This window comes from Yersinia aleksiciae (assembly GCF_001047675.1).
In the GTDB taxonomy this organism is placed as follows: domain Bacteria; phylum Pseudomonadota; class Gammaproteobacteria; order Enterobacterales; family Enterobacteriaceae; genus Yersinia; species Yersinia aleksiciae.
The window spans coordinates 342,064-1,264,809 of the sequence record NZ_CP011975.1 but is presented as its reverse complement, the minus strand read 5'-3'; the positions used below and the strand labels follow the sequence as shown (position 1 = coordinate 1,264,809).

The following is a 922,746-nucleotide window of genomic DNA, read 5'->3' as shown; positions in this document are numbered from 1 at the left end:
GTCAACAAGTTAATTATTGGCATGGCTATTGCATTGGTTATGGTATTGACCGCAATGACAAACAGTAGGCCATTAAAAATGAGCTCGCTGAGGAGACGAAAATGGGTATTGATGTCGATTTGATAAGCAAACAAGTGACCAATGGACTCTTCGCTAAGCGCAAAGAGCGCCATCATAATTTAGAAAAACAATTAAAAACGCAGCAAGCGGCATTAGATAAGCAAAAATCGGGCTTAAATAGCTTTCGCACGACATTAAAGGATTTGGGAAAAACGGAAGAGGGCTTACTGAAAAATAAGGCCAGCAGCAGTATTAAGGAAGTTGCAACCATTAGTGCCAATGAGAAAGCAGTAAAAGGCAGCTATTCGTTTTTTGTTGAGCAATTGGCCAGTCAACATCAATTGGCCTACACCGGTATTACGGATGAACTGGTGAAACGTGAGCAAGGGACACTAGAACTGAGTGTTGCTGGAAAACCGCTAAATGTTGAGCTTAAAGACGTTGATACTGTGTCAGATCTAGCCTTGGCGATTAACAGTAGTAAAGATAATCCCGGTGTTACTGCTGCGGTGGTACGTAGTAATGGGCAAGAGATTCTTTTGCTGACCAGTGATAAAAGTGGTCAAGCGAATCAAATTACATTTGGTAGCAACCGGCCTGCAATTTTTGCCCCTATTAATGAAAAAATACTGACCACGGCTCAAGATTCCGTGATTTTTATTGGTGATAAAAGCCAAGGTTTGAAAGTCGAAAACAGCAGCAATACGCTAGATAAAGTGATCAATGGTGTAACAATTGAGTTGATTAAAGTTCAACAGACGGGGGACCCACTACTTGAAGTGAAGGTTGACGTTGAACCAACAGAAACTGAAGCACAAATTAAAAAATTTGTTGATGCCTTTAATAGCGCGAAATCGGCGGTGAGTTCAACTGATCGTAGTGACTCATTATCTACCACGATAAAGCAAAGTTTGAATAGCCTGGCAGGGCAAAGCTATGGTGGAAAAAGCCTTGGCATGATTGGTGTGTCCTTTGACCGCAACGGTGAATTGAAACTCGACAGTAAAAAATTAGCGGAAGTGTTGAAAAACTCGCCTACGAGCATAACAGAGTTATTGAGTGGCCCCGATGGGCTGATTAATAAGATAGATAAAGCCTTAGATCCTTATTTGAGCACCAGCGACGGTTTGTTAAAAAACCGTTCAGAGATGCTGGCAATGCGTAAAACATCACTGGAAAGCATGAAGGATGGATTGGAGAAAAGTTATGAACGTACTTTAAAGGCGAATTTACTCAAGTTTAATCGACTGAATGAGATGTTAGATAAAATGGAAAGTACCATGCAGATGTTAAATCAACAGGCGAGTTTTTGATGTTACTTGATCAGAATTTCCACGATTATCAGTCGGCTGATATTGGTATTCAAACTGCAGGTGCGACTTCGCAGCAATTAGTATTAATTATGTTTAATGGATTGATGGATGAATTAGTCAGGGCCAGAGGACATATTGAAGCTAAACGTTATGAACATAAGGCCAATAGCATTAATAAATGCATTGATGTTTTAAACGCACTAACAGGCTCATTAGACTTTATTCATGGTGGCGAATTGGCAACTAATACTGCCAACTTATATAGCCACTGTGTTTATCGGTTATATGACGCCAGTATTAAAATGTCTTCTAAGCATATTGATGAAGTGGAAAAAATAATCGCCACTCTGCGGACGGGATGGGAAGGCAATAAGGAGTGCTAATGGAAAGCATCGTGTTGATTAATGATCTGAGTGTCACTTTGCAGCAAGCGGTTGTGCAGCAAGATTTGGCGCAAATAGAGAGTCTAGATGAACGGATTACTCAGTTGTTAGCCTCACCGGCCGGGCAGGAAAATTCTCAGACAAGGGCGTTGGCAGTGATGCGTTTGAAAGAGATATATCAACAGGCTTACTACTATTGCCAGCAGGAATCGCAGCGGTTGAAGGCGGAGATTCTGAGACTGAGAGAGGAGCAAGAAGGCGTTACCGCTTATGCCGCGGTGGCTATCTCTGCCTATCAGAATATGGCGCAAGAAGAGAGGGCGAGGTGATTACATTATCTGGCTTTACTCAGGCAGGCAGTCAATTGGCATCAGAGGCCAAAATGGGGGAGACCCCGATTATGGGCAGTGCAGATGAGGGCGAGTTAAACCCTCTGACCACATTTGACGATGCGTTATCGCAGGTATGGCAGCCACATCAGCCGGTTTCATTACGGCCATCTGTGGTGATGGACTTGATTGTTCGATTTGATGGCAAGGGTGACGACGTGACTATGTTGCCGCCGACAGATGAACAGAACCAGCAACTGCTCAATGTGCTGTTGCAAGGCTATGGACAGAATCCGCCGCCCTTGACGATCGCCGCTTTTCCGCGCCCGGAGTCAGTTGCGGAGAGTCATCTAATGGAAAAACCGGCCCCAGTGGTGATGCCAGAGAAATCATCGCCATTGATGGACTTGCTGAAATCCATTGGCCCGCGTCTGAATGTCACTGTACCGCTAGCGGCGACTCGTGAAAGTCAGCTTCTTAACCCTATGTTGACCGAAGGGGGGATTGCCATGATGTCATCGGCGGCGAGCCATATCGCTAATAGCCCCCATGAAGCAGCGGCCGCCCCACGGATGGAGAGTCAGCTAACCCTGGCAAATAGCCAGAAAGAGTGGCCACAGCAGTTGCGTACTGTGCTTGGCGATCGCCTACAAATGCAGGTCGAGAATAAGGTGCAACATGCCACCATTCGCCTCGATCCACCGGATATGGGCAAAATTGATATCTCACTGCATATGGAAGGAGGGAAATTACAGGTTCATATCAATGCGGGCCAAGGGGACGTTTTTCGGGCATTACAGCAGACCAGCGCGGAGTTACGTCAAATGTTGCTTGGGCAAAATACGCAGGTTGTGGAAGTACAAATATCAGCCAATAGCCAACAACAGCAGCAGCAACGACAGCAGCAACATCAACAGCAGCAAGAGGATATTTTGGCTGCTCAACATATTGAGACCCAAGGAAATAAGAGTGCCGACGACGGTACGCTCCTCATAACTGTATAAAGGACTATAAATGAACAGCAAGAAAATATGGGTAATTATCTTATTGATTGCCCTGGTCGCAGCATTGGCGGTATTTTTCCGTAATACTATTTTAGGCGAGGCCAACAGCCAGCCGGTGACTATTAGCAAATCATTCATCCGTGGTAACAAAGCAGTTCAGTTTGTTGAAATTAAAAACATGGTCATTACGCTGAAAGATAATAAGAGTGAGCGCTACCTACAGTTGGAATTAGGTGTCGCCACTGGTGATGATAATGACATTAAGAAAGTTGTTGCGATGGTGCCAGTTATTCGGGCCGCAACAGTGAGTTTACTTTCCAGTATGGATTATCAGGCCGTGCGTCATACGTCTATTGTTGATTTACGCCGCCAGCTAATGAATGAATATAAAAGTGATTTTGAAAAACTGAATGCACCCATGCCATTTGATGATGTGGTGATTAGTCGAATGGTCTTCCAGTAATCAATATGGCAATAATAGAAACTAACGATAATTCAGCACTGACCTCTGCGGACGAAGGGAGATATCTGGACGCGTATTTACCATTGGTGAAACGTATTGTCAGGCAACTTTCATTTCAGGCGGACAGTGTTATCGGCAGGGAGGATATGCAGCAAATTGCGCTGATGGGGCTATTAGAGGCTTTGCGCCGCTATGGTCATCCTGATGGGCAATTTGCCGCCTATGCTGTTCATCGTATTCGTGGCGCAGTACTGGATCAACTGCGTGAACATGACTGGCGGCCACGTCGATTAAGGCAGAAAACCCATAAAATCAATGAAGCTATCCGGCAAATAGCACGGCGATTGGGCCATGAGCCGAGCTTTGAGGAGATAGCGTCAGAGCTGCAACTGACAGCGGAGGAGTATCAAGAGTACCTGTTATTAGAGAGCGCCAGCGCCATGGAGAGTCTGGATGACATTCTCTCATTAGAAACGCCTACCGATGCTTTACAGAGTCGTCAGTTAGACGAAAGTATCATTGTTGAAGATAATCTTAATCATGCCATTGCCTCACTCGACGAACGTGAGCAAATGATTCTACATCTTTATTATCAGCAAGAAATGAGTATGAAAGAGATTGCTCAGATATTAGACCTGACGGAAGCACGTATCTGTCAGCTAAATAAGAAATTAGTTCAGAAGATCAAATCATTTTTTTAAATTATCGAGGGTGTTATGCAAAAGTTATTTGGCCTGCTGGTTATTATGGGGTGTGTGATTGGCGGCTATATCATGTCAGGCGGAATGTTATCTTCCTTCTGGCAGCCAGGTGAAATTATTATTATTTTTGGTTCCGGTATTGGTGCCATGATATTAGCGAACCCTGGTTACGTGCTAAAGGAGATGTGGCATCAGATTGTTGCAGTAACACGTAAGAGTGAATATACCGCTGAATTTCAGCAGCAGCTATTGATGCTGCTTTATGAATTGCTGGAAATGGTCGACGAAGGTGGTTTAAAACGTCTGGATGAGCATATTGAAACCCCAGCAAATAGCCCACTGTTTCAACGCTACCCCCTTATTTTACAAGACCACCATTTAGTGACTTTTATTTCTGATAACTTTCGCCTCATGGCGATGGGGAAAATTAACCAGCACGAACTGGAAGGGATATTAGAACAAGAATTATCCGCTGTGGAGGAGGAGTTGTTGGTACCTTCACGCTCCTTTCATCGCACCGCAGAAGCCATGCCCGGTTTTGGTATTTGCGCCGCGGTGTTGGGCATTATTATAACGATGCAATCCATTGACGGTTCGATCGCGATGATTGGCATCAAAGTTGCCGCAGCATTGATCGGCACCTTCCTCGGGGTATTTATCTGTTATTGCTTGATGGATCCTATGGCCAATGCCATGGAGCAAGAGATGAAAAAGAAACTGGCATTTTTTGAATGTGTACGCATGGTATTGGTCAATCATGTGGCGGGAAAACCTTCGTTACTGGCCGTCGATGCGGGCCGCAAAATGTTGCCGCTGGACAGCAAACCGACCTTCGCCAAGTTGGACTCCTGGATTAACACGCTGATGACGGCAGGGCTCTAATGAGAAGTCAGGCCAGAGGTGGGCAAACCACAATTATTAAACGTGCCGCCAGAAAAAAACACGATGGCGGTCATTCCGGCGCATGGAAGGTGGCTTTTGCTGACTTTACCTTAGCGATGATGGCGCTGTTTATGGTGCTGTGGATTGTTGGGGTAGTCTCAGAGGAGGAGCGGCAAGAAATTGTGGCGCAACTAAATGGTGAAACCATTTTTGATAAGCACTCCTATATTTCGATTCCCTCCCAAAGTAAGAGTGGTGGTGGCAAGTACTCCGACAGTATTGATGGTCGCGAACAGGCCAAAGAGACCAAAAGTAACCTTGCGGTGGAGGTGCCGGAGCCGGAGCAGTCACTGGAAGAGGTGGTGGATAAGTCAGCTAAAGAGATGGAGGAGTTATCGCGCATTATTATGCAAATCACCTCAGCCTATGACGCACAATCCAATCTGCAAATGGAAGTGGTGCCGCAGGGGCTGCGTATCTTGATTCAGGATGATAAGCAGCGGGATATGTTTCAGCGCAGCAGTGCGGTATTGACCCCATTCTTCAGCCGCTTACTGGCCGAGTTAGCACCGGCGTTTAATGAAATGGACAATAAAATCATTATTACCGGTCATACCGATGCGTCCCGTTATCGTGATCAAATGCGGTATAACAACTGGAATCTGTCGGGTGAAAGGGCATTAATGGCGCACAAAGCCTTGGTAAACGGTGGGTTGAGTGAGGCGCGAGTGCTGCAAATCAATGCGATGGCGGACCAGATGCTCTTGGCACCCATGGAGCCTTTAGCGGCCAGAAACCGACGTATCGAAATTATGGTGTTAACCAAAACCGCGTCAGACACCTTATATCAGTTCTTTGGTAACCACGGCGAGAACGTAGTGAAATCAGCGGCGCAAAAAGCTGAATAGTGACGTTCGTATTTTTCACCGTCCAGCCTACCCTCGAACGTTCAGGGCTGGACGGTGCTTTTTATGGGCGATATTGGAACTCAATTGTCAGCATTAACCTTCATTGAATACAGGCTTAGGTAACGACAAAATTATCGTGGCGTTATAGTGACAGTATTACCATTGGTAGCAATGGTCACCCGTTGGCCCGCATGGAACTGTGTCACCCCTTGCGCCTGAACAACCAGGAAGGTGGTGCCATTATCACGACGGACTTCTAATTCCACCCCACTACTGCGGTTCATCATGCTCTGAACTTGCTGGCCGACAACGCCACCGGCAACTGCACCTGCGGCTGTACCGAGACGACGCCCAGTGCCACCACCAATGGTATTACCCAGAAAACCACCTACAACAGCCCCACCTACCGCACCGGCAATGTTATTTCCATCCCCACCCTGAATAGTAACCGGACGAACAGAAACCAAGGTGCCGTATGTCACCGATTGGGCTTGACCCGCTTGAGAGCTGCTGAAAGTATCACCCGAAAGCGTATTATTATTGGCGCAGCCACTGAGTGTGGCGACGGTTATAGCAGCAACAATGAATGGTTTTATCATGGACCCTTCCTACTTGAAGTTGCAGCGGTGTTAGCTGCTCTCGTTCACCCGAATCACTTACTGGAGTAAGCTCATCGGGATTCGCTCGTTTGCTGCCTACCTGCAACTCCAATTAGTTTGGGTCATCCCCTTCCTACTTGAAGTTGCAGCGGTGTTAGCTGCTCTGGTTACTCGGCCCGTCCATGGGCCTCGCCTCTGCGAGGCCGCTGCATGCAGCGTTCAAATCTGCTCCCGGCAGATTTGTCACCCGAATCACTTACTGGAGTAAGCGCATCGGGATTAGCTCATTTGCTGCCTAACCGGTTGAATAGTGACCGGTAAACGAATCATAGCACGACTCATTTACCGATAAATTGATTAATATGCAAAATATACAATTAACTACGATATGAGTGCGTTTGATTAATGACTGCTCGCCTTCGCTACCTGCGCAGACTGGCTGAACTCAGCTAATTGAGTGGGGTGCTCTAACAGTGAAAGGTAGTGGTTAACATTATTACGATCTTTTGCTGCCCGTAATTGAAGCGCGAGATTAATATCTGCCAGAATTTGGGCGCAGTGCGCCATTTGTGCATCTAACTTCCCATGTTGACTCAACCATTCGGCTACACTGGCCCAGTTCCAAAGTGGTGATGAGCCATTAAGGCGCTGAATTGGCGCGGGAAAATCACCTGGGCCGCGCGTACCATCTTTCAACATCGCCACCGCCTGACGCGACATATGACTTAGGCTCGCAATATCACTCAGCCCAACATAATGGGCGTCTACCGCGATAACAGTGGCCCCCAAATTGGCGGATTCAATATTATTGATAGCACTCAAAACAGCGTGGCTAATTGATCCACTTTGACGATCAAATTCCAAATAAACCGATTTGCCATAAAAACAAATTAACGCATCATCACAACCGTGGCTAAACAGAGAGTCTTCCAATCCTGCGGTCTCCGCGGTGACTCCTGCCAGCATCAGTGAAAAGTGATAGAACTGCATCTGTTGCGTCTCCCAAAAAAGGCGGTTGCCCGCCCTGTCATCGTGATTATTCGTTAGCCGGGCTGCAAATATTGACCTTACGGTAGATCTGTTTTTCATGATTTTCGGCGTTTTTAGGTGTAGACCAAATACTCATCTGATGTTGGTTATGTTCAGATATTCCACAATAGAGACGACCAAATGCATGCCCGTTACTTGAACGAAATTTCCAGCCCTTAGAGAGTGCATAGTCAATGGCTGCTTGAATATGCTTATTGGGATGATCCTTCATCGCTCTCCTGATTACTTATCGAAGTCTAAGTATATCGTTGACGGATGTCAACGCGCGTTTTGTGTTCAAGTACACAACGGAGGGTAGCAATGCGTATGTGCGGGTCATATTCCAGAATCTCTGAAAATAGCCTCAAACGGCGTGAATAAGAGCAGGATTGCGGGGGATCGCCCAAATCAAAAAAAAAGCCGTGTTTTTCCATTGATGGGGGTTTATCGAAGATGAGCAGCATGATATTGCCACTCTGGTGAGTCATCTGTTCACTAAAGTGAAATTAGGGCAACTGCAACGTATTCCCGCAAGTTAACCCCCCCACTTAATATACCTATAACGAGTGACTATTTGGGTTGACATTATCCGATTTTGTATTTTAGTTTTATGAAACTTATATCCTCAATTAAATAACTAAAATAAGTAACGCTAATTAAAGTCATTAAATTAATTTATGATTTCTAGTAAATGATATTGAATTCCATCTAGATTCTTCACTATATCGCCTGACAGATTTTTTATTTTCTGGCAAATGAAATATTTTGCTGAAACGGTTTTAGTTCACAGATATTCCCCGAACGCTAATTCAATCAATTTCCATTGATAAAGATCAACTTAATTAAAATCGCAGAGTTACAAACTATTAACACTAAACCATGCATTACATAAGGGTATACCCGTCATCTTTCAAGTTGCAGGTGCGTTGGCAGCACACAATCACCCGGATAACTTACTTCGGTAAGCTGATCGGGATTCCTTTGTTTGCTGCATTCCTGAATCTTGAAATCTATTGGGTATATAGACAATAGAATAATAATGACAGGGGAAAAAAACATGCTTTCCCAGCATGGCGTCAACCGTCGTGATTTTATGAAGCTTTGTGCAGCACTGGCTGCCACCATGGGTCTCAGCAGCAAGGCTGCCGCTGAAATAGCGAGCACGGTCAGTTCACCGCAACGGCCACCGGTCATCTGGATCGGCGCGCAGGAGTGCACCGGTTGTACTGAATCGCTGCTACGTTCAACCCATCCCACCATTGAGAACCTACTGCTCAGTGTTATCTCGATGGAGTATCACGAAGTGCTGTCGGCTGCATTTGGTGAACAAGCGGAGGAGAATAAGCACCGCGCTATCGAGCAGTACAAAGGGAAATATGTGCTGGTTGTGGATGGCTCTATCCCACTGAAAGATGGCGGGATTTACTGCATGGTGGCGGGCAAACCTATTGTCGAGCATATCCGCGAAGCAGCGGAACATGCGGCGGCGATTATTGCCATTGGCTCCTGCTCAGCCTGGGGCGGTGTGCCTGCCACTGGCGGTAACCCGACGGGCGCGGTGAGTTTGCAAGATGCGCTACCCGGCAAGACGGTGATTAATATCCCCGGCTGCCCACCCAACCCGCATAACTTCCTGGCGACCGTCGCCCATATCATCACTTTCCAGCGACCACCGGCACTGGACGCCAAGAACCGTCCAACCTTTGCTTATGGCCGCTTGATCCATGAAAACTGCGAGCGCCGTCCGCACTTTGATGCCGGTCGCTTTGCTCGCCAGTTTGGTGATGAGGGTCATCGGCAGGGCTATTGCCTTTACCACTTAGGTTGTAAAGGGCCAGAGACTTACGGCAACTGCCCGACACTGGAGTTCTGCGACGTTGGCGGTGGTATCTGGCCGGTAGGGATCGGGCACCCTTGCTACGGCTGCAACGAAGAGGGCATTGGCTTCACCAAAGGCATCGCCCAATTGGCGAATGTGGAAAACCCCACCCCGCGCGCTGAAAAACCGCTGATTAATAACCCGGAAGGCGGCGAGGTTTCCACCACCGCGACGGCACTGCTGGGCGGCGTGGTGGGGTTGGTGGCGGGTGTTAGCCTGATGACCGTCCGTGAGTTGGGGCGGCAACAGAAACAGCGCCGTAAAGATGACGATCACGCATCGCGGGAGGAGTAGTCGTGAACCGACGTCACTTTTTCAAATTAGCGTCCGGCGGTGTGCTGCTGGCGGGGCTCTCGCCCAGCACGCGAGCTGAGGTGCAAAATCGGCCACCGATCCCCGGTGCGCTGAGCATGTTATATGACTCCACGTTATGTGTCGGCTGTCAGGCCTGTGTGAGCAAGTGCCAGCAGATCAACCATAGTGAATTTGCTGAGCATGGCGAAACCTATGCAGGCGGTGAAGCCATCTGGTCGAACAATGACAAACTTAGCCCCTACACCAACAATATTATTCAGGTGTGGACCAGTGGCGCGGGGATGCATAAAGATCAGTTGGAAGATGGCTACGCCTACATCAAAAAGCAGTGCATGCACTGCGTTGACCCTAACTGTGTTTCGGTCTGTCCGGTGAGCGCGCTGCGCAAAGATGCTAAAACCGGCATCGTCCACTATGACCCCAATGTCTGCACCGGCTGCCGCTATTGCATGGTCGGTTGCCCCTTCAATGTGCCGAAATATGATTACGACAACCCCTTTGGCAAGATCCACAAATGTGAGTTGTGCAATCAGAAAGGCGTGGAGCGGCTGGACAAAGGCGGGCTACCCGGCTGTGTCGAAGTCTGCCCAACGGGGGCGGTGATATTTGGTACCCGTGAGGAGTTGCTGTCTGAGGCGCAACGGCGACTGACCCTGAAACCGGGCGAAAACTACCGCTTCCCGCGTCAGACGCTCAGTGCCAACGACACCTATGAGCATCCGGTCGCTCACTATGAGCAGCACGTTTATGGCGAAAAAGAGGGCGGCGGCACGCAGGTTTTGGTGCTGGCGGGGATCCCGACCGAGAAACTCGATTTGCCCCCACTGGCAGACTTGGCGACGGGCGCGCGCTCTGAGCATATCCAGCACACGCTGTACAAAGGCATGATCCTGCCGCTGGCGGTACTGGCGGGCGTCACCGCACTGGTGCATCGCAATACCCGCGATGAGCGCAAGGATGACGATCATCAGGATCCGTCGGACACGCAGGATAAGCCAGAGACGCAGCATAAAAAGGAAGGTCGCGATGACGATGCATAAATCCAGTCCACTGGGTGGGCGGCTGGTCAGTTGGCCAATCATGCTGCTAGCGCCCTTTGTGGTGCTCTGTGCGCTGCTGATAGTCAAACGTTTGGTGCTCGGTCTGGGGTCTGTCAGTGATTTGAATGGCGGCTTCCCGTGGGGTATCTGGATCGCCTTCGACTTACTGGTCGGCACGGGTTTGGCCTGTGGTGGCTGGGCATTGGCGTGGGCGGTTTACGTGTTTAACCGGGGTGAATATCACCCGCTGGTGCGTCCGGCGCTGCTCGCTAGCCTGTTTGGCTACGCCCTCGGCGGCTTGTCGATCACCATTGACGTGGGCCGCTACTGGAACCTACCGTACTTCTTCATTCCCGGCTATTTCAACGTCAACTCGGTGCTGTTCGAAACCGCGGTCTGTATGACGATTTACATCGGTGTGATGGCGCTGGAGTTTGCGCCCGCCCTGTTCGAGCGCCTCGGCTGGAAAGTCTCGCTGAAGCGCCTGAACAAAGTGATGTTCTTTGTCATCGCCCTCGGTGCGCTGCTGCCCACTATGCATCAATCCTCCATGGGGTCATTGATGATTGCTGCGGGGGCCAAGATCCATCCCCTGTGGCAAAGCTATGAAATGCTGCCGCTGTTCTCCCTGTTGACCGCCGCTATTTTGGGCTTCTCGATCGTCATTTTCGAAGGCTCCTTAGTGCAGGCGGGATTGCGAGGACGAGGGGCAAATGAAGCGCCGCTATTCACCCGCTTAACCACCATCATCGATGTGTTCCTGCTGCTGTTTGTGCTGCTGCGCCTCGGTGAGGTCATCGTGCGCCATAAGACCGATTATCTGTGGCATTTTGACCGCTACGCCATCGCTTTTTGGACTGAAATCGTGCTGATGACCCTGCCACTGCTGATCTTCCGCATTCGGCGGGCCAGAGAGGACAGCCGCTTACTCTTTATCGGCGCGCTCTGCATGATTGGCGGCGCGGCACTGTGGCGGCTCAACTACTCGCTGCTGGCCTTCAACCCCGGCGGTGGCTACAACTACTTCCCTACCACCAGTGAAATCCTGATCTCAATCGGCTTCGTCGCCATTGAAGTCTGCGCCTACATTTTATTGATTCGGCTGTTGCCGGTGCTTCCCGCTCACGGACAGTTACATAAGAATAATCAGACAGAGGTAAAGCATGAGCCAACGCATCACCATTGATCCCGTTACCCGTATTGAGGGACACCTGCGGATCGACTGCGAAATTGAAGATGGCAAGGTGATCAAGGCCTGGTCCTCCGGCACCATGTGGCGTGGCATGGAAGAGATTTTGCAAGGTAACGATCCGCGCGACGCCTGGATGATTGTGCAGCGCATTTGTGGTGTCTGTACCACCATTCATGCCATCGCCTCGGTGCGTGCGGTGGAAAACGCGCTGGGGATGGAAGTGCCGGTTAACGCGCAGCATATCCGCAACCTGATTCTGGCGGCGCACAGCATCCACGACCATATTGTGCATTTCTATCAACTGTCGGCGCTGGACTGGGTGGATATCACCTCCGCGCTGCAAGCCTCGCCACAAAAGGCCGCCGCCATGTTGAGTGGCCTGTCCAGCTGGCCGTTGAACAGCGCCGAAGAGTTCACCCGCGTGCAGCAGAAAATCAAAGATCTGGTCGCCAGCGGCCAGTTGGGTATTTTTGCTAACGGCTATTGGGGCCATCCGGCGATGGCGTTGCCGCCAGAAGTGAATTTGATTGCGGTGGCGCACTACCTGCAAGCACTGGAGTGCCAGCGCGATGCTAACCGCATTGTCGCTGTCTTAGGCGGGAAAACCCCGCATATTCAGAATCTTGCGGTAGGTGGCGTAGCTAACCCGATCAATCTGGACATGCCGAGCGTGCTCAATCTGGAGCGCCTGATGCTGGTGAAATCCTTCATCGATCGGCTGGGCAGCTTTATCGAGCAAGTCTACAAAGTGGATACGGCGGTGATCGCCGCTCACTACCCAGGCTGGCTCCATCTGGGCAAAGGGGCGGATTATTACCTCAGCGTGCCGGAGCTACCGACAGATCGCAAAGGCGAAACCTTCCTGCTGCCGGGGGGGTATCTGGACAATGGCACCTTCCGCCCGATCGCCAATCACAACGATCCTTACTTGATCAAGGGCATCGCCGAAAGCGGCAAACACGCCTGGTATCAGGACGACGAGCCACTCGCGCCATGGGAAGGCAAAACCAACCCGAACTACACCGGCTGGCAGGAAGATGGCAAATATTCGTGGGTAAAAGCGCCGACCTTCTACGGCAAAACGGTGGAAGTGGGGCCACTGGCGTGGCTGATGTGTGGCATGGCGGCAGGCCATGAGCCAACCAAACAGCACTTCAGCGATATCGGCGCAGCCTACCAAAAACTCAGCGGGCAGGGGATAACGGCCGAACAATTACCTTCGACACTGGGCCGCATTATTGGTCGTGCAGTGCACTGCTGCGTGCTGCATGAAACACTGGCGCAGCAATGGACGGCGCTGGTCACCAATATTGGCACCGGTGATGTGGAAACCTTTATCAAGCCGAATATCCCATTAACTGGCGAAATACGCGGCGTGGGCTTCGAAGAAGCGCCGCGCGGCATGTTGTCGCACTGGGTGGTGATCAAGGACGGCAAAATCGCCAACTATCAGGCGGTAGTGCCCTCCACCTGGAACGCCGGACCACGTAACTATAACGACGAACCGGGGCCATACGAGCAAGCGCTGGTCGGCACGCCAGTTGCTGATCCGGCTAAGCCACTGGAAGTGGTGCGAACCATTCACTCATTCGACCCGTGCATGTCTTGTGCTGTACATATTGTTGATACAACGGGCAACGAAGTGACCAAAGTCAAGGTGCTGTGATGGGGATTTTGGTATTAGGTATAGGTAATTTGCTACTGAGCGATGAAGCGGTGGGGGTGCGTCTGGTTGAAGCACTGGAGCAGCGCTTTGACATTCCTGCGGGCGTCGAGGTGCTGGACGGCGGCACCGCGGGTCTGGAGTTGATGGAAGCCATGGCGAACCGTGAGCATCTGATTGTGGCCGATGCGGTGCTAACCGGCCAGTCACCGGGCAGTGTCGCAGTGCTGCGCGATAAAGAGATCCCCGCCATGTTCAGCCGCAAAGTGTCGCCCCATCAATTGGGGCTATGTGATGTGCTGATGGCACTGCAACTGACTGACGAGTTCCCGCGCCAACTGACACTGGTGGGTGTAGTGCCAGAGTCACTGGCCCCGGGGATTGGCCTGACAGCGACCGTGACCCAAGCCATGGAACCGGCGCTGGAGCAGATTCTGGCGGCGCTACGTGCCAGCGGCATCACCCTCAAGCCACGGGAGGAGAGTCATGTCTGATGTCATTACCGGTCATGAGCAAAATCCAGCGGCGTTACTGGAGCACGTCTTCGGTCAGATCGCCGCCGATGAGATGCGTGGCTTGCCGTTTTACCGTGACCACATCCCACTGCGCGCCTGTGGATTTCAGCGCTTCGAGCAGCAGTGGATTGGCGCACTATTGACCCCGTGGATGCTGAGTTTAGTGGTGTTCCCGGGGCCGGAACAAAGCTGGCAGCGCCGCACCCTGGGCGAGCGACTGATGCTAGCGCTGCCTTGCGGCACCATCGGTTTTACTGTTAGCGAAGTGGCGGGTTGCGGCCAATATCTGAGTCGCTCGTTGATGTCGCCGCTGGATACCGCGCTCAGCGCTGAACGGGCGCTGCAACTGGCAGAGCAAAGTGCGCGCATGGCGCTCTCACTGCCCGTGGTGGATGCCGACGGCCCCGCCAATCCACGGCGGCGGGCTTTGTTCAGTAAAGTTAGCCAAATAAAGAATCAGCATGCATGAAATTAGCTTATGCCTCAGCACGCTGGAGCTGATTGAACAGCAAGCGCAGCGCCACGGTGCCAAACGGATCACGGCGGTATGGCTGGAGATTGGCGCGCTCTCATGTATCGAAGAGAGCGCCCTGCGATTCAGTTTTGAGGCCGCCAGCCGCCAGACACTGGCCGCCGATTGCCAACTGCATCTCAGCTACTTGCCGGCGATGGCTTGGTGCTGGGAGTGCAGCGCCAGCGTAGAGATTGAACGGCACGATGCCGGGTGCCCGCATTGCGGCAGCCATGCTCTGCAAGTGGAGAGTGGCAGCCATTTGCAGGTAAAACAGATAGAAGTGGAATAATTCGGAAGGAGTGAATTCCTATGTGTACGACTTGTGGTTGCGCCAGCGGTGAGAGAAAAATCGAGGGCGACGACAGTCACCACGACCACCATGATCATCACCACCACCATGACAACGGTCATCACGACCATCATGGCGATCATCACGACCACCACCATCATCACGATGACGGCCACCATCACGATCATCATGACCAGCACGGCAGTGATGCCCAAACGGCAAATATTCAGCATAAACATAAATATGTCGCCAAAGGCACGCAGCCGGTCATTGTTCATCACCACTATTACTATTATCAGGGTGATTACTGCCATCAAGGCGATGTCCATCATCACTATCATGGCAAGGCCCCTGAGCATGAAAAAGCCCCTGCGCCGCTGACGGTCAGCGAACCCGATGACACGGATGCGCCCGCCGCTGACGCTTTTACACCACAGGTGCATGCCGATCAGCAAGGACTGCATTACGGGCAGGGCGAGGCTGGTAGCCATGCGCCGGGAATGGGCCAGCGCCGTTTACTGCAAATCGAGCAAGATGTGCTGAGCAAAAATAACCAGTTAGCCAGCCATAACCGTGAGCATTTTGTCGAGCAACACATTCTGGCGCTGAATCTGGTTTCCAGCCCCGGTTCCGGCAAAACCACCTTATTAACCACCACCCTGCAACGGCTGGCAGGGCAGGTGCCTTGTGCGGTGATCGAAGGCGATCAGCAAACCACCCACGATGCTGAGCGCATTCGCGCCACTGGGGTGCCCGCGATTCAGGTCAATACCGGCAAAGGCTGCCATTTGGATGCACAAATGGTGCATGATGCCGCACACCGCTTGGGCCTGAACAATGACAGCCTGCTATTTATTGAAAACGTCGGCAATTTGGTCTGCCCCGCCAGTTTTGATCTGGGTGAGCGCCATAAAGTGGCGGTGCTCTCAGTGACGGAAGGCGAAGATAAGCCGCTGAAATACCCCCATATGTTTGCCGCCTCCACCCTGATGATCATCAATAAAATCGATCTGCTGCCCTATCTGGATTTCAATATTGAGCAGTGTATCGCCTATGCCCGCCAAGTGAATCCGGACATTCAGGTGATTGCCCTGTCCGCCAGTAGCGGCGAGGGGATGGATCTGTGGCTGGAGTGGCTGGAGGCGCAGCGATGTGTTTAGGCGTACCCGGTAAAATTGTCGCTGTCGGTGAGGATATTCACCAGCTGGCGTGGGTCGACGTGAGCGGCGTAAAACGTGAGATCAATATCGCGCTGGTGTGCGACGAATCCCCTGCGGCCTTGCTCGGCCAGTGGGTATTGGTGCATGTGGGCTTCGCCATGAGCTTGCTCGATGAAGAAGAAGCCCAGCAAACCCTGGCCGCGCTGGCCCATATGCAAGCGGTCGGGCTGGATCTGGACGAGATGGCAAGTGGGGCGGGTGATGCGCTACGTTGATGAGTTCCGCGATCCCGCTTTGGTGAACGCCCTACTGAGCCGGATCGAACACTTGCTGCCGCAACTGCCAGATCAGCAGCGCTTGCCGTTGCAGATCATGGAGGTGTGCGGTGGCCATACCCATGCGATCTTCAAGTTTGGCCTCGATCAACTGCTGCCAGACGGGCTGGAGTTTGTCCACGGGCCGGGCTGTCCGGTCTGTGTGCTGCCGATGGGGCGTATCGATAGCTGCCTCGAAATTGCCGCCCATCCGGAGGTGATTTTCTGCACTTACGGCGACGCCATGCGCGTACCAGGGCGCAACGGCTCGATGCTGGATGCTAAGCGGCGTGGCGCGGATATTCGCGTGGTTTACTCGCCGCTGGATGCCTTGACACTGGCACAGCGCAACCCCGCACGGGAAGTGGTGTTTTTCGGCCTTGGCTTTGAAACCACCATGCCCGCCAGTGCCCTAACCCTGCAACAGGCTAAGCGGCTTGGGCTGACTAACTTCAGCCTGTTCTGTCAGCACATAACCATCATTCCCACGCTACGCAGCCTGCTGCAACAGCCGGATGTGCGCATCGACGGCTTTCTGGCCCCCGGCCATGTCAGCATGGTGATCGGCACCACGCCCTACGGCTTTATTTGCGACCAATTCCATAAACCGCTGGTGGTCACGGGCTTTGAACCGCTGGATATCTTGCAAGGGCTGGTGATGCTGCTGGAGCAGATGGTCAGTGGGCGCTGCGCGGTGGAAAACCAGTACCGGCGCATTGTGCCGGACAGTGGCAACTTACTGGCACAACAAGCGCTGACAGCGGTGTTTACCGCCAAAGCCAGCAGCGAATGGCGCGGCTTGGGTGAGATAGCCGATTCCGGCGTCCAGCTCAGCCCGGCTTATCAGGCTTTTGATGCCGAGTTGCGCTTTAACCCGCAGCAGCAGCGGGTGGCCGATGATCCGCGATCCCGTTGCGGCGACGTGTTGACCGGACGCTGTAAGCCCGATCACTGCCCGCTGTTCGGCGGCGAATGTACGCCAGAAAATGCCTTTGGGGCGCTAATGGTTTCCTCCGAGGGGGCATGCTCCGCTTACTACCAATATCGATAGTTTTCAATATCAGAGTTATGGCAACGCTGACCTGCGGGGAAATGTACCGAATGGGTCGTAGCGACGTCAGTCACCGGAGCGCCCATCGGTGCAGTCGCCCGCGAGTCTCCAAACTATAAATATTGGTTATCAAAATCGATAAATCAGGCCACAACGATAATGAATAACAAAGAAATTACCTTGGCTCACGGCAGTGGTGGGCGGGCGATGCAGAGCTTGATCGAGTCGCTGTTTCTGACGGCATTTGCTAATCCGGCGCTGAATGAGCGGGAAGATCAGGCGCGTATCGCGCTGGCGGATCTGGTGGCGCAAGGGGATCGGCTGGCGGTCTCGACCGACAGCTACGTCATTGATCCCATCTTCTTCCCCGGTGGCGACATTGGCAAACTGGCGGTGTGCGGCACCGCCAATGATGTGGCGGTCAGTGGCGCGACCCCGCGCTATCTCTCCTGCGGCTTTATTCTGGAGGAGGGGCTACCGATGGCTGACCTTGAGCGCATTGTGCAATCGATGGCCGCCACCGCGCAGCAGGCGGGCATTCAGATCGTCACTGGCGATACTAAAGTGGTCCAGCGCGGTGCGGCAGACAAGATCTTTATCAACACCACCGGCATCGGTGTGATCCCCGCCGAGATTCAGTGGGGAACCGCGATGATCCGCGCCGGTGACCGGATCATCGTGAGCGGCACGCTGGGCGATCATGGTGCGACCATCCTCAACCTGCGCGAAGGCTTGGGATTGGAAGCGGAACTTATCAGTGACTGCGCGCTACTGGCCCCGTTGATTGCGCCGCTACGGGCTATTTCGGGGGTGAGAGCGCTACGTGACGCGACACGCGGCGGGGTCACCGCCATTTTGCACGAATTCGCCGCCGCCAGTGGTTGCGGCATGGAAATCAACGAACCCGATCTCCCGTTAAAACCTGCGGTGCGTGGGATTTGCGAACTGCTGGGGTTAGATGCACTTAACTTTGCCAATGAAGGCAAGTTGGTACTGGTGGTTTCCCCCGAGGCGCAAGAGGCGGTATTAGCGGCATTACGTAGTCATCCTTTGGGCCACGATGCGGCGGTGATTGGGCAGGTCACCGAGCGCCAGCAAGTGCGATTATGTGGTGCATTCGGCGTGTCGCGCCGGTTGGATTTGCCGTTAGATGAGCCGTTGCCACGTATCTGCTGATCCCTTGTGTGCCTAATGTTGCACAGGCGATGGGAGAGTATCGAGGAAAGAGGGGGTTTTGTGGATGAGAACGGTCTTTGCCTACGAATAAAAGGTAAGGTGCAGGGGGTGGGGTTTCGGCCCTATATCTGGCAGCTTGCCCACCGCTGCGGGCTGCGGGGTGATGTCAGCAACGACAGCGCTGGCGTCACGATTCACTTGTGGCAATCCGCGGCGGTGGCTGAATTTTTGCGTGCGCTGCCGCAAGAGTGCCCGCCACTGGCACAGATCGACAGCATCAGCACCACTCCCTACCACTGGGCGCAACCGCCGCTGGATTTTGTCATTCACCACAGCGGGGCGGGGCAGATGGACACCCAAATTGTGCCGGATGCGGCGACCTGCGCGGCTTGCCTGCATGAAATGAACGATCCCGCCGATCGTCGCTACCGCTACCCCTTTATCAACTGCACTCATTGCGGCCCACGCTTCACCATTATCCACCGCATGCCCTACGATCGGCCCTACACCGCCATGGGCGAGTTCCCGCTGTGCGCCGCCTGTCAGGCCGAATATGACCACCCCGCCGATCGCCGTTTTCATGCCCAACCCAATGCTTGCGCCGTCTGTGGTCCGCAACTCTGGCTGTGCGGGGCCGATGGGCAAGCCGTGGCGCATGACTTCAGCGCGATAGAGCAGGCCGCACAAGCCCTGTTAGCGGGCGAGATCGTCGCCATCAAAGGCTTGGGCGGCTTTCATCTGGCGGTGGATGCCACCAATGCCGCCGCGGTGGCCCGTCTCAGGCAGCGCAAGCAGCGCCCCTCTAAGCCATTGGCGGTGATGCTGCCGAGTGAGGAGTGGCTGACGCGCTGCGTGCAAAGCGCTGATGATGGTGCATTGCTCCGATTACTGCGCAGCCCAGCGGCACCGATTGTGTTGGTCGAGAAACAGCCCGACAGCCCGCTCAGTGCGGCCGTCGCGCCGCAATTATCGGAGATCGGCGTTATGCTCCCCGCCAATCCGTTGCAACATTTGTTGCTGCAACAGGTGGCACGTCCGTTGGTGATGACCTCCGGTAATGGCAGTGGCAAACCTCCTGCGCTCAGTAATCAGCATGCCCTGAGCGCCCTGAGTGATATCGCCGATCACTGGCTGCTACACAATCGGCAAATTGTGCAGCGGGCCGATGATTCACTGGTGCGTTTCACGGTGCAAGGGGCTGAAATGCTACGCCGCGCACGGGGATACGTGCCCGATGCCTTCGAATTACCGCCGGGATTTAGCCAGCAGCCCGCGATTTTGGCGCTAGGCGCTGACATGAAAAACACCTTTTGTTTGCTGCGCAATCAGACAGCGGTCTTGAGCCAGCACTTGGGGGATCTGGCGGATAGCGATATCGCACAACAACAGCAGCAGCTCTTGACGCTGTTTTGCCAGATTTACCACTTCACACCGCAGACGGTAGTGGTGGATGCTCATCCCAATTATGTCAGTCATCAACTGGGTAAACAGTGGGCGGCACAGCGGGATACTCCCTGCGTGGCGGTGCTGCATCACCATGCGCATCTGGCGGCTTGTCTGGCAGAACACGGTTGGCCACGAGACGGCGGAGCGGTGATTGGTCTGGCGCTGGATGGGCTGGGTTATGGCGCAGAGGGGCAGTTGTGGGGCGGCGAATGCTTGCTGGTGGATTATTCCAACTGTGAATATCTGGGCGGCTTGCCTGCGGTGGCACTGCCCGGTGGCGATCTGGCCTCCCGCCAGCCGTGGCGCAACCTGTTGGCACAGTGGCAGCGCTTTGTGCCGCACTGGCAACAGTTACCGGAAGCGGCGGTGATTGCGCAGCCGCAAGGGGGGATATTGGCGCGAGCTATTGAGCGCGGGATCAATGCGCCGCTGGCCTCCTCGACGGGGCGCTTATTTGATGCGGTGGCCGCTGCGCTGAATCTGGTGCCGTCGTCGATCAGCTGGGAGGGGGAGGCGGCATGCTTGCTGGAAGCACTAGCAGGGCAAAGTGCCGAAACCGCCCCGCCAGTGACTCTGCCACTGTGTGATAACCAACTGGATTTAGCCACCTTCTGGCAGCAATGGCTGGCCTATGATGCCCCAGCAGCTGATCGGGCCTATGCTTTCCACTTTGCGCTGGCGCAGGGCTTTGCCACCTTGGCACGTCAGGCCGCTCAGCGCTTTGGTATCGATACCATCGCCTTTTCTGGCGGCGTACTACACAACCGACTGCTGCGAGAGTTACTTTGCGCACAACTGAGTGATTTTCAGCTCTTGCTGCCACAGCGTTTGCCCGCCGGTGATGGCGGATTGGCATTGGGGCAAGCACTGATTGCCGCTGCCCGTGGTGTTACTGAGCGATAGTCATTACCCCGAGGTTGAGTGGCACTCGGTTGTGCAGCACTTAGTCGTAATTGGCATTGCGGATAAGTACCGACAAATCATGCAGTTTCATTGGCTTACCCAATAAGTAGCCCTGCACCTCATCGCACATCAGGGTTTGTAAATACCCAAGCTGCTCCTCAGTTTCGACCCCTTCCGCCGTGACTGTCATTGAGAGCGCATGGCCAAGATTAATGATGCCCTCGACAATCGATTGCCCCTCATGTGATTCAGCCAGCTCATCGATAAAGCTTTTATCGATCTTCAGCCCATCAAAGGGGAAGCGGCGGAGATAATTCAGTGATGAGTAGCCAGTACCAAAATCATCCATTGATAAGCGCACGCCAAGGGATTTTAGCGCTATCATGGTTTTAAATGCCCCATCGGCATCTTCAATCATGATCCGTTCGGTGATCTCCAGCTCCAGCCGATGGCTGGGCAATCCGGTGAGTAGCAGCACTTGCCGCACCCGTTCGATCAGGCGCTGGTTTCTGAATTCAATGGCGGAAATATTGACCGAAACAATCAGTGACGGATGCCATGTGGCGGCATCCTGACACGCCTGCAACATGGTCCAGTCGCTGATTGAGGTGATAAGTCCGGTCTCTTCTGCCAGCGCAATAAATTGATCCGGCATCAGCAACCCCAGCACGGGGTGATTCCAGCGCACTAAGGCTTCGGCACCGGTCAGTTGCGTGCCTTCGATGCGGTAACGCGGCTGGTAATAGAGGCTAAATTCGTTGTGTTTGACGGCATGACGCAGAAAACGCTCCAGTTCGCTGCGTTGCATCAGCCGATCATTCATCTCACTGGAGTAGAAACTCCAGTGGTGACGGCCACTGTTTTTGGCTTCATACATGGCGATATCGGCGAAGCGCAAAAGCTCCTCGGCCTGCATGGAGTCCTGCGGTGCCAGCGCAATGCCAATACTGGCACCAATATAAATGTCTTGATCATTGATGAGGTAAGGGCTTTCGATACGAGCAATCACACGGGCGCAGAGCTGCTCAATCTCCTTGATTGATGAGAGACCGGTGATAATCAGAATGAATTCATCACCCCCCTGACGCGCCACCAAATCCTGATCACGCAAACAACTTCTCAGCCGTTCAGAGACCTGATGTAGCACCAAATCCCCTGCGACATGGCCGAATGTGTCGTTAACGGGTTTAAACTTATCCAAATCCACATTGAGGATCACCAGCGGATGCGGTGCAGCGGCCAGATTGCGCAGCTTGCTCTCCAGGAACTCTTTCATCCGCAGCCGGTTGGGTAAACCTGTCAGTGCATCATGCAGTGACAGGTGCTGAATACGTTCCTGTGCTTCTATTTCTCGGGTGATATCCGATGCGGTGCCACGGAAACCCCGCGTTTCGCCATTCTTGATAATGGGTTTGGCATAAATACGGCAGACCCGTTTCTCACCTTGGGCAGAGAAATAGGTGCATTGCAGCTCATTGCGCGACTCGGTGAGATGGGTATGTTGCAGCCAAGAGCGGAGCGGAATAACGTCGCAATTGAGCAGCGAATCCAGATTCCGCCCCAGCCAATGCTCCACACTTAATCCGGTAATGGTTAAGAATCGCTGAGATAAATAGGTGATGCGCAGATTGGCATCGGTTTCCCATAACCAGTCAGTGGCGGCTTCGGCGACATGACGAAAACGCTCCTCGCTGGCAATCAAGGCGGCTTTATTCTCATCGGCAATCTGTGCCTCGGACATGGCACGCCGTAACACCAACCAGCCAGATAGCCCAAGAATCAACGCCACCAGTGCCAACAGCGGCAGCAAGATATTGAGCAACTGTGCACCCGGCATACTTTGGTTCCAGTGCAATGTCAGCGTACTGTCATCATTCGAGGATAAGGAGATTGACGGGCTAGCGGCGGCATCTGCTTTGTTCCGCGGAATGCGCAGTTGATGGACGCCATAATCTTCGCCTAAGGCGCTTAGCTCAGCTTGCGTCAGAAAATCGATAAAAACCAAAACGGAAGGGGCACCATTTATTGATTTTACGCGCGGATCGCTGCCGGTGGTTAATGCGGCGGCGGCTACAATGGCGGGCTGCCCTGCCACTTCAATGGTTTCTGTGGCAATAAATTGTTGCTCAGCCCGCTGGCGTGCGGCGTTGATTAACGGCGTAATGTCTTCGCCAAGCCAATCCGGCAAGCTGGTGGTCGCCAACTGCCCCTTGATCACCGAGTAGCGAGTTTTTCCCTGTCCATCAACCACAAACACGCCTTCATAACGAAAATCGTTATACAGCGATGGCCCCAGATTTTGGCTGACAAAGGCCCATTCAGGGTCCACTTTGACATGCAGATGCTCGTAAGCATCCCCCCAAAATGCATTATCTTTGATGCGAATTTTTATCGCGTCCTGACGCATTTGCCAGGCTTTCTCTACCAGAAAGCGGCTTTGGGATTGTGCTTGCTCATTTAATTGTGAGGCGATATAGATGATGCCCACCGCCGCAATAATAATGGTCGCGCCGACTAACAAGGCCACGGCCTGCAAAGTCTGTTTCGCGAAGAAAACATTGTCCCCTTTTGCCCGTGTTTCCGGCCACTTGGAGTCTGTCATGGTGAATTCCCTTAACACTGACGAAGTTCGGGCTGATCTTGAGTATTATAGAAACGTTTTTTTAATCAGCAGGAAGCGATGACTCTGAGGCAATACAAGCTAGCATATTTCCGCGTAGATATAATTTGAGCTTAGAATAATTTAATGTCCATATGCTGTTTTTTTCAGCAAAAATAACTGAAATCAGAAAAAGCTTATATTATTACGCCGCCATTATTACGGATGGGCGATATTTTTATTGGGCCGTGAGCGACAAATAGGGGAGGATCCGCTTGAGGCGGTGATAGGAATTTTTGTCGTAAGGCGTTAAAGTCACATCAGAATATGACGAGTCCCACTAAACTTTATTGAAACCACACCTAAACTCATTATCCTGCCGAGAGTAAGGAATAAACCACCATGCCCACACTGAAATTGATTCGTCACAGGATAATGGCTGACGTGCAGCAAATCCTATTTGCGCGGCAGCACTCTGTGACCACCACTATCATGGCTCTCTTCCTGAGTGTTGGTGTCTCTAGCGCGATGGCCGCCGACGCGCCGCTGCCCGCAGTAACCGTGGCCGTGGTGACCTCTGCCACGCCAGATGCTGCGCTGCAATATCTTGGGCGAGTGGAAGCAATTCAGGCAGTGGATGTGACGACGCGAACCGAAGGCTTTATTGCTCGCCGACTATTTACTGAGGGGCAGATGGTTAAACAGGGGGATCTGCTGTATGAGATTGATCCCGCGCTGCATCAGGCGTCAGTCACTCAGGCGCAGGCGCAGCTCGATAGCGCCACTGCCAGTGCTAACCATGCGCAGGTGAATCTCACCCGTTTGCAGCGGTTAGGCAATAATCGCTCTGTCAGTCAGGCTGAAGTTGATGAAGCGCAGGCGCAGCGAGATATCAGCCGTGCGGCAGTGGCACAGGCACAGGCCAACTTACAAATTCAGCAGTTACAGCTCGGTTTCACCCAAATCACCGCCCCGATCACCGGCCAGATTGGTCACAGCCGCTTTAATGTTGGCAGCCTGATTAACCCGGCCAGCGGCACCTTGGTCAGCATTGTCCAGCTTGATCCGATTCGCGTGGCTATCGCCGTCAATGAGCGAGATTACATTACTGCGACCTATCAGTTATCCGCTGCGGGAACCCCTACCGATAACAGCGCACTGGCGTTTGGCAACTTCACGCCACGCATTCAACTGGCGAATGGTAAGCAGTACCCAGACAGCGGCGTTTTTGAGTCCGTCGATAACCAAATCGATAAGCAGACCGGCACGGTGACCATCCGCACTCGGTTTGCCAATCCACGGCATCTGCTGCTGCCCGGCGGGGTAGTGAATGTGTCGCTGGCGGCAGAAACAGCAAAATCAGTGATGGCGATACCCATTGCCGCGTTACAGCAGAATAAGCAGGGCCATTTTGTGTTGGTGGTGACCGATAAGGATCAGGTTGAGGTGCGGCCAGTGACCCTCGGCGAGCAGTTTGAGCAACAATATGCAGTGAAGGATGGCCTAAAAGTGGGCGAGCGGGTCATTGTGGCGGGGCTACAACATGTACGCCCTGGCATGACCGTCAACGCCACGGTGGCTACGCCGCTGACAGCGAACTAAGGGGAAGGCCAGATGTTGCATTTCTTTATTCGTCGCCCCAAATTTGCCATTGTTATCGCGTTGGTGATCACCATTGTCGGTTGGGTGTCACTGCATGTGATTCCGGTTGAGCAATACCCCGATATCACGCCGCCGGTGGTTTCCGTCAGTGCCGTCTATCCGGGGGCCAGCGCCCGTGATGTGGCGCAGGCCGTTGCCTCTCCCCTTGAGGCTCAGGTCAATGGCGTCAGCAATATGCTGTATATGGAGTCGACCAGCGCCAATAACGGCAGTTATCAACTCAGTATTACCTTTGCCAGTGGCACCGACCCCGATATGGCGGCAGTTGAGGTGCAAAACCGCATTTCTCAGGTGAGCGCCCAACTGCCAGCGGAAGTGAATGAAAACGGCATTTCAGTGCGCAAGCGGGCCTCAAACCTGCTGCTGGGGGTCAGTGTCTTTTCGCCGAAACAGACCCATGACGCCCTGTTTGTCAGCAACTACACCAGCATTCAGTTGCGTGATGCGATTGCGCGTATTAATGGTGTCGGTGATGTGCAGGTGTTTGGTGCGCGTGATTACAGCATGCGTGTCTGGCTGAATCCGCAACGTATGGAGTCGCTGAATGTCAGCGTACAAGATATTGTCGCGGCACTACAGCAACAGAACGTGCAAGCGGCGGCGGGGCAGATTGGTTCATCCCCATCGATGCCCGGTCAACAACAGACCCTAACCATCAGCGGGCAAGGGCGACTGACTGACCCGCAGCAGTTTGCCAATGTGATTATTCGCAGCAATCCTCAGGGCGGGATGATCCGTCTGGGTGATGTGGCGCGGGTGGCGTTGGGGGCACAGAACTATCAGGTGAGTGCGGCGCAAAACCAGACGGAATCGGCCTTTTTAGTGGTCTATCCGGTGCCCGGTGCCAACGCTTTAAATGTGGCGAATGGGGTGCGGGATGAGATGGCGCGCCTGTCGGCCTCATTCCCGGCGGATCTGACCTATGAAATCAACTATGACTCCACCCTCCCAGTCACGGCGACACTGCATGAGATTGCGCTGTCACTGACCCTGACTCTGATTGTGGTGCTGGCGGTGGTGTACCTGTTCTTGCAGAGTATGCGGGCGACATTTATTGTCGCGCTGACGATCCCGGTCTCCTTGCTGGGTACCTTTGCTGTGCTGTATGTCTTTGGTTATTCAGCCAATACCCTCAGTTTATTCGCTATCATTTTGGCGCTGACCATCGTGGTAGATGATGCCATTGTGGTGGTGGAAAACGTCGAGCGCCTATTATCGAATGATCCGAATCTGACGCCAGCGGCAGCCACCAAACAGGCGATGAGCCAGATAGCGGGGCCGATTATCGCCACCACACTGGTGTTGATGGCGGTATTCGTGCCGATAGCCATTTTGCCGGGAATCATTGGTGAGCTGTATCGCCAGTTTGCCGTTACCCTCTCGGCGGCGGTTATTTTATCCAGTATCAATGCGTTAACTCTCAGTCCGGCGCTGTGTGCGCTATTGCTGAAGCGGCGAACCTTGTCGACCACCGGCGTCTTTGGTGGCATCAACCGTGGCTTGGATCGCGCCCGTGATGGCTATGTCTCATTGACGGGCCGTATCAGCAGCCGCGCAGTATTCAGTATTGCTGCGCTGTTGCTGGTGGGATTGGCCACCTGGTGGGGCTATACCCGCTTACCAACCTCATTTCTGCCGGAAGAGGATCAGGGCTACTTCTTTGTCAGCTTACAGTTGCCAGACGGGGCTTCGCTGAATCGGACTCAGGCGGTGATGGATCAGATGTACCAACAGGTGACCGCCAACGACGCCGTTGAGGATGTGATCAAAATTACCGGTTTCAGTCTGCTCAGCGGCAACAATGCCCCCAATGCCGGTTTTGCTATTGTGATGCTCAAACCTTGGGGGCAGCGGCCACACATTGATCGGGTGCTCGCCAGCATTCAAGCCAATTTAGCAGCGATCCCGTCGGCGATGATTATGGCGGTCAACCCGCCAGCGATTGCCGGTCTGGGCAGTGCATCTGGCTTTGATTTGCGCATTCAGGCGCTACTCGGCCAATCACCGCAAGAGTTGGCGCAGGTCAGTCAGGGGATCATTTTTGCCGCCAATCAGGACCCGAAACTGAGCCGGGTATTTACCACCTTCAGCGCCTCGGTGCCTGAAACCAATTTGAGCATTGATCGTGACCGCGCCGCACTATTACAGGTGCCGGTCAGCCGTATTTTCCAAACCTTGCAGACCTCCCTCGGCGGGATGAATGCCGGTGATTTCACCCTGAATAACCGCATGTTCCGCGTGCAATTGCAGAATGATATGGATTTCCGTCAGCGCACGGCGCAGATCAATAGCTTGAATGTGCGCAGTGATAATGGGGCGTTGGTCAGTTTGGCGAATCTGGTCACCCTCACGCCATCAGTCGGTGCGCCATTTATCAGTAATTTCAATCAGTTCCCATCAGTCGCGGTGAGTGGCTCGGCGGCAGACGGTGCCAGTTCGGGCCAGGCCATGGCGGCGATGGAAGCCCTGTTGGCGCAGAATTTACCGCAAGGTTACAGCTATAGCTGGAGTGGCATGTCATGGCAGGAGCAGCAAACCGGCGGGCAGGTGATGTTGATCTATCTGGCAGCGCTGGTGTTCGCATATCTGTTTTTAGTCGCCCAGTATGAGAGCTGGAGCATTCCGCTGGTGGTCATTCTGTCGGTGGTGTTTGCTGTGGGCGGTGCGGTAGCAGGGCTATCAGCCATGGGCTTTGCCAACGATGTTTATGCGCAGATCGGGCTGGTGCTCCTGATCGGACTGGCGGCCAAGAATGCCATCTTAATTGTCGAGTTCTCCAAAGCCCGACGAGAAGAGGGGGCCACTATTGCCGAGGCCGCGCAGGACGGGGCCAAACAGCGCTTCCGTGCGGTGATGATGACGGCTATCTCCTTTATTCTTGGCGTGATGCCGCTGGTTTTCGCCAGCGGGGCTGGGGCGATGAGCCGCCAAATTATCGGTATTACTGTGTTTGGTGGCATGTTGATGGCGACCGCCGTGGGGATCCTATTTATTCCGGCGTTGTATCTGCATATTCAGCGACTGCGGGAGTGGACAAAATCCCGTAAGCAGCCTTCGGATGAAGGCCCGCAACACTAAAATCAGCATCTGGATGTATAGCGCTGGAAAAGGCGCTATACATCTCCAGGATGGGTTGAATAAAGATCACTCTTTTATGGCTATTTTAGGATGCGGAATACTGACTGATCCTGATCTAAATTCGATCATTCTCTGTGAATTATCTATTTCATAATTGTTAAACTTAGAACCCATCAAAGACAAAAATAGATTATTTTCATTCTGTTGCACTCTCCACTTCTGCTCGCTATCGCTAATCGCAGGTAGAAAAAATATGTCCATTAATACGCATAATCCTCTTTTTTAATCTTTTCCCAGCACAAATTAAATGACATAAAATTAACCCCAAGAAATAAAATCTATATTTTATTAATATGAAATGTATGTGCTAAGGCGAGAATGAAAATCAGGGTTTATAGTCAAGATGCTTATTTAACGGCGGGTGTTAACGAGCTGATAAAATCAATCCCCTTAAACGGTATTTATTGTGGCGGGAGCATAACAATTATTGATTTATCGACAGAGGGCTTTTTACTGCACAGTGATTTTTTTTCCAAAGAGTGCTGTCATGCAATATTGATAGTCAATAATATTAATATTGCATATTGGCTGCGAAGAGTGCCGCTCTGTTTTGATACCCATATTGTTTTGAATACTATTTCACCCAGTGATTTCACCGAAAAAATAAAAAAACTGATAATCAATATCATGTGCCTTACGTGCTACTGGGAAGGTGTCAAAGGCGTTGAAGCTAAAAAATCAACCATGGAAAACAGCCTGACCCGCCGTGAGTGTGAGGTCCTGAAGCTCTACTGCATGGGGATGGCGGTTAAGGATATTGCCCGCGAGTTGGTGATTGACCCTAAAACGGTCAGCGTACATAAACGCTCAGTCATGAAACGGATGACACTAAAGAGTCATGCCAGTTTGTTTGATATACATCAGCAAATAAATAATATTGAAGCCATTATCAGCGCACAGGAAAAACGATTCACCTATAGGCTAACATCCTCACAGCAATGTCGGCTTATTTCGGCAGTGGATTAACTCAGACTATTATTCGAGAATAGAAAAATATTTTATTAAAATGTATGATAATTACTATACTCCATTATGAGTGTAATTAAATTGGGCAGTAGCTTAAATGAATAAGCAATTATCAGAGACGGCCAGACTGATTGGCCATGAGATAGAAAAACATAAATCATCGCATTACGTAAAATTCAAGAAAAATCAGCGTGTTGACTTTAAAAATAACGATAGCATCTATTTTCTGTCAGCAGGCTGCGTCTCCTTCTATCGCTACAACGATGATGTCCTCACTATTACCAAAGATGCCCCCTTTATGCTGGGATTGGCGCAAATGAAAAGTGAGGTCAAAAGCCATTATGTCCGCTGTAATACCGAGTGCGAGATGTGGGGTATCTCAATCAGTGAGGCGTGCCAGTTATTCAATAGCAATGAATTATGGATGCATGCTTTTGATATTCTGACCGATCAGGTGCAGGAATATTTCAAGCGCGAGCACATGATCTTGCAAAAAAATACCTATGGCATCATCAATGAGCATTTGAAACATATCTGGGAGATGGACGAAGCAACCCGAAGAAAAACATCAATATATAGCTATATTCTGACCAGAAATCATATATCCCGCAGTGCGATCCATAAGATTGTGAAAGAGATGATGACGGAGGGCGATATTGTCGTCAGAAGAGGCAAGCTGATCGATTTCAAGCGCGCTGAAAAGCCAGAATGAACCCTGCTGCATCTTTGTGCATTTGCCGCTAAAAAGTGCGGGAAATGCGCACAATCAGTGCTTCGCTCCTGCTGTTTTGCCCATTTTCATTATAAAAAGTACGGGTATACCCGCCAATGTGCGGGTGTCCCGTATTTGGTACAAACCTTGCTTTAGTCCTAGACCGCACTATTACCGTTCAATTGCTTTGATAGGGATAAGGTATGTCACAGGCGAAACAAGCACCGGAATTAAAACGCACGTTGGGCAGTTTTCAATTATGGGGTATTGCCGTCGGATTGGTTATCTCCGGCGAGTATTTTGGTTGGAGCTACGGCTGGGCGCAGGCGGGAACCTTGGGCTTCCTGTTTACCGCGTTAGGTGTAGCGGCGATGTACACCGCGTTTATTTTTAGCTTCACTGAATTAACCACCTCGATTCCCCATGCTGGCGGCCCCTTTGCTTATGCTCACCGCGCTTTTGGTCCCACTGGCGGCTTTATTGCTGGTTTGGCGACCTTAATTGAATTTGTTTTTGCCCCCCCCGCCATTGCCATGGCTATTGGCGCTTATATTAATGTGCAATTCCCCGCTATTGACCCTAAATGGGTGGCGGTGGGCGCTTACCTAATATTTATGTCGCTGAATATTCTGGGGGTCAGCATTGCTGCCACCTTTGAGCTATTAGTCACGATATTGGCGATTTTCGAGTTGCTGGTGTTTATGGGCGTGGTGGCGCCGGGCTTTGAAGTCAGCAACTTTGTCAGGGGGGGCTGGGCGGGTTCAGATACCTTCAGTGCTGGCTCATTGTCGGGGATTTTTGCCGCGATACCCTTTGCGATCTGGTTCTTCCTGGCGATTGAAGGTGCTTCAATGGCGGCGGAAGAGGCCAAAGATCCACAACGCACCATCCCGCGCGCGTTTATCGGCGGCATACTCACATTAGTGGTGCTGGCGCTCGGTGTGATGGTCTTTGCCGGTGGGGTGGGTGACTGGACGAAGCTGTCCAATATCAATGACCCATTGCCACAAGCGATGAAAATCATTGTTGGCAGCGACAGTGGCTGGCTGCATATGCTGGTGTGGCTCGGGCTGTTTGGCCTGATTGCTTCCTTCCACGGCATCATCATGGGCTATTCGCGCCAGATCTTTGCATTGGCCCGCGCTGGGTATTTACCTAAGCCGCTGGCGAAAGTGAATCAGCGTTTCCGCACTCCGCATCGGGCTATTCTGGCCGGTGGTGTGGTGGGGATTGCGGCGATTTTCTCTGACTCGCTGATCGTGATTGGTGGTATGCCACTGACGGCAAATATTGTCACCATGTCGGTGTTTGGAGCCATCGTGATGTATATCATCTCGATGCTGTCACTCTTTAAGCTGAGACAAACCGAGCCACGTTTGACTCGTCCTTTCTCCGCACCGCTCTATCCGTTTGCACCCGCATTGGCGCTGGTTTTAGCCGTGGTCTGTCTGGTGGCGATGGTCTATTACAACCCACTGTTGGCGCTGATTTTCGCTGGCATGATGTTCGCTGGCTATATCTACTTCCGCCTGACCCACCGTTCGCGCGCTGCGGCTGCATTCGATCCGCAGCTGAGTGGTGCCGAGTAATCTTGTATTGGTGGTGTAGACGTCACCACTATTCAGGCTGCTGCGGCAGCCTGCAGAACTAAGGGACGCGTTATGTATCAGACCACCTTGAGCCATCGTAGCTATCATTTTGGCGATCTACGGGAGTTGATGGCGAAAGCCTCACCCGCGCGTTCGGGGGATTATCTGGCGGGTGTCGCGGCAGAGACGGCGGAAGAGCGCATGGCAGCCCGCATGGCACTGGCTGAGTTGCCGCTAAAAACATTCTTACAGCAAGTGCTGATTCCCTATGAGCAGGATGAAGTGACGCGGCTGATTATTGATAGCCATGACCAACCCGCTTTTGCCCCGATAGCGCATCTTACCGTGGGGGATTTTCGTGACTGGCTGCTCAGTGAGCGCACCGACAGTGCAACACTGGCACGGGTCAGTGCGGGCATCACCCCAGAAATGGCGGCGGCAGTAAGCAAAATCATGCGCAATCAGGATTTGATTCTGGTGGCGAAGAAATGCCGCGTTATCACCCAATTTCGTAACACCATTGGCCTGCCCGGCCATTTGAGTGTACGGCTACAGCCCAATCACCCGACGGACAGTTTACCGGGCATCGCCGCCAGTATGCTTGATGGCCTGCTGTATGGCAGTGGTGACGCGGTGATTGGCATCAATCCGGCCAGTGACAGCTTGCCACTGCTGGAAAAACTGAATTATATGCTGGACGATGTTATCAGCCGTTTTGAGATCCCCACGCAATCCTGTGTGCTCACCCATGTCACCAATACCCTTAAATTGATTGAGCGTGGCGCGCCAGTGGATTTGGTGTTTCAGTCAATTGCGGGCAGTGAAGCGGCGAACGCCGGATTTGGTATCAACCTCGCTTTGCTGGAAGAAGCGCAGCTCGCCGCATTGAGCCTCAAACGCGGCACAGTGGGTGATAATGTGATGTATTTTGAGACTGGGCAGGGCAGCTGCCTGTCTGGCAACGCCCATTTTGGTGTCGACCAGCAAACCTGCGAAGCGCGCGCTTATGCCATTGCGCGCCGCTTCTCGCCATTGCTCACTAACACGGTGGTGGGGTTTATCGGGCCGGAGTATCTCTACGACGGTAAGCAGATTATTCGCGCCGGTTTGGAGGACCATTTTTGCGGTAAATTGCTGGGTGTGCCGCTCGGCTGTGATGTTTGCTACACCAATCATGCGGAAGCGGATCAGGATGATATGGACACCTTACTGACCTTATTGGGGACGGCGGGGCTGACCTTTATGATGGGTATTCCAGGGGCCGATGACATCATGCTGAATTATCAAAGCACCTCTTTCCATGATGCGCTCTATATCCGTCAATTACTCGGCTTGAAACATGCGCCCGAGTTTGGCCTGTGGCTGGAAAAGATGAACATTATGGATGGGCAGGGACAGCTACGCGATACTGCGCTTAACCATCCGTTACTGAAACAGCTCCCCTACATGGAGGCATTCTGATGCGTCGTCATGAGTTAGATCTGCTCCATCACAACCCGTGGCAAGCCTTGCGGCAGTTTACCGCGGCACGTATTGCCCTTGGCCGCACCGGTGCCAGTGTGCCTACCGCAGAATTGCTAAACTTTGGGCTGGCCCATGCCCAAGCCCGTGATGCGGTGCATCAGCCTTTTATTAGCGAAGATCTAGCCAGCCAGTTAGCAGGCTTAGGATTACGTACCATAACCGCCAACAGTGCCGCGCCGGATCGCTCGACCTATCTGCGCCGCCCGGATCTGGGGCGAAAACTCTCGCCGCAAAGTCATGATCAGCTGTGCGCATGGCCGGATAAGCCAGCGGATTTGTTGTTGGTCATTGGCGATGGATTGTCATCGAAAGCGGTACATCGGCAAGCGGTCCCGCTGATAGTGGCGCTGTTGCCCTATTTACGCAGGCTCGGTTTGTCGCTGGCCCCCATTGTCCTGGCGCATCAATCTCGGGTGGCATTGGGGGATGATGCGGGTGAATGTCTGCAAGCAAAAGCAGTGGTGATGCTGATTGGTGAACGGCCGGGGCTTTCATCGCCAGACAGCCTTGGCATCTACATGACTTGGGGGCCAAATACCCGGCGGCTGGAGTCCGAACGCAACTGTATTTCCAATATCCGGCCCGAGGGATTGGATTATCCGCAGGCGGCATTTAAATTGGCCTGGCTGTTGGAGCAATCTTTCCAGCGACGTTTATCTGGGGTACAGCTCAAAGATGAGAGTGATAACCCCGCACTGCATGGTCTGGTAAGCCCTGCTTATATGATTGATGGTACGAATGGTGAGCTTAGCTAAATTTAACTGCTATAGCAGGTGATAAACGACTTGGCCCCTCTATTCTCAGCACGTTAAGTGGTTCATTGGATGTTATTCAATTAGCCACTCTAATGACTAATGACCAGTTTACCCTACACATCTCTTCCGTTTACAACTATTCTTATAAACCTACAATAAAGTTTTTAACCCATAACAGGTATGACCTTTATCAATGGGTTTGGCTTTATATCGTGGAGCAACAGAGTAAATAAGGAAGAAAAATGGGACTCAGAAGAAAGAGCGTTAAACCGATGCAAATCAATGATATTACCATTATTGATGACACCAAATTGAAGAAGGCGATTACCGCTGCGGCGCTGGGCAACGCCATGGAGTGGTTCGACTTTGGGGTGTATGGTTTCGTCGCATTCGCACTTGGTCAGGTATTTTTCCCCGGCGCTGATCCGGGTATCCAGATGATCGCCGCATTGGCCACTTTCTCGGTGCCTTTCCTGATTCGCCCCCTCGGCGGCCTATTTTTCGGGGCATTGGGTGACAAATATGGGCGGCAAAAAGTCCTCTCCGTCACCATCATTATTATGTCGGTCAGTACCTTCTGTATCGGCTTGATTCCCTCTTATGCCTCAATAGGCATTTGGGCACCCATACTGCTGTTATTGGCTAAACTGGCGCAGGGTTTCTCGGTCGGTGGTGAATATACCGGCGCCGCTATTTTTGTTGCCGAGTACTCACCAGACAGAAAACGCGGTTTCCTCGGCAGCTGGCTGGATTTTGGCTCTATCGCCGGTTTCGTTTTAGGGGCTGGCGTGGTGTTGCTGATTTCCAGTATCGTCGGAGAGGCCAAGTTCCTTGAGTGGGGATGGCGGATCCCATTCTTCATTGCTGCACCATTAGGACTCATTGGTATCTACTTGCGCCATGCACTTGAAGAGACGCCAACCTTCCAACAGCATGTGGATAAAATTGATCGTGACTCGCGCAACAGTATTGCCGAACCCCCTAAAGTCTCTTTCCGCGAGATTCTCACCAAGCAATGGAAGAACCTGACCATTTGTGTCGGCATCGTGATTGCGACCAATGTCACTTATTACATGCTACTGACCTATATGCCGAGCTACCTCTCCCATAGCTTGCACTACTCTGAAGATCATGGCGTCTTGATTATTATCGCCATCATGCTCGGGATGCTATTCGTCCAGCCCGTTATGGGGTTAATGAGTGATAGATATGGCCGAAAACCTTTTATTATTTTCGGCAGCGTCGGACTGTTTATTCTCGCGATCCCCTGCTTTATTCTGATTAATAGTGGCGTGATCGGTTTGATATTTTGTGGTTTGCTGATTTTGGCGATTTTACTCAACTGCTTTACCGGGGTGATGGCTTCCACATTACCCGCCATGTTCCCCACTCATATTCGTTATAGCGCCTTGGCCATTGCGTTTAATGTCTCGGTGCTGATTGCTGGTTTGACACCAACGGTAGCCGCCTGGTTGGTTGAAACCACGCAAGATCTCTTTATGCCCGCCTATTATCTGATGGTGGTCGCGCTTATTGGTCTGGTGACCGGGATATTTATGAAAGAGACGGCGAATAAGCCGCTGAAAGGGGCGACGCCAGCCGCGTCTGATCGGGCGGAAGCTAAAGAGATATTGCAGGAGCACCATGACCATATCGAGCAGAATATTGAAGATATTGATCAGCAAATAGCTGAGCTGGAGAAGAAGCGTAAAAATCTGATTGCTCAACATCCTGATATTGATTAGTCCGTATTGTGAGGAGTATCACAGGTTAAATTTGATTTAAATCAATAAAAACCATTTCTATACAATCACTTACCTTTCTATTCAAATCTGTCTTTGACCCTCCCCCAAGGGGAGGGCTTAGATTATTGCGACTATATTGACGTTATTACTCTTATCGAAAGGACCCTCACAATGAATAAGACCTTCGCTTCCGCTGCCCGACTGGCAATCGTCGCTTTAGCCGCCGTGACCTTCAGCCATTTTGCGTCCGCGCAATCAACTACCGGCGCTGAAAATGAATTTCTGGCGCAACAAGGTTTAGCCGGAAAAACCACTGAGCAGATGATTGAGGCAATTGATCAGTCAAAACAAGCGCGGCCTCTGCCTTATTCGGCATCGGTTACTGGCACCGAACTGAAATTATCGGATGGACAACAGCAATTCTCTTTCCCGCTGGGCGATAAATTTTATCTCTCATTTGCACCTTTCGTGAATCAAACTCACCCTTGCTTTAATCACAGTTTATCTGGTTGCCGTGGTGAAATGGCGGAGACGACCTTCGATGTCAAAATTACCGATAACGCAGGAAAAGTGATTTTGCAGGATAAGCTAACCAGTTATCAAAATGGCTTTATTGGGGTGTGGCTACCACGTAATACCGAAGGGACGATTGAAGTGAGTTACCAGGGGCTTAAGGCGGTATCACCTTTCGCCACCCATGCTGAGAGTCAAACCTGTATGACCACGCTACAACTGAAAAAATAGATCTCATCGGGATCGACTAACATGCAGTTTGGCTATGCCCCGCATACCATCGAGTTTGGTATTCGGGGTACTCTACCCAGTAAAAAACATTGACTTATTTAGTAAGTTTAACTGATGTTATTTCCCCTCGTGACCACCTGTCTCTTATTTGTATTATTTGCAATGCATAGAAATATAACTAATTCCTCTTTTATATCGGCTGAATGTGTGCTTTTACCTCTAAATTAAAATATTTGATTGAGTTGTTTTCTTAATGTTTTGTAGGAATGTTATCTTTATTTAAGTGAGAATATTCCTACTGATTTTGGGAATGTTCTCTTTTTATGAAAACAGAAATAAATACTTATGGCTACATAATTGCACTGTTTCAGTTTTAAAATTTAAAGTAACTCATTTCATAGGTTTTAATTCTGAAGAAGTGCATTGAATGTGGTGTTTAATTTTTATTAATTGACTTATTGCAAAATATTTCTTCGTTGGCGAGATCTTGTCCTAATATTTAAATGTCAGTATAAATAAAAAAGTGCTAACAAAATGCGCGACAGATAACTTTTATCTTCCCATTTTATAAAATTCGATAATAAAACAGATTTTATTATCGATGTGGCTTGCCACTTGTTTATCACTTCCCTATTTAGAAACGGAAATCGCTTATTTATGAAATCCTGATATAACAGATTATTTCTGTTGTATGGCTAAACATATGCGGTTTTTTTAATGTTTTTTTTAGCAAATATTATTTTGTTAAGGATCTATATGAATGAAATATTTAAAGTTATTTGGAATGTGTCGCTGAATATATGGATTGCAGTCGGTGAGTTTGCCAAAGGGAAAATAAAATCAAAAACGACCCGCCTGGTTTCCAACTCCCAATCTTCTTCTGATCTATCCGGTAAATCGCTCTCTGTCAAAATAAGCCTTTTAGCGGCCGCAGTGATGGGGGTATTTGGTATTCAACCTGCTTTTGCCATCAGTGCCGACGATTGTGCTGCTCTGGGGAGTAGCTGTGTTGCCGTGAGCACTGTAACCCAATTTAACGCGGCGCTCACCAGTGGGACTGCGACCACTATTTTGCTGCTGAACGATATTACAATGAGCGGTAATGTCACTGTTAACCAAGCCACGAGTAATCGCAAAGATCTCGTTATCGATGGCGGCGGCTTTACGCTGACAACCGGGACATCCTCGTTTGTATTTAATGCTCAGACTAACGCCAGTTGGGGTGGGCCTGGTTCCTTTACCCTATCCAATATGGCGGCGCTCACCTCCTCAACGGCATTAGGAAATACCGTTATCCAAATGGATGGGAGCACCAGTGCGGTTAATATTATTCTTAATGGTATTGGTAGCGTAAACGACAGTATGTTGGCGGTGCTGGGGGTTATGGGTTCTGGTGGCGCAGCGAACTTAAATAGTCAGTTGATTTTGGGTGATTTTATCAACCCTATTACCTTAACATTTGGTACTAACCATCAGTTAGCCCAAGCCAGTAAAATTAAATTTACGGGTCACTTTGATTTAACGGCAACAACAGGTTCTTTCCCGGCAGTATTTTGGAGCAACTCGGCTAATACCAACAGCCTAATCAATTTTAGTAGCACTGCTGATGTTTCCATTACCACACCGCTATTTACCAATGGTGCGGTGGGTAATGGTTTCTACCAATATACCTTGGAAGATGGCGCTAAATTTGCGTTAAATTCCGATCAGAATGTCTTTGGTGCGAGTAATAATGGTGCTCAGATTGGTAGCTATAGTGCGGTTACTGGCTTTGGCAGTGGCGCGGTATTACAGCTTGCCAACACTGCGGGTAATGCTTATACCTCGGGTAATGGTCTAACCAACGTGGGGGGGGGCAATACCGGTGGGATGGGGAATGGGGTGACTCAAAATGGTGATGTCATCTATAACCTGGCCGCTGATTCGAAAATTAATCTGTCTGCCGCCAGCAGCGTCGGTATTCTAGCGACCAAAACCGGAGCGGCCAATAGCGCAGGGGTATACATCAGCTCAGGTGCCACCATTAATGCGGTCACTGCGGGTATTACGGCGGCTCATGCGGGTGCCGGTAAGATTCTGTTGGAAAACAAAGCCGCAGGGACCATTACTGCGGCAACAGGGATATCTGCCACCAATACTGGCACAGCAACAATTGATGTCGTGAATAAAGGCATCATTAACAGCACATCGGCTGGTATCTCTGTCTCCTCGACTTCATCGCAAACCGTTAATGTTGATAATACTGGCGGTACTATCAATGCCAGCGCTGGAACGGGAATTAATGTTCTGTCTAATGCACTGTTGAACCTTGTAGGAGGGACAATCACCACTACGGGTGCCGCCAGCGGGCTGACATTTGCTGGCGTGGGTGGAAATCATGCATTGAATGACTTAATTTTGAATCTCAATGGGTCTGGAATTGCCTTCACCAAAGCTGCGGGCGTCAATCTGTTATTAAGCAACGTCATACTCAACACCGCGAATGCCACGGTGTTAACGAGTCTGGCCGGTTTGACTTTCGCCAGTAGTGCTAATGGCCGTAATGAGATTAATGTCACCGGTACCGGTACCGCGATTAGTACGGCTAACACCGACTTAACTGGCTGGAGTCCGGCAGCATTAGATATCACGGTTTCAGGTGCTGGAACCGGGATCAACGTCACTGGCGGTGGGGTTGATCTCTCCGGTGCTAATCTGAGTATTGATGTGACCAACGCTGGCGGTACCGGTTTGCAGATAACCGATGGTGCAGTGACCGCGACCACCATTGGCGCCAATACCCAGATCAACGCCACAGGTGCGACGGCGATTAATTTCACCGGAACAACCGCCAAGACATTCAATAACAATGGCACCATTAATGGTGCGGTGACCTTTGCTGGGACTGCTGCAAATATCATCAATAATAATTCGATACTAAACGGTACATTAACCACGGGTGCCGGTAACGATACCTTGTTACTGGGTAGCTCTTCGCAAAGTAATGGCGCGATTAATCTGGGGGCTGGAAATAATAACGTCACTATTCAAAACGGCGCTCGAGTCGCATCCATTACCACCGGTGCGGGCGATGATACCTTTACGATCAATAATATGACGTTGGGCAGTACCTATTTAGGTTCCCTGAATGCAGGTACTGGGACCAATACACTGAATATCAATGCGTCAACGGATACTTTGGCAACAGACACCTCCCTGCAAGGGTTTGCCAATATCAATCTGGCTAACAGCCAGATTACGCTGGCGTCTGACACTAACGTCGGTAGCGGTGCCATTAATATTGACGGCACCAGTGATCTGCTATTTGGCAGCACCTTCAATGGCACTCTGAATGCGTCATTAGGTCATGTCGCGACGGGGGATGGCTCGGCCATCGTCAATAGCGGGGCCAATGTTACGTTAAGCCAGGCGAGTACTTTTGCTGGGGATTGGCTGATCAATCAGAACGGTACTTTAAGTGCCAGCAACAGTAATCAGTTGGGTTCTACCGCGATTGCGCTGAATGGCATATTAAACCTGAATGAGGTGGCTGTTTTTAATAACGCGCTGACCGGTACAGGTATCCTCAATATTGTGCAAACTGGCAGTAACAACTTCAATTTTGACGCTAATACTGGCACCGCCTTTGGCGGTACGGTAGATATGCAAAACAGTGTCTTGATCCTGAGTGATAGCAACAGCAACACCAGTACACTGACCAATGCTACATTGGTGGCTTCTGCGGGTACCATAGTGTCGGTGGATAATAGTAATCAGGCGATCGGTAATTTCTACCTCAACGGTGGGACTGCTCTTTTTGGCCCTGGGAGCTTAATTACCACTGGCTCACTGGGTGTCATCAGTGACAGCACCATTCGTGTTGACTCCACGCTGAGTACTGGCGGGAATTTACTTGATCAGGATACTGACAGCTCAGCTCAGTTAATTAGCAGCGGCAATGTGCTGACGGCGGAGGAGTTGGCGCGACTGACCCTGCTAGATCTTGCCGGTAATAGCTTGGGTGATGGGACCAATAAAGACATTATTCAGGGCGGCAATACGGTGGCACAGGCCCTGTATAACTTTGCACTTTCGGGTGAGGGTGGCGGTTTAAGTGTGACCTCACTCTTGACCCAGTTGGAATTGCTGCTTGGGCAAAGTTTGACCCTCAGCTCTGCGGGCGCGGTGAATGGCGATGATACCTTAGTGGCGCAATTGACGGGTGCGGGCAATCTGATTATCGGCAGTGATAACAGCGAAATGACGCTGACTAATACCACTAACGATTACACTGGCAGTACCTCAGTGAATGGCGGCATTTTGAATTTGGGCAGCAATAATGCGCTGGGGGCAACTTCAGCCTTAAATACGGCGCTGAATACCCAAACCAATCTCAACGGCCACACTCAAACCGTGGGCGCACTGACCAACGCCGGAACCCTGACCTTGGGTAGTGGCGGGGTGCTCACCAGCAGCGGAGCACTGACCAACAGCAATACCCTGAATATCGCGGGTGGTACGCTAAACCTGAGTGCAGGCGGGACCTCCACCGCGACTGGCGGTTTAACCGGCAGTGGCGCGCTGAACATCAACGGCGGCGATTTGGCGATCAGTGGTGCGAACAGCGGCTTAAGCGGTCAGACTCTGATTGCTTCGGGAGCCTCTGCCACACTGAACGGCGCGGGAACCTTGGGCAGCAGTGCCATCAATGTGCTGGGTGATCTGAATCTGAACGGGGCCAATGCCGCATTTGGCAATGTGCTCAGTGGCAGCGGTGATATCAATACCAACGCGGCAGTCACCCTGACCGGCATTAACAGCTTCAGCGGCGCTCACCATATTGGCGCTGCCGGTGCGCTGACGGTAACGCAGGCCAGTAACCTCGGGGCCTCAACCGCCACGGTAGATCTGGAGACCGCCACCTCCCATCTGGTGCTGAACGGCCTCAGTGGTGCTGTGGCCAATGCCCTGAGCGGCGTGGCTGGCTCCACGGTGGATATCAACAATGGCGCAGCTGTCTCGCTCACGGGCAATAACAGTGGCTTCTCCGGTCAGTATGCCCTGGCGGACAGCAGCACACTGACGGTCGGCTCGACCAATAATCTCGGGGCGGCGGCCACTATTGCCCTGGCGGGTGCACAGGATATTCTGGCGCTGAGCGGCTTTAGCGGCAGCTTTACCAATGCCGTCACTGGCAACGGTATCTTGCAGGTCACCGACAGCAGCAATGTCACCCTGACCAGCAGTAACGACGTTGACAATGCCGTCACGGTGGATATCACCAATGCCACCCTGAATCTGGCTGATATCGCGCTGTTTGACCATGCGCTGACGGGCAGCGGCACCCTGAATATCGATACAGCTAATAACACCTTTAACTTTGGCAGTAATACCGGTACGGCATTCAGCGGTACCGTGGATATGCGGAACAGTGTTTTTTCCCTCAGCGGCGATAACACCAATACACTGAGCGGCGCCTCATTTGTTGCCTCTACAGGTGCCTCGATAGAGGTGGGCAGTGGCAACCAGACGCTCACTAATTTAGTCCTCAACGGCGGCACAGCTTCATTTGCCACTGGCAGTTTAATCACCACGGGTACATTGCTGGTGAGTGACAACAGCACGATCAAAGCGGATTCATCCCTGAGTACTGGCGGGAATTTACTTGATCAGGATACTGGCAGCTCAGCTCAGTTAATTAGCAGCGGCAATGTGCTGACGGCGGAGGAGTTGGCGCGACTGACCCTGCTAGATCTTGCCGGTAATAGCTTGGGTGATGGGACCAATAAAGACATTATTCAGGGCGGCAATACGGTGGCACAGGCCCTGTATAACTATGCACTTTCGGGTGAGGGTGGCGGTTTAAGCATCACCACCATGCTGACCCAGTTGGAATTGCTGCTTGGGCAAAGTTTAACCCTCAGCTCTGCGGGCGCGGTGAATGGCGATGATACCTTAGTGGCGCAATTGACGGGTGCGGGCAATCTGATTATCGGCAGTGATAACAGCGAAATGACGCTGACTAATACCACTAACGATTACACTGGCAGTACCTCAGTGAATGGCGGCATTTTGAATTTGGGCAGCAATAATGCGCTGGGGGCAACTTCAGCCTTAAATACGGCGCTGAATACCCAAACCAATCTCAACGGCCACACTCAAACCGTGGGCGCACTGACCAACGCCGGAACCCTGACTTTGGGTACTGGCGGGGTGCTCACCAGCAGCGGAGCACTGACTAACAGCAATACCCTGAATATCGCGGGTGGTACGCTAAACCTGAGTGCAGGCGGGACCTCCACCGCGACTGACGGCTTAACCGGCAGTGGCGCGCTGAACATCAACGGCGGCGATTTGGCGATCAGTGGCGCGAACAGCGGCTTAAGCGGCCAGACTCTGATTGCTTCGGGAGCCTCTGCCACACTGAACGGCGCGGGAACCTTGGGCAGCAGTGCCATCAATGTGCTGGGTGATCTGAATCTGAACGGGGCCAATGCCGCATTCGGCAATGTGCTCAGTGGCAGCGGTGATATCAATACCAACGCGGCAGTCACCCTGACCGGCATTAACAGCTTCAGCGGCGCTCACCATATTGGCGCTGCCGGTGCACTGACGGTAACGCAGGCCAGTAACCTCGGGGCCTCAACCGCCACGGTAGATCTGGAGACCGCCACCTCCCATCTGGTGCTGAACGGCCTCAGTGGTGCTGTGGCCAATGCCCTGAGCGGCGTGGCTGGCTCCACGGTGGATATCAATAATGGCGCAGCTGTCTCGCTCACGGGCAATAACAGTGGCTTCTCCGGTCAGTATGCCCTGGCGGACAGCAGCACACTGACAGTCGGCTCGACCAATAATCTCGGGGCGGCGGCCAGCATTGCTCTGGCAGGCGCACAGGATATTCTGGCGCTGAGCGGCTTTAGCGGCACCTTTACCAATACTGTCACTGGCAACGGTATCTTGCAGGTCACCGACAGCAGCAATGTCACCCTGACCAGCAGTAACGACGTTGACAATGCCGTCACGGTGGATATCACCAATGCCACCCTGAATCTGGCTGATATCGCGCTGTTTGACCACGCACTGACGGGCAGCGGCACCCTGAATGTGGCGAAAAACGATGCCAGCACGGCATTCGATTTTGGCTCTTCAGTGGGCGGCGCGTTTAGCGGCATGGTGAATCTGACGAACTCGACCTTTGCGCTGAGTGCGGGTAACACCGCCGCGCTGGCGAATGCCACACTGCAACTCTCAGCCAATAACGTCACCACGGTCGGCACGGACGATCGCACACTGCACGGCTTAGATCTAAGCGGTGGCACCCTGATCTTTGACGGGGCCGCACCACAGTCGCAGGCCAGCGGCGTAGTGACGGTGACGGATCTGGCGCTGAACAGCGGCACCATCAGTGTCACCGGCACCGACAGTTGGACGAACCAGAACCCAGCCATTGCGCCGAATGTGTCGATCCTCGATCAAGATCGCGGCGATATTATGCTGGAGCTGATTAATGCCAACAGTGTGACCGGCAGTGCTAATGATCTGGATCTGATGATCAACGGCACCTCCGTCACCTCCGGTACGCAAGGCGTGATCTCCTCCATCTTGCAGGGCGGGACGGCGGTGGCTAATGCCACCCATAATTACGGCCTGACCAGCAGCAACGGCAGCGGCGGCACGGGTTTGTATGTCAATTACAGCCTGAGCGCACTGGCGCTGTTAACTGACGATGCCGATGCCTTGTTACTGGCAACGGACAGCAGCGCGAGCTCGAATAAAGTGCTGAATGCACTGGTATCGGGTGTTGGCGGCTTGCAGATTGATGCCACCAATGGGGCATTAACGCTGGCGAACGGCAATAACAGCTATCAGGGCAAGACCAGGGTTAATGGCGGTGAGCTGATTCTGGGGGCGAACGGTGCTTTCGGCGCGACGTCACTGCTGGATATCGCCAGCGGTGCCAGCGCCAATATTAACGGCCACACTCAAACCGTGGGCGCACTGACCAACGCCGGAACCCTGACTTTGGGTACTGGCGGGGTGCTCACCAGCAGCGGAGCACTGACCAACAGCAATACCCTGAATATCGCGGACGGTACGCTGAACCTGAGTGCAGGCGGGACCTCCACCGCGACTGACGGCTTAACCGGCAGTGGCGCGCTGAACATCAACGGCGGCGATTTGGCGATCAGTGGCGCGAACAGCGGCTTAAGCGGTCAGACTCTGATTGCTTCGGGAGCCTCTGCCACACTGAACGGCGTGGGAACCTTGGGCAGCAGTGCCATCAATGTGCTGGGTGATCTGAATCTGAACGGGGCCAATGCCGCATTTGGCAATGTGCTCAGTGGCAGCGGTGATATCAATACCAACGCGGCAGTCACCCTGACCGGCATCAACAGCTTCAGCGGCGCTCACCATATTGGCGCTGCCGGTGCACTGACGGTAACGCAGGCCAGTAACCTTGGGGCCTCAACCGCCACGGTAGATCTGGAGACCGCCACCTCCCATCTGGTGCTGAACGGCCTCAGTGGTGCTGTGGCTAATGCCCTGAGCGGCGTGGCTGGCTCCACGGTGGATATCAACAATGGCGCAGCTGTCTCGCTCACGGGCAATAACAGTGGCTTCTCCGGCCAGTATGCCCTGGCGGACAGCAGCACACTGACGGTCGGCTCGACCAATAATCTCGGGGTGGCGGCCACTATTGCCCTGGCAGGTGCACAGGATATTCTGGCGCTGAGCGGCTTTAGCGGCAGCTTTACCAATGCCGTCACTGGCAACGGTATCTTGCAGGTCACCGACAGCAGCAATGTCACCCTGACCAGCAGTAACGACGTTGACAATGCCGTCACGGTGGATATCACCAATGCCACCCTGAATCTGGCTGATATCGCGCTGTTTGACCACGCGCTGACGGGCAGCGGCACCCTGAATGTGGCGAAAAACGATGCCAGCACGGCATTCGATTTTGGCTCTTCAGTGGGCGGCGCGTTTAGCGGCATGGTGAATCTGACGAACTCGACCTTTGCGCTGAGTGCGGGTAACACCGCCGCGCTGGCGAATGCCACACTGCAACTCTCAGCCAATAACGTCACCACGGTCGGCACGGACGATCGCACACTGCACGGCTTAGATCTAAGCGGTGGCACCCTGATCTTTGACGGGGCCGCACCACAGTCGCAGGCCAGCGGCGTAGTGACGGTGACGGATCTGGCGCTGAACAGCGGCACCATCAGTGTCACCGGCACCGACAGTTGGACGAACCAGAACCCAGCCATTGCGCCGAATGTGTCGATCCTCGATCAAGATCGCGGCGATATTATGCTGGAGCTGATTAATGCCAACAGTGTGACCGGCAGTGCTAATGATCTGGATCTGATGATCAACGGCACTTCCGTCACCTCCGGTACGCAAGGCGTGATCTCCTCCATCTTGCAGGGCGGGACGGCGGTGGCTAATGCCACCCATAACTACGGCCTGACCAGCAGCAACGGCAGCGGCGGCACGGGTTTGTATGTCAATTACAGCCTGAGCGCACTGGCGCTGTTAACTGACGATGCCGATGCCTTGTTACTGGCAACGGACAGCAGCGCGAGCTCGAATAAAGTGCTGAATGCACTGGTATCGGGTGTTGGCGGCTTGCAGATTGATGCCACCAATGGGGCATTAACGCTGGCGAACGGCAATAACAGCTATCAGGGCAAGACCAGGGTTAATGGCGGTGAGCTGATTCTGGGGGCGAACGGTGCTTTCGGCGCGACGTCACTGCTGGATATCGCCAGCGGTGCCAGCGCCAATATTAACGGCCACACTCAAACCGTGGGCGCACTGACCAACGCCGGAACCCTGACTTTGGGTAGTGGCGGGGTGCTCACCAGCAGCGGAGCACTGACCAACAGCAATGCCCTGAATATCGCGGGTGGTACGCTAAACCTGAGTGCAGGCGGGACCTCCACCGCGACTGGCGGTTTAACCGGCAGTGGCGCGCTGAACATCAACGGCGGCGATTTGGCGATCAGTGGTGCGAACAGCGGCTTAAGCGGTCAGACTCTGATTGCTTCGGGAGCCTCTGCCACACTGAACGGCGCGGGAACCTTGGGCAGCAGTGCCATCAATGTGCTGGGTGATCTGAATCTGAACGGGGCCAATGCCGCATTTGGCAATGTGCTCAGTGGCAGCGGTGATATCAATACCAACGCGGCAGTCACCCTGACCGGCATTAACAGCTTCAGCGGCGCTCACCATATTGGCGCTGCCGGTGCGCTGACGGTAACGCAGGCCAGTAACCTCGGGGCCTCAACCGCCACGGTAGATCTGGAGACCGCCACCTCCCATCTGGTGCTGAACGGCCTCAGTGGTGCTGTGGCCAATGCCCTGAGCGGCGTGGCTGGCTCCACGGTGGATATCAACAATGGCGCAGCTGTCTCGCTCACGGGCAATAACAGTGGCTTCTCCGGTCAGTATGCCCTGGCGGACAGCAGCACACTGACGGTCGGCTCGACCAATAATCTCGGGGCGGCGGCCAGCATTGCTCTGGCAGGCGCACAGGATATTCTGGCGCTGAGCGGCTTTAGCGGCACCTTTACCAATACTGTCACTGGCAACGGTATCTTGCAGGTCACCGACAGCAGCAATGTCACCCTGACCAGCAGTAACGACGTTGACAATGCCGTCACGGTGGATATCACCAATGCCACCCTGAATCTGGCTGATATCGCGCTGTTTGACCACGTGCTGACGGGCAGCGGCACCCTGAATGTGGCGAAAAACGATGCCAGCACGGCATTCGATTTTGGCTCTTCAGTGGGCGGCGCGTTTAGCGGCATGGTGAATCTGCAAAATAGCACCTTCAATATCGATGGACTGAATACATCGGCCTTGACGAATGCCACGCTGAAATTATCCAGCGGTAGCCTGGCCGCAGTGGCTGATGGCGTACAGAATATCGGTGGGCTGGCGCTTAATGGCGGTACGCTGCTGTTCAATAATCTGGTGGATAACTCAGGTGTCATCAGTTCATTAGGGACTATCGCGGCGAATAGCATCAATACTACCGGTGGCGGTATTGTTCGGGTTAATTTACCGACGAATGTCACGCCGGATATTACGGGTTTATCAGTGATGCAGTTGGATGAAGGGGAGATCATCGTGACTCTGGCGTCCGGCGCTGCAACAGGGACAGGGCATGAACTGACCTTAACTGATGAGTTTGGTGACCCGCTAAGCGCCACTGTTTACCAATCTATCTCTAACCCAGGTGCACTTTCACCTGCGGCAATGGGCTCGTTCAATTACGGCCTGACCACTGGGACAGGTTTTGATGGGTTGTACGTCAATTATGGCTTGAGTGCATTGGAACTGTTAGCTGTGGGTGATGACGCACTGATATTGACCGCAACCTTAGGGAACAATGGCACGCAGGCCAATGATCTCTCCGCTCAGGTGACGGGCAGTGGCGATCTGGCCTTTGTCTCCGCAAATGACGGCAGCGTTGCGTCATTATCGAATTCGACCAACAGCTATACCGGTGCAACATGGGTCCGTTCAGGCAATGTCCGTCTGGCAGCAGATTCAGCACTGGGGCAAACCTCTCTGCTGGCGATGAGCACGGCGACCAACGTGGATCTCAACGGCACTCAGCAGACCGTGGGCCAGTTAGCTACCGAAACGGGCAGCACACTAGACTTCAATAGCGGCAAGTTAACCGTCACTAATGGGGGTCAGGTTGATGGTGCACTGACAGGCCGTGGTGAGCTGGATCTGATCGGCGGTTTACTGAGTATCACCCAAGGTAATAGCGGCTTTACTGGCAGCACTGACATTGCCAGTGGCGCGACGGCCCATCTGTATCAGGTCCAAGGGCTAGGCTCGGGGGCCATTAACAACAACGGCCTGCTGAATCTGGATAATACCCGTGGGCTGCTGCTGAATTCACTGGCGGGTAGCGGCAATGTCCAGCTTACCAACAGCGCCAATGTGCAGTTGGCCGCTGACAATAACGGCTACTCGGGCTTATTCACCACCGATGCCGGGACGGTGTTGACCGCCAATAATGCTGGAAATCTGGGGAGCAGCAGTGTCGCCAACAGCGGCGAGTTGATCTTGGATACGGCATCCGTCTGGAACTTAACCAACAGCATCAGCGGTACGGGGACTTTGGTTAAACGTGGCAGCGGCACGGTTAACATTGACAGTGGTACGGTCAGTGCCAGCTTGACGACGATTGAAAACGGCTTGCTGCAACTGGGCAGTACAGCGCCTACGTTGGCCCTGATAGTGAATGAGTCACCTTTGGCCCGTTCATTGGTAGGCACATTGGCGTCGAATGCCGTCAATCTGGTCAGTGATGTGCTGATTACCACCACCGGCTCCTTAGGTGGATATGGTCAAGTGACCGGGAATGTGGAGAACCGTGGCAATCTGATTATGCCAAATGCTTTAACCGGCGGCGCTTTCGGCACCTTCACTATTGATGGCAATTATACTGGCGACAACGGCACTGTGGTCTTTAACACCATTTTAGCGGGCGACTCATCCATCACCGATCGACTGGTGATCACTGGCAACACCGCTGGGCAGAGTTTTGTCACGGTGAACAATATTGGTGGTAATGGTGCGCGAACCTCTGAGGGCATCAAAATCATCGATGTCGGTGGCGATTCTGCTGGCCAGTTTACCCTGAATGGCCGTGCTGTGGCGGGTGCCTATGAGTACTTCCTGTATCAAGGCGGTGTCAGTTCACCAACTGATGGTGACTGGTATCTGCGCACGCAAGCAGATGAGCGTCGCCCAGAACCGGCAAGCTATACCGCGAACCTGGCGGCAGCGAACACGATGTTTGTCAGCAGCTTGGCTGATCGCTCCGGTGAAACACTCTATACCGATGTCATTACCGGTGAACAGAAAAGCACCAGTCTGTGGTTACGCAATGAGGGCAGCCATAACCGCTCCCGTGATGACAGTGGTGAGCTGAAAACGCAGGATAACCGCTATGTGATGCAGTTGGGCGGTGATGTGGCGCAATGGAGCCGCAACACACAAGATCTGTGGCGCGTCGGGGTGATGGCAGGTTATGCCAACAGCAGCAGTTCATCTGTGGCACAAGGTACGGGTTATCGCTCAACGGGCTCGGTCGATGGCTACAGTGTCGGCATGTACGGCACGTGGTTTGCCGAAGGGCAAGAGCAGACCGGTGCTTATGTCGACTCTTGGTTGCAGTACAGCTGGTTTAATAACCAGGTGAGTGGCGAGGGCTTAACGACCGAGAAGTATGACTCGAAAGGGTTCACCGCATCGGTTGAGAGTGGCTATGCCTTCAAAGTGGGTCAGAGCGCTAAGCAAAATTACTTTATTCAGCCAAAAGCTCAAGTGGTGTGGATGGGGGTAAAAGCCGATTCTCATACCGAGACGAATGGTACGGTTGTGACCGGAGAAGGGAATAACAATATCCAAACACGTCTGGGTGTGAAGGCCTTTATCAGCCCAATCCCGAGCGCCGATAAAGCCAATACGCCAGCGTTTAAGCCTTATGTTGAAACTAACTGGATCCATAACACCAAAGATTTCGGCACCACACTTGATGGGATGACCGTGAAACAAGCGGGGGCCGCCAATGTCGCTGAACTGAAGCTGGGGGTTGAAGGCCAGATCAATAAGCAGCTGAATCTGTGGGGTAATGTGGGCCAGCAAGTGGGTAACAATGGCTACAGCGACAGCAGTATCGCGTTAGGGGTTAAATATAATTTCTAACTGAAATCAGTGGGATGCATTATCAACGGCACATATCATCCGGTATGTGCCGTTTTTTATGATCAGAATTTGCTCAATCCAGAGACTCTTCCTGCACTTCCAGCACATGGTAGGCCGTTGAGCAGAACAGCGAGTTTAGGCGCTTCATATCCCCTAACAGCCCCATATGTAGGCTGCTGGTTTCAATGCTCAGGACGTTCTGCTGATGCAGGCGTTCGACGTGGGCATGGGAGTAGCGGCGGTTTAGCAAGCGGAAGCGATGCTTGGCACGGCGCAGGCGTTTGGCATTATTGATATCACGGGATAAGAATACCGACATGCCTAAGTCCAGATTTGCTACCAGCCGGGTATGCAGGGTGCTTAGCTCATCAAATCCCTCGGCAGAAAATGGCTTGTGAGCATTGAGGGATTTAGCAGCCACATCGGCGCTCATGCGGCCAATAATCTCACCTGCCTGCTGGAGATTGACGGCAGTATCGATGATTTCCGCCCAGCGGCGTGAATCAATCTCACCCAACTCATCTTGCTGAATTTGCGCCAAATATAACTTAATCGCGCTATACAGCATGTCCACTTCATCTTCCAGCAAACTCACTTCATGTTTTTGCTGCTTATTGCCTTCGAGCACCTCTTTGAAGCGGAAGAGCATTTGCTCCAACACATCGCCCATACGTAGGGTCTCCCGCACGGCGTTAGCGAGGGCCAGTGAGGGGGTATCGATGGCGGTAATATCCAGATAGCGTGGCGCGAAAGGTTGCGCGGTGCTTGGGGCATCACTGACCAGACGGTTACAGATTCGTGCCATCACTTCCACCAATGGCAGCATCAGTAAACAGCGCAGCAGGTTATAGAATACGTGGAAGTAAATGACCACTTCGGCGGCAGGGAGGTTCTGACCGAGCAACCATGGCGTTAAGGTATTGACCCATGGCAGCACCAAAATGCAGCCGACCACTTTAAATAATAAGCTCCCCAACACCACTTGTCGGGAGATGGCATTCTGCCCACGGCTGCTGATCAGGGCCAGTAAACCGCTACCGAGATTCGAGCCGATCACAATGCACAGGGCGATATTCAGCGGCACTAAGCCGGTGGTGGCCAGTGTGGCGGTTAGCAGGACAGCGGCCAGACTGGAATAACTGATCATGGCGAACAGCGCGCCAATCAATAATGCCAAAATGGTATCGCCGGTCAGGGAGGAGAAAATAGCCTGTACGGCGGTGGCCTGCGTAATCGGCCCGGCGGAGGTGACAATCAGTTGCAGCGCCAGAATAATCAGCCCAAGGCCAATCCCCACGCGTCCCATCTGCCCGATACGGGCTTTACGCTGCCCGAGGAAGGTAATCACCCCGATTAAAATTAGCAAGGGCGATAGCCAAGAGAGATCGAAGGTCAGCACTCGCGCCATCAGCGCAGTGCCGACATCGGCACCTAACATAATCACTAGGGCGGGCGACAGTGAAATCAACCCCTGCGAGACAAAAGAGATCACCAGCAGCGCGGTGGCATTGCTGCTTTGTACCAGTGCCGTTACACCAATACCAGCAATAAACGCGGTGGGTTTTTTCTGGATACTGGCACTCAGAATTCGGCGCAAATCAGCGCCATAAACCCGCATGATGCCGGTACGGACGATGTGTGTACCCCAAACTAGCAGGGCGACGGAAGAGAGCAGGTGAAGCAGTGTCAGCATAGTTAATCTCAGTTGTGGTAAGACTACAGTCTTACACTGATTTAAGTCAGATCCTATTTAAGCTGGGGCCGCCCGACAGCAGAAAAGCCCCAAGATGGATAGATATGATAGTTGATATCGGTCTAACAGCGGTGTAACCAGACTAACGATAACAGCTTAGAGCCTGATACAGGGTATCCAAGAGCTTTTTATTATCAACCGTTTGCAGTATTTTAGCGGGTTTGCCCTGTGGGGCCGGAACGCCCACATTCAACCGCAGGCTCTCTGGACTGAAACGCAAGGTCATGCCACGGGTCAGCGCCCCTTCCAGTGCGACATCAAGGTAGTCACGGGTGGTGGTCACGATGCTTTTATCCAGCAACCAGGCGACCACCAGGGCATCATGTACCCAACACCCCGGCAGTTGGCGAGTTTGCATTGAATAGCTGATCCACGGGCGGAGAGTCTCCACCAGATAACGGCTAAGCGGTGAGTCAATTTGCGCGATGTTATCCAAATCCTGATGCAGTAGTTGGGTCTGGGTGGTGACATCCAAAGGCGCGAGCGTGATATTGGCACCGCTGGTCAGTACCACATGGGCCGCTTCAGGATCGAGACCAAAATTGGTGTCTTTCAGGTAGCCATCGACATTAAAGACCCCGCCCATGATCGCAATTTCGGCTACTGATGAGGCCAATTGCGGATAAAGCTGCATCGCGTGGGCGATATTGGTTAGCGGGCCGATAGCCACCAAGGTTATCTCGCCGGGGTTATTGCAGATGAGTTCACCGATGGCATGGGCCGCCAGCGGTGCTGTTGGTGCTACCACTGGAGGGCGCGGTGTGTGCTGCCACAGTGCGGTTAATCCACTTTGGGTTGCGCCATTATCCAGTTTGTTACGCCAAGGGGCGGCCGGTTCAACCAGCGCCTGCGAGGCTCCACGAATAATGGGGATACTCAATCCCAGACGCTTGACTAAATCATGGGCAACAGAGAATCCCACCTCGCTTGGGGTGTTACCCGCCACGATGGTGATCAACTCTAAGCTTATTTCCGGGGCCGCGATGGCGAGTGCCAGTGCTAAACCATCATCGACATTAGCGCCGGGTACGCCATTTCCTGGGTCACAATCAATAATTAAACGCATATTTTTTATCTTTTTTATGTTGGAAACTAATCTTTTTTACTGCGGGAGCAGCCGCAGGATTCACCGAGTTGCAGTGAAAAATTGAATTCGTGAATCGCCGGTGCGCCCGTCCAGTTTTTCAGCATGTCGATCGCGGTTTTCGCCATCGCGTCTACCGGCTGGCGTACGGTGGTCAATGACGGCACGTTATATTCAGATTCGATGGTGCCGTTAAAGCAGATAAGCGCCAGATCTTTGGGTGCCGTCAGATTGTGTTCGGCCATGGCCCGCAGGCAGCCAAACGCCTGTAATTCATTGGTGGTAAATAGGGCTTGTGGCAGCGGCCCTTTTAGCATCTGCTGTGCCGCCTGATAACCACCGGGGCGGGTGTAGCTGGTGGCGAAAATCCACTCATTGCGCACCGGCAATCCAGCCTGTAGCAAGGCATCGCGCCATCCATTCACCCTATCTTGAGTATTAAGCATATCCAGCGGACCGCAAATAATGGCGATTTCACGATAGCCATGCTCAATCAGATGTTGGGTCGCCTGAAACGCCGCCGCGCGCTCATCTACTCGAATGGCACAGACTTGCTGCGTAGGGTCGACTCTATCGAGCATCACAAAGGGCGTGCCAGTAGACTGAATTAATTCGATATAGGGATGACGGTCGACACTGGTATACAGCAAGCCATCAACCTGACGAAGCAGCAGATTATTAATCAGTTCGAGTTCACGCTGACGAGAGTCGCCGGCGTCGCCCAGCAACAACACTTGCCCGTTAGTAAAGGCTTCACGTTGCAGGGCATGGGCCATCGAAGAGATAAAAGGGTTGGAGATATTGGGGACCACCAGCCCATAGGTTTTAGTGGTGCCAGACGCCAATGCTCTGGCAATGCCATTGGGACGGTAACCGGTTTTTTCGATGGCATCCAGCACGCGCTGTTTAGTGAGTTCAGCGACCGGACGCGGCCCGTTATTAATGACATAACTTACCACGGCGACAGAGGTACCTGCTTCGCGGGCCACATCAGAACGTGTAGTACGGTTGACCAAAGTTACCTACTTAATCTGAAGATAGATGCCAAACATCCCTGAAGGGTAGATCCAAGGGGAAATCCCCGGTAAAGCGGGTGGTAAACTCACTTTACCGTGAAAGGCAGGCAATTTCTGTATTAAATCTCATACTTCAAGCTGCGCGTGCGTTGGCTACATTTGTGACTCAGCCCATCCATGGGCCTCGGTATTAAATCGCATCTTCTGGCAGATTGAGGTCACGTCCGCGTGTCTCAGGGGCAAAGAAGGTGGTGACAAAACCGATTCCCGCCATGACAGCAAAGTACAGGGCGATTGGCCACCAGTGACCGGTGAAGGTCAACATGGCAGCGGCCATCAATGGGGCCGTGCCGCCGGACAAAATGGAGCCTAGCTCTTTCGCTACGGCCATCTTGGTGTAGCGGTTAGTCACGCCAAACAGCTCAACGCCCCACGCCGCTTGCACGCCGAAGATCCCCAGTGATGCCAAACCCATACCGACAATAATGGTACCCATCACGATAATGGGCTCGCGGGTTTCCAGCAGCATAAATGCCGGGAACGCATAGATAATCAGTAACAGGCAGAACCAGCGATAGGTGATCCGGCGACCAAAACGATCCGACAGATAACCCGCCAGTGGGATGATCAGGAAGCCCAGGCAGGAGGCGATAAACACCGCCATGGTCGGCACTGATTTATCGACCATCAGCACTTTGGCGACATAACCAATCATAAAGCCCTGCGCCAGATAGGAGGGGCCGTTCTCGCCGATACGCAAGCCCACCATGATCCAGAAGGATTTACTACGCTGCCAGAAGCTGCGGTTATCCACTTCTGCCACGTGCTCACGACCCAGCGCCAGTGCTTGTTGACGCTGCTGTTCCAGCACCCGCTTTTGGCGCTCAAAGACCGGGCTTTCACGCATATGACGGCGAATAAACAGTGCGGCACCGGCGATTAAGATGCTGGAGAGGAACGGAATACGCCAGCCCCAATCAAGCAAGCTCTGTTTGTCCATCTGCAACACTAACAACCAAACCAGCGCTGCCAGCAAGGTGCCGCTGTTAGAGCCTAAAGCAATAATTGAAGAGACCAGACCGCGCCTTTTAGCAGGGGCATACTCCCCTAACATTACCGCACCGCCAGAGAGTTCAGCCCCAGCGCCCAACCCTTGCATAAAGCGTAAAAAGGCCAAGGTGGCAGGTGCCCATAGGCCAATAGACGCATAACTTGGGATTAAACCAATGAGGGTAGTGGATGCCCCCATCAAGGTGATGGTGGTAATCATCACCACTTTCCGGCCCTTGCGGTCACCTAATCTGCCAAACAACAGTGCGCCAATGGGGCGAGCAATGAAGCCGACGGAGTAGGTCGCAAAGCTGGATAACAAGGCGATCGCGGGTGTTGCTTCAGGGAAGAAGACATCACCAAATATTATGCCAGCAGCTAAACCATAGAGTGCGAAGTCTGCATACTCCATGGCGGTGCCGAGCCAGCATGAAAAGGTTGCGCGCCAAAAATCTTTGCGACCTTCGGGCGTAGCCAGACGCTCTTCCGCAGCCATGCTCTCTGATGGAGCATTGTCTGCCGTCGAGCTATTGAGTGAAGTCATTAAAAAGGTTCCCCTGGTGTTGAAGCATCATGTTCACGCATTAATGTTTGTTTATTCGCCTGGCACTCAGCCACTGAGATAAGCGGGCTAAAAGGTGCCGGATGAAAAACATTAGCAAACATTAATCTTTACCTTCCTTTTTAGTGTATCTACCCGCGTAGATAGATCAATCTAATTATTTTATCTTTAGAGATTGTTCACAAAACTGTCATGTAACTGCGCAAGATTTGCATGGGGTAGGTGTAGCGGCCAGATTAAAGTGGTTTTTTAACCTGTTCATCACTGGCAGAGATAGGTATTATTCCGACATTAGTAATGCAAATCATTAGCGTTAGCACTCAAGGATCTTTACATTCCCACTTTTCAGGAGAGAAAATGCGATTACGTCTGGCTCTATTTTCGTCATTATTGGCAGCCACTGTTGCGATGACCGGTTGTGATGACTCATCTGCGGCTCCAGAAGCAACAGCAAAAATCAGCATTGAACATGCGCAAGGGACCACTCAGGTTCCGCTAAACCCGCAAAAAGTGATTATATTGAACCCATCGGTGTTGGATACTGCCGATGCCCTGAACATTAAAGTGGCTGGTGTCCCACAAACCAGCACGCATCTGCCCGCCTTTTTATCCAAATACAGTGGCCCCGAATATTTGAATGCAGGCACACTCTTTGAACCTGATTACGAGGCACTGAGCCAGGCAAAACCTGATCTGATCATTGCGGGTGGCCGCGCTCAAGATGCGTATGACAAACTGAGTGCCATCGCGCCCACCATCGCACTTGATATTGATACTCAGCACTTTACCCGGAGCCTGACTCAGCGCACTGAGCAACTGGCCTCCATTTTTGGTAAAGAGGACGATGCGAAAGCGCTGTTGAGCAAATTCACCGCCCAGATAAACGACATCAAGCAAAAATCAGCTGACGCAGGTTCAGCTATGGTGGTGATGGTCAGCGGCGGAAAAATGTCTGCTTACACCCCGGGTTCCCGTTTTGGCTTTGTCTTTGATGAGCTGGGATTCAAGCCTGCGGCCACTTTCACAGAATCGGGCCGCCATGGCAATGTGGTGACCTCAGAATTCATTCTTAATGCTAACCCTGAATGGCTGTTTGTGCTGGATCGCGACAATGCGATTGGTCGGGCCGAAGGGCAATCCGCACAGCAAGTTCTTGATAATCCGCTGATTCATAAAACTAAAGCCTGGCAAAATAACCATATTGTCTATCTTGATTCTGCCTCACTCTATATTGCCGGTGGTGTGCAGAGCTATACGCAGCTGATGGATAAAATTGCCTCAGTGCTGGATAAACAAGCACCCGCACAATAATCATTACTGATGAAAAATCTTAGTGTTATCGCCGGCCTGGTTATCTTACTGGGCCTGATGATGTGCAGTCTGTTTATCGGTGCCGGACATGTCACCGTCGCGGATGTGTGGTCAGATCCCGATATGCGCGACATCTTCCTCCTCAGCCGAGTGCCGCGAACATTGGCACTGGTTCTGGCGGGGAGTGCGATGAGTGTCGCCGGTCTGATTATGCAGATGCTGACACAAAACCGTTTTGTCGAGCCTTCTATTGCGGGAACCACCCAATCGGCCAGCCTTGGCTTGTTATTGGTTATGGTATTTAGCCCATCAGCGCCAGTGGTCGTCAAAATGCTGGTCGCCACACTCTTTGCGATGGGCGGCACCGCGATGTTTATGATGCTACTTGCGCGCATGAGGATGAAATCGGCGCTGATGGTGCCGCTAACGGGCATTATGCTGGGTGCGGTATTTAGTGCAGTGACCACCTTTTTGGCGATGGAGTTCGATCTGCTGCAATCGCTCGGTAGCTGGGAATCCGGTGATTTCTCTGGTGTGTTGCAGGGCCGCTATGAGCTGCTGTGGATAGTCGGCGCGTTGACACTGATTGCCTGCCTGATCGCCGATCGCTTTACCGTTGCTGGCATGGGGCGGGACTTCTCGGTCAATGTTGGCTTGAATTATCAGCGCGTGATGATGGTCGGGATGTCCATCATTGCCATCATCAGCGGTGTGGTGGTGGTGGTGATTGGTGTGCTGCCTTTCCTCGGTTTAATTGTCCCCAATATTGTCAGTATGGCGATGGGGGACAATTTACGACGAACCATACCCTGGGTGGCGCTGTGTGGCGGTGGGCTGGTCGTTTTATGTGACATTATCGGTCGGTTAATTAGCTACCCATTTGAAATACCTGCCAGCGTTATTTTAGGGGCCATTGGCGCACTGGTTTTCCTGTTATTAATTGTTAGGACGAAACGCCATGCAGGCTAGTGAGTATTCTTCAAAAGAGAGCCCGCTTCAGGCAAATAACAGGGCGCTAAGCATACCGGCAAAAAGGCTAGTGTTACTGAGCCTGATTGCCCTTGTCGCTATCATCATCTTTATGACGATTAATCTACAGGGCAATATTCAGTATATTTTGGTCCACCGTGGCCTTATTTTAGCCACTATGCTGCTGGTCGCCTTTGCCGCCGGTATCGCCACCGTTTTATTCCAAACGGTCACCAATAACCGAATATTAACGCCGTCGGTGATGGGGCTTGAGGCGCTATTTATCCTCATTCAGACTATGTTGATATTCTTTATTGATGCCAATGGGTTCAAAGTGTTGGGCGTCACCGGCAAGTTTCTCTGCGAATCGGCACTGCTGCTACTGTTCTCGGTATTTCTTTATCGCTGGTTACTGAGCGGTGTGGGGATCAATCTGCACAAAGTGCTGCTGGTGGGATTGGTGTGCGGCACCTTATTTCGCAGTTTATCCAGCTTGATGCAGCGCCTGCTTTCGCCGGGAGAATTTGCCATCTTGCAGGGGAGGGTGTTCGCGACTTTTACGCGAGCTGCTCCGGAAATTATCGCCCTGTCCACTGGGATAATTGTGATGGTGGGTATTATCGTTTGGCGCATGCGCTATTGCCTCGATATTATCGCCCTAGGCAGAAATACCGCGATTAATCTGGGGGTTGCCTACCAGAAAAAAATAACCGCTATCCTGCTGCTGGTCTCGTTATTGGTGGCTATTTCGACAGCGCTTGTCGGGCCGCTGACATTTTTAGGCTTATTGATCGCTAATCTGGCTTACCCGATTGTGGGATCATTCCGGCATCAATATTTGCTACCGGGCGTCTTTCTGCTGGGGACTATTACCTTGGTTGGCGGCCAATTGATCCTCGAACGCCTGCTGAATATGTCGGGAACGCTGTCGGTGGTGATTGAGTTTATTGGTGGCGCGCTATTTATTTATCTTTTAATAAAAAAGGCTCCAGTGTGATTGAAATTAATGACATTAATAAAAAATACCAGGACACAGCGGTGCTCAATAATATCAATGAGAGCATTCCTTCTGGTGGGATTACCTCCATCATTGGACCAAATGGTGCCGGTAAGTCTACGTTATTGTCGATCATGAGCCGCTTGCTGACGCCAGATCTGGGGCGCGTACTGTTTAATGGGCTGGATGTGGCGAAAACGTCTGGCGATAAGCTCGCGACTATCCTTTCCGTCTTGCGCCAAGAGAATCACTTCACCAGCCGCCTAACCGTATCGGATTTAGTCGGGTTTGGTCGCTATCCCTATTCGAAGGGGCGGCTTAATGAGAGTGACCACCAGCATATTGATGCTGCGATGGCGTTCCTCAATCTGATGCCGCTAAAAGATCGCTACCTTGACGAGCTTTCGGGTGGGCAGCGGCAACGGGCTTATGTCGCCATGGTGCTTTGTCAGGATACGAAATATATCCTGCTGGATGAGCCATTGAATAATTTAGATATGAAACACTGCGTGGCGATGATGAAACAATTGCGCCGTGCTGCTGATGAGCTGCACAAAACCATCATACTGGTTATCCATGATATTAATTTCGCCTCAGCTTACTCCGACCATATGATCGCCATGAAAAACGGTGAGGTAATATATCGGGGCGCGCCGGAAGAGATAATGAAATCTGATATTCTGGAGGAGATTTTCGATATAAAGGTCAGTATAGAAAAAGTGGAAGATCAGCATATCGCGGTGTATTACCGTTGAGTCATTAATAACCTCATTTATAGCTCGGTGACTGCACCGATGGGCGCTCCGACGGCTTGAGTATTCTCTACTCAAGCCTTTTTGCGGTATTGGTGACAAATAGATTCGTGACAAATACGCATCGCGTTATATTGCGGGGTACTCTCCGGTGCCTTCAGGCCACGGCGTCAGCAAGTCATATCCGGACTCGGTCACGGCAATGGTGTGCTCCCACTGTGCCGACAGGGAGCGGTCTTTGGTGACCACGGTCCAGCCATCAGAAAGTACGCTGGTTGCGGCTTTACCAGCATTAATCATCGGTTCAATGGTAAAAATCATTCCCGGTTTGAGGATCATGCCGGTCCCAGCAATCCCATAGTGCAGCACCTGCGGTGCAGTATGATATTCCTGACCCACGCCGTGACCACAATACTCTCTGACGACCGAGAAGCCCGCGCCCTCAGCGACATGCTGAATGGCCGCCCCAATATCGCCGAGTGTCGCCCCGGGGCGCACAACTTTGATCCCCTCGACCATGGATAAATAGGTGATATCAACCAGACGTTTGGCTCTGACCGATGGCTCACCGACAAAATACATTCTGCTGGTATCGCCATACCAACCCTCTTTAATAATCGCCACGTCAATATTGACGATATCACCATTTTTGAGTTTTTTATCGGATGGAATTCCGTGGCAGACCACATGATTGACTGAAGTACAAACAGTATGGGCATAACCGTGATAACCAATATTCGCGGGGATCACTTTTAGCTCATTAATAATGTAATCGTGGCACAGTCGATCAATTTCATCTGTTGTCACACCTGCGAGAACATAGGGGGTGATTATTTCTAATACTTTAGCGGCTGCGTGACCTGCGGCGCGGGCCATTTCGATCTCAGCGGCTGAATGTATTTTTACGGCTGTCATTGTGCTTCCTCTTCTTTATTCAAAAGAGCTGTATTTTGAATCATTCTGCTAATGTCAGCTCCTCCTTGTAATTCTGCCTGAACCAGTGCTCGGGCAAGTTCATGATGCGTTAATTGGGGATAAAGTTCGGCCAGCATACCCATTTTGAGCCAGTGCTCAGCCTGAGAGTTAATTGAGCGACTCATGGCATTGCTGGCGATACGCAGGTTTTCATGCATTAAATCGGAGATTTTTACGATACCCATAAAACACCTATACGAAACATATATGGAACGTATATTGCCATAAGGGCGGGGAAAATACACCTCCCCAAGCATTTAATCTGGCGGAGAATGAGTCCCTGACGATTGTTGGTGACCCCGATTCTGCTATGAGATCAATATCGCCGGAGCGGAGTTCTGTCACTAGGGTGGCAAAACCACTCTCATGAGTGACGACTTTGATATCCGAATGGCGGTCAATCACTGAATCACGGCGACTGTTCAAGGCTCGGCTGATACAGGGGGCCATCTCATGACCCGCAGAGGGGCATTATGTCTTTCGGTGTGCGGTGGAACAACTTAATGCCCGCGCCTTTTTCCAGAATCTTTAGTGCAGCACTGACTGCAGGCTGGGTGATAGCTACCACCCGTTCGCCGCTGCTTTCTACTCATAACGATAACCCCTTAGCCTGAGCGGTAAGGGGTTTATTGAGCTAATGAGTCATTATTAAAACGAGGTTCGCTTATAAGAACGGTATTGCGGATGCCAGAAATTCTTGGCGATATCTCTTCTCAGTATCTCATCTGGGATGTCGGCGGCGACACCGACTAACTGTGCCTCTTTTGCGACGTTATAGGCGATAGCCTGTGTCACTTGCTGGATATCTTTAATATCTGGCAGTAGCGGGCCATCGCCATCACGCACTAACGGTGAGAAGTCAGCCAGCGTTCGGCTTGCAACCATCAGCATGCTCTCCGTTATGCGACTGGCCTGGCTGGCGATGACGGCAAGTCCTATGCCGGGGAAGATGTAGACGTTATTGCACTGGACAATCGGGTAGATCTTCTCTTTATAGGTGACTGGTTCGAACGGGCTACCGGTGGCGATAATGGCATTGCCATCGGTCCAGCGGAGAATATCTTCCGGACGCGCTTCCACCCGTGAGGTGGGGTTAGAAAGCGGCATAACGATCGGCTTTTGGCAGTAGCGATACATTGCCCGGATGACTTCTTCGCTGAACAGCCCCGGCTGACCTGTTACCCCAATCAGCACCGTAGGTTTGACGTTTTGGATCACATCCATAAATGAGAAGGCTGCGCTCTGGTTGCTCCAGTCTGTTAGGCTTGAGCGCGGTTGTGCCAGATGCTGCTGGAAAGGCGCAAGATGGGTTTGGTCATCGGTTAACAAACCAAAACGATCAACCATATAGATATTGGCACGAGCTTCAGCATCGGTTAAGCCCTCAGACACCATTTGCGTCACGATATGCTCGGCAATACCGCATCCGGCGGAACCTGCCCCCAGAAAGACCACCCGTTGATCTCGTAGCTGATTATTCGCGGCACGGCAGGCGGCCATGATGGTGCCCAACGTCACCGCCGCCGTTCCCTGAATGTCATCATTAAAGCAGCAGATCTCATCCTGATAGCGGTTGAGCAACGGCATGGCGGTATGCTGGGCAAAATCTTCAAACTGCACTAATACGTTGGGCCAGCGGCGTTTGATTGCGCTGATAAACATATCGACAAATTCAAAGTACTCATCACCGGTAATTCGTGGATGGCGCCAGCCCATGTATAGCGGGTCATTAAGTAACTGAGAATTGTTAGTTCCCACATCAAGTAAAATAGGCAATGTTTGAGCAGGACTGATACCGCCACACAGGGTATACAAAGAGAGTTTGCCAATGGGTATCCCCATACCGCCAATGCCCTGATCCCCCAGACCGAGTATGCGTTCACCGTCAGTGACTACAATCACTTTGATGTTCTGTTTGGTCGCATTATGCAAAATATCATCGATCATGTGCCGGTCAGGCCAAGAGATAAAAAGCCCTCTGGCCCGGCGGTAAATATCAGAAAAGTACTCGCAGGCATGGCCGACAACCGGGGTGTAAATAATCGGCATCATTTCAGAAAGATGCTTACCGACCATATGATAAAACAACGTCTCATTGGTATCCTGAATATTGCGCAGATAGATATGGCGGGCAATATCGGATTTGATGTCGAGAAATTGCTGATAGGCCCGTAGCGATTGCTCTTCAATTGTTTCTACCGCTGCAGGTAGCAGCCCATGCAAATTAAACATTTCCCGTTCTGTACGGGTAAACCCACTGCCCTTATTGAGAAGCGGTGACTCCATCAGTAAGGATCCGGTATAGGGGATATACAGTGGATCTTCGTTTGTTTTATGAAACATATTAAATATCCAAATACTCGACAATGAGGATGTTAATGCTTTGCTTTTAGAACAGCAGGAAATTCGCCAGCATCATCGCCACAATGCCGCCGATAGCCGGAATCAGTGTTCGTCTCACAATCATAAACGGAGAGCATTCACCGGCTTTACTGACGGCGATGATGATCCCAGCCACCGGAGAGATAGAACGGCCCATACCGGCCATTAACTGCATAGGCAAAATCATGTAAACCGCTTCTTGACCAAACTTGCTCGCGATTGAGGGAGCCATACCGGAGAAGGAGAAAAAGGCCGCAACGCCCGATCCCGTCAGTACCGCAGTGACACCGACCAACAGCGTCATCAGAATCGTCATACTGGCGAAGCCAAAACCGGCGTTTTGTACTGATACCAATAAATAGTCTATGGCCCCAATCTTCTGCATCCCCTGAGCATAGATATCGGCACAAACCAGTAAAGAAACGATACTGGTAAACATACTGCCCATGCCCTTGAAGAAGACCTGAACCCCTTTACAACAGGCGCGGAAATCACGTTTCACCAGCAGTTCGCAGGCAAATGCCATCAACGTACCCATGATCATGGCAGTGACCACATCTATTTTTATGGTATCGATGATTAGCGGGCTGAATATCAGTACCAGGGCAACAGGGAAGATAGGTAATAATGCGTAGAATGTCGGTACGCGCTCCTCTTCAGCGTTTTCGACGCTGGCAATGTCCTGAGTGACAACGATGTGACCATCTTTTTTGTCGTAATACTTGGCAGTAAAGAAGACGAGAATGGACACCACCAGCATCACCGCAACCGCAACCGGCATTTGGTAATGGGCGAAGTAGATTGCGGTTTCCATACCGGCATGTTTTGCCGCCAAATTGGCCGTTCCTACCGCGGGACCAAGGTCCATAAAGGCACACAGGCCAATCATCGAGGCTGCTGCAGCTTTACTGACACCTAAACGAACCAGCACCGGGAAGAAGGTGACCAATAACAGCATGGCCAAGCCAGCTGCACTCGAAATCGCCACATGGAGCATCTGGGCACAGATATAGCCCAGAGCCAGAATCAGATAGGGTGCCTTGATGATTTGCAGAGGGCGAATACAGGCATTAACCATGGCATTTGACGCTTTGATATGGTCCATGTAGCTTGCGAAACCGCCCGCAGCCATGATAATCAAACCGATGCCTGCCACCTGAGTTGAGAGTGAATCTTTTGCAAAGGCAAAAATATCAATCCAGACTGAACCTGTCGATTTTGCTTTGTCGTATACGATGCTGTTTTCAGGATAAAAGACGGCGGTGATAGTCAGTAAGGAAATACCGGCCAGTAACAACACTGTCTGAGGTTGATAATTCTTGATGATTAACCATGCAGCAATGATCGTAATCACTATTGCAATTATAAATGCAGTCATGAGATGTACCCTTTTATTTGTTTTCCCAGGTAGAAAAAAAACACTGTTAAATAATCTCTTCTTGATATAAGTCAGGTGGCGACGATTAATCAGCATGCCTGTTAGTAATACAGCCATAGTAGAATTTAGAAATCATGGGTAGAATGAGAAAACAGTTTTCTCACAGTAATTTGTGCGCAGGATCTCATAACGTAAAAACATCGATTACCCGCTCAATAATTTCCTTTCACCTTAGTCTGAACATGAGCAAGATATTTTTTTGGGAATATATTTAATGTTAGCCAACAAGAATGCCAAGAGGCAATGATGGATGGAAAATAATAATTTATTGACACTCGAAAAGTATATTTCACAAACCACACAGTTAACTTCATTAACAGAATCAGAGTGTCGACTGGATGCTTATATTCAAGTGCATTTTAACGAACTCCCCTATCATGGCATTGTTGATCTCGCCCGTAATGCGATGGTGAGTAAAGCAACGGTTGGGCGATTTTTAAATAAGTTGGGATTTACCGGCTATTCGGCCTTCAAACGCGAGCTGGAAGAGACGCTCTCTCAGCAGAAGCTGGTACCGCCGTTCGAACTGGTATCACGCGCTCAGGGGAAGGCCAAGGTTACGACGGCAGAGATCGTTTCTGAATTTAATCAAAATGTGACCCTGCTGTTTGATAATTTCAAAGAAAATATTGATATTGAAAGTCTGGATGAGTTTATCAGCCTTATTTTAGACACTGACAGACATCTCTACGTTATTGGTCCTTCCTCATCTCACGCGATGGCTAAGCACTTTACCACCCTGATTAAATACTTTAGGGATAAAGTGACGCTGCTCTCAGTTGATGTCGGGGATCTACCAAAAGACTTACTGAACTTATCCAGCAAAGATGTGCTGATCGCTTTCTCCTACTATCGATTTAACCGCGTCGTAATTCGAGTGACAGAGTGGTTTCGTAAGAAAGACGCGGTAGTGGTACTGGTGACCAATTCAGAATCTAATCCTTATGGGAAGTTCTGTAATCTACAGTTTGTGTTGCCCAGTGATGCACAATCGATATTTAAAAGCAGAATTATCAGTTTCTTTTTTGTCGAATTAGTACTGCATCTGGCTTATGAAAAAGGTGAAGGAGAAGGTAACTTTGAGCAGTTGGAAGAGCTGTTTGTCTTTTTTGAGCTCTTTTCACCGCTACCTAAATAAGTGAATATATCAGCGGGTGAAGACTCCCTCGAGTCGCTATTTTTACGGGGAATCTTCACTCTCACATTTGACGCTTTTTAGGCTCTCATACTTTTGTCAGTGGCATCAAAGAATGCCAGAGTTTCATCGATCAGCGCATCATTGCAGCCGAGATAGGACAGGGGATCACAAGCGGTCATGATCTCCTCTTCCGTTAAAGTCTTACGAATCTGAGCATTATTGAGCACCAACTGCTGTAAGTCTTGAGTACCATCAGCGTCTTTCAATAGCGCTTTCATGATGTGGTAGCCCTGATCCCGGCCGATTTTGTCAGCCAATCTCATTGAGACGGATTCCGACATGATGAAATATTTCGAGGCGTTGAAATTGTCTCTCATCTTCTGTTTGTCGACCACCAAATGGGTGATAAGGCGACAGGCCCGATCCAGGCTGGTGGAGAGGCTTAGCGCTGACTCAGGCAGAAGCGTCCAGTTCAACACGCGCATCGAGGCTGCCCGCACATCCTGCTGATCGAGCAGATTTGTTGCACCCGAGGCATACATCCAGCCCATGCGAGATAACGTCTGGATCATATTGCTGGCGCGAGGGTTGGTTTTATGAGGCATAGTGCTAGATCCGCCACCGCCTTCACCTTCTCTGACTTCTGCCAGGGATGGGCGTCCCATGGTTTCGACATCATTGGCTATCCGGCACAGAGTGCCATGTACCAGCGCAAAAAGCTGTACCACCTGCACTACATTATCCTGGCTGGCATTCATCATGCCCACGGGAGAGGACAAACCTAATGATTTCATCAGATTATCTCGTGTGGATATCCCGTCATGACCCACCGACGCCAGGTTTCCTACCGCACCGCCAAATAACCCAGTAATAGCCATAGGGTAGAGATTATCGAGGCGATGAATGTGGCGGGTTAATTCGCTCAGATAGCTACTCACATGTAATCCCCAAGTGGTTGCCGAGGCATCTACGGAGTTAGTTCTGGCCACCATAACTGTTGTTTTATGTTCCAGTGCCATGGTTTTCAGGCTCTCGCCCAGTTCAATAAGCTGACGGCGCAGCAAGATCAGTGTCTGCTTAATTCTCATTGCCAGCGCGGTATCCAAGAGATCCTGAGTGGTACAACCCCAGTGTAGGTATCTCTTGACCAGCGGTGTACCCGCATCTGTTATCTGATCGACCAGCGGCTTGATCGCCATGCCAACAGATTGTGTTTCTTTTGCCAGCCGCGGCCAGTCAACGTCGAAAGATTGGCAAATAGCGGCAATTTCTTCAGCGGCTTGAACGGGAATTATATTCAATTCTGCTTGCACACGAGCCACTGTCACTTCAAATTCCAGCCAGCAGCGAATTAAATTTTCATCAGACCAAATCAGTTTCATTTCCGGCTGAGTGAACAAGGATGAATACAGTTCTGAATCAAAGACTGAACTATGACTACCTCGCATTATTGACTCCAAATATAAAGTAGATAAACGATATCAGTACATTGTTTATGTTTATTACTGTTTGATCGCTGAAAGTCTGGTCTAATTATCAGGTGATAAAAATGAGAATATTGGTTTCCCTTATATCAACCTCATTTTATTACCAAAAACGTGATGAACTTAACATAAATAACCTGTTTGTACTTTATCGAGTAATGTGAAAAGAAAATCACGCCTTCATTTTTATTTCTCACTAATTAAATTAAGCGACAAAATTGTGCGTTGAATCTTACTTAGATCATTTTTTGAGCTGACTATCACGTTTTAAAATGAGAAAGAAATATTCCCATGTCCAGCATTGTTTTCATTATCAATAATACCTGCGATAAATTTTTATATTTTATCGTTTTATTTTGCTGCAACCTTAATACCAGGGTTTTTTACACTATTTCAATTATAGGTAAATTATGAAAAATAAAATAATACCAATTCTTTTACTCACCGGGATGAGCTCATCGGCATTAGCGATGAATGTATACAAAGACGATGAAACTACGCTGGATATTTACGGACGTCTGGAATATCAATTTGCTCATGGTGATGCTTCATTTGCCGGAAATGACTCGCGAAATCAATTAGGTGGGCGTTTAGGTTTTTATTTGACTCGTGATCTTTCACTATTTGAAGACACTAAAGTCATCGGTCGTCTTGAATGGCAAGTCCGCACCGAGAAAAATGATAATAAGACTAAAGATAAAGACCTTGATGTTCGTTATGCTTGGCTGGGTTTATCTCACGCTCGCTATGGTGAATTGATTGGTGGACGTACGCAGAACCCGCTATATCAGGTTATGAGGATGACCGATAAATATAAAAACTTTACGCCAAATGTTTATAACTACGGTATTAGTTCGATTGATACCTCCTACCAATATAACCGTCAGGACGGCACCCTTCAGTGGAATGGCCAATTTAACGGCCATCAGATTCAAGCCGCCTATGTTGCGGGTAATGGTCATGGTGACAACGAAGCCCTCGATAATGGCATGATGATTAGTTATCGAAAAATGCTTAAATTTGGTGATCTAAAAATAACGCCTGCGATTGCCGCCAGTGAGTTTAACCGTAAGGATAATCCGCAGAAAAATACCACTGATGGTCGTAAGAAGCACCAGCAGGTGATGGGGGGATTACAATTTGATTATGATGCAGTCTCTCTGGCGATAACGGCAGGGAAACTCTCTATCGAACGTGACAAAAAAGCTGATAATGATTATGTCAGCTTCGATTCGGTCGCTTCGTATCAATTTGAAAAAGTTAAAATTCTGGGTGGATATAGCTTCTTGGATGAAGACGGCCAGGATATATATGAGCAGGAGGGTTGGCGAGCTGAGGCTCAGTTAACACTGGCGAAAAATACCTATTTATCGCTGAGCTACAATAAAGAGCTGGCGAGTAAAAACGTTAAAACGAATGATGATGCAGTGATTGCCGGATTACGTTACGACTTCTGAGGATAAATAGAATGAAAAAAGTCATATTGTTGTTGGCATGTGGATTGATCTCTATGGTCAGTGCTCAGGCAAATACGATTATTGCTCCACAGCCTCAGGCGAAAATGGACGGAGAGAGAAAGACCATCGCGCTCTATGGGAATTCATATATGCACTATAACAACCATGTGAATACCCGACTCCGTGATTTAAGCCGTTCATTGCTTCCCGATCAGGCTAAAGATTATATGTTCCGTGGAATCACCATATCCAGCGGGCAATTGGGCTGGCATATCCCTAACCTGAATTTCCAGAATGGGCTGCAGAAATGGGATGTTGTGGTTCTACAAGGCAACTCCATGGAGCCGATTTCGGCTAAAGAGAAAACTCGTCAATATTTTACTGACTCAGCCAAAGAAATGGCGGATATCGCCCATAAAGCTGGATCTAAAGTGGTGTATTTTATGACGTGGGCTAATAAGGATAAAAAAGAGCAAACAGATAAATTGGCGAAAGCCTATATTGATATTGCCAGTAAAACGGGCGGGTATGTTGCGCCGATAGGTTTGGCATTTAGTCGTGCGATCGAGACCCATCCAGAGATAAATTTATATCACAGCGATGGCAATCATCCCTCATTAGCCGGTACTTATTTGGCCGCCTGTGTACTCTTTGCCACAATTTACGACCAATCTCCCGTGGGGGGCGCGTTACCGGTCGATAGCGACATGACAGAACAGACAGCCCGCGCTCTGCAACAGGTCGCTTGGGATACGGTGTCGAAATTCCGTCAGTAAAGAAAATACGTGTAATAGGTTAATGACCGTCTGATGTATCCCCTTTATCTGTTTGGGATAAAGGGGATATCAGCATTATTGCCACCCTCACAGCGCGTTATTCTTTCTGCTATTTGAGTTCTTGAACCTGCTTATTTAATTGCCATGACAATAACGGGGTAAATGCCAGCCAGCGGGTAAAGGTTTTTTCCTGTTCATGGTCCATCGGCTGAGCGGCCCCCACTAACAGACCCGCTTTATCAATCCAGGGATAGAACTCCCCTTTGCCTGCTAAAGTGAATGCACCTTGCTGAGTGATCATCAGTTCAGGGTTGTAGCCCTGACACCATAGCGCATCCGGTTTTTCAGACAATAAGTCGCAACCGGTTCGGTAGTATGGTGCTTCTGACAGGCTGAGCTGATACAACGTAGGCCAAATATCTTTATGGCTACCCACACGGGATGCATCAAAATGGCTGTTTTGACGATAGCCCTGAGGGACATAAAGATAGAATGGCACTGCACGGCTAAGCGCCTGTTCGTTGACGTCAGGATAGCTGATACCACGGATATTATGGTCACCAGTGGCGGCGATAATCGTATGTTCACCCAGCGAATGCTGTTTTACCCAACTGATAAATTGCCCCAATTGATCGTTGGTGTAACGTAGGGTATGAAATACCTCATCCAGCTGTTTACCGCTAGCCAGATTGCTTAACCTCTGTTTTTCCGCATCAGACAATTTGATCTCGGTCTTTACGTAGCTATTCGGCGCTTTAAACGGCGGATGATGCGTGGTGGACATTGACATAATCAGGACATGCTCACCGACTTTATCGGCCTGGGCTAAACGTTCTTCGATATAACGGAACATAAATTCATCAGGTACACCCCAGGTACTGGCTTCAGCTTCGGGGTAGCGTTTTTTCAACCCGTTTTGCTCAACAAATTCACTGATGCCTAAGTGAGGCAGGAACTGATTGAGATTGCGCCAGGAGCCATTACCCGAAGTGACGAAAATGATCTTATAGCCGTTAGCCAGAAAGGGCTTAAACATATTGCTAGAAAAATCAATATCTTGATCGGAAGATTGGCTGATGTTACTGTTTGGGCTGCGGACGAAGAAGCGGCTAAGGCTATCAATAGTGCCATTCCCTTCGGAGATAAAACGGCCAAAGCGCCAGTCAGTTTGCCAGTGCTGTTTCAGTGCGCCGAATACGTCACGGTTAGGGCGATCATAACCTTCAAGGAAATATCCCATACTCTCCATCACGACAAAAACAACGTTAGGAGGGGATTGTTTCGCCATGGGGTTAGGGTTTGTTTTAGCCATAAACGGTTTAAGGCTAGCCTCTGTCGGCTGAGCCAAAAACTGACTGAGCAGTTCTTCTCCCTGTTGGTCGCTGGCGGGAGGGAAGTGGCTATATTCCCGATGGGCTTTCACCGCCCAGGTCAGGGCCATTGGGCCGCTCGGCGTCAGCATATTCAATAAATTGACATCTGAAACCTGCGCATCTGACTGCCGGAGAGGGAAGGTGCCCAAGGAACCGCGTGTGCCGACAAAACCGAGAGCCAGAATAACCAGCGTTGACACTGCCGCCACGGCGATACTGCTACGCTCTTCAGGCCATGAGTTAATTTTTTGCTGCCAGCGGCGAAAAATCCACAAAATGGCGACAACAAATAGCATCAGGCAAATTGCGCTACGAATAACCGGATAGTCGCTCCACAAGGTTTGCAGTACCGCGACAGTATCATCTTCCGCCAGACCGAAAATAAAGATATCAATAGGCCGCTGATAGGTCGCGTAATAGAAAATATTCCCCACAGTGAGTACGGTGATGAGTGTACCAACAATTGTCGCGAACCAAGGCCAAACGCGTTGCCAGAGGTGAAAACTGGATTCATTGAGCGCAAGCAGGCCCGCAATTAATAAGCAGGGAACAAACATCAAGCTGGCGATGCGGACATCAAACAGACCGCCAATCAAGAACATACGTTGCACGTCAGTTGATAAGCCCGCCAGTGACTCAGGGTTACCATAGTCTGTTAGTAGGTAGACTCTTCCGGCTAATTGAGTTGTAACGGCCAGCATCCATGGGAGCAACAGCGCAATAAAAGCGTGCTTAAATCTGTAAAACCACATAATCCCTTTCCTGTGAGTTTCCAATCGTAACCAATTAAAAATAATCAGAAATATCTTCGGTTCTGCCGAATTAAACGCATGTCGGCTGACCGAACTCACAGTATCGGCAGCGGAGGATTAAACATTAGTGACAATGTGGGTATAGACTTGATCTTTGTTAAGGACTTTTACGTAAAAACAGATTGATGTGAATGGTTGTGGTGTGAACCTTTCTGTAGGTATTGCCACTATAATAATGCTTTGCCCTATATTTGAGATTGTGACCCTCTGACTATTGCTTCGGGGGACTGTTCATACAGGAGAACTTTATGTCTCACATGCCATTAATTCAGCTCCCCCACACTCATGGTGAAGCTTGCCTCTGCCATAGTCCTGCGTTTGTGCGTATCAATACGCTGTTTTCCCAGAAAGCCGCTCAATCAGCCCCCATTACGGCGGCGACTGTGGCGGCGGCGGTGCCGGGAGCAAAACCACAAAAAAGAGATGTTGCAGCCAATGCTGTGCGTGTGATGGCTTTTATTAATGTCCGCGTTTTTGATGGTGTGTCAGACCAGTTGCGAGATGGGTTACGAGTCGTCGTGGAGGGTAACAAGATCACGTCGGTCGAGCCTGCGGATACACCGTTGCCACCGGATGTGGAGCTGATTGATGGCGGTGGTGGTGTATTGATGCCGGGACTGATTGATGCGCACTGGCACGCCATTATGGCCCGTCCGTCGATGATGACCGCCATGACGGCCGATTTTAACTATATCCAGGCACTGGCGATTGCTGAAGCTGATGCCACCTTGATGCGGGGTTTCACCACCGTGCGTGATATGGGTGGGCCGGTTTTTGGCTTGAAGCGCGCGATTGACGAACGGGTGGCGACGGGGCCGCGCATCTTCCCTTCGGGGGCATTTATCACGCAAACCGGCGGTCACGGCGATTTTCGCTTGATTGGCGAGTTACCCCATTCGCCATCAGATCCCCTGAGTTACGCCGAGCGCGTGGGCATGACCGCCATTGCTGATGGCGCTGATCAGGTGCTATTGCGTGCCAGAGAACAGCTGATGCGCGGTGCATCGCAACTTAAATATATGGCGGGCGGTGGTGTGGCTTCGATGTATGACTCGATCAGCGTGACGGAAGGTTCGGTGCCAGAAATTCAGGCGGCGGTCACGGCGGCCGAAAATTGGGGGACTTATGTCACCGTCCACGCCTACACGGCCCGAGCGGTGACTATGGCGATCAAAGGCGGGGTTAAGTGCATTGAACACGGCCAGTTGGTGGATGAGGAGACCGTCCAGCTCATGGCAGAAAAAGGTATCTGGTGGAGCCTGCAACCCTTCCTCGATGATGAGGATGCAGTGCCAATGGCAAGCCCGGCTTCCCGTGCCAAGCAGCTCGAAATGGTGGCCGGCACGGATACGGCCTATAAGTTGGCGAAAAAATATAACATCAAGACGGCATGGGGTACCGATACGCTGTTTGATGCTCGACTGGCAACCCGGCAGGGCGCACAATTAGCCAAGCTGATTCGCTGGTACTCACCGCTTGAAATTCTCAAAATGGCGACCCGTGTTAATGCCGAACTGTGCGCCTTCTCAGGCCCAAGAAATCCCTATCCCGGTAAGTTGGGTGTGGTGGAGAATGGCGCGCTGGCTGACTTGATTCTGGTTGCGGGTAATCCACTGGATGATATCCAACTCCTTGCTCAGCCAGAAAAAGCCTTCCGGTTAATCATGAAAGATGGGCAAATTTTCAAAAATACCTTGGGAAGCGAACACTAGTGGCGGCTTATGCTCATCACCTCGGTTTTCTGCTGGGGTGTCGCGTATTAATTAAGGTTATTCAATGAATAATATGACTTCCCTCAGGAAGCCGCAGTGTTTTTTCGGCAAGTTTTTAAGTACCGCAAAACAGGATCTATGGCGTGGATCATGGGTGCTGCTCTCCGCTATCGCGCTGAGTGGCTGCACGGGGGGAGACGCGCCCTCATTTTCGTTAGTTGGCTCCTATTTCCCTTCTTGGATGGCTTGCGCTTTTATCGGAATCATCACGGCGGTGATTGCTCGCGTTCTGTTTATTCGTATTGGTATTGATGAGGTGCTGCCATGGCGGCTGTTGGTGTATGTCTGCCTGGCGCTGGCTGTGGCATTTATCTGTTCTCTATTACTGTTTACGCGATGAATAATGATGATGAATAAACTACAAGGGAGTGGGCGCAAGCGCCAACTGGCACTGATTATTGCTGGCGTGATTATTGTCGCGGCTGTGATATCTGGGTGGCTCTCTGTGCGGCAGACCACACTCAACCCGCTATCTGAAGATGCTGAACTGGGGGCCAGCGTGGTACATGTTGCCAGCTCGGTTCCCGGCCGTATTATTTCGATTAATGTCGTGGAAAACAGCAAAGTTCGGCGGGGCGACCTGCTGTTTACCATTGAGCCGGACCTCTATCGTCTGCAAGTCGAGCAGGCGCAGGCTGAGTTGAACATGGCGGAAGCGGCCCGTGATTCTCAGCAACGCACCGTGGTCGCTGAACAATCCAATGCAGCGATTACCAATGAACAAATTGTTCGGGCGCAAGCCAATCTCAAATTAGCCACTCAGACATTGGCACGGCTACAACCGTTGCTACCCAAGGGCTATGTCACCGCTCAGCAAGTCGATGATGCGGCGACAGCAAAACACGATGCCGAGGTCAGCCTAAAACAGGCGTTGAAACAGTCATTTGCGGCGGAGGCTTTGGTCAGCACAACTGCCGCCTCTGAGGCGCTGGTGGTCGCGCGCCGCGCCGCACTGGCGATTGCCGAACGAGAGCTAGCCAATACCCAAGTCCGTGCGCCCCATGATGGTAGAGTCGTCGGGTTGACGGTCTCCGCCGGGGAGTTTGTAGTGCCGGATCAGGCTATTTTTACTCTCATCAATACCGAACATTGGCATGCCTCGGCATTTTTCCGCGAAACAGAGTTGAAGCATATCAAAGTGGGGGATTGCGCCACCGTGTATGTCATGGCAGACAGCCAGCGCGCGATTGAGGGACGGGTCGAGGGGATTGGCTGGGGGGTTAGCTCTGAAGACATGCTGAATATCCCACGTGGCTTGCCTTATGTGCCGAAGTCACTCAATTGGGTGCGTGTTGTCCAGCGCTTCCCGGTAAGAATCAGTCTGGAAAAACCGCCGGAGGACCTGATGCGTATTGGGGCGACTGCTGTGGTTATCGTGCGCAATGACGACGGTTGCTGATGGTACGCTCGGCGGCATAATCCGTCAGGCAAAAGCGGATTTGGCCTATTTCCCTGGGCGAGTGGCGATGGCCTGGCGGGTGGCTGCGCTCTGTGCATTGATGGCGATGGTTGCCATGGTGTATGGCATTCCAGAATCCGCCATCAGCTGCTATCTCATCATTTTCGTGATGAAGCCGGATGGCGTAGAGAGCATGGTGATGGCTATCGCCATCACCCTATTGGTGTCGATGGTCGTCGGACTGGTGTTTCTGCTGATCCATTTCACTTTGGAAGCCGCGCCGTTGCGTATGGCGGCCTTGATCGTCAGCTCGTTTTTGTTTCTCTATCTCGGCTCGGCCAGCAAGCTTGGACCGGTGGGGAGTATTATTGCGCTGGTTATCGCATTTGTAATGACCTTGCTTAGCAATATTCCGATGGGCGAAGTGGCAACACGGGGGCTGTTATATGCCTGGTTAATGGCGGTCTCCCCGATGTTGCTGATTATTGGGTTTAACCTTTTCTTGGGTCGGGCACCCCAGACGTTATTGCGCGCCACACTATCCGAGCGACTCTCCACGGTCGCCGAGGCATTACGGCAGCCGGACCCCGCTAATATGGCCGGAGTTAGGGCGCTGCTACAGGAGGGGCAAAAGGAGCATCAGCAGCGAGCGCTTTTTGTGCGTATTTTTCATCTGCGGCCTTCTGCCGAGGCCCTCTGGCTTGAAAGTGCGGTAAAAAACAGTTACCGGTTGCTGCTGGCAACTTCGGCTCTGCTCCCGACCTCACCAGAGAGTGAGCGCCTCGCGCTGGCAGCCTACTGTAGTGAGGCGGCGCAGGCGATTGCCGAAGGGCAACTTGTTGTTCCCCCCCACTTTACAATTAAAAATACGGGCGGTGAAATCGAGGAGATCAGAAACGCACTGATAGCACTGGCGAATGCTGAAAATGGGCCAGATCCAGAAGCCCCAAAATCCTCATTCTTTGCCGCCGATGCACTGACTAACCCCGTTCATCAGCGTTTTGCACTGAAAACCACCGCAGCGGCGCTGATTTGCTATCTGATCTATACCGCATTGGACTGGCAGGACATTCATACCGCCATGATCACCTGCTATGTAGCGGCGCTGGGGACCACCGGTGAGACCGTGCATAAGCTGGTATTGCGGATTATTGGTTGCCTGATCGGGGCGTTGATGGGGGTGCTGGCGATCATTTTCATCATTCCCCATCTAAATGATATTGGGCAATTGATGGCACTGGTATTTGGCTGCATTCTCATAGCCGCTTGGGTGTCGTGCGGCAACGAACGTATTGCCTATGCTGGCGTGCAGATAGGGCTGGCTTTCTTGCTGACTGTGCTGCAAGGCTTCGGGCCGAGCACCGATATGGGAGTAGCCCTCGACAGGGTGCTCGGTATCTTGCTAGGCAATCTGGTGGTTTACCTAATCTTTAGTCGGCTATGGCCAGTCGCGATTACAGATGCGGTGCGTATACATATCAGCCAGGCACTGAAGGGGCTGACAAATTTGGCCGCACTGTCACCAGATGCACGGCCTGCGGCGCTAAGAGAAGCCACCACTGTTGAGGCGGAAATTACCCGTGCGCAAGAAGAGCTGGCACTGATTCCTTTTGAGCCAGCACAATTGCGCCCCTCGCGAGAAGAGTGCGTGCGCTTGCAGGCAATATTGTCGGAAATGAGTCAATTATGTCCGGTGCTGTTTCTACCCACTGAAAAATCGCCATCCGATGTGGCGCTATTGCGCCAGCTCTCGGCGGGTGGTGATGCCATGACATTATCTACTGGACAAGAACAGAGTAGTGAATCATTACCGTCAGAGTTATTGACGATTGATTCGACTATTCAACAACATATAAAGCGGCTCGAGAAACTTCTGGGAAATTGATGACATGATGACGCACGCTGTACTGACGGCCCGGATAGCCAAAATAAGCCTGACTTATTCGGTATTGAGTTTGAGCATGTTGATCGCAGGTTGTGCCACCGATCGCCTGGATCTCGCCCCTACATCTTATTCCGAACCCTGGACACCGGATGGGAATGCGGGAGCCTCAGTGGGGGCCGGTAATTTTTCGGTACCGCCGAATCCGCGGGTGGCGGAACTGGCGCAGCCACCCACCATCAACAGTGACCACAGTTATTCGTTGCCGGAGCTGATTGATATCGCTCAGAGTCAGAACCCCGATACTCGCATTGCTTGGCAACAGGCGCGACAGGCCGCATTGGCGGTCGGAATGGGGGAGGCGATATTTTTGCCGATCATCTCGGCGAGTGTGATTGGTGGCTATCAGAGTACGACCACACCACTGCCTTACGCGATCGGCAACGAAAAGGATCTGAAAACCAGCGGCAGTGCCGTGGTGCCGGCCTTGGCACTACAGTGGCTTATCTTTGATTTTGGGCAGCGCAGCGCACTGCTTGATGCGGCAAAACAGACCTCCTATGCCGCCAATGTGACCTTTAATGGTATGCACCAGAAGCTCATTTATGATGTGACCCGCACTTACTTCCAATATGGTGCGGCGCAAACCCAGCGCGAGATAGCAGAACAGACGCTGAAAAATAGCCTAAAAATTCAGGATGCTGCCGAGCAACGTCGGAAAAATGGGATTGCGACGACCGTAGAAGTTGCGCTGGCGCAACAGCAGGTCGCGCAGTCTGAGCTGCGCCGCGTGATGAGCAAAGGCACCGAACGCGATGCTTATCAAGCACTACTGGGCGCGATGGGGGTTTCTCCTTCATTGCTCATTAAAGTCGGTTATGCCGAAGATCGTGCTCTGCCAGAGGTTGCCAGCCAGCCGACAGAAAAGATGATTCAGTTAGCCCTTTCTCAACGGCCAGATGTCTTGGCCAGCTATGCGGCGGCGGAAGCGGCCAAGGCGGGCATCAAAGCGACTGAGGCTGATTTCTTGCCGAAAGTCTATCTTGCCGGGGCTGTCGCGAGTGGAGATGGGCGTTTCGATATTCAGGGCCTGCCGGGTATCAGCCCGCAGACCTCATCCTCCAGTATTCTGATTGGTGTCAGTGTGCCGCTTTACGATGGCGGGATTCGCGCCGCTCGGGTTAAAGAGGCGGAGTCGCGCGCAGCAGTTGCGACTGAAGGATTTAAGAAAACGCAGGAGTTAGCTGTCCGTGAAATTGTGGTGGCGGCAGATACATTGCAATCTGCGCTTGAATCCAATCAGGCGGCATTAAATCTGGTGAAGACATCATTTATTACCTATGACGCCGCGCTGGAATCCTACCGCAATGGGGTCGGCACTATCACGGTCGCCAATGAGGCGGCAAATGGTTTACTGAATGCACAACAAATGAGTACCGATGCACATGCCGCGTCTTTGGTCGCCGCAGCCAATCTGGCTTTTGTGATGGGTAAAATGACTAATAGCTCAGAATAGGGTCTTTACCCATTTTGGTGAAAAATCGCTTTTACACTTTATAATTACGTGGTTTTAGTGGAAAACTGCGTCTTTTAATTAACAATAGTTAAAAAGATATCGAAGTATTAATTAAAACCAGCATTTAAGCTAAAAAATAAATTTACAGCCATCGGTGAAAATCCTAATTAGGACTTTTTACGCATGAAGATTTTTAATTATATTTTTCATGATATTAACGTTGCTACCCTATTTAACTACCAGAATAATCTTGCCTTTTCGCAGGCTCCGCAGGATAAATAACAAGAATAGTCCTAACCTTAGATATGACCACAAAAATAATACAAATGTGATTTTGATCGCTATATTCATAGGTAAAGGAATAAGTATATTAGCGCTGTTAATATTTTCATAAAAAACTGACCGCCACTCTGGCTGGTTTCTGCGAAACTATCCGCACTCCCTTGCAACTACCATATTTGAGGAATTAAATATGTCACAGTCCCCAGACAATCATTCAGATGTCAAACATTCCAAACAACGCCGATCGTTATTAAAAACCGCAGTAGGAATGTCTGTTCTTGGTATCGCCAGCGGATTAAGTTTAGCCACACCAGGGATATCTTACGCCGCAGCATTAACGCGTGAAGAGCGAGATAAACTCACGCCGGACCAAATTATTGCTGGAATGAAAGAGGGTAATATCCGCTTTAGAACAGGAAAAATGCAGCAGCATGATTATTTGGCTCAAAAACGTGCCAGTGCTGAGGGGCAATTTCCTGCTGCGGTTATTTTAAGTTGTATTGACTCACGGGCACCGGCAGAAATTCTTTTTGATACTGGGATTGGGGAAACTTTTAATGCCCGTATCGCCGGTAATATTGCAAATAACGATTTACTGGGCAGCATGGAGTTTGCCTGCGCAGCTGCAGGCGCAAAAGTGGTTCTGGTGCTGGGGCACACTGCTTGTGGTGCAGTACGTGGCGCTATCGACGGCGTAGAACTCGGTAATCTGACTGGGCTGTTAAATCAAATTAAGCCAGCCATTGCGGCAACTGAATTTAGTGGAGAAAGAACCGGTAAAAATGATCAATTCGTTGATGCTGTTGCTAAAAGTAATGTGCAGCATACGATCAATGAAGTACGCAGCCGGAGTAGCATCCTTAACGGACTGGAGAAGGATGGGAAAATTAAAATAGTTGGCGCAATGTATAATCTTAATGACGGAGTCGTTGAATTCTTTAGCTAATAGATGACAAGCTCCGAGTGTTATCGCTCGGAGCAATTTTAATGTGACACAAAACGCTGAACACTCCCCATCATGACCCATGTTATAAGAGGTCAATGCTTCTCATATAGCCGAGATATCGAGATAACAGCGCGGCGTCGGTGGGGGCATATTCAGGGAGACTACAGCTAAACGAACCCCTCTCGGATTGGGTTTTAGTCGCGAATGAATCAAGGCCAGACTTTTTTACTCTGCATCGGCATCAATTCTTAAACTCTCGAGTTAGTCAATAAACTGACTTACCGGTCAATCATATTTACATTATTAGATGTTAACTGATTCACTGAAATAATAGGTGAATCTCTTGTTATCTTACCCTACTGGAAAATATCCCAGACTGATGTCACATTTTTGAAAGAAATTAACTGTAGGACCTCTCCTACAATTAAATTCACAATGACTCAATTTAGTTTCCATAATGCTTTTTAACGCACTAAGCCGAAACGATTTTTTATCTAATTGTAAGAAAGTTCTTATTCATCAATGCGATGAAAATATTTTTTTTGAATAAATTTATTTACAATTTGTAACATTTAAGCCATTGGTGTTACACGGCTAATGTTTTTAAACTGCGGTCACTGGGTATTTAATCGATATGCTTATGTGTGTGAAAAATACCTGCCAGATACCGTGTTATGCCATCCTGCGAATGGGTAATGTTATCTACGAATAATTGTTTCCTTATTTCATACACCCGAGTTATCGGCGTGCGATAAATATTGTTCTGGATAATGTAGATTATTTTTACGCATCTTCTCAGGCATGGATTTCCTAAATTCTCTTCCCCTAACAAGGAAAGTCGATGTCCTCTTCAAGCTTTCAAAATGAGATACCCAAAGCACGCATTAATATTAAATTAGATCTGCACACCGGCGGCGCTCAAAAGAAAATGGAGCTGCCTTTGAAGTTGTTGGTGATGGGGGATTACAGCAACGGTCAGGAACAGCGCCCGCTGTCCGAGCGTGAAAAACTCAATATCAATAAAAACAATTTCAACAGTGTTCTGGCCGAGTTCCAGCCAAGTTTGAAACTCTCAGTACCCGACACCCTGGCAGGGGATAACACCGATACTGCTGTCGCGCTGACCTTCCGTGAGATGAAAGATTTCGAACCGGAAAGTGTTGCCCGTCAAATCCCGCAACTACGTGCTTTGCTGGCGATGCGTAACCTGCTACGTGACCTCAAATCCAATCTGCTGGACAACGCCACTTTCCGCCGTGAGCTAGAAAATATCCTCAAAGACGAAGCCCTGAGCGATGAGTTGCGTGCTGAACTGGCGGCATTAGCCCCAAAAGACTGTTAATTGCCCCGAATTGGATAGAAAAGGAACATGCTGATGTCTGTACAGGAAAACAGTGCGCAGGGTACTGCGACGACCGTATTAGAAAGCTATACCGAAAAAAATGGCCCCGTAGCCCAAGGGGTTTATGCCTCTTTATTTGAAAAAATCAACCTGAGCCCGGTCTCCTCATTGACCGGTCTGGATGCTTTCCAGAACAACGATACCATGGCGGATGCCACGACTGATGAGCGTGTTACTGCCGCCGTCAGTGTCTTTTTAGACTTGCTGAAGCAGTCGTCGAAAAAAGTGGAAAAACTGGATAAAACCCTGCTGGATGGCCACATTGCGGCGCTGGATGATCAAATCAGTCGCCAGTTGGATGCGGTGATGCATCACCCTGATTTCCAACGGGTGGAGTCCACCTGGCGTGGCGTGAAATCCCTTATTGATCAAACCGATTTCCGTCAAAACGTGCGTATCGAACTGCTGGATATCAGTAAAGATCATCTGGTGCAGGATTTTGAAGACGCCCCTGAAATCGTGCAAAGCGGTCTCTACACCCAGACTTACATTCAGGAATACGACACCCCCGGTGGCGAACCGATTGCCGCCGCGATTTCCAACTACGAGTTCGATCGTAGCCCGCAAGATATCGCCTTATTGCGCAATATATCCAAGGTAGCAGCAGCGGCCCATATGCCGTTTATCGGTTCAGTTGGCCCAGAGTTCTTCGGTAAAGAGAACATGGAAGAAGTGGCGGCGATCAAAGATATCGCTAACTACTTCGACCGCGCCGAATACATCAAGTGGAAAGCCTTCCGCGACTCAGATGATTCCCGCTATATCGGCCTGACCATGCCGCGTGTGCTGGGGCGCTTGCCGTACGGCCCCGACACCGTACCGGTACGTAGCTTTAACTACGTTGAGCAGGTGAAAGGCCCGGACCATGACCGTTACCTCTGGACTAATGCCTCATTTGCCTTTGCCGCCAATATGGTGAAAAGCTTCATCAAAAATGGCTGGTGCGTACAGATCCGTGGCCCGCAGGCCGGTGGTGCAGTGACTAATCTACCGATCCACTTGTACGATTTGGGCACTGGCAATCAGGTGAAAATCCCGTCAGAAGTGATGATCCCGGAAACCCGCGAGTTCGAGTTCGCTAATCTGGGCTTTATCCCGCTGTCGTACTACAAAAACCGTGATTACTCCTGCTTCTTCTCGGCCAACTCCGCCCAGAAGCCTGCGCTGTATGACACCGCTGATGCCACTGCCAACAGCCGTATCAACGCCCGCTTGCCATACATCTTCTTGCTGTCACGCATTGCCCATTATCTGAAGTTGATCCAGCGCGAGAACATCGGTACCACCAAAGATCGCCGTCTGCTGGAGCTGGAGCTGAATAACTGGATCCGCACGCTGGTGACGGAAATGACTGATCCGGGTGATGACTTGCAGGCTTCCCATCCACTGCGTGATGCAAAAGTCACGGTGGAAGATATCGAAGACAACCCAGGGTTCTTCCGCGTCAAGCTGTATGCCGTGCCGCACTTCCAGGTTGAAGGCATGGATGTGAATTTGTCATTGGTTTCCCAGATGCCGAAGGCGAAAGCCTGATTGCCCTTTGTCCTTAAAGTTGCAGCGTTGTTGGCTGCCTTCGTTCACCCCAGTCATTGACTGGGGGGGCGTTCAGTTGCCATCTAGCTGCAACACCAATGACTTTGGGCATGATTGTACGCAAGGAAGTACCCATGAAAATTTATCGTCCGTTATGGAACGATGGGGCCTTTTTGGCCCCGCAACAATTCCAGCAACAGGCCCGCTGGGATGCCTATGTGGCAGACAGTGTGGCCCACATGGCTCTGGCATCCCCATGGGGGGTTATTGATGCGGCATTTGACAGTGGGTCGCTGGCGCTTTCCCGCCTGAATGCACTGCGACTGGTGGTTCGTTTTCCCGATGGCACGCTGATTGACTCTGAACGGGCGGATAACTTGCCGCCTGCTTGCGATTTGTCGGTGGTGTCAGACCGTGATGTGGTCGATGTGGTGCTGGCATTGCCGTTGCTGTCGGCTAACGGTGGCAATCTGGATGATGGTCAGGACAGCGCGCGCCCGCGCCGCTGGCAGCAGGAATGGGTCACAGTACAAGAGCTTGCCGGTCATGAGCGTACCGAACTGGCGATCATGCGCCACGCCGTCACGCTGCGTTTTGCTCATCAGGAAAACAGTGCTTATCTGACCTGTCCGGTGGTGCGGTTGATACGCAGTGCCCAAGGGCAGTGGATGCAGGATGAGAGTTTTATCCCACCGATGCTATCGCTGGCGGCAAGTCAGGTGGTGCTGACAGATCTGGGGGATTTAATCCACCGTCTACAAGCGCGTCGGCGTCGCCTGATGGCCATGCGGCGTGAAAGTAACGAACGGATGGCGGATTTTGCGGTGGCTGATGTATCGCTGTTCTGGTTACTGAATGCGTTAAACAGTGCCGAACCGGTACTGATGGAACTGTATCAGACACCTTCCCGCCACCCCGAACTGTTCTATCGCGAACTGGTTCGTCTCGCGGGTAGCCTGCTGACATTTTCCCTTGAACATAAAGCTGAAGACATTCCGCTGTACCAGCATGACGCGCCGGAGCAGGTTTTCCCGCCGCTGTTTACCTTACTTGATGCCTTGCTCGAAGCCAGCCTGCCATCCCGTATGGTAGCGATTGAACTGACTCACGAGGGCCAATTCTGGACCGGTTCATTACATGATGCTCGACTGCGTGAAGGGGCTGATTTCTATCTCTCAGTTCGCTCTTCGATCCCCAACCATCTGTTGCAAACCCAGTTCCCGCTGCTGTGTAAGGCTGGCAGCGTCGAGGATGTGTCAGATGTGGTTAACGTGGCACTGAATGGCGTGGCGATGAAACCGCTGTCTCACGTGCCAGCCGCTATCCCACTGCGTCTGGAGAACCAGTACTTTGCCCTTGACCTGAAGGGGCCCGCCGCGCAGGCCATGCTGAATGCGGGTAACTGTGCTTTCTACACCCCGGGTTCGCTGGGTGATATCAAACTCGAACTGTTTGCGGTGCTGCGCTCATGAGCAAAATAAATACGTCTATCGTTGATACGGTCTTTTATCCCTGCTGGTTAATGGTCAGTCAACTGCGTAATGGCCAGGAAATTGAAGACGGAGAAGCCTTGTACCGTCGTGCCTGCGAGTGGATTGACGGTGCTCGCGAGGCGCTGTCGCATGCCGGTTTCAGCGAAATCAGCTGTGACCATATGCTGTACACCCAGTGTGCGTTGCTGGACGAAAGCGTCCTGAACCGTCAGAAACAGGACAGCGGCTATAGCAAATGGCTGAAAGACCCGCTTCAGGCCCGCTACTTCAATACCCTGAACGCAGGTGAAGAGTTGTGGGAGCGGATCCGTACGGTGTTGCAGGAGCCGGCACCGGATACGGCGGTATTGACCTGCTTTTACCGCGCATTGACCTTGGGGTTTGCTGGTCGCTACCGTGAACAGGGCGACGAGCGCAGAGAAGATGTGGTGCGTAAGCTGAGTTTGCTGGTGCCCCCGTTGACTTCTTCGCAGGAAACACCCGTGGTCTCGCGCTCATTACGTCTAGGTTCTGGACGCAAAACCTATTGGTTCTCGTGGGTCGCGGGCGTCGTCATACTGGTTGCTTTGTGGTTTACGTTATCCACCCGGCTTACGCATATGGTGTCCCAACTGACAGGGATGCATTAGCGGATGCGCGGATTAACACAGTTACTCCTGTTGCTGTTGGGTGTGTGTCTGGCACTGTGGCTTATCCTGGGGTTCTGGCCGTTGGGAACCGGCAGCCGTGTGGCACTGAGCATACTGGTTATCATCCTCAGCGGTGGTGTCGGTTATTTTCAGTGGCGCAAACACAACCGCTATAACGTGGTTCACAGGTCGATTGCCGATTCAACGCTGCCCCCTGAGGATTTTCAGGGCGCGGTGGTACTGGTGTGCGGTGACAGCGATGCCCTGTTTTCTGCCTCTGCATCCTTTCGCGAAACCCGTCAGGGCTGGTATCTGGCCGTGAAGATGCCAGAACAACTGCCGATCCTCGCGCAACATCTGGCGGCGGAACGTCCGGCGCTGATTGCCCAGATCTCAGTGCTATTGGCCATCGTGCCGGAGCAGCATCAGGACCGGGATGATTTTTCACAATCTGTGCGGGCGTGGCAACGGACCATCGTGCAGTGCAAAGGATGGCTTGCGGGGATCCCACCCCTCTGGGTAAGTATCTGGCTTTCACCGCCAATGGCCTCAGCAGCGCAAACGGAACCTTGGTTTACGGTCACGCCGGGACAGAAAGGCATTCAGGTTCAGGAAGCGGGGGCAGGAGTCATGCCGCTGGTTGAATGGAGCCAGTATCAAGACCGCAACGTTCAGGAAAAGTTGAGCGCGGTATTCTGGATGGAAAGTCTTCTGTCTTGGCTTGATGAACATGTTCTGAGCATCCTGACACAGCGGCAAGGGGATGTCCCTGCGCTGACCCCATGCGCATGGGGCTACTGCTTTACCCCGGTTACGGCGAATCATGACAATCTGTGGCAGGCGCATATTAGCGGGATAACCACGCTGACGCCGGTGGCTACCCCTAAGCAAGATCCCCTGCCGTTACCGGAAGTGCTACTGCCTTATCTGCCTCGTCGTCGCGGCGTCTCCCGCCTGATGCAGAGCTGGCAGATGGCCGGCATACTGTGCGGTGTATTTTTACTGTTTGCCCTACTGGCCTCGTATATCAATAACCAGCGTCTGGTCCAGAGCGTTGGCGATCATCTGTCGTTGTATAACCAACTCACTGGCACGCCTTCGGCTCCTAAGACTCTGGCTCAGCAGCAACTGCGTACGGATGCACACTTGCTGGATGATTGGTTACGCAGCGGTGCACCCATGCGTTTGTCGCTGGGGTTGTATCAGGGGCTTCGGCTTAAGGCTCCGCTTGATATTGCTATCAATAGCTGGACGTCTCCTCCTCCACCGCCTCCGGTAATTAATAGGATTGTTCAAGGCCCCAAAACCCTCCGTCTGGATAGCCTGTCACTGTTTGACGTGGGGCAATCAGAACTTAAATCCGGCTCCACCAAAGTGCTTATCAATGCGCTGGTTGGGATTAAGGCCAAACCGGGCTGGTTGATCGTAGTGGCGGGTCACACCGATATCACGGGTGATAGTCAGTCCAACCAGATCCTGTCGCTTAAGCGGGCAGAATCGGTACGCAGTTGGATGCGCGATACCGGGGATATTCCGGAGAGCTGCTTTGCCGTACAGGGTTATGGCCAGAGTCGTCCGCTGAAATCTAACGATACGGAAGCTGGCCGAGCGCTCAACCGCCGTGTCGAAATCAGTCTGGTACCGCAGGCTGATGCCTGCCAGGTGCCAGGCGTAAAAACAGCGTCACAGGATGAAAGTGACGTATCAACTCAAGAAATGGAGAAGTAAACCATGGCAATTCCAGTATATCTGTGGCTGAAAGACGATGGCGGTGCTGACATCAAGGGTTCTGTTGATGTGCAAAGCCGTGAAGGCAGCATTGAGATTGTGGCACAGGACCATAACCTGTACATCCCAACCGATAACAATACCGGCAAACTGACTGGCACCCGTATTCACACCCCGTTCGTTTTCACCAAAGAGATCGATGCGTCCACCCCGTACCTGTACAAAGCGGTGACCACCGGTCAAACATTGAAAACCGCCGAGTTCAAATGGTACCGCATTGATGACGCTGGCCAGGAAGTTGAATATTTCAACACCAAACTGGAAAACGTCAAAGTAGTCAAAGTTGCGCCGAAAATGCACGACGTCAAAGATCCGGCGAAAGAGAAGCACAACCACCTGGAACTGGTGGAATTGCGCTACGAAAAAGTCACCTGGACCTTCAAAGACGGCAACATCATTCATTCCGATTCTTGGAACGAACGCGCCACGGCATAGTTACCCGTCATTCTTCGCGCTGCAGGTGCGTTGGCGACGTTCGCTCGCCCTGGTCACAGAGTTATCTCTGCTCCCAGGGCCTCGTTCACTTGCCGCCTGCCTGCAACACGAATTATTTAGGGTAGCCGCGTACTACGACGGCTGGCAACGTTAAATGCTGGTTGAAGGGGAAACGTGCCGTTGGGGTCGTAGTGGCGTAAGCCACCGGAGCGCCCCGAGGTGCGGTCAACCCTTCACTCACTGAACTTTGTCGTCAACCTCAGGCGGTTCGCCGCCTGCTTTTTTTGCTGAGCCACTGCCTGTTGCGGTGATTAAGCAAAAATTAACAACACTTTGATGACCTTATGGGCCTCGGTTTCCTTAGTAAAGGAATGGCTATGGGCGGTAGCGTACCCAAAACTGGCTAACGTATTAGGTTTCGCACACAAGGAATAGAACTTATGACAACGCATTCAGCACACTTATTACGTCGGTTAAATCCTTATTGTGCGCAGGCACTGGCCGGTGCCGCCACCCTGTGTCAGACCCGCGCCCATGCCGAGATAACCGTTGAGCACTGGCTGTTAAAACTGCTGGAGCAGGGCGAGGGTGATATCACGGTGATTGCCCGGCGTTATGAGTGGGACATGGACAGCCTGTGGCAGGGGTTATTGGCCCATCTGGACACCTTGCCGCGCACCGTGCAGGGCAAACCCCAGCTTTCCGCCGCGTTACAGCAACTGATCAAAAGTGCCTGGCTGGATGCCTCGTTGCAGGAGAACGCCGATGCGGTGCGCTCGGTTCATCTGCTGGCCGCGCTGATTGCCACGCCGTCATTATTAGCCGCCGATGCCGCCTGGCCGTTGCTCAGCCTGAGTACCCCCCAGCTACAGCGCCTGTTGCCGCTGCTGGACAACCAATCCGATGAACGTCCTGAGGTGCAGCAGGCTGCGGCACTGGCAGACAGCCCGGTCAATCTGACCAATGAGGCAGCGACTACTACCTCTACCAGCGGCCAGCCCCAACTCAATGACGCCCTGCAAGCGGCACTGGATAAATTTACGTTGGACGTTACCGCCAAAGCGAAAACCGGGCAGATTGACCCAATTTTTGGTCGCGATACCGAAATTCGCCAGATGATTGATATCCTGTCGCGCCGCCGTAAAAACAACCCGATTCTGGTCGGTGAACCGGGGGTCGGTAAAACCGCGCTGGTTGAAGGGCTGGCGCTGCGCATTGCGGAGGGCAACGTACCGGATAGCCTGAAAACCGTCAGCCTGCGCACCCTGGACTTGGGCCTGTTGCAAGCCGGGGCTGGGGTCAAAGGTGAGTTCGAGCAGCGGCTGAAAAATGTTATCGAGGCGGTACAACAATCGCCAACACCAGTGCTGCTGTTTATCGACGAAGCCCACACCATCATCGGTGCCGGTAATCAGGCCGGTGGCGCAGATGCGGCCAACCTGCTGAAACCGGCATTGGCCCGTGGCGAGTTGCGCACCATCGCTGCCACCACCTGGTCAGAATACAAACAGTATTTTGAGCGCGATGCCGCATTGGAGCGCCGCTTCCAGATGGTCAAAGTTGACGAGCCGGATGACGCTAAAGCCAGCCTGATGCTGCGCGGCTTAAAGGGCCGCTACGCCCAGCACCACGGGGTGCACATTCTGGATTCTGCCATCACTGCTGCCGTCACCTTATCCCGCCGCTTCCTGACCGGCCGTCAACTGCCTGACAAAGCCGTTGACCTGCTCGATACGGCAGGTGCCCGTGTCCGCATGAGCATCGACACCCTGCCAGAAGCGCTGATGGAGATTAACGCCGAGCTGGCTGCGCTGGCGATGGAGCAACAGGCCATCGAACAGGACTTACTCCTGCTGCCGAGTATCGGTTCAACCCGCTTATCTGAGATTGGCCAACGCCGCACAGAACTGCTGGTTGGGCAACAAAGGCTCGAACAGCAATATAATGAAGAGAAACGTCTCACTACCCTGATTATCGACGCGCGTCAGGACATCGCCAACGTGGCACATCTGGCGGAGTTGCAGGCAGAACTCAGTCAGATCCAGGGCAATGCGCCGCTGCTGTCGCTGGATGTTGATGTGCGCACTGTTGCGACTGTTATCGCTGACTGGACTGGCGTGCCGCTGAGCAGCCTGCTGAAAGACGAACAGACCGATTTATTGCAACTGGAAAACCACCTCGCGACCCGGGTGGTCGGTCAGGATGCGGCGCTGGTTGAGATGGCACAACGCCTGCGCGCCGCCAAAACCGGCCTGACCTCTGAAAATGGCCCGCTGGGGGTGTTCCTGTTGGTTGGCCCGAGTGGTGTCGGCAAAACCGAAACTGCGCTGGCACTGGCCGACACCCTGTTCGGTGGCGAGAAATCGCTGATCACCATCAACATGTCCGAATATCAGGAGGCGCACACCGTCTCCCAACTCAAAGGCTCGCCGCCGGGTTATGTCGGTTACGGTCAGGGCGGTATTCTGACCGAGGCGGTGCGTAAGCGGCCGTACAGCGTGGTGCTGCTGGATGAAGTGGAGAAAGCGCACACCGATGTTATCAATCTGTTCTACCAAGTGTTTGACCGTGGCTTTATGCGCGACGGCGAAGGGCGCGAAATTGATTTTCGTAACACCGTGATCCTAATGACTGCCAATTTAGGCAGTGACCCTCTGATGCAGTTACTGGATGAACAACCGGAAGCGACCCATAGCGATCTGCATGAACTGCTGCGCCCGATCCTACGTGACCACTTCCAGCCCGCATTACTGGCCCGCTTCCAGACCCTGATCTACCGGCCATTGGACGCCACCGCGTTGCGTACCATCGTCGAGATGAAACTGGCACAAGTCGCCAAGCGTCTGAACAAACATTACGGCTTGCACTGCACCCTTGACGAAAGCCTGTACGACACGCTGGTCGCCGCCTGCCTATTGCCGGACACCGGTGCGCGTAACATCGACAGCCTACTGAATCAGCAGATTTTACCGGTGCTGAGCCAGCAACTGTTAAGCCGCATGAGCGAGCAACAACGCACTACGTCGTTGAGGTTGGGCTGGGATGAAGCGGATGGGATCACGCTGGAGTTTGACGGAGGCGAAGGATAACGATTATGGACAGTGCTAAAGAAATTGCCCGAGATATGCTGGATGCTATTGATGTTGATGGTTCCGGTTTTTTCGGTGCCGTGGCGAAGGGGTTTATTTCATTTCCTGTTAGTTTTTACTATCTCGGCTATGATTTTATCGATACCGATCATCGAAGCGATAATTTTGATGACAAGATGAGAATTGCCAGATTAGTTAAGTCAGGGACGATTAACAGAGAAACAATTGAGAAAATTATTGGTATCTTTATGAATGACTTCTCCTCTCGTATCAATATAACTAACCTCGTAAAAAATATCGCTGGGAGCTCAATTGGAAAGATATTATTTTCCCAATTGACGGGAGTTAATCTTGGTAACGTAATTGCAACTCGTGCCGTGACTACATTTTTATCCGGAACTGCGATCGGTGCATTTATCACTATCGGTGCAGAATCATCCAGAGCAATCTACACATCCAGATATCTAAGGGAAAGGAGTCCTATGATGTACTATAAATTGAAAGGGTTGGGTGATTTAGACCTTCTTTATTTTCTTGTTGAAGATACGGTAAAGCCATTCGAAAAAGCATGCGAAGTCGATGACCACTCTCCGGAAGAGTTTAATAAAATTTGTGAATACTTTTTTGGTGGTCTAATGATTTGAAAAAAAGAGCACTTACTGCATTATCTATGGCTGTGCGTTGGCTAGGATTAGGTTTAGGTTCAACAGGTATAGGTTGGGCGTGTGGTTTTTTATTTTTTCTGATGATAATTATCGAATACTTTGGGGCTTATATTGCTTACTTCAAGCTTATATTGGGTTCTTAGTATTTAGATTTGGATTAAATAAAATCCAAAATGAGTTTGATAATCACTAACCACTTGAAAGTATAAACTACTCATGAATATAAAAAGAATAGTAATAATTTTGATGTCAAATATTGTTTGTGCAGTTGGTTCTACCATAACAATGGTTGGCGTACTTTCCGCTATCTGGTTTTTTTTTCTATCTAATAGTGATGATAGATTTTACTGGGGGGGAGGGGCGAGCTTATTGGCCATCTTAGGATATTTAATTTTCCGCATTACTTACCCTAACATTCAAAGGAAATGGGATGATTACTACTAATAACGCTCAATCACCTAATCTTTATTAGTTCTACAGCATAGTGAAAATATAGGGGCAGGAAACCGAAAATGAATCTTTTATCCGAACTGACTGGCGCAACGCTTAACCGCTACAGCCTGAATATTCCGTCCTGCTCTTATCCGCTGGATGTTGAGGACTTTAATGGGCTTGAGCAAATAAGTGTTTTGTACCATTACACAATCAAATTTACTACTCTTCACTCCGATCTCACTGCTGAATTATTTTTGAATAAACCAGCCACATTGAACATGGGCATTGGTGATTTGTTCAACCCGGTGATGGGAAAAGTGGTACACGGTGTCATTACGCATTTTAGGCGTATATCAGGCTCACGTGATCAAGTTAAGTACGAGATTATTGTAGAACCTTTCCTTGCTCGACTGGATAAACAATTCCGCACGCACCGTTTCTTTGTCAACAAATCGGTACCGGAAGTTGTCGAGCAGATACTTCAGGAACATGGTCTGAAGGACTGGGAATATGAGTTCACGCTGAAACAGGTCTACCCAAAACGTGAGCAGATAAACCAGTATCAGGAAACTGACCTGAAATTTATTGAACGGTTGCTCTCAGAGATGGGGATATTTTATTTCTTCACTCTGCAGCCGGATACCCAGACTGAAGTGGTGCATTTTGCTGATAAGCAGAGTGCCTATGAGTTTGGTAAATCCCTGCCGCTGAATAGCCCGTCGGGGATGAGTGACAGAGGAGCAGCGTCAGTCTGGGGGTTAAGTGTGCATCACAATGTCGTTGAGGCCAGCGTTACAGCCAAAGATTACAACTACCGTGAAGCGCAGAAAGTGTTGCAGTCCACCCGAGCAGACATGACGCGCGGCGACGGTGAAAGCACGACCTATGGTGAAGTGTATCACTACAAACCGCGCCATCTGGATACCGGCGATAAAATCGACCCCACGGCTGAAAGCGCTAACTTCCTCGCCCGCCTTGACCATGAACGTTTTTTATCAGCACAAACGCTGATCACCGGTCTTAGCACTGATCCCACATTACACCCTGCTCAGGTACTGACGGTAACCGACACATCGATCCTGTCCACGTTACCAGAGCTGTTGGCACAACCGATGGTCGTGGTTCGCACTGGGTTTAGCGCCAGCCGTAAAGATGCACTGAAAGTGACTATCGCTGCGGTTCCGTACAGTGAAACTCTGTGCTGGCGCCCGGCATTGCTGCCCCGTCCAAAAGTCAGCGGCACCATGATGGCGCGGGTGACCAGCGCCAAATCGAACGACATCTATGCCTGGCAGGACACCTCCGGTCTGTATCGGGTGAAATTTGATGCAGATCAGGATGATAAAGCCCAAGGTCAGGAGAGTATGCCGCTGCGACTCGCCAAACCTTACGGTGGTGATGTGTATGGCATTCACTTCCCGCTGATACAGGGCACCGAAGTGGCCATCGCGTTTCACGACGGTGACCCTGATCGTCCGTATATCGCCCATGCCCTGCATGACTCTCGTCATACCGACCATGTGACCGAGAAAAATAATACCCGCAACGTGATCCGTACCCCTGCTTTCAACAAGCTACGCATGGAAGACAAACGCGGCGAAGAGCACATCAAGCTTAGCACCGAGTACGGCGGCAAGACGCAACTGAACTTGGGGCACAATGTGGATGCCCAACGAGTTCTCCGCGGTGAAGGTGCAGAGTTGCGAACGGATGACTGGGTTAGCATCCGCGGTGGGAAAGGGGTGTTTATCAGTGCGGATAAACAGCCGTCTGCTGGGGGGGAGATGCTGGATATGAGTGAGGCGATAAGCCAATTGGAGACTGCGTTGTCGCTGGCGAGAAGCCTGTCGCAAGCAGTACAAACCGCGCAAGCGCATGAAGGAGATATTGCCAGTCAACAGCAATTGAATAAATCGCTGAACGAACTGAGCGCAGCAGGGATGTTGCTGCATGCCCCGGAAGGTATAGGGATGGTGAGCCCAAAAGCGGTACGGATAGCATCGGGCGGTGAAAGTATCAGTGTGGTGTCAGGGCACAACACTGATATCAGCGCGGGTAAGTCGTTTACTGTGGCAGCGAGTGATGTGGTAAGTCTATTTGCGCAAGGGCAGGGCATGAAACTGTTTGCGGCGAAAGGGAAAGTGGAGATTCAGGCACAGGACGACGATATTGAAGCGTTGGCGAAAAAGGACATAACAATAACCAGCGTGGAAGGAACCGTGACAGTGACCGCGGCAAAAGAGTTAGTACTGACCTGTGGTGGCGCCTATATCAAACTCAGTGGCGGAAATATCGAACTGGGTTGCCCACAGAATATTCTGTTGAAGGCAACGAATGTGCAGAAGATGGGTTCAGCCACACTGAATACTCCCCCGGTTACCTTCCCTAAAGGTTATGGTGGGGTTTACACCCTGAAAGGAGATACCGGTGAAATACTGCCATTAACGGAATATAAAATCACAACAGCAGACGGTGAAATATTTAGTGGGTTTACCAATGAAAGTGGGAAAACACAGCCTGTCTATACGTCATTACCTGGTGGGCTTAATGTTGAAATACTGGGCACGGGAGAAAGTAATACGCGAAACGGAGGTGAAAAAGCATGACGAATTATCATACCTGGGAAGTCACTGACGGCAAGCACACTACGGATGTCAACGTTTCAGAGAAAGTCGTGATTTGTAAGCGTAAAGATGTACCTGGCATTACGTTAACCATCGGGATGTTTTTTGATGGGACTGGAAATAATGTTTTTAATACCGATAAGCGGCTTCTTGAAACCTGCACCAGTATGGATGTGGGGATGAGCACCGATGATGCTAAATCATGTGTTAAAAAGCTGAATAAAAGTAGCGATGGAGCCGGAAGTTATCTTGGATATTATTCCAATATTCACTGGCTAAATACGCTTTATTCCATTGATGATGACATCGTTGAAGAACAATCACTTTATCAGCGTGCAGTGTATGTTCAGGGGATTGGCACCCAAAAAGGAAAAGAAGACAGCCTTATCGGTATGGGGATAGGTGCCTGGTTTGATGGCGTAGTTGATAAGACGGATGAAGGGATTGGACAAATAGCAAAGGAGATCAGTTTATTACTTAAGAAAAAAAACAATATCTCATGTGCTATAGAAAAAATCCAGTTTGATATCTTTGGCTTTAGCCGTGGTGCCGCCGCCGCCCGTCATTTTGCTAACCGTGTTAGAAACGGCGATAAGGCAATACAGGCGGCAATAACAGAAGGGCTTGATGGCAGAAATCAGCATGGTAAACCCGCTGGGGAAGTTCGTTTTATCGGGTTGTTTGATACCGTATGTGCGGTGGGTGGGGTTAAAAACTTATTTGATGTCCACGGCGGCGTAAACCCTGGTATTGCGCTGGCCCTTCCCCAGGATATCGCGCAGAAAGTGTTCCAGATAACCGCAATGCACGAATGCCGCTATAACTTCAGTCTGAACAGTATTAAAGAAGCCTGGCCGGAACTGGCGCTGCCCGGTGTCCATTCCGATATTGGTGGCGGTTATAATCCATACGAAAAAGAATATTTGTTTCTAACCAAACCGGCATTTGAAACAGTCCGCGAAAGCGTCCCCACTGAGGTGACTAATATTTACCGGAGCACAGCGGCTGAAATTCCGGATTTACAGGTTCTGCCAAATCTTAGTGCAATCATTCCATCCGGAGATGTAATCACTGGCACATGGTACGACTATCTGGTTAATTCGAATAAGGAACGGGCAGGAATTACCGAAAAGCGGGTGGGTGCAGCGGTAACAATGGAACGGGTTGTTCTTAGCGACTGGTCAAAAGTGAGTTTGCGGGTGATGCTGGATGCGGCGCAGGAAGCTGGACTTAGTTTCCAAGAAATTCTTCCGAAAGATAAGAATTTATCATTATTACCAGAACTGGAGGCGTTGAATCAGATGGCTATTAGTCAGGGCAAAACCGTCAGAACTGGTGGGACACCGGTTCCATTCAGTGTGGAAGAACTGCAATTAATTGGCAAATATATACACTGTTCTGCAAACTGGAATACGGTGACCTTTAAGGATGTCTGGCTTGACGGAAAGGAAATAAAGGCCATTTATGGCGCGGTTAATTTTACGGAATTGATCGGATTTATTAATCGTCCCAATCCGGGGTGGGTGCGTGCAATATGGAATATGCGGGGAGAAAAAGCATGAAAACAACAATGACTACTATTTTTCCACTACTACTACTGCTGGCAGGCTGTACCAGCAGTCAAGCGCAGGAACAACAGAGCAGCATCAAAGCCCCTTGGGATAAATGGTATTTCACTTTTTCAACCCCTAAAGCTTTACCAGCTCAGGTCACACTGGTGAAATTGCTGGATACTGATGGTTATGGCTACGTTTTTCGTACGATTGATCAGCCTCAGGGTAAAAGTGTGGGTACATGGAGTAAATATATAGGTAAGGGTTTTTCCCCATTCAACCAAGCTAAAGCACCACCGAAAATGATTACATTCTGCTGGGATTCCATCATTGATAAGAAGGTATATGAAACTACGTTATTCTTTGCTCCAGATACGCAAAAGAAAATGTTGAGCTCAGCACCCGATTGGGATAATCCCAAAGAGCCTTATTATTTTCGCTATATGGTTATTGGTCTGGCACCTGAAGGTAAGGTGCGTGTATGGTTGCAGAATAACGGTGAACCTAATTTATTGCTAACCAGCACAAAAATCACCACCGTGTCGGGGAAAGATCTTGATATGTGTAAAGGTGAAACAAATTTCCCAGATGGATATGAGTATAGCGAAGGTATGAAATCTTTTATAAAAGACAAAAAATACCCGTATGGAAGTTGGTAAATAAACGTGTGGGACGTTTTTTATGGCGCAGTTTGATATATAATTATCTGGGAGTGATATGTTCAGAAATTTACCTCTACTGCTAAGTGCGATTCCTTTTTTTGTTTTAGCAAATGATCCCTCTGCGTGCGTCAATATGCAGGGGCAGTATCAACGTATAAAATCCACTCAAGGCATACAAGATAATAAAGAACTCTCTGTTTATCTGAAGCATATTGATAATACGAATAATGGATATTATGGCATTATTGATTTCAAAAATTACCAGCAGACATTATAACCTTTGGTAAAGGAAAACCCTCAGTGCAGAATTATTTTTGAGAGTGTTACGCTGAATTATATTACGGACAGTAAAAAATATGGCTGCAATTATGTTTTAAGTGATAATACTGACAATTCGAAATTTTACTGTATGAAAAAAAGCGCCGATGTACTCTTGGATAAAGTGAGCCGTGCTTTTGGTGAAGTAAAAAACGACCCCTGGTATAACGATATGTCTGAGGTGGGCAGTACATTAAAATGGAATAATAGCTTGCAGAATAAATAACCGATTGATTAATTTTTTCTATTGCTACTTCTCTATTTCACTCATTATTTCAATATCTTATACCATAACGTATATGCCCTTTTTATCCTTTATTGATGAGGACGTTTCATGCCCAAAGGTTTCGTATTACTTGGCGATAAAACCACCCACGGTGGTTCCGTTATTTCTGCCTCCTCGACCGTGGTTGTTAATGGCAAAAAAGTCGCACTGATTGGCGATGAAGTCAGTTGCCCGGTCACCGGGCATGGCACTAACCCCATCGTGGAAGGTTCATCTGAATGGTCTTCAGACGGTAAAGCAGTCGTGGTGGATGGCTGCCATTGTCAGTGCGGTTGTCAGGTCATCTCCAGCGCATCGGATTGTGCAATAGGATAAATCATGGGCTGGGAACGTCAAAAACCCTTTACGACTGAGCAGCCTACGCCGCCTTCGTCTGCGAGCTGGTTGCTCGGCGCGGTACTGGCAGTTATCGCGAGTGTGTTGCTGTTTATTTTACATGCATCCGACTCACTGAGAGTGTTGAATTCAATCAATATCTGGCTGCTTGCTTTGGCACCACTGGTGTTCTGGATACTGGTTTTCAGCCTGCGCGGCTACCTCTATGGACGTGAGCTGGAACACTTTCAGTTCTTACAACATGAGGCCAGGCATGCGCAGCAGCAGTGGACAGACTGGGCGGAGCGTTATCTGGCTGTGTCAGCAAGCTGTTTGCTGCTGCCTGACCATATCTCAGCGGCTTTGTTACAACAAAATGCCCAGGGGCTGACGCAACAACAGGGTCTGGTACGCCGTATTGATTATTTGGCAGAAGATACCGAGCTATCTCTGACGGCAATCAACGGGTTACTGAATGGAATCGAAAATGCACTTCTGGCTCTTCCTCGGGAATTATCTCTCCAGGTCACGCTATTAACCGATGAATCGGAAGCAATCCGGCAGGATTTATACGCTCTGTTTGCTGACTGCTGGCAGGAAAGATTCCCTGAACTTTCAGCTCCTTTATCGTTGAATATCACGGACCATTTATCCTTCCATACCCTTGATGAGCGACTTAAACAGCCTGAATCCACCCTCCAGTTGGTTCTGGTTATGCAATTACAGGGAGGAGAACGCTATTCCGACGGGTTGGCAGCATTGCTGTTCACCAGTGACGATGTGGCACAAAAATATGCATTACCCCATTCCGTTCGGTTGCTGCGCCCTATGACACTGGATGTGAGCAATCTTGCAGAAGAGCTGACATTGTTTCTGACCACTCAGACGCAGGCGCGCCTGACCGCCAGTATTGTTGGTGACCATCAAAGTGGACGGCGTCATCCGCTACGCTCATCCAAATCGGCAACGCGCTGGGTACGGTCTGGCAGGCCGAAGATATTCAGACTATCGAAACATATTGCGGTATCCAGGGGCCTTTTTCCCCGTGGTTTACCCTTGCTCTGGGGGCTGACTTGGTCGGTATCGGGAAGCAATCATGGTTAGGGTTATCCACAACAGGAGCAGAAAATTTTGTCTATACCATCACATCAGGGAGTGGGGATGAGCGTGTTAAGTAGGATCTGGCGTGTTGGAGGACTGACGGTATTGAGCCAACAACTGCTGGGCCGCATGTCTGAGCTACAACGCACCACCATGCTGACGTTGGGCTGGGATGAAGCCGAAGGGATCACTTTGGGGTTTGGTAATGAGTGAGGAAAATAAGGACACATTAAAAGAAGGGGGTATCCGGTTGCTGACCTCGGGAGAGACGGAGCTGGCGAAGTCAGTTTTCGGATCAACTATCCAGTACCAGACTGTCTGGATCCATCATGGTAGTTATCTGCCTTTTAATCTGCAAGATGAACATACAGCAATGACGCCGAATGGTGAGATTTATTTCCGTAATGAGTACCGGGATGATTTCTCGCAGACAACAGATAATTTACAACATTTGTTCATTCATGAAATGAGCCATGTATGGCAGCGTGCCAAAGGAATGAATGTCATTGCGAGAGGGCTGGTTAGTTGGCTGGTCAGTTACAGATATAAACTCGATGGGCGGCTGTTAAGCGAATATCCCATGGAGCAACAAGCGCAAATTATTGCGGATAACTTTACATTGCAGGCGCGTGATTATAGTGCCTGGAGGCGATTGAGAAGAAATAATATTATTACTCTTGATGGCGATATTTCTGAAGTCGTAATAAGAAAATCATACCGAAATGTACTGCGAGGGTTTCCTTGGTGATAAGAAACAAACTGCGTTTTCTATTTTTCACGATGTTGTCTTTATTTTGCTTATTGATGTTAACAGGATGTCCATGGGGACAAATGAAGTATTATCCCTCAGAGACGGCCAGCACCTACATGAATGGTGATTCGGTATGCTTCTTTATTCCTAATGCACAAGATTATCAGCCTGTTTTTATATCTATTAATCTCAGGAATTCCCCCCCTAAAGAAGGGATATTCACAGATGAACCTAATCTAACAATTATAGATGGGAAACTTTGTATCCCACCTTCGTTTTATCATCTTCGTGATACATCCACTGGACCTTTTATTGTTCAACTCGTTATTGAGTCCAAAGATAAGGGTAACCATCCAAGACATTTTGTATTGGGATTTGAAATGCTTAATAGAAGGGCTTATGACGTGCCGCTAACTAAACGCGAATATGATGAGCCATCCATTGCTAGCAAAATTTAACGATAAAGATAGGTTTTGCCTGTTTTGTACTTGAAATAAGCAGGTTATTACCACGGAGTAAAACCCATGAATCTTACTAATACGCTACAGAACACATTATCAAAACTCACCGGAACTACTCTGAATCGCTACCGCCTTGATATTCCTTCCTGCCTGTCACCATTGGACGTCGAAGATTTCAGCGGCAATGAGGGACTCAGCAATACATATCAATACAATATACTGTTCACCAGCACAGACAAAAATATTGATGCGGATCAATTACTGCGCAAACCAGCAACGCTGACGATGGGGACTGGCTTGTTGCAGAGTTTGACGGAACAGAAGGTAGTACACGGTGTTATCACAGATTTTCGCCGGATATCGGGTTCAGCCGACCAGGTTAATTATCATATCACGCTAGAACCTTTCATCGCATTGTTGGATAACCAGTACCGCACGCACCGTTTCTTTGTTAATAAATCGGTACCTGAAGTTGTCGGGCAGATACTTCAGGAACATGGTTTCAAGGACTGGGAATATGAGTTTGTCCTGAAACAGACCTACCCAAAACGTGAGCAGATAAACCAGTATCAGGAAACTGACCTGAAATTTATTGAACGGTTGCTCTCAGAGATGGGGATATTTTATTTCTTCACTCTGCAGCCAGACACCCAGACTGAAGTGGTGCATTTTGCTGATAAGCAGAGTGCCTATGAGTTTGGTAAATCCCTGCCGCTGAATAGCCCGTCAGGCATGAGTGACAGCGGAGCAGCGTCAGTCTGGGGGCTAAGTGTACATCACAATGTCGTTGAGGCCAGCGTTACAGCCAAAGATTACAACTATCGTGAAGCGCAGAAAGTGTTGCAGTCCACCCGAGCAGACATGACGCGCGGCGACGGTGAAGGGGTCACTTATGGTGAAGTGTATCACTACAAACCACGCCACCTGGATACCGGCGATAAAATCGACCCCACGGCTGAAAGCGCTAACTTCCTCGCCCGCCTTGACCATGAACGTTTTTTATCAGCACAAACGCTGATCACCGGTCTCAGCACTGATCCCACATTACATCCCGCTCAGGTACTGACGGTAATCGACACATCGATCCTGTCCACGTTACCAGAGCTGTTGGCACAACCGATGGTCGTGGTTCGCACTGGGTTTAGCGCCAGCCGTAAAGATGCACTGAAAGTGACTATCGCTGCGGTTCCGTACAGTGAAACTCTGTGCTGGCGCCCGGCATTGCTGCCCCGTCCAAAAGTCAGCGGCACCATGATGGCGCGGGTAACCAGCGCCAAATCGAACGACATCTATGCCTGGCAGGACACCTCCGGTCTGTATCGGGTGAAATTTGATGCAGATCAGGATGATAAAGCACAGGGGCAGGAGAGTATGCCGCTGCGACTCGCCAAACCTTATGGTGGCGATGTGTACGGCATTCACTTCCCGCTGATACAGGGCACCGAAGTGGCCATCGCGTTTCACGACGGTGACCCTGATCGTCCGTATATCGCCCATGCCCTGCATGACTCTCGTCATACCGACCATGTGACCGAGAAAAATAATACCCGCAACGTGATCCGCACGCCTGCTTTCAACAAGCTACGCATGGAAGACAAACGCGGCGAAGAGCACATTAAACTCAGCACCGAGTACGGCGGCAAAACCCAGTTGAACCTTGGGCACAATGTAGATGCGCAACGAGTTCTTCGCGGTGAAGGTGCAGAGTTGCGAACGGATGACTGGGTTAGCATCCGCGGTGGGAAAGGGGTGTTTATCAGTGCGGATAAACAGCCGTCTGCTGGGGGGGAGATGCTGGATATGAGTGAGGCGATAAGCCAATTGGAGACTGCGTTGTCGCTGGCGAGAAGCCTGTCGCAAGCAGTACAAACCGCGCAAGCGCATGAAGGAGATATTGCCAGTCAACAGCAATTGAATAAATCGCTGAACGAACTGAGCGCAGCAGGGATGTTGCTGCATGCCCCGGAAGGTATAGGGATGGTGAGCCCAAAAGCGGTACGGATAGCATCGGGCGGTGAAAGTATCGGTGTGGTGTCAGGGCACAACACTGATATCAGCGCGGGTAAGTCGTTTACTGTGGCAGCGAGTGATGCGGTAAGTCTATTTGCGCAAGGACAGGGCATGAAACTGTTTGCGGGCAAAGGCAAGATAGAAGTACAGGCGCAGAGTGATTCAATTTTAGCGACGGCGCAGAAAGATATCGAAATCCGTAGCGCAGAAGGAAAAGTGGAGATATCGGCGAACAGTGAGTTAGTGCTGACTTGCGGTGGAGCCTATATCAAACTCAGCGGTGGGAATATTGAACTGGGTTGTCCGGGTAATATCTTGTTGAAGTCGGCCAATGTACAGAAAATGGGCTCGGCAAGTCTGAATGTAGCACCTAAAGTATTCCCTCGTGGTTTTGGGGGCAGTTATGCCCTTACTGATGAAAAAACTGGGGAAGCTTTACCCTTTACCCGCTATCAGATAACGACTAGCGCAGGGGATGTTTACTTAGGAACGACAGATATTGAAGGGAAAACAGCCAAAATATTTACCACCACGCCAATGCCATTGACCATTGGTTCTCCAGATGAATCACTGGATGAGCAATTGAGAGCGGTTGATGAGTCAACGGGAGAGCCAATGGTGGAATATGCATACTATGCAAAATCGCAAGATGGGCAGATTTACTCGGGATTTACCGATGCTCAAGGACTGACTGAACGGATGGTGACTCAGGGCAAATCGGAGATAACCGTACTTTGGGGCGATGAAGCCCTTGCTCAGATAGAGAAGGATACATAAATGAATCAGAAAACAGTAGTGAAACCCAATGATAAAACGGGTTCTGTTCAGGATATCAAAATTAAATCTGTATACTTTGATGAGTTATGGTCCGCTTACCCTTCAAGTACGATCAAACATATTGATCCCAAGTCGAAAGACGATGTGTTTTCAGATCACTGTGCAATAAATGTCAGTGAAGCTTTGTATCAGTGCGGCATATTGATGAAAAGTTTTAAAGGAACACGATGTTGGAATTGCCCTAAACCGGACAGTACAGGAAAAGGAATTCATGCTATCCGTGCCCAGGAACTGAGTGATTATCTTAAAAGCCAGAAAACACTTCCTTTTGCAGGAGGCAAAAAACCACTGGAATTGACGGGAAAAACTTATGAAGATTCTGTGTCTGATAAAACAGGGCTCATCTTTTTCCAAGATTATTGGTTACGCTCTGGTGAGAAATCCCCTACCGGTGACCATATAGATTTATGGAAAAACAATAAATTAGCCAGCCTGGGATGGTTATCTACTTGGGCAAGAAGAACCTTTCCTCAGGCATCTGAAAGTTACCTGTCAATGTCCGACCTAAGGAAATCAACCAAAGTCTTGTTCTGGGAGATTCTATGAAAAGAAAGTTTTTTCTTCTATCTATTTATATTTTACTTTCTTTAACCTTGTTTTTTATCTTCATTATTACTGGCTTTTCATCATATCTTTATCATATCTATGAAGGTTTTATCCTACAAGGACATTATGAGGGGGAGACCAAAGCCGCATTTTATATGGGGTTTTTAATCAAAGTATTACTGCCGGGTTGTTTTTTATTAGTTGGTGTTTTTTGTAGCACTTATTTATGGAAGAAGAAAAGGAACCCGTAAGGGAATTTCTTTGTTAATAAGAGATACTTCAGGACTAATAAAAGAGGTGAACAGGTGAGTAATAAAGAACATAATACTTCAATAAAAGAAGAAAGTAAGACCGTATCACTCAGCGCAAAAAATCAAACAGGTTGGGTTGAGTTCCAATTACTGGATGAGATGAGTAATCCTGTCGCTAATATGCCGTATCGGGCTATTAATGATGCGACCAGAAGTGGTCATGTGAGCGAGTATACTGGCAATAGTGATGCCAGTGGCATTATACGTATTAAGGGTTTACACCATCTTGACCTGACACTGTTTATTGAGGCCCAACCTCTCGCAGATGAAATGGAGACTCGATCGCTGCGTGTCGGTAGGGAAGATAAATACTCAACAGTTAGAAAACTGGCAGAACAAGAAGAATACGAATACCAATACATTACTATTGGGAAATTGTGCGATAAATTACCGACTATTACCCCTAATTGGGAAGATAAAAAGAAACCGCCAGCATATCATTTCACGGATACTCGGTTTACCGGTTTGACGGTAAAAAAATTGAATTGCCGCCATGTTTTGGAAATTTGTCCTTTCCGAGCATGGTCTTTAGTTTTGCATCATATACCCGACTACTCGGTGGTGAATGCCTACAATTTGGTATTGATGTCAATATTATCTTATGCAGATTACGATACTAATGGTGATGGGCAAGCAACGGGGTCTATATCACATTTTTTTTATCAGCAAATGCTAGAGCTATCCCGCGTACCATATCAAGTAAATGATAAGAAATTTCAGCCGATTGTTAAAGATGTGCCTTTTCGCCAGCGTTATACTGATGTTGAATTTATAGACTCAAGTAAAGGTACTGTTGCGAATAAATATACACAATTTTTCTTCGCGGCGAATAATGATGAGTTGATAGTTGCTTGGCGTGGAACAGCAAGTCTCAAGGACGTTGTTTCGGATATTACTTATAAACCTATTGATCTTACTTGCGATATAAAAGCGCCTTGTAGTGGTATCGTTAATAATGGGTTAGTGCATCAGGGCTTTCTCGATGCATTTCAAGCTGTATATATTAATGAAGATATAAATATAAATAGCAAGCTAGATAAGCTTTATGATCTTTTAGCTACTAAAGAGTTATATATTTGTGGGCATAGTTTAGGTGGGGCTCTAGCCTTAGTTCATGCGGCGAAGTTCATTGACTCTAATCCAATATTATATACTTATGGAATGCCACGTACTTTTACTCTAAGTGCTATGGGTGAATTAGAAAGGATACCTCATTATAGGCATATTAATGAGAATGATGCAGTACCCTCTGTACCTCCAGAACGAGAATTAGATAATCATTTCTATAAACTATGGGGACCATTAGGGTACGTTTTTGGTTATAGTTGGTCTGTTGTCAAGACTCTAGTCCCGATTGGGAGTGAGGTTTTTTGTCATCATGGTGAAGTTGTGCACTTTTTCAAAGCAGAGTCAGTTTTGGAGTGGTTGGAAGAGCGAAATCCACGTGCTAAAATTAAAATTAGAAAGCGCCTTCCAGAGAAGGCAAAATTATTTTTGGTTCCTTGCTTAAGCTCACATAGTGATGAAAATGCGAAAAATAATCAGCAAGAATTCATTCAAGAAATAGATAAAGAAAGTAAAGATAAATTATTTCCAAAACATGGCAATCCAGAGCTTAAAAATGCACTAAACGGAGGTGACCATCCATCCGGAAAGTATGCTGAATATATTGGTGATAGATTGCTGGAGTTATATGATACAACTAATGATGGTGTTTATAAAAAAGAACAGGATGTTTTTATTTTACAAATGGAGAAGTATAAAAATGATATACCTCAATCTGAGTATAACAGAAATAAGTCTTTCTTGGCCGTTGATAAATTATTCGTTACGACTTTGGATATCACCAAGTCTTTACCAGAAGGTGATATTTCCATGCAACGTTATTGTTTGAAAAAGGATGGTCTATGAGATTCAATAACATATATATCTTGTTTTTATCTTTATTATGCACTTCTGGCTGCATGGCAAAAGATAGAGCAATCTCACCGCCGAGTGATGATCAATGGGTAGATGTTGAAATTAAGGCACCAATCAATACGCAGGCAGCACCATTAGCTGCATTTTACATTTCTGATAAGTGTAAAAAAGAAAGATACAATACGGATATGAAGATATATTTAGTGCCTGGGACGAAAACAAATTATGTAAATATGGATTTTGATGAAATATCTGGTAATTTTAAAAGTAAAATCCCTATAGATGGTGGTGGGCAATGTGAATGGCAATTGAGTCGTATAACTTTAGGTATCAAGTACTCTAGAAGTGAACATATTATTAAAAATAGCGGAGTTAAGATAGGGACTGCGGTTGGTATTGAAGTGGTTTTTGATGAACAAGGCGAGCGGAGTGGTGATTATATTTCTGCTAATAATCCCCTATCAGTATCTCCAACTTACTATCCTATAGTCAAAGAACGCTATATTGTTGCTGAAGGTATTTTTTTATCTTTGTTCGGAAAAAAAGACTTTGAGTTGTATAAAATAAATAACTATGATGGACGTAATTTAACAATCAATTTCTCACCGATTATAGATGAATCTAAAGTTGTGAAAATGGTTGGCCCAAAGATCAAAAAGAAAGGTAATCATTGGCGTATAGAATACCCCGACGGAAGTGTCACATCAAATGGTGAAGTAACTCCTGATTTTGAGAAGTTGAGTTCAATGTAATTTACTGCTCATTTATTATTTTTAGTGCCCATAAACTTTCTTATCTTAAGTCGCTGTTTAGTTTGTGGCGCGACTATTTACCATTCACACCGGTTATTCTATATGTGCCCAGTTTGTTGTTATCTCGATATGAGCGAAAGTTAAGGGAAACCGAATGTCCAAAGGATTTATATTATTAGGCGATAAAACAACGCACGGTGGTGAAGTTATTTCTGCATCATCAACGATGGTCGTCAACGGTAAAAAAGTGGCATTAATCGGCGATAAAATCAGTTGCCCGAAAGAGAGGCATGGCGTTAATGCCATTATAGAAGGTTCATCTGAATGGGCTTCTGATGGCAAAGCTGTTGTGGTTGATGGTTGCCATTGTGAGTGTGGATGTCAGGTTATCTCCAGTGCGCCAGATTGTTCAATAGGATAAAAAATGGGTTGGGATCGCCAAAAACCGTTTATAGCAGAAAAGCCTTCGTCGCCCTCGCTGGGACGTTGGTTATTAGCTGTAGTATTGTCCATTATTGTGGGGATTTTATTGTTCTCACTGCATGCTGCTGACAGGCTTATTTGGTTACAAACCGTCAATATCTGGGCAGTTTCAACCGCACCTATTATAGGTTGGGGGCTGGCATTCTGTGTCCGGAGCTATATGTATGGTCGGGGTCTCAGTCACTACACTTTTTTACAAGATGAAGCGCAACAGGCACAACAAGAGTGGCAGACGTGGGCTGAGCGTTATATGGCCGTACTGGCGAGTTGTGTTTTGTTACCGGACGTTATCACCGTCTCGTATCTGGCGAATGAACCTACAGATGTGGAATTTCAGCGCGGACTAGTTCGCCGTATTGATTATCTTTCCCAAGATAAAGGTGTTGAGTATCAGGCCATCATGGCTTTGCTCGTTAGCATCCAACAAGCCCTTAATTCATTGCCCCCTGATATTGAATTGCGCGCGACTCTCCTGACAGACAGCGATCCGGCAGAATACGAACAACTGCGCGCCGTCTGGGCTCAATGCTGGGATAAGGTTATCACCACCCGCTTTGCGCCTACAACTCTGACCCTGTCTGCTGAAATGCCATACAGCAAGATAGAAGATGGGATAAAGAATGCTATCACGGATGCAGAACTGACCCTAGTGTTACAACTACACGGCGATGAGAACTACTCCGACGGGCTGGCTGTATTCTTGCTCACGACCGATGACATGGCACAAAAACACCAACTACCGATACAAGGGCGTCTGCTTCGCCCGATGCAATTGAATATTGAACAGGCTGAAAGCGAGCTTACCTTGTTTATGGAAACCCAGTCTCTGGCCTGCCGAGCGGGAGGGATCTTGGGGGATAGCACTGAATTGATGTCACTGACCCCGAAAATAATTCCTGTTGGTCACCGATTAGGGGCTAATTTTAGCGCTGAAAGTGTATTGATACAAGAATCATGGACGGGTATCCCGGGGCCATTCTCTGCCTGGTTAGTGGCGGCGTTTGGGCTGGATTTTGCTTATTACTACGACATGCCCTATGTCGTGTTTTCATTTGGCCCCGAGAGTGGGGTAGTCAGTACGGTTTCTCCAGGAGTTTGCAATGAAGATGTTGAGTAATCCGTGGCGGCAGGGCAGCGGTGCGGTATTAGCCGTCGTGGTGTTGGCCACAGTTGGTTGGCTAATTTGGCAATATGGCGACACCGTCGGGTTGGATAGCCAATATAAAAAACTGTTCGCTTTCCTGCTATTGATGTTGATTACACTACTTGTCCGCCTGTCCCCGGCAATTTCTGGTTACATTAAGCGGCGGCAACATCGGGATAATGGGCGTGATAACGGTATTTATCCCGATGACGAATCACGTCTGGCCCCGACACCTCCCGGCAGTACTTGGGTAAGTGAACTGCAACAGAATCTCCGGACTCTCTATGGTTTTTTCTGGCCCCGCAAAGTGCGCATTCTGTTACTCACCGGCAGTGCGGCGGATGTTGAACAGCTCACTCCCGGACTGACGTCGCAATACTGGCAGGAAGACAGTGGCACCGTGCTGTTGTGGGGGGGCGATCTGGGGGCGCAGGCCGATAGCGCGTGGCTGAGTGCCTTGCGTAAATTACGCCGCCGGCCGCTGGATGGCGTGGTCTGGGTGACCTCAGCCCTGGCTCAGCGCACGACGCTGGGTCTGAAAGAATCTAAAACAACCCTCACCGCCGATATGATGGACAGCGTGGCGCAGGCGTTCGCGGCGCGTTTTGAGCTGCTTGGCTGGCGGTTGCCGCTGTATGTCTGGTCACTGCATGCCGATGACGGGGCCGATCGCATCACCCAATCCGTCGGCTGTTTGCTGCCAGCGGGCTGCAAGCCTGACGAACTGAGTACGCAACTTGCCGGGCTGCTGCCGTCGCTGATTGAGCAGGGTACGCAACAGATTAGCAGCAACACCCAGCACCCATTTTTGTTGCAACTGGCCGATCAGTTAGCGCGTCAACCGGACTCTGTCGCCGGCCCTCTTGCGACGCTGCTGAATCCCTATCGTCCTTCACCGCTGGCGGGGGTGATATTCAGTCCTGCATCCGTCGATGCAAAGCGCAGCGTGAAGCACCACTGGGGCAAGGATAACCGCTGGGATGTGGTGATTGATTCACTGCCATTATTGCCCGCAGGCTTAGCGGCGAAAAAGCTCGGGTTCGCCTGGCGTAAAACGCTGGCGATGGCGGTGGCGGGCGTCATGGTGTTGTGGGGCGCGGGCATGGTGATGTCATTCCTGGTTAACCGCGACACCATTAATGTCAGTGAATCTCAGGTGAAACTGGCGGCTAACGTGCAGCAGCCCCTGCCTGCGCGTCTGCAAGCGCTGCTGGATCTGCAACACAGGATAGACAGATTGCAGTATCGTCAGCAACAGGGTGCACCCTGGTACAACCGGTTCGGTCTGAGTCAGAATGATGCGTTGCTGGCCGCACTCTGGCCACACTATCGGGCCAGCGCCACCCCTCTGCTGCGCGATGCCGCCGCCGGTCACCTTGACGAGCAACTCAGCACTATGGCGCAGCTTCCACCGGATTCTCCGCTGCGTGACACACTGGTAAAACCCGCCTATGACCAGTTAAAACTCTATCTGATGCTGGCGCGGCCGGAGAAAATGGATGCAGCATGGTTTAGCACCACGCTGCTGCGCGACTGGCCGCAGCGCAGCGGTGTGCCGGACAATCTCTGGCAGGGCAGTGGCCCAGCGCTGCTGGATTTTTATGCCCGTAATCTTCCCCTGCACCCGGCCTGGCGTCTGACACCGGATGAGAATCTGGTTAGTCAGGTGCGGACCCGGCTGATCAGTCAGATGGGGGCCCGTAACAGTGAGTCTTCGCTCTACCAAAAGATGCTAGTTCAGGTGGCGCATCAGTATGCTGATCTGCGCCTGTCTGATATGACCGGCGATACCGATGCTGAGCGGATTTTTACCACCGACGCTGTCGTACCGGGCATGTTTACCCGTAAAGCTTGGGATGACGCGGTAAAACCGGCGATTGAAAAAGTGGTCAGTGAGCGCCGGGAAGAGATGGACTGGGTGCTGAGCGACAGCCAACATGCCGTGCTGCAACAGGATTCCCCTGAAGCCCTGCAGGCACGTCTGAAAGAGCGCTATTTCGCCGACTTCTCCACCAGTTGGCTCGATTTTCTCAACAGCCTGCACTGGCAGCAGGCGCAGACGCTGTCGGACTCCATCGACCAGCTCACCCTGATGGCAGACGTGCGTCAGTCTCCTTTGGTGGCGCTGATGAACACCCTGAGCGTACAGGGGAAAACCGGGCAAACTGGGGAAGCGCTATCTGACTCGCTGGTGAAATCGGCCAAAAATCTGTTAAACCGCGATGAGCAGCCCGCCATTGATCAGCAAGCGGGTGCCCAGGGGCCGCTGGATGCCACTTTCGGGCCGGTACTGGCGCTGATGGACGGCAAGGCAGGCGGGCAGGGCAATACCAATCTCAGTCTGCAAACCTTCCTGACCCGTGTCACTCAAGTACGGCTTAAACTCCAGCAGGTGGTGAATGCCGCCGATCCTCAGGCCATGACCCAGACTCTGGCGCAGACGGTATTTCAGGGCAAGGCGGTCGATCTGACCGAAACCCGCGATTACGGCAGTCTGGTTGCCGCCAGCCTTGGTCAGGAGTGGAGTGGATTTGGTCAGACGGTGTTTGTCCAGCCGATGGAACAGGCGTGGCAGCAGGTATTAACCCCTGCTGCCCAAAGCCTGAATGCCCAATGGCAGGCGTCGATTGTCGATGACTGGAACAGCACCTTTGGCGGGCGTTATCCCTTAAAAGATACTAGCAGTGAAGTGTCACTCCCACTGCTAGCGCGTTACCTCAACAGCGACAGTGGCCGTATCGCTCGCTTCCTGCAAACCCGGCTGAATGGCGTACTGCACAAAGAGGGCAGCCATTGGGTGCCGGATAGCATTAATGCTCAAGGGCTGACGTTTAACCCGGCGTTCCTGAAAGCTGTGGATCAGCTGAGTTACCTGTCTGACGTGGTATTTGCCAACGGTGAAGCGGGCATTCGTTTTGAACTGCGCCCCGGTACCGCCAAAGACGTGATGCAGACCGATCTGGTGATCGACAGCCAGAAACTCAGCTATTACAACCAGTTGCCGGTCTGGAAACGTTTCACTTGGCCCCATGACACCGAAGCACCGGGGGCCAGCCTGAGCTGGATAAGCACCCAGGCCGGTACCCGGCAGTTTGCCGATCTCCCCGGGGCTTGGGGATGGATCCGTTTACTGGATAAGGCTCAGGTCACGCCTTATCAGGGGGTAAACAGCAGTTTTAATCTTAGCTGGAAAGCCCCTGACGGCAGGCCGCTGAACTACACCCTACGGACTGAGGCTGGAGAAGGGCCGTTGGCGTTACTGAAACTACGGAATTTTGTCTTACCGACGCAAATATTCAGCGTGGATGCCATTAGCGGCGTTCAGAAATCGGATACCGCAACAGGAGGGGAATACTGATGGCTACGTTGCACTCGTTACTCAACGCCTGTCATGCCGAACAGCAGGCGCTTTCACAGCAGGTCCAGCAGCAGATCTCACTCTGGGAAAAATGGCTGGTCCCCATAGCCGCAGACTCAGCGGTGGGTGAGGATCCCGGTTATGACGATGACTTCCAGCAGATGCGTGAAGAGGTCAACAAACTGTCTGGCGCAGACACCGGTTTGGTCTGCGCACTGGCGGAGAAACTGCTGATGGGGGCGTGCAAGGATGTACGCGTCGCGACCTACTATATCTGGGCGCGACTGCACATCGATGGCGAAAGCGGACTGGCGGACGGCTTGGCTCTGCTGGCCGGATTGGTCCAACGTTTTGGTGATGCACTGCATCCACAACGAGGGAATAGCCGCAAATTAGCACTGGAATGGCTGGCGGGTAGCCGGGTGCTGGACAGCCTGTCACTCTATCCGGAAGTCGCAAAAGCTGACTTTGAGCGCATCGTGGGCGCGCTGGTATTAATAGAAGAAAGTGTTGTCGATTGGGATGAGTCGAGCCGCCCTCAGTTCGGCGGCCTGTATGCGGCATTGGAAAACCGGCTGATGCAGTCCGGCGGCCCTGACGCCGTCATTCCACAAAACAGCAGTCTCCCCCGTCACGCTGCGCCTGATGCTCCTGCATTGAAAGCGGTCAGCTCCGGGCGTGATTTGCTCGATCAGGCAAAGCTGCTGGCGAGTTTCTTGCGCGACCAGCCGAACGGCTGGCTGTCGGGCCACCGTCTGATGAAAAGCATCCGTCTGGACACGTTGCATGAATTGCCGCCGTTGGCCGCCGACCGATGTACCCGTCTGGCCCCACCCAAGCCGGAGAATCGCGCCCTGCTGAAACGCCTTTATCTGCAACAAAGCTGGCTGGAATTGTTGGAGCAAACCGACATCCTGTTTGCACAGGGCGTTAATCACCTGTGGCTTGATCTCCAGTGGTATACCCATCAGGCATTGACCAAAACGGGTGGGCTGCATGAGCGCTGGGCTGACATCATTCAGCAGGATTTAAATGGCCTGCTGACCCGCCTGCCGGGGCTCGAAGGTCTGGCATTCAGTGATGGCACCCCGTTCGCCGACGAAGTGACGCTGCACTGGATAAACCAGCACATCATGACATCGGAAAGTTGGGGCAGTGAACCGGCGGCATCTGCCAGCACGGCGGGCGATGACGATATCTTGCAACTGGAGCCGGAAGCACTAGCGCAAGCCGATAGCGAAGGCGTGGAAGCGGCACTGAACTGGCTGCAACACCGCCCAGGCACCCGCACACTCCGCCATCAGTGGTTGATCCGTCTGCTGATGGCACGGGTCGCCGAGCAGTACGGAAAAAATGACATGGCGCTGCATTTACTGGGTGAACTGGAGGGGAACGCAACCCTGATGACGCTGACCCAATGGGAGCCGGAACTGTTGTTTGAAGTAAAAGCCCGCCGCCTGAAATTGCTGCGCATGAAAGCCAGCCGAACCGAGTCGGACAAATCGCGGCTACACAGCGAGATGGAAAATCTGCTTGCCGGATTAGTGGCCCTCGACCCGGCACGGGCTGCGGTGCTGTGTGGTTAATCGATAACCCTATCCTGATAAAAAGAAAACGATGAAAGACCTTACCCTGCGTTATTACGATGCTGAAATGCGCTATCTGCGCGATGCGGCGAAAGAGTTTGCCCAAACTCACCCAGACCGGGCGGCGATGTTAGATCTGGATAAACCCGGTACGCCTGACCCTTACGTAGAGCGCCTGTTTGAAGGTTTTGCCTTCTCCATGGGGCGGCTGCGCGAAAAAATTGATGACGACTTGCCGGAGTTTACCGAAGGGCTGGTGAGCATGCTGTGGCCGCACTATCTGCGCACCATTCCTTCGCTCTCCATTGTTTCGCTGACCCCCGATGTCCCGGCGATGAAAATGGCTGAAACCGTGCCCGTAGGAATGGAAGTCTATTCCCGGCCAATAGGGCCGAAAAACACCGTCTGCCAGTACCGAACCACCCGCGAGATGGTACTCAACCCACTCGCTGTCTCAACCGTGGTGATGGCAACGGAACCGGATGGCCGCTCGGTGCTGCGTCTGCGATTAGCATGCAGCCCTCAGGCTGACTGGTCACAGGTGGATTTACGTCGCCTGTGCTTTTATCTGGCGGGAGACGCCCCGGTCAGCAGTGCGTTACATCTGGCACTGACTCGGCGTCAGGCCGCGCTCTATTTGCGTCTGCCCAATCAGGCTGACCGAATAAAACTGGATGGCTGGTTTTCACCCGGCGGTTTTGCAGACGAAGACCTACTGTGGCCCAAAGGCGAAAGCGCATTTAGCGGTTATCAACTGTTGCTGGAATACTTCACCTTCCGCGAGAAGTTTATGTTTGTGCATCTGAACGGGCTGGAAACCGTAACGCTGCCGGCGGGAATGACTTGGTTTGATATCGAAGTGGTGTTTGACTGCCAGTGGCAAAGTGACCTGCCGGTCAGGGATGACGCGCTGCATCTGCATTGTGTGCCGGTGGTTAACCTGTTCTCGCTGGAAGCGGATCCACTGACCATCAATGGACTGGAAAGTGAGTATATGCTGCGCCCGCGCCGTTTGCAGGATGGGCACACCGAAATTTATTCCGTGGACACGGTGACCGGCTCGCAGCGGACATCCGATGCCACCTATGTCCCTTTTACCAGTTTTCGCCATCGCGGCGGGATGCAAAGACGCCATGCGCCAGAGCGCTATTTCCATACTCGGGTGAAACGGGGGGTGACCGGGCTGCACGATACCTGGCTGATCCTCGGCGGCCAGCAGTGGGAAGCGGATCGACGGTTCACCCGTGAGGCGGTATCACTGAAAATTACCGGCACCAATGGTCAGCTACCGCGCAAAGCGTTACAGAGCACGCTGTTGGACCGCTGCGAAGCGGTGTTACAGACGCCGCTGAAAGTGCGCAATCTCTGCAAGCCGACGCTGCCGTCTTATCCACCAGCAGAAGACCACTTCCAGTGGCGAGTGCTGAGCCATCTGGGCTCAAGTTACCTCAACCTGATGAGCAGTGCACAAGTGCTGCGTGGGACGCTGGAACTGTACAACTGGCAGGGGGATGAACTGAATAATCGCCGTCTTGATGCCATTCAACAGGTGCAGCACCACCAGACTCAGCGGTTTGAAAAGGGCTTCCTGCTGCGGGGCATCGACATTGAAGTGACACTGGATGGCAACGGCTTTACCGGTGAAGGCGACATTCACCTGTTCGGCGAGATGCTCAACCGCTTCTTTGCGCTTTATGCTGACATTCATCTGTTCAATCAGCTCACCCTTATCGTTCAGCCTGCCGGGAAATGTATCCGATGGAAAGAGAATCACAATCAGCGTCTGCCCGGCTAATCGAACAACTGTGGGATAAACTGCCGTATACCCAGTTTTATCGTTTCTGCCAGTTACTGGAGCAAAGCCAGCCGGATGCGCCCCCACTGGGCAGCCACTGGCAGGTCAGGCACGATCCGGTGCGATTTCGCCCCCATCCGGGCATGGGTTTTCCGGCCAGTGAATTTAAACGGGTGGAAATACCCGAACATCCACACCTGCCGCCGACCATCCGCACCACCTTTATGGGGCTGTATGGCGTGGAATCGCCGCTGCCTACCGCGTATATCGACGATATTACTCAGCGTAGGGAAGGGTATGAGGCGGTCAGCGACTTTCTGGATATCTTCAATCACCGGCTGACGACGCAGTACTACCGCATTTGGCGCAAGTACTCTTATCCGGCCAGCTTTTCGCCCGGCGGTACGGATAAAACTTCTCAATACCTGTTGAGCCTTTGTGGTTTGGGTATTGAGGGATGTGCACAGAATATCGCCACGCCAGTATCCCGCTTTCTGGCGCTAACCAGCATGATGCGGCTGCCCACGCGGACCAGCGAAGGCATTATGGCGCTGGTTCAGTTGCTGGCACCGGAAACAGAAGCCCACGTGATAGCCCATGACCGCTGCCGTATCCCCTTGCGTAATCCATTGGCCATGAGTGCGCGCTACCCCATCAGCATGAACAACAGCCCAGTGATGGGCAGTCACGCGGTGGATGTTAACAGCCAGGTATTACTGCAACTGAAGACCGATAACCCCGATGAAGCCCGCGAGTGGCTGCCCGGCGGGCAGTTGCACACCGATTTGCTGGCGTTATTGCAGGTGTATCTGGGGTCACGGCTGCATGTGCGTTTACAACTGTCGGTGTTACGCGCGCTGCTGCCCGATGCCCAACTCTCCTGCCAGCCGAAAAGCACCGGTATTCTGTTAGGCAGAACCGCCGTGATGCGAACGCAGCGTAGCGCTTTAACGATACCGACCCACACTGAAATGATCACAATTAATCTGGGCCGCTATCAGCGTGTTCAGGAAAATCTTCACCGAAGGGAAACCGATGAACATGGCGATTACCGCTGGTAAAACACCTTTTGCATTACTGATGTTGGTCATAATATCCACCCTGAGTGGTTGTGGGCTGACCCAGAAAGTGAGTGACGGCACCGTCGCCGTGACAAAATCCATTTTTTATAAGCAGGTGAAAACACTGCATCTGGATATACAGGCACGGGAAGCAGTAAACAACAATGCGACAGGGGCCCCACTGGCCACGGTAGTGCGCATCTATCAGCTTCAGGACCGCAAAACGTTTGATGGCACCGATTATCCCTCTTTATTTGCCGAGGACAGCCAGGCGATAAAAGCGGATCTGGTTGCCGAAAAAGATATCCGTATTCGTCCGGGGGCTGCCGTGTCCATTGATGTACCGCTGGATGAAAAAGCGCAGTATGTGGCTGTTGCAGGTATGTTTCTGGCACCTGATATCGCGAACAACACCTGGCGGGTGGTGCTGAGCCGTGACGACCTCGACCCTGACAAGGCCCGGAAGATTGAACTGAATAATCATGGCATGACGTTATTACCCCTGAAGGATAAGTAAGATGCCCCAGCCTTCGCTCTATGAAATGCTGTTTGGCAACGTAGCCGGTGGCCTCGATCTCCATCAGGTGAGCGAGGAAAATCAGGTGGTTATGTCGGTGCTGGATAATATGCAGCGTATTCTCAATTGTCGGGCGGGGACACTCAGCCATCTGCCGGATTACGGCCTGCCGGACATGAGCAAAATCCTGCAAGGGATGCCCGGCACCGCACACTCACTGCTGACCACACTCTCTGACACTTTGCTGAAGTATGAGCCACGACTGAAAAGCCTCAGCGTGGTGCTACTACCACAATCCACGCCAGGACATTTGGAATATGGGATTGATGCCGAGCTGAAAGAGTTCGGACTGGTGCACTTTGGCACCGCGTTTATGCCAGAAGGCCGGGTGCTGATGCGCCATCTTAAGCAACAACACTACCTCAATCCGGGCGACTCATTTTAAGGCCTGTTCAGGGAAGACAAACCATGAAACTTAATACTGAAAGTACGCTAAAAACCGGGGATGACCCACGCCACTTTGCCGAATTTAGTGCACTACGTAACGAAATCGGCAAGTTACATCATCCCGCCCGTCCGGATGTTGACTGGGCGCGGGTTGAGCAGCTTTGTTTGGCGCTGTTTCGCCAAAATGGAGTTGAGTTACAGACTACGGTAGATTTTACCCTGGCGCGTACTCACATTGCTGGGATAGCGGGATTATGTGAGGGGCTGGAGTTGCTGGCGGGTTTGCTGTCTCATCAATGGAGTGTGTTGTGGCCACCCCAAACACATGCCCGAGTGGCGTTATTGGCCTGGTTGAGTGACCGGTTGCAACAGGTCTGGCGTACCATGACACTGTGTTACGGCGACTTAGCACAGGTTTATCGTGCAGAACGTGCACTGGAGCAACTGTGTACGCAGCTGCAAACACTGGAACTCAAGCATCTGAGTAAATTGGATGGGGTTCGCCTGATGTTGCATAACGCCGCACTGCGGCTGGAAAGTGCTGAGGCAGATTCTGATACGCCAGACCGGTTGACTGTTCAGGCACGACACGCAGGTATCACTGAACCACAACGACAGCCACAGCCGACATTTTCGTCGGCTGCAACCAGCGCTCCACTCGTCTATATTGTCAACGAACCGGCCCCGCCGAGTGTTCAGGTCGCGTTATCCCCGCCGTCCCCGCCGCGCTGGAAGGCTGGGCACGGTTTTGTTGCCGGTTTACTGTTGATGGCTGTGCTGATGACGGCGTGCATCTATATCTGGCAGTCGATGTCATCTAATCCTGTGCGGGAAGCATTGCTCGCTAATGCCCGTCCTTTGCCGACAACGCTGAGCACTAAATCGATCGATGAACTGAAAAAACAGGCTTCAGATGCCGAGTGGGCGCACTTGGCCGAACCCGTGCTGCAAGCCAGTGGTTCACAATTGGATCAACTGGCGATGTTACCGCCGTTATGGGCACAAATGCGGGGGGATGAGCTGTTAGCTCAGGTACAACAACTGTGGCCCGCCAGTCAAGAGGTCAAACGGCTGAGCACTTTGTGGCAACAACAGCGAGAAGCCGGTGCTGCGCCATTGCTCGAGTTGAAACACTATGCATTGGCGCAAGAACGTTTACGGCAACTGGCGGAGCGACTGAATGGATTGGATGAAAAGAAGGGACGCTATATGACGGTATCGGAGCTGAAAACGGTAGTGTTTGCGATACAGCAGCCGCTGGCAAAAACCTTACCGCTGGAAGAACTGCTGCGGCAGTATCAGGAGCAGTCCGCGTCAGGGCAAACTCCATCCTCAGTACTGCGCCAGCAGATAGACAGCCGGTTTAGCCAACTGCTGAACCGGTATGCGTTGCTGGCCCCATCTCCTAACGTCCAGTAGGAATATTATTTGGTGAAAGGAGAGCATACCGCACAGGTTTGATAGGGTGAGTCCTGCTTGCAGGGCGAATAATCGAACGGAGTTCGATGTAGAGTCCAAACGCCAGAAAGCAAAAAACCAGCTATTAGGCTGGTTTCTTTAAATAGTGGTGCCCGGACTCGGACAACCCGCGAAGCGGTGTTGAACGTCGCTTGCGACGGCCCCGAAGGGGTGAGTCCTGCTTGCAGGGCGAATAATCGAACGCAGTTCGATGTAGAGTCCAAACGCCAGAAAGCAAAAACCAGCTGTTAGGCTGGTTTCTTTAAATAGTGGTGCCCGGACTCGGACAACCCGCGAAGCGGTGTTGAACGTCGCTTGCGACGGCCCCGAAGGGGTGAGTCCTGCTTGCAGGGCGAATAATCGAACGCAGTTCGATGTAGAGTCCAAACGCCAGAAAGCAAAAACCAGCTGTTAGGCTGGTTTCTTTAAATAGTGGTGCCCGGACTCGGAATCGAACCAAGGACACGGGGATTTTCAATCCCCTGCTCTACCGACTGAGCTATCCGGGCAACGGGGCGCATTAAACCGTATTGGTACCAAATCGTCAATGAGTTTCTGATGTAAAGGCGATCAGTTGCTCTATTTTCATGCAAAAATAGTTAAAAAGATATAAATTCACCCGTTTTTAGTATCGTAATGAAATGTTTTATCTGATTGATTTATCAATTTATTATTTCTTAGTTTGTTAAATAACAATAGCTTAGATATTCACTAAATGTGCATTTTTATTGGTTTCCAAGGGTTGCCTCAATAGATAAAACATGCAACTATTGCGCAAATTTTAGCATTAGTATTCATGCTTATAGTCGATCTCATTTCGAAAATTCAAATAGGAGGCGGTCATGGCACTATTACACTTCCCAATGCATATTGAGCGCCTTATGCGCACTCTTTTCTGCTGTACCTCTGCTAAGTCCCTCATTCTTTCCATGCGGTAAGGCTATCTGTTGCCCACTGTTAGGCATTATTAAAAATAGAGAAAATCCTCTGATTTTACTGATGTTTATTGGTCGGTGCTGAAACCAGTTCACCTATCATTCAGGCTCACACTTCCGCCGGGGAAAAGTGCGTGTGTAAAGGCATCAATTTACCGGCATTACATTGTGTTGTGCACCAATGTAATGTCATCTAGATGCCCAAGTGGCAGCCTCATACCTGACCGTTTGAGAGTAAGTGATATGACACTATTAAAAATAGCAACAAGCGCCCGTTTGGCCTCTTATATAGAAACTCAGCGCGGTGTGGTATACCTCAATCAAACTGATTTTACTGATGTTGCCGCCGTGGTGATGTCGGTTGAAGACGCGAATGCCGGTATATTATCGAGGCTGCATGAGCTCGGTTTTGCTATTCCCACTTTTATTGCTGTGATGTCAGAACAGACGGTGTCTGCAGATTATTTGCCTTTTATTAAAGGTGTCATCACGTTGGGTGAGGCAAATAAAGGGTTCTACAATGCGCAGGTAGAAGCTGCCGCCAGTGAATATCAAAAAAATCTGTTACCGCCTTTTTTCTCAACGCTAAAAAAATATGTTGAGATGAAAAACTCAACCTTTGCTTGCCCAGGACATCAGGGGGGCGAGTTTTTCCGTAAGCATCCAGCGGGTCGCCAATTTTTTGAGTTCTATGGCGAGACAATTTTCCGTTCAGATATGTGTAATGCCGATGTTAAATTGGGTGACTTGCTTATCCACGAAGGTGCGGCCAAAGATGCGCAAAAATATGCGGCCAAGGTGTTTAATGCAGATAAAACCTACTTTGTGCTAAATGGCACATCGGCTGCTAATAAGGTGGTCACTAACGCCTTATTGACCCGTGGGGATTTGGTATTGTTCGATCGCAATAACCATAAATCTAATCATCATGGCGCACTGATTCAGGCTGGGGCGACACCGATCTATTTAGAAACGGCTCGTAACCCATTCGGATTTATTGGTGGCATTGATGCCCACTGTTTCGATGAGCGCTATTTACGCCAGCAATTGCGTGAAGTTGCGCCTGAACGAGCAGAAGAGGCTAGGCCATTTAGATTGGCGATCATTCAGTTGGGCACTTATGATGGTACTGTCTATAATGCACGTCAGGTGATTGATAGTATTGGTCATTTATGTGATTACATTCTGTTTGATTCCGCATGGGTTGGTTACGAGCAATTTATTCCGATGATGAAGGATTTCTCGCCGTTATTGCTGGAATTAAATGAAAAAGACCCTGGGATTATTGTGACCCAATCAGTGCACAAGCAGCAGGCCGGTTTTTCCCAGACTTCACAGGTGCATAAAAAAGACAACCACATTAAGGGGCAAAAACGGCACTGTAATCATAAGCGTTTCAATAATGCGTTTATGTTGCATGCTTCGACCAGTCCATTCTATCCATTATTCGCCGCACTGGATGTTAATGCCAAAATACATTCTGGTGATAGTGGCCGCCGTATGTGGATGGATTGCGTAAAGCTGGGTATTGAAACTCGCAAGTCATTATTAGCGCGCTGCTCAATGCTGCGGCCTTTTATTCCTCCGCTCGTCGGTGGTCAAAAATGGCAAGATTACGATACTGAGATTATTGCCAATGATGCGTGTTTCTTTAATTTTGTGCCTAATGAAAGTTGGCATGGATTTGAAGGATATAACCAAGATCAGTATTTGGTTGATCCTTGCAAGTTATTGCTGACGACACCCGGCATTGATGCCAACACGGGCCAATATACTGAGTTTGGTGTTCCCGCTGCGATATTAGCGACCTTCTTGCGTGAAAACGGCATTGTGCCGGAAAAGTGCGACCTCAATTCGATCCTGTTCTTGCTAACGCCAGCAGAAAATCCAACAAAAATGGCACATCTGGTTGATATGTTGGCACAATTTGAACGCTACGTTGAGCAAGATGCACTGCTTTGTGATGTATTACCGACGATATACCGTAAGAATGAAGCGCGCTATCGCGGTTATTCTTTGCGCCAGTTATGCCAAGAAATGCATGATTTGTATGTCAGTTTTGACGTTAAACAACTGCAAAAAGAGATGTTCCGTAAAGCGTGCTTCCCGCAGGTTGTCATGAACCCGCAAGACGCCAACATCCAGTTTATCCGCGATAATATCGAGCTGATTCCGATTGCTGAAGCAGAAGGACGCATTGCTGCTGAAGGTGCGTTGCCGTATCCGCCGGGCGTATTGTGTGTGGTGCCTGGCGAAGTATGGGGAGGGGCAGTACAGCGTTATTTCCTGGCGTTGGAAGAGGGCATTAATCTATTGCCGGGCTTTTCTCCAGAATTGCAGGGCGTTTATATCGAAAAAGGTGATGTGGAGTGGCGACGTATCTTTGGTTACGTTATTACTCAGTAATAGCAGCAAACTGACAGCCGATCAGTGTATCGGCTGTCTAGCTCATGTTTTATCGCTATCCGGCCTGATAAAAAGACGGCATAAATAAACCCTCCACGACCCAATAGCGCACTATTATTCTCTGATCACAATTTTTCCATAAAAAATGGCACAGCGAACTGTGCCATTTGAGTTTTATTTATCAAGCCCCACTAAAACTAATAGCGGCGGTAGCTCTTCTGCGCGCTGTTCACTTTCACCAGATAACGGCGGGATTCACCGGATGGGTGCTTAGTGGTTAGCGTTTGGAATACATCACCCGGTGCCATATTGTTGATAATATTCACCGCTTGATTTTTATCGCTGTGGAACACACGTAATACGCTACCTGCACCGCCATTATAAGAGGTAATAACGGCATAACGCCGTGAGGTCGTATTTTGAATACCACCTAAATAGGTATTTTGCAGAATTGACAGATATGCAGTACCTGCATCGATATTATTTGCTGGATCAAATAGATAGCTGCGGCTTGGCTGACCGCCTTTGCCTTTCAATTTGAATACATCTCGCCCTGCAGTATGCTGAACGACTTGCATCAGGCCGAGCGCATCAGAACCGCTAACGGCATAGGGGTTGAAGCTCGATTCTGTCTGCATTATTGCCAGAATCAATGACTCTTCGACACCATATCGTTCAGCTGATTGCCGCACCAGTGGCAGATATTTATGAGCTCGTTTATCCAGATGGTTAGGTACTAATTGCAACGTTACCGACCAGATAACATGCAGGCCAGAGGTGCGTTTTTGCATTCTGGTTTGCAGTAAATAATCAGCAAAATGGGCTGCACGCCATTCCCAGCGAATCGGCTCGCCATTATTATCTAGCACCTGCCCATAGAGGAAAGGCTCTTTGCTGATCTGAATATCGTTAGCATCAGAGTAGAGATCGATCGAGCCAGGATCATCGCCCATCAATAATGTGGTGATGATCGCTTGACGCAAATGAGCCGCCGGATCGGTCGTGGCAATAGTTTCAACCGTAATCGTACCGGCATCGAAATTGATATGGCTGCGGGTTTTATACTGATCCGTATACTTAACGTAATCTTTCGGACCCGCGATTAAGACTTCTTTTAATCCCCAAATATTTTCAATATCGTGGGCAAATTGGCCCATTAAAATCTCAAAACCGTTCGTGTCTTTGATAAAGACTTCGCTATCTGCCTGATTTTTATTGCCTGAGCAAGACACTAACAATGGTGCAATTACCAGCAAAGCTAAAATTTTCTTCATCTTAAAAGCCATATCTTGATGAGGAATATCCTCGTCATACTTAAAGTTGCCCGAGTGTTAGCTACTTTCGTTCATCCCAGTCACTTATTTTTAAAGCATCCTGGCAATGCGATCTGTTGCCGCCTACCCGCAACTCGAATTATTTAGAGGATAACAGCGGGACCCGCGGAGGCCCCACGTGGTTATTTACTCGGTGGAGTATAACCTTCAATATGAACGTCCTGCCCTTCGAACAAGAAGTTGACCATCTCCTGCTCCAATAGCTTGCGGTCCGCCACATTCATCATGCTGAGTTTTTTCTCATTAATTAGCATGGTTTGTTTAGCTATCCATTGTGACCAGGCTTCTTTTGAGATTTCGTTATAAATACGTTTGCCTATTTCACCCGGATACAGCTGAAAATCCTGTCCCTCAGCATCCTTCTTTAAAAACGTGCAAAAAATCGTTCTGCTCATGCTAAATCCTCATCTATGACTATCGTCAAATAAAGCAGTTTGGGTAAATGGCGCTGTTGCCCGTTATTGTTTCGCTAATTCTGTTTTAGCCAACATCTGCAATAAACGCTCAACTGGGGCGGCCAGTCCAACTGAAGGTGGCTGTGCTAAGTTATACCAGAGACCTGCACCATCATCCATGCATCCACGGACTGATCCCACATTCAACCACATCGGAACAATATCCAGATGGAAGTGGCTGAAGGTATGACGAAAGGCCGTCAGTTGCTGCAAACCACTTGCTGAAATACCTTGTTGCTGTAACCAGCGCTCAAGTTCTTCTCGCTCAGCAAATTGCGGGAAACAAAATAACCCACCCCATAGACCCACTGGTGGGCGCTGTTCAAGCCATGCTTGAGTGTCGTTTTGCATCAACAGAAAATAGGCGGTTTTTTCCGGTATTGTCTGTTTGGGTTTTTTACCTGGGTAGCGTGCCCAACTGTGGTTAGCATAAGCCATGCAACCGATATTCAGTGGGCAAAGTTCGCACTTAGGTTTAGAGCGAGTGCAAACTATTGCACCTAAATCCATCATCGCCTGATTAAAGTGGCCTACGCCTTTGGCGGGAGTCACATCTTCACTGATTTGCCACAGTCGACTTTCGACTTCCTTTTTACCGGGCCATCCCTCAACAGCATAACAACGAGCCAGCACTCGTTTGACGTTGCCATCTAAAATAGGAAAATGTTGCCCTAAAGCGAGGGACAATATGGCACCAGCTGTTGAGCGACCAATACCCGGCAGTGCGAGTATTTCGTCAAAAGTGGTAGGAAACTCGCCCTGATGACGTTCAACCACGGTTTGGGCTGTTTTATGTAAATTTCTGGCACGAGCGTAGTAACCTAGCCCGGTCCATAAATGCAAAACCTCATCCAACGGCGCGGCGGCCAGAGCACGGATATCAGGGAAACGCAGCATAAAGCGTTGGAAATAGGGAATGACAGTCGCAACCTGAGTTTGTTGCAACATCACTTCTGACAACCACACTTGATAAGGTGTTTTATCCAATTGCCATGGCAATGTCTTGCGGCCAAAGCGTTGGTACCAATCAAGTACCGCGTGCGCGAATTGTTGCGCTTGCATCATAAGCAGGTATCGATATCCGGCAGATAAATAAGTAGGGCAGGATTGCAGCATAGAGTTCCAGCGCTGTAAACCCCCTTCGTACTTGAAGCTACAGCGGTGTTAGCTGTACTCACTCACCCGAATCACTGACTTGAGTCAGCTCATCGGGATTCATTCGCTGGCTGCCTTGCTGTAACTCCAATTACTTTGGGGAGCCCTTCGTACTTGAAGCTACAGCGGTGTTAGCTGTACTCACTCACCCGAATCACTGACTTGATTGGGCATATATAGGTTATTTACTGCTTAATTTTGTACTTATGACGTCCATAGTTGATAAACTGGCGTATCTTTGCATAATGCGCATTCATATACGCAACCAACAGACAGAAAGCACCATGATAAATGACGTCATATCCCCGGAATTTGATGAAAACGGCCGTGCCATGCGCCGTATTCGTAGTTTTGTTCGCCGTCAGGGGCGCCTAACCAAGGGCCAACAACTGGCGTTGGATAGCTACTGGCCGGTGATGGGCGTGGAATATCAGGCAACGCCGGTTGATTTAAACGCTCTATTTGGCCGCGAAGCGCCAGTGGTATTGGAAATCGGTTTCGGTATGGGTACTTCGCTGGTGGCTATGGCGGTTAGCAACCCACAGCAGAATTTTCTGGGGATAGAAGTTCACTCTCCGGGTGTCGGGGCATGTCTTGGTTCAGCACACGAAGCTGGCCTCAGCAACCTGCGGATCATGTGTCATGACGCCGTTGAAGTGCTGGAAAACATGATTCCGGATGCTTCACTGGATATGGTTCAGCTGTTTTTCCCCGACCCATGGCACAAAGCGCGCCATAATAAGCGCCGTATCGTCCAGGCACCTTTTGTTGAATTGGTGAGAAGTAAATTGAAAGTTGGGGGCGTGTTCCATATGGCCACCGACTGGCAACATTATGCGGAACATATGTTAGAAGTGATGTCAGGTGTGAATGCATTCCGCAACCTTTCAGAACAAAATGATTATGTACCTCGTCCGGACTCGCGTCCGCTGACAAAATTTGAATTACGTGGCCAGCGTCTGGGACATGGCGTTTGGGATCTGATGTTTGAGAGGAAAGAATAATGGCTAACAATCGTAGTCGTCGCTTACGTAAGAAAATGCATATCGCCGAGTTCCAGGAATTAGGTTTCTCGGTAAAGTGGACCTTCCCTGAAGGAACCGGTGTTGATGTCATTGATGAAACTGTCGATGCTTTTATCGATGAAGTCATTGAAGCCAATGGTCTGGCATTTGATGGCAGTGGCTATTTGCAGTGGGAAGGTCTGATTTGCTTGCAAGAGATCGGTCACTGCACTGACGAGCATCGTGCATTGGTCACTAAATGGCTAGAAGCTCGCAAGCTGAAAAATGTAGAAACCAGTGAGCTATTTGATATCTGGTGGGATTGATCTTCCGTTTAAACGGCAGATAATTAATAAGGGCGCCTAAGCAGGCGCCTTTGTTTTATCGGCGGTAATTAGCCGAAACTGTTATTAGGCTTTATTGGGAGCATTGTGTTGGCAAAGGTTTTTGAGACGGCGATAGTGTTAGATAATGCTTTGCTAGCGGATATATTGCAGCAAGTTCGCCCACTGATTGGTCAGGGAAAAGTTGCTGACTATATTCCCGCGTTAGCTGAAGTCTCCGCTGACAAACTCGGTATTGCTGTCTGTACACTGGATGGCAGGATATTTCAGGCCGGGGATGCCAATGAGCGATTCTCCATTCAATCGATTTCGAAAGTATTAAGTCTAACGCTGGCATTATCCCGTTACGGCGAACAAGAGGTTTGGCAGCGAGTTGGCAAAGAGCCCTCCGGTCAGCCATTTAACTCGCTGGTCCAGTTAGAATTAGAAAAGGGTAAACCGCGCAATCCTTTTATTAATCCAGGGGCGTTGGTGGTGTGCGATATGTTGCAAAGCCGCCTGAGTGCACCGAAACAACGGATGTTGGAAGTGGTGCGCCAACTGGTGAGCGACGATAGCATCAGCTATGATTCTCGAGTCGCTCGCTCAGAGTTTGAGCATTCAGATCGTAACGCGGCCATCGCTTATCTGATGAAATCTTTTGGCAATTTCGAAAACGATGTGCTGACGGTACTTCAGACCTATTTCCACTACTGTGCCATGCGCTTGAGCTGTACCGAGTTGGCCCGCTGCTTTGTCTATCTGGCGAATCAGGGGCGTAGCATTGGCGGGCATGACCCATTGATTACGCCGATGCAGGCGCGGCAAATCAATGCCCTGATGATTACCAGTGGCATGTATGATGGAGCTGGTGAATTTGCCTTCCGCGTGGGTATGCCGGGAAAATCTGGCGTGGGTGGCGGGATTATCGCCATTGTGCCGGATGAGTTGTGCATTGCTGTTTGGTCACCTGAATTAGATAGCGCAGGGAACTCTCTCGCCGGAACCGCTGCCTTAGAGTTACTGGCACAGCGGATTGGTCGCTCTATTTTTTAAACAGTTTTTCAGGAGTCTTATGTTACATAAAATGAAAGCATTACGAACGGTAGGCTTGGCAATATTAATGCTGACCGCTTGGCAGGCGCAGGCTGAATACCAGTGCAGCGTAAAGCCACAGGATGATGTGATTATCAGTCCACAATCTGTACAGATCGTGGGGGCTAGCGGCAATTTGCAGATTTCACCCGACGGCGATGTTATTCGTAATGGCAAAACATTGACGCTGACCGATGAGCAGCGTCAGCAGGCATTCCGCTATCAGACTGCATTGCGTAAAGATTTGCCTTGGATAGATCAGGGGGCGCAGCAACGTCTGGAGAAAGCACGAGTCTCTTTAGATAAAGTGATCGTTAAAGAGCTAGGCAGTAACAGCAATGTACGTAACCGTCTGACCACGCTTAATGATCAACTAAAGCAGCAGATGAGCCGTATTATTGAAAAGCGCAGCGATGGTTTAACCTTCCATCATCAGGCTATTGATCAAGTTGAGAAAGATGGCCGGCAATTGGTGCAACAAAGTATGGGCGGCGTGTTGCAAGACAGCTTAAATGAGATGGGCGTCAAACAGGCGACCAGCGGCGCGGGCAATAACCCGTTGCAGGCTATTATGGGCAATTTGGGTGGGTTGCAGCAGGCCATTCAGAATGAATGGAATAATCAAGAGCAAGACTTCCAGCAGTTTGGCCATGAAGTTTGCAGTCGCGTCACCACGCTGGAACAGCAGCGTAAAGAGCTACTTAAATCTTTAGGGTAATAGCAGGGGGGGATATTTCCCCTCCAAATCTAAAGTGGCTATGTCTTTATTTCCTCCTCCCTACAATAAATTAGCTTATTATTATGTCTATTTTTTAAAATAAGTTTATTCGGTTACTGATCTTGAACTTGTTTTTTAAATTCATATCTGCCTATTATAAAATCTCATTAAAAGTGAAAGTACATAATTATATTTAATTCTTAATGTGTAAATAAATAAATAAATTAATTTATTTATTTATTTATTTCATAAGGAGGGGATATGCCTAATGGAGATATGAAGGTGACTTCTGACATAAAAAATTTATCACTACTACAGAGCTTATCTATCGTTTTTGATACTTATCAGCGTATTAATGATGGTAATGAAAAAAATAAGATTAATTTATCCATAGAGCATATTGAACTAATTAAGAGAAGATTTGCAAAAAATATAGACTCCGAAATTAGGTATTTAGATCGAGAAGGTCTGGAAGTGCCTGAGATTGTCACTGAGGAAGAAAAAAGAAAGATTGCAGATTTAGCTATTGATGGCGCTATTTATAATGATTATGAACGTTTTAATGAGTTAGTTATATATGTTAATTCTCTAGGGTTATCTGTTTCACCATCTAAAAGTCAGAATAAGTTATATCTTTTCTTTAGTGGTGAATTTAAGACCTATGCGAAATTATGGGAAGATAATATTTATATCGGGAACGAGTTGGAACTTTCTGGTATGCAAGACATTGTAGGCCTAAGGTTTATAATCAATACAGCCGAATCACTGAAGTATAACATGGGTAACCTATTTGATAGGAATCTCCCAAAAATAATCAATATTCTTAAAAACAAAATTATTTCATATATCTGTTCCGTCTACGCTACGTATAGCGCAGAACGTGGTTGGACCGTTTATTTGGCTTCACCAGAAGGCTTAAGAATTAATAATTTTTTTTGGAACAGTGAACTTCCGGTGCTACGTGCATTGCAAAAAAAAGGTTTGATAGGTGATATCCGTATTCTTCATAAACCAATAGAGTATTATAAAGATACGCCACTGGCAGAGCTGGGTGATCTTCTGACTGCCGATGATATCTCAATGAGAGCAGAATATAGTTTGCTCCCTGCTTGGCTGCAGAATGAGCTGATAGTGGAAGTTTACCAGTTATGGCTTTATGATGAATATTATCCTAGTTTAGCTATTACCAGAAAAGAGATTATTAACACAATAGAGATCGATAGAAATGCACCCGAAGTAGAAATATTACGCTATTTCCTTATTAAAATACATGAGCAATTAGATGAAGTAATTGAATTTAAATTGTTAACAGAAATTGAGCAGGTAAAGTTAATTAAGCGTAAAATAGTAGCTGGTAGTGAGATAGATCGCTGGTTTACTCATGTAACAACAAAAAACATCAATGAAAAAATAATAATTCTAGATGAATTATGGCAACAAGAAAAAATTTTATTTGATTATTTTAATTTAATTAAAGAATCTTCTGTTCCTCTAGGGTTTAAAAGTAACGTGGTTAATGTTAATACAAAAGAGATGATCAGGAAATTATTGCCTTTTAGCTTGTTACGGGATGAATGGAACCTAACAATCAGTAAGCGAAATTTAGTGACTGGAACATTGGTAATAAATCTATCTTCTGGTAGGAAGGTTATCATTAAGGTGGATCCCAATAATAATCAGTTAAGACAGATAGCGACTTTAGAACGTTTTTTGTTAGCGAATTTTACTTCAGATAATATACCCGATGAATTAGAGATAATTGAAAACACTATTTTTAGCGGAGATGTACTATTAGCGAAGAGAGAGGATAATGGATATTGGCACAATGATCAACAGATGATAGAAAATGTTAAATTAAGTACACTTGATTATTTTAGAAAAAAAGATGAATCCGGATTAAATAGAAAAAATGAAAGCAAGGTTCCTGATGAAGCCGTTACATTAGGATCAACGGAAGTAGATAATTTACGATTAGATTTAGATGAATATCAGATTGTTTATGACGAGAAGAATGGAATACCTTTTGCTAATGGCAATCCTGTAGTTGAACAACTACTCAATGATGTTAGAAAAAATATAAAGTCGGTTAAACAACTCACTAGCTATTATTCGGAGTATTTATCCCCTTTTTTCTCAGGCGATAATGGCATTATAGATAATACTCTATTAGAACTAACGATCTACAATGTTGATAGTCGTGCGAAGTTTGAAACATTCTTAGATATAATAAGACAACATCCGACTCTGCACAAAGGTAACAATTGGCAATCAATTGTTAATAATAACCCAAAAATTTTCGACTCGTCACCATTGAGTGAGTTATTTTTGAAATATCCCGATATCTATCGAGTAAATTCTTGGGATTCACCCGCTGCGATTGAGATCGATAAAGCAGGCAGCACAACCCAATATGATATGCAGATCATTTTTCAATGTGAAAATAACCCAACTGTAAATCGTGCAGCAGCGAGACTGGTAGGAAAACACGCTGAAAACTCTATTTTTATCCAGTTAGATATTTATAGCAATTATCGGGCTTTTATTATTACCTCTAATACTCATGGTGAATGGCGTAAGCTAAAAAGTCACGAACTCTTGGCTAAATTAAAAGAACAGCCTGAAATAAGTAAATTACGTTGGCAAGTAGTAGGGCATGGTCGCTCTGATAATAGCAATTATCAAACATTGGCAGGACAGTCACCAGAGCAATTAACGACACGGTTAAGTCAATTCTCCCATAAATTACAAATCGAACATAAAATAAATATTTTGCCTCAGCAAGTCAGCTTGGTGGGATGCGCTATGATCAGTAGCAATACGCACGCTAGCTTTGCACACAAATTTATGTCTAGTTTGGATAAAAAGGGCATCAGATCTAATGTTTCAGCATCAGTAAATAGAATTGGGGTTGATCAAAAAGGGAATAAGTATGATGTAAGTATGCCTTCTATTAACACTCAAAATAACAAATATATATTGCCAATAAGAGAGACTGAAAAATTGTATTGGGATCGATTTGGCGAGATAACAACTCAACGAAAAAATGGCATAGATTATAGATCAACTAATATTAAAAATATACTTGTGGAATTATCGACTGGAAATTTGTCTACTAACGATCTAAATATAAGACAGAAAAACGAATTATCTGAATTATTTCCAAACTTAGCAACCGGAAAGTTTAACCGAGGTGAGCTATTATTCACTCTACATGATCCACTGCGCTTGAAAACGTTGATGCATAATCTACAAGTCCTACAAGAAATACCTGTAATCCAAGATTTACATCATGAAATAGGTTCGATTTTTCGTTCTAAGTCAAAAGCTGGAAGTTATAAGCCAAGATATGCGATATTTGGCCGGTTAGGCTATGGTATGCAAGGGTATGGTTTGGTTTCTGCCTTAAGATTAACGATGGAATATCAAAGGATTATAAATAGTGGTGAATTAACAGAAAAACAAAAGAGAGAAATACAATTTCAATTAGCCATAACTTGGGGCGGAGTTGGCGCTAATACTACGACAGAAGGTCTGCAATATGTATTAAGTAAATGGGGAATAAGTTACCTACAAAAATTAGCGAATAAAGGAGGGGGGCTGACATCTGCTCTCCTCAATAAAATAACTTTGTTAAAACACAACCCTGTACTTCTATTTAACCCCCGTTTTCTTAAAGATCTGCGGAAGTTAGCTCTGCGCCAATTTGCTCATGGAGCTGCTCGTTTTAGCATACCCCTGCTTTCAGCCCTGACCTCAGGTATAGACATCTATCAGGCATATCATGCATTTTCAAAACTGGCGGCGGAAACAGATCCTCACGTTAGACGAGATCTTATCGCCAGTGGTATTTTTTCTACTATTAATGCGGCTATTGGTTTTGGGGTCGCATTCGCGATCGTACTGGGTGGTACTGCCGCCAGTGTTGCTGGGCTTGTGGGAATTGGCTTGGCTATTGCTATGATCACTATTGCAGATATTTACTCAGCGGTGAGCCAGATTGAGAGACTCCGCGATATTGTGCCAGATATGACAGGCAGTCAACAATTTGAAAATGGCCTACGCTTATTTCTTAAGTTTGGTTTGACGCCGGGTTTAGATAATCAGATCAGATATAATCAAACAATGGCAGGTATTTATCAGCAACAGCAGAGTTATTATGAGATTCTATTAGAGAATAAGCAGGGTGTGGATACGTTATTTTATAGTCGTGGTGACGTTGTTCTTAAAGCAATTCTGTTTATAAAGAGAGATGAACGGAGTCAGGCGAGTAAAAACCTCGATGAGATAAGATCTTTTTTGGGCGATCCTTTTGAGAATGCCAAAGTTTATACTCAATATGCTGAAATGGGTCAACATAGATATTATGAGTTAGACTATATAAATGATATTAATGATCATGTTATTGCTGATTTTTTTGATAGTGGTTCTAATGATAGCGTTATAAAAATAAAAAACTTAAATTCACATCAGGTATTTTCTGTATTGGATGGTGAGGCGACATATAGCTCATTTATCCTTTCTAGCGATATAGATCGTAATGGTCTGGATGATTTTATTGCTATCCATCGGAAGTCTAATACAACATTAGTGTCTAGGGAAAACTCAGTAGGACTTATGGTTCTTGATGATTATGTGAGACATTGGCATTATGAGTTATCTACGTATTTAGCTCAACCTAATGGTAAGTACATCAAAGAAGATGCAACCCTAGATTGGGAAAAATTACCTTATGCAATAAGCCGAGACGAGTTTGATAGAGTAGTATTTCCAGTGCTTGGGGATTTTAATGGTGATGGATTAGTTGATTTTATCGTTTTTCATATGAACCAAATAATAGTTTATTCCTATGATAGCCTGTATTCAAAACAAAGTGGAAAGAATAATAAAAAATTAATTACTTATGGTGATTTTATTAGACAAGATAAACAATATCTTGTGGGTGATGATAGTAAAAACTATCCTTACTCATTATCCGGTGATATTAATAATGATGGGGTTGATGATGTATTGCTGCTAAATAATCATGGCGAAATGTTGCATTTGCTAGGCAATGTGAATGGTGTTTTTAGACAATATATTGCCAAATTACCCCCTGAACTGGCTGGTTTACTCTCTTTCATAAATCCGCATCGAACACAATTACAACTAGCCGATCTTAATCAAGATGGGATACTTGATTTAGTTATTATACTTAACGATGGAGGCTATTATCAATCGCTAGGATATAAGGTAGATGAAGAATACAAAATTGATGTGCCTCTTATGGTCAACAAAAGTACGGTTTATGACGATATGGCTAGTAGTGTTCATTATCGGGAAAATAAATTAGCTCAGTTTGGGAAGCATAGGATTATATCGATTTCTCATGATGAAAAAGGAGAAAACAGGCTGGTTTCACTCTCTAACCATGGGCAATTACTTTCCCATCCTCTTCGTGGGATAAAAGATAATGATATTTCCGCTTTATTTGATCTTGGTGGGGGCGATGATATCGCAGCTGGTTATAATAAGAAGAAGAATATATTTACTGTTGGTGAGGGATACAAGCAATATCAAGGCGGCGAAAATCAAGATACGTTTATATTGACCTCCAGTATTGCTACAAAAAATCATATTCTTACAGGGGGAGCTGGTAGTGATACCGTTGCGCTAGGAGAGGTGTTAGGGGATGAAGTTAGTAGCGTTATTGATATCAATGATGGGCATTATAGCCAGATAGAACATGGCATTGTGAAACGAGTTGCTTATCTTTATGATTTTGAGAATATTCTGGGTAATGAAAGTGTTAATGATGAAATTATTGGTAACGATTTGGATAATTATCTTAATGGGATAGGGGGAGACGACTCATTATCCGGTAATGGAGGAGATGATCTATTAGCATTACAGGAGGGACTGGCCAGAGGGGGCGCAGGGAAAGATAGTTATCATATTCTAAAAAACACTCAGAACAGATCCTTACAGATTAAAATTGAAGAAATAGCGGAAGATGATAATGTCGATATATCTGTTAGTAATATTTTCCTGGAACACAACCTCAATCAAATAGTTTCTATTGAGTTGGATGATTTTGATGTGTTGATTAATCTGAGTAATGATAATGGATTTGAAACACAGATTAGGCTAGTCGATATATATATAATAAGTAGCAATGAAAAAAAGCAAGTGCTTAATTTCAACATTCAAACCTTTGATGGCTTCACAATAGTACCATTATGGCCAATTTCTTTTAGTGAGTCTGTTGCTTTTTCTCCCAATATGGCAGCTTACTACTCCCCAATAATTGATCGCAGTTATAATGAGTTAATGAAGATAGCTAATCATGAAGATATCGTTGTACTGACCTCATTAGACAATAACCATCAACAAAAAATTACGCATATTAAGAGAGTTGAGGGCGAGGAAGACATTATTCTGCGGCAATGTATATTCCCTGAATTCATTATGTTATCACCTAAAGAGTACTCTCTGTTAATAGGTTTTTTACCTCGTTATGAACTACAGGGTGATCATAAAGATAATATCTTACAAGTATTAAAAGGGCGTGGATTATTAGAGGGACGTGGTGGTCGCGATATCTATCTTATCCAAGAAGATATGGATAATCCGACAGAGATTAGTATAAATAACTTTGATGATGCATTAGCACCAGACACGTTAGTGCTATCATCGTGGTTATTAAGTGAGGTTATTGTTGAGAGGTCGGGTGATGATCTGTTACTACGTCATCGCGATCAACCAGAAAAACACCAAAGCATTCGCCTTCTCAACTATCTGAAGGATGAGCACTATCGGCACCTTAAAATTAAAGATAAAAGTGGGCAGTCGCAATATCGTGACTCAACTACTGGGAATTTATTTGATTATCAGGTGAGTATTGACCTTCATGGTAATCCCTTTATTTCTGCACAACAGGCGCCAACTGTCACCACTGGTAATGATGAGGTTGTCATTAATTCGGCAACTTTTTTGTCGGAAGATGAGATTGATACCGGCGATGGTCATGATGCCATTATCTATCTTCGTGGACGTGAAAACACGACCCTGAAAGGAGGCAGCGGTGACGATAATTATTACTACAGTGTAGGGAGTGGCTCGATAAATATTGCCGATACCAGTGGGCAGGATAATCTTTACCTGGATAAGAATATCATGTTATCCGCTTTGTCAGCGGAACGGCGAAAAAACCATCTGATTGTTAATATTGATGGTGAGACTCTCTGTAGAATCACTTTTATTGACTGGTATCTTGACGATCTAAATAAGATTGAATTTATTTGGGTTGAAGACTCTCAGATTACGTTTGATGAATTATTCAGTCTGTGTCCATATTCCAGCGAATACGATCAAGTGTGTCAGCAACTTAAAGCGATGGGGCTGATTTTTACAGTGAAGCAGTTGGCTGATATTGACTCTCAAGATGGCTATAATACTCTACATCAGCTAAAAACCATTAGTGCATGGGCGATAAAGTATCAGATTTCCGATCCTGCTGATCTGGATTATCTGGTCTCAATGTCATTAATTGCTTGGCGTAGCAATGCCCGCAATACCGACCCATTACCATTAATAGAGCAGAGTATTGATAAATTCTTCCAGCCATTAATAGCGGAACGTATTAACCTTACGGAAGAACATATTCACTGGATCAGCCGTGAAGAGTTGAATACTGTCGATATCGCCAGATGGGTAAGAAATTATCATCTACGCAGCGAGAGTGAGATCGATTATTTATTGGAACAGTTGAGCTTACTTAAAGTATCCCCCTTAAGTCATAAAGCACTAGATTTTACATTCCAAAATAGAATCGACCTTAGCCGAGCAGATATTCAGTTATTCCAACAGAAGTATGGTCTCAGCCGCCAGAGTCTAATCAATCTGGCGATGAAATATCATGTCGTCGGTGGTGAACATTTTAATTTATTACTCTCAAATATTCAGATGCTCAAAGATCATGGTGTGGTGATCAGTGAATCTGAAACACCTTTGATTCTGAGAAAACCGATTGATTTAAGATCCTACTTTAATCAGAAGGGTATATCAAAAAAGCATATTAGCCGTTTAGCGGGCCGTAATATGAGTTTTGATGAGTTAACTCTGTTATTGGATAAAAATATTCCCATTGAGCAGGCTTTGACCCAAGAGCTACAAACTCAATACGCGTCTAGGCCACTATTGGATGGGGATATGATATTTGGTGACGCGACACTAGAAGATCCTAATGAAGATATTCATCAGTTAGTGAGCGCGATGGATGGGTTAGAATTAATTGGTGGTACTTCTCTATTGGTAGTAAGGCAAGCAGCAATGGCAAGTATGGCACATCAGTTTGTCAGCGAATCTTCTATTATGCATTAATGCATGACGGGATTGGCCTATCTGAGGGCGGATAAGTGCCCTCAGATAACGTTTTAAAAAAGGGGGCTGTAGATTCAATTGGTCAACGCAACAGTCATGTGAAAACATGGGGTTGCGGAGGGTTTTTGAATGAGACGGACATTTACAGCAAAGGAAAAAGCATCTGTTTTTGAACTGTGGAAGAACGGAACAGGCTTCAGTGAAATAGCTAATATCCTGGGTTCGAAACCAGGAACAATCTTCACTATGTTAAGAGATACTGGCGGCATAAAACCCAATGAGCGCAAGCGGGCTGTAGCTCACCTGACGCTGTCTGAGCGCGAGGAAATACGAGCCGGTTTGTCAGCCAAAATGAGCATTCGTGCGATAGCTACTGCGCTGAATCGTAGTCCTTCGACGATCTCACGTGAAGTTCAGCGTAATCGAGGCAGGCGCTATTACAAAGCTGTTGATGCTAATAACCGGGCCAGCAGGATGGCGAAAAGACCAAAACCGTGCTTACTGGATCAGAATTTACCGTTGCGAGAGCTTGTTCTGGAAAAGCTGGAGATGAAGTGGTCTCCTGAGCAAATATCAGGATGGTTAAGGCGAACGAAGCCGCGTCAAAAAACACTGCGAATATCACCGGAGACAATTTATAAAACGCTGTACTTTCGTAGCCGTGAAGCGCTACACCACCTGAATGTAAAGCATCTGCGCCGGTCGCATAGCCTTCGTCATGGCAGACGCCATACCCGCAAAGGTGAAAGAGGTACGATCAACATAGTGAACGGAACGCCAATTCACGAACGCTCCCGGCATATCGATAACAGACGCTCTCTGGGGCACTGGGAAGGCGATTTAGTATCAGGCACAAAAAACTCGCATATAGCCACACTTGTAGACCGAAAATCACGTTATACGATCATCCTTAGACTCAGGGGCAAAGATTCTTTCTCAGTGAATCAGGCTCTTACCGACAAATTCCTGAGCTTGCCGCCTGAACTCCGGCAATCACTGACATGGGACAGAGGAATGGAGCTGGCCAGGCATCTGGAATTTACTGGCAGCACCGGAGTTAAAGTTTACTTCTGCGATCCTCAGAGTCCCTGGCAGCGGGGAACAAACGAGAACACTAATGGGCTAATTAGACAGTACTTTCCCAAAAAGACATGCCTTGCCCAATATACTCAACATGAGTTGGATCAGGTTGCAGCTCAGCTAAACAACAGACCAAGAAAGACACTGAAGTTCAAAACACCGAAAGAGATAATTGAAAGGGGTGTTGCGTTGACAGATTGAATCTACAGCTACCAGTTATAAAAATAGCTCCAGCAGTGAGTTAAGGAATAGCTTCCCTTTCTCGGTAATCTGCCAATATTCCTCTGTTTCAATTAAGTACTCTTTTGCTAACGCCTCATTCAATTGCGGGCGAATAGTACTTTCAGCCAAGCCGGTAAAGTGATAAAAATCCGCACGCGGCGCAGCTTCCAACAAGCGGAAACGGTTCATAAAGAACTCAAAAGGCCGCTCGGCAGCTTCCACTTCATATTTCTTATCCAGGTATTTACCCTGCATGAACCCACGGGGATGTTTGGTCTTTATTGTGCGTAAGATTCGCCCGTCGCTAAAAGTGATTTTGCCGTGTGCGCCACAACCAATACCCAGATAATCGCCAAAGCGCCAGTAGTTAAGGTTGTGCTGGCACTGATAGCCTGGTTTGGCATAGGCCGAAGTTTCGTATTGCTGATACCCAGCGGCACTGAGTAACTGATGGCCTTGCTGGAAAATATCCCACAGCGCATCGTCATCTGGCAGAATCGGCGGCCGCGAACTGAAACCGGTATTCGGCTCGATAGTCAGCTGATACCAAGAGAGGTGAGGTGGGTTCAGCGTAATAGCCTGACGCAAATCGTCCAGTGCTTCCTCCAAAGTCTGATCGGGTAAGCCATGCATCAGATCCAGATTAAAACTGCGCAACTTCAACGAGGTTGCCAGCTCTGCTGCGCGTTTGGCCTCATCTGGCCCATGGATTCGCCCAAGGCGTGTTAACTTCTCTGCGCTAAAGCTTTGCACACCAATAGAGATACGATTGATACCGGCGCGTTGATAGCCACTGAAACGCTCGGCTTCTACTGCGCCGGGGTTGGCTTCCATGGTGATTTCAGCATCAGAAGCCACGGACAATCTGGCGCGTACGCCATCAAGTAACTGTTGCATTGCTTCGGCACTGAGCAAACTTGGAGTGCCACCGCCAATAAATATGGTGCTGATTTTACGCCCACTGACTAGCGGCGCGTCTACATCAAGGTCCGCCAATAAGTGTTCTACATATTCTTGATGGGGCACGTCGCCCTTCAGCGCATGAGAGTTAAAGTCACAGTAAGGGCACTTCTGCACACACCAGGGAATATGGATGTAGAGACTGAGCGGAGGTAATTTAAGCATTGCGCAGCGCATCCAACATCAGTTTTAGGGCTTGTCCACGATGGGATACCGCATGCTTCTCTTCACGGGTCAATTCTGCTGCGGTTTTGCCCAGTTCAGGCACATAGAATATAGGGTCATAGCCAAATCCAGCGGTACCGGCTGCCTGACGAGCAATCACTCCTGGCCATTGACCGTGGAATACCAGTGGTGTTGGATCATCACCATGGCGCATATAAACCAACACGCAATGGAATTGAGCGCTGCGCTGTTCATCGGGAACATCTTTCAGTGTCACCAGTAGCTTATCGAGGTTCTCCTGATCACTGGCGTCAGCACCCGCGAAACGTGCGGAGTAAATTCCAGGCGCACCGCCCAAAGCATCAACAGCCAAACCGGAGTCATCGGCGATAGCCGGCAAACCGGTGGTCTGTGCTGCATGGCGTGCTTTTAATATGGCGTTTTCGATAAAAGTTAAGCCAGTCTCTTCGGCAGACTCAACGCCCAGATCGGTTTGTGCGACAACATCTAAGCCGAAATCAGCGAGCAAGCTCGCCAGCTCACGCACTTTTCCGGGGTTACCGGTGGCTAATACTATTTTTTGCATGAATGAATCCTGAATTTTTAGCTGATACTTCTTGGTTGAGACTGAATGGTCTGACGGGGAAATATCACTCAAGCAGTACCGCAACTTCTGGCGGTATCTGTTGCGGATTGACAATTTTAACCTGCTTATGCCGCCCTAATTCGCCCTTTTCGATAATCACCTGGCTTTTAGCGACCCGGAACTGCTTAGCAATAAATTTGATCAGGTGGGTATTAGCTTGCCCATCAACGGGCGGGGCGGTAATGGCGACTTTCAATTCGTCGCCATGTAAACCGACAATCTGATCACGGCTGGCTTTCGGCTGAATATATAGCCTGAGTACCAGCCCGTCCAGCAAGGATGTTGCTGCACTCACAACATAACCCAAAGCTCGCCCAACATATCCATACCTAAGAAGTTGATCAGATACAGAATAAGAATAACCACCATCGCTGAAAAATCGATACCGCCCATGGCCGGTAAGATGCGACGAATCGGTGCCATTAAAGGTTCTGTTAGCTGATAAAGCAGGTAGTCCATTGGGCTGCGGCCCTGACTGACCCAGCTCATTAGCGCACGAATAATCATGATCCAGAAAATCAGATAACCAGCAGCTTTAAACAGCGCAATAACCCCAAACAGCAAATTATAAGGGCTGAGGGATATCGAACCGCTACCAATCAGTAATAACAGTGGGAACTTAATGGTCATCAATAAATACGCTAACAGCAGTGATGCACTGTCGATCGGCCCCATAGACGGAATAATCCGGCGCAGTGGACCCACTATTGGCTGCGTTATTTTCACCACAAATTGCGAAAACGGATTGTAAAAATCGCTGTGAACCCACTGCATCCAGATGCGCAACAGCAGTACCATCACATACAGGTCAATGACCGTTTTGGCCAGAAAAGTCAGCGTTAGCATGAGTTGCCTTCGTCCTTAATATTAGATATTCGCGTACATTACAGGCCCCTATCTTAACGAGAAAATATCAGGGCCAGTGTCGGTTTTTGTAAATTTGTCGCTGTTAGAACAGCTTTTCCATCTCAGTCGCTCGAACAATAGCAGCTTGCATGGCAGCGGCAACGGTTTCAGCTAAGTGTTGCTCATTAAATACCCGAATGGCCTCAGCCGTAGTCCCGCCTTTAGATGTCACTTGCTGGCGCAGTGTTGAGATCGGCAATTGTGGGTTGGCTTCCACCAGTGCAGTGGCACCAGACGCGGCTTGTTGTACCAGCAGACGGGCGGTTTCACTGTCAAAACCTAATCGCTCAGTTTCTTGTTGCATCGCTTCCATAAACAGGAAGAAATAGGCGGGCGCACTACCTGCTGCGGCAATCACACTGTTGATGCCATTTTCGTCATTCACCCAACAAACTTTACCCACCGAACTCATCAGTGCCGTAGTGAAGTCACGATCATCCTGTGACACCTGTTCTGGGGCATACAAGCCGCTCATCCCTTTCCCTATCAGTGACGGGGTGTTGGGCATAATACGCACCAGATTAAGTTTATCGCCTAATAGCGCATAGAAGCGCGCAACCTGAACACCCGCCGCAATGGAAAGCACCAGTTTGCCAGTGAAATCGACATTTGCCTGCAACGGCTGGCATACATCGGCCATTAATTGAGGCTTAACCGCCAAAATTACCACTTCGGCCTTCTGCGCCTCGGCGATATTATCATCACTACTGATAACACCAAACTCAGCGGCCAGAGCGTCACGATTTTTACCTGAAGGCGCACAAACGCTAATTTTTTTCGCGGGATAACCACCGGCAACTAAACCTGCAATAATAGCGCGAGCCATATTGCCCGCGCCGATGAATGTGATGTGGCGATGCTGCATTGAATATTTTCTCCTTACCCTTAGTACTTGAAGCCGCAGCGGTGTTAGCGGCACTCTTTCACCCGAATCACTTACTTGTGTAAGCTCATCGGGATTCATTCGTTTGCTGCCTTGCTGCGACTCCAATTACTTTGGGTAATTTATTTAGTACTTGAAGCCGCAGCGGTGTTAGCGACCTGTACTCTGGGTGATTACGCGCGGGCGCCAAAAATGGCGGTGCCAATACGCACTAATGTACTGCCGGCAGCAATGGCTGCCGGCATATCATCCGTCATACCCATAGAAAGCGTATCCATCTGAGGGTACAGGGCTTTTAAAGTCAAGAACGCCTGATTCATTTGCTCAAATACCGCCAGTTGCCGCTGATAATCAGTTTCGGGGGCTGGAATAGCCATCAGCCCACGTAAATGTATATTAGGCAGTTCGCTAATATTAGCCGCCAATGCGGGTAATTCCGCTAAGGCAATCCCTGATTTACTTTGCTCATCACTGATATTGACCTGGATCAGAACGTTCAGCGCGGGCATCTCTGCTGGGCGCTGGGCGCTCAATCGTTGTGCTATTTTTAGCCGATCAACGGTATGGCACCAGGCGAAATTTTCTGCCACTAAGCGGCTTTTATTGGATTGCAACGGGCCAATAAAGTGCCATTCAAGAGGAGGGTTCTGAGGCTTATTCGCAAAATAGTGGATTTTATCCACCCCCTCCTGCACATAGTTTTCACCAAAGGCATACTGCCCTGCCGCGATAGCTTCTTCGATAGCGGTCACAGGTTTGGTTTTACTCACTGCAAGCAAGGTAATTTCTTCTGGAGAACGTGCGCAACTACGTGAAACTGTTGCGATCCGTGCTCTGACATCCTGTAGATTCTGCTCAATTGTGCTCATATGGACCCAGGAGTTTGATATGGATTTCACCCGTCTGGATGATAAAAATTCAGCGCCGGATAACCCCGCATATGACGGTATAACGGCCAGATGCATTGATTTAGAAAATCCCGAAAGCACCAATGATGGCTTTAACGAACAGGATTTCGCAAATAAAGTGGCGGCTAGTGTAAATCATAATGCGTCAGATCTGCACCTTTGTACCGGTTATCACCCGGTATTGCGCATTGATGGTGAATTGAAAACCTTTACCCATTGGCCACGAATTCATGCTGGCTGGCTCAATGGGCTAAGTCAGCACTTATTGAGTGAGGCGCAGCAGAGGCGATTACAACACACAGGACAGGTGGATTGCGCCTACACCACTGGGGCGGGGCAAAGATTACGAGCAAATATTTTTCAGCAGCGGCAGGGGCAGTCAATCGCTTTCCGGCTTATTTCTGCGGTCTGTCCGTCACTGGCTGAATTAGACGCTCCAAACATCATTAGCCAGCTTATTGAGCAAGAGAATGGATTGATTCTGGTGACTGGTGCAACAGGTAGCGGTAAATCCACCACATTGAGTGCGATGATCAGTGCTATTAATCAGCAGCAGGCCCGCCATATCATCACACTTGAAGATCCGATCGAGTTTATTCATCGCAGCCAAACATCTTTGATCCAGCAACGGGAGCTGGGCAGTCATACTCACTCTTTCAGTAGTGCCTTGAGCGCAGCCCTGCGACAAGATCCCGATATCATCCTGCTGGGGGAATTACGGGATCAGGAGACGATCAGGTTAGCACTGACCGCCGCTGAGACCGGGCATCTGGTGTTAGCGACACTGCATACCCGCACCGCAACTCAGTCAATAGATCGGTTGGTGGATGTTTTCCCAGCGGCAGAGAAAACGATTATCCAGGCGCAGCTAGCGGCTAGCTTGCGGGCCGTCATCGCGCAAAAGTTGTGTCAAAAGAGTGGGGGCGGGCGTATTGCGGTGTTTGAAATACTGACACAAACCACCGCTGGTAGCCATTTGATTCGTGAAGGTAAAACCTATCAGCTACCGACAGTGATTCAGTCCGGCGGGCAATGGGGAATGCAGACCTTCGAGCAGAGTATCGCGCAGAGACAAAAAGAGGGAGCCTTGGCGATTGCGAGTTGAATGTCAGATCAACTGGATGGGCCGAGCAATGAGAGCCGCTAACACAGCAGCGGCTCCAAGCACGAAGGGTAAACTAGGCCGCAGGGATCTGCTGGGTAATACAGTGAATATTGCCACCCCCTAGCAGGATCTCGCGGGCAGGAACACCGACAATCGCGTAGCCAGGGAACATCTGCTGCAATAGATCCTGTGCCACACCGTCAGTGCGGCTATCCAGCAGAGGATAAATAATCTGCTGGTTACTGATCAGAAAATTGACATAAGAGCCTGCAAGCCGCTCGCCAGCGGTACGTGGCACGGCATCGCTGGACAGCACATCGAAAGTCTCTTCTTCGGTGTTATACAGCGGGCCGGGAGCGGGTAACTTCCAGATTTTCAGCTTACGGCCTTTGGCATCGACCGCATTGGATAGCACATCAAAAGCGGCAACCGAACGTGCGTACTGCGGGTCCTGCTGATCGTCGGTCCAATGCAGGGCGACTTCACCGGGGCGGACAAAGCAGCACATATTGTCGATGTGACCATCAGTCTCATCGTTATAAACGCCGTCTTGCAACCAGATGAAATGCGTGACGCCGAGATATTCACGCAGCAACTGCTCAATCTGCGCCTGATTCAGATGCGGATTGCGGTTTGGGTTTAGCAAACATTCAGCGGTGGTCAGCAAAGTACCTTCACCATCGGTATGAATGGAGCCGCCTTCTAGCACCAAAGGAGCGCTGTAATGAGCATTATTCAGGAAGTCACTCACCTGAGCGGCAACTTTTTCATCTTGCTGCCAGTCGCTATACAAGCCGCCGTTAAGGCCGCCCCAAGCGTTGAACTGCCAGTCAACAGCGCGGCGCTCACCAGCACCGTTGATGACCATGGTCGGGCCGGTATCACGCATCCAGGCATCATCGCTGGCCATTTCAACTAAGGTAGCACTGGCAGGCATGGTGGCTTTAGCCTGCGCCATAAACTCAGCAGGTACGCCCATAAACACTGGCGTAGTACGGCCGATGGCTTCGGCTACTTTGGCAAATGTCTGCTGAGCAGGGATACCTTTACCGCGCCAGTTATCCTGACGATAGGGCCATAGCATCCAGACGGCATCTTGCTTTGCCCATTCAGCAGGCATAAAGAAGCCGTCCTGTTGTGGCGTACCGGATAGTGCTTGTGACGCTGTACTTTGTAAAATCGTGTCTTGTGCAGACATAAATTATCTCCGGGTCTTGCCGTCAGAAGTGGCTAATGCCTGATACATTTCCGGGCGGCGATCGCGGAACAAGCCCCATGACGCGCGCTGCGCAGCGATTTCCTGCAAATCAAACTCATGTACCAAAATGGCTTCATCAGTTTTGTTCGCCTGAGCCAGCAGGGCACCGGTTTGGTCTGCAATGAAGGACGATCCGTAGAAGGTCATTTCCAGACCATCGATAAACTTGCTCTTCTCAGTGCCTATGCGGTTAGAGGCGATCACTGGGACCAAGTTCGCGGCAGCATGACCTTGCTGGACACGGGTCCAGTGTGGCTGACTATCAATTTCAGGGTAAGCTGGTTCTGAGCCGATAGCCGTTGGGTAGAAGATAATTTCTGCGCCGAGCAGCGCCAGACTACGAGCAGTTTCTGGGAACCACTGATCCCAGCAGATACCCACGCCAACTTTGGCATAACGGGTCTGCCAAACTTTAAAACCGGTATCCCCTGGGATAAAGAACTGTTTTTCCTGATAGGCCGGGCCATTTGGAATGTGAGTTTTGCGGTACACATCCATAACCGTGCCATCAGCATCAATCATGACTAGCGAGTTGTAATAGGCGTTATTGGCTTTCTCAAAGAAACTCAGTGGCAATACCACTTGCAGCTCAGCTGCAAGCTTGGAGAAGTGCTGGATCAACGGGCTATTATCCAGCTCTTGGGCCAGTGCATAGTGTTCCGGGCTTTGATCAATACAGAAATAAGGCGCGGCAAACAGCTCTTGAATCAGGATGATCTGCGCGCCTTTGGCGTGCGCCTGACGTACCAGTTTCTCGGCATTTTCAATGTTCTTAGGCAGGTCCCAAGAGCAGGCCATTTGAGTCGCAGCAACAGTCACTTTTGTCATGAGAAAACCTCAATAAATGTAAAAAACACCCGCATGGGGTGTGCAATATTTTGAGCCGCTGATTGGCATAAAGAGAGTATACAATTCCGTGGGCACCGGTGCCATGATATGCGCGGATGACCCAATCAGATCGTGGAAACACAAGGTAGATAACAGCTTCCAGCAAATAAAAAAATAGCCTATTTAGCCCGCTTGTTCATCAAACCAACTTTCCAGAATAATGACCGCAGAGGCGGCATCGACACTGCCTTTGTCCAGTGCGCGGTAGCCACCACTGTCAAACAAATTGGCGCGAGCCTCGACAGTGCTGAGGCGTTCATCCTGTAAGGCTATCTGTACACCAAAGCGGCCATGCAGGCGGTTGGCGAACCGACGAGCACGGGCGGTCAGCGGTTGCTCGGTGCCATCCATATTCAGCGGTAATCCGACCACCACTAAGTCAGGCTGCCACTCTTTCAGCAGTTTTTCGACTTTTTGCCAGTCCGGGGTACCGTCTTGAGCTTTAAATGAGGTCAGCGCTCTGGCAGTGCCGGTGACTTCCTGACCAATAGCCACGCCGATACTTTTGGTGCCAAAATCAAAGGCGACAATGGTGCGATTAGCCATTAAGCGTGTCCTGCTTGCGGTGCAATATTAAAAATATTGATACCCAGCTTGTTGGCAGCCGCTTGCCAGCGCTCAGTAATCGGAGTGTGGAATAGAATATCGGTATCCGCCTCAATAGTCAGCCATGCATTATCCAGCAACTCCTGCTCTAGCTGCCCCTGCTGCCAGCCCGCATAACCCAGTGCCACCAGCAGATTTTTAGGCTGATCTGGTGTGCCGAAGGTCTCCAACACATCTTTGGAGGTGGTTATCATGGTATCGGGTGAAATGGGGATACTGGAGCCGAAACCTTCCCGTGGCGAATGCAGGATAAACCCGCGATCTTCTGCCAACGGCCCGCCAGCCAATACTGGTTTATCCAGACGTATTGCGGGATCCCGTGGTGAAGGGCTGATTTTTAGTTTTTGCAACACAGTTTCGACCGTGAACTGCTCCATCGGCCGATTAATCACCAAACCCATGGCCCCCTCTTCGTTATGCTCACAGATATAGATAACCGAGCGCATAAATTGAGGGTCCTGAAGTGACGGCATAGCGATAAGAAAATGATGCTGTAAATTCATTATGTTATATAGAGGATTCGCTGAGTTAAGGGATGAACTGGTGTAAGTATGCGGATAAATGAGGATAAAGTCACGGCCCCCTTCGCCCTTGAAGCCGCAGGGTTGTTGGCTGCGCTCACTCACCCGAATCACTTACTTGAGTAAGCTCATCGGGATTTACTCTCTTGCCGCCTACCTGCAACTCCAATGGCTTTGGGGGCGCTTCGCCCTTGAAGCCGCAGGGTTGTTGGCTGCGCTCACTCACCCGAATCACTTACTTGAGTAAGCTCATCGGGATTTACTCTCTTGCCGCCTACCTGCAACTCCAATGGCTTTGGGGGCGCTTCGCCCTTGAAGCCGCAGGGTTGTTGGCTGCGCTCACTCACCCGAATCACTTACTTGAGTAAGCTCATCGGGATTTACTCTCTTGCCGCCTACCTGCAACTCCAATGGCTTTGGGGGAGCTTTGCCCTTGAAGCCGCAGGGTTGTTGGCTGCGCTCACTCACCCGAATCACTTACTTGAGTAAGCTCATCGGGATTTACTCTCTTGCCGCCTACCTGCAACTCCAATGGCTTTGGGGGCGCTTCGCCCTTGAAGCCGCAGGGTTGTTGGCTGCGCTCACTCACCCGAATCACTTACTTGAGTAAGCTCATCGGGATTTACTCTCTTGCCGCCTACCTGCAACTCCAATGGCTTTGGGGGCGCTTCGCCCTTGAAGCCGCAGGGTTGATGGCTGCGACTCCAAGTTTCTGGGGAGGGTATCGGGCTTATTTATTCGCTAATCGGACTTCAATGGCATCCATCAACATGCCGGTAATCGACACATCCGGGAAGGCGGCTTCAATTTCACGTATGCAGGTTGGGCTGGTGACGTTAATTTCAGTCAGGCGATCGCCGATAATATCCAAGCCGACAAAAATTAAGCCTTTTTGCTTCAATATCGGGGCAACTGCGCGGGCAATCTTCCAGTCACTCTCACTGAGTGGACGAGCTTCACCACGGCCACCAGCGGCCAGATTACCACGGGTTTCACCCTGCGCAGGGATACGCGCCAGGCAATAAGGCACTGGTTCGCCATCAACCACCAAGACACGTTTGTCACCTTCTTTGATGGCCGGCAGGAAGTTCTGCGCCATACAGAATCGGCTACCCAACTCGGTCAGTGTCTCAATGATCACTGACAGGTTAGGGTCATCTTGTTTCACGCGGAATATTGAGGCGCCACCCATGCCATCCAGTGGTTTCAGGATGATATCGCCGTGTTCCTGATGGAATTGACGGATATGATCTTTACTGCGGCTAACCAGCGTGTCCGGTGTCAAGTCAGCGAACCAAGCGGTAAACAGCTTCTCGTTGCAGTCACGTAGGCTCTGCGGCTTATTCACCACCAATGTTCCTTTATCTTCCGCGCGTTCCAGAATATAGGTGGCATAGATGAATTCAGTATCAAAAGGTGGATCTTTGCGCATCAGGATGACATCAAGGTCATGCAAGGGCAGGTCTTGCTCTGCACCAAAACTGAACCAGTCGTCTTTATCTTGCTTCACACTTAGCAGGCGGGTGCGGGCGCGGCCATCGCCGCCACGCATATAGAGGTCACCCATCTCCATGTAATGCAGTTCCCAACCACGGCGCTGTGCTTCCAATAGCATGGCGAAGCTGGAGTCTTTCTTGATATTAATGGACGTGATGGGGTCCATTACGATGCCGAGCTTGATCATTATTCTCTCCTAGTGGGAACGAATTTTATCCCAGATCGCCAAATCGCACCTGCAAAGCGGTGATTGCGGTAAGGGCAGTAGTTTCGGTACGCAGCACTCGCGGCCCTAGCAGGATATCAGTAAATCCAAGGCGCGAGGTCATGGCAATTTCATCGGCAGAGAGGCCGCCTTCCGGACCAATCAACAAACGCACTTTGTTGAGCGACGGGGGAAGGGTGTTAATGCTGTTGCTGGCGCGGGGATGCAGATTCAGCTTCAGGCTGTCATCCTGCTCTGCGCACCAGTCAGATAACTGCATCGCAGCACGGATTTCAGGGAGGATATTACGGCCGCACTGTTCGCAGGCAGCGATAGCAATTTTCTGCCACTGCTGGATTTTTTTCGCCAGACGCTCACCATCCAACTTTACACCGCAGCGCTCAGAAAACAGCGGAGTAATCACATTGACACCCAGTTCAATGGATTTTTGTACGGTAAACTCCATTTTTTCGCCACGGGAGATTACCTGGCCCAGATGCAGGTTAAGTGGTGATTCGCGATCTTCCAACAACCCTTCGGCAAGGCGGACAACCAGACTTTTTTTATCTACTCGGATGATTTCCGCGTCGAAAACCTGATTGCTGCCATCAAATAATTGCAGGCTTTGTCCTTCACCCATCCGGAGCACGCGGCCTACATGATTGGCGGCTTCATCACTCAGCGCAAGTTCGGTATTCGCCTGCAAGGGTTGCGGATGATAAATGCGGGGTATACGCATGGGTTGCCCTAAGTCCTGAAACGAAAACATACCGCGCAACTGATTGAGCCGCGCGAAATAAGTAAGTGCCTAAGGATACCAGAGGCAGGGAAGCATCAGCCAATCGAAAATATCGCCCATAGGGCAATCCTATTTATGAGGCGCATAGGGGATTCGGATTGATTGACCAATATACTAGATTAGCCCTTTCTCTGCTGGCAAGCCCGTTGTACATAAGGGTTATGATTCCCTTGGACTTTCGCGACTCGCTCGTCACGTAAACATTCCCAATTCGTCACTGGATATTGGCGGTCCCAAGCCTCAAACAACTTGCGTTGCTGGCTGGAGAGGCGCAGTTGATACTGCTCGTTCATATAAAAATAGGTCCGCGCGATAGCCCCGCGAGCACGGGTAGGTGGCTCTGCGGCCTTATTCTTAAAATCAACTTTCATCTCACACTGACCATATTGGCCGTTGCCGCCATTCCATTGGGAATACATGAAATTATTGCGGTCACCATTCACTTCGCCAATAGCAGGTTGCAGATTGTGTAGATCGGTTTCTATCTGTCGATAGACCGGGTCTTTGGCGCAGTTTTTGCGGCCACCTTGTTGCCAGCATTGGCGCTGATGACCAAATTGCCAGGCCGGAACCACATGTTCCCACTCAATTCGGGCGGCTCGTTGGGCATTTTTTCTGGCTTGATAACCGCAGCTCTTCAGGTCTGGAACCCCTTTTTTACCTTGCCAGTCAATTTTGCAGCCACAGTAAAAACTGCCAGGCGCATCTTGGTTAATTTTCGCGGCAACCGCTTTGGCCTGTGAGAAGTTATTGATGCTTTGACTGTAGACCGTCAGTGGAAGCAGAGGGGAGGAAAAAATTATCAGGAACAGAAGGTTGCGTAACATATCTCAAAAACGGCCCGATGATGAAAAGCAGGCAGGTTATAGATATTATTTATGGATAGCAAGTTAACACGCTGTTTTATAACAAGTAACGAGAAATTCTAACAGCTTTTCACCGCGATAAATTGTAACTTTTCACCACACTGACGGCAGCGGTATTCGCTCTCACCGCGTTGCACTTTATTGTGGCGGCGAATGGTTAAGGCATGTTGCTGGCATTTGCACTGATAATTGAAGGTCTTGCTGCGCACCGAGGCTACTTCAAACTGATGGGTGCGGCTGGCCGGGACTTGCAATACTTGCTCCATCATCCAGCGCCACTCTTTGCCATGGGGGGGCACTCGACCAAATTGGCGATAAACCAGCAGGTGGGCCAGTTCATGAGGCACCACTTCATCGATAAATGATTGCTGATTTTCCAGTAGTAATACTGGATTTAGGCGAATTTCAAAGGTTTGTAGATAGGCACTGCCCGCGCTAGTCCCACGTTGATAATAGTTGATTTTTGGCTCCGGATAAGCGGTGCCAAGGTGCTGATTCGCCAGCTGCAATTTGTTGCGTAGACAGCGCATAACGGCTTGTTGTAACGCGATGGGGATTCTTAGTGCACTCATATGGCGGAAGAATAAAACGGCAGATACCCAGATGCAAGTCAGTCGACAGGGCTATTTTTCAGTAGATCATTATGTAAAAAAATATAATATAAAAGTATATAATAAAGAAAAACATTCGGAGGTCACATGAGTGACGATAAAACGATCAACGTGGATCTGATGAGACAGGCGGCAGCCCAAGCTTGTGACCTATTACGAGTGCTGGCCAATGAGGATCGATTGCTACTCTTATGCCAACTGAGCCAGGGAGAGAAAGCGGTCGGCGAGTTGGAGGCCGCGTTAGGTATTCGACAACCGACGTTATCTCAACAGTTGGGCGTGTTGCGCAGTGATGGGTTAGTCAGTACTCGCCGTGACGGCAAGCGGATATTTTACTCGATCGCCGATAGCAAGATATTGGCACTGCTTGAGGTGCTTTATCAGCTTTATTGCCCACAACAGCAGGAGGGCGTATGACTATCGATTGGGCTAATTTCACCCCTTACAGTGCATTGGTGGGTGGCGCGTTATTGGGTATCGCCGCGACTGTTTTATGGTTATGGAATGGCCGAATTGCCGGTATCAGCGGCATTCTTGGCGGCTTGCTGCAGCCCAAAACTGGGGATGTTGCCTGGCGTGCGGCTTTCATTATCGGCCTGATTATTTCTCCTTTGGCTTATTCGCGATTCACCGAATTGCCCAGGATTGAGATTGATGCGGGATTACCGCTATTGATTGTGGCTGGTCTGCTGGTGGGTATCGGCACGCGCTATGGTGCAGGGTGTACCAGTGGGCACGGTGTTTGTGGGCTCGCGCGTTTTTCCCTGCGTTCATTAGCGGCGACACTGAGTTTTATGTTTACCGGTTTCATTACTGTATGGCTTGTTCGGCATCTATTCGTCTAGTAAATAAGCTGACTTAGGAAGGGAATATGAATTTACTTTTCTCATTGCTGGCGGGGCTGCTTTTCGGGCTGGGTCTGATTGTTGCGGGCATGGCGAATCCAGCAAAAGTATTGGGTTTTCTCGATATTAGCAGACAGTGGGACCCCTCGCTGGGATTGGTGATGGCGGCCGCGGTGTTGGTTGCCACTATTGGTTTTGGTTGGGCGAAAAAGCGCGGCGTTAGTTTGCTTGGGCAACCATTACAATGGCCAACATCCACCCATATCGATCGGCGTTTAATCGGCGGTAGCCTGTTATTCGGCATAGGTTGGGGATTAGCGGGGATCTGTCCGGGGCCTGCTCTGGTGTTGTTGGGGGCAGGGATGATCAAGGGAATCATATTTGTGGCCGCGATGCTGCTAGGAATGGCACTCTTCAGTTTGATCGAAAGATATCGGCAGCGATAAAAGCAGTGCGCATAAAAAACCCCGGCCAGCGGGGTTTTTACAGTTCGAATCTTCTGGACTAAAACTTATTTCAGGCCCGCAGCATCACGCAGTATTGCGGCTTTGTCGGTTTTTTCCCAAGGGAACTCTTCGCGACCAAAGTGACCATAGGCGGCGGTTGCTTGATAGATCGGGTGCAGCAGATCCAGCATTTGGATCAGGCCATAAGGGCGCAGTTCGAAGAACTCACGCACTAGGGTAATCAGTTGATCCTCAGAGACTTTCCCCGTACCGAATGTTTCCACCATGATAGAGGTCGGCTCTGCCACGCCAATGGCGTAGGACACCTGAATCTCACAGCGGTCAGCCAGACCTGCGGCAACGATATTCTTCGCGACATAACGGGCAGCATAAGCGGCTGAGCGGTCAACTTTAGAGGGATCTTTACCTGAGAATGCACCGCCACCATGACGTGCCATGCCGCCGTAGGTATCAACGATGATTTTACGTCCGGTCAAACCACAGTCGCCCATTGGGCCACCGATAACGAAACGACCCGTTGGGTTGATATGATATTTGGTATTTGCAGTGAGCCATTCGGCTGGCAGAACCGGCTTGATGATCTCTTCCATCACCGCTTCTTGTAAATCTTTCAGGCTGATATCTTCTGAGTGCTGAGTCGACAGCACTACCGCATCAATACCGACAATTTTGCCATCGTCATACTGGAAGGTAACCTGGCTCTTTGCATCTGGGCGCAGCCATGGCAAGGTGCCATTTTTACGCACCGCTGCCTGACGCTCAACCAAACGGTGAGCATAGGTAATGGGGGCTGGCATTAATACGCTAGTTTCGTTAGTGGCATAGCCAAACATCAGGCCCTGATCACCCGCGCCTTGTTCCAGCGGATCTGCACGGTCAACACCTTGATTAATATCAGGAGATTGCTTACCGATGGCGCTTAAAACGGCACAAGAGTTAGCATCAAAACCCATCTCAGAATTGACATAACCGATTTCGCGCACAGTACGACGGGTGATCTCTTCGATATCTACCCATGCGTTAGTGGTGACTTCACCGCCAACCAATACCATACCCGTTTTGACATAGGTCTCGCAGGCAACACGTGCTTTTGGGTCTTGCTCAAGAATTGCGTCAAGTACGGCGTCTGAAATCTGATCAGCAATTTTGTCCGGATGCCCTTCAGAGACAGATTCCGACGTAAATAAGTGTTTAGCCATTATTTTCTTTACCTTGAATACAAGTGAAATGTCACTGCATAGCGTGTGAGTTCAACAGCAGAAAGTGGCGTTTACACCGACTTTTTGCGATTTTGCTCCGAACAACGCCCCTTTAGGCAAAGCCTTTAGCAGTCTATCAATTGAGAAACCGTTAGCGTTGATAACGTAACGGGTATTATAGCAATTAAAATCTATGGATGTATTAACATCTAGACGTCTATTTTAGGCCAAATTTTGCCCTTAATGCCAGCGCTTTTTGCATCAAGATATTTCTTGTTTCGGTTGTCCCTCAGTTTATTTACCGCTTGATACAGTTACGGGCTATTTTCATTTTGCATTTTGCCCTCGTTATAGGTATAAACTGCGCGCGCAGCTTATTTGATACGCAATGATGAAGATGGCAGAAGATGACATTCGCTCATTGCTCAATTTTTAGTGTTTTGCACTCAGTGAGGGGCTCTCAATATTGTTGGGCGCATCACTGTAGATGAGCACTTAAATGGCGGCGTCATCAAACTGTGACCTAAATTGTCTATTAATAAAGTCTTGTCCGTTCATTGTGAGCGGCATGCGTGGAGGTGGTTGGATTAATGATCCGTTGTCTACTGGTTGCTGCACATCAACAGCTGCGTCGTTCTGACGTTCAATCCCCCCTTGCAACCTTCCTTTCTTGTACACCATCAACCCGATGTTACACCCATATGGGTGCGACTCAGGATTCGCGGGCAGGTTAATCACCGCCTGAAGCACTGAATCCGAGTAGCCTGACGACTTTGCGGCTAATCCGATTCACAAAATCTCAATACGTATTTACAGTCAAACGTATTTTACATTTAAACGTGTTTTACCCTTTGGGTAATGAATAGCTGAGTGATAAACCGCTCGTGGATAGCGCTTTCCAGCGTATTATCCTGCCAATTTGGCATTCACGCGGGTTGTCCTTGCAGGTTGTAGCTGCGATAGTGGCTGACTTTATCGTCAGTATCGCAATAGAGGCGAATTATGTCTGATGATAACTTGATTGGCCGTCCGTCAGCTGCGGGCGCACATGTTTCTTTACGCTCCATGCAGGAGGTTGCCATGAATGATCGTAATGCCAGCAAGATGCTGAGCACGTATAACGTCGCCTATTGGGGTGGCAACTATTATGACGTCAATGAGTTGGGTCATATCAGTGTTTGCCCTGATCCCGATGTTCGTGAAGCTCGTGTCGATTTGGCACAACTGGTCAAAGGAATGCAGCTTGAACAGGGGCAGCGCCTGCCTGCGTTATTCTGTTTCCCACAAATTTTGCAACACCGCCTGCGCTCAATTAACGGTGCGTTTAAACGTGCGCGTGAATCCTTTGGTTATGAGGGCGATTACTTCCTGGTTTACCCGATTAAGGTCAACCAGCATCGCCGGGTCATTGAGTCCTTAGTGAGTTCTGGCGAGCCGTTAGGGCTGGAAGCCGGTTCTAAAGCAGAAATGATGGCGGTTCTGGCCCATGCCGGTATGACCCGTTCGGTCATCGTCTGTAATGGCTATAAAGACCGTGAATATATCCGTCTGGCATTAATCGGTGAAAAGCTGGGCCATAAGGTTTATCTGGTTATCGAAAAGATGTCAGAAATCAAAATGGTACTGGAAGAAGCCGAGCGCCTAAATGTGGTGCCGCGCTTGGGTGTCCGTGCGCGTTTGGCGTCACAAGGCTCCGGTAAGTGGCAGGCCAGTGGTGGTGAAAAATCCAAATTTGGTTTATCGGCCACTCAGGTGCTGCAACTGGTTGATATGCTGCGTGAGGCCAACAGTCTGGAAAGCCTGCAATTATTGCATTTCCATTTGGGTTCTCAGCTGTCCAACATCCGTGATATCTCTACTGGCGTGCGTGAATCAGCGCGTTTCTATGTAGAGCTACACAAATTGGGTGTCAATATCCAGTGCTTCGATGTGGGTGGTGGTCTGGGTGTGGATTACGAAGGGACGCGCTCTCAATCCGATTGCTCGGTTAACTATGGCTTGAATGAATATGCCAATAACGTTATCTGGGGTATCGGTGATGCCTGTAATGAGCATGGTCTGCCGCATCCTACCGTCATCACTGAGTCTGGTCGCGCCGTTACTGCGCATCACACGGTGCTGGTCTCCAATGTTATCGGCGTAGAACGTAATGAGTTCAACGAGCCACTGGCACCCGCTGCCGATGCACCACGCGCGCTGGAAAGCCTGTGGGATACTTGGCTGGAAATGCAGGAGCCAGAAAATCGTCGCTCGCTGCGCGAATGGTTGCACGATAGCCAGATGGATTTGCACGATGTTCATACTCAATACGCTCACGGTATGTTGGATCTGAAGCAACGGGCATGGGCTGAAGAGCTGTATTTGAGCATTTGCAATGATATCCAAAAGCAGCTGGACCCGAGCAACCGTGCGCACCGGCCCATTATTGATGAGCTGCAAGAGCGTATGGCTGACAAGCTGTATGTTAACTTCTCGCTGTTCCAATCAATGCCGGATGCATGGGGCATTGATCAGCTGTTCCCAGTTTTGCCATTGGAAGGTTTAGATAAGCCACCAGAACGTCGTGCGGTGTTGCTGGACATCACTTGTGATTCCGATGGTACCATCGACCACTATATCGATGGTGATGGGGTAGCAACCACTATGCCTATGCCGCCATATGATGCAGAAAACCCGCCACTGTTGGGCTTCTTTATGGTCGGCGCTTATCAGGAAATTCTGGGCAATATGCACAACCTGTTCGGTGATACGGCAGCCGTTGATGTGTATGTCTTCCCTGATGGCACGGTTGAAGTTGAGCAAACCGATGAGGGCGATACCGTCGCAGATATGCTGGAGTACGTTCAACTGAATCCAGAGAAGCTGCTGGCTCATTTCCGCGATCAAGTGAAAGAAACTGATCTGGACACCGAGCTGCAAGCACAGTTTATGGAAGAGTTTGAAGCAGGTCTGTACGGCTATACCTACCTCGAAGACGAGTAACATCTTGTTTTATGATGATTTAAGGGTGAACTTCGGTTCGCCCTTTTTTGTTTGTGCGCTCGCTGGTAATTAACCCAATCTCAACCACACTCATATTAATGGTTTTAATCGTGACTAGGCGAACAACATGGGGGCTTCAATGGGCTGGTTCAGCGTCTGTAAGGTCAATTACGTCAAGCAGGACTCTCCTTTTTCCGCTCAGGCAGCGGATAAAAGGATTGGTGTTTATCTGGTTGATGGTGAGTATTTCGCCATGGAAGATATCTGTCCCCATGCTAATGCATTACTCAGTCAGGGATTTGTGGATGGTGCGACCATCGAATGCCCTTTGCATGGCGCGTTGTTTGATATCCGAACTGGGCAGTGCTTGCGTGAGCCAGGTGATCGGGATTTAGTGATCTATCCGGTGCGGATCAATGGCGATCAGCTGGAGGTGAATTTGGGCGAGGGCGGCTAGTTTCAATCTGACCTTACCTTACCAGCAATGACGCCCGTATCATCACGGGCGTTTTGCATTAATAAGTTAGCTTGATTTACTTTTCGGTCGCAATGCGTTGACGAATATGGTCGGCACGCGCTTGCGAGGAGGGGTGATCATCAAACATGCTACTGGTGCGGCCTGCTTCCATGGTCGCCAGTTTTTCAAAGCTGGTCACCAAACCGTTAGGATCGATACCCCGTTTTTTCAGCAAATCGAATGAGTAATCATCAGCTTCACTCTCTTGCTTTTGTGAGAACTGGGCATTCACCAGCTTCTCGCCTATATCCGCTAGCTGAGACTGAGAAAGTTGCCCAGCAACGCCACCGGCGGATGCTGCGGCGGTGCGCAGGGCAGTGGTGCCGTAGGCCACTTGCATGGCCTTGCGAGTATGACCCAGTGCCACATGGCCCATTTCATGGCCGAGTACGCCTTCCACTTCATTGTCGGTCATCATGTCCATCAGGCCGCTATAGACGCGAATACAGCCGTTAGCCATCGCCCAAGCATTCACATCTTTAGTCACGTAAACCTTATAGTTGGCTGGCGTACCATTGATATTATCACCCAATGCGGCCGAGATCTTAGCCAGGCGCTTGCCGTAAGTGCTATCCGCTGGCGCAATTTGGGCCTTCTGATCCATTTCTGCGCAAGATTTCTCACTGAGATTTTTGACATCAGCATCGCTTAGGGTTGCGGCTTGAAATGCCTGTGCGCCAGACTGCATTAAGCCATCGGCATTCATATTTTGGCAGCCGCTAAGCAGTGCTGTTAGGCTCAGTGCAATCATAGAGGTACGAATTTTCATAACACTTTTTCCTGTGGTTACGCCATTTTTATCATTGGATAGGGCAGTTCTATTGGTGTCGGCAACGCATTATCTGTGGTTATCTATTCATCGTGCTTCGCCCACAGTAGCGGTCGTATTCTTGTCAACTATCGCATTAATAGCTGTTGAATCGACGGCGGTTGTTCTACTCTGTCGGCAATAGGTCTTGCCCTAAATTGTGGTTGCAACCTAAGGTTTGTACTGGTCTGTTTGCAAAAACAAGCAATTCCGGCCCCTCGAGTGTTTACCCGCTCATTGTGTGGCTAAAAACGCAGCGAGGTTACCCTGCCTTGGGCGTTACAGCTATAGCTTAATTCTGAAAATCAGCAGATTCCATTAGCCATTAATATGGAAGTTATAGCTCAATGTGGTTTTAGTGATTGCCGTTTCAATGCTGAGTCTGAGAAAATGGTAAACTTGAACGCTTTTTTTAATCCGACCTGGAGTAAAACATGTCCTCTCGTAAAGAGCTTGCCAACGCGATCCGCGCACTAAGCATGGACGCAGTGCAAAAAGCGAATTCCGGCCACCCGGGCGCCCCTATGGGCATGGCAGATATTGCCGAAGTTCTGTGGCGTGATTACCTGAACCATAATCCAACGAATCCACACTGGGCAGATCGCGACCGTTTCGTGTTGTCGAATGGTCACGGCTCCATGTTGATCTACAGCCTGCTGCACCTCACTGGCTATGATCTGCCGATGGAAGAGCTGAAAAACTTCCGCCAATTGCACTCTAAAACGCCAGGTCACCCAGAATATGGCTATACCGCTGGCGTAGAAACCACCACTGGTCCGCTGGGTCAGGGCATCGCTAATGCCGTTGGTTTTGCCATTGCAGAACGCACGCTGGGCGCGCAGTTTAACCGCCCTGGTCATGATGTTGTCGATCACCACACCTATGCCTTTATGGGCGACGGTTGCATGATGGAAGGCATCTCTCACGAAGTTTGCTCTCTGGCTGGCACCATGAAGCTGGGTAAACTGACCGCGTTCTACGATGACAACGGTATCTCTATCGATGGTCACGTTGAAGGTTGGTTTACCGATGATACTGCTGCCCGTTTCGAAGCTTACGGCTGGCACGTTGTTCGTGGTGTTGATGGTCATAACGCTGACGCCATCAAAGCCGCCATCGAACAAGCCCACAAAGTGACCGACAAGCCATCCTTGCTGATGTGCAAAACCATTATTGGTTTTGGCTCACCGAAGAAAGCCGGTACTCATGATTCACATGGTGCACCATTAGGTGCCGATGAAGTTGCGGCAACCCGTGTCGCACTGGGCTGGAAATACCCTCCATTCGAAATCCCGCAGGATATCTATGCTGCGTGGGATGCTAAAGAAGCGGGCCAAGCGAAAGAAGCGGCCTGGAACGAGAAGTTCGCCGCTTATGCTAAAGCCTATCCAGAACTGGCTGCTGAATTCAAACGTCGCGTAAGCGGTGAGCTGCCAGCTAACTGGGCGACTGAATCGAAGAAATTCATCGAACAGCTGCAAGCTAACCCGGCTAACATTGCTAGTCGCAAAGCCTCACAAAATGCGCTGGAAGCTTTCGGTAAAGTGTTACCTGAATTCCTCGGCGGCTCTGCTGACTTGGCACCAAGTAACCTGACTATCTGGTCTGGCTCTAAATCTCTGAGCGACGATCTGGCCGGTAACTACATTCACTACGGTGTCCGTGAATTTGGTATGTCTGCCATCATGAACGGCATCGCACTGCACGGTGGTTTCATCCCTTACGGCGCGACCTTCTTGATGTTTGTGGAATATGCCCGTAACGCAGTGCGTATGGCTGCACTGATGAAAATCCGCACCGTATTCGTTTACACCCATGACTCCATCGGTCTGGGTGAAGATGGCCCAACCCATCAGCCTGTTGAGCAGATGGCGAGCCTACGTGTTACGCCGAACATGAGCACTTGGCGTCCGTGTGACCAGGTTGAATCTGCGGTGGCATGGCAGTATGCCCTGGAACGTAAAGACGGCCCAAGCGCACTGATCTTCTCCCGTCAGAATCTGGCACAACAGCCACGTACTGCCGAGCAGTTAGCCAACATCTCTAAAGGTGCTTATGTGCTGAAAGATTGTGCGGGCCAACCTGAACTGATCTTTATCGCGACCGGTTCTGAAGTTGAACTGGCGGTTGCGGCTGCGGATCAACTGACCGCCGCTGGCCGTAAAGTGCGTGTTGTTTCTATGCCATCAACTGATGCATTCGACAAACAAGACGCGGCTTACCGTGAATCTGTATTGCCATCGTCTGTCAGCGCTCGCGTTGCAGTAGAAGCGGGTATTGCTGATTACTGGTACAAATACGTCGGCCTGAATGGCGCAGTGGTGGGTATGCACTCCTTCGGTGAATCTGCTCCAGCTGACTTGCTGTTCAAAGAGTTTGGCTTCACCGTAGAAAATGTGGTGGCGAAAGCTCAGGCGCTGTTGAAGTAATTTATCGCTCGAAAATGAGCAGCGTGTAAACGGTGATGATAATCCCGGTAATACGCCTGTTAAAAGACCGCTCCGGCGGTCTTTTTTTTCGCCAATTGATGGATGAATTGTGCCCTTTATCAGGCAGATATTCCTTTTATGATTGGTTTGGTTTATTCTGGCTGAAGCGTTTCAGTCATGATTCGTTTTCCGTTTCAGCCAAATTCGCTGAGGAAAAAGTCGGCTGTATTCTGGCTGAATTGTGATAAGACGATTAACATCTTAGGGTGCGGTGCAGTAGGCTATAGGGTTGCATGATAATAATCAGAATCAGGGAGTAACATGACAATCCGCATAGCGATAAATGGCTTTGGCCGCATTGGCCGCAGCGTTTTACGCGCATTGTATGAATCGGGTCGCCGGGCAGAGATTTCAGTGGTAGCGATTAATGAGTTGGCGAATGCGGAAGGGATGGCCCATCTGTTGAAGTACGACTCCAGCCATGGCCGGTTCGCTTGGGATGTTCGTCAGGAGTGTGACAGTTTATACGTCGGGGACGATATTATCCGGTTGATACATCAGCCAGAGATCGGGCAGTTACCCTGGGGTGAGTTAGGAATTGACGTGGTTCTGGATTGCAGCGGTGTGTATGGCAGCCGCGCAGATGGCGAGGCGCATTTAACCTCCGGTGCCAAAAAGGTACTGTTTGCCCATCCCGGCGGTCATGATTTGGATGCGACCGTGGTTTATGGGGTTAACCATCAGGATTTACAGGCTGAGCATCGAATTGTTTCCAATGCCTCCTGTACCACGAACTGTATTATTCCTATTATTCAGTTGTTGGATGATGCTTATGGTATCGAATCCGGCACTGTGACCACCATCCATTCATCAATGAATGACCAGCCCGTGATTGATGCTTATCATCAAGATTTACGCCGTACCCGAGCAGCAAGCCAGTCGATTATCCCCGTTGATACTAAACTGGCCGCAGGGATTACCCGTATTTTTCCGAAGTTTTGCGACAGGTTTGAAGCTATCTCGGTACGGGTACCAACCATCAATGTGACGGCTATCGATTTAAGCGTTAGCGTGACAAGCCCGGTTGGTGTGACTGAGGTTAACCAGCTTTTGCAAAAGGCAGCAAGAGGTTCATTTCGTGGTATAGTTGACTATACGGAATTACCCTTGGTGTCGACCGATTTTAACCATGATCCGCACAGTGCGATTGTCGATTGCACGCAGACGCGGGTCAGTGGGCAGCACCTGATTAAGACGTTGGTATGGTGCGATAACGAATGGGGTTTCGCCAATAGAATGTTGGATACGACATTGGCGATGGCCCGCAGTGGTTTCTAGTATGGTATACCAACGTCTTGTTTTTCCGTGATTTACTGCGGTTATATCAGCGTTGATGTGCAGCTTATGCAACTTTAAAGAGAATCAACAAGAGGATTCACCATGTCTGTAATTAAGATGACCGATCTGGATCTGGCTGGCAAACGCGTGCTGATCCGTGCGGACCTCAATGTTCCGGTAAAAGATGGCAAAGTGACTTCTGATGCGCGTATCCGTGCATCTTTGCCGACCATTGAAGCGGCACTGAAGCAAGGCGCGAAAGTAATGGTTACCTCTCACCTGGGTCGCCCGACCGAAGGCGAGTACAACGAAGAGTTCTCCTTGCTGCCCGTCGTTAACTACCTGAAAGACAAATTGTCTGCTCCGGTACGTCTGGCGAAAGATTATCTGGACGGCGTTGAAATTGCAGCTGGCGAGTTGGTTGTTCTGGAAAACGTTCGCTTTAACAAAGGCGAGAAGAAAGACGACGAAACGCTATCCAAAAAATATGCCGCACTTTGTGATGTGTATGTAATGGATGCATTTGGTACTGCTCACCGTGCTCAGGCATCGACTCACGGCGTGGGTAAATTTGCCCCTATCGCGTGTGCCGGCCCGCTGTTGTCAGCAGAGCTGGAAGCCTTGGGTAAAGCATTGGGTAACCCAGCGCGCCCAATGGTTGCTATCGTGGGTGGTTCTAAAGTTTCAACCAAACTGACTGTGCTGGGTGCGCTGTCTAAAATCGCTGACCAGCTGATTGTGGGTGGTGGTATTGCAAACACCTTCGTTGCCGCTCAAGGCCACAATGTCGGTAAATCGCTGTACGAAGCAGACCTGATTCCAGAAGCAAAACGCCTGCTGGAAACTTGCGATATCCCAGTTCCAACAGATGTTCGTGTTGCGACCGAGTTCTCTGAAACTGCCGCTGCAACACTGAAACCTGCTGATCAAATCAAAGATGATGAGCAAATTCTTGACTTGGGCGACGTGTCTGCACAACGTCTGGCTGAGATCCTGAAAAACGCCAAAACTATTCTGTGGAATGGCCCGGTTGGCGTGTTTGAGTTCCCTAACTTCCGTAAAGGGACCGAAATCGTTGCTCGTGCAATCGCAGACAGCGAAGCATTCTCTATCGCAGGTGGTGGTGACACGCTGGCAGCAATCGATCTGTTCGGCATTGCTGACAAAATCTCCTACATCTCTACTGGTGGCGGTGCATTCCTTGAGTTCGTAGAAGGGAAAAAACTGCCAGCGGTTGTGATGCTGGAAGAGCGCGCTAAGCAGTAATTTAGATAACGGGGGGCGAAAGCCACCCGTTTCGCTTTTAGCTCATGCAGCTAGGTAAGCGAAACCGATTTACATTTAGGGCCTATCCCATCGGATAGCTGCTATCTTCAGTCGACGAAACAGGACAACGTACATGTCTAAAATTTTTGATTTCGTAAAACCAGGTGTCATCACAGGTGATGACGTTCAGAAAGTGTTCGCAGTAGCAAAAGAAAACAACTTTGCTTTGCCAGCAGTTAACTGTGTCGGCACCGACTCTATCAACGCAGTGCTGGAAACAGCAGCCAAAGTGCGTGCACCGGTAATCGTTCAGTTCTCTAACGGTGGTGCAGCATTCATCGCAGGTAAAGGCGTGAAAGCAGAAGGCCAAGGCGCTGCGATTCTGGGTGCTATCTCTGGTGCCCATCACGTGCATCAAATGGCTGAGCACTATGGTGTTCCTGTTATCCTGCACACTGACCATTGCGCCAAGAAATTGCTGCCATGGTTAGACGGCTTGTTGGACGCAGGCGAGAAACACTTCGCAGCGACCGGCAAACCACTGTTCTCTTCTCACATGATTGACCTGTCCGAAGAGTCCCTGGAAGAGAACATCGAAATTTGCAGCAAATACCTGACTCGCATGGCGAAACTGGGTATGACACTGGAAATCGAACTGGGTTGTACTGGTGGTGAAGAAGATGGCGTGGACAACAGCCACATGGACGCATCTTCTCTGTACACTCAGCCACAAGACGTTGATTACGCGTACGAAAAATTGAACGCAATCAGCCCACGTTTCACCATCGCTGCCTCTTTCGGTAACGTACACGGTGTTTACAAACCAGGTAACGTGAAACTGACCCCGACTATTCTGCGTGATTCTCAGGATTATGTTTCTAAGAAACACAACCTGCCGCACAACAGCCTGAACTTCGTGTTCCATGGTGGTTCAGGTTCGACTGCTGCTGAAATCAAAGAAGCAGTAAGCTACGGCGTAGTGAAAATGAATATCGACACTGACACCCAATGGGCGACGTGGGAAGGTATTCTGAACTACTACAAAAAGAACGAAGGCTATCTGCAAGGCCAACTGGGTAACCCAGAAGGCGCGGACAAACCTAACAAGAAATTCTACGATCCACGTGCGTGGCTGCGTGCTGCACAGGTGACGATGATCGCTCGTTTGGAAAAAGCATTTGAAGAACTGAACGCGAAAGACGTTCTGTAATTTGATACTGATTCACGCGATATAAAAGGCCCTTCGGGGCCTTTTTTCGTTGGATGGATGCCCTAAATAAAGCGTGCTGTATACTGCGCCGAAGTTGATGCTTGCGGTACCCCTTGGGGCTGTTCGTCTTTAGCCCAAAGTGGTTTACCGTGCTTTTGTGCTAAAGTAATTAACTTATTCATTTGGTCCTCAGCCTGCACCATATATGGGCCACCTTGTTCACGCATGTCTTTAATAATGGATTCCAGACTCCGAGTCGAATCTGGATCGATTAACTCCATGGCGGCAATTAACTGCCCAGTACGCCCAGCACCGGCACTGCAATGAATGAATGGCAGCGCTTTTTGATCGGTGCCAGCAGCCCGGCTCCCCCCCTGTTCATAAAGAGAATATTTTTTACTATGGATTGTATTGACATATCTCGCTAATTCTTCCAATTTTTCAACAGATAGGCTTTCATGATCTGGCCACTGATTGACATGAATAACAGGAATGCCGATAGGTTTGCCAGTATGATTAATATCCTGCTGATTTGGCAGTTTGAGTTTGAAACACTCAATAGAGACATCAGTCGGTAAGGGAACATCCTTAAATTCAGCTAAAGATTCTGCATCGTTATAACTATATTGGGGGTCTTTAAAATAAATAGGATAAGGTTTTCTTTCAAAAGGAGAGTTAAGAATACGGTCTTCACCGATAATGACTAATACGGTTATGCGCTTTTCAGCCAGCGTATCACGATATAAATGAACAGCATCCTCTGTCGGAAACTGACTGCGGATGACCCCTTTAGGCGTCCCTAATTTGATATGGTTGGCTGGCAAATACGTACCATCTGGCGCAGTAATAGCAGTGCCCAGAGGAGTGTGTATATCGCCATGTCTTTTATATTTTTCATCAATATTTGCTAGCTTATAATCTGGATATTGCTGTTTTATTTTATTCTTGAGCTCTGCCTGATGCTCCTTGAGCATTTCTTTCAATTTATCGCTCTCAGTTAAAGGAACAGTTGTTTCAACTTGAGTAACGGGAGTGAAATCGAGTGGTGCCAGTCTTATTTTATTTCTATGCATGAAATATTCCTTTCCGCTATCTAGTTGGAATTTTCGGATACCTCAATATAGGGTTTGCCAACAAAGACGTATTTTATAAATAATCAGTTCTTTCTATTATTGAATAATTAAAAATACCTGTTTAGCAGCGAAATCGATGCTTTTCAGCTTTATCCAGTGCTATCTCAATTGGCAACACTCTCCATTGTTGGTTACCCTAGATAAGCTGTCTGCCTTATCAGCCAGCATTTTGCGGTGATTTTTTTGCGTAATCTCTCCCGTCGGGAGCTTTTTGTAGGATGGTTCAAATGGAAGAATTAAACGTAGTTGATGGTATCAATAACGCGAGTACCTGGTTGGTGGATAACCAAGATTTACTGATTCAGTATGCGGTTAATCTTGTCGCGGCACTATTGATTCTGACTGTCGGTTCGATCATCGCCAAGGTTGTTTCGCGCATGCTCGGCCGGGTCATGAAGTTACGGGGCATTGATGTCACGGTAGCGGATTTCCTGGCGGCAATGGCGCGTTACAGTATTCTGGCCTTCACCATCGTCGCGGTATTGGGCCGCCTTGGTGTGCAGACGGCATCAGTGATTGCCGTTATCGGGGCCGCCGGTTTGGCCGTGGGTTTGGCGCTGCAAGGCTCACTCTCCAACTTTGCTGCCGGTGTACTGTTGGTGGCCTTCCGTCCGTTTAAAGCGGGTGAGTATGTCGATCTGGGCGGCGTGGCAGGTACTGTGGTACAGGTGCAGATTTTCTCTACGACTCTGCGCACCGTTGATGACAAAATCATTGTGGTGCCAAATGGCAAAATCATCGCCAATAACATCATCAATACTAGCCGTGAACCAAACCGTCGTACCGATATGGTTATCGGCGTAGCCTATGATGCGGATATTGATGCGGTGAAGAAAGTGCTGGGTGACATCATTGCTGCTGATAAGCGTATTATGCACGATCTCGGCGTCACGATTCGCCTCAATGAAATGGCTCCCTCTTCCCTGAACTTCACGGTACGTGTCTGGACCACTAACGGCGATGCGATGGAGGTGTATTGGGATCTGATGGAGAACTTCAAACGCGCGTTGGATGCCCATAACATTGGCATTCCATACCCACAGATGGATGTACATTTACATCAGGTAGCCAAAGCGGAATCTACCCCATCGGCATAAATGTCGGGCCGCAGTAAACTCTGCCAAAACGGGCTATGATCGGCCCGTTTATCTTCTCCTCTTCTCACCAACGTGCTTCAATTTATCGATTATTAGTTTTACTTATAGTTGATAAGAAATATCAATTTCCTCTGATGATTAACTCCTCGTACTATGCTGCTAATCGTTCTCCTGGGTGCTCAGTCATTTCTGGGTCTTATTTAAAGGTAACAGTATGTTAGCTGTATTTTTGCAAGGCTTCGCCCTCAGTGCCGCCATGATTCTGCCCCTTGGGCCACAAAATGCCTTTGTGATGAATCAGGGTATCAAGCGCCAGCATCATTTGATGAGTGCATCACTCTGCGCCCTGAGTGACATCATCCTCATTTGTGCGGGTATTTTTGGTGGCAGCGCTCTACTGAGCCGCTCACCATTACTGCTGGCACTAGTGACTTGGGGTGGGGTGGCTTTCTTGCTGTGGTATGGCTGGGGGGCGTTAGTCGCCGCGTGGCGAGGTGATAGCGCCTCCGCGTCTGCCAATTCAGGTGCACAGGGCCGCTGGCCGATCCTGGTCACACTACTGGCGGTGACCTGGCTCAACCCCCATGTCTATCTCGATACTTTTGTGGTGCTGGGCAGCCTTGGTGGTCAACTGCTACCGGATGTCCGCCCTTGGTTTGCATTCGGTGCAGTAAGCGCTTCTGTTACTTGGTTTTTTGCTCTGGCGTTGCTGGCGGCATGGCTATCACCCTGGCTTAACCGCCCAACCTCGCAGCGGGTGATTAATTTACTGGTGGGGGGCGTGATGTGGTTTATTGCATTTCAGTTGGCGCTACAGGGATTAAATCTGTGAATTTTTATCATTAATCCGAATCCCATGCTTCATAAGATATGCTACGGTTGATGTGTTAACGGGATTATCGACGGCAAATTAATCACGCTGCCAATAAGATTCCAGCAAGTGTAATTAACTGCAAATATATTTGTGGCTGATTGAATTCACTGGTTATCTGGTAAACGTAGACTTATTTGTCATGCATATATTAGGAGGCACCGTGAAGTTGAAGACATTGGCTTTGGCCGCAATGATGGGATTAGGGACGTTACCTTTGGCGCTACAAGTTCAGGCTGCCGAAGTGCCAGAAGGGCCGCATGTTGTCACCTCCGGCACGGCCAGTGTTGATGCAACACCGGATATCGCCACCATCGCCATTGAGGTCAGTGTGTCGGCCAAAGATGCTGCCGATGCTAAGAAACAGGCAGATACCCGCGTCGCGCAATATTTTGATTTCTTACGTAAAAGCGGTATTGATAAGAAAGATATCAATGCGGCTAATATTCGCACCCAGCCTGAATACGATTACCAGAAAACCGGTGAAGCGGTATTGAAGGGTTACCGAGCGGTGCGTCAGGTTCAGGTCACCCTACGCCAGCTTGATAAGTTGAATGAGTTGCTGGATGGGGCGCTGAAATCGGGTCTGAATGAGATTCGCGCCGTTGAGCTTGGGGTCGCAAACCCAGACACCTACCGCGAACAGGTGCGTAAAAAAGCCATTGATAACGCCATTAGCCAAGCCGGTTCTTTAGCCGAAGGGTTTAAGGTCAAACTGGGGCCGGTTTACAGCATCCGTTACCATGTGGCGAACTACCAGCCAATGCCAGTAGCCCGCATGTTTAAGAGTGCTGAAGCGGCACCAGCCACGGATGCTGCCCAAACCTACGAACAGCAGACCATCAAGTTTGATGATCAGGTTGATGTGGTGTTTGAGCTGCAAACGGCGACCACTGCTGCCAAATAATTCAGTCCTGCCGCAATACCTGACGCCCGTAAGATAACAGGGCGTCAGTCACTTTCCTCATCGTCCGGCTTTCTGGTGCAAAGCGATGCCAGAACAGCATCCGCCGTTGCCGTAGCCCCGGTGTCAAATCAATCAATTCGCCTGACGCCAGCTCTTTTTCGATTTGCAGATGTGGGATCATGCAGCAAGTCGTGCCTTGCCTTGCTAACTGCACAAAGGCTTCCGACGAGTTAACGATATGGCAGGGTACGCTGCCGGGTGATAAATCAAAATTCTGCTGTAAAAACGCCTGATGCATATCATCCAAATGGTCAAAGGCCACCGCGGGTGCTTTCAGCAAGGCTGAGCGGGTCACGCCATTGGGGAAGTAGCGCTCAGCAAAGGGTTTGGACGCCACAAACAGATAGTCCAGCGCGCCCAGTTGATCGACCAAACAGCTCGGCAGCGGTTGTGGCTGGATACTGACCGCTCCCACCACCTCACCACGGCGTAGCCGCTCCTGGGTTCGAGTTTCATCTTCAACCTGCAAATTCAGCCGGATAGGGGAGTCTGCCAGCACCGGTTTCAATGCTGGTAGCAACCAGGTCGCCAGACTGTCGGCGTTGACCGCCAGTGAGAGCAGCAGCGGCGTGTCCACTCCGTTATCATTGCCGAGCCACTCCTCTTCCAGTAACTCAACTTGATGCAGCAACGCGAGCAGTTTCTGCCCCTGTTCTGTGGGGCGCGGGGGCACAGTGCGCACTAACAGCGGCTGACCGAACAGGTTCTCCAACTGCTTAATGCGTTGAGATACCGCCGATTGTGTGATGCAAAGTTTTTGTGCAGCGCGTTCAAAACCGCGTTCACGGATCACCGCGTCCAGCGCTTGTAGCGTACGGTAGTCTGGGCGTTTCATCGGAGTCATCTCTCCAAATATTAAGTCGATACGGCACTATGCCACATTTTGCCGCCACATTTTGGTCATTTTGCTTTGGCTGACCACTAAAGTGCCCGCCATAAATAAACCGGTATAACTGTGATCCAGCTAGAATTAACCGCGTCGTAAGCCCGCTTTATTGAGACGTTTTATCCTGTGCATGTTCTATAATGGATACAGTTTTTTCATACCATAGGCAGTGAACTCACCATGACTCAGGATGAACTTAAAAAAGCAGTGGGCTGGGCAGCATTAGATTACGTCAAACCCGGCACTATTGTCGGTGTGGGTACCGGCTCAACCGCAGCTCACTTTATTGATGCCCTCGGCTCCATCAAAAATCAAATTGAAGGGGCGGTTTCCAGCTCTGACGCTTCTACCGCGAAACTGAAAAGTTACGGCATTCATGTCTTTGATTGCAACGAAGTGGATGTGCTGGATATCTATGTTGATGGCGCGGATGAAATTAACGGCCATATGCAGATGATCAAAGGCGGTGGTGCGGCTCTGACCCGTGAAAAAATCATTGCAGCGATCGCCCGCAAGTTTATCTGCATCGCCGATGCGACCAAACAGGTTGATGTGCTGGGTAAGTTCCCGCTACCCGTCGAAGTGATCCCGATGGCCCGCTCTTATGTGGCGCGCGAATTGGTTAAGCTAGGTGGGCTACCTGAATATCGCCAAAATGTGCTGACCGATAACGGCAACGTTATTTTGGATGTGCACAATCTGACAATTTTGGATGCCGTTGCGTTAGAGAATAAAATCAACGGAATTGCCGGTGTTGTGACGGTGGGGTTATTTGCCAACCGTGGCGCTGATGTGGCACTGATTGGCACCGCTGAGGGTGTTAAGACGATAGTAAAATAATCGGCTAAATCATTTTCAGGATGAGGTGACGTTGCTTCATCCTGATCATTTTTTGTCTTTAAATATCTTTTCTTAAAAACGTTAAATTTGGTGATATATATCACATTTCGTCATTTCAATTTATTAACCTGCCATCAACCCGCTCACCGCCAGTTTTTTATTCCATAAATTAACATTCGTGCTGATTGTTATGCTGATAGGTAGGCAATCGTTTGTATTGCTGCCTGCGTAATATTTGTTATGTTGACAGGGTGCTGACCGGATTCATTCGATAGCGGCAGCCACATCTGAAGTCTGAAAATAGGGTCGGGGACATGGCAAAAGTATCACTGGAGAAAGACAGAATTAAGTTTCTGTTAGTGGAAGGGGTGCACCAGAGCACAGTTGATAATCTGCGTGCAGCCGGATATAGCAATATTGAATACCATAAAGGTGCCTTAGACACCGAATCACTGAAAGAATCTATTCGTGATGCCCACTTCGTCGGAATTCGATCGCGCACGCATCTGTCCGAAGAAGTTTTTGCCGCAGCAGAAAAATTGGTTGCGGTAGGTTGTTTCTGTATCGGTACCAATCAGGTTGATTTAAAGGCGGCCACCAAGCGCGGTGTGCCGGTATTCAATGCGCCTTTCTCCAATACCCGTTCGGTGGCCGAAATGGTGCTGGGCGAGTTACTGCTGATGTTCCGGGGCATTCCGTCGGCGAACGCCAAAGCCCATCGTGGTGAGTGGAATAAGCTGGCCGTCGGCTCCTATGAAGCCCGTGGTAAGAAACTGGGTATCATCGGTTATGGTCATATCGGTACCCAGTTGGGGATTCTGGCTGAAAGTGTCGGGATGAAAGTGTTCTTCTACGATATCGAAAATAAGTTGTCGTTGGGGAATGCACAACAGGTCCGCCACCTGTCTGACTTGCTGAATATGAGTGATGTGATCAGCCTGCATGTGCCGGAAAACCACTCCACCAAAAACATGATTGGCCCTGAGCAGTTGGCCCTGATGAAGCCGGGCGCGATGCTGATTAACGCCTCTCGCGGTACGGTGGTTGATATCCCGGCCCTGTGTGAGGTTCTGGCGAGTAACCATCTGGCGGGGGCAGCAATCGACGTCTTCCCTGAAGAGCCCGCTACCAATAAAGACCCGTTCAATTCACCATTGTGCGAGTTCGACAATGTGCTATTGACTCCGCATATCGGTGGTTCAACTCAGGAAGCGCAGGAGAATATCGGTGACGAAGTGGCCGGTAAACTGGCGAAGTATTCCGACAACGGCTCTACGCTGTCAGCGGTAAACTTCCCGGAAGTTTCTCTGCCCGCTCATGGCGATAACACCCGTCGTCTGCTGCATATCCATGAGAATCGCCCAGGCATTCTGACCAGCATTAACAAAATTTTTGCTGAGCAGAACGTCAACATTGCCGCGCAGTATTTGCAAACCAGCGCTGAAATCGGTTACGTCGTGATCGATGTTGAAACGGATGATGCGGAAAATGCAGAAAAAGCGTTGCAGGCCATGAAGTCGATTCCAGGGACTATCCGCGCACGTTTACTGTATTAGTATTTACTGTATAGATAGCGAATAGCACCTGATAACCCGGTATCTGCTGATATCGGGTTTTTTATCGCCTAAAAACTCAGTCTCACCAGCGCCACACTTTCTCGGGTGTCACAATCTCCGGCAAAGGCACATCCCAATATTCACTAGGTAAATACTCGACGCGTTGGCAATCATGAGCCAGTCCAATGGGATAGGGGCCACCTTGCTGCCAGTGTTGTAGCGTGCGGTCATAAAAACCGCCACCCATCCCTAAGCGCTGTCCATGGCTATCAAAGGCCACCAGCGGCGTTATCATCACATCCAGTCGATTGAGGGGCAGAACCTCACGCACATTAAGCTGTGGTTCCAGGATTTTCAGGCGATTACGGATGAGCTGGCTGTTGGGGCGATAGCGGAGAAATAATAAATTACCGGGGCTGAAAGGGTGGAGAACCGGCAGGTAAACCTGTTTTTGCTGCTGCCACAACATCTCAATGATAGGGCCGGTATTCAGCTCGCCATCAAAGGAAAGAAATAGCGCCACAGTGCTGGCCTGATGAATTTTATCATGGGCAGCGAGATGACAGGTGGCCAAATCGGCAGCGTGCCGCTGTTGTTCAGGCGTTAAAAGACGCCGACGCTCACGAATTTCTTGACGAATGTTTTGCCGCTCAAGGGCGTGTTGTGGATTCAAAGCATGTTGCGGGCTTAAAAGCATGTGATTGACTTAAAGGCGTGGAGAATGGCTTATGTCACATCGAACGTGATAACTCAAAATATCAGTTACCCGATAAGAAAGGGATCTCCGAGATGCCGCCGCAGGCTGTAACCCTTGAACCCATGGTTCAAGGTGAACGCAGCGTCGCAACCTTAAGGCTTCTCGGCGGACCGAGCATGCGCACCGGTTACGGAGGCACTACATTCTGTTGGTATTAATTATCGGCTCAGGGGACGGGCCCGCTGGCAAACACCTCAGAGAAATTCTTTACTCGCTATTGAATCTATCATTCAACAGAGATTTATTCAAACTGTGCATCCTGACGTTCAGAGATGCGACCTTGTTCAAGCAACGCCTGTTCAATGGTCTGTTGTAACATCCGAATACGTTGCTCCATATTGGATGCGTAGTCACGGGTTTTCAACCTTTCCTGAGCTAATTCGTGACAGACGTTCAATGCCGCGATAAAAACTAACTGCTCGGTATTTGTGACTCTAGTGCGAACTTTAAGATCTTGCAACCGTTGGTTAAGATCTTCTGCAGCCATATTCAACGCTTCTTGTTGTTCTGGCGGACAGTTAACTCTTAACGAGCGACCAAAAATTTGAATATCTACCGGTTGTGCAGACATGCCACCTTCCTGACTAATTTTCGCGCCAGCCTTGAAAACCAGAGACAAATTGCTCGTAGCTGCAAAGCGGGCGTCACTATATATACCTGTTTACCAAGATACAACCACTTTGTGGCTATGCGTTTTCTGGTATAGGGACTGAGCTTGATGGTAGCATAACATGAACTTATCCAGCCAACGATGACCAATACGCATGTCTATAGAGAATACATTACCAACTTATCAATCCGTTGCCCTGGCGTTGAACCAGCAAGCAGTGGCATTAACCCCTGCTGAAATGCATGGACTCATCAGCGGCATGCTCTGCGGCGGCAGTAAAGACGAGGGCTGGCGCGTGATGGTGCATGATCTGACCAACGACGGCGTTGCCTTCCCACAAACGCTGGGTTTGCAGTTACAGCAGTTACATCAAGCAACACAAGATGCGTTGGAAAATGAAGGCTTTATGTTTCAGTTGCTGATCCCTGAAGGCGACGATATTACGGTATTTGAGCGCGCTGATGCACTATCTGGTTGGGTGAACCATTTCCTACTAGGACTGGGGATGCTGCAACCGAAATTGGCGCAGGTGAAAGGGGAAGTGGGTGAAGCCATTGATGATCTGCGTAATATCGCTCAGTTAGGCTATGACGAAGATGAAGATCAAGAAGAGTTGGCCCAGTCTTTAGAAGAGGTCATCGAGTATGTGCGTGTGGCGTCTATTTTGTGCCATATCGAATTTACTCAAGAAAAACCTACAGCGCCAGAGATGCGCAAGCCGACGCTACATTAAGCGAACCCGTGTTGTACGTTGGATGATGAAAACCGGATGTTTCAGGAGGGTATAATGACTCAGCAAGAGTACCAGAACCGCCGTCAGGCGATATTGGCGAAGATGGCTCCGGGCAGTGCGGCAATTTTTTTTGCGGCACCAGAAGCCACACGTAGCGCGGATTCTGAATATCCTTATCGGCAGAACAGCGATTTTAGCTACCTGACTGGCTTTAATGAGCCGGAGGCGGTGCTGATTCTGGTGAAAAGCGATGAGACTCATAACCACAGCGTGCTGTTTAACCGGGTGCGGGATTTAACCGCTGAAATCTGGTTTGGTCGCCGTTTAGGGCAAGAAGCGGCCCCCGCTAAGTTAGGGGTCGATCGTGCATTACCTTTCGATGAAATCGACGAACAACTCTATCTGCTGCTTAATCGTCTTGATGTGGTTTACCACGCGCAGGGCCAATACGCTTACGCGGATAACATTGTCTTTGCCGCCTTAGAACAATTACGTAACGGTTTTCGTAAAAATCTGCGTGCACCCGCGACCTTAACGGACTGGCGACCTTGGCTACATGAGATGCGCCTATTCAAGTCCGAAGAGGAGATTGCCGTGCTGCGCCGTGCCGGTGAAATCAGTGCGTTGGCCCATACCCGTGCGATGGAAAAATGTCGCCCCGGTATGTTTGAGTACCATCTGGAAGGGGAGATTCTGCATGAATTTACCCGCCACGGTGCGCGCTATCCGGCTTATAACACCATCGTCGGCGGCGGTGAAAACGGCTGCATCCTGCATTACACCGAAAATGAGTGTGAACTACGGGATGGCGAGCTGGTGCTCATCGATGCGGGCTGCGAATATCAGGGCTACGCGGGCGATATCACCCGCACCTTCCCGGTTAACGGCAAATTCACTCCAGCGCAGCGGGCGATTTATGACATCGTGCTCGCCTCCATTAACAAATCACTGGAGCTGTTCCGCCCCGGCACCAGCATCCGCGAAGTGACGGAGCAGGTGGTGCGGATCATGGTCACTGGCTTGGTCGATTTGGGTATTCTGAAAGGCGATATCGAGCATCTCATCGTGGAGCAGGCCCATAAGCTATTCTTTATGCATGGGTTGAGCCACTGGCTGGGGCTGGATGTCCACGATGTCGGCGACTATATCAACAGCGATCGTGGCCGCACGCTTGAGCCAGGCATGGTACTGACCATTGAACCGGGCCTCTACATCGCGCCAGATGCGGATGTTCCCGCGCAATATCGCGGCATTGGTATCCGTATCGAGGATGACATCGTGATCACCGCTGATGGCAATGAAAACCTCACCGCCAGTGTGGTAAAAGATCCCGATGCCATTGAAGCCTTAATGGCGGCGGCGAGATAACTCATGAGCGTGATCATTGTGGGTGGCGGTATGGCTGGTGCGACACTGGCGCTGGCGATTTCATCCCTGACGCAAGGAAAAGTGCCGGTCGCGTTGGTGGAGGCGCAGCAGCCCGACAGTCGGGCGCATCCGGGTTTTGATGCCAGAGCCATTGCGCTGGCGCAGGGCACATGCCAGCAACTGGACCGCATTGGTCTCTGGTCGGTACTGGCCGATTGTGCCACCGCCATTGATCATGTCCATGTCAGTGACAGCGGCCACTCCGGCTGCGTAAATTTACGGGCCCGCGACTATCGTGTGCCCGCGCTGGGTCATGTCATTGAGTTGCACGACGCCGGTCAACGGCTGTTTGCCTTGTTGCAGAAGGCTCCGGGTGTGACCTTATATTGCCCGGCGAAAGTGGTGGATGTGGCGCGCACGGCTGAATCCGCCAGTGTGACGCTGGATAACGGCCAGCAACTGAGCGCCAAATTACTGGTGGCGGCCGATGGTTCTCATTCGACACTGGCCCGCGCCTGTCATATTCAATGGCAGCAGCAGGATTACCAGCAGATTGCGGTGATTGCCAACGTCACCACTTCAGAACTGCCCGAAGGCCGTGCCTTTGAGCGCTTTACCCGCCATGGGCCATTGGCGTTGCTGCCAATGTCACAGGGGCGTAGCTCACTGGTCTGGTGCCACGCGAAACAAGATCAACAGCAAGTTGATAGCTGGGATGACACCCGTTTTCTGGCTGAGTTACAGCGCGCTTTCGGTTGGCGGTTGGGGAAAATGCGCCATGTCGGGCAGCGCCACAGCTACCCATTACAACTGCTTACCGCCTCGCGCCATGTCAGCCACCGTCTGGCATTGGTGGGTAACGCGGCACAAACACTGCACCCGATTGCCGGACAGGGCTTTAATCTCGGGCTGCGCGATGTGATGTCGCTGGCCGAAACCCTTGCACAGGCCACCTCGATGGGGCGCGATCTCGGCGACTACGGGGTGCTGGCGCAATACCAACAACGGCGGCGACAGGATCAACAAGCCACTATTGGTGTCACCGATGGCTTGATCCGCCTGTTTGCCAACCGCTATGGGCCGCTGGTGGTGGGGCGCAATCTGGCATTGATGTCGATGGAGTATCTGCCTGTGGTTCGTGATGCATTTGCCCGACGTACTCTGGGGTGGGTTGAGCGCTAAAATTTTTTACCCGTCATCTTTCACGTTGCAGGTGTGTTGGCTGTACTCGATAACCCGAATCACTTACTGATGTAAGCTCACCAGGATTATCTTGCTTACCGCCTTCCTGCATCGAGAAATTTATAAGGTAAATAAAGTCTATATTTTCATGGGGAAATGTTTCGGCATGCAATCATATGACGTAGTAATCGCCGGTGGCGGAATGGTCGGTCTGGCATTGGCCTGCGGCTTACAGGGCAGTGGCCTGCGCATTGCCATTCTTGAGCACCAACCCGCGCCGGAACCCCTACCCGAGCCCTTGACCGGTGAATTGGCGTTACGCGTCTCGGCGATCAATGCAGCTAGTGAGCGCTTACTGCAAAAAATTGGCGTGTGGGACGGCATTCAAGCACTGCGCGCTAGCCCTTACAGCGGCATGGAAGTCTGGGATCAAGACAGTTTCGGCAAAATCACTTTCCATGCGGATGAATACGGTTTTAGTCATCTTGGGCACATTATCGAAAACCGCGTGATTCAACAGGCGTTGTGGCAGCGTGCCAGCCAATTGGCGGACGTCACACTGCTGGCTCCGGCCAGCCTCAAACAGGTGGCATGGGGAGAAAGCGAAGCTTTTATCACGCTGACAGATGATCGTATGCTCAGCACCAAACTGGTTGTTGGCGCAGAGGGTGCTAACTCTTGGTTGCGCCAACATGCGGATATTCCGCTGACTTTCTGGGATTACGCTCATCATGCACTAGTGGCAACTATCCGCACTGAAGAGCCTCATCAGGCTACCGCACGTCAGGTCTTTCATGGCGACGGCATTCTGGCCTTCCTGCCATTCAGCGACCCGCATCTCAGCTCCATTGTTTGGTCACTGCCCCCTGAACGCGCTGCCGAATTAGCCGCAGTGCCTGCCGAGGAGTTTAACCGAACGCTGGGCATAGCGTTTGATATGCGCTTAGGGCAGTGCCAATTGGAGAGCGAGCGCCAGACCTTCCCACTGATGGCGCGCTACGCCCGTAGCTTTGCAGCCCATCGGCTGGCGTTAGTCGGGGATGCTGCCCATACCGTGCATCCATTGGCTGGACAGGGGGTTAATCTGGGCTTTATGGATGCCGCCGAGCTGGTTTCAGAACTCCGGCGCTTACAGCGTCAGGGCAAAGATATCGGTCAACATCTCTACCTACGCCGTTATGAACGCCGCCGTAAGCACAGCGCCGCGGTGATGCTTGCCAGTATGCAGGGCTTTCGTGATCTGTTTGCGGGCAGTCATCCTGCGAAAAAACTGCTGCGCGATATTGGATTAACACTGGCGGATAACTTGCCGGGAGTTAAACCGCAGTTAGTGCGGCAGGCGATGGGGCTAAATGATTTGCCTACGTGGTTAGATGCGTCATCCCCAGACTCGTAAATCTCCTCTCAGTTGAAAAAATCTAATTTCAGTCTGTTTTTCGCATTAGTTTTTCTCACATCCAGCCAAAACCTGAAAAGTTGAATCTGACAGGGTTTTGGTTGTTTGGTTATATAACATCGCTACTTTCACTGTTTAATTGTTAATTGTGTGCCTATGTACGCAGTTTTACAGTGGAAAACTCTGCATAATACCCCTGCACTTTATACCTTCAACCTCTGTTATCGCTTATTTTAGCTTATGGTTACCGAATAGATTCGGTGATAACGTTGGGTAAAAGGTATCGTTTGCGTAGCGGTGCTCATACCTGTTTTTAGTGGGTTTTGGAGCCGATACAAAACACTCATTAATGTTATTCCCAAAGTCATTGGCGTTGCGGATAGGCAGCAAGCTAGTCCCCTGCGACGTCAAGTGCGACGGGTATATTGAGGGAAAAGATGGCTAAGCAGACCCCGCTGTATGACCAACACGTCGCGTGCGGTGCGCGCATGGTAGATTTTCATGGCTGGATGATGCCATTGCATTACGGCTCGCAAATCGACGAGCACCATATCGTGCGCCAAGACGCCGGTATGTTTGATGTTTCTCACATGACGATTGTCGACCTGCACGGCGCGCGTACCCGTGAATTCCTCCGCTACCTGTTAGCCAATGATGTCGCCAAACTGACCCAACCGGGCAAAGCCCTTTACACCGGGATGCTGAATGCGTCCGGCGGTGTCATTGATGATTTGATTGTCTACTTCCTCCGCGAAGACTATTTCCGCTTAGTGGTTAACTCTGCCACTCGTGACAAAGATCTGGCCTGGATCACTCAGCATGCTGAGCCTTATCAGGTGGAAGTGACTGTGCGCGACGATCTGGCGCTGGTGGCAGTACAAGGCCCTACGGCACAGCAAAAAGTCGCAACGTTACTGACCACTGAGCAGCAGCAAGCCGTTGCAGGAATGAAGCCATTTTTTGGCATTCAGGCGGGTGATTTGTTTATCGCCACCACTGGCTATACTGGTGAAGCGGGCTATGAAATCGCGCTGCCAAAAGAGCGGGTGGTTGAGTTTTGGCAGCAACTGCTTGCTGCTGGCGTGAAACCTGCGGGTCTGGGTGCTCGTGACACTCTGCGGCTGGAAGCGGGGATGAACCTCTACGGTCAAGAGATGGATGAGACTGTTTCGCCATTAGCCGCCAATATGGGCTGGACGGTAGCCTGGTCGCCGGAAGATCGCCAGTTTATTGGTCGTGAAGCTCTGGAGCAGCAGCGAGCTAACGGCACTGAGCAACTGGTCGGCTTGATCATGACCGAAAAAGGCGTATTACGTAATGAGTTGCCGGTGCATTTTACCGATGCCTCGGGTCAGGCGCAGGTGGGGGTTATCACCAGCGGCTCCTTCTCGCCAACACTGGGTTTCAGCATCGCGCTGGCCCGTGTGCCTGCCGGTATCGGTGAGAGTGCCATAGTGCAGATTCGTCATCGTGAAATGCCAGTGCGCGTCACAAAACCGGGTTTCGTGCGGGCCGGTAAGCCGGTCGTTCAGTAAGTTTATTTGTCATCATTCCAGATTATACGAGCCTGAATTTTGGCTCTATACCCAAATTAATTGGAGTTGCAGCAATGAGCAATGTACCAGCAGATTTAAAATACGCCTCTTCCCATGAGTGGGTTCGTGCCGATGGCGATGGCGTCTATAGCGTCGGGATCACTGAACATGCGCAGGAACTACTGGGCGATATGGTGTTTGTTGATTTACCCGAAGTCGGCAGCGACGTTTCCGCAGGCAGCGACTGTGCTGTTGCTGAGTCAGTTAAAGCGGCATCCGATATCTACGCGCCTATCAGCGGTGAGATAGTCGCGGTCAATACCGAGCTGGAAAGCTCACCAGAGCTGGTGAACAGCGCGCCTTATACTGATGGCTGGTTGTTCAGCATTAAAGCGTCTGATGAAAGCGAGTTGGCGAGTTTGTTAGATGCTGAAGCATATTTAGCCACTATCGACGAGTAAGGGCTATTTTATTTGCCATTTTGAACCCGGGCAGTGCTCGAAATCCTCACGTACTAGTTATTATCAGATACTCTGTGTACGTACCGGTTTCTGTGCGCTGTCCGAGTCCAAACTGCCTGCAACAATAACGCCCTTTGAAATCAGCCCAACTTCCCGTCTCATGCCCTATTCAGGAATTCGTAGCAATGACTCAGAATCTCAGCCAGCTTGAACATAATGATGCTTTTATTCAGCGCCATATCGGCTCCTCAACTGAACAGCAGCAACAGATGTTGGCCGCCGTGGGTGCCAGCTCGTTAAGTACATTGATCCAGCAGATTGTTCCGGCCGATATCCAATTGCCCAGCCCGCCTCCGGTGGGTGATGCTGCCACTGAACATCAGGCGCTGGCGGAGCTGAAAGGGATTGCCAGCCAGAATCAATGCTATAAATCCTATATCGGCATGGGCTACAGCCCAGTTCTGACACCACCGGTGATCCTGCGCAATATGCTGGAAAATCCGGGTTGGTACACCGCTTATACTCCCTATCAGCCAGAAGTTTCTCAGGGCCGTTTGGAAGCGCTGCTGAATTTCCAGCAGTTGACCCAAGACCTGACCGGTCTGGATCTGGCGTCCGCCTCTTTGCTGGATGAAGCCACGGCAGCGGCAGAGTCCATGGCGCTGGCTAAACGCGCCAGTAAGTTGAAAGACGCTAACCGCTTCTTCGTCGCCGATGATGTTCATCCCCAAACGCTGGATGTGGTACTGACCCGCGCTGAAACCTTTGGTTTTGAAGTGATCATTGATCGCGCAGAAAAAGTGCTGGAGTTGGACGGTATTTTCGGCGTACTGCTGCAACAAGTGGGTACTACCGGCGAGTTGCATGACTACAGTGCACTGCTGGCTGAGCTGAAAAAACGCAAAATTATTACCAGTGTTGCCGCTGATATCATGGCGTTGGTGCTGCTGACTGCACCGGGCAAACAGGGGGCTGACGTGGTCTTCGGTTCCGCTCAACGCTTTGGTGTGCCAATGGGCTACGGTGGTCCACACGCCGCCTTCTTTGCCTGCCGTGACGAATTTAAGCGCTCGATGCCGGGCCGGATTATCGGGGTATCGCGCGATGCTGCCGGTAACACTGCGCTGCGCATGGCGATGCAAACCCGTGAGCAACATATCCGCCGCGAGAAAGCCAACTCCAATATCTGTACGTCTCAGGTGCTACTGGCCAATATCGCCAGCCTGTATGCGGTCTACCATGGCCCACAGGGCTTGCAGCGCATCGCTGGCCGCATTCATCGCCTGACCGATATTCTGGCGGCGGGCTTGCAGCAAGCGGGTCTGACGCTGCGCTTCCAGCACTGGTTTGATACCCTGACGGTTGAGGTCAAAGACAAAGCCGCAGTCATGGCCCGTGCATTGAGTTTTGGTATTAATCTGCGAACTGATATTCATGGTGCAGTAGGTATCACGCTGGATGAAACCACCTCTCGTGAAGACATTCAGGTGCTGTTCGCCCTGTTAGCTGGTGATGATCACGGCTTGGATATTGACCAGCTTGATGCCAAAGTCAGCCAGCACAGCCAGTCGATTGAGCCTTCAATGCTGCGCCAAGATCCGATCCTGACTCATCCAGTCTTTAACCGTTACCACAGCGAAACCGAAATGATGCGCTATATGCATCGTTTAGAGCGCAAAGATTTGGCGCTGAATCAGGCGATGATCCCGCTGGGCTCCTGCACCATGAAGCTGAACGCTGCCGCTGAGATGATCCCCATTACTTGGCCGGAATTCGCTGAGCTGCACCCATTCTGCCCACCGGAGCAAGCGGCTGGCTATCAGCAGATGATTGGTCAACTGTCACAATGGCTGGTGCAACTGACCGGTTATGACGCCGTCTGTATGCAGCCTAACTCGGGCGCACAAGGGGAGTATGCGGGTCTGCTGGCGATCCGTCGCTACCATGAGAGCCGTAATCAGGCGAGCCGCCATATCTGCCTGATCCCAAGCTCTGCCCACGGTACTAACCCAGCTTCCGCGCAAATGGCAGGGATGTCAGTGGTGGTGGTGGCCTGTGATAAGCAAGGCAATATTGACCTGCACGACCTGCGCCAAAAAGCGGGCGAAGCCGGTGATGAGCTGTCATGCATTATGGTGACTTACCCGTCCACCCACGGCGTGTACGAAGAGACGATTCGTGAAGTTTGCCAGATCGTGCATCAGTTTGGCGGTCAGGTTTACCTTGATGGCGCGAACATGAATGCGCAGGTGGGGATTACCACGCCGGGTTATATCGGTGCGGATGTCTCACACCTTAACCTGCACAAAACCTTCTGCATCCCACACGGCGGTGGCGGCCCAGGCATGGGGCCAATTGGCGTCAAAGCCCATTTAGCGCCCTTTGTTCCCGGTCATAGTGTGGTGCAAATTGATGGCATGACCACTCAGCAAGGGGCGGTTTCTGCGGCACCATTTGGCAGCGCGTCTATCTTACCCATCAGTTGGATGTACATCCGCATGATGGGGGCCGATGGCCTGAAGCAAGCGAGTCAGGTGGCGATTTTGAATGCCAACTACATTGCGACCCAACTTAAAGGGGCCTATCCGGTGCTGTATACCGGTCACGATGGTCGCGTTGCACACGAATGTATTCTGGATATTCGCCCGCTAAAAGAGGCGACAGGCATCAGCGAGATGGATATCGCCAAGCGATTAATTGATTTCGGTTTCCATGCGCCTACCATGTCCTTCCCGGTGGCCGGTACGTTGATGGTGGAACCGACTGAATCTGAAAGCAAAGTTGAGCTAGATCGCTTTATTGATGCCATGCTGGCGATTCGGGCGGAGATCGAAAAAGTGGCCCGTGGTGAATGGCCGCTGGAAGATAACCCGCTAGTGAATGCGCCTCATACCCAAGCTGAGTTGGTCAGTGACTGGCAGCATCCCTACAGCCGTGAGCTGGCCGTCTTCCCCATCGCCGGTGTGATGGAGAACAAATATTGGCCGACGGTGAAACGTCTGGATGATGTTTACGGCGACCGCAATCTGTTTTGCTCATGTGTGCCTATTGCTGATTACGAATAAACGTGGTGCAGCTATCAATGAAATGAAGGGTTACGTAAGTGGGCTTTCAGACTACTGACAAACCTCGATGACTCGATCTGAAACGGAGAGGACAGGTAGAAGAGTAAAGCGTCCGCGCCAGGGAGGGCGCGGCTCGAGCCATCAGGGATGATTTTACGGCGTCTTTACGATCTGCCTGTTCTCTCCGCCGCTGGCACTTTGTCAATAACCTCAAGGGTCGCGTAAGCGGCCCTTTTGTTTTTGTTGGTGTTTCCTTGATGAATGGCTACGCTTACTCCTCAAATTGAGGAAATATTCACGGTGGAATAGGGAGGTTATAAATGCATAAAAAAGTTGCATTGGTGACGGGTGGTAGTCGGGGGATTGGTCGTGCTACCGCATTGCTACTGGCAAAACAGGGCTATCGGGTGGCGGTCAATTATATCAATGACCAACAAGCTGCTCAGCAGGTGGTGGCCGAGATTGTTGCTGCGGGTGGATTGGCAGTGGCATTACAGGCTGATATTGCTGATGAGCTACAGGTTGTCGCGCTGTTTGAGCAACTTGAAGCGCAACTCGGGCCGCTCACCGCATTGGTCAATAATGCCGGTATTCTGTTTACGCAATCCAGCATTGAAGGGCTAACCGCCGAGCGCATCAATCGGGTGTTGACCACCAATGTGACCGGCTATTTCTTATGCAGCCGCGAAGCCGTTAAGCGCATGGCCTATCGCCACGGTGGTGATGGTGGTGCGATTGTTAATGTCTCTTCTGCCGCCGCTCGTCTCGGCGCGCCGGGAGAATACTTGGATTATGCCGCCTCCAAAGGGGCGATTGATACGCTGACCATCGGTTTGTCGCTGGAAGTAGCCGCTGAGGGCATCAGAGTCAACGGGGTGCGGCCGGGCTTGATTTATACCGATATCCACGCCAGCGGCGGCGAACCGGGGCGAGTGGATCGGGTTAAACATTTGCTCCCCATGAAACGTGGCGGCTACCCGCAAGAAGTGGCGGAAGCCATTGTCTGGTTGCTATCAGACAACGCTTCTTATGTCACGGGCAGTGTGTTGGATCTGGCGGGTGGGAAATAACAGACGGGGTTTGCGGCTATTCTCCTGAATGATGCGCCGCCGACATGGCAGCTTACATGTGCTGACAGAATATTTAAGCGTACACGTGTACACTGGAATCATTCTCAGTTAATCTGAGTGCGGCATTTTTGTGCAATTAGATACTCTGCTACAGCGCTCACCGGATGAGATAACAATTAAGTACGATAAAACAAATAATATTCAGGAAAACTAGTATTGAAGAATAAATCATCTACTTCGGCAATCTCTGAGGTGCCAGCGGCACCGACGACCCCGCTTTACCCTTGGGCGGAAGAGATAGCCAACAGCATCAGCCATGGCATTGGGGTGGTGCTCGGCATTATCGGATTGGTATTGCTCTTGGTGCAAGCCGTGGATAGTGGGGCTGACACTAAAGCGCTCACCAGCTACAGCCTGTATGGCGGCAGCATTATTTTGCTGTTTCTGGCCTCCACCTTGTATCACGCTATCCCACACCGCAAAGCGAAACTCTGGCTACAGAAGTTTGACCACTGCGCCATTTACATTTTAATCGCCGGAACCTATACGCCGTTTCTGCTGGTGGGGCTGGATTCTCCCTTAGCTCGAGGCTTAATGGCGGTTATCTGGGGGCTGGCGCTGGTTGGCGTGATATTCAAATTGGCCTTTGCTCACCGCTTTGAAGTGCTGTCACTGGTCACTTACCTGACGATGGGCTGGTTATCATTGATCGTGATTTATCAGTTGGCGGTGAAACTTGAGATTGGCGGGCTGGCGCTGCTGGCGATAGGTGGCTTGCTGTACACTCTGGGGGTGATTTTCTACGCCTCGAAACGCATCCGCTTCGGCCACGCCATCTGGCACGGCTTTGTATTAGGCGGCAGTGTCTGCCACTTTATGGCGATCTATCTGTACGTTTGATATTTTCAAATAACACATTGAGGCCGGATAACCGACCTCAATATATGGCGACTTGATGGTTACTCTTCGGCCAGCGAATATGGCAATGGCTGAATAGAAAGCACACTATCTGCATCATCACGCACCCGCAACACACTGTCTGCCGCCAGATCGTTATTCAATACCGCTTGAACCCACACTTTACCATCACTGAGCTGAATCGCTGCCAACACACTACCGGTACGACGCCAGTTCTCACCCAACTGCCACTCTAAATCTTCACCGACTGCTGGTACACGGCTGGCTTGACCCGCGAGCCAGAACAATGCACGTTTGTTAGCGCCACGGTATTTTGCTCTGGCGACCATCTCCTGCCCGGTATAACACCCTTTGCTGAAGCTGATGCCATTCAACGCCTGAATGTTTGTGGCTTGCGGAATAAATTGCGCGCTGGTATCCGCATCAATGATGGGGAAGCCAGCTTCAATATCCAGCGCCAACCACTGTTTGCTGTTATTTAATTGCGCGCGATCAGCCAGTTTATCCACCAGTTGCTGCGCCTGTTCGGCATCCGTCACCAACAGGAAACGTTCGGCTGGCAGCGAGAAGTGCAACAACGTGCTACTCCCTTGCTGTACCACCGGATGCTCGGCATCGGGTAATTCGGCAAACAGCTCTGCCAGCGTGGCTCTTGCCTGTGTGCCCGCGACACCCAATAAAACCGCCTCGGGTTGTGCGGCGATCACCACTTTGGAGAACACGGCGTATTTTTTCAGCTCACTTAGCTGGTTATCAAGCAGACTGCGACGTTCGATAAACGCCAGCCCCTCGCCACGGTAAAACAGCCGCAGGTTGCTCCACATCTTTCCTTTGGCATCACAATGGGCGCAAAGAATATGTTGATCAGCGGGCAGGGCATCAATATCTGCGGTTACTTGGCCTTGCAGATATTTGACGCGATCAGCACCAGTTAAGGTCACCAGTGCCCAATCCTCAAGTGAAATCAGCGTTAACGGCAGCTCGGAGGACGCGACCGGCGGTTGTGCAGCGAACGGAGTATTATGTGCCATTGTTTACCTGCAATTGAAAAGTACTTGCCAATAAATAGCACCTGCCAATGAGGTGCTCTGAGCTTATGCTACCAATGGTAAAATAGGCGGGTAGCTTTGCAAGCAGTTATTCCACGGATTTGCCATTATTATCCAATCTCCGCATTCCCTCTATCTGAGGTACAATAGCCGCAGATTTTGTGGCGGAGTGCTGACTATGATTGAAATAAATAGCACTATAGCGCCTTTAGCCTATCAGCATCCTTCATTGAGGAGTCAATCAGGACATGGAAATCGATAATAAAGCCCGTATTCACTGGGCGTGCCGTCGTGGCATGCGTGAACTGGATATCTCTATCATGCCATTTTTCGAATATGAATATGATGGCTTGAGTGACAATGAGAAGCAGGTTTTTATTCGTTTACTCGAATGCGATGACCCTGATTTATTTAATTGGCTGATGAATCATGGGGAGCCGCAGGATAGCGAGCTGCGTCAGATGGTTAAATTGATTCAAGCACGAAATAAAGCCCGTGGCCCAGTGGCGATGTGACCTGCGGGTATCCTGGCACACTCAACTTTTCTCTTTATTGACGCACGGTGTTTTGGTGATACTCACGCTGGTCGCGCCCTGGCCTCAGGGCTATACCGCGCTATGGTTAGTATTGCTGACGCTCGTGGTGTTTGAGTGTATCCGCAGCCAGAAAAACATTACCTCCTGTCAGGGTGAGATCAGGCTGAAACCCGGCAATGTGGTGCTATGGAAAAGGCTCGAATGGATTGTGGTTAAACAGCCCTGGATCACCCGTTATGGGGTGTTATTGAGCTTAAAACAGGCTAGTCACCATTCGACCCGTAAGCGTTTATGGTTGGCGGCTGATAGCATGTCAGAAGATGAGTGGCGGCAACTCTGCCTGCTACTGCGCCACTCCTTTGATGCTGATGAGGGTTTGAATCGATGAAGCCTTTGATTTGGCTGGTGGAAGATGAGCCGAGCATCGCCGACACGCTGATTTATACGTTGGAAAGCGAAGGTTTTACCCTCCGGTGGTTTGATCGGGGGGAGCCCGCGCTAGCGGCACTGGCTAACGGCCCGCCGGCACTGGCGATCGTCGATGTCGGCTTGCCTGATATCAACGGTTTTGACCTTTGCCGCCGCCTATTGGCGCAGATGCCGGAACTGCCGGTGGTCTTTTTGACCGCCCGTAGCGAAGAGCTGGACCGGATTGTCGGTCTGGAAATAGGTGCCGACGACTATATTGCGAAACCCTTTTCGCCCCGTGAAGTGAGCGCCAGAGTTCGCACCGTCTTGCGGCGCTTACAGAAGTCACAAACGTTCTCGACACCTGCCGCACTACACCAGTTTGGTCATTTCACGCTGGATGAAGCGGGGACGCGTGTGACCTATCATCAACAAGTTCTATGGCTAACACGCTATGAATACCTGCTGCTGAAAACCTTATTGCTGGCCCCTGAGCGCATATTCTCACGCCAACAACTGATGGATATTGTCTGGGCGCAGGCGGAAGAGAGCCAGGATCGCACTGTCGACACTCATATCAAAACTCTGCGCTCAAAACTGCGCATGACTTACGATGAAGAGTCGCCCATCCGCACCCATCGCGGGTTGGGCTATAGCCTGACGTATCAACCTTAACGTGCCGATGATGAGTCCTCGCCCATGAGCTATTTTCTATGAAAAGCGGTTTGCTATGAACATAGGTTTTGCTATGAACATAGGTTTCCTATGAAAATCGGCATCCGTCTGTTGCTGGGTTATTTTTTGATCGTCGCCATTGCCGGTTACTTTGTGATTCGTATTTTTGTGCAGGAAGTAAAGCCCGGAGTACGGCGCGCCACCGAAGGCACGTTAGTGGATACCGCGACCTTACTGGCACAGTTCGCCCGGCAGGACATGCTGCAAAATAAGGTTGCCGAGGGCCAACTGGCGCAAGCTTTTGCGTCGCTGAATCTGCGGCCCATCGGGGCTAATATCGAGGGCATCCGCAAGGATCGCAACGAATATCGGGTCTATTTGACCGATGCCGACGGGCGGGTGATTTTTGATTCGTCAGGTAAATCAGTGGGTCAGGATTATTCACGCTGGAATGACGTCTGGCTGACGTTACGCGGTGAGTATGGCGCACGCAGTAGCCGCACCGACCCCCATGATGAGCAAAGCTCGGTGATGTATGTGGCAGCCCCGGTCATCGTTGAAAATAAAATTATTGGGGTGCTCAGTGTGGGTAAACCCAATATCTCCATGGCCCCAGTTATCAAACGCAGTGAACGTAAGATCTTGTTAGCCGGTGGGATTCTGCTGGGCATTGCGCTGCTGATTGGCTTGGGATTTGCTTGGTGGATCAATCGGGCCATTGGCAAGTTAGTTAATTACGCCGAACGGGTTGCTGAGGGGCAATCGGTGGCGCTGCCCGCCATGGGGAGCAGCGAACTGAATGATTTGGCGCGGGCATTGGAAAGTATGCGGCTAAAATTGGATGGTAAAGCCTATATCGAACAATATGTTCATACGCTGACCCATGAACTGAAAAGCCCGCTGGCGGCCATCACGGGTGCCGCTGAGCTATTGCGCGAATCCCCGCCACCAGCCACGGCTCAGCGCTTCCTGCTTAATATCGAACAGCAAAGTGCACGTATCCAGCAACTGGTGGATAAAATGCTGATTCAGGCACGGCTGGAGAGCCGGGTAGACCTGCAACTCTCCCCATTGGAGATAAGCCACATAGTGAAGCAGACCTTCAGTGGCAAAGAAGCACAGGCGGTCAGTCGCGGCATTCATTTGCGGCTAATCGGTGCCGATAGCGCGATATTAACCGGTGATGCTCTGTTGCTGAGTCAGGCGTTGACCAATCTGATTGATAACGCACTGGATTTCACGCCAGTAGGGGGCGAGGTGACATTACGGGGGCAGCGGCAAACCACCGACTATCTGATCACCGTTGAGGACAGTGGCAGCGGCATTCCCGATTATGCTCAAGAGAAGATTTTCGACCGTTTTTATTCGCTGCCCAGAGCCAATAGCCCGAAAAGTACCGGGCTGGGGCTGAATTTTGTGCGCGAAGTCGCGGCGATTCATCAAGGGACTATTTCCCTGGAAAACCGCCAACCGCAAGGGGTATGCGCCCGCTTGACGTTACCGCTCTATAGCGCTTGATTCGCTGACTTCACTTTCGCTTCACATAGCCTCATTCTCCTTTCACTTTACTCTCTTAAGCTGCTCTCCTGACCTTAAAAGGAGCGCAAGCCATGTTCAAATCTGTACTGTTTTGGAAAATAGCCACACTGCTGGGCTTAATTTTGCTGATGATGATCCCGAAAGAGATGTTGCTGAACGTTATCTATGAGCGCAGCGGCTATCGACAGAGTGTGATTGATAAAGTGAGTGACAGCACCAGCCGATCGCAGAAGATCCTTGGCCCGCTGATTGTGGTGCCATACAGCGAATGGGTGGAAACGGAAGTGGACGGCAAGAAACAGGGCCAGCGGGTTAGCCGCCATCGCTACTTACTTCCCGAGGTCATGACCGTCAAGGGCGCACCTAATGTTGAAGTGCGCCAACTGGGTATTTATAAAGCGCAGGTATACCAGGGTGAACTCTATTTCCACAGTCAATTTGAACCCTCCTCGCTGGATGACTTGGATCGTGAGGGCGTCATCATCGGCGCACCGTCATTGGTCTTGGCACTGAGTGATTCACGGGGTATCCAGCAGATCTCGCCGTTGACGTTAGGCAGTGAAAAAATCAACTTCGAGCCAGGGGCTTTTCTGGGACGTGCTGCGCAAGGGGTGCATGCACCACTGACACGGGCACAGATTCAGCAGGGCAAATTTGATATCGACTTTAAACTGACCCTGATGGGCACCAATAGTCTGTCAGTGGTACCGGTTGGGCGTAGCAGTGAGCTGACCTTACAGAGCAACTGGCCACACCCTAATTTTGTCGGCGAATTCCTACCGATGCAGCGCAAAGTGGATGAAAATGGTTTCCGGGCGCACTGGAGCAGTAACTGGCTGGCCAATAGCATGAATATCAACTTTGCCAGCGACGGGGCGCTTTTTGATTTCAACGAGTTACCGGCTTTCACCACCAGTCTGATTGAGCCAGTTGACCACTATCAACTGACTGAGCGTGCGATCAAATATGCCATTCTGTTTATCGGCCTGACATTTTTTAGCTTCTTCCTGTTTGAAAGCCTGACCTCATTGCGCGTACACCCGATTCAATATCTGTTGGTGGGCGCGGCACTGGTGCTGTTCTATCTGATGCTGCTGGCGTTCTCTGAGCACCTTGGTTTCACGTGGGCTTATATTATTGCCAGTCTGAGTTGCAGTGCACTGATTGCTATCTATCTGAGTGCTGTTTTGCGCGGCTGGTTACGTGGTCTGTTGTTTGCTGGTGGCCTATTACTGTTGTACGGGGTGTTGTTTGGCTTGCTGCAATCCGAAGACAATGCACTGCTACTCGGGGCCGGATTGCTGTTTATGGTGCTAGCGGCAGTAATGGTACTGACACGGCGTCTGGACTGGTATCAAGTGGCTTTACCACCGCATTTTACCGGGGCGAAAAATGCCGAATCAGCGACGGATGAAGGCGCAGCTCAAGATAAATTCCGGTTGTGGAAGTAAGATTGGGACTTAAACCAGACCGTTGACAAAGTTGATTCGCGGGGAAATGTGCCGAATGGGTCGTAACGGGTAAGCCGTCGGAGCGCCCATCGGTACGTCGCCCCGCCAATCACCGAGCTATAAATGAGGTTTGCCAGCAAGCTAAAACGAGCACCTATGTGCCCGTTTTTTGATTTTCAGTGTTGGATTAATTAAAGCAGCGCGTCCATCTCTAACAGAATCTGCTCACACCACAGCTCGATCCGCGCTTCACTCAAATCGTACTGATTGACCTCATCCAACGCCAGGCCGACAAAGTGTTCACCATCGGCGCTGAGCGGTTTGGGGCTGGTAAATTCAAACCCTGCCGTTGGCCAAAAACCGATAAATTTCACGCCCAGCGGTGCAATATGGTCGTGCAGCATGCCAAGGGCATCAAGGAACCATTCGCTATAACCGAATTGATCGCCCATACCATACATGGCGACAATCTTTCCCTTGAGATTAAGTGCTGTTAACTGTGGCCAGATGGCTTCCCAGTCTTCCTGTAACTCACCGAAATCCCAGGTAGGAATACCCAAAATCAGGATGGAGTACTCCTCCATCAGGCGGGGGCTGACATCCTTCAGATTATGCAAATCAACCAAATCTTCGCCGAGAATATCGCGGATTTTTTCTGCCACCATCTCGGTATAACAGGTGCTGGAGCCGTAAAAGAGACCAATCTTCATGATGTATAGCCATAGCATTACTAATAAGGAATAGCATCGAGTGTACCAGATTTGTCCTGTCATCAGGCATAATGGCGGCTGAGTTCAATCAAAGAGAGCAACAGCAATGCAACAGCAAAATAACCCGCTGATTGAACAGTTTCTTGATGCTTTATGGCTGGAGCGGAATCTGGCGGAGAATACACTGGCGTCATACCGTTTGGACTTACATGCATTAACCGGATGGTTAGAACATCACGGCAGTGATTTATTGCGCGCCGGTTCGCAGGACCTGCAATCTTTCCTTGCTGAGCGCATTGAGGGTGGATATAAAGCCACCAGTTCCGCCCGCTTGCTCAGTGCGATGCGGCGGTTATTCCAATATTTATATCGCGAAAAATTACGTGACGATGACCCGACAGCCATACTTTCATCACCTAAGCTGCCGCAGCGTTTACCGAAAGATCTCAGTGAGGCGCAGGTTGATGCATTGCTCAACTCACCCAATGTTGATATTCCGTTGGAGTTGCGTGATAAAGCGATGCTGGAAGTGCTCTATGCCACGGGCTTGCGGGTATCTGAACTGGTTGGGCTGACCATCAGTGACGTCAGTTTGCGCCAGGGCGTGGTGCGAGTAATCGGTAAAGGCAATAAAGAGCGGTTAGTGCCCTTGGGCGAAGAGGCTGTGTACTGGATTGAGAACTACATGGAGCACGGGCGTCCGTGGCTTATCAATGGTCAGTCGCTGGATGTGCTCTTCCCCAGCAACCGCAGCCAGCAAATGACCCGCCAGACTTTCTGGCATCGAATCAAACACTATGCGATCCTTGCAGGTATTGATAGTGAACGGCTTTCGCCCCACGTATTACGGCATGCTTTTGCCACGCATCTGTTGAACCATGGTGCGGATCTACGTGTGGTACAAATGTTACTGGGCCACAGTGATCTGTCGACGACCCAGATTTATACCCATGTAGCGACTGAACGTTTGAAGCAGCTACATCAACAGCATCATCCGCGCGCATAATTGTTGCGTGGAAAAGGATAGGATTTTTATATGAAAAAAAGTTTATTGCTGCTGCCGATGCTAATCGCGGCACTCACTGGTTTGGCTCATGCTGATGATACGGCTATCCAACAGACACTAAAAAAACTCGATATTCAGCAAGCAGATATCCAGCCGTCGCCGATCCCCGGTTTGAGTACGGTAATGACTGAAAGTGGTGTGCTCTATATTTCGGCGGACGGCAAACATCTGTTGCAAGGACCGCTATATGACGTCAGTGGTACCCAGCCAGTGAATGTGACCAATCAGTCGCTGGTGAAACGACTTGAAGCATTGAGCGGCGAAATGATCGTGTACAAAGCGCCACAGGAAAAGCACGTTGTTACCGTGTTTACCGATATCACCTGCGGTTACTGCCATAAATTGCACGAGCAGATGAAAGACTATAACGCACTGGGAATTACCGTGCGTTATCTGGCCTTCCCGCGTCAGGGCTTAAGCTCTCAGGCGGAAAAAGATATGCGCTCCATCTGGTGCATGGCCGATCGCAACAAAGCATTCGATGATGCGATGAAAGGCACTGAGATCTCACCGGCAACCTGTAAAACCGATATCAGCAAGCATTACCAGCTAGGTGTGCAGTTTGGTATTCAGGGAACGCCAGCCATTGTGCTGCAAAATGGCACTGTCGTTCCGGGTTATATGGAGCCAAAAGAGATGTTACAGATGCTGAACAAGCATCAGGCTTCCGTCAAAGCAGCGGGTTAATCACCCGTGACATTGAAAACTCAACTTCGTCGTCGTGAAGCGGCAGATGACAGCCATTTACCTGCACAATTACACCCGTTGCTGCGCCGTCTCTACGCCAGTCGCGGCGTAAAAAGTGCCGAAGAGCTAGAGCGCGGCGTCAAAGGCCTGTTGGCATGGCAGCAACTTGACGGCATTGACACGGGTGTCACCCTGCTGCAACAAGCGCTAGCAGAGCGGCGGCGCATTGTGATCGTCGGTGATTTTGATGCCGATGGCGCAACCAGTACTGCGTTGGCAGTGCTTGCATTACGTAGCATGGGCGGCAGTCATATTGATTATCTGGTGCCAAATCGCTTTGAAGATGGCTATGGGCTTAGCCCTGAAGTGGTGGAGCAAGTTGCCGCCCGTGGCGCGGAACTGATCGTTACGGTAGATAACGGCATCTCCTCCCACGCTGGGGTGGACTTGGCCCATGCCAAGGGCATTCAGGTGCTGATTACCGATCATCATTTGCCCGGTGAAACCTTGCCTGCGGCAGAAGCCATCATTAACCCGAATCTAGCCGGATGTGATTTTCTGTCCAAATCGCTGGCAGGGGTTGGGGTCACCTTTTATCTGATGCTAGCGCTACGTGCTCGCCTTAGAGACTGCGGTTGGTTTGAGCAACGTGCACTGGCTATCCCCAATCTGGCTGAATTGCTGGATTTAGTGGCACTCGGCACAGTCGCCGATGTGGTGCCGCTGGATGCCAACAACCGAATTTTGGTACACCAAGGCCTAAGCCGCATCCGTGCGGGAAAATGCCGTCCGGGGATTCGCGCGTTACTGGAGGTGGCAAACCGTGATGCTCGTCAACTGGCGGCGAACGATTTGGGCTTCTCCCTCGGCCCACGGCTCAATGCCGCCGGGCGTCTGGATGATATGTCTATTGGGGTGGCACTGCTCCTCAGTGACGATATCGCTCAGGCTCGTACACTGGCAATCGATCTCGATACGCTAAATCAGACGCGCCGCGAGATAGAACAAGGTATGCAGGTTGAAGCTCTGCAACTGTGTGACCAATTGGAGCGCACCAGCACTGAATTGCCTTACGGTATCGCGATGTATCATCCGGAGTGGCATCAGGGTGTGGTGGGGATTCTGGCCTCACGGATTAAAGAGCGTTTTCATCGGCCAGTTATCGCTTTCGCCCCTGCGGGTGATGGTTTATTGAAAGGATCAGGCCGCAGTGTTGCCGGTTTACATATGCGTGATGCTCTTGAGCGCCTTGACACACTAAACCCAGGATTGATTCTGAAGTTTGGTGGGCATGCCATGGCGGCCGGGTTGTCGCTAGAGCAGGATAAGTTCGATGAGTTCCGCCAGTGCTTTGCAGATCTAGTCGGTGAATGGATGGACGCCTCTCAATTAGAAGGCGTTATCTGGTCGGATGGCGAGCTGAAAGGCAATGACTTATCCATCGAAACAGCTGAGTTACTGCGTGACGGTGGCCCGTGGGGGCAATCTTTCCCAGAACCCACATTTGACGGTAAATTCCGTATTCTGCAACAACGTCTAGTGGGGGAGCGCCACCTGAAGCTGATGATTGAGCCATTGAGTGGTGGGCCGTTGCTGGATGGCATTGCCTTTAATATCGATACTACCCTATGGCCGGATAGCAGCGTACGTGAAGTTAAACTCGCTTATAAACTCGATATTAATGAGTATCGCGGTAACCGCAGTGTTCAGTTGTTGATTCAGCACTTGTGGCCTTATTAGTTCGCCACTAAAGGCTCCCCGAATGACTGACATCTGCCAGGGATTCGGGGCAATGCGGGGAGTTAACGCTGCGGTAATTCTCAGTAAGCAGGAAATATAGTCAACTTGCTATAAACCGTCGTTGAGATCCGTTAGAATTACCGGTTCTAATGACACTCCGTCATCGACGACTCAACGTAAAAGACATTAAATCATGTTTGAAATAAACCCGGTAAAAAACCGAATTCAGGACCTGTCTGATCGGACAGCCGTTCTCAGGGGGTATCTTTGACTATGATGCCAAGAAAGAGCGACTGGAAGAAGTAAACGCCGAGCTGGAACAGCCCGACGTCTGGAATGAACCTGAGCGCGCCCAAGCGCTGGGTAAAGAGCGTTCGGCGCTGGAAGAGATTGTCACCACCATTGATCAATTGGATCAAGGCATGGAAGACGTCACGGGTTTGCTAGAATTGGCGATTGAAGCTGACGACGAAGAGACGTTTAACGAAGCGGTTGCTGAGTTAGATATCCTCGATGGCAAACTAGGCCAGCTTGAATTCCGCCGTATGTTCTCTGGTGAATATGATAGCGCCAACTGCTACCTAGACCTGCAAGCAGGCTCCGGTGGCACAGAAGCTCAGGACTGGGCCAGCATGTTACTGCGTATGTATCTGCGCTGGGCTGAGTCAAAAGGTTTCAAAACTGAAATCATTGAAGAGTCGGATGGCGATGTTGCGGGCCTGAAGTCTGCCACCATCAAAATCATCGGTGAGTATGCATTTGGCTGGTTACGTACTGAAACTGGCGTGCATCGTCTGGTACGTAAAAGCCCATTTGACTCCGGTGGCCGCCGTCATACCTCTTTCAGTTCTGCCTTTGTCTATCCTGAAGTTGACGACGATATTGATATCGAAATCAACCCGGCTGACTTACGTATTGACGTTTACCGCGCATCCGGTGCGGGTGGTCAGCACGTTAACAAAACGGAATCTGCGGTACGTATTACCCATATTCCAACCAATATTGTGACTCAGTGCCAGAATGACCGCTCTCAGCATAAAAACAAAGATCAAGCGATGAAACAGCTGAAAGCGAAGCTGTATGAGTTTGAAATGCAAAAGAAAAATGCTGACAAACAGGTTCTGGAAGATAACAAGTCCGATATCGGTTGGGGCAGCCAGATCCGTTCTTATGTACTGGATGACTCCCGTATCAAAGATTTGCGTACCGGTGTGGAAACACGCAACACGCAAGCGGTACTGGATGGTGATCTGGACAAATTCATCGAAGCAAGTTTGAAAGCCGGGCTATAAGGAACTGAGATGTCAGAGCAAAAAACACAAGTCGCTGAGCAAGCGCAAGAACTCAATAGTGAGTTACAAGCTCGTCGAGAAAAACTGGCAGTGCTAAGAGAGAAGGGGATTGCTTTCCCAAATGATTTCCGCCGCGAGCACCTCTCTGACCAGTTGCATGCTGAGTATGGCAGCAAAGAGAACGAAGAATTAGAAGCACTGAATATCGAAGTCACCGTTGCCGGTCGTATGATGACTCGCCGGATCATGGGCAAAGCATCATTCGTGACACTGCAAGATGTCGGTGGCCGTATCCAGTTGTACGTTTCCCGTGATGATCTGCCGGAAGGCGTTTATAACGAAGAGTTCAAAAAGTGGGATCTGGGCGATATCCTCGGCGCACGGGGTAAGCTGTTTAAAACCAAAACTGGTGAGCTGTCTATCCACTGTAGCGAGCTGCGTTTGCTGACCAAAGCACTGCGTCCGCTGCCAGATAAATTCCACGGTCTGGCTGATCAGGAAACTCGTTACCGTCAGCGTTATTTGGATCTGATCGCTAACGACGAATCGCGCAACACGTTCAAAGTTCGTTCGCAAGTCATGTCTGGCATTCGTAGCTTCATGGTGGAAAAAGGCTTCATGGAAGTCGAAACCCCAATGATGCAAGTGATCCCCGGCGGCGCGGCGGCGCGTCCGTTTGTGACACACCATAATGCGCTGGATATCGATATGTACTTGCGTATCGCGCCAGAATTGTACTTAAAACGCTTGGTTGTGGGTGGTTTTGAACGTGTGTTTGAAATCAACCGTAACTTCCGTAATGAGGGTGTTTCACCGCGCCATAACCCAGAGTTCACCATGATGGAACTCTATATGGCGTATGCAGATTACAAAGATCTGATCGTATTGACCGAAGAGTTGTTCCGCACCCTGACTGAAAATATTCTGGGTAGTAGTGTGGTGCAGTATGGTGAGCAGACGTTTGATTTCGGTAAACCTTTTGCCAAATTGACCATGAAAGAAGCCATTTGCAAATACCGTCCTGAAACCAATGTGGCGGATTTGGATGATATGGACAAAGCTTTGGCCATTGCCGAGTCACTAGGCATCAAAGTTGAGAAGAGCTGGGGCTTGGGCCGTGTTCAATGCGAAATCTTCGAAGAGACCGCAGAGAGCCATCTGATTCAGCCAACCTTCATCACTGAATACCCAGCAGAAGTTTCTCCGCTGGCACGTCGTAACGATGATAATCCATTTATCACTGACCGCTTCGAGTTCTTCATTGGTGGCCGTGAAATTGGTAATGGCTTCTCTGAGCTGAATGATGCTGAAGACCAAGCTCAGCGTTTTGCTGATCAAGTTAGTGCTAAAGAAGCAGGCGATGACGAAGCGATGTTCTACGATGAAGATTATGTCACCGCACTAGAACATGGCTTGCCACCAACGGCTGGCTTAGGCATTGGTATTGACCGTATGGTGATGCTGTTTACCAACAGCCATACCATCCGTGATGTTATCTTGTTCCCGGCGATGCGCCCGGTAAAATAAGTCACTCCGGTTAACGGCAAATCGATTAGGGCGCTACGGCGCCCTTTTTACTGAACAAAGCATTGCCAGAAAATAGTAGAGGTTATGGCTTATTTAATCTAATCGCTTAAAATACCGGCGCTTAGACTATATCTTCGCTTGCCCACGTCAAAGAACCGGTTATAATGCAAACCGCACACCGAAGCGGGTGTAGTTCAATGGTAGAACGAGAGCTTCCCAAGCTCTATACGAGGGTTCGATTCCCTTCACCCGCTCCAAAACTTCCTTAACGTATTCATTTCACTAGTTTTTTCTAAATCATACGTAATGGTGCTCGTGATCCTCCTACAACGGAGTGATACAGCCGATGGCTCAGCGTGATAATCTTTATCGACGTCCAAGCGGGATCTATGTTCTACGGATAACCGTTCCGGTTCGTTATCGTGCCCTGATAGGGCAGCGCGAAATTCATGCATCTACCCGCACAAGACAACTTGCAAATGCCAGAGCGATCGCCGCGCGTTTGCTGGATAAATGGTATGCGTCTCTGGAAGAGTTCAGGCAAGTGGATAAAGAGAAGATCAGGGGCAATGCCCCATTGTTGGCTGGCGCAGGCAAAATCAGCCTGACGCTGTTTTGCGAGTCATTTGGGGTTGGGCTTGAAACGGTTGTTCAACATCTTTTGGCAGACAATGTGTCGCTTTATGCCTTTGTGTCGAGTCAGCGTGGTTTTCTGATTGATGATTCCAGCACGCTTGAACGTGATCCTGATACGCACGGGTTCGTGCTAAACAACGTTGCGCATTATGGTGCTTAGGCTGCGGTAAATGGTCATATGCAGTTAATAGCTATAAGCATTCCTAAAACATCAAAATACAGCTGCGTTACGTAGGCGTTACGGTGGCCGTTTCACTTCACACAAGGAGAGATGTTTTGAAAAATATCCATTTAATATCAAAGAGTCTACTCACATCACTGTGTGATCTTGAGTTACTATCACTTCATTCGGAAATTTTAATAGAATTGCGTTCTAGAGGTGTTATCCGCACCAAAAATAATCCTGTAGGCGATTATGCCGAATGGCTGGTTTCTAAGGCACTAGGTATGACTCTTCTCAGTAATTCGTCGGCGGGTGCTGATGCCATCGATACTGACGGCATGAAAGTGCAGATCAAAGCGAGGAGAGTTACGCCGGATAATCCTTCCCGGCAACTGAGTGCATTGCGTAATTATGAGGCAGCCGATTTTGATTATCTGATAGCCGTTATTTTCGATGAAAATTACAACGTTCTTGATGCTTACAAAATCCCGCATGAAGTAATACGAGATTATGCTCGGCATAGTGATCACGTTAACGCACATATCGTTTACCTAAAAGGAGCAATTCTTTCTGATCCCCGAGTTATTTCCATCAAAGAAGATTTAATTGTCAGTAATTCAGCTTCAGTAAATGAAGTATCTATTGAAACTCCTCCGCTCGAAGTGGTGGAGGAAGTTTTGAAGCAGCAGGAGAAGATAGCTAGCAGCGCTACGCTGGCCGAACTCCTCAAGGCTATCGGGATGGAGTGTTTCGTCAACTACTACCTTCGTTTTGCTGATTCAAATTTATCAAGCGCTGACATCATTGAGCACATGCACTCATACGAAGGGTATACAGAGAAAAGCTGCCGGGGGCGTCTCAGTAAAGCGCGAAAAGTGATCAGGGATGGTCTAAGTATTGAAGCATTGAAGTTGATCGCTGACTCTGGACGAATACAAGATTCTGTCAGAAATGATGCGCTTAAACTAATCGGCGTTCTTGATAACACGGCTTTGTAAAACGTTGTAGTTCCTCCTACAAAACTCTCCTACAATGTGTTCTGTTTTTGTTAATAAATCCATGAGATTACGAGATCTTTGGGGCGGGGGGGATTTCGCTTCACCCACTCCAATTTCTTATCTGTTAGTACGCTAATCTATTTGTATATTAAATCTTCCGGCATTAGTGCTTATTTCCCTACTACATCTTCAGTTCCATTGAATAACCCACAACTCACGCGGCTCGTTTGATTGAGAAAAATCATATGCAACCGGTTGAGGTGGGATCGAGAATTTATACCGCCGGTTTTTCGAAATCAGACCTGATGCGTGGTGTCATTCATGCTTTGCGAAAAGAGGAGTTTATTCCAGATTTTTGATAGTCAGTGCATCAGAGGATTAATATCCTGCTTTGTTATCCCTACATACGGAGCTATTTTCAATGAGTTCACACCCAATACGTCAGGTTATCGAAGCATGTGATAAAGCTATTTCTGAGCGGAGTTTTGACGCGCTAATGGCGTATTATGCGGAGGATGCTGCACAGGTTATCAAGCCAGGGATGATTGCCAGAGGAAAGGAGAGTATTCGAAAAGCCTTCATTGCTATATCTGACCACTTTAAAAACCAGTTAGTCGTTGAACAGGGAGAGATGCAAGTCATTGAAGGTTCTGGAGATGCTTTGGTGATTATGGAAACAGTTTTGTCTTTTCCTGATGGACTGGGTGGCGTTGTGACCACTACCCGACGTGCAACTTATGTATTTCGCCATGAGCCGGATGGACGTTGGGTTTGCACGATTGACAACTCCTATGGCACCGCACTTCTCGATGAGTGTGATCATTAGGTTTTTACTTAAATACGTTTAGCGTGATTTTAAGCATCGCCCAAAAGTAGCAACGTTGGTCCTCAATACGTTTTGCCGCTCGCTGCTCCACTACATTGGGTATAAATCAAAATGTAGTGAATCTGTGGTAATTAACTGTATTCTGTTCTTATGCCAAATTTCTCTCGGTATTCCTATGTTGATAGCTTACTTAGATGCATTAAATATTTTGAGTACGCCAATTTGGGTTGTTGTACCCAAAAATCAAGAATTGCTGTTTGCTAACAAGGAAGCCCGAAAGATTGCAGGTGACTGCCATCTACCACTAATGCGTAATGGCCGATTTTCGGCACATGCGCAGCAACAGTTGGAGGCCTACCTTCCTGCTTTGGCTGGCGATGATCAGATTGTTGAGATTTGGACGATCCAGACCGCAGGAAATATCTTCCCCCTGAGTTGTCGGCTCTCCCTCACTCAGATAGAACCTTATGGTGATGTTATTGTTTTTGAAGGGCTCTATATCTCCGAAAAGGTCCTCGCTCAACCCAATATGGGGCAGTTATGCTCAAAACCCTATCGCCGAGATGAACAGGGTTTTTATGAGCAATTGTTCAATACTAATACGGCCCCGATGCTACTTATTGATCCATCGAAAGAAGGGCAAATTGTTGATGCTAATCAGGCAGCAACCCGTTTCTATGGTTATTCGCGGGATGAGATGTGCATGAAGCACACCTGGGAAATTAATACTATGGGGAAGGATGTGTTGCCGGTAATGAATGAGGTTGCCAAATTACCGGGGGGTCATAAGCCGCTAAACTTTATTCATAAATTAGCGGATGGCAATACCCGTCATGTGCAAACCTATGCCGGTCCGGTTGAGTTGGATGGCGTGCGATTGATGCTATGTATTATCCATGACATCACCGAACAAAAGCGGCTGGAGCAGGCGTTGGAACATGCTGCCCTACGCGACCCACTGACAGATTTAGGCAATCGACGTCAGTTTTTCCCCTTGGTCGAACATTCTCATGCCCAGAGCCAACGTTACGGTCACGACTTCAGTTTGATTTTATTGGATGTAGACCATTTTAAGTCCATTAATGATCAACTTGGGCATAACAAGGGGGATGAAGTTCTGATTTTGTTGGCAAGAACCCTAGAATCCATCATTCGTGAAAGCGATATCGTTTTCCGTTGGGGAGGTGAGGAGTTTGCGATTCTACTGCCTTTAACCAATCTGGAAGGGGCATTGCAACTGGCTGAATCTATTAGGGAAACCATCCAAATGATATGCCAACCTAATCTGCCACAACTCACGGTAAGTATCGGCGTCGCGCAACATCAGATAGGTGAAGATACCGATAGCTTGTTCAAACGCATGGATGAGGCACTCTACCGCGCAAAAGCATCGGGGCGAAACCGAGTGCTAGCGGCGTAGATTGATGAGCAAAGCACCCGCGGGAGTTTACGCCAGTGGCAAGTGATCCAGCGGTTTGACTTCGCGCAACACGAAGGTTGTTTGCATCTCTTTAATCCCCGATAGCTGGCGAATAACTGACATCGCAAAGGTGGAGAAACTGTCGAGATCTTCCGCCACCACTTGCAGCAAGAAATCCGCATCCCCCGCGACAGCGTAGCAAGCAATCACCGGCTTTAACGCTTTTACCTGCATTTCAAACAGTTTGGCTTCCTCTTCGCTGTGGCTATCAATTTTCACTCGAATAAAGGCTAAAATTCCCAGGCCAATTTTTCGTCGATCAATATTGGCCTGATAGCCCGTAATGACGCCACTCTCTTCAAGTTGCTTCACCCGTCGCCAGCAAGGGGAGGTCGCCATACCCACTTTATCGGCCAGCTCTTGGTTGGTCATGCGGCCAGCACGCTGCAATTGCCTTAATATTTTTATATCTGCCGGTGTTATCAGTGATGAAGGCATTTTCTACCTGATTATTATTAAGTATGGGTATAAGTTACCAATATTAGCCGAATGAGGCTGATAAAAGAAAGCACTTACCGGTGGCGGAGAGATATGATCTTTTGCACAAACTTATCGGTAAAAAGGCACTGATGTGACAGAACAAATGCGGATCGCAATTATCGTTAATCCCGAACTTCCTGTGGGTTTAATCGCCAATACCACCAGCGCAGTGGGGATTGGTTTAGCCGCAAAATTTCCACAGCTGGCGGGGACGGCGCTATCCGATTCGGAGGGCAAAGAGATTGATGTGAGTTCAAAATTGCCAGTACCTATTTTACAGGCGAATGCTTCGCAGATAAGAGATGTGTTGCTGAAAGCATTGGCGGCGACTCACGATCGGGCGATTGTACCTTTTCCCGCATTTGCCCGTTCGATGCACAGTTTTCAGGATTATGAGGCAGCGTTTTCGCTACGTTCACTTGCCGATGAGCCGTTAGATGGTTTGGGATTGGTCGGGCCGGAAAAATGGGTGCGCTCATTGACTGGCGCACTCAAATTGTTGCGTTAGCCAGGTATGCCTATTAGGTGAAAAAAAAACGGGTTCTGGCAAAGAACCCGCTTTGGGGCCTGATTTCAACGCATTAGGTCAACTGATTTAACTGCAATGTATGACCAGTCACGCCGTTGATCACTAACTCGCGATACTCATCCATTGGCAGGTTAACCGTCAATTCATGCCATGCGGGTTGATAGCTCCCAGTGCGGCTAAAGATGATATCAATTCGGTGATTATCGGTCGTCACCTGCCAGCTCAGCCATAGTGCATGGCCTTGCTGCCAGCGGTGGCTTTCGCCGTCATCTTCAAACAACATCCCGCTAGATTGCCCCGCTCCTTTGGTCGGATAGAGTGCTAGCTCGCGTTGAGAGTCCAGTTTGGCATTCACAAAAGCAATGCGCCGTGACAGCGGCAGCGCGGCACCTGCTCGCACCAGTAGCGGCAAACGCTCGAGTGGCGCATCTAAAGTGATTGTCTGCCCGCCGCTGTACCATTGCCCTGAGTGGAAACAGTACCAGCCGACATTATTATCAGGCAGATAGACCAGACGTTGGCGTTGCCCCGCCTCTACGACACTGGCAACCAGCAAATCGCGGCCCAACATAAAGTCGTCATTTTCCTTGAACGTGCCGCCATCGTGCTCATGATCGAGGAAAGTGGGGCGCAACATCGGTTCGTCATCATGGGTCGCCTGCCATTGCAGCGTATAGAAATAGGGCAACAGTCGATAACGTAATACCATGGCATCGCGAATCATCGGGGTAGCCGCAGGGTACATCCAAGGCTCGTTTACCGTGTTATCGTCATTCCATGAGTGAATGGTAAAGCGTGGATGCATCACGCCGTTTTGTACCCAGCGAATAAATAACTCTGCTTCCGGTTTATCGCCAGAGAAACCGCCCACATCGTGGCCCAGGTTGTACAACCCTGACAGGCTCATTCCCAGGCCCATACGGATGTTATAGCGCAGTGTCTGCCAGTTGGTGCGATTGTCGCCACTCCAGGTCTGGGCGTAGCGCTGCATGCCCGCACAGCCAGATCGTGATATCAGATAGGGGCGCATATCTGGTGCGAATGCTTGTTGAGCCTCCATTGAGGCGCGCATCATCAGTAAAGGCATTACTGGCCTGATATGTTTGATGGCAATTGATTCACCAAACCCATGGCATTGTGCTTCGCCATCCCACACTTCGTATTCGTTATTATCATTCCAGGTCGAACCTATCCCCATCTCCAGCAGCTGTTTGGTCACATTCTCCTGCCACCAATCCACAGTTGCGGGGTTGGTAAAATCAAGGTGAGAGCCCTCGTCATCCCAAAATGAAGAGCGCTCAGGCAGCCCGGTTTCGCCGTCACGGATAAACAACCCACGTTCAGCAACTTGCTGATATTTTGGATGATCCTGCAACAAACAAGGTTTGATATTGGCCGCCAGCTTGATACCTGCTTGCAGGAAAGCCTGACTCATTACCTTTGGCTGCGGCACTTTGTCGTAATTCCAGTTAAAGACATAGCGCTTGTTTTTGATTGAGGTATAGCCAGATGAGAGCTGGAAAGAATCACAGGGAATATCATGCTGCTGACACAGTGCAATAAACTTTTGCAATTGCACCTGCGCGTCAGGAGCATCGGTGTAATGCATGGTGGAGCCACTGTAGCCGAGGCTCCATTTCGGGCCAAATTGGGTCTTACCGGTCAGGCGGACAAAGGCTTTGGTGACATCCAGCACTTTTGGGCCGAGGAACAGGTAGTAATCAAGATCACCCGCTTCGGCCTGATAACGGCGATAAGCCAGATGATAGTTATCGATTTCGTTACCTAAATCCAGCCAACAGCTGCTGAGGTTGTCATAAAACAGGCCAAAACTGACATCATCACGGCGGGTGATGGTAAAAGGAATGTGCTTGTAGAGCGGGTCAGTGCTGGCGGCGTTATAACCCATGGCATCTAAATTGCGCATTTCAAAGCGACGGCCTGCACGGTTAAGATCACCGGCTTTCTCACCCAGTCCATAATATTGTTCATTGGGGTAGCGGCGCTGATAGTGAGCAATCGCTTCGCCTTGCGGGCTGAGCAGATAGGCGCTGGTGGGCCGATCGGCGGCCAGTGGCTGCCATTCACCCTGCGAATTTTTGTATTCCCACGCCAGATGCAAAGGCTGGTGAATCGTGACCCTTAAGCATTCAGTGGTCACTATCAGCTGCTGCTCATGGTGCTCCAACTGATAGCCTGGCACTGAGAAACCCGCCAGACTCAATCGGTCACGTCCCGACCACGGCACATCCCCTTGCGGTGCAATGCTCCATGTGCGATTCAGTGCCAGTTCGCCATTACGTTTAATCAGTACGCGACAGAGGTTTTGCTCTAACACATACAGACAAAATATATGACGGTCATCGACCCGTAATTCTAAATGGTCGGGGAATTCATTTATTAACTGCCAGTTTTTTAATGTTTTCATCACAGCTCATCTTTTTTGAGCAACAGCGCAGCGGCACTGTTGCGAACAGAATTAGGGGATAGGATTAGGTTGCCGGTTGCGCCTTATTACGGCGCTCAGCAAACAGCGCAATCAGGAATACGGCACCAATCAAATCGAAAAAGCCCATGGCGATAAACAGCGGGTTAAAACCGATGGTGTCGGAAACTGCGCCAATGAGTAAGGTAAACAGGAAGCTGGCGATCCACGCGGACGATCCCCGTAGGCCATTGACGGTCGCAACTTGATTTTTATCAAAAGAATCAACCACTAATGCGCTAAGCATGCAAGAGATAACCTGATGCCCGAAGCCGCCAATGGAGATTAGCGCAATCGCCAGATAAGGGTCTTTGGTGATAGCCACAAACGCCAGTGAAACCATCATAAAAGCACCAGTGACCGAGCTGGCAACCACGGAGTTGATGCGGCTGAAGCCAAACCACTTCTGATATAATCGAGTTAAATAACCACTGGCAACACTGCCGATATCTGCGGCCAAGAAGGGGAGCCAAGCGAACATGGCGATCTGTTTTAGATCCATCCCGCGCTCGGTGGCTAAGTAAAGTGGCACCCAGAAGCTAAATACGGCCCAGGCGGGTTCCGCCAGAAAGGCCGGGATCGCAATGCCGTAAAATTTCTTATTTTTGCTCAGAATAGCTAATGATTTCAGGAATGGCAGCCGTGGCAGCACGGGTTCATTGTCCTGATGAATTAGTTCAAACTCTTCTTTGCTCAGATTTGGATGGGTATCTGGCGAATGGTAGAAGCGCCACCACAGCAGCACCCAAATCATGGCTAAAGCACCGGAGAATAAAAACGCCCCTTGCCAGCCGAGTGCCACATGCGCCAATACAATAATGGGTGGGGCTAACATTGCGCCAATAGAGAAGCCGACGCCTGCCCAACCGGCCGCAATTGGCCGCTCTTTCTTCGGGAACCAGTCAGAAATTGCTTTGGCGTTTGCCGGTGTTGCCGCCGCTTCGGCACTGCCCATAAAGAAGCGCAACACCGCTAGCTGGAACCACGTCCCAGCGCCAGCATGCATCATGCACACCACAGCCCAAACACTGGCACAAATCAGGAACCCCATCTTTAAGCCGATGACGTCAATGAGCCAGCCACACAGCGGTTGGAAAACAGTATAAGCCAGCTGAAAAGAGGCCACGATCCATGAATATTGCTCCGTGGTCATATTCAGGCTGGTTTTCAGTTCGGGGGCGAGTATGCCCAGAGAGTTACGGGTAATATAGTTAACCGTGACCCCAAGTAGAAATAGTGCCAGCATCCACCAGCGTAGTGACTTTATTTTCCGCCGCCCGATAACTTTAGCGGATTGATTAATCTCAACACTCATCCCAGCCTCCTGCTGTTAGCCGGTAGCATATTAACCGGGCCAACGAATTGTTTTGGTATGATCCATTTTCGGTTATTAAGATTTCGCTGAGTTTTAATGTGACATTGTTCACATTAAATCGGCCAATAAAATATACTTAATTGTTTTTTAACGTATTTTTATATTTCATCAAAACAAACCGGACTGATAAGTTTTTAAAATTGGTTTACCAAAACAAGGTAGCTAGCTTAAATTGGCATTAATATGCGTTTTTTTGAAAGAATTTTCATAAGCTGGATAATATTTCAGCATTTATATTCTGTGATGGCCTGAATAAAGCATTTACCGGCTATGAAAGTTTTTTCATTTGCTAATTTGAGAGAGATCACAAAATGAATGGAAAGCTAAAAATACAAGAAATAGCCAATCAAACGGGCCTTTCAATTAGCACGGTATCCAGAGTATTAGCTGGTAAAGCCAACACCAGTGCGAAAGCAAAAAAGCAGGTGATGGCGTATGCGCAATCTCAGGGGATTTTGCAGAATTTATCCAGCGGGCGATTAATGCTCAATAACATTATGGTCTTTGCGCCGCACCGGGCTTTCGATGTGCGTACCGACATTTTCTACTACAAAGTCATCCAAGGTATTACCGAAGCCGTCAGCCAACATGAAGTCATGATTCGCTACTGCGGATTATCGGAAACGCAAAGTGATATCTCGCTGTTTCTGGAGAAAATGACCAATCCGCAGACCGAGGCTGCAATCATCATTGGTATTGATGATCCACGTATCCATACCTTAGCGGCGGGGGTACATAAACCTTCGGTGCTGGTGAATTGCCGTGACAAAGAGATGTCATTGGATAGTGTGTCGCCAGACCATCAATTGATTGGTGAGTTCTCTGCCAACTATTTGATTCAACAAGGGCATCGCCAAATCCTCACATTGCAATGCTTACGCCGCAATACCATGGAACTGCGGTTAGTGGGGATTAAAGAGGCGTTCGCCAGCCATAATATGAGTTTTGATGATAGCCAACATCTGATCACCACCCATGGTTTTGGTGCGGAAGAGGCTGAACAGGCGGTCACTGACTTTATGACGGGGTGTGAGGATAAACGCCTGTGGCCTACTGCCATTCTAGCCGGTGGCGACTATATGGCGGTAGGGGCCGTTAATGCACTGAATAAATTGAAAATAAGTGTACCTGATAGCCTATCGGTGATGAGCATGGATGGCTTTAATCTGGCTGAGATTCATGAGGTTCCGCTCACTGCGGTGCATGTTCCTCGCGACGAGTTGGGGGCCGAGGCCATCCAACTACTGCAACGACGCTTATTACGCCCAGATGCCCCCTTCAGTAATACCTTATTGCAGGGGCGATTAGTGGTTCGCTCCTCGGTGAAGCAGGTCAATCATAAAAGGACGATGTCCGCCGCAAATAAGCCATCAGATCAGTTATATGATTTGTAATGCTTATGCGGCCAATGGTCAGAATGACAATATAAAACCCACGAACAAGCCATTGCCGCTATAGTTTAGATTTGTTTCATTTAGGGTTTTCAACAGTTGAAATAGGCACAAACAGGTTTTATATAAGTCAAATGGGGATAACTTATAGCACATTGAATTTAAGGATATTGCCGCATGGAATTTAAAGACTATTATGCCGTGATGGGCTTAGAGCCCACAGCTTCGCTGAAAGAGATTAAAACAGCCTATCGTAAGCTGGCGCGCAAATACCACCCTGATGTCAGCGATGAACCCGATGCTGAAAGTAAGTTTAAGGAAGTTGCAGAGGCTTACGAAGTACTGAAAGATGCTGAACGGCGCGCTGAATATGACGAATTAAGGCTGCATCGTGACGATCCTCGCTTTAATCAGCAGCAAGCCGCCTATCATTCCGGTGGTCAACAGTGGCACAGCAGTGCCGGTGGGGGGGACTTTTCGGATTTCTTCGAGTCCTTCTTTGCCAACCGTGGCGCTTCAGCTCACCACTCGTCTCACCGAGCATCTCATGGCGTTCGGGGCCAAGATCTTGAGATGGAATTGCCACTCTTTTTAGAGGAAACACTGGCGGAGCAGACGCGCTCAATCTCTTACAAGATCCCGACTGTCGATGCTTCAGGCTTTCCGGGCCCGGACACCACTAAGACCCTGAAAGTGAAAATTCCTGCTGGTGTGGGTGATGGTGAACGCATTCGTCTTAAAGGGCAGGGCGCACCAGGTTTTGCGGGGGGAGCCAATGGCGACTTATTCCTAATTATTCGCCTTGCGCCGCATCCGCAATTTGATGTTGATGGTCAGAATTTACAAATTGTCGTGCCGTTAGCCCCATGGGAAGCGGCATTGGGGGCTAGCGTCGAGGTGCCGACTCTGACCGGTAAAATCAGCTTAACGATCCCGGCGGGTAGCCAAAGTGGTCAACGATTACGCATCAAAGGCAAAGGTTTGGTGAGCAAAAAACAGACTGGCGATTTGTATGCGATCCTCAAGGTGGTGATGCCACCGAAGCCAGACGAGAAAACGCGGGCGCTTTGGCAACAATTGTCAGAGCAGGCAGCGTTTAATCCTCGTACTGGGTGGGAGTAACAGATTATGGCTGAAATAGAAATCACCTACACTGTGACTGAGCTGTGCCAGTCAACGGGCATTATGCAGGAAGAGCTGGTCGAGGTGGTCGGATTGGGCGTGATTGTGCCGCTAGAACCCGCAGATCCTGTCTGGGTTTTTGATGCTGAGGCATTGAGCAGCCTGAAACGCGCCCAACGTCTGCAAAATGAGCTGGATCTGGACTGGTCCGGTGTGGCGGTGACCCTAACGCTACTTGAGAGAGTTGAGCAGTTAAAGAAAGAAAACGATCAACTGCGCAGGCAGCTTGATCGCTTTTTGCAAACATCTTGAGGTGACCTAAAACGGGTTGGTGCGCAGAGTTTAGCTAACCCGATATTAGCATTAGCCAATGGTGCAATGCTTTAAAGGCTGCTGACGCCGCCATCAACCCGTAATTCGGTCCCAACGACAAAGCTGGACTCATCTGAGGCAAGAAAAACCGCCGCATGGGCAAGCTCGATTGAGGTTCCCATGCGCTTGATCGGCACCAGTTGGCGTATCTGCTCGGCCAGTTTTTCTTGCTCGTCGCCTGATAGCCCCAATTTTTGCAGCGCCGGTGTCTGTGTCGGGCCGGGGCTTAGGCCATTAACCCGAATCCCTCTTTCGGCCCATTCGCCAGACAAAGTCCGCGCCAGAGAGAGTAATCCTGCCTTACTGGCGGCATAAACACTACTTTGCGGTAAACCGATATGGACGCTGGCTGAGCCACAAAGAATCACTGACGCAGGATTAGCCAGCAGTGGTAATAGTGATTGCAGCAGGAAAAAAGGGCCTTTCAGATTGGTTGAGAGTACCCGGTCAAAACTTGACTCATCCCATTTCTCAATTGGATTGTGAGTAACATCACCAGCATTGATATAGACGATATCCAGACGTGGCCAAGCTTCTGCTAGCGTTGCCGCTAACTGATATTGGTCGGTAATATTACTGGCGTCACTATTTAGCAGCAGAACGCGATCCCCCAGTTCCACACGGGCTGCCTGCAACGCTGCGACATTTCTTCCTGTGATCGCGACTGTTGCCCCCTCGGCGAGGAATTGGCGAGCGGTTTCCAGCCCGATACCGCTGGTTCCCCCAGTAATCAACGCATATTTATTACTTAAACGATTCATGGCTGGCCTTCTAATTAAGAGCAGTAGAAGACCATTTTTAATATAAAAGTATCTAAAGTATAGTAGGTACCAATTAGATACTAAGGATGAAACAGGAACGCAATGACGACCCATAAGCCATTAACAGCTAAAAATAAATTGATGACTGAAAGTGAGATAGTCGAGGAAAGGTGCCCGATGGTGCAATTTGTCGAACTTATCGCCGGAAAATGGGCAATTCCCATTCTCTATCGCTTGATTGTGACAGCAGCGCCGATTCGTTTTGGAGAGCTACAACGGGCGATTACGCCTATTACCCAAAAAGAGCTAACCCGGCAACTACGTGCTTTCGAGCAACGTGGCTTGGTCAATCGCAAAGTCTATGCTGAAGTCCCGCCACGGGTTGAGTATGAAATTACTCCGCTGGGTAAAACATTGCAGCCCACACTGGATTCATTGGCCCAATGGATGAGAGCTCACCATAAAGATCTCAATAGCGGTTTATAATACTTAGCCGTATTGCGTTAATAAATGGCTAATTCTTTTTAGCTGTTATTCGTGGTTGTTATATAACATGAAAAATATGTTGATACAGTTGTGAAAAATAATATGAAGCACACTACTGATGAGATATGTAAAAATAGTAAAATTATTAGAGTATTGGAAAAAAGTCAAAATTTAAATAGTCAGCAGTATGTACAATTTAAACGGCGGTGCTGTTAAGTTTCTAATGCAGTATATTCTGTTATACCCTGTATTCCTTGATATTGACTCAAAGGGATGAGTGATAATTACGTGATTAGATAACACTACTTTATCTATCCCCCTATCTTATTTATTGCTTGTTTATGCTTGGTGGAAATTTAAATCTGTGTTTATATGACTAAAACAAAACTAACAATAGCCTGTCAGGTAAATCAGACTCTATGGCAAGAGTGAGACCTGAATTCATTAGTGATTACATGAGCTATATAAAACTAAAGTAGCTTAGAAGTCAGTATGCGATGAGCACATATAAATGTTATTAATGTATTTTTTAGCGAACGACGTTTCTGAGATTATTAAAAGATATTCCCCTTGAAATTTTCCATCATTATTGTATTTTAACTTCGGTGATTACCTGTGCTTTTATGGATGAATAAAATGAATCTTAAATGTTAAGAACAAGGATGAAGCTTGCATTTACATGCCTTATGTTATCAGTGCAAGCTATTCACATTAATAATGAATTGCTCTTTGGTTGTCGGTTTCTAATTAGCCACCAATAGATCTCTTTGCTTATATATAAATATTTATATGTGAAACTATTATATAATAAATTTATTTATATTAGATATAATTAAAATATATAATTTAATTTGTTTTATTCATTAAGTGAAAGTAATAATAATCACTTATTCCTTTATCACATCTGAGGTGTGATTGGTTTTTATTAACTGAGTGAATATGTTTGAAGGGGTTATCTATGTATGTTGATACAGTCTCTGTTGTTTCGGGTAGTAAATTCATTGATATCAATGGGAAAGGAGTGATTGATTATGAAAAAGAGATATCACTGGATTGTTGTATGAACAAGATCCACTTCCATACTAAAAAATTAACTGTGGATATTAATGAAAAGCAAAAGAGATTGGTCATGTGCTTGTTTAATGATGTCAATCGCAAGCAAGATATTATAAAAGTCGTATGGTATGAAAACCATAAAAGCATATCTGATAATAATTATCACCAATTAATACACAAATTCAGGGCTCACTTGAAAAGTGCAGGTATACCTGATGGAATCGTTAAAACTATAAATAGGTATGGTCTCAGGCTCGATTCTGGGATATTAAAAGCCATGGCCTCCAATAAGATGAGTGATAGGTTTGTGGGCTATTAGCAGAAGATACACGTAAGTGCTACTTTCTATGTTTACTTCATTATGAATAAGAGGTTCGGGTGTTATCATTTTTCAAAAGGATAGAAATAGCACCCAGCCAAATCTTGAGAAATAAAAAAATACATATTATTATCGTAGCTATAATAATAATTATATTATATCAACTCATCGCTGTATATTATACAGTGATAAATTATAGCGAAAATCCTATTCCAGTCTTATATGAAGGCTACGATGGTATCGATGAAAGAACAAATGATAGCATTAAGATGATAGAGGAATTAAAAAAACTTAAGCTATTTAGTAAAGTTCATATAGATAATGAATTGAATAATACTGCTTATGTTGCTGAGGATATTTCCAACTATCCAATTTATAGTGGAAGAATCAGGCTTGTCGGTGTTCTTGAACATACAGATGAAGCTAAATCCATTGCTGTATTAGAGTTTGAAGGAAGGCAAGCAAGCCATTTCATTCATGATGAAATAGGTGACGGCATTACTATAGTAAAAATACTTAAGGATAAAATTATAATTAATGAAAAAAAACTTAATTACTCATTAATCCTACGATAATAAGTACACCCTAAGCTAATACGTAAGGGGAAGTTTATGTCCTTTTTTTATGACATGTACACTATTTCTAATGATAAAGATACAGAAAACTTAAAATGTCTTCCAACCAACTTATTGAAAGTGAAGCTAATAATATTATTTTTAGTTATATTCCTATTTTTCTCAATTGAGAATTGCAGTGCTAAATTTTCTGTTTCATTCGTCGATACAGATATAAAAGAAGTTATTAATACAGTCAGTAAAAATATGAATAAGACGATAATTATTGATCCAAAAGTCCAAGGGTCAGTCAGCGTCCGCAGCTATATGTCATTAGATGAAGAAGAGTACTATCAATTCTTCCTGAATGTACTTGATGTATACGGGTACACAGTAGTGGAGATGCCCAATAATATCTTGAAAGTAATACCCTCAAAACGCGCTAAAGGTTCGGTTGTTCCCATGTTAAAGGAAAATGAAGAAACTCATGGTGATGAACTTATTAATCGAGTCTTTCCACTTAAACATATCTCTGCAAAGAACCTGGTTCCACTGTTACGCCAGCTAAATGATAACGCTGAATTCGGTAGCATTATTCATTACGATCCTTCAAATGCAATATTAATTACTGGTCGTGCCGCTGTAGTAAACCATCTACACTCAATTATTAGTACATTCGACCAAGCAGGAGATGCTAAGGTCGAACTCTATAAACTAAGCCATGCAGTTGCTGCTGAGGTTGCTAAACTGGTCAATGAATTAATAATTCCACTCAATATCAGTAAGAAAGAGACATTAAATATAGGAAAAGCCGTTGCTGATGATAGAACCAATTCAGTATTAGTGAGTGGCGATAGTAATATCAGGAAAAAAATAATTAAAATGATAAAGGATCTTGATCGTCAAGAAAATAGTTATGGGAATACAAAAGTTATTTATATGAAATATGCCCAAGCATCCAAGCTATTGGATGTGTTAAATGGGGTTAGCCAAGGCTTTCTGAGTGATAAAAAAACAAATATTGTAGGTAAGGGTTTGAGTGGAAATGTTGCTATTAAGGCATATGATCAGACTAATGCTTTAGTTATTACAGCAGAGCCAAGAATGCTGAAAGAGCTTACTTCTGTTATCGAAAAACTAGATGTTAGACGTGCGCAGGTGTTAGTTGAAGCCATTATCGTTGAGACGCAAAATGCTGAGGGTCTAAATCTTGGTATTCAATGGGCTAATAAGTTTGCTGGAGGAGCCAATCTTCTTTCTAGCTCCGGAAATACTAGAATCAATAGTGAACACCCTGTGCCAATGGTTGTAGCAGGGTTAACCGCTGGTTTTTACAAAGGGAATTGGGACGGGTTATTTACTGCACTCGCAACTAATTCAAATAACAATATTCTTGCTACACCAAGTATTGTCACATTAGATAATATGGAGGCTGAGTTTAACGTAGGGCAGGAGGTCCCAGTACTGACATCGACACAAACAACAGCGACAGATAAGGTATATAATTCAATCTCAAGACAATCTGTTGGTATTATGCTGAAAGTCAAACCACAGATCAATAAAGGTGATTCAGTTCTACTTGAAATCAGGCAAGAAGTATCGAGTGTGGCTGACAGCTCTAATACTAACACCAACAACTTAGGTTTCATTTTTAACAAAAGAGCCATTAATAATGCAGTTTTAGTAAAAAGTGGTGAAACCGTTGTGGTCGGTGGACTATTAGATGAGAAATTAAGCAAATCAGTTAATAAAATACCACTACTGGGAGATATTCCACTTATTGGTGGATTATTCAGGCAGAGTAAAGAGAAGGTCGATAAAAGCAATCTTATTTTATTTATTAGACCAACAATATTAAGAGAAACAAGTGACTATAGCGTAGTGACAACAGAAAAAAGAGATGAATATAAGGATAGAAGTTATCATGGACATGTTATTAACGACAACAACTTCTCTCATAATGTTTTAGTAAATGAAGTTAAGAATGATAATTATAGTGAGCTTAAAAAAGATATTATGAGTTTTTATGATGTTGTTGAGACGATACTATGACACAGAAAAAAACAGAATCACCATTATTAAATTTTATCTGGTCAAGAGATAATGGTGTTATCTTATTACCATTAGATCAAGGTTATAAAATAATTTGCCGCCATTCATCCTCGCTTGAGGCAATACTTGAAGGAAACAGAGTCGCCAATCAAGCGGTAAAGCTTGATTTTGTTACTGATGATGATTTTGATGCTAACCTGGTGGATATATATCAGAATAGCTCAATGCAATCACATAAAATAATCAATGCAATTAGTGAGGAGATAGATAGTTATTCTTTTTCAGGTGATCTACCAGATAGTGAAGACTTATTGGATACTAGCAATGAGGCCCCTGTTATTAGGTTAATCAATACGATATTAGCAGAAGCAATTAAAGAGTTGGCTTCAGATATTCATATCGAATCTTTCGAAAAAAAACTGATCATAAGGTTTCGTATTGACGGAGTATTAAGGAATATATTAGAGCTACAGAAAGGTGTTGCGCTATTATTAGTTTCGCGAATTAAAGTTATGGCAAAACTAGATATTGCAGAAAAACGAGCTCCACAAGATGGGCGCATTGCACTTAATTTAGCAGGACGGGCTCTAGATGTGCGAGTCTCCGTATTACCGTCAAATCATGGTGAACGAGTCGTCATGAGATTACTGGATAAAAGCAGCATTAAGCTGGATTTACAGTCTCTGGGAATGTCGCAAATAAACTGTGATGCTATGAGCAAACTTGTGCTTAAACCCCATGGAATCGTGTTAATTGTCGGTCCAACGGGGGCAGGGAAAAGCACCACTCTCTACGCGGCCTTAATGGGAATAAATTCACATGAAAGAAATATCATGACGGTAGAGGACCCTATTGAATTTGATATCGATAGAATCTCACAGACACAAGTCAACTCAAAGATTGGCATGACCTTCTCCCGCAGCCTAAGGGCAATACTGAGACAAGATCCTGATGTTATTCTTATTGGGGAAATACGAGACGTAGAGACGGCTCAAATAGCAGTACAAGCTTCGTTAACTGGCCACTTGGTTTTATCAACATTACATGCTAACAGTGCAGTAGGTGCGGTAACCAGGCTTAAGGACATGGGGATTGAACCATTTATGCTGGCAAGTTCATTATTAGCTGTCTTATCTCAGCGTTTGATCCGTAAACTATGTTTTGAGTGCCGGCAAGAGTATTTATTTACACAAGAGATGCTGAAGGAGTTGGGGATAAATTATCCGCTGACGATGAGACAATCTGCATATCGTGCTATGGGGTGCAGTAAATGTAACGCCACAGGTTACCGCGGACGAATAGCTTTACATGAACTCCTTTTAGTAGATAAAAACCTACGCGAAGGAATTTATAAAAGTTCGAGCGAATTCGATTTGGCAAGTATGGCTCAGAGAACAATGCGTAGTATTGAGCAAGATGGAGTAGATAAAATTATTGCTGGCTTAACAACAATCGAGGAGGTGATAAAGATTGGTTTAGAGGATAAACATGACTCTCTTTAGATATGTTGCGATAGGCAATAATGGGGTGAAAATCAAAGGTAATATTGAAGCTGAAAATATTCAGGCAGCTAGGCATCTTCTCTACCAAAGAAAAATCAATCTACTCAGTCTTAAAACTAGGCACGTAAGCCATAAATCAAGGGTAATAAGATATCTTAAAACAGTTAATAACTCTGATTTGGTATTAGTTACCAGGCAAATGTCCATATTAGTCAATTCTGGCATACCACTAGATGAGACGCTAAATATAATTGAGAGACAAAGTAAGAAGAAGCATGTAAATGCTGTGATTCACAATGTAAGAAAAAAGGTTGTTGAGGGGTACTCATTATCTGATTCACTCTCATATTTTCCGCGGGTTTTTAATTCATTATATAGATCTATGATTGCTGCGGGTGAGTTATCAGGTCATCTAGGTATTGTGCTATCACAACTCGCAGAACACATTGAACAGACACAGCGGTTACAAAAAAAGATAGTTCAGGCACTTATCTACCCTGCAATTTTAATCTTTATATCTGTAGGTGTCATAATCATACTTTTGTCTGTTGTAATACCGAACATAATAGAGAGTTTTTCATTTGATAATCAAGTGTTGCCACTATCGACTAGAGTTATTATGACTGTCAGTTTTTTTTTGAAAAATAATATATTACTAATAAGCATAATAACTTTAATCCTCTTGGTTGGATTGCTTCGAATATTGAAGATAAAGTTGGTAAGGGCTTTTTTTGAGCGAAATTATTTGAAAGTTCCAGTGTTAGGAAAGGCTATCCTTAGAGTAAATATATCTCGCTATTTAAAAACATTAACTATTTTAACGTCTAACGGCATTGGGTTAATCCCTGCAATGAAAATTAGCAATGAAGTTTTAACTAACTATCATATTAAAAAACAGTTAGTCAATTCGACTAGGCTGGTCAGTGAAGGGGATACACTATCCTCATCACTTGCCTCAAGCAAAGTATTTTCACCTATGACTTTACATATTATCTCGTCAGGTGAACGTAGCGGGAAATTGGATTTTATGTTGGAAAAAGTGACTATTATTCAAGAGGAAGAACTTGTTAATCAGGTAAATATTTTTATAACATTATTGGAGCCAATGATAATGATGTTCATGGCTGCTCTCATATTTATTATTGTTTTGGCGGTTTTTGAGCCAATACTACAAATCAGTAGTTTAACAATCTGACTTTTATCAACAGGATTTTATGAATAATATAAAAATAGGTGGTTTTACATTATTAGAGATTATGATTGTTATCATAATATTAGGCTTACTTGCTAGCCTAACAATTCCTAGTCTGATGTCCAATAAAAATAGAGCTGATCGGCAAAAAACCCTCAGTGATATTGCCGCGCTAGAAAATGCGTTAGACATGTACAAATTGGATAATGGTCATTATCCCACAGAACAGCAAGGTATCGACTCATTGGCTCTCAAACCAACAGAATTACCTACCCCGAGAAATTATCCTCTGAATGGGTACATTCGTAGATTACCGCAAGACCCATGGGGAAACTCATATCAGTTGAGTAATCCCGGGAAGCATGGAGAGATAGATATATTCTCCTTTGGGCCAGATCGAGTTGCAGGAACTGAAGACGATATTAATAATTGGTTAGAATCGTCAATAGTTGAATAAATAGATAATGACTCTTGGCCATTTTTAATATTGAATCAATAATCAGGTGATACTTGCTGAAGTATAAAGGTTTTACTTTATTAGAGGTTATGGTCTCATTAGCAATATTTGCTCTTGTTGGTATTGGTATAATGAATATTATTAGTGCTCAAGTGAGAATGGTTGATAATTTGGAAAATAGAGTAATATCCTCTTGGGTGGCAGAGAATATTATGTCTGAAATTAAAATCATGAACATTGAGGTGATGGAAAATTGGTCAAGTGGCGAAGAGTTTATGATGGGTAAATCATGGCATTGGCAATCTAAAGAAGTTAAATTACAAGACGATGACATTGTAACTATTATCGTTGAAATTCGTAGCCTAGAGGATAATATCACCCCTGATTTTGTGCTGAAAGGATATCACTTTATTAATGAGTAAAATCTCATGCGGGGGGTTTACCTTGCTAGAAATATTAATATCTACAATCATTTTTACGATGATGAGTTTAACTGTTTATCAAGCTCTTATGATTGTGACTAAGAGTAGTCTTTCTATAAATAAAAAGACAAAACAGATTAGTGAGTTAGAAAACTTAATTGATAGACTAGATCAAGATATATCACATATTAATATCCATCGTGAACTCTCTGATAATAAGCACAAGGATTATCTTGATATAAGAGATAAGTTGTTGGAAAGTGATGGTTTTGGGCTCTACTTATTCTGCGCTACTAATATTAGTGATGAAATACTTTTCCACTATCAATCAAAAACTCTAGGCTATAGATTAAAGGATAAGAAATTAGAGAGGATATCTAAATATATATCAGAAGATATGAGTATATCAAATCAAGAAGTTGCTACTATGATCAGTGGCGTTGTAGGATTTCATTTACGCATCTATCATGAAGGAAAATGGTTGAGTGAATGGAATAGTCAATTTTTTCTACCTAGGGCAGTAGAAATAACACTTGAGTTTGAAGGTGCAGGTACAATAAGGCGGGTGATTATTTTATTAAACAGTCCTAATATCTATAAGTAGGAGACGTTATTGAAGCAGTGTGGTATTGCTCTGCTGTTAGTTCTATGTGTTCTGTTATTAATGAGTGGGATATTAATGACATCATATTATCGTCAATCAGAAATATTTCTCCTGTCAAAAATAAACAAACAAAAAAAATTAGAGAAATGGTTATTACTGGGTGCGGAAGAAAAAATAGTAATAGGTAGGGTTAAAGATAACCTAATAAATATCCTCTCAAGTCATATCTCGTCAGAGGGGTATAATTCGCCTGAAAATATAAAGATAGATGATCTTAATGTGAGTTATAACTTAATTGATAACACAAACTGTTTTAATATAAAATTTATTCAGCCATCTTTATCCGATGCTAAACAGAGTGAAACCTATTCCTGGACTGTTTTTAAGAATATAGTGAATAGTCTTGATGTGAGTGATTCTGATAAAAATAATATCACAAAGGCTGTCAGGTATTATTTGAAGGAAAATTTAGACAAGGAATTTGTCATTGGTAAAGTGGGTGCCTCAAGGTTGTCAATGATAAATACGAGCCCAATTGCAAGTGAAATAGACTTTTTGGTAAATATCAACAGTGATATTTATTCAGAACTGGCCTCCATATTATGTGTCAGATATGATAATTCATTGGTAATAAATATTAATACACTTGAGATTAAGCATGGAAAACTTATACAGGCAATTCTTATGAATTTAGTCGATGAAAACGCTATTGTTAAAACTATATTATCTAAACCCAATAACGGTTGGATTAATCTCCATATTTTCTTAGATACACTGATAAAAAACTCCGATCTAAAAAAAGAGGACATATATAAAGTAAGGGAGATTATCATGTCAACTTTTTCCCATGATAGATACTTTATCTCATTACTGTTATGGCCAAATAATGAACATGCAAATTATCAATTAACAAGTTTTCTTCAAGTAAGATTGAGAGGGGTTGAGGTGTTACACCGAAGATTTGGTATTAGTGAGAAATATAATAAATAAATTAACCTCTCAAAACAAACTCATCATCCGGTTGGGTAGTGATGCTGTAGACCCTATTTACTGGTATATGGAGATGCAGGATAGTGGGGAGGCAACGCATGGTAAGCTAGCGAGCTATTGTGAATTAGTTAAAATTCCCGGATATACTCATTGTCGTGTTCAAGTATTAGTGTCATCAAGCCGAGTTATTTTCCGTAAAGTAGACATTAAAAATAAAAAAATAAGAAAAAGCATTAAAGCTATAGGATTTATTATTGAACAATCAATTGTAGGTAATATAGATGATTATCACATCATCCTGTTGGAATGTGATAATGATTTTTGCTATGTAGCGGCTGTCGAACATGAGTTGATGAAAATTTGGCTAGGTTGGTTGCAAAGTGCAAAGATATCTACAGAAATTCTCATGCCTGATGTACTAGCATTGCCATATAGGGCAGGGGAGTGGCATACGGCTAATTTAGGAAATGAGTGGTTAATGAGATCTCATGAAATGTCTGGTTTTTCAGTCCAGGAGACGATACTTGAAAAATTATATATATCAAGGTTTATACCTGTATCTGAAGAGATATTGAGTCCTGTTAACGATAAACCTACAACCCGTCATTTTATACCTTATTGCGATGTGCTTCGCATTATGTCCGAAAATATCGGAAATTGTAATGCTAATTTTCTTCTAGGAAAGTATTCTTACTATAAGAGCCTTACAAAGGAAGGTCATTATAGTTTTAAAGTTCTCTGGTCACTGTTACTATTATCTATCCTGATATGTTTTGGATATTTAATTGATAATTATAAGGTAGAGGAAGGTATTGCTGCATTAACTTCGGTTTCAGAGAGTTTTCATAGAGATTTTTCTTGGGATAATAAAAAAGTCATTAATGATACTATTGATTTTAGTGATTATATTTATCGTTATAATAGACGCATGCTAAATTTAGATTTTATTAGTCAGTTACATAATTCTAGTCATATTATTAACGACCTAGACGTCGGTGTAAATAGAATTTATATTGATAATGATAGACAAAGGATTTCCTTCAATGTATCCACTATAAGAGATAGTGCAATAAATGAGAAGTTAATAAAGGTGGATGAGAAATTATTACACTTAAATTCAGTTGTTGTTAATAATAGCGATGGAACGCATAATGTTATATTTAAGTGCTGCCAATGAGTTTGTTCGTACGTTCCACTTCCTATTTCATAAAGAGATTAAATATTATTTCCCCTCTGCTTATATTATTTATTTCTGTGCTTTATTTAATTGTATTGGTTTTGGATAGCATCCGGTTGACACAAAAACATGACTCGTTAGCTAGTAATGTTGCATATTATTCTTTCATGGCTGAAAAGCTAAAAATGAGAAAGGACTTGATGGTATGGGGAGGTTATCACTCTAATGAACGAGTTGATAATGAATTAACACGCCTTCTTATTGGTGGTGATGTTGTATTTAATATTTCCACATTAAAGGGTGGAGTGGTTTTAATTGAAATTAAAAATGTGAGCTTCTCTAAACTATTGGATGCTATTCTCATCCTATCTTACTATCATGACGTGGACATTAATAATATAACTATCTATCGAGTTAGCCGTGAAGATAATGGTGATATTATAAACGGTACTATTTATATAAGCGTTTTATCTAAAGGAGTATGATGAAGTTATGGTGGATGTTTCTAAATTAGGATATGCGTTTTTTTTCATTTTTATTGGATTGTGTGTCGGGAGTTTTCTGAACGTTATAATCTATCGTCTACCAATTATGTTGACTGGTTTTGTCTCAAAAAAATCAGTGAAATATAAAGAATCTGAAGTGTTTAAAAATAAAATCAATCTATGTTTCCCACGATCGTTCTGTCCAAGCTGCTATTGTCCCCTAGGGATCAGGCATAATATACCCATTTTCAGCTGGTTGTTTTTAAGAGGGATAACACATTGTTGTAAGCAAAGCATCAGTCCTCGCTATTTAGTTGTAGAACTATTGACAGCAATATTAACACTGGCAATTATATACTGTATGAGAGATAACTATATTATGATTGCCAGTCTATTTTTAGTTTGGTCGCTTGTTGTACTGTCCTTTATCGATCTTGATTGTTATCTTTTGCCCGACTGTATTACGCTTCCATTATTATGGGGAGGACTTCTATTGAATATAAATAATAGCTTCTCTCCTTTGCCTTTTGCTGTAATTGGTGCTGTGGGTGGTTATCTTTTTTTATGGGTACCCTATTGGCTACTTAAGATTTTTAGAGGTGTAGAGGGAATGGGGTATGGCGACTTCAAGTTAATGTCTGCACTAGGAGCTTGGTTTGGCTTATCTGCAATCCCAGCTTTGGTCTTGCTATCTTCCTGTTTTGGTATTATAGCCTATATTGCTATTTACAATGTATCAAAAAGCAAGGTGAAGTATATTGCATTTGGTCCCTACATTGCTTTGTCTGGAGTAGTTTATCTGTTTCTAGTTGAATGAAACACAACGTGAATGTGGACGTTAACTCATTTGATAGACTGTTTTCTCGTTGTGCTTATAGGCTAGTCCTATGGATTAATCACTTGTTGTGGTCATTTTTATGTTAGCAATCTATCTTTCTTGATAGACTTTTACTTTGGTATATTTATGTCGTTTTTAGTTTTAGAGTTTTTATAAAAACTATTGTTTTTCATTTTGTCAGTGTTTGTGACTGATGATCGTTTAGTACTATCTCTGTTATTTTTATCAGTGATAACTAAAGGGTGACGGAATGGACGAAATAATCATTGGTAACATCATATTTGATCCGATAAAAAGAACGATTAATAAAGGAGGGGTTGTTGTAAAAATAAGGAATAAAGAATCTGAGCTGTTGTCTTTGTTGTGTCACCACTATCCTTCGTCACTTTCTCGGGAGGATATTGAGAGAGAAATATGGGGTGAGAGTTATGTCACTGATAATACATTAACACAAACCATTAGTAATTTACGTAATGCGCTTGATGATAAAGATCATGAGTTAGTGACGACAATTCCTAAAAAAGGATATTGTATAGGTATTAAGCCTGGCTTCATTCCATCCAACTCCTCACAGGACTTGGCATTCGTCCACCGTGATTCTACTGTCAGTATTAAACCTGAATCTATCACTTTAATGCCTAATTATTTAAGTTCCCAATATAAAATTTTTATGCTGTTAGTCTCTGTTGTTTGTTTTTTTATTTCATTTGAATTAACCTCAAGCCAACATCAGATTAAAATTAATGAGGTGAAAACCTTACCTATATTAATAGGCTTAGATAAAACCCAAGATAAAGCGTTCTTATCCTTATATCAAAAAGAGCCCTATGTGTTCTTGAAAAAAATGAGTGATGGAGAATATATTGCATGTAAATATAATGAGGGAGAGTTGATGTGCGAAAAAAAATAATAACCCTTACGTTTTTTTTTGTAATTTTTGGCTTAAGTATCGGATATCTCTCAGGGCGAGTGTATTCTTATATTCATCCAATGAGAGATATCGAAGGTTATTGGGAGATGAATAGTAGTCTTAGCCATGCGATTGGTGCTTATCATGTTTACTCACGAATCAGCATTATAAACAGAGAAGTCAATTCATCTGTTGATGTTTATGATGATAATCACTATGTGAAAGCAAGGCGTAATATTGTTTTTGATGTTATGGATATTGATAATAATATTTTAACTGGGAAGATATTATCTGTGTCAATTATGGATAATGACGATCATGACTTAAGTGATTTCCTTAACACCCCCTACACGATAAGTCATCCGTCTATCTATAGGCTAAATAAAAATACTATTTTTATAGAGCAATCCCAAGGACATCCTGTCAATAGTTTGCGCTTGTTAACGCGAGTCAATGCATAAGGTTATAGTTTGATGAAGGTTATGGGGATCAATTCAGTGGCCTGTTTTTGTTTGCCCACAATGAAGCGACCTGCGCAATATCTTGATGAGTAGGTCGCCATCAATTTTTAGTGTGCGATGCTGTTTTGCAGCATCTCGGCCCAAGCCGATGGATTGCCATAATAGTCACTTGCGGGCAGAACAGTCATCTTTCCCTGTTCGTCTTGCAGTACAAATGTTGGGAAACCATGTCCGCGCACTTTTGCCAGTAAAGCACGACTTTCAGCAATATGTTGAGTGGATGCGGTCTGAGCGGTGTTGAACGCGTCGATAAACGCATCACTGCTCAGGCCAATATCCGTGGCGAGTTCAGCTAACACTTTGGGGTCAGCAATATGGCGGCCCTCAACATAATGCGCTGGCTGAATACGATGCAGCATATCGGCTCCGCGCCCAGCCAGAGCCTCTGCTGCCAAAATGGCGGCAATAGGTGGCGTGGAGTCCATGACGGCTGAAGTATCATTCAGTAAATGATTATAGTAAGCATCACCAAAGGTTTGCCCAGTTAACTTGGCAATACGTTGGTCGTGAGGCATAACATAGCCGCGCCACTGGCTATCAATCTGTCGGCGATTTGGCCCAGACATCATACCGCCACCGTGTAACACCAGCGTCAGATTAGGAATATCTTGCGCGGCTTGAGCCAATGGCGCAGCACCATAGCACCAGCCACATAATGGATCGAAAATGTAATGCAACTTTGTAGCGGCCATTATGGCTTCCTCTCTGTTATTTACTGGTATGGCAGTTCAGCGTTGAATAATTCTAGTTGCCTCTACTGAGGCCATTTCATCTCGTTTTTCAATACTTTGGCACTGAGTTCCAAACTGGACTCATCTTTCAGCTCAGGATAATGTTTTTTCATCGCTGCAATCAGTTCTGCCGAATCTTTTGCTTTAGGAATCTCTGTATTTAAGGTGGTTAAATAGTTCTGAGTAAAGGTCACTGATGCCAATGTTTGTGGCGCGTTATCCAGATAGTGGCCCGGAACCACCGTCACAGGTTTCAACGCTTTAATCTTTTCTAATGTGGTCAGCCAGTGCTGGCGTGATTCTGGTGTTTGAGTATCGGCAACCCATAAATGGATATTACCGGAGACCGCAACCCCGCCGACAACAGCTTTTAATGATGGGATCCAGACAAAGGTTTTTTCTGGTGATGGGCCGTCTAAGCCTTCTACCTCAATCTTGTGTCCATCAATCGTAAAACTCTTACCTTGCAGCGGTTGTGGCACAATCACTTGGGTCGGTGCGTTCTCTTTCAGAATTGGCCCCCAATAGGCTATTTTACCCGCTTGAGTTGCCTCGATCTCTTCGATAGTTTGCGGCGACGCGAGCACCTTGGCTTGCGGGAACGCTTTAGTTATCACATCCAGGCCAAAATAGAAATCGGGATCGGCCTGGCTGATGTAGATGGTGGTCAGTTTTTTACCACTTTGCTGGATTTTCTTCACCAACGCTTCGGCGTCATTGCGCTGAAATTGGGCATCAATTAAGGCTACTTCAGTTTTGCCGCTGATAATTTCCGACGATACTGGGAAGATACTTTTTTCTCCGGGATTGTAGACTTCCATTTTCAAGGTATCAGCAGCATTAGCTGTTGATACCGCAGCAAAAATAGCCATGCTGGCGAAGATTATTTGTAATCGTGTTTTATTAAACATGTTCGTTGTCCTGAGAGTGATTGGGTATGGGCTAGATAATAGATTGCATATATCGATAGAAAAACCCGATAATGAGCAACTATTTGTTGCGTAAATCGAGCTAATCATGGATAGAATCACTGCCGCAGAGGTCTTTGTCGCGATTGTTGAGCGGGGCAGTATGATCGCCGCCGCCGAGTCGTTGGAGATGTCACGCGCCATGGTGACACGCTATCTGGCGCAGATGGAGCAGTGGGCAGGAGTGAGATTATTGCACCGGACAACCCGAAAATTGAGTTTGACCCATGCGGGAGAGGCGACACTTGAGCGCTGCCGACGGATGCTGGAGTTTGCTCAGGATATGGATACCGTCGTGGGCAAGGAGAGTGATGGCCTGCGTGGATTACTGCGCATCAGCTGCTCTCAGTCACTGGGGCAGAGTGCGTTGGTGATAGCGGTCACTGACTACCTACGCCGCTACCCGCAAGTCGCGGTTGATTTGCAAATGAATAATCGCGCCGTCAATTTAGTCGAAGAACGTATTGATCTGGCGTTACGTATCACCAATGAACTAGACCCTAACCTGATAGCTCGACCACTCGCTATTTGTCATTCAGTGGTCTGCGCCTCACCAGCTTATCTATCTGCCAAGGGAATCCCAAAAGACCCACCTGATTTGGCGGTACACAACTGCATGACCTACTCCTATTTTGGCAAAAGCTTATGGCATTTTGACCAGCAGGGCGTGAAGTCATCTGTTGCTGTCGGGGGGAATTTGAGCGCCAATGAGTCGGTCGTTTTACTCAGCGGGGCGCTAGAGGGGGCGGGCATCACCTTGCAGCCCAGCTACTCTGCCGCGCCCTATATTGCCCGTGGGGAGTTGATAAAGTTATTACCTGATTACCAACCGCAGTCTATGGGTATTTATGGCATCTATACTTCTCGGCGGCAAATGCCCACAACATTAAGAACAATGTTAGATTTTCTGGTGGAGTGGTTTGCCACCCATCCTCTGTCGCACTGAAACGGCCGCGGTAATAACCATTACTGGTAATCATTTGGTTCGCCTGCTACTTATATGACGGGTGGATATTGTCTGACTGGGAGTTTGTATTATGCCTGTTGCGCTGTTGGCATTAGCACTTTGTGCTTTTGCTATTGGGACCACCGAATTTGTCATTATGGGGCTGTTGCCTCAGGTGGCGGGTGATTTACACATTTCGATTCCAACCGCGGGTTGGTTAATCAGTGGTTATGCACTGGGGGTGGCGATTGGCGCACCTATCATGGCGCTTGTGACGGCTAAGTTACCGCGTAAAAAGACATTATTGCTGCTCATGGTGATCTTTATCATCGGTAATCTGATGTGCGCCATGGCATACAGTTATGATTTCCTGATGCTGGCGAGGGTGATTACCGCGCTGTGCCATGGGGCTTTTTTTGGCATTGGTGCCGTGGTGGCCTCCAATCTGGTCGCGCCAAATCGGCGGGCCTCTGCGGTGGCTTTGATGTTTACTGGCTTGACGCTCGCCAATGTGCTCGGTGTGCCATTAGGCACTGCGCTGGGGCAGACTTTTGGCTGGCGCTCGACATTCTGGGTGGTTTCGGTCATCGGCTTGTTCTCTCTGGTCGCGCTCTACCGCAAATTACCCTCTTCTCAGCAGGAGGCTCCGACCGAATTACGTAAGGAAATCGCTGCCTTACGTGGTGGCGGTATCTGGCTATCACTGCTGATGACGGTCTTTTTTGCCGCCGCGATGTTTGCCCTATTTACCTATATCGCCCCTATTTTGACCGAGGTGACACAGGTTTCTGAGCACGGTGTTAGCTGGACATTATTGCTGATGGGGGTGGGTCTAACACTGGGCAATATTGTCGGTGGGCGGCTAGCCGATTGGCGTTTATCCGTCAGTTTGACCATGACATTCTTGCTGATCGCGGTATTTTCTGCCCTGTTCAGTTGGACCAGCTACTCCTTATTGGCGGCGGAAGTGACACTGTTTCTCTGGTCAGCGGCGGCATTCTCGGCAGTGCCAGCCTTGCAAATCAATGTGGTCGCCTATGGCAAAAAAGCGCCTAATTTGGTGTCGACACTGAATATTGCGGCGTTCAATGTCGGCAATGCGTTGGGCGCTTGGGTGGGCGGTATGGTCATTGCGCGCGGACTCGGTTTGACGGTCGTCCCGCTGGCGGCGGCAGGACTGGCGGTTATCGGGCTGCTGCTGTGTCTGTTTACCTTCTCCCGTGCGCGGGCGGGTAAGGTGAAGGCAGCTTAGTTAAGTCATAATAAGTTAATTATTATTGGGCGATCACCCTAGCCAGCCGCTGCTGGAAGGTGATTGCCTGCCGTTTTAAATGCTCGATAAAGGTATCCACCAAGGCGGATGATGGCCGATGTATCGGCTGTATCAGGCTGATAGTAAAGGGAATCTCAACACTGAACGGCCGTACACAAACCCCTTCCCCCGCACCTCTGCTGATATAATCCAATGCCGTCAATGGGTTAACGATTGATACACCCACTCCTTCCCGCACCATGGCACAAACCGAGGCCGCGCTGTGAGTCTCCAGCACCAGCCTGCGGCTAATACCTTGTTCAGTAAACAGATTATCCAGCAGTTGGCGATAGCTGTCGGTGACAGACAAACTGATAAAGTTTTCGCCCTGGAAATCCTGTGGCGTCAGCACGGATTTTTCCCGTAATGGATGGTCGCTGGGCAAGACACAGACTTCATTTACGGTCATCAGGGCATGGCGCAATGTGCCTGCTGGCGTCTGGGTATTCTCGGTCAGCCCCAAGTCATGGCGCTGGGCTGAAAGCCACTCCTCCAATAAGGGAGACTCCTGCGGGATCACACTCAGGCTCACTTCCGGGTAGCTTGCAATAAAGGGTTTGCACACCGCGGGGAGCAGTGATTGCGAAAATACCGGCAGACAGGCAATCGACAGCTGTGCCTGCTGAAATTGGCGAATCCCTTCGGCGGCTTGCCGGATGCGGTCAAGGCCGTAATAGGAGCGCTGTACCTCTTCAAATAGTCGCAAGCCCTGCACTGTTGGGTAAAGGCGGCCACGCACACGATCAAAGAGCTTTAATTGGACTAATTTCTCAAAGCGGGCCAGTTCACGGCTGACCGTGGGTTGTGACGTTTGCAGTAGCGACGCCGCTTCCGTCAGGTTGCCCGTGGTCATCACAGCATGAAAAATTTCGATTTGTCGTAGGGAAATGGCGGGCATCACGGCGCTCCTGCACTGGCGTAGAAATAGTCTAATCCATATCATAAATGAATAGACTCAGGCTAAATAGATATTTTCATAACATGAACGCGATTGTTAATAATAAGGTATCAGCGAAACCGTTCCTTTCGCCCAATATATTGATTGACCCATTATTAGGAAAACCCTATGCCGCGTGCACTTAACGACACTTCTTCGGCCCTAACCGCCCAAAACCTGATTGCTCTTCCTGAGCGTTTTGGCTGCCCGGTGTGGGCCTATGATGGCGACATTATTACTCAGCGTATCAATCAATTACGCCACTTTGATGTGATCCGTTTTGCGCAAAAAGCCTGCTCGAATATCCATATTCTGCGCTTGATGCGTGAGCAAGGGGTCAAAGTGGATTCAGTCTCGTTGGGTGAGATTGAGCGCGCGTTAGTTGCCGGTTTTCAGCCTGGGCAGGAGCCCGCTGAAATCGTGTTTACTGCGGACCTACTGGATCAGGCCACCCTATTGCGGGTGACGGAGTTAGCTATTCCGGTCAATGCTGGCTCCATCGATATGCTGGATCAACTGGGGCAATACGCCCCCGGTCACCCAGTTTGGCTGCGCGTTAATCCCGGTTTTGGTCATGGTCACAGCCAGAAAACCAATACCGGCGGCGAAAACAGCAAGCACGGCATTTGGTATCAAGATTTGCCGCAAGCGATCGAGAAAATCACGCAATACGGCTTAACCTTGGTGGGCATTCACATGCATATTGGTTCTGGTGTTGACTACCAGCATCTGGAGCAGGTGTGTGATGCCATGGTCGAGCAGGTGATCTCACTGGGGCAAGATATCAGCGCCATTTCGGCGGGCGGCGGTTTGTCGATCCCGTATCAGTTTGGCGATGATGAGATTGATACCGAGCATTACTATGGCTTATGGAATAGCGCCCGTGAGCGTATCGCCGCTCATTTGGGCCATCCGGTCAGCCTTGAAATTGAGCCGGGCCGTTTTCTGGTGGCAGAGTCGGGTGTGCTAATCGCGCAGGTTCGGGCGGTTAAAGATATGGGCAGCCGTCACTATGTGCTGGTGGATGCAGGCTTTAACGATTTGATGCGGCCGGCGATGTACGGCAGCTACCACCATATTTCGCTGCTGCCTGCGGATGGGCGCTCACTCACCGCTGAACCACTCATTGAGACCGTAGTCGGTGGCCCGCTTTGTGAGTCAGGTGATGTCTTCACCCAAGAAGCGGGGGGCGGGTTAGAGACGCGCCCACTGCCTGCGGCTCAGATTGGTGATTATCTGGTGTTCCATGACACTGGCGCTTATGGTGCGTCGATGTCGTCCAACTACAACAGCCGCCCACTGTTGCCAGAAGTACTGTTCGAGCAAGGGCAGCCGCGTTTAATCCGCCGTCGGCAAACCATCGAAGAGCTGATTGCGCTAGAGTTGGTTTAACGGCGGTAACCCCAGTTTTACTCCTCTGTCGCGGCTTGCGGGCTGGCGACAGAGTGACGGCGCACCAGTGTCGGGCTAAACATATTGGTGATCTCAGGCAACGGGGTGTGGTTGGCCAGCGCCAGTGCGAGCTCCGCCGCTTGTGTTGCCATCGCCACCACTGGATAACGGATGGTGGTCAGCCGTGGCCGCAAATAGCGTGAGATCAAAACATCGTCAAAACCGATCAGTGAGATCTCTTGCGGCACTTCAATGCTGTTATCACTGAGAACCGACAACGCGCCAGCGGCCATGGAGTCGTTATAACAGGTGACGGCGGTGAAATGTTTGCCACGGCCCAGCAGGTCGGTCATGGCTTGCTCGCCGCCAATTTCATCCGGTGTCCCGTAAGAGATCAAACGGTCATCAACGGCGATATCAAACTCTTTTAGTGCATCCAGATAGCCTTGCAGGCGGTCAATGGCATCAGAAATCTGATGGTTGGAGCAAATAATCGCTATCCGCTTATGCCCTTGCTGAATCAGATGGCGAGTTGCCAACCAGGCACCGTAACGATCATCTAATGCGACACAGCGGGTTTCAAAACCGGGCAGAGTGCGATTGATCAGCACCATACCGGGGATCTGCTCCATCAGTGACGTCAATTCTTCATCGGATAATTTTTTGGCGTGAACCACCAGTGCGGCGCAGCGATGGCGGATCAGTTGCTCGATAGCTTGACGCTCTTTCTCCGCATCATGGTAACCGTTACCAATCAGCAGGAAATTACCGGTGGCATACGCCACTTGTTCTACCGCTTTTACCATTGAGCCAAAGAAGGGATCGGACACATCAGAGACAATCATACCGACAGTTTCGGTGGATTGCTGAGCCAGCGCGCGGGCATTGGCATTGGGGTGATACTGCAACTGCTCCATGGCGCTAGATACCGCCACACGTGATGCTTCACTGGCCTTAGGCGAATTATTGATAACACGAGATACCGTCGCGACGGAAACACCCGCCAGCTTGGCAACATCCTTAATAGTGGCCATTTTTCTTCCAGAGATTTCAGGGTAATCGCTTACATCACTCAGTTTTGCGGAAAACCGTCTTGCCCGCAAGGGGGGATGATCGCAACTTGGTGAGAAAAAACCAAAGAAAAGGAAATTAGGCGCATTAACGGTTGCTTTCGACGGTGGCAAGCCTTCACTGCCCGTCCTATTGCCTGCATTTTCCTTAGTACCAAAGGATCATATTTAGTCGAAATTGTGCTTTGGTTTTATGGCCTGATGAATGTTACGTTTATGGTCTAATTAATCGTCTGAGATACCCATGTCCATCATCCGTTACCCCCAGCTTGCCCACTGGGGCGCTTATACTGCTGTCGTTGAAGATGGCAAATTGATCCGCTGTGAACCCTTTGCCGATGATTCCAACCCTTCGCCGCTGCTGGAATCCATCACGCCGATGGTTTATTCCGACAAACGTATTCGTAAACCAGCAATACGGCGCTCATGGCTACAGCAACGGGAGAAAAGTGATCGCACCCTGCGTGGACGGGAAGATTTTGTCGAGGTGGATTGGGATGTCGCGCTGGATTTAGTGGCCGCAGAGAATCGGCGGGTCCGGGATCGTTATGGCCCGTCAGGGCTATTTACCGGCTCATACGGTTGGTCTTCTGCGGGACGTTTACATCACGCGCGCTCATTAGTTCGGCGCTTCTATTTCGGTGGCGGTGGGGGTGTCGACCAATTGGGCAATTACAGCTGGGGATCGGCCCAGTTCTTTCTGCCCTATGTGATCGGGACTTTTAGTCCGTTGACTGGCCGAGTCACCTCATGGCCGAGTGTGGTTGAGCATTGCGAACTGTTTATCGCCTTTGGTGGGCTGGCATTGAAAAATGCTCAAGTCTCTTCCGGTGGTTCGGCGGAACACTCGCTGAAACCCTGGTTAGAGAAGCTGGCGCAAAAAGGCACGCCGGTGATCAACATCTCCCCAATGCGTGACGACTGCCCCGCTTTTGTGAATGCGGAGTGGATACCGATCCGCCCGAATACCGATGTGGCGCTGATGTTGGCGTTGGCTTATGAAATCCAACGCTTTGATGGGCAGGATGAATCTTTCCTCGCCAGCCACTGTGTGGGCTATGAGCAATTAGCCGATTACATCCGTGGTGTGAGTGACGGCGTGGCGAAAACGCCCAATTGGGCCAGTGAGATTACCGGCATTCCGGCGGTAAGAATTAGCCAATTAGCCCAGCAACTTATTGGCGTGCGCAGCTTTATGACCTGCTCCTATTCAGTACAACGCGCCCATCGCGGCGAACAACCTTACTGGATGGTGATTGCTCTCTCGGCCATGTTGGGGCAAGTGGGGCTGCCGGGTGGTGGTTTCTCATTTGGTCACGGTTCGATGAATGGGGTGGGTAACCCGCGTATAGACACCCCAGGGCCGACGATGCCTGTGGGCAAAAATCCTGCTGGGCTGGCGATTCCGGTGGCGCGGATTTGTGACATGCTGCTGCAACCGGGGCAGCCATATCAATTTCAGGGCGAAACTCACACGTATCCCGATATTCACTTGGTGCATTGGGCGGGTGGCAATCCGTTCCACCATCATCAACAGTTGAATCGGCTGGTGGAGGGGTGGCAAAAGCCGGACACGGTGATTGTGCAGGATATCTGGTGGACACCAGCGGCTAAAATGGCGGATATCGTGCTGCCAGTGACCAGTTCATTGGAGCGCAATGATATTGGCGGATCGTCGCGGGATCGCTATGTGCTGGCGATGCATCAAGCGATTGCGCCACAACATCAGGCCCGCAACGACTTTGATATCTTTGCCGATCTGGCTGAGCGACTGGGTTATCGCGATAGCTTTACCGAGGGGCGCGATGAGATGGCATGGATCCGGCATATCTACCAAGAGTGTGGTGTTGCCCAACAGCCGCATGGGGTGGAGTGGCCTGATTTTGAGACATTCTGGCAACGGGGCCATGTTGATCTTCCGGCACCGCAGCAAGAGTTTGTGTTCTTTGATCACTTCCGCAACGATCCGCAGGCGCATCCGCTACAGACGCCCAGTGGCAAGATTGAGCTGTTCAGTGAAAAAATCGCCAGCTATCAATATGCCGATTTTGCGCCACACGCCGAGTGGAAACCGCCGGTGGAGTGGCTGGGGGCGCCCGAAGCTGAGCAGTGGCCGCTGCATTTGATCTCCATCCAACCCGCCGATCGCCTGCACAGTCAGCTCGATCCCGCGCCATTGGCACAAGGGAATAAAACCGCAGGACGTGAAACGCTCTATATGCATCCGCAAGATGCGGCCAGCCGCGAGATTACCGAGGGCAGCCAGGTGCAAGTCAGCAATTTACGTGGCAACTGTCTGGCGGGGGTGCGTATTACTGACGGCGTGACCCGTGGCGTGGTGCTGATGGCAACCGGTGCCTGGTTTGATCCCGGTTTTGGTGGCAAGCAGCACAAAGTTGAGCAATCCGGCAATCCCAATGTCCTGACGTTGGATATCGGCACTTCTCGATTGACCCAAGGGCCGAATGCGATGAGCTGTTTAGTTGAGGTCGCACTCTATTAATGGCCATCTACTGCAATGAATTACAAACCTTTTCGCCTTTTTGACAATGTTCACCACTGGTTACACTTTGCACGCAAATGTTTCGATTGCTAGCTGGCTGTGGCACCACATAAACGGATATCCTGATTGTCCCAGAGGTATTAATTGGTGAGTAATCAACATACGCTGTGTGTTAAAAGCCAGTTTTTGATTTGCACCGACCTACGCAGATGCGTAGGTTTTTTTTTATTTGTTCCCTCCCGCCACTTTCAGTTTCTCCTTACAGATAAATTCCCCACTATTATAGTATTCTCTCCTCATCATATTTATTGGCTTATAGAGAGACAGAGATGGGTTATCGCTTACTGCGCGCGCTTTTTCGTGGGTTATTTCGTGTCACCATTGAGGGGGTAACTGACCAGTTTACGCATCAGAAACTGATCATTACACCCAATCATGTCTCTTTCCTTGATGGCATCTTGTTAGCGCTATTTCTGCCGATCAAACCGGTTTTTGCGGTCTATTCCAGCGTCACCGAAAGTTGGTTTATGCGCTGGCTAAAACCTTACGTAGATTTTGTCGCCCTCGATCCTACTAAACCGATGGCCATCAAACACTTGGTCAGAATGGTCGAGCAGGGCAGGCCGGTGGTGATATTCCCTGAAGGGCGTATTACCGTGACTGGCTCATTAATGAAAATCTACGATGGTGCCGCCTTTGTTGCCGCTAAATCTGGTGCGGCGGTGGTGCCTATTAGGTTGGAAGGCCCCGAATTTAGCCGCTTTGGCCGATTGGCGGAGGTACTCAAAGTCCGCTGGTTCCCGAAAATCAGCATCTATGTGTTACCGGCAACCCATCTACCGATGCCGCAAGCGCCACGCGCCCGTGAACGCCGGGTGCTGGCAGGCGAGTGCTTACATGCCATTATGATGGCGGCCCGCATGGCTATCGTGCCGCGAGAAACTTTATTTGAAGCGCTACTGGCGGCTCAAACTCGCTATGGGCGCTTTAAGCCCTGCATCGAAGATATCTCCTTTAAAGAGGATAGCTACCAGACGCTACTGAAGAAAATCCTTGGCGTCAGCCGCATCCTGCAACGTTTTACCGCGCCGGGCGAGCACGTGGGTATGCTGCTGCCAAATGCGACTATCACGGCGGCGGCGATTTTTGGGGCCTCAGTGCGCGGGCGCATTCCGGCGCTGCTGAATTACACCTCGGGTGCCAAGGGGCTGAAGAGTGCGATTACTGCGGCCTCATTGAAAACTATCGTCACCTCGCGCCAGTTTTTGGAGAAAGGCAAGCTGACACATCTGCCGGAACAGGTGACTGAGGCCAACTGGGTCTATCTGGAAGATCTAAAAGACACCGTGACGCTCGCGGATAAGTTATGGATTTTATTCCACTTATGCTGCCCACGTCGGGCGATGCTGCCCCAGCAGGCGGACGACAATGCCCTGATTTTGTTTACCTCCGGTTCTGAAGGCAATCCGAAAGGGGTGGTGCATTCACACGCCAGCTTATTGGCGAATGTCGAGCAAATTCGCACCATTGCTGATTTTACGCCTCGTGATCGCTTCATGTCGTCACTGCCGCTGTTCCATGCGTTTGGCCTGACCGTGGGGTTATTCACCCCACTGATGACCGGTAGCCGCGTATTTCTTTACCCTAGCCCGCTACACTATCGTGTGGTCCCTGAGTTGGTGTATGACCGCAACTGCACCGTGCTGTTTGGCACCTCAACCTTCCTGGGTAATTACGCCCGCTTTGCCCATCCCTATGATTTTGCTCGTTTGCGCTACGTGGTGGCGGGGGCTGAAAAGTTAGCCGATAGCACTAAACAGATTTGGCAGGACAAATTCGGCATTCGCATTCTGGAAGGCTACGGCGTCACTGAATGCGCGCCCGTGGTGGCGATCAATGTGCCTATGGCGGCGAAAGTGAACACAGTAGGCCGCATTCTACCGGGGATGGAATCGCGATTGATTAAAGTACCGGGCATCGAGCAGGGCGGTCGTTTGCAACTACGCGGCCCCAATATCATGCGCGGCTACCTGCGGGTCGAAAATCCTGGCGTACTGGAGCAGCCATCCGCTGAAAATGCGCAGGGCGAACAGGAGGCCGGTTGGTATGACACCGGTGACATTGTTGCTATCGATGAGCAGGGGTTCTGCGCGATTCGTGGCCGAATGAAGCGTTTTGCCAAATTGGCGGGCGAAATGGTGTCACTGGAGAGCGTCGAGCAACTGGCGCTGCGAATCTCACCTGAAGGGCAACATGCGGCAGCGGCTAAAACCGACAGTGCCAAAGGTGAAGCCTTGGTGCTGTTCACTACCGACAGTGAGATTACCCGTGAACAGTTAATCAAAGCCGCGCGCGAAAGTGGCGTGCCAGAACTGGCCGTCCCACGTGATATTCGGGTGGTGAAAGCCTTGCCGTTACTCGGCAGTGGTAAACCTGACTTTGTGACGTTAAGCAAAATGGCGGAAGACCCGGAGATGAGCCTATGAGTCAGCAAGCGATAGTAGATAAGCCTTTGTTATCCCGAGGGATGATCGCGGTGCTCAGCGCGCAATTTTTCTCGGCGTTTGGCGACAATGCGCTGCTTTTTGCCACTCTGGCACTGATTAAGCAGCAGCTATATCCCGACTGGAGCCAACCCATTCTGCAAATGGCCTTCGTCGCGACCTATATCATTTTGGCACCTTTTGTCGGGCAATTTGCTGACAGCTTCGCGAAAGGGCGGGTGATGATGGTAGCGAATGGTTTGAAGTTGGCTGGTGCACTGGTGATCTGTTTTGGTTTCAATCCGTTCTTGGGCTATAGCCTGGTGGGTGTGGGCGCTGCGGCTTATTCACCGGCTAAATATGGCATCTTGGGTGAGATCACCTCCGGCGAGCAGTTGGTGAAAGCCAATGGCATGATGGAAGCCTCAACTATCGCCGCGATTTTATTGGGATCAGTGGCTGGGGGTGTGCTGGCAGACTGGAATTTGGTCGCGGCCTTAGGGGTCTGTGCGCTGGTGTACGCCATCGCGGTAGTCGCCAATTTATTTATTCCACGCTTAGCGGCCGCTCGAGCAGGCAGTTCATGGCGGCCTCGGGCCATGACGAGCAGCTTTTTTACCGCGTGTCGGCTGCTATGGCGTGACGGTGAAACTCGCTTCTCACTGGCGGGAACCAGCCTGTTTTGGGGGGCTGGGGTCACGTTACGCTTCCTGTTGGTGCTCTGGGTGCCTATCGCGTTAGGGATTACCGATAACACCACGCCGACCTTGCTCAATGCCATGGTGGCGATAGGAATTGTGGTCGGGGCTGGGGCTGCAGCGCGCTTTGTCACCCTTAAAACTGTGAAGCGCTGCCTACCCGCAGGGGTGTTGATTGGCGTTGTTGTTGCCATTTTTGCCCTACAACACAGTATGCCTATGGCCTATTTACTGTTGATTATCATCGGGATTTTGGGCGGATTCTTTGTGGTGCCACTCAATGCGCTGCTACAGGAACGCGGTAAACAGAGTGTCGGTGCGGGTAATGCCATCGCCGTGCAGAATCTGGGTGAAAACACCGCCATGCTGCTGATGCTGGGCTTGTTCTCCGTGGTGGTCAAACTGGGTGTGCCAGTGGTGGCGGTCGGCGTGGGGTTCGGCGTGATCTTTGCACTGGCTATCGCGCTACTCTGGGGCTGGCAGTGGCGGCAACTGCGCAGGAAAGCGGTGGAGTGACTCGATAACCTAACGAAAGGCCGCATTTGCGCACCAGAAATACCCGGAGACAGAGATTATCTGCCTCCGGGATAAGCACGGGTTAATGGCCTTTGGCCGCCTCTTCAATCAACGCGATGATTTCATTGGGATGGGAAGCCAGAGACGCGTGGCTGGAGTCCAGACGAATGGTTTTCTTCGGTTTCATGCGTTCGGTAAACCACTGCTGAGTTTCTGGCGGTATCATATTGTCCTGATTGGAAATCTGGTACCAACTGGGTTTGGTTTTCCACGCTGGCTCTGCCGAGGCATCTTCAAAACAATGGCCCGAGGTTGGTTTCTGCGCGACGGCCATAACGATGGCTTCGGTTTTGTCTAAGTCTTGACAGAAACTTTCGTGGAATTTGTCCCGCTTAATCCAAAGGAAACCGTCCTGATCCGGAACCAGATTGGCAGCACCAGAAGGGAGGTTGCGCAGTTGGAAAATAGAGCCAAGACTTTCGCCTTTCTCTGGCGCAAAGGCGGCAACATAGACCAGCCCAACAACATGAGCCAGGTCGCCAAGTTGCGAAATCACCATACCACCATAAGAATGGCCTACCAGAATGGTGGGGCCTTCCAAAGATGCTGCCAGCTTTCTCGTTCGCTCCACGTCATCTGCCAATGAGGTCAATGGGTTTTGTACCGCGTATACGGCATAACCCTTGTTATGTAGCGTAGGAATAACATGACGCCAGTGAGAACCGTCGCCCCATGCGCCGTGTACCAATAGGATATTCGGTTTTTTTGTCATTTTATGCCCTGTATTATCAGTAAAGAACATGAAATAGGGTTGTGGATAGGTTGATATCAGTTCTATCACCGACCCCAAAAAGTATAGTTCAGGTATCACTTTCTTGGAAACGTCGGCCTATATCACTGGCTGATAATGTCATTGACCAGAGAAGTTGATGTGTAGGGTATTTTGCCGGTATTTGTGAAAGGGGGCTAAGGCGCTTTGGAAGAGGTTAGGCATACATGACGGGCAGGCATAGAGTTGATCTCCCTGAGTTGGCGGCACAATCAGTCGATCGTATTTTCTCTATGTCAGCCCTTTTTCTGCTGATTCCTCAGCGTCTTAGCGACCTTTTTGCTATTCTCTCGCGGAGAGACTTAAGGTGCAGGGAAGGTGAAGCGAGTGTGGATCTCTTCCAATGCGTCTAACACTTCCTGACTCAACACTACATTCTGGCTATCAATATTACTTTTCAGCTGTTCCAGCGTGGTCGCGCCTAATAATGTACTGGCTACGAAGGGTTGCTGCCGCACGAAGGCTAGCGCCATCTGCGCTGGATCAAGGCCGTGACGTTTTGCTAGTGCGACATATTCCGCTACCGCCAACTGAGGTTGGGTACCGGTATAACGTGTGAAACGACTGAACAAGGTATTACGTGCGCCTGCGGGTTTTGCGCCATTAAGGTATTTGCCGCTCAGGGTGCCGAACGCGAGGCTGGAATAAGCCAGTAGTTCAACCCCTTCGTGCTGGCTAATCTCCGCCAAACCCACTTCAAAGCTGCGGTTAAGCAGGCTGTAGGGGTTCTGAATCGACACAATGCGAGGGAGGTCATGCTTCTCCGCCAACTGCAAATAACGCATTACGCCCCACGGCGTTTCATTCGAGACACCGATATAACGGATTTTGCCAGCCCGCACTTGTTCATTTAGCGCTTCCAGTGTCTCGAGCAAGGTCACAACGGCGGTTTGTTCGCTGTAGCGATAATTAAGCTTGCCGAAACAGTTAGTATCCCGCTGTGGCCAATGCAATTGATAAATATCGAGATAATCGGTATTAAGCCGCCTGAGGCTATCTTCCAGCGCAATGCGAATATTTTTCCGGTCCAGTGCCATATTCGGACGGATCGGCTGATCACTCCCGCGAGATGGCCCGGAGACTTTGCTGGCTAAGATGATTTTATCTCGGCTACCGCGTGCTTTTATCCAATTACCGATGTATTGCTCAGTCAACCCTTGGGTTTCTGGCCTTGGGGGCACCGGATACATTTCCGCAGTATCGATTAAGTTAATACCAGCTGCAACGGCATAATCCAGTTGAGCATGGGCATCGGCTTCACTGTTTTGCTCACCAAAAGTCATGGTGCCCAAACCCAGCAGGCTGACCTCTAATGAACTGTGGGGGATACGATGATATTGCATTGCCGACCTTCCTTAATGTCTGAAATTGTCAGGCCATACCCTGTGTACTTGGCGTTGCTGTCTCGCCAATGATTTTGGGTATAAGTCAAACCCGCCTTATTCGACTATAACCAAGCGCGGCAGTAGGGGGAAGCGTGTAAGACGAAAGTGCAGAAAAAAGTGGGAAACGGGTGCGTTGAACCGCACCCGGAGGTGATTATGCTTTTTTGTCAGTAGACTTATTTTTCTTCCCGCGCATCAGATTGAGGGTTTCAACCCCCATCGAGAAGAACATTGCGAAGTAAATGTAGCCTTTTGGAATGTGGATCTGGAAACTTTCCAGCATCAGCGTGAAGCCGACCAGAATCAGGAAAGAGAGCGCCAACATTTTGACTGATGGATGGCGGTTAACAAATTCACCAATCGGTCTAGCCGCAAACATCATCACGCCCACAGAAATAACCACTGCAGCCATCATAATGAACAGATGGTCCGACAGCCCAACCGCCGTGATGACCGAATCCAGGCTAAAGATGATATCCAGCAGCATGATTTGCACGATAGCGCCGAAGAAGGAACTAACGTTGCTACTGTGCTCAGTATCGCTGCCTTCGATCGTTTCATGAATTTCTTTACTGGCTTTCCAGATCAGGAATAACCCACCTAACAGCAGGATCAAATCCCGCATGGAGACGCCATGGCCTGCGATGGTAAACAGCGGCTCAGTCAGGCGAATCACCCAAGCTATAGACGCCAGTAATGCCAAGCGCATTAACATTGCCCCAGCCAAGCCTATACGGCGGGCTTTGTTCTGCTGCGCTTTAGGTAATTTTGCGACCACCAAAGAGAGGAAAATAATATTGTCTATCCCGAGAACGATCTCGAGGATAGTTAACGTGCCCAGCGCCAACCAGGCATTTGGATCGGCAATCCATTCAAACATTGCGCCATTACACCTTACGGAAACACAAAAATACAATTATACGCTTTTATTTATGAATCGGAATATATCTGACGTGATTGGCGTGGCGACTTAGTGGTAAGCCGCATCAATCTCGGTGATGCTTACAACAGAAAGTGGCGGGCCAGCATAGGGCCGGTAAAGGTTTTTTTCAGATAAAATCCACGGGGTAAGGTCATGATAGGCTGCCCCTGCTCGCCGATAGCTTCGGTCAAGGCGCGGCTATTGGCGGCCTTCGGACGCAACTGCAATACCTCGCCATGACGGGCGGTGATGGTTTCGACTTTACCTAAAACGATAAGATCCATTAACTCTTCCCAATCGCGGCGCAGCAGCTCCTCTTCTTGCGTATTCGGACTCCACAACAAAGGCGCGCCAACCCTGCGTTCTGCTAACGGAATTTGCCGCTCTCCTTCAACGGGTACCCACAAGACTCTGGCCAGCTTATGTCGCACATGGCTATTTTCCCAAGTGATGCCGCTATTACCGGTCAGTGGTGCGACGCAGACGAAAGTGGTCTCCAGCGGTTTGCCTTGGCCGCTGATCGGAATGGTTTTCAGCTCAATGCCAATATCCGCAAAATCCTGTTCAGGTTTACTGCCCGCGCTGGCCCCCAGATAGAACTCCAGCAACATACCAACCCAACCTTTGACACGTTTTAGGTCTGCCGGGATGACCCATTGCGCACGCGCTGCTAATTCACCCAAGGTAAAACCTGACAAAGCTTGAGCGCGTTGAAAAAGTTGATGTTCATCAGTCGGGGGGGCGGGTGGCAGTGAATAAACAGACATTGATGGAAACCTGCTAAAGTCGGTTAAAAAACAAACTGAATTAAAAATGACGGTATCTGCGTTGTTATTCAGCTTGGCAGAAATGAATAATAGCATGATTTAACGGAAGTTTTCTTTCCCCCCACCAAGGAAATGCTTTTATTCTGGCTATCTTGTGCACCTGCTGACAGTAATAATGAACAGGATCTTACACCTATTTATCCACAGATTTCTTGGATAACCTCAGTAAATCACGATCACTGGTTCAATTTACAGCCTTGACGATCGCTTTTTTTGCGAGTTTTGCTATTTTTTGCATAACTTCGCCTCATTATCTGTGGATAAAAACTGCATTGATGGATCTTTAGCCAGCACTAGATCCAAAACGGATATAGATCACATTTTGGTGTAGTGAATGCCTGTGGGAAACCTGTTATTTCATTGAAATTAATCAATTATTTTTTTAGATATTTTTATCGTATTATTAGCTTAAAATGAGTTGTACCCGCTTTACCCTAGAGTTCTGCACACCTATATCCACAGAAAAAGTGAATAAAATAGTATGCTGGTCCCTCAGGGTGTTCATAACTTTGCTAATATCTGTGAGTTATCCCAGAGTTATCAGGTTTTACTGTCTGATAAGCAGTGGTTTACCGCCTGTTGCTAGTGTGAAACAATCAGGGCATCTTTGCGTTTTTAAGCTTATCGAGGTAGTCCGGTGATCGACGATGATGGCTACCGCCCGAACGTGGGTATCGTAATTTGTAATCGGCAAGGCGAAGTGTTGTGGGCCAGGCGGTACGGCCAGCACTCTTGGCAGTTTCCTCAAGGGGGGATAAACCCCGGTGAAACACCAGAGCAGGCGATGTATCGCGAACTTTTTGAAGAGGTAGGACTGAACAAAAAGGATGTCCGAATTCTGGCTTCAACCCGTAACTGGTTACGTTATAAATTACCGAAACGTTTGGTGCGTTGGGATACAAAGCCGGTGTGTATCGGCCAAAAGCAACGATGGTTTCTGCTACAGTTAATGTGCAATGAAGCCGATATCAACATGCAACGCAGCAGTACCCCGGAGTTTGATGGCTGGCGATGGGTCAGTTATTGGTATCCGGTGCGTCAGGTGGTCTCTTTTAAACGTGATGTTTATCGTCGCGTAATGAAAGAATTTGCTCCAACCGTCATGCCTGTACAGGAGGTTGCTCCGCCACGGGTACCGCCTGCTTATCGCCGTAAAAGAGGTTAAGTTAAGCCGATCATGCTCATGCGTTTGCGAGAAATAGTTGAGAAAGTGGCAATGGCAACCAGCCTAACGGATGCGTTAGAGCTGCTGGTCAATGAAACCTGTCTGGCGATGGACACGGAAGTCTGCTCGATTTATCTGGCAGATAATGACCGCCGTTGTTACTACCTGATGGCAACACGAGGTTTGAAAAAGCCTCGTGGTCGCATCATTACACTGGCTTTTGACGAAGGTATCGTCGGGCTGGTGGGGCGTTTGGCTGAGCCAATTAACCTGGCTGATGCTCAGAGTCACCCCAGTTTTAAATATGTTCCGCAAGTCAAAGAGGATCGCTTCCGCGCGTTTCTCGGGGTGCCGATTATCTATCGCCGCCAGCTACTCGGCGTGCTGGTGGTTCAGCAACGTGAGCATCGTCAGTTTGATGAGAGTGAAGAGTCGTTCATGGTCACGCTGGCTACACAGCTGGCAGGCATTCTTTCTCAATCTCAGCTTAATGCCATTTTTGGTCAATATCGTCAAACGCGAATTCGCGCTCTGGCTGCGGCACCCGGCGTGGCTGTTGCGGAAGGGTGGCAGGATACCTCCCAGCCCTCCCTCGATTTGGTTTATGAAGCCTCAACGCTCGATACTGTTCAGGAGCGCGAACGCCTGACTCAAGCGCTGGAAGAGGCTGCGGCTGAATTCCGCCGCTTCAGTAAGCGCTTCGCCGCCAGCTCACAAAAAGAGAGCGCGGCAATTTTCGATCTCTACTCCCATTTACTCAATGATGCCCGCTTAAAGCGTGAGCTTTTCGCACAAATTGACGCCGGTTCTGTGGCCGAATGGGCAGTTAAGCAAGTGGTTGAACAATTTGCTGCGCAATTTGCCAACTTGCAAGATACCTACATGCGCGAGCGTGCCAGTGATCTGCGGGCATTAGGTCTGCGCTTGTTGTTTCACCTCGACGATAGCACTTCCGGTGCCAGCCAATGGCCTGAACGGTTTATTCTGGTGGCCGATGAGCTAACCGCAACGTTATTGGCTGAGGTGCCACAGGATCGTCTGGTCGGTGTCGTGGTCCGTGACGGTGCCGCTAACTCCCACGCCGCTATTTTGGTGCGCGCCATGGGTATCCCGACCGTGATGGGGGCGGATATCCAGCCAGCGCTGCTGAATCAGCGGCTATTGATTGTTGATGGCTACCGTGGCGAGGTGCTGGTCGATCCTGAGCCGGTACTGGTCAAAGAGTATCAGCGGTTGGTTACCGAAGAGATTGAACTCAGCAAGCTGGCTGAGGATGACGTCGAGCAACCTGCGGCCTTGAAAAGTGGTGAGCGAATTCAGGTTATGCTGAACGCCGGTCTTAGCCCAGAACATGAAAAACTGCTGGGTGGACGGGTCGATGGCGTGGGCCTCTACCGTACTGAAATTCCTTTCATGCTGCAGAGCGGTTTCCCCTCAGAAGAGGAGCAAGTCGCGCAATATCAAGGCATGTTGCAGCTTTATCCCAACAAATCTGTCACTTTGCGCACTCTGGACATTGGCGCAGATAAACAGCTGCCCTACATGCCCATCAGCGAAGAGAACCCTTGTCTGGGCTGGCGCGGTATCCGTGTCACCCTCGATCAGCCGGAGATCTTCTTGATCCAGGTCAGAGCGATGCTTCGCGCCAATGCAGGCACCGGGAATCTGGGTATTTTATTACCGATGATCACCAGTCTGGAGGAGGTCGATGAAGCCAAACGCCTGATTGACCGCGCTGGGCGCGAAGTTCAGGAAGTGCTGGGCTATGAGCTACCACAGCCAAAACTGGGTGTGATGATTGAAGTGCCCGCCATGATCTTTATGCTGCCTTATCTGAAGTCACGGGTTGATTTTATCTCGGTTGGCACCAACGATCTGACACAATATTTACTGGCGGTGGATCGCAACAATACTCGTGTTGCCTCGCTGTACGACAGTCTACATCCGGCGGTGCTGCAAGTGCTCAGCCACATTTTGACGCAAGCGACACAATCGGGTTTGCAGGTGAGCTTGTGTGGTGAAATGGCCGGCGATCCTATGGGCGCGCTGTTGCTGGTTGGATTGGGCTATCGCAATCTCAGCATGAATGGCCGTAGTGTGGCGCGAATAAAATATCTGCTGCGCAATATCGATTTGGCGGATGCACAAGCGTTAGCCGAGCGGGTATTAACTGCCCAAATGACCACGGATGTGCGTCATTTAACGGCAGCATTTATGGAACGCAGAGGATTGGGCGGATTGATTCGCGGCGGTAAGTAACGGCTACCCCTTGAAACTCATCGGGATTCTCACCTTTACCGCATAGCCGCAACGCCAATGAGTTTGGGGATACCCATAAAGGCTTTTGGCGAGCAATCTTCACTTGCAGGATAATGGTTGTTTACAGAACTTTTCCTTCTGCTGCGCCCCTGAGTAGCCTCGGCCTATGCTATTATGCGCAACCTGTGGCCCTAACCGGGCGAGAACACCTGTTTTCCCAAAAACAATAGACATTCCGTGGTGATAGATGAGCAATAGCTATCTGGCGTTTCCTAAATTCGATCCGGTCATTTTCTCGATTGGCCCGGTTTCCCTTCATTGGTATGGTCTGATGTATTTGGTCGGCTTTGTCTTCGCCATGTGGCTGGCCGTGCGTCGGGCCAACAAGCCAGGCAGCGGCTGGACCAAAGAAGAGGTCGAAAATCTCCTTTACGCCGGTTTCCTCGGTGTGTTTGTTGGTGGTCGTGTCGGTTATGTTCTGTTCTACAACCTACCGATGTTCCTCGATAATCCGCTCTACCTGTTTAAAGTCTGGGATGGTGGCATGTCATTCCACGGCGGTTTGATTGGTGTTATCTGCGTAATGCTGTGGTTCGCCCGCCGTACCAAGCGCCATTTCTTCCAAGTTGCCGACTTTATGGCACCACTGATTCCCTTTGGTTTAGGGGCGGGTCGTCTCGGTAACTTTATCAACGGCGAGCTGTGGGGCCGTGTCACTACCGATACCCCGTGGGCCATGCTATTCCCGACTTCCCGAGGTGAAGACATTGCGATTGTTGCCGCTGATCCGGCGAAATGGCAGGCGATATTCAACCAATATGGCGTCCTGCCGCGTCACCCGTCGCAACTGTACGAAATGCTCCTTGAAGGGGTGGTGCTGTTTATCATCCTGAACCTGTTTATCCGCAAGCCGCGCCCGATGGGCAGCGTTTCTGGCTTGTTCCTGATTGGTTATGGTGCATTCCGCATCATCGTGGAGTGCTTCCGCCAGCCAGATGCTCAGCTCGGCTTGTTCGACGGCGTGATCAGCATGGGGCAGATCCTATCTGTACCTATGATTCTGGCCGGTATCATTATGATGATTTGGGCGTATCGCCGTCCTGCGCAACAACTTTCGTGAGGTAATATGAAACAGTATCTGGATTTGATGAAAAAAGTGCTGGAAGAAGGCACCCCTAAAGATGACCGTACAGGTACAGGTACAGTATCGATTTTTGGGCATCAGATGCGTTTCAATTTACAAGACGGCTTCCCGCTGGTAACCACCAAACGTTGCCATTTGCGTTCGATCATCCATGAGCTGTTATGGTTCCTAAACGGCGATACCAATATTGGTTATCTGAAGGAAAATAATGTCTCAATCTGGGATGAGTGGGCAGATGAAAACGGTGACCTTGGCCCAGTATATGGCAAGCAATGGCGTGCCTGGGGCGCTGCCGATGGGCGTCAGATTGACCAACTGAGCAACGTGGTAAAACAGCTTAAGCAAGACCCTAATTCACGTCGCATTATTGTCTCTGCTTGGAATGTGGGTGAGCTGGATCAAATGGCACTGGCACCTTGCCATGCTTTCTTCCAGTTCTACGTGGCTGATGGCAAGCTTTCTTGCCAGCTATATCAACGTTCTTGCGATGTATTCCTTGGCTTGCCATTTAATATAGCCAGCTATGCATTACTGATACATATGATGGCGCAACAATGTGATTTGGAAGTCGGTGATTTTGTCTGGACGGGTGGCGATACTCACCTATACAGCAACCACATAGAGCAAACACACCTGCAATTAAGCCGCGAACCTCGGGCATTACCGAAATTGATAATCAAACGTAAACCTGACTCTTTGTTTGATTATCACTTCGATGATTTTGAAATTGAAGGGTACGATCCGCATCCAGGGATTAAAGCTCCGATCGCTATCTAACCTTCTGACCTGAGTCGCAATGGCTCAGGTCAGATTGATGACAAACCTCGACGACTCGATCTCAAGAGGTGAGGACAGGTAGAAGAGTAAAGCGTCCGCGCCAAGGATGGCACGGCTCAAGCCATCAGGGATGTTTATTTTTACAAAGGGAATACGGCGTCTTTACGATCTGCCTGTTCTCCCAGCCGCTGACACTTTGTCAATCACCTCAGTTTTATATCTGTCATCTCCATAACTCCCCTCATAACAGCGGTCTTCCCTGCCATAAAAATGCGAGCCGTGCCGCACTCTTTTTTGCATTTATGTCGTCGAAAATAAAATTTTGCGCACCCTTTCCAGACCTGATAATTAGCCACTAGACCCCAAGTTCTGGCGACGTAAACTTGCGACATGAAAACCGATATCACACTCAATAAAACACAACCCATAAAAGATAATCACCTGATAAAACAAAAAGGTATCAGTCTGATTGAGATATTGCTGGTTATTGCATTGGTCGGCGTTATGGCGACATGGGGGGCGCAAAGTTGGCACCAGTACCGGCAACGGGAAAGGCTGGCTGATAGCGCACGCCAGCTACTTGCCTTCTTAACACATTTGCAGGTACAGACGAATCGCAACAACGACACGGCACTATTATGGGTAGAGCAATATGGGCAGGGGTGTTTGGGCTATGGTGATAAACCCGTAGCACCTTGTTCTACATTAACTGGTAGCGTGTTTATTCCGCCTTATCCTGACGTCGTGATCACGATGTCATTGCAAAAGAGTATTGGCTTCTATGGGGTAAGAAACACGGCGCAAGCAGGAAGCATCCTACTCAATAACCCCGCAGGGCATATCCGGCTGATTATTTCCAGCCGAGGGCGAATGAGATTGTGCAGTGAAGGCCAGCCAATATCAGGTATCCATTTATGCCAAAAGTGAACATAAAGCCGATAGGGTCAATGCCGGAGCATACTTGGCATAGATCTATTTCAGGTTTTACGCTGCCGGAAATGATGCTGGCCTTAAGTATTGGCAGCATCATTGTGCTTGGTTCGACACAGCTTTTCCCCAAATTACGCCAGCAGATATCAATATTGCAACAACACTACCAGTTGGAGCTAGTACTCCGTCAGGGGATGGCTATGTTGGAAAAAGATTTACAGCGAGCGGGTTTTTGCCACGGAGAGTGCAAAGGGAAGGCTATCACCACACATCATTATCCAGGTGAAACCACAGATTCCTGCCTGATAACTGCGTATGACCTTAACCGTAATGGCCGATGGGAGGGGGAAAAGCATCAGGAGTCTGAATACTTTGGCTATCGTCTGCGTAATAAGGCATTGGAAGCCCAACGTGGGGAGCTAAGTTGCGCTGGTGGTGGTTGGGAAAGAGTGTTTGACCCAAAAGAGGTCACCATAACGCATTTTTCTGTTCGTCGATTACCCGAGGTAACACCTGCCCAGATTTACAGAGTGCAATTAGCTGGGCAAAGCACAGATAATGTAGCCGTCCAGAATCAGCTTATTTATATGATTCGTGGGAATAACCTATGAAGCAGAATCGCCAACAGGGGGCCAGCACCTTAGCTGCTGTCGCCACACTTTTTGCGCTTGGCTTATTTCTACTATCAGCCTTACACCGCCAATTGGATAATATTCAGCAAATCACAGCTGAGGATCAGCACCATTTACGGGTTTTTAATCAGGCGACATCATCATTGGCGTGGGGAATCAATCAGCATTGGTCATTCACTCTACCGTGGCGTGCTGGAGCAGTATGGCACTGTAGTGATCATCCACAGTATGGCTTAAAGGCCTGTATTAAACCGTCATCACTGACCGGACTTTTTATCCTGAGAGGAGAGAGCCAACCTCTTGGGGTACACCCCCCCTTGATGCTTTATCAGCGGGTCAAACTGAATACTAATAAAAACAATAGGGAAGGCTATCAATTGGTTAAAGCCGCTCATGGCTGGTTGGATTTTTGCCCGGATAAGGATACACAATTTTGTCTTTATTAAGAGATTGCTACAGACCGCAACTGACCAAGGAGTTAGCCTATTCGCGGGAACCGTCAGGATTTAGCCTGCCCGAAGCCTTAATAGCCGCGCTATTTTTCTCGGTTTCGCTATTGGGATTGTTGCAATACCAGCGGGCACTTTTGCAGGGTTTTTCTACTTTGTGGCAACAGCGTCAGGCTTGGTCTCTACTCCATCAGCATATTGAAAGCCTTGGAGGTAATACGCCGGATAAGCCGTTTATCTCTGGAATGAAGCCTAATTGGTTATATCGCCAATCAGTCGGCAGAGTTGCAGGGGAGTGCACCGAGTATAACTTCACTCTTACCGTGCGGCACAATCAGCAAGCAGAACTAAGCCGTTGGTTTTGCTCGGAGAGTGGGGGCTAGCCCCTGCAACAGCAAGTACCAAGGGTGATAATGACGATAACCTATTGCACTCACTCATTATCAAGTTAGAGTATTAAACCTCAGGATTTATTCACAAGTGATAATCAGTTGGTTTAATCATTCATGAATATTATCCATAGTGCCTTAAGGGAGTCATCATGTTCACGGTTTATCATTCTAATCAACTGGATTTACTCAAAGCGCTAACGACAGCGCTGATAGAACGAGAGCCGTTGGATAACCCTTTCCAGCAAGAAGTGGTGCTAGTTCAAAGCCCCGGAATGGCCCAATGGTTGCAGATGCAATTGGCACAACAGTTCAGCATTGCAGCCAATATTGAGTTTCCACTGCCCGCGACTTTTATCTGGGATATGTTTACCCGTGTCTTGCCGGGAATTCCCAAGGAGAGCGCATTCAGCAAAGATGCCATGACATGGAAACTCATGTGGTTATTGCCAGATTTACTGGATGACCCCGTATTTTCGCCCATGAAACGCTACCTAAGTGACGACGGTGATAAGCGTAAGATTCACCAACTTGCGACACGGGTAGCTGACCTTTTCGACCAGTATTTGGTGTATCGTCCTGAATGGCTTGAGGCTTGGGAACGTGGTCAACTCATTGAAAAACTGGACGATAACCAGCAGTGGCAAGCCAAGTTATGGGTTGAACTAACGCGCTACACCCGCGAACTGGAACAACCTGAATGGCACCGCGCCAATCTCTATCAGCGTTTTATCCGCACTTTACTCGACTCGGATGTTCGCCCCGCAGGGCTGCCTAAACGGGTATTTATTTGCGGTATATCGGCACTACCACCCATCTATTTACAGGCGCTGCAAGCGCTGGGTAAACACATCGATATTCATCTCATGTTTACCAACCCCTGTCGCTATTTCTGGGGTGATATTCAGGATTATGCCTTTTTGGCTAAATTACAAAGTCGCAAACGTAGACATTATCGCGAGTCGACTGAAGGAAAATCGATCGAAGTAAACCTGTTTCGGCATCCAGAACAGGCAGAACAACTATTCAATGTTGATGGAGAGCAGGATCTCAGTAACCCACTATTAGCCTCATGGGGACGTTTGGGGCGAGATCACATGTATCTATTGTCGCAAGTTGATGATATCCAAGAGGTACATGCTTTTGTTGATATTGAGCCGGACAATTTATTGCATGGTATTCAGCACGATATGCTGGAGTTGGAAGATCATGCCATCATTGGTACTACGCCGGAAACCTTAGCCCATAGTGACCAGAAACGGGTATTAGATCCGACTGATCGCTCTTTGAGTCTGCATGTTTGCCACAGCCCTCAAAGGGAAGTTGAGGTTCTGCAAGATAACCTGTTGAGGTTATTAGCCGCCGATCCTGAACTCACGCCACGCGACATCATTGTGATGGTCGCAGATATCGACAGCTATACCCCCTATATTCAGGCCACATTTGGTAATGCAACTGGGGGGCGTTATCTGCCCTTTGCGATCTCTGACCGTAAAGCCAGTCAGGCCCATCCGGCGTTACAAGCTTTTATTACCTTACTTGATCTCCCCCAGAGCCGCTTTACCTCCGAGCAAATATTAGCGCTGCTGGAAGTCCCAGCCTTAGCCAATAAGTTCGGTATTACCGAAGATGGGTTGCGCCGCTTGCGGCAATGGGTGGGGGAATCGGGTATCCGTTGGGGGTTGGATGATGACAATGTTCGAGAGCTATCTTTGCCCGCGACGGGGCAGCATACCTGGCATTTTGGTATAACCCGCATGTTGCTCGGTTATGCCATGGACAGTGCCGCCGGGGATTGGCAAGGTGTCTTACCCTATGATGAATCAAGTGGTTTGGCTGCGGAACTTGCCGGGCAATTGGCCGATATGCTGATGCAACTAGGGCAATGGCGGCTGCTGTTAAGTGAATCGCGCTCACTCAGCGACTGGTTACCACTGTGTCGCAGCTTATTGGATACCTTCTTCGAGTCCGATAATGAGACTGAAGCCGTTTTGGTACTGATTGAACAGCAGTGGCAGAAGGTTATCAGCTATGGTATCGCCGCCCAATATCCGGATGTTGTGCCACTTAATTTATTGCGGGATGAGTTGGCCTCACGCTTAGACAATGAGCGCATCAGCCAGCGCTTTCTCGCAGGGCCAATCAACTTCTGTACCCTGATGCCAATGCGCTCTATCCCGTTTAAAGTCGTGTGTTTATTGGGGATGAACGACGGTATTTACCCACGAACACTGCCGCCGTTGGGATTTGATTTGATGGCAAAACAGGTTCGTCGCGGTGATCGTAGTCGGCGTGATGATGATCGCTATCTGTTCCTTGAAGCACTACTTTCTGCTCAGCAACAGCTTTATATCAGTTATATCGGGCGTTCAATTCAAGACAACAGCAAGCGCTACCCCTCAGTGCTGGTGAGTGAATTGATTGAATATATTTCGCAAAGTTATCACTTGCCAGGAGATGAAGAGCTCAGTGCTGATGACAGCGCCAAACGGGTCATTCAACACTTGCTCTGTTTGCATGCTCGCATGCCGTTTGCAGCGGAAAACTTTGTCGAAAACAGTGAACTACAGAGTTACGCTGCGGAGTGGCTGCCCTCTGCTGAATCGAAAGGGCTGGCACATCCAGAGTTTAATCAACCTTTGTCGCCTGAACCCTTACCTGAAATTACCTTAGATGAGTTAATTCGTTTCTATCGTCATCCTGTAAGGGCATTCTTCCAGCTACGGCTAGGGGTGAATTTTGTTATTGAAGAAACAGAATTGCCAGATGAAGAGCCATTTACCTTAGATAACCTCAACCGATATCAATTTAATACCCAGTTGCTCAATGCACTTATAGATGATGGTGATATTAACACTGTGTTTACTCGTGCCCGAGCCGCTGGCAGCTTACCTTATGGATCCTTTGGCGAGCTTTATTGGGAAAGTCAGCAAGAAGAGATGGTGCCATTGGCTGAACAGATCCGCACTGAACGTAAAGAGAGCCACAGTATTGAGCTTAATATTGAATTTGGTAACACCACCCTGACGGGCTGGATTCATCAGGTTCAGGAGGATGGCTTAATTCGTTGGCGGCCTGCGGCATTGACCGCCGTCGATGGGCTTTTATTGTGGGTTGAACATCTGGTGTATTGCGCCGCAGGTGGTGAAGGTGAAAGCCGAATGTATGGCCGCAAAGGAACCGCATGGCGCTATGACTCTTTGAGTGGCGATGAAGCTCGTCAATATTTACAGCAGCTAATTACTGGATATCAGCAAGGGATGTGTGAACCTCTGCTACTGTTGAGTAAAAGTGGCTGGGCATGGCTGAGTCAGTGCTTTGATAGCGATTCTGATCAGATTCTGTGGGATGAAGAAACTCAGGCTAAAGCAAGAATGAAGCTTTTACAGGTTTGGCAAGGAGATCAGCGAGTTGCAGGAGAGGGGGAGGATCACTACGTACAAAGAGTACTTCGCCTGATGGATAACCAACATCTCGACATGATATTGCACGAAACGGAGCGTTATTTATTACCGATTGCCCGCCATAATAAGGCGTGAAAACTGCGCGTCACTCAACCAGATGATCGTACATATTCAATACAAGAAAGCCGGATATGTGTTTTAGCGGTAATTTTAAAGGGGTTAGGGGAGAAACGGAATGCATAAACAGTTTGCCCGCATTATTGGCATATTTTTCTTATTAGGTTTGCTAGCGCCACTGAGTTGGGCTGCGGCTCCTGCATGGCAACCACTGGCAGAAGCTATTCATAAAAGTGAACATGACCTGCGTAAATATCAGGCAATAAAGTTGCCGAATGGTATGACAGTATTGTTAGTTTCTGATGCACAAGCACCTAAATCCTTGGCCGCACTGGCGTTGCCTGTCGGATCATTGGAGGATCCAAATAACCAATTAGGTTTGGCTCATTATCTGGAACACATGTTATTGATGGGCTCTAAACGTTTCCCTGAACCAGGTAGTTTCTCTGAGTTCCTGAAGAAACACGGTGGTAGTCATAATGCGAGTACCGCTTCTTATCGAACCGCTTTTTATCTTGAAATTGAAAATGATGCGTTGGCTCCTGCGGTTGACCGATTGGCAGATGCTATTGCAGAACCCTTGTTAGACCCGATTAATGCTGACCGTGAACGTAATGCGGTCAATGCAGAACTGACGATGGCCCGTTCCCGCGATGGGATGCGTATGGCACAGGTTAATGCTGAAACCCTCAATCCAGCGCATCCGAGTGCACGTTTCTCGGGCGGTAATCTTGATACGCTGAAAGATAAGCCTGATGGCAAATTACACGATGAATTATTGAGCTTCTATCATCGTTACTATTCCGCCAATTTGATGGCAGGCGTGTTGTACAGCAATCAATCACTGGAGCAGTTAGCACAATTAGCGGCTGATACATTTGGTCGCATTCCTAATCGGGATGCAAAAGTACCACCGATTACGGTACCAGTAGTCACCCCGGATCAAACTGGCATTATTATCCATTATGTTCCGGCCCAACCGCGTAAACAGCTAAAAGTCGAGTTCCGCATTGAGAACAACAGTGCAGAGTTTCGCAGTAAAACAGATACCTATATTAGTTATTTGATTGGCAACCGCAGTAAAGACACATTATCTGACTGGCTGCAAAAGCAGGGATTGGCGGATGCAATCAATGCCGGCGCTGACCCGATGGTAGACCGCAATGGGGGGGTATTCTCCATTTCTGTGTCACTCACCGATAAAGGTTTAGCCAAACGTGATGTGGTGGTCGCGGCCATCTTCGATTACATCAATATGTTGCACAAAGATGGCATTAAAAAGAGCTACTTTGATGAGATTGCTCATGTATTAAATCTTGATTTCCGCTATCCCTCAATCACGCGAGATATGGATTACATCGAGTGGCTGGTGGATATGATGCTGCGAGTGCCTGTCGCACATGTACTTGATGCCCCTTATCTGGCTGATCATTATGATCCAAAAGCCATTGCCGCACGCTTGGCTGAAATGACACCAGAAAATGCACGAATCTGGTTTGTTAGCCCTGAAGAGCCTCACAACAAAGTGGCGTATTTTGTCGATGCACCTTATCAGGTCGATAAAATCAGCCCGAAAGTGATGAAAGAGTGGCAACAATTAGGGGGGGATATCACGCTGAGCCTACCAGCACTTAACCCTTACATTCCGGATAATTTCACGCTGATTAAAGCTGATAAAAATATCACCCACCCACAGAAAGTCGCTGAACAGCCGGGTTTACGGGTGTTTTACATGCCAAGCCAGTACTTTGCTAACGAACCCAAAGCGGATATCTCGGTTGCTTTTCGTAATCAGCACGCCTTGGATACTGCCCGCAATCAGGTTCTATTTGCCCTAACCGATTATCTGGCTGGCCTTTCACTCGATGAACTGAGCTACCAAGCCTCTATCGGTGGAATTAGCTTCTCCACGGCACCAAACAATGGTTTGTATGTTAGTGCTAATGGCTTTACCCAGCGGATGCCGCAGTTGTTAACCTCACTGGTTGAAGGCTACTCCAGTTTCACGCCAACGGAAGACCAACTGGTGCAGGCTAAATCTTGGTATCGTGAGCAGTTGGAAGTTGCCGAGAAGGGTAAAGCTTATGAACTGGCGATCCAGCCGGCCAAGTTGCTATCTCATGTGCCTTATTTTGAGCGCAGCGAGCGACGTAAACTACTTGATACGATTAGCGTGCAAGATGTCGTGACCTACCGCAATAACATGCTCAAACAATCTGCCATTGAGGTATTAGCGGTGGGTAATATGACAGCCCCGCAGGTCACTTCGCTGGCGGAGTCATTGAAGAAACAGCTCGGTTTGACGGGAACCACTTGGTGGACTGGCGAAGATGTTGTGGTCGATAAGGCCCAGTTAGCCAATATGGAACGGGTTGGCAGCAGCTCTGATGCTGCACTGGCAGCTGTTTATGTACCTATCGGTTATTCAGAAATTGATGGTATGGCGCACAGTGCCTTACTGGGTCAAATTGTTCAGCCGTGGTTCTATGATCAACTGCGCACGGAGGAGCAACTTGGTTATGCGGTATTTGCCTTCCCAATGTCGGTTGGACGTCAGTGGGGCCTAGGCTTCTTACTGCAAAGTAACAGCAAACAACCTGATTACCTTTATCAGCGCTATCAGGCTTTCTATCCACAGGCTGAAAAACGACTGCGTGAAATGAAACCGGCTGATTTTGAACAATATAAGCAGGGGCTAATCAACCAATTGCTGCAACGTCCGCAAACACTGGATGAAGAAGCTAGCCGTTATGGTAATGATTTTAATCGTAATAATTTTGCCTTTGATAGCCGTGAGAAAATGATTGCTCAAGTGAAGTTACTGAATAGCACCATGCTGGCTGACTTCTTCCAACAAGCAGTCATTAAGCCGCAAGGTCTGGCACTGCTCTCTCAGGTTAAAGGCCAAGGGCAAACGACGGGTGGATATGCGGTACTTCAAGGATGGACCACCTATCCAACCGCCTCCGCCTTGCAGGCGACCTTGCCGCAGAAGGTATTGGCTCCATGACATCAATGACTCCCCAGCGGCTGGAGCCGCTAACGCTCCCCTTATATGGCGAGAGGCTAATTGAAGCTTCTGCCGGAACGGGTAAGACTTTTACCATTGGGGTACTTTATCTAAGGTTGCTGCTTGGCTTGGGGGGAGGGGCTGCGTTTAGTCGCCCTCTTATGGTTGAGGATATCCTGGTGGTGACCTTTACCGAAGCCGCAACTGAAGAGTTAAGAGGGCGAATCCGCGACAATATTCATGAGTTGCGTATCGCCTGCGTGCGGGGAGTCAGCGATAACCCAATGCATAAGGCTTTATTAGCCGAAATCATTGACTTAAGTGAGGCCGCAGCACAATTGCTGGCGGCTGAGCGCCAGATGGATGAAGCGGCGATTTATACCATTCACGGCTTTTGTCAGAGAATGCTGGCGAATAACGCTTTTGAATCTGGCATTTTGTTCGAGCAAACATTGGTGCAGGATGAACTGCCACTGCGCAGACAAGCTTGCGCCGATTTCTGGCGGCGTCACTGCTATCCGCTCCCCTTGGCTGTGGCTCGAGCTGTCAGTCAGGAGTGGAGCGGGCCAGAAGCATTACTCAAAGATCTCTCTGCCTATCTACAGGGTGAAACGCCAAAGTTTCGGCAAGCGCCCGGTGATGATGAAACGATACTCAGTCGGCATCAGCAAATCGTGGTGCAAATTGACGCGGTCAAAGCACAATGGTGTGCCGCCGCGCCTGAGTTAGAGGCATTGATCAGCATCTCAGGTGTTGATAAGCGCAGCTACAGCGCCCGATATTTACCCAACTGGCTGGAAAAAGTCGGTGCATGGGCAGATCAGGAAACGGGTGATTATCAGTTACCTAAAGAGCTGGAAAAATTCCGCCAGTCAGTTTTATTTGAGAAAACTAAAAAGGGTACAGCGCCACAACATGCCCTATTTAGTGCCATAGACAGCCTATTCGAGCAACCGCTGACACTAAGAGATTTGATTTTAGCCCGAGCGATCAGTGAGATACGAACATCCGTCCAGCAGGAAAAACGGCAACGGGCGGAGCTGGGATTTGATGACCTGCTCAGCAAACTGGATGTGGCATTACAGCAGTCGGGTGGTGAGTTGTTGGCCCAATCTATTCGTAACCGTTATCCCGTCGCAATGATTGATGAGTTTCAAGATACCGATCCCCAACAATACCGCATCTTCCACACGCTTTATGGTGGACAAAAAGAGTGCGGTCTATTACTGATTGGTGACCCCAAACAGGCTATTTATGCTTTCCGTGGTGCAGATATATTTACCTATATCCGCGCCCGTTCTGAAGTAAGCGCCCACTACACACTAGAGACAAACTGGCGCTCCTCCTTCCCGATGGTGCAATCAGTGAACCGGCTATTTAGTTTGGTCGAGGTGCCTTTCCTGTTTGAACAAATTCCTTTTATAAAGGTATCTGCTGCGGAAAAAAACAGCCATTTATCTTTTGAAATTAAAGGAAAAAAACAGCCAGCCATCTCTTTTTGGTTGCAGCCAGGAGAGGGTGTCGGAGTGAGCGAGTACCAACAATTGATGGCGCGACAGTGTGCAGCCCAAATCCGTGACTGGTTAACCGCTGGCCAAAATGGGCAGGCCCAATTAGTGACAGCCGATGGATCAAGGCCAGTTCAGGCATCTGATATCACTATTTTGGTACGCAGCCGGGCAGAAGCTGCATTAGTGCGTGATGCAATGAGTGCATTAGCCATCCCATCGGTTTATTTATCCAACCGTGACAGTGTGTTTGATACCGCAGAGGCCAAAGATCTGTTGTGGTTGTTGCAGGCTGTTTTGGCTCCAGAGCAGGAGCGGGCATTGCGCAGTGCAATGGCGACAGGAATGCTCGGACTGGATGCAAAAATATTGGATGCATTGAATCACGATGAGCGTGCATGGGATGCTTTGGTTGAGGAGTTCGATAGCTATCGCCAACATTGGCAGCGCCGTGGTGTACTGCCCATGTTGCGGGAGATTATGGCTCACCGCCATTTAGCTGAAAACCTGCTTGCGACACCGGGTGGAGAGCGTCGACTGACGGATGTGCTGCATTTGGGGGAACTATTGCAAGAAGCCGCATCACAGCTTGATAGTGAGCACGCACTTATCCGCTGGTTGGCACAGCAAATAGCGCAACCCAATCATCAGTCAGATAATCAACAACTGCGCTTGGAAAGTGACCGCCATTTGGTGCAGGTTATTACAATCCATAAATCGAAAGGGTTGGAATATCCGTTGGTTTGGCTGCCTTTCGTTGGCAATTTCCGCCAGCAGCAGGATGTGCTGTACCACGATCGCCACAGCTTTGAGGCTCTGCTTGATCTGAATGCAGATGAAGAGAGCCAGGCTCTGGCTGAAGAGGAACGGCTGGCAGAGGATTTACGGTTACTCTACGTGGCACTGACCCGTGCGGTTTATCATTGCAGTGTGGGTATTGCGCCGCTGATTAAAGGCGGGCGGAAAAAGCAGGGCGAAAGTGACATGCACCGCAGCGCATTAGGTTATCTGGTGCAACAGGGGCAGGCAGGTGATGCACAATATTTGGCCGATAAATTAGCAGAACTAACAGCGGCAGCAAAAGGCGATATTTCTGTATCACTGGCAGAGCGCCCGGACGATACGCCTTGGCAGCCACAACCGGAAATTTTACCAGCACTTGCTGCGCGCCAATTTAACCGGCAAATACAGGATTATTGGCGTGTCACCAGCTATTCTGGCTTACAGCAGCATGGCTCAAGTAAAGGTGGTGCTTCACAGACCCTAAATGTGCCGCTACAAGAATTACTTCCACGGCTGGATACCGATGCTGTTGGTGAGCAGGTATTGATAGCCACAGCGCATTTAACCCCACATACTTTCCCACGCGGCGCAGCACCGGGAACTTTCCTACATGACTTACTCGAGCCAATGGATTTTAGTCAGCCTATTGAGCAAGAGTGGTTGGCAGAGCAGTTGCAGCGACAGGGTTTTGGTGAGCAATGGCTGCCAATGTTGTCTCAGTGGCTAAATGACATTGTACAAGTTCCGCTCAATACCACGGGTGTGACATTGGCTGGGTTGACGCCGGAGAGCAAGCAGGCCGAATTACAATTTTATCTGCCAATCGATACGCTGCTGCGCGCCAGTGAATTAGATTCCTTAATCAAACACTATGACCCGCTCTCTCGGCAGTGCCCAGTGCTGGATTTTCAGCAAGTTAGAGGGATGCTTAAGGGGTTTATTGACTTAGTTTTCTGCTGGCAGGGTAAGTATTACTTATTGGATTACAAATCAAATTGGTTGGGTGAGGACAGTAGCGCCTATACCCGAGAGGCGATGACTCAAGCCATGGCTGAGCATCGTTATGACCTTCAATATCAGCTCTATACACTGGCATTGCACCGCTATTTGCGCCACCGATTGGCAGATTATGACTATCAGCGCGATTTTGGTGGCGTCATTTACCTCTTCCTACGTGGTGTTAATAAGCAACATCCGGGCAACGGTATCTTTAGTTGCCGCCCTGAGCTGGAATTGATTGAAGGAATGGATTGTTTGTTTAGTGGTCGTGAAATAAATGATAATGCTATCCAAGTAGATGAGAGGGCCTCACTATGATGGCGTTACTGAATCAGGCGCTCGGTGACCACTTACTGCGCCCGCTGGATCTTCAGTTTTCACGAATGATCGCGGGCGACAATAACCCGATGCTGCAATTGGCCGCCGCTATTCTCAGTGCCGAAGCGGGGGCTGGGCATGTGTGCTTACCATTAAGCTACTTGCAGCCTGACCTGCTATTTGGTGGGCGGCAGTCGGCGTTATCACAAGCACTGTGGCAGGCTGCGGGTGCGCCAGATGAGTCGCGTTGGATACAGGCACTGAATAACTCCCCTGCAGTGAGTGACGGCTCACAACCGACGCCGTTGGTTTTGCAAAATAACCGTTTGTATTTGCAACGAATGTGGCAGTACGAAGGGGATGTGGTTCGGTTTATTGCCAGCGACAGCATGGCTGCATGGGTCAATGAACCTCGAGACGTAAACGAAATACTATTAAGAACCACGCTAGACCGATTGTTCGGCTTGGCGGGTACTGAGGTTGACTGGCAGAAAGTGGCCGCCGCCGTTGCTGCGACCCGCCGTATTTCCGTGATTTCTGGTGGACCGGGAACAGGGAAAACCACTACAGTCGCTAAGTTATTGACCGCACTGATACAGCTGAGTCAGGGGCAACGTTTACGTATCCAGCTTGCCGCACCAACCGGTAAAGCGGCCGCGCGATTGACCGAGTCATTGGGTAATGCTATTCGGCAACTCGTATTAACTGATGATGAGCGGAAGCTATTTCCAGATCAGGCATCCACGCTACACCGCTTGTTAGGGGCGCAACCTAACAGCCAGCGCTTGCGTTACCACCGTGGCAATCCGTTAAACCTTGATGTGCTGGTGGTCGATGAGGCATCAATGGTGGATTTACCGATGATGGCGCGGTTAATTGCAGCTCTGCCCGCGAAAGCTCAGGTTATTTTTCTTGGTGATCGTGACCAATTGGCCTCGGTTGAGGCCGGTGCGGTATTAGGTGATATTTGTCGTTTTGCTGAATGGGGTTACAGCGAATTACGGGCTGAACAATTAGCGCGGTTAACTGGATGTTCATTGCTCGGAGTCATTCCCATTGGCGATGTACCAACAGATGCCGTCAATGTCCGTGATAGCTTGTGCTTACTGCGCAAAAGCTACCGTTTTGATGAAAAATCAGGTATTGGACAGCTCGCTTTGGCCGTTAATGCCGGGAAGTCTAACAAGGCATTATCAGTTTTAAGCAGCACCTATTCTGACATCGAATGCTTCTCTCTGGCCGATTCTGATGACTATCAGGTATTGCTGGAGGATTGTGCCGCTGGCTATCAGCATTACCTTCAGTTGGCGACATCCGGTGCACATGCCGTTGATGTGTTAGCGGCATTTGATCGCTATCAGTTGCTGTGTGCATTACGTACCGGGCCATTTGGGGTCAGCGGCTTAAATGAGCGGATTGAGCAGTTGTTGCATCGCAAAAGGTTTATTGAGCGAGCATCTGGCCCATCAGGGCGTTGGTATGTTGGCAGACCAGTGATGATTGGACTTAATGACAGTGCTCTGGGTCTATTTAATGGGGATATTGGTATCGCGTTATATGACTCAGAAGGCGAGCTTCGGGTCCATTTCCAACTGCCTGATGGCAATATCAAGTCGGTGCAACCCAGCCGTCTTCCCAGCCATGAGACCGCTTATGCCATGACAGTGCATAAATCTCAAGGATCGGAGTTTGAGCACACGGCATTAATATTACCCAACACCTTTATGCCGGTACTCACCCGTGAATTGGTTTATACCGCGATCACCCGTGCTCGCCAGCGATTAACACTCTATTGCAGTCATGCTGTATTGAGTCATGCGATACGGACACCCACGCAGCGTCGTAGCGGATTAGTTGATCGGTTGAATGAGTTGAAGAAGAAAAGCTAAGGGGGCGCAGCCCCCTCAGACCGTTGACAAAGTGGATTAGCGGGGAAATGTGCCGAATGGGTCGTAACGGCTAAGCCGCCGGAGCGCCCATAGGTGCAGTCGCTCCGCCAGTCCCCGAGCTACAAATGAGGTTGTTGACAAAGTGTCAGTGGCGGAGATAACAGGCAGATCGTAAAGACGCCGTATTCCCTTTGTAAAAATAAGCATCGCTGATGGCGCGGATGCTTTACTCTTCCGCCTGTCCTCACCGTTCCAGATCGAGTTCTCGACGCACTGCTACAAATCAGCCAGCAGAATCTTTGAGCGCCGCTGATAGTTATATAACTCCTGCTTCTGAATCGGTAAAACCTCAACCTCAGCTGGAGTAAAACCACGCTCTTGGAACCAGTGAATACTGCGGGTGGTTAACACAAACAGCTTTTTAAGGCCCATTTGACGTGCCTGGTTTGCGACTCGTTTGAGAAGCATCTCCCCACGGGAGGAGCTACGATAGTCCGGATGCACGGCCACACATGCCATTTCACCGATTTGCTCCTCGGGGAATGGATAAAGTGCAGCGCAGGCAATCGTCAGATTATCTCGCTCAATAATGGTGAACTTATCGATCTCCATCTCAAGCTGTTCTCGTGAGCGGCGGACTAAAATCCCTTGTTGTTCCAGTGGGCGAATCAGCTCCAGTATGCCGCCAATATCATTAATGGTGGCGCGGCGCACTTGCTCCGCACTCTCCATCACAATTTGGGTGCCGATACCATCACGGGAGAACAGCTCTTGCACTAGCGCGCCATCCTCCTGATAACTCAGCAAATGGCTACGACGCACGCCGCTGCGACAAGCTTTTACTGCCCCACGTAGAAAACGGACTGTACCCGAGTTGTAATCACCCTCTTGCTCAAGATCCTCGATCCGTTTTTGAGCATCATTGGGGAACAGTTCTGAAATAATGTTGCCTTCGCTGTCCGTCACCCCTTGGGATGAGCAGAAACCGATCATTTTTTCCGCTTTGAGTTTGATAGCTAATTGCGTGGCCACCTCTTCTGACGTGAGGTTAAAACTCTCGCCAGTCACTGAGACCGCAACCGGCCCTAGCAATACGATAGCGCCATTATCTAATTGACGATGGATAGCATCCTCATCAATCCTCCGAATGCGTCCGCTATGACAATAATCCACACCGTCATCAACACCTAATGGTTGGGCAATAATAAAGTTGCCGCTAACCACATTAATATGCGCGCCTTGCAGTGGAGTATTATTCAAACTCATTGATAATCTAGCGGTGATATCCAGCTGCAATAAACCCGCAGCTTGCTTAACCATTTCCAGCGTTCGGGCATCTGTGACTCGGGTATGTTTGTGATAAATAGGTTCGTAGTGATGCTGTGCCAGATTGCTATCGATTTGTGGGCGTGCGCCGTAGACCACGACCAGCCGGATGCCAAGACTATGCAACAAACCGATATCGTTGACGATACTAGAGAAGTTCTCATGTTCAATCGCCTCACCACCCAACATGACGACAAATGTCTTGCCACGGTGTGCATTGATATAGGGAACTGAGTGACGAAATCCCTGGACCAGTTCAGTACTACGTTCCTTCACGGCAGACCCTCATTGAATTTTTATTCGCTATTTTTGTATTTTTATTCTTTTTTGACCAAGATGGCAAGCAACAAATTACGATCAATTGCATATGTATGACGCATAACTATTAATAAATCGAATAACATAAATAATGTTTTTCTAATGACAGCATTGAATTGATTCGTTAAAGTTTTTCCTCATAAAACTTTTTGTTTGTTTTTTATTCATATTTTGGTTGTTACTTTGGAGTTACATGGCAGATTCAAATCATAATTCTGGGCGTCGCCGTCTACTACAAGGTGCTGCCGCAGCCTGGATGCTAAGTGTCAGCCGGGTTGGATTTGCTGCTTCTTCACATATTATCGCCGTCAGGGTTTGGCCCTCTTCCACTTATACCCGGGTGACGCTGGAATCCAATACCCCGCTAAAATATCGTCAATTTGCGCTGAAAAATCCGGACCGTATAGTGGTTGATATTGAAGGTGTACATCTCAATAGCGTACTGAAAGAGATCAGTAGCCAAGTGCAGTCCGGTGATCCTTACCTTAAGCAGGCACGAGTTGGGCAGTTTGATAAAAATACCGTCCGCCTGGTGTTGGAGTTGAAACAAAGCATCAGTCCACAACTATTTACGCTGAAACCCTTCGCTAAGTTTCGTAACCGCTTGGTCGTGGATTTATATCCCGAACAGGGCAGTACCTCGATTGAAGACGATCCCTTACTGGCATTGTTGGAAGATTATAATAAAGGCAATGTGGAACGTAATTTACCCGCAGAGACACCCAAAGTGGGTAAAGCGGGGCGGGATAGGCCGATTGTTATCATGCTGGATCCCGGTCACGGCGGTGAAGACCCTGGCGCAATTGGGCGAAATAAGACGCGCGAAAAAGATATTGTGTTGCAAATTGCCCGCCGGCTACGGACGCTGATCCAGAAAGAAGCGAATATGCGAGTGTTTATGACCCGCAATGAAGATGTCTTTATCCCGCTGAAAGTGCGAGTGGCAAAAGCTCGTAAACAGCGTGCGGATTTATTTATCTCAATTCATGCCGATGCATTCACCAGTCAGGCCGCCAGAGGCTCCTCCGTATTTGCGTTATCGACCAAGGGGGCAACCAGTACCGCAGCACGCTTCTTGGCCCAGACGCAGAATGAGGCAGACCAAATTGGTGGGGTCAGCAAAAGTGGGGATCGCTATCTGGACCATACCATGATTGATTTGCTGCAAACGGCGACCATCAATGACAGTCTGAAGTTTGGTAAAGAAGTGCTTAACCGAATGGGTAAAATTAATAAGCTGCATAAGAACCGTGTCGATCAGGCGGGCTTTGCAGTTTTGAAAGCGCCAGATATTCCATCAATCTTGGTTGAAACGGCATTTATCAGCAATCTGGAAGAAGAGCGGAAATTACGTACCAGCCATTTTCAGCAGCAAGTTGCTGAATCTATTTTTGCTGGCATCAAAGCCTATTTTGCTAATGGTGGGGCGATGGCACGGGTGTAATCAGTTAGGGAGATGCTATTGATGTACCGCAGGGGTGGGTTAGCCCTTGCTGGGGGGAACTCTCGATATTTATTGAAAACCAGAAACAAAAAAACACCCTTTAGGGTGTCTGATGTTGATATGAAAATGATTAAGAATTGGTTGCGGGGGCCGGATTTGAACCGACGACCTTCGGGTTATGAGCCCGACGAGCTACCAGGCTGCTCCACCCCGCGTCCGTCTTAATACTCTTTTCTATCTTACTCTTTATCTCTTATTACTTAACCGTGTAATTGGTTGCGGGGGCCGGATTTGAACCGACGACCTTCGGGTTATGAGCCCGACGAGCTACCAGGCTGCTCCACCCCGCGTCCGTCATTACACTTTTACTTCTGTTGCTGTTTTCACAGCTGAACTGCCATTCTACCTAATTAGTCTTAAGTTTCAAGGCTATCGGACGACATTTGATACTGCTGGTAGCCAGTATCGGTTGGTTGCGGGGGCCGGATTTGAACCGACGACCTTCGGGTTATGAGCCCGACGAGCTACCAGGCTGCTCCACCCCGCGTCCGATTGAGCGCACTATACTCTGGATGAGATCTGTTGCAAGTAGTTTTGCCACTTAATTTAGGTAAATAGGTTTTTTCGATTAATTTATCAACTATCTGTTTCCTTTTTCCCCACAATGGCATCAGGGGATTTTTTTCCACCTGCTGATTCCTTTATCTATAGGCGTTTGTTATCGTTCGTCGGTAGATAATATGAGTAATAGAAGGCGTGAAATGACAAGTCGTTGGGGCAAATACCTATTGAGTGGAATAATGATTGCTGTTCTGGCTGGCTGCCAATCACGGCCAACCGATCGTGGGCAGCAATATAAGGATGGGCATCTGGAGCAGCCACTGGAGTTGGTGAATGAGCCAAATGCGACAGGTAAGCCAGTCAACGCAAAAGATTATTCTGATCAGGTGAAAGTGATTAACCAATCTTCACCGGGTCTGTATGGCCGTAATAGTAGTACATTTAATGCGGTAGAAAACTGGATGTTGGCGGGCGCTGATACCAGCAAGTTAAATCTATTTGGCTTGAATGCCTACCAAATGGAAGGCGTGGATAACTTCGGTAATGTGCAATTTACTGGCTATTACACCCCAGTACTTCAGGCGCGCTATACCCAACAAGGCGAATTCCGCTATCCACTTTATCGTATGCCCACTAAAGGAAAGGGGCGTTTACCTGATCGTGCCTCAATATATTCAGGCGCATTGGATAACCGTAACTTAATTATCGCGTACACCAATTCATTGGTGGATAACTTTATGATGGAAGTGCAGGGCAGCGGTTATGTCGATTATGGTGATGGGCGGCCACTAACCTTCTTCGGGTATGCAGGTAAAAACGGTCATGCTTATCGTAGTATTGGTAAGGTACTGATTGATCGCGGAGAAGTTGCTAAAGCTGATATGTCGATGCAGGCTATCCGTCATTGGGCTGAAACTCATAGCGAAGCTGAAGTCAGAGAGTTATTAGAGCAAAATCCCTCCTTTGTCTTCTTTAAACCGGAAATGTATGCGCCAGTAAAAGGGGCTAGTGCGGTTCCTCTGATAGCCAAAGCCTCGGTGGCTTCTGACCGTTCGTTGATCCCGGCGGGTACTACGTTGTTGGCTGAAGTTCCCTTACTGGATAATCAGGGCAAATTCACTGGTCAATATCAGATGCGCCTAATGGTCGCACTGGATGTGGGGGGGGCAATTAAAGGTCAACACTTTGATATTTATCAGGGGATTGGTCATGAAGCAGGGCAAGCGGCCGGTTTCTACAACCATTATGGTCGTGTTTGGGTGCTGAAAAATGCCCAAAGTAATGGGCCACTGTTTACTGCCTATCAAGGTGGTGCTAAAACTGCACCCGCTGGCAATGGTTTATCGCTATTGGTGAGCAATCAAGGTCAGTAAGCAGATTATTTGATGTAATAGATTCACTCTTTATCTGGCGGCCAACTGGCCGCTTTTGCATTTGCTCCATCAATTTTATTAAAGCCATTTATTATTTCTAAGTCATTAAGGTAACAAGTCTATGAGCACTGCCTTTTCCGAAGCTTACCAACAGCGGTTTGGTGGTATTGCGCGCCTTTATGGGCAACAGGCGCTGACACTTTTTTCGCAGGCGCATGTTTGTGTTATCGGCATTGGCGGCGTGGGGTCTTGGGCTGCGGAAGCACTGGCACGTACGGGCATTGGCGCGATCACGCTGATTGATATGGATGATGTTTGCGTCACCAATACTAATCGCCAGATCCATGCATTGCGGCACAATGTCGGGCAGGCTAAAACGGAAGTGATGGCGGAGCGCATTCTGGCTATCAATCCTGAATGTCGGGTGACTTGTATCGATGATTTCATTACCGCAGATAATGTTGCCGAGCTTTTAAATAATAATTTCAGCTATGTCATTGATGCAATAGACAGTGTTCGCCCAAAAGCAGCACTGCTGTCCTACTGTCGCCGTTATAAAATCCCAGTAGTCACCACTGGTGGCGCGGGCGGGCAAATCGATCCAACGCGCATTGAAGTGGTGGATCTGGCGAAAACCATTCAGGATCCACTGGCGGCGAAGCTACGTGAAAGACTGAAAAATGATTTTAATGTGGTGAAAAACAGCAAAGGAAAACTGGGGATCGACTGCGTTTTCTCCAGCGAGCCTTTAGTTTACCCGCAGGCCGATGGTTCGGTCTGTGCCTCCCGTAGTACCGCTGAAGGTCCAAAGAAAATGGATTGTACTTCAGGTTTCGGTTCGGCAACCATGGTCACCGCGACCTTTGGTTTTGTTGCGGTGTCCCATGCATTGAAAAAAATGATGGCGAAGGCGGCACGTCAGGCGTAATCGTTTACCGCTAGCGATATTGGGCAGCGATCGCCCGTACACCCTGTGCCAGTGCTTGCAAACCACTGGCGCGCGAAGTACTTAATTGCTGGCGTAAACCGAGTTGATCAAACAGCGCCAATGGATCTTCTGCCAAGACCTGTTGCGGAGTTTTGCCTTCTACAGCGGTCAAAATCACCGCCAGTAACCCACGAACAATACGCCCTTCACTGTCGCCGTAGAAATGTAAACTGCCATCTGGTAGATGCTGATGCCCCAGCCACACTCGGTTTTCACAACCGGTTAATTCCAGTTCATTTTGTTTCAATGAGTCCGGCAGTGGCGGGAGTTGTTTAGCCAGCAAAATTAACTGGCGATAACGATCTTCCCACTGTTTGTGGGTACTGAATGTCTCGATAAGCTGAGTTTCAGTAATATCGTGACCAAAAGGGTGCGGCGCAATCATCGTTTTCTCGTTTTATTGCATGTTGATATTTATCGGAATTATCATCCGGTGACACTTAATCTTGCAAGAGCTCCAACGCCTTAGCGATCGCGGCGCACAGCATTTCAGCATCGTCAGCGGTATTATAAGGCGCGAATGATGCTCGCAGGCTGCCATTGATCCCCAGCGCCGCCATGAGTGGTTGCGCACAGTGCTGCCCAGCGCGTAGCGCAATACCTTGTTCCGCCAGCAATGTCACTAAATCGCTGTGATGAATGCCGTCAAAAGTGAAGGCGAGCAAACTCGATTGCTGGCAACGGAAGCTGCGAAAGCCCGGCAATTCAGCCAGCTTATTTTCCGCCATCGTCGCTAAACTTTGGCTATATACCTCGGCCTCTTCCAGATCAATATGTTCGAGCCAACTGAGCACCGCCGATAAGCCAATCACGCCAGCAATATTTGGCGTACCTGCCTCAAAGCGGTAGGGCACCTCATGAGGCGTGAAACCACCGAATGAAGCATGAGTAAGCATTTTCCCGCCACCTTGCCAGGCGGGCATCTCATCCAGTAATTCTGATTTACCGTACAGCACCCCAATACCGGTCGGGCCGTACAGTTTATGGGCGGAAAAAGCATAAAAATCAATATCTAGTGCTTGAACGTCTGCTGGGCTGTGGACAATACCCTGCGCCCCATCCACCATAACAACACAATTATATTGGTGTGCAAGTGCTATTGCGCTCGCCAATTCTGGACTGCCGCCGGTGACATTAGACATCTGCCCCAGTGCCAAGACGCGTGTTTTATCATTCAGCAATAGCGGCAGTTGTGATAAATCAGGTAGGTGGTCAAGACTGATAGGCAACTTAATGATTCTAGCCCCTGTCTGCTCAGCAACCATAAGCCAGGGGATTAGGTTCGCATGATGTTCTGCTTCGCTAACAATAATTTCATCGCCAGCTTGTAGGCGAGGGCGAGCGTAACTTTGCGCCACGAGGTTAATCGCTTCGGTCGTGCCACGGGTCCAAACGATATTTTCTGCTGCGGGGGCATTAATAAAGTCAGCCACCTGTTGGCGAGTCTCTTCAAAACGGACCGTCAATGATAATGCCGATTGATGCTGGCTGCGATGTACTGTCGCGGCATCCTGCTGATAGAACAGCTGTGTTGCCTCAATCATGGCTCGGGGCTTTAGGGCAGTTGCCGCGCTGTCCAGATAGATTATCTCATCGCTAATTGCCGGAAATTCCTGACGAAAATCCGTTGGATTAAAAGCCTTCATACCGTTTTTTGCATCCTTTGGTTCACTTCGGAACAGTCTCATTCTGACGCGTTTTGTTCATAAATCACCCACTAACAACCCTGATGGCTGGAAATATGTCATAAGCGGGTTATGCTGAATAGTAACGGACACAACCATTTGTCTGGTAATGGAACTGAGTTTTTCAGCATTTTAATCTGCAAGGAGTCACCCATGAAAAAGACAGCTGCCGTAATTTCTGCACTCATGCTCACTTTTACTTTAGCAGGCTGTTCAAGCAACTATGTCATGCATACTAATGATGGTCGCACTATCGTTGCTGATGGTAAACCTAAAGTAGATGATGAGACAGGGATGATAAGTTACACCGATGCCAATGGCACCGAGCTGCAAATTAATCGCTCAGAAGTCAAAGAGATGGTTGAGGGCAATTAGCTTTAGGTTAAGTCGTCGTTGTAATGATGTCTGACGCGGCTTAAAAAACCTTGGTAACAACTTAAATGTAAGCTCTGACTGATGTGCAAGCCAAAGTGGCGCTTACATTTAAGCTCTAAGAAATAAGCAAACGCTAAAAATTGGATAAAAAAAAGCACCGCGAAAATGGCGGTGCTGCATAAAATCACTATGGACAGACAGGGTAAATGTACAGGAAGTGAAAAAAAAACAGTAGCTTAGCTACTATGTCTGGGACACCAGACCATTTGCAAACACAACATCACAACCACAAAGCCAAAAGCATTTCAGTACCTGGATACTAAACCTACTTTTCGTTCCGGCTTGGGAAGTGCCGCCACTATAGGTATTTGCTGGCACATCATCAACGGACAATTTATAATGCCTCGGATTACAAAAACTAATAAGTAAACAAAGGGTTTCATCTGAGGATGAGCCGTTATAAAAAAGTATCCAATTCATGTCAAAACGATTACCACCCTTGAACGCCTTGCGGGTTTTCGATGCGGCCGCACGCCACCTGAGTTTTACTAAAGCGGCTGACGAGTTATTTGTCACCCAAGCCGCAGTTAGCCACCAGATAAAGTCCCTGGAGGATTTTCTCGGGCTAAAACTGTTCCGTCGTCGTAACCGTTCTTTGTTGCTGACCGAAGAGGGTCAGAGCTATTACCTCGACATCAAAGAGATTTTCACCTCGATCAATGAAGCCACTCGCAAATTACAGGCCCGCAGTGCGAAAGGTGCACTGACGGTAAGTCTGCCCCCAAGTTTTGCTATTCAATGGTTGGTCCCGCGTCTTTCTGGATTTAATGCCGCTTATCCTGGCATTGATGTCAGGATCCAGGCGGTGGATCGGGAAGAAGATAAACTCGCTGATGATGTCGACGTTGCGATATTTTATGGCCGGGGTAATTGGACTGGCTTGCGCACTGAACGTCTTTATGCCGAATTTTTACTCCCCGTCTGTGCTCCCAGCTTATTAATGGGTGAGCATGGATTAAAAGTACCGGCAGATCTGGCTTATCATACGCTGTTGCATGATACTTCCCGCCGGGACTGGATGGCGTATACCCGTCAACTGGGTGTACCGCAGATTAATGTGCAACAAGGGCCAATATTCAGCCATAGCGCCATGGTGGTTCAGGCTGCCGTTCATGGGCAAGGTATTGCGCTGGTGAATAACGTGATGGCGCAGTCAGAGATTGAAGCTGGGCGATTGGTGTGCCCATTTAATGATGTATTGGTGAGTAAAAATGCTTTTTATCTGGTTTGTCATGACAGTCAGGCAGAACTGGGTAAAATAGCCGCCTTTCGTCAGTGGATACTGGCAAGAGCTGCCAGTGAGCAGGAGAAGTTGCGTTTTCGCTATGACAAATGATCAATCAAGGTGTTTAGCGAACAGAGTATCTGCGCAGTAATGACAACCCATTCACGATGGTCGCTGGCTACGATAAAATAGGTTATTGCCTGATATAACGACATACCTAAAGTCTTGGGCGTTGCAGCTTGCAGCGTTGAGTACCAAGGGTATCACTCTATCTAATTCAAGGTTAATGGCGATGAACAGTCGTTTAATGCTGATATTTGCCGCGCTGAGCGGTTTTGTCTATGTGGCTTTAGGTGCTTTTGGTGCCCATGTATTGAGCGCCACATTGGGGCCAAATGAGATGGCCTGGATCCGTACCGGGCTGGAGTACCAAGGGTTCCATACGTTGGCGATTCTGGCATTGGCTGTTGCTATGCAGCGGCAGATAAGTATTTGGTTTTACTGGAGTGGAGCCTTGTTAGCGCTCGGAACGCTACTCTTTAGCGGCAGTTTATACTGCCTGGCTCTATCGCACCTGAAACTGTGGGTCTATATCACGCCAATTGGCGGAGTATGTTTCTTGGCGGGATGGATTTTGATGTTGATTGGCGCGCTGCGTCTAAGAAAAAGGGCAGAACGCCATGAATAATAAAATTGCTTTATATTGCCGCTCCGGCTTTGAGAAAGAGTGTGCGGCAGAAATTACCGCGAAAGCGGCTGAGCTCGAAATTTTTGGTTTTGCGCGAGTCAAAGATAACAGCGGCTATGTGCTGTTTGAGTGTTATCAGTTGGAAGATGCTGATCGCTTGATCCGTGAAGTACCCTTCCGTGAGCTGATTTTTGCCCGTCAAATGATGGTGGTGGGGGAGTTGTTGAAAGACTTACCACCGGAAGATCGTGTGTCACCGATTGTGGGCATGTTGACCGGTGTTATCGAAAAAGCGGGTGAGCTGCGGGTTGAAGTCCCTGACACTAATGAAAGCAAAGAGTTACTGAAGTTTTGTCGCAAGCTGACAGTCCCTTTGCGTAGCGCCATGCGCGCACAGAAAATTCTGTCCGCCCGTGAAAATGCTCATCGTCCAGTGGTGCATGTGTTCTTTATCGCGTCAGGCTGTTGTTATGTCGGCTACTCATATAGCAATAACAACTCTCCATTCTATATGGGGATCCCACGTCTTAAATTCCCGTCTGATGCCCCAAGCCGCTCAACCTTAAAACTGGAAGAAGCTTTCCATATGTTTATCCCTGCGGATGAATGGGAAGAGCGCTTAGCCAGTGGTATGCATGCTGTTGATTTAGGCGCATGCCCCGGTGGTTGGACCTATCAGTTGGTACAACGCAGCATGATGATTCAGGCCGTTGATAACGGTTCTATGGCACAAAGCCTGATGGATACTGGGCAGGTGACACATCACCGTGTTGATGGTTTTAAATATGAGCCAACGCGCAGCAATATCTACTGGTTAGTGTGCGATATGGTAGAGAAACCGGCCAAGGTAACTGAACTTATCATCAAATGGCTGGTAAATGGTTGGTGCCGTGAGGCGATTTTCAACCTGAAATTACCGATGAAAAAACGGTTTGAAATCGTTTTGGAAAACTTGGAAATGATGGATGAGCAACTGAAAGAAAATGGGATCAATGCCCATATTCAGTGCAAGCAGCTCTACCATGACCGTGAGGAAGTGACGGTGCATGTGCGTCGGATTTGGTCTGGGGCGCCGGGTCGCCGTGATGAGCGCGAATAAAAATCAGTGATATCGCGTTAGATTAAGGGGCTTTTTGGCCCCTGAGGTTATTGACAAAGTGCCAGCGGCGGAGAGAACAGGCGGATAGTAAAGACGCCGTAAATCCCTTCCTGGAGGTTCGAGCCGCGCCGTCCTGGTGCGGACGCTTTACTCTTCCGCCTGTCCTCACCGTTCCCGATCGAGTCATCGGGGGTTGTCAGTAGTCTGAGGAGCCTTTTGGCCCCTCAATCTTTCTGTAAACGAAGCTGTTGTAAGTTGCCACTCAATGGCAAATCAGTTTTCAATGTGGCGATTTTTTTGCAAATAAACGCCATTTCTTGGTGTTGTTGCAACTTTTTACGCCATTTCTCCGGTACTGACTCCAGTCCTTGATAGAGTGCCTCTAGCGTGTTGACTTGTTGCAGCAATAACGCGGCGGTTTTTGCCCCAATACCCGCGACGCCGGGAATTTTACTGCTGCTAATTCCGGCAAGACCCCAGTAGTCAGGCAGTTGGTGTGGTAATACGCCGAACTCCTGTTTCACAAACGGCATATCCAGCCAGCGCTTCTGAAAGTAATCACGAATCTGCACATTCGGTGCTAATAGCTGACAGTAACCTTTGTCGGTCGAAACAATCGTCACTTGATGTCCTGCACCGCCAATTTTAGTTGCCAGCGTTGCGGCCAAGTCATCAGCTTCATTGCCCGGTGAATGCCAGCAAGCGATGCCTAGCGAATTGAATGCCTCGCGGATTAGGGGCATTTCCTGCTGTAGATTATCGGGCATGGGCGAACGGCCCGCTTTGTAATCCGGCAGACACTGATGACGCCAGCTGTCTGAGCGGTCATCTTCATCAAAAACCGCCACGGCATGTGTGGGTTGGCTGTGCTGAATCAACTGTTGCAACGCATGTTGGCAAGCCTTAATGCAAGGCGAGCCCTGTACTGCGTGAATGCGGCGAATTAAATTAAGGGCATCAACAATAAGGAGGTGGATTTGCATAGCCTGTTTTATATGAGCGTTTAGCCAGAGTAGAATTGGGCAGCGCTAAAACTCAACGCTGCCCAGTGATTGCGCCTTTCTCTTTTAGCTACAGATTTCATAGCAAGGAGTATAATCACTGCCCGGTAATTTCATTCGTTGTTGAGCGATAAAGCCTTGTAATAGGCTATCCATCTGCTTCATCAATTGCGGGTCACCGTGTAATTTGAATGGCCCGTTAGCCTCAATCGCATGAATTCCTACTTCTTTCACATTACCCGCCACAATTCCAGAGAAGGCACGTCGTAACGCTGCGGCCAGTTTCTCAGGGGGCTGATTATGGGACAAGTTCAGGTTCGCCATATTTTCATGGGTTGGCTCAAATGGGTGCTGCAAATCAGACTCGATGCGGATTGACCAGTTAAAGCTATAAGCATCACCCGTATTACGGCGATTCTCTTTCACTAATGGCATCGCTTTTTTCATCTGGCGAGCCACTTCATCCGGATCACCAATAATGATTTGGTAATACTTACGCGCTTCATCACCCAGTGTATTCATGATGAATTCATCCACAACGCGGAAGTAATCGGCACTCTCTTTCGGCCCGGTTAAAATCAGTGGTAATACCTGCTCACTGTTTTCCGGATTCATCAGAATGCCTAACAGATAGAGTAGCTCTTCGGCTGTCCCCACACCGCCAGGGAAAATAATTATCCCGTGCGCGATACGGACGAAGGCTTCTAGCCGTTTTTCAATGTCAGGCATGATAACCAGTTCATTGACCAGCGGGTTTGGCGGTTCTGCTGCAATGATTGAAGGCTCGGTCATGCCGATAAAACGACTATTTCTGTAGCGCTGTTGGGCATGACCGACAGCTGCACCTTTCATCGGGGCTTCCATCGCACCCGGCCCACAGCCAGTACAGATGTTCAACTCACGTAAACCGAGCTGGCTACCGACCTTACGGGCGTATAAATACTCATTTTCATTGATTGAATGACCGCCCCAACAAACAACCATATTCGGTTCTTCATCAATATGCAGGGCGCGGGCATTACGTAAAATGGAGAAGACCAAGTTGGTCAAATGACTGGAGCTTCCCATATTCAAATGCTGGTAATGTTCTGCGCTAACAATTTGCCCATTCACAAATAAGATGTCGCGCAGCACGGCAAAGAGGTTTGCCTGTAAAGAGCGGATAATTTTACCATCCACAAAGGCATGTTCTGGCGGATTCACCAATTCGAGCTTCACACCACGCTCGCGGCGCAGTACGTTGATATCAAAGGTTTCATAGCGCGATAAAAGCTCTTTGCTGTTGTCAGTCAGGCTACCTGAGTTGAGAACGGCCAATGAGCAATTACGGAATAAACGGTACAGATCACTGCTAGCTGTACGCTTGAGCATATCCACTTCTAGCTGTGATAACAGATCCATTGAGCCGAGTGGGCTGACATGTGTAATCAAAGTTGCTCCTTTACACCCTTTAGGGTGGTAGTGCCCGTGTATCAGAATGCTACTTTCTATTTTGCCTAGGAATATCAGAGAGATCTTTCAGTATTCAGTTTGTGTTTTTCTGCTGAAAATAGCCTGAAGATACTGTAATTAACCTTAACGTCCTCCCCTTAATTTTGCCAACATTAACGTGCGCTGAGCTAAAATGTTGCGCACATGCACGCATTTATTGCCGGGCCAGACGACCTGTTGACGGTACAAAATCGGTATTGGAGCGCCAAGGGTTGATATCCAGCCCACCACGGCGAGTATAGCGGGCATAGACAGACAAGGTTTTTGGCTGACAAAAACGCATGATGTCATTGAAGATGCGCTCTACACACTGTTCGTGAAATTCGTTGTGATGGCGGAAAGAGACCAGATAGCGCAGCAGTGCTTCTCGGTTAATTTGCGGGCCGCTGTAGCTGATCTGCACGGAGCCCCAATCAGGTTGGTGGGTGATCAGGCAGTTGGATTTGAGCAGGTGGCTGACGAGGCTCTCTTCTACGTGATTGGCCCCCGCTGCGCCTTGCAGATAATCGGCACTAAATTCATAGCTATCAATGCGAATATCCTGCTGATCCAGGCACTCTCCCACAAAATTGGCAATCGGCTGATCCGTTATTTCATCGAGCCGGTACAGTGTGACACTGACATCACCCACAGCACAGGCGGCCAAATCACGTTGCAAAGTCGCTTGAACACTTTCCCAGTCAGCAAAAACGGTTTGGTTGAAACTGTTGAGATAAAGTTTGAAGCTTTTTGATTCAATCAAATTGACGCTATTCGCATTCAGACTTATTTCGCCCACCGCGACCTGCGGTAGCCCGTTGCTGTTTAGCCAAGATAACTCATAAAGTGTCCAGATATCAGCACCATGAAAGGGCAAGCTATCTGGATACAAGCCGAGAGGCTCGCGATTCATGCTGCGTGGTACGGCTTGTAGCAAGGTCACGTCATAGTGATCACGATATGCGGTTGGTTTGCCCAGCGTCAGTTCCGCCAGCGCTTTGTGGTCTTGATATGAAGACATGCTGTTTCCATGGTGAGAGTTCGGTACAATACTCCGAGTTTATCAATTTATGCCGCGTTTAACCGTATTTCTAAGCGGGTGAGATGCCCATCATGTTGCAGTGCAAGCTGCCGCGATACTGAGAATTAAGAATGGACCAGAACGTTTCAACGGCACTGAACAGTTTTACTCAACGCTATATCGATTTATGGCAGCAGCAAACAGGGCATCATCCTGCCAGTGACGAACTCTATGGCGTACCCTCGCCTTGTATCGTAGAAACGCAGGATAATCAGGTGATTTGGTTACCTCAACCTTGTGTTGCAGATGCTAATTTGAGCAATGTTGAGCGGGCACTGGAGATTCAACTTCACCCTGATATTCATGAATTTTATACCTACCAATACGCTGGCGATATGATGGCTGATCTCGGTGATCACCGTTTTAGTTTGCTGCAAGTATGGAGCGAAGATGACTTTATTCGCTTACAAGAGAATCTGATCGGTCACTTGGTCACACAAAAAAGGCTGAAACTCTCTCCGACGCTGTTTTTGGCAACCACGGAGTCAGAAATGACTATGGCTTCACTGTGTAATGTCAGCGGCAATGTGGTGTTAGAGCAATTTGGCAGCGGTAAACGTACGTTACTGGCTTCGACGCTCGTACATTTTCTAGATGCACTACGTCCCGTATTACCTGAATAAATAAGTGGTTATCCTGTATTCAGATACAGGTGCGTGTGAGAGATCTCGCACACGGCCTGTGAGACATCACTTCTATTGCTCATATGTAAAATTCTTGTGCCAGATTTATCTTCAATAAAATCACTTTGTTATAAACATTCATTTTTTTATATGAAAAAGTGTCAGCACCAATCTCCTTACAGTACCTTGTCACCCTTTGTCGTTTAAGCGATCCTTCTACTCGCCGGATAGGATCTGGTGGAGAAGGATGGTATCGGATGCTACCACTTCAGGATGAAGAACACAGGGACTGCTTAGGACGAGTGAAGGGACGTTTCAGGATGAAACAGAGGACACCTCCAGGATGGAGATTGAGAGCCGGTTCAGGATGGATGGTGGGTTAGGATAACCTCAGGATTAGCGCCGGGATGGTGTAGGACAACGCTACGGATTGCTGGTTAGGATAACCGAACGGAAAAGTTTTCAAGGACTGAGCAGGGAGCATCACTTTTAGCTGGATAGCTATAAAACGAATCGAGGGGTACTGGTAAAACAGTACCCCTTTTTTTATCTGCATTTTGCATAAGTTGCAGCGGTTATCTATGGTGTGAACTTGGGCATAGCCTGCTTCAGTGGTATGCTTTGCCGCCGTTGAATCAGCCCGGTAAATGGCTTTTTTTTGGTTGAGAGCATAATCATGAATACAGAAAATCAAGTGCGTCAGAGCTTGCAGGATATTGAACTTGCTATGCGGGCCATTGATCTTTGGCAAACAGTTCCGCCACAAGCCGAAGCTTTCGAAAGCAATGAACCTTTCAGCATCGATACCATGGATGCGGAGCAGTGGTTGCAATGGGTACTTATTCCCCGGATGTATGCATTGCTGGAAGCGAATGGCCCACTGCCAACCCGTTTTGCTATCACGCCCTATTTTGAAGAGGCGTTGAGTGGCGATGACCGACCCGATTGCACGGCACTGCTGATACACTTACGGCGCCTCGATGACCTGCTGAATAAAGAAAGTAACTAATGCTGGAAATAATCTATCAAGATGAATATATAGTTGCGGTGAATAAGCCGGCGGGTTGGCTGGTTCATCGTAGCTGGCTGGACAGTCACGAAACCCTATTTGTGATGCAAACAGTGCGCGACCAGATTGGTCAGCATGTTTATACCGTGCACCGCCTGGATCGTCCAACATCAGGGGTGCTGTTGATGGCGCTATCCAGCGATGTCGCTCGTGCGCTCTCTTTGCAATTTGAACAGCACCAAATCCAGAAAACATATCATGCGGTAGTTCGTGGATATGTGCTGGAGGGGGGAACGGTTGATTATGAAATGACTGAGGAACTGGATAAAATTGCTGATAAATTTTCCCGCCCAGATAAGGCTCCGCAGCCTTCAGTCACTCATTATCAGCCGCTAGCACAAGTGGAAGTTCCTGTTGCTATTGGTCGCTACGACACTGCGCGTTTCAGCTTAATGGAGCTGAAACCGGAAACCGGACGTAAGCATCAGTTACGGCGGCATATGGCGCATATCCGCCATCCAATCATTGGCGATAGCACCCACGGCGACTTACGCCAGAATCGTGGTATTGCACAACATTTTGATTGTTCAAGACTTATGCTACACGCTAGCCATTTAAAGCTGAATCATCCGGTGACAGGTGAAGCACTTTCGCTTACGGCGCGTTGGGATGAATCCTGGCAAGGATTGATGTCACATTTTGGTTGGTCTGGCATTGCCCCTCATCTTGAAAGGGTTGAGTTTTCCGCCACCGACGGTCAGGATAGTGAATAATTTTTTCTAGCTAAAAGGGTATCTATTGTATGGCTCAGATCGGAGTTTTTGTTGGCACAGTCTACGGTAACGCGTTGTTAGTGGCAGAAGAGGCCGAAAACATACTGAAAGAGCAGGGCCACGAAGTTAAAGTGTTCGACGAGGGTACCTTAGAAGCCTGGCAATATTATCGCCAACATTATGCGCTGGTGGTCACTTCGACGACCGGGCAGGGCGATTTTCCCGATAGTATTGCTCCGCTCTTTGTCGCAGTGCGCGATCAGCTAGGATTTCAACCTGAACTGCGCTATGGCGTTATTGCTCTGGGCGACAGCAGTTATGATAATTTCTGCGGCGCAGGGCGTACATTCGATGCATTGTTACAAGAGCAGGGTGCGACGCGGATTGGCGAAAGATTGGAAATTGATGCCATTGAGCACCCAGAGCCGGAAGTTGTTTCAGCGCCATGGGTAGAGCAGTGGGGTCGTTTAGTTCAATAATAAGCATCGTTATTTGGCCTCAGATTTAGTCATTAATACACATAATAAAACTGAGGCTACATCTTTGTTATCTTCAATACTTCTTCTTTTCTCATAATTAGTTCTCGTAGAAATAGCTCATAAATTGCCTCTGTGTAAAGTTGCTGCCGCTGCCAATGCAGTGACTTAATTTATTTGTTTAAGAGACGCAAAACCTATGAGTAACTCCTTCTTTTTTACCACGCCTAATCAACTTGGCGGTGGTGTACTGCCTTCCCGTTATAATGAGATTGTATTTGAACTGTCAGATGGTAATTGGGTTAACGATATTGTATTACCCGAGCAACCTGCGGATAAAAGTAGAGTCGTTATTCGCTCCTCAGCAACTTGGGATGCGAAGCTACAAGGCTCATTCGGCTTATTGGATATTAAGGCAGGTAATCAATATGAACTTGAGTATGATGCAGACATTCAGGATTGGAGTATCAAGATAATAAGTATTAATTATCTGACACCAAACAGTGTCGGTAATATTATTCCTGATAACCCCCAGCGCTTGACCTACTATTCGATGAATAATTGCAACTATGTGGCTGAGGTTACGTTGCCAGCTACGGCAGAGGACGGAGCCGTTATTATTATTAGTTCCACCGCATGCGAGGAATCACAATTATCAGGCAGCAATATATTATATGGCGGTTCTAAGACGATTAAACCCGGTGAGCAGTCTGTTTACCGATATCAGTCTATAAACAATGCTAGTGGTTGGATAATTGATTCTGTATCAATCGAACCGCAAGATAATATGGGTAATGAAATGCCGAGTTCAATGGGAAATATTAGCGTTACAGACAATAGTGATGAAACATCGGACTCAACCGCTAATGTAAGCGATAAAGATGATAGTAATGAAATACCCGATTCCCAAGTACATATTAGCTCTTTAGACGATAGCAGCAAGGAGGAGGAAGTTGTCAGTCACGAGCAGAGTCAAAGCAGAAAAACGGAGCTGATACCTAAAACTTTGTTTATGAGACCTGATCCACTTGATCGTGTTGTGTTGCCTTCAGGCTACAATAAGATTGTAATAGATTTTTCAAATGATAATTGGGCTAATGAGCTTGAATTGCCAAAAGATCCTGCGGATAAAAGTATCGTTGCTATCCGATATTCTGGAAGGAGGACCTTCCATCTAAGACTTCTGTCAATGTTCTTGCAATTTCAGCCGAATAATGAGTATTTTTTCGAATATCATGCAGATATTCGGAAATGGAAGGTCAGTGGGGAGAGCGTTGCTTATCTGACACCCAGTATTACCGGCAGTACTATTCCTGATAATCCTAAAAATCTCACCTATTTTATGATAGATAATGATAATTGGGTGTATGAAGTTACGCTTCCAGCTAAGTCAGTAACTGGCGCGATCATTATTATTACTTCTACAGCTGATTCGGACTCAAAAATTTCGGATAGCAATATAGGATATAGTGATATAAAAACGATTAAGCCTGGAGTGCAGTATATTTGCAGGTATGAGACGACATGCAAAGTTAGTGGTTGGTGGATTACTTCTATCCCCGTTGAACCGCAAGATAATATGGGTAATGAAATACCGAGTTCAATGGGATATATTAGCGTTACAGACAATAGTGATGAAACATCGGACTCAACCGCTAATGTAAGCGATAAAGATGATAGTAATGAAATATCAGATTTCCAAGTACATATTAGTTCTTTAGACGATAACAGCAAGGAGGAGGAAGTTGTCAGTCACGGGCAGAGTCAAAGCAGAAAAACGCAGATAATACCTAAAACTTTGTCTACCACACCGATTAAGCTGGGAAATGGTGTATTGCCGTCAGGCTATGATGAGATTGTATTCGAGCTTTCAGACGGTAACTGGACCAAAGATATTATATTGCCACTGCAACCGGCAGATAAAAGTATCGTTGTTATCAAATCATCAGCAACTTTTGTTGCTGACCTACATCTCCCATTCACGTCATTGAAAATCACAGCAGACAGTGAGTATACTTTCCAATATCATGCAGATTTGCAGCAATGGGATATCGAGGGGACAGGGGTTAATATTCTGACACCAAACAGTGTCGGCAATACTCTCTCTGAGAGTACCCAAAGAATTACCTATTATTTGATGAAGAATGATGACTGGGTGCCTGAGATTACGCTTCCATCCACCGGCAAGGATGGGACGCTTATTATTATTCGCTCTATGGCAGCTAGTGATTCAAAAATATCTGCAGAGCATCTGTTATATGATAGTACCACGACGATAAAATCGGGTGACCAGTATGTTTTCAAATATTTGGAGAAATTTAATCGTTGGGTGTTGGAATCTGCACCAATAAGACAGATAGAAGCAGGTGATATTCAGGATGAAATACCTTATCCGACCTCACAAACTACGTTAGTGACTATTACTGATAACTCTTGGCGAGAGACAATAAAGCTACCTGAGAAAGCCGCTGATCGTGACAAAATCACACTAAAATCGTCAACTGATACAGTGACGTATATTAATGCTGACAATGTTAATGAGCCGGGGGTAATGAAACTACAAAAGGGTGAGCAATATGACTTTTTCTATATTGCTGAAAATGGAAAGTGGCAATTAGTACAGTCACCGGACACCCTTTATCAAGCACAAGATATTACTGATGGCAAAGTGCCCGAATTACGCACGCCACGAACGATCATTAATGCAGCTAATGGCAATTATCAACCGGAATTACGACTACCTACAGCACAACAGCCTGGTAGCCGAGTCATTATTACCAGTAGCGCCGAATGGGATATATCTGTCGTAGCCGATGAGACAAACGAAAAAGTCTTTAATGGTGAGACGGTCGTATTTAAAGTGGACGGAAAAGGGCTCTGGTTCAGAGAAACAGTCACCATTGATCTGTTATTACTTTACAGCGATAAAGCCGCCGATCGTTTAGGTAAAGAGGTGATGGAAGCTCGTCTAACTGAGGGCTTGGCGTTGACAAATAAAGCGCTGGAAAATTCGGGTGCTAATTTTCGCTATCGTGCGGTTGACATACGGCAAGTAGCGGCAAAAGCTCACTGGCGTGAACTGGGTCATCCTCTTAATGAGTTACGAGAAGATCTTGAAGTGCAGGGGTGGCGGAATACCTTAAAAGCCGACGGTATTTATTATGAAGGTACTGAAGATGGCTGTGGCCTGGCATGGCTAGGTCCTTCAGAGAAGAATATGGTTGGCACAGGTTCGACAAACTGCGGAACGACTGTTATGCGCCATGAACTGGGTCATAATATGGGTATATATCATGGTGGTGAGAGCGAATCATACAATCAGGGGTATGGGTTGCTTTCAACCATCATGGCAGGAAATGACTCACATTATTATTCCACGCCTAATCGTTATAGCGCTGATTACGGCATAGCTATAGGAACAGCTAAAAATAATGGTGTGCGGATGATGAATGAGATATCGGCAGGAGTAGCCGCTTACCGCTAAATGGCACATCAGGACTAATGTATTTCAGTCAGTGCTAAAATATAACCGTATTGTGGCGTCAAGTTACGCCACAATACGGACCAAACTGAATACCCACTGCCCGATTTAACGACCGCTGGTTAATTTTTCCAGATCGGATTCAATCTCAGAAATCTTATTGGCGACAACGCTTTCTAAATGATGCAAGTCATCCAGAATTTTACGTTTCAAATCAACTTCAATCTGATCTCGTTTGCACAGTTGATCTAACTCATCAATGACATAACGTAGATTCGGATTAATTTCATTGATCTCTTTGTAGCCATGACCGGCATTATCAGCCACAACGGTTTTACGTTGGCGTGGGTATTTAAATTTCACACTCTTGGCAAAAAACTCGCCTTTATCTTTGCGGAAGTAAATTTTCAGAATGTCGTTATTGGCCTCCTGACGCAGGCTATAGCGATCGACATCTTCTGGTTGTGTGATTCCTAAGCTTTTCAGATTGTCATACATAGCGCCACCTTTTAATATTTTATATTCCACAGTTTATGATTATGACGGTAAATACCATCTTAATATGTGATTGCAGGCGATATTCTTTGTCCTTGAATTAAGTCAGCAACAAGGCAAAAAAATAGCGGGTGGTTAGCCCGCTGGTTCAATGTTAGTCGATGGTACGTAATAACTCATTAATACCGACTTTTCCGCGCGTTTTCGCATCAACTTTCTTCACGATAACCGCACAGTACAGGCTGTAGCTACCGTCTTTCGATGGCAGGTTGCCTGAAACGACAACAGAACCCGCTGGAACACGGCCATAGTGGATCTCACCGGTTTCGCGATCATAAATACGGGTGCTTTGACCAATAAATACACCCATGGAGATAACGGAGCCCTCTTCAACGATAACCCCTTCAACCACTTCTGAACGTGCACCAACAAAGCAGTTATCTTCGATAATGGTTGGGTTAGCTTGCAGCGGTTCCAGTACGCCGCCAATGCCCACACCACCGGACAAGTGAACGTTCTTACCAATTTGCGCGCAAGAACCCACAGTCGCCCATGTGTCGACCATGGTGCCTTCATCAACGAAAGCGCCAATATTCACATAAGAGGGCATCAGCACAGTATTACGGGCAATAAACGCGCCTTTGCGCACAGTGGCTGGCGGCACGACACGGAAGCCTTCGCGCTGGAAACGAGCTTCGTCATAACCGGCGAATTTCATTGGCACTTTATCGTAGTAGCGGGTTTCTGCGCCTTCCATGACTTGGTTGTCATTGATGCGGAAAGAGAGCAGAACCGCTTTCTTCAGCCATTGGTGAGTGACCCACTGACCGTCAATTTTTTCTGCAACACGCAGTGCGCCAGTATCAAGCAGATCAATCACGTGGTTAATCGCTTCGCGAGTTACGGTGTCTACGTTAGCCGGAGTAATATCTGCACGGCGCTCGAAGGCAGTTTCAATCACGTTTTGTAGTTGTTGCATCCTGTTCTCTTCCCTAACATTTATACCCTTTTTATTTGAAGCTGCTGCCTTGCTACAACTTCAATAAATTTGGGTAGCGGTTGTAAGTAAATTAATGGCTAAAAAGTTATTTGTATCACAGTTTATCGTTCGGATTGAGGGTATCTGTCAACCGTTGTGCTAATTCACGGCGCGTTTCAACACTCAATGCGCGGCGATCTTTGTCGGCTAACACAAATAGATCCTCCACCCGTTCGCCGATCGTCGTAATACGTGCGCTATGTAGCGATAATCCTAAATCGGCAAAGATCTCGCCAACACGAGCCAGCAAGCCCGGCTGGTCCAGCGCAGTCAGCTCTAGATAAGTCCGGCGCTCATTATGCGTCGGCAAAAAGTTAGTTTCAGTCGGTACGCTGAAATGCCGCAGCTTAGGTGATAGACGCCTGACGCGCGGATGCTGATAGTTCGGCTGCGTCATGGCCTGCTCCAAGGCATGACTGATGATGGGATGTCTGTCTTGCGCCAGTGGGCTGCCATCTGGCTCCAGCACGACAAAAGTATCCATCGCCATCCCATCACGGTTGGTGAAAATCTGTGCGTCATGGACACTCAGGTTGCGGCGATCCAATTCGCCGACAACCGCGGCAAATAGCGATGGGCGGTCAGGGCTCCAGATGAATATTTCGGTACCACCACGGGTTGCCTGATGGCTAACTAATACCAGCGGCTTGGTGGAGTCATGGGCCAGTAAATGGCGGGCATGCCAAGCTAATTGATTAGGTGAATGGCGCAGGAAGTAATCAGCTCGGCAGCGGCTCCAGATACGATGTAACGCTTCTTCATCAATATTATCCATCCTCAGCAGCGCTAGGGCCTGTAGCCGATGGTGGCGGACACGCTCACGCAAATCTGGACTATTTTGCATGCCACGACGTAGCTGTTTCTCTGTCGCAAAATAGAGTTCGCGTAACAGGCTCTGTTTCCAGCTATTCCACAGGGTTTCATTGGTGGCGCAAATATCGGCCACGGTTAGGCTGACTAAATAGCGCAAGCGAGTTTCGCTTTGCACCTCGGCGGAGAATTGCTGGATAACATCCGGGTCCTGAATGTCTCGGCGCTGGGCTGTTACTGACATCAATAAATGGCAGCGCACTAACCAAGCGACCAACTGAGCCTCGCGTGAGTTAAGCCCATGTTGCTCAGCAAACTCCAGTACATCGTGAGCGCCCAGTATTGAATGGTCACCACCACGGCCTTTGGCAATATCGTGGAATAGCGCCGCGAGTAGCAGTAATTCAGGTTGAGGCAGGCGTGGATAAAGCTCGACACATAAAGGATGCTGTGGCCGCGTTTTTTCATCGGCGAAACTTTCGAGCTTAAGGAGCACCCGAATCGTGTGCTCATCAACGGTATAAGCATGAAACAGGTCAAACTGCATCTGGCCGACAATGCTGCCCCATTGCGGCATATAGGCCCACAGCACGCTGTGGCGGTGCATCGGCAGTAATGCGCGAGAAACCGCACCGGGGTGGCGCAAAATGGCCATAAACAGCTTACGGGCTTCAGGAATGTGACATAGCGGTTGTTTCAGATGCCGACGCGCATGACGCAAGCGGCGCACTGTGGTGGAGTAGATGCCTTTGATTTCCTGATTGCGCACCATCAGGTAAAACATGCGCATAATCGCTTCGGGCTGCTGTACAAAGAGGTTCTCATCACGCAAATCAATGAGATCACCACGTAACTGAAATTCATCATCCAGTGGACGCGGCTTTTCATTGGTATCCAGTGCCAGTATGGCTTCGTCAAACAGCTGCAACAGCATATTGTTCAGTTCGCTGACCCGGCGTGTCATACGATAAAAGTCTTTCATCATATGTTCGACCGGTTGATTGCCTTCGCCCTGATATTGCAATAGTTGGGCAACGCTCAGTTGGCGATCAAATAGCAGGCGGTTATCGTAACGGGTCAATACCAGATGCAGCGCAAAACGGATGCGCCATAAAAAACTCTGGCTTTCAATCAGTTCATTGCGCTCAGCTTTGGTCAGAAAACCAAAATCAACCATCTCACTTAGCGAAGTGGCACCAAAATGGCGGCGCGCCACCCAGAGCAGGGTATGGATATCCCTTAACCCGCCGGGGCTGCTTTTGATGTCTGGCTCGAGATTGTAGCTAGTACCGTGGTAGCGCTTATGCCGCTCTTGCTGCTCGACAATCTTGGCATGGAAGAATTGGGGGGAGGGCCAGAATCCATCGCTAAAAACGTGTTTTTGCATCTGTAAGAACAGGGCCACATCGCCGCAAATCAAGCGAGATTCAATCATATTGGTGGCGACGGTGAGGTCGGCTAGCCCCTCCAGCAAGCACTCTTCTAGCGTTCGTACGCTATGGCCCACTTCCAGCTTCAGATCCCATAGCAATGTTATCAATTGACCAATTTGCTGAGCATGCTCATCATTCAGGCGCTGTCTACTCAGCACCAGCACATCAATGTCTGACAGTGGATGCAGTTCGCCACGGCCATAGCCACCGACGGCGACCAGCGCGGTTTCTGGCACCTCATCAAAGCCGTAGAATGTCCATAACCGTCGCAACAGACGATCGATGTAATCACTGCGCGCAGCAATTAATGTTTCGGCACTGATTCCGCCGTTGAATGCTTCAGCCAGCCAAAATTGAAATGCCTCAAGCCGTTGCTTGAGTGTCGGGCAATTAAGCTCACCATCAAGATAGGTGCTGGGTGATGCGGGCTGCTCAGGAATAGTCAGCGTGAGCGCGCGTGATTCAGAGTGCTCGGTATGATTTTCAGACATATGTTTACCCGATGAATGTATACCTGATAAAAAATGCAGCCCATAAAAAAGCCGGCGGGGGCCGGCTTGTCGTTATTACTCGTGCGTTATGATGTTGGGGATGGTGTCATCCTTTCGCAACGTCATTATTTCGCAGCCGTTATCCGTCACCACAATAGTATGCTCATACTGTGCCGACAAGCTGCGATCTTTAGTTTTTACTGTCCAGCCGTCTTTCATGGTGCGAATGCGGTAATCCCCAGCATTGACCATGGGTTCAATGGTGAACGCCATACCCGGTTGCAGGACGACACCGCCGTCATCTGCATCGTAGTGCAGCACTTGTGGCTCTTCATGGAAACCTTCGCCAATGCCGTGACCACAATATTCACGCACCACAGAGAAGTTCTCCGCTTCCACAAACTTCTGGATCTCTTTACCCAGCGTGCGCAGACGGATACCCGGTTTGACCATTTTGATGGCCAGATACAAGCTCTCTTGTGTCACGCGGCACAAGCGCTCACCCAAAATAGTCGGTTTGCCGACGATGAACATTTTTGAGGTATCGCCATGGAAGCCATCTTTAATCACGGTAACGTCAATATTCACGATATCGCCATCTTTCAGGACTTTTTCATCACTTGGGATACCGTGGCAAATGACCTCATTAACCGAGATACACACGGATTTCGGAAAGCCGTGATATCCCAGACATGCAGAAATGGCCTGCTGGTGGTTGGTGATATGGTCGTGACAAATGCGGTCGAGCTCACCGGTGGATACCCCAGGTTTGACGTGAGGTTCAATGATCTCCAGCACTTCAGCAGCCAAGCGGCCAGCAACGCGCATTTTTTGAATATCTTCAGGTGTTTTGATTGAGATTGCCATGCAAAAGTGTCCGTAGGGGCTGTGAATATCAGCCGCCATTATTAATATGACCTTCGTACTTGAGGGGCAGGGGCGAATTTGCTACCGACCTGTCACTCCAAATTCTCGGGGCATAGATGCAGAAAAAAACAGGTGAATGTCGATTAATAAAAAATCTGTCGCCAATGTTACCAGCCCTGCAATTTGCTGCCAAACTTTCGTTTGCCGTGGCGACACTATATGCAACAAAAGTTGGTGTGTCGTGACTGTTTATGGTATAAAGCGCGCCGGCGAACCGTACTCTGTTCCTGGACATGTTCTAGTGGCAAATGCGTTGTTTAGCTGAGTAATACCAATCGCACTCATATGTGTAAATAACACACACGTGTCGACACATACGCCGGGGTGCCCTAAAGTTTTTGATTAATATCAATCGCTTATGGGGTCGGCGTTATGGGACACGTGGAGGCATAACCCCAACTGATACTATAGAGGTTTTAATCATGGCAACTGTTTCCATGCGCGACATGCTCCAGGCCGGTGTTCACTTTGGTCACCAAACCCGTTACTGGAACCCGAAAATGAAGCCTTTCATCTTCGGCGCACGTAACAAAGTTCACATCATCAACCTGGAAAAGACCGTACCACTGTTCAACGAAGCTCTGGCTGAATTGAAAAAGATCTCTTCCCGTAAAGGTAAGATCTTGTTCGTTGGTACTAAACGCGCAGCAAGCGAAGCGGTAAAAGACGCTGCCAACAACTGCGACCAGTTCTTCGTGAACCATCGCTGGTTGGGCGGGATGCTGACTAACTGGAAAACTGTTCGTCAGTCCATCAAACGTTTGAAAGATTTGGAAATCCAGTCTCAAGACGGCACCTTTGACAAGCTGACCAAAAAAGAAGCGCTGATGCGTACTCGTGAGCTGAACAAGCTGGAAAACAGCCTGGGCGGTATCAAAGACATGGGCGGTTTACCAGACGCTCTGTTTGTTGTTGATGCTGATCACGAACACATCGCTATCAAAGAAGCTAACAACCTGGGTATCCCGGTATTCTCTATCGTTGATACTAACTCCGATCCAGATGGCGTTGACTTCATCATCCCAGGTAACGACGATGCAATCCGTGCAGTTAAACTGTACCTGAGCGCTGTTGCTACTGCCGTCAATGAAGGTCGTTCTCAAGATCTGGCCGTTCAAGCGGAAGAAAGCTTCGTAGAAGCTGAATAATAAGTCAGGCTCGCTGGAGCCCTTATTAACCAGGTATTGAAATATGTTGGTTAGGGGGGCCTTTTATAGGCCCCCTTTGCGTATCTAATGTGAGATCTTGTCTTCACAAGAGAACCGAGGAAATTTAAATGGTTGCTATTACCGCTGCTTTGGTAAAAGAACTGCGTGAGCGTACTGCCGCAGGCATGATGGAATGTAAAAAGGCGTTGGTTGAAGCTAACGGCGACATCGAGCTTGCCATCGACAATATGCGTAAATCTGGTCAGGCTAAAGCTGCCAAGAAAGCAGGTCGTATCGCTGCTGAAGGTATCATCCTGGCTAAAGTTTCAGCCGACGGTAAATTTGGTGTGATTCTGGAACTGAACTGCGAAACTGACTTCGTTGCTAAAGATGCTGGTTTCAAAGCATTCGGCGAAGAAGTTATCAATGCAGCTCTGGCTGACAAAATCGCTGATATCGACGTTCTGAAAGCTAAGTTCGAAGAACAACGTGCAAACCTGGTTGCTAAAATCGGTGAGAATATCAATATTCGCCGTATTGCTGCGCTGGAAGGCGACGTTCTGGGGACTTATCTGCACGGCGCACGTATCGGCGTGATGGTTGCTGCAACTGGCGCTGATGAAGAGCTGGTTAAGCACATTGCTATGCACATTGCTGCAAGCAAGCCTGAATATGTTAAGCCAGACGATGTTCCTGCTGAAGTTGTTGCTCGTGAGCACCAAATTCAGTTGGACATTGCTATCGAATCCGGCAAGCCACGTGAAATTGCTGAGAAGATGGTTGAAGGCCGTATGCGTAAGTTCACCGGCGAAGTTTCTCTGACTGGTCAGAACTTCGTTATGGACCCAAGCAAAACTGTTGGCGATCTGTTGAAAGAGAACAAAGCTGACGTTGTAAACTTCATCCGCTTCGAAGTGGGCGAAGGCATCGAGAAAGCTGAGACTGACTTTGCTGCTGAAGTTGCAGCAATGAGCAAACAGTCTTAATGCTAAAAATGGGGCCGCCAATAGGCGGTTCCATTTTATTCACCCTGAATTTCGTCCGCTCAGTTTTCAGCGCGAAGCACTGCCTTGAACACCTGAGGGTCAAGTCCCCAATATTATTACTGCTGCTTAGGACAGAACACCATGGCAACCAATGCAAAACCCGTATATCAGCGTATCCTGCTTAAGCTTAGTGGCGAAGCCCTGCAAGGCGCCGAAGGTTTTGGTATCGACGCAAGCGTTTTGGATCGCATGGCTCAAGAAGTTAAAGAGCTAGTCGAATTGGGCATTCAGGTCGGTGTGGTCATTGGCGGTGGTAACCTATTCCGCGGTGCCGGTTTGGCACAGGCAGGGATGAACCGCGTCGTGGGCGACCACATGGGAATGCTGGCTACCGTTATGAACGGCCTGGCAATGCGAGATGCACTGCACCGTGCCTATGTGAACGCCCGCCTGATGTCAGCTATTCCATTGAATGGCGTGTGTGATAATTACAGCTGGGCTGAAGCTATCAGCTTGCTGCGCCACAACCGCGTGGTGATTTTTGCCGCCGGTACTGGTAACCCCTTCTTCACCACTGATTCTGCTGCCTGTCTGCGTGGTATTGAAATCGAAGCTGATGTTGTGTTGAAAGCCACCAAAGTCGATGGGGTTTACTCCGCAGATCCGGTGAAAAATCCTGACGCGACGCTGTATGAACAGCTAACCTATCAGGACGTTTTAGAGCGTGAACTGAAAGTTATGGATCTGGCCGCCTTTACTCTGGCTCGTGACCATAATCTGCCAATTCGCGTCTTCAACATGAATAAGCCTGGCGCTCTGCGTCGCGTGGTGATGGGTGAGAATGAAGGGACGTTGATCACTAAAGAAGTGACCTCGATCGCTAAATAAGCAGTTGCCCATCCTGTCGGGGGGATCTCGATTGAAGATTTGCCCCTCTAGCCAGCAACTGTTGGTTTGTATATTCACCGGCTATACTGAAGTTATGGCCTGCCAAGTAACCAGTTTTCAAGGGTTAACAACGTGATTAACGAAATTAGAAAAGATACTGAAGTGCGCATGGAAAAATGCTTAGAAGCTTTCCAGAACCATATCAGTAAGATCCGTACCGGCCGTGCTTCTCCAAGTATTCTTGATGGCATTCAGGTTGAGTACTATGGCACTGCTACGCCATTGCGCCAGTTGGCTAACATCGTTGTTGAAGACTCCCGAACTTTGGCTTTGACTGTTTTTGACCGTAGCCTGAGCGCTGCAGTTGAGAAAGCGATCATGACTTCTGATTTGGGTCTGAACCCTTCTTCTGCTGGCACCGTTATTCGTGTTCCACTGCCAGCATTGACTGAAGAGCGCCGTAAAGATCTGATCAAAGTTGTTCGTGCAGAAGCAGAGCAGGGCCGTGTTTCTATTCGTAACGTGCGCCGTGATGCTAACGAAAAAGTGAAAGCTTTGTTGAAAGATAAAGAGATCAGCGAAGACGAAGATCGCCGTTCTCAGGATGAAGTACAAAAGCTGACTGATGCATTTATCAAGAAAGTTGATGCTGCATTGGCTGCGAAAGAAGCCGAGCTAATGGATTTCTAATCCTCATTCATAATTGCAAAGCGCTGCTTAGGTGGCGCTCTGCTTTTAGCTGAATCAATATTTTTAGCTGATCTAATATTTTATTATATCAATGTATTATCGGCGAAATATGCTGTCGGCCAATTTGTTATGAATCACAAAGCGCCATAAAATTGGGCTCGAGGATATTAATAATACCGCCTGTCATGAAGGATGGTTAACACCTCGCCTATCATAAAAACAGTTATTCAGAGCACTCTCATGAAGCAACTGACTATTCTTGGTTCTACTGGTTCCATCGGCAACAGCACTTTGGGTGTTGTGCGCGCTAATCCTGAATTATTCAAAGTCACCGCCTTGGTTGCTGGACGTAATGTCGAACAGATGGCTCAGCAATGTCTTGAATTCGCTCCCCGTTACGCTGCAATGTCCGATGAAACATCGGCTAAAGCACTGCGCCTGCTATTGGCTGAGCAGGGTTCAAGAACCGAAGTGTACTTTGGCGAAAAAGCTGCCTGTGAACTGGCTGCGTTAGATGATGTTGATCAAGTCATGGCGGCGATTGTCGGTGTTGCAGGATTATCTTCTACACTGGCGGCGATCCGTGCGGGTAAACAGGTATTACTGGCTAATAAAGAGTCACTGATTACCTGCGGCAAACTGTTCATGGATGAAGTTAAGAACAGTAAAGCGCAGCTGCTGCCAATTGACAGCGAGCATAATGCGATTTTTCAGAGTTTACCTGAAAGAGTTCAGCGCCAATTAGGCTACTCTTCATTGAGTGATAATGGCGTTTCTAGCATCATTTTGACTGGCTCTGGCGGTCCATTGCGTGAAACCCCTTTATCGCAATTCGCGGATGTCACGCCGGATCAAGCTTGCGCTCATCCAAACTGGTCTATGGGCCGTAAAATTTCGGTCGACTCCGCGACAATGATGAATAAAGGACTGGAGTATATCGAGGCTCGTTGGTTATTTAATGCCAGCGCAGAACAAATCGAGGTGATTTTACATCCTCAATCCGTCATTCACTCGATGGTGCGCTATCATGATGGTAGTGTACTGGCACAGATGGGAACACCTGACATGCGTACGCCTATAGCGCATGCAATGGCCTACCCAATGCGAGTTAATTCCGGCGTAGCACCACTGGATTTCTGCAAAATACGTGAACTGACCTTTGCCACACCGGATTACCAACGTTATCCGTGTCTGAAACTGGCAATCGATGCTTGTCACGCAGGGCAGGCTGCAACAACAGCGCTGAATGCTGCAAACGAAGTTTCTGTCATGGCATTTTTAGATTCTCAGATTCGTTTCACTGATATTGCGGTAATCAATAGAGCGGTAGTGGAGCATTTATCGTTGCCAGAACCCAGTAGTGTGGATGAGGTGTTGGTGATTGATCGTAAAGCCCGTAATACAGCTGCGAAAGCCATCGCAAAACTGAATAATTCAGAGTTACTGTCTGATTTGGGAATTTGTTAGGGCAAGGCTGAGATGATATAGTCTGCACCGTCGATGGAGAGATAGACTGTTGATTAGTGGCCCAATAGGTATTTAAACCGTCTATTTTGGCTGTCACTTAAGAAGCCGTGACTTGGTACACGGCTTTTTTTGTGCGCTTACTGCCTAATGTTCGGGACGAACAATTGATTTATTGAGGAAATGATTTCGCATTATGTCGTCTGTAAATGAAGATAGGGCTAACTTGTCGCCCCTGATGCCACGCCATGTTGCTATCATTATGGATGGTAATGGGCGCTGGGCTAAAAATCAGGGTAAATTAAGGGTTTTCGGTCATAAAGCGGGAGTGAAATCAGTTCGTCGCGCGGTAAGTTTTGCGGCCACTCATCATTTGGATGCGCTCACGCTTTATGCTTTCAGTAGTGAAAACTGGAACCGCCCTGCTCAGGAAGTCACCGCCCTGATGGAGCTTTTTGTTCGTGCGCTGGACAGCGAAGTAAAAAGCCTGCATAAACATAATGTTCGTTTATCGGTTATTGGTGATATCAGTCGATTTAGTGAACGTTTGCAACAACGGATCCGTCGCTCAGAAACGCTAACAGCAAATAATGACGGTCTGAAACTCAACATTGCTGCTAATTATGGTGGGCGTTGGGATATTATTCAGGGTGTGCGCCATTTAGCTGAACAAGTACAGCGAGGGGAACTGCAATCCACAGATATCAATGAAGAATCGCTAAACTCGCATATCTGCCTACATGAGCAATCTGAGGTGGATTTAGTGATCAGAACCGGTGGTGAACATCGCATCAGTAATTTCTTGTTGTGGCAAATTGCCTATGCAGAACTTTACTTTACTGATGTACTCTGGCCTGATTTTGATGAACATGTCTTTGAAGGTGCGCTGAATGCATTTGCACAACGCGAGCGTCGCTTCGGGGGAACTACACCTATCGATGCCACTGCATCCTAGGGGGAACTTTTGCTGAAGTATCGTCTCATAACTGCTTTGATTTTGATTCCGGTTGTCATTGGTGCACTGTTCCTGCTTCCGCCGGTTGGTTTTGCTATTGTTACTCTCTTTGTCTGTATGCTTGCAGCTTGGGAGTGGGGTCAATTAGCGGGTTTTGCCACTCGTTCACAGCGTATTTGGTTAGCCATACTTTGTGGTTTTCTACTTGTTCTGATGCTGCTTAGCCTCCCGGCCTACCAGCATTCAGCTCATCTTCCACAAGTGAGCGTCCCACTCTGGCTCTCTATGGGCTGGTGGCTTGCTGCATTGTTGTTGGTGCTTACTTACCCTCGCTCTGCTGCGTTCTGGCGCGATTCACGTCTCTTACGTATAATTTTCGGCATTCTGACGATTGTTCCATTTTTCTGGGGCATGGTGGCATTGCGCCAGTACGGCTATGACCAGCACCACAATATTGGTGCTTGGTGGCTGTTATATGTGATGCTTCTGGTGTGGGGTGCAGATTCTGGGGCTTACATGTTCGGTAAGCTATTCGGTAAACATAAGTTAGCGCCTAAAGTCTCACCAGGTAAAACGTGGGAAGGATTAATTGGCGGTTTACTGACATCAGCTCTGATATCATGGTTGTTTGGTCGATACGCTCCGTTGGATATCATCCCGGAAAAGCTGTTAATCTGTTCCGTGGTTGCTGCATTGGCCTCGGTACTCGGCGATTTGACCGAAAGTATGTTTAAACGTGAAGCGGGAATCAAAGACAGTGGTCATTTGATTCCTGGTCATGGTGGGATACTGGATCGTATCGATAGCCTGACCGCAGCTGTGCCGGTATTTGCCTGCTTAATGCTGTTAGTGTTTTAATCCGTCGCTGACGGGGAGTTTAGGGAATATGATGAGCATACTCTGGAGCCTTGCCGCGTTTATTATCGCACTGGGGATCTTAATTACAGTGCATGAGTTCGGCCACTTTTGGGTGGCGCGGCGCTGTGGTGTCCGTGTCGAACGCTTTTCTATTGGTTTTGGCAAAGCCCTATGGCGCCGGACCGATCGTCAGGGTACTGAGTATGTTATCGCCCTAATCCCGTTGGGTGGCTATGTTAAAATGTTGGATGAGCGCGTGGAAGCTGTTGCACCGGAGCTTCGCCATCAATCTTTTAATAATAAAACTGTTTTACAACGTGCGGCAATCGTCAGCGCGGGTCCTATAGCTAACTTCCTTTTTGCTGTCATTGCTTACTGGCTGGTGTTTATCATTGGTGTTCCAAGTGTGCGTCCGGTCGTGGGTGATATTTCACCACAATCCATTGCTGAACAAGCCAATATTTCTCCGGGAATGGAACTTAAGTCTGTAGATGGTATCGAAACGCCTGACTGGGATTCTGTTCGTTTGGCGTTAGTCAGTAAAATTGGCGACAAACAAACACAAGTTGGTGTGGCCCCATTCAGTTCTGGCAATGATACATCTGGTGCTGCCAACATAGTGCAAAAGACGTTAGATTTGCGGCAGTGGCAATTTGAGCCTGATAAGCAAGATCCTGTCGTTGCTCTGGGTATTATTCCTCGTGGCCCGCAGATTGAATCGGTCCTGGCGGAAGTTCAACCCGGGTCAGCTGCGCAAAAAGCGGGTTTACAAGCAGGGGATAGGATCGTTAAAGTTGGCGGTCAATCACTGGATCGTTGGCAAACATTTGTTTTACAGGTTCGTGATAACCCCGGTAAGCCACTGGTGTTAGATATTGAAAGGGGAAGTACCCCCTTGTCTTTAACCTTGATACCAGATACAAAATCGGTGGGAGAAAACCGCAGTGAAGGTTTTGCGGGTGTAGTGCCGAAAGTTATACCGCTTCCGGATGAATATAGAACGATTCGCCAATATGGTCCGTTCACGGCACTCTACCAAGCTGGGGATAAAACCTGGCAGTTGATGCGGTTGACGGTAAACATGTTGGGTAAGCTGATTACTGGTGATGTTAAGCTGAATAACTTGAGTGGCCCGATATCTATTGCACAAGGCGCTGGGGTTTCAGCCGAGTACGGGTTGGTGTATTACCTGATGTTTTTGGCACTAATCAGTGTCAACTTGGGCATTATCAATCTGTTCCCGTTACCGGTATTAGATGGTGGACATCTGCTCTTCCTGGCGATAGAAAAGCTCAAGGGTGGGCCGGTTTCTGAGCGAGTACAGGACTTCAGTTATCGCATTGGCTCTATTCTGCTGGTGCTATTGATGGGGCTTGCACTTTTCAATGATTTCTCCCGTCTTTAACGGCAGGGGATAGGTTAGGAAGAACGCATAACAACGATGGCGATGAAAAAGTTGCTCATAGCGTCGCTGCTGTTTGGCAGCGCCACCGTATACGGTGCAGACGGGTTCGTAGTGAAAGATATTCATTTCGAAGGCCTGCAACGGGTCGCCGTCGGTGCGGCGTTACTTAATATGCCGGTTCGCGTAGGCGATACCGTCAGCGATGATGACATCGGTAAAACTATCCGTGCGTTGTTTGCTACAGGCAACTTCGAGGACGTTCGCGTCCTGCGCGATGGTGATACGCTGATTGTTCAAGTCAAAGAACGCCCGACGATTGCCAGCATCACTTTCTCCGGCAACAAAGCGGTGAAAGATGACATGCTTAAGCAGAATCTGGAAGCCTCTGGCGTCCGGGTTGGCGAAGCCCTGGACCGTACCACTATATCCAGCATTGAAAAAGGACTCGAAGATTTCTACTACAGTGTGGGTAAATACAGCGCTTCAGTGAAGGCTGTTGTTACACCACTGCCACGTAATCGTGTCGATCTTAAATTAGTCTTTACCGAAGGTGTTTCTGCAAAAATTCAGCAGATCAACATCGTCGGCAACCACAGTTTCACAACTGATGAGCTAATCTCGCGCTTCCAATTGCGTGATGAAGTGCCATGGTGGAACGTGGTTGGAGATCGTAAATACCAGAAGCAGAAACTGGCAGGTGATCTTGAAATCCTGCGCAGCTTCTATCTGGATCGCGGCTATGCACGTTTTAACATCGACTCAACGCAGGTGAGTTTGACGCCAGATAAAAAAGGCATCTATATCACCATCAATATTACTGAAGGCGACCAATACAAGCTTAACAGCGTGGTTGTGAGCGGTAATCTTGCAGGCCACCAATCTGAGGCTGACAAGCTGGTCCAGATTGAGTCGGGTGAATTGTATAACGGCAGTAAAGTCACACGAATGGAAGAAGACATCAAAAAGATGTTGGGCCGTTATGGCTATGCCTATCCGCGTGTCGTGTCTCAACCTGAAATTAACGATGCTGATAAAACAGTCAAACTGCATATCAACGTAGATGCGGGTAACCGTTTCTATGTCCGCAATGTTCGTTTCGAGGGTAATGACACCAGTAAAGACTCCGTACTGCGCCGTGAAATGCGTCAGATGGAAGGTGCATGGTTAGGTAATGATCAGGTCGAAGCGGGCAAAGAACGTTTGAACCGTTTAGGCTATTTCGAAACCGTTGATGTTGAAACTCAGCGTGTTCCAGGAACGGCTGATCAAGTTGACGTCACCTATAAAGTTAAAGAGCGCAACACAGGCAGCCTAAACTTTGGTATCGGTTACGGTACTGAAAGTGGCGTGAGCTTCCAGGTTGGTGTTCAGCAGGATAACTGGCTAGGTACAGGTAATACTGTCGGTATTAACGGTACGAAAAACGACTACCAGACCTATGCTGAATTTACCTTAACCGACCCTTACTTCACCGTTGACGGTGTCAGTCTGGGCGGGCGTATCTTCTATAATGATTTTAAAGCAGATAACGCAGACCTGTCTGGCTACACCAACAGCAGTTATGGTATTGACGGCACTTTAGGTTTCCCAATCAATGAGAATAACTCATTGCGTGTCGGCTTAGGTTACGTCCATAACGATCTGTCGGATATGGAACCGCAAGTTGCCATGTGGCGATATCTTGACTCTGTTGGTCAAGATCCTAATCTGACTGATCGTGCAAGTTTCACTGCCGACGATTTCACACTGAATCTGGGTTGGACCTATAACAACCTTGACCGGGGTTTCTTCCCAACCAAGGGTGTTAAATCATCAGTAAATACCAAAGTGACTGTACCGGGCTCTGATAACGAGTTCTATAAAGTGACTTTCGATACCTCTGCGTATCAGCCGTTAGATGAAGATCATTCGTGGGTGCTCTTGGGTCGTGGTCGCTTGGGTTATGGCGACGGTATTGGCTCTAAAGAGATGCCATTCTACGAAAACTTCTATGCCGGTGGTTCTAGTACAGTTCGTGGTTTCCGATCAAATAACATCGGGCCTAAAGCTGCATACTATAATACTGATGGTACTGTCAGAAACTCTACCGATGCTGTCGGTGGTAACGCGATGGCGGTGGCCAGTTTAGAACTGATCACACCGACACCGTTTATCAGTGAGAAATACGCTAACTCTATACGTACCTCATTCTTCATTGATTCCGGTACTGTATGGGATACCAATTGGGAAAATACTGCGGCGACACGAGCTGCTGGCATACCTGATTACAATAAAGCGAGTAATATTCGTGTTTCTGCCGGTGTGTCATTGCAATGGATGTCTCCATTGGGGCCATTAGTGTTCTCATATGCTAAACCGGTTAAAGATTACGAAGGCGACAAGTCAGAGCAATTCCAGTTTAACATTGGTAAAACTTGGTAATTGATTGGCAAAGCAGTACTGAATTTTAAAGACAGCACTGGTAGTTGAAATAACCTAAAGTAGCGTTGGCTCAGGTCGGCGCTATCTTAGGCATTATTCAGTATTAAGTGCACTTCAAGGTGTCTCTGACACAAACGGGTAATGGTAAGGAGTTTATAGTGAAAAAGTGGTTGTGTGCCGCAAGTCTTGGTTTAGCATTGGCTGCTTCAGCCAGCGTTCAAGCCGCTGACAAGATTGCTATTGTTAATGTTTCCAGCATTTTCCAACAATTACCTGCGCGTGAAACCGTAGCTAAGCAGCTGGAGAATGAATTCAAAGGCCGTGCAACCGAATTGCAAGGGATGGAGAAAGATCTGCAGACTAAAATGCAGAAGCTGCAACGTGACGGTTCTACCATGAAGGCAAGTGATCGCACTAAGCTGGAAAGTGACGTGATGAAACAGCGTGAAACTTTCTCTACTAAAGCCCAAGCTTTTGAGCAAGACAATCGCCGTCGTCAGATGGAAGAGCGTAACAAAATTCTGAGCCGTATTCAGGATGCTGTTAAATCTGTTGCTAGCAAAGGCGGTTATGATGTGGTGATTGATGCGAATGCTGTTGCATACGCAGACTCTTCTAAAGACATTACTGCTGACGTGCTGAAACAGGTTAAATAAAACATGCCTTCAATTCGACTGGCTGATTTAGCCCAGCAGTTGGATGCACAGGTGCACGGTGATGGCGATCTCGTCATCACCGGCATCGCTTCTATGCATTCTGCCCAACCTGAGCAAATCACGTTTTTGTCAAACAGCCGTTATCAGGAACAACTCGCCACTTGTAATGCCGGTGCCGTGGTGTTGACTGAGGCTGACTTACCTTTCTGTAAATCTGCAGCTTTGGTGGTTAAAAATCCTTATTTAACCTATGCACGTATGGCGCAGATAATGGATACCACACCTCAACCAGCGCAAGATATTGCATCGAGTGCGGTGATCTCTTCGCAGGCAAGACTGGGAGAGAATGTCTCTGTCGGTGCTAATGCGGTTATAGAGTCCGGTGTTGTGCTGGGCGATAACGTGGTTATCGGTGCTGGCTGCTTTATTGGTAAGAATACTCACATTGGTGCTGGTAGCCGTTTGTGGGCCAATGTTTCCGTTTATCATGAAGTTGTGATTGGACAAAACTGTCTGATTCAATCCGGTACGGTCATTGGTGCAGATGGTTTTGGCTATGCCAATGATCGTGGTAACTGGATAAAAATCCCACAGCTCGGTTCTGTACATATTGGCGACCGCGTTGAGATTGGTGCTTGTACAACGATTGACCGTGGTGCATTGGATAATACGATTATTGGTAATGGCGTCATCATTGATAACCAATGTCAGATTGCACATAACGTTGTGATTGGCGACAATACCGCAGTTGCGGGTGGTGTTATCATGGCAGGCAGTCTGAAAGTTGGCCGCTACTGTATGATAGGTGGGGCCAGTGTGATCAATGGTCATATGGAGATTTGTGACAAAGTCACAATAACTGGAATGGGAATGGTGATGCGTCCAATCACTGAACCTGGGTTATACTCCTCCGGTATTCCGCTACAACCAAATAAAGTTTGGCGCAAGACAGCTGCTTTAGTGATGAATATTGATGGGATTAATAAGCGATTAAAAGCTATTGAGCGTAAAATCGATAAAGAATAATCACTTAAGCCCGACACTCTGAGCGAATAATTAAGCTTATTGGCAATCGATGCCAAAAGTAGATACCCAAAGAAATTGGTGTTGTAGCTAGCATCACCGCAGCTTCAAGGACTAAGGGTATACAGAGTTCCTAATTTGCGGCCTGCCTAATGCCTCCCTTTTGGGGCAGTGCAGGCCGTGTTGTTGATAGCATCAGTTTTTAGACAGGAAGAGTATTTTGACTACTGACACTCATACTCTGCATATCGAAGAGATTTTGGATCTACTCCCGCACCGTTTTCCGTTCTTGCTGGTAGATCGTGTCCTTGATTTTGAGGAAGGAAAATTTCTGCGTGCAGTGAAGAACGTCTCTTTCAACGAGCCATTTTTCCAAGGCCATTTTCCGGGCAAGCCAATCTTCCCTGGCGTGCTGATTTTAGAAGCGATGGCTCAGGCTACCGGGATTTTGGCGTTTAAGAGCCGTGGTAAACTTGAACCGGGTGAGCTTTATTATTTTGCTGGTATCGATGAAGCTCGCTTCAAACGTCCAGTAGTCCCTGGCGATCAAATGATCATGGAAGTTGAGTTTGTCAAAGAACGCCGTGGTCTGACTCGTTTTACTGGTGTTGCGAAAGTAGATGGTGAAATCGTTTGTACGGCAACAATGATGTGTGCTCGTAGCAAACCAGCGACACCACCAGCAGAACCTGTAGTTGCAAAGGAGTCCTGATACGTGATTGACAAAACGGCCGTTATCCATCCAAGTTCTATTGTCGAAGAAGGCGCAGTTATTGGCGCTGGCGTTCATATTGGCCCCTTCTGCTTTGTCGGATCCCAGGTGGAAATCGGCGCTGGCACGGAACTGAAGTCCCATGTCGTCGTTAATGGAATAACAAAAATCGGCTGCAATAATCAGATTTACCAATTTGCTTCTATTGGTGAAGCAAATCAGGATCTGAAATATGCAGGCGAGCCAACTCGAGTCGAGATCGGTGATCGTAACCGTATCCGTGAAAGCGTTTCTATCCACCGTGGCACAGTACAAGGTGGTGAATTGACAAAAGTAGGCAGCGATAATTTACTGATGATTAATGCCCATATTGCCCATGACTGTATCATTGGCGATCGTTGTATTCTTGCGAATAATGCGACCTTGGGTGGTCATGTGGAAATTGACGATTATGCCATTATCGGTGGTATGACTGCTGTTCATCAATTCTGCGTGATCGGTGCGCATGTTATGGTGGGTGGTTGCTCTGGCGTTGCTCAGGACGTGCCTCCGTTTGTCATTGCTCAGGGGAACCATGCGACACCGTTCGGTATCAATATCGAAGGGTTGAAACGCCGTGGTTTCGACAAAGAATCACTTCACGCTATCCGCAATGCGTATAAGTTGTTGTATCGCAGTGGCAGGACGTTAGATGAAGTGAAACCTGAAATTGCCGAATTGGCGGCGCAATATCCGGCGGTTAAGGCATTCAGTGATTTCTTTGCTCGCTCTACTCGCGGCATTATTCGCTGATCTATGCAAAATAGCCCATTATCTGTTGATCGTCCGTTAAGTGGCGGGCGTCCTTTAACGATAGGTTTAGTCGCCGGAGAAACGTCTGGCGACATCTTAGGTGCAGGATTGATTCGTGCACTGAAAGCTCAGGTGCCTGATGCGCGCTTTGTCGGTGTCGCAGGGCCTCTGATGCAAGCTGAAGGATGTGAAGCCTGGTTTGAGATGGAAGAGTTGGCAGTGATGGGCGTTGTCGAGGTATTAGAGCGCCTGCCACGTCTACTGAAAATCCGAAAAGAGCTGACTCAACGTTTTAGTGAGCTATCCCCGGATGTTTTTGTCGGTATTGATGCCCCTGATTTCAATATCACTCTTGAAGGTCGCTTGAAACAGCGAGGCATCCGCACCATCCATTATGTCAGCCCGTCAGTATGGGCCTGGCGACAAAAACGTGTTTTCAAAATAGGTAAAGCGACTGATATGGTGCTTGCTTTTCTCCCTTTTGAAAAAGCGTTTTATGACCGTTTTAATGTTCCTTGCCGCTTTATCGGTCATACCATGGCCGATGCCATGCCGTTAACCCCTGATAAGCAAGCCGCAAGAGCAGAGCTGGGTATTGCGCCGAATGTACCCTGCTTAGCCTTATTACCAGGGAGTCGCCACTCTGAAGTCGAAATGCTCAGTGGCGACTTTCTGCGTACAGCAGCGCTGCTAAGGAAGCAGCTGCCTGAATTGGAAGTGTTGGTTCCCCTTGTTAACAGCAAGCGACGCGAACAGTTTGAGCGAATTAAGGCCGAAGTTGCCCCTGATTTATCCGTGCATTTACTCGATGGTAATGCCCGTGCGGCAATGATCGCCAGTGACGCAACACTGTTGGCATCCGGTACTGCGGCGTTGGAGTGCATGCTAGCTAAATGCCCAATGGTGGTCGGTTACCGTATGAAACCTTTCACTTTCTGGTTGGCAGAACGCCTGGTTAAAACGCCATATGTATCGTTACCGAATCTATTAGCGGGCGAAGAGTTGGTAACAGAGCTGTTACAACAAGAGTGTCAGCCGCAAAAATTAGCCGATGCGCTGTTGCCGTTATTGCAAGGTGGTGAAGCGGTTGAGGCATTAAAGGCGCGTTTTCTGATCTTACACCAGAGCATTCGCTGTGGTGCGGATGAGCAAGCTGCGCAGGCGGTATTGGAGTTAGCAGGATGATGACTGATATTTTTATATACCCGCAGGCAAATCTGATTGCCGGCGTGGACGAAGTTGGCCGTGGCCCGTTAGTCGGTGCAGTTGTCACTGCGGCCGTGATCCTCGATCCAAAACGGCCAATCGTAGGACTTGCTGATTCAAAAAAGTTGAGTGAAAAGCGCCGCTTATCACTTTATGACGAAATTACTGATAAGGCACTATCATGGAGCCTTGGTCGTGCTGAGCCAGAAGAGATAGATCGCCTGAATATATTGCACGCGACGATGCTGGCGATGCAAAGGGCGATTGCAGGGCTGCATATCGCCCCTGATTATGTCTTGATTGATGGTAACCGTTGCCCGAAACTGGCTATGCCGTCATTGGCTGTCGTGAAAGGTGATAGCCGAGTGGCAGAAATAAGTGCAGCCTCGATCCTTGCTAAAGTGACGCGAGATCGTGAAATGACTGAGTTGGATCGCCATTTCCCTGAATATGGGTTCGCGCGACATAAAGGTTATCCAACCGCAGTCCATTTGGAAAAATTGTCCGCCTTCGGTGCGACAGAGCATCACCGGCGCAGCTTCGGCCCGGTAAAACGTGTGCTGGGTTTGGTGTAAGCCACTAGTGGTATTCACAAAATAAAGCAACATCCATAATATATGGATATGATTCCTCAGTAGTGAATTGCTGAGGACATGATTCAATCCACTAATTTCTGGTATCTGGATATGGCCGAACCTCGTTTTGTCCACCTGCGTGTTCACAGCGACTACTCCATGATCGATGGATTAGCCAAGATTGGACCCTTGGTGAAAAGAGCTGCTGCGCTAGGTATGCCCGCTCTGGCCATTACTGACTTCACTAACCTTTGCGGCTTAGTGAAATTCTACGGTAGCGCTCATGGTGCTGGGGTTAAACCCATCATTGGTACCGACTTCTACGTGCAAAGCGAAATTCTGGGTGATGAATTGGCCCACCTCACTGTGCTGGCACGCAATAACGAAGGTTATCAAAACCTGACTTTACTGATCTCCGAAGCCTATCAACGTGGTTATGGAGCTGCTGGGCCTATCATTGATCGTGATTGGTTGATCCGACATAAAGAGGGGCTGATCCTGCTATCCGGTGGCCGGATGGGGGATGTAGGCAAATTTATTTTGCGCGGTAATCAGATTCAGGTTGATCAGTGTCTTGAGTTTTATCAAGAGCATTTTCCTGACAGCTACTATCTGGAATTAATTCGCACCGGTCGCCCGGATGAAGAAAATTATCTGCATGCCGCCGTGGCGTTAGCTACTGAACGTGGCTTGCCGGTAGTGGCGACCAATGATGTGCGCTTTATCGATGAATCAGATTTTGATGCTCACGAGATTCGTGTCGCCATCCATGACGGCTTTACGCTGGTTGATCCCAAACGGCCCAAAAACTACAGCCCTCAGCAGTTTATGCGTGATGAAGAGCAGATGTGTGAACTGTTCGCGGATATCCCTGAGGCACTGCTCAATAGCGTTGAAATCGCCAAACGTTGCAATGTGACCATTCGTCTTGGGGAGTATTTCTTACCACAATTTCCAACTGGTGAGATGAGCACAGAAGATTTTCTGGTTGAGAAGTCGAAACAAGGTTTAGAAGAGCGACTTGAGTTGCTCTTCCCAGACCCTGACGTGCGCGCGCAGAAAAGACCTGCGTACGATGAGCGTCTGGAAATTGAGCTAAAAGTGATTAACCAGATGGGCTTCCCTGGTTACTTCTTGATCGTAATGGAATTTATCCAGTGGTCGAAAGATAATGGTGTGCCGGTAGGGCCGGGGCGTGGCTCGGGTGCGGGCTCTTTGGTTGCGTATGCGCTAAAAATTACCGACCTCGATCCATTGGCATTTGACCTGCTGTTCGAACGTTTTCTGAATCCAGAACGTGTATCAATGCCCGACTTCGACGTTGACTTCTGTATGGAGAAACGCGATCTGGTGATTGAGCACGTCGCGGACATGTATGGGCGTGATGCGGTTTCCCAGATTATTACGTTTGGTACCATGGCGGCCAAAGCGGTCATCCGTGATGTTGGCCGCGTACTGGGCCACCCCTATGGCTTTGTCGATCGAATCTCTAAGTTAGTCCCGCCAGACCCAGGTATGACCCTGGAAAAAGCCTTCGCAGCTGAACCACAACTGCCTGAAATTTATGAGGCAGATGAGGAGGTCAGAGCGCTGATTGATATGGCGCGCAAATTGGAAGGGGTAACACGTAACGCTGGTAAACATGCCGGTGGTGTGGTTATCGCACCCACTAAAATTACTGATTTTGCGCCGCTATATTGCGATGCAGAAGGCAACAACCCCGTCACCCAGTTCGATAAAAATGATGTGGAATATGCTGGCCTGGTGAAGTTCGACTTCCTCGGTTTGCGAACGCTCACTATCATTAACTGGGCGCTAGAGATGATTAATGCCCGGCGCGCCAAAACCGGGTTAGAGCCAATAGATATCGCTTCTATTCCGCTGGAAGATAAAAAAAGCTTCGATATGCTGCAACGTTCGGAAACGACAGCAGTATTCCAGCTTGAATCCAGGGGTATGAAGGACTTGATCAAGCGTCTGAAGCCCGACTGCTTCGAAGACATGATCGCACTGGTGGCATTATTCCGCCCCGGCCCGCTGCAATCAGGGATGGTAGATAACTTTATCGACCGTAAGCATGGCCGTGAGGCGATCTCTTATCCGGATATTGAATGGCAACATGAGTCTTTGAAACCGGTGCTTGAGCCGACTTATGGCATCATTTTGTATCAAGAACAGGTCATGCAGATTGCTCAGGTTCTGTCCGGCTATTCACTCGGCGGGGCAGATATGTTGCGTCGTGCGATGGGTAAGAAGAACCCGGCAGAGATGGCTAAACAACGCTCTGTATTTGAAGATGGTGCAAAAAATCAGGGCGTTGACGGTGAGCTAGCGATTAAGATTTTTGACCTGGTAGAGAAATTTGCCGGTTATGGTTTTAACAAGTCTCACTCTGCAGCATACGCACTGGTTTCCTACCAGACGCTTTGGTTGAAAGCACATTACCCGGCTGAATTTATGGCGGCGGTAATGACTGCTGATATGGATAACACCGATAAAGTGGTTGGTTTGGTTGACGAATGCTGGCGCATGGGGCTGAAAATCCTGCCTCCTGATATCAATAGCGGCCTGTATCATTTCCACGTGAATGATGAAGGCGAAATCGTTTATGGCATAGGTGCCATCAAAGGTGTGGGTGAAGGGCCGATTGAGGCCATGCTGGAAGCCCGTAAAGAGGGTGGACACTTCAAAGAGCTGTTTGATTTGTGTGCCAGAGTCGACACCAAAAAGCTCAATCGACGAATCTTAGAAAAACTGATCATGTCCGGCGCTTTCGACCGTCTGGGGCCGCACCGTGCTGCATTGATGAGTTCGTTGGGCGAAGCATTAAAAGCTGCTGACCAGCATGCCAAGGCTGAAGCTATTGGCCAGGCAGATATGTTTGGTGTATTGGCTGATGCACCTGAGCAGGTTGAGCAATCTTATGCTAATGTGCCGCCGTGGCAGGAACAAATTGTCTTAGACGGTGAGCGGGAGACGCTGGGGCTCTACCTGACCGGTCACCCGATCACCCAATATCTCAAGGAAATAGAACGTTATGCCGGCGGGCAGCGTTTGAAAGATATGCATCCGACGGATCGGGGCAAAATGACCACAGCAGTGGGGCTGGTTATCGCTGCAAGGGTTATGGTAACAAAACGCGGGAATCGCATTGGTATTTGTACTTTGGATGACCGTTCCGGGCGTCTGGAGGTGATGCTATTCACCGATGCGTTGGAAAAATATCAGCATTTATTGGAAAAAGACCGTATCCTGATAGCCACCGGACAGGTCAGCTTTGATGACTTTAGTGGTGGACTTAAAATGACCGCCCGTGAGTTAATGGACATCAGTGAAGCTCGTGAAAAATATGCCCGTGGGCTTGCTATATCGCTGACCGACAGGCAAATTGATGACCAGCTTTTGAACCGTCTCCGTCAATCGTTGGAACCCCATCGAGCGGGGACGATCCCAGTGCATCTTTATTACCAACGGGAAGATGCTCGCGCCCGGTTACGGTTTGGAGCCACATGGCGCGTGACGCCCACCGATCGCTTATTGATAGATTTGCGAACGTTGGTAGGTAATGAGCAGGTGGAACTGGAATTTGACTAAAATAGGAATGCTATGAGTCTGAATTTTCTTGATTTTGAACAGCCGATTGCAGAGCTGGAAGCGAAAATTGACTCGCTGACTGCAGTCAGCCGTCAAGACGAAAAATTAGATATTAATCTGGATGAAGAGGTCCAGCGTCTACGTGAGAAAAGTCTCGAGCTGACGCGGAAGATTTTCTCGGACCTCGGCGCATGGCAGATTGCCCAACTGGCACGCCATCCTCGTCGTCCTTATACCCTGGATTATATCGCTAATATCTTTACCGATTTCGAAGAACTGGCCGGCGATCGCGCTTATGCTGACGATAAAGCTATCGTTGGTGGTATTGCTCGTTTAGATGGTCGCCCAGTGATGATCATTGGTCATCAAAAAGGTCGCGAAACCAAAGAGAAGATTCGCCGCAACTTTGGTATGCCTGCGCCGGAAGGTTATCGTAAGGCATTGCGTCTGATGGAAATGGCTGAGCGCTTTAAGCTGCCAATCATTACTTTCATCGACACACCTGGGGCCTATCCGGGTGTTGGCGCAGAAGAGCGAGGCCAATCTGAAGCCATCGCACGTAACCTACGTGAGATGTCACGGCTGAATGTACCTATCGTTTGTACTGTTATTGGTGAAGGTGGTTCTGGCGGTGCATTAGCCATCGGTGTTGGCGATAAAGTGAATATGCTGCAATACAGCACCTATTCCGTTATCTCTCCAGAGGGCTGTGCTTCTATCCTGTGGAAAAGTGCCGATAAAGCGCCATTAGCCGCAGAAGCCATGGGTATCACCGCGCATCGTCTAAAAGAATTGAAGATGATTGACTCAGTGATCCCTGAGCCGTTAGGCGGTGCACACCGTGATTACTTAGCGATTGCCGCTTCACTGAAAGCACAATTGCTGGCAGATCTCAGTGATTTGGATGTCCTGAATGAAGAAGAGTTATTGAATCGCCGTTATCAGCGTTTGATGAATTACGGTTATTGCTGATTTTATACCTTCGATGACATCATCGTATTTGAAAAATCCGGAGCCGCATGGCCTCCGGATTTTTTTTATAAAATTTAGTCTGTCTGATGATAAGGCGGCCAATGAATACCTTTAACGCCTATTATGATACTTTTTACTGTATTAGCGTATGAAATATTATTGGTATTTACTTCATTGGTAGCGCTTACTGGGCTGCCAAGAATATAGGCCATTTGTGCTATTTTACAGACGGCATCGCCATCAGAAAAATGCCATGCATTACTATATTTTGTTGGGTTATTAGACTCAAAGGAGATATAGCACTTATCTTTAGAAATACGAATGCCATTAACCTTCCCTGTTACTTCATAATTTTCGCCAGCAAAGGAGGTTAAAGAGGTAATTGCTATTGCGCTTGATAAGATAAATTTAATCATCACATATCCTTTTTTGCTCGAATCATTTGTTTATAATTTAATTATTGGGGAGGTAATTGAGGTTGTTCGACGAGTAAATTAAATAGTTGCCAGATGAGTTGGTTATTATAAAAATACTTTGAGGTGTAAATTCTTTCACGGCGACAATTATTTTTGATCACCCCTCGTTTCATTCGTGAAGTGTTGAAGCTAGCTTCTCCATAGCAGGTAACGGATATAGGTAGCTGCCGCCCAGTCTCATTCTGCGCCATAGTGACATAACCACGAGGCACGCCAAGCGCCAAATAGGGTGCTGAAGTACTGTGCTCAGAGTCCAATGCAGAACTATATTGAGGATTGTTTTGCCAGCGACCAGCCCAAAAAAGCTCAGAAAAAATCTGACCAGAGTAATAATGCTGTTGCAGCATAGGTCCGCTTAGCCGTGCATAAGAGATAATCCTGGTATTCGTAAACCCCCCGAGGGCAACCCACTCTTCCATACCGCCATAGTCACGAAGTAAATTTCTTAGTTTTGCATATAAGAGGCTATTTTCGGTTAATTCTTCTCTGGCATGATTGAATGAGGTATCAATGCTGTAGAAGTTTTCTGAAGGGCGGATAATGTAGAGATAAGTTTCAAACTCAGGATCGAATGGTTCTGCATCACTCATTCTCGCGGTAAAGGCTGCATGGTTGATAGCTTGGCGTAATGACGCAGTAGTGGAAACAAATGCACTGGTATATCCCTCTAAAGACTCACCTTCAAAATGATGCAACAAATCGGGGTCTTGGGGTAAATCAGAAAAGGGGAACATACCTCCCGCCAATGTGATCTCTTCTGGGGCGCGGGAATCAGCTCGATAAACAAGATTAACTTGGTTAATAGCAAAAGCAGGGTAATTAATAGATAGTATAAAAATAAAGTGTAAACTTTTTATATTGAGCATGGATGACTCCTTAAAATAATTAACTCCCTATTGTTGATTTCTATTTTTAAAATATCATACGGCGTTGGTTTGCTTTAATATAAAAACCGTTTTTCCTATATCAATAAATAAATTGTTTTTCAGATGAGCTTATTTTTCACTCTAGTGCTAGAGCATAGATGATAAAAGTGCATCTATCACGATGAAGATAAATTTTATCATATAGCACATGCTTAGCAGCGTTCTGCGGTAATATAGGGTCAGTATGCGCTAACCGATGGTATTGATGGCGGATGCTCATTGTAACTCATAATTAGACGGGAGTGATGCATGCTGGCAATACGTCAGGTTCACCATATTGCGATCATTGGCTCAGATTATCAGGTCAGCAAAAAATTCTATTGTGAGGTGCTGGGCTTCAGTCTGCTCAGTGAGGTTTACCGCGCAGAACGCGATTCGTGGAAAGCTGATCTGGCGTTAAATGGCCAATACACCATCGAATTATTCTCCTTTCCTTCACCGTCACCGCGCCCAAGTCGTCCGGAAGCTTGTGGCTTGCGGCATCTGGCTTTTCAGGTTGATGACATTGAACAGGCCATCAGTGAACTCGCCACCGCTGGGGTGATTTGCGAAGCGGTGCGCATTGATCCTTATACTCAATCACGTTTTACTTTCTTTAATGACCCAGATGGTTTACCACTGGAGCTCTATGAATTGATGCCGGAATAACATGAACTCAGTCCCTGCTACGCCAAATGTTTTACTTAACCCTGTGTTCGCACAATTAGGGGGGCATCGCAATTTTCTGGTGGGATTCAGTGGCGGCTTGGATTCGAGTGTATTGCTGCATTTATTGGTCTGTATACGTGACCAACTCATTCCTGAACTGAAAGTACGCGCCATTCATATTCACCACGGCTTAAATCCGCTGGCGGATGGTTGGGTAAAGCATTGCCAGCAACAATGTGGGCGATGGAAAATTCCGCTGGAAGTGGTTCGAGTGAGTATTGATCCCCGCCACAATGGTATTGAGGCGGCAGCCAGAACTGCCCGCTATCAGGCATTTTCTTCACATTTAGCGGCCGATGACGTGTTACTGACAGCCCAGCATTTGGATGACCAATGTGAAACCTTCCTGCTCGCACTCAAGCGGGGCAGTGGCCCGGCGGGTTTATCCGCAATGGCAGCCCGAATGCCCTTTGCTCACAGCCAATTATTGCGGCCTCTACTGGCATTTTCGCGCGAAACGCTAGAGAGCTATGCCAGAACCCAGCAATTACAATGGATTGAAGATGACAGTAATCAGGACGAACGTTTCGATCGTAATTTCCTGCGCTTGAGAATCCTGCCTTTACTTCATCATCGTTGGCCGCATTTCGCGCAGGCCACGGCACGCAGTGCGGGTTTGTGTGCTGAGCAAGAACAGCTATTGGATGAGTTGTTGGCTGATAGCGTGCAACAACTCAAAAATCAATTTGGCGCGCTTTCCATTGAGGGGCTATTGCTGGCTTCAGACGCTAAGCGATCGGCAATATTGCGCCGTTGGTTAGCAGAGAGAGGAGCCTCAATGCCGTCGCAGAGCCAACTGCAAAGATTGTGGTTAGAAGTTGCGATGGCTAGGCAGGATGCGGAGCCCCAATTAACCCTCGGTGCTTATCAGGTACGCCGTTTCCGGCAACATCTCTATTTAATGCCAACGCTAAAAGAGATATGTGTGGAGCATCTCTCTTGGGCGATCGCAGAGGATAAAGAGGTGCCACCTGACCCCTTGGTTCTGCCAGCTAATCTGGGGGTGCTGAGCTTTACTACGAGTGATGGGCAAGCGATAAGAGCTGCTGCTATCGGCGACGAAATCAGTGTCGGTTTTGGATTGCATGGCGACGTCAAGATTGTCGGGCGGCACCATTCGCGTCAAGGCAAGAAGCTATGGCAGGAGCTAGATATTCCACCATGGCAGCGTGAACGTATTCCATTACTCTATTTTGGTGAACAATTGATTGCTGCGGCTGGGGTCTTCGTGACTCAAGCAGGTCAGGCAAAAGAAGGCGAACCCTGTTGGTACCTGAATTGGGCCAAAGCGGAATAATAATAACGAGATCCGGGGCGGGAAGGCGACAAACAAAAGTCGCCAACAGGCCCAAAATTGAAAAGATACTTTGTGAGGAGCAATGATGAAATTAGTCGTCAGTACATTGGTCGTTCTCGGTCTGTGCAGTTTTTCGGCGCTGGCAAAAAATGATATTGAGGCGGGGCGAGTAAAGTCAGCCAGTTGCGTGGCTTGCCATGGTATGAATGGCAAAGTCTCAGTGCCGATGTATCCCAATCTAGCTGGGCAGAATGCACTGTATTTAGAGCAATCATTGGCAGCGTATAAGAAAGGTGGGCGAACAGGGGGGCAGGCTGAAGTGATGCGGGCTTATGTCTCTAATTTATCTGACGAGGATTTTTCTGATCTGGCGGCTTACTATGCCAGTCTTAAACCTTAATGTGCCGATTTAAAGCCTTAAGCTTTGGGGCCGCTTTTCAGCGGCCCGTCAGTCTAAAGCATGAATACTATGACGCACTCACCACGACAGTCCCGATTTCGGGGTGACTGAAACTGGCAATATGGTCCAGACGTAACTCGCGCATAGCTCCGTCTTGTTCGATAATCAGGTACTCGACCTTCTTTCTCAGCAGCAGATCGCTAGCTTTACCTTCTACGATCTCACCGCCTCTCAACTTCAACGTCAGTATCAGGTGATGTTGGCAGGCGAGTTCCAGATTATCGTAGTCATCACAATTGATGGGTTGATACTCTTCACTCATCGACATAATCGCTCACCAATAAGTTAGCGGCGGCATAGGCCGCCTGTTCCCTAACGGAGGACGGGAGTGCGTCGTTAGCCGCAACTTCGTCCAATGCTTTCAATACACAACGCAGGGCGTCTGGCACGTAGCCAAGATCACCACTTCCTATTTCGGCATAAAAACGGCGTACTAATTCACAGTATTGCTGCACAGTAATCCTCCTGGAAAAGTTTAACTCGGTAGATTCTCAGTGGAGACGGCACACTGTCAACCTACGAAGATAAACTCTGAACTTATAAGGACTATAGCACAGGAGTGATGGAGATATTAGAGTGGGAGATAAGGTTTCTTTTTAGTATTGATGCCACTAATAACTCTCTTTACGCAGGGTTGTCTGGCTGCTGGCAGACCTAATCAAGTACACTGTCCACCAGATATTTAAGAGGTCACCCATGGCACTAAAAGCAACCATCCATAAAGCCGCTATTAACATTGCTGATATGGATCGTAATTTTTTTCAGGATGTTAACCTGACGATAGCACAGCACCCCTCCGAAACTGATCAACGTATGATGCTGCGTTTATTGGCGTGGATTTGTCATGCCAATGAACGTTTGCAGTTTACCAAAGGGCTGAGCGCCGATGATGAGCCGGAAATATGGCGCCATAACGATCACAATGGCATTGAACTCTGGGTAGAATTAGGGCTGCCAGAGGAGAAACGGTTACGAAAAGCCTGTAATCAGTCACAGCAAGTTGTGCTGTATGCATACAGTGAACGGGCGGCTAAAGTGTGGTGGCCGCAGGTTCAGGATAAGCTCTCTGGGCACCGTAATCTTCAAGTGCGCTTCCTTGATGATGAACAGATGGCAAAGTTGGCTGCACTGTCTAACCGGAATATGTCATTACAGGCTACGCTGCAAGAGGGAACGATCTGGTTATCAGATGATAAGAATAATCTGGAAATTAGTTTTGCCGAATGGCAAAGCAATGGGCAATAAGTGTGCTGATTATATCTAACAACGTCAGTCTACCGGACAGTGAGATTGAGCTGACCGCGATCCGAGCGCAGGGGGCGGGGGGCCAGCATGTCAATAAAACCTCAACTGCTATCCATTTGCGCTTTGACATCAAGGCGTCAAGCCTGCCAGAGTATTATAAAGAAAGGTTATTATTGCTAAATAGCCATTTGATGACGACTGAAGGCGTCGTCATCATTAAAGCGCAGGAGTACCGCAGCCAAGATATGAATCGAGAGGCGGCATTAGCGCGACTGGTGGCATTGATTCGTCAAGCCATGGTCGTGGAAAAACCTCGTCGGGCGACGAAACCCACCAAAGGCTCAAAAATTAGGCGAGTTGAAAGCAAAGTCCGCAAAGGGGCCACAAAAGCGCTGCGCGGTAAAATACATCAGGGATGATGCCTGGACGGCCTCATGCCTTATATATCGGACACAGTATGGGAGAATGACTGTGAGTAAATTAGCAATAACGCTGTTTGTGGCAGTAGGTGCGCTGTCACTCTTTGGCTGTAATAATCGGCATCAGCCGGTTGAACAGGTTTTACAACCGATGCAGCAAAGTTATCAGGGGGTATTACCCTGTGCAGATTGCAGCGGGCTGGATACCTCACTGTTTCTTGATAATGATGGCACATTTGTCCTGAAAGAGATTTATCGCGGCAGCAAAGATGGCGATCAGACCTTTGCTGAATATGGTAAATGGGCGCGTACTGCGGATAAATTGGTGTTAACCAACGGGCAGGGGGAAAAACGTTATTTCCGGCCAGTGGGTAAGAATCTGGTGATGCTGGATCAACAGGGTTTACCGATCCAGTCCAAACTGAATTATCAGTTAGCGCCGAGCGAACAAGCTTTGCCTAAAACGCCGATGCCATTAAGTGGCATGTATAAATACTTTGCGGATGCCGCAGTATTTACTGATTGTGCAACGGGCAAAACTTTCCCAGTAGAGAATAATATCGCGTTGGAGAAAGGGTATTTGAAAACGCGTAGAAATGCCGGTGAACCTGTATTTCTGACCCTCAATGGCCACTTTGATATTCGACCTTCGATGGAAGAGGGGCAATCGGATAAAACGCTGATTCCGGCGGGTGATGATATTCAGTTCAATGCAAATAAAAGCTGCGACAGCCAATAAAATTGGTTTGTCGCTGAAACAAAAAAGCCGCTGGTTGTGATTACCCAGCGGCCTTTGGCGCAAAATACTTAACTTAGCGTTTGATCTGACTCAACAGGAACTCAATGATTTCGCTGGTTTTAATCATTTGCTTTTCACCAGCACGGCGATGTTTGTATTCCACTTCTTCGCTATCAAGATTGCGGTCGCCAATCACGATATTGTGCGGCACACCAATCAACTCCATATCGGCAAACATCACCCCTGGGCGCTCTTTACGATCGTCAAGAATCACGTCAATACCATGTGAACGCAGAGTGGCGTACAACTCTTCCGCCAACTCTTTCACTCGGAAGGATTTGTGCATATTCATTGGCAAAATCGCGACCTGGAATGGCGCAATCGCATCTGGCCAAATAATGCCACGGTCGTCATAATTCTGCTCAATCGCCGCAGCAACCACGCGAGACACCCCGATACCGTAACAACCCATGCTCATGACCTGGTTACGGCCATCTTCACCTTGAACAGTGGCCTTCATCGCTTCGGAGTATTTGGTCCCGAGCTGGAAGATATGACCCACTTCGATCCCACGCTTAATTTGCAGCGTGCCTTTACCATCAGGGCTGATGTCACCCTCAACCACATTACGCAAATCAGCAATTTGTGGCAGCGGCAAATCACGCTCCCAGTTAATGCCAAAGTAATGTTTATCGTCGATATTCGCGCCTGCACCGAAGTCACTCATCACCGCCACGGAGCGGTCAGCCACAACCGGCAGTTGCAGGTTAACCGGCCCAAGTGAGCCTGGACCTGCACCGATTACCGCACGAATCTCTTCTTCGCTAGCAAAAGTCAGTGGTTTGGCAACTTGTGGCAACTTCTCTGCTTTGATTTCGTTTAATTCGTGGTCACCGCGCACTAGCAGTGCTACCAACTTATGTCCACTCTCTTCATGAGCATGGACCAATAAGGTTTTCACTGTTTTCTCAATTGGCAATTTGAACTGCTCAACCAATTCAGCGATGGTTTTTGCATTCGGGGTATCAACGATACGCAGCTCTTCTGTTGCTGCGGCTCGAGGTTCAGTTGGCGCCAGAGCTTCAGCAAACTCAATGTTAGCGGCATAATCAGAACCGGTTGAGAAGACGATATCGTCTTCGCCACTTTCCGCTAATACTTGGAATTCGTGGGAGGCGCTGCCACCGATTGAACCGGTATCTGCCAGCACTGCACGGAAATTCAGATCCATACGTTCGAAAATCTTACTGTAAGCGGTATACATCGCGTCGTAAGTTTCCTGCAACGACTCCTGAGTGGTATGGAAAGAGTAGGCATCTTTCATCAGGAATTCGCGCGCGCGCATCACACCAAAACGTGGGCGAACTTCATCACGGAACTTGGTCTGGATCTGAAAGAAATTCAGCGGCAGTTGTTTGTAAGAGTTGATCTCACCGCGAATCAGGTCAGTAATCACTTCTTCATGAGTCGGGCCGAGGACAAAAGGGCGCTCGCCGCGATCAACAAAACGTAACAGCTCAGGGCCATACTGTTCCCAGCGACCACTCTCCTGCCACAAATCGGCCGGTTGCACGACTGGCATTGAAACTTCGATAGCACCCGCGTTATTCATCTCTTCACGCACGATGTTTTCGACTTTCCTCAATACCCGGACCCCGGTTGGTAGCCAGGTATAAAGGCCTGATGCCAGTTTACGGATCATCCCGGCGCGGAGCATCAGTTGATGGCTGATGACTTCAGCATCAGCAGGTGTCTCCTTTAGAGTGGAGAGCAAATATTGGCTAGTACGCATGATGTTTTGGTTCCATTAGCACTGCAAGTATACCGGTCATCTCTCACGTTGCAGGTGTGTTGGCGACACTCAATCACCCAAATCACTTTCTCATGTAAGTTCATTGGGATGCTCCCGTTTGCCGCCTTCCTGTATCTTGAAATCTATTGGGTATAGAGACAGCCAAAAAGTAAAAAGTGGTTTAGTTTACCAGTGAGTCAGGGTTGTCAAAAGAGAGTAGGGTGAAATTTAACGTGGGTCGATGGATAACACTTCCGTTTGCTGGTCAATAACCCGCCAGCACACATTAAATTCCAGCAGTAGAACAGCATACTCTCGGCTTTCGTTATCTGCTTTACGGTAGGCCGGACGGGGGTCCTGTGCTAAAACCTGAGTGATAAAACGCCGCAAATTCGGATACCGTTGTTGCTGCTGTGCTAACTGTTGTTCGGCGGTGGTGGAAAAGCAAACCTGCATGTTGGCATCAGGCGCCAATTGAGCAAAACCTGCGCGCGCTTGTGGTTGGCTCTCCGCAAAAGGTAGATAGGGCTTGATATCAATGACTGGCGTGCCATCAACCAAGTCCAGACTCCCTAATTCTAAAATCACCTCACCGCTTTGGCAGCGCACCCCTTTCAGCTCAATCAGAGACATCCCAATGGGGTTAGGGCGAAAAGTGGAACGGGTGGCAAAGACCCCCATTCGGGCATTGCCCCCTAAACGTGGCGGACGAACCGTCGGACGCCAGCCGCCATCCATGGTTTGATGAAAAACAAATATCACCCATAGGTGACTGAAATCAGATAGGCCACGCACGGCTTCCGGCTGATTATAGGGTGCTAATAATTGTAACTCGCCGCCGCCATCTTCAATCAGACCGGGCTGCCGTGGCACGGCAAACTTCTCTTTATAGGGTGAACGGATCACGCCGATCTGATTAAAGGAAAAAACACTCATTTTGATGAAACACTTAGCGCTGAGCCTTGGCATACCGCTTGTTGATAGCAGCCAGGAACACCACTTTGTATTTCACACTCATGGAGCAACACCGCGTTAGCTTTCATATAAGATGCGCGGGTCTGCATTCTTTTGCGGGCGGTTGCAATGCTAGGTGGAGAGTCCTGAACCGTCGATTGGCAAGATTCACCGGACACTTCCCCTAAGTCACGGAAAGGCTTGCCGACAAGCTCTTCAGCGCTTTTATAAAGTTTTACTGGTGCCGGACGAGGGGCTACCGTTGGGCTGGTTTTGGTCACCGGCGGCGGTTGCTTAACCGGGGTTTCTGTGGTGGATGGCTTTGATTGAAGCATGGAGCATCCCGTTAGCGAAAGGGCTAACAGACACAGAGGTAACGCACGCATAGAAATTCCTCAGCCTTTTTATTTAAGAGGCGCTATTGAAGCAATCTATAATGCAAATAACAAGACGGGCCATCGCCCGTCTTGCAATATATTTAGCAAACACTGAATTTAATTAGCGTCGTATTCAGCAAAATAGTCAATTGACCATTACCAGCCTTTTACTGCGCCACCATTGAAGGCTTTATTTGCTGCATCGTAAACTTCGTCAGACTGGTAAGCCTGAACAAATTTCTTCACATTTTCCGCATCTTTATTATCTTCGCGGGCCACGATCAGATTGACGTAAGGTGACTCTTTATCTTCCACAAACAGGCCATCTTTCGCTGGCGTCAGGCCAATCTGGCTTGCATAGGTGGTGTTGATAATTGCCAATGCGATCTGCTGATCATCCAAAGAGCGTGGTAACTGAGGTGCTTCCAGCTCAACCAGTTTCAGATTTTTAGGATTCTCAACGACATCCAACACGGTTGGCAACAAGCCAACGCCGTCTTTCAGCTTAATCAGACCCACTTTTTGCAGCAGCAACAGGGAACGGCCCAGATTAGTCGGGTCGTTTGGCAGTGCTACCTGAGAGCCCGGTTGCAACTCTTCCAATGATTTGATTTTCTTAGAGTAACCAGCAATCGGGTAAACGAATGAGTTACCTACAGAAACCAATTTGTAGCCACGATCTTTGATCTGCTGATCCAGATAAGGTTTATGCTGGAAGGCGTTCAGGTCAATATCACCTTTGCTCAGTGCTTCGTTTGGCAATACATAGTCGTTGAACGTCACCAGTTCAACATCCAGACCATATTTGTCTTTTGCTACTTTCTGCGCAACTTCTGCAACTTGTTGCTCAGCACCGACAATAACACCTACTTTAATGTGGTTTGGATCTTTCTCTGCCGGGCCGCAACCCACGAGAGCCAGAGTACCAATAAGCGCGCTGACAGCCGCGATAGATTTGAATTTTAAAGACATATCCCTTCCTCTATAGACATTCGTTAAGGTGCGCCGCTGTGTGAGGCAGTCGCTATGTAATTTATATAGTAATAACTATTTGTGGGTAACGGCTTTTACGATCCGATCGCCACTGAGCTGAATGAGATAAACCAGAATAACTAATAGTACCAATACCGTATTCATTACAGTGGCGTTATAACCAATGTAACCATACTGGTAACCGATTTGGCCTAGACCACCGGCACCGACTGCTCCCCCCATAGCAGAATAGCCTACCAGGGTAATCAGGGTAATTGTGGCGGCATTGACCAAGCCTGGGAGGGCCTCGGGCAACAGCACCTTTTTAATAATTTGCATTGGGGTTGCACCCATTGCACGCGCCGCTTCAACCAAACCGGATGGGATCTCCAGCAGGGCGTTCTCTACCATACGGGCAATAAAGGGGGCAGCACCGACGGTTAACGGTACAATCGCGGCCTGCAAACCAATAGAGGTACCGACTATCATTCGTGTAAATGGAATCATCCATACCAATAAGATAATGAAAGGTATCGAACGGAAGATATTCACCACCCCAGACAGCGTTCGGTAAATCTTATTATTGGCGATAATTTGCCCTGGACGAGTGACATACAACAGAACCCCGACCGGTAGCCCCAAAACAAAGCCAAAGAAACCAGACACAAAAGTCATCATCAGAGTTTCCCAGACGCCTCGGCCCATTAACCACATCATTGCCTCAGACATAACCCAGAACCTCTACTTTTACATGATGGTCTTGCAAAAACTTGATAGCAGCGAGGCCATCTTGAGTGTCGCCATGTAGCTCAGCCAGCATGACACCAAACTTAACGCCTCCGGCATAATCCATTTGCGAGCTAAGAATACCGATATCAATGTTGAAACGGCGCACGGCTTGTGAAATTAACGGCGCATCAACAGACTTACCTGTGAACTCCAGCTTCAGCAGTGGGACGCGATCCGTCGTTGGCTCTTGCGTCATACGCTTGGCGTAATCATCTGGAATATCCAAATGCAAGGTTGATTGAATAAACTGTTGAGCCAACGGGGTTTTCGGATGAGAGAACACTTCGCTGACGCTATCTTTCTCAATCAATTTACCGTCACTAATAACGGCGACTTGATCACAGATGCGTTTCACCACGTCCATTTCATGGGTGATCAACAAAATTGTGAGGCCCAAGCGGCGGTTGATATCTTTTAGCAACTCAAGAATTGAACGGGTTGTCGCGGGATCCAGTGCGCTGGTGGCTTCATCACACAGTAGAACTTTAGGATTGCTGGCCAGTGCGCGAGCAATAGCAACACGTTGCTTCTGCCCACCGGATAAGTTCGCGGGATAAGCATCTTGCTTATCTGCCAGACCGACTAAATCCAGCAGCTCGCTGACTCTCTTCTTTATATCTGCGCGTGATGTATTGTCCAACTCAAGTGGAAGCGCGATATTGCCATACACGGTACGGGAGGAGAGTAAATTAAAATGCTGAAAAATCATGCCGATTTGACGGCGTGCACGCGTCAACTGACCTTCAGATAAGGTGGTAAGATCTTGGCCATCTACCAGAACTTGTCCGCTGGTAGGGCGCTCTAGCATATTGGCGCACCGAATCAGTGTACTTTTACCGGCACCCGAAGCACCGATAACGCCATAAATTTGCCCTGCCGGGACGTGTAGACTCACGTCTGAAAGCGCAGTAATTGTGCGTGAACCCTGCTGGAACACTTTGCTGATGTGAGAAAGTTTAATCATATTATTCTTATTTTATCGTTATTTCCGTGGCTAGATAAAAAGTAAACTTCAGCAGAACCAAAGTATGGATTGGATGTTAAGGCGTCTAGACGGCTAAGTCAACTGGCAACACTGATTCTCTTCCATTCTCAATCGGTAATAAAACATGCGATACTAACGGGGTTTACAGCCTTCAGGAGCAAATAAGTGACTCAGCCCGTTCCCGCAATATTTTTAGATCGTGATGGTACAATTAATGTCGACCACGGTTATGTTCACGAAATTGATAATTTTCAATTTATAGATGGTGTAATTGATGCATGCCGCGAATTGAAAGAAATGGGCTTTGCATTGGTACTCGTCACTAATCAATCGGGCATTGCGCGCGGTATGTTTACCGAAGAGCAATTCTTAAGCCTAACCGAATGGATGGATTGGTCTCTTGCTGATCGTGGTGTTGATTTGGATGGTATCTATTTCTGCCCGCATCATCCCGAGGGTAGTGTCGCAGAGTTCAGTGAAACATGTGAATGCCGCAAGCCACTGCCTGGCATGTTACTGCAAGCGCAAAGTGAAATGAATATCGATATGGCGGCTTCTTATATGGTTGGCGACAAAATAGAAGATATGCAGGCAGCATTGGCGGCAAATATCGCTACTAAGGTGCTGGTGCGTACCGGCAAGCCAGTCACTGCAGAAGGTGAGGCAGTGGCGGATTGGGTGCTAAATAGCCTGGCAGACCTGCCAAAAGCGATAAAAGCGCGTCATAAGTAACCTTTGTGTTTAAATAATCAGCAAACGAAAAAAACTTTAATATAAACCCTTGCCATTCTGAAGCGGCTCCCTATAATGCGCATCCATCGACACGGCGCTGTGAGCAACTTCACAAAGTAGCCGAGTAGAGCAGAGGAAATTAAGTGATTGACTCTGTAGCGGGAAAGCGTATTATCTGCCTCCCGCGTTACCGTAAGATTCGCTGAAAGGCAAACGGGTAACGAACGCTCTTTAACAATTTATCAGACAATCTGTGTGGGCACTCGCAAGACGATATCGAAGCCTGTTTCGACAGGCAGAAATAATATCAAAGTCTTGAAGAGTGACCAAAGCAGTACACATTTGAACTTCGGTTCGAATGCATATTTGCAGAAAGTAATCTTTGAGCATCGCTATGTTAACTCATAGCAAATCAAACAAATCTTAAATTGAAGAGTTTGATCATGGCTCAGATTGAACGCTGGCGGCAGGCCTAACACATGCAAGTCGAGCGGCAGCGGGGAGTAGTTTACTACTCTGCCGGCGAGCGGCGGACGGGTGAGTAATGTCTGGGGATCTGCCTGATGGAGGGGGATAACTACTGGAAACGGTAGCTAATACCGCATGACCTCGCAAGAGCAAAGTGGGGGACCTTCGGGCCTCACGCCATCGGATGAACCCAGATGGGATTAGCTAGTAGGTGAGGTAATGGCTCACCTAGGCGACGATCCCTAGCTGGTCTGAGAGGATGACCAGCCACACTGGAACTGAGACACGGTCCAGACTCCTACGGGAGGCAGCAGTGGGGAATATTGCACAATGGGCGCAAGCCTGATGCAGCCATGCCGCGTGTGTGAAGAAGGCCTTCGGGTTGTAAAGCACTTTCAGCGAGGAGGAAGGCAGTCGTGTTAATAGCACGATTGATTGACGTTACTCGCAGAAGAAGCACCGGCTAACTCCGTGCCAGCAGCCGCGGTAATACGGAGGGTGCAAGCGTTAATCGGAATTACTGGGCGTAAAGCGCACGCAGGCGGTTTGTTAAGTCAGATGTGAAATCCCCGCGCTTAACGTGGGAACTGCATTTGAAACTGGCAAGCTAGAGTCTTGTAGAGGGGGGTAGAATTCCAGGTGTAGCGGTGAAATGCGTAGAGATCTGGAGGAATACCGGTGGCGAAGGCGGCCCCCTGGACAAAGACTGACGCTCAGGTGCGAAAGCGTGGGGAGCAAACAGGATTAGATACCCTGGTAGTCCACGCTGTAAACGATGTCGACTTGGAGGTTGTGCCCTTGAGGCGTGGCTTCCGGAGCTAACGCGTTAAGTCGACCGCCTGGGGAGTACGGCCGCAAGGTTAAAACTCAAATGAATTGACGGGGGCCCGCACAAGCGGTGGAGCATGTGGTTTAATTCGATGCAACGCGAAGAACCTTACCTACTCTTGACATCCACGGAATTTAGCAGAGATGCTTAAGTGCCTTCGGGAACCGTGAGACAGGTGCTGCATGGCTGTCGTCAGCTCGTGTTGTGAAATGTTGGGTTAAGTCCCGCAACGAGCGCAACCCTTATCCTTTGTTGCCAGCACGTAATGGTGGGAACTCAAGGGAGACTGCCGGTGACAAACCGGAGGAAGGTGGGGATGACGTCAAGTCATCATGGCCCTTACGAGTAGGGCTACACACGTGCTACAATGGCAGATACAAAGTGAAGCGAACTCGCGAGAGCAAGCGGACCACATAAAGTCTGTCGTAGTCCGGATTGGAGTCTGCAACTCGACTCCATGAAGTCGGAATCGCTAGTAATCGTAGATCAGAATGCTACGGTGAATACGTTCCCGGGCCTTGTACACACCGCCCGTCACACCATGGGAGTGGGTTGCAAAAGAAGTAGGTAGCTTAACCTTCGGGAGGGCGCTTACCACTTTGTGATTCATGACTGGGGTGAAGTCGTAACAAGGTAACCGTAGGGGAACCTGCGGTTGGATCACCTCCTTACCTAACGATACGCATTGCGTAGTGTCCACACAGATTGTCTGATAGAAAGTAACGAGCAAATAAGGCCGGACTGAGAAATTAGTCGGGCTTTAGTACCTTGTTGGGTCTGTAGCTCAGGTGGTTAGAGCGCACCCCTGATAAGGGTGAGGTCGGTGGTTCAAGTCCACTCAGACCCACCAACTCACCATTCCCTGTTGAGTTGCAGCAATAAGGTGATTTGCTTTTTATATGGGGCTATAGCTCAGCTGGGAGAGCGCCTGCCTTGCACGCAGGAGGTCAGCGGTTCGATCCCGCTTAGCTCCACCATATAAAAAACTATTTCAAAACGTACTGCGGTCGCAAGACTCAGTGGGTTGTGAAATATTGCTCTTTAACAATCTGGAACAAGCTGAAAATTGAAACAATACAGCTGAAACTTATCTCTCCGTAGATGTACTGAGATGAGGAGTAACCTGTATTAGAGTCTCTCAAATAATCACAGCGCAAGATGTCTGTAAAGACACCTTCGGGTTGTGAGGTTAAGCGACTAAGCGTACACGGTGGATGCCTAGGCAGTCAGAGGCGATGAAGGGCGTGCTAATCTGCGAAAAGCGTCGGTAAGCTGATATGAAGCGTGACAACCGACGATACCCGAATGGGGAAACCCAGTGCAATTCGTTGCACTATTGCATGGTGAATACATAGCCATGCAAGGCGAACCGGGGGAACTGAAACATCTAAGTACCCCGAGGAAAAGAAATCAACCGAGATTCCCCCAGTAGCGGCGAGCGAACGGGGAAGAGCCCAGAGTCTGAATCAGTTTATGTGTTAGTGGAAGCGTCTGGAAAGTCGCACGGTACAGGGTGATAGTCCCGTACACAAAAATACATATTCTGTGAACTCGATGAGTAGGGCGGGACACGTGACATCCTGTCTGAATATGGGGGGACCATCCTCCAAGGCTAAATACTCCTGACTGACCGATAGTGAACCAGTACCGTGAGGGAAAGGCGAAAAGAACCCCGGCGAGGGGAGTGAAATAGAACCTGAAACCGTGTACGTACAAGCAGTGGGAGCACCTTCGTGGTGTGACTGCGTACCTTTTGTATAATGGGTCAGCGACTTATATTTTGTAGCAAGGTTAACCGAATAGGGGAGCCGTAGGGAAACCGAGTCTTAACTGGGCGTCTAGTTGCAAGGTATAGACCCGAAACCCGGTGATCTAGCCATGGGCAGGTTGAAGGTTGGGTAACACTAACTGGAGGACCGAACCGACTAATGTTGAAAAATTAGCGGATGACTTGTGGCTGGGGGTGAAAGGCCAATCAAACCGGGAGATAGCTGGTTCTCCCCGAAAGCTATTTAGGTAGCGCCTCGTGAACTCATCTTCGGGGGTAGAGCACTGTTTCGGCTAGGGGGTCATCCCGACTTACCAAACCGATGCAAACTCCGAATACCGAAGAATGTTATCACGGGAGACACACGGCGGGTGCTAACGTCCGTCGTGAAGAGGGAAACAACCCAGACCGCCAGCTAAGGTCCCAAAGTCATGGTTAAGTGGGAAACGATGTGGGAAGGCACAGACAGCCAGGATGTTGGCTTAGAAGCAGCCATCATTTAAAGAAAGCGTAATAGCTCACTGGTCGAGTCGGCCTGCGCGGAAGATGTAACGGGGCTAAACCATGCACCGAAGCTGCGGCAGCGACACTTAGGTGTTGTTGGGTAGGGGAGCGTTCTGTAAGCCGTTGAAGGTGACCTGTGAGGGTTGCTGGAGGTATCAGAAGTGCGAATGCTGACATAAGTAACGATAATGCGGGTGAAAAACCCGCACGCCGGAAGACCAAGGGTTCCTGTCCAACGTTAATCGGGGCAGGGTGAGTCGACCCCTAAGGCGAGGCTGAAAAGCGTAGTCGATGGGAAACAGGTTAATATTCCTGTACTTGGTGTTACTGCGAAGGGGGGACGGAGAAGGCTAGGCTAGCCGGGCGACGGTTGTCCCGGTTTAAGCATGTAGGCGGAGTGACTTGGTAAATCCGGTTGCTTATCAACGCTGAGGTGTGATGACGATGCACTACGGTGCAGAAGTAGTTGATGCCAAGCTTCCAGGAAAAGCCTCTAAGCATCAGGTAACATTAAATCGTACCCCAAACCGACACAGGTGGTCAGGTAGAGAATACTCAGGCGCTTGAGAGAACTCGGGTGAAGGAACTAGGCAAAATGGTGCCGTAACTTCGGGAGAAGGCACGCTGGCATTAGGTAAAGAGACTTGCTCTCGGCGCCGAAGCCAGTCGCAGATACCAGCTGGCTGCAACTGTTTAATAAAAACACAGCACTGTGCAAACACGAAAGTGGACGTATACGGTGTGACGCCTGCCCGGTGCTGGAAGGTTAATTGATGGGGTCAGCCTTACGGCGAAGCTCTTGATCGAAGCCCCAGTAAACGGCGGCCGTAACTATAACGGTCCTAAGGTAGCGAAATTCCTTGTCGGGTAAGTTCCGACCTGCACGAATGGCGTAATGATGGCCAGGCTGTCTCCACCCGAGACTCAGTGAAATTGAACTCGCTGTGAAGATGCAGTGTACCCGCGGCAAGACGGAAAGACCCCGTGAACCTTTACTATAGCTTGACACTGAACATTGAGCCTTGATGTGTAGGATAGGTGGGAGGCATTGAAGTGTGGACGCCAGTCTGCATGGAGCCAACCTTGAAATACCACCCTTTAATGTTTGATGTTCTAACTCGGCCCCGTAATCCGGGGTGAGGACAGTGTCTGGTGGGTAGTTTGACTGGGGCGGTCTCCTCCCAAAGAGTAACGGAGGAGCACGAAGGTTAGCTAATCACGGTCGGACATCGTGAGGTTAGTGCAAAGGCATAAGCTAGCTTGACTGCGAGAGTGACGGCTCGAGCAGGTACGAAAGTAGGTCTTAGTGATCCGGTGGTTCTGAATGGAAGGGCCATCGCTCAACGGATAAAAGGTACTCCGGGGATAACAGGCTGATACCGCCCAAGAGTTCATATCGACGGCGGTGTTTGGCACCTCGATGTCGGCTCATCACATCCTGGGGCTGAAGTAGGTCCCAAGGGTATGGCTGTTCGCCATTTAAAGTGGTACGCGAGCTGGGTTTAGAACGTCGTGAGACAGTTCGGTCCCTATCTGCCGTGGGCGTTGGAAGATTGAGAGGGGCTGCTCCTAGTACGAGAGGACCGGAGTGGACGAATCACTGGTGTTCGGGTTGTCATGCCAATGGCATTGCCCGGTAGCTAAATTCGGAAGAGATAACCGCTGAAAGCATCTAAGCGGGAAACTTGCCTCGAGATGAGTCTTCCCTGGGGCTTTAAGCCCCCTGAAGGAACGTTAAAGACTATGACGTTGATAGGCTGGGTGTGTAAGTGCAGCGATGCATTGAGCTAACCAGTACTAATGATCCGTGAGGCTTAACCTTACAACACCAAAGGTGTTTTGGCTATTTGAGACAAAATCGAGTGAAACGATTTTGAGCGCCATGAGTGGCGAACCCGAAGGGGTGAGTATCGGTATGATACATATACTCTTGATTTTCAGCGAAGTTCCGAGATTGAGCTAATTGGTTTGGTATTTGATACTGAACGGGTTGGTTAAAACAGAATTTGCCTGGCGGCCATAGCGCGGTGGTCCCACCTGATCCCATGCCGAACTCAGAAGTGAAACGCCGTAGCGCCGATGGTAGTGTGGGGTCTCCCCATGCGAGAGTAGGACACTGCCAGGCATCAAATAAACAAAACAGGCTACCCTAACGGGTGGCCTTTTTTGTTTATGGGTTTAAACAGAGAGCGACTGGAGCATGACATGCGACAAACTGTGAACGCAGTTTGGACAGCGTCTGCGCTGGCCCCGTTAGGGGGGAGACTCATCTTAAAGATGAGACGAATACTGTGGACACTGGCAGGCATCAAATAAAGTCGAGACCCCATGCCAAAAGCGTGGGGTTTTTGCTAGCCAGCCCTAATTACCTTGAGCGACAGTTCATTGTCCCGACCCCAAATACGCATTGGGTGAGTGACATGACCTATATAAGGACGCATGAAGGCTGGTTATATCTGGTCGTTGTTCTCGATCTCTTCTCACGTCGGGTTATAGGCTGGAGCATGGGAGGACGAATGACCGCTGAGTTAGTGATGGATGCATTATTGATGGCGGTATGGCGACGTAAACCAACAGCAGAAGTATTAATCCATTCAGATCAGGGTTCTCAATATACCAGCGAAAGGTGCCAGCATTTTATGGCATCTCACAATTTGAAAAGCAGCATGAGTCGTCGGGGTAATTGCCATGACAACGCAGTGGCAGAAAGCTTTTTCCAGTTGCTAAAACGGGAACGAATAAAGAAACGGATCTATAAAAACAGAGAAGACGCGAAGGCGGATATCTTCGATTATGTCGAGATGTTTTATAATGCTAAACGCCGCCACAGTGCCTGTGAGGATCAACCCCCTGCAGTTTATGAAAGTGCCTGGTTCATGAGGCACGGAACCGTCTAGGAAATCCGGGTCTATTCACTGGTAGAGCTGGCTTTACCTGTGGCAATGCCAATTAATGCTGTTTATGACAGTGAACAAGATGACAGTAATCGACTGTGCTGTTTTATTGATTTTATTAAGAAATGCCTGACACAAACGATGACGACAAAATAAAAAAAACCACCTCATATGGAGGCGGTTGAACTTTTACTTAGCGAACTATACATCCCATTTTGGTGCCAGGCCATCGGGGTTGACCAGACGCTCTCCTTGATCCAACGTTGCGATCAGTGCCATGTCCTCTGCGCTCAAACGTAACTCCTGCGCCAGTAAATTACTGGCCAAATTAATCTCTTTGGTTGATGACGGAATAACGTTGTAACCCAATTGCATCGCCCAGCTTAAAATGACTTGTGCGGGTGTTGCGTTGTGTTGTTCAGCAATCGCTTTGATGATCGTCTCTTCCAATGCTTTGCCATAGGCCAGCGTCATGTAAGAGGTGATTGCAATACCATTTTCTTTTGCGAACTCAACTACTTTCCTGTTTTGCAAAAGCGGAGATAATTCGATCTGATTGGTCGCAATAGCCTCTGCACCCACCGCTGCAATTGCCTGTTTCATTAAATCAATGGTGAAATTAGAAATACCAATCTGACGTGTTAGCCCCATCTCTTTGGCTTTTATTAACTCAGCCATAAATTCTGCAACAGAGACTTCATCATTCGGTGATGGCCAATGAATTAATGTTAAATCCACATAGTCTGTTTGCAGCTTCTGCAAGCTCTCTTGCAGGCTAGGGATCAATTTCTCTTGCGCTAAATTAGCAATCCAGATTTTGGTGGTGATAAATAGCTCATCACGTTTGATACCACTTTGTGCGATAGCTTGGCCGACGGCAGCTTCATTTTCATAGATTTGTGCTGTATCAATAGCACGATAGCCCAATTTCAAAGCTTGGCTAACGGAATCAATAACCACTTGATCTTGAAGGCGGAAAGTTCCCAGGCCGAATGCAGGTACGCTCATCGTAATTCCTTGTTTTGCTGATAATGGTTTTATCTTTAGATGTCATTGAGAATTCTCTATCGACCATAATGCTCTGCATTATCGGTTCGATGAAAAACTGGACGAATTATGGCAATAGAGTTATCAACAAAAAATGCGGTATTAGGCATAAGACTTTTGATTATAAATCAAGTATTACTGTCGCCGAGTAGGATCTTTTACTGTTCAGGTTATGGGTTTTTTATCAATTGAAGGCTTATTAGTGCATTATGAATTACATAAATTGAATATCTCCTTGCGCATCCCAATATCAAAGGGAAGCCGTTGGTAAAAGAAATTACTGAGTGGAATATCTGGGCGTATAATCAGTAAAGTATCAACGGTGGTTACCTCAAAAGCCAAAGTGATTTCGAATAAGGAATAGGCCATCAAAGTGCCGAAACGAACATATGCAATGCGGTATGTTGCAGGTCAACCGGTTGAACAGATTTTCCCTGGCTCGGCAATGCAGTTGGGACAGGGGCTACCGGCAGGCGCACCATTGCCAACATCTGAATTTCTTCGTGTGATGGTGTGGAATATCTTTAAGCAACAGCGGGCAGAATGGCTGTCTGTTCTTAAAGAGTTCGGGCGTGATGCTCAACTGATGCTATTGCAAGAAGCACAAACAACACCTGAGCTGGTGAGGTTTGCTACATCCCATTATCAGGCTGCAGATCAGGTTCCGGCCTTTGCATTGCCTCAGCACCCTTCTGGTGTCATGACGTTAGCGGCTACTCACCCAGTCTACTGCTGCCCATTGCGTGAGCGTGAGCCGCTACTGCGTTTGTCTAAATCGGCATTAGTCACGGTTTACCCGATCCATGATGGTCGTCTGTTGATGGTAGTGAACATTCATGCGGTGAATTTCAGTCTCGGCGTTGATGTTTACAGTAAACAACTTGAGCCCATCGGTGAGCAAATTGCGATGCACCGTGGTCCGGTTATTCTGGCGGGAGATTTCAACGCCTGGAGCCGTCAGCGGGTTAACGCTTTACAGCGCTTTGCCCAAGGAGTGGGACTGAAGGAGGTGGAGTTCCGCACTGATCTCCGCAGTCGTGCTTTTGGTCGGCCACTTGATTTTGTGTTTTACCGTGGACTTACGTTGGCTGATGCCTCGGTATTAGTGACTCGAGCTTCCGATCATAACCCACTTCTGGTTGAATTTAAGCCATAAAAAAAGCACCCCGAAGGGTGCTTTTAACAGCTTTAATCGCGATTCTAGCTCTACGTATCCGGGGTCGATTTGCCGTCAACGAACAACGTCAATTTTAAGCCTGGCTGTAAATTATTAGCTTTGCTGACTACCGAATTCCATCGCATCACATCGTTGGTGTCTACACCGTGACGCTTGGCAATACTGGCAAAAGAATCACCTTTACGAACTTGATAGGTGATGCTGTTGCTGGTTGTATTGCTTGCCAGTTGCAGGGTTTGCCCAACTTTTAAGGTGCTCTTGGCACGTAAGTTGTTCCAACTCTGCAAATCGCTGGTCTTGATATTCAATCGCTTGGCAATCGTAGATAAGGTATCGCCGGGGCGAACTTTATACTGCGAACTTGATGCTGATTTTGTGCTGTTCTGCGCCAGTTTAGTGGGTTGAACTGCGGCAATATCAGTATCTGCCAATGAATCTTTAAGCTGCTCAGCATGGGCTTTCGGCAACATAATATAACGAGGACCATGTCCATCAGGTGCTGTTACATTGCGCTTATACCCAGAGTTAAAGGATTTCAACTTTGTCAGTGACATCCCCGCCATCTCAGCCGCCTGAGTTAGCTGTATCTGCTGACCAACATCAACACGCGCCAATGCACGGTCTTTGTCGGGTTCAGGTAAGGTTATACCGTACTTTTTGCTGTTCTTGATTAGATCGCCCAAGGCCAGCATTTTTGGCACATAAATTGACGTTTCACGAGGAAGCGACAATGCCCAAAAGTTCGTCGGTTTACCCTTTGCCTTATTGGCTTTCACCGCTTGCATGACTCTGCCTTCACCGCTGTTATAAGCAGCAACTGTTAATAGCCAGTCACCGTCAAACATCTTGTTCAGGCGCTCCATCATATCAAGCGCTGCTTTGGTTGAAGCAACCACATCTCTGCGGCCGTCATACCATTGGTTCTGTTTTAAGCCATAATTTCGACCTGTACTCGGTACTATCTGCCATAGCCCTGCGGCGTTGGCGGATGATGTCGCGTGAGGGTCAAAAGCGCTCTCCACTATGGGTAGCAGTACCAGCTCCATCGGCATCTTACGTTTCTTAATCTGCTCGACTATCAGGTACATGTACGGCTCTGCCCGTAATGTTACATCGTGGAGATAGCTCTTATTTTTTAAGTATTTTTGCTTCTGTTCACGGATCCGGGAATTTTCCGGAACCTTCATCTTCAGCTCGTCGCTAATGAAGTTCCACAAATCCTGCTGCGCGAGGCCACTTTCACTATCCAGCCATCGCGCGCTGCCCACTCGGGCGCTATTTGTGTACTCTCCTGCTTCACTCTCTTGACCTGCCGAAGACAAACTCTGTGCATGCTGTACGGGGGCCTTCACATCCGTCTTGGACGTCTGGCACCCAACAAGCAAGACTGAGGCGAGTAATATCGCTTTGGTCTTCATGTGTGTGTCAATGTAGTTGCTTAAAAGACGACCAATCATACTTTGCTTCGACAAAAAACACAACTAAAAGCTCAGAAGCGGTCTTTACGGGCGCGTAATTCGGAAAAAACTGAGACAAGTGAGCTTGGTGGAGAGATTACGCCTATTTCTCTTTGTAAATCAACGTCATTGCAACGTAAAAAAACATTAATTTTCCGCTCAAATTGCAATTTTGTAGGTAGGCTGGGTAGGTTTTTTGCCCGTAATTGCATGATTTGTTGTTGATATGTAGCTATATCTTGATCTGATGGCAGAAGGGAACGGGCAAACTTAAGATTTGAGAGAGTATATTCATGCGCGCTGCAAATTAAGGTTTCGTCAGGGAGCTGCGCGAGCTGTTGAATTGACGTGTACATTTGCTCTGGCGTGCCTTCGAATAACCTGCCGCAGCCAGCAGAGAAGAGGGTATCACCACAGAAAAGATAAGGTTCGCTGTAGTATGCAATGTGCCCGAGGGTATGGCCGGGCACAGCAATAACATGGTAGTTTTGCTCGCCAATTGTCAGGTTATCACCCCCATTAACAATAATTGTCGCGCCTTTGTTCGCTGTTTCCTGTGGTCCATAGACGGGAATGTTGGGGAAATGACGACATAAATCAGCAACACCGCCGACGTGATCGTGGTGGTGATGAGTGAGTAAGATGGCCTGAGGGCTATATTGGCCTTGACTCAACGCTGCCAGCATTGGAGCGGATTCGCCCGGATCAACAATAACGCACTGTTTTTGTTGATCTGCCAATAGCCAAATGTAATTGTCTTGAAATGCCGGAATGCTGATAAGATTCATGGGGTACCCTTTTGTTGGCAATAGCTTGAAAGAAGATAATATACCCGTCATCTTTCAAATTGCAGGTGTGTTGGCTACTCTCGCGACCCGGCCCATCTATGGGCCTCGCTTACTTGTGTAAGTTCATCGGGATCCACTTGCTTGCCGCCTTCCCGCACCTTGAAATCTATTGGGTAGAAACATGAAACCAGCGCAAACACGCCGAAAGATTGATGCGCCCGCATCCTGGGCTGAGTTACCTTGGGGAGAGTATTATCGCACGGCAATTGAGCAACAGTTGCAGCCTTGGTGGCCTAAATTCTTTGGTTTCCATTTGCTGAAAATAGGCCATTTGAGTGCCGAAATTGCCAGCGATAAATGTGCTATCTCCCATCAGGTGAATGTGGGGGAAAGAGGCAAAAACATGCAAGTGTTCGCCAGCCCGTACCAGTTACCTTTTGCCGAAAAATCCGTGGATGCCTGTTTACTGTCTCACACTTTAGCTTATGCCGCTGATCCACACCGTATTTTACGTGAGGTGGATCGGGTGCTTATCGACGACGGTTGGCTGGTTATTAGTAATTTTAATCCAATGAGTATGCTGGGAGCAGGGAAATTGATCCCAGTATTACGCCTGCGGCAGCCCTATGTTAGCCGTATGTTTACCCAAATGCGTTTACTGGATTGGCTGAGTCTGCTGAATTATGAAGTTTTGCATCTGTCGCGTTTCCACGTTTTACCCTGGCATAAAGAGGGTGGGCGCTTTATTAGCACCCACTTGCCAGCGTTAGGTTGCGTCAGCCTGATTGTCGCCCGTAAACGCACCATTCCACTGACCTTCAATCCGATGAAATTCGGGGCGCGTAAACCTTGGTTCAGCCGCGCCGTTGGTGCGACCAAAAGCTATCGTGATCAGCCCTGATTTAGCGGCAACGTATTAATTAGGGATATAGCCAGTATCCTCTAACGTCGGTGAGTTCGCACCCTGGCGGGCCAGTTCATCGCAACGTTCGTTTTCCGGGTGGCCCGCATGGCCTTTTACCCATTCCCATTGCACGGTATGGGTTTGGATCGCCAGATCCAGACGCTGCCACAAATCCACATTGCGTACCGGTTTGCGGTCGGTTGTTTTCCAACCACGTTTTTTCCAGTTGTGAATCCACTGAGTGATACCTTGGCGTACATACTGGCTATCCGTGCTGAGCGTCACTTCACAAGGCGAGGTCAGAGCCTCAAGCGCGACGATGGCAGCCATCAGCTCCATGCGGTTGTTAGTGGTCAAATAGTAACCTGCACTAAAGGTTCTTTCATGCTGCTTGTAACGCAAGATTGCGCCGTAACCACCGGGTCCCGGATTGCCAAGGCAAGATCCGTCGGTGAAAATCTCTACCTGTTTAGTCATCTCTGGTAGACTCTTCCTATCTGTTTAAACGTTAAGTCTGACATAAACGAGCGCTATGAGCACTGGCAATATGATCGTTACACCGACCAGACAGATTGTTCTGGATACTGAAACCACCGGTATGAATAAGCTGGGCGTTCATTATGAAGGCCATCGGATTATTGAGATCGGCGCAGTTGAAGTGATCAACCGCCGTCTGACCGGCAGAAACTTCCATGTGTATGTGAAACCCGACCGTCTGGTTGATCCCGAGGCCTATGGTGTTCACGGTATTAGCGATGAGTTTTTGGCGGATAAGCCGACATTTGCTGATATTGCACCTGAGTTTCTCGAGTTTATCCGTGGTGCAGAATTAATCATCCATAACGCGGCGTTTGATATCGGCTTTATGGATCATGAGTTCCGCATGTTGCAGCAGGATATTCCGAAAACGGAGACCTTCTGTACCATCACCGATAGCCTGTTAATGGCGCGTCGTCTGTTCCCCGGCAAGCGCAATAACCTCGATGCTCTGTGTGATCGCTACCTGATCGATAATACCAAGCGAACATTGCACGGCGCGTTACTCGATGCCGAAATTCTGTCAGAAGTCTATCTGGCGATGACCGGCGGCCAGACGTCGCTCACTTTCTCAATGGAGGGTGATCAGTCACAGAATGACGCTTCCGACGACATTCAGCGCATTACCCGCCCAGCATCTGGGCTGAAAATTATTTATGCCGCTGAGGATGAATTGGCGGCCCATGAATCGCGCCTCGATTTAGTGATGAAAAAGGGCGGTAGCTGTTTGTGGCGAATGCCGCTTGAATCGGAAGAGAGCACAAACGCAGAATAAAACGACACCCAGACGAAAAACTGTGCAAACAGCTTATTTTGCAGGAAAAAATGTTGACGCCATTACCTTCGATACGTAATATCCGTCTCGTTCTTAACCGGAACAGCAGCGTGGTGCGGTAGTTCAGTCGGTTAGAATACCGGCCTGTCACGCCGGGGGTCGCGGGTTCGAGTCCCGTCCGCACCGCCAACATTCAGCAGCCCTGAGTTAGAAATAACTCAGGGCTTCGTTGTATTCAATCTCCGTTCATACCCCTTCTATCATCTGAACCGAACAAGACTTTCGACGGATAAAAAAACAGATACCCGAAAGTATCTGTTTCACATTAATTATTGTGCAGCATTACCCGCTTGTGCGGCGGTGTTCACCCAGCCATCAAAGGTGGCCTGATGCGCCTGAATCCAGCCGTTCACATGGCGTTCGATATCGGCATCTGATGATTCACCGGCATGCATCCGCATGTTCTGAGCATTCACATCATTAATCGATATTTTCATGACAGAGAACAGTTTAGCGGCAGCCGGATTGGCTTCAGCCCATTTTTTGTTGGCGACGATATGCATCACACTCGGTGGATAGCCGTAGTTCGCGCCATTGGAAAGCTGGGTGTTGATAGTTTTATCTGGCAGGGAAGAGAACGGCACCTGCAACCACACCACATCACGCCCCGGCACTAAGACATCACTGACCCAATAGGGGGTCCAAGTGTAATAAAGAATCGGTTTACCTTCTTTGTAGCGGGTGATGGTATCGGCAATCATGGCGGCATAGTTACCCTGATTATGGGTCACGGTGTCGCTCAGGCCGTAAGCTTTGATTTGATGATTAATCGGCGCTTCACAGCCCCAACCGGGGTTACAGCCGGTTAAGTCGGCTTTGCCATCATTATTGGCATCAAACAATTTGGCGATTTTCGGATCTTTTAACTGCTCAATATTGGTGATGTGGTATTTATCGGCGGTTTTTTTGTCGATCAAATAGCCCTGCGCCAGCCCTTCGATATAGTTACCCTGACGATAAAACTTGGCATCACCACCTGCGGCGGCGTACTGGTCGTTATGCAGTGGTTCCCAGTTGACTGCCAGATAGGTGGCATCACCTGCGGCAATGGAAGCGTAGGCGACATTGTAGTCAACCTCTTTGGTTGGCTGGACATCGTAACCGAGCTTCTCCAGCGCCTTATTAACGAGTGAGGTCTGGAAAGTCTCTTCCGAAATGGTGCTTTGCAGCGGTTGGACGCTAACGCCTTTACCCGGTAATTCTGCGGCGGATAACTGAGTGCTGATCAGTGTGGTGAGAGTTAAGGCCCAGATTCCTGTCATACGCATAATTTTCCCCTTATTCCCTTCGTCCTTGACGCTGCTGCTGTGTTCGCGGCACTCGCGCACCCGAATCACTTACTTATGTAAGCTCATTGGGATTTACTCGCTTGCTGCCTTGCCGCAGCGCCAATGACTTTGGGTATGATATTGAGTGTAATTATTTAAAATTACTTGCTGTTACGAAATGGTTTGGTGAATAGCCCGATAGGGCCGGTGGCATACCAGCGGCCAACGCCTTTACTGCGGCGATCGCGGCCTAATGATTGGGTCAGGCGGTCAAGAATAATCGCCAGAATCACGATACCCACTCCCCCGACGGCGGCCAGCCCCATATCCAGGCGACCAATACCGCGCAGCACCATCTGGCCTAAACCGCCGACGGCAATCATCGAAGCGATAACCACCATCGACAGCGCCAGCATCAGGGTCTGGTTCACACCTGCCATGATGGTTGGCATCGCCAGCGGCAGTTGTACTTTGAACAACAATTGACGTGGATTGGCACCAAAGGACTCTGCGGCTTCGATAAGATCTTCCGGCACCTGTTTGATACCCAGAATGGTCAAGCGAACAATCGGTGGCAGCGCAAAGATAATGGTGACCACCACGCCCGGCACGTTACCGATACCAAATAGCATGACGATCGGCACCAGATAGACGAAGGCTGGTGTGGTCTGCATGGCATCCAGCAAGGGCCGAATGATACGTGCGGCATTATTACTGCGCGCCAGCCATATCCCGAGCGGTAGCCCGATAAGGATACAGAAGAATAGCGAGGTCAGAACCAGTGCCAGTGTCACCATGGCTTGCGACCACGCGCCGATAGCGCCAATGGCGATCAGTGAGACCAGGGTAGCTACCCCCATCCCTAAGGTGGAGAACTGCCAGGCGATCAGGGCAAAGACCAGAATCGCCACCGGTGCTGGCATACCCAACAGCAAGTGCTGGAAGCCACTGAGAATAAAGTCGACCGGCACACGAATGCCTTGGAACAGTGGGCGGAAGTGCAGCACGACCCAGTCAATGCCGTGAGTGACCCATGAATCCAGTGGCAACCACGTGGTGTGGAACGGGTCCATTAAGCTGAAATGTTCAGGTGCCGCCGCTGGCGCGCTGTTCAGCCAGTCAGCATTTGCCACTTGGCTCTGTGCCGCCTGAGCGGCAGCCTCGTGGCCGGCACTCCCTGCGGCATGGCTACCCTCGGCCATGCTGGCTCCCCAAGGGTCAGCTGCGGCTGACAGGCTCTGAGGGGCGGTGTTAGTCACAGCAGGTGCAGTCGACGCCGCTGCATCCGTAGCCCAAGGGTTACTGACTGCTTGATCGTTGATCTGGATTTGATCACTCATTTGGCGTCTCCTTATCTAGGGCCTGCAACAGCATGGCCTTGGAAATAATACCGATATAGCTGTTGTCTTCACCGACCACAGGCACCGCGCAAGGGGCTTGTGCAACCAGTGAAATCAGCTCACTGAGGGGCATGTCTGCGGGAACCGGTGCGGGATCAGCCAGTAAGGCACTGTCCAACGACTGGTTTTCAGCCAACGCTTTTTTCAGTGAATCTATCGATACCACGCCAATAAACTTCTGCCCGCGTTCCAACACATAACCGTAATCGCGGTCTTCATCCTGAAGCAGTTTTAATGCTGAACGCGGGCCGAAACCCGGTGTTTTACGGATCAAAGAGACTGGGCGGCGGCGCGCAATATCCTTGGCGCTGAAGACGTGGCTGATATCAACGCCACGGAAGAAGGTGCGCACATAGTCATTGGCCGGATTGTTTAGGATCTCATCCGGGGTGCCAACTTGTACCACTACGCCGCCTTGCATAATGGCAATGCGATCACCAATGCGCATGGCTTCATCCAGATCATGGGAGATAAAGACGATGGTTCTTTGCTGTTTCGCTTGTAACTTGACCAGCTCATCTTGCATCTCGGTGCGGATGAGTGGGTCGAGGGCGGAAAAAGCCTCATCCATTAATAAGATGTCGGGGTTATTGGCCATGGCGCGGGCTAAGCCGACACGTTGACGCATCCCACCGGAAAGCTCGTCGGGATAAGAGTAGGCGTAGCTGTCCAGACTCACCTGACGCAAGGCTTCCATGGCTTTTTCATGGCGTTCCTGTTGAGGGACGCCCGCCAACTCCATGCCGAATGCGGTATTGTCGAGGACATTCAAATGGGGCATTAATGCAAAGGATTGGAAGACCATACTGATCTTATTGCGCCTCACCGTGCGCAGGGCGCTATCCGATATTTTGGCAATATCTTCGCCGTCGATCAGTACTTCGCCACGCGTAGGTTCTATCAGACGATTGAGAAGGCGTACCAGGGTGGATTTACCGGAACCGGATAATCCCATGATGACGAATATCTCGCCTTCTTCAATGGCCAGATTGGCATCTTTAACGCCAACGGACAAACCTGTTTTAGCAAATATCTGCTCTTTATTCTTACCTGATTCAAGCAGTTTAAAAGCCCGTTCGGGATGCTCACCAAATATTTTATATAGATTCTTTACTTCGAGTTTAATTGCCATGCAGCTGGTATATCCCTCTGTCAATTTTGAATTATGTTTATTCGATCGATGTTATCCTGATGAAAAAATAGAGCGCCATATACCCTAACACAGTGAGAATCTGAGACAACCCTCAATGTCCTTATAATCAAATTGGCAATGGTCATTATCTCAATATATATCTTTTAGAATGATTGATTTACATGCGTTAATATTGTGGTTTTCTGGTAGTGATGAAATGTCTAATATTATCGGTGAGGCCGATGACTAATTAGTCCCTCAGCGGTGTGAATGTGGTTCATATATAGCTAATATTATTTGGTCGTATTAGTGATTATATCCTTCCTGATCGCGGACTCTAATTCACCTCAGAATGGGACATGATTTTCAACTTTGATAGGGCATTTCTGTCGCTCAACGAGATGCGCTGAGTCCCCTTATGCTCTGGTCTGTCACCAAAAGTATCGCGAGAGAATAATTTCAAATTTCGCTGTTTACTCTGGCCGTTGAACAGGAAAAAACAGGGCGGAGTTGATAGGGGGATTTTAGGGCGAAATAGGGCGTCAATGGTGGGGAAAAAACAGGCAACCTCAATATGGCTGCCTGTTACTCTTGATTTCTCTTTTTTTATGCTCTGGTAAAGGGGGAGATATGAAGACTGAGAAAGCTTAAAAATCCCAATCTTCATCTTCGGTATTGACCGCTTTGCCAATCACATAAGAGGAGCCGGATCCAGAGAAGAAATCGTGATTTTCATCCGCATTTGGCGATAATGCCGCCAAAATAGCCGGGCTGACCGCTGCCTGGCTGGCGGGGAATAGTGCTTCATAACCTAAATTCATTAATGCTTTATTGGCATTATAGTGCAGGAATTTTTTGACATCTTCTGTCCAGCCGACCTTATCATAAAGGTCTTCGGTGTAGCGCACTTCATTATCATATAAGTCTTGCAATAGATCGAAGGCGAAATTCTTTATTTCCTGACGGCGGCTATTATCTACTTTCTCCAAGCCTTTCTGGAATTTATAGCCGATATAATATCCATGTACTGCCTCGTCGCGAATAATAAGCCGAATAAGGTCAGCGGTATTGGTCAATTTTGCCCTGCTAGACCAATACATCGGCAAATAGAATCCGGAATAGAATAGGAAAGATTCCAAGAATACACTGGCAATCTTCTTCTTCAGCGGATCATCATTATGATAATGCTGAAGGATAATATCGGCTTTCTTTTGTAGCGGGCCATTCTCCTCGCTCCAGCGATAGGCATCGTCCACATCAGATGTCATGCAAAGTGTCGAAAAAATGGAGCTATAAGAGCGGGCATGTACCGCTTCCATAAAACTGATATTCGAAAATACCGCCTCCTCATGAGGGGTAATGGCATCTTTAATCAGCGCCGGTGCACCCAGCGTATTTTGAATGGTATCCAGCAGGGTTAGCCCAGTAAAAACACGGATCGTCAACTGCTGCTCATTGGGGGTAAGTGTTGCCCAAGAGGGAATATCATTGGATAACGGGACTTTTTCTGGCAGCCAGAAATTAGCCGTCAAACGGTTCCAGACTTCCAGATCTTTATCGTCCTCAATTTTATTCCAATTGATGGCGCTGATGCGTGTTATCGGTTTTACTGTGTTCATATAATGACTTCCTTATTAACCCGATTTTATTCATTTACAGCGAGCAGGAAACACAACCTTCAACTTCCGTGCCTTCGAGTGCCATCTGACGCAGCCGGATGTAATAAATAGTTTTAATTCCTTTCTTCCAGGCATATATCTGCGCCTTGTTAATATCGCGGGTGGTGGCGGTATCGCGGAAGAAGAGTGTCAGTGATAACCCCTGATCGACATGCTGAGTTGCCTCGGCGTAGGTATCGATGATTTTCTCCGGCCCTATCTGATAGGCATCTTGATAATATTCAAGGTTGTCGTTGGTCATATAAGGTGCGGGATAATAGACGCGGCCAATCTTGCCTTCTTTGCGGATCTCAATCGGAGAGACAATCGGGTGAATGCTTGATGTCGAATGATTGATATATGAAATTGAGCCGGTAGGGGGCACGGCCTGCAAGTTCTGGTTATAGATGCCGTGCTCCATCACAGATTGGCGCAGTGCGACCCAATCTTGTTGGTCGGGAATCCTAATACCGGCGTTGGCAAACAGCGCTTGTACTTTGGCCGTTTTCGGCTGCCAGCGTTGTTCCACATATTTAGTGAAATAGCTGCCTGAGGCGTAAGCCGATTCGTCGAAGCCCTTAAAGTGGCAACCGCGTTCTATTGCCAGCAGATTAGATGCGCGGATCGCATGGTACACCACGGTGTAAAAGTAGATATTGGTGAAGTCCAGCGCCTCTTCTGAGCCATAGAAAATACGTTCGCGCGCCAGATAACCGTGCAGGTTCATCTGCCCAAGACCAATGGCATGGGACTCCTGATTGCCTTTTTCAATTGAAGGCACTGAGCGAATATGACTCATGTCAGAGACTGCCGTTAATCCACGAATAGCAGTTTCAATGGATTTACCAAAGTCTGGTGAATCCATGGTGTGGGCGATATTTAGCGAGCCCAGATTACAGGAGATATCTTTGCCGATATGACGGTAACTGAGGTCGTCGTTATATTCGGTAGGTGAATTAACCTGCAAGATCTCTGAGCAGAGATTGCTCATATTGATCCGGCCTTTGATCGGGTTGGCGCGATTCACCGTATCTTCAAACATCATATAGGGGTAGCCGGACTCAAACTGGATCTCTGCCAGGATCTGGAAGAACTCGCGCGCCTTGATCTTACTTTTACGGATGCGCTTGTTATCGACCATTTCACGATATTTTTCGCTGATGCTGATTTCAGACATCGGCACACCGTAAACCTGCTCTATGTCATAAGGCGAAAACAGGTACATCTCCTCATTATTCTTCGCCAGTTCAAAGGTAATATCAGGGATCACCACCCCCAGCGACAGGGTCTTAATACGCACTTTTTCATCGGCATTTTCCCGTTTGGTATCGAGAAAACGCAAAATATCGGGATGATGGGCATGGAGATAGACGGCCCCCGCGCCTTGTCGCGCTCCTAGCTGATTGGCGTAAGAGAAAGCATCTTCCAGCATTTTCATGATGGGAATGACACCAGAAGACTGATTTTCAATCCGCTTGATGGGCGCACCGACTTCACGAATATTGCTCAGGAGGAAAGCCACACCGCCGCCACGTTTAGACAATTGCAGCGCCGAGTTTATCGAGCGACCAATGGACTCCATATTGTCTTCAATGCGCAGCAAGAAGCAGGAGACCAGTTCACCGCGCTGCTTTTTACCGCAATTGAGGAAGGTCGGGGTTGCGGGTTGGAAGCGGCCAGAGATGATCTCTTCGACCAACTCCCGCGCCAATTGTGGATTACCCGCCGCCAGTGTCAGCGCAACCATGCAAACGCGATCCTCATAGCGCTCCAGATAGCGTTTGCCATCAAAGGTTTTCAGGGTATAGCTGGTGTAATACTTAAACGCACCAAGGAAGGTGGGGAAACGGAATTTTTTGCTATAAGCCTGCTGGAATAGGCTCTTGATAAAACTGAAATCATACTGATCCAGCACCTCTTTCTCGTAATATTCCTCCTCAATCAGGTAGTTGAGTTTCTCCTGCAAATTATGGAAGAACACGGTGTTTTGATTGACGTGTTGCAAGAAATATTGCCGTGCTGCCAGTCGATCTTTATCAAACTGGATACGCCCGTCAGCATCATAGAGGTTCAGCATCGCATTCAGTGAGTGATAATCAAGCTCGCTGCTGGATGGATCGGTGATTTTCAGTTTTGTCGTTGCCAAAATTCAGTTACTCCCTTGCGCACGTTTGCCACATCTTCAACTGTACCCAGTAGTTCAAAACGATACAGATAAGGCACCTGACATTTTTGGGAGATGATTTTCCCCGCCAGGCAGTAGGCGTCGCCAAAATTAGTGTTACCCGCAGCAATGACACCGCGAATCAATGAACGGTTATGAGGATCATTGAGAAACCGAATGACCTGAATCGGCACTGTGCCGACTGGGCTGCCGCCGCCATAACTGGGTACTAACAAAATATAGGGTTGCTCGATCCGTAGTTTCTCCCGCCCCCCTGCAATAGGGATGCGGATTGCAGGGAGTTCGAGCTTCCCGATAAAACGATGGGTGTTCTCCGAAGAACTGGAAAAATAGACCAACGGGTTCATGCCATGGCCCTCATTAGGCACCGACAGCTTGAGCCAGTGCGCTTATTTTATCGGGGCGGAAGCCGGACCAATGGTCATCACCAGCAATAACCACCGGGACCTGCTGATAGCCAAGGGATTTTACGTGATTTAATGCCTGTATATCTTCTGTTAAATCAACCACCTGATAAGCGATCCCCTGTTTATCCAAGGCACGATAGGTCGCATTGCACTGGACACAATCGGGTTTACTGTAAATAATAATGCTCATGATTCGCATTTACCTTTTGTCTTGAGGAAAGGCGGAATTAGCCAGGTTGTTAGTGTATCGTGACGACCGGCCCTTGATTATCAGCCACAGTTCTATTCCCGCAGATGATGAATAAATACTATATCTAGTGTTTATTTAATTCAACCACACCATATGTAGTTATTTGCGTGTAATCTATGATGCACATAGAGACAAGGCCGCCAGCACAGGGCTGGCAGCAGAGTTTGGTAATAATGAGCAGGGTAAAAATATTTTTAACGCAGAAGGGAACGGGATAGATCTGTTACTGACGCAGACTGACAGCTAACCGGTTAAATGCATTCATGATGCTGATAGCAAAAGTTAAGTCAGAAATTTCGGCATCGGTAAAATGCGCCTTCAAGGCGTCGAAAATATGATCAGGCGTGCCGCTGGTGGTGATGTTAGTGACCGCTTCAGCCCAATCCAGTGCCGCTCGCTCAGCTTCACTGAAGGCATGGCTCAGCCGCCATCCGGCGATCATATCCATTTTGGCGTTATCGAAGCCATTGGCACGCAAGAATTTACCGTGCATATCCAGACAGAACGCACAGCCGTTAATCTGCGACACCCGCATAAAAACCATTTCGATCATGGCCTTGGGTAACGAACTTTTATCTAGCGTGAGGGAGGTGTTCACCAGTGCTTTGTAGGTGGCTGGAGAGAGTTCTGAGAAATAGAGGCGCTGCTTAACCATGAGAGTGACCTGTGAGGTTGATTGTAAGATATGGCGCTACTTTAGCAACACCATGGCCTATACTATAGGGCCATAAATTACTTATTTTAGTGGGTCATGATGAGGATGTTTTCGCGCCTGCTGAACTTGGATCGTCAGCAAAACGAGCCGGTTTATCGCCAGATTTATCAACGTATTAAAGATGCGATTGTTCAGGGCGCACTGCTACCTGATACTCGCGTACCCTCGGTTCGGGCGCTGGCCAGCGAAGTTGGGGTTGCTCGGGGTACGGTAGAAAACGCCTATGCCCAATTGATTGCCGAGGGCTTCTTGCAAAGCCGTGGGCAGGGTGGAACCTACGTTTCAGCTCAGCTACTTGATGCCCCTTTGCTGCCCTTGAACAGGGTAGCCGAAGGCACTCAACCCATTGCGGTCAATAATGCGCTATCGGCTAACCGTATGATGGCGCTGCCGTTTCAGTTGGGTCTGCCCGCACTGGATGCCTTCCCACGCGCCCAATGGGGGCGGATTATGGCGAAACAGCTACACAATTTGACCGCCGCATCACTCGGGCATCCTCCCGTCACCGGACTACCCGCCTTACGTGAATCCATTGCCCACTATTTGCAGCTCTCACGAGGGTTCAGTTGCCAACCGGAGCAAGTTTTTATCTGTGCGGGTTATCAATCGCTACTGGATTTGGTGGTCAGCACCTTGCTGAAACCCGGTGATCGTGGTTGGCTGGAAGATCCCGGCTATCCCGCCACTCAACAGTTGATCCGCGAAGCGGGATTAATCCCGCATCCAGTGACGGTGGATGACGAAGGCATGGATGTGAACGCCGCCATTCACTCTTGTCCGCTGGCGCGTTTTGCCATCATTACGCCAGCGCATCAAAGCCCATTAGGTGTAGCGCTCAGCTTAGTGCGTCGCATGGCGCTATTGGATTGGGCAGAACAGCAGCAATCTTGGATCATTGAGGATGATTATGACAGTGAGTTCCGCTATCAAGGGCGCCCACTGCCTCCGCTAAAAAGTATGGATAGGCAAGGGCGGGTGCTTTATGCCGGAACATTTAGCAAAGTGATGTTTCCGGCACTGCGGCTGGCTTATCTGGTGGTTCCTCCTGCGTTGGTGGCGGTATTTAGTCATCGCAGCCAGTTGCGGACCTGTGCCTGCCCGCCATTGATACAGGCCAGTGTGGCGGAATTTATGAATCAGGGGCATTTTTACCGCCACCTCAAACGAATGCGCCACCTCTATGCGGAGCGTCGCGAAATGTTATCTGCCAGCCTGATGCGGCAGCTTGCGGGGGTCGTCGAGGTTGAACGGCAGTCGGGCGGCATTCAATTACTGGCGCGGCTGGATGGCCGTCTTGTTGATCGGGCTGTTGCCGCAGAAGCTCAACGTCAAGGGCTGGCGGTTCAGGCGCTATCAGATTGGGCGTTGGCAGAGAGAGTGGTGGGTGACCAAGGTGAGAATGGTCTGCTGATGGGCTTTACTAATCTGACGTCGGTGACAGAAACCGATCAGTTGGTGGCACGGTTGGCAAAAATAATGCGTTTTTTATCTGAGGAGTAAAGGTGTTGGCCCGAGGTGAGGATCACCTGGGCCACCGATAAGCAAACAGTATTCAGCTGCCGTAGACACAGCAATAAGGGGCATAGGTTGTTAGTTTATCGGCAATCAACTTGATTTCAGCGGCGTGCCAGCAATACACCCAGTACGATACCGACAGCGGCACCAATACCGACACCTTGCCATGGCTTATCGCGGATATAGTGATCCGCATTACCGGCAACGTCGCGGGCATGTTGCTTCAGGCTGGTCGAGCCACTGAACCGCGCTCGAGCATCACGTAATACCCCTTCGGCATTTTGGCGCACCTTGGTCAGTTCCTCTTTGGTTTTCTCACCTGATGAGCGTAAGACATCGTCGAGAGTATCTGCCAGAAGGGTCACGTCTTGATCGAGATTTCTTTCAACTTTTTCTGATTTCTTGAACATTTGACTCTCCATTTGCCTGATGAACATTAAGCATAGACTATCAATCAGCAGGCCTAATGGGCTTAAGGAGTAATCCTAGGCGGGGTAGCATTAATGGCACAAGTATTCACCATGGTGATTTTGTACATTTGGTTACTTAGCGAAACCAATGACTCACGGAAAGAGAAAATTCAATCCTCTATGATTCTTCCCAACGGCCCCATCGGGGGCTTAGCGAAAAAAACTCTGAGGATTTGAAAATGAAAAAAGTATTAGCGCTGATCGTTGCTGCAACTATGGGTCTGTCTTCTGTTGCTTTCGCTGCTGAAACGACTGCAGCCGCTGCGGCTCCAGCTGCAACCAGCACTACTGCGGCACCTGCTGTAGAGAAAGCGGCACCAGCTAAAGCAACTCAACATAAAAAACATAAAGCCACCAAACAAACAACTGAGCAGAAAGCACAAGCTACTAAAGCTAAAAAACACGAGAAAAAAGCCGCAGTGCAAAAAGCACAGGCCGCTAAAAAACACGCGAAAAAAGCACCTGCTCAAAAAGCACAGGCCGCTAAAAAACACGTGAAAAAAGCGCCAGCTCAAAAAGCACAAGCCGCTAAAAAACACCACAAAACTGCTAAAAAATCAGTCACAGCGCCAGCTGCATAATTACGCCGGAATGCGGGCTTTGTACCGCACCGTCTAGCCCATTCCAGACACCCGGTTAATGCCGGGTGTCTTTTTTTATAGGCTAATCATCATGATCAATCGCTATCTGTTTGAACTGATTTTCAGTGTCGTGACGTTGTGTGGTGTATTACTTGCCTGCGTATTATTTCTGACTGATTCTGTGATTTAGCTAGAGTCGGGGTTCCAAACTAAATCCAATTTCAATCGTGAATTTATGCGGTTTAAGGGCATGACTCCCTCGTAGTGGCGTGTAGACTATTCCTAAATAGCCGTTTTGAGCCATTAAATACGTGGTTTCCCTTATTTATTGCGGTAAGGTCGCTCAATAGTAGTTAAAAAGAGGGAAAATAAATGTATTTACGGCCAGATGAAGTGGCTAGAGTCCTGGAGAATGCCGGTTTTGAGCGGGATTATACGGTTGATCAGGCTTACGGTTATCGGAAAGCGGGACACTACGTTTATGTGAATCGTGAAGCCCGTATGGGCAGGACTGCTTTAGTTATCCACCCCGCGCAAAAAGATAAAAGTCTGCTGTTTGCCACGCCGACAGCCACTATTCGTATCAGTGATAAGTATGTTGAGTTTCCACTCTATCTGGCGGGTGAAGCCGAAGATCGCTACGGTATTGCTCACGGTTTTAGTTCAAGGGAAATATTATTGCGCTACCTGAACAGCATGTTTCAGCCAATTTAGCGCTAGCCTACCGCAATAAATATCATCGCGCCGTAGTGCCATTATCAATGCAATACGGCGTCAGCTTCCTGATTAAAATGCAGATTATAGTGGCGGCGAAATTGCGCCAATTCAAAAGCGTCTAAATCCAGCTCAGCAAAATAGAACAGTGCTGCCTCGGTGTGTTCGGCCGTCAGCATTGGAGAGATATGTGCACGAACCAGCGTATTTCGCCATTGCATCACATTTTCGTCGGAGGGATCTTTAATAAAGGTCTGATAGATGAAAACCAGATATGCCGCCTTTCTAACATCTTCGGCATAACCATTGCTGGTGGAGCGAATAAACATTTGAGTTTGACGTTGCCCCATCTCTTGCAACATCGACTCAATATATATGGGTTTTATCTTCAGTAAATTAGCCAGTGTATCCACAGCCTTGCGGGTATCTGATGTCAATACACGATAGCCCACAATAAAAACCACGATCAAAACAGCAATAATTATCCACGTCATTGAGTGTTTCTTTGCGCCATATAAGGTGAAATTGACAACGTAAAATTATCTGGCTGTTAAATCGCCTGAGCCGATAAATTCAACGCAGTGTTTAAGGGGTATTGCCACTGAAATTATCGCTATTTTTCTGCTGATTATTCAGATGATGATTGAAAGCTGCGGCATCTTTCGCCAGCGCATCAAGATGGGCACCCAGCATTTTTATCTGTCTGACCAGCGAATGTTGCTCCGGCAAAGTATTCGCGGTATTGAGCTTTCTCAGCAACATATCATTTTTAGCACGCAATGCCGTTTCCCGTGCTTTTGACTGCTCCAGCTCATGTTGCAGTGCGGTATAACTTGCCTGCCATGTCTGATGCTGTTTCTCAAAAGTTGACTGCAACTCACTCATTGCATTAAGAAACTGTACTTCAAGCTCACGCATTGTCATTGCTTTTCCTTTATGACGGTTTCCGATTTTCAGTGGCAGTATAACGAAATTTGAACATAACCTCATCCGCTAGAATCTGACTTTTACTCGCGATGTAGAACTGAATTGGGCGAGGCATTAACCTTAGCTTTTACCATAACTTATGAGAGGCGTGTGTTTATTATCCATTAAGGAGATAAATAAATAAGCCTTGCTATTAATATCTTAGCATGCGTTAATAGCCTCATCGGTTTGTAGCACAGACCTATTTATGTAAGCCATTTAAGTAAAGCAGTTCCTAGTTAAAGCGATATTTTTAGACATCACTTCTCCGACGAATTTCCTTCTTTAGTGCCCCCATAAGTAACTCTTGATAAACAGACCTCAATAGCCAAATATTGGCACTAATAATGAAGGAAATATCTTATGTCTAATAAAATGACTGGTTTAGTAAAATGGTTTGATGCTGGTAAAGGTTTTGGTTTTATTTCTCCTGCTGACGGTAGCAAAGATGTATTCGTACATTTCTCTGCAATCCAAGGTACAGATTACAAAACTCTTGATGAAGGCCAGAACGTAGAGTTCAGCATCGAACAAGGCCAGAAAGGCCCTTCAGCTGTAAACGTCGTAGCGCTGTAATTTACACTGCTGCAATAAACGTTTAGCTGTAATAAAACCTCGCCACGGCGAGGTTTTTTGTTTTCTGCGATAGTCGCAATAGATGCCATACCCTAAATTATCCACGGCTAACCCTATTTAAACTTTCGCCGATATACCGCAGACGCGATGCCACCCGCTGCGGTTGCCATGGTTGAATGCACTTCCCCCGCTGGTGGCATAAATTGAATGTGTCTTGTTGACTCGTGATGAGTGGTGGGCACTATTATTCTTGGCACTCATTATGAGTTAGCTGGTAGAGTGATAGTGCTTATTCATGACAGGAATTCTGTATGCGTTCAGTTTATCTGTGGGTTGTTGTGGCAGCTATTGGTATCACTGCATTCGTATCACAACTGAGCTTTTTTTCCATTGAACCCCAGATGGGGATTGATGAGGGGAAAGTCTTAGTGCTTAAACGTACCCCAAAGATGGACTTTATCGATAGCCCACGGGGTTACTGCCAGCGGCAATATCCGACGGAAGAGTCTTCACGCTGCGGATCCAGAATCCTGCCAGCACTGTTGGAAAGCACTCATGTATTTTATGAGTTGCCGTTCAGCACTTATTTTTACGATATGACCTATCAAACCAATGATGAGTATTTGCCGTAACTAGGGTATACCCTAGGGTTTGTTGTGAAGCATCCTTTGTATCGCTAGCTATATTCCTATACCAAGGAATGCCGACTTAATCACTCTCTTGCTGTTATTAATATGATAAATTTCAATCAGTGGATAATAACCTCTGGTTGGAATCTGTCATATTATTCCGGCACTATTTTGATTATTCGTAACGCAAAATAACAGCTGAAGTGATGAGTCAATAATTAACTACCTTGATAAAGCAATGGGGAATAATAAGTGAGCTAATTCATAGGCTAAGCCTCTCAGTGAGCAAGTTATAATAGGTAAGTCTGTGGTTAGGTTGAGGGGCAGATTATCTCTGTACTATTCAGGGTTTATATTTTTTGCCACTTTATAGATGCAGATCAATTTTATTTATAATCAATTTTATTTCCAGCTTGGTTTTTTTTGATTTACCTCATCTAAATCCGATATTTGTCACATAAATACTTTAAAGTTCTAATGGATGAATAGAAAATCAGTCATTACTGCTAAATAAGGCATACATTACCCATATTAATGTTTAGTGCTACGCTTAATTGCTTGTTGAATCTCTTTCTGACAGGCGATGACCTATATTCGCTAGCTAATTTATCAAAGGATGATACATGTCTAAACGTCTATGGCTCCGTACTACCTTACTGACCGCCACTTTATTGAGTGTTTTATCTATTTCGGTCAATGCTGCAACACCTCACACACTGCAACTGGCTATCGGTGATGAGCCAACTGAAGGTTTTGACCCCATGTTAGGGTGGAGTCATGGCAGCTATTTGCTACTGCATAGTCCATTGCTGAAACAAAATGAAGATCTTAGCTGGAATAGCTTTTTGCTGAGCCAGTATAAAACCAGTGACGAGGGTAAAACCTGGTTACTGACGCTCAAGCCTGATCTTAAATTTTCTGACGGTTCGCCGCTGACCGCCAAAGATGTGGTGTTTACCTACAACAATGCGGCTGCCAGTGGCGGTAAAGTTGATATGGGCAACTTCCTGAGTGCGCAAGAGATCGACCCGCTCAATGTGCGTATCCAACTGAAGGCCCCGCAAAGTACCTTTGTCAACGTATTGGGTTCACTGGGGATTGTTTCAGCCGATAAATATGATGCTAAAACTTATGCGCAAAAACCTATAGGTGCTGGCCCCTACCGCTTAATCAGTTTCCAGCCCGGTCAGCAAATGATTGTCGAAGCGAACCCCTACTATGCGGGGAGTAAAAACGACTTCGATAAGCTGATTTTTGTCTTCCTTGATGAAGACAGCGCCTTTGCAGCCGCGCAAAGTGGGCAATTAGGCGTGGTACGTATTCCCCCATCTATGGCGGCTGGCCCGGTCAATAACATGAAATTATGGGTCAGACCGAGTGTCGAAAACCGTGGCATTGTGTTCCCGACCACACCTTCGGGCAAAAAAGATGCTCATGGTGACCCGATTGGTAATGACGTCACGGCGGATGTCGCGATTCGGCGTGCGATTAACTATGCCATCAACCGCCAGTTACTGGCTGAGCAGATCATGGAGGGCCATGCGATTCCGGCCTACACTGGCGTACAGGGGTTACCATGGAATAATCCTGATTCGGCCATCAAAGACGGTGATCTCGAACAAGCCAAACAGATATTGGAACAGGCTGGCTGGACGCTGAACCAAGAGGGTATTCGGGAAAAGAGTGGCGTGCCAGCTAAGATAACACTTTGGTATACCAGCGGTGATACCACGCGCCGTGATTTAGCGCAGGCGATTCGCTCAATGCTAAAGCCTATCGGCATTGATGTGGATTTAAAATCAGGCAGTTGGGAAACCGTGGAACGTAATATGCATGCCAATCCAACGCTGTTTGGCTGGGGCAGCCTGGACCCAATGGAGCTGTACCATCACTACAGCAGCAAAGCGGCTGGCGTGGAGTATTACAATCCGGGTTATTACCAGAATCCGGTGGTTGATAAACATCTGCAACAGGCATTGGATGCCCCAACGTGGGAGCAAGCCGTGCCCTTCTGGCAACAGGTGGATTGGGATGGAACCACCGGTGCCGGTATTCGTGGCGACGCGGCATGGGCCTGGTTGCTGAATATTCAGCATACTTATCTGGCTAATGATTGCGTTGACTTAGGCAAGGGGGCACCAGAGATCCACGGCTCTTGGTCGCTGCTCAATAGCCTTGATAGCTGGAAATGGACCTGTCAGTAATGAAGGGGGTCTCACTTTTCATTGTGCGTTTAATCTGCCTGCTGCTGGTCACCGCAGTAGGCACTTTTACGCTATTGAGCTTCTCCCCCGTCGATCCCATCCGCGCCTATATTGGGAGTGAACTGCTGCATGTTCCACCGGAGCAATATCCGTTGATTGCAGCGCGATGGGGACTGGACTTGCCGTTATGGCAGCGATTCCTGCACTGGTTTAGCCAAGTCCTACAAGGGGATTTGGGGTACTCGATGCTGTATAACGCTCCGGTTTCGCAGGTTATCGGCGAGCGTTTTGCGACCTCGTTCGCGTTACTGGTTTCGGCGTGGTTATTCTCAGGTATTGTCGGGCTTCTGCTGGGCCTAACGGCGGGGCGTTATCTCAATCGCTGGCCGGATCGTGTAATCTCATCGCTATCCTATTTGCTGGCCTCACTGCCCACCTTCTGGATTGGTTTATTGCTGCTGTCGCTCTTCGCGGTAAAACTGAATTGGGCACCGATTTGCTGTGCATGGACACCGGGCAGTAACGCTGAGACCGCCAGTTGGGGCGATAAGCTGCACCATCTTATTTTGCCGATGCTAGCACTGGGGCTATTGGGGGTCGGCAACATCGCCCTGCATACCCGCGCTAGAGTGGCCGAGGTGATGAACAGTGAATTTATTCGCTATGCGCAAGCGCAGGGGGATAAAGGCTGGTCGCTGGTGAATTTCCATATTTTGCGCCATGCGATCACCCCCGCACTCTGCCTGCAATTTGCCTCGGTGGGTGAGCTGCTGGGGGGATCGCTATTAGCTGAAAAAGTCTTTGCCTATCCCGGCTTGGGGCAGGCGACCATTGATGCCGGGTTACACGGTGATATTCCGCTATTAATGGGGATCGTGATGTTTTGCGCCATCTTGGTTTTCTGCGGTAACAGCATTGCCAATGCACTGTTACACCGCCTGAATAGGGGGGCGGCACGACAATTATGACTTATAACCCAAACCGGGCGTTGTTCCGGCTGTTTGTTTCAATCGCGCTATTATCCATTCTGATCATTTATGGTTGGGCCATCTATCCTGTCGACGTTCCAATGGATTTGATGGCTCGTCGTCAGCCGCCCTCGATGGTCTATTGGTTCGGCACTGACAGTCTGGGGCGTGATCTGTGGCTGCGCTGTTTTCAGGGCATGACCACCAGTTTGCAGATTGGCCTGATTGCCGCCTTTGCCAGTGGCTTGTTGGCGATGCTCACCGCCAGTCTGTGTGCGGTGAATAAAACGCTGGATTACCTTATTCGTGGGCTGATTGACAGCATGTTGGCACTGCCGCATTTGCTGCTGTTAGTGCTGATTTGCTTCACCTTGGGCGGCGGAAAACATGGCGTTATTCTGGCGGTGGCATTAACCCATTGGCCCAAGCTGGCCTTGATTCTGCGGGCGGAAATTTTACGCATTCGTGAAACTGATTATGTGATGCTTTCCCATCGACTGGGTAACAGTAATTTTTACCGCTGGCGTCATCATCTGCTACCGTTATTACTACCGCAATGGATTGTTGGCACACTGTTGATGTTCCCCCATGCGGTGTTACACAGCGCAGCCCTCAGTTTTCTGGGCTTCGGGTTGTCACCTCATGAACCGTCACTGGGGATATTATTGGCCGACGCGTTGCGCTATCTGAGTAGTGGGGCATGGTGGTTAGCATTTTTCCCTGGACTGATTTTGGTGGGATTAGTACTGATATTTGACCAGTTTGCCCGATCACTGCAACAGCTCTGGGTGAGGATAACCTGATGTTGAAATTTGAAAGGTTTGCCATCGATGTTGCTCATTACCGCTGGTTGGGGCGAAAAACCTGGCACCCTCTGCTGAGTAATATTTCACTGGAGGTGAATCCGGGGGAGCTAGTGGCGTTAGTCGGCGGCAGTGGTGAAGGTAAAAGCCTGTTACTGCAAAGTGCGCTGGGTCTACTGCCGGATAATATGCGCTGCCATGGCGAGATTATCCTTGATGGCGAGGTTTTGTGTGCCCGCGACAAAATTGAGCAGCGTGGCAAAACCCTGTGCTATGTCCCCCAAGGGGTCAGCGCCCTTAATCCCTTGATCAAAGTGGGGTCGCAAATGACCCGCGCCGCACAGCTCAGTGGCGTAAAACTGCGGCTGGAAGATGTCGCTATGCAGCTGCAAACTTACAATTTGGCCCCGGGACTGGTGCATGATTTCCCTCGCCAACTCTCTGGCGGGATGGCCAAACGTGTCCTGACCAGCTGCGCAACCCTGACTCGTGCCCGCTATATTCTGGCCGATGAAGTCACCTCCTGGCTGGATGATGAACATGCCTGTCAGTTACTCACCCACTTACGGGCTTTTTGTCAGCAAGGGCGCGGCATCTTGTGGGTCACTCATGATTTGGCACTGGCAGCGCGTTTTGCCGATAAAATTGCGGTATTACATCAAGGCGAATTGCACGAAACACTGAGCGCGGAGGCGTTAAAAAATAACGGCGGTAGCCCTTGGTTGCAATCGCTATGGGCGGCATTACCGGAGCAGCAATTTGTCAGTCAGAAGTTATCGTCGACGGAGGTGGCAGAGTATGTTTAGTGTCGACAATCTAACCATTGATCAAGGGGGAAAACGGCTGTGGGATTCAATCTCCTTTTCTCTCAAAGCGGGAGAGCGATTGGGTATCTCCGCCCCCAGTGGCTTTGGTAAAACCACCCTTGGCCGAGTCTTGGCGCAATGGCAATCAGCCACGTCGGGGCAAATTTTGCTCGGCGGAGCACCGCTGGCGAAAAAAGGGTATTGCCCGGTCCAATTGGTACCTCAGCATCCGGAACAAAGCTTCAATCCTTACCGAACCACGGGGGAGAGTCTGCACGATGCCTGGCGGCCAGATGCCTATTGGCTTGAGCGGATGGCGGTGAATCCAGATTGGTTGAAGCGTCGGCCCGATGAGCTATCTGGCGGGGAGTTGGCCCGTATTGCGCTGTTGCGAGCACTGGACCCTCGCACTCGTTATTTGATTGCTGATGAAGTTACTGCGCAACTGGATGCACATGTTCAGGCGCAAGTCTGGCAACTCTTATTGGCAGAAGCGGCTCATCGTCCACTGGGGTTAATTATTTTTAGCCACAATAAAGCCTTATTAGAAAAAGTGTGTTCGCGTATATGGATACCCGAAAGAGGAAATAACAGCCCCCATTATTCAACGCCACAGATTAAACCTCATCTCGGCCTGGCAATGATAAAGTCAGGATAGACGTTGCCATAAAGAAGAGTTAATAACTAAGTCATAAAATAATAATGCAACGTGACTATTAATCTCCGTGAAGAGTATTTTTCGCCTAACTTTTGATTATTCATATATTGATTGAGATCATATCTCACCTATAAAATTCAATGGATGCTATTTTATATCGAGTTAATAGTGATTAATATTATGTCCAAGTAAGTTTACATTAATAAATTGAATTTATAATGGCAGCTAATTGTGATGGGCTGGAGTTTTGTATGGCTTGGATTTTATCTTATTGATATTTTATGCCATGAGTGGCTAATGTGGCAGAAGTGGGTACTTTATTTTTGACGAATAATAACATTGGTTTTTTGGCTTAATTATTTGATTTAAATGAATAATATTAAGTCACAACATTGTAACATATAACTGTTTTTATTAAATTTGCAACTAATGATGAATTTTCAAATTTTTAGTCTATATTGGTTAAAGGTGGTTTTTTTATAGCAAAGCATAGGTTTTTTCTTATCTCTGCTACAAAAAATTCATACTGAAATCGAGCTTTAAATAAAGGGATTCATTAGCTATGACATTAGCTATAGAAAGCAAACGATTAATTGGTTTTTGCACTTGTGGGTTACTGTGGATAAATGCAGTAATACATTTCTATTTTAGTAAAAAAATATTACTGAACACTAATTTCTTATTGATTGAAATAACTAAAAGCGGTAAAAAAAACCCATCCAAGCAAATCATCACACAAATAAATCTGACGGGATAACCTCGGTTAATCGCGACTGTTGTTACTACCAACAGCGCAATCGGTGGCTATTCGTCTTTTTTAGTAAATTGTTTTTCTCACTTTCACTTTCTTAACACGATACAGGAGGGCTTATGCAGCTCACCCCAAGAGAAGTTGAAAAGCTCATGATCTACACGCTGTCTGATGTGGCGTTCAAGCGCAAAGCACGTGGATTGAAACTCAATTATCCGGAAGCCGTTTCGATTATTACAGTGACAGCAATGGAAGGGGCCAGAGATGGCAAATCTGTAGAAGATGTGATGAAAGAAGCCAGCAAAGTTCTCACCAAAGATGACGTGATGGACGGGGTAGCTGATCTGATTCCAAATGTTCAGGTTGAAGCGATTTTTACTGACGGTAGCCGCCTGGTCACGGTGCACGATCCCATTAAATAAGTGTAACGGCAACATGCGAGTAAGACCTGAACTGATTATTGCAGAGGATTAAAGCATGAGCGCAAAGAAAGGTACTAAAGAGTCGACAGAGCAAAATACCCCACTGGGTGGCTGTATTTTAGCTGATACCCCCATCACCTTTAATGAGAATAAGCCTGTTACCAAAGTAAAAGTGCGAAATACCGGTGACCGGCCTATTCAGGTGGGTTCACATTTCCACTTCTTCGAAGCTAACCGCGCACTTGAATTTGACCGTGCGGCGGCTTATGGCAAGCGGCTGAATATCTCCTCAACCACCGCTATCCGTTTTGAACCCGGTGATGAAACCGAAGTTCCGCTAATTCCTTTCGGTGGCAAGCAAACACTGTATGGCTTTAACAACCTGGTGGACGGCTGGACCGGAGAGGGCGTGGTGCCGAACAGTGAGCGCCCGGACAAGCTCGAAGCTATCCGCCGTGCGGCTGCGCGTGGTTTCAAATCACCTAAATAACCCGTTATTTATTGAGTAAATCATCGAAATTCGCATACGTGTGATGAAGAAATCCGTTACACGCACCGGAAAAAGAAAGGAGCGACAGATGCCTCAAATTTCTCGGCAAGAATACGCGGGTCTATTTGGCCCTACGACGGGCGATAAAATCCGGTTGGGTGATACCAATCTGTTTATCGAAATCGAAAAAGACCTGCGTGGATATGGTGAAGAGTCGGTTTACGGTGGCGGTAAGTCATTGCGTGATGGGATGGGGGCCAATAACCACCTGACCCGCGATAATGGCGTGCTGGATTTAGTGATTACTAACGTCACTATTGTGGATGCCCGCCTTGGGGTGATTAAAGCCGACGTTGGTATTCGCGATGGTAAAATTGCCGGTATCGGCAAAAGTGGTAACCCCGGCGTGATGGATGGGGTGACACCCGGAATGGTAGTGGGTGTCAGTACCGATGCTATTTCAGGTGAGCACTTAATTCTCACCGCCGCCGGTATCGATTCCCACATCCATTTAATCTCACCGCAACAGGCATACCATGCACTATCCAATGGTGTGGCAACCTTCTTTGGTGGCGGGATTGGCCCAACCGACGGCACTAACGGCACCACCGTTACACCGGGCCCATGGAATATCCGTCAGATGCTGCGCTCAGCAGAAGGGCTGCCAGTTAACGTGGGTCTCCTGGGCAAAGGTAACTCTTATGGCCGTGGCCCTTTGTTGGAACAAGCGATTGCCGGTGTGGTGGGCTATAAAGTCCACGAAGACTGGGGCGCGACCGCCAATGCCCTGCGCCATGCCTTGCGGATGGCGGATGAGATGGATATTCAGGTTTCCGTGCATACCGACAGCTTGAACGAATGTGGCTATGTGGAAGACACCATTGATGCCTTCGAAGGCCGCACTATCCATACCTTCCACACTGAAGGTGCGGGTGGGGGTCATGCGCCGGATATTATCCGCGTTGCCAGCCAGATGAACGTGCTGCCAAGCTCCACTAACCCAACGCTGCCCTATGGTGTCAACAGTCAGGCTGAACTGTTCGATATGATCATGGTGTGCCATAACCTCAATCCGAATGTGCCTGCTGACGTCTCCTTCGCTGAAAGCCGTGTGCGGCCGGAAACCATTGCAGCAGAAAACGTGCTGCACGATATGGGGGTGATCTCCATGTTCTCCAGTGACTCACAGGCGATGGGCCGTGTCGGGGAAAACTGGTTGCGCATCATACAAACCGCCAATGCGATGAAAGCGTCGCGTGGCAAACTGCCAGAAGATGCACCGGGTAACGATAACTTCCGCGTGCTGCGTTATGTGGCGAAAATCACCATTAACCCGGCGATTACGCAAGGTGTCAGTCATGTCATCGGTTCGGTTGAAGTGGGAAAAATGGCCGATCTGGTGCTATGGGATCCCCGCTTCTTTGGGGCCAAACCTAAGCTGGTTATCAAAGGCGGCATGATCAACTGGGCTGCAATGGGTGATCCTAATGCGTCACTGCCGACGCCTCAACCGGTGTTCTACCGCCCAATGTTTGGGGCCTACGGTAAAACCCTGCAAGACACCTGTGTCACCTTTGTTTCTCAAGCTGCGCTCGATGATGGGGTGAAAGAGAAAGCGGGGCTGGATCGTCAGGTTATTGCGGTTAGAAACTGCCGGACCATCTCCAAACGTGATCTGGTGCGTAATGATCAAACCCCACACATTGAGGTGGATCCAGAAACCTTTGCGGTAAAAGTGGACGGTGTTCATGCTACTTGTGAGCCTATCGAAACAGCATCAATGAACCAGCGCTTCTTCTTTGGTTGATGGGTCGATCAGGGTTAATTGATAACTCAAGGCTAATTGGTGAGTCTGGACGCTAATCCCACTTTCAGGGTCCAGTCTATTACAGAGTTCAGCTTGCCCATGGTAAGTGTCATCTGGCCTTTGGATGGGGCGACCAACAATGGCTGGGATGTATGGCACAGAAACGGATTTCATTACTGTGGGCAACTGACGACTCGCAATGGATAGACGCAAGGAGTCACAACATGATTTTGATAGAGCACATTCTAGGAAATGTGAAAAAAGATCCAATTTGGCGGGAGAAACTCAAAGGGGCCACTTTTGACTTCTTGGTCTTGGATCAGCGGGAAGCACAAAAAAGTCGCTGTCGTAAATCCAGTACTCAAGGTCTGGATTTGGGGATCTCGCTCGATCGAAACGTGGTACTGGCAGATGGTGATGTGCTGGCATGGGATGAAGAAACCCATGTCGCTGTGGTGGTGCAGATCAATTTACGTGATGTCATGGTGATTGATCTGAGGGAGCTAAAAAACCGTTCACCGGATGAACTGATTAAAACCTGCTTTGAGCTGGGGCACGCGCTGGGTAACCAGCACTGGAAAGCCGTCACCAAAAATAACGAGGTGTATGTGCCGCTGACCGTTGCCACCACCATGATGGACTCTGTGATGAGAACTCATGGTTTCCAGCATCTCCCGTTCCGCTTTGTTAAGGGTGCTGAGATCTTACCCCTGCTAAGTAACTCTGAAGCGCGGTTGCTGTTTGGCGGCGCGGAAGATAGCGATACTCACGTTCATGTCGCCAGCCCCTTAGATGAACCCCATGGCTCCGGCTTACATGTTCACGCCATTCATTCACATGGCGAGGGTCATAGCCACAGCCACGATCACGACCATGATCACAGCCATGGCGATCACGACCATAAACATTGATTCGGGCAGAGGAGGGGCAGCGCAATGAATGCATCAGATCTCATTCGTATTATGCAATTTGGTGATTCCGTACTGCCGGTCGGGGCCTTTACGTTTTCCAATGGTGTGGAGTCCGCCATTCAAACTGGCGTGGTTCATGATGTGGCGACCTTAAAAGGCTTCGTCTTGACTGCGCTAAAGCAGGCCGCCAGTTGTGATGGCATGGGGGTTGTCGCAGCCCATCGCGCCGTCATGGCTGATGATCGGGACGGCATTATCCGCGCCGATTGGGCGGTGAATAACCGTAAGTTAAATGAAGAGAGCCGCCTGATGGCGACCCGCATGGGGAAAAAATTGGCCGAAATGTCTATCCATGTGGTGGAACATCCGCTGATTAGCTGGTGGCTGGAGCAGATAAAAAATGGCAATACCGCCGGGACTTATCCGGTGACGCAGGCCGTGGTCATGGCCGCACAAGGGATCGGACAGCGGGAAGTGGTGGTGATGCATCAATATGGCGTGGCAATGACGATTTTAAGTGCGGCCATGCGTTTGATGCGCGTTACCCATTTTGACACTCAGCACATCTTGTTTGAGTTGAACCATGACATTGAGAAGTTCTGCGATATTGCTGAAATTGGCGATATCGACCAGATGTCTTCTTATGTGCCGATTGTGGATGTTTTGGCGGCGGTGCATGTGAAAGCCCATGTTCGTCTATTCAGTAATTAATCGGTTAGCGATCCACTGATTAATAAAAGTGCATTCTGAGTACTGGGTTTGCTGTGAACCGAGTACCGACCCAAATCAGATTAAAAGAAGAGGATTATCCCGTGAACAGCCATTCAACCGATAAACGCAAAAAGATTACCCGCATTGGTATTGGTGGCCCGGTAGGTTCAGGTAAAACCGCCATCATCGAAGTGATCACCCCCATTCTGATTAAGCGGGGCGTTAAGCCACTGATTATTACCAATGATATTGTCACCACCGAAGATGCCAAACAGGTGAAACGTACCCTGAAAGGCATTCTGGATGAGGAGAAAATCCTCNGGGGTGGAAACCGGCGCTTGCCCACATACTGCGGTGCGTGAAGACCCGAGTATGAACATTGCTGCCGTGGAAGAGATGGAAGAGCGCTTCCCCGATAGTGACCTGATTATGATTGAAAGTGGTGGTGATAACCTGACGCTCACCTTCAGTCCGGCACTGGCTGACTTCTATATCTATGTCATTGATGTGGCCGAAGGGGANAAAATCCCGCGCAAAAATGGCCCTGGCTTAGTGCAGGCGGACATTCTGGTCATCAATAAAATTGACCTTGCCCCTTATGTNGGGTGCCAGTCTGGATGTGATGGAGAGTGATACCAAAGTGGTTCGCGGTGAGCGCCCTTATATTCTNGANCCNAACTGTAAAACCGGACAGGGTATTGAAGAGCTGGTGGACATGATTATGCGCGACTTCCTGTTTACCCACGTCCAGCCTGAAGGAGCAAACGCATGACATCCCAGAGCCAGAATATCGTGGAAACTCCTTCACGGGTTCGCGCTCACGCATTAGGTGTTAACGCGCCGGAATTAGCGAGATATCAGGACGAACCGGCGCAAATGCATAGCGGGGCCGTAGGGAAAAGTGGCTATCTCAAACTGAGATTTGCCAAACNGTGGGCAGCGCAGTATTTTGGCAGAAATGGAAANGACGGGTGCCATCCTTGGTGCAAAAGGCGTTGTACTGGGATGAGGAGATGCCCGAGCTACCTTGCGTCACCATGATCTCGACGTCAGGGTGCATTCTACAAGGGGATCGGCTGGCAACCGATGTCCATGTGGAAGCCGGAGCCTGCGCTCACGTCACCACCCAGTCGGCGACCAAAGTTCACATGATGAATGCGAACTACGCATCGCAAATACAGAATTTCACCGTGGAAGAGGGCGGCTATCTGGAATTTATGCCAGACCCGCTTATTCCGCACCGCAATTCGCGCTTTATTACCGATACCACCATTAATATTCATCCGACGGCGACCGCGATTTATTCAGAAGTGTTGATGTCAGGGCGTAAATATCACCATGCGGAAGAGCGCTTTGGTTTTGATGTCTACTCATCCAAAGTGGTCGCCCATAATTTGGCAGGGAAAGAGCTATTTGTTGAGAAATATATTTTAGAGCCAAAGGTCGAGAGCCTTGATGCCATTGGGGTTATGCAAACATTTGATGCATTCGGCAACGTCATTTTATTAACGCCGAAAGAGCATCATGACCGTATTTTGGCGCGGGTTCCTGCGCGTTTTGATATCAAAGGTGGCATTGCCAGTGGGGCAACGCGCTTACCCAATGATTGTGGCTTGGTATTTAAAGCGCTGGGCATCGACAGCGCTGGGGTTAAAGCCGAAATTCGGCAATTCTGGAAAATAGCCCGCGAGGAAATTCTCGGTATTACATTGCCGGAAAAATTCTTGTGGCGCTAGGTGTCACCCAAAGGTACTGCTGTTGCCGCAAATAGGCTGCAACTTTAAGTCAGAAGGATAAACATAATGAATGCAAAAACCGGCAATTTATCTGGCTGGGCGCAACTGAGTAGTTCGAATGTTTTCATTGAATTTATCGATACCACACTGCGCGGTTGTGCTCAGGTTATGTTCCAAAATAACCCACTCACCGGGCTATTCTTTTTTATCGCAATATTTGTCGGCGCTTATGGTGAGGGGAATCCGGCGGTCGCTTATGGCTGTGTATTGGGTACGGTGATTGCCACCTTAACGGGGCTAACCATGCGCGATCGTAAATCATGGCGGGCCGGATTATATGGCTATAACGGCTGTTTGGTTGGTGCGGCATTACCGACATTCTTGGTCGTCACACCGGTCCTTTGGGCCTGTATTATCTTGGGCAGTATCGTGTCGGTTATTGTCACTGTCTGTATCGCCGATATTTTAAAAACCTGGAAAGTTGCGGCATTGACAGCGCCTTTTGTCTTAACCACCTGGATGATACTGCTGGCGAGTTATGCGTTTGCCGGTCTGTATAGTAGCGGATTACCCACGCCAGCCTTACCGCATCCGATCGATTTGGATGGTGGTAATTTCTTTGCGCAAAACAATGTTTTTGTCAGCATGTTTAACGGCATTTCACAGGTGTTTTTATTCAGTAGCTTAATTGGCGGTATTTTATTTGTTATCGGCTTAGCCGTTGAATCGCTATGGGCGGCTGTTTTTGGCGTCTGTGGCGCGTTATTGGCGATCCTTACTGCTGTTTTCCTTGATGCAGATCACCACAGTATTAATGCCGGACTCTATGCTTTCAGTGCTGTATTAACCGCTATCGCACTGGGCTCTACATTTAATAAACCCAGTTGGCGCGTTCTGGCTTACACCATTGTCGGGGTTATTTTCACGGTCATCGTCCAAGGGGCGCTAAATACCTTACTGTTGCCTATTGGCATTCCGACGCTAACCATGCCGTTTGTTTTAGCTTCGTGGTTATTCTTGGTACCGAATAAAGATGTGATGCCTGCGCATCGACAATAACGATTTTATTCTGGAGTACAAACATGACGACAGGAATAGAGAGAAGCAGCGCCTTTGGCAATCGAGAAACTAAGCTTCGTGCTATCTACTTGCTAATTGGTTTACTGATTGTTAACGGGCTGGCGTGGGTTTGGGCTTTTACGGAATTTAATGACAATGCGGTATTGATGGGGATGGCGTTTCTGGCTTATAGCTTTGGTCTTCGTCACGCCGTTGATGCGGATCATATTGCTGCCATTGATAACGTCACTCGCAAATTGATGCAGCAAGGTAAAACACCGATTGCCGTCGGAACATTCTTCTCTCTCGGCCATTCAACCATCGTGATATTAGCGTCACTGGCCATTGCGGCGACAGCCATGGCTTTTAAGAATAATATGACGTGGTTTCATGAAACCGGCGGTTTGATCGGCACGCTGGTTTCATCTGTATTCTTGTTATTGTTTGCTTTCCTTAATTTAACCATCCTGATCTCAGTGTACAAAAAATTCAAGCAGGTCAAAGCGGGTCATGTGTACAAAGATGAAGAGCTTGATCTGCTGGTGACGAATAATGGTGGCCTACTCGCCAGAATTTTTAAGCGAGTATTTAATATGGTCAATAAGAGCTGGCACATGTACCCAGTGGGTTTTTTATTTGGTCTGGGTTTTGATACTGCTACTGAAATCGGGGTGTTAGGTATTTCCGCTGCCAGCGCAACCCATGGTATGAACCTGTGGTCGATTATGGTTTTCCCGATCTTATTTGCCGCCGGGATGGCATTGATCGATTCACTTGATAATTTTGTGATGATTGGCGCTTACGGTTGGGCTTTCTCCAAACCGGTACGAAAACTGTATTACAACATCACCATTACGGCCGCTTCCGTTATTATTGCTTTCTTTATCGGTGGTATTGAGGCATTGGGCTTAATCTCAGAAAAACTGAATCTAACCGGCGGTATTTGGACGCCAATTAATAATATCAGCGAAAATTTGGGCGAGATAGGCTACTGGATTATTGGTATGTTTATACTGTGCTGGTTAATTTCAGCTGTTAATTATTATGTCCGTGGCTACGATAAGTTAAGTATTACTCGATAGGCTTATATCACCTCAAAATATAAGCCCCCCATTAAAGTCGTTATGATTAATGGGGGGCTTACTTACTGCGCTACACTCTGTAATTACATATTGTGTTTCTTAGCGAAATTTAAAATATCCTGTTTAATTTCAGAGAGTTTGCTTTCAGGTGATTTTTTGCATACTTCAACCACTTTCGGTGTCACGATGGTATCTGTTTCGTGCAAATCAACATAATCGCCATGCTTATATTGAGTATCATCGTTCAATACCCAATAAACGACAGGAGTAAATGACTTAGGATTCAGATCCAGGAATTCTTTGCAAGTCATATCACTCGGAGTCGTTCCTGTTGCGCTAGTGGTTGTTGCTGCAAAGCTTGTCGCGGCAGCGGAAAAGAGTAAACCAGTCAATGCAATATTACGAAGTGATTTGTAGGACATGCTTATTTCCTTATTTATCTGTTAAATACGGTTAGATACTTGTAACATTAAATTAAGGGTGATGAGTATCACTCGAGGATGAGAACGCCGACGGTATTATATGCCGGAGAACAGATATATTATTATTTATAAGTGGTATTAATGCCAATAATTTAATTTATTATTTTACTGGTTGTAAAGTATGGATAACTTTACAGAGCGTAAATCTAGCTTTCAATAAAAATAACTGTTAAATATTAACGCCTGTTGATTATCTTGGGTTTTAAATTTAATCACGTTGCGTGAATATTAGAAGGCGATAAGTGCGTATCACTCTCACTGTACTCAATGAATTTACCTTTTGATTTTAGTCAAAAATAGTCTAATTCTGCCATGAAATATCTTATTTTTTATCTATACTTAATCTACCTATAACAATTTTAGTCACTCTATTGATGAAAATATTACAGGAAATTAAGACTAAGGTATCAATACCACTTTTGTTGGCTATTTTGGTGGCCATTAATGGGTGTCTGGTGTTAAGCCCTGTGCTTTTACGGGCGATCTCTCATTCAACAGATGCGATAAACAATTTCAGTACTTGGAAGGAGGCGTTAAGTTTTCTTGATTTATTTGAAATTCCGCAATTTATGATTGGTCTGCTATTGATACTGATGGCATTTGCAGTTTCGATGAAAATCCGTACAGCATGGTTCCTTACGGTACTATTGCTGTTTACCCTCGTTGCTATCAATATCTTTATTCTGAAAGATCAGAATAAGCTGACGACTTATTCTCTTATCGTCATTGTCGCTCTGCTATTTTATTGGCGTGAGTTTGATCATTACAGTCTCGGTAGTGCGACATTCTTCGCGATCGCCAGTATTTGTTCATTAATCGTCTATAGCATGTTGGGCACACTTTACATGGGCGATGAATTTGCACCGGTAGTGACTGACTTACCGACTGCGTTCTATTTCGCGATTGTTTGTATGTCGACGGTGGGTTTCGGGGATATTATCCCTCATACCACTGTGGCGAGAATGTTTACTCTTACGGTGATTATTGCTGGTATTACTGTTTTTGCGACTTCGATTGCTTCTATTGCCGGCCCGATAATCAGTAATAATATTAAACGCATAGTTAAAGGTAGGATTTCTCACGTGGAACGTAAAAATCATTTTATTATTGTCGGTTCCAGTTCTTTGGCGTTGAATGTCTATAACGGTCTGCGTGATCGGGGTGATGATGTCACTGTCGTCTGCGCAGCTGGCAGCCAACACAATTTCCCTCCTCATGCCGATGTTATTGAGGGAGATCCCTCTTCGGTGGAAACACTGAAACTGGCCGGTGCCGCTAAGGCAAAATATATTATTGCATTGTGCAACAATGATGCTGATAACACCTTCACCATTCTGGCGGCCAAGGAAATTGTCGGTGAAAGCACGAAGACATTAGCATTAGTCAATGAAACGCAGAATATGGAGAAAGTTAAACGGGTTAATCCTGATATGGTGTTCTCACTTCCTTTATTAGGCAGTGAACTGCTGGTCAGAACTTTGAACGGCGATACCATCAATAACTCCCTTATTACGGAAATGTTCTTTGGTAAATGCAAAAAATTAGATTAATTGTGGCGAGTTTTTATCCGTAATAGCACATAAAACACCCTCGGCAGTGAGGGTGTTTGTTTTTCTACTTTGAACGATCTTATTCAGCTACTGCTTGTGGATCTTTGGGTTTCTCTTTCGGGCCGATCATTAAACCCAATTCAACCGCGATAAAACCAACGATTAGGCTAGCGACCAAGTAGCAGATTGAGACTAACACTCCTGTTGGATTTTTCATCATCTCAACTGCGCCAAATACAAAGCTGGAGAATGTCGACAGCCCGCCCATGATCCCAGTCCCCACCATGAGATGCACATATTGATTAATTTTATCTTTCTTAAAGAAAGAGGTGGTCAGCCCCAATAAAAATGCGGCAATGATATTGGCAACAAAAATATCCATGGGGAATCCATCGGCCAGGCGGGGTACTGACAGCATAATGAACTCACGGCACATGGCACCAAAAGCACCACCGACAAAGACGAGAATAATAAGATTCGGCATAGTCGTTCTCTCCGATTAATAAGCCAACCAGGCACCAAATGCCGCTGCGATTAGACCGACTAAGACAGAAATAATCAGATACCCGGCGGCGATAGCTCTGCCTCGAGCCGTTGCTAATTTTGCTGCATCCAATTGCATGCTACTGAAGGTGGTATAGCCACCCAAAATACCGGTTAAAACGGCGGCGTTCATTAAATCGCCATAGCGATCACGCCAGTCAACGTTAAAAAGAACACTCAGATAACCAATAATAAATGCACCGGATATATTGATCAGAAAAGTCGCGAGAGGAAGATTGCCTTTATAGGCTTTTCCGACCCCCAGTCCTATCCACCAGCGTAAAAGTGAACCTATACCTCCACCCAGTCCTACCCACATGACGTCTATTGCAGTCATAACAAAGCCCTCAATGGCAATTCGTTAGAGTCTGAATAATTGTAGTACAAATAAGCTGAGGCTATCAGTCCGAAGTCATACCTACTTTCAACAATTTACCATTACTTTCATCAGTTAACAGATAGAGATAACCATCAGACCCAATGCGGACATCACGAATCCGTTCGCCGCGATCACTCAGCAGGCGCTCCTCCGCAATCACTTTATCGCCATCTAATTGCAAGCGAATCAACTCCTTCTGCGCCAGAGCGCCAATAAACAGCGAATGCTGCCATGCTGGAAAACGAGTCGCGTTATAGAAAGCCATGCCACTGATGCCCGGCGATTTCTCCCAGTAATAAATGGGCTGCTCGGTACCATCGACATGGGTGCCTTTCGCTTCAGGAATGGCTAAACCAGAATAATTAACGCCATGAGTCGCCAGCGGCCAACCATAGTTTTTCCCCGCCGCAGGAATATTGATTTCATCGCCGCCTTTAGGACCATGCTCGTTAGCCCACATCACTCCACTCCATGGGTTTAACGCTAATCCTTGCGGATTACGATGGCCAAAGGACCAGATCTCGGGTCTGGCGGGAGGCTTATTGGCAAAAGGATTATCTGTCAGCACTTTACCATCGAGTGTGAGGCGAACAATTTTACCTTGATGCAAGCTCAAATCCTGAGCCGTAGGGCGCTGATTATTCTCGCCTAGCGTGATAAAAAGGTGGCCTTGATCATCAAAGGCCAACTTACCGCCAAAGTGGTTACCCGTTGATAACTTCGGTTGTTGGCGGAAGAAGACGGTGAAATTTTCAATGGCCGTTCCCTGTGGATTAAGGCGTCCATAGCCCACGGCAGTGCCCGCCTTACCCTCTTTTCCGGCTTCAGCGAAACTGAGATATACGCGGCGATCTTGCGTAAATTTCGGGGATAATGCCACCCCCAACAAGCCACCTTGCCCCTTGGCATCGACTTCTGGCACACCTTTTAATGGCGCTGACACTGTTTTCCCTGGTTGCCATAGACGTAACTGGCCAGAGCGTTCTGTAATCAAAATCCCCCCATCATCAGGCAAAAAGGCCAGTGACCATGGGTGATCCAAACCACTTTGCAATTCTGTCACTGTTACAGTGGGCGCGGCGATGGCCGACATTGAGGTAAATAGGCCGAGTAATACTAATCTTAGTAACTGCACTCTTAATAACGGCAATCTTGCTAACTGTAATCTCAGGCGATTGGCTGGTGTCATCTTTCCGAATAACGTCATCAGTCACTCCGTAAATGTGTAAACACCTGTTAACTTAAGAGTATTAAAAGAGAATCGGCCATGACTGACACTAACGTGTTGATATCTGAGGTCACTGAGTTATGCCGTGAACACTTAAATCGCAGAAATACACTTCGCACCACGAATCAAGACACCGCACTGAATCACCGTCTAAGTGGGAAAAGTTTGAATGAGACGATTCTCGAACCGATAAGAATCCCTAATTTATTCCACCATCAGCTTCAATCTGTTTTTTATCGCAACATCTTGTTGTGCTGTCATCCGCGAATAAAACTAACCACATGAAATACAAATGAATTAAACTTAATTCGCCGAGCAAAAAAATAACCATTTTGCGATAACCATCACATTGTAATCACTTAGAAATGTGAAGGGCATCAATATCAAAAGTCAATTAGAGACGATTATGGTGGTAAGTGAATTACTGGCTTGGCTATCAACGCCGTATACTGCCGACAACCAGAAACAATGGGCTGGGCAAGGGGCACGATAAAGTACAGATAAAAGGAATTCACCATTGCACTGGCATATAAATAACTTGTTTCTTTTGAACATCAAAAGGTGTTGGGTATGGAAAAGAAGAAAATTTATCTATTTTGCTCTGCCGGTATGTCCACCTCGCTGCTGGTTTCCAAAATGAAAGTACAAGCAGAGAAGTATGAGGTGCCAGTCATTATCAATGCTTACCCGGAAGCGCTGGCGGCAGAGCATGGCGCTCAAGCGGATGTGATCCTACTGGGGCCGCAAATAGCCTACATGTTGCCCGAAGTGGCCAAAATGTTCCCCAATAAGCCAGTTGAAGTGATCGACGCACTGCTTTACGGCAAAGTCGATGGCTTAGGGGTATTAAAAGCAGCTGTAGCCGCAATAAAAAAAGCAAAACAATAAGGGGAGCACTGTGAGCGCATTTATTAATTCTCTGGAAAAGGCTATTTTGCCTTTTGCGATTAAGATTGGCAGACAGCAACATATCAATGCCATCAAGAACGGATTTATCCGGCTGATGCCATTAACCCTGACAGGGGCAATGTTTGTTCTTATCAATAACGTGTTCTTAAGTTTTGGTGAAGGGTCATTCTTCTTCTCAATGGGTGTGCGGTTAGATGCTGATACTATTGCCACGCTCAATGGTTTGAAAGCTATCGGCGGCAACGTCTATAACGGTACGCTCGGTATCATGTCGTTAATGACGCCATTCTTTATCAGTATGGCCTTGGCTGAAGAGAAGCGAGTCGATCCGCTCGCCTCAGCGCTACTGGCTATTGCAGCTTTTATGACGGTAACCCCGTACAGCGTGGGTGATGCCTATGCGGTGGGGGCCAATTGGTTGGGCGGCGCGAATATTATCTCCGGTATTATTATCGGGTTAGTGGTCGCCGAGGTCTTTACCTTTATCACTCGGCGCAACTGGATCATCCGCCTGCCGGACAGTGTCCCGACGTCAGTTTCCCGCTCCTTCTCGGCCTTGATTCCGGGCTTTGTCATTCTTTCCATTATGGGCGTACTGGCCTATACCCTTGGGCTATACGGCACTAACTTCCACCAGATCATTATGGATAGCATTTCAGCACCGCTGTCGAAAATGGGCAGTGTGGTGGGTTGGGTGTATGTCATGTGTTCCTCACTGTTGTGGTTCTTCGGGATACACGGCGCGATGGCACTATCTGCACTGGAAAGTGGCATCATGATGCCGTTCGCCTTAGAAAACGTGGCCACTTATACCCAATATGGTTCAGTCGCAGCGGCATTGGCTGCGGGCAAAGAGTTCCATATGTGGGCCAAGCCATTTGTTGATTCCTATATCTTCCTGGGCGGAACCGGGGCAACTCTTGGGCTGGTTATTGCTATCTTTATCGGCTCTCGTCGCGAAGATTATCGTCAGGTGGCAAAACTGGGTGCGCCAGCGAGTATCTTCCAAATTAACGAACCTATTCTGTTTGGCTTACCGGTCATTATGAACCCGCTGTTCTTCATTCCATTTATTCTGGTTCAGCCGGTCTTGGCAATCATCACTTCAATTGCGTATTACACTGGCTTTATTCCGCCAATCACCAATATTGCGCCGTGGACCATGCCAGTCGGTTTGGGGGCATTCTTTAATACCAACGGTAGCATTGCTGCGATGTTATTAAGCTTGTTCAACTTAGGTGTCGCCACATTGATGTATCTGCCGTTCGTGATTATTGCCAATAAGGCGCAGAACGAAATTGATCGTCAGATTGAAAGTGAAGAAGACATTGCGGATAGCTTGAAGTTTTAATCAATGCCCTGTTTTAACGTACTGGTCTGGAGGCTGGAATGAAATATCAATATCCCGATGATTTTTGGTGGGGCAGTGCCACCTCTGCAACCCAATCTGAAGGGGCGTCATTGCAGGATGGTAAGAGCAAGAATATCTTCGATTATTGGTATGAAGTTGCACCAGAACGTTTTCATGGTCAAATTGGCCCAGAAAACACCTCCACTTTTTACGATAATTATCAGCAGGATATCTTGCTGTTAAAACAACTAGGGCATAACACGTTCAGGACGTCGATTTCATGGTCGAGACTGATCCCAAGTGGTGACGGTGAGCTTAACCCCAACGCCGTCACCTTTTATAACGCCGTCATCGACAGCTTATTGGCGAATGGCATTACGCCATTTATCAATCTCTATCATTTTGATATGCCACTGTGCATGCAGGAGAAAGAGGGCTGGGAAAGCCGCGCCGTTGTTGATGCCTATGCCCGCTATGCCAAAATCTGTTTTACCTTGTTTGGTGACCGGGTCAAACACTGGTTTACCTTCAATGAGCCGATTGTACCGGTCGAAGCTGGTTATCTGGGCGACCAGCATTACCCTTGTGTGGTCGACTTCAACCGTGCGGTGACAGTGGCTTATCACAGTGTATTGGCACATGCCAAAGCGGTAGAAAACTACCGAGAACTCAAGCAGGGCGGTGAGATTGGGATCATTTTGAACCTCACACCGACCTACCCTCGTTCCGACACGCCATCAGACCAAGTTGCCGCCAACCATGCAGATCTGTTGCTTAACCGCAGCTTCCTCGATCCGGTCACGAAAGGAGTTTACCCTGACGAGCTGATCCGGTTATTACGCGATCACGATCTATTACCATCGATCGAATCGGGTGATTGCGAGCTAATTGCGAGTGGGGTCATCGATTTGTTGGGGGTTAACTATTACCAGCCAAGAAGGGTTCAGGCGAAAGAGATCCCAACCCCTAAAGGGCAGGTGAAAACGCCAGAAGACTTATTTAGTTTCTATTCGATGCCGGGGCGGAAAATTAACCCGCATCGTGGCTGGGAAATCTACGAAAAAGGGTTGTATGACATCCTGACAAATCTGAGAGTAAATTATGGCAATATTCCGTGCTATATCTCCGAGAATGGCATGGGGGTTGAGGGCGAAGAACAGTTTATTAATTCATCCGGTCAGGTTGACGATGAATATCGGATTGAGTTTATTCGTGACCATTTGAAATGGCTGCATCAAGCATTACAAGAAGGCAGCAACTGTAAAGGCTATCATTTATGGACCTTTATTGATTGCTGGTCTTGGCTCAATGCTTACAAAAATCGTTATGGATTTGTTCGCTTGAATCTCGCCGACCAAACGCGGGTCATAAAGAAAAGTGGCTATTGGTTTGCGGATGTCGCAAGGCAGAATGGCTTTAATTAACGGAGCAACAGTATGTTTGATTTAGATAAAATCGTTGATGATGTGCAACCCACTGATGAAATGGAAGATGTGGTCATGGGGTTGATTATCAACGCAGGACAAGCCCGAAGCCTGGCTTATAAGGCGTTGAAACGAGCCAAAAGTGGTGATTTTGCCCAAGCAGATGAGTTAATGGCGCAATCACGCCTAGCTCTAAATGAGGCGCATCTGGTTCAAACTAAGCTCATTGAGTCCGATCAAGGTGAAGGGAAAACCCGAGTAACATTAGTCTTAGTGCATGCTCAGGATCATTTAATGAACGCGATGTTGGCCAGAGAGTTAATTGCTGAGCTGATTGAATTGCATCAAAAGTTACGATGAACTTGGTATAACTTGTTGGTTATTTCAGTCGATAGAGTGAAGGTAAATAAGATGGAAGTCAGATTTGTACGCCAAAAAGACTTTTTTAACGGAAAAGAGTTCCATCTGTTTATATATAACAAAACGGAAAGTGCGACAGGCCTACACCAGCATGATTATTATGAATATACTCTGATATTAACGGGAATGTGTTATCAGGAAATTAATGGTAAACGGGTCTTTTTAGAACGTGGAGATGTCGTTTTTATTCCCATTGGTTCTCATCATAAAAGCGCTTATGAATTTGGTGCGACGCGAATTTTGAACGTTGGGATCAGCAAAACCTTTTTCGAAGAGCACTATTTTCATCTGTTATCGCGGCCTATTGTGGCCTCGCAAGCCTATCGCCTAAAAGGTGATTTCCTTTCTTATATTGAATCAGCCATTTCTGCGCCGCACTTTAGGGAAGACGAACTTACTGAATTGGTCGAGCTGCTGACGTTTTATGTCACCAACCGCATCAGCCACTATAAAGAGAGTGAGGTCAACGACGATATTCCGCTGTGGCTGAAAACCAGTATCGACAAAATGCATGATAAATCGATGTTCGGTGAGAAAGCCTTAGTGAACATGATTGAGCTTTCCGGCAAAACTCAAGAGTACCTAACCCGTGCGACCCGACGTTATTACCAAAAAACGCCGATGCAGATTATCAATGAAATCAGAATCAATTTTGCCAAAACTCAGCTTGAAGTAACGAACTACTTAGTCTCAGACATTGCCTTTGAAGCAGGTTACAGCGACACCACATTATTTATCAAAAATTTCAAGAAACTGACCTCTTTTACGCCAGGAAACTACCGCAAGAAATTCAACTGCGTCAGAGAGGGGTTATCCGATTAGTTACCGGTCAGATATTATCTGCCGAAATAGCTTACAAGGCACCCTTGATGGAAAAGTTACTTATTGTTAATGCTGATGATTTTGGTCTAAGTAAAGGACAAAATTATGGAATCATTGAAGCATTTCGGCATGGCGTTGTCTCATCGACCAGTGCAGTGATGAACTGCGAGGATATCCACCATGCAGCAGAGCTGAGTCAGCAGAATCCAGCGTTACCAGTCGGAATGCATTTTGTATTGACCTATGGGCGACCGTTAACCGCGATGCCATCTTTGGTTGATGCCAATGGGCTACTGAGTAAAGGCTTGTGGCAACGTGCTGAGTCAGGTGTGCTAAATTTGGCTGAGATTACCCAGGAGCTGGCTGCTCAGTTTGATAAATTTGTCGCTATTTTTNGGTCGCTCACCAACACATATCGACAGCCATCACCATGTACATATGTTGCCGCAGATCTATCCGCTGGTTGAAGCTTTCGCTCGCGAAAAATCACTCGCGTTACGTATTGACCGCCATGAAGCCCAGCAGAAGGGGATCCCACTCAATGAGCCACGTACCACCCAGTGGTTTGATGCTGGTTTTTATAGTGAAACACTATCGGAACAGACATTTTTACAGCTGTTGGATCACGCCGAGCAAAAAGGGGTGAGTTCGCTAGAAGTGATGTGCCATCCGGCTTTTGTCGATAAAATACTAATGACTAGCGGCTATTGTTATCCACGGCTAACAGAGCTGGAAATACTGACTTCGCCGACATTAAAGCAGGCGATTGAACAGCGCGGTTATCGATTGGGCTCCTATTTGGACTGTTGAACGATAAGCTTNCATGACCGGATATTGGTCTAAAGATAAAAACGTGCTCTGATTAATGGCCAACAAATCAAACANGGGGAAACCGGGGAATGAGTGAATTAATCAGGAAGAATTATTCAGAACTTGGTCAAGTCAAAGGGCCTTATGTCCATGCGGTAAGACATAATGAGACTCTTTATATTTCGGGGCTGACCGCTTTCGGAACGACATCTCAGGGCAAGTGTATATCAGAACAGGCGGANGAGANTTTTAGGCAGTTTCATTGCATTGCCTCAGCAGNAAAAACAGCACTCAGCGCCTTAATTAAGGTGACAATTTTCGTGACTTCACTTGAAGATATCGATCAATTACGAGTGGTACTCTTCCGTCATTTTGGGGAGAATCTTCCGGCAAGTTCGTTGGTGCAGGTCACACAACTANTTTCTACTGAAATAAATATNNAAATTGAGGCAATGTTAGCACTAAACCTTGAATGAATGATTTGCGATCTGTTTAATTTNCCTACTCTATTTTCATACCTAGGCCACTGGTCGAATAAGCCGGTGGCGCTTCTATTGGAGGCAACCGGCCATCTAAATGATCGCGGATAAACTTTAAATATGGGGGGCTACAATATCGCTGTTGTTATATCAGCTATTAATTGAGCACTATCAATCTAATGCTAGCTCAGTAGAGGAAATAACCTGAGCAAAGTCAGCATCAAGAAGCGCAANGGTCACATTATGGATTTCTTCTGCACCAAGATGATATTTATCCAGTTCAAAACTGATTACAGCATCTTTTATAACAGTCATCTTTAGCCCACTGTCGGCACCCATTCTGACCGTTGAGTTAACGCAAAACCCAGCTACTGCACCTATTACAGAAATCTCATCGATATCAGCATCTTGAAGGTAAGAAAGTAGTTTAGTTGAGCTGAAAGCAGAAGACGTATTTTTGATAAATACAGGTTCATCAGACAACTCTTTAAAAGATTTAACTGGCAAACTCATGGGGGAGTTTTTATGTAAAGTGGAACCATTTTCAGACGTTTGATGGCGGACATGTATGACTGGTTTTCCTGCTTTTCTAAATTTCTCAACTATACACTTCATATTTTCAATACTGTTTTCTGGATAGTATTTGACGCCAAGTTGAATTCTGTCTACAACAAAATTCTGCATATCTATGATAAGTAATGCTTTTGACATTTTGTTCCCCTTAATAAATAGTTTACGGCTATTTTGTCTGCCAACAGTCGGGCTGTCTATGGTAATAAACTGGGCTAGTTTGNNCGTATTGACCCAGANGGCACCCTTTTTATCCTCCCTGCGACAGGCATCAGGATTTGTCGGCCACTTAATAAGTTCATCGATGGCTAGATGCGATTAAATCACGGTATAGCTATGAGGAAATGTATGCAGGGGGGATGAGTCAAACACCGACGCGCGCCGTGATTATCTCTCTGTTCAGCTGGCGGCGCGCTGATNCGGATGATTATTCAGCGCAGCCCATGGGGCGCTGCGGGTGGTGATTATATTATCTGGGCCAAAGAGGTTCCCGGTTTACCCGCGCATGGACTTATCGTCACTNGAGGGGACAGGTACAGTCGGCGTCATGGTAGCCAATAGCAATCTTGAAAATCCGGTACCGGATAATGTGGTCGTCNCTGCTGTGCGTGATCACATCTTGTCGCTGGCTCACTCGCGTATTAATGAAGCGATGAGTATCGCCACGGGTGAATATAAGCATGTTCTGGTGAGTTTGACCGATGATATCGATTCGGCTGCAACAGAATTGCTTGTAGTGGGAGAGTTAACGTGGACTTAACCGACGGCTAGCTATTAAAGAACTTCCTGCCGCGTNGCCCCGGATGGGAGGGCGATGATCTCCTACTGCTAGGGCTTGCANCGTCCTACTCCCGTATCCATCAGCGCGGGGATAGCCTGATGCTATAGATTGACCTGCGCACCACCACCGAACTATTACGGGCGCTCTAGCCACAATCATTGAGTTGGGTGGGTACAGGGTACCCCTGCTCAGTGATCTGTTTTACGGCTTCAATTTTGAATTCTTCAGTGAACGTTTTGACTGACATAAACACTCCTTCATTAGGCCTCCATTATGAGGCAAAAAAGTGTCTACGAAACCCNGGTCTATTCATTGCCNANATTGACGCTAGGAACCGCATCAATTAGGCCAGTATTTTGAGCATAAACCATGACCTCATTGATTCGTTGGCACAGGCGACGGACGGTTTCCAGCGCTCCTCTGGCCTGAAMCGGNNGNNCNNCCTGAATCAGTGTATGAGCTTTAATATCTGTAATACTGATATTGCCAATCGCTGGTAAAACATCTCTCTCCAGCGAGCGCCAGATATCCTCTGCGTAGTCCTCGGTCACACTGGCTTTCTTCACATTCCACCAACGTTCAGCTACGAGTTGGAAAGTGTTGGTTTTGGCTTCAAGTGAACTGCGGAGTTGTTCTTGCTGATGCTCCTGAGGATCGATTTGTTTTGCGAGGAGAACGCGAGCTTCTGCCCGGTAGCTTCGCGCACCCGCAAGGGTTACTGATGGGTAAGNCCCAATACTCTTTTTCGCACGTTTTTTGGTGACAGGGCGAATGTAGCGAAACTGCCAGATTTTGCTGCCACTGGATTTGATGAGTAGCTCAANGCCATCACCATCATAGAGAACGTAGTCTGCTTCCTTGGGCTTAGCAGATTCGANNTCTTTAACGGATAGAGGTTTGGTTTGTCTTGCCATAGCCGGGTTTCCATAGTTTTAGGCACCTCAAAAACAATAAAGCTTTATGAGGTGCCTAACAAGGTGCCTAAAAGGTTCGGATTTAATTAGTTAGCTTCAGACTTCCCAGGACAAATTGAAGGCACAAAAAAACCCGCAAGGCTTGCACCATGCGGGTTCTTAGGACTTCGTTGGATGGGCTGGGGTCCCTGTAATTAAACTTGTAATAAATTGATTTTTATAACTATTTTGTTTTTATATTTAATTGAGGGTTCAATGAAGGGACCAAAGAAACAACATGAGCAAAGTTGTGTCGTTTTTCAGTGTTAAAATCATCTATAGCGCTGATGCGAGGAGTTGAACTCACGACAAGCATCACAATCTATTAGGGTCAGAGATAGCATGTTTAACGTTCAGTGGTAAATCTTACACCTACCCAAACATTTTTTTAGCCTGAAGCAAGATGAATAACAGATGTTAGTTCAGAATTTAAACTCAAAGAAATTAACCGCATGATAAATAAMAAAATATTAAATAACTTCAAATAGAGTAAAAAAATAGCACTTTTTGCAAAAATGCTTCAAAGCCCACAGCAACTGGCTTTCGCTATTCCCATCTCTAATCTATCTAAAAATCCCCCATATCTTGATCAATTCGTGCTTTTTGAGAGTTGATCGTCATAAGCGATCTGAAGANACTACCTCCATCAAAACAACAATGGAGAAATGTATGACAGAAAGAAAAAGATTTATCCGTTTACCTGAAGTACTGAAAAGAACGGGTCTTTGCAAAGCTTGGATCTATAAACTTATTAGTCAAGATCGTTTCCCTGAACCTATAAAGCTTGGTGAGCGTGCAATAGCATTTGTCGAGAGTGAAATAGATGAATGGATTGATCAGATGATTGATTTATCCCGAAATAAATCGGCCTGATATTTAAATATCGTAAAATAAAAATATCGTTATAAAAATACAGATGAAAACTGTATGGAATTCTTTTAACTAAAATAAGGTGATAAATATGAAGATTAAAACTTTTGAAAATACAGAAACAGAGTTTTTTTATGTGTTATCAATGAAGATTTATGTAGAGGCGGTCAGTGATACAGAAGAAAGTTATAGTGTATTCTGTGATCGAGCAATGAATATTCCATTTATGGATTCATTCTTTTCAGAAATAATAAGTCTCATAGAGAAAAACTTTAATCACTATGTCAAACGTTATGGCGCAGATGAAAAACTAGCAGATGTTGATTTCAAAGTAGTGAAAAGAGCATTGTTTGAATCTCACACAGAGGCATTAGAAATAAACGAGCACTGATTTTCAATAGGAATATTCATTCTATATTAACGCATATCGTAAGTTAATAAAAATACCAGCAATGCTTATTTAGCCCCGAAAGGGGTTGATAGAACTACGCCATCAATTTGAACTAAATATAATGAGGTGTTAAATGAAAAATAGATTAACTGTCAAAGATTTTAAAAATAAAGATTCATTTTTCTTCTATGCAGTATCCTTAATAGCATGTCAGGAAAGTATTGATGAAATCAGCAGCTATTATAATGGTAATAGAACTGATTCATTAAGCAACGATGTTTTATTGAAGCTTCTGATAAACAATATCGTTATGTATATATTCAATAACTTTGAAAATATGGTTGAGACCTATGGATATAATGAAAACCTTGATGAGGTAGATTTAGACCAAGTCATAGAGAAGCTCGGTGTTATCCTGAAAGAAAAAATAAGTGAAGGGTTAGTCTAACCATTATGATTGATATCTGGCCTCTAACGAGGCCGGGATAGATAATCTACGGTTTATCTTAGTGTTGTATTATATGTTACTTTAGCTTTTTTTCTTCCTTGACTCTAATCTCTTCAATAAACTTGGCTCTATCACCATTAAAAAGAACCGCAGGATTAATGTAATAGATATATTTTGATTTACTTTGTGCGATGATCTTTTTATCAATAAGTTCTTTGATGCCCCTATAGTAAACAGGGTTAGATAAATTAAAGTCACATTGAGCTGCAATGTCTTTTGCTTTTTCAAAGTTCATATAGACTTCATCTTTACCAATGACGTCAGACATCACGAACATAAAAATATAAAAAAGCTTGTTGCCGGTAAGGGTTAGATCAAATAAAACCCGGACTCGTGATATGAATATTTTTACGAACTTGGCTTTATCCACTTCTTGTATCGAGTGGATGACTTTTTCATATTTATCACCTTCGGGTGTTTGAAACTTCTCTCCACGTGCCACGGTTCTTTTTCGGCCTCTGGTTTCTATTTCAATATCATCTTCGAAAATAAATGGGTTTTGGTTAAATGTTTTTCCAGCCATAAATACTCCTTTTTATTATTATGTTTTAATCTATATAATATTTTTAACAGAAATGTCAAATATAGTTTGAAGTTTTATCTTCATTTTTTATAGGAGTAATGAAGTAAATACCATCAATAATGAAGTAATCACCATCAATCACGAATAAAAATCTACAATCGTGAAGAAAGATCTACAATAACGAAGAAAGTAGACTTCTAACTTATTGTTACTAAATGAGTTATTCCCCCTTAAGAAGTATAAGAAATATAAGAGATAAGAGGATTTGGCGTTCGCCCTAGATTTTTATAACAGATGACGGGCTTTTCTTTTTATTTATCGAGTGCCGAGTAAAATAGCACCCGATAACGTTCTGTTAATTTGTTTTTCCGTGTTATTGCACTAGCGGCTACGCCGCGATTTTTTATGGATAAATCCATCATTATCGGAGGCAAGCTCCTCACAGCAGAGTGATTGTTAATGACAATCACAAAGCGCTGCTATCAATTGATATTTTTCCGATATATGGGATTAAGAGTAATCTTTTATTGATAATAATACTATTTCTTCACTGTTGTTTCATTTACCTTCATATTTAGCATTGAAATAGATGCAAACTACTTCACCGAGTGAAGAAAAAATTTTGATATCATCGTTGGGGCGTAGCCGTGCGACAGCACCATAAGCTTTAGCTCATAAGATAAAGATGTTTTCAAAAAAGATCTCAATAATTTTTTGCTAAAACGAAGAGAGCAATGATATCAGGAAATTTTTTTCTAAAACTGGGTGTTAAATTTTAAGATAAAAATACAAATAAATATAAATCACTCAATGCATTTGGTTTGCAGTGCTTTGGTAATATTTTATTTTGATGAAACATATTAAATGCTTAGATAAAACTCAGGTTTGAGGAGGAAATAATTGAAACATCTCTTGTCTTAATAAGGCCAGTCTAATGCTGGCCTTTCTTGTTATTAAGTCATTATATAAATCATGATCTTTAAGTTGTTAAAACTTTCCCTGATATTGTATGAATAACTACATATTATCAGATGACTTTTTCATCTGTTTTACTCAAATAGCCATTAAATCGCTCTCTGAGTTTCAGCTCACTCTACTCATCCACTTTCAATATAGCAAGAAAATGATCGGTTAAAACGATCTATAAATCAATATTGATAGTTTTTAACGATTGATAAACTCTAATCGATCGGGTTTTTAATTGATAATAACGATCGATAATTTATATATGATAGGTAAAAACTATCATAAGTTTGATTTTGATCGTTACAAACGATATGACGAAAAACAAAAATAATTTAATCCTATCAATTGGTTGAAAAGTTGGTTTGTTCCTTCGTATCAATCGATGCCTCGTATAGAGCCATCTTATTGGTGCCGGAACGGCCTTTATCCTCTCAAACTGACTTCTTTCGAGGGTGTGTATGAGTAAAAGCATTGCGCTATCGCTGGCACTGACGGTTATAGCTTTATCAGGGTGCCAGCAACTTAATGAAGGCGTGAATAAGGTCAATGGGGCGATTAATACCTCGTTATCCTCATTGAACGGAACAGTAGATAACGCATTAGGTCTTTCCACAGCAAAACAAGATACCGGCCCGGCATCCTCAGTTGCTGGCCTTGGTCCTGTCTGTAAGGACTATGAAGAAAATGGCATGGCAGCAGAAAAGAACTGGACGGGTAAACGGATCTCAATTGCTAATGCCACTGTTCTTGAAGTTACTAAAGGCAGGAGTGCCAGCGATATGCTCAATGGTATGCCAAAAGCCGCTCATGCCAACTATTACCTGCTCTTCAAAACATCAGATACCAGCTATTGCGGCGGTATGGTGTGGATCAATTACTACTCTGGCCTTGATGATGCTGTTCTTACTTACAGGAAAGGCCAGAAGGTCAGCATTACCGGGACTATCAACAATTTCGAAGTTCGTGGTTTCACTACGGTAAACAATGCTGATATGCCGGTTCGTCTGGTTGTATTGAGCAACGGCACTATCAGTCATTAATTAAGGGTTAAATCTATGCGTAATTTTTTATTAGTTGTTGGTCTTGCGGCTCTGTTATCCGGTTGCGGTGATAATGGTATCTATGGCAGTTATGAAAGTCCTCAATATGGCGTGAGGCTTGATATTCAGAAAGACGTGATCAAGTTCAAAGACGGAGTATTCACCGTGAAAAGCTGGGATGAAAGTCAGCAGCCTGTCTATGTTGCCAAAACACAAAATAAAGATCTCGGTGCTTGGACTTTTAAAATCGAGAAAGTTAAAGACGGCATCATATATCAGGGCGTGAAGTTTAAGAGGAATTGATAATAAGAAATGAGGAGCGACTATTCGTTCCTCATCTTCATAGCATCATTTTAATATGAAAAATGGTTTTTTAAGATAATACAAAATTTAGTTTTAAATAACTACTGCAGTTTAGTATTTCAATCTATCTATTTGTTGGATTTTTTCACTAATATTTCTTGGGCTTTTCTTATTTTTTCAAGTTCTTCAACAATGGGGTTTCTCTCACCTTCGCTTCGTGAAAAAGGTCTTAGATCTATATGGTTTCTTTCAACCACCTCTTTGTCCATATAGCTATAAGTTGCAGTTATCATAAATTGCTGCGGTAATTTATTATGTGATTCACCAAAAATTATCCAGCCTTGACCAAGAGCAAAGAATAACTCTTGATTAGGTGCGAAACTATCAAATGTTGATGTAAATACACTTGAGTTTTTTAAGTTTTCACTAGGTTCATCGAACTGATGAAAATCCCTGTCTAATTCCATCTTTACATTTAAGGCTGGGGTTTTACCACTATTAAAAATTTTTAAATATAGAAATTGAGTATGAGGTCTTACAACTGGTTGAATGATTAAATAAGGGCGAAATATTGCCTCTGTTTGTTCATTCATTATCTGAACTGAGCGTTCGTTCATTTTAGACATTTTGTATGTTAAATATGCATAAATCCCTGTAATTCCTACAAGGATTGCTGTAAGTATTTCCATTGTCATTGTATACTCCTATCTGTAAATTACTATGAACAATATATACACCAAGGTAAAGTGACATTTTTGAACCCATTAACTTTATTTTTTATTCAATAATTGACCATACCCACGTTCCATTTCTTCTATAAAGCACTCTCTAATTGAAGGAAATCCGCACACTAAACACTCTTTTTCTCTAATTTTAAATAATTTATAGAGATAGCTTTCTTTGATATGTGATACATGTACGGCAGGGAATGGTCTGCTTTGTATAATCTTTTTGTTTAGCTCTATGTCATCAATAAGGTTATATTGATCCCCTGTTATATCAATTACAATGTTATTAATCTCTAGCCAATAGTGGCTTATTTGGCTATTTTTCCCAGTCGTAGCACTTACTCCTCTTAACTCAAGTTCAGGCCATAATGTCAGAAAATGATAGGAAAGAAGCATTGAGGATAATTTGCAACTCATAACTGGAAAAGAATCGATAACAAGACAGGTGTTATCTTTATCACATTTTTCGATCAACTCCCGAAACCTAATTGCTTCTTTTTTTATTTCGTTAATGGTTAACAAAATATGATCCTTAGTTGTAAGGTATAATTCATTATTAATGATACATTATTGCCAATGAATTAAAAAGAATATTGTATTGTCTACGATCGTTATATATTCCTATAACCCGGAGGTCGTAGTCTTGAAACATTGCTCTTTCCGGTTTGCTTTGATTGCATGGATGGTGTGAGTTTCATGCGGTTATCAATATCTTGTTTTTCCTGCTTGTAGCGACTTGGAAAACGATTGATTTCCTCCTTCGTCGGTAGATAGTCATCACTGTTAAACCTTGCTCGTTTCTCAAACTCAGCACGGGGAACATAGATACCCAGCACCTCATCAAAGACATAGTTTTCAGCAATGCGCTTATCGTGCTCAACATCAGGAGCAACAGGCTTCTTCTTGGCCCAGATAAATTTCTCTTTGAAGAAATCCACCACCAAGAGAGTAAAACGCTTGAAGATACCATCCTGACGAGGTTCATTTTTTTTCTTCTTGGACTTAACAGGAACGCGTTTACCAGCTCTGGTTTTTGCTGAGGATGGGTTTCTCAATTTAGTGCGGGCATGAGGTACTGGGGCAACCAGAACTGGCTGTTGGTCTTCTGATGATGACTGCGAACCCGTTTCAGGCAATACGATTTCAACAGGCTCAGGCAACTCGGACACGGTGAAGCTTCTGAGGTCAACAATGATCTGTTGGTCCAGATCTTTAAAGGTTCGGTAGGTAACCTGAGCTTCCTGTTTCATCTCATCACGAACAGCCTGTTCAGCAGCACGGTTTTCCTGAACACTCTTGCTGTTCCACTTAGCACGGTGAATACGCTGCATCGGGGGACGACTGGTTAACGTTGCTTTGGCAAGCCATAACGCCTTGTCTTCAACATTCAATGTAATAGCGGCATTTTCCAAGGCTTCATTGTGTTGAGCATCAATAGAACGTTGATCAATACGTTCTTCAGTACCAGCGGCTTCAAGATAACCATTGGTGAGGGTAGACCACGCTTCACGCCATAGGATCACGTTTTTCTTCTCATTCCAGCTTCTATCCTTTTTGCCAAAGCCTTTAGCCGTAATTGGCTTTAACGTCAACATCACATGTGCATGGGGATTATTACTGTCCAGATCGTGGAAAGCGATATCGGCAATCATTCCCTTATCGACAAAATTATTTTGGCAGTATTTCAACACCAGTTTTATTTTATCTTCATTGTTTAGCTCACAGGGAATAGCAACATCAAAATAACGGGCTGTTTGACCGTCCTTCTGACGCTCAACCCTTTCAACTTCATTCCATAAGGCTGTTGAGCTTTCAATAATATGAGAAGGAACAGAGTCAGGGGCTAATATCTGATGATGAAATAAATCAGAACGATGGCTGAAATCATAGGTATTGCCAGTGCGATCATCTGTTATTCTGCAACGCGCATGGTAAGCAGCCTTCCTGCAGGAAGACATACCTTCTGAGCGTTTCACAATTTTAAACTCCAGATGAAAAATAGCCATAAAATACACACCTCAAATATAACCATGCTGCTGTTAGTTTTTCGTAAGAAAAACTTTTGTGTTGACCTTGGTTTTTCTTTTAGCCTGCGGCAGGCAACCGTCGGTAGACCCCACACGCTCACGAAGTGAGTGTATAAGTGGGCATTGTTTTGATAACAATGTAAAAGCTCTCCTTATTAATTAATACAACTAATATGAAAGGCTGTAAATAAATAGAAAACAAAACGCCGAATTAAGCGGCGCAATATAGATTAAAGGGCGAAGTATTCCGCGATATTACATAGATGGGGTTTAGATAGCGTCCGAAGGACAAGGGAGGTGTTAATTTATCCCGCCGTAATGCGGGAAAACTCTAAAACAAAAAATAGGCGAGTTTATAGGTGATTTTCCTTGTTGCACAGTTCACAGGTTAACTATGGAAATTCGGATTAAAATTCAACATGTGAAATGAAAAACACTAATAGACAAAAATAAGTAACGCAGAGAGTATTAGATAAAATAGTTAGTGATTACTATCATGTTGTGTTGTTGGTTTTTATTTTACCTTACCATTTTTTTGTGTTTTTTTTGACAATGAATAATAAGTTGAGTAAGTAATATATAACAATTATTAATTAACAAGAGAGGGTTCAGAATGGGAGGGTTGATAACAACAGCAGCACGCCTTAAAGATGGCACAGTTGTAAGTTTTAGGCACTATACCAATAATGACTTTAACCTTGTCTTGAGACAAGATGATTTTATTAAGGAAATGAAAAATATTTCTCCAAGCATAAAAATATCACCTCAAAGGAAATACATGAAACTCAGCAGGAATGATGTTATCGATAAATTTGAAAGAAGGTTCTCAAAGACAACGTTTGATTATGTGTGTGGGAATAGCTTTCTAGCCCCTGTCTGGTATGGAATAAACTTCTTTGATTATAGAAAAAATGTGGCATTTTCGGTGAGCGGCTTTTCAAGCAATTTGCATTTTTTGACTTACAACCTAATGTCTAATCCGATAGTCATAAAAATGCTCAAAGAGGGTATTATGTTTACAGAGGGTGATCTTGTTCGCTTATCTCATAATGTACCTTTCGTTTATTTGAGAGAGCTATTCAAACTTAAAGAGCTTAAAGATATCAATGCATTATATGATGAAAATGGAGACGTTCTTGATCTTAAAGACCGTGACACATTTGATATCATTCGTTTGTTTTTCGATGGAAATTTAGTCAAGCCTGAATATTTCAAGTTAAGAGTTAAATATCCGAGGTGGGATTTTTATTTCCGTTCTGATGGTGAGGATGGATTCGATATATTGAAGGCTTATTTAGAAAAGGAAAACCTTCTGACTAAGAATGATAGGATTTCGTGGGGGCTATTCGAGTCAAATGCACGATAATTGAACATGGCAACGGTTGATGTTGCCATGCATATTCTATGCTTTAAGGCCTATTTTTAGGTTTATTCTGACGCTTAGGTTTTAGCGTTATTTTTGGCTTAGGTAAGTTTGTTTCTATCTCGATAATAAACCTATTGAACTCATCAAGACCACTTTTCAACATCGTATTGATGTCACCTGTATTAATTTCTCCATGTAAACAAGCCATAACATGATCTATAAGATAATCATCGAAAATTATACTGTTTTCATGGAAATATTTATTTTCACGATCACCTATGTGTACTACAGGAATATGATGGCTGTCATCTCTTAAAATTACGATATAATTTCCAGTAACTATCGCCATTTTAGCACATTGTACTGAGAGATCTTTACTATCAGCGTTTTTTAATCTGTTATTTTTTGCTTGACCGATGATACCTTTTTGAAGGTTATCACCGGATGTAGAAACCCATTCTATCTTAATTCCAAAATCGCATCCAAATCTGTGCTCAGGAGAATTTTTTCCCTTATGCGCTGTTTTTGATGTCTCAAAACGTAAATAGTATCCATCACCAAATGATATTGTTGTTAACGATAATGCGGCACAAAATGCAGCGAAAAAATCATCCTCTTGTCTGTAATTTTCCCTTGTAAAAATACCAGCAATTTGTATAAATTTAGTACGTAGTTTTGTCTTTAATTCATTGTATTCATCAATAGAGATATTTAGTCTTTCGTAACTCATTTTTAGCCCTTAATAGTCATTAGTATAAAATCATCATTTAAAATATCAATTTTATTATTTATAATATAGTGTTCTTTGAGTAAAAAAGTAATCATGCATATAGAAATGTTGCTCAATAAGCTAACTACTAGAGGGAGGTAAGTGTTGTTTATGTTTACTAAAAGCATATTACTTCACCTCATATTAATATCTTGTGTGCTTGCAACTAAGCCATTTTTGTGACTTCAATGTTATTGAAGCCATTTTGATTCAAAAATACATTAATATCTTCTGGCAATATTGTATTCTCTTTGCCTAATATAATCCGCATAATATATGCAAAAGGATAGTGTCCAGACATGATAACTTCATCTTGCTTCGTAAAGGTAAGTGGTGCAGTTTCGTTTATCAATGGGTTTAGATGGAGAGGAATATATCTCCTACCATTTACAGCTAAATTATCTATGTTATAGAGATATTTATTGAAATAAGATACTAAGTCGTAAGGTGCACCTGTATGAGACAAGCTAAACAAGAATCGTGTCTCTTCTTCTTTTGAGTAATCCGCCTCAGACGTAAGTTTATAACTTGATGAAAGATTAAATGTTATAAGTTGCATCCAAACAGAACAATTTTTATCTTTAAAATTTTCATCCCTGAACCGTTGAAGTTCTGACCTTAATCTGTCTCTATAATCTTCGGATTTATAATGAATTTGGCGTAATGGTTCATTGTTAATGAACCCCGGAAGATGTCGTATAAATTGTTCTCGGTTTCCAAAATTAACAGCACCTTTGGTATCCTCATACGGTGAGATATTTCCTTCTATTTCACTGCGGCTAAACTCTATCGCGACACCAGTATTTCCAGATGCATAGTTCTCCCATAGGTAGTTGTTATGAATGTTGTTGCAGAGAGATAATATATAAAAATAGAAAATGTCCTGCAGAGATGTATCTTCTGCTTTCATCTTATCTAAATGTTTATTGATAGTATGTCTAGCACAGTTAAATGAATCGATCAATATGTCATTATTTTTTATTGAGTTAATGATCTCGTCAATAACAGATATAGATATCTCAAGACCTGCGATCACCTCCTGTTTATCCTGCATACTAAATGCATTAAACATAAAAATCTTTCTTGATTTTATTATTTTTACGAAGTTTTCATATGTTGTGAAATGATAAATTTTGTCGTTTTCCATATTTCATCTCATTAGTTAAAACAGTTAAAAAGATGCCTGTTATTATCTGTCATCACGATAAAAATGAGTGCTTATCTCGGGCATAAGTGATTTCCTTCTTCCAGTATTAAATATTCGGAAGTTTAAATTTTCGAACTGATTGCTGGATAACAACATTATATTGTATGCTGGCTGATGTGCATAGATTAACAGAGATTCAATCGCTTTTAGTTCGGTATTATCCTTACTGACAGGATCATAGTTTCCATCACGCATTTCCTTCCAACTAGTAAATTCTCCAAATGAAGCAAGGAAAACCTTGACCTCATCGCACTGATTAGAAAAACGACTGTAGTGTTCTGACAGTCTTCTCACTATGTCTCTTTCCGTTTTTCCAATATATAACAAAACACCACGGCCATAAGTGGGATGATCACCATAAATTTGATAGAGGCAATGCCATTCCTTTACAATATATCTGCCTCTATCCTGAGTTATCGTATCTAACGAGTATGGGCCTTCCCAATATACATCATAAATTGTAGTTTCCAGATTTGAGTTTCGCATGAATATTTTTATAGAAAATTAATTAGATAAATAATATCGGCATATGTTCTAAAAACTTTATTAATTTATATGATCCATTTGATTTAAATATTTCAGTGTGATAAATTTAAAATAATTTGAAAATGTGGAATGAAAATAATTCGTATAAATGTTATTGTGTTTTTTTTGATTTTATTATTAAGTGATATTTTTAAATTTAATTATAGTTATTATTTTGGAGGTTTTGGTTGTTAATGAAAGTGAAAATCCATCACTCTATTGATTTATTTTATAGTTATGTTATTACATATGGAGGAAATTAAATAAGGAGGTTTAATGTATAAAAATAATGATGAAGCTATCGCTTGGGAAGCGAAAAAACTTCTTGATGAAGGTATCTATACCGATACAGAACAAGCCTATTTAGAAGCAGAAAAGATAGTTATCCATATAAGGGAACAAGAAAAACAGCGTCAGGTTAAACAGCAGTTTAAATTGAAAATAAGATCAATCAAACACAAAATTAACAGTGGTAAAGATTATGCTCCTATTCCCTATACTAAAAATAAAAATCATTGGGAGAATTAAATATGACAACAAAAACGATAAAACAACAAATAGCAGCCGCTCAGGAAAAATTATTTTTCTTGGAAGCCAAGAAAAAACAGCAGACTAAAAAAGAAAACACACGTCAGAAAATTATTTTTGGTGCAGAGGTTGCCAAAGTCTTGGGATGTGATATTGGTTATGTAGATAAGGAATTAGTGTATGGACTTTTACTTAACATATCTAATCTTCATGAATGTGATATCGAGAAACTCAGACACCAAGGGAAAACCTACATTAATACCTACATCAATAAATAATTCTTTCACGTCCAAACGGTGAACCGACTTAAAATTTACTTTTAGGTCGGTGAACTGTTTACCAAGCCCCAGAGGGCGCGGTAGTTAAATTAATTCACTATTTACCTCATTATGTTTCCCATCACTATTGACCTCTTTTTTATTTTTGTTAATTAATGATTACGTGAAAATAAAAAAGGACGCGAAAATGATTAAACAATATAAAAAAGGATTTTCCTTATTAGAGTTGGTATTGGTTTTAGGGGTTGGCACTGCAATGGCTTTTATTAAATTTCAAGATATGAAAAGTGAACAAGAAGTTGTTATAGCTAATGCGGTGGGAGCGCAGATAAAGCAAGTCGGTGAAGCGGTTAATCGCTATATCAGTATCCGCTATGACAAGCTTTCAACCCTGACAAGCAGCACCAGTCAATCCAATGATCCGGGGCCAAGAGTTTGTTCATCCAATGGTTGTGAAATCACTTATCAGACATTAATTAATGAAGGACTATTGCCTGTCAGTTATACCGGGATGAATTCCAATAAATCTTCATATAAGATTTTATTGAAACGTTCAGGTATTGCTCCTAACTATGTGATCAATGGCCTTGTTATGACAACGGCAATATGGAATGAAGGAGGAAAAGTTCGCTATGACCTCCTTGGTAAAGCGATGCAATCGGCAGGAATAGACAGCGGAATGACCCGATCACCCACTGTAGCTTCTGGTTATGGTGGTCAATGGAATGAAAAATCATCTGACTACAGCAATATCACTACAGAAGGTTTATTGGCCTATCGTGTGGGCTATGATTCATCAATGTATTCGGTTTATCTGCGCCGTGATGGCACATTGGCAATGACGGGAGACCTGAATATGGGTGGCAAAAATATTAAAAACGCCAAAGATATTACCGCTGCAGACACTGTGATGGCTGAGATATTAAAATCGACAGGAGCAACCAATGTTGGCGGTGCCTTAACCGTTGTAGGGAATTCGACTTTGACTGGCCCTGTAGAAGTAAGATCTACCTTATCGGTCAGTGGTGCTTCAACCTATGGCGGTGTTGTTCAGGTTAATAATGTGATTAACGCCACCGGCAATATCAATACGACTGCAGATATTAACAGTAAGCGTGTTTATTCCGGTTATATCCAGTCGACAGGGCGTATCACATCAGACGAGTATGTTCAGATAAATGGGATTGCTGTATCTGGCGCAGCCTGTTCACCTAATGGACTTATTGGGCGATCAAATGCAGGGGATATGCTGTCTTGTCAATCCGGTGTTTGGGGTTCAGGTGGAAAGGTAGAAGTTATTTACGGGAGTAATCCTGTATGTTCAGCTAATAAAATCCCTGTAGCACGCTACTGGACGCAACCGGGAGGTTCTAACTATGGCAATTATTGCACCTTACAAACTGGCTGGGCTGGAGTCACGATACCTTCCTGCGAATCGTGCGTAAACTGGGAAAAATGTCATATGGTTTATTCTGCATCATGGTCAGCAACGGCGTGTAGTTAGTAAATAGAAAGGGTCTCTCAACCCTTTCTATTCATTATTTCCAAAATGTAATTATGGTTTTTCTCTTTCGGCAAGTATTTCATTGTATTTGATTTCTATTAACTCTTTTACTGAAATGTCAATTTTTTTATTTATATCTTTTTTTGATTCTGAGTTTGCTATATTTTTCATGGTTATTTTGTTACATGAAAAAATAAACTCGCTATTTTCATTTTTATCACTTCTCTTATTTTGAGAGCTAAAGAAAAATGACACTTTGCATATTCCAGAGTTTTGTCCGAATGAGAACGGGAATTCAATGTCCATTTTTTGAATATGATAATGTTTATAATATTTCTCATCAGATATAAGGAATATATCATTCAATCTTTCTCCATCTATTTTGATCCTTTTTACTGATTGTCCCATCCATGAAATTTGAGGATCATTTGGTATAACGGGACCATTTTTGTCGAAGCTAATTTCGATATTATCAACAGTGCCAATGGATAATTTTTTTGGTTTACCTGCAGTCAAGCGCTTAAAAAATCTGACTCGCTCTTCATTATTAAATGAGTCAAAAGTTATAACCTCTGGTTCATCTGATGTGACAATATTTAGGCTGTTTAGTGCCTTAGATATTTTCGATGTGATTCTTTTATTAATTATTTCTGTTTCTTTAGATGAGTGAGTAGATAAAAAATCTAATTTAAGATAATTTCCATTTTTTTCAATGGTTATTTCTCCAGAGAAATTCAACTCTCTTTCAAGCCAGTCTTTACTATAATCTTTTCTATTTACTTTGTAATTTATTTTTACTTTATTATCTTCTACTACCACCTCTGGATAATCAATGAATACTATATTATCCATCCCATTAATAAAATCTATATGATCATTTTCAAACTCATCTTTAAGCGGAGATATCCAATCAGAGCTATTGTTTGTTAATTCAAGCGATAGCGATTTGTTTTTAGGTATAGATTCCCTGTTGACACTGGCTTCAATCAGTCGTGAAAACTCATCAGGGGTTAGAAGGGTTGATGACAAAAGAGGAATTGTAGCGGACTTATCTGGATCTCCGATAAAAATACCTTTTTCTTTTAATGTATTGTGTACTTCGCCATAAGAGATGTGTTCACTGTTAAGAAGAACCCTTAGGTCATTCCCTGATAATATATTCGATTTTGAATCAAACTGTGGGTTCATTTATGCATCCTTCTCTAAAAAACTTAGAATAGACCGATTAAATGAAAATGGTGTTATTTTTTCATTTCTATTAGTGAAGCTCATTCTTGCTATTATTGCATCCTGTTCATGTTTGGCTGGATTATAATCAGGCATTCCTATTTTTATTTCAGGAACCAAACCACTCGAAAATTGAAGTGCATAAGATATTAATTTTTTGTATGAATCTTGATTGAAACTCTGATTTGCATAAAATATTAAGCTTAATCCCTTATCTTCTTTTACTGTAAAAGGAATTATATCCGATGCTATAAGTTCTAAAGGTAAATAATTTCCAGTACGATCTTCATCTACTAAAATTGAGGTTCCTATTTTGGGATAAAAAAATTTGATTGTATCATTTTCAAATCGACGATTAATATCATCGATTGCTTTTAATAAGAATGATGCTCTAGCATTATCAATTATATATACAGGGTGTTTTATACTCTGATCTACTCGTGTTGTTGCAAGCAGAGATTTTATATTACATTCAATATTTGATTCATCATTGTGTAACCAAATTAGTAGGCCTGAATGATTTTTATTTTTCTTGGCTTTATTGGCTGTATTTAATTCCTTTAATTCTGGACTATGTTTGGCACACTCAATAATTTCTTGAAGTTCTTTAATATATTCTTTGAATTTTATTTTTAATGTTCCTTCAGCAGGGTATTTTTCTAAGTTATTTTTTACTGAAATATGCACTATATTAGTAGTATCATCATGAAATGGATTGTGATAGGTATATATTTGGTCCTCTCCGTGAGTTGTTCTTTTTTTCCCTAATTTAGATAAATGACTTGGTGTATTACATTTAATAGATACATTATGCAATGATAGATCCCATCCTATAGATGATAAAATTTGTGTTGTTAATTTTTCACCAATTTCACCTGATTTTTTGGAGTTCTCGCCCATTTTATTCTCCTTTTATACTGATATCGATAAGAGCTTGTAATCCAGACTCAGATTTTTTAACTGATATTTTATCAACTTGATGTGTTGGATTAGTGATTATTAAACTCACACCATCATCTATTTTTGTTTTTCTTGTTATTTTTTTTGTGTATTTTTCTAAATCATGTGATTCTATTTCAATATCATCGGACAAGTCGAAACCAAATTTCTCTCTCACACTGGAAAATACTGTATCCATCTTTTCTATATTTAAAAATTTCGCGGCTATATCTTTTATTTCCTTTATTGATATTTTCGGTGAAGATTTTATTTTTTTCTCAACTTCCTTATTTAGGTTTAAAGACATTGAAGTATCATCAATTTTAGATGATATTGATTTTAATATTTCGCCTCCAGCTTTAGTGCAAGACTTTTGTGTTTTTAAAGGAACTACTTTTAAAAATGAATCTAACCAATATTTTGTTTTTTGCCCTAAATTATCAATGGCATATATTGTTTTTGTATCGGATATGATTAACGCACCCTTTTGTATTTTATTTAAAGATATTCCTGTTCTCTCGTGTGGTTGAAATATTCCCGCATTGTCTTTTATATCTAAATAGTCATCTTTACTCTCTATTTTTAATATGGCTATTCCATATGATGATATATCATTTAGTTTTATTTCGGAAAATAAAATTATTATAAAATCCCCACCTGCTATATTAGGATGAGTTGAGGCACTGTATAAATGTTTTGCTATGTTAACGGATTGTTCTTGAAAAGAGCTAGGATTGAAAAAAATTCTTGACGTAAATTGGTGAATTTCATTTAGTGTAATATCTGACTCGTGATAGAATTGGAAGCAAGAATCGATTTTTGATAAAGGAAGCAAGTAATGTTTCAAAAATAGATCATTTAAGTGATCATTTATTTTTGCTTCATTTGAAGAAAGCTTATACCCCTCTTCTCTAATTTTATTGCCTACTCGATGAACAATTAATTTTTCTATTTTTGCTGAGCTAATGTCAATCATTATCAATCCTTAGCTGATTATAATATTTACTAGTATCATTTTTTACACATTTACTATTGTTGATGTGTTATCGATGTTCGTGAATAAATTCACGTAGGCCCTTTTACACACTATCCGAACAAACATAGGATGATTTATATACAACTATTTACAAAAATGGAAGCGTTTGAAAAATATTATACATTATCCTACTGAATAATTTGACTAAAACGCCCACAAGTAGAAACGAATTTGCAACTCTTTTTTTTAAAAAGACATTGAAAATCAGTAAAATATAACCAGCCAGCACATCCTTGTGCTTTTGCCTCGATTATTTAGCAAAATAGAGCGGTCTAATAATTTGTTCTCGGTTAGCATCTAAATAATAAATATATTGAACTATTAGCATGCGTTCATTATTATGTTCAGCCTTATGGATATAAGCCGAACGAATTGCATTGCACTCTTGATGGTTCATCTGATGTCCAACGCTGTCCTTTGACCACAAACCAGACTTAATCAATGCGCTACAAGCTTTAGAACGGAAACCAAGACCATAAACTTCTGTTTGGGTCATTTAACACAGATCTCGTGGGAGCCGTAAGATCGCATCACTATCACGCTGCAATAGCCTTATGTTTCTGCACTTGAATATAATCCCCCCACCATTGCATAAGATCTGCTCTTTCGACGAGATACTCTGCACGATTGTAAGCGGCTATAATCTCAGTGCTTTTGGTATGAGCCAAAGCCGATTCAAGAACTTCCGTCCTAAATTTACCGCATTCCTCTGCCGCTGTCCTTGCGATAGATCGCATACCGTGAGCAACCAATTCACCACCTAAACCCATACGTATTAACGCTGCATTGGCTGTTTGCTCATGCATATGGGTCAGCGGAGTTTTTATGCTGGGGAACACCCATTCACGATGGCTACTGATAGGCTGCATATTTTCTAGTATACGAAGAGCTTCTTTGCTGAGCGGCACTTTATGAGGACGTTTCATCTTCATAAATTCAGGGGGGATGTTCCAGATTTTGTTTTCTGTATCGATGTCAGCCCAACGCGCACGAACAGCCTCTCCGGGGCGAACCCAAGTAAGCAACTGCCATTCAATCAGCATACGTGTTTCCAGCCGTATGGAAGCATTCGCCAGAGCAGCCATAAATCTTGGTAGTTCGCTGGGGGGAAGGGCGGGCATATTTTGCTTTTTAGGTTTACTAAAACGCTGACCGAGGTTATCAGCAGGATTAAACTCAATAAGTTCTTCTGTCGCTGCCCAGCGGAAGATTTCATTCAGGCGGGAAATGATTCGGCGCAGGGTTTCCAATACACCACGTTGTTCAATTGGGTCAAGATGCTGCTTCAATAACTTAGGCCGGATCTCTTTTATAGGAACATTGCCTAATCCGGGGAAGATATTTCGTTCAAGACTGCGCCAGATGTCTTCTGCATGGTCTTTGGATATACCAGATGTCTTTACCTTCTCATCTAACCACTTTCGAGCAACGGCTTGTAGCGTGTGCTCAGTAGCATCCTTTAATGCATTAGCTTTATCGTTGTTATGGACTTGTGGATCGATGCCATTGGCAAGTAAAGATAGGTATTCATCCCGCAAAGCTCTTGCTCTTGCTAACGTGAGGTGGGGGTAGGTTCCGAGGCTTACCTTTGTTCGCTTTTTAGTTACTGGCACTGCATACCTGAAATACCAATTTTTCTTACCACCCCTTGAGAGGGGCGCGATTCTTAGCATTAAGCCATCACCGTCAAACAAGTTGATTTCTTTGTCTGCAGGTTTAGTACTTTTGATTTCAGTATCCGTGAGTTTTTTTGCGAGTTTTGCCATTTTGGGACCCTCAAGTTTTGGACCCTTTGTATTGGGTCCCAAGGAGGGTGCCATAAGTAGTGGTTTCTAGCAATTCTCGGTAGACTACTATAGACGTAAAAAAGCCCGCAAGGCTGGTTCCATGCGGGCTTAGTAGACTTTACTATACTTCGGTAAAACTAAAAGTGGTGGAGCTGGGGGGATTTGAACCCCCGTCCGAAATTACTACGCCGTCGGTACTACATGCTTAGTCCAGTCATTACATTCGCCGGTTAGCTGCGGACGGACACGCCACTAACAAACTATCCTGATTGGATTTAACGCTTTCACCCCAGGCAAGGTGTCCACGCGATCTCTTTTAGGTTTGACCTCTCTTGATCCCCGTCCTAAGAGCGGAGGCTAGGGAGAGAGGGAATCTTCAGTTTCTTAGGCTGATTAAGCTGCTAAAGCAGCAGATTCGTATTGCGAGTCGTTTGCAATTATTTTTTTTGCGGTTTTTTACGAGGCCTCCGCACCTCGGCATGCACCTTGGGTTTCGCAAATCCCGTCGAATCCAGAATCAGCCCCAAAGAACTTATGTAGTATACCAGAACTATAGCCTGTTAAGCCAGTGACTTAACGATTTGCATGTTTCATTATTCTGGCTTTATCAACCTGCCACTCACGATCTTTGATGTCATCGCGCTTATCGTGATCTTTTTTACCTTTTGCGACACCGATTTTAACTTTAACCCACGCATTTTTCCAATACACGGAAAGGGCAACTACGGTAAAACCGTCGCGGTTAACTTTGCCGATCAGCGAATCCAGTTCGCGTTTATTCAGCAATAATTTGCGTGTACGCATTGGTTCACAGACAACATGAGTTGAAGCGACGTTAAGCGGTGTAATAGTAGCCCCGAATAGGAAGGCTTCACCGTTTCTAAAAGTGACGTAGCTATCACTGATGTTGGCTTTACCAGCACGCAGGGATTTTACTTCCCAACCTTGCAAAGACAGACCCGCTTCGAACTCTTGCTCGATGAAGTATTCGTGGCGGGCGCGCTTATTTTGCGCAATGGTTGCGGAACCGGGTTTGTATGCTTTTTTCTTTGTCATAATGTTGATCATTATACTGTATGTAGAGGCGAATGAAATCCTTTCCCGCAGGATGCCGGTGCATTTTGTCTCATTTGTTGCACAGAATGCCTAGCAGATTTTTTGTCTGGCGGTAGATAAATGGTATTATCAGTGCGTTTTATGTCTCACAGGAAATGTTATGCCGCAAATTAGCCGCTCTGCGTTGGTTCCGTTCAGCGTAGAACAGATGTATCAACTGGTTAATGATGTTTGTTCTTACCCAGAATTTTTACCAGGTTGTACCGGAAGCCGAGTACTTGATGCTACTGAAAATGAAATGATCGCAGCCGTTGATGTTGCCAAAGCCGGAATAAGCAAAACCTTTACCACACGTAATACATTGACTGATAACCAGAGCATTAATATGCAACTGGTGGATGGGCCGTTTCGTACATTAATGGGCGGATGGCATTTTACCCCACTGAGTGCGGATGCCTGTAAAGTTGAGCTGCACCTTGATTTTGAATTTACTAATAAGCTGATTGAATTGGCTTTTGGCAAGATCTTCAAAGAGTTAGTTGGAAGTATGGTGCAGGCGTTCACCCAACGAGCTAAAGAGGTTTATAGTGTCTGATATTCGCGTTGAGGTGGTTTATGCTTTGCCTGAACGCCAATACCTGCGCCCTGTTACCCTTGATGAAGGCAGTACTGTCGAGGATGCTATTAAGGCATCGGGTCTGCTTGAGTTACGATCAGATATCGATCTGACAAAAAATAAAGTGGGTGTTTATAGCCGCCCGGTAAAACTTGGCGATAAGCTTAATGACGGCGATCGGGTTGAGATATATCGCCCACTAATCGCAGATCCGAAAGAACTACGCCGCCAGCGCGCTGAGCACGCAAAAAAATAAGGCACGGGCGCGCCTTATTTTTGTTGTTGCCCTAGACTGCTCTTGAGAAAAAACGTGCGCTATCGTGTGGCGACATAAGCATTAATCGGCCCAGCACTAAAAATCCTAATCAGCATCCGCTCCCTCAATCTACTCGGCAATCTTCGGATAAATTAATTTCCTGCTAATGTTGGATCGTTTTTGATATCAGTCAGCACACCACTGCTATCGAAGGTCAACGTCAGTGTTTGTTGCGTGATTTTTTCGTGGCCAGGTTGCTGACGGAATACGTAGAACCAGGTTTTAGTACCAAATGGATCCTGCAACATTGGGGTGCCTAAGGTATATGCCACTTGTTGCTGGGTCATACCCTTATGAATTTTGGACGCATCATTAGGTGATAAATAGTTACCCTGATTAATATCAGGCCGGTAGACCACCTTCTCCAGCGTTGAACAACCCGCAGTAAGCATTGCAAGCATTACAGCGGCGGCAGTCAGCATTTTACAGCGCATAGTAATCACATTCCTTTAGGGCGTAGGATGACGATGATAATAGACCTTGCATCAGTTGGAAACCTTTACAGGGCACCTGTATGACCTCTAGAAAGGAAAAAAGTTAATCTTTTCTACGCTGCGAGCAATTCTTTTGCGTTTGCCAAGGTGTTTTTCGTCACTTCACTGCCACCCAGAAGGCGCGCCAACTCTTGCAAGCGGGCTTTTTTATCGAGTCGATGCATCTGTGTTTCGGTTTCAGTGCCATCGGTTTGTTTACTCACAAAGAAATGTTGGTGACCGCAACCTGCAACTTGTGGAAGGTGAGTCACACACATGACTTGGGTCGACTCGCCAAGCTGACGCAGCAGGCGACCCACTATGGCTGCTGTTGGTCCACTGATGCCAACATCGACTTCATCAAAGATAAGCGCAGGGGTGTCCATTTTACGCGCTGTAATGACCTGAATAGCCAAGGCGATGCGAGACAGCTCGCCACCAGAAGCAACTTTAGCCAGTGGTTGTAGTGGTTGACCTGGATTGGTTGTGACACAGAACTCAATTCGGGTTGCCCCTTCGGCACTGAGGTGTTCTGGCTCAAACTGGGCATCAATAGTGAGTCTGCCATGTGGCATCGACAGCTCATGCATGCTCTCGGTAATCAGTGCAGCCAATTCATCAGCATAATGCTGGCGTTCCTCGTGCAACCGTTTGGCGATAGCAAGTGCATGCTGATAGTGAGTATTAACTTCATTACTGAGTTGCTCATGATCATTTTCTTGTTGCGAGAGTTGTTCTTGCTCATCCAGCAACTGTTGATGGAACTGTGGTAGTTCTTCCGGCGCAACGTGGTGCTTACGTGCCAGATTTAATTGGCGGGATAGCCGTTTTTCCAGCTCATATAAGCGATTGGGATCCATATCCAATTGTTCAGCATAGTGACGTAACTCATCACTGGCTTCACTGATTTGGATTGAGGCTTCTTCCAGCATATTGAGCAGATTATTAAATTGCTCATCCATACTCGCCAGTTCGGTTAACTGATGTTTGGCAGAGTAGAGCTGGCTGAGGATGTTACTTTGTTCGTCATCTGACAGTAACTGCAAGGTTTGCTGACTGAGTGACAACAGCTGCCCACTGTTTGCCAGACGCTTATATTCACTATCAATTTGCTCATATTCACCCGCCTGTGGGGCGAATGAATTCAGCTCTTTCAACTGATATTGCAGCAGTTCATGGCGAGCACTACGTTCCAGTGATTGCTGCTGATGAAGTGCCAGAGCGCGACAACTTTGGTGCCAGATTTGATAGGCCGCTTTCATTTCAGCAAGTAGGGCTGATTGGTCTGCGTAAGCATCTAATAATTGTTTTTGATGGTCGGGTCTTAACAGCAACTGGTGGGCATGCTGACCGTGAATTTGGATCAGGTGTTGGCCCAGCTCCCGTAATTGAGACAAAGGCACTGCTGTACCATTAATAAAGCCTCTTGAGCGGCCATCTGTTCCAATCGCTCGTCGCAGCAAGCATTCATTGCTGTCATCAAGATGGTTGTTTTCCAACCACTGACGGGCTGATGGGGTATCTGCCAATGAGAAGCGCGCGCAGATATCAGCACGTGTTGCCCCTAAACGTACCATACTGCCCTCTGAACGGCTGCCAAGACATAGTCCTAATGCATCTATGGCGATGGATTTACCTGCCCCAGTTTCGCCAGTAATTGCCGTCATTCCGGGTTGAAAATCAATTTCTAACTCACGCACAATTGCAAAGTTACTGATGGTTAATTGGGCCAGCATGGTAAATCTCCTGTACATAAACACATGGCTGTATTTGAATACAGTATAAACTGGTTTTATATACAGTAAAGTCCCTAAGGCGTTTTTTAGAATAATTTTTTTGACCAACCTAGTTTTGTACTTAACGTGTTGAAATAACTGTAGTCTTTTGGATGAATGAGATTGAGGTGGAAATCACTGCGCCGGATGAGTACTTCTTCTCCCTCCTGAATCGGCAAGGCTATCTGGCTGTCACAACTTATTTCCAGGTCGCTGGTAATTTGTGAAAACTTCAAACGAATGGTGCTGCTACTATTAATTACCAGTGGGCGAGCAGTCAGGGTGTGCGGGAACATGGGAACTAAGACGATGGCATCCAGTGTGGGCGTCAGGATTGGACCGCCTGCTGAGAGCGAATAAGCTGTCGAGCCAGTTGGGGTGGCGATGATTAAACCATCAGAACGCTGAGAAAATGCGAAGCGGTCATCGATATACACTTCGAATTCAATCATATGTGCTACTTTGCCAGGATGCAAAACCACTTCATTTATCGCGGTGCTGATGCGGCTTTGTTGATCAGTACGAGTGACTTGGGCTTCTAGCAAGAAACGTTGTTCGTTTAGGTATTCGCCTTCCAACACATCGGAAAGCTGTTGCTGGGCATTATCCGGATCTAAATCGGTCAAAAAGCCCAGATTGCCTCGGTTGACGCCAATCACTTTGATATCATAGCGGGCGAGGACGCGTGCGGCACCCAGCATGTTGCCATCACCGCCGACCACTACCGCTAAATCAGCTTTTTGGCCGATTTCAGCCAAACTACCGGTGACTGCGCCAGTTAAATTGAGATCTTTAGCAATCTGTTGTTCAACCATAACGTCATAACCTCTGGCGTTTAGCCAGTGGTAGAGCATTTCATGGGTGGCAAGTGCAGCCGGGTGTCGTGGGTGACCGACAATACCAATACAATTGAATCTTTTATTATTCATTGCCGTGATTTTCCTTACTGGGGGACTCTTTTACCCCACATTATGACCGGTTCCCTTGAATCCCCGGTTTTGATCCCCATAATAAGCCAAGTAGCGAGATTAATGCTAAAACGCGGAGATATCCATGAGTAGTAAAGAACAGAAAACACCAAACGAGCAAGTCTCGGAAGAAATGGAAAATGCAGCAGAGCAGCAAGTGGAAGCGACACAAGAGACGGGTGAAGGTGTAGATCCGCGTGTTGCCGAGCTTGAAGCGCAGTTGGCTGCAGCCATACAGCGTGAGCGCGAGAGCTTGCTACGCGCTAAGGCTGAAGTTGAGAATATCCGTCGTCGTACTGAATTGGATGTTGAGAAAGCGCATAAGTTTGCTTTGGAAAGATTCTCTGCTGAATTATTGCCAGTGATCGATAATCTGGAGCGCGCACTGGATACTGCTGACAAAGCCAATACTGAACTGACTTCGATGATTGAAGGTGTTGAATTGACACTGAAATCACTGCTTGATGCCGTCGGTAAATTCGGTATTGAAGTTGTCAGCGATACCAATGTGCCATTTAATCCTGAAGTTCATCAGGCAATGACGATGCTTGAATCTGCCGATCACGAGCCCAATAACGTGATGATGGTGATGCAAAAAGGCTATACGCTGAATGGCCGTCTGTTACGCCCGGCAATGGTTGCGGTATCTAAAGCGAAAGCTTAAGGTGTCCTAACGTGAGAAAGGCACCTTTTTAGGTGCCTTTTTTTATCCGTTTTTTGAGCAAATAACGTTTTATTCTTCAGTGGGCAGTTTGGGTTGCCAGTCAATTGGTGGTAAACCTTGCTGCTGTAACAGCTGATTTGCTTGTGAAAAGTGCTTACAGCCAAGAAAACCGCGATGTGCTGAGAGTGGTGATGGATGTGGGGCTTTCAAAATATAATGGCGCTGAGTGTCAATAATTCGACCCTTTTTCTGCGCATGAGCCCCCCACAACATAAAAATGACACCATCGCGATGTTCATTCAGTGCTGCAATCACTTTATCGGTAAAGGTTTCCCAGCCAAGATTGGCGTGAGAGTGTGCATTACCCGCTTCGACAGTTAGCACGGTATTAAGCAGCAGCACACCTTGCTCGGCCCAGCTTTGTAAAAAACCATGGTTTGGACGTTGGAAGCCGGGAATGTCAGTGGTCAGTTCTTTGTACATATTCACCAGAGAAGGGGGAGCAGGGACACCCGGCAACACGGAAAATGATAATCCATGAGCCTGATTAGGGCCGTGGTAGGGATCTTGGCCCAAAATAACCACTTTAACCTGGTCCAATTCGGTGAGGCGGAATGCGTTAAATACGTCTTTCTGCGATGGATAGATAATTTTACCAGCACTGCGTTCTGCGGCCACATAGGTCAGTGTATCTTTAAAGTAAGGTAGTTCTTTTTCCTGGCCGATCACATCGTGCCAGCTAAGGGAGACGGACATAAACACTCTCCTTGGTTTCTGTAAGATATTGATGTGCGATAGCTTACCGATTCAAACTCGTGAGTGAAACTGTTAAACCCGGGTCTGTGACGTAATGATGTTTTTTTGACCTTTCGATGCAAAAAAATGTTGAAAATTTACAAAAATAATTGCTGTTAACTCTATCGATAAAATTGATATAAAACATAAATTTGGCAGTGACGTACCTGTCGGTGTGGCGAAAATATTGATTTAGGTCAAAGAATTGCAGCAGTCTGACTGGTATACAGAACAATAAGACAACAATGGTTTTACCAAATAACCAAGAAAGTTTTTCTCCCTTGGAATTTATAGCCGTATTACGGAGGCCCCAAATGATTATTGGTATTCAAATTACTAAAGCTAGCAATGAAGCTCTATTGAACTCTTTCTGGCTGTTGGATGATGAAAAAGATGAACTGCGTTGTGTTTGCGCTAAATCAGGCTACGCAGAGGACCAGATCGTTCCAGCAAGTGAGTTGGGCCAGATCGAATATCGTGAAGTTCCACTGGAACTGCAACCTACTGTGCGTGTTGAAGGTGGTCAGCATTTGAACGTAAACGTTCTGCGCCGCGAAACACTGGAAGATGCAGTGAAAAACCCAGAAAAATATCCGCAGCTGACCATTCGTGTGTCCGGCTATGCAGTGCGTTTCAACTCACTGACACCAGAACAGCAACGTGATGTGATTACTCGTACTTTCACTGAAAGTCTGTAATTCTTATCACAACGATTTAGTGACAAAAGTCACAAGGGAGCTTCGGCTCCCTTTTTTGCTTATAAAAAAAGCCGCTATTGATAAGCGGCTTCTTAGTCAGGTTGCTGAATTAACCGGTACTCTTGGTATCTGGTTTTTCTTTCGGCTGACGGCGTTTACCCACGTTTTTAGCATCGCGGTGACGAACCTTCACTTTGGCTTTTTCTTTGCTAGCTTCTTTTAGTTCTTTACGTTTAGCCAAAACCTTTTTCGACGGCTTGCCGGTAGATTTTGAACTTGGCTCTTTACTGGTTGGGCGCAACTCATCAACAACACGTGGTTTCAGCGGTTCTTTGAGATAGCGTCCAATTCTGCCCAGTAATAAGTGGTCATGCGCTTCAACCAGTGAGATCGCTATACCTTTACGCCCCGCGCGGCCAGTACGGCCAATGCGGTGAAGGTAGACGTCAGCAGTCAGCGGCAAGTCAAAGTTGAATACGTGGCTGATGTCGTCGATATCCAAGCCGCGTGAAGCAACGTCAGTCGCTACTAACACATTCACTCGGCCATCACTTAAACGAATAACGGCTTCGGTACGTTTGGCCTGAACCATTTCGCCTTCAAGGAACCAGGCGTTGATCCCAGCTTCACGCAACCAACTGACCAGTTGATGTACCTTTTCACGGGTACGCACGAAAATGATAGATTTCTGCACTTCCGGTTGCTTGAGCAGATGCACCAGCAAAGCGGTTTTATGTTCGATATCGTCAGCGCGGTAGTACCATTGCTGAATTTTTTTGCGTTCACGGCGCGATGGGTCAGCTTCCAGCTCAACCGGTTCTTCGAGGATGCGTTCGGCAAACTCGCGAATGGCCTCGCCTTCCAGTGTCGCGGAGAACAGCAAAGTCTGTTTGCGCCAGCGGGTTTCTGCCGCGATGGTTTCGATATCCTGCGCAAAGCCCATATCAAGCATACGGTCAGCTTCGTCCAGAATCAGGGTCTCTACTGCGCGACAGTCAAAGTTCTCTTCTTTGATGTATTGCAGCAAGCGGCCAGTGGTAGCAACCACAATATCTTGATTCTCGCTAAAGACTTCCGCGTGGTTCATATAAGCCACACCACCGGTGATCGTCGCGATATCCAGTTGTGTATGCTTAGCCAGTTCACGGGCTTGATCCGCAACTTGCATTGCCAGTTCACGGGTCGGCGTTAGGATCAAAATCCGAGGCGGGCCAGATTTTTTGCGTGGGAAATCCAGCAAATGCTGCAAGGCTGGCAGCAAAAAGGCGGCAGTTTTGCCAGTACCTGTTGGAGCCGAACCCAATACATCACGTCCATCCATAGCTGGCGGAATAGCCGCAGCTTGAATGGCAGTTGGGCGCTCATAGCCTTTGTCGCGCAGTGCGTCAATCAGGCGTTCATCGAGATCGAGTTCGGAAAAATTGGTTACAGTCATGGTCTTCCTCTACTTGGGGCGCCGATTATAGACGGGTTAGCCGAATTCTTCACCTGTTTAAGCGGTAATGATGTCTTTTCCCTTCAATCATATTGTCCTATGCTACGCCGGTTATAGATTCTGGTGACTAATGTGGGCGAACAATTGAAAAAAAAACCGGTATTGCGTGGTGGTGGTTTCACTTTTAAACAATTTTTTGTGGCACATGATCGTTGTGCGATGAAAGTGGGCACCGACGGTGTGCTACTAGGTGCTTGGGTTCCGGTAGAAAAAGCCCGCAAAGTACTGGATATTGGCTGCGGCAGCGGGCTAATTGCCTTGATGATTGCTCAGCGTTCGTCATCAGAGGTATTGATTGATGGTGTTGAGCTAGAACCGGAGGCGGCGCAACAAGCAAGCAGCAACGCGGCGTTATCGCCCTGGTCTGAGCGAATTCGAATTTATGCGCAAAATGTGCATCAGTTTGCCGAAAACCATCCTCATCAGTATGACCTGATTGTCAGTAATCCACCTTATTTTGCCCCCGCAGTTGCCTGCCGGGATGAAGCCCGTGATACCGCACGTTACACCGGCTCCTTAACTCATGACGCTTTACTGAATTGCGCTGAGAAGCTTATCACAGAGGACGGCCTGTTTTGTGTGGTTTTACCTCAGGATTTAGGCACTGAACTCGCTCGTCTGGCGGTGCAAAAAAAGTGGTTTGTCCGCTGTCAGGTTGATATTCGGGATCGTCCCGGTAAACCCTTGCATCGAATGTTGCTGACGTTATCGCGCAAATCCAGTGAAACTGAGTACCAGAAATTGGATCTGCGCCAATCGGAAGGTGTGTACTCGCCTGAGTTCTGTGCGTTAATCAGTGATTTTTATCTTAACTATTAGTCTGGATATTAAGGCCACGGAGAAGAGATTGAAGCAGGGCGCATAGCCGGAACTGCGCCCTGAAATGCATTATGGATGGAGAATCGTCGGTTTCGGATTATCTATTTGATCAGGATAATCAAGTGTGTAATGCAAACCACGACTCTCTTTTCGGTCCATAGCACAACGCACAATTAACTCGGCAACCTGCACCAAATTACGTAATTCCAACAGATTGTTAGAGATACGGAAATTGGCATAATATTCATCAATCTCCTGCTGCAAGGTATTAATTCGGCGTAAGGCGCGCTCTAAGCGTTTAGTGGTCCGCACGATACCGACGTAGTCCCACATAAATAGGCGTAATTCATGCCAGTTATGCTGAATGACAACTCGTTCATCTGAGTTATCAACCCGGCTCTCATCCCAGTCCGGTAAATGCTTAGCCAGCTTGGCATGGGGTAAGCGTGTAAGAATATCCTCAGCGGCAGACCAGCCGTAAACCAGACACTCGAGCAGTGAGTTAGATGCCATACGGTTAGCGCCATGTAAGCCGGTATAGCTGACTTCACCAATGGCATATAACCCATCCAGATCGGTACGCCCGTGCTGGTCTACCATCACACCACCACAGGTATAATGTGCGGCCGGGACGATAGGAATGGCTTCTTTGGTCAGATCAATACCCAATGACAGTAGTTTTTCGTAAATCATCGGGAAGTGTTGTATCACGAAATCAGCGGGTTTATGGCTGATATCCAAATACATGCAATCTGCACCGAGGCGCTTCATTTCATGGTCTATCGCACGCGCGACGATATCACGTGGCGCAAGTTCACCCCGTGAGTCAAAATCAGGCATGAAACGGCTACCATCAGGGCGCTTAAGATAGGCACCCTCACCACGCAATGCTTCAGTCAATAAAAAGTTACGAGCTTGCGGATGGAACAGGCAGGTTGGGTGAAATTGATTGAATTCCAGGTTAGCAACTCGACATCCAGCACGCCAGGCCATGGCAATGCCATCTCCAGAGGAGATATCTGGGTTAGTCGTATATTGATAAACTTTCGCCGCGCCACCAGTTGCTAACACGACAGCTTTAGCCCGAAAAGTTTCAACTTTTTCTAACTCGCGGTTCCAGATGTAAGCGCCAACTACGCGTTTAGTCCCCGTCAGGCCAATTTTGTTGGATGTGATAAGGTCGACTGCATTGCAGCGCTCTTTAACTAAAATATTAGGGTGGGTACTTGCTTTACCTACGAGTGTAGTTTCTACTTCTTTACCTGTAGCATCAGCGGTATGCAGAATACGGCGATGGCTATGACCGCCTTCGCGTGTAAGGTGATAGCGTTCTTCGCCGCTGGCACTGGTTTCAGTATCAAATAGGACGCCTTGATCAATCAGCCATTGCACGCAAGAGCGGGCGTTGCTAGCAATAAATTCTACGGCGTCCTTGTCACAAAGCCCGGCCCCGGCAATCAGGGTGTCATCGACATGTGAACTGATGCTGTCGGTTTCATCAAAAACGGCAGCAATTCCTCCCTGAGCATAAAAAGTGGCACCTTCATTAAGTGGCCCTTTACTCAGAACGGTAACTTTACAATGTGGCGCGAGGCGTAATGCTAATGACAAACCGGCAGCGCCACTCCCGATGATCAATACATCGCTAACGTGTTCAGATGATGATTGCATATCGTATGATGTGTGCAGAAGAAGAGGGAATTTCATGTTAGCCTATCTGCCAGAGCAAAAGCTATGGCTATAAGATGTCTAAATAATATTCAGACAAAAAATCTGGCAACATGGAACTTTGCAATTTTTATAAACTCCAAGCGTGTGCTTGCTCAGGAAAATAAAGATATGGCTGGCAGTACTATTTTTAGCGTGGGGATAGATTTCGGGAGAGTTCACCTCGGATGAGCGAGCAGTTAACGGATCAGATGCTGGTTGAACGGGTCCAGAAAGGTGATCAGCAATCGTTCAATTTACTGGTAATTCGATACCAGCATAAGGTTGCGAGCCTCGTATCCCGATACGTGCCTCAGGGCGATGTCCCTGATGTAGTGCAGGAATCTTTTATTAAGGCGTATCGCGCATTGGCATCATTCCGTGGCGATAGTGCTTTCTATACGTGGCTTTACCGTATTGCTGTCAATACAGCAAAAAATTACTTAGTCGCTCAGGGGCGGCGCCCGCCATCCAGTGATGTGGATGCAAATGATGCTGAAAATTACGAAAATGCGGGTGCATTGAAAGAAATATCGAACCCTGAGAACTTAATGTTGTCTGAAGAGTTAAGGCAGATAGTTTTTAAAACCATAGAGTCACTTCCTGAAGATCTCCGTATGGCGATTACACTCAGGGAGTTAGATGGTCTAAGCTATGAAGAGATAGCTGAAATTATGGACTGTCCGGTGGGTACTGTTCGTTCCCGTATCTTCCGCGCCAGAGAAGCTATCGATAACAAAGTTCAGCCGCTGATTCAGCGTTAAGCGGACACATAAAGGGTATTTGGCATGCAGAAAGAAAAGCTTTCCGCTCTGATGGACGGAGAAACTCTTGATAGTGAGCTGCTTGGTTCTTTATCGAAAGATAAAGCATTGCAGCAGAGCTGGCAGAGCTATCATTTAATCCGTGATACCCTGCGGGGGGATGTTGGTGAGGTCTTGCATCTGGATATCGCCAGCCGTGTCGCAGAGGCGCTCAAAAACGAGCCAACTCGTTTTGCTCCTATTGCTGTGCCTGAATCTCAGCCACAACCACATACCTGGCAGAAAATGCCTTTCTGGCACAAAGTTCGCCCGTGGGCCAGCCAGATTACGCAAGTGGGTGTGGCAGCCTGTGTTTCGCTAGCCGTGATTGTTGGGGTTCAGCAATATAACCAACCTGCGTCTGGTAATTTGCAGCCAGAATCACCTGCATTTAATACGTTACCGATGATGGGTAAAGCTTCACCAGTCAGTTTTGGTGTACCTGCTGATGGCTCTTTCGGAACTTCTCAACAACATCAAGTTCAAGAGCAGCGTCGGCGCGTCAATATGATGACCCAGTTGCAAGATTTTGAATTGCAACGTCGTTTACCACAAACTGATGTGTTGCAGCAGCCTTCGACATCAACGCAAGCAGCAATTCAGGTCCCTGGCACTCAGTCCTTAGGAATGCAGCAGCAGTAATGAAGCAATTTTGGTTTTCCGTTTGTTTATTGGCGGGCAGCCTATTCATGCCAACACTAGCTTCGGCGGATACTGCGCCGATAGCTATGTTGCAGGAAATGAGTACTGCCAGCCAATCGCTCAATTATGAGCTATCGTATATCAATGTTAACAAGCAAGGGATTGATTCTCTTCGCTATCGACATGCTATTTTAGATAAAAAAACCTTGGCGCAATTACTGCGTATGGATGGTCCACGTACTGAGATCTTACAGCGTGGAAATGAAATAAGTTATTTCGAACCAGGTTTTGACTCTTTCACCCTTGCCGGTGAGCATATAGTTGATGCATTGCCTTCTGTTGTTTTCCCCGATTTTGAAAAACTATCAAAATATTATAACTATATTGCGCTTGGTCGTGCCCGTGTAGCGGATAGGCCATGTCAGGTTATTCGGGTGGTATCCCGTGACAGTACACGCTATAGCTATATTATTTGGATGGATGAGACAACTAAACTTCCGATGCGAATAGACCTGCTAGACAAGGACGGTGAAACACTTGAGCAGTTTCGTGTGATCTCTTTTGCTATCGGGGAGCCTATCCAGGAGATTCTGAAGGGCTTGGTCAAACTCTCATTGCCACCTTTGCTGGCATTACCCGCTAAAACCAAAGTAGATTTCACTTGGGCTCCGCGCTGGTTACCAGAAGGTGTTACTGAGATTTCGCGTAGCCGCCGTACTTTGCCGAATATGGATACGCCGACGGAATCACGGCTCTATACTGATGGCCTATTTAGTTTTTCGGTGAATGTGAACCCGTTGAGTAAAGATGTTCCTTCAGAACAATCATTACGTCAGGGGCGTCGTACTGTTCATACTGAAGCTCGCAACAATGTAGAAATCACTGTAGTTGGTGAACTACCACCGGCAACAGCGAAACGTATTGCCGATAGTGTGGTTCTGGAGTCTGCGAAATGATGAAAGAGTGGGCCACAGTTATCTCGTGGAAGAATGGAATTGCGCTTCTACGTTGTGAGCCACAATCTGGTTGTGGAAGTTGTAATGCGCGTAGCGGCTGTGGTAGTCATCTGTTAAATGAATTGGGGCCAGAATCTGATCATCAATTACAAATATCGATTTCACAACCGCTTGAGCCTGGGCAGAGAGTTGAAGTTGGAATTAGCGAAGGCAGCTTATTACGTTCTGCCTCTTTGGTATATTTAACCCCATTAGCAGGGTTAATTGCTGGTGGGGCTTTGTTCCAAGCGTTATTTGTTACCGATGCTTTTACTGCGCTTGGTGCTATTTCAGGGGCTAGCTTAGGCTTTTTGTTAGCCAAGAAATTGGCAGCCAGAATCGAAGGGCAGAGTGATTACCAGCCTACAGTCTTACAAATTGGTTTACCTCCAACGGCTATACGAATTCAGCAAGAGCAATAATTCATTATCTTAATCTTAGCCATAATAGGCGGGGATGCGGTTTTGTATCATGTGTTCAATTAAAGCAATAAATAGATCAGCACTGATAAGTGCTGAATAGTCTAATGAAAATAGTAGGTTACCTTCTGCACCAAATAATCGGACTTTGTCATAACGCTTTTCTCTAGAGATCTCGATACGTAAAATATCTTCGATATAAATAGTACCTCCTGTAGTCATCAGTGCGTGTGCACTTAGAGTCAGCGGAATCGTATCCATCTGAATACTTTTCACCTTAATGATATTTAAAACACCATTAATTATCGGTATATTTAACCAGTTATCATTCTTCTTGATCAGATCAAATACAACACTTTTACCTAGAGACAAAGTATTTAAACTGACTACACCAACATGCATAACTTGCTGATGAATTATTGTATTTATAAGTGGGTAAGCATTACTTATATTGTTAACTATAATATTCCATGGCTGAAGTTTTGATGTGCGAAAGGCCATGGTATTAATTCTTCCATTAGAATTTATGCCAGTGTGATATTTATGAATGTATTTGATTTTATTAAATGGGATGAAATAGACATTGCCATTGCAATGATTAAATACACGTACACCTTTCTCATAAAGAAAATAGGTAAATACAGAACTACTATTTGAACGAAAATAAAATGTTAAAATCAATAATATAGCTAAGAGAGCGAGACATAAAATAGCGATAAGAAATGGCGTTGAGAATATAGAAGTTTTTATAGATACAGTAATGAGTAAAACAATAAGTGCTGATGTAATTATTGTTGCAAAGATAGTTAACTTTGATTTTTCATTTTTAAACTCATGGCGGCTAAGTATTTTTCCTTCGTCAATCATAATATTCTCCATATGGCCGCCAAGAGGATATTTCACTTGGTTGATATTTGTAACTCTAGGTTATTTCTCAATGAGGTAAATGAGCATTTTCCTAAAGTGAGTTAATAAAGATTTATACTCAAAAATAGAAATTATTGACTGCCATTAATCATGACAATGATGTTGCCTACCACGCTGATTATTTTCAGTAAAATATGTATCAAAGCTATAAATTAGAGCTTGTAGGCACAAAATAGCTATGGATATTGTCTGTTGTTATCAGATATCGGATAGAAATGGTTGTATGGCTAGGCCGTATCAATTGCCGCTAACGGTAAGGTGTGGATACATTTTAACAGAGTGAATCCGCGAACAAGCTAAGTGTGATGCCTTTCACGAGGCTAACTTACAGTGTAAGATGCGTGCATATTTATGTGGGTAGTTTTGGGTTTGAGTCCATCGCTGTGTCCACCAATAATTAATTAAAGACAACGACTAGAGAAAAATTCATATAAATGAAGCACATAAGAAACTTTTCTATTATTGCCCATATTGACCACGGTAAATCGACACTGTCGGACCGTATTATTCAGATTTGTGGCGGATTATCAGAGCGTGAAATGGCCGCTCAAGTGCTCGATTCTATGGATCTGGAGCGTGAGCGTGGTATTACCATCAAGGCACAGAGTGTGACCCTTGATTATCATGCTAAGGATGGTCAAACCTATCAACTCAACTTTATTGATACCCCCGGTCACGTTGACTTCTCTTATGAAGTTTCCCGCTCTTTGGCGGCCTGTGAAGGGGCTCTGTTGGTGGTGGATGCAGGGCAGGGCGTTGAAGCACAGACGCTGGCAAACTGCTACACCGCGATGGAAATGAATCTGGAAGTTGTTCCGGTTCTGAACAAAATTGACTTGCCTGCTGCTGATCCTGAACGTGTCGCTGAAGAGATCGAAGATATTGTCGGTATCGATGCGACTGATGCTGTTCGTTGTTCAGCCAAAACGGGGGTTGGTGTACCTGATATTCTTGAGCGTTTGGTCCGTGATATCCCACCACCGGAAGGCGATCCAGACGGCCCATTGCAGGCGCTGATTATCGACTCTTGGTTTGATAACTATTTAGGCGTTGTGTCATTAATCCGTATCAAAAACGGTTCATTGCGCAAAGGCGACAAAGTTAAGGTGATGAGCACCGGCCAGAGCTATAACGCTGAGCGTTTGGGTATCTTCACGCCAAAACGGATTGACCGTGATGTCCTTAACTGTGGTGAAGTAGGCTGGTTGGTCTGTGCGATTAAAGACATTCTCGGCGCGCCAGTCGGCGATACCTTGACCTTAACCCGTAACCCGGCTGAGAAATCATTGCCTGGTTTTAAGAAAGTTAAGCCGCAGGTTTACGCGGGTCTGTTCCCGATTAGCTCAGATGATTATGAAGCCTTCCGTGATGCACTTGGTAAGTTAAGTCTTAACGACGCTTCTCTGTTCTACGAGCCAGAAAGCTCGACAGCATTGGGCTTTGGTTTCCGTTGTGGTTTCCTTGGCTTACTGCATATGGAAATCATCCAGGAACGTCTGGAGCGCGAATACGATCTGGAACTTATCACCACGGCACCAACAGTGGTGTACGAAGTGGTCACCACCAGTCAAGAAACGGTTTATGTTGATAGCCCTTCCAAGCTACCCGCTTTGAATAATATTGAAGAGCTGCGCGAACCTATTGCTGAATGCCATATGTTGTTGCCACAGGAGTATCTGGGTAACGTCATTACGTTATGTATCGAAAAGCGTGGTATGCAGACCAATATGGTTTACCACGGTAACCAAGTTGCGTTGACGTATGAAATTCCAATGGCTGAAGTGGTGCTTGATTTCTTCGACCGCCTGAAATCAACCTCTCGCGGTTATGCTTCACTGGATTACAATTTCAAACGCTTCCAGACCTCTGACATGGTCCGTGTTGATGTATTAATCAACAACGAACGTGTAGATGCATTGGCATTGATTACCCATCGCGACAATGCGCAGTACCGCGGTCGTGATCTGGTTGAGAAAATGAAAGAGCTGATCCCACGCCAGCAATTCGATATTGCTATTCAGGCAGCTATCGGTAACCACATCATTGCCCGCTCAACAGTGAAACAGTTACGTAAAAACGTACTGGCGAAGTGTTATGGCGGTGACGTTAGCCGTAAGAAAAAACTTCTGCAGAAACAGAAAGATGGTAAGAAACGTATGAAGCAGGTCGGTAACGTTGAATTACCGCAAGAGGCTTTCCTGGCTATTCTGCACGTCGGAAAAGACAGTAAATAAGGAGTTTTGATGGCTAATATGTTCGCTTTGATTTTAGCGATAGCAACGCTATTGACAGGAATTATCTGGTGCTTCGAGCGCTTTAAATGGGGGCCAGCCCGTCAGGCGAAAATTGCGGCAGTGCATGCGCAAACAGCGGAGATCAAGGCACAAACGGGCTGCGCGGTAGATAATAAAACGTTATCGCAGGCGGCGAGACAGCCAGGCTGGATTGAGACTTGTGCCTCAGTTTTCCCAGTATTAGCGCTGGTATTTATCGTACGTTCGTTTATTTACGAACCTTTCCAGATTCCGTCTGGTTCGATGATGCCAACGTTATTGATCGGCGATTTCATTTTGGTTGAGAAGTTTGCTTACGGCATTAAAGATCCGATAACGCAAACGACACTGATCCCTACCGGGCATCCGAAACGCGGCGATATTGCTGTGTTTAAATATCCGCTCGATCCGCGAGTGGACTACATCAAACGTGTAGTGGGTTTGCCGGGTGATCGGGTTAGTTATAATCCAATCAGCAAAGAAGTGACAATTCAGCCTGCGTGCAACACCGGCACTTCTTGCGATAGTGCGTTGCCGATTACTTACAGTACGTCAGAGCCAAGTGATTTTGTGCAGACATTCCGCTATAGCGGGAATGGTGAGGCTTCTGCTGGGTTCTTCCAGATCCCAACCAATCAGGCAGTGCCTGATGGTGGTGTGCGTCTGCGTGAGCGTAGCGAGACGTTAGGGACAGTTGCACACCATATTTTGACAGTTCCAGGGCGTCAGGATCAGATTGGTGGTTATTATCAGCAGCCTAATCAGCCTCTCGGGGTTTGGGTAGTGCCGGAAGGCCATTACTTTATGATGGGCGACAACCGCGATAATAGCGCAGATAGCCGCTATTGGGGCTTTGTGCCAGAACGTAATCTGGTGGGTAAGGCTACGGCTATTTGGATGAGTTTTGAAAAGCAAGAAGGTGAATGGCCAACGGGCGTGCGTTTAAGTCGGATTGGTGGTGTTCATTAATATCGGCTACCTAAAGTCATTGGCGTGGTAGCAGGTCGTTGCTAACACATCCCGATGATCTGACAAATGTCAGTGATTCGGGTGTGGAAGTCGCTACCACCGCGGTGAGTTCAGGTGAGCAGGGTATTTAAACGCAGCATTATATTCCAACTCGTTGTAGAATAACCTTTCGAGCGATAAAAGTTGGCTCTTTTATGGGGGCCACTGCAAACGAAACAGTTTTGTCCTGATATTTTTTGGTGGATCAGACCTGTTCCGTGTGCTGTAGTTTTTGACGCATTCTTGATCTATTGGTAACTCATGAACCCCATCGTAATAAACAGGCTACAGCGGAAGCTGGGCTACACTTTTCAACAGCAGGAGCTCTTGCTGCAAGCACTGACTCATCGTAGCGCCAGTAGCAAACACAATGAGCGTTTGGAGTTCCTGGGTGACTCTATATTAAGTTTTGTTATCGCCAATGAGCTGTATCGCCGTTTTCCCCGAGTGGATGAAGGGGATATGAGCCGGATGCGTGCAACATTGGTCAGAGGCAATACGCTCGCCGAAATGGCCCGTGAGTTTGACCTTGGTGAATGTTTACGCCTTGGGCCGGGCGAATTGAAGAGTGGTGGTTTTCGCCGCGAATCAATTCTAGCGGATACGGTAGAAGCCTTGATTGGCGGTATATTCTTAGATAGCGATATACATATGATTGAACGGCTGATTCTCGACTGGTATCGCAGTCGGTTAGAGGAAATCAGCCCCGGTGATAAGCAGAAAGACCCAAAAACGCGCCTGCAAGAGTATTTGCAGGGCCGTCATCTGCCATTGCCTTCTTATCTGGTCGTGCAGGTTCGCGGTGAAGCACATGACCAGGAATTTACTATCCACTGCCAGGTGAGTGGCTTGAATGAACCAGTAATAGGTACTGGCTCAAGTCGACGTAAAGCTGAGCAGGCGGCAGCGGAACAAGCGCTGAAACAGTTGGAGCTTGAATGAGCGAAGTAGAAAAAACGTATTGTGGCTTTATTGCAATTGTAGGTCGCCCGAATGTGGGTAAATCTACTTTGCTGAATGAATTGTTGGGGCAAAAGATCTCCATCACTTCACGTAAACCGCAAACCACACGCCACCGTATTATGGGGATCCATACTGAAGGGCCTTATCAGGCTATTTATGTTGATACCCCCGGGCTGCATATTGAAGAAAAACGCGCCATTAACCGCTTAATGAATCGCGCGGCAAGCAGCTCACTCGGTGATGTGGAATTAGTGATTTTTGTGGTTGAAGGCACCAATTGGACTGCCGACGACGAAATGGTGGTTAATAAGCTGCGCAGTTTACAATGCCCGGTATTATTGGCGATCAACAAAGTTGATAACGTAACAGACAAAAGCAAACTTTTGCCGCATATCCAGTTCTTAAGCCAGCAGATGAACTTCCTTGATGTTGTGCCGATCTCCGCTGAGAAAGGGATGAACGTGGATACTATCGCTGGCATCGTGCGCAAGCTTATGCCGGAAGCTGAACATCACTTCCCGGAAGATTACATCACTGACCGCTCCCAGCGTTTTATGGCGTCAGAAATCATTCGTGAAAAGCTGATGCGCTTTTTGGGTGAGGAGTTACCTTACTCAGTGACGGTTGAGATTGAACAATTTGTACCAAACGAACGTGGGGGCTATAACATCCACGGGTTGATTTTGGTTGAGCGCGAAGGCCAGAAAAAAATGGTCATCGGCAACAAAGGTTCAAAAATCAAGACCATCGGTATTGAAGCCCGTCAGGACATGGAAAAAATGTTCGAGGCTAAAGTGCATCTTGAGCTGTGGGTGAAAGTGAAATCAGGCTGGGCAGATGACGAACGTGCATTGCGCAGCTTAGGCTATACCGACGACCTGAAGTAAGGCCGCCAATGGACGGTTGGCAGCGCGCATTTGTCCTGCATGGGCGACCTTACAGTGAAACCAGTTTGATGCTGGATCTCTTCACTGAAGGGGAAGGCCGTATGCGGGTGTTGGCAAAAGGTGCGCGGGGTCGCCGCTCCAATCTAAAAGGCTGCTTGCAGCCTTTTACGCCTTTACTGGTTCGCTGGACCGGTCGCGGTGAAGTCAAAACATTGCGCAGTGCCGAACCTGTATCACTCGCTCTCCCATTGAGTGGATCTATGTTGTACAGCGGCTTATATGTCAACGAGCTGCTTTCTCGCGTGTTAGAACACCAAACCAATTACTCCGCTTTATTTTTCGACTATCTACACTGCTTGCAATCATTGGCTGGCAGCGATGGCACGCCTGAATATGCATTGCGCCAGTTTGAATTAGCGATATTAGCTCATCTTGGCTATGGTGTTGATTTTCTTCATTGTGCGGGTAGCGGACAACCGGTATCGGACACCATGACCTACCGTTATCGGGAAGAAAAGGGCTTTATTGCCAGTCTGGTTATCGACCATTACAGCTTTACCGGCCGCCAATTACTGGCGTTGGCTAATCGTGAATTCCCTGATGCCGATACTTTGCGTGCCGCCAAGCGATTCACCCGCATTGCCCTGAAGCCCTATCTGGGCGGTAAGCCACTAAAAAGTCGCGAACTGTTTCGCCAATTTGTGATTAAACCGCCAGCTGAACCCTTAGCCTAGCGCAAGCCTTCATTATTTAAGCTCCCCATTGCCAATTTTCACTTATTGCAGCCAGTCGACTCGGTGTAAACTGCGAGGCACTTATGTGTTTCATAGCAGGCTTTTTGCGTGCTTATTGACCTAATCAAGATGCATCCATAACTGGAGGGCTGTCATGGCTGATTTGTTGCTGGGCGTTAATATTGATCACATCGCGACATTACGAAATGCACGTGGGACCATTTACCCCGATCCTGTTCAGGCTGCGTTTATCGCCGAACAAGCCGGTGCTGACGGTATTACTGTGCATTTACGTGAAGATCGTCGCCATATCACGGATCGCGATGTACGCATCTTGCGTCAGACCATCCAGACCCGTATGAATCTGGAAATGGCAGTCACTGATGAAATGGTGGGTATTGCCTGTGAGTTACAACCACACTTTTGCTGTTTGGTGCCGGAAAAACGCCAAGAAGTGACAACCGAAGGCGGTCTGGATGTCGCTGGGCAAATCGACAAAATGACGGTAGCGGTCAGCCGATTAACTGAGGCGGGCATTTTGGTATCACTGTTTATCGATGCCGATATGCGCCAGATCGATGCGGCGGTTACCGTCGGTGCCCCTTATATTGAAATCCATACGGGCGCTTATGCGGATGCCACCACCGATTTAGCGCGTCAGGCCGAATTAGTGCGGATCACGAAAGCTGCGACTTATGCGGCTGGCAAAGGGCTAAAGGTCAATGCGGGTCATGGCCTGACTTACCACAATGTGCAACCGATCGCCGCCTTACCCGAAATGCACGAGCTGAATATTGGTCATGCCATTATAGGTCAGGCAGTGATGACCGGCCTTGCCGCTGCGGTTAGCGATATGAAAGTATTGATGCGGGAAGCGCGTCGTTAATGGCTATCCTTGGCTTAGGCACTGATATTGTTGAGATTTCAAGGATAGAGGCTGTAGTTGAACGTAGTGGCGACAGGCTGGCACGGCGTATCCTTAGCCCATCTGAATGGCAACATTATCAGCAGCACCAGCAACCCATCCGTTTTCTGGCTAAACGGTTTGCGGTGAAAGAGGCGGCGGCCAAAGCATTTGGCACCGGTATCCGTAACGGCCTGGCGTTTAATCAGTTTGAAGTGGTTAACGATGTATTGGGTAAGCCGACTCTACATTTGCATCAGCGGGCAGCTGAATTGGCTGCCGAGTTAGGGGTCAAATCCCTGCATGTCACTTTAGCCGATGAGCGGCGTTATGCCTGCGCGACAGTGATTATCGAAAGTTAGCGCGACTTTACCGTAAACGGCGAGCAAAGAGAAACGAAAGGCGAGCATGAAAATGCCGCCTTTTTTTATTGCTATCTGAACCCCTTCTGAAATCCCCTGCGTGACTCTCAATATCTCTCTGTATGTCTTCACTTATCTGGCTTGATGCTGGGTGGTCATTAACCTCAATAAATCTTTATTTTGCGATCTGTCCGACAAGTTGGTTAACCAAAACTTCATTTGGTTGCCCAATTAATGATACTTGTAATACCAAATCATTATCCATCATAGACAACAATGTCTCGATAATAATCGTTTTAAAACAACAATTATCGTATGGGTATGATTTTCAATAAACAAAAAATGGTCTCGCTTTGGCCTGACCAATATAAAACGGTGTTACCAGCGAAAGTTTTGATATCTCACTACTGGGGAAAATAAAAGATGGAATGGATTAATATCCTATGGGTCGTTCTGGGTATAGGTTTAATGCTCGTGCTCAATATCCGCTATCAAATCAATTCAATGATCGCATTGCTGCTCGCGGCTCTCTTGGTGGGAACGCTAGCGGGTATGGATCTACTCAAACTCCTGCACACCATTAAAGCAGGGTTTGGCGGTACGCTAGGTGAACTGGCGATAATCGTGGTGTTTGGCGCGGTGATCGGCAAGCTGATGGTCGACTCTGGCGCGGCACATCAAATAGCTCAGACGCTATTGCGCCGCTTCGGGATTAAATATGTCGAAGTCGCGGTCATTATTATCGGCCTGATCTTTGGCTTAGCGATGTTTTATGAGGTTGCCTTTATTATTCTGGCACCACTGATCATTGCTATTGCGGTCGAGGCGAAGATCCCATTCCTCAAGCTGGCGATCCCGGCGGTTGCTGCGGCGACCACTGCTCACTCCTTGTTCCCACCTCAGCCAGGGCCGGTTGCACTGGTCAGCGCTTACGGCGCAGACATGGGCATGGTCTACATCTACGGGGTTTTGGTGGCGATCCCTTCCGTTATTTGCGCAGGGTTAATTTTACCGAAATTTCTGGGTAATCTGGAACGGCCAGTCCCAACTTTCCTGAAGGCGGAAAATCCGCTTGATGAAAATAATCTGCCGTCATTCAGTACGTCGATTCTGGTGCCGTTAATCCCCGCATTTATTATGATTTTTACCACCATTGCTAACATCTGGCTGGTTAAAGGGACGACGTCGTACACTATCCTCAATTTCCTTGGCTCGTCGCCAATTGCCATGTTTATCGCCATGCTGGTTGCTTTTGTTCTTTTCGGAACGGGGCGTGGTCATAAAATGGAATGGGTAATGCACTCGTTTGAAGGCGCGGTAAAAGGGATAGCCATGGTCATCCTGATTATCGGTGCTGGGGGGGCACTGAAGCAGGTGATCATCGATACCGGGATTGGCGACACTATTGGTATGCTGATGTCTGCTGGGGGTGTTTCACCTTACATTATGGCTTGGCTGATCACAGTACTGATCCGCCTATCAACGGGTCAGGGGGTGGTTTCAGCGATGACGGCAGCGGGGATTATTAGTGCAGCAGTGATGGACCCTGTGACAGGAACAATTACTTCGGTCGATCCCGCGCTATTGGTGCTGGCGACGGCGGCAGGTTCAAATACCTTTACCCACATCAATGATGCTTCGTTCTGGCTATTTAAAGGCTATTTTGATCTGTCGATTAAAGATACGTTGAAAACTTGGGGTCTGCTTGAATTGACCAACTCGGTCGTCGGCTTAGCGATGGTACTGCTGATCAGTATGTTCGTTTAGGGCGCTATTTTGTATCTTATTGATTTTACTATCAGTGCTTCAGTGGAGGCACTGATAATCAACTTTCTGGAAGCGTTGCCGTGACTACAAACGGTCAGCGTGATGCAGTTGGACAAACTTATCCCACAGCTGCTCGTTAGATTCAACCCAAGCAGGATCGGTAGAAATCGTATTATCGATAGGGCAGACCAACTGGCAAGTTGGTGTTTCGTAGTGACCAACACACTCCGTACAGCGCATCGGGTCAATCTGATAAATTTCTGCACCCATGGTAATTGCCTCGTTAGGGCATTCCGGCTCGCACATGTCGCAATTAATACATTTACGAGTGATCAACAGGGCCATGACTCTCTTACCTTAGGTCGGGTATTCTCAACAGCGGTGGATTATACGCCTCTCAAGTCCTTAGACCAGTTTTTTCATCAGTGCGGCACTGTGCTTAATGTGATCCTGAGCACTTTCAAGATCTTGCTGAATCATCGCCATAAACAGCAGGTCCGTCAGTGCATATTGCGCAGTGCTTGACGAGATCGCGGCACTGCGAATAACCGGCTCTTCCGAGATGGTATACAAGCAGTGGTCAGCACGCTGTTGCAAACTGTTGGGGGAGAAACTGGTCAGTGCCAGCACCTTGGCACCACACCGCTGTGCCTCCTCAGCCGCCAGATTAATCTCTCGACGTTCACCGCTAAAAGAGATCGCCAACAGCAAATCCCGCGAATCCAATGCCTGTACGGCGGCTATCTGCGCATGCATATCCGTTTCCGATACTGCCATTACTCCAATTTTCAACAGCTTATAGGCCAGATCCTTCGCCACCAGCCCTGAAGCACCAATACCGGTCAAGATAATGCGTCGCGCTGCCCGCAGCATCTCCAAGGCTTGGGTGAGGCGCTGCTCACTATTGATATCCAGTGTGGCTCGCAGTGCGGCGGCTTTCTCACTCAATAACTTTTCGCCGACGGTTTTTAAGCTGTCGGTACTGAGAATTTGGTTATGTAGTGTGACGGCTTGCGCGGGGGCGGCAACAACTTCGCTCAGGGCCAGTTTGAGGGCTGGGAAACCTTTATAGCCTAATTTCTGAGCAAACTTGACCACCGCGGATTGGCTGACGCCGGTCTGCTGCGCCAATAGCTGCGAACTCAGATGGCGCGCCTGCTCAGGATTGGTCAGCAGAAAGTCGGCCAACTTACGGTCATTTTGTGCCAGCGTCGGGTAGAGCTGACGGATGCGTAGAAGAGTGCTCATAAATCTGTTCCTGAATAAGGGACGCTGGGTAAAGAGTACCCATTAATGTTGAGGGTAAAGGCTAAGTTAGGGAGCATAACACCCTTTTTTTGTGATCATCCGATGAATGCGACAAGAAAACAGTCGCTTTAATGAATATTATATTCAATTATAAATAAATAACTGTGAATTAAAAATTCAAAGGAGAGAAAATCATGAATCTGGGCGCGTTGATTTCGGAAAGCCGCAATCCGGCAACCATGGAGTTGGACAAACTCTCCACGCTGGCGATGTTGACTTGCATTAATGATGAGGATCGCAAAGTGCCGGAGGCCATTCGCTTGGTCTTACCGGCCATTGCGCGGGCGGTCGATCTGGCTGCCGAGGCATTAAAGCAGGGCGGGCGGCTGATCTATCTGGGGGCCGGGACCAGCGGGCGACTCGGGGTTCTGGATGCGTCTGAATGCCCGCCCACTTTCGGTGTCCCTCATGGCATGGTGATTGGCTTAATTGCGGGTGGCCCTGGTGCATTGCTCAAAGCAGTAGAAGGTGCCGAAGATGATATGGCGCTTGGCGCGCAGGATCTGCAAGATTTGAATCTTACCGCAACCGATATGGTGGTTGGCTTGGCGGCTTCAGGCCGAACGCCTTATGTTATTGGTGCCCTGCGCTATGCCCGCCAGCTTGGCTGCCCGACGGCGGCCATCTCTTGTAATCCGGATTCCCCTATCGCGCAGGAAGCACTTGTTGCCATCTCACCGGTAGTTGGGCCGGAAGCCCTGACAGGGTCCACCCGCATGAAATCAGGTACCGCGCAGAAATTGGTGCTGAATATGTTATCCACGGGCGCGATGGTCAAGCTGGGTAAGGTTTACCAAAATCTGATGGTGGATGTGAAAGCGACCAATGTGAAGCTAGTCGATCGCGCTTGTCGCATTGTGGTGGAAGCCACCGGAGCCAGCCGTGCAGAGGCTGAAAATGCTCTGTCACAAACAGAATTTGAAGTCAAACCGGCCATTTTGATGATTCTGAAAGGCGTGGGTGCCGAGCAGGCCCGTCAGGATCTACAGCAGCATAATGGCTACTTGCGCGCGGCATTGTAAGACGCACTTTCAGGGGATCGGCAATGGATAAGTCAACCATATTGGCAACACAAATACTTGCGGGTATTGGCGGTGAAGGCAATATTCTCAAACTTGAGAACTGCATGACCCGAGTACGTATTGTCGTAAACGATGAGCAACAGCTGGATTTAGCGCTGCTTAAGCAGTTACCGGGCGTTAAGGGCTATATCAAGCAGGGGGATCAGCATCAGCTAATTGTGGGCCCCGGCGCGGCGTCAAAAGTGGTTGATAGCATGCGTAGGCTATTGAAAAAAAACACGGATGATGCGGCGGTGCCTCAGGATGATATCAACCGCAACAAGGCGCAAGCCAAGGCCAAATATGGCGCCCCGATGAGTGGAGCCCTGCGGCAACTGGCTAACATATTCATCCCGATCATCCCTGCATTTATTGCATCAGGCTTGATTATGGGGATCGTCAACCTGCTGAAACGGCCAGATATTTCCGGCGATCTGGCGCTGCAATACCCGAACCTGCTTGGTCTATTGGCTATTTTCGGCAGTGCGGTTTTTGCCATTATGAATATCTTGGTGGGGGTGAATGCCGCCAAAGTCTTTGGTGGTTCAGCGGCGATGGGGGGCGTCATGGCGGGCATTCTGACTAGCCCCGCATTGGCGCAAATTACCTTATTTGGCGAGGCATTGCAGCCGGGACGGGGCGGTGTCATTGCCGTGCTACTGGTAGTGGCATTAATGTGCTGGCTGGAGAAGTGGCTACGTCAACGCTTGCCGGAGTCCATTGAGCTTATCGTCAACCCATTACTGACCACCTTGATTACCGCTTCGTTGGCCATTGTGATTTTGCAGCCCTTGGGCGGCTATATTTCTGAAGGCATCACCCATGGCGTCAATCTGGCGATCGATCATGGCGGCTTGCTGGTGGGTGCGCTGTTATCGGGCTTCTTCCTGCCACTGGTCTTGACCGGGCTGCATCAAGGGCTAGTCCCAATTCATGTGGAGCTGGTTCAGGCCCACGGTGCCAATCCACTGCTGCCGATTTTGGCGATGGCAGGGGTCGGACAGGTGGGGGCGGCGTTGGCGGTATTAATGAAAACCCGGAATAGTCGCTTGAAAAAAGTGATTAAAGGGGCGCTACCCGTGGGCATACTGGGCATCGGTGAACCGCTGATTTTCGGTGTCACTTTACCACTGGGCAAACCTTTTATTGCTGCCTGTTTAGGGGGCGCGGTGGGGGGCGCACTGATCAGTTATTGGAAAGTGGCGACGGTGATTACTTTTGGTATTTCCGGCTTGCCATTGGCGTTGACCATTGTCACCGGCAAAGTGATGTTGTATTTAGTGGCTATGGTTGTCACCATACTGGCAGGTTTTATATTTACCTGGCTTATGGGATTCAATGACCCTGAGGAGTAACTTTTGAGCGCAGAGCAGGCCACATCTACCTTTGAGCAAGCTGACATTAACCCTAAAGCAACACGTGAGTCGCCAGCCGCGAGTGCCAAGCGCGTTGTCTTTTTTGATTTAGATGGCACTTTGCATCAGCAGGATATGTTTGGCAGTTTTTTGCGTTTCCTGTTGCGCCACCTGCCACTGAATCTCTTGTTGGTGATCCCGCTACTGCCAGTGATTGGACTAGGATTACTGGCAGGGGGGCGCTGCGCTCGCTGGCCGGTGAGCCTGTTACTGTGGGCGACAACCTTCGGGCGACGCGAAGCGCATCTGAAAGATTTAGAATTGCGCTTTGTGAAGGCGTTTCGGCAGAAAGTTACCGCGTTTCCGGTGGTGGTCATGCGGTTGCGCGAATATTTGGAGAGCAGTGACGCCGAAGTCTGGCTGATCACCGGTTCGCCGCAACGGCTGGTCGAGCAGGTTTACCATGACTCAACATTTATTCACCGCTTACGGTTGGTGGGGAGCCGTATGGCACGGCGTAATGGTGGGTGGGTATTACCCCTACGCTGTTTGGGGCCAGAAAAAGTGGTGCAACTGGAACAACGGCTGGGGTCACCGCTGAAACTCTACAGCGGATACAGCGACAGTAAGCAGGATAACCCGCTGTTGTACTTCTGTGAGCATCGTTGGCGGGTCAGTAAAACTGGCGAATTGCAGCAACTAGAATAAAAGTCGTTGCCGCTATTCGCCACATTAATGGGTTAGCCCTTAGTGAGTGACATCATTTTCATGGTGGCCGAGTTGCCAGATCCGCTCAGCATGTCGGCCCAGCAACCATAGGCTGATACCCAGCAGCAGGAAGATCACTGTTTTTGGCATCGCATCCCAGAAAAACTCAAAGAAGCGGGTATACAGGTTTATGGCGAGGAATGTCAGGCCAAAGCCGCGTAACATCGCATCATCCCGTTTTAACCCCAGCCAGATAGCCACTCCAGCCGCGATGGCAAACAATAAACTCCAATGCAGCAGCTCTATTTGGCGCACATTATACCAACGATCAATATCGCCGTAATTGCCAAAAATGGACAATAGCCATAAGGCGATAAACAGGTAAAGTAGCCCCATTGCCTGTGAAACTCGGTCTAATCGGCGCATCGCCAGTTGCGGTTGAAATGCCAGCGCGGCGGCACAAAGCACCAGGCCAAAAGCGATAAAGCGCATCGGGTAACTCATCCCCAACCAATAAGCCCCCCAACCTGATGCATAGCCGGTTTCCGCGCCAAAGGCATTCCCCAGCGAGAGTAAGGCAAATAGCCACACCAGTGGTGAGCGACCAAACCAACCGACCACGCCATAGATAAGGGTACCGAGCAGTAATAGCCCAGAGAATCGTCCACTGCCATTATCCAGCCACAGGCCGAGTTGGCTGATGGCCGCAGCGGTCATCAGGACGCCGAGGAACAATATCGCCTCGTTGCTGTAGATTTTGCTGGGTTTTTGTCGACGGCGGCGAAAGCCCCAAGTGTAAAGCAGGGCAGCCAAAACCCCGGTGACGGCGACCCGAACCGGTGCATCGAAGCGGAAAAACTGGCTAATCCAATTTAGCAGGAAAGTGTCAGCCATTAAGCTGCCAATGGAGATAACCAGTGACGCCAGGGCTGCGAGAAAGGCATAACCAGCCAGTCTACGCCAATCAAAAGGTTGAATATCGATGTGGTTTAATAAGCGCTGCTGCTCTTCCTCAGGGATCACCCCTTCGTTGGCCCATCCATTGAGGGTTTTGCGCACAATCGCGGCGTTTTTCTTACTGAGCTTCATTTATCTGGCTTCCATTATCAGAGAACACTCATATCGGCAGGTATCGCTTATGTTTGATACGTTTTCTATCCAGCCGAAACTTTAAACGATCATTATATACTGAGCTACTTTATATTGATTAGGTATTGAGCTGCTCTATATAACTGGCGACGTTATCGCGGGTATAAAACGGATGTAGAGGCCGTCGTTAGCTGTGTATAATGCACGCCGCAAAAGTACCAGAGAGGTTAATGTGTCTGCTGATAATAATTTGTCTTCTGAATGTGTGCCGACGGCTGAGTACAGTGATGAGTACTGGATGCAGCGTGCGTTGACGCTGGCCCTGCGTGCGCAGGAAGAGGGTGAAGTTCCGGTAGGTGCGGTGTTGGTACTGGATAATCAGGTGATTGGCGAAGGCTGGAATCGGTCTATTCGCGATAACGATCCCACCGCTCACGCCGAGATCATGGCGCTACGCCAGGGCGGGCAAGCGGTGCAGAATTATCGCCTACTGGAAGCCACGTTATATGTGACGTTGGAGCCTTGCGTGATGTGCGCCGGTGCTATGGTACACAGCCGGATTCGTCGTTTGGTGTATGGCGCGAATGATCTGAAAACCGGTGCCGCCGGATCGCTGGTGGATATTTTACGTCATCCAGGGATGAATCATCAGGTTGAGATCAGCGCTGGGGTGTTGGCAGACGCCTGTTCTCACCAATTGAGCGCCTTTTTTCGCCTGCGGCGGGAGCAGCAGAAGGCGTTGAAAATCGCGCAGCGAGCCTCTTCGGACAAAAACTAACCCGCGCGCGATAATGTGATTTGAAAAATAGATGCTAGTTATTGATTGACCAGCCGGGGGCGACGACCGGATAGGCTTTCCCCAACTCAGCCTCGATAGCGGCGTGTTGGGCGGCTTTTTTCTCTTTTTCCTGCAAATATCCCACCAAACTGACCTGATAACGGCGGATGTTCTCGACGTAGTTATAAGCTTCGTGACCACGGGCATAGCCATAGGTGGTGCTCGGGTAGTAGCGCTTTTGGCTCAACATGGGCAGGCGCATTTTGACGTCAACCCAGCTGTCTGGGTTGCCATTCTGGTTTTTGGTCAGACGACGTGCATCCAGCATATGCCCATAACCCATATTATATGCTGCCAATGCGAACCAGATTCGCTCATCTTCAGGAATGGTTTCCGGCACTTTCTGCATCAGCCGCTGCAAATAAATGGAGCCGCCCTTGATGCTCTCCTCAGGATCCACGCGGTCTTTGACCCCTAAACCATCTGCGGTGGCACGGGTTAGCATCATCAAGCCACGCACACCTGTCGGTGACGTGGCTTGCGGGTTCCAATGGGACTCCTGATAAGCAATCGCCGCCAGCAGTTTCCAATCGATATCGCCCGCATGTTTCTCAAATAGTGGCTTGAAAGTGGGCAGCACATTGTCGATGGCGGACAGGAAGGTTTTGGTATCGACATAATCAAAGCTACCGACATGGCCGAGATATTTCTCCTCCAGCCGCGCCAAACTGCCGTCTTCCACCATCTGACTGTAGAAATCGAGCATCGCCGCATACAGGCTGTCATCGTTACCTTTGCGGAAATACCAGGTCACGGGCTCTTCATCGGTGACATCAAAGGCGACGGCTAATTGCGGGTGAATGCGTTGCAGCAGAGCAATGGTGATGGAATCACCAAGGGTATAGTCGAGTTTGCCATCAGCAACTTGCTCCAGTAACTCCTTTCCTGAGCGATCAATGGATGATCCCCAGTTTAGATCGGGATATTTGCTCTGCTTGAGCTGTTTTAGCGTGGTCATATGGGCCGAACCCGAAGCGACGATCAATTGTCCTTTCAGATCACTGAAGGATTTTGGCCGCGGCGTGCCAAGTCGATATACCAACTGTTGCGAGACCGAATAGTAGGCAGGACCAGTACGCGCCCTATTGAGACGCTCACGGTTAAAAATCAGCCCGGCAGCCAGCATATCTGCATCATCGCTATCTAAAGCATCAAACAGATCATCAATATTGTGACGCGGGGTCATGACCAGCTTGACCCCCAGATAATCAGCAAAACGTTTTGCCAGCTCATAGTCGAGGCCGGAGGGGCCATCTTTTCCGGGTGTGTAGATCAGGGGTGAGCTAATGGTGCTAACTCGCAGCTCACCACTGGCTTTTATGCGATCAAGTTGCCCCTCCTGACCATTGCGCCAAGGAATATTGGGCCACAACGCGAGAGCCAAAAGTATGGCAACTACACCGATAACAAAGTAATTTAATTTTATGCGCGTCAAATAGTTATCTCTCGGCAGCGCTCTTTATATGTGTGTCGTGAAGCTAGAATCGACATGGTTAAATCCCCAGTGGAGTGGCATTTTGCGCAACAAATCGTCAGTGTGCAACTTTATTGCGAGCTTATTTATCCGGTATTCAGCCGATAAGCCTAATCGCAGTTTCTGACGCAATTATGAATAATAGCTACGCAAACGGTTTCGTCGGCGGCTTAGATTCACTATAATGGCGCGCGTTTTCCCCTGTTGCGCCCAATGAAGTGCTGTTCCAGTCGCTTCGAAGACGAGAGAAACTTAGATTATGGAAATACTGCGTGGTTCGCCCGCTTTGTCGGCTTTTCGTATTACCAAACTGCTGTCCCGTTGCCAGGATGCTCACCTGCCGGTGAGTGATATCTACGCCGAATATGTTCACTTTGCCGATGTTAGCGCACCACTGAGTGCTGACGAACACGCCAGACTCCAGCGGCTGCTTAAGTATGGGCCATCTCTCCCTGAACACGCGCCAGAAGGGCGTTTGCTACTGGTTACCCCACGACCGGGGACAATCTCTCCGTGGTCTTCCAAAGCCACTGATATCGCGCACAACTGCGCGTTGCCACAAGTTCTGCGTCTGGAACGGGGTTTAGCCTTCTATATCCAAGGCCCGAATCTGACTGAAAGCCAGTGGCAACAATTGGCCGCGCTGCTACATGACCGCATGATGGAAACGGTATTCACCGATTTGCAGCAAGCCGAACAGCTGTTCTCTCATCATCAGCCAGCCCCGGTACAACGGGTGGATATTCTGGCGCAGGGCCGCAGTGCACTGGAGCAGGCCAATACTAAATTGGGTCTGGCACTGGCATCGGACGAAATTGATTATCTGCTGGCAGCCTTTACTGGGCTTGGGCGCAACCCGACGGATATCGAGCTATACATGTTTGCGCAGGCCAACTCTGAGCACTGCCGCCATAAGATTTTTAACGCCGATTGGATTATCGATGGTGTTGCTCAGCCTAAAACGCTGTTCAAAATGATCAAAAACACCTTTGAACACACGCCGGATTACGTGCTGTCTGCCTATAAAGACAATGCGGCGGTGATGGAAGGTTCTCAGGTTGGGCGCTTCTTTGCTGCGCCAGATAATGGTGTTTATGGCTACCATCAGGAAGAAGCGCATATCCTGATGAAAGTTGAAACCCATAACCACCCGACAGCCATTTCACCATGGCCGGGTGCGGCAACAGGCTCTGGCGGTGAAATCCGTGATGAAGGTGCCACCGGGCGTGGCGCGAAACCAAAAGCCGGTTTGGTCGGTTTCTCTGTTTCTAACTTGCGTATCCCGGGTTTTGAACAACCGTGGGAAGAGAATTTCGGCAAGCCGGACCGGATCGTCACCGCGCTGGATATCATGACCGAAGGTCCATTAGGCGGTGCTGCATTTAACAATGAATTTGGTCGTCCAGCGCTGTTGGGCTACTTCCGCACCTATGAAGAGCGTGTTAACAGCCATAACGGCACCGAGTTACGGGGTTACCATAAGCCGATCATGTTGGCGGGTGGTATCGGTAATATCCGTGCCGATCACGTGCAAAAAGGCGAGATCACGGTCGGCGCTAAGCTGGTGGTGCTCGGTGGTCCGGCAATGAATATCGGTCTGGGTGGCGGTGCGGCATCATCCATGGCCTCCGGCCAGTCAGATGCGGATCTGGATTTTGCCTCGGTACAACGTGATAACCCAGAGATGGAACGCCGCTGCCAGGAAGTGATCGACCGCTGTTGGCAGTTAGGTGATCACAACCCGATTCTGTTTATCCATGATGTCGGCGCGGGCGGCTTGTCCAACGCCATGCCAGAGTTGGTCAGCGATGGCGGTCGTGGTGGGCGTTTTGAACTGCGCGACATCCTGAATGACGAACCGGGTATGAGCCCGTTGGAAGTGTGGTGTAACGAATCTCAGGAACGTTATGTCATGGCTATCGCCCCCGCGCAGGTGGCCCAGTTTGATGAGATTTGTCGCCGTGAACGCGCCCCTTATGCGGTAATTGGGGAAGCCACGGAAGAGTTACATCTCACCCTCAATGATCGCCATTTCGATAACCAACCTATTGATATGCCGCTGGATGTACTGTTGGGTAAAACGCCGAAAATGCTGCGTGACGTGAAGAGCTTGCAGGCCGCAGGTGAGGTACTGGATCGGGCTGATATCACGATTGCCGATGCGGTAAAACGGGTGATGCATCTGCCCGCTGTGGCAGAAAAAACCTTCCTGATTACCATCGGCGACCGCACCGTGACCGGTATGGTGACCCGTGATCAGATGGTGGGGCCATGGCAGATCCCAGTGGCCGACTGTGCGGTGACCAGTGCCAGCCTGGATAGCTACTATGGTGAGGCGATGTCACTGGGCGAACGTGCGCCAGTGGCCTTGCTCGATTTCGCCGCCTCCGCCCGTTTGGCGGTCGGTGAAGCGCTGACCAATATCGCTGCCACTCAAATTGGTGAGTTGAAGCGCATTAAATTGTCAGCCAACTGGATGTCAGCTGCCGGTCACCCCGGTGAAGATGCCGGTTTGTATGATGCGGTGCGCGCTGTCGGTGAAGAGCTCTGCCCGGCGCTGGAAATCACTATTCCAGTGGGCAAAGACTCCATGTCGATGAAAACGCGCTGGCAGGAAGGTAACGAGCAGCGCGAGATGACTTCGCCGCTGTCGCTGGTGATTACGGCTTTCGCCCGTATCGAAGATGTGCGCCATACCGTCACACCACAACTGCGCACGGATAAAGGCGACAATGCCCTGCTGCTGATCGATTTAGGCGCGGGCCACAATGCGCTGGGTGCTACCGCCTTGACTCAGGTTTACCGTCAGTTGGGGGATAAACCGGCGGATGTGCGTGATGTGCCACAGTTGGCGGGCTTCTTCAACGCCATGCAGCGCTTAGTGGCGGATCAGCTGTTACTGGCCTATCACGATCGTTCTGATGGCGGTTTGCTGGTGACGCTGGCTGAAATGGCCTTTGCTGGTCACTGTGGTATAGATGTCGATATTCACTCGCAGGGCAACGATTCACTGGCTGCATTGTTCAATGAAGAGCTGGGCGCGGTGATTCAAGTGCGCGCAGATCAGCGTAATGCAGTGGAAAAAATATTGGCAGACCACGGCTTGGCAAATTGTGTCCACTATCTGGGTCGGGCGGTAGAGGGAGATACTTTCGATATTCGCCGTGGCACTGAGGTGGTTTACAGTGAAAAACGCAGCACCCTGCGCTTGTGGTGGGCAGAAACCACCTGGCAAATGCAGCGTTTGCGGGATAACCCCGATTGCGCGGACCAAGAGCATCAGGCAAAACAAGATGAACGTGATCCTGGCTTGAATGTGAAACTGACCTTTGATCCGGCTGAAGATATCGCCGCGCCGTATATCATCAAGCAAGTACGGCCAAAAGTGGCGGTACTCCGTGAGCAAGGAGTTAACTCCCATGTTGAAATGGCCGCCGCCTTCCACCGCGCCGGTTTTGATGCTGTTGATGTGCATATGAGTGACCTGCTGGCAGGGCGCACTGATTTGCGTACCTTTCAGACCTTAGTGGCCTGTGGCGGCTTCTCCTACGGCGACGTTTTGGGCGCGGGTGAAGGTTGGGCGAAATCCATCCTGTTCAATGACCGGGTGCGTGACGAGTTCGAAGCCTTCTTCCATCGCCCTGAAACTTTGGCGCTGGGGGTGTGTAATGGTTGCCAGATGATGTCCAACCTGCGCGAATTGATCCCCGGTGCAGAGCACTGGCCACGGTTTGTTCGCAACCTGTCAGATCGCTTTGAAGCGCGTTTCAGTCTGGTTGAAGTGGCAAGCAGCCCGTCGCTGTTTATGCAGGGTATGGCCGGTTCACGTATGCCAATTGCTGTGTCACACGGTGAAGGGCAGGTTGAAGTGCGTGATGCTGCGCATTTGGTGACATTGGAGCAAAACAACTTGGTGGCATTGCGCTTTGTAGACAATTACGGCGCGGTTACCGAGCAATATCCTGCTAACCCAAATGGTTCAGCGAACGGCATTACGGCGGTAACCAGCGCCAGTGGCCGCGCCACGGTCATGATGCCGCATCCTGAACGCGTCTTCCGTACTGTCAGTAACTCATGGCATCCGGAAGAGTGGGGCGAAGATAGCCCGTGGATGCGTATGTTCCGTAATGCGCGTAAGCAATTAGGCTGATAGAGCAGACTCAGGGGAGTTATCCCCTGAGTTTTTTCAGTCCAGCGTAATATTATAATTTCTGAGTACGGTCATTTTATTATTATCGACTAACTCAATAACGACTTCATAATCTCCCGGCCAGGTGCTGGTCATTTTCAATGAAACAGACTGCTGATCGTTATTAACGAAGCCTAAAGTATTCATGATTTCGTTGTTATCTTTATCATTGAGATAAACGTGGTAATACAATAATTCGCTACTTTTTAAGGTGAACTTAATTTCGGCCTCTCTGGCTGCGGTATGTTGCTGAACGTTAAAATTCTCAATGGAAAACTCTGGGAAGTTATCATTGCGATGATAGTCGGTGGCTGACATCACTACAGGGCTTGGCCTGGTGGGCTGCGAGCTTGAACTGTAGTCTGCTGCGGTGGTGCAGTAAGGGCTAATAAAGGGAGTGCAGAAGAGTATCATGGCGCTTATTTTCATGGATGTTACCTGCTAATTAAGGTTAAGCGACATCCCTGTTCAACGGAATATTTTGCTCTTTGTCTCTGTCTCTGTCTTTGTCACGGTTCTGGGTCAGAACAGGATAATGAGTTATTTGCTGTGGCAATGAAATAGCATAATTTATAACGCGGTCGTGGTTTTCGAGTGGGCAGGGCGCGAGTTTTTCTACGTGATGGTTTGGTCAACAACCTTGATGACCAGATTGTAAGCTGACACCCTATTTGTCTGAATAATAACGATTTTAATCTTTTGTCGGCAAATTGCGACAATCAGCCAAACGGCTGTCTCAAATAGGAGACACTTAATCATTTGATTTATATGTGTTTTATTTAATTGGCGATTAGCTGTCGTGGAATAGCGACAAAGAATTTATTGTCGATTGATTATTGAGCTGGGTTTGTTTTCAATAGTTGAGCCTATTTTTAATTTTTATTTAAAAATCAATGTGTTAGTTTTTTATTTAAAAAGTTGGCACGCAAGCTGCATTATATTAGTCAGTTGCTCATTCACCTCTTTATGATAGTCCCGCTGTTAAGCGGAATATGCGCTTCATAAGCCACCGAATGATGCCTAAGACTGGTGCCTATCGTCCACCTAAACCGATATTGTGTGAATACACATTATCAAACATCGGACGACACGTTGAGTGAGGCACCGCCTATGTCCTGCTGTGATGAACCATTCATCAATTTTGGACATGTCTGGATGCTATTCGTCTCATCCTCCCGATGATTGCTTCGGCTTCATCACACTGGAGACGATGTTTAAGGGCATCCAAATATTCTGCGACGGGGCATCTATTGCTCCGTTGTCTCATTCTCAGTTAGTCATTTCGTCACTGTATAACAGGCAGGCATGATAATGATTCTGACGGTTATGAGTCATAAATTAAATTTAAAGCACTTAGCTTCTGGCGAGTGCTTTTTTTTTATCTCGCAAATGGCGATCGCACTATTTATTTGGATTACAAGCATTTTATTTGGATTACAAGCATTGTAATCCTGCCAGAGTCAGCTAGCATCACAACAGAATGATAGGTAATGAGATGATTTCGTTGAAAAGATGGCGTTTATTCCCCCGATCTTTACGTCAATTGGTGCTCATGGCATTTCTGTTGGTGCTGCTGCCACTGCTGGTACTGGCGTATCAGGCGTATCAGAGTCTGGATCACTTAAGCACGCAAGCGGCTGATATTAACCGCACCACGCTGGCAGATGCCCGGCGCAGTGAGGCGATGACCAGTGTGGCACTCGAAATGGAGCGTAGCTACCGCCAATATTGCGTATTAGATGATGCCACGCTGGCAAAGCTCTATCAGAATCAGCGTAAGCAGTATGCCCAAATGCTCGATACCCATGCCCCTATTCTGCCTGATGCTCGCTACTACCAAACCCTGCGAGGGCTTCTGACCCAACTTTCTGATATTCAATGTAAAAATAGCGGTCCGGAACAAAATGCCTCAACGCTATTGGAGCAATTTTCCCGCTCGAATGCCGAAATGGTACAGGCCACCCGCGATGTGATTTTCTCGCGCGGTCAACAGCTACAAAAAGATATCGCCGAACGTGGGCAATTCTTTGGTTGGCAATCCCTGTTGCTGTTTTTGGTTAGCGTGATATTAGTAGTGCTATTCACCCGCATGATAATCGGGCCGGTTAAAGGCATCGAGCGAATGATTAATCGCTTGGGGGAAGGGCGACCTCTAGGCAATACGGCACTGTTTAAAGGGCCACGGGAGCTACGATCACTGGCACAGCGTATTATTTGGCTCAGCGAGCGTTTAGCCTGGCTCGAATCACAGCGTCATGAGTTTTTGCGACACATCTCCCATGAGCTGAAAACGCCACTGGCCAGTATGCGCGAAGGGACCGAATTGCTGGCTGATGAAGTGGCAGGGCCATTAACCCAAGATCAGAAAGAGGTGGTTGCTATCCTCGATAACAGCAGCCGCCACTTGCAACTGTTGATAGAGCAATTACTGGACTATAACCGCAAATTAGCGGATGGCCCCGGTGAGCTTGAAAATGTTGAGCTGGCGGAAATGGTTGAGGATGTGATCTCCGCGCACAGTTTACCAGCGCGAGCCAAGATGATTCGCACCGAGCAGGATTTGCAGGCGGACATTTGTTGGGCGGATCCAACGCTATTAATGCGGGTATTAGATAATCTCTACTCCAATGCGGTGCACTATGGTGAGGAATCCGGTACCATTTGGATCCGTAGTCGTCAGGTGAATAACCGCGTACAAATTGATATCGCCAATACTGGGGCACCAATCCCAAATTCAGAAGAAACAATGATATTTGAGCCTTTTTTCCAAGGAAGCCACCAGCGAAAAGGCGCCGTAAAAGGCAGCGGATTGGGGCTGAGTATTGCTCAGGACTGCATCAGACGTATGCAGGGCGACTTGCAACTGGTGGCTGTGGATTACGCCGCCGTCTGTTTCCGTGTTGAATTGCCATTAACCGCCGAGAATGAATGAATAATGTACAAATGGTCGATGCACAGCATCATTAAAAAGACCGCCTTTTTATCACGTCCTACAACGACTGCGGCCAGTGTGCCAGCGGGCAGCCTTAGCACGGGTATTTTTTGGCGAGCACTATTGCTGGCCCCACTTTTACTCACCGGGTGTACGGATAATCCAACGAGCAGCCGTTTTTCACAAGCGGTCCAGATGGTGATACCGGAAACGAAAATCGTCGATTATCGGACGTTATCCTGTGATGTGCTGTGGGATCTTGATGATAAAGAGACGTTAGAAAACTCGCTGTACTGGTTACGGGCGATGGATTGTGCTGAGCGTCTAGGTTCTACTCAAGCGCGGACGCTGGCAAAAGCATTGCCAGTCGTCACTTGGTCTGCCGCCTTTAAGCAAGGGATTTTGATCAGCAGCGCCGAGCCGTCAATAGCAGAGCGGCGTCAGGTGGTTGAGCGCCTAAACAGTTATAGTCCAACCTTCCCAGCCGCTGTGCGCCCACTGATTCAATTGTGGCGCGAGCAGCAGGTTCTACGCATCTCTCTGGCTGAAGAGCGCACTCGCTATCAGCGCTTACAAGATGAATCGGATGCTCAGATTGATCGTCTGCGGGAAGGCCAAGTCCGGTTGCAATATAACTTACTGGATACCACTCGCAAGTTGGAAAATCTGACTGATATTGAGCGGCAGCTTTCATCGCGTAAGCAGCTGCAAAATGAAATTCCAGAAACAGATGCGGAGAGCAAATCCGCAGCTGCGGCAGAAGCTAAACCTCAGCCCAAAGTGGAGCCCGCCAAACCGGTAGAAATCAAGCCAGTAGAGGCTAAACCGGCAGAGACTAAGCCGGTAGAAACCAAGCCAGTAGAGGCTAAACCGGCAGCGACTAAGCCGGTAGAAACCAAGCCAGTAGAGGCTAAACCGGCAGCGACTAAGCCGGTTGAAACCAAGCCAGTAGAGGCTAAACCAGCAGAAACCAAGCCAGTTGAAACCAAACCTGTCGACGTCAAGCCAACGGCACCTCAACCTGACGCTAAATCGGCCGCGCCATTGATAGAAAAACCGGCTGATACTTATACTCCGCCAGTGGTGCCGCCAACTGACGTCCCTCCAGCGACTAATAAGGAATCTCATGACGCCACGCAAACCGGCCAATCTACTGCTGGTTGATGACGATCCCAGCTTACTTAAGCTACTGGGGATGCGTTTAACCAGCGAAGGATTTAATGTCACCACGGCTGAAAGCGGCCAGGAAGCATTGCGCTTGTTAATGCGTGAGAAGATTGATTTGGTTATCAGTGATTTGCGGATGGATGAAATGGATGGCATGGCGCTGTTCGTCGAAATCCAGAAGCATCAGCCGGGTATGCCAGTGATTATCCTGACTGCCCACGGCTCGATTCCTGATGCTGTCGCCGCGACTCAGCAAGGGGTATTCAGCTTCCTGACCAAACCGGTTGATCGTGATGCCTTATATAAAGCGATAGATGCGGCTTTAGAGCTTTCTATGCCTGCTGGTGATGATAGCTGGCGCGAAGAGATTGTGACCCGCAGCCCAGTGATGCTGCGCTTGTTGGAACAAGCCAAAATGGTAGCGCAATCCGATGTCAGCGTGCTGATTAACGGGCAGAGCGGTACCGGTAAAGAGGTATTGGCGCAAGCTATCCATGCCGCCAGCCCACGGGCGAAAAAAGCCTTTATCGCTATCAACTGTGGTGCATTACCCGAGCAGTTGCTCGAATCCGAGCTCTTCGGTCACGCCAAAGGGGCATTTACCGGCGCTGTCAGTAGCCGTGAAGGGCTATTTCAGGCCGCAGAAGGCGGCACACTGTTTCTGGATGAAATCGGCGATATGCCGTTGTCTTTGCAGGTAAAACTGTTGCGGGTGTTGCAGGAGCGCAAAGTGCGCCCACTGGGCAGTAACCGCGATTTAAGCATTGATGTCCGGGTGATTTCAGCCACCCACCGTGACTTGCCCAAAGCCATGGCGAAAAATGAATTCCGCGAAGATCTCTACTATCGTTTGAATGTGGTGAATCTGAAAATCCCTGCATTGCATGAGCGCTCAGAAGATATCCCGCTGTTGGCGAACCATTTGCTACGTGAATCAGCCAAGCGCCATAAACCCTTTGTCCGTAGCTTCTCAACCGATGCCATGAAACGGCTGATGACGGCCAGCTGGCCGGGTAACGTGCGCCAACTGGTCAACGTCATCGAACAGTGTGTGGCATTAACCTCGGCTCCGGTGATCAGTGAGGCACTGGTTGAACAGGCGCTAGAGGGGGAAAACACCGCATTACCGACTTTTGTTGAGGCGCGTAATCAATTCGAATTGAATTATTTGCGTAAACTGCTGCAAATCACCAAAGGTAATGTGACACAAGCCGCCAGAATGGCGGGGCGTAACCGTACCGAGTTTTACAAATTGTTGTCACGCCACGAGCTGGATGCCAACGATTTCAAAGAATAACTGTTGTTTATCAATGACAACGCTGATAACCGAGTTTAAATACAAATGAGCAGATCACTTTCCGTTGCGTTAGCCCAGCTGAATTGGCTGGTTGGCGATATCGAAGGCAACACTGAACGTATGTTGCAAACCTTAAATGAGCAGCAGAAGGCGGGGGCCGATCTGGTCATGTTCTCCGAGCTGGCTTTATCCGGTTATCCGCCAGAAGATCTGCTGTATCGCGATGATTTCTATCAACGCTGCGAAGCGCAACTAGATCGTTTACAAGCCGCAACGCAGCATATTGCGGTGCTGGTGGGCCACCCGTGGCGTGAAGCGGGTAACCTGTATAACGCATTATCACTGTTTTCTGAGGGGAAATTGCTGGCGCGCTATTTCAAGCAGCAATTGCCAAACTACGGCGTGTTCGACGAAAAACGCTACTTTTCTGCAGGTCATGACAGCTGTGTTGTCGAGCTGAAAGGCTACCGTCTGGGCTTGCTCATTTGTGAAGATTTATGGTTCGATGGCCCGGTCGATGCAGTAAAAGCCGCTGGTGCAGAAGTGCTGCTGTCGATCAATGCTTCCCCTTACAACCGCGAAAAACCCTATATCCGCAAAACCCTGATGGCCGCACACTGCCAGCGTACCGGGTTGCCATTGGTCTATCTCAACCAAATCGGTGGGCAGGATGAGCTGATTTTTGATGGCTGTTCCAAAGTTTTCGATGCTGCGGGCAACCTGACTCATCGTTTGGCCGCCTTCGCGGAACAAACCACTTTGTTGCAGCTTAACGAGTGCGAAGTGGTGCCGATGATGGCCCCTGCTGCTGAATTACCGCCATTGGCGCAGGTCTATGAGGCGCTGGTATTAGCGGTGCGCGATTATGTCACTAAAAATGGCTTTAATGGCGCGGTTCTGGGCTTATCCGGTGGGATTGACTCCGCACTGACGTTGGCGATTGCCGTCGATGCGCTGGGTAAAGATAAGGTTCAGGCATTGATGATGCCGTTCCGATACACCGCAGATATCAGTATTGCCGATGCCAAAGAGGAAGCTGAAATTTTGGGTATCGAATTTGATGTGCTTTCCATTGAGCCGATGTTTGATGCTTTTATGGGGCAACTGGCACCGATGTTTGCTGGTACCGCACGCGATACCACCGAAGAGAACCTCCAGGCACGTTGTCGTGGTGTGGTGCTGATGGCGCTGTCCAACAAGCGGCGCAGCATTGTATTAACCACCGGTAACAAAAGTGAGATGGCCGTGGGCTATGCTACCTTGTACGGTGATATGGCGGGCGGTTTTGATGTGCTGAAAGATGTGCCAAAGACCTTAGTCTTCAAATTATCGGAATACCGCAATACTGTCTCCTATGTGATCCCACAGCGGGTGATCACCCGCCCACCGTCTGCGGAATTGGCACCTGATCAGAAAGATGAAGATAGCCTGCCACCTTATGATATTTTGGACGCCATCCTCGAAGGTTATGTCGAGCAGGATAAGTCGGTGGCCGATTTGGTCGCAGACGGCTTTGATGAAACTATCGTGCGTAAGGTCATCCGCCTGGTAGATATCAATGAATACAAACGGCGTCAGTCAGCTGTCGGGCCGCGCATCACTGCCCGCAATTTTGGTAAAGATAGACGCTATCCGATTACATCAGGCTTTGGCCGCAAGAATTGGTAATAACAGGGATTCACCATGAAAAAAATTGACGCGATTATTAAGCCATTCAAACTGGATGATGTCCGTGAGGCGCTGGCTGAGGTTGGCATCACCGGGATGACAGTGACAGAAGTAAAAGGTTTTGGCCGCCAGAAAGGGCATACCGAACTGTACCGTGGCGCTGAGTATATGGTGGATTTCCTGCCAAAAGTAAAAATCGAAATTGTGGTTGCTGACGATATCGTCGATACCTGCGTCGAAGCGATTATGCAGACAGCTCAGACCGGTAAAATCGGCGATGGCAAAATCTTCGTGTTTGATGTCTCCCGCGTGGTGCGTATTCGTACCGGAGAGCAGGACGAAGAGGCGATTTAATTCGCCTTATTCCGCTGATAGAAAGCACGCAATAGAAAACCCGTTTCGGCGTAAAACGAAACGGGCTTTTTTTAACCATTTTATCGAGTTTCGTTAGCTCAACCGATTGCCCCGGCTGTCATAGCAGCCAAGCAAACGGGGCTCCCCGCTCTGAATACCATCAATCAATACCACGTCACTGCGGGTAGCAAATATCTGGGTGCGGAAACTCATGATGACTGGGCTGCCAATCGGAAATTCACCGGCCAGACGCAGACAGTAATCGATACTGCTGTCATCAATCGGCAATACTGTACTTTGGCTGAACTGATTTTCGTGGTGTATCAATGCATTTTGCAAATGGCCACGGCGATAATAACCGCCGCCAAAGAAATGGCTGTTGCCAGCAACATGATGGGAAATCTCGGACAGATAAAGCATGGATATCTGTTCCGGTTGGTCACCATGCTGATTGGCAGGGATGGTGCCCGTGAGGGCATGGCCGGGTTCACTGTGTGTGATACCTAATTGGGCCAATAGTGGCAAGGTCGTACAGCTAGTGGCTGAAGGGGCATTCACCTGCTCAATATCTACGCCCTCAGCCATCAGGATATCTCGCGCAGCCAGTAACGTATGCATATTCGCAGCCGGTAAGGTCCGGTGTGATGAGGGGTCATACAGCATGCAAGGGAAGTGGGTTATCCCGACCAATCGTACCGCCGGTAATTTACGGATGGCGGCAATCACGGCTGGTAAATGTGTTAACTCAAATCCCGCTTCTTGCCCGGCATACAGTAAATCGCCAGCCTGGCAAACTTTCAGCAACAGCGGCTGGGTAATATGCTGCTGGTGTGCCGCCTGCGAGATCTCCAGTGCTTTCTCCAATGAGAAAACAGTAATCACCTCCGGTTGTCTGCGCACTATTTCTGCCACCATGCCGGAAGGGGGCTGTACCAAATGGCCAATATGCGCGACAGGGATCTCGTGGTGATAGAGCTGCCGCGCCTCTTTGAAATCAACAGCGACCATACCTTGATAGCCGGTGCCTTCATAGCGACAAGCTAACAGGCGGCGGCAGAGTTCAGGATTGCGCCCGAACTGCTTGCTCATCAGATACAGTTTTATCTGGTAGTGATGAGCAGCTTCCAGCAGTAAACGGGCATTGGCTTCCGTTCGTTCAACATCGATAACATAGCTATCTGGACTGATTTTTCCCTGGTGCCAGAACGAAATAGCCGCATCAATTAATTTAGTGTTTTGTTTTAATAGGGTTTTTAAAAACATTTTATGTCCTAAGCGCCCGAGGCATAATTATTTTTGTTAAATTATTATTATTTTGAATATTTATAAAAAAAAGAGCCTGGTGTTGTCTATTTGATAACGCTACCCACAACGCTAAATTAGCGTAGCGGTGGCAAGTCACTATTAATGTATAGACTGTAAAGGTTCACGAGTAAATATCCAATTTCATTTTCAGCGGGTTTTAGTGAAAAATAGGCCAATAAATCCTGATTGATCTCACGAATGTAGTGAATGTCTTCGCTTTGGACGAGTTCATCGTATATCGCCGAGTCCAATGCTTGGATCTCTTCGCCACGGCGGGTGCGCATCAATGCACTCGCCATATGAGTGATCGCCATCACCCCCTGATCGCCACGAGCTGGTAATTGCCAAAAGTTCTCTAACCGATTGATAACCTGGTCTAAACCTTGGGCGATATCGGCGTCGATGACCCCAGCCTGAAGCAAAATATTCAGACGCGAATCAATACAAGTTTCCAAAAGCTAGCCTCCTGAAAACGCTAGCTTAGCGTGCAGCTAAGCCAAAATGATGATTAATAGCGAGGCTCTATCTCACCTTTTTGTACTGCCCGCTGGTGATTGAGCAGCAACGTTTCATTGATACCTTTCTCTAGCAGTAGTTTGATCGGGTGGTTATCTGGCCGGATAAGGATTACCGCCTGTGAGGCTTGAATATAGCGCTCATCACCCTGTAATTTGATCGCTTGCAAATCTTCATGGGGAACATCATCAGCCAGATTCCAAATAGCGGCATCAATATCACCACGGTTAATATGTGCGATACAGTCGCTATAAGGCAACTCGACTAACTCGATAGCTTGCCCGGCAAATTTAATTTCAGTCAGTAAGCATTGGTCGGGTGAGCGCGGGTCTAATCCTACCCGGCGAATATTGTGCTGTTCACCACGACGGCAAATAAGCTGGTGGCCATCCACGTAGGAGCCATTTCCCAGATTTAATGCCAGCGCCACTCTCCCTTGAGCCAGATAACTTTTTGCGGCCAGATGCGACACCACCGCCATATCGTAAATACCATCAATTAGGCATTCGATACGCACTTCGGCCCCGCGCATATGGGCAAAATAGAGGGGGAGTAAGGTGAATTGCTCCCTTAAGCCACTGGCTAAACCTTCATAAAGTTTAGTATAAGGCAGCGGCATGGCGCACACCATATTACCCAGATCCGCCTGTTGCAATAACAGTGGCATATTCAGGTCAATCAATAAGGTACCATTGCGGCCACGACGTTCAACGATGATAGCTCCGTCAGCTTCCAGCACTTTTAAGGCATGCTGTACGACACCAACAGATATGCCGAAATTTTCTGATAATTCATCGATAGTTTTAAGTCGATTACCAGGGTGCTCACCAATTAAATAGCGGGCCATAGATACCAACGCCAACCCTTCTTTTTTTATGAATTTCTTACTCATGGTAGGTCAATTCAGCCTTATTACTCTCAGTAATATTCCCTTCGTCCTTGAAGCCGCAGGGGTGTTGGCTACGCTCTTTCACCCGAATCACTGACTTGAGTCAGCTCATCGGGATTCATTTGCTTGCCGCCTACCTGCAACTCCAATGACTTTGGGTATTTCCCTTCGTCCTTGAAGCCGCAGGGGTGTTGGCTACGCTCTTTCACTCGAATCACTGACTTGAGTCAGCTCATCGGGATTCATTTGCTTGCCGCCTACCTGCAACGCCAATAACTTTGGGTTTAAATAATGTTACCGAGTCATAAATAGTGAGGGGATAATTTTAGCCACACTGATAATTTTCAGTTATATGAATTTTTAGAAATTCATCCGAATGCATCATCGTGGCAATATTAAGTTAGGATATATGAGAACTAAATCACGTTCTACCAAATTTAAGCACAATAATCAGACGGAATTTTTAACGCAGAGATGAGTGGGAGAGCGAATGATCTCCCACGAAAAATTAAATAAAATTCAATTATTAAATAACTTTATGCGGCCCGAAACATTCATAGTGAATTCGTTCGGATGCCACCCCTTGTGCCAATAATTGACGCCCCGCAAATTGCATAAATGCCAGTGGGCCACAGAAGTAATAATGTCGGTTGGGATCCGCCGCCAACCACTGATGTGAACTGAGATCCATCAACCCTTCGCTGTGGTAATCCTCACCATGATTATCCTGTGCGGTCGGTTCGCGATACCACACGTGACGGCTGAGGTTCGGCATTTTTGTTGCAATCGTTGTAACTTCATCGGCGAATGCATGAACGCGGCCATTTTCAGCGGCGTGCAGCCAATGTACCGATGCTGCATGTTGTTGATCGTATAGGGTATTAAGCATACTTAACATCGGGGTCTGACCCACACCGGCAGAAATCAGTGCCACTGGGGTATCTGGTGAGACATTCAGGAAGAAATCACCACGAGGAGGCGCGATGCGCACGTTGTCCCCTTCATTCAGCTGTTGGTGCAGATAGTTAGAAACCGTGCCCTGTTCCTCACGTTTCACCGCAATACGATAAGTCTGACCGTTTGGTGCGGCAGTCAGGGAGTATTGGCGGATTTCCTGATACTCAAGCCGCTCATCCTCAATATAAATACCCAGATATTGACCCGGTTTGAAATCCAGCACCCGACCACCATCTTCTGGCGCTAACACAAAGCTGCAAATCACCTCACTCTGCATCTCTTTTTTGATGATGCGGAAGCGGCGCAAGGTTCGCCAGCCCCCAGTGCTGGTTTCACCTTGTTGATAAATCTGGCTTTCTCGCTGAATAAACACATCAGCCAATACCCCATAAGCTTTGCCCCAGGCATCCAATACTTCCTGACCGGGTGAGAACATTTCATCCAGCGTGCAGATTAAGTGATGACCGACGATGGCATAGTGCTCAGGCTGAATATTCAAGCTGGTATGTTTCTGGGCTATCCGCTCAACAGCGGGCAGTAAGGCCGCCAGATTGTCGATATTTATCGCATAAGCACAAAGGGCATTAAACAGGGCTTCACGCTGATCACCATTAATCTGATTGCTCATATTGAATATGTGCTTTAGCTCAGGATTATGTTCGAACATGCGATCGTAGAAATGTGCAGTCACTTTGGGGCCAGTAGCGGCAAGTAATGGGATGGTGGATTGAACGGTGGCGATGGTTTGGCGGTCCAGCATGGTGACTCCTTGGTCATTTTATCCCTTGGCATCTGAAGCCGAAGCTCAAATGAGGCTGGGTAATTATCGTGTGTATTTCAATACATGCATTTTAAATGCATCTTATAGATTGCACTCTAATTTGTAAATGCACTTTGTCGTAATAGGGGATTACAGTGGCATCTCAGCTCACAGAATGTGAATAAACTGCATAATGACTATGAGGATATTTCCCTTGCCTTGGATGAACGCTGAACAGGTCAAAGCCTTACGTAGTCTGGAGCCAATCGTTTGCGTAAAAACCTCTGTCAAGACCTATCATAACGAGGGGGAAACAGTTTACACTGTGTGTCAGAACCCAAACGGGTGACCTTCTAGGTATAATTTGTTAGCTAAGTCAGGAGAGCCGGATGTTAAAGCGTGAAATGAACATTGCCGATTATGATGCAGATCTATGGCGTGCAATGGAGCAAGAAGTGGTGCGCCAGGAAGAGCACATCGAACTGATTGCATCTGAGAACTACACCAGCCCGCGAGTTATGCAGGCGCAAGGTTCTCAGTTAACGAACAAATATGCTGAAGGCTATCCGGGCAAGCGTTACTACGGTGGCTGTGAGTATGTTGATGTGGTTGAGCAACTGGCTATCGACCGCGCTAAAGAGTTGTTTGGTGCCGATTACGCAAACGTTCAGCCGCACTCCGGTTCACAGGCGAACGTTGCTGTTTACTCTGCACTTCTGCAACCGGGTGACACCGTTTTGGGGATGAATCTGGCGCACGGCGGCCACTTGACCCACGGTTCACCGGTGAATTTCTCCGGCAAACTGTACAATATCGTGCCTTACGGTATCGATGAATCCGGTCAGATTGATTATGACGATCTGGCACGTCAGGCAGAAAAACATAAACCAAAAATGATCATCGGCGGCTTCTCTGCTTATTCTGGTATTGTTGACTGGGCAAAAATGCGTGAAATCGCAGACAGCATTGATGCATGGCTGTTTGTAGATATGGCTCACGTAGCAGGTCTGGTTGCTGCGGGCGTGTACCCTAACCCCGTTCCTCATGCGCATATCGTGACTACCACTACGCACAAAACACTGGCTGGCCCACGTGGCGGTTTGATTTTGGCGAAAGGTGGCGATGAAGATCTGTACAAAAAACTGAATTCATCTGTTTTCCCTGGCAACCAAGGTGGCCCACTGATGCACGTCATCGCGGGTAAAGCGGTCGCGCTGAAAGAAGCCATGGAACCTGAGTTCAAGATTTACCAGCAGCAAGTGGCTAAAAACGCTAAAGCAATGGTGTCTGTGTTCCTGGAACGCGGCTATAAAGTGGTTTCTGGCGGGACTGAAAACCATCTGTTCTTACTGGATCTGGTGGATAAAAACATCACCGGTAAAGATGCTGATGCTGCTTTAGGCCGTGCCAATATTACGGTGAACAAAAACAGCGTACCTAATGATCCGAAAAGTCCGTTTGTGACTTCAGGTGTGCGTATCGGTAGCCCAGCGATTACTCGCCGTGGCTTCAAAGAAGCGGAATCTCGCGAACTGGCTGGCTGGATGTGTGATGTGTTGGACAACATCAACGATGAAGCGACCATTGAGCGCGTGAAGCAAAAAGTCTTGGATATCTGCGCCCGTTTACCGGTTTACGCCTAATATCTTCGGATCTGCTTTAGCCGAATAAAAACCCGCGAAATGCGGGTTTTTTTACGTTTGGTGGGCGGGCAACGTAGGCCATTGCACAATGCGGGAGCTACCGCATTGCTTGTCAGTGTTTTGTAACTCTTGCTGCTTAAATTGTGAACTCAATCTCAAACTCTATGTTTACACTACGACAAAGTTGCTCGCAGACGGGGCCTCTGTCACAGTGGCGGCTGACCTCGGAGGGATACATGGTATTACAATCAACACGATGGCTGTCGCTCAGCTATTTCACTTATTTCTTCTCTTATGGCATTTTCCTGCCTTTTTGGGGCATCTGGTTACAGGGGGAAGGGATACCACCTGAAACTATCGGTATTTTGCTGGGGGCTGGATTAATTGCCCGTTTTCTCGGTAGCCTGCTAATAGCCCCCAGCGTTAAAGATCCTTCCCATCTGGTAACCGCCATTCGCATTTTGGCCCTGCTGACACTGGTTTTTGTGGTGGGTTTTTGCTTTGGAAATGGTTGGGCGTGGCTGATGCTGGTTATCGCGGGTTTTAACCTGTTTTTTGGCCCGTTGGTGCCACTCACAGATGCGTTAGCCGCCACCTGGCAGAAACAGATCACCATGGATTACGGCAAAGTTAGGCTATGGGGATCGTTGGCTTTTGTTATCGGCTCGGCGCTGACAGGCAAATTAGTCTCTGTTTGGGGCCATCCTGCCATTCTTTACAGCCTGATTTTTGGTGTTTCAGCCATGCTGCTGGGCGCACTGCTGAAACCCAATGTGATGCCACAGGGTGAAGTTAAGCATCGTCATGTGACCGCCACTCACTGGAAGGTGCTGCTCTCTGATTCTCAAGTGTGGCGCTTTTTACTCGGCGTCACCTTATTGCAAGGTGCGCACGCCGGTTATTACAGTTTCAGCTCCATATACTGGAAAGATGCGGGTTATTCTGCCTCGACTATTGGTTATTTATGGTCGTTAGGGGTGGTGGCCGAGATTCTAGTGTTCGCGTTCAGCAATGTGCTGTTTCGTCGCTGGACCGCCCGTGGTCTGCTGCTGCTTTCTGCCATTACAGGAATTATCCGCTGGAGCTTAATGGCCTCAACCACGGAACTGCCGTGGCTTATTTTGATTCAAATCCTGCACTGTGGCTCGTTTACTGTCTGCCATTTAGCGGCGATGCGGTTTATTGCTGCACGACGTGGGGCGGATGTGATCCGGTTGCAGTCGGTCTATTCTGCGCTGGCAATGGGTGGGGGGATTGCGGTGATGACGGTGATATCCGGCTTCCTGTTTGAACATTACCAGGGCGGGGTGTTCTGGGTGATGGCTTTGATTGTGATTCCGGTGCTGTTTATCCGCCCTCGCGTCACCGCGAGCCAGGAAGAACAAACCGGTTAAGGTAACGCCAATACGTCGCACAACTGCTTGTTTTGTTTGGCACTCAGCGGTAATAGCACCTGAATTAGCGGCGGCGTTGATTCAGATTGCCGTACCGCATAGGGTGTGATCACCACCGCTGTACCGGTGGGGGCTCCAGATTGCAGATAAATGTCGTGGGGTAGATACTTAATATGCAGCGGCAGCAGGGTCAATTCACGCACCTGCTGCTCAAGCTGCTCTTCCAGTTCCGGGTTATTCCGCGTCAGCAGTAAAATCTGTTTTTCCTGTAAGTCATTATCCTGCATCAGACAGGCCCCAAAGCTGATGGCAATCAGGCCAACTTCATCGACAGAAAATTGAATCTGATATTCTTGCTCGAAGGGGACGAGTGCTTGTTGGGTGGTCCGTAGCAGTAGAGGGTATTTACGGATGACCTCTTCCAGTAATGAGTTATCAATACCGATATTGAAATAGCAGCGCTCAATAGCAGGGGCGAGATGGGCAAAAAGTTGGGTGATCAGTGTCTCATTACGGCTCAGCGTCATTGCGGAAATTTGCTGGAAATTCATCACTAACTGGTGAATGGCATTGATCAGGCGAGCATCTTCCGCTGATTGAGTGCTGTGATAACTGTGCGCCTTAATCATAGTCAACATCAGTATCAGTATATCTCGCTCAATCTTTTCCAGCGGGTGACCCGGCAGTGGGCAACCTAACAGTGGATTAAATGAGTCAAATAAACTGTCAGCTGCGGCCAATGCAGGTTTACATTTCAACCACTGCCGTTGGGTATGTGAGAGTTCGGGGGGCGCTTGTTGCTGACTTTCCCAAGCACAATAGGCCAAGTACAACTGCAAAAACTGACGATCTTTGTCATTGAGCTGTCGGTTAAGATGAGGTTCACATTGGCTCACGATCTGCGGCAAATGCTGAGATAGCACTGAGTCATCCCATGACAATGCTTGATATAGACTGGGGATAAACTGATTCTCAACGAAATGCGGACAATAGCGCAATCCACGCCGCAGCCAATGAATCAGGCAAAGCCTTTTATCAAGGTGGCTACCCTGAATCAGGAAATTATCATCGCCATTGGTACTGAGCTGCAAATGGTAGAAACGCTGGATTTCATTCGCAACCTCAGCTATATCTTGCCGGGTAGTCGGCAGCCCGACACCATTGAGCTGGCTGATAGTCTCCAACTGTACCTTATTTGCTGGCATAAACATCATCAGCACCATATGGCAGCGCCGTTGTTGGGCAGATAGCGGTTGCTCGGATAATTGAGGCTCAGAGGAAGTGTCTATGCGCATATAACTTTCCATGATGGATGTGTCGTTATTCATCAGGTTTAAGCATAGCAAAAGAGATTATATTCGGTTTAGTGAGGCAGCGAGCTTTTGTGCTGAGTTATAACTGACATCACAGTTATACCCTTCGTACTGGGCGCTACAGGGGGGATTTGCTCCACCAATTATTTTGTTTTTTCGGAAAATTTCCAAGGATTGATTAATGCAGGGTATGTTATATTATAACAGTTTGGTCGGAGCTAATAAATTGAGTGTGACTCATCGTCTGATGGCCTTGCTGTTAGCTGGGGGGGCATGCGTGTATAGCTCGTTGGTTGAGGCGCATCCTCACAGTTTTATTGATATGGATGCCACTTTTGTCAGTGAGAAACAGATGCTGGTGGGCATGAAAATGGTGTGGACCATGGATGAGATCACCTCTGCCGATCTGTTGTATGACGCAGAAAATGCCAAAAGTGACTCTGAGATCTGGAAGAAATTAGCCGCTGAAGTGATGGCAAATGTGTTGGGGCAACACTACTTCACGGACATTTACCGTGATGGTAAGCCAGTGAAATATAAAAATTTACCGACAGAGTATCACTTGTCCCGTAAGGGGCATCAGGCTGTTTTAGAATTTGTTATGCCCTTGGCAGAACCACAGCCCTTGGCCGGTAAGCCTTTTATTATCTCGACTTACGACCCTACCTATTTTGTCGATATGACCTACGCCAGTAATAAGGCGGTCAGGTTATCAGCCGAGATGGAAAAAAGCTGCAAACTAACCCTATTCACCCCGAATCCCAACTCTTCATTACAGGCTTATGCGCTGTCGTTGGATAAAAATGATTCCCCAGGAGAAGATATGGAACTTGGAAAGCAATTCGCACAACGGATAACAGTGCAATGTCAGTAGGTATCACGACGGCTTCGCGGCAGCGACATTGGGTGATAAACCTGTGGCCACTGCTATTGTTTTTACTGCTGCTGGCTGGCGCGGCACAAGTGGCATGGATCTACTGGCCAGAACTGCTTTTTAAAACAGTCGTTTGGCAAAAAAGCATGCATCAACAGATGGCTCAGTTACTCCAACAGGTAAAAGCGAATCCCCATCAGACGGGCATCGCGCTGATGATGTTCAGCCTGATCTATGGCGTGCTGCATGCGGTAGGGCCAGGGCACGGTAAAGTGGTCATTGTCACTTATCTGGCGACCCATCCGGCACAGCTAAAAAGTAGCCTGAAACTGACCTTTGCCGCGTCGATACTGCAAGGCGGCGTGGCAATCCTACTGGTCACGCTATTACTCGGGGTGTTGCAACTCTCATCCCGCTATCTGCATCAAAGCAGTTTCTGGCTGGAAAAGGGGAGCTTCTTACTGGTTATCGCGCTGGGTGTTCTACTCTGTTTTCGTGCCATAAAGCGCCTTTATCAGCAGGTAAAAGCGTTAAAACCGCGGAAAATCATCATCCAGCGGATACAACCTTTAGCTGCCGATCATATCCACGGTGACGACTGCGGCTGTGGGCATCGCCATCTGCCTAGCGCCCAAGAGCTACAAGCGGGTGATGATTGGCGTACTCGTTTGGCGATTGTGCTGGCGATGGGGATGCGGCCTTGTTCCGGTGCCATTATGGTGCTGCTGTTTGCCAAGGTGATTGGGGTTTATTGGTGGGGCATTTTGTCGGCCATCGCCATGGCCATCGGGACCTCATTGACCATCTCGTTGTTGGCTCTGTTTGTACACTATGCGCGGCGGTTGGCGGTGCATTTGAGTCGCAAACGGGCACCTGCGGCTTGGGGGGCCATAGCTTGGGCGACCCTGGCACTCACTGGCGGGATGATCCTGCTGTTTGCTGGGGTGCTGCTTTACATCTCCAGTCAGCCGGAAATGATGGGGGGCATCCGGCCCTTCGGTCGCTAAATTCAGCGATCAAAAAAGCCAGTCAGGATTAGCCGACTGGCTTTTTTAGTTGAAACTGTTATTTGGGATGAATTAACGTTTCAAAGCATCACTGATCTCATCGCTCATTGCTTGAAGGATAGATTTCACAATGCGTGGATTACCGGCTACGACATTGCCAGAATTGAAATGGTTATGGCCGCCAGCAAAGTCAGTCACGATACCACCAGACTCACGAACCAACAGTTCGCCACCGGCGAAATCCCACGGCTTCAAGCCAATTTCAAAGAAACCATCTACGCGACCAGCGGCCACATAGGCCAGATCCAGCGCCGCTGAACCGGTGCGACGGAAGTCTGCACACTGCTCAAACAGTTTACCCACAACGCGCAGATAAGCGGGTGCGTGCTGTTTCACTTTGAATGGGAAGCCAGTTGCTAAAATGGTGCCGTCTAAATCTTTGGCGTTGGTGCCGCGCAGACGATAGCCGTTTAACTGAGCGCCCTGACCACGGGTAGCGGTAAACAGTTCGTTACGCATTGGGTCATAAACCACGGCAACTTCAGTGCGACCTTTGATGCGCACGGCGATAGAGACGGCGAAATGAGGGAGACGTTTGATGAAGTTGGTAGTGCCATCCAGTGGATCAATCACCCATTGCACATCTTTATCTTCGCCTTCCAACTCACCGCACTCTTCACTAATAATAGTGTGTTTTGGGTAAGATTTACGGATAACGTCAATAATCAGATGCTCTGCATCACGGTCTACATTAGTAACAAAGTCATTACTGCCTTTCTGGCTCGCTTCGACAGCGTCCGGAGTTTCATAATTTTTGGCAATCAGGTTACCGGCCTTACGCGCAGCGCGTATGGCGATAGTCAGCATCGGATGCATGGGTATCTTCCACTAGGATGTTAAAGAACGAGAAACGGCGCATAGTATAGCAGGGGATCTGATAAATGCCTATACCCGCCACCCCTGAAAATACAGGGATGTTGGCCGCTTATCTGCATCTCGAAGTAGCTTGGGTATATGTCTGTGTTAATATATGGCGATTCCCCGTTATCCTCAGAGTTTGTATGCTACACAATATTCGTATCGTTTTGGTTGAGACTTCGCACACCGGCAACATGGGTTCGACAGCCAGGGCCATGAAAACAATGGGATTAACCAATTTGTATCTGGTCAATCCTTTGGTAAAACCGGATTCTCAGGCGATCGCGCTATCCGCAGGGGCCAGTGATGTCATTGGCAACGCCACGATAGTTGATACCTTGGATGAAGCGCTGGCTGGGTGCAGCTTGGTTGTCGGTACCAGCGCCCGTTCCCGCACATTGCCTTGGCCGATGCTGGAGCCGCGTGAATGTGGTGTGCGTAGCGCACATGAAGCAGAACATGCGCCGGTAGCACTGGTATTTGGCCGTGAGCGCGTCGGTTTGACCAACGATGAGCTACAAAAATGCCATTATCATGTGGCGATCCCAGCAAATCCGGAATACAGCTCATTGAATTTGGCGATGGCCGTACAAATTTTAGCCTATGAAGTGCGGGTAGCTTTCCTTGATCGCCAGCAAGCGGCGGCACCGGTCATAGAAGAAGAGGAAGCCCCTTATCCACTGGTGGATGATCTGGAGCGCTTCTATCTGCATCTGGAACAGGTTTTGTCCCATACCGGCTTCATCCGTCAGGCTCATCCGGGCCAGATTATGAGCAAATTACGTCGTCTGTTTACCCGTGCACGTCCAGAGGCTCAAGAGCTGAATATCTTGCGTGGCATGCTGACATCGATCGAAAAACAGGATAAATACCCACAGCGTGATGCAGGTCAATCGGCTGAAAATAATAAAAATTAATTATTTATATCAATTGGTTATTATAAGACTCGCGGTGGCTTATTGATCAAGGAATAGGTCAATAATACTTGAGTAAATTACTAGGTTAAATAGTTGACTAAAACACTCAAGAATGTCAGAATTCTGGCTTGTTCTCACCTACAGGTAATTTTAGCTATGAGACTGACATCCAAAGGCCGTTATGCCGTGACCGCCATGCTTGATGTGGCATTACATTCCCATGACGGGCCAGTTCCTCTGGCCGATATTTCTGAACGTCAGGGGATCTCGTTATCCTATTTGGAACAGCTGTTTTCACGGTTACGCAAAAATGGCTTAGTTGCCAGCGTTCGTGGTCCAGGTGGCGGTTACCTGCTGGGTAAAGATGCCTCAGCAATCGCGGTCGGCGCAGTGATTACCGCCGTTGACGAATCTGTCGATGCCACCCGTTGCCAAGGTAAAGAAGGTTGTCAGGGCGGTGATCGTTGCCTGACGCACACATTATGGCGCGATTTGAGCGAGCGTATTAGCAGCTTCCTCAACAACATCACCCTAGCAGAACTGGTTAATAACCAAGATATCCTAGAGGTTGCGGATCGTCAGAATAACGATACGCGCCGTACGGCCAATGGCCGACCGCAAGAGACGATCAACGTCAATCTGCGCGCATAAGCAGAATCTGCGGAATTTTACGTTTTGGAAGTGATGTACGGAGCATAAGAGCAATGACCGAATCAAAAGTAAAGACACCGATCTATCTGGATTATGCAGCAACGACCCCGGTAGACCCGCGTGTCGCTGAAAAAATGATGCAGTATCTGACTCTGGACGGCATTTTCGGTAACCCTGCCTCGCGTTCCCACAAGTTCGGCTGGCAGGCTGAAGAAGCTGTTGATATTGCACGTAATGATATTGCCGCATTAGTCGGTGCTGACCCTCGCGAGATCGTCTTCACCTCAGGTGCAACCGAGTCGGATAACCTGGCAATCAAAGGTGCTGCTAACTTCTATCAGAAGAAAGGCAAGCACATCATCACCTGTAAAACCGAACATAAAGCTGTGCTAGATACTTGTCGCCAACTGGAGCGTGAAGGCTTCGAAGTGACCTATCTGGCACCGCAGTCTAACGGTATTATCGACCTGAAACAGCTTGAAGCAGCAATGCGTGAAGACACTATTCTGGTTTCTATCATGCACGTGAATAATGAAATCGGTGTGGTACAAGATATCGCTGAAATCGGCGAAATGTGCCGCAGTCGCGGGATCATTTTCCACGTTGATGCCACACAGAGCGTGGGTAAATTACCTATTGATCTGAGCAAACTGAAAGTCGATCTGATGTCCTTCTCTGCCCATAAAGTTTATGGTCCGATGGGCATTGGCGCACTGTTTGTTCGCCGTAAACCACGAATTCGTATCGAAGCACAGCAGCACGGCGGTGGTCATGAGCGCGGCATGCGTTCTGGCACGTTACCTGTGCACCAGATTGCTGGCATGGGTGAAGCTTACCGTATCGCGAAAGAAGAGATGGAAAGCGAAGCTGCACGTCTGCGTTCACTGCGTCTGCGTCTGTGGAATGGCCTTAAAGATATTGAAGAAGTTTACCTGAATGGCGATTTGGAGAATGGTGCACCTGGCATTCTGAACGTCAGCTTCAACTATGTTGAGGGTGAATCGCTGATCATGGCACTGAAAGATTTGGCTGTTTCATCAGGTTCAGCCTGTACCTCCGCGAGTCTGGAACCTTCTTACGTGTTGCGTGCGTTGGGGATGAACGACGAACTGGCTCACAGTTCAATCCGTTTCTCTCTGGGGCGTTTCACCACTGAAGAAGAGATCGACTACGCCATTGCGCTGGTACGTAAATCCATTGGCCGTCTGCGCGACCTGTCTCCGTTGTGGGATATGTTCAAACAGGGCGTGGATATCAGCAGCATTGAATGGTCTCACCATTAATTCCAGACTTTAAGACTCAGGAGTAATCACATGGCTTACAGCGAAAAAGTAATCGATCATTACGAAAATCCCCGCAACGTCGGTTCATTCGACAACGCAGATCCTACCGTGGGTAGCGGCATGGTTGGCGCACCCGCTTGTGGTGATGTCATGAAGTTGCAGATCAAAGTTAACGAAGCCGGCATCATTGAAGATGCGCGTTTCAAGACTTATGGCTGCGGCTCTGCCATTGCTTCCAGCTCTCTGGTAACTGAATGGATGAAAGGCAAGTCTCTCGATCAGGCTGAAGCGATCAAAAATACGCAGATCGCCGAAGAACTTGAGTTACCGCCAGTCAAAATTCACTGCTCGATTCTGGCAGAAGACGCCATTAAAGCAGCTATCGCCGACTACAAAAGCAAACATACTGCCAACCAATAATTGTGGTTAGCTGTTGTAAACATGTAGTTTTGACATAGGTTATTCACAACCCGCGTATTCTTCACTTTGCTGCTAAACGTGTGGCTAGCGGGTTTTAGAGTTGAGGTTGTTGTATGTCGATATCAATCAGCGACAGTGCTGCACAACGGGTCAGCGCCTTTTTAAGTCACCGTGGCAAAGGCTTAGGTTTGCGCTTGGGTGTCAGAACCTCCGGCTGCTCCGGCATGGCATATGTACTCGAATTTGTTGACGAAATGAACGATGACGATATCGTTTTTGAAGACAAAGGCGTGAAAGTGATCATCGACGGCAAGAGCATGGTCTATCTTGACGGCACCGAACTGGATTTCGTCAAAGAAGGGCTGAACGAAGGCTTTAAGTTCAACAATCCGAACGTCTCAAATGAGTGCGGATGTGGCGAAAGCTTTAACGTCTGATGACCGCTTTTGTTCCTGCCTCAGGCACTTGATACCTTATATACCCAACGTCATTGGAGTTGCAGGTCGGCAGCCAGCAAATGAATCCCGATCAAGTCAGTGATTCGGATGAGTGAGCGCAGCTAACACCCCTGCAGCTTCAAAGACGAAGGGGATAACTCCAGAGCATGCTATGGATTACTTTACATTATTCGGGCTGCCGCCTCGCTATCAGGTTGACGGTAACCAACTCACTACCCGCTATCAAGAATTGCAACGCCAATTCCACCCCGACCGTTTTGCCAACCAGCCTGAACGTGAGCGTTTGGCCTCATTGCAACAAGCCGCGACCATCAATGATGCCTACCAAACCCTCAAGCACCCGTTAAAACGGGCCGAGTATATGCTATCTTTGCAGGGTTTTGATTTAGGCAACGAACAGCACACCATGCGCGATACCGCGTTTCTGATGGAGCAGTTGGAGCTGCGTGAAGAGCTTGATGCCATCGAACGCCAGCCCGATGCTGAAGCACGGCTCGCGGCATTTAGTCGTCGCTTGGCTTTGATGACTCAAACCCGCAGTCAGCAAATGGTCGAGCAACTGGATCAACAGCTGTGGGAATCAGCGGCGGATAAGGTGCGGAAATTACGTTTTCTGGATAAATTGCAGCAGCAGGTTGAACAGCTAGAAGAGCGCCTGTTTGACGATTTTTCCTGAGGATCTTGCCCGACAAACTCTCATAACAGTGATATATCAAACGACATCTGCAACAGATCTGAATATAACGCAGGGCCTTGGTATCTCGCCGGATAGATTTTGCTTTTTAGACTCATGATTGATGGAAGCTCAACATGGCCTTATTACAAATTAGTGAGCCCGGTTTAACTGCGGCCCCGCATCAACGGCGGCTGGCGGCAGGGATAGATTTAGGTACCACCAACTCATTAGTTGCCACCGTGCGCAGCGGTAAAGCGCAGACGCTGGCAGATGAACAGCAGCGGGACCTTTTGCCCTCGGTGGTTCACTATCAACCCAATGGCATTGATGTCGGTTGGCATGCGCGCGAGTTCGCCGCACTGGACCCGGTCAATACCATCAGCTCGGTCAAACGCATGATGGGCCGCTCTCTGGCGGATATCCAGCAGCGCTACCCCAATCTGCCTTATCAATTCCAGCCTAGCGAGAATGGCTTGCCGATGATCCAGACCACCGCTGGATTAGTCAATCCGGTCCAAGTGTCTGCGGATATCCTCAAAACCTTAGCGCAACGCGCACAGGCGGCGCTGGAAGGTGAGTTGGATGGCGTGGTGATCACGGTTCCTGCTTATTTCGATGATGCTCAGCGTCAGGGCACCAAAGATGCTGCACGTTTGGCTGGGCTGCACGTGCTGCGCTTGCTGAATGAGCCAACCGCCGCCGCTATCGCTTATGGCCTGGACTCCGGTCAGGAAGGGGTGATCGCGGTTTACGATCTGGGGGGCGGCACCTTTGATATCTCCATTCTGCGTCTCAGCCGTGGGGTGTTTGAAGTGCTGGCAACCGGCGGCGACTCTGCTCTAGGCGGCGATGATTTCGACCATCTATTAGCCGATTGGCTGCGTGAGCAAGCAGGAATTGATTCCCGTGATGACCACGGCATTCAACGGCAGCTACTTGATGCAGCGATTGCCGCCAAAATTGCCTTGAGTAAGACCGATATTGCGGATGTTTCTGTGGCTGGCTGGCAAGGGCAAATCACGCGGGTGCAGTTTGAATCCCTGATTGCTTCGCTCGTCAAACGCACATTAATGGCCTGTCGCCGCGCACTGAAAGACGCTGGTGTCACCGCTGACGAAGTGCTGCAAGTGGTGATGGTCGGCGGCTCGACCCGTGTTCCTCTGGTGCGTGAACAGGTGGGGCAATTCTTTGGCCGTACACCGCTGACCTCAATTGATCCCGACAAAGTGGTCGCCATCGGTGCGGCTATTCAGGCTGACATTCTGGTGGGTAATAAGCCAGACAGCGACATGCTGCTGCTTGATGTTATCCCGCTCTCATTGGGGCTGGAAACCATGGGCGGTTTGGTGGAAAAAGTCATTCCACGCAACACCACTATTCCAGCGGCCCGCGCACAAGAGTTCACCACGTTCAAAGATGGTCAGAGCGCGATGATGATCCACGTGCTGCAAGGTGAGCGTGAACTGGTGCAGGATTGTCGTTCGTTAGCCCGTTTCACCTTACGTGGCCTGCCGCCACTGCCTGCCGGCGGGGCGCATATTCGCGTCACTTTCCAGGTGGATGCGGATGGGCTATTGAGTGTCACGGCGATGGAGAAATCCACTGGCGTTGAGGCATCGATTCAGGTGAAGCCCTCTTATGGGCTATCCGATGATGAAATCGCCAATATGATTAAAGATTCGATGGCTAATGCGCATGCCGATATCAGTGCGCGCAAGCTGGCGGAGCAACAAGTTGAAGCCTCCCGTGTGCTGGAGAGTCTACAAGGCGCATTGGCGGAAGACGCAGCACTACTCAGTGAGCAAGAAAGTACGGCTATCGCTCATGCGATGACGTTATTACAGCAGCAGATGCAGGGCGCTGACCCACACGCAATCGAAGCTGCGATCAAGGCGTTGGATGCACAAACGCAAGATTTTGCCGCGCGCCGGATGGATGCTTCCATTCGCCGTGCTTTGGCTGGCCATTCAGTGGATGAGGTTTAATCATGCCCAAAATAGTATTTCTGCCCCATAAAGACCTTTGCCCGGATGGTGCAGTACTGGAAGCAACACAAGGTGAGACGATACTGGATGTTGCCTTGCGCAATGGGATCGATATCGAGCACGCCTGCGAGAAATCCTGCGCCTGTACCACCTGCCACTGCGTGGTGCGCGAAGGTTTTGACTCCCTGCCAGAGAGCAGCGAGCTGGAAGATGACATGCTGGATAAAGCCTGGGGTCTGGAGCCAGAGAGCCGGCTGAGCTGTCAGGCCAGAGTCACCGACGAAGATCTGGTGGTTGAGATCCCGCGTTACACCATTAACCATGCACGGGAGCACTGATATGAGCTTAACCTGGCAAGATACCCGCGAGATTGGTGAAGCCCTTTACGACCAATTTCCCGATCTCGATCCCAAAACGGTGCGCTTTACTGATATGCATCAGTGGATTTGCGATCTGGCCGATTTTGCTGATGATCCGCAAGGGTCAAATGAAAAAGTGCTGGAAGCTATTTTGTTGGTTTGGTTAGATGAATTTGAGTGAATATCAATAGGGGTCGCGCAAGCGGCCCTTTTTTTATGTTGGATCTGATATCTTATAGCCAAAGTCATTGGCGTTGCAGGTAGGCAGCAAGCAAACACCCCTGTAACGTCAAGGACGAAGGATATAGAGCAAAAAATAATAATGACGAGGTAGTCGATGACAACAGAAATGATGCAAGTATCCCTATCCGATAATCCTGCCGATGCCCGTTGGGGCGAAAAAGCGTTACTCAGCACTGATGCTGAGGGCATGACCATCCACCTGACGGCGAACGGAAAATTGGGTGCAATCCAACGTGCTGCCCGCAAGATCGATGGGCAAGGCATTAAGCAGGTCAAACTGGTCGGTGACGGCTGGGGTCTGGAGCAAAGCTGGGCATTCTGGCAAGGGTTCCGTGGGCCAAAAGGCCAGCGCAGCGTGGCATGGGCAGAACTGCCAGAGAACGAAAAAACCGAGCTAGAACAGCGCCTTAAAATTATTGACTGGGTGCGTGACACCATTAACGCACCGGCAGAAGACTTAGGTCCAGAGCAACTGGCTAAAAATGCCATCGATTTGATGTGCGCCGTATCCTGTGATGCTGTTACCTACCGCATCACCAAAGGTGAAGATCTACGTGAGCAGGGTTACGCCGGGATCTATACCGTCGGGCGTGGCTCAGATCGTGCACCGGTACTCTTGGCGCTGGACTATAACCCTACCGGTAATCCAGATGCGCCAGTAATGGCTTGTCTGGTCGGCAAAGGTATTACTTTTGATTCAGGCGGTTACAGCCTGAAACAGAGCGCTTTTATGGATTCGATGAAATCCGACATGGGTGGCGCGGCAACAGTAACCGGCGCGTTGGCTTTGGCTGCGGCCCGTGGGTTGAAAGAGCGCGTGAAGCTCTATCTGTGTTGTGCCGACAATATGGTCAGCGGCAATGCCTTTAAGCTGGGTGATATTATCCGTTACCGCAATGGTAAGACGGTCGAAATCATGAATACTGATGCGGAAGGGCGTTTGGTCTTGGCCGATGGCTTGATCGATGCTTCTGAGCAGCAAGCCCCGCTGATTATTGATGCGGCCACCTTAACTGGCGCAGCAAAAACTGCATTGGGCAATGATTATCATGCGCTGTTTAGCTTTGACGATGAGTTGGCGCAAGAGCTGTTGAGTAGTGCGAAAAGTGAGCATGAACCTTTCTGGCGCTTACCGCTGGCGGAATTCCATCGTAGCCAGTTGCCGTCCAATTTTGCTGAATTAAATAATGTGGCGGGGGCCGCCTACAGTGCGGGTGCCAGCACTGCTGCGGCTTTCTTGTCGCATTTTGTGAAGAATTACCAGCAAGGCTGGCTGCACATTGATTGTTCCGCGACTTACCGTAAAAGTGCAGTTGATCAGTGGTCTGCGGGCGCGACAGGGTTGGGAGTACGTACCATTGCCAACTTGTTGTTAGCGAAAGCAAAATAGTTATTTTAGTGAGTGAAGGGGCTAGCGCACCTACGGGCACTCCGGCAGCTTACGCCGCTACGACCCGAGCGGTACACCTCCCCTTCAATCTGCATTGTTAGTTGCTTGTGGGGCGCTTTTAGCGCCCCCTTGTTCGAACGTTTTACTGGAGTAGAGCATGAGTTTGCCGCAACCCCCCATTGATGATAGCCACGATCATCACCATGACGATGACCAGAGTCTGGAGTCCCTGCTAAAACGGGCGGCGACAGAGTCGATTCATCGCATCGCCTTTTTCCGTGCCTTGCTGGATGCCACCGTTTTAGTGCTGGTGGATAATTCGGCTCAGGGCAGCGAAGAAGATGGCGAGATAACCTTCACGGCGGGCAATGGGGTGAATATTCTGCATTGGGAAAAGCAGGATGGTGAATCTGTAATCCCTTTCTTCACCTCGGTAGAGGTATTGCAGCAGGCGCTGGATCTGGCCGAAGATCAGCCTATCGACAGCGAAAAACAGCCTTTTATCGCCATGCCTGTGCGGGTGCTATTTGAAATGACGCAGGGCGCGCATCTGTTTTTGAACCCGAAATCAGAGCACGGCAAAGAGTTCTGGCCGCAAGAAGTGACGATGCTGTTGGAAAAGGGGGGGGTGGCTCAACCCGCTGAAATGACGGTAGATAAAGAGAGCCAAATCTTGCTAGGGCAGCCGGAAGAGTACCCTACGGCCATGGTTGATGCGCTAATCCAATTATTCAGCCAGCGTAAACCAGTGCGCCGTGCATTTTTGGCGCTGATGCATGATAAGAGTGTGGACGAGAAACCTAACTTACTGGTTGGGCTAGAAGTGGATGGCACGGAAGAGGAGATTGACCTGCTGATTCAAGAGGCCGGTAATGTCGCCAGCGACTATGCGCCAGATGATAGCCCAGTCGATTTTTGTCTGGTTAGCGAGCAAGAGCGCGGTGTCAGCCATTATCTGATGACCCATACCCAAGCGTTTTACCAGCGCAGATGGGGCAGTTGGCTGAGAAATGTGATCCCTTCGACCAGCCACTAAGGCGAGTTGATGCCAATGCTGCGTTAGTTTCAATCAGTAGATATTGGCTAATCAACTGCAATAAAAAAGGGAGCCGCGATGGCTCCCTTGCTTTTACTACGACATACCGTTACTGCGACACAGAGTTCTTATGGCTACATGAAGAACTTATCATGCGGCTTAGAAGGTGTAACCTACACCCAGGTTAATGGTCACTGGAGTACTGATGTTTTTGCCTTTAGACAGCTTAACTTCAGAGCCGACAGACAGGTTTTTGGTTAGGTTCACATTGACACCTGCACCCGCATTCACACGAGTACCTTTGCGGCTGTTATCAAACGTCTCTTTGTTGATGGCCACATTGTTGCTGGCTTTCAGGTCATGATCGACAGAGAAGATCGCGTATGGCTTGATTTCAGCACCGCTGTTCAAGATAAAGCGATAGCCGGTGTTCATACCCAGGGTCCCGGTGGTGTTACGTGAACCTTGGTTCTGCGCATCCATGCCGTTAGACAACGGGTACTGACTCTTACCGGAGGCAAAGGTGTTCAGTGCGATGTAAGGAGAAACATACATGGCATCAAAATTGATATGTTTACCCGCTTTTACTGCCAGTCCCAGACCGGAGAAGTTAGCACTGCCGTTGGCATTGTTACCGTTAGAGGTGATATTCAGTTTCTGCTTAAACTGGTTGGTTTTCAGCACACCGTTCAGGTAATAACCGCTATTGGACAGGTATTGCGCATAGGCACCCAAAGAGTTGCTTTCTACGCTGCCGCTGCTTTGGTAATCAGATTTGATATCTGAGCTACTGTGGCTGGCGAAGCCACCCAAACTCAGTACCGAGTCACCCAATGCAATGGCTTTATCGCCACCTAAGGTCACACCGTTCAACTTCTGTTTGAAGTTAGCTGCGGTGCCTTTCACGTCAAAGTTGTCGTTCAGGTAGTTGATCCACACGCCGCTCTCATTGGCAGAAGTGCTTTGCTTATCCAAACGATTTTGGATGGAGCTCAATTCGGCGTTAAAGATAACCGGCATCGTATTCGCCACTGCCAGAACACCGGCAGTACTTGGTGTCAGTGTGGTGGTATCTGCTTTTAGCATAAAGCCACCTTTACCATCAGGGATCAGGTTGTGCTGGTAGTTACCCAGGTTAACCGGCCCATTGGACAGGGCGAAGCGGGCTGTACTGTCACCGCCGACATTAATGAGGTTCAGGTTAGTTGGCGCAACGCCACTATCCTTGAGCTGGATGCCAAAAGTACCCGCAGCATCGCCCGTGACGTTTAATGGCGCATTTGCCTGGTTGTACAGCGATGGGGCCAGATTAAAGTTACCGTTACCTGCCAGTGATGCCATAGTCAACTGAGCATTGGCGCTCATATCAATAGTACCGCCGTCCAGTTTCACATCGTTAAAGGCGAACTGTGCAGGATGACCATTGCTGCCAGGCAAAGCGGAACGCTGAACCACGGCCTGTTGCACCGCTGTCGCGCCGATCAGATTCATGTTACCGGCTAAATTCAGGTCAGCAGCTTGAGTTTTTGCACCTTCATGCAGGGTGATAACACTGTTTTTGCCACTATCAATAGTGCCGCTAACGGTCGCGGTTTTATCGAAGGTAGTCGTACCGCCATTGAGTGTTATTGCATCCTGAAGCGTACCGGCAATCAGAGCATAACCATTTTCAACCAGCAACTTAGACGCCTTAGCTTCATCCATCAGGTTGAATTTGCCGCCGTGAACGGTGGTGTCATTGGCAGTTGCCCCCGCCTGAACATCAAACACGCCGCCGTTAACGATGGTGGTGTTAGCGGTACCTAACAGCTTGAAAGTACCGTTAGACAATGTGGTGTTCTTGGCTTCGGCACCCGTCTGAACATCAAACACGCCGCCATTAACGGTAGTGATGTCGGCGGTACCTGAGAGGTTGAAAGTACCGTTAGACAATGTGGTGTCATTGGCCATTGCATTGGCGTTAACGATAAACTGACTTTGATCCCGTACAAGAGTACCTTTAGTTTCAGCACCATCTAGCAGTGTAAAGGTTGAACCTTGATAGAGTTTGGTGCCGTCGGCTGTAGCGCCATCTTCCAGACTTAACTCGGCAAAGTATAATTCAGTGTCAAGTGCTTCTGCACCAGATTTGATAGTGAATGTGTTATTTCTAGCGTGGACTGCAGTACCCTTAGCTTTGGCACCTGATTCGAGAATCAGCTCACCTCCTTCTTCACCTGCTAAAATAGTCCCTGTAGCTTTACCACCGTCCTGAACAGTCATCTTACCGTTGCTCACTAAAGATGTACTGGCGGATGCACCCTTCTCTACAATAAATTCGCTATTGTCACCAACCAACTGTGTTCCACTGGTTGTTGCGTTGGTTTTAAGCGTAAAGATACTGTCTGCGCTTACTGTCGTAGCATCGGCAATTGCGCCTTCAACTAAATCCAGCTTTGTATTAATCAACGTGGTATGTTGCGCGTTTGCATCGGCTTCAATAGTCAGTGTACCGCCATCAATGCGGGTGTTCGAGGCTTTGGCACCTTTCTCCAAGGTGACAGTACCCTTGGTACTAGTCAGGTTATGAATTTCAGCAAACTCGCCAACCGTTGCTTTACCACCTTCAACAATTGTCGCGTCGTAGGATTTAGCTGTGGTTACTACTTCTTTGCCATCTGGATCTGTTGTCTTTTCGCCTTTCAGTGTAAGTGTACCGCCTTCATTGATTACTGAGTCGTAATCAATACCACCGTTGTTTTCCAATACAGCCAGGTCATTGACAACAGTAGCGATGGCTTGAGCACCCGCTTCCAGAACTTGCTTACCACCAGCCTCAGAGATGATGCTATTTTTTGTAATAGCGCCATCGGCTACGGTTTGTGTTTTGCCGATAATACGGTTATCAAGCGACGCGCCACCTGTTTCAATCGTTTGGTCGTCGGTGTCCACAATTTCATTGCGGGCCAGCTCGCCAGTTTTAACGACAGCAGTACCTTGGGTTGGGATTAATGCGGTTTGCACACCCTCAAGTGACAGAAGTTCATCAGTGTTCTTCTGAACATCATTCTCAAGTTTTGCTTGCTCATCAGCGGCAAGCTTATGTGTTGGGTTGCCCGTGATGTAGCTCTGTGCCACTTCAAACTTGCTAAATGCTTCAATGGCAGCTTCTCTTGCGGGTAGCAGATCTGTGAAGGCGGTGATCTCCTTATGGGCTGTATCTAAATCAGTTGTGTTAGCCGCGAAGTCAATTTCTTCGTAAAACTTAGCGAGTTGGTCTGGGTATGTATCCTTGAATACTAGATCACCCTCAAGTTCAACATTTTCGAATGCGCTAACGGCCTTTTTAAATGCTGATTTTTTATCAGCTAAGTCAGTAAGTACATCTTCATCGCCTTTTAGCGGGGTAGTACCATCATCTGCGATTACTGTCTTAGCTGTGGCTAAGGCTGTCTGGTAATCTTCCTGCGCAGTACGTATTGTTGCTATCAGGCCCTTCAGCTTATCTTTGTCAGCCTTGCTATCATCACCCACAACCAATTGTTCTTGCTCACCTTTACTGCCGCTGCCAAGTATGCCTTGATCTTTAGCTGGCAGTTTTTGGGCATCGGTTATAACTTCGCCAGCCTTATCAGTTACGGCTTTCTTTGCCTCAGTTTGGTTTTGCTCAGCTCCGGCAAGGCTAGTTACCGTGGCTTGGTGTTTGTCAAATTCTTTAGCATCCGTCAAGCTCTTCTGGGCATCGTCATTGGTAGCAGTTAACTTTGTGATGCTATCTGTAATAGCCCCAATTTGCTGCTTAAGCTCAGCAGTCCATTTGGAGTCGTCATTTATCGCATTCCCCAGCGTTTCAACCTGCTTATATCCGGCTGCGTCGAAAATAGGTGTCTCAGTAGGCGCAGCAATGGCTCCGCCAGATACCAGAGACGAGATCAGAATAGATAAGGGTAATAAACGCGTATTTAATGTATTGCGGCGATTCATAGTTTTATGACTTCCTATTTATTTACAGGTGAATTTCAATAAGTGAACTTTAAGGGTGATAAGTAACAATGAAATGTTGAGAGGAATATAAGGAACTTAGTAAAAAGTTCCTAGTTATTAAAAAATTAATTTATTTTGTTTATATTTCATTTATTTTATTCTGTAATTATCATCGGTTTTTTTGATGTTATATATTGATTTTATTATGTTTTTTATTTTAATTTCGTTCATTGTTATTTTTTGGAATAGTTGAATTAATTTATTTTTAATAAAATATTAAATACGTTTTTGCGTGTTGATATGCGAGAGAGTAAACTTATTTACGCTAGTGATACCTATTTGTCACGAGAGAGAGCTCATGTTTTCCTCTCTATATTTCCTTTCAGGCGAAGGCTATAATCTTGCTATCAGTCAGGGAGTAATATGTAAATGACAGCGGTTTGCAGCGGTTAATGGCGGATTGTGATGACAGCAATAAAAAAGGGAGCCGCGATGGCTCCCTTGCTTTTACTACGACATACCGTTACTGCGACACAGAGTTCTTATAGCTACATGAAGAACTTATCATGCGGCTTAGAAGGTGTAACCCACACCCAGGTTAATGGTCACTGGAGTACTGATGTTTTTGCCTTTAGACAGCTTAACTTCAGAGCCGACAGACAGGTTTTTGGTCATGTTGACATTGATACCTGCACCCGCATTCACACGAGTACCTTTGCGGCTGTTATCAAACGTCTCTTTGTTGATGGTCACATTGTTGCTGGCTTTCAGGTCACGATCGACAGAGAAGATCGCGTATGGCTTGATTTCAGCACCGCTGTTCAAGATAAAGCGATAGCCGGTGTTCATACCCAGGGTCCCGGTGGTGTTACGTGAACCTTGGTTCTGCGCATCCATGCCGTTAGACAACTGGTACTGACTCTTACCGGAGGCAAAGGTGTTCAGTGCGATATAAGGAGAAACATACATGGCATCAAAATTGATATGTTTACCCGCTTTTACTGCCAGTCCCAGACCGGAGAAGTTAGCACTGCCGTTGGCATTGTTACCGTTAGAGGTGATATTCAGTTTCTGCTTAAACTGGTTGGTTTTCAGCACACCGTTCAGGTAATAACCGCTATTGGACAGGTATTGCGCATAGGCACCCAAAGAGTTGCTTTCTACGCTGCCGCTGCTTTGGTAATCAGATTTGATATCTGAGCTACTGTGGCTGGCGAAGCCACCCAAACTCAGTACCGAGTCACCCAATGCAATGGCTTTATCGCCACCTAAGGTCACACCGTTCAACTTCTGTTTGAAGTTAGCTGCGGTGCCTTTCACGTCAAAGTTGTCGTTCAGGTAGTTGATCCACACGCCGCTCTCATTGGCAGAAGTGCTTTGCTTATCCAAACGATTTTGGATGGAGCTCAATTCGGCGTTAAAGATAACCGGCATCGTATTCGCCACTGCCAGAACACCGGCAGTACTTGGTGTCAGTGTGGTGGTATCTGCTTTTAGCATAAAGCCACCTTTACCATCAGGGATCAGGTTGTGCTGGTAGTTACCCAGGTTAACCGGCCCATTGGACAGGGCGAAACGGGCAGTACTGTCACCACCGACATTAATGAGGTTCAGGTTAGTTGGCGCAACGCCACTATCCTTGAGCTGGATGCCAAAAGTACCCGCAGCATCGCCCGTGACGTTCAATGGCGCATTTGCCTGGTTGTACAGCGATGGGGCCAGATTAAAGTTACCGTTACCTGCCAGTGATGCCATGGTCAACTGAGCATTGGCGCTCATATCAATAGTACCGCCGTCCAGTTTCACATCGTTAAAGGCGAACTGTGCAGGATGAGCATTGCTGTTAGGCAAAGCGGAACGCTGAAGTGCGGCCTGTTGCACCGTTGTCGCGCCGATCAGATTCATGTTACCGGCTAAATTCAGGTCAGCAGCTTGAGTTTTTGCACCTTCATGCAGGGTGATAACACTGTTTTTGCCACTATCAATAGTGCCGCTAACGGTCGCGGTTTTATCGAAGGTAGTCGTACCGCCATTGAGTGTTATTGCACCCTGAAGCGTACCGGCAATCAGAGCATAACCATTTTCAACCAGCAACTTAGATGCCTTAGCTTCATCCATCAGGTTGAATTTACCGCCTTTTTGTATGATATTGTCGGCAAATGCCCCGTCATTAACAATAAATTCGCCATTATTTAGCGTGGTATCGTTGGCAGTTGCTCCGTCATTAACGATGAATTCGCCGCCGTGAATATTGGTAACGTTGGCAGTCGTGCCAGCATTAATCGTAAATTTGCCGCTGTTTAGCGTGGTGGTGTTAGCTTTTTTTACATCATTAACAATAAACTCGCCGCCATCAACCGTCGTATGACGCACTAAGTCACTTGAATTAACGGTCATGACACCGCCTTCGATGGTTGTATAGATGGCTTTGCCGTTTTTCTCTACAATAAAGTGACCACCTTTTAGTATTGTTCTATTTGCTATCACACCATCGTAAATGGAGAGTTCGCCTGCCTCGATGGTAGTTCCTTCCAACTCAGCGTTGCCTGAAGCTTTGACCGTGCCAGAAGTCACCATCTGACTGACCTTAGAATGAGCGCTTAGAGTCACTTCGGCACCTGCTAATACTTTGGTATTTATAGAGTTAGCAATATTTTTGGCATCGGTTCCTGCTAAGACCAATTTACCTTTAGCACCAACCAGCGTATTGGTATCCGTACCCCCGTTATTGCTCATGGTGCCTTCGGTGATCTGGGTGTCAATGGCTTGTGCACCGACTGCAAGCGCTATCGAGCCATCGTTGGTCACAATGCTGCCAATGATCTTGCCTTTATCGGCCACTTCTTGCGTACCACCGGCAACTTGGGTGCTAAATGCCACTGTATCAGCTGCGACTGTCTGTTTTTCAGTTTTGGCAATAGTCTGCTCAAATTCTGGGCTATCAATAGTGGGATTAGTCACTTTGCTCAGATTGACAACTGCATCTGTAGCCTCCTCGAATTCACGCGTTTTATCAGCCAGTTCAGTTTTAGTTGACGTTTTAGCCTGCTCCGCATCGTTATATTTTTCTTCAATTGCTTGGGCGGATTTTTCGGCGGCAGCATGTTTGATTTCTGCATCTTTGGCTGATGAATCAGCAGCTTGTGCATCACTGATGGCCTGAAGTGCCGTCTTCGCCAAATCTCGTTTTGCTACGGAAGTTGAGGAGTCATCGATCAGATCTTGTAACTTATTTTCAATATCCAGAGTGCTTGCCGTCCAGCTTGAATCTACGGCTGTAATTGCAGTGGCTTTTTCCTCATTAAGTCTGGCTAATTTAGTTTCAGCCGCTTCTTGTTTTTTTTGAGCATTTTCAGCTTTTGTATTAGCCAAGACTGATTGAATACCCAAACGCAACACGTCTGCTTGTGCTTTGTTATCGGCTTTGATTGCTACTTCCTGTGCCTGTCTAGCCTCTGCTTGCGCATAAAGCTTTGCTCGTTTATCGCTAAAGCTAGCGTCCAGTTTCTCTTTTTGTTCTTGGGTAATGACATCCTGAGCAAGATAGTTCGCCAGTTTTCCCTGCGTTGACTTATCAGCAGCTAGCTGTGCTTGTTTGACAACTTTAATTTTCTGCTGAAGTGCTGGTGGAAGAGCAGTGATATCTTTGGTTAGGCTTGCGCTAATTATTAAGTCAACTTCTTCCGGTGTGAACTCACCCGGAGCAATAATATCGAGTTTGGCTACATAAACATCTTTTGCGGCTGCATTGAGTTTGTTCTTATTCTCATCGCTCTGGTCTTCTGCATAGGCAAGAGTTGTTTCATATACCTTTAGATCTTTTGCAAACGCATCTTTAAGTTTGGCTAAATATTCATATGCTTGTTTTTGCTCTTCAGGTGTTAACTGGGGAACTGAGGCTTCAAACTTCTTAATCAGCTGTTCGTTGCTCGCTTTTATTGCCTCAATCTGAAGCTTAGTTTCTGCGATAATCTCTGGTGTTATCTGCTCATCAGCAGGGAATAAATCTTCCAGTATGGTATCGGTATTCACTGCCGGACCATGATCCATGTAAATGCTGCCGGCATCTACACTACGTGTAAATTCGCCGGACTTCTGGGCTGTGGTGTACTGGTTAGCCGTAGGGCGTTGCATGTCTTTTGTATAAATCGGTATTGCAGCCGCCATTGCCCCGCCAGAGACCAACGACGAGATCAGAATAGATAAGGGTAATAAACGCGTATTTAATGTATTGCGGCGATTCATGATTTTATAATTCCCTATTTACTTTACGGACGAGTTTCAATAAATGAGTGTTAAGAGGGGGGTAACAATAAAATGTTGGGAGGAATATAATAAATGGAGTGGTGAGATCCTAATTATTAAAACATTAATCGGGTTTGTTTATATTTCGTTTATTTTATTTGATAATGCTCTTTTGGGCGATATTTGTTAATTGATTGATTTTAATCTGTTTTGTTCGTTTATTTCGCGATTGTATTTTCTGCATGGATATTTAATATTTTTTTATTAAAAAATATTAAATATGATTTTCGCCTATTATTCTGTAAGAGTGTAAATTGATTCATGTGAAGTGTTGCTCATTTAGTACGAGAAAACTCTCATGTTTTCCTCTCTATATTCCCTTTCAGACGAATGCTATAATCTTGCCACCAGTCAGGGAGAAATATATGAATCACAACGGTTTGCAGCGGTTAATCTCATTAATGAAAGGGCGTCAGGCAGCCTTATGGGTCAGCGGCGCGTTGTTGAGTACAACCCTGCTCTTTGCGGGTTGTGATGACAGCAATAATAAAGGCGAGACCACTGCGCCAGCGCCGGTCAGCACGCAGGCCACCGCGCCCGTTGCCAACACCTCGGTGAGCAAACCCAAAGATGCGGCGGCATTAGCAGCGCTGGCAAAACGCCATGCCGACCAGCCGCTCACCTTGCTGGACGCCTCTGAGCTGCAACTTGATGGGGCCAGCGCCATGGTGCTGACCTTCTCGCAACCGCTAGAGCCGAATCAAGACTTTGCCGCGCAAGTGCATCTGGTGGATACCCTCAGTGGTAAAATCGATGGCGCTTGGGAGCTATCAGATAACCTGATGGAGCTGCGTTTACGCCACCTCAAACCTGAGCGTAAATTGTTGCTCACGGTCGATAGCACGCTGAAAGGGATAGGTGGCGCACAGCTTGGCGCACAACAGCAGCAGCAAATCACCACCCGTGATATCAAACCGAGTGTCGGCTTTGCCAGCAAAGGCTCTTTGCTGCCAGGTAAACTGGCGCAGGGCCTGCCCGTGATGGCGCTGAATGTCGCTAACGTTGACGTTAACTTCTTCCGCATTAAGCCAGCCAGTTTGGCTAACTTCCTCGCCACTTGGCAGTACCGCAGCGCGCTCTCTAACTGGGAGTCGGACGATCTGCTGAAGATGGCCGATTTAGTCTATACCGGCCGCTTTGACCTCAATCCCGCTGCCAATACCCGCGAAAAGCTGCTGCTACCACTGGCAGATATCAAACCGCTGCAAGAGTCCGGTGTCTATTTGGCGGTGATGCAACAAGCGGGTCACTACAGTTATACCAACGCCGCCACCTTATTTACCCTGAGCGATATCGGGGTTTCGCTGCACAGCTACCATAACCGCATGGATGTTTTTACTCAGGCGTTGGCGGGGGGCGCGGCCTTAAAAGGTGTCTTATTGCAGCTGCTGGATGATAAAGGGCAAGTGCTGGCACAGGCCGAAACTGATGCTCAGGGCCATGGGCAGCTAGAGAAAAAGGCGAATGCCAAGCTGCTATTGGCGTCGCAAAATGGGCAGACCAGTCTGATTGACCTCAATGCGCCGGCGCTGGATCTGGCGGAGTTTGATATTGCCGGGCCAGAAGGCTTCCAGAAGCAGTTCTTTGTCTTTGGTCCGCGTGACCTGTACCGTCCGGGCGAAACTTTAATCGTCAATGGCTTACTGCGTGATGCCGATGGTAAACCCCTGACTACCCAGCCCGTTAAAGTGGATATCCTCAAACCGGATAACCAAGTGGTGCGCAGCTTTGTTTGGCAGCCGCAAGAGGGGTTGTATCAATACCAATACGCGATTCCTGAAGGCGGCCCGACGGGTGAGTGGTCGCTACGTCTCAATCTGGGTGATAACCTGCCGCGCCTGTACAAATTCAAAGTGGAAGATTTCCTGCCAGAGCGCATGGCGCTGGAGATCACCGCCAGTAAAGCGCCGATCGCCACGGCAGCCGAAGCCAGCTTTGCGGTTATCGGCCGCTATCTCTATGGTGCGCCCGCTTCTGGCAACCGCCTGCAAGGTCAGTTGTTCCTACGTCCGCAGCGGGAAGCCGTGGCGTCACTGCCCGGTTTTGAATTTGGTTCGATTATCGAAGAGAACCTCTCTCGTACCTTGGATGAGTTTGATACCACGCTAGACAGCGACGGCGAAACTCACATCGAGGTGGAGAACAGCTGGCAGAGTGCTCAATCACCGCTGAAAGTGATTTTGCAGGCCAGCTTGCTGGAGTCCGGCGGTCGTCCGGTCACTCACCGCGCCGAACAGGCGGTGTGGCCTGCCGATACGCTGGTGGGGATCCGCCCGCTGTTCAATAAGCAGCAGGTTTACGATTACCGCAGCGACAGCTACAAATCGCAGGCGATGGTCGATCAGGATACCCAGGCTGATTTCGACATTGTCTATGCCAATGCCGACGGTGAAAAACAGGCCGTTGATGGCTTAAAAGTTAAACTGATCCGCGAGCGCCGCGACTATTACTGGCAGTGGTCAGAAAGTGATGGCTGGCAGTCGTTGTTCGATAAAAAAGATCTCCAACTGGCTGAGCAAACCGTCAATATTGCCGCCAACGGTAGCGTGAAAGTCAGCTTCCCAGTGGAGTGGGGCGCTTACCGCATTGAGGTGAGCAATCCGGATAACCAACTGGTCAGCAGTTCGCGCTTCTGGGCCGGTTACAGCTGGCAGGATAATACGGCGGGCAGTGGCGCAGTGCGGCCGGATCAGGTCAAACTGGCGCTGGATAAACCCGCCTATCGTCCCGGCGAAAAAGTGAAATTGCATATTGAAGCGCCCGCCGCCGGTAATGGCTACTTATTGGTTGAGTCCAGCGACGGCCCATTGTGGTGGCAGGAAGTGACCATCCCCGCGGGCGGTACTGAGGTTGAAGTGCCGATTAACCACGGCTGGAATCGTCACGATCTCTATCTCAGTGCGACGGTGATCCGCCCGGGTGACAAAGCCCAGCAGGCGACACCAAAACGGGCGATTGGCTTGCTGCATCTGCCGCTGGTGGATGAAACCCGCAAACTGGCGCTGCAACTGGATGCGCCTACTCGCATTCGCCCCAATCAAACGTTAACGGTGAAAGTGAAAGCCAGCCGCACCGGTGCACCGCTACCTGAAAAAGTACAAGTGCTGCTCTCCGCCGTCGACAGCGGGATTTTAAATATCACCGATTACGCCACGCCGGACCCTTACGACGCCTTCTTGGGTCGCAAACGCTATAGCGCGGATCAATATGATGTTTATGGGCAACTGATTGAAGGGCAGGGTCGCTTAGCCAGCTTGCGATTTGGTGGCGATGCTGACGAAGAAGATGCGCTCTCCCGTGGCGGTAAAAAGCCGATTACCGAAGTGAGCATTGTGGCGCAGCAAGCCCAACCGGTGACCTTAAACGCGCAAGGCGAAGGTTCGGTTGAGCTGGCTATTCCCGATTTTAACGGTGAACTGCGCCTGATGGCACAAGCCTGGAGTGACGAAGATTTCGGTAAAGCCGAGTCTAAAGTGGTGGTGGCTGCACCACTGATTGCTCAACTGGCGACCCCGCGCTTCCTAGCCGGCGGCGACAGCACCGAGCTGGCGCTGGACTTAAGTAATCTATCCGGCCAGCCGCAAACTGTGTCACTCAAATTGGCCGCCAGCGATTTACTGGCGTTAAAAGGCGAGCCGACTCAATCGGTTACACTGGCAACGGGTGAGCGCAAAACGGTATTGATTCCGGTTCGTGCGCTGAATGGTTTTGGGCAGGGCGAGATTGGCCTGACCATCACTGGCATGGTGCTACCGGATGAAAAACTGCCAGATTATCAGCATCATTGGAAGATTGGCGTGCGGCCTGCTTATCCTTCCCAAACGCGCCATTTCGCCAATGTGCTACGCAGTGGCGAGAGCTGGAGCTTACCTGCGGAGGCCACGGCAGGATTGGTGCCTGAAACCTTGCAGGGGCAACTGCTGGTGACCAGCCGCCCACCGTTGAACTTAGCCCGTTATATCAGCGAGTTATATGCCTACCCTTATGGCTGTCTCGAACAAACGGTGAGCGGTTTGTATCCTTCGCTCTATAGCAACCATGCACAGCTGACGGCGCTGGGTATCAAAGCGGATAGCGATGAAAAACGGCGTCAAAGCATTGATGTCGGCATTGAGCATCTGCTCAGCATGCAGCGCTATAACGGTGGTTTTGGCTTGTGGAGCAATGATAGCCCAGAAGAGTTCTGGCTGACCGCTTACGCCACTGACTTCCTTTATCGCGCCAGCCAGCAGGGTTACAGTGTGCCAACGGCCGTTTTAACCGCCGCCAATACCCGTTTGCAGCGCTACTTGCAAGATCCGAGTCAGATTGAAATTCGCTACAGCGAGCAGACCAAACATACCCGTTTTGCGGTGCAGGCCTATGCAGGTTTAGTGCTGGCGCAGCAGCAACAGGCGTCGCTGGGAGCATTGCGCCAATTGTATACCCGCCGCGATGATGCGCGTTCCGGTTTGCCACTGGTACAACTGGGGGTGGCACTCAAGCTGATGGGGGACATGCCGCGTGCCAAAGAGGCCATCACGCAAGGGCTAAATACCCCGCGCAGTGATAAGGATTACTGGCTGGAAGATTACGGTAGCTCAGTACGTGATGATGCCCTGATTCTGGCGCTGTTGACCGACAATAACATGCTACCAGAGGCGCGGGACACCCGCTTGTTGGCGCTCTCCAATGAGTTAGTGGGCCGTAATTATCTCTCAACGCAGGAGAGTAACGCGTTGTTCCTCGCGGGGCGTACCCTGATGAGTGGTGCTGAAACGCCGTGGCAATTAGCGATTGCGCCACAGGCGGAGTCACTCGCAGACAGCGCAACCCTAACGCAGAGCACAGCGCTGAACCAAAATTGGGCGGCACAACAATTGGCTGGTGGGATGCAACTGCAAAACCGTGGTGACACAGCTTTATACAGCCGCGTCGATGTGGTGGGCTATCCGCAACAAACCCCTGCGCCATTTAGCAATAATCTCCATATCAGCCGCAGTTATATCGGGCTTGATGGTAAGCCGTTGCAGTTATCCCAACTGAAGAGTGGTGAGTTGGTGCTGGTGCATCTGGATGTGTGGGCTGATAAGCGGGTGCCGGATGCACTGGTGGTCGATTTGCTGCCTGCCGGCCTGGAGCTGGAAAACCAGAATCTGGGCGACAGCAGCGCCAGTCTGGGTGAGAGCGCCAACAGCGTGACCGAGCTATTGCAGGATATGCAGCAGTCAGATATCAAGCATCAGGAGTTCCGTGATGACCGCTATGTCGCGGCAGTGAGTGTCGACGGCTATCGCCACACCACACTGCTCTATCTGGCGCGTGCCGTCACACCGGGCGTCTATCAGGTGCCTGCGCCACAGGTTGAGTCAATGTATGTCCCAGATTGGCGGGCGTTAGGGGTGACACCGATGCAGCTTGAAATCGTTAAGTGAATACTCACTCCTCCTTCGCTGGCTGTCAGCAGTGAAGGGGGGTGAGGGGCATTAATGCGAAAAATGTGTCTATTCCGCTATCGCCGTCTCTGTCTGGCGTTGGTGCTCATTGCGATGTTACTTCCGGCCACCTTGTGGCTGGCGGATAAACTTTGGCCACTGCCCCTAACGCAAGTTCAGGTCGCACGGGTGGTGGTGGCTGAAGATGGTACGCCATTATGGCGCTTTGCCGATACGGACGGGGTGTGGCGCTATCCGGTGACACTGCAACAGGTTTCGCCCTACTACCTGCAAGCGCTGCTCACTTTCGAAGATCGCTGGTTTTACGTCCACCCCGGGGTTAATCCCCTGGCGCTGGCCCGTGCCGCCTGGCAGGATCTGCGCGCCGGTAAGATACTCTCTGGCGGCAGCACGCTATCGATGCAAGTTGCCCGCCTGATCGACCCACACCCCCGCACCTTGACGGGCAAATTGCGGCAAGTCTGGCGCACCTTCCAGCTGGAGTGGCATTTTTCCAAAGATCAAATCCTCGAAATCTACCTTAATCGCGCCCCTTTCGGTGGCACGCTGCAAGGGGTTGGTGCCGCCAGTTGGACCTATCTCGGCAAGCCGCCTTCACAATTGACCCCCGCAGAGGCGGCCTTACTGGCGGCACTACCGCAAGCGCCGAGTCGATTGCGGCCCGATCGCTACCCGTTACTGGCTAAAGCCGCACGCGATAAAGTATTAACCCGACTGGCGGATTATCAGGTGTGGACGCCAGCCCAGGTGGCTGATATCAAACAAGAAGATATTTGGTTAGCACCGCGTCAGGTGCCGCAACTCGCGCCACTACTGGCTCGCCGCTTAACCACTGGCAATCAGCGGGAGGTGATTCAAACCACGCTGGATGCCGCACTACAGCGACAATTGGAAGATATGGCGGCGGGCTGGCGTCACCAACTGCCCGAGAAAACCTCGCTGGGGTTGCTGGTGGTCGATCACAGCAGCATGAAAGTCCGGGCTTACCTCGGTTCGGTGGATTTTCAGGATAATAGCCGCTTCGGCCATGTGGATATGGTGAGCGCCTGGCGCTCGCCGGGATCGACACTCAAACCTTTCTTGTACGCCATGGCGTTGGATGATGGCCTGATCCATGCCGAGTCACTACTGCAAGATGTGCCGCGCCGCTTCGGTGATTACCGCCCCGGTAATTTTGATACTGGATTTCATGGTCCGGTCAGTGCCAGCGAAGCCTTGGTGCGTTCACTGAATTTGCCCGCGGTGCAGCTATTGGAAGCCTACGGCCCGAAACGTTTTACTGCCAATTTGCGCAATGGTGGCCTGAACTTACGTTTTCCGCTCCACAGTGAACCGAGTCTGGCGGTGATCCTCGGCGGAACGGGGTCACGGCTGGACCAGCTTGTCGCGGCGTATAGCGCGTTCGCCCGTGGTGGCATGGCGGCGACATTACGCTTTGAACCCCAACAGCAGATGCAGGAACGGCGGCTATTCTCACCCGGTGCCGCATGGATCACTCGCCGCATCATGGCTGGTGAAGCCAGACCCTTACCGGACGATATTTTACCGGCGACGGTGCCACTGGCATGGAAAACCGGCACCAGTTATGGCTATCGTGATGCTTGGGCAATCGGCATCAATGCCCGCTACACCATCGGCGTGTGGGTTGGGCGGCCAGATGGCACACCTGTTGCCGGGCAGTTTGGCTATGCCACCGCCGTACCGATACTCAATCAGGTCAACAACTTGCTGATGGCAGGATCACAGCAAGGTGGCCGCCAGTTACCGCGTGATCCAAGGCCTGCGTCAGTCAGTCGGGCAGAGATTTGCTGGCCGGGTGGACAACCGCTGGCGGCTGGGGACAGTAACTGCCGGCAACGACGCCAAAGCTGGGTACTTGACGGTACTTTACCCCCCACATTGGCCGCCGCAGGACAGGAAAATATGCAGGGTAGCCAGCTCAGTGTGTGGTTAAATCCTCAAGGTGAGCGGGTGGCGGCAGATTGCCCACAGGCCACGCCACAGCAATTAACATTATGGCCGCTGCCACTTGAACCTTGGTTACCCATGGCAGAGCGCCGCAGCCAACGACTGCCAGTAGCAAACCACCAGTGCCCGCCACAAAGGGGGGATGATGCAGCACCCTTACTGATTTTAGGTATCCGTGATGGCGCAGTGGTCAAACGTTTACCCGGTCAAAATAGCCTCGATCTACGTCTTGCCGCACAAGGTGGCCGTGGACAACACTGGTGGTTCCTCAATGGGGAGCAGGTAGCGGTGACAGAGAATAGCCAGTCATGGATACAAACTTTATCGGCACCTGGTCGCTATCAGCTTAATGTATTGGACGAAAGTGGATTAGTGAGTAATTTGGCCTTTCGTGTAGAGTAATATCACTCCCGCTATTCAATTAATGAAAATATATTGTTTGTTTTTATTATCAACCATCAACTTAGTATTCTTATAATAAAAAAAATAATAATAGAATTCCGTTTTTTTCGCTAAAGTGATTAAGTTTTTGGTGGCTTTATTTGAGTTATCATAACTTATATTTACATTTCTTAATTACAAGAGGAAAATGTAATGATAAAAAATAAGCGTTTTTTGTTATTTATATCTATGTTTGTAATGGTAAACTCTGATGTATTGGCTAATGAAGGTAAAGTTTGTTTTTATGCAGATTCTAATTACCTTGGAGAATACTTTTGTATTGCAGATGGGATAGAAGCTAAATCTCTAACGCTGCGTTGGAATGATCGAATATCATCTATTTCTATCCCTTTGGGTATGGCAGTTAGCGTATATGAACATGAGGGTTTTTTAGGCCGTTCACTCACACTAGAAAGTAGTATTGATTTTCTCTCCTCTGAGGAATCGAAAAATTTTAATGATATGATCAGTTCCATCAAGATAAAAAGTTCTGCTTGTTTTTATGAGTATGATAAATTCGTCGGTGAGGCCATTTGCTTATCTGATGGCGAAAAAGTTGATCTCTATAATGACAAGAAAACGAATATATCGGACTCACTGAATGATAGGGTTAGCTCTATCAATATCCCCCCTAACATGCAAGTCACTCTCTATAAAGATGATAATTACCATGGGGATAAAATTGTGCTGAGTGAGAACTATTCCCTTGGCGGGCTACAAGGACTTGGCATGGGTTACAATATCACGGGTCTGACAGCATCTCAGAAAATTGATTTTATTTGTGATCAATTCTGCGCTATAAAAAAGAGAATGATTGTTCCAATAAAAAAGATTTTTGGTGATTACTGGACGGATGAAAGAATTGGTTCAAAGCAAGTGTTAATTAGCCTTGAATTAACTGGTAATGATGATTATCTAATATGGTTATCTGACAATGGACTTATCAGAATTAAAGGCCGCGTAATATATTATATTCATGATTATATCAGTAATGCTGCTTATTACGTAATGAATAAAGATAGTAACCGCATCTCACTTTTATCTCGTTTTGATGGGGGGTATTTTGAAACGCAATTTATAGAGTCGATTAACACGCAGGTGACTTACTTATCGCCTATCATTGGCTATTTATTTGACCCCAATGAGCACGATACTTATTTTTCTATTATGAATTTCAATCCAAATGATAATAAGTCAATTGTTATTGATAAAATCGTAATGACGGTAGAGAAAGCTAACCAAAGAACTGAGCGCAGTTTTACGGGGGTGGCATCTTGTTGGTTAATGCCGATTCTCAGCATTTATAACTATATTGTGCAGGGCCGATGCAATCAGGTAGACCGCTTTGTGGCAAATGTTTCTGACTTTTTTAACAGCAGTGATAATAAGATATTGCAAATTTCCGGTTCGTCGAAACCCTTACCTAAAGTTGATACCAATAAAGAGAGTTCTTTGCAGGTCAATACGAAGACATCTGAGCCTTACGGAACATTGACAAATATTAAGGCCGGTTTGAATAAAGAATCATTAACACTACTTGCCACCGCATTGGCCTGTAAAATCTCAATGAAGGAAGAGTTACTCCCACATATACGCACTCGTCGTGAACTTATTCCCGCATGTGTGGATTGGACACTGGATATTATGACTGAGTTTACTTTGCTATTTGGCGATAGCTTAACCAACTGGAATGCTGAAAATTTTGGCCGGGTCATTGACCGTATTCTTCAGTTTAAGGATACGGGTTATGCGGTATTAGACACTGATGCTGAAACTCGCTTGGTCCGCAGTGTCGGTGCCTTTATTGCCGGCAATGCCGATGAGGATTTGATTCGTCTAAAAACAGCGTTCGATTTCTCTCAACTCAGTTATGCCACTTATCTAAATCATAATAATATTGAATCCGCAGTCATCTCCCCACAGGAGTCACAGGAGTTACTCCTTGGTCGCTATGAATTGATATTGGAAAATTTCACCTATGCAGAAACGCTCCCCAGAATACGGCACATTGGACAATGGGTTGAACATCCTGAACTGAGTTTTGAAGTTGAAATCATTACGGGTACACCTAGCGAAACACTGGCTGCCCGACAAAATATTATCCCAACAATAGATGAATGGAACCGGATATATCATCAGCCCCTACCGCTTATGACGCTCAATAATGATGATTCTCATGGCATACCACCGGTGGTGCGTAAAGTCGGTGAATCTACTATTCCTGCCGCGCGTATTGTCAGTGATGTCATTCGGAGTTGGCTAAGAACCAGCCGTGAAGATTATATTTATGTCATTGTCCGGTTATCAGGGAAAATTGTGAGTATTACATTGGCAGTTGATATTAATGAGGAAGATGTCGGAATTGGCGGGTCACTGACCAATCCAGCCTATGTGTTGCATCCGCAATCAGAAGGGGCTATTCGCGGCGCTGGCACTGCGGCGATTAGATCGCTCGCTGAGTACGCGGCTAAAAAAGGGAAGCGTGCTTTGGTTTCCGATGTCATTAGTCAGCCCTCAGCGATTGTAAAGAAGAAGGTTGGATTTAAATTTATTGATGAATTATGAGTAGGGTCAGATAAATGTGATTTGTGCATAAAATTGAGCAATTAAGATAAATATTTTTTAACAAAATGTTGTGATTCCCATAGGCAAGCGCTAATTGCACACATATAATCTGCGGCCACTGTACAGGGTCGGCATCATTTTGTTGTAAAGGAGCTGCCAGCCAAGCTTGCCTACTTATTAGGTAGTTTGCGGGGGCGGGTTCCAAGTCCGGTCAATATTAGAAATCCAATAGAGGTTATCATGGCTTTAGAACGTACTTTCTCCATTATCAAACCAAATGCTGTCGCCAATAACGACATTGGTGCCATCTACGCGCGTTTTGAAAGTGCTGGTTTCAAAATTATTGCTGCAAAAATGCTGCACCTGACCAAAGAACAAGCCGAAGGTTTTTACGCTGAACATAAAGGCCGCCCATTCTTCGATGGTTTGGTTGAATTTATGACCTCTGGCCCAATCATGGTCCAAGTTCTTGAAGGTGAAAATGCCGTTCAGCGTCACCGTGACATCATGGGCGCGACTAACCCTGATAATGCTCTGGCGGGGACTTTGCGTGCTGATTTCGCCGATAGCTTCACGGCTAACGCAGTACACGGTTCGGATGCTGTTGAATCAGCGCAACGTGAAATCGCTTATTTCTTCGCCGCGGATGAAATTTTTCCTCGCAGCTAATTGATTGATTCAGTTTGGGAATGGCTAATATTTAACCAACGGAAACAATAAAGTTGGTCGAGCGCCTTTCCAATCATGGAATCCATGCTTTAAAATTCGTACAATGCCGCGCCTCGGTAGAGATATCTCTCCTGGGGCGTTTTATTATTTAGTCATCTATTTATCATCGCCGTTTCTGAAGCCATACCTGGTTTAAAGCGCAGCGCCGTAAAGTGTAACAACGAGGCCACGACAACTCATGTCCGAACAATTACTAACTGCATCAACGTCAATTGATGTTGCCCCTCAGCCTGACAACTTGGTTGATGCCACCGCCCCTGTCACTGGCAAAATCAATTTGCTCGATTTAAATCGCCAACAAATGCGCGAATTTTTCGCCAAAATGGGCGAGAAACCTTTCCGAGCAGATCAGGTCATGAAGTGGATGTATCACTACTGCTACGACGATTTCGAGCAAATGACTGATATCAATAAAGTGTTGCGCGCTAAGTTACAGCGTGTGGCAGAAATCCGCGCACCCGAAGTGGCGGAAGAGCAGCGTTCGACAGATGGCACCATTAAATGGGCCATTAAAGTTGGCGATCAGCAAGTCGAAACCGTGTATATCCCGGAAGCCGACCGCGCCACGCTGTGTGTGTCATCTCAGGTAGGTTGTGCGTTAGAGTGCAAATTCTGCTCAACGGCACAGCAGGGCTTTAACCGCAACTTACGTGTATCCGAAATTATTGGACAAGTCTGGCGCGCGGCGAAGATTATCGGCTCATTAAAATCAACCGGTACTCGCCCTATCACCAACGTGGTGATGATGGGCATGGGTGAACCTTTGCTGAACCTGAATAACGTCGTACCTGCCATGGATATCATGATGGACGACTTTGGCTTCGGTTTGTCCAAACGCCGCGTGACGCTATCCACCTCTGGTGTGGTTCCGGCGCTGGATAAGCTGGGCGATATGATTGACGTTGCACTGGCCATTTCATTGCACGCGCCGACTGATGATATTCGCGATGAAATCGTGCCAATCAATCGCAAATACAATATCGAAACCTTCCTGGCGGCCGTACGTCGTTATTTGGATAAATCCAAAGCCAATGGCGGGCGGGTTACGGTCGAGTACGTTATGCTGGATCACATCAATGACAGCACCGAGCAAGCCCATCAACTGGCGGAGTGTTTAAAAGACACGCCATGCAAGATCAACTTGATTCCATGGAACCCGTTCCCAGGCGCGCCTTATGGCCGCAGCTCAAACAGCCGGGTGGATCGTTTCTCTAAGGTGTTGATGGATTACGGATTTACCACCATTGTACGTAAGACGCGTGGCGATGATATCGATGCCGCATGTGGTCAATTGGCCGGTGATGTGATTGACCGCACCAAGCGCACTTTGAAAAAGAAAATGGCTGGTGAACCTATCGCCATTAAGACGGTCTGATTCATCAGATTGATGGGTTCTAGGTAACTGATTGTTATTTAACTTATAATTTGTAAGGTGCTCATGACTGAAAAAGTTATCCAAATATCAGTAATGGGCATAAAATGAGTGCCTGACTCCGGCGCTGATCTTCGCACATAAGGACAATTGAGAAAGCATGAAGCTGACAAGACTGTGGAGAGTTTGCCTGCTCGCAACGATACTGAGCGGCTGTTCTGGTTCATCGCCAGAAAAAACCAATCAGCCAGCAGCAGGGCAGACGCGTTTACAACTGGGTTTAGAGTATTTGGCGCAAGGTGATCTTAATGCCGCGCGGCAGAATCTTGAGAAGGCTGTAGAGGCGGATCCGCAGGATTATCGCGCTCAATTGGGTATGGCATTTTATGAGCAACGTATCGGTGAAAACAGTGCCGCAGAGCAGCGTTATCAGCACGCGATGAAACTGGCACCTGGAAATGGCACGGTACTGAATAATTACGGTGCGTTTCTGTGTAGTTTAGGGCAGTATGTATCGGCCCAACAACAGTTTAGCGCAGCAGCGCTGTTACCTGATTACGGTCAGGTTGCAGATAGTCTGGAAAACGCCGGATATTGCTTTTTACGGGCCAATCAAAATGATCAGGCTCGGGTATTGCTGAGCCGAGCATTGAAGTATGATCCAGATAAAGGTGAGTCGCTGCTCGCAGAGTCTCAAAGGCATTTTGGAGAAGGGAATCGCGCCCAAGCGCAACTATTACTGGATGTTTACCAACATACGCTACCAGCCAGTGCTGAAAGTTTATGGTTACAAATTCGTTTCGCCGCGCTAGCAGGCCGTCAAGATAGTGTTCAACGCTATGGCAAGCAGCTTGCGCGAAGTTTTCCACAATCCAAACAGTACCAGCATTTTCTAGCTAATGAATACTGAAGCCTCCCAAGATCAAACTGTTCCAGAGACGACAGGTGTGCGCCTGCGTCAAGCCCGTGAAGCACTAGGGCTAACTCAGCAGACAGTTGCAGAACGTCTGTGTCTGAAAGTATCCACAATCCGTGATATTGAGGAGGATAAAGCACAAGCTAATCTCGCCTCGACATTCCACCGTGGTTACATTCGTTCTTACGCCAAACTGGTTCACCTTCCCGAAGATGAACTGTTACCTATGCTAGAAAAACAAGCGCCAGTCAGAGCGGCGAAAGTCGCCCCAATGCAAAGTTTCTCATTGGGTAAAAAGCATAAAAAACGTGATGGCTGGTTGATGACATTCACCTGGCTTATTGTGTTGGTTGTGCTGGGGCTGACTGGGGCATGGTGGTGGCAAAATCATCAGGCACAGCAAGCAGAGATAGCCAACATGGCTGATCAATCCTCTGCTCAGTTGTCGCAAAATGGCGGGCAATCTGTGCCGCTGACTGATGATAATAGCGATCCTGCGGCATCCTCGGATGCTCAGGCGTCTGTTGCCAATAACCCGCCTGCCTCTACACCAGCAGTAGATGGTACTGCCCCTGTCACACACAGCGCAGCACCAGCAGATACGGCTAATAGCCGTGTCGAGACAACAACCCAGGGAACGGCTCCGGCGGAGTCAGTCGTCGTTTCCCCAAGTCAGGCGCCGTTGCCTGATGTTTCTACCGCACAATCACCCTTGCCGACAGCGGATGCTGGAGTCAATGGTGCTGCATCAACTGTGGGTCCATTAGTCATGAATTTCACAGCTGACTGCTGGTTACAGGTTGTTGACGCGAGTGGAAAAACGCTGTTTAGCGGTATCCAAAAAGGGGGGGCTACCCTCAATCTATCAGGTAAATCGCCCTATAAGCTGACCATTGGTGCGCCTGGTGCACTGACGATAACTTATCAGGGTAATCCAGTAGATCTAACTAAGTTTATTAAGGCTAATCGCGTAGCCCGCCTGACTGTCGGTGTAGAGTAATATTGTGGTCTTGACAAACTACAGGGTGGTTCAGGTAAGCAGCCACCGTAGTTTTGCAAGACTGCTCTGTTGTATAACCTACACGACTGTAAAGGAGAGTGTGTAATGCATAACGAATCCCCTATAATCCGCCGTAAATCTACCCGTATTTACGTCGGTAAAGTGCCCATTGGTGATGGCGCACCGATTGCCGTGCAATCAATGACCAATACCAAAACCACGGATGTTGATGCAACCGTTGCCCAAATCAGGGCACTGGAACGTGTTGGCGTGGATATCGTACGTGTCTCAGTACCCACTATGGATGCGGCTGAGGCGTTTAAGTTGATCAAACAGCAGTCTAATGTGCCGCTGGTTGCCGATATTCATTTTGACTACCGGATTGCCCTTAAAGTCGCTGAATATGGTGTTGATTGCTTACGAATCAATCCCGGTAACATTGGCAACGAATCTCGTATTCGGGAAGTGGTTGCCAGTGCACGTGATCACAATATCCCTATCCGTATTGGCATCAATGGCGGTTCGCTGGAGAAAGATATTCAGGAAAAATACGGTGAACCTACGCCGGAAGCCCTGCTTGAATCCGCAATGCGTCATGTCGATATCCTTGATCGTCTCAATTTTGATCAGTTTAAGGTCAGTGTTAAAGCCTCCGATGTTTTTCTGGCTGTAAACTCCTACCGTCTGTTAGCCAAGCAAATTAATAATCCTTTGCATTTAGGTATCACTGAGGCCGGTGGTGCACGCAGTGGCTCAGTAAAATCGGCCATTGGGCTGGGCTTGCTGCTGTCAGAAGGTATTGGCGATACCCTACGTATTTCGCTGGCTGCGGACCCTGTTGAGGAAGTCAAAGTCGGCTTCGATATCCTTAAATCTCTGCGTATACGTGCGCGCGGGATTAACTTTATCGCCTGCCCAACCTGCTCTCGGCAGGAATTTGATGTCATCGGTACTGTGAATGCGTTGGAAGAACGGCTTGAAGATCTGATTACACCGATGGATGTATCTATCATTGGTTGTGTGGTTAATGGGCCTGGTGAGGCATTGGTGTCAACCATTGGTGTGACCGGTGCTCGTAATCAAAGTGGTTTCTACGAAGATGGCGTTCGCCAACGAGAGCGCTTTGATAACAAGAACATGATTGACCAGTTGGAAGCGAAGATTCGTGCCAAAGCATCAATGCTTGATGCCAATAACCGGATTACTATCAATCATCTGGATGATAAATAAGCGCTGCTGGTAGTGTGTTGTTAACCAACATAAAAATGTGGACAGCGCCCACGTTATATTGCGCTTATAGAGGTCACAAATTGCCACCATTGAATAAGTGGGTGGCAAGCCTCTATAATCGACTTTATTTTTTGCACTATGCCCAAACTTGCTGATGTTGCTACTAACTATGTTGCTACTAACTATGTTGCTGCTTCCAGTGAAATGGGGATAAAACTACAGAGAACAGACGTGGCAAAGAACATTCAAGCCATCCGTGGTATGAACGACTACCTACCGGCCGACACGGCGATATGGCAGCGTATTGAAAGCATCTTGAAGCAAGTGCTTGCAGGCTACGGCTACAGCGAAATTCGTATGCCGATTGTAGAGCAGACCCCGTTATTCAAACGCGCGATTGGTGAAGTCACCGACGTGGTTGAAAAAGAGATGTATACCTTCGACGATCGCAATGGCGAAAGTCTGACACTGCGCCCAGAAGGGACAGCAGGGTGCGTGCGTGCCGGTATTGAACATGGTCTGCTGTACAATCAGGAACAGCGTCTGTGGTACATCGGCCCGATGTTCCGCTACGAGCGTCCACAGAAAGGCCGCTACCGTCAGTTCCACCAACTGGGTGCTGAAGTTTTCGGTCTGCAAGGGCCGGATATTGACGCCGAATTGATTCTGCTGACTGCCCGTTGGTGGCGTGCTTTGGGTATCTCAGAGCACGTGCAGCTAGAGCTGAACTCCATTGGGTCATTGGATGCCCGCGCTGATTATCGTGAAGCACTGGTGGCGTTCTTGGAGCAACATGTTGAAGTGCTGGACGAAGATTGTAAGCGCCGCATGTACAGCAATCCGCTGCGCGTGCTGGACTCGAAAAATCCGGAAGTTCAACAGTTGCTTAACGATGCACCTAAGCTATCTGATTATCTGGATGAAGAGTCAAAACAACATTTTGCAGGTCTATGTGAACTTTTGGACAAGGCCAGCATCCCATATACCGTTAATGAGCGTTTAGTCCGTGGTCTGGATTATTACAATCGCACGGTATTTGAGTGGGTGACCAACAGTTTAGGCGCGCAGGGCACCGTTTGTGCCGGCGGGCGTTACGACGGTTTGGTCGAGCAATTAGGCGGTCGTGCAACACCTGCTGTTGGCTTCGCGATGGGGTTAGAGCGTTTGGTTCTATTGGTGCAGGCAGTCAATGCTGATTTCCAAGTTCCAGCGACAGTTGATGTCTATGTCATCTCGTCAGGTCAGAATACGCAAAGTGCTGCAATGCTACTTGCTGAAAGCCTGCGTGATACCATGCCAACGCTGAAATTAATGACCAATTATGGCGGTGGTAATGTCAAAAAACAATTTACCCGCGCTGATAAGTGGGGGGCCCGTGTTGCATTAATGCTTGGCGAAAGCGAAGTGGCGACACAGAAAGTGGTCGTTAAAGATTTGCGGAATGGTGAACAAGAAACGCTGGCGCAAGCGGATGTTGCTGCGCGTCTGGCTTTGATGTTGGGTTAAGGAGAGAGACACCGTGGAAGTCTATACCACTGAAAATGACCAGGTTGATGCAGTGCGCCGTTTCTTTAGTGAGAATGGTAAAGCGCTGGCCGTGGGTGTGGTGCTCGGGATTGGTGCATTAGTGGGTTGGCGTTACTGGCAGAGTCATCAGAATACTGCCATGACCGAAGCCTCCTCTGCCTATCAGCAAGCCAGTGATGCTTTGTCAGCTAACAGCGCTGATGGTGTTGCTCTTGCTGAAAAATTTGTTCAGGGCAATAAAAATAACTATGGCGTACTTGCTGGGTTAGAGTTGGCGCATCATTTCGTTGAGCAAAGCGAGTTTGATAAAGCAGCACAGCAGCTCACTCAGGCGCTGGGTCAGACAAAAGATGAAAACCTACTGTCATTGATTAATTTGCGCCTTGCCCGTCTGCAATTGCAATTGAAGAAACCAGACGAAGCGTTGAAAACGCTGGATGCAGTGCAAGGTGATGGCTGGTCTGCGATGGCTCAAGATGTCCGTGGCGATGCGTTATTAAGCAAGGGTGACATCCCTGGTGCGCGGGCCGCTTACAGTAAAGGCGTCGAATCCAATGCTTCTCAAGCGCTGCAAGCTTTGCTGCGCATGAAATTGAATAATTTGTCCAGCTAAGGGGTATTCCCATGCAATTGCGTAAAACACTCTTAGTAGGACTCGTATCTGTTGCCCTATTGAGCGGTTGTTCACTGTTTAACAGTGAAGAAGATGTGGTTACCATGTCGCCACTGCCAAAAGTTGAAAACCAATTCACGCCAACTAAGGTGTGGAGCACTTCCGTTGGTGGTGGTGTTGGTGATTATTACTCTCATTTACGCCCAGCCTGGCAGGGGACTTCTGTCTTCGCAGCAGACCGTAAAGGTCTGGTGAAAGCCATGGATGCGGACACCGGCAAGCAAATTTGGCAAACCGATCTGTCTGAGAAAACCAACTTCCTTTCCAGCAACCGTTCTGCAATGTTATCTGGTGGCGTAACGGCCTCAGGTGCGCATGTATATGTTGGTAGCGAGAAAGCAGTGGTGTATGCCCTTAACTCTGACGATGGTCAGATTGCATGGCAAACAGTGGTTGCGGGTGAAGCATTATCCCGCCCAGTAGTCAGTGATGGCGTGGTTCTGATCCACACCTCAAATGGCATGCTGCAAGCGCTGAATGAATCTGACGGCGCGATTAAGTGGACTCTAAACCTGGATACTCCGGCCTTGTCTCTGCGTGGCGAATCTGCACCAGCGGTAGCATTCGGTGCTGCGATTGTCGGTGGCGACAATGGCCGCGTCAGTGCGGTGATGATGGAACAGGGCCAATTGATCTGGCAGCAGCGTATTTCTCAAGTTACCGGTACCACTGAAATTGACCGCCTGAATGATGTCGATACGACGCCAGTCGTGGTTGATGGTGTGGTTTATGCACTGGCATACAACGGGAACCTGACGGCCCTGGATCTGCGTTCCGGCCAAATTCTGTGGAAGCGTGAAATGGGCTCGGTGAACGACATTATTGTCGACGGTGGTCGCATTTATCTGGTCGATCAAAATGACCGCATTGTCGCGCTGAAAACTGATGGCGGTATAACCCTTTGGAGTCAAAGCGATTTATTACATCGTAACTTGACCGCTCCAGTGATGTATAATGGCTATCTGGTTGTAGGTGATGCCGAAGGTTATCTGCACTGGGTGAATACTGATGATGGTCGTTTTGTCGCTCAACAGAGTGTGGATAGCTCTGGCTTCTTAAGTGCGCCAGTGGTTGCCAGCGATAAGCTGTTGGTTCAGGCAAGAGGCGGCACGGTTTACGCGTTCACCCGTTAATTCTGATTCAGAGCCTGTTTAACAGGCCAATACCCAAAGTCATTGGCGTTACAGCAAGGCAGCAAATGAATGAATCCCGATGAGCTGACACCGGTCAGTGATTCGGGTGAGTGAATGCCGCTAACACCGCTGCAACATCGAGGGCGAAGGGTATCATCCAAGGTCATTGGCGTTACAGCAAGGCAGCAAATGAATGAATCCCGATGAGCTGACACCGGTCAGTGATTCGGGTGAGTGAATGCCGCTAACACTGCTGCAACTTCAAGGACGAAGGATTTAAAGCGGCTCCTGATGTTCAGGGGCCGTTTGTCTTCTAAAAACTGCGCTGTTGAAAGTTGGGTACAGTGCTGTAACGCTTTGAAAATTAAGTAATGAGGCTTCAACAATGATACCTGTCATCGCGCTGGTCGGGCGCCCGAATGTGGGTAAATCCACTCTATTTAACCGCTTAACGCACACCCGTGATGCGTTAGTTGCGGACTTTCCCGGGCTAACGCGTGACCGTAAATATGGTCGTGCCGAGGTCGAGGGTCATGAATTTATTGTTATCGATACCGGAGGTATTGATGGCACAGAAGATGGCGTAGAAACCAAGATGGCTGGTCAATCGTTATTGGCGATTGAAGAAGCCGATATCGTCCTGTTTATGGTCGATGCGCGCGCTGGGCTGATGCCTGCGGATCAGGGCATTGCCCAACATCTGCGTAGCCGTGAGAAAGCGACCTTTTTGGTTGCCAATAAAACTGACGGTATTGACCCAGATACGGCTACCGCCGACTTCTATTCATTAGGCTTGGGTGAAGTACATGCCATTGCGGCTTCTCATGGTCGTGGTGTTACCCAACTGATTGAAGATGTGATGGCGCCCTACATTGACGCCGAAGAGCCTGAAGTTGAGCTGACCGATGAAGAGGCAAATGCCGCCTATTGGGCTGCGCAGGAAGCTGATGAAGACGAAATTCCAGAAGACGAAGAAGATGATTTCGATCCCCGTACTCTGCCAATCAAGTTGGCTATTGTCGGGCGTCCTAACGTAGGTAAGTCCACACTAACTAACCGCATCCTCGGTGAAGATCGTGTGGTGGTGTATGACCTGCCGGGGACCACCCGTGACAGTATCTACATCCCGATGACCCGTGACGAACGTGAATATGTACTGATCGACACCGCCGGGGTACGTAAACGCGGAAAAGTGACTGAAACTGTTGAGAAATTCTCAGTCATTAAAACCTTGCAGGCCATTGAAGACTCCAACGTTGTACTGTTGGTTATTGATGCCCGTGATGGTATTTCGGATCAGGATCTGTCGCTGTTAGGCTTTATTCTGAATAGTGGGCGCTCACTTGTTATTGCCGTCAACAAATGGGATGGCATGACAGAAGAAGCGCGCACGCAGGTTAAAGATATGCTGGACCTGCGTCTTGGCTTTGTTGACTTTGCCCGTATTCACTTTATTTCTGCCTTACACGGCAGTGGCGTGGGTAACCTGTTTGAATCTATACAGGAAGCTTATGATTGCTCTACCAAGCGAGTCGGCACTTCATTGCTAACCCGCATTATGCAAATGGCAGAGGAAGACCATCAACCGCCATTGGTTCGTGGTCGTCGTGTGAAGCTGAAGTATGCCCATGCCGGGGGTTATAACCCGCCGATTGTGGTTATCCATGGTAATCAGGTGACGGATTTATCAGATTCTTACAAACGCTACCTGATGAATTACTTCCGGCGTTCACTGAAAGTAATGGGTACGCCAATTCGCATTCAGTTTAAAGAGGGCGAGAACCCGTTTGCGGGTAAGCGCAATACCTTGACGCCGAACCAGATGCGGAAACGTAAGCGTTTGGTTTCGCACCTGAAAAAAAGCAAGTAACCACAGCAAAGCGCGGACATTCCGCGCTTTTTGCCTTTTTAGTGCACCGTATCTAAGATGCCATTTTGGCAAGTCCCGTTTGGGGTCGCTTAACGGTAGACAAAAGGAGTTGAAAACCCGCCATGTCATGGGAAACTTGGAGTTTCGCATTCGGTGTTACTGTACCTAACTTACTGATGATGCTGCTCGGTGTGCTGTTACGGCGTAGTGGTCTGATGGATGACCGCTTCTGCGATGGTGCGACCCGAGTCGTTTTCAATCTTGCACTCCCTTGTTTACTGTTTTTCAGTGTCGCCACCAATCATGTGAGCCTGATGGATAATCTGCCATTGGTTATCTATGGTGCCGTCGGCACTTTGCTCACCTTCTTGTTACTTGAGTTCTCCGCCAAGTGGCTGGTCAAAGACCCGAAAGAGCGCGGGGTCTTTGTGCAGGGCGGATTTAGGGCCAATACAGCGATTGTCGGTTTGGCTTTCGCCATGACCGCTTATGGTGCAGAAGGGGTTGCACTGGGGTCAATGTATCTGACGGTAACAGTAATATTATTTAATATGCTGTCGGTGATTACGCTCACGCGGAGCTTGCAAGCGGGACAGGGCGGGAAAATCAGCAAAACGGCTTTGTTACGTAGCATTGTGACTAACCCCCTGATTATCGGTTTGCTGTGTGGTTTAGCCTATGCGCAGACCCGATTACCTATTCCTACGGTGATTGTCCAGACCGGTAGCTATATCTCTGGGTTAGCACTCCCGCTGGCGCTGTTGTGCACTGGGGCGAGTCTCGATTGGCATGCGATGTTCCGTTCGTCTAATGTGGCTGCGTTATCTTCGGTAGCCAAACTATTCGTGGTACCTATGCTGATGACCTTCGGCGGTGTGCTGATGGGTTTCCGTGGTGCGACGTTAGGGATTATCTTCCTCTTTTCCGCCACACCCACTGCCGCAGGCAGCTATGTGATGACCCGCGCAATGGGGGGGAATGCCACCTTGGCGGCGAATATTATTGCGCTCACCACCGTTGGTTCATTCTTCACCACGGCGCTTGGGATCTACTTCTTACGTTCGATGGGCCTGATGTGAGTGTTTAACTGCAACGCAGGAGAGGAAAAAATTATGGATGCGTTATGTCCGGTTTGCCAAAAAGTGATGACAGAAGTCAGTGGTCACTACCATTGCGCCAATTGCCACGGCAACTATCAGCAGCAGGCCGATTGCCCTGATTGCGGTAAGCCGCTGCAAGTGCTTAAAGCTTGTGGCGCAGTCGACTATTTTTGCCAACAGGGCCACGGGCTGATTTCGAAAAGCCGCGTTCGTTTTAGTTATCTGCCGACGGCCTGATAGCGTGGCAATGGGCTGAAACTGATCCGCTACTCTTTTGCCGCTTTGCGCTGACGGGGCTTCTTCGCCACATTAATCTGGGTAATTTCACTCTCTACCCAACCATCTTGCAGTCGGGTGGTCAATTTATCGCCCGCTTGTACTTGCTTGGTGGTCTTGAGCAGTGCGCCCGCAGGGGTTTGGGTAACGCTGTAGCCGCGAGCTAACGTCGCTAATGGGCTGACGGCCTCCAATTGTGAGCAGGCGATGCCAAAACGCTGACGATAGCCATTGAGCTGGCGCTCCAATGCTTGACGCAAACGATACTCTTGCTGCTGTACCCGCTGATGGTAACGGTGAATCTGCCCTTGCGGCTGAGCCTGAACCAAGCGCTGCTGGAGCCGTTCGGTACGTCTGCCCAATAAGCGAATCTGGCTCTGTGCACTCTCTTCCAAGCGGCGTTGCAGCTTCAACAGAAGTGTTTGCTGACGTGCCAATCGCAAATGGGGATGTTGTTGCTGTAACCGGTGTTCGAGGCGGGTGAATTGCTGCCCACGCTGTGCCAGATAGTAATCCATCGCCATCTCCATCCGTTGCTGCTGGCCCTGTATCTGCCTGACCAATTCAATCTGGTTGCGGCTGACCAACTCTGCGGCAGCGGAAGGGGTCGGGGCGCGTAAATCGGCAACAAAATCAGCGATAGTGACATCGGTTTCATGGCCGACAGCACTGACAATCGGAATACGGCTGTTAAAGATGGCGCGGGCAACCCGCTCGTCATTGAAACTCCACAGATCTTCCAGCGAACCACCACCACGGCCAACAATCAAGACATCACATTCGGCACGCAGGTTAGCCAGTTGAATGGCGCGGACTATCTGCAATGGCGCATCAGCACCTTGCACCGCTGTCGGGTAAATAATGACTGGCAGTGAGGGATCTCGGCGCTGTAAAACCTGCAAAACGTCGTGCAATGCTGCGCCACTGGCGGAGGTAATCACCCCGACTTGCCTGGCGGGGCTGGGCAGTGATTGCTTACTACTCTGGTCAAAAAGCCCTTCGGCGGCCAATTTCTGCTTGAGCTGCTCGAATTGCTGTTGCAACAATCCATCACCGGCAGGCTGCATGCTCTCTGCGATTAATTGATAATCACCCCGAGGCTCATACAGCGTAATCGATGCCCTAACCAACACTTGTTGACCATTTTGCGGACGGAAAGTCGTACGGCGATTAGTGTTGCGGAACATCGCACAACGCACCTGCGCCCGATCATCTTTCAGGGTGAAATACCAGTGACCGGACGAGGGCTGAGAGAAGTTGGAGATCTCGGCAGTGAGCCAAATCTGGCCCATTTCCATTTCCAGCAGCTGTCGCACCGTCTGATTAAGGCGGCTGACCGTAAAAATTGTTGATGCAGAAGATAGTGGCATGTGACCTGGATCAAATTTTAAAACAAGCACTTAATTGATCGATATTACCTGCCTCACATCGGTTGGCAAGAAATATTATGAGAAAGTACTGGAGGCAAACGGTTACGCTCTGTAGAATGCCACGGCAATATTTTATCTTTTCACATTCACCTTGGTGAGATATTGCCCATGCTACGTATCAAGAAAGAAGCACTAACATTTGACGACGTTCTCCTGGTTCCAGCCCACTCCACAGTACTGCCTAATACGGCGGAACTTGGCACTCAACTGACTGCAACTATCCGCCTAAATATCCCGATGCTTTCCGCAGCGATGGATACCGTTACCGAAGCTCGTCTGGCCATTGCGCTGGCGCAAGAGGGCGGTTTAGGTTTCATCCACAAAAATATGTCCATTGAGCGCCAGGCTGAAGAAGTTAGCCGGGTGAAAAAGCATGAAAGTGGTGTTGTCACTGAGCCACAGACTGTTACACCAACCACCACGCTACGCCAAGTAAAAGAGCTGACCGCCCGTAATGGTTTCGCCGGTTATCCGGTGGTGACCGAAGATTATGAGCTGGTTGGGATCATCACTGGCCGTGACGTTCGCTTCGTTACCGACTTGGAGCAACCTGTGACTGCGGTGATGACACCGAAAGATCGTCTGGTTACCGTCAAGGAAGGCGAAACTCGCGAAGTTGTGCTGCAAAAAATGCATGAAAAACGTGTCGAGAAAGTGTTGGTCGTTGATGACAGCTTCCACCTGCGCGGCATGATCACCGTAAAAGACTTCCAAAAAGCAGAACGCAAGCCAAACGCCTGTAAAGACGAGCATGGTCGTCTGCGTGTTGGTGCTGCTGTCGGTGCCGGTGCCGGTAACGAAGAGCGTATCGACGCGCTGGTTGCTGCTGGCGTTGATGTTCTACTGATCGACTCCTCCCATGGTCACTCCGAAGGCGTTCTGCAACGTATCCGCGAAACCCGTGCTAAATATCCTAACCTGCAAATTGTTGGCGGCAACGTTGCGACGGGCTCTGGTGCAAAAGCGCTGGCTGATGCGGGTGTAAGCGCAGTCAAAGTGGGTATCGGCCCAGGCTCAATCTGTACGACTCGTATTGTGACGGGTGTTGGTGTTCCTCAGATTACTGCGATTGCGGATGCCGTCGAAGCGCTGGAAGGCACCGGTATCCCGGTTATCGCCGATGGTGGTATTCGTTTCTCCGGTGATATTGCCAAAGCCATCGCGGCGGGCGCTTCTTGTGTCATGGTCGGTTCCATGTTGGCCGGTACTGAAGAGTCTCCGGGCGAAATCGAACTGTATCAGGGCCGCTCATTCAAATCTTATCGCGGCATGGGTTCGCTGGGCGCGATGTCCAAAGGCTCCTCAGACCGTTACTTCCAGACTGACAATGCGGCCGATAAATTAGTGCCGGAAGGCATTGAAGGGCGCGTGGCGTACAAAGGTCTGCTGAAAGAGATCGTGCATCAGCAAATGGGCGGCCTGCGTTCATGTATGGGGCTGACCGGTTGTGGCACCATCAATGAATTGCGCACCAAAGCTGAGTTTGTCCGTATCAGTGGTGCTGGCATTCAAGAGAGCCATGTGCATGATGTGACTATCACCAAAGAATCCCCGAATTATCGGATGGGTTAAGCACTGATTATTTTTAGCGTCGCCCGTGCTATAAGGCGGGTGACGGTTTTTTATTTTAATATCAATACCCAAATTAATTGGCATTACAGCAAGGCAGTAAATATCGCTGTAACGTCAAGTAATAAGGGGATTTCTGGAATACGCCGCACATGACAAAAAATATCCATAAACATCGCATCCTTATTCTTGATTTCGGCTCGCAATACACTCAACTGGTGGCGCGCCGTGTTCGTGAGATTGGTGTCTATTGTGAATTATGGGCGTGGGACGTGACTGAAGCCCAGATCCGTGAGTTCAATCCAAGCGGTATCATTCTTTCCGGCGGCCCTGAAAGCACCACTGAACATGACAGCCCACGCGCGCCTGATTATGTGTTCACCGCAGGTGTACCGGTGCTGGGTGTGTGCTACGGCATGCAGACCATGGCAATGCAGCTAGGCGGCAAAGTTGAAGGTTCAAATCAGCGCGAGTTTGGTTATGCGCAGGTTGAGATTAAAACGGATAGCGCACTGATCCGTGATATCAAAGATGCGATCAATCCAGCCGGTGAATCTGTGCTGGATGTGTGGATGAGCCATGGCGATAAAGTCACCGCTATCCCCTCTGATTTTGTTACGGTTGCCAGCACAGATACCTGCCCGTTTGCCATTATGGCCAACGAAGAAAAACGTTTTTATGGCGTGCAGTTCCACCCAGAAGTGACTCACACCAAGCAGGGCCAACGCCTGCTGGAACGCTTTGTTCTAGACATCTGTGCCTGCGAAGCGCTGTGGACGCCAGCCACCATCATCGAAGACGCCATTGTCCGTTTGCGTGAGCAAATCGGCGAAGACCACGTGATCCTCGGCCTGTCTGGCGGCGTTGACTCATCTGTGACCGCAATGCTATTGCATCGCGCCATTGGCAAACGCCTGACTTGCGTATTTGTCGATAACGGCCTGCTACGTTTGAATGAAGCGGATCAGGTACTGGAAATGTTTGGCGATAAATTCGGCCTGAATATTGTCCATGTTGCCGCCGAAGATCGTTTCCTCTCCGCACTGGCGGGTGTGGACGAGCCTGAAGCAAAACGTAAAATCATTGGCCGCGTCTTTGTTGAGCTTTTCGACGAAGAAGCCTGCAAACAAGAGCAAGTTAAATGGTTGGCGCAAGGCACAATCTACCCAGACGTGATTGAATCTGCTGCATCTGCAACCGGCAAAGCTCATGTGATTAAATCTCACCACAATGTGGGCGGCTTGCCGAAAGAGATGAAACTTGGGCTGGTAGAGCCGCTGAAAGAGCTGTTTAAAGATGAAGTGCGCAAAATTGGTCTGGAGTTGGGCCTGCCGTATGACATGCTCTACCGCCATCCATTCCCAGGCCCTGGTTTAGGTGTTCGTGTGCTTGGCGAAGTGAAAAAAGAGTACTGCGATTTACTGCGCCGCGCCGACGCTATCTTTATCGAAGAGCTGCATAAAGCGGATCTGTACAATAAAGTCAGCCAAGCCTTTACCGTGTTCCTGCCGGTTCGCTCTGTTGGTGTGATGGGCGATGGCCGCAAATATGATTGGGTTGTGTCACTGCGAGCTGTTGAAACCATCGATTTCATGACCGCACATTGGGCGCATCTGCCGTATGAGTTCCTTGGCCGCGTCTCAAACCGCATCATCAATGAAGTCAATGGGATCTCACGCGTGGTTTACGATATCAGCGGTAAACCGCCAGCGACCATCGAGTGGGAATAGTATTCGCCTCTTGAATACTATTTAGCTTATTAGCTAAACCCTCTGCCTTGGCAGGGGGTTTTCTTTTTTTGACGATGGATAAAGATTGACGGAAGACGCAAATTTTTGACGGTAAATTCGATCCAATCCCCCTAGGATTAACTCATCCATCTCATTAATCCCGATGATGAATTACTCGATCGGGTGCATTCCTCTCCACTATAGTTACAAGATGTGATCCACGTCACATTTGGCTTTACCCTCACAATGAGAGATGTATAATCTTGACGAATCTTTACAACTAAACTAAATGTTTAACATCTGCATCTCATAACTCACATCGCCAATCAGGCGGGAAGTTTGTTCATCATTAGTCAAGATTGCTACTGCCGCCGCGTGAAGCTCGCGGCAGTTTAGCTCGCAGTAGCCCGCATCTGTTAACGCCATGCCGACTAACAGCATGTCGATCAATCCAACAGATGAATACTGCGCGCATGCTTTTTTGTGGAGAAAAACATGTCGGTAAATCGCTCTCCGATACCTCAGGTACGCGGCATTTCACGCCGTCGTCTACTGGGCTACATCGGTGTCGGGCTGGTCAGCAGCCTGATGAGTCCCCTCTCTCTGGATGCTTTCGCGGCATCAACCCAAAACTCGCCACAGAATCTGGAAAGATTCATGTTGGTCTCTCGCGCATTGACGGGTAAACGTCAGCTCAATGGGCAGATTGGTCAACGCATCTATCAGGTTTTGCTCGGCAAAATTGGTGGTTTTGACCAGAAATTAGCGCTGTTGCAACCTTTGCCCGCCGGTGAGCCTGCTCAATGGCCGCCATTGCAGCAACAAATTGCTCGGCAGATTTTACAAGGCTGGTATATCGGCGTGATTGGTGAAGGAGCCGACGCCGCAGTGATCAGCTTTGAAAATGCGTTGATGTTCGATGCGGTATCCGATGTGTTGGTTATTCGCTCTTATTGCCCGAATAAACCTGGATACTGGGCTGCGAAGCCTGATGTCGCCTTATAATTTTGGAGAATACATTTATGGCTGACACACTTAAGGCGGATATCGTCGTCATTGGCTCGGGCGTTGCAGGCGGATTGGTGGCGCATCAACTGGCGATGGCAGGCAAATCAGTATTAGTTTTGGAAGCAGGGCCGCGTTTATCGCGCTGGGAAATTGTGGAAAACTTCCGCAACCAGCCAGATAAATCGGACAACATGGCCCCTTATCCCTCCACCTCTTATGCCCCTCATCCGGAATCTAACCCAAACAATAACTATCTGATTCAAAAGGGCGAGCACCCGTATGATGTGCAATATATCCGTGCCGTTGGCGGGACAACCTGGCACTGGGCGGCATCGGCCTGGCGTTTTCTGCCGAATGATTTCAAGCTAAAAACCCTGTATGGCGTCGGGCGTGACTGGCCGATAGAGTATGCCGCGCTGGAAAAATGGTATTTGCGAGCAGAGCAGGAGTTGGGTGTTTGGGGGCCGAGTGATGAAGACTTGGGATCGCCACGCAGTGAACCTTACCCGATGGCACCGCTACCCCTGTCGTGGAACGAGCAGCGCATTAAAACCGTGCTGAACAGCAACAGCTTCAATGGCAGCGGCTTTAGCGATGCCCATTATAATGTGGTGACCGAGCCAGTGGCGCGCAACAGCCGCCCTTATGATGGCCGCCCGACCTGCTGTGGCAACAATAACTGCATGCCCATTTGCCCCATTGGGGCGATGTATAATGGCATCACCCACGTTGAGAAAGCGGAGCTAGCCGGAGCTATCGTACGCCCACAAGCGGTGGTGTATCAGTTGGAGGTTAACGACCAGCAACAAATTACCGCCGCGCTGTTTAAGGATGCGCAGGGCAATGAGCATCGGGCTGAAGGTAAATTCTTTGTGCTGGCCGCCAATGGGATTGAAATTCCGAAACTGATGCTGATGTCCACCAGTGAGAAAAATCCGCGTGGCGTGGGCAACAGCTCAGATATGGTGGGGCGTAACCTGATGGATCATCCGGGGACGGGCGTCACCTTTATGGCCAGCGAACCGCTGTGGCCGGGGCGTGGGCCGCAGGAGATGACCTCCTTGGTCGGTTTCCGTGACGGGGCATTCCGTGCTGATTTCGCGGCGAAAAAGATTCATTTATCCAATTTATCACGCACTGACCAAGTGACGATTGAGCTGCTCAAGCAGGGCGATTTGCAACTGGGGCCACAGCTGGAAGCCAAAATCCGTGATCGGGCCGCGCGTTTTGTGCAGTTCGATAGCTTCCACGAGATTCTGCCGCACGTAGAAAACCGCATCATTCCTAGCGCAACCGAGAAAGATGCTATCGGCATTCCAAAACCAGAGTTCTACTACGCCATGGACGATTATGTCCGTAAAAGTGCGGTACATACCCAGCAGGTCTACGCCGAGGCCGCGAGGTTGATGGGCGGCACTGAAGTTAAATTCAATAATAACTTTGCTAACAATAACCATATCACCGGTACGACGATCATGGGCGACGATCCAAAAGATTCGGTGGTCGACAGCGATTGCCGCACTCATGACCATAAAAACCTGTTTATCGCCAGCAGCAGCGTGATGCCAACGGTCGGTTCTGTGAACTGTACGCTGACGATCGCGGCACTCTCCCTGCGTATCGCTGAAACATTGAAGGCCGAGGTGTAACATGAAAAAAACAACCCTGGGTCACTCAGTGAAACCCCTACTTATCGCATTAGGATTCGCCATTAGCGGCTATGCCAGTGCTGACGATAACCTGATTGCACGCGGCGAGTACCTGACCAAAGCCGCCGACTGTGTGGCGTGCCATACCACTAAAAACGGTCAACCTTTTGCTGGTGGGCTGGCCTTTAAGACGCCAATGGGCACCTTATATTCGCCCAATATCACCGCCGATAAAGAGACTGGCATTGGTCGTTGGACCGATGAGGAGTTTCTGCGCGCATTACATGAGGGGAAAGGTAAAAACGGGGAGAATCTCTATCCGGCATTCCCTTACACCTCATATACCTTGCTGACGGATGATGACGTTAAAGCGATCAAAGCTTATCTGTTCAGTCTGCCGGCGGTACATCAGCCAAATCGCGAAAATGATATGCCTTTCCCCTTCAATCAACGCTGGGGATTGTGGTTCTGGAATCTGGTGAACTTTGAAGGGCAGCGCTTCCAGCCCGATAGCAGCAAAGATACGCAGTGGAATCAAGGCGCTTACTTTGTTGAGGCATTAGGTCACTGCGGTGAATGTCATACGCCGCGTAATATCACCATGGGGATGAAAGACAGCAAAGCCTATGGCGGTACTGAGATTGACGGCTGGACGGCATTCAATATTACCTCAGATCCTCACGCGGGGATTGGTGGCTGGAGTCAGGCGCAAATTGTGCAATATCTGCGCACGGGACATGTTGACGGCAAAGGGCAGGCGGCTGGCCCGATGGCGGAAGTGATTGAAAACAGCACCCGCCACCTGACAGAGAGCGATCTCAATGCCATGGCGGTTTATCTGCGCACGCTGAAACCGCTCAACCCAGACGATGAAACCCAAAGCCGCTCAGATTGGGGCCAATCGGCGACGAGCGTAAATACCTTACGCGGCGTGCCATTCAAGGCGGATAACACCACTGACGGCGCACGTTTGTATCTGGGGAACTGCGCGACTTGTCACAGTTTTACCGGTGATGGCGTGAAAGATGGCTATTATCCTTCGCTGATGAAAAACTCGGTAGTCGGGGCTAAGACCCCCAATAACCTGATCAATGTGATCCTCCATGGGGTCTCGCGTAAAACCAACGACGGCGAAGTATTCATGCCTGGTTTTGCCGAAACCTTAACTGACGAGCAGGTGGTGAGTTTGAGCAATTATCTGCTACAGCAGTTCGGGCAACCAACACTGAATATCAAAGTGGATGACGTCAAAACGTTGCGTGGGGAGTAAGGCATCCGCCTTCTTTAGCAATCTGAGGGAGCGAGTTATGCTCCCTTTGTCTTACTTAACGTTCTCATTATGCCAATGCATCAAAACATAGTCGCCGTCATTGCTCTTGCCGGTAGCAATCGCCACCCAGCCCTGTTTTTGATAAAACGTCAGCGCCCGCTGGTTTTTTTCCAGGCATTTTAGCGAACCGTGGCTGGTAAACCGCGCATGCGCTGCCAGTAACAGTGCTTTTCCCGCCCCGTGATGTTGCGCTGCAGGATCAACAAACAGGTTATGCAGGAAGCTCTCCTCGATAAAAATTGAGGCAAAACCCACGTGTTGACCGCCATCAATGGCGACTAAAACGGTCTCTCCCAACGTCGAACGGTCAAAATCTTCCAGCCGAAAGTGCTCTGTATTTAGCCAGCTAAAGGCAGCCCGCCGCGATGCCAGATACAAAGTACGCAGAAAGGGACGGTCACTCTCCTGATACAGACGAATCTCGATACTCATTCTCCGGTTATCTCTCCAGTTCGGCGTGCTTTTGTTGTCTTGGTTATTTGTTTTGTGAATGCATCATTGATCTTCTATCACCTGCCAATGATAATACCAATTCTGACTCGGGGTGCTGCCACAAAAGTGGTTTGGCTGAGATATACCCGTATTACCTGATCTGGATTATACCAGCGTAGGGAAGTCTCGGCACCGCAGGGTTCCGCCTTCTTGACCGCCGGTTAGGAGGAATATGTACGTCCAACCTGCCGCTTTTTCTTCAGTTACCACAGTGAATCCTTCGCTATTCGCCCTATCGCTTACGAATATGAATATGGAGACATATTCATGAGGCGCATTAATGCACTCACGATCGCTGGAACTGACCCCAGTGGCGGCGCGGGTATTCAAGCTGACCTGAAAACTTTCTCTGCTTTGCAAGCTTACGGCACCAGTGTTATCACCGCGCTGGTGGCGCAAAACACCACCGGCGTGCAGTCGGTCTATCCCATCGATCCCACTTTTGTCGCCGCTCAACTGGATTCAGTGCTGAGTGATGTGCGCATTGATAGCGCCAAAATAGGCATGCTGGCGAATGCTGACATCATTGACGTCGTCGCCGCGCAACTGCGCCGCTACCCGATTGCTTTTGTGGTGCTGGATACCGTGATGGTGGCGAAGAGTGGCGATCCGCTGCTGGCACCGGAGGCCGTGGCTGCGCTGCGTCAACAACTGCTGCCACAGGTTGATCTGATTACGCCGAACTTGCCGGAAGCGGCGACGTTACTCAATTGCTCACTCGCCCGCAATGAACAAGAGATGCGTCAGCAGGGACGAGCGCTACTGGCGCTAGGCTGTCAGGGGGTACTGATGAAAGGGGGCCACTTGAGTGGTGAAGATAGCCCAGATTGGCTGTTTACCGCCCAAGGCGAGCAGCGTTTTGTCACCCGCAGAGTCAGCACTCGCCATACCCACGGCACCGGTTGCACCCTATCAGCTGCATTGGCGGCGTTGCGCCCCCGACATGCAAATTGGGGCGATACACTCGAGGCGGCCAAAAACTATCTGCAGGGGGCGTTGGAGCAGGCCGATAGTCTTGAGGTAGGACGGGGGGTAGGGCCGGTGCATCATTTTCATCAATGGTGGTAATCCCCTTCCTCCTTGGAACCACAGGGGTGTTAGCTGCGCTCAAATCCCCTTCGTCCTTGAAACCACAGGGGTGTTAGCTGCGCTCACTTACCCGAATCACTGACTTGAGTCAGCTCATCGGGATGCTTTCGCTGGCTGCCTACCTGTGGTTCCAATGACTTCGGGGATACTCTTTGACCTTGAAACCACAGGGGTGTTAGCTGCGCTCACTTACCCGAATCACTGACTTGAGTCAGCTCATCGGGATGCTTTCGCTGGCTGCCTACCTGTGGCTCCAATGACTTCGGGGATTAACTTTTGTCCTTGAGGCCACAGGGGGGTTAGCTGTCTGCGGTTTACGTCAACAAATAGCGCTGGGTCATGGTAAACATCGCGATGGCGCGTTGCAGATGATGAGCATCAAAACGGTTAAGCAGGTAACTGTCCGCGCCTTTACGGGGGCGGATGCACAGTGAAAGTTTTGGCTCACCAGCCTCATCGTTGAGCAGATCGAATTGATAGCTGCCGATATCTTTCTCATCTTCCCGCCAGGAGATTTGTACCGCTGGCAGTGGGTTACCCGCGGTTGGCTGTCTGACGGCGAAAAAGTACTCGCCAGCCCAGAAACCGGCGTAATCGCCATCGGCTTGCAAGGATTTGGTGCGGAAGATTGCCGCATCCGCTAACTGGCTGATCGCCTCCGGAGTTATCTGCTGTTGAGCTTGCTGCCACAATGGGGTGCCATGCTCCAGTTGCCAACAGGCGGCACCCAGATAGTCATTCAGTTCGCGCCAATCTGCATCCAACTGCTGTAACAGCTCCTCATCGAGGATATTGCGGTATTGCTGCATGCCGCTAGGTTGGTCACCCAGTGTCTCGTAGGTGATAAGCTCCATGGTGCGCGGCTTGCGGCGAAAGCTCATCCACAGCACCGCTTTGGGTATGCGGAACTCAATCGACTGAATACTGAGCCGATAGCGATCGCCTTTGTTCACCACAAAACCGTTAGCTGTGCCGCGCTTATTTTGATAGTTACGTACCACCACCACGCTATTGAGCCCCATCCAGCCGGTGACATAGTGCTCGCTGTCTGAGTTGGCGACGTCGAGATCGATCACCATCTGGATGATTTTATCGGTCTCAAGCTTGTCCAGCGGATGGGCATCCCCGGCAGAGTAATAGAGCTTCTCGGGTTCTTCGGGTAACTCATAGGTTAACATGGCATGGCCTTCTCATCATCATCTGGTTCATAGCTTAACTCAAGCTGTCATACCGATTGTGGTATAACTGGAATTAGGATGAAAATTCGTGCTATGGATCAACTTTTTGTGCCGTTGATGGTCTTAGACAGGCAAACTAACACTACGCCTGCAAATCAATTGCACAGGGAGCGCGTTCAATACTCCGGCGCGTAGATTAATCAGATCATAAGGATTTCGATAATGAAAGGTCATAAAACCCTCCATTGTCTTGTTGCTGCGGCGATACTCAGTGCCAGCTCCTGGGCCTTCGCGCAATCAGTCAATGCAACTTCACCTCATTCACCTTCATCCACTCCAACTTCGGCCCCTGCTAAGGCCGCGCCAACTAAACCGCTGCCGACCATGGCGGATCTTCTGCAACAGCCAGTTTATAAAAACAGCTGGCAGAAAATGACCAAGAGCCAGAAAAACCTCCCTACATGGGCGCGTAAAGGAGTGGGGACGTCGGGGCCGTATGAGGTCATTAATTGGGAAGGGCGGCAGTATAAAGTGGGCCGAATTTGTAAGCCCCATGATTGCAGCAACAACTTTATGTGGGTGGCGTTTAGCCAGAATAAAAAGCAGGTTTGGCAGGCGTGGGGGATGCGAGTCTCGGTGGATGATAAGCCACAAGCACTGGATACCCCGAGCCAATTCGCCACCTATCAATGGCTCGGCCACCCTGACGAGCCTATCCAGGCTATGTTGAAAAAGCAGTTACAGCAAGATCCTAACTGGCGTTAATCTTTGGCGGCGGATAATGCGCGCGGGGCATGATGTTGATCACCATGCCCCGCAGCGATCATTAAGCAATACCCGCTTGATGCAGGTCATGCAGATTGATTGCACCGACCAGTTTGCCTTCCAAATTCACCACGGGTGCTGCACTAATATGATGCTGATGCAGTGCTTCCAGCGCTTCGCCAGCCCGCCACTGTTCAGGTAATCGGAAGCCCGGACGAGTCATCGCCCCCGCCAGCGGTTGTTGCAGTGTGCCGCCTTTTACCAGCCAGCGGCGCAAATCACCATCGGTAAATACCCCAACCACCCGTTGCTCTGGATCGCACACCGCCACCAATCCTAATCCAGTACGACTGAGCTCTAGCATCGCTTCCATCACGCTGTCGGATTCATTCACCACCGGCAGGCGATCGCCAGTTCGCATCAAATGATGGACACGATTTAGCAACCGCGCCCCCAAGCTGCCCCCCGGATGTGAACGGGCAAAATCTTCTGCATTGAAACCACGATGACGCATTAATGCCATCGCCAGTGCATCACCCATCATCAGGGTATTGACTGCGCTGGATGTTGGGGCTAATCCCATTGGGCAGGCTTCGTGCTCGACACTGATATCCAGCACACAGGCTGCATTCAGCGCTAAAGGCGACTCTTTGCCGCCAGTGATCGCAATCACCGGAATATGGCTATCGGCCAACAGGGGCAGAATCAGATCCAGCTCTTTGGCGCGGCCAGAATAGGAGATAAAAATCAGCACATCCTGCGGGCCAATCATACCCAAATCACCGTGCAGTGCTTCGGCGGGATGAACGAAAAACGCGGGGGTGCCGGTACTGGCCAGTGAGGCGGCAATCTTTTTGCCGATATGGCCGGATTTGCCGATACCAGACACCACCGCTTTTCCGGTGCAGGCTAGCAACAGCTCGCAGGCACGAATAAAATTATCATCTAATCGTGACAGCAGTTTGTGGGCTTCTGTTAGCTCAATTTCCAGTGTTTCACGGGCATAGGTTAGCAGTGGATTAGTCATTTTTATCAACCAGAATGATATTAATACCCATGTCTTCTAGTGCCTGCAAATATTCCGGGCTAATCCCTTTATCAGTAATCAGGGTATCAACGGCGCTTAATGGGCAAACGACATTTGGGCTTTTACGGCCAAATTTGGAAGAGTCGACCAGCAGAATGATGCGGCTGGCGGCACGGCACATCGCGGTGCTGACATGGTAAACTTCGTTAAATGTGGTGACACCGGCTTTCAGATCAACACCATCCGCGCCGATAAACAGCTTATCGAAGCTGAAGTTATCAAATGCCGATTCCGCCAGACTGCCATGAAAAGAGGCTGAGCCTTTACGGTAAGTGCCGCCCGGCATCAGAATGGTTTGGTCGTTATTCAACTCAACCAGCTCATTGACGATATGCAGGCTGTTAGTCATCACCGTGATATTGTTGAATTTTGTCAGGTGCGGCACCATTTGTAACACAGTGCTCCCCGCATCAAACACCAGACTGTCGCCATCTTTGATCAATTTACTGGCTGCTTGGGCAATCTGTTTTTTCTTATCGGTATTAATATGCGTTTTACGATCAATCGGTTGTTCGACATCGTCGCGATTTAAGACCACGCCACCGTAGGTACGGATAACCGCCCCCTCTTTTTCGAGGCTGGTTAAGTCCTTACGGATAGTGGTACCGGTGGTCGAAAAGTGGTCAGCGAGTTCATCGACTGCCGTCTTACCGTGTTGCTGGAGATATTCCAGTATTGCAACCTGCCGCTGCTTTGGTTTCATAGCGATTCCTGCTCAAGTATTTCCATTGCCTCTTTTTCAGGCATAACTTTCACATGAAAAAGAATAACTTTCATTATGAAAATATCATGATTTCGGTTTAATCGCTAACGATAGTGCAGTTTGACATGCGGTATCCGTAGGAAAGATCACATTTGGGATTAAATCCTGTTGATGCAATCCATGGAGGTGAGTTAACGGCCTTGGGCGGGCAAAAACACTGATTCCACGCATGATCATGCTGTCGCAGACCCGCATATTCTCATCAAAAGCTAAAGCCATAACGACTCTAGGCTTAAAACGCCCACCAGAGCGGCCCACCCCGACCGATTGACTGTGTTGGCACAGACGATCAAAAGCGCGGTTAAACTGATTAATTTGCCACCAACCCAGCAAAATTTGCAGTAGCCAGGCGATGATGACGATGCTGATTAGTGCAGATGTGGGTGTCATTTACTCTTCTCCCTTGGCGCTGCAGCGGTGTTAGCTGCTCTCATTCACCCGAATCACTTACTGATGTAAGCTCATCGGGACTCTTTCGTTTGCTGCCTTGCTGCAACCCCAATGGCTTTGAGTAAACTTTCTCCCTTGGTGCTGCAGCGGTGTTGGTTGCACTCATTCGTATGGCTGATGGTTTACCCGAATCACTGGTGCGAGTCAGTGACCCGGGTGTTTACTGCCTTAAAACATCACCTGCCCACCAGTAATATTGATGGATTGGCCGGTGCAATAGGCGGCTTTATCGCTGGCGTAGAACAGCAGGGTATTCAGCACATCTTGATAATCACAGCCACGTTTTAGTGGCACTTTATCGGTATAATACTTCTCAACTTCTTCTGGCTTAATGCCCAATTTAGCGGCGTACTGCGGCAAAAGTGATTGGAACATCGGTGATTTCAGTAAATTACCTAACATCAGTGAATGCACGGTAATACCGTAATCTGCCAAATCCAATGCCAGTGATTGTGTCAGGCCCACACCGCCAAACTTCGCGGCACTGTAACCAGAGTTGTGTTTGCTGCCTACTTTACCCGATTTGGAATTGATTTGGATAATGCGTCCGCCATTACCATCACGGATCATCAGTCGAGAGAACTCGCGAGCACATAAGAAGTAGCCCACCAAATTCACCTGTAATGAGCGGTCAAAGTCATCCAGCGGGAAATCAGTAATCGGCGCAGCTTTGGCGATGCCGGCACTGTAAACCAATAAATCTGTTTGATGGAAGCGCTGATCGACGGCTTTTGCCAGCATCTCCACACTGCTTTCATTGGTGGCATCAACCTGAAAACCACGGGCAGTGTCTGCGCCATATTCGGCATTAATCTGGTCGGCGACCAACTGTGCGTTATCTGAATTTAAATCAGCAACTGCCACTTTATAACCTGCTTCGGCAAGACCTTGGCACAAGAATGCGCCCAGAGTTTGTCCACCACCGATCACTACTGCTACTTGTTGTGACATATACACCTCCATTATCCTTTGTACTTGAAGTTGCAGCTAACACAGCTGCAACTCCAATGACTTTGGATATAAATTAATAAATAAATTAACGAATAAATTTCAACGCGCTACCGACGGGAATATCACTGGGTGTCGGGCCATTCACATGGATGGAACCGGGGAACTCGGGTTGCTCATCACCGTTGAAACGAATAGTGACGTGGCCCAGCTCTCGCAGATTTTGCGTCGCCACTTCGCCAACCGCTGTGATGACATAACGCTGCTGTGCCAGTTCCATAATGTTTCCTGCCTGTAATTCCCCATCAGTGGTGCTGTGCTGGTGGATAAAACAGAACTCTTCAATATCTTTGGGAGCCCCTTCGCGGAAGGTGATGAGCATGTCATCAAGCAGTGCCTCACGGGCGCTGTCGCCGATATTGGTAATGGTTGTCTGATAAATAGTATTCATACGTACATCCTTAACCGTTGAATGTATTACAGAAATATTTGGGTTACGTTTTACTGATTCGATAACTCTTACTGATAAATAAAGGCCGATACTGCCCAGGCAATCAATACAGTCGGTGCGCCAGTCAGGAAGCGGCCAACCAGCACGGATGGGACACCAACACGCACGGTATCTTGCTTCGCTTCAGCCAGAGACAGACCGACAGGGATAAAGTCACACGCTGCCTGAGCATTTATCGCAAATAACGCTGGTAGGGCTAATTGAGGTGGGATATTCCCCAAACCAATTTGTACCCCAACCAATACGCCGATAACTTGTGCAATTACTGCCCCTGGGCCTAAGAACGGTGACAACAGCGGGAAGGAGCAGATCAGCGCCAGGAGCACTAACCCTATCGGGCTGCTAGCCAGTGGTGTTAAGCCGTGGGCAATAAAGTCACCCAAACCGGATGCCATGATGATGCCGATGAGTGCCGACACGAAGGCCATAAACGGCAAGATAGTTTTCAGCACGGTATCAATAGTGTCGCGGCCTGACTGGAAGAACACCGCCACCACAGACCCCATGCCCATCCCCACCTTCGCCAACAATCCATCACTCTGTTCAGTGATTTTCTTGCTGGTGTCATAATCACGGCCACCTTTAGCAGTGCTGTTTGCTGCCGAGCTCGGTGCCGTCGCTGTTTTTGATTCTGTTTGCACTAGGGTTGCCGTTGCCTGATCCGTTCCGCTGATTTTCTGGATATTCTTTTCACGAACACCGGAAACATAAATATCTTCCAGTATGTATTGCGCCATCGGACCGGATTGACCGGTTGAATGGATGTTGACGGTTGGAATACGGCGTTTGGGATACAGGCCACAGCGCAGGGTGCCACCGCAGTCAATAATGGCAACCGCGATCTCTTCCGCTGGCGGTTCACCCTCTTTAAATCCATCAACCGCTTCCCAGCCAGTTAGTTCACTAATACGGTCAATAATCGCCGGGCGGGTACCCGCAGTGATATAAACAATTTTTTTACCGGGGACGATGGGCAACACTAATGGGCCACCCCAACCGCCTTCGCCTTTTTCAATCCGGATAAATTCACTCATGGTCTGCTCCACACAGTATATATTTGATTTATATATTAAAGTTGTACGTTACGGTCTAACTGGATGCCCATTTTTCGTTCAAAAATGGTGGTCGTCAGATCGGTAACCCAGCCGCGGAAGAAGTTGGTGAATAACCCAACCAGGAAGTAGCTCACCGCTAGCGGACCCAGTGGCAGGCCCAGAGTGGTTAACCCACTGGCGATACCTAAGAAAACGAACAACTCACCTGGGTTAATGTGTGGGAACAAACCATTCATTGAGTGACAGCTGTATGAGGCAGCTGCGTAATAACTTGGTTTGTATTTTTCTGGCATAAAGCGCCCGAGACTTAACGTCATCGGGTTACAGAATACAAAGGTCCCGATCAATGGCAGCAGCAGATAACGGGAAACAGGGTTACCCGCGCAACGTTGTGCCAATCGTTCGATTCTATCCTGACCAACAAACTTGATCAGGGCATTCATGATAACTAACAAGCTGATTAGTAAAGGTAAGATCCCGGTGACCATGCCAACAAAAACTTCTCCCCCTTTTTGGAAGAGTCCGATAAACCACTCGGCTCCATGGGTTATAAGTTCAATCATTCTTTTTCTCCTGTAATCGACGTTATGGCTGTTTTTATAAACCTTTGTTATAAGGTTTTGTTATGAAAAGAAATTTTAAAGACCACATGTTAAAATGGTTTCAAAATGCTGGGGTATTAGACTGAACCTCAGTATCTTGTCTATCGCCATGGGTACTACCATAAACATTTTTTAGATCTATTTATCGCATATAGATCACACTTTGAAAGATAAATCTTTCAAAGTGAATATTACAAATAAAAGAAAATTGGATTGAAATGAAAGTTTATTATATAAAAAAAGTAGACTAACAATGACTGAAGCCATGTCAGCATTGGGATGGATAGGTAGAGAGGGAATTAAATATAAGAGAATCATGGGCTAATCTCAGCTAGCCCCTAAGTCAATAATTAGCCAAGCAGTTCGCAGTTAGGGGGTAAGCGGCACTGGATAGCATTGGGGATAATTTCAATGCGGAAATGTTTGCCTGACAATGGCTCACCATCCAAATTAAAAATGATGTCGTGCGGCGCAGTAATTTCCAGCCAAGTCAGATTGGCCTCAATCACATTTTTATTTTTCTCGCCGCTAAAGACACTGGTCAGCAGGGCAGGGAGCAGTTCTTCGGCAGTCAATAATCGTAATTGCAGCAGGCCATCATTAATCAGCGCATCAGGGCAAAGAGGCTGCCCGCCACCGGCTTGCCTGCCATTACCTATTCCTATCACCAATGCATCACCCACCCAGTCGAACTCAGGCCCATGGATTTCACAGCTATCCGCTTTAATTGCATCCATGCGCATCAGGCCATGAATAAAGTAGGAAGCCCCGCCCAGCACCGCTTTGAGTTTCTCCGGTGTTTCCGTGGTGATCCGAGTCCCAAAGCCACCTGTCGCCATATTGATAAAATAGTGCTCGCCATTCACTTGCGCGACATCAATGGTAACTGCGCGACCCTTAACGGCTAATTGTAATGCGTTCTCTATTTGCGGAGGAATGTTGCAGCTGGTGGCAAAATCGTTAGCGGTGCCGAGTGGCAGGATACCTAAATCGGGTCGATTGGCGGCAGGTATGACCATCAATGCGGTTGTCACCTCATTAATCGTGCCATCGCCGCCGCCCGCAATCACGACATCAACATCCAGAACGGCTGCTTCCGCGACATAACGTTTTGCATCACCTTGCTCCCAAGTGACTCGAACATGCAGCGTGACGCCCTCCTCACGTAGGTTTTTGACGGCATTGCGGACATCTAGATTACCTGATTCTTTGCCGTTTAAGATGAGAAGGGCGCAGGGTGTTGAGGTCATGAGTTGCTCCGGATCATTTTGTAATAATTATACCCTTCATCCTTGACGCCGCAGGGTTGTTAGCTACGTTCACGCACCCGAATCACTTACTGGTGTAAGCTCATCGGGATTTATTCACTTGCTGCCTACCTGCATCGCCAATGATTTTGGGTATTCTCTTCGCCCTTGACGCCGCAGGGTTGTTAGCGGACGACCTGCGCTTTGGGTATATCAGATTATTCAAAGAATAATTGAAAATATTAATAATTGTTAGGATTAACCTGGGGTATTTTTATTTTTACTAGAATATAACGTTAACTTGAATAGTTATTACTTGAGGTGGATTTATTATGATGCCAGATTTTTCTTATTATTACTTATTAGGTTAACGAGAATGCCCAATAATAAAAAACGATTTAAATCATATGGATAGATATGAAAAAGAAAAGGCCAGCCCAAGGGAGATTGGGCTAGCCAAGGAGGTGGTTCCTAGTCTTGTTTTAAAACTTTTTTAGTTCTTGATTGTACTCGAACTATGCTACCCCAGCGGCATTATAATTGATGTGATCTAATTCTAATATTTGCTAAAAATGCCACCTTAGCGATGGCACTATTTTTTATTGTCTCACGTTACGCTTTTTCATGGGGATTACGGCTATTTGTTCCGTTCAGATTACGGATCAGCAAGCCATATTCTACATTAATGTCCGCTGGGATAGGCAAATACATGATATGCCCATTACCCGGAGCAATATCCGCTGGCTGACCTTTTTTATCCTGCATGCTCTCCAGTGTGAACTGGATATTGCCGTTTGGCGTCATCAGCTCAACACTATCACCGACCGAAAATTTATTTTTGACCACCACTTCTGCCAAGCCATCACGGCGCACACCGGTAAACTCGCCGACAAATTGCTGGCGCTCTGAAACCGAATAACCGTAGTCGTAAGTTTGTTGATCTTCATGCACGTGACGGCGTAGGAAACCTTCGGTGTAGCCGCGATGAGCCAGACCTTCCAGTGTGGTCAACAGAGTTGGGTCGAAAGGTTTACCCGCGACAGCATCATCAATGGCGCGGCGATAAACCTGCGCGGTGCGGGCGCAATAGTAGAAGGATTTGGTCCGCCCCTCAATTTTCAGCGAATGCACGCCCAATTGGGTCAGGCGCTCTACATGCTGAATAGCGCGCAGGTCTTTTGAGTTCATGATGTAAGTGCCGTGTTCATCCTCTGAGGCAGTCATATACTCCCCTGGACGCTGTGCTTCTTCCAGCATAAACACTTTGTCGGTCGGTGCGCCGATACCCAATGTTGGTTCGACATTCTTCACCGCAATTGGCTGGTGAATATGTACGATATTACCGATATCGTCCTCTTTGCCTTCCTGAACGTTATATTCCCAGCGGCAAGCATTGGTGCAGGTTCCCTGATTTGGATCGCGCTTATTGATATAGCCGGACAGCAAACAACGACCGGAATAGGCCATGCACAATGCGCCGTGGACAAACACCTCCAGTTCCATTGCCGGCACTTGTGCGCGGATTTCCGCGATCTCTTCTAGCGATAACTCACGGGAGAGGATCACACGAGTCAGCCCCATCTGCTGCCAAAATTTGACGGTTGCCCAGTTGACAGCGTTCGCTTGCACTGACAGATGGATATCCATCTCCGGGAAGGCTTCTCGCACCATCATAATCAAACCGGGATCAGACATGATTAGGGCATCCGGCCCCATATCGATCACTGGTTTCAAATCACGCAGAAAGGTCTTCAGTTTGGCGTTGTGGGGGGCAATATTCACCACCACATAGAAGCGCTTGCCCAGCGCATGGGCTTCCTGAATACCTAATGCCAAATTCTCGTGATTGAATTCATTATTGCGCACCCGCAAGCTGTAACGCGGCTGACCGGCATAAACCGCATCTGCGCCGTAAGCGAAGGCATAGCGCATATTTTTAAGTGTGCCAGCAGGGGATAACAGTTCCGGTGTAAAAGGCGTATTAGGGGATAGTGCAGATGACGACATAGTATTGGCTCTCAGTCTGAGTTCAAGTCAGAACCACGCCCGCAGGGGTGGCTAAAAGCCGAGGATTGTAACCTCGCCAACCGTGAAAATCAGCCATCGCACAATTTTTGTAGGGTTTAAATGATTTAGATCAATGTGTCGAGAGAAATGCGCGGTAATTTCCCCGCGCATTTTTGAGTAGCCTTGTTTTAAGCAAAAGACTTAAGTAAAAATTTTGGGTAGAAATGTAGGTAAAATAGCGCTATCGAATAATAAAAATTACAGCGTCAGATCTTTAATTGTGGTGGTGGGGCCATTTTTCATAACAGAGGCAATACCATTTTTGGCGGCAGTTTCGGAACTGTAAGCTTCGCTGACACCAATAACTTGATGGTTTTTCGCTTTCAAAACGAAGTAAGGCTCGTTTTTAGCGTTATGTTTAGACTCGTACTGGCTTTCCAGTGGGGAGTTACTTTGTACTGATGCGATGCCGTTTTCTGCGGAGGCTTTACTGGCATACATCTCACTGGAGAGAATGATTTCGCCATTGCTGGCTTTCAGATTGAAATGGTACTGCCCATTCTTTGCTTTTTTAATCTCATAGTGACCCATGGCCATAGTGTTTCTCCTGTTGGTTGTGATGACTCTAATGAGTGTAGTCAACCTTGACCGAAAGTCAGATCAATGCTCCCTGCACCACCAACATTACTGCATTTTTGATCACGATGAAATTACAGTAAACGACAGATCTCTGCTTCCCAGCGATACCCCATGCCATAAACCGCGCGAATAAAGGGCTTCTCTCCATCGAGCGCCTCCAGCTTGCGCCGCAGATTTTTGATATGGCTATCAATAGTGCGGTCAGTCACTACCCGATAATCATCATAGAGGTTATTGAGCAGCTGTTCACGGCTAAACACATGGCCCGGCTGCGTCGCCAATATTTTCAGCAGACGAAACTCAGCTGGCGTTAGCTCCAGTAAGTGACCCTGATAACTGGCCTGAAAGCGGGATTCATCAATCAGCAGCGGCGCACTCTCACTTGGCTGTTCGCGCTGTTGATGACAGCGACGCAGAATGGTTTTGACCCGCGCGACCACTTCCCGTGGGCTATAGGGTTTGCAGATATAATCATCAGCACCGATCTCCAGCCCCAGCAAGCGGTCAATCTCCTCGGTTTTTGCCGTGACCATCATGATGGGCACATCGGAGAAGCGCCGGATTTCTCGGCAAATGGTAATGCCATCGCTGCCCGGTAACATTAAATCCAGCAAAATAATCGCTGGTGGCGCTTGGCGCACAGCGGCCACGACCTCCGCGCCGTTAGTGATCCACTGGGTGCTGTAACCCGCAGCTTGCAGATAATCGACCAATAACTGGCCGAGCTTAGGTTCATCTTCAACAATCAATACGGAGCCAGACTGGCTGGCAGACTGAAGCGGTTCGTGCATTACCATGAATTACCCTATGGAATGGAAGAGGGGAAATACGACCCTAATCTGCAGCCCCCCCAAAGGTGAATGTGCAGCGCTGATTTTACCCCCATGGGCCTCGACAATTTTTTGGCAAATCGCCAAACCTAACCCTGAGCCACCGCTGGCGCGGTTACGCGAACTTTCGGTACGATAAAAACGCTCAAAAATACGTTGCAACTGTTCATCGCTCAAGCCCGGTTTACTGTCCTGCCAGTGCAACGTCAAATTATCGTCATCGAATCGCGCATTGATCTCTAATTGCCCACCCTCGTTAGTATAACGCAAACTGTTTTCCAGCAAATTGTGGAACAGTTGATTCAAGCGGTCGGGATCGCCAAAGATGACCGCCTGCTCCGGCAAGTTGGTCATAACAGTGATGTTCTTGCTTTGGAAGCGGCCATGGAAGCTGGCAACGGCAATTTGTAGCAGCCGCACAGCATCCAACTGAGTTTTGCGGTAGGCCAATGCCCCGTGGTCCGAGAGCGACAACTGATGCAGGTCATTGACCAGCTTGGTGAGTATGCCGACCTCCGCTTGCAGTGAAATCAAGGATTCAGGTGTCGGTTGGCGCACACCATCTTGCAGGGCTTCCAGTTCACCGCGCAAAACCGCCAGTGGGGTGCGTAATTCATGGGAGACATCGGCCATGAAATCGCGCCGCATCTGCTCATTTTTCTCTAGCGAACTGGCGAGCTGGTTAAAGTCCTGCGCCAGACGGCCCAGTTCATCACGGCTGCTGACAGCCACGCGGGCACTGAAATCCCCAGCGGCCAGCCGATGAGTACCTTCCACCAAGCGTTTTACCGGTGCCAGCATGCCGCGAGATAAAAGCCAGGTCACGGCGGCGGCCAGTAGCGTCGATAGAGCCACAATCATCCAACTGGTGCGGCGCTGTTGCAGATCAAAGTTAATATCGGCATTGCGGGTGAGTTTTTCCGGCGGCGTAGACATCACCCAGCCCACCACCTGCTTATTCACCGTTATCGCCTGACGGCTGGCCTCTTTGGGTACCCGGTCGGTGCGCCCGGCCAGCAAATTATTGTGCTCATCCACCACCCAAAACTGGGTGCGCCAGCCATGTGGGGGAAGATTGTGACTGCTATTACCGCTTTGTTCGAAAGATCGCATGATCTGATAAATAATTTGATCATTGTTGCGCAGAAAATCCCAGTTGCCGTAGTGCTGGTATTGCACCTCAAGGGCATCTGCCAGCATGGAAATCCGCTGTTCATTGCTCTGCTTGATGTAATCAATAAAACCGCGCTCGAAGCTGGCTCTCACTCCCCAATGCATGGTAACCAGCACTAACATGCAGGTGGCAAATATCGCCATAAACAGTTTTCCGGTAATGCCGATCCTCATGTGTTCACCTGTCTCTTTCGGTTCGCTGACTTTGCGGGGCGCGGGCCAGATTGCGATTGGTACCGGTATCCGGTGGCACGCGGTTAAATATCAGGGCGGGCAGGGCAATAATGATTGCCATACACAGGTAGCTGTATAAGAACGCGCTGTGCGTTGCCGCCGTATTTGTCACTACCTGATTATGCGCAAATAAGCCTAATAATATCCCGGCAGTACTGACTCCCAGACTCATAGAGAGCTGCATCACCATCGACAGCAAACTGTTGCCACTGCTGGCCAGGCGGTCTGGCAGGTCTTTCAGGGTTAAGGTATTCATGGTGGAGAAGCGCAACGCATTGAGCATTCCCTGGAAAAATAGCACTACTGGCAGCAGCAACGTCCAGCCCATCAGTGCCACCACTGGGAAGCTGAAAGTCACCATGGCGAGCAGCAGTGTGGCGCTGACCAATACTTTTCGATAGCCGAAGCGATTGACCACGCGCACGATAATGCGCTTCATCCCCATGCTGCCGATAATCATCGGGATCATCATTAATCCAGCATGGAACGGGGAGAACCCTAACCCGATTTGCATGAAGATCGGCGTCATAAACGGCAACATGCCGCTACCGATACGGGCGCTCATACTGGCAATCAAGCCAAGCGAATAAGACCTGTTTTTGAACAGCCGCAGTGTAAACAGAGCCGAGCTATTACCTCGGGCATGCCACCAGTAACCCAGCAGTGCCAGTATCCCGCACAGCACCAGACCCGCAATCGCCAGTGGCGATAAGCCCAATCCCTTGTGACCATCCAGCGCCAGTGTCAGGGTCGCCATGCCGATAGCCAGCATGATAAAACCGCTGATATCAAAGCGACGAGTGCGCATGGTGTAATTGGGCATCAATATCAAGGTCGCCAGTGCGCCAATCACGCCAACGGGCAGATTAATCAGGAAGATCCAGTGCCAACTGGCGTACTCCACCAGAAAGCCCCCCAGCGCGGGGCCGACCAGCGGCCCAATCTGGCCGGGTAACGTCACGAAAGCCATCGCCGACATATATTGCTCGCGCGGCACAATTTTCATCACTGTCAGGCGGCCAACCGGCACCATCATTGCGCCGCCAACCCCTTGGACCACGCGAGAGGTGATCAGCTGATTCAGGGTTTCAGCTTGCGCGCACAGCAGTGAGCCGAGGGTGAACAGGATAATCGCTGAGAAAAATACCCATTTAACGCCAATGCGATCCGCCAGCCAACCACTGGCGGGCAGCATAACCGCCACTGTCAGCACATAGGAGACGATCACCGACTGCATGCGCAGCGGGTTCTCGCCCAGACTCGCCGCCATGGAGGGCAGGGCGGTGTTGACGATGGTGGTGTCCAGCGTTTGCATGAAGAAGCCGAAGGCAACGATCCAGAGTTGCCAGCGAATACCCGTCATCTTTCAAACCGCAGATGCGTTGGCTGCACTCGGTCGCCCGAATCACTTACTGGTGTAAGCTCATCGGGACTATTTCGCTTGCCGCCTTCCTGCAGATTGAAATCTATAGGGTATTCAGTGCTGTGCCTCTTTCCAAACCGCAGATGCGTTGGCTGCACTCGGTCGCCCGAATCACTTACTGGTGTAAGCTCATCGGGACTATTTCGCTTGCCGCCTTCCTGCAGATTGAAATCTATAGGGTATTCAGTGCTGTGCCTCTTTCCAAACCGCAGATGCGTTGGCTGCACTCGGTCGCCCGAATCACTTACTGGTGTAAGCTCATCGGGACTATTTCGCTTGCCGCCTTCCTGCAGATTGAAATCTATAGGGTATTCAGTGCTGTGCCTCTTTCCAAACCGCAGATGCGTTGGCTGCACTCGGTCGCCCGAATCACTTACTGGTGTAAGCTCATCGGGACTATTTCGCTTGCCGCCTTCCTGCAGATTGAAATCTATAGGGTATTCAGTGCTGTGCCTTTTTCCAAACCGCAGATGCGTTGGCTGCACTCGGTCGCCCGAATCACTTACTGGTGTAAGCTCATCGGGACTATTTCGCTTGCCGCCTTCCTGCAGATTGAAATCTATAGGGTATTCAGTGCTGTGCCTCTTTCCAAACCGCAGATGCGTTAGCTGCACTCGGTCGCCCGAATCACTTACTGGTGTAAGCTCATCGGGACTATTTCGCTTGCCGCCTTCCTGCAGATTGAAATCTATAGGGTATTCAGTGCGGTGCCTCTTTCCAAACCGCAGATGCGTTGGCCGCACTCGGTCGCCCGAATCACTTACTGGTGTAAGCTCATCGGGACTATTTCGCTTGCCGCCTTCCTGCAGATTGAAATCTATAGGGTATTCAGTGCGGTGCCTCTTTCCAAACCGCAGATGCGTTGGCCGCACTCGGTCGCCCGAATCACTTACTGGTGTAAGCTCATCGGGACTTTCTCGCTTGCCGCCTTCCTGCAGGTTGAAATCTATAGGGTGCGCCATTATTCCAGTCTCGTAAGCGGCTGTTTGCTAAAGCGACTGCGCAGTCGGTCAAAGTAGAGGTAAACCACTGGGGTGGTATACAGGGTGAGCAACTGGCTGACCACCAACCCGCCGACAATGGTAATCCCCAGCGGTTGGCGCAACTCCGCGCCATCGCCACTGCCCAGAACCAGCGGCAACGCGCCGAATAAGGCCGCCAGTGTGGTCATCAGAATCGGCCTAAAGCGCAACAAACTGGCTTGGAAAATAGCATCACGGGCGCTGATATTGCCGTTACGTTGCGCATCAAGGGCAAAATCCACCATCATGATAGCGTTCTTTTTCACGATACCAATCAACAACATAATGCCGATCAGTGCGATAAGACTAAAGGGCGCATCAAACAGCTCTAGCGCCAGCAGTGCCCCTACGCCCGCGGAGGGCAGCGTAGACAGGATGGTCAGCGGATGCACATAGCTCTCGTACAGAATCCCGAGCACGATATAGACGGTGGCGATGGCCGCCATAATCAGCCATAGCTGAGATTTCAGCGTCTCCTGGAATACTTGCGCGGTACCGGTAAATGTCCCGCGTACGGTCGAAGGCACGCCGAGTTCGGTCATTGCCCGCTCAACGGCGGCGGTCGCTTCAGATAAACTGCCGCCGTCTGGTAAGTTAAACGAGATAGTCGACGCAGCAGATAAACCCTGATGATTGACCGCCAGCGGCGCGTTGGCAGGCCGCCACTTGGCGAAATAGGAGAGCGGAATGGATTGGCCGTTGCTATTAATGACAAACATTTTGTCCAGCGAACTCACATCCTGCGTGTATTGCGGCGCGACTTCCATCACCACCTTATATTGGTTCAACGGCTGATAAATGGTGGAGATCTGCCGCTGACCAAAGGCATTGTTCAGCAGGGCATTGGCATCGGCGACATCAATCCCCAGCCGCGCCATGGTTTCGCGATCGTAAGTGAGCGCAATCTCAGCGCCTTTATCTTGCTGATCGGAGTTAACATCCGCCAGTTCCGGCAGTTTTGCCAGCGCCGCCCGCACTTTCGGTTCCCACTCGCGAAGCGCGGTCAGATCGTCGGCCAGCAGGGTAAATTGGTAGCTGGCATTGGCTTGACGGCCCCCGACGCGGATATCTTGTACGGGTGCCAGAAACAGGCTGGCACCGGGTTCTTTGGCTAATTTGGCCCGTAAGCGGGTGATAATTTGCTGGGCAGTTTCGCTACGTTCACTCAGGGGTTTGAGCGAGATAAACATCGATCCGCTGTTGGTGCGCGAGCCGCCAGTAAAACCGGTCACATTGTCGACCGCCGGATCATCATTGACGATCTTCATGAAATCTTTCAGCTTCTGCTGCATCGCCTGGAAAGAGATACTCTGATCGGCTTGGATAAAGCCCATCATGCGGCCAGTATCCTGCTCGGGGAAAAAGGTTTTCGGGATACTGATATAGAGCCAAACATTCAGCGCGATAGTGGAAAGCAGCACAACCATCACCCAGCGCGTATGGCCCAGCACCCAATTAAGTGAGCGTCCATAACCCCGCTGAATCGCCAGCAGCACTTTACCAAAACCACGAATACGTTGTTGCTGACCCGCAGGCTGCGCGCGCAGCAAGTGGGCACACATCATGGGGGTCAGGGTCAGAGAGATGACCAGTGATATCCCGATCGCCACCGACAGCGTAATGGCAAACTCGCGGAACAATCGGCCCGGTAGCCCCTCCATCAGCAGCAGGGGGATAAACACCGCCACCAGTGAGATACTCATCGACAGCACGGTAAATCCAACTTCGCGCACCCCGCGCAGGGCGGCCACCATGGGTTTCATCCCCGCTTCCAGATGGCGGGAGATATTCTCCAGCACCACAATGGCGTCATCGACCACAAAACCGGTGGCGATGGTCAGCGCCATCAGTGACAGGTTATTGAGGCTAAAACCGCACAGATACATGGCAGTAAAGGTCCCGATCAGTGACACCGGTACCGCAACCGCGGGGATCAAGGTAGCGCGGCCTGATCGCAGAAACAGGAACACCACCAGAATCACCAGCGCCACGGCGATGATCAGTGAGCGCTCCACCTCTTCCAGCGAGGCGCGGATGGTCGGGGAGCGATCTTGCGCAATTTTTAACTCAATTGAGGCGGGGATCGAAGCCCGCAGGGCCGGAAGTTCCGCCCGAATTCGGTCCACGGTGGCGATAATATTCGCCCCCGGTTCACGGCTGATCACCAGCAGTACCGCTGATTTACCGTCGGACATCCCCGCGTTGCGCACATCCTGCACCGAGTCCACCACGTTAGCGACATCCTGCAAGCGCACTGGCGACCCATTGTTGTAGTGAATGATCAGTGGGCGATAACCCTCGGCGGTTTTGATCTCATCATTGGCCTGCACTTGCCAGTGCTGCTCACTGCTATCGACAGAGCCTTGCGGGCGGCGCACGTTGGCGGCACTGATGGCCTGACGCACCGCATCGAGTGAAACACCCTGATTGAACAGGGCGCTGGGGTTCAGTTCCACCCGCACCGCTGGTAGGGAGCTACCACCGACGCTAACATCACTGACGCCTTCGGTCTGGGCTATCTTCTGCGCCAGTTTGGTCGAGGCGAAGTCATACAACTGGCCCTGAGTGAAGGTATCCGAGGTCAGCGTCATGATCATGATTGGCGCATCCGACGGGTTCATCTTGCGGTAGGTCGGACGATTTGGCATCCCGGTCGGCAGCAAGCTTTGTGCAGCATTCAGCGCCGCCTGCACATCACGGGCTGCGCCGTTGATATCGCGGTTGAGATCAAATTGCAGAATGATCCGCGTGCTGCCCAGTGAACTGGTCGAGGTCATTTCATTGACCCCAGCAATTCTTCCCAAGGCGCGCTCCAGCGGCGTGGCGATGGAGGAGGCCATGGTTTCCGGATCGGCACCGGGCATAGAGGCACTGACTGCAATCACTGGGTAATCAACCTGCGGCAACGGCGATACCGGCAATAAGCTAAAGCCGATAATGCCGCTCAGGGTGATAGCCAGTGTCAGCAGGGTGGTCGCCACCGGGCGCTGGATGAACAGAGCAAAGAATTTCACGGCAGTTCCCGTCCATTCGGTAATGCAGGTGAATCAATATCCTCGTGATTATGGGTATTGCGCGCCAGTCGATCGAACAGCAAATAGATCACTGGCGTGGTAAACAGGGTCAGTACTTGGCTGACAATCAACCCGCCGACCATACAGACCCCCAGCGGCTGGCGTAATTCGGCGCCGGCTCCGGTACTGAGCATCAAAGGCAAGGCACCGAACAGCGCGGCCAGAGTGGTCATCAGAATCGGGCGGAAACGCAGCAAGCAGGCCTGATAGATCGCATCATAAGGGCTCATGCCCTGATCCCGCTCGGCGGCTAGCGCAAAGTCGATCATCATGATCGCATTCTTCTTCACGATGCCGATCAGCAGGATGATGCCGATGATGGCGATCACATCCAGCTCATGCCCAGTCAGCATCAGTGCCAGCAATGCCCCGACTCCCGCCGTTGGCAGGGTGGACAAAATAGTCACCGGATGAATAAAGCTCTCGTACAACACGCCGAGCACGATATACATCGCCACAATGGCGGCGATAATCAGCCACAAGGTGCTGCCGAGTGCCGCCTGAAACGCCAACGTCGAGCCTTGGAAGCGGGTGGTGATATCCGCTGGCAGTTGGATAGCCTGCTCAGCTTGCGTCACGGCTTCCACCGCTTCACCGAGGGAGTAGCCCTGCGCCACATTGAAAGAGATGGTGGCTGACGGGAACTGATTCAGATGGTTGATCGACAGCGGTCCGAAGCGCTCTTCAATGGTGGCAATGCTGCTCAGCGGCACCCCTTTGCCGTCGCTGCCAGTCAGGCGGATATCATTGAAGGCCGCCAGCCCCGGCGTGGCTTGCACGTCATGCTCCAGCACCACCCGATACTGATTGGCTTGGGTATAAATAGTGGAGATAAGCCGCTGACCAAAGGCGTTATACAGCGCACTGTCGATGGCCGCCATAGTGATGCCTAAACGGCTGGCGCTGTCGCGGTCCACATTGACAAAGGCCACTAGCCCCTGATCCTGCCAGTCACTTGTCACATCTTGGAAAGGCGCTTGCTGCTGCAACTCGCTAATCAGCTTCGGCACCCAGGTGCTCAGCTCTTCGAGGGAGGTGGCTTGTAGGGTGAACTGATACTGTGTGCGGCTCAGTTGGGTATCAATGGTCAAATCTTGTACCGGCTGCAAATAGAGCTTAATGCCCGGAATGCTGGCGACACTCTCCTGCAAGCGGGTAATCACCTGTGGGATGCGGTCAGCTCGCTCAGCCAGTGGCTTAAGGTTAATCTGCAATCGGCCATTGTTGAGGGTGGCATTGGTACCATCGACGCCGACGAATGAGGTCAGGCTCTCCACCGCCGGATCTTTGAGGATGATGGCGGCCACCTGCTGCTGGCGCTCAGCCATATTACTGAACGAAACGGATTGCGGCGCTTCCAGTGTGCCTTGAATCAGCCCGTTGTCCTGCAAGGGGAAGAAGCCTTTGGGCATCAGCAAGTAGAGCAGCACCGTCAGCACCAGTGTGCTCAGTGCCACACCCAAGGTGAACCACTGATGCTTCAGCACTTTTTTCAGCGCCACCGCATAGTGGGCTATCACCCAGTCGAAGAACTTCTCACTGGCGCGCGACAGGCGATTTTGTTTGCGCAGTGACTCATAACTGAGCATCCGTGCGCACATCATCGGGGTGAGTGTCAGTGAGACCACCGCTGAAATCAGGATCGCCACCGCCAGGGTGACGGCGAACTCGCGGAACAGTCGGCCGACGATATCGCCCATAAACAGCAGCGGAATCAACACCGCAATCAATGAGAAGGTCAGTGAGATAATGGTAAATCCAATCTCTCCGGCCCCTTTCAGCGCCGCATCCAGCGGTTTCTCGCCTTTTTCGATATAGCGGGAGATGTTCTCAATGACCACAATGGCATCATCGACCACAAAGCCGGTGGCAATGGTCAGGGCCATCAAGGTGAGGTTATTGATTGAAAAACCAAGGAAATACATCGCAGCGAAGGTGCCGATCAATGACAGCGGCACCGCGACACTGGGGATAAGAGTGGCGGCGGCATTGCGCAGGAACAGGTAAATCACCATCACCACCAAGGCGATCGACAGCAGCAACTCAAACTGCACGTCACTGACCGAGGCGCGGATAGTGGTGGTGCGGTCGGTCAGGATTTTGACATCCACCGACTTCGGCAGACTCTTAATCAGCTCCGGCAGCATCTCGCGGATACTGTCGGCGGTGGCTATCACGTTAACCCCCGGCTGGCGCTGGATATTCAGCACAATCGCCTGCTGGCTATTGGCCCACGCGGCCAGCTTGTTATTCTCCGCACCCTGCTCAATGGTGGCGACATCCTGCAAGCGGATCGGTGCGCCGTTTTGGTAGGCCACGATCAGGTCACGGTAATCCTCGGCGGATTTCATCTGGTCATTGGCTGACAAGGTCACTGAGCGGGTTGGCCCATCGAGGCTACCTTTGGCGGAGTTGACGTTGGCATTGCTGATAGCGGTGCGAATGGTTTCACTATCCAGCCCCAAGGCGGCGACGGCGGGCGCATTCAGCTTCACGCGCACGGCAGGGCGCTGGCCGCCAGAGATGGTGACCAGACCGACGCCAGTGACTTGCGAGATTTTCTGCGCAATGCGGGTCTCCACCATATCTTCCACTTGGGTCATCGGGATCGCCGTGGAGGTGACCGCCAGTGTCAGGATCGGCGGATCAGCCGGGTTCACTTTGCTGTAAATCGGCGGATAGGGCAGATCACTTGGCAGCAGATTGGTGGCGGAGTTAATCGCCGCTTGCACCTCTTGCTCCGCCACATCGAGCGGCAGAGTGAGCTGGAATTGCAGCGTGATCACCGATGCACCGCCAGAACTTTGCGATGCCATCTGCTTCAGGCCAGACATCTGACCAAACTGGCGCTCCAGCGGGGCGGTGATGGAGGAGGTCACCACATCCGGACTGGCACCGGGATAGAGTGTCACCACCTGAATTGTCGGGTAATCCACCTCCGGCAGAGCGGAAACCGGCAAGGCGCGGTAGCCGATAATCCCCGCCAGCAAAATAGCAACCATAAACAGTGTGGTGGCGACGGGGCGCAGAATAAACAGCCGTGAGGGGCCACCACCGGGGGTTGGAGGCATCACTTGCATCAGGATCTCTCCGCCGTGGTGGTTTTGCCTGTGTGTGCATCTGCGGCAGCTCTTCTGCCGGTGCGCGTGCCTTTTTGTTCAGCGGCAGGGGCGGCGGCCCCCGCTTTTTCTGTCTCGGCGGAACGCGGTGTGACCACTTCCACCTGCAAACCTTCCGTCAGGCGGTCGATACCGTCAGTGACCACGCGCTGACCGGCATTCAGGCCGGAGCTGATCACCACTTGTTTGCTGTCTTGGATACCGGTGGTCACCAGATGCTTGCTGACCTTATTCTCATCATTGAGTGTCCAGACAAAGCTGCCTTCGTTGCCCATCTGTACGGCGGCAGTTGGGACCACCACGGCGTTTTGCAGCAAATCTACCTTGATGCGGGCATTGACAAACTGGTTCGGGAACAAAGTGTCATCTTCATTGGCGAAGCGTGCTTTCAGCTTAATGGTGCCGGTAGTGGTATCAATCTGGTTATCAATACTGAGCAGATAGCCCTGCGCCAATAGCTGTTTGTTGGTACGATCCCAGGCTTCAACCGGCACGGTGCTGTTATTTTGGGCCGCATTTTTCTGCGCTTGCATGATGGCGGGGATATCACTTTCCGGCAGGGTAAAGACCACATCAACCGGATGCGTTTGGGTGATCACCACAATAGGTGTGGCGGTGCCACTGGTGATGTAATTGCCGACATCCACCTGTTTCAGCCCCACTTTGCCAGAGATCGGCGCGGTAATGCGGCTGTAGGTCAGTTGCAGCTCGGCACTGTCGATCGCCCCTTGATCAGCTTTCACGCTGCCTTCGCTCTGGCGCACCAGCGAGGCTTGGGTATCCAGATCCTGCTGTGAGATCAAGCCGGTTTTAGCCAGCTTCTGGTAGCGGGCCAGATCACGGCGTGCGTTATCGAGTGTGGCCTGATCTTTGGCGAGTTGGCCCTGTGCTTGGGTCAGTTGCACTTGGTAAGGGCGCGGATCGATCTCCACCAGTAAATCCCCCGCCTTAACCTGCTGGCCTTCGGTAAAGTGAATCGCCATTAACTGACCATCGACACGGCTGGTGACGGTAACGGTATTGGCTGCAAGCACGGTGCCTAAACCGCTGAGATAGCGCGGCACCGCTTGCTCGGTGGCAGTGGCGGCTTGCACCGGAGACATCGGCATATTACGGCGACCACCGGCTCGTGCAGGGCTGCTCCCAGTGGTGGCTTGTTGCGCCCCCACAGCGGTGCTTGCAGGGGTGGCACTGAAGTGGCGCCAGACAAATAGAGCAACAATAATCGCCACCGCTACTCCCAATAACATCAGTAACCGAGAGGTGCGTTTAGATTGAGCTTTCATGATGGCGGAGAATTCCTTCTGATAATCTGGTTGGCTGCAACATAAATGCATAAGTTAATCTTTGGATATCTTACTAGTTTAGCGGGGATTTACCGGATAAAAATGGAGGAAATGTGGAAGAAATGTCAGGATATATAGAGATATCTGGTGAATATTGCAGTTTGGCGGCGTATCTATTGGTTAGCGTTCTAAAAGTATCAGTAGGTTGATAAATTTGGAAGCGAGTTAATAGGCCTAAATGTACTCTTTCTGCCACCACTTTATCTGTCTCTGAGAGTAAAAATATGATCAATGGAGTGAATGCTTATTTCCCCCCGACAATCAACGCTGGACCCATTACTGATCAAGAGTTGAACGCATGGCAAGGATACTCTGATGACTCACAAACTGAACAGACAGAGTTATCTGTCGGTGCGAAGAACCTGACATTATTCTGTGAAAAATCTGGCGCGCATGTTGTATCTCAACCCGTGCCGCCCGCGAACGATCATCAGGCTCAGTATGCCGAAACCTCTGCTGATCAACCTTTATTACCGGTAGAGAATCGGTGGGGGACTGCTATTAACATGCTGATGAGTTGCACGCTGATGAGTTGCACGCTGGCGGGTCGCACTTTATTATTCTCCACCATCGAAGCAGGACGTTATGTGGCCTATAATAATGCTGGGCCACTTGTTGAACAGATTGGTGGCACTATTCTCAACACCACAACTGAATATATTTCAAATAAACTTAGGGAGTATGTTTAGCCTGTTATATTTTTTAACTAAAAAGGTAGTGTGAGTTATTATCCTACCTTTTTAGTTAATGGGTTTTTAATCTTAGCCTCTAAACAGAACTTACCCGTTCGCTTTTATGCCAATACGGGTGTTAGGTTATTCTATTACTGATAAGTCATGGTCAATGTCGCACTGGCATGGGTATTGCCGGGGGTGACGGTATTGAAGGCGGTCGAATTACGCTTAAAATCAAAATGAGTATTCACTGAAATGTTCCCGCCGGGCGATGTGGCACATATAAGAGCTGCATAGGAGGTCGATGGCACAAATAGATAGCCCGCCACGGCAATAGTGAATAACCGACACGTTTTTGGGCTATTTTTTTGAATGCGCTTTTGATATTCCGCACAAGACGCGGTAATCGGGCCGCTATTTTGCGGCCCGACACTATTGAGGCGAGGAAGGTCAGATGACCATTGAGTGATTTTTAACCGAACAAAATCACCGATACAGCGTCTGCGCCCAGCGGGCTAACCCTGCGGTGACCGAGCCGAAGTCATTACCACCCACCAGCGGGATACCCGGCAGTTGCTGCTGTAAGGCGGCACGCAGTAACGGCGAGCGGGCGCTGCCGCCAGTCAGGTAAATCACATCCGGGGTGACGTGGCTGGTGGAGAGCGCGAGGCTGACTTGCTCCTGAATCCGTTGCAGCGGCTGAGAGATAGCCTCCGCCAGTTGCTGCTGGCTGATGGTCTGCCCCAGTTCCGGCTGGACAAAACTCAGTGCCGCAGCGACCTGCTGTTGCTCGGACAGCGCAATTTTGCTCTCTTCTGCGGCGCGCACGATGCGGTAGCTTAGGCGCTGTTGATACACTTTCAGCAGGCGCTCGACTTGCTGCGGGTTCGCGGCGTCACGAATCAAATCACGCAGGAAGCGGCCATTGGCGGTGCTGTAGAAGTCGCTTTGTGCTGGAACATCATTGGTAGCAACCGCATTCCAGTAAGGCAGCGACGGCATGGCAATACCTTTTTCGGTTTCGCCTCCCATACCAAACAGCGGCATCAGTTGCTTAAACGCCAACATGATATCGAGATCGTTACCGCCGACGCGGCAACCACTGTGGCCCAGCAGACTTTGCTGGCGATCTGCCAGCCCCTGCCATTTCGGCCCCATCAACAGCACCGAGCAGTCAGTGGTGCCGCCGCCGATATCCACCACCAATACGGTTTTCTCTTCGGTCAGTGTGGCTTCAAAATCCAGCCCTGCGGCAACCGGCTCAAACTGGAAGGCGATATCGCGAAAACCGGCACGTTGGGCGGCGCGCAGTAAAATACCCTCAGCCTGACGGTTGGCCTCTTCGCCACCGGAACCCTGAAAGTTGACCGGACGGCCAATCACCGTTTGGCTGATTTCAGCGGCCAGAACCGATTCTGCCTGCCGCTTAATGTGGAACATCATGGCGCAGACCAAATCCTCAAACAGCGCCAGTTGCTGTGGCTTCAGGCCGTTGGCCCCTAAGAAGGATTTAGGTGATTTGACAAAGTAAACTTCTTCCGGGTCTTCAATGTATTGCGCCAGTGCGGACAGGCCGAACATCAGACTATCGGCAGAGACCGGAATATCTTCTTCGCGGTTAAACGCCATGGCCCGGCGTAACAGTTGCTGGTTTTCGTCACTGCCAGTGGGTACCTGCCAGTGGCGGTGCAGGCACTCACTGACGGCTTCCCGCGTTGGCGCACATAGCATGGATGGCAGATAGACGTCATTATTTTCCAGTGTCAGCAATTCGGGGGCATCGCCCCGCATCACGGCAACCGAGCAGTTTGCTGTGCCGTAGTCAAATCCAATGAACATCATTGCTCCCCAGGCCAAATAAAAGGGCCCGACTTTACCCCAGAGTGGGCAGCGGAGCAATCGTCAAAGCAGGGATTTTTTTATCCTGAACGAGGGAATCGCGCCTAAGGGATAAAAATATTCCCTGCGGCGCTGTCGAGGGCGATGGAGGAAGCAAAAAGGGGGGCAGCGATGCACACTATTTGGCTGCGAAATAGCCGCTGTTCAGCACCTCAGACAGTGGTTGCGTGCGGCCAATGGTCTCGCCGTCGGCTAAATCGACACCAATCGCGATCAGCTTATTGAGGATCGGCGGTAATTCGGCTGGGCCTGCCAGTGTGGCGATACCGGCCCGCTGCGCCGTGCCGTTGATGATGGAGACCAGCACCTCATCCATTTGATTGATATGAATATGGGCAATTAAATCGCTATTGAATTTTAGGTAGTTGATGGTGTGCTCGGCCAATAACTCAAAATCGTTCAGATTGTGACCAAACTCTTTGACGATTAACTGACAACCCAGCTCTTGCAGCTTGGCGAGGAAATTACCAATCGCAAACGGGTATTGCAGCAAGGTGGATTCATCGACCATCCAGTACAAACTTTGCGGTGGCAACGGGGTCTGTTGCACCTGTGCCAGCAGTGACTGACGGAAATCCTCTTTAAGCAGCGCTAGCTCGGATAATGGGATCGCCAGTGCCAGCCCTTTGCGGCTAATCGCCTCGGCTTGCGTCACTAACAGTTGCTTGCACACCCAGCCATCGGCTTGCGGCAGTAAGCCATACAGCAGCGCGGCCTCCTGAAATGCCGCCTGGCTGACATTGATGTTCTGTGGCCGATTGAGCTCAAAACTGACCTGATAAAAGCAGACTGATAACGGTGTTTTAGGCGGTGCCGTCGGGGTCAGTTGCAGTGCCAGTTGGCTGTTGCTAAGGATATTTTCGACATCCTCTTTGCTCAGTAATTCGTGCTGTCGTGCCAACAACTGTTTTTGCCGTGGCTGATAGAGAAACACCTGACCACGGCCACTGTGTTTGGCGGTATAACAGGCGATATCAGCTTGCGCCATAATCTCACTGCGCTGATTGTTGTTGCTGCTGATTTGGGTCACCCCGGCGCTGGCCCCGATACGATAGAGCTTATCTTCCCAGTAGAAATGGTAGCCATTGATCATGGAGACCAGACTTTGGGTGATGGCTTTGGCGTGGGGTAGGGTGCAGTTGAGCATCAGTAAACCGAACTCATCCCCGCCGAGACGCGCGACACAGTCGCTGTTGCGTAAATGCTGGCGCATCAACTGGCTCAGCTCTTTCAGCAAGGCATCCCCAGCCGGATGCCCAGCGGTGTCGTTGATGGCTTTAAAATAGTCTAAGTCGAGGAACGCCAGCGCATGTTGCTGGTTGAGCTCGACACTGACCTGAATGGCCGCCTTCAACTTATTTTCAAAATTGGCGCGGTTGGGCAGGCCGGTCAGATTGTCGTGGGAGGCACTGTGACTGAGTTTGCGCATCATGGCGCGGGATTCGCCAACATCCTGGAACACCATCACCGCCCCGACCACCCCGCCTTCGAGGGTTTTCAGCGGCGCGACTGACTCCTGAATGTCATAATACTGGCCGTCGCGATGATGCAACACCATAGACTCATTCAGCGAAGAGTAAGGGCGGTGGTTGAGGCAGTGCTCGATTGGATTTTCAATTTCTGGCCCATCCACTCCGTTGGTCAGCTTGATGATATGGCTGACCGGCTGGCCCAGAGCGATGGTATTGGCCCAACCGGTCATTTTCTCGGCGACCGGGTTCATAAAGGTAATCTTCATCTCCTGATCGGTACAGACCACCGCTTCGCCGATGGAGTCTAGCGTGATATGCAACCGCTCTTTCTCTTCGTGCAGCGCTTCCGTCAGGTTTCTGATTTCGGTCATATCCAGCGTGGTACCCATCAGTCGCAGAATATTGCCGTGCTTGTCGCACACCATATTGGCCTGATTGCGCAGATGAACAATCTCGCCATTCGGCAACAACAGCCTGAACTCCAGCCGATAGGGCTGGCGCTGCTTGAGGGCCGCGTTATATTCACGATTGACCCGATTGATATCTTCTGGATGCACGTGTGTGCGCCAAACTTTATCGTCAACGGGGGTATGCAGCGGGATATGATAAAGCTCGTACATCCGTTTATCCCAGCTGATCACCTGCTTTCTCAGATCCAATTCCCAGATGCCAATGCCGCCCGCTTCGTTAGCCAACGTAATACGCTCCATCAAACGGCGGTTAATGATCTCGGTCTTTTTCAGGTCATTGATATCTTCGACCTGCGAGATGTAATAGAGCGGTTGTTGCTCGTGATCCCGCACCACACTCACCACCAACAGCGCCCATACTACCTCGCCATCACTGCGGATATAGCGCTTCTCCATCGAGTAGCTGGGGATACGGCCATGATACAGGTCATCGAGTAATTTCAGGTCAGCCGAGAGATCTTCTGGATGGGTGATTTGCTGGAAAGTCAGGGTGATCAAGGTTTCTTGACTGTAGCCCAGCAACTTGCACAGCGCTTGATTGACCTGTATCCATTTGCCTTCCGGCGAAACCAGCGCCATGCCGATAGCCGAATACTCCATAGCATTACGAAAGCGGTTTTCACTCTCAACGATATGCTCTTTTTCCATGCGGAAGGCGTGCATCACCATCGCCATGGCGTGCGGCGGGATTAGCACCATCAATAGCGGAATAAATGAGAAGGCTTGAACTGACATTTTGGTATCAGCCTGAAGGGTAAACAGGTTGAAATTGATCATTAGCGCAATCAGCAAGGTGGCCAGAAAACAGAGGGTAAATGTCTCCAGACGGGGCAGGCGGATTGCGGCCCAAATGAGCGACAGAATAACAAAGGTGAACGGAAAGGGCAGGTAAAGCAGGCCGATATAGCAGGCGGACAGCGATAGAATCATCATCCACATCATGTCAAACAGCGCTTTGGATTTGGTCGCGATATTAAAGTAACCACGGCGATAAAGTAGCCCCACTGGCCCAAGGGCCAACATACCGATGGCTTCGGACATAAACCACACCGTGAGCACCTGCCCAACGCTGCCATTTTGTGGTGACAGATACCAGGCCGCCGCCAGCCCACTGATGAGTGGGACGATAATCACGGTGCAAATCGAGAACTTGAGCCAACTGAACAGGCTATTGAGTGGGTCTTTCGGTTGCAGGAAGCGCCGCAGCAACCATGCACCGGCAGCCGATTCAGCCAGATTGATCAAGGTGAGTGGCAACGGGAACCAACTGACGCCATATAAAATAAAGTTGGCGGCAACAATACATATTCCCGCCGACAATAATTGCCACGACCAGTAACGCAAAGGGTGGTGGAATAGGGCCACCATGAGCACCGCAGTCGGGAACCACAACGGGGCCAGATTTTCTGATTGCTCAGAAAGACGGATACAAAAGAGTGCAAGCAAAAACACCACAATGCTGACGAAAGTGATGTGCAGAATGGTTTTATTATCAGGTGCCGGTTTTTCGGCCGCGCTGAGATCCATAGAACGCCCTATTTTGCTTGCAAGTATGCGGGTTATGATGAGAAAACCTCATCACATAAAAAATAAACCGCATTTAAAATACGGTCATATTCAAAAGTTTAGTATAGATGAGCACCGCCGAGTGTTGTTCGTTTTGTCAAATGCTCAATTTATTATTAATTCAAATAATATCTAGACTAAGAATAGGGTCGCCAGCCCCAGAAAGATGAAAAATCCGCCGGTATCGGTGATGGCGGTGATCATGACACTGGAACCGATCGCCGGGTCACGGCCTAATCGGGCCATGGTCATCGGGATAATCACTCCCATCAACGCCGCCATTAACAGATTTAGCATCATTGCTAAGGTCATCACACCGCCCATGGCGGGGTCGCCATAGAGCAGATAAGTGACCACCCCCATAATGCCGCCCCAGACCAAGCCATTAATCAGCGCCACACCTAATTCGCGGAACATCAGGAAGGTCACATTGCCTTGCTGAATATGGTGCAACGCCAAGGCGCGGACAATCATGGTGATGGTTTGATTGCCGGTATTACCGCCAATTCCGGCCACGATCGGCATCAACGCCGCCAGTGCCACCAATTGCGAAATAGTATCTTCAAATAAGCCGATGACCCGTGAGGCAACAAACGCGGTACAGAGGTTAATTGCCAGCCACGACCAGCGGGTGCGAACCGCGCGTCCTACCGGGGAGAACACATCCTCTTCCGGGCTTAAGCCCCCCATCCGTCTTAAGGTGGTATCGCTCTCTTCATTGACCACGTCGACGATCTCTTCGATGGTCAGGCGGCCCATCAGTTTGCCTTTGGCATCAATCACCGCGGCACTGATTAAGTCATAACGTTCAAACGCACCTGCCGCATCTTCCGCTTTCTGCTCGGGTTGGAAGGTGGTCGGATTGCTCTCCATCACCTCAAAAACTTGGGTATCGGGTGAGTTGAGTAAGATGGCGGTCAGTGGCAGTTCGCCGAGCAAGGTATTCTTGCGGTCAATGACAAAGATTTTATCTGTGGCGTCGGGGATGCTGCCCCGATAGCGCAAATAGCGGTGTACCGTCGCCAGTGTCACGTCTGCGCGTACCGTGACCAGCTCGAAATCCATCATCTGACCGACAGTGTCACGGCCATACTGGATCACTTCCCGCACACGGGCGCGCTGATCGGGGTCCAGTGAGGTGAGCAGGCGGCCCATCAGGTTACGTGGCAGATACTCGGCCAGATAAGCCTGCTCATCGACATGCAAGGTGCGCATCGCTTTCAGCAGGTCTTTATCGCTCATCTCTTTGATCAGGGTGTCCCACACCGTCTCAGAGACTTCAACTAAGGTTTGGCCGCGTTTCTCGTTTTTGACTAAGCGCCACAAGGCCAAACGTTCGTCATTGGGCAGGGCTTCAAGTAAGTCGGCAAGGTCGGCTGCGTGTAGGTCATCAAGCAGGTTTTTGATTTCTAATGTCTGTGCTGACAACTGCTCATCACTGAGCTTTTCGCGCTCGTCCTGGCGGCCAAGAATGCCATCAACCAAGGCTTTATTATTCAGTAACAGGGAAAGTATCCGGTTGCGTATCTCCGCCAGTTTTTTCGTATTATTTTTCGTTTTGTTCTTTATCACGGCAGAGAGTGGCGCAGGTATGATTGGTGCTGGTGACATAATGTGTCCTTGATTCGAAATTACCCTTCGTACTTGAAATTACAGGGTTGTTCGCTTGCACCTACGGGCTAAGATCAGTCTCATGAGGGCCGGCTGGTTCACCCTCTACCGACAGCTCGACCTGTTGCAACTGCTGGCGCTCTTGGTGATGAGAAATAGAGGCGACAGCCGCATACAATAAGCGACCAAATAGAATGAGGAAGCTCACTAGTAAGATTATTTTTGTTAGCTGTGTCGAGGGTCTTCGTCTCATATTTTCCCTGCGTCCTTGGCGCTGCAGCGGTGTTAGCTGCACTCGGTCACCCGAATCACTGACTTGGGTCAGCTCATCGGGATTCACTTGTTTGCTGCCTTGCTGCAACCCCAATGACTTTGGGAAAACCCTGGACCTTGGCGCTGCAGCGGTGTTAGCTGCACTCGGTCACCCGAATCACTGACTTGGGTCAGCTCATCGGGATTCACTTCGCTTACGCAGCCGGTGCCGCGTCATTTGCCTGTTCCGGTGCTTCTTCTTCCTCGATGATCAACTTCCAGCCCACCACATCATCCCAATAAGCCTGTTCACGCTCAAAATCCAGTTGCACTAGATTATTCTGTGCCAGATAACCGGCAGGGAAGCGCAATGTCCAGTGGCTATCATCGGTTATCAGACGCAGACTGTCCGGTGTGGTAGTCGACTGACGCTGATTATTCAGCAAAGTGCTTAAACGCAATAATTGAATTAACGGCAAATAATACTTTTTCTTGAATAAATTTAAGCGCGGCAGCTCATCCAGCTTAATGGCTTTACGATGCATCCGGACCAAGGTTGCCAAGAGTAATTGCTGCTCTTGATTGAAGCCCGGCAAGTTGGTGTTTTGCAGAATATAGGCAGAATGGCGATGCATCCCGCTGTGATTAATGCTCAGGCCCACTTCGTGCAACATTGCTGCCCATTTCAGCAAGGCTTCAAGCTGCGGTTGTACCAACTTGGTATTCTGTGCCAGCCACTGGGTATAAAGCTGCTCGGTGGTTTCCAGCACCCGACGAGCCTGTTCGCGATCGATATTATAGTGTTCAGCCAAGCTTTTAGCTGTGCGTTGACGGATATCCTGATGGCGGAAACGGCCTTCCATTTCATACAGCACGCCTTCACGTAGCGCACCGTCCGATAAACGTAACTCTTTGACAGCTAACGCATCGAACACACCACACAGGATAGCTAGACCCGGTACAAATACCGATTGGCGATCTTCTGATAGACCTGGCAGGCTCAGGGCCGAGAAGTGTTTGAATTGCAGCACTTGATCCACCAGCATCTCGAGACGTTCCGGCGTGATTAGGCCATCTTTCTCGCCCATCTCCACCAGCACTTCGTAGGTGGCTTTAATGGTGCCAGAGGCGCCCAGTGCATACTGCCAGCCTTGAATTCGGTATTGCCACGCCAGATTTTCCAGCTTTTGCGCTGCCGCCAGACGGGCGCGTTTGAAATTTGCTTTGCTGATTTCGCCATGGGGGAAAAACTGCTGGGCAAAACTGACGCAGCCCATGCGGCGACTCTCCACCAGCAGCGGTTCAAAGTCCTCGCCAATCACCAACTCAGTCGAGCCACCACCAATATCAATGACCAACTTGCGGCCTTTCTCCGGCTGCGTGTGTTCGACGCCCATGAAGATCAGACGCGCCTCTTCCTGACCGGAAATAATCTCGATAGGGTAGGGAATCACTTCGGCGGCGCGCTTGAGGAAGATCTCTGCATTCGCCGCCTGACGCAGTGAATGGGTGCCGACGATACACACGTTGTCCGGTGAGAAACCCTGCAAGCGCTCAGCAAACAGCGCCAGACAGGCCAGACCCCGCTCGATGGCTTCCTCGCTGAGCATATTATTGCTATCCAGGCCATCAGCCAGATGCACGCGCTGTTTTAGGCGGCCTAAAACCTGCAACGCGCCGTTGACGACGCGAGCGATCACCATATGGAAACTGTTAGATCCCAAGTCGATAGCCGCAATTTCCTGCGGTTTAGTGGTAGTCGAGTTATTGGTTAGCGGCATAGTTTTAACCCTACTGCTCTGGTTGTTCCAGCGCTTTTAAATAATCATAGATGGCAATCTGTGCACGTACTTTGCGCCTGTTGCCACGCGGTACATAACGATTACTCAGTTCTTTATCAATATAACGGGCTTTTACCGTGTCGTTGAATAGCAGTTCTAAAATATCCAGCACCCGCTGCTTTAATCGTGGATCGAGCAACGAGACTGCAACTTCAATACGGTAATCAATATTACGGGTCATCCAGTCAGCGGAGGAGAGATACACCAGCTTGTCGCCTTTATTCTCGAAGACGTACACCCGATCATGTTCTAAGAAGCGATCAACAATACTGGTGACCTGAATATTATCGCTGATCCCTGGCATATTCGGGATTAACGAACACATCCCGCGCACTAATAATCGGATCTTCACGCCCGCACTGGAGGCGCTATATAACCTATCTACCAGCCCTTTATCCACTAAATTATTTATTTTTAGCGTAATGCCAGCGCTTTCTCCGGCCTGAGCATGAATAATTTCTTGGTCAATCAATTGATAGAGCATTATGCGCGAGTTTTGCGGCGACACCATCAGATTATCGAACTTGACTGGGCGGTATGGATTCTCGATAAAGTTAAAGACCCGCCGCACTTCATTGGTGATGCGCGCATCTGCCGTCAGTAAAGAGTAGTCGGTATAAATTCGCGCGGTTTTTTCGTTAAAGTTACCGGTGCCGATATGGGCATAGCGCACGATTTCATCGCCTTCGAGGCGGGAGATCAGGAATAACTTGGCGTGGATTTTCAGGCCCGGTGCGGAGAAAATAACGTGTACACCCGCGGCCGTCAGGCTTTTGGCCCAATGGATATTGGCCTCTTCATCGAAACGCGCCTGCAACTCCACCACCACCGTGACTTTCTTGCCATTATGGGCGGCATGGATCATCGACTCGATAATGCGCGAATCTTTGGCGACCCGATAAATATTGATTTTAATGGCCAATACGCTGGGATCGAAGGATGCCTGGCGCAGTAATTCCAGGACGTGCTCAAAGGTGTGATACGGATAATAGAGCAGCACATCTTGTTCGCGAATAGCGTCAAAACCGTTACGGAATTTATCAAACCAAACATGGCGCAGACGCGGCATGGGTTTGTTCACCATGTTGCTTTTGCCGACATTGGGGAAGTTGATAAAGTCTTTGAAATTGTGGTAGCGGCCACCGGCGATCACCGAGTCATCGTTTGAGATGCCCAGCTTGTTGCGTAGTAACTCCACCATCTCGTCGGGCATATCACGTTGATAAACAAAGCGTACCGGTTCTGCCGTCAGGCGCTGTTTGAGGCTCGATGACATCAGTTCCAGCAGGCTGGATTCCATCTCAGTGACCAGATCGTATTCGGCATCGCGGGTCATCTTCATGGAGTAGGCATTCAGCGCGTCGTAATCAAAGAAGCCTTTGAAGATCTCATCAAGGCAATATCGCAATATATTATCAAGTAATATCATTGGCTTGCGGCGGCGAGGGGCCTCTGGCGGTAAATTAACGAAGCGCGGCACTTTATCTGAAGGAATTTCCAGCAGGGCATAGGCAATTTCCTGACCACGGATAATTTCCACGGCCAAATAGGTATAATCGTCTTTTAAAAACTGCACCAGATTGGTGTCGTGGTTAATTAGGATCGGCGTGATGTGTTGGCGCAGATGCTGCTTAAAATAGAGTTTTAGCCAGATTTGCTGATTCTCGGAAATTTGCCGCTCATTAATCAGGAAGATCTGATTACGCGCCATCTCCAGCAACAGCTCATTATACAGCCCATCAAATTCTTGGTCGGCCTTCACCACTTTGCTCTGAATTTTTTTCAGCAAATGGCGCGAGGTCACGGCAGAGCCTTGCTCTTCGCTAATTAAAATACGCCGCTTGAGATCGGCGAAACGGACTTTGTAGAATTCATCCAAATTATTGGAGTAAATGCCAAGGAATCGCATCCGCTCAATGAGTGGATTGCTCTTATCCGCTGCTTCTTGCAATACCCGCTCGTTAAAGGCTAACCAGCTGAGTTCTTTCTCGATGTAGAGCTTTTCCTGACCCATTGCAACTCCAGTAAGATTATTGTGGGAGTATTTAGTGTCCGTCATCATTATTGCGAAAGAATGATAAGAAAGTCCAACAGATATCATGAGTTAACTTTATTCTCTATTAACTATACCTGATAGATTTCAATATGCAGGAAGGCGGCAACACACCTGTAGTTTGAAAGATGGCGGGGATAAAAACATTGTCATGCAAACGCCACAAAAGTGACATAAGATGCTCGGTCATCTGACGCTATTGTGAGTTTAATGGATAGCGATTGGATTGATCATAATAGACGGATATGGCGAAAGGGCATGGGGCAATCAAAGATGCAGCAGCAAGTGGGCGTAGTAACACCATCAGGGAGAGATAAGCGCCGAGCTGTCATTGATCGTCTGGTGCATATGATGGTGACAGGTAGCGGCTTGCTGGTATTGCTGACGCTCATGCTGATTTTCGCTTATTTACTGTACGCTGTTTTCCCGCTATTTAAGCCCGCTACCATCAGCGTACCTCATCAGTTTGCAGTCAATCGCAGCGCGCCAACCGCCGCATTCGGCCTTGATATTCAAGGGCAGGTGGCTTATCGCATTGATCATCAGGGCAACGGTTCTTTTATTCGGCTCAATGCGCAGGGCGCGTCCCCGGCAGGCAGCCTGATCAGTGAACAGACATTATCGCCACCGCCAATATCAATTAGCCGCGTGGCGGGGGGAGAACCTTTATATGGGGTGGGCCTGAGTAAGGGGCAGTTTCTTCTGTTGCAACCTGATTTCTCAGCCACGCCACCGCGCTGGCAATTTCCGCTGGGTAAGCCACCACGCGTTATGGATTTGAAAGGTCAGAATCTACAGCATCTGGTACTGGCGGAACCGCAGCCACAGCAATTTACCCTAGCCGCCGTTACCAAGGATGGCCGCTTGCTGGCGGGGGCGTTTACTGCGCAGGGGCAGAAAATCACCGAACTGGCGGATGTGCCGCAGGCCGAACAACTGCTCTTGACCCCAGATGGGCGTTTGCTCTATCTGCTATCGGGCAACCAGCTCTACATCTACCAACTCGGCAGCGAATTGACACTGCGCGAAGTGGTGTCGCTGCGGGATGACAAGCATGCCGCTGATGGCCCCTTGAGCCTCTCTCTATTGGCGGGCGGGAAATCGCTGTTGGTGCAATCACCGGACGGCCAGTTAACCCAATGGTTTGATGTGCGCAAAGCGCAGGATAACCCGTTCCACTTAACGCGTATTCGCAGCTTTACACCGGCGGACAAGGGTTTACTGACCACTGAAAATCGGCGTCGGGTCTTTGCATCGTTATCGCCACAAGGCGAGCTATCGCTCTTTTCCAGCATCCAATCCGCACCGCTATTGCAACAAAAAATACCTGCTGGGATCACCCATGCTGCGTTCTCCCCCTGGGGCGATAATCTGTTGGTGGAGAGTGCCGCCGGTTGGTCATTTTATCTGGTGGACAACCGCTATCCCGACATCAGTTGGCGCAGCTTATGGCAACGGGTGTGGTACGAGAATTACCCGGAACCGGCTTATGTGTGGCAATCAAGCTCAGCCGAAGAGAGCTATCAGGCCAAATTCAGCTTAGTACCGATTATTTTCGGTACCTTAAAGGCCGCCAGTTACGCCATGTTATTTGCTATTCCGCTGGCATTGGCAGGGGCCATTTACACCGCCTATTTCATGTCGGCGGGTTTGCGGCGCGTGGTTAAACCGGCCATCGAGATGATGGGGGCATTCCCGACGGTGGTGATTGGTTTGATTGCCGGTATTTGGTTGGCCCCGGTGATTGAGAACTATCTGGCTGGCATTTTATTGCTGCCGCCACTGCTGGCATTGGCCATCATATTGTGTGGTTGGGGAAGTGCGCGGTTGGCGGAAAAAACGCAGTGGCGACTGCCAGCGGGCTGGGATGTCATGGTGCTGTTGCCGATTATCCTGCTGACCGGTTGGCTGGCATTGTGGTTGGGGCCGCAACTGTCGATGTGGACGCTGGGGCTGCCGTTACATGAATGGCTGGGTGACAACTACTCTCAGCGTAATGCGCTGGTGGTCGGTGTTGCCATGGGCTTTGCTCTGGTGCCGGTGATTTTCTCACTGGCGGAAGATGCCCTATTTAGTGTGCCGCCGTCGCTGAGTCAAGGCTCATTAGCGCTGGGGGCGACCCCGTGGCAGACCTTAGTGCGGGTGGTTTTACCCTCGGCCTTCGCCGGTATTTTCTCTGCGCTGATGATAGGTTTTGGTCGTGCCGTGGGTGAGACGATGATTGTGCTGATGGCGACCGGCAACACACCCATTATTGATGGCAGCATTTTTCAGGGGTTGCGCGCGATGGCCGCCAACATCGCCATTGAAATGCCGGAAGCGGTGGTGGGGAGTGGCCATTATCGGGTGCTGTTTTTGACGGCATTGGTGCTGTTCTGCTTTACATTTTTAGTGAATACACTCGCCGAAGCTATTCGTTTACGACTACGTGAGCGCTATCAGATGGAGCGGACGGCATGACGACTGACGCGACTAAAAAGTGGTTTGCCTCCGGCTCGCCATGGATCTGGCTCACTGCCAGTGCCGTCAGTATTAGCCTGTTGGCACTGCTGGGGATCGTGCTATTACTGGCCGGGCAGGGGATGCGCTATTTCTGGCCCGCCCCGGTTTATCTGTTTGAACTCAAGCAAACGGGCGCGGGTCCGGTCAGCGTGATTGGCGAAATTTATCAGCAACAATCGATACCGCGTCAGCAACTCGAACAAGCAGGGGTTGTTTTGCCACCACCGGCGGGCGAGACGGTGACTCGTTACCTGATTAAGACCGGCAATCGAGAGATTCAGGGGCAAGATTTTCATCGGTTGCTGGACAGCGATATTCAACAGCGCACGCAGCCTAAAAAGTTGTTGGTGCTGGATCGGCAACACAACGGCATGGCTTACGGTTTTCTCGCTGGAATGCTGGACAACGGCCAGCCACTGGTGGGCAATGATTTGGCGCAAGAGCTACAAAAGCGCATCCCGGTTATTCAAGGGCTGGTCAGCCAGTCGAAGGATATTCAGTTCCGCCGGATAAACATGCTTAATCAGCAATTAGAGGCGCTGCGGCTACAGAAAAAACGCCTGCAAATGACCGGCTCACTCGACAGCAAATCGCAAGACAGTATTGATGCTGAGTGGGGTGAGCTACAGCGCCGCCATCAAGTGATGATGGAAAAACTGCGGGGCCTGCAAACCGAGCAAAACCGCTATACCCTGCTGCTGCGGGATATGAATGGGCAAATTCATCCCATGTCGCTCAGCCAGATCAACCGTGCCTGGTATCCCAATGACATGAGCTTCGGGCAGAAATTGCGCCATTGGCTGGCGCAAGTACATAAATTTTTGACCGATAACCCGCGCAATGCCAGCAGTGAAGGCGGGGTCCTCCCAGCGATTTTTGGTACTGTGCTGATGGTGATACTGATGTCCATCATCGTCATGCCGTTAGGGGTAATTGCAGCGGTTTATTTGCATGAGTATGCCGGTAAAAACTGGTTGACTCGGATGATTCGCATCTCCGTGGTGAATCTGGCGGGGGTGCCATCCATTGTCTATGGGGTATTTGGCCTCGGATTCTTTGTCTATTTTATCGGCGGATCCTTGGATAAGTTGTTTTATCCTGAGGCGTTACCCAACCCGACCTTTGGTACGCCGGGCGTATTGTGGGCGGCTCTGACTTTGGCGCTATTGACGCTGCCGGTGGTGATTGTCGCCACCGAAGAGGGGTTATCGCGCATTCCGGCCAGTTTGCGACAAGGCTCGCAAGCGCTGGGGGCCAGTAAAGCCGAGACGCTGTGGCATATTGTGCTGCCGATGGCGGCTCCAGCGATGATCACTGGACTGATTTTAGCCGTGGCACGCGCGGCGGGTGAAACCGCCCCGCTGATGTTGGTGGGTGTGGTAAAATCAGCCCCACTCTTGCCAGTGGATGGCGTGTTCCCGTTCCTGCATTTGGAACGTAAATTTATGCATTTAAGCTTCCAGATCTACGATATGGCGTTCCAAAGTCCCAATGTGGAAGCGGCCCGCCCCTTAGTCTTCGCCACCGCATTGCTGCTGGTGATCATCGTGGTGGGCCTGAATTTAGCGGCTATCGGCATTCGCCACCATTTGCGCGAAAAGTACCGAGGTTTAATGCTGTGATTGAACTCTTTAACCCGCAGGATGAAATATGGGATTTTTGATGCCGGATGCGCTGCCGCTGTTTGATGTGCAGCAATTGACTGATGAGCAAACGGCGCTGGCGGCCGAAAAGCTCAATTTATTCTATGGCGACAAGCAGGTGCTGCACGACATTTCATTTAATGTGCCTAAGCACCGCGTCACTGCACTGATTGGCCCATCCGGTTGCGGTAAATCCACCTTATTGCGCTGCTTTAACCGCATGAATGATCTGCTTGATAACTGCCACCTCGAGGGTGAAATCCGCTTAGGTGGCGAAATCATCACCGATAAAACCACCGATGTGGCCGCCTTGCGTCGGCGGGTCGGCATGGTCTTTCAGCGGCCTAACCCATTCCCAAAATCAATTTATGAAAATGTGGTATATGGCTTACGTTTGCAGGGGATGCGTGATCGTCGGGTGCTTGATGATGCCGTTGAACGTTCACTGCGGGCGGCGGCACTGTGGCATGAGGTAAAAGACCGATTGCGGGAGAATGCGTTTCGTCTTTCCAGTGGTCAGCAGCAGCGCTTAGTGATAGCCCGAGCCATTGCAATCGAGCCAGAAGTGTTGCTGTTGGATGAGCCGACATCGGCCCTCGATCCTATCTCCACATTGACCATTGAAGAGCTGATTACCACGCTAAAACAGCAATATACCCTGGTATTGGTGACCCATAACATGCAGCAGGCGGCGCGGGTGTCAGACTATACCGCGTTTATTCATCAGGGGAGTTTGGTGGAGTATAACGATACTGACGCCCTGTTTACCTCCCCCCATCAGCGCCGTACGGAAGATTATATTACTGGGCGTTATGGCTAGCGCCGTGCTGAGGTTTTAGCTTGTTGAGGCTGAGGCCTTAGCTGTATTTGTCTTTCACGATTTAAGTTTACACTTTAATGTGCCGCTCGTTATGTAAGTCACTATTGAATGGATGCATTGTGTGAAAGAGCTATTGATAACCCAGCCTGATTTTATGGAAACATTTAGTTGTGCGGGTACATCATGCCGCGAACACTGCTGTAAAGGCCAGAATGTCACTCTTGATAGAAACCGTTATCAGAAATATATCAAAAGCCCCTATGCAGATATTAAGCGTATTGCTCTTACTCAGATTAGCGTCACTCAATCCAGTCTGGCATCTTGGGCTAACATCATTCCCGACAACCAAGGTAATTGCCCATTTCTTGATGAACAGCAGCTATGCCAGATTCATAAATATGCGGGTGCGAATGCGCTTAGTGATAGTTGTGCAACCTACCCTCGCGTGGAGCATTTTTACAAAAATCAGAAAATCAAAAGTATGTCACTTTCCTGCCCAGAGGTGACTCGGCAGGTATTATTCTCGACTGATGCATTGACCTTGCGCTTTTCCACTATCACTCAATATGACTATTACAAAGCACCGGATATCGTGATTGATGAGCGGCTGGCTAACCGTGCCTGTGCTGCTATCGCCGTCGCGAGTCATCGTGATTCGATTGAGGAAAATCTGTGGGCAATAAATCGCTTTTTGCGGAATTATCAAACCTGCCATGATGTGAATAGAAGTAAAATTATTGAGATAGATAATCTGCGTATTGGGCTCATTAGTGGCATAGTTTCGGGGAAAGTAGCCCATAAGTTAATGGCAGTAAATTGTAACCCCGTTATTCATGATGAGTTGTTGGCGTGCTTGCGCGATTATATTGCACAGCTACCCAATATTCGTGGGGGCAAAACACTGACAGATTATGCCACTCCTCTCTTGGCTTGCATGGCACACGAACAGATTGAACAACGTTATGATAAACAAATATTAAATAATATCTGGCAGCAGTCTGCATTACCCTTCTTTATGGAGCATACGTCTGTCTTACGTAATTATGTTCTCTTTCGTATTCATCATGATCAGTTGGCAATGGGGGCGGGATTATCTGCTATTAAGACATTTAATCTACAAATGATAGATTTCTTTTATCTGAAAAGGTTAATTGCGGCTTATGCAAGTGAACATGGGCAACTGACTGAAGATGACGTGATTGGCATCGTCTACTCTTACCATGCCTGCCGTGAGTCCACTGACAGCTTAAGTCAACAGTTCATGCAACGATTGAGTACTTATGCCATGAGAGATGATTTTTCGCCATTATCCTTGTTGGTGTGAATTTTAAATTAAAGTTTAATTTAATCGCCTGTTGTGTCGCTTGATATGGATAAATTATCAGTGATTAATAGGACTTTTTTCAGTGAAAGAATTACAGATTATTCAACCTGAGTTTGTGGAACGTTTTAGCTGTGTCGGTTCTGCCTGCCGTGATCATTGTTGTAATGGTTGGGATATCAATATCGATAAAAATACTTACCGAAAATATAAGAATAGCCAAAACCAAAATATCAGGAGTATCGCAGTAAAAAATATCACGGTGACGCGAAAATCCTTGAATAACTGGGCAAAAATACGCCTTAAGGATGATGGTAATTGCCCTTATCTTGATGAGGCCCGCCTGTGTGAAGTCCATAAACGCTTGGGCGGTGAGGCACTGAGTCACACGTGCTCGACATATCCTCGCAGTAGCCATCAGTACAAAATTGAAAAATTCAATACTCTGACTCTCTCCTGCCCCGAAGTTACCCGGTTAGTGTTATTAGATCCCAATGCATTTAATATGCATGAAGAGACGGTGAATCAACAAAATTACTTCAATACGAAAGAAATTAATTATGAGGGTTTACTGATTAATCATTATTGCAATCAGTTGATTAGTATTGAGAACGAAAATATTGAAGAGAATATCTATGCGATTAATGTTTTTATTCATTGCTGTAAAGATATGGACAAAAAAACGGAAGATAGGGCGCAAGTCATATCGGCACTGTATGAGGCTATTCATGCCAAGTTAATCTCTGGCGAGATGACCCCAGAAATGGCAGAGATCCCGTTTAATGCCAATGCCCGTTGGCATTTCTTAATGGCATTTCAACGGCGTACGGTTAGCGCTGCGCAGAATGCAAGAGGCCAAAAAACACTTTTCAACTATATGGCCTTTTTGATTCATCATTTGATGAATGATGTGGATGTGAATCAACTAGAAGAACGTATGGCAATGTTGAGTTCTGCATGGAGTGATCGAGTCATGCCACTGCTTAATGAACATCCTCATATTTTGCGTAATTTCTTCCAGTATTGCTTATATCACAATCAATTTGCGATAGATAAAACGGATGAAATGGATAAGGATTTTTATACCTATACCATCGATTATTTTATTATAAAATCAGTTGTCAGTGCATTTGTTATATACAATGAAACCCTGAGTGAGAATGATATTATTAATATCGTCTACTCATATAGTATTTTTAGATTACACATCGGCAGTGCTCAGACATTTCTATTATCTAGCATAGACCAAGTCAACCTGAGTGATAACATTACGTTACTGAATTTGTTAAATTGATTCTGCTGCTGAGTATTTGGGGCCAAGTGGCCCCAACGTGGGTATCTATTAAGCATTCTTTATCGATGGTGTTTTATATTTAGCCAAGTATTGTGGCTGAAAAATGCACATACGAATAACAGTACGATATTCACCATTGATAAAGAACTCTTGCTTCAGTTCACCTTCCACTTCAAAACCTAATTTGCTGTAGATATGGATGGCTTTTTTATTCTCTTTATCCACAATCAGATAAAGTTTGTACAAATTCAGTACAGAGAAACCGTATTCCATTGCCAGTTTTGCCGCAGTGCCCGCGTGGCCTTTACCCTGATGGGCTGGGTCGATAATAATCTGAAACTCAGCACGACGGTGAATATGGTTAATTTCAACTAACTCGACCAAACCGACTTTGGTGCCCTGACTTTCAATAATAAAGCGGCGCTCACTCTGGTCATGAATATGTTTATCGTACAAATCAGACAGTTCGACAAATGCCTCATAAGGTTCCTCGAACCAATAACGCATAACACTGGCATTGTTATCTAGCTGATGGACAAACGGCAGATCATCCCGTTCAAGTGGGCGTAAACGGACGCTGCTAGTGGTAGACATACTGATTCCTCATAGGGCGACAGCGGTTGCTGCCATAAAAATTATACTATTAGCACAAGGTGTCAGCGCAAGAGAATTAAAAAAGGCGCTCACCATAAAATGGCAGCGCCTTTCATCAATAGCTATTTAACCACCATTTTTACTCAGCGGCATAGCCCTGAGTAGGCAAGCACTCACCATCCAGCCACGCTGCGTTATTCCGCATACTCAGACGACCATCGATAAACCAACCCACCACCAGCGGATAGATGCTGTGTTCCTGCGTTTGCACTCTCTCGACCACGTCGTCTTCAGTGTCATCACTGAATATAGGCACTTTAGCTTGCAGGATCACTGGGCCGCCATCCAGCTCCTCAGTCACAAAATGCACTGAAGTGCCGTGCTCCTGATCGCCGTTTTCCAGTGCCTGGCGGTGAGTGTGCAGGCCAGGATATTTGGGCAGCAGGGAGGGGTGGATATTCAACATCCGCCCAGCATAGTGCTGCACGAACGCTGGGCTAAGAATGCGCATATAACCAGCCAATACCAGCAAATCCGGCTGATACTGGTCAATGGCTTGGGCCAATGCTGCATCGAAACTGGCGCGATCAGCAAAGGCTTTAGCATCCAACGCATGGTGTGGGATACCCGCCAGCTCAGCACGTTCTAACCCGTAAGCCGCAGGGTTATTGCTGAATACCGCGCTAATCTGGCCTGAAATCCGCCCTTGCTGCTGGGCATCTATCAGTGCCTGCAAGTTGCTTCCTTGGCCAGAGACTAAAACGACAATTTTCTTTATCATTACGGATTGATAATAACTTGTTCAGCGCCTTCGGCGGCGGCGATGACACCGATTTTCCAGGCTTTTTCACCCGATGCTGTCAACAACTCAACGGCTTTATCGGCCAGTTCCGCAGGGAGAGCAACGACCATGCCGACACCACAGTTAAAGGTGCGGTACATTTCGTGGCGGCTAACATTGCCAGCTTGCTGTAACCAGCTGAATACTGCAGGCCACTGCCAGCTCGCTTCATCGATAACCGCTTGAGTGCCTTGCGGTAATACGCGTGGGATATTCTCCCAGAAGCCGCCACCAGTCAGGTGAGCAATCGCATGAATATCAAGTTGTTCAATCAGGCTCAGAATGGATTTTACGTAGATTTTGGTCGGTTCCAGTAGATGGTCGGCCAGTGATTTACCTTCCAACTGTGTCTGTTCTGGATCGGTCTTGCTGACTTCTAGAATTTTGCGCACCAACGAATAACCATTGGAGTGTGGACCGCTGGCACCTAAGGCCACCAGAACATCACCCGGCGTCACTTTGCTGCCATCGATGATTTCAGATTTTTCGACCACGCCAACACAGAAGCCAGCAACGTCATAATCTTCGCCGTGGTACATGCCCGGCATTTCGGCAGTTTCACCGCCGACCAGTGCGCAACCTGATTGTTTGCAGCCTTCGGCGATACCGGTAATGACACTGGCGGCAGTATCCACATCCAGTTTGCCGGTGGCGAAGTAGTCGAGGAAGAACAGTGGCTCAGCGCCTTGAACAACCAGGTCGTTGACACACATGGCCACTAAATCGATACCGATGGTATCGTGGCGTTTCAGGTCCATCGCCAGACGCAGTTTGGTACCCACGCCATCGGTGCCTGAAACTAAAATAGGTTCACGGTATTTCTGCGGCAAAGCGCACAGGGCACCGAAGCCGCCCAATCCACCCATGACCTCTGGGCGACGGGTCTGTTTAACCACACCTTTTATGCGATCAACAAGGTCATTGCCGGCATCAATATCTACACCTGCGTCTTTATAGCTGAGAGAGGTTTTGTTGGTCACTGCGAGGTCCCCACGGCGGTTAGCTGTTTGAGCTTTTACCCTTCATACTTGAAGCCGCAGGATTGTTAGCTGCGCACACTCACCCGAATGACTTACTGATATAAGTTCGTCGGGATTCGCTCGCTTGCTGCCGACCTGCAACGCCAATTATTTTGGGTATAGGAAGAAAACGCGACAATTCTAACAGCGCAGGCAAACGTTTGCGAGTAGCTTGTGATATCACGCTGATTTTTAGCTTTCTTGACTTAATAATGATTTTCTATTGATCTGAATCAGGCTATTCATTGTGGCGTTCAAAAAAAAAGGCGGTATAATCTCGCGATTTTTTTGGCCGCCAGTCGCCTAACCAGGAGAAAAATAATGAAGATCGTTGAGGTGAAACACCCGCTAGTAAAACATAAACTTGGTTTGATGCGTGAAAATGATATCAGTACAAAGCGTTTTCGCGAGTTAGCGTCTGAAGTGGGGAGTTTACTGACTTACGTGGCAACTGCCGATTTGGAAACTGAAAAAGTGACCATCGAAGGTTGGAACGGGCCGGTTGAAGTTGAACAGATTAAAGGTAAGAAAATCACTGTAGTGCCTATTCTGCGTGCCGGTTTGGGCATGATGGAAGGGGTGTTGGAAAATGTACCGAGCGCCCGCATCAGCGTGGTCGGTGTCTATCGTGATGAAGAGACACTCAAGCCAGTACCTTACTTCCAGAAGTTGGTTTCAAATATCAATGAGCGTATGGCATTAGTTGTTGACCCAATGCTGGCAACCGGTGGTTCGATGATTGCGACCATTGATTTGCTGAAGAAAGCGGGCTGCCAGAGCATCAAAGTCTTGGTATTGGTTGCCGCACCAGAAGGTATTAAAGCGTTGGAAGAAGCCCATCCAGATGTTGAGTTATACACCGCGTCTATCGATCAGGGTCTGAATGAACAGGGTTACATCATCCCTGGATTGGGTGATGCCGGGGATAAGATTTTCGGAACCAAATAAACGATGATAGCCGACTCGATAGTCGGCTTTTTTTTGAATCATTTTTAGCATAAACCACACCATTGAAGAGGATAGAAGAATGAGCCGTCGCACCATTGGCGTCAGCGAGCGTCCACCGCTGCTCCAGACGATCCCCCTGAGTTTTCAACATTTGTTCGCTATGTTCGGTGCCACAGTTTTAGTTCCTATCCTGTTTAAAATTAATCCAGCCACGGTGCTGCTGTTCAACGGTATCGGCACCTTGCTCTATCTGTTCATCTGTAAGGGCAAAATTCCGGCTTATCTGGGGTCCAGCTTTGCGTTTATTTCGCCGGTGTTACTGTTATTACCATTAGGATACGAAGTCGCCTTGGGTGGTTTTATCATGTGCGGCGTGCTGTTCTGTCTGGTGGCACTGATTGTGAAAAAGGCCGGTACTGGCTGGCTGGATGTGATATTCCCTCCGGCGGCGATGGGGGCGATTGTCGCCGTTATTGGTCTAGAGTTAGCCGGTGTTGCTGCTGGCATGGCAGGGTTACTGCCTGCACAAGGGGTGACGGTAGATTCAACCACCATCATCATCTCAATGGTGACCTTGGGTGTGACCATCTTAGGCTCGGTGATGTTTCGTGGCTTCTTCGCCATCATTCCGATTCTGATTGGCGTGCTGGTCGGTTATGCTCTGGCATTCGTGATGGGTGTGGTTGATTTAACGCCAATTAGCGAAGCCCATTGGTTTGCTTTGCCGACCTTCTATACCCCACGTTTTGAGTGGTTTGCCATTCTGACCATCTTGCCTGCGGCGCTGGTGGTGATTGCCGAGCATATCGGGCATCTGGTGGTGACCGCCAATATCGTGAAAAAAGACTTAATTCGTGACCCCGGTCTGCACCGTTCGATGTTTGCCAACGGTATCTCTACTGTCATCTCCGGCTTCTTCGGCTCCACGCCGAATACCACTTATGGCGAAAATATCGGTGTGATGGCGATCACCCGCGTTTATAGCACTTGGGTTATCGGTGGTGCGGCGATTCTGGCGATTATGCTCTCTTGTGTCGGTAAGCTTGCCGCCGCCATTCAGGCTGTGCCTGTCCCTGTCATGGGGGGTGTTTCACTGCTGTTGTACGGCGTGATTGCCGCATCAGGTATCCGTGTGTTGATCGAGTCAAAAGTTGACTATAACAAGGCACAAAACCTGATTTTAACCTCGGTCATCTTGATCATTGGGGTCAGTGGCGCGAAAGTGAACATTGGTGCCACTGAACTTAAAGGCATGGCGCTGGCGACAGTGGTGGGTATCGGTCTGAGCCTGTTGTTCAAAGTGATCAGCTTGTTCCGCAAGGAAGAAGAAATTTTTGATGCAGAGGAAGATAAGTCTGCGCAATAAAAAGTGAAATCTGGCCGAGCCGTGGTTGCCTTTGGATCACTTATATGTCGGTTCGGCCAGTTTTTTGCCCCAGATCAGGTTTTTATGCTGTCGTTGCTTTTTGTGTTAAGCTGACTCTGTTTTCCCGCCCGTTTTGTTGGTTGAGGTGCTTTTCTGAATACGCCGGCACAGCTTTCACTGCCACTTTATCTTCCCGATGATGAAACTTTTGCCAGTTTTTATCCGGGTGAGAACCCGTCGCTATTAGCTGCGATCCAATCCGCTGTTCATCAATCCCACGGCAGTTATATCTATTTCTGGTCGCGCGAAGGTGGTGGCCGTAGCCATCTGTTACATGCCGCTTGCGCGGAGTTATCGCAAAAAGGCGAGGCTGTCGGCTATGTCCCGCTGGATAAACGTGCTTACTTTGTCCCGGAAGTACTGGACGGCATGGAGCAGTTAGCGCTGGTCTGTATCGATAATATCGAGTGTATTGCCGGTGATGAGCAGTGGGAAATGGCGATGTTCAATCTCTATAACCGCATTGTGGAAACTGGCCGCACCCGTTTATTGATCACCGGTGATCGCCCGCCACGGCAGTTAAATCTCGGTTTACCTGATTTGGCTTCTCGCCTCGATTGGGGCCAGATCTATAAATTGCAGCCGCTATCCGATGATGAAAAGTTGCAGGCTTTACAGCTACGCGCCAAGTTGCGTGGATTTGAGTTGCCGGAAGACGTTGGCCGCTTTTTGCTAAAGCGACTGGATCGGGAGATGCGCACCCTGTTTACGACACTCGATCAGCTTGATCGGGCTTCTATTACCGCCCAACGTAAACTGACTATTCCGTTTGTGAAAGAGATTCTGGGATTGTAATCCCCTGCGTCTTTGACGTTGCAGGGGAGACTGACTATCTCGTGGTGATTGACCACTTCATGGCAAAATTTCCAACACTTGCTCTGGCGGGCGGCCAATTCGTGCTTTGCCTTGATAAACCACGATCGGGCGCTCGATTAGTTTGGGATTGTCGCTCATGGCTTGCAGCAACTGATCTTGCGTCAGTGATGGGTCTGCCAAATTCAGCTCTTTGTAGCCTTCCTCTTTGGTCCGCATCAATTGCCGTGCATCACTAAAACCCAACTGTTGCAGTAACTCTTTTAACGTCGCCACTGACGGCGGCGTGTCTAAATACAAGACCACTTGTGGCTGAATACCCTGCTGTTCAACGAGCGCGAGGGTTTCCCGGCTTTTGGAGCAGCGTGGATTATGATAAATAGTGACATCTTTCATGGTAACTTTCCTTGCTATAGAGCCTTGAGCTGACCGCCATGTTGCAGGCAGTCAGCAAGATTAACTCGATCTCATCAGGTTTTCTGGTATTTACGGAAGCGCTCATTCAACTGGCGTAATTGGTCAATACGGGCGTCATAACGCGCTTGCTCCAGACTGCCTAATTTCACCCGTGCGCTGGCATCGCTAAGTAGCCCAATGGCCTGTGTCAACTTGCCACTTAATGCCAAACTTTCTGCTCGAGCGGCCAGCTCCTGATCGCGTAAATTCAATGCCGCCGCCGCTTGTGCCAACAGATCCCAACCGTTCGGGTCGTTCGGATTAGCGAAAGTATAGCGATGCAGTATCTTGATGGCAGCTGCCGGTTGCCCCCCCTGAACATAGGCGTTGGCCAGATTGAGCTGCAATACTGGCTCATCATTCTGCTTTGCAGTGGCAGCTTGCAGGCGGGAAATGGCTGCTGCCGCTTTGTTTTGCCCCAAATCAATATCGGTCATCAAATCGAGGAACCAAATATTGCCCGGTTGCTGTGTTAGCAGCGGCTGTAACTGATTGCGAGCTTCGTCGTATTTTTTGGCCTGATACAGCAAGATGGCTTGACCATACTTGGCGGCCAGCTGTTCGCGCACTGTGCCTTTGCTCAGCGTTTCCAGCAGGTCTGGGGTCAGGCTATTTTCCGTTGAGCCATACATGCCAAGAATACGAACTTTGGCGAATAAATAATCTTGTGATGAAGCGATAGGGTGCGGCTTCATTTGGTTGGCGCGGTTACGTGCATCAGACAAGCGACTATCGGGTAAGGGGTGAGTCAGCAGCATTTCCGGCGGTTTTGATGCATATCGTGACTGATCGGCCAGTTTTTGCAGGAAATTAGGCATGGCTTGCGGGTCAAAGCCCGAACGTTGCAGTACCTGAATACCAATGCGGTCTGCTTCCTGCTCATTGCCTTGAGTAAAGCTGATGATACCTTGCTGAGCACCCGCCAGCGTGCCGCTTAAACCCGCCATACCGGCTTGTGGGCTGGCCATCGTCAACAGGATCGAGCCTAAAACCCCGACCCACGTTAGAGGAGCCATACGTTGCTGCTCTTCCATGGCCCGCGCCAAATGGCGTTGGGTCACATGAGATATTTCATGAGCTAATACTGATGCCAGTTCACTCTCGTTATCGGTATAACGGAATAGTGCGGAGTGGAGCACCACGTTGCCACCAAAGAAAGCAAAGGCGTTAATCTGGTCATTATTGACCAAATAGAAATGGAAGGGGGTGCGGACTGAGTTGGCATTGGCAACCAGCCGGTTACCCAGCGTATTGATATACTGCGTCAATAACGGGTCATAAATAAGTGGCGTACTGGCACGCATTTGGCGGACATAGAAATCCCCCATCGCCAGTTCCTGATCGATGCTCAAGGTGGCACCCGCTGAAGTACCGATATCGGGCAGCAGGTCTTGTGTCTCAGCGCTAGCGGGTATTGTGCTGGTGAGCAGCAAGCTACTGAGCAGTGTTGCGAGCACTGTCTTGCTTAATCGGCCTGTTTTATTAAACCGACCTGTTTTACTAAACCGATAAGTCATAACTGAAGCTGCTCCTGCTAATGTAATGACAATTAGACCCCGAGATGTGTAAGAGTTCTTCTTCCTGGCTCTGCTCTCCAGTACAATCATCACGAAAGCGAGCTATATCACAAAAATAGGTTCAAATAGGTCAAAAGCTAAGATCAGCATCTATTGCTGAGACATGTGACTATCTTAGCCAGCCTGCGATTATAAAGAAATAGTTATAACTTAATGGATACCTAGGCAATGGCGCTATGGAAGAGACGACACATAAATTTTACCTTCGGGTTATGCCTCTGCTGAGCGAGGCGGTTTAAGGCGTTCGCCAATTTGCGGATTCCTCATGGTACTTAAGGAGCAATTTCGGATGCTAGAGCTGTTGTTACAATGGTACCGTCGTCGTTTTACCGACCCGCAGGTTATCGCTTTACTGGTTATTCTGTTGGCTGGATTCTGTATTCTCTATTTTTTCAGCGGTATTTTGGCTCCACTCCTGGCGGCAATCGTGTTGGCTTACCTGTTGGAGTGGCCAACGGCCCGATTACAGCGTATTGGCTGCTCACGCCTTTGGGCCGCCACTATCGTACTGGTGGTTTTCGGCAGTATCATGCTGTTGGCGGTGTTTGTTGTGGCACCGACGGTCTGGCAACAAGGCAATAATCTGATATCAGACATGCCGAAAATGCTAAATAAATTCAACGCATTTGCTCAAACCTTGCCCTCGCGTTATCCCGCACTGGTGGATGCCGGTATCGTCGATATGATGGCGGAAAACCTGCGCAACAAGCTATCCGGCATGGGAGAGTCTGTCGTTAAATTCTCGGTTGCCTCATTGATCGGCCTGCTGACATTGGCGATCTATTTGATTTTAGTGCCACTGATGCTGTTTTTCCTGCTCAAAGACAAAGAGCAGATGTTGAATGCTGTGCGCCGTGTTTTACCGCGCAATCGAGGTCTTGCCGGGCAGGTCTGGCTGGAAATGAACCAACAGATCACCAACTATATTCGCGGCAAAGTGGTGGAGATGGTCGTTGTCGGCATCGCTACCTATTTAGTGTTCTTTATTATGGGCATGAATTACTCACTGTTATTGGCGGTACTGGTCGGCTTCTCGGTTTTGATTCCCTATATTGGCGCGGTAATTGTCACCATTCCGGTGGTGCTGGTGGCGCTATTCCAGTGGGGGCTTGGTGCTGATTTCTGGACCCTTTTTGTCGCTTATCTGGTGGTGCAGGGGCTGGATGGCAATTTGCTGGTGCCAGTGTTGTTCTCGGAAGCCGTTAATCTCCATCCGCTGGTGATTATTCTGTCTGTCATTATTTTTGGCGGTATGTGGGGCTTTTGGGGGGTATTCTTTGCCATCCCGCTGGCGACCTTGGTCAAAGCCGTGATCCATGCCTGGCCGGAAGAGCTTGCACTTGAGGCGGATTGATTAACGGATCGTGATAGTTTTTTTGGCTGAATAAACAGTGAGTTGAGCCAATAAAAAAGAGCGTTTAAACGCTCTTTTTTGCTTTTTATGGGGCACCGTGAGAACGAAACGACTTAGGCACTTTGGCGCAAATAGTCCATCACAATATCGTGGTGGTTAGTCGTTTTGAAATTATCAAACACATGCTCCACCTTACCGTCAGCATCAATTAAGAAGCTGATGCGGTGGATACCATCGTAGGTTTTACCCATAAAACTTTTTTCGCCCCAAACGCCAAATTGCTCTGCAACCTGATGATCTTCATCAGACAGCAAAGTGAAATTCAGCAGTTCTTTCTCCGCGAAACGTGACAACTTTTCAGGTTTATCGGTGCTAATACCCAACACTTCGACGCCCGCTTTCTTCAATTCATCCATGTTGTCCCGCAGACCACAGGCCTGAACAGTACAGCCCGGTGTCATGGCTTTAGGATAAAAATAGACCAAGACACGTTGTCCCTGGAAGTCGGCCAAACTAATTTGCTCGCCATCTTGGTCGGGCAAACTAAACGTCGGCGCTATATCACCGGCTTTCAATGGGCTCATTACTAACTCTCCATTCGTGAGTCATGCTGTGGATAGTTCACAACGCTAATACTGCCTTGCGCATTGAGTTCTGTACATAGCTGATAAAACGCGTGCTCAATTATCGAACTGTTTTGGTTGGCGGGGCTGTGTGCACTCATCTGAATATGCAACCGAGGAGGTGTGTCGCCTTCAGCCGGTTGAGTTTTAGAAACCAACTCCGCGATATTCATATTGTGGCAATGAAACAGGTTGGTAAAGCGTTCAATAATATGTGGGGAGTCATTTACTTCAACTTTTACCCAGACCGTCGCAGGCATCGCTTGCTGGTATTGGGCATTGGTACGCTTCATCACAATCAGTAAATCAAGCTCTGCGCCTTTTTGCGGCAAGGTTGATTCCAGCAGGGTAATGGCATTCCAACTGCCTGAAAGCAACATAATAAATGTGAACTCTTCACCGAACATGGCCAGTCGGCTATCTTCAATATTACAACCGCAGCTACTGACATGGCGGGTGATGGTATTCACGATTCCAGGGCGGTCAGCACCCAGTGCGGTAATGACCAGATAATGTTCATCAAGCTGCGGCAAAATCGCTCTTCCTGTCATGCTCTTTGGGGTTACCATGGTAAACATAAAAAAAACCTGCTGCCAAGCGCTTACAACACAGTTGTTTGCTTGCTTTTGGATAGAGGTCAAAAGTACCATGAGTAACTTGTTTAAGGAGGGGGTGGGCAATGTTTACGGGAAGTCCGATGTTTACAGGCAGCGCAATGTTTACAGGTAGCATAGTTGCACTGGTAACGCCGATGGACGACAAAGGTGCTGTCGATCGTGCGAGCCTTAAGAAACTAATTGATTATCATGTCGCTAGCGGTACTGCGGCGATTGTCTCCGTGGGCACCACGGGTGAGTCTGCCACACTGAACCATGACGAGCATGTCGATGTGGTCATGCAGACCCTTGAACTGGCAGATGGTCGCATTCCCATCATTGCTGGAACCGGTGCTAATGCCACCTCCGAAGCAATTTCTCTCACACAACGGTTCAATAATACCGGTGTGGTGGGTTGCTTGACTGTGACACCATATTATAACCGGCCAATGCAGGAAGGGTTATATCAGCACTTCAAAGCGATCGCGGAAAGTACCGATTTACCCCAAATTCTCTATAATGTGCCTTCGCGTACCGGTTGCGATATGTTACCGCCAACCATTGCCCGCTTAGCCAAGATTAAAAATATTGTTGCTGTTAAAGAGGCAACAGGGAACTTAAGTCGTGTTAGTCAGATCCAAGTGCTGGTTGATGATGAAGATTTCATCCTGCTCAGTGGTGACGATGCGAGCGGACTGGACTTTATGCAACTGGGCGGCAAAGGGGTTATTTCGGTGACGGCGAACATCGCTGCGCGTGAAATGGCTGAACTTTGTGCATTGGCTGCACAAGGCAACTTTGCAGAAGCACGCCGTTTGAATCAGCGCTTGATGCCATTGCATCAGCATTTATTTGTAGAAGCAAACCCAATTCCGGTGAAATGGGCCGCAAAGCAGCTGGGATTAATGGCGAATGACACTTTGCGTCTGCCAATGACCCCGCTAACTGATCCGGCTAAACGGATTGTGGAAGACGCGCTGAAAAGCGCAGGTTTGCTGTAACTCTTAGGGAAATTTGATGGCAATAACATTGCAAAAGTCGACAGTGGTAACGGTAGTGGGTGTTTCGCTGGCAATGCTGCTGGCAGGTTGCACCACTGACCAACGCTACAAACGCCAGGTTAGCGGTGACGAATCTTATTTGGAAGCGCCGGGGCTGAAACCGCTTAACTCACCAGCAGGGATGATTCTGCCGATACAAAATGGCGATTTTGATGTCCGTTCCGTCAACTCTCAAGGCGCGGTGGGCAAACAGTTGGACATCCGTCCTCCGGTACAACCACTGGCATTATTAAGCGGTTCTCGCGCTGAAAATGCTAACGATACCAGCAAGCTATTGTTAGAAAATAGCCCGCAAAACCGCAATCTGTGGGCGCAGGTGACCCGCGTGCTGCAAGATAAAAACTGGACGATAGCCAGCCGTCAGGATGCCAGCCAAACGCTGACCACTGATTGGGTCAAATGGAATCGTGCCGATGAAGACGTGCAGTTTGAAGGCCGTTATCAGATAAGCGTGCAGGAGCAGGGTTATCAGTTGGTATTGGTGGTGAAATCCCTTGCTTTACAGCAAGGCGGCCAGCCAGTAACCAGCTATACCGAAATCCAGCGCTACAACGGTGCAATGCTGAATGCCATTATCGAAGGCTTGGATAAGGTCCGTTCTGACAGCGAAAGTAGTCAGGCTGCCCGTAAAGTTGGCACGCTAGATGTTCAAAGCGGCAGCGATGATACCGGCCTACCGCAACTGATTGTTCGCGCCCCTTATGCTGTGCTGTGGGAACGTCTGCCAGCCGCACTTGAGAAAGTCGGCATGAAAGTCACTGACCGTAGCCGCCCGCAAGGTTCAATCAATGTGACCAACAAATCCATGAGTAGCAGTAGCTGGGATGCGTTGGGGGCTAAAGATCCTGAATTGCCAGAAGGTGATTACAAGCTGCAAGTCGGTGACCTTGATAACCGCAGTAGCTTGCAATTCATCGGTCCGAAAGGGCACACCCTAACTCAGTCGCAGAATGATGCGCTGGTCGCGGTGTTCCAGGCGGCGTTTAGCCAGACAAGCGCGCCAAGTACCAAATAAACCAAAGGGGCTTCGGCCCCTTTACTTATTTATATCATTACTGGAGTCATAAGATGCAAAAGCTAGCTGAGTTGTATCGTGGGAAGGCGAAGACTGTCTATACCACCGAAAATCCTGACCTATTGGTATTGGAGTTCCGTAACGATACGTCAGCACTGGATGGTCAGCGCATTGAGCAATTCGATCGTAAGGGCATGGTAAACAACAAATTTAACCATTTTATTATGGCTAAATTAGAAGCAGCCGGTATTCCTACTCAAATGGAGCGTTTGCTGTCTGATACTGAAGTGCTGGTAAAAAAACTGGAAATGATCCCGGTTGAATGCGTTATCCGTAACCGCGCTGCTGGCTCGTTGGTAAAACGTCTGGGTATCGAAGAAGGCTTGGAACTGAATCCACCGCTGTTTGATCTGTTCTTGAAAAACGACGCCATGCACGACCCGATGGTTAACGAGTCATACTGCAAAACTTTTGGTTGGGCGACAGAAGCACAATTAGCGCGGATGAAAGAGCTGAGCTATTTGGCCAATGATGTGCTGAGCAAACTGTTTGACGATGCCGGCTTAATCTTGGTGGACTTCAAGCTGGAGTTCGGCCTGTTCAACGGTGAAGTGGTATTGGGTGATGAGTTCTCGCCTGATGGCAGCCGTTTGTGGGATAAGAAGACCCTCAACAAGATGGATAAAGATCGTTACCGTCAGAGCTTGGGTGGTTTGATTGAAGCCTACGAAGAAGTTGCGCACCGTATCGGCGTAAAATTAGACTAACTGCGCAATCGATTACGTTTTGCTGACATGAGGGAGATAGCCTCTATCTCCCTTCAATTATCCCCCTCGTATCCATATCATCTTTGAATCAAATCGCCCACCACACCAATCATTCTTGCTTTTAATGGTGCTGAGCCAATATATTTCCTACGATAATGGGTAAGGAATATCTCTGGGAGTACAGCTATGCGTTGGCAAGGTCGTCGTGAAAGTGACAATGTGGAAGATCGGCGGGGTGATTCATCCGGTGGTGGCGGTGGATTTAGGCCTGGGGGTAAGGGCGGTATTGTTATCCTGATTGTGGTGCTGGTCGCTGGCTACTACGGGGTTGATCTGACGCCACTCTTGAACGGCAGTGATCCTATGTCACAAACCCAGACGCAGCCGCGTTCATCAAGTTCAGTCAGCGCCAAAGACGACCAATATGCCAAATTCACCTCCGTGATTCTGGCAGACACGGAAGACACCTGGAAACCGATTTTCCAGAAAATGGGCCGCACCTATCAAGAGCCTAAACTGGTGATGTACCGTGGCGCAACCCGCACCGGTTGTGGCACCGGCCAATCAGTGATGGGACCGTTTTACTGCCCGGCAGACAGCACGGTTTATATCGACTTATCCTTCTATGAAGAGATGAAAAACAAGCTGGGTGCAGACGGTGACTTTGCGCAGGCGTATGTGATTGCTCACGAAGTTGGGCACCATGTGCAGCACTTAATGGGCATCGATAGCAAAGTGCGCCAGCAGCAACAGGGCGCGACACAAGCGGAAGCCAATCGACTGTCGGTCAAAATGGAGTTACAGGCAGACTGTTTTGCTGGCGTCTGGGGCAAAGCGATGGATGAACAGCAGGTGCTGGAAGTTGGGGACTTGCAAGAGGCCCTGAATGCCGCACAAGCCATTGGTGATGACCGGTTACAGCAGCAAAGCCAGGGGCGCGTGGTGCCCGACAGCTTCACTCACGGTACATCACAGCAACGTTATACTTGGTTTAAACGTGGATTCGACAGTGGTGACCCCAATAGCTGCAACACCTTTGCTAGCCGCTAATAGCGCTAGAACCTCGCGTCAGCAGCGATTATCATAACAACACTTTCTTCTTGCCGGCACTTTCGCTGCCGGCATCTCTTGCAAGGCAAGGATAACCATGGCCGCTCTCGATCCCACTTTATTGATTCTATTGGCGTTGGCTGCGCTGGGAATCATCAGCCACAATATGACCGTTACATTAGCCATTCTGACACTGCTCGCCATTCGCATTACCCCTCTGAATCAATTCTTCCCGTGGATAGAAAAATATGGCTTAACCATCGGTATCCTGATTTTGACCATTGGGGTAATGACCCCGATTGCCAGCGGTAAAATCAGCGCCAGCGAGGTACTGCACTCCTTTGTGCAATGGAAATCGATATTGGCCATTGTGGTGGGGGTGGCAGTGTCGTGGCTCGGCGGACGTGGGGTTTCGCTAATGACACATCAGCCGTCGGTGGTGGCTGGGCTGCTGGTCGGTACGGTATTGGGGGTTGCGTTGTTCCGAGGCGTGCCGGTCGGGCCATTGATCGCCGCCGGATTGCTCTCGTTGGTGATTGGTAAATCCTAGCGTGAGTCATGGGATGGTTGCCAGCCAACCGCTGATGGCTCAGCAGGGGATTCGCCGTCTACTGGTGCTCAGTGGCAGTGCTGATTGGTCACGGCAACAGGCGCTAAATCTACGTCGGCAACTGCCGGGGGATTGGCGGTGGATTGGCGAGGCGTTACCCGCCGAGGTTCAGGGTATTCGTCCGACAGCGGCAAAAACCTTATTGGGTCAGGAGGGATTGCACGGCGTATTTGATGCCACTGATGGTTTGAATAGCGAGGCGCTGGCGGTACTGGCAGGGACATTGCAGACCGGAAGCTGGCTGGTGCTCTTAGTGCCAGAGTGGCGCTGTTGGCCGAGTTTGCCCGATACCGATAGCTTGCGATGGAGCGAGCAGGGCGCGCCAATCACCACACCCAACTTTATCCACCATCTGCAACGCCAACTTCTGGCTGATCCCGATGTCGTCTTATGGCTAGAGGGCCAGCCACCACCTGCGCCAATCGTGGATTCGCGCCCAGAATGGCAGCGACCTGACGGCTCTCCCACCCTTGAGCAGCAAAATATTCTTCAGCGTTTGATGCAGGCCAAGGGGGGGATTTGGGTACTGACCGCGGCTCGTGGGCGCGGCAAGTCGACCCTGGCAGGCATGTTGGTGGCACAGTGGCAAGGCCAGTGCTGGGTCACCGGGCCGGGCAAAGCTGCCACGCAAGTATTGAGTGCTCGCGCTGGCGAACGGGCGCAGTTTTGGGCTCCAGACGCACTACTGAAGTATTGCCAGCAGCAGGATGTCAGCACGGTTGACTGGCTATTGATTGATGAGGCCGCTGCGATCCCCGCCCCATTACTCTCTGCGCTATTGGCCTACTTTCCACGGGCGCTATTAACCACTACGGTGCAGGGTTACGAAGGTACTGGGCGCGGCTTTTTACTGAAGTTTTGCGCCACCCTGAATGATTGGCATCATTTGACCCTGACGGATCCGATCCGCTGGGCCAGTCACGATCCGCTGGAGCGCATTGTGGATGCTGTCATGCTGTTTGATGATGAAGGGTCACTCACGGCCCCCGCTTACTCATCGGTCGATATCATCGCCTGTGAGCAGCGCGATTGGCGGGATAATCCCGCATTGCTGCGGCAATGTTACGGTTTACTCTCCAGTGCCCATTATCGGACAACGCCACTGGATTTGCGGCGTTTGATGGATGCACCGGGTATGCATTTTTCTGCGGCGAAAGTGGCTGATTCAGTGGTTGGCGCACTGTGGCTGGTGGATGAGGGGGGCTTGAGCAGTGAACTGGCCCACGATGTTTGGGCGGGCAAGCGGCGGCCAAAGGGCAGTTTAGTGGCGCAATCACTGGCGGCCCACAATGGGCAATGGCAAGCGCCGATCCTATTATCTCGGCGAATCAGTCGCGTGGCAGTCGCCCCATCATGGCGGCGGCAGGGGATTGCCCGACGGATGATTGCCGCAGAACAGGCGCGTGCGCAGCAAGATCAACGTGATTTTCTCTCGGTCAGTTTTGGCTATACCGCCGAATTAGCGCATTTTTGGCGCACCTGCGGGTTTCAACTGGTGCGCATTGGCAGCCACCAAGAAGCCAGTAGCGGCTGTTATGCCGCCATGGCGATACTCCCTTTGAGTCGCGCAGGGCAAACACTCTGTCACACGGCACGACAGCAATTAGAGCGAGATTGGTATTGGTTGCAGCAATGGATTGAGATCGACGCACCAGCATCGCTAGCTCTGCCTGAGCAGCTTGATGTCACTTTAAATGATGACGACTGGCTTGAGTTGGCGGGTTTTGCCTTGGCTTCCCGCCCGTTAGAAGCCAGTTTACCTGCGTTGCAGCGTTTGTTAGTGCAAAGTGAACTACCCCTTCCTGCGCTACGGCACTATTTGCAGCAGGGCATCCCCTCTGCAGAGATTGTTAGCGCTCTGGGTCTTACAGGGCGCAAGGCGTTAGTCGCACGTTGGCGGCAGGAGGCTGCCGAAGGGATGAGAGGGATTGATTCCACCAAGGCGGGGTTGATGAAGGATTTGGTTTTATTGGAGATTTAGGCGAGTGGTCGGGTCCGGTTATTAGAAAGATCGGATCCATCAATAAAACCCAATATCCCTGCCGGATGAGTGGTCGTATAGTCATGTTATCGTGACTCAATGATTAAAGGCTCCCTAATGAATCAGCAACATATCGTGGTGCAGCAACCCGCCAAGGCGGAACAATTGATTTTACTGTTTCATGGCGTCGGCGACAGTGCTGCGGGTATGGCACCGGTAGGCAGCCATTTCGCGCAAGCTTTTCCTCAAGCGCTGGTGGTTAGCATTGATGGGCCGTTTGCTAGCAGCATGGGTAATGGACGGCAGTGGTTTTCGGTCCAAGGGGTGACTGAAGAGGGTCGCCAAGGGCGTATCGATGAAGTGATTCCGCAATTTGTTGCTACGGTACGTCAATGGCAGCAACAGAGTGGCTTAGGGGCGCAGCAGACCACGCTGGTTGGCTTCTCGCAGGGCACGATCATGTCATTAGAGGGGGTGAAAGCTCAGTCACAACTCGCTGGGCAGATTATTGCCTTCAGTGGTCGCTTTGCGACCTTGCCACAACAACCGATAGCGGATGTGGTGATCCATCTGATTCATGGCGAACAGGATGGTGTGATACAGGTAGAACACGCGAAAAAAGCGGCCAGCAGCTTAACGGCGTTAGGTCATGAGGTGACGTTGGATTTAGTACCCAATATGGGGCATGGCATCAATCCGCCGATGCTAGAGCAGGCGATCGCCCATTTGCGTCAAGATCTTGCCGCGAGATAAGGGGTATTGGCGAAGGGATATTCTCCCTTCGCTGTATGTTGTTCGCAATCAGCTTACTTTTTCTTGTTTTTATCTGGCCAGTCATCGTCGTCGTCCCATTCCGCATTATTGTCGCGGTGAGGTGGGATCTCCGGCTTATTGCTCAAAAAGCTTTTATGATCAAGGCGTCGTAACTCTTTGATGCCGTTTAAGATAATCCCTGCCAGTAGGATAAGGATAATCCACCAGTAATCTGCTAGCCAGTGCATAATTAAAATCCTTCCATCGTTGGTGCCACGATAAATCGTGAAAAAATCATGGGTAAATGGCTTGCTAGCCATTCACTGCCTGCCACATCCTGTGATTGCCAGGCTTCCAGCAAAATTTTGGGTGTCAGTAAATGCGCCGCCGTGACGGCCAGCGGGCGATAGCTCAAGTGCCAAGGCTCTGCGGCAACGCCGCCAGTGTCCTCGCTAAAGGGCCGATAAAAACCAAACTCAGCCATATGCGCACTCAGCCATTGGGTGAGTGGATAAAAATAACCACCCGCTTCGTACTCCCATGGCTCCAGCTGTAGCTTGGTATTCGCTGGTAGCAGGGAGGGATCGTAAATATCCAGATCACTGCCCCAGTGATGGCGACTGGCCCCCGGCAGGGCAGACCAACGCAAAATAGCTTCACAGCGGGCCGCATCGTCAAGCTGACTGATCTCTATCGGCTGACTCTCTTTATCTAATACTGGTCGCTCACCGCGAAATTTACCATTCCAGATAGCTAATTGGCGGTCAAAATCGCGAAACGTGCTGGCAGGCTGTAGATCAAAACCCGCCGCTTTTGCCGCCTGCTGCATAGCCTGAAAAGCATCAACAGCCTGCGGCTGCAGACGATGATTGCCAGTTAACACCACTAAATGTTCCGTTGAGCGCCCGGTAAGCATCTGTGGCGTTAATGTATTAACTGTCATGCGATAAGTTGCTCCATGATTCTCTGATACATCCGGCTTAGCAGTTGTAAATCAGCAGCGTGAACGCATTCATTCACTTTATGGATAGTGGCATTAACGGGCCCCAGCTCCACCACCTGAGCACCCATTAAGGCGATAAAGCGGCCATCCGAGGTGCCACCGGTCGTGAGTAACTGCGGCGTGATTTCAGCGTAATGTTCAACCGCGTTAACTACGGCATCGACCAACGCGCCTCGAGCGGTTAGGAAGGGCTGGCCCGATAGCACCCATTCCAGGCTGTAATTGAGTTGATGGCGCTCCAATAGCGCTTCAACCCGCTGTTTAATCATGCTGTCGGTCAGTTCAGTGCTGAAACGGAAGTTGAACTGCACGTAGAACTCACCAGGGATCACGTTATTGCTGCCAGTACCGGCGTGTAGGTTAGCAATCTGCATGCTGGTGGCGGGGAAGAATTCATTGCCCTCATCCCACTGGGTGGCCACTAACTCATTCAGGGCTGGCATGGCGCGGTGTACTGGGTTGTCAGCCAAATGGGGGTAGGCCACATGTCCTTGAATACCGTGGATACGCAAATTGGCCGTGATCGAGCCTCGACGGCCATTTTTCACTACATCGCCGACTCTATCGGTGCTGGAGGGTTCGCCGACCAGACAGTAATCTAACCGCTCATTGCGCGCCATCAGTGCATTAACCACTTTGACGGTGCCGTTTATCGCTTTAGCTTCTTCATCAGAGGTAATCATAAATGCCAAGCGGCCTTTATGATCTGGGTGCACGGCAACAAAACGTTCGGCGGCGACTACCATGGCTGCCAGCGAACCTTTCATATCGGCGGCACCACGGCCATACAACATGCCGTCACGGATCGTCGGCTCAAAGGGCGGGCTGCTCCAATGGCTTTCATCACCGGTAGGCACCACGTCGGTATGACCGGCAAACGCCAGTGTCTCGCCTTCACCACGCCATGCCCAGAAATTAAGGGTATCGCCAAAATTCATGGGTTCGACAGTAAAACCAATCGCCTCTAAGCGCTTGATCATGATCTCCTGGCAACCCGCATCATTTGGGCTGAGCGACGGGCGCTTAATTAATTGTTGGGCCAGTTCGATTACCGGACAGATCATGTTATTGCACCTCAATAGCGGTTTGGTTTTGGATAAAAGATTGATAGCTTTCCACGCTGAAGCCCAGCAGCATCTCGCCATTAGCGGCTTCCAACAGTGGGCGCTTGATAATGGCAGGTTGTTCTAGCATCAGCACTTTGGCGGCTTGAGCATCGGTAATGCTCTCTCGCTGAGCTTCAGGCAGTTTGCGCCAAGTGGTGCCGCGTGTGTTAAGCAGCGGCTGCCAACCCAGCTTATCGATAAAACCTTGCAGACGCTCGTCACTCAACCCGTCCACGCGATAATCGTGGAACTGATAGGCAATACCTTGTTCTTCCAGCCAGCGGCGGGCCTTTTTTATGGTGTCGCAATTTTTAATGCCATAAAGGCGCAATGATGGGGTTACTGGGCTATCTGACATGGAAAAATAATACCTCGGCTAGAATGACAAATCAGGCCAGCTGCTGATGCGGCTGCCCGGTTCAGGAGGAGCAATTAGCCCATGATGCGGGAAAATGAGGTTTGAATCCAGACGGCTATGCGTTGTTTAGGGTTCTGACAATCCGGTATTAGCTGCGCTGTTAGTCGATACCGTCAAGGTCAGCAGCATATTGGCGAAGGGATTTTTGGTAAAGGCTGATGTCCTGATGGTTTGAGGTCTCCGCCAGTAGTGTCAGTAAGGCGGCGACCGCTTCTCTGGTTTCACCCAGATTGTGCAGCGTCATGGCGCGAAACAAGGTAATCTCTTTTGCTTGCGGGAACGCAGTCAGCGCACGGTCAAGTGTCTCTAACGATGCTTGATATAACCCCAGCTCTCGATAAGTGCTCCCCAGCCCCAAATAGGCTTCCTGTAACTCTATCCCCACCAGATGATGATCAATGGCGGCACGATAGAAGGGAATTGCCTGTAACTCCAACCCCTGCACATCATACAGGGAGGCGATTTTATACATCAGGCTGGCGTTATCGGGTGAGCGAAGCAGCAACTTCTGCGCCATTGCCACCGCATCATCATAACGGCCCAGCTCTTTTAACGAGTCGATGGAGTGTTTCATGGTTTCACACTGTCATTTAACGGACACACAGTAATTTAAGTTTCACCCAGTGATTAATTAGCAAACTGATCGAATTAATGAGCACGCTACTCCGGAATTGTGCCACTGGCAAGCTGAGTACCGCCAATTCGCGCATCAACCGCGCCGCTCTCCCCCTAAGTGAACTCTCGCCGCACACCTTCTTCGGGGTGATATAGGGTAATAATAGCGCGATAAATGAGCGCCATCACAAAATAAGCAGACAAAAAATCAACTTCATTGCGTAGCGACATATATTAACTATATGTTGTTTTTTCGTTCCATAAATGGACATTGGAGTTAATGATATGTTAAGGAATTTTAAAGTATTAATGATAGCGACGGCTGCATTAGCCACTCTTCCTGCCTCTGCTCAACTCCCAACCTATTACCCTGCTGATTATCAAAACATTATTGATGGTGCCAAAAAAGAGGGCAAAGTGGTGGTGTATACCTCCACGGATATCAAGGCTGCTGCGCCGCTGATCAAAGGATTCGAGGCCGCCTATCCAGGGATCAAAGTCGAATATAACGACATGAACAGCACCGAGTTATACAACCGCTACATCAGTGAGCAGGCGTCAGGTAGCCTCAGTGGTGACGTAGTGTGGAGCTCCTCGATGGATACGGCACTGAAGTTGGCGACCGACTATGCGCAGGAGTACCTCTCTCCTGAGCAGGGTGAACTGCCAAAATGGGCGGTATGGAAAAACAGCGCCTACGGCACCACTTACGAACCGGTGGTTTTTATCTATAACAAGCGCCTGATCCCCGAAGCTGATGTGCCGACAACCCATGCCGCACTGGCAAAACTCATCGCCAGCCAGCCTGATAAATTCAAAAAGAAAGTCACCACCTATGATATTGAAAAATCAGGTTTAGGTTTCATGCTGTCGGTTCAGGATTTCAAAGCGGACCCTAACTACTTTGCGACACTGGCTGATATCGCCAAGGGTGGGCTGACGGTGCAATCCTCCACCGGTACCATGATGGAAAGGGTGTCATCCGGTGAGAATCTGATTGGCTTTAATATCCTCGGTTCTTACGCTGAAACCCGCGCTAAAACAGACCCTTCTCTTGGGATCTCCTATCCGAAGGACTACACCCTGGTGCTGTCGCGAGTCACATTTATCAGTAAAAATGCGGCCAATAGTAATGCGGCCAAACTGTGGGTTAACTATGTGTTATCGGAAGCGGGCCAAAATATTTTGGCTAACCAATCAGATATTCCTTCGATTCGCAACGATATCGAGGGAAACAATGACATTGATGGTCTGACTAAAAAACTCGGTGCAGCACTCAAACCCATCGCCGTTGATGAAAGTCTGTTGGAGTATATGGCGCAAGCTAAACGTCTGGACTATATCAAACAGTGGCGCAGCGCGGCCGCGAAATAAGGAATCCCCCTCGGTGCGTATTAATGGTGGTGCGCACCCTGTTTATACTGGTTTTATCATGGATTTTTAACCCACGGGACTCATTATGAAAGCATTGCGCAGAAAGTGGCAAAGCTTGCCGCGCGGCTTGGTGGTATTGATAACCACACTGGTTATCTACGTACCACTGTCATTTATTGTTATTCAAAGTTTCCTTTCTGCCCCCTTTTTCTCACCGAGTAAAGTGTTCAGCCTTGAGGCATTTCGCTTCATTTTTGCTGATCCCGATTTTTACAAGGCGCTGAAGAGTGGTTTTATTCTGGCTTTCGGACTGGTGGTTATCGCTATTCCGTTGGGAGGCATTCTGGCCTTTTTGATGGTCAGAACTGACTTACCGGGCCGCCGGATCATCGAACCGCTGATTTTGGTGCCTATTTTTGTCTCACCCATGGTGCTGGGGTTTGGTTACGTGGTGGCGGCAGGGCCGGTGGGCTTCTTCTCCCTGTGGGCAGAGTCATTGATCGGTTTTGTGCCATGGAATATTTATGCCATGTCGAGCATCGTGGTGATTGCGGGCCTGACCCACGTTCCCCACGCCTACCTCTATATCTCATCGGCGCTACGCAGTGTCGGTTCGGATGTGGAAGAAGCGGCGCGCACAGCGGGTGCCTCGCCGTTGCAGGTCATGACAGCAGTGAGTTTGCCGATGGTGCGCCCGTCGATTCTGTATATCACGGTATTGCTGTTCTTCCTTGGGCTGGAAGTGTTCGGGCTGATGCTGGTCTTGGGCGATCCGGAGGGCAACTTAGTGTTGGCGACCTATCTCTACCAGTTGACCAATAAGCTAGGCACCCCCTCTTACCATCTGATGGCCGCCGTGGCGGTGATACTGATCTGCATTACCATTCCGTTAGTGATGTTACAGCGAGTGCTGATGCGCACTGCCAACCGTTTTGTGACGGTCAAAGGTAAAGCCTCTCAGGCGCGACTGTTGCCACTGGGCAAGTGGCGTTGGATAGCCGGTGGCGTGGTGGCGTTTTGGCTGACGGTCACCATTGGCGTGCCATTGCTAGGCGTGGTGCTACGCGCCTTTGTCTCTAACTGGGGCATGGGGGTGTCGCTCTGGGATGAGCTATCACTCAACACTTTCCGCACCATCTGGCAGCAACCCAACCTGTTGCGGGCCATCGTCAACTCAATGGCGATTGGGGTATTTGGCGGCGCGTTGGCGGTCATCTGCTATCTGTTTATCGGCATTGCGATGCACCGTAAACCTGATGGTGTGACACGTTTTCTCGATTACAGCGTGTTAGTACCGCGAGCGGTGCCGGGTCTGCTGGCGGGACTGGCGTTCTTATGGGTGTTCCTGTTCCTGCCGATGTGGCTGGATAACTCATTGAAAGAGGGCTGGTTATCCTCGCTACCCATGGCTGAGTGGCTACGGGGCAATCTGGTGGTGTGGCTCCGCTCTCTGCGCAGCACCATTTTTAGTGTCTGGCTGGCCTATACCGTGGTGTGGATGGCCTATGGTCTACGGCTGATCTCTTCGACCTTGCTGCAAGTGGGGCCTGAGTTGGAAGAAGCGGCCCGAAGTAACGGCGCTAGCCGAGGTCAGGTGACTCGTCATATCACCATTCCATTATCCCGTTATGGCCTGATTGGTTCGTGGCTGCTGATGTTCCTGATTTTTGAGCGTGAATACTCCACTGGGGTTTATCTGCTTTCACCGGGTACGGAAACCATTGGCTCGATGCTGGTTTCACTGTGGGCGGCGGGGGCAATTGATATCGTTGCCGCGCTCTCCTTTATTAATATCCTGCTGGTGGTCATAGGGCTGGGTATTGCATTGCGCTTTGGAGTTAAACTAAATGATTGAATTATCGGTAGATAACTTGCATTTAACCTATGGCGATAACCCGGTGTTGAAAGGGGTGTCGATGCAATTAAAGCGCGGCGAAGTGGTCTCGCTGCTGGGGCCATCGGGGAGTGGGAAAACCACCTTACTGCGGGCGGTCGCGGGTTTGGAGAAGCCGAGTCAGGGCCGCATTATCATTGGCGATAATACGGTGTATGACGGTAAAGCGAGCCGTGAAATCCCCGCCGAAGAGCGCAATCTGGGCTTGGTATTCCAATCTTATGCTTTGTGGCCCCATAAAACGGTGTTTGAGAACATTGCTTACCCGCTGAAGTTGCGCAAAACATCGTCGGCAGATATTACTCAGCGGGTGCAAGCGGTACTCGACCAACTGGGGCTGGGGGCGCTGGGCCATCGTCATCCCCATCAGCTCTCTGGTGGGCAGCAGCAGCGTGTTGCCATTGGTCGTGCGCTGGTCTACAACCCGCCAGTGATCCTGCTGGATGAGCCATTGTCGAATCTGGATGCCAAGCTGCGCGAGGAAGCGCGAGTATTCCTGCGTGAATTGATCATCAAACTCGGCTTATCAGCGCTGATGGTGACGCATGACCAAAATGAGGCGATGGCAATCTCTGACCGCATCTTGTTGCTGAATAACGGCAAAATCGAGCAGCAGGGGACGCCGCAGGAGATGTACGGTTCACCAACGACGCTATTCACTGCGGAATTTATGGGCAGCAATAACCGCTTACATGGCAAGGTCACGCAAGTCAGTGAGGGCAAGGCGCGAATCGAAGGTAAAGATTGGGCGCTGTGGGGATGGGCGGGCGAGGGGGTTGTGGCTGGTCAAGAGGGTACGGCAGTGATCCGAGTCGAACGGGTCAATCTGGCGGATGACCCGAACGGCAACCAGCTCAACTTACCCTTGCTGACTAGCATGTATCTGGGCGACCGCTGGGAATATCTGTTCCGCACTGCAGCTGACGATTTTGTGATCCGCGCATATGGCACTGAACTTCGCCACGAGGCGCAGTGCTCGCTCTCTTTACCGATGGAGCACCTGTGGATTTTTCCTAAAGGATAAACCTGACATGAGGTGATGTTCTGGTATCAGGTGATTATTCACAAAGTGTCAGTGGCGGAGAGAACAGGCAGATCGTAAAGACGCTGTAGATCCCTCCCCGGAGGCTCGAGCCGCGCCATCCTTGGCGCGGACGCTTTACTCTCCGCCTGTCCTCACCGTTTCCGATCGAGTCATCGGTTTTTTCCATCAGTCTGAGACCTGCTTTAAGTAAAAACAGGTCTTTTCTATTGCCCAACTCATTCGGCTGCTTTCTATTTTGACTGTTCAAATAATAAGCGTATAATCACTCGCGATTATTAGAGAGGACGTTATGGTTGAATTTGAGTTAAGCACGTGGAAAGAGTTTATCGATGCTATGTTGCGTAAGGCATAAGCGAATAAACCGGCAGTAAGAGTTAATATCTTTTTGTTAGTTTTATCGATACATATCCAGGGGCGAGTGATCGCTCGCAGAAAGGCAGAGCCGTTGAGGTGTCTGCCTTTTTTATTGCGTATTTTTGATTTTTCAATCTCAGCATGGGGCAACTAGCTTTTTTGATATTGATAACCCATCCAGGGAACAACAATGTTGCCGCTGTTAATAAGAAAGAAACGCTCAAAACCGGGAATCAGTACATTAACGACAGTACAGCCTGAAGCACTTTGATAGAGGATATTAATCAGCACTAGGTATCCCTGCGTGTTTAACCCCCGCTCTACATGCAGTAATTGATCAATCACAGGTGTGATGGGTTCACCTTCTGGAATATCGACAGAATTTAAGGTTCTATCCGCTAATAATCCGGGTAAATTGGCTTCACAACTACGGCGGAGCTTTGGCCATTGTGCTAAACGCCGCAAAGAATGATTTTGTGTATCAATCAGATAAGGATAGCGGGTGACGACCGAATGAAATTGAACCAGTTCTGTAATGGCGCGGGATAGGGCGTAATAAGGTGAGAGCGATGTTCCGGCACCAAATAGATGTATTGCCTGGCAGAGTTTGTGTCCGAAAGCGATAAATGTTCGGCAGACGGAAGACTGGCTGATTTCTAGTACTGTAATCGTGTCGCCTATTTCTGCTTCAGCATTGAGCCATAAGCTATGAAGATTATCTTGTAGTGAATCAGGATTAACGAGCTGTAACGCATCGTCATTATTCTGATAAAAGTAGTTAATCAAAAATTGTGATATATCTTCACGCTCAATGCTTTCATTAACTGCATGCAGCGCCGCTTCTTGAAAAGAGGAACCGATGGCTGTGCCACTGTTGCTGGAATAACGGCGTAATACCTGATAATCGAAGTTGTCTCCTTCAATGGGCGAATCTGCATAATCGGGGACTGAGAAGGCTATAGGGTAAAGAACTGAAATATCGCCGGTAATATTACTGTAATGGCGACAACCAATTTCCGTATTGGGTTGAGCTTGCAACAGGCTTCTCACAAAATCACATTTTCCTAATGTATGTTGCAGTTTATTGGTTTTACATAATGTTATTTTGCCGAACTTTTGGTGGTTGGTTGAGATATAATGTTCAAATGCTTCATAAAAAGAACCGATTAATGCCGCCCCATCAATACCTTTCCCTACACCTTGGCTCAATAAATTATTATTATGATCATAAATGTCACATGTAGTAGTAATAATGTTTTGGCCCAGGTTCTCTATGTGAGGAGTAATATTATTATCCTGAAACTCAGCTAAAATTCGGTTTTGGGCTTCAGCAAACGTGATTTCACGCTCATAAGGTAATTCCATATTTTATCTCCGATAAACAATTAATTAAGGAGGCCAAGGCCCCCCTAATTATGATGCTATTCACTTTCCAGTTCAGCCAGCTCCTGTTCTGTTAAACAAGTGAGGTGCTCATTGTTTTCAATTGATTCATTTTCATCAATTTTATTTGGTAATAATCCGAGAATACCCATAGTAATATCTCCTGACTGTGTAGAGGTTAATGTTACATTGTGTTTGCACTCCCGTCATATAACGGGATAAATAAATATGGATGATCATTTGTGTATGGTCAATGCGTGGCGAGAATATATCTATGTTATTTTAATTTCATTATTAATTACTTATTATTACATTATTAATATAATAACTTATTGTGTTGGTTTTTTTTAAATTAAAAAGGTGACATTGATTATTCATGTCACCTTTTTTAATGCTACATATCGCTGCCTACTTATTTTCTATAGGTAACTATTTTCTACAGGTAAATGTTCACTCTTTCGCCCGCGGTGGTCTGCCGGGGAAGCGACGGCGAACCAGGACAAAGAACAGCGGCACAAAGAATATCGCCAATACCGTGGCAGAGATCATCCCGCCCATCACCCCCGTCCCAACCGCATGTTGGCTACCGGAGCCTGCCCCCTGACTGATCGCCATCGGCAACACACCAAAAACAAACGCCAGCGAAGTCATCAAAATAGGCCGTAACCGCTGGCGTGACGCCTCCAGTGTGGCCTCCACCAGATCTTTGCCTTTGTTGTTTAATTCACTGGCAAATTCGACGATCAAAATGGCGTTTTTGGCCGATAGCCCGATGATGGTCAGCAGTCCAACCTGAAAATAAACGTCATTTTCCAATCCACGCATCCACGTGGCGGCAACCGCGCCAATCACCCCGAGCGGCACCACCAGCATCACGGAGAAAGGTATTGACCAACTCTCATACAGTGCCGCCAAACACAAGAACACCACCAGTAGCGAGATAGCATAGAGGGCAGGGGCTTGCGAACCAGAGAGCCGCTCCTGATAGGACATACCAGTCCACTCTAGACCAAACCCATTTGGCAGCTGTTTAACCAGCTCTTCCATCACATTCATCGCGGTGCCGGTACTGACACCCGGCGCGGCCTCGCCGACAATCTCCAGTGCCGAATAACCGTTGTAGCGCTCCAGTCGTGGTGAACCATATTCCCAGCGCGTGGTAGAGAATGCGGAGAAAGGCACCATGCCACCGCTCTTATTGCGCACGTACCATTTATTGACGTCTTCCGGCAGCATACGGGCCGTGGCCTCAGACTGCACATAGACCTTTTTCACCCTTCCGCGATCAACAAAGTCGTTAACGTAAGTCGAGCCCCACGCGGTTTTCAGCGTGTTGTTGATATCATCCAGTGAGACCCCCAGCGCTTGTGCTTTACGCTGATCGATATCTATCTGTAACTGCGGGCTATCGTCTAACCCGTTATGCCGCACCCGTGTCAGTGCCGGATCTTGGGATGCCATTTGTAACAACTGGTCACGGGCAGCCATCAATTTATCGTGGCCTAAACCGCCGTGATCTTGTAATTCCATATCAAAACCGGAGGAGCCGCCCAAACCTGAGATAGCCGGAGGGCTACTGACTGACACTCTGGCTTCGGTGATTTTATTAAACTCTTTGGTCGCGCGCTCAATAATGGCGAAAGAGGAGTCATGGCTGTTTTTTCGCAGATCCCAATCAGACAGCCGGATGAATAATCGTGCCACGTTCTGGCCATTACCGCCCGGGCCGGAACCCACGGTTGAAAACACCGACAGCACCCTGTCTTTCTCCGCGGTCAGGAAGTAATTCTCCACTTTCTCAACCACTTTCAGGGTCTGTTGCTGGGTAGAGCCGACAGGCAACTGGACTTGCGCCATAAAGACACCGCGATCTTCCAGTGGCAAGAACGAGGTGGGTAATTTGACAAATAACAGCGCCAGACCGCCCAACAGCAGTAAATAGAGCAGCATATAACGCAGACTGTGGTGCAACACCCGCGCCACGCCCCGCTCGTAACGGTGGGCGCTACGATCAAACATGCGGTTAAACCAGCCGAAGAAGCCGCGTTTGGCATGATGATGCCCCGGTTTGATGGGCTTGAGCATGGTGGCGCAAAGTGCCGGTGTCAGAATCAGCGCAACCAGCACTGAGAGCACCATGGCTGAGACGATGGTAATGGAGAACTGGCGGTAGATGGCTCCAGTGGTTCCGCCGAAGAACGCCATCGGAATAAATACCGCTGACAGCACCAGTGCAATCCCCACCAGTGCGCCCTGAATCTGCCCCATGGATTTGCGCGTCGCTTCCCGTGGGTCTAATCCCTCTTCGCTCATGACGCGCTCGACGTTCTCCACCACCACAATGGCATCATCAACCAATAGCCCGATGGCGAGCACAATGGCAAACATGGTTAACGTATTAATACTAAAGCCAAATACCGATAGGATCGCGAAGGTACCCAGTAGCACCACGGGCACGGCGATGGTCGGGATCAGGGTGGCGCGGAAATTTTGTAAAAACAGATACATCACCAGGAAAACCAACACAATGGCTTCCACCAGGGTTTTAACCACATCCTTGATTGAGGCTTTGACGAAAGGGGTGGTTTCATAGGCGATTTTGGCTTCAAGGCCATGAGGGAAGAAAGGCGCCAGTTCGGCCAGTCGGGCTTTGACTAATTCATCGGTTTGCAGCTCATTAGCACCGGAGGCCAGCTTGACACTCATCCCCGACGCAGCTTGCCCGTTAAAACGGCTAAGATAGTCATATTTCTCGGCCCCCATCTCGACCTTTGCCACATCGCCCAAGGTGACCAATGAGCCGTCCTGATTGACGCGTAGCGTGATTTCCCTGAATTGTTCGGGAGTTTGCAATTGAGATTGCGCGTTGATGGTGGCATTCAAGGACTGATTATCAACCGAAGGTGTCCCGCCCAGTTGGCCGACGGCGATCTGGCTGTTTTGCGACTGGATAGCGGTGACAATATCCTGCGTAGTCAGTTGATAATTATTGAGTTTATTAGGGTCAAGCCAGATGCGCATTGCATATTGTGAGCCGAAAGCATCAATACTGCCGACCCCTTCGATTCGGCTAAGGGGGTCTTGCAGGTTGCTGGCGACATAGTCGGCAATATCTTGCTTATCCATGCTGCCATCGGTGGAGACAAACGCCACCATCATCAATGTGTTATCGCCAGATTTTGAGACTGAAACCCCTTGCTGCTGGACATCCTGAGGCAGTTTTTTGATGGCCGATTGCAGTTGGTTCTGGACTTGCTGCATGGCTTCGTTAGGGTCGGTGCCCGCCTGGAACGTTAAGGTTATCGAGGCACTGCCGGAGTTGCTGCTCTGCGACGACATATACAGCAGATTATCCAGACCGGTCATACTTTGTTCTATGACCTGCGTGACGGTGTTTTCCAGTGTTTGCGCCGAGGCACCTGGGTAGGAGGCACTGATGCGCACATTAGGCGGTGCTAGATTGGGGTATTGCTCAATAGGCAGTGTTGAGATTGCCAATGCCCCAGTAAGACACATAATTATCGCCAATACCCAGGCAAAAATTGGGCGGTCGATGAAAAAGTTTGCCATGCAGTACTAGCCTCTATAGAAAAAATTATTTGCAGCAAAATCCACATTGCACTCTACGCGGGAAAGCGGAAGGAAACGTGAAGAAAATAAGGAGAACCTGTAAAAAAACCTCGGTAAAGCTTAGTTAATTCACTTTGATGCAGAAAAGAGTGATAAACAGGTGTTTTTCTGGGTATCAAGTAGACTGAATAACAGTCACTCAACATAGGAATGTGTATGGAACTCAATCCGGTATTTGCCCGTCGTCTCTATCTGTGCTGGCTTATCAGCAGTGATGATTCGCTGAACGTGCCGCGCTTGATGGAATTGACGGGATGGCCACGGCGAACGTTGCAGGATGTCTTAAAAGCACTGCCCGGTTTGGGCGTCACACTGACATTTGTCCAGCAGGGTGTGCGCAATAACGCGGGCCATTACCAGTTAGATAGCTGGGGGCCACTGAATAAAAAATGGATATACGATAACCATGAATTTATCTTAGCGGCCATTGAATAGCCTCGCGGCTAGGGTTGTTGGCTGAGAATGAACAAGCAGGGCGGCGGCTAGTATTTTTTATTTTCCAAAAACATGATGGTTGCCGCCACACGCGAACGAACATTCAACTTACGCAATAAATTGCGAATGTGTACTTTCACGGTTTCTTCGGAAATGTGTAACTCAAAAGCAACTTGTTTATTGGACATCCCACGCGCCACTTCTTGCAGCACATCTAATTCACGCTCGGTTAATTCACTGAAAGGATTAACTTGTTCGTGGCGGGAAGATAAATACTGTGTGACTTCATCACTGAATACTTTTTCACCCTGTGCCGCCTGACGGATATTTTCCAGCAATATCTCCGGTTCGCTGTCTTTGAGCAGGTAACCATCAGCGCCAGCATCAATCATGGCATACACATCGTTGCGGGCATCAGAGACGGTGAGGATAATAATCCGCGCATCAATACCTTCATTCCGTAACGCTTTCAACGTATCTAGCCCAGACATTCCTTTCATATTCAGATCGAGCAGAATGACATCCGGCTGATATCGAGCAGCTTCAACAATGGCGTCACTGCCGCAGTTGGCTTCAGTAACAACATCAAAATTGCTATCTAGTTCAAGTAATTGGCGAATGCCTCGGCGCATAAGTGGATGATCATCAACGATCATAATGGTGTGACTTTTAGTCATAATAAGTAATGTCCCTGTAACCGAAAAAACGGTTATACCTTTATTAACGTGAAACCGCAGGGGTTAGCGATGTGGATTCACCCGACTCAGTTAATCAAAATTAGCTTATCGGGGGACGTTCGTTTGTCGCCTACCAGCAATTCCAATGACTTTAGGTATAAATATCTGCAGTTAAATGTGAATTATTTTTTTGGTCGCTAATTAGGCTAACCCTGTTATCAATCATAGTTAGCTGACCTATGATTTTAGTGTACCGCAGTCTTACCCGATTTCTCGTGGTAATTCTCCTACGTAGTATAAAAGGGTTCCGAATGGATCTCTATTTTTACCCGCGAGGTGGGGGGACTGTTTTAAAACCTCCAGCCAAATTCATTTAACAGCTGCACTTTATCTGAAGAAATAATTACCAAAGTATCAGCTTGATTTGATAGCTATTCTCATTAAACAAATCGTTATATAAATAAGGTGATAACGCAAATAGATTTAACAGCGACAAATCAGGTAAATAACCACTAATTTAATTGATCCTGCTCAATATCTCCCACCGATTAACCCTAAAGAGTAATTATTTTATTACTCATTATTCTGTATTTAGTACGTAAACACTGGGGAATCTCTTTCATCAATATAAATAAGAATAATTATCATCATCCCGATATGAATACTCGGGGGCTAAATGAACGATCTCTATCGCACACACGGGCGCGCCAGACGATATTAAGGATATCAGCATGACTGATTTATCGCGGCGTAAATTACTGACGGGTTCTTGGCGAGCAGATAAGCAGCAACTCTCTGTTATTCGCCCCCCTTGGTCGGTCATGGAGGCTGATTTTATTGCGGGTTGTACCCGCTGCCATGCCTGTGTCGCCGCCTGCGAAACCGGCGTGTTGATCGCGGGCAGTGGTGGATTCCCTGAAATCGATTTCCAGCGTGCCGAATGCAGCTTTTGCCGGGCTTGCGTGCAGGCATGTGAAGCCGATGTTTTTACCTCGACGGAACGGGCAGCATGGTCACTTAAAATCACAATATCAGACCGCTGTTTGCCTTTTCACCATATTGAGTGCCGTAGCTGCCAGGATAGCTGTGAGACGCAGGCGATTAAGTTTCGCCCACGCCTGAATGGCATTGCTCAGCCCGAATTAGATTTGCCTGCCTGTACTGGCTGCGGTGCGTGCGTACCCGGTTGCCCTGTTCAGGCCGTAACCCTCACCCGGAGTGATGATGGACGATAAAGAGTGGCATGTTTGCGGATTGGTACTGCAAGCCAAACCGGCGCGATTCGCGCAGCTGACTGACAGCTTGCTGGCGATCCCGGGCACAGAAATACCGACCAGTGATGCCGCCCAAGGCAAGCTGGTGGTGGTTATGCAGGCGGCGCGCTCAGACGTGCTCCTGAATTATATTGAGTCAGCACGTAATCTGGACGGTGTGCTGGCTGTATCGCTGGTGTATCACCAGCAGGATCAGCAAGGTGAGGAAATGCCATGAAACTCAGTCGCCGGGATTTTATGAAGGCCAATGCTGCGGTCGCCGCAGCTGCCGCAGCCGGATTGACCATACCCACGGTCGCTAAGGCCGTCGTGGGTGAGACATCAAACGCAATAAAGTGGGATAAAGCACCTTGCCGATTCTGTGGTACTGGCTGTGGTGTCTTGGTCGGGACGCAAAATGGCCGCATCGTGGCATCGCAAGGTGACCCTGATTCACCGGTCAACCGTGGGTTGAACTGCGTGAAAGGCTATTTCCTACCAAAAATTATGTACGGCAAAGACCGTCTGACCCAGCCGCTGCTGCGGATGAAGGATGGCCAGTATGATAAAGAGGGCGATTTCACCCCCATTAGTTGGGAAAAAGCCTTTGATATCATGGAACTGAAATTCAAAAATGCGCTAAAAGAGAAAGGCCCGACGGCTGTCGGCATGTTTGGCTCCGGCCAATGGACGGTCTGGGAGGGCTATGCGGCCTCGAAATTACTGAAAGCGGGCTTCCGCTCCAACAACCTTGATCCGAATGCCCGTCACTGTATGGCCTCCTCCGTAGTGGGCTTTATGCGCACCTTCGGCATGGATGAGCCTATGGGTTGCTACGATGATATTGAAGAAGCGGATGCCTTCGTGCTCTGGGGCTCCAATATGGCGGAGATGCACCCGGTTTTATGGTCGCGCATGACCAGCCGCCGCCTGACCAATGAAAATGTCAGAATTGCCGTCCTCTCGACCTATGAGCACCGCAGCTTTGAACTGGCAGATAACCCGATGGTCTTCACCCCACAGACCGATCTGGCGATCATGAATTACATCGCCAATTACATCATTCAAAACAATGCGGTTGATCAGGCCTTCCTTGACCGCCATGTGAATTTCCGTCGTGGCGCCACTGATATTGGCTATGGTTTACGACCAACGCATCCACTGGAAAAAGCGGCGAAGAATCCGGGTAGCGATGCTTCCGAGCCAATCAGCTTTGACGATTTCAAAGCTTTTGTCGCCGAATACACGGTCGAAAAAGCGTCTAAAATGAGCGGCGTGCCGGAAGATCAACTTGAGTCACTGGCGCAACTGTATGCCGACCCAAAAGTGAAACTGGTCTCCTACTGGACCATGGGTTTCAACCAGCACACCCGTGGTGTCTGGGCCAACAACATGTGCTACAACCTGCATCTGTTAACTGGCAAGATCTCCAAACCGGGTTCCGGGCCTTTCTCCCTGACCGGTCAACCATCGGCTTGCGGCACCGCGCGTGAAGTGGGGACCTTCTCTCACCGCCTGCCTGCGGATATGGTGGTGACCAACGAAAAACATCGCCAGATTGCTGAAACCAAATGGCAACTGCCTGCCGGAACTATCCCAGAGAAAGTGGGGCTGCACGCCGTAGCACAAGACCGGGCGCTGAAAGATGGCACCCTCAATGCCTACTGGGTGATGTGCAACAACAACATGCAGGCTGGCCCAAATATCAACGAAGATCGCATGCCGGGCTGGCGTGATCCGCGCAACTTCATTATCGTCTCCGACCCCTATCCGACCATCAGTGCGCTGTCGGCTGACCTTATCTTGCCGACGGCGATGTGGGTTGAGAAAGAGGGCGCTTACGGTAATGCAGAACGCCGCACTCAGTTCTGGCGTCAGCAAGTCACGGCTCCGGGCGAAGCAAAATCTGATCTGTGGCAGATGGTTGAGTTCGCCAAACGCTTCAAAGTCGAAGAAGTGTGGCCGGCTGAATTGGTTAACAAGAAGCCGGAATATCGCGGTAAGACACTGTATGAGGTGCTGTTTGCCAACGATGTAGTGAGCAAATACCCGCTGAGTGAAATTCCTGCCGATCAACTGAACGACGAAGCGCGCGATTTCGGTTTCTACCTCCAGAAAGGGCTGTTTGAAGAGTACGCCGATTTTGGTCGCGGTCATGGCCATGATTTAGCCCCGTTCGATCGTTACCATCAAGAGCGCGGTCTGCGCTGGCCGGTGGTCAATGGTAAAGAGACGCTATGGCGCTATCGCGAAGGCTTCGATCCCTTCGTACCGAAAGGCGAAGAGGTACGCTTCTATGGCAAGCCGGACGGCAAAGCGGTGATATTCGCCCTGCCTTACGAACCGGCCGCCGAAAGCCCAGATGAAGAGTATGACCTGTGGCTCTCCACTGGTCGTGTGCTGGAGCACTGGCACACCGGTTCGATGACCCGCCGCGTGCCTGAGTTACACCGTGCCTTCCCAGAGGCGGTGCTATTCATTCATCCGCTGGATGCCAAAAAACGCGGTTTACACCGTGGCGACAAGGTGAAAGTGATTTCACGCCGTGGTGAGTTGATCTCTCTGGTCGAAACCCGAGGTCGCAACCGCCCACCAGAAGGGTTGGTGTATATGCCGTTCTTCGATGCTGCACAACTGGTGAATAACCTGACGCTGGATGCCACCGATCCGCTATCCAAAGAGACAGACTTCAAGAAATGCGCGGTGAAATTGGCGCGGGTAGTGGCGTGATACGGCGGCTCGCCCTGCGGGGCGGGCTCAGCCACTCACTGTTAACAATCATCCAGGGATGCTCAGGAAAAGACGGTGTCTTTCAGGAGGAAATAATGAATAGCACGATGTTTAAATCACTAAATCGCCGATTTTTGGCCATCATATCGCTGTTGGCGGTATTGGTGGTCACCGGCGCGGTCAATGCGGCCAGCAATGTCGAGATGGATTTAACCCAGTCACCGGAAGTCTCTGGGACGGCGGAAGGCAAGGTGAAAATGCCGAAACAGCAACAGCGGATGGCGCTGAACTATGTTAACCAGCCACCGCTGATCCCCCATAGCGTGGATGGCTATCAAATCAGCAAAAACACCAACCGCTGCTTGCAGTGCCACGGCGTTGAGCACTATCGCACCACTGGTGCACCGCGCATCAGCCCGACCCACTTTATTGACCGCGATGGCCGAGTGTCGAGTGAAGTCTCGCCACGTCGCTACTTCTGCCTGCAATGCCATGTACCACAAACCGATGCCGCACCGATTGTCGGTAACAGCTTCCAACCCGCCCCTGGCTTTGGTCAATAACCCGGGTGTTACTGTGAGATTAGCGATGAGAGAGGCCAGTGATGAGTGAAACTAAAAAGCCGGGAGTGATCCGCCGGATATGGCAGTGGTGGCGTCGGCCAAGCCGACTGGCGCTAGGGACTTTACTGCTGATTGGCTTTGTCAGTGGCATCATTTTCTGGGGCGGTTTTAATACCGGCATGGAGATGGCGAATACCGAGAAATTCTGTATCAGCTGCCATGAAATGAAAGACAACGTTTATCAGGAGTACATGGGAACCATCCACTACAGCAACCGCAGTGGTGTGAAGGTGACCTGCCCGGATTGTCACGTACCCCATGAGTGGGGGCCAAAAATGGTGCGTAAAATCAAGGCCAGTAAAGAGCTGTATGCCAAGACCATCGGCCTGATTAATACGCCGCAAAAGTTTGAGGCTCATCGTCTGGCCATGGCCGAAAATGAGTGGGCGCGCATGAAAGCCAATGGCTCGCAAGAGTGCCGCAACTGCCATAACTTCGACAATATGGATTTCACTGCGCAAAAAACCGTGGCGGCGAAGATGCACAGTAAAGCCATTACTGAAGGCAAGACCTGTATCGACTGCCATAAAGGCATTGCCCATAAGTTACCGGATATGAAGGATGTTCCTAACGGTTTTTAATCGTAAATATCCTGATTAATCTTTTCTTATATGCCCCGTATCGGGGCATATTTTATTACACGAGTGCCTATTGCAAATGAGCTCGGAGTGGCGTTATCTAAGTAGATAAAACTTTATGGTGTTGTTGGGAGTAGAGAAAAGCACTATGTCAGTTAAAATTGAAAATATTCAGCCTGAACTGTTATCCAAAAATTGGTTTAAATTACACAAATATACCTTTGATTTAAAAGCTGATGATGGCACCACCGTACAACAAATCCGCGAAGTCTATGACCGGGGTAATGGCGCGACTATTCTGCTGTATAACCGTGAAAAGGGCACCGTGGTACTGATAAACCAATTCCGCATGCCCACTTACGTTAATGGTAATCCGACAGGCATGCTATTAGAAACCTGCGCAGGATTATTGGATAACGACTCGCCGGAAGAGTGTATCCGCCGTGAAGCCATGGAAGAGACTGGTTATCAGATTGATAAGGTCCAAAAGTTATTTGAAGCCTATATGTCGCCGGGCGGCGTGACTGAAATTATCTATTTCTTTGCCGCTGAATATCATGCGGATCAGAAAGTCACCAACGATGTTGGCGTAGAAGATGAGGTCATTGAAGTGGTTGAACTGCCATTCACTGAGGCGATTGCCATGATTGCCGACGGTCGGATTAAAGATGGCAAGACGATTATGCTGTTGCAATACGCTCAAATCCATCTCTTTGGAGAGTAGATCCACTCCCCCATTGTTGATAATCCCTTCTGATTGATAAGTAAATTCCGCGATTGATACAAAAATGTTATGCAGAGTATGTCCTAGTTCATAGATTGTGATGATTCACTCACTATACTGGTTCAGCTATTACCTCAAAACATAAAAGCAAAGGGAACCTACAATGGACGAACAATTGAAACAGAGTGCGCTTGATTTTCACCAATTCCCCACCCCAGGAAAAATTCAGGTATCACCCACCAAGCCGCTAGCGACCCAACGGGATTTGGCGCTGGCTTATTCTCCCGGTGTTGCGGCCCCCTGTTTGGAAATTGCAGCAGATCCTTCGGCTGCCTACAAATATACCGCGCGCGGTAACTTGGTCGCGGTTATTTCCAACGGCACCGCAGTGCTTGGGCTGGGAAATATCGGCGCATTAGCCGGTAAACCGGTCATGGAAGGTAAGGGCGTTCTGTTTAAAAAATTCTCGGGTATCGATGTTTTTGATATTGAAGTGGATGAGCTCGATCCAGACAAATTAATTGATATTATCGCCTCGCTGGAACCGACTTTTGGCGGCATCAATCTGGAAGATATTAAAGCGCCGGAGTGTTTTTATATTGAGCAGAAATTACGCGAGCGCATGAAGATCCCAGTATTCCATGACGATCAGCATGGCACTGCGATTATCTGTACTGCCGCCGTGCTCAATGGCTTGCGGGTAGTGAAAAAAGATATCAGTGATGTGAAACTGGTGGTTTCCGGTGCTGGTGCAGCCTCCATCGCCTGTTTAAACTTGCTGGTGGCGCTGGGATTAAAGCATCACAATATCACTGCTTGTGATTCCAAAGGCGTTATTTATAAGGGCCGTGAAGCCAATATGGCTGAAACCAAAGCGGCTTATGCCATTGATGACAATGGTCAGCGCACACTGGGCGATGCCATGCCGGGTGCGGACATCTTCCTCGGTTGTTCCGGCCCAGGTGTGTTAACCCAAGATATGGTGAAAACCATGGCTCCTAGCCCGCTGATTCTGGCGCTGGCGAACCCGGAACCTGAAATCTTGCCGCCGCTGGCGAAAGCGGTGCGCCCAGATGCGATTATCTGTACTGGCCGCTCGGATTACCCGAATCAGGTCAATAACGTACTCTGCTTCCCATTCATCTTCCGTGGCGCGCTGGATGTGGGCGCGACCACTATCAATGAAGAGATGAAGCTGGCTTGTGTACATGCCATCGCCGACCTGGCGCTGGCTGAGCAGAGTGATGTGGTGGCGTCAGCTTACGGTGAGCAAGATCTCTCCTTCGGCCCTGAATACATTATCCCGAAACCATTCGATCCGCGTCTGATTGTAAAAATCGCGCCCGCGGTGGCTAAAGCCGCGATGGATTCCGGCGTAGCCACTCGCCCGATTACTGACTTCAATGCTTACATCGAGAAACTGACAGAGTTCGTCTACAAAACTAACCTGTTTATGAAGCCGATCTTCTCGCAAGCGAAGAAAGAGATGAAGCGGGTGGTGTTGGCGGAAGGGGAAGAAGAGCGGGTGTTGCACGCCACTCAGGAGCTGATTTCGCAAGGGCTGGCGTACCCGATTTTGATTGGTCGCCCAACGGTGATTGAGACCCGGCTGAAGAAATTGGGCCTGCAAATTGCCATCGGCAAAGATTTTGAAGTGGTCAATAATGAGTCTGACCCGCGCTTTAATGAATACTGGCACGAATATTATCAAATCATGAAACGCCGTGGGGTGTCGCAAGAGCAGGCCCGCCGCGCAGTGATTGGCAACCCAACCCTGATTGGTGCCATCATGGTGCACCGAGGTGAAGCTGACGCGATGATTTGCGGTACTATCGGCACTTATCATGAACATTATGATGTGGTGGAGAAAGTGTTTGGTTTCCGCGAGGGCGCACATGTGGCGGGGGCGATGAATGCACTGCTGCTGCCGACGGGTAACACCTTTATTGCCGATACTTACGTCAATGACGATCCGACACCAGAGCAGTTGGCGGAGATCACGTTAATGGCGGCTGAAACTGTGCGCCGCTTCGGTATCGAGCCAAAAGTTGCCCTGCTATCTCATTCAAGCTTCGGCTCTTCAGATTGTCCGGCGGCACGCAAAATGCGTCGCACCTTGGCGCTGGTCAATCAGATGGCACCTGAGCTGGAAATTGATGGTGAGATGCACGGTGATGCCGCACTGGTGGAGAGTATCCGCCATAACCTAATGCCAGATAGCCCGCTGAAAGGGGCGGCCAACATATTGATTATGCCGAATATGGAAGCTGCACGTATCAGTTATAACCTGCTGCGCGTCACGTCGTCGGAAGGGGTGACGGTCGGGCCGGTATTAATGGGTGTAGCAAAACCGGTTCATATTCTGACGCAGATTGCATCGGTGCGGCGTATCGTGAATATGGTGGCGTTAGCCGTCGTCGAGGCGCAAACAGAGCCGTTGTAAATACTCTTCGTCCTAGACGTTGCAACGTTGTTGGCGGCTTTCGTTCAGCCTAATCACTGACTGATGTCAGTGATTCTGGATTCACGCAATGGCTGCAACGCCAATGACTTTGAGTATTAAACCCGCCTCGGCGGGTTTTGACTTATCGGGCCTTGCTGGCTTGCTGTAGCCACTTATCCAGTTCGTTGGCAAACTGCTGGCGGTCACGCTGATTTAAGGTATTGGGGCCACCGGTCTGAATGCCACTGGCGCGCATGGTATCCATAAAATCACGGATATTCAGCCGCTCACGGATGGTATCAGGGGTGTAGCGCTCACCGCGTGGATTGAGCGCGATACCGCCTTTCTCAATCACCTCTGCCGCCAGTGGGATATCGGCGGTGATCACCAGATCATTTTTTTCCACCCGCTGCACGATTTCGTTATCGGCGACATCAAAACCGGAGGCAACCTGTAACGTGCGGATAAATTTAGATGGCGGTGTTTTCAGTGGCTGATTCGCCACCAGTGTCACCATGATGCCAGTACGATCAGCGGCGCGAAACAGCACCTCTTTAATCACATTCGGACAGGCGTCCGCATCAACCCAAATTTGCATCAGTGCTGTTCCCCTGCGGTTAGCCAATCTTTGACGGGCAGAAAATCGCGGTACAACGCCGCTTCAGCGCTATCTGCCGTCGGTTGATAGTTATATTCCCAGCGCACCAGTGGCGGCATGGACATCAAAATAGACTCTGTGCGCCCACCGGTTTGCAAACCGAACAAGGTACCGCGATCCCAAACCAAATTGAATTCAACGTAACGGCCACGGCGATAAAGCTGGAACTGGCGTTCACGTTCGCCCCAACTCAGCGTCTTACGCCGTTCGACAATCGGCAAATAGGCATCGAGGAAGCCATCACCGACCGCCTGAGTGAAGTGGAAGCAGGTAGCAAAATCAGGGCTGTTCAGATCATCAAAGAACAAGCCGCCGATCCCCCGCGCTTCATTACGATGCTTAATATAAAAATAGTCATCGCACCATTTTTTATAGCGCGGATAGACTTGTTTACCAAAGGGCTGGCACAGCTGATAGGCGGTCTGATGCCAGTGAACTGCATCCTCTTCAAAGCCATAAAAGGGCGTTAAATCAAAGCCGCCGCCAAACCACCACACTGGATCTTCGCCGGGTTTCTCGGCGATAAAGAAACGCACATTGGCATGGCTGGTGGGCAAATAGGGGCTGAGCGGGTGAATAACCAGTGATACGCCCAGGGCCTGAAAACTGCGACCGGCCAATTCGGGGCGATGTGCCGTAGCGGATGCGGGAAGCATCGCGCCTGAAACGTGGGAAAAGTTAACCCCCGCCTGCTCAAATACCGCGCCATTAATCAATACCCGGCTGCGCCCACCACCACCCTCTTCGCGGGTCCAGTTCTCTTCGGTGAACGTAGCGCTGCCATCGGCTGCGGCCAGTGCGACACAGATTTTATCCTGCAAATCCAGCAGATAGGTTTTGATTTGGGCTATATCGGGTAAATTCATCAGAAGGGTTCTAATTATCGGGTAATTTTCAGGGGCCAAGTATACCCCGATTTACCGCCAGTGTTGTACTCTCGGTGTGGATTAGAGCTTATTGAGCGGGAGCCGAACGAGATTTATCTGGTTCTGCCCAAATATCATTACGTACTATCACTAGGGGAAATATAACTTTATTATGGCGTGATATAATATTGCGTAATCATCACATATCCATTTGACTCAAGGGTGCGAATATCCATGGAAATCCGCGTATTTCAGCAAACCGATTTTGAAGAAGTCATTCTGCTGTGGGAGCATTGCGACTTACTGCGGCCTTGGAACGATCCGGAGATGGATATTGAGCGTAAGCTGAACCATGATCCCGAATTGTTTTTAGTCGCAGAGGTCAGCGGCGCAATTGTCGGCTCGATCATGGGCGGTTATGACGGCCACCGTGGCTCGGCATATTACCTGGGGGTGCACCCCGATTTTCGCGGACGTGGCTTTGCCAATGCGCTGATCAGCCGTCTGGAAAAGAAACTCATCGCTCGTGGCTGCCCGAAGCTGAATATCATGGTGCGCGAAGACAATGACGCGGTAATTGGCATGTATGAAAAGCTCGATTACGAAACTCAAGACACCATCATGCTGGGCAAACGGCTGATTGTGGATCAGGAGTATTGATGGTTGGTTTTTAAAGCCACTGGCGGGTGATGATACATTTGGCGTAATGAGGTGGGGCAACCCTATCCCCAAGTCAGGGGTCTTTCCGCGCAAGTATGCCTTGGGCTGCTTTCTTCATGATGGGTCGGTAGGGTTCGTGTGCGGTCTGCTGACGTTAATTCCTTATTTGCGCAGTCGGGGACTTTCGATCATTACATCGTAAATATCATTATGTTCTTTAGTTAATACTTTTACTGATATAGGTATTCTATTTTTCGCATAATTAAATGTGAAAATATTCTGTAGAACTGCCATTTAAAATAATATTTCCCATGATATAGTCCAATTCTATTGTATTTACCAATAAGACTTGCAGCGTTTTTTATTAATCGCTTTCTTAATTCTATTTTTCTAATTTTAATATATTAGATAATTTTATACATGCCCTAAATAATTCGTGTTGCAGGAGGGCGGTATGAGAGGTAATCCCGATGAGTTTACTGTGATAAATGATTCGGGATATTTATCGTCGCCAACGCACATGCAGCTTGAAGTATGACGGGTATAAACGGGGAAATATATTCTTATGCGTAAAGTAACTTATTTAATGACAACGTTAGCTATTACATTAAGCACCTTTGCTTACTCCGCTAATGCTGCGCCGAAAGGCAAAGATGCGCCGGTGACGATTTTAGTCTCAGCATTATCATACAGCTTCCCACATTTTGTTTTTCTACAAGAACAACTTGAAGATGAAGCTAAAACATTGGGCCATGTAAAAATTATTCGTTCTGATGGTCAATTAAGCGCGCCTAAACAAATTGCTGATATTGAAGCGGCAATTGTTCAAGGGGTTGATGGCATTATTATCGCACCCGCCGATGCAACGGCATTGGCACCGGTATTACGTAGCGCCATTAAAGAAGGTATTTCAGTTGTCACCATTGACCGCCCGGTCAATGGGGTGCCCGAGGTGATTGCCAACGTGGCAGCAGATAATTTAATCGGTGCGCAGCGTCAAGGCGAAGCCGTAGAGAAATTATTCCCTCAGGGTGCCACTATTATTAACTTGCAGGGAATCCCAGGTGATAAGACAGCCAATGACCGCAGTAAGGGCGTGCACGACACATTAGATAAGCACCCTGAACTTTACAAATTTGTCGCCGAGCAAACTGCGCGCTTTAACCGCGACCAAGGTTTATCAGTGACAGAGAATCTGTTAACCGGTTTGGCAAATACCCCAACCGTGATTGTCGCGGGTAATGATGATAGCGCATTGGGTGCCGCACAAGCGGTCGAGGCTCGCGGTCTGAAGGGCAAGGTGGCTATCTTTGGCTATGATGGTTCCACCGATGCCCTGAAAGCGGTACGTGATGGTGTGCTCACCGCGACAGTCGATCAGTATCCGGGTAAACAGGGCCGTGAAGCGGTAAAAATCCTGACCGATTACATCCGCACCGGCGCTCGCCCTGCAACAGTCGATGTTTTAGTTAGCCCAGTCGCGATTACCAGCCAGAATCTTAATGATGCAGAACGCATCGGGCTCGTAAAATAATGTCGGTCGAGACTCTATTATTATCTTCACATCCCGTTTCTCCGGCAGTGAATCGGGATGGAGATGAATATATTAGTATCCGGAATCTGACCAAATCATTTTTTGGTCAGACCGTGCTGGATAGCGTCTCTTTTTCTTTGCGGGCGGGGGAAATAAGAGCGCTATTAGGTGAGAATGGTGCGGGTAAATCTACGCTAATTAATATATTAAGCGGCGTGCATCAACCCGATGGTGGCACTGTTATTTTACAAGGCCGTTCGACATCATTTAATAAGCCGCTAGATGCCTGGAAAACCGGTATTACAACTATCCATCAGGAATTTAGTCTTTTTCCTGATTTAACGGTTGCCGAAACTATTTTTGCTGGGCACTTGCCGGTTAATCGATTTGGCTTTGTTCGCTGGAACGCCATCCTGAATGATGCGCGCCAAGTATTAGAATTACTGGGTGTCCCTATTAATCCGTTACGCAAAATTGCGGAATTAAGTATTGCGGAACAGCAATTAGTTGAAATTGCGCGGGCGCTCACCTCCAAACCCCGCTTAATTATCATGGATGAGCCCACCGCAGCATTAAGCCCAACGGAAGTCGAAAAATTAAAGCAGGCAGTGCGGACCATTGCTGAAAGCGGTGTGGCTGTTATTTATGTCAGCCACCGATTGGAAGAGATCAAGGCCTTATGCGAAACCTACAGCGTATTAAGGGATGGTCAGCTTGTTGGGCAGGGCGAGGTTAAGAATATCTCTATTGATGGCCTTGTACGGCTGATGGTCGGGCGTGATTTAGCGACTTTTGATCACTCAGCGCGTGACACGACGGGCCACAATATTTTGGAAGTTGAAAACCTGTCGAGCGCCGCCACTGGCTTTGAGCGAGTGGCAGTACGGAATGTCAGTTTTACGGTGAAAGCGGGCGAAATCGTCGGTTTTGCCGGGCTGGTGGGGGCTGGTAGAACAGAAATTGCCCGGTTGCTCTTTGGTGCAGATCCGATAGGCACCGGCACATTACGTCTTCAGGGGAAAGCCTATCACCCGACCTCACCACGTGATGCGATTGTTGCCGGTATCGGCTTGGTGCCAGAGGATCGTAAGCAGCAAGCCTTGTTTATGTCTCTGACGGTAGAAGAGAATTTCGCGATTATCCATTCACCTTTACGCACCGCTCGTCACTTTATTGATCGTCAACGTGAGCGGCTCTCCTTTCTTGATTTTAAAAAAAAGTTAAACCTGCGCGCCGTCAGTTTGGGGGCCGACATCGCCACCTTGTCGGGGGGCAACCAGCAAAAGGTGGTACTGGCCCGTTGGATGGCTCAGAACCCGGCGCTGCTGATTGTCGATGAGCCGACGCGCGGAGTGGATATTGCCGCTAAAGCGGATGTCCATCGGCTGCTGCGTGATATGGCGGCAAAGGGCGTGGCGATCATTTTGATCTCCTCGGATTTACCTGAGGTGCTTGCCGTCAGTGACCGCATCCTCACTATGCGCTCGGGGCAATTAACCGGCGAGTTATTGGCGCATGAGGCCAATGAAGAAAATGTCATGCAATTGATGACGCGCCCTGTTGTCCCTGTGTGAATAATTGCGCCAGTGTGAATTAATTTATTGGATTAGAGAGATGACTATGAGTTCGACAATCCTGATTGGAAATAAGAACAGCAGTAAGAAGAAAGCTATTCTGGCGCGTTACGCCCCGCTGATTTTTCTTGTGCTGTTAATGGCGCTATTTACGTTATTAGCCCCGCGTTTTCTCTCATCAATCAATCTTTTCAATATTGTCAGACAGGTTTCTATCTACGGCATTATTGCCGTGGGAATGACATTTATTATTTTGACCCGTGGCATTGATTTATCCGTCGGGGCCATCGCCGCGTTATCAGGCATGGTCGCCGCCGTGGTCGCCAAGGGCGGTATTGAAGGCCAGTTTATGCTGTTCGCTGATGGGCGGGTGATTGCCTGGCAATGGGCTGCATTGGCCGCAATCATTACCGGCGGGGTGGCGGGCGCACTGCAAGGATTGATCATCGCACGCCTGGCTGTGCCGGCATTTGTCGTGACATTAGGTGGGTTGACCGTGTTTCGTGGCCTGACACTGATGATCAGCAATGGCAGCCCCGTCAGTGGGTTTGATGACGCCTTAGGCTGGTGGGGGCGAGGCATGATCGGGCCGGTTCCGGTGCCGGTTATTGTCTTTGCGCTGGTGGCGATTATCGCCTCAGTGACCCTGCATTTTACCCGCTATGGCCGCTCGGTCTATGCCATTGGCTCAAATTCGGAAGCGGCGCGCTTATGTGGCCTGAATGTAAAAGGGGTAGTGGCCAGTGTATATGTGCTGACCGGATTACTGGCCGGATTAGGCGGTTTTTTACTCACCGCGCGTCTGAATTCGGCGGAGGCCGTGGCGGGTAATCAGTATGAGTTGTATGTGATCGCGGCGGTGGTGATTGGTGGCACCAGTTTGTATGGCGGCACGGGCAGTATTTGGGGGACGGTGATTGGCACCCTGCTGATTGGCGTGTTGCTCAATGGGCTGGTTATTTTGAATATCTCTCCCTACCTACAGCAGTTGCTGATTGGCATCATTATTGTTGCCGCCGTGACATTTGATATCTTCATCAAGAGGCAAAAACGATGAGCAGAGCTGTTTTCCTGACCGGTACTTCGGCCATTGAGGCGGCCAAACAAACGCTGTCGGCAACGTCGTTATCCGCCGAATTTGATCATGGCGCTTTGCGCTGGATTCGTTGGCGTGGCGTCGAGATTTTGCGCGCGCTGACATTTTTGGTTCGCACGCCGGGGTGGGGCACCCCCGAACCGCAGATTAGCGGATTAAATATTCAGCAGAGTGATGATACCTTTGAAGTGAGCTATCAGGCACATTACACCAATGGCAGCGAACAGCTCAGGGTCAACATCCGCTTTACCGGGCGCAGCGATGGGGCATTGTCAGCCAGCGCCCGTATTGCTGCCGAGACACCTTTTGCCACCAATCGTACCGGGTTTGTTGTGCTCTATCCTTTGGTCGGATTTGCGGGCAGCGCTGTTCAGGTTGAACACGCTGAAGGGGCGAGTGAAGAGTTAACGATCCCTGATGCCATTAGCCCTGGACAGCCGATATTCAATATTCGCGCAATGACTCATCGGCCAATCAAGCACCTGTCAGTCGTCACCCGATTTGAGGGCGATACTTTTGAAGCCGAAGATCATCGTAATTGGTCAGATGCCTCTTTTAAAATATACAGCCGCCCAATTGGCCTGCCTTATCCCTACCATTTGCAGCCGGAGCAAGTGTCGCATCAATCGGTCATTATCCATATTAGCGACAATGCGATCCCATCAGATGAACAGCCTGTCATCAAAACCGCAGCCTCTGCTCAAGTGGCGGTAGGGGCGGTCACAAAACAGGTTATTCCCGCGATAGGTCTGGGATTGTCCGCTGATGAGAGTGCCGATGCCATCGCCCATGCGCCACAACTGGCGCAGATTGGCCCTGTCCATTTATTGCTGCGCTATGACCCTGCCGCTCAGCACAAGAGTGAACATCTTGCCGCCGCCAGCCAACTGGCCTCCCGCACCCATTTGCCGGTGGCATTTGAATTGTTGCTCACTGCCAGCCATGACCCCGCACCGGAGATCGCACAGGCAGCGCAATTATTGAAGGATGTCGGCATTGCGCCGCTGTCAGTCGCGATTTTCCCCAAGATTGATGAGCGCTCATTCCAGCCCGGCGAGACTCGTCCGCCATCCCCCTCGGATGTGGATATCTATCGCGAAGCTAAAAAAGCGTTTCCTGCTATTCCGATTGGCGGGGGAAGCCCCGCTTTCTTTACGGAATTCAACCGCAAACGCCCCTCTATTGGTGCATTCGACTTTATTACTCACGCGACCACGCCAACAGTTCATGCGGCCGACGATGCATCGGTTATCGAAACCTTGCAATCGCTACCCCACATCATTCGCTCTGCCCGACAGATTATTTGTGCGGAAAAACAGATTGGTGGTTCTGAAAAGCAGATTCTTGGTTCTGAAAAACAGATTGCGAGAAATGTGCCTTATCGCATCGGCCCGATTGGCATTGGTGCGCGGTTAAACCCCTATGGCAGTGGCCCCGTCGCCAATCCGGACTCTGCGCGCGTGGGTTTGGCGGCTAATGATCCCCGCCAACGTGGCCTATTTGCTGCGGCATGGCATGTCGGCTATGCCGCGACGATAGCCAAACACGGGGTCGACACCTTGGTGCTAGGAGCACCGACCGGGCCGTTTGGCGTGATCTCAACTCAACAACGCTATGCCCGTGAGTGGTGGGATACGCAGGAGGAGGGCAGTGTGTATCCGCTCTTCCATGTGGTGGCTGATTTGGCTTCTGGCAGCGGAAAAACGCGCCTTGAAGTGGCATCAGACAGTGAAAAATTGGCGGTTATTGGCTGGCAAGAGGGTAAGGAGAATGTCCTGCTGATGGCTAATCTTGCCAGCGAGCCAGTGAATGTCACGCTAGCCGATGTGGGTGTGGCTCAGGTGCGCATTTTGGATGTTGCTCACAGTGAACAGGCGGCGTTATCGCCACAACACTTTCGTCAGGAAAGCGACGTGCGCGATATCGGTCAGGGTCTCACGTTGGATGCCTATGCAGTGGCAAGAATCCATTATCAGAGATAACTAACCCAATGACTTCAAGATTAAAAGGGGCCGTGGTGGGTTGTGGTTTTTTTGCCCAAAACCATCTGGCCGGTTGGAAAGATATTGACGATGTCGAGATTGTCGCGGTCTGTGATTTGGATATTGAGAAAGCCAAAGCGGCGGCAGAGAAATTTGGCATCGCCCACTATACCGACGATGTGAACGCGCTGTTCGCCACCCACAGGCTCGATTTCGTCGATCTTCCCACCACGATGGAAACCCATGAGGCACTAGTGGGCGCTGCTATGTCGCACCATATTCCGGTGATTGTGCAGAAGCCGTTTGCGCCCGACCTTGATGGGTGCCGCCGGATGGTGGCGATGGCACAGGCGGCCAATGTGCCGTTGATGGTGCATGAGGACTTTCGCTTTCAGAATGTTTTCAGAGCCGCCAAGAGGATTATCGACAGCGGCGAACTGGGGGAATTAACCTTTGGTCGGCTCTCGTGGCGAACCGCCATTGATGTCTATTCGAACCAACCCTACCTGATAAAAGTGAAGCGTTTCATGATTATGGACGTCGGGATCCACTTGTTGGATCTGGCGCGATTTCTCTTTGGTGATGCTCAAGGCGTGTTTTGCCACACCCAGCAAATCAAGGCGGGCATTGCCGGTGAAGATGCCGCCACCATCGTGCTCTCACATGACAGTGGCGCAACGACGGTGCTCGATTTCAGCTACGCGTCAAAACGCTACCCCGACCCCTTTCCACAGACATTGACCGAGATTGAAGGGACAGCAGGCACCTTGCTGATTGGGGCGGATCAGGTGCTCACCATCCACGCCAATGGCACATCCCGACAGGAAAAAGTCGAGCATGACGGGCGTTCATGGACGAGTGAGCCATGGACACAGATTCAGGACAGTGTGGTGCGGACACAGCGCCATTTTATTGCGTGTTTGCGCCAGAAGCGCGAACCGGAAACATCGGGCCGGGACAGTTTACTAACCTACGGCTTACTCGAGGCGGCCTATTTGTCAGCGTCAACGGCGCGGCAAGTTCAGCCCGAGAGAGATTAAGTCGCGTGAGGAGAGATGATGGGATTAGAAAACAGACGGCCATTGGGGAAAACTGGGTTTCAGATACCGACTGTCGGGGTTGGAACATGCCCATTAGGCGAATTATTCGAAGAAATTGCGGAGCAAGATGCCCATGCGACGCTGGAAGCAGCATGGGATAACGGTATCCGGCTCTATGACACCGCACCTTGGTATGGGCGCGGTCAAGGGGAACATCGAACTGGGCGTTTTCTTTATCGAAAGCGTCGTGATGACTATGTGCTATCAACCAAAGTGGGCCGCCGCCTGCGGGTGCCTCGCTCGCGAAAAACCTTCCAAACAGCCCCTTGGCAAGGCGGCTTGGCTTTTGATCATGTCCATGATTACACCTATGACGGCATTCTGCGCTCCTATGAAGACAGCCTACAGCGGCTGGGGATCAATAAAGTCGATATTTTATATATCCATGACTTGGATACGGGCTATTTCCCCCATGAACAGGATTTGCTCGGCAAGCTAAAAGAGCTGGAGTCCGGCGGTTTTAGGGCGCTGGAGGAGTTGAAGGCGGCTGGGGAAATTGCGGCATTCGGTGCTGGTGTTAATGAGGCGGGCATGATTAACCGCTTTCTGGATCGCTATCCACTAGATCTGTTTTTGGTGGCATCACGTTACACCTTACTTGAGCAAGATATCTATGCTGACGAGCTGCTGCGGGCACAGCGAGAGGGGGCAGGTATCGTCATTGGTGGCGTATTCAATTCCGGTGTCTTGGCGACCGGTATTCATGATGGGGCGCGTTATGACTATGGCAAATTGCCGGTTTCGGTGGCCGACCGTGTGAGAAAGCTGCAAGCCGTCGCTGCCGATTTTTCGGTCCCACTCGCCGCTGCCGCGCTGCAATTCCCGCTGGGATTCAGCGCTGTTGCCAGTGTGCTGTACGGCCCATCTCGACTCACTGAGGTTACGCAGAATTCAGTGAATTTTCAGCAACCTATCCCAGACGATTTTTGGCTCGCATTAAGAGCGCAGGGGTTGGTTGCGGAACACATTCCACTGCCCGGCTTACCCAGATAAATGCGATCGATTATTTTTACCAGGGGGTTATATGACATACAAAACAATAATTTCAGCCAATGAATTGGCAGCACATTTGCACGATACGAATTGGGTCATTTTGGATGCTCGTTTCACCTTGGATGATGAAAGCTGGGGGCAAAGCCAGTATCTGGCAGGGCACATTCCCGGTGCTCGCTATGCCAATCTGGCCACGGATCTGTCTGGCACCGTCATTCCTGGGCATACCGGCCGACGGCCATTGCCACAGATTGAGGCCTTTGCAGAAACGCTGTCTCAGTGGGGAATTGGCCCCAACACGCAAGTCATTGTGTATGACGCCAGTGGCGGGTTAATGGCGGCCTCGCGGACATGGTGGATGCTGCGTTGGCTGGGACATGACGCCGTGGCGGTATTGGATGGCGGTTGGCCCCAATGGCTTCAAGCGGGTTATCCCACCGCCACCGAGGTCCCGACCCCAATCCCCGCCACATTTGTTGCACAGGAGCGTCCTGATTTTCAGGCGAACGTGGCGCTGGTCGACGATGTCCGTCAGAACCCGGAATGGGCGGTGTTTGATTCCCGTTCGGAAGCCGGTTTCCACGGTGGCGGCGTCTATCACGATCCGGTTCGAGGACACATTCTGGGGGCCAGACTAGCGGATCGCGCGAACACACTCGACAGCAATGGGCTATTTCGCTCACCGCAAGAGTTACGCCAGCACTACACCCGCTTACTGGGGGATGTGCCGATTGAGCGCACCGTATTTTACTGCGGCTCCGGTGTGACTGCCGCCCAGAATCTTTTGGCGGTGGCCCATGCGGGACTGGGGGATGCCAAACACTATGTAGGTTCTTGGAGTGAGTGGATTATCGACCCTGCACGGCCAGTGGAGTTATAGGCCCTTTGTACTTGAAGTTGCAGGAGGGGGAGCTGGCGGCCTACTTGCAACACCAATGACTTTGGGTATCGCTTTTCGTGAAAATATGGATTTTAACATTTTATCTCACTGCTGGCGGTCGCGTTGGCGAGTGACTACTTGAAGGTATCTATGAGCAACATTATTGAGCAGCTATTTTCTTTGCAGGGCAAAGTAGTACTGGTTTCGGGGGCTGGTGGAGCTATTGGCAGTGTGCTGAGTCAGGCGTTGGCGAATGCCGGCGCGACAGTGGCATTACATGATATTGATCTCGCGCGAATCAAACCGGTTCAAGACACGATTGAAGCCGATGGAGGCAAAGCCTTATCGATTACCGCCGATTTAAGTGATGTTGCAGCTTGCCGACAGTTGGTGGATACCGTGCATGACAAACTGGGGCGCATTGATATCTTGCTCACCAGTGCTGGTGTCAATCGCCGAAAACCGATCAAAGATGTCAGTGCCGACGACTTTGATGCCATCATTGATATCAATTTACGTAGCGTCTACTTTTTGGCGCAAGCGGTCCAACCCTATATGGCAAAACAGGGGGGAGGGAAGATTGTTAATATCAGCTCACTGAGCGCGAAACACGCATTTAATACCATCTCTGTTTATGCCGCATCAAAAGCCGCGGTCAGTCAATTAACCAAGGCAATGGCTCGTGAATGGGTGGGAGATAATATTCAAGTTAATGCTATCGAGCCTGGATTTATTAAAACTGAATTTACACGCCCACTGTGGGATGACGAATATCGCTCAAAATGGTTTCAGAACTTTATTCCCCAAGGGCGCCTAGGCAATCCCGATGATTTGATTGGCGCAGTGCTCTTTTTAAGTTCGGCCGCCTCGGCCTATTTGACTGGGCAAGCCATTACCATTGATGGGGGGGTGTTAGCGGGGTCTTCATGGGTCAATCCCACTCCCCTTCATCCTTGAAGCCGCAGGGGTGTTCGCTGCGCGCACGCCCCCGAATCACTGACTTGAGTCAGCTCATCGGGCTGCGTTTGCTGGCTGCCTACCTGCGACTCCAATGATTTTGGGGAGTGATTTTGTTGTGGTTTGAAGCCGCAGGCGGGTTAGCTGCGACTCCAATGGCTTTAGATGCCAAATAAATTATTTAATCTTGGTGATGTTTTTCACATCCACTTCCACTGAATTCCAGTCTTTATCCACTTTCCCTTCGATTTGTACTTTATCTTGCGGAGTGATGGTTTGGCCTTTCCAGCGCTTGCTATCAATATCAACAGTGATGGTGCCAGTGTCGTCGCGGAAAGTATAGGTATCGTGGCCTAGCCGCTCGACGATATTCCCTTGCAGGGTAACACGGGCGTCATCCCGCATACTTTTGACTTTATCCACGGTGGTATTCGTGGCGCTAGGGCCGGTAAATCCGCCCTGAGTCGCGGGCTGAGTCTGGGTAGTTGCTGGGCCATCAAAGCCGCCTTTCGCGGTGTCGGTCGCGCTGTGGGCTAACAGTGGCGCACCGCATAACATCATAAGCGTTGCAGCTAAGGTTAATTTCTTCATTATATTGCTCCTTCAATGAATGAATAATTACGTCTGAAACGGGAGGCGACAAAAGCCTCTCTGGTACTCAAGGGTAGACCAAATTTACGTTAAAACATGCTGAAGTCTCAATATCAGGTGATTAAATGGGGGGTGATGTGGATTTTATCAACCACTGTCAGTGGCTTTCATCTGGGGAGCGCAGTAAATTAGATGCGCCGCTGACCAGTGATAGCGATCAATGCCTGCGCGGGAATGGCACTTTTTCGGCGCTGAGGACTCCAACCACTGGTTATCATTTTTCAACTGCCCATAACTGCGCTTCTGTGTGGTGTTTTTTGCAGAGAAGCTGATTGGATGCAGTGGTTTTTTTAAGGAGCTTTAGATGAATATTCGCCCACGGTTGTCTGGGGTGCGGTTGTTATTACTGGGTGCCCCTTTGTTGCTGGCTGGGTGTTCAAGCATGTCCGGTTTCTCTTGGTCAAGTCTCTCTCCGCTCAATTGGTTCAGCGGCAGTAGCAGTTTACAGGTGACTGATCAGGGTGTCGGCGGAATGACTGCCAGTACGCCGCTGGCCGAAAATGAGATTAAAGATGGGCTGAAAGGTGATTATCGGTTACGCAGCGGAATGGCGACCAATGATGGCAAATTAGTCTCTTTCTATCAGGCGATGAAAGAAGACCAAATTAAGCTGGTAATATCGGGTCAGCCAAAAGGCACGGTAGAACGTATCGACGTAATGGATAAAAATATTCCTAGTCAATCGGGCGTCAAGATTGGCACCCCATTTAGTGATTTATATCAAAAAGCCTTTGGTGTTTGCCGCCAAGGTACCGGTGAGGATGCCGCGCAAATAGAGTGCGCCGCACCGGACAGCAAGCATGTAAGCTACTTATTTGCAGGTGACTGGCATGGCCCTGAAGGTTTGATGCCGTCTGATGACACGTTAAAAAGCTGGAAAGTGAGTAAGATTATCTGGCGAGCCAAAAGCGAATAAATATTATTATCTTCTTATTCCCATCCTATTAAGGCGCTATTTTTCTAGCGCCTTAATATAATTCCTATCCATGTTACACCCTTCTCCATTTTATTTTGCGTTCACGCAAGGTAATTTTGAATGCTTCAGTTACTATATTCGCTATAACCAATATCGGCTTTTAGTAAGGAAAAAAGATGACTCAAGTACAGAGTGGCATTTTGCTGGAGCATTGCCGTTTTGCCATATTTATGGAAGCAAAAGTGCAGGGCGAATTTGATGCCATTCGTCAGGGCTGTAAAAAATTCTGCCACTCATTGCAAGAGTTGCAGCAACAATTTCCTCATGAACATCTCGGTGCCGTTATCGCTTTCGGTTCTGACGTTTGGCACGATCTATCCAATGGGCAGGGCGCGAAAGAGTTAAAGCCTTTTGTCCCACTGGGTAAAGCACCAATGATTGCCCCTGCAACTCAACGCGATTTATTGATTCATATTCAATCACTGCGTCAGGATATCAACTTTACCTTAGCGCAAGCGGCGGTTGCGGCTTTCGGTGATGCTATTGCTGTTGAAGAAGAGACGCACGGTTTCCGCTGGGTTGAAGAGCGTGATTTTACCGGCTTTATTGATGGTACCGAGAACCCACAGGGCGATAGCCGCCCAGAAGTGGCGGTGATTGCTGATGGCGAAGAGGATGCGGGCGGCAGTTATATCCTGGTTCAGCGTTATGAGCATGACCTGAAAAAATGGCAGCGCATCCCTGAGCATAAACAAGAGCAAATTGTTGGGCGCACCAAGCATGACAGTCAGGAGTTGTCGTCGGATCAACGTCCAGACACTTCTCACGTCAGCCGAGTCGATCTGAAAGAAGATGGCAAGGGGCTGAAGATTTTGCGCCAAAGCCTGCCTTACGGTAAAGCCAGTGGCAAACATGGCCTCTATTTCATTGCTTATTGCGCACGCTTACACAATATCGAGCAGCAATTACTCAGCATGTTTGGCGCAATAGACGGCAAGCATGATCTGTTGCTCGGTTTCAGCAAACCGGTGACGGGCAGCTATTATTTTGCGCCGTCATTGACTAAATTATTATCGCTATAATAAAGAAAGGCCGGATATCCGGCCTTTTATTTTGTTCTCGATGATTGCCACTCAATTAAGCAGAATATATTGCGTCACGCATTCTGTTCACGACAGTTTGTTTCTGCTCTTTGGTCAATGCCCGCAGTGGCAGACGTGGATTACCGGCATCAATGCCGTGTAACTGCATCGCCGCTTTGCCCGCCGCAACACCACCAAACTCAACCAGCACTCGAATCAGTGCGATAACCTGATCCATACTGCGCTGTACCGCGACTTGATTGCCTGCGTTGAAGTCAGCAATGATTTTGTGGAACAGCGGGGCAGCATAGTTATAGGTGCTGCCGACTGCGCCGATAGCGCCCACGGCCAAACCACCCGGCAGATGTTCATCTACACCAAATGGAATATCAAATTTACCGCCACTCACTCGTAGGCAGCGCTGGAACTCATAGAGATCCGCATTATTGAATTTGATCCCTGACAGGTTAGGGATCTTGGATTCGGCTTTGATCAGGAATTGTTCCATATCCAAATTCACACCGGACATCCCAGAGTGATAGTAATAGAAGCCTTTCGACGGCGCAGCGGCCGCAATGGCCTGACAGTAGGCGATGAGATCATCGAGATTGCCGGGCTTAAAGAAGCAAGGTCCGATGGCGGAGGTTGCGAAGATATCCAGTGTTTCTGCATGACGGGAGAGATCGACAGCATCTTTGATGCTGAGTGCACCCGTGTGCAAGGTAATGCTCAGTTTGCCTTGTGCCGCGTTGACCCAGCGCTCAGCAATTTTTTTGCGCTCTTCAACCGAGCAGTGAATGCCCTCGCCAGTGGTGCCGCAAACATAGACCCCTTTCACGCCATCATTGACCAGATGCTCGGCGATTTGGTCAATAACGGGATAGTTGACCTCACCCTGCTCATCAAAGGGAGTGTGCGGAGCTGCGATCAGGCCGGTTAACTTTTTCATACGCATCCTTATAAATCAGAGAGAGTGGGTCGCCCAGATGGGCGCAATAGTCATCAGTATTCAGTCAGTTTTGCGGCTTCATGCTGTTTGATAGCCTCGCAGAACCAACCGCAAATATGTTCGATTCGGGTAATGGCTGAGCCGACGGTCACCGCATAAGCCCCCGCGGAGATAGCCGCTGCTGCCAGTGCGGGTGAATTATAGCGGCCTTCAGCGATCACTCGACAACCGGCTTGAGCCAGCTGATTCACCAGCGCCAGATCTGGCTCGGTAGGCACGGGATCTTGGGTATAGCCGGAAAGGGTGGTGCCGATAAAGTCGATACCTAATCGATAGGCCTGCAAGCCATCGTCAAGATTGGAAGCATCCGCCATCGCCAGACGACCGGTCGCTCGCACCCGTTGAAACAGATCTTCAACCGAAACCGGACGGGCGCGGCAGGTGACATCAAACGCGATAATATCGGCACCGGCGGCACTTAGGTCATCGACATCTTCCAGCCAAGGGGTAATTCTGACCTCGGAATCTGGCAGGTCGCGCTTAATAATGCCGATAATCGGCGCATCTGTAACCCGGCGCACCGCCAGAATATTGTCGATACCTTCAATCCGCAGGCCAACGGCACCGCCAGCAAGAGCCGCACAAGCCATTGCCGCCACAATTTCAGGCGTATCCATGGCGCTACCGGGGACTGGCTGGCAAGATGCGATCAGGCCATTTTGCAGCTTGTGGCGAAGATCACTCGTGTTACTCATGGTCGGGTCACTCGCAGTCAGATTGCGCACGGTTTTTAGCTCCGATCTTTAATTTTAAATGAAGTTTTACTCCATTATGTTAGATCTTTTAGTTGCGGGGTGCAATGGTGATGAAGGTAAATAAATGTCTTTTTCGGAGTGTAACTCCAATTTAAAAATATTAATGGAGTTATGACGGAAAAATTGCCATAGTCACCCCATTAATGTCATGACATTCATTACAGGTGCAAGAGGGTTACGCCAGATGGGAAAAGTGTTAGCACTAGATATCGGTGGGACAAAAATTGCTGCGGCAGTGGTCACCGAGAGCGGTATGTTGATCGGTCGCCAGCAGGTGGCAACGCCACGGGGCGGGGCGGAACAACTGGCTATCGCACTGGACACCTTGATCGCACCTTATCGGCATCTGGTTGATTTTGTTGCGGTGGCCTCAACGGGCATTATCAGTGGTGGTCGACTCACCGCGCTGAATCCCGCCAATTTGGGCGGGCTGGCAGATTTCCCATTGCAGGAGTGTATCCAGTCGATTGCTGATTTACCCTGTGTGCTGCTCAATGATGGGCAGGCCGCAGCCTGGGCTGAGTATCAGGCATTAAGTGATGATCGCAACAGTCAGATTTCTGTCAATAATATGATGTTCGTGACGGTATCCACGGGTGTGGGCGGCGGCATCATCTTGAATAAAAAGCTGCTGGTCGGCAATCACGGGCTGGCAGGTCACATTGGCCACACACTCGCCGATCCTCATGGCCTGTTATGTGGCTGTGGTCGCCGTGGATGTGTCGAAAGCGTGGCATCCGGTACTGCCATTGGTGCCGAAACCTTAGGCTGGAAACAGCCCGCCGCTGCCGCCAAAGTGTTTGAGATGGCGCAACTTGGCAATCTTCAGGCGGAAAATATCATTAGCCGTTCTGCGATGGCGATAGCACAGATGTTGGCAGACATGAAAATGGCCTTGGATCTGGAAATTGTGATTCTGGGCGGCAGTGTCGGGCTGGCGGTGGGGTATCTGGAGCGGGTGATTGGCGCGCAAAAGGCGCTGCCGGAAATTTATCGCGTACCAATGCAGGCGGCATGTCATCGGCAGGATAGTGGTCTGCTGGGGGCGGCACTGTGGGCAAGATCATCACTCTAATTCATTAATTCAGACGACTGACAAAGCTGATCGGTGCAGTCGCCTCGCCAGACTGCAGGCGGTCATGTCGGTTTGTTAGCCATTATCATTATTCTTTTACCAGTCATCGAGGCCAGTATGATCAGCGGATCATTAACACAAACAGCATTTTTCGGTGGGTTGCCAGAGCGACTTCAATGGGTTTTAGCTTATTTGGCCAAGCAGCCACTGGTGGAGCTTAGCTGCGGGCGTCATGAGATCGATGGCGAGTTGCTTTTTATGAATGTAATGGAGTTTGACACCCAACCCGCTGAGAGCAAAAAAGCTGAAATGCATCGCACCTATGCGGATGTCCAGCTGTTGATAAGCGGCATTGAAGGCATTGAGTATTCCACTCTGACGCCAACGGAGCATCTGGAAGCTTATCATGCGGATGACGACTACCAACTCATCGCCGAGATCCCGGATAAGAGCCTACTATGCATGTTGCCGGGGATGTTTGCGGTGTTTCTACCGGGTGAGCCTCATAAGCCAGGCTGCAAGATTACCGGCTCCGGCACCATTAAAAAGGTGGTGGTAAAGGTTCACCACAGCCTATTGTAAATACTCTATCGATATGATTTTTATATAATAAGAACGCACGTGATCTTTGACATCTTCCCCGGCCCCCCGGGGTTTTTTTATGGATTTTTTATGGAATGCATCCCGCATAACACAGCCATTGTCCTTCACGAAATGGGCCAATTATGTCATGATGCGCCCCAGATATGTCCCCTGTTCATCCATTCTCTTTCCCTTGAGGTGTCCGCGTGAAAACTGGTGCCCCCCGTTTTAAGCCAGGTAAAATTCTTGATGCCTTGGGTGCGATGCAAAATAGCCTGACCCGCTCAGCGCAGCGAATTGCCGCCTATATTTTGGCGGAACCGGCTAAGGTGACCCACCTATCCATTGCTGATCTCTCCGCGCACACGCAGGCGGGTGAGGCCACTATCATCCGCTTCTGCCGGACGCTGGGTTATAAAGGGTTTCAGGATTTCAAAATGGATCTGGCCATTGAAGTGGCCACCCGCCATAACAGTGAAAACAGCCTGTTGGATGCAGATGTGCAAGAGGGCGATGATGCGCTGGCGATTGGCAATAAATTGCAGTCGGCGATTAATAACGTGCTGTCAGAAACCCTAAATCTGCTCTCTATCGAGAGTGTCGAACAGGTGGTTAAGTTACTGCGTCCAGCGGATCGAATCTGCATTTTTGGTGTCGGTTCTTCTGGTATCACCGCGGAAGATGCCAAAGGTAAATTAATGCGGATTGGGCTGCGGGTTGATGCCGCTACCAATAACCATTTTATGTATATGCAAGCTTCGCTGATGCGCCCCGGTGATGTGGCGATTGGTATCAGCCACTCGGGGACCTCGGCGGAAACCGTGCATGCCCTGAAGCTGGCGAAGCAGGCGGGTGCGACCACAGTGGCATTGACTCACAATATGGGCTCTACCATTACTGAGCTAGCGGATTATGTGCTGATTAACGGTAACCGCCAGGGGCAGCTGCAAGGGGACTCCATCGGCACCAAAATCGCGCAACTCTTTGTGCTGGATTTGATCTACGCCCTACTGGTCAAAGCCGATCCGGCGCAGGCGGAGAGCATTAAGCGGAAAACTACCCAAGCGGTTAGCCAAAATGGATGACCGGTAATACATTTCCTGCTGCAATACCTAACCCCCGCTGCGGAGATATTCCGCCAGCGGAGGTAAACACCCCGTTATCCTGTTGCCTCTCTCTCGCCCGCTAGCATTTCGCCATCTTTGTCACGTTTTAGACACATAGTGATTGAATTAGTGAGCTGATCTTATACACTCAAATGGAGTTTTACTCCTTTGTGTGTTTTTGTTTGGAGTAAAACCACATAAATATAAATGTGGCGAGAACCATCGGGTAGTGACAGATTATGTGATGATAAACAATCGGTTGCTATGGTTATACCTGCCGCGAGGAAAACAGTTTCTGCCAGTGAACTTGGCTGGTGGTGGAGAGAGCGACGATATGAGCACTTCAGTAGGATCTCGTGGAGACAAGCCATTGCGCTGGTACAAGCAGCTAAGCCCTGCGCAATGGAAGGCATTTATTGCCGCCTGGATCGGTTATGCCCTGGATGGTTTTGATTTTGTTCTTATTACTCTGGTTCTGACTGATATTAAACAAGAATTTGGTCTGACACTGATTCAAGCCACCAGTCTGATCTCAGCCGCCTTTATTTCACGCTGGTTCGGCGGTTTGGTTCTGGGTGCCATGGGCGATCGTTATGGCCGCAAACTGGCGATGATCACCAGTATTGTGCTGTTCTCCTTCGGCACGCTGGCCTGTGGTTTAGCGCCCGGCTACACCACCCTGTTTATCGCCCGACTGATTATTGGCATCGGCATGGCTGGTGAGTATGGCTCGAGTTCCACCTATGTCATGGAGAGCTGGCCGAAGAATATGCGTAACAAAGCCAGCGGTTTTCTGATCTCTGGCTTCTCTATCGGCGCAGTATTGGCGGCTCAAGCTTACAGCTACGTGGTTCCGGCATTTGGCTGGCGTATGCTTTTCTACATCGGATTGCTGCCAATTATCTTTGCACTCTGGTTGCGTAAAAATTTGCCAGAAGCTGAAGATTGGGAGAAGGCCCAAAGTCAGCAACAGCACGCTAAACAGACTAAAAATCGCAACATGGTGGATATGCTGTATCGCAGCAATCTAAGTTATCTGAATATTGGTCTGACAATCTTTGCCGCTGCAGCGCTCTATGCCTGCTTCACCGGCATGGTATCGACTCCGGTGGTGGTGGTTCTCGGTATTCTTTGCGCCGCAATATTCGTCTACTTTATGATTCAGACCAGCGGTGATCGCTGGCCGACGGGCGTGATGCTGATGGTGGTGGTGTTCTGCGCCTTCCTCTATTCATGGCCGATTCAGGCACTGCTGCCCACTTATCTGAAGATGGATCTGGGCTATGACCCGCACACGGTCGGCAATATCTTGTTCTTCAGTGGGTTTGGTGCGGCGGTGGGATGCTGTGTCGGGGGCTTCCTCGGTGATTGGTTAGGCACCCGCAAAGCCTATGTGACCAGCTTGCTGATTTCGCAATTACTGATCATTCCGCTGTTTGCCATCCAGGGTAGCAGCATCCTGTTCCTTGGCGGCCTACTGTTCCTGCAACAGATGTTGGGGCAGGGGATTGCCGGATTGCTGCCAAAACTGTTGGGCGGCTATTTTGATACCGAACAACGTGCGGCGGGCTTGGGCTTTACCTACAACGTCGGTGCATTGGGTGGGGCATTAGCGCCGATTCTCGGGGCATCCATTGCTCAGCATCTGAGTCTTGGCACCGCGCTAGGTTCGCTCTCGTTCAGCCTGACGTTTGTGGTGATTCTGTTGATTGGTTTTGATATGCCATCCCGCGTGCAGCGCTGGGTGCGGCCATCTGCTTTGCGCATGGTGGATGCCATCGACGGTAAGCCATTTAGTGGCGCTATTGGGCCGAGTCATGCGAGCGTGGTCACACAGAAATAAATTAAGCCAAGGTTTTATCGCCCAGCGCAGGTCGGCTGGGCTTTTTCATGGGTAGAGAAGCGCAAAATGGGGGGCTGGCGACCAGCGGTGTGACTGGCTTAGAGCATTTGATACTTGCACATCACTAAACGGTATATAAAAGCGTTATAGGTATGCGCCTAGTTATAAATACACTGAACATATTAAGGGCACTGTTAATATTTTATGACATGCCTGCCGGATGAACTCAGTGAATAAGGTGCAGAATGAAACAGACTTCAGTGAAGACAAATGGATGGACCCGTGTTGCCTTATTAAGTGCGCTTATTTTCGGCAGCACAACGGCCTCTGCCACTGAGTTGCTGAACAGCTCTTATGACGTCTCCCGCGAGTTATTCACCGCGTTGAATCCGGGCTTCCAGCAGCAGTGGGAGCAGCAAAATCCGGGCGATAAGCTGACCATCAAACAATCTCATGCCGGCTCTTCCAAGCAGGCATTGGCTATCTTGCAAGGTTTGAAAGCCGATGTGGTGACCTATAACCAAGTCACCGATGTGCAAATCCTGCACGATCGCGGCAATTTGATTCCGGCTGACTGGCAAGCTCGCTTACCAAACAACAGCTCACCATTCTACTCCACCATGGCCTTCCTGGTACGTAAGGGCAATCCAAAGAATATCCACAGTTGGGATGATTTGGTGCGCGAAGACGTGAAACTGGTGTTCCCGAATCCCAAAACCTCTGGCAATGGCCGCTATACCTATCTGGCGGCATGGGGCGCGACACAGCAGGCCAATGGCAAGGATGAGGCCAAAACCCGCGACTGGATGAAGCGCTTCCTGAACAACGTGCAGGTCTTTGATACCGGCGGCCGTGGTGCAACCACCACTTTCGTCGAACGTGGTTTGGGTGACGTGCTGATCAGTTTCGAGTCAGAAGTGAATAATATTCGTAAAGAGTATGGCAGCGATAAATATGAAGTCATTGTCCCACCGGTCGATATTCTGGCGGAGTTCCCGGTGGCGTGGGTAGACAAAAATGTGGAGAAGAATGGCACTGAGAAAGCCGCCATTGCTTACCTCAATTACCTCTACAGCCCCGCGGCACAGCAGGTGATCACCAGCTTCAACTACCGTGTTTACGATAAAGCGGCGATGGAAGCGGCCAAATCCCAATTCCCTGACACCAAATTATTCCGCGTTGAAGATCAATTCGGTAGCTGGCCACAAGTGATGAGTACTCATTTCGCCACCGGCGGCGTGCTGGATAAATTGTTAGCGGAAGGGCATCAGTAATGTTGTCGGCATCCAGTAAACGGGTTCTGCCCGGATTTACCCTCAGTCTGGGGAGCAGCCTGCTTTACACCTGCCTGATCTTGTTACTGCCGCTTAGCGCGTTAGTGATGCAGGTCGCACAGATGAGTTGGGCGCAGTACTGGGAGGTGATAACCAACCCTCAGGTGGTCGCGGCGTATAAAGTGACCTTACTGGCTGCGGGTGTGGCGAGCATCTTTAATGCGGTCTTTGGCATGTTGATGGCGTGGATTTTGACCCGCTACCAATTCCCCGGCCGCACCTTGCTTGATGGCCTGATGGATTTGCCGTTCGCGCTACCGACCGCCGTCGCTGGTTTGACGCTGGCGACCTTGTTCTCCACCACTGGCTGGTATGGGGCTTGGTTAAACGAATTTGGTATCAAAGTTTCATTTACGTGGTTAGGGATTGCAGTGGCGATGGCCTTTACCAGCCTGCCGTTTGTGGTGCGCACGGTGCAACCGGTGCTGGAAGAGTTGGGGCCGGAATATGAAGAAGCGGCTGAAACCTTAGGCGCGAGCCGCTGGCAGAGTTTCCGTCTGGTGGTGATACCGGAACTGGCACCGGCACTGCTGGCGGGAACGGCGTTATCCTTCACCCGCAGTTTGGGCGAGTTTGGCGCGGTTATCTTTATCGCTGGCAACATCGCGTGGAAGACCGAAGTGACCTCGCTGATGATTTTCATCCGCTTGCAAGAATTTGATTATCCGGCAGCCAGCGCCATCGCCTCGGTTATTTTGGCGGTTTCACTGGTGCTGCTGTTTGGCATTAACACGTTACAAAGCCGCTTTGGTCGGCGGATAGGTGGGCACTGATGGCGGATATCACCGAGTTTAACGGCGTGGCCCGCCCACCGATCAATTGGGGCAAATGGACCCTGATCGCCATCGGCGCACTGTTCTCATTCTTGCTGCTGGTGATCCCGATGGTGTGGATCTTTATCACCGCCTTCTCGAAAGGGATTGCGGTGGTGGGGCAGAATTTATTCGATCCAGATATGTTACACGCCATTTGGCTCACCCTGTTGGTAGCGCTGATTACTGTGCCGGTGAATCTGGTGTTCGGTGTAGTGCTGGCTTGGTTAGTGACGCGGTTTGTCTTCCCCGGCCGCCAGTTATTGATGACATTGATTGATATCCCATTTGCAGTTTCGCCAGTAGTCGCTGGCCTGATGTACCTGCTGTTTTATGGCTCGAATGGGGTGGTCGGTGGCTGGTTGGATTCCCATGATATCCAACTGATGTTCTCTTGGCCTGGCATGGTGCTGGTGACTATTTTCGTCACTTGCCCGTTTGTGGTACGTGAACTGGTGCCGGTGATGATGAGTCAGGGCAGTCAGGAAGATGAAGCCGCGGTGCTGCTTGGCGCATCCGGTTGGCAGATGTTTCGCCGGGTGACCTTACCCAACATTCGCTGGGCGCTGCTGTATGGCGTGGTGTTGACCAACGCCCGCGCGATTGGTGAGTTCGGGGCGGTCTCGGTGGTATCCGGTTCTATTCGTGGCGAGACCTACACCTTGCCGCTGCAAGTTGAGTTATTGCATCAGGATTACAACACTGCTGGGGCATTTACCGCCGCCGCGTTATTGACCCTGATGGCAATAGTGACCCTTTTTCTGAAAAGTGGCCTGCAATGGCGTTTAGCGCGTCAGGTTGTTCGTCTCGAACAGGAGCAAAAACATGAGCATTGAGATTGATAATATCAGCAAGTATTTTGGTCGCACCAAGGTACTGAACAACATTACGCTGGATATTCCTTCTGGCCAGATGGTGGCGCTGCTCGGTCCGTCCGGTTCGGGGAAAACCACTCTACTGCGCATTATCGCTGGACTGGAAAACCAAAACGCCGGACGGTTAAGTTTCCACGGCACGGATGTCAGCCGCCTTCATGCCCGTGATCGGCGTGTGGGTTTTGTGTTCCAGCACTACGCGCTATTCCGCCATATGACGGTGTTCGATAACATCGCTTTTGGCCTGACGGTATTACCGCGCCGTGAGCGGCCAAATGCGGCAGCTATCAAACAGAAAGTGGCACAGCTACTGGAGATGGTGCAATTAGGCCATCTGGCTAACCGTTATCCATCACAGCTCTCCGGCGGTCAGAAGCAGCGCGTTGCTTTAGCGCGAGCACTGGCGGTGGAACCCCAAATTTTGTTGCTGGATGAGCCTTTCGGCGCACTGGATGCACAGGTGCGTAAAGAGCTGCGCCGTTGGTTACGCCAATTGCATGATGAACTGAAGTTCACCAGCGTTTTCGTTACCCACGATCAGGAAGAGGCGATGGAAGTTGCCGATCGAGTGGTGGTGATGAGTCAGGGCAATATTGAGCAGGTTGGCACGCCAGATGAAGTGTGGCGCGATCCAGCGACCCGTTTTGTCCTGGAGTTCCTCGGTGAAGTGAATCGGCTGAGCGGTGAAATCCGTGGCTCACAGCTGTATATCGGCGCTCATCACTGGCCGCTGGACTTGGCCCCGATGCACCAAGGCAGTGTGGATCTGTTCCTGCGCCCATGGGAGATGGAGGTCAGTACTCAATCGAGTGATCGCTGCCCATTACCGGTGCAAGTGCTTGAAGTCAGCCCCCGTGGTCACTTCTGGCAACTGACAGTACAACCTATTGGTTGGCATCAAGATCCTATCAGCGTGGTGCTGCCTGAAGGGAATATTGACGCCCCGGTGCGCGGTAATCGTTATTATGTTGGGGGATTGAATGCCCGCTTATATTCTGGCGATCAATTATTGCAGCCCATTGCTTTAGCCCAAAGCGCCTGATAGATTTTTATGTCAGTGGCAAACAGAGGTGGCCTTATGGCCGCCTGAGGTTATTGGCAAAGTGTCAGTGGCGGAGGATCGTAAAGACGCCGTAAATCCGTCCCTGGAGGCTCGAGCCGCGCCATCCTTGGCGCGGACGCTTTACTCCTCTACCTGTCCTCACCTCTTGAGATCGAGTCGTCGAGGTTTGTCAGCAGTCTAAGGTGGCCTTATGGCTGCTTTTTCTTTTATTGAAATCAATTCAAGTTAGGTATTTAACGTGACGACCCTCGAACACTGCATAGGCAACACCCCACTGATCAAACTGCAACGCTTAAGCCAAGGGCTAAATGCAGAGATTTGGGTCAAACTGGAAGGCAATAATCCGGCGGGTTCGGTCAAAGATCGGGCGGCTCTCGCCATGATCCAGCAGGCCGAATTACGCGGGGAGATTGCACCGGGCGATGTGTTGATCGAGGCCACCAGCGGTAATACCGGGATTGCACTGGCGATGATTGCGGCCCTAAAAGGTTATCAGCTGAAATTGCTGATGCCAGAAAATATGAGCCAAGAGCGTCAGGCGGCGATGCGCGCTTATGGCGCAGAGCTGATTCTGGTGAGCCGTGAGCAGGGCATGGAAGGGGCGCGCGATCAGGCGTTGATGATGCAGGCTGATGGGCAGGGCAAGGTGCTGGACCAGTTTAATAATGCCGATAATCCTTACGCTCATTTTACCGGTACGGGGCCAGAGATCTGGCAGCAAACTGCCGGTAAAGTGAGCCATTTTGTCTCCAGTATGGGCACTACCGGCACTATTACCGGTGTTAGCCGGTATCTGAAAAGCCAAAATCCGGACGTGACCATTATTGGCCTGCAACCCGCGGAGGGCAGCAGTATTCCCGGCATCCGCCGCTGGTCGCCTGAATATATGCCGGGGATATTCCGCCCCGAACTGGTGGATCAAGTGCTGGATATCTCGCAGATCTCAGCAGAGCAGACAATGCGGAGACTCGCGACAGAAGAGGGGATTTTCTGTGGTGTCAGCTCCGGTGGTGCGGTCGCCGGGGCACTGCGAGTGGCAGCAGAAAACCCCGGGGCGGTTATTGTGGCGATTATATGTGATCGCGGAGATCGGTATTTATCGACTGGGGTGTTTGAGTAACCGAAAATACCCAGTAGAATGAGCATATGCGCCATGGGTTCTAGTGCCGCCCAAAGATAGCCCAGGCGAAGCTTGCCGAATCTGTTCTCTCCACGCTACCTTTCTAACGCTCTGATAGGATCCATCTCTGCTGCTCTCTTTGCGGGGAAAAAGCCAAAAATCACCCCAATCAGGCTGGAGCAGACGAACGCCGTGATAATAGATGTCACCGAGTAAACCATCGAAAAGCTGCTGCTGAACTGACTGAACAACAGGCCGATACCCAGTGATAACACCACGCCGATGCAGCCCCCCAATAGGCACACCAGAACCGCTTCAATCAAGAATTGCTGCATAATATCGCTGGCTCGCGCACCCACCGCCATTCGAACGCCAATCTCTTTCGTGCGCTCAGTAACCGATACCAACATGATATTCATCACCCCAATACCACCGACCACTAATGAGATAACGGCAATCATCGATACCAATAAGGTCATAGTTGAGGTGGTTTTCTCGATGGTTTGACGGATACTATCGGTGTTCATCACGAAGAAATCTTGTGTGCCGTGGCGCTGAGCCAGCAGTTTAGTGACGCCCTGTTCAGCATTCGCCAGATCAATATCATCGTTAACTCGCACGGTAATGCTGCGTAGGTAGGATTGCCCTAGCATACGCTTCATGGCGGTGCTGTATGGTATCCACACATTCAGACTCTCGTCACTGCCAAAACCGCTCTGTTTTTTGGCTGCGACCCCAATCACCCGGCAGGGCAGAGAGCCGAGCAGGATGACTTTACCTAAGGGGTTTTCGCCATTGGGAAACAGCTTATCGCGGGTATTTTCATCAATAACGGCTTCTTGCATCAATCCATCGACGCTGGCACGGGTAAATGCCATCCCTTGAGCAATGCTATAGCCGCGCACTATAAAGTACTGTTCACCAACACCATTCACGGTGCCACTGACCGATTTATTGCCATAGCGCAGAGTGGTACTGCTGGATACCGCAGGAGTCACACTGTGGATATAGCCCTGTTTCGCCAAGGCATCGGCATCGGTGGCGCGCAAAGTTTGGATGGCAGCAGAACGCATATCGCCAAAATCTTTACCGGGGAAGATCTCCAGTGTGCTGGTGCCCATGGCGTTGATGTTAGCGAGAACTTGTTGTTGCGAACCTTTACCCAGAGCCACGACAGACACCACGGATGCGATGCCGATAATGATCCCCAGCATGGTCAACAGAGTGCGCAGGCGCTGTGCTGCCATCGCCAGTGTCGCCATTTTAAACGCTTCGCGAAGGCGGTCGCGTTGGGCTTTCCAGGGGGATAGGCGCGTTTTGTTGGCAATCTTCGGCGCAATTTCTGGTGTGCTTATGGGGGCCAATTGTTCCTGTTGCGCGGTCAGCTGCGTGGCCCTATCCGCAATCACCTCACCATCTCTTAGCTCGATAATCCGTTGGGTGTGTTGTGCAATCGACATATCGTGGGTGACTATGATCAGGGTATGGCCTTGCTGATGTAGATCTTTAAGGATGTTTAAGACTTCATTACCGCTGTGCGTATCGAGGGCGCCGGTGGGTTCGTCGGCCAGAATCACTTCTCCGCCGTTCATCAATGCTCTGGCAATACTGACCCGCTGCTGTTGCCCGCCAGAAAGCTGGCTCGGACGATACTCCAGCCGATCAGCCAATCCGAGGCGGGATAATAGATCGCTGGCGCGTTGACGGCGCTCTTCACGATCGATGCCTGCATAAATAGCCGGTATCTCAACATTTTCTCGCGCGCTTAAATCATTCAGTAAATGATAGCGCTGAAAAATAAAGCCGAAATGTTCGCGGCGCAGCTCGGCAAGTGTGTCGCTATCCAAATGCTGTGGGATGCGACCGGCCACCAGATACTCTCCCGAGCTGGGCTTGTCCAGGCAGCCAAGAATGTTCATTAGCGTCGATTTGCCAGAGCCAGATGCCCCGACGATCGCTACCATTTCGCCGCTGTAAATCGTCAAATTGATATTTTTCAGCACGCTAACGCTCTCTTCGCCAGCAGAAAACCAGCGGCTCACATTATCGAGCTGGAGTAAAATCTTTCTTTGGTTTAGGTCAGCCATCAGTTATATCCCCATCGGCGGGCCCATATGTTGGGCCTTATTATTCGCAGTGGCGGCACTCGCCTGACTGACAATCACCTGCTCCCCCGCTTGCAAGCCGGAGAGAATCTGGGCATCAATATTGTTGTTTAACCCGACGCTAACCTCGCGCACACTGACTTTACCGTTGTCACTCACCACCTGAACCCGATACTTCCCGCGATCGTTTTCCAGTGCAGTGGCGGGGATGACCAAGGCATTTTCATCTTTGTGAAGCACGATATAGACTTGGGCGGTCATCGAAATACGCAGCGCCCCGTTTGGGTTAGCCACATCAAACAGGCCGTTATAGTAAATAGCGGTGGTGGTGGAACTACTGCTACTCGAGCTTGATGTCGTGGTGGTGGTTTCATCGTTTATCGAGTCAGGGGCAGGTTCGATGGCGCGCAGTGTGGCACTGAAGCGCTCTTCCGGCTCGCCTAAAATAGTGAAGTAAACGGGCATACCGGCTTTGACTTTGACCACATCCGCTTCAGAGATCTGCGCTTCAACTGTCATGGTATCAAGCTGAGCGACCTTAATAATGGTGGGGGCGCTTTGCACTGCGTTAACGGTTTGCCCCTCTTCAACCGGAATAGCAACCACGGTCCCGGTGATCGGCGAGCTGATTTTGGTGTAACCGAGATTGAGTTTGGCGGTATTCACGGCGATTTCAGCCTGCGCAATTTGGGCATCCAGCGCATTAATCTCAGCTTGGGTGCTCTCTAATATGGCTTTGGCACTATCAAAATCAGCTCGAACACCGAGGCCTTTGGCGAGGATTTGCTGCTGCCGTTGGTAGGTTAATTGGTTGTTCTTCTGTGTCGCCACTTTTGCTGCGCGCTGAGCGAGCACATTTTTCAGCGCTTCCTCGGCGTCTTTCAGCGCATTTTGTTGCGTAAGGTCATCAATTTCAGCGACTAATTGGCCTTTCTCAACTTGCTGTCCTAGGGTGACATGGAGGGCTTTGATTTGCCCTGAAACTTGCGCGCCGACAGTGACCTGTTTTCTTGCCTTGATGGTGCCATCGGCGAGTACCGTTTGTTCCAAGGGGCGGATCTCAGCAGCGGCGGTAATGTAACCTGGTTTTTCCGCAGGGGAGAGCAATTTGAAAAGCAGCATACCGCCGACTATCAGCAGTACCACCGCCAGCCCAATAAGGCGTCGTTTTGAGCGGGTAACCTGTAGCATAATTAATCAAAAATCCTTGAGCCACGATAAAGAGAATGATGAAACCAAATGCAGTGAGGTAATTTACCGCCAAGGCTGCTGAGTGTGAGTTAAGTGAGATTCAAAAATATGTAAGGATTGAGTAAAACCGGCTGCGCGCGCGTCAAATAGGCATGAAAATGGCGTAAATCAGGCAGGAGAGTTAAAAATGAAGATTTTGTTAGTCGATGATGATGTTGAGCTGGGCACGATGTTGAGGGAGTACCTGAATGGTGAGGGCTTTAATGCTGAGCTGGTATTAACTGGCAAAGAGGGCATTGATGGTGCCTTGTCCGGCGATTACACCGCTCTGATCCTCGACATTATGTTGCCTGATATGAGTGGCATCGATGTGTTGCGGCAAGTGCGGAAAAAGAGCCGCTTACCGATCATTATGCTGACAGCTAAAGGCGATAATATTGACCGGGTTATTGGCCTCGAAATGGGGGCAGACGATTACATGCCGAAACCATGCTATCCACGGGAACTGGTGGCACGGTTACGCGCAGTATTACGTCGTTTCGAAGAACATCCAGACTTATCATCTACCGATGACAGCGTGATCATGCAAGGGGACTTGACGCTCAATCCGTCCACTCGCAGCAGCGAATGGCAGGGTAAGCCCTTTGATTTGACCGCCTCGGAGTTTAATTTACTGGAGTTGCTGCTACGCTCACCGGATCGTGTGGTCACCAAAGATGAGTTATCAGATAAAGGGTTAGGGCGGCCACGGGAAGCTTATGACCGTAGTGTCGATGTGCATATCAGCAATATCCGCCAGAAGCTTGCTGCTCTACCGGGGAATACCCTGAATATTGAAACGGTACGCAGTATTGGCTACCGCATCAGATAATCGCCATAAATGAAGTGAGATAATAAATGCGTGGACGGTTGTTCTGGAAAATCCTGCTGGGTTTTTGGCTGACCTTTATTTTAATGACCCAGATGCTGTGGGTGGTGTTCTCCTTCTACGGCAATCGCCATGAACCGCCCGAGCGCGAAATGGCACGTCAGATTGCCAAATTGCAGGTCGCGTCAGCCGCTTCGGTATTACATTCCGGCGGCTTGCCAGCGTTGAATGCCATGATTGCTGACTGGCCAGAGGCCGCTAAAAACCAGTTATCTCTCTTGCCTACTGCCATGATCGCGCCAATGACTGAAGCCGTCCCTGCTGAGAGATCCGATCCCAGAGGCAAGGAGCCTGAGCTTAATCGCTCGGAAGTCACGACCTGGGCTAAAAGCCCCGATGGGCAGGGCTATCGTATCAGCTATAACATTGATGGTTTACGGGGGGGAGGGGCGCGCGGTGAATCAGGGGAGAAACGCCGTGAAATACTCAATGTTCCGATCCCGATGATTTGGATGGGGCTATTAGGCGGCTTGTTCTTCAGTGCACTATTAGCCTGGAACCTGACGCGGCCAATGCGCCAGCTACGGGCGGGATTTGAACGGGTAGCACAGGGCGATTTGTCGGTGCGATTGTTGCCGGTGATGCGCCGCCGCCATGATGAGTTGACGGAAGTTGCGCGTGACTTCGATTCAATGGCGGAGCGCCTTGAAGCGCTGGTCAGCGCCCGTGAGCAACTCCTGCATGATGTCTCCCATGAGTTACGCTCGCCGCTGGCCCGTTTACAATTGGCTATCGGGTTGGCGCATCAGAATCCCAGTAACGTGGAGAACTCATTGCAACGTATTGAGCATGAGTCCGAGCGGCTGGATAAGATGATTGGTGAGTTATTGGCGCTATCACGTGCTGAAAACCATGATTTATCCGATGATGACGAGTATTTCGACCTGCACGAGTTAGTGAAAGTGGTGGTGAATGATGCTCGCTACGAGGCGCAAGTGCCGGGAGTGGAAATTCTGCTACAGGTCGCGCCACAGCCGATCGAGTACACCGTTAAAGGCAATGCCGAGCTGATGCGGCGGGCGATTGATAACATCGTCCGTAATGCGCTGCGTTTCTCCAACCATGGTCAACAGGTCAAAGTGGCACTTTCATCAGTTGATAAGAGTTACCAGATTCAGGTGGCCGATCGAGGGCCAGGGGTAGAGGAGAGCAAGCTATCCTGTATTTTTGACCCTTTTGTGCGCGTAAAATCTGCGATGTCTGGTAAAGGCTACGGTTTAGGGCTGGCAATTACGCGTAAGGTGATTCTGGCCCATGGTGGGCAGGTCGAAGCAAGAAATGGTGAGCAGGGTGGGCTGGTGATTGCACTGCGGATACCACGCTGGGTTGCTGCCGATTAATTGATTTTAGCTAACAAAAACGGCGCCCTTAGGCGCCGTTTCTCATTCGTAGCGAGAAATTACTTCTTAATACGAATAATGGGTGTCTCACCCACAGTGACACTACCAGACAACTTGATCAGCTCTTTGATCTCGTCCATGTTGGAGATAACAACCGGTGTCAATGTAGACTTGGCTTTCTCTTCCAGCAGGGCCAGATTGAACTCAATCACCACATCACCTTTCTTGACGCGTTGACCTTCTTCAGCGATGCGTTTGAAGCCTTCACCTTTCAGTTCAACAGTATCAATACCGAAGTGGACGAACAGCTCAATGCCGCTGTCTGATTCGATAGAAAAAGCATGGTTAGTTTCGAAAATTTTACCGATGGTGCCGTCAACAGGAGCAACCATTTTGTTGCCTGAAGGCTTGATGGCAATACCATCACCAACGATTTTCTCTGCAAATACAACATCAGGAACATCTTCGATGTTGACGATTTCACCAGACAATGGTGCAACAATCTCAATAGTACCACTGTCTTTTTTATCATCTGAAACCAGTGATTTCAGTTTATCGAACAAACCCATGATCTTCTCCTAAGTATTTATATTGGGCAGCGTTCCAGTATCGTGGAATTAGCAGAGCGTTTTTTCTTCGATGAATGTGTTAATCAGATCCATCAATTCCTTCGCTGTTGGTTGAGCCAATGCCTGCTCCGCCAACACTTTCACATCTTCGAAATTCGTATTACGGATAATTTTCTTGATGCGTGGGATCGAAATCGCACTCATGCTGAACTCATCCAGCCCCATGCCCAATAGCAACAGTGTAGCACGTTCGTCGCCAGCAAGTTCACCGCACATTCCGGTCCACTTACCTTCAGCATGAGACGCATCAATAACCTGTTTGATCAGGCCCAATACCGATGGCGACATTGGATTATAAAGATGAGAAATCAGCTCATTGCCACGATCTACTGCCAGAGTATACTGAGTTAGATCGTTTGTCCCAATACTAAAGAAGTCAACTTCTTTAGCTAAATGGCGAGCGATGACCGCCGCCGCTGGTGTTTCAACCATCACACCGACCTCGATAGTTTCATCGAAGGCTTTGTTTTCTTCACGTAATTGGCTCTTCAGCAGCTCAAGTTCTGCTTTCAGCTCGCGTACTTCTTCAACCGAAATAATCATCGGGAACATAATACGCAATTTACCGAACGCTGATGCCCGCAAGATGGCGCGCAGTTGTGCGTGCAGAATCTCTTTGCGATCCATAGCAATACGGATGGCGCGCCAGCCCAGGAATGGGTTTTCTTCTTTCGGCAAGTTCATGTATGGCAGGTCTTTGTCACCGCCAATGTCCATGGTACGGACGATTACTGCCTGAGAACCCATGGCTTCCGCAACGGCTTTATATGCCTGGAACTGCTCTTCTTCAGTCGGCAGTGAGTCGCGGTCCATGAACAGGAATTCGGTACGATACAGACCAACACCTTCGGCGCCATTACGCTCAGCACCGGCGATATCACGCACAGTACCGATGTTGGCTACCACTTCAACCTGATGGCCATCAAGGGTGATAGCAGGCAAGTCTTTCAGTTTAGCCAGATCATTTCTCTCGGTGATGTACTGATTTTTCACCGCTTTCAACTGCTCAATAACTTCGGCAGTTGGGTTTAGATAGATTTTGTTGTTGACCGCATCAATGATCAGATAGTCGTCATTCTGAATTTCTTTGGTCGCATTAGTCGTCCCGACAATCGCCGGTAACTCCAATGAACGGGCCATGATGGAGGTGTGAGAGGTACGGCCACCTAAATCGGTGATGAACCCTAACACTTTATCCAGATTCAACTGGGCGGTCTCTGACGGTGTCAGATCGGCGGCAACCAGAATCACTTCATCCTGAATCGCACTTAAATCGACAATGTTCAGACCGAGAATGTTCTTCAGCAGGCGTTTACCGATATCACGTACGTCAGCGGCACGTTCTTTCAGGTATTCGTCATCCAGCTCTTCCAGGGCTTTTGCCTGGCCTTCAATCACTGAATAAGCGGCTGCGTCGGCAGTGGCATGCTCATCTTTGATGAGGGCTATGATTTCCTGCTCAAGCTCTTCGTCTTCCAACAGCATGATGTGCCCTTCGAAGATAGCAGCTTTTTCTTCGCCGAGGCTTGCTTCAGCTTTGGTCTTAATCGCTTCTAACTGTTCTGCGGCTTTTGCCCGGCCAGTTTTGAAACGTTCGACTTCCTGCTCCACTTGGTCAGCAGAGATCTTTTTCCGGTTGATAACAATCTCATCTTCTTTCAGTAAAAGTGCTTTACCAAAAGCGATACCCGGTGATACTAAAATGCCTGAAATCATAACCCTACCTTACTCTTGACTGGTGTTAACTTAAAAAGCGCGCGTGATTACTCAAGCTCTGCCATCAGTTTTACCAGATGCTCAACAGCTTTCTTCTCATCTTCGCCTTCAGCAGAGATCGTAACAACAGTACCTTGGGTCAGGCCCAGAGTTTGCAGTTTGAACAGGCTCTTGGCGCTAGCGCTTTTACCGTTAGAAATCACAGTAATTTCAGACGCAAAGCCTTTTGCTTCTTTTACGAACTGGGCAGCAGGGCGGGTATGCAGACCGTTTGGTGCAGTAATAGTAACTTCTTGCTGGAACATTGTATTTCCCCAACTTATTGGATTTATGTTGTGGAGCTAAAGTCTAGTGTAAAACCCAAACTTTAGCCTGTATTAGTGCGCGTAGAACGAGACTATTTGACTCGCGCATGACTATGCCCCAACCACTGACAAGTCACAAAGACAGTTTCTGGTGCAACCTGAATTCAGGTTTAAAATCAGCACTGTCATATCTAAGAATAATGCTCTCTTTGCGTTATGTCTTCAATCAGCGTGAGTTGATGACATTTTTTATCACTTTGCATAACGCATTGCATAATAGATAAATCGATTCAGCCTGAGAAGCTCTCAAGATGCGATTAATTTCGCGTATCAAAATAATTGTCCGGTTAAATACTAAACCCAGAGGGTAAAATCAATCTTTATGTAGTGAAAACTTTGAAGTGCGCCACAAAAAAAGCACCCGTGCGGGTGCTTTTTAGCATTTAGTGCGACGGCATGACTACTGTTGCAGCTCTTGCTCAGTGAACAGATCTGCGAACAAAGCCGTGCTTAAATAGCGCTCACCCGAGGACGGAAGAATAACCACAATTGTTTTGTCAGTAAAGCCATCTTCTTCCGAAAGTTTGACTGCCGCAGCAACCGCAGCACCGGAAGAAATACCAGCCAAAATACCCTCTTCATCCATCAAACGGCGGGCCATAGAGATGGCTTCGTCATTGGTTACCAAGGCAACACGATCAACCAGTGTTAGATCGAGGTTACCGGGGATGAATCCTGCACCGATACCCTGAATTTTATGCGGGCCGGGTTTGATTTCCTGACCTGCCAATGCCTGAGTGATAACCGGAGAGTCGGTTGGCTCAACAGCAACCGTGGTAATCGCTTTACCTTTGGTGTTTTTGATGTAGCGGCTAACACCTGTCAGAGTGCCACCCGTACCCACACCGGCGATAAAGACATCGACTTCGCCATCGGTATCTTCCCAAATTTCTGGGCCGGTGGTTTTCTCATGAATCTCTGGGTTTGCCGGGTTACTGAACTGCTGCAAAATGAGGTAACGGTCTGGGTCGGTAGCCTGAATTTCTTCTGCTTTGGCAATTGCCCCTTTCATCCCTTTAGCGCCTTCGGTCAGCACCAAATTGGCACCTAGCGCTTTTAGCAGCTTACGGCGCTCAATGCTCATGGTTTCAGGCATGGTCAGGGTTAATTTGTAACCGCGAGCGGCGGCAACAAATGCCAGTGCAATACCGGTATTGCCGCTGGTTGGCTCTACCAGTTCTTTATCTGTCGTCAGAATGCCGCGTTTTTCAGCATCCCAAATCATATTCGCGCCGATACGGCATTTAACGCTGAAACTTGGATTACGTGACTCAACCTTTGCCAAAATGCGTCCGTTACCGATACGGTTCAAACGAACCAGCGGCGTATGGCCGATTGTTAAAGAGTTGTCTTCATATATCTTGCTCATAGCCCGTCCTTTAACTCTATGAAAATGTAGGAAACGTTCAAAGCATACGCTAACAGTATGGCTATGGAAGTAAGTAATTGGTATATCGATATGTTATTAGGAAATAAGTTTTAATCCCAATAACAAGGGCGTGACCGGCACGCCCACCGATGATTATCGTGATGGTTGAATAAACTGGTCGCGGTAACGATCAACCCACATTGCTGTGGCACCACAGACCGCAACTGGCATAATCACCAGATTGAGAAAGGGAATCATGGTGAATAAGCTCACCAGTGCGCCAAATTGCAGGTTATCGACTTTGTTCTGGCGCAGCGCACTGCGCATATCCTGGAAACTCACTTTATGGTTATCAAAAGGATAGTCACAATATTGAATCGATAACATCCAGGCGCTGAATAAGAACCACAAAACCGGGGCCAGTGTTTGCCCGATGCCCGGAATAAAGTACAGCAGCAGTAGCACTAAGGCTCGTGGCAGGTAGTAAGCCAATTTGCGCCATTCACGCGCCATAATGCGCGGCAGATCTTTCACGATACCCATAATACCTGTGTCTGGCAGAGGCTTGCCGGTCAGACTGGCTTCCAGTTGTTCGGCCAGTAAGCCGCTAAAGGGGGCCGCGATAAAATTAGCAAGAGTACTGAACAGGTAACTGAATACCAGTAGCACCGAAATCACCATAACTGGCCACAGCAAATAGCTTAACCACTGTAACCAGTCGGGAACATGGCTCATCAATTGCGGCACCCAGTCACCTATACGATTGAATAACCACCAAAAAGCGCCTCCCATCAGCAGAATATTCACCAGCAAAGGCAAAATAACGAATCTCCGGATGCCCGGACGAGAAATCAACTGCCATCCTTGAGCAAAATAATGGACACCACTCACCTTTTTTACCGCCTTTTGCGTATACGCCATGCCATTCAGTTCTCTATATGCTTATCGACCTGCGTATCATATCGGTATGATTTCCCACTGCATAGTCACATATTGTGCGAAAAGTGAGCGAAACATCTAGCATAATCATCTTTCTTCGAAGAAAATTGAGCACGGACTTGCACTTGTGTTCGTTGGGAAATAGAGTTAAAGGGTGAATGTTTGCCGCGGTGGCAATGTATTGGAACAACAGAGATAGTAATGATGCAGGATTTGCGTCTGATATTAATCGTTGTTGGCGCGATCGCCATAATAGCGTTGTTATTGCATGGTTTATGGACCAGCCGTAAAGAACGCTCATCACTTTTTCGCGATCGCCCAGTTAAACGTCTGAAACAAGAACGTGTTGAAACCCCGATCGAGAGTCTCGATGAAGGGGTAGGAGAAGTGCGGGTCCGCACTGCTCATCCACAGGAGAAGCCTTCGTTTAGTCATGTTGATGACGATGACGAAGAGATGCCAGTTATTCAGCATGCTGATGCTAAACCGGCTCAGGTGAAGACGGAATCTCGTCAGCAGCCTTTTGCTTCCGTGCAAACAGAATATGACGACCCTCTTTTGGGTGGGCTATCTGCTGAGCAACCACCGCATGAATCACAGCGTGACCCTTTGCTTGGATCGGTTGATGAATCCTATTCACAACCGCGACACATAGAGCCACAGCATGCGGCAGAACCTGCACCTCGTGCGGCTCCAGAACCAGAACCTGTAGCTCCTGCTCCTGAGGTGAAACAGCAAAAACTGAAAGAAACCGTTCTGGTGCTGCATGTTGCAGCGCATCACGGTGGTGCACTAGGTGGCGAGTTGCTGCTACAGAGTGTTCTTCAGTCTGGTTTCCAGTTTGGCGAGATGGGCATTTTCCATCGCCATCTTAGCCCGGCCGGTAGTGGCCCAGTATTATTCAGTCTGGCGAATATGGTCAAACCGGGTTCCTTTGACCCTGATACCATGGCTGATTTCTCAACGCCGGGTGTCTCAATGTTTATGATGGTGCCGTCTTATGGCGATGCGCATCAGAACTTTAAGCTTATGCTGCAATCAGCCCAACGTATTGCCGATGATGTCGGTGGTGTGGTGTTGGATGATGAGCGCCGCATGATGACCCCGCAAAAATTGGAAACGTATAAGGCTCGCATCCGCGAAGTACTGGAAGCAAACGCAACCGCCTAATCACGTTGCCTCGCAATGAATCGAATTAACCCGAACCCCCGCATGCCGGGGGTTTTTTATCTTTGATGGTGAGCTATGGAATCGATAATTCAGCAAATTAATCAACTAAGAACCTCATTGCGCCATCACGAACATCAATACCATGTGCTGGATGCCCCAGAGATCCCTGATGCTGAATACGACCGTCTGATGCAGCAATTGCGTGATTTGGAAGCCCTACATCCCGAATTGATTACCAGTGACTCACCAACGCAACGGGTGGGCGCGGCCCCTCTTGATGCGTTTGAGCAAGTTAAGCACGAAGTCCCGATGCTCTCTCTTGATAACGTGTTCGATGAAGAGAGTTATTTGGCGTTTGATAAGCGGGTGCATGACCGCCTGAAACGCGCGGAGCCGCTGACCTTTTGCTGTGAGCTAAAGTTGGATGGTTTGGCAGTCAGTTTACTGTATGAAGATGGCGAACTGGTCAGGGCGGCAACCCGTGGTGACGGCACCACCGGTGAAAATATTACCGCCAATGTGCGCACCATTCGTGCCATTCCGCTGCGCTTGCAGGGGGAGAATATCCCTCGGCGGGTTGAAGTGCGCGGTGAAGTCTTTATGCCACAGCTGGGTTTTGAACAACTGAATGACGAGGCGCGCCGTAAAGGTGGCAAGGTTTTCGCCAACCCACGTAATGCCGCCGCAGGATCATTGCGTCAGCTCGATCCCCGCATCACAGCCAAACGGCGATTAGCTTTCTTCTGTTACGGCGTCGGTTTATTGGATGGCGGCGAGCTTCCACGCAGCCATATTCAGCGTCTGATGCAATTTAAAGCCTGGGGTTTACCGGTCAGTAATCGAGTGAAGCTCTGCACTGGCAGCGAGCAGGTTATTGCTTTCTATCGCCAGGTTGAACAGGACCGCGCCGGTTTAGGCTTCGATATCGATGGTGTGGTTATCAAAGTTGATGATCTTGACTTGCAAGAGCAGTTAGGCTTTGTGGCGCGCGCGCCCCGTTGGGCAACCGCGTTTAAGTTTCCAGCTCAAGAGCAGATAACGCAAGTCCGCGAAGTGGAGTTTCAGGTGGGTCGCACGGGGGCTATCACACCAGTTGCCCGTCTGGAGCCGGTGCAGGTGGCGGGTGTGATTGTCAGCAATGCGACGCTGCATAATGCCGATGAAATTGAGCGCCTTGGCTTACGCATCGGCGATACCGTCATTGTGCGTCGTGCTGGCGATGTGATCCCGCAAGTGGTGGGGGTGGTGATGGAACAACGTCCTCAGGATGCGAAAGAGATCACATTCCCAGATCACTGCCCAGTGTGTGGTTCTGATATCGAGCGAGTAGAAGGCGAGGCGGTTGCCCGCTGTACCGGTGGCTTGTTCTGCGCGGCGCAACGTAAAGAGGCGCTAAAGCACTTTGTTTCCCGTCGGGCGCTGGATGTGGATGGCATGGGCGATAAAATTATCGAGCAACTGGTGGAAAAACAGTATGTTGAGAACCCTGCGGACTTATTCGAGCTGACGGCGGGCAAACTGACTGGACTGGATCGGATGGGGCCGAAGTCTGCACAAAATCTGATTTCAGCATTAGATAAAGCAAAGCAAACCACGTTTGCGCGCTTCCTATATGCCCTGGGCATCCGCGAGGTGGGCGAGGCGACCGCTGCTAATTTGGCTGCACACTTCCGCAATATGGCAAATTTGCGTGCGGCTGATATTGATGCACTCAAAAGCGTGCCGGATGTTGGTGAAGTGGTGGCTAAGCACGTGCTGAACTTCCTTAGCGAAGAGCACAATCAAAAAGTGATCGAGGCGCTGGAGCAGGTGATCAGTTGGCCAGAGCCACAACAGATTATTGCTAAAGAGATCGACAGCCCATTTGCCGGTAAAACAGTTGTCTTGACTGGCTCACTGACGATCCTCTCGCGGGACGAAGCGAAAGATCGTCTGACCACCTTAGGGGCCAAAGTGAGTGGTAGTGTCTCCAAGAAAACCGATCTGGTGATCGCCGGTGAGGCTGCGGGTTCAAAACTGGCGAAAGCGCAGGAACTGGGGATAACAGTTATTGATGAAGCAGAAATGATCCGTTTGTTGGGTGAATAGTTCGGACATCAGAGGGCAGTATGGAAAAAGAGAATCTGATTGAGATTGCCAATACTCGGATGCCTTTTGGTAAATACCAAGGGCGGGTATTGATCGACCTGCCCGAAGAGTACTTGCTGTGGTTCGCCCGCAAAGGTGAATTTCCACAAGGTAAGCTGGGTATGCTGATGGAACTGACGCTGACTATTAAAGTGGAAGGGTTAGATAGCTTAGTGATACCGCTTAAGCGGGGCTAAAACATGGCGGTGGGCGTCATCCGTCCATCGCCATGGTACTGTTTTGTCAGGTACAAACACCTTAAATATAAACGTCAATCTGGTTTTGGGCAGAAGGGCGGTTGACCCCATCACCCGTTGGCGTACTCGCGCTCAGGGTATCGTTCTTACCTTCTTTGGCTTTTTCCGCTTCTTGTGCCTCAATACGAGCGACTTGAGCTTGCAGCGCGGCAATTTGACTCTGAATTTGTTGCTGCTGTTTTTGTAACTCATCAGCTGTCAGACCAGAATCTTTTAAGGTGCTCAATTTTTCTGTCAGTTTTTGGATCTGCTGATTAAGGGATTTAATCTCTGCGGCGGTGCTGTTGTCCGAAGAGCTACTGCTGCTTACTGACGCAGTTGCTGCTGAAATCGTGTTCGACATCATTATTCCTTAGAAAAACATGGGTGGAGTAATGCTTATCGACGAGAGAATTTTAACCTTTAACGTTCTAGGGCTGTTTTACACAATCTTATCACTAACTTATCACTTGGCGTTTTTATGAGCGCCAAAACAGGGCTCTGAGCCACTAAATCACCAAACGTAACTCTGGCCAATGTTGTTGCCAACCTTTGCTATTTACCCGTTGATGATAGGTATCAATTTCCCCGTTTTTAGGATTCAGAGTAATAGTTCGGGTAAACAGCGCATCCAGCCCTAATGGTGCCACCAATTCGATATCGCCATTTTTGTTGAGTCTGGCACCCACCGCCGTTTCCACTTCAACCCAATAACTGATGGCATCTTCTGTACTGTAATAAGGCCGGCGGCCACTGCGCAGGTGCATTCTGGCCTGGTTTTTTACCGACCAAGGGAAGAGTGGATGCTGAGACGAGAGGTTTTGCTGTAACTGCGCTTCTAACTGCAAATCATGCTGTGTGCTGATGTTTTTCTCATCAAAATAGACTAAATCAATATCATTGAGTGGCGTCGGGGAAAGATGCCCGTGCAATTGATCCCAGACTAGATTGCGGACAAATCCTGCAGCCAGGCACCACTGATTTAGCCCGAGTTCCTGGGCAATAGATAATGCCTGCATACGATAAGAATCAGCATAGAGCCATTGAATGATTTGTTGCTGCTGATTCATAACCTATTCCTGGAGTAATTAATACAGTGAGAGAGTATGCAGGATAACAGTGGTCAATGACAAAATGGAGAGTGGCCGATTTTATGGCGTGTTTAAGCAGAGATAAGTGATAAGAGTAAACGCTAGAAAGCAAAAAACCGGCCATGAGCCGGTTTTTTTAAAGAGTGGTGGAGCTAGACGGGATCGAACCGTCGACCTCTTGCATGCCATGCAAGCGCTCTCCCAGCTGAGCTATAGCCCCACAAATTTGGTTGTTCGTGCTGATTTATCTCTGCGCCACCCATTTAACCTGACTGATTACGCGATAAAGCGTCACTCATCAAAAAGGTAAAATTTGGTGGAGCTAGACGGGATCGAACCGTCGACCTCTTGCATGCCATGCAAGCGCTCTCCCAGCTGAGCTATAGCCCCAATGCGCACATAATAAATCGTGTGAACGGGGCGCATGATATGAAACCGCTGAAACAGTGTCAACGGCTAATTCGATTTCTCGCGTCAAGCGCTGAAAAAGCCGCCAAATCGGTCAGCAAACAGCAGAATAAATGGAATCCAGCTCACAATTAGTGGCGCTATCCATATAGAAAAGGCGGCTGAGTCGCCGCCTGATCATATTGAGAATGCTCAGTTATTACTGCTGAGCTTCGCGTTCGCTGATAAAGGCCAGTGCTTTATCAATTCGGGCCAGTGAGCGAGACTGACCGATAGCATGAACGGTCACATCCATCCCCGGCGATTGGCCTGCACCGGTGACGGCAACACGCAGCGGCATACCAACCTTGCCCATACCAACACCTAACTCGTCAGCAGTGCCCTGAATGGCGTTGTGTACGTTTTCTGTGCTCCAGTCAGTGATAGCGGCGAGTTTAGCTTTGACAGCTTCAAGCGGCTGGCGGGCTACAGGGCGCAAATGTTTTTTAGCTGCATCAGCATCGAATTCATCAAATTCTTCGTAGAAGTAGCGGCAAGACTCCGCCATTTCTTTCAGTGTCTTACACCGCTCGCCCAGCAGCTTAACAATTTCAACCAATTCAGGGCCGTTACGGGTATCGATACCCAACTGCTCCACATGCCACGACAACTGCACGGCAACCTGTTCTGGAGGCAAGCTATTGATATAGTGATGGTTCAACCATTGCAGCTTTTCAGTATTGAAAGCACTGGCTGATTTGCTCACCGCATCAAGTGTGAATAGCTCGGTCATTTCGGCAACAGAGAAAATCTCTTGATCGCCATGGGACCAACCCAAACGCACCAAATAGTTCAGCAAGGCTTCTGGCAGGTAGCCGTCATCGCGGTATTGCATTACGCCAACAGCGCCGTGACGTTTAGACAGTTTTTTGCCGTCATCACCCAGGATCATGGAAACGTGAGCATATTCAGGAACGGGGGCACCCAACGCTTTCAGAATATTAATTTGGCGAGGCGTATTATTGATATGGTCTTCACCACGAATAACATGCGTGATTTCCATATCCCAGTCATCGACCACGACACAGAAGTTATAGGTCGGTGAACCATCAGTACGACGGATGATTAGATCATCCAGTTCTTGGTTGCTGAATTCGATCGGCCCACGGATCTTATCGTCGAAGATAACCGAGCCTTCCTGCGGGTTACGAAAACGCACAACCGATGGCTCATCCGCGCCATGGGTGCACTGGCTATCACGGCAACGGCCATCGTAGCGAGGTTTCTCACCATTGGCCATTTGGGTCTCACGAAGCTCATCCAAGCGCTCTTTAGAGCAGTAGCAACGATAAGCGGTGCCTTTTTCCAACATTTGGTCAATGACGGCATTGTAGCGATCGAAACGTTTAGTCTGGAAATACGGGCCTTCATCCCAATCCAGATTCAGCCAGTTCATACCGTCCATAATGGCATCGATGGCTTCCTGGGTTGAGCGCTCAAGATCAGTGTCTTCTATACGCAGAACAAATTCACCGCCTAAATGACGGGTGAACAACCAGGAGTAGAGCGCGGTACGTGCGCCACCCACATGGAGATAGCCGGTAGGGCTGGGTGCAAAACGGGTTTTGATTTTCATTGGGATCGATGCCTTAATTACGCTACGCCAACCAGCAGACGCTGGTTGTTGCTCGAGATTCGAAAAAGTAGGCGCCATTCTACCACCCTGAGGTAATTCCTCAACGATGTTACCGATATGCCATCAACGATTACTAACAGATATAGCTAAACAAACGTTCATAGCGGCGATAAATATCGCATCCTGTTTAAATTTGCGGCGAACGGTTGTTTTCGTTTTAAAAACCGTTGACTCACTTCGAACTATCCCTATAATGCGACTCCAACAACACGGCGGGGCGATTAGCTCAGTTGGTAGAGCATCTCCTTTACACGGAGGGGGTCATCAGTTCGAATCTGGTATCGCCCACCAAACTCGACGTGTTGTGGATTAAAGCAGTAAATGAGATAGATGAGGGCGATTAGCTCAGTTGGTAGAGCATCTCCTTTACACGGAGGGGGTCATCAGTTCGAATCTGGTATCGCCCACCACTCATCACTCATCACTCATCACTCATCACTCATTGCTTTAGTGCATTAAGATTCAAGTAGTAGAAGTGGGCGATTAGCTCAGTTGGTAGAGCATCTCCTTTACACGGAGGGGGTCATCAGTTCGAATCTGGTATCGCCCACCACTTCTTTTACTCGTATTACCAATGCAATGGGTCGTTAGCTTAGCTGCCAGAACAGTTGATTTTTAGTCAATTGGTTAAAGGTTCGAGCCGAGCGAAGCGAGACAGCAACGCGTTAGCGTTGACCCGAAGAGCGAGTTCGCAGGATGATTGATTCCGCACGATGAGCACCGAATTGTCAGTAAGCAGTAAATACATAATGGGCCGTTAGCTCAGTTGGTAGAGCAGTTGACTTTTAATCAATTGGTCGCAGGTTCGAATCCCGCACGGCCCACCATTATGTAGCAGTACAAGTCATCCCGCACGACCCACCTTATGTAGCAGTACAAGTCATCCCGCAGGGCCCAGTATTATATCAAGTCTCCCCCAATACCTAATACCCAATATATTCTTCAACCTACCTGTTTCCAAATAAATCATCACCAAAACAAATCGTCCAGCACTGAATCGCAGACATAAAAAAAAGCGCCGTAGCGCCTTTTTAGAGAGTTTTTTCTGGTACTTAGAGCACCAGGCCCGCGATGGAGGCGGACAGCACACTGACCAGTGTAGAGCCGTACAGTAGCTTCAGGCCAAAGCGAGAAACCACGTTACCTTGATGCTCATTCAGACCCTTAATCGCACCGGCTACGATACCGATAGAGGAGAAGTTAGCGAATGAAACCAGGAATACAGACAAAATACCCACGCTGCGTGGTGACAGTGTTGCTGCGACTTTCTGCAAATCCATCATTGCCACGAATTCGTTAGAAACCAGTTTGGTTGCCATGATACCGCCAACTTGCAAAGCTTCATGAGTAGGTACGCCCATGACCCAAGCAAACGGGAAGAACACATAGCCCAGAATCCCTTGGAAGCTAATCCCAAACAGCAAGCTGAATAAGGCATTCATTGCAGCAATCAAAGCAATGAAACCAATCAGCATAGCAGCAACGATAATGGCTACTTTGAAACCGGCCAAGATGTATTCACCCAGCATTTCAAAGAAGCTTTGGCCTTCATGCAAGTTACTGAGTTGTAACTCTTCTTCATCTTCCGCTTTATACGGGTTGATCAACGACAACACGATAAAGGTACTGAACATGTTAAGCACCAGCGCTGCAACCACGAACTTCGCGTCCAGCATTGACATATAAGCACCCACAATCGACATAGACACTGTCGACATTGCAGTCGCCGCCATGGTGTACATGCGTTTTTCAGACATTTTGCCCAGAATGTCTTTATAAGCGATGAAGTTTTCAGACTGGCCCAGAATCAGTGAACTGACGGCGTTGAATGATTCCAACTTGCCCATGCCGTTAACTTTGGATAACAGAGTACCGATAATCCGAATAACCACCGGCAGTACTTTGATATATTGCAGAATGCCGATCAGAGCAGAGATAAAGACGATAGGGCATAACACTCTCAGGAAGAAGAATGCGAGACCTTTATCACCCATATTGCCAAAGACAAAATCAGTACCGGTCGCGGCAAATCCAAGTAGTTTATCGAATAGACCGGCGAATCCTTTCACAAAACCTAATCCAGCTTCCGAATGAAGGAAGAAGTACGCCAACAACACTTCAATAACCAGCAATTGAATAACAAACCGAATGCGAATGCTTTTACGATCTTTACAGATCGCCAAGGCTAATATGGCCACCACGACTAAGGCCAACGCAAACTGCAGAATATGGGACATGTGTGCTCCAAATTTGAGGCAGGCTAGATTTTGGTGGACATTTTATGTAACGGCTACATTAAAAACGAGATGTAGGCTGCAAATATAGAAATTCGTTTTCATAAATGCAAACAAATTAGCGGGGTTGATCACAAAAAAAATCGCTGTTAATAATTTGCTATGGCAGTAAGTTAGCTAGGCTAGTTTGCATAATTGTAGTGATCTGCCTTGAAAATAGCGACGTCACATTTAGCTCAACTTTTCAGAAACCAAAAGCGAATGATAACGACGCGGCAGATTAATGGGGATCGTCTATCAGAGAGATAAGTTTTGTCGATCTAAATGCGCTTGATAATTATTATCATTTAGATATTATGAGTAGTAATACAGAAGACGCAATTTTCTAAGGGTCATACTGAATGCTGAATAGCCGTGCTGTCGATACATCCCGCCGTACATCAAGGAAGGTTAAACTCTCCTTGATGGGGCCTGCTTTTATCGCTGCCATTGCTTATATTGATCCAGGTAACTTCGCCACTAATATTCAGGCCGGTGCCTCGTTCGGTTATACCTTGCTATGGGTGGTGGTGTGGGCCAACGTCATGGCGATGTTAGTTCAACTGCTCTCCGCCAAACTCGGTATTGCGACGGGCAAGAATCTGGCCGAGCACATCCGCGACCGCTTCCCACGACCCGTAGTTTGGGCTTACTGGGTGCAAGCTGAAATTATCGTCATGGCGACCGACCTGGCCGAGTTTATCGGGGCTGCCATCGGCTTCAAATTACTGCTGGGCGTGACATTACTGGAAGGGGCCGTGTTAACCGGGATTGCCACTTTCCTTATTCTTATGCTGCAAAATCGTGGGCAAAAGCCTATCGAATTGGTGGTCGGCGGTTTGTTATTGTTTGTCGCGGCAGCCTATATCGTGGAGTTGATTTTCTCTCAACCTAATATTGCGGCACTTGGCCGTGGGATGCTTATCCCAAATTTACCCAATGGTAACGCCGTATTCTTAGCTGCTGGTGTGCTGGGTGCGACCATTATGCCGCATGTTATTTACCTACATTCAGCATTGACGCAAGCGGAAGGGAAAGAGTCCAAAGCTCAGCGTTATGCTTCGACCCGATTTGATGTGGCGATTGCGATGACAATTGCCGGTTTTGTCAATCTGGCGATGATGGCAACTGCCGCCGCCGCTTTTCATTTCAGCGGTTACCAGCACGTCGCTGAGATAGAAGAGGCGTATTTGACTCTACAACCGCTGCTGGGTAATGCCGCCGCCACTGTTTTTGGTTTGAGTTTAATCGCCGCTGGGCTTTCATCGACTGTCGTCGGTACGATGGCGGGGCAAGTGGTCATGCAGGGGTTTGTGCGGTTTTATATTCCAATGTGGCTGCGTCGCTCGGTGACCATGTTGCCCTCCTTTATTGTCATTCTGGTGGGGGTAGATGCAACACGGATATTAGTAATGAGTCAGGTATTACTGAGTTTTGGTATTGCGCTAGCGTTGGTGCCATTACTGGTTTTCACCGGCAATAAAGAGTTGATGGGTGAACTGGTTGATACAAAATTCACTCAGATTTTGGGTAAGTTAGTCGTCTTGTTCGTGATTGGGCTAAATGGTTATCTGCTGGTTAGCTTAATTTAACTATCGAGGTTGGCGGGGTGTGGCTAAACAACCCGCCAGCGCTTCTTTAATTAATCATCATCGTGATGACCGTGGCCATGGCCTTTACCCTGATGATGTTTTTTACCGTGTTTATCATAGTGCTTATCGTATTTCCAATAACGCCCTTCACGGTAATAATAATTTTTGTTCCACCAATCCCTACCTTGCCAACGGTGACCATCCCAGTAATGTCCATGGCGGTTACGTTCGCCTAAATCCCGCCCTTGATGATCTTGCCACCATTGGCGGTCACGCCAGTCATAACCATCCCAATAATTACCGCTGCGGTCTTGCTCGCCAATGTTCAAAGTGACACTGGGCAATAACTCAATGCTCTCAGCATTTGCCATCGGAATGAGTGGCAGCCAGGCTAATATCGTTATCAGCAACAGGGGTTTTACCCTTCTTGGTCTTACGACACTCAGTTTCAACATCGTCGATTGAAACGCGGTTACTTTTAACATGATTGATCCTTACTAGGCCTTATTGGCTATAGCGTTATCTTAGACGGTTCGCCAGCCGCTGGGATTCGGATAAAACTGTAAAATAGGAATTTAGGATTTATCTGTGGGGATGATGGATGCTAATGGGACAGGGGCCGTTGAGTACCCCTGTCCCTGTTTTACAGGGAGAGCGTTTACACCAAAATAGCCTCAATTATGCTTATTTCTTCAGCGCTGAACTCAGTATTCGCCAACATCCCTACCGCGTCGTCAATCTGGCTCGTCTTGCTGGCACCAATCAGCGCCGATGTTACCCGCCCGCCACGTAATACCCAGGCTAAAGACATCTGCGACAGTTTCTGTCCGCGAGCCAGGGCCAGTTCATTCAATCGACGAATTTTAGTCAGTTTTTCTTCTGTTAGTTGCTCAGGATTAAGGAATTTACTGCCGCTGGCGGCCCGAGAGTCCTGCGGGATACCCGCTAAATAACGATCCGTCAACAACCCGCCCGCCAGCGGGGAGAAGGCGATAGATCCCGCGCCGTATTCATCCAGCGCATCTTGTAGGTCAGCTTCAATCCCGCGTTCAAACATAGAATATTTAGGTTGATGGATCAGGCAAGGCGTACCCAGTTCCGCCAGAATCTCAAATGCTTGCCGCGCTTGCGCAGCAGGATAGTTGGACAAGCCGATATACAGTGCTTTTCCTTGGCGCACCAGCAGATCCAACGCGGCCATGGTCTCTTCCAATGGTGTATTAGGATCGGGGCGGTGATGATAGAAGATATCAACATAATCCAGCCCCATACGTTGCAAACTCTGATTGATACTGGCGACCAGATATTTCTTCGAGCCCCAATCACCATAGGGGCCAGGCCACATGGTGTAGCCCGCTTTGGAGGAGATAATCAACTCATCGCGATAAGGGCGCAGGTCCTGCTGTAGGATTCGACCAAAGTTCAGCTCGGCAGAACCGGGAGGTGGGCCATAGTTATTGGCTAAGTCGAAATGAGTGATGCCACTATCAAAAGCGCGATGAATGAGATTGCGACTATTTTCGTACAGCGTGCTGTCACCAAAATTATGCCACAGACCCAGAGAAATGGCGGGAAGCATTAGCCCACTACGACCACAACGATGATATTTCATCTCCTGATAGCGGGAGGATGCCGCTTGATAGACCATGATGCCCCTTATTGAACAAAGTAGATGACACTTTAGTGTATGCGTTTTCACTCGTTGATGAAGTTGGCAGGATCACAGAGTTGATCTGCAGTGGTGCGCACCAGAATAGGAGAGATGTCAGGAAATAATGACAGTGATAGGTAATTAATAATTTTAAAACATTATATTTATTTATGATTTGCCTAATACTTAATTAATCGAGTAAGTATTAGGGGCGTTATCATAATGGCTAATAACCATATTACTAATAACTATATGAGTAATAACTACAAAGTCGCTGATTATTTACTGGATCGGTTAGTACAAGTGGGTATCCGGCATCTCTTTGGTGTTCCTGGTGATTTTAACCTCCATTTTTTAGATCATGTGATCAGCCATCCAGTGATTCAATGGATGGGGTGTGCTAATGAGCTGAATGCGGCCTATGCCGCTGATGGCTATGCGCGGGTCATGCCAGCGGCAGCGCTGCTGACCACAGTTGGTGTCGGTGAGCTAAGTGCCATCAATGGCACCGCAGGCAGTTTCGCTGAATACCTTCCGGTGATTCATATTGTTGGCACCCCAGTATTGCGCTCGCAAAAAGCCGGAGAGTTGTTGCATCACTCATTAGGCGATGGCGATTTCAGCCATTTTTCCCGCATGGCGAAAGAGGTCAGCTGTGCACAGGCCAGCTTAACCGCCGAGAATGCGGTGGCTGAAATTGACCGCCTACTGGCGGCGGCGTTATCTCAACGGCGTCCGGTCTATCTCCAACTCCCCATTGATGTCGGCGAGTCTGATGTGGTGAGGCATTCAGGCGCGTTGGTCCTTCCTCAAGCTATTTTATCGCCAACATCTTTGCAGGCATTTATTGAGGCGGCGCGTGAGAAATTACAGTCGGCGCATCGGGTGGCGCTGCTCGCCGATTTTCTGGCGGACCGATTTGGTGCGCGATCATCACTGAATCACTGGTTGTCAGAGGTGGATCTACCGCACTCGACGCTGCTGCTGGGGAAGGGGGTGCTGGATGAGACTCACCCGCTATTTATCGGCACTTATGCTGGGGTGGCCAGTGACGCCAGTGTTAAAGAGTATATTGAAAATGCCGATGTGCTCATCACCGTCGGGGTGTGGTTTGTCGATACCATTACTGCCGGATTCAGCCAGCATATCACTCAGGATAATTGTATTGATGTCCAGCCGGAGCAGGTGCGTATTGGGCGAAAAGTTTTCAGCCAGATCCCGATGGTTGCCGCTGTCAATGCTTTGCATGGGTTGTGCAAAACCCTACAGACAGAATGGCAACAGCCCGTTATCACCCGCCACACACCCGAGATCTCGAAAGATAACATGCTGAATCAGCAAGTATTTTGGTCTCACATTCAGCACTTTCTACGGCCAGACGATATTGTGGTGACGGATCAGGGCACCTCATGCTTTGGGGCTGCCATGCTGAATTTACCTTCCGGATGTACGTTTATCACTCAGTCATTGTGGGGTTCGATTGGTTTTAGTTTACCTGCGGCCTATGGCGCGCAGGTGGCGCAACCTCAACGACGGCTGATATTGCTGGTGGGGGATGGTGCCGCGCAACTGACCATCCAAGAGTTGGGGTCAATGCTCCGTGATGGGTTAAATCCTATTATTTTCCTGCTGAATAACCAAGGGTATACGGTAGAGCGGGCTATCCATGGGCCACAGCAGCGCTACAACGACATTGCCGCGTGGAACTGGACGCAATTACCGCAAGCATTGGCGGCGGGTAAAGAATCCTTTACACGCAGAGTCACCGAGGTTGAGCAACTGCAACAGGTGTTGGCTCAAATCGAAAATACCCAACAGCTGACGTTCATTGAGGTGGTACTGCCACCCATGGACATGCCTGAGTTACTAAAAAGTGTCACCAAATCTATTGAGGCTCGGAATACGACTATCTGATCTCACCAGTTAACTGTTCCAACAACCAATAGCCTGCCGGACCCGGCGGGCTTTTTTTCGACCAAACGGCATCAATAGAGATCATTTTTGGCCAACCAATGGTCGGTAACGACACCAGTTTTCGGCGGCTGTATTGCTCAACCAGCCAGCGAGGCAAAATAGCCCAACCGAAACCCTGCTCGGCCATTTCCAACAACATTAAATAACTGGGGGCAGACCACATTAACCCTTGCGGTTGATTGCGTTCGGTGCGGTTGTAGGTGTTGAGGCAGAGTTGGCGGGTGGTGGCCAACTGCTCGCGGTGAACTTGAGGCAGCTTTGCCAGCGGGTGATCAGCTTGCACAAATATGGCCATTTCAGTTTGAGCGGATAGGCGGCGGGCAGCAATGTCCGGCGGATAGCTGTGTTGAACCTCCACGACACCAATGTGCGCGCGTCTGAGCTGTAATAGATCAATAACGTCGGCATCTTCGGCGATCAGGCACTCAAATTCGATATCAGGGTAGCGCTGCTCAAAACGCCGCAATAGATTTTCATGATGTGTCGGCTGATAGGTATCGGACAGCACAAAGGTGAGCCGAGTTTCAACCTGACCCGCCAGACGAATTGACAGCGAATCCAGCCGTTCGCTGGCGGCCAGAATCTCTTGTACGTGGGACAAGACCCGGCGGCCATGATCAGTTAACACGGGCTGGCGTGCCTGCCTATCAAATAGCGTCAACCCCAGATCTGTCTCCAGATTGGCGATGGCAGTGCTGATCGTAGACTGACTTTTACGTAGCTTACGTGCGGCAGCGGAGAATGAGCCGAGTGCGGCGGCTTCCACAAAGGCAATCAAAGCTTCGGGAGAATAATGCATAAACTATCTATTTTATCGATGGGTTCTAATTTCAATCTATCTTAAAAAACGATGATAATCACCTCAGACAATCAGTTATCGGTTAAATAAATAGGTATTTTATGCAAGTTCATCACAAATCTCTTTCTGAGCGCGTTATCCATGCGATCGGTTTTGAAGTCATTGCCGTGGCGATTTGTGCGCCAGTTGGCGCATGGCTGTTGGATCGCTCAATACTGCAAATGGGAACATTGACTATCATTCTCTCCTCCGTGGCGATGCTGTGGAACATTATTTACAACACGCTGTTCGACTCCCTTTGGCCTGTTAGTCGGGTCGCTAAGACCCTGCGTGTGCGAGTATTCCATGCTCTGGGCTTTGAAGGGGGCTTTATCCTGATTGGCTTGCCGATTGCGGCTTATGTATTAGGGGTTTCACTGCTACAGGCATTTATGTTGGAGATCGGGTTTTTCCTGTTCTTCCTGCCTTACACCATCTGCTACAACTGGGCCTATGACAACTTACGCATGCGAATTATCCGTGCTCGTCTTGCCTGCGGTGTTGACCCCAGCGCCAGATAAAAGTCGCAGTTCATCTGAGATTTAATCGCCATTTTTCACCTTCAGCAGCGGCATTTTGCCGTTGCTGAAACGTTTTTATGTGATCTTCATCGCAAAGCGAAAGGGTTTACAGCATTGAGATTGTTGTTTCTCCAACCTAATTTTACAGTGGTGAAAGTAGAAGTTTAGCATCCCTGTAACGGAGAAGTTTCTGATGACGAGCTATGCCCTGGTGGGTGACGTTGGCGGCACTAATGCCCGTTTGGCGCTTTGCGCTGTGGCGACGGGTGAAATATCACAAGCAAAAACATATTCAGGGCTGGAATACGACAGTTTAGAAGATGTTATCAGGCAATATTTGTCAGAGCATACGGCGACAATAACAGATGCTTGTATCGCCATTGCTTGCCCAATTACTGGCGATTGGGTCGCGATGACTAATCATACTTGGGCATTTTCGATTGCGGCCATGAAGCAAAGTTTGGGGCTGAATCATTTAGAAGTGATCAATGATTTCACGGCGGTCTCGATGGCGATCCCCGTGCTGTCCGAGCAAGATGTGCTGCAATTTGGTGGCACTGCGCCCCAGCCGGGCAAGCCCATTGCGGTCTATGGCGCGGGCACCGGATTGGGGGTAGCGCATTTAGTCAATGTGGATCGCCGCTGGATAAGCCTGCCGGGCGAGGGCGGTCATGTCGATTTCGCGCCCAATAGCGAAGAAGAGGATCGCATTCTGGCGGTATTGCGTCAGGAGCTGGGCCACGTCTCTGCCGAGCGGGTACTTTCTGGTCCTGGGTTGGTGAATCTCTATCGGGCGATCGTAATCTCTGATGCACGCCTGCCGGAAAATCTGGCACCGAAAGATGTGACTGAGCGGGCGCTAGCGGATAGCTGTACTGACTGCCGCCGCGCATTGTCGCTGTTCTGCGTCATTATGGGGCGCTTTGGCGGCAACCTGGCGTTGAATCTCAGCACCTTTGGCGGCGTTTATATCGCTGGCGGTATTGTGCCGCGCTTTATGGAATTCTTTAAAGCCTCCGGTTTCCGTGGCGCTTTTGAAGATAAAGGCCGTTTCAAAGATTTCTTGCACGATATTCCGGTATATATGATTACCCATCAACAGCCGGGGTTGTTGGGCGCGGGAGCTTATCTGCGTCAGACATTGGGGCATGAATTATAAGTTTCCTTATTTATATCCGTTGAAACACAACAGCAGAGCCAAGGCTCTGCTTTTTTATGACCCAATATCATCAGCTATCAAGCATGGCTATTGGCGGTGGCACCGGTAGGGGCGGAAGTGCTGTTTTCTGCCTCTGTGACGGCACCTTTTGGTGGCTTGATAATGAGTGTCAGCAGCAAGGAAATGACTGACAGCACCGCGATGACGATAAAGGTGGCGTGATACCCGCCCAGACGCGCGGCAATAAACGAACCTGCCAATGCGCCCAATCCAAAGCCCTGATAGATAACCCCATAGTTTTTGCTGTGATTTTTCAGGCCAAAGAAGTCGCCAACGATAGCAGGGAACACGGTGATATTACCGCCGAAACAGAAGGCAATAGCCCCCACGCACAGGAAGAACAGGGCGTGAGTCAGCGGAACAAAGGTCAGAACGGAGACTGCCAGAGTGGTGACCAGCAGGGTGAAACTGATCACCCGTAGGCGGCCTACTTTATCGGATAGCGCACCCAAAATAATACGTCCGGCGGTATTAAAGATGGCGATAGCTGAAACGGTATTCGCCGCCGTAGCCAAATCCATCCCTGCTAATTGCACTCCCAAGTCTTTCACGATACCAATCAGATACAGGCCACTCATACAGGCAGTGAAGAAGATGATAAACAGAAAGTAGGACTCTTTGACTGCCAGCATCTCACCGACGCTAAAATCGCGTCCCGCGTTTGCGGTTGGCAAGCGATTGGCCGTTGGTGGCACGACCGCTTTTTCCCGGAGCAGGAAAGAGCCCGCCCCGACCAACACCATCACGATAATGCCCCAATAGAAGAACGCCAACGACACACCCTGATTAGCAATAAGGCTGGCATTGACGTATTTGAACAGCAGGCTACCGGTACCAAATGCTCCGACGGAGATCCCTGAAATCAGCCCCTTACGTTCTGGGAACCACTTAATCAGATTCGACAGCGTGGTGATGTAGGCGGTGCCATCGGCAAAACCAACCACAATCCCCGCCAGCAGATAGATCATCCCCAGTGAGGTGGCAAAGGAGCTGGCAATCAACCCCAAACCGAGGATGATGCCGGAAATCAGTGTCAGCTTACGGATGCCAATACGCTCTTGCAGGCGGCCAGCAAAGAGTGTCGCAATAGCCAGAGAGAAACTGGTGATGGAGAAGGTAGTCGCAACCGCTCCCAATGACCAACTGAACTTCTCTCCTAATGGCTGATTAAATAAGCTCCAGGTATAGATAGTGCCCAGACCCATTTGAACGATGATAGTACCTACAACGATTAGCCAACGATTTACCGGTTTACTGCTCATGCCGGACTCCTTAAACATCAATGCAATGTGGCCCGAATATGGCTATTGATAGCGATAAATAGCGTCGGAAGCCTAAAAGTTACGCGCTGATGGAGCACCGGAAATCTTGTGTTGAGGTGTTATCAGCCCGCCGAATGAAACCAGTATACGGGCGGGCTAATAGCTATAGATCGAAAGGGGAATGAGCTGCACTCCAGGTGGAATGAAATGCATTTAAAGGCGCATCAGTTGCCTGAATTCTTTTATCTTGCTGCGGCTGACGGGGACTTCAAAGTCCAAATCACTGAGTCGCAGAATGTAAGTGTTGTTAAACCAAGGTACGATTTCGCGGATTTTGGCTAAATTCACGCAATAGGAGCGATGGCAGCGGAAGAAATACTCCTCCGGTAAACGGCTACAAAACTCAGTGATATTCATCGGCATGATAAATTCTTCGCGGCGAGTGTAGACCAACGTGACCTTCTCTTGTGCTGCCGCATAGTAGATATCATTGATGTCAGTGACGATAATGCGCTCATCTTTCATTAGATTGATGGTATGTGCCGCAGCGCGAGGGTTAGGGCTGCTGGTTTGATCTCTATTTTGGCGATCACGCTTATGCAGTGCCTCCAGCTTTTGCAGCATGGTGACGATACGCGACTCGTGGTAAGGCTTCAAAATATAGTCGAACGCTTCAATCTCAAAAGCTTCAACCGCATGCTCTTTATAGGCGGTGATAAAGATAATATAAGGTTTATGGGTAAATTTGCTGATGTTCTGAGCCAGCAGCACCCCATCCAGTGACGGAATGTTAATATCGAGAAAAATAGCATCAACCTGATGATTTTGCAGATATTTAAGCACGTCTAGTCCATCATCAAAAGTGGCCCCAATGGTGATGTTACTGTGCTGGTTAATCAGATAGCTCAACTCTTCCTGAGCCAGAAACTCATCTTCAACAATGATTGCTTTCACGGGTTAAACTCCGACTGAAATGCTGGGTTCTGCATGGATCTTGCCGCCATTCTTGCTGATATAAAAAGAAATCTCGGTGCCCGGTTCCATGCGACGGATCTGTAAACCTTCGCCATAGAGTAATTTCACCCGGTGATGCACATTCAGTAAACCAATTTTATTGCCCGGCATTTCATTGTTGGCGACGCGCTCAATGGTTTCTGGGTTAATACCATGGCCAGTGTCTTTGACTGAAATCTTGATTTGATCACCATGGTCTTTGACGGCAATAACCACCACGCCTTTGCCACGATAGGGCTGAATGCCGTGCACAATGGCATTCTCCACCAAAGGTTGGATCAGCAAGCTAGGGATTTTCAGCGCAATATCATCGTCAATATCATAAATGACCGTCAACTTGCTGCCAAAGCGGGCCTGCTCAATGGCGATATAGTCCTGAATTTGATGGAGTTCTTTGCGGATATCAATTTGTTCATCATTCAGCTCAAGGTTATAGCGCAGGTAACGAGATAAATTGATGATCAATTGACGAGCGGTGTCTGGATTAATGCGGATCGACGACGAAATCGCATTCAACGCATTAAATAAAAAGTGCGGGTTAATTTTGCTTTGCAGTGCGCGCATTTCCGCTTTATTCGCCATCTCACGCAGTTGCTCGATGCGGGAAACCTCGATCTGAGTCGAGATAATCTGCGACAAACCCACCGCCATCACTTTCAGCGAATAGGTGATTTTATGGGCATGACAGTAATAGATTTTCAGCGAGCCCGTCACTTCACCCTTTTCCCATAGTGGAATAATAATTAGCGAGTGAATCTGCGGTGTGCGGTGCACCTCATCGTTATTGCGGATGGTAATCTTGCCGCGCTGAATACTCTCTTTGGTGATATCACTAATAATCTCATGGCCGATATCGTAGGTTTCAACCCCGACCCCCACGTAAGCCAAAATATTTTGGGTATCGGTGATAGCAACCGCATCTGCTTTGATATCGTTGCGAATTATTTCGCATACGCTACGTAAGGATTCGCCATTAATATTGCGGAAATAGGGCAAGGTTTTATTGGCGATATCCAAGGCGAGTTTGGCCTGCCGTGCCGCAATGACCTCTTTTTCATCCTCGACACTCTGCACCAGCAGCACAATCAGCCCGATACACACTGCCCCTAAAATCATCGGAATGGCGATTTTAGACACAATATCGATACCTAATGCCGTCGGTTTGGCCCAAATGACCACTAATAGCATGGTCAGTGATTCGCATATCATACCCGCTAAAATACCGACACTCCATTGCCGCTCTTTCTTCACCTTCAGGTTGATATAGCCCGACATTAAGCCAGCGATAATACTGGTAATCAGACAGGGTACTGACGTAATACCATCAATATCAATCAAATAGCGGTGAGAACCGGCAATCAAACCGGTAATGATCCCGACCCAAGGGCCAAAGAGAATCCCACCAGACATGACAGCAATGACACGGACATTGACCAACGAACCTTCGACGTTAATGCCGGAATAAGTGCCGAAAATCGCGAATAATGAGAAAATGGCGGTCACAGCGGCCAGTTCCAGCGGGGTGTGTTTCTCTTTTTGCAGTAACTGACGGAACAGGCGGGTGCGGGTCAGGAAGAACAGGCAAATTAGCATCAGTGCGGCACGATCAAACACCGCCAGTAGCATTTCAAATATCTGGTGCACGCTATTTTCTCTTGGCAACGGCCTGGGATCTTAGGTCGAAGATAATCAGATCTTGAGGTGAATAAGCGGCTAACTATAAGGAAAAGGGCGGCTGACCGCTACTTTATCCGTGCTATCGAGGGGATGAAGCCGATCTGCCGGAGGAAGAACCTCCAGCAGGGAGAGTAGGAGGGATGATTTATTCGGTCATTCCCAGTTGCTGTTTGCCTATCGGCGTCAGATTATCAGCAGTAGCTCTGCCGGAGAAATCGACTTCGAAGTCATCGGCGGCAAAGTCCGGTGGCGAGCGGCCATCCATAAAGCTGGCTAACTGGCGCGGCAAATAGGCGGCGTTCTTTTCACACCATGGGGCAGCGGCGATGTACATCACGTTGCTGTCAAACTCACCATTATGCTCGTTTTCAACGGAGTGAATCACATCGCAATGCCAAAATACGGTGTCGCCCGCTTCCAAATCAGGAATAGGGGAAATCGCCTCGATTAAAAGAGGATGCCACTGTTCGGAAGCTGACAGTGCACGACCCGGCGCGGCACCACACAGGTCATCTTCAGCCACATCATCCTGAAGTGCGCGCAGCAAGATATAGGCCATGGCATTGGCGATCGGGATGACATTTAACGTCCCAGCATGGGTACGTTGAGGGGTCAGCGCGGTCCAGCCCTGGAAAGTCCGGAACATCGAACACACCGCAGGTGACGGGAATTCACGTGCTTCCGGACGCCCTTCTGCCGCGAATGGATCATACTTCTGCCATTCACCAGAGAACACATGGCGATACACATGGCGGAAGTTTTCATCCAGCCAGCGCTCAATCGAACCGCCATCCACATGGGGTGATAAGCCCAGAGAGGAGGATTTTGGCGGGCGGCGGCGTGTGCGGTCAGCATAGGTCACTACGCGGTTAGCATCAAAATGCTGCTTGCCATTACTCTCGGCTTGCCAGAGATTATTCAAGAATATCTGTACCGCATTCATGCGCTGATCCTGACGAGCTTCAACTTGCGGTGTTGACCAATAAATACCGTAAATTTGTGGCTTGCTGGCAGCCAGAGTGCCGAAATAATTATCTTCGGCGGCATTTTTCAGCCGCTCGACAAAGTTATTACGCTCCAGATAGCTGCCGACTTCGCGATTCCAGGCAGCCGCTTTTTCTGTCGGGAAAACTCCGAGGATGGCACAGCATCCCCGTTGCTTTATTTGCGCTTTTTGTTCATCAGTCACTTTGCCATTGATAATATCATCAGCATGAATGCGCGGGACGGGGTTTTCACCCTGCGCTAGAGTGCGGCGGATCTCGGTCACTTGCTGGCGAATGTTCTCTTCAACGGCTTGAAACACCTGCTGGTAATCAGGTAGCGCCTGACGTAATTGTTGTTTCACCGCTTTGATTGCTGCGGGAATATCGTCTATTTGTAATGAAGCCATAATGCTGATTCTCCGATAGCTGTAGGGTTGAGGCGGTGGAGTGTGTCGGGTGGTGCTGACTATTTGTTTGTTTTTTGTTACCTTGGAGTAAACATTATTCAAGTAAAATGGAGAAGAATAAAGGGATGAGGTTATGACAAAATTTCCCCTTTAATTTTCGATCCTCTTTTTATCATTAACATCTGTAATTTGAGGGAAAAATGGCACCTGTGATTCAAATGTTCGGCAGCTCCCCCCTATCACTGAGGACACCTCGGTTGCAGCTCGATAGCCTTAATGAGCAGGATTGGCCGCTGTTTTTGCATTTATATCAAGACCCTGAGGTTCAGCGTTATATAGCTGATCCGATGGATTTAGCTGAAATTCGTGCGCGGTTTGAGTCACGTCTGATGCCGTGGGAAAAGAGTGCTAACCATTGGCTTTGCCTGGTTGTTCGCGAAAAGAGAAGCGGGCAACCCGTGGGATTGACGGGATTTTTAGCTGAGTGGTTGCCGTTACAGCAAGCTGAGGTGGGCTATGCCATGTTGCCCTCTTATCAGGGGAAAGGTTTTGCCAAAGAGTCGCTGATGGCAGTATTGGCGTTTGGTTTCCAGCAGTGCTTATTCCATAAAATGACAGGGACAGTCACGGTGGGGAACCATGCTTCACGGGGGGTGCTAGAGCGCTGTGGTTTTCAGTTGGAGGGCACTTTGCGTGATAACTATCAGTTAGGTGGGCAGTGGTGCGATGATTGGGTCTTGGGGATGCTGGAGAGTGAATTTCAATCGCAGTCACTTATCCGATGAGTGAGATATTTATGAGCAGCTACTCGACAGCAATACAGCGCTAGGATATGTTCATAAATAGACCATTTACTGGTCAGCGTCGCTCGGATGGTCCGGGCGCTCACGTATCCCGAGGAAATTATGGCTGAATACCCTTCCAAACGTCGTTTTACCCGCATTGAACGTCTTCCCCCTTATGTATTCAATATCACTTCTGAGCTAAAAATGGCGGCGCGCCGTCGTGGTGAAGACATTATTGATTTCAGTATGGGTAATCCGGATGGCCCGACACCGCCACATATCGTTGAGAAAATGTGCAGTGTCGCGCAACGTGAAGATACCCACGGCTATTCAACCTCCCGAGGGATCCCCCGCCTACGCCGGGCCATTTCTCGCTGGTACGCCGATCGCTACCAAGTGGATATTGACCCTGAAAGCGAAGCGATTGTCACTATCGGCTCGAAAGAGGGGCTAGCGCATTTGATGCTGGCAACACTGGATCACGGTGATACCGTGCTAGTGCCGAACCCGAGCTACCCGATTCATATTTATGGTGCGGTCATTGCTGGCGCACAAGTGCGTTCGGTGCCACTGACTGAGGGCATTGATTTCTTCGGTGAGTTAGAGCGCGCGATCCGCGAAACTATTCCTAAACCGAAAATGATGATCCTCGGCTTCCCCTCTAACCCGACGGCACAGTGTGTCGAGCTGGACTTTTTCGAGCGGGTAGTGGCGTTGGCGAAGCAATATGACGTGCTGGTGGTGCATGACTTGGCCTATGCCGACATTGTTTATGATGGCTGGAAAGCGCCGTCAATCATGCAGGTTCCTGGCGCGAAAGACATTGCCGTGGAGTTTTTCACTTTATCCAAAAGTTACAATATGGCCGGTTGGCGCATTGGCTTTATGGTGGGCAATCCTGAACTGGTCAATGCACTGGCGCGCATTAAGAGTTATCACGATTACGGCACTTTTACCCCATTACAGGTCGCGGCCATTGCGGCGCTGGAAGGGGATCAGCAGTGTGTACGGGATATCGCCGAGCAATACCGCCAACGCCGTAACGCCTTGGTACGCGGGCTGCATGAAGCGGGTTGGATGGTCGAAAACCCGAAAGCCTCGATGTATGTCTGGGCTAAGATCCCCGAACCTTACGCGCATTTAGGCTCGCTCGAGTTTGCCAAACGTCTGCTATCGGAAGCGAAAGTCTGTGTCTCGCCGGGGATTGGATTTGGCGATTACGGTGATACCCATGTTCGTTTCGCGTTGATTGAAAACCAAGACCGTATTCGTCAGGCGGTGCGTGGCATTAAAAGTATGTTCCGCGCCGATGGCTTGCTGAAACCAGCTAAGCCCACATCAGATGAAACGGCGTAACGCACCTTTGTAGCCACGTAACGCTTATTCTGGCTGATTGATCAAGGTGATCAGTCAGAATAAAAGTGCTCCCCTTCAACATCATATATGTAACGCCTTAATGTTCTCTTCAGCTGTAATACACCATACTAATCATTGATGAATCAATTTGTTGTGACTTATTGGAGTGGGCGGCTATGAGAGATCGCTATTCGTTACCCCAGATAACCCTGCATTGGCTAACGTTATTGATGCTGATTTTGACCTATGCGGCAATGTTGCTCAGTGACAGCGTACCTGATGAAGATCGGACATTAGTGAAAAACCTGCATTTCAATTTTGGTATCTCTGTCTGGCTACTGATGCTGATTCGGCTCTGGTTGCGCCATCGAAATGTGATACCCGCTATCACCCCGAAATTACCAGATTGGCAACTCTTAGGGGCTCATATTTTGCATTGGGGGCTGTATCTGATGTTCTTATCCTTGCCGATACTGGGCGTGCTGGCGCAAGCCTACGGCGGGAAAACCTGGTTCTTACTGGGCTGGCAGGTACCGCAGTGGGTAACACCCAATGATGAAGCGCGATCTTACCTTAAGCAGGCTCACGAGCTAATCGCCAATTTGGGTTATTTTGTCATTGGGATTCACGTTTTGGCGGCACTTTATCATCATTATATTCGCCGTGATGATACATTGCGCAGAATGATGCCAGGCAAATGATTCAAAGTGCTAAAAATGATAAAGGGCGCGAATGCGCCCTTTATACGATGTCAGAGGGTGGATGGCTTGAGCCAATGTTACTCGACCATCATCATGAAGGTGCCAATCCAAACCACCAACATGATTGAGATACCCATAAAGAAATATTTCACTGAACAACTCCCCTTGGAGCTACTTCGCCAGTAACGATCCAAATTGCTGCGCTGAATTTACCCTTTTTACTTGGCGTTACAGGGGCTGCCTGTAATTCCACGTTCTTTGGGTATCAAATGGATGAATAATTCTTCCAACCAATAGCGTCCATTTCATCATAATCAGACCGCTATCAACTTGAGATACATCCGAATTGTCGTAGCAGTCTAAGTGACTGTCTACGAGAGGATCGCGCTAATGTAATCCCAACGAGGAGAAACTTACAATACTGTAATTTTATGCATTAGATCACAAATCTGCATATAAACAGCAAATGTTGTTAGCCAATGTATTGAAGTGTGAAGCTATTAACGTTTTTTTAAATTGTCGCTAAATAACAATTTGTTACTTTCTTGATTGAATTTCAAGCCCATTGACCGAGTGTTAAGCCCATCAGCTAATTTTTCGGACCATCACATCGGCTTCGAAGCCCAGCAAGTAAAGGGCTTGCTCCAAGGCTTCAACTTTGGAGGCGTAATAGACATCCAACAGGCGATCCATCTGCGCCGCATTCAAACCGAGCTTGCGAGCCAGATCCGCTTTACGGGTATGAGTGGCGAGCATGGCATTGTGCAGTTCAGCTTTCAGTCGCACTAAAATTGGCACGTGGACAGAGATATCACCGGGTTGTAGTGCTGAGGGGGTAGGGACAGGGCGACGCTCTTCCATCTCTGCGGCGATGCCATTCTTAATGCCATCCTGTGCTTCCAGTTCAATATCTTCCAGGGAGTAGGTCACGGAGGCCAATTCAGGGAAGTCGCGATACTGAATATGGTATTCGCCGCTGGCTTCATCAAAGGTATAACTGGCTGGGTAGTGGAACACGGTGTCACTCCTGTGGAGGAAGGGGTATTCAAAGTAGTGACATTGTACTGACATCAGCCAGTCTGGGTTACCTATTTAACGCATTTAACCAAATGAGGGGGGTTATCACGGTGGGTAGAAAATGATTATTCTGACTTTTATTATCGTTTCTTTTTAGGTGTGCCATAACGAACAAATAACATTTATTATAACGAATTATAAACAACCACGGGTCATACAACTGCGATGATTATTAGTGACAAACTAAATGTCCCTTAAACAAAATGCTTTTTTTAAGCCTTAAGTTAAATTTTGGTAAATAGATTGGGTTTAATATTTCAATATTTATTTTACATCTGTTATTATCCGTCCGCTTAAATCCTTTTTAAATCAATGATAAATGTACGTGCACTTATCAATAATAATCATTAGTTATTATTACTCGCCTATATTTATCAAATGAGCCGTTGTTTTAGCTTAAGTTAAATTATCACTATTTACTTCTTCCAGTTATGGCGTTCAATCTTTTATTGAGAATATTTCTTTATGATGAAAAAAATACTTGTCGCTTGCACTTTAATAACCGCGTTCTTATTAAGTGGATGCGCGTCTGAATCCTCGCGTTCGTTAGAAGTGGCAAAAGTTGCCTCTTACGGCACGCAATATAACGGCCCACGCAGCCCTATTTCTGTGGGTAAATTTGACAACCGTTCAAGCTATATGAGCGGAATATTCTCCGATGGCGTCGATCGCTTAGGGAACCAGTCAAAAACCATTCTGGTGACGCACTTACAACAAACGGGTCGCTTTAACGTATTAGAGCGCACCAATATGGAAGAGCTGAAAACAGAAGCGGCCATTTCAGGGCAAAGTCAGCAATTGAAAGGCGCGACCTATGTCGTGACCGGCGATGTGACCGAGTTTGGCCGTAAAGAGACGGGCGATCGTCAGCTATTTGGCATTTTGGGTCGGGGTAAATCTCAGATTGCCTATGCCAAAGTTAATCTGAATATCGTCAATGTGAAGACCTCAGAAGTGGTGTTCTCATCACAGGGTGCTGGCGAGTATGAACTATCCAACCGCGAAGTGATCGGTTTTGGTGGGACAGCAAGCTATGACTCAACTTTGAATGGCAAGGTGCTGGATTTGGCTATCCGTGAAGCGGTCAACAATCTGGTTGCTGGCATTGAATCTGGTGCATGGCAACCGACGAAATAACGGTTAACGGCGAATTAATTCCTAACTATGAGTATGGATACCGCAATATGAAATTAGTGCAAAAGATCTCTCTGCTGCTGGCCGCCGCTGTATTGGCAGGCTGCGCCACGGCACCGAAACCTATTTACAACTGGGATAATTATCAAGCAACGATTTATGATTACTATAAGTCGGATGCCAGCCCTGAACAGCAGATTGCTGCTTTAAAAGAGAATATTGAAAAGTCACGCGCGAAAAATATGCCAGTTCCTCCGGGCTTACATGCTCATCTGGGCATGCTGTATGGCAATACTGGGCATACAGATTTAGCGATGGCTGAATTCAATACCGAGAAAACGGCATTCCCTGAGTCTGCTCCGTTTATGGATTTCTTGATGAGCAAGGATAAAGGGGCATTTAAATGAAATCTATTTTCGCAATATGCGCTGTCATGATGGCGCTGTTACTGACTGGCTGTGCCAAGCCGGTACAGCAAGACTATTCTGCATTTAAGCAAAGCAAACCAAAGAGTATTTTGGTCTTGCTGCCACAGAACCAATCGCCAGAAGTGGCTGCCAGTCATGGCATGTTGTCTCAGGTCACTTACCCACTGTCTGAAGCGGGCTATTACGTGCTGCCAGTTGCCGTCGTGGAAGAGACATTTAAGCAAAATGGCATGACGAATGCGGGCGACATCAGTGCTGCCAGCCCTGCCAAACTGCATAAAATCTTTGGCGCAGATGCAGTGCTGTACATCACCGTGGTGCAATATGGCACCTCTTATCAGGTTATCACCAGTGATACTCGTGTCACGGCAAATGCCAAACTAGTGGATTTGAGAACCGGCAAATTGTTGTGGAGTGGCAGTGCTACGGCATCCAGCAATGAAGGCGATAACTCTTCTGGTGGCGTCATCGGCATGTTGGTGCAAGCGGCGGTCACACAAATCAGTAATACACTGACTGATCGCAGCCATGATATTGCCGGTGTTACCAGCACCCGTATGCTGACCGCAGGAACGCCTAACGGTATTCTGTATGGCCCGCGTTCACCGAATTACGGTAAAGATGCTCAGTAACTCTCTTTAATGCCCATGCCCCTGAAGTTGCGGGGGCATTTGTTATTCCCCCAGCCATATTTGATTTAATCCCTGACTTTCCCTCGAGTTAACGCCATCTCCAACGCCATTGCTGGGCACCTAAAAGCACATTCGCCGCACCCATTGCACAGCTCATAAACGAGAGTGGGGGGCTGGTGGGGTTGCCAGAGAAGCGCTTGTTTTTCACAATAATCGGCACAACTATCACAATAAATATAGGTATTCTGGCACGGGTTTATTATGGCGGGATAGAGAGTGGCTGCAGGTGGTGTTGGTGATGAGTCGCCAACGGCTCCCTTTAATAAGCCACGAAATAGCCCCCGACGGCTGATAACCCGGCTCTCCATATAAGCTTTGTAGTAGCGCTCGTCTCTGTTCATGGATTTTTCTTTATTACCGATACAACTCATGGAGCTGAGGATGCAGGCCCAATTCAGTTTGCAGGGTTTTCAGGTAGCACTCGCCGATTTTTGCCAACATTGGATAGACCTGATATTCGGTCTGGGCATTTTGGACCAACTCAAGATAGCGATAGGCCCAAGGCAGTAAATGCTCGGAGAGTAGCGCCATCGCCGCCTCACCAGGTTGCTGCTGAGTGGAATCCTGCTCCACCAAATGCACCCAAGCCAGTAGCATCAAACCAAATTGATCCTCCGGTTCGCGGATGGCACTCTGGCTTGTCAGTCCTAATCTGGACAGAAATTCACGATATTGCAGTGTGCTGGCTCCCATCAGCATATTTTCTTTATCCAAATAAACTGAACCCCAAGGTGGGGCGGGCATCTCACCTTGTCCCTCAAACAGAATCGAGAAGTCATATTCCAGTTTTTCGGGGGTGATGGCGGGGATTTGTTGGCAATATTGTGCAATTTTAGCCGAATTTGGCCACGGGAAGATCTCGGCGATTTGAGGTAGTAACGGCCAGAGGCGCTGTACTGTCGCGGACTGTGGTGGATAGTAAAAAAGTGCGCCTAAAATACGTGGCAGAGTGGTCGTGATTAACGTCAAAATATGCTCTCTTCAGGCCCGATTATCTTAGTATTGATTAGCCACAATCTATTATGGCTAATCAATGAGTTATATTTAAATCAACAAAATCAAAATATTAGGTTACATCGGTACTTGCCAGAGATTATAAAATGCAATGCGCCCGGCCAATTCACCGATAACCAGTGCCGAGGCACTGACCGCCAGTGTTGCTCGTGGGATCTTATCTTTCAGCAATGCGGCGGCGGCCACAAAAATACCTAATGTCAGCAGCAGGATTTGAACGGCCCAGAGCCATGCTTGCTGGCTGCTGAGTTCCACGGCACTTTGGCCGAGGAAGCTGAGGTAACCGGGCTTATTCACCAGTATCACAATGGCTCCGATTAGCAGGGCTGATGCCCCCAACTGACGCGCACCCGTCAACATGGCAAATGCGCCACCGCCCACTAGCACGGTCATCCACAGTTGCAGCGAGGTATACGAGGTATCCCAATTAGGCACAGTTGTCAGCTGATAAACTTGGGTAATTGACCAGGCAAAGGCCAGCCCGAAAAGCACGGTTGCCACATTGCACAGAGTGGCTAGTACCGCATTTTTTACGATGACGGAGAAAAATACCGTGCCACACGCCATGGCAACAAACAGGCCGCTGAGCACTATCTCATTGCTCATTGGCGAACGGCCTACGCCCAGTAACATATTGCCAGCGCGCAGGGGTTGCCCAACATGCAGTGTGCCGACGATCAGGCCCACAATCACCAGAATCAGGCCAACAATATTGGCTTGTTTGAGCTGTTGAGGTGTCGTCATACCGAGTTTGTTGCTCAGTAGCACCAGTGCAAACAACCCAACAGCGGTTTGCCCTAACACGGTGAAAAACACCAAGGGTAATTCATGCATTTTATACCTCCGCCGGATTTTGGATGCGGCCCGATGTATCACCGGATGGCTTAGCATCACGATGACTTCTGATGACCAGATTGGGCTGTGTCAGATGCGCGTGTGGTAGTGGCGCAATGGCATTCTCTTCACCATATTTATCTCTTAATACCGTGATTTCATCGAAATCCAGCGCACGTTGCGGGCAAGATTCGACACAAACAGGTTTATGCCCTTCGGCAACCCGCTGATAGCAGCCATCACATTTGGTCATCAATTTTGTCTTCGCATCAAATTGCGGCGCGCCATAAGGGCAGCGCATCTCGCAATAGCGGCAGCCGACGCAGAGATCCTGATTCACCACCACCAAACCGTCCTCTTCACGTTTATGCATTGCGCCGGTTGGGCAGCCCGTCACACAGGTGGGGGACGAGCAGTGATTGCAGGCAATAGACAGATAGTAGTTGAAGACATTTTGTACCCAAATATTGCCTTGCTGCGTCCAACTGCCACCGCCATATTCGTACACCCGACGCAGCTTCGGCCCAAGATCCAGGTGTTTCTCATCCTTGCAGCTAATCTGGCAAGTCTTACAGCCCGTACATTTGGTGGAATCAACAAAAAAACCATATTGCTTCATTATTCAAATCCTTATGCGCGTTTTACATCAACGAGGTTGGTATGTTGCGGATTACCTTTCGCCAGTGGCGAAGGCCGCAGCGTGGTTAAGGTATTGATACAACCGCCCACGTCGATGCCCTCCTTGTTGAGATTGCGCCATGCTCCCTGTGGCACACTGATCACCCCTGGCAATACCCTTTCGGTGATTTTGACGGCGATGCGGATACGGCCACGGCTGTTAAAGATTTCAACCATTTCGCCTTGTTGAATGCCCCGCGCCTGCGCATCAATCGGGTTCATCCAAAACTGATGCGGTACGGCTTCTCGTAGCATGGCCACGTTGTAATAGGATGAGTGGGTATGGCCTTTGATGTGGAAACCCGTCATCTGTAACGGGTAGGTTTTTAGGGTTTCGACATCACTGACGCCTTCAAACGTCGGGCAATATTCTGCAACGGCGGTAATGCGATCACCCGGCAACAGTTGCCACTCCTTTTCCAGCGTTGCCAGTGCCTCAGAGTAGATCTCAATTTTGCCTGAGGGAGTTTTCAACGGGTGATTTAGCGGGTCATCACGAAACTCTTTTAACGCGATATATTGGCTACTGTCAGCATAAATACGGTCGATAATGCCCAGATCCTGGGTCTGCTCGAAGGGGGGCAGTGCCGGGTTTTTCTCACGCATTTTGTTATAGCTGATCTCAATCCATTCTTGCTGGGTATGGCCCTCGGTAAAGGCATCACCTATTCCCAATTTAGTGGCGATTTCGGCTAACACATCATATGACGGGCGACACTCCCATAGCGGCTCGATAGCATTTTGTAGCCGTGTCACATAGTGATAAGCGCCACTGGCGTAGGAGTTGTCTATCAGATCATTTGATTCAACGGAGGTGACATCCGGTAAGAGTAGATCGGCATATTTGGCCGAGTTGGTCATGTGGTTTTCCCACACCAAAATAAACTCGCACAGCGACTCATCTTGCAAAATGCGATGGGTCCTATTCAGATCAGAGTGCTGATTCCCAATAACATTACTGGCGTAGTTCCACATAAACTTAATATTGGTATCGAGTTGGTCTTTATTCTTCACGTGGGCATTTTGCGCCGTCATTTCGGTGCCACGGAAAATGGCATCTGTCCACATAAAACAGGGGATGGCGGTCTTGACCGGATTTGGAATACTAAATCCCGGCACCGGATATTTCACGTTTCCACCCCAAGCGCCAGTATTGGTTCCCGCCCGACCAATATTTCCGGTCATCAGTGGTAACATCATAATTGAGCGGGCGGCCTGCTCGCCGTTGGCGCTACGCTGAATGCCCCAACCCTGTGAGATCCAAGCTGCACGGGCATTTCCTAGCTCTCGGGCCAATTGGATAATGCGCACTGGAGCAATACCGGTTATTTCACTGGCCCACTCCGGTGTTTTTTCCACTCCGTCGATGCCGTTTCCTAAAATGTAATCTTTATAAGAACCATTGGCGGGGGCGGAGTCGGGCAATGTTGTGGCATCCCAGCCAACACAATACTCTTTCAAGAAATTCTCGTCGGTCAGATTTTCTTTGATCATTACATATCCCAATGCAGCGACCAGTGCAGCATCAGTGCCGGGGAATATGGGTATCCATTCCGCATTAAGGGTAGTCACGCTGTCGGTCATCCGGGGATCGATAATAATGACTTTGGCTTTGCTTTTTCCTAGCGCATGGACTGTTTCAATATATTGACCACCGCCTGACATCCGCGTCTCTGCCAGGTTATGACCAAACATGACCACTAAATCTGAATTTTTAATTTCATCCAGCAAGGTTTCGTCGGCATTACCATAGATATAGGGCATCACCGTATTTATTTGGGCGGTGGAATAGGTGCCGTGCTGATCAAGAAAACCACCGAGTAAACTCAGCATTCTTTTGCAGGCATTACGTCCCTGCAAATTAGCGCCAGTAGAACCGGAACCATATTGGTAATAAATCGCTTCATTACCATATTGTGCAATGGTCTTTTTCAGATTATCCGCCACAATAGTGGTGGCTTCATCCCAACTGATACGTTTGAATTTACCTTCACCGCGCTTACCAACGCGTAGCATCGGATATTTCACTCGATCTGGATTATATGTTTTCCATCTGACGGAACGACCACGTAAACAGGGGCGAATCTGATGCTCACCAAAGGTGGAATCATCATAAATTGCTTCATTAGAAATTTTAATAATTTCGCCATTTTTGACGTGTACTTTCAGTGGGCAACGGCTACCGCAGTTGACCAGACAAGCGCTGTATTTAATGGTTTCCTCAGCAGCCACTACGGGCTGTTCTGGCGCGGCCCGGGCTGAAAAAGGGAGAGTGATGGAACCAGCAATTGCCGCAGCCCCAGTCACTACGGCGGATGTTTGAATAAATTCACGGCGACTGAGTGAGCCGGTGAGTGCTCTTTTATTGTTATTCATCGACATTACCTTTGCGGAAGACATTATCTTGACGAAAATGAAAAAATCAGAATAAAACTGTCATATCTCACACTAGGAAATAATTTGTTACTTTCATATGATATAAATCAATTTAGGCAGAATAATGAAAGTTCGGAGCTAATTTATGTGAGCATGTCGAAGATTATTAATAATTTACTGCGAAGTGTTAACTATCCCTATACATAAAATCAATATGTTTAAGGCGGTAAAACTTTGTTATAAAGAATCAATCTCAAATAGAATGAATATATTGTCACTTGGGGTGTTTATTTAATTTACCTTCATTATCTTGAGAAAAGTCTTAATAAATTGGCGCTGATTATTGCTGGTGATATTAGCCACAGTAAAATAAGGCATTGATGAATTTTCTAAGGAAGAGGAGATCTGCGTCACGATTTTTATCAATAGCCACTTGCAACAGAGTATTAACATGTCAGTTTAATCTTGGTTGGATTGTTACTGGACGTTATAAGGCTGAAAATTGTCAACCTATATCAGGACTGGTCACCTGCAGGTTATATGTCAATGACGTGGTGCTTTAACCAGCCTCGCGTAAACTGCTATTCTCTATCAGTACGCTTCATTGTATTACCACCCAGGGAATCAGCGCGATGTTGAATATGAGAAACCGATTTGATCGTAATAATCTCTTCGGGGAGAAGAATATCCATGCTGTTTTTGAGCTCAGTCTGCTGCTAAAAGCCATACTGGCGACCTTGGAGATCGTAGCCGGTATTTTAACCTATTTTATCACGCCGCAGTTTTTACTGAATTTGCTGCATCGCATTACGCAAGTTGAGTTTATCGAAGACCGTGGAGATGTGGTGGCCAATTATTTACTGCATGCTGCGCAGAGTCTCTCCATCAGCAGTTTACATTTCGCTGCTTTTTATCTGCTGGCTCATGGCGTGATTAAGCTGTGGATCATTATTGGATTATGGCGCAAGAAACTGGGTTATTACCCCATGGCTATCGGGATTTTTAGCTTATTTATTGTTTATCAACTCTATCGCTATACCTTTACCCACTCGCCACTGCTGATTCTGATAACCCTTCTGGATGCGGTGGTGATTGTGTTGACCTTGCTGGAATACCGGCAGTTGCGGCATCAACTGCAACCTGCTGACTGATCCTCTTCCGTCAGCAGGTGAGTGGGCACTTTAATCAGCACTTTTAATCACTAAAGACATGCGCCTGACCAATAATCGTTAGGTCAACCATTAAACCGATGCTCATGCCTTCTCGGCTGATGGTTTTAATCTCAACACTCTCTTCACTACCGACGATAAATAGTGTCAGTGTTGAGATAAAACCGGCAAAATCAATATTGATAATCTTCGCCAGACAATGAGTCGGGTAGTGATGATCGGCGGGCAATGGGGTAATGGTAATTTGCTCGGGGCGCAACATAATGCGGGTCAGACCATGACGTTCCGCGTCGTCAACTTTGACCCGACCCAATGCGCAATCGGCCCATCCGGTGGCGATCTTGGCAGAAAGAATCAGTGTTTCACCCAGAAAAGTCGCTGTTGGTTCATCAATAGGGCGAAGGTAAAGCTCTTGTGGCGGGCCCACATGAGCCAGTTTGCCTGCGCGCATAACCGCGACCTGATCCGCAAATGACAGCGCTTCAGTTTGGTCGTGGGTCACTAAAATAGAGGCGATGTTCGCCTGTGCCAATAGTTCGGCGACCGCCTTGCGGGTTGAGGCGCGTAATGCGGTATCCAGCGCGGAAAATGGCTCATCCAGCAACATCAGCACTGGACGCTGTGCGAGTGCTCTGGCGAGTGCCACCCGCTGCTGTTGCCCACCAGAGATCTCATGGGGCCAAAGTTGGGACAATCTGCGGTCTAGCGCGACCATCTCCATCAATTCATCAATTCGGCGGGCTTTTTCCTGCTTGGTGCCTTTTAGCCCATAACCAATGTTACCCGCCACAGTGAAGTGTGGGAACAGCGCGCCATCTTGCGGCACAAAACCGATGCCTCTTTTATGCGCCGGGACTTGAGTGGCACTGTCGAAGACCGGATTCCCTTGCAGGATCACTTTGCCGTGATCTGGCGTTTCAAAACCGGCAATGATGCGTAGCAGTGTGGTTTTGCCTGAACCAGAAGGGCCGACAATGGCGGTACGACTGCCCGCTGTAACCTGTAAGTCTATGCTTTCTAACACGGTAACCGATTGGTAAGACTTCCCGATGTGCTGAAGTTCAAGCGTGCTCATAATCCTGCCGTACGTTGAGATTGAGAATAAAGAAGCCAGGTTAGCGGCAGGGAAAGCGCCACCATCAGCAGTGCATAAGGTGATGCGGCAACATAATCGATTTCGCTAGTCAATGCCCAGAAACCCGTTGCTAAGGTGCGAGTCCCATTGGGGGCCAGTAATAGCGTGGCGGTCAGCTCATTGGAGATGGCGAGGAACACCAATGCCGCTCCGGCGGCAGCCCCCGGTGCGGCGAGGCGCATGGTCGTGCTCCAGATTGCTTGGGTCGGCGTTTTACCTAAGCTACGCGCTACGTTTTCTAATTCAACTGGCGCTTGTGCAATCCCAGCCCGCAAACTGATCAATGCGCGCGGCGTAAACATTAATAAATAGGCCAGCAAAATAGTGAATTCGGTTTGATACAACGGGCGTGCAATCCGGATAGTAATAGTGACCAGTGCCAGTGCGACCACGATACCCGGCAGGGAACTGGTGACATAATTACAGCCCTCCATTAGCCGATGCAAACGGCCTGGGTAGCGCACTGATAACCATGCCATCGGCACGGCGCAGAGTGTGATGATCACCGCACCACTCAGTGCTAATGCCAGCGTCTGTTTTAATGCAGGGAGCAATTCAGGGTTCAGCCACGCATCAATGCCACCAATATAGAGCCAACGGGCGAGGGTGATAAAGGGCACGCCCAGCGAGAGGGCAGTCAGTACCAGCGGCAAGAGCAGACACAGTAGGGTGAGGGGCGCGCCCATCACGTAGGCGGTTTGGCTTCTTGCGCTACCGGAGCCGACTCGCGCGTAGCGGTTATAGCCACGGCTGGTGGCTTCGATTAACAGTAACCCCAAACAACATAGTGCCAGCACTCCGGCCAGCATATTGGCCGCTGGGCCATTAAAGGTGGACTGGAACTGGTCAAAAATGGCGGTGGTAAAGGTATCGAAGCGGATCATGGCATACAGCCCATATTCCGCTAATAAATGCAGTGCAATCAGTATCGAACCGCCCCAAATGGCTAATTTTAGTTGTGGTAGTACCACGCGAAAAAATACCGCGGTGGGGGGGCTGCCCAGTGAGGCGGCGGCGTCTTCAAGGCCAGGATCGAGACGGCGTAATACCGCGGATGCGGGCAGGTAGATAAAGGGAAAATAGGCGATGACAGAGATAAACACCCCAGCGCCAAGCCCGTGCATGGAGGGCACCAGACTAATCCATGCATAACTTTGCACAAACGCCGGTACTGCCAACGGAGCAATAGCCAGCAGTGACCAAATCCGCCTGCCGGGGAGAGCCGTGCGTTCGGTCAGCCACGCCAGTGCGACGCCAATAATGGCGCAAAGGGGTAAGGTGAAAACCACCAGTAGCGCGGTGTTGACCAGTAATTCACCCACTCGAGGGCGAAAAACGAGAGCTTTGACTGTTGTCCAGCCTGTATCAATGGCAATACCGATAACAAACCCCAACGGCAGCAGGGAGAGCAGCGAAAGCATAATCGCGATAGCGACGATCCCAGAACCTGGACGGCGGCTATACTGCCGTGGTGTTGCCTTATTCAGTGAAAGCGGTACAACATTATCGGTACTTATATTGGCCATACTCGTCAAGGCACTCAGTGTGTTAAATGCCCGCCGGGTTCGAGACTCGACGGGCTAAAAACGCAGTCTATCAGCAGATGGACCCTATTACAGCAGACCGGCTTCTGTCATCAACTCAACCACTTTTTTGCTATTCAGCTTGGAAGGTTCGACTTTGGGTGCTTGCAGATCTTTCAGCGGCACCAATTTAGGATTTGAAGCGGCATCAACGCCAACGGCATATTCAAAGGCATCGTTGGTGCGCAGGATATCCTGACCTGATTTGCTGGTGATCCATTTGACGAACTCTTGCGCTTGTTTCTGGTGTTTGCTGGACGCTAATACGCCACCACCAGAGATGCTCACAAATGCGCCTGGATCTTCATTTTTGAAGTAATGCAGCTTAGTTTTGCCGCTGTTTTCACCCGTTTTAGCCTGATCAACAAAGCGGTAGTAGTGATAGATAACCCCGCCATCGATTTGACCTGCATTCACCGCTTTCATGACGGTGCTATTACCTTTATAGGCAGTAAAGTTGGTTTTCATGGCTTTTAGCCACTCTAACGTGGCTTTCTCGCCTTTTAATTCCAGCATAGCACTGACAATGGCCTGGAAATCTGCACCAGAGGGTGACGCTGCCCAACGGCCTTTCCACTCTGGTTTCGCCAGATCCATAATGGATTTAGGCAATTCGGCTTCGCTGATCTTTTCAGGGTTATAGACAAACACGGTGCTACGCGCGGCAATACCGGTCCAGCGGCCATGTTCAGGGCGATACTCTTTAGCAACTTGAGCTTGTGTTGCCGCATCCAGTGGCGCGAACAGTTTTGCATTATCGACCAGCACCATGGCGGGTGAGTTCTCGGTTAGGAAAACATCCGCTGGCGATGCACTACCTTCCTGAACCAGCTGATTACCTAACTCGCTATCCCCGCCATTACGCAGGGTAACTTTGATGCCAGTATCCTTGGTGAAGCCGTCAACCCAGGATTTCACCAGATTTTCATGTTGCGCGTTATAAATCACGATACCTTCATCAGTTGATGTTGCATTAGCTGAAAACGCCAACATCATTGAGGAAGCCAGTATTGAAGTGGACAACAGAGCGACAGAGCCGAGAGTGGGGAAACGTAACTTCATAGCGACATCCTTTTAAAAGGCCAGAGAAGAAAACGAGATTATCTGATAGTGGCAAAGCAAGACGATTGTATAGAAAGAAATTAGCAATGATAGTGAAAATCATTCGCAATATATGCTACAAGATGTTTCATTTTCAACGCTATTTTCTGTGTGGATAAGCCTTCACCCCCTTCGTATTAACGGCTTATTCCGCATTTACCTGTTTGTTCGCAACAGACAATGACTTAACATAGCTATCACTTTTTTGCATGGTTCATGGATATTCGATGCGCTACTTGGCTGTTATTCTTCCCTTACTCACGTTGCTCTCTGCCTGTAGTAGCAAGCCGACGCCTCCCGCGACTGCCACGCCACCTGATGGCTTGATTCAGAGTGGTTTTTTACTTGAACCGGAACATCAGGGGCATCTGCAAAACGGTGATTTTGCTTATAACGCGGACACTGCCCGTTTTGTTGACAAAATGGTGCGCGAGCATGGTTTTGAACGCGAGCAACTGCATGATGTATTAGCGCAAACTAAAAAACTGGATTTTGTTATCCGCCTGATGGATAAGCAAGCGCCCACTTCAGGTCGCCCTTCTGGGCCAAATGGGGCCTGGAACCGTTATCGCAACCAATTTATTACGCCGGATAATGTGCAAAACGGCGTAAATTTCTGGAATCAGCATGAAGCGGCGCTGCAACGCGCTTATGAGGCCTACGGAGTACCGCCAGAGATTATTGTCGGTATCATCGGCGTTGAAACCCGCTGGGGTCGGGTGATGGGCAAGACCCGCATTATCGATGCGTTGGCGACACTCTCCTTTGCCTATCCGCGCCGCGCCGAGTACTTCACTGGCGAGCTGGAAACCTTCTTACTGATGGCGCGTGCTGAGGGTAATGATCCGCTCAGCTTACGGGGTTCTTACGCGGGCGCGATGGGTTACGGCCAATTTATGCCATCGTCATTTAAGAGCTATGCAGTTGATTTTAATGGTAACGGTCATATCAATTTGTGGGACCCAGAGGATGCGATTGGCAGTGTTGCCAACTACTTCAAATCTCACGGCTGGACGAAAGGGGCGGCAGTTGCGGTGCCGGCTAACGGCCAAGCGCCCAATCTCGATAATGGCTTTAAGACCCAATATCCGCTATCAACCCTGTCTGCGGCTGGGCTGAGTCCTACTGCGCCACTGGGCGATTATCAGGAAGCGAGCTTGTTGCGCCTTGATGTCGGCACCGGTTATCAATATTGGTACGGTTTACCTAACTTCTACACCATTACCCGTTACAACCACAGCACCCATTATGCAATGGCGGTGTGGCAATTGGGTGAGGCAGTGGGGAGGGCGCGTCGAGGTTATTGACAAACTTGGATGACTCGATCGGGAACGGTGAGGACAGGCGGAAGAGTAAAGCGTCCGCGCCAGGGATGACGCGGTTCGAGCCTCCTGGGAAGGATTGACCGCGTCTTTACGATCTGTTTGTTCTCACCGCTGCCAACGGTTTGTCCATGCCCTCAGGGCCACATCAGTGGCCCTTTTAACGACAAAACTGACGGGTTACAGCAGATGTGAAATATCATCCGGATTCACCGATGGCGGGGATTTACGCCAACCGCGCGTCAGCCACAGCAGATAGATAAAGCCTGCCAGTAACCACAGTAAACCCACCTCCAGTGCGCGCTGCTCTAAATGCACCCACAGCCAGACTGACATCACAAATCCCATCATGGGTAACAGCCCATACTTGAACATGGCCGATGCGCCACGGCGCTTCTCATTGATCAGGAAATGTTTTACCACACTCAGATTGACAAAGGTGAAAGCGCCCAGTGCGCCAAAGCTTATCATCGACACCACTAAGTTCAGGTCAAGGAATAGCGCCAGCAGCGAAATGGTCGCGACAAACAAAATGGCTCGCCATGGCGTGTGGAACTTGCGATGCAGATGGAAGAACACTTTACGCGGCAGCACCCCTTCGCGACCCATGGCATAGAAGATGCGCGACACGCTGGTCTGCGCGGTCATTGCCGAGGCATACACGCCCGTCAGATAGGTCGCCATAAAAAAGTTATACATCCACTTGCCGCCGACATGCTCCGAGATAATCAGGCTGGCGGTATCTTGATGTGGAATCAACGACTGCCAATCCGGATAGGCCAAATGGGCGGCATAGGAGACGGCAATAAAAATGGCACCGGCGCTGATGACGGTAAACAAAATAGCGCGCGGCAGAGTACGCTTGGCGTCGTGTGCTTCTTCGGCCATGGTCGCGATGGCATCAAAACCGAGGAATGCCAGACAGAGCACCGCGGCACCGGACAACAAGCCCGACAGATCTCCGGCATTCACCAGCAGCGGCTTCATCAGCGCTGCTGGGCTGAGATCGGCCTGACTGAATGAAAGGGCGATAAACAGTACGATAAAGACCATCTGTGCCGCGATCAGCGAGAAATTCACCGAAGTGAGTAGCCGTACACCGAGGATGTTGAGCAAGCTGACACTGACAATAGACGCAATGATAAAGATCGGTGCGGGGATCGCCGGGAATGCTTCGTGCAAGAAAATGCCTAAAACCAAATAGTTCAGGATTGGCAGGAACAGATAATCCAGAATTTGCGCCCAACCCACCAGAAAACCGGTTTTGCCGCCAAAACTACGCTGAACATATGAGTAGGCCGAACCTGATAGCGGCATGGCGCTGGTCATCCGGCAATAACTGAGGGCGGTAAACAGAATGGTGGCAACAGTCACCAGATAAGCAATGGGCAAGTGGCCCTGACTTAATACGGTCACCTGTCCGTAGGTGGTAAATACGCCTAATGGCACCATGTAGGCAAGGCCGAAAGCGACCAGCGCGGGGGTTTTAAGCACTCTGCGCAACTGAATATTTTGTGGCATTACCCTATCATCTCCTGGTGTAGACGAGCACCGTTGAGCTGCATTTTTATGCAACTGTAAAACACAAAGGAGCGGATTTTGACACAAGGGGGGCAGGTTTGAAAGTCCATCACGACCCGACTTGATGAAGGGGTGTCGTTAACCGCAATTATTGACCTGAATCACTGATGTCACTTAGTGATTCAGGTTGTTATTGCTTGCGTTTATTCAGCTGGATCGGCGGCTTGATAAACTAATTTACCGCCAATCAGCGTCGCTTCTACCTTAGTCTGGTAAATCGACTCTGGCGACTGCTCAAATAGGTTGTTTTTCAGAATGATGATATCGGCGAATTTACCTGCTTCCAGTGAGCCAATATATTGCTCTTTAGCAATCATATAAGCGGCATCAATAGTGGCAGAGCGCAGCGTTTCAATGAGTGTTAGATCCCGGTCATTATCCAGACGCGGCCCTGCCGGATTGCCCTCCAGATCCCATGCGCGACGGGTCATGCCCACTTGCAGGTTGTACCACTCATCCAATCGATCAATCGGCCAGTCACTGCCATAAGCAATACGCGCACCGGCGTCTAGAAAACGAGCTGCTGGCTCCATATGCTGAAAACGGGTCTCACCCAGCATGGCGCGCTCTTCATCAATCAGCACGCCCGGCAATCCCCCCCACTGGAAGGAGAGCACCGCCGTTGCCCCCAACTTGGCAAAACGGTCATATTGATGGGCGGCAACCAACTCATTGTGCGCCAATCCCGGCCGGATATCTTTGCCCGGCAAGGCCGCACGCATCTGCTCCACTGCATCCAGCACCATCTCAATCGCGCCATCTCCCACGGTGTGAGTATGGGGATGCAGGCCCGCACGGGCGCACTCCAGAATCACGGCATTGACCACCGGTGCGGTAAAGTAGAGATCGCCATAGTGCTTGGTATTTTGCCAGTCTGGCTGCTGTGCGGTGCCACGGTTTGCCCGGTACGGCTCGAGCAAGGCGGCCGTCATGGTCGGCGGCTGCAATACGCCATCGATAAAGAGTTTTAGGTGATCGACAGCAAAACCCGGCGCCGGGGTCCATTCACGGCTCCCCCATTCACGACCAAATTCCACCACTTCCTGCACCACGCGCGCGGCGTCTTCTGGCCCTTGCAGGCTATCGGGGGTGACCTCTTTGGCCCCCAGCACCCGTAGCGTTAGTTCATTACGCTCATGTAACCGACGAAACGCCAGCAACTGCTCGGCAAATACACGAGTATCCATCACGGTAGTCACGCCCTGAGCATTCAGGACGCGCTGCACATGGGCGGCGATTTGCACATTCTTTTCTGGCGTCGCAGATGGGATGCTGTCGAAAGCGCGCATGGCGGGTGCATCCTCCAAAATACCGGTCAGTTTGCCATTTACGTCGCGGGCGATTTTGCCGTCTGGCGGCACAGGGGTATTTTCATTGATGCCCAGCAGTTCCAGCGCACGGCTGTTGGCGGCCAAGGTATGGCAGTCATTGGAGAACAGGGCGACTGGGCGGCGGGTATTGAGGGAGTCCAGCGCCGCGCGGCTCATATCAGCACCCACTGGTGTCATCGCCTGACGCTGCCAGGCGCGGACCGTCAGCCAGTCATTTTCCCCGGTAAAAGGGTCACTATCGAGGTGCTTCTGGATAATATCCAGCGTCTGCTCAACACTGAGCGCAGCATAATTGAGATTACAGCCAATCAGCTGTTTGCCGCCCCAGAATGGATGCATATGGCTATCAATCAGGCCGGGCATCATAAATTTGCCAGCCAGATCGATAAATTGGGTGTTGGGGCCAGCGAATTCCTGCTTAATATCATCACCGCCGGTCGCCAGAATATAACCCTGACCTATCGCGATGGCGCTGCAAACTGTGTTATCCGTGTCAGCCGTGTAAATCGTGCCGTTGTAATAGATAACATCGGCTACAGTAGATTGTTGAGTCATTTTATCTTCTCAATAATCCCCTTCGACTGGGGATAATAATTAAATAGCGATTATAGCCTGTTATTGAGGGCAAAAACCGCCACTGTGAATACAGGCTAAGAGTCGAGTACCGATTAACTTTTCAGCTATGAGTTTTTCAATAGTTCGGTTGCCATCATCGCAGCCAAGTGGCGTAGGATCTCTGCCTCTGAAAAGCCTAATTCGGTAAATTGGGTCAGGCCATCCAGACCACAAAGCAGCCCAATCAAACGCCAGGCAATATCACTGGCATTAATATCTGAGCGGAACTCATCACTGGCAATGCCGGCATTAATCACATCGACTGTCGCCTGGTGCCAGTCTGACATTGAGGCGGCATAGGCGGCTTTTATCAGCTCATCCCGCTCCGCCAGAATTGATACTTCATTCCACAGCCGAGTCTCTCTTTGGCCCATTTCATCTTGCGGATAACCGAGCACCCGTAGCACCCGTTCAGTTGCGGGTAAGTTTTGACTGCTGTCAGCAAAAGCCGTTAACGACTGTTTCACCAATAGCAGAAAGGCATCGGCCCGCAGGCGTGAAACGGACGCAAAGTGATGATGAACTTGCCCGACCGCCACGCCAGCTTCACTGGCAACACGGCGCACGGTTGTTGCGGCCATCCCCTCGGTTATGGCGACACGCATCGCCGCTTGCAAAATAGTGTCGTGGCGCTCTTCGCGGTTCAAATAGGCCAAAAATGACTCCTTTATCTGACTCACTATTGTTTTCGTCATTATGTGATGAATTGGACGTTAGTTCAACTTTCCGCTAGTATTGTTATGTTGAACAGGCGTTCAACATTAATTTATGCCCTACTTGAGCGTTTTTGTATGTCTAAAAAGTGGATGATTTTCTACGTTATTATTCTGATGTATCTCCCCGTTTCGATTGATGCAACCGTATTACATGTGGCTGCTCCTCGGTTGGGTATTGCCCTGTCTGCGACCGGCAGCGAATTGCTGTGGATCATCGATATTTACTCGCTGGTGATGGCTTGTTTGTTGCTCCCGATGGGGGCGCTGGGTGATCGCATTGGCTTCAAACGGCTGGCTTTAATGGGGTCGGTACTGTTTGGATTGGCCTCACTGGCGGCGGCACTGGCGCCGTCGGTCGCGGCACTGATTGCTGCACGCGCTTTTCTGGCGATCGGCGCGGCGATGATCTTGCCTGCCACTCTATCCGCAGTGCGCCATATTTTTACCGATGAACGGGAACGTGCGTTGGCACTGGGGGTATGGGTCGCCATTGGCACCATGGGGGCCGCAATGGGGCCGCTGGTGGGCGGGATATTGATGGAGTACTTCTACTGGGGTTCGGTTTTCCTGATCAATATTCCCATTATCATCGCCGTGGTGATTGCGACCTTAGTAGTGATCCCCAGCCAACCCATGCGTACTGAACAGACATGGAAATTGGCTCCGGCACTGGTATTGATTACCGCGATCCTGATGCTGGTTTATGCGGCGAAGACTGGGCTACGTGGTGGCGATAGGGTCATCACCTCTCTGACGGCGCTGTTCGGCGGTGTGATGCTATTTGCCTTTGTTCGCCACCAACTCGCCACTACCACCCCGATGATTGATTTTCGGCTGATTAGCCAGCGGGTGATCGCGGTGGGTATGGTGATGGCGATGACCGCCATGATCACGCTGGTGGGGTTTGAGTTACTGCTGACGCAGGAATTGCAGTTTGTCTTAGGTAAAAGCCCGCTCGACGCAGGCATATTCCTACTGCCGCTGATGATTGCCAGTGGAGTGAGCGGGCCGATATCCGGTTGGTTGGTCGCCAAACTGGGGCTGCGCACCGTCGCCAGTGCCGGTATTGCATTGAGCTCATTGAGTTTTCTCGGGCTAGCCTGGACCGATTTTGCCACTCAAGTTTATCTGGCATGGGGATGGATGATATTGCTCGGTTTCAGTATTGAAGCCTCACTGCTGGCCTCGACGGCGGCCATTATGAGCGCTGCACCGCCTGAAAAAGCCGGTGCGGCGGGCGCGGTCGAGGGGATGGCTTATGAATTGGGGGCCGGGCTGGGAGTCGCCATATTTGGTCTGATGCTTTCGCAAGCTTATACCGCTTCGATTGTGTTACCGGCGGATTTACCGGTTGATTTAGTGGCACAGGCAAGTGCATCTATCAGTGAAACCATCCAGGTGGTGAATAGCCTCGGTGGGAACGAGCATCTGCTTGCCAGTGCCAAACTGGCGTTTTCCGCCTCGCACAGCTTGGTATTAGGCACGGCCAGTGCGTTGTTGATTCTGCTGGCAGTGGCTGTTTGGTTCACAATGCCGGGAAAACGGGTTTTGCAACTTGCGCACTAATAGTGGGGGCTGAAAGGCCCCTCGACGCTCTTTCGACTCAAGCCTCTTATTAGTCATTACTCTTACTAAAGTGTGTGATATATCTATTTAAGGTAGTGACTTGGGTTTTGGTATGTTGACGATGCCACAACCGTATCTTAATAAAGAGTAAGGCTTTCTCTATGACCGAGCGGCAGTTCACAGCACAACTCGATATCGACAGCTCGGTTCAGCCTGTCCGAGTTGCAGCTAAAGGGGATTGGGTCTTGGCGCATTACCGCGCTCTGGAGCCAGAAGTGACGCAATTGCGGGCGAATCTGCCTGCCGCAGTGGTATTTGACCTTAGCCAATTGGGCGCGTTGGATACTGCCGGTGCGACGCTGCTGGTGTTGCTACTCGGCGAAGAGCGTGTTAGCCAACTGCGTGAGCTTGCCCCCACATTACCTAATGAGCGCCGAGTCTTACTGGAAACGGTTAGTCACGTTTTACCGGATCTAGTGCCGGAGCCATCTGCAAAACCTCCCCCATTCTGGCTGGAGCTGTTGTCCAATATTGGCCGCTCGATGGACAATTTATGGCAGGATATCAAATCATTACTGGGCTTTATCGGGCTGACGCTCGAAGCTTTACTGGGCACGATATTCCGTCCCGCCCGCTGGCGAATGACCTCGCTTATCGCCAATATTCAGCAAATTGGCCTGAATGCCGTACCCATCATTATGCTGCTGACTTTTCTGGTCGGGGCGGTCATCGCTTTTCTCGGTGCCACCGTGTTGAACACCTTTGGCGCGGGTATTTTTACCGTTGATTTAGTGGTGTTCTCCTTCTTGCGCGAGTTTGCGGTACTGCTCACTGCCATCTTGATGGCTGGGCGCACCGCCAGCGCCTTCACCGCCGAAATCGGGCTGATGAAAGCCAATGAAGAGATCGACGCCATCCAAACTCTGGGGCTCAATCCGGTTGAACTGCTGGTGCTGCCTCGAGTACTGGCGCTATTGGTCTCGCTGCCAATGCTGACCTTTATCGGCATGGTTTGCGGCATTTTCGGTGGCATGGTGGTGTGTGCCTTAACGCTGGATATTTCGCCGACCATGTTTTTGTCGATTATGCAAAACAGCAACGGATTGCAGCATTTTCTGGTGGGGATAAGTAAAGCACCGGTTTTCGCTTTCCTGATTGCCATCATTGGTTGTCTGGAAGGATTCAAAGTCACGGGCAGCGCGGAGTCCGTGGGGGTTCATACCACCACCAGTGTGGTGCATTCGATCTTTGTGGTCATCCTGCTTGATGCGGTCGCGGCGCTATTTTTCATGGAGATGGGATGGTGAGCCAAATGAAGCAAGATGCAATCATTCAAATCCGTGGTCTGGTGAACAGCTTCGGCAAACAGACGGTGCACCAAGACCTGAATCTTGATGTTCAGCGCGGCGAAATTCTCGGGGTTGTCGGTGGTTCGGGAACTGGAAAGTCTGTACTCTTACGCAGTATTGTTGGGTTGCGCCGCCCCACTGGCGGGCAGATTCACGTATTTGGTCAGGATTTAATGGCGCTGTCAGGTCAGCCGCGTTCGATGGTTGAACGCCGATTTGGTGTTCTGTTTCAACGGGGTGCGCTGTTTAGCTCTCTGACGGTGACTGAAAATGTGGCGTTGCCGTTAATTGAAAATGCCGGTTTGCCACGGGATGAAGCTGAACGTCTGGCGCAGGTCAAACTGGCACTGGCGGGTTTGCCACCGGGCGCAGGCAGTAAATATCCGGCGTCGCTGTCAGGCGGTATGGTCAAACGGGTGGCTTTAGCTCGTGCGCTAGCGCTGGATCCCGATATTTTGTTTCTTGATGAACCGACGGCGGGCCTTGATCCCATTGGTGCGGCAGCCTTCGACAGTTTAATTCGTACACTGCGAGATGCTCTCAATCTGACGGTATTTTTGGTGACTCACGATCTGGATACGCTCTATACGCTTTGTGATCGTGTGGCGGTGCTTTCACAGAAGAAAGTACTGGTGGTTGATACATTGGATAATGTCGCTGCGACCCATGATGACTGGATTCAGGCGTATTTTCATGGCCCACGTGGCCGGGCTGCTTATCAGGCAGCTACCAATAGCGGAGAGAGGTTGTAATATGGAAACCCGTGCTCATCATGTTGTCATTGGTTTGTTCACTCTCATTGTGGTCAGTGCTGCGCTGTTATTTTGCTTATGGCTGACTAATGCCGGCTCTAATCGGCAGTTCAAACTGTACGATATTGTTTTCAATGAACCGGTGAGTGGTCTATCTCAGGGCAGCACCGTGCAATACAGTGGGATTCGCGTCGGTGAAGTGATTCAGCTGCGTCTGGATAGTGAAAATCCCAATAAAGTTTGGGCGCGGATTCGAGTGTCGGCAACCACGCCCATCCGCCAAGATACCCAAGCGCGCCTAACGGTCGCAGGGATTACGGGCACCTCCAATATTCAATTCAGCAGCAGCAACCAATCAAGTCCACTGCTGGAGGGGCAAGACGGTGAAGTCCCCGTTATTGTGGCGACGCCATCGCCGATGAGCCAGTTATTGGCTAACGGTGAGAATTTCATGAGCAACGCCAATGAAGTCTTGGTGCGCCTCAATCAACTCTTGGAACCCGATAATCAGCAGCGCCTCATCCGGACGCTGGATAATCTCGCGCAGATTACCCAGACCGTGGCCGATCAACGTGGCGATATCCGCACTATGTTGCAGCAGTTGGCGCAGGCCAGCAAACAGGCCAATGAGACACTGGCACAGACCAATCGCTTACTGCGCAATGCTAACGGATTAATGGATGGGCAGGGCAAACAGCTGGTCAGTGATGCCGCTAAGACCATGGCGTCGTTGCAAAAAACCAGTACTATCCTCAATCAATTGGTGAGTGAAAATAAAACCTCGCTCAATAATGGTATGCAAGGGATGAATGAGTTGGGGCCAGCGGTTGATGAGCTGCGCAGAACATTAGCCACATTACGTGCTGCGGTTTCCCGCTTGGAAGAGAACCCAGCGGCCTTGCTGCGTGGCCGCGAAAGAACACAGGAGTTTGCACCTCGATGATATCTCTTAAGGTCATGCGCTATTTAGGCCGCCGCACTTGGTTATTGATGCTGTTAATGCTGGCTATGTTGCTATCAGCTTGCACTATTTTACCCACGGCACCGATATCACAGGTCTATCTTCTGCCGGTGCCACCAACGACGAATGCGCCGCGAGCGCCGACGGTCGATTGGTCATTGCGGGTTTCTCAACCGGCGACCAGCCAGTTCTTGAACAGCTCACGGATCGCCGTGCAGCCGCAGGGGCAGGAGATTGCGGTCTATCAAAACTCACGCTGGAGTGACCCCGCGCCTATTTTGGTGCGCAATCGCTTGATTCAGGAGTTCCGCACCGATGGCCGTATTCGTGCAGTCAGTAGTGACGACGACAGTTTGCAGGCTGATGTTGAATTGAGCGGTGATCTCTCCGCGTTTCAGGGCGTCTACCTGACGGACAAGAGTGAAGTGCTGATCCGCTTCGATGCCCGGCTGGTCAGAATTTCAGACCGTCGGATTATCGCCACCCGTCATTTTGAAATCCGCCAGCCGATAAAAGGCACGGAGATGAATGAGGTGGTTCAGGCGTTTGGCCTGGCGAGCGATCAGCTATCCACTCAAGTGCTTAACTGGATGTTGCAGCAGTCGCTTTAGTCATCCTGACCTTTATTATTATCCCCCAATCAGACGGAGTTAATCGCACTGGTTGGGGGATTTTTTATGCTGACCGTGAGGGATTGGCTAATATTATTTAATTTGTATTTCTCTATATTTATGATGGCACTGTCAAGTTAAGTAAAGTCCAACAATTAAACTGACCGAGTATTTATAGCCTTTTGCAAAATAACTGACAGCGGTTGCTAAAATATATCTTATATCAAATAAGTGTTGATTTTATATTTCATAATGTTTGACTATTGTTTTATGAATTAAGCAAAAGGGAATCATTATGCTTTGGAAAAATACCAAGGAGCAGTTTGGTCGTATCACTATTGGCATCCACTGGCTGGTAGCATTAACTGTCTATGGGTTATTTGCTCTGGGGTTGTGGATGGTGACGCTGGGCTACTACGATGGCTGGTATCATCAGGCCCCAGAAATACATAAAAGTATCGGCTGTATATTATTTGCTCTGATGTTATTTCGGGTTATTTGGCGCTTTATTTCGCCACCACCAAAACCCTTATCCAGTTATAGCCGTTTCACGCGAGTCAGCGCGATATTGGCTCATCTAATTTTATATATTGTTCTATTTTGTATTATGTTCAGTGGATATTTGATCTCAACGGCTGATGGGCAACCTATCAATGTATTTGGTTGGTTTAGTCTACCGGCGACATTAACGGGCTTACCTGATCAAGCTGATACCGCCGGCACTGTGCATCTTTATCTGGCTTGGGCCGTGGTAGTGCTTTCACTATTACATGGGCTGGCCGCGATCAAGCACCACTTTATTGATGGTGATATTACCCTTAAACGGATGCTGGGACGTAGCACCGATTAACCAACTGTATTATGGAGAATGAAGCATGTTTAATAAGACCCTATTGGGCCTGACTGTAGGCGCACTGATGTTTACCGCAGGCAGCGCCGTAGCCGCCGAATATAAAATCGATAAAGAGGGGCAACACGCCTTTATCGAATTCCGGATTAAACATTTAGGCTATAGCTGGTTATACGGTAGCTTTAACGATTTTGACGGTTCCTTCACATTTGATGAGAAAAATCCGGCTGCCGATAAAGTGAATGTGGTGATCAACACCAATAGCGTGGATACCAACCACGCTGAGCGTGATAAACATCTGCGCAGCAAAGAGTTCCTCAACGTCAGTAAATTCCCGCAGGCGACATTTGAGTCGACTGAAGTGAAGAAGAGTGGCGAAGGTTATTCCGTGGTCGGCAACCTGACACTGAATGGCGTGACTAAGCCCGTCACCCTAGAAAGTAAACTGACCGGACAAGGCAATGACCCATGGGGTGGTTACCGCGCTGGTTTTGAAGCGAACGGTAATATTAAGTTGAAAGACTTTAATATCACTACCGATTTAGGCCCGGCTTCACAAGAAGTCGAGCTGATATTGTCAGTCGAAGGTGTTCGGGCTAAATAGTTTTATTCGAGCTAAACAGTTTTTTCGCTAAAGAAAGGCCCATGGCTGACCGAGTCCCTGAGAATGAGGTCAGACTGAAACAAATTTTCGTTTGATAGATAGCCCCCGTCCAGCATGGATACTAACCGGTTGATAACTTCATTTATCATGCTGCTGACGGGGTCTTTAATGCTGGATAACGACGGGCTAAGAAAAGGGGCAAGCGGAATATTATCGAACCCGATGATAGATATTGCTTCTGGCACTCGAATACCCACTTCATTTAATTTTTTCATCGCGCCAATCGCCATATCATCATTACTGGCGATGATTGCACTAAAAGGCAACTGACTGGCGAGTAATGACTCTACCGCAGCAGAACCACTCTGTGGCGTCCATTTTCCTCGTGCAATAAGTGTTTCTCGTACCGGCAATGAGTTTGCCATTAATGCAGTTTTGTAGCCGGAAAGACGCTCAATAGCGGTGGGAGAATCCAGTGAGCCAGTAATAAAGGCGATATCTCGGTGCCCCTGCTCGATAAGATATTTTGTGGCGTGATAACTGGAACCTTTATGATCGCAGAAAACAGAGTGGCTATGATTTTTTCTTAATTTTCTGTTGACCACCATAATCGGCTGCTTATGTTTATCAATAATCAGATCCATGGCATCAACAGTTAAAAATCGCGGATAGATGATAATGGCGTCGCAACGGAGATCCAGCAGAAACTGAATGGCCGCTTGTTCCTCGTCTGCGCTGTGTTTTCCGTCCACCAACACCAACTGGCGGCCACTGTTTTCTAGTTTCTTCGCCGCCTGAGAAAGAATTTCATTAAAGTAATTCCCATTGTAAAGCGTATTGGTGACCACGAAACCGATACATTGTGATTTATTGGTCGCCAGATTGCGCGCTAATAAATTTGGCCGATATCCCGCCTCTTCAATCGCTTTAAAAACCTGCTCTTTTGTCGCTTCGCTGACATAGCCTTTGCCTGACAGAACCCGTGAAACAGTGGCTTTAGATACGCCTGCTTTTTTTGCCACTTCTTGCATCGTAGACATAGGCCCTTCCTGGCTTTTAAACAATTAAGGTCATTCTACACGTTACTACTGGCAAGAAGCAGGCTGTTGCGCAGAATAAATTACAGCACTAATGCCGATCGTTATCACAAAATGAAAATTGTATTAACCAATCTATTGAATTTAACTTCGTAATTAACGATTCTCATGTGGAACCGGTTACCTATTTGTTTGAAAAGAACAAAACATGATGGTTATCGGCAGATGGGTTAATTATAACTATATGAATATAATGGCTAATTGTGCATTTATGCCGGTGAGGGCAGTCTCCCTTCGGCCGCAAATGGTTCGCTTAGCTCGGCGTGCGTCGTTACGGGGAGTTGTTACTCATGTCTAAGAATTATGCCGCAGTATCTCAACTGATAGTCGATGCCATTGGTGGCGTCGGTAACATCGGGGCTGTGACCCACTGTATGACGCGGTTACGCTTTGTACTCAAAGATGATAACGCGGTCGATCTGGCTAAGTTGAAGGCCATCAGTGGCGTGCTCGGGGTGGTGCGCAATGAAAACCAGTGCCAGGTCATCATTGGTAATAATGTCTCCTATGCCTATGCAGAAGTTCTGAAACTCCTGCCGGAAGGCGCATTACCGGCAAATAGCGCACCACAAAAAAACAGAATCACCTTAAAACGGATTGGGGCAGGGATACTTGATGCGCTGATTGGCACCATGTCGCCGCTGATACCGGCGATCATTGGTGGTTCGATGGTCAAATTGCTGGCGATGATACTGGATATGACCGGTATCTTCGGCAAAGGCTCTTCAACACTCATCATTCTGAATGTCATTGGCGACGGCGCTTTCTTCTTCTTGCCCGTGATGGTTGCTGCTTCCGCCGCAATCAAATTCAAAACCAACATGTCGCTGGCTATCGCCATTGCCGGGGTGCTGGTCCATCCCACTTTTATTGATTTGATGGCTAAAGCTGCGCAAGGTCAACAGGTTGAATTTATGGGATTATCCGTCACGGCGGTGAAGTACACTTATACCGTGATCCCCGCGTTATGCATGACCTGGCTGCTCTCTTATATTGAGCGTTGGGTCGATCGCATTACCCCTGCCGTGACCAAAAACTTCCTTAAACCGATGCTGATTGTGCTGATTTCCGCCCCGATAGCCATTATGTTTATCGGCCCATTGGGGATCTGGATCGGCAGTGGCATCTCTTCCTTGGTCTATACCGTTCATGATTATCTGGGTTGGCTCTCTGTTGCGATTATGGGGGCACTCTGGCCATTACTGGTGATGACGGGCATGCATCGCGTTTTTACCCCGACGATTATTCAAACCATCGCCGAAACTGGAAAAGAGGGCATGGTTATGCCGTCTGAAATTGGTGCTAACCTTTCACTCGGTGGCTCCTCGCTGGCGGTGGCATGGCGAACTAAAAACCCAGAACTGCGCCAGACAGCACTGGCAGCGGCGGCATCCGCAATTGTGGCCGGTATTTCTGAACCTGCACTTTACGGTGTCGCCTTACGGCTCAAACGTCCGTTGATCGCCAGCTTAATCAGTGGCTTTATTTGTGGCGCTGTCGCCGGAATTGGCGGACTGGCCAGCCACTCGATGGCATCCCCTGGGCTATTTACCAGTGTTCAGTTCTTCGATCCGACAAATCCAATGAGTATCGTCTGGGTGTTTGGCGTCATGGTGCTGGCGATAGTGATTTCGTTTGTCACCACACTCTTGTTGGGGTTTGAGGATATTCCTGTTGAGAACAGTGAAGGTGATAGCGCCCATCCTTCCGACGCAGTTGTTGCGCAGAATGCAGTGAAAATTAACTAAATAATGAGGTATTTCATGGCGGTATCAACATTTCCCGACGGTTTTTTATGGGGCGGCGCATTAGCTGCAAACCAGGCCGAAGGTGCATGCTTTGAAGGTGGTAAAGGGCTGACGACAGTTGACATGATCCCCCATGGGCCGCACCGTTTGGCGGTGAAACTGGGGCAGGAGAAGCGCTTCGCGTTGCGAGATGATGAGTTTTATCCCAGCCATCAGGCTATTGATTTTTACCATCGATACAAAGACGATATCGCATTAATGGCTGAAATGGGATTCACCGTATTCCGTACATCAATTGCGTGGAGCCGGATTTACCCAAATGGCGATGAATTAACGCCGAATGCGGAAGGTATCGCCTTCTACCGCGACCTGTTTAGCGAATGCAAAAAGCACAATATTGAGCCGTTGGTCACCTTGTGCCACTTTGATGTTCCGATGCATCTGGTCACGGAATATGGTTCGTGGCGCAATCGGAAAATGGTGGAGTTCTTCACGCGCTATGCACGCACCTGTTTCGAGGCGTTTGATGGATTGGTGAAGTACTGGCTTACTTTTAACGAGATTAATATTCTGCTGCATAGCCCGTTCTCCGGTGCTGGACTGGTATTTGAGCCAAATGAAAATCAGGAGCAGGTCAAATATCAGGCCGCTCATCACGAGCTGCTTGCCAGCGCACTGGCGACCAAAATTGCCCATGAGGTCAACCCAGATAATCAGGTGGGATGCATGCTGGCGGGTGGGAATTTCTACCCACGCACCTGTAAGCCCGAAGATGTTTGGGCGGCACTGGAAAAAGACCGCGAGAACCTGTTTTTCATTGATGTACAGGCGCGAGGCGCTTATCCGGCCTACACCAAGCGCCTCTTCAGGGAGAAGGGGATTTCAATCATCACTGACGCCGGGGACGACGATATCCTTAAGGATACGGTGGATTTCGTCTCTTTCAGTTATTACGCCTCCCGTTGTGCATCGGCGGATATGAACGACCATAACAGCAGTGCGGCCAATATCGTCAAATCCCTGAAAAACCCGTATATCGAGGCCAGCGAATGGGGCTGGGGCATTGATCCCTTAGGTTTACGCATCACCATGAACATGATGTACGACCGCTATCAGAAGCCGCTGTTTTTGGTTGAAAATGGGCTGGGTGCGAAAGATGAAATTAACCCGCAGGGTGAAATTGAGGATGATTACCGCATTAGCTATTTGCGCGAGCATATTAAAGCCATGGGCGAGGCTATCGATGATGGTATTCCGGTTATCGGCTACACCTCATGGGGTTGCATCGATTTAGTTTCCGCCTCGACTGGGGAGATGAGTAAGCGCTACGGCTTTATCTATGTTGACCGCGATGATCTGGGAAACGGCTCTTTAGCACGTCGGAAAAAGCGATCCTTTTATTGGTATAAAAAAGTCATCGCCAGTAACGGTGCTGATTTGAGTTAAAAATGCCGGGAATATCGTCGATAATGGATATTCCCGCGAGATAATGCATAAATGACCTTATTCTGTTTTACTGCTCGCCATCCTCATGACGGTCGCGAGGTGAGCCTTTTTTCAGTAGGGTCATAAACTCCATAAATGCTGTGCGCATTGGGGCAAACAGCGGGTGCTTGCGGTTCTCCATCATGGTTTCTGAAAACAGTTTCAGTCCCACCGCAAATGCCGCTGTTTTATCTTTGCCGAAGTCCAGATCTTCACGCGCCTGCAATCGGTCGATGATGCCGAGGATCTCATCATGATTCTCGACTTCAAAGGTGACCGGTGCTTTATCCATTGGCTCACCTTTACGATCGGTGAGCGGTTCAACAGTAATGCGATAACGATAGCCGGGCATCAGTTTTTCTCCTGTACATTCACATCAGTCGCCACTGACGCGGGAGTTAACTCTTTTTCGATAGCTTCTACTGCGGTAATTAAAGCGGCATTTATGCGGACAACCTGCTCTGGCGTGACATCTGACCGCACCATGTTACTGCGCAAAATATGACGTAAACGGTGCATGGCATCGGAAATCCCTTCTGCCAGATTCCCCTCAGGGCGACGATTGACCTGTGCCAGTCGAGAGAAAATCACATCGACCATCTCTTGATTTTGCTGCAATTCAACCTTGCCAGCTTCAGTGATCTGGTAGCTTTTGCGGCCATTACCGGTTGCCACTGGCGTGACAAAATCTTGCTCTTCCAGCAGGGTGAGTGTCGGGTAGATCACCCCTGGACTTGGTACATAAAGCCCTGATGACGCCTCTTCGATAGCCTTAATCAGCTCATAGCCATGGCTGGGTTTTTTATCAACCAGCGCCAGCAAAACAACACGTAAATCACCGTGTTCAAACAAGCGATGCATTTTATCACCACGCCCGCGTCTGCCGCCTCTCATTGCTTCCGTTCTGTCACCCATCATAGGGTGGCGGCCACCGCGATGCATTCTCTCGCCGCAACGGTGCTGCCCTTCGTGATGCTCTTCGCCATGACGATGACCTCGTTTTGAAAATCCAAACATAATGACTCTCCTTTAGATATATCGAAACAATTTCGATATATCTAAACTATATCGATATATCGTAGTTGGCAAGAGGGTAACGCAAAAAAGATATATCTAAATTAGTGCGGCGACAGAATGTGTTGCCGAGAAACGGATTAGGTGAGGAGGAAACTTGCATCTTTCAGCAGTAGTGGTGCACTTAGGGCGTAAGATCGCGAATATATTAATTAGGGTGGAGAAAGCAGGTGAGGGTAGAGAGTGACGAACGGCCCCCCGAAGTCAGCACATAGCAAAAAGCGTGGATAGTTAGCGCCTTTTATGGGGGGCAAATGAGCGGTTAAGTCATTAGTTTTTCTTAACAAACTCAGATTTCAGCTTCATTTGACCAAATCCATCAATTTTACAATCGATATTGTGGTCACCTTCAACCAGACGGATGCCTTTCACTTTGGTGCCGATTTTCAAGGTTGAAGAGCTGCCTTTGACTTTCAGATCCTTAATAACAGTGACCGAGTCGCCGTCAATCAGCAGGTTACCATTGGCATCACGTACCACCAACCCTTCTTCGTCTGCTGCTGAAGCACCGTTCTCTGACCACTCATGACCACACTCTGGGCAATTCAGTTGTTCCCCTTCCTGCCATGTAAATTCAGAACTGCATTTTGGACAGTTTGGTAAACTCATCTTGCTAACCCCTTGAAATTAAATTTAATAAATATAAAAAATTGATAAATAATCGATTACTGTCTCGCTAATCGCCTATTTTACACTTTTTATCAGGTTATTGAATAGTCAGACGGGGGAAAGGAGCGTATAGGGTGTAGCAGGAACGCCTGATCGGCGCGCCTTGCCCATTGCAGGTGATGACACCGAGTCTAAACAAAGAGTGAGTACGCTACTTGACCAGTTTGGCTTCGATACTTTTGATGCTGGTTCATTAGCTCAAGGGGGATTATTCGAACGCGGAACAGTCCCGTACTGTATTCGATATACTTTACCGGCATGGAAATTGGCATTGGGGCATTGATGGAGAGTGGGTTTTAATATCAAGTAAAAGGGGCATTCGGTGGTGTGAAAACGGTGTCCCGGCTGATTTCACTTAATAGTTTATGGAGCACCATTTGAAAAGGTTCTTCATTGTAGTGTTATATGGATCCTCCTAATAACACTATCAATTTGCATCTCATACTGTTTTCTGTGGCCCGATTATCAGGTTCGATTTCCACGCGAGATAATCAGAATATTTCTAACCAGATAGTCGTCCAAACTTAATCTGTTTCAATAAGTCTCCATGATTGATCAGCCCATAAAACCATTTAGCGACTTACTCAGTATTAGCCGGAACCAGCCTCCGCTCTGCAATTGTATAGGCCTTCTCTTGTTTCTAGCTGCCTGGCTGATAATGGTATTGCGGGGGTATCCTATGTAGAGGCCTTTTCAATACCCCTGATACTACCCCCACTTTATACTTTATTCACGGTTATTTGTGGTTACGTGCGGTTACGTCGATTGTCTGGAGAGGTTGCTGTGAAAGGGTTTTTGGTGTGTCGTGGTGTTGCGAGGTAATGCTGTAGTGGTGTCCCCGACTGGAATCGAACCAGTAACTAGCCCTTAGGAGGGGCTTGTTATATCCGTTTAACTACGGGGACCCGGTCATCGGCAGGGTGGTTGCCGGTGAAATATGCTGCTGGAGCATTATACGCATTTTGACCCAGATAATAAGCAGTTAGCGGTCTGTTTGGTCACTCTGTCACCAATTTAGGGTGAATAAGTGCTGTCGACAATCCAAACTCACAGTTTACCGCATGCTACCTGCGGGATAGCGAGGAGATAAATTGTGTGAAAGAAAAAAGTAACCAAATTTTAACGCTGTCGATTTTTTCTACAGAAATTTGATCTTATGCCGAATAATACCTCTATAAGGGTAGGGATAGCGTTAGACCCATGCTACGTAAGGTTTAAGCCTTATGTTATCATTCGGTTTTCCTGAACTAACAATCCTACGGTGGAAGAGAATCCTTCATGCTGGAAGCCAAAGATCTGACCTGCATTCGAGATGAGCGACACTTATTCCAAGGGTTAAGTTTTTGTGTTGCTGCGGGCGAAATTGTGCAGGTTGAGGGGCAAAACGGCGCGGGTAAAACCAGCTTGCTACGTATTTTGGCCGGACTTGCCGATGCCGATGAGGGGCAGGTGAACTGGCTGGGTGAGAATATCCGCCGTGATCGCGCCCGCTATCATCAGGATTTACTGTTTTTAGGCCATCAGCCGGGTATTAAGTCAGTACTGACGCCTTTTGAAAATCTGGCGTTTTATCAGTCAGTGTTTCAAAAGGTGGATAGCGCCGCAATCTGGCAAGCACTGGCTCAGGTCGGGCTGGTGGGATACGAAGATTTACCGGTTTCTCAGTTATCGGCTGGGCAGCAACGGCGGGTGGCGCTGGCCCGCTTGTGGTTGAGTCAGTCGCCGTTGTGGATTTTGGATGAGCCGCTGACTGCTATCGATAAGCAGGGCGTCGGCACACTGTTGGCGCTGTTTGTCGAACATGCTGCCAACGGCGGAGTGGTGCTACTGACCACACATCAGGACTTGGATGCTGTCGGTCAGCACGTGCGAAAAATTCGTCTCACCAACACGCAGGAGCATTAATGTTTATCAGCGTGTTACGCCGTGAATTAAAAATAGCCTTCAGAAAAGGCGGCGAAATCGTTAACCCGCTCTGGTTTTTTTTGATTGTCATCACCTTGTTTCCATTGGGTATTGGCCCTGAGCCGCAATTGTTAGCGCGCATTGCACCGGGCATCGTCTGGGTTGCTGCACTCTTGGCGTCACTGTTATCGCTGGAGCGGTTATTCCGTGATGATTTTCTCGATGGGTCGCTCGAGCAGTTGCTGCTATTGCCCACGCCGCTGGCGCTCACGGTGTTAGGCAAAGTGTGTGCTCACTGGGTGGTTACCGGACTGCCACTGCTTGTTTTATCGCCACTGGTGGCGTTGCTGCTCTCTCTCGACATGAATACCGCGATAGCGATGGCCCTAACGCTGTTATTGGGGACGCCGACCTTAAGTTTTATTGGCGCTATTGGTGTGGCGCTCACCGTTGGTTTGCGCAAGGGCGGTGTTTTGCTGAGCTTATTGGTACTGCCTCTGTATATCCCGGTGTTGATATTTGCCACTGCGGCCATTGATGCGGCCTCGATGGCGCTGCCAATTGACGGTTATCTGGCCATTCTGGGGGCGATGTTAGCAGGGAGTGCGACACTTGCACCTTTTGCTACCGCAGCGGCGTTGAGAGTGAGTGTGCACTAGCAGTTTATCCTTGGTGGTAAACGGCAGTTAAATGAGTACCGATTTTCAGAAGCTTAAACGCGGTAGCCAACGCCAGTCAGAGCAGATTGTGCGCCGTATCCTGCACCGGTATTGCCAATGTGGTGATACCTGTCCAATTTCAACGTGAGCAATGAAAAATGTGGAAATGGTTTCATCAATTGGCTAAACCCGAACGGCTCTATCAGCTGTGCGGCCGATTTATTCCCTGGCTGGGCATAGTCGCGGCTATCTGTCTGCTGGTGGGCTGGGTGTGGGGATTTGGTTTTGCTCCCTCGGATTACCAGCAAGGTGATAGCTTCCGTATCATCTATTTGCATGTTCCGGCGGCCATCTGGTCGATGGGCATCTATATGTCGATGGCGATAGCAGCGTTCGTCGGATTGGTCTGGCAAATGAAAATGTCCGACAAGGTGCTGGCCGCCATGGCACCGGTGGGGGCGGTATTTACCTTCATTGCCTTAGTTACCGGTTCCACTTGGGGCAAACCTATGTGGGGCACCTGGTGGATCTGGGATGCACGCCTGACTTCTGAGCTGGTGCTATTGTTCCTCTATCTGGGGGTGATCGCCCTGTATAACGCTTTCGAAGACCGCAAGCTGGCGGGGCGTGCGGCGGGTATTTTAGTCTTGGTTGGCGTGGTCAATATCCCGATCATTCATTTCTCGGTTATTTGGTGGAATACCCTGCACCAAGGTTCAACCAACATGCAGCAGAGCATCGATCCGAGTATGCGCTCACCGTTGCGCTGGGCGATTTTTGGCTACCTATTCTGTTTTATCACCCTGACATTAATGCGTCTGCGCAATCTGATTTTGCAGCAAGAGCGGCATCGCCCTTGGGTTAGCGCCTTATTGCGTAAGGAGCCACGAGTATGAAACCGGCCTTTGACTCTTGGGCGGCATTTTTTGCCATGGGCGGCTACGCCTTTTATGTCTGGCTGGCGGTGGCGGCCACATTACTCTCACTGCTGGGTTTGTGGCTACATACGTTGTGGCAGCACAAACAGTTATTAGCGGATATTGAGCGGCGTCAGGCCAGAGAACAGCGTATTCGTCAGCACTCAGCCCATTCACAGGAGAAACAACAGTGAATCCACGGAGAAAAAGTCGGCTCTATCTGGCGCTGGTGGTGCTGATCGGGATCGGTTTGACCACCACACTGGTGCTGTATGCCTTGCGCTCAAATATTGATTTGTTTTATACGCCGGGCGAAATTTTGCAGGGCAAAGGTGAGCGCCATGAGAAGCCGGAAATCGGCCAGCGTTTGCGCATTGGCGGCATGGTGATGCCGGGGTCGGTCAAACGAGATAATAAGACGCTGGAGATGAGTTTTAAGGTTTATGATGCGCGCGGCGCGGTCACTGTGACCTATACCGGCATACTGCCAGATCTGTTCCGTGAGGGGCAGGGGGTGGTGGCGCAAGGGGTATTTGCGAAAGGCAATACCATCAATGCCAAAGAAGTGCTGGCAAAACATGATGAAAAATACACCCCACCCGAAGTTAAAGAAGCGATGAAAGAGAACCATACACGGCCAGCCGAGGCTTACAGTAGCGCCAACAGTGGGGGCAATGCCTCATGATGCCTGAAATTGGCAGTTTTTTGTTATGTCTGGCACTGGCGATCTCGCTGCTACTGAGCCTCTACCCGCAGTGGGGGGCCGCGCGGCAGGATGCCCGCATGATGGCCACCGGCAGGCCGCTGACTTACGGCATGTTCGCCACTATTGCGCTTTCATTTATATGTCTTATCTACGCATTTGTGGTGAATGATTTCACCGTCTCCTATGTGGCGGCTAACTCGAATTCACATCTGCCGATCTACTACCGGATCGCGGCCAGCTGGGGTGCACACGAGGGATCACTGCTGCTGTGGGTGTTACTGCTCAGTTGCTGGTCACTGGCGGTGGCGCTGTTTAGCCGCTCAATGCCGGATGATGCGGTAGCCAGAGTGTTGTCGGTGCTGGGGATGATTACTGGCGGCTTCTTGCTGTTCATTATCATGACCTCAAACCCGTTTACCCGCACCTTGCCGAACTTCCCCATTGATGGCAACGACCTGAACCCGCTGTTGCAGGATATCGGGCTGATATTCCACCCGCCGCTGCTCTATATGGGTTACGTCGGTTTCTCGGTGGCCTTTGCTTTCGCCATTGCTTCCTTAATGGCCGGGCGACTCGACAGTGCCTGGGCGCGTTGGTCACGACCCTGGACGCAAGCCGCATGGGTGTTCCTGACCATGGGGATCGTGCTCGGTTCGGCATGGGCCTACTATGAGCTCGGCTGGGGCGGTTGGTGGTTCTGGGACCCGGTAGAAAATGCCTCCTTTATGCCTTGGTTAGCCGGTACGGCGCTGATTCACTCGCTGGCGGTGACTGAAAAACGCGGCACATTCAAAGCCTGGACAGTGCTGCTCGCCATCACCGCATTCTCATTGTGCCTGATGGGGACATTCTTGGTGCGTTCTGGTGTGCTGGTCTCGGTGCACTCGTTTGCCTCTGATCCGGCGCGCGGCATGTTTATTTTGGCCTATCTGGTGATTGTCATCGGCGGCTCCTTGCTGCTGTACGCGGTCAAAGGCGCACAAGTGCGCAGCCGGACGCAACATGAAGTGTTCTCGCGCGAGACCTTCCTGCTGGGGAATAACGTGCTGCTGATTGCCGCCATGCTGGTGGTGTTACTGGGTACCTTGCTGCCACTGGTCCACAAACAGCTGGGGCTGGGCAGCATCTCTATCGGCGAACCCTTCTTTAATACCATGTTTACTTGGTTGATGGCGCCGATGGCGCTGCTGATGGGGATCGGGCCGCTGGTACGCTGGCGTCGTGATGAACCGAGTAAGCTGTGGCGACGTTTGGGGGTGGCACTGGTGGTCACTTTGCTGCTGTCGATTCTGGTGCCGTGGCTGCTGCAAGACACCATTGCCGGTATGACGGTGGTCGGCTTGATGATGTCTATCTGGGTGATTATCCTGACATTAATGGAGCTACACGAGCGCGCCACGCATCGCCACAGTTTCTGGCGCGGGCTGAGCCACCTCTCCCGCAGCCACTGGGGCATGGTGCTGGGCCATCTGGGTGTGGCCGTCACCGTGATCGGTATTGCGTTTAGCCAAAATTATAGTGTTGAGCGCGATGTGCGCATGAAGGCCGGTGATAGCATTGATATCCACGATTATCACTTTGTTTTCCGCGACGTTCATGACGTTAAAGGGCCAAACTACACTGGCGGCGTAGGGATCATTGATGTCACCCGTCATGGCAAGCCGGAAGCGACCCTACATGCGGAAAAACGCTATTACAGCGTAGCCCGTTCGATGATGACCGAAGCGGCCATTGATGGCGGCCTAACCCGAGATCTTTATGCCGCATTGGGCGAAGAGCTGGATGACGGTTCATGGGCGGTGCGCTTGTATTACAAACCCTTCGTTCGCTGGATCTGGTACGGTGGGGTGTTTATGGCGATCGGCGGTATCTGCTGTATGCTCGATCCGCGCTACCGGATGAGCAAAAAGTTAAAACGCGGCGCTGCGTCGGAGGGGGAATAATGAAATCTCCTGCTTCATTCAATAAGCTGATGTTCATTCCGCTGGTGCTGTTTTTGCTGCTGGTGGTGGCCTTTTTAGTGCAACTGACCCGCAATGCCAATGGCGACGATCCAACTATGCTGGAGTCGGCGCTGATTGGTAAGCCGGTGCCGACCTTCAAGCTGGAGTCCCTCGACCAACCGGGCAAAACCTTTGATCAGGCGGTGCTACATGATGGTAAACCCATGCTGCTCAATGTCTGGGCGACCTGGTGCCCCACCTGTCGGGCTGAGCATCAATATCTGAATAAACTGGCGGCGCAGGGTATTCGCGTGGTGGGACTGAACTATAAAGACGATCGCGCCAAAGCTGTGCAGTGGCTCAATTCGCTGGGCAATCCTTATGCGCTGAGTTTGTACGATGGTGATGGCATGTTAGGGCTGGATCTCGGGGTGTACGGCGCACCGGAAACTTTCTTGATCGACGGTCAGGGCATTATCCGCTATCGCCATGCCGGGGATCTGAATGATCGCGTCTGGTTACAGGAAATCTTGCCGCTGTATAAGAAGTATCAGGGGGGCGCATGAGATTATTGAGCCTGATGCTCGGTCTGTTGCTGAGCTGGAGTGTGTTTGCGGCCATCGATACTTACACTTTCAAATCGGAGGCGCAGGAGCAGCAGTATCGCGAATTGACTGAGCAGCTGCGCTGCCCGAAATGCCAAAATAACAGTATTGCTGACTCCAATGCCATCATCGCCGCTGATATGCGCGCTAAAGTGTACGAACTCCAGCAGCAGGGGAATACCAAACAGCAAATCATTGATTATATGGTGGCCCGCTATGGCAATTTTGTGACCTACGAGCCTCCCGTTACTGCAGCGACGATGATTTTGTGGGTCGGGCCTGCCCTGTTTGTGCTGATAGGTGCGGCAGTGGTGATTTTACGCGCCCGCAGACGGGTAGAGAAGGAAACCTCGCTCTCCGCGCAGGAACAGCAACGATTACACAATCTGTTGGCTGAACCACCGACCTCATCAAAACAGACTGACAGGGAACAACCATAATGGCTTTTTGGCTGATAGTGATTATTTTACTGGCGGTCGCGGGTGCCTTGTTGGTCATTCCGGCCATGCGACAAGAGACAAACTCTTCGGCGACCACCCGGGATGCGCTGAATAAGGCCATTTATCAGGATCGGTTATCTGAATTGGCAGAAGATGAAGCACAGGGCGTGGTTGAACAGCGGCCTGAACTGATTCAGGAACTGCAACAAAACTTGCTGACGGATATCCCGCAGCAATCGGATGAAGTGACAATGCCCATCAACCGCTGGGCGCTTTTACCGGGCGTGGTCATTTTGGTGGTGATCGCGGTAGGGCTATACCTGAAAACGGGTGGTTTGGCCCAGGTGCAGGCATGGCATCAGGTTGAGGCGCAAATGCCTGAATTACGCGCCAGAGTGGCCAATGAGCGCGCTGAACCGCTGACCATGGAAGAGGTCGCCCGTTTGGGTCTGGGATTGCGAACCTCCTTGCAGCAGGATGCCGGCAACGTCAACGACTGGATGATGCTTGGCAGAGTGGGGATGGCGCTGAATAATGCCACCACGGCGACACAAGCTTTTGCTAAAGCTTATCAACTCGCGCCCGATAATGAGGATGTCAGACTTGGCTATGCCGAAGTGCTGACACGTTCCAATGATCCGCAGGATAATCAGTTGGCAACCCAGATGCTACGGACCATGGTGGGGCAAGATCACACCAATCTGCGCGCCATGAGTCTATTAGCTTTTAATGCTTTTGAGCAGGGTGATTTCAAACAAGCCATTGGCGCGTGGGAAGTTATGCTAAAATTGCTGCCCGCTGGTGATTCGCGTGTAGAAGTGATAAAACGCAGTATTGCGCAAGCCAAATCACAGGCAGGGCAGGAAACAGCTACACTGGGAATAGAGGTTTCACTATCATCTGATGCCGCCCGAAAATTACCTCAGCAGGGAACACTGATTATATCGGTCACTGATGGGGGAAATCCGGTACCGGTTGCCGTCAAACAACTGCCTTTGAGCCGATTCCCGCTCTCGATAACGCTGGATGACAGTAATGCAATGATGCCGGAGCGTTTGCTTTCGTCATTGCAGCAGGTGAAAGTGCGCGCACGTATCTCATTGGATGGCACCGCTAATCCACAGCCGGGCGACTGGTTTGGTGAGAGTAGCGTGCAGAATTTTGATGGAAAAGGGCAGCCTCAGACGATTCACGTTGAGATAAATAAGCAGACCCCATAAGTGTGAGGGGTTAGAAAGAATTTCATGGAGAAAAATATGAACTACCGCCTGATTGGGCTGGCTTTTGCAACCGTGCTGTTAGTAGGCTGCGCCAGTAGCTCGCCGGATCAAATGGAGCAGGGCCGCTCCGATCCACTAGAAGGTTTTAACCGGGCAATGTTCAATTTCAACTATGAGGTTCTTGACCCTTATGTCGTGCGCCCGGTTGCCGTCGTTTGGCGCGATTACGTGCCACAGCCAGCACGTAATGGCATGAGTAACTTCCTCGGTAACCTTGAAGAGCCGGCCAGCATGGTCAACAGCTTCCTGGTGGGTGACCCCTATAACGCCATGAAGCACTTTAACCGTTTCTTCCTGAACACAATTCTGGGGATGGGGGGGCTGATTGATGTCGCCGGTATGGCGAACCCGAAACTGGCGAAGAAAGTGCCGAACCGCTTTGGTAGTACGTTGGGCCATTATGATGTCGGTTACGGTCCCTACGTGGTATTACCGGGCTATGGCAGTTTCACTATTCGCGAGGATGGCGGTAATGCGGTGGATTACGTCTATCCGGTGCTGAGCTATCTGACCTTCTGGATGTCGGCCGGTAAATGGATGGTCGAAGGGATTGAAACCCGTGCGCAACTGCTGGATTCTGACGGCTTGCTGCGTAACTCTTCCGATCCTTACCTGATGATGCGCGAAGCTTACTTCCAACGTAATGATTTCCTGGCAAATGGCGGGCAGTTGAAACCCGAAGTTAACTCGAATGCTCAGGCCATTGAGGGTGATCTGGAAAGTATCGACTCCGCGAACTGATCGATTCAGCCAATGGATAGTGGCGAAATGTAGAATATAAAAAAAGCGCCGAGAGGCGCTTTTTTGTATCTACTATGTATATACACAAGCTAACGATGTATACTCATCGTAGATACAGAAAGTGCAGGAGGTGATTATGCGTACTCAAGCCACATTGCAAAAATGGGGTAATAGTGTTGCATTACGTTTATCAGGAAATTTGAAAACCATCCCAAATTTTGAGGTCGGTGATACTGTCGATATTGATATCAGCGAACAGGGATTAGTCATACAAAAAGTAGCCATAAAGCCGCTAACCGAAGAGAGCTTACTGGCCGGGCTGACTGAATATACAGCACATGCGGATGAACGGGTTGATCCCACGGAGAGGGAGTTTGATTATTAATGTATATACCAAAGCGCGGTGATATTTGTTGGTTGGATTTTGAGCCCACTAAAGGTAAAGAGATTGGCAAATATCGCCCCGCATTAATTCTTTCACATGAAACTTATAATCGCCTCACGGGGTTGGTGATGTGTTGCCCCGTCAGTAGCAGTGTGCGCGGTTCTCCTACTGAAGTACCTGTGACTAATCTGGACACCCCCTGCGTGGTGGCAACGACACTAATCCAAACGTTTGATTGGCGTCAGCGCAAAGCCAAGTTTGTCATTGAATCTGAAACTGGTCTATATGATGAGGTGTTAGCAAGGCTCATTCCGCTGATTGGTGGCGAGCATCTGATAGCTTAACCTACTGTAAATAAATATAAAAAAAGCGCCGAGAGGCGCTTTTTTGTGGGCAACAACCTGCCAATGACTGCTTATTAGAATGCGTAGTTAAAGTTCACACCGTACAGCAGTGCGGTGCCTTTAGAGTCAAACTCGTATGGCACACTACCCAGTGCGGCTGGTGTCTTTTCAGTGATATGCACGTTCTGACCATGCATATAGGAAATACCAACATCAACTGAAGCATCTTTGTTGAATGCATAGGTGGTACCGGCACTGATCCAGAAACGGTCTTGGTCTGGAATCGAGATGGTACGGTTATCTGCCGGAACCGGGCTATCATCGAAGGCAATACCGGTACGGAAGGTCCAGTTATCATCGTAATAATAGGTGGTACCCAACGCGATACGGTAAGCGTCTTTGAAGCCTTCTTGCTTATCAAACAGTGTCTGGCCGCTGGTGCCAGTGGCTTTCAACTCTTTGAATTGGCTCCAACTGGTATAGGCTAAACTATAGTGAACAGCCCATTGTGGTGCGACGCGGTTATAGCCAGACACTTCCCACACTTCTGGCAGATTCAGGGTTAATGCGCCAGGGATCACAGCACCACCGGTGCCTCTCGGTGGTGGTAATTGGCTGCTGAAATCGCCATCAAAGTCGATTTTCACTTTAGAGCGATAGGTGAAGCTGTAGCGGTTTTCTTTATCCACCTCATACAGAACACCCGCATTCCAGCCATAACCCCACTCTTTACCTTCCATGCGGGTAATTTCTGTTTTGGCTGGTATGGTTGGGCCGCCAAGTTCACCGATATGACGCACAATCTTCGCATCGGCATAAACCGCATTAAAGCCCAGACCAAAACTGAAGTTTTCGTTTAAACGATAAGCCGCTGCCAAGTTTAAGTTAGCGGTTTTCAGATCAGTCTGACCACCCAGAGAACCGGCAGCATAGTCATCATTGAATTCAGTTGCTAAACCGTAGTTTGAGGTACCAGAGGCACCAATAGCCCATTGCTCATTTAGCGGCATAATAAAGTGGATATTTGGGATCCACTCTGATGGCGCGATGTTATTGGCATCAGTGCTTCTGCCCGTTACTGGTGATGTCCCACTGATGTTCACATCAGGATCAACATAAACGAAGCCACCAGAGAAGGAAGGACGGTCGAATAGCGTCATTGCGGCGGGGTTGCGGCTACCAACAGATGCGTTGTCGGCAACAGCGCCTTCACCAGAGAAAGAGCGGCCCAATGCAGCAGCTGAATATTCATTCAGTTGGAAACCCGCCGCAGAAACGTTCGAAGAGATGATTGCTACTGCAGCTGCCAGAGCTGATCGGGTAAACAGGTTTTTCTGGTTCATGACCAAAACCTCATTGTTTTAATTAATGTTACATACCGTAACAAGAGAATGCGGGATTGTAGGGTCCGTTTTCGGTCAGACAAAGCAGACCAGTGGCTGAAGTATAGGTCTGACCTGTGTGCATGTTGCAAGTATGTTTTAGGATTTGTTCAAAATTGATCGCAAAAAATAGACGTAGTTAACATAAAACTTACAATTCAGTATCAATAAACACGCTATTGATGAGCAAATAAACAAAACGACTGTGATATCCATCACTTAATAGACCTATAAACAGTAAGTCCTAGTGCCTTCGGGTCTGGGGTAGTAAAATGACGGTAGAGTGATTTTTTTGCGCTAGGTCTTATTTGCTTCGCGCTAACCGCTACTTGCGCTAACTGATAGGCAATTTGCACCTATTTTGAAATGTCCGTTGAGGAGAATTGAAGATGTCAGATGCAAACGATCGTCCAATAAAAAACCTTTGTAGTGCCGAAGAGACTGCGGCTTGTTGCTGTGTAGATGTTGGCACTGTAATGGACAATACTGACTGTACTGCATCCTACAGCTGTGTATTTGATAACCGCACTGAAGCAGAAGCCATGCTGAAAACGCTGACTGAAAAAGCGCGTGCGGTTGAGTCCGATCCTTGCCTGATTGAGCATAAGCTGGAAGAAACTGAAGGCGGCGTGCGCTTAACCATCGATTTCACTTTTGCCTGCCAGGCCGAAACCATGATTTTCCAGCTGGGTCTGCGTTAATTTACGCTACGCAGCCTAAGCAATTCATCATCCAACGCGGAGCTTTTTGCTTCGCGTTTTGTTTTGTGTGATTTGCTGCGTGAATTCGTTGCATTAGGCCCATCACTTCAACTGATCTAACCCCACCCTCGACTCTTCCCGCGACGTTTTTACGTCAAAAAGTTGCTCCTGCTCTCACTTTCCTGCTCTATAGGTTTACCAAATGTAAATGTTTGGTTAACAATCATTAGATCAGGTCAGACCTGTTATTTGTTATGCTTTAATAACAGCCACTTTTATTTATCAGGAGCCTTTATGAGTAAGCCATTACCGCTAGTGACGCGTCAGGGAGATCGTATTGCCATCGTAAGTGGCCTACGGACCCCTTTTGCCAAGCAGGCCACTGCTTACCATGGCGTGCCAGCTGTCGACTTGGGCAAAATTGTGGTCAGTGAATTGCTGGCGCGAAGTGGCGTGGCTCCTGAGTTAATCGACCAACTGGTGTTCGGCCAAGTGGTACAAATGCCAGAAGCGCCAAACATTGCACGCGAAATTGTATTGGGGACGGGCATGAGTGTGCATACCGATGCCTACAGCGTCTCACGCGCCTGCGCGACTAGCTTTCAGGCGGTAGCGAATGTGGCGGAAAGCATTATTGCCGGTTCAGTAACAGTGGCGATAGCCGGGGGGGCAGACTCCTCTTCTGTGCTGCCCATTGGTGTCAGCAAAGCACTGGCGCGTACTTTGGTTGACGTCAACAAAGCACGAACTTTAGCTCAGCGGCTAAAATTGTTCAGTCGATTAAAATTACGCGATCTCTTGCCAGTGGCCCCCGCCGTGGCCGAATACTCAACCGGTTTACGCATGGGGGATACTGCCGAGCAGATGGCAAAAACCTATGGTATCAGCCGCGAAGATCAGGATGCGTTGGCGCTGCGATCTCACCAAATGGCGGCGCAAGCCTGGCAACAGGGGCTATTACAGGATGAGGTGATGACGGCCTACATTCCGCCTTACCGTGATGCCATTGCCGAAGATAACAATATCCGCAAAGACTCCACGTTGGCGCAATACGCCAAATTACGTCCGGCGTTTGACCGCAAGCACGGCAGTGTTACGGCGGCGAATAGCACACCACTGACTGACGGTGCGGCGGCGGTCATGATGATGAGTGAATCGAAAGCCAAAGCGCTGGGGCTGCAGCCATTGGGTTATCTGCGCAGTTTTGCTTTTTCCGCGATTGATGTTTGGCAAGACATGCTGTTAGGCCCCTCCTATGCAACGCCGTTGGCGCTAGATCGCGCCGGGATCACACTGGCAGATTTGACCCTGATTGATATGCACGAAGCCTTTGCCGCACAAACCTTGGCTAACCTTAAAATGTTCGCCAGTGATACCTTCGCGCGTGAAAAACTGGGTCGCAGTCAGGCGATTGGCGAAGTCGATATGAGCAAATTCAACGTATTGGGTGGCTCGATAGCTTACGGTCACCCCTTTGCGGCAACTGGCGCTCGCATGATTACCCAAACACTCAATGAGTTGCGCCGCCGTGGTGGCGGGCTAGGGCTAACCACCGCCTGTGCTGCTGGCGGGCTGGGTGCCGCGATGATTTTGGAGGTGGAGTAATGAGCAAGGAAAAGGCACTTAACTCAGTTGCTGAGCCGATCGTCGTCGATACTGCGACCGCGACTCCCTCGGTATTTAGTCTCGCTGTTCGGCCTGACAATATCGGTGTAATCACCATTGATGTTATTGGCGACAAAGTGAATACCTTAAAGGCTGAATTTGCAGAGCAAATTGCCGATATACTGCAAAAAGCGCAGGCTTTACCCCACTTACAGGGGCTGGTGATTATTTCTGGCAAACCAGACTCTTTTATTGCAGGCGCTGATATCACCATGATTGCAGCTTGCCGTAGCGCGCAAGATGCTCGGAAATTGGCCCAAAAAGGGCAATCAATTTTGGCGCAAATTGCCGCATTCCCCGTACCGGTGGTGGCGGCTATCCACGGCGCTTGTCTCGGCGGTGGCTTGGAGTTGGCGCTGGCGTGCCATAGCCGCATCTGCTCGCTGGACGATAAAACGGTGCTCGGTCTACCAGAGGTACAACTGGGCCTGTTGCCCGGCTCCGGTGGTACACAACGCTTGCCGCGTCTGGTGGGGGTCAGTAAAGCGCTGGATATGATATTGACCGGCAGACAGGTTCGCGCCCGTCAGGCAGTTAAAATGGGGTTGGTGGATGATGCTGTGCCACAAGATATCTTGCTGGATGTAGCTATCGAAAGGGCCAAAGCTGGCTGGCTCGACAAACCGGTAGTGCCTTGGCAAGAGCGTCTGCTCAGTGGCCCGTTAGGTAAGACATTGCTGTTTAACATTGTTCGCAAGAAAACGCTGGCGAAGACCAAAGGCCACTATCCGGCGGCTGAACGTATCATTGATGTAGTGCGTAAGGGGCTGGATCACGGCAGTGCCAGTGGTTATGAGGCTGAAGCCACCGCGTTTGGCGAACTGGCGATGTCACCTCAATCCGCCGCATTGCGCAGCCTATTTTTTGCCACCACATCACTGAAAAAAGAGACCGGTGGTGACGCGCAACCCCGTGCTATTCATCGTGTCGGGGTGTTGGGGGGCGGTCTGATGGGGGGCGGCATCGCTAACGTCACGGCAACCCGTGCCGGTTTGCCCGTGCGCATCAAAGATATCAATCCGCAGGGAATTAATCAGGCGCTGAAATATACCTGGGACGCCTTAGGTAAGCGGGTGCGCAGTAAACGGATGCGCCCAGCGGAGCGGCAACGGCAGATGATGCTGATTTCCGGCAGCACGGATTACCGCGGCTTTGATACGGTTGATCTGGTGATTGAAGCCGTATTTGAAGACTTATCCTTGAAACAACAAATGGTTGCAGATATCGAGCGTTTCGGCGCTGCGCACACTATTTTTGCCTCCAATACCTCGTCATTACCGATAAGCCAAATTGCCGCTCAGGCGCAGCGGCCAGAGCAGGTTATCGGCCTGCACTACTTTAGCCCTGTCGATAAAATGCCACTGGTGGAAGTGATCCCCCATGCAAAAACCAGCGAAGAGACTATCGCTACCACCGTCGCTTTAGCCCGCAAACAGGGGAAAACCGCCATTGTGGTGGCTGATCGCGCCGGGTTCTATGTAAACCGCATTTTGGCTCCGTATATCAATGAGGCGGCTCGTTGCTTGCTCGATGGTGAGCCTATCGACTCTATCGACAGCTCACTGGTCGATTTTGGCTTCCCGGTTGGCCCCATTACGCTGCTGGATGAAGTCGGCATTGATGTCGGCACCAAAATCATGCCGATTCTGGTTGAGCAATTAGGGCCACGTTTTGCCGCGCCGCCATCCTTTGACGTTATTTTGCAGGATGGACGTAAAGGGCGCAAAAATGGCCGTGGATTTTATTTATATCCAACCCAGAGTCGTGGCCTTAAGTGGAAACGAAACCCAGGTAAGCAAGTTGATGCCAGTGTTTATGTTTTACTTGGCGTTACACCTAAAGCCCATCTTGGATCTGCGGTAATCGCGCAACGCTGCACCATGATGATGCTGAATGAGGCCGTCCGCTGTCTGGATGAGTCGATTATTCGTAACCCACGGGATGGTGATATTGGTGCGGTGTTCGGTATTGGTTTCCCGCCATTCCTCGGCGGGCCTTTCCGCTATCTGGATAGTCTGGGCGCAGATAAGGTGGTGAAAACCCTTAGATTGCTGGCACAGCAATACGGCGAGCGCTTTGAGCCTTGCCCGTTGCTGGTGACGATGGCTGAGCAACAGCAGCGGTTTTACCCAGATGAAAACAGTGAAAATGTGGCGTCGGACAACGCCCCTATTTAGAGTGTGAGCAGGATCACTCCCTGCAATTCTTGCGGATAAGGTGGCTGTACACTGGGGGCAACCCGCGCTACCTTAAGCCAGAATCACGTGAAGTGACTATTCGTGCCAAAATGAATTAATCGCTATTTATTGGCAGGTAGTGGAGTTTGGATTAAGCTGTTGATATGGTTATTATGTAACCATTCAGGGGTGGCTGCCGGGATGTCCGGTGTGAAAACAGCCATTTTCTTTACTTTAAGTTTCAGGCAAAATGCCCGGCCGCCATAGAGAGACGGCGCGTTATCGTTATGAAGTTTCTTTACTCTCGGGTAAAGGTTTCGGCGGTACAGCACGCAAAGCGTTTCTGTATAGCGTTATTTTGTTAACAAAAACGGTGCAATATGCAAGTTTTCATTATGCGTCACGGTGACGCGGCGCTTGACGCAGCAAGTGATGCGCTAAGGCCTCTAACTCTGTGTGGTCAGGATGAATCACGTCAGATAGCAAGCTGGCTAAACGAGCAATCGGTCGATATCGATCAGATTCTGGTGAGCCCTTATTTGCGCGCTGAGCAGACATTGGAAGTGGTACGAGGGGTCATGCCTCTACCGGCAGAGCAGGAAGTGATGCCAGAATTAACGCCAGGCGGGGATGCGGCTTTCATCTGTTGCTATTTACAAGCGCTGGCGAAGGAAGATCACGCAGCGGTGCTGGTTATCTCGCATTTACCACTGGTGGGCTATCTGGTAGCTGAACTTTGTCCGGGGCAATGTCCACCCATGTTTGCGACCTCGGCAATTGCGTGTGTCTCGCTGAATGGCGAAACCGGGAAGGGCACCTTTGACTGGCAAGTCAGTCCGACACAATTGCTGGCGAAAGCTTGCCACGGCTAAGATGATTGTTTGTATCTCGGTCACTATCGAGATAAATAAAGGGCGCAATATTAAGATATTGCGCCCTTTGCCGTTTTACAGCGGTGTCGTCAATTGTGACAAAGTACGAGGAGTCGTTATCTGCTCGGGGGAGTTTGCAGAAACAACGCTTTCTGCTTTTGCACCGAACGAAGCTATTGCGTCGGGCATCAAGAGATCTTCTTGGCCCTGAGGCTCACTGGCTACTTGCTTATTCTTTATCGATTCGGATGGTCTTGGGAACCTGAATGGCATCAGGGAGAGGCCTGATTCCCGTTGAGTTTTTGGGAACTTGGGGGTCGTCAGGTTTGGGGCTGGTTTGTTTTGGGGCTTTGTGAACCTGAATGGCATCAGGGATAGGCCTGATTCCCGCTGAGTCGTTGTCGATATATTTTCCTGACTATGAATTATCATATCATTACCTTTTTTTTTGGTTAAAAACAAACCAAGGCTATCTATTGCAACCTAAACGACAGTGCGCTAGTCAGGTGATTTAAGTTTTTTGGGGGTACTTGAGTCACATTTTTTGATAATGCATTCGCACTTAACCATCCCACCTTTTGATTATTCAGCCAACTCAATCAACACCAACAATGCGGCAGTCCCACCCCACTCTTTAGGGGCTTGATGGAACGCCAGCACATCGGGATGTTGTGCCAACCATAGGGGCGTTTGCTGCTTAAGGACATGCTTGCCATGACCATGCATAACGCAGGCGCAGTGCACATGTTCGCGTTTGCAGGCGGCAATCAGTGCGCCCAGCTCTTGCTTGGCCTGTTTCTGGGTTAAACCGTGTAGATCCAAAAACATATCGGGCGAGTAATCGCCACGGCGCAATTTTTTCACTTCAAAATGATCGACACCTGGCCGCACATAGCGTGTCGGGCCTTCCATATCGAGCTGCGGCTGGAATTCATCAGAGAAATAATAGCTAGCATCAACCTGCTCTTGGAGTAATCGCTCAGGGGCGATTTTTTTACCCAATTTAGGTGGCTCACGGTGGAGGATCGTGTCTTGCTTCAGCTTCTTAGCTCCCACAATCGACTCTTTAAAGAGCTGTAATTCATCAGGCGTCAGGTGATATTTGTTTTTCATTATTGGTTCATTAGCATGTTTCAATTGTTCTCAGTTTACCTGTTGATGGTCATCTGTCTAAATAAATGTCTTTACCCTTCGTCCTTGAAGCCGCAGGGCGTCGCTGCGTTCACTCACCCGAATCACTGACTAATGTAAGCTCATCGGGATGAGCTCGCTGGCTGCCTACCTGCAACTCCAATGACTTTGGGTAAATGTAAAATGAATGACTTTAATACGTTCTTCATTATTCGGTTATCATTCACCTGATCTATTGCTGCTGATTTGTCGCGGGCTTCATGGCAAACTAGGGGCATAGATAATGATATTACGCACGAGTTGGAGATAACCTTGGACAAGATTTTCGTCGATGAAGCAGTAAATGAGCTGCACACCATTCAAGATATGCTGCGCTGGGCAGTCAGCCGGTTTAATGCGGCCAATATTTTTTATGGTCACGGTACTGATAATCCGTGGGACGAAGCGGTGCAACTGGTTTTCCCAAGCCTGTTTTTACCGATTGATACGCCAGAAGATATGCGCAGCGCGCGCCTGACTTCCAGCGAGCGTCATCGCATTGTTGAGCGGGTTATCCGTCGGGTGAATGAACGTATTCCGGTGGCTTATCTCACCAATAAAGCTTGGTTCTGTGACATGGAATATTACGTTGATGAGCGTGTGCTGGTGCCTCGCTCACCTATCGGTGAGTTGATCAATAACCGCTTTGATGGGCTGATCCGCCATCAACCTAAGCATATTCTCGATATGTGTACTGGCAGCGGCTGTATCGCCATTGCTTGCGCTTATGCTTTCCCGGAAGCAGAAGTGGATGCAGTGGATATCTCCAATGACGTATTGGCGGTGACTGAGCACAATATTGAGCAGCACTCAATGGAGCATCAGGTCACGCCGATTCGCTCTGATCTGTTCCGTGATTTACCGCCGATCAAATATGACTTGATTGTCACCAACCCGCCTTATGTCGATGCCGAAGATATGGCCGACTTGCCACAGGAGTTCCGCTTCGAACCTGAACTGGGGCTGGCTGCGGGCAGCGATGGCCTGAAACTGGCCCGCCGAATTCTGGCCTGTGCGCCAGACTTCTTGCAAGATGATGGCGTGCTGATTTGCGAAGTGGGCAACAGCATGGTGCATTTGATGGATCAATATCCGGATGTGCCGTTTACTTGGCTGGAATTTGATAATGGTGGTGATGGTGTCTTTATGCTGACCAAACAGCAACTGATTGACTGCGCGCCACATTTTAGTATGTATCGCGATTAATCCATCGCCACTGATAGCATCTGCCAGCGCGATAATATCGGGCTGGCAGATTGATTATAAGTGACTTATTTATCACGAAAGGGTAAGGAGCCGTGATGGCTGGGAACAGTATTGGGCAGTTTTTCCGCGTCACCACTTTTGGTGAGTCTCACGGCATCGCCTTGGGGTGTATTATTGATGGCGTGCCGCCGGGCATTCCCATCACCGAAGCCGATATTCAGTTGGATCTCGATCGGCGGCGTCCTGGCACCTCACGCTATACCACTCAACGCCGCGAGCCGGATGAAGTGCGTATTTTATCTGGCGTGTTCGAGGGACTAACCACTGGGACCAGTATCGGGTTGATGATAGAGAATACGGATCAGCGTTCGCAAGATTACAGCGCGATTAAAGATGTGTTCCGCCCAGGCCACGCTGACTACACCTACGAACAGAAATACGGTGTGCGTGATTACCGTGGTGGCGGCCGCTCTTCTGCCCGTGAAACCGCGATGCGCGTTGCTGCCGGTGCCATTGCTAAAAAATATCTGGCGCAAAAATTCGGTGTGCAGGTGCGTGGCTATCTGGCCCAAATAGGTGATATCAGTTGTGATTTGATTGATTGGGATTTGGTCGAGCAGAATCCTTTCTTCTGTCCAGACGCCAGTAAATTAGAGCCGCTGGATGCGCTGATGCGCGAGCTGAAAAAAGCGGGCGACTCGATTGGTGCCAAAATCACTGTCGTGGCTGAACATGTCCCCGTCGGTTTGGGCGAGCCGGTATTTGATCGTCTAGATGCCGATCTGGCCCATGCACTGATGAGCATCAATGCAGTAAAAGGGGTGGAAATTGGCGATGGTTTTGCGGTAGTCACCAAGCGTGGCAGTGAAAATCGCGATGAAATCACGCCGCAAGGTTTCCAGAGCAACCATGCGGGCGGCATTCTGGGCGGCATCAGCAGCGGTCAACCGGTCGTGGCGCATATCGCTCTGAAACCTACGTCCAGCATTATGGTTCCGGGGCAAACCATTAACCGGCAGGGTGAAGCGGTTGAGATGGTCACTCGTGGTCGCCATGACCCTTGTGTCGGCATCCGCGCTGTCCCTATTGCTGAAGCGATGATGGCAATTGTGTTAATGGATCATCTGCTGCGCCAGCGTGCACAGTGTGGTGATGTGATTTCAGACGTTCCACGCTGGTAGGCACAATGAACAAATGGATTGCGAGTGCTGTGGCACTTGCGGGTATAGCCATGCTGGGTGCAACCGCCCCAGTTATGGCCGCGACGCCGTGGCAACAGATTGTGAATCCAGTGGCGGGATCGCCGCAGTCGATTGGAGGTTTTGCCAATGGCTGCGTGATTGGTGCCATGCCTTTGCCGCTACAATCGGCAGATTATCAGGTAATGCGCCCAGATCAGCGTCGCTATTTCGGTCATCCCGATTTACTGAATTTCATCCACCGACTGAGTACCAAAGCTGAGCAAAATCGGTTAGGTACGGTGTTGATTGGTGATATGGCGATGCCCGCCGGTGGGCGTTTTAGCAGCGGTCATGCCAGCCATCAGTCCGGTCTGGACGTCGATATCTGGTTACAACTGCCACAACAGCGCTGGAGCCAACAGCAATTGCTGAAGCCGCAACCGATTGATTTAGTTGCTGCTGACGGTAAACGAGTGGTGTCGGCACTCTGGCAGCCACAAGTTGAAAGCTTGATTAAGCTCGCCGCTAACGACAGCGAAGTGACACGCATTTTCGTCAATCCGGCGATTAAAAAGCAGCTTTGTCTGGATGCGGGCACGGATCGCAATTGGCTGCATAAAGTGCGTCCGTGGTTTGGTCATCGTGCCCATATGCATGTGCGCTTACGTTGCCCGGCTAATAGCCTGGAGTGCCTGGATCAAGACACGCCGCCAGCAGGTGATGGCTGCGGTGCCGAGCTTGAGAGCTGGTTCCAGCCTCATCAGCCCAGTGCTAAACCGGGTAAAACCTTACCACCGCCATTACCGCCTTCCTGTCAGGCGTTGCTGGATAACCATTTCGCTGCGGAATAAATCATGGATTGGTTTACCCTTGGTCCTGCGGTTCTGGGGATATTGTTTGTTGTTGCGCTCTTGGCCGGATTTATTGATTCCATCGCGGGGGGAGGCGGTTTGCTCACTGTCCCGGCACTGCTGGCGGTGGGGTTGCCTCCCGCGCAGGTGCTGGCAACTAACAAACTGCAATCTGTTGGCGGGTCGTTCTCCGCCAGCCTCTATTTTATCCGCCGTGGCGCGGTTAATCTAAAAGATCAAAAGCTGACCATTGCACTCACTGTGGTGGGTTCGATGCTGGGTGCGATTTTGGTTCAGCATATGCGGGCAGATATTCTGCGGCAAATATTGCCGTTGTTGGTGATCGGTATCGGCGTCTATTTTCTGGTGACGCCCAAACTGGGTGAAATTGACCAACAACGCCGCTTATCTCCGCTGCCCTTTGCCTTGATAGCGGGTGGTGGCGTCGGTTTTTATGACGGTTTCTTTGGCCCCGGTGCCGGTTCTTTCTATGCGCTGGCCTTTGTCACCTTGTGCGGCTTCAATCTGGCGAAATCCACCGCCCATGCCAAAGTCCTTAATTTCACCTCTAATTTGGGAAGCCTGATTTTCTTTATTGTCGGCGGCAAAGTGGTGTGGAGTATCGGGCTGGTAATGCTGGTTGGGCAAGTGCTGGGTGCGCGTCTGGGGGCGCATATGGTATTGACCAAGGGGCAGAAATTAATTCGGCCAATGATTGTCGTGGTGTCATTCGTTATGAGCTGCAAGCTGCTGTATGACAGCCACGGTACCGAGATCTCCTCCTGGCTGGGATTACACGTTTTCGCATAACTTAAGGTATCCACTCTCAGGGCAACCTGTAGGTCACTATCGATACCGATTTTACGGACTCAAGCATGACGCACCATTATCAGCAGTTGATCGACGTTTTTAATGCCAGTTTTAGCGGCCCCTTTAATACCCAATTGGTCAAGGGTGACGATGAACCTATCTACCTGCCCGCCGACGATGAAATCCCTTACCATCGGGTCGTTTTCGCCCATGGCTATTACGCCAGCGCGATGCATGAAATCTCCCATTGGTGTATTGCCGGCGAAGAGCGTCGCAAGCTGGTGGATTTTGGTTATTGGTACTGCCCAGACGGACGCGATGCGTTAACCCAGAGCCAGTTTGAAGCGGTAGAGATCAAACCGCAGGCGCTGGAGTGGATGTTTTGTGTGGCGGCCGGTTTCCCTTTCAATGTCAGTTGCGACAATCTGGAAGGAGATTGCGAGCCGGATCGCATAACATTCCAGCGTAAGGTGCGTGAACAGGTGCTATGGCATCTGGAAAACGGAATATCCCCACGACCTGCGGGCTTTATTCAGGCGCTACAATCGTTTTACAATACGCCGCCGCTGGCTCCAGAATTTTTTCCCTATCCGGAAGATTTAGCTTAATAACAGATTGATATAATTAGGATAAGAGTGATGATCGCAGAATTTGAAACACACATCTTGGCGCAGATAGATGACATGGTAGAGCACGCCAGCGATGATGATTTATTTGCCGGTGGTTACCTGCGCGGTCATCTGACGTTGGCTGTGGCTGAGTCGGAAGAGTTCGGTGAGCACACCGCTGAGCAGCTACATGCCCGCGTGCAAGCCAGTCTGGAAAAAGCCATCAAAGCCGGTGAGCTCTCCCCACCGGATCAGGTTTTGGTGCTGGGGTTATGGGATCGTTTGCTGGAACAGGCCCAAAATCCCCTTCGTCCTTGAAGCCGCAGGGGGTTAGCGGCGACTCCAATGACTTCGGGGGTTGAAGCGGCAGGGGTTAACGATGTTGCACCGGTCTGCCTTTCAGTAATTTTCGAATCCAGAAGCGGTTAGGATTCAGCGCCGCCAATGTCGGCGCATCTAATGGTAGAGGCTCGCCAAATATCTGTGCTGCCAGAATTTCAGCCACCAGCGGCGCACTGCACAAACCACGCGATCCCAATGCCCCCACCATAAATAACTCAGGCCACACTGGTGCAGGGGCTATTTCATCACCGCGCTGAATCTTGCGCGGCAAATCCTGATATTGTGCCAGGGTGGCGGCGTAATCCGGCACGGCACCCACCATCGGTAAATGGTCACGGATAGCACAGCGCACCCCGCAGCGGGCCTGATTATCACTGATATCAACCTGCTGCGGCCAACTCACCTGCGGCAGGCAGCGTAATAGCCGATCCCGATTCTCATGTTGTTCCTCAGCCCGAAAATCAGTGGCAATATCGCCTCGCTGATAACTGGCACCGATACAGTGGTGCTGATTGGCGGGATTCACTGGCGTGAGGTAGCCGTCATAGCACAGCACTTGTCGTAACTGGCTGAGTACCGGTGTGGTGGGAATGTGTGATACCTGCCCGCGCACGACAGAGAGTGGCAGATGGCGGGTTTGTTCCCACTCAGGCAAGCGGTGGCCGGTGGCCAAGATCACGGAGGCATGCTGCTTGGCGGCTTGCTCAGCAAAGGTTAGCTGCCACTGTCCGTCAATGTGCACTAACTGCTGCAACTCATGCTGATAATGGCAAACCATACCATTTTGTTGCGCCAGCGCCATGAGGGCGGTAGTCAGATCTGATGGGCAGAGCCAGCCACCGGCGGGATAGTGTATGCCATCATGAGCGCAATCTAATCCGGCCAGTGCACTGAGCTGTTCGCGGCTCATGCCTTGGGCGAGGAACTCCGGCCACAGGGTTTGTAGCATCTTATCAATCTTGCCACGACTTTTTTCATCAAACGCCAATTGGCTGACACCGCACCACTGGTGATCAAACTGGATACCTTGCTCAATCAATTGGTCATATTGGCGGCGCGCGAAGGTAAATGCGCTGGTGAAAAAGCTTTCCAGTGCATCATTTTTGCCATTCAGCAGCGGGTAGATAGCCCCTTGCCGATTACCCGATGCGCCCTGTGCAGGTCGTGCATCGGCACAATAAAGTGTGACCTTCGCCCCACGACGCTGCAAGGCCAATGCGGTCAATGCACTGACAATCCCACCACCGATAATCGCAATATCATCACAACGGGCCGCAGAGGGGCGGTGGTACCAAGGGGCGGATGGCACATCGAGACTTTGCGGTAAGGTCCCCGTCAGCATTTCACGTTTCTGCCCGAAACCTTTCACTTTAACCACATCAAAACCGGCCTGTTGCAGCCCTCGGCGGACAAATCCGGCGGCGGTAAAGGTCGAAAAAGTCCCCCCGACCCTTGCCATGCGCGCCATTGCACTGAACAGGGTGTCATTCCACATATCGGGATTTTTGGCGGGGGCGAAGCCATCGAGGAACCAAGCATCCACCTGATGATTCAGGCTAGCATCCAGCAGTGGCAGCAGCGTATTAACATCGCCAAACCACAAATCCAGCGTGATAGCCCCCTCAGCCAGCAAAATACGATGACAGCCCGCAAGGGGCAGGGGCCATTGTGCTCGCAACTGTTCGGCAAAAGTGGCCAATTCCGGCCAGCGACCATGGGCAGCGGCTAAATCGGCAACTTGAAGGGGGTATTTTTCGAAGCTGATATAGTGCAAACGCTGGAGTTTGGCGGTAGGATTTTGCTGCTTAAATTGGGCAAAATCGCGCCACAATGTCAGAAAATTCAATCCAGTGCCAAAGCCCGTTTCAGCAAAAATGCAGTTATCCCGCGGATGTTGCTCGAAACGTGCCGGAAAACCGTTTCCCTTAAGAAAAACGTGGTGTGTCTCTTCCAGCCCATCTTCATTGGAAAAATAGATGTCACCAAACTGTTCCGATACAGGTGTACCCTGTTCATTCCAGCTTAAGGTTGCAGTTTGGATTGGCGCTTGGCTCACGTTAAAAGACTCGTATCTCAAGGGGTAGGGCGATTCTAACTATGTGACCCACCGCGTGCAAATTGTAAAATTATCTGGCTATATTACGCTGATCGGACTTGTTCGGCGTACAACTGTACGCTAAAGTGCGTTGCAAAATCCCGAATGTAAAATATGTGGAAGAGGTATTGAATGAAGCGTGCAGTAATTACTGGCTTGGGTATTGTCTCCAGCATTGGTAACAACCAGCAGGAAGTTCTGGCATCTTTGCAGGAAGGCCGCTCTGGCATTACTTTCGCTCAGGAATTTAAAGACGCAGGTATGCGCAGCCATGTGTGGGGCGATGTAAAACTCAACCCTGAGACAATTACAGATAATATCGACCGTAAGGTGCTGCGCTTTATGAGCGACGCCTCGATCTATGCTTACCTGGCGATGAAACAAGCGGTTGAAGACTCTGGCTTGACTGAAGATCAAGTCTCAAATTTCCGCAGCGGGCTGGTTGTCGGTTCCGGCGGGGGTTCACCACGTAACCAAGTTGCTGGTTCTGATGGTATGCGCGCAAAAGGCTTGCGAGGCGTAGGCCCATACATGGTGACTAAAGCCATGGCGTCTGGTGTCTCTGCATGTCTGGCAACCCCTTTTAAAATCAAAGGCGTAAACTACTCTATCAGCTCAGCTTGTGCGACCTCAGCACACTGTATTGGCCATGCGCTGGAGTTGATCCAACTGGGCAAACAGGATGTGGTGTTTGCTGGCGGCGGTGAAGAACTGTGCTGGGAAATGTCCTGCGAGTTCGACGCCATGGGTGCATTGTCGACCAAATACAATGAAACGCCGACCAAAGCATCCCGTACTTACGATCAAGACCGTGATGGTTTCGTGATTGCAGGCGGTGGTGGCATGGTGGTGGTTGAAGAGCTGGAACATGCTCTGGCCCGTGGCGCGCACATTTATGCTGAAATTGTTGGCTACGGTGCTACCTCTGACGGTGCCGATATGGTTGCACCATCGGGTGAAGGCGCGGTTCGCTGCATGCAGATGGCAATGGAAGGTGTTGATACGCCAATCGACTACATGAACGTACACGGCACTTCTACACCGGTTGGTGATGTGAAAGAGCTGGGCGCGATCCGTGAAGTATTTGGTGATAACACGCCAGCTATCTCCTCAACCAAAGCAATGACCGGCCACTCTCTGGGTGCGGCAGGTGTACATGAAGCTATCTTCAGCCTGTTGATGGTTGAGCACGGTTTTATCGCGCCAAGTATCAATATTGAAAATCTGGATGAGCAAGCGGCAGGGATGAATATCATCACTGAACCGACTCAACGTGAACTGACAACCGTGATGTCTAATAGCTTCGGTTTCGGTGGGACTAACGCCACCTTAGTCATGCGTAAATACCAGAAATAAGGCTAGCCGTAGATATTTCTACTGGTTTATCCCGAATAATAAGGCCCGCGAGAGATCGCGGGCTTTTTTATTCGCTATAAAATAAACGCTATGCAATAAAAATAGTGTAATCATCAGATATTCATGTCTTTTTTGTTAATTCCCTCTTTTTGTATAAAAGAATGGGGGTTGATCACTTGTTATTCATAAAAACATCTTATACTAAATAACTAAAGCAGATAACAGTATAGAAAGTAGGTGATTGAATATTAACGTATTAGCTTAAATTTCATCTATTTTTAATCTGTTTTTATTTACCTAAAGTCAAATTTAACGTTAAAAACCCCTTGCCTACCTAAAAACGTTAATTCACAATATTAGAACAATAATTAAACAAGCTTATTTTTTGCCTTTTAATTTACCAACACAGCAGGGTAGTTCAATGAGCCACAATCAAAGTGATCAGAAGTTGAAGATTGCAGATTTAAACGAGCGCGTTGTTCACGAAATACTGGAAGTAATAAGTGATGGTATCTGGGATTGGAACGCAAACAATGGATTTGTTTACCGTAATTCTGGCTGGTATGAAATGCTGGGCTATCCTGCTCATGCGTTTGAAAATACAGTACATACTTGGGAGAAAATTATCCATCCGGATGATTTTGACCGAGTTATGTTTCAGTTCGATGCCTATATTAATAATCAGTCCGAAAGATACCAGATAGAATATCGCTGCCTAACCCATGATGGTGGCTATATCTGGATTGAAGATCGCGGCAAAGTGATTGAACGTAATCGCGATGGTTCGGTATCAAGGATGATAGGGGCCCACCGTAATATTCATGATAAAAAACATCGCCTTGAAAAGTTAGAACTCAAGAATAAAACGCTGGAAGCATTAGTTGAGGAGCGAACAGCAGAGTTACGCAAAACCAATGACCAACTTCAGCAGCAATTAGATATCAAAAAAAGTCTTTCTGAAACGGATGTATTAACCTCAGCCGCCAATCGCTATTTACTGGAGAAAGTACTGAAGCATGAATATAACCGTGCTAAGCGATTTAGTCAGCCGTTATCATTGCTTTCGCTGGATTTAGATAATTTCAAATTTATTAATGACCAATACGGCCATTCAGTCGGGGATTTAACCCTGACACACATTGTTGATGTGATTAGGAATAATATTAGAGAAATTGACGTTTTGGGCCGTTGGGGGGGCGATGAGTTTATGATTGTCTTGCCGAACACGCAATTAAACGAGGCTAAAACTATTGCTGAGGAGATCAGGCAGCTCATAGAGGTCATGCCGGTGGACGGTAATATTCATGTGACCATGAGTTTAGGCGTCGTCGAGTTGGCGCAAAATGAAGCTCAAGAACAATTATTAATCCGTGCGGATAAAATGCTTTATAACGCCAAGGCCGCAGGAAAAAATGCCATTAGAGGCTGATATTTTCGTGCTTGCCGTTATTGTCTTGCCGCCACAGCAATGGCCAATAGCATTGGCGTTAATAACGACTAGCGCTTCAGCGCATACTCAGCAGCGGCTTTGGCATGGATTGCAGTGGTATCAAATACCGGCACACTGGCATCTTGCTCATTCACCAACAATGTAATCTCAGTGCAACCAAAGATAATGCCTTGCACACCTTGTTGCTCTAATTTACCCATAATTCGGCGATAGGCTTGGCGCGAGTTGTCATTAATCACCCCCAGACACAGCTCTTCATAAATAATGCGGTTTATGATTTCACGGTCAGCACTGTCTGGCGTAATCACCTCAATATAGTGTTTTTCAGTTAACCGCCCACGATAGAAATCTTGCTCCATGGTATAGCGAGTGCCTAATAAACCTATTTTATGGATACCTTGCTGCTTAATTTGTGCGGCAGTGGCATCGGCAATATGCAATAACGGCAGCCCACTGGCGGCTTCAATATCATCGGCCACTTTATGCATGGTATTTGTGCATACCACCACCACCTCAGCCCCTGCGAGTTTTAATGATACGGCAGCATCAGACAGCACTTTTGCGGCTGTCTGCCAGTCACCTTTAGCTTGCAACTGTTCAATTTCATGAAAATCCACACTGTAGAGAATAATTTTGGCGCTGTGCAATCCGCCTAATTGCTCTTTAACCTGCTGATTAATCATCCGGTAATAAGGAATGGTCGACTCCCAACTCATCCCACCAATAAGGCCCAAAATTTTCATCGTTATCTTCCTGTTAGTGTCGGTTGCGAGCAATTGGCAAAACTGTGATATGACTCCGCCTTTGCTAATTATCTCTGTCTATCATGTTGTTTGTAACAAAACTGTAGCAATCGGAAAAGTCGATTAACTCTTATACCATCAACTGGATGACGGAGCTTGGGATGATAAAAATAAAGACGGCATATACCCTGACCTTATTAGCGATACTCTTACCTGCTTCAACCTACGTCGTGGCACAGAATAAAAGCGATAATTATAAACTTGAGCAAGTGTTAGTGATGAGCCGCCATGGAATACGTGCACCGTTGGTGAATTATGGCGATATGCTCTCCAGTGCGACACCGGATAAATGGCCGCAGTGGAGTACTCCGGGTGGCTATTTGACACCGAAAGGGGCAGAGATCGAGGCGATATTGGGTGGTTATTTCCGCCTGTGGTTAGCCGATGCCAAATTACTGAAAGCCACCGGATGCCCTGTTGACGCCTCTGTATTTACTTACGCCAACAGTTTGCCAAGAACTATTGGCACGGCGCAGCATTTCTTATTTGGTGCTTTCCCAGGTTGTAATGTGCCAGTGGCTCACCAAAAAGATATCGGCAAGATGGACCCCGTGTTTAATCCGATCATTACGCTGGATGTGACGCCAGAATTTAAAGAAAAAGCGCTGGCCTCCATTAATCAACATGCCGGTCCGGGTGGGGTAGAGGGCTTAAATCAGCGCTTACAACCGAATTACGAACTACTATCCCGCGTGTTGGATTATAAAAGTTCGCCAGCCTGTCTAGTGGATAAAAAATGTGACTGGAGCACCCAGCCGACCTCGATTGTTTTAGTGCAGAATAAAGAGCCGGGCATCACGGGGCCGCTGAAATTAGGCACCGGTGCTTCAGATGCCTTCATGCTGCAATATTACGAGGGTTTTCCGGCGAAAGATGTGGCTTGGGGGCGAATTCAATCACCAGAAGAGTGGCGCAAATTAATTGATATTAAAAACCTCTACCATGAGACGTTATTTGGTTCGCCTGCTATCGCGGATAACGCTGCCGAGAAATTGGTGAGTTTTATCAGTGCAGCCCTTGATCCCGCAGGCGAGAAAACGCCGAATGAATTAGCCGCGCAAAAAGCTAAATTGGCGGTATTGGTTGGTCATGACTCTAATATTGCGTCATTGCTGGCCGCTCTGAAAACTAAAGAGTATCAGCTGCCAGACCAATATGAGAAAACGCCCATCAGCGGCAAAGTGGTCTTTGAACGTTGGAAAGATATCAAACAGAATAAAGATATGATGAAGATTGAATATATCTATCTGTCCACTGAGCAAATTCGTAATAAAACGCCGCTGACCCTCCAGGCACCGCCAAAACGTGTGACATTGGAAATCAAAGGATGCCCGATTGATGCCAAAGGCTTCTGTTCAATGGATGATTTTAGAAAAGCGATAAAACACAACACGCAGATATAAATTGAGACTGCCGGTCATGAGTTTAATGGTCGGCAGCTGTTTTTGATGGAGGTTAGAATAGGGGCTGGCATAAAATGAGAGGCTGCGTTAACGTGACCTCTCTTTGTCAGCCCTGATTATTGATAGATTTTCTGATGACACTTTTCACTGCCACCCATCGTGCTGTATATACGGTTTTCAGACCTTTTTTGAAAGACCGCCTGCTACATATTTTATTGATTCTAGGAATAGGCTTAACAGCGCTAATGCCAGCGAAAATAACCGCCTTCCCGCAGTTTATTGACTGGACCACCATAGTGACGTTATTGGGATTAATGCTACTGACGAAGGGGGTTGAGGTCAGCGGCTATTTCGATTTTATCGGTCGGAAGATGATTAACACATTGCACACCGAACGACATTTGGCACTGTTTTTGGTTTCATCTGCGGCGCTGTTGTCATCCTTTCTCACCAATGATGTTGCGCTGTTTATCATTGTTCCACTGATTTTAACGTTGAAAAAAATATCGTCTCTGCCAGTATCCCGGCTGATTATTTTCTCTGCGCTGGCAGTGAATGCAGGCTCGCTATTAACGCCGATCGGCAACCCACAAAATATTCTATTATGGAGCCGCTCTGAACTGTCATTTATGGCTTTTACCCGCCAGATGGCACCTTTGGCTGTTGCGATTTTACTGACATTGCTGGCGGTAACCTGGTGGCGCTTCCCTGCACGCAAAATAAGTAAGCAGGCTTCCAGCCCCATCTATCCTTACCAGTTTCACTTGTTGCTCAGTTGTTTGGCGCTGTATGTGATTTTTATTATCTGCGTGGATCTGGGCAAGGCTGAATATGGGCTGCTTATTGTTTTTGCTGGCTTATTACTACTGGCACGGCGGGTTTTACTGGCAATTGATTGGAGCTTGATTGTGGTCTTTATGGCGATGTTTATCGATGTGCGCCTATTGACTGAATTACCTGCGTTGCAATCGTTGTTTGGGGAAATTAAAGCTCTATCTGCAACAACCGCTTATCTATTAGGCATCGGCCTATCCCAATTAATCAGTAATGTTCCCGCCACGATTTTATTGCTGAATTACCTGCCATCCAGTGCGCTGGTGGCTTATGCGGTGAATATTGGTGGTTTTGGTTTTGCCTTGGGGTCGATGGCAAATCTCATTGCGCTCAGAATGGCGGGTGAGCCGGCGATTTGGCTGAAATTTCACGCTTACTCGCTACCATTCTTATTATGGAGCGCGCTGGTGGGCTGGGGCTTATTAGTGTGGTGAACTGGGTATCGTCAGATAGGTGGCGCAGGCTGAAATAACCTGAGCCACTGTGGATGGCGCTTAAAGGAATATTGCCAGTAAAAAGACGATCACAATGGCCGCCGCGACAATAACCAGTGACGGCTTTTGCAGTATGGTTTGTAATGATTCCGGTAATGCGATAATCATCGGATTAATCACTGGCTGAAGCATTTTTTGATCTTCAGTTGAATATTGTACCGCGTTAGCCCGGTCTAGTCGGGCCGCAAACAGCACATTGATAATGTCGTTCAGCTGCGCTTGCGTCAGTGGCGTCGTGGGGCTGGCCTGAAAGCGATTCTGGCTGTAATCAATCAATAACTGCTGCTCCTGCGCAGTGGCAGGCTGTTTTAATGCGGTTTGCAGGTTAACCAGTGTCGGTGCTGTTTGTTGGCTAAGCACCACTTTGGTCTGCAAAAACTGGCTGAGTATCTGGAAATGGCGCGCTGGCAGCGGGTCACTGCTTTTCACCCCCACCATATCAAACAGCGCTTGCCATATTTTTGCTGGTTGTTCGCCAGTGGCGGCACTGAGTTTTACCACCAGTGATTGAATATTTTGCTGTTCCGCGGGTAACAGTGGCCGGTCCGTTATCGTGGTCAACTGTGGTTGCGGAATATTCAGCGTGCCGGATTGCAGCAGCACTAATACTTGCTGTAATTCTGAATGGCTTAACTGACTTAACACGGTGTGACCAAAGTTCTGGCGAATAAAGTCACTCACCGCCTGTCGATTGTTACCTTGAGGCAGCAGTTCAGTCAGTTGTTGGCGCAACTGATGATTGGCGTGATTTTCTTGTACCTGAGACAAGCGCGTTTGCAGTAGCTGCTCTGCGGGTTGGAAGTGGCGAGCGAGCAAATCACTGGTACTGCTAAGGGATAAATCGTGGCGCAGGGCAGCCCAGATCTCGGCGGATTTTATCGGGCTGAGGGCCATAATCCGCACAATCAGTTTTTCCAGCGTGGTGCGTTGAGCAGGGGTCAATGCCTGAGAGTCCACTTGGCCCTGATGGGTCATCTTAGTCGGTGCGACATTGCGATCACTGGCAAGGGGCGCACCTGGGCCGTTCAAAGGTTGCATATAACCGGTCCTTCGCTGTGGAGGCGATACTATGGAGAGTATAGGTATTAGCCAGCGATAGGTGCAGGCTGCCAATATGATACCTGTAAATGTGTCGGCTACATTACATTTTTTAAGTAAACGCCTTTGTCATTAATTGTAATCTTGAGTGATAGTTTAGGTTCAGACATTGATAATATTGATTATGCCGTTAAGATGAGCGCTCATCCTGCACGGGACTGATTTAACAATTTTTGAGATGAATCGCACGGATACAGGTTAAACACGGATAATGGTTAAAAGACAACGCGCTGCTAAGTGGTTCCTCTGTCTGGCTTGCCTGGTCATACTGGTTTGTATGACACAACGCATCGCCAGCCTGCACGCGTTGACGAAAAACCTCCTCCCGATATCAGCGTCACAAACCCTTGCTGACTTAAATGAAGCGCCAACCCCTTGCGAGCTGACTGCCAAGTCTCTCTTGGCCTCACCACCCGTGCTGTTCGAATTAGCCATTTTCTCTTTGGGTCTGTTACTGCTGCTGTTGATGCCGACCGCACCGACACGCATGCGATTCCCGCCGCCCAGAGCCATATCACCCAGTGGTTTAAGGGTGCATCTGCGATTATGTATTTTCCGAGAGTAGAGACGTTTTTGGCGTCATGACGGCAACGCAGTAGTTGCTGTGATTAATCTATTTTTGGAGAAAAACAATGCTCAATTTAAGCAAGACAGCCTTGTTCTGTCTGTTGCTGTTATGGATGCCTGCTCTTTGGGCGGCAGACAGCGGCTGGCGGGTCAGTCCGCAAAACGACCACGCCAAAGTTCGGCTACGTGCCGAGCCATCAATCAGCGGTGAAACCCGCATGTTACTTGCCGTTCAACTGGAAGATGGCTGGAAAACCTACTGGCGCTCGCCGGGAGAAGGGGGGATTGCGCCCACGATTGTCTGGGATCAGCCCCTTGGCGCAGTAAAATGGTTCTGGCCAGTGCCACAACGCTTTGATGTTTCTGGGATTTCGACTCAGGGATATCATGAACAGGTGATGTTACCGATCGTCATTTCCGGCAAGCGACCCAAAACACTGAGCGGGACATTAACCCTGTCGACCTGTAGCAATGTCTGCATTTTGACCGACTACCCCTTTAGCCTTGATCTCTCCTCATCGGTAAGCACTGAAGATCAGCAGCAATTTGCGCACGATTTTGCCCAAGCGATGGGGCAAGTACCGATTGCCAATGCCTTGACCCAACAGATTCAGGCGGGCTATGGCAACGGAGAGGTGCAAATTCTGGCGCTGCGTGAGGGAGGTTGGCAGCAGCCCGCGTTGTTCTTCGATACGCTGGACGATGTGGATCTTGGTAAACCCATTGTTAGCGTGCAAGGTAAGCAGCTATCGGTGCGGGTTCCTGCCACGGATGGTTGGGGTGAAGGGACGGCGGATCTGCGCGGCAAACCGCTGACCATGGTGATTACCGATGCCGGTTTGGCGCAAGAAGCCACACTCACCATTGGGCCGGCGCTCACCTTGCCAGCGTCATCCAGCGCCTTTTGGTCCTGGATATTGATGGCGCTGGCGGGCGGACTGATTCTGAATCTCATGCCCTGCGTGCTGCCGGTATTGGCGATGAAACTGGGGTCGATTCTACAAACGGAACACCAGACTCGTCGTCAGGTACGTTGGCAGTTTCTGGCCTCTTCGGCGGGGATCATCAGCTCATTTTGGTTGCTGGCACTGCTGATGACCGTCTTGCGTTTAGGCAATCACGCCCTTGGCTGGGGGATCCAGTTCCAGAACCCGTGGTTTATCGGTTTTATGGTGCTGGTTACCGCACTTTTTACCGCCAATCTGTTTGGCCTGTTCGAAATCCAGCTCTCCTCGTCACTGAACAGCCGCATTGCTGCGCCGCGCGTGGAGAGATCAGGTGCAAGTGGTATGGCGGGTCACTTTGGTCAGGGCGCACTGGCGACCCTGCTGGCAACCCCTTGTTCCGCGCCGTTCCTCGGTACGGCAGTGGCGTTTGCACTGGCGGCCCCGCTGCCTGCACTGTGGGGGATATTCACCGCGCTTGGCGTTGGGATGAGCTTGCCGTGGTTGGCGGTGGCCGCCTGGCCGACATTGGCACTCTGCTTACCGCGTCCTGGCCGCTGGATGAGCCATCTGCGGATTGCCATGGGAGTACTGATGTTGGCATCCAGCCTGTGGCTGCTCAGTCTGATGATCAGCCATATTGGTCTGCAAGCAGTGATGGTCAGTGCGGGCGTGCTGCTGCTGGCGCTGTTAGTCGCCATTGGCTGGCGTTATGGTGCACGTGCTGCCGCTATCGTTAGCTTAATCAGTGTGCTGATCATCGGAGCGCTACTGCTGGCGGGTTCACTGACGGCGAACCTGTGGCGCAAGCCGCTACATGACAACATCTTGTGGCAGCCGTTAACGGAATCCGCCATTAAGAAGGCACTGCGCGAACATAAACGGGTGTTTGTCGATATCACTGCTGACTGGTGTGTGACCTGTAAAGTCAACAAGATACATGTGTTGATGCGCGACGATGTGCAGCAGGCGCTGCAAGCACCGGACGTGGTGGCATTACGGGGTGACTGGACGCGGCCTTCTGCTGATATCACCCAGTTTTTGCGTGAGCGCGGCAGTGTTGCCATCCCGTTCAATCAGATTTATGGGCCACAACAACCGCAAGGGGTCGTGCTCTCCCCACTGCTGGATCGCGATATTTTGTTGAAAGTGTTGGCCGATGCCAAAGGAAATAAAGAATGAAAATTTTAATGATTTTGTTATTAACGCTGATCGCCACCCCACTCTGGGCAGCAGAGCCTTTCACCCCCGCGCAAGAAGTGCGGATCAAAGAGCTGATCCGCGAAACCCTGGTAGCAAATCCGGATATTCTGGAGCAATCGATTAATGCCTGGCAGCAACAAGCCAACGAGGCGCAGGGGCAGCAACTGAGTCAGTTTATCGCCGCCAATCAGCAAGCCCTGTATCAGGACCCCGGTAGCCCACGATTCGGCGCGGCAAAGCCCGCACTAACCTTGGTGTCATTTACCGATTACAACTGCCCATTCTGCAAAACCTTTGATCCGCTGCTGGAAAAAATAGTGCAGGAGTATCCGCAGGTGGCAGTGGTGATAAAACCGCTGCCATTTAAAGGCGAAAGCTCAGTGACCAGCGCCCGATTGGCGTTGACGCTGTGGCAGCAGCACCCGGAGCAATTTATGGCATTTCATCAGCGTTTGATGGCGAAAAAAGGCTTCCATGATGCCAATAGTATTGCGGCGGCGCAGAAAAAAACCGGTGTCACACCCGAGGCACCGAGTGAGCAAAGCCTGAATGTGCTGCGCACTAATCTAAAGTTGGCTGATCAACTGGGTATTCAGGGCACCCCCGCCACCTTGATTGGCAACCAAATGGTGCCGGGGGCGATCTCCTATGAACAACTGGCGGAGATCGTGAAGCAGCAACTGGCACAGGCGGGTAAATGAGTCGTTTAAAGCGTTGGGGCAAAGAGCTGGCGGTTTTAGTCCTGCTGGTGGCGGTGGTTTCGCTGGGAATGGATTGGCTGCGCAGCCCGCAGGCACCGCCTGATTGGTCAGATACACCTTTGCAAACACTGACGGGGGAGAGCGTCTCTTTGCAGGCGATGAGCCAAGATAAGCCGCTGCTGATCTATTTCTGGGCGACATGGTGTGGCGTTTGCAAATTCACCAGCCCTAGTGTCAATCAGTTAGTGCAGGAGGGCGAGAATGTGCTGACCGTGGCACTGCGATCCGGAGATGCCTCGCAGGTTGAGCGTTGGCTGAGCAAAAAAGGCTATCAACTGCCAGTGGTGAACGATCCGACAGGCCAGTTATCCGCCCAATGGCAAGTCAGTGTGACGCCGACACTGGTGATTCTCTATCAGGGCAAGATGGTGCAACACACCAGCGGCTGGACCAGCTACTGGGGGATGAAGGTCCGCCTGTGGCTGGCCGCTTTTTGATTGATACCCGTCATACTTCAAACTGCGTTCCTGCAACTCGAATTATTTAGCGTAAAACAATAGGTTAGAGTATCGCCCGGCGCTTTTAGGCCGGGTTTTTTTCGCTTTACTGCGCGCTTTTTCTGCGTAGCGGCCTGCGCAGACGTTGAGCCAATACCACCCCGGCGAGGGTAATACCGCCGCCAATCAGGTGGTAGCTGTGCAATTGCTCATGGAGGAAAGTCACGGCAATAATGGCGGTAAATACGGGGGTCAGATTCATAAATATCGACGCGGTGTTGGCACCAAGACGCATGACGCCGTGAATCCATAAATAGGGCGCAATAATAGAGGCGGGAATCCCAGCAAATAATACCAGCGGGATATTTTGCGCTGTTAATTGGACATCCGGTGCCAGCAGGAAATTGGGGATTAATAGCAGGACACCAAAGGCGATTTGCATATACAGGGATTGCCAGTTCGGTAACTGAATTGCCCAGCGTTTGGTTAACACCCCATAAAGAGCATAGGATGCTGATGCGCCAAACATCATTAATTCACCTTTACCGATACCCTGTTGCAGCAATTGTACGGGGTTACCCGCACTAACCAACCACACTAATCCTCCCAATGACAGCACACTGCCCAGCGCGATGCCAACTGTCGGGGTGACACGTAGCAGAACAATGCTAATCAGCACCGTCAGCAGCGGAATCAACGAACTGAATATTCCCATAAACAGGGCGCTAACACTGTGGGCTGCGTAGTACGCTAGGCTTTGGTACAGCACCATGCCCAGCAGCCCCAGAACCATCAGTTTCCACCAATAGACACGGATTGCCGACCCGTTGCGGATCACGCCCATCAGCAAGAAGGGGGTTAATGTCAGTAGCGCCAACAGCCAGCGGTAGAAAGAGATCGCGGCGGGATCAATAGCGGTAGCCGAGACTTTGCTGACCACGGCATTGATTGACCAAATAATCACCGCGAACAGGGGGAATAACACATTCATGCTAATAATTCTCATCTATACACTTATGCGGTGCAGTTTACCCTTGTCTGGTTTATTCTATATAGCGATAATCAGACAATAATAGATGTAATCAGGACAATTTAGCCGCAGGAATGGGGCTTGCCGGAGTTAATGCATCATGACAGAACCCTCTTTTCCGGTGGTCGCCACCATCGAGCCGCAGAGTTTATCCTTCCGTTGCGAGATATATAATGCCAATACTGAATTCCTGCCGCATAGCCATTCATACGGGCAATTAATCTGCGTGAAATCAGGGGTGTTGGCGATGAATATCGGCGGTCAACGCTTTCTGGCACCGCCTGAATTCAGTGTCTGGGTCCCCGCTGGCGTCGAGCACTCCAGCTTTAACCGCAAATCGATGCATTTTCGTGCCATTGATATTGCCCTCGATCTCTGTAATGACTTACCCGATTCCGCTTGTTTGATGAATATCAGCCCGATCGTTAGCGCCATCATGGAAGATTGCTTCTCTCGCGGCTTATTGATGCCGGAAAGCGAGCAAGATATGCGATTAGCTCGCGTATTTATTGATCAACTCAGGGTGTCGTCGGTGCAGCGCACTTATCTGCCCACCTCGCAAGATAAGCTCCTGTCCCCAATTTTAGCGGCGCTGGAACGCTGCCCATCGGATAATACCTCATTGGCACATTGGGCCAAGCGGGTCTACACCACCGAGCGGACACTATCGCGCCGTTGCCAGCAGGAGCTGGGGATGGCATTTAGTGAATGGCGGCAGCGACTGCGGTTCCTCCATGCTATATCATTGTTAGAACAGGGAAAAACTGTGCAAAGTGTGGCGCTGGATGTCGGCTACAGCTCGGCATCGGCGTTTATTGCCATGTTTCAGCAGGTTTCAGGGACGACACCGGAGCGTTTTCGTCGCGCCAATCCCCTTCGTCCTTGAAACCACAGGGGTGTTAGCTGCGCTCACTTACCCGAATCACTTACTAATGTAAGCTCATCGGGATGCGTTTGCTGGCTGCCTACCTGTGGCTCCAATGACTTTGGGGATTATTTTTTGTTCTTGAAACCACAGGGGGGTTAGCTGCGCTCACTCACCCGAATCACTTACTAATGTAAGCTCATCGGGATGCGTTTGCTGGCTGCCTACCTGTGGCTCCAATGACTTTGGGGATTATTTTCGTTTCAGGATCCCTTTTTGAAGTCGTAGGGGTTAGCTGCAACGCCACATTTTTTGGGTATATACTAAGCCCCTGTTTTTCATCTGTAGGGCAGTGAGCTGCCGGAGAATAACGTGAAGATTCTGGTTGATGAGAATATGCCGTACGCGGAGACACTCTTTCGGCGTTTGGGCGATGTGCAGGCGGTGCCGGGGCGACCTATCCCTCGTGAAGCACTGGCTGACGCTGATGCGCTGATGGTGCGATCGGTCACTAAAGTCAATGAGTCACTATTGCAAGGCACCTCAATTGGTTTTGTGGGCACGGCGACTGCTGGCACCGACCATGTTGATGATAATTGGCTGCGCCAGCAGGGGATTGGCTTCTCCGCTGCTCCGGGCTGTAACGCGATCGCGGTGGTTGAATATGTTTTTTCTGCGCTGATGATGATGGCTGAACGTGATGGCTTCCAGTTGCGCGATAAAACAGTCGGTATCGTGGGGGTGGGAAATGTGGGATCACGGCTTAATGCTCGCCTGCAAGCCCTTGGCGTGCGCACGCTACTCTGTGATCCACCTCGCGCGGATCGTGGCGATAACGACACTTTTTGGCCGCTGGAAAAACTGGTGCGCGAAGCGGATGTCCTCACCTTCCATACGCCACTGAATAAAACCGGTGCTTATCAAAGCCTGCATATGGCGGATGATGAGCTACTGGCTGCCCTGCCAGATGACCGCATACTGATCAATGCCTGCCGTGGTGCGGTGGTGGATAATGCCGCACTGCTCCGCGCGCTGGAGAAAGGTAAAAAACTCAGTGTGGTACTGGATGTGTGGGAGCCGGAACCTGAGCTGTCGTTACCGCTGCTGGCCCGCGTCGATATCGGCACGCCACACATCGCCGGATACACTTTGGAAGGCAAAGCGCGTGGCACCACGCAAGTGTTCGAAGCATTCAGTCAGCATCTGGGGCAGCCGCAATCAGTAGAGTTAGCCACGCTATTGCCACAGCCAGAGTTCAGCCACTTACAACTGAATGGTGAGCTGGACGAAGGCAAATTAAAACGATTGATGCACTTAGTGTATGATGTGCGCCGCGATGATGCACCGCTGCGCCGTGTTGCTGGTCTGCCGGGGGAGTTTGACCGTCTGCGCAAGCACTATCAAGAGCGACGGGAATGGTCATCACTTTGCGTGCAGTGCGATGATGCAGCCAGTGCCGAGCTGTTGCAGAAATTAGGGTTTACGACTCAGCTATTGTAACCCGATGACGCGATCTGAAGAGTGAGGATAGGCAGAAGAGTAAAGCGTCCGCGCCAGGGGGGGCGAGGCTCGAGCCTCCATGGATGGATTGACGGCGTCTTTACGATCGGCCTGTTCTCACCACTGTAAACGCTGGGTCATCAACCTCAAGACGCTATTTTACTGTCTCTTTGTATTTGTATAAATCCTTGTATTTTAATGAACGTTAGTGGAGAAAACCAACATGTCTGACGGCTGGAATATTGCTCTGTTAGGAGCGACGGGCGCAGTAGGTGAAGCTTTGCTGGAGTTGCTCCACGAGCGCCAGTTCCCGGTTGGTGAATTGTATCCGCTGGCCAGCGAACGCAGTGCTGGCGCTACCGTGCGCTTTAACGGCAAAAGTTTGCTGGTTGAGAATGTTGCTGAATTCGACTGGTCACAGGCGCAGTTGGCCTTCTTTGTCGCAGGTCCTGAGGCCTCGCAGCAATACGCGGAAGAAGCGGGTAACGCCGGTTGTTTGGTTATCGACAGCAGCGGCCTGTTCGCGATGGAGCATGATGTGCCGCTAGTGGTGCCAAGTGTCAATCCTCAAGTGCTGGCTGATTACCGCAATCGCAATATTGTAGCGGTCGCTGACAGCTTAACCAGCCAGTTACTGACGGCTATCAAGCCACTGACGGAGCAAGCCGGGTTATCCCGCCTGCATGTCACCGCGCTAATTTCTGCCTCGGCTCACGGCAAAGTCGCTGTGGACGATCTGGCCGGACAAAGTGCCAAGCTGCTCAATGGCATCCCTGCTGAACCGGGTTTCTTCGCCAAACAGCTGGCATTTAATGTCTTGCCGCTCATGGCAGATGAAGAGGGCAGTGTTCGCGAAGAGCGCCGCTTGGTCGATCAGGTGCGTAAAGTGCTACAAGACGATGGTTTGCCTATCTCAGTGACTTGCATTCAGTCGCCGGTATTCTACGGTCAGGCGCAAGTGGTGCATCTGGAAGCGCTACGTCCGATCTCCTCGGATGAAGCCCGTAGCGAGCTGGAAAGTTGCGAAGACATCCAATTATCGGAAGAAGATGATTACCCAACACAGGTCAGCGATGCCTCTGGCAGTGATGTCTTGAGCATTGGTTGTGTGCGTAATGACTATGGTATTCCCGAGGTATTACAGTTCTGGTCGGTGGCTGACAACATTCGTTTCGGTGGCGCATTAATGGCGATCGAAACGGCGGAGCGCCTGTTGCAGGAGCAACTTTACTGATGTCCGAACTTGAGTTGGCTCAGCAAGACGCCGCAGTAGCAGATGTTGCCAGTTTGAAAATTGCGCTGGGTATCGAATATAACGGTAGCCGCTATTTTGGTTGGCAACGTCAGCAAGAAGTTACCAGTGTGCAAGCTTGTCTGGAAGCGGCACTCTCGAAAGTTGCTAATGCGCCTATCGGCGTATTTTGTGCAGGGCGGACGGATGCGGGCGTGCATGCGACCGGGCAGGTGGTGCATTTTGTCACCACCGCCGTACGCAAAGACGCCGCCTGGACCATGGGGGTTAATAGCCATTTGCCCTCAGATATCGCGGTACGATGGGTAAAAACGGTTGATGAAGATTTCCACGCCCGTTTTAGCGCCACGGCCCGTCGCTACCGCTATATTATTTTTAACCATCGCTATCGTCCGGCGGTATTGGCGCAAGGGGTGACTCATTGCCATATGCCACTGGATGCCGAAAGAATGGAGCAGGCTGCGCAGTGCCTACTTGGCGAGAATGATTTTACCTCGTTCCGCGCGGTGCAGTGCCAGTCCCGCACTCCATGGCGAAATGTAAAACATGTCAAAGTGTCCCGACACGGCGCGTATATCGTGGTAGATATCAAGGCCAACGCGTTTGTGCATCATATGGTGCGCAATATTGTCGGTAGCCTGATCGAGATTGGCTGCGGTAATCAGGATGTGACCTGGATGGCCGAGTTGCTGGCGCTAAAAGACCGAACCCGTGCGGCGGCAACGGCAAAAGCCGAAGGGTTATATTTGGTGTCTGTTGACTATCCTGAGCGTTTTGGCTTACCCGCAGCGCCGATGGGGCCGCTTTTTTTGGCCGATGATTGATCAGGTTATAATGATAAGTGTATGGCTGACCACTGACCTTGAGCTAAGGAATACTTAAGGAAGTTCAGCTAGTCTCAATCAAAATTTAAGCTCGCTTACCACTCGAGAGTATTTATGGAATTTATACGTTTCGTTATTGATTTTATTTTGCATATTGATGTTCATCTGGCGGAGTTGGTGGCGCAGTATGGGGTCTGGGTTTATGCCATTTTATTCCTGATTTTATTCTGTGAAACCGGTCTGGTGGTGACGCCATTCCTGCCAGGTGACTCTTTGCTCTTTGTCGCTGGCGCACTGGCCTCATTGCCATCCAATGATATCAACGTGCATATCATGGTGGCCCTGATGGTGACCGCCGCTATTCTCGGGGATGCGATCAACTACACCATCGGTCGGGTGTTCGGTGAAAAGCTCTTTAGCAACCCGGACTCCAAAATTTTCCGCCGCAGTTATCTGGATAAAACCCATCAGTTCTACGAGAAACATGGTGGGAAAGCGATTATTCTGGCGCGATTTGTGCCTATTATTCGTACTTTTGCGCCGTTCGTTGCTGGCATGGGGAAAATGTCCTATCGCCACTTTGCGGCCTATAACGTGATTGGGGCGTTGGTATGGGTCCTGTTATTCACCTATGCTGGTTACCTGTTTGGTAATGTGCCTATCGTGCAGAACAATCTGAAATTGCTGATTGTCGCCATTATTGTGGTGTCAATTTTGCCCGGTGTATTCGAGGTTTGGCGCCATCGGCGCGCAGCGGCACGTCAGAAAAATCAGTAAAAACGTTACCTAAGCCAAGGGTTCGACCAGTTTTTTATCTACACTGTCGAGCCAATATGGTTTAATGAGTGACATTTATGGTCTGTTCCTGCGGACGACCCGAATTTCGGTGCCTTAGCCACGTTGTACTGGCGTGTATCTCAGGCACTTTTTATTGGGGCGTTTTCAGGGAGATGGTTAAAGCATGAACAGCGGACTGGCAACGGCCAGGTTCAAACAGAAAGGTCATCGATGAGCTGGATTGAACGAATTCTTAACAAAAGCAATATCACACAAACCCGTAAAGCGAGTATTCCTGAAGGGGTGTGGACGAAATGTGACAGTTGTGGTCAGGTACTTTACCGTGCCGAGCTAGAGCGCAATCTGGAAGTTTGTCCTAAGTGTGATCACCATATGCGTATGTCAGCCCGTGCACGGTTACATATGCTGCTGGATGCAGGCAGTGAAGTTGAATTGGGTAGCGAGCTGGAGCCGAAGGACATCCTGAAATTCAAGGATTCCAAAAAGTATAAAGATCGTATTTCTGCCGCTCAAAAAGAGACGGGCGAGAAAGATGCTTTGGTTGCCATGAAAGGAACCTTGCAAGGCATGCCTGTTGTTGCCGCCGCATTTGAATTTGCCTTTATGGGCGGTTCAATGGCGTCAGTTGTGGGGGCGCGTTTCGTTCGCGCTGTCGAGCAGGCACTGGAAGATAATTGCCCGCTGGTGTGCTTCTCCTCCAGTGGTGGCGCCCGTATGCAGGAAGCATTGATGTCACTGATGCAGATGGCAAAAACCAGTGCTGCTCTGGCTAAAATGCAAGAGCGTGGTTTGCCTTACATTTCCGTGCTGACAGACCCTACCATGGGGGGCGTTTCCGCCAGTCTGGCAATGCTCGGTGATATCAATATCGGTGAGCCTAAAGCCCTAATCGGTTTTGCAGGCCCTCGGGTTATCGAGCAAACCGTACGAGAAAAACTGCCGCCGGGCTTCCAGCGCAGTGAATTCTTGATTGAAAAAGGCGCTATCGACATGATCGTGCGCCGTCCGGTTATGCGCCAGACGATTGCCAGCATCTTGTCTAAATTGACTCATCAGCCACAGCCAAGCGTGGTTGACGCCAAAGAGACTGCTGCGACGGATACTCAGGCAGAAGCCTGATTTTCCTAACGGGCATCACCCTGATAAGGTGGTGTCCGGTTATTGTGAATAAAGGTCAGTGACGGGACTCATGAACAATCATCCAATTCCCCAAGCCACGTCGCCTTTGGCCGCGTGGCTTTACTATCTTGAGCGCTTGCATTCTCAGCCAATCGAGTTGGGTCTGGAGCGTGTTAAACAGGTTGCTGAGCGTCTTGATCTGCTTAAACCTGCCCCGAAAGTATTTACCATTGCCGGCACTAATGGCAAAGGCACTACCTGTTGTACCCTCGAATCAATTTTACTGGCAGCTGGCCTGCGGGTAGGGGTTTACAGCTCTCCTCATCTTTTGCGTTATACCGAGCGAGTCCGCATTCAGGGGCAAGAGCTACCTGAGGCCGAACATAGCCACTCTTTTGCCCAAATTGAAGCTGGGCGCGAAGGTATCTCGCTGACTTATTTCGAATTTGGCACGTTATCGGCACTGCAATTATTTAAGCAGGCTAAGCTTGATGTGGTGATTCTGGAAGTGGGCCTCGGTGGGCGTTTGGACGCGACCAATATTGTTGATTCTGATGTTGCCGCTATCACCAGTATCGCGATCGATCATACTGACTGGTTGGGCTTCGACCGCGAAAGCATTGGGCGCGAAAAGGCCGGAGTGTTCCGCCCAGGAAAACCTGCCGTGGTGGGTGAACCTGATATGCCGCAGTCTATTGCCGATGTCGCTGCGAAACTCGGTGCGCAACTCTATCCGCGTGATAAGACATGGCAGTTAAGCCAGCAGGACCAACGTTGGAGCTGGCAGTGCGACGATCGTCTGTGGGCTGATTTACCGTTGCCCAATGTGCCGCTGGCCAATGCGGCCACCGCATTGGCAGTGCTGCACTATTCTGGATTGCCATTGAGCGAAGCGGTAATTCGCCAAGGTTTGCAGGCTGCTAGCTTGCCGGGACGTTTCCAGATTGTCAGTGAGCAACCCTTGCTGATTTTGGATGTGGCCCATAATCCACATGCCGCACGTTATTTGACCGACAGACTCGCTCAGTTACCGAAACAGGGTAAAGTACGGGCAGTGGTTGGGATGTTATCCGATAAAGATATTGGTGGTACCTTGGCCTGCTTATCTGAACAGGTCGACCAATGGTATTGCGCACCGCTGGAAGGGCCGCGTGGGGCCACTGCGGAGCAACTGGCTGAGCATCTCACTCTATCCCGCCAGTTTAGCGATGTTGAAACAGCGTGGCGTCAGGCCATGCAAGATGCAGAACCACAGGATGTGGTCATTGTCTGTGGCTCTTTCCATACTGTCGCCCATGTGATGGCTGCATTGAATCGATGACTGTATCCTGTTGATAAAAAATCGAATGTATAAACGAATGAACGTGGGGAATGCGAGTGGCAAGTAAGTTCCAGAACCGTTTAGTTGGGACCATAATTCTGGTGGCGTTGGGCGTGATTTTGCTGCCGGGGCTGCTGGATGGTAAAAAGAAGCACTATGAGGATGAGTTTGCTGCTATCCCATTAGTGCCAAAACCCGGTGATAGCCAGGAGATTGACGCGGTTCCTCCAGTCAGTCAGCCTTTGCCTATCGCGCCACCGGAAGGTGCGGCGCAAGCTGTGGAAGTCCCTAAAGATGATTCCGCCTCTCAAGCTGCTAATGATGCCGGTAACCTGCCATCTGAACCAACCATAGTGACACCGCCACCGATGCAAACTAAACCGGTGGAGGTGAAACCTGTTGAGAAAAAACCGGTCGAAATCAAACCGACGCCGATAGAGAAAAAACCGCAGGAAGTGAAACCTAAACCTGAGGTTAAGCCAGAAATAAAACCAGAGAGTAAACCGACCCCGGAAGAAAAAGCACCGGTAGGGCAGGCTTATGTCGTTCAGTTGGGCGCGCTCAAAAACGCCGCGAAAGTGAATGAAGTTGTCGCCACATTGCGTCTGTCAGGTCATCGGGCATTTACGGTGCCTGCGACTCCGGTACAGGGCCAGATAACTCGAGTGTTTGTTGGGCCGGATGCGTCAAAACAAAAACTGCAATCCGCCTTGCCGGAGCTTAATTCATTAAGCGGCCTAAATGGGCAGGTCAAGCCCTATAGTACTGGGCGTTAAGGTTTTGGCTGTGCGGTAAGATGTCAGAGCGCACGGGGTTTGTGAGCTAAGTTTGTGCGACGATTGTTGTTTTTAAAATCGTCGCACTTTAATTTGTCGTAGGGTCAGAAACCCCTACGCAAACGTTTTCTTTTTCTGTTAGAATTCGCCGCGAACAGGATGCAGCGGCGATTTCGTCATTGGAATAGTCATGGTCTGGATTGATTACGTCATAATAGGGATTATCGGATTTTCTGCATTAGTCAGCTTAATCCGGGGGTTTGTCCGTGAAGCATTGTCACTTGTAACATGGGGATGTGCGTTTTTTGTCGCCAGCCATTTTTACACTTACCTTGCTGTCTATTTCACCCGTTTTGAGGATGAAGTAGTACGTAACGGCATCGCCATCGGCATTTTGTTCATCGCGACATTGATCGTCGGGGCTATTGTTAACTATGTGATTGGTTCACTGGTTGAACGTACCGGGTTATCAGGAACAGACAGGGTATTGGGCATCTGTTTTGGGGCGCTGCGAGGCGTTCTAATTGTCTCAGCCATGTTGTTCTTTCTGGATACATTTACCGGCTTCTCACAAAGTGAAGACTGGAAACAGTCACAATTGATCCCGCAGTTCAGTTATATCATCAGGTGGTTCTTTGACTACCTGCAGAGCACGTCGAGTTTCTTACCGAATCAATTACCGATTCGGAGCGGCTTATGAGGAAAAGACAACATGTGCGGTATTGTCGGTATCGCCGGTTTTGCACCGGTAAACCAGTCGATTTATGATGCGCTGACGGTGCTTCAGCACCGAGGCCAGGATGCTGCGGGCATCGTTACCATTGATGCCCATAATGGGTTCCGGCTGCGTAAAGCAAACGGCTTGGTGAAGGATGTATTTGAAACCCGGCATATGCTGCGCTTACAGGGGAATATGGGTATTGGCCATGTTCGTTACCCGACAGCAGGTAGCTCCAGTGCTTCCGAGGCTCAGCCCTTCTACGTTAACTCACCGTTTGGCATCACCTTGGCTCATAACGGTAATCTGACTAACGCTCACCAGCTGAGAAAGAAATTATTCGAAGTCTCTCGCCGTCATGTGAACACCACGTCTGACTCAGAAATTCTGCTGAATATTTTTGCCAGTGAATTGGACCGTTTCCAACATTATCCGTTGGAGTCTGACAACATTTTTGCCGCTGTTGCCGCAACGCATCAGCTGATCCGTGGTGCCTATGCTTGCGTCGCGATGATTATCGGCCATGGCATGGTCGCCTTCCGTGATCCTAACGGTATCCGTCCGCTGGTGATTGGCAAACGCACCTTGGTTGATGGCCGTAATGAGTACATGGTCGCTTCTGAAAGTGTGGCACTCGATACCCTTGGCTTTGAATTCCTGCGTGATGTTGCGCCGGGCGAAGCGGTGTATATCACCGAAAAGGGTCAGTTGTTCACACGCCAGTGTGCTGAAAATCCAAAATATAACCCGTGCTTGTTTGAGTATGTCTATTTTGCCCGCCCAGACTCCTTTATGGACAAAATTTCTGTTTACAGTGCGCGGGTGCGCATGGGGCAGAAGTTGGGCGCAAAAATTGCCAAACAGTGGGAAGATCTGGATATCGATGTGGTTATCCCTATCCCAGAAACCTCCTGCGATATCGCGTTGGAAATTGCTCGTATTCTGGATAAACCGTATCGTCAGGGGTTTGTGAAAAACCGCTATGTCGGCCGCACCTTCATCATGCCAGGCCAGCAGGAGCGTCGCAAATCAGTGCGCCGCAAACTGAATGCCAACCGTGCAGAGTTCCGCGATAAGAACGTGTTATTGGTGGATGACTCTATCGTCCGTGGTACGACATCAGAACAGATCGTCGAGATGGCGCGTGAAGCGGGGGCGAAGAAAGTCTACTTCGCTTCTGCCGCCCCTGAAATCCGTTTCCCGAATGTGTACGGTATCGATATGCCAAGCGCCAATGAGTTGATTGCCCATGGCCGTGAAGTGGACGAGATTCGCCAGTTGATTGGTGCCGATGCACTGATTTTCCAGGATCTTCCCGACCTTATCGAAGCTGTACGCGAAGATAACCCAGATATCACTCAGTTTGAGTGTTCCGTCTTCAATGGCGTTTACGTCACCAAAGATGTGGATCAGAGCTATTTGGAGTATCTGGAGTCGTTACGTAACGATGATGCGCAGGCATTACGTAATCATAACGAAGCGGAAAATCTTGAGATGCATAACGAAGGTTAATCATCTTCGGCCTCTTGGTTAGTGATAGATAAAGATGAATCAAAAAGGTGCAACTCGCGTTTGGCGTGGTGCACCTTTTTTACTTTAGGATGCCAAGAGCATGACTTGCTAATCCGCGCCTGATACGGCAAAGTTTGTCCCTGCTTATTTATGTTATGTTTAACTTAGAAGATATCACGTCAGTGTGAGGCAACTTTCCATGAAACGACTTATTATCGGCATCAGTGGTGCCAGCGGAGCCATTTATGGCGTGCGGCTATTACAGGTGCTACAACATGTCGAGGGCGTGGAAACGCATTTGATTATCAGCAATGCTGCGCGTCAGACGTTGGCGCTTGAAACCGAGTTCAGTCTTAAAGATGTACAGGCACTGGCGGATGTGGTGCATGATTCACGTGATATTGCGGCTAGCATCTCATCAGGGTCATTCAAGACCATGGGTATGGTTATTTTACCCTGCTCAATCAAAACATTATCTGGCATTGTCCTTAGCTACACTGATGGATTACTGACCCGTGCTGCCGATGTGGTGTTGAAAGAACGCCGCCCATTGTTGCTGTGTGTTCGCGAAACCCCATTACATTTAGGCCATTTGCGGTTGATGGTGCAGGCTGCTGAGTTAGGGGCGACTATTATGCCCCCCATGCCGGCGTTTTATCATCGCCCGCAAACTATTCAGGATATTGTTGATCAAACCGTTAATCGGGTTATCGATCAATTTGATATTGAGTTGCCCGAAGATCTTTTTGTTCGCTGGCAAGGTGCTAGTTAACATTTCTCACTTAATTGATACATTTGTGCAACATCGCACTGAAATAGGGCGAATTATGCACCACAATGATGCTGTTGCACGATACGTGTTGTGGCATGAATTGCGTATTTGATTTCTGTTCATGACCTGATGCCTTGATTTAGTCGTGGTCGTGCTAAGAAAGCCGTGATGGAATTTGCTTTCCCTCCAGATGATTACTGGCACGATTACTGCAAATTGATTTATGAAAGCGATTAACTTATGAAAGCTCTGGGTTGTACAGAAATCTAACGCGCTTTATGGCATCAAAAATCAATTTGAGGGTAATGTATGAATAAGAAGATTTTGGTTCTTCCTTTAGTCTTAGCATTGGCTGCCGCTAGCAGTGCTTTTGCAGCGATTCCTAAAGATGTCAAGATTGGTACTGATCCCACTTATGAACCTTTCGAATCTAAAAATGCCAGTGGTGAACTGGTCGGTTTTGATATCGATATAGCAAAAGAGCTATGTAAACGCATTGATACCAAATGTACTTTTGTTGAAAGTGACTTCGATGCATTAATCCCATCACTCAAAGCTAAAAAAATCGATGCCATTATCTCTTCACTCTCCATTACTGAAAAACGCCAAAAAGAGATTGCTTTCACCGAGAAGCTCTATGCGGCCAATGCCCGTTTAATCGCGCCGAAAGACAGCAAAATCGAACCGACATTGGTGGCTTTGAAGGGCAAACGTGTTGGGGTGTTGCAAGGGTCTACTCAGGAAGCATTCGCCAATGCTGAGTGGCAGCCAAAAGGCATCGATGTTGTTGCCTATCAAAATCAGGACTTGATCTACGCTGACCTGGCTTCCGGTCGCATTGATGCGGCTTTCCAGGATGAAGTGGCGGGCAGTGAAGGTTTCCTGAAGCAAGAGATCGGTAAAGGTTACGCATTTGCTGGGCCGTCAGTTAAAAATGATCAATTCTTTGGCGTAGGTACCGGTATGGGCTTGCGTAAAGATGATGCAGAACTGAAAGCTGCCTTGGATAAAGCCTTTGCAGAAATGCGCAAAGATGGCACTTACGACAAACTCGCGAAAAAATATTTCGATTTTGATGTTTACGGCGGTTAATCCTTTTGCCGTTATGGCCTCTGTCGATCTCGGCAGGGGCCACTATAGGGTAATTAATAATAGTCATTTACCAGACTCCTTACTCAGTAAAACAGGATAACCCAGATGCTGGATGGATATTCGAAACTGATATTTGAGGGTGCGCTGGTGACGCTGGAGTTAGCATTGTGTTCGGTGCTGCTGTCAGTGATTATCGGCCTGATGGGTGCCGGTGGAAAGTTATCCTCAAATCGGCTGTTATCTGGCTTATTTGAGTGCTACACCACGCTTATTCGCGGTGTACCGGATTTAGTTTTAATGCTGCTGATCTTCTACGGTTTGCAGATAACCCTAAATAGCATTACTGAATCGCTCGGTTTTGCACAAATTAATATTGACCCTCTCTCCGCCGGGATTATTACCCTGGGCTTTATCTATGGTGCTTATTTCACTGAAACCTTCCGTGGTGCTTATATGGCGGTTCCTGCCGGCCAAATTGAAGCGGCCACTGCATTTGGTTTCACCCCTAGCCAGATTTTTCGACGAATTATGTTTCCGGCGATGATGCGCTATGCGCTGCCGGGTATTGGCAATAACTGGCAAGTTATTCTGAAGGCGACAGCATTGGTCTCTATTTTGGGATTAAATGATGTGGTTAAAGCGACACAGTTGGCGGGAAAGGGCACTTATCAACCCTTCTTCTTTGCTCTGGTGGCAGGGGCGGTTTATCTGATCTTCACCACGCTATCAAATGGTGTATTGCTGTGGCTAGAACGGCGCTATTCCCATGGGGTGAAGAGGGCTGAGCTATGATTGAAATCCTGCATCAGTATTGGCAAGCACTGCTCTGGAGTGATGGCTATCGGTTTACCGGAATGGCCGTCACGTTGTGGTTACTCATTTCCTCGGTCGTCATGGGTGGGTTGCTGGCTATTCCTTTGGCGGTTGCTCGTGTGGCTGAACGGCGCTGGATCCGTTTACCTGTCTGGATTTTCACCTATATCTTTCGTGGCACGCCATTATATGTCCAATTATTGGTATTCTATTCTGGCATGTATAGTCTAGAGATTGTCCGAGGCAATGATCTGCTTAATGCATTCTTCCGCAGCGGATTGAATTGTACTATTTTAGCCCTGACGCTAAATACCTGTGCTTATACGACCGAGATTTTTGCCGGAGCCATTCGTTCAGTGCCACACGGTGAAATTGAAGCGGCCAGAGCTTATGGTTTCTCGCGCTTTAAAATGTATCGCTGTATTATTTTACCTTCAGCATTGCGTATTGCCTTACCGGCCTACAGTAATGAAGTGATTTTGATGCTGCACTCTACGGCACTGGCTTTTACTGCCACAGTGCCGGATATACTGAAAATAGCGCGTGATATTAACGCCGCGACTTATCAGCCGTTTTATGCTTTTGGTATTGCTGCCGTACTTTATCTGATTATCTCCTTTACGCTAATTAGCCTGTTCCGCCAGGCAGAGAAACGTTGGCTGGCTCATATAAAACCGCAGGCATCGCATTAAGTACGGAGAAACCATGATGGACACATTAGAAACTATGACTGACACATCAGAAACTAAAATAGCTGAAACCAAACTGTCCGTGACAGAGTTGCATAAGCATTATGGTGAACACGAAGTTTTAAAAGGCGTTTCCCTCTCAGCCAAAGCGGGGGATGTGATTTCTATTATTGGCTCCTCCGGTTCGGGGAAAAGCACTTTTTTACGCTGCATCAACTTTCTGGAAAAACCCAGCGAAGGCACGATCAGCGTAAATAATCAAAATATCCGCTTAGTACGGGATAAAGATGGGCAATTAAAAGTCTTTGATAAAAAAGAGCTGCAATTATTACGCACCCGGCTAACGATGGTATTCCAGCATTTTAATTTATGGAGCCATATGACGGTGCTGGAAAACGTAATGGAAGCACCGATTCAAGTCTTAGGGCTGAGTAAAGCGGTGGCGAAAGAGCGGGCTATCCGTTATTTGGATAAAGTCGGGATTGATGAGCGGGCGCGGGCGAAATATCCGGTCCATCTTTCTGGTGGTCAGCAACAACGTGTTTCTATTGCACGGGCATTGGCAATGGAGCCGGACGTCTTACTGTTTGATGAACCGACTTCGGCGCTAGACCCTGAACTGGTCGGCGAAGTGTTGCGTATTATGCAAAAACTGGCAGAAGAGGGGAAAACCATGGTGGTGGTGACGCACGAAATGGAGTTCGCCCGCCATGTTTCCAGCCATGTCATCTTCCTACATAAAGGGGTCATTGAAGAAGAAGGCCCACCAGCTGAGCTTTTTGGTAACCCTAAGAGCACCCGTTTGCAGCAGTTCCTTTCTGGTGCGCTGAAATAATGAATGAAGCAGCGGGATAGGGATCAATCTATCCCGCTGCATTCCATTCCACTAGGATCTATCTCACTACAATCTAGCTCGCTGCACCTATGCGGATGGCTTTTTCAATACATTGCGCAGTGCTTCTTCCAGTTCGAAATAACGAAAACCAAAACCCGCTTCTTCCAGTCGTTTCGGTACGGCTCGTTGCCCACCGAGCACTAATGCCGCAGATTCTCCCAATAATAGACGCATTGCTGCCGCTGGGGTGCGAATGACTGCCGGCCGATCCAATACCTCTGCCAGCGTGGCAATAAATTGTTCGTTATGCACCGGATAGGGGGAGACCATATTGAAAAGGCCGTTCAGGCCATCAGTCGTCAGTAAGAAATAGATGCCATGAACCATATCATCAATATGTATCCAAGGTAGATATTGGCGGCCATCGCCGATGGGCCCACCCAACCCCAGGCGCAGCAGTGGCACCATTTTAGCTAACGCACCACCATGAGGGGCTAACACGATGCCAGTGCGCAGTAAGCATACACGGGTGTGGTTGCTCTGTGCGGCGCGAGCCAGACTCTCCCAGCGTTCACACAACTGATGAGTAAACTCATCGTGTGGCGTCTCTTCTTCAGTGACCAATGCTTGCCCTTGGTCACCATAAAATCCCACCGCAGACCCTGAAATAAATACCGTCGGTGGCGCACTACTGGCCTTGATTAAAGTGGTCAGTTTTTCGGTTATTTGCCAGCGGCTTTGGCAAAGAATCTCTTTTTGCTGTGCGGTCCACCGTTTTTCAGCAATGGGTTCGCCCGCGAGATTGATAACTGCATCAAACTCATTAAGGTCATGTTTATCATCTAGCGTCGACCAATAGGTGACTTGCGAACCGAGCACATGATTTGCCCGCTGTGGATCACGGGTCAGTGCGGTTATTTGATGGGCTTGCGACAAAAGGAAGGCGGTCAGACTGCGCCCGATGAGTCCTGTCGCTCCAGTGATTAAAATACGCATAGCCAATCTCCATTTATGCCCTTCTTACTCGAAGCCACAGGGGAAGCTCTCTACAACGTCAAGTAACAAGGGTATAGAACTTACCCATCAGGTCGTTATGCTCATTATGACTTGTTTCTCTTTCAGCATAGATGATCCCAGACTCTTCTCCTACGATGCTGAGCACATCCTGAGATTAATCTAAAGAAAGAATCCAACCAACAGCATCGTTTGAGAAAATAAAAAAATAATAGCTAAACAAATCGGTGCTTCTGTCCGATTAATACAATATTGGGTGCTCAGGTACTCCCCGTTCACTCGTGGCGTGGTTGCCTGTTACCTTGTTGTTTTTGAATGTTAAAAATATGTATAAGCCATACCCAGACGACTTTTAAAATACTGAATGGATAAATGTCTGCTAGAGTGAGCATATTCATTTGAATGGAAGAGTTCAGTCAGCCTCTTATCACTTGCGAAATGGGCTGTTTTATCAATGTCGGGCATTTTATAAAAGTTAGCGGTGGCTTATAAATCCTCCGGCTGAGGTCAAGTTGTGATCTCATTGTTGCCTATACACTTTTCAGGTGCGCATGAAGCTAAATATCGAAGTTAATTGTTCTTACGTATGCGAACCCATACATAAGCAAGACGGTAGCTTATTCGCTGTCGAGCTATTAAGCCGATTTTCAGCTAAGTCGGTCGATTTATCCATTGATGTCGAACAGTTTATTAGAGAGCTCGGTGTTGATGGAAAGACTGAATTATTTCAGGACCAATTACGCGCGGTGAAAGCCTATCGCGATTGGTTTATTGCTAACAAAGTTCTGTTAACGATTAATATTGATTTTGACCTGGCAAGCGTGATTGTTAGCGATGATTCAACCCGTCTGATGCTGGATGAAATGCCTTTTTTGCGGCTGGAGATAATGGAAACTTTCTCCAACTTATCCGATGGCATGAATAATCCATTGTTACGCGAACTGGCTGAGCGGTATCCGTTATGGTTGGATGACTTAGGCAGCGGGGGTTCTACCTTAAATGCGGTTACAGCCAATATTTTTGAATATGTGAAGATAGATAAGCATTTCTTCTGGCAGCACAATAAGCATACCTTCCCGATTTTGATCAATAACATCAAAAAATATTGCCTTGGCGTCATTGTTGTTGGCGTCGAAAATCAGGATGAATCGGAACAACTTAAGGGCACTAATATTGACGCCATGCAGGGATATTTATTCCCCCCTCTGACATTGGATGAGTTGGTCTCTCAACACGCGTAATAACGGTTTCCTCGATTTTATTTCATATCGCGCTGGCATGATTTTATTCTGTCAGCGCTATTTTTTGCGATAAAACACGCTAATGAGAGATAGCTGTTTTTATCAGATTAATCTGACGAATTGGGTGATAGAATAGTGCCTCTTTTAGCACTCAATAAGTGCTGCGGCAGTACTTGTCGCCTGACTTGTTGAGATTATGACCAGAGAAGACGATGTTATGAAGTTAATGTTTGCTTCTGATCTGCATGGTTCACTGCCAGCGACTGAGAAGGTGCTGGAGATTTTTGCCCGCAGCGATGCACAATGGCTAGTGCTGTTGGGCGATTTACTCAATCATGGCCCGCGTAATGCGCTACCGGAGGGGTATCAACCAGCAGCCGTAGCGGAGTGCCTAAATCCCCATAAAGAGAAGATCATTGCGGTGCGCGGCAACTGCGACAGCGAAGTCGATCAAATGCTTTTACAGTTCCCTATCATGGCCAGTTGGCAGCAGATTATTATGCCAGAAACCCGTCTATTTTTGACGCATGGTCACCTTTATCATCCCGGCGCACTTCCTCCGTTGCGTAATGGGGATGTCTTAGTCTATGGTCATACTCATCTGCCGCAGGCAGAGTGGCAGGATGAGGTGATTTGCTTTAATCCCGGCTCCGTCAGCATCCCTAAAGGGGGCTATCCGGCGAGCTATGGCATGTTGGACGGCGGTGTTTTACAGGTTCTGACCCTACAGAATGATGAACCTATCGCCCAGTTGGCATTGAAAAAACAATAATATAAACAGTTATTTACCTCCCAATCAGAGTGTCGCGTACCAGAGTGCGGCCTAGAGGAACAGGGGTAATCTCTTGATTAACAATTGTGCGCGTCTCATCGCGCCTAGATAGAAGGTTTTAGAGGATGGTGGAGCAAAATCCAGCAGCAGTCATCGAGTGGGTTGATATTGTTGATGAGCAAAACGAGGTTATTGCTCAATCTAGCCGTCAACAAATGAGAGCTCAACGACTACGCCATCGTGCGACCTATATTGTGGTGCATGATGGAATGGGCAAAATTCTGGTACAACGCCGCACGGAGATCAAAGATTTCTATCCCGGTAAGCTTGATGCGACCGCTGGTGGTGTAGTGCAAAGTGGCGAGAATTACCTTGAATCTGCCCGGCGCGAAGCAGAAGAAGAGTTAGGTATTGCGGGGGTTCCCTTTGCCGAGCATGGGCAGTTCTACTTTGAAGAAGAGTGCTGTCGTGTGTGGGGCGCGTTGTTCAGTTGCGTATCTCATGGCCCATTCGCATTACAGGCAGAAGAGATTGATGAAGTCCGTTGGATGCTACCAGAAGAGATAACCGCGCGTTGCGACGAGTTCACGCCCGACTCCCTGAAAGCCCTATCACTGTGGTTAACCCGCAATAACGAACAGGATTACGGCAAAATTACGCCACGTGAAGATTGATCTGAGTTTGTCGCTAACATCCCGGCCTGCTGGCTGGGATGTTAAATGAATGTCTATGTGGGGCGGTTTACTCGACTTAGCTATTAGGCCAGCACATGCTGGCGAATCACGGCGGCGATGCCCGGTTGTTCGTTGTCGGCGATAACCAAATCAGCCCGTTGCTTAATGGCATCCGCACTGTTCCCCATCGCCACACCCAGCCCGGCGCTCTCTAGCATACTCAGATCATTAAAGTTATCACCGAAAGCCACGACGTCGCTCATACTCATGCCCTGAGACTCAACCCATTGCTGCAAGCGCATACCTTTACTGTTGCCCGCCTGCGCGATATCCACCTGATCATGCCATGACCATTCACAGGCCAGCCCCATTTCATCTTTAACCATGGTAGCAAAGGCTTTCAGTTGCTCGGTATCGGCGTGGGACGTGGCGAATTTCCAGATGGCGGTGGCGCTGTGGGCGGCATCTAATAAGCTATCGACGTGAAGCAGTGTTGGGCGCTGGTCGGCAGGTAATGATTCAGCCCAACTCAGTGAGCGGGTAACGTGTCCGCTGGTTTGCTGATAGAGCATCGCATCATCGACATACATCAGCCCGTGAATTTTGGTCTGCTCTAGCAACTGCAATACCTGAACCGCCTGCTTAGGCTGCAATGGATTGGAATCCAGCACTTTTTTGCCATGGTAATCATAAATATAGGTACCGTTGCAGCAAATGGCCGGTGTATCAAGCTCTAACGCCTGATAAAACGGATGAATAGCCACATGATGACGGCCAGTCACCACCACCACTTTAACGCCTTCCGCACGGGCCTGAGCCAGTGCCGCTAAGGATTCCGGCAGAATACGTTTTTTGTGATCCAGTAGTGTTCCATCCAGATCCAGTGCAATTATGCGATAGGTCATAGCAGCTCTAATCCCAAGTCTAGAAATAATATGTATGAAAAGTATTTTCTGATGGTACACCGGATGGCGACTTGATTAAACCAAGCCCGAGAGTGGGTAGCATAATCAGCTAAGAATAAGCGGGATAAGTTTTAAGCAGCGCGACGTCTGACTGTTGTTATGTCAGCGTAGTCAGGTAAGCTAGGCTAAAATTGTGCATTAATAATCGATATTTGATTGCCCAACAGGCCCGACTAAGGAGTAGAGATGAAGCAAGTGGTTTACGTGGCAAGCCCAGACAGTCAGCAGATCCATGTCTGGCAATTAGATTCCGCTGGTGCATTAACCTTGCTGCAAACGGTGGATGTCCCGGGCCAGGTGCAGCCGATGGTCATCAACCCAAATCAGCGCCATTTGTATGTTGGGGTGCGACCTGATTTTGGTATTGTCAGCTACAATATTGCTGACGATGGCACCCTGACTGCTGCGGGCATGGCACCACTCCCCGGAAGCCCGACCCATATCGGCACTGATTTACAAGGCCGTTTCCTGTTCTCTGCTTCTTACAGCTTCAACTGCGTCAGCATCAGTCCCATTGATGAGCATGGCGTGGTTCAGGCACCTATTCAGCAATTGGATGATTTGCCTGCGCCACACTCAGCGAATATTGATCCGACCAATCAAATCCTGCTGATACCTTGCCTGAAAGAGGACAAAGTACGGCTATTTGATTTCAGCGCAGAGGGCAAGTTAACACCGCACGCACAGGCTGATATTCAGGTGGCTGCTGGTGCGGGGCCGCGTCACATGGCCTTCCACCCGAATCACCACGTTGCCTACTGCGTGAATGAACTCAATAGCTCAGTGGATGTGTATCAAATCAGCAATAACGGGCAAGAATATCAGCTTATTCAGACACTGGATGCCATGCCTGCTGACTTTACGGGCACCCGCTGGGCCGCGGATATCCATATCACATCAAACGGTCGCCATTTGTATATTAGCGACCGCACCGCCAGCCTATTGGGTATTTTCAGCCTATCGGAAGATGGCCGTAAAATTTCGCTGGTCGGGCATCATCTGACAGAAGCACAACCGCGCGGCTTTAATATTGACCACAGCGGCAACTTCCTGATTGCGTCCGGTCAAAAATCTGATCATATCGAAGTGTACCGTATTGATCAGAACAGCGGCGAACTGACGACGCTGAATCGGTATCCGGTAGGGAAAGGCCCAATGTGGGTGAGTATTGGTACGCCTCACGCGTCATTGATTTAGACGGTTGGGAAAGTCGATTGAAGGGGAAATGTTCCGTAGGGGCCGTCACCCCTTCACGAATCTGACTTAATCTTGGGTTTGTCATTAACCTTGATGACTCGATCTACCTGTTCTCTCCGCCGCTGGCACTTTGCCAATGGCCTCAACGGCCCGAAAGGGTCGTTTTCATAACATTTACCGCACTGGCCACGGCATCTGTGAGTCGGGTCAATGCCTCCGGCGAGATGATATAAGGCGGCATCAGGTAGATAAGCTTACCAAAGGGCCGAATCCACACGCCGTGTTCGACAAAGCCCCGTTGCAGGCGGGCGACGTTCACCGACTCCTTCATTTCCACCACGCCAATCGCCCCCAGCACCCTCACATCCGCCACGGCGGGATGCTCTGCCAGCGGCAGTAATGCCTGCTTCAATTGGATCTCTATCGCGCTAACCTGCTGTTGCCAGCGATTCTCCGCCAACAGCTTTAGACTGGCGGAAGCCACCGCGCAAGCTAAGGGATTTGCCATAAAGGTTGGCCCATGCATAAAGCACCCAGCATCCCCATTACTAATGGTTTCGGCCACCTGACGGGTGGTCAGTGTGGCGGATAATGTCAGATAACCGCCGGTCAGTGCCTTACCCAGACAGAGAATATCTGGCACGATCTGCGCGTGTTCACAGGCAAAAAGCTTGCCTGTGCGGCCAAAACCGGTGGCGATCTCATCGGCAATCAACAAAATCTGATGCTGATCGCACAGCGCCCGAACCTCACGTAGATAAGCGGGGTGATAAATACGCATCCCGCCGGCACCTTGCACTATCGGCTCCAGAATCACTGCCGCAATCTCACCGGAGTGTTTGGCAATCATCGTGGCGAAATCTGTGATGTCTTCAGGATCCCACGCCTCATCGAAACGGCATTGTGGCGCAGTGGCAAACAGATTCTCGGCTAAATAGCCCTGATACAAACTGTGCATTGAATTTTGAGGATCACAGACTGACATCGCACCGATAGTATCGCCGTGGTAGCCATGGCGCAGAGTCAGGAGCCGCTGGCGGCGTTCCCCTTTGGCCTGCCAGTACTGCAATGCCATTTTCAGTGCCACCTCGACCGCTACTGACCCCGAATCCGCTAAAAAAACGCACTCTAACGCCGGGGGCGTCATGGCGACCAACTGCTGACAAAGCTCCACTGCGGGGGGATGGGTAATACCACCAAACATCACGTGCGACATCTTATCCAACTGCTGATGTGCCGCCTGATTCAGGGCCGGATGATTATAGCCATGAATGGCTGACCACCATGATGACATGCCATCAATCAATCGCCGACCGTCTGCCAGCTGTAACTCAACACCCTCGGCGGCAACTACCGGATAACAGGGCAAAGGGTCGGTCATTGAGGTGTAGGGATGCCAGATATGGCGCTGATCAAAAGCCAGGTCAGAAGGTGTCATTAGGATCTGTTGTAAACCAATTTGCCATAAGAATGGTTGACAGTATATCGAGTTTATTTACACTGACGACACTTTTTTCTCTTCTTTGGAGAAGCCGTAATGGCAAATTATATTCGCTGGACAGTCGGGCAAGCCCAGGCCCTGTTTGAAAAACCGCTGCTGGATTTACTGTTTGAAGCCCAGCAGATTCATCGTCAGCATTTTGATCCCCGCCAAGTGCAAGTCAGTACCTTACTCTCGATTAAAACCGGTGCTTGCCCAGAAGATTGCAAATATTGCCCGCAAAGCTCGCGTTACAAAACCGGACTGGAAAGTGAGCGCCTGATGCAAGTCGAGCAAGTGTTGGAGTCCGCTAAAAAAGCCAAAGCGGCGGGGTCAACCCGCTTCTGCATGGGCGCGGCATGGAAAAATCCCCATGAGCGCGACATGCCTTATCTGGAGCAAATGGTCGAAGGCGTCAAGGCGATGGGCATGGAAACCTGCATGACACTCGGCACGCTGGATAAGCAGCAAGCTCACCGTCTGGCGGATGCAGGGTTGGATTACTACAACCACAATCTGGATACCTCGCCGGAATTCTACGGCAGCATCATCACCACCCGCAGCTATCAAGAACGGCTGGATACCCTCAGCGAAGTGCGCGACGCCGGTATCAAAGTCTGCTCCGGCGGCATTGTTGGACTGGGGGAAACTGTTCGTGACCGGGCCGGACTGCTGGTACAGCTAGCGAATCTGCCCAAGCCCCCTGAAAGCGTGCCGATCAATATGCTGGTCAAAGTGAAAGGCACGCCGCTGGAAAATAACGCTGACGTCGATGCGTTTGAGTTTATCCGCACCATCGCGGTTGCCCGCATCATGATGCCGACATCTTACGTACGCCTCTCTGCTGGCCGCGAGCAAATGAACGAACAGACGCAGGCCATGTGCTTTATGGCGGGGGCCAACTCCATCTTCTACGGCTGCAAATTGCTCACCACACCCAATCCAGAAGAAGATAACGATCTGCAACTGTTCCGCAAATTGGGGCTGAATCCACAACAGACCGCCACAGAGCAAGGAGATCGCGAACAGCAGCAACTCTTGACCGAGCAACTGTTGCACGGCGATTCATCACCTGAAGATCGCGTCCAATTTTATAACGCGGCGGTGTAATGAGCTGGCAAAGCAAGATAGAGCGTGGGCTGCAACAGCGGCGCGATGCTGCCGCTTACCGCACCCGTCAGGTCAATGAGGGGGCTAATGGGCGCTGGTTACAGTCGGGCGAACGGCAATATCTCAACTTCGCCGGTAATGATTATCTGGGACTCAGCCAAGATGCTGCCGTGATTGCGGCCTGGCAGCAGGGCGCGCAGCGCTACGGTGTTGGCAGTGGCGGTTCCGGCCATGTGACGGGTTACAGCCAGCCCCATGCTCGATTGGAGCAACAACTGGCCGATTGGCTTGGCTACCCACGCGCATTGCTGTTTATCTCCGGCTATGCAGCGAATCAGGCGGTGTTGGCAGCGCTAACCGACGCGGATGACCGCATATTGGCCGATAAACTCAGCCATGCCTCTTTGTTGGAGGCGGCTGCGCACTCGCCAGCACAATTGCGACGCTTTGCGCATAATCAGCCGGAATCACTGCAAAACCTACTGAGCAAACCCTGTTCCGGCCAAACCTTGGTGGTCACCGAAGGCGTTTTTAGCATGGACGGTGACTGCGCGCCGCTGGCCGCTTTGCAGCAACACACCGCTGCCGCGGGGGGCTGGCTGATAGTGGATGATGCGCATGGGATTGGTGTGCATGGCGAGGGAGGGCGCGGCAGTTGCGAGTTACAAGGGGTGAAACCCGAGCTGCTGGTGGTGACCTTTGGCAAGGCATTTGGCCTCAGTGGCGCGGCAGTATTGTGTCAGGAGCCAGTGGCGGAATATCTGCTGCAATATGCCCGCCACCTGATATACAGCACTGCGATGCCGCCCGCGCAGGCCGTTGCTTTGCAAGCCGCACTGTTACGCATTCAGCAAGGTGATGATCTACGCCAACAGCTTCAGCAACGTATTGCGCAATTTCGTCGCGGTGCAGCAGATCTCCCTTTGTCGTTAGGGGCTTCAGAAACTGCTATCCAGCCGCTACTGGTGGGGGATAACCAGCAAACGCTGGCACTGGCGGAGCAACTGCGCGCGGCGGGTTTATGGGTGACGGCGATCCGCCCACCCACTGTTCCACCGGGCGGGGCCAGATTGCGCATAACCCTCAGTGCCGCGCATCAGCCGGAGGATATCGACAGATTACTGGAGGTGCTTTATGGCGCTTGCCACTGAACATCTGCCGTCAATATCTGTTGATAAATCTGCGATTGCCGCTGCATTTAGTCGGGCGGCGGGCAGCTATGACACCGCCGCCGATCTACAGCGCAAAACGGGGGAAACCCTTTTGGCATTGGGCCATCAGCATACTGGGGGTTTGGTGCTGGATGCAGGATGCGGCACCGGCCATTTCAGCCGCCGCTGGCGTGAAATTGGCAAGCAGGTGATTGCACTGGATCTTGCCGCTGGCATGTTGGATCACGCGCGGCAACAGCAGTCCGCTGACGACTATTTACTGGCCGATATCGAGCATATTCCGCTGCCAGATCAGTCAGTTGATATCTGCTTCAGTAATCTGGCGGTGCAGTGGTGCGCAGATTTATCGGTGGCATTGGCGCAGCTGTATCGTGTTACCCGTCGCGGCGGCATTATCCTCTTCTCAACACTGGCGGAAGGTTCGCTTGATGAGTTGGGGCAGGCGTGGCAGCAGGTCGATGGCAAGCGCCACGTCAATGATTTCCTGCCATTTCAGCAGATTAACGCTGCTTGTCTGGGCTACCGCTATCAACTGACACCGCAGTTATACCAGCAACAATTTCCAGATGTGATAGCCCTTATGCGCTCACTACAAGGCATTGGGGCCACGCATTTGCATCAGGGGCGCGAGGCTGGCTTGAGTGGTCGTCAACGTCTGCTGGGACTGCAACGGGCTTACAACATGCAAGCGAGTCACTACCCGCTGAGTTACCATTTAGTTTATGGGGTTATCTATCGTGATTAAACGTTGGTTTATCACTGGCACGGATACCGACATCGGTAAGACGGTTGCCAGTTGTGCTTTACTGCAAGCCGCAGCCCAGCAGGGCTATCGGACTGCGGGCTATAAGCCGGTCGCCTCCGGCAGCCAGATGACGGCTAATGGCTTGCGGAACAGTGATGCTTTGGCGCTACAGGCGAACAGCAGTGTCGCGCTCGATTATGCCCAAGTGAACCCGCTGACGCTGTTAGAAGCCACCTCGCCACATATTGCTAGCGAAAATGAAGGGTGTGAGATTCATCTATCGGCTTTATCGCAAGGTTTACGGCAGTTGGAGCCATTAGCTGACTGGATACTGGTAGAAGGGGCTGGCGGCTGGTTTACCCCTCTCTCCCCGCAAGCGACTTTTGCTGATTGGGTGCAGCAGGAACAATTGCCAGTGATTATGGTAGTTGGGATCAAACTGGGGTGCATCAATCATGCCTTGCTGACCGCGTTGGCTATCCGCCAAGCGGGTCTGACGCTGGCTGGCTGGGTCGCCAATGAAGTCATTCCCGCCGGAGAACGGCAAGGGGAGTATCTGGCGACATTGACGCGGATGATTGATGCGCCGTTATTGGGTGTTATCCCACATCTGACTGACCTTAATCAGCATCCCGTGACTGAGCGCCGTGATCTTGGCGGCTACCTTGATTGGAACTTACTGCCCACAGCAGAGAAACTAACAGCTTAAGGTGAACCTGACGAAAAGGGCTAATAGTCACTATTAGCCCGATATTTTTTGGCTGCCATTGGCCTTAGTCCACCTGAATGGATAGCTGTGCTGGGCCACATCAACTGGCCAAATGCTCAATAATCATATCTTCATCCAACTGATCCAAGGTCCCTTGCGCCACATTCCTTCCGCCTGCCATCAGACAAAATCGATCCGCTACATGCTGAATCAGCGGCAATCGATGCTCAACTAAGAGCACTGTCAGACCCAGACTACGACTGAGTTGATGCAGGATATTGCCGATATCCTCACTCAATGGCGGTAAAGTGCCGCTCCCCGGCTCGTCGAGGATCAGCAGCTCCGGCTCCGCCACTAGCGCTCTGGCAATAGCCAACTGCTGCTGTTGATTGCGGTTCAGCTCGCCACCGCGCTGGCGACGTTTGTCGTACAACTGGGGGAATAACTCAAACACCCAGCCTGGAATATGGCGCGACTTATGGCGACCCGCTAACACGGCGATCAACATATTCTCCTCAACACTCAATTGAGAAAAAATCTGCTGCCCTTGTGGGACATAACCAATACCCAGCGCCGTGCGCCCCTCGACGGGCTGCTGTAGCAAGTTTTGCGGCGGCTCATGGTTGGGCTGCCAAGTCATGGTGCCGCTCTTAATCGGCAAATGGCCCATGATACAATTAATTAACGTGGTCTTCCCGACACCGTTGCGCCCAATCAGACAGGTGCATTGGCCACGAGGAAGCTCCAGATTGATATCCCAAAGGATATGATTCTGACCATAGTATTGATTTACGGCGGTTAAACTCAGCATCAGTGCTTCTCCTCAGTCGATCTCAGTAGTTCACAGGTGACCCGGTGTTCTGTAACGGCTAGTGAAGGATTAACCAGCAAATCTGCATACTTGATAGCGGCAGTACAGCATAAAACACCACACTTATGGCGAGTGGTTGTTAGTGTAAATTGAGGTAAATTTGGCTAATAGCGGTATAAAAATGAAATAAAAGGCTATTTTAACCACTCAATACCCCATCTATCGGATAATTATCAGCCTATTGATGCGCTGCACCGATTTAGGTCATTTACTCTCTTATCTCTCTATTTCACAGAGATATAAAGCAACTCTCGGGCCAAGTTGCCCTGGTCAGCGGTAAAATTTGTATGTTAACGGGCTGTAAATGGTTTTAACGCAGGGTAATGTGTGAACCTGACTCTACCTGCGGGAGAGAGGGCCGCCAGTCGAGGTTTTTTTGCACCTAAGCGGTGCTCGGGTGGTGATAATGGTGCAGAAAAAACAGCCCAGTGAGGGGCATGGAGAAAGGGGGATAACAGAGTGAAGAATTCGGAATTAGCAAGTCGAGTAGTTAGTACTAATTGAAATATATGTTGAAATAAAAATGTAAAAAAAACACTAAAAAAGCTAATTAATCCCTATTTCATCGCGAAGCTTTGCTTTTCGCCAACTCCCAGCCCCTATGGGGTTGAATGAGTTATCCACCATTCCTGTGGATAACCTTGTGCATTAGCCATAGAAAACTGATGGCAAGCGAGAGCTGGCGCGGCTTCTGACCCGGTTGTCCGGATTCTCTACTTTTAAAAAATACTATTTATTTTCAATTAGTTAATTAAAATCAAGCATCCTAAATTATAACTGGGGATGATGGGTAATCTTTAATCAATTAATTATCACTGAGGTGTTTATGTTAACTGTTGGGGATAAAAATACCTTTACAGTGCAACTATCGCCTGAGTATCACTATAACGACGCAAATCATCTCATGATTAAAGAAATTCCTACGCTTTGGTGCTTGAAGCTGGTTTTATATCCAGTATCATAGGGGTGGCAAAAATTTATGGGGCTTTCATAATTAGCCTCCTGATAGTGTGTTTCTCCGGCGGGTAGCAAATTCATGAGTAAAGCATTCAAACTACATTCTGAGTTTAAGCCAGCGGGCGATCAGCCTGATGCCATCCGTAAACTGGAGGAGGGGCTGGAAAATGGTCTGGCCCACCAGACGCTGTTAGGGGTAACGGGATCAGGCAAAACCTTTACAGTCGCCAATGTTATTGCTGACTTGAATCGGCCGACCATGGTGCTGGCACCGAATAAAACATTGGCCGCCCAGCTTTATGGCGAGATGAAAGAGTTCTTCCCTGATAACGCGGTAGAGTATTTCGTCTCCTACTATGATTATTATCAGCCCGAAGCCTACGTTCCCAGCTCCGATACTTTTATCGAAAAAGACGCCTCGGTAAACGAACATATCGAGCAAATGCGACTGTCTGCCACCAAAGCCTTGCTGGAGCGGCGGGACGTGATTGTGGTTGCCTCGGTCTCCGCCATTTATGGTTTGGGTGACCCCGATTTATACCTGAAAATGATGCTGCACCTGACCAAGGGCATGATTATCGATCAGCGCTCCATTCTACGTCGCTTGTCAGAGCTGCAATACAGCCGCAACGATCAGGTGTTTCAACGGGGGACTTTTCGGGTCCGTGGTGAGGTTATCGATATCTTCCCGGCCGAGTCTGATGAGTGGGCACTGCGGGTTGAATTGTTCGATGAAGAGGTTGAACGGCTCTCGATATTTGATCCACTGACAGGCCAATTGCAGCATGAAGTGCCACGTTTTACGGTTTACCCTAAAACGCACTACGTGACCCCACGGGAGCGTATTTTGCAGGCCATGGAAGAGATTAAAATCGAACTGGCTGAACGGCGTAAGGTGCTGTTAGAGAATAATAAACTGTTAGAAGAGCAGCGCATTGCTCAGCGGACCCAGTTTGACCTCGAAATGATGAATGAGCTGGGTTATTGCTCCGGCATCGAAAACTACTCCCGCTACCTTTCGGGCCGTGGACCGGGTGAACCGCCGCCGACGCTATTCGACTATCTGCCCGCCGATGGTTTGCTGATTGTCGATGAGTCCCACGTCACCATTCCGCAAATTGGTGGCATGTACAAAGGTGACCGTTCACGTAAAGAGACACTGGTGGAGTATGGCTTCCGGCTGCCATCGGCGCTGGATAACCGCCCGATGCGCTTTGAAGAGTTTGAAGCCTCGGCCCCACAAACCATTTATGTCTCGGCAACGCCGGGCAAATATGAACTGGAGAAATCCGGTGGCGATATCATTGAGCAGGTGGTGCGGCCTACTGGCCTGCTTGACCCATTGATTGAAGTGCGGCCTGTCGCAACACAAGTCGATGACCTGCTATCAGAGATCCGTATCCGTGCTGCGATTAACGAGCGGGTGCTGGTGACCACCTTGACCAAACGGATGGCCGAGGATCTGACCGAGTATCTCGCAGAGCATGGCGCACGGGTACGTTACCTGCATTCGGATATTGATACCGTTGAACGGGTCGAGATTATTCGTGACTTACGGTTGGGTGAGTTTGATGTGCTGGTGGGCATCAACTTGCTGCGGGAAGGTTTGGATATGCCAGAGGTTTCATTGGTCGCCATCCTGGATGCCGATAAAGAGGGTTTCCTGCGTTCTGAACGCTCCTTAATCCAGACCATTGGCCGCGCAGCACGTAACCTCAACGGCAAAGCTATTCTCTATGGTGACCGAATCACGGCCTCGATGGAAAAAGCCATTGGTGAAACAGAACGGCGGCGCGCCAAACAGCAAGCTTACAACGAAGAGCGTGGCATTGTTCCGCAAGGGCTTAACAAGAAAATCGGTGATCTGCTGCAACTGGGCCAACCTTCTACTCGTGGTAAAGGGAAGGGGCGGGGGGGCAAAGCGGCAGATCCTAATAATTACATGTCCTTGCCACCGAAAGCACTGGATCAGAAAATCCGCGAGCTGGAAGCCAAAATGTACACTTACGCGCAGAATCTGGAGTTTGAGCAGGCCGCCGAATTACGTGACCAAGTTCATCAGTTGCGCCAGCAGTTTATTGCCATCTCCTGATGAGCAGGAATTGATGGGCAAGAATTGCTGAGAGGGCGTGGGTGTTCATGAGGTGATAAATCGGGAATTTTACTTGTCGCATCAACCAATCATGATTACTGTGTGCGGCTGATAAAATTGTCACCTAATAAAGCGCGAGATAAATAATGAGTGATCATCTATCCAAAGATCCGCTGCACGGTATTACGCTGGAGCAATTGCTGACCAAATTGGTGGAGCACTATGGCTGGGAAGAGCTGGGATACCGTATCCAGATCAACTGCTTCACCAGTGATCCCAGCATTAAATCTAGCCTGAAATTTTTGCGCCGCACCCCGTGGGCACGAGCTAAAGTGGAAGCACTCTATATCCATATGATTGACAATGCGGCATTACAAGCTAAATCCAAAGCGTAATGCCCTGGCTCGCTTACGCGGAAGCTGCACCGCCCAGCTGTTGTAACGTGGCCTCCAGTGCCTGGCGTAGTAGCTCACGGTCGTGGCGGTAAGGGATATCTTTGGCTTCCAAGGGTTGTTGGACAATAATTCGATCTGTTACGCCACTGATATCAATCCGTGGGCTAACAATTGCCGCATCAATAATTTTGCGGCCAATTTTGCTCTCCATGATGGCCAGCTTTTCTTGCAGTGAGAGTGCCGCTGCCGCGACACTGAGCTCACGCCCTAGATTGCCGATGTAGATCATGCTGGCAGAACTGCGGCGTAAAGCTTGCGTTAAATCATCCAACAGCAACAGTGGCATCAGGCTGGTTAAAAAGCTGCCGGGGCCGATCAGAATGACATCTGCTTGACCGATGGCTTCGATTGCCTCCCGCGTCGCGTGGACATGAGGTGACAGCAACATCTCTTGTGGCATCTGAGCCAATTGATCGATATTCACCTCACCGTAAACCGGATGTCCGTCACTATCGATAGCCAGCAAATCTACCGGGTGTTCGGACATCGGGATGAGCCAGGCATCCACTTTCAGCAAGCTACGCACCAGATTGATGGCTTCAATTGGGCGGATGCTGAGGTGATCTAGCGCCTTGAGCATTAGATTCCCCAAATTGTGGCCCGCCAATTCACCATTACCGGCAAAACGGTATTCGAACATCGCAGACGCCACACTTGGCTCAGTAATCAATTGGTTAAGGCAATTCCGGGTATCGCCCCAAGCAATTCCGCCTTCTGAACGACGTATGCGTCCAGTCGAGCCGCCATTATCGGTGGTGGTGACAATACCCGTCAGGCGCGAGCCTAAAGGGGAGAGGGCCGACATCACTCGGCCCAGCCCATGGCCACCGCCTAATGCAACCACCCGATCGAGATCCGCTAATGTGCGATTTCGCATGTTTTTCCTGTCTAAATATTGTGCTTGGTTCTAATAGAGTATACCCGTCATCTTTTGAATTGTAGGTGCCGACATGCACCTTGAAATCTATTGGGTATCGCTAATGGTGAAATTGCTGCATAAGTTAACGGATTTGCTGTGAAAACGCGATAAAAGCCATTGTTTTCGTGATTTTAAACAAGTTATGGGACGTGGATTAAAATAGGCTAAGCAACAGTAAATTTTATTAGCTAACTCGTTGTATATGAATGTATATAGCGAAAAACAGCGATTGGCTATCCTGTCGTTTTAGCGTTAGAATCTTTAGGAAAAGTAGGGTTTTTAGCATTTTGCTGCTGTTGTCAGCTTTACTTTTTAAACCATGGTTCAGAAATGGTCCGCAAACTGTGACTGAACATAAACTCCTAGCCTTAGTGTCTACGTTGTCTCGTGTCGCGAATACGCTTTTCGTTTACGGACAATATGATGCTCTGGCCGTGGCTTTAAGCCACCAGGGTGCGAGGTAGAAATACCTGCATCTCCCGTATTTGGAAAGGTGTTATGGTACAACTTACTGACGCATTTGCGCGCAAGTTCTATTATTTGCGCCTATCGATCACTGATGTGTGCAACTTTCGCTGCACCTACTGCCTGCCGGATGGTTATCGCCCTGACGGACTAAAAAGCTTTCTGAGCCTTGACGAGATAAGCCGCGTCAGCCGCGCCTTTGCTCTATTGGGAACAGAAAAGATCCGCCTAACGGGTGGTGAACCCTCTATGCGACGTGATTTCACCGATATCATCGCCACTATCCGGCAAAATCCCGCGATCCGTACATTGGCAGTGACCACCAATGGTTACCGCTTAGCGCGTGATGCTGTGCAATGGCGGGAAGCCGGGCTGACAGCGATTAACGTCAGCGTTGATAGCCTCGATCCACGGCAATTTCACGCTATCACCGGGCAAGATAAATTTCATCAAGTCATGCAAGGCATTGATGCCGCCTTTGAGGCTGGTTTTGACAAAGTCAAAATCAATGCCGTGCTGATGCGCGATGTCAACGACCGCAATTTGAGCGCCTTCCTCGATTGGATAAAACCCCGACCAATCCAACTGCGATTTATCGAACTGATGGAAACCGGCGAGGGCGGCAATCTATTCCGCAAGCACCATGTCTCTGGCGGTGTTATTCGTCAGCAATTACTCCAGCAAGGTTGGCAACAGCAAGAGCGCGCGCGCAGTGATGGCCCGGCTCAAGTGTTCCATCACCCTGATTACGTTGGGGAAGTGGGGCTGATCATGCCATACGAAAAAGACTTCTGCGCCAGTTGTAACCGCTTGCGTGTTTCAGCGTTGGGCAATCTGCATTTATGCTTATTTGGCGAACAGGGCATTACGCTGCGTGATCTGCTGGGCAGTGACGATCAGCAAGATGAGTTAATGGCACGAATTCAGAGTGCACTGCAAACCAAGAAGCAGACCCATTTCCTGCATCAGGGCAACAGCGGCATTACGCAGAACTTATCGTTTATTGGCGGCTGATGCCCTACAACGTCAAGAACGAAGGGAATAGGATTACTTATGGCACAACTAACCCACATTAACGCCGCTGGCGAAGCCCACATGGTGGATGTCTCCGCCAAAGCTGAAACCGTGCGCGAAGCACGTGCGGAAGCTTTTGTTGAGATGCGGGCCGCGACACTGGCAATGATTATTGAGGGTAGCCACCACAAAGGCGATGTATTTGCCACTGCACGAATTGCCGGAATTCAAGCCGCCAAGCGCACCTGGGAACTGATCCCACTGTGTCATCCGCTGCTGCTAACCAAAGTGGAAGTCCAATTGGAAGCACAGCCAGAGCACAATCGGGTACGCATTGAGTCCTGTTGCCGCCTGACCGGTAAAACTGGCGTCGAGATGGAAGCCCTGACGGCGGCTTCCGTGGCGGCACTGACGATTTACGATATGTGCAAAGCGGTACAAAAAGACATGATAATTGGCCCGATTCGCCTGTTGACGAAAAGTGGCGGGAAATCTGGTGATTTTAAGGTGAACCCATGATTCAGATTCTCTTTTTTGCTCAAGTCCGTGAACTGGTGGGAACTGACCGCCTGCAACTGGCGGCGGAGTTTCCAACTGTCGAAGCACTGAGACAGTCGCTCTGTCAACGTGGCGAACGCTGGCAGTTAGCGCTTGAAGAGGGCAAATTGCTCACGGCGGTCAACCAATCGTTGGTTAGCACTCAGCATCCACTGGTTGCCGGTGATGAAGTGGCTTTCTTCCCGCCGGTAACAGGGGGGTGATGATGGAGCACACTCGAATCCACGTCGGGCCTGAAACCTTCAACGTCGGCGATGAATATCAATGGTTATCGCAGTGCGACGAAGACGGTGCCGTCGTGACCTTTACTGGCAAAGTGCGCAACCATAATTTGGGCGAAAGTGTCAGTGCGCTGACGCTGGAACACTACCCCGGCATGACCGAGAAAGCGCTGGCTGACATTATTGCTGAAGCCCGTAGCCGTTGGCCCCTACAGCGGGTCGCCGTGATGCACCGTGTTGGGCCGCTGTTCCCCGGAGACGAAATCGTCTTTGTCGGCGTGACCAGCGCGCATCGTGGCATGGCATTCGATGCGGCTGAATTTATTATGGATTACCTCAAAACACGCGCCCCTTTTTGGAAACGGGAAGCCACGGCGGATGGCGAACGTTGGGTCGAATCGCGGGACAGTGATCATGCCGCTGCCAAGCGCTGGTAAATCGTACGTAAACCCATGTAAAGATCAGCGCTAAATACCTATTTTTACTCCCTTGTTTAGGGTACTTCTGTGGTAACCTAAAAGAGTCGGTGGGCTGTCAGTTGATAGCCTGTTTCATTATTTATATGCATAAGGTAACTACCATGGATCGCTATCCACGCTCTAATGGTTCTATTGTCGAACGTGCCAACTCTGGCATTCAGGCATATATGGCGCAGGTATACGGCTGGATGACCTGTGGTCTGTTATTAACGGCGGTTGTCGCCTGGTACGCAGCGAATACCCCTGCGGTACTTAACTTTATCTTCTCTAGCCAAATCACCTTTTTCGGGCTGATTATTGCTCAGTTAGGTTTGGTGTTTGTGATTTCTGGCATGGTTAATCGCCTGAGTGGTTCGATGGCAACCAGCCTGTTCATGCTCTATTCCGCGTTAACCGGTCTGACACTTTCCAGTGTCTTGATCATGTACACCGGTGCTTCGATTGCCAGCACCTTTATCATTTGTGCGGGTATGTTTGGTGCGATGAGCTTCTACGGCTACACCACCAAGCGCGATTTGAGCGGCATGGGTAGCATGCTGTTTATGGGCCTGATCGGTATCGTATTGGCATCGATTGTTAATATCTGGCTGAAAAGCCCGGCATTAATGTGGGCTGTGACCTATATCGGCGTGTTAGTGTTTGTTGGCTTGACCGCTTACGACACTCAGAAGCTGAAGAATATGGGGGCACAGTTGGATGCTAATGATAGAGATAGCTTCCGTAAGTACTCTATCGTCGGCGCGTTAACCCTGTATCTTGATTTTATCAACCTGTTCCTGATGTTGTTGCGGATTTTCGGCAACCGTCGTTAATGAGGTTTCGCCAGTTTAGGCTAGTGGCGTGAGATTGATGAAGGACACCAGTTTGGTGTCCTTTTTGTTTTTTGGGGATGAAGCTAATCACGAAACCGAATATCAACCGAAATCTGTCCCTGCCCCTTTAGGCTATTTTCCGCCTAAACATCCCATAGGCTACACTCCCCGTCGTGGCGGTGATCACCAACAGCGGCCACAAACTGTGCCAGATAATATCGAAACTGGCATCCTTGAGATAAATCTGTTTGGTGATATCAGTAAAGTGACGGATAGGATTGACCCAAGTGATGTTTTGTAGCCAAACCGGCATATTCTCTACTGGCGAGACATAACCAGAAAGCAGAATCGCGGGCATCATAAATACAAACACACCGATAAATGCCTGCTGCTGAGTGGAGCACAATGATGAGATCAGCAAGCCAAAACCCACTAACGACAAACCGTAGAGCAGCATGGTGCCGTAAAACAGCGCCAGTGAACCGGCAAAGGGGATCTGGTAGAAAAAGATACCAATAAACAACACGATACTTGCCTGGAAGGCGGCGACAATCAGTGCCGGAACAGCCTTGCCAATAAAAATCTGCCAGGTGGTCAGTGGGGAGACTAGCAACTGTTCCAGTGTGCCTTGCTCGCGCTCACGTGCCACAGAGAGTGCGGTCACAATCAGTACGCCGATGGTGGTTATCATCGCAATCAATGACGGCACCACAAACCATTTGTAGTCCAGATTCGGGTTATACCAATTTCGGATCACTAATTCGCTGTTATTGGGCTTAATTTGTCCGGCGGTTAACTCTAGCTGGTAATCACGCACAATTTGCTGAATGTAATTCGCCGCAATTTGAGCACTATTAGAGTTACGCCCATCCAGCACTAACTGTAACTGAGTGGTTTTACCGTTCGCCAAATCCGCGCTGAATTGTTCCGGGAAGCGAATCAACAGCAGCGCTTTCTGGTTATCAATCACCGGTTGGATCTCTTGTGGGCTGTGCAGCAGCAACACATGGGAAAATGCCTCGGCTTTCGCAAAGCGCTGGGTGAGTTCCACCGAGGCTTTGCCGCTGTCTTCACTGTAAATGGCGATGGTGGCGTTGGTCACTTCCAAAGTGGCGGCGAATGGGAATAAGACCACCTGCAATATCACGGGCATGATTAATATCGCGCGGGTTTGCGGCTCGCGTAGTAGTGACTGTAACTCTTTGATAATCAATGTGTAGAGGCGATGAAACATATTTTGCTTCCTTCCGTTAATCTCACCGATGCTTAATCTAATCTGCGTTGTGTTTTCCATGCCGTCAGGCCGATAAACACGGCCGCCGAGGCGATGAGGAACAGTAGATTAACCACCAACACGGTGCCGATATTTCCCGCCAGGAATAGGGTTTGCAGGCTACTGACAAAGTAGCGGGCAGGAATGATATAGGTCACCGCGCGCACTATTGCTGGCATGCTGTCAATTTCGAAAATAAACCCCGACAGCATGACCGCAGGTAGAAATGCGGCGTTCAGTGCCACCATCGCCGCATTGAATTGATTGCGGGTGATGGTCGAAATTAGCAGCCCCATCCCTAGCGTGCTGGCTAAAAACAGGCTGGTCATGACGAACAATATCCACAGTGAGCCACGATAAGGCACACCAAGGATAAATACCGCCACCACCATGCAGAGTGTCATGGCGATCATGCCGAGGACGTAATAGGGGATCAGCTTCGACAGCAGTAACTCGCTGCGCGTCACTTGAGTCGACAGTAGCGCCTCCATGGTACCGCGCTCCCACTCACGGGCAATCACCAATGAGGTCAGAATTGCACCAATAACCGTCATGATAATGGTAATCGCGCCGGGGATAATGAAGTGTCGGCTGATGGCTGCGGGGTTAAACCAATAACGCACCTGAACCTCAATCAGCGGATCATTTTTTTGCCCTAGGTTTTGCGCTTGCTGTTGCTGCCAGAGTTGCCACACGCCTTGCGCGTAGCCCTGCACAAAGTTGGCGGTATTCGGTTCGCTACCATCGGTAATCACCTGAATCGGCGCTTGACTCTCTGGCCGCGCCAGTTGCTCGGCAAAGTCATTCGGGATCACGATTAAGCCGCGAATTTTCCCCGCTTGCATCGCCTGAATCAGCGCCGGACGATCATCGCTAATTTGCGGCGTAATGTAGGGCGAACTGGCAAAGGCGTTCGCCAGATCCTGCGCGGGTTTGCTCTGCTGCTCCATTAAAATGCCAATATGCAGCTTGCTGGAGTCCAGATTGATGCCATAGCCAAAAATAAACAGCAGCAGTAGCGGGATGACGAATGCGATCAACCCACTGCTGGGGTCACGCAGAATTTGACGGGTCTCTTTTCGGCATAAGGCACGCAACCGACGCCAGGAAAACCCAGTGTCTTGATAGGTTTCACCCTCATTTACCGACGTTCTATCTGTCGATGACTGATTTGTCGGTAATGGATGTGGCTCGGTCATGACGATTGCTCCTTATCGTTTTGCTGGTCATAGCGCTGAACCAACCCGATAAATGCCTCTTCCATTGATGGATTTAGAATCTCATCAGTAGCGACCTGCTGCTTTAGCTCATCCGGCGTGCCCGCCGCAATAATTTTGCCACGGTAAACCAGTCCGATACGGTCGCAGTACTCCGCTTCATCCATAAAGTGGGTGGTCACCATGACGGTCACACCTTTATCGACCATCCCATTGATATGCAGCCAAAACTCGCGGCGCGTCAGCGGGTCGACCCCTGAGGTTGGTTCATCAAGAAACAGGATATCCGGCTCATGCATCAAGGCGCAGGCCAGCGCCAGCCGCTGCTTAAACCCCAGCGGCAGCGAGTCCGGCGTCTGCTTGAGAATCGGCGTAAAATTAAAGGCTGAAGTCATATCTGCTATTTTATCGCGCTGCGTTTTGCCTCGCAGGCCATAAACACCGGAGAAAAACTTCAGGTTTTGTTCAACCGTGAGATTGCCGTACAGCGAGAATTTTTGCGCCATATAGCCTAAATGTTGCCGTGCCTTACCGGAGCTGGTCTTTAGATCCATTCCCAGCACCAATGCGTTACCGGAGCTTGGCACCAACAGACCGCACATCATTTTAAATGTGGTCGATTTACCGGCACCATTTGGCCCCAGTAAGCCAAAGATCTCACCGCGCTTTACCTTAAAATTCACATGGTCAGTCGCGGCAAAATCACCAAATTTCTTGGTTAACTCTTGGGCTTCAATCACCGTTTCATCATGACTGCCTTCCACTTTAGGCATGATTTTCGCCAGTGCCGACTCACTGGCTGGGCCACCACCCAACAGGTCGATAAAGGCATCTTCAAAGCGGGGTTCTGCCTCCATCATTTCGGCATTGGGCTGATTGAGCAGGGGCAGTAGTTGGTGGTGATCGACCTCCGGCTTGAGGATCAACCGCACATATTTGCCCTGAATCACCCCATCACTGACCTGCGGCAAGGTGAGGGCATGTTGTAACAGTTTACGGTTGGTTCCGCTTTGGGCGGCCACCAGAATCGTGCGGCCACTCATGCGCTGCGTGAGACTCTGCGGCGCGCCGCTATACAGCAATTTCCCTTCATTCAGCAGCAAGACTTCGCGGCATTGCTCCGCTTCATCCAGATAGGAGGTGCTCCAAAGGATGAGCATACCGTCGCTCGCCAGCTCATGTACCATGCGCCATAACTCACGGCGTGAGATGGGATCGACCCCCACACCTGGCTCGTCAAGTAGCAAGACTTTGGGCTGACCGACCAGAGTGCAGGCCAGGCCCAGTTTCTGTTTCATTCCGCCGGATAGTTTGCCCGCTAAGCGTTCAGTAAAGCGGGTCAAATCAGTAAAGGTCAGCAGGCGTTCAAAGGTCTGGCGGCGCTGTTCGCCCGTCACCCCACGTAGATCGGCATACAGCGTCAAGTTCTCCATCACCGTCAGATCTTCATATAAACCAAATTTCTGCGGCATATAGCCAAGAATTGAGTGTAACTGGCGATCGTTTTCCAGCGGATCGAGGCCCACTACCGTCATCTTACCTTGGCTGGGTTTGAGCAATCCGGCCAACATACGCAGCAAGGTGGTTTTACCGGCCCCGTCCGGCCCGACTAAACCGGTGACCGCGCCACTGCGGATCTCAGTCGTCAGGCTGGCGACAGCCGGGTGATCCAGTCCGGGGAAGCGCTTTTCAACGCCATCCAGAGTGATGAGATGCTGGATTCCATTCATAACTTATGCCGCCTTAAGGTTGTGCAAAACGGACGGTGACCGGCATACCTTGTCTGAGTGAATCATCAGCGTCTGTGATGATAATTCGTAAGCGATAAACCAGGTCAGTGCGCAAATCCGGCGTTTCGACACTTTTAGGCGTAAATTCGGCGGTCGGCGACACGAAACCTATCTTGCCGTGATAAGGCTTGTCTGGGCGGCCATCGGTGAAAACTTCCACCTGTGTTCCCGGAATGGCTTTATCTAAGTTGGGCTCACTGACATAGGCCCGCACCCAGACAGGGTCGGTCAGTGAGAGGGTAAAGACGGTATTGCTGGCGGATAGAATAGTCCCCGGTTCAACTGCGCGGGTCAGCACAGTGCCTGCGGATGGGGAGAGTAGGGTGGTGTCTTGCAGATTGAGCTGGGCTTGAGCCAGTTCAGCTTCCGCCTGGGCCAGATTGGCCTCGGCCTGTGCAATTTCCTGCGGACGGTTACCACTTAAATATTGAGCGAGTTTATCTTTCGACGCTTGTAGATTGGCTTGCGCCTGATTACGCGCCGTGCGGGCATTTTCCAGCTCGTTAGCTGAGGTGGCTTTGCTGGCCCACAACCCCTGTTGCCGTTTCAGGAAGCTATCGGCGTAGCTGAACGCAGCCTCACGTTGGGAAACTTCCGATTTTACCTGCGCGATCTCTTCGTCGCGGTAGCCTGCTTTCAGCAACGCCAGCTGTGCCTGCGCACTTTGTACATTGGCCTGCGCCTGTTTGAGTGCATTGAGATAAGGGCCGTCATCCAATTTCCCCAGTCGTTGCCCCGGCTGGATGTCGTCCCCTTCATCAACCGCCAACGATGCCAGACGGCCACCGACCCGAAAACCCAGATTCACCGTGCGGATATCTACATTGCCGTACAGCGTCAATGATGAGTCGTGTTGCTGACGATAATAACTCCATCCGTAACCCATCGCCGCCAACAGGGCGACAATAACAACGGCCACAATAATCTTCTTGCGATTCATAATGCTCCCTATCTGTTACTGACTTTTATCACCACCGTCATGATCTTTATGAGAAAACAGTCGCGATTTCACTTTGCTGCCTTGGCCCGCAATCCGTAAAGAAGCAGGTCAATATGTTCGATAAGCACCTGATTAATCATCTCAATTTCAGCCTGACCAATCTCCTGCCAACCCGCTTGTCGGCGGATCGTCTCGCGGCCCATACGAAAAGCCAAAACCTCACCAATCAATGCATGGGTATGAAGAATAGTTTTAGTTGCACTGGCATCAGCACCAATGAATGCAGCCAGCAGCAGGTTCAATTTTTGGTGCAATGGCGCAATGGCTTGGGCATGAATCAGCGGGTAGGCATCACTGGGTGAGAGTTGCTCACGCGCCATGATTTTGCTCATATTTAAGGTTTCTGGTTGGGTCATTAAATGACTGAACTCCAGTAACCCACGGCGAATATAGTGCAACTGTTGCTCGGCAGTTTGATCCTGCAGCGGGCGCTGGAGGAATTGGTCAATCTCCTGCGCCAACGGGGAAAAGGCTTGCTGGATAAAATCAGCGATTTGCTGAGCCACCGCCAGATACAACCCCTCTTTAGAGTTGAAATAGTAAGTGATGGCGGCAATATTTTGACCTGCCCGCTGCGCAATCTCTCGGGTCGTCGCGCCTTTCAGGCCCAGTTCACCAAATAATTCGGTTGCTGCCTGAATCAGTTGCTGACGTGCTTGCTCACCACGACTGGTCACTGGCACAGATGAGGTTAAGGCATGAGGGGTGGAATGGGACATAGGCTCCCTACTCGGTCAACGGGTTTTAGATGAATCTCATTTATGCCAATATTAATAGATGGCTAAATAATAAATCAATCATATGATTAACTTTAGGCTCACCTTGTGAATCTGTAAAGTTATGGCGCGTCAAAGCCCTATTTTTGTGAGCTGAGCTGGATTAATAGCCAGTAATAAGTCAGTTTTTCTGATGTATGTCGCATTAAAAAACTGAATAAGCGTGTAAATATCCCTTTTCTTGCTAAACATCTGTTATAATCAGCCGCAATGGTGCACTGCAGTTTGTGCCAATCCTCGTGGTAATGCCTCAATTCATGCCTCGTCTGATAATCTTCCCTTGAAACTGCACCTGACGATATCGCCGGGATTGGGAAGATCTGGAGCTTCTCGTAATATGTCATTTGATTCTCTCGGCCTAAACGCCGACATCCTGCGTGCTGTTGAAGAGCAGGGCTATCTTGTGCCGACGCCAATACAGCGTCAGGCAATCCCTGTGGTACTGGAAGGCCGTGATTTAATGGCCAGTGCTCAAACCGGTACCGGTAAAACTGCGGGCTTCACCTTGCCGCTGTTGCAACTGCTTAACCAGAACCAAGAACCAATTAAAGGTCGTCGCCCGGTGCGCGCGTTGATTTTAACGCCAACTCGTGAACTGGCTGCGCAGATTGACGAAAACGTACAGAGTTACAGCAAATACCTGAAGCTGCGTTCGCTGGTGGTATTTGGTGGCGTTAGCATTAACCCACAGATGATGAAATTGCGTGGTGGTGTCGATATTTTGGTTGCCACTCCAGGCCGTTTACTGGATCTGGAACATCAGAACGCCGTTGACCTCTCCAAAATTGAGATTTTGGTGTTGGACGAAGCTGACCGCATGCTGGATATGGGCTTTATTCACGATATTCGTCGCGTATTGGCCAAACTGCCAGCTAAGCGCCAGAACCTGCTGTTCTCCGCTACCTTCTCTGATGAGATTAAAGGTTTGGCCAGCAAACTGCTGCACAACCCGGTCTCGGTTGAAGTGGCTCGCCGTAATACGGCTTCTGAGCAAATCACCCAAAGCGTTCATTTTGTGGATAAAAACCGCAAACGCGAGCTGTTATCTCAGATGATTGGCGAAGGCAACTGGCAGCAAGTGTTGGTGTTTAACCGCACTAAACACGGCGCGAACCATTTGGCCGAACAGCTGAATAAAGACGGCATCACTGCCGCCGCTATTCACGGTAATAAGAGCCAAGGCGCACGTACTCGTGCACTGGCTGATTTTAAAGACGGCAAAATCCGGGTACTGGTCGCGACTGATATCGCTGCTCGTGGTCTGGATATCGATCAGTTACCTCATGTGGTTAACTATGAGTTGCCAAACGTTCCAGAAGATTATGTGCACCGTATTGGCCGTACTGGCCGCGCGGAACGTACCGGTGAAGCGATTTCACTGGTTTGCGTTGATGAGCACAAACTGCTGCGTGATATCGAACGTTTGCTGAAACGTGAAATTCCACGCATTGCGCTGGAAGGCTATGAGCCGGACCCAAGCATTAAAGCTGATCCGATTCAAAATGGCCGCCAGGGCCGTGGCGCGCAACGTCCAGGAATGGGCCGTGGCAGCAGCGCAGGTCGTCCACAAAATGGGGGAGGGGCAGCAGGTCGTGGCGATAGTCGTAACAGTCGTCCACGTAGCCAGGCTGATGGTCAACGCCGTCCAGCCGGCCCGTCCTCTCGCGGACGTAGCCGCAATCCGGGCGAATAAGCTGCAAATGCTGTTTGCTGATGAAACCGCTTCTTCTTGGAGGCGGTTTTTTTTCATCTCAATTGCAGCGACGAAACGGTTATCCCTTGTTTTACGTCTCTATTCCCCCGTATTATTGCCGGTCTTTTTTAGGGTTATACTGGGTGGAGTTGATAGCCAGGGGCCGGAAAGTGTCATGGTATGAATAATGGATCGAGATAATTAGCATGCGGGTAATATTGGCACCGATGGAAGGTGTATTAGATTCACTGGTGCGCCAATTACTCAGTGAAGTGAATGATTATGACCTTTGTATCACCGAGTTCCTGCGAGTGGTCGATCAGCTATTGCCTGCGAAATCCTTCTACCGCTTGTGTCCTGAATTGCATAATCAAAGTCGCACTCAGTCTGGCACATTAGTTCGTATCCAATTACTGGGGCAGTATCCCGAGTGGCTGGCGGAAAACGCCGCCCGCGCAGTAGAACTTGGCTCATATGGCGTCGATTTAAACTGTGGTTGCCCTTCAAAGCTGGTTAACGGCAGTGGCGGTGGAGCCACATTGCTGAAAGATCCTGAACTGATTTATCAGGGCGCAAAGGCAATGCGTGAAGCTGTGCCTGCGCATTTACCGGTCACCGTTAAAATCCGCTTAGGTTGGGATTCTGGTGATCGTCAGTTTGAGATCGCCGATGCTGTACAGCAAGCAGGTGCGACAGAATTGGCGGTACATGGCCGAACCAAAGAAGATGGCTATCAGGCTGAACGGATCAACTGGCAGGCCATAGGCGAAATCCGCCAGCGCCTCACTATCCCGGTGATCGCCAACGGTGAAATCTGGGATTACCAGAGTGCGCAAGAGTGCATGAGCGTCACGGGCTGTGATGCAGTGATGTTAGGGCGCGGTGCGCTGAATGTCCCTAATCTGAGTCGCGTTGTTAAGTATAACGAACCGCGTATGCTGTGGCCGGAAGTGGTCAAACTGCTACAAAAATATGTACAGTTGGAAAAGCAGGGTGATACCGGTTTATATCATGTGGCGCGCATCAAACAGTGGCTAGGCTATCTACGTAAAGAATACAGTGAAGCTACGGACTTATTCAGTGAAATACGTGCGTTAAAAACCTCGAAAGATATCGCACTGGCAATTCAACGCATTTGATTTGCAGATATCTGTTAAGTTAATACTCAATCATTCAGTTATTAACTTTTTTGCACGGAAATAGGTAAGTAAAAGCTGTTGCAAACGGATCAACTGTACGTGTTTACAACAGTCATATTTATGAGATTTTTAATGCCCTTCATGCCGCATTATTTTGAGAATTTTACCGAAGCTTACTGTTTTAGTCGCCACTTTTTTCATTCCATCTTCTGGAAGATAGCTGAACTTAACATAAAGCACATTGCCATCGGCTTTCTCTTTATGGCTTAACTGCTTAATAACTTGGTACATTTCATTTATATTAGAAGGCATACCCGCAGCATCAGTTACGATAGTGCCAACCGGGACGAATTTTAATGCCTGCATGACAGTTTTACTCAACAGATCATGTAATGGGAATAAACCGCTAAAGCGCTTATGCGGCACATAATTTGTGATGCCCATATAAATATCAGGAAGATCTTTAATATGGTTTTCGATACCTCGAGTTTCGTTTTTAATCAAAAATTCTGAAATTTCGAGTGGCGTCCCGATTATCACTAAGGGCTTAATACCACTTCCTTTCTCAGAGAAGAGATAATCATTATTGCTACTTTTGACTGCTTTTTGCAGTTCGCCTCGATCCACGATAAGACTGTAATATTTCCCTTCTTTTACGATAGGCGCTGGCTCGCGCCATAGTGTAATCTCACTGGCAGATGCAGAGCCTACCTCCACTAAACCGCTCATAAGTAATATTAATGTAATAGGGGTATTTTTCATCAATAAGTTCCTTCTTAAGGTAGCTGCACGATAACGGCTAATAACTATTGTGCAATAATATAATATCTCTATTTATATGAAGATACATAAAGAAAGCATGCTCGTGCAGTGAAGTATAATACACAGGTTATGTCTAGCCCAGAAAGGACTAAAATAGAAATATACATTTAAAATGTTAATGATTAAGTTTCGAATTGATATTAGGCTACAAATTTATGAGGTTTGTAATAACGATTAAAGAGTATATAGTCACGCGAGTAAAAGACGCATTACACGCCTTTTATGATCAATGATAATGTATGGCTATTTCTTCTTGCGACCAATAAATTTAGCTATACCTAATAGGAATACAGCGCCAATAAAAATCAGTAATGCATCAACCCAAAATGTCAGTGATGTAAGATTTTCATCATGAATATCAGCTAAACCTGCCGCTATCAAAAATACACCGAAGATAATACCAAAAATTGTCGTTCCCATATTAATACCTATAAATCTGAATTATTAAAAATCATGCTGACAATTATAAGTCAATAATTAATTTAGCAGGATCTTTTTTACTACTATTGAGCTACAGTTTAGGTTTCTGCGGTTAATGCCTGCACAAATTTACTTCACCGTCATATAATCTACTTAAAGTAATCTCCCTGACCAAGGTATATCTAGTGGGCCTTGATTGTTTTATAAACAACCGTTATCGTTCAAAATACGCCTTACAATCACGACATGCCCTGTTACCACTGAAAAATGTTTACCTTTGGGCAATGATTACTCAGCCTTAATCTTTGTAACAATCATTTGGAGAATGTGTGATGCGCGGGGCATTGCTGTAATTTATAATGCGCTGGACCAACCACAATCACTCCCAACAACCTATTTAAGCTGATGAACATGCATGTGAAAATCCGTTCTGCATTATTAAGTATTTTGCTTTTATCGACTGGCATCAGTGTTGCCCCTTTAGCCGCAGCCAGTGGTGGAACGACTGAGACTAAAGGGAAGGCCCCCTTGGAGCTGGCGTCCGGGAGTGCAATGGTGGTTGATCTACAAACAAATAAAGTCATTTATGCCAATAATCCAGATGAAGTCGTCCCTATTGCGTCGATCACTAAACTGATGACAGCCATGGTGGTATTGGATGCTAAATTACCTCTCGATGAGATTATCTCCGTCGATATTCATCAAACTAAAGAGATGAAAGGGGTATTTTCGCGAGTTCGGGTCAACAGTGAAATTAGCCGAAAAGATATGCTGCTGCTGGCATTAATGTCGTCAGAAAACCGTGCTGCGGCCAGTCTGGCTCATCACTATCCTGGTGGTTATAACGCATTTATCAAGGCAATGAATGCGAAAGCCAAATCTTTGGGAATGACGAAAACACGTTATGTCGAACCCACCGGCCTGTCGATTAATAATGTCTCCACGGCTAGTGACCTGACAAAACTGCTGATAGCGACCAAGCAATATCCACTAATTGGGCAGTTGAGTACCACGACAGAGAAAATGGCCACTTTCCGTGACCCCAATTACACATTGCCTTTCCGTAATACTAACCATTTGGTTTATAACGATAAATGGAATATTCAGCTGACAAAAACGGGTTTTACTAACCAAGCTGGGCACTGTCTGGCGATGCGTACCGTTATTGGTAATCGCCCTGTCGCACTCGTGGTGTTAGATGCTTTTGGCAAGTATACCCACTTTGCTGATGCAAACCGCCTACGTAGTTGGATGGAAACCGGCAAAGCTGCACCGATTCCTGGTGCAGCGAAAAGCTATCGACAGCAAAAAGATACCCAAGCACGTTTAGCTCAGGTTTCAGAATAAGTATCTCAGGGGCATTGAATGGCAGAATTTGCAATTAAGGCTGTAAATTCTGCTTATAGCTTTAGTCTGAATGAAGATGATATAGGGCTGCCACTCAGATAACACTTTATTCAATGCGATAGGTGGTCATCATTTCTCTTGCCAGTACTTCAATTTTGACGTTTTGCCGATCCCAGGGTTAAAGCTGTTGGTTGGATCGTTCTGCTGATAAAACGCCCTCAATGCGGGTTTAGCAATATAAAGATGCCCGACATTATGCTCCGCTGGGTATTCCGCACCTTTGTCATTCAACAGCGCCAGCATCTTCTGTTTTAGTGCTTGGGTATCGACACCTTTCTTCACAATATAATCCTGATGGAATACATGACACAGGAAGTGGCCATAATAGAGCTTGGCGACCAGACATTGATCTATTTCCGGTGGAAGAGCCTCAAACCACTGCTCTTCATTGCGTCGTAGGGCAATATCCAGTGCCAGAATATCTTCCACTTTGTCTGAGTGAACAGCGTGATAGCGCACCGCAGCACCTGCTGCTGCAAATCGGTGTAAAAATGCCTTTTTACCTTCATCTGCGGTGCAGGTAATAAAATTACCTTCCGCTGTGGCAAAAAAGTCTTTCAAAAATTGCTGTGCTTCCGCAATGCCATCGCCTGACATTTTAAGCAGTAGATGATGCTCATATTTATTACGATACGTTTTAAGGCGCTTAGGCAGATGATTAGGCAGTACCTGGCTGAAGCCTTGCATTACCCGATCTGTTAAGTGGTCGATGAGAAAAGGGACTTTACTCAAACGGGCATCAATTTTGCCTTTTAAGCTAAAGAAGCGGGGGATGTTATTGGTACCGATCCTATTTATCATGATAAAAGTGTCTTTGCCGTACACTTCGGCGATATCGAAAATATCGCGGTGCATATACTCGCCAGCTACAGGCAACTGCTTGAAGTCACGTAAAATAGCGCGGCGTAATTCAGTCAACACTTGGGTTTGATTGGTACCGATATAAAAGACTTGCTGCTGTTTTTCACTCGGGAAAGTATCCAGTCGTACGGCAAATATCGCTAATTTACCGGCGCAGCCGGAAGCTTCAAATAAGCGTCTGGGATCAGCATTAAAGCGGGAAGGGGTCGGTGCATCAATATCTCGGACTCGAGTGGCATATTCGTGGTCTGAGGTTTGTTCTGCGCCTTGTTTAATATCACTGGCTCGATATTCACCTTGTTCCAGACGTTGCAGGATCTCTTCGGGTGTATTGCCTAAATCTATTCCTAAGTGATTAATTAATTGTAATTCACCTTGTGTATCAATTTGCGCATACAGTGCCATTTCAGTGTATGCCGGCCCTCGTTGAACCAAAGATCCACCTGAGTTATTACAAATACCGCCAACCACGGAAGCGCCAATACAAGATGACCCAATCACTGAATGCGGTTCACGATCATAAGGTTTCAGCAGTTTCTCTAGCTGATTCAGAGTACTCCCAGGAAAACCAATAACTTGCTTACCATCATTCAATAACTGAATTTGATTGAGGCGCAAAGTATTCAGTATGACAATCGGTCTATCGTAATCATTGCCGCTGGGTGTGGAACCTTCAGTTAACCCGGTATTGGCTGCCTGCATGATAACAATGGTATCGGCTGCCACACAGGCTTGTAGCAATTGCCATTGCTGCCATAACGTTGAAGGGAATACTACGGCGAGGGCTTCCCCCACCCCAGAGCGGAAACCCTTACGATATCGCTCGGTCTGCCGTTCGCTGGTGAGCAAGTAACGTGCACCCACAATATGCTGCAACTGATTCAGCAAGGTTTGCGTTTTTTCATTATTGGCGTGATTCATTGGCGTGATTTCCTGTCATGGCAGTGATTTATTTATATCACTGGGCATTACACCCGCGTTCAGATCTATATGAAACGGATATGTCAGTGCCATGAAGTAAACATGAGGCAGGAGAGGCTTTCTCGATAAATCGTTTTCTTTGTGAGCAACCTCACATTATTAGCGCTTATGCTGCTTTCAATCATCGTTGTTATCATGACTTTAATATTATTAACATTAATGATTTTGCAAGAAAGTTACCCAATGAATGTGGACGGGGAGCTCCATTCGATGTTTCGATAATCATTTTGATCATGGCACGATGAGGTATAGGATCGGGATTAATCATTACACGGATCAGTAAGGTATTCTATGAGTGAGCATTTTGTTGGTAAATATGAAGTTGAGTTAAAGTTCCATATCTCGAATATCGACCAATTACATGAACAGCTGAAGATATATCAAGCAACACCATTTACCCTAAATAATCATGAAAAAGATATCTATCTGGAAGCTAACGGTGGTGAATTAGCCGCTAACAAGATCAGTATGGTTTTACGGGAGATGAACCCATCGGGCATTCGGTTATGGATAATCAAAGGTCCGGGAACAGAGCGTTGTGAAGCCAGCAATATTGAAGATATCGATAAAGTGAAAAGCATGTTGGGCACATTAGGGTATCAGCCTGCATTTACACTGGAAAAACAACGCAGTATCTATTTTGTTGGGAAGTTTCACGTCACGCTGGATAACTTGGTAGGGCTGGGTGACTTTGCTGAAATAGCCATCATGACTGATGATGCAACAGCACTTAATCGTCTGGAGACTGAATGTCGACATTTAGCCGACAAACTAGGATTATTATCAGCACAGCAGGAGTACCGTTCATACCGGCAATTATTGGGTTTCTAGCTACTCAATACCCATTAAGATGATCATTAAGCAATATGGGTCGCCATAAATTCCGCGACCAAACAGGCTTATTTTTTCATCAATGACTTTAGGTTTGCGAATGGGTTGTGGGTTGCCACTCCCTGATCATTCTGGGCGTCATCGCCAGCGATCACAGTTGAACCATATTGATCCGCTTCGGTGTATTTAGAATGTTCATGATCATGGCAAAAAAGGCATAACATCTCCCAATTGCTACCATCTTCGGGATTATTGCTGTGATCATGGTCAACATGGTGAACCGTCAGTTCTCGCAGATTGGAATAAACAAACTCCCGCGAACATTTACCACAAACCCATGGGAAAATCTTCAGCGCTTTCTCCCGATAGCCACTCTCTAAGCGGGTGTAATTCTTCGGTATATATGCCATGTGAACCTTCAATTTCGCGCCAAATAATGTACTTATTCTAGCGTGAAATCCGGTTGTAGACTATCCACTATTGATTATTAATATCTCGATAGCGGTCTATAATTACCACTGAATTACTTAGGAACTTACTGAATCAATTACAAAAACAGCAGGTTTATATATTTGTCGTATTCAGTGGGTTTTTGAGACTTTTGCTGATGATTTAAAGGGCACTGACGTTTTACACTATCCCCAAGTTCTTACCACCTCATGGTGTGACTATCAGCATGTTTTACATTATCAGTATAAAGTTATTAGCATGAAATTATCCGTATCCCGCTAATAGACTAATTTTACGGTAGGCATGCAGTATTTTACGGCAGGCATACAGAGTGTTTCGCCTGAAATCCTTTGCCGATACAGTTGAGGCGATATGAAAGAATCTGAAGTGCTGGCCGAAGTCAGTAATGAAAATCAAACGTTAGTCGCCGTGGTGCAGCAGGACCAGCGGGTGGTGTACTTCTATATCTATCCGCAGGAAGCGTTTGAAGAGCGTTTCCCCGTTCGCGCCTGCTGGGTAAGGAATTTGGTCGCGGCGCCACAATCGGCTGATAATGCGGCACTTGAACAAGGCTTGGCCCCCAGATTAGCGGCTGAGTTTTGCCGCAATGTGGCTGGTGAGGCTGAACTTGACCCACAATTTATTAGGGTAGTCTGGTCAGAAAGTGATGATGGCGCTGCATTGTGGTATCAGGGCCAATTGCTGGCGATTATTCCGGGCTGGAGTTTATATATTGATCACTCCATTTGCTATTCTGCCAGCTGTATTAAAGATAACCCTCTGACATTGCCTCTTGGCTCCGCTTCAACCAATATTCAGTACGCTAACGCACAAAATACACGTCAATTTTGGCGAAATTGGCAGCAGGAAGAAGGGAATCCGTGGCTGGCGTTACAGGCCGAATACATTCAATGTTATGAACAACACTTCGGTCCTTCATTGAAATATTATGCCATTGACCAAGGAAAGTGGCCGCCAATGGCCATTTCTCAGCATGAGAAAGAGGGTATATATTATTTTCTGACATTGGGTGTCAGTATTCGCCCTCAGCCATGGGTCGAAATATTATTCAATGATGATGCGGCTAAATATCGGCGTTTGGAGATGGCAATAGCGATCGATGGGCAATATGTTAATGAGGAAAATGCCATTCATATGGCGAGTGCATTGGCTGGATTTTCTCATGTTCCCTGGGGCAAAATAACGTGGCTAGGAGAGGGGCATACATTGGAGTCGACCGTTGCCCCTCAAGGCTATGAAGGCTACATTTTATCGTCAGAGTTATATGCTGATGCCGATAATCTTGCATTGCCCCTGCAGCAAGGCGACCCAGTCAATATATATTGGGCTAGCCCTATCTTTACCAGTGAAAGGGAGTTTGCTCATAGTACGCCAAATGGTGGGATTGATTTGCTGAAAAAGCTACAGCAACAGGGTGTTAACCAGATTTTTGTACCGCGTCAGCCAGTTATTTGATTTGTGCTGAATATGACTAATCTGATTTGCAGATTTTGTTATTCGGGTCTTAACTTAATGATGATGATAGCTGTTTTAGCGTTGTGATACTGAGTTTGTCATGTTTGTTTAAGATCTTATGTTGAAGGCCAAAAGCAAAATGTGAACGACAAGTGATTCACAAAGTCGCTAAGTCAGCTGTCAGCGAAAATTAATTTTATGGAGGTGCTTATGGGCATACTATCTTGGATTATTTTTGGTCTTATTGCCGGTATTTTGGCTAAATGGATTATGCCCGGAGAGGATGGCGGTGGCTTTATTATGACCGTAATTCTCGGTGTGATCGGTGCACTGGTTGGGGGCTATATCAGTACCTTCTTTGGTATGGGTAGAGTTGATGGATTTAACCTTGGTAGCTTTGTGGTTGCAGTTATCGGTTCGTTAGTTGTTCTGTTTGTCTACCGAAAGTTAAGAAGTTAGCGCCGCCTAAGAGACTTGTGATAATGGCATAAAATAGTCATTACTCACTAAAATCTGTTTCCTTCAGAATATAAGAAAGGTGGCTATTTATTGTCACCTTTCTCTCATAAAACCATCATCAATATGCAATAAAAATATCCGTTAATGGCTCATGACTACAGGCAATCTGAGAGACATGATATGGGCCAGGCATTACGTAAATTCACTGTGGCTGATTATCCGGCTACGGTGCAAGAACCGCGTAAGAAGGTACTTGCCGTTAAAGGATTAGTTAAAGCGTACAAATCACAGCATCGCGTTTTAGATGATATTAATTTCGAACTTCATGCGGGTGAATTTGTCGCAATTATTGGCCGATCTGGTGCGGGTAAATCCACATTGCTGCATGTTTTAAATGGCACTATCCCAAGCAGTGCGGGTGAAATCATTAATTATCATGACAATGGCGAGACGCAGAATATTGCAGCACTCACTGCAAAGCAAATGCGTCAATGGCGTGCCAAATGCGGCATGATTTTTCAAGATTTTTGTCTGGTTCCCCGCCTCGATGTTATTACCAATGTGTTATTAGGCCGCCTTAGTTATACCTCAACACTAAAATCATTCTTCAAAATATTCGCTGAGCAAGATCGAGCCAGAGCAATCGAGTTATTGCAATGGCTTAATATGTTGCCCCATGCCCTACAGCGTGCAGAGAACCTCTCTGGTGGTCAAATGCAGCGAGTGGCCATTTGCCGCGCCATGATGCAGAACCCCAAAATATTATTGGCCGATGAGCCTGTCGCTTCTTTGGATCCAAAAAATACAACTCGCATTATGAATACTTTACAGAAAATCAGTGAAAACGATATTGCTGTGGTGGTGAATTTACACTCTGTTGATTTAGTCAAAGATTACTGTACCCGCGTCATTGGTATTGCGCATGGAAAAATTGTTTTCGACGGACCTCCGTCGCTACTGAATGACACCATTATTCAAGATATTTATAGCGATGAATCAACTGATCTTTTGCATTAATCCCTACTTATCCCTTTACCAGAATAGGTTATTTTAATGAAAAAAGTACTTTGTCTTACCTCATTATTGGCAAGCATGATGGTATTTAATGCTACCGCAGCGGATGCACCAAAAGAGATTAATCTGGGTATTCTTGGTGGGCAGAATGCGACACAGCAAATTGGCGATAACATGTGTGTCAAAGAGTTCTTGGATAAAGAATTAAATGTAAAAACGAATTTGCATAACGCATCTGATTATTCTGGTGTTATCCAAGGTCTATTGGGTGGGAAGATTGACTTGGTATTAAGTATGTCTCCATCCTCTTTTGCCTCTGTTTATATCAAAGATCCTAAAGCTGTTGATATTGTTGGTATTGCAATCGATGATACTGATAAATCGCGTGGTTATCACTCAGTTGTTGTGGTAAAAGCAGATAGCCCTTATCAGAAGATTGAAGATTTGAAAGGCAAAGCATTTGGCTTTGCTGACCCTGATTCAACGTCAGGTTTCCTGATCCCCAATCAAAGTTTTAAGCAGAAATTTGGTGGGACGCCAGATAATAAATATAACGATTTCTTCTCTAGCGTGACTTTTTCTGGTGGTCATGAGCAAGATATCCTCGGGGTTATCAATGGCCAGTTTGCCGGTGCGGTGACTTGGGCCTCAATGATCGGTGATTATAATACCGGCTATACCAGCGGCGCATTTACCCGCATGATCCGCATGGATCACCCTGATTTAATGAAACAGATCCGCATTATCTGGCAATCTCCATTGATACCAAATGGCCCGATTTTAGTGCGTAGTGCATTACCCCCTGAGTTTAAAGCGCAACTAGTCGCTGCGGTTAAAAAATTGGACAAAGAAGATCACGGTTGCTTTATTAAAGCGATGGGCGGCAAGCAGCATATTGGTGAAACATCACTTAGCGAGTATCAAAATATCATTGATATGAAGCGCGAATTAACCAAAGGTGATCGTTAAGTCGATCCGGCGGATAAATAATATAGCTCTGGCTTAGCCGGAGCTATTGCTTTTAGGTGGTAGCTCATTTTGAATACAGACTTTAACCACTACTATCAGCAGATACGCGGCAAACAGAAACGTGAAACGTTGATTTGGTCATTAACACTGGCAATTATCTATCTTGGCGCAGGAAGTATCGCTGAGTTTAATCTGCATACTGTTTTTATTTCCATTCCAAATTTCTTTGATTATTTGGCTGAAACTATCCCGGTCCTCCACTGGCAAAAATTATTTGCGGATGGCCATACAGAAGGCTCTTTTGCTTATTGGGGTTATCGGCTACCTATTCAGTTACCGCTGATTTGGGAAACACTACAATTGGCGGTGGCATCAACTATTTTATCAGTGATAGTTGCCACTATTCTTGCCTTTTTGGCAGCGAATAATACGCAAAGCCTGCCTTGGTTGCGCTTATTTATTCGAACCTTCGTTGCATTTTTGCGCACCATGCCTGAATTAGCTTGGGCGGTGATGTTTGTCATGGCATTTGGAATTGGCGCTATCCCTGGTTTTCTGGCACTTGCGTTGCACACTATTGGCAGCCTGACCAAGCTATTTTATGAATCGCTGGAAACAGCATCAGATAAGCCTGTTCGCGGCTTGGCGGCTTGCGGTGCTGGTAAATTGCAACGAATGCGCTTTGCTCTTTGGCCACAGGTAAAACCTATTTTCCTCTCTTATAGTTTTATGCGTCTGGAAATTAACTTCCGCCAATCAACAATTTTAGGTCTGGTAGGGGCCGGGGGCATAGGACAGGAGCTGATGACCTCGATAAAACTAGATCGTTATGATCAAGTCAGCATGACGTTATTACTTATTATTATTGTGGTTTCACTGTTGGATTACGCATCCGGTAAATTACGTAAGCGAGTTGTAGAAGGAGCGTCATAATGTTGACTTATCACCTGACAGTGGAGCAGATATCAGCGCTCAAACAACAACATCCACAGCTTTTTTTACAGCAAAAACGCTATGTCAGACTCGTTGCAGCGATTACAGTGGGGATTTTTTTGTATTACCTTTTTTTCTTCACAGTATTTGGTATTCCTTGGCAGACATTGACTCATGGCAGCCAGCAAATAAGCCGCTATTTTTTACGTATGTTTGTTTGGCATGATTTTATTAACTGGCCATTTAAATATTATTTCAGTCAGATATTTATCACTTTAGCCATTGTTTTTGCCGGGACACTTACAGCGACATTAATTGCTCTACCTTTATCATTCCTGGCTGCACGGAATGTCATGTCAACACCGGGCTTACGTATTATTTCCTTTATGATTCGCCGCTTCCTGGATATCTTCCGGGGCATTGATATGGCCATTTGGGGATTGATTTTTGTTCGTGCCGTAGGCATGGGGCCACTGGCTGGGGTGCTGGCTATTATCATGCAAGATATGGGGTTGCTGGGCAAACTCTATGCTGAAGGGCATGAAGCTGTGGATAAATCACCCAATCGTGGCCTGACGGCGATGGGGGCGAATGCACTACAAAAGCATCGTTTTGGTATTTTTACTCAGTCCTTTCCCACATTTCTGGCGTTAAGTCTTTATCAAATTGAATCTAATACTCGTTCGGCAGCCGTCTTAGGTTTTGTCGGGGCGGGGGGTATTGGCTTGGTTTATGCTGAGAATATGCGGTTATGGAACTGGGATGTTGTGATGTTTATTACATTAATCATGGTGGTTATCGTCATGATCATGGATAAAATATCTGCGACTCTACGCAGAAAATATATCATTGGCGAGGATGTCTCACTTTATCAGCCCGTCAATGGTATTAAGTCTACTATCTGATATCTCATAGTAATGAAAGGTTAAGGTGATAGCTAAATAATGTTTAGCCTTAATCTTTCAATCATCACCTTAATATAATATTAATTGTTCTCTATGAATAATATTGCTAACAGCGCATATTATCTATTTTGATGTATGACCATCAATCAGATTTACATTGAGAAAATCAACGTTGATCTATACAATACGGCCCGCTAGACGTTAAAGAAATGTTTTGTTTTTCTTGCGATATTCGCTACGTCTAATCTAAATAATAGGAATAGGGCAGTAATATGATGAACAACGATGTGCTACGTAGTGTTCGCTACATGCTTAACGTAAATGATACCAAGATAACAGAAATCATTAAGCTGGCTGATTTTGACGTGAACAATGCGGATGTCGTTAATTTTCTTAAAAAAGAAGATGAAGCTGGTTATCAGGATTGTCCTGATCTGGTGATGGCACATTTCCTTAACGGCCTGATTTTCTTTCGCCGCGGTAAAGATGACAAGTTCCCAGCACCTGCGGTAGAACCCGTCATTACTAACAATATTGTGCTAAAAAAACTGCGTGTTGCATTTGAGTTGAAAGATACCGATATGCACGACGTGTTTAACGCTGTTGAATTCCCAGTGTCAAAACCAGAGCTGAATGCCTTGTTCCGTAAAGAGGGCAGCAAAAACTTCCGCCCTTGCGGTGATCAGGTTTTACGTTATTTCCTGAAAGGTTTGACTTTACGTATTCGTGGCCCTAAAAAGTAAAATTAATGATATCGGCCAACAGTTGTTATATTGATATAAGCAACTGATACATATTAGTAATAAGAAAACAGGAGTGGTAATCTGCCATTCCTGTTTTTCGTTAAAATTAACGCTCTCATTTCTGAACTAATTGCTCTCTTTTTTATTGCTAATATTTAATAACCCCTCACATTAAGACTCCCATCTTTTGCACTATCTGTGCTCATGCCTTGCGCATTAATGGTGCAGATATTTCGCTGATATATTCGGTTATTTGACCGAGAGTTATATATTCTTCAATTAAATTATCAAGATATAAAACTGGCATGGCGATTGCGCAGAGTAATTCGATCTTGTGTATTTTACTCAACGACCAGAGGTTAACGCTATGCAACATCGTAACTTAATTAAGGTTTTTGCTCTTTCGACTTCGGTTATCAGCATGGGTGTGGCTTTTGGCACGCTGGCTGCGGATACTATTAAAGTGGGTATTTTGCACTCGTTGTCCGGCACGATGGCTATCTCTGAAACACCATTGAAGGATATGGCACTGATGAGTATTGATGATATCAATGCTCATGGTGGAGTCTTGGGTAAACAACTCGAGCCAGTTATTGTTGATCCCGCATCCAACTGGCCGTTATTTGCTGAGAAAGCTCGGCAATTATTAACACAAGATAAAGTCGCTGTGGTATTTGGTGCCTGGACTTCGGTTTCCCGTAAATCTGTATTACCGGTATTTGAAGAGTTGAATGGTTTACTGTTCTATCCGGTGCAATACGAGGGAGAGGAAATGTCACCAAATGTTTTCTATACCGGTGCGGCACCCAATCAGCAAGCTATCCCCGCAGTAGAATACTTATTAAGTGAAGATGGCGGCGCAGCCAAGCGCTTTATTTTGTTGGGTACTGATTATGTTTATCCGCGTACCACTAATAAAATTCTGCGCGCCTTCCTACACACCAAAGGTATTCAGGACAAAGATATTGAAGAGATTTATACCCCGTTCGGTTATAGCGATTATCAAACCATTGTTGGCAATATTAAGAAATTCTCTGCTGATGGCAAAACAGCGGTTATCTCCACCATTAATGGTGATTCGAATGTCCCTTTCTACAAAGAGTTAGCTAACCAAGGCATTAAAGCAACGGATGTTCCCGTGATTGCGTTTTCGGTGGGAGAGGAGGAGTTGCGGGGTATTGATACCAAGCCATTGGTGGGTAACCTGGCTGCCTGGAACTATTTCCAATCGGTGGATAATCCGACTAACAAAAAATTTGTTGAGCAATGGAAAGCTTATGCCAAAGCCCATAAGTTGCCGAATGCCGATACTGCAGTGACCAATGACCCGATGGAGGCGACTTGGGTAGGTATGCATATGTGGGCGCAGGCGGCTGAAAAAGCCAAATCAACGGATGTAGATAAGGTTCGTGCCGCCATGGCCGGGCAAACTTATCCAGCACCTTCAGGTTTTACTTTGACGATGGATAAAACCAACCATCATCTGCATAAACCAGTGATGATCGGCGAAATTGAGGCGAACGGGCAGTTCAACGTGGTATGGCAGACGGATGCTCCAATTCGTGCTCAGCCATGGAGCCCGTTTATCGCAGGGAATGACAAAAAACCAGACCACCCAGTAAAAAGCACTCAGTAGCGGTGACTTTCCAGAGTTGGCTTTTGTTGATGACGACAACTGACTCTGGATCTCTTTTGCCATATATCAGTGATGAGTGAGCCTATGAAATCATTAATTCCTGTGTGGAGTCGAGTCGCCAATTATATGCTCAGGCTGATAATTGGCTTGTTACTGGGTAATTCTACAATGGCTGTCGCAGGGCCAGCCCATGATTTCGCTGCGGCTAATCGCTCACAACAAGCCACTCTGTTACAGCAATGGGCAACAGAGCCAGATGCCAGTCGATTGCCCCTATTGCAGGCACTGAAACAAGAAACTTTGGTAATAGATAGCGCAGGGCAGGCTTTCGTCCAGAGTCATCAAGGATTTACTTCGCTAGAGGGGCAATTACAACCCACCGATACACCGAAGAAAATCTGGCTTAACAACCGGTTACGAATCTTAATCGCCAACGCGCTGGCGGCTCAACGTTTGGTGAGTGTAGATGAGTCAGTACGCTTACAAGCCGCATTAGAGTTACAGCAACAGGCCAAAAGTGATCAATTGCCGCTGCTTAATCAGCGTATGAAATTGGAAACTGACAGCAAAGTCAAAGAAGCATTAGGTATCGCACTGGCTAATTTGCAACTGACTGACGGCAATCCTCAGGTGCGTCTGAATGCTGTACAGCTGTTGGGGCAATCCGGTTCACCCCAGACACAGTCACGGTTGCAAAGCTTAACCGATGCCAAGGTTGAACCTGATGCACAAGTCCGCGCTGCGGCGGCCAGTAGCCTAAAACAGGTGCAAAATCGGTTATGGGTTGGCGATATTATCGGGCAGGTATTCAGCGGGTTATCACTGGGTTCCATCCTATTACTGGCGGCGCTGGGGTTGGCTATCACTTATGGCTTATTGGGCGTCATCAATATGGCCCATGGTGAAATGCTGATGCTGGGGGCCTATTCCGCTTATTTGGTGCAATCGCTGTTTCAGCAACTTGCACCGCACTGGCTGGCACTCTATCCGCTGATTGCTTTGCCAGTCGCCTTCTTTATCACTGCCGGTATCGGCATGGCATTAGAACGTACGGTAATCCGGCACCTGTATGGGCGGCCGTTGGAAACGTTGTTGGCGACTTGGGGGATCAGCCTAATGCTGATTCAGAGTGTGCGGATGATTTTTGGTGCACAAAATTTGGAAGTTGCCAACCCTGCGTGGCTCTCTGGCGGGCTACAGATTTTACCGAATTTAGTTTTACCTTGGAATCGTATTGCGGTGATTGCATTCGTTGTCATTGTTCTGCTGCTCACTTGGTTACTGCTGAATAAAACCCGCCTTGGGTTACAGGTGCGGGCCGTAACACAAAACCGAGCCATGGCTGCTTGCTGCGGCGTGGCAACAGGGCGGGTTGATATGTTGGCCTTTGGTCTCGGCTCAGGCATTGCTGGATTAGGTGGGGTCGCACTATCTCAACTGGGAAATGTCGGCCCGGAATTAGGGCAGGGTTACATCATCGACTCTTTCCTGGTGGTCGTCCTCGGTGGTGTCGGGCAATTAGCGGGGAGTGTGGTTGCGGCGCTGGGGCTGGGCATGCTGAATAAAATTCTGGAACCGCAGATTGGCGCAGTACTAGGTAAGATTTTGATTTTAGTGCTGATCATTTTGTTTATTCAAAAACGACCACAAGGTCTGTTTGCCCTCAAGGGCAGGGTGAGTGACTAATGAATCAACCTCTAGCGATTACATTGACGCAAAAAGCACCGGTCATCAGCCTGTCATTAGGTGCCGTGGTGGTGGTGGCTCTGATTATTCTACCTTTTCTGGCCCTATTACCTGCGGAGAATCCCCTAGCAATATCGACCTATACCTTAACGCTTATCGGTAAAATTCTATGTTACGCGGTGGTTGCTATTGCACTCGATCTGGTGTGGGGATATGCCGGATTACTGTCACTTGGACATGGTCTGTTCTTTGCACTCGGCGGTTATGCCATGGGGATGTATCTGATGCGGCAGACGGCAGGGGATGGGCTGCCCGCATTTATGTCCTTTCTGTCTTGGTCTGAGTTGCCGTGGTTTTGGAGTGGTAGCCAATACTTTGTTTGGGCCTTGTGCCTCATTGTACTGGTGCCCGGTTTACTGGCTTTTATTTTTGGCTATTTTGCTTTTCGCTCCAAAATAAAAGGGGTCTATTTTTCTATTATGACTCAGGCATTAACCTATGCTGGGATGCTACTGTTTTTTCGCAATGAAACCGGCTTTGGTGGTAATAACGGTTTCACGGGGTTCACCACCATGCTGGGTTTTCCGGTATCGGCAACCTCGACTCGTATTGCCCTGTTCCTCACAACACTCATCCTGTTAATCGCCAGTTTAGCTCTGGGGTTTGCATTAGCTCGTACCAAGTTTGGCCGGGTACTGACCGCAGTACGTGATGCTGAAAATCGCCTGACATTTTGTGGTTATGATCCAAAAGGTTTCAAGCTGTTTGTCTGGACACTATCCGCCGTACTCTGTGCTTTGGCTGGGGCGCTATATGTGCCACAGGTCGGTATTATCAACCCCAGTGAAATGTCGCCGACGAACTCCATTGAGGCCGCTATTTGGGTCGCTCTTGGTGGGCGCGGCACGCTTATTGGCCCTGTATTGGGGGCGGGAATTGTTAACGGCGCAAAAAGCTGGTTCACCATGGCGATGCCGGAATATTGGCAATTCTTCCTCGGCTTAATATTTATTCTGGTGACCTTGTTCCTGCCGAAAGGTGTTATTGGATTGCTGAAGCGAGGGAGAGAAAAATGAGCCGATTTCAAATTACCGAGCAACTGATTTACCCCGAGATCATCGCTCAGGAACCCGGGACCATTGAGTATGCGGCTGACAAGTATCGCCAGCAGCGTGATCCCGTGCTGACATTGGAAAATATTAATGTCAGTTTTGATGGCTTTCACGCGTTGCGTGATCTCTCACTGCAAATTGGTGTCGGAGAATTGCGCTGCGTTATTGGCCCAAATGGTGCGGGTAAAACCACCTTGATGGATGTGATAACCGGTAAAACGCGCCCACAGACCGGCAAGATGATGTATGACCAACACCATGACCTTGCAACGATGAACACGATTGAAATTGCCCAAGCAGGGATAGGGCGGAAATTTCAAAAACCTACAGTTTTTGAAGCCTTAAGTGTCTTTGAAAATCTAGAGCTGGCGCAAAAAAGTACCAAAACTGTTTGGGCGAGCCTTCGTGCCAAGTTGAACAGCGAGCAGCGGGATCAAATTGATGAAACGCTGACTATGCTGCGCCTCAGTGATATGCGGCAACGGCAGGCTGGGTTGTTATCTCATGGTCAAAAGCAATTTCTTGAAATAGGTATGTTATTGGTGCAAGACCCCCACTTACTGTTATTAGATGAGCCAGCTGCAGGGATGACTGATGCAGAAACCGCCTATACCGCCGAGTTGTTTAACCAATTGGCGGGAAAACATTCGTTAATGGTAGTGGAGCACGATATGGGATTTGTCGAGACTATTGCCGATCATGTCACGGTGTTGCATCAAGGACAGGTGTTGGCCGAGGGCTCATTAGCAGAGGTGCAGGCTAATGAGCAGGTGATCGAGGTGTATCTTGGTCGCTGATCTGCTGCTCTATTATGGGTTAACTAAACGTCGGGTGAACCTTAATGTATGTTTTTGTGACCAACCCATATCCGTTGAGTTGAGGGTGAGAGATGCTACAAGTCAATGAACTAGAACAGTATTATGGCGGCAGTCATATCTTGCGTAGCTTATCATTCGAGGCCGCTGTCGGGGAGGTTACCTGCTTATTGGGCCGTAATGGCGTCGGTAAAACTACGTTGCTCAAATGTTTGATGGGATTAGTGCCACTCAAAAATGGCAGCATCACTTGGGAGGGTAAAAATATTAGTCATCAAGCGCCACACCAACGGGTAAAAGGTGGAATTGCTTATGTGCCACAAGGGCGCGAAATTTTCCCCCGACTCACAGTAGAAGAGAATATCCTGTTAGGACTTTCGCGTTTTCCCGGCTCACAGAGCAAGGTTGTGCCGGAGAATATTTATCAGCTCTTCCCCGTCTTACATGAGATGAAGCATCGCCGTGGTGGAGACTTATCTGGCGGACAGCAGCAGCAACTGGCGATTGGCCGGGCACTGGCTTGCCAACCCCGGTTGCTTATTCTGGATGAGCCGACCGAGGGAATTCAGCCCTCGGTGATTAAGGAGATTGGCGTGGTTATTAAAAAACTGGCCGCCCAAGGAGATATGGCCATTTTGTTAGTTGAGCAGTTTTACGATTTTGCCGCAGAACTGGCTGATAACTATTTAGTGATGTCCCGTGGAAAAATTATTCAGCGAGGGCGTGGCACCGATATGGAACAGGATGGCGTCCGTGGACTAGTCGCTATTTAGCCTTCCTTTATGGAAGGCGAGTCTCTTCAATTGGCAGAGAGTCCGATGCGCCCCATTCGGCCCAAGAGCCGTCATAGAGTGATACCGATGGTGCATTTACGGCTGCCAGCCCGAGAACGACAACTGCGGCTGTTACGCCAGAGCCACAGCTGGTAATAATAGGTTTGGTTAAATCTACCCCTTGGGCCGCAAAAATTTTTGCTAGCTCTTGCGGTGATTTTAGATTGCCATTTTCTACCATGCTCCCCCAAGGAACATTGATACTGCCGGGGATCCGCCCAAGGCGCAGTCCGGGGCGAGGCTCTGGTTCCTGCGCTTTAAATCTACCTGCTGGACGGGCATCTAAAATCTGTATTTCATCATTGCCAAGTTTGGCGAGCACCTCATCAACACTTTTGACCGCTGTTTTATTAAAGCTCGCATTAAAAGTCTGGCGGGCTGGTTTAGCCGAACCGCTTTCCAGTGCATAGCCCGCCTGTTGCCATCCGCTAATACCACCAGCCAAGATATGGACATTTTTGGCACCAAATATACGGAACGTCCACCAAACCCGTGGGCCAGAAAAGAGGTTGCCATCATCATAAATCACTAAAGTATGCTGCTCACTAACCCCTAATTGACCTACCATTTCACTGAATTGCTGTGGGGATGGCAACATATGAGGTAAGTCGGTGCTGTGATCTGCTATTGCATCGATATCAAAGTAAACGGCACCGGGGATATGCCCCTGCTCAAACTCGGCCTGAATATCCCTTTTAGGTATCAATCCTGGTGGCGACATTCTGGCATCCAAAATAACAATTTTTGCATCGTTCTTATGTTCTGCCAGCCACTGCGGTGTAACCAGAAAAGGTGAGCTCATAGCGAATTACCTATCAAAATTATAAAATAGCGATTGAGTGATCGCTTCAGCGTTGTACTCACTATATAGCGAAATTACGTGATTGAAACCCTGACTTATCAGCTATGCGGAACTCTTCGCATTTGTTGAAATCTATTTTTCAAAAAGTTACATAATGAAAATACATAATTATTTATCAGTGTTAGTGACAAGAATTCTGTGAGCTTGGCACTAAGACTTACCCTCTGTTTGTGCAAAATTTCACGAGCTAGGCAATATTTCTCGTATCGCTTCGCAAAAGGAGTTTTTCATTCTATTTCTGCCTTGATGATGAAATTTTAATTTCGTATAACCATTGGCATGTAAAGCCCCTTAGGGGGCCATGATCTATAAACAAGCAGGGGAATAGAATGCAAAAAGTTCGAATTGGCCTTATCGGTACGGGTTATATCGGTCGTTGTCATGCCATTGCTTACGCGCAGGTCGCGACTGTTTTCCCATTAAAAGGGCTGCCAGTATTAGAAATGCTGGCAGAAGTCACTCCAGAACTGGCCCAACAGCGAGCCGCCGAGTTTGGTTTTTCTCGCTCTACCGCTAATTGGCGGGAGCTGGTGGCTGATCCAAATATTGATGTGGTGGATATTTGTGCGCCAAACTTCCTGCATAAGGAGATGGCACTAACCGCAATTAGCCATGGCAAACATGTTTATTCAGAAAAACCGCTGGCACTTAACGCTGCGGACGCCAAAGAGATGGTCGACGCGGCACGAGCCAAAGGCGTGAAAACGCTGGTGGGATTTAATTATATGAAAAACCCGACCAGTCAATTAGCACGAGAGATTATCGCTAACGGTGAAATTGGGGATGTCGTGCATTTCTACGGCACTCACAATGAGGATTACTTGGCTGACCCACTGACGCCTTTAGATTGGCACTGTACCAAAGCGCAGGCCGGATTAGGGGCATTGGGGGATTTAGCTGCGCATATTGTTAACATGGCCCATTATTTGGTCGGCGATATCACGAGCGTCTCGGGTGATATGCAGATGATCATTAAGCAACGGCCCGATCCACAAAATCTGTCACAACTCAGAGCGGTGGAGAATGAAGACCAAGCCAGTGCGTTGGTGCGTTTTGCCAATGGTGCTATGGGAACAATCGAGACCTCACGGATTGCTTGTGGTCGTAAAATGGGGCTGACATATGTGGTCACAGGTACTAAAGGGACTATCAGTTACTCTCAGGAACGCATGGCGGAATTACAGCTCTATCGCCATGATGATCCCCTTGCGAGGCAAGGATTTAAAACAATACTGACCGGACCGCAGCATCCGGATTATGCCGCATTTTGTATTAGTGCAGGGCATGGCATCGGATTTAACGATCAAAAAACCGTTGAAATCCGCGATTTAATTAACGGTATTGCCGCCGGAGATCGCATGTGGCCCGATTTTGAAGAGGGCTGGAAAGTCTCGAAGGTACTGGATGCGATTGCCGTCTCGGCACAAGAGCTACGCTGGAGAGAAGTCTAAATAGAAATATTTTAGCTATACATAGTGTTTTAAGTTAGTTAGCAGTGGGGACTATTCAACTGATACTGGCGCTAATTATGCCTTGTATGAGCTTTTGATATGCCGACTGCTAACACCCAAAGTGATAACCGCCCTGTAAGTGTTGCTCACTACCTTAGTGAGCAACAGCAGGCACGAGTAAAGCAGCTGTCACGCTCTTGGTTATGGCGATTGGAATTGCCTACCTGGATACTGATTGGTGTCATTTACACAGGTTGGTTTGCCACTGTTATTTACTGGCAGCAAATGGGTGTCTTGATGGGCAGCGTACTGCTAATTTTGTTGAGCACTTGGTACATGTCGCTACAGCATGAGTTAATTCACGGGCATCCAACTCGTTGGCGGTGGGTTAATCAGCTACTGGGGACTTTACCACTTGCAGTATGGTATCCGTATGGGCTCTATCGTGACTCGCATATTCAGCATCATTGTGATGAAAATCTGACCCATCCGGAGAAAGATCCCGAGAGCTATTACTATGCGGCAGAACAGTGGAAATACCTCTCCCCATCCTTCAAAAGGGTCGTACGCGCCAGTAATACTTTTCTAGGAAGACTGGTTCTGGGTCCTGCGCTGGATATCATTGATACAATCAGCAGTGCCGCCCGTGCTTTTCTTGCTGGAGACCGTCAGGCCATGGCGATGTGGTTGGTTCATTTGGGGTTACTTATCGGATTGCTTCACTGGATAGCAAGTTATGGCATTTCCCCCTTGTTTTATCTTCTGGTGATTGGCTATCCGGCACTTAGCCTGACAAAAATAAGATCTTTTTTTGAACACCGCGCTGTTGATAATAGTGCAGCGCGTTCAACGTTAAATGAAGCAGCATGGCCATGGCGTCTACTATTTCTTAACCTCAATTACCATCTGGTTCATCATGATTTACCCTCCTTACCTTGGTACGGGTTACGACAGATTTATCTGGAAAATCGTATTGAATACCAGCATCGCAGTGAGCAGTTTGTCGTGCATGGCTATAATCAATGGCTTGAGGCTTATGCTTTTACTGCGTTGGAAATAGAAATACATCCATTCTACGATAGCGAGAATAAAACTTTGATAGAGCAGGAACGATATGGCGTGATTGAATGTAGCGGTCATAGTTCCCCGTCAATTGAAAGTCGCTCATCAACTTAAAGAGAGATGCTAATTCTGACCGCAAAATTTTTTAATCTCTTCCGTTACTTGAAATTAACTGTTGTTATATACAGTCATTAATGTAATCTTAATCAAGTTCCTGAGTAAGGTAACACTGCTTAAATACTTAGTAATCATACTGTTATATATAAAGGAGATGAGGTAATCAGGCCAATCTTTCACTAATAATATATTTAATATCAATTGGTTATTTGGCTTGTTTTAGACTAAATCTAATATGGTTACTGATTTGTTAACGGCAACTGATCCCCATATTTTCAGATGTCCATGTTCTTTAGATATTCACGTTTGAACTCTTACTAACCCTTGCGCATATAGAGGTAAACATGGCAAAGACCCTACCCCGTAGCGGGATTTTTGCGCTGCTTGCAGTGATGGTGGTGGCATTAAGTGGCGTATCTCACGCGGCAGACACGGTTCGTGTTGGCTCAAAAATTGATACTGAAGGCTCCTTGTTGGGCAATATTATTGTGCAGGTTTTGGATGCTAATGGGATAAAAACCACCAATAAATCACAATTGGGTACAACCAAAGTGGTGCGCGGTGCAATCACTGCGGGTGAGATTGATATTTACCCTGAATATACCGGTAATGGTGCTTTTTTCTTCTCGGATGAAAAAGATCCTGCCTGGAAGGATAGCAAGGCGGGCTATGAAAAAGTAAAAGCGCTGGATTATGAGAAAAATAAGTTGGTATGGCTCTCGCCTGCTCCAGCGAATAATACTTGGACCATTGCAGTGCGTCAGGATTTAGCCCAAGCGAATAATTTGAAAACGTTGGATGATCTGGGTAAATGGATTAATGCTGGAGGGAAATTTAAATTAGCTGCCTCTGCCGAGTTTATTGAACGCCCTGATGCCTTACCTGCTTTCCAACAAGCCTATGGTTTTAAATTGAATCAAGACCAACTGTTATCACTGGCGGGTGGCGATACAGCAGTGACGATTAAAGCCGCCGCTGAGCAAACTTCTGGCGTTAATGCTGCCATGGCTTATGGTACAGATGGCCCAGTCGCTGCCTTGGGGTTACAAACCCTGGAAGATCCTAAAGGTGTACAACCTATATACGCGCCAACACCGATTATTCGTGAGGCCACACTGAAAGAATATCCGACGATACCTGCGTTACTCAACCCGGTATTTGCCACTCTCGATGGCCCGACGTTACAAAAATTGAATGCGCGTATCGCAGTTGAAGGTCAGGATGCGAAGAAAGTGGCAGCCAATTACCTGAAAGAAAAAGGCTTTATTAAAGGATAACTGCGTGTGTGAGAGATGGTGCTATAGCTAGCTGTTTTTAGCGCCATCAAATACACAGGTAATCCGTTATTGCGATAGAGATTACCTGTCATGGAGATGGATTTTTATGGCTGTTAAAAACCGAGTCCTACTAGCACTGGTTATTTTGCTGGTTTTATCTGGGGTGGGGCTTTCTTTTGTCAGTCATGCACCAAATAGGCTGATTTCCGGGCAGGGGATCTCGCTAATGCCGTTGATAACAGGAGTGGTTTGGTGGCTGTTAGCGCCAATACTGCTGCTGTTTGCTTTTGCTTTTTTTAAACAAAATATTGTGCTGCATTGGTCAACCGTCTTATTTGCCGAGGTGCTGCTGTTTGGTCTGTTGTTACTGGCAGGGAGAACAGCCACACAACTTACAGGGGGGGAAGAGAGTCTCGCTCGTACCTCACTTGGGGGTGGGTTTTGGCTAATGAGTGGGTTATGCATATTGATTGCAGTGGATAGCTTGTCCCGCGCCATTGTAAATCCCGTTTGGCGCAGTTTGGCAAATATCTTGCTGGTTTTGCCGGTAGCGATATTGCTGGCAACAGGGCAACTTGATCAGTTGTCATTAATGAAAGAGTACGTTAATCGGCAAGATGTATTTGATGATGCTCTTTGGCAACACCTTCAAATTCTATTGGCTACGGTAGTCCCCGCCGTGCTTATTGGTATCCCTCTTGGCTTACTCTGTTTCCGTTCTCGCCGCTTTCAAAGCACTATTTTTTCAACGTTGAACATTATCCAAACCATCCCATCAATTGCTTTGTTTGGCTTGCTCATTGCACCTTTGGCAGGGCTGGCAGCGGCTATCCCATGGTTAGCAGAGCACGGCGTTAGTGGTATAGGTCTGGCACCGGCGATTGTCGCACTGGTGCTTTATGCGTTGTTACCCTTAGTGCGTAGTGTGGTTGCGGGGCTAGAGTCTGTTCCTGACAGTGTGGTGGAATCAGCCCAAGGTATGGGTATGACCCGCAGCCAGCTATTCTTTTGGGTACAAATACCCATTGCGATGCCCCTTATTTTGTCCGGTATTCGAATTATTGCAGTGCAAACGGTAGGGCTGGCTGTCGTGGCTGCATTAATCGGTGCCGGCGGGTTAGGGGCGATTATGTTTCAAGGCTTGCTGAGTAGTGCATTGGACTTAGTGCTACTGGGCGTGATACCGGTGATAGTGATGGCAGTCATGGTTGACTCACTGTTTAAATTCATCGTTATTTTTATGGATACTTCAAATCGATGATTCATTTCCATCAGGTAAGCAAATCTTTTGCTGGCAAACGGGCGGTAGACAACCTGACGTTGCAGATTGCCAAGGGGGAGTTCACCGTACTGATTGGGACTTCTGGCTCCGGTAAGTCGACTACGCTGAAGATGATTAACCGACTGATTGAGCACGACGAAGGGGAGATCCATTTTGCCGATGAAGAGATCCGCAAATATAAGCCGGAAGATTTGCGGCGGCGGATGGGGTATGCCATTCAATCGATAGGTTTATTTCCTCATTGGACTGTGGAACGCAATATTGCCACCGTGCCGCAGTTACTCAAATGGCCACAGGATCGTATCCGCCAACGGGTTATCGAGTTACTTGAATTATTGCATCTGGATCCAGAACAATTTATCCATCGCTATCCCCATCAACTCTCCGGTGGGCAACAGCAGCGAGTCGGTGTTGCTCGAGCCTTGGCCGCTGACCCGGAAGTATTATTGATGGATGAACCATTTGGCGCATTAGATCCCGTGACACGCTCAGCATTACAGTTCGAAATTACCCGTATCCACCAATTATCAGGGCGAACTATCGTGCTGGTTACCCATGATATTGATGAAGCACTTAGCTTGGCTGACCGCATAGTCCTGATGGATGAAGGGAGAGTTATCCAGCAAGGAACACCACTTGAAATGTTGACCCAACCCGCCAATGATTTTGTCCGTGATTTCTTTGGTCGTAGTGATCTCGGAATTAAGTTGCTCTCACTTGGCTGGGCAGAACAACGAGTCAGGCGTGGTGAAACGCAGACTGGATTACCGATACTCGGTACAACCAGTCTGCGTGAAGCGCTTTCCCTATTTGTGTCACGTCAGACGGATAAATTGCCTGTTACCGATGAGCATGGGCAGCCATTGGGTGTGCTTTATTTTGCTGATTTGGTAGCAGATAAGGGGGGCGTGTGAAATTTGGGGCAGCCAAAGCCAGTGATATTAAGAACGCAACCGCTAAGCGCGAATCATTTCAGCTACTGAGTTGGTTAAAAGACCCGCTCTGTTGGGCGGTACTTTTGTTAGCGGGTTTGGTTTTTGGCATGACCTCCCTGCACGGTTTTTTTGCCGCTTTATTTCCTGACCTCGATAGGCCAATTTATCTACAAGATACCTTCTGGTCCCTTGTTGTGGCTCACGTCATGCTGGTAGTCGTTTCAAGCATTATCGCGGTTGTTATTGGCGTTAGTGCGGGTATCGCAGTGACTCGTCCAGCAGGGAAAGAGTTTCGTTCTGTGGTAGAGACTGTTGTCGCGATGGGGCAGACTTTTCCACCGGTCGCCGTACTTGCCATTGCAGTACCTGTGATGGGGTTTAGTGAGAAACCCGCCATTATCGCATTAGTGCTATATGGCCTATTGCCCATTTTACAAGGGACGATCACCGGTATTGAGTCTGTTTCGCGAGGTATCCGCGAGGTGGCGCAAGGGGTGGGAATGAGTACTCAGCAGATTTTGTGGCGAGTTGAATTGCCTCTAGCCGCACCTGTGATTGTGGCGGGTATTCGAACATCGGTCATTATCAATATTGGTACTGCCGCTATTGCTTCGACCGTCGGGACGAAAACGCTGGGTTCTCCCATCATTATTGGCCTAAGTGGCTTTAATACCGCCTACGTTATTCAGGGGGCGGTTGTTGTCGCACTCTTGGCGATAATTACAGATATGGTTTTTTCACGTTTGAGTCGGCGGCTGTCACGCTGGCGCGAATTACAAACGCTTCCCGTAGAGAAGCACGGCTGACTATTTTTTGTTGTTCTCATGAACAGTAGGAACCTATGCTGATTTCACTCCCGATGTACGGTGTCCAGCCGCAAGATGTCCTGCCTTTTGGGCGACTATTATTGCAGCAATTACACCGCCATGGTGTCACTGCGGTAAATCAGCAATTAGTGTGTCCATCGGATTTACTGCAACACTGGCGTGATCCAAATCTGCTTTTAAGCCAGACATGTGGTTTCCCTCTGGTGAATTTATTGCAGCAGCAGGTGCAGTTGGTTGGGGTATTCAGCTATCAATCACCCTATTGCTCAGCAGAGTATTACCGCAGTTTAGTTGTGGTTCGAGCCAATGATGATGGGCAAACACTGGCTGATTTTAGGCACAGGCGAGTGGCGTATAACAGCATCGATTCTCAGTCCGGGTACAATGCTTTACGGGCTTTAATTACGCCACTGGCCGTGAATGGGCGTTTTTTTTCTCATGGTTTAGCCTCTGGAAGCCATTACCAATCAATTGACATGATTCGACGGCAGCAGGCAGATATTGCCGCGATAGATTGTGTAAGCTTTGCGTTATTACAACGCGCGGATCCATCAATGGTTGCCGGATTAAAGATTATAGCGCAAACAGAAGCCGCCCCGGGGTTGCCACTGATTACCTCATTATCGACATCCAAAGAACAACTAGCCCGGATACGGCAGGCTATCACTGATACGGTTAATGCACCTGAGGCCGCGACCGCCAAGGATAAGTTATTGATCAGAGCATTTAACGTACTGCCTTGGTCGGCTTATAACGTCATTAAGCAGATGCAAGCAACCGCTTTTGCAGCAGGTGTAATCACACTTTAAATATATATACCTACTATATGTATTATTCACTAATACAGAACTTAAACTATTTATTAAATAATATATGTAATTAATTATTCAGTGGGGAATTAAATGGCTCGCATGATATAAATATAATTATTTATATTCTGAGATTTCTTTATTTATTGTTTATATCAGCTACCTTTATAGGTGCACCAAATATTCATTGTCATTTCTATTATTTTTATAGGCGTTTGTAAGGATTACCTATGTCTACAGATGATCAAAAGGTCGGGCTTATTCCCGTAACCCTTATGGTTGCAGGGAATATAATGGGGTCCGGCGTATTTTTATTACCAGCCAGTTTAGCATCGACAGGGGGAATCGCTATCTGGGGGTGGCTGGTGACAATTATTGGCGCATTAGCACTTTCAATGGTTTATGCCAAGATGTCATCTTTGGATGATAGTCCTGGAGGCTCCTACGCTTATGCGCGGCGAGCATTTGGCCCATTTCTAGGTTATCAAACAAATGTGCTTTATTGGTTGGCATGTTGGATTGGTAATATTGCTATGGTCGTCATTGGTGTCGGTTATCTCAGCTATTTTTTCCCAATCTTGAAAGAGCCAATGGTATTAACCATTACCTGCATTGTGGTTCTCTGGATATTTGTTGGGCTAAATATTGTTGGGCCTAAAATGATTACCCGAGTACAAGCGGTTGCCACGTCGCTAGCACTGATACCTATTGTAGGTATCGCACTATTTGGCTGGTTCTGGTTCAAAGGCGAAATTTATATGGCCGCGTGGAATGTCAGCGGCTTAGGCACCTTGGGCGCAATTCAAAGTACCCTAAATGTCACATTATGGTCATTTATTGGGGTAGAAACGGCCTCGGTGGCTGCCGGTGTAGTGAAAAATCCTAAGCGTAATGTGCCGATAGCCACTGTGGGGGGCGTGTTGATTGCAGCCGTCTGCTACGTCCTTTCCAGTAGCGCCATCATGGGCATGATTCCAAATGCGGAGTTACGTGTATCAGCATCGCCTTTTGGTGATGCAGCACGTCTAGCCCTAGGGGACACCGCTGGCGCTATCGTCTCACTCTGTGCGGCACTAGGCTGTTTGGGCTCACTAGGGGGCTGGACATTGGTTGCTGGGCAAACGGCCAAAGCGGCCGCTGATGATGGATTATTTCCGCCGATATTTGGGAGGGTTAATAAGTCCGGAACACCTGTCGCGGGTCTGCTGATCCTGGGGGTTCTGATGACGATATTCCAAATCAGCAGTATCTCGCCCAATGCGGCTAAAGAGTTTGGCTTAGTCTCTTCTGTCTCTGTTATTTTTACGCTGGTTCCCTATTTGTATACCTGTGCCGCGTTACTGCTGGTGGGCCATGGTCATTTAGGGTCAAGAGCCAACACTTATATTGGAATTACACTGATCGCTTTTGTCTATTGTATTTGGGCTGTCGTCGGTTCGGGGGCGAAAGAGGTGATGTGGTCATTTGTAACTCTTATGGTTATCACGGCCCTATACACATTCAATTATAACCGTACCCATAAAAGTCCATTTCCACTTGATTCTCCAGCTAAGAATGCTCAGTAATCACGGGCCTACTCGCGAGTTGATTGGGCCTCATTGTTGCTATGCGATAAATCATAGCGAATAAGGACGAATACGATGATTGACTTAAGTCGCCACAAAAAGCGTAACGTTTTAGTCGTCGACAGTAATATTCGTGATTTCAATACTGCCAATGGTCGGGCGGTGAATGAACTAATTATTGCGTTGGATGATATCAACTTCAATGTTATCGCTGCCGCGACATTTGAAGATGGCAGGGCAACGGTGGCATCGGATTCCTCATTGTGCTGTATTTTTGTTGATTGGACCTCCGGCGGTAATGATGACGAATCCCACAGTCAGGCATTTGCCCTGCTACAAGATATTCGTCGGCGCAATAAATCTATTCCAGTGTTATTGATGGCGGAGCATTCATGTATTGATAGCCTGAGCTTAGATACCATGAAGCTGGTCAATGAGTTTGTCTGGATGCATGAAGATACCGCCGAGTTTATTGCTGCCCGCGCCAATGCATTGATTAGCAAGTATTATCAGCAGTTATTACCCCCCTTTACCAAAGCCCTGTTGCAATACACGCAAGATAGCCCTGAGTACTCTTGGGCCGCACCGGGCCATCAGGGCGGAGTGGCATTCAGTAAGAGTGCCGTAGGGCGTGAGTTTCTGGATTTCTACGGCGAAAACCTATTTCGTTCGGATACAGGAATTGAGCGGGCATCATTGGGTTCGTTACTTGACCATAGCGGGCCAATCAAAGAGTCCGAGGCCTATGCAGCACAAATCTTTGGCGCGCATATCAGTTACTCAATGCTCAATGGCACATCCGGATCTAACCGTGCCATTATGACTGCGGTAGTTGGCGATAAGCAGATCGCGTTATGTGATCGTAATTGCCATAAGTCTATTGAGCAGGGGCTGGTGCTAACTGGGGCATTACCGGTATTTTTTATCCCAACCCGCAACCGCTATGGCATTATCGGCCCTATCCCCAAAGCTCAGTTTCAGCCAGCCGCCATTAGTGAGAGAATCGCGCAGAATCCACTAAAGGCGATGGTTTCAGAGAGTAAACCTGTCTATGCGGTGATCACCAATTGTACCTATGACGGCATGTGCTACAACGCGAAGCAAGCACAAGATCTATTGGCTAAAAGTGTCGATCAGATTCATTTTGATGAGGCGTGGTATGCCTATGCGCGCTTTAATCCTCTTTACCGCGATCGCTTCGCTATGCGGGGCGCGCCCACTGATCATGATCCGCAGGGGCCGACTGTCTTTGCCACGCAATCAACACATAAATTGTTGGCAGCACTATCTCAAGCTTCTTATATCCACGTGAGAAATGGTAAGAAACCCATCGAGCACTCACGTTTTAATGAATCCTATATGTTGCAATCCACGACTTCACCGCTTTACGCCATTATTGCCGCCAATGAAGTGGGGGCTGCGATGATGGAGGGGGATCAGGGTCAGGCACTGACACAGGAGGTTATCGATGAAGCGGTCGATTTCCGCTTAGCGTTGGCGCGTGCTCATGACGCCTTTGCCCAACAGGGTGAGTGGTTCTTTAAGCCCTGGAATGCGCCAGAGATCACCGAGAGCAAAAGTGGTCAGCGGATTCCTTTTGCAAAAGCGTCAAGAGAGCAGTTAACCACCGATCCCGACTGCTGGGTGCTCAAACCCGGCGAGTCATGGCATGGATTTGACCCGTTAGAAGATGATTGGTGCATGCTTGATCCCATTAAGGCGGGGATTATGGTGCCAGGTATGGGGGATGATGGCAAATTGGTCGAAAAGGGGATTCCCGCCGCAGTGGTGACGGAATTTCTAGGGCAGCGAGGAATTGTGCCTTCGCGAACCACTGATTTTATGGTGTTGTGCCTGTTTTCGGTGGGGGTGACCAAAGGGAAGTGGGGCACACTAATCAATGTGCTACTGGAATTCAAGCAGCACTATGACAGCAATACGCCAGTGTCGATTTGCCTACCCAATCTGGCTAAAAATTATCCGCAACAATATGGGCATATTGGCTTAAAAGCGCTGTGTGACACCATGTTTGCTTATATGAAAACCAGTGAGATGGATAAGTTGCAGGCGGCGGCATTTAGCCATTTACCCACTCCGGTAACTTTACCTCGTCAGGCTTTTCAGGAGCATATGGCTGGGCGTTGCGAGTTGCTGCCACTGGATAAGTTGGCAGGGCGCATTTCTGCTGTCGGGGTCATTCCTTACCCTCCGGGTATTCCGATCGTCATGCCGGGGGAGAGTTTTGGTCGCGATGATGAGCCGTGGTTGCGCTACATCCGTAGTCTTGCTGATTGGGGCCAGCATTTCCCCGGATTCGAGAAGATTTTGGAAGGCTCAGAGCAGAAAGAGGGGCAGTATTTTATCTGGGTGCTGAAGCAGTAGGTACGGCGAGCAGGGTTGTGACGAACAAGGTTGTGACCGACGGGATTGTGAAATATATAGGGTTGTGACAGATATAAGCAGTTATGCAGAGTATTTCTATCATTAATCACACGGAGTAATAATGATGACCCCGTGTGATTAATAGGTGCTATGGAGACTCTTGACCATTGTTCGATAAGCCCGCTGGGCCTATATCAGACAGTGGCGAGGATTCTGTCGTTTCGGTTTCATGTGGGGTGGTTGAACGGGTATAAATGTTCAGCCCGGCCAGAAAAACACCGCCTAATGAACTCAGAGCCATTATCGCAATCAGGATAACGAGTGCTTTTTTCAGCATAATTATTTTCACTTTTTATCTAACCAGCGGGAATTATAGCCTGTTCACTCAATGAAACAACCGTGTTGCATTCTTGATCCGCAAAGATTAACGCGGCTTAAACAGAAATTTTCCCAGCGTGACCAATACTACCGCCGAAACAATAACGGCTAATGCACACCATTCGGTCGTCGATAGACTTTCACCAGCAAAACCGATACCCAGCAATACAGCGACGACGGGATTCACATAGGCATAACTGGTGGCCACCGCCGGGCGGACATTTTTCAGCAAGAACATATAGGCGCTGATGGCGAGCATCGAGCCGAAAACAATCAAATACAGCAATGAAAGAATGCCGCCCATACTTGGCATTTGATTCAGCTCTTCACCACTTAATGTACTGGCAACTAATAGCACCACCCCTGCCACCAACATCTGCGCAGCACCGGACATAGCACCACTTGGCAATGCCAGACGTGAACTCCAGACTGAGCCAAATGCCCAGCTGGCAGAAGCCAGCAATATCAGGACTGCACCCATTGGGTTACCCAATAAGTTGCTACCGGTATTCAGCAATACTATCCCAACCAGACCAAGAGCAATCCCCGACCACTCCAGTTTTGTGTTGCGCATGCCCCATAACATGCTGAAACATAGAGTGAATAGCGGCACGGTTGCGACCATGACGGCGGCAATGCCCGAAGGGACGTGCTGGTGTTCGGCGATGGTGACGAGCCCATTACCAATAGCCAATAATAAGATGCCGATTGCACTGGCACCCATCCATTGACGTAAGGTGGGTAGGGCATGGCCTCGAATGGCAAGGAAGCTGAACAGTAACACCCCGGCGATCAGGTAACGTAAGCCAGCCATCATCAATGGTGGCCAGCTTTCCACCCCGATGCGAATGACCAGATAAGTTGAACCCCAAACGAAATATAAGGTGAAGAGTGAACCGACCAGCAACCACAGATTACGGCTATTTTGCTTTAGCATAGTTATTCAATAAGAAAAGGCGGTAAAACAGAGATGCATCAGTAAACATGAGAACCGTGCTCGTAAGCAAAGGTTTTTATCGTTTTTTTACCTTTTAAATTTTCGTCTAAATTTTACGCTAAAACAGGGGCTTATTCTTGAAGTTGATAGCTAGTGGATTCATAAGTAGTGACAAAAACTATGCTTTCCCTGAAAACTAAAAATGCCTCTGGCATGATGCATAAAGTTTGCACCATGGCTTAGGTATGACTTTGCAGTTATTTCTGATTATCAGACAAGGTGAATGATTTATGGCTGTAATGTCTTTACGCAAAGGGCGTCAATTTGGCATTAACCCAATCATTTTTGGTGGTTTTTTCGCTGGATTAATGCTGCTATTTACGTTCATCTCCATGTCTGCGGATGGCGCGCAAAATGAGTTTGCTTTTCTATCGGACAGCGAGTTACAGCATAATAAACTGGCGATTGCGCAAAAACAGGCATCGAAGGAGACCCTGCAGGCTTATAGGCTGTTATTACAGCAAGCGGATAAAGCGCTGAAACGCCCGGATCCCAGTGTCACGGAGAAAAACATGGTGCCGCCCAGCGGCTCTAAACATGATTATCTCAGTCTCAGTGCGTACTGGTGGCCGGATAGCGAAAAAAGTGATGGCCTACCTTGGGTGCGCAAAGATGGGCAGATTAATCCGGCGAGTAAAAATGCTGACAGTGATGGTGTCAGGCTGGCTGATTTTACCGCGCAGGTAGAGGCATTGACGCTGGCTTGGTATTTTTCCGGCCAGCAGCCGTATGCCGATAAGGCTATTAGCTTGATTCGCACTTGGTTTATTGCCCCGCAAACGCGCATGAACCCGAATCTCAATTTTGCTCAGGGCGTACCTGGAATTGCTGCCGGGCGTGGTACTGGGGTGCTGGATGGGCGTTACTTCGCTACCCGTATTGTCGATTCGCTGATTATGTTACGGCAAAATCAGCACTGGACAGCCGATGATGAAAAGCAGATCCGGCAGTGGATGACGGAGTATTTACAGTGGCTACAAAATAGCCCTGCTGGTAAAAAAGAGGCGGTGGCGCAGAATAATCACGGCAACTGGTATGCGACACAAGTGGCCGGTATTGCCTGGTATCTGCAACAGCCAAAGGCGGTGGCCGAGATGGCTGAATTGTTGAAAACCAAACTTGATACCCAGTTAGCCGCAGAGGGTTCACAGCCGCTGGAGTTGGCTCGAACGCGCTCTTTCCACTACAGCTATTTCAGCTTACAAGCGGCGGTTTTGATGGCCCAACTGGCTGATAAAGTCCATATCGATCTGTGGCGTTATCAAACCCCCAATGGCAGCGGTTTGATCAAGGCACTTGATTTTATGGCCCCTTTTACCGATGAGCAGAAGAAATGGCCCTATCGCAGCCTCGATCATATCGGTGTGCGCTTAGTACCATTGATGGTTCAGGCGGATAAAGGTTTAGGTGAAAATCGCTACCAGCAATGGATTCAACGCGCGGACTTTTCCACTATTGACGATGCAAAACGAAGAGGGGCGGTCGCTGAGGCACTGCGCGATACGAAATTACTGGCGGTGACCGCAGATTGACCGTCAGTTTACAAAGGGTTATTTGCATATAAAATAGTTGATTACAGATAAATAAAAAAAGCCGGGTATTATCCCGGCATAATGACAAGTAAATTATTAAATTCACAAGTCACAATGAAGCATTCAAACAGTAAAACAATGAGGATAATACCGATGCATGGTAATTAGAACTGATAAACCAGGCCGACAGCTACCACGTTATCTGTATTCAACTTCAGCTTATTATTGTCATCCAGTTGGTTGATTTTATAATCAACGTACGTAGACATGTTTTTATTGAAGTAGTAAGACGCACCAATATCAACGTATTTCACTAAATCAGCATCGCCGATACCTTCGATATCCTTTCCTTTAGATTGAACATAGGCCAAAGAAGGTTTTAAACCAAAATCGAACAGGTATTGCGCGACCAATTCAACGTTTTGGGTTTTGTTAGCAAAACCACTTACGCTGGTTGACACATTATTAATTACCGCAGTGCCAGAAATAGGGGTCATATTACGGGTTTCGGCATAAGTTGCGGCCAGATAAACGCCATTGTCATCATATTTTAGGCCGGTAGTCCAGGCATCCGCTTTATCGCCTTTACCGAAGGTGCCGTTCTTCTGGGCTGTGGTACGGTTAGATGAGGCATAGGCCGCCCCCACACTCACACCAGCACCAATTTCATAGCTGGAGGACATGCCGAAGCCGTCGCCATTTTGTTTGGTTGCATCGGCACGGCCGTTATTGCTGTCAGCTTCGCTGCCGTTTTTGCCTTGATATTGCAGAGAGAATTTCAGGCCATCAACCAGACCGAAGAAATCTGTATTGCGGTAAGTTGCCACGCCCGTTGTGCGGCCAGTCATAAAGTTATCGGTTCTGGTGTAGCTGTCATTGCCGAACTCAGGCAACATATCGGTCCAGGCGGCGACGTCATATAATACGCCGTAGTTACGACCATAATCGATTGAACCTAAATTACCATAACGTAAACCAGCAAAGGCTAAACGAGTTTTGTTGTCTTTTGTCTCTTGGCTTTCAGCATAGTTAGCGGCAATGTTATATTCCCATTGGCCGTAACCCGTCAGCTCATCAGTAATTTTGGTCGCACCTTTAAAACCAAAACGGACGTAAGATTTGTCGCCATCACTTTTATTATTGTCAGAGAAGTAATGCAGTGCTTTTACTTTCCCGTATAAATCAAGTTTGTTACCGTCTTTATTATAAATTTCTGCTGCGTGTGACGTAGTGGCAACTAATAAAGCCGGTACCAGGATTGCCAGAATATTACGTTTCATATTTTGCCCTGTTTCTCTTATTTGAAAAGACGCGAATGATTAATTTTTTTGCTGTATCCAATATCTGTCTGAATTCGTCCAGCGCAGAATTTTTACCGCATCTGTGTGATATATTTATGACAAATCATAAATAACTGCGACATTGCGTAAATTTCATCCCACTGTCATTGGCGCAAGCGGCGGATTTCAACTATTGCTGCTGTGCTTTCAGGCTGACGTGAGCCTTGTGGTGTGGGACAATAGGGCAACATTCAGTTTAGATAAGATATGCATGGCCTTGTCCCCAGCAGTAAAAGAACAAATAAGTCAGTGGTATAAGGCGCTTTCGCAGCAGATCCCCGATTTTATTTCCCGAGCGCCACAGCGCCAGATGATAGCCGAAGTGGCGAAAACGCTGGCGGGTGATGCAGGCCGCCATTTAGCCATTGAGGCACCGACCGGTGTCGGCAAAACTTTGTCCTATCTGATTCCCGGCATTGCGGTTGGCCGCGCAGAGAGCAAGCCGTTGGTGGTCAGTACGGCGAACGTGGCATTGCAGGATCAGATTTACAGCAAAGATTTGCCGCTGCTGAAGAAAATCATTCCTGATCTTAAATTTACTGGTGCCTTCGGGCGTGGGCGGTATGTCTGTCCGCGCAATCTGGCGGCAATGTGCACGGATGTTTCCGGGCAGGGCGATCTCTCTCTGTTTCTCGGCGATGAACTGGCCCCCGCCAACGGTGAAGAACAAGCCACCTGTCTGGCACTCACTAAATCACTGAACAGTCATGTTTGGGACGGGCTGCGCGACCATCATCAGTTGTCACTCAGTGACAGCCTATGGGCCAAATTAAGCACTGATAAGGCCAATTGCTTAGGGCGCAACTGTCACTATTTTCGTGAATGCCCATTCTTTATTGCCCGCAAAGAGATAGAGAGTGCTGATGTGGTGGTCGCCAATCACGCATTGGTGATGGCGGCGCTGGAAACTGAATCTGTGTTGCCCAATCCTAAAGAGCTGCTGCTGGTGCTGGATGAAGGCCACCATTTGCCCGATGTGGCGCGGGATGCGCTGGAGATTGAAGGTGAAATTACCGCTTTTTTTGCCAATATGCAGTTGGATATGATTGTGCGGCAGGTGGATCAATGCATGGTGCAGTATCGGCCAAAGAACCCCCCCAGTTTATCGAATCCGGAGCGTCTGAAAGACCATTGTGAGCAGTTGCGCGAGCTGATGTTGAGTGTCGAACAGCAGGTGAGTCAACTGCTGCCCGCCGATGGCAGTCCGGCGGTCTACCGCTTTGAAATGGGCGAACTACCGGGCAGCCTGACGGAGGATTGCGCCAAATTATTCAAGCTGACCGATGCCTTACGCGGTTTGGCCGAATTTGTGCTCAATGATTTGAGCGAACAGACCGGGAAGCACGACATTGTCCGTTTGCACCGTGCGATTATCCAAATGAGCCGGACACTGGGCTATCTGGAGGCCATGAGCAAACTTTGGCGGCTGGCGGCGATGGCAAAAGCCTCGAACGCGCCGATTTCTAAGTGGATCACCCGCGATTATCGCGAGAATCAAACGCATCTCTATTTCCACTGCGTGGGCATACGGGTTAGTGATCAGCTCGATAAAATGCTCTGGCGTAAAGTCCCCCATGTGATTGTGACCTCTGCAACATTGCGCTCACTGAACAGTTTTGCGCGTTTGCAGGAGCTGAGCGGCCTGAGTGAAAAAGCAGGTGATCGCTTTGAAGCGCTGTCATCGCCGTTTAATCATATTGAACAGGGGAAGTTGATCATTCCCAAAATGCGTTTTGAGCCAACCATGGCCCATGAGGCTGAACATTTGGCGGAAATGGCGCACTTTTTCCGAGCGCAGCAAGCCAGTGGTCAGCATAAAGGAATGTTGATTCTGTTCAGCAGCCATCGGGCGATGCAGACCTTCCTCAGCCATGTGACAGATTTACGTCTGATGCTGCTGGTACAGGGCGATCAACCGCGCTATCGGCTGGTCGAAGAGCACCGTAAACGGGTCAATAACGGCACTGCCAGTGTATTGATTGGCCTGCAATCATTCGCCGAAGGATTGGATTTGAAGGGTGAATTACTGACTCAAGTTCATATCCACAAAATATCCTTCCCACCCATCGACAGCCCCGTGATCCTCACGGAAGGCGAGTGGTTAAAATCGCTGAAACGCTACCCCTTTGAAGTGCAAAGCTTGCCAAGTGCCTCGTTTAACCTGATTCAGCAGGTCGGGCGGTTGATCCGCAGTAATCAGTGCCACGGTGAAATTGTGATTTATGACCGGCGATTATTAACCAAAGGTTATGGGTCACGACTGTTGGCGGCATTACCGATCTTCCCCATTGAGCAACCCGATATGCCTGAGGGGGAAATTGCCCCTGCGTTGACGGCGCCCGCTAAGCCAGTAGGGAAGAGAGGGCGTAAGAAAAGAGGATAAAGTTGGGCGATTTTCGCTAATGACTCCCTTTTTTAGCGGTAATTTATAGAAAAAACCATTTCATCTGAAATCTTTCCCTATCTGTATAAAACCAGTGACTAAGATTAAGTTAGCCGCTGGGGAGCTGACCCTAACAAGTTAAGCCTGGTAGTACCTTCGGCGTAAATTGCTGGTTATTGGTTAGTGGCAACGCTAACTGCTATCGACATATTTATCAGGCAGGGGTGAAGCAGCATGAAACAGCTAATGGCAGAATTTATTGGCACTTTCTGGTTGGTGTTAGGCGGGTGTGGTAGCGCAGTGTTGGCTGCCATGTTCCCGGTGGCGGGGATTGGGTTTCTCGGTGTGGCGTTGGCATTCGGCCTGACGGTCGTCACTATGGCGTATGCATTGGGGCATGTCTCTGGCGCGCATTTTAACCCAGCGGTATCACTGGGCTTATGGGTCGGCGGCCGCTTCTCCGGTGCGCAATTGGTACCCTATATCGTGGCGCAGGTACTGGGTGGGTTAGCGGGTGCGGCCATTTTGTACTTAATCGCCAGTGGCAAAGCCGGTTTCGATGTCAGTGCCGGATTCGCCAGCAATGGTTTTGGGGTTCGCTCGCCGGGGGGCTATAGCTTACAAGCGGTACTGGTGGCCGAAGTGATTTTGACCATGGGGTTTGTGATGGTCATTATGGGGGCGACAGACAAACGTTCCCCCGCTGCCGCGGCCCCCTTGGCTATTGGGCTATGTCTGACACTGATCCATTTAATCAGTATCCCAGTGGATAATACCTCGGTAAATCCTGCACGTAGTACCGGTGTGGCTATTTTTGCCGGGGGAATTGCCTTGCAACAACTCTGGGTGTTCTGGCTCGCCCCGTTTGTGGGCGGAGCCTTAGGCGGTGCAATTTATCGTGTTCTGTTCAGCCCGCCAGAAGAGCTGAGTAAACCGCGCTAATCATCAGGCCACTGCGTATTTTATCTCAGCAGTGGCCTGTTTTTTTGCCAGCTAACAGCCAATAAACCCACCAGTGACACCGTCACTAATAGCAGCGTAGCCGCCTGATATCCTTGATGAAATAGCGCTGTTACCACGCTGGCTGGTGGGAGAGGCGCTCCGCGAGGGGCAACTACAGGAGATTTTGTCAGGTAGCACTGGTCTAGGTTTACCCATCCATGTCGTCTGGCTAAAAAGGGGGGGATGCCCGCCAGATTAAGGGTGACCATTGATGCTTTGGTTGCCGCTTTTACGCCGCAACCACCGTGGTAACTATTTGGCTATATCTATTACTATCAGTGATAGAGTTTCAGTAATATCTAACCTGATTTATGTTTAACACGTCGTGACAGGGGTAATACCGCAGCATGGATTACAGCAAAATTATCAAAGAGATTGGGCGCGGTAAGAACCATGCCCGCGATCTGGATCAGTCGACGGCTTATGAGTTGTATAAAGCCATGTTGGCAGAGCAAGTCCCGGCGCTGGAGTTGGGGGGCATCCTGATTGCTTTTCGGATCAAAGGTGAATCCGAGCAGGAAATTCTGGGCTTTTATCAGGCGATGCAAGAGCAGGTGATGTCACTACGCGCGCCTGCGGGCCGCCCATTACCGGTGGTGATCCCAAGCTATAATGGGGCGCGCAAGCAAGCCAATATGACCCCCTTACTGGCTCTGTTACTCTCGCGCCTTGGTCTGCCGGTGGTGGTTCATGGCGTGACCGAAGACAGCAGCCGAGTGACCAGTGCCGAGATTTTCCAACAGCTAAATATTCCGTGGTCGCGCACCGCCGCTGAGGCCCAACTGCGTCTGGATAGCGGATTGCCGGTGTTTATCCCCGTGTCAGCACTGTCCGTGCAATTGGACCATCAATTGCAGCAACGTTGGCGTATGGGGGTCAGGAACAGCAGCCACACGTTGGCAAAACTGGCCACTCCATTCATTCACGACGAAGCACTGCGGCTCGCCAGTGTATCTCATCCTGAATATATGCAAAAAGTCGGGGGCTTCTTCCAGGCGATCAATGCACCCGCGCTGTTGCAGCAAGGCACGGAAGGGGAGGTTTATGCCAACCCATTACGTAGCTCGCCGATTCACTATATCCATGGCGGCGAACAGCAAATTTTACTCGATCGTCAACCAGAGCCGACGGAGTCTGAGCTGCCCGCCTCAAAAGAGGCGGTGATAACGGCTGTTTGGATTGAGCGCTGTCTAGCGGGTGAGGTCCCCATCCCTGAGGCGATTCAAAAACAAGTGGCGTGCTGCTTAGTGGCTGCTGGGCGGGCTGATTCTGTCGAGCAGGCGCTGCAACAAATTCAAATAGCCTAATACTAAGGTCATCCTTCTCACTTGTTGTCTGATTGGGCAGTGCTAGACTGAGGGGAATCCTTTGATTTTCTTCATCTAACATTGCTGAAAAGGAACGCTATGCAACAGGCATTGAGCTATTTTACTGCCCTGAATCAGGACTATCTGGCGGTTCATCAGACTAAAGAAGATCTCTTCTGGCAGAACTACATGGGGTTAGGTGGCGATGATATTGCGCAGCAATTTTCAGCGGCAGAAACGGCGTATAAGCGGTTTATCGCGCAAAGCCAGCGGTTAAAAGAGCTGCGTGACCTGATAGCCAATCTGGAAAGTGAGCCTGCCAACGCAGAACGCGATGCTCTGCTGCATGGGTTGCGAGGCTGGTATCGCTTTTTTGACTGTAACGCCATTGAGGATCCCAAGGCACAAACCCTGCTGGATGAGATGATTGCTGCTGAGTCATCACTCTATCAGCGGCGCATGGCCTTTACTGTGACACACCTGAATGCCGCAGGTGAGCGAGTACCCGCTTCATTGGGGGAGCTACTGACTAACCAAGGTACCAATGAAAACCCAGAGTATCGCCACAGTTCGCAGCTGGCACTGCGTGAATTGGAGCAATGGTTACTGCACAATGGCTTGCCGGAACTGATTAATCTACGTAACCGATTTGCACGGCAAATGGGCTATCGCAATTACTTTGATTACAAAGTGAATAAAACTGAGCGCATGACGCCAGAACAACTGTTCGCCATTCTGGACCGCTTTGAAGAGCAGACTCGTGAGGCGAATCAGCGCAGTTTGCAGCAATTGGCGGCGCAAAAAGGCCCAGAAGCGCTGGAGCCTTGGAATATCCGCTTTGCCAGTGCCGGAGATGTTACCCGCCAATTAGATCCCTACTTTCCATTCGCCGAGTCACTGGATCGCTGGATCAACAGCTTTAAGCGGCTGCATATTGGTTTTCGGGGTGCGCAGATGAATCTGGATCTGCTGGTGCGACAAGGGAAATATGAAAATGGCTTCATGCATGGGCCAGTGCCACCTTTTGTCGATCAAGGTAAATGGCGACCGGCACGGATCAACTTCACCAGTTTGGCTAAGCCCGATCAGGTCGGCAGCGGGGCTTCGGGTCTAAATACCTTGTTCCATGAAGGGGGCCATGCGGCGCACTTTTCTAATATTGTGCAAAACGCGCCCTGTTTCTCGCAAGAGTTCCCACCTACCTCGATGGCGTATGCCGAAACTCAATCCATGTTTTGCGATAGCCTGCTTGATGATGCCGATTGGCTCAAGCGCTACGCAAAAAATAGCGAGGGTGAATCTATTCCAGATACGTTGATTCAGGAGAGTATTCAAGCCCGACAACCGATGCGTGCTTTTAATGAGCGCCATATACTATTAGTGCCCTATTTTGAGTGGCAACTTTATCAGTGGGATGATGCGCAGCGCACGCCACAGGCTATCACTCAATTGGCGAGAGACATTGAACTGAAAATTCTGGGTATCAGTGGTAGCCCACGTCCAACGTTGGCTATCCCTCATCTGTTGTCGATGGAGTCCGCCTGCTCTTATCAAGGTTATTTACTGGCGTTAATGGCAGTAGAGCAGACGCGGGCCTTCTTCCTGCAACGTGATGGTTACCTCACGGATAATGCCGCTATTGGTCCAGATCTTGCTGAACATTATTGGCGACCAGGCAACAGTGTCAGCCATGATGAGACACTGCGTAGCCTGACGGGGGAGGGGTTCAATCCAGATTATCTGGCGACGGTATGCAATCAAACCGCCGAAGAGTCTTGGCGCACAGCGCAGAAAACCATGGAACTGGCTGCTGAGCGTGTGCAACCTGTGGCCGATTTTGATTTAAATGTCATGATACGGGTGGTGGATGGCGATAAACAGCTGGCTGATAATCAGCAGGGGGATGAGGCGATGTGTCGCGCCTTTGCCCACGCCATCAATGCGCTTTCACATTAAGACTAAAGCTAGTCTGGTGTGATCAACAAAAAGCCCATCAGATTTGCTGATGGGCTTTGAGGGGAAGAGTCGATCTCGCTTCCAGTGCCGTGGTGAATCGCCTATTAGTTATAAATAACTGCAGTACCATGCATCAAATTATTACCTGTCGCTGATGTGATGGTGAAGGCTTTAGCGCCAGCGGCATCTGCTTTTTCTGCCAGCTGTGCTTTCAAGCTACTCAGGTCTGTTGCGCCACTGACGGTGATGGTGCCCGCTTGTTCTAATTGAGCTGCATCTTGACTGTTGACGTATTCAGCGGCGAAGCTACCGAAAGACAAAGTAGACAGGGCGATAACTGCAACGAAATTTTTGATGTTTTTCATGATGTATTCCTATTCGGTTTTAAGGTTGAAAGGGCGTTTCCTTTCGATAGAAGCAATGTTACACCCTTGTTGTTATTTTGAAACCGGATAGAATTGAGTAAACCATTCAAATTTTTTGAATGTTTATTGGCGAGGTTGCCCTCCTTCAGGCCGAAGTAAGTCAAAACGCAAATCATCGGAAATTTGGTAATAGGCGCTCGGGCCACCGGCACGCAAAATGGGTTGTGCTGCCGCTGTTTGATAAATCCCCTCGGCATTGATCAGGTCGCGATTAATGTGTACCGCAATGACTTCACCTAACACCAGCCAGTTATCAATAGTTGCTCCTTCAGCATTTTTTAGCTGGATGCACTGCGTCAATTTACATTCGAAATTAACGGGACTTTCTACCACGCAATCGACATTGACGCGACGACCAGCTCTGGGGGTCAATCCGGCAAACTGAAACTCATCTTGATCTGGAGGCAGAGAGGCCGAACTGTTGTTCATCGCTGCGGCCAAGGGGCGGGTCGCCAGATTCCAGACAAACTCGCCAGTTTCGGTGATATTGGCGACGCTGTCCTTCCAACCACTGCTGGAAAAACCAATAATCGGCGGCCGATCGCTGAAGCAGTTAAAGAAGCTATAAGGCGCAAGATTACGTTGGCCAGCGCGGCTGACTGACGATATCCAACCAATGGGACGCGGGCTAATAATGGCCTTAAAGGGATCATGCGCCAGGCCATGTCCAGCAGCGGGTTCGTAGTAATAATAGTTTTCAGTATGCATACATTCCTACATTGCGCGAGGGTCACATAGGGCCAAAATAGACCCACTCATCGGGTATCTTGGCTGGCAATAAATGGGTTAGCGTTGGGCCACCGCTATTGCGACTCACCCGTTTAACACGAATTTATGCTATCTTACGCGCCAGAAAATGCCTACCAGAGAGTCAGTACGATGGAAAACAAAAAAGTATTCCCTAAAGAGAAAAGTGGATTGCATCCCCGAAATCGTCATCGCTCGCGTTATGACTTTGATGCGCTTTCAGTGAGTTGCCCAGAGCTAATCCCTTTTTTGGCCCCGAATGCCTACGGTGATATTTCTGTCGACTTTGCCGATCCTTTGGCAGTAAAAATGCTGAATCGGGCATTGCTGAAACATTTTTACGGTATTGAATATTGGGATATTCCCGCTGACTTTTTATGCCCGCCCATCCCCGGACGCGCGGATTATATTCATCATTTGGCTGATTTATTAGCCAGCTGCAATGACGGGGTGATCCCGACAGGTAAAAATATCGCGCTGTTGGATATTGGTGTCGGTGCTAATTGCATTTACCCAATTATTGGTCAGCGTGAATATGGCTGGCGTTTTACCGGTACTGATATTGACCCACAAGCACTGAGCGCGGCAAAAATGGTGGTATCCATGAACCCGACATTGCGAAATACCCTGCGGTTGAAACAACAAAAAGATCCACAGGCTATTTTCGAGGGTGTTCTGGCGGCGAATGAGCGTTACGATGCCACATTGTGCAATCCGCCGTTCCACGGCTCAGCAGAAGAGGCCGCTGCCACCACACGCCGTAAGCTGCACAAGTTGGGTAAAGGTGAAGTTGCCGCCAAGCCAGTGCAAAACTTTGGTGGCAAAAATAGCGAACTGTGGTGCGAAGGCGGGGAAGAGGGTTTTGTCAGTCGCATGGTGGTGGAAAGCGCCACTAAAGCGAAGAGTTGCTTCTGGTTTACCTCATTGATTTCTAAGAAAACGACGTTACCGGCTATCTATCATGCTTTGCGCTACGCCAATGCGGTTGAAGTGCGCACCATTGATATGGCGCAGGGTCAGAAGGTGAGTCGTTTTGTGGCATGGACTTTTCTGACGCCAGAGGAGCAAGTTGCTTGGAAAGCTGAACGCTGGACCCCTTCGTCCTTGAAGCCGCAGGGGTGTTAGCTGCGCTCACTCACCCGAATCACTTACTAATGTAAGCTCATCGGGATGAGCTCGCTTGCTGCCTACCTGCAACTCCAATGACTTTGGGGCCCCCTTCGTGCTCGAAGCCGCAGGGGTGTTAGCTGCGCTCACTCACCCGAATCACTTACTAATGTAAGCTCATCGGGATGAGCTCGCTTGTTGCCTACCTGCAACTCCAATGACTTTGGGTATCCCCTTGGTGCTTGAAGCCGCAGGGGGTTAGCTGCTCATAACATCCACTGTTTCCGATACCGCAATATTTAACCTGTTCGAGTGTTAAATATTGCGCATACACCCACCCCAGAGTTCGATTTCTTGATTGCCGCGTCTTCTGCAAATCCCAATACTTTAGTCTATGCTATTTAAGATAAATCTTAGTCTGGCAATATAGCCGACAGTTTCGGGTTCTATTTTTGATTTTTTGTCGTGTTTTGATTTCATCAATTCAAATACCTCATCGTCCAGGGTGAAGAATAAAATCTCAAGGGAAGCCATGACGGTTCTCTGGGTTTTACTGTGCAATTTGTTAAAAGCACGTTGAAAAGCACATTGTTCATTTGCTGCTCAATCATTCACCAGAAGGACTCAACTTATGTTGTTCAACTTCAACTCATCTCATGCGTCCCCGCGCGCTGAATTAACATCGATTGATAATGCCATCCCAATGATCATCTTTAAGCCTGATGGCACGGTAAAGCACGCCAATAAGCTATTTTTACAGGCGATGGGTTACCAGCAGAATGAAGTGATCGGCAAGCACCATAAATTGTTTTGTGACCCGCAATATGTGCTCAGCGATGCTTATTGTCAGCACTGGAAAGTGCTCAATGAGGGGCGAGCAATAACCGATAATATTAAGCGGATACGTAAAGATGGCAGCATTATCTGGTTGCAGGGGACCTATACACCGGTACTGGATAATCAAGGGCGGGTGGTGGAGATTATCAAGATCGCCAATGACGTCACTGAGCGAATTTTACAATCTCAGGAGCATCAGAGTTTACTGAAAGCACTTAATCGTTCGATGGGCATGATCACTTTCTCCCCGCAAGGGACTATTTTGGCGGCGAACGATAATCTGCTGAGTGTGATGGGTTATTCGCTGGCGGATATTCAGCATAAATCGCATCAGATTTTATGTACGCCCGCATTTGCCCACTCAGATGAGTATCGCCAACATTGGCAGCGATTAGCACGCGGTGAGTTTATTGTTGGGCGCTTTGAACGGGTGAACAGCCGTGGCAAGCCGATATGGCTGGAAGCGAGCTATAACCCGATTATGGACAATGAGGGGCAGGTCATCAAAGTGGTGAAAATTGCGCAGGATATCACGCAACTGATGCTGCAACAGGAGCATGAAGAGAACCTGATCCGCGATGTGCATCATCTGTCACTCACCACCGACCGCTCCGCCTCGCAAGGTGCGGAGATTGTTCAGCAGGCAGTCCGGGGTATGCAGGAAGTGGAGTCTATTGCGCGCGAAACCTCGGATGTAGTCAGTGATTTAGGCCGCTGCTCGCAAGAGATTGGCACCATGGTCGAAGCTATTCGCAAAATCTCGTCGCAAACGAATCTATTGGCGATCAATGCCTCTATTGAAGCGGCCCATGCCGGTGAACATGGTAAGGGCTTCTCTGTGGTGGCAAGTGAAGTTCGTTTGCTGGCAGAGCACTCACGCAAGGCCGCAACCGAGATCGATCAGATGACTAAGACCATTCAGCGCGGCGTGATGGCGGCGATGAAAGGCATGGGAACCTGTGTCGAGCAAGCGGGGGGCGGGGTGACGCTCACGCAAGATGCTGGTGAGGTGATCAATCAGGTCAATATTGGTATGCAAGATGTGGTGAAGTTAATGACCGCATTTGCTCAGGTCAAGAATCAGCAACCCCAAGCATAGCTGGTTTGCCACACAAAAAAAGGCGGGGATCCTAAGATGCCCGCCAGTTTTGTTTTAGGGTCGTGCTAAACCGCGCATTAGGAGACGTGTTGCAGGAATTCCCGTAAACGTTCACTTGGCGGATTGGAGATCAGACTGTCTGGCTCACCATCTTGTGCCACTCGACCTTTATCAATAAAGATCAGGCGCGATGCCACTTTTTGGGCAAAGCCCACTTCATGGGTGACGATGACCATGGTCATGCCTTCTTCGGCTAAATCCTTCATTACGGTCAAGACCTCATGACGTAATTCCGGGTCCAGCGCGGAGGTAGGTTCATCAAACAGCATCAGCTTGGGTTTGACTGCCAGAGCACGGGCGATTGCCACACGCTGCTGTTGACCGCCCGACAATTCTGCCGGGAAATGGTGAGCACGATCTGCCAACCCAACCTTGGTCAATAGCTCCATCGCCAGCTTATTCGCCGCGTCTTTCGACGCCCCACGTACACGGACCGGGCCAAAGGCCACGTTTTCCAGCGCGGTCAGATGCGGGAACAGATAAAACTGTTGGAACACCATGCCAGCTTCCTGACGGATCAGGCGCTCATCAACTTTGGGGTCATTAACATCCAGACCATCAACAATCAATTGACCACTGGTAATTACTTCCAGCTTATTGATACAACGCAGCAGGGTCGATTTACCCGAGCCGGAAGGACCAATAATCACCACCACTTCTCCCTTGGTGATATTCAGATTGATGTCGTGCAGCACCTGGGTTTTGCCAAAGTGTTTGGAGACATTTTTAAATTCAATCATATGATTTTCAGCTTTCTTTCTAACCGGCGCAGAACGAAGCTCAGAGCCAGGGTGATTATCAGGTAGATCACCGCCACCGCACTCCATATCTCCATGGCGCGGAAGTTACCGGCGATAATTTCCTGACCCTGACGAGTCAGTTCTGCCACGCCAATCACGATAAATAGTGAGGTGTCTTTGATACTGACGATCCACTGGTTACCCAATGGGGGCAGCATACGGCGCAAGGCCAGAGGGGCAATCACGTAACGCAAGGTATCGCGTTTGGATAAACCTAGCGCCAGACCGGCTTCACGGAACCCGTTGTGGATTGACAGCACTGCACCACGGGTGATCTCCGCGATATAAGCGCCTGAGTTAATCATGATCGTCACAACGGCGGCTGAGAAAGGATCGATGCGTAAAGGCATCATCATCGGCAACGCAAAGTAAATAAACATCACCTGCACCACAATTGGCGTGCCACGGATCAGCTCAATAAACACTAATGCGATATTTCTGCTCAGCCAACCGCCATAGGCGCGGGCAAAACCTGCTGTTACCCCAATAATCAGGCCGCCAAGCAACCCCAGGACCGAAATCCATAGGGTTAACTTGGCGCCTTCAAGCAGGATTGGGATGGCGGGCCAAATAGCGCTCCATTCAAACTGCATGGATATTCTCCTGGTCTAAAAACGGCAAAAATGAATTACTTAGGTTCTACGCCGAACCATTTTTTATAAATTGCAGCGTAAGTGCCGTCTTCTTTCAGAGATTTCAGAGCTACGTTAACTTTGTCGCGCAGGTCACTGCCTTGTGGGAATGCCACACCGTACTGCTGAGCTTTAATGGAGTCACCCACCGCTTTGAACTGGCCATTGCCGGCAGTTTTGATGAAGTAAAGGATGTTTGGTGTGTCATGCAATACTGCATCAGCACGGCCAGTTCCTAACTCTAGATAGGCGTTATCGATATTCGGGAATTGACGCAGGTCTTTGGTTTTGATGTTGGCTTTAGCGTAATCAACAGAGCCGGTGCCACTTTTCACTGCCAGCACTTTGCCTTGCAGATCTGCTTCGCCTTTGATGTCGTTGTTGTCAGCTTTGACCATAACCAGCAGGCCACTGTTGTAATAGCCATCGGAGAAATCGACTGCTTTTTTACGTTCGTCGGTGATGGTGATACCCGCCAGTGCCAGGTCAACGTTTTTGGTTTGCAGCGCAGGAATGATGCCACTGAAATCCATTGGCTTCAGGGTGTATTTCAGATCCAGTTTCTTCGCAATGGCATCCCACAAATCGATATCAAAACCGACGTATTTATCCCCTTGCTTGAACTCAAATGGGACGAAAGCGGTATCTGTAGCAACAATCAATTCTTTTTCTGCGGCGTGGGAGCTAACGGCAAAGGCCAGCGCAAGTGCGGCCAATGAAACTTTGACAAGTGACTTCATAAGTGGGTGTTCCTTTGTGCTTTTGTGGATATACCTTTTGTACTGACGCCGCTGGTAACCTACGACGCCAATGCCTCGGGGCAAAGAGATCCATTTTTATATTTCAGGGAGCAATATGAAAAGATCGTGCCAGAAATGCAAGTTATTTAAAATTAAAGAGTTTACTCTAGACAGTTAGCTTGAAATTACTTAGCTAGCTCTGTTTGCACCATACTGACTCACCAAAATAGTGCGTGATTGTCATTGTGGTGCAACGAACTATATATTTACTTATTATTAACCCTGCAATCAAGAATAAACAATCGATAAACAACACTGATGTAACAATATTGTTAACTGTATCGAGTTTTTGTTTGAAAAGGGTGCAGCGAAAGGGGTGGTAGTGCGGGGACTATCTGAGTTGGCTATCTTTACTACCACGGCGGTTATACCCGGCATGGCTTGCCTGATGCTTATCTAATTCGTTTTGGCAGGCCAGACAATACTTCACACCCGCCAGCGCTTGACGCCGTGCTGCGGGAATGGCTTGCCCACATTCCAGGCAATACAGTTCACTCTCACCTTTGCCAAGAGCTTCTCGAGCGCGCTGAACTGCGTCTTCAAGAGTGGAGTCAATTTGATCTTGCACTGCGCCGTCTCCAGCCCATCCACTTGCCATATGACCTCCATTAATAGGGCCGGTTAACCGGCCCTCAGACTGCTGACAAAGTTGATTGAAGGGGAAATGTTCCGTTGGGGTCGTAGTCGCCTAAGCGACCGGAGCGCCCCTAGGGACAGTTGCCCCTTCATGCACCAGACTCGATGTTGGGTTTTGTCAGCCTCAGGGCTAATCGGCCCTATACTTGCCATCTTTCAAATTGCAGCTGTGTTGGATACCAATGCGGGTCATTACTCAATATTGGCTTCAAGGAACCACAGGAATTTATCCAGATCACGGGATGCCGCAGTAAACATGTCGGCGCTTGCCTCATCATCGACTTCAGTGATGGCTTTGCGGATGAAGTTTGCAACCACACCATAGCGATCTGCCAACTCTTTCAGATGCTCTTGCACGCTATGAATATGGGTCGGATAGCTCTTCAGTGGGGTTTTATCAGTAACCAGCTGGGCAGTACCGAGTGCCACGCCCCCTAATTGAACCGCGCGCTCTGCAAAAGTATCCAGATGGTCGTTAATCGCGGTGCGGAAGCCATCCAACATTTCGTGGACCGCGATAAAGTTAGCACCGCGCATATTCCAGTGAGCTTGTTTGGTGATCAGTGACAGGTCGATAAACTGAATAACCAGCTGGTTTAATAGCTTAATCGTCAACGTTTTATCATGTTCATCAACGTCATTACGGGTATAGATTAGTTCAGAAGATTTTGCTTTTACCAGTTTTGCTGTACTCATAATAGGTATCCCTTTATTGAGTTGATTGTCAATTTCTTCACCGCAATAAGTATAACAAAGATATTTAATTTTGCAGGTCAGATAATGCCTATCAATTAAATAGCCAACTACCGAAAGTGTTTGAAAATGTAATTTTGCGTTTCATGGGTAAAATAGTGTCACTTTTGTTTTCAAGTCCAATTGAAAATGACTATCGCTGTGATTTATATGAATTTTATTATTTAAATATTTTCAATATTTTGGATGATATTTTATGCTGGCGCTCAGTTTAAATATGACTAATTAATAAAATCACACGGCACGAGGTGAGCAATAAATAAAATTAATGATAAACGAATAGTTTCCACTCTAGACTATTTTATCGCTGTTTTATCAGTGCGATATACCGGTCAATTAATTTAACCGGTATTTATTGTGGGATTATGGACGGGTGCGGGCGACGATAAATAAGCGCGGAAATGCCAGTAAACGCCGGCCATCAATGAGTGGCGGATAGGCGGCATCAATAATGGTCAGATAATCTTGCAGAAAATCCAACCGCATCGCTTCAGAGAGCGGCTCCAAAAACGGCCGTAAACCGGTGGCGCGTAACCAGTCCACAATCGCCTGAGCAGAGGGCATTGGATGATAATAGGTGGTGCGCCATATATTCACCTGATCAGCTGCGGGGGCCAGTAAATCATAATATTGGCTGGCGGTGAGCACTTTTGCCCGAACCGCCCCCGCTTCTTGTAGTGTCTGTTGCCATGGCCCATTTTCCGCGACCTCGCGCATGGCACGATGGCTAGGTTCATCCAGATTATCCGGCATCTGCACAGCCAGCACTCCGTTAGAGGCCAGTTGAGAAAATAGCTGCGGGAACAGTTGCTGATGGTCAGTTAGCCACTGCAATGATGCATTGGCGTAGATAACATCTTGTGGCTCCGAAGGTTGCCATTGGCGAATATCTGCTTCAAGAAAGGCGCAATCAGGGAGGCGCTGTTGCGCGCTCGCCAACATCGCTATCGAGTTATCAATGCCGACCAGCTGGGCGTGGGGGAAGCGCTGGTGCAGCAATTCAGTGGAGTTGCCGGGTCCACAGCCTAAGTCACTGATGTAGCGCGGTGTAGCAATATCAATCTGCGCTAACAGATCATTCGCTGGGCGGGTACGTTCGGCTTCAAATTGGCGATATAAATCAGGATCCCAGTCTTGCATGCATGGCCTCCAAGATAAAAAACGCAGTGATACGGATGCTTAAGCGCCGCGAACAGGGCTGGCGTGTAAAAGTCAGTCGCCGCACCCAGTAAAAGGGCATATTACAGATTCTGCAATGGCCCGCTAAACAATACCGCCCCCGTTGGTTGACCGGTTGGTGAACCACCGTGAGGCTCAAGGCTAATCGCCAACAGTGAATTATCAGTTAGCTGGTTTTCAGCCAATATCAACTGCGTCGGCCCGCTGGTATTGAGCAACCCCAGTGAGTGCGGTTTTTCACCGGCAGGAATACTCCACAGCTCAAGGCTATTATTGCTGCTGACCGCGACGGGATTCAGTGGCGTTAAGGTTAAATTGCGGGTCGATTTTTCCAGACTGACCACCCACTGGCTGTTTTGCTGACTATTCGATAGCACAGCGATCGGTATCGCGGTGGGGGGGGCCACCAACAGACGCGGCACGATAAGGAGCGTGGCGAGGCCAGCGGCGACCGCCCAACCCACATACGACCAACGATTTCGTCTGATGTGGCGCACATTGATCTGCGGTAGCTCCAACTCTAAGCGTTTCCAAACGCGCTCAGGGGGGTCCAAAGGCGCGAGCTGATTATCCAGTTGAGTAAACAGGCTCTGCCAACTGGCCACATCTGCCGCCAGTCGTGGGTCACGACGGAATCGCCGTTCAAATCGCATCCGGGCCAGGCCGCGCAAGGTGCCTAGTGCATACTCTGCGGCCAGTGCTGAGTCATATTCACGTCTGTTTTTCATAAGCCTACACAGCCCTTTAGGTGGTCCAGTGCACGACGTATCCAGCTTTTTATCGTACCAAGGGGTTGCTGTAAATGAACAGAGATTTCCCCATGAGAAAGCCCTTGATAATAAGCCAGCATAATACTTTGACGTTGATCTGCGGGCAGATGGGCTAAGCAGTCTGCCAGTTGTTTTGTCTCGTCATCTTGCTGTAATTGCGCCAAAGGTGTCAGCGCGTTATCGGTCAACGCATCTGTTTCATCGTCGTCGAGTGCTTGCAGACGGTTATCACTGCCGCGCATCAGATCTATTGCCCGGTTGCGGACGATATGGGTCAACCAGGTCAGCGGTGCGCTGAGCTGTGCGTTGTAATTATCAGCCCGATTCCAGACGGTGAGAAAACTGTCATGTAATACTTCTTCTGCACGGGCGTGATTACGCAGCATACGTAAGGCGACTGCGAATAATCGGGGGGAGGTCAAACGGTAAAGCTGTTCAAACGCGGACTGATCGCCTTTAGCAATGGCATCTATCAGTCCGATTTGTTGTTCCAACGAACATTCATTCATGCGCCAATCCCTAAAAAATCCGTCAGGTGCAGTGAGACACTGCACCCAGTATAGACGGGTTTTATTTAGGCATCAGAACCGTATCAATCACATCAATCACACCATTTTTCTGTTGTACATCATAGGTGCTGATATTGGCGATGTTACCTTTGCCATCTTTAATCTGAATGTTATGCGGCCCATTATTCATAATCCATAGTGATTGGCCGTTGACTGTTTTCAGCTCGGCGCTCCCGCCACCGGCCTTAATTTTACTCTCCAGTTGTTTCATATCGTACTTACCCGCGACCACGTGATAGGTCAGGATTTGGGTGAGCATGGCTTTATTTTCTGGTTTGACCAAATTTTCAACCGTACCTGCGGGCAATTTTGCAAACGCGGCATTGGTGGGCGCGAACAGGGTAAAGGGCCCGGGGCCTTGTAGGGTATCAACCAACCCTGCAGCTTTAACGGCGGCCACCAGCGTAGTGTGATCTTTTGAGTTCACCGCATTCTCTATAATGTTTTTACTTGGGAACATTGAAGCCCCCCCCACCATGACAGTTTCGGACATCATAGCGGCCATAGAAACAGTGCTGAACACTAAGGAAGCACAGATAGCAGTACGAATAAGCGTTTTCATAATGTATTCCTTTTAGGAGGGTTGAGGTGAAGTCTTGCCTCACATCTACCTATACGAATCAGCCTGTCGTTTTGGATGCAAAAAAAAATGAAAAATAATCGATAAAAAACGCCAACCCGCGAAATAACTGGGTTGGCGTACAATAACTAAAAATAACGTTGGGAGTAAAAAGGGCAATTAGTGCGAGTTTGACACCAATACCCGATGCATCACATAAGCATCGACATAACCGAGTTGGTTATGGTTAAAGGCTTTTGGTAGCGTGGCAATAATCTCAAAACCTAGCTTTTGCCATAACGCGACGGCCAGGGTATTGGTACTGACGACAAAGTTAAACTGCATTGCCAGGTAGCCCAGTGCGGTCGCCTGCTCAATACAATGAATACCGAGTGCTTTGCCGATCCCCAAGCCACGCGCTTGCCCGTCAACCATAAACGAAGCATTCGCCACATGGGCACCTAAGTCGCGCTGGTTATTGATGAGCTTATACATCCCCACAATACGCTGCTGATGTACGGCGACAAAACAGCGAACACCCGTGCCAAACCAGTAGTCGTAGGCATCTTGTTCGGGTGTGTCGGGGCTGAATACATAGGTATCCCCGCCACTGATAACGGCCTGAAAAAGTGGCCAAATTTCAGCGAAATCTGCTGGTGTTGCCGGTCTAATTTCCACCTTATGGCACCTTCTCAGGTAATGTTATCAAGCTGTGGCTTGGGTCTGATTGTCAGCGTCGCGCCAATAGAGGCGCAGATGATTGATGCCAGTGCCATCCATTGAATCAATGTCAGATGCTCGTTTAAGAACACTAATCCTGAAATTGCCGCCAATGCAGGTTCCAGACTCATTAATGTGCCAAATGTGCGAGTGGGGAGGTTGGTCAGCGCAACCATCTCAAGTGAGTAAGGCAATGCGGTAGACAAAATAGCGACTGCCAAGGCAATCGGCAAAATGGCGGGGTCGAACAGCGCCATGCCGTTATAGGCCACCCCAATTGGGCAGAAAACCAGTGCAGCAATTAGAGAGCCAATCGCCACAGTTCCTGGTCCATGATCGCCACCCGCTTTTTGTCCTGAGATAATATAGAGCGCCCAGCAGGCACCAGCACCCAGTGCACAGGCCGCGCCGAACAAGTCGATGGTGCCAACATTATGTCCCAGTGGTAGCAGGAACCAGAGGCCCAAAACGGCTAATCCGACCCAGATAAAATCTACCGGGCGGCGAGAGGAGAGCATCGCCAAGGCCAAAGGGCCGGTGAACTCTAACGCCACAGCAATGCCCAGCGGCACCGTTTTCAGTGACAGATAAAACAGAAAGTTCATTCCACCGAGTGTCACGCCATAAACCAGCAGAGGTAAACGGCTACCCGCTTCAAACCGCATTCGCCAAGGTTTAAAGATAACAAACAGAATTAGTGTGCCGATGCCGAGTCGTAGTGAGGTTATCCCCTGCGCGCCAACCAGCGGGAACAAACTTTTTGCCAGCGATGCGCCACTCTGGATAGAGATCATGGCGATCACCAACAAGAAAATAGGGAGCAGCGGAAGTGCATGTTTGGATGGAGGAGACAAAGACATCCTTTTGAGCCTCAAAGAAAAGTATTAGGTATCAGTCATTGCCAGTGTAAATGAAATGCCAGCAGAGTGTTTAAAAATCACCAATGCATAGCAAGAAGAGATAAAAAAAATAATTATTTTTGTGCTTGTTGTTTTTTAACGCTATTTATGGCGATTAATTGAGCTTGAAAATTAAGAATTGTCTGGAATGGATTTTGGTGATGGGTGTCACATAAAGGTGTAGGATAGGCCAAAATCGTAAGCGTATTAGTAAGATGGAAGATACTTGAAATTGTTTGTTACACCAAATAAATGATTAGACAATCATTATCAGGCAGAGTTTCCCGCTGTTTGTTGTTATAATTTCATGGTGTTTTTGTTTCATCTAAAAATTTGCGTCTTTCGAGGTGGTTATGATTAAAATTACATGTCTTTCAGCGGTAGCAGCTTGTGTATTAGCAGTATCTGCAGGTTCAGCTTTTGCAGGTCAAAGCACCGTTTCTGGTGGTTATGCCCAGAGCGATTACCAAGGTGTTGCTAACAAATCTTCAGGTTTCAACCTGAAATACCGTTATGAGTGGAGCGATTCCCAACTGGGCTACATCACCTCTTTCACTCACACTGAAAAAAGCAGCTTCGGTGACAGCGCGTCTGTTTACAACAAAGCACAATATAACGCGATCACCGGTGGTCCAGCTTACCGTATCAACGATTGGGCTAGCATCTATGGTCTAGTTGGTGTGGGTTATGGTCGTTTCAGCCAGAACTACCCGACTTCTCCTAGCGACAAAAACAGCACCAACGATTACGGCTTCACCTATGGCGCGGGTATGCAGTTCAACCCAATCCAAAACGTTGCTTTTGACGTCTCTTACGAGCAGAGCCGTATCCGCAATGTTGACGTTGGTACTTGGGTTGCTGGCGTAGGTTACACTTTCTAAGCAACGGCTTAGAATGATCAGCATCCAGCTTTAACGGTGAAATGCTGTATTTGATAAAAATCCGCTCTCGGGCGGATTTTTTGCGTTTATGGGTATAGGGTAGTGACCGGTTTTGTCTTTATACCCACGGTCATTTTCGTATGAGGTTGTCAGTGCGAAGACTATCTAACCGCATTCACCGCATCTGCAATCAGGGCAATAATCTGCTGTGGATGGGAGATATGTGAGGCGTGGCTGGCCGGTAATTCAATGATTTTCTGTGCCTGAATTCGTTTGGCAAACCCGCGCTGTGTTTCAACCGGCAGCATCCTGTCTTCGGTCGAAACCTGATACCAGCAAGGTTTCACCCGCCAGGCTGGCTGGGCAGATTTATCAGTAAAAGCGCGTGCTGCTAAGGGTTTTTGCACCAAAGCCATCACCAAGGCTTCATTTTCATCAACGTCCTGGCACATGTTTTCATGGAACTTATCAGTATCGATCCACAAAAAGCCATTATCGTCGGGGCGAATATATGCTGCGCCAATGGGTGGTTTACGCAATGCAAAGAGGCTGGATAAGCTTTCACCTGCATCTGGAGCAAAAGCCGCGAGATAGACCATCCCGACCACATTTTGCAGATGCCCGACCTGAGTAATCACCATACCACCATAAGAATGACCGATTAATAATGTTGGGCCATATAATGCGGTCGTCAGCTTAATCGTGCGCTCGACATCATCTGCCAATGAGGTTAGTGGATTTTGAATTGCAATCACCCGGTGGCCCATAGCATGTAGCGCGGGAATAATATTCCGCCATTGTGAACCATCAGCCCACGCGCCATGTACTAATACGATATTAAGCTTAGTCGCCATATTTCCCCCGAAGCGGGTATTACCCAGAATATGGGATAATATCTTTATGCAGAAATAGCATTCTTGACGAATAACAATCTCTACTCACTTATTGATGCTCATTATTTTCTTAATTCCATCGGCATGTTATTAGAATTAATGAACTCTGTTATTAGGTCTAAAGTATAAAGCTCTACTGGCGGGTGGCTTTAAGATAAAGATGAAAATGAAACCTTTATTAATGCTATCAAGGTTGGAATTGAAGACATAAAATCGTAGATAACAAAAAAATAAAACTTAAAATAAATAAAAACAAGGGATTAACAAAGGTTGGCATTGAAGATGACCACCTAATTTACTGGTAAAAATAGAATTATATGACAAACTACTATTAGCTCTGATTGACATTCACTGCTCTTACCGTGATTTACATATCAAGCGGGATTAAAATAAAAAATAATAGCTTTTAATAACCAATAAATTTTAATAAAACAATAGGTTGTAATCATGACGACACTTAGTGAGCAGGCTCCACTTATGCTACATGACACTAAACTTGAACAGCAGATTTTACGGCGCTCGATTTTTTGTACTTTGATTATTGCTGCTATGGGGATTGTTTTCGGTATTGTTTGTGGTTCGATGTCGATTATTTTTGATGGCATGTTCTCTGCCTTAGATGCAGGAATGTGCAGTTTATCCTTATTGGTTTCACGATTGCTAGGTCAACCAAACAGTCGGCGCTTTCAATATGGTTTCTGGCATGTAGAGCCACTGGTATTGGCTTTTAATGGCAGCTTATTGGCTTTCCTCTGTCTGTATGCATTTGTTAATGCTATTAAAGGTATTATCGATGGCGGCCGAGAATTAGAACTCGGCTGGGCGATTGTTTATGCGCTGGTTGTCAGCATTTTCTGTTTCACCATTTTCTTAAAACAGCGTCGATTGAATAAGCGCGTTAAGTCTGAGCTCATTGCGCTGGATACCAAGAGCTGGCTGATGTCAGCTTGTATCAGTTCTGCGTTATTGGTGGCCTTTTTACTCTCCTGGAGCATGGAAGGCACCCGTTATGAGCATTTGATTGTTTATACCGACCCCAGCGTATTGGCACTGTTAACCCTGATACTGATACCAGTGCCGATAAAAACAGTGATCGCGGCAGTCCGCGAAGTATTACAAATGACACCCGATACCTTAGATACGTCCATGGAAAACTTAATGGATGAGCTGATGGCGAAATATAATTTTATTGATTACTCACATTACGCCACTCGTATTGGTCGAGGCCTATTTGTCGAAATTCATGTCGTTATACCGCCTGAAATGGAAAACAGTGGTGTACCTTATTTTGACAAAATACGTGATGAGATCTCCCATGCGATTGGTGAATCAGGCCCTCATCGCTGGTTAACTATCTCCTTTACTCGTGATGCTAAGTGGTTATAGCTCAAAGGAAATAACCGGGCACATGATTTTAAATTCACTAACGAGGGTAATGATTGTTATGGAAAAGATGATTGCTAAGCGCCAGATAAAACTTAATCCTATTGATGTGCCATCAAGGTTTAACGCTGTATCCAAGGTCGCGATTAGTGATAGCACCATTGCTGCTCGTAAGGCCAAAGTTATCAGCAATATGGTTCGGGCGGATATCGATTACCTATTTGTTTATGCTGACAAAGAACATGGCGGCAACTTTGAGTATCTGACTGGATTTATTCCCCGATTTGAAGAGGCGGCACTGGTGATACATGTCTCAGGGGAGATCTATTTATTACTGGGTAACGAGAATTTAAAGTTATCGCAATATGCTCGAGTGGGGAACATCGGGGTTCATGTTCCCTATTTTTCTCTGCCAAATCAGCCAATGGAAAACAGCAAGACATTGGCTGAATTGTTGGCTGACACCGGTATTCAGCAGGCAAAAAAGGTGGGGGTAGCTGGATGGAAACTCTTTACCAGCACACAGGACGATAATAGCCAGCTGTTTGATATCCCAAATTTTATTGTCGATGCCATTAAACAATCAGTATCACCCGCCACAACGGTGATTAATGCCACTGCGCTGTTTATTGGCAGTGATATCGCAGCCAGAGTCACCAATAATGCTAATGAATTGGCGCATTATGAATATGGAGCGAATCTGGCATCGAATTGTATTCTTAATGCATTGGCGGCCGTGGATATGGGTAAAACAGAGAAACAACTGGGCAGTTATCTTGCTGATGAAGGGCAACCGAATACCGTGGTGATGATTGCAGCCACCGGCGCGCGTTTTGAACAAGCTAATTTGTATCCTAGTGATAAAACGGTACAACTTGGCGATAAGATTTCATTGACCACTGGATTTAAAGGCGGCCTGAGTAGCCGAACCGGTTATGCTGTCCATCACGCTGATGAACTGCCGCTAGCGGAAAGGGATTATCTCGACAAGGTCGCTATTCCTTATTACACCACGGTAGTGGCCTGGCTGGAAAATATCCGTATTGGCATGTTAGGCAAAGAGATGTATTCGCTGGTTGAGGCGGTTTTCCCTAAATCGCAATATCACTGGTCGTTAAATCCCGGTCATTTAGTGGCTGATGAAGAGTGGTTGTGTTCCCCTATTTATCGTGGTTCGGAAGAGATAATCAGCAGTGGCATGTTATTCCAAATTGATATTATTCCTTCGGTAAAAGGTTATGCCGGAGTCAGTGCTGAGGAGTGCATAGCGCTGGCGGATCAACCGTTGCGGCACGACCTTGCGACCTATTACCCAGAAGTTTGGCAAAGAATAGAGCATCGGCGTCACTATATTTGTCATGTGCTGAATATTCGCCTCAGCGAAGAGGTGTTACCGATGTCAAATTCGGTGGGCTATTTACGGCCTTTCTTGCTGGATAAGCATCGCGCATTGCAGTGCGTCGATGAGGTATAGCACTGATAGCTTGGCGTTTTGTGAGGTAACTTAAGGGGCGATTTCGCCTCTTTTACCTGTAGATAGCCCCGCGACAACCTCTGCTAAAACCGCCGTTCATTTTCGGATTTGTCCCCCTGCTGAGATTTCGTGCAAAACTGGAGGCGATACTCTTGCCATCTTGTGGCATAATGCGCGCCGAATCACATTTTCTATCATTCTTGAATATCCCTATTCAGAAATCCAATCGAGAGCGAGCTCTGTGCTAAGTACTAACAATATCACCATGCAATTCGGCAGCAAGCCGCTGTTTGAAAACATTTCAGTAAAATTCGGTGGCGGTAATCGCTATGGCCTGATCGGCGCTAATGGTTGTGGTAAATCCACATTCATGAAAATCCTTGGTGGTGATCTGGTACCAAGCGGCGGCAACGTCTTCCTTGACCCAAATGAGCGTCTGGGTAAATTGCGTCAGGACCAATTCGCCTTTGAAAACAACACAGTGCTAGACACCGTTATTATGGGTCACGGCGAATTGTGGGAAGTAAAAGAAGAGCGCGACCGCATTTACGCCCTACCTGAAATGAGCGAAGCAGACGGCTATAAAGTGGCTGATCTGGAAGTTGCCTATGGTGAGATGGATGGTTACAGCGCAGAAGCCCGTGCCGGTGAATTGCTGCTCGGCGTCGGTATTCCGGTTGAGCAACATTATGGTTTGATGAGCGAAATCGCTCCCGGCTTCAAATTGCGTGTCTTGTTGGCGCAGGCTCTGTTCTCAGACCCAGAAATTTTGTTACTCGACGAACCGACCAACAACTTGGATATCGATACGATCCGCTGGTTGGAACAAGTGCTGAACGAACGTAGCAGCACCATGATCATTATTTCCCATGACCGTCACTTCCTGAACATGGTCTGTACCCACATGGCGGATCTGGATTACGGCGAACTGCGTGTTTATCCGGGTAACTATGACGAGTACATGACGGCTGCGACTCAAGCTCGCGATCGTCTACTCTCTGATAACGCCAAGAAAAAAGCTCAGATCTCTGAACTGCAATCTTTTGTTAGCCGCTTTAGTGCCAACGCCTCTAAATCCAAGCAGGCCACTTCGCGTGCCCGTCAGATTGATAAAATTCAGCTTGATGAAGTGAAAGCCTCTAGCCGCCAGAACCCGTTTATCCGCTTTGATCAGGATAAAAAGTTGTTCCGTAATGCGCTGGAAGTTGAACTGTTGACCAAAGGTTTTGATAACGGCCCGCTGTTTAAAAAACTGGATCTGCGCCTGGAAGTGGGTGAGAAAGTGGCTATCCTCGGGCCAAACGGTATCGGTAAATCGACGTTGCTGAAAACCCTGGTCGGGGATTATCAGGCAGATTCTGGCACCGTGAAATGGTCTGAAAACAGTAAAATCGGTTACTACGCGCAGGATCACGCCAGTGATTTTGAAATCGATCTGACGGTATTTGACTGGATGAGCCAGTGGAAACAGGAAAAAGACGACGAGCAGGCTGTGCGCAGTGTGCTAGGCCGCTTGCTGTTTAGTCAGGACGATATCAAGAAGAAAGTGCAGGTCTTGTCTGGTGGCGAGAAAGGGCGGATGTTGTTTGGTAAGCTGATGATGCAGCACCCTAACATTCTGGTCATGGATGAGCCAACCAACCATTTGGATATGGAATCGATCGAAGCGCTTAACATGGCATTGGAAATGTACGAAGGTACGTTAATCTTCGTTTCCCATGACCGTGAGTTCGTCAGTTCACTGGCGACCCGAGTGATTGAGATGACGCCAAGCAAGCTGATCGACTTTACCGGTAACTACGAAGACTATCTGCGTAGCCAAGGTATTCAGTCCTGATTATTTGACTGAGTGTTGATAAGAGAGCTGATGCAGAGCATCAGCTTTTTTTTGTGCTGAAACTCACTAAATCTTGCCACAAACCTCACAATGGGTATCTTTTGCCAGTTTTAAACTGCGAAACTCTGCGGCCATAGCGTCGTACATCAGTATGCGGCCTGATATTACCTGACCATAGTCTGCCAGTAGTTTTATCGCTTCCATCGCCTGCAAGTTACCGATGATCCCTACCAAGGGGGCCATTACCCCAGCTTCAACACAGGTGAGGGCGTTATCGCCGAACAATCGGCTAAGGCAGCGATAGCAGGGCTGATTCTCCTGATAAGTGAAGACACTGACTTGCCCCTCCATCCGAATTGCAGCACCTGAAACCAACGGCTTACGTTGGGCATAGCATAGACGGTTCAATTGTTCGCGACTGGCGACATTATCTGTGCAATCCAGCACTAATTGGTGTTCAGCAATGGCGGCAGCGAGCTGTTCATCATCTAACTGGGCATCGATTGTTTTCAGTGCCAGATGGGGATTCATCTCTGTTAGAGCCTGCGCCGCAGAAGCTACTTTAGCGATTCCGATGCGGCTATCGCGATGTAGGATCTGCCGTTGCAAATTGGAAAGGGAAACCGTATCGAAATCCAGCAGTGTCAGATGGCCGACTCCTGCCACTGCCAGATATTGTGCCGCTGCACACCCAAGACCGCCCAATCCCACGATCAACACCTTAGCTGCGTTAAGCTTTTCCTGGCCGTCAAAATCAAAACCGCGCAGGACAATTTGCCGGTTGTAACGCAGAGCTTGTGCATCGGAAAGTTCAGGCAACATTCAGCCCCCTAACAGCGAGTTAAATAGCTCTATTTCAACGGTTTCACCCACTGCCACTGAACCACGCTCCTGTTCGAGCACAATAAAACAGTTACCCTGGCTAAATGAGCTGAATATATGGGATCCCTGATGGCCAGTGGTGCGCACTTCCAGTTCACCGTTGACGTCGGTCGAGAAAATTCCGCGCTGGAAATCCAGGCGACCAGGGGATTTTTTCAATTTTGTCGCTGCTGTTGCTTTCAGGCGTAATGGCGGATGCCACTCAGAGTGGCCGGAGAGTTTAGCAATCAGCGGTTGTACTAACTGATAGAAAGTAAGGGCCGCCGAGACCGGGTTGCCCGGTAAGCCGCAGAACCAGGCGTGATCTAATTTACCAAAGGCAAAAGGTTTACCGGGTTTTATCGCCAATTTCCAGAAGCCAATATCACCTAACTCTTCCAGCATCTGTTTGGTGTAATCCGCTTCACCGACGGAGACGCCGCCGCTACTAATAACCAGATCAGCAACACCATCGGCTTGTTCAAATGCCTGACGCAATGCCAGTTGGTCGTCGCGGATGACGCCAAGGTCAATAATTTGGCAACCTAACTGTTGCAGCATTAAGCGAACCGCAAAACGGTTAGTATCATAAATTTGACCTTCACCCAACGGCTGCCCGATCGGCTGCAACTCATCGCCAGTAGAGAAAATAGCGACTTTCAAGGTGCGAAAAACGGTGACTTCGGCAATCCCCAATGATGCCAGCAAGGGGAGTTGGGCTGCGCCTAATTTCACGCCAGCAGGGAACACAGTCGCACCTTGTTCAATATCCTCACCCGCTAAACGGGTATTTTGCCCGATATGCACATTGCCATTAAATGTGACACCTTGTTCACTTATAACTGCCTGTTCTTGCATGATGACGGCATCGGCTCCCGCAGGAATCGGTGCACCGGTCATGATCCGGATACATGTATTGGCAGGCCATGTAGCTTTAAAGGGGGCACCTGCAAAAGCCTTACCGGCCACCGGTAATGGCAGTCCGCTGCTAAGCTCATTACAGCGTACGGCATAACCGTCCATAGCCGAATTGGCGAAAGGAGGGACGGCGATGGGGGAGGTAATTGCACTGGCTGTGATACGCCCTGCAGCATGGGTTAACGGGACAACTTCTGTTGCTTGCATCGGGGTGACCTGTGACAGCATTTTAGTCAGAGCTTGTTCCAGAGAGAGTAAATCCGAGGTATTACAGTGATCCATGCTGAACTCCGTGGTCTGTGTGCATCCTGCTAAGAGGTAGGATGGATGCAGTGTTACCCATCAAATAAGAGAGTCATTATGGCAGAGATTGAAGGGTGGGTGAATGGATGGAGGCCACAGACTGAGACTGTCTTGATCGGTGTTATTCTTTTTCATTGGCAATTATCATCGTTTGACGAAACAGAGGGATAATATGGACTATCAAAAAATTATTACATTCTGGTTTAGTGAAATGGACTCGGCGTTGTGGTTTAAAAAGGATGAGGATTTTGATGCCCATTTACGTCAGCATTTTGGTTCAGTCTGGCAGGCAGCATCAAAGGGGGAATTGGCGCATTGGCGGCAAAATATCGAAGGGCGTTTGGCTGAAATACTGGTATTAGATCAGTTCAGTCGAAATATATTCCGCGATTTACCCACGGCTTTTTCCTGTGACGGTATGGCGTTAGTGTTGGCACAAGAGGCGGTCAGTAGTGGTCAGACTGGGCTGCTATCGCGTATGCAACGTGGTTTTTTGTATATGCCATTTATGCACTCAGAATCTGCATTAATTCATCAACAAGCGCTGGCGCTATATACCGAGTTAGGTAATGAGCTTCAACTGGATTATGAACTGCGCCATAAGGCGATTATTGATCGTTTTGGTCGTTACCCGCACCGTAATCATATCCTCGGGCGAGTTTCCAGCGCTGAGGAGCAAGCTTTTCTATTACAACCGGGATCGGCTTTTTAGGCTGCATAACTAAGCCGATAATTGACCAGTGAAGCACGGATGCTGGTCAATTATTATTGCAACAATAATGGCTGCTATTGCTTATATCTGTGTTAAATCTCACAGAAAAATATTCGCCATACATACCAAATACATAATTATCTAATTGAGATCACAAGGAAATATAAGTTATTTCCTAAACTGCCCAATCGAGTGCAACATCAATTGAAACCATATTGTTACCAATATATAACAACATAACAATATATAAGTGAGTGTTGATGCAGGTCTAGACACTCAACAAGATGACGGATGCATCAATATGGCAGAAACAACACCAATCGAAACGGTATCGACAGAGAACGTAGCACAATCAGCACGTTTGACAGAAAAAGCAGATACCCGGCAGAGAATCCGCGCCATTGTTGGTGCCTCCTCCGGTAATTTGGTTGAATGGTTCGACTTTTATATTTATTCATTTTGCGCTCTCTACTTTGCCCCGCTTTTTTTCCCCAGCGATAATCCAACGACACAATTAGTGCAGACGGCGGGTGTTTTTGCCGCAGGGTTTTTAATGAGACCGATAGGCGGTTGGCTATTTGGTTATATCGCCGATAAACATGGTCGTAAACTCTCCATGCTTATCTCCGTTTATATGATGTGTGCGGGTTCGTTAATGATTGCCTGCCTGCCAACCTATGCTTCCATCGGCAGTCTGGCCCCTATTTTGCTATTGGTTGCTCGCTTATTCCAAGGGTTATCCGTTGGCGGGGAATATGGCACCAGTGCAACTTATATGAGTGAAGTGGCAGTAAAAGGGCGCAAAGGTTTTTATGCCTCTTTCCAATATGTCACATTAATTGGTGGTCAATTACTGGCATTACTTGTGCTGGTTCTATTACAGCAAACCCTGTCATCAGAAGTGCTGCACAGCTGGGGTTGGCGTATTCCATTTGTTCTTGGGGCATTATTGGCGGTAGTTGCTCTCTATTTGCGCCGTTCACTGAATGAAACCTCAGATGAAAAGAGCCGAAATAAGAAAGATGCCGGTAGCTTGAGAGGACTGTGGAAGAATCGACGTGCATTTATTATGGTGTTGGGCTTCACTGCGGGTGGTTCGCTCTCTTTCTATACTTACACCACTTATATGCAAAAATATTTGGTCAATACTGCCGGAATGGATGTGAAAACCGCCAGCTTAGTGATGACTGCTGCGTTATTTATTTTTATGCTTATTCAGCCATTATTTGGTGCGTTATCTGACCGTATTAGCCGCCGAACATCGATGCTGACCTTTGGTCTGTTATCAATGTTGCTGACAGTGCCTATTTTACATGCGTTAAAAGGGGTCACTAGCCCTTATATCGCCTTTACGCTGATTGTCACCGCTCTGATTATTCTTAGCTTCTATACCTCAATTGGTGGCTTGCTGAAAGCTGAGATGTTCCCACCAGAAGTCAGAGCTCTGGGGGTGGGCTTATCTTATGCGGTTGCGAATGCCATGTTTGGCGGTAGTGCTGAATATGTGGCGCTGTCTCTCAAGTCGTTTGATCTGGAAAATAGCTTCTTTTGGTATGTCTCGGCCATGTGTTTCCTCACCTTCCTAGTCTCCTGGCGGTTGCACCGTAAAGGGCAAGAGGTTGAGTTATAGCGCTGCGGATAAGTCAGCACTGAAATGACTGTGGTGTGGTTTCAGTGCTGGGTCGTTAAATAATTCTATGCCTGGCACTGGGGGGCGTAGATCTTACCAGTCCAGCGGGAAAAATGACCATGCAGGTGATTTCTGCCGTAGCGGAATTTGAGCGAGATCTGCTGCTTGAGCGCACACACTCTGGTATCGCCCGGGCGAAGGCATCAGGAAAGCGCTTTGGACGCCCCTCTGCGCTGAATGATGAACAGAAACAATCCGCCCTGGCACGTCTCAGTGCGGGGAGCAGCGTGAGCGCCGTTGCCCGAGAATTCAATACCACCCGACAGACTATTCTCAGGGTAAAGGCTGCCAGCTTAATGGGTTAAAATGCCACGTTTGACAGAATATTGCTTTTGTTTGCCCTGCGGCAACGACGATAAAATGCCGTTTGGGTTATGATGGACGTTATTTATCCATTTAACGTGCAAGGAATTCGCATGGAAATCATAGGTGACAATACCAGTTTCACCAGCCTTAGGCCCAAAGGTAAGGTCGTTTACTGTCGTGGAGAACCCCATAAATACTGGCTTGAACTCCAGTTTGTGGATGAGAACAACAACCCGGTCTCCGGGCTGAGCGTGCGGCTGGAGTACCGTCCACTGGCCTCGGCGGCGGACGTTGCCCTGTGTCGCCAGCGTGGCTATGACTACAATCCTGCGCCGCCGCCCAATCCGCCCGCTGGTGTGACCGACAGTCAGGGACTGGTGCGGTTCGACGACCTGTACTGGGCCACGGTTGACGTGAAAGCTGACGCCCAGCCGCTGGCTGACGAAATGGAACAGCGTCCGCTAGGTATCAGCCGCAACCCGAACAGCCAGCCGGTGAGTCATAATCACTTCCGGCCTGAGAGCCGCGACCCTAAATGGCGTTCAAACGTGCAGATCAGCGCGGAGCAGCACGGTCATGTACATCACTATGTGACCATCGGCGAACTCTGCGACCGGGTGCCGGAGATTGAGCACTGGAAAGATAAAACGCCGCCCCGGTTTCATTTTCCGCCGGAAAAGTCGCTGAAAGGCACGGAAATAGCGCGAGAGACGCTGGAGAAGCGGCACGTTATCGAGATCTGCCCGTTCCGGGCGTGGTCGCTGGTGCTGCACGACACGAAAGACTATTCGCTGGCGAACGGCTACAACCTCGGCATGATGGCGGACATGGCCTATGCAACGGGTGGCGATACGGTCATTAAACAGTTCTTTTTTGAGCAGTGTCTGGATCTGTCGCGCACGCCTGAATATCTCGATTTTCCGTCATTTGCTCACGCGCTGGTAGCGGACGTGCCGTTCAGCCAGCGATATACCGCTGCTGAATTTCTGGACTCCAGTCAGCTCAGGGATAAGGCGGTTGATCGTCCGCTGCTCGACAGCACGCAGTTTTTTTACGTGGAAAACGCGGAGCAGGTGATGGTGTCGTGGCGCGGAACGCAGGAGGTCCCCGACTGGCTCACCGATGCCTCCTTCTCGCCGCAGCCCTGCCCCCCCGAGCTGGCAAAAGCCGGGCGTATTCACGGCGGTTTTCTGAATGCGTATCAGCTTGCTAAAGAGCGGTTTGGAGATAAGTTTACTCAAATAAAAAACGCCTTAGCTAAAGCTAATGGGGCCAAAAAACTGTTTATTTGCGGCCACAGTCTGGGTGGGGCGCTGGGGCTGACCTATGCGGCGGAGATGAAGGAGATTGAACCGATCCTTTACACCTACGGCATGCCGCGTACCTTCACCGCGGACGCGGTGGGCCGCCTGTATCAGGTGACCCACTACCGGCACGTCAATGACAGCGACACCATCACCAGCGTGCCGTTTGATGCCAATCTGGACAACTGGCTGTACGGTAAGTTTGGCCCTCTCGGTACCACGCTGGGTTTTTTCTGGACGCTGGCGGCCGAGATGCCGGCACAGATGGCCGGGGCGTATGTCGGGGAGCACTACTGGCACCACGGCAAACCGGTGGTGTTCTTCCGCACCACCCAGACCGGTTCATACGAAGAGTGCAAGGTGATGATGAACCCGACCACCTGCCGTCGCCTCAGCTACAGCCAGCAGTACAAGGTGAAGTTGTTCCTCGTTCCTTCGCTGGGCGAGACGGAAAACGAGGAGGCGAAAGAGGCGCAGGAGGCGTTTATTCGGGAGTTTCCGCTGACGGATATCCAGACGGTTTTCCCGCGTAACACCAACCCGACGTTTGACCATCTGACCAATCCCGGACGGCATTCGATGCCGAAAGAATATCTGCCGTTCCTGAATAATCAGCTTCTGGAGTCGGCGTGGCCGGAGTTGAAATTGAGCCGCAAAACGTCCCGGGAAAATTTCCGGCAGCAGATGGAAAAATACGGAAAAAACTCCCCGGCGGAAGAACTGAAACGTAACCGGATGTTCCTTTCCCTACAGGATATGCTGGATAGCACGCTGGCCGTGACCCGGAAACTGCCGGGCGGGGATAACGCGCTTATTCGTTTTAAATCAGTTGCGGGGGAAGAAATTGAACTGTCTAACTAAAACACTCACGGCACTGTTTCCGGTCATTACGCTGTTGCCCCTGAGTGGCTGCGCCAGCCGCCTGGACTATACGCTGAACCCTCCGGTTAGTAGCGATTGGGTGACTGTGATCGTAAAGTTACCGCCTGAAACGGAGGCGCTGCCGCTGGATGTCTTGTACCGCTCAGAGACGTGTCGGAAAGAGGTCTATGACAACACGACTGAGTCGCATGTGACTACGGTCAGGGGCGTCAACCCACAACTGGTTTCTCTCAGTCAGACGGACAGCAATGGCCGCCGGGAAGCGAAAATAGCCATGAATGGCGGCGGTAAATGTGACTGGAAACTCAGCGGTGTCAGGGTTGGGATACAGTTATCCAAAACATCTGCTTTGGCTAACGGAAAAGACGTCACGGCTGCAAACTATGTATTTGATTTTGATGATGATGGATACCGGAATGCTTTTGGTGAAGGAGAGCCAAAAAAAGTAAATGGCGACCTACAGTTTGAGACTAAATTTTATCCCATGATCGTTATCAATAATATGTTTCATGAGGTATATGCTCAGTTGTTTGCTGGTGATCCGGGATATGAAAAATGGAGTCGGTATTACAGACTTTATGGTACAAGACATATAAGTATCGAGCCAATTTTATATTCTCAAAAAGTTGTTAATCTTGAAAGCCCTAAGAGCCGGAAGGATAGTCCAGGGATGACAGTATTATATCCTGATGGGACAACTGAAAAGGTCGATGATATTTATCCGAACTACGACAAACTGCTTCGGATGAAATAGCACTAGTTTATCGTTAAAAAAAAGGATCTTCTTGAGATCCTTTTTTTACGCCTTAAACCCTCGAAACAGCCCGCTTTGTAAAGTGTCGTATTTTGCAGCTTCGTTCCCACTGGGCCAGCTTGCAATGCAGACAGTAGCGGCAATGGTACTTGAGCTGATTTAATCTCATCACCGCTAGGCAAATTAAACTGGGTTTCTATACGATAAGTTTGCGAATAGTTATTATTATGCTTCTCTATATTGTTATCCGTTAAATAAAGCAGTAACACTAAAAATGATGAAACCATTCCCAATGCAGTTATTGCTATCGCTAATATACTCGATATCGGGTTGAGTTTGATATCATTTAAGAGTTCACTGGTCATCATGTGGAGGTATCTCGCTTTATTTATCTGTTTTTATAATTATTAATTACTGACATAACCACTGCCGCTAATTATTTAATAAATAAAAAAAGCCCCAATAGGGGCTTAAGGTATTTAGGGTCACTCATTCGGTTATTTACACCTGTTACGGATGTAAATACTCAGCATGGAAACGCAGGTGATCTTCAATAAATGTCGCTATGGTAAAATAGCTATGGTCATAACCTGGCTGAATACGTATAGCCAACGGCCAATCACGCTGGCGCGCCAATTCGGCCAGTTTTGCTGGTTGTAACTGCTCAGCAAGGAACTGATCGCCATCGCCTTGATCGACTAACATCGGCAGCGGAACCTTTGCATGAGTCAGTAAATGGCAGCTATCGTATTGCAGCCACTGGCTTTCATCAGCACCTAGATAGGCAGTAAAGGCTTTACGCCCCCAAGGTACCTGACACGGATTCACTATCGGCGCAAAAGCAGAGGCTGACTGATATTGCTGCGGGTTGCGCAGCGCTAACATCAACGCCCCGTGACCGCCCATTGAGTGACCACTGATCGACTGACGTTCACTGACACTAAAATGCTGGCGGATCAGTGCTGGCAACTCCTGGCTGATATAGTCGTACATCCGAAAATGTGTCGACCAAGGGGCTTGCGTTGCATTCAGATAAAACCCAGCCCCCTGACCCAAGTCATAGCCATCATCATTAGGCACACCTTCGCCACGTGGGCTGGTGTCTGGCATCACCAGTACCAATCCCAGTTCGGCGGCAACTCGCTGTGCGCCCGCTTTCAGCGTGAAGTTTTCATCATTACAGGTCAGCCCCGACAACCAGTAGAGCACCGGCGGTGGGTTATCATCCCGTGGTGGTGGCAGATAGATGCTGAAAGTCATATTGCAATTCAGGCTGCTGGCGGCATGGCGATAGCGTTGCTGCCATCCACCAAACATCCGGTGCTCTTCGAGAAGTTCAAGTGACGTATTCATGCGTTGTCTGCCTCCTTGCTCTATTTGTTTTGCAGAGAATGGTTTTGTGCCGATTGATCAAAATGAATTACGGTACGAATGGATTTACCTTCATGCATCAAGTCAAAAGCTTCGTTGATCTGATCCAAGCCCATAGTATGGGTAATGAAATCACTCAGGGCGAACTTACCATCCAGATATTGCTGCACAATGCCCGGCAATTCTGAGCGGCCTTTGACACCACCAAATGCAGAGCCACGCCATACACGGCCTGTTACCAGTTGGAATGGGCGCGTTGAGATCTCTTCACCGGCACCGGCGACGCCAATAATCACAGACTCGCCCCAGCCTTTATGGCAGCACTCTAGCGCTGAACGCATTACATTGACGTTGCCAATGCATTCAAATGAGAAATCGACGCCGCCGTCGGTCAGCTCGACAATCACGTCCTGGATAGGTTTATCATAATCTTTCGGGTTGATCAGGTCAGTCGCGCCCAGTTTGCGGGCCAGCTCGAATTTACTGGTATTGAGGTCGATGCCGATAATACGGCTAGCACCCGCCATTTGTGCACCAATCACGGCGGATAGACCAATGCCACCCAAACCGAAGATAGCCACGGTATCGCCCGGTTTCACTTTGGCGGTATTCATCACCGCACCCATGCCGGTGGTGACGCCACAACCCAATAAGCAAACTTCTTCTAATGGCGCTTCTTTATTGATTTTTGCCAGTGATATTTCTGGCACAACGGTCAACTCAGAAAACGTTGAGGTGCCCATATAATGGAAGATTGGTTGACCATTTTTAGAGAAGCGGGTGGTGCCATCCGGCATCAAGCCCTTGCCCTGTGTGCTGCGGATCGCTTGGCACAAGTTGGTTTTACCGGAGCGACAGAATTTACATTCGCCACATTCAGGTGTGTACAGCGGGATCACGTGGTCGCCTACGGCAACACTGGTCACACCTTCACCCACCGCTTCGACAATCCCGCCGCCTTCATGACCCAGAATCACCGGGAATATCCCTTCAGGATCTTTGCCCGAAAGGGTATAGGCGTCAGTGTGGCAAACCCCACTGGCGACAATCCGGACAAGCACTTCGCCTTTTTGTGGTGGCATCAAATCAACTTCTTCAACGGACAGCGGCTGGTTTGGCCCCCATGCGACTGCCGCGCGGGTTTTAATCATCTCCATGGTGTTGCTCCTATAGCTTCTTTGTGATGTGTGTTATATAAATATATTCTTTATGTATCATACATGTTGCGCATGTTCTTTCGAGAAAATTGCAACCTACTCTTGTATAGATTATGACCGGAAACGGCTGTTTTGCTTGCTCATCAATGCGTTTCAATCTGCTCGATGATCAGCTCTTTCAGTGCGCGGACATTGGGGCTAAAGGCGTCTTTACGCCAAATAAGCCAGGTGGCTGTGTCGGCAATATCCGCAGGTAATTGATGGACTTGCACCCGTTCATGGCCCGGTAACAGTGCCAATACCGCGTATGGGATCAGCGCCAGCCCGGCACCACTGGCTACGCAGGCTAACATGGCGTGATAGGACTGAATTTCCATAATATGCCCCGGCAGGACACCCGCCTGACGAAACCAACTCTCCAGCCGCAGCCGGTAAGAACAGCTGGGGCGAAAGGCGAACAGGGTCTCATCCACGGCATCACGGGCTTGCAGAATCGGTGGGTGGTCGAGACAGGAAATAATCACCAGTTGCTCCTCGAAGGAGCGACAGCCGTGCAGTTCATCGTGCTGAACAGGGCCATCGACCAGTGCTGTCGCCAGTGTTCCGGCACGGACTTGCTCAATGATCTCACCGGAAGTCCCAGTGGTCAGCGACAAAGAGACCTTGGGATAGCGTTGGTGATAAGCCGCCAGCAGGTTGGGCAGGCGGGTGGCCGCTGTGCTCTCCATTGAGCCGAGCGGGAAGTTACCTGCCGGCTCGCCAGCATGGGTAATGCGCATCGCCTCTTCGCTCAATGCCAGGATTCGGTTGGCGTAGCAGAGAAAATTATGTCCCATGGGGGACAACCGCAGGCGCTGCTTTTCGCGGATAAACAGGTCTGCGCCCAGCTCAATTTCAAGCTGGCGCAAGCGTGTCGTTAAATTTGAAGGGACGCGGTGCATCTGCTCCGCTGCTCGGGCAACGGAACCGGTTTCCGCCACGCAACAAAACATGCGTAGCTGGGTCAGATCCATAATTGTTCTCTTTTTGTGATGAACTTAGTGAGTATTATTCATTTTTTGTGATTCTAATGCTCAGGCATGATATTGGCAACTTTCTTTTAACCGACTGGCAGATCAATCCGCTGGTAGAGTCATGAATGGGTGGGGTGGATGGCATTAAGAATCGCAATAAGTGGTTTTCTGGCATTAGTTGTCGCCATGGGGATCGGGCGCTTTGCTTTTACGCCACAAGTGCCACTGATGATTGCAGAACATCAATTCACCTTGACCGGCGCGGGGTTAGTTGCGGCCTTTAATTATCTGGGCTATCTGTTTGGGGCCTTTGATGCTATGCGGGCAAGTCGCCATGTCGAGCGCCGCCTATGGTTGGGGCTGTGGGGGGCGGTAACGCTCACGCTGTTGTCGGCGGTGGTGGATGGGGCGTGGTGGCATGGGGTGGTACGTTTTGCCATTGGCTGGGCCAGTGGTTGGTCGATGGTACTGATTGCGGCCTGGACCAATGAACGTCTGGCGCATTTTGGTCGCCCCGCGCTTAGCGCCGCCGTATTTGCTGGACCGGGGGCCGGTATATTTATCAGCGGTATGCTTGCTGTAGTGATCCATAGTTATGAGTTATCAGCAGCGCAAGCCTGGACAGTATACGGCGCATTGGCGCTGATGATTATTGCCGCTATAAGCATCAATCTGCCGCGCAGTGGGGAGCTGCATCGCCCCCATATTGCCGCCATTCCTCTGACCTTAACTCCGGCGCTAAAACGTCTGGTATGGAGCTACAGTTTGGCGGGATTTGGCTATATTTTGCCCGCGACTTTCCTCTCACAAATGGCTACCGCGCGTTTTCCTGACAGCCTGTTTGCTCAATTTGTCTGGCCAGCTTTCGGTGGGGCGGCGGTCATCGGGATTACCATTGGTATCTTGACTCGCCACTGCTTGACCTCACAAACACGGCTGGCGTTAACATTATGGGTTCAGGCGTTGGGCGTGCTCTGTGCCGAGTTAGTCCCAGGAGTCACTGGGTTGGTATTAGGTGCGCTCTTAACCGGTGGCGGCTTCCTCAGCGTGGTTCAGCTTTCATTACAGCATGGCCGTGAATTGGCACCAGAACACACCCGTTACATGGCGGGGCTGCTGACCACGGGTTATGCCGTCGGGCAACTGGTTGGCCCGATTCTATCGGCGATCTCTACCGCATTAACTCATCGGCTGGAACCGGCGCTGTATGTGGCAGTCGTCGCGCTGATTATTGCCGGTGCGCTGGCCATTAAAACGCCCGCCCGCGCCCGCGAAGCTGTGGTGGGGTAATTTGCTGCGCAGGTACAAGCAGGGACCGCGTGCCTATCATGATAGAAACAACCATTGGATATGAATAACAATCACTGGATAATCATTTTGCTCTCAACTACAGTGTTGAGCAAAATCCGGGTGTGATCTGCATCATGTTTATCTTGTCCGGACGCGTAGCCTGTTGGAGAAAAGAATGTCATCGCTAAGTAAAGAAGCTGAGCTGGTTCATGAAGCACTGCTGGCTCGTGGCCTCGAAACCCCATTGCGCAAGCAAGAGTTAGATGCCGAAACGCGCAAGACCTTGATTCAAGAGCATATGACGCAAGTCATGCAATTATTGAATCTTGATTTAACTGACGACAGCTTGGCCGATACGCCAAGACGTATTGCCAAAATGTATGTTGATGAGATTTTCTCCGGACTGGATTACGAAAATTTCCCCAAAATTACCTTGATTGAAAATAAAATGAAGGTCGATGAGATGGTCACGGTGCGGGATATCACCCTCACCAGCACCTGCGAGCATCATTTTGTGACGATCGATGGTAAAGCCACGGTGGCGTATATTCCTAAAGACAGCGTGATTGGGTTGTCCAAAATCAACCGTATCGTGCAGTTCTTCGCCCAGCGCCCGCAAGTGCAGGAGCGATTGACGCAGCAAATTCTGCTGGCGTTACAGACGCTGTTGGGTACAAATAATGTCGCTGTTTCGATTGATGCGGTGCATTATTGCGTTAAAGCACGCGGCATCCGTGATGCCACCAGTGCCACGACCACCACATCATTAGGCGGATTATTCAAATCCAGCCAGAACACCCGTCAGGAATTCCTGCGCGCTGTTCGTCATAATAGCTAACACTACAACGGCTAATTAGCCTTTTGCCAGAGAGGGCACCAATGGGTGCCCGTACACAGGATGTCGGGTATGCGTCAACGCATCGCAACGTTAGACAGTGCGCGAGGGCTGGCCGTTCTTGGCATTCTGCTGCTCAATATCAGCGCCTTTGGCCTGCCAAAGGCCGCTTATCTCAATCCCGCCTATCTCGGCCTTCCCTCAGTATCTGATAGCTGGACATGGGCCATTCTCGATATTGTGGCGCAGGCGAAGTTTCTGTCCATCTTTGCCATTTTGTTTGGCGCAGGCCTCGAACTGCTGCTGAAGCGGGGCAAAGGCTGGATACGGGCGCGCCTCTCCTTGCTGCTACTCTTGGGATTGATTCACGGTATCTTCTTCTGGGATGGAGACATTCTATTTGCTTATGGTTTGATTGGTCTGGTGTGTTGGCGAATGATCCGTGATGCCAAAGATGCCGCCAGTTTACTGCGTACTGGTGCGGTGCTTTACCTGCTCGGGGTCGCGGTATTATTGTTGCTGGGGTTTGTCACCAGCGGCGAACCGGGCCGCTTTTGGCAACCGGGGCCAGCAGACCTGCAATATGAGCAATTCTGGAAGCTGCAAGGTGGGATGGAAGCCTGGAAGAACCGGCTGGATCTATTGTCATCCAATTTGATCGCCATCGGCGCGCAATATGGCTGGGAGCTGGCAGGCTCCATGCTATTGGGGGCGGGATTAATGCGTTCCGGCTGGCTGCGTGGTGAATTCAGCGTGCACCACTACCGGCTGATTGCGGCATGTCTGATACCGCTTTCATTGCTCATCCAGATACCGGGTGTGGCGCTGCAATGGGCAGTCGGCTGGGATTACCGCTGGACGGGCTTTTTGCTACAAGTCCCTCGTGAGTTAGGTGCACCATTACAGGCTGTGGGGTATCTGGCGTTACTCTATGGCTTCTGGCCGACATTAGCCGGCTGGCGGGTTAGCCATTGGCTGTCACAGGTGGGCCGAATGGCGTTGAGCAATTATTTGCTGCAAACATTGATATGCTCGCTGCTCTTCTATCACTTTGGCTTATACCAGCAACTTGACCGCTTGCAACTGCTGGCGGTGGTGCCGCTGGTTTGGCTGTGCAATATTCTCTTCTCTCTGTTTTGGCTACGTTATTTTTCCCAAGGGCCGGTCGAATGGCTATGGCGAAAATTGACTGCGTATGCCTGCGGTCAATCGTTACAACCTCGCAACACTAAGCCCTGAATACGTCCACAATATAAAAATGATTGAGCGGTTACAAATTTGTATGTAAACGTTTTCTTTCTTGTGACGCATTTCACGTGGCAAATTCAACAAACTGGGTAGGATAGGCCACCTGCCATGCCCAGTTGATATCAACGCGCGCATGGTGACTTATTTATAGGATAAGGTCATGGCCGCTCTGCATTCACCTGGCTACAGTATTACTATTCGCGATGTGGCCTCACGGGCTGGCGTTTCGCTGGCGACGGTATCCCGAGTTCTCAATAATAGCGCCGCTATCCGGCCAGAAACCCGTGCCGCCGTGCTGAAAGCGGTGTCTGAACTGGGCTACCGCCCGAATGCCAATGCACAGGCGCTGGCGACACAAAGCAGCGACACAGTTGGCGTGGTGGTTATGGATGTCTCAGATCCCTTTTTTGGCGCATTGGTGAAAGCGGTAGACACCGTGGCTCAGCACCACCAAAAATACGTGCTGATCGGCAATAGCTACCACCAAGCCGACAAAGAACGCCATGCCATTGAGGTACTGCTCCGTCAGCGATGTAATTCGTTGGTGGTGCACGCTAAGGCATTGAGTGACGGCGAGTTAATCGGATTTTTAGCGCAAGTTCCCGGTATGATTCTGATTAATCGAATTATTCCTGGATTTGAGCATCGCTGTGTAGGATTAGACAATGTTAGCGGTGCGCAAATGGCGTGTCGGTTGCTGCTCAAGCAGGGCCATCAACGCATTGGTTTCATCGGTTCAAATCACCCCATTGATGATGCCATGCAGCGCCAGACCGGCTACCTGAATGCTCTTGAGGCTGCTGGTATCACTGCTCTCGACAGTTGGCGCGCCTATGGCACGCCAGACCTGGCCGGGGGAGAGCGCGCCATGATTGACCTGCTGGGGCGCAATTTGCAGCTCAGTGCGGTGTTCGCCTATAACGACTCAATGGCGGCTGGCGCATTGGCGGCGCTGAAAGAAAACGGTATCAGCGTCCCAGAGCAGTTCTCGCTGGTGGGCTTTGATGATATCCCCATTGCGCGCTATACCAGCCCAAAACTCAGCACCATCCGCTATCCGATTGTTTCTATGGCAACTTTAGCCACAGAGCTGGCCCTTGAAGGTGCAAACCATCCGTTAGATCCACAGGCAACCTACTGTTTTACACCGACACTGGTGCCACGGCATTCTGTCGCAATTTGTGGGGTCGCTCACTAGTTAGATATTTATTCTTGTGTAACCGTTTTCAATCTGTGAGAAAATTCACAGATTCTTAACAACGAGCCGTCTATGCTCTAGCTGTTTTCTACCTGAATGTATCAATATGTCATCGGTTACCGGATCAAAAAACAGACGGTAGCGGGTTTTGAGAATAGCGATTTACAGACAGTGTTCCGCAAACAACCTGTGTGTAAATGACATGGTTTATGACGACTCAGGCNGCTTTTTCGGAGTGGAGTGCGCTCAAGGACGATAAGTATTCAGTGTCAGCCGCTTTACGACAGTTTTTCTTTCGTTTGGCGATGGTGTTATCACCCTGTACTACCCTACATAAACCCGGAGATACAAATGAATAAGAAGGTTTTCACATTAGCAACCCTGGCTGCCAGCATGTTGTTTGGCGCGGCTGCTCAAGCTGATACCCGTATTGGTGTCACCATCTATAAATATGATGACAACTTTATGTCCGTGGTGCGTAAAGCTATCGAGAAAGATGCCAAAGCATCTCCTGACGTTACCTTACTGATGAATGACTCCCAGAATGACCAGTCCAAGCAAAACGATCAAATCGACGTGTTGCTGGCTAAGGGTGTAAAAGCGCTGGCAATCAACTTGGTTGACCCCGCCGCAGCGCCAGTGGTTATCGATAAAGCCCGCGCAAACGATGTACCGATTGTGTTTTATAACAAAGAACCTTCACGTAAAGCCTTGGATAGCTATGACAAAGCTTACTATGTGGGTACTGACTCTAAAGAGTCCGGTGTTATTCAGGGTGAGCTGATTGCAAAACACTGGGCAGCCAATCCAGCATGGGATCTGAACAAAGACGGCAAAATTCAATTTGTGTTGCTGAAAGGCGAACCGGGTCACCCAGATGCTGAAGCGCGTACCACTTATGTGATTAAGACATTGAATGAAAAAGGCATTCCAACGCAACAATTGCAGTTAGATACCGCCATGTGGGATACCGCACAGGCTAAAGATAAGATGGATGCGTGGTTATCTGGCCCTAACGCCAACAAAATCGAAGTGGTTATTGCCAACAACGATGCGATGGCAATGGGCGCAGTAGAAGCACTGAAAGCACATAACAAAACCAGCGTTCCAGTGTTCGGTGTTGATGCCTTACCAGAAGCGTTAGCCATGGTGAAATCAGGTCAAATGGCCGGTACTGTGTTGAACGATGCCAACAATCAGGCGAAAGCAACATTCGATCTGGCTAAAAACTTGGCTGCCGGCAAACCTGCTGCTGAAGGCACTACCTGGAAGATCGACAACAAAATCGTACGTATACCGTATGTAGGCGTTGATAAAGATAACTTGGCTGAATTTACTAAATAACAGTCGAAACACGTTTTACACCCAAGTATGAAGGGTAGAAAGTAATTAACCTTCTGGCCCCGGCACCGAGAATTCGGTACACGGAGCCTGGCGCCGGGGCTGAAGGTTTTCTGTTGCATTGATCCTTATTTTAGAGTGCGCGCTTATTGGTGGGTGGGCTATATATCCAGCAAGTAGGTGGCGGTTCTTAGCCAGGTATAACTATGGCCGATATTAATACAGCACAACCTCGCGAGTGGTTGCTGGAAATGAGCAATATCAATAAATCATTTCCAGGTGTAAAGGCGTTAGATAACGTAAATCTTAAAGTGCGGCCAAATTCGATCCATGCATTAATGGGTGAAAATGGTGCGGGTAAGTCGACGTTATTAAAATGTCTGTTTGGTATCTATAAAAAAGACTCCGGAAGTATTATTTTCCAGGGGCAAGAAATAGAGTTTAAAAGCTCAAAAGAAGCATTAGAGCATGGTGTCTCTATGGTGCATCAGGAATTAAACCTGGTGTTACAGCGCACCGTGATGGACAACATGTGGCTGGGTCGCTACCCAACCAAAGGTTTCTTTGTCGATCAAGAAAAGATGTACAAAGATACCAAAGCCATCTTCGATGAATTGGATATTGATATTGATCCTCGCGATAAAGTCGCCACATTATCAGTATCTCAAATGCAAATGATCGAGATCGCCAAGGCATTCTCTTACAATGCCAAAATCGTCATTATGGATGAACCAACTTCTTCATTAACAGAGAAAGAAGTGAATCATCTCTTTACGATTATCCGTAAATTAAAAGAGCGTGGCTGTGGAATTGTTTATATCTCCCATAAGATGGAAGAGATATTCCAGCTATGCGACGAAATCACGATATTGCGTGATGGTCAGTGGATTACCACCCAGCCGCTGGAAGGGCTGACCATGGATCAGATTATCTCCATGATGGTGGGGCGCTCACTGAGCCAGCGCTTCCCTGATCGCCTGAATACGCCTGGTGAAGTCATTCTGGAAGTGAAGAATCTGACCTCACTGCGCCAACCCTCTATCCGTGATATCTCCTTTGATCTGCATAAAGGTGAGATCTTGGGTATTGCCGGCCTGGTGGGTGCGAAACGCACTGATATCGTTGAAACCTTATTTGGTATCCGCGAAAAAGTGGCCGGAACCATTAAATTGCATGGCAAAAGTATTAATAACCACAGTGCTAATGAAGCCATTAATCATGGATTTGCACTGGTGACTGAAGAGCGCCGTTCAACCGGGATTTACGCTTATCTTGATGTTGGTTTTAATTCCCTAATCTCTAATATTCGTAACTATAAAAATAAATTTGGGCTGCTGGATAATACACGCATGAAGAGTGATACCCAATGGGTTATTGATGCGATGCGAGTAAAAACACCCGGTCACCGTACCAGTATTGGTTCATTATCGGGTGGTAATCAGCAGAAAGTAATTATTGGCCGTTGGCTACTGACTCAACCAGAAATATTAATGTTGGATGAGCCGACTCGGGGGATTGATGTCGGTGCGAAGTTTGAAATCTATCAGTTAATGACTGAACTAGCGAAGAAAAACAAAGGGATTATTATTATTTCCTCTGAAATGCCTGAGCTATTAGGGATCACTGACAGAATTTTGGTAATGAGTAATGGTCAGGTTGCGGGAATTGTTGAAACCAAACAAACCACGCAAAATGAAATATTACGTCTTGCATCCTTGCATCTCTAATCTAGTCGAAGGTTCTTATTATGAATGCGTTAAATAAGAAAAGCATGCTCACTTACCTTAAAGAGAGCGGGATTTACGTTGTATTATTCGTTTTACTGGCCATCATTATTGTCAAGGACCCGACATTTCTAAGTTTGATGAACTTAAGTAATATTCTGACCCAATCCTCCGTGCGTATTATTATCGCATTGGGTGTAGCGGGCCTGATTGTGACTCAAGGGACGGACCTGTCAGCGGGTCGTCAGGTGGGGTTAGCGGCGGTAGTTGCTGCAACCATGCTGCAAGCCATGGACAACGTTAATAAAGTTTTCCCTGATTTACAGACTGTACCTATCCCAATTGTTATCTTAACCGTCTGTCTGATTGGTGCGATTATTGGTTTGGTCAACGGTATTATCATCGCTTATCTGAATGTGACCCCCTTTATTACCACATTGGGTACGATGATTATCGTTTACGGTATTAACTCCCTATATTACGACTTCGTTGGTGCATCACCTATTGCGGGTTTTGACCCTGCATTCTCAACCTTTGCACAAGGGTTCTTACGATTTGGTGATTTCAAACTCTCCTACATCACCTTCTATGCTGTGATTGCTATCGGCTTTGTTTGGGTATTGTGGAATAAAACTCGCTTTGGTAAGAATATCTTTGCCATCGGCGGTAACCCAGAAGCGGCAAAAGTTTCTGGCGTGAATGTGCCACTGAACTTAATCATGATTTATGCCCTGTCCGGTGTGTTCTACGCATTCGGCGGGATGTTGGAAGCTGGCCGTATCGGTAGTGCGACCAACAACCTCGGGTTTATGTATGAGTTAGATGCGATCGCGGCTTGTGTGGTCGGCGGCGTCTCCTTCAGTGGGGGTGTTGGTACAGTTATCGGCGTGGTGACTGGGGTTATTATCTTTACCGTCATTAACTACGGGTTGACTTACATCGGTGTGAATCCTTACTGGCAGTACATTATCAAGGGTGCGATCATTATCTTTGCGGTGGCACTGGATTCACTGAAATACGCGAAGAAGAAATAATCGATTATTGGCAGTAGAGTCACAATAAGGCAGTAGCGTCACAATAAAAAGAGAAGCCAGTCTGGGAATATCCTGACTGGCTTTTTACTTTTTACTTTTTACTTTTTACTTTTTACTTTTTACGTCACTTCGTCAAAATTGACGAAAGAGATCATCATCTTCGAGCAATAGACTCAATGAGTGGGATTACGCAGATAAATAATCCAATAGGTTAGTCCGACCAGTAATCCACCACCAATAATATTACCGATAGTCACCGGGATGAGATTATCGATAATAAAGTTGGACATATTCAAAGCAGGGAACTGATCTGGAGTGGCATTGATTGAGTGCCAGAATTCGGGTGATGCAAAGTCACGAATCACAATAGCCAGTGGGATCAAAAACATATTGGCGATACTGTGCTCAAAACCACTGGCGACAAACATGCCGATAGGCAATAACATCACTACGATTTTATCGGTCAAGGTATGGCCGGAGTAGCTCATCCACACCGCCAGACAGACCATCAGATTAGCTAAAATCCCCAAGCAGACCGCTTCAACAAAGGTATGGTGTAATTTATGATCGGCTGTTTGCAGGACATTCAAGCCCCATAAGCCGTTCGCCGCCGTATGCTGACCCGCAAACCAAATTAAGGCGACAAAGAACAGCGCGCCAATCAGATTGCCGAAATAGACGTTGATCCAATTGCAGATTAATTGCCGCCAGCTGATCTTACCGCTGGCTTTTGCCACCACAATTAACACCGTGGACGTGAATAGATCAGCGCCACAGATAATCACCAAAATCAGGCCGAGAGAGAAACAGAGGCCGCCCACGAGCTTGGCTAAACCGAACGCCACGCCTGCGGTGCCGGTTGTGGCGGTAATATAGAAGACAAAAGCAATCGAGATAAACACACCGGCAGTCATGGCTAAATAAAAGGTGGTGGCCGGATTTTTCGTGGCTTTATATATACCCACTTGCTCGGCGAGTTTTGCCATATCAACCGGAAGTCGTAGATCAAAGGGATTTTCAAGGCTCATTGATAACTCCTGTTGCTTATTTTAATGCTGAAGGGAGTGATAAGATGAAATTTAAATAATTATTTTACTGGCATGAATTTCATGCATTTTTCATACCATTCGTTCTGCGAGCGAGATTGGTTATTTCTAAGCGATATGGCTAATAAATACCTCAATATCGATATGTATATATTTATATAACGAAGGTGCGTAATCGCACCTCGCATGCTGAGATGTGATAGTTCGTAACTCAATGTTTTGTTTGCTTTTTGATGTGAATGAGACGTGATTTCAATAGGCGAAAGAATCAATGAATTCAGATGAAATTGTTTATTAACCCAGATCAAGCTTATCGCGGGTTAATATATATTTGTCTATTTCAATACCTTAAAGTATCGATCATCTATTTTTGGGCTTAATGACTTTGGGAATATATGGATAGCGCAAAAAAACTACCCCGTCCCACATTGGCTCAGGTTTGGCAAGATACCCTGTTCAGAGTATCGAAAAAATTATTATTACTCCGCGATATCACCGAGTTAGTTAATGAACTCAGAAAGCTCTCTTTTTCTGTAGTGCGTTTTCAACGTGTCAATTTATTGCTGCTTAATCCGCTGTATAACCAAATTACGCTTTATACCCATGATGATGTCACCAACACTGTGGTGGGGGCGCAAAATATCCTGTTTGCCGAAGGCCCCGGCGCTCTGGCATGGCAACAACAAGTACCTTTGCGCAGTGACCATCAGCGTATGCAAAGGGAATTTTCATCTGTCTCCGACTTAGTGCCTTATCAGCAGTTACACGCTGGCTGTCATTTTCCCTTGGGCCATGATAATCACTGGTCCGGCTGTGTTGAGTTTATTAAGACTGACGACAGTGAATTCGATGAGCAGGCGATGACCTTTCTGGGATTATTGGCAGATGTGGTCGCCATCGCGGTGGATAATATCTCTGAAATCAATCGGGCATTTTCTGAACGTGAAAAATTGCGCTTTGAACGGGATCACTTCCGAATATTAGTGGATGTCACCAACACGGTTATTTCTAAACTGGAAATGGATGTCTTAGCGGCAGAAGTGTCGAAAGAGATACACCGTTTTTTCAATATCGATTACATCAGTCTGGCAATATGCGGTACCCAAGACGATAAAAATAAGCTGCATGTCTTTTCGACTCGCTACCAGATCGGTAAAGCGGTACAGCATCAGCAAGCCTGGATGGATATTACTGGCACTTTAGCCGGACAAGTTTTACAAAGTCGAGAGTTATTGCTGGTTAATCTGGCGGATATTTCTCTGTTGGCCCCCGAAGATAAACAACTGGCGAATATGCTGGATGAAGGTTTGCAGGTGGTGTGCCTACTGCCACTCTTTTTCGGCCATAAGATGTTGGGCATATTAAAACTGGCGCAATGTCAGAGTGATATTTTCACCGACAGCAATCTTAAACTGTTACGGCAAATTGCCGCCCGTATTGCCATTGCCGTCGATAATGCCTTGGCCTATGACGAAATTACCCGCCTGAAAGACTCACTGGTTAATGAGAATCTCTATTTGACCGATCAGATTATTCATAATGAGGAGTTCGGCGAGATAATTGGTCATAGCGCCGCTATTAAAGCGGTGCTGGAACAAGTCGAAATGGTGGCGTCCAGTGATTGCACGGTTCTGATTCTCGGCGAAACCGGCACCGGTAAAGAGTTAATTGCTCGTGCGATCCATAATTTAAGTACCCGCAAGAAGCAGCGCATGGTCAAAATGAACTGTGCGGCGATCCCCTCAGGTTTAATGGAGAGCGATCTGTTTGGCCATGAAAAGGGCGCTTATACCGGTGCATCGTCACAGCGTATTGGCCGCTTTGAGATGGCCGATGGCGGTACACTCTTTCTCGATGAAGTTGGGGATATTCCCCTTGAGCTGCAACCGAAACTCCTGCGGGTATTACAAGAGCGGGAAATAGAGCGCTTGGGGGGCAGTAAAATTATTCCGGTGGATGTGAGGTTGATTGCAGCCACCAATCGTGATTTAAAATTGATGATGGTCAATCGCGAATATCGCAGTGATCTCTATTATCGGCTTAATGTTTTTCCTATTGTGATCCCCCCGCTGCGTGAGCGGCCAGAAGATATTCCTTTGTTAGTGAAATTCTTCACTCAGAAAATAGCCAAACGTATGAACCGCGTCATTGATACCATCCCCAGTGAAACATTACGTTTACTCAGTCGTTTACCTTGGCCGGGAAATATTCGCGAACTGGAGAATGTGATTGAGCGGGCGGTAATCCTCAGCCGAGGCACCACGCTGAATTTACAGTTACAAGAGCTGGAATATCATTTATCGCCGCTAGAAGTCGCCAAACCTGCGCCGGAAAGGGCTGTTCGCAAACCGCTGTTACCTGAAAGTGAAGAGCCGGAATTCTCGGAGTCCGAGCGTGCGCGTATTATTCGCGTATTACGTGAAACCAACGGTGTGGTTGCTGGATCAAAAGGGGCGGCAATTAAGCTAGGACTAAAACGCACCACCTTGTTATCCCGCATGCAACGATTAGGAATATCAGTAAAAAGTATCGAAGAAGAAGATGGGATGGCTGAGTAAACCTATTTTTGTCTGAGCTGATTACCAATAAAGTTGAACCAAGGGGAAACACGCCGTTGGGGCCGTAGTGGCGTAAGCCGCCGAAGTGCTCCTGGGCGTGGTCAATCCTTGGCTACTGCACTGATCAGAAGCGCAGTAGCCGTTAATCTATTAAATTACTTCAGCTTCTCGACGTAACCGCGCTTTTAACTGACTATACTCCTGCTGCACATAATTCTCCGCCCACACCTGATCTGGAATCGCCTCCAGTTTCACCGCACAATACTTGTACTCTGGTGTCTTGGAGATCGGATCAAGATGATCCAATGTCAACTCATTACAGGCCCCAATCCACCACTGGTAAGTCATATACACCGCGCCGACATTAATGCGCTCACTGACAGAAACCCGCGTGATAACCTTGCCGCGCCGCGACTCAACCCAGACCAGTTGTTGATCTTGCAAATGCATTTTATCGGCATCCTGCGGACTGATTTGCACATAACCCGGCTCATCGGCCAAGGTTTGCAGCGCCGAACAGTTACCGGTCATTGAGCGGCAAGAGTAGTGGCCCACTTCGCGCACGGTACAGAGCACCAGCGGATAGTCCGCATCCACCAGCTCCATGGGCGCCCGCCATTCGCTGGCAAACAGCAATCCTTTACCGCCGGGGCGGTCAAACTTATTACCGGCATATAGCCACGGCGTGCCGGGGCTATCCTCGGTAGTACAGGGCCACGGAATATAGCCCAATCCAGCCATTTTCTCGTAGGTTGCGCCGTAGAAGAGCGGGCAGAGTTCGCGCAGCTCGTCCCAAATCTCTTGGGTATTGTGATATTTCATCGGATAGCCGAGGGCAGTTGCCATCAGACTGATGATCTCCCAATCTGGTTTCACGTCACCTTGGGCATCGACTGCTTTTTCAAAGCGCTGGAAACCCCGATCGGCGGCGGAATAGACCCCCTCATGTTCGCCCCACGACGTAGCAGGGAAAATCACATCCGCCTCGGCGGCGGTTTTGGTCATAAAGATATCCTGCACAATCAGCAGCTCCAACTCACTGAAGGCTTCACGCATCATCGACAGATCGGGCTCAGTTTGCAGCGGATCTTCGCCCATCACGTAGTTAGCTTTGATTTTGCCCTCTTTCACTTTGTGCGGCACATCGGTCAGTGAGTAGCCGATTTTGTCGGACAGGGAGGGGACGCCCCAAGCTTTGGCAAACTTCGCCAGTGTGGCGGGATCGGTGACAGATTGGTAACCGGGGTACATATTGGGCAGTGCGCCCATGTCGCAGGCACCTTGCACGTTATTCTGCCCACGTACTGGGCCGACACCCACATTCGGGCGACCGAGATTGCCGGTCAGCAGTGCCAAGCCTGATAATCCCTTAACCACATCCACGCCCTGACCCCATTGGGTCACCCCCATGCCCCATAAAATGGTGGCAGAAGGGGCGGCGGCATAGATGCGCATCGCTTCACGAATGGTCTGCGCTGGCAGGCCAGTGATACCTTCGACATACTCTGGGGTGTATTTGGCGACAATTTCGCGATATTCATCGAAACCTTCGGTATAGCGCGAAACATAATCTTTATCGTATAACTCTTCGCTAATCAACACGTTGGCAAAGGCATTCACCAACGCCATATTCGAGCCGTTTTTCAGTGGCAACCACAGGTCCGCAATACGTGCCGTTTCGATATGGCGCGGATCGCAAACAATCACTTTCGCGCCTTTCTCTTTGGCTTTGAGGATACGGCGGGCGACAATCGGGTGGGAATCGGCGGCGTTGTAGCCAAACACCAAAATGCATTTGGTGTCCTCAATCTCGCAGATTGAGTTACTCATCGCACCATTGCCCAGTGTCACTTGCAGGCCAGCCACTGACGGGCCATGACAAACCCGGGCGCAGCAGTCAATGTTGTTGCTGCCAGTCACTGCGCGGGCAAATTTTTGCATCACATAGTTGGTTTCATTGCCCGGCCCACGGGATGAACCGGTGTGCATAATGGCTTCCGGGCCATATTGCTCCTTAATCGCCCGCAGCTTGCTACTGGCGAATTCGATGGCTTCATCCCAGGAGACCGCCTCCAGTTTGCCGCCTTTTTGGCGACGGATCATCGGCTGTTTCAGGCGTGGCGTCAGCAGCTTGGTATCGTTGAGAAAATCCCAACCGTAGTAGCCTTTCAGGCAGAGTTCGCCCTGATTGGTGACCCCATTAGCGCCTTCCGCGCCGACGACTTTGCCGTTTTCAACCAGTAAGTTGATTTTGCAGCCGGAGCCGCAATATGGGCAGACAGTTAATGCTTTATACATTCTTTAATCCCCTTGGCTTTTGAGGCAGGCTTAAAAGTTCATCTCGTTGGCTTCATCCAGCGCGGCGCGCATCTGTTTTTTGCGCAGCATGGCTTGCATCGTGTCGCGGCCAATCATATGGAGCGCTTGAGTTGGGCAAACAGAAATACAGGCGGGGCCAGCAGCACGCCCTTCGCACAGGTCACATTTCTGCGCTTCGGCTTTGAGGCAAAAACCCTGAGAGAGGCCGTTGAACATCACTTCGACCTGTTTGGTTACCACATTCATGGCGCCGTACGGACAGGCAACGACGCAGGTTTTGCAGCCAATGCATTTCTCTTGCAGCACCTGAATGCTATCGGCCGCGCGAACAATCGCGCCGTTCGGGCAAACATTGGCGCAAGGGGCGTCTTCGCAGTGGCGGCACATAATGGTAGTACTGACATTCAACCCTTTGACGACTTTCAGTCGTGGGGCAAAATTGGCCTTATTCATGGCCTCCAGTCGGCCACCATTGTGTGCCAGTACGCAGGCGACCTCACAGGTGCGGCAGCCAATGCATTTTTTTGGGTCGGCTATTATGAAGCGGTTCATTGCTTTCTCCTTACCCTTCATCTTTCAAACCGCAGATGCGTTGGCTGCTCTCGTTCACCCGAATCACTGACTTGAGTCAGCTCATCGGGACTCTCTCGTTTGCCGCCTTCCTGCACTTTGAAATCTATTGGGTATCTATGTCTTCATCTTTCAAACCGCAGATGTGTTGGCTGCTCTCGTTCACCCGAATCACTGACTTGAGTCAGCTCATCGGGACTCTCTCGTTTGCCGCCTTCCTGCACTTTGAAATCTATTGGGTATCTATGTCTTCATCTTTCAAACCGCAGATGCGTTGGCTGTTCTCGTTCACCCGAATCACTGACTTGAGTCAGCTCATCGGGACTCTCTCGTTTGCCGCCTTCCTGCACTTTGAAATCTATTGGGTATCAATTAAGGGGTCTGGCAGGTTACCCCTCGGATGAGCAACGCTGACACATTACCCTACATATTGCATGGTTTATGCCAAGTTGAACGAGTGAAGTGAAAGTGAATTAATCTCTTTGTTTTATAATGAATTTATGGGGATTTAATGAGATTGGCAGAAAGTTGAAAAACTGTCGGTGGGTGTGACGTCGGCAAATTTGACGACGCCACACCGTCACTCAATCATAGATGGGCAAAACCGCCGTCACCTTGCCAGTGGGGCAACTGCTGATACAGTATTTCCACCGCTTGCTTAACGATATCGGTCATCGGGAAGTAAAACGCGACCAATGTCGGCTGGATGCCGATGAAAATCACTTCGCTGATATCCTCCTTGAGCTGATCGATGAGAAAATTGAGCGGCAGATTATGGGTGCTCATGATAAACATTTCAGCAATCCGCTCAGGATCAATGATTCGTATCTCCCCCGGTGCTAATTCCATATCCGCCGCATCAACGATAACCAACCGCGTGGGCTGCAAGGAGCGGATACGATGCACCACGTTTTCCGGCGCTGAACCGCCGTCAATCACCTGCCAATCCGCTAAGGGCTGCTGGGTCATGCGCTCAGCCAGCAACGGGCCTGCACCATCATCGCCCATCATGCTGTTGCCGACGGTTAAGACGAGGTTAGTGACTGCATTGGAGTGACTCATGGGCGGCGTTTTACCATTAAGTAGATGGCGGGTTCCTGTTCGATATCGTACAGGGTTTGCAGCAGTTGTTGGCTCCAGGGCTGATGCAGCGAGGTCGCATCTTCCGCCAGTGGTGCAAAGGCTTTAGCCAGCAACTGGGTGTGAGTGCTGTCGATGGTGATTTCACCAAACTTCAGCAAGCCCGCCATCTTGCGGCGTGCCTCGCCCTCGGCTAATTGGCTGAACCACTGCTCATATTCCGCTAACGGGCAGGTCATTATGGCCTTCAGGCAATCAATCACCCCGACATGGTGGCCAATCGCCAATGAGTAATACATCACCTGCTGCGCCTGCTCGGGCATGTCATCGTCACTGTCGAGGAACTTCTGATTCAGCGCATAAAAAATCACCTTAGCGCTCATGGCTGAGACCTCCCGCCAGTTGCATTAAAGCGATCTGTTGCAGGCAAGCAAATATCTCGCTCAGGCGCGGATCATCTTGCTGATTGAGGTAACTCTGGCAGCGCTGCGCTAGCCCTTGCAAAGGCTGATTGACCAGCAGTGACAAAAAACGATCGGTGATTTCTCGCCCCTGACGATAACCGGCCATGCGGCGGGCTTCTCGCTCCAGTAGCACACGCAGTGTCAGCGGCGCATCCGGGTGAATCAGCGCGACTCGTTCGTCGGCAGCTTCCTGATGATCCTCACCCTTAAGCTTTTGCTCCAGCAGGCCGAGCGCCACCGCAAAGCCATAAATGGTGGCGGCGGGGGTCGGCGGGCAACCGGGAATATAAACATCAATTGGCACAATGGTGTCGCTGCCGCCCCAAACACAATACAGGTCGTGGAAGATGCCACCGCCGCAGCCGCAAGCGCCATAAGAGACACAGATTTTTGGGTCAGGTGCGGATTCATAGGCGCGCAGTGCCGGGCTGCGCATGGCGCGAGTGACTGCGCCGGTGAACAGCAAGATATCTGCATGACGCGGCGAGGCCACCACTTTGATCCCAAAACGCTCGGTGTCGAACAGCGGTGTAATCGAGGAGAAAATCTCAATTTCACAGCCGTTGCAGCCGCCGCAATCCACCCTATAAACATAAGCAGAGCGCTTGATATCTTTCAGCAATGTGCTTTTTAACTGCGCGACGGCCGGGTCCAAGGGTACAGGCTGGCTAACATGATGCCCCCAAGCCGATTTTGATGAGTGTGGCTGGCTCATGGATTGCTCCTCCCTTCAGGGGACTGACTCGGTATAGTGCTGTTATTCATGGAAATATTGTTATTCATGGAAATATTGTTATTCATGGAAATATTGTTGTTCATGGAAATATTGTCATTACCAACGATATTCTGTTTGCGCTTGCACTCAGGGCAGGTTTCAAAATGGGGCCGTTGCAGCTCAACATCTTCCGCACTCATGCCCGAATGAATCAGCAGCGCCATCACATAGTCCACCTCTTTTTTCGGCGCGAAAGGCCGCTGGCACTGCTGGCAATGGGTGAGGGTAAAGCTGGCGCGTTGATAGAGATCAGCCTTATTAAACACTGCCAATTCAAACTCTTGCGACAGTACAATGGCGCGGGTCGGGCAGACCTCCTCACAGCGGCCACAGAAAATGCAGCGCCCAAGGAACAACTGCCACTGGCGAGTCCCGCTAGCGATATCGGTCTCCATGGTCAGCGCATTAGCAGGGCAGGCCATGGTACAGGCACCGCAAGCAATACACTGCTCGGCATCATATTGGGGCTTGCCACGAAAACCCTGACTGACCTCGAGCGGCTTAAACGGGTATTTCACCGTGGTATCGCCGACTTTCAGGATGGTTTTAAACAGTTTTAACATTCTTCATCCCTCTATTTGAGCGGCGAATGGGTGCGCTCGATGCCATAACGCTCGATCTCTTTGTACGGCACAGTGACGGATTTCTGCTTGCGCACATCCACCAAAGTGACCCGGTCAGTGCAGGAGTAGCAGGGGTCGAGGCTGCCGATAATCAGTGGCGCGTCAGAGACGGTATTGCCGCGCAGCATATAGCGCAGTACCGGCCAATTGGCGTAGGTGGCGGCACGGCAGCGCCAGCGAAACAGTTTTTGGTTGTCACCGGTCATGCTCCAGTGCACATCTTCGCCACGAGGGGCTTCGGAAAAACCAAGGGCAAATTTGTAGGGTTGATAGTGGACTCTCTCTTCCAACAGCGGACCGGCAGGCATGTGGTTCAGGCCATACTCAATCATCACCAGCGAATCAAAGAACTCGCGCACCCGCACCAGCAAGCGCGAGTTCACGTCACAGCCATCCAAGGTAAACAGCTCTTTAGGCACATTGGCATAGTTGGCATAGGTGTGGTCGTGGCGCATATCGCGGGCAAAACCACTGGCGCGGATCATCGGGCCGACCGGACTGAAATCGCGGGCAATTTTGCGATCCAACAGGCCCACGCCGACGGTGCGCTGCTCAATATTGGCGGTGCTCATCAGCATATCTACCAACTGGCCAATATCGGCGCGCATTTCTGCCACTAACTGGAGGGTTTTGATGCGGTCGGCTTTCAGGATATCGCGGCGCACCCCGCCAATCAGATTCAGACCGTAAGTTTTACGCGCCCCGGTTAGCATCTCGGCGATGGTCATGGCTTTTTCACGCACGCGGAAAAACTGCATAAAACCCGTATCGAAACCGACGAAGTGGCAAGACAAACCGATATTGAGCAGATGGCTGTGTAGCCGCTCCACCTCAAGCAAAATAGTGCGGATCATCTGCGCCCGTGGCGGCACGATAATGCCCAGCGCATTCTCAATCGATGAGGTGTAGGCCACACTGTGGGTGAAGCCGCAAATGCCACAGATGCGGTCAGACAGGAAGGTGACGTCGTTGTAGCCCATGCGGGTTTCAGCCAGTTTTTCCATGCCGCGATGGACATAAAACAGGCGGTAGTCAGCATCGATAATATCTTCGCCATCCACAAATAGGCGGAAGTGGCCCGGTTCATCGGAGGTAATGTGCATCGGGCCGATAGGCACCACGCGGCTACTGCTGCCCGCCTCATTCTCAAACTGATAAGTTTCGGTGTCGCCGATTGGGGTTGGCCGCTGGCGATAATCCATGGTGTCTTTGCGCAGCGGATAGAGATCATCCGGCCAATCATCGGGCAGCACTAAACGGCGCTCGTCGGGCAGGCCCACCGGTTGCAGGCCATACATATCGCGTACTTCGCGCTCACCCCAGACCGCCGCCGGAACCCGTGGTGTGACGGATGGGAACTCGGGCCGCTCTGGGCTGATCAGCGCTTTGACAATCACCCAGCACTTGTCGCCATACTGTTTGCCGGTCTCCGCGCCGTACTGTTCGCGGCCCTCCATCGACAGCACATAGTAGATGGCGAAATAGCCATTCAAGCTGCGTTCATCATTGCCGAACAGCACTGACAGCCAGCCGCCTTGCTGATAATAGAGGTGCTCCACCACATCTGGCAGGCTGTTCAGCTTGATGGTAATGGTCAGTTGGTCGTGGGTTTGCCACTCTTCATCGAGGATCGCCGCCGGAAATTGTTCACGCAGGCGGGCCACATAGGCGGCACCCCGTTTTTCACCGCCTTGTGGCTGATTTGAATGCGGCTGACCTGAAGCCGTAATAGCTGAAATAGGCGTTTCGTGAGTCACGTTACATCTCCTGACGTGTCGGGGTAAGTTGCAGGGCAGTAGGCATCTCTGCGACGGAAGGGGCCGCTTGAGCCGGAGAAATTTCGGTTATTGTGGCGCGCGATTGCCACGGAAAAACAAAGGGCTGCTCGATGGGTGCACTGCTGTCACTCTTGAGGACAATCTGCGCCGCATCGGTCAGTAAGCGGGTCACTGGCGAGGGAATGTGCACCCCAAGCAGTAGCATCAGCAGCAGTAAAATCGCCATCGGCGCGGTGGTGAGAATCCCCAGTTCACCTTTGCTAACCGCTTCCGGCGGGGTGCCGAGCACGGTGCTGGCAATCATGCGCACTAATCCGGCCAAGACCAGCGTCAGTAGCAACAGCAGCGCAATCACCAGCCAGAAATGGCCCGCTTTAATCGCAGCTGCCACCACCATAAACTCGCTGATAAACACGTTAAATGGCGGCATCCCCGCCAGCGCCAGTGCGCCACCTGCCAGTAACACCGCAGTGAGTGGGGCAACGCGGATAATGCCTTTAATCGCGCCCATATCCCGCGTGCCATATTTCAGCAACACGTTGCCGGAGCCACAGAACAGCAAGGTTTTTGCCAGACTGTGATTCACGGTGTGGAACAGTGCGGCCAGTACCCCCAGCGGGCCACCAATCCCCAGCGCCACGGCGATCAACCCCATGTTTTCGACGCTGGAGTAGGCCAGCAGACGCTTCATATCGCGCTGCGCCAGAATAAAGAATGCAGAGACGGCCACCGACATCATGCCGAATACCAGCAGCAGCATTTGCGGGAAGTGTGGCCCGATGGCGGCGCTGATAATGATGTAATAGCGGATGATCACCAGCAGGGCGCAGTTGAGCAGCACCGCAGACAACAAGGCGCTGGTAGGACTGGGGGCTTCGCTGTGGGCATCCGGTAGCCACGAGTGCATCGGAAACAGCCCAGTCTTGGTGCCGAAGCCAATCAGGATAAAGACAAACGCCAGATGCATCAGGCTAGGGTCTAGCGCTTTGGCGTGCTCCGCGACTACCGTCCAGAAAATGGCGCTACCGGGATCGGCCAGCACATTGGCGGCATTGGCATACACCAACACCGTGCCATATAACCCGAATGCCACCCCCACCGTACAGATAATAATGTACTTCCAGGCCGCCTCCAGCGAGGAGCGCTGACCATATAACCCCACCAAAAAGGCCGAGCTGAGGGTAGTGGCTTCGATGCCCACCCACATGAGAATCAAGTTATTACTGGTGACCACCAGTAGCATGGTGAACAGGAACAGATGGAAGAAACCATAATAGTTGCACAGCGTGCTAACGGTGATTTCGCCATTATTCACTTCATGGCGCATATAGCCGAGGGAGTAGAGGCCGGTAAGAAAACCGATAATACCCAAAATGGCGAGGAATAGCGCACTGAGGCTGTCGATATGCAGCCAGCTATGGGCCGCCAGAATCTCGCCGCCGAGGGCAACTCGACACACCACCGTCAAGGCCACCACCAGCAGCAAACTGATGCCGACAAAATGCACCCAAGTGGTTGCCAGGCGGGCGGCACTGCCCAAGGCGCGACAGGCAAAGGCCAGCAGCGAGGCTATCAGAGGTATCGCCAGCAGTAATAACAGCAGGTCAGTATGACTCATTTCATTACCCCTTTAGCGCCGTCAGTTGTTTAACATCCAGCGTGTGCAGCGTGCGGTAAATCTTGCGCGCCATTAGCGTCATCACGACCACCGCGAAGATGGCATCAGTGGCAATACCAATCTCGACCAGCTCCGGTGCGCGGAAGGCCAGCAGCGCTAGCATCAAATGCGCGCCGTTCTCCATCAGGCAGTAGCCAAAGATATTTTTCAGAATATTGCGCTGGGTAACGATACACAGCAGGCCAATCAGAAAATGCCCCAGTGACACCGCCAGTGCCGGTTTCAGGGCGCTGACCATCGGCAACTGCACCGGTTCGACCACGAAGTAGCTCAGCAAAATGATGATGGCGGCGATAAAAATCAGGCTGGCAGTGCCAATTACCCCGCCGTTGGCTTTGGGGTCCTCCATCTGGCGAAAGGCGCGGTACATGATCCACGGCACCAGCACCACCTTGGTGATAAACGCGGTTAGCGACCACAAGTACAATTCGTGGGCGTTGAGTGTTTCAGCCAGCACCAGAAAAATCAGCACCAAGACCAGCGATTGCAAGGCATAAAACAGCGCTGAGGTAGCGGGTTTTTTCACGATAATTACCAGCAGCGAGGTAATGATCAGCAACCCTGCAAGATTGTTGATGACAAGACTGTTGATGAGTAGTGTTCCGGTCATTTTTTACTCCCTTATCCGAGCCAGGCGACGGCAATAAAGCTTGAGCACACTGACATGATCACCAAAATGACCAGCACCCCCTGCATCGCTAGCGGTAGCGGTTTGGCACTGGCAACCTCTTCTGATGGCTTGCCCGGCACCGTTTGACCGAACCAGTAAAGGAACCAGCCGAAGCTCGCCACCGACTCAATCAGCGCCAAGACCAGCAGCGGTATCAGCAGCCAATGTTCGTGCGACAGTGAGAAGCCGGCGGCAAAAATAGGGAATTTGCTGAAGAAGCCGTTGAATGGCGGCACTCCGGTGATCGCCAGTGCGGCGACACAGAATCCCACCCCCAGCAGCGGCATTTTGCCCATGATGCCTTTGAGTTTCGGTAACAGGCGGGTGCCACAGCTGTAGCTCAGCGCACCCGCCACCAGGAAGAACAGACTCTTGGCGAAGGCATGGTTAAAGATGTAAGCAATGCCGCCATCAAAGGCCATTTTCGAGCCGTAGATCGCCAGTGACAGCGCAAAGAAGATGTAGGAGAGCTGGGTAATGGTGGAGTAGGCGAGCAGCCGTTTCATATCTTTTTGCGGCAGATACATGAAGAAGCCATAAATCAGCGTGATAACCGCCATCACCATGCCCACTGTGCCGATAATCTGCGGCACGTCACCCGCCGAGTAGATAGCGCGGGCGAAGATATAGACGCCCACTTTGACCATTGAAGCGGCGTGGAGATAGGAGCTGACCGGGGTCGGTGCTTCCATCGCATCGGGCAACCAGATGTGGAGTGGCAACTGGGCTGATTTTCCCCACGCAGCAAACAGGATGCCGCCGAATACAATGATTTTGGTGGTGTGATCCAGCTGTGCTAGCGCCGTCAGGGCAAAAGTACCGGTATTGACCAGCAGCACCGCCGCCGCCAAATAGAGGCCGATGGCCGCAACATGAGTGACCAACAGTGCCTTTAGCGCCGAGCGCAGGGATTTCTGGCTCTGGTAGTAACCAATCAATCCCCACGAGCAGCCGCCCGTGATTTCAAAGAAGAACAGCTGACCCAGCAGGGTGGATGATAAAACCAAACCCGCCATTGCACCGATGAATACCAGTAGCAGTGCGTAGTAGCGGTTCGTGCCTTCGTGCGGGTGTTCGCGGTTCCCCAGTGTCAGATAACCGGTGGAGTAAATGCTCACCAGCAGCCCGAGGAATACCACGGCGAAAGCAATCAGAGTGCTGATGCGGTCGATAGTCAGACCAAACAGCGCTATATCACCGTAATGAATCAGCTCAAAGGTGACATCTATCTTCCCGCCGGTTAAGTAGCCATAGGCCAACAGTACCGTCCCCAAGGTAGCCAGCAGCGCAAACAGGGTACAGGACCATTTCGCCATGCGCTGTGGCAGACAGGCGGTGAGGATAGCCCCGACAAACGGGACTAAAATGGTCGCAAGGGCGACATTCATAAGAGCCATGTTCTCCATGATGGGTTTATTAGCTCCTTAAAGACCGGTGAGATAGAAAACCAGGGAGAGCGCGGCAACGCCAAACCCCAGCCAGGTAACACGGGAGGTCAACAGGAAGCGCCCACGGGCGATGCTGTTTTCCACGATAGAGGCGAGGACAAATACCACCGCCAATTTGATAACGCAGGCCACCAGCGCCCATAACAGGCCCGGCCCGCTCAGCACCGCCAGCTTGCCGAACGGGATAAACACGCCAAGGAACAGTTGCGCCACTACCACTTGTTTTAGGCTGATGCCCCATTTGACCAGCCCCAGTGACGCGCCGGAGTATTCTGTCAGCGGCCCCTCCTGTAGCTCTTGCTCCGCTTCGGCGACATCAAACGGGATTTTTCCCATCTCGATAAACACCGCGAAACCGCAGGCCAGCAACGCTAGCGCAGTGGCGGTCGGTGACTGCCAGTGGCCCTCAGACAGCGCGGTACTGATGGTGCCGATATTGGTCGAACCGGCAATCAGCCCGACCACCAACAGTGAGAGGATTAGCGTTGGTTCGACCAGCACACCCAGCGTCAACTCACGACTGGCACCGATACCGGCGAAGATGCTGCCGCTGTCCAGTCCGGCCAGCGAGAAGAAGAAGCGGAACAGCGCGAACAGATAGAGCAGGGCGATCAGATCCCCCGCTACCCCAAACGGCGATGCCAGCGTGAAGGTAGGTAACGCCATGGCAATCAGCAACATGCTGCCCAGTAGCACATAGGGCATCAGGCGGAAGATGATGCCCGCGTTGGCCGGAGCCACATCTTGCCGTTTCAGCAGCTTGGCTAAATCGCGATACTCTTGCAGCACCCCTGGCCCACGGCGGGAGTGCATTCGGGCTTTCACCATGCGGGAGATACCCGACATCAGCGGGGCCAGCGCCAGCATGAACAGCGCCTGCCCGAAGGCAAAGGCCATCATAGAGACCGCAGGCATATCAGTAGTTGGCATTGCTCGTCTCCTTAAATAGCCGCCACAATCAGCAGAATCACCAGCGCGGCGACCACATACAGACAGTAGAGGCGGAAATCACCCTGTTGCAGCCACTGAATACGCTGGCTGAGCCATTGGATCAGGCGGATAAGCGGGGCCACAACTTTGTCGTCCCAGACCGGTTCCACCCGTGTCGCGCCACTGATTGAGTGCTCCAATGCGCTCTGCATCATCGGTGCGGGGTCCAGCTTTTTGCGCATTCGGTAGAGCGGGGCGAACATCACCCGCAGCGGCTGAGTAAAGCCCCCAGCGGAGACGGTCATCGCCTGCTCGTAGGCATAGCCGCAGGCCCAAGGGTCGCCACCATGACGGAACGCCAGACGGCGGCCTTTGTAGAGGCTGGCGACCAGTAAAATCACCAGCGGCAAGATCAGTAAGCCAAAGAAGATGTAGAGGGTGGAGAGCATCGCTTGGGAGCTATGTTGCGGGAACAGCACCGCGCCTTGTGCCACCTGCAAAGTCGGCACTGATGGGGCAGTGATTAAGCTCGCGGCGATGCGGGCAATCACCGGAGCCACATGGGTCGCGCCGATCCCCAACGCCAGACAGAGCAGCGCCAGCAGCAACATGGCGGCGGTCATCGGCCACGGCACTTCCCGCGCCTGAGCCGCTTTTTCGGTACGCGGCAGACCACAAAAACTGATGCCGTAGACTTTAACGAAGCACATCGCCGCCAGTGCACCAGTGATCGCCAGCATCACAATGGCAATCGGCCCCGCCAGCCGAATCATAAAACCGCCATCTTTGGTCATGGTAAACAGTGATTGGTAGGTGAACCATTCACTGACGAAACCATTGAACGGCGGCAGGGCCGAGATCGCCATACAGCCGACCAAAAAGGCCAGTGCGGTGTAAGGCATCACTCTGGCAAGTCCGCCCATCTTCTCCATATCCTTGGTGTGTACGCGATAAATCACCGCCCCAGCACCGAGGAACAGCAGCCCTTTGAAGACCGCGTGGTTAAGCAGATGGTAGAGTGCGCCAAGCAGGCCGAGGGCGGCCAATACCGGCTGTTGGCTGGCGATGCCTATCATGCCTACGCCGACGCCCATCAGGATAATGCCGATATTTTCAACCGTGTGATAAGCCAGCAGCCGCTTGATATCGTGCTCCGCCAGTGCATACAGCACCCCCAACACTGATGACACCGCACCGAATGCCAGCACCACCACCCCCCACCACAGTTGGCTGGCACCGAGTAAATCAATACCCACCTTGATGATGCCGAAGATGCCGATCTTCACCATCACTCCGGACATCAGGGCCGAGGCATGAGAGGGCGCGGCAGGGTGCGCGCGCGGTAACCAGCCATGGAGCGGCAGCATCCCCGCTTTAGCACCAAAGCCGAAGAAGGCTAACAAGAAGATAATCGAGGCCATAACCGGTTGCGGATCTGCCTGCCGGAAGGCGGCAAACTCCAGACTGCCGCTGAGGCGATAGAGCAGGAAGAAGGCGATCATAATCAGCACAGAACCGGCATGGGCAATCAGAAAGTAGAGCAGGCCCGCGCTGATGGCGTCGTCATCCTGATCGGAGATCACCAGGAAATAGGAAGCCAGCGACATCATTTCGAAGAACACGATGAAATAGAAGGCGTTATCCACCACCACCAGTGCCACCATTGAGGCGATGAACAGGTTCATAAACACCCCCATTCCCCACGCCCCGCGCCCTTTGTACTCCTGTACGTAGGCCAATGAATAGAGTGCAGTTATCACTACCAGCAATGAAATGACCAGCAACATAAAGGCGGCCAGTGGGTCAAGGCGCAGACTGAAGGCGGCGAAGGGGAAGGGTCCCGCAGTGACGAAGGTAATAATACCGCCGCCCAGTAAGGTGGGCGCGGCCGCCAACAGACCCGTGATGCCGCCCAGCAACGAAGCCAACCCCGAGGCATAGATCGCCAGGGTTTCACGTCGTGCCAGCAGTAAAGAGAGCAGCGCGCCAGCCAGATAGAGCAATAAAGAGAGCCACAATAGCTCAAGCGAAGTCATCATCTTTTCTGCTCCCTGTGAGAGAGGGTGGCTGAACTGTCCACTGTCATAAAGGGCAGCTCATTCGCAAACCCGCTGGCCGCCGCCATGCGCTTAGCCTGATTCGCCTGTTCGATGCTCTGTTCATCCACCAGCATCAAGGCGTTGGTCGGGCAGACCCGCACACACTCCGGCCCTTCCGGCTGGAAGTGGCATAAGTCACATTTCACCGCCACGGTGCGCACCCCTGCGTTCCAGGCGAGGAAGGGATTCATATTGGCTGGACTGAATGGCACATCGGACAGTGCGGTCATCGGAATGTATTCCGGGAAAGTGTCCGGCACCGCCAAGGGTTTACTGCCCGCAGGGGTGATCGCGCCAAACGGGCAGGCGATGCCGCAGAGTTTGCAGCCGATGCAGGTGGTTTCATCCAATTCAACCGAATTATTGGTCAGGGTGATGGCATTTACCGGGCAAACCCGTGCACACCACGCATCTTCACAGTGGCGACAGAGAATCGGTGCTGTAACCGTAGCATTACGCATCAGGGTCAATCTGGGATGCTCTTGTAAACCCTCGGCTTTATGCACTTGGCTGCAAGCAGCCATGCAGGTATTGCATCCAATACAAAGCCTCGGCTCCGCAATCACAAAGCGGTTCATAGCCATACCCTCCGGGACAAAAATCTGGTGACAGTCAGGCTGATAGCGTTCATTTCCCAGTTCTAAAGCATATTTTGTGCCAGTACAGCAGGGGCCGTGGAAAAAGCCGCGTGGAGGCCCGTTGGCTGTGGGTTAGGCCAAGGGCAGAGAGTGAGCCTTGAGGTAAAAGGCGGTAAAAACAGGATGATTGCCACCGCGAAGTGTCGACATTAGTGACGAAATCCATACTCAGCGATGACACTTCGACAGTGATTATTGGACTGGTGAATTTGTCGTGAATCGAATCGGGACAATCTCGTTATTTATCAGATTATTATATAGGTCAACGCGCTGCGAGAAAGCACTGTATTGCTGGCATCTTCTTTGCATTGCTTTGTAGAGAGCAATCACCCCCCACAGGAGCAGCAGAGTCATGCATGAGATCACCTTGTGCCAGAACGCCATTACTATGATGGAGCAGCAGGCGCGGCTGCATGGCGCGCAGCGGATTACCGGCGTGTGGCTGGAAACCGGTGCATTTTCCTGTGTCGAGCCGCAGGCATTAGAGTTCTGTTTTGAACTGGTGTGCCGTGGCACGCTGGCGGAAGGCTGCATCTTACACCTTAGCCAGCAGCAGTCGCAGGTGTGGTGCCACGACTGCCAGCAGGACGTGAATTTACTGAGCAGCAAAGTGACGCGCTGCCCGTTGTGTGCGGGGAGCCACTTACGTATTGGCGCGGCGGATGATGGGGTGATGATTAAGCGGCTGGAGGTGGAATGAATTTACTTTTTGTAGCTGAAACAGCGCGATGGGAAGACGCAGGGGTCAGATTATGTGTATAGGCATTCCAGGGCAAATTGTGGCATTGGATGAGATGCAGGCGGGTACCGCTTGGGTGGATGTGTGCGGCGTGCGGCGCAGTGTCAATATTATGCTGGTGGCGGAGGATGCGCAGGCCAGTGCGGCATTGATCGGTCATTGGGTGTTGGTGCATGTGGGGTTTGCCATGAGTCGGCTGGATGAGGATGAGGCACTGGAGACGTTGCAGTTGTTGCAGGAGATGGGGGAGGTTGAGGATGATGTGAGGGGGTTTTTGGGGCAGGGGTGAGGGGGGCAGGTTTCGGTTGATAGGTGTTTAGGTGATTGATTTGGTTGTTGGTTATTGGATCAGGTTTCGGTTGATATTCGTTCAGTGATCACCTTACCCTCGCGGCCTCAACCGAGTCGGGCCGCAGGGCGGCGGCCCAACACCCGCGCCTTGCGCGAAATATTGCCCTGCGGGTGAACCTCCCGCGTCTTTCGGGCTGACGAGCCAGCGCGATTCGCAATCCATTGCTCAAGCGCGCTTTTCGCGGGCGTCCTGCCCGCTCACTCTACCCTCTCTCCTTGTCGGCAATATTCCTGATTGCGCTCAAGAGCAAAAGAAAAAGTCAAAATCACGGTCTTTTGTTTTGAATTGGTTTTTGAAGTTAAAAGCACATTTGAGCTGCCGAGTGAAGGTAGGAATGGATCAGGTTTCGGTTGATATTCGTTCAGTGATCACCTTACCCTCGCGGCCTCAACCGAGTCGGGCCGCAGGGCGGCGGCCCAACACCCGCGCCTTGCGCGAAATATTGCCCTGCGGGTCAACCTCCCGCGTCTTTCGGGCTGACGAGCCAGCGCGATTCGCAATCCATTGCTCAAGCGCGCTTTTCGCGGGCGTCCTGCCCGCTCACTCTACCCTCTCTCCTTGTCGGCAATATTCCTGATTGCGCCTGACGTCAAAAGCCAATTCAAAACCCTGTTTTTAGGTTTTGAAGTTAAAAGCACATTTGAGCTGCCGAGTGAAGAGTGAAGAGTGAAGGTAGGAAGGGGTCAGGTTTCGGTTGATAGGCGTTCAGTGATCACCTTACCCTCGCGGCCTCAACCGAGTCGGGCCGCAGGGCGGCGGCCCAACACCCGCGCCTTGCGCGAAATATTGCCCTGCGGGTCAACCTCCCACGTCTTTCGGGCTAACGAGCCAGCGCGATTCGCAATCCATTGCTCAAGTGCGCTTTTCGCGGGCGTCCTGCCCGCTCACTCTACCCTCTATCCTTGTCGGCAATATTCCTGATTGCGCTCAACGTCAAAGGCCAAAAACCATGGGGTTGATCTTGATGTTAAAAGCACATTTGAGCTGCCGAGTGAAGAGTGAAGGTAGGAAGGGATCAGGTTTCGGTTGATATTTGTTCAGTGTTCACCTTACCCTCGCGGCCTCAACCGAGTCGGGCCGCAGGGCGGCGGCCCAACACCCGCGCCTTGCGCGAAATATTGCCCTGCGGGTCAACCTCCCGCGTCTTTCGGGCTGACGAGCCAGCGCGATTCGCAATCCATTGCTCAAGCGCGCTTTTCGCGGGCGTCCTGCCCGCTCACTCTACCCTCCATCCTTGTCGGCAATATTCCTGATTGCGCTCAACGTCAAAGGCCAATTCAAAACCCTGTTTTTAGGTTTTGAAGTTAAAAGCACATTTGAGCTGCCGAGTGAAGAGTGAAGAGTGAAGGTAGGAATGGATCAGGTTTCGGTTGATAGGCGTTCAGTGACTACCTAACCCTCGCGGCTTCAACCGAGTCGGGCCGCAGGGCGGCGGCCCAACACCCGCGCCTTGCGCGAAATATTGCCCTGCGGGTCAACCTCCCACGTCTTTCGGGCTAACGAGCCAGCGCGATTCGCAATCCATTGCTCAAGCGCGCTTTTCGCGGGTGTCCTGCCCGCTCACTCTACCCTCTATCCTTGTCGGCAATATTCCTGATTGCGCTCAACGTCAAAGGCCAAAAACCATGGGGTTGATCTTGATGTTAAAAGCACATTTGAGCTGCTGAGTGAAGAGTGAAGGTAGGAAGGGGGCAGGTTTCGGTTGATAGGCGTTCAGTGACTACCTAACCCTCGCGGCTTCAACCGAGTCGGGCCGCAGGGCGGCGGCCCAACACCCGCGCCTTGCGCGAAATATTGCCCTGCGGGTCAACCTCCCACGTCTTTCGGGCTAACGAGCCAGCGCGATTCGCAATCCATTGCTCAAGCGCGCTTTTCGCGGGCGTCCTGCCCGCTCACTCTACCCTCCATCCTTGTCGGCAATATTCCTGATTGCGCCTGACGTCAAAAGCCAATTCAAAACCCTGTTTTTAGGTTTTGAAGTTAAAAGCACATTTGAGCTGCCGAGTGAAGAGTGTCGCAAGGGCAACCCGCCATGGACGGCGGGTTGAGGTGTGCTTGAGCAATGGATTGCGAATCACACCGTCCCGCCAGCGATATGATGAGCCGAGGGTACCCACGAAGTGGGCAAGCGATACGTGCGCTAGCGCAGGGGTTCCAAGGGGGTTACGCGCTTGTAACCCCCTTGGCGGTTGTGGCGTTAGAGGCCAAATAAACGCCGATCTCATGTCAACCGAACCGATCACCGAGTCGACTACCAACCGAAACCAGATCCTATCTCACGTCAACCGAACCGATCACCCATCTATCCTCACCCTAATCACCTCTTCCTCTAATTGCGCTCAAGGCTAAAGGAAGACCAAACCAATTCAAAACTCACCCCAAAACTCATTTTGGTGCAGGCTCTGGGGTGGTTTTCTGTTTTTCTTCCGCCAGTCGGTGTTCTAACTCGACGAGTTGTTCGGGCGAGACTGCGGGGTAACCTTGGGCATCATCCGGTATGACGTGGACTGCCGGAATAGGGATGAGTGGTCCTAGGAAGCGAGGTTCGCGTTTTAGGACGTAGAGATCCGATAGTGCGCCGAGGCGGGCGAAGATTTCGCGGACTCGAACGTTGAGCATATCTTTTGGCGATGGTACAGCGAAACACTGCGCCTGGATTCCCATATACTGGGCGATAAACAGCGCCCGTTCGCAGTGGAAGCGTTGGGTAATGATAATAAAATCATTGGTATCAAAGACTTTACGTGTGCGGACAATGGAGTCCAAGGTGCGGAAACCGGCATAATCCAGAACGATATCAGAGGGTGGGACACCGGCGGCGATCAAATCACGGCGCATGGTCATCGGCTCGTTATAACTGTGCAGGGCGTTGTCGCCACTGAGCAGTAAGTAGCTAACCTTGCCGCTGTTATAAGCGTTTAGCGCACCTTGAATGCGATATTGATAAAACTGATTAATGACACCAGTACGATAGTATTTGGCGGTGCCTAGTACCACGCCAACCTGTCGGTGGGGCAAATCTTGTAGCTCGTCATAGATATAGGGGGCAGTTTTCCAACTGATCCAGCGATCGAGCGCAATAGCTGTGACCATCAGCAACCCTGCGATGGTAATTAAGCTAATAATCAGGCGTTTCCACATTCTCTGGCCTTCGATGCATTCAACTCACTGGTGATAATGGCAAGGCTACTGTACCTTTTCATGTTGCGCAATACATATCCCCTTCGTCCTTGAAGCTACAGCGTTGTTAGCTGCGCTCGCTCACCCGAATCACTGACCTGAGTCAGCTCATCGGGATTCACTCACTGGCTGCCTAGCTGTAACGCCAATGACTTTGGGGATATCTTCGTTCTTGTTCTTACAGGGACGGCCCACGTGAAAACGTAGGCCGGATTAGGTTTAGAACGAGGTGCGTTTATAGGTGCGGTACTGAGGTTGCCAGTAGTTATGCTCAATGGCTTTCGCCAGTGCTTCTTCTGAGGTCACAATGGCGACACCTTGCAACTGCGCTGCTTTGCCGACTTGCATGGCAATGGTTTTTGAAACGGCCTGAATATCGTCGATATTGGGCAGTAACGCGCCTTCGCCGTTAAGCGCCAGCGGTGAACACTCAGCCAATGCGCGACTGGCAGCCATCAACATACCGTCGGTGACACGTTTGGCACCGGATGCCAGCACACCTAAGCCAATACCGGGGAAGATATAGGAGTTGTTGCACTGCGCAATCGGATAGAGCTTCTCTTTATAGCTAACCGGTGAGAATGGGCTACCGGTGGCGACCAGCGCGGCACCATCGGTCCAGTTAATGATATCTTCTGGCCGAGCTTCAACCCGCGATGTCGGGTTAGACAGTGGCATCACAATGGGCCGTGGGCAGTGTTGGTGCATCTCGCGGATCAACTCTTCCGTAAACAGCCCCGGCTGACCTGAAACGCCAATCAGCACGGTTGGTTTGGCATTGCGCACCACATCCAGCAGTGAAATGGAGTCACTGGTGAGATTCCAGTTTTGCAGCGCATCACTTTTTTGTACCAATTTGCTTTGGAAAGCCAACAAATTCGGCAGCTTGTCGGTCAGCAGGCCGAAGCGGTCGACCATAAAGACTCGCCCACGTGCTTGTTCTTCACTCAGGCCTTCTGAAATCATCTGCGCGATAATCTGTTCTGCAATACCGCAACCCGCAGAACCTGCCCCAAGGAAGGTGACGGTTTGGTCGCGTAACTGGCTGCCTGCCGCATGGCTGGCGGCAATCAGGCTGCCGAGGGTCACTGCTGCTGTACCTTGAATATCATCGTTGAAGCAGCACAGTTCATCACGGTAGCGGTTCAGTAGCGGGGTCGCATTGTTCTGGGCGAAGTCTTCAAACTGTAACAGCACATTTGGCCAGCGACGTTTTACTGCCTGAATGAATTCATCCACGAAAGCATAATATTCGTCACCGGAAATACGCGGGTGACGCCAGCCCATATACAGCGGGTCATTCAGGCGCTGTGGGTTGTTGGTGCCAACATCTAATACCACTGGCAATGTATAAGCTGGGCTGATGCCACCACACGCGGTATACAGTGACAGTTTACCGATTGGAATACCCATGCCGCCAATGCCCTGATCGCCAAGGCCAAGAATACGTTCACCGTCGGTCACAACGATCACTTTAACGTTTTGCTTGGTGGCGTTTTGCAGCATATCGTCAATGTGTTCACGATTTGGGTAAGAGATAAATAACCCGCGCGCACGGCGATAAATATCCGAAAAGTGTTCACATGCTTCGCCAACCGTTGGCGTGTAGATAATCGGCATCATCTCGCTGAGATGCGCTTCCAGCAGGCGATAAAATAGGGTTTCGTTGGTGTCTTGGATATTGCGCAGATAGATATGCTTATCGTCGTCGTTTTTGAAATCCTGATACTGGCGGTAGGCACGCTCTGCTTGTTCTTCAATGGTTTCAACCGCTTCCGGCAATAAGCCGTGCAGATTGAAATGGCTGCGTTCATCATTGGTGAAGGCGCTGCCTTTGTTCAGCAGAGGGAATTCTAACAGGATAGGGCCGGCGTAGGGGATATAGAGGGGGCGTTTACTTTCGTATTCAAGTTCCATGAATTTTACTCTTAGACGTTATCAGGTAGTTACCCCGATCCTAAAAGATACGAGAAATATGTACAGCTTTTGTTAGTTAAATATGTCGGTCACAGGCAGAAATGCGAGTCATCTTGCAGATTTAGTTATTAGCGGCGGGAATGTGTTGTTTGGTGAACTGGGGCTAACGATATAACCCCAGCAAATTAGCTTTTGTTAGCTTAAAAATGATTAAGTTAAAAAGTGACGCGGTTGACGTCTGAGCAACCTAAGGCCGCCAGTGTTGCATTAGTGGCATCCCACTGACTTAACATCGCGTTATTACCTTCGACCAGCACTCCGCGGCGAATCGCGCCACAATCTTTGCCGGACAGATTCGTCAGAATCAATGCTGCTTGCAGTGGTGGCAGGCTTGGGTTGAACGCCGCGTTTTCAGCATAACGGCCCGTGTAAATCGTGCCATCAGTCAGTTCGACGGCAACACCGCTGTGAGAGAGGCTGTAAGGCGCATGGCTATGGTTGGCACCATGAAGTGCGGCTTGGGTCAGAGGGTCAGTTTCTGCCACTGAGTAACCGTGATCTACCGGATCCATCAGCAGGGTGGTGATCGCCAGATCTTTCGGGCCGAAGGCATCCGGCAGATAGTGGCCCAACGTAGACGCAGGGCGGCCTGGCAGATGAATATGTAAATCAGTGCCACTGTTCAGCTCATTCATAAACTGGCGGCAATGGCCACAAGGCGTGTAATTGACGGTGATGGATACCAGACCGGCTTCGCCACGGAGCCAGGCGTGAGTGACTGCACACTGCTCGGCATGGATGGTTTGCTGCAATGGCGCACCACTGAACTCCATATTGGCGCCGAAATAGAGATTGCCGCTTTTCCCGCGAGCAATGGCACCGACCATAAAGTGGGATATGGGGGTGAGTGCGCAAGCGGCAGCCAGAGGTAACAAGGCGAAAGCCAGCGCATCGTCATCTAACCCACTGATCTCTTTTACCGTTTTCACTTGCTCGGCGGTCAGCATGGCAGGGAAATCGTTTGCGCTCAGAATAGGTTCAAGTGCGGATTGCAGTGCAGCGGGCAGCTCAGCCCAAGGGGCGTGAAAACGTGCTTGCATGGGATTTTCTCCAATTGTAACGGGAAGCTATTTTAGGCAGCTTAGCAGGCTATTGGTGTGACGCAGATCCCGTTATATATGAAATTTATGCAAGTAAAATGACTAATGAGAGATGTATCTCAAATTTATGCGCTAATTTTGGTGATTTACCGCCGTCAGAGACGTGCAATCAACCGAATAGATGCAGCAGCACTGGGAATAAAAACGGCGCCACCAAAGAGGTGATGATCCCGCAGATAACCAGTGCCAGCGAGCTAAATGCACCTTCCTGATAGTCCAATTCAGCACAGCGGGCGGTACCCAGAGCATGGGAAGCCGTTCCCATCGCCAAACCCCGTGAGGCTTTGGTGGTGATTTTCAATAAATTCAGCAAGCTGTGACCAAATACTGCCCCCAGAATACCGACGAAAATCACGCATACCGCACTGATGGCTGGCAAGCCATGAATGGATTCGGCTACTGCCATGGCGATAGGGGTCGTCACGGATTTAGGTAATACCGACGCGGCAATCTCGGGTGTCGCCCCCATCCACAGGGCCACGGCGGTGCCACTGACCATGGCAGTGATACTGCCGATAAAACAGATGGTTATGATGGATTTCCAGCGCGCGCGAATTTGATGTAACTGTTCATATAGCGGGAAAGCCAGGGCCACCACCGCAGGTTGTAGCAGGTCATTCAGGACTTTGCTGCCGGCAAAATAGCTGGCGTAGGGCATGTGGGTGACTAACAGCAATGGAATGATCACAACCATAGATATTAGCAATGGGTTAAGCAGCGGTATTTTCAGCCAGCGGGCCAGATAGCGAGCGCCGAAGAAGACAATTAGGGTCAGCGGCAGTGACCACCATAAGTTGCTGATCATTTGTCCTCCTCGTTATGAGTTGGAGAACCGATAACTTTGCGTTCGCGGTGGACATAATGTGAGCTATACGCCACCACTAACATCACGATCAGGGTACTGACAAAGCAGGAGACTACAATGGGGCCAAATTGCTTGGTGAGCTGATCGTAGTACTGCATCACGCCGACACCGATCGGGACAAACAGCAGCGCCATGTAGCGGATCAGTATGCGGCAGCCGGGTTTGACCCAGGTTGAGGGCAAAATTTGCGATGCCAGCAGGGTAAACAGAATCAGCATCCCGATGATACTGCCGGGGATGGTGATGGGCAGTAGCAAGGCCACAAATTTACCGACCCATAGGCACAGGTAAATAATGGCGAAAGCCCGCAAGTACTGCCAGCAAAGTGAAGTCACATTGCGCATAGAGAGGGTCCTGAGTTACGGAATACATTCATCATACAATTAACTTCGATTATGTGCTAGCCATCACACTATGAATAATATACCCGTCATCTATCAAACACTGCATCTTGCCATTATTGGGTGGGCTCTGATACCTGATGTGATTGCGTGGCCTGTGCTTTGGCGAGCAGATAGCCGCGATAGAAAAAGGCCAGCCCCAAAATAGCCGCGATAATCAGCATAGAGAACATCATTTGCGGTGCGGCATAAGCTAACAAGAAGCCACAAAGCACTGGGTTAACAGCCCCACCCAGTTGACCGAGATTCTGCGCCCCATAGTAACTGCCTTTAAGGTTCGCTGGCGCAATAAAATCGATAAACAGGTATTCGACCGGAATAACAATAATCTCGCCCAATGAGAAAATCGCCATTGCCAGCATCCATAACGGGATTGAATCCTGAGCGACCATAAACCCGAGCAAACCGATGATAAAGAACAGGGTGCCGAGCATCAACCAGCGCATTAAATTCTGCTGGTTCATACGGCGGCTCAATAGGTATTGCAGGGTGATCACAATCACAGCATTCACGGTCATGACTGCACCAATCACCTGATAGGCAAATTGGGCGTCGGCAACGGTAATCAGATATTGCGATAAATAACCGGAGAACTGGCCGAAGACAATCGCGCTGAACATACCACCAAGGGTGAAATAAATCAGCCGCTTATCGCTACGCATGATGCGAAATGTTTGGCGAAAATCAGGCGGGGATTCAGTGAGTCCGGGTTCAGAAACTGACATATCGGCGCTGCTAATTCTGAATTTTAGGACGATAGCAACCAGTAACGCCAGTACGCCTGAAATGATAAATGGCACTTGCGGGCCGATGTTGACCACCAACATCCCTAATACCGGGCCGACCGCCCAACCGACATTGACTAGTGTGTAGTTGGCGGAAAAGGCTTTGATGCGTTCGTTGACTGGCAGCCAGTCGGCAAAGCAGGCTTTAATGGCGATAACATAGACCGAGTAAGCCGAGTGCAGCAGGGCCAAAATCAAGATAATCCAGGCTGGATGTTCGATCCACGGCAGTGTAAAGAAGGTGGCCGCAAAGAGCGTAATTGCCAGCAAGATCAACCGCTTTTTATTGAATTTATCCACCAGGTAGCCGCCATACAGGCTAGCGAAAATACCCAAGGTCAAACTCGCCCCTAGCACTAGCCCAACCTTATCCGGTGCCAATTGAAAATGCTCGGCAAGATAGATGGTGATAAAGGGCAGGGTAACGGCTCGGCCAATGGTTAACACCAGCGAAGCAATCAGCAAATTGGTGACACGCGATGGAAATCCTTTCATGGTATTTTCTTTTTTTTAATTATTTGGATAACAAACTGTTTTTATGCGGTTTTTCTAATAAAAATGGCACTCGCACAGTATGACGATGGCAGCTCGACCCATTACATTAGACTATTGCGGCGAGAAGAGAGAGGGGGGCGCGGAAATATATTTTGCAAACAGTAGACCTGCCAGTAATAAGCATGCCCAAAGTCAATGGCGTTGCAGGTCGGTAGCAAGCGAGGACACCCCGATGAGCTGACTCAGGTCAGTGATTCGAGTGAGTGCAGGTTGCTAACCTCCCTGCAACGTCAAGGGAAAAGGGGATTTTTAACCTAAGTACTCGATGATCGATAACCCACCATTATAATCGGTGCTGTAGATAATCCCTTGTGCATCAACAAATACATCACATGACTGAATGACTTGCGGGCGACCGGGGCGCTTGTCCACCATTTTTTCCGGCGCTGCGGGGACCAAAGCCCCAGTTTCCTTCGGCTGGTAGGGGTTGCTGATGTCATAAGCACGGACACCGGCATTTTGGTAAGTGGCAAAAATCAGTGATGAGCTGATAAAACTGCCCGGACGATTTTCATGCAGATTATGTGGGCCAAAATGTGCACCTTTTTTCACATAATCCCGCTCATCGGGTACCGGGAAGGTTGAAATACTCACCGGATTGCTGGGTTCGCGAATATCGAACAGCCAGATATGCTTCTCACCATCTTCCTGATTATCCAGCACCGCTTCATCCAGTACCACTAACAGATCGCGGTCGGGCAGTGGTAGTGCGGTATGGGTGCCGCCGCCAAAAGGTGGGCTCCAGTTACGATGGCTAATCAGTTTAGGCTGGTGTCGGTCACTGACATCCAATAGGGTCAGTCCGCCATCACGCCAGCTGCCATAGGCCGTGTCACCACTGATAATGGCATGATGCAGTGCGTAGCGTTTGCCCTCTGGCCAGCTGGCTTGCTCACCGGCGGCAGTATGCATACCGGGCAACGCATAACGGCCTGCAACCTGGGGATTTTGTGGATCAGCCAGATCAATGGTCAGGAAGATATAATCACTGTAGCCATCGAGTAGCGCAGAAACATAGGCCCAGCGCCCACCGACGTACCAGATGCGGTGAATTCCGATGCCATCAAGTGGCAAGAAGCTGATTTCACGCGGTTTATCCGGTGTCGAGATATCAAAAATACGTAATCCGGCACTCCAGCTACGGCCTTCCTGACGGGTGCTGACGGTTTGTGCCACTGAGCGGGTGTAATACACTTTTTCTTCGGCAAAACTGGCGTCAGCAAACAGGTCGCGGGCGTTAATCACCAGTAATAGGTCATCATGGGTTTGTAAGTGCACGTTCCAGGTATTGGCGGGAGAGGCGATAAAACCAGCAGGGCGAGGATTTTTCGCGTCCCGTACATCAATAATGGATACCCCTTGTGACACCATATGGCCGATATAGGCGTAGCCACGATGTACCATGACTTGCACACCGTCTGGTTTACCGCCCTGATCGCTATGACCAATCAGCCGCATATTGCGGCTGTATTCTGGTGTCGGCAAGATTCCTTGCGTTGCCATCTATTTCACTCCTAGTCGATTAGCTTTACTGCGCGTTTTTAGCCGCCAGGGTGGCAAACCAAGGTGAGTTGAAGTCATCAGACTGGCCCCAGCCCGGAATGATTTTACTCAAACCTGCCACGTTTACCGGGCCGGGTTGGCTGGCTAGCAAGGCTTGCGGAATGGAGGCGGCGCGGAACTCATAGCTGGCAGGTGTGGCTTCACCTGCAATTTTCTTGGCAATCAGACGCAAGTTCACCGCACCGATCAGTTTAGGGTCTACGGCGACACTGACTTTCCACGGGCTATTGGCTTCACGCATCAGTTGCAAATCCTGATTCGAGATATCAATGCTATACAGTTTGATTTCGGTCCGGCCATTCTCCTGTAAGGCTTTATAGGCACCTTGAGAAAATGCATCCCACGTACCCCAGATTGCATCAATCTTGCCTTTCGGGTATTTCGCCAAAACTGCACCGACTTTATTGGCGGTATCACCTTGAACATCTGAAGAGACAGCACCGATCGACTCCAGCTCATTAATGCCCGGATTCTGTTTCAGTAGCGCTTGGTAAGCCGCCTGACGGCGCTCCATCGGTGGGAAGCCAGCGACCCACAGTTTGATGATATTGGCTTTGCCATTGAAGTCTTTGACCAATTGGCCGAAGGATTCATTGGTGAGGGAAGCATCATCCTGCTGAGTCACAGTCAAGCCAGGGATCTCGCCTTGGATCGCGGTGTCAAATACGGAAACTGCAATGCCGCTGGCCGCAATGCGTTTCACCAGCTCAGTTGAGTAAGGATCACGGCCCTGAGAAAGAATAATGCCGTCATATTTTTGACTGATGGCTTGATTCACGAAGTCCTGAAAACGGGCGTCATCGCCGTTGCTCAAGAAAGTATCCACTTTGAAGCCGAGCTTTTTGCCCTCTTTCAAAACGCCAGAGAGAAACTGTGTGGTGTTGTCGTCTGAACCCAAATTACGGATGACCGCGATTTTAATCTGCCCTTGATGTTTGGCGATAGCATCAGGGATCGGGGCTAACGTGGCGGTGTCCGCAGCGAATACCGGCAGTGCCGTCAGCAGGCTCAGGGCCAGTAAAGGGGAAGCAATTTTTTTCATCCGGAACTCCGTCATGGTGTCGATAAGTTATGCAATGTGTGTGTGCTGCTGTCTTTGTTATAGCTATCTTTGTGTCTAGACGTCTATCTGTCTCTGTACAGCATCATAACCATAACTTTTTTGATAAGGAATTAACTTTGTTATGAATTTTTGGATCGCGTTATATCTTTTAGTTTGGATGGCTTAAATAAGCGGTAAAGATGAGGGCAGGGGAGACTCAAGGGGCGGGTGACGGGAGCCACTGATAACCATGGCGGGAAGAGGCAAAAAAAATGCCGATCAGGTTTCCCTCATCGGCATAATGATAGAATCACTTTATTTTACTTCACTTGCATACCCGGCTGAGCACCAGCGTCTGGGCTGAGCAGGAAGATATCCTTGCCACCAGGGCCTGCTGCCATCACCATACCTTCAGAAATACCGAAGCGCATTTTGCGTGGAGCCAAGTTGGCCACCATCATGGTCAAACGCCCTTCCAACACTTTTGGATCAGGGTACGCCGAGCGAATACCGGAGAATACCTGACGGGTTTCGCCACCAATATCCAGTGTCAGTTTCAGTAACTTATCCGAGCCTTCGACAAATTCGGCTTGTTGAATCAGCGCGATACGCATATCCACTTTAGCAAAATCATCGAAACTGATAACTTCCTGAATCGGGTCATCGGCTAATGGGCCCGTTGCCACCACGGCTGCGGCCATATCTTCTTTAGAAGAGGCAACCATCTCGTTCACCTTGTCCAAATCGATACGGTTAAACAGCGCTTTAAAGGCACTAATCTGATGGCCCAGCAGCGGTTGTTCAATGCTATCCCACGTCAATTCGGTATTGAGGAAAGCCTCAGTACGCTCATTGAGGGCTGGCAATACCGGTTTCAGATAAGTCATCAGCACGCGGAACAAGTTGATGCCCATGGAGCAGATGGCTTGCAGCTCGGCATCTCGGCCCTCTTCTTTCGCCACTACCCACGGTGCTTGCTCATCAATATAGCGGTTGGCAACATCAGCCAGCGCCATGATTTCACGGATGGCTTTACTTGATTCACGGCTGTTATAGGCATCAGCAATGCTGACAGCCGCATCAGTGAAGGTTTTATACAGCGCTGGGTCTGCCAACTGGTCGGCTAACTTGCCCGCAAAACGTTTGTTGATAAAGCCGGCGTTACGGGAGGCCAGATTCACCACTTTGTTGACGATGTCGGCGTTAACGCGCTGGACGAAATCTTCCAGATTCAAATCGATATCATCAATGCGGGAAGAGAGCTTCGCGGCATAGTAATAACGTAGGCAATCTGCATCCAGATGCTTCAGGTAAGTGCCTGCTTTGATGAATGTGCCACGGGATTTCGACATTTTTGCGCCGTTTACCGTGACATAACCATGGACGAACAGGTTGGTGGGCTTGCGGAAGTGACTGCCTTCCAGCATCGCCGGCCAGAACAGGCTATGGAAGTAAACGATGTCTTTACCGATGAAGTGATATAGATCGGTTTCAGAGCCTTCACGCCAGAACTCATCAAAGTCCAAATCACCCCGTTTGTCACACAGGTTTTTAAATGCGCCCATGTAACCGATAGGGGCATCTAGCCACACGTAGAAATATTTACCCGGCGCATCCGGCACTTCAAAACCGAAATAGGGCGCGTCGCGCGTGATATCCCACTGTTGCAGACCTGATTCAAACCACTCCTGCATTTTGTTGGCCACTTGCTCTTGCAGTGCGCCGGAGCGTGTCCAGGCTTGCAGCATGTCGCTGAACGCAGGCAGATCGAAGAAGAAATGCTCAGATTCGCGCATCACTGGTGTCGCACCGGAGACGGCAGATTTCGGATCGATAAGTTCAGTCGGGCTGTAAGTCGCGCCGCAGACTTCGCAGTTATCGCCGTATTGATCTGGCGCTTTACACTTAGGACAGGTGCCTTTAACAAAACGATCGGGCAGGAACATGCCTTTCTCAGGATCATAGAGCTGAGAAATTGTGCGATTTTTGATATAGCCGTTTGCCTTCAGGCGGCTGTATATCAGGCTCGACAGTTCACGGTTTTCATCACTGTGGGTGGAGTGATAGTTATCATAACTGATAGCGAAACCGGCGAAATCCTGTTGGTGCTCCTGGCTCATTTCGGCGATCATCTGCTCCGGTTCGATACCCAGTTGCTGAGCTTTCAGCATGATTGGGGTGCCGTGAGCATCATCTGCACAGATAAAATGAACCTGGTTGCCGCGCATTCGCTGGAAACGGACCCAGATGTCTGCCTGGATGTGCTCGAGCATGTGGCCGAGATGAATAGAACCGTTAGCGTATGGTAGCGCGCACGTCACCAATATTTTTTTCGCGACTTGAGCCATAGTGGGAAATTGCTTTCTTTATGTCGATTAAAGGGTCTTTGATGTTAACCGATAAGCTGGTTTGCCGCTAGGGTAAGGCAGCAGGCATCTTGCCTTAAGTCATAACGAATACGTTTTCACCTATTTTCAGTCTATTTGGTTATGAACCTTGACGGTTATGTGGCCTGAGCCGATTTTCTCTCTATTCGGCCCACACAGGCGCTAATGAGTTCTGGTACACTATTGATATTATCCATAGGTTAATAACGATAAATTCAAGGAGCCGGGATGAGCCCTAAATCCCCTGAGCAGACCACCGCTGATCTGCTGCAATCACAAATTTCAAAGGTGCTTAGCGCCTTTACTCACCCAACCCTGCAAAAGGATCTCGGCACGCTGCGTGCCATCCATCACTGTGCTTTATTGGACAATGTGCTCCATATCGAGCTGGTGATGCCTTTTGCCTGGCAGTTTGGTTTTGACGTATTAAAGGAGACCGTCAGCGAAGAGCTGCTGGCTGTGACGGGCGCAAAAGCCATTGACTGGAAGTTGTCCCACAACATCACCACGCTGAAGCGCGCCAATGACCAGCCGGGCATCAAAGGGGTGCGTAATATTCTGGCGGTTAGCTCCGGCAAAGGCGGCGTAGGGAAATCGAGCACCGCGGTGAACCTGGCGCTGGCATTGGCGGAGGAGGGGGCGAAAGTCGGTATTCTGGATGCTGATATCTATGGCCCTTCGATCCCGAACATGCTGGGCACCATGAATCAGCGGCCAACCTCACCTGATGGTAAGCACATGGCTCCGATTATCGCCCATGGTCTGGCGACGAACTCTATCGGTTATCTGGTGACTGACGAGAACGCCATGGTGTGGCGCGGCCCAATGGCCAGTAAAGCTTTGATGCAGATGCTGCAAGATACCTTATGGCCGGATCTGGATTATCTGGTGATTGATATGCCGCCGGGTACCGGTGATATCCAACTGACACTGTCACAAAACATTCCGGTGACCGGCGCGCTGGTGGTGACCACCCCCCAAGACATCGCCTTGATCGATGCCATGAAGGGCATTGTGATGTTCGAGAAAGTTCATGTGCCGGTGTTGGGTATCGTGGAAAATATGAGCATGCATATTTGCAGTAATTGCGGCCATCTGGAGCCTATTTTTGGCACTGGCGGTGCAGAGAAACTGGCGCAGAAATACCATTGCAAGCTGTTGGGCCAAATCCCACTGCATATCTCACTGCGTGAAGACCTGGATCGTGGCGAACCTACTGTTGTGAGCCATCCTGACAGTGAGTTTGCGGACATTTATCGCCAGTTGGCATCCAATGTGGCCGCAGAAATGTACTGGCAAGGTGAAGCGATCCCAACCGAAATCTCATTCCGCGCAGTATAAGAGCGGCATTAGTTATATATCGACGTTGTTGGAATTGCAGCAGCCAACACCGCTGTAATTTCCAGTACGCAGGGATTACCCAAAGTTATTGGAATTACAGGTAGGCGGCAAACGAATGCGTCCCGATGAGCTGACACCAGTCAGTGATTCGGGCAAATGAGTGCAGCCAACACCGCTGTAATTTCAAGTACGCAGGGATTACCCAAAGTTATTGGAATTACAGGTAGGCGGCAAACGAATGCGTCCCGATGAGCTGACACCAGTCAGTGATTCGGGCAAATGAGTGCAGCCAACACCGCTGTAATTTCAAGTACGCAGGGTATAGGGCTGGCATCGAACTGGCTTACTCCTTATAATTGGCGCGCTCGAAGCACCTTGCGTGCTTTGTCTCCCCCTCACACTTCGTAATCAGGTCTTTAATTTTATGACTGACAAAGCACACCAGTGCGTCATTATTGGGATAGCAGGTGCCTCTGCCTCCGGGAAAAGTCTCATTGCCAGCACCTTGTATCGTGAATTGCGCGATCAAGTCGGTGACCAACATATCGGTGTCATCCCTGAAGATGGTTATTACAAAGACCAGAGTCATCTGTCGATGGAAGAGCGGGTTAAAACCAACTACGACCACCCTAGCGCCATGGACCACAACTTATTGCTGGAGCACTTGCAATCGTTGAAAGCGGGTAAGTCCGTTGAGCTGCCGCTTTACAGTTACACTGAACACACCCGCAAAAAAGAGACTGTCCATTTAGAACCGAAAAAAGTCATTATTCTGGAAGGGATCTTGCTGCTGACCGATATTCGCCTGCGTCAGGAGATGAACTTCTCAATCTTTGTCGACACCCCATTGGATATCTGTCTGATGCGCCGTATGAAGCGTGATGTTAATGAACGCGGCCGCTCGATGGACTCAGTGATGGCTCAATACCAGAAAACGGTACGACCAATGTTCCTGCAATTTATAGAACCTTCCAAACAATACGCTGACATTATTGTTCCGCGCGGCGGCAAGAACCGAATTGCGATCGATATTCTAAAAGCGAAAATCAGTCAGTTCTTTGAGTAATGTTCGTCTGGACCTTTGCTTCTTAATATGGCAGTTTTCGTAGTATGCAAGCTGTAACATGTGAATTTTGATGGAGATTTTAGCAATGAGACTGTGCGATCGTGACATAGAAGCCTGGCTGGACAGCGGTAAATTAGGTATTGATCCTCGTCCCCCGGTAGAACGTATCAATGGTGCCACGGTCGATGTTCGCTTAGGCAATCAGTTTCGTGTTTTCACCGGTCACACCGCGGCATTCATTGACTTAAGCGGCCCGAAAGATGAAGTCAGCGCCGCACTAGAGCGAGTCATGAGTGATGAGATCAATCTACCAGAAGGGGAGGCATTCTTCCTGCATCCGGGGGAGTTGGCGCTAGCGGTGACGTTGGAGTCAGTGACTATTCCCGATGATCTGGTCGGCTGGCTTGATGGCCGTTCTTCATTGGCCCGACTTGGGTTGATGGTACATGTGACGGCACATCGAATTGATCCCGGCTGGCAAGGCAAGATTGTGCTGGAGTTCTATAATTCAGGTAAATTGCCGTTGGCACTGCGCCCAGGAATGCTTATTGGCGCTCTGAGTTTTGAACCGCTCTCCGGTCCTGCGGCTCGCCCATATAATAGCCGTCAGGATGCAAAATACCGGGGTCAACAGGGCGCTGTGGCCAGTAGGATAGATAAGGACTAGCCATTTATTGCTGAATTTTCAGCCTGTTTAGACTTTTTAGCTTGTTTAGACAAGAGGATGTCATGAGACGATTGCTGACAACGTTAGTTATCCTGCTGGTTGTCATCGTGGCGGGAATGAGCGCATTAGTATTGTTAGTTAATCCTAATGATTTTCGCGCTTACATGGTCAAACAGGTAGAAAAGAAAAGTGGTTATCACCTACAACTGGAAGGTGACTTACGTTGGCATGTTTGGCCACAACTCAGCATCATTGTTGGCCGAACTGCACTGACCGCACCAGGTGCGACAGCGCCAGTTGTCAGCGCTGAGAACATGCGCCTCGATGTCAAACTGTGGCCGCTGCTGTCACATCAACTGGATGTAAAACAGGTGATGCTGAAAGGGGCTGTCATTCGCTTAACACCAGAGAGTGAGGCTCAACAGCTGCCTGGAGCTCCCGTCGCGCCATCCGGCAGTACGTCCGTCAATGAGCACCGCGCCTGGAAGCTCGATATCAATAAAGTCCAGATAGCTGATAGCCTGCTGATTTGGCAACGAACAGATAATGACCAGGTCAATGTCCGCGATCTCAATCTTGAACTGAAACAAGACGATCAGCGCCAAGTATATATCTCCCTCTCCAGCCGTGTTAATCGTAATCAGCGGGATGTCACTTTTTCCATGGTTGCGGATGCCGATATGCGCCATTACCCGCAGCAATTCAGCGCCAATATCAGCCAATTCACCTACAAATTGGAAGGTGCGGATATTCCTGTCGGTGGCGTGAGTGGTGAAGGGACATTACAAGCCAGCTATCAACATGATATTCAGCAACTATTGTTAAACCAACTGAGTTTCTCGGCTAATAACAACCAGTTGACGGGGAGTGCCAAAGCCACTCTGGGCGACGTCCCCGATTATGTCATCAATCTCGCAGCTGATAATCTCAATCTGGATACTATCTTTGGTTGGGAACCGAAAAGTGCCACCGTCAGTAAGGATACGGGCAAGCAGCCGACTGTAGCAGCTCCTGTTATCGCGATTCAAGCAGATGAAGATGTCGGGCAGGATTTGCAGGCGTTACGCGACTTCAACGCACAAATCTCGATCACTGCGAATAACCTGGTATATCGTGCGATTACCGTCAATCAATTGAATCTGCAAGGGTCAAATCAGCGCGGCGACGTACAAATTACCCGTTTAACTGGCAGTGGGTTGGGCGGTGATTTTTCGCTGCCTGGATCACTGGATGTGACAGGTAAGAAGGTGCTGGCAAGTGTCAAGCCCGTGATAAATCACATGGAACTGGGACCGGTGTTACAGGCTGCGGGTTTACCGGCAGTCATGACGGGTAAATTCTCCCTACAAGCGCAGTTGTCTGGGGATGGTCTCAACGTTGAGTCATTCAACCGCCGTTGGAAAGGTGATGCGCAGCTCAGCATGAATAATGCGCGGTTGGAAGGATTGAATATCCAGCAGCTTATTCAACAAGCGGTTACTCGCAGCTCAAGTGATATTAAAGGTCAAGACCGCTACGAGCGCTACACTGAGGTTAAAGAGCTGCAAGCGAATTTGGCCCTGAATCGTGGGGCGATGAAAATCAGTAATCTCACCGCGGATTCTGAGCTGATCTCCATTAAAGGTAGCGGGGCGCTTAATTTACCGGCACAACAATGTGATATGAACCTGGCTGTGCGGGTGCTGCAAGGTTGGAGTGGTCAAGATAACTTGGTCAAGCTATTACAAAATACGGATATTCCACTGCGTATATATGGGCCATGGACTCAGCTCAGCTACCAATTGAATGTCGAGCAACTGTTGCGTGGTGAATTACAGCAGCGCGCTAAAAAAGCACTCAACGACTGGGCGGAACGTAATCAGCAGAGTCGTGGTAGTAAGGATCTTAAAAAGCTGATCGATAAGCTTTAAAGTATTAATCATCCCCGATAGGTATCGCGGCTTATCGGGTTTTTTGTTATATCTGTGTTGTATTTTTGTTCGCCAATCTCGTTGTTCTAAACATAAAATTCTCCCTTCTGCTCACAAACTGATATTTGTTTCTAAAATCTCTGCGAATAATTGATAGATGTCATAAACTCGCCCATGGACTTTGGGCAGAGTGCAGAGCTATTTCTGCGTTTCAATAATAATAATGACTTATACCTGAAGTAATTGGCGCACCGCGAACAGGATTGCAGCGCCAAAAATACAGGGTATACACAGCAACAGGCGAGTATTCGGTGAGAGAGGCTATATGTTAGATCTTTTGATTGGGATTGTAGTGGCCGTTGGCGTAGGCCGCTATATCATTAAAGGCTATTCAGCAACAGGTGTGCTGATGGTCGGTGGTTTGCTGCTATTAATTATCAGCGCCTTGATGGGCAAAAACGTATTGCCAGCGAGTGCGACCTCAACGGGTTGGCGTGCGACGGATATCGTCGAGTATGTCAAAATCCTGCTGATGAGTCGTGGTGGCGATCTCGGCATGATGATCATGATGTTATGCGGTTTTGCCGCTTATATGACACATATCGGGGCAAATGATGTCGTGGTCAAGATTGCGTCTAAACCACTGCAAATGATCAACTCCCCTTATTTACTGATGGTAGCGGCTTATATTGTGGCCTGCTTGATGTCTTTGGCGGTGTCATCTGCAACGGGGCTAGGCGTGCTGTTAATGGCGACACTGTTCCCGGTCATGGTCAATGTGGGCATCAGTCGTGGTGCGGCAGCGGCAATTTGCGCCTCACCCGCGGCAATTATTCTGGCTCCGACCTCAGGCGATGTAGTATTGGCGGCGAAAGCTTCTGAAATGCCACTGGTCGATTTCGCCTTTAAAACCACCTTACCCATCTCTATTGCCGCGATTGTCTGCATGGCTATCGCCCACTTCTTCTGGCAGCGCTATCTGGATAATAAAAGCCAGGAAAAGCATGAGATGATGGATGTCAACGACATCACCACTAATGCACCTGCCTTTTATGCCATTTTGCCTTTCACACCGATTATTGGTGTGCTGATCTTTGATGGCAAGTGGGGGCCAGAGCTGCATATCATCACCGTCTTGGTGATCTGTATGTTGGTTGCCGCTGTGATTGAGTTCATCCGCAGTTTCAGCGCAAAGACCGTATTTACCGGCCTTGAAGTCGCTTATCGCGGTATGGCTGATGCATTCGCCACAGTGGTGATGCTGTTGGTCGCCGCAGGGGTATTTGCACAGGGGCTCAGCACTGTTGGCTTTATCAGCGGCCTGATTGGATTGGCCCAATCTTTTGGTACCGGTGGCATTATTATGATGCTGGTACTGGTGGTGATCACTATGCTGGCGGCCATGACAACCGGTTCAGGTAATGCGCCGTTTTATGCATTCGTGGAATTGATCCCGAAACTGGCGGCCCAAATGGGTATAAATCCGGCCTATCTGGTTATCCCGATGCTGCAAGCCTCAAATTTGGGTCGGACTTTATCCCCAGTTTCGGGTGTTGTGGTAGCGGTAGCCGGTATGGCAAAAATATCACCTTTTGAAGTGGTGAAGCGCACTTCTGTGCCGGTGCTGGTGGGGCTGGTGGTGGTGATTGTGGCGACAGAAATTCTGGTGCCTGTGCACTTATAATATCGGTGGGCCCAATCATAAAGCCGGGAGCGATATGAACTACACTCCCAAAAAGCTGCCCGGCTTTTTTATCTGTTTTTTAGGCTTAATTTAACGGCCAGCCAACTACACTTCGTAATCAGGGTCTGGCGCTTTCAGCGGTGTTATCTTCACCTTCAAGATACGATGGCTGTTCACTTCCAGTGGCTCAAACAGATAGTCACCAATCTTCAGCTGTTCGCCCACCTCAGGTATTCGCTGGCTGTACTCCATCAATAATCCGGCCAAGGTGTGGTACTCGCGCTTATCATTGATCGGCAGTGGCAGATAGAGCACCAAATCTTCCAGTGGCATATAACCATTCGCAATCCAGCAGCCATCCTCAGTTTGCTGGATATCGTGGCGGGCATCCAATTCTTCACCTGCCACTGGCAGATTGCCGGCAATCGTCTCCATCACATCGGTCAGAGTAACCACCCCTTCGATGGAGCCGAACTCATCGACCACAAAGGCAAAGTGGGTCTGCGCCTGACGAAATTGTTCCAATGCCATCAGCAGTGAAACTTGTTCCGGGAAAATCAATGGCTGGTGAATTAGCGCCCGCAAATCGAGCTTTTCACCTGATAACTGCTGCTTCAATAAATCAATGACGTGAATAACACCCAGCGGCTCATCCGTTGAACTATCTTCAGTGACGACAATTCGCGTATGCAGATTTTTCGTCAGTAACTGAGTCAGCTTTTCCGGTGGATCGTTAAGGTCCAGATACTCAACATCATGGCGTGATGTCATGATGCTACTGACGGTACGCTGCGCCAGCCCCAATACCCGCTCGATCATCCGGCGTTCCTGCTCATTGAATACCTCCTGACCGCCACTGCTACTGTCTGCTATCAAGTTGGCGGTGTGGTTATCCAGCTCTGCCTCTTCGTGTTTGCCACTCAGCATGCGCAGCACGGCTTCTGCGGTTCTTTCACGTAGTGGACGTACCGTCGACAGGAAGCGACGACGATTGAATTGAGCAAACTGATTCAGTGATTCAATGATTACGGAGAAACCAATGGCGGCGTACAGATACCCTTTCGGAATATGGTAGCCAAAACCTTCAGCCACTAAGCTAAAACCGATCATCAGTAAGAAGCTCAAACACAGAATGACAATGGTTGGATGGGCATTCACGAAGCGAGTCAGTGGTTTGCTGGCCAATAACATCAGGCCAATCGCTATACAGACTGCCGCCATCATCACTGCGAGGTGATCCACCATACCGACGGCGGTAATCACCGAGTCGAGTGAGAATATGGCATCCAACACCACAATCTGCGCCACAACGGGCCAGAATCGCGCGCCTTTGCGTTGCTGGTTCTGCTGATGGTCCTTGCCCTCAAGGCGCTCATTAAGCTCCATGGTGGCTTTGAAGAGCAGGAATATCCCCCCGACGAGCATAATCAAGTCACGGGCACTGAATGGATGTCCAGAAAGAGTAACCAATGGAGTGGTTAATGTGGCTAACCACGAGATGCAGGCCAGTAGCACTAGGCGCATCAACAATGCGCAGAGTAAACCAGTGACTCTGGCTTTATCCCTTTGATGTCGAGGAAGTTTTTCTGCCAAAATGGCAATAAATATTAGGTTGTCAATACCCAATACAATTTCGAGCACAACCAGCGTTGCCAGCCCCGCCCAAATAGTAGGATCTGCGATCCATTCCATATATCCAATTTCACCTTTTATTTCTGAGAGTTATGTCACTTATGTGAATGATGGGCTCAAATCATGGGATTTTCAAATATAAATATAAGAAATGGATGATATTTTAAAAAAGTTTTTTAGGGTAAATAAAAAATAAAAAAATGTAACCAACTGAAAACAAGCTATAACTACAAAAGGGTGTTTATGGAAAATAGTGGGAAACTAACAGACATTTCCTAGTTTAAATTAATGTTATATAATGGATAATTATCAAAAATGATTATGTGAGTATATTTTGACCAACTCAATAGCGTCATAGTGTATAAGCTCACAATGCACTTAAGCGCTGCGAATATGAGTAGTTCGCTATTGGTAGCTGTAAAGCCAAGGGCGGTAGCGTTGCTAAAATAATTAATTAATTTGATTATTATTTCAATATGAATAGTAGCTATTCTCATTTGAAACATGGCACTAATTAGTTCGCAACTGTATGGTGATTAAGGATATATGATGCTACTTCCAGTAATTATGGCTGGTGGAACAGGCAGTCGCTTGTGGCCGATGTCAAGAGAACTTTATCCTAAGCAATTTTTACGCTTGCACGGGGTGAATTCGATGCTTCAGGAGACAGTGAATCGTTTAGAGGGAATTTCCGTCAGAGAACCGGTTGTGATTTGCAATGAAGAACATCGTTTCTTGGTCGCAGAGCAGTTAAGACAAATTAACAAATTATCGCATAATATTATTCTGGAACCCGTTGGACGTAACACTGCTCCCGCCATAGCCCTAGCTGCGCTAAATGCTATCTCCCAAGGCGATGACCCAATAATGTTGGTGTTGGCAGCCGATCATATTATTAATAACTGCGACGCCTTCCACCAGGCTATTGCCCGCGCTATCCCATTTGCTAAAAAAGACTGTTTGGTCACTTTCGGAATTGTGCCGACAGGCCCGGAAACCGGTTATGGTTACATTCAGCGAGGTGATGCGACCGTTACTGATATTTCTGAAGCTTTTAAAGTTAAGCGCTTTGTTGAAAAACCTAATTTAGATACTGCAGAACAATACATCAATTCAGGGGAGTACTACTGGAACAGTGGTATGTTTATGTTCCGCGCCAAACGGTATATACAAGAGCTGGAAAAATTCAGACCAGATATTCTTGATGCTTGCAAAGCAGCAATCAAAGATTCGGATTCAGATAAAGACTTCATCACTATTGATAAAGATCGATTCAGCGCTTGCCCGGATGAGTCAATTGATTATGCCGTAATGGAGCAAACCAGCAATGCCGTTGTTGTGCCACTTGATGCGGGCTGGAGTGATGTTGGTTCCTGGTCCGCATTATGGGATGTCAGCAAGAAAGATAACTCGGGCAATGCCGTAACGGGTGACATATTCTTACACGATACACAGAATTGCTATATCAATACTGATGAAAAATTAGTAGCTGCGGTGGGTGTAGATAATTTAGTTATTGTCAGTACTAAAGATGCAGTATTGGTAGTCGATAAATCGAAAGTGCAAGATGTTAAAAAGATTGTTGAACACCTTAAACAAACTAAGCGTAGTGAATACCGCCGCCACAGAGAAACCTACCGGCCTTGGGGTCGTTGTGACATCGTGGTTAATGAACAGCGTTTCAATGTCAACCGAATTACTGTTAAGCCCGGTGGCGCGTTCTCTATGCAGATGCATCATCATCGTGCAGAACATTGGATTGTGTTATCGGGTACGGCAAAAGTAACGATTGGGGACAAAACATTCTTAATCACAGAAAACCAGTCTACATTCATTCCTATTGGTTCTCTTCATATGCTAGAAAATCCAGGTAAAATTCCACTTGAATTGATTGAAGTTCAGTCAGGATCTTACTTGGGTGATGACGATATTATTAGAATTAAAGACCATTACGGCCGTTGCTGATTTAGAGGAAACAATGAATACCTTAACATGTTTTAAAGCTTACGATATCCGTGGTCAATTAGGTTCAGAATTGAATGAAGATATTGCTTACCGTATTGGCCGGGCTTTTGGTGAATATTTAAAACCTAAAACTATTGTTGTCGGTGGCGATGTCCGCTTAACCAGTGAATCATTAAAGATGGCATTAGCAGAAGGACTAATGGACTCTGGCAGTGATGTCCTAGATATTGGTCTAAGTGGAACAGAGGAAATTTATTTCGCCACTTTTCACCTAGGAGTTGATGGTGGTATCGAAGTAACTGCCAGCCATAATCCAATGAACTATAATGGCATGAAGCTGGTGCGGGAAGATGCAAAACCTATTAGTGGTGATACGGGGTTACGTGATATCCAAAAACTTGCTGAAGTAAATGACTTCTCTACACCAGACCCCCGTAAAAGAGGACGTTATAAGAAGATCTCGATTCTCAATGAGTACGTTGATCACTTAATGGGCTATGTTGACTTTAAAAACTTTACTCGCCCTTTGAAGTTGGCAATAAATTCTGGTAATGGTGCTGCCGGACATGTTATTGATGAAATTGAAAAGCGTTTTTCTGCTGCACATGTTCCTGTCGAATTCATAAAAGTTCACCATCAGCCTGATGGCAATTTCCCCAATGGTATTCCTAATCCCTTATTACCTGAATGTCGTGCAGATACTGCAAAATCTGTTGTTGAATCAGACGCAGACATGGGAATTGCATTTGATGGTGATTTCGATAGATGCTTCTTCTTCGATGAGAATGGGCAATTTATTGAAGGGTATTATATTGTTGGTCTGTTAGCTGAAGCTTTTCTAAAAAAAGAGCCTGGTGCAAAAATCATTCATGATCCTAGATTGACGTGGAATACGATAGATATCGTCGAAAAAGCGGGTGGTATTCCTGTTATGTCGAAAACAGGACATGCGTTTATTAAGGAAAGAATGCGAAAAGAAGATGCCGTATATGGTGGAGAAATGAGTGCACACCACTATTTTAGAGATTTTTCATATTGTGATAGCGGCATGATTCCTTGGTTGTTAGTGGCCGAATTACTTTGCGTCAAAAATATGTCTTTAAGCCAACTTGTCGGCGACCGAATGAAAGCATTTCCTGCCTCAGGTGAGATTAACCGTAAATTAACTGATGCTAGAGGTTGTATTGCTAAGATTAGGGCTATTTACGAACCCGATGCCGAGTATGTCGATCTTACTGATGGCATCAGTATTGAGTACAGTGACTGGCGGTTCAATTTAAGGACGTCGAATACAGAACCGGTAGTACGTTTGAATATTGAGTCTTTAGGTGACGAGGTCTTAATGAATAATAAAACTAAAGAGATGTTAGAATTATTGGTTGGGGAATAATAGTGAAAGAGATGTTATTGGCGATCTATCGTTATAGAGGGTACATAATCGGTTCTGCAAGACGAGAGTTTCAATCTAGATACCAATCCAGTATTCTAGGTTCTCTTTGGCTTGTTATACAGCTATTATCACTAATACTTGTATATACAATGGTTTTCTCCACAATAATGAAAGCTAAATTGCCAGGTAATCCAAGTAGTATTGTATATGGTATTTATCTATGTTCCGGGATAATACTATTGAACTTATTTTCCGAAGTGATCACAAAAAGTGTGACAGTTTTTCTACGTAATGCAAATATAATGAAAAATAAATTTCCAAAAAATATTCTTATCGTCAATAATATTAGTAACAAGTGCTGTTAATTTTGCCCTGATATAATTTATATTCTTAATCTTTCTTATGCTGTCTAATAGTTTACATGGATTTTTTATATTATATATAGTTCCAGTAACAGTAATAATGTTTTTATTCTTCGTTAGTTTTGGAATGATTATTGCTGTGCTAAATTTTTTTTCGAGATGTTGGGCAATTTATAATCGTAGTGCTAAAATTTTGGTTTTGGCTCACGCCTATAGTTTACCCTATATCTATATTGCCTTTATGGGTGAGAAACATCATTCACTATCATCCATTAACCGGCTTGGTTATTTCAGCACAAAAAATATTTGTCTCAGGTGAAATTCCATTATTAAGTAATCTACTTCCATCAATAATAGCTAAAGTGATACTTTCCATACTGGGTTTAAGTTTATTTAGAAAGTATAGTAAAGATATTGTAGACGAATTATGATTAGTTCAGTATCAGTCAAAAACTTAGGCAAAGCTTATAAGCAGTATCCGATAAAGCTAAGTCGGCTTAAAGAGTGGATTCTCCCAAATAAATATCATACTCTCAAATGGGTTCTTAGAAATGTTGATTTTAATATTAATCCAGGTGAGTCAGTCGGTATAAATGGTGCGGGAAAAAGCACTTTATTAAAATTAATTACAGCCACGACATCTTCAACTGAAGGGAATGTAATAATTAGAGGTCGTGTAGCTGCTCTTTTAGAACTAGGAATGGGATTTCATCCAGATTTTACCGGTAGACAAAATGTTTTTATTTCAGACCAACTTCTTGGATTAAGTGTTTCCGAAATTGAAAAGTTAATGCCTGAAATAATAGAATTTTCTGAAATCGGGGACTACATTGATCCGGCCATTAGAGTATATTCAAGCGGCATGCAAGTAAGGCTTGCATTTAGTGTTGCTACGGCAATAAGTACCGATGTACTTATAATTGATGAGGCTCTCTCTGTTGGTGATGCGTATTTCCAACATAAAAGTTTTGAGCGGATTAAGGAATTTAAGAGGCAAGACACAACCCTACTTATTGTTTCTCATGATAAGCAAGCGATTCAAAATATTTGTGATAAAGTTATTTTGCTTGCCAAAGGTGAAAAAATAATGGAAGGAGACCCTGAGATGGTCCTCGATTACAACAATGAATTACTGTCTGAAAATAGTCAAAACGTGACTGCATCACAAAATATTTATAATGGAAGTGTTCAGACTATTTCTGGAAATGGTGACGCTATATTTAAAGAGGTAAATATTCTTGACATTTATGGTAAGCCAATAGAAGTTATTTCAGTTGGTCAGCGCATCGTTCTAAATATTGTGCTAGATGCGAAACAAGACTTGAAAGATCTTTGTGTTAGCTACTTAATAAAGAATAGATTAGGTGAGGAGATTTTTGGCACGAATACTTATTACTATTCGAATGTAATAGATAAAGTTATCGCGGGTGAAACTATACGTTATAAATTTACATTTGATGCCAATATTGGCGAGGGTAACTATTCTATTTCTGTTGCTGCTCATATGGGACATAACCATTTAAGTAAAAATTATGAATGGAAATATCTAGCATTTATATTTTCTGTTGTTAACACATATAAAAATATTTTTGTTGGTTCTTCTTGGATACCCCCAATCGTTGAGTATAGCAAATAATGGCAAATTTCTATCGTGCATTTGAAGATAAGTATAGAGGTTCACAAGCTTCAATTAAGCTTAGGTTAAGAACGTATTCTCCTTTAATTAAAAAAATGAAAGAAGAGTATGGAAGCGTCAATTCTCTAGATCTTGGCTGCGGTCGAGGGGAGTGGATGTCACTACTCACTGAGCTAGGCGTTGAAACACTTGGTATTGATTTGGATGACTCAATGCTTAGTGAGTGTAGAATTAGAGATCTTACTGTTGAAAATGCAGATATAATTTCTTTTTTACAAGCTTGTGGAACAGATAGCTATCATATCATAACAGCTTTTCATATTGTAGAGCATCTAGCATTCGACGATTTATGCACTGTCATTGATAATGCTATTCGTGTACTCAAACCGGGTGGAGTTCTCATTTTAGAAACACCCAATCCAGAAAATTTAATAGTAGGAACAAATAATTTCTATCTTGACCCTACTCATAACAAACCTATACCTGCTCTTTTACTGAGCTTTATCTGTGGATACTATGGGCTGGAGAATAATTATATTATGAGATTGCAGCATCCAGAAGGATTACTGGAAAAGAAAAATTATGGCTTACATGATGTTATAACAGGGGTTAGTTTTGATTATGCGGTAATTGCACAAAAGAAAGATCAAAACTCTGTAGATCTTGATATAAATAAGATCTTAGGAGACAAAGCAGGATATAATTTAGAGGTGTTATCCCGTCTTTATGATAAAAGAATTGAGTCAAAATTTGAAGAGTTAAATAATAAAATACAAAGTATTTCATCAGAAGTTAGGCTTATAAGTGAAAGAAGAAAGCATGAAATATCCATGTTAGAAAAGAGGGTGGAACTTATATATAGTAGCAGGTCATGGAAATATACAGCACCATTAAGAGTTATGTCATCAACTATAAAAAATATAAGATCTAACAATTCAAATAAGCCAAAAAATAAAAATAGCTTACTCAAATTAAAATTTATTAATTTTAAAGAGAATAAGGTTATAGTAAACGCATACCTATTGTTAAATAAATTAAGCCCCAAAAGTGCGAGTTTTCTAAAGAATAAATTCAATGAACTTGTGTTTGACAGACAATTAAAAAAAATATTGGAAGCTCAGACTGTAAAGAGTAAATCAGTAAATAATGATAAGTCAGATGAATCAATTAAGAACTTAAATAAACTTAATCATTTTGAATTAGTTGCTGCGGCTAACCATCAAAATATGATATCGACGGATCATTACCTTAATTATATTAAAGATGTTATTAACTCAGATGGATTTCAACATTTAGAACTTAGTCTTCCTTTAGGAACAGATGCTTGGATTTTAAAAATCCAAGAGGCGTTATATCGTAAAGTATCTCTTAACGATATTTTCCCAGAAAATATTGTAGATGAAGCTGCCGCAACAGCACTATATATGGTTTTGTTAAAAAGAATGCCAGAAAATAAAATTATTATGAGTAAACCAGTTAAACATTTATGTATGCTGATACAGCAAAGTGAAGAATATAGAAAAGTTTCTGGAGATAATTTAAAAGAATGGTGTGATTTATGATTTATGTCAATATTACTAGTACATTCCAAAGTAAGCGTCGAACTGGAATTCAACGTGTTGTTGTAACTTTAAGTGAGCTATTTTCAGCTAATGATAATTATAAGTTTATTACATTTGATAATGAATCTTCAAGTTTTAAATTAATCGCTGGTTATGACACCATCAATCAAGCTATATATGATGATGAGTGTGAATTACGAACGCTAAAATATAGTGAATTAAAAGCAGGAGATGTTTTTTTTGATATTGATGCTGCATGGAGTGATGGTGTTAATAGAACGGTTCTTTATGAGAGTCTCAAAAAAAATGGCGTAAGGATATATAACTTACATTATGATAGTGTACCTATAGTAAACTCGGCATGGTCTCATAAAAATACAGTAATAAGTTACATCGAGGCATTCTATGCTAAGATTGCGTATAGCGATTATATATTCTCTATTTCTAATTTTGTCAAAACGGAAATTGATGATCTTAGTCAGACTTTTATTGGTGTATCTAAAGATGGGTCTGTTATCGATTTGGGGCCTTTGCCTGTACATGAGGAAATAGATACAAATAAGCTATCTAATATCAATAAAAAACTTGAACATGTGCTAAAGGATGAGTTTTTACTTGCTGTGGGTACTCTCGAACCAAGAAAGAATTATGAATTATTGCTTTCTTCATTCTTAAAAATAAATAATGGAAAAACAAATCTTGTTATAGTTGGCCACAAGGGTTGGAATATAGATGAATTTATAGAAGAACTAACGTCCCATCCTAGATACAATAAAGATATAATTTGGCTAAATGACGCGAGTGATGAAGAACTTGCACTTTTATATAAAAAATGTCGTGCTTATGTTACTACCTCTTTTTATGAAGGTTATGGTCTTCCTGCGATGGAGGCATTGTCTTTTGGGGCTGCAACCATTGTATCGAATGGCGGTGCGTTACCTGAAGTTGTCGGCCAGTCTGCATTTGTTTTTGACCTAAATAACACTGTAGAACTCGAGTCGGCGTTAGAAAATGTGATCCATTCGGCTTATTTTTATTCTGACTTAAAACGTAAGGCAGCAGATTTTAAATATACCTCTTGGAAAACAGTGGCTAATTCTATTACATCTAAAATAGATGAAATAGAAAATAATGTAATCAATTACTCTTTTGACGATAAGATAACCCAGGCTGTTTATATTTCTATAGATATAAATAAATTCAAGTTAAGCATTAAATCTCTAAAAGATAATATGAAGTTTATTGATGAGATTGTTGTTTTGACGAGTAAAGAATATGCTAAAGAGTTTGATTCTGAAATTGTTAATTTAGGTTTTTCTTCATACGTCCTTTGTGATGAGGATATTTTAGCTAGCAGTGCTAATGAGATATTTGACCATCAAGAAAGAAATACTATTTTAAGAAGGACCCTTTATAATCATTCGATTATAAAAAATAATTTTATCGCATCTGATGATGATTATATTGCTATTAATGAGATAGACGAAAGTTACTTCAGAGAAAATAATACTCATAACAGCTATTATTATTACAATTCACTTAAATCCTGGTTAGGTAGTTATCCAAATAGAAGTAGTTATGATAATGGCCTTTTAAAAACGGCCCAGCTATTGAAGTCATTTGGATTCCATACCAAAGCTTACTCATCACACATGCCTCAAGTTATCAATAAAAAGTTGGTGAATGAGATATATGGTAAGTATTTGAAAGATAAAAGAAATCAGGGTGTGGATGAATGGAGTACTTATTTCAATATTGCTAGTTTTTATTTCCCAAATAATTTTTCCTCTAAAGAGTATAAATGTTTCTCTTGGCCTGGAAACCCATCTGACTGGCCATGTGATGTGATTCCATCAGAATTTGATTTTCAAAATTACTATGATTCTCCAGAAAATGGTACCAATGAGATAATAAAAGGCTCTGATAAAATAATAGCATATAGAGAAGGTTTGGAAAAAGTTAGGTCTACTGAAATAGAAACAAAAGGTGAGATGGTTATGCCTTTATTTTTACTCATAGATAAAGAGAGATTTTTATTTTCAATGCCATCGTTTGCTCTAACCTCAGGACCGATACATCTCCGCCGAATTATTGTGTTGAATAAAACAAGTGAATGTTTTGAAATTGATATGACAGTGTTTGATTCGAACTTAACAGAGATTAGACGCGAACATTATAATAGTGTGGATAGCATTTGGTTCCCTCTATTTCCGCCAGAAATATCTGGTGTATACTCCATGGAGTGTAAGTTGCTCCAATCTGGTAAAGTGATAAATACAGCTTCGGTTGAATTATATGTCACACCTAATTAGAAATTAAAGGATAGATTCATGAAAGCGGTAGTAACTGGTATCACAGGCCAAGATGGCGCATATCTCGCTGAATTGTTACTTGAGAAGGGCTATAAAGTTTATGGGACCTACCGTCGTACAAGTTCTGTGAACTTCTGGCGTATTGAAGAATTAGGCATTGATAAACATCCTAATCTGCATTTGGTTGAATATGATCTAACGGATCTTTCTGCCAGTATTCGTTTGTTGCAAACTACACAAGCAACAGAAGTATACAATTTGGCTGCCCAAAGTTTTGTTGGTGTTTCTTTTGACCAGCCGGCAACAACAGCTGAAATTACAGGTATCGGCCCACTGAATTTATTAGAAGCAATCCGTATTGTTAATACTAAGATTCGTTTCTATCAAGCTTCTACTTCTGAAATGTTCGGTAAAGTTCAGGCGATACCACAAGTTGAAGATACTCCGTTCTACCCCCGTAGCCCTTATGGCGTCGCTAAACTGTACGCACACTGGATGACAATTAATTATCGTGAAAGCTACGGTATTTTTGGTTGCAGCGGTATTCTGTTTAATCATGAGTCTCCACTGCGCGGTCGTGAATTTGTAACTCGTAAAATTACTGACTCAGTCGCAAAAATTAAATTAGGCAAACTGGATATTCTGGAATTAGGGAATATGGATGCCAAACGTGACTGGGGTTTTGCGAAAGAGTATGTAGAAGGTATGTGGCGTATGCTGCAAGCAGATGTCCCTGATACTTTTGTTCTGGCTACCAATCGTACTGAAACAGTCCGTGATTTTGTTTCTATGGCATTCAAGGCTGCTGGTTTTAATTTGCGCTTTGAAGGTAAAGATGAAAATGAAGTTGGGATTGATTCAGCAACAGGGAAAACTTTAGTTAAAGTTAATCCTAAGTTTTATCGCCCAGCAGAAGTTGAATTGTTGATCGGCAATCCACAAAAAGCAAAAGATGTACTTGGTTGGGAACCAAAAACGACATTAGAAGAACTCTGTCAGATGATGGTAGAAGAGGATCTTCGCCGCAATCAACAAGGTTTCTCCTTCTAATGGTAATGAATGGCAAACGTGCCCTGATCACCGGCATCCAGGGATTTACGGGCCATTACATGGCAGCGGAGTTATCCGCTGCCGGTTACCGGGTATTTGGTTTAGGTTCACAGCCATCAAATGAGTCTGATTATTTTCAGGTAGATTTACTTGATGCTAACGGACTTATTGCTATTGTTGAGCAAGTGAGACCTCATATTGTTGTTCACCTTGCTGCAATCGCATTTGTCGGGCATGGTGATCCTGCCGCTCTTTATGATGTCAACCTAGTGGGGACCAGGAATTTATTGGCCGCTTTGAGTACTGTTGCCGATACTATCGACGCAGTTTTACTTGCTAGCAGTGCTAATGTTTATGGTAATACCCAAGCAGGTGTGTTGAGCGAAACAGCAGCAGTGAACCCTGCTAATGATTATGCAGTAAGCAAGTTAGCCATGGAGTATATGGCTAAGTTATGGTCTGATAAATTACCAATTATCATTGTTCGTCCCTTTAACTATACAGGTGTTGGGCAATCAGATAATTTCTTATTGCCTAAAATAGTTTCTCACTTCAAACGTAAAGCAGAAGGAATAGAGTTAGGCAATTTAGATGTGTGGCGTGATTTTACTGACGTAAGAGCGTTAGTAAAAGCCTATTTGGGCCTATTAACAGTCAAACCTATTGGTGAAACTGTTAATGTCTGTTCGGGAAGAACTTATTCATTACGTGAAGTCATTGGATTATGTGAAAATATAACCTCACACAGTCTATCGATTCATGTTAATCCAGCTTTTGTTCGTGCTAATGAAGTAAGAACCTTATGTGGTGATGCGAGTAAATTGCAAGGTATTGTTAATGGTTGGGATACTCCCCCATTGGAGCAGACATTACGTTGGATGTTGGAAAATAAATAATGAGAGTGGTATTTTCTACTGACGCTATCAAATATCCGTTGACCGGTATTGGCCGTTATACTTATGAATTAGCCCAAGAGTTGCAGAATAGTGATGAAATCTTAGACCTCTTATTCCTACAAGGCAGAAAAGTATCTCATGATTTACCTGCAGTCACGATGGGTTCGAATGCAACTTCAGGGTTAAAAAACGTTGTAAAAAAAAGTGCAGTTGCTAGTGAGTTATATCGTCTTGCGGCACCTTGGTTAAAAAGTTTGGCATTAGCACCGTATAAGAGTTTCATTTATCATAGTACTAACTTTTATTTACCTCCTCGAGTTGATAATGCTGTCGCTACCTTTCACGATCTTTCTATTTTCAAATGGCCCCAGTGCCATCCTGCGAATCGTGTCCGATATATGCAAAAAGAACTATTGCTCACGATAAAAAGAGCAAAAGTCCTAATTACTGACTCTGAGTTTACCCGCAAAGAATTAGCAGAGTATTTTGATTATCCTATAGAAAAAATCGTATCAGCCCCCTTAGCCAGTAGTGGTGATTTTTATCCTCGTGATTATGTAACCTTGCAAAGTTTAATGACAAAGTTAGGGCTCACTGCTGGTCAATATGCTTTATTTACTGGGACCATCGAACCAAGAAAGAATATTGCAACGTTGCTTGATGCCTATGAACGTCTTCCACTAGAGATGCGTACCAGATACCCTTTAGTAATCTGCGGTTTTTCCGGATGGAATAGTGAAGATTTACATCGCCGCTTTGAACTCGCAACGCAACAGGGCTGGTTATTATATCTTGGTTATTTGAATTCCGACGATCTTCCTTTGCTTTTTTCTGGTGCCAGAACATTTTTATTTCCTTCATTATATGAGGGGTTTGGATTACCTGTTCTTGAGGCGATGGCATCGGGTGTTCCTGTTGTCTGCTCTAATGCAGCTTCATTACCTGAAGTTTTAGGTGACTCAGGTTTGATGTGTGATGCGATGAATGTAGAAGGTCTAAGCACTGCAATTATTCAGAGTTTGGAAGATAAAGACTGGCGAAGTAATACAATAGCAGCAGGGCTCGCCAGAGCTAGTACCTTCTCATGGAAGCGGTGTGCTCAGGAAACAATTAAAGCCTATAAGCAGGTATAAAATTACAATGCTAAAAGTACTGCATTTCTATAAAACTTATTATCCAGATTCATTTGGTGGAATTGAGCAGGTTATTTTTCAATTATGCGAGGGCGGAAAGGCGCGAGGAATTGATTCAACGGTACTTTCTTTAAGTAAACGGGGCAGCATTGTTAATCAAAAAATAGGGTCGCATAGGGTATATTGTTCTCCGATAAATTTCGAAGTGTCCTCTACCCCTTTTTCGTTTCAGGCGCTGAAAGACTTTAAAAAGCTCGCTGAGCAGGCTGATATTATTCATTACCATTTTCCATTCCCTTTTATGGATATGGTCCATTTTATATCTGGTATAAAAAAACCTGCTGTTGTTAGTTACCATTCCGATATTGTAAAGCAGAAAAACATATTAAAAGTATATGCGCCACTAATGAATCGTTTTCTTAGTGATGTCTCTCATATTGTTGCTGCGTCCCCTAACTACGTGGCGACCAGTGCCACGCTGAAGAAGTTTGTTCATAAAGTTAGTGTTATTCCTTACGGTCTAGATGAGAAGTCCTATCCGATTCCAACAGCGGAGCGACTCGAATTCTGGAAGAGTAAATTTGGTCCACGCTTTTTTCTGTTTATAGGTGCTTTTCGTTATTATAAAGGTCTACATATTCTCATTGAGGCAGCTAAAAACTCAATTTATCCGATTGTAATTGTTGGTGCGGGGCCGATTGAGTCAGAATTAAAAAGGCAAGTTAAAGAGCTGCAGATTGAGAATATTTACTTTATGGGCGCTGTTTCTGATGAAGACAAAACAGCACTTTTAACTCTTTGTTATGCCGTGGTCTTTCCATCTCACTTACGTTCTGAAGCTTTTGGTATTACCCTATTAGAAGGGGCTATGTATGGTAAACCTTTAATTTCAAGTGAAATAGGGACCGGTACGACATTTATTAATATTGACCAACAGACAGGATTGGTTGTTCCGCCTTCGGATCCTAAAGCATTAAGATCCGCGATGGATAACTTATGGAGTAATGTTGAGTTATCTGAAGAGTATGGTCGTAATTCAAGAGAGCGCTATTTAAAATATTTTGCTTCTGAGAAAATGGTTTCAAGTTATATTGATTTATATAATGAAATAATTAACAGAAAAATTCAATGAAAGTACTATTCCTCCATAGAGTTATTTGCTAATTAGCATATTATCTGCTTGGCTATTATTGTTATTTACCGATGAATAAAATTCTTACTGTTATTTTAGGCATGTAGTTAGAAACATTCTGATGTAAGTTTTGATGTAGATGAAAATTTGCAGTTCAAGGTTGTTTCTCGAAGTATGCAGAGATATTCTAACCAAATTTTGTTATTCAAAATTGAAAAGGTTAAAGTAATGAAGTGTTTAAAAGCAGTCATTCCCGTCGCCGGGCTTGGTACCCGCATGTTGCCAGCGACCAAGGCGATCCCAAAGGAAATGCTACCGGTGGTCGATAAGCCTCTTATTCAATATATCGTGAAAGAGTGTGTTGCTGCTGGCGTGAAAGAGATTGTGCTGGTAAGCCACTCTTCCAAAAATGCGATAGAAAACCATTTTGATACATCATTTGAACTGGAAGCCGCGCTGGAATCACGCGTTAAGCGTCAGTTATTAAAAGAGATTAAGAATATTTGCCCACCTGATGTCACGATCATGCAGGTGCGTCAGGGCCATGCTAAAGGATTAGGGCACGCTGTGCTTTGTGCTCAACCTATGGTGGGTGACAACCCATTTATCGTACTACTGCCGGATGTCTTGCTTGACGATTCAACAGCGGATTTATCTAAAGAAAACTTGGCCAGCATGATTAAGCGCTTCGAGGAGACCGGGCGTAGCCAAATTATGGTAGAGCCGGTGCCTAAAGCGGATGTCTCCAAGTACGGCATTGCGGATTGTGGTCATGTTGATTTGGCCCCGGGAGAAAGCACCCTGATGACAGCCGTTGTCGAGAAGCCCTCGGTCGCTGATGCGCCATCCAACCTTGCGGTGGTTGGGCGCTATGTATTGTCTAAGGATATCTGGCCGTTGTTGAAGAAAACTCCACGTGGCGCGGGTGATGAAATTCAGCTTACTGATGCCATAGCAATGCTAATGGAAAAAGAGCCTGTTGAGGCTTTTCATATGACGGGTAAATCTCACGATTGCGGCGACAAATTGGGCTATATGAAAGCCTTTGTCACTTATGGCGTTCGTCATAATACCGAAGGTGAAAAGTTTACCGCTTGGCTGAAACAGCAAATTGACTAAATTCGGCTTAGCCGCCCAATAGATAAAGATTTTAAATTCGCATTAAGAAATCAGTAGGTTAATTATGACCAAATTGAAAGCAGTGATCCCAGTAGCAGGCTTAGGTATGAGAATGCTTCCAGCCACTAAAGCCATTCCAAAAGAAATGCTGCCTATTGTCGATAAGCCTTTGATCCAATATGTAGTTAACGAGTGTGTTGCTGCCGGTATTAAAGAGATCATTCTGATAACCCATTCGTCAAAGAATGCGGTAGAAAACCATTTCGATACCTCTTATGAACTGGAAGCTATGTTAGAAGCTCGCGTGAAGCGTCAGTTATTGGATGAAGTGCAATCAATCTGCCCGCCGGGTGTGACAATCATGCATATCCGCCAAGGTCACCCAGAAGGTTTGGGCCACGCCGTGCTATGCGCCAAACCGCTGGTAGGTGATGCGCCATTTGCGGTGCTGCTGCCGGATGTTCTGATTGATGATGCGAAATCAGATTTGACCCGAGATAATCTTGCTCAATTGGTCAAGCGCTTTGAAGAGACCGGCACTAGCCAAGTATTAGTGCATTCAGTTGAACCCGAGGCGTTATCAAACTACTCAGTTATCTCTTGTGAGAAGTCTGATTTAGCGCCCGGTGAAAGCAGCCGGATTAAAGCGATGGTTGAGAAACCACAAAGCCCAGCTGATCTGCAATCCAATTTGTCTGCCGTCGGGCGCTATGTGTTGTCTGCGAACATTTGGCCGCAGTTGGAAAAAACCAGACCTGGTGCTTGGGGCCGTATCCAACTGACTGATGCCATTGATGCACTGGCAGAAGAAGAGCCCGTTGATGCCGTTGCCTTGACCGGATTATCTTATAACTGTGGTGAGAAACTCGGTTATATGCAGGCTTATGTTGCCTATGGCTTGCGGCATCCTCAGCAAGGGGCGGAATTTAGAGCCTGGCTGAAAGAATTCGTGGCGTAAACCGAATTTGAAACATAATTGAAACTGATGAAAAGCAATCCATGGGGTTGCTTTTTTATTTTTACAAAACAAGGCTGGAGGGTGGCGTCACATTACCTATCTGTACTGGCAAAGCAAACGTGTGCGGACAGCAACTACTCAGTTGTGCTATCTATCGCACCAATCACTACCCAGCGGACATAATCCTGAGTTAACATGTTTCCCACATCAAAAACCTGTTGGCCTCAAGGCCGGTAACAGGTGTCATCCTTCAGACAGGAGTTTTTTTAATGTCCAAACAACAGATTGGCGTTGTCGGTATGGCGGTGATGGGCCGTAACCTGGCGCTCAACATCGAAAGCCGTGGCTATTCCGTCTCTATCTTTAACCGTTCATCAGACAAAACTGACGAAGTGGTTGCTGAGAATCCAGGTAAAAATCTGGTACCGAGTTACACCGTTGAAGAGTTTGTTGATTCGCTGGAAAAACCACGCCGCATCCTGCTGATGGTGAAAGCGGGTGAAGCGACTGACAAAACGATTGCTTCACTGACGCCGCACCTTGATAAAGGTGACATTCTGATTGATGGTGGTAATACCTATTACAAAGACACCATACGTCGTAACCGCGAACTTTCTGCTCAAGGTTTTAACTTTATCGGTACTGGTGTTTCTGGTGGCGAAGAAGGCGCATTGAAAGGCCCTTCCATCATGCCTGGTGGGCAGAAAGAAGCTTACGAATTGGTAGCACCAATTCTTGAGAAAATTGCAGCCCGTGCAGATGACGGTGAAGCATGTGTGGCTTATATCGGTGCTGACGGTGCTGGTCACTACGTTAAAATGGTTCACAACGGTATCGAATACGGCGACATGCAGCTGATTGCTGAAGCTTATTCTTTGCTGAAACAGTCTCTGGGCCTGAGCAACGAAGAGCTGGCAAGCACCTTCGCTGAATGGAACAAAGGCGAGCTGAACAGCTACTTGATTGATATCACGAAAGATATCTTTACCAAGAAAGACGAAGCTGGTATCTATCTGGTCGACGTGATTTTGGATGAAGCTGCCAATAAAGGCACCGGTAAATGGACCAGCCAGAGTTCTCTGGACTTAGGCGAGCCACTGACACTGATCACTGAATCTGTGTTTGCCCGCTATTTGTCTTCTCTGAAAGATCAGCGTGTTGCGGCATCTAAAGTACTGACTGGCCCGAAAGTGCAGCCTTTTGCGGGCGATAAAGCTGAATTTATTGAAAAAATCCGTCGTGCGTTGTATCTGGGTAAAATCGTTTCTTACGCCCAAGGCTTCTCTCAGCTGAAAGCGGCATCGGACGAAAATAACTGGGATCTGCACTACGGTGAAATTGCCAAGATCTTCCGCGCAGGTTGTATTATCCGCGCTCAGTTCTTGCAAAAAATCACTGATGCATACGCAGAAAATCCGAAAATCGCTAATCTGCTGTTGGCGCCATACTTCAAGCAAATTGCTGATGAGTACCAGCAAGCGCTGCGTGATGTTGTGTCCTATGCGGTGCAAAATGGTATCCCAACACCAACATTCTCTGCTGCGATTAACTACTACGATAGTTACCGCTCAGCCGTGCTACCAGCTAACCTGATTCAGGCGCAGCGCGATTATTTCGGCGCGCATACCTATAAGCGTACTGATAAAGAAGGCGTGTTCCACACCGAGTGGATGGAGTAATCTATTTAACGGCTACGCCTCAAGTGGATAAATCGTTAAATTAAGTGAGTAGGTGCTCGTTGATTTTAAGGGTTTGTCCCAATAAAAAACGCCTCCGGTGATAAGTCGGAGGCGTTTTTTTTTACCAGCAAGAGAGCAATAAGTTATTACTTCTCGTGGCGTTCCCGTAAGCGGCCAATGACTTTGCTCAGATCCAAATCCTGATCCTGCAATAGCACCATCAGGTGATACATCAAATCTGATGCTTCGTTAGTCAGCTCTTCACGGTCATTCACCGTCGCAGCGAGGGCAGTTTCTACACCTTCTTCTCCCACTTTTTGGGCGATGCGCTTAGTCCCGCTGGCATAGAGTTTTGCGGTATAAGAACTGGCCGGATCGGCTGATTTGCGTGATGCCAGCAACTGCTCTAATTGATACAGGAAACTCCAGTCGCTGGCCGCAGGGGCGAAGCAACTGTTATTGCCCAAGTGACAGGTTGGGCCGATAGGGTTCACTAGAATCAGCAGGGTATCATTGTCGCAATCAGGGTAGATACCCACTACATTCAGAAAATGGCCGGAACTTTCGCCTTTGGTCCACAAACGCTGTTTGGTCCGAGAGAAGAAGGTCACTTTACTCGTTTCTTCTGTCACCGCCAGCGCTTCAGAGTTCATATACCCCATCATCAGAACTTCACCGGACACGGCATGCTGAACGATGGCTGGCATTAGATTGTCGACTTTTTCCCAATCAAGTTGGTTAATTTGTTGTTCGCTTAACACACTCTTATCTCCACGCCTTGTTCAGACAAATACTTTTTCAATTCGCCGATATTAATGATTTGCTTATGGAACACGGAGGCGGCTAACGCACCATCGACATCCGTATCGCGGAAGGCTTCGAGGAAGTGCTCAGGGGTTCCGGCACCGCCAGAGGCGATCAGTGGCACATGGCAAATAGTCCGCATCTGTTTCAATTGCCGCAAATCATAGCCGTTACGCACGCCATCTTGATTCATCATATTTAGCACAATCTCACCGGCTCCGCGCAACTGGACTTCTTTGATCCAATCCTCGGTTTGCCAAGTGGTGGCTTTGGTCCGCTTTTCATCGCCGGTAAATTGATAAACCTGATAACTGCCACTTTCTTCATCATACCAAGTATCAATACCTACCACGATGCATTGTACGCCATAGCGGTCAGCCAGTCGGGTAATTAAGGTTGGGTCAGCCAGTGCGGGTGAGTTGATGGAGATTTTATCTGCACCGAAGGTCAAGATCTGGCCTGCGTCTTCCACACTTTTAATGCCGCCTGCGACACAGAAAGGGATGTCGATCACTTCCGCGACCCGTGAGACCCAGCTTTTATCGACCACACGCCCATCGGAGGAGGCGGTGATATCGTAAAATACCAGCTCATCAGCACCTTCTTGCGCGTAACGCTGCGCCAGCGGCACGATATCACCAATAATCTCATGGTTACGGAACTGGACGCCTTTGACCACTTGGCCATCTTTCACATCCAGACAGGGAATTATACGTTTTGCCAGCATGCGATCGCCTCCTTCACGTTAAATTTGCCGTCCAGTAGCGCACGACCCACAATCACCCCTTGTACACCGCTGCCGCGTAGACGGGCGATATCATCCAGACAACCGATACCGCCAGAGGCTTGGAACGCCACCTGCGGATAACGCTGGCAAATTTCCTGATACAACTCAACATTGGAGCCGCTCAGGGTACCATCGCGGGAGATATCTGTGCACAGCACATGTTTGAGGCCGAAAGGCAGATATTGTTCGACGATCTGCTCCAACGTGGCATCGGAGTTTTCCTGCCAGCCGCTGATGGCAACTTGCTTACGGCCCGCATCATTAATCCGCACATCCAGTGCCAAGACAATCGCCTCGGGGCCGTAGCGCTCAAACCACTGCTGCACCATCTCTGGCTGCTTAACGGCGGTTGAACCCACCACGACTCGTGTCGCACCAGCTTCTAATAGCGCGACCACATCTTGCTCATTGCGGATGCCGCCACCCACTTGCACTGGCACATCGACACCCGCCAATAGCTCGCGTAATAACGGGATCTGGCGGGCGGCTGGATCTTTGGCACCGGTAAGGTCAACCAAGTGCAATACCTGAGCCCCTTGCTGCTGATAATCCTGTAAGCGCGGTAGCGGGTGATTGCCATAATCACGTTGCTGGCCGTAATCGCCCTGATGCAAACGCACCACTTTGCCCTCGATCAAATCCAAAGCGGGAATAATCATGGTGTTTACATCTCCAGAAAGTTTTTCAGCAGTTGGGCTCCCGCCGCGCCGGAACGTTCCGGATGAAACTGCACGCCAAAGAAGTTGTCTTTTTCGACTGCGGCGGTAAACGGCTCGCCGTAATTGGCTTGGGCGATGGTATTTGGGCATATTGGCATTGCATATCCGTGCACAAAGTAGAAATAGGTTCCGTCTGGGATACCACGGAACAGATGATTCCCCGCTTGTGCGGTAATCTGGTTCCAACCCATATGCGGTAGCGGTAAACCAAAATCGGTCATCTGTTTCACTGGCGCATCAATAATGCCAAGGGTGTTGATGCCGCCACTCTCTTCGCTGCTGTTTGCCAGCAATTGCATGCCGAGGCAGATACCCAATACCGGTTGGGTACAGCTTTTAATCAGTTCGATCAGTTCGCGTTCTTTCAACTGGTCCATGGCTGCGTGCGCGGTCCCCACGCCCGGTAGGAACAGTTTATCGGCACGTAGCACGACTTCAGGGTCACGGCTTATAACCGGCGCATAACCCAGCCGCTGCACCGCGTAGGTGACAGAGGAGAGGTTGGCGCAACCGGTATCCAGAATCACCACATTCATCAGAGCACTCCTTTGGAGCTTGGCAAGGTGTTGCCCTCAACACGGATCGCCTGACGCAGAGTTCGGCCAAAGACTTTAAACAGGCTCTCTACGCGGTGGTGATCGTTGCGTCCTTTGGTTCTCAGGTGCAATGTGCAGGCCATGGCATAAGAGAGGGAGCGGAAGAAGTGCTCGACCATTTCGGTGCTCAGATCGCCAACACGCTGATAGTTAAACTCGGCTTTGTATTCCAAGTGTGGGCGGCCGGAAATATCCAACGCACAACGCGCCAGACACTCATCCATTGGCAGCACAAATCCGAAGCGGCCAATCCCGCGTTTGTCACCCAGCGCGTTGTTGATCGCTTCGCCCAGTGCCAGCGCGGTATCTTCCACCGTGTGGTGGTCGTCGATATAGAGATCACCGCTGACTTGAATATCCATGCGGAAACCGCCGTGGGTGGCGATTTGATCCAGCATATGGTCGAAGAATCCGACACCCGTTTTGATCTTGCTGCCCCCTTCGCGATCCAGCCAGACATTCACGTCAATCGCCGTCTCTTTGGTGACACGGTTAACGTGGGAGTGGCGATCACGCTGGGTCAGTTGCTTGGCAATCTGTGACCAGTTTAAGCCATCGCGCTGATAACGTAGGCCGCCGATACCCATGTTTTGCGCCAGTTGTAAGTCAGTTTCACGGTCGCCGATCACATAGCTGTTGGCGCTGTTCATCACACCTTCCGCCAAATAGCTTTCGACTAAGGCGGTTTTTGGCTTACGACAAGTACAGTTATCTGCGGGTAAGTGCGGACAAATTAAAACTTGCTCAAAATTGATCCCCTGAGAGCTGAAAATCTGCATCATCAGGTTGTGTGGTGGATCGAAAGTCTCCTGCGGGAAGCTATTCGTTCCCAAACCATCCTGGTTAGTGATCATCACCAAACGGTAATCTGCTTTTTGCAATGCCAGTAATGCTGGGATCACTTCTGGCTCTAACGCCAGTTTATCCAACCGATCAACTTGAAAGTCTTCCGGTGGTTCGGCAATCAGGGTGCCGTCGCGATCAATAAAAAGAAATTTCTGGCTCATATCGTTTCCTTACGGAGGCTGGCAGTATTTGTTTGATTTGGGCTATCAACGCCGGGCAGGGGAGTAAGGGCGGCAATCACGCGCTCACACTCCTGACGGGTGCCGATGGTAATGCGCAGGCAGTTAGATAACCCCGGCTGCTTATTTTGGTCACGCAGAATAATGCCCTGATCCCACAGTGTTTTGAATACGCTGCTGGAGGCCGTAAAACGAGCCAGTAAATAGTTGCTCTCGCTGGTAAACACCTGCTCAACACAGGCGCACTCATTCAGCGCATTTTGTAGCCATTCACGATTGGCTCGCACTTCATTCACTCGTTGACGCATTTGCTCAATGCCCTGTGGGCTAAGTGCTTGTGCGGCGATATCGGCAACCGGCGTCGATAGCGGGTAGGGCGCAATCACTTTAAGCAGCAGCTGGATAATATCGCTATTCGCCAACGTAAAGCCACAACGTAAACCAGCCAATGCGAAGGCTTTCGATAGGGTGCGCAAAATCACTAAATTCGGATAATCTTTTAGCCAACTACTGACAGTGGCCTGTGGACAAAACTCAATATAGGCTTCATCAATAGCGACAATCGCGCGGCCTTGCGCCAGTTCCAGCACTGCGCGCAGGTCAGCAGGATTGATTAGGTTGCCCGTCGGGTTATTCGGGCTGCAAATGTAAATCAGTTTCACCCGATCCAGACTCGCTTTAATCGCCGGCAAATCGAGCTGCCAATCCGCTTGAGTCGGTACGGTGCGCAGCTCGATACCAAAGGTTTCGGCACTTACGGCATACATGCCATACGTTGGCGGGCAGAACAGAATGGCATCCTGGCCCGGCTCACAGAAGGCGCGGATCAGCAGTTCGATACCTTCATCTGCACCACGGCTCACCAGCACTTGTTCAGTGTCTAAGCCCGCGTAAGCTGCGTAGCGCTCAATGACCCGTTTTGGCTGGCACTCGGGGTAGCGGTTGAAGGTTTGCGCGGTCAGCTGGTACTCAGTGGCTAGCGGATATTCGTTGGCGTTGAGCCACACATCGCCATTGCCGCCTAAACGGCGAGCTGACATATAAGGGGTCAGTGCGCGGATATTGGCGCGGGCTAAATCAGTCACCTTGGCAGACTTGCTCATGCTTGCTCCTTATTGGCGGCTGCCAGAGCAGCGACACGCAGAGTAACGGCGTTTTTGTGGGCGGTCAGTTGTTCAGCCTGAGCCAGTGTTTCGATGGTTGATGCCAGACCCAGCAAACCTTGCGGGGTTAATTGTTGTACCGTCATGCGTTTGACAAAATCGGCCAGACCCAGGCTGGAATAGGTTGAGGTATAACCATAAGTGGGTAACACATGGTTGGTCCCAGAAGCATAATCACCAGCGGATTCCGGCGACCAATCACCCATAAAGACCGAGCCAGCGTTATCGATTTGATCGATGATCTCTTCCGGTTGACGTATTTGCAGAATCAAGTGCTCTGGGCCGTATTGATTGCTGATATCAATGCATTGCTGCAAGTCTTTGGTGATGATCAAGCGGCTGCTTTCCAGTGCCTGACGGGCGATATCGGCGCGGGACAACAGTTGAAGTTGCTGCTCAACTTCGACCGCCACCGCTTGTGCGATGGCCGCATCTGGCGTCAGCAACACCACTTGTGAATCCGGCCCGTGTTCTGCCTGAGACAACAAATCAGAGGCGATAAACGCCGGTGTCGCACCGCTGTCAGCGATAACCAACACTTCTGATGGGCCTGCGGGCATATCAATGGCGGCACCATCGAGGCGTTGGCTGACCTGACGTTTCGCTTCGGTGACATAGGCATTGCCCGGCCCGAAGATTTTATTCACTTTCGGTACTGATTCGCTGCCGAAGGCCATGGCGGCAATGGCTTGCGCCCCGCCAATCTGGAACACTTCTTGAATCCCACACAGTTGCGCGGCGTACAGAATCTCATCAGCAATCGGCGGCGGTGAGCATAAAATGACGCGCTGACAACCGGCAATACGCGCTGGGGTACCGAGCATCAGTACGGTAGACAGCAGCGGCGCGGAGCCACCGGGAATATACAAGCCGACGGAGGCAATCGGGCGAGTGATTTGCTGGCAACGCACGCCCGGCTGAGTTTCAACATCCACCACCGGCATTTTCTGCGCATTGTGGAAGATTTCAATATTACGTACCGCTTGCGCCATGGCTTGCTTGATATCGTCATTCAAACGCGCAGCGGCATCGGCGATCTCTTCGGCAGTGATGCGAATATCGGCAACCTGCACTGCATCGAAGCGCTGACTGAAATCACGTAGGGCGCTATCGCCCTCGGCTTTCACCCGATCAAGGATTTCACTGACCGCAGAGGTGATTCGGTCAGATGCATTAATGGCTGGGCGGCTCAGCAGCGCTTTTTGCTGCTCTTCACTGCATTGCTGCCAGTCGATTAGGGTATTGAAATTCGTCGGCTGCATCGGTTACTCCATCATTTTTTCAATCGGTAACACCAGAATGGAGCTGGCACCCAGCGCCTTCAGTTTTTCCATGGTTTCCCAGAACAGGGTTTCGCTACTGACCATGTGCATCGCGACGCGGCTCTTATCACCGGCCAGTGGCAGAATGGTAGGGCGCTCGGCACCCGGTAGCAGGGTAATGATTTCGTCCAGACGCTCGCTCGGTGCGTGCATCATGATGTATTTGGATTCACGCGCCTGAATCACGCCCTGAATACGGGTCATCAGACGGTCGATAAGTTCTTGTTTCTCAGTAGGCATCTCGCCATCACGTTGGATCAGGCAAGCTTTAGAGCGGTAGATCACTTCAACTTCACGCAGGCCGTTGGCTTCCAAGGTGGCGCCGGTTGAAACCAAGTCACAGATCACATCAGCCAAACCTGCGCGTGGAGCCACTTCAACTGAACCGTTCAGCAAGCAAGATTTAAAGCTAACACCCTGTTTGTCGAGGTATTGTTTTAAAATGTGCGGGTAAGAGGTGGCGATACGTTTATTTTGTAGGCACTGCGGGCCGGTGTACTCAGTATCCAGTGAGGCTGCTAGTGACAGGCGGCAGCCACCGAAATCCAGACGGCGTAAGGTGAAATAACGCGGGTCTTCGCCCTGAGCGCGGCGGCTCAGTAACTCTTCTTCCAGCACGTTTTCGCCGATAATGCCCAGATCAACCACACCGTCCATCACCAGTCCTGGGATATCGTCATCACGTACGCGCAAAATGTCGATTGGCATGTTTTCTGCGAAAGCGATCAGACGCTGCTGCTGCAAATTGATTTTAATCCCGCAGCGCGACAGCAGTTCATGGCAATCGTCACTCAGGCGACCTGATTTCTGCATTGCGATACGTAAACGTGTTTTATCCAGCATGGTAATCCTCAACCTATTAATTAATCTATAAAATGATGGGCAACAAAAAAGCCCTCGGAAGATAATCTTCCGAGGGCTTTCTCTATTGCGTTCTACCGCCACCTGGAAGATTCGTTAACCGTCTTCCAGCACACATCGGCCTGCAAGACTAGTCAGGATGATGGTGATGATGGTGATTAAATTGAACGCAATTCATAATAATTTCTCTATTTGGGCTTTTTGAGGAGATCAAAATAGCCATAATTGGAACGTGCCATAATTTCTGTCAATCAACGTAAACCATCTGACGGCTGCGGCGCAACCTTTTTTTCGTCAGATGGGGTTATTTCAAGGTGGCAGGCCGCGACTGATCTGTCGTTAATCGTTTTATTTATGGCGATTACCACTCTATTTTATGTCAGTTTAAGCACGAAATTGTTACGCATTGCCATTACACCGATGAATGAAATGAAAGGCATAATTCGCTCAACATAATTGTTAGCTAAAGCCAACTGGCGTAGGTTATCAATATAGTGCTTGTTATCGGTATGAGTTATCAGCAAGAGTTATCGGTATGAACCGGTGGAGAGCAATGAAAATGAAAAAAGTAGCCATTATTGGATTGGGCTGGTTAGGCTTGCCGTTAGCGCAATCATTGATCCGTCGCGGAATACAAGTGGTCGGCAGCAAAACCACACCGGATGGTGTCGAAGCCGCCAGAATGAGCGGAATTGATTGCTACCTATTGCAACTGACACCGGAACTGATTTGCGATCCGGATGATTTAGCACAGCTAATGACTGTGGATGCATTGGTCATCACCTTACCCGCCAGTCGTACCACTGAAGGGGGCGGGGACTATTTTCAGGCGGTACAACTGGTGGTCGACAGCGCGCTGGCTTTCGGTGTACCGCGCATTATTTTTACCAGCTCCACCTCCGTGTATGGCGAAACCCGTGGCCGCATCAAAGAGAACTCCCCCCTGCAACCGGTGACTACCGCTGGAAAAACCTTGATGGAACTCGAACTTTGGCTGCATAAACTGCCCAATACCTCGGTGGATATCTTGCGCCTTGCCGGGCTGGTGGGTGCTGATCGCCATCCAGGGCGCTTTCTTGCAGGGAAAACTAATGTAAAAGGCGGCTCACTGGGGGTCAATTTGGTGCATCAGGAAGATGTGATCTCAGCCATCGAACTGCTGCTCAATCTGCCTAAAGGCGGCCATATTTACAATCTCTGCGCGCCACTTCACCCGAGCAAACGTGATTTTTATCCCGCCAGTGCGCGGGCGTTACAGTTGACGCCACCGGAATTTGCATCTGAGGATATCGAAGAGCCTGCTCGTGAAATTGATGGCAGTAAAATTTGCCGTGAACTAGGGTTTGAGTATCAATATCCTGACCCAGCAAGAATGCCTTTGAATTAAGTTAAGCGGCTCGTGCCTCAAGGGAGGAAACTACGGCGTCTTTACGATCTGCCTGTTCTCTCCGTTGGGGTATGAGCGCCATACCATTTTTACCGCTTCTGATGAATATAGGTCAGTGCCAATGCCATCGCCAGAACCAGCCCTTTGATGATATCCATTGCATAATAGGGCACTGACAACATCACCAGTCCATTTTGCAATACGCCGAGGATCACCGCGCCAATCAAGGTGCCGAAGGCATTGGGTTTGCCTGAACCTGCCAGTGAGAAACCGATATAAGCGGCCGCTACCGCATCCATCAGATAACCGCCACCGGCGTTCACTTGTGATGAACCAATTCGCGATGCCAGCAAAATTCCGCCCAGTGCTGCTAATAGCGACGACAGCACATAAGCTAGCACCCGATAGCGCACAGTGCGGATGCCCGCTAGCCGCGCAGCTTCTGGATTGCCGCCAATGGCATACATCCGCCGACCATGTTTGGTCAGCGACAAATACAACTGCACCACAATGGTGACTGCCAACATAATTAGCACGATAACCGGCACTTGCCCCAGCGCTGAAAACATTTCAGGGATGACGCCTTCCGCCATATCACCGCTCGGCAGCAGCATATTCTGCGTGATAGAGCCGCCATAGCTGTAGGTCATCGCCACCCCCTGGATCACAAACAGACTGGCGAGGGTCGCCAACATGTCAGGGATCTTCAGCACCACAATCAGAAAGGCGTTAAACAGACCGACCAGTGTACAAATCAGCAAGGTCAGGACGATCGCGCCGGTGGTCCCAAAGCCGTACCAGACAAACAGCGACACCACGATGGCGTTGGCCAGCGAAGCCGTGGAGCCGACGGACAGGTCAAAACCCCCAATCGACAGTGAAATCGACACCCCGATGGCAATCACGGTCACGATGGCAATCGATCGCAAAATATTGATGATATTGTTCGGATCCAGGAAGTTTTCCGATGCCAAACCAAATAACGCGATGAGCGCGACAACGGTGAGCAACATCCCCCATTTATAGAGAAAATCAAACAGCTGGTGACGCCATGGCTGCGCGTCGGGCAGGGGTATTTCTTTGCTCACTGAGGGGTTCCTCCGGTTGAAAATAATAGTAATGTTTCTTCATCGACATCTGCGGCATTCAGCTCGGCAACAATACGCCCATCCCACAGCACACAGATACGAGAGCATAAACCGACCAATTCTGAGAATTCACCGGATGCATAAATAATGCCTTTGCCCTGCTGCGCCAATCCATCAATCAGATGGAACAGATCCTGCTTGGCTTTGATGTCCACCCCTTTGGTTGGCTCATCAAAAATCAGCACCTGCGCATCACCACGCAACCACTTGCCAATAGCCACTTTTTGCTGATTGCCGCCAGAGAGGCGAGCTAACTTTTGTTGCGGGGACGAGGTGCGTACCCCAAGGCGCTGAATCAGCTCTTTGGCCCAACTCAACTCTTGGCGGCGACTAAAAATACTCCAGCGGGAAAAACTATCATCGGCGGCAACACTCAGGTTCATCGGGATACCTTCGTGGATAAAAATCCCCTCTTTGCGTCGCTCTTCTGGTACCAGAGCTAACCCTTGTGCGACGGATTGGTCGGGTGATCGCGGCTTCCAAGCTTTACCCTGTAATTCGCCACTGTCGACACGGCAGGGGGAGGCACCAAACAGCGCTTTGCACAGTTCAGTTTTACCGGCACCGGCCAAGCCAGCAATGCCCAAAATCTCACCCTCATGCAGTGTCAGCGAGATATCGCGCAGCTTGTGCTGATCATGCAAGCCACTGACAGATAATAGGGTTTTATCACTGACTCTGGCCCGTCGTGGCGGAAAGATATCATCTAAGGTGTGACCTAGCATCTTTTCCACTATCTGCTCACCACTCAAATCACCCATCAGATCATGGCTAACGCGGCGGCCATCACGTAATACGGTTAATTGGTCGCAGATTTCACGTAATTCGTGGATACGGTGCGAGATGAAAACGATTGCCATCCCTTCAGACTGCAAACGGCGCACTATGCGAAACAGACGCGCACTCTCTTCTTGATCCAGTGGCGCAGTGGGCTCATCCAGAATCAGAAAACGGCATTGGTGGGAAAGGGCGCGCGCCAGCAGCACCTGCTGTTTCTCCGCCAAGGTGCATGATTCCAGACGTTGGCGCACATTCAACTTGAGGTCGAGCTGCCCGAGCAGGGCTTCGGCCTGACGGTAAAGCTGCGGCCAGTTAAACAGGTGGCCCCGCTCGGCGAGGGTATCTAGCATAATATTTTCCGCCACCGACAGGGTCGGGATCAGCGCCACATCCACCTCTTGCTGAACCACATGAATGCCGTGCTGCTTTGCCTGTCGAGGGGAGTGAATATCGATCTGCTGACCATCAATATAGATCTCGCCACGATAGTGGCTGTAAGCACCGGAGAGAATCGCCATCAGCGTTGATTTCCCCGCGCCATTAGCACCCACTAGCGCATGGGTAGAACCACCTTCCAGTGTGAAATCAACTTGTTGCAGGGCATGAAATCCAGAAAACGAGATAGAGATATTCCGCATCTCAAGGCGGGAGGGGGCGATGCTGGACATAAATTTCGATGACTGCCCTATAAAGTATTGAAGTGAAACAGGCAGTCAATAATGCTGCTCATATGATCCTTTTTTAACACAGTTTCTATTAATCGCAACAAACTAAAAATAGTTAAGCTATATCAAAAAATTATTAAACATTGCGGGCGTAGCCCTTAAGATGAGAAAAATATTGCTGAGATTGTCATTTAAAAGGAACGCGCCATGAGCACCAATGCCATCCGAGTGCAGGTGGGGCCTGCTAACTATTTCTCTTTTCCGGGCGCTATCGACAAACTGAGTGAGTTTTATCCTCAGACGGCACTGGATCATGCGCTGTGGATTTATGGCGAGCGTGCATTGGCGGCTGCCAGTGATTATCTGCCTGAGGCTTTCCACGGGACAAATGCGGTACGTGCCGCATTCTCAACCCATTGCAGTGAAGCTACCGTCGCCGATTTGGTACAAAAAGCAGGCAGTGACCGGCAGGTGGTGATTGGCATCGGTGGCGGGGCGGTATTGGATACGGCAAAAGTCGTGGCGCGCAAATTAGGTGTGCCACTGGTTGCCATTCCGACCATCGCGGCAACGTGCGCGGCTTGGACGCCGCTGTCAGTTTGGTATAACGATGCCGGACAGGCGCTGAATTTTGAGATTTTCAAAGACGCTAACCATTTGGTGTTGGTCGAACCGCGCATTATCTTGCAGGCCCCAGTGGAGTATCTGCTGGCGGGTATCGGCGATACGCTGGCGAAATGGTATGAGGCCGTGGTGCTGAGTCCGCAGCCGGAAACCCTATCTCTGACGGTGCGCTTGGGGCTACAGGCGGCGCTGGATATCCGCAATGTGCTGCTCAAACAGAGTGAGTCGGCGCTACAAGCGGTTAAGCAAGGTGAATTGACGCAAGATTTTCTGGATGTCGTCGATGCCATTATTGCGGGTGGCGGCATGGTCGGTGGGCTGGGTGAGCGCTATACCCGCGTCGCAGCGGCCCATGCGGTACACAATGGCTTGACGCTATTACCACAAACAGAACACTTCCTGCATGGCACCAAAGTGGCTTACGGGATATTGGTCCAAACTGCATTGTTGCAGCAGGACGAGGCACTGCAATCGCTGATTATTGCTTTTAATAAGCTGGGTCTGCCAACGCATCTGGCTGCCCTGGATGTTGATATTAATGACCGCGAGGGTATTGAGCGTGTGATTGGCCGAATTCTCAAGCCGAGTGAGTCAATCCACTACCTACCGATTGCACTAAATTCAGGCAAACTATGGGCAGCAATTGAGCGGGTGGAAATTGCCGCTCAACGTACGCACAGCGCGGGAATAGGTGTTTAGATCAATCCACCAGAAGAATATTGTTTCTAAGGGTTTAACACCTTGTTTTTTGCCCCCGAGTTAGGGCAGAATACGCCCCATGCAATAACCGACGTTTAAACGCGTCGGTTATTTTTTTGCATTCGTGTTTTCACAAATCAAGAGGCCGGACAACGATCCGGATAGATAAACAGGTCCGCGAGCGATTATTCACATACGAAAATCGCCGTTATGAGGAAAGAAAGATGGGGCAATTATTTTCATTGGCACCGGTGCCCACCGGTATGCGCTGCACATGCAGCGATTATGGTGCAGCAGGTATGAAAAATACCCGTTACACCGCTCTGGTTTCCCCACTTGCGTATCCCAGGCAGATACGAAGTTTCCCCGTCACCTCTGACCTTTGCACTAAACTTGCAAATCGGGTTAAAGGTATGGGGAGGCTGAATCATGACGCATAATGCTACTGTTGCAGTCGGCACCAATCAAACTGGCACTAACAACCGCGTTCAGCTCAGAAAAACACTGACGTTGGTCCAAGTGGTGATGATGGGGCTGGCCTATTTGCAGCCGATGACCATCTTCGATACGTTTGGCATTGTATCCGGCCTGACCGATGGTCATGTCGCGACCTCTTACGCCATTGCGTTGATTGCGGTGCTCTTTACCGCGATCAGCTACGGCAAACTGGTTAAGCGCTTCCCGTCTGCGGGTTCGGCTTATACCTACGCCCAGAAATCCATTAGCCCGAATGTTGGCTTTATGGTGGGTTGGTCATCATTGCTGGACTACCTGTTTATGCCGATGATTAACATTCTGTTGGCAAAAATTTACCTTGAAGCGATTTTCCCCGGCGTGCCATCGTGGATTTTTGTTGGCGCACTGGTCACCCTGATGACACTGTTTAACCTGCGTGGCATCAATGTGGTGGCAAACCTGAACTCAGTCATTGTGGTGGTTCAAGTCGCCATCATGGTGGTCTTTATGGGCCTGCTGATTCATGGCGTTTATCAAGGTGAAGGAGCGGGTACGCTGGTTAGCCCACGTCCGTTCTACTCTGAAAATGCCCATTTGGTGCCGATGATAACCGGGGCCACGATACTCTGCTTCTCATTCCTTGGCTTCGACGGCATCAGTTCGCTGTCTGAAGAGACACCGAATGCTGGCAAAGTGATCCCGAAAGCGATTTTCCTGACTGCATTGATTGGCGGCGTGATCTTTATTGTCGTCTCTTACTTCTTGCAGCTCTATTTCCCGGATATCTCGCGCTTCACCGATCCTGATGCGTCACAGCCGGAAATCATGCTGTTTGTGGCCGGTAAGTTCTTCCAGTCAGTGATTCTGTGCTTCTCTTGTGTCACGGTGCTGGCATCCGGTATGGCCGCCCACGCAGGGGTTTCACGACTGCTGTACGTCATGGGTCGTGACGGCGTGTTCCCAGAAAAAGTATTTGGTTACGTGCATCCGAAATGGCGCACACCCGCCATCAACGTACTGTTGGTCGGTGGTGTGGCGTTGTCTGCCATTTCCTTTGATTTGGTGACGGCAACCGCATTGATTAACTTTGGTGCGCTGGTGGCCTTTACCTTCGTTAACCTGTCCGTGATTTCACAGTTCTATATCCGTGAGCGCCGCAACCGCACGTTCAGGGAGCATTTCAGCTACTTGATCCTGCCGATGATTGGCGCAGGGACAGTGGGTGTACTGTGGATGAATCTGGAAAGCAGCTCAATGACATTGGGGCTGGTATGGGGGGCAATTGGTCTGCTTTATATGATCTGGAAAACCCGCGCTTTCCGCCAAGCTTTGCCACAGTTCAATGGTGAGCTGGCACAGTAATCTGATTTGAGATTGCGTGATTGCTGACGAAAACGGAGCCTGATGGCTCCGTTTTTTATGGGACAATCTTTAGTTGCCGAGGTTAGCTCACTAAGCCTCTTGCATACTCAAACAGTGCTTTCAACAGCGCCAACTTCTCTTTATCGTCTTCATACTGGTTATAGAATTGCTCCAGTTGCTGCACGTAATCTTGTACAAACTCGGGATTGAGTGCTTCACGGCGATGTTCCAGCCAGCGTTTCTGTTCACTATCCGTCAGCGTGTTGGGATAGTTACGGGCGCGGAAACGGAACAGCAGCGGCTCTAGTCGCGGGTCTTGGAAGGTCAGATCCAGTGCCGGTAGATTTTGTGGCTCAGTTTGCAAAATGATCTTCATGGTGGCGCGATCGGCATCACTGAAAAAGCCGTTATACAACTGCGCATCCACATCTTCAGACGCGGCAAATGGCTCGGCTTCGGCAAATAACGCGACCACTTTTTCGCGAATTTGCGGGTTTTGTCGCAGCAGTTGCAGGTTTTGTAGGCAGCGTTGGCGGTCGATTCCCAGCCGTTCGGCATTCTCAGGCAGCAGTGTTTTAGCCGGAGCCAGCACTGGGCATTTATTGATATGCACCAGTTTCAGCGGCACTGCAGCATCTTGCGCATTGAGTTTATCGCGGCGGGTATACAGGCGTTCACGCAGCGTATCGCTATCCAGCTCCAGCAATGGCGACATATCACCGGCCAAATCGCACATAATCACCGCATTTTTATTCTCGGGATGCCATGCTAATGGCGCAACCCAACTGGTGTTGCCCCGTGCGGCACCGAACATGCCGGACACATGAACCAGCGGTGTCATCTCTGCGATATCAATCAGGGCATTAATTTTATGCTTACTGCGGTGCTGATATAGATAGTCGAACAGCCGCGGCTGCGCCTGTTTCACCAATTTCGCCATGGCGATGGTGGCGTGCACATCCGACATCGCATCATGGGCGTGCAGATGTTCGACGCCGTTGGCCTTGGTCAGATGCTCCAGTTTGAAGCTCGGCAGGCCATCTTCATTTTCCGGCCAGATAATGCCCTCTGGGCGCAGGGCGAAACAAGCTCGCATCACATCCAGCAAGTCCCAGCGGGAGTTGCCCCCTTGCCAGCTATAGGCATAGGGGTCATAAAAGTTGCGGTAGAAGATATTGCGGCTGACTTCATCATCGAAACGAATATTGTTGTAACCGAGAATGCAGGTGCCGGGGACATTGAATGCCTGATGGATCTGGCGGGCGAATTCAGCTTCATTGACCCCATTGGCTAAGGCGTGTTGCGGCGTGATGCCGGTTATCATCACCGCCTCTGGCTGTGGCAAGTAGTCGTCTGCTGGCGCACAGTAAATAACCAGTGGTTCTTCGATAATATTAAAATCCAAATCGGTACGCACGCCAGCGAACTGCGCTGGTCTGTCTAATGCGGGCCGCTGACCGAAGGTTTCATAATCGTGAACGTAAAATGTTGGTTGCTTATTTTTATCTGACATTATGCGGTTTAACCCTTAATCCACTGTGGTCATGCCTTATAACTGGCCTGTTTGAACCAGCGCCCCTCTGAACTGGGGGAACTCAGCGACCCATGACGTTGGGCGTAGAATAGCATTTCAGGCGGTGCGAGACGCTAATTTTCATTGTTGGCAGATTTATTTTGAAATAATTATGTATCTATCGAAATGTGTCGATCTCACTGATATTGACCTGCCGTTTACTTAGCTATTAATACAATTAGCCTACTAAATGACATGCTAGGACTCATGGTGAAAACACTTCTGTTAACCGGTGCCACCGGTTTTTTGGGCGGTGCAGTGCTCGAAAAACTCTTGTTGGAAGACTCAGATTTTAATTATTTATTATTAGTTAGGGCCACTACACCGGAACAGGGGCTAACCCGTATTCGAGAAAATCTGGCAAAGTTTTATCTGCCTGGCGGGCGGCTGAATAAAATCATGACACGTCATATTTTGTTAGGTGATTTAGCTGAACCAAACAGTTTTATTAATGATCCGCGCATCAACGATGTCACCCATGTTATTAATTGTGCTGCTGTAGCCTCATTCGGTAATAATCCCTTAATCTGGAAAGTGAATGTTGAGGGGACACTGGCCTTTGGCAAAAGAATGGCCGAGGTTGCTGGTTTACAGCGGTTTGTTCACGTTGGCACCGCCATGTCATGTACCCCTGATGCCGATACTGTCGTTAGCGAGCAGGTATTATTAGCGGAAGATGATGCGCATTTAGTGGAATACACCAAATCGAAATCTGCTATTGAGCAACTGCTGGCGGAGCAGTGCCCAGATTTACCCTTAGTATTTGCCCGGCCATCGATTGTCGTTGGGCATACCCGATTGGGGTGCCAGCCATCGAGCAGCATCTTCTGGGTATTCCGAATGGCATTAATGCTGCGTAAATTTATGTGCTCGTTAGATGATTATATTGATGTTATTCCGGTCGATTATTGTGCCGACGCTTTGCTGCTTATTTTACAGCATCCAAACCTACCCGAAAATATTTATCATATTTCTGCTGGGGAGAAAGAGAGTGTCAGTTTTGCCGAAATTGATCGAGCCATGTCATTGGCCGCGAGGCAGACGCCAATGGGGTCAGATTATCGCCAGGTAGAATATGGCGTGTTGGTACAGATGCGTAATCAACTGAAAGGTATTTTCGGCCCCTGCAATGAGCGGTTAATGTTGAAAGCCATGCGCTTATATGGCTCCTTTGCCATGCTCAATGTGCGTTTTAATAATGAACGGCTACTGAGTTTGGGGATGCCCCCATCGCCACGCTTCACCGATTATATTGCCTGCTGCGTAGAATCTAGCTTTGGCATGACCATCCAGCAGCAAATGGCAGTTGATTTTAAATAAACTGATCTCCCCGCTAGGTTACCGATGGTGGGGGCTCTCTTTTTACGCCACGCCACGCAACACACTACCCGCTACTTTTGGTAACGGTTAACCCCGTGCCAGCCAGTCATAACTCAGCTAGACTTAGATTTTGGTATCTTATTGGAAGTAGGTATGTTGTGCGCCTGAATAAAAAAATCTCGCCACTGGATAACCTGATTTACAGCCATTATCGCATCACTCACGCTTTGCGTATTACGCTGGCGTTTATCCTAACGTTTCTGATTATTCGTTTACTGGCGGTTCCCGAAGGGACATGGCCACTGATCACGCTGGTGGTGGTGATGGGGCCAATATCTTATTGGGGCAATGTGCTATCCCGCGCGCTGCAACGTATTGGCGGCACCGTTTTTGGTGCTATATCTGGCCTGATTGCTCTCTATCTTGAATCCTACTCCCTCACCTTGATGCTGGTCTGGTGCGGGATTGTGATGTTCCTGTGTGGCTATCTCACCTTGGGTAAGCGGCCTTATATGGCGCTGCTGATCGGGATTACGCTGGCGGTGGTTTGTGGCTCTGCGCCGGGGGATATGCACACCGCGCTCTGGCGCAGCGGCGATGTGATTTTTGGCTCCCTACTGGCACTGATTTTTACCAGTGTTTATCCGCAGCGTGCTTTTACCCACTGGCGTATGCAAATGAGCGATAACTTGCGGGCCATTAGCCAGATATATGCCGCTTATCTGTCGCCGAATGTGGTCGAGCGCCCGCGATTAGAGCCAAAGTTGAAAACCGCGCTGGGTCAGTCGGTTAAAATGCGTACACTGATTGCCCCCTCCAGCAAAGAGTCCCATATCAATAAAGACGTTTTCGAGGCCATTCAAACACTGAGCCGCAATCTGATATGCACCTTGGAGCTGCTGGTGGATGCTTATTGGTCGTCGCGTGAAAGCCATTTTATTATGCTCAATGCCAAAGGATTACGTAGCACCCAGTTGATGACCATCCGTACTCTGAATACGTTGAGTGACAGTCTGCGAGATGGATCACCCGCGCGTGAGCGGGAGGTGGCGGCAGATTTGAGTGTGATTGCCAGCGAATTAAAATCACTGATGTTGGCAGTGACACAAGAACAACAGATAGAAACACCGATTTATGGCTATGTTTGGTTAAGTCTGGAGTTGACCAAACAGCTTGAGGAATTAGATGATCTGATTAATATGACTCTGCGCAGGTGATCATGGGTGGCGATAAGGCAGATGAAATTTCTGTCTGGCGGGTAAAGCAGGTAAGATAAGCCAATGAATCTTGTCACCAGCTACAGCAAAGCGGTATGGTGCAGGTAGCTTGGTCACCAGCAATTGAATTTGTGTAAAACTTAAGTGAAGGTGTAAAAATGGATAATGCAATTAAGCCGACTTTCCAGGACGTTTTGGAGTTTGTGCGTATGTTTCGTCGCAAAAACAAGTTACAGCGTGAAATCATTGATAACGAAAAGAAAATCCGTGATAACCAAAAACGCGTTCTGTTGCTCGATAACCTGAGTGATTACATCAAACCAGGTATGAGCATTGAAGAAATTCAGGCCATTATCGCTGATATGCGTACTGCTTACGAAGATCGTGTTGATGAATACACCATCAAAAACGCCGATCTATCTAAAGAGCGCCGCGAGCTGTCGAAAAAACTGAAAGCGATGGGCGAAGTTAAGTAACTTTCACCGTACGCACAATGCCTCATCACCTAGGGGCTATAAACAAAAAGGCTGGCATCAAGTGCCAGCCTTTTTTTGAGCTATAAAGTTTTTAATTCAACGGCTTGTTTGACCTCAAGAATCGGAACGCGGGAATATTCACCCCTTTAATAAAGATAAAGGCCAGCAGCAGTGAACCCCACAGCGCCATAGTGATATAACTACTGACGCCCATGATGTTCAGCCCGCTCTCCAGCATTTGCAGCAGGAACAGCGCCAGCACAATACCGAAAATCTTGCCGAATCCACCATCAGGATTGACCCCACCCAGCACCGTCGCCAATATCGTGATCAGCAACAGTGACTCACCATAGGAGGCTTTGGCCGAGTTCAGTTTTGACATCATCAACAGTGCGGCGACAGCACACAACAGTGAAGAGATCACATAGACCCAAATCAAGGTGCGCCGGGTGTTAATGCCAGAGAAAAAGGTCGCTTTTTCATTAGAGCCGGAGAGATAAATTTGGCGGCCCAGCGGGGTTTTAGCCAGAATCAACCAGATAACCAACGCCACCGCAACGAACAGATAAAGCGGCAATGGCACACCGAGAAAATTGTTGCGATCCAGTGCCAATACATAGTTTGGGAAGTTCGAAATAGCCGAGCCTTTGGAGATCAGCACATTCACGCCTTTGAGCAGCGTCATGATGCCCAGAGTCGCCAGAATAGGGGAGACTCGAACAATCGAGATCAGCACCCCATTAATCAGCCCCACCACCAACGCCACCGAAGCCCCGGCCAACAGCATGAGCATCATTGAGCTGAATGTTGGCTCCAGATGAGTACAGACCCATGCCATAACTAGCGCGCTGGCATTGGCGGTAGCAATGATCGATAGATTGATGCCACCGGTTAACATGGTGATAGCCATTGCCAGCGTTAATACCCCAGCGACAGGGATTTGTGAGGCAATGGATTGGAAATTAGCCGCTGACCAGAATACCTGAGGGATCAGTAGGCTGAATATCACGCCGACCAGCACCAGCAGCAGTACCAGCCAGCGTTCGGTATGATCACGTTGCGTTGATTTTGACATGATTATATCCCTACCTTATGACGTTGGCCCCAGGCCGTCACACTGATGCTGATGACAATCACTAGCCCGATAACCACGGTATGCCAGTACGACGAAATTCCCAGTAAATTCAACCCATTTTGCAATATTGCCAGCAGAATCACCCCCAGCAACGTGCCGGTCAGGGTGCCGCGTCCACCGACAATACTGGTGCCCCCGAGCACCACCGCCGCCAGCACCGTTAACTCATAACCCAACAGCGAATCAGGCGCGACGGTCAACACGGTATAGGACTGCACCACGCCAGCGATCCCAGACAAAAAGCCCATGTAGCCATAGACAAAAAGTTGCAGCTTGAGAATGCTGAACCCCATGCGGGACGCTGCTTCTTGATTACCACCCAAAGCATAGATTTGGCGGCCAATACTGGTGCGGGTCATCAGCAGAGCCGTGACAATAATGGTGGCCAGTAGTGTCAGAATCGGCAGCGAGAGGCCATATTCATAGCCATCGGCAGCAGTAAAGGAGAACAGCATCGGCCCATGTTCGAACCATTCCGGATAGGTATAGAGCCAAACACCACGGCTGAGATAGAGCAGTAAGCCATAGAATATATTCAGCGTAGAAATGGTGATGATGATAGACGGCACGCGCAGACGATTAACCAGCAGCGCATTAACCAGCCCCAATAGCAGGCCAATACCGCCTGCCAGCGCGAAGGCGATTGGGAAGTTGCCGCCAAACTTCACAATTAATGTCACCATGACATATTGCGAAATAATGGTCATGGCAGGGAATGAAATATCAATACCGCCAGAAATTAACACGATAAACAGACCACAGGCCAAAATAGTCAACATGGCATAGTTATTTATCAAATCGTAAATATTGGCCAGGGTCAGAAAATCTGGGCTGGTGAAAGCAAGATAGGTCGAAATAATCAAAATAGTGAATGCCAACATCACTTCATGGCGCTTCAGATGTTCTTTATTGAATAAGCCTGTGTGACCGCGGTTCGATTTATTGGACACAGAGTTATTTACCGCATGGGGATTAGCCATTTACTACCTCCGCAATGGCTGCTTCGCTGCAGTTGCCAGGTAAGAATTCTTGCACCAGTGTCCCGGCCCGCATCACTAAAATGCGGTGGCTGTTAAAGTAAGCCTCATCAATCTCATCACAAACCATTAAGACTGCAATCCCCCGCGCTGCCAGCGCATTGATAATATTATAAATACCGGCTTTATTGGCGATATCGACCCCGACGGTTGGCGAGTCGAGGATCAGTATTTGCGGATCAGTTGCCAGCCATTTTGCAATGGCAATTCGCTGCGCATTACCGCCGGATAAGGTATTTACCGGCAAGTCACTGTTGCCGATTTTAATCGACAGGTGTTTCACCATATCTTCGACCAAGGTATCAACCCGTTCGGTGCGCATTAGGTGAAAAGCATTTTTCAGCCGATGTAAAACGGTGGCGCTGATATTGTCGCGAATGGATTGCGCCATAATCAGTCCGGTGCTCATTCTATCTTCCGACACATAACCAATACCGGCAGCAATGGCATCGCGGTTACTGGCAAAATAGACCGGTTTATCATTGATTCGGATGGTGCCTGACTCCGGTGTGGTTAAACCAAATAGGCTGAGGCAGAGTTCGGTTCGCCCAGACCCCAGTAAGCCAACTAATGAGACAATTTCGCCCGGATGCAGGGTCAGTGAGATATTGTGATATTCGTGGCTGCGGGAAAGCTCCTCCACCGCTAGCACCGGTGGGCGGGCAGCGATATAAGCTGGTAGCACCTGAAAATCAAATTTCATGCCGGTCATCAGCCAAGCCAACCGCGGGTTATCCACTTCGACGGCAGGATAGGTGCCGACCCAATCACCATCTTTCAGTACCGTGATGCGGTCCGAAATTTCTAGCACTTCACTCAATCGGTGGCTGACAAAGACCACGCAGATATTGCGTGATTTCAGTTCATGCACCACCCGCAGCAAGCCATTAACCTCTTGTCGCGTCAGGGAGGCGGTGGGTTCATCCATCACAATCAGCCGAGCATCCTGTGCCAGTGCGCGGCAAATGGCGACCAACTGCTTCTGCGCAATGGGCAAATTCTCAACCAATTCATCCAGATCAAGGTGGGCATCAATGCTGCTGATCACGCGCTCGGCGGTGGCACGCATCTGACGCTTATCTACCCATAGGTGATGGTGATAATGGTTCATGGCGATATTCTCAGCCACGCTCAGATTAGGGAATAATGACAAATCCTGATAGATCACCTGAATCCCTAAGCGGACCGATTCGATCGGTGTCAGGGTGGCGTAGGTTTTGCCATCAATGGTGATCACGGCATCAGAATCGGGTTGGTAGACGCCGGAGATAATCTTGATCAGTGTTGATTTACCACAACCGTTCTGCCCTGCGAGGCAATGAACCTCACCCGGCAGCAGGGTCATGGCCACCTTATTCAGCGCCTTGACGCCATAGAAGGTTTTACTGATGTTTTCCAGGGTAATAAATGGCTGCATAGTTCCTCTGGACCCAATCGGGTGTGAGCTGCCGGAGTGCCCCTAGGTGCGTTAAACCCTTCAGGCTCCTTGCTTATTGGCTGGTTTTTCATTAGTTGCAGAGCCAAACATGCGCCTGGCTCTGCATAGCGCAATGAATCAATACAGCGAATCGACGTTATCTTTGGTGACGCGCAGTACATTGTGGAACTGAATCAGATGCTTAGCCTGGTCAACTTCCGCTTTGCCCACGCCAGGGACGTCCATACCGGTTTCGATCTTCTCGCCTTTCAACACTTTGTCAGCGACCGCCGTCAGTGCATAACCGGCGGAACCTGGGTCATAAGTCACACCCATGGCGATATCACCGCTCTTAACCAGCGAGGCCGCCTGAGAAGGGATCATCATGCCGAACACATGCACTTTGTCTTTCGCGCGTTTCTCTTTCACCGCACGGCCCGCACCGATGGGGCCTTGTGAACCGAAGGCCACAATCCCTCTCAGGTCATTGTGTGCTTTCATCAAATCGAGGGTGGTGCGGCGTGAATCATCAATGCTCTCTGCGACCGGCATACGGCTGGTCACTTCGAACATATCCGGATAGTGCTCTTTCTGATATTTAACAAACAGATCGGCCCACAGATTATGTTGTGGCACCGTCAGGCTACCGACATAGATCACATAGCCACCTTTACCCCCCATGGCTTTCGCCATCTCTTCCACGTTATCGGCGGCAAATTTCGCGTTATCGATGATTTCGATATCCCAGTTAGCACTTGGCTGCCCTGGGGATTCGTTGGTTAACACCACAATTCCGGCATCACGGGCTTTCTTGAATACCGGCTCCAGTACATCGGCATCATTCGGCACGATACTGATGGCGCTGACTTTCTTAGCAATTAAGTCTTCGATGATTTTCACTTGTTGCGGGGCATCGGTACTGGATGGCCCGACCTGATAGGCTTTGATGCCGAGATCTTTACCGGCACGCTCCACACCTTCACCCATGCGGTTAAACCACGGCATACCTGCGATTTTCGAGATATTGACCACTTCGACTTCTTGCGCCAGTGCGCTACCCGAGCACGCCATCATGCTAAACAGGCTGGCTGCCAGTAAGGTTTTTACACTCAATTTGTTCATCTAATAAGGCTCCCGGAGCTAATGTAGGTTGAGGTTATCGGTATCGGTGCAATAGTTTGATTCTGTATTACTTGAGTTTTATTTATGTTTTTAAAAAAATGAAGATTTAACAGGCATCAGATTTTACATCTGCACTACATTTCCTGTTGCTCGACTCTAATACCCCGATAGCTATTTTCCCCATATCCCTGAATGCTATTTACATGGATAAAATGGCTGCTTTCCCTGTTTGTGACTGAGGTCATGATTTTGGCGGGTAAGGCAGTGAGAATTACATAAAAGTGTCAGGCGGGAGGGTAATAACATGGGTGACTACATGGACATTATACGTCAGATATTTCTGGCTAATATCTCGTCGTTTGGGACTGAATAGCTAGCGACTTTGCTTAACGCACCCCACCGGGCACCATGGTGAGCAGGTGTTGGGTGGGGTAGTTTTGGGTGATGTGATACTGCTGCAACTGCCAGTAAAGCTTTTCGAGATCATGGCGTTGGCGGTCGAGTAGCAGCCCTACCACGCTGCCACTGTGGGCGACATTCAGCCCGTAGAGATCCAGCTCCTCCACCAATGTCATCAGCGCCGCAAAATCGGGTTTGACCAGCAAGCGCTGGCTGGCTTGCGCGCTAAGGGTGGTGGCTTGGCCGAGCAGTGCACAATCGCGGCGATCAGCGGCTTGGGTAAAGAGTTGCCATGCCCGCGCCAGTGAGGCGGCACTGGCCAGCAGTGCGGGCTGGCGATCACGGCGATGGTAATCCTCGGTATTCAGGATCTGCGGGCTTTCCAGCAACAAAATATCCAACTGTGGCTGCCAATCATAAGAGATCTGTGTGGCGGCGGTTTGATGATCAAACAGCGTTAATTGCTGGAATAGCGTGCTGTCGGTGGGCTCCAGACTGACACACAATGTCGCGAGGGCCGCTTCATCCAGCGTTTCGCCCAAATGGCGAGCGGTGGCCAGTGCGGTGGCGGCGATATCAGCGGTGCTGCTGGCTAACCCTTTTGCTACCGGAATGGTGGAATCAAAACGAATATTCAGCCCACGGGCCATCTCGGCAGGGTGACCGAAATAAGCCAGCACCGCCGCCAGCATCTGGCGCATCCGTGGCCGCTCATGGCCGCTCGGCACGCCGTCGCTCACCGCGACGGTACTGAACCAGTTTACCGGACAAGAGATCAGCTTCTCGCCTCCCAGTATCCAGCCCTGAATTAACTCGCCGCAGGAGGCCGGGCAACGGGCTTCAGCCATGGCCGAACACCTGCTGCAAGGCGGTGATCAGCCGCTGATTGTCGGCGGCACTTTTGATCGCCACGCGGTAGTGGTCGCGGGTCAGACCGGGGTAGTTGGCACAGTGGCGGATCAAAATATGATGCTGTAACAGCGCCTGTTGCAGATCGATTTCCGGCTTCAGGCAGCGCAGGAAAATATAGTTAGCCGCCCCTTGCCAGACCTGCAACGCGGGCAGGGTAGACAATTGTTGATATAACCAAGGTTGCTGTTGTGCCAGCCATTGATGAGTTGCCTGAATGTAAGGTTGGTCATCGAGGATAATCTCACCAGCCAACGCAGCGAACGCATTGATTGTCCAAGGCTCGCGCTGCTGCTTCATTTGTGAGATTGCCGCCTGATCGCCGCTAAGCAGATAGCCGAGACGTAACCCCGGAATGGCGAAAAATTTGGTTAGGGAACGCAGCACATAAAGGCGTGGGAAATCCGCCAATTGCGGGATCAACCCCGCCGCATCGGGCAGAAAATCGATAAAGGCTTCATCGACAATCAGTGCAATCTGCTGTTGATGGCAGCACTGCACGATAGCTTGCAGCAGCGCGGTATCGGGCATCAGGCCGGTTGGGTTGTTCGGCGTCGCCAGAAACAGGCAGTCAGGGCGCAGTTGTACCAGCCGCTCCAGTAACCGCTCATCGGGCTGATAGCCATCCGCTTCGCTCATCGGATAGTCATGAATTTGACAGCCGACCCGTTGCAGCGCGCGGCGGTACTCAGCAAAACCCGGTGTCAGCAGCAGCGCACTACGGGGTCGCAGATACTGCACCACCGCGTAAATCAGTTCGGTGGCCCCATTACCCGCCATAATGTTTTCCGGTCGGCAGTGGTGAGCGCGGGCCAGTGCGTCATGCAGTTGGCGGTACTCAACATCGGGGTAGCGCTCAGCACGGGCTAACTGCGCAACAATGGCGGTTTTCAGGGAGTTGGGCATCCCCAGCGGATTAATATTGGCACTGAAATCAATGATATTTTCTGCATCTGTGCCGATTTTCAATGCCATTTCCAGCACATTACCGCCATGTTCGCTCATTGCTGCGTTATACCCCTCTGCCCCTAATTTAATTTGTGTTCAGAGTACCATAAGCGAGGGAATTGAGCTTAGCGACAACGTTTCTGGCGTGAATGCCAGTATCTCCCGCAGCCGCACCACATCACCAATCACAATCAAGGCCGGGGCCGATAAACCCTGCGCGGCGACCTGATCGACTAAGGTGATCAAGGTGCCACTGGCAACCTGCTGTTGCTGGTGGCTGGCATACATCACCACTGCTGCAGGGGTGGTCGGCGCTTTGCCGCCGGCGATCAACTGCTGGCAAATTGTCACCAGCTGCGTCATCCCCATCAGGATAACCAGCGTACCTTCCAGCTTCGCCAGGGTGGCCCAATCCTGCGGTTCATTACCCTGACGCAAATGGCCGGTGATCACATGAAAACCGGAGGCATAATCACGGTGGGTCACTGGGATGCCGGCATAGGCCAGCCCACCAATGGCGGAACTGATCCCCGGCACCACTTCAAACGGGATCTCCGCCAGTGCCAGCGCTTCCGCTTCTTCTCCGCCGCGCCCAAACACATAGGGGTCGCCGCCTTTAAGCCGCACTACATTCAATCCTCGCTGGGCGCAATCCACCAAAATCTGATTGATTTCCGGCTGCGGCACCAAGTGGTGATTGGGGTTCTTGCCCACATTGATCATTTCACAGCCGTCAGGGGCTTGCGCCAGCAGTTCAGCGCAGACGAGGCGGTCATACACCAGTGCTTCGGCCTGACGAATGGCATGTAATCCTTTTACCGTAATCAGTGTCGCATCCCCCGGCCCCGCACCCACCAGCCAAACTTTTCCACTCTTCATCTTGCTTCTCACTGTATGGCGAGGGCCGGTTGTACCGGCAGCGGTTGTGCCACGCGCATGACATCACGGGCAATCATTAATTCTTCATTGGTATTGACGATGGCAATCTGTACCGGCCCCTTATCCTTCTGAATAAAGAACTGATTTTTTAGATTTTTATCCTCATCCAACTCGATGCCGAGAAACGCCAGATCCCGGCATATCTGCTGGCGGGCATTGCGGGCATTTTCGCCAATGCCGCCAGTGAAGATCAGCGCATCTATCCCACCTAGCTGCACGATATAGCTGCCAATCACTGCGCGGATGCGCTCGGCAAACAGCTCAAGGGCCACTTGTGCGCGAGTGTCGCCGCCGCTGGCCGCCTGTTCCACATCACGATAGTCGTGGGAGATGCCGGAAACGCCCAGCAAGCCGGATTGGTTGTTGATCAGATGGTTGATCTCGGCGGCGCTTTTGCCCTCGGTCTGCTGAATAAATGGCAGGATCGAGGGGTCAATATCGCCGCTGCGGGTCCCCATCATGATCCCCGCCTGTGGGGTGAAGCCCATGGAGGTATTGACCGAGCGCCCATTGCCGATCGCACATAAACTAGAGCCGTTGCCGAGGTGGCAAGAGATGATGCGCAGCTCTGCCAGTGGCCGCCCCATGCGCTCAGCGCAGACTGCACTGACATATTTGTGGCTGGTGCCGTGGAAGCCGTAACGGCGAATGCCCAGCTCCTGGTAGTAGCGCCACGGCAAAGGGTAGAGATAGGCGGTCTGGCTCAGGGTTTGGTGGAATGCGGTATCAAACACCGCCACCGCGCTGGCATCGGGTAGGGCATGCTGAAACACGCGGATGCCCAAAGCATTGACCGGATTATGCAACGGCGCGAGCACGCCCAGTTGCTCAATTTTATCCAGCACCTCGGGGGTTATCAGCACCGAATCGGCAAATGCTTCACCGCCGTGGGCCACACGATGGCCGACGCCGCTGATCTCATCCAGTGAATCAATAATATTGTGCTCAATCAGTGCGCGCAGCAGATGTTCGGCCCCTTGGCGGCAATCGGCGATCGGCAACGTTTCCCGCCATTTCACATCGCCAGCCAGCAGGTTAAACACCGCATCATCCATACCGATGCGCTCGATTAAACCTTGGCACAGCACCCGCTCTTCCCTCAGGCCAGTCTGCCCATTGAGCATGGAAAACAGCTGAAATTTCAGCGAAGAACTGCCGGCGTTTATCGCCATAATCTTACCGGACATACGACTCTCCAGAATGATTCAAATAAGTTATAAGGTCAGTGAGTCCCTCGCCGGTTTGCGCCGAGGTCACAAAAATATGTTGTGCGCCCGCTTGCCTCAGGCAGTCCGCCGCCCAGCTCAGTTGATCGGGATGGCTGACAGTGTCCGCTTTGCTGATAATGCCGATCACCGGTTTGTTGAACACCTGCGCCAGCATCGGGGCAAACCAGCTCTGGCAGGCATCGGCATTCTGCACCAATCCCACCACCTCAGCCTCACAAGCGCTCGCCAGTAACGCGCTGTATAAGCAGCGGTTTTCCAGATACTCACCCGGCGTATCAATGGCATTGTCCTGCCAGATAATCGACTGGGTTTTCTGGTAATGAAGAGTCTCGCCCTGCAAGCGTTGAATCAGCGAGGTTTTGCCGCACTGACTGGGGCCAATTAACATGATGCGCTGCATGGCATCAGGTCCGGGTCATCGGGCAGGCGGTGAATTTCATCATGTCGCCCAAGGTGTGAATCACCTGTTTTAGCGCGTATTCCACCGCCGACACATCACCGGTAAACACCACCGCACCGGTGAACCGGTCGATAA

General features: G+C 48.9%; 801 protein-coding genes, 15 tRNA genes, 3 rRNA genes, 3 other RNA genes, 9 pseudogenes, 2 riboswitches and 1 other annotated feature (1 of these 834 only partly in view). Of the genes and pseudogenes, 523 read left to right on the top strand and 308 right to left on the bottom strand.

Annotation, left to right across the window (positions count from 1 at the left end):
• The first annotated feature begins 101 nt into the window (after nt 1–101).
• The 8 genes from fliD to lafU are packed head-to-tail and all read left to right on the top strand — an operon-like array spanning nt 102 to nt 6,043.
• Nucleotides 102–1,373, top strand: a complete 1,272-nt coding sequence (gene fliD, locus ACZ76_RS05825; protein WP_048617656.1) for a flagellar filament capping protein FliD — start codon at nt 102–104, stop codon at nt 1,371–1,373.
• Nucleotides 1,373–1,756: a flagellar export chaperone FliS gene (gene fliS, locus ACZ76_RS05820; RefSeq protein ID WP_048617654.1), complete on the top strand. Its 384-nt coding sequence runs from the start codon at nt 1,373–1,375 to the stop codon at nt 1,754–1,756. Before fliD ends, fliS begins: the two co-directional genes overlap by 1 nt.
• On the top strand, nt 1,756–2,085 hold the full coding sequence (locus ACZ76_RS05815) for a hypothetical protein (RefSeq protein ID WP_048617652.1): 330 nt from the start codon (nt 1,756–1,758) through the stop codon (nt 2,083–2,085). The genes fliS and ACZ76_RS05815 overlap by 1 nt, the downstream gene beginning before the upstream one ends.
• Nucleotides 2,082–3,089: a flagellar hook-length control protein FliK gene (locus tag ACZ76_RS05810; RefSeq protein ID WP_048617650.1), complete on the top strand. Its 1,008-nt coding sequence runs from the start codon at nt 2,082–2,084 to the stop codon at nt 3,087–3,089. Before ACZ76_RS05815 ends, ACZ76_RS05810 begins: the two co-directional genes overlap by 4 nt.
• Before the next feature lie 10 nt (nt 3,090–3,099).
• Nucleotides 3,100–3,552: a flagellar basal body-associated FliL family protein gene (locus ACZ76_RS05805; RefSeq protein WP_048617648.1), complete on the top strand. Its 453-nt coding sequence runs from the start codon at nt 3,100–3,102 to the stop codon at nt 3,550–3,552.
• Between the two features lie 5 nt (nt 3,553–3,557).
• On the top strand, nt 3,558–4,253 hold the full coding sequence (locus ACZ76_RS05800; protein WP_048617646.1) for a FliA/WhiG family RNA polymerase sigma factor: 696 nt from the start codon (nt 3,558–3,560) through the stop codon (nt 4,251–4,253).
• Between the two features lie 15 nt (nt 4,254–4,268).
• On the top strand, nt 4,269–5,135 hold the full coding sequence (gene motA, locus ACZ76_RS05795) for a flagellar motor stator protein MotA (RefSeq protein WP_048617644.1): 867 nt from the start codon (nt 4,269–4,271) through the stop codon (nt 5,133–5,135).
• Nucleotides 5,135–6,043, top strand: coding sequence for a putative lateral flagellar export/assembly protein LafU (gene lafU, locus ACZ76_RS05790; RefSeq protein WP_048617642.1), 909 nt, complete (start codon nt 5,135–5,137; stop codon nt 6,041–6,043). The genes motA and lafU overlap by 1 nt, the downstream gene beginning before the upstream one ends.
• Before the next feature lie 131 nt (nt 6,044–6,174).
• Here the strand turns inward: lafU and ACZ76_RS05785 are convergent, their stop codons facing one another.
• The 3 genes from ACZ76_RS05785 to ACZ76_RS05775 form a co-directional block, all read right to left on the bottom strand.
• Entirely contained in the window at nt 6,175–6,642 is a 468-nt protein-coding gene (locus tag ACZ76_RS05785) for an outer membrane lipoprotein (protein WP_004877354.1), read from the bottom strand.
• 402 nt (nt 6,643–7,044) lie between these two features.
• The gene (locus ACZ76_RS05780) at nt 7,045–7,632 is read right to left on the bottom strand and encodes a hypothetical protein (RefSeq protein ID WP_048617640.1); all 588 of its coding nucleotides are present in this window, start codon (nt 7,630–7,632) and stop codon (nt 7,045–7,047) included.
• Nucleotides 7,633–7,678: 46 nt separating this feature from the next.
• Nucleotides 7,679–7,903 (bottom strand): hypothetical protein, encoded by a 225-nt coding sequence (locus tag ACZ76_RS05775; protein ID WP_048617637.1) that lies wholly within the window; start codon nt 7,901–7,903, stop codon nt 7,679–7,681.
• An 825-nt stretch (nt 7,904–8,728) separates the two neighbouring features.
• Between ACZ76_RS05775 and hybO the strand changes: the two genes are divergently transcribed.
• The 12 genes from hybO to hypF all read left to right on the top strand — a co-directional run bounded on the left by hybO (nt 8,729) and on the right by hypF (nt 21,128).
• Nucleotides 8,729–9,844, top strand: coding sequence for a hydrogenase 2 small subunit (gene hybO / locus ACZ76_RS05770; RefSeq protein ID WP_048617635.1), 1,116 nt, complete (start codon nt 8,729–8,731; stop codon nt 9,842–9,844).
• A 2-nt stretch (nt 9,845–9,846) separates the two neighbouring features.
• Nucleotides 9,847–10,905, top strand: a complete 1,059-nt coding sequence (gene hybA, locus ACZ76_RS05765; protein WP_048617633.1) for a hydrogenase 2 operon protein HybA — start codon at nt 9,847–9,849, stop codon at nt 10,903–10,905.
• Nucleotides 10,892–12,091 carry a Ni/Fe-hydrogenase cytochrome b subunit gene (gene hybB / locus ACZ76_RS05760; RefSeq protein ID WP_048617631.1) on the top strand — a complete coding sequence of 400 codons (1,200 nt, stop codon included), beginning with the start codon at nt 10,892–10,894 and terminating at the stop codon, nt 12,089–12,091. The genes hybA and hybB overlap by 14 nt, the downstream gene beginning before the upstream one ends.
• Nucleotides 12,069–13,763, top strand: a complete 1,695-nt coding sequence (gene hybC, locus ACZ76_RS05755; protein WP_048617629.1) for a hydrogenase 2 large subunit — start codon at nt 12,069–12,071, stop codon at nt 13,761–13,763. The genes hybB and hybC overlap by 23 nt, the downstream gene beginning before the upstream one ends.
• Nucleotides 13,763–14,254 (top strand): HyaD/HybD family hydrogenase maturation endopeptidase, encoded by a 492-nt coding sequence (locus ACZ76_RS05750; protein ID WP_048617626.1) that lies wholly within the window; start codon nt 13,763–13,765, stop codon nt 14,252–14,254. Before hybC ends, ACZ76_RS05750 begins: the two co-directional genes overlap by 1 nt.
• Nucleotides 14,247–14,744 (top strand): hydrogenase-2 assembly chaperone, encoded by a 498-nt coding sequence (hybE, locus tag ACZ76_RS05745; protein ID WP_048617624.1) that lies wholly within the window; start codon nt 14,247–14,249, stop codon nt 14,742–14,744. Before ACZ76_RS05750 ends, hybE begins: the two co-directional genes overlap by 8 nt.
• Nucleotides 14,737–15,078, top strand: coding sequence for a hydrogenase maturation nickel metallochaperone HypA (gene hypA, locus ACZ76_RS05740; RefSeq protein ID WP_048617622.1), 342 nt, complete (start codon nt 14,737–14,739; stop codon nt 15,076–15,078). Before hybE ends, hypA (ACZ76_RS05740) begins: the two co-directional genes overlap by 8 nt.
• A gap of 20 nt (nt 15,079–15,098) precedes the next feature.
• Nucleotides 15,099–16,238 (top strand): hydrogenase nickel incorporation protein HypB, encoded by a 1,140-nt coding sequence (gene hypB, locus ACZ76_RS05735; protein WP_048617620.1) that lies wholly within the window; start codon nt 15,099–15,101, stop codon nt 16,236–16,238.
• The gene (gene hybG, locus ACZ76_RS05730; RefSeq protein ID WP_048617618.1) at nt 16,229–16,513 is read left to right on the top strand and encodes a hydrogenase maturation factor HybG; all 285 of its coding nucleotides are present in this window, start codon (nt 16,229–16,231) and stop codon (nt 16,511–16,513) included. The genes hypB and hybG overlap by 10 nt, the downstream gene beginning before the upstream one ends.
• On the top strand, nt 16,500–17,603 hold the full coding sequence (gene hypD, locus ACZ76_RS05725; RefSeq protein ID WP_048617616.1) for a hydrogenase formation protein HypD: 1,104 nt from the start codon (nt 16,500–16,502) through the stop codon (nt 17,601–17,603). Before hybG ends, hypD begins: the two co-directional genes overlap by 14 nt.
• A gap of 159 nt (nt 17,604–17,762) precedes the next feature.
• Nucleotides 17,763–18,779 (top strand): hydrogenase expression/formation protein HypE, encoded by a 1,017-nt coding sequence (gene hypE / locus ACZ76_RS05720; RefSeq protein ID WP_048617615.1) that lies wholly within the window; start codon nt 17,763–17,765, stop codon nt 18,777–18,779.
• A 60-nt stretch (nt 18,780–18,839) separates the two neighbouring features.
• Nucleotides 18,840–21,128 (top strand): carbamoyltransferase HypF, encoded by a 2,289-nt coding sequence (gene hypF, locus ACZ76_RS05715; protein ID WP_048617612.1) that lies wholly within the window; start codon nt 18,840–18,842, stop codon nt 21,126–21,128.
• Between the two features lie 40 nt (nt 21,129–21,168).
• Here hypF and ACZ76_RS05710 read toward each other — a convergent pair whose 3' ends face one another.
• Nucleotides 21,169–23,730: a bifunctional diguanylate cyclase/phosphodiesterase gene (locus ACZ76_RS05710; RefSeq protein ID WP_048617610.1), complete on the bottom strand. Its 2,562-nt coding sequence runs from the start codon at nt 23,728–23,730 to the stop codon at nt 21,169–21,171.
• 432 nt (nt 23,731–24,162) lie between these two features.
• Here ACZ76_RS05710 and ACZ76_RS05705 point away from each other — a divergent pair, with 432 nt between their 5' ends.
• The 10 genes from ACZ76_RS05705 (at nt 24,163) to ACZ76_RS05655 (ending at nt 50,284) form a co-directional block, all read left to right on the top strand.
• Nucleotides 24,163–25,329, top strand: a complete 1,167-nt coding sequence (locus ACZ76_RS05705; protein ID WP_390621176.1) for an efflux RND transporter periplasmic adaptor subunit — start codon at nt 24,163–24,165, stop codon at nt 25,327–25,329.
• Nucleotides 25,330–25,341: 12 nt separating this feature from the next.
• A complete protein-coding gene (locus ACZ76_RS05700; protein WP_048617606.1) occupies nt 25,342–28,467 on the top strand; it encodes an efflux RND transporter permease subunit in 3,126 nt (1,041 codons plus the stop codon).
• A gap of 378 nt (nt 28,468–28,845) precedes the next feature.
• Complete coding sequence (locus ACZ76_RS05690; RefSeq protein ID WP_048617602.1) at nt 28,846–29,493, top strand: response regulator transcription factor; 648 nt, start codon at nt 28,846–28,848, stop codon at nt 29,491–29,493.
• 97 nt (nt 29,494–29,590) lie between these two features.
• Nucleotides 29,591–30,205: a helix-turn-helix domain-containing protein gene (locus ACZ76_RS05685; RefSeq protein WP_048617600.1), complete on the top strand. Its 615-nt coding sequence runs from the start codon at nt 29,591–29,593 to the stop codon at nt 30,203–30,205.
• 203 nt (nt 30,206–30,408) lie between these two features.
• Complete coding sequence (eat, locus tag ACZ76_RS05680; protein ID WP_048617598.1) at nt 30,409–31,794, top strand: ethanolamine permease; 1,386 nt, start codon at nt 30,409–30,411, stop codon at nt 31,792–31,794.
• Between the two features lie 72 nt (nt 31,795–31,866).
• Complete coding sequence (locus ACZ76_RS05675) at nt 31,867–33,255, top strand: ethanolamine ammonia-lyase subunit EutB (protein ID WP_048617596.1); 1,389 nt, start codon at nt 31,867–31,869, stop codon at nt 33,253–33,255.
• Nucleotides 33,255–34,073, top strand: coding sequence for an ethanolamine ammonia-lyase subunit EutC (eutC, locus tag ACZ76_RS05670; protein WP_048617594.1), 819 nt, complete (start codon nt 33,255–33,257; stop codon nt 34,071–34,073). Before ACZ76_RS05675 ends, eutC begins: the two co-directional genes overlap by 1 nt.
• Before the next feature lie 242 nt (nt 34,074–34,315).
• Complete coding sequence (gene proP / locus ACZ76_RS05665; RefSeq protein WP_048617592.1) at nt 34,316–35,818, top strand: glycine betaine/L-proline transporter ProP; 1,503 nt, start codon at nt 34,316–34,318, stop codon at nt 35,816–35,818.
• Between the two features lie 171 nt (nt 35,819–35,989).
• The gene (cueP, locus tag ACZ76_RS05660; protein WP_048617590.1) at nt 35,990–36,562 is read left to right on the top strand and encodes a copper-binding periplasmic metallochaperone CueP; all 573 of its coding nucleotides are present in this window, start codon (nt 35,990–35,992) and stop codon (nt 36,560–36,562) included.
• Between the two features lie 756 nt (nt 36,563–37,318).
• Nucleotides 37,319–50,284, top strand: a complete 12,966-nt coding sequence (locus ACZ76_RS05655) for an autotransporter outer membrane beta-barrel domain-containing protein (protein WP_048617588.1) — start codon at nt 37,319–37,321, stop codon at nt 50,282–50,284.
• Between the two features lie 73 nt (nt 50,285–50,357).
• On the opposite strand, the gene ACZ76_RS05650 is transcribed toward ACZ76_RS05655, so the two are convergent.
• The 4 genes from ACZ76_RS05650 to ACZ76_RS05635 all read right to left on the bottom strand — a co-directional run bounded on the left by ACZ76_RS05650 (nt 50,358) and on the right by ACZ76_RS05635 (nt 55,731).
• Nucleotides 50,358–51,977, bottom strand: coding sequence for a Na/Pi cotransporter family protein (locus ACZ76_RS05650; protein ID WP_048617585.1), 1,620 nt, complete (start codon nt 51,975–51,977; stop codon nt 50,358–50,360).
• A 142-nt stretch (nt 51,978–52,119) separates the two neighbouring features.
• A complete protein-coding gene (locus ACZ76_RS05645; protein ID WP_048617583.1) occupies nt 52,120–53,103 on the bottom strand; it encodes a nucleoside hydrolase in 984 nt (327 codons plus the stop codon).
• Nucleotides 53,104–53,129: 26 nt separating this feature from the next.
• The gene (locus ACZ76_RS05640) at nt 53,130–54,137 is read right to left on the bottom strand and encodes a LacI family DNA-binding transcriptional regulator (RefSeq protein WP_048617581.1); all 1,008 of its coding nucleotides are present in this window, start codon (nt 54,135–54,137) and stop codon (nt 53,130–53,132) included.
• 190 nt (nt 54,138–54,327) lie between these two features.
• Nucleotides 54,328–55,731: an MFS transporter gene (locus tag ACZ76_RS05635; RefSeq protein WP_048617578.1), complete on the bottom strand. Its 1,404-nt coding sequence runs from the start codon at nt 55,729–55,731 to the stop codon at nt 54,328–54,330.
• Between the two features lie 375 nt (nt 55,732–56,106).
• Here ACZ76_RS05635 and ACZ76_RS05630 point away from each other — a divergent pair, with 375 nt between their 5' ends.
• From ACZ76_RS05630 to ACZ76_RS05615, 4 genes are read left to right on the top strand one after another with little or no spacing between them, the layout of a single operon-like run.
• Complete coding sequence (locus tag ACZ76_RS05630) at nt 56,107–57,060, top strand: siderophore ABC transporter substrate-binding protein (protein ID WP_048617577.1); 954 nt, start codon at nt 56,107–56,109, stop codon at nt 57,058–57,060.
• Nucleotides 57,061–57,069: 9 nt separating this feature from the next.
• Nucleotides 57,070–58,029, top strand: a complete 960-nt coding sequence (locus ACZ76_RS05625; protein ID WP_048617574.1) for an ABC transporter permease — start codon at nt 57,070–57,072, stop codon at nt 58,027–58,029.
• Nucleotides 58,019–59,026, top strand: a complete 1,008-nt coding sequence (locus ACZ76_RS05620; protein ID WP_048617573.1) for an iron chelate uptake ABC transporter family permease subunit — start codon at nt 58,019–58,021, stop codon at nt 59,024–59,026. Before ACZ76_RS05625 ends, ACZ76_RS05620 begins: the two co-directional genes overlap by 11 nt.
• The gene (locus ACZ76_RS05615; RefSeq protein ID WP_048617571.1) at nt 59,023–59,781 is read left to right on the top strand and encodes an iron ABC transporter ATP-binding protein; all 759 of its coding nucleotides are present in this window, start codon (nt 59,023–59,025) and stop codon (nt 59,779–59,781) included. Before ACZ76_RS05620 ends, ACZ76_RS05615 begins: the two co-directional genes overlap by 4 nt.
• A 126-nt stretch (nt 59,782–59,907) precedes the next feature.
• Here the strand turns inward: ACZ76_RS05615 and map (ACZ76_RS05610) are convergent, their stop codons facing one another.
• The 5 genes from map (ACZ76_RS05610) to dcuC (ACZ76_RS05595) all read right to left on the bottom strand — a co-directional run bounded on the left by map (ACZ76_RS05610) (nt 59,908) and on the right by dcuC (ACZ76_RS05595) (nt 64,513).
• Entirely contained in the window at nt 59,908–60,693 is a 786-nt protein-coding gene (gene map, locus ACZ76_RS05610; RefSeq protein WP_048617569.1) for a type I methionyl aminopeptidase, read from the bottom strand.
• Nucleotides 60,690–60,938, bottom strand: a complete 249-nt coding sequence (locus tag ACZ76_RS05605) for a ParD-like family protein (RefSeq protein WP_048617568.1) — start codon at nt 60,936–60,938, stop codon at nt 60,690–60,692. Before ACZ76_RS05605 ends, map (ACZ76_RS05610) begins: the two co-directional genes overlap by 4 nt.
• Before the next feature lie 266 nt (nt 60,939–61,204).
• The gene (locus tag ACZ76_RS19735) at nt 61,205–61,321 is read right to left on the bottom strand and encodes a helix-turn-helix domain-containing protein (RefSeq protein ID WP_374700789.1); all 117 of its coding nucleotides are present in this window, start codon (nt 61,319–61,321) and stop codon (nt 61,205–61,207) included.
• Between the two features lie 80 nt (nt 61,322–61,401).
• Nucleotides 61,402–63,096: an NAD-dependent malic enzyme gene (locus ACZ76_RS05600; RefSeq protein ID WP_048617566.1), complete on the bottom strand. Its 1,695-nt coding sequence runs from the start codon at nt 63,094–63,096 to the stop codon at nt 61,402–61,404.
• Between the two features lie 46 nt (nt 63,097–63,142).
• Nucleotides 63,143–64,513: a C4-dicarboxylate transporter DcuC gene (gene dcuC / locus ACZ76_RS05595; RefSeq protein ID WP_048617564.1), complete on the bottom strand. Its 1,371-nt coding sequence runs from the start codon at nt 64,511–64,513 to the stop codon at nt 63,143–63,145.
• 310 nt (nt 64,514–64,823) lie between these two features.
• Here dcuC (ACZ76_RS05595) and ACZ76_RS05590 point away from each other — a divergent pair, with 310 nt between their 5' ends.
• Nucleotides 64,824–65,711 (top strand): MurR/RpiR family transcriptional regulator, encoded by an 888-nt coding sequence (locus tag ACZ76_RS05590; RefSeq protein ID WP_048617563.1) that lies wholly within the window; start codon nt 64,824–64,826, stop codon nt 65,709–65,711.
• 77 nt (nt 65,712–65,788) lie between these two features.
• Here ACZ76_RS05590 and ACZ76_RS05585 read toward each other — a convergent pair whose 3' ends face one another.
• Nucleotides 65,789–67,159 carry a class-II fumarase/aspartase family protein gene (locus ACZ76_RS05585; RefSeq protein ID WP_048617561.1) on the bottom strand — a complete coding sequence of 457 codons (1,371 nt, stop codon included), beginning with the start codon at nt 67,157–67,159 and terminating at the stop codon, nt 65,789–65,791.
• A gap of 446 nt (nt 67,160–67,605) precedes the next feature.
• On the opposite strand from ACZ76_RS05585, the gene ACZ76_RS05580 reads away from it, so the two are divergent.
• Both ACZ76_RS05580 and ACZ76_RS05575 read left to right on the top strand, forming a co-directional pair.
• Nucleotides 67,606–68,652 (top strand): porin, encoded by a 1,047-nt coding sequence (locus tag ACZ76_RS05580; RefSeq protein ID WP_048617559.1) that lies wholly within the window; start codon nt 67,606–67,608, stop codon nt 68,650–68,652.
• Nucleotides 68,653–68,663: 11 nt separating this feature from the next.
• On the top strand, nt 68,664–69,428 hold the full coding sequence (locus ACZ76_RS05575; protein WP_048617557.1) for a DUF4886 domain-containing protein: 765 nt from the start codon (nt 68,664–68,666) through the stop codon (nt 69,426–69,428).
• Between the two features lie 109 nt (nt 69,429–69,537).
• Here ACZ76_RS05575 and ACZ76_RS05570 read toward each other — a convergent pair whose 3' ends face one another.
• Nucleotides 69,538–71,553, bottom strand: coding sequence for an LTA synthase family protein (locus tag ACZ76_RS05570; RefSeq protein ID WP_048617555.1), 2,016 nt, complete (start codon nt 71,551–71,553; stop codon nt 69,538–69,540).
• 308 nt (nt 71,554–71,861) lie between these two features.
• Between ACZ76_RS05570 and ACZ76_RS05565 the strand changes: the two genes are divergently transcribed.
• The 36 genes from ACZ76_RS05565 (at nt 71,862) to ACZ76_RS05390 (ending at nt 117,136) form a co-directional block, all read left to right on the top strand.
• Entirely contained in the window at nt 71,862–73,325 is a 1,464-nt protein-coding gene (locus ACZ76_RS05565) for a metal-dependent hydrolase family protein (protein ID WP_048617552.1), read from the top strand.
• A 64-nt stretch (nt 73,326–73,389) separates the two neighbouring features.
• Nucleotides 73,390–73,725, top strand: a complete 336-nt coding sequence (locus tag ACZ76_RS05560; RefSeq protein ID WP_048617550.1) for a YtcA family lipoprotein — start codon at nt 73,390–73,392, stop codon at nt 73,723–73,725.
• A 9-nt stretch (nt 73,726–73,734) separates the two neighbouring features.
• A complete protein-coding gene (gene mdtN / locus ACZ76_RS05555) occupies nt 73,735–74,784 on the top strand; it encodes a multidrug transporter subunit MdtN (RefSeq protein WP_048620199.1) in 1,050 nt (349 codons plus the stop codon).
• On the top strand, nt 74,768–76,669 hold the full coding sequence (locus tag ACZ76_RS05550; protein WP_048617548.1) for an FUSC family protein: 1,902 nt from the start codon (nt 74,768–74,770) through the stop codon (nt 76,667–76,669). The genes mdtN and ACZ76_RS05550 overlap by 17 nt, the downstream gene beginning before the upstream one ends.
• Before the next feature lie 4 nt (nt 76,670–76,673).
• Nucleotides 76,674–78,182 (top strand): TolC family protein, encoded by a 1,509-nt coding sequence (locus ACZ76_RS05545; RefSeq protein ID WP_048617546.1) that lies wholly within the window; start codon nt 76,674–76,676, stop codon nt 78,180–78,182.
• 472 nt (nt 78,183–78,654) lie between these two features.
• On the top strand, nt 78,655–79,410 hold the full coding sequence (locus tag ACZ76_RS05540) for a carbonic anhydrase (protein WP_048617543.1): 756 nt from the start codon (nt 78,655–78,657) through the stop codon (nt 79,408–79,410).
• 841 nt (nt 79,411–80,251) lie between these two features.
• On the top strand, nt 80,252–80,752 hold the full coding sequence (gene tssB / locus ACZ76_RS05535) for a type VI secretion system contractile sheath small subunit (protein WP_048617541.1): 501 nt from the start codon (nt 80,252–80,254) through the stop codon (nt 80,750–80,752).
• A 27-nt stretch (nt 80,753–80,779) separates the two neighbouring features.
• Nucleotides 80,780–82,345 (top strand): type VI secretion system contractile sheath large subunit, encoded by a 1,566-nt coding sequence (gene tssC, locus ACZ76_RS05530; RefSeq protein ID WP_048617539.1) that lies wholly within the window; start codon nt 80,780–80,782, stop codon nt 82,343–82,345.
• 134 nt (nt 82,346–82,479) lie between these two features.
• Nucleotides 82,480–83,817: a type VI secretion system baseplate subunit TssK gene (gene tssK / locus ACZ76_RS05525; RefSeq protein ID WP_048617535.1), complete on the top strand. Its 1,338-nt coding sequence runs from the start codon at nt 82,480–82,482 to the stop codon at nt 83,815–83,817.
• Complete coding sequence (tssL, locus tag ACZ76_RS05520; protein ID WP_071840475.1) at nt 83,814–84,467, top strand: type VI secretion system protein TssL, short form; 654 nt, start codon at nt 83,814–83,816, stop codon at nt 84,465–84,467. The genes tssK and tssL overlap by 4 nt, the downstream gene beginning before the upstream one ends.
• Nucleotides 84,468–84,470: 3 nt before the next feature.
• Complete coding sequence (locus ACZ76_RS05515; RefSeq protein ID WP_048617533.1) at nt 84,471–86,195, top strand: OmpA family protein; 1,725 nt, start codon at nt 84,471–84,473, stop codon at nt 86,193–86,195.
• A 3-nt stretch (nt 86,196–86,198) separates the two neighbouring features.
• Nucleotides 86,199–86,690 carry an Hcp family type VI secretion system effector gene (locus tag ACZ76_RS05510; RefSeq protein ID WP_004877984.1) on the top strand — a complete coding sequence of 164 codons (492 nt, stop codon included), beginning with the start codon at nt 86,199–86,201 and terminating at the stop codon, nt 86,688–86,690.
• Nucleotides 86,691–87,130: 440 nt separating this feature from the next.
• Nucleotides 87,131–89,779: a type VI secretion system ATPase TssH gene (gene tssH / locus ACZ76_RS05505; protein WP_048617530.1), complete on the top strand. Its 2,649-nt coding sequence runs from the start codon at nt 87,131–87,133 to the stop codon at nt 89,777–89,779.
• Nucleotides 89,780–89,784: 5 nt separating this feature from the next.
• The gene (locus tag ACZ76_RS05500) at nt 89,785–90,423 is read left to right on the top strand and encodes a hypothetical protein (RefSeq protein ID WP_048617528.1); all 639 of its coding nucleotides are present in this window, start codon (nt 89,785–89,787) and stop codon (nt 90,421–90,423) included.
• A gap of 533 nt (nt 90,424–90,956) precedes the next feature.
• Nucleotides 90,957–93,485 carry a DUF2345 domain-containing protein gene (locus ACZ76_RS05495; RefSeq protein WP_048617526.1) on the top strand — a complete coding sequence of 843 codons (2,529 nt, stop codon included), beginning with the start codon at nt 90,957–90,959 and terminating at the stop codon, nt 93,483–93,485.
• The gene (locus ACZ76_RS05490; protein WP_048617524.1) at nt 93,482–95,065 is read left to right on the top strand and encodes a T6SS phospholipase effector Tle1-like catalytic domain-containing protein; all 1,584 of its coding nucleotides are present in this window, start codon (nt 93,482–93,484) and stop codon (nt 95,063–95,065) included. Before ACZ76_RS05495 ends, ACZ76_RS05490 begins: the two co-directional genes overlap by 4 nt.
• Nucleotides 95,062–95,715, top strand: a complete 654-nt coding sequence (locus ACZ76_RS05485) for a DUF2931 family protein (RefSeq protein WP_048617522.1) — start codon at nt 95,062–95,064, stop codon at nt 95,713–95,715. The genes ACZ76_RS05490 and ACZ76_RS05485 overlap by 4 nt, the downstream gene beginning before the upstream one ends.
• Before the next feature lie 58 nt (nt 95,716–95,773).
• Nucleotides 95,774–95,995: a hypothetical protein gene (locus tag ACZ76_RS05480; protein ID WP_048617520.1), complete on the top strand. Its 222-nt coding sequence runs from the start codon at nt 95,774–95,776 to the stop codon at nt 95,993–95,995.
• Nucleotides 95,996–96,370: 375 nt separating this feature from the next.
• Entirely contained in the window at nt 96,371–96,637 is a 267-nt protein-coding gene (locus tag ACZ76_RS05475) for a PAAR domain-containing protein (protein ID WP_048617518.1), read from the top strand.
• Between the two features lie 3 nt (nt 96,638–96,640).
• Nucleotides 96,641–97,741 carry a type VI secretion protein gene (locus ACZ76_RS05470; protein WP_235428210.1) on the top strand — a complete coding sequence of 367 codons (1,101 nt, stop codon included), beginning with the start codon at nt 96,641–96,643 and terminating at the stop codon, nt 97,739–97,741.
• Between the two features lie 57 nt (nt 97,742–97,798).
• Entirely contained in the window at nt 97,799–97,951 is a 153-nt protein-coding gene (locus ACZ76_RS19310) for a hypothetical protein (protein WP_156312877.1), read from the top strand.
• Nucleotides 97,944–98,486: a hypothetical protein gene (locus ACZ76_RS05465; RefSeq protein WP_048617516.1), complete on the top strand. Its 543-nt coding sequence runs from the start codon at nt 97,944–97,946 to the stop codon at nt 98,484–98,486. Before ACZ76_RS19310 ends, ACZ76_RS05465 begins: the two co-directional genes overlap by 8 nt.
• Nucleotides 98,487–98,569: 83 nt before the next feature.
• A complete protein-coding gene (locus ACZ76_RS05460; protein ID WP_235428209.1) occupies nt 98,570–98,947 on the top strand; it encodes a putative T6SS immunity periplasmic lipoprotein in 378 nt (125 codons plus the stop codon).
• 66 nt (nt 98,948–99,013) lie between these two features.
• Nucleotides 99,014–101,737 (top strand): type VI secretion system Vgr family protein, encoded by a 2,724-nt coding sequence (locus tag ACZ76_RS05455; protein WP_048617514.1) that lies wholly within the window; start codon nt 99,014–99,016, stop codon nt 101,735–101,737.
• Nucleotides 101,738–102,343, top strand: a complete 606-nt coding sequence (locus ACZ76_RS05450) for a T6SS effector amidase Tae4 family protein (protein ID WP_048617512.1) — start codon at nt 101,738–101,740, stop codon at nt 102,341–102,343.
• A 305-nt stretch (nt 102,344–102,648) separates the two neighbouring features.
• Nucleotides 102,649–104,565, top strand: coding sequence for a lipase family protein (locus ACZ76_RS05440; protein WP_082146896.1), 1,917 nt, complete (start codon nt 102,649–102,651; stop codon nt 104,563–104,565).
• On the top strand, nt 104,562–105,326 hold the full coding sequence (locus ACZ76_RS19520; protein ID WP_048617509.1) for a hypothetical protein: 765 nt from the start codon (nt 104,562–104,564) through the stop codon (nt 105,324–105,326). The genes ACZ76_RS05440 and ACZ76_RS19520 overlap by 4 nt, the downstream gene beginning before the upstream one ends.
• A gap of 154 nt (nt 105,327–105,480) precedes the next feature.
• Nucleotides 105,481–105,747 carry a PAAR domain-containing protein gene (locus tag ACZ76_RS05430; protein WP_048617507.1) on the top strand — a complete coding sequence of 89 codons (267 nt, stop codon included), beginning with the start codon at nt 105,481–105,483 and terminating at the stop codon, nt 105,745–105,747.
• 3 nt (nt 105,748–105,750) lie between these two features.
• Complete coding sequence (locus ACZ76_RS05425) at nt 105,751–106,926, top strand: hypothetical protein (protein WP_048617505.1); 1,176 nt, start codon at nt 105,751–105,753, stop codon at nt 106,924–106,926.
• A complete protein-coding gene (locus ACZ76_RS05420; protein WP_048617503.1) occupies nt 106,910–110,311 on the top strand; it encodes an ImcF-related family protein in 3,402 nt (1,133 codons plus the stop codon). The genes ACZ76_RS05425 and ACZ76_RS05420 overlap by 17 nt, the downstream gene beginning before the upstream one ends.
• A complete protein-coding gene (gene tssA / locus ACZ76_RS05415) occupies nt 110,311–111,897 on the top strand; it encodes a type VI secretion system protein TssA (RefSeq protein ID WP_048617502.1) in 1,587 nt (528 codons plus the stop codon). Before ACZ76_RS05420 ends, tssA begins: the two co-directional genes overlap by 1 nt.
• A 31-nt stretch (nt 111,898–111,928) precedes the next feature.
• On the top strand, nt 111,929–113,692 hold the full coding sequence (gene tssF / locus ACZ76_RS05410) for a type VI secretion system baseplate subunit TssF (RefSeq protein ID WP_048617500.1): 1,764 nt from the start codon (nt 111,929–111,931) through the stop codon (nt 113,690–113,692).
• Nucleotides 113,647–114,753 carry a type VI secretion system baseplate subunit TssG gene (tssG, locus tag ACZ76_RS05405; RefSeq protein ID WP_048617498.1) on the top strand — a complete coding sequence of 369 codons (1,107 nt, stop codon included), beginning with the start codon at nt 113,647–113,649 and terminating at the stop codon, nt 114,751–114,753. Before tssF ends, tssG begins: the two co-directional genes overlap by 46 nt.
• Nucleotides 114,734–115,270 (top strand): type VI secretion system lipoprotein TssJ, encoded by a 537-nt coding sequence (gene tssJ / locus ACZ76_RS05400; RefSeq protein WP_315969267.1) that lies wholly within the window; start codon nt 114,734–114,736, stop codon nt 115,268–115,270. The genes tssG and tssJ overlap by 20 nt, the downstream gene beginning before the upstream one ends.
• Before the next feature lies 1 nt (nt 115,271).
• Nucleotides 115,272–115,715 carry a type VI secretion system baseplate subunit TssE gene (tssE, locus tag ACZ76_RS05395; protein WP_048617494.1) on the top strand — a complete coding sequence of 148 codons (444 nt, stop codon included), beginning with the start codon at nt 115,272–115,274 and terminating at the stop codon, nt 115,713–115,715.
• 23 nt (nt 115,716–115,738) lie between these two features.
• The gene (locus ACZ76_RS05390; RefSeq protein WP_048617492.1) at nt 115,739–117,136 is read left to right on the top strand and encodes a VasL domain-containing protein; all 1,398 of its coding nucleotides are present in this window, start codon (nt 115,739–115,741) and stop codon (nt 117,134–117,136) included.
• Between the two features lie 472 nt (nt 117,137–117,608).
• Here ACZ76_RS05390 and ACZ76_RS05385 read toward each other — a convergent pair.
• Nucleotides 117,609–117,684, bottom strand: a tRNA-Phe gene (locus ACZ76_RS05385).
• Between the two features lie 669 nt (nt 117,685–118,353).
• Between ACZ76_RS05385 and speF the strand changes: the two genes are divergently transcribed.
• Entirely contained in the window at nt 118,354–120,516 is a 2,163-nt protein-coding gene (gene speF / locus ACZ76_RS05380; RefSeq protein WP_048617490.1) for an ornithine decarboxylase SpeF, read from the top strand.
• 197 nt (nt 120,517–120,713) lie between these two features.
• Here the strand turns inward: speF and mltC are convergent, their stop codons facing one another.
• From mltC to mutY, 3 genes are all read right to left on the bottom strand, one after another.
• Nucleotides 120,714–121,790 (bottom strand): membrane-bound lytic murein transglycosylase MltC, encoded by a 1,077-nt coding sequence (gene mltC / locus ACZ76_RS05375; protein WP_048617488.1) that lies wholly within the window; start codon nt 121,788–121,790, stop codon nt 120,714–120,716.
• A 182-nt stretch (nt 121,791–121,972) separates the two neighbouring features.
• Nucleotides 121,973–122,245, bottom strand: a complete 273-nt coding sequence (locus tag ACZ76_RS05370; protein ID WP_004876892.1) for an oxidative damage protection protein — start codon at nt 122,243–122,245, stop codon at nt 121,973–121,975.
• Nucleotides 122,246–122,308: 63 nt separating this feature from the next.
• Nucleotides 122,309–123,421: an A/G-specific adenine glycosylase gene (gene mutY / locus ACZ76_RS05365; protein ID WP_048617486.1), complete on the bottom strand. Its 1,113-nt coding sequence runs from the start codon at nt 123,419–123,421 to the stop codon at nt 122,309–122,311.
• A gap of 323 nt (nt 123,422–123,744) precedes the next feature.
• On the opposite strand from mutY, the gene trmB reads away from it, so the two are divergent.
• The 6 genes from trmB to ACZ76_RS05335 all read left to right on the top strand — a co-directional run bounded on the left by trmB (nt 123,745) and on the right by ACZ76_RS05335 (nt 136,239).
• Nucleotides 123,745–124,464, top strand: coding sequence for a tRNA (guanosine(46)-N7)-methyltransferase TrmB (trmB, locus tag ACZ76_RS05360; protein WP_048620195.1), 720 nt, complete (start codon nt 123,745–123,747; stop codon nt 124,462–124,464).
• Entirely contained in the window at nt 124,464–124,790 is a 327-nt protein-coding gene (locus ACZ76_RS05355; protein ID WP_032815284.1) for a YggL family protein, read from the top strand. The genes trmB and ACZ76_RS05355 overlap by 1 nt, the downstream gene beginning before the upstream one ends.
• A gap of 105 nt (nt 124,791–124,895) precedes the next feature.
• Complete coding sequence (gene glsB / locus ACZ76_RS05350) at nt 124,896–125,843, top strand: glutaminase B (RefSeq protein ID WP_162489029.1); 948 nt, start codon at nt 124,896–124,898, stop codon at nt 125,841–125,843.
• Between the two features lie 19 nt (nt 125,844–125,862).
• On the top strand, nt 125,863–126,600 hold the full coding sequence (locus ACZ76_RS05345) for a YggN family protein (protein ID WP_048617482.1): 738 nt from the start codon (nt 125,863–125,865) through the stop codon (nt 126,598–126,600).
• A gap of 261 nt (nt 126,601–126,861) precedes the next feature.
• Nucleotides 126,862–134,958 (top strand): C80 family cysteine peptidase, encoded by an 8,097-nt coding sequence (locus ACZ76_RS05340; RefSeq protein ID WP_048617480.1) that lies wholly within the window; start codon nt 126,862–126,864, stop codon nt 134,956–134,958.
• 129 nt (nt 134,959–135,087) lie between these two features.
• The gene (locus ACZ76_RS05335; protein ID WP_048617478.1) at nt 135,088–136,239 is read left to right on the top strand and encodes an IS30 family transposase; all 1,152 of its coding nucleotides are present in this window, start codon (nt 135,088–135,090) and stop codon (nt 136,237–136,239) included.
• Nucleotides 136,240–136,254: 15 nt separating this feature from the next.
• Here the strand turns inward: ACZ76_RS05335 and hemW are convergent, their stop codons facing one another.
• From hemW to ACZ76_RS05305, 6 genes are all read right to left on the bottom strand, one after another.
• The gene (gene hemW, locus ACZ76_RS05330; RefSeq protein ID WP_048617475.1) at nt 136,255–137,385 is read right to left on the bottom strand and encodes a radical SAM family heme chaperone HemW; all 1,131 of its coding nucleotides are present in this window, start codon (nt 137,383–137,385) and stop codon (nt 136,255–136,257) included.
• On the bottom strand, nt 137,378–137,971 hold the full coding sequence (locus tag ACZ76_RS05325) for an XTP/dITP diphosphatase (RefSeq protein WP_048617473.1): 594 nt from the start codon (nt 137,969–137,971) through the stop codon (nt 137,378–137,380). Before ACZ76_RS05325 ends, hemW begins: the two co-directional genes overlap by 8 nt.
• A gap of 64 nt (nt 137,972–138,035) precedes the next feature.
• A complete protein-coding gene (yggU, locus tag ACZ76_RS05320; RefSeq protein WP_048617471.1) occupies nt 138,036–138,326 on the bottom strand; it encodes a DUF167 family protein YggU in 291 nt (96 codons plus the stop codon).
• Complete coding sequence (locus ACZ76_RS05315) at nt 138,323–138,877, bottom strand: YggT family protein (protein WP_048617469.1); 555 nt, start codon at nt 138,875–138,877, stop codon at nt 138,323–138,325. The genes yggU and ACZ76_RS05315 overlap by 4 nt, the downstream gene beginning before the upstream one ends.
• A gap of 103 nt (nt 138,878–138,980) precedes the next feature.
• Entirely contained in the window at nt 138,981–139,802 is an 822-nt protein-coding gene (gene proC, locus ACZ76_RS05310; protein WP_048617467.1) for a pyrroline-5-carboxylate reductase, read from the bottom strand.
• 191 nt (nt 139,803–139,993) lie between these two features.
• Nucleotides 139,994–140,689 carry a YggS family pyridoxal phosphate-dependent enzyme gene (locus ACZ76_RS05305; protein WP_048617465.1) on the bottom strand — a complete coding sequence of 232 codons (696 nt, stop codon included), beginning with the start codon at nt 140,687–140,689 and terminating at the stop codon, nt 139,994–139,996.
• 19 nt (nt 140,690–140,708) lie between these two features.
• Between ACZ76_RS05305 and ACZ76_RS05300 the strand changes: the two genes are divergently transcribed.
• Nucleotides 140,709–141,833, top strand: coding sequence for a type IV pilus twitching motility protein PilT (locus ACZ76_RS05300; protein ID WP_048617463.1), 1,125 nt, complete (start codon nt 140,709–140,711; stop codon nt 141,831–141,833).
• A 73-nt stretch (nt 141,834–141,906) separates the two neighbouring features.
• Here the strand turns inward: ACZ76_RS05300 and aguA are convergent, their stop codons facing one another.
• From aguA to ACZ76_RS05280, 4 genes are all read right to left on the bottom strand, one after another.
• Entirely contained in the window at nt 141,907–143,031 is a 1,125-nt protein-coding gene (gene aguA / locus ACZ76_RS05295) for an agmatine deiminase (protein ID WP_048617461.1), read from the bottom strand.
• Between the two features lie 3 nt (nt 143,032–143,034).
• Entirely contained in the window at nt 143,035–143,919 is an 885-nt protein-coding gene (aguB, locus tag ACZ76_RS05290; protein ID WP_048617460.1) for an N-carbamoylputrescine amidase, read from the bottom strand.
• A 183-nt stretch (nt 143,920–144,102) separates the two neighbouring features.
• Nucleotides 144,103–144,525 (bottom strand): Holliday junction resolvase RuvX, encoded by a 423-nt coding sequence (ruvX, locus tag ACZ76_RS05285; RefSeq protein ID WP_005157116.1) that lies wholly within the window; start codon nt 144,523–144,525, stop codon nt 144,103–144,105.
• A complete protein-coding gene (locus ACZ76_RS05280; RefSeq protein ID WP_048620194.1) occupies nt 144,525–145,088 on the bottom strand; it encodes a YqgE/AlgH family protein in 564 nt (187 codons plus the stop codon). Before ACZ76_RS05280 ends, ruvX begins: the two co-directional genes overlap by 1 nt.
• A gap of 136 nt (nt 145,089–145,224) precedes the next feature.
• Between ACZ76_RS05280 and ACZ76_RS19645 the strand changes: the two genes are divergently transcribed.
• From ACZ76_RS19645 to ACZ76_RS19630, 4 genes are read left to right on the top strand one after another with little or no spacing between them, the layout of a single operon-like run.
• Nucleotides 145,225–145,353: a hypothetical protein gene (locus ACZ76_RS19645; RefSeq protein WP_268802081.1), complete on the top strand. Its 129-nt coding sequence runs from the start codon at nt 145,225–145,227 to the stop codon at nt 145,351–145,353.
• Nucleotides 145,346–145,474, top strand: coding sequence for a hypothetical protein (locus tag ACZ76_RS19640; RefSeq protein WP_268802081.1), 129 nt, complete (start codon nt 145,346–145,348; stop codon nt 145,472–145,474). The genes ACZ76_RS19645 and ACZ76_RS19640 overlap by 8 nt, the downstream gene beginning before the upstream one ends.
• Nucleotides 145,467–145,595: a hypothetical protein gene (locus tag ACZ76_RS19635; RefSeq protein WP_261371273.1), complete on the top strand. Its 129-nt coding sequence runs from the start codon at nt 145,467–145,469 to the stop codon at nt 145,593–145,595. The genes ACZ76_RS19640 and ACZ76_RS19635 overlap by 8 nt, the downstream gene beginning before the upstream one ends.
• A complete protein-coding gene (locus ACZ76_RS19630) occupies nt 145,588–145,716 on the top strand; it encodes a hypothetical protein (RefSeq protein ID WP_268802081.1) in 129 nt (42 codons plus the stop codon). Before ACZ76_RS19635 ends, ACZ76_RS19630 begins: the two co-directional genes overlap by 8 nt.
• A gap of 120 nt (nt 145,717–145,836) precedes the next feature.
• On the opposite strand, the gene gshB is transcribed toward ACZ76_RS19630, so the two are convergent.
• The 4 genes from gshB to ACZ76_RS05260 all read right to left on the bottom strand — a co-directional run bounded on the left by gshB (nt 145,837) and on the right by ACZ76_RS05260 (nt 149,045).
• Nucleotides 145,837–146,790: a glutathione synthase gene (gene gshB, locus ACZ76_RS05275; RefSeq protein ID WP_048617457.1), complete on the bottom strand. Its 954-nt coding sequence runs from the start codon at nt 146,788–146,790 to the stop codon at nt 145,837–145,839.
• A 25-nt stretch (nt 146,791–146,815) separates the two neighbouring features.
• The gene (gene rsmE / locus ACZ76_RS05270) at nt 146,816–147,547 is read right to left on the bottom strand and encodes a 16S rRNA (uracil(1498)-N(3))-methyltransferase (protein WP_048617455.1); all 732 of its coding nucleotides are present in this window, start codon (nt 147,545–147,547) and stop codon (nt 146,816–146,818) included.
• A 179-nt stretch (nt 147,548–147,726) separates the two neighbouring features.
• Nucleotides 147,727–148,434: a deoxyribonuclease I gene (endA, locus tag ACZ76_RS05265; protein ID WP_048617453.1), complete on the bottom strand. Its 708-nt coding sequence runs from the start codon at nt 148,432–148,434 to the stop codon at nt 147,727–147,729.
• A gap of 98 nt (nt 148,435–148,532) precedes the next feature.
• Nucleotides 148,533–149,045, bottom strand: a complete 513-nt coding sequence (locus tag ACZ76_RS05260; RefSeq protein ID WP_048617451.1) for a SprT family zinc-dependent metalloprotease — start codon at nt 149,043–149,045, stop codon at nt 148,533–148,535.
• Nucleotides 149,046–149,171: 126 nt separating this feature from the next.
• Between ACZ76_RS05260 and ACZ76_RS05255 the strand changes: the two genes are divergently transcribed.
• From ACZ76_RS05255 to ACZ76_RS05245, 3 genes are read left to right on the top strand one after another with little or no spacing between them, the layout of a single operon-like run.
• Nucleotides 149,172–149,501 carry an ArsR/SmtB family transcription factor gene (locus ACZ76_RS05255; RefSeq protein WP_048617449.1) on the top strand — a complete coding sequence of 110 codons (330 nt, stop codon included), beginning with the start codon at nt 149,172–149,174 and terminating at the stop codon, nt 149,499–149,501.
• Entirely contained in the window at nt 149,498–149,929 is a 432-nt protein-coding gene (locus ACZ76_RS05250) for a YeeE/YedE family protein (RefSeq protein ID WP_048617447.1), read from the top strand. The genes ACZ76_RS05255 and ACZ76_RS05250 overlap by 4 nt, the downstream gene beginning before the upstream one ends.
• Nucleotides 149,930–149,955: 26 nt before the next feature.
• Nucleotides 149,956–150,375 (top strand): YeeE/YedE family protein, encoded by a 420-nt coding sequence (locus ACZ76_RS05245; protein WP_048617445.1) that lies wholly within the window; start codon nt 149,956–149,958, stop codon nt 150,373–150,375.
• A gap of 65 nt (nt 150,376–150,440) precedes the next feature.
• Here the strand turns inward: ACZ76_RS05245 and metK are convergent, their stop codons facing one another.
• Complete coding sequence (gene metK / locus ACZ76_RS05240; RefSeq protein WP_048617442.1) at nt 150,441–151,595, bottom strand: methionine adenosyltransferase; 1,155 nt, start codon at nt 151,593–151,595, stop codon at nt 150,441–150,443.
• Nucleotides 151,596–152,185: 590 nt separating this feature from the next.
• On the opposite strand from metK, the gene ACZ76_RS19790 reads away from it, so the two are divergent.
• From ACZ76_RS19790 to ACZ76_RS05230, 3 genes are all read left to right on the top strand, one after another.
• Entirely contained in the window at nt 152,186–152,329 is a 144-nt protein-coding gene (locus tag ACZ76_RS19790; protein WP_155409025.1) for a hypothetical protein, read from the top strand.
• Between the two features lie 268 nt (nt 152,330–152,597).
• Nucleotides 152,598–154,577, top strand: a complete 1,980-nt coding sequence (gene speA, locus ACZ76_RS05235) for a biosynthetic arginine decarboxylase (RefSeq protein ID WP_048617440.1) — start codon at nt 152,598–152,600, stop codon at nt 154,575–154,577.
• A 139-nt stretch (nt 154,578–154,716) separates the two neighbouring features.
• A complete protein-coding gene (locus ACZ76_RS05230; protein WP_048617438.1) occupies nt 154,717–155,034 on the top strand; it encodes a non-heme iron oxygenase ferredoxin subunit in 318 nt (105 codons plus the stop codon).
• Between the two features lie 76 nt (nt 155,035–155,110).
• Here ACZ76_RS05230 and loiP read toward each other — a convergent pair whose 3' ends face one another.
• Nucleotides 155,111–155,863 carry a metalloprotease LoiP gene (gene loiP, locus ACZ76_RS05225; RefSeq protein WP_048617436.1) on the bottom strand — a complete coding sequence of 251 codons (753 nt, stop codon included), beginning with the start codon at nt 155,861–155,863 and terminating at the stop codon, nt 155,111–155,113.
• A 473-nt stretch (nt 155,864–156,336) separates the two neighbouring features.
• Here loiP and tkt point away from each other — a divergent pair, with 473 nt between their 5' ends.
• The 4 genes from tkt (at nt 156,337) to fbaA (ending at nt 162,145) form a co-directional block, all read left to right on the top strand.
• The gene (gene tkt / locus ACZ76_RS05220; RefSeq protein WP_048617433.1) at nt 156,337–158,331 is read left to right on the top strand and encodes a transketolase; all 1,995 of its coding nucleotides are present in this window, start codon (nt 156,337–156,339) and stop codon (nt 158,329–158,331) included.
• A 321-nt stretch (nt 158,332–158,652) separates the two neighbouring features.
• Nucleotides 158,653–159,669, top strand: coding sequence for an erythrose-4-phosphate dehydrogenase (gene epd / locus ACZ76_RS05210; RefSeq protein ID WP_048617430.1), 1,017 nt, complete (start codon nt 158,653–158,655; stop codon nt 159,667–159,669).
• Between the two features lie 102 nt (nt 159,670–159,771).
• On the top strand, nt 159,772–160,935 hold the full coding sequence (gene pgk, locus ACZ76_RS05205) for a phosphoglycerate kinase (protein ID WP_048617428.1): 1,164 nt from the start codon (nt 159,772–159,774) through the stop codon (nt 160,933–160,935).
• Between the two features lie 133 nt (nt 160,936–161,068).
• Nucleotides 161,069–162,145 (top strand): class II fructose-bisphosphate aldolase, encoded by a 1,077-nt coding sequence (gene fbaA / locus ACZ76_RS05200; RefSeq protein ID WP_004876708.1) that lies wholly within the window; start codon nt 161,069–161,071, stop codon nt 162,143–162,145.
• Nucleotides 162,146–162,207: 62 nt separating this feature from the next.
• On the opposite strand, the gene ACZ76_RS05195 is transcribed toward fbaA, so the two are convergent.
• Entirely contained in the window at nt 162,208–163,218 is a 1,011-nt protein-coding gene (locus tag ACZ76_RS05195; RefSeq protein WP_048617425.1) for a protein-tyrosine phosphatase family protein, read from the bottom strand.
• A gap of 287 nt (nt 163,219–163,505) precedes the next feature.
• On the opposite strand from ACZ76_RS05195, the gene mscS reads away from it, so the two are divergent.
• From mscS to ACZ76_RS05180, 3 genes are all read left to right on the top strand, one after another.
• Nucleotides 163,506–164,375, top strand: a complete 870-nt coding sequence (mscS, locus tag ACZ76_RS05190; RefSeq protein WP_048617423.1) for a small-conductance mechanosensitive channel MscS — start codon at nt 163,506–163,508, stop codon at nt 164,373–164,375.
• Between the two features lie 214 nt (nt 164,376–164,589).
• Entirely contained in the window at nt 164,590–165,207 is a 618-nt protein-coding gene (gene argO / locus ACZ76_RS05185) for an arginine exporter ArgO (RefSeq protein ID WP_048617422.1), read from the top strand.
• A 202-nt stretch (nt 165,208–165,409) separates the two neighbouring features.
• Nucleotides 165,410–166,153, top strand: a complete 744-nt coding sequence (locus tag ACZ76_RS05180) for an oxidative stress defense protein (protein WP_048617420.1) — start codon at nt 165,410–165,412, stop codon at nt 166,151–166,153.
• Nucleotide 166,154: 1 nt separating this feature from the next.
• On the opposite strand, the gene ACZ76_RS05175 is transcribed toward ACZ76_RS05180, so the two are convergent.
• Nucleotides 166,155–167,048 (bottom strand): LysR family transcriptional regulator ArgP, encoded by an 894-nt coding sequence (locus ACZ76_RS05175; RefSeq protein ID WP_005277835.1) that lies wholly within the window; start codon nt 167,046–167,048, stop codon nt 166,155–166,157.
• Between the two features lie 231 nt (nt 167,049–167,279).
• Between ACZ76_RS05175 and rpiA the strand changes: the two genes are divergently transcribed.
• Complete coding sequence (rpiA, locus tag ACZ76_RS05170; RefSeq protein WP_048617417.1) at nt 167,280–167,939, top strand: ribose-5-phosphate isomerase RpiA; 660 nt, start codon at nt 167,280–167,282, stop codon at nt 167,937–167,939.
• Nucleotides 167,940–168,253: 314 nt separating this feature from the next.
• The gene (serA, locus tag ACZ76_RS05165) at nt 168,254–169,495 is read left to right on the top strand and encodes a phosphoglycerate dehydrogenase (protein WP_048617415.1); all 1,242 of its coding nucleotides are present in this window, start codon (nt 168,254–168,256) and stop codon (nt 169,493–169,495) included.
• Nucleotides 169,496–169,577: 82 nt separating this feature from the next.
• Here the strand turns inward: serA and ACZ76_RS05160 are convergent, their stop codons facing one another.
• From ACZ76_RS05160 to zapA, 3 genes are all read right to left on the bottom strand, one after another.
• Nucleotides 169,578–170,192, bottom strand: a complete 615-nt coding sequence (locus ACZ76_RS05160) for a 5-formyltetrahydrofolate cyclo-ligase (protein WP_048617413.1) — start codon at nt 170,190–170,192, stop codon at nt 169,578–169,580.
• Between the two features lie 80 nt (nt 170,193–170,272).
• Nucleotides 170,273–170,456: non-coding RNA, 6S RNA (gene ssrS, locus ACZ76_RS18150), on the bottom strand.
• A gap of 37 nt (nt 170,457–170,493) precedes the next feature.
• Nucleotides 170,494–170,823, bottom strand: coding sequence for a cell division protein ZapA (zapA, locus tag ACZ76_RS05155; protein ID WP_048617411.1), 330 nt, complete (start codon nt 170,821–170,823; stop codon nt 170,494–170,496).
• 193 nt (nt 170,824–171,016) lie between these two features.
• Here zapA and ACZ76_RS05150 point away from each other — a divergent pair, with 193 nt between their 5' ends.
• From ACZ76_RS05150 to trhA, 10 genes are all read left to right on the top strand, one after another.
• Entirely contained in the window at nt 171,017–171,595 is a 579-nt protein-coding gene (locus tag ACZ76_RS05150) for a YecA/YgfB family protein (protein ID WP_048617408.1), read from the top strand.
• 54 nt (nt 171,596–171,649) lie between these two features.
• Nucleotides 171,650–172,963, top strand: a complete 1,314-nt coding sequence (gene pepP / locus ACZ76_RS05145; RefSeq protein WP_048617406.1) for a Xaa-Pro aminopeptidase — start codon at nt 171,650–171,652, stop codon at nt 172,961–172,963.
• Nucleotides 172,964–172,966: 3 nt separating this feature from the next.
• Nucleotides 172,967–174,145: a 2-octaprenyl-6-methoxyphenyl hydroxylase gene (gene ubiH / locus ACZ76_RS05140; RefSeq protein ID WP_048617404.1), complete on the top strand. Its 1,179-nt coding sequence runs from the start codon at nt 172,967–172,969 to the stop codon at nt 174,143–174,145.
• A gap of 166 nt (nt 174,146–174,311) precedes the next feature.
• Complete coding sequence (gene ubiI, locus ACZ76_RS05135) at nt 174,312–175,541, top strand: FAD-dependent 2-octaprenylphenol hydroxylase (protein WP_048617402.1); 1,230 nt, start codon at nt 174,312–174,314, stop codon at nt 175,539–175,541.
• Between the two features lie 437 nt (nt 175,542–175,978).
• Nucleotides 175,979–177,076: a glycine cleavage system aminomethyltransferase GcvT gene (gcvT, locus tag ACZ76_RS05130; RefSeq protein ID WP_048617400.1), complete on the top strand. Its 1,098-nt coding sequence runs from the start codon at nt 175,979–175,981 to the stop codon at nt 177,074–177,076.
• Nucleotides 177,077–177,150: 74 nt separating this feature from the next.
• A complete protein-coding gene (gene gcvH, locus ACZ76_RS05125; RefSeq protein WP_048617399.1) occupies nt 177,151–177,537 on the top strand; it encodes a glycine cleavage system protein GcvH in 387 nt (128 codons plus the stop codon).
• Between the two features lie 185 nt (nt 177,538–177,722).
• A complete protein-coding gene (gcvP, locus tag ACZ76_RS05120) occupies nt 177,723–180,602 on the top strand; it encodes an aminomethyl-transferring glycine dehydrogenase (RefSeq protein ID WP_048617397.1) in 2,880 nt (959 codons plus the stop codon).
• A gap of 140 nt (nt 180,603–180,742) precedes the next feature.
• The gene (locus ACZ76_RS19730) at nt 180,743–180,889 is read left to right on the top strand and encodes a gluconate 5-dehydrogenase (protein WP_390621184.1); all 147 of its coding nucleotides are present in this window, start codon (nt 180,743–180,745) and stop codon (nt 180,887–180,889) included.
• A 33-nt stretch (nt 180,890–180,922) separates the two neighbouring features.
• Nucleotides 180,923–181,672 (top strand): SDR family oxidoreductase, encoded by a 750-nt coding sequence (locus ACZ76_RS05115; RefSeq protein ID WP_048617395.1) that lies wholly within the window; start codon nt 180,923–180,925, stop codon nt 181,670–181,672.
• A 216-nt stretch (nt 181,673–181,888) separates the two neighbouring features.
• A complete protein-coding gene (trhA, locus tag ACZ76_RS05110; RefSeq protein ID WP_144413892.1) occupies nt 181,889–182,572 on the top strand; it encodes a PAQR family membrane homeostasis protein TrhA in 684 nt (227 codons plus the stop codon).
• A gap of 59 nt (nt 182,573–182,631) precedes the next feature.
• Here the strand turns inward: trhA and ygfZ are convergent, their stop codons facing one another.
• On the bottom strand, nt 182,632–183,621 hold the full coding sequence (gene ygfZ / locus ACZ76_RS05105; RefSeq protein WP_048617393.1) for a tRNA-modifying protein YgfZ: 990 nt from the start codon (nt 183,619–183,621) through the stop codon (nt 182,632–182,634).
• Between the two features lie 266 nt (nt 183,622–183,887).
• Between ygfZ and sdhE the strand changes: the two genes are divergently transcribed.
• From sdhE to creD, 5 genes are all read left to right on the top strand, one after another.
• Nucleotides 183,888–184,154, top strand: a complete 267-nt coding sequence (gene sdhE / locus ACZ76_RS05100; protein WP_004706797.1) for an FAD assembly factor SdhE — start codon at nt 183,888–183,890, stop codon at nt 184,152–184,154.
• Entirely contained in the window at nt 184,135–184,563 is a 429-nt protein-coding gene (locus ACZ76_RS05095) for a protein YgfX (protein ID WP_048617390.1), read from the top strand. Before sdhE ends, ACZ76_RS05095 begins: the two co-directional genes overlap by 20 nt.
• Nucleotides 184,560–185,258, top strand: a complete 699-nt coding sequence (creB, locus tag ACZ76_RS05090; RefSeq protein WP_048617388.1) for a two-component system response regulator CreB — start codon at nt 184,560–184,562, stop codon at nt 185,256–185,258. The genes ACZ76_RS05095 and creB overlap by 4 nt, the downstream gene beginning before the upstream one ends.
• Nucleotides 185,259–185,348: 90 nt before the next feature.
• Nucleotides 185,349–186,776, top strand: a complete 1,428-nt coding sequence (creC, locus tag ACZ76_RS05085; RefSeq protein ID WP_048617386.1) for a two-component system sensor histidine kinase CreC — start codon at nt 185,349–185,351, stop codon at nt 186,774–186,776.
• A 92-nt stretch (nt 186,777–186,868) separates the two neighbouring features.
• Nucleotides 186,869–188,248 (top strand): cell envelope integrity protein CreD, encoded by a 1,380-nt coding sequence (gene creD / locus ACZ76_RS05080; RefSeq protein WP_048617384.1) that lies wholly within the window; start codon nt 186,869–186,871, stop codon nt 188,246–188,248.
• A 191-nt stretch (nt 188,249–188,439) separates the two neighbouring features.
• Here the strand turns inward: creD and fldB are convergent, their stop codons facing one another.
• Nucleotides 188,440–188,958 (bottom strand): flavodoxin FldB, encoded by a 519-nt coding sequence (gene fldB / locus ACZ76_RS05075; protein WP_048617381.1) that lies wholly within the window; start codon nt 188,956–188,958, stop codon nt 188,440–188,442.
• A gap of 106 nt (nt 188,959–189,064) precedes the next feature.
• Between fldB and xerD the strand changes: the two genes are divergently transcribed.
• The 10 genes from xerD (at nt 189,065) to ACZ76_RS05025 (ending at nt 199,313) form a co-directional block, all read left to right on the top strand.
• Nucleotides 189,065–189,964, top strand: coding sequence for a site-specific tyrosine recombinase XerD (xerD, locus tag ACZ76_RS05070; RefSeq protein ID WP_048617379.1), 900 nt, complete (start codon nt 189,065–189,067; stop codon nt 189,962–189,964).
• 30 nt (nt 189,965–189,994) lie between these two features.
• Nucleotides 189,995–190,711: a bifunctional protein-disulfide isomerase/oxidoreductase DsbC gene (gene dsbC, locus ACZ76_RS05065; RefSeq protein ID WP_048617377.1), complete on the top strand. Its 717-nt coding sequence runs from the start codon at nt 189,995–189,997 to the stop codon at nt 190,709–190,711.
• A gap of 6 nt (nt 190,712–190,717) precedes the next feature.
• The gene (recJ, locus tag ACZ76_RS05060; protein WP_048617375.1) at nt 190,718–192,451 is read left to right on the top strand and encodes a single-stranded-DNA-specific exonuclease RecJ; all 1,734 of its coding nucleotides are present in this window, start codon (nt 190,718–190,720) and stop codon (nt 192,449–192,451) included.
• A 193-nt stretch (nt 192,452–192,644) separates the two neighbouring features.
• A protein-coding gene (prfB, locus tag ACZ76_RS05055; protein WP_099460520.1) for a peptide chain release factor 2 occupies nt 192,645–193,743 on the top strand; the annotation gives its coding sequence in 2 pieces (ribosomal slippage) (nt 192,645–192,719 and nt 192,721–193,743; 1,098 coding nt in all).
• Nucleotides 193,744–193,752: 9 nt separating this feature from the next.
• A complete protein-coding gene (gene lysS, locus ACZ76_RS05050; RefSeq protein WP_048617373.1) occupies nt 193,753–195,270 on the top strand; it encodes a lysine--tRNA ligase in 1,518 nt (505 codons plus the stop codon).
• 183 nt (nt 195,271–195,453) lie between these two features.
• A tRNA-Gly gene (locus ACZ76_RS05045) sits at nt 195,454–195,527 on the top strand.
• Between the two features lie 89 nt (nt 195,528–195,616).
• Nucleotides 195,617–196,066, top strand: a complete 450-nt coding sequence (locus ACZ76_RS05040; protein ID WP_048617372.1) for a DUF6538 domain-containing protein — start codon at nt 195,617–195,619, stop codon at nt 196,064–196,066.
• 116 nt (nt 196,067–196,182) lie between these two features.
• Nucleotides 196,183–197,067, top strand: coding sequence for a DUF6998 domain-containing protein (locus ACZ76_RS05035; RefSeq protein WP_048617370.1), 885 nt, complete (start codon nt 196,183–196,185; stop codon nt 197,065–197,067).
• 421 nt (nt 197,068–197,488) lie between these two features.
• The gene (locus ACZ76_RS05030) at nt 197,489–197,893 is read left to right on the top strand and encodes a YybH family protein (RefSeq protein WP_048617367.1); all 405 of its coding nucleotides are present in this window, start codon (nt 197,489–197,491) and stop codon (nt 197,891–197,893) included.
• A gap of 175 nt (nt 197,894–198,068) precedes the next feature.
• Nucleotides 198,069–199,313, top strand: a complete 1,245-nt coding sequence (locus ACZ76_RS05025) for a sensor domain-containing diguanylate cyclase (RefSeq protein WP_048617365.1) — start codon at nt 198,069–198,071, stop codon at nt 199,311–199,313.
• Nucleotides 199,314–199,340: 27 nt separating this feature from the next.
• On the opposite strand, the gene ACZ76_RS05020 is transcribed toward ACZ76_RS05025, so the two are convergent.
• Entirely contained in the window at nt 199,341–199,811 is a 471-nt protein-coding gene (locus ACZ76_RS05020) for an Lrp/AsnC family transcriptional regulator (RefSeq protein ID WP_048617363.1), read from the bottom strand.
• A 145-nt stretch (nt 199,812–199,956) separates the two neighbouring features.
• Here ACZ76_RS05020 and ACZ76_RS05015 point away from each other — a divergent pair, with 145 nt between their 5' ends.
• The gene (locus ACZ76_RS05015; RefSeq protein ID WP_048620192.1) at nt 199,957–200,361 is read left to right on the top strand and encodes a DUF2000 domain-containing protein; all 405 of its coding nucleotides are present in this window, start codon (nt 199,957–199,959) and stop codon (nt 200,359–200,361) included.
• 73 nt (nt 200,362–200,434) lie between these two features.
• Here the strand turns inward: ACZ76_RS05015 and ACZ76_RS05010 are convergent, their stop codons facing one another.
• Together ACZ76_RS05010 and ACZ76_RS05005 are read right to left on the bottom strand one after the other, a co-directional pair.
• Complete coding sequence (locus ACZ76_RS05010; protein ID WP_048617361.1) at nt 200,435–202,810, bottom strand: glycoside hydrolase family 31 protein; 2,376 nt, start codon at nt 202,808–202,810, stop codon at nt 200,435–200,437.
• Nucleotides 202,811–202,874: 64 nt separating this feature from the next.
• Complete coding sequence (locus ACZ76_RS05005) at nt 202,875–204,182, bottom strand: MFS transporter (RefSeq protein ID WP_005272831.1); 1,308 nt, start codon at nt 204,180–204,182, stop codon at nt 202,875–202,877.
• 371 nt (nt 204,183–204,553) lie between these two features.
• Here ACZ76_RS05005 and ACZ76_RS05000 point away from each other — a divergent pair, with 371 nt between their 5' ends.
• The 3 genes from ACZ76_RS05000 to cbpM all read left to right on the top strand — a co-directional run bounded on the left by ACZ76_RS05000 (nt 204,554) and on the right by cbpM (nt 207,067).
• Complete coding sequence (locus ACZ76_RS05000; RefSeq protein ID WP_048617359.1) at nt 204,554–205,636, top strand: LacI family DNA-binding transcriptional regulator; 1,083 nt, start codon at nt 204,554–204,556, stop codon at nt 205,634–205,636.
• Between the two features lie 174 nt (nt 205,637–205,810).
• Complete coding sequence (cbpA, locus tag ACZ76_RS04995; protein ID WP_048617357.1) at nt 205,811–206,755, top strand: curved DNA-binding protein; 945 nt, start codon at nt 205,811–205,813, stop codon at nt 206,753–206,755.
• Between the two features lie 6 nt (nt 206,756–206,761).
• Complete coding sequence (cbpM, locus tag ACZ76_RS04990; RefSeq protein ID WP_048617355.1) at nt 206,762–207,067, top strand: chaperone modulator CbpM; 306 nt, start codon at nt 206,762–206,764, stop codon at nt 207,065–207,067.
• Between the two features lie 71 nt (nt 207,068–207,138).
• Here the strand turns inward: cbpM and ACZ76_RS04985 are convergent, their stop codons facing one another.
• On the bottom strand, nt 207,139–207,888 hold the full coding sequence (locus ACZ76_RS04985) for an SDR family oxidoreductase (RefSeq protein ID WP_048617353.1): 750 nt from the start codon (nt 207,886–207,888) through the stop codon (nt 207,139–207,141).
• 102 nt (nt 207,889–207,990) lie between these two features.
• On the opposite strand from ACZ76_RS04985, the gene ACZ76_RS04980 reads away from it, so the two are divergent.
• The 15 genes from ACZ76_RS04980 to ACZ76_RS04910 all read left to right on the top strand — a co-directional run bounded on the left by ACZ76_RS04980 (nt 207,991) and on the right by ACZ76_RS04910 (nt 221,393).
• Entirely contained in the window at nt 207,991–208,374 is a 384-nt protein-coding gene (locus ACZ76_RS04980; protein ID WP_048617351.1) for a winged helix-turn-helix transcriptional regulator, read from the top strand.
• A gap of 958 nt (nt 208,375–209,332) precedes the next feature.
• Nucleotides 209,333–209,749, top strand: coding sequence for a winged helix-turn-helix domain-containing protein (locus ACZ76_RS04975; protein WP_048617349.1), 417 nt, complete (start codon nt 209,333–209,335; stop codon nt 209,747–209,749).
• 59 nt (nt 209,750–209,808) lie between these two features.
• Nucleotides 209,809–210,324 (top strand): type II secretion system protein N, encoded by a 516-nt coding sequence (locus ACZ76_RS04970; RefSeq protein WP_048617347.1) that lies wholly within the window; start codon nt 209,809–209,811, stop codon nt 210,322–210,324.
• A gap of 54 nt (nt 210,325–210,378) precedes the next feature.
• Nucleotides 210,379–212,355, top strand: a complete 1,977-nt coding sequence (gene gspD, locus ACZ76_RS04965) for a type II secretion system secretin GspD (protein WP_048620191.1) — start codon at nt 210,379–210,381, stop codon at nt 212,353–212,355.
• Nucleotides 212,352–213,857, top strand: coding sequence for a type II secretion system ATPase GspE (gspE, locus tag ACZ76_RS04960; protein ID WP_048617345.1), 1,506 nt, complete (start codon nt 212,352–212,354; stop codon nt 213,855–213,857). Before gspD ends, gspE begins: the two co-directional genes overlap by 4 nt.
• The gene (locus ACZ76_RS04955; protein ID WP_048617343.1) at nt 213,844–215,052 is read left to right on the top strand and encodes a type II secretion system F family protein; all 1,209 of its coding nucleotides are present in this window, start codon (nt 213,844–213,846) and stop codon (nt 215,050–215,052) included. The genes gspE and ACZ76_RS04955 overlap by 14 nt, the downstream gene beginning before the upstream one ends.
• Before the next feature lie 19 nt (nt 215,053–215,071).
• Nucleotides 215,072–215,506, top strand: a complete 435-nt coding sequence (gene gspG, locus ACZ76_RS04950) for a type II secretion system major pseudopilin GspG (protein WP_048617340.1) — start codon at nt 215,072–215,074, stop codon at nt 215,504–215,506.
• A gap of 53 nt (nt 215,507–215,559) precedes the next feature.
• Nucleotides 215,560–215,928: a type II secretion system minor pseudopilin GspI gene (gene gspI / locus ACZ76_RS04945; RefSeq protein ID WP_145516466.1), complete on the top strand. Its 369-nt coding sequence runs from the start codon at nt 215,560–215,562 to the stop codon at nt 215,926–215,928.
• Nucleotides 215,921–216,532 (top strand): type II secretion system minor pseudopilin GspJ, encoded by a 612-nt coding sequence (gspJ, locus tag ACZ76_RS04940; RefSeq protein WP_048617339.1) that lies wholly within the window; start codon nt 215,921–215,923, stop codon nt 216,530–216,532. The genes gspI and gspJ overlap by 8 nt, the downstream gene beginning before the upstream one ends.
• Before the next feature lie 75 nt (nt 216,533–216,607).
• A complete protein-coding gene (locus ACZ76_RS04935) occupies nt 216,608–217,522 on the top strand; it encodes a type II secretion system protein GspK (RefSeq protein WP_054888173.1) in 915 nt (304 codons plus the stop codon).
• On the top strand, nt 217,503–218,699 hold the full coding sequence (gene gspL, locus ACZ76_RS04930) for a type II secretion system protein GspL (RefSeq protein ID WP_048617335.1): 1,197 nt from the start codon (nt 217,503–217,505) through the stop codon (nt 218,697–218,699). Before ACZ76_RS04935 ends, gspL begins: the two co-directional genes overlap by 20 nt.
• On the top strand, nt 218,696–219,184 hold the full coding sequence (locus tag ACZ76_RS04925) for a hypothetical protein (protein WP_048617333.1): 489 nt from the start codon (nt 218,696–218,698) through the stop codon (nt 219,182–219,184). The genes gspL and ACZ76_RS04925 overlap by 4 nt, the downstream gene beginning before the upstream one ends.
• Before the next feature lie 7 nt (nt 219,185–219,191).
• Complete coding sequence (locus tag ACZ76_RS04920) at nt 219,192–220,001, top strand: prepilin peptidase (protein WP_048617331.1); 810 nt, start codon at nt 219,192–219,194, stop codon at nt 219,999–220,001.
• Between the two features lie 271 nt (nt 220,002–220,272).
• Nucleotides 220,273–220,932 carry a winged helix-turn-helix domain-containing protein gene (locus ACZ76_RS04915; RefSeq protein ID WP_048617329.1) on the top strand — a complete coding sequence of 220 codons (660 nt, stop codon included), beginning with the start codon at nt 220,273–220,275 and terminating at the stop codon, nt 220,930–220,932.
• The gene (locus tag ACZ76_RS04910) at nt 220,917–221,393 is read left to right on the top strand and encodes a hypothetical protein (RefSeq protein ID WP_048617328.1); all 477 of its coding nucleotides are present in this window, start codon (nt 220,917–220,919) and stop codon (nt 221,391–221,393) included. Before ACZ76_RS04915 ends, ACZ76_RS04910 begins: the two co-directional genes overlap by 16 nt.
• 107 nt (nt 221,394–221,500) lie before the next feature.
• Here the strand turns inward: ACZ76_RS04910 and ACZ76_RS04905 are convergent, their stop codons facing one another.
• Together ACZ76_RS04905 and ACZ76_RS04900 are read right to left on the bottom strand one after the other, a co-directional pair.
• Nucleotides 221,501–222,145, bottom strand: coding sequence for a DsbA family protein (locus ACZ76_RS04905; protein ID WP_048617325.1), 645 nt, complete (start codon nt 222,143–222,145; stop codon nt 221,501–221,503).
• A gap of 62 nt (nt 222,146–222,207) precedes the next feature.
• Nucleotides 222,208–223,095 (bottom strand): MBL fold metallo-hydrolase, encoded by an 888-nt coding sequence (locus ACZ76_RS04900; RefSeq protein WP_048617323.1) that lies wholly within the window; start codon nt 223,093–223,095, stop codon nt 222,208–222,210.
• 106 nt (nt 223,096–223,201) lie between these two features.
• Between ACZ76_RS04900 and ACZ76_RS04895 the strand changes: the two genes are divergently transcribed.
• The gene (locus tag ACZ76_RS04895; protein ID WP_048617321.1) at nt 223,202–224,098 is read left to right on the top strand and encodes a LysR family transcriptional regulator; all 897 of its coding nucleotides are present in this window, start codon (nt 223,202–223,204) and stop codon (nt 224,096–224,098) included.
• 91 nt (nt 224,099–224,189) lie between these two features.
• Nucleotides 224,190–225,350 (top strand): MFS transporter, encoded by a 1,161-nt coding sequence (locus tag ACZ76_RS04890; protein ID WP_048617319.1) that lies wholly within the window; start codon nt 224,190–224,192, stop codon nt 225,348–225,350.
• A 22-nt stretch (nt 225,351–225,372) separates the two neighbouring features.
• Here ACZ76_RS04890 and ACZ76_RS04885 read toward each other — a convergent pair whose 3' ends face one another.
• The gene (locus ACZ76_RS04885) at nt 225,373–226,308 is read right to left on the bottom strand and encodes a LysR family transcriptional regulator (protein WP_048617317.1); all 936 of its coding nucleotides are present in this window, start codon (nt 226,306–226,308) and stop codon (nt 225,373–225,375) included.
• A gap of 168 nt (nt 226,309–226,476) precedes the next feature.
• Here ACZ76_RS04885 and lysA point away from each other — a divergent pair, with 168 nt between their 5' ends.
• Nucleotides 226,477–227,739, top strand: coding sequence for a diaminopimelate decarboxylase (gene lysA / locus ACZ76_RS04880; RefSeq protein ID WP_048617315.1), 1,263 nt, complete (start codon nt 226,477–226,479; stop codon nt 227,737–227,739).
• Nucleotides 227,740–227,756: 17 nt separating this feature from the next.
• Here lysA and galR read toward each other — a convergent pair whose 3' ends face one another.
• Complete coding sequence (galR, locus tag ACZ76_RS04875; RefSeq protein WP_048617314.1) at nt 227,757–228,773, bottom strand: HTH-type transcriptional regulator GalR; 1,017 nt, start codon at nt 228,771–228,773, stop codon at nt 227,757–227,759.
• A 280-nt stretch (nt 228,774–229,053) separates the two neighbouring features.
• Here galR and ACZ76_RS04870 point away from each other — a divergent pair, with 280 nt between their 5' ends.
• The 3 genes from ACZ76_RS04870 (at nt 229,054) to lplT (ending at nt 235,009) form a co-directional block, all read left to right on the top strand.
• Nucleotides 229,054–231,312, top strand: coding sequence for a molybdopterin guanine dinucleotide-containing S/N-oxide reductase (locus tag ACZ76_RS04870; RefSeq protein ID WP_048617311.1), 2,259 nt, complete (start codon nt 229,054–229,056; stop codon nt 231,310–231,312).
• A gap of 329 nt (nt 231,313–231,641) precedes the next feature.
• Nucleotides 231,642–233,798 carry a bifunctional acyl-ACP--phospholipid O-acyltransferase/long-chain-fatty-acid--ACP ligase gene (gene aas / locus ACZ76_RS04865; RefSeq protein ID WP_048617309.1) on the top strand — a complete coding sequence of 719 codons (2,157 nt, stop codon included), beginning with the start codon at nt 231,642–231,644 and terminating at the stop codon, nt 233,796–233,798.
• The gene (lplT, locus tag ACZ76_RS04860; protein WP_048617307.1) at nt 233,795–235,009 is read left to right on the top strand and encodes a lysophospholipid transporter LplT; all 1,215 of its coding nucleotides are present in this window, start codon (nt 233,795–233,797) and stop codon (nt 235,007–235,009) included. The genes aas and lplT overlap by 4 nt, the downstream gene beginning before the upstream one ends.
• Nucleotides 235,010–235,091: 82 nt before the next feature.
• Here lplT and ACZ76_RS04855 read toward each other — a convergent pair whose 3' ends face one another.
• The 4 genes from ACZ76_RS04855 to mutH all read right to left on the bottom strand — a co-directional run bounded on the left by ACZ76_RS04855 (nt 235,092) and on the right by mutH (nt 238,912).
• Nucleotides 235,092–235,781: an alpha/beta hydrolase gene (locus ACZ76_RS04855; protein ID WP_048620189.1), complete on the bottom strand. Its 690-nt coding sequence runs from the start codon at nt 235,779–235,781 to the stop codon at nt 235,092–235,094.
• Nucleotides 235,782–236,140: 359 nt separating this feature from the next.
• On the bottom strand, nt 236,141–237,181 hold the full coding sequence (locus ACZ76_RS04850) for an NADP(H)-dependent aldo-keto reductase (RefSeq protein WP_048617305.1): 1,041 nt from the start codon (nt 237,179–237,181) through the stop codon (nt 236,141–236,143).
• A gap of 196 nt (nt 237,182–237,377) precedes the next feature.
• Nucleotides 237,378–238,103 carry a TerC family protein gene (locus ACZ76_RS04845; protein ID WP_048617303.1) on the bottom strand — a complete coding sequence of 242 codons (726 nt, stop codon included), beginning with the start codon at nt 238,101–238,103 and terminating at the stop codon, nt 237,378–237,380.
• Between the two features lie 122 nt (nt 238,104–238,225).
• Complete coding sequence (mutH, locus tag ACZ76_RS04840) at nt 238,226–238,912, bottom strand: DNA mismatch repair endonuclease MutH (protein ID WP_048620188.1); 687 nt, start codon at nt 238,910–238,912, stop codon at nt 238,226–238,228.
• A gap of 697 nt (nt 238,913–239,609) precedes the next feature.
• Between mutH and rppH the strand changes: the two genes are divergently transcribed.
• From rppH to recD, 12 genes are all read left to right on the top strand, one after another.
• Nucleotides 239,610–240,137 (top strand): RNA pyrophosphohydrolase, encoded by a 528-nt coding sequence (rppH, locus tag ACZ76_RS04835; protein WP_019211575.1) that lies wholly within the window; start codon nt 239,610–239,612, stop codon nt 240,135–240,137.
• Nucleotides 240,138–240,149: 12 nt separating this feature from the next.
• Nucleotides 240,150–242,396, top strand: coding sequence for a phosphoenolpyruvate--protein phosphotransferase (gene ptsP / locus ACZ76_RS04830; RefSeq protein ID WP_048617300.1), 2,247 nt, complete (start codon nt 240,150–240,152; stop codon nt 242,394–242,396).
• A 247-nt stretch (nt 242,397–242,643) separates the two neighbouring features.
• Nucleotides 242,644–243,516, top strand: coding sequence for a prolipoprotein diacylglyceryl transferase (gene lgt / locus ACZ76_RS19005; RefSeq protein WP_048617298.1), 873 nt, complete (start codon nt 242,644–242,646; stop codon nt 243,514–243,516).
• 6 nt (nt 243,517–243,522) lie between these two features.
• Entirely contained in the window at nt 243,523–244,317 is a 795-nt protein-coding gene (gene thyA / locus ACZ76_RS19000) for a thymidylate synthase (RefSeq protein ID WP_048617296.1), read from the top strand.
• Nucleotides 244,318–244,707: 390 nt separating this feature from the next.
• Entirely contained in the window at nt 244,708–245,244 is a 537-nt protein-coding gene (locus ACZ76_RS04810; protein WP_048617292.1) for a prepilin peptidase-dependent protein, read from the top strand.
• Nucleotides 245,232–245,858 carry a prepilin peptidase-dependent protein gene (locus ACZ76_RS04805; protein ID WP_048617290.1) on the top strand — a complete coding sequence of 209 codons (627 nt, stop codon included), beginning with the start codon at nt 245,232–245,234 and terminating at the stop codon, nt 245,856–245,858. Before ACZ76_RS04810 ends, ACZ76_RS04805 begins: the two co-directional genes overlap by 13 nt.
• Nucleotides 245,855–246,325, top strand: coding sequence for a YgdB family protein (locus ACZ76_RS04800; RefSeq protein WP_048617288.1), 471 nt, complete (start codon nt 245,855–245,857; stop codon nt 246,323–246,325). The genes ACZ76_RS04805 and ACZ76_RS04800 overlap by 4 nt, the downstream gene beginning before the upstream one ends.
• A complete protein-coding gene (locus ACZ76_RS17920) occupies nt 246,313–246,711 on the top strand; it encodes a prepilin-type N-terminal cleavage/methylation domain-containing protein (protein WP_071840469.1) in 399 nt (132 codons plus the stop codon). The genes ACZ76_RS04800 and ACZ76_RS17920 overlap by 13 nt, the downstream gene beginning before the upstream one ends.
• Before the next feature lie 158 nt (nt 246,712–246,869).
• On the top strand, nt 246,870–250,256 hold the full coding sequence (gene recC / locus ACZ76_RS04795; RefSeq protein WP_048617285.1) for an exodeoxyribonuclease V subunit gamma: 3,387 nt from the start codon (nt 246,870–246,872) through the stop codon (nt 250,254–250,256).
• A 100-nt stretch (nt 250,257–250,356) separates the two neighbouring features.
• A complete protein-coding gene (ptrA, locus tag ACZ76_RS04790; protein ID WP_048617283.1) occupies nt 250,357–253,248 on the top strand; it encodes a pitrilysin in 2,892 nt (963 codons plus the stop codon).
• A complete protein-coding gene (gene recB, locus ACZ76_RS04785; protein ID WP_048617281.1) occupies nt 253,245–256,856 on the top strand; it encodes an exodeoxyribonuclease V subunit beta in 3,612 nt (1,203 codons plus the stop codon). Before ptrA ends, recB begins: the two co-directional genes overlap by 4 nt.
• Entirely contained in the window at nt 256,853–258,745 is a 1,893-nt protein-coding gene (recD, locus tag ACZ76_RS04780) for an exodeoxyribonuclease V subunit alpha (RefSeq protein ID WP_048617279.1), read from the top strand. Before recB ends, recD begins: the two co-directional genes overlap by 4 nt.
• A gap of 276 nt (nt 258,746–259,021) precedes the next feature.
• Here recD and argA read toward each other — a convergent pair whose 3' ends face one another.
• Nucleotides 259,022–260,347 carry an amino-acid N-acetyltransferase gene (gene argA, locus ACZ76_RS04775; RefSeq protein ID WP_048617277.1) on the bottom strand — a complete coding sequence of 442 codons (1,326 nt, stop codon included), beginning with the start codon at nt 260,345–260,347 and terminating at the stop codon, nt 259,022–259,024.
• Nucleotides 260,348–260,582: 235 nt separating this feature from the next.
• Here argA and amiC point away from each other — a divergent pair, with 235 nt between their 5' ends.
• Nucleotides 260,583–261,833 carry an N-acetylmuramoyl-L-alanine amidase AmiC gene (amiC, locus tag ACZ76_RS04770; protein ID WP_048617275.1) on the top strand — a complete coding sequence of 417 codons (1,251 nt, stop codon included), beginning with the start codon at nt 260,583–260,585 and terminating at the stop codon, nt 261,831–261,833.
• A 138-nt stretch (nt 261,834–261,971) separates the two neighbouring features.
• Here the strand turns inward: amiC and ACZ76_RS04765 are convergent.
• The 3 genes from ACZ76_RS04765 to ACZ76_RS04755 all read right to left on the bottom strand — a co-directional run bounded on the left by ACZ76_RS04765 (nt 261,972) and on the right by ACZ76_RS04755 (nt 262,380).
• Nucleotides 261,972–262,048, bottom strand: a tRNA-Met gene (locus ACZ76_RS04765).
• Nucleotides 262,049–262,106: 58 nt separating this feature from the next.
• Nucleotides 262,107–262,183: transfer RNA gene (locus ACZ76_RS04760), tRNA-Met, on the bottom strand.
• A 120-nt stretch (nt 262,184–262,303) separates the two neighbouring features.
• Nucleotides 262,304–262,380: transfer RNA gene (locus ACZ76_RS04755), tRNA-Met, on the bottom strand.
• Between the two features lie 214 nt (nt 262,381–262,594).
• Here ACZ76_RS04755 and mltA point away from each other — a divergent pair.
• Together mltA and tcdA are read left to right on the top strand one after the other, a co-directional pair.
• Nucleotides 262,595–263,767, top strand: coding sequence for a murein transglycosylase A (gene mltA / locus ACZ76_RS04750; RefSeq protein ID WP_048617273.1), 1,173 nt, complete (start codon nt 262,595–262,597; stop codon nt 263,765–263,767).
• 121 nt (nt 263,768–263,888) lie between these two features.
• The gene (gene tcdA / locus ACZ76_RS04745; protein WP_048617272.1) at nt 263,889–264,695 is read left to right on the top strand and encodes a tRNA cyclic N6-threonylcarbamoyladenosine(37) synthase TcdA; all 807 of its coding nucleotides are present in this window, start codon (nt 263,889–263,891) and stop codon (nt 264,693–264,695) included.
• A 10-nt stretch (nt 264,696–264,705) separates the two neighbouring features.
• On the opposite strand, the gene csdE is transcribed toward tcdA, so the two are convergent.
• Complete coding sequence (csdE, locus tag ACZ76_RS04740) at nt 264,706–265,140, bottom strand: cysteine desulfurase sulfur acceptor subunit CsdE (protein WP_048617270.1); 435 nt, start codon at nt 265,138–265,140, stop codon at nt 264,706–264,708.
• 55 nt (nt 265,141–265,195) lie between these two features.
• Entirely contained in the window at nt 265,196–266,401 is a 1,206-nt protein-coding gene (gene csdA / locus ACZ76_RS04735) for a cysteine desulfurase CsdA (RefSeq protein WP_048617268.1), read from the bottom strand.
• Nucleotides 266,402–266,593: 192 nt separating this feature from the next.
• On the opposite strand from csdA, the gene ACZ76_RS04730 reads away from it, so the two are divergent.
• The 4 genes from ACZ76_RS04730 to rlmM all read left to right on the top strand — a co-directional run bounded on the left by ACZ76_RS04730 (nt 266,594) and on the right by rlmM (nt 269,887).
• Complete coding sequence (locus ACZ76_RS04730; protein ID WP_048617266.1) at nt 266,594–266,815, top strand: YgdI/YgdR family lipoprotein; 222 nt, start codon at nt 266,594–266,596, stop codon at nt 266,813–266,815.
• Between the two features lie 478 nt (nt 266,816–267,293).
• Nucleotides 267,294–268,211: a transcriptional regulator GcvA gene (locus tag ACZ76_RS04725; protein WP_048617264.1), complete on the top strand. Its 918-nt coding sequence runs from the start codon at nt 267,294–267,296 to the stop codon at nt 268,209–268,211.
• Nucleotides 268,212–268,392: 181 nt separating this feature from the next.
• Nucleotides 268,393–268,788 carry a DUF423 domain-containing protein gene (locus ACZ76_RS04720; RefSeq protein WP_072081011.1) on the top strand — a complete coding sequence of 132 codons (396 nt, stop codon included), beginning with the start codon at nt 268,393–268,395 and terminating at the stop codon, nt 268,786–268,788.
• Entirely contained in the window at nt 268,781–269,887 is a 1,107-nt protein-coding gene (gene rlmM, locus ACZ76_RS04715; protein ID WP_048617262.1) for a 23S rRNA (cytidine(2498)-2'-O)-methyltransferase RlmM, read from the top strand. Before ACZ76_RS04720 ends, rlmM begins: the two co-directional genes overlap by 8 nt.
• Nucleotides 269,888–270,111: 224 nt before the next feature.
• On the opposite strand, the gene xni is transcribed toward rlmM, so the two are convergent.
• From xni to queF, 3 genes are all read right to left on the bottom strand, one after another.
• Complete coding sequence (xni, locus tag ACZ76_RS04710) at nt 270,112–270,870, bottom strand: flap endonuclease Xni (RefSeq protein ID WP_048617260.1); 759 nt, start codon at nt 270,868–270,870, stop codon at nt 270,112–270,114.
• Nucleotides 270,871–270,954: 84 nt separating this feature from the next.
• Complete coding sequence (gene ppnN, locus ACZ76_RS04705) at nt 270,955–272,319, bottom strand: nucleotide 5'-monophosphate nucleosidase PpnN (protein ID WP_048617258.1); 1,365 nt, start codon at nt 272,317–272,319, stop codon at nt 270,955–270,957.
• Nucleotides 272,320–272,533: 214 nt separating this feature from the next.
• On the bottom strand, nt 272,534–273,379 hold the full coding sequence (gene queF, locus ACZ76_RS04700; protein ID WP_048617256.1) for an NADPH-dependent 7-cyano-7-deazaguanine reductase QueF: 846 nt from the start codon (nt 273,377–273,379) through the stop codon (nt 272,534–272,536).
• Nucleotides 273,380–273,510: 131 nt separating this feature from the next.
• Here queF and syd point away from each other — a divergent pair, with 131 nt between their 5' ends.
• The 5 genes from syd (at nt 273,511) to ACZ76_RS04675 (ending at nt 279,804) form a co-directional block, all read left to right on the top strand.
• Complete coding sequence (gene syd, locus ACZ76_RS04695) at nt 273,511–274,062, top strand: SecY-interacting protein (RefSeq protein WP_048617255.1); 552 nt, start codon at nt 273,511–273,513, stop codon at nt 274,060–274,062.
• Between the two features lie 676 nt (nt 274,063–274,738).
• On the top strand, nt 274,739–275,071 hold the full coding sequence (locus tag ACZ76_RS04690; protein ID WP_048617252.1) for a YqcC family protein: 333 nt from the start codon (nt 274,739–274,741) through the stop codon (nt 275,069–275,071).
• Complete coding sequence (truC, locus tag ACZ76_RS04685; protein ID WP_048617250.1) at nt 275,071–275,844, top strand: tRNA pseudouridine(65) synthase TruC; 774 nt, start codon at nt 275,071–275,073, stop codon at nt 275,842–275,844. The genes ACZ76_RS04690 and truC overlap by 1 nt, the downstream gene beginning before the upstream one ends.
• A 29-nt stretch (nt 275,845–275,873) precedes the next feature.
• Entirely contained in the window at nt 275,874–276,323 is a 450-nt protein-coding gene (locus ACZ76_RS04680) for a flavodoxin (RefSeq protein WP_048617248.1), read from the top strand.
• 196 nt (nt 276,324–276,519) lie between these two features.
• Complete coding sequence (locus ACZ76_RS04675; RefSeq protein WP_048617246.1) at nt 276,520–279,804, top strand: hypothetical protein; 3,285 nt, start codon at nt 276,520–276,522, stop codon at nt 279,802–279,804.
• 105 nt (nt 279,805–279,909) lie between these two features.
• On the opposite strand, the gene ACZ76_RS04670 is transcribed toward ACZ76_RS04675, so the two are convergent.
• From ACZ76_RS04670 to map (ACZ76_RS04655), 4 genes are all read right to left on the bottom strand, one after another.
• On the bottom strand, nt 279,910–280,299 hold the full coding sequence (locus tag ACZ76_RS04670; RefSeq protein WP_048617244.1) for a DUF3461 family protein: 390 nt from the start codon (nt 280,297–280,299) through the stop codon (nt 279,910–279,912).
• Between the two features lie 151 nt (nt 280,300–280,450).
• Nucleotides 280,451–281,275 carry a 2,3,4,5-tetrahydropyridine-2,6-dicarboxylate N-succinyltransferase gene (gene dapD, locus ACZ76_RS04665; protein WP_004391708.1) on the bottom strand — a complete coding sequence of 275 codons (825 nt, stop codon included), beginning with the start codon at nt 281,273–281,275 and terminating at the stop codon, nt 280,451–280,453.
• Nucleotides 281,276–281,390: 115 nt separating this feature from the next.
• Nucleotides 281,391–284,069, bottom strand: a complete 2,679-nt coding sequence (glnD, locus tag ACZ76_RS04660; protein WP_048617241.1) for a bifunctional uridylyltransferase/uridylyl-removing protein GlnD — start codon at nt 284,067–284,069, stop codon at nt 281,391–281,393.
• A gap of 75 nt (nt 284,070–284,144) precedes the next feature.
• Entirely contained in the window at nt 284,145–284,936 is a 792-nt protein-coding gene (gene map / locus ACZ76_RS04655; protein WP_048617239.1) for a type I methionyl aminopeptidase, read from the bottom strand.
• A 482-nt stretch (nt 284,937–285,418) separates the two neighbouring features.
• On the opposite strand from map (ACZ76_RS04655), the gene rpsB reads away from it, so the two are divergent.
• The 17 genes from rpsB (at nt 285,419) to accA (ending at nt 305,341) form a co-directional block, all read left to right on the top strand.
• Entirely contained in the window at nt 285,419–286,144 is a 726-nt protein-coding gene (gene rpsB / locus ACZ76_RS04650) for a 30S ribosomal protein S2 (RefSeq protein ID WP_004715071.1), read from the top strand.
• A 128-nt stretch (nt 286,145–286,272) separates the two neighbouring features.
• A complete protein-coding gene (gene tsf / locus ACZ76_RS04645) occupies nt 286,273–287,130 on the top strand; it encodes a translation elongation factor Ts (protein ID WP_048617236.1) in 858 nt (285 codons plus the stop codon).
• A gap of 141 nt (nt 287,131–287,271) precedes the next feature.
• The gene (pyrH, locus tag ACZ76_RS04640; protein ID WP_005185746.1) at nt 287,272–288,018 is read left to right on the top strand and encodes a UMP kinase; all 747 of its coding nucleotides are present in this window, start codon (nt 287,272–287,274) and stop codon (nt 288,016–288,018) included.
• 132 nt (nt 288,019–288,150) lie between these two features.
• On the top strand, nt 288,151–288,708 hold the full coding sequence (gene frr, locus ACZ76_RS04635) for a ribosome recycling factor (protein WP_004874494.1): 558 nt from the start codon (nt 288,151–288,153) through the stop codon (nt 288,706–288,708).
• Nucleotides 288,709–288,948: 240 nt separating this feature from the next.
• Nucleotides 288,949–290,175 (top strand): 1-deoxy-D-xylulose-5-phosphate reductoisomerase, encoded by a 1,227-nt coding sequence (gene ispC, locus ACZ76_RS04630; protein WP_048617231.1) that lies wholly within the window; start codon nt 288,949–288,951, stop codon nt 290,173–290,175.
• Nucleotides 290,176–290,368: 193 nt separating this feature from the next.
• Nucleotides 290,369–291,127 carry a (2E,6E)-farnesyl-diphosphate-specific ditrans,polycis-undecaprenyl-diphosphate synthase gene (gene ispU, locus ACZ76_RS04625; RefSeq protein WP_048617230.1) on the top strand — a complete coding sequence of 253 codons (759 nt, stop codon included), beginning with the start codon at nt 290,369–290,371 and terminating at the stop codon, nt 291,125–291,127.
• Nucleotides 291,128–291,136: 9 nt separating this feature from the next.
• Nucleotides 291,137–291,985, top strand: coding sequence for a phosphatidate cytidylyltransferase (gene cdsA / locus ACZ76_RS04620; RefSeq protein WP_048617228.1), 849 nt, complete (start codon nt 291,137–291,139; stop codon nt 291,983–291,985).
• Nucleotides 291,986–292,013: 28 nt separating this feature from the next.
• Nucleotides 292,014–293,390, top strand: coding sequence for a sigma E protease regulator RseP (rseP, locus tag ACZ76_RS04615; protein WP_048617226.1), 1,377 nt, complete (start codon nt 292,014–292,016; stop codon nt 293,388–293,390).
• 36 nt (nt 293,391–293,426) lie between these two features.
• Complete coding sequence (gene bamA, locus ACZ76_RS04610; RefSeq protein ID WP_048617223.1) at nt 293,427–295,811, top strand: outer membrane protein assembly factor BamA; 2,385 nt, start codon at nt 293,427–293,429, stop codon at nt 295,809–295,811.
• 158 nt (nt 295,812–295,969) lie between these two features.
• A complete protein-coding gene (skp, locus tag ACZ76_RS04605; RefSeq protein ID WP_048617221.1) occupies nt 295,970–296,467 on the top strand; it encodes a molecular chaperone Skp in 498 nt (165 codons plus the stop codon).
• A 3-nt stretch (nt 296,468–296,470) separates the two neighbouring features.
• Nucleotides 296,471–297,493 carry a UDP-3-O-(3-hydroxymyristoyl)glucosamine N-acyltransferase gene (gene lpxD, locus ACZ76_RS04600; protein WP_048617219.1) on the top strand — a complete coding sequence of 341 codons (1,023 nt, stop codon included), beginning with the start codon at nt 296,471–296,473 and terminating at the stop codon, nt 297,491–297,493.
• Between the two features lie 217 nt (nt 297,494–297,710).
• Nucleotides 297,711–298,202: a 3-hydroxyacyl-ACP dehydratase FabZ gene (gene fabZ / locus ACZ76_RS04595; RefSeq protein ID WP_004874503.1), complete on the top strand. Its 492-nt coding sequence runs from the start codon at nt 297,711–297,713 to the stop codon at nt 298,200–298,202.
• A 3-nt stretch (nt 298,203–298,205) separates the two neighbouring features.
• On the top strand, nt 298,206–298,994 hold the full coding sequence (gene lpxA, locus ACZ76_RS04590; protein WP_048617217.1) for an acyl-ACP--UDP-N-acetylglucosamine O-acyltransferase: 789 nt from the start codon (nt 298,206–298,208) through the stop codon (nt 298,992–298,994).
• Nucleotides 298,995–298,997: 3 nt separating this feature from the next.
• Complete coding sequence (gene lpxB / locus ACZ76_RS04585; RefSeq protein ID WP_048617215.1) at nt 298,998–300,179, top strand: lipid-A-disaccharide synthase; 1,182 nt, start codon at nt 298,998–299,000, stop codon at nt 300,177–300,179.
• On the top strand, nt 300,179–300,775 hold the full coding sequence (rnhB, locus tag ACZ76_RS04580) for a ribonuclease HII (RefSeq protein WP_048620186.1): 597 nt from the start codon (nt 300,179–300,181) through the stop codon (nt 300,773–300,775). Before lpxB ends, rnhB begins: the two co-directional genes overlap by 1 nt.
• 111 nt (nt 300,776–300,886) lie before the next feature.
• Nucleotides 300,887–304,369, top strand: coding sequence for a DNA polymerase III subunit alpha (gene dnaE / locus ACZ76_RS04575; protein WP_048620185.1), 3,483 nt, complete (start codon nt 300,887–300,889; stop codon nt 304,367–304,369).
• 12 nt (nt 304,370–304,381) lie between these two features.
• Nucleotides 304,382–305,341 (top strand): acetyl-CoA carboxylase carboxyl transferase subunit alpha, encoded by a 960-nt coding sequence (gene accA / locus ACZ76_RS04570; RefSeq protein WP_048617213.1) that lies wholly within the window; start codon nt 304,382–304,384, stop codon nt 305,339–305,341.
• Between the two features lie 74 nt (nt 305,342–305,415).
• On the opposite strand, the gene ACZ76_RS04565 is transcribed toward accA, so the two are convergent.
• Complete coding sequence (locus ACZ76_RS04565) at nt 305,416–305,757, bottom strand: hypothetical protein (RefSeq protein WP_048617211.1); 342 nt, start codon at nt 305,755–305,757, stop codon at nt 305,416–305,418.
• Between the two features lie 41 nt (nt 305,758–305,798).
• Nucleotides 305,799–306,683 carry an enterotoxin A family protein gene (locus ACZ76_RS04560; RefSeq protein WP_048617209.1) on the bottom strand — a complete coding sequence of 295 codons (885 nt, stop codon included), beginning with the start codon at nt 306,681–306,683 and terminating at the stop codon, nt 305,799–305,801.
• 309 nt (nt 306,684–306,992) lie between these two features.
• Here ACZ76_RS04560 and ACZ76_RS04555 point away from each other — a divergent pair, with 309 nt between their 5' ends.
• The 3 genes from ACZ76_RS04555 (at nt 306,993) to ACZ76_RS04545 (ending at nt 309,148) form a co-directional block, all read left to right on the top strand.
• Nucleotides 306,993–307,391: a VOC family protein gene (locus ACZ76_RS04555; protein ID WP_048617207.1), complete on the top strand. Its 399-nt coding sequence runs from the start codon at nt 306,993–306,995 to the stop codon at nt 307,389–307,391.
• Nucleotide 307,392: 1 nt separating this feature from the next.
• The gene (gene tilS / locus ACZ76_RS04550) at nt 307,393–308,748 is read left to right on the top strand and encodes a tRNA lysidine(34) synthetase TilS (protein ID WP_074007656.1); all 1,356 of its coding nucleotides are present in this window, start codon (nt 307,393–307,395) and stop codon (nt 308,746–308,748) included.
• Nucleotides 308,749–308,830: 82 nt separating this feature from the next.
• Nucleotides 308,831–309,148 carry a c-type cytochrome gene (locus ACZ76_RS04545; RefSeq protein ID WP_005276151.1) on the top strand — a complete coding sequence of 106 codons (318 nt, stop codon included), beginning with the start codon at nt 308,831–308,833 and terminating at the stop codon, nt 309,146–309,148.
• A gap of 67 nt (nt 309,149–309,215) precedes the next feature.
• Here the strand turns inward: ACZ76_RS04545 and rof are convergent, their stop codons facing one another.
• Together rof and ACZ76_RS04535 are read right to left on the bottom strand one after the other, a co-directional pair.
• A complete protein-coding gene (gene rof / locus ACZ76_RS04540; protein WP_032813813.1) occupies nt 309,216–309,476 on the bottom strand; it encodes a Rho-binding antiterminator in 261 nt (86 codons plus the stop codon).
• Nucleotides 309,463–309,663, bottom strand: a complete 201-nt coding sequence (locus ACZ76_RS04535) for a YaeP family protein (RefSeq protein WP_002212152.1) — start codon at nt 309,661–309,663, stop codon at nt 309,463–309,465. The genes rof and ACZ76_RS04535 overlap by 14 nt, the downstream gene beginning before the upstream one ends.
• A 241-nt stretch (nt 309,664–309,904) precedes the next feature.
• On the opposite strand from ACZ76_RS04535, the gene ACZ76_RS04530 reads away from it, so the two are divergent.
• From ACZ76_RS04530 to nlpE, 3 genes are read left to right on the top strand one after another with little or no spacing between them, the layout of a single operon-like run.
• Nucleotides 309,905–310,453, top strand: coding sequence for a YaeQ family protein (locus ACZ76_RS04530; protein ID WP_048617203.1), 549 nt, complete (start codon nt 309,905–309,907; stop codon nt 310,451–310,453).
• Nucleotides 310,454–310,455: 2 nt separating this feature from the next.
• Nucleotides 310,456–310,872, top strand: coding sequence for an alternative ribosome rescue aminoacyl-tRNA hydrolase ArfB (arfB, locus tag ACZ76_RS04525; RefSeq protein ID WP_048617201.1), 417 nt, complete (start codon nt 310,456–310,458; stop codon nt 310,870–310,872).
• Nucleotides 310,873–310,924: 52 nt separating this feature from the next.
• Nucleotides 310,925–311,611 (top strand): envelope stress response activation lipoprotein NlpE, encoded by a 687-nt coding sequence (gene nlpE / locus ACZ76_RS04520; RefSeq protein WP_048620184.1) that lies wholly within the window; start codon nt 310,925–310,927, stop codon nt 311,609–311,611.
• 73 nt (nt 311,612–311,684) lie between these two features.
• On the opposite strand, the gene proS is transcribed toward nlpE, so the two are convergent.
• The 6 genes from proS to metN all read right to left on the bottom strand — a co-directional run bounded on the left by proS (nt 311,685) and on the right by metN (nt 317,459).
• Nucleotides 311,685–313,403: a proline--tRNA ligase gene (proS, locus tag ACZ76_RS04515; protein WP_048617199.1), complete on the bottom strand. Its 1,719-nt coding sequence runs from the start codon at nt 313,401–313,403 to the stop codon at nt 311,685–311,687.
• Between the two features lie 228 nt (nt 313,404–313,631).
• Complete coding sequence (tsaA, locus tag ACZ76_RS04510; RefSeq protein WP_048617198.1) at nt 313,632–314,339, bottom strand: tRNA (N6-threonylcarbamoyladenosine(37)-N6)-methyltransferase TrmO; 708 nt, start codon at nt 314,337–314,339, stop codon at nt 313,632–313,634.
• Complete coding sequence (rcsF, locus tag ACZ76_RS04505) at nt 314,336–314,743, bottom strand: Rcs stress response system protein RcsF (RefSeq protein WP_048617197.1); 408 nt, start codon at nt 314,741–314,743, stop codon at nt 314,336–314,338. Before rcsF ends, tsaA begins: the two co-directional genes overlap by 4 nt.
• A gap of 147 nt (nt 314,744–314,890) precedes the next feature.
• The gene (locus tag ACZ76_RS04500) at nt 314,891–315,706 is read right to left on the bottom strand and encodes a MetQ/NlpA family lipoprotein (RefSeq protein ID WP_042569242.1); all 816 of its coding nucleotides are present in this window, start codon (nt 315,704–315,706) and stop codon (nt 314,891–314,893) included.
• A gap of 75 nt (nt 315,707–315,781) precedes the next feature.
• Nucleotides 315,782–316,435, bottom strand: a complete 654-nt coding sequence (locus ACZ76_RS04495; protein ID WP_032813821.1) for a methionine ABC transporter permease MetI — start codon at nt 316,433–316,435, stop codon at nt 315,782–315,784.
• On the bottom strand, nt 316,428–317,459 hold the full coding sequence (gene metN / locus ACZ76_RS04490) for a methionine ABC transporter ATP-binding protein MetN (protein ID WP_048617193.1): 1,032 nt from the start codon (nt 317,457–317,459) through the stop codon (nt 316,428–316,430). The genes ACZ76_RS04495 and metN overlap by 8 nt, the downstream gene beginning before the upstream one ends.
• A gap of 186 nt (nt 317,460–317,645) precedes the next feature.
• Between metN and gmhB the strand changes: the two genes are divergently transcribed.
• The 8 genes and pseudogenes from gmhB to ACZ76_RS19505 form a co-directional block, all read left to right on the top strand.
• The gene (gene gmhB / locus ACZ76_RS04485) at nt 317,646–318,212 is read left to right on the top strand and encodes a D-glycero-beta-D-manno-heptose 1,7-bisphosphate 7-phosphatase (protein WP_048617191.1); all 567 of its coding nucleotides are present in this window, start codon (nt 317,646–317,648) and stop codon (nt 318,210–318,212) included.
• Between the two features lie 425 nt (nt 318,213–318,637).
• Nucleotides 318,638–320,180 (top strand): 16S ribosomal RNA (locus ACZ76_RS04480).
• A 102-nt stretch (nt 320,181–320,282) separates the two neighbouring features.
• Nucleotides 320,283–320,359 (top strand) — tRNA-Ile (locus ACZ76_RS04475).
• A 51-nt stretch (nt 320,360–320,410) separates the two neighbouring features.
• Nucleotides 320,411–320,486: transfer RNA gene (locus tag ACZ76_RS04470), tRNA-Ala, on the top strand.
• Nucleotides 320,487–320,696: 210 nt separating this feature from the next.
• Nucleotides 320,697–323,603 (top strand): 23S ribosomal RNA (locus ACZ76_RS04465).
• A gap of 187 nt (nt 323,604–323,790) precedes the next feature.
• Nucleotides 323,791–323,906 (top strand): 5S ribosomal RNA (rrf, locus tag ACZ76_RS04460).
• Together the 16S, 23S and 5S rRNA genes with 2 tRNA genes alongside form the textbook arrangement of a ribosomal RNA operon.
• A 226-nt stretch (nt 323,907–324,132) precedes the next feature.
• Nucleotides 324,133–324,678 (top strand): annotated as a pseudogene (locus ACZ76_RS18135) (IS3-like element ISSpr1 family transposase); the annotation flags it as partial.
• 18 nt (nt 324,679–324,696) lie between these two features.
• Nucleotides 324,697–324,831: pseudogene (locus ACZ76_RS19505) on the top strand (LysR family transcriptional regulator); the annotation flags it as partial.
• 45 nt (nt 324,832–324,876) lie between these two features.
• On the opposite strand, the gene dkgB reads toward ACZ76_RS19505, so the two are convergent.
• Nucleotides 324,877–325,683, bottom strand: a complete 807-nt coding sequence (gene dkgB, locus ACZ76_RS04450) for a 2,5-didehydrogluconate reductase DkgB (RefSeq protein ID WP_048617189.1) — start codon at nt 325,681–325,683, stop codon at nt 324,877–324,879.
• 433 nt (nt 325,684–326,116) lie between these two features.
• Here dkgB and ACZ76_RS04445 point away from each other — a divergent pair, with 433 nt between their 5' ends.
• The gene (locus ACZ76_RS04445; protein WP_048617187.1) at nt 326,117–326,878 is read left to right on the top strand and encodes an endonuclease/exonuclease/phosphatase family protein; all 762 of its coding nucleotides are present in this window, start codon (nt 326,117–326,119) and stop codon (nt 326,876–326,878) included.
• 50 nt (nt 326,879–326,928) lie between these two features.
• Here ACZ76_RS04445 and mltD read toward each other — a convergent pair whose 3' ends face one another.
• Together mltD and gloB are read right to left on the bottom strand one after the other, a co-directional pair.
• Nucleotides 326,929–328,317, bottom strand: coding sequence for a murein transglycosylase D (gene mltD, locus ACZ76_RS04440; RefSeq protein ID WP_071840467.1), 1,389 nt, complete (start codon nt 328,315–328,317; stop codon nt 326,929–326,931).
• Between the two features lie 71 nt (nt 328,318–328,388).
• Nucleotides 328,389–329,144 carry a hydroxyacylglutathione hydrolase gene (gloB, locus tag ACZ76_RS04435; RefSeq protein WP_048617183.1) on the bottom strand — a complete coding sequence of 252 codons (756 nt, stop codon included), beginning with the start codon at nt 329,142–329,144 and terminating at the stop codon, nt 328,389–328,391.
• A 181-nt stretch (nt 329,145–329,325) separates the two neighbouring features.
• On the opposite strand from gloB, the gene ACZ76_RS04430 reads away from it, so the two are divergent.
• Nucleotides 329,326–330,045: a class I SAM-dependent methyltransferase gene (locus tag ACZ76_RS04430; RefSeq protein WP_048617181.1), complete on the top strand. Its 720-nt coding sequence runs from the start codon at nt 329,326–329,328 to the stop codon at nt 330,043–330,045.
• A gap of 15 nt (nt 330,046–330,060) precedes the next feature.
• On the opposite strand, the gene rnhA is transcribed toward ACZ76_RS04430, so the two are convergent.
• Entirely contained in the window at nt 330,061–330,525 is a 465-nt protein-coding gene (rnhA, locus tag ACZ76_RS04425; RefSeq protein WP_005275904.1) for a ribonuclease HI, read from the bottom strand.
• A 70-nt stretch (nt 330,526–330,595) separates the two neighbouring features.
• Between rnhA and dnaQ the strand changes: the two genes are divergently transcribed.
• Both dnaQ and ACZ76_RS04415 read left to right on the top strand, forming a co-directional pair.
• On the top strand, nt 330,596–331,360 hold the full coding sequence (gene dnaQ / locus ACZ76_RS04420; RefSeq protein WP_048620182.1) for a DNA polymerase III subunit epsilon: 765 nt from the start codon (nt 330,596–330,598) through the stop codon (nt 331,358–331,360).
• Nucleotides 331,361–331,472: 112 nt separating this feature from the next.
• Nucleotides 331,473–331,549, top strand: a tRNA-Asp gene (locus ACZ76_RS04415).
• Nucleotides 331,550–331,689: 140 nt separating this feature from the next.
• On the opposite strand, the gene proX is transcribed toward ACZ76_RS04415, so the two are convergent.
• From proX to ACZ76_RS04375, 8 genes are all read right to left on the bottom strand, one after another.
• A complete protein-coding gene (proX, locus tag ACZ76_RS04410) occupies nt 331,690–332,688 on the bottom strand; it encodes a glycine betaine/L-proline ABC transporter substrate-binding protein ProX (RefSeq protein WP_048617178.1) in 999 nt (332 codons plus the stop codon).
• Between the two features lie 161 nt (nt 332,689–332,849).
• Nucleotides 332,850–334,028, bottom strand: a complete 1,179-nt coding sequence (proW, locus tag ACZ76_RS04405) for a glycine betaine/L-proline ABC transporter permease ProW (RefSeq protein ID WP_048617176.1) — start codon at nt 334,026–334,028, stop codon at nt 332,850–332,852.
• The gene (gene proV, locus ACZ76_RS04400) at nt 334,021–335,220 is read right to left on the bottom strand and encodes a glycine betaine/L-proline ABC transporter ATP-binding protein ProV (protein WP_005275920.1); all 1,200 of its coding nucleotides are present in this window, start codon (nt 335,218–335,220) and stop codon (nt 334,021–334,023) included. The genes proW and proV overlap by 8 nt, the downstream gene beginning before the upstream one ends.
• A gap of 647 nt (nt 335,221–335,867) precedes the next feature.
• A complete protein-coding gene (nrdF, locus tag ACZ76_RS04395; RefSeq protein WP_048617174.1) occupies nt 335,868–336,839 on the bottom strand; it encodes a class 1b ribonucleoside-diphosphate reductase subunit beta in 972 nt (323 codons plus the stop codon).
• 34 nt (nt 336,840–336,873) lie between these two features.
• Complete coding sequence (nrdE, locus tag ACZ76_RS04390; RefSeq protein WP_048617172.1) at nt 336,874–339,024, bottom strand: class 1b ribonucleoside-diphosphate reductase subunit alpha; 2,151 nt, start codon at nt 339,022–339,024, stop codon at nt 336,874–336,876.
• Nucleotides 339,006–339,410, bottom strand: a complete 405-nt coding sequence (gene nrdI / locus ACZ76_RS04385) for a class Ib ribonucleoside-diphosphate reductase assembly flavoprotein NrdI (protein WP_048617170.1) — start codon at nt 339,408–339,410, stop codon at nt 339,006–339,008. Before nrdI ends, nrdE begins: the two co-directional genes overlap by 19 nt.
• Before the next feature lie 13 nt (nt 339,411–339,423).
• Nucleotides 339,424–339,660: a redoxin NrdH gene (locus ACZ76_RS04380; RefSeq protein ID WP_048617168.1), complete on the bottom strand. Its 237-nt coding sequence runs from the start codon at nt 339,658–339,660 to the stop codon at nt 339,424–339,426.
• Nucleotides 339,661–339,943: 283 nt separating this feature from the next.
• The gene (locus ACZ76_RS04375) at nt 339,944–340,375 is read right to left on the bottom strand and encodes a carboxymuconolactone decarboxylase family protein (RefSeq protein WP_048617166.1); all 432 of its coding nucleotides are present in this window, start codon (nt 340,373–340,375) and stop codon (nt 339,944–339,946) included.
• Between the two features lie 96 nt (nt 340,376–340,471).
• Between ACZ76_RS04375 and pdxR the strand changes: the two genes are divergently transcribed.
• Entirely contained in the window at nt 340,472–341,935 is a 1,464-nt protein-coding gene (gene pdxR / locus ACZ76_RS04370; protein WP_048617164.1) for a MocR-like pyridoxine biosynthesis transcription factor PdxR, read from the top strand.
• A 116-nt stretch (nt 341,936–342,051) separates the two neighbouring features.
• Here pdxR and ACZ76_RS04365 read toward each other — a convergent pair whose 3' ends face one another.
• Nucleotides 342,052–342,360, bottom strand: a complete 309-nt coding sequence (locus ACZ76_RS04365; protein WP_048617162.1) for an ElaB/YgaM/YqjD family protein — start codon at nt 342,358–342,360, stop codon at nt 342,052–342,054.
• A gap of 239 nt (nt 342,361–342,599) precedes the next feature.
• On the opposite strand from ACZ76_RS04365, the gene asr reads away from it, so the two are divergent.
• Nucleotides 342,600–343,001, top strand: a complete 402-nt coding sequence (gene asr, locus ACZ76_RS04360; protein WP_048617160.1) for an acid resistance repetitive basic protein Asr — start codon at nt 342,600–342,602, stop codon at nt 342,999–343,001.
• Nucleotides 343,002–343,373: 372 nt separating this feature from the next.
• A complete protein-coding gene (locus ACZ76_RS04355) occupies nt 343,374–343,715 on the top strand; it encodes a DUF2002 family protein (protein ID WP_048617158.1) in 342 nt (113 codons plus the stop codon).
• 44 nt (nt 343,716–343,759) lie between these two features.
• Here the strand turns inward: ACZ76_RS04355 and ACZ76_RS04350 are convergent, their stop codons facing one another.
• A complete protein-coding gene (locus ACZ76_RS04350; protein WP_005275954.1) occupies nt 343,760–344,209 on the bottom strand; it encodes a DUF1198 domain-containing protein in 450 nt (149 codons plus the stop codon).
• Between the two features lie 91 nt (nt 344,210–344,300).
• The gene (locus ACZ76_RS04345; RefSeq protein ID WP_048617156.1) at nt 344,301–344,639 is read right to left on the bottom strand and encodes an MbeD/MobD family mobilization/exclusion protein; all 339 of its coding nucleotides are present in this window, start codon (nt 344,637–344,639) and stop codon (nt 344,301–344,303) included.
• Nucleotides 344,640–345,044: 405 nt separating this feature from the next.
• Between ACZ76_RS04345 and cspE the strand changes: the two genes are divergently transcribed.
• From cspE to ACZ76_RS04295, 10 genes are all read left to right on the top strand, one after another.
• Nucleotides 345,045–345,257: a transcription antiterminator/RNA stability regulator CspE gene (gene cspE / locus ACZ76_RS04340; protein WP_005275958.1), complete on the top strand. Its 213-nt coding sequence runs from the start codon at nt 345,045–345,047 to the stop codon at nt 345,255–345,257.
• Nucleotides 345,258–345,568: 311 nt separating this feature from the next.
• A complete protein-coding gene (locus ACZ76_RS04335; protein ID WP_048617153.1) occupies nt 345,569–345,889 on the top strand; it encodes a hypothetical protein in 321 nt (106 codons plus the stop codon).
• A 620-nt stretch (nt 345,890–346,509) separates the two neighbouring features.
• Nucleotides 346,510–348,090 (top strand): ABC transporter substrate-binding protein, encoded by a 1,581-nt coding sequence (locus ACZ76_RS04330; protein ID WP_048617151.1) that lies wholly within the window; start codon nt 346,510–346,512, stop codon nt 348,088–348,090.
• Nucleotides 348,090–349,058, top strand: coding sequence for an ABC transporter permease (locus ACZ76_RS04325; protein ID WP_072081121.1), 969 nt, complete (start codon nt 348,090–348,092; stop codon nt 349,056–349,058). Before ACZ76_RS04330 ends, ACZ76_RS04325 begins: the two co-directional genes overlap by 1 nt.
• Complete coding sequence (locus tag ACZ76_RS04320) at nt 349,055–349,861, top strand: ABC transporter permease (protein WP_048617147.1); 807 nt, start codon at nt 349,055–349,057, stop codon at nt 349,859–349,861. Before ACZ76_RS04325 ends, ACZ76_RS04320 begins: the two co-directional genes overlap by 4 nt.
• On the top strand, nt 349,861–350,667 hold the full coding sequence (locus ACZ76_RS04315) for an ATP-binding cassette domain-containing protein (protein WP_048617146.1): 807 nt from the start codon (nt 349,861–349,863) through the stop codon (nt 350,665–350,667). Before ACZ76_RS04320 ends, ACZ76_RS04315 begins: the two co-directional genes overlap by 1 nt.
• Entirely contained in the window at nt 350,660–351,325 is a 666-nt protein-coding gene (locus ACZ76_RS04310; protein WP_048617144.1) for an ATP-binding cassette domain-containing protein, read from the top strand. The genes ACZ76_RS04315 and ACZ76_RS04310 overlap by 8 nt, the downstream gene beginning before the upstream one ends.
• An 870-nt stretch (nt 351,326–352,195) precedes the next feature.
• Complete coding sequence (locus tag ACZ76_RS04305) at nt 352,196–352,498, top strand: urease subunit gamma (protein WP_002215288.1); 303 nt, start codon at nt 352,196–352,198, stop codon at nt 352,496–352,498.
• A 55-nt stretch (nt 352,499–352,553) separates the two neighbouring features.
• Nucleotides 352,554–352,988: an urease subunit beta gene (locus ACZ76_RS04300; RefSeq protein WP_048617139.1), complete on the top strand. Its 435-nt coding sequence runs from the start codon at nt 352,554–352,556 to the stop codon at nt 352,986–352,988.
• 88 nt (nt 352,989–353,076) lie between these two features.
• Nucleotides 353,077–354,795 carry an urease subunit alpha gene (locus tag ACZ76_RS04295; RefSeq protein WP_048617137.1) on the top strand — a complete coding sequence of 573 codons (1,719 nt, stop codon included), beginning with the start codon at nt 353,077–353,079 and terminating at the stop codon, nt 354,793–354,795.
• Here the strand turns inward: ACZ76_RS04295 and ACZ76_RS18980 are convergent.
• Nucleotides 354,766–354,969 carry a hypothetical protein gene (locus tag ACZ76_RS18980; RefSeq protein WP_144413890.1) on the bottom strand — a complete coding sequence of 68 codons (204 nt, stop codon included), beginning with the start codon at nt 354,967–354,969 and terminating at the stop codon, nt 354,766–354,768. The genes ACZ76_RS04295 and ACZ76_RS18980 overlap by 30 nt on opposite strands.
• Nucleotides 354,970–355,019: 50 nt before the next feature.
• On the opposite strand from ACZ76_RS18980, the gene ureE reads away from it, so the two are divergent.
• From ureE to ACZ76_RS04265, 6 genes and pseudogenes are all read left to right on the top strand, one after another.
• Complete coding sequence (gene ureE, locus ACZ76_RS04290) at nt 355,020–355,706, top strand: urease accessory protein UreE (protein WP_048617135.1); 687 nt, start codon at nt 355,020–355,022, stop codon at nt 355,704–355,706.
• Between the two features lie 24 nt (nt 355,707–355,730).
• Complete coding sequence (locus ACZ76_RS04285) at nt 355,731–356,417, top strand: urease accessory protein UreF (RefSeq protein WP_048617133.1); 687 nt, start codon at nt 355,731–355,733, stop codon at nt 356,415–356,417.
• Nucleotides 356,418–356,518: 101 nt separating this feature from the next.
• Nucleotides 356,519–357,189: pseudogene (ureG, locus tag ACZ76_RS04280) on the top strand (urease accessory protein UreG).
• Nucleotides 357,186–358,153 (top strand): annotated as a pseudogene (locus ACZ76_RS04275) (urease accessory protein UreD). Before ureG ends, ACZ76_RS04275 begins: the two co-directional pseudogenes overlap by 4 nt.
• 66 nt (nt 358,154–358,219) lie before the next feature.
• Complete coding sequence (yut, locus tag ACZ76_RS04270) at nt 358,220–359,212, top strand: urea transporter (protein ID WP_048617130.1); 993 nt, start codon at nt 358,220–358,222, stop codon at nt 359,210–359,212.
• A gap of 23 nt (nt 359,213–359,235) precedes the next feature.
• On the top strand, nt 359,236–360,294 hold the full coding sequence (locus ACZ76_RS04265) for a HoxN/HupN/NixA family nickel/cobalt transporter (protein WP_048617127.1): 1,059 nt from the start codon (nt 359,236–359,238) through the stop codon (nt 360,292–360,294).
• 83 nt (nt 360,295–360,377) lie between these two features.
• On the opposite strand, the gene hdeB is transcribed toward ACZ76_RS04265, so the two are convergent.
• The gene (gene hdeB, locus ACZ76_RS04260) at nt 360,378–360,716 is read right to left on the bottom strand and encodes an acid-activated periplasmic chaperone HdeB (protein ID WP_048617124.1); all 339 of its coding nucleotides are present in this window, start codon (nt 360,714–360,716) and stop codon (nt 360,378–360,380) included.
• A gap of 434 nt (nt 360,717–361,150) precedes the next feature.
• On the opposite strand from hdeB, the gene kch reads away from it, so the two are divergent.
• The gene (gene kch, locus ACZ76_RS04255) at nt 361,151–362,326 is read left to right on the top strand and encodes a voltage-gated potassium channel protein (RefSeq protein WP_048617121.1); all 1,176 of its coding nucleotides are present in this window, start codon (nt 361,151–361,153) and stop codon (nt 362,324–362,326) included.
• Between the two features lie 79 nt (nt 362,327–362,405).
• Here the strand turns inward: kch and crcB are convergent, their stop codons facing one another.
• From crcB to ACZ76_RS04240, 3 genes are all read right to left on the bottom strand, one after another.
• Nucleotides 362,406–362,810: a fluoride efflux transporter CrcB gene (gene crcB, locus ACZ76_RS04250; RefSeq protein ID WP_048617119.1), complete on the bottom strand. Its 405-nt coding sequence runs from the start codon at nt 362,808–362,810 to the stop codon at nt 362,406–362,408.
• Nucleotides 362,811–362,825: 15 nt separating this feature from the next.
• On the bottom strand, nt 362,826–363,206 hold the full coding sequence (locus ACZ76_RS04245) for a fluoride efflux transporter FluC (RefSeq protein WP_048617117.1): 381 nt from the start codon (nt 363,204–363,206) through the stop codon (nt 362,826–362,828).
• A 64-nt stretch (nt 363,207–363,270) separates the two neighbouring features.
• A complete protein-coding gene (locus tag ACZ76_RS04240; protein WP_048617115.1) occupies nt 363,271–364,455 on the bottom strand; it encodes a PQQ-dependent sugar dehydrogenase in 1,185 nt (394 codons plus the stop codon).
• A 591-nt stretch (nt 364,456–365,046) separates the two neighbouring features.
• Here ACZ76_RS04240 and ACZ76_RS04235 point away from each other — a divergent pair.
• The 7 genes and pseudogenes from ACZ76_RS04235 (at nt 365,047) to ACZ76_RS04205 (ending at nt 370,688) form a co-directional block, all read left to right on the top strand.
• Nucleotides 365,047–365,364 (top strand): PTS sugar transporter subunit IIB, encoded by a 318-nt coding sequence (locus tag ACZ76_RS04235; protein ID WP_005276021.1) that lies wholly within the window; start codon nt 365,047–365,049, stop codon nt 365,362–365,364.
• A gap of 10 nt (nt 365,365–365,374) precedes the next feature.
• Nucleotides 365,375–366,736, top strand: coding sequence for a PTS N,N'-diacetylchitobiose transporter subunit IIC (gene chbC / locus ACZ76_RS04230; RefSeq protein WP_048617113.1), 1,362 nt, complete (start codon nt 365,375–365,377; stop codon nt 366,734–366,736).
• A 38-nt stretch (nt 366,737–366,774) separates the two neighbouring features.
• Entirely contained in the window at nt 366,775–368,160 is a 1,386-nt protein-coding gene (locus ACZ76_RS04225; RefSeq protein WP_048617111.1) for a glycoside hydrolase family 1 protein, read from the top strand.
• Between the two features lie 12 nt (nt 368,161–368,172).
• Nucleotides 368,173–368,520, top strand: coding sequence for a PTS N,N'-diacetylchitobiose transporter subunit IIA (gene chbA, locus ACZ76_RS04220; RefSeq protein ID WP_048617109.1), 348 nt, complete (start codon nt 368,173–368,175; stop codon nt 368,518–368,520).
• A gap of 51 nt (nt 368,521–368,571) precedes the next feature.
• A complete protein-coding gene (gene chbR / locus ACZ76_RS04215; RefSeq protein ID WP_048617107.1) occupies nt 368,572–369,402 on the top strand; it encodes a transcriptional regulator ChbR in 831 nt (276 codons plus the stop codon).
• 47 nt (nt 369,403–369,449) lie between these two features.
• Nucleotides 369,450–370,212: pseudogene (chbG, locus tag ACZ76_RS04210) on the top strand (chitin disaccharide deacetylase).
• An 89-nt stretch (nt 370,213–370,301) separates the two neighbouring features.
• A complete protein-coding gene (locus ACZ76_RS04205; RefSeq protein ID WP_048617105.1) occupies nt 370,302–370,688 on the top strand; it encodes a RidA family protein in 387 nt (128 codons plus the stop codon).
• 174 nt (nt 370,689–370,862) lie between these two features.
• Here the strand turns inward: ACZ76_RS04205 and ACZ76_RS04200 are convergent, their stop codons facing one another.
• On the bottom strand, nt 370,863–371,375 hold the full coding sequence (locus ACZ76_RS04200; RefSeq protein ID WP_459543210.1) for a cysteine hydrolase family protein: 513 nt from the start codon (nt 371,373–371,375) through the stop codon (nt 370,863–370,865).
• A 981-nt stretch (nt 371,376–372,356) separates the two neighbouring features.
• Nucleotides 372,357–372,956 (bottom strand): annotated as a pseudogene (locus ACZ76_RS04190) (phage integrase central domain-containing protein); the annotation flags it as partial.
• 708 nt (nt 372,957–373,664) lie between these two features.
• On the opposite strand from ACZ76_RS04190, the gene ACZ76_RS04185 reads away from it, so the two are divergent.
• The 3 genes from ACZ76_RS04185 to ACZ76_RS04175 all read left to right on the top strand — a co-directional run bounded on the left by ACZ76_RS04185 (nt 373,665) and on the right by ACZ76_RS04175 (nt 374,704).
• Entirely contained in the window at nt 373,665–373,868 is a 204-nt protein-coding gene (locus tag ACZ76_RS04185; RefSeq protein WP_005172867.1) for a helix-turn-helix transcriptional regulator, read from the top strand.
• 88 nt (nt 373,869–373,956) lie between these two features.
• Nucleotides 373,957–374,256, top strand: coding sequence for a hypothetical protein (locus ACZ76_RS04180; RefSeq protein WP_048617097.1), 300 nt, complete (start codon nt 373,957–373,959; stop codon nt 374,254–374,256).
• A 133-nt stretch (nt 374,257–374,389) separates the two neighbouring features.
• Nucleotides 374,390–374,704: a hypothetical protein gene (locus ACZ76_RS04175; protein WP_048617095.1), complete on the top strand. Its 315-nt coding sequence runs from the start codon at nt 374,390–374,392 to the stop codon at nt 374,702–374,704.
• A 76-nt stretch (nt 374,705–374,780) separates the two neighbouring features.
• On the opposite strand, the gene ACZ76_RS04170 is transcribed toward ACZ76_RS04175, so the two are convergent.
• Nucleotides 374,781–375,287 (bottom strand): replication/maintenance protein RepL, encoded by a 507-nt coding sequence (locus tag ACZ76_RS04170; protein WP_042570044.1) that lies wholly within the window; start codon nt 375,285–375,287, stop codon nt 374,781–374,783.
• A gap of 1,424 nt (nt 375,288–376,711) precedes the next feature.
• Here ACZ76_RS04170 and ACZ76_RS04165 point away from each other — a divergent pair.
• Together ACZ76_RS04165 and ACZ76_RS04160 are read left to right on the top strand one after the other, a co-directional pair.
• Nucleotides 376,712–377,293: a hypothetical protein gene (locus ACZ76_RS04165; protein WP_048617088.1), complete on the top strand. Its 582-nt coding sequence runs from the start codon at nt 376,712–376,714 to the stop codon at nt 377,291–377,293.
• Nucleotides 377,294–377,308: 15 nt separating this feature from the next.
• The gene (locus ACZ76_RS04160; RefSeq protein ID WP_048617086.1) at nt 377,309–377,596 is read left to right on the top strand and encodes a hypothetical protein; all 288 of its coding nucleotides are present in this window, start codon (nt 377,309–377,311) and stop codon (nt 377,594–377,596) included.
• Between the two features lie 128 nt (nt 377,597–377,724).
• Here ACZ76_RS04160 and ACZ76_RS04155 read toward each other — a convergent pair whose 3' ends face one another.
• From ACZ76_RS04155 to mobQ, 3 genes are all read right to left on the bottom strand, one after another.
• On the bottom strand, nt 377,725–378,291 hold the full coding sequence (locus ACZ76_RS04155; protein WP_048617084.1) for a hypothetical protein: 567 nt from the start codon (nt 378,289–378,291) through the stop codon (nt 377,725–377,727).
• Between the two features lie 75 nt (nt 378,292–378,366).
• Nucleotides 378,367–378,846, bottom strand: a complete 480-nt coding sequence (locus ACZ76_RS04150; protein WP_048617082.1) for a hypothetical protein — start codon at nt 378,844–378,846, stop codon at nt 378,367–378,369.
• Between the two features lie 89 nt (nt 378,847–378,935).
• Nucleotides 378,936–380,330, bottom strand: coding sequence for a MobQ family relaxase (mobQ, locus tag ACZ76_RS04145; protein ID WP_048617080.1), 1,395 nt, complete (start codon nt 380,328–380,330; stop codon nt 378,936–378,938).
• 634 nt (nt 380,331–380,964) lie between these two features.
• Between mobQ and ACZ76_RS04140 the strand changes: the two genes are divergently transcribed.
• Nucleotides 380,965–381,717 carry a hypothetical protein gene (locus tag ACZ76_RS04140; protein ID WP_048617078.1) on the top strand — a complete coding sequence of 251 codons (753 nt, stop codon included), beginning with the start codon at nt 380,965–380,967 and terminating at the stop codon, nt 381,715–381,717.
• A 43-nt stretch (nt 381,718–381,760) separates the two neighbouring features.
• Here the strand turns inward: ACZ76_RS04140 and ACZ76_RS04135 are convergent, their stop codons facing one another.
• From ACZ76_RS04135 to ACZ76_RS18970, 3 genes are all read right to left on the bottom strand, one after another.
• Complete coding sequence (locus tag ACZ76_RS04135) at nt 381,761–382,447, bottom strand: hypothetical protein (RefSeq protein ID WP_048617076.1); 687 nt, start codon at nt 382,445–382,447, stop codon at nt 381,761–381,763.
• Nucleotides 382,448–382,652: 205 nt separating this feature from the next.
• Nucleotides 382,653–383,633, bottom strand: coding sequence for a DUF2971 domain-containing protein (locus ACZ76_RS04130; RefSeq protein ID WP_048617075.1), 981 nt, complete (start codon nt 383,631–383,633; stop codon nt 382,653–382,655).
• A 42-nt stretch (nt 383,634–383,675) separates the two neighbouring features.
• On the bottom strand, nt 383,676–384,179 hold the full coding sequence (locus ACZ76_RS18970; RefSeq protein ID WP_144413889.1) for a GIY-YIG nuclease family protein: 504 nt from the start codon (nt 384,177–384,179) through the stop codon (nt 383,676–383,678).
• 315 nt (nt 384,180–384,494) lie between these two features.
• Here ACZ76_RS18970 and ACZ76_RS04120 point away from each other — a divergent pair, with 315 nt between their 5' ends.
• The 3 genes from ACZ76_RS04120 (at nt 384,495) to pilV (ending at nt 386,528) form a co-directional block, all read left to right on the top strand.
• Nucleotides 384,495–384,746, top strand: a complete 252-nt coding sequence (locus ACZ76_RS04120; protein ID WP_048617071.1) for a hypothetical protein — start codon at nt 384,495–384,497, stop codon at nt 384,744–384,746.
• A gap of 2 nt (nt 384,747–384,748) precedes the next feature.
• Entirely contained in the window at nt 384,749–385,024 is a 276-nt protein-coding gene (locus ACZ76_RS04115) for a conjugal transfer protein TraD (RefSeq protein WP_048617069.1), read from the top strand.
• Nucleotides 385,025–385,211: 187 nt separating this feature from the next.
• On the top strand, nt 385,212–386,528 hold the full coding sequence (pilV, locus tag ACZ76_RS04110) for a shufflon system plasmid conjugative transfer pilus tip adhesin PilV (protein ID WP_048617067.1): 1,317 nt from the start codon (nt 385,212–385,214) through the stop codon (nt 386,526–386,528).
• A 51-nt stretch (nt 386,529–386,579) separates the two neighbouring features.
• Here the strand turns inward: pilV and gapS4b are convergent, their stop codons facing one another.
• The 7 genes from gapS4b to smpB all read right to left on the bottom strand — a co-directional run bounded on the left by gapS4b (nt 386,580) and on the right by smpB (nt 392,573).
• Nucleotides 386,580–387,716, bottom strand: a complete 1,137-nt coding sequence (gapS4b, locus tag ACZ76_RS04105) for a GapS4b family protein (RefSeq protein WP_048617065.1) — start codon at nt 387,714–387,716, stop codon at nt 386,580–386,582.
• Entirely contained in the window at nt 387,717–388,655 is a 939-nt protein-coding gene (gene gapS4a, locus ACZ76_RS04100; protein ID WP_048617063.1) for a GapS4a family protein, read from the bottom strand. It abuts the gene before it with no gap.
• A gap of 1 nt (nt 388,656) precedes the next feature.
• Nucleotides 388,657–389,670 (bottom strand): nucleoid-associated protein, encoded by a 1,014-nt coding sequence (locus ACZ76_RS04095; protein ID WP_048617061.1) that lies wholly within the window; start codon nt 389,668–389,670, stop codon nt 388,657–388,659.
• A 310-nt stretch (nt 389,671–389,980) separates the two neighbouring features.
• On the bottom strand, nt 389,981–390,226 hold the full coding sequence (locus tag ACZ76_RS18965; RefSeq protein ID WP_144413888.1) for a hypothetical protein: 246 nt from the start codon (nt 390,224–390,226) through the stop codon (nt 389,981–389,983).
• Nucleotides 390,227–390,266: 40 nt separating this feature from the next.
• Entirely contained in the window at nt 390,267–391,496 is a 1,230-nt protein-coding gene (locus tag ACZ76_RS04090; protein ID WP_053082187.1) for an integrase domain-containing protein, read from the bottom strand.
• Nucleotides 391,497–391,661: 165 nt separating this feature from the next.
• Nucleotides 391,662–392,042, bottom strand: a transfer-messenger RNA (tmRNA) gene (ssrA, locus tag ACZ76_RS18125).
• A 48-nt stretch (nt 392,043–392,090) separates the two neighbouring features.
• Nucleotides 392,091–392,573 (bottom strand): SsrA-binding protein SmpB, encoded by a 483-nt coding sequence (smpB, locus tag ACZ76_RS04085; RefSeq protein ID WP_032813945.1) that lies wholly within the window; start codon nt 392,571–392,573, stop codon nt 392,091–392,093.
• A 160-nt stretch (nt 392,574–392,733) separates the two neighbouring features.
• On the opposite strand from smpB, the gene ACZ76_RS04080 reads away from it, so the two are divergent.
• Nucleotides 392,734–393,168, top strand: coding sequence for a type II toxin-antitoxin system RatA family toxin (locus ACZ76_RS04080; RefSeq protein WP_048617057.1), 435 nt, complete (start codon nt 392,734–392,736; stop codon nt 393,166–393,168).
• Nucleotides 393,161–393,445 carry an RnfH family protein gene (locus ACZ76_RS04075; RefSeq protein WP_048617054.1) on the top strand — a complete coding sequence of 95 codons (285 nt, stop codon included), beginning with the start codon at nt 393,161–393,163 and terminating at the stop codon, nt 393,443–393,445. The genes ACZ76_RS04080 and ACZ76_RS04075 overlap by 8 nt, the downstream gene beginning before the upstream one ends.
• 152 nt (nt 393,446–393,597) lie before the next feature.
• Here ACZ76_RS04075 and bamE read toward each other — a convergent pair whose 3' ends face one another.
• The 3 genes from bamE to nadK form a co-directional block, all read right to left on the bottom strand.
• Entirely contained in the window at nt 393,598–393,939 is a 342-nt protein-coding gene (bamE, locus tag ACZ76_RS04070; protein WP_005274202.1) for an outer membrane protein assembly factor BamE, read from the bottom strand.
• 113 nt (nt 393,940–394,052) lie between these two features.
• Nucleotides 394,053–395,714 carry a DNA repair protein RecN gene (gene recN / locus ACZ76_RS04065; RefSeq protein ID WP_048617052.1) on the bottom strand — a complete coding sequence of 554 codons (1,662 nt, stop codon included), beginning with the start codon at nt 395,712–395,714 and terminating at the stop codon, nt 394,053–394,055.
• An 86-nt stretch (nt 395,715–395,800) separates the two neighbouring features.
• Nucleotides 395,801–396,682: an NAD(+) kinase gene (gene nadK / locus ACZ76_RS04060; RefSeq protein WP_048617050.1), complete on the bottom strand. Its 882-nt coding sequence runs from the start codon at nt 396,680–396,682 to the stop codon at nt 395,801–395,803.
• Nucleotides 396,683–396,806: 124 nt separating this feature from the next.
• On the opposite strand from nadK, the gene grpE reads away from it, so the two are divergent.
• Nucleotides 396,807–397,385, top strand: a complete 579-nt coding sequence (gene grpE / locus ACZ76_RS04055; RefSeq protein ID WP_005274213.1) for a nucleotide exchange factor GrpE — start codon at nt 396,807–396,809, stop codon at nt 397,383–397,385.
• 69 nt (nt 397,386–397,454) lie between these two features.
• On the opposite strand, the gene ung is transcribed toward grpE, so the two are convergent.
• On the bottom strand, nt 397,455–398,141 hold the full coding sequence (ung, locus tag ACZ76_RS04050) for a uracil-DNA glycosylase (RefSeq protein WP_048617048.1): 687 nt from the start codon (nt 398,139–398,141) through the stop codon (nt 397,455–397,457).
• A 353-nt stretch (nt 398,142–398,494) separates the two neighbouring features.
• Between ung and grcA the strand changes: the two genes are divergently transcribed.
• Nucleotides 398,495–398,878 carry an autonomous glycyl radical cofactor GrcA gene (grcA, locus tag ACZ76_RS04045; protein WP_048617046.1) on the top strand — a complete coding sequence of 128 codons (384 nt, stop codon included), beginning with the start codon at nt 398,495–398,497 and terminating at the stop codon, nt 398,876–398,878.
• Between the two features lie 109 nt (nt 398,879–398,987).
• On the opposite strand, the gene srmB is transcribed toward grcA, so the two are convergent.
• Nucleotides 398,988–400,313: an ATP-dependent RNA helicase SrmB gene (srmB, locus tag ACZ76_RS04040; RefSeq protein ID WP_048617044.1), complete on the bottom strand. Its 1,326-nt coding sequence runs from the start codon at nt 400,311–400,313 to the stop codon at nt 398,988–398,990.
• Between the two features lie 132 nt (nt 400,314–400,445).
• On the opposite strand from srmB, the gene trmN reads away from it, so the two are divergent.
• The gene (trmN, locus tag ACZ76_RS04035; protein WP_048617042.1) at nt 400,446–401,192 is read left to right on the top strand and encodes a tRNA(1)(Val) (adenine(37)-N(6))-methyltransferase TrmN; all 747 of its coding nucleotides are present in this window, start codon (nt 400,446–400,448) and stop codon (nt 401,190–401,192) included.
• A 69-nt stretch (nt 401,193–401,261) separates the two neighbouring features.
• On the opposite strand, the gene nadB is transcribed toward trmN, so the two are convergent.
• Nucleotides 401,262–402,863, bottom strand: a complete 1,602-nt coding sequence (gene nadB, locus ACZ76_RS04030; RefSeq protein WP_172666810.1) for an L-aspartate oxidase — start codon at nt 402,861–402,863, stop codon at nt 401,262–401,264.
• Nucleotides 402,864–403,087: 224 nt separating this feature from the next.
• On the opposite strand from nadB, the gene rpoE reads away from it, so the two are divergent.
• Genes rpoE through rseC form a run of 4 tightly spaced genes read left to right on the top strand, consistent with a single transcriptional unit; the run spans nt 403,088 to nt 405,761 of the window.
• Nucleotides 403,088–403,663: an RNA polymerase sigma factor RpoE gene (rpoE, locus tag ACZ76_RS04025; RefSeq protein WP_032813901.1), complete on the top strand. Its 576-nt coding sequence runs from the start codon at nt 403,088–403,090 to the stop codon at nt 403,661–403,663.
• Between the two features lie 24 nt (nt 403,664–403,687).
• Nucleotides 403,688–404,344: an anti-sigma-E factor RseA gene (rseA, locus tag ACZ76_RS04020; protein ID WP_048617037.1), complete on the top strand. Its 657-nt coding sequence runs from the start codon at nt 403,688–403,690 to the stop codon at nt 404,342–404,344.
• Nucleotides 404,344–405,300 carry a sigma-E factor regulatory protein RseB gene (gene rseB, locus ACZ76_RS04015; RefSeq protein WP_048617035.1) on the top strand — a complete coding sequence of 319 codons (957 nt, stop codon included), beginning with the start codon at nt 404,344–404,346 and terminating at the stop codon, nt 405,298–405,300. Before rseA ends, rseB begins: the two co-directional genes overlap by 1 nt.
• On the top strand, nt 405,297–405,761 hold the full coding sequence (gene rseC / locus ACZ76_RS04010; protein ID WP_048617034.1) for a SoxR-reducing system protein RseC: 465 nt from the start codon (nt 405,297–405,299) through the stop codon (nt 405,759–405,761). The genes rseB and rseC overlap by 4 nt, the downstream gene beginning before the upstream one ends.
• A 15-nt stretch (nt 405,762–405,776) precedes the next feature.
• Here the strand turns inward: rseC and ACZ76_RS04005 are convergent, their stop codons facing one another.
• A complete protein-coding gene (locus tag ACZ76_RS04005) occupies nt 405,777–406,625 on the bottom strand; it encodes a hypothetical protein (protein ID WP_048617032.1) in 849 nt (282 codons plus the stop codon).
• Between the two features lie 494 nt (nt 406,626–407,119).
• On the opposite strand from ACZ76_RS04005, the gene lepA reads away from it, so the two are divergent.
• The 8 genes from lepA (at nt 407,120) to gntP (ending at nt 415,583) form a co-directional block, all read left to right on the top strand.
• Nucleotides 407,120–408,919, top strand: coding sequence for a translation elongation factor 4 (gene lepA / locus ACZ76_RS04000; RefSeq protein ID WP_005274238.1), 1,800 nt, complete (start codon nt 407,120–407,122; stop codon nt 408,917–408,919).
• Nucleotides 408,920–408,928: 9 nt separating this feature from the next.
• The gene (lepB, locus tag ACZ76_RS03995; protein ID WP_048617030.1) at nt 408,929–409,927 is read left to right on the top strand and encodes a signal peptidase I; all 999 of its coding nucleotides are present in this window, start codon (nt 408,929–408,931) and stop codon (nt 409,925–409,927) included.
• 300 nt (nt 409,928–410,227) lie between these two features.
• On the top strand, nt 410,228–410,908 hold the full coding sequence (rnc, locus tag ACZ76_RS03990) for a ribonuclease III (protein WP_019212212.1): 681 nt from the start codon (nt 410,228–410,230) through the stop codon (nt 410,906–410,908).
• The gene (era, locus tag ACZ76_RS03985) at nt 410,905–411,816 is read left to right on the top strand and encodes a GTPase Era (protein WP_048617027.1); all 912 of its coding nucleotides are present in this window, start codon (nt 410,905–410,907) and stop codon (nt 411,814–411,816) included. Before rnc ends, era begins: the two co-directional genes overlap by 4 nt.
• Nucleotides 411,817–411,824: 8 nt before the next feature.
• Nucleotides 411,825–412,550 carry a DNA repair protein RecO gene (gene recO / locus ACZ76_RS03980; protein ID WP_048617025.1) on the top strand — a complete coding sequence of 242 codons (726 nt, stop codon included), beginning with the start codon at nt 411,825–411,827 and terminating at the stop codon, nt 412,548–412,550.
• Nucleotides 412,551–412,704: 154 nt separating this feature from the next.
• The gene (pdxJ, locus tag ACZ76_RS03975; protein ID WP_048617023.1) at nt 412,705–413,436 is read left to right on the top strand and encodes a pyridoxine 5'-phosphate synthase; all 732 of its coding nucleotides are present in this window, start codon (nt 412,705–412,707) and stop codon (nt 413,434–413,436) included.
• Nucleotides 413,436–413,816, top strand: a complete 381-nt coding sequence (gene acpS / locus ACZ76_RS03970; protein WP_048617021.1) for a holo-ACP synthase — start codon at nt 413,436–413,438, stop codon at nt 413,814–413,816. Before pdxJ ends, acpS begins: the two co-directional genes overlap by 1 nt.
• 423 nt (nt 413,817–414,239) lie before the next feature.
• Complete coding sequence (gene gntP / locus ACZ76_RS03965) at nt 414,240–415,583, top strand: gluconate permease GntP (protein WP_048617019.1); 1,344 nt, start codon at nt 414,240–414,242, stop codon at nt 415,581–415,583.
• 84 nt (nt 415,584–415,667) lie between these two features.
• Here gntP and ACZ76_RS03960 read toward each other — a convergent pair whose 3' ends face one another.
• The gene (locus tag ACZ76_RS03960; protein ID WP_048617017.1) at nt 415,668–415,928 is read right to left on the bottom strand and encodes a YfhL family 4Fe-4S dicluster ferredoxin; all 261 of its coding nucleotides are present in this window, start codon (nt 415,926–415,928) and stop codon (nt 415,668–415,670) included.
• A 60-nt stretch (nt 415,929–415,988) separates the two neighbouring features.
• Nucleotides 415,989–416,831: a MurR/RpiR family transcriptional regulator gene (locus ACZ76_RS03955; protein WP_048617015.1), complete on the bottom strand. Its 843-nt coding sequence runs from the start codon at nt 416,829–416,831 to the stop codon at nt 415,989–415,991.
• A 194-nt stretch (nt 416,832–417,025) separates the two neighbouring features.
• Between ACZ76_RS03955 and murQ the strand changes: the two genes are divergently transcribed.
• The 3 genes from murQ to yfhb are packed head-to-tail and all read left to right on the top strand — an operon-like array spanning nt 417,026 to nt 420,015.
• Nucleotides 417,026–417,913, top strand: a complete 888-nt coding sequence (gene murQ / locus ACZ76_RS03950; RefSeq protein ID WP_048617013.1) for an N-acetylmuramic acid 6-phosphate etherase — start codon at nt 417,026–417,028, stop codon at nt 417,911–417,913.
• Nucleotides 417,914–417,936: 23 nt separating this feature from the next.
• Nucleotides 417,937–419,307 (top strand): PTS transporter subunit EIIC, encoded by a 1,371-nt coding sequence (locus ACZ76_RS03945; RefSeq protein ID WP_048617011.1) that lies wholly within the window; start codon nt 417,937–417,939, stop codon nt 419,305–419,307.
• A 45-nt stretch (nt 419,308–419,352) separates the two neighbouring features.
• Entirely contained in the window at nt 419,353–420,015 is a 663-nt protein-coding gene (gene yfhb / locus ACZ76_RS03940; RefSeq protein ID WP_144413938.1) for a phosphatidylglycerophosphatase C, read from the top strand.
• 39 nt (nt 420,016–420,054) lie between these two features.
• On the opposite strand, the gene ACZ76_RS03935 is transcribed toward yfhb, so the two are convergent.
• Nucleotides 420,055–421,104: a DUF2157 domain-containing protein gene (locus tag ACZ76_RS03935; protein ID WP_048617007.1), complete on the bottom strand. Its 1,050-nt coding sequence runs from the start codon at nt 421,102–421,104 to the stop codon at nt 420,055–420,057.
• Between the two features lie 193 nt (nt 421,105–421,297).
• Here ACZ76_RS03935 and tadA point away from each other — a divergent pair, with 193 nt between their 5' ends.
• Nucleotides 421,298–421,882, top strand: coding sequence for a tRNA adenosine(34) deaminase TadA (tadA, locus tag ACZ76_RS03930; protein WP_048617005.1), 585 nt, complete (start codon nt 421,298–421,300; stop codon nt 421,880–421,882).
• Nucleotides 421,883–421,916: 34 nt separating this feature from the next.
• Here tadA and mltF read toward each other — a convergent pair whose 3' ends face one another.
• Nucleotides 421,917–423,377, bottom strand: a complete 1,461-nt coding sequence (gene mltF, locus ACZ76_RS03925) for a membrane-bound lytic murein transglycosylase MltF (RefSeq protein ID WP_048617004.1) — start codon at nt 423,375–423,377, stop codon at nt 421,917–421,919.
• 298 nt (nt 423,378–423,675) lie between these two features.
• Here mltF and purL point away from each other — a divergent pair, with 298 nt between their 5' ends.
• Nucleotides 423,676–427,566, top strand: a complete 3,891-nt coding sequence (gene purL / locus ACZ76_RS03920) for a phosphoribosylformylglycinamidine synthase (protein ID WP_048617002.1) — start codon at nt 423,676–423,678, stop codon at nt 427,564–427,566.
• A gap of 36 nt (nt 427,567–427,602) precedes the next feature.
• On the opposite strand, the gene ACZ76_RS03915 is transcribed toward purL, so the two are convergent.
• Nucleotides 427,603–428,034, bottom strand: a complete 432-nt coding sequence (locus tag ACZ76_RS03915; RefSeq protein WP_048616999.1) for a hypothetical protein — start codon at nt 428,032–428,034, stop codon at nt 427,603–427,605.
• Between the two features lie 1,066 nt (nt 428,035–429,100).
• Here ACZ76_RS03915 and ACZ76_RS03910 point away from each other — a divergent pair.
• The 5 genes from ACZ76_RS03910 to glnB are packed head-to-tail and all read left to right on the top strand — an operon-like array spanning nt 429,101 to nt 435,023.
• Nucleotides 429,101–430,537, top strand: coding sequence for a sensor histidine kinase (locus tag ACZ76_RS03910; RefSeq protein WP_048616997.1), 1,437 nt, complete (start codon nt 429,101–429,103; stop codon nt 430,535–430,537).
• Between the two features lie 18 nt (nt 430,538–430,555).
• On the top strand, nt 430,556–431,701 hold the full coding sequence (qseG, locus tag ACZ76_RS03905; protein ID WP_144413937.1) for a two-component system QseEF-associated lipoprotein QseG: 1,146 nt from the start codon (nt 430,556–430,558) through the stop codon (nt 431,699–431,701).
• On the top strand, nt 431,664–433,001 hold the full coding sequence (gene glrR / locus ACZ76_RS03900) for a two-component system response regulator GlrR (RefSeq protein WP_032897894.1): 1,338 nt from the start codon (nt 431,664–431,666) through the stop codon (nt 432,999–433,001). Before qseG ends, glrR begins: the two co-directional genes overlap by 38 nt.
• Before the next feature lie 45 nt (nt 433,002–433,046).
• Entirely contained in the window at nt 433,047–434,669 is a 1,623-nt protein-coding gene (locus ACZ76_RS03895; RefSeq protein WP_048616991.1) for an NAD+ synthase, read from the top strand.
• Nucleotides 434,670–434,684: 15 nt separating this feature from the next.
• Nucleotides 434,685–435,023, top strand: coding sequence for a nitrogen regulatory protein P-II (gene glnB, locus ACZ76_RS03890; RefSeq protein ID WP_002231018.1), 339 nt, complete (start codon nt 434,685–434,687; stop codon nt 435,021–435,023).
• Nucleotides 435,024–435,116: 93 nt separating this feature from the next.
• Here glnB and ACZ76_RS03885 read toward each other — a convergent pair whose 3' ends face one another.
• From ACZ76_RS03885 to hmpA, 4 genes are all read right to left on the bottom strand, one after another.
• A complete protein-coding gene (locus tag ACZ76_RS03885; protein ID WP_048616989.1) occupies nt 435,117–436,286 on the bottom strand; it encodes a YhfX family PLP-dependent enzyme in 1,170 nt (389 codons plus the stop codon).
• A gap of 116 nt (nt 436,287–436,402) precedes the next feature.
• Nucleotides 436,403–436,783 carry a hypothetical protein gene (locus ACZ76_RS03880; RefSeq protein ID WP_048616986.1) on the bottom strand — a complete coding sequence of 127 codons (381 nt, stop codon included), beginning with the start codon at nt 436,781–436,783 and terminating at the stop codon, nt 436,403–436,405.
• A gap of 53 nt (nt 436,784–436,836) precedes the next feature.
• Entirely contained in the window at nt 436,837–437,736 is a 900-nt protein-coding gene (yhfZ, locus tag ACZ76_RS03875; RefSeq protein ID WP_048616984.1) for a GntR family transcriptional regulator YhfZ, read from the bottom strand.
• 523 nt (nt 437,737–438,259) lie between these two features.
• Nucleotides 438,260–439,450: an NO-inducible flavohemoprotein gene (hmpA, locus tag ACZ76_RS03870; RefSeq protein ID WP_048616982.1), complete on the bottom strand. Its 1,191-nt coding sequence runs from the start codon at nt 439,448–439,450 to the stop codon at nt 438,260–438,262.
• Between the two features lie 389 nt (nt 439,451–439,839).
• Between hmpA and glyA the strand changes: the two genes are divergently transcribed.
• Nucleotides 439,840–441,093 carry a serine hydroxymethyltransferase gene (gene glyA / locus ACZ76_RS03865; protein ID WP_005274314.1) on the top strand — a complete coding sequence of 418 codons (1,254 nt, stop codon included), beginning with the start codon at nt 439,840–439,842 and terminating at the stop codon, nt 441,091–441,093.
• A gap of 236 nt (nt 441,094–441,329) precedes the next feature.
• Complete coding sequence (locus ACZ76_RS03860; RefSeq protein ID WP_048616980.1) at nt 441,330–442,487, top strand: 3-phenylpropionate MFS transporter; 1,158 nt, start codon at nt 441,330–441,332, stop codon at nt 442,485–442,487.
• On the opposite strand, the gene csiE is transcribed toward ACZ76_RS03860, so the two are convergent.
• Nucleotides 442,484–443,782: a stationary phase inducible protein CsiE gene (csiE, locus tag ACZ76_RS03855; protein WP_048616978.1), complete on the bottom strand. Its 1,299-nt coding sequence runs from the start codon at nt 443,780–443,782 to the stop codon at nt 442,484–442,486. The genes ACZ76_RS03860 and csiE overlap by 4 nt on opposite strands.
• A 199-nt stretch (nt 443,783–443,981) precedes the next feature.
• On the opposite strand from csiE, the gene ACZ76_RS03850 reads away from it, so the two are divergent.
• Nucleotides 443,982–444,674 (top strand): DUF1007 family protein, encoded by a 693-nt coding sequence (locus ACZ76_RS03850; protein ID WP_048616976.1) that lies wholly within the window; start codon nt 443,982–443,984, stop codon nt 444,672–444,674.
• Nucleotides 444,665–445,681, top strand: coding sequence for a nickel/cobalt transporter (locus ACZ76_RS03845; protein ID WP_048616974.1), 1,017 nt, complete (start codon nt 444,665–444,667; stop codon nt 445,679–445,681). Before ACZ76_RS03850 ends, ACZ76_RS03845 begins: the two co-directional genes overlap by 10 nt.
• A 72-nt stretch (nt 445,682–445,753) precedes the next feature.
• Here ACZ76_RS03845 and suhB read toward each other — a convergent pair whose 3' ends face one another.
• On the bottom strand, nt 445,754–446,557 hold the full coding sequence (suhB, locus tag ACZ76_RS03840) for an inositol-1-monophosphatase (protein WP_048616972.1): 804 nt from the start codon (nt 446,555–446,557) through the stop codon (nt 445,754–445,756).
• A gap of 185 nt (nt 446,558–446,742) precedes the next feature.
• On the opposite strand from suhB, the gene trmJ reads away from it, so the two are divergent.
• The 11 genes from trmJ (at nt 446,743) to sseB (ending at nt 456,017) form a co-directional block, all read left to right on the top strand.
• On the top strand, nt 446,743–447,516 hold the full coding sequence (trmJ, locus tag ACZ76_RS03835) for a tRNA (cytosine(32)/uridine(32)-2'-O)-methyltransferase TrmJ (protein WP_048616970.1): 774 nt from the start codon (nt 446,743–446,745) through the stop codon (nt 447,514–447,516).
• A gap of 156 nt (nt 447,517–447,672) precedes the next feature.
• Nucleotides 447,673–448,167, top strand: a complete 495-nt coding sequence (iscR, locus tag ACZ76_RS03830; protein ID WP_004393583.1) for a Fe-S cluster assembly transcriptional regulator IscR — start codon at nt 447,673–447,675, stop codon at nt 448,165–448,167.
• Between the two features lie 53 nt (nt 448,168–448,220).
• Entirely contained in the window at nt 448,221–449,450 is a 1,230-nt protein-coding gene (locus ACZ76_RS03825) for an IscS subfamily cysteine desulfurase (RefSeq protein WP_048616967.1), read from the top strand.
• A gap of 30 nt (nt 449,451–449,480) precedes the next feature.
• A complete protein-coding gene (gene iscU, locus ACZ76_RS03820) occupies nt 449,481–449,870 on the top strand; it encodes a Fe-S cluster assembly scaffold IscU (RefSeq protein ID WP_048616965.1) in 390 nt (129 codons plus the stop codon).
• 113 nt (nt 449,871–449,983) lie between these two features.
• Nucleotides 449,984–450,307 (top strand): iron-sulfur cluster assembly protein IscA, encoded by a 324-nt coding sequence (iscA, locus tag ACZ76_RS03815; RefSeq protein ID WP_004874655.1) that lies wholly within the window; start codon nt 449,984–449,986, stop codon nt 450,305–450,307.
• Nucleotides 450,308–450,479: 172 nt separating this feature from the next.
• Nucleotides 450,480–451,004 carry a co-chaperone HscB gene (hscB, locus tag ACZ76_RS03810; protein WP_048616963.1) on the top strand — a complete coding sequence of 175 codons (525 nt, stop codon included), beginning with the start codon at nt 450,480–450,482 and terminating at the stop codon, nt 451,002–451,004.
• 134 nt (nt 451,005–451,138) lie between these two features.
• The gene (gene hscA / locus ACZ76_RS03805; protein ID WP_048616962.1) at nt 451,139–452,989 is read left to right on the top strand and encodes a Fe-S protein assembly chaperone HscA; all 1,851 of its coding nucleotides are present in this window, start codon (nt 451,139–451,141) and stop codon (nt 452,987–452,989) included.
• 2 nt (nt 452,990–452,991) lie between these two features.
• Nucleotides 452,992–453,327, top strand: coding sequence for an ISC system 2Fe-2S type ferredoxin (fdx, locus tag ACZ76_RS03800; RefSeq protein WP_004713939.1), 336 nt, complete (start codon nt 452,992–452,994; stop codon nt 453,325–453,327).
• A gap of 1 nt (nt 453,328) precedes the next feature.
• Entirely contained in the window at nt 453,329–453,529 is a 201-nt protein-coding gene (gene iscX / locus ACZ76_RS03795) for a Fe-S cluster assembly protein IscX (RefSeq protein ID WP_048616958.1), read from the top strand.
• A 156-nt stretch (nt 453,530–453,685) separates the two neighbouring features.
• Nucleotides 453,686–454,981, top strand: a complete 1,296-nt coding sequence (gene pepB / locus ACZ76_RS03790; protein WP_048616957.1) for an aminopeptidase PepB — start codon at nt 453,686–453,688, stop codon at nt 454,979–454,981.
• A gap of 157 nt (nt 454,982–455,138) precedes the next feature.
• On the top strand, nt 455,139–456,017 hold the full coding sequence (gene sseB / locus ACZ76_RS03785; RefSeq protein WP_048616955.1) for an enhanced serine sensitivity protein SseB: 879 nt from the start codon (nt 455,139–455,141) through the stop codon (nt 456,015–456,017).
• Nucleotides 456,018–456,176: 159 nt separating this feature from the next.
• Here sseB and ACZ76_RS03780 read toward each other — a convergent pair whose 3' ends face one another.
• Both ACZ76_RS03780 and ACZ76_RS03775 read right to left on the bottom strand, forming a co-directional pair.
• Nucleotides 456,177–459,980 (bottom strand): autotransporter outer membrane beta-barrel domain-containing protein, encoded by a 3,804-nt coding sequence (locus ACZ76_RS03780; protein WP_048616952.1) that lies wholly within the window; start codon nt 459,978–459,980, stop codon nt 456,177–456,179.
• A gap of 573 nt (nt 459,981–460,553) precedes the next feature.
• Entirely contained in the window at nt 460,554–464,225 is a 3,672-nt protein-coding gene (locus ACZ76_RS03775) for an autotransporter outer membrane beta-barrel domain-containing protein (protein ID WP_048616951.1), read from the bottom strand.
• Nucleotides 464,226–464,650: 425 nt separating this feature from the next.
• Between ACZ76_RS03775 and ACZ76_RS03770 the strand changes: the two genes are divergently transcribed.
• The 14 genes from ACZ76_RS03770 to ACZ76_RS03705 all read left to right on the top strand — a co-directional run bounded on the left by ACZ76_RS03770 (nt 464,651) and on the right by ACZ76_RS03705 (nt 486,481).
• The gene (locus tag ACZ76_RS03770; protein ID WP_048616949.1) at nt 464,651–469,699 is read left to right on the top strand and encodes an alpha-2-macroglobulin family protein; all 5,049 of its coding nucleotides are present in this window, start codon (nt 464,651–464,653) and stop codon (nt 469,697–469,699) included.
• A 54-nt stretch (nt 469,700–469,753) separates the two neighbouring features.
• Nucleotides 469,754–472,090 carry a peptidoglycan glycosyltransferase PbpC gene (gene pbpC / locus ACZ76_RS03765; protein ID WP_048616947.1) on the top strand — a complete coding sequence of 779 codons (2,337 nt, stop codon included), beginning with the start codon at nt 469,754–469,756 and terminating at the stop codon, nt 472,088–472,090.
• A gap of 192 nt (nt 472,091–472,282) precedes the next feature.
• The gene (locus ACZ76_RS03760) at nt 472,283–474,694 is read left to right on the top strand and encodes a peptidase inhibitor family I36 protein (RefSeq protein WP_048616945.1); all 2,412 of its coding nucleotides are present in this window, start codon (nt 472,283–472,285) and stop codon (nt 474,692–474,694) included.
• Between the two features lie 240 nt (nt 474,695–474,934).
• Nucleotides 474,935–475,363 (top strand): nucleoside-diphosphate kinase, encoded by a 429-nt coding sequence (gene ndk, locus ACZ76_RS03755; protein WP_004707890.1) that lies wholly within the window; start codon nt 474,935–474,937, stop codon nt 475,361–475,363.
• 238 nt (nt 475,364–475,601) lie between these two features.
• Nucleotides 475,602–476,798 carry a bifunctional tRNA (adenosine(37)-C2)-methyltransferase TrmG/ribosomal RNA large subunit methyltransferase RlmN gene (rlmN, locus tag ACZ76_RS03750; RefSeq protein ID WP_048616943.1) on the top strand — a complete coding sequence of 399 codons (1,197 nt, stop codon included), beginning with the start codon at nt 475,602–475,604 and terminating at the stop codon, nt 476,796–476,798.
• Between the two features lie 157 nt (nt 476,799–476,955).
• Complete coding sequence (gene pilW / locus ACZ76_RS03745) at nt 476,956–477,705, top strand: type IV pilus biogenesis/stability protein PilW (RefSeq protein ID WP_048616941.1); 750 nt, start codon at nt 476,956–476,958, stop codon at nt 477,703–477,705.
• Nucleotides 477,695–478,711 carry a cytoskeleton protein RodZ gene (gene rodZ, locus ACZ76_RS03740; RefSeq protein WP_048616939.1) on the top strand — a complete coding sequence of 339 codons (1,017 nt, stop codon included), beginning with the start codon at nt 477,695–477,697 and terminating at the stop codon, nt 478,709–478,711. The genes pilW and rodZ overlap by 11 nt, the downstream gene beginning before the upstream one ends.
• A 105-nt stretch (nt 478,712–478,816) precedes the next feature.
• Complete coding sequence (gene ispG / locus ACZ76_RS03735; protein ID WP_048616937.1) at nt 478,817–479,941, top strand: flavodoxin-dependent (E)-4-hydroxy-3-methylbut-2-enyl-diphosphate synthase; 1,125 nt, start codon at nt 478,817–478,819, stop codon at nt 479,939–479,941.
• Between the two features lie 231 nt (nt 479,942–480,172).
• Nucleotides 480,173–481,447, top strand: coding sequence for a histidine--tRNA ligase (hisS, locus tag ACZ76_RS03730; protein ID WP_048616935.1), 1,275 nt, complete (start codon nt 480,173–480,175; stop codon nt 481,445–481,447).
• A gap of 13 nt (nt 481,448–481,460) precedes the next feature.
• The gene (locus tag ACZ76_RS03725; protein WP_048616934.1) at nt 481,461–482,081 is read left to right on the top strand and encodes a YfgM family protein; all 621 of its coding nucleotides are present in this window, start codon (nt 481,461–481,463) and stop codon (nt 482,079–482,081) included.
• Nucleotides 482,082–482,092: 11 nt separating this feature from the next.
• Nucleotides 482,093–483,274 carry an outer membrane protein assembly factor BamB gene (gene bamB / locus ACZ76_RS03720; RefSeq protein WP_048616932.1) on the top strand — a complete coding sequence of 394 codons (1,182 nt, stop codon included), beginning with the start codon at nt 482,093–482,095 and terminating at the stop codon, nt 483,272–483,274.
• Nucleotides 483,275–483,659: 385 nt separating this feature from the next.
• Nucleotides 483,660–485,144, top strand: a complete 1,485-nt coding sequence (der, locus tag ACZ76_RS03715; protein ID WP_048616930.1) for a ribosome biogenesis GTPase Der — start codon at nt 483,660–483,662, stop codon at nt 485,142–485,144.
• 122 nt (nt 485,145–485,266) lie between these two features.
• Complete coding sequence (locus ACZ76_RS03710) at nt 485,267–486,223, top strand: AEC family transporter (RefSeq protein ID WP_048616929.1); 957 nt, start codon at nt 485,267–485,269, stop codon at nt 486,221–486,223.
• Between the two features lie 33 nt (nt 486,224–486,256).
• On the top strand, nt 486,257–486,481 hold the full coding sequence (locus ACZ76_RS03705; protein WP_048616927.1) for a zinc ribbon domain-containing protein: 225 nt from the start codon (nt 486,257–486,259) through the stop codon (nt 486,479–486,481).
• Between the two features lie 29 nt (nt 486,482–486,510).
• On the opposite strand, the gene xseA is transcribed toward ACZ76_RS03705, so the two are convergent.
• A complete protein-coding gene (xseA, locus tag ACZ76_RS03700) occupies nt 486,511–487,890 on the bottom strand; it encodes an exodeoxyribonuclease VII large subunit (RefSeq protein ID WP_048616925.1) in 1,380 nt (459 codons plus the stop codon).
• 168 nt (nt 487,891–488,058) lie between these two features.
• Here xseA and guaB point away from each other — a divergent pair, with 168 nt between their 5' ends.
• On the top strand, nt 488,059–489,522 hold the full coding sequence (gene guaB, locus ACZ76_RS03695; protein WP_048616923.1) for an IMP dehydrogenase: 1,464 nt from the start codon (nt 488,059–488,061) through the stop codon (nt 489,520–489,522).
• A 149-nt stretch (nt 489,523–489,671) separates the two neighbouring features.
• The gene (gene guaA / locus ACZ76_RS03690; protein ID WP_048616921.1) at nt 489,672–491,249 is read left to right on the top strand and encodes a glutamine-hydrolyzing GMP synthase; all 1,578 of its coding nucleotides are present in this window, start codon (nt 489,672–489,674) and stop codon (nt 491,247–491,249) included.
• A gap of 285 nt (nt 491,250–491,534) precedes the next feature.
• On the opposite strand, the gene ACZ76_RS19305 is transcribed toward guaA, so the two are convergent.
• Nucleotides 491,535–491,690 carry a hypothetical protein gene (locus ACZ76_RS19305; protein WP_156312876.1) on the bottom strand — a complete coding sequence of 52 codons (156 nt, stop codon included), beginning with the start codon at nt 491,688–491,690 and terminating at the stop codon, nt 491,535–491,537.
• A gap of 54 nt (nt 491,691–491,744) precedes the next feature.
• Between ACZ76_RS19305 and ACZ76_RS03685 the strand changes: the two genes are divergently transcribed.
• Genes ACZ76_RS03685 through ACZ76_RS03675 form a run of 3 tightly spaced genes read left to right on the top strand, consistent with a single transcriptional unit; the run spans nt 491,745 to nt 495,176 of the window.
• Nucleotides 491,745–492,254 carry a sugar dehydrogenase complex small subunit gene (locus tag ACZ76_RS03685; RefSeq protein WP_048616919.1) on the top strand — a complete coding sequence of 170 codons (510 nt, stop codon included), beginning with the start codon at nt 491,745–491,747 and terminating at the stop codon, nt 492,252–492,254.
• A 17-nt stretch (nt 492,255–492,271) separates the two neighbouring features.
• Nucleotides 492,272–493,906, top strand: coding sequence for a GMC family oxidoreductase (locus ACZ76_RS03680; RefSeq protein WP_048616917.1), 1,635 nt, complete (start codon nt 492,272–492,274; stop codon nt 493,904–493,906).
• A 1-nt stretch (nt 493,907) separates the two neighbouring features.
• Nucleotides 493,908–495,176, top strand: coding sequence for a cytochrome c (locus ACZ76_RS03675; RefSeq protein ID WP_048616915.1), 1,269 nt, complete (start codon nt 493,908–493,910; stop codon nt 495,174–495,176).
• Between the two features lie 51 nt (nt 495,177–495,227).
• Here ACZ76_RS03675 and ACZ76_RS03670 read toward each other — a convergent pair whose 3' ends face one another.
• Nucleotides 495,228–495,668: a GNAT family N-acetyltransferase gene (locus tag ACZ76_RS03670; protein ID WP_048616914.1), complete on the bottom strand. Its 441-nt coding sequence runs from the start codon at nt 495,666–495,668 to the stop codon at nt 495,228–495,230.
• 98 nt (nt 495,669–495,766) lie between these two features.
• A riboswitch (TPP riboswitch) is annotated at nt 495,767–495,867 on the top strand.
• Between the two features lie 128 nt (nt 495,868–495,995).
• Here ACZ76_RS03670 and thiD point away from each other — a divergent pair.
• Nucleotides 495,996–496,796, top strand: a complete 801-nt coding sequence (thiD, locus tag ACZ76_RS03665; RefSeq protein ID WP_048616911.1) for a bifunctional hydroxymethylpyrimidine kinase/phosphomethylpyrimidine kinase — start codon at nt 495,996–495,998, stop codon at nt 496,794–496,796.
• Nucleotides 496,797–497,131: 335 nt separating this feature from the next.
• On the opposite strand, the gene ACZ76_RS03660 is transcribed toward thiD, so the two are convergent.
• Entirely contained in the window at nt 497,132–497,995 is an 864-nt protein-coding gene (locus ACZ76_RS03660; RefSeq protein WP_048616909.1) for a hypothetical protein, read from the bottom strand.
• A gap of 222 nt (nt 497,996–498,217) precedes the next feature.
• Here ACZ76_RS03660 and ACZ76_RS03655 point away from each other — a divergent pair, with 222 nt between their 5' ends.
• Entirely contained in the window at nt 498,218–498,760 is a 543-nt protein-coding gene (locus ACZ76_RS03655) for an inhibitor of vertebrate lysozyme family protein (RefSeq protein WP_048616907.1), read from the top strand.
• A gap of 61 nt (nt 498,761–498,821) precedes the next feature.
• On the opposite strand, the gene gutQ is transcribed toward ACZ76_RS03655, so the two are convergent.
• The 13 genes from gutQ to mdtD all read right to left on the bottom strand — a co-directional run bounded on the left by gutQ (nt 498,822) and on the right by mdtD (nt 511,669).
• A complete protein-coding gene (gene gutQ / locus ACZ76_RS03650) occupies nt 498,822–499,787 on the bottom strand; it encodes an arabinose-5-phosphate isomerase GutQ (RefSeq protein WP_048616905.1) in 966 nt (321 codons plus the stop codon).
• On the bottom strand, nt 499,780–500,550 hold the full coding sequence (gene srlR, locus ACZ76_RS03645) for a glucitol operon DNA-binding transcriptional repressor SrlR (protein WP_048616903.1): 771 nt from the start codon (nt 500,548–500,550) through the stop codon (nt 499,780–499,782). Before srlR ends, gutQ begins: the two co-directional genes overlap by 8 nt.
• Nucleotides 500,551–500,634: 84 nt before the next feature.
• Nucleotides 500,635–501,000, bottom strand: a complete 366-nt coding sequence (gene gutM, locus ACZ76_RS03640) for a transcriptional regulator GutM (protein WP_048616901.1) — start codon at nt 500,998–501,000, stop codon at nt 500,635–500,637.
• A 228-nt stretch (nt 501,001–501,228) separates the two neighbouring features.
• Entirely contained in the window at nt 501,229–502,011 is a 783-nt protein-coding gene (srlD, locus tag ACZ76_RS03635) for a sorbitol-6-phosphate dehydrogenase (protein WP_048616899.1), read from the bottom strand.
• Nucleotides 502,012–502,096: 85 nt separating this feature from the next.
• Complete coding sequence (srlB, locus tag ACZ76_RS03630; protein WP_048616897.1) at nt 502,097–502,459, bottom strand: PTS glucitol/sorbitol transporter subunit IIA; 363 nt, start codon at nt 502,457–502,459, stop codon at nt 502,097–502,099.
• Between the two features lie 68 nt (nt 502,460–502,527).
• A complete protein-coding gene (gene srlE, locus ACZ76_RS03625) occupies nt 502,528–503,553 on the bottom strand; it encodes a PTS glucitol/sorbitol transporter subunit IIB (RefSeq protein ID WP_048616895.1) in 1,026 nt (341 codons plus the stop codon).
• 35 nt (nt 503,554–503,588) lie between these two features.
• Nucleotides 503,589–504,137 carry a PTS glucitol/sorbitol transporter subunit IIC gene (gene srlA / locus ACZ76_RS03620; RefSeq protein WP_048616893.1) on the bottom strand — a complete coding sequence of 183 codons (549 nt, stop codon included), beginning with the start codon at nt 504,135–504,137 and terminating at the stop codon, nt 503,589–503,591.
• A 389-nt stretch (nt 504,138–504,526) separates the two neighbouring features.
• Nucleotides 504,527–505,426: a lipid kinase YegS gene (gene yegS / locus ACZ76_RS03615; RefSeq protein ID WP_048616891.1), complete on the bottom strand. Its 900-nt coding sequence runs from the start codon at nt 505,424–505,426 to the stop codon at nt 504,527–504,529.
• Nucleotides 505,427–506,035: 609 nt separating this feature from the next.
• On the bottom strand, nt 506,036–507,355 hold the full coding sequence (trhP, locus tag ACZ76_RS03610; RefSeq protein ID WP_412179160.1) for a prephenate-dependent tRNA uridine(34) hydroxylase TrhP: 1,320 nt from the start codon (nt 507,353–507,355) through the stop codon (nt 506,036–506,038).
• Nucleotides 507,356–507,688: 333 nt separating this feature from the next.
• On the bottom strand, nt 507,689–508,027 hold the full coding sequence (locus ACZ76_RS03605) for a YegP family protein (RefSeq protein ID WP_048616885.1): 339 nt from the start codon (nt 508,025–508,027) through the stop codon (nt 507,689–507,691).
• A gap of 113 nt (nt 508,028–508,140) precedes the next feature.
• Nucleotides 508,141–508,860 carry an envelope stress response regulator BaeR gene (baeR, locus tag ACZ76_RS03600; protein ID WP_048620180.1) on the bottom strand — a complete coding sequence of 240 codons (720 nt, stop codon included), beginning with the start codon at nt 508,858–508,860 and terminating at the stop codon, nt 508,141–508,143.
• A gap of 9 nt (nt 508,861–508,869) precedes the next feature.
• Nucleotides 508,870–510,246: an envelope stress sensor histidine kinase BaeS gene (baeS, locus tag ACZ76_RS03595; protein ID WP_048616884.1), complete on the bottom strand. Its 1,377-nt coding sequence runs from the start codon at nt 510,244–510,246 to the stop codon at nt 508,870–508,872.
• 4 nt (nt 510,247–510,250) lie between these two features.
• The gene (mdtD, locus tag ACZ76_RS03590; RefSeq protein ID WP_048616882.1) at nt 510,251–511,669 is read right to left on the bottom strand and encodes an MFS transporter; all 1,419 of its coding nucleotides are present in this window, start codon (nt 511,667–511,669) and stop codon (nt 510,251–510,253) included.
• A 14-nt stretch (nt 511,670–511,683) separates the two neighbouring features.
• Here mdtD and ACZ76_RS18960 point away from each other — a divergent pair, with 14 nt between their 5' ends.
• On the top strand, nt 511,684–512,337 hold the full coding sequence (locus ACZ76_RS18960) for a hypothetical protein (protein ID WP_144413887.1): 654 nt from the start codon (nt 511,684–511,686) through the stop codon (nt 512,335–512,337).
• Nucleotides 512,338–512,690: 353 nt separating this feature from the next.
• Here the strand turns inward: ACZ76_RS18960 and mdtC are convergent, their stop codons facing one another.
• Genes mdtC through ACZ76_RS03570 form a run of 3 tightly spaced genes read right to left on the bottom strand, consistent with a single transcriptional unit; the run spans nt 512,691 to nt 520,230 of the window.
• Nucleotides 512,691–515,765 carry a multidrug efflux RND transporter permease subunit MdtC gene (mdtC, locus tag ACZ76_RS03580; protein WP_048616880.1) on the bottom strand — a complete coding sequence of 1,025 codons (3,075 nt, stop codon included), beginning with the start codon at nt 515,763–515,765 and terminating at the stop codon, nt 512,691–512,693.
• On the bottom strand, nt 515,762–518,905 hold the full coding sequence (locus ACZ76_RS03575; RefSeq protein WP_048616878.1) for an MdtB/MuxB family multidrug efflux RND transporter permease subunit: 3,144 nt from the start codon (nt 518,903–518,905) through the stop codon (nt 515,762–515,764). Before ACZ76_RS03575 ends, mdtC begins: the two co-directional genes overlap by 4 nt.
• A complete protein-coding gene (locus ACZ76_RS03570) occupies nt 518,905–520,230 on the bottom strand; it encodes an MdtA/MuxA family multidrug efflux RND transporter periplasmic adaptor subunit (RefSeq protein WP_048620178.1) in 1,326 nt (441 codons plus the stop codon). Before ACZ76_RS03570 ends, ACZ76_RS03575 begins: the two co-directional genes overlap by 1 nt.
• A gap of 284 nt (nt 520,231–520,514) precedes the next feature.
• On the opposite strand from ACZ76_RS03570, the gene ACZ76_RS03565 reads away from it, so the two are divergent.
• Nucleotides 520,515–520,979 carry a hypothetical protein gene (locus ACZ76_RS03565; RefSeq protein ID WP_048616876.1) on the top strand — a complete coding sequence of 155 codons (465 nt, stop codon included), beginning with the start codon at nt 520,515–520,517 and terminating at the stop codon, nt 520,977–520,979.
• Nucleotides 520,980–521,450: 471 nt separating this feature from the next.
• Here ACZ76_RS03565 and yegD read toward each other — a convergent pair whose 3' ends face one another.
• The 6 genes from yegD to ppk1 form a co-directional block, all read right to left on the bottom strand.
• Nucleotides 521,451–522,803, bottom strand: a complete 1,353-nt coding sequence (yegD, locus tag ACZ76_RS03560) for a molecular chaperone (RefSeq protein WP_048616874.1) — start codon at nt 522,801–522,803, stop codon at nt 521,451–521,453.
• 178 nt (nt 522,804–522,981) lie between these two features.
• Nucleotides 522,982–526,332 (bottom strand): diguanylate cyclase, encoded by a 3,351-nt coding sequence (locus ACZ76_RS03555; protein ID WP_048616872.1) that lies wholly within the window; start codon nt 526,330–526,332, stop codon nt 522,982–522,984.
• A gap of 171 nt (nt 526,333–526,503) precedes the next feature.
• Nucleotides 526,504–527,982 carry a magnesium transporter gene (mgtE, locus tag ACZ76_RS03550; RefSeq protein WP_048616870.1) on the bottom strand — a complete coding sequence of 493 codons (1,479 nt, stop codon included), beginning with the start codon at nt 527,980–527,982 and terminating at the stop codon, nt 526,504–526,506.
• Nucleotides 527,983–528,043: 61 nt separating this feature from the next.
• Complete coding sequence (locus ACZ76_RS19490) at nt 528,044–528,235, bottom strand: YfgG family protein (protein WP_048620177.1); 192 nt, start codon at nt 528,233–528,235, stop codon at nt 528,044–528,046.
• A gap of 214 nt (nt 528,236–528,449) precedes the next feature.
• A complete protein-coding gene (gene ppx, locus ACZ76_RS03540) occupies nt 528,450–530,015 on the bottom strand; it encodes an exopolyphosphatase (protein ID WP_048616868.1) in 1,566 nt (521 codons plus the stop codon).
• A gap of 10 nt (nt 530,016–530,025) precedes the next feature.
• Complete coding sequence (gene ppk1, locus ACZ76_RS03535; protein ID WP_048616866.1) at nt 530,026–532,089, bottom strand: polyphosphate kinase 1; 2,064 nt, start codon at nt 532,087–532,089, stop codon at nt 530,026–530,028.
• Between the two features lie 297 nt (nt 532,090–532,386).
• Here ppk1 and ACZ76_RS03530 point away from each other — a divergent pair, with 297 nt between their 5' ends.
• The 5 genes from ACZ76_RS03530 to fliB (ACZ76_RS03510) all read left to right on the top strand — a co-directional run bounded on the left by ACZ76_RS03530 (nt 532,387) and on the right by fliB (ACZ76_RS03510) (nt 539,708).
• On the top strand, nt 532,387–534,588 hold the full coding sequence (locus ACZ76_RS03530) for an ABC transporter permease subunit (RefSeq protein WP_048616864.1): 2,202 nt from the start codon (nt 532,387–532,389) through the stop codon (nt 534,586–534,588).
• The gene (gene pstA, locus ACZ76_RS03525; RefSeq protein WP_048616862.1) at nt 534,585–536,252 is read left to right on the top strand and encodes a phosphate ABC transporter permease PstA; all 1,668 of its coding nucleotides are present in this window, start codon (nt 534,585–534,587) and stop codon (nt 536,250–536,252) included. The genes ACZ76_RS03530 and pstA overlap by 4 nt, the downstream gene beginning before the upstream one ends.
• A gap of 28 nt (nt 536,253–536,280) precedes the next feature.
• On the top strand, nt 536,281–537,093 hold the full coding sequence (gene pstB / locus ACZ76_RS03520; protein ID WP_048616860.1) for a phosphate ABC transporter ATP-binding protein PstB: 813 nt from the start codon (nt 536,281–536,283) through the stop codon (nt 537,091–537,093).
• Between the two features lie 121 nt (nt 537,094–537,214).
• Nucleotides 537,215–538,417 carry a flagellin lysine-N-methylase gene (fliB, locus tag ACZ76_RS18115; RefSeq protein WP_071840463.1) on the top strand — a complete coding sequence of 401 codons (1,203 nt, stop codon included), beginning with the start codon at nt 537,215–537,217 and terminating at the stop codon, nt 538,415–538,417.
• Nucleotides 538,418–538,499: 82 nt separating this feature from the next.
• Nucleotides 538,500–539,708 (top strand): flagellin lysine-N-methylase, encoded by a 1,209-nt coding sequence (gene fliB, locus ACZ76_RS03510; protein ID WP_048616858.1) that lies wholly within the window; start codon nt 538,500–538,502, stop codon nt 539,706–539,708.
• 48 nt (nt 539,709–539,756) lie between these two features.
• Here the strand turns inward: fliB (ACZ76_RS03510) and speG are convergent, their stop codons facing one another.
• The 3 genes from speG to purM all read right to left on the bottom strand — a co-directional run bounded on the left by speG (nt 539,757) and on the right by purM (nt 542,123).
• The gene (gene speG / locus ACZ76_RS03505; protein ID WP_048616856.1) at nt 539,757–540,302 is read right to left on the bottom strand and encodes a spermidine N1-acetyltransferase; all 546 of its coding nucleotides are present in this window, start codon (nt 540,300–540,302) and stop codon (nt 539,757–539,759) included.
• A 139-nt stretch (nt 540,303–540,441) separates the two neighbouring features.
• Nucleotides 540,442–541,080: a phosphoribosylglycinamide formyltransferase gene (gene purN / locus ACZ76_RS03500; protein ID WP_048620175.1), complete on the bottom strand. Its 639-nt coding sequence runs from the start codon at nt 541,078–541,080 to the stop codon at nt 540,442–540,444.
• 2 nt (nt 541,081–541,082) lie between these two features.
• Nucleotides 541,083–542,123 (bottom strand): phosphoribosylformylglycinamidine cyclo-ligase, encoded by a 1,041-nt coding sequence (gene purM, locus ACZ76_RS03495; protein WP_048616853.1) that lies wholly within the window; start codon nt 542,121–542,123, stop codon nt 541,083–541,085.
• A gap of 360 nt (nt 542,124–542,483) precedes the next feature.
• Between purM and upp the strand changes: the two genes are divergently transcribed.
• From upp to hda, 3 genes are all read left to right on the top strand, one after another.
• Nucleotides 542,484–543,110 carry a uracil phosphoribosyltransferase gene (upp, locus tag ACZ76_RS03490; protein WP_048616851.1) on the top strand — a complete coding sequence of 209 codons (627 nt, stop codon included), beginning with the start codon at nt 542,484–542,486 and terminating at the stop codon, nt 543,108–543,110.
• Between the two features lie 79 nt (nt 543,111–543,189).
• On the top strand, nt 543,190–544,476 hold the full coding sequence (gene uraA / locus ACZ76_RS03485) for a uracil permease (protein WP_048616849.1): 1,287 nt from the start codon (nt 543,190–543,192) through the stop codon (nt 544,474–544,476).
• Nucleotides 544,477–544,629: 153 nt separating this feature from the next.
• Nucleotides 544,630–545,331: a DnaA inactivator Hda gene (hda, locus tag ACZ76_RS03480; protein ID WP_048616847.1), complete on the top strand. Its 702-nt coding sequence runs from the start codon at nt 544,630–544,632 to the stop codon at nt 545,329–545,331.
• Between the two features lie 57 nt (nt 545,332–545,388).
• Here the strand turns inward: hda and arsC are convergent, their stop codons facing one another.
• Complete coding sequence (gene arsC, locus ACZ76_RS03475; protein ID WP_048616846.1) at nt 545,389–545,745, bottom strand: arsenate reductase (glutaredoxin); 357 nt, start codon at nt 545,743–545,745, stop codon at nt 545,389–545,391.
• Nucleotides 545,746–545,819: 74 nt separating this feature from the next.
• Nucleotides 545,820–547,322: a beta-barrel assembly-enhancing protease gene (gene bepA, locus ACZ76_RS03470; RefSeq protein WP_048616845.1), complete on the bottom strand. Its 1,503-nt coding sequence runs from the start codon at nt 547,320–547,322 to the stop codon at nt 545,820–545,822.
• Between the two features lie 349 nt (nt 547,323–547,671).
• Here bepA and ACZ76_RS03465 point away from each other — a divergent pair, with 349 nt between their 5' ends.
• Nucleotides 547,672–548,736, top strand: coding sequence for an AI-2E family transporter (locus ACZ76_RS03465; RefSeq protein ID WP_048616843.1), 1,065 nt, complete (start codon nt 547,672–547,674; stop codon nt 548,734–548,736).
• 113 nt (nt 548,737–548,849) lie between these two features.
• On the opposite strand, the gene bcp is transcribed toward ACZ76_RS03465, so the two are convergent.
• Nucleotides 548,850–549,320: a thioredoxin-dependent thiol peroxidase gene (gene bcp / locus ACZ76_RS03460; protein WP_048616841.1), complete on the bottom strand. Its 471-nt coding sequence runs from the start codon at nt 549,318–549,320 to the stop codon at nt 548,850–548,852.
• A 2-nt stretch (nt 549,321–549,322) separates the two neighbouring features.
• Nucleotides 549,323–549,892 carry a glycine cleavage system transcriptional repressor gene (locus ACZ76_RS03455; RefSeq protein ID WP_048616839.1) on the bottom strand — a complete coding sequence of 190 codons (570 nt, stop codon included), beginning with the start codon at nt 549,890–549,892 and terminating at the stop codon, nt 549,323–549,325.
• A gap of 182 nt (nt 549,893–550,074) precedes the next feature.
• Between ACZ76_RS03455 and dapA the strand changes: the two genes are divergently transcribed.
• The 7 genes from dapA (at nt 550,075) to ypfH (ending at nt 557,192) form a co-directional block, all read left to right on the top strand.
• On the top strand, nt 550,075–550,956 hold the full coding sequence (gene dapA / locus ACZ76_RS03450) for a 4-hydroxy-tetrahydrodipicolinate synthase (protein ID WP_032815264.1): 882 nt from the start codon (nt 550,075–550,077) through the stop codon (nt 550,954–550,956).
• 16 nt (nt 550,957–550,972) lie between these two features.
• Nucleotides 550,973–552,031, top strand: coding sequence for an outer membrane protein assembly factor BamC (gene bamC, locus ACZ76_RS03445; protein ID WP_048616837.1), 1,059 nt, complete (start codon nt 550,973–550,975; stop codon nt 552,029–552,031).
• Nucleotides 552,032–552,084: 53 nt separating this feature from the next.
• Complete coding sequence (gene purC, locus ACZ76_RS03440; RefSeq protein ID WP_004393557.1) at nt 552,085–552,798, top strand: phosphoribosylaminoimidazolesuccinocarboxamide synthase; 714 nt, start codon at nt 552,085–552,087, stop codon at nt 552,796–552,798.
• Nucleotides 552,799–552,984: 186 nt separating this feature from the next.
• Nucleotides 552,985–553,848, top strand: coding sequence for a KPN_02809 family neutral zinc metallopeptidase (gene ypfJ, locus ACZ76_RS03435; protein ID WP_048616835.1), 864 nt, complete (start codon nt 552,985–552,987; stop codon nt 553,846–553,848).
• 97 nt (nt 553,849–553,945) lie between these two features.
• Nucleotides 553,946–554,398, top strand: coding sequence for a DUF441 domain-containing protein (locus ACZ76_RS03430; RefSeq protein WP_004876835.1), 453 nt, complete (start codon nt 553,946–553,948; stop codon nt 554,396–554,398).
• A 13-nt stretch (nt 554,399–554,411) separates the two neighbouring features.
• Nucleotides 554,412–556,439 (top strand): tRNA(Met) cytidine acetyltransferase TmcA, encoded by a 2,028-nt coding sequence (locus ACZ76_RS03425; protein ID WP_172684434.1) that lies wholly within the window; start codon nt 554,412–554,414, stop codon nt 556,437–556,439.
• Between the two features lie 117 nt (nt 556,440–556,556).
• Entirely contained in the window at nt 556,557–557,192 is a 636-nt protein-coding gene (gene ypfH / locus ACZ76_RS03420) for an esterase (protein ID WP_048616828.1), read from the top strand.
• Nucleotides 557,193–557,245: 53 nt separating this feature from the next.
• On the opposite strand, the gene ACZ76_RS03415 is transcribed toward ypfH, so the two are convergent.
• The 5 genes from ACZ76_RS03415 to ACZ76_RS03395 all read right to left on the bottom strand — a co-directional run bounded on the left by ACZ76_RS03415 (nt 557,246) and on the right by ACZ76_RS03395 (nt 560,293).
• Nucleotides 557,246–557,440 carry a YpfN family protein gene (locus tag ACZ76_RS03415; protein ID WP_048616826.1) on the bottom strand — a complete coding sequence of 65 codons (195 nt, stop codon included), beginning with the start codon at nt 557,438–557,440 and terminating at the stop codon, nt 557,246–557,248.
• Between the two features lie 2 nt (nt 557,441–557,442).
• Nucleotides 557,443–558,135, bottom strand: a complete 693-nt coding sequence (locus ACZ76_RS03410; RefSeq protein ID WP_048616824.1) for a M15 family metallopeptidase — start codon at nt 558,133–558,135, stop codon at nt 557,443–557,445.
• Entirely contained in the window at nt 558,132–559,259 is a 1,128-nt protein-coding gene (dapE, locus tag ACZ76_RS03405) for a succinyl-diaminopimelate desuccinylase (protein ID WP_048616822.1), read from the bottom strand. Before dapE ends, ACZ76_RS03410 begins: the two co-directional genes overlap by 4 nt.
• A gap of 1 nt (nt 559,260) precedes the next feature.
• Nucleotides 559,261–559,659, bottom strand: coding sequence for an ArsC family reductase (locus tag ACZ76_RS03400; RefSeq protein WP_048616820.1), 399 nt, complete (start codon nt 559,657–559,659; stop codon nt 559,261–559,263).
• A 160-nt stretch (nt 559,660–559,819) separates the two neighbouring features.
• A complete protein-coding gene (locus ACZ76_RS03395) occupies nt 559,820–560,293 on the bottom strand; it encodes a tetratricopeptide repeat protein (RefSeq protein ID WP_048616817.1) in 474 nt (157 codons plus the stop codon).
• 326 nt (nt 560,294–560,619) lie between these two features.
• Between ACZ76_RS03395 and ACZ76_RS03390 the strand changes: the two genes are divergently transcribed.
• The 3 genes from ACZ76_RS03390 (at nt 560,620) to ACZ76_RS03380 (ending at nt 564,626) form a co-directional block, all read left to right on the top strand.
• Nucleotides 560,620–561,708, top strand: coding sequence for an ABC transporter substrate-binding protein (locus ACZ76_RS03390; RefSeq protein WP_048616816.1), 1,089 nt, complete (start codon nt 560,620–560,622; stop codon nt 561,706–561,708).
• Nucleotides 561,709–561,793: 85 nt separating this feature from the next.
• Nucleotides 561,794–563,563: an ABC transporter permease gene (locus ACZ76_RS03385; protein WP_048616813.1), complete on the top strand. Its 1,770-nt coding sequence runs from the start codon at nt 561,794–561,796 to the stop codon at nt 563,561–563,563.
• On the top strand, nt 563,556–564,626 hold the full coding sequence (locus ACZ76_RS03380; protein WP_048616811.1) for an ABC transporter ATP-binding protein: 1,071 nt from the start codon (nt 563,556–563,558) through the stop codon (nt 564,624–564,626). Before ACZ76_RS03385 ends, ACZ76_RS03380 begins: the two co-directional genes overlap by 8 nt.
• A gap of 525 nt (nt 564,627–565,151) precedes the next feature.
• Here the strand turns inward: ACZ76_RS03380 and ACZ76_RS03375 are convergent.
• Together ACZ76_RS03375 and acrD are read right to left on the bottom strand one after the other, a co-directional pair.
• Entirely contained in the window at nt 565,152–566,366 is a 1,215-nt protein-coding gene (locus ACZ76_RS03375) for a YcaO-like family protein (RefSeq protein WP_048616809.1), read from the bottom strand.
• A gap of 468 nt (nt 566,367–566,834) precedes the next feature.
• A complete protein-coding gene (acrD, locus tag ACZ76_RS03370) occupies nt 566,835–569,954 on the bottom strand; it encodes a multidrug efflux RND transporter permease AcrD (protein WP_048616807.1) in 3,120 nt (1,039 codons plus the stop codon).
• Between the two features lie 216 nt (nt 569,955–570,170).
• Here acrD and ACZ76_RS03365 point away from each other — a divergent pair, with 216 nt between their 5' ends.
• Complete coding sequence (locus ACZ76_RS03365) at nt 570,171–570,449, top strand: winged helix-turn-helix domain-containing protein (RefSeq protein WP_048616805.1); 279 nt, start codon at nt 570,171–570,173, stop codon at nt 570,447–570,449.
• A gap of 47 nt (nt 570,450–570,496) precedes the next feature.
• Here ACZ76_RS03365 and narL read toward each other — a convergent pair whose 3' ends face one another.
• On the bottom strand, nt 570,497–571,126 hold the full coding sequence (narL, locus tag ACZ76_RS03360; RefSeq protein ID WP_048616803.1) for a two-component system response regulator NarL: 630 nt from the start codon (nt 571,124–571,126) through the stop codon (nt 570,497–570,499).
• A 731-nt stretch (nt 571,127–571,857) separates the two neighbouring features.
• On the opposite strand from narL, the gene napF reads away from it, so the two are divergent.
• From napF to maeB, 7 genes are all read left to right on the top strand, one after another.
• Entirely contained in the window at nt 571,858–572,361 is a 504-nt protein-coding gene (napF, locus tag ACZ76_RS03355) for a ferredoxin-type protein NapF (RefSeq protein ID WP_048616801.1), read from the top strand.
• Nucleotides 572,351–572,617 (top strand): chaperone NapD, encoded by a 267-nt coding sequence (gene napD, locus ACZ76_RS03350; RefSeq protein WP_032815592.1) that lies wholly within the window; start codon nt 572,351–572,353, stop codon nt 572,615–572,617. The genes napF and napD overlap by 11 nt, the downstream gene beginning before the upstream one ends.
• A complete protein-coding gene (gene napA / locus ACZ76_RS03345) occupies nt 572,614–575,109 on the top strand; it encodes a nitrate reductase catalytic subunit NapA (protein WP_048616798.1) in 2,496 nt (831 codons plus the stop codon). Before napD ends, napA begins: the two co-directional genes overlap by 4 nt.
• Before the next feature lie 95 nt (nt 575,110–575,204).
• Nucleotides 575,205–575,672 (top strand): nitrate reductase cytochrome c-type subunit, encoded by a 468-nt coding sequence (gene napB / locus ACZ76_RS03340; protein WP_048616796.1) that lies wholly within the window; start codon nt 575,205–575,207, stop codon nt 575,670–575,672.
• 41 nt (nt 575,673–575,713) lie between these two features.
• On the top strand, nt 575,714–576,313 hold the full coding sequence (gene napC, locus ACZ76_RS03335; RefSeq protein WP_048616794.1) for a cytochrome c-type protein NapC: 600 nt from the start codon (nt 575,714–575,716) through the stop codon (nt 576,311–576,313).
• Nucleotides 576,314–576,458: 145 nt separating this feature from the next.
• A complete protein-coding gene (gene nudK / locus ACZ76_RS03330; RefSeq protein ID WP_048616792.1) occupies nt 576,459–577,034 on the top strand; it encodes a GDP-mannose pyrophosphatase NudK in 576 nt (191 codons plus the stop codon).
• 163 nt (nt 577,035–577,197) lie between these two features.
• Nucleotides 577,198–579,477 carry an NADP-dependent oxaloacetate-decarboxylating malate dehydrogenase gene (gene maeB, locus ACZ76_RS03325; RefSeq protein WP_048616791.1) on the top strand — a complete coding sequence of 760 codons (2,280 nt, stop codon included), beginning with the start codon at nt 577,198–577,200 and terminating at the stop codon, nt 579,475–579,477.
• A gap of 142 nt (nt 579,478–579,619) precedes the next feature.
• Here the strand turns inward: maeB and ACZ76_RS03320 are convergent, their stop codons facing one another.
• Nucleotides 579,620–580,075, bottom strand: coding sequence for a YaiI/YqxD family protein (locus ACZ76_RS03320; RefSeq protein ID WP_048616788.1), 456 nt, complete (start codon nt 580,073–580,075; stop codon nt 579,620–579,622).
• Nucleotides 580,075–581,001, bottom strand: coding sequence for an oxygen-dependent coproporphyrinogen oxidase (gene hemF, locus ACZ76_RS03315; protein ID WP_048616786.1), 927 nt, complete (start codon nt 580,999–581,001; stop codon nt 580,075–580,077). Before hemF ends, ACZ76_RS03320 begins: the two co-directional genes overlap by 1 nt.
• Nucleotides 581,002–581,235: 234 nt before the next feature.
• Here hemF and ACZ76_RS03310 point away from each other — a divergent pair, with 234 nt between their 5' ends.
• The 9 genes from ACZ76_RS03310 to ACZ76_RS03270 all read left to right on the top strand — a co-directional run bounded on the left by ACZ76_RS03310 (nt 581,236) and on the right by ACZ76_RS03270 (nt 591,777).
• Complete coding sequence (locus ACZ76_RS03310; RefSeq protein ID WP_048616784.1) at nt 581,236–581,661, top strand: GNAT family acetyltransferase; 426 nt, start codon at nt 581,236–581,238, stop codon at nt 581,659–581,661.
• A 565-nt stretch (nt 581,662–582,226) separates the two neighbouring features.
• A complete protein-coding gene (locus tag ACZ76_RS03305; protein WP_048616782.1) occupies nt 582,227–583,195 on the top strand; it encodes a substrate-binding domain-containing protein in 969 nt (322 codons plus the stop codon).
• The gene (locus tag ACZ76_RS03300; protein ID WP_235428208.1) at nt 583,195–584,769 is read left to right on the top strand and encodes a sugar ABC transporter ATP-binding protein; all 1,575 of its coding nucleotides are present in this window, start codon (nt 583,195–583,197) and stop codon (nt 584,767–584,769) included. Before ACZ76_RS03305 ends, ACZ76_RS03300 begins: the two co-directional genes overlap by 1 nt.
• A gap of 46 nt (nt 584,770–584,815) precedes the next feature.
• On the top strand, nt 584,816–585,826 hold the full coding sequence (locus tag ACZ76_RS03295) for an ABC transporter permease (RefSeq protein WP_074007571.1): 1,011 nt from the start codon (nt 584,816–584,818) through the stop codon (nt 585,824–585,826).
• Nucleotides 585,823–587,847 carry a hypothetical protein gene (locus ACZ76_RS03290; protein ID WP_048616780.1) on the top strand — a complete coding sequence of 675 codons (2,025 nt, stop codon included), beginning with the start codon at nt 585,823–585,825 and terminating at the stop codon, nt 587,845–587,847. Before ACZ76_RS03295 ends, ACZ76_RS03290 begins: the two co-directional genes overlap by 4 nt.
• 8 nt (nt 587,848–587,855) lie before the next feature.
• Nucleotides 587,856–588,887: a Gfo/Idh/MocA family protein gene (locus tag ACZ76_RS03285; RefSeq protein WP_048616778.1), complete on the top strand. Its 1,032-nt coding sequence runs from the start codon at nt 587,856–587,858 to the stop codon at nt 588,885–588,887.
• 18 nt (nt 588,888–588,905) lie between these two features.
• Nucleotides 588,906–589,940 (top strand): aldo/keto reductase, encoded by a 1,035-nt coding sequence (locus ACZ76_RS03280; RefSeq protein WP_048616776.1) that lies wholly within the window; start codon nt 588,906–588,908, stop codon nt 589,938–589,940.
• Nucleotides 589,941–589,971: 31 nt separating this feature from the next.
• Nucleotides 589,972–590,820, top strand: a complete 849-nt coding sequence (locus tag ACZ76_RS03275) for a sulfurtransferase (protein ID WP_048616774.1) — start codon at nt 589,972–589,974, stop codon at nt 590,818–590,820.
• A 150-nt stretch (nt 590,821–590,970) separates the two neighbouring features.
• Nucleotides 590,971–591,777, top strand: a complete 807-nt coding sequence (locus ACZ76_RS03270; RefSeq protein WP_071840461.1) for an SDR family NAD(P)-dependent oxidoreductase — start codon at nt 590,971–590,973, stop codon at nt 591,775–591,777.
• 177 nt (nt 591,778–591,954) lie between these two features.
• Here the strand turns inward: ACZ76_RS03270 and ACZ76_RS03265 are convergent, their stop codons facing one another.
• Nucleotides 591,955–592,368 (bottom strand): YgiW/YdeI family stress tolerance OB fold protein, encoded by a 414-nt coding sequence (locus ACZ76_RS03265; RefSeq protein ID WP_048616770.1) that lies wholly within the window; start codon nt 592,366–592,368, stop codon nt 591,955–591,957.
• A 364-nt stretch (nt 592,369–592,732) separates the two neighbouring features.
• On the opposite strand from ACZ76_RS03265, the gene ACZ76_RS03255 reads away from it, so the two are divergent.
• Both ACZ76_RS03255 and ACZ76_RS03250 read left to right on the top strand, forming a co-directional pair.
• Nucleotides 592,733–593,344, top strand: a complete 612-nt coding sequence (locus ACZ76_RS03255) for an RpoE-regulated lipoprotein (RefSeq protein ID WP_048616766.1) — start codon at nt 592,733–592,735, stop codon at nt 593,342–593,344.
• A gap of 176 nt (nt 593,345–593,520) precedes the next feature.
• Nucleotides 593,521–594,426, top strand: coding sequence for a Dyp-type peroxidase (locus tag ACZ76_RS03250; protein WP_048616764.1), 906 nt, complete (start codon nt 593,521–593,523; stop codon nt 594,424–594,426).
• A gap of 55 nt (nt 594,427–594,481) precedes the next feature.
• Here the strand turns inward: ACZ76_RS03250 and ACZ76_RS03245 are convergent, their stop codons facing one another.
• Both ACZ76_RS03245 and ACZ76_RS03240 read right to left on the bottom strand, forming a co-directional pair.
• Nucleotides 594,482–595,375 carry a dihydrodipicolinate synthase family protein gene (locus ACZ76_RS03245; RefSeq protein ID WP_048616762.1) on the bottom strand — a complete coding sequence of 298 codons (894 nt, stop codon included), beginning with the start codon at nt 595,373–595,375 and terminating at the stop codon, nt 594,482–594,484.
• Between the two features lie 53 nt (nt 595,376–595,428).
• Nucleotides 595,429–596,130, bottom strand: coding sequence for an N-acetylmannosamine-6-phosphate 2-epimerase (locus ACZ76_RS03240; protein ID WP_071840525.1), 702 nt, complete (start codon nt 596,128–596,130; stop codon nt 595,429–595,431).
• 244 nt (nt 596,131–596,374) lie between these two features.
• Here ACZ76_RS03240 and ACZ76_RS03235 point away from each other — a divergent pair, with 244 nt between their 5' ends.
• The 9 genes from ACZ76_RS03235 (at nt 596,375) to cysM (ending at nt 606,000) form a co-directional block, all read left to right on the top strand.
• Nucleotides 596,375–597,265, top strand: a complete 891-nt coding sequence (locus ACZ76_RS03235; protein WP_048616760.1) for an N-acetylmannosamine kinase — start codon at nt 596,375–596,377, stop codon at nt 597,263–597,265.
• 117 nt (nt 597,266–597,382) lie between these two features.
• A complete protein-coding gene (gene nanQ, locus ACZ76_RS03230) occupies nt 597,383–597,847 on the top strand; it encodes an N-acetylneuraminate anomerase (protein WP_048620171.1) in 465 nt (154 codons plus the stop codon).
• 263 nt (nt 597,848–598,110) lie between these two features.
• On the top strand, nt 598,111–598,932 hold the full coding sequence (locus tag ACZ76_RS03225) for a MurR/RpiR family transcriptional regulator (protein WP_244317112.1): 822 nt from the start codon (nt 598,111–598,113) through the stop codon (nt 598,930–598,932).
• 355 nt (nt 598,933–599,287) lie between these two features.
• On the top strand, nt 599,288–600,796 hold the full coding sequence (locus ACZ76_RS03220) for an MFS transporter (protein ID WP_048620170.1): 1,509 nt from the start codon (nt 599,288–599,290) through the stop codon (nt 600,794–600,796).
• A 245-nt stretch (nt 600,797–601,041) separates the two neighbouring features.
• On the top strand, nt 601,042–602,070 hold the full coding sequence (locus tag ACZ76_RS03215) for a sulfate ABC transporter substrate-binding protein (RefSeq protein WP_048616756.1): 1,029 nt from the start codon (nt 601,042–601,044) through the stop codon (nt 602,068–602,070).
• Entirely contained in the window at nt 602,070–602,903 is an 834-nt protein-coding gene (cysT, locus tag ACZ76_RS03210; RefSeq protein WP_048616754.1) for a sulfate/thiosulfate ABC transporter permease CysT, read from the top strand. The genes ACZ76_RS03215 and cysT overlap by 1 nt, the downstream gene beginning before the upstream one ends.
• Nucleotides 602,903–603,778 carry a sulfate/thiosulfate ABC transporter permease CysW gene (gene cysW, locus ACZ76_RS03205; RefSeq protein WP_048616753.1) on the top strand — a complete coding sequence of 292 codons (876 nt, stop codon included), beginning with the start codon at nt 602,903–602,905 and terminating at the stop codon, nt 603,776–603,778. Before cysT ends, cysW begins: the two co-directional genes overlap by 1 nt.
• Nucleotides 603,768–604,859, top strand: coding sequence for a sulfate/thiosulfate ABC transporter ATP-binding protein CysA (cysA, locus tag ACZ76_RS03200; protein WP_048616751.1), 1,092 nt, complete (start codon nt 603,768–603,770; stop codon nt 604,857–604,859). Before cysW ends, cysA begins: the two co-directional genes overlap by 11 nt.
• Nucleotides 604,860–605,118: 259 nt before the next feature.
• Complete coding sequence (gene cysM / locus ACZ76_RS03195) at nt 605,119–606,000, top strand: cysteine synthase CysM (protein ID WP_048616749.1); 882 nt, start codon at nt 605,119–605,121, stop codon at nt 605,998–606,000.
• Here cysM and ACZ76_RS18955 read toward each other — a convergent pair.
• From ACZ76_RS18955 to ACZ76_RS03185, 3 genes and pseudogenes are all read right to left on the bottom strand, one after another.
• Nucleotides 605,997–606,083 (bottom strand): annotated as a pseudogene (locus ACZ76_RS18955) (ABC transporter permease); the annotation flags it as partial. The gene cysM and the pseudogene ACZ76_RS18955 overlap by 4 nt on opposite strands.
• Nucleotides 606,084–606,095: 12 nt before the next feature.
• On the bottom strand, nt 606,096–608,087 hold the full coding sequence (locus ACZ76_RS03190; protein ID WP_048616747.1) for a MacB family efflux pump subunit: 1,992 nt from the start codon (nt 608,085–608,087) through the stop codon (nt 606,096–606,098).
• A gap of 3 nt (nt 608,088–608,090) precedes the next feature.
• The gene (locus ACZ76_RS03185) at nt 608,091–609,296 is read right to left on the bottom strand and encodes an efflux RND transporter periplasmic adaptor subunit (protein WP_048616745.1); all 1,206 of its coding nucleotides are present in this window, start codon (nt 609,294–609,296) and stop codon (nt 608,091–608,093) included.
• A gap of 187 nt (nt 609,297–609,483) precedes the next feature.
• Here ACZ76_RS03185 and ACZ76_RS03180 point away from each other — a divergent pair, with 187 nt between their 5' ends.
• A complete protein-coding gene (locus ACZ76_RS03180) occupies nt 609,484–610,167 on the top strand; it encodes a response regulator transcription factor (protein ID WP_048616743.1) in 684 nt (227 codons plus the stop codon).
• 26 nt (nt 610,168–610,193) lie between these two features.
• Nucleotides 610,194–611,564: an ATP-binding protein gene (locus ACZ76_RS03175; protein WP_048616740.1), complete on the top strand. Its 1,371-nt coding sequence runs from the start codon at nt 610,194–610,196 to the stop codon at nt 611,562–611,564.
• A 59-nt stretch (nt 611,565–611,623) separates the two neighbouring features.
• Here the strand turns inward: ACZ76_RS03175 and crr are convergent, their stop codons facing one another.
• The 5 genes from crr to cysZ form a co-directional block, all read right to left on the bottom strand.
• Entirely contained in the window at nt 611,624–612,133 is a 510-nt protein-coding gene (gene crr / locus ACZ76_RS03170) for a PTS glucose transporter subunit IIA (protein ID WP_004392561.1), read from the bottom strand.
• A 48-nt stretch (nt 612,134–612,181) separates the two neighbouring features.
• Nucleotides 612,182–613,909 (bottom strand): phosphoenolpyruvate-protein phosphotransferase PtsI, encoded by a 1,728-nt coding sequence (ptsI, locus tag ACZ76_RS03165; protein ID WP_048616736.1) that lies wholly within the window; start codon nt 613,907–613,909, stop codon nt 612,182–612,184.
• Between the two features lie 47 nt (nt 613,910–613,956).
• Nucleotides 613,957–614,214 (bottom strand): phosphocarrier protein Hpr, encoded by a 258-nt coding sequence (gene ptsH, locus ACZ76_RS03160; RefSeq protein WP_004393588.1) that lies wholly within the window; start codon nt 614,212–614,214, stop codon nt 613,957–613,959.
• Nucleotides 614,215–614,674: 460 nt separating this feature from the next.
• The gene (gene cysK / locus ACZ76_RS03155; protein ID WP_004877754.1) at nt 614,675–615,643 is read right to left on the bottom strand and encodes a cysteine synthase A; all 969 of its coding nucleotides are present in this window, start codon (nt 615,641–615,643) and stop codon (nt 614,675–614,677) included.
• 153 nt (nt 615,644–615,796) lie between these two features.
• On the bottom strand, nt 615,797–616,564 hold the full coding sequence (gene cysZ, locus ACZ76_RS03150) for a sulfate transporter CysZ (protein ID WP_048616732.1): 768 nt from the start codon (nt 616,562–616,564) through the stop codon (nt 615,797–615,799).
• A gap of 219 nt (nt 616,565–616,783) precedes the next feature.
• Between cysZ and zipA the strand changes: the two genes are divergently transcribed.
• From zipA to ACZ76_RS03135, 3 genes are all read left to right on the top strand, one after another.
• The gene (zipA, locus tag ACZ76_RS03145; protein ID WP_048616729.1) at nt 616,784–617,752 is read left to right on the top strand and encodes a cell division protein ZipA; all 969 of its coding nucleotides are present in this window, start codon (nt 616,784–616,786) and stop codon (nt 617,750–617,752) included.
• 75 nt (nt 617,753–617,827) lie between these two features.
• A complete protein-coding gene (gene ligA / locus ACZ76_RS03140) occupies nt 617,828–619,840 on the top strand; it encodes an NAD-dependent DNA ligase LigA (RefSeq protein WP_048616727.1) in 2,013 nt (670 codons plus the stop codon).
• A gap of 20 nt (nt 619,841–619,860) precedes the next feature.
• On the top strand, nt 619,861–620,076 hold the full coding sequence (locus ACZ76_RS03135) for a DUF3820 family protein (protein WP_048616725.1): 216 nt from the start codon (nt 619,861–619,863) through the stop codon (nt 620,074–620,076).
• 61 nt (nt 620,077–620,137) lie between these two features.
• Here ACZ76_RS03135 and ACZ76_RS03130 read toward each other — a convergent pair whose 3' ends face one another.
• The 5 genes from ACZ76_RS03130 to gltX all read right to left on the bottom strand — a co-directional run bounded on the left by ACZ76_RS03130 (nt 620,138) and on the right by gltX (nt 623,229).
• Nucleotides 620,138–620,479 carry a FlxA-like family protein gene (locus tag ACZ76_RS03130; protein ID WP_048616723.1) on the bottom strand — a complete coding sequence of 114 codons (342 nt, stop codon included), beginning with the start codon at nt 620,477–620,479 and terminating at the stop codon, nt 620,138–620,140.
• Nucleotides 620,480–620,624: 145 nt separating this feature from the next.
• A complete protein-coding gene (locus ACZ76_RS03125) occupies nt 620,625–621,185 on the bottom strand; it encodes a nucleotidyltransferase family protein (RefSeq protein WP_048616720.1) in 561 nt (186 codons plus the stop codon).
• Nucleotides 621,186–621,350: 165 nt separating this feature from the next.
• Nucleotides 621,351–621,426 (bottom strand) — tRNA-Ala (locus ACZ76_RS03120).
• Nucleotides 621,427–621,520: 94 nt separating this feature from the next.
• A tRNA-Ala gene (locus tag ACZ76_RS03115) sits at nt 621,521–621,596 on the bottom strand.
• A gap of 217 nt (nt 621,597–621,813) precedes the next feature.
• The gene (gene gltX, locus ACZ76_RS03105; RefSeq protein WP_048616718.1) at nt 621,814–623,229 is read right to left on the bottom strand and encodes a glutamate--tRNA ligase; all 1,416 of its coding nucleotides are present in this window, start codon (nt 623,227–623,229) and stop codon (nt 621,814–621,816) included.
• 275 nt (nt 623,230–623,504) lie between these two features.
• Here gltX and ACZ76_RS03100 point away from each other — a divergent pair.
• From ACZ76_RS03100 to ACZ76_RS03085, 5 genes are all read left to right on the top strand, one after another.
• Nucleotides 623,505–623,580 (top strand) — tRNA-Val (locus tag ACZ76_RS03100).
• Nucleotides 623,581–623,623: 43 nt separating this feature from the next.
• Nucleotides 623,624–623,699, top strand: a tRNA-Val gene (locus ACZ76_RS03095).
• 67 nt (nt 623,700–623,766) lie between these two features.
• Nucleotides 623,767–623,842: transfer RNA gene (locus ACZ76_RS03090), tRNA-Val, on the top strand.
• Nucleotides 623,843–623,880: 38 nt separating this feature from the next.
• Nucleotides 623,881–624,009, top strand: a non-coding RNA gene (locus tag ACZ76_RS18105) — RtT sRNA.
• A gap of 31 nt (nt 624,010–624,040) precedes the next feature.
• Nucleotides 624,041–624,116: transfer RNA gene (locus ACZ76_RS03085), tRNA-Lys, on the top strand.
• Between the two features lie 225 nt (nt 624,117–624,341).
• Here the strand turns inward: ACZ76_RS03085 and ACZ76_RS03080 are convergent.
• The gene (locus ACZ76_RS03080; protein ID WP_048616716.1) at nt 624,342–625,526 is read right to left on the bottom strand and encodes a NupC/NupG family nucleoside CNT transporter; all 1,185 of its coding nucleotides are present in this window, start codon (nt 625,524–625,526) and stop codon (nt 624,342–624,344) included.
• Between the two features lie 398 nt (nt 625,527–625,924).
• Between ACZ76_RS03080 and ACZ76_RS03075 the strand changes: the two genes are divergently transcribed.
• On the top strand, nt 625,925–627,154 hold the full coding sequence (locus ACZ76_RS03075) for an Nramp family divalent metal transporter (protein ID WP_048616714.1): 1,230 nt from the start codon (nt 625,925–625,927) through the stop codon (nt 627,152–627,154).
• Between the two features lie 50 nt (nt 627,155–627,204).
• Here the strand turns inward: ACZ76_RS03075 and ACZ76_RS03070 are convergent, their stop codons facing one another.
• Together ACZ76_RS03070 and ACZ76_RS03065 are read right to left on the bottom strand one after the other, a co-directional pair.
• Nucleotides 627,205–627,639, bottom strand: coding sequence for a DUF2502 domain-containing protein (locus tag ACZ76_RS03070; RefSeq protein ID WP_072080974.1), 435 nt, complete (start codon nt 627,637–627,639; stop codon nt 627,205–627,207).
• A 173-nt stretch (nt 627,640–627,812) separates the two neighbouring features.
• Nucleotides 627,813–628,802 carry an aldo/keto reductase gene (locus ACZ76_RS03065; protein WP_048616712.1) on the bottom strand — a complete coding sequence of 330 codons (990 nt, stop codon included), beginning with the start codon at nt 628,800–628,802 and terminating at the stop codon, nt 627,813–627,815.
• Between the two features lie 255 nt (nt 628,803–629,057).
• Between ACZ76_RS03065 and ACZ76_RS03060 the strand changes: the two genes are divergently transcribed.
• Nucleotides 629,058–630,719 (top strand): alpha-keto acid decarboxylase family protein, encoded by a 1,662-nt coding sequence (locus ACZ76_RS03060; protein WP_048620167.1) that lies wholly within the window; start codon nt 629,058–629,060, stop codon nt 630,717–630,719.
• Here ACZ76_RS03060 and ACZ76_RS03055 read toward each other — a convergent pair.
• Entirely contained in the window at nt 630,712–631,578 is an 867-nt protein-coding gene (locus ACZ76_RS03055; protein WP_048616710.1) for a LysR family transcriptional regulator, read from the bottom strand. The two genes, ACZ76_RS03060 and ACZ76_RS03055, sit on opposite strands and share 8 nt — an antisense overlap.
• Before the next feature lie 101 nt (nt 631,579–631,679).
• On the opposite strand from ACZ76_RS03055, the gene ACZ76_RS03050 reads away from it, so the two are divergent.
• Nucleotides 631,680–632,138 (top strand): multidrug/biocide efflux PACE transporter, encoded by a 459-nt coding sequence (locus tag ACZ76_RS03050; RefSeq protein WP_048616708.1) that lies wholly within the window; start codon nt 631,680–631,682, stop codon nt 632,136–632,138.
• A 193-nt stretch (nt 632,139–632,331) separates the two neighbouring features.
• Nucleotides 632,332–633,297 (top strand): glucokinase, encoded by a 966-nt coding sequence (gene glk / locus ACZ76_RS03045; RefSeq protein WP_048616706.1) that lies wholly within the window; start codon nt 632,332–632,334, stop codon nt 633,295–633,297.
• Nucleotides 633,298–633,374: 77 nt separating this feature from the next.
• On the opposite strand, the gene ACZ76_RS03040 is transcribed toward glk, so the two are convergent.
• The 4 genes from ACZ76_RS03040 to ACZ76_RS03025 form a co-directional block, all read right to left on the bottom strand.
• Entirely contained in the window at nt 633,375–634,619 is a 1,245-nt protein-coding gene (locus ACZ76_RS03040) for an L-lactate MFS transporter (protein WP_048616704.1), read from the bottom strand.
• A 213-nt stretch (nt 634,620–634,832) separates the two neighbouring features.
• The gene (locus ACZ76_RS03035) at nt 634,833–635,573 is read right to left on the bottom strand and encodes a LytR/AlgR family response regulator transcription factor (protein ID WP_048616702.1); all 741 of its coding nucleotides are present in this window, start codon (nt 635,571–635,573) and stop codon (nt 634,833–634,835) included.
• A 3-nt stretch (nt 635,574–635,576) separates the two neighbouring features.
• A complete protein-coding gene (locus ACZ76_RS03030; RefSeq protein WP_048616701.1) occupies nt 635,577–637,277 on the bottom strand; it encodes a sensor histidine kinase in 1,701 nt (566 codons plus the stop codon).
• A gap of 178 nt (nt 637,278–637,455) precedes the next feature.
• Complete coding sequence (locus ACZ76_RS03025) at nt 637,456–638,703, bottom strand: DUF1479 domain-containing protein (RefSeq protein WP_048616699.1); 1,248 nt, start codon at nt 638,701–638,703, stop codon at nt 637,456–637,458.
• 218 nt (nt 638,704–638,921) lie between these two features.
• Between ACZ76_RS03025 and ACZ76_RS03020 the strand changes: the two genes are divergently transcribed.
• The 3 genes from ACZ76_RS03020 (at nt 638,922) to ACZ76_RS03010 (ending at nt 641,545) form a co-directional block, all read left to right on the top strand.
• Nucleotides 638,922–639,488, top strand: coding sequence for a GNAT family N-acetyltransferase (locus ACZ76_RS03020; protein ID WP_048620166.1), 567 nt, complete (start codon nt 638,922–638,924; stop codon nt 639,486–639,488).
• Nucleotides 639,489–639,608: 120 nt separating this feature from the next.
• The gene (gene alaC / locus ACZ76_RS03015; protein ID WP_048616697.1) at nt 639,609–640,844 is read left to right on the top strand and encodes an alanine transaminase; all 1,236 of its coding nucleotides are present in this window, start codon (nt 639,609–639,611) and stop codon (nt 640,842–640,844) included.
• A gap of 176 nt (nt 640,845–641,020) precedes the next feature.
• Nucleotides 641,021–641,545, top strand: a complete 525-nt coding sequence (locus ACZ76_RS03010) for a cytochrome b (RefSeq protein WP_048616695.1) — start codon at nt 641,021–641,023, stop codon at nt 641,543–641,545.
• Between the two features lie 77 nt (nt 641,546–641,622).
• On the opposite strand, the gene ypdK is transcribed toward ACZ76_RS03010, so the two are convergent.
• Together ypdK and ACZ76_RS03005 are read right to left on the bottom strand one after the other, a co-directional pair.
• Nucleotides 641,623–641,697 carry a membrane protein YpdK gene (ypdK, locus tag ACZ76_RS18950; protein ID WP_099460453.1) on the bottom strand — a complete coding sequence of 25 codons (75 nt, stop codon included), beginning with the start codon at nt 641,695–641,697 and terminating at the stop codon, nt 641,623–641,625.
• A gap of 433 nt (nt 641,698–642,130) precedes the next feature.
• Entirely contained in the window at nt 642,131–642,562 is a 432-nt protein-coding gene (locus tag ACZ76_RS03005; protein ID WP_048616693.1) for a type II toxin-antitoxin system HicB family antitoxin, read from the bottom strand.
• A gap of 525 nt (nt 642,563–643,087) precedes the next feature.
• Here ACZ76_RS03005 and ACZ76_RS03000 point away from each other — a divergent pair.
• Genes ACZ76_RS03000 through ACZ76_RS02990 form a run of 3 tightly spaced genes read left to right on the top strand, consistent with a single transcriptional unit; the run spans nt 643,088 to nt 644,816 of the window.
• Nucleotides 643,088–643,759, top strand: a complete 672-nt coding sequence (locus ACZ76_RS03000; protein ID WP_048616691.1) for a CsgG/HfaB family protein — start codon at nt 643,088–643,090, stop codon at nt 643,757–643,759.
• 47 nt (nt 643,760–643,806) lie between these two features.
• Nucleotides 643,807–644,163, top strand: coding sequence for a DUF4810 domain-containing protein (locus ACZ76_RS02995; protein ID WP_048620165.1), 357 nt, complete (start codon nt 643,807–643,809; stop codon nt 644,161–644,163).
• Nucleotides 644,160–644,816 carry a DUF799 domain-containing protein gene (locus ACZ76_RS02990; RefSeq protein WP_048616689.1) on the top strand — a complete coding sequence of 219 codons (657 nt, stop codon included), beginning with the start codon at nt 644,160–644,162 and terminating at the stop codon, nt 644,814–644,816. Before ACZ76_RS02995 ends, ACZ76_RS02990 begins: the two co-directional genes overlap by 4 nt.
• Before the next feature lie 65 nt (nt 644,817–644,881).
• Here the strand turns inward: ACZ76_RS02990 and ACZ76_RS18100 are convergent, their stop codons facing one another.
• The 5 genes from ACZ76_RS18100 to ACZ76_RS02970 form a co-directional block, all read right to left on the bottom strand.
• The gene (locus ACZ76_RS18100) at nt 644,882–645,217 is read right to left on the bottom strand and encodes a 4Fe-4S binding protein (protein WP_071840460.1); all 336 of its coding nucleotides are present in this window, start codon (nt 645,215–645,217) and stop codon (nt 644,882–644,884) included.
• Between the two features lie 13 nt (nt 645,218–645,230).
• Nucleotides 645,231–645,845, bottom strand: a complete 615-nt coding sequence (locus ACZ76_RS02985; protein ID WP_048616687.1) for a TorD/DmsD family molecular chaperone — start codon at nt 645,843–645,845, stop codon at nt 645,231–645,233.
• A gap of 102 nt (nt 645,846–645,947) precedes the next feature.
• Entirely contained in the window at nt 645,948–646,724 is a 777-nt protein-coding gene (locus ACZ76_RS02980; protein ID WP_048616685.1) for a dimethyl sulfoxide reductase anchor subunit family protein, read from the bottom strand.
• A gap of 1 nt (nt 646,725) precedes the next feature.
• A complete protein-coding gene (locus ACZ76_RS02975; RefSeq protein WP_048616683.1) occupies nt 646,726–647,343 on the bottom strand; it encodes a DMSO/selenate family reductase complex B subunit in 618 nt (205 codons plus the stop codon).
• 11 nt (nt 647,344–647,354) lie between these two features.
• A complete protein-coding gene (locus tag ACZ76_RS02970) occupies nt 647,355–649,778 on the bottom strand; it encodes a DmsA/YnfE/YnfF family dimethyl sulfoxide reductase (protein WP_048616681.1) in 2,424 nt (807 codons plus the stop codon).
• A 632-nt stretch (nt 649,779–650,410) separates the two neighbouring features.
• On the opposite strand from ACZ76_RS02970, the gene ACZ76_RS02965 reads away from it, so the two are divergent.
• Nucleotides 650,411–650,929 (top strand): DUF2127 domain-containing protein, encoded by a 519-nt coding sequence (locus ACZ76_RS02965; protein WP_048616679.1) that lies wholly within the window; start codon nt 650,411–650,413, stop codon nt 650,927–650,929.
• A 43-nt stretch (nt 650,930–650,972) separates the two neighbouring features.
• Here ACZ76_RS02965 and ACZ76_RS02960 read toward each other — a convergent pair whose 3' ends face one another.
• The 3 genes from ACZ76_RS02960 to ACZ76_RS02950 form a co-directional block, all read right to left on the bottom strand.
• The gene (locus ACZ76_RS02960) at nt 650,973–652,022 is read right to left on the bottom strand and encodes an ABC transporter ATP-binding protein (RefSeq protein WP_048616677.1); all 1,050 of its coding nucleotides are present in this window, start codon (nt 652,020–652,022) and stop codon (nt 650,973–650,975) included.
• Nucleotides 652,019–653,608, bottom strand: a complete 1,590-nt coding sequence (locus ACZ76_RS02955; protein WP_048616675.1) for an ABC transporter permease — start codon at nt 653,606–653,608, stop codon at nt 652,019–652,021. The genes ACZ76_RS02960 and ACZ76_RS02955 overlap by 4 nt, the downstream gene beginning before the upstream one ends.
• Before the next feature lie 87 nt (nt 653,609–653,695).
• The gene (locus ACZ76_RS02950) at nt 653,696–654,727 is read right to left on the bottom strand and encodes an iron ABC transporter substrate-binding protein (protein WP_048616673.1); all 1,032 of its coding nucleotides are present in this window, start codon (nt 654,725–654,727) and stop codon (nt 653,696–653,698) included.
• 266 nt (nt 654,728–654,993) lie between these two features.
• On the opposite strand from ACZ76_RS02950, the gene mltB reads away from it, so the two are divergent.
• A complete protein-coding gene (gene mltB / locus ACZ76_RS02945) occupies nt 654,994–656,073 on the top strand; it encodes a lytic murein transglycosylase B (protein WP_048616671.1) in 1,080 nt (359 codons plus the stop codon).
• A gap of 195 nt (nt 656,074–656,268) precedes the next feature.
• Here mltB and ACZ76_RS02940 read toward each other — a convergent pair whose 3' ends face one another.
• The 3 genes from ACZ76_RS02940 to ACZ76_RS02930 all read right to left on the bottom strand — a co-directional run bounded on the left by ACZ76_RS02940 (nt 656,269) and on the right by ACZ76_RS02930 (nt 660,271).
• Entirely contained in the window at nt 656,269–657,609 is a 1,341-nt protein-coding gene (locus ACZ76_RS02940) for an APC family permease (protein WP_048616669.1), read from the bottom strand.
• 203 nt (nt 657,610–657,812) lie between these two features.
• Nucleotides 657,813–659,555, bottom strand: a complete 1,743-nt coding sequence (locus ACZ76_RS02935) for an amidohydrolase (RefSeq protein WP_048616667.1) — start codon at nt 659,553–659,555, stop codon at nt 657,813–657,815.
• A 125-nt stretch (nt 659,556–659,680) separates the two neighbouring features.
• On the bottom strand, nt 659,681–660,271 hold the full coding sequence (locus tag ACZ76_RS02930) for a TetR family transcriptional regulator (protein ID WP_072080978.1): 591 nt from the start codon (nt 660,269–660,271) through the stop codon (nt 659,681–659,683).
• 135 nt (nt 660,272–660,406) lie between these two features.
• Here ACZ76_RS02930 and ACZ76_RS02925 point away from each other — a divergent pair, with 135 nt between their 5' ends.
• From ACZ76_RS02925 to ACZ76_RS02895, 7 genes are all read left to right on the top strand, one after another.
• Nucleotides 660,407–661,897 carry a SmvA family efflux MFS transporter gene (locus ACZ76_RS02925; RefSeq protein WP_074007574.1) on the top strand — a complete coding sequence of 497 codons (1,491 nt, stop codon included), beginning with the start codon at nt 660,407–660,409 and terminating at the stop codon, nt 661,895–661,897.
• 161 nt (nt 661,898–662,058) lie between these two features.
• Complete coding sequence (locus ACZ76_RS02920; protein ID WP_048616664.1) at nt 662,059–663,204, top strand: MlaE family ABC transporter permease; 1,146 nt, start codon at nt 662,059–662,061, stop codon at nt 663,202–663,204.
• Nucleotides 663,198–663,998 carry an ABC transporter ATP-binding protein gene (locus ACZ76_RS02915; protein WP_048616663.1) on the top strand — a complete coding sequence of 267 codons (801 nt, stop codon included), beginning with the start codon at nt 663,198–663,200 and terminating at the stop codon, nt 663,996–663,998. Before ACZ76_RS02920 ends, ACZ76_RS02915 begins: the two co-directional genes overlap by 7 nt.
• A gap of 1 nt (nt 663,999) precedes the next feature.
• Nucleotides 664,000–664,941 (top strand): MlaD family protein, encoded by a 942-nt coding sequence (locus ACZ76_RS02910; protein WP_048616661.1) that lies wholly within the window; start codon nt 664,000–664,002, stop codon nt 664,939–664,941.
• The gene (locus ACZ76_RS02905; RefSeq protein WP_048616659.1) at nt 664,938–665,570 is read left to right on the top strand and encodes an ABC-type transport auxiliary lipoprotein family protein; all 633 of its coding nucleotides are present in this window, start codon (nt 664,938–664,940) and stop codon (nt 665,568–665,570) included. The genes ACZ76_RS02910 and ACZ76_RS02905 overlap by 4 nt, the downstream gene beginning before the upstream one ends.
• 295 nt (nt 665,571–665,865) lie before the next feature.
• Nucleotides 665,866–666,420, top strand: a complete 555-nt coding sequence (locus tag ACZ76_RS02900) for a cytochrome b (protein ID WP_048616657.1) — start codon at nt 665,866–665,868, stop codon at nt 666,418–666,420.
• A gap of 25 nt (nt 666,421–666,445) precedes the next feature.
• Entirely contained in the window at nt 666,446–667,024 is a 579-nt protein-coding gene (locus tag ACZ76_RS02895) for a YceI family protein (protein WP_048616655.1), read from the top strand.
• 11 nt (nt 667,025–667,035) lie between these two features.
• On the opposite strand, the gene ACZ76_RS02890 is transcribed toward ACZ76_RS02895, so the two are convergent.
• Nucleotides 667,036–668,064 carry a LacI family DNA-binding transcriptional regulator gene (locus ACZ76_RS02890; RefSeq protein ID WP_048616653.1) on the bottom strand — a complete coding sequence of 343 codons (1,029 nt, stop codon included), beginning with the start codon at nt 668,062–668,064 and terminating at the stop codon, nt 667,036–667,038.
• A gap of 347 nt (nt 668,065–668,411) precedes the next feature.
• Between ACZ76_RS02890 and ascF the strand changes: the two genes are divergently transcribed.
• A complete protein-coding gene (ascF, locus tag ACZ76_RS02885; protein WP_048616651.1) occupies nt 668,412–669,869 on the top strand; it encodes a PTS cellobiose/arbutin/salicin transporter subunit IIBC in 1,458 nt (485 codons plus the stop codon).
• 15 nt (nt 669,870–669,884) lie between these two features.
• Nucleotides 669,885–671,315, top strand: coding sequence for a 6-phospho-beta-glucosidase (locus ACZ76_RS02880; protein ID WP_048616649.1), 1,431 nt, complete (start codon nt 669,885–669,887; stop codon nt 671,313–671,315).
• Between the two features lie 67 nt (nt 671,316–671,382).
• Here the strand turns inward: ACZ76_RS02880 and ACZ76_RS02875 are convergent, their stop codons facing one another.
• From ACZ76_RS02875 to ACZ76_RS02860, 4 genes are all read right to left on the bottom strand, one after another.
• Entirely contained in the window at nt 671,383–671,706 is a 324-nt protein-coding gene (locus tag ACZ76_RS02875; protein WP_048616647.1) for a DUF3861 domain-containing protein, read from the bottom strand.
• Nucleotides 671,706–672,371: a PadR family transcriptional regulator gene (locus ACZ76_RS02870; RefSeq protein ID WP_048616645.1), complete on the bottom strand. Its 666-nt coding sequence runs from the start codon at nt 672,369–672,371 to the stop codon at nt 671,706–671,708. Before ACZ76_RS02870 ends, ACZ76_RS02875 begins: the two co-directional genes overlap by 1 nt.
• Nucleotides 672,372–672,698: 327 nt before the next feature.
• Nucleotides 672,699–673,037: a zinc ribbon domain-containing protein YjdM gene (locus ACZ76_RS02865; RefSeq protein ID WP_048616643.1), complete on the bottom strand. Its 339-nt coding sequence runs from the start codon at nt 673,035–673,037 to the stop codon at nt 672,699–672,701.
• Between the two features lie 890 nt (nt 673,038–673,927).
• Nucleotides 673,928–674,002 (bottom strand) — tRNA-Arg (locus ACZ76_RS02860).
• 373 nt (nt 674,003–674,375) lie between these two features.
• Between ACZ76_RS02860 and ccmA the strand changes: the two genes are divergently transcribed.
• The 12 genes from ccmA (at nt 674,376) to ACZ76_RS02800 (ending at nt 683,022) form a co-directional block, all read left to right on the top strand.
• Complete coding sequence (gene ccmA, locus ACZ76_RS02855; RefSeq protein WP_048616641.1) at nt 674,376–675,002, top strand: cytochrome c biogenesis heme-transporting ATPase CcmA; 627 nt, start codon at nt 674,376–674,378, stop codon at nt 675,000–675,002.
• Nucleotides 675,002–675,661, top strand: coding sequence for a heme exporter protein CcmB (ccmB, locus tag ACZ76_RS02850; protein WP_048616639.1), 660 nt, complete (start codon nt 675,002–675,004; stop codon nt 675,659–675,661). Before ccmA ends, ccmB begins: the two co-directional genes overlap by 1 nt.
• Before the next feature lie 158 nt (nt 675,662–675,819).
• Complete coding sequence (locus tag ACZ76_RS02845) at nt 675,820–676,557, top strand: heme ABC transporter permease (protein WP_048616637.1); 738 nt, start codon at nt 675,820–675,822, stop codon at nt 676,555–676,557.
• Nucleotides 676,554–676,772, top strand: coding sequence for a heme exporter protein CcmD (ccmD, locus tag ACZ76_RS02840; RefSeq protein WP_048616635.1), 219 nt, complete (start codon nt 676,554–676,556; stop codon nt 676,770–676,772). The genes ACZ76_RS02845 and ccmD overlap by 4 nt, the downstream gene beginning before the upstream one ends.
• Complete coding sequence (gene ccmE / locus ACZ76_RS02835) at nt 676,769–677,263, top strand: cytochrome c maturation protein CcmE (protein ID WP_048616632.1); 495 nt, start codon at nt 676,769–676,771, stop codon at nt 677,261–677,263. Before ccmD ends, ccmE begins: the two co-directional genes overlap by 4 nt.
• The gene (locus tag ACZ76_RS02830; RefSeq protein WP_048616630.1) at nt 677,260–679,227 is read left to right on the top strand and encodes a heme lyase CcmF/NrfE family subunit; all 1,968 of its coding nucleotides are present in this window, start codon (nt 677,260–677,262) and stop codon (nt 679,225–679,227) included. Before ccmE ends, ACZ76_RS02830 begins: the two co-directional genes overlap by 4 nt.
• Nucleotides 679,227–679,793, top strand: a complete 567-nt coding sequence (locus ACZ76_RS02825) for a DsbE family thiol:disulfide interchange protein (protein ID WP_048616628.1) — start codon at nt 679,227–679,229, stop codon at nt 679,791–679,793. Before ACZ76_RS02830 ends, ACZ76_RS02825 begins: the two co-directional genes overlap by 1 nt.
• Nucleotides 679,790–680,272, top strand: coding sequence for a cytochrome c-type biogenesis protein (locus tag ACZ76_RS02820; protein WP_048616626.1), 483 nt, complete (start codon nt 679,790–679,792; stop codon nt 680,270–680,272). The genes ACZ76_RS02825 and ACZ76_RS02820 overlap by 4 nt, the downstream gene beginning before the upstream one ends.
• Complete coding sequence (gene ccmI, locus ACZ76_RS02815; protein ID WP_048616625.1) at nt 680,272–681,492, top strand: c-type cytochrome biogenesis protein CcmI; 1,221 nt, start codon at nt 680,272–680,274, stop codon at nt 681,490–681,492. Before ACZ76_RS02820 ends, ccmI begins: the two co-directional genes overlap by 1 nt.
• Nucleotides 681,493–681,528: 36 nt before the next feature.
• Nucleotides 681,529–682,293 carry a phospholipid-binding lipoprotein MlaA gene (gene mlaA / locus ACZ76_RS02810; RefSeq protein WP_072081056.1) on the top strand — a complete coding sequence of 255 codons (765 nt, stop codon included), beginning with the start codon at nt 681,529–681,531 and terminating at the stop codon, nt 682,291–682,293.
• A gap of 136 nt (nt 682,294–682,429) precedes the next feature.
• Nucleotides 682,430–682,678, top strand: coding sequence for an AbrB/MazE/SpoVT family DNA-binding domain-containing protein (locus ACZ76_RS02805; protein ID WP_048616621.1), 249 nt, complete (start codon nt 682,430–682,432; stop codon nt 682,676–682,678).
• Nucleotides 682,678–683,022, top strand: a complete 345-nt coding sequence (locus ACZ76_RS02800; RefSeq protein ID WP_048616620.1) for a type II toxin-antitoxin system PemK/MazF family toxin — start codon at nt 682,678–682,680, stop codon at nt 683,020–683,022. Before ACZ76_RS02805 ends, ACZ76_RS02800 begins: the two co-directional genes overlap by 1 nt.
• 74 nt (nt 683,023–683,096) lie before the next feature.
• Here ACZ76_RS02800 and fadL read toward each other — a convergent pair whose 3' ends face one another.
• A complete protein-coding gene (gene fadL / locus ACZ76_RS02795) occupies nt 683,097–684,365 on the bottom strand; it encodes a long-chain fatty acid transporter FadL (RefSeq protein ID WP_048616618.1) in 1,269 nt (422 codons plus the stop codon).
• Nucleotides 684,366–684,793: 428 nt separating this feature from the next.
• Between fadL and ACZ76_RS02790 the strand changes: the two genes are divergently transcribed.
• The 4 genes from ACZ76_RS02790 to sixA all read left to right on the top strand — a co-directional run bounded on the left by ACZ76_RS02790 (nt 684,794) and on the right by sixA (nt 689,819).
• Nucleotides 684,794–685,105, top strand: a complete 312-nt coding sequence (locus tag ACZ76_RS02790; protein WP_048616616.1) for a YfcZ/YiiS family protein — start codon at nt 684,794–684,796, stop codon at nt 685,103–685,105.
• Nucleotides 685,106–685,399: 294 nt separating this feature from the next.
• Nucleotides 685,400–686,710: an acetyl-CoA C-acyltransferase FadI gene (gene fadI, locus ACZ76_RS02785; protein WP_048616614.1), complete on the top strand. Its 1,311-nt coding sequence runs from the start codon at nt 685,400–685,402 to the stop codon at nt 686,708–686,710.
• Nucleotides 686,710–688,947 carry a fatty acid oxidation complex subunit alpha FadJ gene (gene fadJ, locus ACZ76_RS02780; RefSeq protein WP_048616612.1) on the top strand — a complete coding sequence of 746 codons (2,238 nt, stop codon included), beginning with the start codon at nt 686,710–686,712 and terminating at the stop codon, nt 688,945–688,947. The genes fadI and fadJ overlap by 1 nt, the downstream gene beginning before the upstream one ends.
• A gap of 380 nt (nt 688,948–689,327) precedes the next feature.
• Entirely contained in the window at nt 689,328–689,819 is a 492-nt protein-coding gene (gene sixA / locus ACZ76_RS02775; protein ID WP_048616609.1) for a phosphohistidine phosphatase SixA, read from the top strand.
• 582 nt (nt 689,820–690,401) lie between these two features.
• Here sixA and smrB read toward each other — a convergent pair.
• Entirely contained in the window at nt 690,402–690,932 is a 531-nt protein-coding gene (smrB, locus tag ACZ76_RS02765) for an endonuclease SmrB (protein WP_048616605.1), read from the bottom strand.
• A 330-nt stretch (nt 690,933–691,262) separates the two neighbouring features.
• Here smrB and prmB point away from each other — a divergent pair, with 330 nt between their 5' ends.
• From prmB to ACZ76_RS02735, 6 genes are all read left to right on the top strand, one after another.
• Entirely contained in the window at nt 691,263–692,195 is a 933-nt protein-coding gene (gene prmB, locus ACZ76_RS02760; protein ID WP_048616603.1) for a 50S ribosomal protein L3 N(5)-glutamine methyltransferase, read from the top strand.
• 95 nt (nt 692,196–692,290) lie between these two features.
• The gene (gene aroC / locus ACZ76_RS02755) at nt 692,291–693,376 is read left to right on the top strand and encodes a chorismate synthase (RefSeq protein ID WP_004875309.1); all 1,086 of its coding nucleotides are present in this window, start codon (nt 692,291–692,293) and stop codon (nt 693,374–693,376) included.
• A gap of 5 nt (nt 693,377–693,381) precedes the next feature.
• Nucleotides 693,382–694,227 carry a penicillin-insensitive murein endopeptidase gene (gene mepA / locus ACZ76_RS02750; protein WP_048616600.1) on the top strand — a complete coding sequence of 282 codons (846 nt, stop codon included), beginning with the start codon at nt 693,382–693,384 and terminating at the stop codon, nt 694,225–694,227.
• A 3-nt stretch (nt 694,228–694,230) separates the two neighbouring features.
• Nucleotides 694,231–695,037, top strand: a complete 807-nt coding sequence (locus ACZ76_RS02745; protein WP_048616598.1) for a sulfite exporter TauE/SafE family protein — start codon at nt 694,231–694,233, stop codon at nt 695,035–695,037.
• Between the two features lie 65 nt (nt 695,038–695,102).
• The gene (locus tag ACZ76_RS02740) at nt 695,103–695,645 is read left to right on the top strand and encodes an elongation factor P hydroxylase (protein WP_048616596.1); all 543 of its coding nucleotides are present in this window, start codon (nt 695,103–695,105) and stop codon (nt 695,643–695,645) included.
• Between the two features lie 30 nt (nt 695,646–695,675).
• Nucleotides 695,676–695,963: a YfcL family protein gene (locus ACZ76_RS02735; protein ID WP_048616594.1), complete on the top strand. Its 288-nt coding sequence runs from the start codon at nt 695,676–695,678 to the stop codon at nt 695,961–695,963.
• 55 nt (nt 695,964–696,018) lie between these two features.
• Here ACZ76_RS02735 and mnmC read toward each other — a convergent pair whose 3' ends face one another.
• Nucleotides 696,019–698,043, bottom strand: coding sequence for a bifunctional tRNA (5-methylaminomethyl-2-thiouridine)(34)-methyltransferase MnmD/FAD-dependent 5-carboxymethylaminomethyl-2-thiouridine(34) oxidoreductase MnmC (gene mnmC, locus ACZ76_RS02730; protein ID WP_048616592.1), 2,025 nt, complete (start codon nt 698,041–698,043; stop codon nt 696,019–696,021).
• Nucleotides 698,044–698,214: 171 nt separating this feature from the next.
• Here mnmC and fabB point away from each other — a divergent pair, with 171 nt between their 5' ends.
• Nucleotides 698,215–699,438, top strand: a complete 1,224-nt coding sequence (gene fabB, locus ACZ76_RS02725; RefSeq protein ID WP_048616590.1) for a beta-ketoacyl-ACP synthase I — start codon at nt 698,215–698,217, stop codon at nt 699,436–699,438.
• 421 nt (nt 699,439–699,859) lie between these two features.
• Nucleotides 699,860–700,867 carry a sensor domain-containing diguanylate cyclase gene (locus ACZ76_RS02720; RefSeq protein ID WP_048616588.1) on the top strand — a complete coding sequence of 336 codons (1,008 nt, stop codon included), beginning with the start codon at nt 699,860–699,862 and terminating at the stop codon, nt 700,865–700,867.
• Between the two features lie 68 nt (nt 700,868–700,935).
• Here the strand turns inward: ACZ76_RS02720 and ACZ76_RS02715 are convergent, their stop codons facing one another.
• Nucleotides 700,936–701,631, bottom strand: a complete 696-nt coding sequence (locus ACZ76_RS02715; RefSeq protein WP_048616585.1) for an aspartate/glutamate racemase family protein — start codon at nt 701,629–701,631, stop codon at nt 700,936–700,938.
• A gap of 161 nt (nt 701,632–701,792) precedes the next feature.
• On the opposite strand from ACZ76_RS02715, the gene agp reads away from it, so the two are divergent.
• Together agp and ACZ76_RS02705 are read left to right on the top strand one after the other, a co-directional pair.
• Nucleotides 701,793–703,094 (top strand): bifunctional glucose-1-phosphatase/inositol phosphatase, encoded by a 1,302-nt coding sequence (agp, locus tag ACZ76_RS02710; RefSeq protein WP_048616583.1) that lies wholly within the window; start codon nt 701,793–701,795, stop codon nt 703,092–703,094.
• A 134-nt stretch (nt 703,095–703,228) separates the two neighbouring features.
• Nucleotides 703,229–704,362, top strand: a complete 1,134-nt coding sequence (locus ACZ76_RS02705; protein WP_048616581.1) for an SLC13 family permease — start codon at nt 703,229–703,231, stop codon at nt 704,360–704,362.
• A 60-nt stretch (nt 704,363–704,422) separates the two neighbouring features.
• Here ACZ76_RS02705 and flk read toward each other — a convergent pair whose 3' ends face one another.
• Nucleotides 704,423–705,460: a flagella biosynthesis regulator Flk gene (gene flk / locus ACZ76_RS02700; RefSeq protein WP_048616579.1), complete on the bottom strand. Its 1,038-nt coding sequence runs from the start codon at nt 705,458–705,460 to the stop codon at nt 704,423–704,425.
• 271 nt (nt 705,461–705,731) lie between these two features.
• On the opposite strand from flk, the gene ACZ76_RS17905 reads away from it, so the two are divergent.
• From ACZ76_RS17905 to ACZ76_RS02680, 4 genes are all read left to right on the top strand, one after another.
• Nucleotides 705,732–706,085, top strand: coding sequence for a hypothetical protein (locus tag ACZ76_RS17905; RefSeq protein ID WP_050126121.1), 354 nt, complete (start codon nt 705,732–705,734; stop codon nt 706,083–706,085).
• Nucleotides 706,086–706,152: 67 nt separating this feature from the next.
• Nucleotides 706,153–708,213, top strand: coding sequence for a protein-disulfide reductase DsbD family protein (locus tag ACZ76_RS02690; protein ID WP_048616575.1), 2,061 nt, complete (start codon nt 706,153–706,155; stop codon nt 708,211–708,213).
• On the top strand, nt 708,210–708,935 hold the full coding sequence (locus ACZ76_RS02685) for a DsbA family protein (protein ID WP_048616573.1): 726 nt from the start codon (nt 708,210–708,212) through the stop codon (nt 708,933–708,935). The genes ACZ76_RS02690 and ACZ76_RS02685 overlap by 4 nt, the downstream gene beginning before the upstream one ends.
• On the top strand, nt 708,932–709,432 hold the full coding sequence (locus tag ACZ76_RS02680; protein ID WP_048616571.1) for a protein disulfide oxidoreductase: 501 nt from the start codon (nt 708,932–708,934) through the stop codon (nt 709,430–709,432). Before ACZ76_RS02685 ends, ACZ76_RS02680 begins: the two co-directional genes overlap by 4 nt.
• Before the next feature lie 106 nt (nt 709,433–709,538).
• On the opposite strand, the gene ACZ76_RS02675 is transcribed toward ACZ76_RS02680, so the two are convergent.
• A complete protein-coding gene (locus ACZ76_RS02675) occupies nt 709,539–710,423 on the bottom strand; it encodes a DMT family transporter (RefSeq protein WP_048616569.1) in 885 nt (294 codons plus the stop codon).
• 139 nt (nt 710,424–710,562) lie between these two features.
• Between ACZ76_RS02675 and ACZ76_RS02670 the strand changes: the two genes are divergently transcribed.
• From ACZ76_RS02670 to hisP, 15 genes are all read left to right on the top strand, one after another.
• Nucleotides 710,563–711,348, top strand: a complete 786-nt coding sequence (locus ACZ76_RS02670) for an AraC family transcriptional regulator (RefSeq protein WP_048616567.1) — start codon at nt 710,563–710,565, stop codon at nt 711,346–711,348.
• A 351-nt stretch (nt 711,349–711,699) separates the two neighbouring features.
• Nucleotides 711,700–712,827, top strand: a complete 1,128-nt coding sequence (gene pdxB, locus ACZ76_RS02665) for a 4-phosphoerythronate dehydrogenase PdxB (protein WP_048616566.1) — start codon at nt 711,700–711,702, stop codon at nt 712,825–712,827.
• Nucleotides 712,828–713,050: 223 nt separating this feature from the next.
• Entirely contained in the window at nt 713,051–714,061 is a 1,011-nt protein-coding gene (locus ACZ76_RS02660; protein WP_048616564.1) for an aspartate-semialdehyde dehydrogenase, read from the top strand.
• Nucleotides 714,061–714,903, top strand: coding sequence for a tRNA pseudouridine(38-40) synthase TruA (gene truA, locus ACZ76_RS02655; RefSeq protein ID WP_048616563.1), 843 nt, complete (start codon nt 714,061–714,063; stop codon nt 714,901–714,903). Before ACZ76_RS02660 ends, truA begins: the two co-directional genes overlap by 1 nt.
• 114 nt (nt 714,904–715,017) lie before the next feature.
• On the top strand, nt 715,018–715,680 hold the full coding sequence (locus ACZ76_RS02650) for a DedA family protein (protein WP_048616560.1): 663 nt from the start codon (nt 715,018–715,020) through the stop codon (nt 715,678–715,680).
• 231 nt (nt 715,681–715,911) lie between these two features.
• The gene (gene accD / locus ACZ76_RS02645; RefSeq protein ID WP_048616558.1) at nt 715,912–716,820 is read left to right on the top strand and encodes an acetyl-CoA carboxylase, carboxyltransferase subunit beta; all 909 of its coding nucleotides are present in this window, start codon (nt 715,912–715,914) and stop codon (nt 716,818–716,820) included.
• A 70-nt stretch (nt 716,821–716,890) separates the two neighbouring features.
• Nucleotides 716,891–718,141 carry a bifunctional tetrahydrofolate synthase/dihydrofolate synthase gene (folC, locus tag ACZ76_RS02640; RefSeq protein WP_048616556.1) on the top strand — a complete coding sequence of 417 codons (1,251 nt, stop codon included), beginning with the start codon at nt 716,891–716,893 and terminating at the stop codon, nt 718,139–718,141.
• 56 nt (nt 718,142–718,197) lie between these two features.
• On the top strand, nt 718,198–718,917 hold the full coding sequence (gene dedD, locus ACZ76_RS02635) for a cell division protein DedD (RefSeq protein WP_048620163.1): 720 nt from the start codon (nt 718,198–718,200) through the stop codon (nt 718,915–718,917).
• Between the two features lie 190 nt (nt 718,918–719,107).
• Nucleotides 719,108–719,617, top strand: coding sequence for a colicin V production protein (gene cvpA / locus ACZ76_RS02630; protein WP_048616554.1), 510 nt, complete (start codon nt 719,108–719,110; stop codon nt 719,615–719,617).
• Between the two features lie 12 nt (nt 719,618–719,629).
• Nucleotides 719,630–721,147 carry an amidophosphoribosyltransferase gene (purF, locus tag ACZ76_RS02625; protein ID WP_048616552.1) on the top strand — a complete coding sequence of 506 codons (1,518 nt, stop codon included), beginning with the start codon at nt 719,630–719,632 and terminating at the stop codon, nt 721,145–721,147.
• Nucleotides 721,148–721,346: 199 nt separating this feature from the next.
• A complete protein-coding gene (locus ACZ76_RS02620; RefSeq protein ID WP_048616550.1) occupies nt 721,347–721,919 on the top strand; it encodes a UbiX family flavin prenyltransferase in 573 nt (190 codons plus the stop codon).
• Between the two features lie 309 nt (nt 721,920–722,228).
• Nucleotides 722,229–723,011 (top strand): histidine ABC transporter substrate-binding protein HisJ, encoded by a 783-nt coding sequence (gene hisJ / locus ACZ76_RS02615; RefSeq protein WP_048616548.1) that lies wholly within the window; start codon nt 722,229–722,231, stop codon nt 723,009–723,011.
• A 105-nt stretch (nt 723,012–723,116) separates the two neighbouring features.
• Nucleotides 723,117–723,803, top strand: a complete 687-nt coding sequence (locus ACZ76_RS02610) for a histidine ABC transporter permease HisQ (RefSeq protein WP_048616546.1) — start codon at nt 723,117–723,119, stop codon at nt 723,801–723,803.
• On the top strand, nt 723,800–724,516 hold the full coding sequence (locus ACZ76_RS02605) for an ABC transporter permease (protein WP_005171793.1): 717 nt from the start codon (nt 723,800–723,802) through the stop codon (nt 724,514–724,516). Before ACZ76_RS02610 ends, ACZ76_RS02605 begins: the two co-directional genes overlap by 4 nt.
• A gap of 34 nt (nt 724,517–724,550) precedes the next feature.
• Complete coding sequence (hisP, locus tag ACZ76_RS02600) at nt 724,551–725,348, top strand: histidine ABC transporter ATP-binding protein HisP (protein WP_053082186.1); 798 nt, start codon at nt 724,551–724,553, stop codon at nt 725,346–725,348.
• A gap of 87 nt (nt 725,349–725,435) precedes the next feature.
• Here the strand turns inward: hisP and ACZ76_RS02595 are convergent, their stop codons facing one another.
• Complete coding sequence (locus ACZ76_RS02595) at nt 725,436–726,344, bottom strand: TIGR01777 family oxidoreductase (RefSeq protein WP_048616542.1); 909 nt, start codon at nt 726,342–726,344, stop codon at nt 725,436–725,438.
• Nucleotides 726,345–726,913: 569 nt separating this feature from the next.
• Between ACZ76_RS02595 and ACZ76_RS02590 the strand changes: the two genes are divergently transcribed.
• From ACZ76_RS02590 to yfcD, 3 genes are all read left to right on the top strand, one after another.
• Nucleotides 726,914–727,603, top strand: coding sequence for an EAL domain-containing protein (locus ACZ76_RS02590; protein ID WP_048616540.1), 690 nt, complete (start codon nt 726,914–726,916; stop codon nt 727,601–727,603).
• A gap of 217 nt (nt 727,604–727,820) precedes the next feature.
• Entirely contained in the window at nt 727,821–728,375 is a 555-nt protein-coding gene (gene yfcE / locus ACZ76_RS02585; protein ID WP_048616538.1) for a phosphodiesterase, read from the top strand.
• Between the two features lie 125 nt (nt 728,376–728,500).
• Nucleotides 728,501–729,049, top strand: coding sequence for an NUDIX hydrolase YfcD (gene yfcD, locus ACZ76_RS02580; RefSeq protein ID WP_048616537.1), 549 nt, complete (start codon nt 728,501–728,503; stop codon nt 729,047–729,049).
• A gap of 83 nt (nt 729,050–729,132) precedes the next feature.
• On the opposite strand, the gene ACZ76_RS02575 is transcribed toward yfcD, so the two are convergent.
• Nucleotides 729,133–729,954, bottom strand: coding sequence for a pyridoxal phosphatase (locus ACZ76_RS02575; RefSeq protein WP_048616535.1), 822 nt, complete (start codon nt 729,952–729,954; stop codon nt 729,133–729,135).
• Between the two features lie 246 nt (nt 729,955–730,200).
• On the opposite strand from ACZ76_RS02575, the gene pgl reads away from it, so the two are divergent.
• Complete coding sequence (pgl, locus tag ACZ76_RS02570; protein ID WP_048616533.1) at nt 730,201–731,211, top strand: 6-phosphogluconolactonase; 1,011 nt, start codon at nt 730,201–730,203, stop codon at nt 731,209–731,211.
• Nucleotides 731,212–731,353: 142 nt separating this feature from the next.
• Here the strand turns inward: pgl and bioA are convergent, their stop codons facing one another.
• Entirely contained in the window at nt 731,354–732,649 is a 1,296-nt protein-coding gene (bioA, locus tag ACZ76_RS02565; RefSeq protein ID WP_048616531.1) for an adenosylmethionine--8-amino-7-oxononanoate transaminase, read from the bottom strand.
• A 99-nt stretch (nt 732,650–732,748) separates the two neighbouring features.
• Here bioA and bioB point away from each other — a divergent pair, with 99 nt between their 5' ends.
• Genes bioB through bioD form a run of 4 tightly spaced genes read left to right on the top strand, consistent with a single transcriptional unit; the run spans nt 732,749 to nt 736,427 of the window.
• The gene (bioB, locus tag ACZ76_RS02560; RefSeq protein ID WP_048616529.1) at nt 732,749–733,801 is read left to right on the top strand and encodes a biotin synthase BioB; all 1,053 of its coding nucleotides are present in this window, start codon (nt 732,749–732,751) and stop codon (nt 733,799–733,801) included.
• The gene (gene bioF, locus ACZ76_RS02555) at nt 733,801–734,952 is read left to right on the top strand and encodes an 8-amino-7-oxononanoate synthase (RefSeq protein WP_048616527.1); all 1,152 of its coding nucleotides are present in this window, start codon (nt 733,801–733,803) and stop codon (nt 734,950–734,952) included. Before bioB ends, bioF begins: the two co-directional genes overlap by 1 nt.
• The gene (gene bioC, locus ACZ76_RS02550) at nt 734,936–735,718 is read left to right on the top strand and encodes a malonyl-ACP O-methyltransferase BioC (protein ID WP_048616525.1); all 783 of its coding nucleotides are present in this window, start codon (nt 734,936–734,938) and stop codon (nt 735,716–735,718) included. Before bioF ends, bioC begins: the two co-directional genes overlap by 17 nt.
• Entirely contained in the window at nt 735,711–736,427 is a 717-nt protein-coding gene (gene bioD, locus ACZ76_RS02545; protein ID WP_048616523.1) for a dethiobiotin synthase, read from the top strand. Before bioC ends, bioD begins: the two co-directional genes overlap by 8 nt.
• Nucleotides 736,428–736,527: 100 nt before the next feature.
• On the opposite strand, the gene ACZ76_RS02540 is transcribed toward bioD, so the two are convergent.
• A complete protein-coding gene (locus tag ACZ76_RS02540) occupies nt 736,528–737,238 on the bottom strand; it encodes a branched-chain amino acid ABC transporter ATP-binding protein (protein ID WP_048616521.1) in 711 nt (236 codons plus the stop codon).
• A gap of 1,096 nt (nt 737,239–738,334) precedes the next feature.
• On the opposite strand from ACZ76_RS02540, the gene uvrB reads away from it, so the two are divergent.
• Together uvrB and ACZ76_RS02530 are read left to right on the top strand one after the other, a co-directional pair.
• Nucleotides 738,335–740,347: an excinuclease ABC subunit UvrB gene (gene uvrB / locus ACZ76_RS02535; RefSeq protein ID WP_048616519.1), complete on the top strand. Its 2,013-nt coding sequence runs from the start codon at nt 738,335–738,337 to the stop codon at nt 740,345–740,347.
• Between the two features lie 146 nt (nt 740,348–740,493).
• Nucleotides 740,494–740,742 (top strand): VF530 family protein, encoded by a 249-nt coding sequence (locus tag ACZ76_RS02530; protein WP_048616518.1) that lies wholly within the window; start codon nt 740,494–740,496, stop codon nt 740,740–740,742.
• Nucleotides 740,743–740,755: 13 nt separating this feature from the next.
• On the opposite strand, the gene yvcK is transcribed toward ACZ76_RS02530, so the two are convergent.
• Nucleotides 740,756–741,679 carry a uridine diphosphate-N-acetylglucosamine-binding protein YvcK gene (yvcK, locus tag ACZ76_RS02525; protein ID WP_048616516.1) on the bottom strand — a complete coding sequence of 308 codons (924 nt, stop codon included), beginning with the start codon at nt 741,677–741,679 and terminating at the stop codon, nt 740,756–740,758.
• Nucleotides 741,680–742,068: 389 nt separating this feature from the next.
• Nucleotides 742,069–742,233: riboswitch (molybdenum cofactor riboswitch) on the top strand.
• On the opposite strand from yvcK, the gene moaA reads away from it, so the two are divergent.
• The 5 genes from moaA to ACZ76_RS02500 all read left to right on the top strand — a co-directional run bounded on the left by moaA (nt 742,220) and on the right by ACZ76_RS02500 (nt 745,270).
• A complete protein-coding gene (gene moaA, locus ACZ76_RS02520) occupies nt 742,220–743,200 on the top strand; it encodes a GTP 3',8-cyclase MoaA (protein WP_048616514.1) in 981 nt (326 codons plus the stop codon). (Overlaps the previous riboswitch by 14 nt.)
• A gap of 39 nt (nt 743,201–743,239) precedes the next feature.
• On the top strand, nt 743,240–743,719 hold the full coding sequence (gene moaC, locus ACZ76_RS02515) for a cyclic pyranopterin monophosphate synthase MoaC (protein WP_048616512.1): 480 nt from the start codon (nt 743,240–743,242) through the stop codon (nt 743,717–743,719).
• Nucleotides 743,716–743,961 (top strand): molybdopterin synthase sulfur carrier subunit, encoded by a 246-nt coding sequence (gene moaD, locus ACZ76_RS02510; RefSeq protein WP_048616510.1) that lies wholly within the window; start codon nt 743,716–743,718, stop codon nt 743,959–743,961. The genes moaC and moaD overlap by 4 nt, the downstream gene beginning before the upstream one ends.
• Nucleotides 743,961–744,416, top strand: a complete 456-nt coding sequence (gene moaE / locus ACZ76_RS02505) for a molybdopterin synthase catalytic subunit MoaE (protein WP_074007577.1) — start codon at nt 743,961–743,963, stop codon at nt 744,414–744,416. The genes moaD and moaE overlap by 1 nt, the downstream gene beginning before the upstream one ends.
• Before the next feature lie 143 nt (nt 744,417–744,559).
• Nucleotides 744,560–745,270 (top strand): Bax inhibitor-1/YccA family protein, encoded by a 711-nt coding sequence (locus ACZ76_RS02500; RefSeq protein WP_048616506.1) that lies wholly within the window; start codon nt 744,560–744,562, stop codon nt 745,268–745,270.
• A gap of 127 nt (nt 745,271–745,397) precedes the next feature.
• Here ACZ76_RS02500 and ACZ76_RS02495 read toward each other — a convergent pair whose 3' ends face one another.
• The 5 genes from ACZ76_RS02495 to ACZ76_RS02475 form a co-directional block, all read right to left on the bottom strand.
• Complete coding sequence (locus ACZ76_RS02495; protein WP_048616504.1) at nt 745,398–746,504, bottom strand: ABC transporter permease; 1,107 nt, start codon at nt 746,502–746,504, stop codon at nt 745,398–745,400.
• 32 nt (nt 746,505–746,536) lie between these two features.
• A complete protein-coding gene (locus tag ACZ76_RS02490) occupies nt 746,537–747,742 on the bottom strand; it encodes an ABC transporter permease (RefSeq protein ID WP_048616502.1) in 1,206 nt (401 codons plus the stop codon).
• Complete coding sequence (locus ACZ76_RS02485; RefSeq protein ID WP_048616500.1) at nt 747,739–749,490, bottom strand: ATP-binding cassette domain-containing protein; 1,752 nt, start codon at nt 749,488–749,490, stop codon at nt 747,739–747,741. Before ACZ76_RS02485 ends, ACZ76_RS02490 begins: the two co-directional genes overlap by 4 nt.
• A 13-nt stretch (nt 749,491–749,503) precedes the next feature.
• Nucleotides 749,504–750,490, bottom strand: coding sequence for a secretion protein HlyD (gene hlyD / locus ACZ76_RS02480; RefSeq protein ID WP_048616497.1), 987 nt, complete (start codon nt 750,488–750,490; stop codon nt 749,504–749,506).
• Between the two features lie 68 nt (nt 750,491–750,558).
• Nucleotides 750,559–751,269 carry a transcriptional regulator gene (locus tag ACZ76_RS02475; RefSeq protein WP_048616495.1) on the bottom strand — a complete coding sequence of 237 codons (711 nt, stop codon included), beginning with the start codon at nt 751,267–751,269 and terminating at the stop codon, nt 750,559–750,561.
• 394 nt (nt 751,270–751,663) lie between these two features.
• Here ACZ76_RS02475 and rhlE point away from each other — a divergent pair, with 394 nt between their 5' ends.
• Nucleotides 751,664–753,019 (top strand): ATP-dependent RNA helicase RhlE, encoded by a 1,356-nt coding sequence (gene rhlE, locus ACZ76_RS02470; RefSeq protein WP_004877142.1) that lies wholly within the window; start codon nt 751,664–751,666, stop codon nt 753,017–753,019.
• Nucleotides 753,020–753,225: 206 nt separating this feature from the next.
• Entirely contained in the window at nt 753,226–754,158 is a 933-nt protein-coding gene (dusC, locus tag ACZ76_RS02465; protein WP_048616492.1) for a tRNA dihydrouridine(16) synthase DusC, read from the top strand.
• Nucleotides 754,159–754,287: 129 nt separating this feature from the next.
• Here the strand turns inward: dusC and ACZ76_RS02460 are convergent, their stop codons facing one another.
• Together ACZ76_RS02460 and ACZ76_RS19400 are read right to left on the bottom strand one after the other, a co-directional pair.
• Nucleotides 754,288–754,920, bottom strand: coding sequence for a hypothetical protein (locus tag ACZ76_RS02460; protein ID WP_048616490.1), 633 nt, complete (start codon nt 754,918–754,920; stop codon nt 754,288–754,290).
• Between the two features lie 303 nt (nt 754,921–755,223).
• Nucleotides 755,224–755,400, bottom strand: a complete 177-nt coding sequence (locus ACZ76_RS19400) for a hypothetical protein (RefSeq protein WP_048616487.1) — start codon at nt 755,398–755,400, stop codon at nt 755,224–755,226.
• Between the two features lie 411 nt (nt 755,401–755,811).
• Here ACZ76_RS19400 and pbpG point away from each other — a divergent pair, with 411 nt between their 5' ends.
• Entirely contained in the window at nt 755,812–756,747 is a 936-nt protein-coding gene (gene pbpG, locus ACZ76_RS02450) for a D-alanyl-D-alanine endopeptidase (protein ID WP_048616486.1), read from the top strand.
• 129 nt (nt 756,748–756,876) lie between these two features.
• On the opposite strand, the gene dld is transcribed toward pbpG, so the two are convergent.
• Nucleotides 756,877–758,589 carry a D-lactate dehydrogenase gene (gene dld / locus ACZ76_RS02445; RefSeq protein WP_048616484.1) on the bottom strand — a complete coding sequence of 571 codons (1,713 nt, stop codon included), beginning with the start codon at nt 758,587–758,589 and terminating at the stop codon, nt 756,877–756,879.
• A gap of 351 nt (nt 758,590–758,940) precedes the next feature.
• On the opposite strand from dld, the gene ACZ76_RS02440 reads away from it, so the two are divergent.
• A complete protein-coding gene (locus ACZ76_RS02440; RefSeq protein ID WP_048616481.1) occupies nt 758,941–759,480 on the top strand; it encodes a class IV adenylate cyclase in 540 nt (179 codons plus the stop codon).
• 68 nt (nt 759,481–759,548) lie between these two features.
• Here the strand turns inward: ACZ76_RS02440 and yajD are convergent, their stop codons facing one another.
• Nucleotides 759,549–759,890, bottom strand: coding sequence for an HNH nuclease YajD (yajD, locus tag ACZ76_RS02435; protein WP_048616480.1), 342 nt, complete (start codon nt 759,888–759,890; stop codon nt 759,549–759,551).
• Nucleotides 759,891–760,302: 412 nt separating this feature from the next.
• Between yajD and ACZ76_RS02430 the strand changes: the two genes are divergently transcribed.
• From ACZ76_RS02430 to urtE, 12 genes are all read left to right on the top strand, one after another.
• Nucleotides 760,303–761,406, top strand: a complete 1,104-nt coding sequence (locus ACZ76_RS02430) for a suppressor of fused domain protein (RefSeq protein WP_048616478.1) — start codon at nt 760,303–760,305, stop codon at nt 761,404–761,406.
• A gap of 210 nt (nt 761,407–761,616) precedes the next feature.
• A complete protein-coding gene (locus ACZ76_RS02425) occupies nt 761,617–761,865 on the top strand; it encodes a GlsB/YeaQ/YmgE family stress response membrane protein (RefSeq protein ID WP_048616476.1) in 249 nt (82 codons plus the stop codon).
• 180 nt (nt 761,866–762,045) lie between these two features.
• Nucleotides 762,046–762,882 (top strand): phosphonate ABC transporter ATP-binding protein, encoded by an 837-nt coding sequence (phnC, locus tag ACZ76_RS02420; protein ID WP_048616474.1) that lies wholly within the window; start codon nt 762,046–762,048, stop codon nt 762,880–762,882.
• Nucleotides 762,883–762,918: 36 nt separating this feature from the next.
• The gene (gene phnD, locus ACZ76_RS02415; protein WP_048616472.1) at nt 762,919–763,848 is read left to right on the top strand and encodes a phosphonate ABC transporter substrate-binding protein; all 930 of its coding nucleotides are present in this window, start codon (nt 762,919–762,921) and stop codon (nt 763,846–763,848) included.
• Between the two features lie 69 nt (nt 763,849–763,917).
• Nucleotides 763,918–764,781 (top strand): phosphonate ABC transporter, permease protein PhnE, encoded by an 864-nt coding sequence (gene phnE, locus ACZ76_RS02410; RefSeq protein ID WP_048616470.1) that lies wholly within the window; start codon nt 763,918–763,920, stop codon nt 764,779–764,781.
• Nucleotides 764,781–765,686: a phosphonate ABC transporter, permease protein PhnE gene (gene phnE, locus ACZ76_RS02405; protein WP_048616468.1), complete on the top strand. Its 906-nt coding sequence runs from the start codon at nt 764,781–764,783 to the stop codon at nt 765,684–765,686. Before phnE (ACZ76_RS02410) ends, phnE (ACZ76_RS02405) begins: the two co-directional genes overlap by 1 nt.
• Before the next feature lie 272 nt (nt 765,687–765,958).
• Nucleotides 765,959–766,429, top strand: a complete 471-nt coding sequence (locus ACZ76_RS02400) for a YehS family protein (protein ID WP_005274408.1) — start codon at nt 765,959–765,961, stop codon at nt 766,427–766,429.
• Nucleotides 766,430–766,796: 367 nt separating this feature from the next.
• Complete coding sequence (gene urtA / locus ACZ76_RS02395) at nt 766,797–768,065, top strand: urea ABC transporter substrate-binding protein (RefSeq protein ID WP_048616465.1); 1,269 nt, start codon at nt 766,797–766,799, stop codon at nt 768,063–768,065.
• 84 nt (nt 768,066–768,149) lie between these two features.
• Complete coding sequence (gene urtB / locus ACZ76_RS02390; protein ID WP_048616463.1) at nt 768,150–769,751, top strand: urea ABC transporter permease subunit UrtB; 1,602 nt, start codon at nt 768,150–768,152, stop codon at nt 769,749–769,751.
• Complete coding sequence (gene urtC / locus ACZ76_RS02385; protein ID WP_048616461.1) at nt 769,751–770,827, top strand: urea ABC transporter permease subunit UrtC; 1,077 nt, start codon at nt 769,751–769,753, stop codon at nt 770,825–770,827. The genes urtB and urtC overlap by 1 nt, the downstream gene beginning before the upstream one ends.
• Nucleotides 770,824–771,660, top strand: coding sequence for an urea ABC transporter ATP-binding protein UrtD (urtD, locus tag ACZ76_RS02380; protein ID WP_072081061.1), 837 nt, complete (start codon nt 770,824–770,826; stop codon nt 771,658–771,660). The genes urtC and urtD overlap by 4 nt, the downstream gene beginning before the upstream one ends.
• 92 nt (nt 771,661–771,752) lie before the next feature.
• Nucleotides 771,753–772,451, top strand: a complete 699-nt coding sequence (urtE, locus tag ACZ76_RS02375) for an urea ABC transporter ATP-binding subunit UrtE (protein WP_048616459.1) — start codon at nt 771,753–771,755, stop codon at nt 772,449–772,451.
• Nucleotides 772,452–772,458: 7 nt separating this feature from the next.
• Here the strand turns inward: urtE and sseA are convergent, their stop codons facing one another.
• Nucleotides 772,459–773,313 carry a 3-mercaptopyruvate sulfurtransferase gene (gene sseA / locus ACZ76_RS02370; protein ID WP_048616457.1) on the bottom strand — a complete coding sequence of 285 codons (855 nt, stop codon included), beginning with the start codon at nt 773,311–773,313 and terminating at the stop codon, nt 772,459–772,461.
• A 389-nt stretch (nt 773,314–773,702) separates the two neighbouring features.
• On the opposite strand from sseA, the gene ACZ76_RS02365 reads away from it, so the two are divergent.
• The 9 genes from ACZ76_RS02365 to ACZ76_RS02325 all read left to right on the top strand — a co-directional run bounded on the left by ACZ76_RS02365 (nt 773,703) and on the right by ACZ76_RS02325 (nt 785,080).
• Nucleotides 773,703–774,824 carry a Gfo/Idh/MocA family protein gene (locus tag ACZ76_RS02365; RefSeq protein WP_048616455.1) on the top strand — a complete coding sequence of 374 codons (1,122 nt, stop codon included), beginning with the start codon at nt 773,703–773,705 and terminating at the stop codon, nt 774,822–774,824.
• A gap of 99 nt (nt 774,825–774,923) precedes the next feature.
• Entirely contained in the window at nt 774,924–776,000 is a 1,077-nt protein-coding gene (locus tag ACZ76_RS02360) for a fatty acid desaturase (RefSeq protein ID WP_048616454.1), read from the top strand.
• A 347-nt stretch (nt 776,001–776,347) separates the two neighbouring features.
• The gene (gene osmF / locus ACZ76_RS02355; protein ID WP_048616452.1) at nt 776,348–777,280 is read left to right on the top strand and encodes a glycine betaine ABC transporter substrate-binding protein OsmF; all 933 of its coding nucleotides are present in this window, start codon (nt 776,348–776,350) and stop codon (nt 777,278–777,280) included.
• A 106-nt stretch (nt 777,281–777,386) separates the two neighbouring features.
• Nucleotides 777,387–778,541, top strand: coding sequence for an ABC transporter permease (locus tag ACZ76_RS02350; RefSeq protein WP_048616450.1), 1,155 nt, complete (start codon nt 777,387–777,389; stop codon nt 778,539–778,541).
• Entirely contained in the window at nt 778,538–779,476 is a 939-nt protein-coding gene (locus tag ACZ76_RS02345; RefSeq protein WP_048616448.1) for an ABC transporter ATP-binding protein, read from the top strand. Before ACZ76_RS02350 ends, ACZ76_RS02345 begins: the two co-directional genes overlap by 4 nt.
• Before the next feature lie 128 nt (nt 779,477–779,604).
• Nucleotides 779,605–780,303, top strand: a complete 699-nt coding sequence (locus ACZ76_RS02340; RefSeq protein ID WP_072081066.1) for an ABC transporter permease — start codon at nt 779,605–779,607, stop codon at nt 780,301–780,303.
• A 53-nt stretch (nt 780,304–780,356) separates the two neighbouring features.
• Nucleotides 780,357–781,133 (top strand): phosphate/phosphite/phosphonate ABC transporter substrate-binding protein, encoded by a 777-nt coding sequence (locus ACZ76_RS02335; protein WP_048620159.1) that lies wholly within the window; start codon nt 780,357–780,359, stop codon nt 781,131–781,133.
• Nucleotides 781,134–781,363: 230 nt separating this feature from the next.
• The gene (adiC, locus tag ACZ76_RS02330; RefSeq protein WP_048616446.1) at nt 781,364–782,698 is read left to right on the top strand and encodes an arginine/agmatine antiporter; all 1,335 of its coding nucleotides are present in this window, start codon (nt 781,364–781,366) and stop codon (nt 782,696–782,698) included.
• 75 nt (nt 782,699–782,773) lie between these two features.
• The gene (locus ACZ76_RS02325; protein WP_048616444.1) at nt 782,774–785,080 is read left to right on the top strand and encodes an Orn/Lys/Arg family decarboxylase; all 2,307 of its coding nucleotides are present in this window, start codon (nt 782,774–782,776) and stop codon (nt 785,078–785,080) included.
• Between the two features lie 148 nt (nt 785,081–785,228).
• Here the strand turns inward: ACZ76_RS02325 and ACZ76_RS02320 are convergent, their stop codons facing one another.
• Complete coding sequence (locus ACZ76_RS02320; RefSeq protein ID WP_048616441.1) at nt 785,229–785,417, bottom strand: hypothetical protein; 189 nt, start codon at nt 785,415–785,417, stop codon at nt 785,229–785,231.
• Between the two features lie 87 nt (nt 785,418–785,504).
• Nucleotides 785,505–786,395: a drug/metabolite exporter YedA gene (gene yedA, locus ACZ76_RS02315; protein WP_048616439.1), complete on the bottom strand. Its 891-nt coding sequence runs from the start codon at nt 786,393–786,395 to the stop codon at nt 785,505–785,507.
• A 368-nt stretch (nt 786,396–786,763) separates the two neighbouring features.
• Here yedA and ACZ76_RS02310 point away from each other — a divergent pair, with 368 nt between their 5' ends.
• Nucleotides 786,764–787,987, top strand: a complete 1,224-nt coding sequence (locus tag ACZ76_RS02310) for an alginate lyase family protein (RefSeq protein ID WP_390621158.1) — start codon at nt 786,764–786,766, stop codon at nt 787,985–787,987.
• Between the two features lie 164 nt (nt 787,988–788,151).
• Here the strand turns inward: ACZ76_RS02310 and ompF2 are convergent, their stop codons facing one another.
• On the bottom strand, nt 788,152–789,267 hold the full coding sequence (ompF2, locus tag ACZ76_RS02305; protein ID WP_048616437.1) for a porin OmpF2: 1,116 nt from the start codon (nt 789,265–789,267) through the stop codon (nt 788,152–788,154).
• Nucleotides 789,268–789,538: 271 nt separating this feature from the next.
• On the opposite strand from ompF2, the gene dinG reads away from it, so the two are divergent.
• From dinG to ACZ76_RS02285, 4 genes are all read left to right on the top strand, one after another.
• The gene (gene dinG, locus ACZ76_RS02300) at nt 789,539–791,710 is read left to right on the top strand and encodes an ATP-dependent DNA helicase DinG (protein ID WP_048616435.1); all 2,172 of its coding nucleotides are present in this window, start codon (nt 789,539–789,541) and stop codon (nt 791,708–791,710) included.
• A gap of 234 nt (nt 791,711–791,944) precedes the next feature.
• Nucleotides 791,945–792,652 carry an aquaporin Z gene (aqpZ, locus tag ACZ76_RS02295; RefSeq protein WP_048616433.1) on the top strand — a complete coding sequence of 236 codons (708 nt, stop codon included), beginning with the start codon at nt 791,945–791,947 and terminating at the stop codon, nt 792,650–792,652.
• A gap of 407 nt (nt 792,653–793,059) precedes the next feature.
• Complete coding sequence (ybiB, locus tag ACZ76_RS02290) at nt 793,060–794,019, top strand: DNA-binding protein YbiB (protein WP_048616431.1); 960 nt, start codon at nt 793,060–793,062, stop codon at nt 794,017–794,019.
• 99 nt (nt 794,020–794,118) lie between these two features.
• A complete protein-coding gene (locus ACZ76_RS02285) occupies nt 794,119–795,975 on the top strand; it encodes a M3 family metallopeptidase (protein WP_048616429.1) in 1,857 nt (618 codons plus the stop codon).
• A gap of 104 nt (nt 795,976–796,079) precedes the next feature.
• Here ACZ76_RS02285 and bhsA read toward each other — a convergent pair whose 3' ends face one another.
• Nucleotides 796,080–796,340 carry a multiple stress resistance protein BhsA gene (gene bhsA / locus ACZ76_RS02280; RefSeq protein ID WP_048616428.1) on the bottom strand — a complete coding sequence of 87 codons (261 nt, stop codon included), beginning with the start codon at nt 796,338–796,340 and terminating at the stop codon, nt 796,080–796,082.
• Nucleotides 796,341–796,463: 123 nt separating this feature from the next.
• Nucleotides 796,464–797,108, bottom strand: coding sequence for a flavin reductase family protein (locus ACZ76_RS02275; RefSeq protein WP_048616426.1), 645 nt, complete (start codon nt 797,106–797,108; stop codon nt 796,464–796,466).
• A gap of 171 nt (nt 797,109–797,279) precedes the next feature.
• On the opposite strand from ACZ76_RS02275, the gene rlmF reads away from it, so the two are divergent.
• Nucleotides 797,280–798,272: a 23S rRNA (adenine(1618)-N(6))-methyltransferase RlmF gene (gene rlmF / locus ACZ76_RS02270; RefSeq protein ID WP_167310480.1), complete on the top strand. Its 993-nt coding sequence runs from the start codon at nt 797,280–797,282 to the stop codon at nt 798,270–798,272.
• A gap of 613 nt (nt 798,273–798,885) precedes the next feature.
• Nucleotides 798,886–800,190, top strand: a complete 1,305-nt coding sequence (locus tag ACZ76_RS02265) for a methyl-accepting chemotaxis protein (RefSeq protein ID WP_048616420.1) — start codon at nt 798,886–798,888, stop codon at nt 800,188–800,190.
• 77 nt (nt 800,191–800,267) lie between these two features.
• On the opposite strand, the gene glnQ is transcribed toward ACZ76_RS02265, so the two are convergent.
• The 11 genes from glnQ to rhtA form a co-directional block, all read right to left on the bottom strand.
• A complete protein-coding gene (gene glnQ / locus ACZ76_RS02260) occupies nt 800,268–800,990 on the bottom strand; it encodes a glutamine ABC transporter ATP-binding protein GlnQ (protein ID WP_048616418.1) in 723 nt (240 codons plus the stop codon).
• The gene (gene glnP / locus ACZ76_RS02255) at nt 800,987–801,643 is read right to left on the bottom strand and encodes a glutamine ABC transporter permease GlnP (protein WP_048616417.1); all 657 of its coding nucleotides are present in this window, start codon (nt 801,641–801,643) and stop codon (nt 800,987–800,989) included. The genes glnQ and glnP overlap by 4 nt, the downstream gene beginning before the upstream one ends.
• 35 nt (nt 801,644–801,678) lie before the next feature.
• Nucleotides 801,679–802,422: a glutamine ABC transporter substrate-binding protein GlnH gene (glnH, locus tag ACZ76_RS02250; protein ID WP_048616413.1), complete on the bottom strand. Its 744-nt coding sequence runs from the start codon at nt 802,420–802,422 to the stop codon at nt 801,679–801,681.
• Nucleotides 802,423–802,813: 391 nt separating this feature from the next.
• Nucleotides 802,814–803,080, bottom strand: coding sequence for a DksA/TraR family C4-type zinc finger protein (locus tag ACZ76_RS02245; protein ID WP_048616411.1), 267 nt, complete (start codon nt 803,078–803,080; stop codon nt 802,814–802,816).
• A gap of 230 nt (nt 803,081–803,310) precedes the next feature.
• Nucleotides 803,311–803,814: a DNA starvation/stationary phase protection protein Dps gene (gene dps, locus ACZ76_RS02240; RefSeq protein WP_048616409.1), complete on the bottom strand. Its 504-nt coding sequence runs from the start codon at nt 803,812–803,814 to the stop codon at nt 803,311–803,313.
• Between the two features lie 420 nt (nt 803,815–804,234).
• Entirely contained in the window at nt 804,235–805,011 is a 777-nt protein-coding gene (gene tam / locus ACZ76_RS02235; protein WP_048616407.1) for a trans-aconitate 2-methyltransferase, read from the bottom strand.
• A gap of 101 nt (nt 805,012–805,112) precedes the next feature.
• Nucleotides 805,113–805,778, bottom strand: a complete 666-nt coding sequence (locus ACZ76_RS02230) for an anti-sigma factor (RefSeq protein WP_048616405.1) — start codon at nt 805,776–805,778, stop codon at nt 805,113–805,115.
• Complete coding sequence (locus ACZ76_RS02225; protein ID WP_048616403.1) at nt 805,775–806,329, bottom strand: RNA polymerase sigma factor; 555 nt, start codon at nt 806,327–806,329, stop codon at nt 805,775–805,777. The genes ACZ76_RS02230 and ACZ76_RS02225 overlap by 4 nt, the downstream gene beginning before the upstream one ends.
• Before the next feature lie 61 nt (nt 806,330–806,390).
• Nucleotides 806,391–806,951, bottom strand: a complete 561-nt coding sequence (locus ACZ76_RS02220; RefSeq protein WP_048616401.1) for a fasciclin domain-containing protein — start codon at nt 806,949–806,951, stop codon at nt 806,391–806,393.
• A 177-nt stretch (nt 806,952–807,128) separates the two neighbouring features.
• Nucleotides 807,129–807,626 carry a GNAT family N-acetyltransferase gene (locus ACZ76_RS02215; RefSeq protein WP_048616399.1) on the bottom strand — a complete coding sequence of 166 codons (498 nt, stop codon included), beginning with the start codon at nt 807,624–807,626 and terminating at the stop codon, nt 807,129–807,131.
• Nucleotides 807,627–807,640: 14 nt separating this feature from the next.
• Entirely contained in the window at nt 807,641–808,528 is an 888-nt protein-coding gene (gene rhtA / locus ACZ76_RS02210) for a threonine/homoserine exporter RhtA (protein ID WP_048616397.1), read from the bottom strand.
• Between the two features lie 392 nt (nt 808,529–808,920).
• On the opposite strand from rhtA, the gene ompX reads away from it, so the two are divergent.
• Nucleotides 808,921–809,448: an outer membrane protein OmpX gene (ompX, locus tag ACZ76_RS02205; RefSeq protein ID WP_048616395.1), complete on the top strand. Its 528-nt coding sequence runs from the start codon at nt 808,921–808,923 to the stop codon at nt 809,446–809,448.
• A gap of 161 nt (nt 809,449–809,609) precedes the next feature.
• Here ompX and ACZ76_RS02200 read toward each other — a convergent pair whose 3' ends face one another.
• Nucleotides 809,610–810,302 (bottom strand): alpha/beta fold hydrolase, encoded by a 693-nt coding sequence (locus tag ACZ76_RS02200; protein ID WP_048616393.1) that lies wholly within the window; start codon nt 810,300–810,302, stop codon nt 809,610–809,612.
• A 486-nt stretch (nt 810,303–810,788) separates the two neighbouring features.
• Between ACZ76_RS02200 and ACZ76_RS02195 the strand changes: the two genes are divergently transcribed.
• From ACZ76_RS02195 to ACZ76_RS02185, 3 genes are all read left to right on the top strand, one after another.
• Complete coding sequence (locus ACZ76_RS02195; protein ID WP_048616391.1) at nt 810,789–811,727, top strand: cation diffusion facilitator family transporter; 939 nt, start codon at nt 810,789–810,791, stop codon at nt 811,725–811,727.
• A 58-nt stretch (nt 811,728–811,785) separates the two neighbouring features.
• Nucleotides 811,786–813,198, top strand: a complete 1,413-nt coding sequence (locus ACZ76_RS02190; RefSeq protein WP_048620157.1) for a M24 family metallopeptidase — start codon at nt 811,786–811,788, stop codon at nt 813,196–813,198.
• A gap of 241 nt (nt 813,199–813,439) precedes the next feature.
• Complete coding sequence (locus ACZ76_RS02185; protein ID WP_071840458.1) at nt 813,440–815,035, top strand: ABC-F family ATPase; 1,596 nt, start codon at nt 813,440–813,442, stop codon at nt 815,033–815,035.
• A gap of 66 nt (nt 815,036–815,101) precedes the next feature.
• Here the strand turns inward: ACZ76_RS02185 and moeB are convergent, their stop codons facing one another.
• Entirely contained in the window at nt 815,102–815,857 is a 756-nt protein-coding gene (moeB, locus tag ACZ76_RS02180; RefSeq protein WP_048616387.1) for a molybdopterin-synthase adenylyltransferase MoeB, read from the bottom strand.
• Nucleotides 815,858–817,096: a molybdopterin molybdotransferase MoeA gene (gene moeA / locus ACZ76_RS02175; protein WP_048616385.1), complete on the bottom strand. Its 1,239-nt coding sequence runs from the start codon at nt 817,094–817,096 to the stop codon at nt 815,858–815,860.
• 193 nt (nt 817,097–817,289) lie between these two features.
• On the opposite strand from moeA, the gene ACZ76_RS02170 reads away from it, so the two are divergent.
• The 5 genes and pseudogenes from ACZ76_RS02170 (at nt 817,290) to ACZ76_RS19485 (ending at nt 822,765) form a co-directional block, all read left to right on the top strand.
• Nucleotides 817,290–817,829 carry a DUF924 family protein gene (locus ACZ76_RS02170; protein ID WP_048616383.1) on the top strand — a complete coding sequence of 180 codons (540 nt, stop codon included), beginning with the start codon at nt 817,290–817,292 and terminating at the stop codon, nt 817,827–817,829.
• A gap of 301 nt (nt 817,830–818,130) precedes the next feature.
• Nucleotides 818,131–819,459, top strand: coding sequence for an MFS family transporter (locus tag ACZ76_RS02165; RefSeq protein WP_048616381.1), 1,329 nt, complete (start codon nt 818,131–818,133; stop codon nt 819,457–819,459).
• Nucleotides 819,460–819,527: 68 nt separating this feature from the next.
• A pseudogene (locus tag ACZ76_RS02160) lies at nt 819,528–819,824 on the top strand (helix-turn-helix domain-containing protein); the annotation flags it as partial.
• A 111-nt stretch (nt 819,825–819,935) separates the two neighbouring features.
• Entirely contained in the window at nt 819,936–821,990 is a 2,055-nt protein-coding gene (locus ACZ76_RS02155) for a lipase family protein (RefSeq protein WP_048616379.1), read from the top strand.
• A complete protein-coding gene (locus ACZ76_RS19485) occupies nt 821,974–822,765 on the top strand; it encodes a hypothetical protein (RefSeq protein ID WP_048616377.1) in 792 nt (263 codons plus the stop codon). Before ACZ76_RS02155 ends, ACZ76_RS19485 begins: the two co-directional genes overlap by 17 nt.
• 119 nt (nt 822,766–822,884) lie before the next feature.
• Here ACZ76_RS19485 and ACZ76_RS02145 read toward each other — a convergent pair.
• From ACZ76_RS02145 to ptrR, 4 genes and pseudogenes are all read right to left on the bottom strand, one after another.
• Nucleotides 822,885–823,133: pseudogene (locus ACZ76_RS02145) on the bottom strand (darobactin export ABC transporter permease subunit); the annotation flags it as partial.
• A gap of 142 nt (nt 823,134–823,275) precedes the next feature.
• Nucleotides 823,276–824,118, bottom strand: coding sequence for an S-formylglutathione hydrolase (gene fghA, locus ACZ76_RS02140; protein WP_048616373.1), 843 nt, complete (start codon nt 824,116–824,118; stop codon nt 823,276–823,278).
• A gap of 20 nt (nt 824,119–824,138) precedes the next feature.
• Nucleotides 824,139–825,293, bottom strand: coding sequence for an S-(hydroxymethyl)glutathione dehydrogenase/class III alcohol dehydrogenase (locus ACZ76_RS02135; protein WP_048616371.1), 1,155 nt, complete (start codon nt 825,291–825,293; stop codon nt 824,139–824,141).
• A gap of 143 nt (nt 825,294–825,436) precedes the next feature.
• The gene (ptrR, locus tag ACZ76_RS02130; RefSeq protein WP_048616368.1) at nt 825,437–826,306 is read right to left on the bottom strand and encodes a putrescine utilization regulator PtrR; all 870 of its coding nucleotides are present in this window, start codon (nt 826,304–826,306) and stop codon (nt 825,437–825,439) included.
• Between the two features lie 138 nt (nt 826,307–826,444).
• Here ptrR and ACZ76_RS02125 point away from each other — a divergent pair, with 138 nt between their 5' ends.
• The 7 genes from ACZ76_RS02125 (at nt 826,445) to mglC (ending at nt 834,976) form a co-directional block, all read left to right on the top strand.
• Nucleotides 826,445–827,596, top strand: a complete 1,152-nt coding sequence (locus ACZ76_RS02125; protein WP_048616366.1) for a YbfB/YjiJ family MFS transporter — start codon at nt 826,445–826,447, stop codon at nt 827,594–827,596.
• Nucleotides 827,597–827,771: 175 nt separating this feature from the next.
• Nucleotides 827,772–828,434 carry a GTP cyclohydrolase I FolE gene (gene folE / locus ACZ76_RS02120; protein WP_005273844.1) on the top strand — a complete coding sequence of 221 codons (663 nt, stop codon included), beginning with the start codon at nt 827,772–827,774 and terminating at the stop codon, nt 828,432–828,434.
• A 69-nt stretch (nt 828,435–828,503) separates the two neighbouring features.
• Nucleotides 828,504–829,670 carry a DUF418 domain-containing protein YeiB gene (gene yeiB, locus ACZ76_RS02115; RefSeq protein WP_048616364.1) on the top strand — a complete coding sequence of 389 codons (1,167 nt, stop codon included), beginning with the start codon at nt 828,504–828,506 and terminating at the stop codon, nt 829,668–829,670.
• Between the two features lie 169 nt (nt 829,671–829,839).
• Complete coding sequence (galS, locus tag ACZ76_RS02110; RefSeq protein ID WP_048616362.1) at nt 829,840–830,877, top strand: HTH-type transcriptional regulator GalS; 1,038 nt, start codon at nt 829,840–829,842, stop codon at nt 830,875–830,877.
• 351 nt (nt 830,878–831,228) lie between these two features.
• Nucleotides 831,229–832,221, top strand: a complete 993-nt coding sequence (gene mglB / locus ACZ76_RS02105) for a galactose/glucose ABC transporter substrate-binding protein MglB (protein ID WP_048616360.1) — start codon at nt 831,229–831,231, stop codon at nt 832,219–832,221.
• Nucleotides 832,222–832,424: 203 nt separating this feature from the next.
• Nucleotides 832,425–833,945, top strand: coding sequence for a galactose/methyl galactoside ABC transporter ATP-binding protein MglA (gene mglA, locus ACZ76_RS02100; protein ID WP_048616358.1), 1,521 nt, complete (start codon nt 832,425–832,427; stop codon nt 833,943–833,945).
• 20 nt (nt 833,946–833,965) lie between these two features.
• Nucleotides 833,966–834,976: a galactose/methyl galactoside ABC transporter permease MglC gene (gene mglC, locus ACZ76_RS02095; protein WP_048616355.1), complete on the top strand. Its 1,011-nt coding sequence runs from the start codon at nt 833,966–833,968 to the stop codon at nt 834,974–834,976.
• A 173-nt stretch (nt 834,977–835,149) separates the two neighbouring features.
• Here mglC and focA read toward each other — a convergent pair whose 3' ends face one another.
• Entirely contained in the window at nt 835,150–836,004 is an 855-nt protein-coding gene (gene focA / locus ACZ76_RS02090; RefSeq protein WP_048616353.1) for a formate transporter FocA, read from the bottom strand.
• A 413-nt stretch (nt 836,005–836,417) separates the two neighbouring features.
• On the opposite strand from focA, the gene flhA reads away from it, so the two are divergent.
• Nucleotides 836,418–838,580, top strand: a complete 2,163-nt coding sequence (gene flhA / locus ACZ76_RS02085; RefSeq protein ID WP_048616352.1) for a formate hydrogenlyase transcriptional activator FlhA — start codon at nt 836,418–836,420, stop codon at nt 838,578–838,580.
• Between the two features lie 150 nt (nt 838,581–838,730).
• Here the strand turns inward: flhA and fdhF are convergent, their stop codons facing one another.
• A complete protein-coding gene (gene fdhF / locus ACZ76_RS02080; protein ID WP_048616350.1) occupies nt 838,731–840,878 on the bottom strand; it encodes a formate dehydrogenase subunit alpha in 2,148 nt (715 codons plus the stop codon).
• A gap of 30 nt (nt 840,879–840,908) precedes the next feature.
• Nucleotides 840,909–841,451, bottom strand: coding sequence for a 4Fe-4S dicluster domain-containing protein (locus ACZ76_RS02075; protein ID WP_048616348.1), 543 nt, complete (start codon nt 841,449–841,451; stop codon nt 840,909–840,911).
• On the opposite strand from ACZ76_RS02075, the gene ACZ76_RS18940 reads away from it, so the two are divergent.
• On the top strand, nt 841,451–841,873 hold the full coding sequence (locus ACZ76_RS18940) for a hypothetical protein (protein WP_144413885.1): 423 nt from the start codon (nt 841,451–841,453) through the stop codon (nt 841,871–841,873). The genes ACZ76_RS02075 and ACZ76_RS18940 overlap by 1 nt on opposite strands.
• Before the next feature lie 184 nt (nt 841,874–842,057).
• Here the strand turns inward: ACZ76_RS18940 and hycI are convergent, their stop codons facing one another.
• From hycI to ACZ76_RS02020, 11 genes are read right to left on the bottom strand one after another with little or no spacing between them, the layout of a single operon-like run.
• The gene (gene hycI / locus ACZ76_RS02070) at nt 842,058–842,531 is read right to left on the bottom strand and encodes a hydrogenase maturation peptidase HycI (RefSeq protein WP_048616347.1); all 474 of its coding nucleotides are present in this window, start codon (nt 842,529–842,531) and stop codon (nt 842,058–842,060) included.
• Nucleotides 842,528–842,932 (bottom strand): formate hydrogenlyase maturation HycH family protein, encoded by a 405-nt coding sequence (locus tag ACZ76_RS02065; RefSeq protein ID WP_048616345.1) that lies wholly within the window; start codon nt 842,930–842,932, stop codon nt 842,528–842,530. The genes hycI and ACZ76_RS02065 overlap by 4 nt, the downstream gene beginning before the upstream one ends.
• Nucleotides 842,922–843,728, bottom strand: coding sequence for an NADH-quinone oxidoreductase subunit B family protein (gene nuoB, locus ACZ76_RS02060; RefSeq protein WP_048616344.1), 807 nt, complete (start codon nt 843,726–843,728; stop codon nt 842,922–842,924). Before nuoB ends, ACZ76_RS02065 begins: the two co-directional genes overlap by 11 nt.
• Nucleotides 843,725–844,351, bottom strand: coding sequence for a hydrogenase 4 subunit H (hyfH, locus tag ACZ76_RS02055; protein WP_048616342.1), 627 nt, complete (start codon nt 844,349–844,351; stop codon nt 843,725–843,727). Before hyfH ends, nuoB begins: the two co-directional genes overlap by 4 nt.
• Before the next feature lie 11 nt (nt 844,352–844,362).
• Nucleotides 844,363–846,168, bottom strand: a complete 1,806-nt coding sequence (locus ACZ76_RS02050) for a hydrogenase large subunit (protein WP_074007579.1) — start codon at nt 846,166–846,168, stop codon at nt 844,363–844,365.
• A 1-nt stretch (nt 846,169) separates the two neighbouring features.
• The gene (locus tag ACZ76_RS02045; protein ID WP_048616340.1) at nt 846,170–847,807 is read right to left on the bottom strand and encodes a hydrogenase 4 subunit F; all 1,638 of its coding nucleotides are present in this window, start codon (nt 847,805–847,807) and stop codon (nt 846,170–846,172) included.
• Between the two features lie 4 nt (nt 847,808–847,811).
• Entirely contained in the window at nt 847,812–848,477 is a 666-nt protein-coding gene (hyfE, locus tag ACZ76_RS02040) for a hydrogenase 4 membrane subunit (protein ID WP_048616339.1), read from the bottom strand.
• Nucleotides 848,478–848,488: 11 nt separating this feature from the next.
• Nucleotides 848,489–849,943 carry a hydrogenase 4 subunit D gene (locus tag ACZ76_RS02035; RefSeq protein ID WP_048616337.1) on the bottom strand — a complete coding sequence of 485 codons (1,455 nt, stop codon included), beginning with the start codon at nt 849,941–849,943 and terminating at the stop codon, nt 848,489–848,491.
• A gap of 18 nt (nt 849,944–849,961) precedes the next feature.
• Nucleotides 849,962–850,915 (bottom strand): respiratory chain complex I subunit 1 family protein, encoded by a 954-nt coding sequence (locus ACZ76_RS02030; RefSeq protein WP_048616335.1) that lies wholly within the window; start codon nt 850,913–850,915, stop codon nt 849,962–849,964.
• A gap of 11 nt (nt 850,916–850,926) precedes the next feature.
• Nucleotides 850,927–852,954: a hydrogenase 4 subunit B gene (gene hyfB, locus ACZ76_RS02025; protein WP_048616333.1), complete on the bottom strand. Its 2,028-nt coding sequence runs from the start codon at nt 852,952–852,954 to the stop codon at nt 850,927–850,929.
• Nucleotides 852,951–853,592: a 4Fe-4S dicluster domain-containing protein gene (locus tag ACZ76_RS02020; protein ID WP_048616331.1), complete on the bottom strand. Its 642-nt coding sequence runs from the start codon at nt 853,590–853,592 to the stop codon at nt 852,951–852,953. Before ACZ76_RS02020 ends, hyfB begins: the two co-directional genes overlap by 4 nt.
• Before the next feature lie 412 nt (nt 853,593–854,004).
• On the opposite strand from ACZ76_RS02020, the gene hypA (ACZ76_RS02015) reads away from it, so the two are divergent.
• Together hypA (ACZ76_RS02015) and ACZ76_RS02010 are read left to right on the top strand one after the other, a co-directional pair.
• A complete protein-coding gene (gene hypA, locus ACZ76_RS02015; RefSeq protein WP_048616330.1) occupies nt 854,005–854,352 on the top strand; it encodes a hydrogenase maturation nickel metallochaperone HypA in 348 nt (115 codons plus the stop codon).
• Nucleotides 854,353–854,404: 52 nt separating this feature from the next.
• The gene (locus tag ACZ76_RS02010) at nt 854,405–854,680 is read left to right on the top strand and encodes a HypC/HybG/HupF family hydrogenase formation chaperone (protein ID WP_048616328.1); all 276 of its coding nucleotides are present in this window, start codon (nt 854,405–854,407) and stop codon (nt 854,678–854,680) included.
• Between the two features lie 2,448 nt (nt 854,681–857,128).
• On the opposite strand, the gene sanA is transcribed toward ACZ76_RS02010, so the two are convergent.
• The 9 genes from sanA to metG form a co-directional block, all read right to left on the bottom strand.
• A complete protein-coding gene (gene sanA, locus ACZ76_RS02005; protein WP_048616326.1) occupies nt 857,129–857,884 on the bottom strand; it encodes an outer membrane permeability protein SanA in 756 nt (251 codons plus the stop codon).
• A 258-nt stretch (nt 857,885–858,142) separates the two neighbouring features.
• Entirely contained in the window at nt 858,143–859,840 is a 1,698-nt protein-coding gene (locus ACZ76_RS02000) for an NAD-dependent malic enzyme (protein ID WP_048616324.1), read from the bottom strand.
• A gap of 215 nt (nt 859,841–860,055) precedes the next feature.
• Nucleotides 860,056–860,940, bottom strand: a complete 885-nt coding sequence (cdd, locus tag ACZ76_RS01995; protein WP_048616322.1) for a cytidine deaminase — start codon at nt 860,938–860,940, stop codon at nt 860,056–860,058.
• Between the two features lie 169 nt (nt 860,941–861,109).
• Complete coding sequence (locus ACZ76_RS01990; protein WP_048616319.1) at nt 861,110–861,805, bottom strand: CidB/LrgB family autolysis modulator; 696 nt, start codon at nt 861,803–861,805, stop codon at nt 861,110–861,112.
• Nucleotides 861,802–862,209: a CidA/LrgA family protein gene (locus ACZ76_RS01985; protein ID WP_048616318.1), complete on the bottom strand. Its 408-nt coding sequence runs from the start codon at nt 862,207–862,209 to the stop codon at nt 861,802–861,804. Before ACZ76_RS01985 ends, ACZ76_RS01990 begins: the two co-directional genes overlap by 4 nt.
• Nucleotides 862,210–862,322: 113 nt before the next feature.
• Nucleotides 862,323–863,546 (bottom strand): MFS transporter, encoded by a 1,224-nt coding sequence (locus ACZ76_RS01980; RefSeq protein ID WP_048616316.1) that lies wholly within the window; start codon nt 863,544–863,546, stop codon nt 862,323–862,325.
• Nucleotides 863,547–863,855: 309 nt separating this feature from the next.
• Nucleotides 863,856–865,109: an LVIVD repeat-containing protein gene (locus tag ACZ76_RS01975; protein ID WP_048616314.1), complete on the bottom strand. Its 1,254-nt coding sequence runs from the start codon at nt 865,107–865,109 to the stop codon at nt 863,856–863,858.
• 25 nt (nt 865,110–865,134) lie between these two features.
• Nucleotides 865,135–866,211, bottom strand: coding sequence for a sugar ABC transporter substrate-binding protein (locus tag ACZ76_RS01970; protein WP_048616313.1), 1,077 nt, complete (start codon nt 866,209–866,211; stop codon nt 865,135–865,137).
• Nucleotides 866,212–866,531: 320 nt separating this feature from the next.
• Entirely contained in the window at nt 866,532–868,559 is a 2,028-nt protein-coding gene (gene metG / locus ACZ76_RS01965) for a methionine--tRNA ligase (RefSeq protein WP_048616311.1), read from the bottom strand.
• A gap of 267 nt (nt 868,560–868,826) precedes the next feature.
• Here metG and apbC point away from each other — a divergent pair, with 267 nt between their 5' ends.
• The 5 genes from apbC (at nt 868,827) to dcuC (ACZ76_RS01940) (ending at nt 875,266) form a co-directional block, all read left to right on the top strand.
• Nucleotides 868,827–869,939, top strand: coding sequence for an iron-sulfur cluster carrier protein ApbC (gene apbC, locus ACZ76_RS01960; protein WP_048616309.1), 1,113 nt, complete (start codon nt 868,827–868,829; stop codon nt 869,937–869,939).
• A 424-nt stretch (nt 869,940–870,363) separates the two neighbouring features.
• Nucleotides 870,364–871,005, top strand: coding sequence for a uridine kinase (gene udk, locus ACZ76_RS01955; protein ID WP_005277347.1), 642 nt, complete (start codon nt 870,364–870,366; stop codon nt 871,003–871,005).
• Nucleotides 871,006–871,090: 85 nt separating this feature from the next.
• The gene (gene dcd / locus ACZ76_RS01950; RefSeq protein WP_032813097.1) at nt 871,091–871,672 is read left to right on the top strand and encodes a dCTP deaminase; all 582 of its coding nucleotides are present in this window, start codon (nt 871,091–871,093) and stop codon (nt 871,670–871,672) included.
• A 62-nt stretch (nt 871,673–871,734) separates the two neighbouring features.
• Complete coding sequence (gene asmA, locus ACZ76_RS01945) at nt 871,735–873,582, top strand: outer membrane assembly protein AsmA (protein ID WP_048616307.1); 1,848 nt, start codon at nt 871,735–871,737, stop codon at nt 873,580–873,582.
• A gap of 325 nt (nt 873,583–873,907) precedes the next feature.
• Complete coding sequence (gene dcuC, locus ACZ76_RS01940) at nt 873,908–875,266, top strand: anaerobic C4-dicarboxylate transporter DcuC (RefSeq protein WP_005277334.1); 1,359 nt, start codon at nt 873,908–873,910, stop codon at nt 875,264–875,266.
• A 105-nt stretch (nt 875,267–875,371) separates the two neighbouring features.
• Here dcuC (ACZ76_RS01940) and ACZ76_RS01935 read toward each other — a convergent pair whose 3' ends face one another.
• Nucleotides 875,372–876,958: a TerC family protein gene (locus tag ACZ76_RS01935; protein ID WP_048616305.1), complete on the bottom strand. Its 1,587-nt coding sequence runs from the start codon at nt 876,956–876,958 to the stop codon at nt 875,372–875,374.
• A 489-nt stretch (nt 876,959–877,447) separates the two neighbouring features.
• On the opposite strand from ACZ76_RS01935, the gene ACZ76_RS01930 reads away from it, so the two are divergent.
• From ACZ76_RS01930 to gndA, 12 genes are all read left to right on the top strand, one after another.
• Nucleotides 877,448–878,863, top strand: coding sequence for a mannose-1-phosphate guanylyltransferase/mannose-6-phosphate isomerase (locus ACZ76_RS01930; RefSeq protein ID WP_048616303.1), 1,416 nt, complete (start codon nt 877,448–877,450; stop codon nt 878,861–878,863).
• 13 nt (nt 878,864–878,876) lie between these two features.
• Complete coding sequence (gene cpsG / locus ACZ76_RS01925; protein WP_048620155.1) at nt 878,877–880,253, top strand: phosphomannomutase CpsG; 1,377 nt, start codon at nt 878,877–878,879, stop codon at nt 880,251–880,253.
• A 792-nt stretch (nt 880,254–881,045) separates the two neighbouring features.
• Nucleotides 881,046–882,251 carry an ABC transporter ATP-binding protein gene (locus ACZ76_RS01920; RefSeq protein ID WP_048620154.1) on the top strand — a complete coding sequence of 402 codons (1,206 nt, stop codon included), beginning with the start codon at nt 881,046–881,048 and terminating at the stop codon, nt 882,249–882,251.
• Complete coding sequence (locus ACZ76_RS01915; RefSeq protein WP_048616302.1) at nt 882,251–883,813, top strand: class I SAM-dependent methyltransferase; 1,563 nt, start codon at nt 882,251–882,253, stop codon at nt 883,811–883,813. The genes ACZ76_RS01920 and ACZ76_RS01915 overlap by 1 nt, the downstream gene beginning before the upstream one ends.
• Nucleotides 883,810–886,125, top strand: a complete 2,316-nt coding sequence (locus ACZ76_RS01910) for a glycosyltransferase family 4 protein (RefSeq protein ID WP_048616300.1) — start codon at nt 883,810–883,812, stop codon at nt 886,123–886,125. The genes ACZ76_RS01915 and ACZ76_RS01910 overlap by 4 nt, the downstream gene beginning before the upstream one ends.
• A gap of 18 nt (nt 886,126–886,143) precedes the next feature.
• Nucleotides 886,144–887,175 carry a GDP-mannose 4,6-dehydratase gene (gene gmd / locus ACZ76_RS01905; RefSeq protein WP_048616299.1) on the top strand — a complete coding sequence of 344 codons (1,032 nt, stop codon included), beginning with the start codon at nt 886,144–886,146 and terminating at the stop codon, nt 887,173–887,175.
• A 5-nt stretch (nt 887,176–887,180) separates the two neighbouring features.
• A complete protein-coding gene (locus tag ACZ76_RS01900; protein ID WP_390621181.1) occupies nt 887,181–888,071 on the top strand; it encodes a GDP-mannose 4,6-dehydratase in 891 nt (296 codons plus the stop codon).
• Entirely contained in the window at nt 888,071–889,204 is a 1,134-nt protein-coding gene (locus ACZ76_RS01895; protein WP_048616296.1) for a glycosyltransferase family 4 protein, read from the top strand. Before ACZ76_RS01900 ends, ACZ76_RS01895 begins: the two co-directional genes overlap by 1 nt.
• A 7-nt stretch (nt 889,205–889,211) precedes the next feature.
• Nucleotides 889,212–890,336 carry a glycosyltransferase family 4 protein gene (locus ACZ76_RS01890; protein WP_048616294.1) on the top strand — a complete coding sequence of 375 codons (1,125 nt, stop codon included), beginning with the start codon at nt 889,212–889,214 and terminating at the stop codon, nt 890,334–890,336.
• Between the two features lie 228 nt (nt 890,337–890,564).
• A complete protein-coding gene (gene galU, locus ACZ76_RS01885) occupies nt 890,565–891,455 on the top strand; it encodes a UTP--glucose-1-phosphate uridylyltransferase GalU (RefSeq protein WP_048620153.1) in 891 nt (296 codons plus the stop codon).
• A 64-nt stretch (nt 891,456–891,519) separates the two neighbouring features.
• A complete protein-coding gene (galU, locus tag ACZ76_RS01880) occupies nt 891,520–892,413 on the top strand; it encodes a UTP--glucose-1-phosphate uridylyltransferase GalU (RefSeq protein WP_048616293.1) in 894 nt (297 codons plus the stop codon).
• 269 nt (nt 892,414–892,682) lie between these two features.
• Nucleotides 892,683–894,092, top strand: coding sequence for an NADP-dependent phosphogluconate dehydrogenase (gene gndA, locus ACZ76_RS01875; protein ID WP_048616291.1), 1,410 nt, complete (start codon nt 892,683–892,685; stop codon nt 894,090–894,092).
• Nucleotides 894,093–894,238: 146 nt separating this feature from the next.
• Here the strand turns inward: gndA and hisIE are convergent, their stop codons facing one another.
• The 9 genes from hisIE to hisL all read right to left on the bottom strand — a co-directional run bounded on the left by hisIE (nt 894,239) and on the right by hisL (nt 901,547).
• Nucleotides 894,239–894,853 carry a bifunctional phosphoribosyl-AMP cyclohydrolase/phosphoribosyl-ATP diphosphatase HisIE gene (hisIE, locus tag ACZ76_RS01870; protein WP_048616290.1) on the bottom strand — a complete coding sequence of 205 codons (615 nt, stop codon included), beginning with the start codon at nt 894,851–894,853 and terminating at the stop codon, nt 894,239–894,241.
• Nucleotides 894,847–895,623, bottom strand: a complete 777-nt coding sequence (gene hisF, locus ACZ76_RS01865; RefSeq protein WP_048616288.1) for an imidazole glycerol phosphate synthase subunit HisF — start codon at nt 895,621–895,623, stop codon at nt 894,847–894,849. The genes hisIE and hisF overlap by 7 nt, the downstream gene beginning before the upstream one ends.
• Nucleotides 895,605–896,342, bottom strand: a complete 738-nt coding sequence (gene hisA / locus ACZ76_RS01860; protein WP_048616286.1) for a 1-(5-phosphoribosyl)-5-[(5-phosphoribosylamino)methylideneamino]imidazole-4-carboxamide isomerase — start codon at nt 896,340–896,342, stop codon at nt 895,605–895,607. Before hisA ends, hisF begins: the two co-directional genes overlap by 19 nt.
• A gap of 5 nt (nt 896,343–896,347) precedes the next feature.
• Nucleotides 896,348–896,938: an imidazole glycerol phosphate synthase subunit HisH gene (gene hisH, locus ACZ76_RS01855; protein WP_048616284.1), complete on the bottom strand. Its 591-nt coding sequence runs from the start codon at nt 896,936–896,938 to the stop codon at nt 896,348–896,350.
• Nucleotides 896,938–898,005: a bifunctional histidinol-phosphatase/imidazoleglycerol-phosphate dehydratase HisB gene (gene hisB / locus ACZ76_RS01850; RefSeq protein ID WP_048616283.1), complete on the bottom strand. Its 1,068-nt coding sequence runs from the start codon at nt 898,003–898,005 to the stop codon at nt 896,938–896,940. Before hisB ends, hisH begins: the two co-directional genes overlap by 1 nt.
• Nucleotides 898,002–899,126 carry a histidinol-phosphate transaminase gene (hisC, locus tag ACZ76_RS01845; RefSeq protein ID WP_048616281.1) on the bottom strand — a complete coding sequence of 375 codons (1,125 nt, stop codon included), beginning with the start codon at nt 899,124–899,126 and terminating at the stop codon, nt 898,002–898,004. The genes hisB and hisC overlap by 4 nt, the downstream gene beginning before the upstream one ends.
• Complete coding sequence (hisD, locus tag ACZ76_RS01840; protein WP_048616280.1) at nt 899,123–900,448, bottom strand: histidinol dehydrogenase; 1,326 nt, start codon at nt 900,446–900,448, stop codon at nt 899,123–899,125. The genes hisC and hisD overlap by 4 nt, the downstream gene beginning before the upstream one ends.
• Before the next feature lie 3 nt (nt 900,449–900,451).
• The gene (gene hisG / locus ACZ76_RS01835; RefSeq protein WP_048616278.1) at nt 900,452–901,351 is read right to left on the bottom strand and encodes an ATP phosphoribosyltransferase; all 900 of its coding nucleotides are present in this window, start codon (nt 901,349–901,351) and stop codon (nt 900,452–900,454) included.
• 42 nt (nt 901,352–901,393) lie between these two features.
• Nucleotides 901,394–901,524 (bottom strand) — a sequence feature (His leader region).
• The gene (gene hisL / locus ACZ76_RS18925) at nt 901,500–901,547 is read right to left on the bottom strand and encodes a his operon leader peptide (protein WP_105877057.1); all 48 of its coding nucleotides are present in this window, start codon (nt 901,545–901,547) and stop codon (nt 901,500–901,502) included. (Overlaps the previous feature by 25 nt.)
• A gap of 381 nt (nt 901,548–901,928) precedes the next feature.
• On the opposite strand from hisL, the gene ACZ76_RS01830 reads away from it, so the two are divergent.
• A complete protein-coding gene (locus ACZ76_RS01830) occupies nt 901,929–902,756 on the top strand; it encodes an SDR family oxidoreductase (RefSeq protein WP_048620152.1) in 828 nt (275 codons plus the stop codon).
• 89 nt (nt 902,757–902,845) lie between these two features.
• Here ACZ76_RS01830 and ACZ76_RS01825 read toward each other — a convergent pair whose 3' ends face one another.
• Both ACZ76_RS01825 and ACZ76_RS01820 read right to left on the bottom strand, forming a co-directional pair.
• Nucleotides 902,846–903,844, bottom strand: coding sequence for an ABC transporter permease (locus ACZ76_RS01825; protein ID WP_048616276.1), 999 nt, complete (start codon nt 903,842–903,844; stop codon nt 902,846–902,848).
• On the bottom strand, nt 903,841–905,352 hold the full coding sequence (locus ACZ76_RS01820) for a sugar ABC transporter ATP-binding protein (RefSeq protein WP_048616274.1): 1,512 nt from the start codon (nt 905,350–905,352) through the stop codon (nt 903,841–903,843). Before ACZ76_RS01820 ends, ACZ76_RS01825 begins: the two co-directional genes overlap by 4 nt.
• Before the next feature lie 204 nt (nt 905,353–905,556).
• Between ACZ76_RS01820 and ACZ76_RS01815 the strand changes: the two genes are divergently transcribed.
• Both ACZ76_RS01815 and ACZ76_RS01810 read left to right on the top strand, forming a co-directional pair.
• The gene (locus ACZ76_RS01815; protein WP_048616272.1) at nt 905,557–906,672 is read left to right on the top strand and encodes an oxidoreductase; all 1,116 of its coding nucleotides are present in this window, start codon (nt 905,557–905,559) and stop codon (nt 906,670–906,672) included.
• Nucleotides 906,673–907,101: 429 nt separating this feature from the next.
• Nucleotides 907,102–908,490, top strand: a complete 1,389-nt coding sequence (locus ACZ76_RS01810; RefSeq protein WP_048616270.1) for an APC family permease — start codon at nt 907,102–907,104, stop codon at nt 908,488–908,490.
• A gap of 82 nt (nt 908,491–908,572) precedes the next feature.
• Here ACZ76_RS01810 and sbcB read toward each other — a convergent pair whose 3' ends face one another.
• A complete protein-coding gene (sbcB, locus tag ACZ76_RS01805) occupies nt 908,573–910,003 on the bottom strand; it encodes an exodeoxyribonuclease I (protein WP_048616268.1) in 1,431 nt (476 codons plus the stop codon).
• A gap of 270 nt (nt 910,004–910,273) precedes the next feature.
• Here sbcB and ACZ76_RS01800 point away from each other — a divergent pair, with 270 nt between their 5' ends.
• From ACZ76_RS01800 to tmaR, 3 genes are all read left to right on the top strand, one after another.
• Complete coding sequence (locus ACZ76_RS01800) at nt 910,274–911,383, top strand: SDR family oxidoreductase (protein WP_048620151.1); 1,110 nt, start codon at nt 910,274–910,276, stop codon at nt 911,381–911,383.
• 158 nt (nt 911,384–911,541) lie between these two features.
• Nucleotides 911,542–912,600 (top strand): FUSC family protein, encoded by a 1,059-nt coding sequence (locus ACZ76_RS01795; RefSeq protein WP_048616266.1) that lies wholly within the window; start codon nt 911,542–911,544, stop codon nt 912,598–912,600.
• A gap of 158 nt (nt 912,601–912,758) precedes the next feature.
• Complete coding sequence (tmaR, locus tag ACZ76_RS01790; protein ID WP_048616264.1) at nt 912,759–913,076, top strand: PTS system regulator TmaR; 318 nt, start codon at nt 912,759–912,761, stop codon at nt 913,074–913,076.
• Between the two features lie 91 nt (nt 913,077–913,167).
• On the opposite strand, the gene ACZ76_RS01785 is transcribed toward tmaR, so the two are convergent.
• From ACZ76_RS01785 to pduU, 10 genes are all read right to left on the bottom strand, one after another.
• Complete coding sequence (locus ACZ76_RS01785; RefSeq protein ID WP_048616262.1) at nt 913,168–914,151, bottom strand: ABC transporter permease; 984 nt, start codon at nt 914,149–914,151, stop codon at nt 913,168–913,170.
• Nucleotides 914,152–914,153: 2 nt separating this feature from the next.
• Nucleotides 914,154–915,092: an ABC transporter permease gene (locus ACZ76_RS01780; protein WP_048620150.1), complete on the bottom strand. Its 939-nt coding sequence runs from the start codon at nt 915,090–915,092 to the stop codon at nt 914,154–914,156.
• Between the two features lie 91 nt (nt 915,093–915,183).
• Nucleotides 915,184–916,665, bottom strand: coding sequence for a sugar ABC transporter ATP-binding protein (locus tag ACZ76_RS01775; protein ID WP_048616260.1), 1,482 nt, complete (start codon nt 916,663–916,665; stop codon nt 915,184–915,186).
• 138 nt (nt 916,666–916,803) lie between these two features.
• The gene (locus tag ACZ76_RS01770; RefSeq protein WP_235428215.1) at nt 916,804–917,739 is read right to left on the bottom strand and encodes an autoinducer 2 ABC transporter substrate-binding protein; all 936 of its coding nucleotides are present in this window, start codon (nt 917,737–917,739) and stop codon (nt 916,804–916,806) included.
• A 434-nt stretch (nt 917,740–918,173) separates the two neighbouring features.
• The gene (locus ACZ76_RS01765) at nt 918,174–919,034 is read right to left on the bottom strand and encodes a GHMP family kinase ATP-binding protein (RefSeq protein ID WP_048616257.1); all 861 of its coding nucleotides are present in this window, start codon (nt 919,032–919,034) and stop codon (nt 918,174–918,176) included.
• Nucleotides 919,027–920,100: a threonine-phosphate decarboxylase CobD gene (gene cobD, locus ACZ76_RS01760; protein WP_048616255.1), complete on the bottom strand. Its 1,074-nt coding sequence runs from the start codon at nt 920,098–920,100 to the stop codon at nt 919,027–919,029. The genes ACZ76_RS01765 and cobD overlap by 8 nt, the downstream gene beginning before the upstream one ends.
• 39 nt (nt 920,101–920,139) lie before the next feature.
• The gene (cobA, locus tag ACZ76_RS01755) at nt 920,140–920,922 is read right to left on the bottom strand and encodes a uroporphyrinogen-III C-methyltransferase (protein WP_048616253.1); all 783 of its coding nucleotides are present in this window, start codon (nt 920,920–920,922) and stop codon (nt 920,140–920,142) included.
• Nucleotides 920,923–920,930: 8 nt separating this feature from the next.
• Nucleotides 920,931–922,169, bottom strand: coding sequence for an acetate/propionate family kinase (locus ACZ76_RS01750; protein WP_048616251.1), 1,239 nt, complete (start codon nt 922,167–922,169; stop codon nt 920,931–920,933).
• Complete coding sequence (locus ACZ76_RS01745) at nt 922,159–922,611, bottom strand: EutP/PduV family microcompartment system protein (protein WP_048616249.1); 453 nt, start codon at nt 922,609–922,611, stop codon at nt 922,159–922,161. Before ACZ76_RS01745 ends, ACZ76_RS01750 begins: the two co-directional genes overlap by 11 nt.
• Nucleotides 922,612–922,615: 4 nt before the next feature.
• Nucleotides 922,616–922,746 carry the 3' end of a propanediol utilization microcompartment protein PduU gene (gene pduU, locus ACZ76_RS01740; protein WP_032813079.1) on the bottom strand. The gene runs 220 nt beyond the window's last position, so only the last 131 of its 351 coding nucleotides appear in the window; its start codon lies off the right edge, out of view — the gene reads right to left on this strand; it ends in the stop codon at nt 922,616–922,618.

Coding starts and splice junctions, on each gene's coding strand:
- fliD (WP_048617656.1), top strand. CDS start 102: ATGGGTATTGATGTCGATTTGATAAGCAAACAAGTGACCAATGGACTC.
- fliS (WP_048617654.1), top strand. CDS start 1,373: ATGTTACTTGATCAGAATTTCCACGATTATCAGTCGGCTGATATTGGT.
- ACZ76_RS05815 (WP_048617652.1), top strand. CDS start 1,756: ATGGAAAGCATCGTGTTGATTAATGATCTGAGTGTCACTTTGCAGCAA.
- ACZ76_RS05805 (WP_048617648.1), top strand. CDS start 3,100: ATGAACAGCAAGAAAATATGGGTAATTATCTTATTGATTGCCCTGGTC.
- ACZ76_RS05800 (WP_048617646.1), top strand. CDS start 3,558: ATGGCAATAATAGAAACTAACGATAATTCAGCACTGACCTCTGCGGAC.
- motA (WP_048617644.1), top strand. CDS start 4,269: ATGCAAAAGTTATTTGGCCTGCTGGTTATTATGGGGTGTGTGATTGGC.
- lafU (WP_048617642.1), top strand. CDS start 5,135: ATGAGAAGTCAGGCCAGAGGTGGGCAAACCACAATTATTAAACGTGCC.
- ACZ76_RS05785 (WP_004877354.1), bottom strand. CDS start 6,642: ATGATAAAACCATTCATTGTTGCTGCTATAACCGTCGCCACACTCAGT.
- ACZ76_RS05780 (WP_048617640.1), bottom strand. CDS start 7,632: ATGCAGTTCTATCACTTTTCACTGATGCTGGCAGGAGTCACCGCGGAG.
- ACZ76_RS05775 (WP_048617637.1), bottom strand. CDS start 7,903: ATGAAGGATCATCCCAATAAGCATATTCAAGCAGCCATTGACTATGCA.
- hybO (WP_048617635.1), top strand. CDS start 8,729: ATGCTTTCCCAGCATGGCGTCAACCGTCGTGATTTTATGAAGCTTTGT.
- hybB (WP_048617631.1), top strand. CDS start 10,892: ATGACGATGCATAAATCCAGTCCACTGGGTGGGCGGCTGGTCAGTTGG.
- hybC (WP_048617629.1), top strand. CDS start 12,069: ATGAGCCAACGCATCACCATTGATCCCGTTACCCGTATTGAGGGACAC.
- ACZ76_RS05750 (WP_048617626.1), top strand. CDS start 13,763: ATGGGGATTTTGGTATTAGGTATAGGTAATTTGCTACTGAGCGATGAA.
- hybE (WP_048617624.1), top strand. CDS start 14,247: ATGTCTGATGTCATTACCGGTCATGAGCAAAATCCAGCGGCGTTACTG.
- hypA (WP_048617622.1), top strand. CDS start 14,737: ATGCATGAAATTAGCTTATGCCTCAGCACGCTGGAGCTGATTGAACAG.
- hypB (WP_048617620.1), top strand. CDS start 15,099: ATGTGTACGACTTGTGGTTGCGCCAGCGGTGAGAGAAAAATCGAGGGC.
- hybG (WP_048617618.1), top strand. CDS start 16,229: ATGTGTTTAGGCGTACCCGGTAAAATTGTCGCTGTCGGTGAGGATATT.
- hypD (WP_048617616.1), top strand. CDS start 16,500: ATGCGCTACGTTGATGAGTTCCGCGATCCCGCTTTGGTGAACGCCCTA.
- hypE (WP_048617615.1), top strand. CDS start 17,763: ATGAATAACAAAGAAATTACCTTGGCTCACGGCAGTGGTGGGCGGGCG.
- ACZ76_RS05710 (WP_048617610.1), bottom strand. CDS start 23,730: ATGACAGACTCCAAGTGGCCGGAAACACGGGCAAAAGGGGACAATGTT.
- ACZ76_RS05705 (WP_390621176.1), top strand. CDS start 24,163: ATGGCTGACGTGCAGCAAATCCTATTTGCGCGGCAGCACTCTGTGACC.
- ACZ76_RS05700 (WP_048617606.1), top strand. CDS start 25,342: ATGTTGCATTTCTTTATTCGTCGCCCCAAATTTGCCATTGTTATCGCG.
- ACZ76_RS05690 (WP_048617602.1), top strand. CDS start 28,846: ATGAAAATCAGGGTTTATAGTCAAGATGCTTATTTAACGGCGGGTGTT.
- ACZ76_RS05685 (WP_048617600.1), top strand. CDS start 29,591: ATGAATAAGCAATTATCAGAGACGGCCAGACTGATTGGCCATGAGATA.
- eat (WP_048617598.1), top strand. CDS start 30,409: ATGTCACAGGCGAAACAAGCACCGGAATTAAAACGCACGTTGGGCAGT.
- ACZ76_RS05675 (WP_048617596.1), top strand. CDS start 31,867: ATGTATCAGACCACCTTGAGCCATCGTAGCTATCATTTTGGCGATCTA.
- eutC (WP_048617594.1), top strand. CDS start 33,255: ATGCGTCGTCATGAGTTAGATCTGCTCCATCACAACCCGTGGCAAGCC.
- proP (WP_048617592.1), top strand. CDS start 34,316: ATGGGACTCAGAAGAAAGAGCGTTAAACCGATGCAAATCAATGATATT.
- cueP (WP_048617590.1), top strand. CDS start 35,990: ATGAATAAGACCTTCGCTTCCGCTGCCCGACTGGCAATCGTCGCTTTA.
- ACZ76_RS05655 (WP_048617588.1), top strand. CDS start 37,319: ATGAATGAAATATTTAAAGTTATTTGGAATGTGTCGCTGAATATATGG.
- ACZ76_RS05650 (WP_048617585.1), bottom strand. CDS start 51,977: ATGCTGACACTGCTTCACCTGCTCTCTTCCGTCGCCCTGCTAGTTTGG.
- ACZ76_RS05645 (WP_048617583.1), bottom strand. CDS start 53,103: ATGCGTTTAATTATTGATTGTGACCCAGGAAATGGCGTACCCGGCGCT.
- ACZ76_RS05635 (WP_048617578.1), bottom strand. CDS start 55,731: ATGACTTCACTCAATAGCTCGACGGCAGACAATGCTCCATCAGAGAGC.
- ACZ76_RS05630 (WP_048617577.1), top strand. CDS start 56,107: ATGCGATTACGTCTGGCTCTATTTTCGTCATTATTGGCAGCCACTGTT.
- ACZ76_RS05625 (WP_048617574.1), top strand. CDS start 57,070: ATGAAAAATCTTAGTGTTATCGCCGGCCTGGTTATCTTACTGGGCCTG.
- ACZ76_RS05620 (WP_048617573.1), top strand. CDS start 58,019: ATGCAGGCTAGTGAGTATTCTTCAAAAGAGAGCCCGCTTCAGGCAAAT.
- map (WP_048617569.1), bottom strand. CDS start 60,693: ATGACAGCCGTAAAAATACATTCAGCCGCTGAGATCGAAATGGCCCGC.
- ACZ76_RS05605 (WP_048617568.1), bottom strand. CDS start 60,938: ATGGGTATCGTAAAAATCTCCGATTTAATGCATGAAAACCTGCGTATC.
- ACZ76_RS05600 (WP_048617566.1), bottom strand. CDS start 63,096: ATGTTTCATAAAACAAACGAAGATCCACTGTATATCCCCTATACCGGA.
- dcuC (WP_048617564.1), bottom strand. CDS start 64,513: ATGACTGCATTTATAATTGCAATAGTGATTACGATCATTGCTGCATGG.
- ACZ76_RS05590 (WP_048617563.1), top strand. CDS start 64,824: ATGGAAAATAATAATTTATTGACACTCGAAAAGTATATTTCACAAACC.
- ACZ76_RS05585 (WP_048617561.1), bottom strand. CDS start 67,159: ATGCGAGGTAGTCATAGTTCAGTCTTTGATTCAGAACTGTATTCATCC.
- ACZ76_RS05580 (WP_048617559.1), top strand. CDS start 67,606: ATGAAAAATAAAATAATACCAATTCTTTTACTCACCGGGATGAGCTCA.
- ACZ76_RS05575 (WP_048617557.1), top strand. CDS start 68,664: ATGAAAAAAGTCATATTGTTGTTGGCATGTGGATTGATCTCTATGGTC.
- ACZ76_RS05570 (WP_048617555.1), bottom strand. CDS start 71,553: ATGTGGTTTTACAGATTTAAGCACGCTTTTATTGCGCTGTTGCTCCCA.
- ACZ76_RS05565 (WP_048617552.1), top strand. CDS start 71,862: ATGTCTCACATGCCATTAATTCAGCTCCCCCACACTCATGGTGAAGCT.
- ACZ76_RS05560 (WP_048617550.1), top strand. CDS start 73,390: ATGAATAATATGACTTCCCTCAGGAAGCCGCAGTGTTTTTTCGGCAAG.
- mdtN (WP_048620199.1), top strand. CDS start 73,735: ATGAATAAACTACAAGGGAGTGGGCGCAAGCGCCAACTGGCACTGATT.
- ACZ76_RS05550 (WP_048617548.1), top strand. CDS start 74,768: ATGACGACGGTTGCTGATGGTACGCTCGGCGGCATAATCCGTCAGGCA.
- ACZ76_RS05545 (WP_048617546.1), top strand. CDS start 76,674: ATGATGACGCACGCTGTACTGACGGCCCGGATAGCCAAAATAAGCCTG.
- ACZ76_RS05540 (WP_048617543.1), top strand. CDS start 78,655: ATGTCACAGTCCCCAGACAATCATTCAGATGTCAAACATTCCAAACAA.
- tssB (WP_048617541.1), top strand. CDS start 80,252: ATGTCCTCTTCAAGCTTTCAAAATGAGATACCCAAAGCACGCATTAAT.
- tssC (WP_048617539.1), top strand. CDS start 80,780: ATGCTGATGTCTGTACAGGAAAACAGTGCGCAGGGTACTGCGACGACC.
- tssK (WP_048617535.1), top strand. CDS start 82,480: ATGAAAATTTATCGTCCGTTATGGAACGATGGGGCCTTTTTGGCCCCG.
- tssL (WP_071840475.1), top strand. CDS start 83,814: ATGAGCAAAATAAATACGTCTATCGTTGATACGGTCTTTTATCCCTGC.
- ACZ76_RS05515 (WP_048617533.1), top strand. CDS start 84,471: ATGCGCGGATTAACACAGTTACTCCTGTTGCTGTTGGGTGTGTGTCTG.
- ACZ76_RS05510 (WP_004877984.1), top strand. CDS start 86,199: ATGGCAATTCCAGTATATCTGTGGCTGAAAGACGATGGCGGTGCTGAC.
- tssH (WP_048617530.1), top strand. CDS start 87,131: ATGACAACGCATTCAGCACACTTATTACGTCGGTTAAATCCTTATTGT.
- ACZ76_RS05500 (WP_048617528.1), top strand. CDS start 89,785: ATGGACAGTGCTAAAGAAATTGCCCGAGATATGCTGGATGCTATTGAT.
- ACZ76_RS05495 (WP_048617526.1), top strand. CDS start 90,957: ATGAATCTTTTATCCGAACTGACTGGCGCAACGCTTAACCGCTACAGC.
- ACZ76_RS05490 (WP_048617524.1), top strand. CDS start 93,482: ATGACGAATTATCATACCTGGGAAGTCACTGACGGCAAGCACACTACG.
- ACZ76_RS05485 (WP_048617522.1), top strand. CDS start 95,062: ATGAAAACAACAATGACTACTATTTTTCCACTACTACTACTGCTGGCA.
- ACZ76_RS05480 (WP_048617520.1), top strand. CDS start 95,774: ATGTTCAGAAATTTACCTCTACTGCTAAGTGCGATTCCTTTTTTTGTT.
- ACZ76_RS05475 (WP_048617518.1), top strand. CDS start 96,371: ATGCCCAAAGGTTTCGTATTACTTGGCGATAAAACCACCCACGGTGGT.
- ACZ76_RS05470 (WP_235428210.1), top strand. CDS start 96,641: ATGGGCTGGGAACGTCAAAAACCCTTTACGACTGAGCAGCCTACGCCG.
- ACZ76_RS19310 (WP_156312877.1), top strand. CDS start 97,799: ATGAGCGTGTTAAGTAGGATCTGGCGTGTTGGAGGACTGACGGTATTG.
- ACZ76_RS05465 (WP_048617516.1), top strand. CDS start 97,944: ATGAGTGAGGAAAATAAGGACACATTAAAAGAAGGGGGTATCCGGTTG.
- ACZ76_RS05460 (WP_235428209.1), top strand. CDS start 98,570: ATGAAGTATTATCCCTCAGAGACGGCCAGCACCTACATGAATGGTGAT.
- ACZ76_RS05455 (WP_048617514.1), top strand. CDS start 99,014: ATGAATCTTACTAATACGCTACAGAACACATTATCAAAACTCACCGGA.
- ACZ76_RS05450 (WP_048617512.1), top strand. CDS start 101,738: ATGAATCAGAAAACAGTAGTGAAACCCAATGATAAAACGGGTTCTGTT.
- ACZ76_RS19520 (WP_048617509.1), top strand. CDS start 104,562: ATGAGATTCAATAACATATATATCTTGTTTTTATCTTTATTATGCACT.
- ACZ76_RS05430 (WP_048617507.1), top strand. CDS start 105,481: ATGTCCAAAGGATTTATATTATTAGGCGATAAAACAACGCACGGTGGT.
- ACZ76_RS05425 (WP_048617505.1), top strand. CDS start 105,751: ATGGGTTGGGATCGCCAAAAACCGTTTATAGCAGAAAAGCCTTCGTCG.
- ACZ76_RS05420 (WP_048617503.1), top strand. CDS start 106,910: ATGAAGATGTTGAGTAATCCGTGGCGGCAGGGCAGCGGTGCGGTATTA.
- tssA (WP_048617502.1), top strand. CDS start 110,311: ATGGCTACGTTGCACTCGTTACTCAACGCCTGTCATGCCGAACAGCAG.
- tssF (WP_048617500.1), top strand. CDS start 111,929: ATGAAAGACCTTACCCTGCGTTATTACGATGCTGAAATGCGCTATCTG.
- tssG (WP_048617498.1), top strand. CDS start 113,647: ATGTATCCGATGGAAAGAGAATCACAATCAGCGTCTGCCCGGCTAATC.
- tssJ (WP_315969267.1), top strand. CDS start 114,734: ATGGCGATTACCGCTGGTAAAACACCTTTTGCATTACTGATGTTGGTC.
- tssE (WP_048617494.1), top strand. CDS start 115,272: ATGCCCCAGCCTTCGCTCTATGAAATGCTGTTTGGCAACGTAGCCGGT.
- ACZ76_RS05390 (WP_048617492.1), top strand. CDS start 115,739: ATGAAACTTAATACTGAAAGTACGCTAAAAACCGGGGATGACCCACGC.
- speF (WP_048617490.1), top strand. CDS start 118,354: ATGACACTATTAAAAATAGCAACAAGCGCCCGTTTGGCCTCTTATATA.
- mltC (WP_048617488.1), bottom strand. CDS start 121,790: ATGAAGAAAATTTTAGCTTTGCTGGTAATTGCACCATTGTTAGTGTCT.
- ACZ76_RS05370 (WP_004876892.1), bottom strand. CDS start 122,245: ATGAGCAGAACGATTTTTTGCACGTTTTTAAAGAAGGATGCTGAGGGA.
- mutY (WP_048617486.1), bottom strand. CDS start 123,421: ATGCTGCAATCCTGCCCTACTTATTTATCTGCCGGATATCGATACCTG.
- trmB (WP_048620195.1), top strand. CDS start 123,745: ATGATAAATGACGTCATATCCCCGGAATTTGATGAAAACGGCCGTGCC.
- ACZ76_RS05355 (WP_032815284.1), top strand. CDS start 124,464: ATGGCTAACAATCGTAGTCGTCGCTTACGTAAGAAAATGCATATCGCC.
- ACZ76_RS05345 (WP_048617482.1), top strand. CDS start 125,863: ATGTTACATAAAATGAAAGCATTACGAACGGTAGGCTTGGCAATATTA.
- ACZ76_RS05340 (WP_048617480.1), top strand. CDS start 126,862: ATGCCTAATGGAGATATGAAGGTGACTTCTGACATAAAAAATTTATCA.
- ACZ76_RS05335 (WP_048617478.1), top strand. CDS start 135,088: ATGAGACGGACATTTACAGCAAAGGAAAAAGCATCTGTTTTTGAACTG.
- hemW (WP_048617475.1), bottom strand. CDS start 137,385: ATGCTTAAATTACCTCCGCTCAGTCTCTACATCCATATTCCCTGGTGT.
- ACZ76_RS05325 (WP_048617473.1), bottom strand. CDS start 137,971: ATGCAAAAAATAGTATTAGCCACCGGTAACCCCGGAAAAGTGCGTGAG.
- ACZ76_RS05315 (WP_048617469.1), bottom strand. CDS start 138,877: ATGCTAACGCTGACTTTTCTGGCCAAAACGGTCATTGACCTGTATGTG.
- proC (WP_048617467.1), bottom strand. CDS start 139,802: ATGCAGCATCGCCACATCACATTCATCGGCGCGGGCAATATGGCTCGC.
- ACZ76_RS05305 (WP_048617465.1), bottom strand. CDS start 140,689: ATGAGCACAATTGAGCAGAATCTACAGGATGTCAGAGCACGGATCGCA.
- ACZ76_RS05300 (WP_048617463.1), top strand. CDS start 140,709: ATGGATTTCACCCGTCTGGATGATAAAAATTCAGCGCCGGATAACCCC.
- aguA (WP_048617461.1), bottom strand. CDS start 143,031: ATGTCTGCACAAGACACGATTTTACAAAGTACAGCGTCACAAGCACTA.
- aguB (WP_048617460.1), bottom strand. CDS start 143,919: ATGACAAAAGTGACTGTTGCTGCGACTCAAATGGCCTGCTCTTGGGAC.
- ruvX (WP_005157116.1), bottom strand. CDS start 144,525: ATGGCTAATCGCACCATTGTCGCCTTTGATTTTGGCACCAAAAGTATC.
- ACZ76_RS05280 (WP_048620194.1), bottom strand. CDS start 145,088: ATGAATTTACAGCATCATTTTCTTATCGCTATGCCGTCACTTCAGGAC.
- gshB (WP_048617457.1), bottom strand. CDS start 146,790: ATGATCAAGCTCGGCATCGTAATGGACCCCATCACGTCCATTAATATC.
- rsmE (WP_048617455.1), bottom strand. CDS start 147,547: ATGCGTATACCCCGCATTTATCATCCGCAACCCTTGCAGGCGAATACC.
- endA (WP_048617453.1), bottom strand. CDS start 148,434: ATGTTACGCAACCTTCTGTTCCTGATAATTTTTTCCTCCCCTCTGCTT.
- ACZ76_RS05260 (WP_048617451.1), bottom strand. CDS start 149,045: ATGAGTGCACTAAGAATCCCCATCGCGTTACAACAAGCCGTTATGCGC.
- ACZ76_RS05255 (WP_048617449.1), top strand. CDS start 149,172: ATGAGTGACGATAAAACGATCAACGTGGATCTGATGAGACAGGCGGCA.
- ACZ76_RS05250 (WP_048617447.1), top strand. CDS start 149,498: ATGACTATCGATTGGGCTAATTTCACCCCTTACAGTGCATTGGTGGGT.
- ACZ76_RS05245 (WP_048617445.1), top strand. CDS start 149,956: ATGAATTTACTTTTCTCATTGCTGGCGGGGCTGCTTTTCGGGCTGGGT.
- metK (WP_048617442.1), bottom strand. CDS start 151,595: ATGGCTAAACACTTATTTACGTCGGAATCTGTCTCTGAAGGGCATCCG.
- ACZ76_RS19790 (WP_155409025.1), top strand. CDS start 152,186: ATGATCCGTTGTCTACTGGTTGCTGCACATCAACAGCTGCGTCGTTCT.
- speA (WP_048617440.1), top strand. CDS start 152,598: ATGTCTGATGATAACTTGATTGGCCGTCCGTCAGCTGCGGGCGCACAT.
- ACZ76_RS05230 (WP_048617438.1), top strand. CDS start 154,717: ATGGGCTGGTTCAGCGTCTGTAAGGTCAATTACGTCAAGCAGGACTCT.
- loiP (WP_048617436.1), bottom strand. CDS start 155,863: ATGAAAATTCGTACCTCTATGATTGCACTGAGCCTAACAGCACTGCTT.
- tkt (WP_048617433.1), top strand. CDS start 156,337: ATGTCCTCTCGTAAAGAGCTTGCCAACGCGATCCGCGCACTAAGCATG.
- epd (WP_048617430.1), top strand. CDS start 158,653: ATGACAATCCGCATAGCGATAAATGGCTTTGGCCGCATTGGCCGCAGC.
- pgk (WP_048617428.1), top strand. CDS start 159,772: ATGTCTGTAATTAAGATGACCGATCTGGATCTGGCTGGCAAACGCGTG.
- fbaA (WP_004876708.1), top strand. CDS start 161,069: ATGTCTAAAATTTTTGATTTCGTAAAACCAGGTGTCATCACAGGTGAT.
- ACZ76_RS05195 (WP_048617425.1), bottom strand. CDS start 163,218: ATGCATAGAAATAAAATAAGACTGGCACCACTCGATTTCACTCCCGTT.
- mscS (WP_048617423.1), top strand. CDS start 163,506: ATGGAAGAATTAAACGTAGTTGATGGTATCAATAACGCGAGTACCTGG.
- argO (WP_048617422.1), top strand. CDS start 164,590: ATGTTAGCTGTATTTTTGCAAGGCTTCGCCCTCAGTGCCGCCATGATT.
- ACZ76_RS05175 (WP_005277835.1), bottom strand. CDS start 167,048: ATGAAACGCCCAGACTACCGTACGCTACAAGCGCTGGACGCGGTGATC.
- rpiA (WP_048617417.1), top strand. CDS start 167,280: ATGACTCAGGATGAACTTAAAAAAGCAGTGGGCTGGGCAGCATTAGAT.
- serA (WP_048617415.1), top strand. CDS start 168,254: ATGGCAAAAGTATCACTGGAGAAAGACAGAATTAAGTTTCTGTTAGTG.
- ACZ76_RS05160 (WP_048617413.1), bottom strand. CDS start 170,192: ATGCTTTTAAGCCCGCAACATGCTTTGAATCCACAACACGCCCTTGAG.
- zapA (WP_048617411.1), bottom strand. CDS start 170,823: ATGTCTGCACAACCGGTAGATATTCAAATTTTTGGTCGCTCGTTAAGA.
- ACZ76_RS05150 (WP_048617408.1), top strand. CDS start 171,017: ATGTCTATAGAGAATACATTACCAACTTATCAATCCGTTGCCCTGGCG.
- pepP (WP_048617406.1), top strand. CDS start 171,650: ATGACTCAGCAAGAGTACCAGAACCGCCGTCAGGCGATATTGGCGAAG.
- ubiH (WP_048617404.1), top strand. CDS start 172,967: ATGAGCGTGATCATTGTGGGTGGCGGTATGGCTGGTGCGACACTGGCG.
- ubiI (WP_048617402.1), top strand. CDS start 174,312: ATGCAATCATATGACGTAGTAATCGCCGGTGGCGGAATGGTCGGTCTG.
- gcvT (WP_048617400.1), top strand. CDS start 175,979: ATGGCTAAGCAGACCCCGCTGTATGACCAACACGTCGCGTGCGGTGCG.
- gcvH (WP_048617399.1), top strand. CDS start 177,151: ATGAGCAATGTACCAGCAGATTTAAAATACGCCTCTTCCCATGAGTGG.
- gcvP (WP_048617397.1), top strand. CDS start 177,723: ATGACTCAGAATCTCAGCCAGCTTGAACATAATGATGCTTTTATTCAG.
- ACZ76_RS05115 (WP_048617395.1), top strand. CDS start 180,923: ATGCATAAAAAAGTTGCATTGGTGACGGGTGGTAGTCGGGGGATTGGT.
- ygfZ (WP_048617393.1), bottom strand. CDS start 183,621: ATGGCACATAATACTCCGTTCGCTGCACAACCGCCGGTCGCGTCCTCC.
- sdhE (WP_004706797.1), top strand. CDS start 183,888: ATGGAAATCGATAATAAAGCCCGTATTCACTGGGCGTGCCGTCGTGGC.
- creB (WP_048617388.1), top strand. CDS start 184,560: ATGAAGCCTTTGATTTGGCTGGTGGAAGATGAGCCGAGCATCGCCGAC.
- creC (WP_048617386.1), top strand. CDS start 185,349: ATGAAAATCGGCATCCGTCTGTTGCTGGGTTATTTTTTGATCGTCGCC.
- creD (WP_048617384.1), top strand. CDS start 186,869: ATGTTCAAATCTGTACTGTTTTGGAAAATAGCCACACTGCTGGGCTTA.
- fldB (WP_048617381.1), bottom strand. CDS start 188,958: ATGAAGATTGGTCTCTTTTACGGCTCCAGCACCTGTTATACCGAGATG.
- xerD (WP_048617379.1), top strand. CDS start 189,065: ATGCAACAGCAAAATAACCCGCTGATTGAACAGTTTCTTGATGCTTTA.
- dsbC (WP_048617377.1), top strand. CDS start 189,995: ATGAAAAAAAGTTTATTGCTGCTGCCGATGCTAATCGCGGCACTCACT.
- lysS (WP_048617373.1), top strand. CDS start 193,753: ATGTCAGAGCAAAAAACACAAGTCGCTGAGCAAGCGCAAGAACTCAAT.
- ACZ76_RS05040 (WP_048617372.1), top strand. CDS start 195,617: ATGGCTCAGCGTGATAATCTTTATCGACGTCCAAGCGGGATCTATGTT.
- ACZ76_RS05030 (WP_048617367.1), top strand. CDS start 197,489: ATGAGTTCACACCCAATACGTCAGGTTATCGAAGCATGTGATAAAGCT.
- ACZ76_RS05025 (WP_048617365.1), top strand. CDS start 198,069: ATGTTGATAGCTTACTTAGATGCATTAAATATTTTGAGTACGCCAATT.
- ACZ76_RS05020 (WP_048617363.1), bottom strand. CDS start 199,811: ATGCCTTCATCACTGATAACACCGGCAGATATAAAAATATTAAGGCAA.
- ACZ76_RS05015 (WP_048620192.1), top strand. CDS start 199,957: ATGCGGATCGCAATTATCGTTAATCCCGAACTTCCTGTGGGTTTAATC.
- ACZ76_RS05010 (WP_048617361.1), bottom strand. CDS start 202,810: ATGAAAACATTAAAAAACTGGCAGTTAATAAATGAATTCCCCGACCAT.
- ACZ76_RS05005 (WP_005272831.1), bottom strand. CDS start 204,182: ATGAGTGTTGAGATTAATCAATCCGCTAAAGTTATCGGGCGGCGGAAA.
- ACZ76_RS05000 (WP_048617359.1), top strand. CDS start 204,554: ATGAATGGAAAGCTAAAAATACAAGAAATAGCCAATCAAACGGGCCTT.
- cbpA (WP_048617357.1), top strand. CDS start 205,811: ATGGAATTTAAAGACTATTATGCCGTGATGGGCTTAGAGCCCACAGCT.
- cbpM (WP_048617355.1), top strand. CDS start 206,762: ATGGCTGAAATAGAAATCACCTACACTGTGACTGAGCTGTGCCAGTCA.
- ACZ76_RS04985 (WP_048617353.1), bottom strand. CDS start 207,888: ATGAATCGTTTAAGTAATAAATATGCGTTGATTACTGGGGGAACCAGC.
- ACZ76_RS04980 (WP_048617351.1), top strand. CDS start 207,991: ATGACGACCCATAAGCCATTAACAGCTAAAAATAAATTGATGACTGAA.
- ACZ76_RS04975 (WP_048617349.1), top strand. CDS start 209,333: ATGTATGTTGATACAGTCTCTGTTGTTTCGGGTAGTAAATTCATTGAT.
- gspD (WP_048620191.1), top strand. CDS start 210,379: ATGTACACTATTTCTAATGATAAAGATACAGAAAACTTAAAATGTCTT.
- gspE (WP_048617345.1), top strand. CDS start 212,352: ATGACACAGAAAAAAACAGAATCACCATTATTAAATTTTATCTGGTCA.
- ACZ76_RS04955 (WP_048617343.1), top strand. CDS start 213,844: ATGACTCTCTTTAGATATGTTGCGATAGGCAATAATGGGGTGAAAATC.
- gspG (WP_048617340.1), top strand. CDS start 215,072: ATGAATAATATAAAAATAGGTGGTTTTACATTATTAGAGATTATGATT.
- gspJ (WP_048617339.1), top strand. CDS start 215,921: ATGAGTAAAATCTCATGCGGGGGGTTTACCTTGCTAGAAATATTAATA.
- ACZ76_RS04935 (WP_054888173.1), top strand. CDS start 216,608: ATGACATCATATTATCGTCAATCAGAAATATTTCTCCTGTCAAAAATA.
- ACZ76_RS04925 (WP_048617333.1), top strand. CDS start 218,696: ATGAGTTTGTTCGTACGTTCCACTTCCTATTTCATAAAGAGATTAAAT.
- ACZ76_RS04920 (WP_048617331.1), top strand. CDS start 219,192: ATGGTGGATGTTTCTAAATTAGGATATGCGTTTTTTTTCATTTTTATT.
- ACZ76_RS04915 (WP_048617329.1), top strand. CDS start 220,273: ATGGACGAAATAATCATTGGTAACATCATATTTGATCCGATAAAAAGA.
- ACZ76_RS04905 (WP_048617325.1), bottom strand. CDS start 222,145: ATGGCCGCTACAAAGTTGCATTACATTTTCGATCCATTATGTGGCTGG.
- ACZ76_RS04900 (WP_048617323.1), bottom strand. CDS start 223,095: ATGTTTAATAAAACACGATTACAAATAATCTTCGCCAGCATGGCTATT.
- ACZ76_RS04895 (WP_048617321.1), top strand. CDS start 223,202: ATGGATAGAATCACTGCCGCAGAGGTCTTTGTCGCGATTGTTGAGCGG.
- ACZ76_RS04890 (WP_048617319.1), top strand. CDS start 224,190: ATGCCTGTTGCGCTGTTGGCATTAGCACTTTGTGCTTTTGCTATTGGG.
- ACZ76_RS04885 (WP_048617317.1), bottom strand. CDS start 226,308: ATGCCCGCCATTTCCCTACGACAAATCGAAATTTTTCATGCTGTGATG.
- lysA (WP_048617315.1), top strand. CDS start 226,477: ATGCCGCGTGCACTTAACGACACTTCTTCGGCCCTAACCGCCCAAAAC.
- galR (WP_048617314.1), bottom strand. CDS start 228,773: ATGGCCACTATTAAGGATGTTGCCAAGCTGGCGGGTGTTTCCGTCGCG.
- ACZ76_RS04870 (WP_048617311.1), top strand. CDS start 229,054: ATGTCCATCATCCGTTACCCCCAGCTTGCCCACTGGGGCGCTTATACT.
- aas (WP_048617309.1), top strand. CDS start 231,642: ATGGGTTATCGCTTACTGCGCGCGCTTTTTCGTGGGTTATTTCGTGTC.
- lplT (WP_048617307.1), top strand. CDS start 233,795: ATGAGTCAGCAAGCGATAGTAGATAAGCCTTTGTTATCCCGAGGGATG.
- ACZ76_RS04855 (WP_048620189.1), bottom strand. CDS start 235,781: ATGACAAAAAAACCGAATATCCTATTGGTACACGGCGCATGGGGCGAC.
- ACZ76_RS04850 (WP_048617305.1), bottom strand. CDS start 237,181: ATGCAATATCATCGTATCCCCCACAGTTCATTAGAGGTCAGCCTGCTG.
- ACZ76_RS04845 (WP_048617303.1), bottom strand. CDS start 238,103: ATGTTTGAATGGATTGCCGATCCAAATGCCTGGTTGGCGCTGGGCACG.
- mutH (WP_048620188.1), bottom strand. CDS start 238,912: ATGTCTGTTTATTCACTGCCACCCGCCCCCCCGACTGATGAACATCAA.
- ptsP (WP_048617300.1), top strand. CDS start 240,150: ATGCTCATGCGTTTGCGAGAAATAGTTGAGAAAGTGGCAATGGCAACC.
- lgt (WP_048617298.1), top strand. CDS start 242,644: ATGAGCAATAGCTATCTGGCGTTTCCTAAATTCGATCCGGTCATTTTC.
- thyA (WP_048617296.1), top strand. CDS start 243,523: ATGAAACAGTATCTGGATTTGATGAAAAAAGTGCTGGAAGAAGGCACC.
- ACZ76_RS04810 (WP_048617292.1), top strand. CDS start 244,708: ATGAAAACCGATATCACACTCAATAAAACACAACCCATAAAAGATAAT.
- ACZ76_RS04805 (WP_048617290.1), top strand. CDS start 245,232: ATGCCAAAAGTGAACATAAAGCCGATAGGGTCAATGCCGGAGCATACT.
- ACZ76_RS04800 (WP_048617288.1), top strand. CDS start 245,855: ATGAAGCAGAATCGCCAACAGGGGGCCAGCACCTTAGCTGCTGTCGCC.
- recC (WP_048617285.1), top strand. CDS start 246,870: ATGTTCACGGTTTATCATTCTAATCAACTGGATTTACTCAAAGCGCTA.
- ptrA (WP_048617283.1), top strand. CDS start 250,357: ATGCATAAACAGTTTGCCCGCATTATTGGCATATTTTTCTTATTAGGT.
- recB (WP_048617281.1), top strand. CDS start 253,245: ATGACATCAATGACTCCCCAGCGGCTGGAGCCGCTAACGCTCCCCTTA.
- recD (WP_048617279.1), top strand. CDS start 256,853: ATGATGGCGTTACTGAATCAGGCGCTCGGTGACCACTTACTGCGCCCG.
- amiC (WP_048617275.1), top strand. CDS start 260,583: ATGGCAGATTCAAATCATAATTCTGGGCGTCGCCGTCTACTACAAGGT.
- mltA (WP_048617273.1), top strand. CDS start 262,595: ATGACAAGTCGTTGGGGCAAATACCTATTGAGTGGAATAATGATTGCT.
- tcdA (WP_048617272.1), top strand. CDS start 263,889: ATGAGCACTGCCTTTTCCGAAGCTTACCAACAGCGGTTTGGTGGTATT.
- csdE (WP_048617270.1), bottom strand. CDS start 265,140: ATGATTGCGCCGCACCCTTTTGGTCACGATATTACTGAAACTCAGCTT.
- csdA (WP_048617268.1), bottom strand. CDS start 266,401: ATGAAGGCTTTTAATCCAACGGATTTTCGTCAGGAATTTCCGGCAATT.
- ACZ76_RS04730 (WP_048617266.1), top strand. CDS start 266,594: ATGAAAAAGACAGCTGCCGTAATTTCTGCACTCATGCTCACTTTTACT.
- ACZ76_RS04725 (WP_048617264.1), top strand. CDS start 267,294: ATGTCAAAACGATTACCACCCTTGAACGCCTTGCGGGTTTTCGATGCG.
- ACZ76_RS04720 (WP_072081011.1), top strand. CDS start 268,393: ATGAACAGTCGTTTAATGCTGATATTTGCCGCGCTGAGCGGTTTTGTC.
- rlmM (WP_048617262.1), top strand. CDS start 268,781: ATGAATAATAAAATTGCTTTATATTGCCGCTCCGGCTTTGAGAAAGAG.
- xni (WP_048617260.1), bottom strand. CDS start 270,870: ATGCAAATCCACCTCCTTATTGTTGATGCCCTTAATTTAATTCGCCGC.
- queF (WP_048617256.1), bottom strand. CDS start 273,379: ATGTCTTCATATCAAGACCACAAAGCGCTGGCGGAACTGACGCTGGGC.
- syd (WP_048617255.1), top strand. CDS start 273,511: ATGGACCAGAACGTTTCAACGGCACTGAACAGTTTTACTCAACGCTAT.
- ACZ76_RS04690 (WP_048617252.1), top strand. CDS start 274,739: ATGAATACAGAAAATCAAGTGCGTCAGAGCTTGCAGGATATTGAACTT.
- truC (WP_048617250.1), top strand. CDS start 275,071: ATGCTGGAAATAATCTATCAAGATGAATATATAGTTGCGGTGAATAAG.
- ACZ76_RS04680 (WP_048617248.1), top strand. CDS start 275,874: ATGGCTCAGATCGGAGTTTTTGTTGGCACAGTCTACGGTAACGCGTTG.
- ACZ76_RS04675 (WP_048617246.1), top strand. CDS start 276,520: ATGAGTAACTCCTTCTTTTTTACCACGCCTAATCAACTTGGCGGTGGT.
- ACZ76_RS04670 (WP_048617244.1), bottom strand. CDS start 280,299: ATGTATGACAATCTGAAAAGCTTAGGAATCACACAACCAGAAGATGTC.
- dapD (WP_004391708.1), bottom strand. CDS start 281,275: ATGCAACAACTACAAAACGTGATTGAAACTGCCTTCGAGCGCCGTGCA.
- glnD (WP_048617241.1), bottom strand. CDS start 284,069: ATGTCTGAAAATCATACCGAGCACTCTGAATCACGCGCGCTCACGCTG.
- map (WP_048617239.1), bottom strand. CDS start 284,936: ATGGCAATCTCAATCAAAACACCTGAAGATATTCAAAAAATGCGCGTT.
- rpsB (WP_004715071.1), top strand. CDS start 285,419: ATGGCAACTGTTTCCATGCGCGACATGCTCCAGGCCGGTGTTCACTTT.
- tsf (WP_048617236.1), top strand. CDS start 286,273: ATGGTTGCTATTACCGCTGCTTTGGTAAAAGAACTGCGTGAGCGTACT.
- pyrH (WP_005185746.1), top strand. CDS start 287,272: ATGGCAACCAATGCAAAACCCGTATATCAGCGTATCCTGCTTAAGCTT.
- ispC (WP_048617231.1), top strand. CDS start 288,949: ATGAAGCAACTGACTATTCTTGGTTCTACTGGTTCCATCGGCAACAGC.
- ispU (WP_048617230.1), top strand. CDS start 290,369: ATGTCGTCTGTAAATGAAGATAGGGCTAACTTGTCGCCCCTGATGCCA.
- rseP (WP_048617226.1), top strand. CDS start 292,014: ATGATGAGCATACTCTGGAGCCTTGCCGCGTTTATTATCGCACTGGGG.
- bamA (WP_048617223.1), top strand. CDS start 293,427: ATGGCGATGAAAAAGTTGCTCATAGCGTCGCTGCTGTTTGGCAGCGCC.
- lpxD (WP_048617219.1), top strand. CDS start 296,471: ATGCCTTCAATTCGACTGGCTGATTTAGCCCAGCAGTTGGATGCACAG.
- lpxB (WP_048617215.1), top strand. CDS start 298,998: ATGCAAAATAGCCCATTATCTGTTGATCGTCCGTTAAGTGGCGGGCGT.
- rnhB (WP_048620186.1), top strand. CDS start 300,179: ATGACTGATATTTTTATATACCCGCAGGCAAATCTGATTGCCGGCGTG.
- dnaE (WP_048620185.1), top strand. CDS start 300,887: ATGGCCGAACCTCGTTTTGTCCACCTGCGTGTTCACAGCGACTACTCC.
- accA (WP_048617213.1), top strand. CDS start 304,382: ATGAGTCTGAATTTTCTTGATTTTGAACAGCCGATTGCAGAGCTGGAA.
- ACZ76_RS04565 (WP_048617211.1), bottom strand. CDS start 305,757: ATGATTAAATTTATCTTATCAAGCGCAATAGCAATTACCTCTTTAACC.
- ACZ76_RS04560 (WP_048617209.1), bottom strand. CDS start 306,683: ATGCTCAATATAAAAAGTTTACACTTTATTTTTATACTATCTATTAAT.
- ACZ76_RS04555 (WP_048617207.1), top strand. CDS start 306,993: ATGCTGGCAATACGTCAGGTTCACCATATTGCGATCATTGGCTCAGAT.
- tilS (WP_074007656.1), top strand. CDS start 307,393: ATGAACTCAGTCCCTGCTACGCCAAATGTTTTACTTAACCCTGTGTTC.
- ACZ76_RS04545 (WP_005276151.1), top strand. CDS start 308,831: ATGATGAAATTAGTCGTCAGTACATTGGTCGTTCTCGGTCTGTGCAGT.
- rof (WP_032813813.1), bottom strand. CDS start 309,476: ATGTCGATGAGTGAAGAGTATCAACCCATCAATTGTGATGACTACGAT.
- ACZ76_RS04530 (WP_048617203.1), top strand. CDS start 309,905: ATGGCACTAAAAGCAACCATCCATAAAGCCGCTATTAACATTGCTGAT.
- proS (WP_048617199.1), bottom strand. CDS start 313,403: ATGCGTACTAGCCAATATTTGCTCTCCACTCTAAAGGAGACACCTGCT.
- tsaA (WP_048617198.1), bottom strand. CDS start 314,339: ATGAGTGTTTTTTCCTTTAATCAGATCGGCGTGATCCGTTCACCCTAT.
- rcsF (WP_048617197.1), bottom strand. CDS start 314,743: ATGCGTGCGTTACCTCTGTGTCTGTTAGCCCTTTCGCTAACGGGATGC.
- ACZ76_RS04500 (WP_042569242.1), bottom strand. CDS start 315,706: ATGTCTTTAAAATTCAAATCTATCGCGGCTGTCAGCGCGCTTATTGGT.
- ACZ76_RS04495 (WP_032813821.1), bottom strand. CDS start 316,435: ATGTCTGAGGCAATGATGTGGTTAATGGGCCGAGGCGTCTGGGAAACT.
- metN (WP_048617193.1), bottom strand. CDS start 317,459: ATGATTAAACTTTCTCACATCAGCAAAGTGTTCCAGCAGGGTTCACGC.
- dkgB (WP_048617189.1), bottom strand. CDS start 325,683: ATGAGCGTACCTGCATTCGGCCTGGGAACTTTCCGCCTTCAAGATCAA.
- ACZ76_RS04445 (WP_048617187.1), top strand. CDS start 326,117: ATGCGGTATGTTGCAGGTCAACCGGTTGAACAGATTTTCCCTGGCTCG.
- mltD (WP_071840467.1), bottom strand. CDS start 328,317: ATGAAGACCAAAGCGATATTACTCGCCTCAGTCTTGCTTGTTGGGTGC.
- gloB (WP_048617183.1), bottom strand. CDS start 329,144: ATGAATCTTATCAGCATTCCGGCATTTCAAGACAATTACATTTGGCTA.
- ACZ76_RS04430 (WP_048617181.1), top strand. CDS start 329,326: ATGAAACCAGCGCAAACACGCCGAAAGATTGATGCGCCCGCATCCTGG.
- rnhA (WP_005275904.1), bottom strand. CDS start 330,525: ATGACTAAACAGGTAGAGATTTTCACCGACGGATCTTGCCTTGGCAAT.
- dnaQ (WP_048620182.1), top strand. CDS start 330,596: ATGATCGTTACACCGACCAGACAGATTGTTCTGGATACTGAAACCACC.
- proX (WP_048617178.1), bottom strand. CDS start 332,688: ATGCGTATGACAGGAATCTGGGCCTTAACTCTCACCACACTGATCAGC.
- proW (WP_048617176.1), bottom strand. CDS start 334,028: ATGAGTGATCAAATCCAGATCAACGATCAAGCAGTCAGTAACCCTTGG.
- proV (WP_005275920.1), bottom strand. CDS start 335,220: ATGGCAATTAAACTCGAAGTAAAGAATCTATATAAAATATTTGGTGAG.
- nrdF (WP_048617174.1), bottom strand. CDS start 336,839: ATGAACACAGTAAAACCGATAACACGCATCAGCGCCATCAATTGGAAT.
- nrdI (WP_048617170.1), bottom strand. CDS start 339,410: ATGAACCCGTTGGTCTATTTTTCCAGTTCTTCGGAGAACACCCATCGT.
- ACZ76_RS04380 (WP_048617168.1), bottom strand. CDS start 339,660: ATGAGCATTATTATTTACAGTAAACCCGATTGTGTCCAGTGCAATGCG.
- ACZ76_RS04375 (WP_048617166.1), bottom strand. CDS start 340,375: ATGGTTAAGCAGCGCCTCTATTTCTCAGAACTCTCTCCAGCCACCTAC.
- pdxR (WP_048617164.1), top strand. CDS start 340,472: ATGATGAGGATGTTTTCGCGCCTGCTGAACTTGGATCGTCAGCAAAAC.
- ACZ76_RS04365 (WP_048617162.1), bottom strand. CDS start 342,360: ATGTTCAAGAAATCAGAAAAAGTTGAAAGAAATCTCGATCAAGACGTG.
- asr (WP_048617160.1), top strand. CDS start 342,600: ATGAAAAAAGTATTAGCGCTGATCGTTGCTGCAACTATGGGTCTGTCT.
- ACZ76_RS04355 (WP_048617158.1), top strand. CDS start 343,374: ATGTATTTACGGCCAGATGAAGTGGCTAGAGTCCTGGAGAATGCCGGT.
- ACZ76_RS04350 (WP_005275954.1), bottom strand. CDS start 344,209: ATGACGTGGATAATTATTGCTGTTTTGATCGTGGTTTTTATTGTGGGC.
- ACZ76_RS04345 (WP_048617156.1), bottom strand. CDS start 344,639: ATGACAATGCGTGAGCTTGAAGTACAGTTTCTTAATGCAATGAGTGAG.
- cspE (WP_005275958.1), top strand. CDS start 345,045: ATGTCTAATAAAATGACTGGTTTAGTAAAATGGTTTGATGCTGGTAAA.
- ACZ76_RS04335 (WP_048617153.1), top strand. CDS start 345,569: ATGCGTTCAGTTTATCTGTGGGTTGTTGTGGCAGCTATTGGTATCACT.
- ACZ76_RS04330 (WP_048617151.1), top strand. CDS start 346,510: ATGTCTAAACGTCTATGGCTCCGTACTACCTTACTGACCGCCACTTTA.
- ACZ76_RS04325 (WP_072081121.1), top strand. CDS start 348,090: ATGAAGGGGGTCTCACTTTTCATTGTGCGTTTAATCTGCCTGCTGCTG.
- ACZ76_RS04320 (WP_048617147.1), top strand. CDS start 349,055: ATGACTTATAACCCAAACCGGGCGTTGTTCCGGCTGTTTGTTTCAATC.
- ACZ76_RS04315 (WP_048617146.1), top strand. CDS start 349,861: ATGTTGAAATTTGAAAGGTTTGCCATCGATGTTGCTCATTACCGCTGG.
- ACZ76_RS04310 (WP_048617144.1), top strand. CDS start 350,660: ATGTTTAGTGTCGACAATCTAACCATTGATCAAGGGGGAAAACGGCTG.
- ACZ76_RS04305 (WP_002215288.1), top strand. CDS start 352,196: ATGCAGCTCACCCCAAGAGAAGTTGAAAAGCTCATGATCTACACGCTG.
- ACZ76_RS04300 (WP_048617139.1), top strand. CDS start 352,554: ATGAGCGCAAAGAAAGGTACTAAAGAGTCGACAGAGCAAAATACCCCA.
- ACZ76_RS04295 (WP_048617137.1), top strand. CDS start 353,077: ATGCCTCAAATTTCTCGGCAAGAATACGCGGGTCTATTTGGCCCTACG.
- ACZ76_RS18980 (WP_144413890.1), bottom strand. CDS start 354,969: ATGAAATCCGTTTCTGTGCCATACATCCCAGCCATTGTTGGTCGCCCC.
- ureE (WP_048617135.1), top strand. CDS start 355,020: ATGATTTTGATAGAGCACATTCTAGGAAATGTGAAAAAAGATCCAATT.
- ACZ76_RS04285 (WP_048617133.1), top strand. CDS start 355,731: ATGAATGCATCAGATCTCATTCGTATTATGCAATTTGGTGATTCCGTA.
- yut (WP_048617130.1), top strand. CDS start 358,220: ATGAATGCAAAAACCGGCAATTTATCTGGCTGGGCGCAACTGAGTAGT.
- ACZ76_RS04265 (WP_048617127.1), top strand. CDS start 359,236: ATGACGACAGGAATAGAGAGAAGCAGCGCCTTTGGCAATCGAGAAACT.
- hdeB (WP_048617124.1), bottom strand. CDS start 360,716: ATGTCCTACAAATCACTTCGTAATATTGCATTGACTGGTTTACTCTTT.
- kch (WP_048617121.1), top strand. CDS start 361,151: ATGAAAATATTACAGGAAATTAAGACTAAGGTATCAATACCACTTTTG.
- crcB (WP_048617119.1), bottom strand. CDS start 362,810: ATGCCGAATCTTATTATTCTCGTCTTTGTCGGTGGTGCTTTTGGTGCC.
- ACZ76_RS04245 (WP_048617117.1), bottom strand. CDS start 363,206: ATGACTGCAATAGACGTCATGTGGGTAGGACTGGGTGGAGGTATAGGT.
- ACZ76_RS04240 (WP_048617115.1), bottom strand. CDS start 364,455: ATGACGTTATTCGGAAAGATGACACCAGCCAATCGCCTGAGATTACAG.
- ACZ76_RS04235 (WP_005276021.1), top strand. CDS start 365,047: ATGGAAAAGAAGAAAATTTATCTATTTTGCTCTGCCGGTATGTCCACC.
- ACZ76_RS04225 (WP_048617111.1), top strand. CDS start 366,775: ATGAAATATCAATATCCCGATGATTTTTGGTGGGGCAGTGCCACCTCT.
- chbA (WP_048617109.1), top strand. CDS start 368,173: ATGTTTGATTTAGATAAAATCGTTGATGATGTGCAACCCACTGATGAA.
- chbR (WP_048617107.1), top strand. CDS start 368,572: ATGGAAGTCAGATTTGTACGCCAAAAAGACTTTTTTAACGGAAAAGAG.
- ACZ76_RS04185 (WP_005172867.1), top strand. CDS start 373,665: ATGACAGAAAGAAAAAGATTTATCCGTTTACCTGAAGTACTGAAAAGA.
- ACZ76_RS04180 (WP_048617097.1), top strand. CDS start 373,957: ATGAAGATTAAAACTTTTGAAAATACAGAAACAGAGTTTTTTTATGTG.
- ACZ76_RS04175 (WP_048617095.1), top strand. CDS start 374,390: ATGAAAAATAGATTAACTGTCAAAGATTTTAAAAATAAAGATTCATTT.
- ACZ76_RS04170 (WP_042570044.1), bottom strand. CDS start 375,287: ATGGCTGGAAAAACATTTAACCAAAACCCATTTATTTTCGAAGATGAT.
- ACZ76_RS04165 (WP_048617088.1), top strand. CDS start 376,712: ATGAGTAAAAGCATTGCGCTATCGCTGGCACTGACGGTTATAGCTTTA.
- ACZ76_RS04160 (WP_048617086.1), top strand. CDS start 377,309: ATGCGTAATTTTTTATTAGTTGTTGGTCTTGCGGCTCTGTTATCCGGT.
- ACZ76_RS04155 (WP_048617084.1), bottom strand. CDS start 378,291: ATGACAATGGAAATACTTACAGCAATCCTTGTAGGAATTACAGGGATT.
- mobQ (WP_048617080.1), bottom strand. CDS start 380,330: ATGGCTATTTTTCATCTGGAGTTTAAAATTGTGAAACGCTCAGAAGGT.
- ACZ76_RS04140 (WP_048617078.1), top strand. CDS start 380,965: ATGGGAGGGTTGATAACAACAGCAGCACGCCTTAAAGATGGCACAGTT.
- ACZ76_RS04135 (WP_048617076.1), bottom strand. CDS start 382,447: ATGAGTTACGAAAGACTAAATATCTCTATTGATGAATACAATGAATTA.
- ACZ76_RS04130 (WP_048617075.1), bottom strand. CDS start 383,633: ATGGAAAACGACAAAATTTATCATTTCACAACATATGAAAACTTCGTA.
- ACZ76_RS18970 (WP_144413889.1), bottom strand. CDS start 384,179: ATGCGAAACTCAAATCTGGAAACTACAATTTATGATGTATATTGGGAA.
- ACZ76_RS04120 (WP_048617071.1), top strand. CDS start 384,495: ATGTATAAAAATAATGATGAAGCTATCGCTTGGGAAGCGAAAAAACTT.
- ACZ76_RS04115 (WP_048617069.1), top strand. CDS start 384,749: ATGACAACAAAAACGATAAAACAACAAATAGCAGCCGCTCAGGAAAAA.
- pilV (WP_048617067.1), top strand. CDS start 385,212: ATGATTAAACAATATAAAAAAGGATTTTCCTTATTAGAGTTGGTATTG.
- gapS4b (WP_048617065.1), bottom strand. CDS start 387,716: ATGAACCCACAGTTTGATTCAAAATCGAATATATTATCAGGGAATGAC.
- gapS4a (WP_048617063.1), bottom strand. CDS start 388,655: ATGGGCGAGAACTCCAAAAAATCAGGTGAAATTGGTGAAAAATTAACA.
- ACZ76_RS04095 (WP_048617061.1), bottom strand. CDS start 389,670: ATGATTGACATTAGCTCAGCAAAAATAGAAAAATTAATTGTTCATCGA.
- ACZ76_RS18965 (WP_144413888.1), bottom strand. CDS start 390,226: ATGACCCAAACAGAAGTTTATGGTCTTGGTTTCCGTTCTAAAGCTTGT.
- ACZ76_RS04090 (WP_053082187.1), bottom strand. CDS start 391,496: ATGGCAAAACTCGCAAAAAAACTCACGGATACTGAAATCAAAAGTACT.
- smpB (WP_032813945.1), bottom strand. CDS start 392,573: ATGACAAAGAAAAAAGCATACAAACCCGGTTCCGCAACCATTGCGCAA.
- ACZ76_RS04080 (WP_048617057.1), top strand. CDS start 392,734: ATGCCGCAAATTAGCCGCTCTGCGTTGGTTCCGTTCAGCGTAGAACAG.
- bamE (WP_005274202.1), bottom strand. CDS start 393,939: ATGCGCTGTAAAATGCTGACTGCCGCCGCTGTAATGCTTGCAATGCTT.
- recN (WP_048617052.1), bottom strand. CDS start 395,714: ATGCTGGCCCAATTAACCATCAGTAACTTTGCAATTGTGCGTGAGTTA.
- nadK (WP_048617050.1), bottom strand. CDS start 396,682: ATGAATAATAAAAGATTCAATTGTATTGGTATTGTCGGTCACCCACGA.
- grpE (WP_005274213.1), top strand. CDS start 396,807: ATGAGTAGTAAAGAACAGAAAACACCAAACGAGCAAGTCTCGGAAGAA.
- ung (WP_048617048.1), bottom strand. CDS start 398,141: ATGTCCGTCTCCCTTAGCTGGCACGATGTGATCGGCCAGGAAAAAGAA.
- grcA (WP_048617046.1), top strand. CDS start 398,495: ATGATTATTGGTATTCAAATTACTAAAGCTAGCAATGAAGCTCTATTG.
- srmB (WP_048617044.1), bottom strand. CDS start 400,313: ATGACTGTAACCAATTTTTCCGAACTCGATCTCGATGAACGCCTGATT.
- nadB (WP_172666810.1), bottom strand. CDS start 402,863: ATGCAATCATCATCTGAACACGTTAGCGATGTATTGATCATCGGGAGT.
- rpoE (WP_032813901.1), top strand. CDS start 403,088: ATGAGCGAGCAGTTAACGGATCAGATGCTGGTTGAACGGGTCCAGAAA.
- rseA (WP_048617037.1), top strand. CDS start 403,688: ATGCAGAAAGAAAAGCTTTCCGCTCTGATGGACGGAGAAACTCTTGAT.
- rseB (WP_048617035.1), top strand. CDS start 404,344: ATGAAGCAATTTTGGTTTTCCGTTTGTTTATTGGCGGGCAGCCTATTC.
- rseC (WP_048617034.1), top strand. CDS start 405,297: ATGATGAAAGAGTGGGCCACAGTTATCTCGTGGAAGAATGGAATTGCG.
- ACZ76_RS04005 (WP_048617032.1), bottom strand. CDS start 406,625: ATGATTGACGAAGGAAAAATACTTAGCCGCCATGAGTTTAAAAATGAA.
- lepA (WP_005274238.1), top strand. CDS start 407,120: ATGAAGCACATAAGAAACTTTTCTATTATTGCCCATATTGACCACGGT.
- lepB (WP_048617030.1), top strand. CDS start 408,929: ATGGCTAATATGTTCGCTTTGATTTTAGCGATAGCAACGCTATTGACA.
- rnc (WP_019212212.1), top strand. CDS start 410,228: ATGAACCCCATCGTAATAAACAGGCTACAGCGGAAGCTGGGCTACACT.
- era (WP_048617027.1), top strand. CDS start 410,905: ATGAGCGAAGTAGAAAAAACGTATTGTGGCTTTATTGCAATTGTAGGT.
- recO (WP_048617025.1), top strand. CDS start 411,825: ATGGACGGTTGGCAGCGCGCATTTGTCCTGCATGGGCGACCTTACAGT.
- pdxJ (WP_048617023.1), top strand. CDS start 412,705: ATGGCTGATTTGTTGCTGGGCGTTAATATTGATCACATCGCGACATTA.
- acpS (WP_048617021.1), top strand. CDS start 413,436: ATGGCTATCCTTGGCTTAGGCACTGATATTGTTGAGATTTCAAGGATA.
- gntP (WP_048617019.1), top strand. CDS start 414,240: ATGGAATGGATTAATATCCTATGGGTCGTTCTGGGTATAGGTTTAATG.
- ACZ76_RS03960 (WP_048617017.1), bottom strand. CDS start 415,928: ATGGCCCTGTTGATCACTCGTAAATGTATTAATTGCGACATGTGCGAG.
- ACZ76_RS03955 (WP_048617015.1), bottom strand. CDS start 416,831: ATGAGCACTCTTCTACGCATCCGTCAGCTCTACCCGACGCTGGCACAA.
- murQ (WP_048617013.1), top strand. CDS start 417,026: ATGAATCTGGGCGCGTTGATTTCGGAAAGCCGCAATCCGGCAACCATG.
- ACZ76_RS03945 (WP_048617011.1), top strand. CDS start 417,937: ATGGATAAGTCAACCATATTGGCAACACAAATACTTGCGGGTATTGGC.
- ACZ76_RS03935 (WP_048617007.1), bottom strand. CDS start 421,104: ATGAAGCTCAGTAAGAAAAACGCCGCGATTGTGCGCAAAACCCTCAAT.
- purL (WP_048617002.1), top strand. CDS start 423,676: ATGGAAATACTGCGTGGTTCGCCCGCTTTGTCGGCTTTTCGTATTACC.
- ACZ76_RS03915 (WP_048616999.1), bottom strand. CDS start 428,034: ATGAAAATAAGCGCCATGATACTCTTCTGCACTCCCTTTATTAGCCCT.
- ACZ76_RS03910 (WP_048616997.1), top strand. CDS start 429,101: ATGATTTCGTTGAAAAGATGGCGTTTATTCCCCCGATCTTTACGTCAA.
- qseG (WP_144413937.1), top strand. CDS start 430,556: ATGCACAGCATCATTAAAAAGACCGCCTTTTTATCACGTCCTACAACG.
- glrR (WP_032897894.1), top strand. CDS start 431,664: ATGACGCCACGCAAACCGGCCAATCTACTGCTGGTTGATGACGATCCC.
- ACZ76_RS03895 (WP_048616991.1), top strand. CDS start 433,047: ATGAGCAGATCACTTTCCGTTGCGTTAGCCCAGCTGAATTGGCTGGTT.
- glnB (WP_002231018.1), top strand. CDS start 434,685: ATGAAAAAAATTGACGCGATTATTAAGCCATTCAAACTGGATGATGTC.
- ACZ76_RS03885 (WP_048616989.1), bottom strand. CDS start 436,286: ATGTTTTTAAAAACCCTATTAAAACAAAACACTAAATTAATTGATGCG.
- yhfZ (WP_048616984.1), bottom strand. CDS start 437,736: ATGAGTAAGAAATTCATAAAAAAAGAAGGGTTGGCGTTGGTATCTATG.
- hmpA (WP_048616982.1), bottom strand. CDS start 439,450: ATGCTGGACCGCCAAACCATCGCCACCGTTCAATCCACCATCCCATTA.
- glyA (WP_005274314.1), top strand. CDS start 439,840: ATGTTAAAGCGTGAAATGAACATTGCCGATTATGATGCAGATCTATGG.
- ACZ76_RS03860 (WP_048616980.1), top strand. CDS start 441,330: ATGGTATTACAATCAACACGATGGCTGTCGCTCAGCTATTTCACTTAT.
- csiE (WP_048616978.1), bottom strand. CDS start 443,782: ATGCGCATAGACACTTCCTCTGAGCCTCAATTATCCGAGCAACCGCTA.
- ACZ76_RS03850 (WP_048616976.1), top strand. CDS start 443,982: ATGCAGGGTATGTTATATTATAACAGTTTGGTCGGAGCTAATAAATTG.
- ACZ76_RS03845 (WP_048616974.1), top strand. CDS start 444,665: ATGTCAGTAGGTATCACGACGGCTTCGCGGCAGCGACATTGGGTGATA.
- suhB (WP_048616972.1), bottom strand. CDS start 446,557: ATGCATCCGATGCTGACTATCGCCATACGCGCTGCGCGTAAGGCCGGT.
- trmJ (WP_048616970.1), top strand. CDS start 446,743: ATGCTACACAATATTCGTATCGTTTTGGTTGAGACTTCGCACACCGGC.
- iscR (WP_004393583.1), top strand. CDS start 447,673: ATGAGACTGACATCCAAAGGCCGTTATGCCGTGACCGCCATGCTTGAT.
- ACZ76_RS03825 (WP_048616967.1), top strand. CDS start 448,221: ATGACCGAATCAAAAGTAAAGACACCGATCTATCTGGATTATGCAGCA.
- iscU (WP_048616965.1), top strand. CDS start 449,481: ATGGCTTACAGCGAAAAAGTAATCGATCATTACGAAAATCCCCGCAAC.
- iscA (WP_004874655.1), top strand. CDS start 449,984: ATGTCGATATCAATCAGCGACAGTGCTGCACAACGGGTCAGCGCCTTT.
- hscB (WP_048616963.1), top strand. CDS start 450,480: ATGGATTACTTTACATTATTCGGGCTGCCGCCTCGCTATCAGGTTGAC.
- hscA (WP_048616962.1), top strand. CDS start 451,139: ATGGCCTTATTACAAATTAGTGAGCCCGGTTTAACTGCGGCCCCGCAT.
- fdx (WP_004713939.1), top strand. CDS start 452,992: ATGCCCAAAATAGTATTTCTGCCCCATAAAGACCTTTGCCCGGATGGT.
- iscX (WP_048616958.1), top strand. CDS start 453,329: ATGAGCTTAACCTGGCAAGATACCCGCGAGATTGGTGAAGCCCTTTAC.
- pepB (WP_048616957.1), top strand. CDS start 453,686: ATGACAACAGAAATGATGCAAGTATCCCTATCCGATAATCCTGCCGAT.
- sseB (WP_048616955.1), top strand. CDS start 455,139: ATGAGTTTGCCGCAACCCCCCATTGATGATAGCCACGATCATCACCAT.
- ACZ76_RS03780 (WP_048616952.1), bottom strand. CDS start 459,980: ATGAATCGCCGCAATACATTAAATACGCGTTTATTACCCTTATCTATT.
- ACZ76_RS03775 (WP_048616951.1), bottom strand. CDS start 464,225: ATGAATCGCCGCAATACATTAAATACGCGTTTATTACCCTTATCTATT.
- ACZ76_RS03770 (WP_048616949.1), top strand. CDS start 464,651: ATGAATCACAACGGTTTGCAGCGGTTAATCTCATTAATGAAAGGGCGT.
- pbpC (WP_048616947.1), top strand. CDS start 469,754: ATGCGAAAAATGTGTCTATTCCGCTATCGCCGTCTCTGTCTGGCGTTG.
- ACZ76_RS03760 (WP_048616945.1), top strand. CDS start 472,283: ATGATAAAAAATAAGCGTTTTTTGTTATTTATATCTATGTTTGTAATG.
- ndk (WP_004707890.1), top strand. CDS start 474,935: ATGGCTTTAGAACGTACTTTCTCCATTATCAAACCAAATGCTGTCGCC.
- rlmN (WP_048616943.1), top strand. CDS start 475,602: ATGTCCGAACAATTACTAACTGCATCAACGTCAATTGATGTTGCCCCT.
- pilW (WP_048616941.1), top strand. CDS start 476,956: ATGAAGCTGACAAGACTGTGGAGAGTTTGCCTGCTCGCAACGATACTG.
- rodZ (WP_048616939.1), top strand. CDS start 477,695: ATGAATACTGAAGCCTCCCAAGATCAAACTGTTCCAGAGACGACAGGT.
- ispG (WP_048616937.1), top strand. CDS start 478,817: ATGCATAACGAATCCCCTATAATCCGCCGTAAATCTACCCGTATTTAC.
- bamB (WP_048616932.1), top strand. CDS start 482,093: ATGCAATTGCGTAAAACACTCTTAGTAGGACTCGTATCTGTTGCCCTA.
- der (WP_048616930.1), top strand. CDS start 483,660: ATGATACCTGTCATCGCGCTGGTCGGGCGCCCGAATGTGGGTAAATCC.
- ACZ76_RS03710 (WP_048616929.1), top strand. CDS start 485,267: ATGTCATGGGAAACTTGGAGTTTCGCATTCGGTGTTACTGTACCTAAC.
- ACZ76_RS03705 (WP_048616927.1), top strand. CDS start 486,257: ATGGATGCGTTATGTCCGGTTTGCCAAAAAGTGATGACAGAAGTCAGT.
- xseA (WP_048616925.1), bottom strand. CDS start 487,890: ATGCCACTATCTTCTGCATCAACAATTTTTACGGTCAGCCGCCTTAAT.
- guaB (WP_048616923.1), top strand. CDS start 488,059: ATGCTACGTATCAAGAAAGAAGCACTAACATTTGACGACGTTCTCCTG.
- guaA (WP_048616921.1), top strand. CDS start 489,672: ATGACAAAAAATATCCATAAACATCGCATCCTTATTCTTGATTTCGGC.
- ACZ76_RS19305 (WP_156312876.1), bottom strand. CDS start 491,690: ATGCTGTTAGTCGGCATGGCGTTAACAGATGCGGGCTACTGCGAGCTA.
- ACZ76_RS03685 (WP_048616919.1), top strand. CDS start 491,745: ATGTCGGTAAATCGCTCTCCGATACCTCAGGTACGCGGCATTTCACGC.
- ACZ76_RS03680 (WP_048616917.1), top strand. CDS start 492,272: ATGGCTGACACACTTAAGGCGGATATCGTCGTCATTGGCTCGGGCGTT.
- ACZ76_RS03675 (WP_048616915.1), top strand. CDS start 493,908: ATGAAAAAAACAACCCTGGGTCACTCAGTGAAACCCCTACTTATCGCA.
- ACZ76_RS03670 (WP_048616914.1), bottom strand. CDS start 495,668: ATGAGTATCGAGATTCGTCTGTATCAGGAGAGTGACCGTCCCTTTCTG.
- thiD (WP_048616911.1), top strand. CDS start 495,996: ATGAGGCGCATTAATGCACTCACGATCGCTGGAACTGACCCCAGTGGC.
- ACZ76_RS03660 (WP_048616909.1), bottom strand. CDS start 497,995: ATGTTAACCTATGAGTTACCCGAAGAACCCGAGAAGCTCTATTACTCT.
- ACZ76_RS03655 (WP_048616907.1), top strand. CDS start 498,218: ATGAAAGGTCATAAAACCCTCCATTGTCTTGTTGCTGCGGCGATACTC.
- gutQ (WP_048616905.1), bottom strand. CDS start 499,787: ATGACTAATCCACTGCTAACCTATGCCCGTGAAACACTGGAAATTGAG.
- srlR (WP_048616903.1), bottom strand. CDS start 500,550: ATGAAACCAAAGCAGCGGCAGGTTGCAATACTGGAATATCTCCAGCAA.
- gutM (WP_048616901.1), bottom strand. CDS start 501,000: ATGACACCCACATCTGCACTAATCAGCATCGTCATCATCGCCTGGCTA.
- srlD (WP_048616899.1), bottom strand. CDS start 502,011: ATGTCACAACAAGTAGCAGTAGTGATCGGTGGTGGACAAACTCTGGGC.
- srlB (WP_048616897.1), bottom strand. CDS start 502,459: ATGAATACTATTTATCAGACAACCATTACCAATATCGGCGACAGCGCC.
- srlE (WP_048616895.1), bottom strand. CDS start 503,553: ATGAGTGAATTTATCCGGATTGAAAAAGGCGAAGGCGGTTGGGGTGGC.
- srlA (WP_048616893.1), bottom strand. CDS start 504,137: ATGATTGAACTTATAACCCATGGAGCCGAGTGGTTTATCGGACTCTTC.
- yegS (WP_048616891.1), bottom strand. CDS start 505,426: ATGACCTCAACACCCTGCGCCCTTCTCATCTTAAACGGCAAAGAATCA.
- trhP (WP_412179160.1), bottom strand. CDS start 507,355: ATGCGCTATGCCTTCGCTTACGGCGCAGATGCGGTTTATGCCGGTCAG.
- ACZ76_RS03605 (WP_048616885.1), bottom strand. CDS start 508,027: ATGGCCATGGGTCACTATGAGATTAAAAAAGCAAAGAATGGGCAGTAC.
- baeR (WP_048620180.1), bottom strand. CDS start 508,860: ATGCACGAACCGCTTCAGTCTGCCAGCCAGTCTGGCTCCGTATTGATT.
- baeS (WP_048616884.1), bottom strand. CDS start 510,246: ATGAGGATCGGCATTACCGGAAAACTGTTTATGGCGATATTTGCCACC.
- mdtD (WP_048616882.1), bottom strand. CDS start 511,669: ATGACGGGTATTCGCTGGCAACTCTGGATCGTTGCCTTCGGCTTCTTC.
- ACZ76_RS18960 (WP_144413887.1), top strand. CDS start 511,684: ATGCGTTGGCTGCACTCGGTCGCCCGAATCACTTACTGGTGTAAGCTC.
- ACZ76_RS03575 (WP_048616878.1), bottom strand. CDS start 518,905: ATGCAAGTGATGCCTCCAACCCCCGGTGGTGGCCCCTCACGGCTGTTT.
- ACZ76_RS03570 (WP_048620178.1), bottom strand. CDS start 520,230: ATGAAAGCTCAATCTAAACGCACCTCTCGGTTACTGATGTTATTGGGA.
- ACZ76_RS03565 (WP_048616876.1), top strand. CDS start 520,515: ATGATCAATGGAGTGAATGCTTATTTCCCCCCGACAATCAACGCTGGA.
- yegD (WP_048616874.1), bottom strand. CDS start 522,803: ATGTTCATTGGATTTGACTACGGCACAGCAAACTGCTCGGTTGCCGTG.
- ACZ76_RS03555 (WP_048616872.1), bottom strand. CDS start 526,332: ATGGATCTCAGCGCGGCCGAAAAACCGGCACCTGATAATAAAACCATT.
- mgtE (WP_048616870.1), bottom strand. CDS start 527,982: ATGTCACCAGCACCAATCATACCTGCGCCACTCTCTGCCGTGATAAAG.
- ACZ76_RS19490 (WP_048620177.1), bottom strand. CDS start 528,235: ATGAGACGAAGACCCTCGACACAGCTAACAAAAATAATCTTACTAGTG.
- ppx (WP_048616868.1), bottom strand. CDS start 530,015: ATGCCGCTAACCAATAACTCGACTACCACTAAACCGCAGGAAATTGCG.
- ppk1 (WP_048616866.1), bottom strand. CDS start 532,089: ATGGGTCAGGAAAAGCTCTACATCGAGAAAGAACTCAGCTGGTTAGCC.
- ACZ76_RS03530 (WP_048616864.1), top strand. CDS start 532,387: ATGGGGCAATCAAAGATGCAGCAGCAAGTGGGCGTAGTAACACCATCA.
- pstA (WP_048616862.1), top strand. CDS start 534,585: ATGACGACTGACGCGACTAAAAAGTGGTTTGCCTCCGGCTCGCCATGG.
- pstB (WP_048616860.1), top strand. CDS start 536,281: ATGGGATTTTTGATGCCGGATGCGCTGCCGCTGTTTGATGTGCAGCAA.
- speG (WP_048616856.1), bottom strand. CDS start 540,302: ATGTCTACCACTAGCAGCGTCCGTTTACGCCCACTTGAACGGGATGAT.
- upp (WP_048616851.1), top strand. CDS start 542,484: ATGAAGATCGTTGAGGTGAAACACCCGCTAGTAAAACATAAACTTGGT.
- uraA (WP_048616849.1), top strand. CDS start 543,190: ATGAGCCGTCGCACCATTGGCGTCAGCGAGCGTCCACCGCTGCTCCAG.
- arsC (WP_048616846.1), bottom strand. CDS start 545,745: ATGAAAGATGTCACTATTTATCATAATCCACGCTGCTCCAAAAGCCGG.
- bepA (WP_048616845.1), bottom strand. CDS start 547,322: ATGACTTATCGGTTTAGTAAAACAGGTCGGTTTAATAAAACAGGCCGA.
- ACZ76_RS03465 (WP_048616843.1), top strand. CDS start 547,672: ATGCTAGAGCTGTTGTTACAATGGTACCGTCGTCGTTTTACCGACCCG.
- bcp (WP_048616841.1), bottom strand. CDS start 549,320: ATGAGCCCATTGAAAGCCGGTGATATAGCGCCGACGTTTAGTTTGCCC.
- dapA (WP_032815264.1), top strand. CDS start 550,075: ATGTTTACAGGTAGCATAGTTGCACTGGTAACGCCGATGGACGACAAA.
- bamC (WP_048616837.1), top strand. CDS start 550,973: ATGGCAATAACATTGCAAAAGTCGACAGTGGTAACGGTAGTGGGTGTT.
- purC (WP_004393557.1), top strand. CDS start 552,085: ATGCAAAAGCTAGCTGAGTTGTATCGTGGGAAGGCGAAGACTGTCTAT.
- ypfJ (WP_048616835.1), top strand. CDS start 552,985: ATGCGTTGGCAAGGTCGTCGTGAAAGTGACAATGTGGAAGATCGGCGG.
- ACZ76_RS03430 (WP_004876835.1), top strand. CDS start 553,946: ATGGCCGCTCTCGATCCCACTTTATTGATTCTATTGGCGTTGGCTGCG.
- ACZ76_RS03425 (WP_172684434.1), top strand. CDS start 554,412: ATGGTTGCCAGCCAACCGCTGATGGCTCAGCAGGGGATTCGCCGTCTA.
- ypfH (WP_048616828.1), top strand. CDS start 556,557: ATGAATCAGCAACATATCGTGGTGCAGCAACCCGCCAAGGCGGAACAA.
- ACZ76_RS03415 (WP_048616826.1), bottom strand. CDS start 557,440: ATGCACTGGCTAGCAGATTACTGGTGGATTATCCTTATCCTACTGGCA.
- ACZ76_RS03410 (WP_048616824.1), bottom strand. CDS start 558,135: ATGACAGTTAATACATTAACGCCACAGATGCTTACCGGGCGCTCAACG.
- dapE (WP_048616822.1), bottom strand. CDS start 559,259: ATGATCTGTCCGGTAATCGAACTGGCCCAACAATTAATTAAGCGCCCG.
- ACZ76_RS03400 (WP_048616820.1), bottom strand. CDS start 559,659: ATGTCAGATAGCCCAGTAACCCCATCATTGCGCCTTTATGGCATTAAA.
- ACZ76_RS03395 (WP_048616817.1), bottom strand. CDS start 560,293: ATGAAACACTCCATCGACTCGTTAAAAGAGCTGGGCCGTTATGATGAT.
- ACZ76_RS03390 (WP_048616816.1), top strand. CDS start 560,620: ATGTTAAGGAATTTTAAAGTATTAATGATAGCGACGGCTGCATTAGCC.
- ACZ76_RS03385 (WP_048616813.1), top strand. CDS start 561,794: ATGAAAGCATTGCGCAGAAAGTGGCAAAGCTTGCCGCGCGGCTTGGTG.
- ACZ76_RS03380 (WP_048616811.1), top strand. CDS start 563,556: ATGATTGAATTATCGGTAGATAACTTGCATTTAACCTATGGCGATAAC.
- ACZ76_RS03375 (WP_048616809.1), bottom strand. CDS start 566,366: ATGGAATTACCTTATGAGCGTGAAATCACGTTTGCTGAAGCCCAAAAC.
- acrD (WP_048616807.1), bottom strand. CDS start 569,954: ATGGCAAACTTTTTCATCGACCGCCCAATTTTTGCCTGGGTATTGGCG.
- ACZ76_RS03365 (WP_048616805.1), top strand. CDS start 570,171: ATGGAACTCAATCCGGTATTTGCCCGTCGTCTCTATCTGTGCTGGCTT.
- narL (WP_048616803.1), bottom strand. CDS start 571,126: ATGACTAAAAGTCACACCATTATGATCGTTGATGATCATCCACTTATG.
- napF (WP_048616801.1), top strand. CDS start 571,858: ATGACTGATTTATCGCGGCGTAAATTACTGACGGGTTCTTGGCGAGCA.
- napD (WP_032815592.1), top strand. CDS start 572,351: ATGGACGATAAAGAGTGGCATGTTTGCGGATTGGTACTGCAAGCCAAA.
- napA (WP_048616798.1), top strand. CDS start 572,614: ATGAAACTCAGTCGCCGGGATTTTATGAAGGCCAATGCTGCGGTCGCC.
- napB (WP_048616796.1), top strand. CDS start 575,205: ATGAATAGCACGATGTTTAAATCACTAAATCGCCGATTTTTGGCCATC.
- napC (WP_048616794.1), top strand. CDS start 575,714: ATGAGTGAAACTAAAAAGCCGGGAGTGATCCGCCGGATATGGCAGTGG.
- nudK (WP_048616792.1), top strand. CDS start 576,459: ATGTCAGTTAAAATTGAAAATATTCAGCCTGAACTGTTATCCAAAAAT.
- maeB (WP_048616791.1), top strand. CDS start 577,198: ATGGACGAACAATTGAAACAGAGTGCGCTTGATTTTCACCAATTCCCC.
- ACZ76_RS03320 (WP_048616788.1), bottom strand. CDS start 580,075: ATGCAAATTTGGGTTGATGCGGACGCCTGTCCGAATGTGATTAAAGAG.
- hemF (WP_048616786.1), bottom strand. CDS start 581,001: ATGAATTTACCCGATATAGCCCAAATCAAAACCTATCTGCTGGATTTG.
- ACZ76_RS03310 (WP_048616784.1), top strand. CDS start 581,236: ATGGAAATCCGCGTATTTCAGCAAACCGATTTTGAAGAAGTCATTCTG.
- ACZ76_RS03305 (WP_048616782.1), top strand. CDS start 582,227: ATGCGTAAAGTAACTTATTTAATGACAACGTTAGCTATTACATTAAGC.
- ACZ76_RS03300 (WP_235428208.1), top strand. CDS start 583,195: ATGTCGGTCGAGACTCTATTATTATCTTCACATCCCGTTTCTCCGGCA.
- ACZ76_RS03295 (WP_074007571.1), top strand. CDS start 584,816: ATGAGTTCGACAATCCTGATTGGAAATAAGAACAGCAGTAAGAAGAAA.
- ACZ76_RS03290 (WP_048616780.1), top strand. CDS start 585,823: ATGAGCAGAGCTGTTTTCCTGACCGGTACTTCGGCCATTGAGGCGGCC.
- ACZ76_RS03285 (WP_048616778.1), top strand. CDS start 587,856: ATGACTTCAAGATTAAAAGGGGCCGTGGTGGGTTGTGGTTTTTTTGCC.
- ACZ76_RS03280 (WP_048616776.1), top strand. CDS start 588,906: ATGGGATTAGAAAACAGACGGCCATTGGGGAAAACTGGGTTTCAGATA.
- ACZ76_RS03275 (WP_048616774.1), top strand. CDS start 589,972: ATGACATACAAAACAATAATTTCAGCCAATGAATTGGCAGCACATTTG.
- ACZ76_RS03270 (WP_071840461.1), top strand. CDS start 590,971: ATGAGCAACATTATTGAGCAGCTATTTTCTTTGCAGGGCAAAGTAGTA.
- ACZ76_RS03265 (WP_048616770.1), bottom strand. CDS start 592,368: ATGAAGAAATTAACCTTAGCTGCAACGCTTATGATGTTATGCGGTGCG.
- ACZ76_RS03255 (WP_048616766.1), top strand. CDS start 592,733: ATGAATATTCGCCCACGGTTGTCTGGGGTGCGGTTGTTATTACTGGGT.
- ACZ76_RS03250 (WP_048616764.1), top strand. CDS start 593,521: ATGACTCAAGTACAGAGTGGCATTTTGCTGGAGCATTGCCGTTTTGCC.
- ACZ76_RS03245 (WP_048616762.1), bottom strand. CDS start 595,375: ATGAAAAAGTTAACCGGCCTGATCGCAGCTCCGCACACTCCCTTTGAT.
- ACZ76_RS03240 (WP_071840525.1), bottom strand. CDS start 596,130: ATGAGTAACACGAGTGATCTTCGCCACAAGCTGCAAAATGGCCTGATC.
- ACZ76_RS03235 (WP_048616760.1), top strand. CDS start 596,375: ATGGGAAAAGTGTTAGCACTAGATATCGGTGGGACAAAAATTGCTGCG.
- nanQ (WP_048620171.1), top strand. CDS start 597,383: ATGATCAGCGGATCATTAACACAAACAGCATTTTTCGGTGGGTTGCCA.
- ACZ76_RS03225 (WP_244317112.1), top strand. CDS start 598,111: ATGCAAAATAGCCTGACCCGCTCAGCGCAGCGAATTGCCGCCTATATT.
- ACZ76_RS03220 (WP_048620170.1), top strand. CDS start 599,288: ATGAGCACTTCAGTAGGATCTCGTGGAGACAAGCCATTGCGCTGGTAC.
- ACZ76_RS03215 (WP_048616756.1), top strand. CDS start 601,042: ATGAAACAGACTTCAGTGAAGACAAATGGATGGACCCGTGTTGCCTTA.
- cysT (WP_048616754.1), top strand. CDS start 602,070: ATGTTGTCGGCATCCAGTAAACGGGTTCTGCCCGGATTTACCCTCAGT.
- cysW (WP_048616753.1), top strand. CDS start 602,903: ATGGCGGATATCACCGAGTTTAACGGCGTGGCCCGCCCACCGATCAAT.
- cysA (WP_048616751.1), top strand. CDS start 603,768: ATGAGCATTGAGATTGATAATATCAGCAAGTATTTTGGTCGCACCAAG.
- ACZ76_RS03190 (WP_048616747.1), bottom strand. CDS start 608,087: ATGGCTGACCTAAACCAAAGAAAGATTTTACTCCAGCTCGATAATGTG.
- ACZ76_RS03185 (WP_048616745.1), bottom strand. CDS start 609,296: ATGCTACAGGTTACCCGCTCAAAACGACGCCTTATTGGGCTGGCGGTG.
- ACZ76_RS03180 (WP_048616743.1), top strand. CDS start 609,484: ATGAAGATTTTGTTAGTCGATGATGATGTTGAGCTGGGCACGATGTTG.
- ACZ76_RS03175 (WP_048616740.1), top strand. CDS start 610,194: ATGCGTGGACGGTTGTTCTGGAAAATCCTGCTGGGTTTTTGGCTGACC.
- crr (WP_004392561.1), bottom strand. CDS start 612,133: ATGGGTTTGTTCGATAAACTGAAATCACTGGTTTCAGATGATAAAAAA.
- ptsI (WP_048616736.1), bottom strand. CDS start 613,909: ATGATTTCAGGCATTTTAGTATCACCGGGTATCGCTTTTGGTAAAGCA.
- ptsH (WP_004393588.1), bottom strand. CDS start 614,214: ATGTTCCAGCAAGAAGTTACTATTACTGCACCAAACGGTCTGCATACC.
- cysK (WP_004877754.1), bottom strand. CDS start 615,643: ATGAGCAAGATATATGAAGACAACTCTTTAACAATCGGCCATACGCCG.
- cysZ (WP_048616732.1), bottom strand. CDS start 616,564: ATGGCGTATACGCAAAAGGCGGTAAAAAAGGTGAGTGGTGTCCATTAT.
- zipA (WP_048616729.1), top strand. CDS start 616,784: ATGATGCAGGATTTGCGTCTGATATTAATCGTTGTTGGCGCGATCGCC.
- ligA (WP_048616727.1), top strand. CDS start 617,828: ATGGAATCGATAATTCAGCAAATTAATCAACTAAGAACCTCATTGCGC.
- ACZ76_RS03135 (WP_048616725.1), top strand. CDS start 619,861: ATGGAAAAAGAGAATCTGATTGAGATTGCCAATACTCGGATGCCTTTT.
- ACZ76_RS03130 (WP_048616723.1), bottom strand. CDS start 620,479: ATGTCGAACACGATTTCAGCAGCAACTGCGTCAGTAAGCAGCAGTAGC.
- ACZ76_RS03125 (WP_048616720.1), bottom strand. CDS start 621,185: ATGAATCAGCAGCAACAAATCATTCAATGGCTCTATGCTGATTCTTAT.
- gltX (WP_048616718.1), bottom strand. CDS start 623,229: ATGAAAATCAAAACCCGTTTTGCACCCAGCCCTACCGGCTATCTCCAT.
- ACZ76_RS03080 (WP_048616716.1), bottom strand. CDS start 625,526: ATGTCCCATATTCTGCAGTTTGCGTTGGCCTTAGTCGTGGTGGCCATA.
- ACZ76_RS03075 (WP_048616714.1), top strand. CDS start 625,925: ATGCTGAATAGCCGTGCTGTCGATACATCCCGCCGTACATCAAGGAAG.
- ACZ76_RS03070 (WP_072080974.1), bottom strand. CDS start 627,639: ATGTTAAAAGTAACCGCGTTTCAATCGACGATGTTGAAACTGAGTGTC.
- ACZ76_RS03065 (WP_048616712.1), bottom strand. CDS start 628,802: ATGGTCTATCAAGCGGCATCCTCCCGCTATCAGGAGATGAAATATCAT.
- ACZ76_RS03060 (WP_048620167.1), top strand. CDS start 629,058: ATGAGTAATAACTACAAAGTCGCTGATTATTTACTGGATCGGTTAGTA.
- ACZ76_RS03055 (WP_048616710.1), bottom strand. CDS start 631,578: ATGCATTATTCTCCCGAAGCTTTGATTGCCTTTGTGGAAGCCGCCGCA.
- ACZ76_RS03050 (WP_048616708.1), top strand. CDS start 631,680: ATGCAAGTTCATCACAAATCTCTTTCTGAGCGCGTTATCCATGCGATC.
- glk (WP_048616706.1), top strand. CDS start 632,332: ATGACGAGCTATGCCCTGGTGGGTGACGTTGGCGGCACTAATGCCCGT.
- ACZ76_RS03040 (WP_048616704.1), bottom strand. CDS start 634,619: ATGAGCAGTAAACCGGTAAATCGTTGGCTAATCGTTGTAGGTACTATC.
- ACZ76_RS03025 (WP_048616699.1), bottom strand. CDS start 638,703: ATGGCTTCATTACAAATAGACGATATTCCCGCAGCAATCAAAGCGGTG.
- ACZ76_RS03020 (WP_048620166.1), top strand. CDS start 638,922: ATGTTCGGCAGCTCCCCCCTATCACTGAGGACACCTCGGTTGCAGCTC.
- alaC (WP_048616697.1), top strand. CDS start 639,609: ATGGCTGAATACCCTTCCAAACGTCGTTTTACCCGCATTGAACGTCTT.
- ACZ76_RS03010 (WP_048616695.1), top strand. CDS start 641,021: ATGAGAGATCGCTATTCGTTACCCCAGATAACCCTGCATTGGCTAACG.
- ACZ76_RS03000 (WP_048616691.1), top strand. CDS start 643,088: ATGATGAAAAAAATACTTGTCGCTTGCACTTTAATAACCGCGTTCTTA.
- ACZ76_RS02995 (WP_048620165.1), top strand. CDS start 643,807: ATGAAATTAGTGCAAAAGATCTCTCTGCTGCTGGCCGCCGCTGTATTG.
- ACZ76_RS02990 (WP_048616689.1), top strand. CDS start 644,160: ATGAAATCTATTTTCGCAATATGCGCTGTCATGATGGCGCTGTTACTG.
- ACZ76_RS18100 (WP_071840460.1), bottom strand. CDS start 645,217: ATGAACAGAGACGAGCGCTACTACAAAGCTTATATGGAGAGCCGGGTT.
- ACZ76_RS02980 (WP_048616685.1), bottom strand. CDS start 646,724: ATGCATGAATTACCCTTGGTGTTTTTCACCGTGTTAGGGCAAACCGCT.
- ACZ76_RS02975 (WP_048616683.1), bottom strand. CDS start 647,343: ATGAAGCAATATGGTTTTTTTGTTGATTCCACCAAATGTACGGGCTGT.
- ACZ76_RS02970 (WP_048616681.1), bottom strand. CDS start 649,778: ATGAATAACAATAAAAGAGCACTCACCGGCTCACTCAGTCGCCGTGAA.
- ACZ76_RS02965 (WP_048616679.1), top strand. CDS start 650,411: ATGTTGAATATGAGAAACCGATTTGATCGTAATAATCTCTTCGGGGAG.
- ACZ76_RS02960 (WP_048616677.1), bottom strand. CDS start 652,022: ATGAGCACGCTTGAACTTCAGCACATCGGGAAGTCTTACCAATCGGTT.
- ACZ76_RS02955 (WP_048616675.1), bottom strand. CDS start 653,608: ATGGCCAATATAAGTACCGATAATGTTGTACCGCTTTCACTGAATAAG.
- ACZ76_RS02950 (WP_048616673.1), bottom strand. CDS start 654,727: ATGAAGTTACGTTTCCCCACTCTCGGCTCTGTCGCTCTGTTGTCCACT.
- mltB (WP_048616671.1), top strand. CDS start 654,994: ATGCGCTACTTGGCTGTTATTCTTCCCTTACTCACGTTGCTCTCTGCC.
- ACZ76_RS02940 (WP_048616669.1), bottom strand. CDS start 657,609: ATGCCACAAAATATTCAGTTGCGCAGAGTGCTTAAAACCCCCGCGCTG.
- ACZ76_RS02935 (WP_048616667.1), bottom strand. CDS start 659,555: ATGACTCAACAATCTACTGTAGCCGATGTTATCTATTACAACGGCACG.
- ACZ76_RS02925 (WP_074007574.1), top strand. CDS start 660,407: ATGTCTAAAAAGTGGATGATTTTCTACGTTATTATTCTGATGTATCTC.
- ACZ76_RS02920 (WP_048616664.1), top strand. CDS start 662,059: ATGACCGAGCGGCAGTTCACAGCACAACTCGATATCGACAGCTCGGTT.
- ACZ76_RS02915 (WP_048616663.1), top strand. CDS start 663,198: ATGGTGAGCCAAATGAAGCAAGATGCAATCATTCAAATCCGTGGTCTG.
- ACZ76_RS02910 (WP_048616661.1), top strand. CDS start 664,000: ATGGAAACCCGTGCTCATCATGTTGTCATTGGTTTGTTCACTCTCATT.
- ACZ76_RS02905 (WP_048616659.1), top strand. CDS start 664,938: ATGATATCTCTTAAGGTCATGCGCTATTTAGGCCGCCGCACTTGGTTA.
- ACZ76_RS02900 (WP_048616657.1), top strand. CDS start 665,866: ATGCTTTGGAAAAATACCAAGGAGCAGTTTGGTCGTATCACTATTGGC.
- ACZ76_RS02895 (WP_048616655.1), top strand. CDS start 666,446: ATGTTTAATAAGACCCTATTGGGCCTGACTGTAGGCGCACTGATGTTT.
- ACZ76_RS02890 (WP_048616653.1), bottom strand. CDS start 668,064: ATGTCTACGATGCAAGAAGTGGCAAAAAAAGCAGGCGTATCTAAAGCC.
- ascF (WP_048616651.1), top strand. CDS start 668,412: ATGTCTAAGAATTATGCCGCAGTATCTCAACTGATAGTCGATGCCATT.
- ACZ76_RS02880 (WP_048616649.1), top strand. CDS start 669,885: ATGGCGGTATCAACATTTCCCGACGGTTTTTTATGGGGCGGCGCATTA.
- ACZ76_RS02875 (WP_048616647.1), bottom strand. CDS start 671,706: ATGCCCGGCTATCGTTATCGCATTACTGTTGAACCGCTCACCGATCGT.
- ACZ76_RS02870 (WP_048616645.1), bottom strand. CDS start 672,371: ATGTTTGGATTTTCAAAACGAGGTCATCGTCATGGCGAAGAGCATCAC.
- ACZ76_RS02865 (WP_048616643.1), bottom strand. CDS start 673,037: ATGAGTTTACCAAACTGTCCAAAATGCAGTTCTGAATTTACATGGCAG.
- ccmA (WP_048616641.1), top strand. CDS start 674,376: ATGCTGGAAGCCAAAGATCTGACCTGCATTCGAGATGAGCGACACTTA.
- ccmB (WP_048616639.1), top strand. CDS start 675,002: ATGTTTATCAGCGTGTTACGCCGTGAATTAAAAATAGCCTTCAGAAAA.
- ACZ76_RS02845 (WP_048616637.1), top strand. CDS start 675,820: ATGTGGAAATGGTTTCATCAATTGGCTAAACCCGAACGGCTCTATCAG.
- ccmD (WP_048616635.1), top strand. CDS start 676,554: ATGAAACCGGCCTTTGACTCTTGGGCGGCATTTTTTGCCATGGGCGGC.
- ACZ76_RS02830 (WP_048616630.1), top strand. CDS start 677,260: ATGATGCCTGAAATTGGCAGTTTTTTGTTATGTCTGGCACTGGCGATC.
- ACZ76_RS02825 (WP_048616628.1), top strand. CDS start 679,227: ATGAAATCTCCTGCTTCATTCAATAAGCTGATGTTCATTCCGCTGGTG.
- ACZ76_RS02820 (WP_048616626.1), top strand. CDS start 679,790: ATGAGATTATTGAGCCTGATGCTCGGTCTGTTGCTGAGCTGGAGTGTG.
- ccmI (WP_048616625.1), top strand. CDS start 680,272: ATGGCTTTTTGGCTGATAGTGATTATTTTACTGGCGGTCGCGGGTGCC.
- mlaA (WP_072081056.1), top strand. CDS start 681,529: ATGAACTACCGCCTGATTGGGCTGGCTTTTGCAACCGTGCTGTTAGTA.
- ACZ76_RS02805 (WP_048616621.1), top strand. CDS start 682,430: ATGCGTACTCAAGCCACATTGCAAAAATGGGGTAATAGTGTTGCATTA.
- ACZ76_RS02800 (WP_048616620.1), top strand. CDS start 682,678: ATGTATATACCAAAGCGCGGTGATATTTGTTGGTTGGATTTTGAGCCC.
- fadL (WP_048616618.1), bottom strand. CDS start 684,365: ATGAACCAGAAAAACCTGTTTACCCGATCAGCTCTGGCAGCTGCAGTA.
- ACZ76_RS02790 (WP_048616616.1), top strand. CDS start 684,794: ATGTCAGATGCAAACGATCGTCCAATAAAAAACCTTTGTAGTGCCGAA.
- fadI (WP_048616614.1), top strand. CDS start 685,400: ATGAGTAAGCCATTACCGCTAGTGACGCGTCAGGGAGATCGTATTGCC.
- fadJ (WP_048616612.1), top strand. CDS start 686,710: ATGAGCAAGGAAAAGGCACTTAACTCAGTTGCTGAGCCGATCGTCGTC.
- sixA (WP_048616609.1), top strand. CDS start 689,328: ATGCAAGTTTTCATTATGCGTCACGGTGACGCGGCGCTTGACGCAGCA.
- smrB (WP_048616605.1), bottom strand. CDS start 690,932: ATGAAAAACAAATATCACCTGACGCCTGATGAATTACAGCTCTTTAAA.
- aroC (WP_004875309.1), top strand. CDS start 692,291: ATGGCTGGGAACAGTATTGGGCAGTTTTTCCGCGTCACCACTTTTGGT.
- mepA (WP_048616600.1), top strand. CDS start 693,382: ATGAACAAATGGATTGCGAGTGCTGTGGCACTTGCGGGTATAGCCATG.
- ACZ76_RS02745 (WP_048616598.1), top strand. CDS start 694,231: ATGGATTGGTTTACCCTTGGTCCTGCGGTTCTGGGGATATTGTTTGTT.
- ACZ76_RS02740 (WP_048616596.1), top strand. CDS start 695,103: ATGACGCACCATTATCAGCAGTTGATCGACGTTTTTAATGCCAGTTTT.
- ACZ76_RS02735 (WP_048616594.1), top strand. CDS start 695,676: ATGATCGCAGAATTTGAAACACACATCTTGGCGCAGATAGATGACATG.
- fabB (WP_048616590.1), top strand. CDS start 698,215: ATGAAGCGTGCAGTAATTACTGGCTTGGGTATTGTCTCCAGCATTGGT.
- ACZ76_RS02720 (WP_048616588.1), top strand. CDS start 699,860: ATGAGCCACAATCAAAGTGATCAGAAGTTGAAGATTGCAGATTTAAAC.
- ACZ76_RS02715 (WP_048616585.1), bottom strand. CDS start 701,631: ATGAAAATTTTGGGCCTTATTGGTGGGATGAGTTGGGAGTCGACCATT.
- agp (WP_048616583.1), top strand. CDS start 701,793: ATGATAAAAATAAAGACGGCATATACCCTGACCTTATTAGCGATACTC.
- ACZ76_RS02705 (WP_048616581.1), top strand. CDS start 703,229: ATGACACTTTTCACTGCCACCCATCGTGCTGTATATACGGTTTTCAGA.
- flk (WP_048616579.1), bottom strand. CDS start 705,460: ATGCAACCTTTGAACGGCCCAGGTGCGCCCCTTGCCAGTGATCGCAAT.
- ACZ76_RS17905 (WP_050126121.1), top strand. CDS start 705,732: ATGGTTAAAAGACAACGCGCTGCTAAGTGGTTCCTCTGTCTGGCTTGC.
- ACZ76_RS02690 (WP_048616575.1), top strand. CDS start 706,153: ATGCTCAATTTAAGCAAGACAGCCTTGTTCTGTCTGTTGCTGTTATGG.
- ACZ76_RS02685 (WP_048616573.1), top strand. CDS start 708,210: ATGAAAATTTTAATGATTTTGTTATTAACGCTGATCGCCACCCCACTC.
- ACZ76_RS02680 (WP_048616571.1), top strand. CDS start 708,932: ATGAGTCGTTTAAAGCGTTGGGGCAAAGAGCTGGCGGTTTTAGTCCTG.
- ACZ76_RS02675 (WP_048616569.1), bottom strand. CDS start 710,423: ATGAATGTGTTATTCCCCCTGTTCGCGGTGATTATTTGGTCAATCAAT.
- ACZ76_RS02670 (WP_048616567.1), top strand. CDS start 710,563: ATGACAGAACCCTCTTTTCCGGTGGTCGCCACCATCGAGCCGCAGAGT.
- ACZ76_RS02660 (WP_048616564.1), top strand. CDS start 713,051: ATGTCTGACGGCTGGAATATTGCTCTGTTAGGAGCGACGGGCGCAGTA.
- truA (WP_048616563.1), top strand. CDS start 714,061: ATGTCCGAACTTGAGTTGGCTCAGCAAGACGCCGCAGTAGCAGATGTT.
- ACZ76_RS02650 (WP_048616560.1), top strand. CDS start 715,018: ATGGAATTTATACGTTTCGTTATTGATTTTATTTTGCATATTGATGTT.
- accD (WP_048616558.1), top strand. CDS start 715,912: ATGAGCTGGATTGAACGAATTCTTAACAAAAGCAATATCACACAAACC.
- folC (WP_048616556.1), top strand. CDS start 716,891: ATGAACAATCATCCAATTCCCCAAGCCACGTCGCCTTTGGCCGCGTGG.
- cvpA (WP_048616554.1), top strand. CDS start 719,108: ATGGTCTGGATTGATTACGTCATAATAGGGATTATCGGATTTTCTGCA.
- purF (WP_048616552.1), top strand. CDS start 719,630: ATGTGCGGTATTGTCGGTATCGCCGGTTTTGCACCGGTAAACCAGTCG.
- ACZ76_RS02620 (WP_048616550.1), top strand. CDS start 721,347: ATGAAACGACTTATTATCGGCATCAGTGGTGCCAGCGGAGCCATTTAT.
- hisJ (WP_048616548.1), top strand. CDS start 722,229: ATGAATAAGAAGATTTTGGTTCTTCCTTTAGTCTTAGCATTGGCTGCC.
- ACZ76_RS02610 (WP_048616546.1), top strand. CDS start 723,117: ATGCTGGATGGATATTCGAAACTGATATTTGAGGGTGCGCTGGTGACG.
- ACZ76_RS02605 (WP_005171793.1), top strand. CDS start 723,800: ATGATTGAAATCCTGCATCAGTATTGGCAAGCACTGCTCTGGAGTGAT.
- hisP (WP_053082186.1), top strand. CDS start 724,551: ATGACTGACACATCAGAAACTAAAATAGCTGAAACCAAACTGTCCGTG.
- ACZ76_RS02595 (WP_048616542.1), bottom strand. CDS start 726,344: ATGCGTATTTTAATCACTGGAGCGACAGGACTCATCGGGCGCAGTCTG.
- ACZ76_RS02590 (WP_048616540.1), top strand. CDS start 726,914: ATGAAGCTAAATATCGAAGTTAATTGTTCTTACGTATGCGAACCCATA.
- yfcE (WP_048616538.1), top strand. CDS start 727,821: ATGAAGTTAATGTTTGCTTCTGATCTGCATGGTTCACTGCCAGCGACT.
- yfcD (WP_048616537.1), top strand. CDS start 728,501: ATGGTGGAGCAAAATCCAGCAGCAGTCATCGAGTGGGTTGATATTGTT.
- ACZ76_RS02575 (WP_048616535.1), bottom strand. CDS start 729,954: ATGACCTATCGCATAATTGCACTGGATCTGGATGGAACACTACTGGAT.
- pgl (WP_048616533.1), top strand. CDS start 730,201: ATGAAGCAAGTGGTTTACGTGGCAAGCCCAGACAGTCAGCAGATCCAT.
- bioA (WP_048616531.1), bottom strand. CDS start 732,649: ATGACACCTTCTGACCTGGCTTTTGATCAGCGCCATATCTGGCATCCC.
- bioB (WP_048616529.1), top strand. CDS start 732,749: ATGGCAAATTATATTCGCTGGACAGTCGGGCAAGCCCAGGCCCTGTTT.
- bioF (WP_048616527.1), top strand. CDS start 733,801: ATGAGCTGGCAAAGCAAGATAGAGCGTGGGCTGCAACAGCGGCGCGAT.
- bioC (WP_048616525.1), top strand. CDS start 734,936: ATGGCGCTTGCCACTGAACATCTGCCGTCAATATCTGTTGATAAATCT.
- ACZ76_RS02540 (WP_048616521.1), bottom strand. CDS start 737,238: ATGCTGAGTTTAACCGCCGTAAATCAATACTATGGTCAGAATCATATC.
- uvrB (WP_048616519.1), top strand. CDS start 738,335: ATGAGTAAAGCATTCAAACTACATTCTGAGTTTAAGCCAGCGGGCGAT.
- ACZ76_RS02530 (WP_048616518.1), top strand. CDS start 740,494: ATGAGTGATCATCTATCCAAAGATCCGCTGCACGGTATTACGCTGGAG.
- yvcK (WP_048616516.1), bottom strand. CDS start 741,679: ATGCGAAATCGCACATTAGCGGATCTCGATCGGGTGGTTGCATTAGGC.
- moaA (WP_048616514.1), top strand. CDS start 742,220: ATGGTACAACTTACTGACGCATTTGCGCGCAAGTTCTATTATTTGCGC.
- moaC (WP_048616512.1), top strand. CDS start 743,240: ATGGCACAACTAACCCACATTAACGCCGCTGGCGAAGCCCACATGGTG.
- moaD (WP_048616510.1), top strand. CDS start 743,716: ATGATTCAGATTCTCTTTTTTGCTCAAGTCCGTGAACTGGTGGGAACT.
- moaE (WP_074007577.1), top strand. CDS start 743,961: ATGATGGAGCACACTCGAATCCACGTCGGGCCTGAAACCTTCAACGTC.
- ACZ76_RS02500 (WP_048616506.1), top strand. CDS start 744,560: ATGGATCGCTATCCACGCTCTAATGGTTCTATTGTCGAACGTGCCAAC.
- ACZ76_RS02495 (WP_048616504.1), bottom strand. CDS start 746,504: ATGTTTCATCGCCTCTACACATTGATTATCAAAGAGTTACAGTCACTA.
- ACZ76_RS02490 (WP_048616502.1), bottom strand. CDS start 747,742: ATGACCGAGCCACATCCATTACCGACAAATCAGTCATCGACAGATAGA.
- ACZ76_RS02485 (WP_048616500.1), bottom strand. CDS start 749,490: ATGAATGGAATCCAGCATCTCATCACTCTGGATGGCGTTGAAAAGCGC.
- hlyD (WP_048616497.1), bottom strand. CDS start 750,490: ATGAATCGCAAGAAGATTATTGTGGCCGTTGTTATTGTCGCCCTGTTG.
- ACZ76_RS02475 (WP_048616495.1), bottom strand. CDS start 751,269: ATGTCCCATTCCACCCCTCATGCCTTAACCTCATCTGTGCCAGTGACC.
- rhlE (WP_004877142.1), top strand. CDS start 751,664: ATGTCATTTGATTCTCTCGGCCTAAACGCCGACATCCTGCGTGCTGTT.
- dusC (WP_048616492.1), top strand. CDS start 753,226: ATGCGGGTAATATTGGCACCGATGGAAGGTGTATTAGATTCACTGGTG.
- ACZ76_RS02460 (WP_048616490.1), bottom strand. CDS start 754,920: ATGAAAAATACCCCTATTACATTAATATTACTTATGAGCGGTTTAGTG.
- ACZ76_RS19400 (WP_048616487.1), bottom strand. CDS start 755,400: ATGGGAACGACAATTTTTGGTATTATCTTCGGTGTATTTTTGATAGCG.
- pbpG (WP_048616486.1), top strand. CDS start 755,812: ATGCATGTGAAAATCCGTTCTGCATTATTAAGTATTTTGCTTTTATCG.
- dld (WP_048616484.1), bottom strand. CDS start 758,589: ATGAATCACGCCAATAATGAAAAAACGCAAACCTTGCTGAATCAGTTG.
- ACZ76_RS02440 (WP_048616481.1), top strand. CDS start 758,941: ATGAGTGAGCATTTTGTTGGTAAATATGAAGTTGAGTTAAAGTTCCAT.
- yajD (WP_048616480.1), bottom strand. CDS start 759,890: ATGGCATATATACCGAAGAATTACACCCGCTTAGAGAGTGGCTATCGG.
- ACZ76_RS02430 (WP_048616478.1), top strand. CDS start 760,303: ATGAAAGAATCTGAAGTGCTGGCCGAAGTCAGTAATGAAAATCAAACG.
- ACZ76_RS02425 (WP_048616476.1), top strand. CDS start 761,617: ATGGGCATACTATCTTGGATTATTTTTGGTCTTATTGCCGGTATTTTG.
- phnC (WP_048616474.1), top strand. CDS start 762,046: ATGGGCCAGGCATTACGTAAATTCACTGTGGCTGATTATCCGGCTACG.
- phnD (WP_048616472.1), top strand. CDS start 762,919: ATGAAAAAAGTACTTTGTCTTACCTCATTATTGGCAAGCATGATGGTA.
- phnE (WP_048616468.1), top strand. CDS start 764,781: ATGTTGACTTATCACCTGACAGTGGAGCAGATATCAGCGCTCAAACAA.
- ACZ76_RS02400 (WP_005274408.1), top strand. CDS start 765,959: ATGATGAACAACGATGTGCTACGTAGTGTTCGCTACATGCTTAACGTA.
- urtA (WP_048616465.1), top strand. CDS start 766,797: ATGCAACATCGTAACTTAATTAAGGTTTTTGCTCTTTCGACTTCGGTT.
- urtB (WP_048616463.1), top strand. CDS start 768,150: ATGAAATCATTAATTCCTGTGTGGAGTCGAGTCGCCAATTATATGCTC.
- urtC (WP_048616461.1), top strand. CDS start 769,751: ATGAATCAACCTCTAGCGATTACATTGACGCAAAAAGCACCGGTCATC.
- urtD (WP_072081061.1), top strand. CDS start 770,824: ATGAGCCGATTTCAAATTACCGAGCAACTGATTTACCCCGAGATCATC.
- urtE (WP_048616459.1), top strand. CDS start 771,753: ATGCTACAAGTCAATGAACTAGAACAGTATTATGGCGGCAGTCATATC.
- sseA (WP_048616457.1), bottom strand. CDS start 773,313: ATGAGCTCACCTTTTCTGGTTACACCGCAGTGGCTGGCAGAACATAAG.
- ACZ76_RS02365 (WP_048616455.1), top strand. CDS start 773,703: ATGCAAAAAGTTCGAATTGGCCTTATCGGTACGGGTTATATCGGTCGT.
- ACZ76_RS02360 (WP_048616454.1), top strand. CDS start 774,924: ATGCCGACTGCTAACACCCAAAGTGATAACCGCCCTGTAAGTGTTGCT.
- osmF (WP_048616452.1), top strand. CDS start 776,348: ATGGCAAAGACCCTACCCCGTAGCGGGATTTTTGCGCTGCTTGCAGTG.
- ACZ76_RS02350 (WP_048616450.1), top strand. CDS start 777,387: ATGGCTGTTAAAAACCGAGTCCTACTAGCACTGGTTATTTTGCTGGTT.
- ACZ76_RS02345 (WP_048616448.1), top strand. CDS start 778,538: ATGATTCATTTCCATCAGGTAAGCAAATCTTTTGCTGGCAAACGGGCG.
- ACZ76_RS02340 (WP_072081066.1), top strand. CDS start 779,605: ATGACCTCCCTGCACGGTTTTTTTGCCGCTTTATTTCCTGACCTCGAT.
- ACZ76_RS02335 (WP_048620159.1), top strand. CDS start 780,357: ATGTACGGTGTCCAGCCGCAAGATGTCCTGCCTTTTGGGCGACTATTA.
- adiC (WP_048616446.1), top strand. CDS start 781,364: ATGTCTACAGATGATCAAAAGGTCGGGCTTATTCCCGTAACCCTTATG.
- ACZ76_RS02325 (WP_048616444.1), top strand. CDS start 782,774: ATGATTGACTTAAGTCGCCACAAAAAGCGTAACGTTTTAGTCGTCGAC.
- ACZ76_RS02320 (WP_048616441.1), bottom strand. CDS start 785,417: ATGCTGAAAAAAGCACTCGTTATCCTGATTGCGATAATGGCTCTGAGT.
- yedA (WP_048616439.1), bottom strand. CDS start 786,395: ATGCTAAAGCAAAATAGCCGTAATCTGTGGTTGCTGGTCGGTTCACTC.
- ACZ76_RS02310 (WP_390621158.1), top strand. CDS start 786,764: ATGCTGCTATTTACGTTCATCTCCATGTCTGCGGATGGCGCGCAAAAT.
- ompF2 (WP_048616437.1), bottom strand. CDS start 789,267: ATGAAACGTAATATTCTGGCAATCCTGGTACCGGCTTTATTAGTTGCC.
- dinG (WP_048616435.1), top strand. CDS start 789,539: ATGGCCTTGTCCCCAGCAGTAAAAGAACAAATAAGTCAGTGGTATAAG.
- aqpZ (WP_048616433.1), top strand. CDS start 791,945: ATGAAACAGCTAATGGCAGAATTTATTGGCACTTTCTGGTTGGTGTTA.
- ybiB (WP_048616431.1), top strand. CDS start 793,060: ATGGATTACAGCAAAATTATCAAAGAGATTGGGCGCGGTAAGAACCAT.
- ACZ76_RS02285 (WP_048616429.1), top strand. CDS start 794,119: ATGCAACAGGCATTGAGCTATTTTACTGCCCTGAATCAGGACTATCTG.
- bhsA (WP_048616428.1), bottom strand. CDS start 796,340: ATGAAAAACATCAAAAATTTCGTTGCAGTTATCGCCCTGTCTACTTTG.
- ACZ76_RS02275 (WP_048616426.1), bottom strand. CDS start 797,108: ATGCATACTGAAAACTATTATTACTACGAACCCGCTGCTGGACATGGC.
- rlmF (WP_167310480.1), top strand. CDS start 797,280: ATGGAAAACAAAAAAGTATTCCCTAAAGAGAAAAGTGGATTGCATCCC.
- ACZ76_RS02265 (WP_048616420.1), top strand. CDS start 798,886: ATGTTGTTCAACTTCAACTCATCTCATGCGTCCCCGCGCGCTGAATTA.
- glnQ (WP_048616418.1), bottom strand. CDS start 800,990: ATGATTGAATTTAAAAATGTCTCCAAACACTTTGGCAAAACCCAGGTG.
- glnP (WP_048616417.1), bottom strand. CDS start 801,643: ATGCAGTTTGAATGGAGCGCTATTTGGCCCGCCATCCCAATCCTGCTT.
- glnH (WP_048616413.1), bottom strand. CDS start 802,422: ATGAAGTCACTTGTCAAAGTTTCATTGGCCGCACTTGCGCTGGCCTTT.
- ACZ76_RS02245 (WP_048616411.1), bottom strand. CDS start 803,080: ATGGCAAGTGGATGGGCTGGAGACGGCGCAGTGCAAGATCAAATTGAC.
- dps (WP_048616409.1), bottom strand. CDS start 803,814: ATGAGTACAGCAAAACTGGTAAAAGCAAAATCTTCTGAACTAATCTAT.
- tam (WP_048616407.1), bottom strand. CDS start 805,011: ATGCAAGACTGGGATCCTGATTTATATCGCCAATTTGAAGCCGAACGT.
- ACZ76_RS02230 (WP_048616405.1), bottom strand. CDS start 805,778: ATGAAAAACAGACGTGAATATGACTCAGCACTGGCCGCAGAGTATGCA.
- ACZ76_RS02225 (WP_048616403.1), bottom strand. CDS start 806,329: ATGAATGAATGTTCGTTGGAACAACAAATCGGACTGATAGATGCCATT.
- ACZ76_RS02220 (WP_048616401.1), bottom strand. CDS start 806,951: ATGAAAACGCTTATTCGTACTGCTATCTGTGCTTCCTTAGTGTTCAGC.
- rhtA (WP_048616397.1), bottom strand. CDS start 808,528: ATGTCTTTGTCTCCTCCATCCAAACATGCACTTCCGCTGCTCCCTATT.
- ompX (WP_048616395.1), top strand. CDS start 808,921: ATGATTAAAATTACATGTCTTTCAGCGGTAGCAGCTTGTGTATTAGCA.
- ACZ76_RS02200 (WP_048616393.1), bottom strand. CDS start 810,302: ATGGCGACTAAGCTTAATATCGTATTAGTACATGGCGCGTGGGCTGAT.
- ACZ76_RS02195 (WP_048616391.1), top strand. CDS start 810,789: ATGACGACACTTAGTGAGCAGGCTCCACTTATGCTACATGACACTAAA.
- ACZ76_RS02190 (WP_048620157.1), top strand. CDS start 811,786: ATGGAAAAGATGATTGCTAAGCGCCAGATAAAACTTAATCCTATTGAT.
- moeB (WP_048616387.1), bottom strand. CDS start 815,857: ATGTTGCCTGAACTTTCCGATGCACAAGCTCTGCGTTACAACCGGCAA.
- moeA (WP_048616385.1), bottom strand. CDS start 817,096: ATGGATCACTGTAATACCTCGGATTTACTCTCTCTGGAACAAGCTCTG.
- ACZ76_RS02170 (WP_048616383.1), top strand. CDS start 817,290: ATGGACTATCAAAAAATTATTACATTCTGGTTTAGTGAAATGGACTCG.
- ACZ76_RS02165 (WP_048616381.1), top strand. CDS start 818,131: ATGGCAGAAACAACACCAATCGAAACGGTATCGACAGAGAACGTAGCA.
- ACZ76_RS02155 (WP_048616379.1), top strand. CDS start 819,936: ATGGAAATCATAGGTGACAATACCAGTTTCACCAGCCTTAGGCCCAAA.
- fghA (WP_048616373.1), bottom strand. CDS start 824,118: ATGAATACGTCACTTGAACTTCTCGAAGAGCACCGGATGTTTGGTGGA.
- ACZ76_RS02135 (WP_048616371.1), bottom strand. CDS start 825,293: ATGGAGATGATTAAAACCCGCGCGGCAGTCGCATGGGGGCCAAACCAG.
- ptrR (WP_048616368.1), bottom strand. CDS start 826,306: ATGGATCTGACCCAGCTACGCATGTTTTGTTGCGTGGCGGAAACCGGT.
- ACZ76_RS02125 (WP_048616366.1), top strand. CDS start 826,445: ATGGCATTAAGAATCGCAATAAGTGGTTTTCTGGCATTAGTTGTCGCC.
- folE (WP_005273844.1), top strand. CDS start 827,772: ATGTCATCGCTAAGTAAAGAAGCTGAGCTGGTTCATGAAGCACTGCTG.
- yeiB (WP_048616364.1), top strand. CDS start 828,504: ATGCGTCAACGCATCGCAACGTTAGACAGTGCGCGAGGGCTGGCCGTT.
- galS (WP_048616362.1), top strand. CDS start 829,840: ATGGCCGCTCTGCATTCACCTGGCTACAGTATTACTATTCGCGATGTG.
- mglB (WP_048616360.1), top strand. CDS start 831,229: ATGAATAAGAAGGTTTTCACATTAGCAACCCTGGCTGCCAGCATGTTG.
- mglA (WP_048616358.1), top strand. CDS start 832,425: ATGGCCGATATTAATACAGCACAACCTCGCGAGTGGTTGCTGGAAATG.
- mglC (WP_048616355.1), top strand. CDS start 833,966: ATGAATGCGTTAAATAAGAAAAGCATGCTCACTTACCTTAAAGAGAGC.
- focA (WP_048616353.1), bottom strand. CDS start 836,004: ATGAGCCTTGAAAATCCCTTTGATCTACGACTTCCGGTTGATATGGCA.
- flhA (WP_048616352.1), top strand. CDS start 836,418: ATGGATAGCGCAAAAAAACTACCCCGTCCCACATTGGCTCAGGTTTGG.
- fdhF (WP_048616350.1), bottom strand. CDS start 840,878: ATGTATAAAGCATTAACTGTCTGCCCATATTGCGGCTCCGGCTGCAAA.
- ACZ76_RS02075 (WP_048616348.1), bottom strand. CDS start 841,451: ATGAACCGCTTCATAATAGCCGACCCAAAAAAATGCATTGGCTGCCGC.
- hycI (WP_048616347.1), bottom strand. CDS start 842,531: ATGAGTCACTCCAATGCAGTCACTAACCTCGTCTTAACCGTCGGCAAC.
- ACZ76_RS02065 (WP_048616345.1), bottom strand. CDS start 842,932: ATGAGCGCTAAGGTGATTTTTTATGCGCTGAATCAGAAGTTCCTCGAC.
- nuoB (WP_048616344.1), bottom strand. CDS start 843,728: ATGAGCCAGCCACACTCATCAAAATCGGCTTGGGGGCATCATGTTAGC.
- hyfH (WP_048616342.1), bottom strand. CDS start 844,351: ATGTTAAAACTGTTTAAAACCATCCTGAAAGTCGGCGATACCACGGTG.
- ACZ76_RS02045 (WP_048616340.1), bottom strand. CDS start 847,807: ATGAGTCATACTGACCTGCTGTTATTACTGCTGGCGATACCTCTGATA.
- hyfE (WP_048616339.1), bottom strand. CDS start 848,477: ATGACCGGAACACTACTCATCAACAGTCTTGTCATCAACAATCTTGCA.
- ACZ76_RS02035 (WP_048616337.1), bottom strand. CDS start 849,943: ATGGAGAACATGGCTCTTATGAATGTCGCCCTTGCGACCATTTTAGTC.
- ACZ76_RS02030 (WP_048616335.1), bottom strand. CDS start 850,915: ATGCCAACTACTGATATGCCTGCGGTCTCTATGATGGCCTTTGCCTTC.
- hyfB (WP_048616333.1), bottom strand. CDS start 852,954: ATGATGACTTCGCTTGAGCTATTGTGGCTCTCTTTATTGCTCTATCTG.
- ACZ76_RS02020 (WP_048616331.1), bottom strand. CDS start 853,592: ATGAACCGCTTTGTGATTGCGGAGCCGAGGCTTTGTATTGGATGCAAT.
- hypA (WP_048616330.1), top strand. CDS start 854,005: ATGCATGAGATCACCTTGTGCCAGAACGCCATTACTATGATGGAGCAG.
- ACZ76_RS02010 (WP_048616328.1), top strand. CDS start 854,405: ATGTGTATAGGCATTCCAGGGCAAATTGTGGCATTGGATGAGATGCAG.
- sanA (WP_048616326.1), bottom strand. CDS start 857,884: ATGTGGAAACGCCTGATTATTAGCTTAATTACCATCGCAGGGTTGCTG.
- ACZ76_RS02000 (WP_048616324.1), bottom strand. CDS start 859,840: ATGGAACTTGAATACGAAAGTAAACGCCCCCTCTATATCCCCTACGCC.
- cdd (WP_048616322.1), bottom strand. CDS start 860,940: ATGCAAGCACGTTTTCACGCCCCTTGGGCTGAGCTGCCCGCTGCACTG.
- ACZ76_RS01990 (WP_048616319.1), bottom strand. CDS start 861,805: ATGATCAGCAACTTATGGTGGTCACTGCCGCTGACCCTAATTGTCTTC.
- ACZ76_RS01985 (WP_048616318.1), bottom strand. CDS start 862,209: ATGCGCAATGTGACTTCACTTTGCTGGCAGTACTTGCGGGCTTTCGCC.
- ACZ76_RS01980 (WP_048616316.1), bottom strand. CDS start 863,546: ATGAAAGGATTTCCATCGCGTGTCACCAATTTGCTGATTGCTTCGCTG.
- ACZ76_RS01975 (WP_048616314.1), bottom strand. CDS start 865,109: ATGGCAACGCAAGGAATCTTGCCGACACCAGAATACAGCCGCAATATG.
- ACZ76_RS01970 (WP_048616313.1), bottom strand. CDS start 866,211: ATGAAAAAAATTGCTTCCCCTTTACTGGCCCTGAGCCTGCTGACGGCA.
- metG (WP_048616311.1), bottom strand. CDS start 868,559: ATGGCTCAAGTCGCGAAAAAAATATTGGTGACGTGCGCGCTACCATAC.
- apbC (WP_048616309.1), top strand. CDS start 868,827: ATGAGCCCTAAATCCCCTGAGCAGACCACCGCTGATCTGCTGCAATCA.
- udk (WP_005277347.1), top strand. CDS start 870,364: ATGACTGACAAAGCACACCAGTGCGTCATTATTGGGATAGCAGGTGCC.
- dcd (WP_032813097.1), top strand. CDS start 871,091: ATGAGACTGTGCGATCGTGACATAGAAGCCTGGCTGGACAGCGGTAAA.
- asmA (WP_048616307.1), top strand. CDS start 871,735: ATGAGACGATTGCTGACAACGTTAGTTATCCTGCTGGTTGTCATCGTG.
- dcuC (WP_005277334.1), top strand. CDS start 873,908: ATGTTAGATCTTTTGATTGGGATTGTAGTGGCCGTTGGCGTAGGCCGC.
- ACZ76_RS01935 (WP_048616305.1), bottom strand. CDS start 876,958: ATGGAATGGATCGCAGATCCTACTATTTGGGCGGGGCTGGCAACGCTG.
- ACZ76_RS01930 (WP_048616303.1), top strand. CDS start 877,448: ATGCTACTTCCAGTAATTATGGCTGGTGGAACAGGCAGTCGCTTGTGG.
- cpsG (WP_048620155.1), top strand. CDS start 878,877: ATGAATACCTTAACATGTTTTAAAGCTTACGATATCCGTGGTCAATTA.
- ACZ76_RS01915 (WP_048616302.1), top strand. CDS start 882,251: ATGGCAAATTTCTATCGTGCATTTGAAGATAAGTATAGAGGTTCACAA.
- ACZ76_RS01910 (WP_048616300.1), top strand. CDS start 883,810: ATGATTTATGTCAATATTACTAGTACATTCCAAAGTAAGCGTCGAACT.
- gmd (WP_048616299.1), top strand. CDS start 886,144: ATGAAAGCGGTAGTAACTGGTATCACAGGCCAAGATGGCGCATATCTC.
- ACZ76_RS01900 (WP_390621181.1), top strand. CDS start 887,181: ATGAATGGCAAACGTGCCCTGATCACCGGCATCCAGGGATTTACGGGC.
- ACZ76_RS01895 (WP_048616296.1), top strand. CDS start 888,071: ATGAGAGTGGTATTTTCTACTGACGCTATCAAATATCCGTTGACCGGT.
- ACZ76_RS01890 (WP_048616294.1), top strand. CDS start 889,212: ATGCTAAAAGTACTGCATTTCTATAAAACTTATTATCCAGATTCATTT.
- galU (WP_048620153.1), top strand. CDS start 890,565: ATGAAGTGTTTAAAAGCAGTCATTCCCGTCGCCGGGCTTGGTACCCGC.
- galU (WP_048616293.1), top strand. CDS start 891,520: ATGACCAAATTGAAAGCAGTGATCCCAGTAGCAGGCTTAGGTATGAGA.
- gndA (WP_048616291.1), top strand. CDS start 892,683: ATGTCCAAACAACAGATTGGCGTTGTCGGTATGGCGGTGATGGGCCGT.
- hisF (WP_048616288.1), bottom strand. CDS start 895,623: ATGCTGGCAAAACGTATAATTCCCTGTCTGGATGTGAAAGATGGCCAA.
- hisA (WP_048616286.1), bottom strand. CDS start 896,342: ATGATTATTCCCGCTTTGGATTTGATCGAGGGCAAAGTGGTGCGTTTG.
- hisH (WP_048616284.1), bottom strand. CDS start 896,938: ATGAATGTGGTGATTCTGGATACCGGTTGCGCCAACCTCTCCTCTGTC.
- hisB (WP_048616283.1), bottom strand. CDS start 898,005: ATGAGCCAGAAATTTCTTTTTATTGATCGCGACGGCACCCTGATTGCC.
- hisC (WP_048616281.1), bottom strand. CDS start 899,126: ATGAGCAAGTCTGCCAAGGTGACTGATTTAGCCCGCGCCAATATCCGC.
- hisD (WP_048616280.1), bottom strand. CDS start 900,448: ATGCAGCCGACGAATTTCAATACCCTAATCGACTGGCAGCAATGCAGT.
- hisG (WP_048616278.1), bottom strand. CDS start 901,351: ATGCTGGATAAAACACGTTTACGTATCGCAATGCAGAAATCAGGTCGC.
- ACZ76_RS01830 (WP_048620152.1), top strand. CDS start 901,929: ATGAAAAAAGTAGCCATTATTGGATTGGGCTGGTTAGGCTTGCCGTTA.
- ACZ76_RS01820 (WP_048616274.1), bottom strand. CDS start 905,352: ATGTCCAGCATCGCCCCCTCCCGCCTTGAGATGCGGAATATCTCTATC.
- ACZ76_RS01815 (WP_048616272.1), top strand. CDS start 905,557: ATGAGCACCAATGCCATCCGAGTGCAGGTGGGGCCTGCTAACTATTTC.
- ACZ76_RS01810 (WP_048616270.1), top strand. CDS start 907,102: ATGACGCATAATGCTACTGTTGCAGTCGGCACCAATCAAACTGGCACT.
- sbcB (WP_048616268.1), bottom strand. CDS start 910,003: ATGTCAGATAAAAATAAGCAACCAACATTTTACGTTCACGATTATGAA.
- tmaR (WP_048616264.1), top strand. CDS start 912,759: ATGGATAATGCAATTAAGCCGACTTTCCAGGACGTTTTGGAGTTTGTG.
- ACZ76_RS01785 (WP_048616262.1), bottom strand. CDS start 914,151: ATGTCAAAATCAACGCAACGTGATCATACCGAACGCTGGCTGGTACTG.
- ACZ76_RS01780 (WP_048620150.1), bottom strand. CDS start 915,092: ATGTTGGCATTCACTATTTTGATTATTTCGACCTATCTTGCTTTCACC.
- ACZ76_RS01775 (WP_048616260.1), bottom strand. CDS start 916,665: ATGCAGCCATTTATTACCCTGGAAAACATCAGTAAAACCTTCTATGGC.
- ACZ76_RS01770 (WP_235428215.1), bottom strand. CDS start 917,739: ATGATGGCGTGCTCGGGTAGCGCACTGGCGCAAGAAGTCGAAGTGGTC.
- ACZ76_RS01765 (WP_048616257.1), bottom strand. CDS start 919,034: ATGGCTGAAGCCCGTTGCCCGGCCTCCTGCGGCGAGTTAATTCAGGGC.
- cobD (WP_048616255.1), bottom strand. CDS start 920,100: ATGAGCGAACATGGCGGTAATGTGCTGGAAATGGCATTGAAAATCGGC.
- cobA (WP_048616253.1), bottom strand. CDS start 920,922: ATGAAGAGTGGAAAAGTTTGGCTGGTGGGTGCGGGGCCGGGGGATGCG.
- ACZ76_RS01750 (WP_048616251.1), bottom strand. CDS start 922,169: ATGTCCGGTAAGATTATGGCGATAAACGCCGGCAGTTCTTCGCTGAAA.
- ACZ76_RS01745 (WP_048616249.1), bottom strand. CDS start 922,611: ATGCAGCGCATCATGTTAATTGGCCCCAGTCAGTGCGGCAAAACCTCG.